The sequence below is a fragment of the Nocardia farcinica genome (genome assembly GCF_001182745.1).
GTDB lineage: Bacteria > Actinomycetota > Actinomycetes > Mycobacteriales > Mycobacteriaceae > Nocardia > Nocardia farcinica.
On sequence record NZ_LN868939.1, the window covers coordinates 1,248,986 to 2,171,731 of the forward strand.

The 922,746-nt window shown below is 70.6% G+C and carries 787 protein-coding genes, 9 tRNA genes, 1 other RNA gene, 12 pseudogenes, 6 CRISPR repeat arrays and 1 riboswitch (1 of these 816 running past the window's edge); of the genes and pseudogenes, 437 read left to right on the forward strand and 372 right to left on the reverse strand.

Going from position 1 to position 922,746, the window contains the following annotated elements:
• From mshA to AMO33_RS22825, 7 genes are all read left to right on the forward strand, one after another.
• Nucleotides 1–650: the final stretch of a D-inositol-3-phosphate glycosyltransferase gene (gene mshA, locus AMO33_RS22795; RefSeq protein WP_060594192.1), read on the forward strand. The gene continues 706 nt to the left of window position 1, outside the view; the window shows 650 of its 1,356 coding nt (coding positions 707–1,356); its start codon lies off the left edge, out of view; the stop codon is at nt 648–650.
• Entirely contained in the window at nt 647–1,150 is a 504-nt protein-coding gene (locus AMO33_RS22800; RefSeq protein ID WP_011211725.1) for a type III secretion system chaperone family protein, read from the forward strand. Before mshA ends, AMO33_RS22800 begins: the two co-directional genes overlap by 4 nt.
• 131 nt (nt 1,151–1,281) lie before the next feature.
• The gene (locus AMO33_RS22805; protein ID WP_011211724.1) at nt 1,282–2,175 is read left to right on the forward strand and encodes an ROK family protein; all 894 of its coding nucleotides are present in this window, start codon (nt 1,282–1,284) and stop codon (nt 2,173–2,175) included.
• A 29-nt stretch (nt 2,176–2,204) separates the two neighbouring features.
• Nucleotides 2,205–2,942, forward strand: coding sequence for a phosphoglyceromutase (locus tag AMO33_RS22810; RefSeq protein ID WP_011211723.1), 738 nt, complete (start codon nt 2,205–2,207; stop codon nt 2,940–2,942).
• Nucleotides 2,943–3,126: 184 nt separating this feature from the next.
• The gene (locus tag AMO33_RS22815; RefSeq protein WP_060594194.1) at nt 3,127–5,178 is read left to right on the forward strand and encodes a CocE/NonD family hydrolase; all 2,052 of its coding nucleotides are present in this window, start codon (nt 3,127–3,129) and stop codon (nt 5,176–5,178) included.
• Between the two features lie 180 nt (nt 5,179–5,358).
• Complete coding sequence (locus tag AMO33_RS22820) at nt 5,359–6,603, forward strand: sensor histidine kinase (protein ID WP_011211721.1); 1,245 nt, start codon at nt 5,359–5,361, stop codon at nt 6,601–6,603.
• Nucleotides 6,600–7,289 carry a response regulator transcription factor gene (locus tag AMO33_RS22825; RefSeq protein WP_011211720.1) on the forward strand — a complete coding sequence of 230 codons (690 nt, stop codon included), beginning with the start codon at nt 6,600–6,602 and terminating at the stop codon, nt 7,287–7,289. Before AMO33_RS22820 ends, AMO33_RS22825 begins: the two co-directional genes overlap by 4 nt.
• 154 nt (nt 7,290–7,443) lie before the next feature.
• Here the strand turns inward: AMO33_RS22825 and AMO33_RS22830 are convergent, their stop codons facing one another.
• The 4 genes from AMO33_RS22830 to AMO33_RS22845 form a co-directional block, all read right to left on the reverse strand.
• Nucleotides 7,444–7,776, reverse strand: a complete 333-nt coding sequence (locus AMO33_RS22830; RefSeq protein WP_106427581.1) for a hypothetical protein — start codon at nt 7,774–7,776, stop codon at nt 7,444–7,446.
• 95 nt (nt 7,777–7,871) lie between these two features.
• Nucleotides 7,872–8,303, reverse strand: a complete 432-nt coding sequence (locus AMO33_RS22835) for an Ig-like domain-containing protein (protein ID WP_060594198.1) — start codon at nt 8,301–8,303, stop codon at nt 7,872–7,874.
• Between the two features lie 9 nt (nt 8,304–8,312).
• Nucleotides 8,313–8,789: a hypothetical protein gene (locus AMO33_RS22840; RefSeq protein WP_060594200.1), complete on the reverse strand. Its 477-nt coding sequence runs from the start codon at nt 8,787–8,789 to the stop codon at nt 8,313–8,315.
• 125 nt (nt 8,790–8,914) lie between these two features.
• A complete protein-coding gene (locus AMO33_RS22845; RefSeq protein ID WP_060595104.1) occupies nt 8,915–9,721 on the reverse strand; it encodes a hypothetical protein in 807 nt (268 codons plus the stop codon).
• Nucleotides 9,722–9,841: 120 nt separating this feature from the next.
• Between AMO33_RS22845 and AMO33_RS22850 the strand changes: the two genes are divergently transcribed.
• The 9 genes from AMO33_RS22850 (at nt 9,842) to AMO33_RS22885 (ending at nt 18,349) form a co-directional block, all read left to right on the forward strand.
• The gene (locus AMO33_RS22850; RefSeq protein ID WP_011211715.1) at nt 9,842–10,873 is read left to right on the forward strand and encodes a Ppx/GppA phosphatase family protein; all 1,032 of its coding nucleotides are present in this window, start codon (nt 9,842–9,844) and stop codon (nt 10,871–10,873) included.
• The gene (locus AMO33_RS32670) at nt 10,870–12,540 is read left to right on the forward strand and encodes a hypothetical protein (RefSeq protein ID WP_060594202.1); all 1,671 of its coding nucleotides are present in this window, start codon (nt 10,870–10,872) and stop codon (nt 12,538–12,540) included. The genes AMO33_RS22850 and AMO33_RS32670 overlap by 4 nt, the downstream gene beginning before the upstream one ends.
• A 50-nt stretch (nt 12,541–12,590) precedes the next feature.
• A complete protein-coding gene (locus tag AMO33_RS22860; protein ID WP_060595105.1) occupies nt 12,591–13,487 on the forward strand; it encodes a sugar phosphate isomerase/epimerase family protein in 897 nt (298 codons plus the stop codon).
• Nucleotides 13,488–13,586: 99 nt separating this feature from the next.
• Nucleotides 13,587–14,486 carry a thioesterase family protein gene (locus AMO33_RS22865; protein ID WP_082668784.1) on the forward strand — a complete coding sequence of 300 codons (900 nt, stop codon included), beginning with the start codon at nt 13,587–13,589 and terminating at the stop codon, nt 14,484–14,486.
• 11 nt (nt 14,487–14,497) lie between these two features.
• Nucleotides 14,498–15,319, forward strand: coding sequence for a pyrroline-5-carboxylate reductase (proC, locus tag AMO33_RS22870; protein ID WP_060594203.1), 822 nt, complete (start codon nt 14,498–14,500; stop codon nt 15,317–15,319).
• A gap of 165 nt (nt 15,320–15,484) precedes the next feature.
• On the forward strand, nt 15,485–15,775 hold the full coding sequence (locus AMO33_RS32675) for a helix-turn-helix domain-containing protein (RefSeq protein WP_228792216.1): 291 nt from the start codon (nt 15,485–15,487) through the stop codon (nt 15,773–15,775).
• 172 nt (nt 15,776–15,947) lie between these two features.
• The gene (locus tag AMO33_RS30610) at nt 15,948–16,049 is read left to right on the forward strand and encodes a 30S ribosomal protein bS22 (protein WP_003402602.1); all 102 of its coding nucleotides are present in this window, start codon (nt 15,948–15,950) and stop codon (nt 16,047–16,049) included.
• A gap of 204 nt (nt 16,050–16,253) precedes the next feature.
• Nucleotides 16,254–17,327 carry an NAD-dependent epimerase/dehydratase family protein gene (locus AMO33_RS22880; protein ID WP_076574009.1) on the forward strand — a complete coding sequence of 358 codons (1,074 nt, stop codon included), beginning with the start codon at nt 16,254–16,256 and terminating at the stop codon, nt 17,325–17,327.
• Complete coding sequence (locus tag AMO33_RS22885; protein ID WP_060594207.1) at nt 17,324–18,349, forward strand: lysophospholipid acyltransferase family protein; 1,026 nt, start codon at nt 17,324–17,326, stop codon at nt 18,347–18,349. The genes AMO33_RS22880 and AMO33_RS22885 overlap by 4 nt, the downstream gene beginning before the upstream one ends.
• Before the next feature lie 6 nt (nt 18,350–18,355).
• Here the strand turns inward: AMO33_RS22885 and AMO33_RS22890 are convergent, their stop codons facing one another.
• Nucleotides 18,356–19,354, reverse strand: coding sequence for an HAD family hydrolase (locus tag AMO33_RS22890; protein WP_041561419.1), 999 nt, complete (start codon nt 19,352–19,354; stop codon nt 18,356–18,358).
• 94 nt (nt 19,355–19,448) lie between these two features.
• Here AMO33_RS22890 and AMO33_RS22895 point away from each other — a divergent pair, with 94 nt between their 5' ends.
• The 5 genes from AMO33_RS22895 to AMO33_RS22915 all read left to right on the forward strand — a co-directional run bounded on the left by AMO33_RS22895 (nt 19,449) and on the right by AMO33_RS22915 (nt 24,894).
• Nucleotides 19,449–19,745 (forward strand): glutaredoxin family protein, encoded by a 297-nt coding sequence (locus AMO33_RS22895; RefSeq protein ID WP_050768176.1) that lies wholly within the window; start codon nt 19,449–19,451, stop codon nt 19,743–19,745.
• A gap of 250 nt (nt 19,746–19,995) precedes the next feature.
• Nucleotides 19,996–20,841 carry a redox-sensing transcriptional repressor Rex gene (locus tag AMO33_RS22900; RefSeq protein WP_060594209.1) on the forward strand — a complete coding sequence of 282 codons (846 nt, stop codon included), beginning with the start codon at nt 19,996–19,998 and terminating at the stop codon, nt 20,839–20,841.
• Nucleotides 20,838–22,271: a glutamyl-tRNA reductase gene (locus tag AMO33_RS22905; protein ID WP_060594211.1), complete on the forward strand. Its 1,434-nt coding sequence runs from the start codon at nt 20,838–20,840 to the stop codon at nt 22,269–22,271. The genes AMO33_RS22900 and AMO33_RS22905 overlap by 4 nt, the downstream gene beginning before the upstream one ends.
• The gene (gene hemC / locus AMO33_RS22910; RefSeq protein WP_050768175.1) at nt 22,268–23,335 is read left to right on the forward strand and encodes a hydroxymethylbilane synthase; all 1,068 of its coding nucleotides are present in this window, start codon (nt 22,268–22,270) and stop codon (nt 23,333–23,335) included. Before AMO33_RS22905 ends, hemC begins: the two co-directional genes overlap by 4 nt.
• Nucleotides 23,332–24,894: a bifunctional uroporphyrinogen-III C-methyltransferase/uroporphyrinogen-III synthase gene (locus AMO33_RS22915; RefSeq protein ID WP_060594213.1), complete on the forward strand. Its 1,563-nt coding sequence runs from the start codon at nt 23,332–23,334 to the stop codon at nt 24,892–24,894. Before hemC ends, AMO33_RS22915 begins: the two co-directional genes overlap by 4 nt.
• A gap of 4 nt (nt 24,895–24,898) precedes the next feature.
• Here AMO33_RS22915 and AMO33_RS22920 read toward each other — a convergent pair whose 3' ends face one another.
• Nucleotides 24,899–25,198, reverse strand: coding sequence for a hypothetical protein (locus AMO33_RS22920; protein WP_060594215.1), 300 nt, complete (start codon nt 25,196–25,198; stop codon nt 24,899–24,901).
• Nucleotides 25,199–25,491: 293 nt separating this feature from the next.
• On the opposite strand from AMO33_RS22920, the gene hemB reads away from it, so the two are divergent.
• The 5 genes from hemB to AMO33_RS22945 all read left to right on the forward strand — a co-directional run bounded on the left by hemB (nt 25,492) and on the right by AMO33_RS22945 (nt 28,565).
• Nucleotides 25,492–26,469 (forward strand): porphobilinogen synthase, encoded by a 978-nt coding sequence (gene hemB, locus AMO33_RS22925; RefSeq protein ID WP_011211700.1) that lies wholly within the window; start codon nt 25,492–25,494, stop codon nt 26,467–26,469.
• A 56-nt stretch (nt 26,470–26,525) separates the two neighbouring features.
• Nucleotides 26,526–26,990, forward strand: a complete 465-nt coding sequence (locus AMO33_RS22930) for a hypothetical protein (protein ID WP_060594217.1) — start codon at nt 26,526–26,528, stop codon at nt 26,988–26,990.
• 303 nt (nt 26,991–27,293) lie between these two features.
• Nucleotides 27,294–27,839, forward strand: a complete 546-nt coding sequence (locus AMO33_RS22935; protein WP_060594219.1) for a DUF3093 family protein — start codon at nt 27,294–27,296, stop codon at nt 27,837–27,839.
• Nucleotides 27,836–28,081, forward strand: a complete 246-nt coding sequence (locus tag AMO33_RS22940) for a hypothetical protein (RefSeq protein ID WP_060594222.1) — start codon at nt 27,836–27,838, stop codon at nt 28,079–28,081. Before AMO33_RS22935 ends, AMO33_RS22940 begins: the two co-directional genes overlap by 4 nt.
• A 268-nt stretch (nt 28,082–28,349) precedes the next feature.
• The gene (locus AMO33_RS22945; protein ID WP_127516265.1) at nt 28,350–28,565 is read left to right on the forward strand and encodes a hypothetical protein; all 216 of its coding nucleotides are present in this window, start codon (nt 28,350–28,352) and stop codon (nt 28,563–28,565) included.
• Between the two features lie 27 nt (nt 28,566–28,592).
• On the opposite strand, the gene AMO33_RS22950 is transcribed toward AMO33_RS22945, so the two are convergent.
• On the reverse strand, nt 28,593–28,982 hold the full coding sequence (locus AMO33_RS22950) for a hypothetical protein (protein WP_041560447.1): 390 nt from the start codon (nt 28,980–28,982) through the stop codon (nt 28,593–28,595).
• 169 nt (nt 28,983–29,151) lie between these two features.
• Between AMO33_RS22950 and hemL the strand changes: the two genes are divergently transcribed.
• The 7 genes from hemL (at nt 29,152) to AMO33_RS22985 (ending at nt 35,918) form a co-directional block, all read left to right on the forward strand.
• Nucleotides 29,152–30,489, forward strand: coding sequence for a glutamate-1-semialdehyde 2,1-aminomutase (gene hemL, locus AMO33_RS22955; protein ID WP_011211694.1), 1,338 nt, complete (start codon nt 29,152–29,154; stop codon nt 30,487–30,489).
• A gap of 443 nt (nt 30,490–30,932) precedes the next feature.
• Nucleotides 30,933–31,550, forward strand: coding sequence for a histidine phosphatase family protein (locus AMO33_RS22960; RefSeq protein WP_050768344.1), 618 nt, complete (start codon nt 30,933–30,935; stop codon nt 31,548–31,550).
• Complete coding sequence (locus AMO33_RS22965; RefSeq protein WP_228790707.1) at nt 31,547–32,188, forward strand: TlpA disulfide reductase family protein; 642 nt, start codon at nt 31,547–31,549, stop codon at nt 32,186–32,188. Before AMO33_RS22960 ends, AMO33_RS22965 begins: the two co-directional genes overlap by 4 nt.
• Nucleotides 32,185–33,015 carry a cytochrome c biogenesis CcdA family protein gene (locus AMO33_RS22970; protein ID WP_060594224.1) on the forward strand — a complete coding sequence of 277 codons (831 nt, stop codon included), beginning with the start codon at nt 32,185–32,187 and terminating at the stop codon, nt 33,013–33,015. The genes AMO33_RS22965 and AMO33_RS22970 overlap by 4 nt, the downstream gene beginning before the upstream one ends.
• A complete protein-coding gene (gene resB / locus AMO33_RS22975) occupies nt 33,012–34,685 on the forward strand; it encodes a cytochrome c biogenesis protein ResB (RefSeq protein ID WP_011211690.1) in 1,674 nt (557 codons plus the stop codon). Before AMO33_RS22970 ends, resB begins: the two co-directional genes overlap by 4 nt.
• 2 nt (nt 34,686–34,687) lie before the next feature.
• Nucleotides 34,688–35,656, forward strand: a complete 969-nt coding sequence (ccsB, locus tag AMO33_RS22980) for a c-type cytochrome biogenesis protein CcsB (RefSeq protein WP_011211689.1) — start codon at nt 34,688–34,690, stop codon at nt 35,654–35,656.
• 37 nt (nt 35,657–35,693) lie between these two features.
• The gene (locus tag AMO33_RS22985; protein WP_062954234.1) at nt 35,694–35,918 is read left to right on the forward strand and encodes a hypothetical protein; all 225 of its coding nucleotides are present in this window, start codon (nt 35,694–35,696) and stop codon (nt 35,916–35,918) included.
• A gap of 27 nt (nt 35,919–35,945) precedes the next feature.
• On the opposite strand, the gene AMO33_RS22990 is transcribed toward AMO33_RS22985, so the two are convergent.
• A complete protein-coding gene (locus tag AMO33_RS22990; RefSeq protein WP_041561414.1) occupies nt 35,946–36,146 on the reverse strand; it encodes a hypothetical protein in 201 nt (66 codons plus the stop codon).
• A gap of 76 nt (nt 36,147–36,222) precedes the next feature.
• The gene (locus tag AMO33_RS22995; RefSeq protein ID WP_011211687.1) at nt 36,223–36,438 is read right to left on the reverse strand and encodes a BldC family transcriptional regulator; all 216 of its coding nucleotides are present in this window, start codon (nt 36,436–36,438) and stop codon (nt 36,223–36,225) included.
• 183 nt (nt 36,439–36,621) lie between these two features.
• On the opposite strand from AMO33_RS22995, the gene AMO33_RS23000 reads away from it, so the two are divergent.
• The 5 genes from AMO33_RS23000 to AMO33_RS23020 all read left to right on the forward strand — a co-directional run bounded on the left by AMO33_RS23000 (nt 36,622) and on the right by AMO33_RS23020 (nt 39,387).
• On the forward strand, nt 36,622–36,963 hold the full coding sequence (locus AMO33_RS23000) for a DUF4229 domain-containing protein (RefSeq protein WP_060594227.1): 342 nt from the start codon (nt 36,622–36,624) through the stop codon (nt 36,961–36,963).
• Between the two features lie 13 nt (nt 36,964–36,976).
• On the forward strand, nt 36,977–38,062 hold the full coding sequence (cds1, locus tag AMO33_RS23005) for an L-cysteine desulfhydrase Cds1 (RefSeq protein WP_060594229.1): 1,086 nt from the start codon (nt 36,977–36,979) through the stop codon (nt 38,060–38,062).
• 91 nt (nt 38,063–38,153) lie between these two features.
• Nucleotides 38,154–38,372 carry a helix-turn-helix domain-containing protein gene (locus tag AMO33_RS23010; protein ID WP_011211684.1) on the forward strand — a complete coding sequence of 73 codons (219 nt, stop codon included), beginning with the start codon at nt 38,154–38,156 and terminating at the stop codon, nt 38,370–38,372.
• The gene (locus AMO33_RS23015; protein ID WP_011211683.1) at nt 38,372–38,941 is read left to right on the forward strand and encodes a Clp protease N-terminal domain-containing protein; all 570 of its coding nucleotides are present in this window, start codon (nt 38,372–38,374) and stop codon (nt 38,939–38,941) included. Before AMO33_RS23010 ends, AMO33_RS23015 begins: the two co-directional genes overlap by 1 nt.
• 53 nt (nt 38,942–38,994) lie before the next feature.
• A complete protein-coding gene (locus AMO33_RS23020) occupies nt 38,995–39,387 on the forward strand; it encodes a phage holin family protein (protein WP_011211682.1) in 393 nt (130 codons plus the stop codon).
• Nucleotides 39,388–39,399: 12 nt separating this feature from the next.
• On the opposite strand, the gene AMO33_RS23025 is transcribed toward AMO33_RS23020, so the two are convergent.
• Nucleotides 39,400–40,269, reverse strand: coding sequence for a 1,4-dihydroxy-2-naphthoate polyprenyltransferase (locus AMO33_RS23025; RefSeq protein WP_060594231.1), 870 nt, complete (start codon nt 40,267–40,269; stop codon nt 39,400–39,402).
• Between the two features lie 93 nt (nt 40,270–40,362).
• A complete protein-coding gene (locus AMO33_RS23030; RefSeq protein WP_060594232.1) occupies nt 40,363–40,827 on the reverse strand; it encodes an SRPBCC family protein in 465 nt (154 codons plus the stop codon).
• A gap of 87 nt (nt 40,828–40,914) precedes the next feature.
• Between AMO33_RS23030 and AMO33_RS23035 the strand changes: the two genes are divergently transcribed.
• Complete coding sequence (locus AMO33_RS23035; RefSeq protein WP_240327297.1) at nt 40,915–44,364, forward strand: AfsR/SARP family transcriptional regulator; 3,450 nt, start codon at nt 40,915–40,917, stop codon at nt 44,362–44,364.
• Here the strand turns inward: AMO33_RS23035 and AMO33_RS23040 are convergent.
• The 4 genes from AMO33_RS23040 to AMO33_RS23055 all read right to left on the reverse strand — a co-directional run bounded on the left by AMO33_RS23040 (nt 44,346) and on the right by AMO33_RS23055 (nt 48,076).
• Nucleotides 44,346–45,185, reverse strand: coding sequence for an ABC transporter permease (locus AMO33_RS23040; RefSeq protein WP_060594236.1), 840 nt, complete (start codon nt 45,183–45,185; stop codon nt 44,346–44,348). The genes AMO33_RS23035 and AMO33_RS23040 overlap by 19 nt on opposite strands.
• Nucleotides 45,182–46,159: an ATP-binding cassette domain-containing protein gene (locus AMO33_RS23045; RefSeq protein ID WP_060594238.1), complete on the reverse strand. Its 978-nt coding sequence runs from the start codon at nt 46,157–46,159 to the stop codon at nt 45,182–45,184. The genes AMO33_RS23040 and AMO33_RS23045 overlap by 4 nt, the downstream gene beginning before the upstream one ends.
• Nucleotides 46,160–46,250: 91 nt before the next feature.
• Nucleotides 46,251–47,384, reverse strand: a complete 1,134-nt coding sequence (gene menE / locus AMO33_RS23050) for an o-succinylbenzoate--CoA ligase (protein WP_050768343.1) — start codon at nt 47,382–47,384, stop codon at nt 46,251–46,253.
• Between the two features lie 299 nt (nt 47,385–47,683).
• Nucleotides 47,684–48,076: a VOC family protein gene (locus tag AMO33_RS23055; protein WP_060594240.1), complete on the reverse strand. Its 393-nt coding sequence runs from the start codon at nt 48,074–48,076 to the stop codon at nt 47,684–47,686.
• 214 nt (nt 48,077–48,290) lie between these two features.
• Here AMO33_RS23055 and AMO33_RS23060 point away from each other — a divergent pair, with 214 nt between their 5' ends.
• A complete protein-coding gene (locus AMO33_RS23060; RefSeq protein WP_060594242.1) occupies nt 48,291–49,514 on the forward strand; it encodes a helix-turn-helix domain-containing protein in 1,224 nt (407 codons plus the stop codon).
• A 162-nt stretch (nt 49,515–49,676) separates the two neighbouring features.
• The gene (locus AMO33_RS23065) at nt 49,677–49,979 is read left to right on the forward strand and encodes a hypothetical protein (RefSeq protein ID WP_011211673.1); all 303 of its coding nucleotides are present in this window, start codon (nt 49,677–49,679) and stop codon (nt 49,977–49,979) included.
• A gap of 36 nt (nt 49,980–50,015) precedes the next feature.
• On the opposite strand, the gene AMO33_RS23070 is transcribed toward AMO33_RS23065, so the two are convergent.
• Nucleotides 50,016–50,909, reverse strand: a complete 894-nt coding sequence (locus AMO33_RS23070; protein ID WP_011211672.1) for a 1,4-dihydroxy-2-naphthoyl-CoA synthase — start codon at nt 50,907–50,909, stop codon at nt 50,016–50,018.
• Between the two features lie 94 nt (nt 50,910–51,003).
• Here AMO33_RS23070 and AMO33_RS23075 point away from each other — a divergent pair, with 94 nt between their 5' ends.
• Complete coding sequence (locus tag AMO33_RS23075) at nt 51,004–51,720, forward strand: PaaI family thioesterase (RefSeq protein WP_240327299.1); 717 nt, start codon at nt 51,004–51,006, stop codon at nt 51,718–51,720.
• A gap of 108 nt (nt 51,721–51,828) precedes the next feature.
• Nucleotides 51,829–52,278 (forward strand): DUF6918 family protein, encoded by a 450-nt coding sequence (locus AMO33_RS23080; RefSeq protein ID WP_011211670.1) that lies wholly within the window; start codon nt 51,829–51,831, stop codon nt 52,276–52,278.
• A gap of 166 nt (nt 52,279–52,444) precedes the next feature.
• Here AMO33_RS23080 and AMO33_RS23085 read toward each other — a convergent pair whose 3' ends face one another.
• Nucleotides 52,445–53,446 carry a helix-turn-helix transcriptional regulator gene (locus AMO33_RS23085; RefSeq protein ID WP_060594244.1) on the reverse strand — a complete coding sequence of 334 codons (1,002 nt, stop codon included), beginning with the start codon at nt 53,444–53,446 and terminating at the stop codon, nt 52,445–52,447.
• A gap of 92 nt (nt 53,447–53,538) precedes the next feature.
• Between AMO33_RS23085 and AMO33_RS23090 the strand changes: the two genes are divergently transcribed.
• Entirely contained in the window at nt 53,539–53,901 is a 363-nt protein-coding gene (locus AMO33_RS23090) for a VOC family protein (RefSeq protein ID WP_060594246.1), read from the forward strand.
• 104 nt (nt 53,902–54,005) lie between these two features.
• The gene (menD, locus tag AMO33_RS23095; RefSeq protein WP_060594247.1) at nt 54,006–55,643 is read left to right on the forward strand and encodes a 2-succinyl-5-enolpyruvyl-6-hydroxy-3-cyclohexene-1-carboxylic-acid synthase; all 1,638 of its coding nucleotides are present in this window, start codon (nt 54,006–54,008) and stop codon (nt 55,641–55,643) included.
• A 29-nt stretch (nt 55,644–55,672) separates the two neighbouring features.
• Here the strand turns inward: menD and AMO33_RS23100 are convergent, their stop codons facing one another.
• Nucleotides 55,673–55,909: a hypothetical protein gene (locus tag AMO33_RS23100; protein ID WP_060594249.1), complete on the reverse strand. Its 237-nt coding sequence runs from the start codon at nt 55,907–55,909 to the stop codon at nt 55,673–55,675.
• 219 nt (nt 55,910–56,128) lie between these two features.
• Between AMO33_RS23100 and AMO33_RS23105 the strand changes: the two genes are divergently transcribed.
• The gene (locus AMO33_RS23105) at nt 56,129–56,707 is read left to right on the forward strand and encodes a TIGR03086 family metal-binding protein (RefSeq protein WP_060594252.1); all 579 of its coding nucleotides are present in this window, start codon (nt 56,129–56,131) and stop codon (nt 56,705–56,707) included.
• 8 nt (nt 56,708–56,715) lie between these two features.
• On the opposite strand, the pseudogene AMO33_RS23110 reads toward AMO33_RS23105, so the two are convergent.
• The 5 genes and pseudogenes from AMO33_RS23110 to AMO33_RS23130 form a co-directional block, all read right to left on the reverse strand.
• Nucleotides 56,716–57,063: pseudogene (locus AMO33_RS23110) on the reverse strand (TetR-like C-terminal domain-containing protein); the annotation flags it as partial.
• Between the two features lie 53 nt (nt 57,064–57,116).
• Complete coding sequence (locus AMO33_RS23115; protein ID WP_060595108.1) at nt 57,117–61,280, reverse strand: bifunctional nitrate reductase/sulfite reductase flavoprotein subunit alpha; 4,164 nt, start codon at nt 61,278–61,280, stop codon at nt 57,117–57,119.
• Nucleotides 61,281–61,392: 112 nt separating this feature from the next.
• On the reverse strand, nt 61,393–62,037 hold the full coding sequence (locus AMO33_RS23120; RefSeq protein ID WP_041560444.1) for a demethylmenaquinone methyltransferase: 645 nt from the start codon (nt 62,035–62,037) through the stop codon (nt 61,393–61,395).
• A 114-nt stretch (nt 62,038–62,151) separates the two neighbouring features.
• Entirely contained in the window at nt 62,152–63,294 is a 1,143-nt protein-coding gene (locus AMO33_RS23125; RefSeq protein ID WP_060594253.1) for a glycosyltransferase family 4 protein, read from the reverse strand.
• Nucleotides 63,295–63,385: 91 nt separating this feature from the next.
• Nucleotides 63,386–63,817, reverse strand: coding sequence for a DUF3592 domain-containing protein (locus AMO33_RS23130; protein WP_060594255.1), 432 nt, complete (start codon nt 63,815–63,817; stop codon nt 63,386–63,388).
• A gap of 63 nt (nt 63,818–63,880) precedes the next feature.
• On the opposite strand from AMO33_RS23130, the gene AMO33_RS23135 reads away from it, so the two are divergent.
• Complete coding sequence (locus AMO33_RS23135; protein ID WP_060594257.1) at nt 63,881–64,384, forward strand: DUF2505 domain-containing protein; 504 nt, start codon at nt 63,881–63,883, stop codon at nt 64,382–64,384.
• 10 nt (nt 64,385–64,394) lie between these two features.
• Here AMO33_RS23135 and AMO33_RS23140 read toward each other — a convergent pair whose 3' ends face one another.
• Genes AMO33_RS23140 through AMO33_RS23150 form a run of 3 tightly spaced genes read right to left on the reverse strand, consistent with a single transcriptional unit; the run spans nt 64,395 to nt 66,573 of the window.
• The gene (locus AMO33_RS23140) at nt 64,395–64,832 is read right to left on the reverse strand and encodes a VOC family protein (RefSeq protein ID WP_011211659.1); all 438 of its coding nucleotides are present in this window, start codon (nt 64,830–64,832) and stop codon (nt 64,395–64,397) included.
• Nucleotides 64,833–64,841: 9 nt separating this feature from the next.
• The gene (locus AMO33_RS23145) at nt 64,842–65,312 is read right to left on the reverse strand and encodes a helix-turn-helix transcriptional regulator (protein ID WP_170916187.1); all 471 of its coding nucleotides are present in this window, start codon (nt 65,310–65,312) and stop codon (nt 64,842–64,844) included.
• Between the two features lie 7 nt (nt 65,313–65,319).
• Entirely contained in the window at nt 65,320–66,573 is a 1,254-nt protein-coding gene (locus AMO33_RS23150; protein ID WP_060594258.1) for a geranylgeranyl reductase family protein, read from the reverse strand.
• A gap of 100 nt (nt 66,574–66,673) precedes the next feature.
• Here AMO33_RS23150 and AMO33_RS23155 point away from each other — a divergent pair, with 100 nt between their 5' ends.
• Nucleotides 66,674–67,711 (forward strand): polyprenyl synthetase family protein, encoded by a 1,038-nt coding sequence (locus AMO33_RS23155; RefSeq protein WP_011211656.1) that lies wholly within the window; start codon nt 66,674–66,676, stop codon nt 67,709–67,711.
• Between the two features lie 166 nt (nt 67,712–67,877).
• Nucleotides 67,878–68,765, forward strand: coding sequence for a zinc metalloprotease HtpX (htpX, locus tag AMO33_RS23160; RefSeq protein ID WP_060594260.1), 888 nt, complete (start codon nt 67,878–67,880; stop codon nt 68,763–68,765).
• Here the strand turns inward: htpX and AMO33_RS23165 are convergent.
• Nucleotides 68,756–69,247 carry a YajQ family cyclic di-GMP-binding protein gene (locus AMO33_RS23165; protein ID WP_011211654.1) on the reverse strand — a complete coding sequence of 164 codons (492 nt, stop codon included), beginning with the start codon at nt 69,245–69,247 and terminating at the stop codon, nt 68,756–68,758. The two genes, htpX and AMO33_RS23165, sit on opposite strands and share 10 nt — an antisense overlap.
• Before the next feature lie 205 nt (nt 69,248–69,452).
• On the opposite strand from AMO33_RS23165, the gene AMO33_RS23170 reads away from it, so the two are divergent.
• From AMO33_RS23170 to rplA, 10 genes are all read left to right on the forward strand, one after another.
• Nucleotides 69,453–69,535 (forward strand) — tRNA-Tyr (locus tag AMO33_RS23170).
• A 279-nt stretch (nt 69,536–69,814) separates the two neighbouring features.
• Nucleotides 69,815–69,887, forward strand: a tRNA-Thr gene (locus AMO33_RS23175).
• A 69-nt stretch (nt 69,888–69,956) separates the two neighbouring features.
• Nucleotides 69,957–70,029: transfer RNA gene (locus tag AMO33_RS23180), tRNA-Met, on the forward strand.
• A 42-nt stretch (nt 70,030–70,071) separates the two neighbouring features.
• On the forward strand, nt 70,072–70,242 hold the full coding sequence (rpmG, locus tag AMO33_RS23185) for a 50S ribosomal protein L33 (RefSeq protein ID WP_011211653.1): 171 nt from the start codon (nt 70,072–70,074) through the stop codon (nt 70,240–70,242).
• 148 nt (nt 70,243–70,390) lie between these two features.
• A complete protein-coding gene (locus tag AMO33_RS23190) occupies nt 70,391–71,461 on the forward strand; it encodes a fused (3R)-hydroxyacyl-ACP dehydratase subunits HadA/HadB (protein WP_060594262.1) in 1,071 nt (356 codons plus the stop codon).
• 231 nt (nt 71,462–71,692) lie between these two features.
• A tRNA-Trp gene (locus tag AMO33_RS23195) sits at nt 71,693–71,765 on the forward strand.
• A gap of 30 nt (nt 71,766–71,795) precedes the next feature.
• Nucleotides 71,796–72,197, forward strand: a complete 402-nt coding sequence (secE, locus tag AMO33_RS23200) for a preprotein translocase subunit SecE (protein ID WP_011211651.1) — start codon at nt 71,796–71,798, stop codon at nt 72,195–72,197.
• 130 nt (nt 72,198–72,327) lie between these two features.
• Nucleotides 72,328–73,116, forward strand: coding sequence for a transcription termination/antitermination protein NusG (nusG, locus tag AMO33_RS23205; protein ID WP_041560443.1), 789 nt, complete (start codon nt 72,328–72,330; stop codon nt 73,114–73,116).
• Between the two features lie 113 nt (nt 73,117–73,229).
• The gene (rplK, locus tag AMO33_RS23210; protein WP_011211649.1) at nt 73,230–73,664 is read left to right on the forward strand and encodes a 50S ribosomal protein L11; all 435 of its coding nucleotides are present in this window, start codon (nt 73,230–73,232) and stop codon (nt 73,662–73,664) included.
• 69 nt (nt 73,665–73,733) lie between these two features.
• Complete coding sequence (gene rplA, locus AMO33_RS23215) at nt 73,734–74,447, forward strand: 50S ribosomal protein L1 (RefSeq protein ID WP_011211648.1); 714 nt, start codon at nt 73,734–73,736, stop codon at nt 74,445–74,447.
• Nucleotides 74,448–74,528: 81 nt separating this feature from the next.
• On the opposite strand, the gene AMO33_RS23220 is transcribed toward rplA, so the two are convergent.
• The gene (locus AMO33_RS23220) at nt 74,529–76,133 is read right to left on the reverse strand and encodes an MFS transporter (protein WP_060594264.1); all 1,605 of its coding nucleotides are present in this window, start codon (nt 76,131–76,133) and stop codon (nt 74,529–74,531) included.
• A gap of 430 nt (nt 76,134–76,563) precedes the next feature.
• Here AMO33_RS23220 and rplJ point away from each other — a divergent pair, with 430 nt between their 5' ends.
• From rplJ to AMO33_RS23295, 15 genes are all read left to right on the forward strand, one after another.
• On the forward strand, nt 76,564–77,094 hold the full coding sequence (gene rplJ / locus AMO33_RS23225; protein WP_011211646.1) for a 50S ribosomal protein L10: 531 nt from the start codon (nt 76,564–76,566) through the stop codon (nt 77,092–77,094).
• A gap of 51 nt (nt 77,095–77,145) precedes the next feature.
• Nucleotides 77,146–77,526 carry a 50S ribosomal protein L7/L12 gene (rplL, locus tag AMO33_RS23230; RefSeq protein ID WP_011211645.1) on the forward strand — a complete coding sequence of 127 codons (381 nt, stop codon included), beginning with the start codon at nt 77,146–77,148 and terminating at the stop codon, nt 77,524–77,526.
• A 234-nt stretch (nt 77,527–77,760) separates the two neighbouring features.
• On the forward strand, nt 77,761–78,828 hold the full coding sequence (locus AMO33_RS23235; protein ID WP_060594266.1) for an ABC transporter ATP-binding protein: 1,068 nt from the start codon (nt 77,761–77,763) through the stop codon (nt 78,826–78,828).
• Nucleotides 78,829–78,934: 106 nt separating this feature from the next.
• Nucleotides 78,935–79,633 (forward strand): MlaE family ABC transporter permease, encoded by a 699-nt coding sequence (locus AMO33_RS23240; protein ID WP_228787894.1) that lies wholly within the window; start codon nt 78,935–78,937, stop codon nt 79,631–79,633.
• A gap of 3 nt (nt 79,634–79,636) precedes the next feature.
• Nucleotides 79,637–80,503, forward strand: a complete 867-nt coding sequence (locus AMO33_RS23245) for an MlaE family ABC transporter permease (protein ID WP_060594267.1) — start codon at nt 79,637–79,639, stop codon at nt 80,501–80,503.
• 4 nt (nt 80,504–80,507) lie between these two features.
• Nucleotides 80,508–81,848 (forward strand): MCE family protein, encoded by a 1,341-nt coding sequence (locus AMO33_RS23250; protein ID WP_060594269.1) that lies wholly within the window; start codon nt 80,508–80,510, stop codon nt 81,846–81,848.
• The gene (locus AMO33_RS23255) at nt 81,845–82,921 is read left to right on the forward strand and encodes an MCE family protein (protein WP_170916213.1); all 1,077 of its coding nucleotides are present in this window, start codon (nt 81,845–81,847) and stop codon (nt 82,919–82,921) included. The genes AMO33_RS23250 and AMO33_RS23255 overlap by 4 nt, the downstream gene beginning before the upstream one ends.
• A complete protein-coding gene (locus tag AMO33_RS23260; protein WP_011211639.1) occupies nt 82,921–83,931 on the forward strand; it encodes an MCE family protein in 1,011 nt (336 codons plus the stop codon). The genes AMO33_RS23255 and AMO33_RS23260 overlap by 1 nt, the downstream gene beginning before the upstream one ends.
• Before the next feature lies 1 nt (nt 83,932).
• Nucleotides 83,933–85,174, forward strand: a complete 1,242-nt coding sequence (locus AMO33_RS23265; RefSeq protein ID WP_082668788.1) for an MCE family protein — start codon at nt 83,933–83,935, stop codon at nt 85,172–85,174.
• Nucleotides 85,174–86,439: an MCE family protein gene (locus tag AMO33_RS23270; protein WP_011211637.1), complete on the forward strand. Its 1,266-nt coding sequence runs from the start codon at nt 85,174–85,176 to the stop codon at nt 86,437–86,439. The genes AMO33_RS23265 and AMO33_RS23270 overlap by 1 nt, the downstream gene beginning before the upstream one ends.
• Nucleotides 86,436–87,677 carry an MCE family protein gene (locus AMO33_RS23275; protein ID WP_060594272.1) on the forward strand — a complete coding sequence of 414 codons (1,242 nt, stop codon included), beginning with the start codon at nt 86,436–86,438 and terminating at the stop codon, nt 87,675–87,677. The genes AMO33_RS23270 and AMO33_RS23275 overlap by 4 nt, the downstream gene beginning before the upstream one ends.
• 30 nt (nt 87,678–87,707) lie before the next feature.
• Nucleotides 87,708–88,451 (forward strand): hypothetical protein, encoded by a 744-nt coding sequence (locus tag AMO33_RS23280; RefSeq protein ID WP_060594274.1) that lies wholly within the window; start codon nt 87,708–87,710, stop codon nt 88,449–88,451.
• A complete protein-coding gene (locus AMO33_RS23285; RefSeq protein ID WP_060594276.1) occupies nt 88,448–89,266 on the forward strand; it encodes a hypothetical protein in 819 nt (272 codons plus the stop codon). Before AMO33_RS23280 ends, AMO33_RS23285 begins: the two co-directional genes overlap by 4 nt.
• A gap of 413 nt (nt 89,267–89,679) precedes the next feature.
• On the forward strand, nt 89,680–93,171 hold the full coding sequence (gene rpoB, locus AMO33_RS23290; RefSeq protein ID WP_011211633.1) for a DNA-directed RNA polymerase subunit beta: 3,492 nt from the start codon (nt 89,680–89,682) through the stop codon (nt 93,169–93,171).
• A 132-nt stretch (nt 93,172–93,303) separates the two neighbouring features.
• Nucleotides 93,304–97,257, forward strand: coding sequence for a DNA-directed RNA polymerase subunit beta' (locus tag AMO33_RS23295; RefSeq protein WP_011211632.1), 3,954 nt, complete (start codon nt 93,304–93,306; stop codon nt 97,255–97,257).
• Between the two features lie 75 nt (nt 97,258–97,332).
• Here the strand turns inward: AMO33_RS23295 and AMO33_RS31710 are convergent, their stop codons facing one another.
• Together AMO33_RS31710 and AMO33_RS23300 are read right to left on the reverse strand one after the other, a co-directional pair.
• Complete coding sequence (locus tag AMO33_RS31710) at nt 97,333–97,470, reverse strand: hypothetical protein (protein WP_157838455.1); 138 nt, start codon at nt 97,468–97,470, stop codon at nt 97,333–97,335.
• A 159-nt stretch (nt 97,471–97,629) separates the two neighbouring features.
• Nucleotides 97,630–98,274, reverse strand: a complete 645-nt coding sequence (locus AMO33_RS23300) for a hypothetical protein (protein WP_060594277.1) — start codon at nt 98,272–98,274, stop codon at nt 97,630–97,632.
• Between the two features lie 134 nt (nt 98,275–98,408).
• Between AMO33_RS23300 and AMO33_RS23305 the strand changes: the two genes are divergently transcribed.
• Nucleotides 98,409–98,741, forward strand: a complete 333-nt coding sequence (locus AMO33_RS23305) for an ArsR/SmtB family transcription factor (RefSeq protein WP_011211629.1) — start codon at nt 98,409–98,411, stop codon at nt 98,739–98,741.
• Entirely contained in the window at nt 98,738–99,217 is a 480-nt protein-coding gene (locus AMO33_RS23310) for an SRPBCC family protein (protein WP_060594280.1), read from the forward strand. The genes AMO33_RS23305 and AMO33_RS23310 overlap by 4 nt, the downstream gene beginning before the upstream one ends.
• A gap of 45 nt (nt 99,218–99,262) precedes the next feature.
• Here the strand turns inward: AMO33_RS23310 and AMO33_RS23315 are convergent, their stop codons facing one another.
• The 4 genes from AMO33_RS23315 to AMO33_RS23330 all read right to left on the reverse strand — a co-directional run bounded on the left by AMO33_RS23315 (nt 99,263) and on the right by AMO33_RS23330 (nt 102,014).
• On the reverse strand, nt 99,263–100,252 hold the full coding sequence (locus tag AMO33_RS23315; RefSeq protein ID WP_060594281.1) for a pirin family protein: 990 nt from the start codon (nt 100,250–100,252) through the stop codon (nt 99,263–99,265).
• Nucleotides 100,249–101,040, reverse strand: coding sequence for a GNAT family N-acetyltransferase (locus AMO33_RS23320; protein ID WP_060594283.1), 792 nt, complete (start codon nt 101,038–101,040; stop codon nt 100,249–100,251). The genes AMO33_RS23315 and AMO33_RS23320 overlap by 4 nt, the downstream gene beginning before the upstream one ends.
• Before the next feature lie 47 nt (nt 101,041–101,087).
• Nucleotides 101,088–101,456, reverse strand: coding sequence for a VOC family protein (locus AMO33_RS23325; RefSeq protein WP_011211625.1), 369 nt, complete (start codon nt 101,454–101,456; stop codon nt 101,088–101,090).
• 66 nt (nt 101,457–101,522) lie between these two features.
• A complete protein-coding gene (locus AMO33_RS23330; RefSeq protein ID WP_011211624.1) occupies nt 101,523–102,014 on the reverse strand; it encodes a SixA phosphatase family protein in 492 nt (163 codons plus the stop codon).
• Nucleotides 102,015–102,234: 220 nt separating this feature from the next.
• Here AMO33_RS23330 and AMO33_RS23335 point away from each other — a divergent pair, with 220 nt between their 5' ends.
• Complete coding sequence (locus AMO33_RS23335; protein ID WP_011211623.1) at nt 102,235–103,905, forward strand: FAD-dependent oxidoreductase; 1,671 nt, start codon at nt 102,235–102,237, stop codon at nt 103,903–103,905.
• 61 nt (nt 103,906–103,966) lie between these two features.
• Here the strand turns inward: AMO33_RS23335 and AMO33_RS23340 are convergent, their stop codons facing one another.
• From AMO33_RS23340 to AMO33_RS23350, 3 genes are all read right to left on the reverse strand, one after another.
• Nucleotides 103,967–104,740, reverse strand: coding sequence for an acyl-[acyl-carrier-protein] thioesterase (locus AMO33_RS23340; RefSeq protein ID WP_041560441.1), 774 nt, complete (start codon nt 104,738–104,740; stop codon nt 103,967–103,969).
• A 623-nt stretch (nt 104,741–105,363) separates the two neighbouring features.
• Nucleotides 105,364–106,512 carry a transglycosylase SLT domain-containing protein gene (locus AMO33_RS23345; protein ID WP_060594285.1) on the reverse strand — a complete coding sequence of 383 codons (1,149 nt, stop codon included), beginning with the start codon at nt 106,510–106,512 and terminating at the stop codon, nt 105,364–105,366.
• A complete protein-coding gene (locus AMO33_RS23350) occupies nt 106,509–106,832 on the reverse strand; it encodes a type VII secretion target (RefSeq protein WP_060594286.1) in 324 nt (107 codons plus the stop codon). The genes AMO33_RS23345 and AMO33_RS23350 overlap by 4 nt, the downstream gene beginning before the upstream one ends.
• A gap of 184 nt (nt 106,833–107,016) precedes the next feature.
• Between AMO33_RS23350 and AMO33_RS23355 the strand changes: the two genes are divergently transcribed.
• Complete coding sequence (locus AMO33_RS23355) at nt 107,017–107,991, forward strand: NADPH:quinone oxidoreductase family protein (protein WP_060594288.1); 975 nt, start codon at nt 107,017–107,019, stop codon at nt 107,989–107,991.
• Nucleotide 107,992: 1 nt separating this feature from the next.
• Entirely contained in the window at nt 107,993–109,105 is a 1,113-nt protein-coding gene (locus AMO33_RS23360; protein ID WP_060594290.1) for a winged helix DNA-binding domain-containing protein, read from the forward strand.
• A gap of 18 nt (nt 109,106–109,123) precedes the next feature.
• On the opposite strand, the gene AMO33_RS23365 is transcribed toward AMO33_RS23360, so the two are convergent.
• On the reverse strand, nt 109,124–109,642 hold the full coding sequence (locus AMO33_RS23365; RefSeq protein WP_011211616.1) for an Lrp/AsnC family transcriptional regulator: 519 nt from the start codon (nt 109,640–109,642) through the stop codon (nt 109,124–109,126).
• A gap of 147 nt (nt 109,643–109,789) precedes the next feature.
• On the opposite strand from AMO33_RS23365, the gene hppD reads away from it, so the two are divergent.
• From hppD to AMO33_RS23405, 8 genes are all read left to right on the forward strand, one after another.
• The gene (gene hppD / locus AMO33_RS23370) at nt 109,790–110,968 is read left to right on the forward strand and encodes a 4-hydroxyphenylpyruvate dioxygenase (protein WP_060594291.1); all 1,179 of its coding nucleotides are present in this window, start codon (nt 109,790–109,792) and stop codon (nt 110,966–110,968) included.
• A 73-nt stretch (nt 110,969–111,041) separates the two neighbouring features.
• A complete protein-coding gene (locus AMO33_RS23375; RefSeq protein ID WP_060594293.1) occupies nt 111,042–111,566 on the forward strand; it encodes a DUF3558 domain-containing protein in 525 nt (174 codons plus the stop codon).
• 14 nt (nt 111,567–111,580) lie between these two features.
• Entirely contained in the window at nt 111,581–112,135 is a 555-nt protein-coding gene (locus tag AMO33_RS23380; protein WP_060594295.1) for a DUF3558 domain-containing protein, read from the forward strand.
• 270 nt (nt 112,136–112,405) lie between these two features.
• Nucleotides 112,406–112,780 carry a 30S ribosomal protein S12 gene (rpsL, locus tag AMO33_RS23385; RefSeq protein ID WP_011211612.1) on the forward strand — a complete coding sequence of 125 codons (375 nt, stop codon included), beginning with the start codon at nt 112,406–112,408 and terminating at the stop codon, nt 112,778–112,780.
• Between the two features lies 1 nt (nt 112,781).
• On the forward strand, nt 112,782–113,252 hold the full coding sequence (gene rpsG, locus AMO33_RS23390; RefSeq protein WP_011211611.1) for a 30S ribosomal protein S7: 471 nt from the start codon (nt 112,782–112,784) through the stop codon (nt 113,250–113,252).
• 165 nt (nt 113,253–113,417) lie between these two features.
• Nucleotides 113,418–115,520, forward strand: coding sequence for an elongation factor G (gene fusA, locus AMO33_RS23395; protein WP_011211610.1), 2,103 nt, complete (start codon nt 113,418–113,420; stop codon nt 115,518–115,520).
• A gap of 139 nt (nt 115,521–115,659) precedes the next feature.
• Entirely contained in the window at nt 115,660–116,850 is a 1,191-nt protein-coding gene (tuf, locus tag AMO33_RS23400) for an elongation factor Tu (RefSeq protein WP_011211609.1), read from the forward strand.
• A 183-nt stretch (nt 116,851–117,033) separates the two neighbouring features.
• Nucleotides 117,034–117,843, forward strand: coding sequence for an alpha/beta fold hydrolase (locus AMO33_RS23405; protein WP_060594296.1), 810 nt, complete (start codon nt 117,034–117,036; stop codon nt 117,841–117,843).
• Nucleotides 117,844–117,888: 45 nt separating this feature from the next.
• On the opposite strand, the gene AMO33_RS23410 is transcribed toward AMO33_RS23405, so the two are convergent.
• A complete protein-coding gene (locus AMO33_RS23410; RefSeq protein ID WP_011211607.1) occupies nt 117,889–118,521 on the reverse strand; it encodes a TetR/AcrR family transcriptional regulator in 633 nt (210 codons plus the stop codon).
• Nucleotides 118,522–118,567: 46 nt separating this feature from the next.
• Nucleotides 118,568–118,924, reverse strand: coding sequence for an SPW repeat domain-containing protein (locus AMO33_RS23415; protein ID WP_011211606.1), 357 nt, complete (start codon nt 118,922–118,924; stop codon nt 118,568–118,570).
• Nucleotides 118,925–119,125: 201 nt separating this feature from the next.
• Between AMO33_RS23415 and AMO33_RS23420 the strand changes: the two genes are divergently transcribed.
• From AMO33_RS23420 to AMO33_RS23430, 3 genes are all read left to right on the forward strand, one after another.
• Nucleotides 119,126–120,322, forward strand: coding sequence for an NAD(P)/FAD-dependent oxidoreductase (locus tag AMO33_RS23420; RefSeq protein WP_041560438.1), 1,197 nt, complete (start codon nt 119,126–119,128; stop codon nt 120,320–120,322).
• Nucleotides 120,323–120,427: 105 nt separating this feature from the next.
• On the forward strand, nt 120,428–121,189 hold the full coding sequence (locus AMO33_RS23425; RefSeq protein WP_060594298.1) for a glutamate racemase: 762 nt from the start codon (nt 120,428–120,430) through the stop codon (nt 121,187–121,189).
• A 63-nt stretch (nt 121,190–121,252) separates the two neighbouring features.
• A complete protein-coding gene (locus AMO33_RS23430; RefSeq protein WP_060594299.1) occupies nt 121,253–122,017 on the forward strand; it encodes a DNA alkylation repair protein in 765 nt (254 codons plus the stop codon).
• A gap of 54 nt (nt 122,018–122,071) precedes the next feature.
• Here the strand turns inward: AMO33_RS23430 and AMO33_RS23435 are convergent, their stop codons facing one another.
• The gene (locus AMO33_RS23435) at nt 122,072–123,127 is read right to left on the reverse strand and encodes a ferredoxin--NADP reductase (protein ID WP_011211602.1); all 1,056 of its coding nucleotides are present in this window, start codon (nt 123,125–123,127) and stop codon (nt 122,072–122,074) included.
• Nucleotides 123,128–123,168: 41 nt separating this feature from the next.
• On the reverse strand, nt 123,169–123,807 hold the full coding sequence (gene mftR2 / locus AMO33_RS23440) for a mycofactocin system transcriptional regulator MftR2 (protein WP_240327306.1): 639 nt from the start codon (nt 123,805–123,807) through the stop codon (nt 123,169–123,171).
• Nucleotides 123,808–124,072: 265 nt separating this feature from the next.
• Here mftR2 and mftF point away from each other — a divergent pair, with 265 nt between their 5' ends.
• The 7 genes from mftF to AMO33_RS23475 all read left to right on the forward strand — a co-directional run bounded on the left by mftF (nt 124,073) and on the right by AMO33_RS23475 (nt 173,802).
• A complete protein-coding gene (mftF, locus tag AMO33_RS23445; RefSeq protein ID WP_060594303.1) occupies nt 124,073–125,476 on the forward strand; it encodes a mycofactocin biosynthesis glycosyltransferase MftF in 1,404 nt (467 codons plus the stop codon).
• Nucleotides 125,477–125,491: 15 nt separating this feature from the next.
• The gene (gene mftG / locus AMO33_RS23450) at nt 125,492–126,982 is read left to right on the forward strand and encodes a mycofactocin dehydrogenase MftG (protein ID WP_060594305.1); all 1,491 of its coding nucleotides are present in this window, start codon (nt 125,492–125,494) and stop codon (nt 126,980–126,982) included.
• Between the two features lie 120 nt (nt 126,983–127,102).
• Complete coding sequence (locus AMO33_RS23455; RefSeq protein WP_011211598.1) at nt 127,103–128,452, forward strand: GAF domain-containing protein; 1,350 nt, start codon at nt 127,103–127,105, stop codon at nt 128,450–128,452.
• A gap of 482 nt (nt 128,453–128,934) precedes the next feature.
• On the forward strand, nt 128,935–146,766 hold the full coding sequence (locus tag AMO33_RS23460; RefSeq protein WP_240327307.1) for a non-ribosomal peptide synthase/polyketide synthase: 17,832 nt from the start codon (nt 128,935–128,937) through the stop codon (nt 146,764–146,766).
• Nucleotides 146,766–172,064: a non-ribosomal peptide synthetase gene (locus AMO33_RS23465; protein WP_060594308.1), complete on the forward strand. Its 25,299-nt coding sequence runs from the start codon at nt 146,766–146,768 to the stop codon at nt 172,062–172,064. Before AMO33_RS23460 ends, AMO33_RS23465 begins: the two co-directional genes overlap by 1 nt.
• Nucleotides 172,065–172,094: 30 nt before the next feature.
• Entirely contained in the window at nt 172,095–172,307 is a 213-nt protein-coding gene (locus AMO33_RS23470; protein ID WP_011211595.1) for an MbtH family protein, read from the forward strand.
• Between the two features lie 307 nt (nt 172,308–172,614).
• Entirely contained in the window at nt 172,615–173,802 is a 1,188-nt protein-coding gene (locus AMO33_RS23475) for a lytic transglycosylase domain-containing protein (protein WP_076574062.1), read from the forward strand.
• Nucleotides 173,803–173,826: 24 nt separating this feature from the next.
• Here AMO33_RS23475 and AMO33_RS23480 read toward each other — a convergent pair whose 3' ends face one another.
• From AMO33_RS23480 to AMO33_RS23490, 3 genes are all read right to left on the reverse strand, one after another.
• On the reverse strand, nt 173,827–175,503 hold the full coding sequence (locus AMO33_RS23480) for a thiamine pyrophosphate-dependent enzyme (RefSeq protein WP_060594311.1): 1,677 nt from the start codon (nt 175,501–175,503) through the stop codon (nt 173,827–173,829).
• A gap of 276 nt (nt 175,504–175,779) precedes the next feature.
• Entirely contained in the window at nt 175,780–176,217 is a 438-nt protein-coding gene (locus AMO33_RS23485) for an SRPBCC family protein (protein ID WP_228786733.1), read from the reverse strand.
• Between the two features lie 97 nt (nt 176,218–176,314).
• A complete protein-coding gene (locus AMO33_RS23490; RefSeq protein ID WP_060594314.1) occupies nt 176,315–177,223 on the reverse strand; it encodes an oxygenase MpaB family protein in 909 nt (302 codons plus the stop codon).
• Nucleotides 177,224–177,570: 347 nt separating this feature from the next.
• Here AMO33_RS23490 and AMO33_RS23495 point away from each other — a divergent pair, with 347 nt between their 5' ends.
• The 11 genes from AMO33_RS23495 (at nt 177,571) to AMO33_RS32680 (ending at nt 187,675) form a co-directional block, all read left to right on the forward strand.
• Nucleotides 177,571–177,795: a hypothetical protein gene (locus AMO33_RS23495; RefSeq protein ID WP_011211590.1), complete on the forward strand. Its 225-nt coding sequence runs from the start codon at nt 177,571–177,573 to the stop codon at nt 177,793–177,795.
• Nucleotides 177,792–177,980, forward strand: a complete 189-nt coding sequence (locus tag AMO33_RS23500) for a hypothetical protein (RefSeq protein WP_011211589.1) — start codon at nt 177,792–177,794, stop codon at nt 177,978–177,980. The genes AMO33_RS23495 and AMO33_RS23500 overlap by 4 nt, the downstream gene beginning before the upstream one ends.
• 309 nt (nt 177,981–178,289) lie before the next feature.
• Complete coding sequence (locus AMO33_RS23505) at nt 178,290–179,144, forward strand: MlaE family ABC transporter permease (protein ID WP_060594315.1); 855 nt, start codon at nt 178,290–178,292, stop codon at nt 179,142–179,144.
• Between the two features lies 1 nt (nt 179,145).
• A complete protein-coding gene (locus tag AMO33_RS23510; protein WP_060594316.1) occupies nt 179,146–180,009 on the forward strand; it encodes an ABC transporter permease in 864 nt (287 codons plus the stop codon).
• A 9-nt stretch (nt 180,010–180,018) separates the two neighbouring features.
• Nucleotides 180,019–181,467 carry an MlaD family protein gene (locus AMO33_RS23515; RefSeq protein WP_060594317.1) on the forward strand — a complete coding sequence of 483 codons (1,449 nt, stop codon included), beginning with the start codon at nt 180,019–180,021 and terminating at the stop codon, nt 181,465–181,467.
• 2 nt (nt 181,468–181,469) lie between these two features.
• Complete coding sequence (locus AMO33_RS23520; RefSeq protein ID WP_106427577.1) at nt 181,470–182,492, forward strand: MlaD family protein; 1,023 nt, start codon at nt 181,470–181,472, stop codon at nt 182,490–182,492.
• Nucleotides 182,492–183,502, forward strand: a complete 1,011-nt coding sequence (locus AMO33_RS23525; protein ID WP_060595111.1) for an MCE family protein — start codon at nt 182,492–182,494, stop codon at nt 183,500–183,502. The genes AMO33_RS23520 and AMO33_RS23525 overlap by 1 nt, the downstream gene beginning before the upstream one ends.
• Nucleotides 183,502–184,617, forward strand: coding sequence for an MCE family protein (locus tag AMO33_RS23530; RefSeq protein ID WP_060594318.1), 1,116 nt, complete (start codon nt 183,502–183,504; stop codon nt 184,615–184,617). The genes AMO33_RS23525 and AMO33_RS23530 overlap by 1 nt, the downstream gene beginning before the upstream one ends.
• Nucleotides 184,614–185,714, forward strand: coding sequence for an MCE family protein (locus AMO33_RS23535; RefSeq protein ID WP_060594319.1), 1,101 nt, complete (start codon nt 184,614–184,616; stop codon nt 185,712–185,714). The genes AMO33_RS23530 and AMO33_RS23535 overlap by 4 nt, the downstream gene beginning before the upstream one ends.
• Entirely contained in the window at nt 185,711–186,892 is a 1,182-nt protein-coding gene (locus AMO33_RS23540) for an MCE family protein (RefSeq protein WP_060594320.1), read from the forward strand. The genes AMO33_RS23535 and AMO33_RS23540 overlap by 4 nt, the downstream gene beginning before the upstream one ends.
• Before the next feature lie 36 nt (nt 186,893–186,928).
• Entirely contained in the window at nt 186,929–187,675 is a 747-nt protein-coding gene (locus AMO33_RS32680) for a hypothetical protein (protein ID WP_228790869.1), read from the forward strand.
• Between the two features lie 64 nt (nt 187,676–187,739).
• Here the strand turns inward: AMO33_RS32680 and AMO33_RS23550 are convergent, their stop codons facing one another.
• Entirely contained in the window at nt 187,740–188,993 is a 1,254-nt protein-coding gene (locus AMO33_RS23550; RefSeq protein WP_060594321.1) for a TetR/AcrR family transcriptional regulator, read from the reverse strand.
• Nucleotides 188,994–189,160: 167 nt separating this feature from the next.
• Complete coding sequence (locus tag AMO33_RS23555) at nt 189,161–190,411, reverse strand: TetR/AcrR family transcriptional regulator (RefSeq protein ID WP_060595112.1); 1,251 nt, start codon at nt 190,409–190,411, stop codon at nt 189,161–189,163.
• Between the two features lie 158 nt (nt 190,412–190,569).
• Here AMO33_RS23555 and AMO33_RS23560 point away from each other — a divergent pair, with 158 nt between their 5' ends.
• The gene (locus AMO33_RS23560; protein ID WP_060595113.1) at nt 190,570–191,274 is read left to right on the forward strand and encodes a DJ-1/PfpI family protein; all 705 of its coding nucleotides are present in this window, start codon (nt 190,570–190,572) and stop codon (nt 191,272–191,274) included.
• A gap of 33 nt (nt 191,275–191,307) precedes the next feature.
• Here the strand turns inward: AMO33_RS23560 and AMO33_RS23565 are convergent, their stop codons facing one another.
• From AMO33_RS23565 to AMO33_RS23590, 6 genes are read right to left on the reverse strand one after another with little or no spacing between them, the layout of a single operon-like run.
• Nucleotides 191,308–193,254, reverse strand: a complete 1,947-nt coding sequence (locus tag AMO33_RS23565) for an acetoacetate--CoA ligase (RefSeq protein WP_060594322.1) — start codon at nt 193,252–193,254, stop codon at nt 191,308–191,310.
• A 24-nt stretch (nt 193,255–193,278) separates the two neighbouring features.
• Entirely contained in the window at nt 193,279–194,103 is an 825-nt protein-coding gene (locus AMO33_RS23570; protein WP_011211575.1) for an HpcH/HpaI aldolase/citrate lyase family protein, read from the reverse strand.
• Entirely contained in the window at nt 194,100–194,603 is a 504-nt protein-coding gene (locus AMO33_RS23575) for a MaoC family dehydratase (RefSeq protein ID WP_060594323.1), read from the reverse strand. The genes AMO33_RS23570 and AMO33_RS23575 overlap by 4 nt, the downstream gene beginning before the upstream one ends.
• Nucleotides 194,600–195,760 (reverse strand): acyl-CoA dehydrogenase family protein, encoded by a 1,161-nt coding sequence (locus tag AMO33_RS23580; RefSeq protein ID WP_011211573.1) that lies wholly within the window; start codon nt 195,758–195,760, stop codon nt 194,600–194,602. The genes AMO33_RS23575 and AMO33_RS23580 overlap by 4 nt, the downstream gene beginning before the upstream one ends.
• Complete coding sequence (locus tag AMO33_RS23585; protein ID WP_060595114.1) at nt 195,757–197,844, reverse strand: acetyl/propionyl/methylcrotonyl-CoA carboxylase subunit alpha; 2,088 nt, start codon at nt 197,842–197,844, stop codon at nt 195,757–195,759. Before AMO33_RS23585 ends, AMO33_RS23580 begins: the two co-directional genes overlap by 4 nt.
• Nucleotides 197,845–197,852: 8 nt before the next feature.
• The gene (locus AMO33_RS23590; RefSeq protein ID WP_011211571.1) at nt 197,853–199,448 is read right to left on the reverse strand and encodes a carboxyl transferase domain-containing protein; all 1,596 of its coding nucleotides are present in this window, start codon (nt 199,446–199,448) and stop codon (nt 197,853–197,855) included.
• A 139-nt stretch (nt 199,449–199,587) separates the two neighbouring features.
• Between AMO33_RS23590 and AMO33_RS23595 the strand changes: the two genes are divergently transcribed.
• A complete protein-coding gene (locus AMO33_RS23595; protein WP_060595115.1) occupies nt 199,588–200,196 on the forward strand; it encodes an SACE_7040 family transcriptional regulator in 609 nt (202 codons plus the stop codon).
• A 157-nt stretch (nt 200,197–200,353) separates the two neighbouring features.
• A CRISPR array of direct repeats spans nt 200,354–200,687; the repeat unit is 29 nt; unit sequence GGGCTCATCCCCGCGTGCGCGGGGAGCAC.
• A 259-nt stretch (nt 200,688–200,946) separates the two neighbouring features.
• Here AMO33_RS23595 and argS read toward each other — a convergent pair.
• Genes argS through AMO33_RS23615 form a run of 4 tightly spaced genes read right to left on the reverse strand, consistent with a single transcriptional unit; the run spans nt 200,947 to nt 206,018 of the window.
• Nucleotides 200,947–202,704, reverse strand: a complete 1,758-nt coding sequence (argS, locus tag AMO33_RS23600) for an arginine--tRNA ligase (protein ID WP_060594324.1) — start codon at nt 202,702–202,704, stop codon at nt 200,947–200,949.
• Between the two features lie 58 nt (nt 202,705–202,762).
• Nucleotides 202,763–203,488: a nucleotidyltransferase domain-containing protein gene (locus AMO33_RS23605; RefSeq protein WP_060594325.1), complete on the reverse strand. Its 726-nt coding sequence runs from the start codon at nt 203,486–203,488 to the stop codon at nt 202,763–202,765.
• Nucleotides 203,485–204,402: a methyltransferase gene (locus tag AMO33_RS23610; RefSeq protein WP_060594326.1), complete on the reverse strand. Its 918-nt coding sequence runs from the start codon at nt 204,400–204,402 to the stop codon at nt 203,485–203,487. Before AMO33_RS23610 ends, AMO33_RS23605 begins: the two co-directional genes overlap by 4 nt.
• Nucleotides 204,399–206,018, reverse strand: a complete 1,620-nt coding sequence (locus AMO33_RS23615; protein WP_205317776.1) for a pyridoxal phosphate-dependent decarboxylase family protein — start codon at nt 206,016–206,018, stop codon at nt 204,399–204,401. The genes AMO33_RS23610 and AMO33_RS23615 overlap by 4 nt, the downstream gene beginning before the upstream one ends.
• A 135-nt stretch (nt 206,019–206,153) precedes the next feature.
• On the opposite strand from AMO33_RS23615, the gene AMO33_RS23620 reads away from it, so the two are divergent.
• The 5 genes from AMO33_RS23620 (at nt 206,154) to AMO33_RS32690 (ending at nt 253,493) form a co-directional block, all read left to right on the forward strand.
• Nucleotides 206,154–206,999: a helix-turn-helix domain-containing protein gene (locus tag AMO33_RS23620; RefSeq protein WP_076574064.1), complete on the forward strand. Its 846-nt coding sequence runs from the start codon at nt 206,154–206,156 to the stop codon at nt 206,997–206,999.
• Between the two features lie 22 nt (nt 207,000–207,021).
• Entirely contained in the window at nt 207,022–207,609 is a 588-nt protein-coding gene (locus AMO33_RS23625; RefSeq protein WP_060594327.1) for a class IV adenylate cyclase, read from the forward strand.
• Between the two features lie 329 nt (nt 207,610–207,938).
• Nucleotides 207,939–208,577: direct repeats of the CRISPR family, unit length 29 nt; unit sequence GGGCTCATCCCCGCGTGCGCGGGGAGCAC.
• Between the two features lie 254 nt (nt 208,578–208,831).
• Entirely contained in the window at nt 208,832–209,587 is a 756-nt protein-coding gene (gene cobM, locus AMO33_RS23630) for a precorrin-4 C(11)-methyltransferase (protein ID WP_060594328.1), read from the forward strand.
• Between the two features lie 374 nt (nt 209,588–209,961).
• Nucleotides 209,962–238,125, forward strand: coding sequence for a non-ribosomal peptide synthase/polyketide synthase (locus AMO33_RS32685; RefSeq protein ID WP_255266220.1), 28,164 nt, complete (start codon nt 209,962–209,964; stop codon nt 238,123–238,125).
• A complete protein-coding gene (locus AMO33_RS32690; protein ID WP_261307344.1) occupies nt 238,059–253,493 on the forward strand; it encodes a non-ribosomal peptide synthase/polyketide synthase in 15,435 nt (5,144 codons plus the stop codon). The genes AMO33_RS32685 and AMO33_RS32690 overlap by 67 nt, the downstream gene beginning before the upstream one ends.
• 56 nt (nt 253,494–253,549) lie before the next feature.
• Here the strand turns inward: AMO33_RS32690 and AMO33_RS23640 are convergent, their stop codons facing one another.
• Together AMO33_RS23640 and AMO33_RS30615 are read right to left on the reverse strand one after the other, a co-directional pair.
• A complete protein-coding gene (locus tag AMO33_RS23640) occupies nt 253,550–254,155 on the reverse strand; it encodes a YHS domain-containing protein (RefSeq protein WP_060594329.1) in 606 nt (201 codons plus the stop codon).
• A 51-nt stretch (nt 254,156–254,206) separates the two neighbouring features.
• Nucleotides 254,207–254,765, reverse strand: a pseudogene (locus tag AMO33_RS30615) (peroxiredoxin-like family protein).
• A gap of 69 nt (nt 254,766–254,834) precedes the next feature.
• On the opposite strand from AMO33_RS30615, the gene AMO33_RS23650 reads away from it, so the two are divergent.
• Nucleotides 254,835–255,449 carry a TetR/AcrR family transcriptional regulator gene (locus tag AMO33_RS23650; protein ID WP_060594331.1) on the forward strand — a complete coding sequence of 205 codons (615 nt, stop codon included), beginning with the start codon at nt 254,835–254,837 and terminating at the stop codon, nt 255,447–255,449.
• Nucleotides 255,450–255,554: 105 nt separating this feature from the next.
• Entirely contained in the window at nt 255,555–255,707 is a 153-nt protein-coding gene (locus AMO33_RS31715; protein WP_157838454.1) for a hypothetical protein, read from the forward strand.
• Between the two features lie 27 nt (nt 255,708–255,734).
• Here the strand turns inward: AMO33_RS31715 and AMO33_RS23655 are convergent, their stop codons facing one another.
• The 7 genes from AMO33_RS23655 to AMO33_RS23685 form a co-directional block, all read right to left on the reverse strand.
• Entirely contained in the window at nt 255,735–257,234 is a 1,500-nt protein-coding gene (locus AMO33_RS23655; RefSeq protein ID WP_205317794.1) for a TerD family protein, read from the reverse strand.
• A gap of 97 nt (nt 257,235–257,331) precedes the next feature.
• Complete coding sequence (locus AMO33_RS23660; protein WP_011211562.1) at nt 257,332–257,859, reverse strand: hypothetical protein; 528 nt, start codon at nt 257,857–257,859, stop codon at nt 257,332–257,334.
• Between the two features lie 63 nt (nt 257,860–257,922).
• Nucleotides 257,923–258,723, reverse strand: coding sequence for a family 1 encapsulin nanocompartment shell protein (locus tag AMO33_RS23665; protein WP_011211561.1), 801 nt, complete (start codon nt 258,721–258,723; stop codon nt 257,923–257,925).
• A complete protein-coding gene (locus AMO33_RS23670; RefSeq protein WP_011211560.1) occupies nt 258,720–259,763 on the reverse strand; it encodes a Dyp-type peroxidase in 1,044 nt (347 codons plus the stop codon). The genes AMO33_RS23665 and AMO33_RS23670 overlap by 4 nt, the downstream gene beginning before the upstream one ends.
• Nucleotides 259,764–259,780: 17 nt before the next feature.
• Nucleotides 259,781–260,107 (reverse strand): cupin domain-containing protein, encoded by a 327-nt coding sequence (locus AMO33_RS23675; RefSeq protein WP_011211559.1) that lies wholly within the window; start codon nt 260,105–260,107, stop codon nt 259,781–259,783.
• Nucleotides 260,108–260,296: 189 nt separating this feature from the next.
• Complete coding sequence (locus tag AMO33_RS23680; RefSeq protein ID WP_060594333.1) at nt 260,297–260,812, reverse strand: dihydrofolate reductase; 516 nt, start codon at nt 260,810–260,812, stop codon at nt 260,297–260,299.
• Nucleotides 260,809–261,660, reverse strand: a complete 852-nt coding sequence (locus AMO33_RS23685) for a thymidylate synthase (RefSeq protein ID WP_060594334.1) — start codon at nt 261,658–261,660, stop codon at nt 260,809–260,811. Before AMO33_RS23685 ends, AMO33_RS23680 begins: the two co-directional genes overlap by 4 nt.
• A gap of 10 nt (nt 261,661–261,670) precedes the next feature.
• Between AMO33_RS23685 and cobF the strand changes: the two genes are divergently transcribed.
• Nucleotides 261,671–262,435 carry a precorrin-6A synthase (deacetylating) gene (cobF, locus tag AMO33_RS23690; protein WP_060594335.1) on the forward strand — a complete coding sequence of 255 codons (765 nt, stop codon included), beginning with the start codon at nt 261,671–261,673 and terminating at the stop codon, nt 262,433–262,435.
• Between the two features lie 9 nt (nt 262,436–262,444).
• Nucleotides 262,445–263,314 carry an Fpg/Nei family DNA glycosylase gene (locus AMO33_RS23695; RefSeq protein ID WP_011211555.1) on the forward strand — a complete coding sequence of 290 codons (870 nt, stop codon included), beginning with the start codon at nt 262,445–262,447 and terminating at the stop codon, nt 263,312–263,314.
• An 86-nt stretch (nt 263,315–263,400) separates the two neighbouring features.
• Here the strand turns inward: AMO33_RS23695 and AMO33_RS23700 are convergent, their stop codons facing one another.
• Genes AMO33_RS23700 through pdxR form a run of 4 tightly spaced genes read right to left on the reverse strand, consistent with a single transcriptional unit; the run spans nt 263,401 to nt 268,036 of the window.
• A complete protein-coding gene (locus AMO33_RS23700; protein WP_060594336.1) occupies nt 263,401–264,912 on the reverse strand; it encodes a carboxylesterase/lipase family protein in 1,512 nt (503 codons plus the stop codon).
• A gap of 13 nt (nt 264,913–264,925) precedes the next feature.
• Nucleotides 264,926–266,359, reverse strand: coding sequence for a dihydrolipoyl dehydrogenase family protein (locus AMO33_RS23705; protein ID WP_060594337.1), 1,434 nt, complete (start codon nt 266,357–266,359; stop codon nt 264,926–264,928).
• A complete protein-coding gene (locus AMO33_RS23710; RefSeq protein WP_041561398.1) occupies nt 266,356–266,601 on the reverse strand; it encodes a DUF2630 family protein in 246 nt (81 codons plus the stop codon). The genes AMO33_RS23705 and AMO33_RS23710 overlap by 4 nt, the downstream gene beginning before the upstream one ends.
• A 10-nt stretch (nt 266,602–266,611) precedes the next feature.
• Nucleotides 266,612–268,036 carry a MocR-like pyridoxine biosynthesis transcription factor PdxR gene (gene pdxR / locus AMO33_RS23715; protein WP_060594338.1) on the reverse strand — a complete coding sequence of 475 codons (1,425 nt, stop codon included), beginning with the start codon at nt 268,034–268,036 and terminating at the stop codon, nt 266,612–266,614.
• A 76-nt stretch (nt 268,037–268,112) separates the two neighbouring features.
• Between pdxR and AMO33_RS23720 the strand changes: the two genes are divergently transcribed.
• The gene (locus AMO33_RS23720; RefSeq protein ID WP_060594339.1) at nt 268,113–268,790 is read left to right on the forward strand and encodes a pyridoxamine 5'-phosphate oxidase family protein; all 678 of its coding nucleotides are present in this window, start codon (nt 268,113–268,115) and stop codon (nt 268,788–268,790) included.
• An 18-nt stretch (nt 268,791–268,808) separates the two neighbouring features.
• Here AMO33_RS23720 and AMO33_RS23725 read toward each other — a convergent pair whose 3' ends face one another.
• Together AMO33_RS23725 and AMO33_RS23730 are read right to left on the reverse strand one after the other, a co-directional pair.
• Entirely contained in the window at nt 268,809–270,080 is a 1,272-nt protein-coding gene (locus AMO33_RS23725) for a hypothetical protein (protein ID WP_060595119.1), read from the reverse strand.
• A 53-nt stretch (nt 270,081–270,133) separates the two neighbouring features.
• A complete protein-coding gene (locus AMO33_RS23730; protein ID WP_060595118.1) occupies nt 270,134–270,895 on the reverse strand; it encodes a crotonase/enoyl-CoA hydratase family protein in 762 nt (253 codons plus the stop codon).
• 110 nt (nt 270,896–271,005) lie between these two features.
• Here AMO33_RS23730 and AMO33_RS23735 point away from each other — a divergent pair, with 110 nt between their 5' ends.
• Nucleotides 271,006–271,656: a TetR/AcrR family transcriptional regulator gene (locus AMO33_RS23735; protein ID WP_060594340.1), complete on the forward strand. Its 651-nt coding sequence runs from the start codon at nt 271,006–271,008 to the stop codon at nt 271,654–271,656.
• Entirely contained in the window at nt 271,643–273,265 is a 1,623-nt protein-coding gene (locus tag AMO33_RS23740) for an acyl-CoA dehydrogenase family protein (RefSeq protein WP_060594341.1), read from the forward strand. The genes AMO33_RS23735 and AMO33_RS23740 overlap by 14 nt, the downstream gene beginning before the upstream one ends.
• Before the next feature lie 78 nt (nt 273,266–273,343).
• Here the strand turns inward: AMO33_RS23740 and AMO33_RS23745 are convergent, their stop codons facing one another.
• The 5 genes from AMO33_RS23745 to AMO33_RS30620 all read right to left on the reverse strand — a co-directional run bounded on the left by AMO33_RS23745 (nt 273,344) and on the right by AMO33_RS30620 (nt 274,959).
• Entirely contained in the window at nt 273,344–273,760 is a 417-nt protein-coding gene (locus AMO33_RS23745; protein WP_060594342.1) for an ankyrin repeat domain-containing protein, read from the reverse strand.
• Nucleotides 273,761–273,812: 52 nt separating this feature from the next.
• Nucleotides 273,813–273,992, reverse strand: a complete 180-nt coding sequence (locus AMO33_RS23750) for a hypothetical protein (RefSeq protein ID WP_041560432.1) — start codon at nt 273,990–273,992, stop codon at nt 273,813–273,815.
• Nucleotides 273,989–274,195 carry a hypothetical protein gene (locus AMO33_RS23755; protein ID WP_060594344.1) on the reverse strand — a complete coding sequence of 69 codons (207 nt, stop codon included), beginning with the start codon at nt 274,193–274,195 and terminating at the stop codon, nt 273,989–273,991. The genes AMO33_RS23750 and AMO33_RS23755 overlap by 4 nt, the downstream gene beginning before the upstream one ends.
• A 15-nt stretch (nt 274,196–274,210) precedes the next feature.
• The gene (locus AMO33_RS23760; RefSeq protein WP_107103150.1) at nt 274,211–274,582 is read right to left on the reverse strand and encodes a DUF4254 domain-containing protein; all 372 of its coding nucleotides are present in this window, start codon (nt 274,580–274,582) and stop codon (nt 274,211–274,213) included.
• A gap of 95 nt (nt 274,583–274,677) precedes the next feature.
• On the reverse strand, nt 274,678–274,959 hold the full coding sequence (locus tag AMO33_RS30620) for a hypothetical protein (protein WP_076574132.1): 282 nt from the start codon (nt 274,957–274,959) through the stop codon (nt 274,678–274,680).
• A 158-nt stretch (nt 274,960–275,117) separates the two neighbouring features.
• Here AMO33_RS30620 and AMO33_RS31145 point away from each other — a divergent pair, with 158 nt between their 5' ends.
• Together AMO33_RS31145 and AMO33_RS31150 are read left to right on the forward strand one after the other, a co-directional pair.
• Entirely contained in the window at nt 275,118–275,987 is an 870-nt protein-coding gene (locus tag AMO33_RS31145) for a helix-turn-helix domain-containing protein (RefSeq protein WP_060594346.1), read from the forward strand.
• On the forward strand, nt 275,984–276,340 hold the full coding sequence (locus AMO33_RS31150) for a DUF397 domain-containing protein (protein ID WP_060594347.1): 357 nt from the start codon (nt 275,984–275,986) through the stop codon (nt 276,338–276,340). Before AMO33_RS31145 ends, AMO33_RS31150 begins: the two co-directional genes overlap by 4 nt.
• 116 nt (nt 276,341–276,456) lie before the next feature.
• Here AMO33_RS31150 and metE read toward each other — a convergent pair whose 3' ends face one another.
• Both metE and AMO33_RS23780 read right to left on the reverse strand, forming a co-directional pair.
• Nucleotides 276,457–278,727: a 5-methyltetrahydropteroyltriglutamate--homocysteine S-methyltransferase gene (gene metE, locus AMO33_RS23775; RefSeq protein WP_082668855.1), complete on the reverse strand. Its 2,271-nt coding sequence runs from the start codon at nt 278,725–278,727 to the stop codon at nt 276,457–276,459.
• A 168-nt stretch (nt 278,728–278,895) separates the two neighbouring features.
• Nucleotides 278,896–279,097: riboswitch (cobalamin riboswitch) on the reverse strand.
• 346 nt (nt 279,098–279,443) lie between these two features.
• Nucleotides 279,444–280,880: a short-chain fatty acyl-CoA regulator family protein gene (locus AMO33_RS23780; protein ID WP_060594349.1), complete on the reverse strand. Its 1,437-nt coding sequence runs from the start codon at nt 280,878–280,880 to the stop codon at nt 279,444–279,446.
• Between the two features lie 155 nt (nt 280,881–281,035).
• On the opposite strand from AMO33_RS23780, the gene prpD reads away from it, so the two are divergent.
• The 4 genes and pseudogenes from prpD to AMO33_RS23800 all read left to right on the forward strand — a co-directional run.
• On the forward strand, nt 281,036–282,538 hold the full coding sequence (prpD, locus tag AMO33_RS23785; protein ID WP_060594350.1) for a 2-methylcitrate dehydratase PrpD: 1,503 nt from the start codon (nt 281,036–281,038) through the stop codon (nt 282,536–282,538).
• On the forward strand, nt 282,538–283,452 hold the full coding sequence (gene prpB / locus AMO33_RS23790; RefSeq protein ID WP_060594351.1) for a methylisocitrate lyase: 915 nt from the start codon (nt 282,538–282,540) through the stop codon (nt 283,450–283,452). The genes prpD and prpB overlap by 1 nt, the downstream gene beginning before the upstream one ends.
• Nucleotides 283,452–284,576 (forward strand): bifunctional 2-methylcitrate synthase/citrate synthase, encoded by a 1,125-nt coding sequence (locus AMO33_RS23795; protein WP_060594352.1) that lies wholly within the window; start codon nt 283,452–283,454, stop codon nt 284,574–284,576. Before prpB ends, AMO33_RS23795 begins: the two co-directional genes overlap by 1 nt.
• 55 nt (nt 284,577–284,631) lie before the next feature.
• Nucleotides 284,632–284,946, forward strand: a pseudogene (locus AMO33_RS23800) (DNA alkylation response protein); the annotation flags it as partial.
• A gap of 88 nt (nt 284,947–285,034) precedes the next feature.
• On the opposite strand, the gene AMO33_RS23805 reads toward AMO33_RS23800, so the two are convergent.
• Both AMO33_RS23805 and AMO33_RS23810 read right to left on the reverse strand, forming a co-directional pair.
• On the reverse strand, nt 285,035–285,436 hold the full coding sequence (locus AMO33_RS23805; protein ID WP_060594354.1) for a hypothetical protein: 402 nt from the start codon (nt 285,434–285,436) through the stop codon (nt 285,035–285,037).
• 21 nt (nt 285,437–285,457) lie between these two features.
• Nucleotides 285,458–286,006, reverse strand: coding sequence for a DUF3558 domain-containing protein (locus tag AMO33_RS23810; RefSeq protein ID WP_076574130.1), 549 nt, complete (start codon nt 286,004–286,006; stop codon nt 285,458–285,460).
• 247 nt (nt 286,007–286,253) lie between these two features.
• Between AMO33_RS23810 and AMO33_RS23815 the strand changes: the two genes are divergently transcribed.
• A complete protein-coding gene (locus AMO33_RS23815) occupies nt 286,254–286,931 on the forward strand; it encodes a nucleoside/nucleotide kinase family protein (RefSeq protein WP_062954201.1) in 678 nt (225 codons plus the stop codon).
• A 57-nt stretch (nt 286,932–286,988) separates the two neighbouring features.
• On the forward strand, nt 286,989–287,513 hold the full coding sequence (locus tag AMO33_RS23820; protein WP_060594356.1) for a potassium channel family protein: 525 nt from the start codon (nt 286,989–286,991) through the stop codon (nt 287,511–287,513).
• 3 nt (nt 287,514–287,516) lie between these two features.
• Here the strand turns inward: AMO33_RS23820 and pgi are convergent, their stop codons facing one another.
• Nucleotides 287,517–289,154 carry a glucose-6-phosphate isomerase gene (pgi, locus tag AMO33_RS23825; protein WP_060595121.1) on the reverse strand — a complete coding sequence of 546 codons (1,638 nt, stop codon included), beginning with the start codon at nt 289,152–289,154 and terminating at the stop codon, nt 287,517–287,519.
• 95 nt (nt 289,155–289,249) lie between these two features.
• Here pgi and AMO33_RS23830 point away from each other — a divergent pair, with 95 nt between their 5' ends.
• The gene (locus tag AMO33_RS23830; RefSeq protein ID WP_011211532.1) at nt 289,250–290,701 is read left to right on the forward strand and encodes an NAD-dependent succinate-semialdehyde dehydrogenase; all 1,452 of its coding nucleotides are present in this window, start codon (nt 289,250–289,252) and stop codon (nt 290,699–290,701) included.
• Nucleotides 290,702–290,814: 113 nt separating this feature from the next.
• Here the strand turns inward: AMO33_RS23830 and AMO33_RS23835 are convergent, their stop codons facing one another.
• Entirely contained in the window at nt 290,815–291,111 is a 297-nt protein-coding gene (locus tag AMO33_RS23835; RefSeq protein WP_041560430.1) for a chorismate mutase, read from the reverse strand.
• Between the two features lie 281 nt (nt 291,112–291,392).
• Between AMO33_RS23835 and pcrA the strand changes: the two genes are divergently transcribed.
• Nucleotides 291,393–293,921, forward strand: a complete 2,529-nt coding sequence (gene pcrA, locus AMO33_RS23840) for a DNA helicase PcrA (protein WP_060594357.1) — start codon at nt 291,393–291,395, stop codon at nt 293,919–293,921.
• A gap of 22 nt (nt 293,922–293,943) precedes the next feature.
• The gene (locus AMO33_RS23845; RefSeq protein ID WP_060594358.1) at nt 293,944–294,369 is read left to right on the forward strand and encodes a hypothetical protein; all 426 of its coding nucleotides are present in this window, start codon (nt 293,944–293,946) and stop codon (nt 294,367–294,369) included.
• A gap of 15 nt (nt 294,370–294,384) precedes the next feature.
• Here AMO33_RS23845 and AMO33_RS23850 read toward each other — a convergent pair whose 3' ends face one another.
• On the reverse strand, nt 294,385–295,779 hold the full coding sequence (locus AMO33_RS23850) for a DUF1731 domain-containing protein (protein ID WP_076574127.1): 1,395 nt from the start codon (nt 295,777–295,779) through the stop codon (nt 294,385–294,387).
• 66 nt (nt 295,780–295,845) lie between these two features.
• On the reverse strand, nt 295,846–296,847 hold the full coding sequence (locus AMO33_RS31720; RefSeq protein ID WP_240327571.1) for a M23 family metallopeptidase: 1,002 nt from the start codon (nt 296,845–296,847) through the stop codon (nt 295,846–295,848).
• Nucleotides 296,848–297,888: 1,041 nt separating this feature from the next.
• Here AMO33_RS31720 and sucC point away from each other — a divergent pair.
• The 6 genes from sucC (at nt 297,889) to purH (ending at nt 305,336) form a co-directional block, all read left to right on the forward strand.
• Nucleotides 297,889–299,055 (forward strand): ADP-forming succinate--CoA ligase subunit beta, encoded by a 1,167-nt coding sequence (gene sucC / locus AMO33_RS23860; RefSeq protein WP_060594360.1) that lies wholly within the window; start codon nt 297,889–297,891, stop codon nt 299,053–299,055.
• Between the two features lie 27 nt (nt 299,056–299,082).
• Nucleotides 299,083–299,997, forward strand: coding sequence for a succinate--CoA ligase subunit alpha (gene sucD, locus AMO33_RS23865; protein ID WP_011211525.1), 915 nt, complete (start codon nt 299,083–299,085; stop codon nt 299,995–299,997).
• Between the two features lie 186 nt (nt 299,998–300,183).
• Nucleotides 300,184–301,260, forward strand: coding sequence for a DUF5336 domain-containing protein (locus AMO33_RS23870; protein ID WP_011211524.1), 1,077 nt, complete (start codon nt 300,184–300,186; stop codon nt 301,258–301,260).
• A gap of 97 nt (nt 301,261–301,357) precedes the next feature.
• The gene (locus AMO33_RS31725; protein ID WP_060594361.1) at nt 301,358–302,965 is read left to right on the forward strand and encodes a cell division protein PerM; all 1,608 of its coding nucleotides are present in this window, start codon (nt 301,358–301,360) and stop codon (nt 302,963–302,965) included.
• 155 nt (nt 302,966–303,120) lie between these two features.
• A complete protein-coding gene (purN, locus tag AMO33_RS23880) occupies nt 303,121–303,768 on the forward strand; it encodes a phosphoribosylglycinamide formyltransferase (RefSeq protein WP_011211522.1) in 648 nt (215 codons plus the stop codon).
• Nucleotides 303,765–305,336 carry a bifunctional phosphoribosylaminoimidazolecarboxamide formyltransferase/IMP cyclohydrolase gene (purH, locus tag AMO33_RS23885; RefSeq protein ID WP_060594362.1) on the forward strand — a complete coding sequence of 524 codons (1,572 nt, stop codon included), beginning with the start codon at nt 303,765–303,767 and terminating at the stop codon, nt 305,334–305,336. Before purN ends, purH begins: the two co-directional genes overlap by 4 nt.
• Nucleotides 305,337–305,407: 71 nt before the next feature.
• Here the strand turns inward: purH and AMO33_RS23890 are convergent, their stop codons facing one another.
• On the reverse strand, nt 305,408–305,869 hold the full coding sequence (locus tag AMO33_RS23890) for a hypothetical protein (RefSeq protein WP_060594363.1): 462 nt from the start codon (nt 305,867–305,869) through the stop codon (nt 305,408–305,410).
• A 178-nt stretch (nt 305,870–306,047) separates the two neighbouring features.
• On the opposite strand from AMO33_RS23890, the gene AMO33_RS23895 reads away from it, so the two are divergent.
• On the forward strand, nt 306,048–306,623 hold the full coding sequence (locus AMO33_RS23895; RefSeq protein ID WP_041560429.1) for a LysM peptidoglycan-binding domain-containing protein: 576 nt from the start codon (nt 306,048–306,050) through the stop codon (nt 306,621–306,623).
• A 73-nt stretch (nt 306,624–306,696) separates the two neighbouring features.
• Here the strand turns inward: AMO33_RS23895 and AMO33_RS23900 are convergent, their stop codons facing one another.
• The 9 genes from AMO33_RS23900 to rpmB form a co-directional block, all read right to left on the reverse strand.
• On the reverse strand, nt 306,697–307,485 hold the full coding sequence (locus AMO33_RS23900; protein ID WP_011211518.1) for an AAA family ATPase: 789 nt from the start codon (nt 307,483–307,485) through the stop codon (nt 306,697–306,699).
• A gap of 39 nt (nt 307,486–307,524) precedes the next feature.
• Nucleotides 307,525–311,217, reverse strand: a complete 3,693-nt coding sequence (locus tag AMO33_RS32265) for a DHA2 family efflux MFS transporter permease subunit (RefSeq protein WP_176579830.1) — start codon at nt 311,215–311,217, stop codon at nt 307,525–307,527.
• 37 nt (nt 311,218–311,254) lie between these two features.
• Complete coding sequence (locus AMO33_RS23910; RefSeq protein WP_060594364.1) at nt 311,255–311,890, reverse strand: hypothetical protein; 636 nt, start codon at nt 311,888–311,890, stop codon at nt 311,255–311,257.
• Complete coding sequence (locus tag AMO33_RS23915) at nt 311,890–312,879, reverse strand: AvrD family protein (protein ID WP_060594365.1); 990 nt, start codon at nt 312,877–312,879, stop codon at nt 311,890–311,892. The genes AMO33_RS23910 and AMO33_RS23915 overlap by 1 nt, the downstream gene beginning before the upstream one ends.
• A gap of 34 nt (nt 312,880–312,913) precedes the next feature.
• On the reverse strand, nt 312,914–313,927 hold the full coding sequence (locus AMO33_RS23920) for a beta-ketoacyl-ACP synthase 3 (protein WP_060594366.1): 1,014 nt from the start codon (nt 313,925–313,927) through the stop codon (nt 312,914–312,916).
• 403 nt (nt 313,928–314,330) lie between these two features.
• Nucleotides 314,331–314,585 (reverse strand): 30S ribosomal protein S18, encoded by a 255-nt coding sequence (gene rpsR / locus AMO33_RS23925; protein WP_011211513.1) that lies wholly within the window; start codon nt 314,583–314,585, stop codon nt 314,331–314,333.
• A 32-nt stretch (nt 314,586–314,617) separates the two neighbouring features.
• Complete coding sequence (gene rpsN, locus AMO33_RS23930) at nt 314,618–314,923, reverse strand: 30S ribosomal protein S14 (RefSeq protein WP_011211512.1); 306 nt, start codon at nt 314,921–314,923, stop codon at nt 314,618–314,620.
• Nucleotides 314,924–315,094 carry a 50S ribosomal protein L33 gene (gene rpmG, locus AMO33_RS23935; protein ID WP_060594367.1) on the reverse strand — a complete coding sequence of 57 codons (171 nt, stop codon included), beginning with the start codon at nt 315,092–315,094 and terminating at the stop codon, nt 314,924–314,926.
• A gap of 12 nt (nt 315,095–315,106) precedes the next feature.
• Complete coding sequence (gene rpmB / locus AMO33_RS23940; RefSeq protein ID WP_011211510.1) at nt 315,107–315,343, reverse strand: 50S ribosomal protein L28; 237 nt, start codon at nt 315,341–315,343, stop codon at nt 315,107–315,109.
• A 107-nt stretch (nt 315,344–315,450) separates the two neighbouring features.
• On the opposite strand from rpmB, the gene mrf reads away from it, so the two are divergent.
• From mrf to rpmF, 3 genes are read left to right on the forward strand one after another with little or no spacing between them, the layout of a single operon-like run.
• Nucleotides 315,451–316,776 carry a ribosome hibernation factor-recruiting GTPase MRF gene (mrf, locus tag AMO33_RS23945; RefSeq protein WP_060595123.1) on the forward strand — a complete coding sequence of 442 codons (1,326 nt, stop codon included), beginning with the start codon at nt 315,451–315,453 and terminating at the stop codon, nt 316,774–316,776.
• Nucleotides 316,773–317,039 carry a type B 50S ribosomal protein L31 gene (locus AMO33_RS23950; RefSeq protein ID WP_011211508.1) on the forward strand — a complete coding sequence of 89 codons (267 nt, stop codon included), beginning with the start codon at nt 316,773–316,775 and terminating at the stop codon, nt 317,037–317,039. The genes mrf and AMO33_RS23950 overlap by 4 nt, the downstream gene beginning before the upstream one ends.
• Nucleotide 317,040: 1 nt before the next feature.
• On the forward strand, nt 317,041–317,214 hold the full coding sequence (gene rpmF / locus AMO33_RS23955; protein ID WP_011211507.1) for a 50S ribosomal protein L32: 174 nt from the start codon (nt 317,041–317,043) through the stop codon (nt 317,212–317,214).
• Between the two features lie 95 nt (nt 317,215–317,309).
• On the opposite strand, the gene AMO33_RS23960 is transcribed toward rpmF, so the two are convergent.
• From AMO33_RS23960 to AMO33_RS23990, 7 genes are all read right to left on the reverse strand, one after another.
• The gene (locus AMO33_RS23960; protein WP_060594368.1) at nt 317,310–317,531 is read right to left on the reverse strand and encodes a hypothetical protein; all 222 of its coding nucleotides are present in this window, start codon (nt 317,529–317,531) and stop codon (nt 317,310–317,312) included.
• Nucleotides 317,532–317,905: 374 nt separating this feature from the next.
• Entirely contained in the window at nt 317,906–318,319 is a 414-nt protein-coding gene (locus AMO33_RS23965) for a hypothetical protein (protein WP_060594369.1), read from the reverse strand.
• A 31-nt stretch (nt 318,320–318,350) separates the two neighbouring features.
• Nucleotides 318,351–319,214, reverse strand: a complete 864-nt coding sequence (locus AMO33_RS23970) for an MHYT domain-containing protein (protein WP_060594370.1) — start codon at nt 319,212–319,214, stop codon at nt 318,351–318,353.
• Nucleotides 319,215–319,227: 13 nt separating this feature from the next.
• Nucleotides 319,228–319,812, reverse strand: coding sequence for a GTP-binding protein (locus AMO33_RS23975; protein ID WP_011211503.1), 585 nt, complete (start codon nt 319,810–319,812; stop codon nt 319,228–319,230).
• 28 nt (nt 319,813–319,840) lie between these two features.
• Nucleotides 319,841–320,215 carry a DUF742 domain-containing protein gene (locus AMO33_RS23980; RefSeq protein ID WP_011211502.1) on the reverse strand — a complete coding sequence of 125 codons (375 nt, stop codon included), beginning with the start codon at nt 320,213–320,215 and terminating at the stop codon, nt 319,841–319,843.
• Nucleotides 320,216–320,222: 7 nt separating this feature from the next.
• Entirely contained in the window at nt 320,223–320,633 is a 411-nt protein-coding gene (locus AMO33_RS23985) for a roadblock/LC7 domain-containing protein (RefSeq protein ID WP_011211501.1), read from the reverse strand.
• The gene (locus tag AMO33_RS23990) at nt 320,630–323,167 is read right to left on the reverse strand and encodes a sensor histidine kinase (RefSeq protein ID WP_240327308.1); all 2,538 of its coding nucleotides are present in this window, start codon (nt 323,165–323,167) and stop codon (nt 320,630–320,632) included. Before AMO33_RS23990 ends, AMO33_RS23985 begins: the two co-directional genes overlap by 4 nt.
• Nucleotides 323,168–323,592: 425 nt before the next feature.
• Here AMO33_RS23990 and AMO33_RS23995 point away from each other — a divergent pair, with 425 nt between their 5' ends.
• The 7 genes from AMO33_RS23995 (at nt 323,593) to AMO33_RS24025 (ending at nt 329,803) form a co-directional block, all read left to right on the forward strand.
• Complete coding sequence (locus AMO33_RS23995; RefSeq protein ID WP_011211499.1) at nt 323,593–324,279, forward strand: response regulator transcription factor; 687 nt, start codon at nt 323,593–323,595, stop codon at nt 324,277–324,279.
• 7 nt (nt 324,280–324,286) lie between these two features.
• Nucleotides 324,287–325,753, forward strand: a complete 1,467-nt coding sequence (locus AMO33_RS24000) for a HAMP domain-containing sensor histidine kinase (RefSeq protein ID WP_060594372.1) — start codon at nt 324,287–324,289, stop codon at nt 325,751–325,753.
• A gap of 123 nt (nt 325,754–325,876) precedes the next feature.
• Nucleotides 325,877–327,124: a S1C family serine protease gene (locus tag AMO33_RS24005; protein ID WP_076574124.1), complete on the forward strand. Its 1,248-nt coding sequence runs from the start codon at nt 325,877–325,879 to the stop codon at nt 327,122–327,124.
• A 110-nt stretch (nt 327,125–327,234) separates the two neighbouring features.
• Entirely contained in the window at nt 327,235–327,729 is a 495-nt protein-coding gene (locus AMO33_RS24010) for a MogA/MoaB family molybdenum cofactor biosynthesis protein (protein WP_179946657.1), read from the forward strand.
• Nucleotides 327,726–327,917, forward strand: a complete 192-nt coding sequence (locus AMO33_RS24015) for a hypothetical protein (RefSeq protein ID WP_060594373.1) — start codon at nt 327,726–327,728, stop codon at nt 327,915–327,917. The genes AMO33_RS24010 and AMO33_RS24015 overlap by 4 nt, the downstream gene beginning before the upstream one ends.
• Before the next feature lie 468 nt (nt 327,918–328,385).
• Nucleotides 328,386–329,060, forward strand: a complete 675-nt coding sequence (locus AMO33_RS24020) for an MspA family porin (protein WP_041560427.1) — start codon at nt 328,386–328,388, stop codon at nt 329,058–329,060.
• A 65-nt stretch (nt 329,061–329,125) separates the two neighbouring features.
• A complete protein-coding gene (locus tag AMO33_RS24025; RefSeq protein WP_041561386.1) occupies nt 329,126–329,803 on the forward strand; it encodes an MspA family porin in 678 nt (225 codons plus the stop codon).
• Between the two features lie 84 nt (nt 329,804–329,887).
• Here AMO33_RS24025 and mscL read toward each other — a convergent pair whose 3' ends face one another.
• The 4 genes from mscL to AMO33_RS24045 all read right to left on the reverse strand — a co-directional run bounded on the left by mscL (nt 329,888) and on the right by AMO33_RS24045 (nt 332,125).
• On the reverse strand, nt 329,888–330,295 hold the full coding sequence (mscL, locus tag AMO33_RS24030; protein ID WP_060594374.1) for a large conductance mechanosensitive channel protein MscL: 408 nt from the start codon (nt 330,293–330,295) through the stop codon (nt 329,888–329,890).
• Nucleotides 330,296–330,419: 124 nt separating this feature from the next.
• Entirely contained in the window at nt 330,420–331,085 is a 666-nt protein-coding gene (locus AMO33_RS24035; RefSeq protein ID WP_060594375.1) for an SAF domain-containing protein, read from the reverse strand.
• A gap of 83 nt (nt 331,086–331,168) precedes the next feature.
• Nucleotides 331,169–331,465, reverse strand: a complete 297-nt coding sequence (locus AMO33_RS24040) for an FmdB family zinc ribbon protein (protein ID WP_011211490.1) — start codon at nt 331,463–331,465, stop codon at nt 331,169–331,171.
• 69 nt (nt 331,466–331,534) lie between these two features.
• Entirely contained in the window at nt 331,535–332,125 is a 591-nt protein-coding gene (locus AMO33_RS24045) for a 5-formyltetrahydrofolate cyclo-ligase (RefSeq protein WP_060595125.1), read from the reverse strand.
• A gap of 80 nt (nt 332,126–332,205) precedes the next feature.
• On the opposite strand from AMO33_RS24045, the gene AMO33_RS24050 reads away from it, so the two are divergent.
• From AMO33_RS24050 to AMO33_RS24070, 5 genes are all read left to right on the forward strand, one after another.
• A complete protein-coding gene (locus AMO33_RS24050) occupies nt 332,206–333,156 on the forward strand; it encodes a UTP--glucose-1-phosphate uridylyltransferase (RefSeq protein ID WP_041560426.1) in 951 nt (316 codons plus the stop codon).
• A gap of 117 nt (nt 333,157–333,273) precedes the next feature.
• Nucleotides 333,274–334,530: a molybdotransferase-like divisome protein Glp gene (gene glp / locus AMO33_RS24055; RefSeq protein ID WP_011211487.1), complete on the forward strand. Its 1,257-nt coding sequence runs from the start codon at nt 333,274–333,276 to the stop codon at nt 334,528–334,530.
• A 12-nt stretch (nt 334,531–334,542) separates the two neighbouring features.
• Nucleotides 334,543–335,193 (forward strand): GNAT family N-acetyltransferase, encoded by a 651-nt coding sequence (locus tag AMO33_RS24060; RefSeq protein WP_011211486.1) that lies wholly within the window; start codon nt 334,543–334,545, stop codon nt 335,191–335,193.
• Between the two features lie 264 nt (nt 335,194–335,457).
• Entirely contained in the window at nt 335,458–336,765 is a 1,308-nt protein-coding gene (gene sepX, locus AMO33_RS24065; RefSeq protein WP_060594376.1) for a divisome protein SepX/GlpR, read from the forward strand.
• A gap of 78 nt (nt 336,766–336,843) precedes the next feature.
• Nucleotides 336,844–336,919: transfer RNA gene (locus AMO33_RS24070), tRNA-Ala, on the forward strand.
• A gap of 369 nt (nt 336,920–337,288) precedes the next feature.
• Here AMO33_RS24070 and AMO33_RS31730 read toward each other — a convergent pair.
• From AMO33_RS31730 to AMO33_RS24080, 3 genes are all read right to left on the reverse strand, one after another.
• On the reverse strand, nt 337,289–337,456 hold the full coding sequence (locus tag AMO33_RS31730) for a hypothetical protein (protein WP_159005548.1): 168 nt from the start codon (nt 337,454–337,456) through the stop codon (nt 337,289–337,291).
• Nucleotides 337,457–337,818: 362 nt separating this feature from the next.
• On the reverse strand, nt 337,819–338,022 hold the full coding sequence (locus AMO33_RS24075; RefSeq protein WP_060594377.1) for a hypothetical protein: 204 nt from the start codon (nt 338,020–338,022) through the stop codon (nt 337,819–337,821).
• Between the two features lie 6 nt (nt 338,023–338,028).
• Nucleotides 338,029–338,217, reverse strand: coding sequence for a hypothetical protein (locus AMO33_RS24080; RefSeq protein WP_060594378.1), 189 nt, complete (start codon nt 338,215–338,217; stop codon nt 338,029–338,031).
• A 217-nt stretch (nt 338,218–338,434) separates the two neighbouring features.
• Here AMO33_RS24080 and AMO33_RS24085 point away from each other — a divergent pair, with 217 nt between their 5' ends.
• Complete coding sequence (locus AMO33_RS24085; RefSeq protein WP_011211481.1) at nt 338,435–338,902, forward strand: NUDIX hydrolase; 468 nt, start codon at nt 338,435–338,437, stop codon at nt 338,900–338,902.
• 4 nt (nt 338,903–338,906) lie between these two features.
• The gene (locus tag AMO33_RS30640) at nt 338,907–339,836 is read left to right on the forward strand and encodes a carbohydrate kinase family protein (RefSeq protein ID WP_082668794.1); all 930 of its coding nucleotides are present in this window, start codon (nt 338,907–338,909) and stop codon (nt 339,834–339,836) included.
• Here AMO33_RS30640 and AMO33_RS24095 read toward each other — a convergent pair.
• The 3 genes from AMO33_RS24095 to AMO33_RS24105 are packed head-to-tail and all read right to left on the reverse strand — an operon-like array spanning nt 339,833 to nt 342,313.
• Nucleotides 339,833–340,486 carry a hypothetical protein gene (locus AMO33_RS24095; protein WP_060594380.1) on the reverse strand — a complete coding sequence of 218 codons (654 nt, stop codon included), beginning with the start codon at nt 340,484–340,486 and terminating at the stop codon, nt 339,833–339,835. The genes AMO33_RS30640 and AMO33_RS24095 overlap by 4 nt on opposite strands.
• Before the next feature lie 8 nt (nt 340,487–340,494).
• Nucleotides 340,495–341,634 (reverse strand): radical SAM protein, encoded by a 1,140-nt coding sequence (locus AMO33_RS24100; protein WP_060594381.1) that lies wholly within the window; start codon nt 341,632–341,634, stop codon nt 340,495–340,497.
• Nucleotides 341,594–342,313, reverse strand: a complete 720-nt coding sequence (locus tag AMO33_RS24105; protein WP_060594382.1) for a hypothetical protein — start codon at nt 342,311–342,313, stop codon at nt 341,594–341,596. Before AMO33_RS24105 ends, AMO33_RS24100 begins: the two co-directional genes overlap by 41 nt.
• Before the next feature lie 191 nt (nt 342,314–342,504).
• Here AMO33_RS24105 and AMO33_RS24110 point away from each other — a divergent pair, with 191 nt between their 5' ends.
• Entirely contained in the window at nt 342,505–343,944 is a 1,440-nt protein-coding gene (locus tag AMO33_RS24110; protein WP_240327309.1) for an XRE family transcriptional regulator, read from the forward strand.
• On the opposite strand, the gene AMO33_RS24115 is transcribed toward AMO33_RS24110, so the two are convergent.
• Nucleotides 343,933–344,751 carry an alpha/beta hydrolase gene (locus tag AMO33_RS24115; protein ID WP_060594384.1) on the reverse strand — a complete coding sequence of 273 codons (819 nt, stop codon included), beginning with the start codon at nt 344,749–344,751 and terminating at the stop codon, nt 343,933–343,935. The two genes, AMO33_RS24110 and AMO33_RS24115, sit on opposite strands and share 12 nt — an antisense overlap.
• A gap of 492 nt (nt 344,752–345,243) precedes the next feature.
• Here AMO33_RS24115 and AMO33_RS32205 point away from each other — a divergent pair, with 492 nt between their 5' ends.
• Complete coding sequence (locus AMO33_RS32205; RefSeq protein ID WP_060594385.1) at nt 345,244–345,657, forward strand: hypothetical protein; 414 nt, start codon at nt 345,244–345,246, stop codon at nt 345,655–345,657.
• Nucleotides 345,658–345,684: 27 nt separating this feature from the next.
• Here the strand turns inward: AMO33_RS32205 and AMO33_RS24125 are convergent, their stop codons facing one another.
• Genes AMO33_RS24125 through AMO33_RS33040 form a run of 3 tightly spaced genes read right to left on the reverse strand, consistent with a single transcriptional unit; the run spans nt 345,685 to nt 346,879 of the window.
• Nucleotides 345,685–346,572, reverse strand: coding sequence for an IS3 family transposase (locus tag AMO33_RS24125; RefSeq protein ID WP_060595126.1), 888 nt, complete (start codon nt 346,570–346,572; stop codon nt 345,685–345,687).
• A 2-nt stretch (nt 346,573–346,574) separates the two neighbouring features.
• Nucleotides 346,575–346,748, reverse strand: a complete 174-nt coding sequence (locus tag AMO33_RS32010) for a hypothetical protein (RefSeq protein WP_162492697.1) — start codon at nt 346,746–346,748, stop codon at nt 346,575–346,577.
• Nucleotides 346,667–346,879, reverse strand: coding sequence for a transposase (locus AMO33_RS33040; protein WP_076574272.1), 213 nt, complete (start codon nt 346,877–346,879; stop codon nt 346,667–346,669). Before AMO33_RS33040 ends, AMO33_RS32010 begins: the two co-directional genes overlap by 82 nt.
• Before the next feature lie 1,005 nt (nt 346,880–347,884).
• Here AMO33_RS33040 and AMO33_RS24135 point away from each other — a divergent pair.
• Both AMO33_RS24135 and AMO33_RS30650 read left to right on the forward strand, forming a co-directional pair.
• Complete coding sequence (locus tag AMO33_RS24135; RefSeq protein ID WP_060595127.1) at nt 347,885–348,853, forward strand: AAA family ATPase; 969 nt, start codon at nt 347,885–347,887, stop codon at nt 348,851–348,853.
• Nucleotides 348,854–349,394: 541 nt separating this feature from the next.
• Nucleotides 349,395–351,140, forward strand: a pseudogene (locus AMO33_RS30650) (S8 family peptidase).
• On the opposite strand, the gene AMO33_RS24150 reads toward AMO33_RS30650, so the two are convergent.
• A protein-coding gene (locus AMO33_RS24150) for an IS3 family transposase (RefSeq protein ID WP_098087181.1) occupies nt 351,128–352,290 on the reverse strand; the annotation gives its coding sequence in 2 pieces (ribosomal slippage) (nt 351,128–352,003 and nt 352,006–352,290; 1,161 coding nt in all). The pseudogene AMO33_RS30650 and the gene AMO33_RS24150 overlap by 13 nt on opposite strands.
• A gap of 235 nt (nt 352,291–352,525) precedes the next feature.
• Between AMO33_RS24150 and AMO33_RS24160 the strand changes: the two genes are divergently transcribed.
• From AMO33_RS24160 to AMO33_RS24180, 5 genes are all read left to right on the forward strand, one after another.
• Nucleotides 352,526–353,092, forward strand: a complete 567-nt coding sequence (locus tag AMO33_RS24160) for a hypothetical protein (protein ID WP_076573895.1) — start codon at nt 352,526–352,528, stop codon at nt 353,090–353,092.
• 172 nt (nt 353,093–353,264) lie between these two features.
• Nucleotides 353,265–354,101: an LppX_LprAFG lipoprotein gene (locus AMO33_RS24165; RefSeq protein WP_280195684.1), complete on the forward strand. Its 837-nt coding sequence runs from the start codon at nt 353,265–353,267 to the stop codon at nt 354,099–354,101.
• 334 nt (nt 354,102–354,435) lie between these two features.
• On the forward strand, nt 354,436–355,905 hold the full coding sequence (locus AMO33_RS24170; RefSeq protein ID WP_060594389.1) for a fatty acid desaturase: 1,470 nt from the start codon (nt 354,436–354,438) through the stop codon (nt 355,903–355,905).
• Between the two features lie 170 nt (nt 355,906–356,075).
• Nucleotides 356,076–357,188 carry a type III polyketide synthase gene (locus AMO33_RS24175; protein WP_167547554.1) on the forward strand — a complete coding sequence of 371 codons (1,113 nt, stop codon included), beginning with the start codon at nt 356,076–356,078 and terminating at the stop codon, nt 357,186–357,188.
• Between the two features lie 7 nt (nt 357,189–357,195).
• Nucleotides 357,196–359,007 carry an ATP-binding cassette domain-containing protein gene (locus AMO33_RS24180; protein WP_060594391.1) on the forward strand — a complete coding sequence of 604 codons (1,812 nt, stop codon included), beginning with the start codon at nt 357,196–357,198 and terminating at the stop codon, nt 359,005–359,007.
• A gap of 57 nt (nt 359,008–359,064) precedes the next feature.
• On the opposite strand, the gene AMO33_RS24185 is transcribed toward AMO33_RS24180, so the two are convergent.
• Complete coding sequence (locus AMO33_RS24185) at nt 359,065–359,667, reverse strand: TetR/AcrR family transcriptional regulator (protein ID WP_076573919.1); 603 nt, start codon at nt 359,665–359,667, stop codon at nt 359,065–359,067.
• 65 nt (nt 359,668–359,732) lie between these two features.
• Between AMO33_RS24185 and AMO33_RS24190 the strand changes: the two genes are divergently transcribed.
• A complete protein-coding gene (locus AMO33_RS24190; protein WP_060594392.1) occupies nt 359,733–360,584 on the forward strand; it encodes an alpha/beta fold hydrolase in 852 nt (283 codons plus the stop codon).
• Nucleotides 360,585–360,600: 16 nt separating this feature from the next.
• On the opposite strand, the gene AMO33_RS24195 is transcribed toward AMO33_RS24190, so the two are convergent.
• Together AMO33_RS24195 and AMO33_RS24200 are read right to left on the reverse strand one after the other, a co-directional pair.
• On the reverse strand, nt 360,601–361,383 hold the full coding sequence (locus AMO33_RS24195) for a hypothetical protein (protein WP_060594393.1): 783 nt from the start codon (nt 361,381–361,383) through the stop codon (nt 360,601–360,603).
• A 78-nt stretch (nt 361,384–361,461) separates the two neighbouring features.
• Entirely contained in the window at nt 361,462–362,370 is a 909-nt protein-coding gene (locus tag AMO33_RS24200) for a hypothetical protein (RefSeq protein ID WP_060594394.1), read from the reverse strand.
• A 215-nt stretch (nt 362,371–362,585) separates the two neighbouring features.
• On the opposite strand from AMO33_RS24200, the gene AMO33_RS24205 reads away from it, so the two are divergent.
• The gene (locus tag AMO33_RS24205; protein WP_060594395.1) at nt 362,586–364,667 is read left to right on the forward strand and encodes an acyltransferase family protein; all 2,082 of its coding nucleotides are present in this window, start codon (nt 362,586–362,588) and stop codon (nt 364,665–364,667) included.
• A 54-nt stretch (nt 364,668–364,721) separates the two neighbouring features.
• Here AMO33_RS24205 and AMO33_RS24210 read toward each other — a convergent pair whose 3' ends face one another.
• Entirely contained in the window at nt 364,722–366,359 is a 1,638-nt protein-coding gene (locus AMO33_RS24210; protein WP_060594396.1) for a BCCT family transporter, read from the reverse strand.
• 260 nt (nt 366,360–366,619) lie between these two features.
• On the opposite strand from AMO33_RS24210, the gene AMO33_RS24215 reads away from it, so the two are divergent.
• The 7 genes and pseudogenes from AMO33_RS24215 to AMO33_RS24245 all read left to right on the forward strand — a co-directional run bounded on the left by AMO33_RS24215 (nt 366,620) and on the right by AMO33_RS24245 (nt 375,018).
• Complete coding sequence (locus AMO33_RS24215; protein ID WP_060594397.1) at nt 366,620–367,618, forward strand: GAF domain-containing protein; 999 nt, start codon at nt 366,620–366,622, stop codon at nt 367,616–367,618.
• Nucleotides 367,619–367,910: 292 nt separating this feature from the next.
• Entirely contained in the window at nt 367,911–368,354 is a 444-nt protein-coding gene (locus AMO33_RS24220) for a GyrI-like domain-containing protein (RefSeq protein ID WP_011211455.1), read from the forward strand.
• Complete coding sequence (locus AMO33_RS24225) at nt 368,351–368,785, forward strand: effector binding domain-containing protein (RefSeq protein ID WP_011211454.1); 435 nt, start codon at nt 368,351–368,353, stop codon at nt 368,783–368,785. Before AMO33_RS24220 ends, AMO33_RS24225 begins: the two co-directional genes overlap by 4 nt.
• A gap of 254 nt (nt 368,786–369,039) precedes the next feature.
• Nucleotides 369,040–369,789 (forward strand): hypothetical protein, encoded by a 750-nt coding sequence (locus AMO33_RS24230; RefSeq protein WP_174520492.1) that lies wholly within the window; start codon nt 369,040–369,042, stop codon nt 369,787–369,789.
• Entirely contained in the window at nt 369,786–371,927 is a 2,142-nt protein-coding gene (locus AMO33_RS24235) for an Rv1355c family protein (RefSeq protein ID WP_060595129.1), read from the forward strand. Before AMO33_RS24230 ends, AMO33_RS24235 begins: the two co-directional genes overlap by 4 nt.
• A gap of 43 nt (nt 371,928–371,970) precedes the next feature.
• Entirely contained in the window at nt 371,971–373,812 is a 1,842-nt protein-coding gene (locus AMO33_RS24240) for a putative bifunctional diguanylate cyclase/phosphodiesterase (protein WP_170916174.1), read from the forward strand.
• A 79-nt stretch (nt 373,813–373,891) separates the two neighbouring features.
• Nucleotides 373,892–375,018, forward strand: a pseudogene (locus tag AMO33_RS24245) (glycosyltransferase).
• A 173-nt stretch (nt 375,019–375,191) separates the two neighbouring features.
• Here AMO33_RS24245 and AMO33_RS24250 read toward each other — a convergent pair.
• The 4 genes from AMO33_RS24250 to rsmI all read right to left on the reverse strand — a co-directional run bounded on the left by AMO33_RS24250 (nt 375,192) and on the right by rsmI (nt 379,423).
• Nucleotides 375,192–375,755 carry a DUF3558 family protein gene (locus tag AMO33_RS24250; protein ID WP_062954242.1) on the reverse strand — a complete coding sequence of 188 codons (564 nt, stop codon included), beginning with the start codon at nt 375,753–375,755 and terminating at the stop codon, nt 375,192–375,194.
• Nucleotides 375,752–378,112: a TPR repeat region-containing protein gene (locus tag AMO33_RS24255; RefSeq protein ID WP_228809403.1), complete on the reverse strand. Its 2,361-nt coding sequence runs from the start codon at nt 378,110–378,112 to the stop codon at nt 375,752–375,754. The genes AMO33_RS24250 and AMO33_RS24255 overlap by 4 nt, the downstream gene beginning before the upstream one ends.
• A gap of 79 nt (nt 378,113–378,191) precedes the next feature.
• Complete coding sequence (locus AMO33_RS32695; protein WP_076573897.1) at nt 378,192–378,509, reverse strand: hypothetical protein; 318 nt, start codon at nt 378,507–378,509, stop codon at nt 378,192–378,194.
• 110 nt (nt 378,510–378,619) lie between these two features.
• On the reverse strand, nt 378,620–379,423 hold the full coding sequence (rsmI, locus tag AMO33_RS24260; protein WP_041561376.1) for a 16S rRNA (cytidine(1402)-2'-O)-methyltransferase: 804 nt from the start codon (nt 379,421–379,423) through the stop codon (nt 378,620–378,622).
• A gap of 190 nt (nt 379,424–379,613) precedes the next feature.
• Here rsmI and AMO33_RS24265 point away from each other — a divergent pair, with 190 nt between their 5' ends.
• Nucleotides 379,614–381,203: a dolichyl-phosphate-mannose--protein mannosyltransferase gene (locus AMO33_RS24265; RefSeq protein ID WP_060594400.1), complete on the forward strand. Its 1,590-nt coding sequence runs from the start codon at nt 379,614–379,616 to the stop codon at nt 381,201–381,203.
• Here AMO33_RS24265 and AMO33_RS24270 read toward each other — a convergent pair.
• Both AMO33_RS24270 and arcA read right to left on the reverse strand, forming a co-directional pair.
• Nucleotides 381,200–381,595, reverse strand: coding sequence for a GntR family transcriptional regulator (locus tag AMO33_RS24270; RefSeq protein ID WP_082668795.1), 396 nt, complete (start codon nt 381,593–381,595; stop codon nt 381,200–381,202). The two genes, AMO33_RS24265 and AMO33_RS24270, sit on opposite strands and share 4 nt — an antisense overlap.
• 7 nt (nt 381,596–381,602) lie before the next feature.
• Nucleotides 381,603–382,850 carry an arginine deiminase gene (gene arcA, locus AMO33_RS24275; RefSeq protein ID WP_011211444.1) on the reverse strand — a complete coding sequence of 416 codons (1,248 nt, stop codon included), beginning with the start codon at nt 382,848–382,850 and terminating at the stop codon, nt 381,603–381,605.
• 167 nt (nt 382,851–383,017) lie between these two features.
• Here arcA and soxR point away from each other — a divergent pair, with 167 nt between their 5' ends.
• Complete coding sequence (gene soxR / locus AMO33_RS24280; protein WP_041560413.1) at nt 383,018–383,503, forward strand: redox-sensitive transcriptional activator SoxR; 486 nt, start codon at nt 383,018–383,020, stop codon at nt 383,501–383,503.
• A 52-nt stretch (nt 383,504–383,555) separates the two neighbouring features.
• Nucleotides 383,556–384,308 carry an isocitrate lyase/PEP mutase family protein gene (locus AMO33_RS24285; RefSeq protein ID WP_060594401.1) on the forward strand — a complete coding sequence of 251 codons (753 nt, stop codon included), beginning with the start codon at nt 383,556–383,558 and terminating at the stop codon, nt 384,306–384,308.
• Between the two features lie 21 nt (nt 384,309–384,329).
• Here the strand turns inward: AMO33_RS24285 and metG are convergent, their stop codons facing one another.
• Complete coding sequence (gene metG, locus AMO33_RS24290; protein ID WP_011211441.1) at nt 384,330–385,886, reverse strand: methionine--tRNA ligase; 1,557 nt, start codon at nt 385,884–385,886, stop codon at nt 384,330–384,332.
• An 81-nt stretch (nt 385,887–385,967) separates the two neighbouring features.
• On the opposite strand from metG, the gene AMO33_RS24295 reads away from it, so the two are divergent.
• The 3 genes from AMO33_RS24295 to rsmA all read left to right on the forward strand — a co-directional run bounded on the left by AMO33_RS24295 (nt 385,968) and on the right by rsmA (nt 389,193).
• Nucleotides 385,968–386,795 carry a TatD family hydrolase gene (locus AMO33_RS24295; protein WP_060594402.1) on the forward strand — a complete coding sequence of 276 codons (828 nt, stop codon included), beginning with the start codon at nt 385,968–385,970 and terminating at the stop codon, nt 386,793–386,795.
• 186 nt (nt 386,796–386,981) lie between these two features.
• Nucleotides 386,982–388,109: a resuscitation-promoting factor gene (locus AMO33_RS24300; protein ID WP_060594403.1), complete on the forward strand. Its 1,128-nt coding sequence runs from the start codon at nt 386,982–386,984 to the stop codon at nt 388,107–388,109.
• Nucleotides 388,110–388,311: 202 nt separating this feature from the next.
• The gene (rsmA, locus tag AMO33_RS24305) at nt 388,312–389,193 is read left to right on the forward strand and encodes a 16S rRNA (adenine(1518)-N(6)/adenine(1519)-N(6))-dimethyltransferase RsmA (protein ID WP_060594404.1); all 882 of its coding nucleotides are present in this window, start codon (nt 388,312–388,314) and stop codon (nt 389,191–389,193) included.
• Nucleotides 389,194–389,335: 142 nt separating this feature from the next.
• On the opposite strand, the gene AMO33_RS24310 is transcribed toward rsmA, so the two are convergent.
• Nucleotides 389,336–389,542, reverse strand: coding sequence for a cation transporter (locus AMO33_RS24310; RefSeq protein WP_041560412.1), 207 nt, complete (start codon nt 389,540–389,542; stop codon nt 389,336–389,338).
• Between the two features lie 179 nt (nt 389,543–389,721).
• On the opposite strand from AMO33_RS24310, the gene AMO33_RS24315 reads away from it, so the two are divergent.
• Together AMO33_RS24315 and AMO33_RS24320 are read left to right on the forward strand one after the other, a co-directional pair.
• Nucleotides 389,722–390,645 (forward strand): 4-(cytidine 5'-diphospho)-2-C-methyl-D-erythritol kinase, encoded by a 924-nt coding sequence (locus AMO33_RS24315; protein ID WP_011211436.1) that lies wholly within the window; start codon nt 389,722–389,724, stop codon nt 390,643–390,645.
• Between the two features lie 90 nt (nt 390,646–390,735).
• Nucleotides 390,736–392,526, forward strand: a complete 1,791-nt coding sequence (locus tag AMO33_RS24320) for an ABC-F family ATP-binding cassette domain-containing protein (protein WP_060594405.1) — start codon at nt 390,736–390,738, stop codon at nt 392,524–392,526.
• 6 nt (nt 392,527–392,532) lie between these two features.
• Here AMO33_RS24320 and AMO33_RS24325 read toward each other — a convergent pair whose 3' ends face one another.
• Nucleotides 392,533–393,378: an Abi-alpha family protein gene (locus AMO33_RS24325; RefSeq protein WP_060594406.1), complete on the reverse strand. Its 846-nt coding sequence runs from the start codon at nt 393,376–393,378 to the stop codon at nt 392,533–392,535.
• On the reverse strand, nt 393,375–394,697 hold the full coding sequence (locus AMO33_RS24330; protein WP_050768168.1) for a hypothetical protein: 1,323 nt from the start codon (nt 394,695–394,697) through the stop codon (nt 393,375–393,377). The genes AMO33_RS24325 and AMO33_RS24330 overlap by 4 nt, the downstream gene beginning before the upstream one ends.
• A 229-nt stretch (nt 394,698–394,926) precedes the next feature.
• On the opposite strand from AMO33_RS24330, the gene AMO33_RS32700 reads away from it, so the two are divergent.
• Nucleotides 394,927–395,802, forward strand: coding sequence for an Abi-alpha family protein (locus tag AMO33_RS32700; RefSeq protein ID WP_011211432.1), 876 nt, complete (start codon nt 394,927–394,929; stop codon nt 395,800–395,802).
• A 285-nt stretch (nt 395,803–396,087) separates the two neighbouring features.
• Nucleotides 396,088–396,618, forward strand: coding sequence for a nuclear transport factor 2 family protein (locus AMO33_RS24340; RefSeq protein WP_011211431.1), 531 nt, complete (start codon nt 396,088–396,090; stop codon nt 396,616–396,618).
• Between the two features lie 18 nt (nt 396,619–396,636).
• Here the strand turns inward: AMO33_RS24340 and AMO33_RS24345 are convergent, their stop codons facing one another.
• Complete coding sequence (locus tag AMO33_RS24345) at nt 396,637–398,277, reverse strand: peptide chain release factor 3 (RefSeq protein ID WP_060594407.1); 1,641 nt, start codon at nt 398,275–398,277, stop codon at nt 396,637–396,639.
• A 353-nt stretch (nt 398,278–398,630) separates the two neighbouring features.
• On the opposite strand from AMO33_RS24345, the gene AMO33_RS24350 reads away from it, so the two are divergent.
• Together AMO33_RS24350 and pth are read left to right on the forward strand one after the other, a co-directional pair.
• The gene (locus AMO33_RS24350) at nt 398,631–399,233 is read left to right on the forward strand and encodes a 50S ribosomal protein L25/general stress protein Ctc (protein ID WP_060594408.1); all 603 of its coding nucleotides are present in this window, start codon (nt 398,631–398,633) and stop codon (nt 399,231–399,233) included.
• A gap of 7 nt (nt 399,234–399,240) precedes the next feature.
• The gene (gene pth / locus AMO33_RS24355; protein WP_060594409.1) at nt 399,241–399,822 is read left to right on the forward strand and encodes an aminoacyl-tRNA hydrolase; all 582 of its coding nucleotides are present in this window, start codon (nt 399,241–399,243) and stop codon (nt 399,820–399,822) included.
• Between the two features lie 96 nt (nt 399,823–399,918).
• Here the strand turns inward: pth and AMO33_RS24360 are convergent, their stop codons facing one another.
• A complete protein-coding gene (locus AMO33_RS24360) occupies nt 399,919–400,428 on the reverse strand; it encodes a pyridoxamine 5'-phosphate oxidase family protein (RefSeq protein WP_060594410.1) in 510 nt (169 codons plus the stop codon).
• A 72-nt stretch (nt 400,429–400,500) separates the two neighbouring features.
• Complete coding sequence (locus tag AMO33_RS24365; RefSeq protein ID WP_011211426.1) at nt 400,501–402,144, reverse strand: fatty acyl-AMP ligase; 1,644 nt, start codon at nt 402,142–402,144, stop codon at nt 400,501–400,503.
• A gap of 254 nt (nt 402,145–402,398) precedes the next feature.
• Here AMO33_RS24365 and AMO33_RS24370 point away from each other — a divergent pair, with 254 nt between their 5' ends.
• A complete protein-coding gene (locus AMO33_RS24370; protein WP_139337542.1) occupies nt 402,399–402,713 on the forward strand; it encodes a PLD nuclease N-terminal domain-containing protein in 315 nt (104 codons plus the stop codon).
• A gap of 16 nt (nt 402,714–402,729) precedes the next feature.
• On the opposite strand, the gene AMO33_RS24375 is transcribed toward AMO33_RS24370, so the two are convergent.
• Both AMO33_RS24375 and AMO33_RS24380 read right to left on the reverse strand, forming a co-directional pair.
• Nucleotides 402,730–403,647, reverse strand: a complete 918-nt coding sequence (locus AMO33_RS24375) for a ribonuclease Z (protein WP_060594412.1) — start codon at nt 403,645–403,647, stop codon at nt 402,730–402,732.
• On the reverse strand, nt 403,648–404,826 hold the full coding sequence (locus AMO33_RS24380; protein ID WP_011211423.1) for an aminotransferase class V-fold PLP-dependent enzyme: 1,179 nt from the start codon (nt 404,824–404,826) through the stop codon (nt 403,648–403,650). It abuts the gene before it with no gap.
• Between the two features lie 122 nt (nt 404,827–404,948).
• On the opposite strand from AMO33_RS24380, the gene egtA reads away from it, so the two are divergent.
• The 4 genes from egtA to egtD all read left to right on the forward strand — a co-directional run bounded on the left by egtA (nt 404,949) and on the right by egtD (nt 409,483).
• Nucleotides 404,949–406,265: an ergothioneine biosynthesis glutamate--cysteine ligase EgtA gene (gene egtA, locus AMO33_RS24385; protein WP_011211422.1), complete on the forward strand. Its 1,317-nt coding sequence runs from the start codon at nt 404,949–404,951 to the stop codon at nt 406,263–406,265.
• A 67-nt stretch (nt 406,266–406,332) separates the two neighbouring features.
• The gene (egtB, locus tag AMO33_RS24390; protein WP_060594413.1) at nt 406,333–407,673 is read left to right on the forward strand and encodes an ergothioneine biosynthesis protein EgtB; all 1,341 of its coding nucleotides are present in this window, start codon (nt 406,333–406,335) and stop codon (nt 407,671–407,673) included.
• Nucleotides 407,673–408,515 (forward strand): ergothioneine biosynthesis protein EgtC, encoded by an 843-nt coding sequence (gene egtC, locus AMO33_RS24395; protein ID WP_011211420.1) that lies wholly within the window; start codon nt 407,673–407,675, stop codon nt 408,513–408,515. The genes egtB and egtC overlap by 1 nt, the downstream gene beginning before the upstream one ends.
• A complete protein-coding gene (gene egtD, locus AMO33_RS24400; RefSeq protein ID WP_060594414.1) occupies nt 408,512–409,483 on the forward strand; it encodes an L-histidine N(alpha)-methyltransferase in 972 nt (323 codons plus the stop codon). Before egtC ends, egtD begins: the two co-directional genes overlap by 4 nt.
• Nucleotides 409,484–409,501: 18 nt before the next feature.
• Here egtD and AMO33_RS24405 read toward each other — a convergent pair whose 3' ends face one another.
• The 7 genes from AMO33_RS24405 to AMO33_RS24435 form a co-directional block, all read right to left on the reverse strand.
• The gene (locus AMO33_RS24405; protein WP_060594415.1) at nt 409,502–410,146 is read right to left on the reverse strand and encodes a DUF2461 domain-containing protein; all 645 of its coding nucleotides are present in this window, start codon (nt 410,144–410,146) and stop codon (nt 409,502–409,504) included.
• 27 nt (nt 410,147–410,173) lie between these two features.
• Complete coding sequence (locus AMO33_RS24410; protein WP_060594416.1) at nt 410,174–410,386, reverse strand: hypothetical protein; 213 nt, start codon at nt 410,384–410,386, stop codon at nt 410,174–410,176.
• Between the two features lie 535 nt (nt 410,387–410,921).
• Nucleotides 410,922–411,182 (reverse strand): hypothetical protein, encoded by a 261-nt coding sequence (locus AMO33_RS24415; protein ID WP_060594417.1) that lies wholly within the window; start codon nt 411,180–411,182, stop codon nt 410,922–410,924.
• A gap of 65 nt (nt 411,183–411,247) precedes the next feature.
• Nucleotides 411,248–411,544: a hypothetical protein gene (locus tag AMO33_RS24420; RefSeq protein ID WP_060594418.1), complete on the reverse strand. Its 297-nt coding sequence runs from the start codon at nt 411,542–411,544 to the stop codon at nt 411,248–411,250.
• 207 nt (nt 411,545–411,751) lie between these two features.
• Nucleotides 411,752–412,696, reverse strand: a complete 945-nt coding sequence (locus tag AMO33_RS24425) for a ribose-phosphate diphosphokinase (RefSeq protein WP_220275904.1) — start codon at nt 412,694–412,696, stop codon at nt 411,752–411,754.
• 35 nt (nt 412,697–412,731) lie between these two features.
• Nucleotides 412,732–414,219 (reverse strand): bifunctional UDP-N-acetylglucosamine diphosphorylase/glucosamine-1-phosphate N-acetyltransferase GlmU, encoded by a 1,488-nt coding sequence (gene glmU, locus AMO33_RS24430; protein ID WP_011211413.1) that lies wholly within the window; start codon nt 414,217–414,219, stop codon nt 412,732–412,734.
• A gap of 85 nt (nt 414,220–414,304) precedes the next feature.
• Nucleotides 414,305–414,375, reverse strand: a tRNA-Gln gene (locus tag AMO33_RS24435).
• Between the two features lie 251 nt (nt 414,376–414,626).
• Here AMO33_RS24435 and AMO33_RS24440 point away from each other — a divergent pair.
• From AMO33_RS24440 to AMO33_RS24455, 4 genes are all read left to right on the forward strand, one after another.
• A complete protein-coding gene (locus tag AMO33_RS24440) occupies nt 414,627–415,250 on the forward strand; it encodes a TetR/AcrR family transcriptional regulator (protein ID WP_011211412.1) in 624 nt (207 codons plus the stop codon).
• A 183-nt stretch (nt 415,251–415,433) separates the two neighbouring features.
• On the forward strand, nt 415,434–416,081 hold the full coding sequence (locus tag AMO33_RS24445) for a TetR/AcrR family transcriptional regulator (protein ID WP_011211411.1): 648 nt from the start codon (nt 415,434–415,436) through the stop codon (nt 416,079–416,081).
• Between the two features lie 144 nt (nt 416,082–416,225).
• Nucleotides 416,226–419,843, forward strand: coding sequence for a transcription-repair coupling factor (gene mfd, locus AMO33_RS24450; RefSeq protein ID WP_060594419.1), 3,618 nt, complete (start codon nt 416,226–416,228; stop codon nt 419,841–419,843).
• The gene (locus AMO33_RS24455; RefSeq protein WP_060594420.1) at nt 419,840–420,535 is read left to right on the forward strand and encodes a MazG family protein; all 696 of its coding nucleotides are present in this window, start codon (nt 419,840–419,842) and stop codon (nt 420,533–420,535) included. The genes mfd and AMO33_RS24455 overlap by 4 nt, the downstream gene beginning before the upstream one ends.
• A gap of 8 nt (nt 420,536–420,543) precedes the next feature.
• Here the strand turns inward: AMO33_RS24455 and AMO33_RS24460 are convergent, their stop codons facing one another.
• From AMO33_RS24460 to AMO33_RS24475, 4 genes are read right to left on the reverse strand one after another with little or no spacing between them, the layout of a single operon-like run.
• Nucleotides 420,544–421,182: a hypothetical protein gene (locus tag AMO33_RS24460; protein ID WP_060594421.1), complete on the reverse strand. Its 639-nt coding sequence runs from the start codon at nt 421,180–421,182 to the stop codon at nt 420,544–420,546.
• Nucleotides 421,179–421,964: a hypothetical protein gene (locus AMO33_RS24465; protein WP_011211407.1), complete on the reverse strand. Its 786-nt coding sequence runs from the start codon at nt 421,962–421,964 to the stop codon at nt 421,179–421,181. Before AMO33_RS24465 ends, AMO33_RS24460 begins: the two co-directional genes overlap by 4 nt.
• A complete protein-coding gene (locus AMO33_RS24470) occupies nt 421,964–422,287 on the reverse strand; it encodes a hypothetical protein (protein ID WP_060594422.1) in 324 nt (107 codons plus the stop codon). Before AMO33_RS24470 ends, AMO33_RS24465 begins: the two co-directional genes overlap by 1 nt.
• Nucleotides 422,287–422,889 (reverse strand): hypothetical protein, encoded by a 603-nt coding sequence (locus AMO33_RS24475; protein WP_060594423.1) that lies wholly within the window; start codon nt 422,887–422,889, stop codon nt 422,287–422,289. Before AMO33_RS24475 ends, AMO33_RS24470 begins: the two co-directional genes overlap by 1 nt.
• 308 nt (nt 422,890–423,197) lie before the next feature.
• On the opposite strand from AMO33_RS24475, the gene AMO33_RS24480 reads away from it, so the two are divergent.
• Complete coding sequence (locus AMO33_RS24480; RefSeq protein ID WP_050768166.1) at nt 423,198–424,187, forward strand: phosphodiesterase; 990 nt, start codon at nt 423,198–423,200, stop codon at nt 424,185–424,187.
• On the opposite strand, the gene AMO33_RS24485 is transcribed toward AMO33_RS24480, so the two are convergent.
• On the reverse strand, nt 424,135–425,589 hold the full coding sequence (locus AMO33_RS24485; RefSeq protein WP_411157133.1) for a stealth family protein: 1,455 nt from the start codon (nt 425,587–425,589) through the stop codon (nt 424,135–424,137). The two genes, AMO33_RS24480 and AMO33_RS24485, sit on opposite strands and share 53 nt — an antisense overlap.
• 547 nt (nt 425,590–426,136) lie before the next feature.
• Between AMO33_RS24485 and AMO33_RS24490 the strand changes: the two genes are divergently transcribed.
• Both AMO33_RS24490 and AMO33_RS24495 read left to right on the forward strand, forming a co-directional pair.
• Entirely contained in the window at nt 426,137–426,592 is a 456-nt protein-coding gene (locus tag AMO33_RS24490) for a hypothetical protein (protein ID WP_011211402.1), read from the forward strand.
• Between the two features lie 52 nt (nt 426,593–426,644).
• Nucleotides 426,645–427,220: a TerD family protein gene (locus tag AMO33_RS24495; RefSeq protein ID WP_011211401.1), complete on the forward strand. Its 576-nt coding sequence runs from the start codon at nt 426,645–426,647 to the stop codon at nt 427,218–427,220.
• A 25-nt stretch (nt 427,221–427,245) separates the two neighbouring features.
• Here AMO33_RS24495 and AMO33_RS24500 read toward each other — a convergent pair whose 3' ends face one another.
• The 5 genes from AMO33_RS24500 to AMO33_RS24520 form a co-directional block, all read right to left on the reverse strand.
• A complete protein-coding gene (locus tag AMO33_RS24500; RefSeq protein WP_060594424.1) occupies nt 427,246–428,640 on the reverse strand; it encodes an MATE family efflux transporter in 1,395 nt (464 codons plus the stop codon).
• 40 nt (nt 428,641–428,680) lie between these two features.
• Nucleotides 428,681–429,709, reverse strand: a complete 1,029-nt coding sequence (locus tag AMO33_RS24505) for a PLP-dependent cysteine synthase family protein (RefSeq protein WP_060594425.1) — start codon at nt 429,707–429,709, stop codon at nt 428,681–428,683.
• Nucleotides 429,710–429,806: 97 nt separating this feature from the next.
• Nucleotides 429,807–431,276 carry an alanine racemase gene (locus AMO33_RS24510; RefSeq protein ID WP_060595133.1) on the reverse strand — a complete coding sequence of 490 codons (1,470 nt, stop codon included), beginning with the start codon at nt 431,274–431,276 and terminating at the stop codon, nt 429,807–429,809.
• 59 nt (nt 431,277–431,335) lie between these two features.
• On the reverse strand, nt 431,336–432,346 hold the full coding sequence (locus AMO33_RS24515) for an ornithine cyclodeaminase family protein (protein WP_170916175.1): 1,011 nt from the start codon (nt 432,344–432,346) through the stop codon (nt 431,336–431,338).
• Entirely contained in the window at nt 432,318–433,469 is a 1,152-nt protein-coding gene (locus AMO33_RS24520; RefSeq protein WP_060594426.1) for a TauD/TfdA family dioxygenase, read from the reverse strand. The genes AMO33_RS24515 and AMO33_RS24520 overlap by 29 nt, the downstream gene beginning before the upstream one ends.
• A gap of 246 nt (nt 433,470–433,715) precedes the next feature.
• Here AMO33_RS24520 and AMO33_RS24525 point away from each other — a divergent pair, with 246 nt between their 5' ends.
• From AMO33_RS24525 to AMO33_RS24555, 7 genes are all read left to right on the forward strand, one after another.
• Complete coding sequence (locus AMO33_RS24525) at nt 433,716–434,438, forward strand: lytic transglycosylase domain-containing protein (RefSeq protein ID WP_082668857.1); 723 nt, start codon at nt 433,716–433,718, stop codon at nt 434,436–434,438.
• Nucleotides 434,439–434,549: 111 nt separating this feature from the next.
• Complete coding sequence (gene eno, locus AMO33_RS24530; protein ID WP_011211394.1) at nt 434,550–435,836, forward strand: phosphopyruvate hydratase; 1,287 nt, start codon at nt 434,550–434,552, stop codon at nt 435,834–435,836.
• A gap of 33 nt (nt 435,837–435,869) precedes the next feature.
• Complete coding sequence (locus tag AMO33_RS24535; protein WP_060594427.1) at nt 435,870–436,541, forward strand: FtsB family cell division protein; 672 nt, start codon at nt 435,870–435,872, stop codon at nt 436,539–436,541.
• On the forward strand, nt 436,538–437,065 hold the full coding sequence (locus AMO33_RS24540; protein ID WP_011211392.1) for a DUF501 domain-containing protein: 528 nt from the start codon (nt 436,538–436,540) through the stop codon (nt 437,063–437,065). The genes AMO33_RS24535 and AMO33_RS24540 overlap by 4 nt, the downstream gene beginning before the upstream one ends.
• Complete coding sequence (locus tag AMO33_RS24545) at nt 437,058–438,005, forward strand: Ppx/GppA phosphatase family protein (protein ID WP_060594428.1); 948 nt, start codon at nt 437,058–437,060, stop codon at nt 438,003–438,005. Before AMO33_RS24540 ends, AMO33_RS24545 begins: the two co-directional genes overlap by 8 nt.
• Before the next feature lie 58 nt (nt 438,006–438,063).
• Nucleotides 438,064–438,720: a HemK2/MTQ2 family protein methyltransferase gene (locus AMO33_RS24550; RefSeq protein WP_060594429.1), complete on the forward strand. Its 657-nt coding sequence runs from the start codon at nt 438,064–438,066 to the stop codon at nt 438,718–438,720.
• A 37-nt stretch (nt 438,721–438,757) separates the two neighbouring features.
• Nucleotides 438,758–438,982: a CDGSH iron-sulfur domain-containing protein gene (locus AMO33_RS24555; protein ID WP_261307346.1), complete on the forward strand. Its 225-nt coding sequence runs from the start codon at nt 438,758–438,760 to the stop codon at nt 438,980–438,982.
• A gap of 201 nt (nt 438,983–439,183) precedes the next feature.
• Here AMO33_RS24555 and AMO33_RS24560 read toward each other — a convergent pair whose 3' ends face one another.
• Complete coding sequence (locus AMO33_RS24560; protein ID WP_060594430.1) at nt 439,184–440,191, reverse strand: iron-containing redox enzyme family protein; 1,008 nt, start codon at nt 440,189–440,191, stop codon at nt 439,184–439,186.
• Between the two features lie 58 nt (nt 440,192–440,249).
• On the reverse strand, nt 440,250–440,699 hold the full coding sequence (locus AMO33_RS24565; RefSeq protein WP_060594431.1) for an SRPBCC family protein: 450 nt from the start codon (nt 440,697–440,699) through the stop codon (nt 440,250–440,252).
• Nucleotides 440,700–440,830: 131 nt separating this feature from the next.
• Between AMO33_RS24565 and AMO33_RS24570 the strand changes: the two genes are divergently transcribed.
• From AMO33_RS24570 to AMO33_RS24580, 3 genes are all read left to right on the forward strand, one after another.
• Entirely contained in the window at nt 440,831–442,297 is a 1,467-nt protein-coding gene (locus tag AMO33_RS24570; RefSeq protein ID WP_082668796.1) for a peptide MFS transporter, read from the forward strand.
• 16 nt (nt 442,298–442,313) lie between these two features.
• A complete protein-coding gene (locus AMO33_RS24575) occupies nt 442,314–443,801 on the forward strand; it encodes an amino acid permease (RefSeq protein ID WP_011211385.1) in 1,488 nt (495 codons plus the stop codon).
• Nucleotides 443,802–443,902: 101 nt separating this feature from the next.
• Nucleotides 443,903–443,976: transfer RNA gene (locus AMO33_RS24580), tRNA-Leu, on the forward strand.
• Nucleotides 443,977–444,284: 308 nt separating this feature from the next.
• Here the strand turns inward: AMO33_RS24580 and AMO33_RS24585 are convergent.
• The gene (locus AMO33_RS24585) at nt 444,285–444,491 is read right to left on the reverse strand and encodes a DUF397 domain-containing protein (protein ID WP_060594433.1); all 207 of its coding nucleotides are present in this window, start codon (nt 444,489–444,491) and stop codon (nt 444,285–444,287) included.
• 270 nt (nt 444,492–444,761) lie between these two features.
• On the opposite strand from AMO33_RS24585, the gene AMO33_RS24590 reads away from it, so the two are divergent.
• From AMO33_RS24590 to AMO33_RS31740, 3 genes are read left to right on the forward strand one after another with little or no spacing between them, the layout of a single operon-like run.
• The gene (locus tag AMO33_RS24590; RefSeq protein WP_060594434.1) at nt 444,762–445,058 is read left to right on the forward strand and encodes a type VII secretion target; all 297 of its coding nucleotides are present in this window, start codon (nt 444,762–444,764) and stop codon (nt 445,056–445,058) included.
• Nucleotides 445,055–446,983 (forward strand): hypothetical protein, encoded by a 1,929-nt coding sequence (locus AMO33_RS31735; protein ID WP_139337543.1) that lies wholly within the window; start codon nt 445,055–445,057, stop codon nt 446,981–446,983. Before AMO33_RS24590 ends, AMO33_RS31735 begins: the two co-directional genes overlap by 4 nt.
• A 41-nt stretch (nt 446,984–447,024) precedes the next feature.
• The gene (locus AMO33_RS31740) at nt 447,025–447,900 is read left to right on the forward strand and encodes a hypothetical protein (protein ID WP_139337544.1); all 876 of its coding nucleotides are present in this window, start codon (nt 447,025–447,027) and stop codon (nt 447,898–447,900) included.
• Nucleotides 447,901–448,168: 268 nt separating this feature from the next.
• Here the strand turns inward: AMO33_RS31740 and AMO33_RS24595 are convergent, their stop codons facing one another.
• Nucleotides 448,169–448,609: a nitroreductase/quinone reductase family protein gene (locus AMO33_RS24595; RefSeq protein ID WP_060594435.1), complete on the reverse strand. Its 441-nt coding sequence runs from the start codon at nt 448,607–448,609 to the stop codon at nt 448,169–448,171.
• 533 nt (nt 448,610–449,142) lie between these two features.
• Here AMO33_RS24595 and AMO33_RS24600 point away from each other — a divergent pair.
• The gene (locus tag AMO33_RS24600) at nt 449,143–449,934 is read left to right on the forward strand and encodes a helix-turn-helix transcriptional regulator (protein WP_060594436.1); all 792 of its coding nucleotides are present in this window, start codon (nt 449,143–449,145) and stop codon (nt 449,932–449,934) included.
• Here AMO33_RS24600 and AMO33_RS24605 read toward each other — a convergent pair.
• Nucleotides 449,902–450,312 carry a hypothetical protein gene (locus tag AMO33_RS24605; protein ID WP_060594437.1) on the reverse strand — a complete coding sequence of 137 codons (411 nt, stop codon included), beginning with the start codon at nt 450,310–450,312 and terminating at the stop codon, nt 449,902–449,904. The genes AMO33_RS24600 and AMO33_RS24605 overlap by 33 nt on opposite strands.
• 205 nt (nt 450,313–450,517) lie before the next feature.
• Here AMO33_RS24605 and AMO33_RS24610 point away from each other — a divergent pair, with 205 nt between their 5' ends.
• Nucleotides 450,518–451,765: a serine hydrolase gene (locus AMO33_RS24610; RefSeq protein WP_060594438.1), complete on the forward strand. Its 1,248-nt coding sequence runs from the start codon at nt 450,518–450,520 to the stop codon at nt 451,763–451,765.
• A gap of 3 nt (nt 451,766–451,768) precedes the next feature.
• On the opposite strand, the gene AMO33_RS24615 is transcribed toward AMO33_RS24610, so the two are convergent.
• The 4 genes from AMO33_RS24615 to AMO33_RS24630 form a co-directional block, all read right to left on the reverse strand.
• The gene (locus AMO33_RS24615) at nt 451,769–453,037 is read right to left on the reverse strand and encodes a serine hydrolase domain-containing protein (RefSeq protein ID WP_228792428.1); all 1,269 of its coding nucleotides are present in this window, start codon (nt 453,035–453,037) and stop codon (nt 451,769–451,771) included.
• A 100-nt stretch (nt 453,038–453,137) separates the two neighbouring features.
• Nucleotides 453,138–454,355 carry an MFS transporter gene (locus AMO33_RS24620; protein ID WP_060594440.1) on the reverse strand — a complete coding sequence of 406 codons (1,218 nt, stop codon included), beginning with the start codon at nt 454,353–454,355 and terminating at the stop codon, nt 453,138–453,140.
• Nucleotides 454,355–454,996 (reverse strand): GntR family transcriptional regulator, encoded by a 642-nt coding sequence (locus tag AMO33_RS24625; protein WP_060594441.1) that lies wholly within the window; start codon nt 454,994–454,996, stop codon nt 454,355–454,357. Before AMO33_RS24625 ends, AMO33_RS24620 begins: the two co-directional genes overlap by 1 nt.
• Nucleotides 454,997–455,089: 93 nt before the next feature.
• Nucleotides 455,090–455,317, reverse strand: coding sequence for a DUF6480 family protein (locus tag AMO33_RS24630; RefSeq protein ID WP_011211377.1), 228 nt, complete (start codon nt 455,315–455,317; stop codon nt 455,090–455,092).
• 270 nt (nt 455,318–455,587) lie between these two features.
• On the opposite strand from AMO33_RS24630, the gene AMO33_RS24635 reads away from it, so the two are divergent.
• Nucleotides 455,588–456,094, forward strand: coding sequence for a hypothetical protein (locus AMO33_RS24635; protein ID WP_127516241.1), 507 nt, complete (start codon nt 455,588–455,590; stop codon nt 456,092–456,094).
• A 6-nt stretch (nt 456,095–456,100) separates the two neighbouring features.
• Here AMO33_RS24635 and AMO33_RS24640 read toward each other — a convergent pair whose 3' ends face one another.
• Nucleotides 456,101–456,634, reverse strand: a complete 534-nt coding sequence (locus AMO33_RS24640) for a hypothetical protein (RefSeq protein ID WP_011211375.1) — start codon at nt 456,632–456,634, stop codon at nt 456,101–456,103.
• A gap of 144 nt (nt 456,635–456,778) precedes the next feature.
• Nucleotides 456,779–457,354 (reverse strand): AMIN-like domain-containing (lipo)protein, encoded by a 576-nt coding sequence (locus AMO33_RS24645; RefSeq protein ID WP_060594442.1) that lies wholly within the window; start codon nt 457,352–457,354, stop codon nt 456,779–456,781.
• Nucleotides 457,355–457,425: 71 nt separating this feature from the next.
• Here AMO33_RS24645 and AMO33_RS24650 point away from each other — a divergent pair, with 71 nt between their 5' ends.
• Nucleotides 457,426–458,577 (forward strand): class I SAM-dependent methyltransferase, encoded by a 1,152-nt coding sequence (locus AMO33_RS24650; protein ID WP_060594443.1) that lies wholly within the window; start codon nt 457,426–457,428, stop codon nt 458,575–458,577.
• 128 nt (nt 458,578–458,705) lie between these two features.
• Nucleotides 458,706–459,581 (forward strand): Bax inhibitor-1/YccA family protein, encoded by an 876-nt coding sequence (locus AMO33_RS24655; protein WP_060594444.1) that lies wholly within the window; start codon nt 458,706–458,708, stop codon nt 459,579–459,581.
• Nucleotides 459,582–459,661: 80 nt separating this feature from the next.
• Here the strand turns inward: AMO33_RS24655 and AMO33_RS24660 are convergent, their stop codons facing one another.
• The 3 genes from AMO33_RS24660 to AMO33_RS24670 are packed head-to-tail and all read right to left on the reverse strand — an operon-like array spanning nt 459,662 to nt 462,420.
• Nucleotides 459,662–460,882, reverse strand: a complete 1,221-nt coding sequence (locus AMO33_RS24660) for an acetyl-CoA C-acetyltransferase (protein ID WP_060594445.1) — start codon at nt 460,880–460,882, stop codon at nt 459,662–459,664.
• 43 nt (nt 460,883–460,925) lie between these two features.
• Entirely contained in the window at nt 460,926–461,906 is a 981-nt protein-coding gene (locus tag AMO33_RS24665) for an SGNH/GDSL hydrolase family protein (RefSeq protein WP_011211370.1), read from the reverse strand.
• Between the two features lie 52 nt (nt 461,907–461,958).
• A complete protein-coding gene (locus tag AMO33_RS24670) occupies nt 461,959–462,420 on the reverse strand; it encodes a hypothetical protein (RefSeq protein ID WP_060594446.1) in 462 nt (153 codons plus the stop codon).
• Nucleotides 462,421–462,548: 128 nt separating this feature from the next.
• Here AMO33_RS24670 and AMO33_RS24675 point away from each other — a divergent pair, with 128 nt between their 5' ends.
• The 3 genes from AMO33_RS24675 to AMO33_RS24685 all read left to right on the forward strand — a co-directional run bounded on the left by AMO33_RS24675 (nt 462,549) and on the right by AMO33_RS24685 (nt 465,739).
• Complete coding sequence (locus tag AMO33_RS24675) at nt 462,549–463,937, forward strand: cystathionine beta-synthase (protein ID WP_060594447.1); 1,389 nt, start codon at nt 462,549–462,551, stop codon at nt 463,935–463,937.
• A gap of 174 nt (nt 463,938–464,111) precedes the next feature.
• Nucleotides 464,112–465,119, forward strand: coding sequence for a mechanosensitive ion channel family protein (locus AMO33_RS24680; RefSeq protein WP_060594448.1), 1,008 nt, complete (start codon nt 464,112–464,114; stop codon nt 465,117–465,119).
• 98 nt (nt 465,120–465,217) lie between these two features.
• Nucleotides 465,218–465,739: a nitroreductase/quinone reductase family protein gene (locus AMO33_RS24685; protein WP_060594449.1), complete on the forward strand. Its 522-nt coding sequence runs from the start codon at nt 465,218–465,220 to the stop codon at nt 465,737–465,739.
• A 105-nt stretch (nt 465,740–465,844) separates the two neighbouring features.
• On the opposite strand, the gene AMO33_RS24690 is transcribed toward AMO33_RS24685, so the two are convergent.
• Both AMO33_RS24690 and AMO33_RS24695 read right to left on the reverse strand, forming a co-directional pair.
• Nucleotides 465,845–466,228 (reverse strand): DUF6401 family natural product biosynthesis protein, encoded by a 384-nt coding sequence (locus tag AMO33_RS24690; RefSeq protein WP_011211365.1) that lies wholly within the window; start codon nt 466,226–466,228, stop codon nt 465,845–465,847.
• A gap of 106 nt (nt 466,229–466,334) precedes the next feature.
• A complete protein-coding gene (locus AMO33_RS24695) occupies nt 466,335–467,516 on the reverse strand; it encodes an acyl-CoA dehydrogenase family protein (RefSeq protein WP_060594450.1) in 1,182 nt (393 codons plus the stop codon).
• A 63-nt stretch (nt 467,517–467,579) separates the two neighbouring features.
• Here AMO33_RS24695 and AMO33_RS24700 point away from each other — a divergent pair, with 63 nt between their 5' ends.
• Nucleotides 467,580–468,725, forward strand: a complete 1,146-nt coding sequence (locus AMO33_RS24700) for a cystathionine gamma-synthase (protein WP_060594451.1) — start codon at nt 467,580–467,582, stop codon at nt 468,723–468,725.
• 84 nt (nt 468,726–468,809) lie between these two features.
• Here the strand turns inward: AMO33_RS24700 and greA are convergent, their stop codons facing one another.
• Both greA and AMO33_RS24710 read right to left on the reverse strand, forming a co-directional pair.
• Entirely contained in the window at nt 468,810–469,304 is a 495-nt protein-coding gene (greA, locus tag AMO33_RS24705; RefSeq protein WP_011211362.1) for a transcription elongation factor GreA, read from the reverse strand.
• Nucleotides 469,305–469,617: 313 nt separating this feature from the next.
• Nucleotides 469,618–470,058 (reverse strand): DUF4307 domain-containing protein, encoded by a 441-nt coding sequence (locus AMO33_RS24710; RefSeq protein WP_060594452.1) that lies wholly within the window; start codon nt 470,056–470,058, stop codon nt 469,618–469,620.
• 103 nt (nt 470,059–470,161) lie between these two features.
• On the opposite strand from AMO33_RS24710, the gene mca reads away from it, so the two are divergent.
• The 4 genes from mca to AMO33_RS24730 all read left to right on the forward strand — a co-directional run bounded on the left by mca (nt 470,162) and on the right by AMO33_RS24730 (nt 474,241).
• The gene (gene mca / locus AMO33_RS24715; protein WP_011211360.1) at nt 470,162–471,046 is read left to right on the forward strand and encodes a mycothiol conjugate amidase Mca; all 885 of its coding nucleotides are present in this window, start codon (nt 470,162–470,164) and stop codon (nt 471,044–471,046) included.
• Nucleotides 471,043–471,330, forward strand: coding sequence for a hypothetical protein (locus AMO33_RS24720; RefSeq protein ID WP_011211359.1), 288 nt, complete (start codon nt 471,043–471,045; stop codon nt 471,328–471,330). The genes mca and AMO33_RS24720 overlap by 4 nt, the downstream gene beginning before the upstream one ends.
• A 181-nt stretch (nt 471,331–471,511) precedes the next feature.
• A complete protein-coding gene (locus tag AMO33_RS24725) occupies nt 471,512–472,075 on the forward strand; it encodes a TIGR03086 family metal-binding protein (RefSeq protein ID WP_060594453.1) in 564 nt (187 codons plus the stop codon).
• 120 nt (nt 472,076–472,195) lie between these two features.
• Nucleotides 472,196–474,241 (forward strand): thioredoxin domain-containing protein, encoded by a 2,046-nt coding sequence (locus AMO33_RS24730; protein ID WP_060594454.1) that lies wholly within the window; start codon nt 472,196–472,198, stop codon nt 474,239–474,241.
• A 34-nt stretch (nt 474,242–474,275) separates the two neighbouring features.
• Here AMO33_RS24730 and AMO33_RS24735 read toward each other — a convergent pair whose 3' ends face one another.
• Both AMO33_RS24735 and trhA read right to left on the reverse strand, forming a co-directional pair.
• Nucleotides 474,276–475,907, reverse strand: coding sequence for an adenylate/guanylate cyclase domain-containing protein (locus AMO33_RS24735; protein ID WP_011211356.1), 1,632 nt, complete (start codon nt 475,905–475,907; stop codon nt 474,276–474,278).
• Nucleotides 475,908–475,999: 92 nt separating this feature from the next.
• The gene (gene trhA, locus AMO33_RS24740) at nt 476,000–476,623 is read right to left on the reverse strand and encodes a PAQR family membrane homeostasis protein TrhA (RefSeq protein WP_050768336.1); all 624 of its coding nucleotides are present in this window, start codon (nt 476,621–476,623) and stop codon (nt 476,000–476,002) included.
• Between the two features lie 199 nt (nt 476,624–476,822).
• Here trhA and AMO33_RS24745 point away from each other — a divergent pair, with 199 nt between their 5' ends.
• Nucleotides 476,823–477,611: an isoprenyl transferase gene (locus tag AMO33_RS24745; RefSeq protein ID WP_011211354.1), complete on the forward strand. Its 789-nt coding sequence runs from the start codon at nt 476,823–476,825 to the stop codon at nt 477,609–477,611.
• 33 nt (nt 477,612–477,644) lie between these two features.
• On the opposite strand, the gene coaA is transcribed toward AMO33_RS24745, so the two are convergent.
• Complete coding sequence (coaA, locus tag AMO33_RS24750; RefSeq protein ID WP_011211353.1) at nt 477,645–478,577, reverse strand: type I pantothenate kinase; 933 nt, start codon at nt 478,575–478,577, stop codon at nt 477,645–477,647.
• Between the two features lie 191 nt (nt 478,578–478,768).
• Between coaA and AMO33_RS24755 the strand changes: the two genes are divergently transcribed.
• On the forward strand, nt 478,769–479,980 hold the full coding sequence (locus tag AMO33_RS24755; RefSeq protein WP_011211352.1) for a hypothetical protein: 1,212 nt from the start codon (nt 478,769–478,771) through the stop codon (nt 479,978–479,980).
• Nucleotides 479,981–480,004: 24 nt separating this feature from the next.
• Here the strand turns inward: AMO33_RS24755 and AMO33_RS31745 are convergent, their stop codons facing one another.
• Nucleotides 480,005–480,145: a hypothetical protein gene (locus AMO33_RS31745; RefSeq protein ID WP_159005472.1), complete on the reverse strand. Its 141-nt coding sequence runs from the start codon at nt 480,143–480,145 to the stop codon at nt 480,005–480,007.
• Between the two features lie 36 nt (nt 480,146–480,181).
• A complete protein-coding gene (locus tag AMO33_RS24760; RefSeq protein WP_060594455.1) occupies nt 480,182–480,628 on the reverse strand; it encodes a PaaI family thioesterase in 447 nt (148 codons plus the stop codon).
• Between the two features lie 105 nt (nt 480,629–480,733).
• Here AMO33_RS24760 and AMO33_RS24765 point away from each other — a divergent pair, with 105 nt between their 5' ends.
• Both AMO33_RS24765 and glyA read left to right on the forward strand, forming a co-directional pair.
• A complete protein-coding gene (locus AMO33_RS24765; protein WP_060594456.1) occupies nt 480,734–481,309 on the forward strand; it encodes a TetR/AcrR family transcriptional regulator in 576 nt (191 codons plus the stop codon).
• A 43-nt stretch (nt 481,310–481,352) separates the two neighbouring features.
• Nucleotides 481,353–482,648: a serine hydroxymethyltransferase gene (gene glyA, locus AMO33_RS24770; RefSeq protein ID WP_011211349.1), complete on the forward strand. Its 1,296-nt coding sequence runs from the start codon at nt 481,353–481,355 to the stop codon at nt 482,646–482,648.
• A gap of 136 nt (nt 482,649–482,784) precedes the next feature.
• On the opposite strand, the gene AMO33_RS24775 is transcribed toward glyA, so the two are convergent.
• From AMO33_RS24775 to AMO33_RS24785, 3 genes are all read right to left on the reverse strand, one after another.
• Nucleotides 482,785–483,651 (reverse strand): acyl-ACP desaturase, encoded by an 867-nt coding sequence (locus AMO33_RS24775; RefSeq protein ID WP_060594457.1) that lies wholly within the window; start codon nt 483,649–483,651, stop codon nt 482,785–482,787.
• Between the two features lie 107 nt (nt 483,652–483,758).
• Entirely contained in the window at nt 483,759–484,370 is a 612-nt protein-coding gene (locus tag AMO33_RS24780; protein ID WP_060594458.1) for an LGFP repeat-containing protein, read from the reverse strand.
• Nucleotides 484,371–484,552: 182 nt separating this feature from the next.
• Nucleotides 484,553–485,827: a PhoH family protein gene (locus tag AMO33_RS24785; protein ID WP_371392068.1), complete on the reverse strand. Its 1,275-nt coding sequence runs from the start codon at nt 485,825–485,827 to the stop codon at nt 484,553–484,555.
• Nucleotides 485,828–486,278: 451 nt separating this feature from the next.
• Here AMO33_RS24785 and AMO33_RS24790 point away from each other — a divergent pair, with 451 nt between their 5' ends.
• Nucleotides 486,279–486,551, forward strand: a complete 273-nt coding sequence (locus AMO33_RS24790) for a hypothetical protein (RefSeq protein ID WP_011211345.1) — start codon at nt 486,279–486,281, stop codon at nt 486,549–486,551.
• 33 nt (nt 486,552–486,584) lie between these two features.
• On the opposite strand, the gene AMO33_RS24795 is transcribed toward AMO33_RS24790, so the two are convergent.
• The 5 genes and pseudogenes from AMO33_RS24795 to AMO33_RS31755 form a co-directional block, all read right to left on the reverse strand.
• Entirely contained in the window at nt 486,585–487,004 is a 420-nt protein-coding gene (locus tag AMO33_RS24795; protein WP_060594459.1) for a limonene-1,2-epoxide hydrolase family protein, read from the reverse strand.
• A 2,390-nt stretch (nt 487,005–489,394) separates the two neighbouring features.
• Nucleotides 489,395–489,558, reverse strand: a pseudogene (locus AMO33_RS32710) (MmyB family transcriptional regulator); the annotation flags it as partial.
• Nucleotides 489,559–489,587: 29 nt separating this feature from the next.
• Complete coding sequence (locus tag AMO33_RS31750) at nt 489,588–490,019, reverse strand: hypothetical protein (protein WP_139337546.1); 432 nt, start codon at nt 490,017–490,019, stop codon at nt 489,588–489,590.
• On the reverse strand, nt 490,009–490,482 hold the full coding sequence (locus AMO33_RS24805) for a hypothetical protein (RefSeq protein ID WP_139337547.1): 474 nt from the start codon (nt 490,480–490,482) through the stop codon (nt 490,009–490,011). The genes AMO33_RS31750 and AMO33_RS24805 overlap by 11 nt, the downstream gene beginning before the upstream one ends.
• 188 nt (nt 490,483–490,670) lie before the next feature.
• Nucleotides 490,671–491,006 carry a hypothetical protein gene (locus AMO33_RS31755; protein ID WP_159005474.1) on the reverse strand — a complete coding sequence of 112 codons (336 nt, stop codon included), beginning with the start codon at nt 491,004–491,006 and terminating at the stop codon, nt 490,671–490,673.
• 267 nt (nt 491,007–491,273) lie between these two features.
• Between AMO33_RS31755 and AMO33_RS24810 the strand changes: the two genes are divergently transcribed.
• Nucleotides 491,274–491,522, forward strand: coding sequence for a hypothetical protein (locus tag AMO33_RS24810; protein WP_139337548.1), 249 nt, complete (start codon nt 491,274–491,276; stop codon nt 491,520–491,522).
• A gap of 10 nt (nt 491,523–491,532) precedes the next feature.
• Here AMO33_RS24810 and AMO33_RS24815 read toward each other — a convergent pair whose 3' ends face one another.
• The 4 genes from AMO33_RS24815 to glpX all read right to left on the reverse strand — a co-directional run bounded on the left by AMO33_RS24815 (nt 491,533) and on the right by glpX (nt 496,122).
• The gene (locus tag AMO33_RS24815) at nt 491,533–492,642 is read right to left on the reverse strand and encodes a helix-turn-helix domain-containing protein (protein ID WP_060594463.1); all 1,110 of its coding nucleotides are present in this window, start codon (nt 492,640–492,642) and stop codon (nt 491,533–491,535) included.
• 178 nt (nt 492,643–492,820) lie between these two features.
• Complete coding sequence (locus tag AMO33_RS24820) at nt 492,821–493,474, reverse strand: Uma2 family endonuclease (RefSeq protein ID WP_060594464.1); 654 nt, start codon at nt 493,472–493,474, stop codon at nt 492,821–492,823.
• 81 nt (nt 493,475–493,555) lie between these two features.
• Entirely contained in the window at nt 493,556–494,959 is a 1,404-nt protein-coding gene (locus tag AMO33_RS24825) for a class II fumarate hydratase (RefSeq protein ID WP_011211337.1), read from the reverse strand.
• Between the two features lie 119 nt (nt 494,960–495,078).
• A complete protein-coding gene (gene glpX, locus AMO33_RS24830; protein WP_011211336.1) occupies nt 495,079–496,122 on the reverse strand; it encodes a class II fructose-bisphosphatase in 1,044 nt (347 codons plus the stop codon).
• A 128-nt stretch (nt 496,123–496,250) separates the two neighbouring features.
• On the opposite strand from glpX, the gene AMO33_RS24835 reads away from it, so the two are divergent.
• Nucleotides 496,251–496,817, forward strand: coding sequence for a DUF4245 domain-containing protein (locus AMO33_RS24835; protein ID WP_060594465.1), 567 nt, complete (start codon nt 496,251–496,253; stop codon nt 496,815–496,817).
• Nucleotides 496,818–496,894: 77 nt separating this feature from the next.
• Here AMO33_RS24835 and AMO33_RS24840 read toward each other — a convergent pair whose 3' ends face one another.
• The 3 genes from AMO33_RS24840 to AMO33_RS24850 form a co-directional block, all read right to left on the reverse strand.
• Nucleotides 496,895–497,131 (reverse strand): exodeoxyribonuclease VII small subunit, encoded by a 237-nt coding sequence (locus tag AMO33_RS24840; protein WP_011211334.1) that lies wholly within the window; start codon nt 497,129–497,131, stop codon nt 496,895–496,897.
• Between the two features lie 2 nt (nt 497,132–497,133).
• Nucleotides 497,134–498,411 (reverse strand): exodeoxyribonuclease VII large subunit, encoded by a 1,278-nt coding sequence (gene xseA / locus AMO33_RS24845; RefSeq protein ID WP_060594466.1) that lies wholly within the window; start codon nt 498,409–498,411, stop codon nt 497,134–497,136.
• Nucleotides 498,412–498,481: 70 nt separating this feature from the next.
• Entirely contained in the window at nt 498,482–499,195 is a 714-nt protein-coding gene (locus tag AMO33_RS24850) for a lipid droplet-associated protein (protein WP_060594467.1), read from the reverse strand.
• 88 nt (nt 499,196–499,283) lie between these two features.
• Here AMO33_RS24850 and AMO33_RS24855 point away from each other — a divergent pair, with 88 nt between their 5' ends.
• On the forward strand, nt 499,284–500,294 hold the full coding sequence (locus AMO33_RS24855; protein WP_011211331.1) for a 4-hydroxy-3-methylbut-2-enyl diphosphate reductase: 1,011 nt from the start codon (nt 499,284–499,286) through the stop codon (nt 500,292–500,294).
• A gap of 54 nt (nt 500,295–500,348) precedes the next feature.
• On the opposite strand, the gene AMO33_RS24860 is transcribed toward AMO33_RS24855, so the two are convergent.
• Nucleotides 500,349–501,206 (reverse strand): DUF6542 domain-containing protein, encoded by an 858-nt coding sequence (locus AMO33_RS24860; RefSeq protein ID WP_011211330.1) that lies wholly within the window; start codon nt 501,204–501,206, stop codon nt 500,349–500,351.
• A gap of 877 nt (nt 501,207–502,083) precedes the next feature.
• Between AMO33_RS24860 and AMO33_RS24865 the strand changes: the two genes are divergently transcribed.
• Both AMO33_RS24865 and AMO33_RS24870 read left to right on the forward strand, forming a co-directional pair.
• On the forward strand, nt 502,084–503,268 hold the full coding sequence (locus AMO33_RS24865) for an exonuclease SbcCD subunit D (protein ID WP_011211329.1): 1,185 nt from the start codon (nt 502,084–502,086) through the stop codon (nt 503,266–503,268).
• Nucleotides 503,269–503,296: 28 nt separating this feature from the next.
• Entirely contained in the window at nt 503,297–506,476 is a 3,180-nt protein-coding gene (locus tag AMO33_RS24870) for an AAA family ATPase (RefSeq protein ID WP_060594468.1), read from the forward strand.
• Nucleotides 506,477–506,495: 19 nt separating this feature from the next.
• Here the strand turns inward: AMO33_RS24870 and AMO33_RS24875 are convergent, their stop codons facing one another.
• The 6 genes from AMO33_RS24875 to AMO33_RS24900 form a co-directional block, all read right to left on the reverse strand.
• A complete protein-coding gene (locus tag AMO33_RS24875; protein ID WP_060594469.1) occupies nt 506,496–507,011 on the reverse strand; it encodes a methylated-DNA--[protein]-cysteine S-methyltransferase in 516 nt (171 codons plus the stop codon).
• A gap of 31 nt (nt 507,012–507,042) precedes the next feature.
• Nucleotides 507,043–508,485: an AlkA N-terminal domain-containing protein gene (locus AMO33_RS24880; RefSeq protein WP_060594470.1), complete on the reverse strand. Its 1,443-nt coding sequence runs from the start codon at nt 508,483–508,485 to the stop codon at nt 507,043–507,045.
• Between the two features lie 71 nt (nt 508,486–508,556).
• Complete coding sequence (locus tag AMO33_RS24885; protein WP_060594471.1) at nt 508,557–508,757, reverse strand: YbdD/YjiX family protein; 201 nt, start codon at nt 508,755–508,757, stop codon at nt 508,557–508,559.
• Nucleotides 508,757–511,033 carry a carbon starvation CstA family protein gene (locus tag AMO33_RS24890; protein ID WP_060594472.1) on the reverse strand — a complete coding sequence of 759 codons (2,277 nt, stop codon included), beginning with the start codon at nt 511,031–511,033 and terminating at the stop codon, nt 508,757–508,759. The genes AMO33_RS24885 and AMO33_RS24890 overlap by 1 nt, the downstream gene beginning before the upstream one ends.
• A gap of 128 nt (nt 511,034–511,161) precedes the next feature.
• On the reverse strand, nt 511,162–511,590 hold the full coding sequence (locus AMO33_RS24895; protein ID WP_060594473.1) for a VOC family protein: 429 nt from the start codon (nt 511,588–511,590) through the stop codon (nt 511,162–511,164).
• A gap of 10 nt (nt 511,591–511,600) precedes the next feature.
• A complete protein-coding gene (locus AMO33_RS24900; protein WP_011211322.1) occupies nt 511,601–512,437 on the reverse strand; it encodes an AraC family transcriptional regulator in 837 nt (278 codons plus the stop codon).
• An 85-nt stretch (nt 512,438–512,522) separates the two neighbouring features.
• Here AMO33_RS24900 and ychF point away from each other — a divergent pair, with 85 nt between their 5' ends.
• The 5 genes from ychF (at nt 512,523) to AMO33_RS24925 (ending at nt 514,980) form a co-directional block, all read left to right on the forward strand.
• On the forward strand, nt 512,523–513,599 hold the full coding sequence (gene ychF / locus AMO33_RS24905) for a redox-regulated ATPase YchF (protein WP_060594474.1): 1,077 nt from the start codon (nt 512,523–512,525) through the stop codon (nt 513,597–513,599).
• A gap of 224 nt (nt 513,600–513,823) precedes the next feature.
• Nucleotides 513,824–514,171, forward strand: coding sequence for an ArsR/SmtB family transcription factor (locus AMO33_RS24910; protein ID WP_060594475.1), 348 nt, complete (start codon nt 513,824–513,826; stop codon nt 514,169–514,171).
• Nucleotides 514,168–514,386, forward strand: a complete 219-nt coding sequence (locus tag AMO33_RS32715) for an SRPBCC family protein (protein WP_060594476.1) — start codon at nt 514,168–514,170, stop codon at nt 514,384–514,386. The genes AMO33_RS24910 and AMO33_RS32715 overlap by 4 nt, the downstream gene beginning before the upstream one ends.
• Nucleotides 514,387–514,390: 4 nt before the next feature.
• Nucleotides 514,391–514,627 carry an SRPBCC family protein gene (locus tag AMO33_RS32720; RefSeq protein WP_060594477.1) on the forward strand — a complete coding sequence of 79 codons (237 nt, stop codon included), beginning with the start codon at nt 514,391–514,393 and terminating at the stop codon, nt 514,625–514,627.
• Nucleotides 514,627–514,980, forward strand: a complete 354-nt coding sequence (locus tag AMO33_RS24925) for a nuclear transport factor 2 family protein (RefSeq protein ID WP_060594478.1) — start codon at nt 514,627–514,629, stop codon at nt 514,978–514,980. Before AMO33_RS32720 ends, AMO33_RS24925 begins: the two co-directional genes overlap by 1 nt.
• A 289-nt stretch (nt 514,981–515,269) precedes the next feature.
• Here AMO33_RS24925 and AMO33_RS24930 read toward each other — a convergent pair whose 3' ends face one another.
• The gene (locus AMO33_RS24930) at nt 515,270–515,956 is read right to left on the reverse strand and encodes a YqeB family protein (protein ID WP_060594479.1); all 687 of its coding nucleotides are present in this window, start codon (nt 515,954–515,956) and stop codon (nt 515,270–515,272) included.
• Complete coding sequence (locus AMO33_RS24935; protein WP_060594480.1) at nt 515,949–516,554, reverse strand: TetR/AcrR family transcriptional regulator; 606 nt, start codon at nt 516,552–516,554, stop codon at nt 515,949–515,951. The genes AMO33_RS24930 and AMO33_RS24935 overlap by 8 nt, the downstream gene beginning before the upstream one ends.
• Nucleotides 516,555–516,946: 392 nt before the next feature.
• On the opposite strand from AMO33_RS24935, the gene AMO33_RS24940 reads away from it, so the two are divergent.
• The 6 genes from AMO33_RS24940 (at nt 516,947) to AMO33_RS31165 (ending at nt 520,830) form a co-directional block, all read left to right on the forward strand.
• Nucleotides 516,947–517,705 carry a hypothetical protein gene (locus tag AMO33_RS24940; protein ID WP_139337549.1) on the forward strand — a complete coding sequence of 253 codons (759 nt, stop codon included), beginning with the start codon at nt 516,947–516,949 and terminating at the stop codon, nt 517,703–517,705.
• On the forward strand, nt 517,695–518,816 hold the full coding sequence (locus AMO33_RS24945; protein ID WP_060594482.1) for an XRE family transcriptional regulator: 1,122 nt from the start codon (nt 517,695–517,697) through the stop codon (nt 518,814–518,816). Before AMO33_RS24940 ends, AMO33_RS24945 begins: the two co-directional genes overlap by 11 nt.
• 157 nt (nt 518,817–518,973) lie before the next feature.
• Nucleotides 518,974–519,255, forward strand: coding sequence for a type II toxin-antitoxin system RelE/ParE family toxin (locus tag AMO33_RS24950; protein ID WP_060594483.1), 282 nt, complete (start codon nt 518,974–518,976; stop codon nt 519,253–519,255).
• A complete protein-coding gene (locus AMO33_RS24955; RefSeq protein ID WP_060594484.1) occupies nt 519,242–519,544 on the forward strand; it encodes a HigA family addiction module antitoxin in 303 nt (100 codons plus the stop codon). The genes AMO33_RS24950 and AMO33_RS24955 overlap by 14 nt, the downstream gene beginning before the upstream one ends.
• Before the next feature lie 263 nt (nt 519,545–519,807).
• Nucleotides 519,808–520,590 (forward strand): aminoglycoside adenylyltransferase domain-containing protein, encoded by a 783-nt coding sequence (locus AMO33_RS24960; RefSeq protein WP_060595137.1) that lies wholly within the window; start codon nt 519,808–519,810, stop codon nt 520,588–520,590.
• A 60-nt stretch (nt 520,591–520,650) separates the two neighbouring features.
• Nucleotides 520,651–520,830, forward strand: a complete 180-nt coding sequence (locus AMO33_RS31165) for a putative quinol monooxygenase (protein ID WP_240327311.1) — start codon at nt 520,651–520,653, stop codon at nt 520,828–520,830.
• A 129-nt stretch (nt 520,831–520,959) separates the two neighbouring features.
• Here the strand turns inward: AMO33_RS31165 and AMO33_RS24965 are convergent, their stop codons facing one another.
• The 3 genes from AMO33_RS24965 to AMO33_RS24975 form a co-directional block, all read right to left on the reverse strand.
• Nucleotides 520,960–521,544, reverse strand: a complete 585-nt coding sequence (locus tag AMO33_RS24965; RefSeq protein WP_060594485.1) for a hypothetical protein — start codon at nt 521,542–521,544, stop codon at nt 520,960–520,962.
• On the reverse strand, nt 521,541–522,068 hold the full coding sequence (locus tag AMO33_RS24970; RefSeq protein ID WP_159005545.1) for a TetR/AcrR family transcriptional regulator: 528 nt from the start codon (nt 522,066–522,068) through the stop codon (nt 521,541–521,543). The genes AMO33_RS24965 and AMO33_RS24970 overlap by 4 nt, the downstream gene beginning before the upstream one ends.
• Before the next feature lie 65 nt (nt 522,069–522,133).
• Nucleotides 522,134–523,402 carry an MFS transporter gene (locus AMO33_RS24975; protein WP_390502698.1) on the reverse strand — a complete coding sequence of 423 codons (1,269 nt, stop codon included), beginning with the start codon at nt 523,400–523,402 and terminating at the stop codon, nt 522,134–522,136.
• 81 nt (nt 523,403–523,483) lie between these two features.
• Here AMO33_RS24975 and AMO33_RS24980 point away from each other — a divergent pair, with 81 nt between their 5' ends.
• Together AMO33_RS24980 and AMO33_RS24985 are read left to right on the forward strand one after the other, a co-directional pair.
• Nucleotides 523,484–523,954 (forward strand): winged helix-turn-helix transcriptional regulator, encoded by a 471-nt coding sequence (locus tag AMO33_RS24980; protein WP_041560401.1) that lies wholly within the window; start codon nt 523,484–523,486, stop codon nt 523,952–523,954.
• A 30-nt stretch (nt 523,955–523,984) separates the two neighbouring features.
• On the forward strand, nt 523,985–524,548 hold the full coding sequence (locus AMO33_RS24985) for a dihydrofolate reductase family protein (RefSeq protein ID WP_060594486.1): 564 nt from the start codon (nt 523,985–523,987) through the stop codon (nt 524,546–524,548).
• A gap of 117 nt (nt 524,549–524,665) precedes the next feature.
• Here AMO33_RS24985 and AMO33_RS24990 read toward each other — a convergent pair whose 3' ends face one another.
• Both AMO33_RS24990 and AMO33_RS24995 read right to left on the reverse strand, forming a co-directional pair.
• Nucleotides 524,666–525,367, reverse strand: a complete 702-nt coding sequence (locus AMO33_RS24990; protein WP_060594487.1) for a maleylpyruvate isomerase family mycothiol-dependent enzyme — start codon at nt 525,365–525,367, stop codon at nt 524,666–524,668.
• A 145-nt stretch (nt 525,368–525,512) separates the two neighbouring features.
• Complete coding sequence (locus AMO33_RS24995; RefSeq protein WP_060594488.1) at nt 525,513–526,085, reverse strand: TetR/AcrR family transcriptional regulator; 573 nt, start codon at nt 526,083–526,085, stop codon at nt 525,513–525,515.
• A gap of 71 nt (nt 526,086–526,156) precedes the next feature.
• Between AMO33_RS24995 and AMO33_RS25000 the strand changes: the two genes are divergently transcribed.
• Complete coding sequence (locus AMO33_RS25000) at nt 526,157–526,558, forward strand: PaaI family thioesterase (RefSeq protein WP_060594489.1); 402 nt, start codon at nt 526,157–526,159, stop codon at nt 526,556–526,558.
• A 174-nt stretch (nt 526,559–526,732) separates the two neighbouring features.
• On the opposite strand, the gene AMO33_RS25005 is transcribed toward AMO33_RS25000, so the two are convergent.
• Entirely contained in the window at nt 526,733–527,026 is a 294-nt protein-coding gene (locus tag AMO33_RS25005) for a hypothetical protein (RefSeq protein WP_060594490.1), read from the reverse strand.
• Between the two features lie 142 nt (nt 527,027–527,168).
• On the opposite strand from AMO33_RS25005, the gene AMO33_RS25010 reads away from it, so the two are divergent.
• Nucleotides 527,169–528,344, forward strand: a complete 1,176-nt coding sequence (locus AMO33_RS25010) for a helix-turn-helix domain-containing protein (RefSeq protein ID WP_060594491.1) — start codon at nt 527,169–527,171, stop codon at nt 528,342–528,344.
• A gap of 341 nt (nt 528,345–528,685) precedes the next feature.
• On the opposite strand, the gene AMO33_RS25015 is transcribed toward AMO33_RS25010, so the two are convergent.
• Nucleotides 528,686–529,861, reverse strand: coding sequence for a helix-turn-helix domain-containing protein (locus tag AMO33_RS25015; protein ID WP_060594492.1), 1,176 nt, complete (start codon nt 529,859–529,861; stop codon nt 528,686–528,688).
• 101 nt (nt 529,862–529,962) lie between these two features.
• Complete coding sequence (locus AMO33_RS25020) at nt 529,963–531,141, reverse strand: helix-turn-helix domain-containing protein (protein ID WP_060594493.1); 1,179 nt, start codon at nt 531,139–531,141, stop codon at nt 529,963–529,965.
• Nucleotides 531,142–531,319: 178 nt separating this feature from the next.
• Between AMO33_RS25020 and AMO33_RS25025 the strand changes: the two genes are divergently transcribed.
• From AMO33_RS25025 to AMO33_RS25045, 5 genes are all read left to right on the forward strand, one after another.
• The gene (locus tag AMO33_RS25025) at nt 531,320–531,790 is read left to right on the forward strand and encodes a hypothetical protein (RefSeq protein WP_060594494.1); all 471 of its coding nucleotides are present in this window, start codon (nt 531,320–531,322) and stop codon (nt 531,788–531,790) included.
• Nucleotides 531,791–532,320: 530 nt separating this feature from the next.
• Complete coding sequence (locus tag AMO33_RS25030; RefSeq protein ID WP_228787939.1) at nt 532,321–532,731, forward strand: hypothetical protein; 411 nt, start codon at nt 532,321–532,323, stop codon at nt 532,729–532,731.
• Complete coding sequence (locus AMO33_RS25035) at nt 532,721–533,794, forward strand: hypothetical protein (protein WP_060594496.1); 1,074 nt, start codon at nt 532,721–532,723, stop codon at nt 533,792–533,794. Before AMO33_RS25030 ends, AMO33_RS25035 begins: the two co-directional genes overlap by 11 nt.
• A 53-nt stretch (nt 533,795–533,847) precedes the next feature.
• Complete coding sequence (locus tag AMO33_RS25040) at nt 533,848–534,267, forward strand: roadblock/LC7 domain-containing protein (RefSeq protein WP_011211307.1); 420 nt, start codon at nt 533,848–533,850, stop codon at nt 534,265–534,267.
• Nucleotides 534,268–534,278: 11 nt separating this feature from the next.
• On the forward strand, nt 534,279–534,650 hold the full coding sequence (locus AMO33_RS25045) for a hypothetical protein (protein ID WP_011211306.1): 372 nt from the start codon (nt 534,279–534,281) through the stop codon (nt 534,648–534,650).
• 16 nt (nt 534,651–534,666) lie between these two features.
• Here AMO33_RS25045 and AMO33_RS25050 read toward each other — a convergent pair whose 3' ends face one another.
• Both AMO33_RS25050 and AMO33_RS25055 read right to left on the reverse strand, forming a co-directional pair.
• Nucleotides 534,667–535,728 carry a class I SAM-dependent methyltransferase gene (locus AMO33_RS25050; protein ID WP_371392067.1) on the reverse strand — a complete coding sequence of 354 codons (1,062 nt, stop codon included), beginning with the start codon at nt 535,726–535,728 and terminating at the stop codon, nt 534,667–534,669.
• Nucleotides 535,729–535,866: 138 nt separating this feature from the next.
• On the reverse strand, nt 535,867–536,421 hold the full coding sequence (locus AMO33_RS25055; protein WP_011211304.1) for a TetR/AcrR family transcriptional regulator: 555 nt from the start codon (nt 536,419–536,421) through the stop codon (nt 535,867–535,869).
• Between the two features lie 114 nt (nt 536,422–536,535).
• Here AMO33_RS25055 and AMO33_RS25060 point away from each other — a divergent pair, with 114 nt between their 5' ends.
• The 3 genes from AMO33_RS25060 to AMO33_RS25070 all read left to right on the forward strand — a co-directional run bounded on the left by AMO33_RS25060 (nt 536,536) and on the right by AMO33_RS25070 (nt 539,377).
• A complete protein-coding gene (locus tag AMO33_RS25060) occupies nt 536,536–537,135 on the forward strand; it encodes a CHAP domain-containing protein (RefSeq protein ID WP_011211303.1) in 600 nt (199 codons plus the stop codon).
• Between the two features lie 222 nt (nt 537,136–537,357).
• Nucleotides 537,358–538,488 carry a hypothetical protein gene (locus AMO33_RS25065; protein ID WP_060594497.1) on the forward strand — a complete coding sequence of 377 codons (1,131 nt, stop codon included), beginning with the start codon at nt 537,358–537,360 and terminating at the stop codon, nt 538,486–538,488.
• A gap of 172 nt (nt 538,489–538,660) precedes the next feature.
• Nucleotides 538,661–539,377 carry a DUF1906 domain-containing protein gene (locus tag AMO33_RS25070; RefSeq protein ID WP_011211301.1) on the forward strand — a complete coding sequence of 239 codons (717 nt, stop codon included), beginning with the start codon at nt 538,661–538,663 and terminating at the stop codon, nt 539,375–539,377.
• Here AMO33_RS25070 and AMO33_RS25075 read toward each other — a convergent pair.
• A complete protein-coding gene (locus tag AMO33_RS25075; RefSeq protein ID WP_011211300.1) occupies nt 539,374–539,733 on the reverse strand; it encodes a hypothetical protein in 360 nt (119 codons plus the stop codon). The two genes, AMO33_RS25070 and AMO33_RS25075, sit on opposite strands and share 4 nt — an antisense overlap.
• Nucleotides 539,734–539,865: 132 nt before the next feature.
• Nucleotides 539,866–540,648 (reverse strand): Rv1157c family protein, encoded by a 783-nt coding sequence (locus tag AMO33_RS25080; protein WP_041560399.1) that lies wholly within the window; start codon nt 540,646–540,648, stop codon nt 539,866–539,868.
• A gap of 344 nt (nt 540,649–540,992) precedes the next feature.
• Between AMO33_RS25080 and AMO33_RS25085 the strand changes: the two genes are divergently transcribed.
• Nucleotides 540,993–542,237, forward strand: a complete 1,245-nt coding sequence (locus tag AMO33_RS25085; RefSeq protein WP_060594498.1) for a mannosyltransferase — start codon at nt 540,993–540,995, stop codon at nt 542,235–542,237.
• On the opposite strand, the gene AMO33_RS25090 is transcribed toward AMO33_RS25085, so the two are convergent.
• Together AMO33_RS25090 and AMO33_RS32125 are read right to left on the reverse strand one after the other, a co-directional pair.
• Complete coding sequence (locus AMO33_RS25090; RefSeq protein ID WP_011211297.1) at nt 542,238–542,525, reverse strand: 4a-hydroxytetrahydrobiopterin dehydratase; 288 nt, start codon at nt 542,523–542,525, stop codon at nt 542,238–542,240.
• 53 nt (nt 542,526–542,578) lie between these two features.
• Nucleotides 542,579–542,755 (reverse strand): hypothetical protein, encoded by a 177-nt coding sequence (locus tag AMO33_RS32125; protein WP_011211296.1) that lies wholly within the window; start codon nt 542,753–542,755, stop codon nt 542,579–542,581.
• Between the two features lie 152 nt (nt 542,756–542,907).
• On the opposite strand from AMO33_RS32125, the gene typA reads away from it, so the two are divergent.
• The 5 genes from typA to AMO33_RS25110 are packed head-to-tail and all read left to right on the forward strand — an operon-like array spanning nt 542,908 to nt 548,130.
• Nucleotides 542,908–544,806: a translational GTPase TypA gene (gene typA / locus AMO33_RS25095; RefSeq protein WP_060594499.1), complete on the forward strand. Its 1,899-nt coding sequence runs from the start codon at nt 542,908–542,910 to the stop codon at nt 544,804–544,806.
• A gap of 37 nt (nt 544,807–544,843) precedes the next feature.
• On the forward strand, nt 544,844–546,589 hold the full coding sequence (locus AMO33_RS25100) for an ABC transporter family substrate-binding protein (RefSeq protein WP_060594500.1): 1,746 nt from the start codon (nt 544,844–544,846) through the stop codon (nt 546,587–546,589).
• Nucleotides 546,586–547,482 (forward strand): N-acetyl-1-D-myo-inositol-2-amino-2-deoxy-alpha-D-glucopyranoside deacetylase, encoded by an 897-nt coding sequence (gene mshB / locus AMO33_RS25105; RefSeq protein ID WP_060595139.1) that lies wholly within the window; start codon nt 546,586–546,588, stop codon nt 547,480–547,482. The genes AMO33_RS25100 and mshB overlap by 4 nt, the downstream gene beginning before the upstream one ends.
• 10 nt (nt 547,483–547,492) lie before the next feature.
• Nucleotides 547,493–547,651 (forward strand): hypothetical protein, encoded by a 159-nt coding sequence (locus tag AMO33_RS32130; protein WP_011211292.1) that lies wholly within the window; start codon nt 547,493–547,495, stop codon nt 547,649–547,651.
• Nucleotides 547,648–548,130, forward strand: a complete 483-nt coding sequence (locus AMO33_RS25110; protein ID WP_011211291.1) for a hypothetical protein — start codon at nt 547,648–547,650, stop codon at nt 548,128–548,130. The genes AMO33_RS32130 and AMO33_RS25110 overlap by 4 nt, the downstream gene beginning before the upstream one ends.
• 60 nt (nt 548,131–548,190) lie before the next feature.
• On the opposite strand, the gene AMO33_RS25115 is transcribed toward AMO33_RS25110, so the two are convergent.
• Nucleotides 548,191–549,786 carry a PH domain-containing protein gene (locus tag AMO33_RS25115; protein ID WP_228790592.1) on the reverse strand — a complete coding sequence of 532 codons (1,596 nt, stop codon included), beginning with the start codon at nt 549,784–549,786 and terminating at the stop codon, nt 548,191–548,193.
• Between the two features lie 44 nt (nt 549,787–549,830).
• Complete coding sequence (locus AMO33_RS25120; RefSeq protein WP_167547540.1) at nt 549,831–550,328, reverse strand: PH domain-containing protein; 498 nt, start codon at nt 550,326–550,328, stop codon at nt 549,831–549,833.
• Between the two features lie 195 nt (nt 550,329–550,523).
• Here AMO33_RS25120 and AMO33_RS25125 point away from each other — a divergent pair, with 195 nt between their 5' ends.
• From AMO33_RS25125 to dapC, 3 genes are all read left to right on the forward strand, one after another.
• Nucleotides 550,524–553,121, forward strand: coding sequence for a bifunctional FO biosynthesis protein CofGH (locus AMO33_RS25125; RefSeq protein ID WP_060594503.1), 2,598 nt, complete (start codon nt 550,524–550,526; stop codon nt 553,119–553,121).
• 125 nt (nt 553,122–553,246) lie between these two features.
• Nucleotides 553,247–553,567, forward strand: coding sequence for a ferredoxin (gene fdxA / locus AMO33_RS25130; RefSeq protein WP_011211287.1), 321 nt, complete (start codon nt 553,247–553,249; stop codon nt 553,565–553,567).
• Between the two features lie 8 nt (nt 553,568–553,575).
• On the forward strand, nt 553,576–554,685 hold the full coding sequence (dapC, locus tag AMO33_RS25135) for a succinyldiaminopimelate transaminase (protein WP_060594504.1): 1,110 nt from the start codon (nt 553,576–553,578) through the stop codon (nt 554,683–554,685).
• 78 nt (nt 554,686–554,763) lie between these two features.
• Here the strand turns inward: dapC and AMO33_RS25140 are convergent, their stop codons facing one another.
• Nucleotides 554,764–555,156, reverse strand: coding sequence for a hypothetical protein (locus tag AMO33_RS25140; protein ID WP_011211285.1), 393 nt, complete (start codon nt 555,154–555,156; stop codon nt 554,764–554,766).
• Between the two features lie 200 nt (nt 555,157–555,356).
• Between AMO33_RS25140 and pruA the strand changes: the two genes are divergently transcribed.
• Nucleotides 555,357–556,991: an L-glutamate gamma-semialdehyde dehydrogenase gene (gene pruA / locus AMO33_RS25145; protein ID WP_060594505.1), complete on the forward strand. Its 1,635-nt coding sequence runs from the start codon at nt 555,357–555,359 to the stop codon at nt 556,989–556,991.
• On the opposite strand, the gene AMO33_RS25150 is transcribed toward pruA, so the two are convergent.
• Complete coding sequence (locus AMO33_RS25150; protein ID WP_060594506.1) at nt 556,992–557,861, reverse strand: oxygenase MpaB family protein; 870 nt, start codon at nt 557,859–557,861, stop codon at nt 556,992–556,994.
• A 221-nt stretch (nt 557,862–558,082) separates the two neighbouring features.
• Here AMO33_RS25150 and AMO33_RS25155 point away from each other — a divergent pair, with 221 nt between their 5' ends.
• Nucleotides 558,083–558,736 (forward strand): TetR/AcrR family transcriptional regulator, encoded by a 654-nt coding sequence (locus AMO33_RS25155; RefSeq protein WP_011211282.1) that lies wholly within the window; start codon nt 558,083–558,085, stop codon nt 558,734–558,736.
• On the opposite strand, the gene AMO33_RS25160 is transcribed toward AMO33_RS25155, so the two are convergent.
• Nucleotides 558,723–559,430 carry a hypothetical protein gene (locus AMO33_RS25160; protein ID WP_373368913.1) on the reverse strand — a complete coding sequence of 236 codons (708 nt, stop codon included), beginning with the start codon at nt 559,428–559,430 and terminating at the stop codon, nt 558,723–558,725. The genes AMO33_RS25155 and AMO33_RS25160 overlap by 14 nt on opposite strands.
• Nucleotides 559,431–559,513: 83 nt before the next feature.
• Nucleotides 559,514–560,362 (reverse strand): oxygenase MpaB family protein, encoded by an 849-nt coding sequence (locus tag AMO33_RS25165; protein WP_060594508.1) that lies wholly within the window; start codon nt 560,360–560,362, stop codon nt 559,514–559,516.
• A gap of 149 nt (nt 560,363–560,511) precedes the next feature.
• Between AMO33_RS25165 and AMO33_RS25170 the strand changes: the two genes are divergently transcribed.
• Entirely contained in the window at nt 560,512–561,951 is a 1,440-nt protein-coding gene (locus AMO33_RS25170) for an acyl-CoA synthetase (protein WP_170916176.1), read from the forward strand.
• Nucleotides 561,952–561,969: 18 nt separating this feature from the next.
• Here the strand turns inward: AMO33_RS25170 and dapD are convergent, their stop codons facing one another.
• Nucleotides 561,970–562,917, reverse strand: a complete 948-nt coding sequence (dapD, locus tag AMO33_RS25175) for a 2,3,4,5-tetrahydropyridine-2,6-dicarboxylate N-succinyltransferase (protein WP_011211278.1) — start codon at nt 562,915–562,917, stop codon at nt 561,970–561,972.
• A gap of 66 nt (nt 562,918–562,983) precedes the next feature.
• Here dapD and dapE point away from each other — a divergent pair, with 66 nt between their 5' ends.
• The 6 genes from dapE to AMO33_RS25205 all read left to right on the forward strand — a co-directional run bounded on the left by dapE (nt 562,984) and on the right by AMO33_RS25205 (nt 569,227).
• Nucleotides 562,984–564,084, forward strand: coding sequence for a succinyl-diaminopimelate desuccinylase (gene dapE / locus AMO33_RS25180; protein WP_060594509.1), 1,101 nt, complete (start codon nt 562,984–562,986; stop codon nt 564,082–564,084).
• 169 nt (nt 564,085–564,253) lie between these two features.
• Nucleotides 564,254–564,991, forward strand: coding sequence for an LOG family protein (locus tag AMO33_RS25185; protein WP_228787931.1), 738 nt, complete (start codon nt 564,254–564,256; stop codon nt 564,989–564,991).
• Nucleotides 564,988–565,560 carry an LOG family protein gene (locus tag AMO33_RS25190; protein WP_082668859.1) on the forward strand — a complete coding sequence of 191 codons (573 nt, stop codon included), beginning with the start codon at nt 564,988–564,990 and terminating at the stop codon, nt 565,558–565,560. The genes AMO33_RS25185 and AMO33_RS25190 overlap by 4 nt, the downstream gene beginning before the upstream one ends.
• Before the next feature lie 111 nt (nt 565,561–565,671).
• Entirely contained in the window at nt 565,672–567,381 is a 1,710-nt protein-coding gene (locus AMO33_RS25195; protein WP_228825240.1) for a long-chain-acyl-CoA synthetase, read from the forward strand.
• A 26-nt stretch (nt 567,382–567,407) separates the two neighbouring features.
• On the forward strand, nt 567,408–568,292 hold the full coding sequence (gene folP / locus AMO33_RS25200) for a dihydropteroate synthase (protein WP_060595142.1): 885 nt from the start codon (nt 567,408–567,410) through the stop codon (nt 568,290–568,292).
• The gene (locus AMO33_RS25205; protein WP_060594512.1) at nt 568,289–569,227 is read left to right on the forward strand and encodes a glucosyl-3-phosphoglycerate synthase; all 939 of its coding nucleotides are present in this window, start codon (nt 568,289–568,291) and stop codon (nt 569,225–569,227) included. The genes folP and AMO33_RS25205 overlap by 4 nt, the downstream gene beginning before the upstream one ends.
• 159 nt (nt 569,228–569,386) lie before the next feature.
• On the opposite strand, the gene AMO33_RS25210 is transcribed toward AMO33_RS25205, so the two are convergent.
• The 7 genes from AMO33_RS25210 to sigE all read right to left on the reverse strand — a co-directional run bounded on the left by AMO33_RS25210 (nt 569,387) and on the right by sigE (nt 575,701).
• Nucleotides 569,387–570,439: an XdhC family protein gene (locus AMO33_RS25210; RefSeq protein WP_060594513.1), complete on the reverse strand. Its 1,053-nt coding sequence runs from the start codon at nt 570,437–570,439 to the stop codon at nt 569,387–569,389.
• 225 nt (nt 570,440–570,664) lie between these two features.
• A complete protein-coding gene (locus AMO33_RS25215; RefSeq protein ID WP_060594514.1) occupies nt 570,665–571,219 on the reverse strand; it encodes a hypothetical protein in 555 nt (184 codons plus the stop codon).
• Between the two features lie 223 nt (nt 571,220–571,442).
• A complete protein-coding gene (locus tag AMO33_RS25220; RefSeq protein ID WP_011211269.1) occupies nt 571,443–572,297 on the reverse strand; it encodes a hypothetical protein in 855 nt (284 codons plus the stop codon).
• 125 nt (nt 572,298–572,422) lie between these two features.
• Complete coding sequence (gene tatB, locus AMO33_RS25225; protein WP_011211268.1) at nt 572,423–572,839, reverse strand: Sec-independent protein translocase protein TatB; 417 nt, start codon at nt 572,837–572,839, stop codon at nt 572,423–572,425.
• Nucleotides 572,840–572,872: 33 nt separating this feature from the next.
• Nucleotides 572,873–574,432: a S1C family serine protease gene (locus AMO33_RS25230; RefSeq protein WP_082668801.1), complete on the reverse strand. Its 1,560-nt coding sequence runs from the start codon at nt 574,430–574,432 to the stop codon at nt 572,873–572,875.
• A 10-nt stretch (nt 574,433–574,442) separates the two neighbouring features.
• Nucleotides 574,443–574,862 (reverse strand): hypothetical protein, encoded by a 420-nt coding sequence (locus AMO33_RS25235; RefSeq protein WP_060594515.1) that lies wholly within the window; start codon nt 574,860–574,862, stop codon nt 574,443–574,445.
• A gap of 56 nt (nt 574,863–574,918) precedes the next feature.
• Nucleotides 574,919–575,701 (reverse strand): RNA polymerase sigma factor SigE, encoded by a 783-nt coding sequence (gene sigE / locus AMO33_RS25240; RefSeq protein WP_060594516.1) that lies wholly within the window; start codon nt 575,699–575,701, stop codon nt 574,919–574,921.
• 274 nt (nt 575,702–575,975) lie between these two features.
• Between sigE and AMO33_RS25245 the strand changes: the two genes are divergently transcribed.
• From AMO33_RS25245 to AMO33_RS25255, 3 genes are all read left to right on the forward strand, one after another.
• A complete protein-coding gene (locus AMO33_RS25245; RefSeq protein WP_011211264.1) occupies nt 575,976–576,608 on the forward strand; it encodes an O-methyltransferase in 633 nt (210 codons plus the stop codon).
• A 97-nt stretch (nt 576,609–576,705) separates the two neighbouring features.
• A complete protein-coding gene (locus tag AMO33_RS31760) occupies nt 576,706–577,098 on the forward strand; it encodes a hypothetical protein (RefSeq protein WP_127516237.1) in 393 nt (130 codons plus the stop codon).
• Nucleotides 577,099–577,134: 36 nt separating this feature from the next.
• Complete coding sequence (locus AMO33_RS25255; protein ID WP_060594517.1) at nt 577,135–577,338, forward strand: hypothetical protein; 204 nt, start codon at nt 577,135–577,137, stop codon at nt 577,336–577,338.
• A 48-nt stretch (nt 577,339–577,386) separates the two neighbouring features.
• On the opposite strand, the gene glgC is transcribed toward AMO33_RS25255, so the two are convergent.
• Nucleotides 577,387–578,601 (reverse strand): glucose-1-phosphate adenylyltransferase, encoded by a 1,215-nt coding sequence (gene glgC, locus AMO33_RS25260; protein ID WP_011211262.1) that lies wholly within the window; start codon nt 578,599–578,601, stop codon nt 577,387–577,389.
• Between the two features lie 137 nt (nt 578,602–578,738).
• Here glgC and glgA point away from each other — a divergent pair, with 137 nt between their 5' ends.
• On the forward strand, nt 578,739–579,908 hold the full coding sequence (glgA, locus tag AMO33_RS25265) for a glycogen synthase (RefSeq protein WP_060595144.1): 1,170 nt from the start codon (nt 578,739–578,741) through the stop codon (nt 579,906–579,908).
• Between the two features lie 27 nt (nt 579,909–579,935).
• Here the strand turns inward: glgA and AMO33_RS25270 are convergent, their stop codons facing one another.
• From AMO33_RS25270 to AMO33_RS25305, 9 genes are all read right to left on the reverse strand, one after another.
• Nucleotides 579,936–580,784, reverse strand: coding sequence for a putative RNA methyltransferase (locus tag AMO33_RS25270; protein WP_076573911.1), 849 nt, complete (start codon nt 580,782–580,784; stop codon nt 579,936–579,938).
• A complete protein-coding gene (locus AMO33_RS30695) occupies nt 580,771–580,938 on the reverse strand; it encodes a DUF3117 domain-containing protein (protein WP_011211259.1) in 168 nt (55 codons plus the stop codon). Before AMO33_RS30695 ends, AMO33_RS25270 begins: the two co-directional genes overlap by 14 nt.
• A gap of 102 nt (nt 580,939–581,040) precedes the next feature.
• The gene (locus tag AMO33_RS25275; RefSeq protein WP_060594518.1) at nt 581,041–581,667 is read right to left on the reverse strand and encodes a DNA-3-methyladenine glycosylase I; all 627 of its coding nucleotides are present in this window, start codon (nt 581,665–581,667) and stop codon (nt 581,041–581,043) included.
• On the reverse strand, nt 581,664–582,047 hold the full coding sequence (locus tag AMO33_RS25280) for a DivIVA domain-containing protein (RefSeq protein ID WP_060594519.1): 384 nt from the start codon (nt 582,045–582,047) through the stop codon (nt 581,664–581,666). Before AMO33_RS25280 ends, AMO33_RS25275 begins: the two co-directional genes overlap by 4 nt.
• A gap of 6 nt (nt 582,048–582,053) precedes the next feature.
• Nucleotides 582,054–583,190: an Mrp/NBP35 family ATP-binding protein gene (locus AMO33_RS25285; protein ID WP_011211256.1), complete on the reverse strand. Its 1,137-nt coding sequence runs from the start codon at nt 583,188–583,190 to the stop codon at nt 582,054–582,056.
• A gap of 19 nt (nt 583,191–583,209) precedes the next feature.
• A complete protein-coding gene (locus AMO33_RS25290) occupies nt 583,210–584,052 on the reverse strand; it encodes a lytic transglycosylase domain-containing protein (protein ID WP_060595146.1) in 843 nt (280 codons plus the stop codon).
• Nucleotides 584,053–584,283: 231 nt separating this feature from the next.
• Complete coding sequence (locus AMO33_RS25295; protein ID WP_261307347.1) at nt 584,284–585,708, reverse strand: lytic transglycosylase domain-containing protein; 1,425 nt, start codon at nt 585,706–585,708, stop codon at nt 584,284–584,286.
• Between the two features lie 142 nt (nt 585,709–585,850).
• Nucleotides 585,851–586,402, reverse strand: coding sequence for a DUF1003 domain-containing protein (locus AMO33_RS25300; protein WP_228802710.1), 552 nt, complete (start codon nt 586,400–586,402; stop codon nt 585,851–585,853).
• Between the two features lie 41 nt (nt 586,403–586,443).
• Complete coding sequence (locus tag AMO33_RS25305) at nt 586,444–587,724, reverse strand: magnesium transporter MgtE N-terminal domain-containing protein (protein ID WP_060594522.1); 1,281 nt, start codon at nt 587,722–587,724, stop codon at nt 586,444–586,446.
• Nucleotides 587,725–587,778: 54 nt separating this feature from the next.
• Between AMO33_RS25305 and AMO33_RS25310 the strand changes: the two genes are divergently transcribed.
• The 3 genes from AMO33_RS25310 to AMO33_RS25320 all read left to right on the forward strand — a co-directional run bounded on the left by AMO33_RS25310 (nt 587,779) and on the right by AMO33_RS25320 (nt 589,863).
• The gene (locus AMO33_RS25310; protein ID WP_060594523.1) at nt 587,779–588,726 is read left to right on the forward strand and encodes an HpcH/HpaI aldolase/citrate lyase family protein; all 948 of its coding nucleotides are present in this window, start codon (nt 587,779–587,781) and stop codon (nt 588,724–588,726) included.
• Between the two features lie 63 nt (nt 588,727–588,789).
• The gene (locus tag AMO33_RS25315; protein WP_011211250.1) at nt 588,790–589,284 is read left to right on the forward strand and encodes a general stress protein; all 495 of its coding nucleotides are present in this window, start codon (nt 588,790–588,792) and stop codon (nt 589,282–589,284) included.
• Between the two features lie 3 nt (nt 589,285–589,287).
• On the forward strand, nt 589,288–589,863 hold the full coding sequence (locus tag AMO33_RS25320) for a suppressor of fused domain protein (protein WP_011211249.1): 576 nt from the start codon (nt 589,288–589,290) through the stop codon (nt 589,861–589,863).
• On the opposite strand, the gene corA is transcribed toward AMO33_RS25320, so the two are convergent.
• A complete protein-coding gene (corA, locus tag AMO33_RS25325) occupies nt 589,860–590,927 on the reverse strand; it encodes a magnesium/cobalt transporter CorA (RefSeq protein ID WP_060594524.1) in 1,068 nt (355 codons plus the stop codon). The genes AMO33_RS25320 and corA overlap by 4 nt on opposite strands.
• Nucleotides 590,928–590,989: 62 nt before the next feature.
• On the opposite strand from corA, the gene AMO33_RS25330 reads away from it, so the two are divergent.
• The 7 genes and pseudogenes from AMO33_RS25330 to AMO33_RS25360 all read left to right on the forward strand — a co-directional run bounded on the left by AMO33_RS25330 (nt 590,990) and on the right by AMO33_RS25360 (nt 598,817).
• Nucleotides 590,990–591,844 (forward strand): PHP domain-containing protein, encoded by an 855-nt coding sequence (locus tag AMO33_RS25330; protein ID WP_060594525.1) that lies wholly within the window; start codon nt 590,990–590,992, stop codon nt 591,842–591,844.
• A gap of 41 nt (nt 591,845–591,885) precedes the next feature.
• Nucleotides 591,886–592,107, forward strand: coding sequence for a hypothetical protein (locus AMO33_RS25335; protein ID WP_229434781.1), 222 nt, complete (start codon nt 591,886–591,888; stop codon nt 592,105–592,107).
• A 50-nt stretch (nt 592,108–592,157) separates the two neighbouring features.
• On the forward strand, nt 592,158–593,786 hold the full coding sequence (locus AMO33_RS25340; RefSeq protein WP_060595147.1) for an FAD-dependent oxidoreductase: 1,629 nt from the start codon (nt 592,158–592,160) through the stop codon (nt 593,784–593,786).
• Between the two features lie 435 nt (nt 593,787–594,221).
• The gene (locus AMO33_RS25345) at nt 594,222–595,418 is read left to right on the forward strand and encodes an NAD(P)-dependent malic enzyme (protein ID WP_060594527.1); all 1,197 of its coding nucleotides are present in this window, start codon (nt 594,222–594,224) and stop codon (nt 595,416–595,418) included.
• A gap of 153 nt (nt 595,419–595,571) precedes the next feature.
• Nucleotides 595,572–596,456 (forward strand): glycine betaine ABC transporter substrate-binding protein, encoded by an 885-nt coding sequence (locus AMO33_RS25350; protein ID WP_060594528.1) that lies wholly within the window; start codon nt 595,572–595,574, stop codon nt 596,454–596,456.
• 251 nt (nt 596,457–596,707) lie between these two features.
• Nucleotides 596,708–596,833 (forward strand): annotated as a pseudogene (locus tag AMO33_RS32895) (PadR family transcriptional regulator); the annotation flags it as partial.
• A 511-nt stretch (nt 596,834–597,344) separates the two neighbouring features.
• Nucleotides 597,345–598,817 carry a DHA2 family efflux MFS transporter permease subunit gene (locus tag AMO33_RS25360; RefSeq protein WP_060594529.1) on the forward strand — a complete coding sequence of 491 codons (1,473 nt, stop codon included), beginning with the start codon at nt 597,345–597,347 and terminating at the stop codon, nt 598,815–598,817.
• 15 nt (nt 598,818–598,832) lie between these two features.
• On the opposite strand, the pseudogene AMO33_RS25365 reads toward AMO33_RS25360, so the two are convergent.
• From AMO33_RS25365 to AMO33_RS25385, 5 genes and pseudogenes are all read right to left on the reverse strand, one after another.
• Nucleotides 598,833–600,664 (reverse strand): annotated as a pseudogene (locus tag AMO33_RS25365) (sulfite oxidase).
• A gap of 57 nt (nt 600,665–600,721) precedes the next feature.
• Complete coding sequence (locus AMO33_RS25370) at nt 600,722–602,515, reverse strand: AMP-dependent synthetase/ligase (protein ID WP_011211239.1); 1,794 nt, start codon at nt 602,513–602,515, stop codon at nt 600,722–600,724.
• An 88-nt stretch (nt 602,516–602,603) separates the two neighbouring features.
• Entirely contained in the window at nt 602,604–603,518 is a 915-nt protein-coding gene (locus AMO33_RS25375; protein ID WP_060594530.1) for an alpha/beta hydrolase, read from the reverse strand.
• A 34-nt stretch (nt 603,519–603,552) separates the two neighbouring features.
• Entirely contained in the window at nt 603,553–604,383 is an 831-nt protein-coding gene (locus tag AMO33_RS25380; protein ID WP_041561343.1) for an SDR family NAD(P)-dependent oxidoreductase, read from the reverse strand.
• Nucleotides 604,384–604,385: 2 nt separating this feature from the next.
• Complete coding sequence (locus AMO33_RS25385; RefSeq protein WP_060594531.1) at nt 604,386–605,945, reverse strand: flavin-containing monooxygenase; 1,560 nt, start codon at nt 605,943–605,945, stop codon at nt 604,386–604,388.
• A gap of 60 nt (nt 605,946–606,005) precedes the next feature.
• Between AMO33_RS25385 and AMO33_RS25390 the strand changes: the two genes are divergently transcribed.
• Complete coding sequence (locus AMO33_RS25390; protein WP_060594532.1) at nt 606,006–606,650, forward strand: TetR/AcrR family transcriptional regulator; 645 nt, start codon at nt 606,006–606,008, stop codon at nt 606,648–606,650.
• Nucleotides 606,651–606,653: 3 nt separating this feature from the next.
• Here the strand turns inward: AMO33_RS25390 and AMO33_RS25395 are convergent, their stop codons facing one another.
• The 7 genes from AMO33_RS25395 to AMO33_RS25425 all read right to left on the reverse strand — a co-directional run bounded on the left by AMO33_RS25395 (nt 606,654) and on the right by AMO33_RS25425 (nt 618,857).
• Complete coding sequence (locus tag AMO33_RS25395) at nt 606,654–607,214, reverse strand: TerD family protein (RefSeq protein ID WP_076573931.1); 561 nt, start codon at nt 607,212–607,214, stop codon at nt 606,654–606,656.
• Nucleotides 607,215–607,517: 303 nt separating this feature from the next.
• Nucleotides 607,518–611,393, reverse strand: a complete 3,876-nt coding sequence (locus AMO33_RS25400) for a multifunctional oxoglutarate decarboxylase/oxoglutarate dehydrogenase thiamine pyrophosphate-binding subunit/dihydrolipoyllysine-residue succinyltransferase subunit (protein ID WP_167547541.1) — start codon at nt 611,391–611,393, stop codon at nt 607,518–607,520.
• A 202-nt stretch (nt 611,394–611,595) separates the two neighbouring features.
• Nucleotides 611,596–615,246 (reverse strand): ABC transporter ATP-binding protein, encoded by a 3,651-nt coding sequence (locus tag AMO33_RS25405; RefSeq protein WP_060594534.1) that lies wholly within the window; start codon nt 615,244–615,246, stop codon nt 611,596–611,598.
• A gap of 78 nt (nt 615,247–615,324) precedes the next feature.
• Entirely contained in the window at nt 615,325–616,104 is a 780-nt protein-coding gene (locus tag AMO33_RS25410) for an ABC transporter permease subunit (RefSeq protein WP_060594535.1), read from the reverse strand.
• Nucleotides 616,101–617,045: an ATP-binding cassette domain-containing protein gene (locus AMO33_RS25415; RefSeq protein WP_060594536.1), complete on the reverse strand. Its 945-nt coding sequence runs from the start codon at nt 617,043–617,045 to the stop codon at nt 616,101–616,103. Before AMO33_RS25415 ends, AMO33_RS25410 begins: the two co-directional genes overlap by 4 nt.
• Nucleotides 617,042–617,764: a hypothetical protein gene (locus AMO33_RS25420; protein WP_011211226.1), complete on the reverse strand. Its 723-nt coding sequence runs from the start codon at nt 617,762–617,764 to the stop codon at nt 617,042–617,044. Before AMO33_RS25420 ends, AMO33_RS25415 begins: the two co-directional genes overlap by 4 nt.
• Nucleotides 617,765–617,900: 136 nt before the next feature.
• Nucleotides 617,901–618,857 (reverse strand): glutathione S-transferase family protein, encoded by a 957-nt coding sequence (locus AMO33_RS25425; RefSeq protein WP_229435084.1) that lies wholly within the window; start codon nt 618,855–618,857, stop codon nt 617,901–617,903.
• Between the two features lie 179 nt (nt 618,858–619,036).
• On the opposite strand from AMO33_RS25425, the gene AMO33_RS25430 reads away from it, so the two are divergent.
• Entirely contained in the window at nt 619,037–619,831 is a 795-nt protein-coding gene (locus AMO33_RS25430) for an enoyl-CoA hydratase/isomerase family protein (RefSeq protein WP_060594538.1), read from the forward strand.
• A gap of 102 nt (nt 619,832–619,933) precedes the next feature.
• Nucleotides 619,934–621,196 (forward strand): class I adenylate-forming enzyme family protein, encoded by a 1,263-nt coding sequence (locus AMO33_RS25435; protein ID WP_060594539.1) that lies wholly within the window; start codon nt 619,934–619,936, stop codon nt 621,194–621,196.
• A 3-nt stretch (nt 621,197–621,199) separates the two neighbouring features.
• Here the strand turns inward: AMO33_RS25435 and AMO33_RS25440 are convergent, their stop codons facing one another.
• Complete coding sequence (locus AMO33_RS25440; protein WP_011211222.1) at nt 621,200–621,946, reverse strand: tyrosine-protein phosphatase; 747 nt, start codon at nt 621,944–621,946, stop codon at nt 621,200–621,202.
• 404 nt (nt 621,947–622,350) lie between these two features.
• Between AMO33_RS25440 and AMO33_RS25445 the strand changes: the two genes are divergently transcribed.
• Nucleotides 622,351–622,830 (forward strand): hypothetical protein, encoded by a 480-nt coding sequence (locus tag AMO33_RS25445; RefSeq protein ID WP_041560387.1) that lies wholly within the window; start codon nt 622,351–622,353, stop codon nt 622,828–622,830.
• A gap of 81 nt (nt 622,831–622,911) precedes the next feature.
• Nucleotides 622,912–624,099, forward strand: coding sequence for an alanine racemase (locus tag AMO33_RS25450; protein ID WP_082668803.1), 1,188 nt, complete (start codon nt 622,912–622,914; stop codon nt 624,097–624,099).
• On the opposite strand, the gene AMO33_RS25455 is transcribed toward AMO33_RS25450, so the two are convergent.
• Nucleotides 624,100–627,435: a bifunctional RecB family nuclease/DEAD/DEAH box helicase gene (locus tag AMO33_RS25455; RefSeq protein ID WP_240327313.1), complete on the reverse strand. Its 3,336-nt coding sequence runs from the start codon at nt 627,433–627,435 to the stop codon at nt 624,100–624,102. It lies immediately after the preceding gene.
• 218 nt (nt 627,436–627,653) lie between these two features.
• On the reverse strand, nt 627,654–629,462 hold the full coding sequence (locus AMO33_RS25460) for a DEAD/DEAH box helicase (RefSeq protein WP_170916177.1): 1,809 nt from the start codon (nt 629,460–629,462) through the stop codon (nt 627,654–627,656).
• A 62-nt stretch (nt 629,463–629,524) separates the two neighbouring features.
• On the opposite strand from AMO33_RS25460, the gene AMO33_RS25465 reads away from it, so the two are divergent.
• Together AMO33_RS25465 and AMO33_RS25470 are read left to right on the forward strand one after the other, a co-directional pair.
• Complete coding sequence (locus tag AMO33_RS25465) at nt 629,525–630,379, forward strand: carbon-nitrogen hydrolase family protein (RefSeq protein ID WP_060594541.1); 855 nt, start codon at nt 629,525–629,527, stop codon at nt 630,377–630,379.
• 13 nt (nt 630,380–630,392) lie between these two features.
• The gene (locus AMO33_RS25470) at nt 630,393–631,013 is read left to right on the forward strand and encodes a phosphoribosyltransferase (protein WP_060594542.1); all 621 of its coding nucleotides are present in this window, start codon (nt 630,393–630,395) and stop codon (nt 631,011–631,013) included.
• 4 nt (nt 631,014–631,017) lie between these two features.
• Here the strand turns inward: AMO33_RS25470 and AMO33_RS25475 are convergent, their stop codons facing one another.
• The 5 genes from AMO33_RS25475 to AMO33_RS25495 all read right to left on the reverse strand — a co-directional run bounded on the left by AMO33_RS25475 (nt 631,018) and on the right by AMO33_RS25495 (nt 635,258).
• Nucleotides 631,018–631,872 carry an ESX secretion-associated protein EspG gene (locus AMO33_RS25475; RefSeq protein WP_240327314.1) on the reverse strand — a complete coding sequence of 285 codons (855 nt, stop codon included), beginning with the start codon at nt 631,870–631,872 and terminating at the stop codon, nt 631,018–631,020.
• A complete protein-coding gene (locus AMO33_RS25480; RefSeq protein WP_060594544.1) occupies nt 631,854–633,242 on the reverse strand; it encodes a PPE domain-containing protein in 1,389 nt (462 codons plus the stop codon). Before AMO33_RS25480 ends, AMO33_RS25475 begins: the two co-directional genes overlap by 19 nt.
• Nucleotides 633,235–633,633 carry a hypothetical protein gene (locus AMO33_RS25485; protein WP_011211213.1) on the reverse strand — a complete coding sequence of 133 codons (399 nt, stop codon included), beginning with the start codon at nt 633,631–633,633 and terminating at the stop codon, nt 633,235–633,237. The genes AMO33_RS25480 and AMO33_RS25485 overlap by 8 nt, the downstream gene beginning before the upstream one ends.
• Nucleotides 633,634–633,698: 65 nt before the next feature.
• The gene (locus AMO33_RS25490) at nt 633,699–634,436 is read right to left on the reverse strand and encodes an alpha/beta hydrolase (RefSeq protein ID WP_041560385.1); all 738 of its coding nucleotides are present in this window, start codon (nt 634,434–634,436) and stop codon (nt 633,699–633,701) included.
• Between the two features lie 111 nt (nt 634,437–634,547).
• Nucleotides 634,548–635,258: a hypothetical protein gene (locus tag AMO33_RS25495; RefSeq protein WP_060594545.1), complete on the reverse strand. Its 711-nt coding sequence runs from the start codon at nt 635,256–635,258 to the stop codon at nt 634,548–634,550.
• 233 nt (nt 635,259–635,491) lie between these two features.
• On the opposite strand from AMO33_RS25495, the gene AMO33_RS25500 reads away from it, so the two are divergent.
• Both AMO33_RS25500 and AMO33_RS25505 read left to right on the forward strand, forming a co-directional pair.
• The gene (locus tag AMO33_RS25500) at nt 635,492–636,664 is read left to right on the forward strand and encodes an acyl-CoA dehydrogenase family protein (RefSeq protein ID WP_011211210.1); all 1,173 of its coding nucleotides are present in this window, start codon (nt 635,492–635,494) and stop codon (nt 636,662–636,664) included.
• 9 nt (nt 636,665–636,673) lie between these two features.
• On the forward strand, nt 636,674–637,804 hold the full coding sequence (locus AMO33_RS25505) for an acyl-CoA dehydrogenase family protein (RefSeq protein ID WP_060594546.1): 1,131 nt from the start codon (nt 636,674–636,676) through the stop codon (nt 637,802–637,804).
• 58 nt (nt 637,805–637,862) lie between these two features.
• Here the strand turns inward: AMO33_RS25505 and AMO33_RS31765 are convergent, their stop codons facing one another.
• The gene (locus AMO33_RS31765; protein ID WP_060594547.1) at nt 637,863–638,366 is read right to left on the reverse strand and encodes a hypothetical protein; all 504 of its coding nucleotides are present in this window, start codon (nt 638,364–638,366) and stop codon (nt 637,863–637,865) included.
• A 208-nt stretch (nt 638,367–638,574) separates the two neighbouring features.
• On the opposite strand from AMO33_RS31765, the gene AMO33_RS25515 reads away from it, so the two are divergent.
• Nucleotides 638,575–638,967 (forward strand): hypothetical protein, encoded by a 393-nt coding sequence (locus tag AMO33_RS25515; protein ID WP_139337550.1) that lies wholly within the window; start codon nt 638,575–638,577, stop codon nt 638,965–638,967.
• A gap of 214 nt (nt 638,968–639,181) precedes the next feature.
• Nucleotides 639,182–640,009: a GNAT family N-acetyltransferase gene (locus AMO33_RS25520; protein WP_060594549.1), complete on the forward strand. Its 828-nt coding sequence runs from the start codon at nt 639,182–639,184 to the stop codon at nt 640,007–640,009.
• Here the strand turns inward: AMO33_RS25520 and AMO33_RS25525 are convergent.
• Both AMO33_RS25525 and AMO33_RS25530 read right to left on the reverse strand, forming a co-directional pair.
• Nucleotides 639,994–640,944: a hydroxymethylglutaryl-CoA lyase gene (locus AMO33_RS25525; RefSeq protein WP_060594550.1), complete on the reverse strand. Its 951-nt coding sequence runs from the start codon at nt 640,942–640,944 to the stop codon at nt 639,994–639,996. The two genes, AMO33_RS25520 and AMO33_RS25525, sit on opposite strands and share 16 nt — an antisense overlap.
• Before the next feature lie 261 nt (nt 640,945–641,205).
• A complete protein-coding gene (locus AMO33_RS25530) occupies nt 641,206–641,976 on the reverse strand; it encodes a deoxyribonuclease IV (protein WP_060594551.1) in 771 nt (256 codons plus the stop codon).
• A gap of 174 nt (nt 641,977–642,150) precedes the next feature.
• Here AMO33_RS25530 and AMO33_RS32725 point away from each other — a divergent pair, with 174 nt between their 5' ends.
• From AMO33_RS32725 to AMO33_RS25545, 3 genes are all read left to right on the forward strand, one after another.
• Nucleotides 642,151–643,854 carry a serine/threonine-protein kinase gene (locus tag AMO33_RS32725; RefSeq protein WP_082668804.1) on the forward strand — a complete coding sequence of 568 codons (1,704 nt, stop codon included), beginning with the start codon at nt 642,151–642,153 and terminating at the stop codon, nt 643,852–643,854.
• A 132-nt stretch (nt 643,855–643,986) separates the two neighbouring features.
• The gene (locus AMO33_RS25540; protein WP_060594552.1) at nt 643,987–645,711 is read left to right on the forward strand and encodes a serine/threonine-protein kinase; all 1,725 of its coding nucleotides are present in this window, start codon (nt 643,987–643,989) and stop codon (nt 645,709–645,711) included.
• A gap of 3 nt (nt 645,712–645,714) precedes the next feature.
• Nucleotides 645,715–647,361 (forward strand): serine/threonine-protein kinase, encoded by a 1,647-nt coding sequence (locus AMO33_RS25545; RefSeq protein WP_060594553.1) that lies wholly within the window; start codon nt 645,715–645,717, stop codon nt 647,359–647,361.
• 4 nt (nt 647,362–647,365) lie between these two features.
• Here AMO33_RS25545 and AMO33_RS25550 read toward each other — a convergent pair whose 3' ends face one another.
• Both AMO33_RS25550 and AMO33_RS25555 read right to left on the reverse strand, forming a co-directional pair.
• Nucleotides 647,366–647,851, reverse strand: coding sequence for a glutathione peroxidase (locus AMO33_RS25550; protein WP_060594554.1), 486 nt, complete (start codon nt 647,849–647,851; stop codon nt 647,366–647,368).
• Nucleotides 647,852–647,869: 18 nt separating this feature from the next.
• Nucleotides 647,870–649,462, reverse strand: coding sequence for a succinic semialdehyde dehydrogenase (locus tag AMO33_RS25555; RefSeq protein ID WP_060594555.1), 1,593 nt, complete (start codon nt 649,460–649,462; stop codon nt 647,870–647,872).
• Between the two features lie 226 nt (nt 649,463–649,688).
• Between AMO33_RS25555 and AMO33_RS25560 the strand changes: the two genes are divergently transcribed.
• The 6 genes and pseudogenes from AMO33_RS25560 (at nt 649,689) to AMO33_RS25585 (ending at nt 655,182) form a co-directional block, all read left to right on the forward strand.
• Nucleotides 649,689–651,158 carry an aldehyde dehydrogenase gene (locus AMO33_RS25560; RefSeq protein ID WP_060594556.1) on the forward strand — a complete coding sequence of 490 codons (1,470 nt, stop codon included), beginning with the start codon at nt 649,689–649,691 and terminating at the stop codon, nt 651,156–651,158.
• Between the two features lie 35 nt (nt 651,159–651,193).
• Entirely contained in the window at nt 651,194–651,943 is a 750-nt protein-coding gene (locus tag AMO33_RS25565) for an SDR family oxidoreductase (protein ID WP_011211197.1), read from the forward strand.
• Nucleotides 651,940–652,818 carry an NAD(P)-dependent oxidoreductase gene (locus tag AMO33_RS25570; protein WP_060594557.1) on the forward strand — a complete coding sequence of 293 codons (879 nt, stop codon included), beginning with the start codon at nt 651,940–651,942 and terminating at the stop codon, nt 652,816–652,818. The genes AMO33_RS25565 and AMO33_RS25570 overlap by 4 nt, the downstream gene beginning before the upstream one ends.
• 20 nt (nt 652,819–652,838) lie before the next feature.
• Nucleotides 652,839–653,081: pseudogene (locus tag AMO33_RS25575) on the forward strand (carboxymuconolactone decarboxylase family protein); the annotation flags it as partial.
• Nucleotides 653,082–653,111: 30 nt separating this feature from the next.
• Complete coding sequence (locus AMO33_RS25580; RefSeq protein ID WP_060594558.1) at nt 653,112–654,578, forward strand: FAD-dependent oxidoreductase; 1,467 nt, start codon at nt 653,112–653,114, stop codon at nt 654,576–654,578.
• Between the two features lie 25 nt (nt 654,579–654,603).
• Nucleotides 654,604–655,182 carry a TetR/AcrR family transcriptional regulator gene (locus AMO33_RS25585; RefSeq protein ID WP_011211193.1) on the forward strand — a complete coding sequence of 193 codons (579 nt, stop codon included), beginning with the start codon at nt 654,604–654,606 and terminating at the stop codon, nt 655,180–655,182.
• Nucleotides 655,183–655,208: 26 nt separating this feature from the next.
• Here the strand turns inward: AMO33_RS25585 and AMO33_RS25590 are convergent, their stop codons facing one another.
• A complete protein-coding gene (locus AMO33_RS25590; RefSeq protein ID WP_060594559.1) occupies nt 655,209–655,922 on the reverse strand; it encodes a hypothetical protein in 714 nt (237 codons plus the stop codon).
• On the opposite strand from AMO33_RS25590, the gene AMO33_RS25595 reads away from it, so the two are divergent.
• From AMO33_RS25595 to AMO33_RS25605, 3 genes are all read left to right on the forward strand, one after another.
• Nucleotides 655,914–659,159, forward strand: a complete 3,246-nt coding sequence (locus tag AMO33_RS25595) for a BTAD domain-containing putative transcriptional regulator (protein ID WP_082668805.1) — start codon at nt 655,914–655,916, stop codon at nt 659,157–659,159. The two genes, AMO33_RS25590 and AMO33_RS25595, sit on opposite strands and share 9 nt — an antisense overlap.
• Before the next feature lie 113 nt (nt 659,160–659,272).
• The gene (locus tag AMO33_RS25600) at nt 659,273–660,016 is read left to right on the forward strand and encodes an ABC transporter ATP-binding protein (protein ID WP_060595151.1); all 744 of its coding nucleotides are present in this window, start codon (nt 659,273–659,275) and stop codon (nt 660,014–660,016) included.
• Nucleotides 660,016–662,571, forward strand: coding sequence for an ABC transporter permease (locus tag AMO33_RS25605; RefSeq protein WP_060594561.1), 2,556 nt, complete (start codon nt 660,016–660,018; stop codon nt 662,569–662,571). The genes AMO33_RS25600 and AMO33_RS25605 overlap by 1 nt, the downstream gene beginning before the upstream one ends.
• On the opposite strand, the gene AMO33_RS25610 is transcribed toward AMO33_RS25605, so the two are convergent.
• The 5 genes from AMO33_RS25610 to AMO33_RS25630 form a co-directional block, all read right to left on the reverse strand.
• The gene (locus tag AMO33_RS25610; protein ID WP_060594562.1) at nt 662,572–663,114 is read right to left on the reverse strand and encodes a hypothetical protein; all 543 of its coding nucleotides are present in this window, start codon (nt 663,112–663,114) and stop codon (nt 662,572–662,574) included.
• Nucleotides 663,115–663,381: 267 nt separating this feature from the next.
• Nucleotides 663,382–664,569, reverse strand: coding sequence for a VWA domain-containing protein (locus AMO33_RS25615; RefSeq protein ID WP_060594563.1), 1,188 nt, complete (start codon nt 664,567–664,569; stop codon nt 663,382–663,384).
• Nucleotides 664,566–666,764 carry a DUF5682 family protein gene (locus AMO33_RS25620; RefSeq protein ID WP_060594564.1) on the reverse strand — a complete coding sequence of 733 codons (2,199 nt, stop codon included), beginning with the start codon at nt 666,762–666,764 and terminating at the stop codon, nt 664,566–664,568. Before AMO33_RS25620 ends, AMO33_RS25615 begins: the two co-directional genes overlap by 4 nt.
• A 4-nt stretch (nt 666,765–666,768) precedes the next feature.
• On the reverse strand, nt 666,769–667,869 hold the full coding sequence (locus AMO33_RS25625) for an ATP-binding protein (RefSeq protein ID WP_060594565.1): 1,101 nt from the start codon (nt 667,867–667,869) through the stop codon (nt 666,769–666,771).
• Nucleotides 667,866–670,709 (reverse strand): DUF5691 domain-containing protein, encoded by a 2,844-nt coding sequence (locus AMO33_RS25630; RefSeq protein ID WP_060594566.1) that lies wholly within the window; start codon nt 670,707–670,709, stop codon nt 667,866–667,868. The genes AMO33_RS25625 and AMO33_RS25630 overlap by 4 nt, the downstream gene beginning before the upstream one ends.
• A gap of 420 nt (nt 670,710–671,129) precedes the next feature.
• Here AMO33_RS25630 and AMO33_RS25635 point away from each other — a divergent pair, with 420 nt between their 5' ends.
• Together AMO33_RS25635 and AMO33_RS25640 are read left to right on the forward strand one after the other, a co-directional pair.
• A complete protein-coding gene (locus AMO33_RS25635; RefSeq protein ID WP_240327315.1) occupies nt 671,130–673,580 on the forward strand; it encodes an AAA family ATPase in 2,451 nt (816 codons plus the stop codon).
• Nucleotides 673,577–674,035, forward strand: a complete 459-nt coding sequence (locus tag AMO33_RS25640) for a hypothetical protein (RefSeq protein ID WP_060594568.1) — start codon at nt 673,577–673,579, stop codon at nt 674,033–674,035. Before AMO33_RS25635 ends, AMO33_RS25640 begins: the two co-directional genes overlap by 4 nt.
• A gap of 47 nt (nt 674,036–674,082) precedes the next feature.
• On the opposite strand, the gene rpoB (AMO33_RS25645) is transcribed toward AMO33_RS25640, so the two are convergent.
• The gene (gene rpoB, locus AMO33_RS25645; RefSeq protein ID WP_060595152.1) at nt 674,083–677,583 is read right to left on the reverse strand and encodes a DNA-directed RNA polymerase subunit beta; all 3,501 of its coding nucleotides are present in this window, start codon (nt 677,581–677,583) and stop codon (nt 674,083–674,085) included.
• Nucleotides 677,584–677,966: 383 nt separating this feature from the next.
• Here rpoB (AMO33_RS25645) and AMO33_RS25650 point away from each other — a divergent pair, with 383 nt between their 5' ends.
• Both AMO33_RS25650 and AMO33_RS25655 read left to right on the forward strand, forming a co-directional pair.
• Nucleotides 677,967–678,356, forward strand: a complete 390-nt coding sequence (locus AMO33_RS25650; RefSeq protein WP_011211180.1) for a YchJ family protein — start codon at nt 677,967–677,969, stop codon at nt 678,354–678,356.
• Between the two features lie 56 nt (nt 678,357–678,412).
• Entirely contained in the window at nt 678,413–678,706 is a 294-nt protein-coding gene (locus AMO33_RS25655) for a SelT/SelW/SelH family protein (RefSeq protein WP_060594569.1), read from the forward strand.
• Here the strand turns inward: AMO33_RS25655 and AMO33_RS25660 are convergent.
• The gene (locus AMO33_RS25660) at nt 678,703–678,924 is read right to left on the reverse strand and encodes an FmdB family zinc ribbon protein (RefSeq protein ID WP_011211178.1); all 222 of its coding nucleotides are present in this window, start codon (nt 678,922–678,924) and stop codon (nt 678,703–678,705) included. The genes AMO33_RS25655 and AMO33_RS25660 overlap by 4 nt on opposite strands.
• Before the next feature lie 174 nt (nt 678,925–679,098).
• On the opposite strand from AMO33_RS25660, the gene AMO33_RS25665 reads away from it, so the two are divergent.
• On the forward strand, nt 679,099–680,670 hold the full coding sequence (locus AMO33_RS25665; protein WP_076574233.1) for a carboxylesterase/lipase family protein: 1,572 nt from the start codon (nt 679,099–679,101) through the stop codon (nt 680,668–680,670).
• On the opposite strand, the gene AMO33_RS25670 is transcribed toward AMO33_RS25665, so the two are convergent.
• The 3 genes from AMO33_RS25670 to AMO33_RS25680 form a co-directional block, all read right to left on the reverse strand.
• Nucleotides 680,663–681,973, reverse strand: coding sequence for a cytochrome P450 (locus AMO33_RS25670; protein WP_060594570.1), 1,311 nt, complete (start codon nt 681,971–681,973; stop codon nt 680,663–680,665). The two genes, AMO33_RS25665 and AMO33_RS25670, sit on opposite strands and share 8 nt — an antisense overlap.
• Before the next feature lie 181 nt (nt 681,974–682,154).
• Entirely contained in the window at nt 682,155–682,877 is a 723-nt protein-coding gene (locus AMO33_RS25675) for a TIGR03089 family protein (RefSeq protein WP_041560380.1), read from the reverse strand.
• Nucleotides 682,865–684,352 (reverse strand): LCP family protein, encoded by a 1,488-nt coding sequence (locus tag AMO33_RS25680; RefSeq protein WP_011211174.1) that lies wholly within the window; start codon nt 684,350–684,352, stop codon nt 682,865–682,867. The genes AMO33_RS25675 and AMO33_RS25680 overlap by 13 nt, the downstream gene beginning before the upstream one ends.
• A 166-nt stretch (nt 684,353–684,518) precedes the next feature.
• On the opposite strand from AMO33_RS25680, the gene rfbD reads away from it, so the two are divergent.
• Genes rfbD through manB form a run of 3 tightly spaced genes read left to right on the forward strand, consistent with a single transcriptional unit; the run spans nt 684,519 to nt 687,404 of the window.
• Nucleotides 684,519–685,376 (forward strand): dTDP-4-dehydrorhamnose reductase, encoded by an 858-nt coding sequence (rfbD, locus tag AMO33_RS25685; RefSeq protein WP_076574231.1) that lies wholly within the window; start codon nt 684,519–684,521, stop codon nt 685,374–685,376.
• 23 nt (nt 685,377–685,399) lie between these two features.
• Nucleotides 685,400–686,299 (forward strand): glycosyltransferase family 2 protein, encoded by a 900-nt coding sequence (locus AMO33_RS25690; protein ID WP_076574229.1) that lies wholly within the window; start codon nt 685,400–685,402, stop codon nt 686,297–686,299.
• Between the two features lie 25 nt (nt 686,300–686,324).
• Nucleotides 686,325–687,404, forward strand: coding sequence for a mannose-1-phosphate guanylyltransferase (gene manB / locus AMO33_RS25695; protein ID WP_011211171.1), 1,080 nt, complete (start codon nt 686,325–686,327; stop codon nt 687,402–687,404).
• On the opposite strand, the gene AMO33_RS25700 is transcribed toward manB, so the two are convergent.
• Both AMO33_RS25700 and AMO33_RS25705 read right to left on the reverse strand, forming a co-directional pair.
• Nucleotides 687,401–688,096: a response regulator gene (locus AMO33_RS25700; protein ID WP_011211170.1), complete on the reverse strand. Its 696-nt coding sequence runs from the start codon at nt 688,094–688,096 to the stop codon at nt 687,401–687,403. The two genes, manB and AMO33_RS25700, sit on opposite strands and share 4 nt — an antisense overlap.
• Complete coding sequence (locus AMO33_RS25705; RefSeq protein WP_060594571.1) at nt 688,093–689,646, reverse strand: sensor histidine kinase; 1,554 nt, start codon at nt 689,644–689,646, stop codon at nt 688,093–688,095. Before AMO33_RS25705 ends, AMO33_RS25700 begins: the two co-directional genes overlap by 4 nt.
• A 116-nt stretch (nt 689,647–689,762) precedes the next feature.
• On the opposite strand from AMO33_RS25705, the gene AMO33_RS25710 reads away from it, so the two are divergent.
• The 5 genes from AMO33_RS25710 (at nt 689,763) to AMO33_RS25730 (ending at nt 696,571) form a co-directional block, all read left to right on the forward strand.
• Nucleotides 689,763–691,130 carry a C4-dicarboxylate transporter DctA gene (locus AMO33_RS25710; protein WP_011211168.1) on the forward strand — a complete coding sequence of 456 codons (1,368 nt, stop codon included), beginning with the start codon at nt 689,763–689,765 and terminating at the stop codon, nt 691,128–691,130.
• A 160-nt stretch (nt 691,131–691,290) separates the two neighbouring features.
• Nucleotides 691,291–692,109: a hypothetical protein gene (locus tag AMO33_RS25715; RefSeq protein WP_060594572.1), complete on the forward strand. Its 819-nt coding sequence runs from the start codon at nt 691,291–691,293 to the stop codon at nt 692,107–692,109.
• 81 nt (nt 692,110–692,190) lie between these two features.
• Entirely contained in the window at nt 692,191–693,612 is a 1,422-nt protein-coding gene (locus tag AMO33_RS25720) for an MFS transporter (RefSeq protein ID WP_060594573.1), read from the forward strand.
• A gap of 72 nt (nt 693,613–693,684) precedes the next feature.
• Nucleotides 693,685–695,049 carry an MFS transporter gene (locus AMO33_RS25725; RefSeq protein ID WP_060594574.1) on the forward strand — a complete coding sequence of 455 codons (1,365 nt, stop codon included), beginning with the start codon at nt 693,685–693,687 and terminating at the stop codon, nt 695,047–695,049.
• 58 nt (nt 695,050–695,107) lie between these two features.
• Nucleotides 695,108–696,571: a phytoene desaturase family protein gene (locus tag AMO33_RS25730; RefSeq protein ID WP_060594575.1), complete on the forward strand. Its 1,464-nt coding sequence runs from the start codon at nt 695,108–695,110 to the stop codon at nt 696,569–696,571.
• Between the two features lie 218 nt (nt 696,572–696,789).
• On the opposite strand, the gene AMO33_RS25735 is transcribed toward AMO33_RS25730, so the two are convergent.
• From AMO33_RS25735 to AMO33_RS25765, 7 genes are all read right to left on the reverse strand, one after another.
• Nucleotides 696,790–697,710 carry a cation diffusion facilitator family transporter gene (locus tag AMO33_RS25735; protein ID WP_060594576.1) on the reverse strand — a complete coding sequence of 307 codons (921 nt, stop codon included), beginning with the start codon at nt 697,708–697,710 and terminating at the stop codon, nt 696,790–696,792.
• 78 nt (nt 697,711–697,788) lie between these two features.
• Nucleotides 697,789–699,012: a mannose-6-phosphate isomerase, class I gene (gene manA / locus AMO33_RS25740; RefSeq protein ID WP_060594577.1), complete on the reverse strand. Its 1,224-nt coding sequence runs from the start codon at nt 699,010–699,012 to the stop codon at nt 697,789–697,791.
• Nucleotides 699,012–700,259, reverse strand: coding sequence for a hypothetical protein (locus tag AMO33_RS25745; RefSeq protein WP_060594578.1), 1,248 nt, complete (start codon nt 700,257–700,259; stop codon nt 699,012–699,014). Before AMO33_RS25745 ends, manA begins: the two co-directional genes overlap by 1 nt.
• Nucleotides 700,260–700,452: 193 nt before the next feature.
• Nucleotides 700,453–701,829, reverse strand: coding sequence for a phosphomannomutase/phosphoglucomutase (locus AMO33_RS25750; protein ID WP_060594579.1), 1,377 nt, complete (start codon nt 701,827–701,829; stop codon nt 700,453–700,455).
• Between the two features lie 63 nt (nt 701,830–701,892).
• Nucleotides 701,893–702,270, reverse strand: coding sequence for a DUF3499 domain-containing protein (locus tag AMO33_RS25755; RefSeq protein WP_011211159.1), 378 nt, complete (start codon nt 702,268–702,270; stop codon nt 701,893–701,895).
• An 81-nt stretch (nt 702,271–702,351) separates the two neighbouring features.
• On the reverse strand, nt 702,352–702,831 hold the full coding sequence (locus AMO33_RS25760; RefSeq protein WP_011211158.1) for a metallopeptidase family protein: 480 nt from the start codon (nt 702,829–702,831) through the stop codon (nt 702,352–702,354).
• Nucleotides 702,832–702,918: 87 nt separating this feature from the next.
• The gene (locus tag AMO33_RS25765) at nt 702,919–703,176 is read right to left on the reverse strand and encodes a WhiB family transcriptional regulator (protein WP_371392066.1); all 258 of its coding nucleotides are present in this window, start codon (nt 703,174–703,176) and stop codon (nt 702,919–702,921) included.
• Nucleotides 703,177–703,579: 403 nt separating this feature from the next.
• Here AMO33_RS25765 and cofD point away from each other — a divergent pair, with 403 nt between their 5' ends.
• The 16 genes from cofD (at nt 703,580) to AMO33_RS25845 (ending at nt 720,317) form a co-directional block, all read left to right on the forward strand.
• Nucleotides 703,580–704,638: a 2-phospho-L-lactate transferase gene (gene cofD, locus AMO33_RS25770; protein WP_179946652.1), complete on the forward strand. Its 1,059-nt coding sequence runs from the start codon at nt 703,580–703,582 to the stop codon at nt 704,636–704,638.
• On the forward strand, nt 704,632–705,990 hold the full coding sequence (locus tag AMO33_RS25775) for a coenzyme F420-0:L-glutamate ligase (protein ID WP_060594581.1): 1,359 nt from the start codon (nt 704,632–704,634) through the stop codon (nt 705,988–705,990). Before cofD ends, AMO33_RS25775 begins: the two co-directional genes overlap by 7 nt.
• Complete coding sequence (locus AMO33_RS25780; protein ID WP_060594582.1) at nt 705,987–706,505, forward strand: NUDIX hydrolase; 519 nt, start codon at nt 705,987–705,989, stop codon at nt 706,503–706,505. The genes AMO33_RS25775 and AMO33_RS25780 overlap by 4 nt, the downstream gene beginning before the upstream one ends.
• A gap of 418 nt (nt 706,506–706,923) precedes the next feature.
• On the forward strand, nt 706,924–708,165 hold the full coding sequence (locus tag AMO33_RS25785; protein ID WP_060594583.1) for an alkane 1-monooxygenase: 1,242 nt from the start codon (nt 706,924–706,926) through the stop codon (nt 708,163–708,165).
• Nucleotides 708,162–708,335: a rubredoxin gene (locus AMO33_RS25790; RefSeq protein WP_011211152.1), complete on the forward strand. Its 174-nt coding sequence runs from the start codon at nt 708,162–708,164 to the stop codon at nt 708,333–708,335. The genes AMO33_RS25785 and AMO33_RS25790 overlap by 4 nt, the downstream gene beginning before the upstream one ends.
• Entirely contained in the window at nt 708,332–708,514 is a 183-nt protein-coding gene (locus AMO33_RS25795) for a rubredoxin (protein ID WP_011211151.1), read from the forward strand. The genes AMO33_RS25790 and AMO33_RS25795 overlap by 4 nt, the downstream gene beginning before the upstream one ends.
• A 40-nt stretch (nt 708,515–708,554) precedes the next feature.
• Nucleotides 708,555–709,190: a TetR/AcrR family transcriptional regulator gene (locus tag AMO33_RS25800; RefSeq protein ID WP_011211150.1), complete on the forward strand. Its 636-nt coding sequence runs from the start codon at nt 708,555–708,557 to the stop codon at nt 709,188–709,190.
• A 219-nt stretch (nt 709,191–709,409) separates the two neighbouring features.
• A complete protein-coding gene (locus tag AMO33_RS25805) occupies nt 709,410–710,540 on the forward strand; it encodes an alkane 1-monooxygenase (RefSeq protein WP_240327316.1) in 1,131 nt (376 codons plus the stop codon).
• Between the two features lie 82 nt (nt 710,541–710,622).
• Nucleotides 710,623–712,107 carry an adenosylhomocysteinase gene (gene ahcY / locus AMO33_RS25810; RefSeq protein WP_060594585.1) on the forward strand — a complete coding sequence of 495 codons (1,485 nt, stop codon included), beginning with the start codon at nt 710,623–710,625 and terminating at the stop codon, nt 712,105–712,107.
• Nucleotides 712,107–712,754, forward strand: coding sequence for a dTMP kinase (locus AMO33_RS25815; protein WP_011211147.1), 648 nt, complete (start codon nt 712,107–712,109; stop codon nt 712,752–712,754). The genes ahcY and AMO33_RS25815 overlap by 1 nt, the downstream gene beginning before the upstream one ends.
• Before the next feature lie 79 nt (nt 712,755–712,833).
• A complete protein-coding gene (gene mtrA, locus AMO33_RS25820; RefSeq protein WP_011211146.1) occupies nt 712,834–713,511 on the forward strand; it encodes an MtrAB system response regulator MtrA in 678 nt (225 codons plus the stop codon).
• Between the two features lie 74 nt (nt 713,512–713,585).
• Nucleotides 713,586–715,373 (forward strand): MtrAB system histidine kinase MtrB, encoded by a 1,788-nt coding sequence (mtrB, locus tag AMO33_RS25825; protein WP_076573828.1) that lies wholly within the window; start codon nt 713,586–713,588, stop codon nt 715,371–715,373.
• A complete protein-coding gene (gene lpqB, locus AMO33_RS25830) occupies nt 715,370–717,184 on the forward strand; it encodes an MtrAB system accessory lipoprotein LpqB (protein WP_060594587.1) in 1,815 nt (604 codons plus the stop codon). The genes mtrB and lpqB overlap by 4 nt, the downstream gene beginning before the upstream one ends.
• Before the next feature lie 96 nt (nt 717,185–717,280).
• Nucleotides 717,281–717,925, forward strand: a complete 645-nt coding sequence (locus AMO33_RS25835) for a ComF family protein (RefSeq protein ID WP_060594588.1) — start codon at nt 717,281–717,283, stop codon at nt 717,923–717,925.
• Nucleotides 717,926–718,176: 251 nt separating this feature from the next.
• Complete coding sequence (gene hpf / locus AMO33_RS25840) at nt 718,177–718,881, forward strand: ribosome hibernation-promoting factor, HPF/YfiA family (RefSeq protein WP_060594589.1); 705 nt, start codon at nt 718,177–718,179, stop codon at nt 718,879–718,881.
• Nucleotides 718,882–719,024: 143 nt separating this feature from the next.
• Complete coding sequence (locus tag AMO33_RS25845; protein ID WP_011211141.1) at nt 719,025–720,317, forward strand: acetyl-CoA C-acyltransferase; 1,293 nt, start codon at nt 719,025–719,027, stop codon at nt 720,315–720,317.
• 78 nt (nt 720,318–720,395) lie between these two features.
• Here the strand turns inward: AMO33_RS25845 and bluB are convergent, their stop codons facing one another.
• The 6 genes from bluB to AMO33_RS25875 all read right to left on the reverse strand — a co-directional run bounded on the left by bluB (nt 720,396) and on the right by AMO33_RS25875 (nt 727,286).
• Nucleotides 720,396–721,049, reverse strand: a complete 654-nt coding sequence (bluB, locus tag AMO33_RS25850) for a 5,6-dimethylbenzimidazole synthase (RefSeq protein ID WP_011211140.1) — start codon at nt 721,047–721,049, stop codon at nt 720,396–720,398.
• A gap of 182 nt (nt 721,050–721,231) precedes the next feature.
• Nucleotides 721,232–722,482: a fatty acid desaturase family protein gene (locus tag AMO33_RS25855; RefSeq protein ID WP_060594590.1), complete on the reverse strand. Its 1,251-nt coding sequence runs from the start codon at nt 722,480–722,482 to the stop codon at nt 721,232–721,234.
• A gap of 88 nt (nt 722,483–722,570) precedes the next feature.
• Nucleotides 722,571–724,025: a fatty acid desaturase family protein gene (locus AMO33_RS25860; RefSeq protein ID WP_060594591.1), complete on the reverse strand. Its 1,455-nt coding sequence runs from the start codon at nt 724,023–724,025 to the stop codon at nt 722,571–722,573.
• Between the two features lie 48 nt (nt 724,026–724,073).
• Nucleotides 724,074–725,210 carry a ferredoxin reductase gene (locus AMO33_RS25865; protein WP_011211137.1) on the reverse strand — a complete coding sequence of 379 codons (1,137 nt, stop codon included), beginning with the start codon at nt 725,208–725,210 and terminating at the stop codon, nt 724,074–724,076.
• A 119-nt stretch (nt 725,211–725,329) separates the two neighbouring features.
• A complete protein-coding gene (locus AMO33_RS25870) occupies nt 725,330–725,839 on the reverse strand; it encodes a DUF6912 family protein (RefSeq protein WP_011211136.1) in 510 nt (169 codons plus the stop codon).
• 40 nt (nt 725,840–725,879) lie between these two features.
• Nucleotides 725,880–727,286 (reverse strand): WS/DGAT/MGAT family O-acyltransferase, encoded by a 1,407-nt coding sequence (locus AMO33_RS25875; RefSeq protein WP_060594592.1) that lies wholly within the window; start codon nt 727,284–727,286, stop codon nt 725,880–725,882.
• A gap of 355 nt (nt 727,287–727,641) precedes the next feature.
• Here AMO33_RS25875 and secA point away from each other — a divergent pair, with 355 nt between their 5' ends.
• Nucleotides 727,642–730,455 (forward strand): preprotein translocase subunit SecA, encoded by a 2,814-nt coding sequence (gene secA / locus AMO33_RS25880; RefSeq protein WP_060594593.1) that lies wholly within the window; start codon nt 727,642–727,644, stop codon nt 730,453–730,455.
• Nucleotides 730,456–730,610: 155 nt separating this feature from the next.
• Here the strand turns inward: secA and AMO33_RS25885 are convergent, their stop codons facing one another.
• A complete protein-coding gene (locus AMO33_RS25885; protein ID WP_060594594.1) occupies nt 730,611–731,774 on the reverse strand; it encodes a helix-turn-helix transcriptional regulator in 1,164 nt (387 codons plus the stop codon).
• A 136-nt stretch (nt 731,775–731,910) separates the two neighbouring features.
• Here AMO33_RS25885 and AMO33_RS25890 point away from each other — a divergent pair, with 136 nt between their 5' ends.
• From AMO33_RS25890 to AMO33_RS25915, 6 genes are all read left to right on the forward strand, one after another.
• Complete coding sequence (locus tag AMO33_RS25890) at nt 731,911–732,663, forward strand: PIG-L deacetylase family protein (protein ID WP_159005579.1); 753 nt, start codon at nt 731,911–731,913, stop codon at nt 732,661–732,663.
• Nucleotides 732,660–734,015 (forward strand): FAD-binding oxidoreductase, encoded by a 1,356-nt coding sequence (locus AMO33_RS25895; protein WP_060594596.1) that lies wholly within the window; start codon nt 732,660–732,662, stop codon nt 734,013–734,015. Before AMO33_RS25890 ends, AMO33_RS25895 begins: the two co-directional genes overlap by 4 nt.
• A 441-nt stretch (nt 734,016–734,456) precedes the next feature.
• A complete protein-coding gene (locus AMO33_RS25900) occupies nt 734,457–734,771 on the forward strand; it encodes a WXG100 family type VII secretion target (RefSeq protein ID WP_060594597.1) in 315 nt (104 codons plus the stop codon).
• 21 nt (nt 734,772–734,792) lie between these two features.
• Nucleotides 734,793–735,101, forward strand: a complete 309-nt coding sequence (locus tag AMO33_RS25905) for a WXG100 family type VII secretion target (protein WP_060594598.1) — start codon at nt 734,793–734,795, stop codon at nt 735,099–735,101.
• Nucleotides 735,098–736,429: a hypothetical protein gene (locus AMO33_RS25910; protein ID WP_060594599.1), complete on the forward strand. Its 1,332-nt coding sequence runs from the start codon at nt 735,098–735,100 to the stop codon at nt 736,427–736,429. The genes AMO33_RS25905 and AMO33_RS25910 overlap by 4 nt, the downstream gene beginning before the upstream one ends.
• Nucleotides 736,426–736,956 (forward strand): DUF2247 family protein, encoded by a 531-nt coding sequence (locus AMO33_RS25915; RefSeq protein WP_060594600.1) that lies wholly within the window; start codon nt 736,426–736,428, stop codon nt 736,954–736,956. Before AMO33_RS25910 ends, AMO33_RS25915 begins: the two co-directional genes overlap by 4 nt.
• A 369-nt stretch (nt 736,957–737,325) precedes the next feature.
• On the opposite strand, the gene AMO33_RS25920 is transcribed toward AMO33_RS25915, so the two are convergent.
• The gene (locus AMO33_RS25920) at nt 737,326–737,853 is read right to left on the reverse strand and encodes an SRPBCC family protein (protein WP_060594601.1); all 528 of its coding nucleotides are present in this window, start codon (nt 737,851–737,853) and stop codon (nt 737,326–737,328) included.
• Between AMO33_RS25920 and AMO33_RS25925 the strand changes: the two genes are divergently transcribed.
• Both AMO33_RS25925 and AMO33_RS25930 read left to right on the forward strand, forming a co-directional pair.
• Entirely contained in the window at nt 737,839–738,681 is an 843-nt protein-coding gene (locus tag AMO33_RS25925; protein ID WP_159033824.1) for a TetR/AcrR family transcriptional regulator, read from the forward strand. The two genes, AMO33_RS25920 and AMO33_RS25925, sit on opposite strands and share 15 nt — an antisense overlap.
• A gap of 181 nt (nt 738,682–738,862) precedes the next feature.
• Nucleotides 738,863–739,456, forward strand: a complete 594-nt coding sequence (locus AMO33_RS25930; protein WP_060594603.1) for an RDD family protein — start codon at nt 738,863–738,865, stop codon at nt 739,454–739,456.
• A 105-nt stretch (nt 739,457–739,561) separates the two neighbouring features.
• Here the strand turns inward: AMO33_RS25930 and AMO33_RS25935 are convergent, their stop codons facing one another.
• The 6 genes from AMO33_RS25935 to AMO33_RS25960 form a co-directional block, all read right to left on the reverse strand.
• Nucleotides 739,562–741,316, reverse strand: coding sequence for an exonuclease domain-containing protein (locus tag AMO33_RS25935; RefSeq protein ID WP_060594604.1), 1,755 nt, complete (start codon nt 741,314–741,316; stop codon nt 739,562–739,564).
• A gap of 119 nt (nt 741,317–741,435) precedes the next feature.
• Complete coding sequence (gene gdhA / locus AMO33_RS25940) at nt 741,436–742,785, reverse strand: NADP-specific glutamate dehydrogenase (RefSeq protein ID WP_041560377.1); 1,350 nt, start codon at nt 742,783–742,785, stop codon at nt 741,436–741,438.
• 236 nt (nt 742,786–743,021) lie between these two features.
• The gene (locus tag AMO33_RS25945) at nt 743,022–743,363 is read right to left on the reverse strand and encodes a DUF732 domain-containing protein (protein WP_060594605.1); all 342 of its coding nucleotides are present in this window, start codon (nt 743,361–743,363) and stop codon (nt 743,022–743,024) included.
• A 286-nt stretch (nt 743,364–743,649) separates the two neighbouring features.
• Nucleotides 743,650–744,651 carry a ribosome small subunit-dependent GTPase A gene (gene rsgA, locus AMO33_RS25950; protein ID WP_228791206.1) on the reverse strand — a complete coding sequence of 334 codons (1,002 nt, stop codon included), beginning with the start codon at nt 744,649–744,651 and terminating at the stop codon, nt 743,650–743,652.
• A complete protein-coding gene (gene aroA / locus AMO33_RS25955) occupies nt 744,648–745,961 on the reverse strand; it encodes a 3-phosphoshikimate 1-carboxyvinyltransferase (RefSeq protein ID WP_373862116.1) in 1,314 nt (437 codons plus the stop codon). Before aroA ends, rsgA begins: the two co-directional genes overlap by 4 nt.
• Before the next feature lie 116 nt (nt 745,962–746,077).
• Entirely contained in the window at nt 746,078–747,586 is a 1,509-nt protein-coding gene (locus tag AMO33_RS25960; protein ID WP_060594607.1) for an aldehyde dehydrogenase family protein, read from the reverse strand.
• 174 nt (nt 747,587–747,760) lie between these two features.
• Between AMO33_RS25960 and AMO33_RS25965 the strand changes: the two genes are divergently transcribed.
• Entirely contained in the window at nt 747,761–748,558 is a 798-nt protein-coding gene (locus AMO33_RS25965; protein ID WP_060594608.1) for an SOS response-associated peptidase, read from the forward strand.
• Between the two features lie 18 nt (nt 748,559–748,576).
• Here the strand turns inward: AMO33_RS25965 and AMO33_RS25970 are convergent, their stop codons facing one another.
• A complete protein-coding gene (locus AMO33_RS25970) occupies nt 748,577–748,894 on the reverse strand; it encodes a hypothetical protein (RefSeq protein WP_041560374.1) in 318 nt (105 codons plus the stop codon).
• A gap of 157 nt (nt 748,895–749,051) precedes the next feature.
• The gene (gene ybaK / locus AMO33_RS25975; protein ID WP_060594609.1) at nt 749,052–749,543 is read right to left on the reverse strand and encodes a Cys-tRNA(Pro) deacylase; all 492 of its coding nucleotides are present in this window, start codon (nt 749,541–749,543) and stop codon (nt 749,052–749,054) included.
• 349 nt (nt 749,544–749,892) lie between these two features.
• Between ybaK and AMO33_RS25980 the strand changes: the two genes are divergently transcribed.
• Both AMO33_RS25980 and rsrA read left to right on the forward strand, forming a co-directional pair.
• Nucleotides 749,893–750,546, forward strand: a complete 654-nt coding sequence (locus tag AMO33_RS25980; protein ID WP_076573796.1) for a sigma-70 family RNA polymerase sigma factor — start codon at nt 749,893–749,895, stop codon at nt 750,544–750,546.
• A gap of 20 nt (nt 750,547–750,566) precedes the next feature.
• Complete coding sequence (gene rsrA, locus AMO33_RS25985; RefSeq protein ID WP_041560373.1) at nt 750,567–750,830, forward strand: mycothiol system anti-sigma-R factor; 264 nt, start codon at nt 750,567–750,569, stop codon at nt 750,828–750,830.
• Between the two features lie 99 nt (nt 750,831–750,929).
• Here the strand turns inward: rsrA and AMO33_RS33045 are convergent, their stop codons facing one another.
• Nucleotides 750,930–751,004 carry a 50S ribosomal protein bL37 gene (locus AMO33_RS33045; RefSeq protein ID WP_022597109.1) on the reverse strand — a complete coding sequence of 25 codons (75 nt, stop codon included), beginning with the start codon at nt 751,002–751,004 and terminating at the stop codon, nt 750,930–750,932.
• A 92-nt stretch (nt 751,005–751,096) separates the two neighbouring features.
• Between AMO33_RS33045 and AMO33_RS25990 the strand changes: the two genes are divergently transcribed.
• A complete protein-coding gene (locus AMO33_RS25990; RefSeq protein ID WP_041560372.1) occupies nt 751,097–751,312 on the forward strand; it encodes a biotin/lipoyl-binding carrier protein in 216 nt (71 codons plus the stop codon).
• Between the two features lie 21 nt (nt 751,313–751,333).
• Complete coding sequence (locus AMO33_RS25995; protein ID WP_011211116.1) at nt 751,334–752,848, forward strand: sensor histidine kinase; 1,515 nt, start codon at nt 751,334–751,336, stop codon at nt 752,846–752,848.
• 105 nt (nt 752,849–752,953) lie between these two features.
• Here AMO33_RS25995 and AMO33_RS26000 read toward each other — a convergent pair whose 3' ends face one another.
• The gene (locus tag AMO33_RS26000) at nt 752,954–753,208 is read right to left on the reverse strand and encodes a WhiB family transcriptional regulator (RefSeq protein WP_011211115.1); all 255 of its coding nucleotides are present in this window, start codon (nt 753,206–753,208) and stop codon (nt 752,954–752,956) included.
• Nucleotides 753,209–753,458: 250 nt separating this feature from the next.
• The gene (locus tag AMO33_RS26005; RefSeq protein ID WP_060594610.1) at nt 753,459–754,406 is read right to left on the reverse strand and encodes a diacylglycerol/lipid kinase family protein; all 948 of its coding nucleotides are present in this window, start codon (nt 754,404–754,406) and stop codon (nt 753,459–753,461) included.
• 94 nt (nt 754,407–754,500) lie between these two features.
• Here AMO33_RS26005 and AMO33_RS26010 point away from each other — a divergent pair, with 94 nt between their 5' ends.
• Nucleotides 754,501–754,935 (forward strand): hypothetical protein, encoded by a 435-nt coding sequence (locus AMO33_RS26010; protein ID WP_011211113.1) that lies wholly within the window; start codon nt 754,501–754,503, stop codon nt 754,933–754,935.
• Here the strand turns inward: AMO33_RS26010 and AMO33_RS26015 are convergent.
• The 5 genes and pseudogenes from AMO33_RS26015 to AMO33_RS26035 form a co-directional block, all read right to left on the reverse strand.
• Nucleotides 754,932–755,612, reverse strand: a complete 681-nt coding sequence (locus AMO33_RS26015; RefSeq protein ID WP_086841806.1) for an endonuclease V — start codon at nt 755,610–755,612, stop codon at nt 754,932–754,934. The two genes, AMO33_RS26010 and AMO33_RS26015, sit on opposite strands and share 4 nt — an antisense overlap.
• 5 nt (nt 755,613–755,617) lie before the next feature.
• Nucleotides 755,618–756,103, reverse strand: coding sequence for a GNAT family N-acetyltransferase (locus tag AMO33_RS26020; protein ID WP_060594611.1), 486 nt, complete (start codon nt 756,101–756,103; stop codon nt 755,618–755,620).
• Nucleotides 756,100–756,711, reverse strand: coding sequence for an acid phosphatase (locus tag AMO33_RS26025; RefSeq protein WP_060595157.1), 612 nt, complete (start codon nt 756,709–756,711; stop codon nt 756,100–756,102). Before AMO33_RS26025 ends, AMO33_RS26020 begins: the two co-directional genes overlap by 4 nt.
• Before the next feature lie 57 nt (nt 756,712–756,768).
• A complete protein-coding gene (locus AMO33_RS26030; protein ID WP_060594612.1) occupies nt 756,769–757,998 on the reverse strand; it encodes an Rv3212 family protein in 1,230 nt (409 codons plus the stop codon).
• Nucleotides 757,999–759,834: 1,836 nt separating this feature from the next.
• A pseudogene (locus tag AMO33_RS26035) lies at nt 759,835–761,427 on the reverse strand (DEAD/DEAH box helicase); the annotation flags it as partial.
• Nucleotides 761,428–761,940: 513 nt separating this feature from the next.
• Here AMO33_RS26035 and AMO33_RS26040 point away from each other — a divergent pair.
• The 3 genes from AMO33_RS26040 (at nt 761,941) to AMO33_RS26050 (ending at nt 764,101) form a co-directional block, all read left to right on the forward strand.
• Nucleotides 761,941–763,026 carry an alpha/beta fold hydrolase gene (locus tag AMO33_RS26040; protein WP_082668809.1) on the forward strand — a complete coding sequence of 362 codons (1,086 nt, stop codon included), beginning with the start codon at nt 761,941–761,943 and terminating at the stop codon, nt 763,024–763,026.
• A gap of 37 nt (nt 763,027–763,063) precedes the next feature.
• A complete protein-coding gene (locus tag AMO33_RS26045; RefSeq protein WP_060594614.1) occupies nt 763,064–763,768 on the forward strand; it encodes a ferritin-like fold-containing protein in 705 nt (234 codons plus the stop codon).
• A gap of 105 nt (nt 763,769–763,873) precedes the next feature.
• Nucleotides 763,874–764,101: a DUF3107 domain-containing protein gene (locus AMO33_RS26050; RefSeq protein ID WP_011211105.1), complete on the forward strand. Its 228-nt coding sequence runs from the start codon at nt 763,874–763,876 to the stop codon at nt 764,099–764,101.
• A gap of 71 nt (nt 764,102–764,172) precedes the next feature.
• Here the strand turns inward: AMO33_RS26050 and AMO33_RS26055 are convergent, their stop codons facing one another.
• Nucleotides 764,173–764,853 carry a TetR/AcrR family transcriptional regulator gene (locus AMO33_RS26055; RefSeq protein WP_011211104.1) on the reverse strand — a complete coding sequence of 227 codons (681 nt, stop codon included), beginning with the start codon at nt 764,851–764,853 and terminating at the stop codon, nt 764,173–764,175.
• Between the two features lie 503 nt (nt 764,854–765,356).
• On the opposite strand from AMO33_RS26055, the gene AMO33_RS26060 reads away from it, so the two are divergent.
• The 3 genes from AMO33_RS26060 (at nt 765,357) to AMO33_RS26070 (ending at nt 768,521) form a co-directional block, all read left to right on the forward strand.
• Nucleotides 765,357–766,292, forward strand: coding sequence for a DUF3152 domain-containing protein (locus AMO33_RS26060; RefSeq protein ID WP_060595158.1), 936 nt, complete (start codon nt 765,357–765,359; stop codon nt 766,290–766,292).
• A 96-nt stretch (nt 766,293–766,388) separates the two neighbouring features.
• Nucleotides 766,389–767,573, forward strand: a complete 1,185-nt coding sequence (gene moeZ / locus AMO33_RS26065; RefSeq protein ID WP_060594615.1) for an adenylyltransferase/sulfurtransferase MoeZ — start codon at nt 766,389–766,391, stop codon at nt 767,571–767,573.
• 96 nt (nt 767,574–767,669) lie between these two features.
• Nucleotides 767,670–768,521: a TIGR02569 family protein gene (locus tag AMO33_RS26070; protein WP_060594616.1), complete on the forward strand. Its 852-nt coding sequence runs from the start codon at nt 767,670–767,672 to the stop codon at nt 768,519–768,521.
• A 75-nt stretch (nt 768,522–768,596) separates the two neighbouring features.
• On the opposite strand, the gene AMO33_RS26075 is transcribed toward AMO33_RS26070, so the two are convergent.
• Both AMO33_RS26075 and AMO33_RS26080 read right to left on the reverse strand, forming a co-directional pair.
• Complete coding sequence (locus tag AMO33_RS26075; protein WP_060594617.1) at nt 768,597–770,081, reverse strand: MFS transporter; 1,485 nt, start codon at nt 770,079–770,081, stop codon at nt 768,597–768,599.
• A gap of 165 nt (nt 770,082–770,246) precedes the next feature.
• Nucleotides 770,247–770,918, reverse strand: coding sequence for a FadR/GntR family transcriptional regulator (locus tag AMO33_RS26080; protein ID WP_060594618.1), 672 nt, complete (start codon nt 770,916–770,918; stop codon nt 770,247–770,249).
• Nucleotides 770,919–770,983: 65 nt separating this feature from the next.
• Between AMO33_RS26080 and AMO33_RS26085 the strand changes: the two genes are divergently transcribed.
• The 10 genes from AMO33_RS26085 to AMO33_RS26130 all read left to right on the forward strand — a co-directional run bounded on the left by AMO33_RS26085 (nt 770,984) and on the right by AMO33_RS26130 (nt 781,277).
• Nucleotides 770,984–772,234: a CynX/NimT family MFS transporter gene (locus AMO33_RS26085; RefSeq protein WP_060594619.1), complete on the forward strand. Its 1,251-nt coding sequence runs from the start codon at nt 770,984–770,986 to the stop codon at nt 772,232–772,234.
• A gap of 288 nt (nt 772,235–772,522) precedes the next feature.
• On the forward strand, nt 772,523–773,992 hold the full coding sequence (locus AMO33_RS26090) for a nitrate/nitrite transporter (protein WP_011211097.1): 1,470 nt from the start codon (nt 772,523–772,525) through the stop codon (nt 773,990–773,992).
• A 28-nt stretch (nt 773,993–774,020) separates the two neighbouring features.
• Nucleotides 774,021–776,570, forward strand: a complete 2,550-nt coding sequence (gene nirB / locus AMO33_RS26095; protein ID WP_060594620.1) for a nitrite reductase large subunit NirB — start codon at nt 774,021–774,023, stop codon at nt 776,568–776,570.
• 64 nt (nt 776,571–776,634) lie between these two features.
• A complete protein-coding gene (gene nirD / locus AMO33_RS26100; RefSeq protein ID WP_011211095.1) occupies nt 776,635–777,030 on the forward strand; it encodes a nitrite reductase small subunit NirD in 396 nt (131 codons plus the stop codon).
• 7 nt (nt 777,031–777,037) lie between these two features.
• Complete coding sequence (locus AMO33_RS26105) at nt 777,038–778,276, forward strand: uroporphyrinogen-III synthase (RefSeq protein ID WP_060594621.1); 1,239 nt, start codon at nt 777,038–777,040, stop codon at nt 778,274–778,276.
• Entirely contained in the window at nt 778,273–778,992 is a 720-nt protein-coding gene (locus AMO33_RS26110) for a sirohydrochlorin chelatase (protein ID WP_060595159.1), read from the forward strand. Before AMO33_RS26105 ends, AMO33_RS26110 begins: the two co-directional genes overlap by 4 nt.
• Nucleotides 778,993–779,045: 53 nt before the next feature.
• Nucleotides 779,046–779,318, forward strand: a complete 273-nt coding sequence (locus tag AMO33_RS26115; protein WP_060594622.1) for a hypothetical protein — start codon at nt 779,046–779,048, stop codon at nt 779,316–779,318.
• A gap of 69 nt (nt 779,319–779,387) precedes the next feature.
• Nucleotides 779,388–780,362, forward strand: coding sequence for an alpha/beta hydrolase (locus AMO33_RS26120; RefSeq protein WP_060594623.1), 975 nt, complete (start codon nt 779,388–779,390; stop codon nt 780,360–780,362).
• A 21-nt stretch (nt 780,363–780,383) separates the two neighbouring features.
• Nucleotides 780,384–780,716 (forward strand): TfoX/Sxy family protein, encoded by a 333-nt coding sequence (locus AMO33_RS26125; protein WP_060594624.1) that lies wholly within the window; start codon nt 780,384–780,386, stop codon nt 780,714–780,716.
• A gap of 120 nt (nt 780,717–780,836) precedes the next feature.
• Nucleotides 780,837–781,277: a VOC family protein gene (locus AMO33_RS26130; RefSeq protein WP_060594625.1), complete on the forward strand. Its 441-nt coding sequence runs from the start codon at nt 780,837–780,839 to the stop codon at nt 781,275–781,277.
• A gap of 44 nt (nt 781,278–781,321) precedes the next feature.
• Here AMO33_RS26130 and narI read toward each other — a convergent pair whose 3' ends face one another.
• The 4 genes from narI to AMO33_RS26150 are packed head-to-tail and all read right to left on the reverse strand — an operon-like array spanning nt 781,322 to nt 788,202.
• Nucleotides 781,322–782,080, reverse strand: coding sequence for a respiratory nitrate reductase subunit gamma (narI, locus tag AMO33_RS26135; protein ID WP_011211087.1), 759 nt, complete (start codon nt 782,078–782,080; stop codon nt 781,322–781,324).
• Nucleotides 782,077–782,757 carry a nitrate reductase molybdenum cofactor assembly chaperone gene (narJ, locus tag AMO33_RS26140; RefSeq protein ID WP_060594626.1) on the reverse strand — a complete coding sequence of 227 codons (681 nt, stop codon included), beginning with the start codon at nt 782,755–782,757 and terminating at the stop codon, nt 782,077–782,079. The genes narI and narJ overlap by 4 nt, the downstream gene beginning before the upstream one ends.
• Entirely contained in the window at nt 782,754–784,460 is a 1,707-nt protein-coding gene (gene narH / locus AMO33_RS26145; RefSeq protein ID WP_060594627.1) for a nitrate reductase subunit beta, read from the reverse strand. The genes narJ and narH overlap by 4 nt, the downstream gene beginning before the upstream one ends.
• A 1-nt stretch (nt 784,461) precedes the next feature.
• Nucleotides 784,462–788,202, reverse strand: a complete 3,741-nt coding sequence (locus tag AMO33_RS26150) for a nitrate reductase subunit alpha (RefSeq protein WP_060594628.1) — start codon at nt 788,200–788,202, stop codon at nt 784,462–784,464.
• Between the two features lie 1,022 nt (nt 788,203–789,224).
• On the opposite strand from AMO33_RS26150, the gene AMO33_RS26155 reads away from it, so the two are divergent.
• The gene (locus AMO33_RS26155) at nt 789,225–790,049 is read left to right on the forward strand and encodes a helix-turn-helix transcriptional regulator (RefSeq protein ID WP_060594629.1); all 825 of its coding nucleotides are present in this window, start codon (nt 789,225–789,227) and stop codon (nt 790,047–790,049) included.
• 22 nt (nt 790,050–790,071) lie between these two features.
• Here the strand turns inward: AMO33_RS26155 and AMO33_RS31770 are convergent, their stop codons facing one another.
• On the reverse strand, nt 790,072–790,404 hold the full coding sequence (locus tag AMO33_RS31770) for a hypothetical protein (protein ID WP_139337530.1): 333 nt from the start codon (nt 790,402–790,404) through the stop codon (nt 790,072–790,074).
• Between the two features lie 19 nt (nt 790,405–790,423).
• Between AMO33_RS31770 and AMO33_RS26160 the strand changes: the two genes are divergently transcribed.
• Nucleotides 790,424–791,362 carry a hypothetical protein gene (locus tag AMO33_RS26160; protein WP_060594630.1) on the forward strand — a complete coding sequence of 313 codons (939 nt, stop codon included), beginning with the start codon at nt 790,424–790,426 and terminating at the stop codon, nt 791,360–791,362.
• Nucleotides 791,363–791,367: 5 nt separating this feature from the next.
• Here AMO33_RS26160 and mtnC read toward each other — a convergent pair whose 3' ends face one another.
• Genes mtnC through AMO33_RS26195 form a run of 7 tightly spaced genes read right to left on the reverse strand, consistent with a single transcriptional unit; the run spans nt 791,368 to nt 798,008 of the window.
• Complete coding sequence (gene mtnC, locus AMO33_RS26165; protein WP_060594631.1) at nt 791,368–792,066, reverse strand: acireductone synthase; 699 nt, start codon at nt 792,064–792,066, stop codon at nt 791,368–791,370.
• A complete protein-coding gene (locus tag AMO33_RS26170; RefSeq protein ID WP_060594632.1) occupies nt 792,063–792,638 on the reverse strand; it encodes a 1,2-dihydroxy-3-keto-5-methylthiopentene dioxygenase in 576 nt (191 codons plus the stop codon). Before AMO33_RS26170 ends, mtnC begins: the two co-directional genes overlap by 4 nt.
• Nucleotides 792,635–794,293, reverse strand: coding sequence for a bifunctional S-methyl-5-thioribose-1-phosphate isomerase/methylthioribulose 1-phosphate dehydratase (locus tag AMO33_RS26175; protein WP_060594633.1), 1,659 nt, complete (start codon nt 794,291–794,293; stop codon nt 792,635–792,637). The genes AMO33_RS26170 and AMO33_RS26175 overlap by 4 nt, the downstream gene beginning before the upstream one ends.
• Nucleotides 794,294–794,341: 48 nt before the next feature.
• Nucleotides 794,342–796,111: an NTP transferase domain-containing protein gene (locus tag AMO33_RS26180; RefSeq protein WP_060594634.1), complete on the reverse strand. Its 1,770-nt coding sequence runs from the start codon at nt 796,109–796,111 to the stop codon at nt 794,342–794,344.
• A gap of 31 nt (nt 796,112–796,142) precedes the next feature.
• Complete coding sequence (locus tag AMO33_RS26185) at nt 796,143–796,886, reverse strand: VOC family protein (RefSeq protein WP_060594635.1); 744 nt, start codon at nt 796,884–796,886, stop codon at nt 796,143–796,145.
• Between the two features lie 39 nt (nt 796,887–796,925).
• Nucleotides 796,926–797,222, reverse strand: a complete 297-nt coding sequence (locus tag AMO33_RS26190; RefSeq protein WP_011211076.1) for an MGMT family protein — start codon at nt 797,220–797,222, stop codon at nt 796,926–796,928.
• Nucleotides 797,223–798,008 carry an alpha/beta fold hydrolase gene (locus AMO33_RS26195; protein WP_011211075.1) on the reverse strand — a complete coding sequence of 262 codons (786 nt, stop codon included), beginning with the start codon at nt 798,006–798,008 and terminating at the stop codon, nt 797,223–797,225. It lies immediately after the preceding gene.
• Between the two features lie 125 nt (nt 798,009–798,133).
• Between AMO33_RS26195 and AMO33_RS26200 the strand changes: the two genes are divergently transcribed.
• Complete coding sequence (locus AMO33_RS26200; RefSeq protein WP_240327317.1) at nt 798,134–802,042, forward strand: ATP-dependent DNA helicase; 3,909 nt, start codon at nt 798,134–798,136, stop codon at nt 802,040–802,042.
• Nucleotides 802,039–805,593 (forward strand): ATP-dependent DNA helicase, encoded by a 3,555-nt coding sequence (locus AMO33_RS26205; protein WP_060594636.1) that lies wholly within the window; start codon nt 802,039–802,041, stop codon nt 805,591–805,593. Before AMO33_RS26200 ends, AMO33_RS26205 begins: the two co-directional genes overlap by 4 nt.
• 4 nt (nt 805,594–805,597) lie before the next feature.
• Here AMO33_RS26205 and AMO33_RS26210 read toward each other — a convergent pair whose 3' ends face one another.
• On the reverse strand, nt 805,598–805,993 hold the full coding sequence (locus AMO33_RS26210; protein ID WP_060594637.1) for a DoxX family protein: 396 nt from the start codon (nt 805,991–805,993) through the stop codon (nt 805,598–805,600).
• A gap of 142 nt (nt 805,994–806,135) precedes the next feature.
• Between AMO33_RS26210 and AMO33_RS26215 the strand changes: the two genes are divergently transcribed.
• Together AMO33_RS26215 and nudC are read left to right on the forward strand one after the other, a co-directional pair.
• Nucleotides 806,136–807,197, forward strand: coding sequence for a potassium channel family protein (locus AMO33_RS26215; RefSeq protein WP_011211071.1), 1,062 nt, complete (start codon nt 806,136–806,138; stop codon nt 807,195–807,197).
• Between the two features lie 44 nt (nt 807,198–807,241).
• The gene (nudC, locus tag AMO33_RS26220; protein WP_060594638.1) at nt 807,242–808,141 is read left to right on the forward strand and encodes an NAD(+) diphosphatase; all 900 of its coding nucleotides are present in this window, start codon (nt 807,242–807,244) and stop codon (nt 808,139–808,141) included.
• Between the two features lie 78 nt (nt 808,142–808,219).
• On the opposite strand, the gene AMO33_RS26225 is transcribed toward nudC, so the two are convergent.
• Entirely contained in the window at nt 808,220–808,450 is a 231-nt protein-coding gene (locus AMO33_RS26225; RefSeq protein WP_041561313.1) for a mycoredoxin, read from the reverse strand.
• Between the two features lie 99 nt (nt 808,451–808,549).
• Between AMO33_RS26225 and AMO33_RS26230 the strand changes: the two genes are divergently transcribed.
• The 3 genes from AMO33_RS26230 (at nt 808,550) to AMO33_RS26235 (ending at nt 811,567) form a co-directional block, all read left to right on the forward strand.
• The gene (locus AMO33_RS26230; RefSeq protein ID WP_060594639.1) at nt 808,550–810,700 is read left to right on the forward strand and encodes an ATP-dependent DNA helicase UvrD2; all 2,151 of its coding nucleotides are present in this window, start codon (nt 808,550–808,552) and stop codon (nt 810,698–810,700) included.
• Between the two features lie 125 nt (nt 810,701–810,825).
• Nucleotides 810,826–811,107 carry a hypothetical protein gene (locus tag AMO33_RS31775; protein ID WP_139337531.1) on the forward strand — a complete coding sequence of 94 codons (282 nt, stop codon included), beginning with the start codon at nt 810,826–810,828 and terminating at the stop codon, nt 811,105–811,107.
• Between the two features lie 154 nt (nt 811,108–811,261).
• Nucleotides 811,262–811,567, forward strand: a complete 306-nt coding sequence (locus tag AMO33_RS26235; RefSeq protein WP_011211067.1) for a WhiB family transcriptional regulator — start codon at nt 811,262–811,264, stop codon at nt 811,565–811,567.
• A 136-nt stretch (nt 811,568–811,703) separates the two neighbouring features.
• Here the strand turns inward: AMO33_RS26235 and AMO33_RS26240 are convergent, their stop codons facing one another.
• The 3 genes from AMO33_RS26240 to AMO33_RS26250 form a co-directional block, all read right to left on the reverse strand.
• Complete coding sequence (locus AMO33_RS26240) at nt 811,704–813,047, reverse strand: ABC1 kinase family protein (RefSeq protein ID WP_060595161.1); 1,344 nt, start codon at nt 813,045–813,047, stop codon at nt 811,704–811,706.
• Between the two features lie 211 nt (nt 813,048–813,258).
• The gene (locus tag AMO33_RS26245) at nt 813,259–814,128 is read right to left on the reverse strand and encodes a TOMM precursor leader peptide-binding protein (RefSeq protein ID WP_060594640.1); all 870 of its coding nucleotides are present in this window, start codon (nt 814,126–814,128) and stop codon (nt 813,259–813,261) included.
• A gap of 89 nt (nt 814,129–814,217) precedes the next feature.
• On the reverse strand, nt 814,218–815,630 hold the full coding sequence (locus AMO33_RS26250) for a zinc-dependent metalloprotease (RefSeq protein WP_060594641.1): 1,413 nt from the start codon (nt 815,628–815,630) through the stop codon (nt 814,218–814,220).
• A gap of 106 nt (nt 815,631–815,736) precedes the next feature.
• On the opposite strand from AMO33_RS26250, the gene AMO33_RS26255 reads away from it, so the two are divergent.
• Nucleotides 815,737–816,762, forward strand: coding sequence for a YlbL family protein (locus AMO33_RS26255; RefSeq protein WP_060594642.1), 1,026 nt, complete (start codon nt 815,737–815,739; stop codon nt 816,760–816,762).
• A 30-nt stretch (nt 816,763–816,792) separates the two neighbouring features.
• Here the strand turns inward: AMO33_RS26255 and AMO33_RS26260 are convergent, their stop codons facing one another.
• Nucleotides 816,793–817,374: a PPA1309 family protein gene (locus AMO33_RS26260; protein WP_041560363.1), complete on the reverse strand. Its 582-nt coding sequence runs from the start codon at nt 817,372–817,374 to the stop codon at nt 816,793–816,795.
• A gap of 208 nt (nt 817,375–817,582) precedes the next feature.
• On the opposite strand from AMO33_RS26260, the gene AMO33_RS26265 reads away from it, so the two are divergent.
• The gene (locus tag AMO33_RS26265) at nt 817,583–820,570 is read left to right on the forward strand and encodes a UPF0182 family protein (protein WP_011211061.1); all 2,988 of its coding nucleotides are present in this window, start codon (nt 817,583–817,585) and stop codon (nt 820,568–820,570) included.
• A 70-nt stretch (nt 820,571–820,640) separates the two neighbouring features.
• Here AMO33_RS26265 and AMO33_RS26270 read toward each other — a convergent pair whose 3' ends face one another.
• A complete protein-coding gene (locus AMO33_RS26270) occupies nt 820,641–821,192 on the reverse strand; it encodes a transglycosylase family protein (protein WP_060594643.1) in 552 nt (183 codons plus the stop codon).
• 558 nt (nt 821,193–821,750) lie between these two features.
• Here AMO33_RS26270 and AMO33_RS26275 point away from each other — a divergent pair.
• Nucleotides 821,751–821,824, forward strand: a tRNA-Met gene (locus AMO33_RS26275).
• 124 nt (nt 821,825–821,948) lie between these two features.
• Here the strand turns inward: AMO33_RS26275 and AMO33_RS26280 are convergent.
• Together AMO33_RS26280 and AMO33_RS26285 are read right to left on the reverse strand one after the other, a co-directional pair.
• The gene (locus AMO33_RS26280; RefSeq protein WP_159005631.1) at nt 821,949–822,788 is read right to left on the reverse strand and encodes an alpha/beta fold hydrolase; all 840 of its coding nucleotides are present in this window, start codon (nt 822,786–822,788) and stop codon (nt 821,949–821,951) included.
• A 65-nt stretch (nt 822,789–822,853) separates the two neighbouring features.
• Nucleotides 822,854–823,663, reverse strand: a complete 810-nt coding sequence (locus AMO33_RS26285) for a nuclear transport factor 2 family protein (RefSeq protein ID WP_060594645.1) — start codon at nt 823,661–823,663, stop codon at nt 822,854–822,856.
• A 94-nt stretch (nt 823,664–823,757) separates the two neighbouring features.
• Between AMO33_RS26285 and AMO33_RS26290 the strand changes: the two genes are divergently transcribed.
• On the forward strand, nt 823,758–824,549 hold the full coding sequence (locus AMO33_RS26290; protein ID WP_060594646.1) for a phosphatidylethanolamine N-methyltransferase family domain-containing protein: 792 nt from the start codon (nt 823,758–823,760) through the stop codon (nt 824,547–824,549).
• Nucleotides 824,550–824,633: 84 nt separating this feature from the next.
• On the opposite strand, the gene AMO33_RS26295 is transcribed toward AMO33_RS26290, so the two are convergent.
• On the reverse strand, nt 824,634–825,878 hold the full coding sequence (locus AMO33_RS26295) for a cytochrome P450 family protein (RefSeq protein WP_060594647.1): 1,245 nt from the start codon (nt 825,876–825,878) through the stop codon (nt 824,634–824,636).
• Entirely contained in the window at nt 825,871–827,160 is a 1,290-nt protein-coding gene (locus tag AMO33_RS26300; RefSeq protein ID WP_060594648.1) for a cytochrome P450, read from the reverse strand. The genes AMO33_RS26295 and AMO33_RS26300 overlap by 8 nt, the downstream gene beginning before the upstream one ends.
• A gap of 361 nt (nt 827,161–827,521) precedes the next feature.
• Between AMO33_RS26300 and AMO33_RS26305 the strand changes: the two genes are divergently transcribed.
• Entirely contained in the window at nt 827,522–827,998 is a 477-nt protein-coding gene (locus AMO33_RS26305) for a hypothetical protein (protein ID WP_240327318.1), read from the forward strand.
• 1 nt (nt 827,999) lies between these two features.
• On the opposite strand, the gene AMO33_RS26310 is transcribed toward AMO33_RS26305, so the two are convergent.
• Both AMO33_RS26310 and AMO33_RS26315 read right to left on the reverse strand, forming a co-directional pair.
• Complete coding sequence (locus tag AMO33_RS26310) at nt 828,000–828,191, reverse strand: hypothetical protein (RefSeq protein ID WP_060594649.1); 192 nt, start codon at nt 828,189–828,191, stop codon at nt 828,000–828,002.
• A 349-nt stretch (nt 828,192–828,540) separates the two neighbouring features.
• Nucleotides 828,541–829,497, reverse strand: a complete 957-nt coding sequence (locus AMO33_RS26315) for an NAD(P)/FAD-dependent oxidoreductase (RefSeq protein ID WP_060595163.1) — start codon at nt 829,495–829,497, stop codon at nt 828,541–828,543.
• Between the two features lie 83 nt (nt 829,498–829,580).
• On the opposite strand from AMO33_RS26315, the gene AMO33_RS26320 reads away from it, so the two are divergent.
• Nucleotides 829,581–830,198, forward strand: coding sequence for a helix-turn-helix domain-containing protein (locus AMO33_RS26320; protein ID WP_041560359.1), 618 nt, complete (start codon nt 829,581–829,583; stop codon nt 830,196–830,198).
• A 5-nt stretch (nt 830,199–830,203) separates the two neighbouring features.
• On the opposite strand, the gene AMO33_RS26325 is transcribed toward AMO33_RS26320, so the two are convergent.
• From AMO33_RS26325 to AMO33_RS26345, 5 genes are all read right to left on the reverse strand, one after another.
• The gene (locus AMO33_RS26325; RefSeq protein ID WP_060594650.1) at nt 830,204–831,577 is read right to left on the reverse strand and encodes an aldehyde dehydrogenase family protein; all 1,374 of its coding nucleotides are present in this window, start codon (nt 831,575–831,577) and stop codon (nt 830,204–830,206) included.
• Between the two features lie 49 nt (nt 831,578–831,626).
• Nucleotides 831,627–832,718 (reverse strand): DoxX family protein, encoded by a 1,092-nt coding sequence (locus tag AMO33_RS26330; protein WP_011211046.1) that lies wholly within the window; start codon nt 832,716–832,718, stop codon nt 831,627–831,629.
• Nucleotides 832,719–832,822: 104 nt separating this feature from the next.
• Complete coding sequence (locus tag AMO33_RS26335; RefSeq protein ID WP_060594651.1) at nt 832,823–834,562, reverse strand: N-acyl-D-amino-acid deacylase family protein; 1,740 nt, start codon at nt 834,560–834,562, stop codon at nt 832,823–832,825.
• Between the two features lie 13 nt (nt 834,563–834,575).
• Nucleotides 834,576–836,246, reverse strand: coding sequence for a class I adenylate-forming enzyme family protein (locus AMO33_RS26340; RefSeq protein WP_060594652.1), 1,671 nt, complete (start codon nt 836,244–836,246; stop codon nt 834,576–834,578).
• A 16-nt stretch (nt 836,247–836,262) separates the two neighbouring features.
• The gene (locus AMO33_RS26345) at nt 836,263–837,303 is read right to left on the reverse strand and encodes an NAD(P)-dependent alcohol dehydrogenase (RefSeq protein ID WP_041560358.1); all 1,041 of its coding nucleotides are present in this window, start codon (nt 837,301–837,303) and stop codon (nt 836,263–836,265) included.
• A 173-nt stretch (nt 837,304–837,476) separates the two neighbouring features.
• On the opposite strand from AMO33_RS26345, the gene AMO33_RS26350 reads away from it, so the two are divergent.
• Nucleotides 837,477–838,250: a DUF6319 family protein gene (locus tag AMO33_RS26350; protein WP_060594653.1), complete on the forward strand. Its 774-nt coding sequence runs from the start codon at nt 837,477–837,479 to the stop codon at nt 838,248–838,250.
• 16 nt (nt 838,251–838,266) lie between these two features.
• Here the strand turns inward: AMO33_RS26350 and AMO33_RS26355 are convergent, their stop codons facing one another.
• A complete protein-coding gene (locus tag AMO33_RS26355) occupies nt 838,267–839,895 on the reverse strand; it encodes a GGDEF domain-containing protein (RefSeq protein WP_240327320.1) in 1,629 nt (542 codons plus the stop codon).
• A gap of 361 nt (nt 839,896–840,256) precedes the next feature.
• On the opposite strand from AMO33_RS26355, the gene galK reads away from it, so the two are divergent.
• From galK to AMO33_RS26370, 3 genes are all read left to right on the forward strand, one after another.
• Nucleotides 840,257–841,384 (forward strand): galactokinase, encoded by a 1,128-nt coding sequence (gene galK, locus AMO33_RS26360; protein ID WP_162145180.1) that lies wholly within the window; start codon nt 840,257–840,259, stop codon nt 841,382–841,384.
• 273 nt (nt 841,385–841,657) lie between these two features.
• A complete protein-coding gene (locus tag AMO33_RS26365; protein WP_041561305.1) occupies nt 841,658–843,355 on the forward strand; it encodes a sodium:solute symporter family protein in 1,698 nt (565 codons plus the stop codon).
• A 9-nt stretch (nt 843,356–843,364) separates the two neighbouring features.
• On the forward strand, nt 843,365–843,634 hold the full coding sequence (locus AMO33_RS26370; protein WP_060594655.1) for a hypothetical protein: 270 nt from the start codon (nt 843,365–843,367) through the stop codon (nt 843,632–843,634).
• Nucleotides 843,635–843,698: 64 nt separating this feature from the next.
• On the opposite strand, the gene AMO33_RS26375 is transcribed toward AMO33_RS26370, so the two are convergent.
• The 8 genes from AMO33_RS26375 to AMO33_RS26410 all read right to left on the reverse strand — a co-directional run bounded on the left by AMO33_RS26375 (nt 843,699) and on the right by AMO33_RS26410 (nt 852,565).
• On the reverse strand, nt 843,699–844,163 hold the full coding sequence (locus tag AMO33_RS26375; RefSeq protein ID WP_011211037.1) for an SRPBCC family protein: 465 nt from the start codon (nt 844,161–844,163) through the stop codon (nt 843,699–843,701).
• A 68-nt stretch (nt 844,164–844,231) separates the two neighbouring features.
• Complete coding sequence (locus tag AMO33_RS26380; protein WP_011211036.1) at nt 844,232–844,702, reverse strand: DUF4383 domain-containing protein; 471 nt, start codon at nt 844,700–844,702, stop codon at nt 844,232–844,234.
• A 102-nt stretch (nt 844,703–844,804) separates the two neighbouring features.
• Entirely contained in the window at nt 844,805–845,509 is a 705-nt protein-coding gene (locus AMO33_RS26385; protein ID WP_060594656.1) for a hypothetical protein, read from the reverse strand.
• Nucleotides 845,510–845,615: 106 nt separating this feature from the next.
• Nucleotides 845,616–847,112, reverse strand: coding sequence for a PepSY-associated TM helix domain-containing protein (locus AMO33_RS26390; RefSeq protein ID WP_082668862.1), 1,497 nt, complete (start codon nt 847,110–847,112; stop codon nt 845,616–845,618).
• A 525-nt stretch (nt 847,113–847,637) separates the two neighbouring features.
• Entirely contained in the window at nt 847,638–848,198 is a 561-nt protein-coding gene (locus tag AMO33_RS26395) for a hypothetical protein (protein ID WP_060594657.1), read from the reverse strand.
• A 26-nt stretch (nt 848,199–848,224) separates the two neighbouring features.
• Nucleotides 848,225–849,871, reverse strand: coding sequence for an acyl-CoA synthetase (locus AMO33_RS26400; protein WP_060594658.1), 1,647 nt, complete (start codon nt 849,869–849,871; stop codon nt 848,225–848,227).
• Between the two features lie 218 nt (nt 849,872–850,089).
• Complete coding sequence (locus AMO33_RS26405; protein WP_170916158.1) at nt 850,090–851,715, reverse strand: acyl-CoA synthetase; 1,626 nt, start codon at nt 851,713–851,715, stop codon at nt 850,090–850,092.
• A 190-nt stretch (nt 851,716–851,905) separates the two neighbouring features.
• Entirely contained in the window at nt 851,906–852,565 is a 660-nt protein-coding gene (locus AMO33_RS26410) for a hypothetical protein (RefSeq protein ID WP_060594660.1), read from the reverse strand.
• Between the two features lie 250 nt (nt 852,566–852,815).
• Between AMO33_RS26410 and AMO33_RS26415 the strand changes: the two genes are divergently transcribed.
• The gene (locus tag AMO33_RS26415) at nt 852,816–853,772 is read left to right on the forward strand and encodes an endonuclease/exonuclease/phosphatase family protein (protein ID WP_240327321.1); all 957 of its coding nucleotides are present in this window, start codon (nt 852,816–852,818) and stop codon (nt 853,770–853,772) included.
• Between the two features lie 76 nt (nt 853,773–853,848).
• Here AMO33_RS26415 and AMO33_RS26420 read toward each other — a convergent pair whose 3' ends face one another.
• Nucleotides 853,849–855,066, reverse strand: coding sequence for an acyl-CoA dehydrogenase family protein (locus tag AMO33_RS26420; protein WP_060594662.1), 1,218 nt, complete (start codon nt 855,064–855,066; stop codon nt 853,849–853,851).
• Between the two features lie 34 nt (nt 855,067–855,100).
• Nucleotides 855,101–856,510, reverse strand: coding sequence for an acyl-CoA dehydrogenase family protein (locus AMO33_RS26425; protein ID WP_373368917.1), 1,410 nt, complete (start codon nt 856,508–856,510; stop codon nt 855,101–855,103).
• Between the two features lie 209 nt (nt 856,511–856,719).
• Between AMO33_RS26425 and AMO33_RS26430 the strand changes: the two genes are divergently transcribed.
• Nucleotides 856,720–857,034: a hypothetical protein gene (locus AMO33_RS26430; protein WP_139337532.1), complete on the forward strand. Its 315-nt coding sequence runs from the start codon at nt 856,720–856,722 to the stop codon at nt 857,032–857,034.
• Between the two features lie 75 nt (nt 857,035–857,109).
• On the opposite strand, the gene hisN is transcribed toward AMO33_RS26430, so the two are convergent.
• Nucleotides 857,110–857,910 carry a histidinol-phosphatase gene (hisN, locus tag AMO33_RS26435; RefSeq protein ID WP_060594664.1) on the reverse strand — a complete coding sequence of 267 codons (801 nt, stop codon included), beginning with the start codon at nt 857,908–857,910 and terminating at the stop codon, nt 857,110–857,112.
• A 7-nt stretch (nt 857,911–857,917) separates the two neighbouring features.
• Nucleotides 857,918–858,505, reverse strand: a complete 588-nt coding sequence (locus AMO33_RS26440; RefSeq protein WP_060594665.1) for an NADPH-dependent FMN reductase — start codon at nt 858,503–858,505, stop codon at nt 857,918–857,920.
• Nucleotides 858,506–858,653: 148 nt separating this feature from the next.
• Here AMO33_RS26440 and AMO33_RS26445 point away from each other — a divergent pair, with 148 nt between their 5' ends.
• The 10 genes from AMO33_RS26445 (at nt 858,654) to smpB (ending at nt 867,481) form a co-directional block, all read left to right on the forward strand.
• The gene (locus tag AMO33_RS26445; protein WP_060594666.1) at nt 858,654–859,511 is read left to right on the forward strand and encodes a helix-turn-helix domain-containing protein; all 858 of its coding nucleotides are present in this window, start codon (nt 858,654–858,656) and stop codon (nt 859,509–859,511) included.
• A 42-nt stretch (nt 859,512–859,553) separates the two neighbouring features.
• Nucleotides 859,554–860,672, forward strand: coding sequence for a peptide chain release factor 2 (gene prfB, locus AMO33_RS26450; protein ID WP_011211023.1), 1,119 nt, complete (start codon nt 859,554–859,556; stop codon nt 860,670–860,672).
• 143 nt (nt 860,673–860,815) lie between these two features.
• Nucleotides 860,816–861,664 (forward strand): mechanosensitive ion channel family protein, encoded by an 849-nt coding sequence (locus AMO33_RS26455; RefSeq protein WP_011211022.1) that lies wholly within the window; start codon nt 860,816–860,818, stop codon nt 861,662–861,664.
• Entirely contained in the window at nt 861,651–861,869 is a 219-nt protein-coding gene (locus AMO33_RS26460) for a hypothetical protein (RefSeq protein ID WP_127516226.1), read from the forward strand. The genes AMO33_RS26455 and AMO33_RS26460 overlap by 14 nt, the downstream gene beginning before the upstream one ends.
• A gap of 51 nt (nt 861,870–861,920) precedes the next feature.
• Entirely contained in the window at nt 861,921–862,610 is a 690-nt protein-coding gene (gene ftsE, locus AMO33_RS26465) for a cell division ATP-binding protein FtsE (protein ID WP_011211020.1), read from the forward strand.
• Complete coding sequence (gene ftsX / locus AMO33_RS26470; RefSeq protein WP_011211019.1) at nt 862,610–863,512, forward strand: permease-like cell division protein FtsX; 903 nt, start codon at nt 862,610–862,612, stop codon at nt 863,510–863,512. The genes ftsE and ftsX overlap by 1 nt, the downstream gene beginning before the upstream one ends.
• Nucleotides 863,513–863,598: 86 nt before the next feature.
• Nucleotides 863,599–865,473 carry a DNA helicase RecQ gene (recQ, locus tag AMO33_RS26475; protein ID WP_220275526.1) on the forward strand — a complete coding sequence of 625 codons (1,875 nt, stop codon included), beginning with the start codon at nt 863,599–863,601 and terminating at the stop codon, nt 865,471–865,473.
• A gap of 81 nt (nt 865,474–865,554) precedes the next feature.
• Entirely contained in the window at nt 865,555–866,631 is a 1,077-nt protein-coding gene (locus tag AMO33_RS26480; RefSeq protein ID WP_060594668.1) for a metallophosphoesterase, read from the forward strand.
• Nucleotides 866,632–866,713: 82 nt separating this feature from the next.
• On the forward strand, nt 866,714–866,953 hold the full coding sequence (locus tag AMO33_RS31780) for a hypothetical protein (protein WP_011211016.1): 240 nt from the start codon (nt 866,714–866,716) through the stop codon (nt 866,951–866,953).
• A 54-nt stretch (nt 866,954–867,007) separates the two neighbouring features.
• On the forward strand, nt 867,008–867,481 hold the full coding sequence (smpB, locus tag AMO33_RS26485; protein WP_041560354.1) for an SsrA-binding protein SmpB: 474 nt from the start codon (nt 867,008–867,010) through the stop codon (nt 867,479–867,481).
• 3 nt (nt 867,482–867,484) lie between these two features.
• Here the strand turns inward: smpB and AMO33_RS26490 are convergent, their stop codons facing one another.
• Nucleotides 867,485–868,786: an ABC transporter substrate-binding protein gene (locus AMO33_RS26490; RefSeq protein WP_060594669.1), complete on the reverse strand. Its 1,302-nt coding sequence runs from the start codon at nt 868,784–868,786 to the stop codon at nt 867,485–867,487.
• A 262-nt stretch (nt 868,787–869,048) separates the two neighbouring features.
• On the opposite strand from AMO33_RS26490, the gene ssrA reads away from it, so the two are divergent.
• Nucleotides 869,049–869,416: a transfer-messenger RNA gene (ssrA, locus tag AMO33_RS26495) on the forward strand.
• A 275-nt stretch (nt 869,417–869,691) separates the two neighbouring features.
• Here ssrA and AMO33_RS32730 read toward each other — a convergent pair.
• From AMO33_RS32730 to AMO33_RS26510, 3 genes are all read right to left on the reverse strand, one after another.
• A complete protein-coding gene (locus tag AMO33_RS32730; protein WP_139337533.1) occupies nt 869,692–870,231 on the reverse strand; it encodes a tyrosine-type recombinase/integrase in 540 nt (179 codons plus the stop codon).
• Between the two features lie 200 nt (nt 870,232–870,431).
• Complete coding sequence (locus AMO33_RS26505; protein ID WP_060594671.1) at nt 870,432–870,839, reverse strand: hypothetical protein; 408 nt, start codon at nt 870,837–870,839, stop codon at nt 870,432–870,434.
• A gap of 21 nt (nt 870,840–870,860) precedes the next feature.
• Nucleotides 870,861–871,403 (reverse strand): DUF3558 domain-containing protein, encoded by a 543-nt coding sequence (locus AMO33_RS26510; protein WP_060594672.1) that lies wholly within the window; start codon nt 871,401–871,403, stop codon nt 870,861–870,863.
• A 258-nt stretch (nt 871,404–871,661) separates the two neighbouring features.
• Between AMO33_RS26510 and AMO33_RS30710 the strand changes: the two are divergent.
• Nucleotides 871,662–872,258: pseudogene (locus tag AMO33_RS30710) on the forward strand (IS5 family transposase); the annotation flags it as partial.
• A 518-nt stretch (nt 872,259–872,776) separates the two neighbouring features.
• Here AMO33_RS30710 and AMO33_RS26515 read toward each other — a convergent pair.
• Nucleotides 872,777–873,097 carry a DMT family transporter gene (locus tag AMO33_RS26515; protein WP_011211013.1) on the reverse strand — a complete coding sequence of 107 codons (321 nt, stop codon included), beginning with the start codon at nt 873,095–873,097 and terminating at the stop codon, nt 872,777–872,779.
• Nucleotides 873,094–873,744 (reverse strand): FMN-dependent NADH-azoreductase, encoded by a 651-nt coding sequence (locus tag AMO33_RS26520; protein WP_060594673.1) that lies wholly within the window; start codon nt 873,742–873,744, stop codon nt 873,094–873,096. The genes AMO33_RS26515 and AMO33_RS26520 overlap by 4 nt, the downstream gene beginning before the upstream one ends.
• A gap of 100 nt (nt 873,745–873,844) precedes the next feature.
• On the opposite strand from AMO33_RS26520, the gene AMO33_RS26525 reads away from it, so the two are divergent.
• Nucleotides 873,845–874,450 (forward strand): helix-turn-helix domain-containing protein, encoded by a 606-nt coding sequence (locus AMO33_RS26525; RefSeq protein ID WP_060594674.1) that lies wholly within the window; start codon nt 873,845–873,847, stop codon nt 874,448–874,450.
• A gap of 10 nt (nt 874,451–874,460) precedes the next feature.
• On the opposite strand, the gene AMO33_RS26530 is transcribed toward AMO33_RS26525, so the two are convergent.
• The gene (locus AMO33_RS26530) at nt 874,461–875,261 is read right to left on the reverse strand and encodes a thioesterase family protein (RefSeq protein ID WP_011211010.1); all 801 of its coding nucleotides are present in this window, start codon (nt 875,259–875,261) and stop codon (nt 874,461–874,463) included.
• A 108-nt stretch (nt 875,262–875,369) separates the two neighbouring features.
• On the opposite strand from AMO33_RS26530, the gene AMO33_RS26535 reads away from it, so the two are divergent.
• Nucleotides 875,370–875,810: an Lrp/AsnC family transcriptional regulator gene (locus AMO33_RS26535; protein ID WP_076573802.1), complete on the forward strand. Its 441-nt coding sequence runs from the start codon at nt 875,370–875,372 to the stop codon at nt 875,808–875,810.
• Here the strand turns inward: AMO33_RS26535 and AMO33_RS26540 are convergent.
• Complete coding sequence (locus AMO33_RS26540; RefSeq protein WP_240327325.1) at nt 875,714–876,676, reverse strand: cyclase family protein; 963 nt, start codon at nt 876,674–876,676, stop codon at nt 875,714–875,716. The two genes, AMO33_RS26535 and AMO33_RS26540, sit on opposite strands and share 97 nt — an antisense overlap.
• Before the next feature lie 174 nt (nt 876,677–876,850).
• On the opposite strand from AMO33_RS26540, the gene AMO33_RS26545 reads away from it, so the two are divergent.
• Nucleotides 876,851–878,143: a glycosyltransferase 87 family protein gene (locus AMO33_RS26545; RefSeq protein ID WP_060594676.1), complete on the forward strand. Its 1,293-nt coding sequence runs from the start codon at nt 876,851–876,853 to the stop codon at nt 878,141–878,143.
• A 358-nt stretch (nt 878,144–878,501) separates the two neighbouring features.
• On the forward strand, nt 878,502–878,798 hold the full coding sequence (locus AMO33_RS26550) for a hypothetical protein (RefSeq protein WP_011211000.1): 297 nt from the start codon (nt 878,502–878,504) through the stop codon (nt 878,796–878,798).
• Nucleotides 878,799–878,816: 18 nt separating this feature from the next.
• On the opposite strand, the gene AMO33_RS26555 is transcribed toward AMO33_RS26550, so the two are convergent.
• On the reverse strand, nt 878,817–879,752 hold the full coding sequence (locus AMO33_RS26555; RefSeq protein WP_082668816.1) for a threonine/serine dehydratase: 936 nt from the start codon (nt 879,750–879,752) through the stop codon (nt 878,817–878,819).
• A 12-nt stretch (nt 879,753–879,764) separates the two neighbouring features.
• Entirely contained in the window at nt 879,765–880,238 is a 474-nt protein-coding gene (locus AMO33_RS26560; RefSeq protein ID WP_011210998.1) for a YiiD C-terminal domain-containing protein, read from the reverse strand.
• 208 nt (nt 880,239–880,446) lie between these two features.
• Here AMO33_RS26560 and AMO33_RS26565 point away from each other — a divergent pair, with 208 nt between their 5' ends.
• Complete coding sequence (locus AMO33_RS26565) at nt 880,447–881,100, forward strand: helix-turn-helix transcriptional regulator (protein WP_240327326.1); 654 nt, start codon at nt 880,447–880,449, stop codon at nt 881,098–881,100.
• Nucleotides 881,101–881,118: 18 nt separating this feature from the next.
• On the opposite strand, the gene AMO33_RS26570 is transcribed toward AMO33_RS26565, so the two are convergent.
• From AMO33_RS26570 to AMO33_RS26580, 3 genes are all read right to left on the reverse strand, one after another.
• Entirely contained in the window at nt 881,119–881,511 is a 393-nt protein-coding gene (locus AMO33_RS26570; protein ID WP_060594678.1) for a VOC family protein, read from the reverse strand.
• A gap of 50 nt (nt 881,512–881,561) precedes the next feature.
• Nucleotides 881,562–881,975: an arsenate reductase ArsC gene (locus AMO33_RS26575; protein WP_060594679.1), complete on the reverse strand. Its 414-nt coding sequence runs from the start codon at nt 881,973–881,975 to the stop codon at nt 881,562–881,564.
• 180 nt (nt 881,976–882,155) lie between these two features.
• A complete protein-coding gene (locus tag AMO33_RS26580) occupies nt 882,156–883,067 on the reverse strand; it encodes an oxygenase MpaB family protein (RefSeq protein ID WP_060594680.1) in 912 nt (303 codons plus the stop codon).
• Between the two features lie 124 nt (nt 883,068–883,191).
• Between AMO33_RS26580 and AMO33_RS26585 the strand changes: the two genes are divergently transcribed.
• Nucleotides 883,192–883,938 carry an SIR2 family NAD-dependent protein deacylase gene (locus tag AMO33_RS26585; RefSeq protein WP_060594681.1) on the forward strand — a complete coding sequence of 249 codons (747 nt, stop codon included), beginning with the start codon at nt 883,192–883,194 and terminating at the stop codon, nt 883,936–883,938.
• A gap of 22 nt (nt 883,939–883,960) precedes the next feature.
• On the opposite strand, the gene AMO33_RS26590 is transcribed toward AMO33_RS26585, so the two are convergent.
• The gene (locus AMO33_RS26590; RefSeq protein WP_060594682.1) at nt 883,961–885,259 is read right to left on the reverse strand and encodes a D-arabinono-1,4-lactone oxidase; all 1,299 of its coding nucleotides are present in this window, start codon (nt 885,257–885,259) and stop codon (nt 883,961–883,963) included.
• Between the two features lie 54 nt (nt 885,260–885,313).
• Nucleotides 885,314–885,997: a TetR/AcrR family transcriptional regulator gene (locus AMO33_RS26595; protein WP_011210991.1), complete on the reverse strand. Its 684-nt coding sequence runs from the start codon at nt 885,995–885,997 to the stop codon at nt 885,314–885,316.
• Between the two features lie 166 nt (nt 885,998–886,163).
• On the opposite strand from AMO33_RS26595, the gene crcB reads away from it, so the two are divergent.
• From crcB to AMO33_RS26650, 11 genes and pseudogenes are all read left to right on the forward strand, one after another.
• Nucleotides 886,164–886,586: a fluoride efflux transporter CrcB gene (gene crcB / locus AMO33_RS26600; protein ID WP_060594683.1), complete on the forward strand. Its 423-nt coding sequence runs from the start codon at nt 886,164–886,166 to the stop codon at nt 886,584–886,586.
• A gap of 85 nt (nt 886,587–886,671) precedes the next feature.
• Nucleotides 886,672–887,034 carry a fluoride efflux transporter FluC gene (locus AMO33_RS26605; protein ID WP_041560351.1) on the forward strand — a complete coding sequence of 121 codons (363 nt, stop codon included), beginning with the start codon at nt 886,672–886,674 and terminating at the stop codon, nt 887,032–887,034.
• A 47-nt stretch (nt 887,035–887,081) separates the two neighbouring features.
• Nucleotides 887,082–888,718: pseudogene (gene pgm, locus AMO33_RS26610) on the forward strand (phosphoglucomutase (alpha-D-glucose-1,6-bisphosphate-dependent)).
• Nucleotides 888,715–890,001 carry an MFS transporter gene (locus AMO33_RS26615; protein WP_060594684.1) on the forward strand — a complete coding sequence of 429 codons (1,287 nt, stop codon included), beginning with the start codon at nt 888,715–888,717 and terminating at the stop codon, nt 889,999–890,001. The pseudogene pgm and the gene AMO33_RS26615 overlap by 4 nt, the downstream one beginning before the upstream one ends.
• A 34-nt stretch (nt 890,002–890,035) precedes the next feature.
• Nucleotides 890,036–890,776 (forward strand): DsbA family protein, encoded by a 741-nt coding sequence (locus tag AMO33_RS26620; protein ID WP_082668817.1) that lies wholly within the window; start codon nt 890,036–890,038, stop codon nt 890,774–890,776.
• Nucleotides 890,777–890,916: 140 nt separating this feature from the next.
• Nucleotides 890,917–890,989 (forward strand) — tRNA-Ala (locus AMO33_RS26625).
• A 337-nt stretch (nt 890,990–891,326) separates the two neighbouring features.
• Nucleotides 891,327–891,721: direct repeats of the CRISPR family, unit length 29 nt; unit sequence GTGCTCCCCGCGCATGCGGGGATGAGCCC.
• Between the two features lie 219 nt (nt 891,722–891,940).
• Entirely contained in the window at nt 891,941–892,738 is a 798-nt protein-coding gene (locus AMO33_RS26630) for a CPBP family intramembrane glutamic endopeptidase (protein ID WP_060594685.1), read from the forward strand.
• A 687-nt stretch (nt 892,739–893,425) separates the two neighbouring features.
• Nucleotides 893,426–893,820: a CRISPR direct-repeat array (repeat unit 29 nt; unit sequence GTGCTCCCCGCGCACGTGGGGATGAGCCC).
• A gap of 406 nt (nt 893,821–894,226) precedes the next feature.
• Nucleotides 894,227–895,693, forward strand: a complete 1,467-nt coding sequence (locus AMO33_RS26635; protein WP_060594686.1) for a DUF3375 domain-containing protein — start codon at nt 894,227–894,229, stop codon at nt 895,691–895,693.
• Between the two features lie 66 nt (nt 895,694–895,759).
• The gene (locus tag AMO33_RS26640) at nt 895,760–896,305 is read left to right on the forward strand and encodes a DUF4194 domain-containing protein (protein ID WP_060595168.1); all 546 of its coding nucleotides are present in this window, start codon (nt 895,760–895,762) and stop codon (nt 896,303–896,305) included.
• Nucleotides 896,305–899,697, forward strand: a complete 3,393-nt coding sequence (locus AMO33_RS26645) for an ATP-binding protein (RefSeq protein WP_060594687.1) — start codon at nt 896,305–896,307, stop codon at nt 899,695–899,697. The genes AMO33_RS26640 and AMO33_RS26645 overlap by 1 nt, the downstream gene beginning before the upstream one ends.
• Nucleotide 899,698: 1 nt before the next feature.
• A complete protein-coding gene (locus AMO33_RS26650; protein ID WP_060594688.1) occupies nt 899,699–900,862 on the forward strand; it encodes a DUF3322 domain-containing protein in 1,164 nt (387 codons plus the stop codon).
• Between the two features lie 489 nt (nt 900,863–901,351).
• Here the strand turns inward: AMO33_RS26650 and AMO33_RS26655 are convergent, their stop codons facing one another.
• Together AMO33_RS26655 and AMO33_RS26660 are read right to left on the reverse strand one after the other, a co-directional pair.
• Nucleotides 901,352–902,140 (reverse strand): nucleotidyltransferase domain-containing protein, encoded by a 789-nt coding sequence (locus tag AMO33_RS26655; protein WP_060594689.1) that lies wholly within the window; start codon nt 902,138–902,140, stop codon nt 901,352–901,354.
• Nucleotides 902,141–902,180: 40 nt separating this feature from the next.
• Nucleotides 902,181–903,704 (reverse strand): MFS transporter, encoded by a 1,524-nt coding sequence (locus AMO33_RS26660; protein ID WP_060594690.1) that lies wholly within the window; start codon nt 903,702–903,704, stop codon nt 902,181–902,183.
• 66 nt (nt 903,705–903,770) lie between these two features.
• Here AMO33_RS26660 and AMO33_RS26665 point away from each other — a divergent pair, with 66 nt between their 5' ends.
• From AMO33_RS26665 to cas2e, 10 genes are all read left to right on the forward strand, one after another.
• Entirely contained in the window at nt 903,771–904,349 is a 579-nt protein-coding gene (locus AMO33_RS26665) for a TetR/AcrR family transcriptional regulator (RefSeq protein WP_060595169.1), read from the forward strand.
• Entirely contained in the window at nt 904,349–904,681 is a 333-nt protein-coding gene (locus AMO33_RS26670) for a dihydrofolate reductase family protein (RefSeq protein WP_174520493.1), read from the forward strand. Before AMO33_RS26665 ends, AMO33_RS26670 begins: the two co-directional genes overlap by 1 nt.
• 159 nt (nt 904,682–904,840) lie before the next feature.
• Nucleotides 904,841–905,295: a CRISPR direct-repeat array (repeat unit 28 nt; unit sequence GTGCTCCCCGCGCACGCGGGGATGAGCC).
• A 428-nt stretch (nt 905,296–905,723) separates the two neighbouring features.
• A complete protein-coding gene (locus AMO33_RS26675; RefSeq protein ID WP_076573807.1) occupies nt 905,724–908,468 on the forward strand; it encodes a CRISPR-associated helicase/endonuclease Cas3 in 2,745 nt (914 codons plus the stop codon).
• Nucleotides 908,465–910,123, forward strand: a complete 1,659-nt coding sequence (casA, locus tag AMO33_RS26680; protein ID WP_060594692.1) for a type I-E CRISPR-associated protein Cse1/CasA — start codon at nt 908,465–908,467, stop codon at nt 910,121–910,123. Before AMO33_RS26675 ends, casA begins: the two co-directional genes overlap by 4 nt.
• Entirely contained in the window at nt 910,095–910,745 is a 651-nt protein-coding gene (casB, locus tag AMO33_RS26685; protein WP_060594693.1) for a type I-E CRISPR-associated protein Cse2/CasB, read from the forward strand. Before casA ends, casB begins: the two co-directional genes overlap by 29 nt.
• Nucleotides 910,742–911,881, forward strand: a complete 1,140-nt coding sequence (cas7e, locus tag AMO33_RS26690) for a type I-E CRISPR-associated protein Cas7/Cse4/CasC (protein WP_060594694.1) — start codon at nt 910,742–910,744, stop codon at nt 911,879–911,881. Before casB ends, cas7e begins: the two co-directional genes overlap by 4 nt.
• On the forward strand, nt 911,878–912,585 hold the full coding sequence (gene cas5e, locus AMO33_RS26695) for a type I-E CRISPR-associated protein Cas5/CasD (RefSeq protein WP_060594695.1): 708 nt from the start codon (nt 911,878–911,880) through the stop codon (nt 912,583–912,585). Before cas7e ends, cas5e begins: the two co-directional genes overlap by 4 nt.
• Nucleotides 912,585–913,259: a type I-E CRISPR-associated protein Cas6/Cse3/CasE gene (gene cas6e, locus AMO33_RS26700; RefSeq protein WP_060594696.1), complete on the forward strand. Its 675-nt coding sequence runs from the start codon at nt 912,585–912,587 to the stop codon at nt 913,257–913,259. The genes cas5e and cas6e overlap by 1 nt, the downstream gene beginning before the upstream one ends.
• Nucleotides 913,256–914,206: a type I-E CRISPR-associated endonuclease Cas1e gene (gene cas1e, locus AMO33_RS26705; protein WP_060594697.1), complete on the forward strand. Its 951-nt coding sequence runs from the start codon at nt 913,256–913,258 to the stop codon at nt 914,204–914,206. Before cas6e ends, cas1e begins: the two co-directional genes overlap by 4 nt.
• On the forward strand, nt 914,200–914,577 hold the full coding sequence (cas2e, locus tag AMO33_RS30715; RefSeq protein WP_076573809.1) for a type I-E CRISPR-associated endoribonuclease Cas2e: 378 nt from the start codon (nt 914,200–914,202) through the stop codon (nt 914,575–914,577). Before cas1e ends, cas2e begins: the two co-directional genes overlap by 7 nt.
• A gap of 40 nt (nt 914,578–914,617) precedes the next feature.
• Nucleotides 914,618–915,683: direct repeats of the CRISPR family, unit length 29 nt; unit sequence GTGCTCCCCGCGCGTGCGGGGATGAGCCC.
• A gap of 1,113 nt (nt 915,684–916,796) precedes the next feature.
• On the opposite strand, the gene helR is transcribed toward cas2e, so the two are convergent.
• On the reverse strand, nt 916,797–918,977 hold the full coding sequence (helR, locus tag AMO33_RS26715; RefSeq protein ID WP_170916159.1) for an RNA polymerase recycling motor ATPase HelR: 2,181 nt from the start codon (nt 918,975–918,977) through the stop codon (nt 916,797–916,799).
• Between the two features lie 297 nt (nt 918,978–919,274).
• Here helR and AMO33_RS32015 point away from each other — a divergent pair, with 297 nt between their 5' ends.
• From AMO33_RS32015 to AMO33_RS26735, 4 genes are all read left to right on the forward strand, one after another.
• Complete coding sequence (locus AMO33_RS32015) at nt 919,275–919,709, forward strand: hypothetical protein (protein ID WP_240327330.1); 435 nt, start codon at nt 919,275–919,277, stop codon at nt 919,707–919,709.
• Nucleotides 919,706–921,127: a hypothetical protein gene (locus AMO33_RS26725; protein WP_060594699.1), complete on the forward strand. Its 1,422-nt coding sequence runs from the start codon at nt 919,706–919,708 to the stop codon at nt 921,125–921,127. Before AMO33_RS32015 ends, AMO33_RS26725 begins: the two co-directional genes overlap by 4 nt.
• A gap of 126 nt (nt 921,128–921,253) precedes the next feature.
• Nucleotides 921,254–921,649 (forward strand): four-helix bundle copper-binding protein, encoded by a 396-nt coding sequence (locus AMO33_RS26730; protein WP_060594700.1) that lies wholly within the window; start codon nt 921,254–921,256, stop codon nt 921,647–921,649.
• A 123-nt stretch (nt 921,650–921,772) separates the two neighbouring features.
• Nucleotides 921,773–922,717 (forward strand): alpha/beta fold hydrolase, encoded by a 945-nt coding sequence (locus AMO33_RS26735; RefSeq protein ID WP_060594701.1) that lies wholly within the window; start codon nt 921,773–921,775, stop codon nt 922,715–922,717.
• Nucleotides 922,718–922,746 lie beyond the last annotated feature (29 nt).

A 922,746-nucleotide genomic window follows, 5' to 3' on the forward strand; every position in this document is an offset into this window, starting at 1 on the left:
TGGCGTTCGTCGGCCGCATCCAGCCGCTGAAGGCACCCGACGTGCTGGTTCGCGCGGCGGCGGAGTTGCTGCGCCGCGACCCCGGCCGCGCCCTGCGGGTGTTGATCGTCGGCGGCCCGTCCGGCTCCGGGTTGCAGCGGCCGGACGCGCTGATCGAACTGGCCGCCGAACTCGGGATCAGCGAGCGGGTCACCTTCCTGCCGCCGCAGCCGCCCGAACGGCTGGTGCAGGTGTATCGCGCCGCCGACCTGGTCGCGGTGCCCAGCTACAGCGAGTCCTTCGGCCTGGTCGCCATCGAGGCGCAGGCCAGCGGCACTCCGGTGCTGGCCGCCGACGTCGGCGGGCTGAGCACCGCCGTGCGCGACGGTGCGACCGGTCTGCTGGTGCGCGGGCACGAGACCGCCGACTGGGCCGACGCCCTCGGTGCGCTGCTCGGCGATCGGGACCGGTTGCGCCGCATGGGTCTTCGTGCGGTCGCGCACGCCGCGGGCTTCTCCTGGGCGCACACCGCCGAAGGACTGCTGGAGAGTTATTCCGCCGCGCTCTGGGAATTCCACGGTGCGCGCGCCGGCGTCGGCGCGGGCCGGATGACGCCGAACCAGGCCAGATCGCGGGCGCTGTGGCGGCGCCGGATGGGAGTGCGCCGATGAGCGAGATCACCGACACCGCGGAGGTCATCGACCGGACCCTGCGCGAGCGCGAGATCGAGTACACCCGGCCCGGCGACGACGTCTTCGTCGTCGTGCTGCCCGGTGAGCGCAAGCTCAAGACCACGGTGATGCTCACCGTCGGCAAGCACGGCGTGCGGATCGAGTCCTTCGTCTGCCGCAAGCCCGACGAGAACTTCGAGGGCGTCTACAAATTCCTGCTGCGCCGCAACCGCAGGCTCTACGGGGTGGCCTACACGCTGGACCGGGTGGGCGACATCTATCTGGTCGGCCGCATCGCCACGCACGCGGTGACCCCCGACGAACTCGACCGCGTTTTCGGGCAGGTGCTCGAGGCGGTGGACGCCGACTTCAACGTGCTGCTCGAACTCGGTTTCGCCGAATCCATTCGGCGGGAATGGAAGTGGCGGGTCTCGCGCGGGGAATCGCTGAAGAACCTGCGCGCCTTCGAGCATCTGGTGGACACCGCCGAGGACGAGTGAGCTCGGGCACCTGACGCCACCCGCGGCGCGGCAACCACGTAGCGTTACCGCCCGACACGAACATGCACGCACCGGGCCGCCGCCGTGCGCGGCGGTCCGGTGCTGCCTGGGCAGTTGGGGGTTTTGGGCAGATGACGGTTCTCGCACTGGACATCGGCGCCACCAAGATCGCGGTGGGGCTGGTCGGCGCCGACGGGGTGACCCACGAGGTGGGCCGGATCCGGGTGCCCGAGAGCGGCGTGTGGGAGGCGGTGTCCGGACTGCTGCTCGCGGCCGCCAACGGCCACGAGGTGGCGGTCGTCGGGATCGGGTCGTGCGGCCCGGTGGACGCGCCCGCCGGGATCACCACCCCGCTCAACATCCCCGAGTGGCGCGAGGGATTCGCCCTGGTCGACGCGGTGCGCGAGCTGTTCCCCGGCGCCTCGGTGCGGATGGCCATCGACGGGGTGTGCCTCGCGCTGGCCGAGCGGCACTTCGGCGCGGCGCGGGAGACCCCGGACGCGCTCGCCATGACGGTGTCCTCCGGAATCGGGGGCGGGATCATCGTCGGCGGCATGGTCGCGGTCGGGCACACCGGCAACGCCGGGCACATCGGGCACATGATCGTGCCGGGGAGCACCGATCCGTGCGCGTGCGGCGGTGTCGGCTGCGTGGAGGCCGTGGCGAGCGGACCCTCGGCGGTGCGCTGGGCTCGGGAGCGGGGCTGGACCGGCAGCGACGGCGTCGAACTGGCGGCCGCCGCGCAGGCCGGTGACCGGATCGCCAAGGCCGCCCTGCGGCGCGCCGGAATCGCGCTGGGACAGGTCATCTCGTCGGCGGCCGCGCTGCTGGACGTGGACCTGGTGGTGGTCGGCGGTGGTTTCGCCCAGTCCGGCGAGCCGCTGTGGCGGCCGCTGCAGGAAGCCCTCGGCGCGCACGCCCGCATCGAGTTCCTCGGCGATCTGCGGGTGGTGCCCTCCGAACTCGGCGAGCAGGCCACGCTGGTGGGGGCGGGCCTGCTGACGGCGCTGGGCGGCCGCGGCTGAGTCGCCGCGGCGTCGTTACACTACGCGGCATGACGTACACCCTCGTGCTGCTGCGCCACGGCGAGAGCGAATGGAACGCCCTGAACCTGTTCACCGGCTGGGTGGACGTGCACCTCACCGACAAGGGCGTGGCCGAGGGCAAGCGGGCCGGTGAGCTGCTCGCCGAGCACGGGATCCTGCCCGACATCGTCTACACCTCGCTGCTGCGCCGGGCCATCTCCACCGCCAACATCGCCCTCGACGCCGCCGACCGGCACTGGATCCCGGTCGTGCGGGACTGGCGGCTCAACGAGCGGCACTACGGCGAGCTGCAGGGCAAGAACAAGGCCCAGATCCGCGACAAGTACGGCGAGGAGCAGTTCATGCTGTGGCGGCGCAGCTACGACACCCCGCCGCCGCCCATCGAGGCGGGCAACGAGTACAGCCAGGAGGGCGACGCCCGTTACGCGGGCATCGACATCCCCAAGACCGAGTGCCTGCTCGACGTGGTGAACCGGATGGTCCCCTACTGGGAGTCGACCATCTCCAAGGATCTGCTGGCGGGCAAGACCGTGCTGATCGCCGCGCACGGCAACTCGCTGCGCGCGCTGGTCAAGCACCTCGACCAGATCTCCGACGAGGAGATCGCCGGTCTGAACATCCCGACCGGCATTCCGCTGCGCTACGAACTGGACGAGAACCTGCGTCCGGTGCGCCCCCGCGAGTACCTGGACCCGGAGGCGGCGGCCGCCGGCGCGGCCGCGGTCGCGAGCCAGGGCGGTAAGTAACTCGTCGTTCGCGCGTGGGGCCCGGCGGATTCCGCCGGGCCCCACGTGTGTTCAGGCCCGTGTGTCGAGCTGTTGTCCACAGGGCACGGGTTGTCCACACTGTGGTGGGTCACGTCTTCTTACCGGCGAGTAAGTGTGCAAGAATTCCGCCGTCCCATTTCAAAGGAGAGGTGGACCACTCGCGATGAGAAGAGCGTTCCGGGTCACCGTGGCGGGCCTCGCCGCTGCCCTGTTCCTGCCGTTCCTCGGCTCCGGCGCCACCGCCGCGCCGCTGCCCACCGGGCCCGACGGTGGCGCGGCGGGCCAGGCATGGGCCGCGACCCACGACGGGCCGCAGCAGTTCCCGAACATCCACATCACCTGGGATGTTCCGATCACCATGAGCGACGGCACGGTGCTGAAGGCGAACCTGTACCGCCCGGCCGACGTGCTCGGTAATCCGGTCCCCGTCGCGACGCCGACGGTGGTCAACATGACGCCGTACACCAAGCTGGTGTCCAACCTCGCCGACCACGCGGGCTCGGTGCCCGGCCTGTCGGACGCGATGATCGGGCTGTTCCGCGAGATCGACATGACCGGCACGCCGTTCTCCGGCGTCACCGATCTCACCAAGGCATTCGGGGGCGGCCAGCTGCGCAACTTCGCCGTCGACCGCAGCCTGGTCCGCAGCGGCTACACCCAGCTGGTCGTCGACGTCCGCGGCACCGGCTTCTCGCAGGGCGAATGGGACATGCTGCGCGACCGCGAGCAGCAGGACACCGTCGAGGTGATCGACTGGGCGGCCCGCCAGCCGTGGTCCAACGGCCGGATCGGCATGAGCGGCATCTCCTACTCCGCCATCAACCAGGTGCAGGCGGCGGAGAAGGCGCCGCCCGCGCTACAGGCCATCTTCCCGATCGTGCCGGGCAGCGACCTCGTCACCGACGTGCTCGCGCCCGGCGGCGGCTTCGGGTTCAACTTCATCCCGCTGTGGCTGACCGCGATCAACACCCTCAAGTGGGTGCCGGACGTGCAGTCCCTGGTCACCGGCAACTTCGACCAGCAGTGGCTCACCGACCGCATGGACTCGCCACTGACCTACATGGACGTGTTCCTCAACGCCTACAGCAAGACCCGGCTCGAGGATCTGGACCCGCGGGTGCGCAGCATGCTCACCGACGGCAGCCCCGAACGCAAGGCGTGGCTGGGTGATCCGAGCCGGATCACCATCCCGACCTTCGTCGTCGGTGGCTGGCACGACCTGTTCACCTACTCCGAGTCCCAGATCTACAACCAGATCTCGGCGCCGCCCGGGCACAAGCAGCTGTTGATGGGCAACACCTACCACCTGAACTCCGGCAACGAATACGCCGAGCCCGGTCTGCCACCCCGGCTGGACGTGCTGCAGCGGGCGTGGTTCGACCGCTGGCTCAAGGACATCGACAACGGGATCGATCGCTACGGTCCGGTCACGCTGCGCCAGCAGGGCGGTGGCTGGATCACCCAGAACGGCTTCGGCGACTCGGCCGAGGGCGCGGAGGGCGCCGAGCATCGGCGCATGTACCTGTCGGGAGCGCCGAGCGGTACCGCGCGCAGCGTGTACGACGGCTCGCTGCTGGCCGAGCAGGACGGCAGCACCCAGCGCCTCACCGTCGCGCCGGGCCTGACCGGCCTGTGCTCGAACGACGCGGGCCAGGCCACCGCGGGCGTGCTCGCCGCCATCGACGCCTGCGGTGCCGATTCGCGGATCCAGGAGACCAACGGCCTCACCTTCACCAGTGCGCCGGTGGCCGAGCCGACCGTCATCTCCGGGCCGATCGCGGTGCGGTTGAACACGGTGCAGGACGCCGCCGACGGCTACTGGTCGGTGACCGTCAACGACGTCGCGCCCGACGGCCGCTCCACGGTGCTGTCCTCGGGCCAGTTGATGGCCTCGTTGCGGTCGATCGACGAGTCGCGCAGCAGCCGCTCCGCCAACGGCGACTACACCGACCCGCGGCCGTTGGCCTCCCTGGAGGACCGGCTGCCGGTGATCCCGGGCGAGCCGACCACCCTCGACATCGCGCTGCCCGCCACCGAGGCGGTACTGCAACCGGGCCACCGGCTGCGGGTGGACGTGTACGCGGGCAACTTCCCGAAGGGCCTGCCGATCCTGCCCATGCTCGTCGACACCGGGCTGAAGCCGCAGCACCTACAGCTGGACCCGGAGCGGCCCAGTTTCGTGAACATCCCGGTCCGCGGCAACCCCGGCTGGTAACCGCGACGGCGCCGCCGAATCCGGCGGCGCCGTCTGCGTTTCGACCGACACGCCGGGCCGCCGCCCGCGTGGCGAACGGCGGGTAAACACCTGCCCAACAGGACAGGAATGGCCTGTGACCTGCGTGGAACTTCGCGAACCCGGCGTTGGTCACGCGGTCGGCGACCGTACGATTCAGGTGTGAGCGTTCCGCAGGCCGTGTTGTTGGCAGTCCTCGCGGCTGTCGTCGGACTGGCCGTCGGCGGCTTGCTCATCCCGTACGTGAACGCACGGCAGGCCGCCCGTCGGCAGGCCGATTCCGGGCTCACCATGAGCCAGGTGCTCGACCTGATCGTGCTCGCTTCCGAGAGCGGTATCGCGGTGGTCGACCAGTACCGCGACGTGGTGCTGGTGAACCCGCGCGCCGAGGAACTCGGTCTGGTCCGCAATCGGCTGCTCGACGAGCGCGCCTGGGCGGCGGTGGAGAAGGTGCTGGCCACCGGCGAGTCCGCCGAGTTCGACCTCACCGCGAAGAACCCGCTGCCCGGCCGCAGCCGCATCGCCGTGCGCGGTGTCGCGCGGCCGCTGTCGCAGGAGGAGACCGGCTTCACGGTCCTGTTCGCCGACGACGATTCCGAGCAGGCCCGGATGGAGGCCACCCGCCGCGATTTCGTCGCCAACGTCAGCCACGAGCTCAAGACGCCGGTGGGCGCGATGAGCCTGCTCGCCGAGGCATTGCTGGAATCGGCGGACGACCCCGAGGCGGTGCGCCACTTCGGCCAGCGCGTGCTCGGCGAGTCGCGCAGGCTCGGCAAGATGGTGACCGAGCTGATCGCGCTGTCGCGGTTGCAGGGCGCGGAGAAGCTGCCCGAACTCGAGGTCGTCGACGTCGACACCGTGGTCATGCAGGCGGTGGACCGCTCGCGCACGGCCGCGGAGGCCGCGGGCATCACCGTGAGCACCGACCGGCCAAGCGGCCTCGAGGTCCTCGGTGACGAGACACTGCTCGTCACCGCACTGTCGAACCTGGTCGAGAACGCGATCGCCTATTCGCCGCCCGGCTCGCACGTCTCGGTGAGCCGGTCGCTGCGCGGCAAGTACGTCGCGATGGCGGTCACCGACCGCGGCATCGGCATCGCCAAGGAAGACCAGGAGCGGGTGTTCGAACGGTTCTTCCGTTCCGACAAGGCGCGCTCGCGCGCCACCGGTGGTACCGGTCTCGGCCTGGCTATCGTCAAGCACGTGGCGGCCAACCACAACGGTGAGATCACCCTGTGGAGCAAATTGGGCACCGGTTCGACGTTCACCCTGCGAATACCCGCCCACCTCGAGGCCGACAGCGGCGACGACGACGTCGACGCGGACGGCGCCGCGGTGAGCACGAAGGAAAACGGCTCGCGTCCCTCGGGGCCGGGCAGACCCAATGGTGTGGAGGCACGCAGATGACGAGTGTTCTGATCGTCGAGGATGAGGAGTCGCTGGCCGATCCGCTCGCGTTCCTGCTGCGCAAGGAGGGCTTCGAGGTCACCGTGGTGGGCGACGGTCCGTCGGCGCTGGCCGAATTCGACCGCTCCGGCGCCGACATCGTGCTGCTCGATCTCATGCTGCCGGGCATGAGCGGCACGGATGTCTGCAAGCAGCTGCGCACCCGCAGCGGGGTACCGGTCATCATGGTGACCGCGCGCGACAGCGAGATCGACAAGGTGGTCGGCCTCGAGCTGGGTGCCGACGACTACGTCACCAAGCCGTACTCGGCGCGGGAGCTGATCGCCCGCATCCGGGCCGTGCTGCGCCGCGGCGCGGGCGACGAGCTCGACGGCAACGGCGAGAGCGGCGTGCTCGAGGCCGGTCCGGTGCGGATGGACGTCGACCGGCACACCGTGATGGTGAACGGCAAACCGGTGACGTTGCCGCTCAAGGAGTTCGACCTGCTCGAGTACCTGCTGCGCAACTCCGGCCGGGTGCTGACCCGCGGCCAGCTGATCGATCGGGTGTGGGGCGCGGACTACGTCGGCGACACCAAGACCCTCGACGTGCACGTCAAGCGACTGCGCTCGAAGATCGAAGCCGACCCCGCCAAGCCGGAGCACCTGGTCACCGTCCGCGGCCTGGGGTACAAGCTCGAAGCGTGAGCGGGTCAGCGGCCGGAGGTGGTAGCGGAGCGTGACCACGGAGGCCGCCCCGCTCAGGCGGAATCGGGCACAGCCTGAGCGGGTCAGCGGGTATGGCCGACGACGGCCCCGGTCCATCGACCGGGGCCGTCGTGCTGTCTGCCGTTCGCGTGGTTCAGGGCAGGTAGATCCAGGTGGGGCCGATGCCGGGAACGTCGGTGAGGCGCAGGGTGATCCAGCCCAGGTCGTCTTCCTGCATGCAGTCGTAGAGCGGCACGGTGGTGCCGTTGCCGCGGCAGGCGATGGTGCGGCTGACGCCGTAGGGGCTCATGACGACGTTCTTGCCGTCCGCCTTGGCGGTGAGCGCCGCGGGGTCGGTCGCGGCCACGAAGGTGGCGGTGACGTCGGAGAACTGGGTGGGGTCGGCGGCGGGCTCGGCGTGTGCGAGGCCGGTGCCGGCCAGCGCGGCGCCGATCAGCAGCGACGCGACGGTCAGGGCTTTCTTCATGCGGCAATCCAATCGCACGGTGGTGTCCGGGGGATTGCCGGGAGGTGTCCTGGTGCCTGCGCGGGTCACGGCACCGACCCGCGCAGGCCGCCGGTTCAGCTGCCGCTGCTGCTGCCGGACAGCAGGCCGCGCAGCAGTGCGCTGCCGGTGCCGGATCCGCCGCTGCCGCTGCCGCTGCCCGGGGACGCGGCCTCCTCGACCTCCACGACGATCGACTGGGTGCTGCCGCCCTGTTCGGCGGTCAGGATGTGCCTGCCCGGGGTGCTGGGCTGCCAGTCGATGGTCGCGCTGCCGGGCGGCCACGGCACCGTGGGCGCTCCGATGAACTCGCCGTTGTCGCTGAAGTAGACCAGCAGACCGCCGGAGGCGCCGCCGACCTGGGCGGTGAGGGTGTAGGTGCCGCCGACGACGTGGGTGCTGCCCTCGACCGCGAGCGACTGCACGGAGGCGTGCGCCGAGGGCGCCACCAGGACGGTCGCGGCCGCGGCGGCGAACAGCGCCGCGGCGGTGCGTGCGGTGCGTGTCATGTCCGCCTCCTAGCTGCTGCCCGCGAGGCCGCCGAGCAGGTCGCCGAGCCCGCCGGAGCCGGCGCTGCTGCCGGAGCCGGGATCGGTGCCCGGGTCGGGATCGGGGTCGGGATCGGGGGCGTTCGGATCGATGACGTTCACCACGACGGTTTTCGTGCTGCCGCCCTGGGATGCGGTGATCAGGTGCTGGCCCGGGGTGGTCGGGGTCCACTCGATGGAGGATTCGCCGACCGGCCACGGCACCTTCGGTCCACTGATGTCCTGTCCGTTGTCGGTCCAGTACACGAGCAGGCCGATGCTCGCGCCGCTCAGCTTCGCCTTCAGGGTGTAGGTCTGGCCGAGCTGGTGCGTCGCCCCCGACACGGTGACCGAGTCGACGGTGGCGTTGGCGTGGGGCGCGGCGAACACGACGATCGCCGTCGCGGCCGTGAGCCCGGCGACGGTCGAGCCGATCCGGCCGAGTCCGCGCTGTGTGGTGATGCTCATGATGTTCGTCTCCTGTGCTGCCCACGCAGGGTGTGGGCAAGCGCACAGTAAATGACCGTCACTGTGAAATGTCGTCGTTTCGCAAAATTTCCCGAAACCTCCTCGGCCGGGTGAAACGCCTGGTATCAGCCGTGCTCGGCGGCGCGAGCGGCGTGTACGGTCGCCGGATGCACGGCGATCAGGCCGAGCCCTTCCCGCCTGCGGCAGTGCCTGGCCAGTTCCTCGTAGGCGGGCGCGCCGAGCAGTTCGGTGAGTTCGGGTGCGTAGGACTGCCAGACCGGCCGGGCGCCGACATGCGCGTCCGGGGAGCCGGAGCAGTACCAGTCCAGATCCTCGCCGCCGGGGCCCCAACCGCGCCGGTCGTACTCGGTCACCACGGTGCGCAGGATCTGCACCCCGTCGGGCCGGTCCACCCACTCCTGGGTGCGCCGGATCGGCAATTGCCAGCACACGTCCGGCTTGACGGTGTGCGGCGGCAGGCCGCGGCGCAGCGCCATCGTGTGCAGGGCGCAGCCGACCCCGCCCGCGAAGCCCGGCCGGTTGAGGAAGATGCACGCGCCCTCGTGGCGGCGGGTGCGGAGCGCGGGCTCGTCATCGAGTTCGTCGAGCTCGAGATAGCCCTTCTTGGTCACCCGGCCCTTGGCGTTGCGGGCCTGGTCCATGAGCTGCCAGTCCTGCGGTGTGAGCATTTTCACAGCGGCGCGCAGGCGTTCCTGGTCCTCCTCGTCGGAGAGGAACGCCCCGTGCGAGCAGCAGCCGTCGTCGGGGCGGTCGGCGATGATGCCCTGACAGGCGGGTGTGCCGAAGACGCAGGTCCAGTGGGAGAGCAGCCAGGTCAGGTCGGCGACGATCAGATGCTCGTCGTTCGCCGGGTCGAGGAATTCGATCCATTCGCGAGGAAAGTCCAGATCCACCTCGGGGGCGGGGTCGATCTTGCCTGCTGGTCGGGGCCGGGTCCGGCTGTCCGCCGCTGCGCCTACCGTCACAGCATTCGACGCTAACAGTTCACGTCGCCCACTCGTAAGTGCTGGTCGACCCAGTACCGTGTTCATGTGCGGCTAGGGGTACTCGACGTCGGAAGCAATACCGTCCACCTGCTCGTGGTGGACGCCCACCGGGGTGGGCACCCCATGCCGATGAGCTCCACCAAGGCCACGTTGCGCCTGTCGGAGAACATGGACGACGAGGGGCGCATCACCACCCAGGGCGCGGAGCGGCTGATCTCCACGGTCGCCGAGTTCGCCAGTATCGCCGAGACCTCGCAGTGCGTGGAGCTGATGCCGTTCGCCACCTCGGCGCTGCGCGAGGCCGCGAACTCCGAGGAGGTGCTCGGGCGGGTGCGCGCCGAGACCGGGGTGGACCTGCAGGTGCTCAGCGGTGTCGACGAGGCGCGGCTGACGTTCCTGGCCGTGCGCCGCTGGTACGGCTGGAGCGCCGGGCGCATCCTCAACATCGACATCGGCGGTGGCTCGCTGGAGATGAGCAACGGCGGCGACGAGGAACCCGATGTCGCGTTGTCGCTGCAGCTCGGCGCGGGCAGGCTCACCCGGCAGTGGCTGCGCGAGGACCCGCCGGGCAAGCGCCGCGTCGCGGTGCTGCGCGATTGGCTCGACGCCGAACTCGTCGCGCCCGCCAAACAACTGCTCGACGCGGGCAAACCCGACCTGGCCGTCGGCACGTCCAAGACGTTCCGCTCGCTGGCCAGGCTGACCGGCGCGGCGCCCTCGGGCGCGGGCCCGCGTGTTCGACGTACACTGACCAGCTCCGGCCTGCGGCAGCTGATTGCGTTCATCTCCCGGATGACCGCCGCGGACCGGGCAGAATTGGAAGGCGTGAGTTCGGATCGGTCACAGCAGTTGGTGGCCGGCGCACTGGTCGCGGAGGCGAGTATGCGAGCGCTGTCGTTGGACACCCTCGAAATTTGCCCGTGGGCGCTGCGGGAAGGGCTGATCCTGCGCAAACTGGATACCGATATGAGCGGTGGACCACGAGCGGCAGCCATGCCGGGCGCGGTGGGCGGCGGCCTGCCCCGGCCCGGTGGTGCGGCCGCGCTGTCCGACCCGATCGAAACGGTGTCGTCATGAGCGAGGAATCCAAGCAGCTCTCGGTCGCGGAGCTGCTCGCCCGCAACGGCCGCGAGGCGGCCTCCGGTGGGGGCAGGCGGCGGCGCGCCGGGCGCGGCATCTCGGTGGCCGAGCTGACCGGTGACCTGCCGGTGATCCGCGAGGGCGGTTCGCATTCGGCGCACTCGGCCGCCGACGACGAAGCGCCCGCCGAGCCCGCGGCCTTCGATTCCGGCGGCTTCGTCCCGTCGAGCTTCGATTCGCCCGCGCCCGAGCGTGATTCGTTCGCCCCGCCCGAGCCCGCGACGGAACTGCCCACGCACTCGCCGATTTCGGGCCCGATCACCCGCTACAACCCGCTCGCGCCGCCCTCGGAGCCCACCGGATCGCGGCACGGCGCCCCCGCCGCGAGCGAGCCGGCGCCCGAGGAGCCCGCGCGACCCTCGCGCGGCGGCCGCAGGCACAAGCTCGATCCCGACGACAACGTCACGATGATCGTCGGCCGTCCCACCGCCGGCTTCGACCCGGCGTCGTTCGGCGCGAGCGCGGCTCCTATCGACCCAGCCGCACCAGCCGCACCAACCGCACCAACCGCACCACCCGCACCACCGGAGCCGGCCGCGCGCCCCGACAGCGGCCGGATGAGCCGCGCCGCGCGCCGCCGTGCCGCCGAGGCCGCCGAGGAGACCCACGTCGAGGTCGGTCAGGAGCCCGGCCCGCCCACCGCCGCCTGGGCCCCGCCCGTCCCTGATCCCGACCCGGCCCCGCGCCCCCTCTCGCCGATGCCGCCGCGCCCGGGCCCCGCACCACAGCCCGCCGAGCCGCTGGCACCACCGGCTCGCGACCGCGGCGCGCTGCCCGCCTGGTCCGCCCGCAGGCACAAGCCACCCGCCCCGGCGCCCGCCGCTCCGCCGCCGGAGCGGGCGCCCGAATCGGGTGGCCTCCCCACCGCCGCGTGGAGCCTGGCCAGCCAGGACCAGCAACTCGTCTCCGGCTCCACCGTCGCGGGCGACCTGCTGCGCGACGGCGTCGAGCGCGCCGAGGCGGCCCGGCGCGCCGGCCGGGCACCCGCCCGCGACCGCGACGGCGAGTTCGATGCGGATCTCGCGGACGACTTCGGCGGTGCGGAGTTCGCCGACGAACACCTCACCGACGTCTACGGTCCGTTCGCCGACGAGGACGACGATTTCGACGACGACCTCGCCGACGAGGACTTCGACGACGACCTGACCGACGACGACCTGGCCGACGACGACCTCGCCGACGACGACGCCGCGCCGCGCCGCAAGCCGGCGTTGTCGGGCCTGGCCGCGCGGGTGAAATCGGCCACGCCGCAGCGGTTCCCGGGGCTGAAGAGCCGGGCTCCGGCGGCGGGTGCCGTCCGGGCGGGCACCCGTGGCAAGGCGCGCGACGCCGAGCACGACGCCAACCGTCGCCAGTGGATGATCCTGGGCGCGCAGAGCACCGGGGCCGCCGTCGCCGGCATGCTGATGTTCAAGGGCTTCGAGCGGATGTGGGAGATGCTGCCGTGGGTCGCGCTGGCCCTGGCGATGATCGTCATCCTCGGGTTGGTGGCGCTGGTGCGCATCCTGCGCCGCACCGACGACATCCTCAGCACCGTCATCGCGGTGGTGGTCGGCATCTTCGTCACGCTCGGGCCGCTGGCATTTCTACTCAGTACGAACTGATCAGGGGAGCGTTGGTCGTGGGGCACATCGGGCAGTCGGATCGGACCCGGGTGGGCACCTCCCGGCGCGACATCCTGGTCGGACTGTCGACCGCCTCGGTCTACCCGCAGAACACCGAGGCCGCCTTCCGGTATGCGGCCGAATTGGGCTACGACGGCGTGGAATTGATGGTCTGGGCCGAGCCGGCCAGTCAGAGCATCGCGACCGTGCAGAGTTACGCGCGCCGCTACGACGTGCCGGTGCTGGCCGTGCACGCGCCGTGCCTGCTCATCTCGCAGCGGGTGTGGGGCGCGGACCCGATCGCCAAACTCGAACGCAGCGTGCACACCGCCGAGGCACTCGGCGCCGACACGGTCGTGGTGCATCCGCCGTTCCGCTGGCAGCGCCGCTACGCCGAGGGCTTCGCCGACCAGGTCGCCGAGCTCGAGGAGCACCACCGGGTGATCGTCGCGGTGGAGAACATGTTTCCCATGCGCGCCGACACGTTGTTCGGCCGCGGTGAGAAGGCCGCGCGGCGGTTGGCGCGCCGCGGCGGCCCCGGCTGGGGACTGACCGCGTTCAGCCCTTCCTACGACCCGACCGACACCGGCTTCCAGCACTACACCCTCGACCTGTCACACACGGCCACCGCGGGCGCCGATCCGCTGGCGCTGGCCGCCAGGATGGGGGCGGGACTGGCGCATCTGCATCTGGCCGACGGCCGCGGCGCCGCGCACGACGAGCACCTGATTCCCGGCACCGGCAGCCAGCCCTGCGCCGAGGTGTGCGCGCACCTGGTGCGCAGCGGATTCGCCGGGCACGCGGTCGCCGAGATCAACACCCAGAACGCGCGCAGCACCACCGAGCGCGCGGCCATGCTGCGCCGCACCCTCGCCTTCGCCCGCGAGCACCTCAACGGCGTCGCGCCCGCACCGAGCCCGGCCTCGGTCCAGGCGAACTCGCAGTAGCTCCCACGGGCGCCACGAGGTCGGCGCAACCGTCGTTCTACGCTGTACGAACGGCCCGCGCGCTGCCGCGCCGGCCCGCGAGGCGACGAAGGAGTGACGATGACGACCGACGTGAGCGGTGACCTCGACCGGTCCACCGCGACCGACGCCCCGTTCGCCGCGGTCTGCGCGCTGACCGCGCTGCCCGGCCCGACCCCGGACGCCGGGCGCTACCGCGGTGTCATCGACCCCGTGTGGACCATCGGTCCCAAGGTGCACGGCGGCACGATGGTGGCCGCCAGCGCCGCCGCGGCCACCGCCTGGCTGCGCGCGGACGGATCGGCGCCGGCCGGGATGGCCCCCATCGCCGCGAGCTCGGACTTCCTGGGCGCGCCGGAGCCGGGCGAGGTCGGCTACGAGGTGCGCACCCGCAAGATCGGCCGCCAGATCTGCCTGGTCGACGTCACCTTGACACAGAACGATACGGCGAAGGTGCGCACCGCCTTCACCTTCGGCAGGCTCGACGACGCCGAACCGCGGTTCGCCCACCGCCACGACGACATGCCGGTCGAGCCGCCCGCCGGGGCGATGGAATACGAGGGCTCGCCGCTGGGCAAGGTCGTCAACGTCGCCAAGGGTGCCGACCTCGCGCTGGATCGGGAGTGGGCCCGCTTCCTCGACGGCGAACAGGGCGTGCCCCGGCTGCGGATGTGGATCCGGCCGTTCGAGGGCGACCAGCGCGATCCCGACGTGGCCGCCTACTTCGCCATGATGGCCGCCGACATGAGCCCGCCGGTGCCGATGAACCTCGGCCACTTCGGCTGGGCCCCGACCGTGCAGATGACCACCTACCTGCGGCGCAGGCCGGCGCCGGGCTGGCTGCGCGTCGTCGCCACCACCCAGGAGGTGGGTGCACGCATGTTCGATTGTGATCAGCTCGTGCTCGACAGCACCGGCGCGGTGGTCGCCCAGAGCAGGCAACTCGCACTGCTGCCACAGCCGAGGGACGGACGAGGCTAGCCTTTAGGGCCATGACGAGAATTGCGGTGATCGGTGGAGGCCGGATCGGGGAGGCGTTGATCGCCGGGCTGCTCGAATCCGGCCGGGCGAGCAAGGACCTGGTGGTCGTCGAGACCCACCAGGACCGGGCCGAGCTGGTGGCGAGCCGATTCGGGGTGCGGGTCACCGGGGAGGTCGCCGATGCCGCCATCGGCGCCGACCTGCTGGTGATCGCGGTGAAGCCCGGCGATGTCGACACCGTGCTGACCCAGTTGGGCAAGGCCGAGCTGAACGCGGGCGACCTCGACCAGGTGCTGGTCTCGCTGGCCGCGGGTGTGCCGACCGCCCGGCTGGAGGCCAAGATGCCCGCCGGGTTCCCGGTCGTGCGGGTCATGCCGAACACCCCGATGCTGGTCGGGCAGGGCATGATCGTGCTCGCGCCGGGCCGCTACACCAAGCCGAGCCAGCTCGAGCTGGTCACCGAGGTGCTCGGCACCGTGGGCAAGGTGGTCACGGTCGCGGAGTCGCAGATGGACGCGGTGACCGCGGTGTCCGGCTCCGGTCCCGCCTATTTCTTCCTGGTCGTCGAGGCCATGATCGATGCGGCCGTCAGCCTCGGCCTGTCCCGCGACATCGCGACCGATCTGGTGGTGCAGACGATGGTCGGCTCGGCCGCGTTGCTGGACGAGGCCGAGCAGAGCGCGGTGGAATTGCGCGCCGCGGTGACCTCGCCCGCCGGCACCACCGCGGCGGCCCTTCGCGAGCTCGAGCGCGCAGGAGTACGCTCGGCATTCCTGGAGGCTTTGCACGCGGCGAAGGAGCGTTCGGCCGAACAGGGCGCGTCGGCGGAGTGACCACGGTATGAATCCGGCGTGAGCGGCTGATTTCTCACACCCGTCGCAGTAATCCCACTGGTCCCGCTAAGCTTCAAGGAGCACGTGCGTGTCTGTTCCGCCGGTGGGGAAGCCGGCGGCGCGGACGTGCCGGAGGTCGATGGTGCAATGATGTCTTCGAACAAGATGTCTGGAAACAGCTCGGGATCGTCACCAGGAACGCCGGGCCCGTCCGGCGGCCGCGGCGGCTCCCGGGCGCAGAACGGTCCCGGTTCGCCGGGCCAGTCCGTGCTCGGCGGTGGTACCCAGTTCCTCACCGTCGCCGAGGTGGCCAATCTGATGCGGGTGTCGAAGATGACCGTCTACCGCTTGGTGCACTCGGGCGAGCTGCCCGCGGTGCGCGTCGGCCGGTCCTTCCGCGTCCATGCCAAAGCCGTCCACGACTACCTGGAGACGTCCTACTTCGACGCCGGGTGAGCCACGGTCCTCCCCGCGGCCGAGGCGGGTGGGGCTACCGGTAGGATGAAACCTCGGTTCGTGTCCGCCTGCCTGCGGCGCCAGTTCGTGGTGTCCGGCGGCGCGGGCGCCGAAATCAGCTAGGCGTACGTCACCGCGTGCGCGCCGAGTAGAGAGAACGCGAGGACACCCTATGGGTTCTGTGATCAAGAAGCGCCGCAAGCGCATGTCGAAGAAGAAGCACCGCAAGCTGCTTCGCCGCACGCGTGTCCAGCGGCGCAAACTCGGCAAGTGAGCCTGCGCGATCACCGCGAAGCGAGGCCCGTCACCGATCACGGTGGCGGGCCTCGCTTTTTGAAATATTTCGGTTTGAAACCGCTGTGTATCCGGTGACTGAAGTCATCGTTAGATCCTCGTAAATACTCTCCGCGATCGCGGAGTTCAGCGGTTACTCTTGTGACGAATAATCAATCGGGGGCCTGGCAGGTGGGATTCGCACGTGGGTTCTGAGGCGAGGGACGCACACGCACCCAAGGTGGTGCTGGTCACCGGTGCGAGCCGTTTCTTCGGCGGGCACGTCGTCGCCGAACTCGCCCAGGACCCGGCGGTGGAACGTATCATCGCGGTGGACACCATGACGCCGGGCCGCGAGCTGCAACGCCGCATGGGGCGCGCCGAATTCGTGCGCGCCGATATTCGGAATCCGTTGATCCGCAAGGTGATCGGAGGCAACGAGGTGGACACTGTGGTGCATACCGCGGTGCTGTCCCGTCCGCCGTCGCCCGGTGGCCGCGCGGTGATGAAAGATCTCAACGTCCTCGGCGCCATGCAACTGTTCGCCGTCTGCCAGAAAACCCCGTCGGTTCGTAGAGTGGTCGTTCGCTCGAGTTCGGCGGTGTACGGCTGCAGCCCGAAGGATCCGGCGAAATTCACCGAGGAAATGAGTGCGCGTAAGCCGCCGAGCGGGTGGTTCGCGCGCGACATGATCGAAATCGAAGGATTCGTACGCGGCATGGCCCGGCGCCGTCCCGATATCGGCGCCGCCATTCTCCGCCTGGCGCCCACGGTGGGGCCGCGGCTGGCCCGCCGCGGCGTGCAGTACCTGCGCTGGCCGGTCGCGCCGACGGTCTTCGGCCGCGATGCCAGGATGCAGCTGCTGCACGAGCAGGACGCGGTCGCGGCTCTGGCGCACGCCGCCCGCACCGCCCGCGGCGGCACCTACAACGTCGCGGGCGACGGCGCGCTCACGCTCTCGCAAGCCGTGCGTCGTTCGGGCAGACTGGAACTACCGCTTCCGTTCGCCGTGTTCCGCACCGCGGGGCGCGCGCTGATGGAAACGGTGATGCGTGACTTCAGTGCCGAACAGCTCGACTACTTCCATTTCGGGTGTGGCCTGGACACCACCCGCATGCGGACCGAACTCGGGTTCGAGCCGCGGTGGACGACGGTTCAGGCGTTCGACGACTTCATCGGGGGCGCAGCGCTGCGACCCGTCATCGATCCGCGCTGGATCGATGCCGCAGAACACAAACTGCTCGGCCTGCTCGGGGCCGGTACGGGAGCACACACATGAACGACGTTGCCAAAGTCATCCACCTGCACGACGTGACCGCCGAGACCCGGCCGCGTCCGGCCGCCCGGCGCTGGCCCGAGCCGCCGCCCGGCGCACCCGCGGGCCGCGTCACCTCCCTGCTCGAGCGTCGCGCCGCGAGCGAACCGCCGGTGCCGCAGTCGCTGGGCGACCTCGTGCGCGGCAAGCTCGGCAAGCAGATCAGCGCCACCGCCGAGTTCGCCCGCCGCAGGCTCGCCGGCGACTACCGGGTCGACGAATTCGGCTTCGACGCCGACCTGCTGGAGAACGTCCTGCTGCCGGCGCTGCGTCCGCTGGCCGAGCACTGGTTCCGGGTCGAGGTCCGCGGCATCGAGAACATCCCGGCCACCGGCGGCGCGCTCATCGTGGCCAATCATGCGGGCACCGTGCCGGTGGACGGGCTGATGCTCCAGCTGGCCGTGCACGACCGGCATGTCGCGCACCGCGCGTTGCGGCTGCTGGCCGCCGATCTGATCTTCGAACTCCCGGTGCTCGGCGTGCTCGCTCGCAAGGCGGGCCACACCCTGGCCTGCCGCGAGGACGCCGAACGGCTGCTGCGTTCCGGTGAGCTCACCGGAGTGTTTCCCGAGGGCTTCAAGGGCGTGGGCAAGAGCTACGCCGACCGCTACAAGCTGCAGCGCTTCGGCCGGGGCGGCTTCGTCGCCGCCGCCGTGCGCACCGGCGTGCCGATCATCCCGTGCTCGATCGTCGGCTCGGAGGAGATCTATCCCAAGCTGGCCGACATCAAGCCGCTGGCTCGGCTGCTCGGCCTGCCCTACTTCCCGGTGACGCCGACCTTCCCGCATCTCGGCCTGCTCGGCGCGGTCCCGCTGCCGTCGAAGTGGTACATCGAATTCGGCGAGCCGATCCCCACCACGGCCTACGAGCCGGAGGCCGCCGACGATCCGATGACCATGTTCGAGGTCACCGACCAGGTCCGCGAGACCATCCAGCAGACGCTCTACAAGCTGCTGACCAAGCGCCGCAACCCGTTCACCGGGTAGGGCGCGCTACAGGTTCTCCCGGCGGCGGGTCACCGCCGCCGCCACCGCGCCGCCCGCGGCACCCAGTGCGAGCGCGGTCGGTACGCCGATCTTGGCGGCCTTGCGGCCGGTGCGGAAATCCCGGATCTCCCAGCCCCGGTTCTTGGCCACCTCGCGTAGGTCGGCGTCGGGGTTGATCGCCACCGCGGTGCCGACCAGCGAGAGCATCGGTACGTCGTTGTGGCTGTCGGAGTAGGCCGTGCAGCGCTTGAGGTTCAAGCCCTCCCGGATGGCCAGCGCACGCACGGCGTGGGCCTTGCCGAGGCCGTGCAGGATGTCGCCGACCAGGCGCCCGGTGAACTTGCCGTCCACGCTCTCGGCGACCGTGCCGAGCGCGCCGGTCAGCCCGAGCCGCTTGGCGATCACCTGCGCCAGCTCCACCGGCGTCGCCGTCACCAGCCACACCTGCTGGCCGGCGTCGAGGTGCATCTGGGCCAGCGCCCTGGTGCCCGGCCAGATCTTGTCGGCGATGATCTCGTCGTAGATCTCCTCGCCGAGCGCCGCCAGTTCGGCGGTGGAGCGCCCGGCGATGAAGGCCAGCGCCTTCTCCTTGCCGGAGGCCATGTCGGTGCTGCTCTCCTTACCGGTGACCCGGAACTTCACCTGCTTCCAGGCGACATCGAGCAGATCGGAGGTCTTGAAGTACTTGCGCGCGGCCAGCCCGCGGGCGAAGTGCACGATCGAGGCGCCCTGCACCATCGTGTTGTCCACGTCGAAGAACGCCGCCGCGGTGAGATCGCGCGGCACCTCGGCGGTGTGGTCCTCCAGCTCGGATTCGTGCAGCGAGAGCGCCGCGTCGGCACTGGCCTCACCCGCGAGGTTGGCGCGTAGCTCCTCCTCGCTGGGGCCGAAGGGGCTCCGCGCGATGCGCGCGAGCTGGTCCTGTAGGCCCTGCCCCAGCGGACCCAGGTTCCACCGCACCGGAAACTCGCCGAACCGGCCGGCGATGAAACCCGTCCTGTCCACCTTCGATCGTTCCGGCACCACAACCTCCGCCCGTCCGCGCGAACCACGTCCACACTAGCGCCCAATCCTCGTCGCCCACGATTTAATAGCCGCCATGACAGATTCCACGGAAAACGGCTCGCGGCGCGGCGGATCGGGCCCGGCTCACACTGTGACATTGCTGACGCGGGCGGGCTGCGGAATGTGTGCCACCGCACTCGAGCAACTGCGCGCGATCTGTGCCGATTTCGATATCGAGCCCGGCACGGTGGACGTCGACGAGGCCGCCGCGACCGACCCCGGCCTGCGCGCCGAGTACGGCGACCGGCTGCCGGTGGTGTTGCTGGATGGCAACGAGCACAGTTATTTCGACGTCGACGAGGCGCGGTTGCGCGCCGATCTGGGGCGCTGAGCGGGCGCGATCGTAGTCCGTTTTCGATGCCGTGCTGGTCGCGGCGGAAAATGAGGCCAATTTCACCGACTTTGTGCATGGCTTCACAAGCGGTTACGGTGGTGGCACGCGACCCGCATGCCGAGGCTGCGGAGCCGCCATGAAATCCGACAAAATCGACCAGGGTACCGGGGCGCGTGCGCCCGGGCCGGAGGTCGAGCGACGTACCGGGCCTGCCTGTGCGCAGGTTCGGCAGCGAGGAGCCGACGACGTGACAGAGCAGCATGAGACGCCAGGTGGCGTCTCCGGCGGGGCTCTGCGCGCTGTGCAGAAGGACATTCCGCAGGCCACGGTGGCGCGGCTGGCCGCCTATCTGCGGGTCCTCGCCATGCTCGCCGACGACGGTGTGCTCATCGTATCGAGTGAGGAACTCGCTGTCGCGGCGGGTGTCAATTCGGCCAAGCTGCGCAAGGATCTGTCGTTCCTCGGGCCCAACGGCGTCCGGGGTGTCGGCTATGACGTGGCCAAGTTGCGGGCCAGGATCGAGGACGTGCTCGGACTGTCCGACGGACACCGCGTGATCCTCATCGGCGCGGGAAATCTGGGCCGCGCCCTGGTCGGTTACGGCGGTTTCCGGCGGCGCGGCTTCACCGTCGTCGGCATCTACGACAACGATCCCGCCGTCATCGGCCGGTCGGTGGCCGGACTGGTGGTGCGCGACATCGCGCGGCTGGCCGCCGACGTCGCCGAACTGCACCCCACCATCGCGGTGCTCGCGGTGCCCGACGAGGCCGCCCAGGGCGTGTGCGACCAGCTGGTCGCCGCCGGGCTGCAGTCCATCCTGAGCTTCGCCGCCCTCGGCCTGAGCGCCCCGCCCACCGTAGAGGTGCGCCGGGTGGACCTGGCCGTGGAGATGCAGTTGCTGTCCTTCGAGCGGGCGCGCAATGCCGAGCCCGAGCCGCTGCCCGAAGCGGCCTCCTCGGGGCGCATCGCCCGCCGGGTACCCGGCGGGCACACCCCGGCCGCGCCCGCGGCCATCCAGCGTTCCGCCGCACACGCGGCTACCTCGCACACGGCAATGGAGCCAACCAGCAAGGGATCGGTGGTCACACCATGAGCGTTCTTCTCGTCGGGGTCTCGCATCGCAGCGCCCCCGTCTCGGTGCTCGAGAAAGTAGCGATCACCGACGCCGACCGACCCAAGCTGATCGACAAGATGCTCGCCTCCAGCCACATCTCGGAGGCCATGATCGTCTCGACCTGCAACCGCGTGGAGGTCTACGCGGTCGTCGACGCCTTCCACGGCGGTCTCGCCGAGGTGGGTGAACTGCTCACCAGGCATTCCGGGCTCGCCATGCCCGACCTGACCAAGCACGCCTACGTCCGCTACAGCGAGGCCGCCGCCGAGCACCTGTTCGCGGTGGCCAGCGGGCTGGACTCGATGGTGGTCGGCGAGCAGCAGGTGCTCAGCCAGATCCGCGGCGCCTACGCCACCGCCGACGCCCAGCAGGCCGTCGGCCGCACCCTGCACGAGCTGGCCCAGCACGCGCTGCGGGTCGGCAAGCGGGTGCATTCGGAGACCGGCATCGACCGCGCGGGCGCGTCGGTGGTCTCGGTCGCGCTGGATCGCGCCGGGCAGGTGCTCGGTGACCTGGCCGGCCGTACCGCCGTCGTGGTCGGCGCCGGCGCGATGGGCGGACTGTCGGTCGCGCACCTGGCGCGCGCCGGGATCGGCCGCATCATCGTGGTCAACCGGACCATCGAGCGCGCGCGCAGGCTGGCCGAGACCGCGGCCTCCTACGGGGTGGAGTCCTCGGCGCTGGAACTCGACCGCCTGCACGAGGCGATGTCGGCCGCCGACGTGGTGCTCTCCTGTACCGGTGCCGTCGGCGCCGTGGTGACCCTGGCCGACACCCATCGTGCGCTGGCCGACCGGGACCGCGCCGAATTCCCGGCCGGTGACCGGCCGCTGGTGTTCTGCGACCTCGGCCTGCCGCGTGACGTGGAACCCGCCGTCGCCGGGCTGCCCGGTGTCGCGGTGATCGACATCGAGTCCCTGCAGCGCGATCCGGCGGCCGGCGCGGCCGCCGACGACACCGCCGCCGCGCGCTCGATCGTCGCCGAAGAACTCGCCAAGTACCTGGCCGGCCAGCGGATGGCCGAAGTGACCCCGACCGTGGCCGCGCTGCGGCAGCGTGCCGCCGAAGTGGTGGAAGCCGAACTGCTGCGGCTGGATTCGCGGCTGCCCGGCCTGGCCGAGCCGGAACGCGACGAGGTCGCGCGCACCGTGCGCCGCGTGGTCGACAAGCTGCTGCACGCGCCGACCGTGCGGGTCAAGCAGCTGGCCTCCACCCCGGGCGGCGACAGCTACGCCGAGGCCCTGCGCGAGCTGTTCGAGCTCAAGCCGGGTGCGGCGCAGGCGGTCGCGGCGCCGATGGAGATCACCGCGATCGGCCCCGACCGTACGGCCGGACTGGCCGACGACTTCACCCCGGGCCACCGCCTGGATTTCGAGCAGCACCTCGGCGAGGAGGGAAAGCCGGCATGATCGTCGCGCAGGAACAGGGCAACGTGGGCGCCGCGGCGACGGGTACGCCGCTGCGGATCGGCACCCGCGGCAGCCTGCTGGCGATGACCCAGGCGGGCACGGTCCGCGATGCGCTCATCGCGGCCGGCCGCCCGGCCGAACTGGTGGTGGTCAAAACGCCCGGCGACATGTCGTCGGACCCGGTGCAGAAGATCGGCGTCGGGGTGTTCACCTCGGCGCTGCGCGACGAACTCGCGGCGGGCACCATCGACCTCGCGGTGCACTCCTACAAGGACCTGCCGACCGCGCCGGACCCGCGGTTCGTCATCGCCGCGATCCCCCCGCGCGAGGACCCGCGCGACGCGCTGGTCGCCCGGGACGGCCTGGTGCTCGGTGAACTGCCCGCGGGCGCGAAGGTCGGCACCTCGGCCCCGCGCCGGGTGGCTCAGCTGCGCGCGCTCGGGCTCGGCCTGGACATCGTGCCGCTGCGCGGCAACCTCGACAGCAGACTCGCCCGGGTCACCGACGGTGAGCTGGACGCCGTCGTGGTGGCCCGCGCGGGCCTGTCCAGGATCGGGCGGACCGCGGTGATCACCGAGGCGCTCGAACCCGTGCAGATGCTGCCCGCGCCCGCCCAGGGCGCGCTCGCGGTGGAGTGCCGCAGCGAGGACGCCGCCCTCATCGAGGCGCTGGCCGAGCTCGACGACGCGGCGACCAGAGCCGCGGTGGTGGCCGAGCGCGCGTTGCTCGCCGAACTGGAGGCCGGCTGCACCGCCCCCGTCGGCGCGCTGGCCGAGGTCGTCGAATCGCTCGACGACGACGGCAGGATCGTCGAGGAGCTCTCGCTGCGCGGCTGCGCCGCCGCGGTGGACGGCTCGGAGGTGCTGCGCGCCTCGGTGGTCGGCGATCCGGAGCGGGCGGCCGAGCTCGGCCGCGCGCTGGCCCGCGAACTGCTGGAACTCGGCGCGCGCGAGCTGCTCGTCGAGGTGGCGGCCACGGAGCCGGGCGCGCGCTCCGGGACCGGCGCGGTGCGCCCGCCAGAGACAGACCTCAGCAATCCCAGTCCGATGGAGAACCCCCAATGAGCCGAGCCACCAAGAAGCACCCCGGTCGGATCCTGTTCGTCGGGTCGGGTCCCGGGGACCCGGCGCTGCTCACCGTGCGCGCGCGGGAGGTGCTCGGCCGAGCGACACTGGCCTTCACCGATCCCGACGTGGACAAGGGTGTGCTCGCGCTGATCGGCACGGCGGTGGAGCCGAACGAGGACGGCACCAGCCCGGTCGATGTGCGGCCCGCCCTCGGCGAGCCCGCCGAGGTCGCCAAGACCCTGATCGCCGAGGCGCGGGGCGGTCACGACGTGGTGCGCGTCGTCGCCGGTGATCCGCTCACCACCGATTCGGTGATCACCGAGGTCACCGCGGTCACCCGCTCGCACATGGTCTTCGAGGTGCTGCCCGGCCTGCCGAACGGTTCGGCCGTGCCCAGCTACGCGGGCATCGCGCTCGGCTCCGGCCACACCGAGGCCGATGTGCGCGGCGAGGTCGACTGGGCCGCGCTGGCCGCCGCGCCCGGCCCGCTGGTCCTGCACGCCACCTCCGGCCACCTCGCCGAGACCGCGAGCGCGCTGGTCGAGCACGGCATGGCGCCGCAGACCCCGGTCGCGGTGACCGTGCGCGGCACCACCCGTCAGCAGCGCACCATCGAGGCGACGCTGGCGACCCTCAACAGCGCGGCCTCCGAGCTGGTCGGCCCGCTGGTGGTGACCATCGGCAAGGTCGTCTCCTCGCGGTCGAAGATGTCGTGGTGGGAGTCGCGGGCGCTCTACGGCTGGACCGTGCTGGTGCCGCGCACCAAGGATCAGGCCGCCGAGATGAGCGAACGGCTGGTCACCCACGGCGCCATCCCGATGGAGGTGCCCACCATCGCCGTCGAGCCGCCGCGCAGCCCCGCCCAGATGGAGCGCGCGGTGAAGGGCTTGGTCGACGGGCGCTACCAGTGGGTGGTCTTCACTTCCACCAACGCCGTGCGCGCGGTGTGGGAGAAGTTCGCCGAGTTCGGCCTGGACGCGCGCGCCTTCTCCGGTGTGAAGATCGCCTGTGTCGGCGAGGCCACCGCGGACAAGGTGCGCTCGTTCGGCATCAACCCCGAACTGGTGCCCTCCGGTGAGCAGTCCTCCGAGGGCCTGCTGGCCGACTTCCCGCCCTACGACGACGTGTTCGACCCGGTCAACCGGGTGCTGCTGCCGCGCGCGGACATCGCCACCGAGACGCTGGCCGAAGGGCTGCGCGACCGCGGCTGGGAGATCGACGACGTGACCGCGTACCGGACGGTGCGCGCCTCGCCGCCGCCCGCCGAGACCCGCGAGATGATCAAGACCGGCGGTTTCGACGCGGTCCTGTTCACCTCCTCGTCCACCGTGCGGAACCTCGTCGGTATCGCGGGCAAGCCGCACGCGCGCACCATCGTGGCGTGCATCGGGCCCAAGACCGCCGAGACCGCCGTGGAATTCGGTCTGCGGGTCGACGTGCAGCCCGAGGTCGCCCAGGTGGGCCCGCTGGTCGAGGCACTGGCCGAGCACGCCGCCCGGCTGCGCGCCGAGGGCCTGCTGCCCCCGCCGCGCAAGAAGAGCCGTCGCAGCCGGTAGCGAATCAGCGGCTGTAGCGCAGCAGGGTGCGGACCATGCGGCAGGTGGCGTCCGAGGGTGGGCGGATGCCGACGAGTCGTGCTGTCTCCCTGATGCGCTCGTTGCCGGCCTGGCTGGGCAGGTAGACGCCGGAGTCGAGCAGGGCGATGCTCAACCGCATCGCCTTGAGCCGCCGGTTGTGCCTGACGTACCAGCTGCGCGGCTTACCGGGCGGCAGCGGACGGCGGCGCAGCGGGTGGTAGGGCGTGATCGGCTCGTTCCTGCGGCCGGTGGACGGGTTGTGCGCGGTTGCGGTAGCAGGCACCTGAATCCTCCCCTCGCGACCGGGATGCGGACGATTCCCGGTCGAACACACTGTCGATTCTAGCGGTGACCACCGACAGAAACGGCGGTGGCGCAAGGGAATTGGTGTTGCGGAAGGGTTGCCGTCGGCTGCGCAACGGTGCGCGGGCCGACCGAGCGCGGCTCGGCCCCGGATTCGCTTCGGGCCACCGTTCGCGGCTGGCGGCGGGGAACGGCCGCGCGGGCGAATCGGGCGTTCCGCAGCATCCCCGAGGCCGGCGCGACGTCCGTTTTCCGCAGGCGTATGGTGCGAATATGACCGGAATGGACCGCCCACGGCGGTTGCGCCGTACCCCCGCGTTGCGTCGCCTGGTGGCCGAAACCACAGTGGAGCCACGCCATTTGGTGCTGCCCATGTTCGTCGCCGACGGGTTGGACGAACCGCGTGAGATCGGGTCGATGCCCGGCGTGCAGCAGCACTCGATGGATTCGTTGCGCAAGGCCGCCACGGAGGCGGTCTCGGCGGGGGTCGGCGGTCTGATGCTGTTCGGCGTGCCACGGCCGGAGGACAAGGACCCGGCGGGCAGCCAGGCCAGCGACCCGGACGGCATCCTGAACCGCGGGCTGCGCGCGCTGGCCGAGGAGGTCGGCGACGCCACCGTGATCATGGCCGACACCTGTCTCGACGAGTTCACCGACCACGGCCACTGCGGGGTGCTCGCCGCCGACGGCCACGTCGACAACGACGCCACCCTGCACCGCTATGTGGACATGGCGCTCGCGCAGGCCGAGGCCGGGGCAGACCTGCTCGGCACCAGCGGCATGATGGACGGCCAGGTGGGCGCGATCCGCCGCGGTCTGGACGCGGTCGGCCGCACCGACACCGGCATCCTCGCCTACGCCGCCAAGTATTCCTCGGCCTTCTACGGGCCGTTCCGGGAAGCGGTGTCGTCCTCGCTCCAGGGGGACCGCCGCACCTACCAGCAGGACCCGGCCAATCGCCGCGAGTCGATGCACGAGCTGGATCTGGACCTGGCCGAGGGCGCCGACATCGTGATGGTCAAGCCCGCCATGTCGTACCTGGACATCCTGCGCGAGGTCGCCGACCGTTCCCCGGTGCCGGTGGCGGCCTACCAGATCTCGGGGGAGTACTCGATGATCACCGCCGCCGCCGAGCGGGGCTGGATCGACCGGCGCGCCGCCGTGCTCGAGTCGCTGGTCGGCATTCGCCGGGCGGGCGCGGACATCGTGCTGACCTACTGGGCGACCGAGGCCGCGCACTGGCTGTCGTGAGGTATCCGCCCAGCCCTCTCGGTCCGCCCGCGGAGCCTGCCCCCGCACCGGAAGAGGTGCGCATCGCGACCCAGCTGTGGTGGGGCGTGGTCGCGGTCGGCCTGGTGCGCGTGATCGCCGGGGTGCTCGCGCTGCTCGACCGGCGCGCCGAACTCGAGCGCGGCATCCTCGACGCCGCCCGGGCCTCCGACCCGAACGCCCCGCTCGCCGCCGCCCAGCTGGCGGTCTCGATCATCATCGTGTTCACCATCGTGGCCGGGCTGGGCTTGCTGGCGGTGACCGCCGCCGTGGCCCACCAATTCGGCCGCGGCCGGTCCTGGGCGCGGGTGGTGCTGACGATCGGCGGCATCCTGCTGTTGTTCGACCTGCTCACCGCGCTGTTCGCGGTGAGCGGCGGTACCGGCGCGGCGGCCTTCGTAGCCGGTGCGGCGGGCGTTCTGCAGGGTGTGCTGGCCGCCGGTGCGCTGTATCTGGGTTATCGGCCCGCCGCGAATGGGTACTTCTCTGTGAACCGAAGGTAAACCGGTGACGGCCTCATCGCCGAGTTTGTCCCGCCGACCGGGACATGTATGGTGAGAGTTGTCACAGGAGACATGGGAACCGGTGGTCGGTGGTCATGCGTTGTCTAGCGTTGCGAGAACACGGTGTCCAGCTGCCTCCGGGAGATCGGAGGCATCGATGCGAGTGGTGATCCAGCAGCCGCAGAGCATTCGGAAAGACGTGGTCGTTCTCAGCCTGCTGATCCTGTTCGGATTGGTCACCGTGGCCGTGCTGCTGCTGCCGGGGCTGGCCGGCTGAGCGAAGTCGTCGATGGACATGCCGGCATGACCGAGGGGGCTGCCGAGCCCGTCCTGTTCACCGAACCGGGAGCGCGCTGGCGCGCCGTGGCCTACGGGCCGGTGCTCTGCCTGGTGATTCTCGTGCTGGAGCTGGTGACCGGTGGTCCGGTGCACTGGTTCGCACTCGTTTTCTGCGCGGTGCTCGTCGCGGCTTTCGTGGCGTTGCAGGTCTATGCCGCGCGCACGCATGTGAGTGTCGAACTCACCCCCGCGGCCCTGCGCCAGGGCACCGAGACCCTGCCGCTGGCCGCGATCGACGAGGTGCTGCCCGAGCGCGACGAGGATTCCTGGGACGACGAGGAATGGGAATCGGCGCGGGCGCTCGGTGAACTCACCGGAGTGCCACGGCGGCGCAAGGGAATCGGGCTTCGCCTGCGCGAGGGTGGCATGGTGCAGGCGTGGGCGCGCGATCATCGCGGGTTGCGGGCCGCGCTCACCGGCGCCCTGGCCGAGCAGGCCGGTAGCGCCGACCGGCCGGGAACCGACACGATGGCGGAGCCGGACGAGCACGAGGACGGAGGGCACGGATGAGGCGGGACGTATTCCTCGCGGCGGCGGAGACCGTCGTGGCGGTGCTGTGCCTGGTCGGGCTCGTGGCGGCATGGCAGTGCGGCGTGGTGAGCACCGCGTTCCTGCCGGTCGGGGACATTCCCGGATTCGAGTCCAGCCGCTATGCGGGACCGTGGCTGATCCTTGCGGTGTTCCTCGTCGCGGTGGCCGGACTGTGTGTGATCGACGCGCTGGCGCGCGTGCTGGGGAGCCGAAACCGCTGACGCCCAGCCTGTTTCACGCGGGCCCGCGCGGGAATCCCACCCGTCGTGAACGTCGTCCTGTTGCCCACGGTCCCCGCCCCGCTGCTGCACCTGCTGCCCGAGCCGCTGGCCTGCCTGGTCTCCACCGGGTCGGCGGGGTTCTGCACCGGCCTGACCTAGACAGTGAAGCAATCGCGCCTCAGATCCCGGCCGATGCGCCTACCCTGATCGGCAGGACGGTGGACCGGAACCTGCCGTGGCCCACCGCTGTCGACGAGAGGTGCCCATCGTGACGTCCCCGATCATCCGGCTCGGCCTCGCTGCCGCCGCCGTCGCCGCCCTCGGCACGGTGGCGGGTCCGGCCGCGGCCGAGCCCGCCGGACTGCCGCTCGAGCCGAGCCCCGTCGCGACGCTGGTGCCCGAAACCGGTTCGGCCGGAGCGGTCAACGGCCTCCTGTGCGCGCTGCAGACGATCTCGGCCGAACTGCCCTGCCTCCAGACCTAGCCGGGACTCGGAAACAGCGCGCCGCGGCTATCGCGTCCAGTTCTGGTACACGTCGAGCACCCGGCCGTTACGGGTGCCCGGCGCGTTGAGGTAGATCGACACCGTGCCGTCGGGGTGGCGGGCACTCTCGGCGATCACCTGCCGCAGCGAGGCGTGCACGGAACCGTTCTCGTCGCGCCACAGCCGGGTCTCCGGGTGCAGGCCCGCGCCCATCCGGTTCAGCGGCACCACCATGGAGACCACCGCGGGCACCGGCCCGCCGGCCAGCGCGACGGTCTCGTCGTGGTTCAGCTGGACGCCGATGCGGCCCTCACCGAGGTCGAGAAGGGGATCGGCGGCCGCGGCGGTGCCCGCCCCCAGCCAGGCGCCGGCGGCCGTGACGGCCAGCGCGATCGAGCCGACGAGTGCGTACCGCATGTGAACCCTCCCGATGCGCGAGCTGCGTGACGCATCGAGATTACGCATCGGCAAACGTTCGGCGACCGGAATCGGCGGAAACGGCCACCCGGCGCGTCGCTGCGGTGCGGGTCACCTCTCCTACACCCTGTCGTCGACGGCTGTCCGGCGGGCTGCGACACTGGAGGCCGTGAGTGCTTCTCCGCGCGCGACCCATGCCTCGGCGGCGGCTTCGGCCCGGCTCTTCGACCGGGCCGCCCAGGTGATCCCCGGCGGCGTCAACTCGCCGGTGCGGGCCTTCCGATCGGTCGGCGGCACCCCCCGCTTCATCGCCTCGGCCGACGGCTACACCCTCACCGACGCCGACGGCAACGAGTATGTCGACCTGGTGTGTTCGTGGGGCCCGATGATTCTCGGGCACGCGCACCCCGCGGTGGTCGACGCGGTGCGGCGGGCGGCCACCGGCGGCCTGTCCTTCGGTGCGCCGACCGAGGCCGAGGTGGAGCTGGCCGAGCACATCGTGGCGCGGGTCGCCCCGGTGGACCGCGTCCGGCTGGTCAACTCCGGCACCGAAGCCACCATGAGCGCGGTCCGGCTGGCCCGCGGTTTCACCGGCCGCACCAAGATCATCAAGTTCGCCGGCTGCTACCACGGGCACGTGGACGCGCTGCTCGCCGACGCGGGTTCGGGTGTGGCGACCCTCGGGCTACCGACCTCGCCCGGCGTCACCGGCGCCCAGGCGGCCGACACGATCGTGCTGCCCTACAACGACCTGGACGCCGTCGCCGCGGCCTTCGAGGCCAACCCCGGCGAGATCGCCTGCGTCATCACCGAGGCCGCCGCGGGCAACATGGGCGCGGTCGCACCACTGCCCGGTTTCAACGCGGGCCTGCGCGAACTCACCGAGAACCACGGCGCCCTGTTGATCATGGACGAGGTGATGACGGGCTTCCGGGTCAGCCGCTCGGGCTGGTACGGCCGCGAGGGCGTGGCGGGCGACCTGTACACCTTCGGAAAGGTGATGAGCGGTGGACTGCCCGCCGCCGCGTTCGGCGGACGCGCCGAGGTGATGAACCAGCTGGCTCCGCTCGGGCCGGTGTACCAGGCGGGCACGCTGTCGGGTAACCCGGTGGCCGTCGCCGCGGGCCTGGCCACGCTGCGCGCCGCCGACGACGCGGTCTACGCCGCGCTGGATCGCAACGCCGAGCGGCTCGGCGGACTGCTCACCGAGGCGCTCACCGCGGCCGGGGTCGAGCACCAGGTCCAGTTCGCGGGCAATATGGTGAGCGTGTTCTTCAGCGACCGCCCGGTCACCGACTACGCCACCGCCAAGGCCAGCCAGACCTGGCGTTTCCCCGCCTTCTTCCACGCGCTGCTCGACGGCGGTGTGTACGCGCCGCCGAGTGCGTTCGAGGCGTGGTTCGTCTCCGCGGCGCTCGACGAGGACGCATTCGCCCGTATCGCCGCAGCCCTGCCCGCCGCCGCTCGCGCGGCCGCGGCCGCCACCCCCGAAGGATCCCGCGCGTGAGTCCCGACCACGACCAGCCCGCCGAGCGCCGCGAACCACTCGAGGCCGACAACCCCGCCGCCGACACCACCGCCGACCTGACCGTCGCCCCGCCCGCCGCCGACGCGACAGCGGCCCCCACCGCGGATTCGGCCGTCCCCGTGCCGTCGGCGACCGACGCAGAGCCGGGGTTCGATCCGGACCGGCCCTCGCCCACCGTCGCCGAGCAGGCGGTGGCGCCCGACGCGCCCGCCGCCGCGCAGTCGGCACCGACGAGCGCCGAGGAGACCGAGGCCGGTTTCCCGACCATCGATGCCCCGTTCAGTGAGGCCGAAGCCAGGGGCTCCGCCGCTGCCGATGCCGATTCGCCGGCCGCCGACCGGGCCGCGCGCGCCACCGTGGCGCACACCGAAACCCGTGCGCCGCAAGCTGATTCGCTCGATGCCGACGACGAGGTCGAGACCATCGTGCATGTGCTGCGGCACGGCGAGGTGCACAACCCCAACGGCATCCTCTACGGCCGGCTGCCCGGCTTCGGGCTCTCGGTCACCGGCCGGGCCCAGGCGGGCGCGGTCGCGCGGGCGCTGGCCGATCACGACATCGCCCTGGTGATCGCCTCGCCGCTGCAGCGCGCGCAGGAGACCGCCGAGCCGATCGCCGCGCAGCACGGGCTGCTCGTGCGCACCGACGAGAACCTCATCGAGGCGGGCAACACCTTCGAGGGCCTGCGCGTGTCGGTGGGCGACGGCGCACTGCGCAAGCCGCGGCACTGGTGGAAGCTGCGCGATCCGTTCACCCCGTCCTGGGGCGAGCCCTACCTGCAGATCGCGCACCGGATGCTGGCCGCGGTGAACAAGGCGCGGGTGGAGGCGGCGGGCCACGAGGCGGTCCTGGTCTCGCACCAGCTGCCGGTCTGGACGCTGCGCCGGTTCCTGCAGGGCCAGCGGCTCTGGCACGACCCGCGCACCCGGCAGTGCTCGCTGGCCTCGCTGACCTCGCTGGTCTACCGCGGCGACACCCTGGTCGACATCGTCTACTCCGAGCCCGCGGGCGGGTCGGATCCCACGGTGCACGGCGCATGAGACGCCCCGCGTCGTTCCCGGCGCACCGGTCCGCGCGGCCGGTGCGGGTCGTGGCGGCTCTGCTCGCGTGCGTGGCGCTGGTCGCCGGGCTGGCGGGCTGCTCCACCGGGACCGACGCGGTCGCCACCGGCGGCACCTTCGAATTCGTCTCGCCGGGCGGCAAGACCGACATCTTCTACGATCCGCCCGCCGCGCGCGGCACCATCGGCGAGTTGTCCGGCCCCGACCTGATGACCGACGGGAAGACGATCTCGGTCGCCGACCACCCCGGCCAGGTCGTGGTGCTCAACATCTGGGGCCAGTGGTGCGGGCCGTGCCGGGCCGAAGCCCCCGCGCTCGAGCGGGTCTACGAGGCGACCAAGGACTCCGGGGTGGTCTTCCTCGGCATCAACGTGCGCGATTTCCAGCAGGACAAGGCGCGCGACTTCGTCACCGACAACAAGGTCGGCTACCCCTCGATCTACGACCCGGCCATGCGCACCCTGCTCGCGTTGGGCGGCAACTTCCCGACCAGCGTCATCCCCACCACGCTGGTGCTCGATCGCGAGCACCGGGTCGCCGCGGTGTTCCTGCGCACCCTGCTCGCCGAGGACCTGCAACCGGTCGTGCAGCGCATCGCCGAGGAGGGCAGGCAGTGACCGTGCTCGCCGGGGTGGGGGAATCGTTCCAGCAGACCGCGGCCACCGGCCCGGTGCTGCTCGCGCTCGGCGCCTGCGTGCTGGCGGGGCTGGTGTCCTTCGCCTCGCCGTGCGTGGTGCCGCTCGTGCCGGGCTACCTGTCCTATCTGGCCGGACTGGTCGGCGCGGAGGCGCCGCCCGCCACCGCGGCGGAGGCGGCCGAGGGGCGGGTCGCCACCGTCACCACCGCCGACCGCGCGGCGAAATTGCGTGTCGCCGGTGCGGCCGGACTCTTCGTCGCCGGGTTCACCGTGGTCTTCGTGCTCGCCACCGCGACGGTGTTCGGACTCATCCAGACCCTCAACGTCAATCGCGACCTGCTGCAACGGGTCGGCGGTGTGGTGACGATCGTGATGGGCCTGGCGTTCCTCGGCCTGATCCCGGCGTTGCAGCGCGACACCCGGATGGCGCCGCGCAGGCTCACCGGCATCGTGGGTGCGCCGCTGCTCGGCGGCGTGTTCGCCCTGGGCTGGACCCCGTGCCTCGGCCCGACGCTGTCGGGGGTGATGGCGGTGGCCGCGGGCACCGAGGGCACCACCGCGGTTCGCGGCGTCGCCCTGATCGTGGCCTACTGCCTCGGTCTCGGGCTGCCGTTCATCGTCCTGGCCTTCGGCTCGGCGGGCGCGCTGCGCGGCGTCGGGTGGTTGCGCCGCAACTCGCGCACCATCCAGATCATCGGCGGCCTGCTGCTCGTCGCGGTCGGGATCGCGCTGGTCACCGGAGCCTGGGACCAGTTCGTCGGCTGGGTGCGCGACGCGTTCGTCTCCGAGGTGACCCTGCCGATATGACCGTGACCGAACAGCCCGCCGCCGACCCCGCCCCCCGGACCCCGCCCCGCCAGTCGCTCCCCGGGCGCGCCTGGGCGCTGGTGCGCAACACCTGGCGCGGCCTCACCAGCATGCGCACCGCGCTGGTGCTGCTGTTCCTGCTGGCGCTGGCCGCCATTCCCGGCGCGCTGCTGCCCCAGCGCAGCCTCAACGAGCAGAAGGTCGAGCAGTACATCGCCGACCGGCCGACGCTCGGGCCGTGGATGGACCGGTTCGAGTTGTTCGACGTGTTCGGCAGCTTCTGGTTCACCGCGATCTACGTGCTGCTGTTCATCTCCCTGGTGGGCTGCATCCTGCCGCGCTCGCTGGACCACTACCGCGCGCTGCGCACCCCGCCGGTGCGGGCGCCGCGCAATCTGGCGCGGCTGCCGCACCATCACGAGGACCGTTCGGCGCGCACGCCGCAGCAGGTGATCGACCATGCCCGCACCCAGTTGCGTGGCTGGCGCACCGAGGTGCGGGAGGGCGGTCGCGAGGGCGAGCTCACCGTGTCGGCGGAGAAGGGCTACTTCCGCGAATTCGGCAACCTGGTCTTCCACCTGGCGCTGGTCGGGCTGCTGGTGTCGATCGCGGTCGGCAAGCTGTTCGGTTACGAGGGCAGCGTCATCGTCATCGCCGACGACGGGCCCGGCTTCTGCACCACCTCGCCCGCGGTGTTCGACTCCTTCCGCGCGGGCAACGTCAACGACGGCACCGGTATGACCCCGATCTGCGTGCGGGTCAAGGACTTCCGCGCCGACTACCTCGACACCGGCCAGGCCGAGATGTTCACCTCCAATATCGCCTACCAGGCCGGGGACGACCTGCGCACCGGCACCTGGCGCGAGACCACCTTGAAGGTGAACCATCCGCTGCGCGTCGAGGGCGACCGGCTCTACCTGCAGGGTCACGGCTACGCGCCGACCTTCACCGTCACCTTCCCGGACGGGCAGACCAGGACCGAGACCATCCAGTGGCGGCCCGACGACGCGCGCACCTTCCTGTCCAGCGGCGTGCTGCGCATCGACCCGCCCGGCGGCATGTACGCCACCGACGAGGAGCGCCGCCGGAACCAGATCGCCATCGAGGGCCTGTTCGCGCCGACCGCCATGCTGCACGGCAGCCTGCTCACCTCCGTGTTCCCGCGGATGGACGACCCGGCCGTCGCGGTCGACATCTATCGCGGCGACACCGGGCTGGACACCGGCAGGCCGCAGTCGTTGTTCGCGCTGGACCAGGAACTGGTCCGGCAGGGCAGGCTCGCCAAGGAAGCCAGGGTGAACCTGCGCCCCGGCGAGTCGACCACCCTGCCCAACGGCACGAAGGTCACCTTCGACGGCGCGAAGGAGTTCGTGAACCTGCAGGTCTCGCACGACCCGGCGCAGCAGTGGGTGCTGGTGAGCGCGCTGACGATGATGGCGGGCCTGCTGGTCTCGCTGCTGGTGAAGCGGCGCCGTATCTGGATCCGGGTCTACCCCGCCCGCGACGATGCCGGTACCGTGGACCAACGACACACCGTAGTAGAGATGGGCGGTCTGGCCAGGACCGACCAGGCGGGCTGGGGCGCCGAGTTCGACCGGCTGCGCGCGCGCCTGCTCGAACCGGACACCGACACGGCGGCCCGCACCGGGGCCGACACCACGGGAGACTGACGATGCCGATCGACGACACCCTCGCCCAGTACAGCGATCTCGCCTTCAAGACCGCGCTGATCGTGTACACCCTGGTGCTCGGGCTGCTGATCTGGCAGTACTCCTCGGCCCAGGTGCGCAAGGTCGGCGAGCGCGAACTCGTCACCGCCGGCGGCGGGGGAGAGCGGCCGACCGGGCCCGGCAAGCTGGTGGAACCGGCGGCCAGGCCGCTGTCCGAGCGACTGGGCAACATGGCGTTCTCGGTGCTCGTCGTCGGCTTCGTGCTGCACGTGGCCTCGATCGTGTTGCGTGGCTTCGCCACCGACCGGTTCCCGCTGGGCAACATGTACGAGTTCGTCACCATGGCCTGTGCGGCCGCGGTGCTGGTCGGCTTCGGACTGCTGCGCGAGCAGCGCTACCGCTCGATGTGGGTGTTCCTGCTCGTGCCGGTGCTGATCCTGATGTTCCTGGCGGGCACCGTGCTCTACGCCGACGCCGCGCCGGTGGTGCCCGCGCTGCGCTCGTTCTGGCTGCCGCTGCACGTGACCATCGTCAGCGTCGGCAGTGGCGTGTTCCTGGTCTCGGGCGTGGCCAGCCTGCTGTTCCTGTACCGGATCCGCCAGCCCGAGGGGCAGGAGTCGGGCAACGTCCTCGGCGCGATCGCCAAGCGCCTGCCCGACGCCCGCACCCTGGACCGGCTCGCCTACCGCACCACGATCATCGGCTTCCCGTTGTTCGGCGCCGGCGTCATCCTGGGCGCCATCTGGGCCGAGGCCGCCTGGGGCCGCTTCTGGGGCTGGGACCCCAAGGAGACCTGCTCCTTCATCGCCTGGGTCCTCTACGCCGCCTACCTGCACGCCCGCGCCACCTCCGGCTGGCGCGACACCAAGGCCGCCTGGATCAACGTGGCCGCCTTCGTCGCCATGCTCTTCAACCTGTTCATCATCAACCTGGTGATCAGCGGCCTGCACAGCTACGCGGGACTCACCTAGGAAGGCCGAACGGCGGGGGCGGGTGCACTGCTCGAGGATGGTGCGGGCCCTGGCCCCGACTCGGGCCCCGCACGGCGGGATCTGTCACTACATCATGGGCATGTTCGGGAACATCATGTTCCACATGTTCCGGAGCATGGCCATCATCTGCATACACATCTCGTTCATCGTGGCGATCTCTTTCTCGAGCGCGGCCCACAATTTGCGGGCCGTTCACCGGCTACCCGGAATCGCGGGTGCCATGCCGGTGATCGTCACGTGACCGAGTACGTGGTCAGCGGTGGGTGGGTCAGCGGTCGGGATTGCCCTCGGTGTCGGGGTGCTGCTTGCGGGAGATCCGCCAGAGGAAATCCGGGTCGTCGTCGGGGCCGAGCACCGGGCGGCGACGCGGGGGCGGTGGGGCGGGATCGGCGGGCTTTCCGGGGCCGAACGCCTTCCAACACAGCACTGCCACCGCGACCACAGCGATGAGGGCCAACAGGTACGTCACGTGGCTCACCTCCTGCCACCGAGGGTAGCCCCGTACGCGGTCCACGCCCAGCGTGGACCGCGAGAATCGAGCCCGCTCAGCGCTCGGGAGTGCCCGCCTCGGTGGTGAGCGACTTCAGCAACTGCATGACCTCGGACTCGCGGAAGCGGCGATGTCCACCGGGAGTGCGCAGCGACCCGAGGCGGCCCGCGTGCGCCCAGCGGGTGACGGTCTTGGGATCGACGTGGAACAGGGCGGCCACTTGGCCCGGGGTCAGCAAGGTGTCCTGGCCGCCGACGGTGATCGCACTCATAGCAAACCTCTCCGTTCTCGACAGTTCCCTCATCAGATGGCGCCATCGTCGCACCCGAACCCCTAGGTACTCGAACCACCTACAGTTGGTAAAGGCGAAGTAATGGACAAATCGGATGTCCGTTCGAGGTGGCCGGACCCGGGCAACTCGGACGCGGCTAACCCGTGGCCTACCCTGGTTCAGGTGAGCGAATCCACTGGATCGGAGAGTGCGCGGCCCGCCGGGAGTCCGCGCGTCGGACGCAGCCTGGCGATCAATCTGGCGCTGTACACCCTGGCCAGGCTGGTGCTGGTGGCCGTGATCACGGTGGTGATCGTGCTGGTGGCCCAGCTCGTGGATGTCCAGGTGCCGTTGGTGGTGGCGATTCTGTTCGCGCTGATCATCGCGATGCCGCTGTCGCTGACCCTGTTCAAGGGCCTGCGGGCGCGGGTGAACGCCGACATCGCGGCCGTCGACGCCAAGCGCAGGCAGGACAAGGCCCAGCTGCGGGCGCGGCTGCGCGGCGAAGGCGACGGCGCGCCGTGACCGGGGCGCGGCGGTGAAGTTCTGCGACCGCAGCGTCGCGCGCGACTGGGTGGACAACGCGGTGCGCCTGATCGACGCCGACGCCCAGCGCAGCGCCGACACCCATCTGCTCCGCTACCCGCTGCCCGCGGCGTGGAACATCCAGCTGTACCTGAAGGACGAGTCCACCCACATCACCGGCAGCCTGAAGCACCGGCTGGCCCGCTCGCTGTTCCTGTACGCGATCTGCAACGGCTGGGTCACCGAGGGCACCACGATCGTGGAGGCGTCCTCGGGGTCGACGGCGGTGAGCGAGGCGTATTTCGCCAAGCTGCTCGGACTCGATTTCGTCGCGGTGATGCCGGCGAATACCTCGCCGCAGAAGATCGCGCTGATCGAGGCCCAGGGCGGCCGCTGTCACTTCGTGCGACGCCCGCCGGAGATGTACACCGAGGCCGCGCGGCTGGCGGCCGAGTGCGGCGGGCACTACATGGACCAGTTCACCCACGCCGAACGGGCCACCGACTGGCGCGGCAACAACAACATCGCCGAGAGCATCTACCACCAGCTGCGGTTGGAGACCCATCCGGTGCCGGAATGGATCGTGGTGGGCGCGGGCACCGGCGGAACCAGCGCCACCATCGGCCGCTACATCCGTTATCGCAGGCACGCCACCAAGCTGGCGGTGGTCGACCCGGAGAACTCCGCCTTCTACGGCGGCTACGAGACCGGTGACGCGGGCTATCAGACCGGGATGCCGTCGCGCATCGAGGGCATCGGCCGTCCGCGGGTGGAGCCGTCGTTCGTGGGGCAGGTGGTCGACCGGATGATCGAGGTGCCCGACGCGGCCTCGATCGCGGCCATGCGCCATGCCGGCCGGGTACTGGGGCGGCGGGTCGGCGGCTCCACCGGCACCAACCTGTGGGGGGTGTTCGGCCTGATCGCCGAAATGCTGGCCGAGGGCCGCTCCGGCAGTGTGGTGACGCTGCTGTGCGACGGCGGTGACCGCTACGCCGGCACGTACTACGACGACGCGTGGGTGGCGGCCCAGGGGTTGAGCCTGGCCGAGCCCACGGCGGTGCTGGAGGAGTTCCACGCCACCGGCCTCTGGAAGGGCTGACTGTCCCACTCTCGATGACGGCGGGGTCGCCGCGCGCTCGCAATGTCAATTTTTCTTGACATCTGCCGTGGATGTCAACGAAAATTGACGCATGACGGAAGCGACCACTCTGGCAGCCGCGGCGGGCAGCCCGGATCCCGCGACCGGGCTCCGCGCGGTGCGCGCCCTGCGCCGACTGCTCGAACGACTGGAGGCGATCCAGGTGGCCAACGCCCGCGATCAGGGCTGGTCCTGGCAGGCCATCGCCGACGCGCTCGAGGTCAGCAAGCAGGCGGTCCACCAGAAATACAACCGGAAAGGCACCCGCTGATGTTCGAACGATTCACTCGCTCGGCCCGGACGGCCGTCGTCGTCGCCCAGGAGGAGGCCAGGGAACTGCGTTCCCCGCGCATCGAGGTGGAGCACCTGCTGCTCGGCCTGCTCGACCAGGGCGAGCCCGGGCTGCGCGAGCTGCTCGCCGAGGCCGGGCTCACCCGCGACGGCGTGCGGCGCACCCTCGCCGCCGACGCGGCCGGCGACCCGCTCGGCCCCGAGGACGCCGCGGCGCTGCGCTCGATCGGCATCGACCTCGACGCGGTACGCGAGACGCTGGCCGCGGAGTTCGGCGAGGACGCTCTCGACCGCGCGGCCCCCGAGCCGCAGCGCCGACGCTGGACCGGCGGGCACATTCCCTTCACCAAGGAGGCGAAGAAGGTGCTCGAACTGGCGTTGCGGGAGGCCCTGGCGCGCAAGGACCGTGGCATCGAATCCGGCCACGTCCTGCTCGGCATCCTGCGTGCGCCCAACGCCACCACCGAGCGGTTGTTCGGCGGTGCGGCCCGCGTCGAGTCGTTGCGTCCCCGCGTGCACGAGCTGCTGGACCGGCAGCGCGCGGCGTGAGCGACGCGTTTCGCCGCCGCCCCGCACGCTGCGGTGCCGCTTAGCATGGGCGCATGCAGCTTGTGATTCGGTTGGTCATCAACGCGGTCGCCCTGTGGCTGGCCGCCGCCTGGGTGAGCGGGATCGAGATCCTCAGCCCCGCCGAAGACGGCACCGGCGCCAGGATCGTCGTCGTGCTGGTGATCGCCGCGGTGTTCACCCTCGTCAACGCGTTGGTGAAACCGGTGGTGAAACTGCTGTCGCTGCCGCTGATCCTGCTCACCCTCGGCCTGTTCCTGCTGGTGATCAACGCCCTGATGCTGTGGCTCACCGCGAAACTGACCGAGCTGGCCGACACCAACGGCTACGGGCTCGAGGTCAACGGCTTCTGGGCGGCGGTGTTCGGCGGCATCATCGTCTCGATCGTGAACTGGGTACTGGGCGCCCTGGTGCCCGACAACGACTGAGCCGTACCCTAGTCAGCCCAGCGCGAGCGCGAGCGCGCCGAGCACCGACCAGGCCAGCAGGGCGAGACCGGAATCACGGAGCGCCGGAATGAGTTCCAGGCCCTGGCCGCCCGTGCGCACCGGCGCGTTGGCGCGGACCGCCAGCGGCGCGGCGAGCAGGCCGAGCAGCGCCCAGGGGGTGCGCAGCACCAGCAGCAGCGTGATCACGAACGGGATCAGCAGCAGCACCAGGTGCAGTGTGCGGGTGCGGGCGTCGCCGAGTTTGACCGCCAGCGTGGTCTTTCCGGTCGCGGTGTCGGTGGGGATGTCGCGCAGGTTGTTCGCGACCAGCACCGCGCTGGAGAAGGCGCCGACGCCGACGGCAAGCGCCACGCCCACCCAGTCGATGCGCTCGGCCTGCACGAACTGCGTGCCCAGCACCGCGATCAACCCGAAGAAGACGAAGACGGCGATCTCGCCGAATCCGCTGTAGCCGTACGGTTTGCTGCCGCCGGTGTAGAACCAGGCCCCGGCCAGGCAGACCGCGCCGATCAGCAGCAGCCACCAGGCCGTGGTCAGGGCCAGCACCAGCCCGAGCGCCGCGCCGAGCGCCAGGCTCAGGATCGCCGCGTTCTTGACCGCGGCGGGCGAGGCCAGCCGGGAACCGACCAGGCGCAGCGGCCCGACGCGCTCGTCGTCGGTGCCGCGCACGCCGTCGGAGTAGTCGTTGGCATAGTTCACCCCGACGATGAGGGCCAGCGAAACCAGCAGGGCCAGTACAGCTTTCCACCAGACGACGGCATCCAGCGCGGCCGCCGCGCCGGTTCCGGCGATCACCGGGGCGATCGCGTTCGGCAGGGTGCGGGGCCGGGCGCCCTCGAGCCATTGCGCAGCTGTTGCCATGCACGCAGCCTATGCCGTGCGCGCGGCCCGAGCCGTGTCGGATTCCCGCGGCGGTGCCGCCCGCGGGGTGACGCCCGCGGGTTGACGCCGCGGTCAGGCGCCCGATTCGGCGGCGACTCGCAGCCTGGCCAGTCCCTTCTCGAAGTCCTTACCGATCAGCCGGTCCATCGGGATCACCGCGGCGAACACGGCCCCCAGGCCGCTCCGCTCGCCGCGCATCCGCCACGCCACCTCCGTGCTGGTGGTGCCGACCGGCGCGAGGGTGAAGGTGACGTCGTTCGTGGCGCGCATCGGCTTGCGGAACTCGAGCCGCACCCCCACTTCACGGCCGGTGTCGGTGACGATCTCCATCGTCCCCGCGCCCGCCTTGCGATTGCCCTGCCAGGAGTACCGGGCGCCCGGGCCGGACTCGGGCCCGGAGTATTCGCGCCGCAGCGCCGGATCGAGGTCCTCCCACGGGGACCACTCGCGCCACCGGCGCAGATCGGCGATCAGCGCGTGCACCTGTTCCGGTTGCGCCGAGATCACGGTGTGGCGCACCACTTCGAACTCACCCATGCGGCCAGGCTAGGCGCAGTGCCGCCGGTTACGGCGGGAAAATGCGCGGGGAATCGGCGCTGGCTCTCACCTACGATGACGGATGGCATGTGTGCACACCAGCGCGGCCTCGCCGGCCCGGCCCCCACCCTCACCTCGTCGGGCGACGAGGCGATCGTCGTAGGTCTGCTCGGCGAGGTCGCGCTGCGACGCGACGCCGCGCTCGTGCCGGTGCCGGGGGTGCGCGCCCGGCTGCTGCTCACCGCGCTGGCGCTGCGGCCCGGCCGGCACCGCGGTGCGACGTCGCTGATCGAGGACGTCTGGGGCGACAGCCCGCCGCGTGCCCCGATGAACGCCCTGCACACGCAGGTCTCCCGGCTGCGCGCCGCCCTGCCCGACGGTGCCGTGGAGGCCGGGCCCGCCGGATATCGGCTGCTGCTGCGGCCCGCGCAGGTCGACCTCGCCCGGGCGGGGGAACTGCTCGCCCTGGCCCGCGAGCACGTCCGCGGTGCGAACGGTTCGGCGGGCGACGTGGCCGCCGGGCTCGCCGCCGTTTCCGCCGCCCGCGCCCTGTGGCGCGGGGAGCCCGCCGCCGACCTGCCACCCGGACCCGTCACCGATGACCTGCGCACCGCCGCCGGTGCCCTCGCCGCCGACCTCGACGCGGTGGAACTGACCCTGCGCGAAGCCGACGGCGACACCGAGGCCGCGCTGCGAATCGCCCGGCGCGCCGCGGCGGCGGACCCGCTGAGCGAGCCCGCCCAGCTGGCCCTGCTGCGCCTGCTCGCCGCCACCGGTCGCCCGACCGAGGCACTGGAATCGTTCGCCGCCTTCCGCGCCCGTCTCGCCGACGAACTCGGCGCCGATCCCGGCCCCACGCTGGTCGCGATGAACACCGCGATCCTGCGTGGTGAGCCCGTAGTTCCGGTCCCGCGCCCGGCTTCGGCCGGACCGGCGCGGGGTGCCGGGCACGAGCGAGCGGCGGCCGGCGGCAGCGCGCCGACTACCCCGGGCACCCATCCCGCCATCGGCCTGCGCGCCGCCCCGAACCCGTTGCTCGGGCGAGAAGCCGACCTCACGGCGCTGCTCGGGCTGGTCGAGCAGGCACGGGTGGTGACGGTGCTCGGCCCCGGCGGCACCGGGAAGACCCGGATCGCCAACGAACTCGGCGCGCGGATGACCCGCCGCGAGCCGGTGGTGCTGGTGGAGTTGGCGTCGGTGCGTTCCGGCCCTGGTGCCGACGCCCGCGTCGAGGTGGAGGCCGCGATCAGCGCGACTCTCGGTCTCGGCGAGGTGGTGCGTGAACCGGGCGGCCTGCTGCGCCCGGGCCGCGTCGACTTCGGGCGGCGGCTGCGCGAGGCGTTGGCCGCCCGGCCGATCCTGCTGATCCTGGACAACTGTGAACACCTGGTGGACGCGGTCGCCGCGGTGGTCGCCGATCTGATCGGCGCCTGCGAGCACCTGACCGTCGTCACCACCAGCCGGGCGCCGCTGGCCATCACCGCCGAAACCGTCTATCCCCTGGACCCGTTGGCGATCGACCCGGCCGGTTCGCCCGCGACCGAACTGTTCGCCGCGCGTGCCAGGGCGGTGCGGCCCACGGTTCGCCTCGACCCCGAAGTGGTCGCGCGGCTGTGCGCGATGCTCGACGGACTGCCGCTGGCCATCGAACTCGCGGCGGCGCGCACCCGCACCATGAGCGTCGAGGAGATCGAGCGCCGCCTCGAACACCGCTTCGCGCTGCTGCGTTCCGGTGACCGCACCTCGCCGGAACGTCACCGCACCCTGCACGCGGTGATCGCCTGGAGCTGGAACCTGCTCGACGAACCCCAGCAGCGCGCGCTGCGCCGGATGTGCCGCTTCCCGGCCGGTTTCACGCTCGCGGCCGCCGAGATCGTGGCGGGCGGACCGGACGCCGCGGAGGCCATCGAAGGGTTGGTGAGCCAGTCGCTGCTGACCGTGCTCGAGGGGGCCGAGGGCACGGGCGTGCGGTATCGGATGCTGGAGACGGTTCGCGAGTTCGGTGAGGAACAGCTCGGGGCCGAGGAGGCCGACCTGGTCGTCGCCCGCATGGCCGCGTGGGGGCGCAGCTACGCCCGCGACGCCCTGCGACGCTACCGGGCCGCCGAGCAGCTGGCCACGGTGCATTCGGTCGCCGAGGAGGTCGACAACCTGGTCGCGGTGCTGCGCGCGGCGGCCGACCGCGGTGACGGCGCGACGGCGTACCGGGTGTTCCCGGTCGCGGGACTGCTGTGGATGATGCGCGGCGCGCATCTGGATCTGCTCGCGTGGGCGCCGCGCGTGCTCGACTGCCTGCCCGAGGGCGACGATCCGGCCGGTATCGACGCCGACCTGCACATGTTGGCCTGCCTGTTGATCGCGGTGCACACCGTCTACATCAGCGCCGAGGCACGTCCGTTCCTCGCCACCCGCATGCGGATCCGGCGGTTGCTGCGCCGCGCGCGCGACCTCGATCCGAGCCTGCGCCTGCTCGGCGAACTCGCCTGCGCCGACCTGTCCGGCCGGCGCCTGCCCCGGCTGCTGGCCGAGGGAGCCCGCTCGCCGGACCCCGACGTGCGCATCGCGGCGCTGGTGGCCAGGGCGAACCTGCGGGAGAACGCCGGTCTGGTGCACGGGTCCACCCGCGACGCGCAACGGGCGCTCGAACTGCTCCGCGACCGCGATCCGTGGGGCACCGCGCTGGTGTGCCAGCACCTGGGCCAGCTCGGCGGGCAGACCGCTCACTACGCCGAATCGGTGCGGCACTACCGCCGGGCGGTCGAACTGCTGCGGTTGCTCGGCGCGCACGAGGAGATCATGGAGATCCGCAGCTTCCTCGCGGTGGCGTTGATCGCCGACGGCAGGCCGCAGGAGGGCGCGCGGGAACTGGAGTTCGCGTTCGAGGGGGCCGACCGGTCCCATCCCGCGCCCGTCGACGATCCCGGCATCCTGCGCAACCACCGGCTCTCCGCGGTCGCCGCGGCCGTCGCCGAATTGCGGTTGGCCCAGGGCGATGTCGATGCGGGCTTGCGCTACTACCACCGCGCCCTGGATCTGCTCGGCTGGCCGCAGGACAACCTGGTGCCGGGGCCGGGCGGGTTGATGCTGGCCGCCGCCGCGATCGGTGCGCACGTCCTGCACGGGCGGGCGGACCGGGCCGCGACACTGGCCGATCAGGTGGCCGCGGGTGCCGCGGTCCGGCTCGCCCAGTTCTACGACCTGCCGCAGGTCGGGTCGGCGGCCTGCGCGATCGGGTCGTGGCTGCTTGCGCTCGACCCGTCCTCGGCGACCGGCCTGGAACTGCTCGTGCTCGCCGCCCGCGCCGTGGCCCGCCAGGACTATCCGTCGATGACGCTGCGCCGCCACATCGACCTGCACACCCCGCGGGTCGGCGCCGACCGCTTCGACGCGGCGGTGCGCGCGGGCGCGGTCACCGGCAGGCTCGCCGCCGCGCACCGCATCATCGAGCTGCTCCGGGCGAGCTTCCCGGTGGCCGACGGCGAAGGCCGGGACCGCGACGCGCGATCCCGGACCGACGCTCAGGCGCGGCGCATGTAGGCCCGCACGGTCAGCGGTGCGAAGATCACGATGACCGCGGCGGAGCCGATCAGCGACCAGGCCAGGTTGCTGCCGTAGAAGTTGTCGTTCATCAGTTCACGACAGGCGTTGACCATGTAGTAGACCGGGTTGGCGTGGTTGATCGCCTGCATCCAGCCGGGCATGGTCTGCACCGGGGCGAACGCGCCGGACATGAACGTCAGCGGGAACATCACCATCATCGAGATGCCCTGCACGGACGCCGCGCTCTTGCCGGTGACCCCGACCAGCGCCCAGATCCAGCTGATGGCGAACGAGCACAGCACGATCACCAGCGACGCGGCCAGCACCCCGGCCGAGCCGCCGCCCGGCCGGTACCCCAGGCACAGACCGACCACCACGGTGAGCGCGGTGGCGATGCCGTAGCGCACCATGTCGGCGATCAGCGCTCCGGCCAGCGCCGAGATGCGGGCGATCGGCAGGGATTTGAAGCGGTCGAACACGCCCTTGTCCATGTCCTCACGCAGCTGGGTGCCGGTCACCACGGAGGTGAGCACCACCGTCTGCACGAGGATGCCGGGGATCAGGATGGGCAGGTAGTCGTGCACGTTCCCGGAGATCGCGCCGCCGAAGATGTAGGTGAACAGCGCGGTGAACAGGATCGGCTGCACCGTGACGTCGAAGAGCTGCTCCGGTTTGTGTTTGATCTTGAGCACACCGCGATAGGCCATCGTGAACGAGGCGGCCAGGGTGCGGCGCAGGCCGATGTGGTTGTCGGCCCGGGGAGTTCGGGTGGGTGCGGTGGCGGTGGCCGCGGTGCGGGTGGCGGTGGCGGTGGTCATGCCGCGCTCCGTTCGGTGTCGTCGTCGGCCGGGTGGCCGGTGATGGTGAGGAAGACTTCGTCGAGGCTCGGTTTGCTGACCGAGATCTCGTCGATGGCGATGTCGTGTTCGCGCAGCCGGATCAGCAGGTCGGTGGTGAGGCCCGCCTCGCGCAGCGGCGCGGTGAGCCTGCCCGCCTCCGGGGTGATCTGCGCCTCCACGCCGAGCAGTTCGCCGATCACGCGGCGCGCCTGCTCGAGCAGTGCCCGGTCGGCCAGGGTGAGGTGCAGGGACGAACCGCCGATGCCGGCCTTCAGTTCGTCGGCGGTGCCGTCGGCGATCACCCGGCCGCGGTCGATCACCGCGATCCGGTCGGCCAGCTGATCGGCTTCGTCGAGGTACTGGGTGGTCAGCAGCACGGTCGCGCCGTCGGCGACGAGTCTGCGGATGGTGTCCCACATCTGGGCGCGGGTGCGCGGGTCCAGGCCGGTGGTCGGCTCGTCGAGGAACAGCAGCGGCGGGGTGGAGATCAGGCTGGCGGCCAGGTCGAGCCTGCGGCGCATACCGCCGGAGAAGTTCTTCAACGGCTTGTTCGCCGCCTCGGTGAGGTCGAACTCCTCGAGCAGGTCGGCGGCGCGGGTGCGGGCCGCGGCACGGGTCAGGCCGAGCAGCCTGGCGAAGATCACCAGGTTCTCCACGGCGGTGAGATCCTCGTCCACCGAGGCGTACTGGCCGGTGAGCCCGAGCAGCGAGCGCACCGCGGTGGGCTCGGCGACCACGTCGTGGCCGAAGATCCTGGCGCTGCCGCCGTCGGGGCGCAGCAGGGTCGAGAGCATGCGGATGGTGGTGGTCTTGCCCGCCCCGTTCGGTCCGAGCACGCCGTAGACCGCACCCTGCGGCACGGTCAGGCTGACGCCGTCCACGGCCCGCTGCTGTCCGAACACCTTGACCAGGCGGTCCGCCTCGACGGCGGGTACGGCGGTCGGTGAAGTCATGGCGGTTGGTGATGTCATGACAACGACTGTGCGCGGGCCCGCTTGCACGGGGCTTGCACCGCGATGGCGTCGCGCTTGCGCCGACCGCCGATCAGGTGTGCGAGCGGGTGAGCAGCAGTTCGCGCAGCTTGTTGCGGTTCGGCTTGCCGGGTCCGTGCAGCGGCAGTTCGTCGAGGATCGCCAGCTCGCGCGGTGCGGCGATGGCGTCGAGTTCGCGCACCACGTGCTCGCGCAGTTCCTCGAGCGTCGGCCGGGCGCCCTCGGCGGGCACCACCGCGACCGCCACCCGTTGACCGAGCCGCTCGTCGGGCAGCCCGAGCACCACGCATTCGCTGATCGCCGGGTGGGTGACCAGCACGGCCTCCACCACCTGCGGGATCACCAGCAGGCCGCCGGTGGTGATGGCTTCGTCGAGACGGCCGGTGACCTGGAGGACGCCGTTGTCGTAGGTGCCCGCGTCCTCGGTGCGGAACCAGCCGGGTTCGGCGAAGGCGGGATGGTCGGGCTGGCCGCGATAGCCCTTGGCGATCATCGGCCCGCCGAGCACCACCCGGCCGTCCTCGATCCGCACGAGGGTGCCCGCCAGCGGCACACCGTCGTAGACGCAGCCGCCGCAGGTCTCGCTCATGCCGTAGGTGCGCACCACGTTGATGCCGAGTTCCCTGGCCCGCTCGTACACCGGCGCCGGCGTGGCGGCGCCGCCCACCAGCACCGCGTCCAGGTCGGCCAGTGCCGCGGCGGCCTCGGGCTCCTCGATCGCCTTGATCAGCTGGGTCGGCACCAGCGAGGTGTAGCGGCGCTCGCCACGCATGCCGGAGATCGCCCCGGCCAGCGCCTCGGGCAGGAAGCCGCCGGAAACGTCGAGCACCGTCGGCTCGGTTCCGGCCAGGATGCTGCGCATCAGCACTTGCAGACCGGCGATGTGATGGGTGGGCAGCGCCAGCAACCAGGTGCCCGGCCCGCCCAGCCGGTCATGGGTGGCGGTGCCGCTGGCTCGCAGTGCCGAGGAACTGAGCATCGCGCCCTTGGGCACGCCGGTCGTGCCGGAGGTGGTGACCACCAGGGCCACGTCGTCGTCGATCGGGTCGCCGGGGCGCAACGCGTCGGCCAAGCGGCGGGCCTCGCGCCGATCGGTGGTGGGGATGGGCAGCCACGCCGGGCCGTTGCCCTCCATCGCCTCGCGCAGATGCGGGAGCACATCCCCGACGCCTGATCCGGTGGGCATCGGCAGCGTTCGCAGGGTGTTGCTCACGACGCGACCTCGTTCCAGCTCATGGTTCGCTCGCAGCAGGGCCTCACGATAGGGATCGTGTCATGGGCGCACGGCCGCGCGCGGAACGGGTGGGTCGGAACGTCACGGGGTGCGCGGAGCCAGGCATCGAGACTGCGATTCACTCGTCGGACAGGACGGGGACTGCGGGTCCCGGGCATCGACGGCCGGGTGCCGCTACGCCGTAATGGTCCTCGCCGGGTACGCGCTTGGCAACTCGGCAGCCGCCGCCCGACCGGCGCTTCCGCCCGCACTCAGGGCTCCGACCAGCGCGAATCCCGCCGGATCGGGTGCTCCGGCGGCACCTCGACCAGCACGATCGGCACACCGTCCGGATCTTTGATCCACATCTCGATCAGCCCCCACGGCTCCTGTTGCGGCGCCCGGTCGATCGGCACCCCCTTGAGCGCGAGCTCCACCGAGGCCGCGCCCGCGTCGCGCACCTGCAACCACAGCGCCCCCTCGAAGCTGTTCGCCCGCCCCGAGCCGCCGTGCGCGGCCACCTCCACCAGCGACTGCCCGGCGAAGAACACCGTGCCGCCCGGATACTCCCTGGCCACCGCCAGCTCCAGCCCGTCGCGGTAGAAGGCGAGCGTGGTGCCGTAGTCCTTCGGGCGCAGGATCACTCGGCTGCTGAGAATGTCCATTCGCGGATCCCTTCGGTGTGGTCGCGCGGTGTCGGTCGCGGAAGTCCCGCATGCTCAGAAGTACCAGGAATCCGGGGTCTCGGGGCGCAAGGCTCCCGGCATTGTGGACAGTTGCCGTGTCGGACGGACGGCCTGTGGAGAAGCGGCGGTCGCGGGTGCGTGGGCCGGTCTACCCTGGGCTGGACGGATCCGATGCGCGGAGGGGTGGGGCCGGATGAACGAGATTCCCCCGAACGAGGTGGGTCGGCGCGTGCGCGAAATCCGGCTCTGGAGGGGATTGAGTTTGACGGCCGCCGCCGGTCTGGCCGGAATCTCCTTCGGGTATCTGGGGCGTATCGAACGCGGCGAGCAGGCGCTGACCAATCGCCACACGCTCGAAGCGCTCGCGGCGGCCTTGCGGGTCGCGCCGTCGGAGTTCAGCGGGCGGCCGTGGGAGACGAACGAAGGGCCCTCGTCCGAGGCGCACGCGACGTTGGTCGCGTTCGAGAAGGCGCTCGAGGTGTGCGAGTTGGGGGAGGACTCCGGTGTCGCGGCTCGACCGTGGCCGCAGATAGCTGACGATCTCCGCCGCGTCGCCGAGTGCAGGCAAGCAGCCGACTACGCGACGCAGGGCAGCCTGGTGCCGCCGTTGTTGGCGGAACTTCACGGGGCTTACGTGCACAATCCGCAACGACGCCGGGACATTCTCGTCGGATTGATCACGTGTTACGACGCGATGGCCTGGGCTACCAAGCGCCTCGGCGGGCGCGGGTTGCCGTTGTTGGCCGCGAAGGCGGTTCGCGAATGTGCGGAACAGCTGGAGTCACCCGCGTGGATGGGATTCGCGGTGTGGTTGCGTGGCAGCGTCGGCGGAGAAGTCTCGCGCGAACGGCAGTACCTCCGCGCTGTCTCGATGGCCGATCGAATTCGCGGCCATTTGGATGATTCCGATGTCATCCAGGTGTACGGAATGCTGCATTTGAACGCCGCGCTCGCTGCTGCGGTGCAGGCCGACCGGGCGACGGCCGAGACCCATCTACGGGAAGCTGCGCAGGTGGCGCGTCGGATGGAAGAGCCCGTCGGCGCCTTCGGAGGTTTCTGGTTCGGGGAGGTGAATGTCGCCATCTGGCGCTCGTCCATCGGCCTGGAGCTGGGTGACGGTGCCCGGGCTGTGGAGACAGCGAGTGACGTTCCGGTTGCGGCAATCCCGAGCCCCGTACGCCAGGCGAACTATTTCGCGGAGGCCGGACGGGCACTGCTGATCGAACCGCGGCATCGCCAGCGCGGGCTCGCGTTACTCCTGCGGGCGGAAAAGCTTGCACCTCAACGCGTCCGGTGCGACTTCTTCGTCCGAGAAGCGGTAGCCGGTCAGTTGCGCTCGGCTCGACGTGACGCGCACGGCCGCGAATTACGCGGATTGGCATGGCGGTTGGGAATCGGTCCCGACCACCGCGGGTGAATCACCTGCGGTAGGACGGCCTCCGACAGGCTTGTCCTTCGAGGACAAGTCTTGTGCACGCCCTCTCATAGCTTGTCAGCGGGCACCCGCCGACGGTCGCAGCCGCTGTCGCGGCCGGGGATATCGGTGTCATCAGTGACGGTTCGAGGGAGGGAGACGGTCTTGCGCGCACACCCCACCGCGTTCGGGTGGATCGCACTCGAGGTCAGCCGGTGGCCGGAGGGGGACAAGGCCGCGATCCGGCGCCTGGCCCGCCACCTCGGCTACCGCCTGTACTGGCCCCGCCCCTCCGTCCTCCCGCTGATCGATCAGATCCGCTCCGCCGACGTCGACGCCGTGCTCACCCCGTCCCCGGCCCACCTCGACATGATCCAGCTGAACGCGATCATGAGCATCGCCGACGTCGAAACCCTCCACCCCCGCCTGAGTTTCGCCCGCTGGGCAACCACGCACGGGCAGCGATGAGTGCGGTTCCTGCGATGGATCACCCGGTCGGTGGGGTCAGAAATACCAGGGGTAGGGCGTCCAATCCGGGGCGCGCTTTTCCAGGAAGGCGTCGCGGCCTTCGACGGCTTCGTCGGTCATGTATGCCATGCGGGTCGCTTCGCCGGCGAACAATTGCTGGCCGACGAGGCCGTCGTCGAGGAGGTTGAAGGCGTATTTGAGCATGCGCTGCGCTTGGGGGGACTTGCCGTTGATGTCGGCGGTCCATTCCAGGGCCTCGTCCTCGAGGCGGTCGTGGTCGACGACTTTGTTGACCGCGCCCATCCGGTGCATTTCCTCGGCGGTGTAGGGGCGGCCGAGGAAGAAGATCTCGCGGGCGAATTTCTGGCCGACCATCTTGGCCAGGTAGGCGCTGCCGTAGCCGCCGTCGAAGCTGCCGACGTCGGCGTCGGTCTGCTTGAACCGGGCGTGCTCGCGGCTGGCCAGGGTCAGGTCGCACACCACGTGCAGGCTGTGGCCGCCGCCCGCGGCCCAGCCGTTGACCAGGGCGATCACCACCTTGGGCATGAACCGGATCAGTCGCTGCACCTCGAGGATGTGCAGGCGGCCCGCGCGCGCCGGGTCGACGGTTTCGGCGGTCTCGCCGCTGGCGTACTGGTAGCCGCTGCGGCCGCGGATGCGCTGGTCGCCGCCGGAGCAGAACGCCCAGCCGCCGTCCTTGGGGCTGGGGCCGTTGCCGGTGAGCAGCACCGCGCCGACGTCGGAGGTCATCCGCGCGTGGTCGAGCGCCCGGTACAGCTCGTCGACCGTGTGCGGGCGGAAGGCGTTGCGCACTTCCGGCCGGTCGAACGCCACCCGCACCGTGCCCTGTTCGATATGCCGGTGATAGGTGATGTCGGTCAGGTCCTCGAACCCGGGGACGGGGCGCCACAGCTCGCTTTTGAACGTCACGCGGGCATTATCGCCCCGTCGGATTCCGCCAGACCGAGGGCCACCGGCCGCCCCGTCGACTTGACGGTGTAAAGCCGCGCGATACCGTGCAGGTATGAGCGAGGAAGTGAAACCTGTTCCGGACGGCGCGCACGCCGAAGGAACGGCCAACCGCGCCGGGACGGCGATCCGCCCGCGCATCGACACCAGCGCCATCGACCCGGACCGGTACGAATCGCACGGCGGCTTCCCCAAGGTGGCCCCCGCGCAGGTCGGCCCGAACTTCGGTCCCTTCGTCGAAGCGATGCGCACCCTGCAGGATCTGGCCGTCTCCGCCGACGCCCCCGACGAGGTGTACGGCGCCGCCCTCGCCAAGGCCCGCGAGATGATCGACCTGCTCGAGCCCTACCGCGCCCCGGAAATGCACTCCCCGGCCGGGCGCGCCGTCGACCTGCCCGGTCGCGGCAGCCTGCTGATGCTGCCGTGGACCGTGCTCGAGGCCGGGCCCGACGGCATCACCATGACCGGCGTGTTCCGCCGATTCCACCTGGGCGGCAACGGCGCAGCGCACGGCGGCGTGCTCCCGCTGCTGTTCGACGACCTGTTCGGGATGATCGTGCACTACTCCGGCAGGCCGATCAGCCGCACCGCCTTCCTCCATGTGAACTACCGCAAGATCACACCGTTGGAGACGCCGTTGACCGTCACCGGCCGGGTGGATCGAGTCGAGGGCCGAAAGACCTTCGTCACCGCCGAATTGCGCGATGAGCAGGGCGAATTGCTCGCCGACTCGGAAGCGCTGATGGTGCAGCTGCTGCCCTGGCAGCCGTGATCGGACCGGCTGCGGCCCGATAGCCGGGTCGGCCTCGCGTGCGCGCGTGCGCCGGTGCGTATAGTGGCGTGCGCTCGTTCATCGACATCGATCCGGAGGACCCTCAAAGTGGTTGCAGCACTGTCTGAATCCCTGCTCGACGACGCGAAGCGCTCGGCCTTCCTTGCCGAAGCCAAGGAGGTTCTGGACGCCGAGGTGTCGGACAAGGGTGGTGCGTCGGGCCTGGCCGTCAAGGGCGGCTACGCGGCTGTGAACAAGATCAGCCCCTCGATCGTGCCGGACGCCCTGGAGTCGCTGGCTCCCAAGCTGCTCGAGCAGCTGGAGCCGTTCTGGCAGGAATTCAAGGCCGCGGGTGGCCAGGGCCGCTTCGCCGACCTGCTCGTCGCCAAGTCCGACGAGGTCGCCGAGGCCCTGCTGGCCGTCACCGATGCGCGCGCCCAGGCCTCGAGCCGCCCGGCGCTGCAGAAGGTGTACAACTCGATGCGTTCCTCGGCCAAGAAGAACGTCATCGAGGCGCTGCCGCGCGTGGGCGACCTGGTTCAGCGCCACGCTGTGTAGTTTGCCGCGCCTTCGGCGCGGCGGGTCGCGGCCCCCTCGTGTCTCGAACGCGAGACGGGCCGCGACCACTCGGTTGGTTTCTTGCTGAGTTCGAAAGCCGCCGTTTTCCAAGGGGGGAGCTCGTGCGGGGCGGCATCATGCTGTCGGCCCCGGCGGGCGTTGTCGATCAGGGGGTTTCGGATCCGCGCGGGGGCGTGGAATCCGGTCGTGTTCCCGGGGAGGAATAGAGCTGCGCTATCTCCGTGCCCAGTTCGTGTAGTCGGGTGCGGGCTTGCGGTGGGGCGGTGACGGTGAGGCTGTTGCCGAATTGCAAGAGGATTCGGATGTCCTCGGGGGTGCGCAGGGCGATGGTGACGGGGATTCGCCCGCCCGGTGCGCCGGGGTGGGGTGTGAGCCGATGGCCGAGGATTCGGCCGGCGCGGGGGAGTTGGGCGGGGTCGATGTCGGCTTCCACGTGGTAGGTGTGGGTGTCCTTCCAGGTCTCGACCAGGTCCGCCGCCACGTCGGCGAGGGTGGCGCCGGGGCGTAGCCGGCGCGGGGAATCGAGCGCGCGCCAGGATGTCACGCGGTCCAGGCGGTAGAGGTGGGGGCGGCGGTCGTGGTCGGCCACCAGGTACCAGGTTCCGGCTTTGGCGAGCAGTCCGTAGGGATCGACGGCGCGCCAGCGGGGGCGGTCTTCGTGGGAGTGCCGGTACCGGATGCGTAGGCGGACGCCGCGGCGCACGTCGTGGACCAGGGCGGCCGGGGAACTGTCCGGTGGCGGCTCGTGCGCGGACCACGGACGGCTGTCCGGGACGACGACCGCGCTCAACGGAAGCAGGCCGTCGGGGGAGCGGCGGGGGCCCAGCCGCATCTTCCGCCGGACGCGCTCGCCCTCGGCCGCGACGCCAAGGGCGGCGCGCTGGGCGTCGTCCAGGCCGGCGAGGGCCAAGTGGTCGCGGTCGGCCGGGGTCAGTCGCGCGATGTCGAACGGACCGCCGGGCAGCAGCGTCACCCCGCCGTGGCGGCCGCGCTGCACCACGAGCGGAAAACCCGCGTCGCGCAGCCAGTTCAGATCGCGCAGCACGGTGCGCACCGAGACGCCCAGCTGGTCGGCCAGGTGCTCGGTGGTGAGCGGTCGTCCGGGGCGCAGGGCGAGCAACAGGGCGAAGAAGCGGTCGGGCGTCACCGTTGCAGTGTGTCGGGAAATCACGCCGGAATGTGTCGGGTATCTGCCCGACAGTGGCGGGGCAACAGCAACCGATCCTGGAAAGGACCGCCATGACGGCATCGATCGTCTTCCTCGTCTACGTCAACGACACCGCCGCGTCCGCCCGTTTCTACGGCGACCTGCTGGACATGAAGCCCGATTTCGAGACGCCCGGCTACATCACCTTCGACCTCGGCCCCGGCGCCGATCTGGCGCTGTGGTCGGGCCGGTTCGACGGTCTCTCGCCCGCCACGCCGCGCACCTCCGAGGTGTGCCTGGCGCTGCCCGACGGCGCCGAGGTGGACGCGAAGTTCCGGGAGTGGCAGGCCAAGGGCGTCACCGTGGTGCAGGAGCCGCACGACGAACCGTTCGGGCGCACCTTCGTCGTCGCCGATCCGGACGGCAACCTCATCCGCGTCGCACCGCAGGACTGACCGCGCCGGAGACCGCGGCGGCCGGCCCTCGGCGGGCCGACTGCCGCGGTCTGTGTGACCAGGGTGACCGCGCTCGGGGCGGGTCGATCTGACAGGCTGGAGGCGTGAACCCGTCAACTGCGCAGGCCCGAGTTGTCGTCGACGAACTGGTTCGCGGCGGCGTCCGCGACGTGGTGCTGTGCCCGGGGTCGCGCAACGCGCCGCTGGCGTTCGCGTTGCAGGCCGCCGACGCGGCGGGGCGGCTGCGGCTGCACATGCGCATCGATGAGCGCACGGCCGGATTCCTGGCGATCGGCCTGGCGATCTCGGCGAGTGCGCCGGTGCCGGTGGTGATGACCTCGGGCACCGCCGTCGCGAATCTCGGACCGGCGGTGCTGGAGGCCAATTACGCGCGGGTGCCGCTGATCGTGTTGAGCGCCAACCGGCCCTACGAGATGCTCGGCACCGGCGCCAACCAGACGGTGGAACAGCTCGGCCTGTTCGGCAGCCAGGTGCGGGCCACCATCTCCCTCGGCCTCGCCGAAGCCGACGGTGCGGGTGCGGGCTCCTACGACCAGCAGAACAGCGTGTGGCGTTCGGCGGTGTGCCGGGTGCTGGCCGCGGCCCGCGGCACCCGCTCGGGCAACGCCGGGCCGGTGCACTTCGACATCCCGCTGCGCGAGCCGCTGGTGCCCGACCTCGCCGAGGGCGAAGCCGAGCCCGCGGGCCGGGCGGGCGGCGCGCCGTGGACGGCCACCCAGTACGCCACCCTCGACGTGCCGCTCGAGATCGACCTGACCCCGGACACGGTCGTCGTGTCCGGGCACGGCGCGGGTCTGCGTCCCGAACTCGCGCATCTGCCCACGGTCGCCGAACCCACCGCGCCCATGCACGGCCCGGCCCTGCATCCGCTGGCGCTGCCGCTGCTCACCCCGCGCCAGGCGATCATCACCGGCCGCCCCACCCTGCACCGGCAGGTGTCGCGCCTGCTGGCCGACCCGGCGGTCACGGTCTACGCCCTCACCACCGGCCCGCGCTGGCCCGACGTGTCCGGCAACGTCGTCGGCACCGGCACCAGGGCGGTCACCTCGGGCGCCCCGCGGCCGGAGTGGCTGGCGCACTGCCGCGAACTCGACGACAAGGCCCGCCAGGTGGTCCGCGCCGAACTGGCCGGGCATCCCAAGCCGACCGGCCTGCACGTGGCCGCGGTGGTGATGGATGCGCTGCGCGAAGGCGATCAGCTGCTGCTCGGCGCTTCCAACCCGGTGCGCGACGCGGCACTGGTGGCCACCCCGCGGCCGGGGGTGCGGGTGCTGTCCAACCGCGGCGTGGCCGGCATCGACGGCACGGTCTCCACCGCGGTCGGCGCCGCCCTCGCCCACCCCGGCCGCACCATCGCCCTGATCGGCGACCTGACCTTCCTGCACGACGCGGCCGGGCTGCTGATCGGGCGCGGCGAACCGCGCCCCGCCGATCTGACCATCGTCGTCGCCAACGACGACGGTGGCGGCATCTTCGAACTGCTCGAACAGGGCGACCCGCAGTACGCGGGCGTGTTCGAGCGCGTGTTCGGCACCCCGCACGGGATGGATCTGGCGGCGCTGTGCGCGGCCTATCGCATCCCGCACCGCCAGGTGGACCCGGCCGAACTCGCCGCGGAACTGGCCGGTGACGCGCACGGCCTGCGCGTGCTCGAGGTGATCACCGAGCGCTCCAGCCTCCGGGAACTGCACGCCACCGTGCGCGCCAAGATCGCTCCCTGAGGCTGAAGCCCCCAGGCTGCGGACCGGGACTACTCGACCTCGCGGTCCTCGTCGTCCATCGGCACCGGGATCGACTGTTCGAGGACGTCGGCGGGGTCGGCCTCCCAGACCTCGCGCCCCACCGTCGTGGGGTGCGGATCCTCGACGGTCACCTCGGGATCCTCCGGGTCGGGGTAGGCGGGGGTGGCCTGTTCGGCGAGGTCGGCCTCGGAAACCTCCTGCACCGGAACCTCGTGCACCGCGCGAGACGTGCTGCGATCGACCATCGTGCGCTCCTCTCCGATCCTGTCTGCCGCCGGAGCCGTTGCCCGGCCTGTCGCCGCGGGGTACCCCGACGACGGGCCCTCAACAGTCCGGCAGTTCGAGCATGCTCCCGCGCCGCAACCCCGGCAACCGCCGCGTGGCGCGCGTCTCCCCGGCCGATGATTCCGCGGCGCCCGCATCGTCTGCATCGATGAACCGCACCGACGCCCGGGAGGACCCGCATGCAGCCCCGCTTCGACTTGGAACCCGCCACCACCGCGCTGGCGTCGGTGGTCGCCGGTATCCGCGACGACCAGCTCGACGCGCCGACGCCGTGCGCGGACACCACCGTGCGCGCGCTGCTGGTGCACGTCGACGGCTTGGCCGAGGCGTTCCGCCAGGCGGCCACCAAGGAGTCGGTCGGCCGGTCCGGGCCCGCCGACATCCCCGCCGACCCGCAGCTGCCCGCCGACTGGCGCACCCGCATCGCCGCGCGGCTGAAGGCGCTCGCCGCGGCCTGGCAGGAACCGGCCGCCTGGGACGGCAGGACCGAGGCGGGCGGTGTCACCGACGACGCCGCCGCGATGGCGGTCGTGGCACTCGACGAGGTGGTGGTGCACGGCTGGGATCTGGCCCGCGCCACCGGGCAGCCGTTCGACTGCGCCGACGCCCACGCGGCGGTGCTGCTGGAGATGCTCGACGGCGTGCCGTCCGAGGGCGTGCCCGGCCTCTTCGGCCCGACCGTGCCGGTGCCGGCGGACGCCCCGCCGCTGCACCGCATCCTGTCCAAGACGGGTCGTTCGCCGCGCTGGCCGGCATAGGGCCTGCGTCAGGAGACGAACACGCCCGCGGTGACGGCCGCGACCGCCGCCTCGGCCGCGGCCACCGCGGCCGCGTCGTCGATCGGGTCCCCGCTGGCGAGCAGCCGGTAGTAGAGCGGCGCCGACACCGCCGCGAGCACCGCGCGCGGGTCGGTGCCCGGCGGCGCCTCCCCTCGCCGCACGGCGTCGTCCACGCACGGGCCCCATTCGGTGAGCCGGACGTCGTAGAAGCGGTGCAGCGCGTCGGCGGCGCCGGAATCGCAGGTGGCGGCGGCGATGACGGCGCGGAAGAGCCTGCCTTGCCGCGGGTCGGTGAGGGTGCGCGCGACCAGCCGCGCGTTGGCGACGAGGTCGCCGCACTCCCGTACCACCGGCTGCCGGACTTCGCGCGGCTGAATCCACCCGTGGCTCAGTAGACGTCGCGGACGTAGCGTTTCTCCGCGACGAGTTGTTTGCGGAAGGCCAGCGCCCCGTCCTCGTCGAGCTTGCCGTGGATGCGGGCGATGGCCAGCAGCGTCTCGTCGACGTCCTTGGCCATGCGCGCGGCGTCGCCGCACACGTACAGGTGCGCGCCCTCGCACAGCCATGCCCACAGTTCGGCGCCGTGCTCGATCATGCGGTGCTGCACGTAGATCCGCTCCCGCTGGTCCCGGGAGAACGCCAGGTCGAGGCGGGTGAGGAAGCCGGTGCGGAACATGTCCTCGAGTTCGGCACGGTAGTAGAAGTTCTGCGCCGCGTGCTGATCGCCGAAGAACAGCCAGTTCCGCCCGGTGGCGCCGAGCGCGCGCCGCTCGTGCAGGAACCCGCGGAACGGCGCGATGCCGGTGCCGGGGCCGACCATGATCATCGGCGCGGCCGGGTCGAGCGGTGGCCGGAAGTGCGGTGCCCGTTGCAGGAAGATCGGCACCCGGGTATCGGCCCGGTCGGCGAGGAAGGTCGAGCACACCCCGCCGCGTCGCCCGGACTCGCCGTAGCGCACCACGCCGACGGTCAGCTGCACCTCGTGCGGGTCGACCAGCGGGCTCGACGAGATCGAGTACTGGCGTGGCTGGAGCTTTGTCAGCACGCCCTGCCACTCGATCAGGTCGGCGCGCACCGGGAAGTCGCGCAGCACGTCCACGGCCTGCCGGTCCCACAGGTAGCCGTCGAGTTCGTTGCGGTTGTCGCGGCGCAGCAGCTTCGCGAGCTGCTGGCTCGGGTTGCGCTCGGCCACGAAGGTCAGCAGGTCGTGGCTCACGCGGGTGATGTCGTAGTGCGTGCGCAGCGCCTCGGCCAGCGGCAGCTCCCGCCCGTCGATCTCGATGCCGCGACCGCCGTCCAGTCCGGTGGCGGCCAGCCATTCGGCCACCAGATCGGGGCAGTTCGACGGCCACACGCCGAGCGAATCGCCGGTCTCGTAGGACACGCCCAGATCACGCAGGTCGAAACCGACCCGACGCACTTCCTTGACCGAATCCGGATGCGAGAGAACCTCGTTGCGGATCAGCGGGGCGGCAACGGGGGCGTTGCGGGTGAACGGCGCGGCCTGCCGGGCGGGCTTGGTGAGCACCGCGGTGGCGGTGGCCGTCGCGCCGCCTGCGGCACCGTCCGCCACACCGTCGGCACCGGGCGGACCTGCCCACCGGGTGCCGGATGCGGCCCCTCCCGGTACGCCGCCGCCCTGCCCCAACACGGCGACGATCTCGTCGAGCCACCGCTGCGCCCGCTCCGCGTGGTCGGGTTCGCAATCCACCCGCTCTAGCAGCCGCCGCGCTCCGCGCTCGGCCAGCAGCCGGTCGATCTTGCGGCCGTGGCCGCAGAAGTCGTCGTAGGCCGAATCACCCAGGGCGAACACGGCATAACGCAACCCGGGGAACCGCGTGGCCGAGCCTTCGAGCCGGTCCCAGAAGTCCGCGCCGTTGTCCGGGGGTCCGCCGTCGCCGAAGGTGCTGGTGACGATCAGCACGTCACCGTCGAGCGCGTCCAACGCGCAGGAATCCATGTCGAGCAGCCGGGGCGCGAAACCCGCCCCGCTCAATCGCTGCGCCACCGCCGCGGCCAGATCCTCGGCGTTGCCGGTCTGCGACGCCCACAGCACGGTCACCGGCTTCGCCACCGGCACGGGGGCATCGGCAGTCACCGCGGCCCGCGAGTACATGCCCGCCAACAGGCCGTCGATCCACACCCGGCTCGCCCCGGCGACCGGCGCGGAGTCCGGCAGCACCGGCTGCCCGGTCACCGGAATCGATTGCAGCGCGGCCAGATACCCGCCCAGGTAGATCCGCTCGGTCTCCGACAGCGTCGGCGTCGCCGCCGCGTCCAGGCCCAGCAGCGCGGCCAGCGGATGCTGCGGCGCCGCGGCCTCGGGACGTGGCTCGCCCGCCCGCGGCACCGGCGCGACCCGCCGCAACGCCACCGCGCACTGCTTGAACTCCGGCTGCCAGGAATCCGGGTCGACCGCGTCGTTGGTGACGGCGTTGATGGTCAGGTACTCGCCCTGCTCGTCGTTCCAGTGGAACGGCGCGAAGCAGCCGCCGGGCCGCACCCGGTCGCTGATCCGCGCGGGCAACACCGCCCGCCCACGCCGCGAGGCGATCTCGAGCTGGTCGCCGGGCCGCACCCCGAGCCGTTCGGCGTCCTCGGGGTGCACCTCCACGAACGGCTCGCCGTCGAGTCTGGTGAGCTTGCCGATGCGGCCGGTCTTGGTCATGGTGTGCCACTGGTGTTGCAGGCGGCCGGTGTTCAGCACGAACGGATAGTCGTCGTCGGGCAGTTCGGCCGGGTCCAGGTGGGGGCGCGGCCAGAACACCGCGCGCCTGCTCGGGGTGGGGAAGGCCAGCCGGGGCCGGTGCCCGTGTTCGTCGACGAACAGCTCCTGGCTCACGCCGTCGTTGCGGTAGCGGATCGGATTGCGCCGCCGGGCCGGGTCGGGGCACGGCCACTGCATCGGGCCCTCGGCCAACGCCGGGTAGCTCATGCCGCGCAGGTCGTAGCCGGTGGCCGGGTTGGCGAAACCGGTGATCTCGGCGAACACCTCGGCGCTCGAGCCGTACTCGAAGCCGGGGAAACCCATCGCGGTGGCGACCTGCGCGATGAGCAGCCAGTCCGGCCGGGCCTCGCCGACCGGGTCCACGCACCGCGGCATCAGGGTGACGTTGCGCTCGGAATTCACCATCACCGCGTCGGCTTCGGCCCACAGCGTGGCCGGTAGCAGCACGTCGGCGTAGGCGTTGGTGGCGGTGTCGGTGTAGGCGTCCTGGGTGATCACCAGCTCGGCCGCTTCCAGACCCGCGATCACGGTCTTGCGGTTGGCCACCGAGGCGACCGGATTGGTGCAGATGATCCAGGCCGCCTTGATCTCGCCCGCGGCCATGCTCCGGAACATCTCGATCGTGCCCGGTCCGGATTCGGCGCGCAGGCTGCCCGGCGCCAGCCCCCACGCCGATTCCACGAACGCCCGGTCCGCCGCCGAGAGCAGCGAGCGCTGGCCGGGCAGGCCCGGCCCCATGTACCCCATCTCGCGCCCGCCCATCGCGTTCGGCTGGCCGGTCAGCGAGAACGGACCCGAGCCGGGCCGGCAGATCGCGCCGGTGGCCAGGTGCAGGTTGCACAGGGCGTTGGTGCTCCAGGTGCCGTGCGTGGACTGGTTCAGGCCCATCGTCCACAGCGACATCCACTCGCCCGCCTCGGCGATCCAGCGGGCCGCGGTCCGCAGATCGTCCTCGGCCAGGCCGGTGATCGCGGCGACCCGGGCGGGCGGGTAGTCGGCCAGGAACTCCGGCATCGCCGCCCAGCCCTCGGTGTGCTCGGCGATGAACTCCGCATCGATCGCGCCGTCGGCCACCAGCAGGTGCAGCAGTCCGTTGAGCAGCGCGAGATCGGTGCCCGGCCGCAGTTGCAGGAACAGGTCGGCCCGGTCGGCGGTCGCGGTGCGCCGCGGGTCCACCACGATCAGCTTGGCGCCCGCCTTCAACCGGTCGGCCATGCGCAGGAACAGGATCGGATGGCAGTCGGCCATGTTCGCGCCGATCACGAAGAACAGATCGGCGTGGTCGATGTCGTCGTAGGAGCCGGGCGGGCCGTCGGCGCCGAGCGACTGTTTGTAGCCGGTCCCGGCCGAGGCCATGCACAGCCGCGAGTTCGCCTCGATGTGCTTGGTGCGCAGGAAGCCCTTGGCCAGTTTGGTCGCCAGGTATTGCGCCTCCAACGACATCTGCCCGGAGACGTAGAGCGCGATCGCGTCGGGCCCGTGCTCGTCGAGGATGGCCCGCAACCGGTCGGCGACCTCGTGCACGGCCTCGTCGACCGGGATCGGGACCGGGACCTGGTCGCGTTGCGGGCGGCGGTAGGCGGTCTCCATGCGGCCGGGCGCGCGCATCAGCTCGAGGTGCGTGGCGCCCTTGGTGCAGAGCCGGCCGGCGTTCGCCGGGTGCCGCGGATCCCCGCCGACCTTGGCGAGCACGCGCTTGCCCGCACCCGCGACGCCGTCGCCGCCCTGCACCGTGGTCTGCACGCTGATGCCGCACCCCACGCCGCAGTACGAGCACGCCGTGCGGGCGGTGCCCGCAGCGGGGCTGGTGGGTGCGTCCGACATGCCCTCGATCATGCGGATCGCCGATTGCGCCGGATTTACCCCGCGTTATCGGCAGATCACAATCGCCCTCACCGCGCCGATTCCGGGCGGTGAGGTGTGGCCGGGCTCACCGTCAGCCCAGTCGATAGCCGCGGTGCAGCGCCACCACGCCGCCGCTGAGGTTGCGCCACTGCACCGACGACCAGCCCGCCGCCGCCATCCGCATCGCCAGCTGCCGCTGGTTCGGCCACGCCCGGACCGACTCGGCCAGGTACACGTAGGCGTCCGGGTTGCTGCTGACCGCCCGCGCCACCCGCGGCAGCGCCTTCATCAGGTACTCCATGTACACGGTGCGGAACACCGGGATCACCGGGGTGGAGAACTCCGCGATCACGAGCCGCCCGCCGGGTTTGGTCACCCGCAGCATCTCCCGCATCGCCAGATCCGGGTCGGCCACATTGCGCAGGCCGTAGGAGATGGCCACCGCGTCGAAGCTCTCGTCGGCGAACGGCAGCGCCATCGCGTCGCCCGCCACCATCGGCACCTCGCGGAAACTGCCCGCCGCGAGCATCCCCTTGGAGAAATCCGCGGCCACGCACCACGCGCCGGACTTGGCGAACTCGACCGTGGACACCCCGGTGCCCGCCGCCAGATCGAGCACCCGCTCGCCCGGCCGCAACGCCAGCGCCTTACGGGTGGCCCACCGCCAATACCGGTCCTGGCCCATCGAGATCACGGTGTTGGTGAGGTCGTAGCGCTCGGCGACCCCGTCGAACATCGACGCGACCTCGTGCGGTTGCTTGTCCAGCGACGCCCGAAACGACTCCCGCTGCTCTGTTCTCGCCACGTCCTCGACACTAGTGGCCGCGACGCGCGCGCCGCGACAACTCGGTCATGCCGTACGCCACAACCGGTTGTCGATGCCGGTGACCGCCGCGTAGTGATCCATGAGTTCGGTGCAGATCGCGGGCCAGGTGCGGTGCAGCACCGACTTGCGGGCCGCCGCGCCACAGCGGGCCCGCGCCCCCGGATCGCGCAGGGCCGCCACCGCGCTGGGCAGCAGCTCCTCGAAACGATCCACCGGCAGCAGATAGCCGTTGCGGCAGTGCGCGATCAGATCGCGCGGCCCGCCCGCGTCGGGGCCGATCACCGGCACGCCGCTGGCCAGCGCCTCCTGCACGCCCTGGCAGAAGGTCTCGTGCTCTCCGGCGTGCACCATCACGTCCAGGCTCGCGTAGGCGGTGGCCAGTTCCTGCCCGCCGAGCTCGCCGGTGAACACCGCGTCGGGCATCAACCGCGCGAGCCGGGCGCGCTCGGGGCCGTCGCCGACGATCACCAGCCGCAGGCCAGGATCGTCGGCCAGCACCGCGAGCCGTTCCACGTGCTTCTCCGGCGCCAGCCTGCCGACGAAACCGACCAGCAGCCGGTCGCTGCCGCCGCGCCACCGCTCGCGCAGGGCGGCGCTGCGCGCCGACGGGGTGAAGCGGGCGATGTCCACGCCCCGCCCCCAGCGGTACACCCGCGGGATGCCGTGCGCGGCCAGATCCGCCGCCGCCGCGCGCGAGGGCGCCAGCGTGCGGGTGGCGCGCAGGTGGATGCGCCGGGTCCAGCTCCAGGCCGCCCGCCCGGCCAACCCGAGACCGTAGCTCTGCGCGAACCCGGCCACGTCGGTCTGGTACACCGCGACCGTCGGCAGATCCAGCCGCAGCGCGGCCGCCAGACCACCGGCGCCGAGCAGGAACGGGGAGGCCAGGTGCACCACGTCGGCGTCGAAATCGGCGATCACGTCGGTGATGCCCGGCTGCGGCAGCCCCACCGGCAGCGAACTGATCTTCGGCACCATCACCGCGGGCACCCGGTACACCGGCACCCCGCCGTGCTCGCGCGGGGCCGGGGGCAGGCCGCGCGGGGTGTCCGGCGCGATCACCAGCGCCTGGTGGCCGTGCCGGGACAGGTGGTCGAGCACCCGGAGCACGGAGTTGACCACGCCGTTCATGTTCGGCAGGAACGACTCCGAAACGATGGCTACGCGCACGACTCCAGGGTGACCCGCGCGCCGCGCCACCGCGCCACACCGACGTGAAGGCTGCGGAAAGTTCCGGCGAACTCCTCGCCGTCGGCCCAGCTCAGTCGACCGCCACGGGTTCGCGCCTGCCCGCCTGCACCAGCAGCCACCACACCGGCAACGCCAGCAGCCAGGCCACCACGATCACCGACAGGGCGGGCTGGATGGCCACCCGCACGTCGCGCCCGGCCACCCGCACCAGATCCGGATCGCTGCGGCTGTACTCGACGTTGATGCGCTCGCCCGCGGTGAGGTTGGTCGGATACAGCACGCCGACCTTCGGGTTGTGCGTCTCCCCGTCCGGGGTCACATACATCACCGCCGAGCGCAGCCTGCCCGCCGAGAGCACCTCGGCGGTGGTGACGCCCTTGTCCGAACTGATCAGATAGTCGTTGCGCCAGGCCGCGAACACCAGCAGCACCATGAGGACGCTGACCACGGTCGCCGCGGTGAGCACGCCGATCCTGGCCCGCCGCAGCCGGGTCGTCCGCATTTCGGACTGGCTGGTTTCCGACACGGCCACAGGCTACCGAGGGGCTCGGCTACGGTGGCGGCCATGTCCCGAAAATTCCGCTTCACCGTGCCGTACAGCGTTCCGGTCGAAGATCTGCACCGGGCACTCACCAGCGACGACGCCTGGCAGGCGCGTTTCGCCGAGGCGTCCACCGCGACGCTGGACATCTCCCATCCCGGCGGGCCGGGTACCGCCCGCATCCACATGACCGAACGAGCCCGCCGGGACAAGATCCCCGCCCTGGTGAGCAAGGTCCTCTCCGGCGAGCTCGTGTTCGACCGCACCGACGACTGGCGCCCGCTCACCGGCGGTGCCGCCGAGGGCGATTTCCGGGTCACCACCAGCGGCATCACCGCCACCATGGCGGGCATCCAGCGGTTGCGCGGTACCGCGCAGGGCAGTGAGATCGAGGTCGACGGTTCGCTCGAGGTCAAGGTCCCCCTGGTCGGACGCGCCATCGAACCGCTGGCCGAACAGTTGCTGCACCGTGTGCTCGGCAGCGAACGCAAGTTCTTCGAACAGTGGTGTGCCCAGACCAGATCCTGACCCGGCGGCGTCAGCCCGCGACGTTCGGATCGAACTCCCGCCGCTCCACCAGCACCAGCCAGTTGCCGGAGTTGTCGCGGATGATCGCCTCGGTGCCGTAGGGCCGCTCCGCGGGCGGCTGGACGAACTCGACGCCCTTGGCGGTGAGTTCCTCGAACGCCTTCTGGCAGTCGGGTGTGCGCAGGCCGAGCGCGCCGTGCGTGCCGTCGGCCAGGGCCCGCCGGGTGGCCTCGGCCAGCTGGGGATCCTGCGGCGGGCCGGGCACCATCAGGGTCACCTCGAGTTCGGGGTGGTCGGGGTGGGCCACGGTCACCCAGCGGAAACCGTTCTCGCCGAGGGTCACGTCGCTGGCCTCGACGAAGCCGAGCTTGTCGATGTACCACCGCTTGGCTTCGTCCTGATCGGTGACGTACACGGTGACCAGGGAAATGTTGGAGATCGTCGTCATGAGCCCAGGCTAGGGCGGCGGCGCCGGGCCGGGCTTCTCCGAAATTGCGGAGTTACCCGCCCGCGGCGTCACCCGGTCGGACAGGCCGTGCATGAAGACGTAGCAACCGGGGATGTGTGGTGCGCCGTGGGCGAACTTCGCCTGGTACTGCGCGGGCGTCATGCCGACGAGCTGGCGGAACTTGCTGCTGAACGAGCCAAGGCTGTGGTAGCCGACCAGCATGCACACCTCGGTGACGGTGAGGTTGGTCGCGCGCAGCAAATCCTGTGCCCGCTCGACGCGCCGCTCGGCCAGATACGCGCCCGGCGTCATGCCGTACACGGCGGCGAAGGCACGCAGGAAGTGATATTTGGAAATGCCCGCGGCGCGGGACAGTTCGTCGAGATTCAACGGCCGGTCGTACTGCCGGTCGATCAGGTCCCGCGCCCGGCGCAGGTGGGGGAGCAGATACAGCGGGGGCAGTCCGCTCGGGCGGGGCACGGCGTCCCTAGGCGAACGGCGCCGGATCGTCGGCGCGCATCGACAGCCTGCCCGCGGTGCGCCAGGCCCGCGCGGTCAGGTCGACGTCCTCGTCGGTGACCAGGTTGCCCATCACCCGGACGGCGGTGCGCTGCAAGAACTTCGAGCGCATCACCGGCGGGCCGCCGGTGGGCACCATGCGCGGGTGGGTCGCCAGGCCGGCGATCCGGCGGGCCACCGAGAAGGTGCGGCCGTAGCGGTCGCGCAGCAGTTGCGGCCACAGGTGCGTGAAGTCGTCGGCGTCGAGGATCCCGGCCAGCATGTGCCCGCCCTCGAGGCCGTAGTCGATGCCCTCGCCGTTGAGTGGGTTCACACAGCCCGCGGCATCGCCCACCAGCACCCAGTTGCGCCCGGCCACGTTCGAGACCGCGCCGCCCATCGGCAGCAGCGCCGAGGCCACCGCCCGCGGCTCGCCCTCGAACTGCCATTCCGCGTACCGCTGCGAGGTGTAGTGCCGCAGCAGCGATTTCAGCGCGACGTGGGAGGGCCGCCGCTCGGTGGCCAGCGAGCCGACACCGATGTTCACCTCGCCGTTGCCCAACGGGAACACCCAGCCGTACCCCGGCACCAGCGCGCCGTCGGCATCGCGCAACTCGAGGTGCGAGGTGATCCACTGATCGTCGCTGCGGCCGGAGCGGATGTAGGCCCGCGCGGCGGTGCCGTAGGCGAAGCGGCGGTGCCAGACCCGGCCGAGCTGCTTGCCGATCGGGGAGCGCACGCCGTCGGCGACCACCAGCACGTCACAGCCGACCGTGCGCGGGCCGGTCGCGGTCTCGAACGTCACACCGCTCACCCGCTCGCCCGCGCGCACCACCTCGAGCGCCTTGGTGCCGTCCACCATCGTGGCGCCGGATTTCACGGCCGTCTCGCGCAGCTTGTCGTCGAGTTCGGTGCGCGCGACGGCACTTCCGTAGGAGGGGAACGACCCGCCCGGCCAGGGCAGCAGCGCCTCGCGGCCGAAACCGGTCATCCGCAGGCCGTGGTTCACCGTGTGCGCGCGCAGCCAGCCACCGAGCCCGAGCAGCTCCAATTCCTTGGTCGCGCGGGGCGTGAGGCCGTCACCGCAGGTCTTGTCCCGGGGAAACACCGCCGCGTCGGTGAGCAGGACGTCGCGGCCCGCGCGCGCCGCCCAGGCCGCCGCCGCCGAACCGGCCGGGCCCGCACCGACCACGAGCACCTCGACGCGATCGGGCAAGCCATCCTCCGAAGCCATGCGATCCATAGTGGCACGCCGCCCGACCAGGCCGTCGCCGCGTGTGGAAAAGTGTGCCGGACACGCTAGGTTCTCTACCGTGGGGTCGGACGCGGCGCTGGGAGACGAGATGAGCACATCGGCAGTGAGTGGCTCGGCAGTGAGTGGCTCGAGCACGGTGGTGGCCGGGGTCGAACTCGGTGACGCCGAGCTCGCCGCGACCGTGCGCAACGGCCTCGAAGAGGTCGAGAAGCTGCTGATCGCCGAACTCTCCGACGGCGAGGACTTCCTCCAGGACGCGGCCCTGCACCTGGCCAAGGCCGGCGGCAAGCGGTTCCGCCCGCTGTTCACCATCCTCACCGGTCAGCTCGGCCCGCGCCCCACCGACCCGGCGCTGATCACCGCGGGCACCGTCGTGGAACTGGTGCACCTGGCCACCCTCTACCACGACGATGTGATGGACGAGGCGACCATGCGCCGCGGCGCCCCGAGCGTGAACTCCCGCTGGGGCAACAACATCGCCATCCTGGCCGGCGACTACCTGTTCGCGCACGCCTCCCGGCTCACCTCCACGCTGGGCCCCGACGCGGTGCGCATCATCGCCGAGACCTTCGCCGAACTGGTCACCGGCCAGATGCGCGAGACGATGGGCGCGCGCGAGTCCCAGGACCCCGTCGAGCACTACCTGCGCGTGGTCTGGGAGAAGACGGGTTCGCTGATCGCGGCCGCGGGCCGGTTCGGCGGCACCTTCTCCGGCGCCGACACCGCGCACATCGAGCGGCTGGCCCGGCTCGGCGACGCGGTCGGCACCGCCTTCCAGATCTCCGACGACATCATCGACATCTCCTCGGCCTCCGAGCAGTCCGGCAAGACGCCCGGCACCGACCTGCGCGAGGGCGTGCACACCCTGCCGGTGCTCTACGCGTTGCGCGAGGAAGGCGCCGAGGCCGACCGCCTGCGCACCCTGCTCGACCATCCGCTGCACAGCGACGACGAGGTGGCCGAGGCACTCGAGCTGCTCGGCCGCTCCCAGGGCATGGTGCTGGCCAAGGAGAAGCTGCAGTCCTACGCCGATCAGGCCTACGCGGAACTGGCCGCGCTGCCCTCCGGCCCGGCCAACGACGCCCTCGAGCAACTGGTCCGCTACACCATCGAACGCGTCGGCTGAGCGGGGTCGGCGCCCGGAGGCGGCAGCGCAGTGTGACCACGGAGGGCGCCCCGGCTCGGGCCGGCCAGCACAGCCTGAGCCGGGTCGGCGCCCGGAACTCCGGTGACTTCCGGTTCGTTGTCGGTATGTCAACGATCGACGGACGGGGGAGTGGGCAGGGAGGCGTATGCACGGGCGCGGTTACGCGAACGGTCTCAAGACGTTCGGCCTGATGGTCGGGCTCTCGGCGTTGATCGTCTTCGCCGGGGCCATGTTCCGCAACACCACGATTCTCGTCGTCGCGATCCTGCTGGCCGTCGGGATGAACGCGTGGGCCTATTTCAACAGCGACCGCATCGCCCTGCGCGCGATGCACGCGCTACCGGTCAGCGAACTCGAGGCGCCGGTGATGTACCGGATCGTGCGGGAACTCGCGACCGCCGCGCGCCAGCCCATGCCGCGGCTCTACATCAGCCCCACGAACGCGCCCAACGCGTTCGCCACCGGGCGTAACCCGCGCCACGCCGCGGTCTGCTGCACCAGCGGCATCCTGCAGATCCTCGACGAGCGTGAGCTGCGCGCCGTGCTCGGGCACGAGCTCTCGCACGTCTACAACCGCGACATCCTGATCTCCTCGATCGCGGGCGCGCTGGCCGCCGTGGTCTCCGGCCTGGCGAATCTCGCGTTCTTCGCCGGCGCCTTCGGTGGCCGCGGCAACGGCGAGGGCCCCAACATGCTGGGTGTGTTGTTGGTCTCGTTGCTCGGCCCGATCGCCGCCACCCTGGTGAAGCTCGCGGTCTCGCGCTCGCGGGAGTACGAGGCGGACCGCTCCGGCGCCGAACTCACCGGTGACCCGCTCGCGCTCGCCTCCGCGCTGCGCAAGCTCGAACGCGGCACCCAGGCCGCGCCGCTGCCGCCGGAACCGCAGCTGACCGCGCAGTCGCACCTGATGATCGCCAATCCGTTCCGCGCGGGCGAGCGGGCCGCCCGGCTGTTCTCCACGCACCCGCCGATGGCCGAGCGGATCGCCCGGCTCGAGGAGATGGCGGGCGGGCGGTCCGGCGGCTACCGGTAGTTCACGAACTGCAGGGCGATCCCGAAGTCCTCGCTCTTGAGCAGCGCGATGACCGCCTGTAGGTCGTCGCGCTTCTTGCTGCTCACCCGCAGCTCGTCGCCCTGGATCTGGGCCTTGACGCCCTTGGGGCCCTCGTCGCGGATCTTCTTGCTGATCTTCTTCGCGTGCTCGGCGTCGATGCCCTGCACCAGGGTGCCGGTGATCTTGTAGGTCTTGCCGGAGGCGACCGGCTCGCCGGCGTCGAACGCCTTCAGCGAGATGTCGCGGCGGATGAGCTTCTCCTTGAACACCTCGAGCGCGGCCTTCACGCGCTCCTCCGCCTCGGCCGTCAGCACGATCTTGTCCTCGCCGGACCATTCGATCTTCGCCCCGGTGCCGCGGAAGTCGTAGCGGGTGTTCAGCTCCTTCTCCGCCTGATGCAGGGCGTTGTCGACCTCCTGCCGGTCGACCTTGCTGACGACATCGAAAGACGAATCGGCCACACTGCGCTCCTGTTCCTCACGGATCCGACGGCTCACGGGTCCGCACCGCCCACCGGGGCCGCGGACACGGGCAACGTCGGCACACTACCCGGACAGTTCTACTCCCCTCGCCCGCGCGTGGCCGCGCCGCCATGCCGCCTGCCAGCCGGTTTGCATTTCGGACGGGGGTACGTTGTATTCTGCTCTCCGCACCCGAACGGTGAACGGCAGGTTGCCCGAGCGGCCAATGGGAGCAGACTGTAAATCTGTCGGTGAAAGCCTACGTAGGTTCGAATCCTACACCTGCCACCCATATCGAAAACGAGCCTCAGATGCGGAGAACCGCATGTGGGGCTCGTTTTCGTTGGGGCGGTCGGCCGGTCTGCCACCGGCTCGGCGCCGCGGTGTGCGCGAACGGCCGAGAGGGACCCCCGACGGACGGCGAAGTCGGGCAGAGACGCCGAAAAGCCCGCGCTGACCAGCCAATTTGGAAGTATCGGCGGCCAGTGTGTAATCTCGTTCAAGGCTTCACCGCCCCGGGGTCGCGAGTCAGTGATGAGCGAGCGACATCGGAGCGGATGTAGTCATGCCCCCTTAGCTCAGTCGGCAGAGCGTTTCCATGGTAAGGAAAAGGTCAACGGTTCGATTCCGTTAGGGGGCTCGCCGGATTGCCGGTGGTGTCCGACTCGGCAACCTCGCCGCGGCGTCGCCGCTGGCAAGACCGCGCAATGGCGGTGTAGCTCAGGCGGTAGAGCAAACGACTCATAATCGTTGTGTCGCCGGTTCGAGTCCGGCCATCGCTACCCATACTGATTAATCAGGTCGACCGGAAAGAAGGCATAGTCGTGGCCGCGAAGTCCACCGATGTCCGGCCAAAGATCACCTTGGCCTGCGAGCAGTGCAAGCACCGCAACTACATCACGAAGAAGAACCGGCGTAACGACCCGGATCGGCTGGAGCTGAAGAAGTTCTGCCCGAACTGCGGCACCCACCGGGCGCATCGCGAATCCCGCTGATCTCTCGCACGCGTGACATCCACCGCGTGATGGCCAGGGCCGGACGACATCGTCCGGCCCTGAGCGCTATCTGCGGTGGGCTCTCCTCGGTGTACGCCCCGGCCGACCCCCTGCCCGGGGGTCAGATAGGTACAGTCCTCCCGTGACAATGAACACCGGCACAGACGAAGCCGTCCAGGCGAGCGAGGCGGAGTTCGACGCCGCGGCGCACGCGGCGGCGATGGTCGGCCACCACTACCGCGTCGACGACTACTACGAGGTCGGCCGCGAGAAGGTCCGCGAGTACGCCCGCGCCGTCCAGGACTACCACCCGGTGCACTGGGACGAGGACGTCGCCCAGGAGTACGGCTACGACGGCCTGGTGGCTCCGCTCACCTTCATCTCCCTGGTCGGGATCCTGGCCCAGCGCAAGCTGTTCGAGACGGTCGTCACCGGCTACGACCTGAGCCAGATCATGCAGACCGACCAGATCCTGGAGTTCCACCGGCCGATCAAGGTCGGCGACCAGCTGACCTGTGATGTGTACCTGCACTCGTTCCGGCAGGCGTTCGGCGGCGACATCATCGTCACCAAGAACATCGTCACCGCCCAGAACGACGAGCTGGTGCTCACCACCTACACCACGCTGGTGGGCCGCAGCGGCGCCGACATCGACCCGAATCTCACCGACGCGGTGCACAACGTGCTCATGCACGGCATCGGCCCGGAGGAGCCGGATCACCACCCGCGCACCGAGGCGCCGATCGTCTCCGCGTCCGCGCCGGTGGTCTCGGTGCCCGAGGTCACGCCGAGCAAGCATGCCCTGGCCTTCGACAGCGTCTCGGTCGGCGACGAGCTGCCCACGCGCGTGGTGCGGCTGACCCGCGGCGACCTGGTGAACTACGCCGGTGTCTCCGGTGACGCGAACCCGATCCACTGGAGCGACGAGGTGGTCAAGCTCGTCGGCCTCGACGACGTGGTCGCGCACGGCATGCTCACGATGGGCCTGGGCGGCGGCTTCGTCACCTCGTGGCTGGGCGACCCCGGCGCGGTGAAGGAGTACAACGTGCGCTTCACCAGCCCCGTGTTCGTGCCCGCCGACGCGGCGGCCGAGGTCGAGTACACCGGCAAGGTGAAGTCGATGGATCCCGAGACCCGCACCGCGGTGGTGGCGATCGTCGCCAAGTCGGCGGGCAAGAAGATCTTCGGCCGGGCCACGGCGACGGTGCAGCTGTCCTGACCTGGACGAGTGGCCCTGATTGGCTATTGCGCCGGTCGGTAACGTACACTCGGGTTTCTGGGGTCACCAGCCGTTGCGCGCTGCTCTGTGGGGCTGGTTCCTGCGGGAGCCGGCAACGCCGAAGCAGCGCGCGTGTTGTGTGCAGCAGCAGCGCCGGTGCCCCGGAACAACCGAAGAACGCACAACTGAATATCGAACGGTGGTTGGACGAGGTTCCAGCAGTCCAACCGAAGGGGCGTAGCTCAACTGGCAGAGCAGCGGTCTCCAAAACCGCAGGTTGCAGGTTCAAGTCCTGTCGCCCCTGCCCTGATGCCAGCGACGAGAGAGGATCGACGTGAGCGACGAGCGGGACACTCGCCACGGCGCGCATGCGGCCGACGACGGCGATGGCACCGCCGCGGTGAGTCGGCCGAGCGGCAAGCGTTCCGCTCGGCGGACCCGCTCCGTCTCGTCCTCCTCGGCCGATACGGGCGCGGTCGCCACGATCGACCGGCCGTCGAAGAAGGCGGGAAAGACTGCCGGCAAGGCCACGCGCGAAGGAACGGGCAATCCGTTCAAGCGCCTGATCAAGTTCCTGCGTGAGGTCATCGCGGAACTGCGCAAGGTGATCTGGCCGAACCGGAAGCAGATGGTCACCTATACGAGCGTTGTTCTGGTGTTCGTGGTCTTCATGGTCGCGTTCATCAGCGGGTTGGATCTGGCGTTCATCAAGGGTGTCAACTGGCTGTTCGGCTAGCGGCCGTTCGGTTGGGAGGAAGGCGCCGACGCCGGTAGCCGATCCCGGGGCGGACCGGCGGAACATTCCCGCCGCGCCCGGCCCCGGCACGCAGAGGATGTACGTGACGACACAGGAAGCGAGTGCCCCAGTGAGCACCCCGGAGAACGACACCAACGACGAGTTCCCGGTCGACGACGCGGTGGCCGAGCCCGCCCGCGACGAGGTGGAGGACACCGCGGCCGTCGAAGAGTCTGTGGCCGAAGAGTCTGTGGTCGAGGAATCCGCGCCCGCTGCCCCCGTCGACGCCGAGCCGGCCGACCCGGTCGCCGAGATGAAGGCCGCGCTGCGGCGCGCCCCCGGCGACTGGTACGTCATCCACTCCTACGCCGGGTACGAGAACAAGGTGAAGGCCAACCTCGAGACCCGCGTGCAGAACCTCGATCTCGAGGACTACATCTTCCAGGTCGAGGTGCCGACCGAAGAGGTCACCGAGATCAAGAACGGCCAGCGCAAGAACGTCAACCGCAAGGTGCTGCCCGGCTACATCCTGGTCCGGATGGAACTCAACGACGAGTCGTGGGGCGCGGTGCGCAACACCCCCGGTGTGACCGGTTTCGTCGGCGCCACCTCGCGGCCGTCCCCGCTGTCGATCGACGACGTGGTGAAGTTCCTGGTGCCCGCCTCGCAGCAGAAGAAGGCGCCCGCCGCCGCGGCTGCCGCGAGCACCGAGACCAGCACCGATGTCGCGCCGAAGCCGGCCATCGAGGTCGACTTCGAGGTCGGCGAGTCGGTGACGGTGATGGACGGTCCGTTCGCGACCCTGCCCGCCAGCATCTCCGAGGTGAACGCCGAGCAGCAGAAGCTCAAGGTGCTCGTCTCGATCTTCGGACGCGAGACCCCGGTCGAGCTGGCCTTCACCCAGGTCGCGAAGATCTAGTTGCTTCCGTCGCGGTTCCCAGGACCGGCGACGGGATGATTCGGCCCGCGCCGCGGGTTCGAATTCCCCAGGGCTTGCAAAGAGCAAGGACACCAACACCCTAGGAAAGAAAGATGCCCCCCAAGAAGAAGAAGCTCGCCGGGATCATCAAGCTTCAGATCCAGGCCGGCCAGGCGAACCCGGCTCCGCCGGTGGGTCCCGCCCTCGGCCAGCACGGCGTCAACATCATGGAGTTCTGCAAGGCGTACAACGCCGCGACCGAGTCGCAGCGTGGCAACGTCATCCCGGTCGAGATCTCGGTGTACGAGGACCGGACCTTCGACTTCAAGCTGAAGACGCCCCCCGCCGCCAAGCTGCTGCTCAAGGCCGCCGGCGTGCAGAAGGGCTCGGCCGAGCCGCACCGCAACAAGGTCGCGAAGGTCACGATGGACCAGGTGCGCGAGATCGCCAAGACCAAGATGGAAGATCTCAACGCCAACGACATCGACCAGGCCGCGAAGATCATCGCGGGCACCGCGCGCTCGATGGGTATCACCGTCGAGGCGTAAGCCCGGAACTCGGTGGGAGGGTCGGCCAGACCCGGCAAACCACTTCTGAACCACGAAGGACAGACAATCATGGCAAAACGAAGCAAGGCGTACCTCGCCGCGGCCGAGAAGGTCGACCGCACCAAGCTCTACTCCCCGCTGGCCGCCGCGCGGCTGGCCAAGGAGACCGCCACCACCAAGACCGACGCGACCGTCGAGGTCGCGGTGCGGCTGGGTGTGGACCCCCGCAAGGCCGACCAGATGGTCCGCGGCACCGTGAACCTGCCGCACGGCACCGGTAAGACCGCCCGCGTCATCGTGTTCGCGGCCGGTGAGAAGGCGGCCGAGGCCGAGGCGGCGGGCGCCGACGCGGTGGGCGCGGAGGACCTGATCGAGCGCATCCAGGGCGGCTGGCTGGACTTCGACGCCGCCATCGCCACCCCGGACCAGATGGCCAAGGTCGGCCGCATCGCGCGTGTCCTGGGCCCGCGCGGTCTGATGCCGAACCCGAAGACCGGCACGGTCACCACCGACGTGGCCAAGGCCGTCAGCGACATCAAGGGCGGCAAGATCAACTTCCGTGTCGACAAGCAGGCCAACCTGCACTTCGTCATCGGCAAGGCCTCCTTCGACGAGGCGAAGCTGGTGGAGAACTACGGCGCCGCGCTGGACGAGATCCTGCGTGCCAAGCCGTCGACCGCCAAGGGCCGCTACGTCAAGAAGGTGACGGTCTCGACGAACACCGGACCGGGCATCCCGGTGGACCCGAACCGCACCCGCAACCTCCTCGACGAGGACGCGTGAGCGCCAGGTAGCCCCTGAAAGCCGTCCGTGAGGGTGGGAACGCGAGCAGCGTTCCCACCCTCACGGCGTTTCCGGGACCGTTCAGCCGTCGTCGCGCTCACGCCAGGCGAGCAGGACCGAGTCGCCGCCCGCGGGCCGCCACGGCAGGAAGATCGCGACCACCACCGCGCAGACCAGCACCGCGCCCGCGGCGACCAGCGAGGCGGCGTGCGAGCCCTGCAGGGCCGCGGTCTTCATGGCGAGGATGAGGTTCTCGCGCTGGGATTCCAGGAACGTGGGCAGTTCCTGCTTGCGGATCTCGAGCACGCTGAGCGGGCTCGCGCGCACCAGGCTCTTCTGGTCCTCGCTCATCAGGGTCGTCGGCACCCGGTCCAGCAGCGGCGACACCCGGGTGGTGTAGTACGAGGCCACGATCGAGCCGAGCACCGCGACACCGAGCGTGCCGCCCACCTCGCGGGTGGTGTCGTTGACCGCCGAACCCGCGCCCGCCTCGTCCAACGGCAACGAGGCCATGATCGATTCGGTCGCCGGACCCTGCACGATGGCCAGGCCGAGCGCCATCGACACCATCGCGGGCAGCACGTCGGTGACGTAGCCGCTGTCGACGGTGACCTGTCCGCCGAGGTAGAGCCCCACCGCGGTCAGCACGAGCCCGAACACGACGACCGCGGTGGTGCCGAGCCGCTGCGCGAGCAGCGTGGCGACCGGCGCTCCGATGGCCACCGAGAACGCGAACGGCAGTGAGGCGATGCCGAATTCGAGCGGCGTGTACTCGCGCACGCCCTGGAAGTACTGGGTGATCAGGAACAGGAAGCCGAACATCGAGAAGTACCCGGTGGCGATGGCCAGGGCGGGCAGCGAGAACCGGCGGATACGGAACAGGCGCATGTCCAGGATCGGCGCGGCCGTGCGCGCCTCCCACCACACGAACGCGGCGAGCAGGGCGACCCCGAGGGTGCCGGTGCCCAGCGTCGTCACCGAGAGCCAGCCGTAGTGCGGTCCTTCGATGATGGCCCACACCAGCAGGGTGATCCCCGCGATGGACAGCGCGATGCCGGGCAGATCGAGCCTGCCCACCTGCGCGGCTCGCGATTCGGGCACCAGCAGCCACGCCGCCACCAGGGCGAGCAGGGCCACCGGGACGTTGATCCAGAAGACCGAATGCCAGGAGAAGTGTTCGAGCAGATAGCCGCCGGAGATCGGCCCGATGGCGATGGCGAATCCGGCCATGGCGGTCCACGCGGCGATGGCCAGCGCCCGCTCGCGGCGGTCGGTGAAGATGTTGATGATCAACGCCAGGGTGGCGGGGAAGACCGCGGCGGCGAACACGCCCATCGCGGCCCGCGCGGCGATCACCGTGGTCATCGAGTCCGACAGGGCCCCGGCGATCGACATGACGGCCACGCCCGCGAGGCCGACCAGCATGACCCGGCGGCGCCCGTAGCGGTCGCCGAGGTTGCCGAAGGCCAACAGCAGGCCCGCGAAGGTGAGGGTGTAGGCGTCGACGACCCATTGCAGGCCGCTGACGCCGGTGGCCAGTTCCACCCCGATGGAGGGCAGCGCCACGTTGACGATGGTGTTGTCCAGGACGACGAGGAGTTCGGCCAGGCAGATCACCGCGAGAGCGAGGAAGCGCCGATGACGCCGCTCCAACAGCACTGGTGGATCGACTGTGGTGATGGTCATAACGGCAGCCAACCATGTAGGTGTCACTCGAGGTAACACCTTTCTGTCGCAATATCGCTCACATCGCGCCGGTGGAAGTGTCGTCGGTCACAGCGAGCCGGCCAGGGGAGGGGGCGTTTTGGCAGATAGGGGCGGCTTCGGCTACTCTGGTCGACAGTTATCGACAAGTTCGATCGCTACCCAATCCGTTCTACCGAAGACCGTTGGTCGCCGATCCCGCACGGGTTCGGCCGAAGGTCCGGCATCGCGCCGGCGGCCCACGCAGGGAGAGCCGAGGCTGGGAGCCCCATTCGAGCGCATGCGCTCGTGTAGGTCTTTCTGATGCGCCCCGGAACGCTCTGCGTCCGGGGCGTTCGTGTTGTTCACGAGCTTTCTCGCGCGGTGCTCGGTAGGGGGACACACGAACCGACCATCAGAGAGGAGGCGAAGTATGGCAAAGGCTGAGAAGGTCACCGCGGTCGCGGAGATCGCGGAGCAGTTCAAGAGCTCGACGGCCACCGTGGTCACGGAATACCGTGGCCTGTCGGTCGGCAAGCTCACCGAGCTGCGGCGTGCGCTCGGCGCCGAGGCCACGTACTCCGTCGCCAAGAACACCCTGGTCAAGCGGGCCGCCGCCGAGGCGGGCGTGGAGGGTCTGGACGACCTGTTCGTCGGCCCCACCGCGATCACCTTCATCAAGGGTGAGCCGGTCAACGCGGCCAAGGCGCTCAAGACCTTCGCGAAGGAAAACAAGGCGCTCATCATCAAGGGCGGCTACATGGACGGCGCCGCGCTGTCCGTCGCCGAGGTGGAGCAGATCGCCGACCTGGAGACCCGCGAGGTTCTGCTGGCCAAGCTGGCCGGCGCGCTGAAGGGCAACCTGGCGAAGGCCGCAGGCCTGTTCAACGCTCCCGCGTCGCAGGTGGCCCGCCTGGCCGCCGCGCTCGAGGAGAAGAAGCGGGCCGAAGGCGGCGCGGAGTAATTCCCGCCAATAAACACCACCCCCATACTTTTAAATCGAAAGGAAACAACAATGGCCAACGTTGACGAACTGCTCGAGACCTTCGGCAACATGACCCTGCTCGAGCTGTCGGACTTCGTGAAGAAGTTCGAGGAGAAGTTCGAGGTCACCGCGGCTGCTCCGGTCGCCGTCGCCGCCGCCGGTGGCGCCGCTGCGCCGGCCGAGGCCGCCGAGGAGCAGGACGAGTTCGACGTCATCCTCGAGGGTGCCGGCGACAAGAAGATCCAGGTCATCAAGGTGGTCCGCGAGATCGTCTCCGGCCTGGGCCTGAAGGAAGCCAAGGACCTGGTCGAGGGTGCCCCGAAGCCGATCCTGGAGAAGGTCGCCAAGGACGCCGCCGACGCCGCCAAGGCGAAGCTGGAAGAGGCCGGCGCCAAGGTCTCCGTCAAGTAATTCCACCGAATTACGCGAACGGGCGGTCCCATTTCGGGGCCGCCCGTTCGGCATTTTCCGGGGCTGTGCCGGGGTGGGGTGCGAAACGGTTCGAGACACCGGGTTACTCTTCGGTCAGGTAGGGGTGTGCCCGTCTCATCGATGAGTTAGAGTGACCGAACCCACTGTGACGTGACGCACCGATCGTCACGGTGCACCCGGTGGGGGGCTCGCCGAGTAATTGTGGAGGTTTGCGTGGGCGTCGAGGTCAGGACCGAGGGTGTGACGAAGTCCTTCGGTTCGCAGCGTATTTGGCAGGATGTTTCGCTGACGCTGCCCGCCGGTGAGGTGAGCGCCCTGCTGGGTCCCTCGGGTACGGGTAAGTCGGTGTTTTTGAAGTCGTTGATCGGGTTGCTGCGGCCGGAGCGTGGGTCGATCTACATCGGTGACACCGATATCACGACGTGTTCGAACAAGGAGCTCTACGAGATCCGCAAGTTGTTCGGTGTGCTATTCCAGGACGGTGCGCTGTTCGGGTCGATGAACTTGTTCGACAATGTGGCCTTCCCGTTGCGCGAGCACACCAAGAAGAGCGAGTCCGAGATCCGCAAGATCGTGATGGAGAAGCTCGAGCTGACCGGTCTGTTGGGTGCGGAGGGCAAGCTGCCGGGGGAGATCTCCGGTGGTATGCGCAAGCGGGCGGGGTTGGCGCGGGCGTTGGTGTTGGATCCGCAGATCATTCTGGTCGACGAGCCGGACTCGGGTCTGGATCCGGTGCGTACCTCGTATCTGTCGCAGTTGTTGATCGATATCAACGCCCAGATCGACGCGACGATCCTGATCGTGACCCACAACATCAACCTGGCGCGGACGGTGCCCGACAACATCGGGATGTTGTTCCGGCGTCAGTTGGTGATGTTCGGGCCGCGTGAGGTGTTGTTGACCTCGGAGGAGCCGGTGGTCAAGCAGTTCCTCAACGGTCGCATGATCGGTCCGATCGGTATGTCGGAGGAGAAGGACGAGGCGCAGATGGCCCGCGAGCAGGCCATGGTCGATGCCGGTCATCATCACGGCGGTGCCGAGGAGGTCGAGGGCATCATCCCGCAGATGCGGGCGACGCCGGGCATGCCGGTGCGGCAGGCGGTGGAACGGCGGCGGGCGCGGGTGCGCGAGATCATGCACACCCTGCCACCGGCCGCCCAGGCCGCCATCCGCGAATCGCTGAACGAAAACGACGACACCCAGGTACTGCCCGCCTACACCGGCGACTCCGGGGGAAACGCGTTCCAGACCACTGCGCCGCAGAACCTGACCAACGGGTAACATACGCCACGTGAATTCGACTTTGGCGCGTCTGCGCACACCGCTGGAGTCGGGGTTTGCGCAGGCGGGCAACGTGTTCGCGCTGTTCGTGGACGTGCTGCGCAAGATGTTCCGCCGCCCGTTCCAGTGGCGTGAGTTCATCGAGCAGAGCTGGTTCATCGCGAGCGTTTCCATCCTGCCCAGTGCCCTGGTGGCCATCCCGTTCGGCGCGGTGGTGGCGTTGCAGACCGGCTCGTTGATCAAGCAGCTCGGCGCGGAGTCCTACACCGGCGCGACCAGCGTGCTCGCCACCGTGCAGCAGGCCGCGCCGGTGGTGACCGCGCTGATCATCGCGGGCGCCGCCGGGTCGGCGGTGGCCGCGGACCTCGGCTCGCGCACCATCCGCGAGGAGATCGACGCGATGGAGGTGCTCGGTGTCGACCCGATCGCCCGCCTGGTCGTGCCGCGGGTGCTGGGCATGACGCTGGTCGCGGTGCTGCTCAACGGCCTGGTGTCGGTGGTCGGCATCGCCGGCGGCTACTTCTTCAACGTGCTGCTGCAAGGCGGTACCCCGGGCGCGTACCTGTCGTCGTTCTCCGCGCTGGCCCAGCTGCCCGACCTGTGGATCGGGGAGATCAAGGCGGCCATCTTCGGGCTGCTGGCTGGGGTCATCGCGGCCTACAAGGGGTTGCATCCCAAGGGGGGTCCGAAAGGAGTCGGTGACGCAGTGAACCAGTCCGTGGTGATCACGTTCCTGGTGCTCTTCTTCGTCAATCTGATCTTGACGTTGGTGTACCTGCAGGTCGTCCCGGCCAAGGGTTCCTGATCGATGGCAACCACCTATCGCAACCCGGCCCTCGCCAAGACCTTCCGCCGGGCCGGTGAGATCGCGCGTGCACCGCTGAACGTGGTGGACCGCGCGGGCGAGCAGATGTCGTTCTACGCCCGCGCGATCGCCTGGATCCCCCGCGCGGCGGTGCATTACCGCAAGGAGGTCATGCGGCTGCTGGCCGAGGTGACCTTCGGTTCCGGCGCGCTCGCGGTGATCGGCGGCACCATCGGCGTCATCGTCTTCATGTCCGGTTCGGTCGGCGTCGTGGTCGGCCTGCAGGGCTTCAAGGCGCTCGACGCGATCGGCAGCTCGGTGCTCACCGGCTTCCTCACCGCCTACATCAACACCCGCGAGATCGCCCCGCTGGTGGCGGCATTGGCGCTCTCGGCCACGGTCGGCTGCGGGTTCACCGCGCAACTGGGCGCGATGCGGATCTCCGAGGAGATCGACGCGCTCGAGGTGATGGCGGTGCCCGGGGTGCCGTTCCTGGTGACCACCCGGGTGATCGCGGGCTTCCTCGCGGTGATCCCGCTCTACATCGTCGGCCTGCTCGGCGCGTACTTCGCCTCGCGCTCGATCAGCATCTGGTTCAACGGCCAGTCCAGCGGGTCCTACGACCACTACTTCAGCCTGTTCCTGCCACCGGAGGACGTGCTCTATTCGTTCCTCAAGGTGCTGGTGTTCGCGTTCGTGATCATCCTGGTGCACTGCTACTACGGCTTCACCGCCACCGGCGGCCCCGCGGGCGTCGGCGTCGCGGTCGGCCGGGCGGTGCGCGCGGCGATCGTGCTGGTCAATGTGCTGGATTTCTTCCTGTCGCTGGCCATCTGGGGCACGACGACCACGGTCCGGGTGGCGGGGTGAGCGCATGAGGCAGACCTGGCGGGCCACCGAGAAGCTGCGCGTGCGCGTGCTCGGACTGGTCTTCTTCGTGGTCGTGGCGCTGTTCCTGTGGACGACCGTCGCGATCTACAACAAGCAGTTCACCCGTTCGGTCGAGGTCGAGCTGATCACCGACAGCGTGGGCAACGCGCTGACCCGCAACGCCGATGTGAAGGTGCGCGGGGTGACGGTCGGCGAGGTCCGCTCCAGCCGCGCGGGCGACGGCGACGTGGTGTTGCAGCTGGCCATCGACCCCGACAAGGCCGAGCAGATCCCGGCCAACGCCACCGCGCGACTGCTGCCCAAGACCCTGTTCGGCGAGCGCTACGTCGACCTGGTGATCCCGGCGGACCCGAGCCCGCAGCGGCTGCGCGACGGGGTGACCCTGCATCAGGACCGCAGCGGCAACGCGATCGAGATCAGCAAGCTGCTCGACGACCTGCTCCCGCTGCTGCAGGCGATCCCGCCGCAGGACCTGGCCGCCACCCTCGGCGCGCTGTCGCAGGCGCTGGCCGGGCAGGGCGCGATGCTCGGCGAGAGCATCGACAAGCTCGACACCATCTTCCGCGACGTCAACGGCGTGCTGCCGGAGTTGCAGGAGGGGCTGCGCAGCTTCGCCGAAACCGCCGCGATCTACTCCGACGCCGCCCCGCAGCTGGTGACCGCGCTGGACAACCTGCGCACCACCAATGCCACCATCGTGCAGCGGCGCTCCGACATCGACGCCCTGTACGCGACGCTGACTCCCGCCTCGACCCGCACCGCCGACTTCCTGGCGGCCAACCGCGACAACATCATCGACGTGGCCGCCGACTCGCGGCCCGCGCTGGAACTGCTGGCCACCTACTCGCCGACCTACGCCTGTGCCATGGCCAATTTCGCGAAGATGAAGCCCCGGATCGACGAGATCTTCGGCAAGGGGACCGACCGGCCCGGCTCCCGGGTCACCATCGAGCTGACCAACACCCGTGGCCGCTACCTGCCCAACCAGGACGAGCCGCGCTGGCTGGACACCCGCGGCCCGTGGTGCCTGGCCGAGTACCCGCTCGGTGTCGACCCCGGCCAGTACACCGGCGGCTCCGGCAACGACGGCTCGTACCAGCCGCCCACCCGCTACCCGGGTGACCAGGACACCGGCAAGCTCGCGCCGCCGCAGTTCGGGGTGTACCCGGCGCAGGTGCCGACGCTGGCCGGCTCGCCGGGCGAACAGCAGTCGCTCGGCGCGATCTACGGTGCGGCGCACGGTGTTTCCCCCGACGCGGTACCGGGCTGGCTGACCAGGGTCGGTGCGCCCGCGTTCCGCGGCAGCGAGGTGAGCCTGCGATGAAGGAGACGTTGCGCGGCCTGGGCGGGCCGCTGACCAAGCTGGCCGTGTTCGTGGCGGTGACCCTGTTCGTCACCACCGTGCTCGCGCTCTCGATCGCCAACTACACCGGTGGCGGCACCGAGTTCAAGGCCAGGTTCACCGACGTCACCGCGCTCAACCCCGGCGACGAGGTGCGCATCGCGGGTGTGCGGGTCGGCAAGGTGACCGACGTGGCGATCGTGGACAAGCGCCTGGCCGAGGTGAAATTCGAGCTCACCGACCGGGACTGGCTGCCCGCGTCCACCACCGCGACCATCCGCTACCGCAACCTGGTCGGCCAGCGCTACATCGCGCTGGAGCAGGGCGCGGGCGAGCAGGGCCGCAAGCTCAACGAGGGCGCGACCATCCCGCTCGAGCGCACCCGGCCCGCGCTGAACCTGACCACGTTGTTCAACGGTTTCCGGCCGTTGTTCCGCACGCTGACCGCCGAGGACGTGAACAAGCTGTCCTACGAGATCATCCAGGTCTTCCAGGGTGAGCAGGGCACGATCCACGACCTCGTGGTGAGCACCGCGAGCCTCACCAACAAGATCGCCGACCAGGACGCCGTGATCGGCGAACTGGTGCGCAATCTGACCGCGGTGCTGGAGGCGGTGAACCAGCGCGACGACCAGTTCGACCAGCTCATCGTCAACACCGAGGCACTGGTGTCGGGGCTGGCCGCCGAGCGGGACACGATCGGGCGTTCGGTGAGCTCGCTGGGCAATCTGGCCGAGGCCACCGCGGATCTGCTCGTGCCGACCCGTCCCACGCTGCAGGGCTCGATCGCGGGCCTGTCCCAGCTGACCGGCGAACTGAACAGCCGCTCCGGCGAGGTGAACGAGGCGCTGGCGAATCTGCCGCTGAAGATGGAGAAGCTCGGGCGCGCGGCCAGTTACGGCTCGTGGTTCCAGTTCTACCTGTGCGGTATCGACATCGTGGTCGGTCCCGGTGTCGCCGACGCACCGCAGCTGAACCTGCCCGCGAACATGCCGACGGTGAACCAGCCGATCTACACCAACGCCGCGCCGCGCTGCGAGGGGAGGGCCCGCTGATGGACGACCGCATCCTGCTCGGCCGCCGCAGTCCGGCGTTCCTCGGCGTGCTCGGCCTGGTGCTGGTGCTGCTGGTGACGATGTCGGCGTTCTTCGTCGACCGGCTGCCCTTCATCGGCGCCGGGGTGAAGTACACCGCCGAGTTCTCCGAGGCGGCCGGGTTGAAGAAGGGCAACGAGGTCCGCGTCGCGGGCGTGAAGGTGGGTTCGGTCGCCGACGTGCGCCTGGCCGGCGACCGCGTGCTGGTGGACTTCCGCACCAGCGACACCTGGATCGGCAACGAGACCACGGCCTCCATCCAGATCAAGACCGTGCTGGGGCAGAAGTACCTGGCGCTGGACCCGCGGGGTTCCGAGCCGCTCGACCCCGGCACCCGGATCCCGCTCTCGCGCACGGTTTCTCCCTACGACGTGATCGACGCCTTCTCCGACGCGGCCAAGACCATCGATCAGATCGACACGGCCCAGCTGGCCACCAGCATGCGGGTGCTCTCGGAGGCGTTCGAGACCACGCCGCCGGAGATCCGCGGCTCCATCGACGGCATCGCCCGGCTCTCGGAGACGCTGGCCAAGCGCGACGAGGAACTGAAGCGACTGTTCTCCGCGACCCGGCAGACCACCGAGGTACTGGCCGAGCGCAACGCCGAGTTCGAGCGGCTGCTCGCCAACGGCGGTCAGCTGCTCACCGAGCTCAACATCCGGCAGCAGGCGATCCACCAGCTGCTCACCGGCGCCAGGACGGTGGCCGCCGAGCTGAGCGCGCTGGTGGCCGACAACGAGGCCCAGATCGGTCCGGCACTGACCAACCTGCGCGGCGCGATCGAGATGCTCAACGACAACCAGGCCAACATCTCCAAGACCCTGGAGCTGGCCGCGCCGTTCTACGGCCTCTACGCCAACGTGCTGGGTACCGGGCGCTGGTTCGACGCGGTGATCGTCAACCTGGTACCGCCCGGTCTGCCGGACATCCCGGGCTACCGCGATCCGGTCCGTGAACTGGGAGGTAACTGACGTGGCCGCCGGAGTGCAGGGCAGGCGCGGCGCGCGGGTCGCGATCGCGCTGGTGGTCGCGGTCGCCGTGGTGGCCGCCGGTGTGCTGTGGTGGGGCCTCGACCGCTGGACCACCACCAGGATCGCCGCCTACTTCGACCGTTCGGTCGGCATCTACGAGGGTTCGGACGTGCGGATCCTCGGTGTGCCGGTGGGCTCGGTGGAATCGGTGGTGCCGCAGGGCGATCAGGTGAAGGTCGTGCTGGCGGTGGACGGCGACTACGACGTGCCCGCCGACGCGCAGGCCGCGCAGATCACGCCGTCGGTGGTCGCCGACCGCTACATCCAGCTCACCCCGGTCTACACCGGCGGGCCGAAGATGGACCGCAACGGCACCATCCCGCGCGAGCGCACCGTCACGCCGGTCGAGGTGGATCAGCTCTACAACAGCATCACCGAACTGTCCGAGGCGCTCGGCCCCGACGGCGCCAACCGGGAAGGCGCGGTCAACGAGCTGGTGCGCACCTCGGCGGCCAACCTCGCCGGCAACGGTGCGGCGCTGGCCGAGAGCATCACCCAGCTCTCCGGCGCGGCCAGGTACCTGTCCGAGGCGCGCGGCGACATCTTCGAGACGGTCAAGCACCTGCAGACCTTCGTGAGCATGCTGGCCACCAACGATGCCCAGGTGCGCCAGTTCAACGCGCAACTGGCCGACCTGGCGAGCTTCCTGGCCGACGAACGCCAGAATCTCGGCGAGGCGCTGCAACTGCTCTCGGTGGCGCTGGGCGATGTGGCCCGCTTCGTCGACGACAATCGCGCGCTCGTCGAGCAGAACGCCACCGCGCTGACCACCCTCACCCGGACCCTCGCCGAGCAGAGCGACGACCTCGCCGCCGCGCTGCCGGTGCTGCCGGTCGCGCTGAGCAACCTGATCAATATCCACAACGCCGAATCGGGCACGCTCGACATGCGCCCCAACCTCACCGATCTGCAGGACCCCTTCGGCATCGTGTGCAAGATGCTCGACCTCGGCAAACTCATGCCGGGCGATCCGCGCTTCGAGGCGCTGGGCAGGCAGATGCGGCCGGTGCTCGACCACTGCAAGGAGATCACCGACCAGATCACCGCCGGTGTGCAGACGCCCACGCTGATCCTGCCGTTCGGCATCCTCAGCGGTGAGAACCAGCAGCGGGCGCCGGTGCCCGGCACCGTGCCCGGCACGCCCTCGGATCAGCTGCCGCCCTCCGAGCAGGGAGACCGGTGATGCGTATGCGCTTGCCCGCCACGAGGATGCTCGCCGCCGTCGCGATCGCCGCGACCGCCGCGCTGGTCGGTTCGTGCTCGGCCGACGGCATCTACAGCGTGCCGCTGCCCGGTGGCGCGGACCTGGGGGAGCACCCCATCCGCATCGACATCCGCTTCGACGACGTGCTCGACCTGGTGCCGCAGTCGGCGGTGAAGGTGGAGGGCGTGCCGGTGGGCCGGGTCGAGGAGATCGGCCTGGCCGAGGACGGCTGGACCGCCACTGTGCGCACCATCGTCAACGGGTCGGTCGACCTGCCCGCCGATGCCAGGGCCGAGGTGCGCCAGTCGAATCTGCTCGGTGAGAAGTTCATCGAACTGTCCGCGCCGCCGGAGGGCGACGCCGGCTCGGCGCGGCTTGGCGACGGGGCGGTCATCCCGGTCGAACGCACCAGGCACGCCACCGAGGTCGAGCAGGTGCTCGGCGCGATGTCGCTGCTGCTCAACGGCGGCGGGGTCGCGCAGTTGCAGCCGATCATCACCGAGGTGAACAAGGCGCTCGGCGGCCGCGAGGAGCGCACCCGCTCGCTGCTCGAACAGGCGAACACACTCATCGGCGGACTGAACGAACAGGTCGAGGACATCACCCGCGCCATCGACGGACTGGCGACGCTCAGCAGCCGGGTGAGCGGACAGACCGAGCAGATCGCCAAGATCATCGACGAACTGCCCGAGGGTATCCGGATCCTGGAAGAGCAACGGCCGCAGCTGATCTCGCTGCTCACCCAGCTCGACCGGGTCGGGCAGGCCGGGTTCGACGTGCTCGACACCGCCAAGGACGACCTGATCCGCGACCTGAGCGCGCTGCGCCCGACCCTGCAGGAACTCGCCCGGTCCGCGCCGGACCTGGTCACCGCGCTGCCGCTGGTGCCGACCTATCCGTTCCCCGACGCGGCACTGGAGAGCACCTTCGGCGGGCAGGTCAACACCTGGCTGTCGGTGGACCTGCAGATCGGCACCACGTTGAGCAACCTCGGCGTCGGCAAGGGCGACCCGGTGTACATGCCGCCGCCCTACGGCCCGCCGGTGAACGTCGATCCGAGCAACCCGTACTACAACGGCAACGGCCCGCGGCCCGGCTGGCCGACGGTCTCGCTGCTGCCGCTGCCGCCGACGATGGCCGCGGTGCCGCTGCCCGGCGCGCCCGCGCTGCCCGATCCGCTCGGCCCGATCCTCGAACAGTTCGGGGTGCGGCCGCCCGCGACCGAAGGGGGTGCGCCGCGATGAGCAGGCTGGTGCGCGTACAGCTGGTGATCTTCGTCGTGCTCGCGGTGGTGGGCGTGCTGTTCGTCGGCGGGAAGTACATCCGGGTCGACCACATGCTCGGCTTCGGCCAGTACCGCGTGGAGGTCACCGCCCAGCAGACCGGCGGCCTGTACAAGGGCGCGGAGGTGACCTACCGCGGCGTGCCGGTCGGCCGGGTCGGCGACCTCGCCCTCACCGACGACGGCGTGCGCATGATCCTCGACATCGACAACGGGGCGCCGAAGATCCCGGCCTCGGCCAAGGCCGTGGTGGCCAACCGCTCGGCCATCGGCGAGCAGTACCTCGATCTCCAGCCCGACAGCGACGGTGCGCCCTACCTGCGGGAGGGCTCGGTCATCGACGGCGCGACCACACCCGTCGCGGTCGAGCAGCTGGTCGCCAGCGTGGACGAGTTCACCCGCACGGTGGACCTGGCCGCGCTCAACACCACCGTCACCGAGCTCGGCAAGGCCCTCGACGGCAAGGGCGAGGACCTGCAGGTGTTCCTCCGCTCGCTCAACGAGTTCACCGCGACCTTCCACGACACGCTGCCGCAGACCATCCAGCTCATCCGCGACGGCCGGCTGGCGCTGGCGACGCAGGCCGAGCAGGGCGAGGCGATCCGCCGTTTCAGCGACGGGCTGGACCGGCTGACGCTGCAACTGAAGGCCAGCGATCCCGCGGTGCGCAGGCTCATCGGCACCGGCACCGACGCGGGCGCCCAGCTCGACGCGCTGCTCGCCGAGAGTGGCGGCGCGCTCACCGAGGACCTCGCCCACCTGCGCACACTGCTGAAGGAGATCTCGCCGAAGTTCTACGCCCTGCGCCCCCTGCTGCAGATGCTGCCGCAGCTGTCGCTGGGCGCCTCGGCGACCGCGCCCGGCGACGGGACCAGCCACTTCGGCCTGGTGCTCGAGGTGAACAACCCGCCCGCCTGCACTGTCGGCTACGAGGGGACACAGCGCATCCTGGAGGAGATGAAGGCGGCCGACCCCGACTTCGACGACACCCGCGACGAGTTCCCGTTCAACAAGGACGCGAAATGCACCGTGCCGTTCGGTAATCCGACCGCCGTACGCGGCGGTGAGCGGGCCGAACTCGCCGACCCGAGCGTCCCGCAACCGTGGGACGGCAAGCCCAAGACCGATCCGGACAAGCTGAACCTGAACCCGGTGGCCGTGCAGCTGGCGACCCTGCTCGGGGTCACGCCGAAGCGGTGACCGGCAACGACGACGTTAGGGTGTCCCCTCGTGAGTGAGCAGTCCAAGGAACCGGTCACGCCCGAGGACGCCGCGCCGCAGGCCGAGGTGGCCGCGCCGCCGACGGAGGCGCAGGCGGCGGACGGCGCGGAGCAGGAGCGCGCCCCGGACGACGGCGCCACCCGCCCGCCCGCCCTGGTGACGGCCCTGGCGGTGGCGGCCCTCGTCGCCGCGCTCGCCGCCGCCCTCTGGTTCGGCGTCGGCTGGGCCCGCGCGGCGTTCGTCGACGGCGCGCGGGCCGATGCCCGCGACAGCGCCCTCGACGCCGCCCGGCAGGCCGCGATCAACATGACCTCGATGAACATCGACGACGTTCCGGGCTCGCTGGCGCTGGCCCGCTCCTCGATGACCGGGGCGATCCTCGAATCGGCGGAGAAGAACCGCGCGCAGTCCGAGCAGATGGCGACCCAGGCCGGGGTGGGGATGTCGGCCAAGGTGCTGGGTGCGGCGCTGACCGAACTCACCGGCGAACGCGACCACGCCACCGCCCTGGTCGTGCTCCAGGTGACCGAGACCAAGCCGGACCGGGCCCCCTCCGACTACCGCTACACCTGGAGCCTGTCGATGGCCAAGGACGGCGAGGTGTGGAAGGCCGAGCAGGTCGCCTCGCTGAGTCAGCCGGTGCTGCTCAGCGGCCCCGGCCCACAGGACCAGCCCGGCGCGCAGGACCAGCCCGGCGCCGATCAGCCCGGGCAACCGGCGCCGACCGAACCCGCGCAGGAGGGGAACCGATGAACGAGCGCAGGCCGGTCAACCGCGTCACCCCCAAGCGCAAGCCCGCCGCCGACTCCGGCTCGGACGCCACCCGACGTCGGGCGTCGGACCCGCGCGGCCGCCCCACCCCGGACACCGCGGCCGCCCGCCGTTCCGCCGATACCGGTCGCCGGAGCGCAGGCACCCCGCCCGACCGCGGCGCGTCGGAGCAGGCAGCCGGTCGCCCCGCCCGGGTCCGGCCCACCCGGCGGCGCACCACCCGCGGACAGGAGCCGGCGAGCCGTCCGGCGGCCGTCCGGTTGGACAAGTCGGTGGCAGCGCGAACCGAGCCCACCCCGTCCCGGCAACGGTTCGGGGCGAGCTGGACGACGGCCGCGGTGGTGGCCGCCGCCGTGCTGGCCGCGTTCGCCGCGGTGGCCGCGCTGCGGCCGGGGGTGAACGACTCGAACGCCGCCTTCGTCGACGGCGCGGCCACCGAGGAGGTGCGCGCCGCCGCCGACAACGCGCTGCGCACGATCTACGGCTACGACATCGCCGACATCGACGGCTACCAGGACAAGGTTCGCCAGGTGGTCACCGACAAGATGGCCGAGGACCTGGACAAGTTCGCCGGCACCACCATCGAGGCCATCAAACAGGCGCAGACCAGCGCCGATGCCAAGCCGGAACCGGTCGGGGTGACGATGCTCACCGAGGACCGCGCCGAGTTGCTGGTGAACCTGGTGGTCAGCGCCACCAAGGACGGTGTCGCGCAGCAGAGCGTCGCGGGCCCGGTGGTGCTGCGGATGCGCAAGGTGGACGGGCGCTGGCTGGCCGCCGACATCGTCGACCAGTGATCTTGTACTGGCCCAGCGGTTCTCGGCGGGCCGCCGCCGGGCCTGCCACTTGACGAGTTTCGCCCGACACGTCACGCTATTCACAACAGCGGCAGCTGTCACAGGTGGTCCCAGCGGCTCCGTGGCTCCCGGCGCAGCCAGCGTCCCGGGTGCGGAGGTGTGGGTCGGACACGTGTCGGCGCGCCACCGCTGTGTGACATCACACGGATGGTACTTTGACACATCCGTGTTCAGGGGTGTAAGTTTGGACGTTGCGCTGGCTGCCTCCTGTCCATACCTCGATTCGCACACGTGAGTTCCACCTTCCGGTGTTACTTCCGTTGTTGCCTGTTCGAGTTTCGTTCGGGTCGTGACCAGCGGAATTCGTAGCAGAAGCAAGCGACGGTCGCGGACCACCACGCGACGCGCGTGAGGTGCTGGAAGGACGCATCTTGGCAGTCTCCACCCAGACCAAGGCAGTTGCCGGAATCCCCGGAGCCCCGAAGCGGGTGTCTTTCGCGAAGATTCGTGAGCCCTTGGAGGTGCCCGGTCTTCTCGATCTACAAACGGAATCGTTCGCCTGGTTGATCGGCTCGCCGGAATGGCGTGAGCGGGCTGCCGCTCGCGGCGACGTCGGGCTGGTCGGTGGACTGGAGGAGGTGCTCGAGGAGCTCTCGCCCATCGAGGACTTCTCCGGCTCCATGTCCCTGTCCTTCTCCGATCCTCGCTTCGAAGAGGTCAAGGCCTCGATCGACGAGTGCAAAGAAAAGGACATGACCTACGCGGCGCCGCTGTTCGTCACCGCGGAGTTCATCAACAACAACACCGGTGAGATCAAGAGCCAGACGGTCTTCATGGGTGATTTCCCGATGATGACCGACAAGGGCACGTTCATCATCAACGGCACCGAGCGCGTGGTCGTCTCGCAGCTGGTGCGTTCGCCGGGTGTGTACTTCGATCACAGCATCGACAAGGGCACCGAGAAGGACCTGCACAGCGTGCGCGTGATCCCGTCGCGCGGCGCGTGGCTGGAGTTCGACGTCGACAAGCGCGACACCGTGGGCGTGCGCATCGACCGCAAGCGCCGTCAGCCGGTCACCGTGCTGCTCAAGGCGCTGGGCTGGACCACCGAGGAGATCGCCGAGCGCTTCGGCTTCTCCGAGATCATGATGTCCACCCTGGAGAAGGACAACACCGCCGGCCAGGACGAGGCGCTGCTCGACATCTACCGCAAGCTGCGTCCGGGCGAGCCGCCGACCAAGGAGTCGGCGCAGACCCTGCTGGAGAATCTGTTCTTCAAGGAGAAGCGCTACGACCTGGCGCGGGTCGGCCGCTACAAGATCAACAAGAAGCTCGGCATCCACGTGGGCGAGCCGGTCACCGGTTCGGTGCTGACGAAGGAAGACATCGTCACCACCATCGAGTACCTGGTGCGCCTGCACGCCGGTGACAAGACGATGACCGCCCCCGGCGGCGTCGAGGTGCCCGTCGAGGTCGACGACATCGACCACTTCGGCAACCGTCGCCTGCGCACCGTCGGCGAGCTGATCCAGAACCAGATCCGGGTCGGCCTCTCGCGCATGGAGCGCGTCGTGCGTGAGCGCATGACCACCCAGGACGTCGAGGCCATCACGCCGCAGACCCTGATCAACATCCGGCCGGTCGTGGCCGCGATCAAGGAGTTCTTCGGCACCTCGCAGCTGTCGCAGTTCATGGACCAGAACAACCCGCTCTCGGGCCTGACCCACAAGCGCCGCCTCTCGGCGCTGGGCCCCGGCGGTCTGTCCCGTGAGCGCGCCGGCCTGGAAGTGCGCGACGTGCACCCCTCGCACTACGGCCGCATGTGCCCGATCGAGACCCCGGAAGGCCCGAACATCGGCCTGATCGGTTCGCTGTCGGTGTACGCGCGGGTCAACCCGTTCGGCTTCATCGAGACCCCGTACCGCAAGGTCGTCGACGGCCGGGTCACCGACGAGGTCGTCTACCTCACCGCCGACGAGGAGGACCGGCACGTCCGGGCCCAGGCCAACTCGCCGGTCGGCCCCGACGGCCGTTTCCTCGAGGACCGCGTGCTGTGCCGCCGCGGCAACGAGGAGATGGAGTACGTCGCCGCGACCGAGGTCGACTTCATGGATGTGTCGCCGCGGCAGATGGTGTCGGTGGCGACGGCGATGATTCCGTTCCTCGAGCATGATGATGCCAACCGTGCGCTGATGGGTGCGAATATGCAGCGTCAGGCGGTGCCGTTGATTCGGTCGGAGGCGCCGATCGTGGGTACCGGTATGGAGCTGCGTGCGGCGGTGGATGCCGGTGATGTGGTGGTGAACGAGAAGGCCGGTGTGGTCGAGGAGGTTTCGGCCGATTACGTCACGGTGATGGCCGATGACGGGACTCGTAAGTCGTATCGGATGCGGAAGTTCAACCGGTCGAACCAGGGGACGTGTTCGAATCAGCGGCCGATCGTGGACGAGGGTCAGCGGGTCGAGGCCGGGCAGGTGTTGGCTGATGGGCCGTGCACCGAGAACGGTGAGATGGCGCTGGGTAAGAACCTGTTGGTGGCGATCATGCCGTGGGAGGGGCACAACTACGAGGACGCGATCATCTTGTCCCAGCGGTTGGTGGAGCAGGATGTGTTGACCTCGATCCATATCGAGGAGCACGAGATCGATGCTCGTGACACCAAGCTCGGTGCCGAGGAGATCACTCGCGACATTCCGAATGTCTCCGATGAGGTGTTGGCGGATCTGGACGAGCGTGGCATCGTGCGGATCGGTGCGGAGGTGCGTGATGGTGACATCCTGGTCGGTAAGGTCACGCCCAAGGGTGAGACCGAGCTGACGCCGGAGGAGCGGTTGCTGCGGGCGATCTTCGGGGAGAAGGCGCGTGAGGTGCGTGATACCTCGTTGAAGGTGCCCCACGGTGAGTCGGGCAAGGTCATCGGGATCCGGGTGTTCTCCCGGGAGGACGATGACGATCTGCCGCCCGGTGTCAACGAGTTGGTGCGGGTGTATGTGGCGCAGAAGCGCAAGATCCAAGACGGTGACAAGCTGGCCGGTCGGCACGGGAACAAGGGTGTGATCGGCAAGATCCTGCCCACCGAGGACATGCCGTTCCTGCCCGATGGCACCCCGGTCGACATCATCCTCAACACCCACGGTGTGCCGCGGCGGATGAACATCGGCCAGATCCTGGAAACCCACCTCGGCTGGATCGGCAAAGCCGGCTGGAAGGTCGAGGGCAACCCCGAGTGGGCCAAGGATCTGCCGGAGGAGATGTGGGAGGCCCCCGCGGACTCCAACATCGCGACTCCGGTGTTCGACGGTGCCCGCGAGGAGGAGCTGACGGGTCTGCTGGGCTCGACGCTGCCCAACCGTGACGGCGAGCGGATGGTCGACGACAACGGCAAGGCCGTGCTGTTCGACGGTCGTTCCGGTGAGCCGTTCCCGTACCCGGTGGCGGTGGGCTACATGTACATCCTGAAGCTGCACCACCTGGTCGACGACAAGATCCACGCGCGCTCCACCGGCCCGTACTCGATGATCACCCAGCAGCCGCTCGGTGGTAAGGCCCAGTTCGGTGGCCAGCGCTTCGGTGAGATGGAGTGCTGGGCGATGCAGGCCTACGGCGCGGCCTACACCCTGCAGGAACTGCTGACGATCAAGTCCGACGACGTCGTCGGCCGCGTGAAGGTCTACGAGGCGATCGTCAAGGGCGAGAACATTCCGGAGCCGGGCATTCCGGAGTCGTTCAAGGTGCTCCTCAAGGAACTCCAGTCGCTGTGCCTCAACGTCGAGGTGCTGTCGTCCGACGGCGCCGCGATCGAGTTGCGCGAAGGCGAGGACGAGGACCTGGAGCGCGCCGCGGCGAACCTGGGCATCAACCTGTCCAGGAACGAAGCGGCCACTGTCGACGATTTGGCGAACTAGGCGGTCGGGGCGGATGCGAGAACCGCGCATCCGCCCTCCCGCGCTCGATACGAGTGCTCGGCCGGGTTTCCGCCCGAACCTCACTAGTGAACTTTTGCTCGAATTCGACCCGCACAGGGGAAAGGAAGTTACGTGCTAGACGTCAACTTCTTCGATGAACTCCGGATCGGCCTGGCCACCGCCGACGACATCCGCCAGTGGTCCTACGGCGAGGTGAAGAAGCCGGAGACCATCAACTACCGCACGCTCAAGCCGGAGAAGGACGGCTTGTTCTGCGAGAAGATCTTCGGTCCCACCCGGGACTGGGAGTGCTACTGCGGCAAGTACAAGCGCGTGCGCTTCAAGGGCATCATCTGTGAGCGCTGTGGCGTCGAGGTGACCCGCGCCAAGGTGCGTCGTGAGCGGATGGGCCACATCGAGCTGGCCGCCCCCGTCACCCACATCTGGTACTTCAAGGGCGTCCCGTCGCGCCTGGGCTACCTGCTGGACCTGGCGCCGAAGGATCTCGAGAAGATCATCTACTTCGCCGCCTACGTCATCACCTCGGTCGACGAGGAACTGCGCCACAACGAGCTCTCCACCCTCGAGGCGGAGATGGAGGTCGAGAAGAAGGCCGTCGCCGACCAGCGCGACGCCGACCTCGAGGCCCGCGCGCAGAAGCTCGAGGCCGACCTGGCCGAGCTGGAGGCCGAGGGCGCCAAGTCCGACGTGCGCCGCAAGGTCAAGGACGGCGGCGAGCGCGAGATGCGCCAGATCCGCGACCGCGCCCAGCGTGAGCTGGACCGGCTCGACGAGATCTGGAACACCTTCACCAAGCTGGCCCCCAAGCAGCTCATCGTGGACGAGGTGCTCTACCGCGAGCTCACCGACCGCTACGGCGAGTACTTCACCGGCGCCATGGGTGCGGAGTCCATCCAGAAGCTGATGGAGAACTTCGACATCGACGCCGAGGCCGAGTCGCTGCGCGAGACCATCCGCACCGGCAAGGGCCAGAAGAAGCTGCGCGCGCTCAAGCGGCTCAAGGTCGTCGCGGCCTTCCAGGCCAACGGCAACTCGCCGATGGGCATGGTGCTCGACGCCGTTCCGGTGATCCCGCCGGAACTGCGCCCGATGGTCCAGCTCGACGGTGGCCGCTTCGCCACCTCCGACCTGAACGACCTGTACCGCCGCGTCATCAACCGCAACAACCGCCTCAAGCGACTGATCGACCTCGGCGCGCCCGAGATCATCGTCAACAACGAGAAGCGGATGCTGCAGGAGTCGGTGGACGCGCTGTTCGACAACGGCCGCCGCGGCCGTCCGGTCACCGGACCGGGCAACCGTCCGCTCAAGTCGCTGTCGGATCTGCTCAAGGGCAAGCAGGGCCGGTTCCGCCAGAACCTGCTCGGCAAGCGTGTCGACTACTCGGGCCGTTCCGTCATCGTCGTCGGCCCGCAGCTCAAGCTGCACCAGTGCGGTCTGCCCAAGCTGATGGCGCTCGAGCTGTTCAAGCCGTTCGTGATGAAGCGCCTGGTCGACCTGAACCACGCGCAGAACATCAAGTCCGCCAAGCGGATGGTGGAGCGGCAGCGCCCGCAGGTGTGGGACGTCCTCGAAGAGGTCATCGCCGAGCACCCGGTGCTGCTCAACCGCGCGCCCACCCTGCACCGCCTGGGTATCCAGGCCTTCGAGCCGCAGCTGGTGGAAGGCAAGGCCATCCAGCTGCACCCGCTGGTCTGTGAGGCGTTCAACGCCGACTTCGACGGTGACCAGATGGCCGTGCACCTGCCGCTGTCGGCGGAGGCGCAGGCCGAGGCGCGCATCCTGATGCTGTCGTCGAACAACATCCTGTCCCCGGCGTCCGGCCGCCCGCTGGCCATGCCGCGTCTGGACATGGTGACCGGCCTGTACTACCTGACCCGCCTGGAAGAGGGCGCCAAGGGCGAGTACCGTCCGGCCACCGCGGACGCCCCGGAGTTCGGCGTCTACTCCTCGCCCGCCGAGGCGCAGATGGCCGTCGACCGCGGCGAGCTGACCGTGCGCTCGAAGATCAAGGTCCGCCTGACCGACCAGCGTCCGCCCAAGGACGTCGAGGCGGAGCTGTTCCCCGAGGGCTGGCAGCGCGGCGACGCGTGGACCACCGAGACCACGCTGGGTCGGGTGCTGTTCAACGAACTGCTGCCCGCGGACTACCCGTTCATCAACGAGCCGATGCCGAAGAAGCGGCAGGCGACGATCATCAACGATCTCGCCGAGCGGTACCCGATGATCGTGGTCGCCCAGACCGTCGACAAGCTCAAGGACGCCGGCTTCTACTGGGCCACGCGTTCGGGTGTCACCGTCTCCATGTCCGACGTGCTCGTGCCGCCGGAGAAGGCGGAGATCATGGAGCGCTACGAGGCGCAGTCGGATCAGATCGAGAAGAAGTACCAGCGTGGTGCGCTCGATCACCAGGAGCGCAACAACGCCCTGGTCAAGATCTGGCAGGAGGCGACCGAAGAGGTCGGTAAGGCGCTGCGCGCGCACTACCCGGCCGACAACCCGATCATCACGATCGTCGACTCGGGCGCCACGGGTAACTTCACCCAGACCCGTACCCTCGCCGGTATGAAGGGCCTGGTGACGAACCCGAAGGGTGAGTTCATCCCGCGGCCGATCAAGTCCTCCTTCCGTGAGGGCCTGACGGTTCTGGAGTACTTCATCAACACCCACGGCGCGCGTAAGGGTCTGGCCGACACCGCGCTGCGTACCGCCGACTCGGGCTACCTGACCCGTCGTCTGGTGGACGTCTCGCAGGACGTGATCGTGCGCGAGCACGACTGCGGCACCGAGCGCGGCATCGTGGTGCCGATCGCGGAGAAGCAGCCCGACGGCTCGATCATCCGCGACCCGCACGTGGAGACCTCGACCTACGCCAGGACCCTGGCCGCGGACGCGGTCGACGCGAACGGCAACGTCATCGTGGCCAAGGGCGCCGATCTGGGCGACCCGGCGCTGGAGGCGCTGCTCGAGGCGGGCATCACCGAGGTGAAGGTCCGCTCCGTGCTGACCTGCACCACCGGCACCGGCGTCTGCGCGACCTGCTACGGCCGCTCGATGGCCACCGGCAAGCTGGTCGACATCGGCGAGGCCGTCGGCATCGTCGCCGCCCAGTCCATCGGTGAGCCCGGTACCCAGCTGACCATGCGTACCTTCCACCAGGGTGGTGTCGCCGGTGACGACATCACCGGTGGTCTGCCGCGTGTGCAGGAGCTGTTCGAGGCCCGCGTGCCCAAGGGCAAGGCCCCGATCGCGGAGGTCTCGGGCCGCGTGCGGCTCGAGGACGACGACCGCTTCTACAAGATCACCATCATCCCCGATGACGGTGGCGAGGAAGTCGTCTACGACAAGCTCTCCAAGCGTCAGCGCCTGCGCGTGTTCAAGCACGACGACGGCACCGAGCGACTGCTGTCCGACGGCGACCACGTCGAGGTCGGCCAGCAGCTGCTGGAGGGCGCGGCCGATCCGCACGAGGTGCTGCGCGTGATGGGCCCCCGTCAGGTTCAGGTCCACCTGGTCCACGAGGTCCAGGAGGTCTACCGGAGCCAGGGTGTGTCGATCCACGACAAGCACATCGAGGTCATCGTGCGCCAGATGCTGCGTCGCGTGACGATCATCGACTCGGGTTCGACGGAGTTCCTGCCCGGCTCGCTCACCGAGCGTGCCGAGTTCGAGGCCGCCAACCGCCGGGTCGTGGCCGAGGGCGGCGAGCCCGCCTCGGGTCGTCCGGTGCTGATGGGTATCACCAAGGCGTCGCTGGCCACCGATTCGTGGCTGTCGGCGGCGTCGTTCCAGGAGACCACCAGGGTCCTGACGGACGCGGCGATCAACTGCCGCTCCGACAAGCTCATCGGTCTGAAGGAGAACGTGATCATCGGCAAGCTGATCCCGGCCGGTACCGGTATCAACCGCTACCGCAACATCCAGGTTCAGCCGACCGAGGAGGCGCGTGCCGCGGCGTACGCGGTGCCGTCCTACGACGACACCTACTACAGCCCGGACAGCTTCGGCTCCTCCACCGGCGCCGCGGTGCCGCTGGACGACTACGGGTTCAGCGACTACCGCTGACCCGCGTCCGAACGACCGAACGGCCCCCGCTCCGATCCGGAGCGGGGGCCGTTCTGCTGTTCGCGGAGCTGGTGGTCAGACAGCCACGCCGCCGTTGTTGCTCTGCGAGCCCGCGGAACCGGTGACGAACGCGTTGAGGAAGTTGGTGATGATCATGGTGGAGTCGACCGAGTTCGCGGTGGCAGAGTCGATCAGGGCGATGAAGCTGAACATGCTGCAGGTCCTCTTGCTAGGCGGATCTCTGGGATCCGGTGCGTGGTGTTCCGGAAGCCCGGTTCGATGCGTGAGCGCAATCGGAACAGCAGCATAGTCACATTTGCGCCAGTGTGACGAGGGTTTGTTTCGGATTTCTGGATCGGCGCTGGTCGTGCCTCAGGGCTGGCCGGTCAGGTACGCGATCACGGCATCCACGGCGGGTTGTCCACCACCGGCGTAGAGCCCGGCGAACGCGCCGACCGCCGCGCCGATCACGGTGCCGAGCGGCACGGTGATGAAGTCGAAGACGAACAGCCCGAGCGGGAAGCCGAGCAGGAAGCCGATCACCGCGCCGATCCCCGCGCCGGCCTGGATCTGCGGCATCGCCCGGTTCACCTCGTCCCAGAACCGGTCCTGGGAGCTGACGTCACGCAGCGGTGCCGACGCGCCCGCGGCCGGGGTGAGGGTCAGCCGGGTGCCGCCCTCGCTCACCGTCGGGGTCAGCTCGACCGCGCGATCCGCGACGCGCACGAGCATCGGCAGGGCGGCCAGGATCTGCCCGTCGGGTCCGGTGACGGTGACCACCCGGCCGTCGTGGACCAGGTCGAAGCGGCCACCGGGCAGATCGGCCACGGTCGCCCGCCGGTCCTCGCTCACCGCGACGACGTAGTCCAGTCCCGCGACGCTGCCGTGCAGATGGGGTGGGGTGTCGGCGGTGGTCGGGGCCGAATGGTCGGGGGCGGGATGGGGGTGGGCGTCGGCGGTACCCGCCGCCAGACCGATGGCCACCACGGCCAGCATCGTCGTCGCGCTCAGACGCATCGCAAGTCTTCCTGTCGTGCCGTTGTCCGGAAAGTCCGGAGATCTCCGGTCAACCTACCGGGCGCGAGCGGATGTCGGGAGCAACCGCGCGCGAGGGGTTGACGTGGTCCGCCTCATATCCGATACTGAACTAGATGGTTCAGTATGACTTCCTCGACGCCTCGTTCGGGGCGCTCGCGGATCCCACCCGGCGTGGGATCCTCGAGCGCCTCGCCCGCGGGCCCGCGACCGTCTCCGAGCTGGCCGAGCAGTTCGACATGACCCTCACGGGCATGAAGAAGCACCTGCGACTGCTGGAGGAGGCGGGCATGATCGACACGGAGAAGCGCGGCCGGGTCAGGTACTGCCGGCTCGGTGCGAACGTCTTCGACCGTGAGCTGGCGTGGCTGCAGGGCTACCGGCGGATGGTGGAAGCGCGGATGGACCGTCTCGGTGAATTCCTCGAACGAACGGAGCGGGACAGATGAGCACGACAACCAACGAAGCCACCGTCACCAAGAGCGGCGATCGGGAGATCCACGTGGAGCGGATCTTCAACGCCCCGGTCGAGCGGGTCTGGGAGGCGTACAGCCGCATCGAGCAGCTGGTCCAGTGGTGGGGCCGGGGCAACACCCTCGACGTCGAACGTTGGGAGTTCCGCAAGGGCGGGCACTACCGCTTCGTCGAGCACGCCGACGGCGAGGCGCACGGCTTCGAAGGCCGGTTCCGCGAGATCACCCCGCGCGAGCGCATCGTGCAGTCCTTCGAATGGGACGGCATGCCCGCGCACGTCGCGATCGACAGCACCACCTTCGTCGACCTCGGTGACGGGCGCACCAAAGTGGTCACCGACAGCCAGTTCCACACCCCGTTCGAACGCGACGGCATGTTCGAGTCGAGGATGTCGGAGGGGCTGGAGGCCAGCTACCGCGCGCTGGACGCCCTGCTGGCCCGATCGGCTTGAGTCACCGATCAACCCGAGCCACAGCGGTTTCCGGCGCCGTCGCGGTCACTCGCGGGCCGCGCCCAGCCTGCGCTTGCGCGGTTTCAGATGCAGCGGGGGCAGCGGCGGCGCCGGAATGCGCTGCTCGGGCCGGTGACCGGCGATGTCGGGGAACCGGCCGACGTCGTGGCGCTCCCACTGGGTGCGGGCCGCCACGATCTCCTCGTGGGTGCGGCCCACGAAGTTCCACCACATCACCAGTTCCTCGCCGAACGGCTCGCCGCCGATCAGCGCCACATGCGCGCCGGGGCCGCTGCTCAACCGCAGCTCGCGGCGATCGGTGCCCAGATACAGCAGCGGGCCGGGTTTCAGCGAGGTGTCCGCGACCGTCACCTCGCCTTCGATCACCAGCAGCGCGTGCTCGAAGGACGGGTCGACCGGGATGCTCACCTCGGCGCCCGCCGCGAGCCGCATGTCCGCGCCCACGATCGGCGTGTAGGCCCGGGCCGGGGAGGTGAGCCCGGCCAGCGTGCCGATCAACACGACGGCGCGCACGCCGGCGGCCTCGTACACCGGCAGGTCGCGGTGCTGCTCGAAATGCGGTGCCACCCCGGTGCTCTCGCGCGGCAGCGCGATCCACAGCTGCAGGCCGTGACTGGCGGGGGCCTCGGTGTCGTAGTACTCCGAATGCGCGATGCCGACACCCGAGGTCATCAGATTGAGCTGGCCCGGATTGATCACCACGTCCGAGCCCACCGAATCACGGTGCCGGATCCGGCCCTGGAACGGCCAGGTGACCGTCTGCAGCCCGATGTGCGGGTGCGGATCGATGTCCGGCGGGGCGTCGGTCTTGGTGACGGTCGGTGCGCCGAAATGATCGAGGAAACACCAGGCGCCCACGGTCGGCAGATCCCGTTGTGGCAGTACGCGTTCCACGTACACGCCGCGCACCCCGCCCAGCGGCACCTCACGCGCCGGATACAGCTCGGCCACCGGGCCGGGACCGGGCGCCGGGGCGCACACCGCCTCGTCCGGATGCGGATCCAGATCGCTCACCGCTTGATGCCCTTGCCCACCACGTGCGGGTCGTACTTCGGGTGCTTGTCGATGAACGCCTTGATGAACGGGCAGTGCGCGATGATGGTGCGCCCACGCGCGACCGTGTCGTCGAGCGCCCGCTCGGCCAGGATGGTGCCCAGGCCCTTGCCACCGAAGGCCTTGTCGATCTCGGTGTGCACGAAATCGGTGTCCTCGCCGCGCTCGACGTACTCGGCGAAACCGGCGAGCTCGCCCCCGTAGAAGATGTCGTAGCGGCTCTTGTCCGCATTGCGGGTGACCGTGGTTTCCGCGGTATCGGTCATGTCGGCGTTCTCCTTACGCGCCCGCACCGGGTGCTTGCTCAGGATCGACACGCGGTTGAACGCGCCGATCGTGGTGGCGATCCAGACGATCACCGAGATCTGGTCGTCGGACAAGTGCTGACGTGCTCGAGCGTACTCACGCTCGAGCAGCGATTCCTCCGGCAGCGTCGCCGTGACCTCCGCCAGCCCGAGCGCCGCGCGGTCGAACGCGGAGAACGGCCCGCCGCGGCGCCACGCGGCCAGCACCGCGAGCTCCTGCTCGGTGGCCCCGGCCCGCACGGCCGCGCGATAGTGGGTGTCCAAGCAGTGCGTGCAGCCGTTGATCTGGGAGACCCGCAGGTTCACCAGCTCGACCAGCCTGCGGTCCAGCCCGGCGGCTCCGGCCGCGATGCGCACCTGCGCGGCCACGGCCGTCTGGGCTCGGTACACGGCGGGAGTCTGCCTGTCCACCCACACACGGTCGGGCGTCGCGTCCGGCGTCATGCCCCGATGCTAGACGGGCGCCCGCTCGGCCGACCGCGCCGAGCGGATCAGTCGTACTTCGGCAACTGCTGGACCGCCCACTTGTTGCCGTCCGGATCGCTGAAGAACGTGAACAGGCCCCAGCCCATGTCCTCGACGGGCGTGGCGTCGACGCCCGCCGCGCGCAACCGGCGGTACGCCTCCTCGGCGCTGTCGACCACCATCTGCACGCCCTCGACGCTGCCCGGCGTCGCCTCGGTGATGCCGCGGCCGATGCAGATCGAGCACGCCGAACCCGGCGGGGTGAGCTGCACGAAACGGATGTCCGGGGTGGGCGACTGGTCGTGATCGGCGTGGAAGCCGATCCGGGTGTAGAACTCCTTGGCCCGGTCCACATCGGTGACCGGGATGGCTACCAGCTCGATTTTCCAATCCATCATCCGAGCATGGCAGTGACCACTGACACATTCGATGCCTTTCAAGTATCAGTGGGTCCGTGCGTGTCAGCGCGGAATGTGGAAGGTCACCAGTTCGCCCGCGCCCTCGTCGACCTGCGACCACGGCCGGTCGAAGGTGAGCACCGCCAGGGCCGAGGTGGGGAATTTGCGGCTCAGCTCCACCGCGGCGGCCGAGTCCCGGTTGCCCGCCAACTCCCAGGCCGTCCACGGCATGCCCGGAGCGTGACCGATCAGCAGCAGGGTCCGCACGTCGTCGTCGGAGAGCTGGATCAGCTCGATGAGCGTGCGCGGCGAGGCCTCGTAGATGCCGCGTTCATAGACCACGGGTGCGCCGACCCCGGTGGCCGTCAGCGTCTGCCTGGTCCGCGTGGCGGTCGAGCAGCGCACCGCGTCGATCGGGGGCTGGGTCGCGCGCAGCCATTCACCGGCCAGGCCCGCCTCGCGCTGCCCGCGCGGGGCCAGCGGGCGGTCGTGATCGTCGACGCCCGCGGGATAGCCGGATTTGCCGTGCCGCATGAGGATCAGGGTCCGCGCCATGCCGACACGGTATTCCGTCCCCGGCACGCCGCACACGCTGTGGTCGAATTCACCGCGACACACGGCGTGTGGTAGTCAGGTAGGCGTTCCGGCGAGAGGCACACGCCACTCTCGAGGCACACTGAAAGCGGCGTCACATATCGCTATCCGCCCACTGTGATGCCTGTCCACCGACCCGCGGGTGGCGCCAGCCCACGTACGTTTCGAGGATCTGCACACTATGGCCTACGTAATCACGCAGCGTTGTTGCAACGACGCGAGCTGCGTCTCCGAGTGCCCGGTCGACTGCATTCGCCCCACCCCGGACCAGCCGGAGTTCGCGACGACCGAAATGCTCTACATCGACCCGGACACCTGCATCGACTGCGGTGCCTGCGTGGACGCGTGCCCGGTGGAGGCCATCTTCTCCGAGGACGACCTGACGGCCTCGCTCGCGCGGTTCCGCGACGTCAACGCCGCCTACTTCCAGCGTCATCCGCTCGAACCGAACTTCGATCCGATCGTGGCGCCGGTGCGCCCGCCCAAGGAACTCGGCACGCTGCGGGTCGCGATCGTCGGCGCCGGGCCGGCCGCCTGCTACGCCGCCGAGGAACTGCTGCGCCGCTGCGATGTCGAGGTCGAGATGTTCGACCGGCTGCCCACCCCGTGGGGCCTGGTGCGCGCGGGCGTCGCCCCTGACCACCCCGGCACCAAGACCGTCTCGCGCATGTTCGAGTCGGCCTTCCGCCGCGACACCCTGCAGTACTACCTCAACGTCGAGGTGGGCACGCACATCTCGCACGAGGAACTGCTCGCCCACCACCACGCGGTGATCTACGCCGTCGGCGCCGCCTCGGACCGCCGGATGAACATCCCCGGCGAGGACCTGCCCGGCAGCCACTCCGCGACCGAGTTCGTGGCCTGGTACAACGGCCATCCCGATTTCGCCGACCGCACCTTCGATCTGTCGGGCGAGCGCGCCGTGATCGTCGGCAACGGCAACGTCGCCCTCGACGTGGCCCGCGTGCTCACCGTCGACCCCGACGAGCTCGCCAAGACCGACATCGCCGACCACGCGCTGGCGGCGTTGCGGGCGAGCAACATCCGCGAGGTCGTCGTGCTCGGCCGCCGCGGACCGCTGCAGGCCGCCTACACCACGCCGGAGTTCATGGCGCTCGCGCACCTGAAGGGCGTCGACGTGGTCGTCGAGGACGCCGAGCTGGTGCTCGACCCGGTCAGCCAGGCGCTGCTCGACGACCCCGACGCCGAGCCGTCGCTGCGGCTGAAGTACACCCTCGCCCAGGAGTACGCCGCCACCACTCCCGACCCGGCCAACAAGCGCATCGTCTTCCGCTACCTGGCCTCGCCGACCGCGCTCACCGGCAGCGACCGGGTCGAGGGCATCGAATTCGTGCGCAACGAGCTGGTCGAGGAGGGCGGACAGCTGGTCGCCCGGGCCACCGGCGAGACCGACCGGCTCGACGCGTCGCTGGTGCTGCGCTCGATCGGCTACAAGGGCGAGCCGGTGGGCGAACTGCCCTTCGACGAGCAGCGCGGCGTGGTGCCCAACGCGGCGGGCCGCGTGCTCGGCGCCGACGGCGAACCGTTGACCGGCGTGTATGTCAGCGGCTGGATCAAGCGCGGTCCGCGCGGTGTCATCGGCTCCAACCGCACCGACTCGCAGGAGACCGTCGAACAGCTCATCGCCGACTTCATGGCGGGCAAACTCGCCGCACCCGGCGCCGACCGCGCGGCACTGCAGACGCTGGTCGCCGAACGGCAGGCCGACCTGGTCGACCGGCAGGGCTGGAAGAGCATCGATGAGGCGGAGAAGACCGCGGGCAAGTCCGCGGGACGGCCGCGGGTCAAGTTCACCACGCGCGAGGACCTGCTGAAGGCCGCGCGCGGCTGAGCGGATCGACGGGCGGCGGGCGGCCACGAGGGCGTCCGCCGCTCGTGCGGGTGCCGGCCGGTCAGCCGGGTAGCGGCATGATGCGCACGACGGTCGTCGTCGTGCCGCCGACCACGAACCACAGCCGCAGCTGCGGCCTGCCGGTCCGGTCGCCGGGTTCGTACCGGCTGCGCACACTGATGTGCTGCCTGGCCAGCACGGGGGCGACGTACTCGATCACGGCCCGATGCGGCCCGGCGACCAGCTTGGGGTACTCGACGAGGAACTGCTCGACCGCCTGCCAGTAACAGGCGTTGTTCACGTGGTTGTACTGGTCGATGTCGGTGGCGCGGACCGGGAACGGCAGGTCGGTGTCCGATTCCGGCGGGGTCGCGTCGGTCAGGTACGGCCGCCAGCGCAGCCGGTGCTCGTCGGTGGTCTTGGCCAGGTAGGACAGGCCCTCGTCGCTGATCCTGGCCGGCATGCCGGTCGATTCGCTGATGTTGATCCAGAAACCCTCGGTCTCGATCAGGCCGCCGTTGCCGCTGGTGATCCGCACCCGCATGTTCGTCCACCGGGTGGACATGCTCGAGCACCAGCGCAGCAACCGCACGTCGTCCGGCCACAGCACCGGCCGGATGACGTCGACCACCGTGCGCCGCACGATCCAGTTCGGATCCGAGCGATGCAGGAAGGTCTGATGTAACTCTTCCCAGGCGATATCCTGCAGGTACCTCGCGACCGCGTCGAAACGCAGCCGGTTGTACGGATCCACATCGCCAGCCCGGACGGGCCACGCCGAAACAAAGCCCATGCCCTCCTCGGGAAGCGGGGCGAGTGGCTGATCGAGTGACACTGGTGCTCCTCGCGCTGCACGTTGTGCCGCGGTCTTCTTGCGGTGCTGTTGAGAGACGACTTTACGGGGCGTACGTCACACCCTCGCGTCGAGCCGACTGTACTCAGGTGTACCCGCAGCTCGGGCAGCACCCGCGCCCTTCGCTCCGGCCGGCAACCGCGCGGTCACCCGAGGTGGTCCCAGGACCCTCGGTGCGTTCCCGGCGCCGGCCAACGTGATGATGCGTCCCTGCCGGACCGTCCACGATCCCCGTTCGGTCGCCACCCACCAGACCGGCTCCCGCCGGCACGCCCGCCTGTCATGGAACATCGAGGGCGCTGAGTGCGCCCGCGCGATACCGATGTTCCCGGAGGGACGGAAACCGCGCTCAGCGCCGCGCAGGCGGGAATAGGTCGGACGGTGCCCGGCGAGGAAGACCGCGAGCTGGATCGCATTCTGCAGCTCGCCATCGACCTGGGTGATGCGGGTGAAGCCGTCGCGGGTATGGCCAGCCCGTAGTGCGCGTAGTGGGATCGAAACCCAGTGTCTCGTCGCCGAGCCGCAGCTGATCGGGCCGGAGCCAGCCGCGGCGGGTGAGGACGGCGGTTTCCCCGGGAACACCCGGCGTCCGAGCGCCGAGTGCGTCAGTAGCCCTGATAGGCACCGCCCTGATTCACCGCCGCCACGCCGGGCACGTTCGACAGCGAGCCGTACCGGTCGATCGAGTACCGAACAGCGGCGACGATGTTGTCCACAGGATTCCAGATATCGTCGTGACCCGGCGCTTTGTATGCGTTGAAGGTGCTGTCGATCGTCTGCATGATTCCCTTGGAAGGGTGGCCGGCCAGCCAATTGCTGTCCCAGCGGTTCTCGGCATACGGGTTGCCGCCGGATTCGTGCTGGATGATCATCGCGATGGCGCGTTCGTCGATCTCCTCGGGCTTGTATCCCATCTCGATGAGGATCTTCTTCGCGTCCTCGATCCACTTCGCCACGTCGCCCGTGGGCAACGGACCCGTGGGGGCACTGGAGCTCTGCCCGCCAAGAGAACCCGACGTTCCCGAATATCCGGACCCGCCCGAGTACCCCGAACTCCCCGACCCCCCACCACTGCCCGACATGGCGTAGCTCGGCCGCTCCTGGGCGGGGGGTGTGCCCGCGACGGGGGCGGCGGCCGGGGTGGTCGAGGTGTCGCTGCCCTGGGCCGGGACGCCGAGTTTCGGGTCGCCGAGGGCGGCGAAGGCCTGTTCGACGGCGGTGTTGGCGGTGGCGACCGCGGTGCGGGCGGCCGTGGCGGCGTCCTCGGCCGCTTTGAGGGCCAGACGCAGGTCGAGGGTGCGCTGGGCGGCGGCGGCCTCCTCGGCGAGAACGAGGGTCGTGACGTCGGTGTCACCGGCGTTGTCACGCAGCCGCTGGATGCGGGCCGCGGCGGTGACCAGCCCGTCGGCGGCGACCTCGAAGCCCACCGGCGGCTCGTCGAGATAGGTGGTGCGCAGTCGCACGACCTTGTCCTTGCAGGCGCTCAGCGCGCCGACCTGGGTGCGATAGGCGGTCTCCAGGGCGGTCAGCGCGGCGCCCACGGCGGAGGCGCGGGATTTCTCGGTGTCCATCCGGGTGCGGGCGGCCGCGCCCGCGACGCCGGACCAGGCATTGGTGTCGGTGAGTGCTTGGGTGTCGGTGAGGGCCTTGCCCACGATGCGGTCGATGCCCTCGTACGCGGCCTTGGCGTGGTCGGCTGCCGCGGTGAGCTGCTCGGGCTGCCAGGCGGCGACGTCGTCGACGGTGAGGGTCATGGCAGCTGCAGCCCGATGGTGGTGAGCGCGCGGGTGAAATCGGCCTCGGCCATCTCGTAGCTGCCCGCGGCGGTGCGCATGCTGTCGGCGACGGTGGTGAGCCGTTCCCCCATCCGCGCCAGGCAGCGGTTCACCACGTCGGCGGACTGCTGGGCGACGGCGCCGAAGTCGGTGCCGGGCAGCGCGCCGACCGCGGTGCTGAACGCGGTGCCCGCGCCGAGGCCGGTGAGTTCCCCCGCCTCGGCACCCAGGTTGGTCGCGAACGTCTGCAGCGCGGCCGGGTTCACCTGCAACCCGGTGTTCTGCGCCCCTTCGGTCATGGAAAATCCCCCTTCTCCCCGTCCCTGAAAGCCGAGCAAGCATAACAAAATCAGGGCCCAGGACAGGGGCCGTCGGGACGCCTGTGGACTGTGCGCCGAGCAGTATCCACAGCCTGCCCGTTATGTTGGTCACGGTGTCATCGACGACGACCGATGTCGTCGAATCGGACAGAGAGGTCGGCCCATGCGCGCAGCTCAGGTCAGCAGGTTGGAAGGACCGGAAGCGGTCGAGATCGTCGACATCCCCGAACCCGCCGCCTTCCCCGGCGGTGTGGTCATCGATGTGCATGCCGCCGGCGTGGCGTTCCCCGACGTGCTGATGACCCGCGGGCTCTACCAGATGAAGCCGGAGCTGCCGTTCGTGGTGGGCGGCGAGGTGGCGGGCGTGGTGCGTGAGGCACCCGAGGGCGCGCATGTGCGCCCCGGCGACCGGGTGCTGGCGCTGACCATGCTCGGCAACGCCATCGCCGAGGTCGCGGTGACCCCGGCGGAGATGGTGTTCAAGCTGCCGGACAACATCTCGATGGAAGCGGGCGCAGGCATTCTGTTCAACGACCTGACCGTGCACTTCTGCCTGCGCAACCGCGGCAGGCTCGCGCCGGGGGAGACGGTGCTGGTGCACGGCGCCGCGGGCGGCATCGGCACCTCGACGCTGCGGATGGCCGCCGCGCTCGGGGCGAGCCGGGTGGTCGCGGTGGTGAGCACGCCGGAGAAGGCCGAGGTCGCCAAGGCCAACGGCGCCACCGACGTGGTGCTCACCGAGGGCTGGCTGGCGGCGGTGAAGGAACTGACCGGCGGGCGCGGGGTGGACATCGTGCTCGACCCGGTGGGTGGGGACCGGTTCACCGACAGCATCCGCTCGCTGGCCTCGGCGGGCCGCCTGCTGGTCGTCGGCTTCACCGCCGGTGAGATCCCGACGGTGAAGGTGAACCGCCTGCTGTTGAAGAACGTCGAGGTGGTCGGCGCGGCGTGGGGCGAGTGGGTGATGTCGCACCCCGGTTACCTGGCCGAGCAGTGGGCCGAGGTGGAGCCGCTGTTGGCCTCGGGTGCGATCGCGCCGCCGCAGCCGGTGCTGTACCCGCTGGACCGGGCCGCCGAGGCGGTCGCCTCGCTGGACAATCGCACCGCCACCGGCAAGGTGGTCGTGACGGTCCGCTGACGTGCCGCTGTCGGCCAGGGTGCTCAACCGCACCCTGCTCGAGCGCCAGCATCTGCTGGCGCGGTCGGAGCTGTCGGTGCCGCGGATGTGCGAGCACCTGGTCGGCCTGCAGGCGCAGGACGTCACCCCGCCGTTCGTCGGATTGTGGAGTCGCACAGCGGATTTCGATCCGGCTTCGGTGTCGGTCGGGCTCACCGAACGCACCCTGGTGCGGATCACGGCGATGCGCGGCACCATCCATCTGCTGACCGCGGCCGACGCGCTGCGCATCGCGCCGATGATCCAGCCGGAACTGGAGAAGATCCCGTTCCGCAAGGGCTTCAACTACGGCGCGATGGTCGGCCTCGATCCCGAGCGGGTGCGCGCCGACGGCGAGCGAGTGCTCGGCGACGACCCGGTGCCCGCCGCCGTGCTGCGGGAACGCGCCGCGCAGCGGTATCCCGATCGCGATCCGGGCGCGGTCGTGCAGACCTGGCTGTATCAGCTGCCGGTGCTGCAGACCCCGCCGCGCGGGCGCTGGAAGGACAACAGCAGGCCGGTGTGGTCGCGGGTGCAGCCGTGGCTGGGGGCGGCGCTGGAACCGGGCTACCCGTTGACCGAGCTGGCCGTGCGCTACCTGCGCGCGTTCGGCCCGGCGAGCACCGGTGACATGCAGACCTGGTCGAAGCTGCCGGGTTGGCGCGCGGCGGTGACCGCGCTGGGTGACCGTCTGCGCACCTACACCGACGAGCGCGGTCGCACCCTCTACGACCTCGCCGACGCGCCACTGGCCGACCCGGACCGTCCGGCTCCGGTCCGGCTGCTCGGCTGGTACGACAACGCCCTGCTCAGCCACCAGGACCGGGCGCGGATCGTGCCGGAGGGCGCGGCCGCGGCTCTGCGTTCCTACGCCACGATGCTGTCGCCGGTGCTGGTCGACGGTTTCGTGGCGGGGGTGTACAAGGTCTTCCCGCGGGCCGGGCGGGCGCGGCTGCGCATCGTGCCTGCGCGTGCCTGGAGGACGGCCGAGCGCGAGCAGGTGGCCGCCGAGGCGGCCGCGCTGCTGGCTTTTCTCGAGCCCGAGCTGACGCCGAGCGTGGAGATTCTCGACGTCGGCGCGGATGTGCGGCCCTGATCCGGACCGTCCCGGAACTCAGTGCGGGTCGCGATAGGCGGGCGCTTTGCTGGTCGTGGTGGGGGTCAGGGTGCGCAGCAGTGGCAGGGTGCGGCGCGGGACCACCGTGGACAGCACGATGACGCTGTGCGAGCGCACGACCGAACTGGTCCGGTCGATGCTCAGCAACACCGCCTGGAGTCCCGCGTGCGAGTCGGCGCCGATGCGGCACAGCACGTCGCCGGTGCCGGTGGTGGCGTAGGCCTCCAGGACGCCGGGGATCGCGTCGAGTTCGGCGGCGAGGGTGTCGAGCGCGCCCTGGGCGATCTCCAGCGTGACGAAGGCCTGCACGTCGAATCCGGCCGCGGTGACGTCGATCTGGGGATCGTAGGAGGCGATCACCCCGGCCTCCTCCATTCGCGAGATCCGCGACTGCACCGTCGCCCTGGCCACCCTGGTGCGCCGGGACAGTTCCAGGATCCCGGCCTTCTGGTGCTCGTGCATCGCGGTGAGGATGGCCAGATCCAGTTCGTCCAGTCTCGCCGGGGTACGGGACACGGCTGCCTCCTCGGGCGCGATGAGTCGATGTCCCCATGCTAGGCAATCTGCACAGCTCATCGGGGTTGTTCCTGGCCGATTGCGCCAGACTGCGCACCCGGCGGCGGCGCTGTTGCCCAGGTCACACCGCCGGGATTTCCTTGGACCATGACCCTCGAGAATCTGCCGACCGACGGCGAGTTGCGCGATCTCGTCGGGCTGGTCGACCACGACGTGAGCATCGACCCGTTCCCGGTGATCGGCTGGGACGCGCTGGTCTGGGTCGTCGGCAACGCGACCCAGACCGCCCACTTCCTGGAATCGGCGCTCGGCATGCGGCTGGAGGCCTACGCCGGGCCGGAGACCGGTGTACGGGATCACAAGGCGTTCGTGTTGCGCAGCGGCGCAGCGCGTTTCGTGGTCCAGGGTGCGGTCGACCCCGACAGCCGCCTGGCCGAGCATCATCGCCGCCACGGCGACGGCGTGCTCGACATCGCGCTGGAGGTGCCCGATGTGGACCGCTGTGTGCGCTGGGCGCACGGGCAGGGCGCGCGCGTGCTGGCCGAACCGCACGACGAGCGCGACGAGTACGGTGTCGTCCGCACCGCGACCCTGGCCGCCTACGGCGCGACCAGGCACACCCTGGTGGACCGCTCCGGCTACGACGGCCCCTACCGGCCCGGCTTCGTGCCGCGGCGCTCGGGATTCCGGCCCCGCCCCGGCAGGCCGGCTCGGCTGTTCCAGGCCATCGACCACGTGGTCGGCAATGTCGAACTGGGCATGATGGACCACTGGGTGGAGTTCTATCGCCGGGTCATGGGCTTCACGAACATGGCCGAGTTCGTCGGCGACGACATCGCCACCGAGTACTCGGCACTGATGAGCAAGGTCGTCGCCAACGGCAACCACCGGGTGAAGTTCCCGCTCAACGAACCCGCGCCGGGCCGGCGCCGCTCCCAGATCGACGAGTTCCTCGAATTCCACCGCGGGCCCGGTGTCCAGCACATCGCCCTGGCCACCGGCGACATCCTCGCCACCGTGGACGCGATGCGCGCCGAGGGCGTGGAGTTCCTCGCCACCCCCGACGCCTACTACCAGGACCCCGACCTGCGCGCCCGCATCGGCCGGGTCCGTGTCCCGGTCGAGGAACTGCGCCGCCGCGGCATCCTGGTCGACCGCGACGAGGACGGTTACCTGCTGCAGATCTTCACCAAGCCGATCGGCGACCGCCCCACGGTGTTCTTCGAACTCATCGAACGCCACGGTTCCCTCGGTTTCGGCAAGGGCAACTTCAAAGCCCTCTTCGAGGCCATCGAGCGAGAACAGGCGGCCCGGGGAAACCTGTAGCGCCGCAACGTCGCTCGTCGCGGCGCCGGCGAGACCCCGGAGGTGCTGCGCGAACCCCGGTAGAGTGCCTGGCATGCGGATCCCGTCGGCGCTCATCACAGGTCTCACCCTGGTCCTGACGTTGTCGGCGTGCGGTTCGGGGGGCGATTCCGGCTCCGACACCCCGTTGCGCCCACCGCCGAAGGTGGCCTCGCTCGGGCCGTTCGTCGGCGAGTGCGGGCACGTCACCGACGACGAGGTACGCGACATCGCGGGCCTGGGCACGCTGTCGCAGGTGTTCAAGAACTCGGTGGGGTGCAACTACCAGTCCGCGGGCATCGGTTCGCCGAGTGTCACCTTCGCCTCCTATCGGGGCAGCCCGATCGAGCGGGAGAAGGCGTGGGTGTCCAACGTCGGGCGGGCGCCGGATGCGATCGAGGTGGGCGGTAGGCCGGGCTTCGCCGCGCTCGACCCGAGCGGCACGGTCTGCGATCTCGCCGTCCAGCTCGACGACGACTTCTTCGAGTGGTCGATGTCGTACGGGTTCTTCGGGCCGTTGGACAACCCGTGTGACAAGACCAGGAAGTTGGCCGAACTCACCGTGGCGCGGTTGAAGTGAGGGGTGGGGCGTTGATGCGCAGGGTTCCCGGCCGCCGGGCGGCGGCGCTGAGCGGCGCCGTGCTGGCGCTGGTCGCGATGGTGGCCGGGTGCGGGCGCACCGTCGAGGGCGCGGCCTTTCCGGCCGGCGGCAGTCAGGAGATCAACACCAACTTCGACAAGCTGCTCCGCGAATGCGACGTGGTCGAGCCGGCGAAGATCGGTGAAGCGGTCGGCGACGCCAGGTACGTCAACGGCTCGTTCAACGGCGCGGTCTGCATGTGGGATGTGGAGGACGCGCCGGGCGGGCTGGCGATGGTCACGCTGAACTGGTACGAGATCGGCTCGCTCAACAACGAGAAGATCACCGCCGACAAGCTCGGCTACAGCACCGAGACCATCACCGTGCAGGGCAGGCGGGGCCTGCAGGTGCGTCGACCCGGGGATCCGGACTCCTGCGGGGTGACCGCCTCGGCGGCCGACACCGGGGTGGTGGGCTGGTGGATCAACTACCGCGCCGGGTCCGCGCACCCCGACCCGTGCGGCGCGGCCAAGACGCTGTTGGAGCTGACGCTGAATCTGGCCAGGTGATTCCCCGCCCGCCGGACCCCCGCTTTGACCATCTGCGCAGGCCGCGGGTATCGTGGATCGCTGTGCCCGGAAGCATGCGGGCAAGTTCGTGCGTAGACGTAGGCCAGCGAGAGCGGCTGACCTCTCCGGCGTGCCCGGATCAAGGGTCCTAGCCCGCGCACGACACGCCCGACCTCGGGACGCGAGAAACGTGGTTGGACGTGCGAGTACAGCTCGAAAACCAGCCATGAAGTTCCCGACACCGCGTTAATCAACAAGGAAAGCCGGTCTATGCCAACCATCAACCAGCTGGTCCGCAAGGGTCGCCGTGACAAGGTCGCCAAGACCAAGACCGCGGCCCTCAAGGGGAGCCCGCAGCGTCGTGGCGTGTGCACCCGCGTGTACACCACGACCCCGAAGAAGCCGAACTCCGCGCTGCGCAAGGTCGCGCGTGTTCGCCTGACCAGCCAGGTCGAGGTCACGGCGTACATCCCCGGCGAAGGCCACAACCTGCAGGAGCACTCGATGGTGCTCGTCCGTGGCGGTCGTGTGAAGGACCTCCCCGGTGTGCGTTACAAGATCATCCGCGGCTCCCTCGACACCCAGGGTGTGAAGAACCGCAAGCAGGCCCGCAGCCGCTACGGCGCCAAGAAGGAGAAGAGCTGATATGCCGCGCAAGGGCCCCGCTCCCAAGCGTCCGTTGATCAACGACCCGGTCTACGGGTCGCCGCTGGTCACGCAGCTGGTCAACAAGATCCTGCTCGACGGCAAGAAGTCCACCGCGGAGCGCATCGTCTACGGTGCGCTGGAGCAGGCGCGCGAGAAGACCGGCACCGATCCGGTCGTCACCCTCAAGCGCGCGCTCGACAACGTCAAGCCCTCCCTCGAGGTGAAGCCCCGCCGCGTCGGTGGCGCCACCTACCAGGTGCCGGTCGAGGTGCGTCCCGGCCGTGCCAACACCCTCGCGCTGCGCTGGCTGGTCAACTTCGCCCGTGCGCGTCGTGAGAAGACCATGGTCGAGCGTCTCGCCAACGAACTGCTCGACGCCAGCAACGGCCTCGGCGCCTCGGTGAAGCGGCGCGAGGACACCCACAAGATGGCCGAATCCAACCGGGCCTTCGCGCACTACCGCTGGTGATCGCCGCCCGGCCCGTCGCTCGTGTCGGCGCCGGAAGGCCTCACGGTCGGAAGGAGGGCACTTCGGTGCCCCTTCCGGCGTTGACATAGTGAGGACCCGACCAGGGTCTCCGAACGCAAGATCCCAACTAGCTATCGCTTACAGAGCAGAGCGGGGAAGATTTCCGTGGCACAGGACGTGCTCACCGACCTGAAGAAGGTCCGCAACATCGGCATCATGGCCCACATCGATGCCGGTAAGACCACCACTACCGAACGCATCCTCTTCTACACGGGTGTCAACTACAAGATCGGTGAGACGCACGACGGCGCGTCGACCACCGACTGGATGGAGCAGGAGCAGGAGCGCGGCATCACCATCACCTCCGCCGCGGTGACCTGTTTCTGGAACCAGAACCAGATCAACATCATCGACACCCCCGGCCACGTGGACTTCACCGTCGAGGTGGAGCGGTCGCTGCGCGTGCTCGACGGCGCGGTCGCGGTCTTCGATGGCAAGGAAGGCGTGGAGCCGCAGTCCGAGCAGGTGTGGCGCCAGGCCGACAAGTACGACGTGCCGCGCATCTGCTTCGTCAACAAGATGGACAAGCTCGGCGCCGACTTCTACTTCACGGTGCAGACCATCAAGGACCGCCTCGGCGCGCGTCCGCTGGTCATCCAGCTGCCCATCGGCGCGGAGGACACCTTCGAGGGCGTCGTCGACCTGGTCGAGATGAACGCCAAGGTGTGGACCGGCGAGACCAAGCTCGGTGAGAAGTACGAGGTCAAGGAAATCCCGGCCGATCTGGCCGAGAAGGCCGAGCAGTACCGCCAGGAGCTGCTCGAGGCCGTCGCGGAGTCCGACGAGGCGCTGCTGGACAAGTTCTTCGGCGGCGAGGAGCTCACGATCGATGAGATCAAGGGCGCCATCCGCAAGATGACGGTCAACTCCGAGGCCTACCCCGTGCTCTGCGGCTCGGCGTTCAAGAACAAGGGCGTGCAGCCCATGCTCGACGCCGTCATCGACTACCTGCCTTCGCCGCTGGACGTCGAGAACGTCGAAGGCCACGTCCCCGGCAAGGAGGACGAGGTCATCAACCGTCGTCCGAGTGCCGACGAGCCCTTCGCGGCGCTGGCGTTCAAGATCGCGGTGCACCCCTTCTTCGGCAAGCTGACCTACATCCGGGTGTACTCGGGCAAGGTCGACTCCGGCGCCCAGGTCATCAACGCGACCAAGGGCAAGAAGGAGCGTCTGGGCAAGCTGTTCCAGATGCACGCCAACAAGGAGAACCCGGTTCCCGAGGTCTCCGCGGGCCACATCTACGCGGTGATCGGCCTCAAGGACACCACCACCGGTGACACCCTGTGCGATCCGCAGAACCAGATCGTGCTGGAGTCCATGACCTTCCCGGACCCGGTCATCGAGGTCTCGATCGAGCCGAAGACCAAGTCCGACCAGGAGAAGCTGGGCACCGCGATCCAGAAGCTGGCCGAAGAGGATCCCACCTTCTCGGTCAAGCTCGACCCCGAGACCGGTCAGACGGTCATCGGTGGCATGGGCGAGCTGCACCTCGACATCCTTGTCGACCGCATGAAGCGCGAGTTCAAGGTCGAGGCGAACGTCGGCAAGCCCCAGGTGGCCTACCGCGAGACCATCACCAAGACGGTCGAGAAGCTCGAGTACACCCACAAGAAGCAGACGGGTGGCTCGGGTCAGTTCGCGAAGGTCATCATCGCCCTCGAGCCGTTCGTGGGCGAGGACGGCGCGCACTACGAGTTCGAGAACAAGGTCACCGGTGGCCGCGTGCCGAAGGAGTACATCCCTTCGGTCGACGCCGGTGCCCAGGACGCGATGCAGTACGGTGTGCTCGCCGGTTATCCGCTGGTCAACCTGAAGGTCACGCTGCTGGACGGCGCCTACCACGACGTGGACTCGTCGGAAATGGCGTTCAAGATCGCCGGCGCGCAGGCCCTGAAGGAAGCGGCCCGCAAGGCCGGTCCGGTGATCCTCGAGCCGATGATGGCGGTCGAGGTCATCACGCCCGAGGATTACATGGGCGACGTGATCGGCGACTTGAACTCCCGCCGTGGTCAGATCCAGGCCATGGAGGAACGCAGTGGTGCCCGTGTCGTCAAGGCGCTGGTTCCGCTCTCGGAGATGTTCGGTTACATCGGTGACCTGCGGTCGAAGACCCAGGGCCGGGCGAACTACTCCATGGTGTTCGATTCGTACGCGGAGGTTCCGGCCAACGTGTCGAAGGAGATCATCGCCAAGGCGACCGGGGAGTGATCCCTTCCGGGGCAGGTGGCACACTTGCCTCGGAAACTCCCGGGCGCTCTGTACGACCCGAAATTTCCCTGCATCCGCAGGGATGACCCCCCGCACTGCTGCAACTGCAGGAACCAACACAGTCCAGGAGGACAAAACAGTGGCGAAGGCGAAGTTCGAGCGGACGAAGCCGCACGTCAACATCGGCACCATCGGTCACGTCGACCACGGCAAGACCACGCTGACCGCGGCGATCACCAAGGTGCTGGCTGACAAGTACCCGGATCTGAACCAGAGCTTCGCGTTCGATCAGATCGACAAGGCGCCCGAAGAGAAGGCGCGTGGCATCACGATCAACATCTCGCACGTCGAGTACCAGACCGAGAAGCGCCACTACGCCCACGTCGACGCGCCGGGTCACGCCGACTACATCAAGAACATGATCACCGGTGCGGCGCAGATGGACGGCGCCATCCTGGTGGTCGCCGCGACCGACGGCCCGATGCCGCAGACCCGCGAGCACGTGCTGCTGGCCCGCCAGGTCGGCGTGCCCTACATCCTGGTCGCCCTGAACAAGGCCGACATGGTCGACGACGAGGAGATCCTCGAGCTCGTCGAGATGGAGGTCCGCGAGCTGCTGGCCGCCCAGGAGTTCGACGAGGAAGCCCCCGTCGTGCGCGTGTCCGGCCTGAAGGCCCTCGAGGGCGACCCCAAGTGGGTCAAGTCCGTCGAGGACCTGATGGACGCCGTCGACGAGTCCATCCCGGACCCGGTGCGTGAGACCGACAAGCCGTTCCTCATGCCGATCGAGGACGTCTTCACCATCACCGGCCGTGGCACCGTCGTCACCGGTCGTGTCGAGCGCGGCATCATCAACGTGAACGAGGAAGTGGAGATCACCGGCATCCGTCCGGAGACCACCAAGACCACGGTCACCGGTATCGAGATGTTCCGCAAGCTGCTCGACCAGGGCCAGGCGGGCGACAACGTCGGCCTGCTGATCCGTGGCATCAAGCGCGAGGACGTGGAGCGCGGCCAGGTCGTCATCAAGCCGGGCACCACCACCCCGCACACCGAGTTCGAGGGCCAGGCGTACATCCTGTCGAAGGACGAGGGCGGCCGCCACACCCCGTTCTTCAACAACTACCGTCCGCAGTTCTACTTCCGCACCACCGACGTGACCGGCGTCGTGACCCTCCCCGAGGGCACCGAGATGGTCATGCCGGGCGACAACACCGAGATGAGCGTCAAGCTGATCCAGCCGGTCGCCATGGAAGAGGGCCTGCGCTTCGCGATCCGCGAGGGTGGCCGCACCGTCGGTGCCGGCCGCGTCACCAAGATCATCAAGTGATTTCCTGAAATCACGATCTGCCACGGCGCCGCTCCGCAAGGGGCGGCGCCGTTCGGCGTTTCCGGGGGCCGTCCTGATTTCGGTCCAGTGCCGATTGCTGCAATGTTGCCGGACCGGCCCGCGGTGGCCGACCGCAGTGCGACACTGGACGGGCCCGCGAGTGCCGAACCTTCGGGAGGACCGATGCGCACCTCGTCCCGTGCGGCCGATCTCGACATCGTCGAGGGGACTCTGCCGCTCGGCCTGCCCTACCGCGCGCTGGGATCGGGGCCGCCGTTGGTGTTCCTGCGCTGGTTCACTCCCGACCACGCCAATCCGGCGGGGCTGATGGCCAGGGCGGAGATCGCGGCGCTGGCGCCGCTGGCCGCGCATCGGCGGGTCTATGCGGTGAACCGGGCGCCGGACATGCCGTCGGGCACCACGATGGCCGAGATCGCCGACGATCACGCCGCCGCGCTGCGCACCGAGTTCAGTGCCCCGGTGGACGTGCTCGGCATCTCCTCCGGCGGGTCGGTGGCGCTGCAACTGGCCGCCGACCACCCCGACGTGGTGCGCAGGCTGGTCGTGGCCGCCTCGGCGTCGCGGCTGGAGGAACGGGCCCGGGTGGCGCAGCTGCGGTACGCCGAGGCCGCCGCAGCGGGTAAGCGCGCCCTGCACCACATGGAACCCGAGCCGCGAACCGTGCGGGCCAGGATCAACGCCGCGGTGATGTGGTTGCTCGACCCGCTCGCCCGGCCCCGCAATCCCGCCGACACACTGGCGTTCGTCCGCGCCGAGGACGCCTTCGACGTGACCGACCGGCTGGCCGCGATCACCGCGCCCACGCTGGTGATCGGCGGCGAGCGCGACGAGTTCTACTCGCCGGAGGCGTTCCGCCGGACCGCCGACGGCATCCCCGACTCCCGGCTGGTGATCGTGCCCGGCGCGGGCCACATGGGCGCGGTGCGGCATCCGCGGTTCGCGGCCGAGGTGCTCGCCTTCCTCGACCACTGAGGGATCGGACCACTGAGGGATGGCCCGGGCCGGCCGCCTGCCGGATCAGCCGAGCTGGGTCATCCCCGCCGCCACCACCTTCGCCACCCCGAGCAGTTCCTCGCTGGTGGGCAGGGCCACGCCGTCGAGCGCGTGCAGCCGGTCGGTGCTGGCGATGGCGAACATCGCCGAGACCCAGGCGGCCGCGCAGGCGCGAACCGTGCCCGGCCGCACCGGTTGCGGCGCGCTGGCCTGCAGTACCCGCGCCGTCACGTCGAGCAGGTGGTCGCGCAGGCGCCGCAGTTGGGCGCGCACGTCGGGATGGGTGTCGGCCTCGCGCCACATGATCACGCGCAACACCGAGGAGTGGTGCTCGCGCAGGTTCAGCGCGGTGTCGAGGTTGAGCAGGCTGGCGGCCGGGTCGCCGGGGGCGACCACCGCGCCGATGTCGGGCACCGGGTGGGCGGGCACCCGCTCGGCCATCAGCGCCGACAGGATCGCGTCCTTGGTGGGGAAGTAGTAGAAGACCAAGCCCTTCGGCACACCCGCGACCGCCGCGATGGCGGCGGTCGGGGTGGCGTCGAATCCTTTGGCGGCGAAGAGCTGTTCGGCGGCGTCCAGGATGAGTTCGCGGGCGTCGCCGTCGAGCTTGGCGCTGCGGCGGCGCCCGGTCCGGGCGGGGTGCTGCGTGCGCGTCACGGCGTCCTCCGTGGCGGTCCGCCGACCACCTTCGGCCGCCTCGGGGTCAGTGGTGCACGGCGGTGCGATGCATGCGTCCGGTGACCGCGGGCAACGCCGCGATCGCGACCACCACCGTGACGACCCCGACCACCCATGCGGTCCAGGATGCGCCACGGAACTCGGTGAAGTCCATCGCCCAAGGCGAGAGGAACAGCAGCGCGCCGAACAACGCCATCGCGTAGTCGGCCATCGCCATCGCGGGCCGGGCCATCTGCGCCAGGCCGGTGAGGGCGATGAGCACGCCGAGCACGATCAGCGTCCACATGGCCCGGTCGCTGGTGTCGAGCCACAGCGGCGAGAGTGCGGTGAAGGCGCCGAGCACGACCGCGAGCAGGTCCTGTGCGCGACTCTCGGTGAACATGGTGTGCCTCCTGCGAGAGAACAATGGTCCTGACCTCGGTATAGACCTGATTGACCGCCCGGTCGATATCGGGATGGATACGATTGCGCGGCGAAGTGTGATACGCCCGCACCGGGTGCATCCCGCTCGGAAAAGGAGCGGTCCCACGATCTACCAAGCGCTTGCTAGGGTGAGATGTCGCCGAGGGAAGGGACCACCGCAATGAGCGCGCCGATCGTCATCGTGGGAGCCGGGCTGGCCGGACTGCGGACCGCCGAGGAACTGCGCCGCGCCGGGTACGAGGGCGACCTCGTGCTGCTGGGCGACGAGGCGCGCCTGCCCTACGACCGCCCGCCGCTGTCGAAGCAGTTCGTGCGCGGCGAGACCGACGACACCACGTTGCGCCCGGCCGAGTTCTTCACCGACAAGCGCATCGAGCTGCGGTTGGGCACCACCGCGACCGGAGTGGACACCGCCACCCGCCGGGTCCTGCTCGCGGACGGCTCCGCGCTCGCCTACGACCATCTCGTCATCGCGACCGGCCTGCGGCCCCGCACACTTCCCGGGCTGCCGACGCCGGCCGGCGTGCACGTGTTGCGCGACCATGCCGACGCCACCGCGTTGCGCGACGAATCAGCTTCCGCCACAGCGGCTCTGGTGATCGGCGCGGGCTTCATCGGCTGCGAGGTGGCGGCCAGCTTCCGGGCGCGCGGGCTGGACGTGGTGCTGGTCGAGCCGCAGCCGACTCCGTTGGCCTCGGTGCTCGGCGAACAGGTCGGCGGGCTGGTCGCGCGCATGCACCGCGCCGAGGGGGTCGACCTGCGCTGCGGCACCGGGGTGCGGACCCTGCTGTCCGACGACCGGGGCCGGGTGCGTGGGGCGCTGCTCTCCGACGGCGCGGAGGTGCGCGCCGACCTGGTCGTCCTGGGGGTGGGCTCGCGGCCCGCCGTCGAGTGGCTGGCCGATTCCGGTATCGCGCTGGCCGAGCAGGCGGCCGGCGGTGGCGTACTGGCCGACGAGGTGGGCCGCACGTCGGTCGAGCGGGTCTGGGCGGTCGGCGACGTGGCGGCCTGGCGGCACGAGACCGGCGCACAGCAGCGGGTCGAGCACTGGACCAACGCGGGGGAGCAGGCCAAGCTGGTGGCCTGCGCGCTGCTCGGGGCCGAACCGCCGACGGCCGCGCGGGTGCCGTACTTCTGGAGCGATCAGTACGACGTGAAGATCCAGGCACTCGGCACGCCGAGCGCCGACGACGACGTCTCGGTGGCGGCCGACGACGGCCGCAAGTTCCTCGCGTACTACTCGCGCGCGGGCGCCCTCACCGCGGTGGTCGGCGCGGGCATGACGGCGCAGGTCATGAAGGCCCGCGCCAAGGTGGCCGCGGGCGCTCCGGTGGCCGATCTGCTGGCCACCACCTGAGCCGAGCACCGCGGAGACCGATTCGCGTGCCCGCGTGGGGCGTCGCGCCGGCGACCCCGCTCGGGCGAATTCGTGGCCGCGGGGCCCTGTAATACGGTGGTCGATGTGATCGTCGCGCTCATCGACTCGGGTCTGGGGCTGCTGCCAACGGCCGCGTGGCTGCGCAAGCTGCGCCCGGATGTGGATCTGCTGCTGCAACTGGACCCCGACGGCGCGCCCTGGGGGCCCAAGCCGGAGCAGTGGACGATCGAGCGGGTGGTGGCGGCGGCGCGTACCTCCATCGCCGCCGGGGCCGAGGTGATCGTGCTGCCCTGCAACACCGCCAGCGTGACCGCGCTCGAGCAGGTACGCGCCGAGGTCGGGCCCGAGGTGCCGGTGATCGGCACGGTGCCCGCGATCAAGCCCGCCGCCGCGGCCTGCCGCCGGGTGGCGGTGTGGGCGACGGCCGCGACCACGGCCAGCCGCTATCAGGCGGAGCTGATCGAGAAGTTCGGTGGTGACGCCGAGGTGGTCGGGGTGGCCTGCCACGGCCTCGCCGACGCCATCGACCGCGGTGACCTCACCGCGGCCACCGACGCGATCGCCCGCGCGGCCGCGCAGACCCCGGCGGGCACCGAGGGCGTGGTTCTGGGCTGCACGCACTATCCGCTGGTCGTCGACGCCATCGTCGCCGCGCTGCCCGCGGGGGTGCGGCTGTTCGACAGTGCGCAGGCCGTGGCGGCGCAGACCATCCGCAAGATGGAGGGGCTCGGCAGGCCGACCACCGGGGAGGGCGTGGTCCGCGTCCTCAACAGCGGCAGGCCGGGCACGCTGCCCCCCAGCGCCGCCGCCTATGAACCGGGACGCATCCTCGGCGCCCAGCCCTGACACCGCGGTCGGCGGCCGCCCGCCGGTTAGCCTTGCGCGAGATGCGTGTCGAGGAGGTCCGCGATGAGTCCATCGGTGTCCACCGCCGAGCAGGTCCGCGCCGCGCTGGCCGAGGTGGCCGATCCCGCGGACGCCGTGCATCTGCAGCGCTTCTTCAAGACCGGGCCGGGTGAATACGGCGAGGGCGACGTCTTTCTCGGCGTGCGGGTGCCCGCTACCCGGGCGGTCGCCAAGCGTTTCGCCGACCTGCCGCTGGACGAGATCGACGCCCTGCTCGACAGCGCCGTGCACGAGGAGCGCCTGGCCGGATTGCTGATCCTGAACCTGCGGTACGCCCGCGCGGGCAAGGCGCGCCCCAGCGACCCCGACGCGCAGCGGGAAATGGCCGACGCGCAGCGGGAGATGGTGGAGCGGTACCTGGCCGCGGTGCGGCGCGGCCGGGTGAACAACTGGGATCTGGTCGACTCCTCGGCCGAATACGTGCTCGGCGCCTGGCTGCTCGACAAGCCGCGCGATCTGCTCGCCGAGCTGGCGGCCGCCGATTCGCTGTGGGAGCGGCGGGTCGCGTTGCTGAGCACCTTCGCCTTCATCAAGGCAGGCGACGCCTCGACCACCTTCGCGCTGTGCGAGCGGCTGCTGGACGACCGCCGCGACCTGATCCAGAAGGCCGTCGGCTGGATGCTGCGCGAGGTCGGCAAACGTATCGACCCCGCGCTGCTCACCGGTTTCCTGGACCGGCACGCGGCCCGGCTGGGCCGCACCGCGCTGTCCTACGCCACCGAGCATCTCGACGCCGAGCGCCGCGCGGCGTACCGGGCGATGCGCTGAGTGCCGCGGCGGGACCGATGCCGGGCGCCGCGCGGGCCGGAAGCCGGGCGCCGCTCAGAACTGGATGCGGAGCCGATCGGTGACCGGGCGCGCCTGGCAGCCGAGGATGTAGCCGTTGGCGATGTCCTCCGGGTCGAGGATCTCGGCGTTCTCCATCGCGACCTCACCCTCGAGCACGGTGCAGGCACACGATCCGCACTCGCCCTCCTGGCAGGAGTACGGCACGTCGATGCCCTTGGCGAGCATGATGTCGACCAGGGTCTGCTTGCGCGGCCAACTCAGCTCGTGCACCTCGCCGTCGAGTTCCACCTCGACGGTGGCGGCGTCGGCGGCCTCCTCGTCGCTCACCTCGACGGGGGCCTGGTCGGCGAACGGGTCACCGGCCAGCGAATTGAAGACCTCGGCGTGGGTGCGGTTGCGCGGCACCCCGAGCCGGGCCAGCGCGTCGTGCACCAGATCCATGAACGGCTTGGGGCCGCACATGAACGCTTCGTAGCTCGCGTACGGCGCGGTCAGGCTCGCGAGCGCGTCGGCGGTGGGCAGGCCCTGCAGCGGCTCCAGCCAGTGGATCACGGTGAGCCGCTGGGGGTGCTTGGCGGCCAGTTCGCGCAGCTCGTCGGCGAAGATGACGGTCTCGGCGTCGCGGTTGGCGTAGACCAACACGATCTTGCCGGTGCCGCGCGCGAGCGCCGATTTGAGGATCGACATCACCGGCGTGATACCGCTACCGGCACCGAACAGCAACAGGTTCTCGTCCAGATCCCTTGGCGTGAACACGCCCGAGGGCGGCAGCACCTCGAGCTGGTCGCCGGGCTTGACGTTGTCGCAGACCCAGTTGGAGCCGTAGCCGCCCTCGGTGCGCTTGACCGTCACCTTGGGCTTGTCGTCGGTGTAGGGCGAGCTGGCCAGCGAATAGCAGCGTGCCACCGATCCGGTGAGGTCACTGGGGATTCGGAGGGTCAGGAACTGGCCGGGCCGGTAGGCGAACTTCTCGGTGAGATCCTCGGGCACGTCGAAGACCAGCGAGCAGCTGTCGGCCGTCTCGGCGATCACCGCGGCGACCCGCAGGACTGCCGAACGAGAACCGTGTGGAACTTCGACGGTGGTCATGTCGTCCTCTCGAACGCGAAAACTAGAACGTGTTTCAATTTTCATCGTACGTCGCGGTCGGCCCGTGCGACAAGCCGCGCCTCCAGTCCGGCGATCAGCACCTCCATGCCGAAGTCGTAGACGTACTTCCCGCGCAGGTCGGGCATGTAGGCGGTGGCCCGTGCGACGACCTCGGGCAACTCCACCTCGCTCAGCTGCGCCGGATCGCGCGGGTTCACCCGCCTGCGGCCGAACAGATAGGTGTGCACGGTCGCGTAGGCGGCGAGCACGTCCCGGTCGCCGAAGCCGGCATCGGCCAGGATGCACATGATGGCCGCGATCAGGTCGAGCTGCTTACCCAGCATCTGCTCGATGAGGATGTCGCCGAGGCCGGGGTGCCTGCGCAGTTTCTCATCGATCTGATCCACCAGTTCACGCAGCCGCTGCTGCCAGGGGCCGGACTCGCGCGGCGGGGTGCGCACGCCGGTCAGCGCGGCGCTGGCGACCAGGTCGAGCAGCTCGCGCTTGTCGGCGACGTAGTAGTACGGCGCCATCGGCGAGACGCCCAGCTCCCGGGAGAGCCGGCGCATGGACAGCTTCTCCACGCCGTCCTCCCGAACCACGCGCAGGGCTGCCTCGACGATCTCGGACTCCGACAGCGTGCTGCCGCCCCCGTTGGCCTGCATTCGTCCGACTCCCATGCCACCTCTACCACCGCGGGCATGTGTCGCCCGTCACGATCCGTTCCGCTGCTGTACATCCGAAGTCTAGAGGCGGTATCCCCGGCCCAGGGCAGTGCGCCGGTTGCCCTCCCGTTGCGGCCCCGCTCGCGCCGAGGCCCGGCGGATCGGCGGCAACACGCCGTACCCACCGGACGACCCGGGTGTCCTGGCGATTCCTGTCGTTTCCGGTCGATTTCGCGCACCGATGCTGCCCGCGGGCCGGAGATTGCCTAGCATGCCAGGAATGCGCCACGATCGATTGCCCGACGGCTTCGGGGTACGGATCGATCCACGGGTACGCGCATACTCCGGCAACCGCATCCTGATCGGCGGGACGCCCGCCAGGGTGTTGCGCCTGGCGCCGGAGGCCGCCGAGATGATCGGCGACGGGTACCTCGAGGTCACCGGACCGAAGTCCGCCGTCGTCGCCCGGCGGCTGCTCGACTCCGGCGTCGCCAACCCGCGCCCGCGCCTGCTGCCCTCCACCGACGACGTCACCGTCGTCGTCCCGCTGCACAACAACCCCGAGGGCCTGGCCAGGATGCTGGCGGTGTTGCGCGGCCACCACGTCATCGTCGTCGACGACGGCTCCGACCAGCCGGTGCGCATTCCGGAGACCCGCGGCACCCGCTGCCGCGTGACGGTGCTGCGGCACGACACCGCGCACGGCCCGGCCGCCGCGCGCAACGCCGGACTGCGCGCGGCGACAACCGAATTCGTGGCGTTCCTGGATTCGGACGTGGTGCCGCGCAGCGGCTGGCTCGAGGTGATGCTCGGACACTTCAGCGATCCCGAGGTCGCGCTGGTGGCCCCGCGCATCGTCGCGCTCGACGCCGAATCGAACGCCCTGGCGCGCTACGAACACACCCGCTCCTCGCTCGATCTCGGCAGGCGCGAGGCGGCGGTGCACTCGCGCGGGCCGGTGTCCTACGTGCCGAGCGCGGCGATGCTGGTGCGGCGTCAGGCGTTGCTGGCCGTGGGCGGCTTCGACGAGTCGATGCGGGTGGCCGAGGACGTGGACCTGTGCTGGCGGCTGGAGCGGGCGGGCAGGCGGTTGCGCTACGAGCCCGCCGCGCACGTCGCGCACGACCACCGGGTCGCCTTCCGCGCCTGGTTCGGCCGGAAGATGTTCTACGGCACCGGGGCCGCACCGCTGGCCCGCAGGCACGGCCCGGTGGCGGTCTCGCCGCTGTCGCTGCCGTACTGGACGGCACTGGCGGCGGTGCTCTTCGCGACGCTGACCCGGTGGGGACTGCTCGGTGGGCTGGTGGCCCTGGCGACCGCGCTGGTGCGGTTGCGGCGGGTGTTCGCCGGGCTGGACAACCCGACCAGGATCGCCGCGCTCTATCTCGCGCGCGGGTTCTTCGCCGGGCTGTGGCGCATCGCCTCGGCGATGTGCCGGCACTACTGGCCGATCACCCTGCTGGCCGTGCTGGTTTCGCGGCGGGTGCGGCGCATCGCGGTGACGATGGCGGTGGCCGACGGACTGGCCGACTGGTTCACCCATCGCGACGCGGGCGGGCTCGACCCGGTGCGCTATCTGGTCTACAAGCGGCTCGACGATCTCGCCTACGGCACCGGGCTGTGGGTGGGGGCGGCCCGGGCGCGCAGCCTCGACGCGCTGCGGCCGGCCTTCTCGCGGCGCTGAGGACGGCGGGCGGCGGTGACGGACACCCTGATCGTCGGCGGTGGCACCGCCGGTTGCGTGCTCGCCGCCCGGTTGAGCGAGGACCCCGCGCACACCGTTCGAGTGCTCGAGGCGGGCCCGGTGTGGCTGGAACCGCAGCGGTGGCCCGCCGCCCTGCGCGACGCCGGCCGCATGCCCATCGATCCGGCCGCGCCGTGGCTGTGGCGCTACACCTCGACCCTCGACGACGGTGCGGGCGCGGCCGCCGCCGTGGTCGGGCAGCTGGTGCGCGGACGGGTGCTCGGCGGCTCGAGTTCGGTGAACGGCAGCTACTTCGGGCGTGCCCGCGCGGCGGACTTCGCGGCCTGGAGCCGGATCGCGGGACCGCTCTGGGACTTCGACGCCGTGCTACCCGCGTACGAGCGCAGCGAACGCGACCTGGATTTCGGCGACCGGCCCGGCCACGGCGCGCACGGCCCGATCCCGGTGCGCCGCACCGCGACCGGGGTCCCGGTGAGCCGCCTGTTCGCCGACGCCGTGCGAGCGGCCGGGTTCGGCGAGCGCGCCGACCTCAACGGCCTCCCCGATGCCGGACCGCCGACGGGGCTGGCGAAGGTGCCGTGCAATGTCGCCGACGGCCGCCGGGTCGGCACCGCGGCCGCCTACCTGCTGCCCGCCGCGACGCGACCGAATCTGCGGGTGGACGGTGAGGTTCCGGTCTCGCGCATCCTGTTCCGGCGCGGGCGCGCGGTGGGTGTCGAGTACCGGCGCGGCCGGGCCACGGAGACGGCGTGGGCCGATCGGATCGTGCTGTGCGCGGGTGCGGTGGAATCGGCTGCGCTGCTGCTGCGTTCGGGCATCGGTCCGCCCGGGCAGCTCCGCGCACTCGGGATCACGCCGGTGCAGGCCGCCCCGGTCGGCAGCTGGTGCACCGACCATCCCGAGATCGGCGTGGAGTACCGGCTGGAACCGGAACCGGATCGGCCGCCGACCGTGCCGCTGGAATACGTGCTCGACCTGGACGACATCGAAATACGGCCCTACACGGTGTCTTTCACGCCGGACACGTATCGTCTCGGGGTGGCCCTGATGCGACCGCTGGCCGCGGGCGAGTTGCGGTTGCGGTCGGCCGATCCCGTCCAGCCGCCGGTCCTCGAACACCGGTACCTGTCCGCGGCGGCCGACCGGGATCGGTTGCGCGCGGCCGCGGTGCTGGCCGCCGATCTGCTCGCCGCGGTGCCCGGCGCCCGGCCGAGTACGGTCGCGCCACCGGCGGCGGGGGAGCGGTCGGCGGCGTGGCTGCGGGCGCGCCTCGCCACCTCCCAGCACCTGTCGGGCACCTGCCGGATGGGCGGGCCCGAGGATCCCGCGGCGGTGGTCGACGCGCAGTGCCGGGTACACGGGGTGGCCGGGCTGGCCGTGGTCGACCTGTCCATCGTCCCGGTGCCGCTGAGCCGTGGACCGCAGGCCAGCGCCGTCATGCTCGCCGAGCGCGCCGCCGAGTTCCTGCGCGACGGAGAGTTCTGAAAGACAAATAGGTCACAATTCGCGAAGGTATGGAGCCGATGTGACCTGTCGGACAAACCGAACATCCACCCCTCGCCGGGGAAAACGCGCCGGTACAGTTTGGGGCGGAAAGAAAGGCAAATGGTCAGCAATCTTGCAGGTGGGCGGCCCCCACGGCACGGCGTCGAGCCCGGCACGCAACTCGGCGCACTGGAAGCCTATGCCGCACAAGCCCATGGATATCTCAGCGCGGGCGGTGAACAGCTCTCGCAGCTGGCCGGACTGCTGCGCCCGCTGGTGCTGGAATCCTGGCTGCGCAGCCTGCGCAGCGGCGTCGACCCGATGGATGTGCTCAGTGATCGCGGGCTGCGCGGTGCCGATCTGCACCGCTACCGCGACGCGCACCCGTTGGCCGCGCTGATGCCGCTGATCGACAAACTCCTCGTCCAGGACGCCGCGCGCAGCGGCCTGATCGTCGCCGTCGCCGACCAGTTCGGCCGGGTGCTGTCGGTGCACGGCAATCCCGACCGGGTCGCCGCCGCGGCCGAGGTCGGCCTGCGCGCGGGCGACGATCTGAGCGAACGCCGCATCGGCACCAACGCCGTCGGCCTGGTGGTGCGCACCGGCCGGGCGACCTGGATCCACGGCCCCGAGCACTTCCTGCATCGCATGCACCAGATCACCGGCGCCGCCGCGCCTGTGCACGATCCCGACGGCAGGCTCGTCGGCGTGCTGATGATCGCCGGTGGCGTGCGGGTGGCCAAACCGGAGATTCTCGCGCTGGTCAAGGCGACCGCGACGGCGGCGGAGATGGACCTGCTGCTCACCGCCATGCGATCCGGTGGCGGCAAACGGGAGCCTGCGCCGCCGGAGTCGCGAGCGCTGTCGCTCGAGGTGCTCGGTCTCGGTCAGCCGCAACTGACGGTCGACGGCGACCGGGTGCCGCTGTCGCAGCGGCACGCCGAGATCCTGCTGCTGCTCGCCGAACATCCCGAGGGACTCGGCGCCGACCATCTCGCCCTGCTGCTCGACGACACCGACCTGGACAACGGCACCATCCGCGCGGCCATGTCGCGCCTGCGGACGGTGGTCGGCCCCAGTGTGGTCGGCTCGCGGCCCTACCGTCTGCGCGTGCCGGTCGCAACCGATGTCGACGCCCTGCGCGCGGCGCTGGACACCGGTGATGTCGAATCCGCATTACGCCTCTACGCCGGTCCGGTGCTGCCCCGGTCGAGTGCGCCGGGGATCGCCGACATTCGTGACGAACTGCGGGTGCGACTGCGCGCCGCGGTCCTCGGCTCCGGCGACAGCGCGGTTTTGCGCCGGTGGACGGCCGGGCCGGAAGGGCGGGACGACGCCGCCGCCTGGGCCGCCTATCGCGCCTCGGTCGATCGCGATTCGCCGCTGTATGCGCAGATCGAGGCCAAGATCCGGGTGCTCGACCGCCGACTGGGCGCCGATGCAACGCGGATGCAACGTTCCGGCTCATAGTCTGCACACCCGACAGTGTGGTAGCTCACACACGCGGCCGATCGGCGTCGCGTGCCTCGCGCTGTGCCCGGGTTTTCTACCCCGTAAGACCATCTGGTCAGTTGCCCAGAAGTTTTTAGCGGAACCGGTTCCTTTTTATTGACTCACCGCCTAGTGTTCGCAATGCACACCAAGTACGTGTGACGCAGGGAACACTTTCGCCGCGCTCGTCGCGAGCCGGCAGCGACGTGGGAGGAACGATCACAAGCTAGGCCAAACCCGGGTGCGGAGCATTTCTCCGCCGCGGTGGTGGTCCGACCGGGCCACCGTTTCGTTCACGCAATCTGTGCGCGGGTGACGTCGTCGCCGTTCGCGCTCTCATCGAATCCGCCTGTGGTGGCGCACCTTCCGCGTACCGGGCCGTCGCGGCCAGGTACGGGGCCGGTCTCGTGCTGCCCGAAACGGGTTCGGCAGTGGTTCTTTCGCCGATCGAGGAGGCTCTGGTGCACGGTACGGAGTTGGGTGGGTTCAGCGTGCGGCCCGACGAATACGCCGCCGATCCGATGTCGCCGGCGGCCCCGTTCCCGCTCTCCCCGGCGCAGACCGGCGTCTGGTACGCCCAGCTGCTCGACCCGCAGGTGCCGATCACCGTCGCCCAGTACGTCGATCTGCGCGGCGACCTGGATGTCGATCTGCTGCAAGAGGTTTCGGCCGAGGCCGCGCTCGACTACGGCTCCGGGTTCGTGCGGTTGTGCGAGATCGACGGCGTGCCCCACCAGGTGGTCGACCCCACCCTGTCCCGGGAACTGACCGTGCTGGACCTGCGCGAGCACGCCGACCCGGTCGCCGCCGCGCACGAATGGATGCGCGCGGACGCCGCCGCCCCGCTGGACCTGCTGCGCGATCGGCTGACCCGCGGCGCGATCCTGCGCGTCGGCACCCGGCGCTGGTTCTGGTACCTGCGGGCGCACCACATCGTGCTGGACGGCTACGGCGCGCTGGTGAACACCCAGCGCGTCGCCGAGCGCTACACCGCGCGGGTGCACGGCACCGAGCCCGCCCCGGTGCGTCCGGCGCCGCTGCCGGAACTGGTCGCCGCCGAGCAGGCCTACCGCGACAGCAGCCGGTTCGCGGCCGACCGCGCGCACTGGGCGTCCCGGGTGGCCGGACTGGACGGCGTGACCAGCCTGGACGGGCGGGTCGCGCCGTGCGCGGCGAGCAACCTCGTGGTCGGGCGGGCACTGCCGCAAGCCCTGGTCGAGCGCATGAATACCGTTGCCGCCGACCAGGATTCGACCATCGCCACGGTGCTGATCGCGGCATTCGGCGGCTACCTCGGCCGCCTCACCGACCGGCCCGACGTGGTGCTGAGCCTGCCGGTAACCGCACGGACCACCGCGGCCATGCGGCGCTCGACCGGCATGATGTCCAATATCGTGCCGCTGCGGCTGCCGGTCGGCGAGGTGCGCTGGGCCGAGCTGCTGCGCGCCACCCGGGTGGAGCTGGCCGGGGCGCTGCGCCACCAGCGCTACCGGCACGAGGACATCCGCCGCGACGCCGAGCACGACGGCAGGCCCGCGCACCGGGCGCTGTTCGGGCCGCTGGCCAACATCATGCTGTTCGGGCGCGACCTGACCCTGGGCACCACCACGGGTCGCTACCACGTGCTGTCCACCGGTCCCGTCGAGGACCTGAGCATGAACGTCTACTACGGCGAACGCGACAGCGTGCACGTCGATTTCGAGGCGAACCCGAACCTCTACAGCACCGACGAGCTGGCCCGGCACCACGCCCGCTTCCTCGGCTATCTGGACCGGCTGGCCGACGCAGGCCCGGACACCGCACTGGGCGCCGTGCCGGTGACCTCGGAGCTGGAGTTCGAGGTCAGCACCCGGATCTGGAACGCCACCGACGTCGACGTGCGGGCGCTGCTCGCGCCGGTGCGCGCGGGTGGATCGGCGGTCGGCGGTGCGGCGTCGGTGTGCGGGCCGGCCCGCCCGGGCGCCTCGGAGACCGCGCCGCCCACGCTGGTGTCGATGTTCGCCGCGCAGGTGGCGCGCACACCGGACGCGGTGGCGCTGCGGTTCGCCGGTGCGCCCCCCACCGTGCTGACCTACCGGGAGCTGGCCGGACGGGTGGACCGGCTGGCCCGCCACCTGATCGGCCTCGGCGTCGGACCGGAGACCCTGGTGGCGCTGCACATGCGGCGCTCACCCGACCTGGTGATCGCGATGTACGCGGTGCTGAGCGCGGGCGGCGCCTACGTGCCGCTCGACCCCGATCACCCGGCCGAGCGCACCGCGCACATCCTGGCCACGGCCGCGCCCGCCTGCGTGCTCACCGCGGGCGAGGCCCGGCTCTCCGCCGACGCCCCGGTGGTGCACCTGGACGATCTCGACCTGTCCGCCCACCCGGACGGCCCGGTGTGGGACCGGGAGCGACGTCGTCCGCTGCGGCCACGGAACCCGGCCTATGTCATCTTCACCTCCGGCTCGACCGGCGTGCCCAAGGGCGTGGCCGTCACGCACGAGGCGATCGTCAACCGGCTGGTGTGGATGCAGCAGACCTACCGGCTCGGGCCCGGCGAGGTGGTGTTGCAGAAGACCCCGGCGACCTTCGACGTGTCGGTGTGGGAGTTCTTCTGGCCGTTGCAGGTTGGGGCCGAGCTGGTGCTCGCCGCGCCCGACGGCCACCGCGACCCCGCCTACCTGCGCCGGGTCATCGACGACTACGGGGTCACCACCGCGCATTTCGTGCCGTCCATGCTGGAGGCGTTCCTGGCGGGGCAGGACATCGCCCGCGCGGGCACGCTGCGGCGGGTGTTCGCCTCCGGCGAGGCGCTGCCCGCGGCGACGGCCCAGCGGCTGCGGCTGCTCACCGGCGCCCGGCTGCACAACCTCTACGGACCCACCGAGGCCGCGGTCGACGTCACCTTCCACGAGGTGACCGACGCCGACACCGGTGCTGTGCCCATCGGTGCGCCGGTGTTCAACACCCGGCTCCACGTGCTCGACTCACGGCTGCGGCCGGTACCGGTCGGGGCTCCGGGTGAGCTGTATCTGTCGGGGGTACAGCTCGCCCGGGGTTATGTCGCCCGGCCCGGCCTGAGCGCCGAGCGGTTCGTCGCCGACCCGTTCGGACCGGCGGGCACCCGCATGTACCGCACCGGCGATCTGGTCCGCTGGAACACCTCGGGCGAGCTGGAGTACCTGGGCCGCACCGACTTCCAGGTCAAGCTGCGCGGACTGCGCATCGAGCTCGGCGAGATCGAGGCGGTGCTGGCCGGGGTGGACGGTGTCGTGCGGGCGGTGGTGCTCGTGCGCGACGACGTGGGGAGCCCGGCCCTGGGCGAACAGCTGGTGGCCTACGTGGTGGCGGCCGAGCCCGACGCGGTGGGCGCCGAGCAGCTGCGCGCCGCCGCGCTGCGCGCGCTGCCCGCCTACATGGTGCCCGCGGCCTACGTGGTACTCGACGAGCTGCCGGTCAACGCCTCCGGCAAGCTCGACCGCGCCGCCCTGCCCGCGCCCGCCCGCACCGTCGTCGCCTACGCCGCGCCCGCCACCCCGGTGGAGCGGGCCGTGGCGCGGGTGTTCGGCGAGGTGCTCGGCCGCGAGCGGGTGGGCCGCGACGACGACTTCTTCGCCCTCGGCGGCAACAGCCTGGTGGCCACGCAGGTGGCGGCCCGGCTCTCCGCCGACCTGAACTGCTCGCTCGGGGTCCGGGAGATGTTCACCGCGACGACGGTGCGCGATCTCGCCGAGCTGATCGAGCGAGCGGGTGGAACCGGCGGCGGCCCGCACCGTCAGCTGCGGGTGGTGCCGCGGCCGCCGCTGGTTCCACTGTCACCGGCTCAGCAGCGGATCTGGTTCCTGAGCCGCCTGGAACGCGACGACCCCCGCTACCACATGCCCGTGCTGCTGCGCCTGGACGGCGCGCTGGAGGTGGCCGCCCTGCGGGCGGCGCTGGCCGACGTGCTGGACCGGCACGAGATGCTGCGCACGGTGTTCCCCGTCGACGCCGACGGCGCCGCCCATCAGCAGATCCTGCCGGCGACGACCGTCGAGCTGCCCGTCGAACCGGTCGAAGCGGCGGAGTTGACCGCGGCGGTGCGGGTCTTCGCCGCCAGGCCGTTCCAGCTGGAGACCGAAATACCGTTGCGGGCCACGCTGTTCCGGCTCGGACCGGACGAGTACGCGCTCGCGCTCGTGCTGCACCACATCGCCGCCGACGGGCTCTCGCTGCCGGTGCTGGCCGCCGACACCGCCACCGCCTACGCCGCGCGCCGGGACGGCGGCGCGCCGCAGTGGGCGCCGCTGCCGCTGCAATACGCCGACTACGCCCTGTGGCAGCGCGAGCGGCTGGGTGACCCCGCCGATCCCGGCTCGCTCGCCGCGCGGCAGCTGGCCTTCTGGACCGCCGCCCTCGACGGCGCACCCGATCACCTCGAGCTGCCCGCCGACCGGCCGCGCCCCGCGATCGCCGACGGCGCGGGCGCCACGTACCGGATCGACATCCCCGCCGAATTGCACACCCGCATCACCGAACTCGCACGCGAGGAAGGCGCAACCGTCTTCATGGTGCTGCACGCGGCGCTGGCGGTGCTGCTGGCGCGCCTGTCCGGGGTCGACGACGTGGTGATCGGCGCGCCGGTCGGCGGCCGCGATGCCGCGGGGCTGGACGCACTGGTGGGCATGTTCGTCAACACGGTGCCGCTGCGCACCCCGGTGGACCGGTCCGCGCCCTTCCACACGCTGCTGCGCGCGGTCCGCGAGCACGACCTGGCCGCTTTCGCCCACGCCGACGTGCCGTTCGAGCAGTTGGTGGAGGTGCTGCGCCCGGCCCGTTCGCTGGCCAGGCACCCGGTGTTCCAGGTGGCGCTGGCCGCGGCGGTGACCGGCGATCTGGCCGTCGCACTGCCCGGGGTCGCGGTCCGGACGAGTACGGTGGAGACCGGGGTGACCAAGTTCGACCTCGCGGTCGAGGTCACCGAACGCTTCGCCGGTGCCGGTCGCGGGGAAGGTCCGGCACCGGCGGGGATCACCGCGGAATTCACCTACGCCACCGCGCTTTTCGACGCCGCGACGGTCGCGGCCACGGCGGCGCGCTTCGTCCGGTTGCTCGCCGCGGCCACCGCCGGTCCGGACCTGCCGGTGGGCGCGTTGCCGCTGCTGGACGGCGCCGAATACGCCGCGCTGACCACCCGCTGGGCGGGCCCGGCCGCCGCCACCACGCTGCTGCCCGACCTGTTCGCCGCGGCCGCCGCCACGGCTCCGGAGCGGGTCGCGATCGTCGGCGGCGACCGCGAGCTGACCTACCGCGAACTCGACCAGACCTCCGCGCGGCTGGCCAGGGCGCTGATGGCCCGCGGGGTCGGCCCCGACGACGTGGTCGCCGTCGCCATACCGCGCTCGCCGGAGTTCGTCACCGCGGTGTGGGCGATCGCCAAGGCGGGCGCGGCCTGGGTGCCCGTCGACCCGGCCTACCCGGCCGAACGGATCGAGCACATGCTGCGCGACAGCGGCGCGGTGCTCGGGCTCACGGTGGGCGCGGTGCGCGCCGACCTGCCCGGCCAACCGCACTGGCTGGTGCTCGACGACGTCGAATTCGGCTTCGAATGCGCGCGTTTCGGCGGCGAGCCGGTGCGCGACGCGGAGCGGGTACGGCCGCTGCGCCCGCACAACCTGGCCTACGTCATCTACACCTCCGGGTCCACCGGCACCCCGAAGGGCGTGCTGGTGACCCAGGCGGGCGTGGCCGGTTTCGCGGCCGAGCAGACCGCGCGTTACCCGATCGACGCGACCGCGCGGGTGTTGCACGTCGGTTCCCCGTCGTTCGACATCACCGTGGCCGAGCTGCTGATGGCGTTCGACTCCGCGGCCACCCTCGTCATCGCACCCGAGGAGGCGCGCTTCGGCCGGGAGCTGGTGGAGCTGCTGGCCGCGCAACGGGTGACACACTCGATCATGACGCCCTCGGGCGCGCTGACCATCGACCCGGCCGAGGTGCCGGACCTGCGGGTGCTGGTGGCCGGTGGCGAGGCCTGCCCGCCGGAGCTGGTGCGGCGCTGGCACGCGGCCGGACGCAGGCTCGTCGACGCCTACGGTCCCACCGAGGCGACCGTCGCCGTGGACATCAGCGACCGGCTGGAGCCGGGCAGGCCGGTCACCATCGGCCGTCCGCTGCGCGGGGTGCGCGAGTGGGTGCTCGACGAGCGGCTGCGTCCCGTGCCGGTCGGCGTGGCGGGCGAGCTCTACGTGGCGGGCGCGCAGCTGGCCCGCGGCTATCACGGCAGGCGCGCCACCACGGCCGAGCGGTTCGTGGCGTGCCCGTGGGCGCCGGGGGAGCGGATGTACCGCACCGGCGACCTGGTGTGCTGGACGCTCGCCTCGGGCGGCCGGGAGCTGGAGTACCTGGGCCGCAACGACGCCCAGGTGAAGGTGCGCGGCTTCCGCATCGAACTCGGCGAGATCGAGGCGGCCTTGGCGGCGCGGCCGGGGGTCGCACACGCGGTGGTCACCGTGCACCGCGATCCCGCGCGCGGTGACCAGCTCGCCGCGTACGTGGTGCCCAGCGGCGGGCACCCCCTGGATGCCGGAGACCTGAAGGCCGGGCTCCGGGCCCGGCTGGCCCCGCACCTGGTGCCCGCCGCGATCACCGTGCTCGACACGCTGCCGCTGACCCCCAACGGCAAACTCGACCGGGCCGCCCTGCCCGCTCCCGAATTCGGTGTGCGCGCCTACCGCGCGCCGGCCACCGACGTGGAGCGGACGGTGGCCGCCACCTACGCCGAGGTGCTCGGGGTGCGCGCCGAGCCCGGCGTCGGCCGCGACGACGACTTCTTCGAACTGGGCGGTAACTCCCTGATCGCCACCCGGCTGGTGGCGCGCCTCGGCGCCGCGCTGGACATGACGGTGCCGGTGCGCGCGGTGTTCGAAGCGCCGAGCGTCGCGGGCCTGGCCGCGCTGCTGGCCGACGGGGTGGGTTCCGGCGCCCGCGCGCCGCTGCGGGCCCGGCCCCGGCCACCGCGCGTGCCGCTGTCCTACGCCCAGCAGCGCATGTGGTTCCTCAACCGGTTCGACGCGGACTCGACCGCGAACAACCTCACCGCCGCCCTGCGGATCACCGGCCCGCTCGACGTGACCGCGCTGGCGGCGGCGGTGACCGATCTGGTCGCCCGGCACGAGATCCTGCGCACCCGCTATCCGGAGGCCGACGGAGGCGGGTACCAGCAGATCTGCTCGGTCGAGGACTCCGGTGTCGCGCTGGAGCGCGAAGATCTCGCCGCCGACGCGGTCGAGGCCCGGGTACGGGAGCTGGCCGCCCGGCCCTTCGACGTGACCGCCCATCCGCCGCTGCGGTTGCACCTGCTGCGCGTGGCCGCCGAGGAGCACGTGCTCGTGGTCGGGTTGCACCACATCGCCGCCGACGGCTGGTCGGTCGCGCCGCTCACCCGGGACCTGCTGCGCGCCTACGATTCCCGGCGCGCCGGTACCGCACCGGACTGGGCGCCGCTGCCGGTGCAGTACGCCGATTACACGCTGTGGCAGCGAGAGCTGCTCGGCACGGCCGATGACCCGGACTCGCTGCCCGCCGCGCAGCTGGCCTTCTGGTCCGCCGAACTCGCCGGCCTGCCCGACCTGCTCGAGCTGCCCACCGACCGCCCGCGCCCGGCCGAAGCCTCCGGTCACGGTGCGCGCCACCGCTGCGCACTGCCCGCGTCGACGGTGGCGGAGCTGCGCGCGCTCGCCGACGCCACCGATTCCTCGCTGTTCATGGTGCTGCACGCCGCGTTCGCGACGGTGCTGGCCGCGCTGTCGGGCAGCCGCGACATCGTGGTCGGCACCCCGGTCGCCGGGCGTGGCGAGGCCGCGCTCGACGAGCTGGTCGGCATGTTCGTCAACACCCTGGTGCTGCGCACCGAGGTGCGGCCGGATCTGGCCTTCGCGCAGTTGGTCGCGGCCGTGCGCGAGACCGACCTGCGCGCCTTCGAACACGCCGACGTCCCGTTCGAGCGGCTGGTGGAGGCGCTGGAGCCACGGCGCTCGGCCGCCCGGCACCCGCTGTTCCAGGTGATGCTCGACCTGAACAACACCGCACCCGCCGCCCCCGTCGACCTGGCGGGGATGAACATCACACCCCTCGAACTCGACCACGCGATAGCCGAATTCGATCTCCAGCTGAGCCTGACCGAGACCGCCGACGGCATGGACGCGGTGTTCACCTACGCCACCGACCTGTTCGACGAGGCCACCGTCGCCTCCTTCGCCACCCGGTGGCGGCTGGTCCTGGACGCGGTGTGCGCCGACCCGGATGTGCGGATCGGCGCGATCGACCTGCTCACCGCCGCCGAGCGCACGGTGCTGCTGCGCGAGCGCAACGCCACCGCGCGCCCGCTCGGCCCCGCCGCCACCCTGATCGGCCTGTTCGAGGAGCAGGTCGAACGCACCCCCGACGCCGTGGCGGTGGTGTTCGAGGACGAACACCTGACCTACCGGGAGTTCGCGGCGCGGGTACACCGGCTGGCCCGGTTGCTCGTCGCACACGGCGTCGGACCGGAGCGCACGGTCGGCCTCGGCATGCACCGGTCGATCGAGTTGGTCGTCGGCATGTACGCGGTGCTGGCCGCGGGCGGCGCGTACGTTCCGCTCGACCCCGCCCATCCGGCCGAGCGGCTGGCCCACATCCTCGACACGGCCCGCCCGGTCTGCGTGCTGACCCGCGGTCGCGACGGGCTCGAGGTCACGGGCCCCGCCGTGCTCGACCTCGACCTGCTCGACACCACCGGCTACCCGGACACCCCGCTCACCGATGCCGATCGCCGCGCCCCGCTGCGGCCTGCGCACCCCGCCTACGTCCTGTTCACCTCGGGCTCGACCGGGCGGCCCAAGGGCGTGACGATCGAGCACGCCGCCATCGTCAACCGGCTGCGCTGGATGCAGGACGAGTACCGGATCGACGCGCGCGACGTGGTGTTGCAGAAGACGCCGGTGACCTTCGACGTGTCGGTGTGGGAGTTCTTCTGGCCGTTGCAGGTGGGCGCCCGCCTGGTGCTGGCCCGGCCAGACGGCCACCGCGACCCGCGGTATCTGGCCGAGCTGATCGCCGCCGAGGCGGTCACCGTCGCCCACTTCGTGCCCGCGATGCTGGCCGTCTTCGTCGCGGAACCGGCTGCCGCACAGTGCGGTTCGCTGCGTGCGGTGTTCTGTTCGGGCGAGGCGCTGCCACCCGCGCCCGCGCACCGGTTGCGCGCGCTCACCGGCGCCGCGGTGCACAACCTCTACGGGCCGACCGAGGCCGCCGTGGACGTCACCCACCACGAGGTCACCGACGCCGACACGCAGAGCGTGCCGATCGGGTCGCCGGTCGCCAACACCCGCGTCTACGTGCTCGACGACCGGCTGCGTCCGGTGCCCGCCGGGGTGCCCGGCGAACTGTATCTGGCCGGTGTGCAATTGGCGCGCGGGTACGCCGGGCGACCCGACCTCACCGCCGACCGGTTCGTCGCCGATCCGTTCGCACCGGGCGCGCGGATGTACCGCACCGGCGACCGGGTGCGCTGGTCGGCGGCCGGTGAGCTGGAATACCTGGGCCGCACCGACTTCCAGGTGAAGGTGCGCGGAATGCGGATCGAGCCGGGCGAGATCGAAGCCGCGCTGACCGAACTCGACGGCGTCGACCAGGCGGTCGTCGTCGCCCGCGACGAGCACCTGGTGGCGTACCTGATCCCGGCGGGGCCGGTCGATCCGGACGCGGTGCGCGTGGCGCTGGCCCGGCGACTACCCGCCTACCTGGTGCCCGCGGCGTTCGTGCTGCTGGACGCCTTCCCGCTCAACGCCTCGGGCAAGCTGGACCGCACGGCCCTGCCCGCGCCCGTCTTCGCGGCCGCCGCCTACCGCGCGCCGGTGACCGCCGTGCAGCGGCAGGTGGCGGCCGTGTTCGCCGACCTGCTCGGCGCCGAGCGGGTCGGCCTGGACGACGACTTCTTCGCCCTCGGCGGCAACAGCCTCACCGCCACCCGGGTGGTCGCGCGGCTGGGCGCCGCGCTGGACGCCCAGGTGCCGGTGCGCGCGCTGTTCGACGCGCCCACCGTCGAAGGTCTGGCCGCGCGGGTGGCACCGCTGTGCGGCAGCGGCGCCCGCCCGGCGCTGACGGCCCGGCCGCGTCCGGACCGGATTCCGCTCTCGGCCGCCCAGCAGCGCATCTGGTTCCTCAACCGTTTCCTCGCCGACGGCCCGGGCGACGCGGTGAGCAACATCCCGGTCGCGCTGCGGTTGACCGGCGAGCTCGACGCGGCCGCGCTCACCGCAGCCCTGCACGACGTCGTCACCCGGCACGAATCGCTGCGCACCGTCCACCCCGCCGACGTGGCGGGCCCCTACCAGGTCGTGCGGCCCGCGGGGGAGCAGCGGTTCGATCTGCGGCCCGTCGCGGTCACGGCCGACGACCTGCCCGCCCGGCTCGCCGCCCGGATCGCCGAACCGTTCGACCTCACCGTCGAAACGCCGCTGCGCGCCGACCTTTTCGCGCTCGCGCCGGACGAGCACGTGGTGCTGGTGGTCCTGCACCACATCGGCGCCGACGGCTTCTCGCTCGGCCCGCTGGCCGCGGATCTGATGACCGCGTACACCGCCCGCCGCGCCGGCGTGGCACCGGCGTGGACGCCGCTGCCGGTGCAGTACGCCGACTACGCGCTCTGGCAGGCCGAACTTCTCGGCGACGACGCCGACCCCGGCTCCCGCGCCCACCGCGAACTCGCCTTCTGGCGCGCCGCGCTGGACGGGCTGCCCGAGCAGCTCGACCTGCCCACCGACCGGCCGCGGCCCGCGGTGGCCAGCCACCGCGGCGCCACCCACCGGCTGCGGATCGACGCCGACCTGCACAGCGAACTGCGCGAACTGGCCCGCAAACGCGACACCACCCTGTTCGCCACCGTGCACGCCGCGCTCGCGGTGCTGCTGGCCCGGCTCTCCGGTACCGCGGACATCGCCATCGGCACCCCGGTCGCGGGCCGCGGCGACCAGGGCCTCGACGGCGTGGTCGGCATGTTCGTCAACACCCTGGTGCTGCGCAGCCACATCGACCCGCGGGACCGGTTCGAGGCCGTCCTGGACGAGACCCGCCGCCGCGACCTCGACGCGCTCTCGCACCCGGACCTGCCCTTCGAACGGCTGGTGGAGGTGCTGGCCCCGGCCCGGGCCCGCAACCGGCACCCGCTGTTCCAGGTGGCCCTGACGATGCAGAACTTCACCGTGCCCCCGCTGGAACTGCCCGGCCTGCGGGTGTGCCCGCTGCCGCTGGACGCCGTCGCCGCCGAGTTCGACCTGCAGTTCAGCGTGCTCGAGAACGCCTCCGCCGACGACTCCGACGGCCGCGCCGACGGCATGGACATCGAGATCACCTACGCCACCGAACTTTTCGACGCCGACTCGGTGGCCGTGCTGGCCCGGCGATTCACCCAGGTGCTCGCCGCCGTCGCCGCCGACGCCACCGTGGTCGTCGGCGACATCCAACTGCTCTCCGCCGAGGAGCAGTACCGCACCCTGCACGACTGGGCCGCCACCGGCCGCGACCGCGCCGCGGGCGACCGGACGCTGCCGGACCGGTTCGCCGCCGCCGCGCGCCGCGACCCGGCGGCGACCGCGGTGCGCGCCGCGGCGACCACGCTCAGCTACGGCGAACTCGACGCCAGGTCCAACCGGCTGGCGCGGCGGCTCGTCGCCGCGGGCGTCGGGCCGGAAACCCTGGTGGCGGTGGCGTTGCCGCGCTCGGCCGAGCTGGTCGTCGCCCTGCTCGCCGTGCTCAAGGCGGGCGGCGGCTACCTGCCGATCGACCCGGACTACCCGGCCGACCGCATCGAGTACATGATCGACGACGCCCAGCCGATCTGCGCCCTGACCGCGCCCGGCACCGCGCTGGCCCGCGACTGGTTCGGCGGCCCGGTGCTCGACGTCGAACGCGACGCCGACCCCCGCTACTACGCCTCGACCCCGCTCACCGACGCCGACCGGCGCGCACCCCTGCGACCCGAGCACACCGCCTACGTCATCTACACCTCCGGCTCCACCGGCAGGCCCAAGGGCGTGGTGATACCGCACCGCAACGTCGTGCGGCTGCTGGACAACACCCGCGAGCTGTTCGGTTTCGGCCCGCACGACGTGTGGACGATGTTCCACTCCTACGCCTTCGACTTCTCGGTGTGGGAGCTGTGGGGCGCGCTGCTGCACGGCGGCAGCGTGGTGGTCGTCGACTACTTCACCTCCCGCTCGCCCGAGCAGTTCCGCGAACTGCTCGTGCGCGAACGGGTGACCGTGCTCGACCAGACCCCCTCGGCGTTCTACCAGCTCGTGGCCGCCGACACCGCGGCCGAGCCCGCCGAGTACGCGCTGCGGTGGGTGATCTTCGGCGGTGAGGCGCTGGAGCCGCAACGCCTCGGCGGCTGGCTGCGCCGCTACCCGGACGCACCGCGCCTGGTGAACATGTACGGCATCACCGAGACCACCGTGCACGTCTCGCACCGGGCGATCGACGCGGGCACCGGCGCGGCCAGCGTCATCGGCGGCGCCATCCCCGGCCTGACCGTGCGGGTGCTCGACACCCGGCTGCGGCCGGTGCCGGTGGGAGTGCCGGGCGAGATCTACGTCTCCGGCGGACAGCTGGCGCGCGGTTACCTCGGCAGGCCGGGGCTCACGGCAGGCCGCTTCGTGGCCGATCCCTACGGCCCGGCGGGTGCGCGCGCCTACCGCTCCGGCGACCTGGCGCGCTGGACCGCCACCGGCGAGCTGGAATACCTCGGCCGCGCCGACCAGCAGGTGAACCTGCGCGGCTTCCGCATCGAACTCGGCGAGATCGAGGCGGCGTTGCTGGCCGAGCCCGAGGTCACCGAGGCCGCCGTGGTGGTGCGCAGCGACCTGGTCGACGAGGCCAGGATCGTCGGCTACCTGGTCACCACCGGGCCGGTGGACACCGCCGCGCTGCGGGAGCGGGTGCGCCGCACCCTGCCCGAGCACATGGTGCCCGCCGCGCTGGTGGAGATCGACCGGATTCCGTTGACCGTCAACGGCAAACTGGACCGGGCGGCGCTGCCCGCGCCGGTGTTCACCGCCACCGCCTACCGCGCGCCGGCCACCCTGGTCGAGGAGATCGTGGCCGGGGTCTACGCCGAGGTGCTCGGCCTGACCGACCAGCGGGTCGGCGCCGACGACGACTTCTTCGCCCTCGGCGGCAGTTCGCTGCTCGCGGCCAAGGCGGCGGCCCGGATCGGCACCGCCCTGGACCGGCAGGTGTCGGTGCGCACGCTGTTCGAGGCGCCGCGGGTCGCCGAACTGGCCGCGGCCGTGGAGGCCGCCGCGGCGGCGACCCGCCCGCCACTGGTGGCGGGCGCACGCCCGGCCCGCCTGCCGCTCTCACCGGCGCAGCAGCGGATGTGGTTCCTCAACCGCTACGACGCGGCCTCGACCGCCTACACCATTCCGGTGGCACTGCGGCTGCGCGGCGCGCTCGACCCGGCCGCGCTGCGGGCCGCGCTCGCCGACCTGGTCGCCCGCCACGAAGCACTGCGGACCCGCTATCCCGAGGTGGACGGCGAGCCCGTCCAGGAGATCCTGCCCGCGGGCCCGGCGCTGCCGAACGCCGAGACCGTCGCGGAATCGGAGCTGCCGCAACGCATCCGGGAACTGGTGCACGCCCCCTTCGACGTCACCGCGGAGGTGCCGGTGCGGCTGCGGCTGCTGCGGGTGGCCGAGACCGAGCACGTGCTCGTCGGCGCGCTGCACCACATCGCCGCCGACGGCTCCTCGATCGTCCCGTTCGTGCGCGACCTGATGACCGCCTACACCGCCCGGGTGGCCGACTCGGCGCCGTGCTGGGAGCCGCCTGCCGTGCAGTACGCCGACTACGCGCTGTGGCAGCGCGCGTTGCTCGGCGACGAAAGCGACCCGGCGTCGCGGGCCGCCGAGCAGATCGGCTACTGGACGCGGGCGCTGGCCGGACTGCCCGATCAGCTCGCGCTGCCGACCGACCGCCCGCGCCCGGCCACGCAGAGCCTGCGCGGCGACACCGTCTCCGTCGCGGTCGACGCCCGGCTGCACGCCGGGCTGGTGGCACTGGGCCGGGCCCACGGCGCGACCCTGTTCATGGTGGTGCACGCCGCCTTCGCCGCCCTGCTGGCCCGGTTGTCGGGCACCGCGGACATCGCCGTGGGCACCCCGGTCGCCGGACGTGGCGCCGCCGAACTCGACGACGTGATCGGCATGTTCGTCAACACCCTGGTGCTGCGCACGGTCGTCGACGACGGCGCGCCGTTCACCGAACTGCTCGACCGGGCACGGGCCGCCGACCTGGCCGCTTTCGCACACGCCGACGTGCCGTTCGAGCGGCTGGTCGAGGTGCTCGACCCGGCCCGCTCCACGGCCCGGCATCCGCTGTTCCAGGTCGGGTTCTCCTTCCAGAACCACGAGCGCGGCACGCTGGAGCTGCCGGGACTCACCGTCGAGGAGATCGAATTCGACAGCGGCGTGGCGCAATTCGATCTGCACCTGTTCGCCCTCGACCGGTACGGCAGCGGCGGCGCCCCGCAGGGCGTCGAGCTGGTCCTCGGCTACGCCACCGACCTGTTCGAGGCGAGCACCGCACGGCGCTTCGCCGATCAGCTGCACCGGGTGCTGGCCGAGGTGGTCCGGCAGCCGCAGGTCGTGGTCGGCGATCTGGACCTGCTCGGCCCCGCGGGCCGCGAGCTGCTCGGCACCTGGAACGCCACCGCGCATCCGCTGCCCGCCGCCACCCTCGCCGACCTCGGTGCCCGCCAGGCCGCGGCCACCCCGGACGCGGTCGCGGTGCTCGACGCGCACCAGGGCCGCACCCTCACCTACCGTGAGTTCGACGCGGCCGCGAATCGCCTGGCCCGGCGGCTGATCCGCGCGGGCGTCGGCCCGGAGCAGACCGTGGTGCTCGCCCTGCGCCGCTCGGTGGCACTGGTGGTCGCGATGCACGCCGTCGTGCGCGCCGGTGGTGCGTACGTGCCCGTCGACCCGGACCATCCGGCCGAGCGGATCGCCCACATCCTCGACACCGCGGCCCCGGTCTGTGTGCTCGCGACGGGGGACCTGCCGTTCGACACCGCCCTGCCGGTGCTCGACATCGACGGCGGCGCGGCGCTGCCGGACGATCCGATCCGTGACGAGGAACGGGTGCGCCCGCTGCGTCCCGAGCATCCGGCCTACGTGATCTTCACCTCCGGCTCGACCGGGCGGCCCAAGGGGGTGGCGGTGCCGCACGCCGCCGTGGCGAACCAGATCCGCTGGCTGTGTGCGGAATTCGGGCTCGGGTCCGCGGACGCCTGCCTGCTCAAGACGCCCGCGACCTTCGACCTGTCGGTGTGGGAGTTCTGGGGGCCGCTGCTCTCGGGTGGGCGGCTCGTGGTCACCGCGCCCGGCGACGAGCGCGACCCGGATCGGCTGCGCGACCTGCTCGACCGGCACGCGATCACGCTGCTGTGCACGGTGCCCTCGATGCTGGCCATGCTGCTCGGTGCCGCCGCCGGCCTGCCCGGCGCCCTGCGGCACGTGCTCGCCATCGGTGAGGCGCTGCCGCCCGCCGTCGCCGCCGACTTCCTCGACCGCGCCGCGGGCACCGGCGCGGCGCTGCACAACCTGTACGGGCCGACCGAGGCGGCGGTCTCGATCACCGCCCACGAGGTGCGGGAGCGGCCGCGGCACACGGTGCCGATCGGCACCCCCGCCTGGAACAGCCGCCTGCACGTGCTCGACCGGCGCATGCGGCCGGTTCCGGTCGGCGTGGCCGGCGAGCTGTACCTGGCGGGCGCGCAGCTGGCCCGTGGATACCAGGCCGCGCCCGCGCTGACCGCGGGCCGCTTCGTCGCCGACCCCTTCGATCGCGGCGCCCGCATGTACCGCACCGGCGACATCGTCCGCCGTCGCGCCGACGGCTCGCTCGAGTACCTCGAACGCGCCGATTTCCAGGTCAAGATCGGCGGCTTCCGCATCGAACTCGGTGACATCGAATCCGCGTTGCTCGCGCTGCCCGGTGTGCGGGCCGCCGTCGCGCTCGCCCGGCCCGACGGCGCGGCGGGCGCGCGGTTGGTGGCCTACGCGGCGGTGGACGGCGTGCTGTCGAGCGCGGCGAGCGGGTCATCGAACGGCGGCGCCTCGGCCGCCGATGCCACGGCGCGCGAAAACGACGTGGTGAGCGCGACGACCCGGATCGGCGCCGAATTGCGGGCCGGGTTGCGGGAGCGGCTGCCCGGGTACATGGTGCCCGCGGCGGTGATGGCGTTGCCCGCGTTGCCGCTCACCGGCAACGGCAAGGTGGACCGGGCGCGGTTGCCCGAGCCGGTCTTCGCCGAGGGTGCGTTCCGGGAACCGCGGGGACCGGTGCAGCGGTTGGTGGCGGCGACCTTCGCCGAGGTGGTGGGGATTCCCCCCGAGCGGGTCGGCGCCGAGTCCGACTTCTTCGACCTCGGCGGGAACTCGCTGCTGGCCACGAAACTCGCGGCCCGGCTCGGCGCCGCGCGGGGTGTGCGGGTGCCGGTCGCCGCGGTCTTCGAGGCGCCGACGGTCGAGGCGCTGGCCCGCCGCCTCGACGCGCTCGACGGCGCGGCCAGGCCGCCGCTGGTGCGCCGCACCGGCACCGCGCCGGTGCCGCTGGCGCCCGCCCAGCAGCGCATGTGGGTGGTCAACCGGCTGGCCCCGGATTCGGCGGCCTACAACATCCCGGCCGCGCTGCGCCTCACCGGCGACCTCGACCACGCCGCCCTCACCGCGGCCGTGCGTGACGTCCTGGACCGGCACGCGACCCTGCGCACCCGCTACCCGGACGGCCCCGAGGGACCGGTCCAGGAAGTCCTGCCGGTCGCGGCGCTCGCGCCGGACCTCACGCCCGTCCCGGTGCGCGCCGACGAATTGCCCGCGCGGCTGGCGGAATTCGTCTCGCGCGGATTCGACGTCGCGGCCGCGCCGCCCGCGCGCATCGCCCTGTTCGCCTGCGCCGACGAGCACGGCGGAGGGCACGACGGGCCGCCGTCCACCAGCACCGAGCACGTCCTCGTCGTGGTGGTGCACCACATCAGCGCCGACGGCTACTCGGTCCTCCCGCTCACCCGCGACCTGATGCGCGCCTACGCCGAGCGCGCGGCCGGGCGCGCACCGGGCTGGGCACCACTGGCGATCACCTACGCCGACTACAGCGTGTGGCAGCACGACCTGCTCGGCGCACCGGATGCCCCCGACAGCGCGGCGGCTGCCCAGCTGGCGTACTGGCGGGGCGAGCTGGCGAGCGCGCCGGAGTTGCTGGCACTGCCCACCGATCGTCCCCGGCCCCCGCATCGCGACATGCGCGGGGCGAGCGTGGACGTGACGGTCGACGCCGAACTGACCGGCGCACTCGACCGGGTGGCGCGCACCCACGGCACCACCCTGTTCACCGTGCTGCACAGCGCGCTGGCCGTGCTGCTGGCCAAGCTCTCCGGCGGCACCGACATCTGCGTGGGCGTGCCGGTGGCCGGGCGCGGCGAACGCGAACTCGACGACCTGGTCGGCATGTTCGTCAACACGGTGGTGCTGCGCACCGAGATCGAGGCCAAGGCCGGGTTCGCCGACCTGCTCGCGCAGGCGAGCAGGCGCATGCTCGGCGCGCTCTCGCACGCCGACGTGCCGTTCGAGCAGGTGGTGGACGCGCTCGGCCGCACCAGGTCCAGCGCCTACACCCCGCTGTTCCAGGTGATGTTCACCTTCCAGAACATGCCACCGGGCACCGTCGAACTGCCCGGACTGGCCGTCGAGGTGATCGATCCGGCGCCCGCGGAGGCGAAGTTCGATCTCCAGGTCATCGGTATCGAGCGGTTCGACGCCGAGGGCGGTCGCGCCGGGCTGACCCTGCGCCTGGGCTACGCCCTGGACATCCTCGACGCCGACACCGTGCGTGGCTACGCCGACCGGCTGCTGCTGGTGCTGGCCGCCGTCGCCGCCGACCCGTCGATCGCCGTGCGCGCCATCGACATCCGCACCGACGCCGAGCGGAACACCACCCCCGCCACCCTGGCGGACCTCCCGGCACTGATCGCCACCGCGGCGCAGCTCGCGCCGACGGCCGTCGCGTTCGCGCACGGCGAGCATCGGGTCACCTACGCCCAACTCCAGGACAAGCTGGCCGGCGTCGCCACGGCGATGGGCGCCGCCGCCTCACCCGAAGCGCTCATCAACGTCGCTCTCGCCGGGTTGGTCCCCGGCATCCTCACCGCGCTCGGCGGCACCGGTCTCGCCGCCGCGCTGCACACCCTCCTCGCCGAGACCCGGACCGTGGTCTCCGAAAGGAACAGCTGATGTCCCAAGCAGAATCGCTCACCTCCCGTGGACTCGGCAACCGCCCCGCCACCGCACGCCATGCCGCACTACGCCGCGCCTACGGTCTCGCGGATCTGCCGCGACTGATCGAGACCGTCGCCGATCTGGAACCCGACCGGGTGGCCCTGCGCACCGGCGACACCGTGATCGGCTACGCCGCCCTGGCCGCCGAGGTCGGCACCCTCGGCGCCGCGATGGGCGGCGCGCTCAGCCAGGACGCGTTGATCTCGGTGGTGGTCTCCGGCCTGCTGCCCAGCCTGGTGGAGGCGGGCGAGGGCGCGCTCGGCGAGGTCCTCGAGCAGCTGCTCGACGACGCCCTGGTCGCCGCCGACCCGCTGCTGCCGGTCTCCTTCGCTCCAGTGGAGACGCTGGTGACCGAGTTCGCCGAGCAGGTGCGGCGCACTCCCGACGCGATCGCGCTCGAGTTCGAGGACATCACCCTCACCTACGCCGAATTCGACGCCCGCGCCGAGGCACTGGCCCGGCACCTGGTGCGATGCGGCGTCGGCCCGGAGACCCTGGTCGGCCTGGCGGCGCGGCGATCGATCGAACTGATGGTCGGCATGTACGCCATCCACAAGGCGGGTGGCGGTTACGTGCCGATCGACCCCGAGCACCCGGCCGAGCGGATCGCCTACGTGCTCGACACCGCTGCCCCGGTGCTGGTGCTCACCACCACCGCCGACGAACCCGCCGGACTGGGCGATGCGCGGGTGCTGCGCATCGACGAGTTCGAGGCGGCCCCACCCGCGGCCGAGCCCGAGCTCGCGCCGTTGCCCGGCCCGCACCCCGACACCGTCGCCTACGTCATCTTCACCTCCGGGTCCACCGGACGGCCCAAGGGCGTGGCGGTCTCGCACCGCTCGGTGATGGCGAACCTGCGCTGGCGCCAGCGACTGCACCCGATGCGGCCCGACGACGTGGTGATCCAGAAGACCCCGTTCACCTTCGACGTGTCGGTGTGGGAGTTCTTCTGGCCGCTCCAGGTCGGTGCCCGGCTGGCCATCGCGCGTCCCGACGGCCACCGCGATCCCGCCTACCTGGTGCGCTTCCTGGCCGAACGAGGCGTCACCATCGCGCATTTCGTGCCCTCCATGCTGGCGATGTTCGTCGCCGAACTGGCGAGCAGCGGCGTCACGCTCGACGCGCTGCGCATGGTCGTCGCCTCCGGTGAGGCGCTGCCCGCGGCCACGGCGGCCGCTCTGCGCGACGTCAGCGGCGCGACGCTGCAGAACACCTACGGCCCCACCGAGGCCACCGTCGACGTGACCGCGCACGAGGTCACCGCCGCCGACACCGTCACGGTGCCGATCGGCACCGTCGCCGACGACAACGAACTGCTGGTCCTGGACGAGAGCCTGCGCCCGGTGCCCACCGGCGTGGTGGGCGAGCTGTACCTGGCGGGCGTGCAACTCGCCCGCGGGTACGTCGCGCGGCCCGGCCTGACCGCGGAACGGTTCGTGGCCAACCCGCACGGCGCGCCGGGGGAGCGCATGTACCGCACCGGCGACCTGGTGCGCTGGGGCGGGGGCGCCGACGGCGGACCGCTGGAACTGGAGTACCTGGGCCGCATCGACTTCCAGGTCAAGCTGCGCGGGCTGCGCATCGAACTCGGCGAGGTGGAGGCGGCGCTGCTGCGCTCGCAGCAGGTCGCCCAGGCCGCGGTGGTCGTGCGGCAGCACGCGGGCGGCGATCACCTCGTCGGTTATGTGGTGCCCGCGGGCGGCCCCGTCGATCCCGCCGCGGTGCTCGCGGTGGCACGCGAGCACCTGCCCGAGTACATGGTGCCCGCACTGGTGCAGGTGCTCGACGAGCTGCCGGTGAACGCCAACGGCAAGCTCGATCGCGCCGCGCTGCCCGAGCCCGACTTCGGCGCGGCCGCAGGGGAATACCGGGAACCGGTGACGGCGGCCGAACGCGCGGTCGCGGCGGTGTTCGCCGAACTGCTCGGGGTGGACCGGGTCGGCGCCGACGACAACTTCTTCGCCCTCGGCGGCAACTCCCTGCTGGCCACCCGCGCCATCGCCCGGGTGGCGGCCGCTCTCGGCGTCACCATCGACGTGCGCGACTTCTTCGACCGTCCGACGGTCGCGGCCCTGGCCGCCTTGTCGGGCACCGCCGAGGCGCGCCCGCCGCTCACCGCGCAGGCGCGCCCGGAGCACATTCCGCTCTCGCCGGCCCAGCGGCGCATGTGGTTCCTCAACCGGCTCGGCACCGACTCCGGCCGCGACCCGGCCGCGGGCGCGGTGGACAACATCCCCGTCGCGCTGCGCCTGCGCGGCCCGCTCGACGCGGCCGCGCTCGCCGCGGCCATGTCGGACCTGGTGGCCAGGCACGAGATCCTGCGCACCGTCTACCCGCAGACCGAGACCGGCCCGGTGCAGGTGATCCGCCCCGTGCACCCGGTGCCCGCGTTGGTGCCCGGTGCCGTCGCCGAGTCCGAACTCGTCGAAACCGTGCAGGCCATCGCCATCCAGGGATTCGATGTGGCCGAGGAGATCCCGATGCGGGTCCGGCTGCTGCGCTGCGGACCCGAGGACCACACGCTGGTGTTCGTCGTCCATCACATCGCCGCCGACGGCGTCTCGATGGGTGTGCTGGTGCGCGACCTGGTCACCGCCTACGCCGCCCGGCGCGACGGGCACGCACCGGACTGGGCGCCGTTGCCGGTGCAGTACGCCGACTACGCGCTGTGGCAGCAGCGCGTGCTCGGCGATGCGCAGGACCCGGAGTCCGCGCTGGCCCGCCAACTGGACTTCTGGCGCGCCGAACTCGTCGAGCTGCCCGCCCAGTTGGATCTGCCCACCGACCGGCCCCGGCCCGCGGTGTCCACCTACCGGGGTGCCTCGCACGCCTTCGCCCTCGACGCGGGCCTGCGGGCCGACATCGACCGGGTCGCGGCGCGCTACGGCGCGACGCCGTTCATGGTGGTGCACGCCGCGCTGGCGGCGCTGCTGGCGCGGCTGTCCGGCACCGCCGACATCGCCGTGGGCACGCCGGTGGCCGGGCGGGGCGAGGCGCTGCTCGACGACGTGGTTGGCATGTTCGTCAACACCCTGGTGCTGCGCACCGAGGTGCGCCCGGCCGCCACCTTCGCCGAGCTGGTCGCGCACGCCCGCGACCGGGACCTGCGCGCCTTCGCCCACCGTGACATCCCCTTCGAACAACTCGTGGAGGCCCTCAACCCGGCCCGCTCCCGGGGCAGGCATCCGCTGTTCCAGGTGGCGTTGTTCATGCAGAACATCGGCCCGGTCGCGCTCGCGCTGCCGGGCCTGCGCGTCGAACAACTCGACTTCGATCCCGGCTTCGCCAAATTCGACCTGCAACTGACCCTGTCCGAGCCGTTGGACGACGCGGGCGGCTACCGCGCCGAATTCACCTACGCCTCCGACCTGTTCGACGCGGCGACGGTGGCCGAGTTCGCCGCCAAGTTCGACCGGCTGTTGCGCGCGGCACTCGCCGACCCCGAACGCGTGCTCGGCGACATCGACGTGCTCGACGCGGGTGAACGCGACTACGTGGTGGACAGCTGGAACGCCAGCGGTCACAAGGTGGCCGAACGATTCCTGCACGACGGCTTCGACATCCAGGTCCGCCGCACCCCCGACGTGATCGCGGTGCGCGCCGACGACGGCGAAACCCTCACCTACGCCGAACTGTCCGCGCGCGCCAACCGGCTGGCGCGGCTGCTCATCGCGGCCGGTGTCGGCCCCGAATCGCTGGTGGTGCTGGCCATGCCGCGCGGCGTCGAGCTGGTGGTGGCGATGTACGCGGTGCTGCGCGCTGGCGGTGCGTACGTGCCGGTGGATCCGGCGCATCCGGCCGAGCGGGTGGGACATATCCTCGCCACGGCCGCGCCGCGGGTCGTGCTGACCACCGCGGCGGCCGGTGTCGCCCCGGCCGCGCTGCCCGCCGGCGTGCCGGTGCACCGGGTCGACGAACTCGACCTGTCCGGGTACGCGCCGACCCGGATCGCCGACCACGAACGCGCCCCGCTGCACCGGGACAACCCCGCCTACGTGATCTTCACCTCCGGCTCCACCGGCAAGCCCAAGGGCGTGTCGGTGAGCCACCGGGCCATCGTCAACCAGCTGGCCTGGATGCACGCCGAGTACCGCGTGCGGCCCGGCGATGTATATCTGCAGAAGACCGCCGCCACCTTCGACGTCTCGCTGTGGGGCTACTTCCTGCCGCTGCGCGCGGGCGCCACCCTGCGGCTGGCCGCGCCCGACGGACACCGCGATCCGCGCTACCTGGCCGAGACGATCGCCGCCGACCAGGTCACGCTCACCGACTTCGTGCCCTCGATGCTCGCGGTGTTCGCCGCGCACGCCCGGCGCGGTGAGCTCGACTCGCTGCGTGAGGTCTTCGTCATCGGCGAGGCGCTGCCGCCGGAGACGGTGGCCGCCTTCCACGCCGTCTGCGATGCCGGGCTGCACAACCTGTACGGCCCGACCGAGGCCGCGGTCTCCATCACCTACCGGGAGGTCACCGCGGCCGACGGCCCGCTGGTGCCCATCGGGGAACCGGAGTGGAACTCGCAGGTCTATGTGCTGGACGCGCGACTGCATCCGGCGCCGATCGGTGTACCCGGTGAGCTGTACCTGGCCGGCGATCAGCTCGCCCGCGGCTACCACGGCCGCGTCGACCTCACCGCCGACCGGTTCGTCGCCAACCCGTTCGGCCGCGGCGGCGAACGCATGTACCGCACCGGCGATCTGGTGCGGTGGAGCCCGGACGGCGAGCTGATCTACCTGGGGCGCGTCGATTTCCAGGTGAAGTTCCGCGGTCAGCGCATCGAGCTCGCCGAGATCGAGACCGCGCTGCTGGCCGAACCGGAGGTGGGGCAGGCCGCGGCGGCGCTGTGGTCGCGCGAGCAGGGGTCCGGCGAGCCGGGCGAGCACCTGGTCGGCTACGTGGTCGCCGCACCCGGCGCGGAGGTGGACACCGACCGGCTGCGCGCCGCGCTGACCCGCCGCCTGCCCGCCTACATGGTGCCGACCGCCCTGGTGGAGCTGGCCGAGTTCCCGCTCAACACCAGCGGGAAGCTGGATCGGCGGGCGCTGCCCGCACCGGTGTTGCGCGCGGGCGTCTTCCGCGCTCCCGTCGATCGGGTGCAGCGGCTGGTGGCCGAGGTGTTCGCCGAGGTGCTCGGCGCCGAGCGCGCCGGACTCGACGACGACTTCTTCGCCCTCGGCGGCAGTTCGCTCGACGCCACCCAGGTGACGGCGCGGGTGGGGACGGCACTGGACGCCCGGGTGCCGGTGCGGACCCTGTTCGAGGCGCCGACGGTGGCGGCCTTCGCCGACGCGATCCGCCCGCTCGCCGGGACGGCGGCCGACCGGCCCGTACTGGCCCGCCGCGCCCGGCCGGACCGGATCCCGTTGTCCCCGGCCCAGCAGCGGCTGTGGTTCCTCAACCGGGTGGAGACCCAGGACGGCGCCGACAGCGTCTACAACCTGCCGGTGGTGCTGCGGCTCACCGGTGAGCTCGACATCCCCGCGCTCGAACACGCGGTGGGCGACGTGCTCGGCAGGCACGAGAGCCTGCGCACCGTCTTCCCGCAGGACGAGCGCGGCCCCTGTCAGGCGGTGCTGCCCGCCGCCGAGGTCGGACCCGCGCTGGACCTGATCCCGGTGACCCCGGACGAGCTCGACGATGCCGTCGCGTCGCTGGTGCGCGCCGGCTTCGACGTCACCACCGAACTGCCCGCCCGGATCGCCCTGCTCGGCATCGAACGCGAAAATCCCACGGAGCACGCGGAATACGTGCTGGTGTTCGTGGTGCACCACATCGCCGCCGACGCCCTGTCGGCGGCCCCGCTGGTCGCCGACCTGATGCGCGCCTACCGGGCCAGGCACGCCGGTGCCGCCCCGGACTGGGCGGAACTGCCGGTGCAGTACGCCGATTACAGCCTGTGGCAGCACGAACTGCTCGGTTCCCCCGACCGCCCCGGCGACCTCGCCGCCGACCAGCTCGACTTCTGGCGCGCCACCCTCGACGGCGCGCCCGCGCAGCTGCCGCTGCCCACCGACCGCCCCCGCCCCGCGCACCCGACCCTGCGCGGCGCCGCCGTCGACCTCGCCCTCGATGCCGCGGCCACCGAGGGACTGCGCGCACTGGCCGCCCGCAGTGGCGCCACCCTGTTCATGGTGGTGCACGCCGCCTTCGCCGCCACCCTGGCCCGGCTGTCCGGCACCGACGACATCGTGGTCGGCACCCCGGTCGGCGGCCGGGGCGATCGCGCCCTCGACGCGCTGGTCGGCATGTTCGTCAACACGCTGGTGCTGCGCACGCCCATCCGGCTCGACGCCACGCTCGCCGAGGTGGTCGCGCAGGTGCGCGAGGTCGACCTGGCCGCCTTCGCCCACCCCGAACTGCCTTTCGAACAGCTCGTCGACGCCCTGGTGACCGACCGCTCGGGCGGTGCGCACCCGCTGTTCCAGGTGATGCTGAGCTTCGGCGCGGCCGACCAGCCCACCGCGGAGTTCGCACTGCCCGGTGTGCGGGTCGAGACACTGCCGGTGCCCGACGACGGCGCCAAGTTCGATCTGCACCTGGTGCTCACCGAGCAGCCCGGCGGCGGCCTGTCCGGCAGCCTGCGCTACGCCACCGACCTGTTCGACCCCGCCACCGCCGCCGCGCTCGCCGCCCGGTTCACCCGCGTGCTCGGCGCCGCGGCCACCGCACCCGACACCGCCGTCGGCGCGGTCGAGCTGCTCGACGCCGAGGAACGGGCCCTGGTCCTGCACCGCTGGAACGACACCGCGCACGCCCTGGCCCAGGACGGCACCCTCGCCGACCTGTTCGCCCGCCAGGCGGCCCGCACCCCGGACCGGCCCGCTCTCACCGCCGACGGCGTGACGCTCACCTACGCCGAGTTCGCGGCCCGGGTGAACCGGCTCGCCCGCTGGCTCATCGGCCAGGGCGTCGGCCCGGACGCCCTGGTGGCACTGGGCATGCGCCGGTCGATCGACCTGGTGGTCGGCATGTATGCGGTCACCGTGGCCGGCGGCGGCTACCTGCCGCTGGACCCCGACCACCCGGCCGAGCGGACCCGCCACATCCTCGACACCGCCATCCCGGTCGCCGTGCTCACCGCGGGTACCGACCTGGATCTGCCGGTCGCGCAGATCCGCATCGACCGGCTGGACCTGGAGCGCTACCCCACCACCCCGGTCCGCGACGCCGAGCGCCGCGCACCGCTGCGGGCCGCGCACACCGCCTACGTCCTGTTCACCTCCGGCTCCACCGGGCGACCCAAGGGCGTGGCCGTCGCGCACGCCGCCGTCGTCAACCGGCTGCGCTGGATGCAGGAGGCCTACATCGCGTTGCGGCCCGACGACGTGCTGTTGCAGAAGACCCCGGTGACCTTCGACGTCTCGGTGCCGGAGTTCTTCTGGCCGCTCCAGGTCGGCGCCCGCCTGGTGCTGGCCACCCCGGACGGCCACCGAGATCCGCGCTACCTGGCCGAGGTGATCCGCGCCGAGGGCGTCACCGTCGCGCATTTCGTGCCGTCGATGCTCGCGGTGTTCCTGGCCGAGGCGGCATCGGGCGACACCCGGCTGCGGCACCTGCTGTGCTCGGGCGAAGCGCTGCCCGCCGCCACCGCGCAGCGGGCCCGCGAACTCACCGGCGCCCGCGTGCACAACCTGTACGGTCCCACCGAAGCCGCCGTCGAGGTGACCTGCCACGAGGTCACCGACGCCGACACCGACACCGTGCCGATGGGCAGGCCGGTGTGGAACACCCGGGTCTACGTGCTCGACGCCCGCCTGCGGCCGGTGCCCGTCGGGGTGCCCGGCGAGCTGTACCTGGCCGGGGCGCAGCTGGCGCGCGGCTACCTCGGCCGCGCCGACCTCACCGGAGACCGGTTCGTGGCCGACCCGTTCGGCGAGCCGGGCGATCGCATGTACCGCACCGGCGACCTGGTGCGCTGGAACCGCGACGGGGAACTGGAATACCTGGGCCGCACCGACTTCCAGGTGAAGCTGCGCGGCCTGCGCATCGAACTCGGCGAGATCGAGACCGCCCTGCTTGCGGTGCCCGGCGTCGAGCAGGCCGCGGTGCTGGTGCGCGACGATCACGGCACCGGCCCGCGATTGGTGGCCTATGTGGTGGGCGCCGAACCGGTCCCGGCCGAGGGGCTGCGCGCGGAACTGGCCCGGCGCCTGCCCGGGTACATGGTGCCCGGTGTCTACGTCGCGCTGGATGCCTTGCCGCTCAACGCCTCCGGCAAACTGGACCGCGCCGCCCTGCCCGCCCCCGCACCCGTCGCCACGGATTTCCGCCCGCCCACCGGAGCCGCCGAAACCCTCGTCGCCCGGATCTTCGCCGACCTGCTCGGCCACCCCGCGGTCGGCGCGGGCGACGATTTCTTCGCCCTCGGCGGCAACTCGCTGATCGCCACCCAGCTCGCGGCCCGCCTCACCGCCGCCCGCGGTGTGCCGGTGCCGGTGCGCGCGGTGTTCGACGCCCCCACCGTCGCCGAACTCGCCCGCGTCGTCGGTGCACCGGCGGAATCCGCCGCGCCCGACCTGCCGCCGCTGACCGGCGGCGCGCGGCTGGACCCGGTCCCGCTGTCCATCGCCCAGCAGCGCATGTGGTTCCTCAACCGGTTCGACAACCGTGGCGGCGGCTACCAGATCCCGTTCGCGCTGCGCCTGTCCGGTGCGCTGAACGTGCCCGCGCTGGATGCCGCCATCGCCGACGTGATCGCCCGCCACGAGACGCTGCGCACCCTCTACCCCGAACAGGACGGCGCGGCCCACCAGGTTGTGTTGCCCGCGGGCACCCGCCTGGTCGACCTGGTCGCCCGGCCCGTGCGCGCCGCGGAACTGCCCGAACTCGTCGCCGCCGCCGCGAGCACGCCCTTCGACGTCACCGCCGAGGTGCCGGTGCGGGTGAAGCTGCTCGAGGTGCGCGACGCGCCCGGTCCCGAACACGTGCTGCTGTTCGTCGTGCACCACATCGCCGCCGACGGCTGGTCCTTCGCCCCGCTGACCCGCGACCTGGCCGCCGCCTACGTGGCGCGCTGCGCGGGCGTCGCCCCCGCCTGGGCGCCGCTGCCGGTGCAGTACGCCGACTACGCCTGCTGGCAGCGTCGCGCCCTCGGCGCCCCCGACGAGCCCGGCTCGGTGCTCGCCGGCCAGCTGCGGTACTGGACCGAGCAGCTGGCCGGACTGCCGGACGTGCTCACCCTGCCCGTCGACCGGCCGCGCCCCGCGGTCGCCACCGGCCGGGGCGGCGCGGTCACCGGGCACCTCGACGCCGCCCTGCACCGCGGCATCGTGGAACTCGCCGCCGCGCACCGGGCGACACCTTTCATGGTGCTGCACGCCGCCCTGGCCGCGTTGCTGAGCAGGCTCGCCGTCACCGACGACGTGGTGCTCGGCGCCCCGGTGGCCGGGCGCGGCGACGCCGCGCTCGACGAGCTGGTCGGCATGTTCGTCAACACTCTCGTGCTGCGCACCCGGGTCCGCCCCGACGCCCCGCTCGCCGAGCTGATCGACACCGTGCGCGACACCGACCTGGCCGCCTTCGACCACGCCCTCGTCCCCTTCGAACAGCTCGTCGACGCGCTCAATCCGGTGCGCTCGCAAGCGCATTCGCCGCTGTACCAGGTGGCGTTGACGCTACAGAACCAGGCCGCGCCGCAGGTGCGGCTGCACCGCCTCGAGATCACCGCACTCGAGGTCGGCCCGGCGCCCATCCAGGTGGATCTGGACTGGACGCTCACCGACCGCTACGACGCCGAGGGCGCACCGGCCGGCATCGACGTGTACCTGCACTACGCGCTCGACCTGTTCGACGAGCCGACCGTGACCGGTTTCCTGGCCGGTTTCGAACGCGTGCTGCGGGCGATGGTGCGCGACGCCAGGACCGTCGTCGGCGATGTCGAACTGATGTCGGTGGCCGAACGCGGCATGCTGCTGGCCGACCGCAACGCCACCGCACACCGGCTGCCCGCCGAAACCCTCGACGACCTGCTCACCACCCGGGTGGCCGCCGATCCACACGGTCACGCGGTCACCGTCGGCGCCGACACCCGCACCTACACCGAACTCGCCGAGCGGGTGAACCGGTTGGCGCATTACCTCATCGGCGCGGGAGTGGGGCCCGAGCGCGTCGTCGGCCTGGTCGCGCACCGGGGCCTGGACATGCTGGTCGCGATGTACGCGATCGTGCGCGCGGGCGGCGCCTACCTGCCGCTGGACCCCGCGCACCCGGCCGACCGACTGGCCCACATCGTCGAATCCGCGCAGCCGGCCCTGGTGCTCGTACCGGCGGGCGCGGACCTGCCACCGCTCGGGGTCCCCGTCCTGCGGATGGCCGACCTCGACCTCGCCGACGCACCGGCCCGGCCGGTCACCGACGCCGACCGCACCGCCGCCCTGCGCCCGGACAACACCGCCTACGTGCTGTTCACCTCCGGCTCCACCGGGCGGCCCAAGGGCGTGGCGGTGACCCACCGCGCCATCATGAACCAGCTGCGCTGGCTGGAGCACCGCTACCAGGTGACCGGCGCGGACCGCATCCTGCAGCGCGCGCCGCTGACCTTCGACGTCTCGGTCTGGGAGTGCTTCCTGCCGGTCGCCGTCGGCGCGCCGCTGGTGATCGCCGCGCCCGGCGCGCACCTGGACCTGGCCGCCTTCGCCGACCTGCTGCGCGAGCACCGCATCACCATCGCCGAATACGTGCCGTCGGTGCTGGCCGCGCTGATCGCCGAGGGCATGGGCGACGCGCTCGCGTCGTTCCGGCACCTGCACTGCGGCGGCGAGGCGCTGACCCCCGACCTGCTCACCGCCCTGCGCGCAGTGTTCGACGGCGCGGTACACAACGCCTACGGCCCCACCGAGGCCGCGATCTCGGCGGTCTACCACGAGTTCACCGACGCCGACGTGGCGCAGGGCCGCGACGTGGCGATCGGGCGGCCGTGCTGGAACACCAGGGTCTACGTGCTCGACACGCGGTTGCGGCCGGTGCCGATCGGGGTGCCGGGCGAGCTGTACCTGGCCGGTGACCAGCTCGCCCGCGGCTACCACCGCCGGCCGGGACCGACCGCCGAACGGTTCGTCGCCGACCCGTTCGGCGTGCCGGGCAGCCTGATGTACCGCACCGGCGACCTGGTGCGCTGGAACCGCGACGGAGATCTGATCTACCTGGGCCGCAACGACTTCCAGGTGAAGCTGCGCGGCCAGCGGATCGAGCTCGGCGAGATCGAGGCGGCGCTGGCCGCGGTGCCCGGCGTCGCGAACGCCGCGGTGCGGGTGGTCGCCGACTCGGCCGGGCGCGACGCGCTGGTCGGGTACGTCAGCGGTGACGATCTGTCGGCGGCGGCGGTGTTGGACGTCCTGCGTGACCGGCTGCCCGGGTACATGGTGCCCGCGCACCTGGTCGTGCTGGCGGAGATGCCGCTGACCACGGTGGGCAAACTGGACCGCGCGGCGCTGCCGCGGCCGGAGTTCACCGCCGCCACGACCGCGTATCGGGCGCCCCGCGAGGGCGCCGAGACGGTGCTGGCCACCCTGATCGCCGATCTGCTCGGCGGCGGTGTGCGGGTCGGCGCCGACGACGACTTCTTCGCCCTGGGCGGCAACTCGCTGCTGGCCATGCGCCTGGTCGCCCGCGCGGGCAGCGCGCTCGGCGTGGACCTGACGGTGCGGGAGGTCTTCGAAGCGCCCACGGTGGCGCAGCTGGCCGAGCGGGTGCGCGCGGCGGCGGGCGCGCCGTCGCGGCCCCCGCTGGCCGCCCGGCCGCGTCCGCAGCGGATCCCGTTGTCGGCGGCGCAGACCCGTATCTGGCTGCTGAACCGGCTCGACCCCGAGTCGCCGGTGTACAACATCCCGCTCACCATCCGGCTCACCGGCGCGCTCGACGTGCCCGCGCTGGGCACGGCCCTCGCCGACGTGACGGCGCGCCACGAATCCCTGCGCACCGTGTTCCCGGCCGATGCCGAGGGCCCGCACCAGGTCGTGCGGGCACCGGGCCCGGCGCCGGACCTCGATCCGGTCCGCGTCGAGGGCGATCCGGCCACCGCCGTACTCGGCTTCCTGGCCGACGGGTTCGACCTGCGCACCGAACTCCCAGTGCGCGCCAGGCTGTTCCGGCTCGCCGCGGACGAGCACGTGCTCGCCGTCGTGGTCCATCACATCGCCGCCGACGGCGTCTCGACCGCGCCGCTGGCCCGCGACCTGATGACCGCCTACGCCGCCCGCGCGGCCGGCGCCGCGCCGGGCTGGGCACCGCTGCCGGTGCAGTACGCCGACTTCGCGCTCTGGCAGCGCGAAACACTCGGTGACCCCGACGATCCCGCCTCGGTGCTGGCCCGCCAATCCGCGCACTGGCGCGCCGAACTCGCCGGACTCGCCCCGGTGCTCGAGCTTCCCGCCGACCGCCCGCGGCCCCCGGTGGCCTCCGGCCGCGGCGCGACCGTCGAGTTCGCGCTCTCCACCGAGCTCACCGCCGCGATCGCCGACACCGCCCGCCGCCACGGCGTCTCGCCGTTCATGGTGGTGCACGCTGCCTACGCGGTCCTGCTGGCCCGGCTGGCGGGCACCGCGGACGTGGCGATCGGCACCCCGGTCGCCGGCCGGGCCGAGGCGGCACTCGACGACCTGGTCGGCATGTTCGTCAACACGGTCGTGCTGCGCACACCGGTACCCGCGGGGCAGAGCTTCGCCGAACTGCTGCACCGGGTGCGCGAGATCGACGTGCGCGCCTTCGCCAATGCCGACCTGCCGTTCGAGCGGCTCGTCGAGGACCTGAACCCGGTGCGCTCGCAGGCGCACGCCCCGATCGTGCAGGCGCTGCTCACCTACGAGCACCGCGACGACACCGTGCTGCGGCTGCCCGGTCTCGAGGTGGCGCCGTACCCGCTCGACAGCGGCATCGCCCAGTTCGATCTCGCCCTGGAACTGGCCGAACTCGGCACCGAGGCGGGCACCGCCGTGCGCGCGGTGCTGCGGTACGCCACCGACCTGTTCGACGAGGCGACCGTCGCGTCCTTCGCCGAGCGCCTGATCCGGCTGCTGTCGGCGGCGGTGGCCGACCCGGCCCGCCCGGTCGGCGACCTCGACCTCCTCGCCACCGGCGAACGCGCACTGGTGCTGCGGCACTGGAACGACACCGCCCACCCGGTCGCCGCCCCCGACGACACCCTGGCCTCGCTGTTCGAGCGGCAGGTGCGCCGCACCCCCGACGCGATCGCGCTGACCTTCGAGGGGACGAGTCTGTCCTACGCCGAGTTCGCCGCCCGCGCGCGGCGATTGGCGCGGTGGCTGGTCACCCAGGGTGTCGCGCCGGGCAGCGCGGTGGCGCTGGGCATGCGGCGCTCGGTGGACCTGGTGGTCGGCATGTACGCGGTCACCCTGGCCGGTGGCGCCTACGTGCCGATCGATCCGGAGCATCCGGCCGAGCGCGTCGCGTACGTGCTGCGCACGGCCCGCCCGGTCTGCGTGCTCACCGCGGGTGCGGACCTGCCCGTCGGCACCGCGCCGCAGGTGCGTGTCGACCGGCTGGAGCTGAGCCGGTTCGCCGACGGCCCGATCCGGGACGCCGAACGCCGCGCCCCGCTGCGGCCCGGCCACCCGGCCTACGTCCTGTTCACCTCCGGCTCCACCGGCCGCCCGAAGGGTGTGGCGGTCGCGCACGCCGCCATCGTCAACCGGTTGGTGTGGATGCAGGACCGCTACGGCCTGCGTCCCGACGACGTCGTGCTGCAGAAGACCCCCGCCACCTTCGACGTGTCGGTGTGGGAGTTCTTCTGGCCCTTGCAGGTCGGCGCGCGCCTGGTGGTCGCCAGGCCCGACGGCCACCGCGACCCGGCCTACCTGGCGCGGCTGATCGTCGACGAGCGCGTCACCACCGTGCATTTCGTGCCCTCGATGCTGGCGGTGTTCCTCGCCGAGCCCGCCGCCGACCGCACGGGCCTGCGGCGGGTGTTCGCCTCCGGCGAGGCGCTGCCCGCCCCGATCGCCCAGCGCGCCCGCCGCGTCCTCGGCGCCCGGGTGCACAACCTGTACGGGCCGACCGAAGCCGCCGTCGACGTCACCTTCCACGAGGTCACCGACGCCGACACCGGTGCTGTGCCTATCGGTAGGCCGGTGTTCAACACCCGCCTGCTGGTGCTGGACGCCCGGCTGCGCCCGGTACCGGTGGGCGTGCCCGGCGAGCTCTACCTCGCCGGGGCCCAACTGGCGCTCGGCTACGTCGCCCGGCCCGACCTGACCGCCGAACGTTTCGTGGCCGACCCGTTCGGCGAGCCGGGCGATCGCATGTACCGCACCGGCGACCTGGTGCGCTGGAACCGCGACGGGGAACTGGAATACCTGGGCCGCACCGACTTCCAGGTGAAGCTGCGCGGCCTGCGCATCGAACTCGGCGAGATCGAGACCGCGCTCACCGCACTGCCCGGCATCGAGCAGGCAGCGGTCCTGGTCCGCGGTACCGCGGGCGGCGAAGACACCCTCGTCGGCTACCTCGTCGCCACGGACCCCGACCTCGACGCGGTCCGCGCGGCGCTGGCGGCCCGGCTGCCCGCCTACATGGTGCCCGCCGCGTTCGTCGTGCTCGACGAGCTGCCGGTCAACTCCTCCGGCAAACTCGACCGGGCCGCACTGCCCGACCCGGTGTTCGAGTCCGCCCGCTACCGCGCCCCCGAGACCGAGACCGAACGCCTGGTGGCGGCCGTCTTCGCCGACGTGCTCGGCCGCGCGGACATCGGCGCGGACGACGACTTCTTCGCGTCGGGCGGCAACTCGCTCAGCGCCACCCGCGCCGTCGCCCGCCTCGGCGCCGATTTGGCCGCCGACCTTCCGGTGCGCCTGCTCTTCGACGCGCCCACGGTCGCCGGATTCGCCGCGCGCGCCGCCGCATTCGCCGCGACACCGCGCAAACCCGCCCTGGCGCCGCGCCCCCGTCCCGAGCATGTGCCGCTCTCGCCCGCCCAGCAGCGGATGTGGTTCCTCAACCGGTTCGATCCCACCGAGACCGTCCACAACATCCCGGTGGCCATCCGCTTCACCGGCGAGCTGGACCGCGCGGCCCTCACCGCGGCCGTCGCGGCGGTCGTCGACCGGCACGAGACGCTGCGCACCCGCTATCCGGACCGCGACGGTATCGGCCACCAGCAGATCCTCCCGCCCGGCCGGGTGCCCGAGATCATCGACCTCGACGGCGCCGACCCGGCCGCCGCGCTCACCGAGTTCGTCGCGACACCGTTCGACGTCACCGCCGAGGTGCCGCTGCGCATCGGCCTGGCCCGGCTCGGCGCGCGCGAGCACCTGCTGGCACTGGTGGTCCACCACATCGCCGCCGACGGCTTCTCGATGGGTCCGCTGGCCCGCGACCTGGCCGCCGCCTACACCGCGCAGCTGACCGGAACCGGCCCGGACTGGCCGGAACTGCGCGTGCACTACGCCGATTACGCGCTGTGGCAGCGGGAACTGCTCGGCGCCGAGGACGACCCGGACTCGCCGGCCGCCGTCCAGCTCGGCTACTGGCAGGAGACGCTGCGCGGCCTGCCCGCCCAGCTCGACCTGCCCGCCGACCGGCCGCGCCCGGCCGTCGCCTCGCACCGGGCGGCGAGCGTGTGCGTGCCGCTGCCCGACGAGCTGCGCGCGGGGGTCGACGCCGTCGCCGCCCGCTACGAGGCCACCCCGTTCATGGTGGTGCACGCCGCGCTGGCGGTGCTGCTCGCCCGGCTCTCCGGCACCGCCGACATCGCCGTCGGCGCCCCCATCGCCGGACGCGGTGCTCGCGGCCTCGACGACCTGGTCGGCATGTTCGTCAACACCCTGGTCCTGCGCACCGCCGTGCCCGGCGCCGACACCTTCGACGCCGTGTTGCGCCGGGTCCGCGAGCGCGACCTGGACGCCTTCGCCCACGCCGATGTGCCGTTCGAGCGGCTGGTCGAGGTGCTCGACCCGCCGCGCTCGGAGTCCAGGCACCCGCTGTTCCAGGTGGCGCTGTTCTTCCAGAACCTCGCTCCCGTCCAGCTCGAGCTGCCCGGCGTCGTCGTCACCGAACATCCGGTGGAGCACGAGGTCTCGCGTTTCGACCTGCAAGTGACCGTCGCCGGGGAGACGCTGCGGTTCACCTACGCCACCGACCTGTTCGACGAATCCACCGTGCGCGGTGTCGCCGACCGGTTCCTGCGCCTGCTCGGCGCGGTGGTGGCCGACCAGCACGTCCCGGTCGGTGACATCGACCTGTTCGGCCCCGGCGAGCTGCACCGGGTGGTCACCGAATGGAACGATTCCGCCCACACCACGCCGCTGGCCGAACTGCTGCTCGACGAGTTCGAGCTCCAGGCCGCCGCCACCCCCGACGACCCGGCCGTGATCCACGTCCCCGACGACGGCTCCGCCGCCGCCGTGCTCAGCTACGGCGAACTCGACCGGCGCGGCAACCAGCTGGCCCGCCACCTCATCGGCCTCGGCGTCGGACCGGAATCGCTGGTGGCACTGGCCATCCGGCGCTCCACCGACCTGGTGGTCGCGATGTACGCGGTACTCAAGGCCGGTGGCGCCTACGTCCCGATCGATCCGGACCATCCACCGCTGCGCATCGCGCACGTCCTGGACACCGCCGCACCCGCCGCGCTGCTGGTCACCGCCGATGTGACGCTCGACTACGACGGCCCGGTGGTGGCGGTGGACACCGTCGCGCTCGACGGCTACGCCGACGACCCCGTCGCCGCCGAGGAACGCCGCGGCCCACTGCACCCGGACAACCCGGCCTATGTGCTGTTCACCTCCGGGTCCACCGGAAAACCCAAGGGCGTGAGCGTGTCCCACGCCGCCATCGTCAACCAGATCACCTGGATGCAGTCGCGCTACCGGCTCGACTCCGGCGATGTGTATCTGCAGAAGACGGCCACCACCTTCGACGTCTCGCTGTGGGGCTACTTCCTGCCGCTGCGGGTGGGCGCGACGGTCGTGCTCGCCTCCCCCGACGGGCACCGCGACCCCGGCTATCTCGCCGAGGTGATGGGCGCCTACGGCGTGACCGTCACCGACTTCGTGCCGACCATGCTCGCCGTGTTCGCCGGGCACGTGGCCGAGTCGGGGCGGGCGGCCGCGCTGGCGGCGCTGCGGATGGTGTTCGTCATCGGCGAGGCGCTGCCGGGGGAGACCGTGCGCGCGTTCACCGCGATCAGTTCCGCCGCCGTGCACAATCTGTACGGTCCGACCGAGGCCGCGGTCAGCATCACCCACCGCGAGGTCACCGGCGAGACCGGCCGCGCCGTCGCGCCGATCGGCAACCCGGAGTGGAACAGCCGGGTCTACGTGCTGGATTCGCGGCTGCGGCCGACCCTGCCCGGCGTGGCGGGGGAGCTGTACCTGGCGGGCGTGCAGCTGGCCCGTGGCTATCACGGCAGGCCCGCGCTCACCGCCGACCGGTTCGTGGCCAACCCGTTCGGCACGGCCGGGGAGCGCATGTACCGCACCGGTGACCTGGTGCGCTGGGAAACCCGCGGCGACACCGCCGAACTGGTCTACCTGGGCCGCACCGACTTCCAGGTGAAGTTCCGCGGCCAGCGCATCGAGCTCGGGGAGATCGAGGCCGTGCTGGCGGCCGTGCCCGGGGTGGCGGGGGCCGCCGCGCGGGTGCTCGGCGAGCACCTGGTCGGCTACCTGCTCGTCGCGCCGGAGGCCGCCGACGACCACGACGCGGTGCTGGCGCGGGCCCGCGCGGCCGCGCACGAGGCACTGCCCGCCTACATGGTGCCCGGCGCGCTGCTGGCCCTCGACGAGTTCCCGCTCAACGTCTCCGGCAAGCTCGACCGGGCCGCGCTGCCGGAACCGGTGTTCGACGGCGCCGCCTACCGCGCCCCCGTGACCCCGGCCGAACGGCTGGTCGCCGCGGCCTTCGCGAGCGTGCTCGGCGTCGACCGGCCCGGCGTCGACGACAGCTTCTTCGACCTCGGCGGCAACTCCCTCAGCGCCACCCGCGTGCTCGCCCGGCTGGGGGAGCGGCTGGGCAGGCGCATCCCGGTACGGCTGCTGTTCGAGGAGCCGACCGTGCGCGGCCTCGCCGCGGCGCTCACCGCCGGCGCGGACGCCGAGGCGGTCGTGCCGCTGGTCGCCGGCCCCCGGCCGCCGGTGCTGCCACTGGCGCCGGTGCAGCGCGGCATGTGGTTCCTCAACCGCCTCGATCCGGAGTCGCCCGCGCACAACATCCCCGTCGCCCTGCGGATCACCGGCGAACTCGACGAGAACTGGCTCACCGCCGCCTTCGCCGACGTGGTCGCCCGGCACGAGGCGCTGCGCACGGTCTACCCGGCCGACGCCGACGGTGTCGGACACCAGGTGGTGCTCCCCGCCGAGGACGCCCCTGTCCGGCTGGCGATCGAAGCCGTCGACCCCGCACAGGTGGACGCGCGGATCGCCGAAATCCTCGCCGGCGGCTTCGACGTCACCGCCGAGGTACCGGTGCGCGCCGTACTGTTGCGGGAGAGCGCGACCAGCCGCGTCCTGGTGGCGGTGCTGCATCACCTCGCCGCGGACGGGTTCTCGATGCGCCCGCTGCTGCGCGATCTGCTGGTCGCCTACATGTCGCGGGCGCTGCGCACCGAACCCGCCTGGCCGCCACTGCACGCCCAGTACGCCGACTACGCACTGTGGCAGTCGGCGGCGGCCGACGCGGCCGCCGACCGCGAACTCGCCTACTGGCGCGAGCAGTTGCGCGGGCTGCCCGACGACCTGGCGCTGCCCACCGATCGCCCCCGCCCCGCGGTGGCCTCCAAGCGCGGCGCGACGGTACGGGCCCGGCTCGGGGCACCGGTCGCCGCCCGCATCCGCGCCCTGGCGCAGCGGCACGAGGCGACCCCGTTCATGGTGGTGCACGCCGCCTTGGCGGTGCTGCTGGCCCGGTTGTCCGGCGCGACCGACGTCGCGGTGGGCACCCCGGTCGCCGGGCGCGGCGCCGCCGCGCTGGACGACCTGGTCGGCATGTTCGTCAACACCCTGACACTGCGCAGCCGACCCGAACCCGGCCGCAGCTTCGACGCGTTGATCGAGGAGTCGAAAACCACCGCTCTGCAGGCGTTCTCGCACGCCACCGTGCCGTTCGAGCGCGTCGTCGACGACCTCGGCGTGCCCGCCGACCCGGCCAGGCACCCGCTGTTCACGGTCGTGCTCAACTACCAGAACCTCGGCACCGACACCGTCGCCGTGCCCGGCCTGGAACTCGCGCCGGTGGAGTTCACCGAAACCGTCGCGCGGTTCGATCTACAGTTCGGCGTGGCCGACACCCCGGACGCCGACGGGCACCTGGCTCTCGAACTCGAATACGCCACCGACCTGTTCGACGCCGCCACCGCCGCCGCGCTGCTGCGCCGCTTCGGCAGACTGCTCGGCGCCCTCACCGCCGCGCCCGACCGGCCGATCGGCGATGCCGAACTGCTCGCCCCCGGCGAGCGCGCGGCCCTGCTCGGCCGCTCCGGGCCGCCGGTGCGGCCGGACACGCTCGCGGCGATGCTGGTCACCGCCGCGGCGGCGAATCCCGACGGCATCGCCGTCGTCTGCGGCGACCGTCAGCTCACCTACCGCGCGCTGGACGAGCAGTCCTCGCGGCTGGCGCGCATGCTGATCGGGCAGGGCATCGGCGCGGAGGACATCGTCGCCCTCGCCATCCCCCGCTCGGCGGAGTACCAGCTCGCGCTGTGGGCGGTCGCCAAGACCGGCGCCGCCTTCGTCCCGGTCGACCCCACCTACCCGGCCGAGCGCATCGCCCACATGCTCACCGATTCCGGCGCCGCGCTCGGGCTCACGGTCGAACGCGCCCGCGCCGGACTGCCCGGCGACACCGAATGGCTGGTGCTCGATGCCGCCACCACCGCGGCGCGGCTGCGGCACACCAGCGCCGCGCCGGTGTCACCCGGCGAACTGGTGCGCCCGGTGCGCACCGACGACGCCGCGTGGATGATCTACACCTCCGGCTCCACCGGCCTGCCCAAGGGCGCGCTGGTCACCCACAACGGCATCGCCGGGGTCGCCTACACCCAGCGCGACCGCTACGACGTCACCGCGCGCACCCGCGTGCTCGGCGTCGCCTCACCGAGTTTCGACGCGTCGATGCTGGAGCTGCTGCTGGCCGTGGTGGCGGCGGGCACCCTCGTGATCGCGCCGCCGGAGGTCTTCGCCGGTGCCGAACTGACCGAGCTGATGGCGCGGGAGCGGGTCAGCCACGCGTTCATCACGCCCTCGGTGCTGCGCACCCTCGACCCGGCCCGGCTACCGGACTTCACCCATCTGATCATCGGTGGCGAGGCGTTCGGTACCGAGACCGTGGCCGCCTGGGCGCGTGATGGGCGTGCGGTGTTCAACGGCTACGGGCCCACCGAGACCACCATCGTCGCCACGGTCTCCCCGCCGCTGCGGCCGGACCGGCCCGTCGAACTCGGTGTGCCGCTGGCCGGCATGTCCGCGGTGGTGCTGGACGCCCGGTTGCGGCCGGTGCCCGCCGGGGTGCCGGGGGAGCTGTACCTGCGCGGGCACGGCCTGGCCCGCGGCTACCACGCCCGTCCCGGGCTGACCGCCGGGCGTTTCGTCGCCGACCCGCACGGTCCCGCCGCCGGCAGGCTCTACCGCACCGGTGACCTGGCGTGCTGGACCGCCGACGGTGCGCTGCGGTACCTGGGCCGCGGCGACCATCAGGTGAAGGTGCGCGGCCTGCGCATCGAACTCGGCGAGATCGATACGGTGCTGGCCGCCCATCCGAGCGTGCGCGCCGCCGTCACCGTCGGACACGCCGTGGCCGAGGAGGACGTCGCGCTGGTGTCGTATGTCGTTGCGGCGCAGGGCGAAATCGTGGACACCGCGGCTCTGCTCGCGCACGCCGCCCGCGCGCTGCCGCCCTACATGGTGCCCGCCGCGGTGACGGTGCTCGACCACCTGCCGCTCACCCCGGTGGGCAAGCTCGACCGGGCGGCTCTGCCCGCGCCGCACTTCCGTGCCGCGACCTTCCGCGCGCCCGAGACGTCGGCGCAGCGAGCGGTGGCCGCGGTGTTCGCCGAGGTGCTGGGCTTGCCCGCCGACCGGGTCGGCCTCGACGACGACTTCTTCGCCCGCGGCGGCAACTCGCTGACCGCGACACAGCTCGCCGCCCGCCTGGGTGCGGCGCTGTCGGTCACCGTCGGCGTGCGGACCGTGTTCGAACACGCCACCGTCGCGGCCCTGGCGGACGCGCTGGCCGGCGCGGGGTCGGCACACGGCCCGCGCCTGGTCGCGCGCGAGCACGACGGCCCGGTGCCGCTGTCGCTCGCGCAGCAGCGCATGTGGTTCCTCAACCGCTTCGACCACCAGTCCACCGCGTACAACATCCCGCTGGCGGTGCGGTTGACCGGTGAGCTGGACGTGGCCGCGCTCGGCGCCGCGGTGGCCGACGTGGTGGCCAGGCACGAGGTGCTGCGCACCGTCTACCCCGAGCAGGACGGCGTTCCGGTGCAGGTGGTGCTGCCGGTGCGGCGCGCGGACGCGCCCTCGCTCACCGCGATTCCGGTCGCCCTCGACGACCTGCGCACGGCCGTCGTGGATTTCGTGAGCGCGGGTTTCGACGTGACGGCAGCGCCGCCGGTGCGGGCCACGCTGTTCCGGCCGGTCGCCGACGCCGACCCGGACGCGGGCGCGGTTCCCGCGCGCGAGCACGTGCTCGTCGTCGTGATGCACCACATCGCCGCCGACGGGTCCTCGCTGGTGCCACTGGCCCGCGACGTGATGGTCGCCTACGCCGCGCGCAAGCGCGGCCTGGCACCGGACTGGGCGCCGCTGCCGGTGCAGTACGCCGACTACGCGATCTGGCAGCGCGACGTCCTCGGCGCGGAGGACGATCCGGATTCGCTGATCGCCCGGCAGCTGCGGTTCTGGCTCGACACCCTGGCCGGGCTGCCCGCCGAACTGCCGCTGCCCACCGACCGGCCGCGTCCCGCGGTGGCCTCCACCCGGGGCAGGCACGTCGACTTCACCGTGGACGCCGCCACCCACACCCGCCTGGTCGAGCTGGCCCGCGCGCACGGCGCGACCCCGTTCATGGTGGTGCACGCGGCGTTCGCGGTGCTGCTGGCCCGGTTGTCGGGCACCACCGACATCGCGGTGGGCACCCCGGTCGCCGGGCGCGGCGCCGCCGAACTGGACGACGTGGTCGGCATGTTCGTCAACACGCTGGTGCTGCGCACCGAGGTCGAGCCGGGCGCGTCGTTCACCGCGCTGCTCGACCGGGTGCGGGCCGCCGACCTGGCCGCCTTCGCGCACGCCGACGTGCCGTTCGAGCGGTTGGTCGAGGTGGTCAACCCGGAGCGGTCCACCGCGCGGCATCCGCTGTTCCAGGTGGGCTTCTCCTTCCACAACCAGGCCGACGCCGACCTGGAACTGGACGGGATCACCGCGAGCCCGGTCGAGGTCGACACCGAGGTGTCGCAATTCGACCTGCACCTGGTGGTGAACGACCGCTCCGACACCGACGGCACGCCGCGCGGGCTGGCGGCCGCGCTGACCTACGCGACGGCCCTGTTCGACGAGGCCACCGTCGCCGGATTCGCCGGACGGTTGCAACGCCTGCTGGCCGCGGTCTGCGCCGCGCCGGATCTCCCGGTGGGTGACCTGCCGTTGCTCGACGCCGCCGAGACCGAGCGGGTGCTGCGCACCTGGAACCAGCCGGACCGCACCTGTGCCACGGGCGCCCTGGCCGCCGGATTCCATGCCCAGGCCGCGCGCACGCCGCAGCACATCGCCGTGGTCGAGGGCGACCGCAGCCTCACCTACGGCGAGTTCGCGGCGGCCGTCAACCGGCTGGCCCGGGTGCTGATCGGTCGCGGTGTCGGGCCGGAATCCCTCGTGGCACTGGCGATTCCGCGCAGCACCGAGCTGCTGGTCGCCATGTACGCGGTGCTCACCGCGGGGGCCGGGTACGTGCCGCTGGACCCCGCTCATCCGCTCGAACGCACCACCGCCGTGCTGGCGGCCGCCGACCCGGAGCTGGTGCTGGTGTCCACGCGCGCGCCGATGCTGCCCGAGCGGGTGTCCGGGCTCGAGATCGTGCTCGACATCGCCGCAATCGGCACCGACGTGCCCGCGCACCCGGTGCGCCCCTACGAACTGGTGCGCCCGGTGCACCCGGCGGACACCGCCTACGTCATCTTCACCTCCGGTTCCACCGGTGCGCCCAAGGGCGTGGTGGTGCCGCAGGCGGCGGTGACCCATCAGCTGGAGTGGATGCAGTCCGAGTACGGGCTCGGCGCCGACGACGCCGTGCTGCTGCACACTTCGGCCGCCTTCGACCTGTCGGTGTGGGAGTTCTGGTGGGCGCCGCGCACCGGAGCGCGACTGGTGCTCGCCCCCGAAGGTGCGCACCGTGACCCGCAGGGCCTGCTCGACCTGCTCACCTACGCCGCCGTCACCACCGTGACACTGGTGCCCGCCCAGTTGGCGATGCTCACCGAGGTGGCCGGGGAGCGCGGTCTGCCCGCGGCGCTGCGCAGGCTGCTGGTGATCGGCGAGGCGCTGCCCACCGACACCGTCCGGCGCACCGGCGAATCGACCCAGGCGAGGCTGGACAACCTGTACGGCCCGACCGAGGCGACCGTCTCGGTGACCCGCTACCGCACCGGCGCCGACGAGCACGGGGCGATCGCTCCCATCGGCGCCCCCGAGGCGGGTACCCGGGTCTACGTCCTCGACGACCGGCTGCACCCGGTGCCCACCGGCGTGGTCGGCGAGCTGTATCTGGGTGGTGCGCAGCTGGCCCGCGGCTACCATCGCAGGCCCGACCTCACCGCCGAACGGTTCGTCGCCGACCCGTTCGGTGCGCCGGGGGAGCGGCTCTACCGCACCGGCGACCTGGTGCGCTGGACCGTTGAGGGCCAGCTGGTCTTCGTGCAGCGCCGCGACTTCCAGGTCAAGGTGCGCGGGTATCGCATCGAACTCGCCGAGATCGAGCACGCGCTGCGCGCCCATCCGGCCGTGGCCGAGGCCGTCGTCCTCGCGCACGGCGCAGGCGGTGCGCACGGCGCGGGCGGTGCCGAGGCGATGCTGGTCGGCTACGTCACCACCCGCACGCCGGTCGACACCGAGGACCTGCGTGCCGCGCTGGCCGGGACGTTGCCCGGCTACATGGTGCCCGCGGCGCTGGTGCGGCTCGACGCGCTGCCGCTGACCGCCAACGGCAAACTCGACCGCGCCGCCCTGCCGCGGCCGGACCTGCGCGCACGCGAGTATCGCGCGCCGGAGACCGAGCTGGAGACCGCGGTGTGCGCCGCCTTCGCCGAGGCGCTCGGCGTGGAACGGGTCGGCCTGGACGACAACTTCTTCGAACGCGGCGGCAATTCGCTGCTGGCGACCCGGCTCGCCACCCGGTTGGCCGCACGGCTGGCCGAACCCGTGCCGGTGATCTGGCTGTTCGCCGCACCCACCCCCGCCGGAATCGTCGATCAGCTCGACCGGGCGCGTGCCGGCCGGGGCCGGGTCGAGGCCGACGCCGCCTTCGACGTGCTGCTGCCGCTGCGCCGTGGCGGCAGCAGGCCACCGCTGTTCTGTGTGCATCCCGCCGGTGGTGTGGCATGGTCGTTCGCCGGGCTGGCCGCGCACCTCGAGCCCGACCGCGATCTCTACGGCCTGCAGTCTCCGGTGCTGAATTCGGCGGCGCCGCTGCCGGATTCGATCGAGGAGTGGGCGCGCCGCTACGTTCGCGAGATCCGCGCGGTGCAGCCGGAGGGCCCGCATCACCTGCTGGGCTGGTCGCTCGGCGGCGTGCTCGCGCACGCCGTCGCGGTGCAGCTGCAGGACGAGGGACAGCGGGTCGCCACGCTGGCGATGATGGACAGCCCGCGCCTGGTCGAACCCGTCGCGGTCTCGACCGTGCCGGTGGCCGACCTGCTCGGCGGGTTGCTCGGCGACCACGCGGCCGTCCTGGACGCCGAATTCGATCCGGCGCAACTGGATTCGGCTCGGCTCGCCGAGCTGATCGCCGACCTGCCCGAGCCGTTCGCCTCCTTCGGCGCCGAGCGGCTGAGCCGGCTGCTGGCCGAGGGTGCGCGCTCGCTCGACCTCATCGCCCGCTACCGGCCGCGCCGCTACAAGGGCACGCTGCTGTATTTCACCGCCGCCCACGACGACCCCACCGGTGCGGGCGGCGCGGCGGGCTGGGCCGAGGCCGTCGACGGCACCGTGCACAACCACGCCGTCGCCGCCACGCACTGGCGGATGACCTCCGACACCGCCCTCGCCCGCATCGGCCACGTGTTGACCACGGTCTGGGCCGACTCCGACCGCGCATGATCGACAACCACACCCACGGAAGGTGATGCCATGACCAACCCGTTCGACGACGACACCGCCCAGTTCTACGTGCTGACCAACGAGGAGGGCGAACACTCGCTCTGGCCGGTGTTCGCGGCCGTGCCCACCGGCTGGACCATCGCCCACGGGCCGGGCACCCGCACCGCGTGCCTGGACTACGTCGAGCGCCACTGGCTCGACATGCGCCCCAACTCGCTCATCGCCGCCACCACCGAACGCTGACCCGCCCAGCGACCCCGCAGGCCCCCGCCGCCGCGCCGTGTGTCCCACCGGCGCGGCGGCGGCGTTTCCGGTCCGAGGTGCCCGGAGCGGCTCACACCGGCCCCGCCTGCCTATAAGTGAGTAGCCATTCCGCGAATCGATGCTTCTCTACTTGCGGGAATATCCTGTATGTTAATGACTGTTCTCACAGTCATCTGCGGTGCGGCGATGTCATCGGGGCACGTCGTGGCGCATCGGACGACGTCGTCCCGAACGGTGCCCCTCGAATCGGGCCCGGTTCCGTGCGGGACGGGATTGGTCGGGGGTCATGCGTACATCTGCTCCACTCACTGCCTCGGCACTGCTCACCGCCGGACTCCTCATGGCGGGCTCCACCGCGCAGGGTGCGCAGGCGCCCGCCGAACCGGTGGAGCCGCCCGCCGAGTTCGTGCCCGCCGCCGACCGCACCGTCGGCCTGTTGACCGTCGCGTCGGACACGCCGCGCGCGCTGCGCAGCATCACCCCACCCGCCGACGCCGCGGTCGCGGACACGGTGCCGCTGCGCGCGATCGCGCTACCCAGAAGCGGTGGGGTCCTGGGCATTCCGGAGATCGTGCTGGCCGCCTACCGCAATGCCGAACTGGCCCTGGCCTCCTCGATGCCCGGCTGCGGACTGAGCTGGCACCTGCTCGCCGGCATCGGCCGCATCGAATCCGCGCACGCGAGCGGTGGTCGCGCCGACGCCGCGGGCACCACCGTCTCGCCGATCTTCGGTCCCGCGCTGGACGGCACCCTGCCCGGCAACGAGATCATCGAGGCCGCCGACGGCGGCTACGTCCGGGCCGTCGGCCCCATGCAGTTCCTGCCCAGCACCTGGTCGCTGTACTCCGCCGACGGCAACGGCGACGGCGTCGCCGACCCGCACAACGTGTTCGACGCCTCGCTGGCCGCGGGCAAATACCTGTGCTCCGGGGGCCTTAACCTGCGTGATCCGCAGCAGGAACTGCGCGCGGTGCTGCGCTACAACAATTCCGCCTCCTATGCCGCCGACGTGTTGAGCTGGTCGGCGGCCTACCGCACCGGCGGCGCCCCCACCCCGGTCACCGTCGCTCCCGATCGCGTTCCGCCGTCGAGTACCCCCGGCGCGCCCCGCGCCGTCGACGGCCCCGGCATCCTCGCCCAGTCCCCGACCGGCGACCGCCCGCTCACCTTGGAACCGATGGCACCCACCGAAATCCCGCGCCGCGAGCAACCCACGCTGATCACCCTCCCCGGTATCGGCGCCGTCTCCTGCGGTCTGCTCTGCGCGGGGCCGGGCGAACCCCTCGTCCCGGACCCCGAGCCCGAACCGTCCGTCCCCGCCGACCTCCCCGAGCAGACCTACGGCCCCGCCGCGCCCCTGGAGCTCACCACGCCCGAGGCCGAAGCCCCCGCCCCGCCCCCAGCGGCCCCGCACACCCCGAGCATCGAACTGCCCTTCGGCGTCACCATCCCGCTCCCCATGCCCCCGACCTGAGCGGATGCCGGCGGGCGCGCCCGCCTACGGGGCGTAGCTGCCCGGCGGCAGATCGGGCATGAGATAGCGCCAGGGCGCCACACCGGGCTCCAGCGGCATGGGGACGACGATCACCGACGGCAGGTCGCGATCGACCGCCGCGGCGACGGCCCGCTCCAGATCCTCGGGTGCGTCCACCCGGCAGCCGTGCGCCTCATAGGCCCGCGCGACCGCGACGAAATCCGGATTCCGCAGCTCCGAGCCGACGGCGCGGCCGTAGATGCGCTCCTGGTCCGCCTTGACGTTGCCGAAGGCGGCATTGTCGAACACCACGACGGCGACCCCGAGCCGGTGCTGAACGGCGGTCGCGAGTTCCTGGATGCCGAACTGGAATCCGCCGTCGCCGGACACCGCGACCACCGCGCGATCCCGGTGCGCGGCCTTCACCCCGAGCGCGGTGGGGAAGCCGTAGCCGAGGTTGCCCTGATACCCGCAGGTGACGAACTGCCGCGGCGCGGACACCGGAAACGAGAAGTACGAGGCGAAGCCGATCTGGGAGACCTCCTCGACGAAGAAACCGTCGCGCGGCAGCGCGCGGCGGATCGCGGCCAGGTAGTCGCGATGGGGTTGCAGGTACGCATCGATCTCGGCGCGGATCGCGGCCTTCAGTTCGGTGAACTCGGTGGTGCGATCGGGGCGGTGGACACCGGCGGCTACCAGGGCGTCGAGCAGTGCCGCGGTCGCGGCGGCGGCGTCGGCGGTGATCGCGACGGTCGGTTGCAGGCGCGTGTGACCGGTCGGATCGATATCGATGTTGATGCTCGGCACCGCCGCGGGCTTCTTCGGCCAGCGGAACCAGAGGAGTTCGGCGCGGGTGCCGATGGTGAGCACGAGATCGCAGTCGAGCCAGCGGGCGAAGCCTTCGGCGCAGGTGAAGCCGAGCGGTGCGGCCTCGTCCACGATGCCCTTGCCGCTGCGATGGGCGACGACCGGCGCCTGCAACAGGGTGGCGAGCGCGTTGATCTCGGCGACCGCACCGCGAGCGCCACCACCCACCAGGATCATCGGGTGGCGTGCGGTGGCGATCAGCTCGGCCGCCGCGGCGACCGCGGACGGATCGACCGCGGGCTGCACGATGTCGAGGGGGACGGCCGGGGCGACCGGCGCCGACTGGGTCAGCACGTTCCAGGGGGTCGCCACCACCGCCGGTCCGGGCCGCCCCTCACGGGCAGCGCGGATCGCCCGCGCCAGAACCTGTTTGGCCTCGGACGGATGCAGCACGTTGTCCGCGGACTTGACGAAGCTGCGCAGCGTCGTCAATTGGTCGGGCATCTCGTGCAGGTGCCCGAAGCCCTTGCCCATGAAGTCGGTGGGGATCTCCCCGGTGAGGCAGAGCACCGGCGAGTTGGTGCCGCGCGCGGTCAGCAGACCCGCCGCCGCGTTGAGAATGCCCGGCCCGGGCACCACGGAGCAGACGCCCAGCCGGCCGGTGGACTGGGCATATCCCATCGCCATGTACGCGCACGCCTGCTCGTGTCGTGCGCTGATCAACTCGATTCGATCGCCGGCCCGCCCGAGTGCTTCGAACAGTTCGTAGGTCTGCACCCCGGGGATGCCGAAGACGGTGTCCACGCCGTGGTCGAGCAGGCCGTCCACGAGGGCCGCACCCGCCGTTGCCGTCTCGACACCACTCACCTCGGTCACGGTGATCGTCTCGGTCATCCGCTTGCCTCCTGCTCGACGCGTCGCCCACTCCGGCTCCGCCCTGGTCGCTGAACGCGAGTGAGGAAACCGGAACGACGGCAGGTCTGCAACAAGGACAGATTTCGCTGTAACAGCTGCGCATATAGGTCAGCAGATGCGCGATATTTCTATCCGATCTGTATAGGAACGCCGGAGGACTGCGGTGTCGACCGAATGCCGGTCGAACGTGCCGGCGCACTCGAAATCCGCCGGAGGCGACCGCAATTGGTGCTCGCACGCCGTAAACCGCGGCGGCTAGACCTTCTTGGTGCTGCGGACTTCCTTGGCGCAGGTGTCCAGAGCCAGCCGGAAGCCGGCGGCGATGAGCGGGACCATCAGCAGGGTGAGCGGGCCCCGGGCGAACGGGCTGTCGACTTCGAACCGGGAGTACCACCGGACGCGGGTGCCGCCGGGAACTTCGCGGAAGGCCATGTAGCCCTCGTCGTGCCGCAGCGGCGGTGCCGAGCGGGTGATGCGGTAGCGCATCAGCGTCGGACGCCGGTACTCGACGATCTCCTCGGTCATCCGCAGCAGCGGGGTGTTGACGATGCGGATGGCGCCCGCCCCGTGCCCGTGGGTGTCGCCGGGGCGGACGAGGGTGACGCGACGCACGGCGGGCACCCGCGGATAGTTCGTCGCGTCGGTCATCCAGTCGAACACCTCGTCGATCGGCGCGGCGATCGTGCGTTCCATATCGACGATGCGCCCCGCCTGAGCCGGGTCAGCGGCCGCAGGCGGCAGCGGAGCGTCACCATGGCGGCCGCCCCGGGCAGGCGTATCGGGCATTGCCTCAGACTAAGTTCTTGCCCCGCCTTTTGCGGCGTTTCAGATCGGCCATCAGCAGATGGCTGCCGCCGTGTCGGACGAAGCGCGGGATGAACCGGTTGACGAAGCCGACGAACAGGAACAGATGCTCGAATCGCCGCTGGTCGGCGGCGGTCCATTCCAACCCCATCTGTTCGCGGAAGTAGGGCGCGAGGAAGCCGGTGGTGAGGAACTTCAGCAGGTTGCGGAACGGTAGCCGCAGGGACCAGTGGATCATCCGCAGGTTCAGCAGATCGTCGATGTAGGCGCGCACGTGGTCGTCGAGCACGGCCTGCTCGCACGCCTTGTTCCAGTAGGCGTCGAACTCGGCGCGGGTGGCCGGCCACATGTCCTCGGTGACCTGCAGCGTGGTGCCCAGCGTCGAGGACGAGGCGTAGAAGGCCTCGGCCTGCTCGTCGCTCATCTTGCCCGACAGCAGCTGGTAGGTGTCCTCGAAGCCGATGTAGAGACAGGCCGCGACCCACAACTGGAGGTGGCGGTCGAAGGCGTTGTACTTGACCTTCGCGCCGGGCTCGGAGCGCACGTGCCGGTGCACGGCGTCCACCGCCTCGCGGTAGGCCCGGCGTTCCTCGTCGGTGCCGAGGATGGCCACCGCGAGATAGGTGGTGGTGGTGCGGGCCCGCTTCCACGGGTGCTTCATCAGCGCGCCCGAGTCCACCTTGCTCTCGGCCACGCCGTAACCGACCCCGGGGTGCGACATCTGCATCGCGACATTGGCCGCGGCGCCCGCGAACGACCAGAAGTCCAGTGCGTCACGCAGTTTCAGGGGGCGCTTGGTGAACGGCCGGTGCGCGGTGGGGATGTGGATGCGCGTCTGCTCCGTGGTCAGGGGCGTGGATCCGTGCCGGTGATCCGGCGCAGCGACTGCGGTCATGAGCGTCCTTCCTCCGGACCGGCGCCGACGGTCGGCGTCGGCCCCTGGTCATTATGTTACCGCTGATTCTGCCAGGCAACAGGCCGTTGGTCCTCGAGTTCAGAACGAGAATAATCAATAACTTATCCCGTCCGGGCGCGGAACTCGGCCGATCGATCCGCGCTGGTCGGTCGGTGGCGTACCGGCCGCGACGGATTTGTCCCCAGTGCTTCCGTAAACCGATGAATCGTGCGTAACATACCGGCGGATACCGGACCGGGTGCCACCGGTGCGGGCCCGGCGCCACCACGCCGGAGCCGCGCCACACCGGGCCGCGCGCGGTCGCCGGCAGAAAGGAAGCGACGTACATGCTCAAGAGGCTGGATCGAATATTCAGCTACGAGATGAAGGTATCCGAGTTCCTCGGCACCCTGATCATCCTCGGCATCCCCTACGGTCTGGTGGGGGTCGTCTGGACGTTGACGCACACCTCGCATCTGCGGGACATGCACGGGGTCGATGTGATCGTGTCGTTCCTCGGATCGATCGTGTTCTGGCCGGTGCTCACCTTCGCGAATGTGTGCATGACATGATGGCGCTGGTCTGGCTCATCGACATCCTGGTCATCGGCGTGAAGATCCTGGGCGGGCGGATGAAGGTCAATCCGGTACTGCGCCTGGCGCTCTGGCTGGCCGTGCTCGGCACCGCGGCGGCGGGGGTGGCCGCGCTCGGTCTCGGCATGTTCGCCTTGCAGCAGTATCTGAGCAATCCAGCGTGAACCGGCGCGGGTCGGTGCGCGGCACAGTGTGAAACGATGATGAACTTGAATCACTCGTTGGTTCCGGAGTCGCGTCCGGCATTCACCCACGATTTGGACGATATCCGCTGATCAGCGCCTCTTATGCGGTGTGATCGGCGATGCCGCCGCATGGGGATCAACGCCAATGCAAGACAGAATATCTATTCACATAGAACTTGTGGTGCGCAGCCAGACTGTGTAACACTTCACACGCTCCGCGCCCTCGCCGGGGAGAGCCGCTATCGGCAGGCGAGCGAGCGAAGAACGCCCAGAAAGGACTCGGGCAGCGTGACAATCACGGAAAGCCCTACGGCGCGAACCGATCTCGAACGCGCCGTCGACGATCTGAAGGGTCTGTGGCGACGCCACCCCCAGCAGTCGCTGGAGACCCTCGGTCGCCAGGTCACGCTCGGCCGGGACGCGGTGATCGAACTGTTCCGCGCGCTGGCCGCGCGGCGGTTCCCTTACCACGAGTTCATCCGGCAGTGCGCGTTCATGTCGAACGTCTCGGCGGCGCCGACGGTGTTCGTCGCCATTCCGATCGCGGTGGTGGTGTCCATCCAGGTCGGCGCGCTGGTCAACCAGGTCGGCGCGACGACGTTCATCGGCGCGGTCGCCGGCCTCGGCATCATCCGCCAGGGCGCGCCCCTGGTCACCTCGCTGATGATCGCCGGCGCGGTCGGTTCGGCCATCTGCGCCGATCTCGGCTCGCGCACCATCCGTGAGGAGATCGACGCCATGATGGTGATGGGGGTGAACCCGGTGCGCAGGCTGGTCGCGCCGCGCCTGGTGGCGGCGGTGCTGGTGAGCATGCTGCTGTGCGGGTTCATCGTCTTCGTCGGCTTCGCGACGGCCTACATGTTCAACGTCTACGCCCAGTCCGGCACGCCCGGGTCGTTCATCGGCTCCTTCGCGTCCTTCGCGGTGGCGAGCGACCTGATCGTGGCGCTGGTCAAGGCGGCGATCTTCGGTGCGCTCACCGCGATCATCGCCTGCGACATCGGCCTGCACGCCAAGGGCGGCCCGGGCGGGGTGGCCAACGCGGTGAACTCCGCGGTGGTCACCTCGGCGCTGATGTTGTTCGCCACCAACATCATTCTCACCCAGCTGTACAACACGCTGTTCCCCACGAAGGTGATCTGAGGTGGGATCGAAATACACGCCGCCCGCCCTGCGGCCCGTGCGGGTCGTCGGCGCCGCGGTCGCCGTGCCCTACCAGGCCAACCAGCGGCTCGGGCACCAGGCCATCACGTTCTTCCAGGCACTGGGTGCCGTCCCGTTCGTGCTGAGGCACTACCGCAAGGAGGTGTTGCGGCTCACCGCCGACGTGGGCTGGGGCAACGGCTCGCTGGTGGTGGGCGGCGGCACCATCGGCGTCGTGGTCATCCTGTGCGCCTTCGGCGGCATCACCGTGGGCATGGAGTCGTTCAACGCGCTCAACCTGCTCACGATGGGCCCGCTCACCGGCGCCATCTCCGGGTTCGCGACCACCCGTGAACTCGCGCCGATCCTGGCCACGCTGGCCTTCGCCATCCAGGCAAGCTGCCGGTTCACCGCGCAGCTGGGCTCGATGCGGATCTCGGAGGAGATCGACGCGCTGGAGTCGATCGCGATCCGGCCGCTGCCGTACCTGGTCAGCACGCGGATGATCGCCGCGACACTGACGATCGTCCCGCTCTACACCATCGGCCTGGCGACGGCGTACCTGGCGACGAAGCTGTCGGTGCTGTTCCTGGGGGGCACCTCGGCGGGCACCTACGACCACTACTTCTTCCAGTTCCTCATCGGCACGGACGTGTTCTTCTCGCTGCTCAAGGTCGTGATCTTCGTGCTGCTGGCGACCTTCATCCAGTGCTACCACGGCTATGTCGCCACCGGCGGGCCCGAAGGGGTCGGGGTGGCCGCCGGGCGCGCGATCAAGATGGTGATCGTCGTGATGGTCTTCGCGAATCTGTTCCTGACACTGGCCATCTGGGGCATCGACCCCGGCTTCCGGATCTCGGGATAGGGGGAAACGATGCTTCTCGATCCCAGTGGCCGCGGCCCGACCGCGCGCCAACTCTCCCTGGCCGGGCTCGCGATGATCCTGGCCACCCTGCTGGTGCTCGGCCTGCTCATGCTGCGCTACAACGGCTACTTCGAGGACGAGGTGCCGGTCACCGCCGAGCTGACCAGCACCGGCGACGGCCTGCCCACCCGGGCCGACGTGAAGTTCCGCGGCATGGTCGTGGGCATGGTCGACGACGTCGAGGTGGTTGCCAAGGGCGAACGCCAGCTCGCCCGGATCCACCTGAAGCCCGAGGTCGCGCCGACCATCCCGGCCAATGTCACCGCGCGCGTGATCCCCAACAACATCTTCGGTGTGACCGCGATCGAGCTGGTGGACAACGGCTCCGCGGGTGCCACGCTCACCGCGGGCGCGACCATCCCGGAGGACACCAGCGCCGAGACGACGCAGTTGCAAACCACCCTCACCACCCTGCGCGACGTGCTGGAGAACATCCAGCCCGAGAAGCTGGGCCGGGTACTGGCCACCCTGGCCGCCGCCCTCGATCCGGCCGCCCGCGTGCCGGGATCGACGGTGGAGCGGCTGGACCGGTGGGTCACCGAGGTCAGGGCGATCCCCGGCATCGGGGAACTGCTCGGCGATCTGGGGGCCGCCACCACAGCGCTGAGCCGGTCGGCGCCGGAGCTGGTCGGCGTGCTCGCCGAATCGGTCACGGCCGCACGGACATTGACCGAGCGCCGGGCCAATCTGGTGGCGCTGCTGGCCAACGCTTCCAGCACCATCGACTCGGTCAACAGCCTGTTCGCGCGGAATCCGAACGCCGCCAAGGAACTGGTGCCCGGCCTGGACCAGCTGTTCGGCGGCCTGGCCGAGGATCCCGATGCCATCCCCTACACCGCGCGCAACCTCAACGACACGCTCGCGAAGATGGCCGAGGTGTTCACCTGGGGGCCGAAGAAGCAGATGGTCTGGAAGATGGACGTCAGCTTCACCCCGTTCCAGCAGTACACCGCCGAGGACTGCCCGCGCTACGGCGAGCTGGCCGGTCCGCGGTGCGGCGGTCCGACGGTGCCCACCGAGGCGCCCGCGCAGGAATACCCGCCGCAGCTGATGCCGCGCTGGCTGGACGCGGCGGGCCCGGCTCCGACGGTGGTGGTGCCCGGCGTGCCGGGGGCGCCGGGCACCACCACCGCACCGTCGGCGATTCCCACCATCCCGGGTCTGCCGGCCATTCCCGGCCTGCCCGCGATCCCCGGAATCACCGTTCCCGCAGGCGATCCCGGCACCACCGAGCCCGCGAGCACGATGCGCCCGATCGCCTCGGGCCGCGGCTACGCCGGGGTGGCGGCGGTGGTCGGCGGCCGGCCGACGGCCGCGCAGCTGCTGCTGCTGACACCGGTGTTGGCCGGCGGCGAGGTGACGATGTACGAAGAGGTCCCCGCGGAAGGGGGTGCGTGAGCGTGAAATCCGGAAAGGCGCTGGCCGGGTTCAGCCTCTTCGCCGTCCTGGCGATCGTGCTGACCTACACGATCTGGTCCACCCTGCAACGCTCGGTGCCCGGGGACACCCATTCCTACTCGGCGACATTCACCGACGTGATGGGGGTTCGTGTCGGTGACGACGTCCGCATGGCGGGCGTCCGGGTGGGCCGGGTCGACAAGATCGACTTCGACGAGGGGTACCTGGCCCGCATCGACTTCCGCATCGAGCACAAGCAACGGCTGACCACCACCACGAAAGCCCTGGTGCGCTACCAGAACCTGATCGGCCAGCGCTACATCGCGCTGGTGCCCGGCGAGGGGGAGGGGGAGCCGCTCGCACCCGGCGGGCACATCCCGGTCGAGCGCACCGAGCCGTCCTTCGACGTGTCGGCGTTGTTGTCGGGGTTCGAGCCGCTGTTCTCGGTGCTGCAACCCGACCAGGTGAACTCGCTGTCGGAGACGTTGGTCCAGGCGTTGCAGGGCGACAACGTGTCGCTGTCGACGCTGATCATGCAGGCCGCCGACCTGGCGGCCACCTTCGGTCAGCGCGACGAGATCCTCGGGCAGGTGATCGCCAACCTGAGTTCGGTGATCTCCGGCCTGGCCAATCGCAGCACCGAACTGGAAACCCTCATCACCCAGTCCAAGGCGCTGGTCGAGGCCCTCTACGCCGAGGGTGAGCTGCTGAAGTCCTCGGTCGATCAGGTCGCGACCTCCACCGATTCGCTGGTCGGCCTGCTCCAGCAGGTCAAGCCGGACATGGCGCGGGCGCAGAACGAGGCGACCACCGGTGTGGCACTGCTGCTGCTCAACGGCGCCGCACTGGACCGCGCCGCGGTCGAGGTGCCCGGGCTGCTGACCTCGCTGGCCCGCTTCACCAGCTACGGCGCCTACGGCAACGCCTACTTCTGCAGCCTGGACGTCTCGCTGTGGGGTGTCGTCCTGCCCCCGGGCCTGTTCTCCCAGGTCGGCGGCAACTCGCATTCGGAGGTGTGCCGCTGATGGCGCGACTGCCCCTGCCCCGGTTCGGGGCCAACCGCTTCCTCTGGCTCGGCCTCGCCGCGGCCGCAACGGTGGTGCTGCTGCTCGTCGGCTCCAGCATCGTCAAACAGGCGAGGGTGTCGGACAAGACCATCCATGCCGAATTCGCCCAGGCCGCCGGGTTGCGTCCGGGTGCCACCGTGGACGTGGCCGGTATCGAGGTCGGCGCGGTACGCGCGGTGCGCCTGGCCGGCGACAAGGTCGTGGTCGACCTGCGGGTGCGCCGCGATCTGCGCCTGGGCGCCAACGCGCGGGCGGCCATCAAGATGTCCACCATCCTCGGTAGGTTGCATGTCGAGCTGGTCCCCGGTGACGGCAACGGCCTGCCCGGCGACACCATCCCGCTGGAGAACACCTCGGTGCCCTACAACCTGGGCAAGGTCATCCAGGACACCCAGTACAAGTCCTCCTTCGAGCGCATCGAGCGCATCGACCCGGAGAAGCTGCGCCAGGCCCTGGACGTGCTCGACGCCCAGATGGGTGACTCGCCGCAGCTCACCGTGGCCGCGCTGGACAGCATCGGCGCGCTCGCCGAGGTCATCAACGATCGCCGCGACGAGGTCGACAAGCTGCTGAAGAGCATGGACGAGGTCTCGGCGCTGGTGGCCGACAACCAGAACTCCGTGCTGCTGCTGCTCACCCGCGGCGAGGCGATCGGCAACGCCGTGGCGCAACGGCAGCAGCTGCTGAAGCAGCTGCTCGACAACGTCGCCGCGCTCTCGGCGCTGCTGCAGGAAATGGGCATCGAGAACAACGGCCAGCTGGGACCGCTCATCCACGACCTGAACACGATGACCGAGGGCCTGCAGAAGAACAAGGAGAACCTCGACCGGCTCTACGAGGTCATGCCCGTGGCCGTGCGGCAGTTCAACAACGCGCTCGGCAACGGCCCCTACGGCGAGGTGTGGGCGCCGTGGGTCCTACCCGACAACTGGCTGTGCTTCGCGCAAGCGATTCCGGGGTGCAACTGATGAAGAGACTGATCCACCGACTCGGGCTCGCGGCGAAACTCGTGACGCTGTGCCTGACCGCCGCCGTCGCGTCGGGATGTTCCCTGCTGCCCGACAGCATCGCCGGCCTGCCGGAGGAATACCTCGGCGAAAAGCTGCGCATCAGCGCCGATTTCGAGAACGTCGCCGGGCTGTACGCGGGCAACGAGGTCGCGGTGCTCGGCGTGCCCGTCGGGCGGGTGGACACCGTCACCCCCAAGGGCAGCTACGTCCAGGTGACGATGTCGCTGGACAAAGACGTTCAGGTGCCCGCCGACGCGATGGCGGCGCTGGTGTCGCCGCAGCTGATCACCAACCGGCACGTCGAACTGGCCCCCGCCTACACCGGCGACGGCCCGACGCTGGCCGACGGCGACCACATTCCGCTGGCCCGTACCCGCGTGCCGGTCGAGCTGGACCGCATCCTGGAGAACTTCGACCAGCTCGGCGCCGCGTTGAAGGGGGACAACCAGGAGGGCCCGATGGCCAGCCGGGTGCTGTTCCCGCTGCTCGACGGCAACGGTGACCGGCTGCGCGAGACGCTCGACGAACTGGCCGGCGCGTTCGAGGTGACCTTCGCCAACAAGGACCAGATCTCCAACACCATCATCAAGCTCAACGAGATCACCCAGGTCATCGCCGCCAACGATCAGACCGTGCGCGATTTCAGCGGCAGGCTCACCGAACTGGTGCAGCTGATGGGGGAGCAGGCCCCCGGTCTGCACGCGGTGCTGACCCAGCTCAACGACTTCGTCGCCAACACCTCCGCCGTGGTCGGCCAGAACCAGGACCAGCTGGCCGGCGCGCTGACCCGCTTCGTCGCCATCACCGAGCAGATGCGCGCCAATGCCCGCCAGCTCACCGAGATCGTGGACGTGACCCCGCTGTTCTTCGAAAATCTGGCCAACGCCACCAGTTTCGAGCACCGGGCGATCCGGTTGCACGGCCTGCTGGACAAGGCGGTGCTCGACGGCGAGGCGCTCGCCCTGTTCTGCGAGCGCGTGCAGATGCGCTTGGACGGGTGCCGCACCGGCAGGATCATGGACATGGGGCCGGACTTCGGCCTCACCGCCGCGCTGCTGGGGCTCACCAAATGAGGGCCGCGCGCATCGCCGCCGCGGCGCTGAGCCTGGCTGTGCTGGCCGGCACCACCGGGTGCGCGGTGACCGTGGACAACGTGCCGCTGCCGAAACCGGGCATCGGCGGACCGGGCTACACCATCCACGTCGTCTTCGACGACGCGCTCAACCTGCCGGAGCGGGCCCATGTGAAGATCGGCGGCACCGACATCGGTGTGGTCGAGGAGATCAGCACCACCAACTTCCTCGCCGACGTGGAACTCGAGATCCGCGAGGACATCCGGCTGCCGCGCGGCACCACCGCCGAACTGCGCCAAGCCACGCCGCTCGGCGACATCTTCGTGGCGATGACCCTGCCCGAGCACGACCCGAACGCGCCCGTGCTCCAGCCCGGCGACACCATCGGCACCGATCTGACCTCGGCGGGCGCGTCCGTGGAGCAGCTGATGGTCTCGATCTCCATGCTGCTCAACGGCGGCGGCCTCAACCAGGCCGCCAAGATCACCTCCGAGATGAACTCGATGTTCGCCGGGCGCGCACCGCAACTGGCGCACCTGCTCAACGAGCTCGGCGCCGCGATCACGGCGCTGAACCAGCGCACCGCCGACATCGACAGCGTGTTGCACGGGCTCACTGTGCTCACCGGTGAAATGGCCGCGCGCAAAGCCGAACTCGGCGAAGCCGCCGACACGTTCCCGGCGCTGCTCGGCCTGGTCGCGGAGAACAACCGCGACATCTCCGCGTTGATCGGCAAGGTGTCGGTGACGATGGCCGCGCTCGGCGACTTCACCGAGACCACCGGCGGCGATTTCGTGAGCCTGTTCGACAGCATCCAGAAGCTGATGGGCGGATTCACCGCCATGGGCGACGACCTGGGCCAGATGCTGCAACGCTACGAGCAGCTCTATCCATCGATCGCGGCGTCGTTCGAGGGTGAGGCGCTGTCGGTGGCGGCCACCGTGTCGTACCTGAGCATCGGCGCGCTCACCGACCCGTCCGGTAGCCGTCCGCCCGAACTGAACGACGTGCCGCTGTTCATCGGCAGTCTCGCGCAGGTCATCGAGAAGGTGATCGGCAGGCTCACCAGCCCGCCGCGACAGGAGGGCGGCCGATGAACATCCCGCTGTGGAACTACCTGGTGCGCCGCCGGGTGGCGATCGCCAACCTGGGCCTGGTCGCGGTACTGCTGGCCGGGTCGGCCTACCTCGGGCTGGCCGTGCTGCGCATCAACCCGCTGCCCGACACCTACACGGTGACCGTGGAACTGAGGAACTCCGGCGGACTGCTGGCGAACAACGACGTCACCTTCCGCGGCAGCCGGGTGGGCCGGGTGGCCGAGGTCCGGGTGGCCGAGGTCGGCATCGTCGCCGAGGCCGAGATCCAGTCCTGGGCCAAGATCCCGGTCGGCGGCACCGTGGCGGTCGGGCGCCTGTCCGCCGCGGGCGAGCAGTACCTCGACTTCCGCCCGGACGCCGACAGCGGCCCCTACCTGCGCGACGGCGACGTGGTGGAGGTGGCCCGCACCACGACGCCGGTGACCGTGCCCTCGGTGCTCGACAACATGAGCGGCCTGATCGGCGGCATGAACCCGGCCCGGTTGAACGTCATCATCGACGAACTGGACAAGGCGCTGGCCGGCGGCCCGGACCGGTTGCGCAACATGATCTCCGGCATCAGCCGCGCGATGGCCGGACTGGACGAGCTGCTGCCACAGACCAGGCAACTGATCGAGAACCTCGAGATCATCGCCGACACCACCTCGCACGCGCAGCCCGACCTGACCACCTTGACCACCGGCGCGGGCGCGCTGTTCGAGCAGCTCACCGCCGCCGACCAGGAACTGCGCCGTTTCCTCGACCTCGCGCCCGGCCAGCTGGCCACCGTCGGCGGCTTCATCGCCGACACCGAGGACCCGATCACCAACCTGACCACCAATTTCGTGGCCATCACCCGCGCGGCGAAGCTGCGCCAGCCCGCCATCGAGGCGCTGTTCCCGGCACTGCGGGCCGGCTCGGCCGCCATCGGCGTGCCCGCGCACGACGGCGCCTACCACACCCTCGTCGACCCGTGGCCCCGCCCGACCTGCGATTACCCCACCGTCCCGAAGATCCCGGTGGTCGCCGCCACCGACAGCAGGGTGCGGCTCTACAACTACTGCGTAACCGACGATCCGGCGTTGCAGATCCGCGGCTCGGCCAACGCGCCGCGGCCGAACGTGCCCGACAACGGCTCCGGCCCGCCCCCCGGCGTGACCGGCGACGAGATGTCCCAGCCCGCCCCCACACACCGGTAGGCCCGCGCCACGCCGGAGACAAGGAACCGAACTGCCATGAGTGACAACGACGTCGACAAGGCCGCCACTCCCGAGCCGGACCGCGACGCCGCGGAACCGGCCGAGGGGGCGGGCGCGACGACCGGCTCGGCCGCGACCTCGGCGGGCAAGGACGCGACCGACGACAAGGCGGTCACGCTCGACAAGACGGAGCCGGCGGCGGCCCGAGATTCCGCCGATGATCCCGGAAAAGCCGCCGTCGCATCGGGATTCGCGGCGAAGCTGCGCTGGCCCGCAGGCCGTGCCCGCACCGTCACCGCCGGTGCGGCGGTCGCGGTGCTGGTCGGCGCGTCGGTCGGCGCGGCGGGCTGGTTCTCCAGCCAGAACAGCGAGCACGAGGGCCTGCTGGCCGCGCACGAGGAGGCCAGGCAGGCCGCCTGCGCCTACGCGCCGGTGCTGGCCGACTACGACGCGAAGAACCTCGACGCCTATTTCGCCAAGGTGCTCGACGGCGCGACCGGCGACTGGCGCAAGCAGTTCGACGACACCAGCAGGGAACTGCGCGAGGTGCTCACCCAGGGCGAGGTGGTGTCCAAGGCCGACGACGTGCAGTGCGCGATCAAGACCGGCGACGAGACCTCCGCCGAAGCGATCGTCGTCATCGGCCAGACCATCACCAGCGTCGGCACCCAGGGCAAACCTTCGCCGGGGCAGCTGTCGATGATCATGCGGATGGAGAAGACCGACGGCCGCTGGCTGGTCAACCACGTCAACTCGCCGCTGGCCTCGGTCCCCCAGCAGTGACGCCGCGCCGCCGCACCCGGTCCACGGAGTGACCCGGCGCGGCCGCCGCCCCTGCCGACCGCGCTCAGGCGGAGGCCGGGCGGCCGAACAGGATGACCTGCATCAGGTGGATCACCCGGGCCTGCGAGCAGATCGGGTTGTCCGGCCCCAGCCACTGGCCGATGTCGACGACCTGCGCGAGCGCGGCATGCACCAGCACGCGCGCCTCGGCGGGGGAGAGCTCCGGGCGCACCCCGACCACCAGCTTGGCCCACTCCTCCACGTTGAGCCGCTGGATGTTCCGCAGCACCGTCCGGTCCTCCGGCGGCACGTTGCTGATCTCGGCGTAGTAGACGAAGGTCAGCTCCCGCTCGGCGAACGAGCCCGCGACATACAGCTCGATCAACGTCACCAGGGCCTGCTCGGGGCCGTCGGCGCCGGCGATCGCGGGACCGATGGCCGCCGAGACCCGATCGGCCGCCCGCCGGAACGCCGCGGCCAGGATGTCGCCCTTGCTGCGGTAGAACCGGTAGACCGCCGAGGACGCCGGTAACCCCGCGGCATTGGCGATGTCCTCCACGCTCACGTTCGGGTAGCCGCGCTCGTGGAACAGCTCGATCGAACGTTTCAGCAGCAGTTCGTGTTTGAAGGTCAACGGCACTTCCGAGGGGGTGTGCGCCGCGGTGCGCTCGCCGATCGGCGGCAGCTCACAGGCGAGCACGGCATCCGAAGCCGAACGCAGCAACTTCGCCAAGGCGCGCACCGGAATCGACACGTGGTGATCGGAGATGCTGCCGATCACACTGAGCACCGAGGTCGCCAGTACCGCCCGGTCCGCCCGGGACAGCTCGGGCCGGCTGTCGGCCAGCAGGGAGCGCAGCATCGCGTAGACGTCGCCGAGTTGCCCGATGAGCACCCGGTAGTCCTCGGGCCGCAGGTAGCGGGACTGCCAGCGCAGCAACGACGCTCCGCGGCGATCGGTGATGGACCGGTCGACCAGCGCGTCGAGAATGTGCGCGAGCCGTTGCTGCGCGGGCGCGTCGAGAAGGTGCTCGGGCAGGTGGACGGCCTGCTCGCACAGCGCGCTCAAGCGCAGCGCCTCCTCCCGGAACAGCGCGTATTTGCTGGGGTAGTGGCGGTAGAGCGCGGTGGAACTGATGTCGAGGCGGGAGGCGATGTCCTCCATGCTCACCCCGTGGTAGCCGAGCGCTCCGAAGGCCTCCGCGGACGCGGCCGCGATCTGCGCACGCCGATCCCGCGGACGTTTGCGGACCACTCGCCCGGTGACGGGATCGCCGCCTGCCGAGCCGCGTGTGGTGCGGCGTTTGTGCGCGTCCATTCCGGCATGTTATCCCAAACAGATGCTTGGGAACGGCCTGTTCCTGCGCCCCGACGCGAACTGAACGAAAGGTCACAAAAAGCCGGTAACGCTGCTGCTCATGTGGCCGATGATAAGGACCAGGGTGGGAATACCCGTTAACATCCAGCGGATTCCGGCGGACCGGTTCACCGGGCGGTGACGGGACGGCCGAACAGCACGATCTCCATCGCCGTGCGCACCCGCTGCTGCCCGGCGACGGGGTCGCTGCCGAATGCCCGGCCCAGGTCGACGACGAGCGCGAAGGCCGCGTGCACCAGGAAACGCGCTTCGGCGGGGGACAGTTCGGTCCGCACGTCGCGCACGAGCTTGCTCCACTCCTCCACGTTGAGCCGCTGGATGTTACGCAGCACAGTGCGTTCCTCGGCGGGCACGTGCTGGAACTCGGTGTAGTAGACGAAGGTGAGCTCGCGCTCGGCGAACGATCCGGCCACGAACCGTTCGATCAGAATGCTCATCGCCGCTTCGGGATTCGGCGCCGCGGCCACCGCGGGACCGATCGCCGCGGAGACCCGGTCGGCGGCGCGGCGGAAGGCGGCCGCGAGCAGGTCGCTCTTGCCGCGATAGAAGCGGTAGACCGCCGAGGCCGCCGAAAGCCCCGCCGCACCGGCGATCTCCTCCACGCTGACGTTCGGGTAGCCGCGGTCGTGGAACAGCTCGACGGCCTTGCGCAGCAACAGCTCGTGCTTGAACGAGTCGGGGATCTCCACCGGCGGCGCCTCCTCCGACTCGGCCGAGGCCGGCGGCAGGTCGGCGTGCGCCAACGCCAGGCAGGCCGAGGAGAGCAACCGCACCAGCGCCTTGGCAGGCATCGCGGCGTGGTGGTCGGCGATGCTGGTGACCACGCTGAGGATGGCCGCCCGCAACACGCGCGTGTCGTCGGCGGTCAGTTCCGGTCGCAGCGCGCGCAGTTCGGCGCCGATCGCCTCGAGCACGGTGTGTTGCTGGTCGGCGAGGGTCTGCTGATCCTGCTCGTCGAGGTAGCGCACCTCCCAGCGCACCAGCGTCAGGGTGGGCCGGTTGTCGATGGCCGCGCCGATCAGGGCCTCCAGCAGATGGCGCAGGCGGTGCTCGGGGTCCTGGTCGGCGGCTTCCTCGGGGAGCCGGACCGATTCGGTGAGCGCCTGGCCGACGCGCAGCAGCTCCTCGCGGAACAGCGCGTACTTGCTGGGATAGTGCCGATACAGCGCCGCGGAGCTGATGCCAAGACCCGAGGCGATGTCCTCCATGCTGACACCGTGGTAGCCCAGGGCGCCGAACGCGGCGGCCGAGGCGGCGGCGATCTGGGCGCGGCGGTTCTTCGGCCTGCGCCGGATCTCACGGGGTGCCGAGTCGCCGTCGACCACGTTTCGCGCCGTGCGGCGGTTGTCGACACTCATGCCCTTCATCGTAACGACCCGGACATCCGGCGGATTTGTCCAGGTCGGGCCTGTGCCACCCCCGTGTGCTCCGGGCCGGTGCTACGGTCTGTCCACCGGTTCGACGAAGGGGGTGCGCCGTGCCCGCCCGACAGGTGGCGATCGTGCTGTATCCGGGGATGACCGCGTTGGATGCCATCGGGCCCTACGAGGTGCTGCGCTTCGCGCCCGACACCGAGATCCGCTTCGTCGGCCACGAGGTCGGCCCGGTGGTCACCGACAGCGGCGTGCTCGCGCTCGGCGTCACCCACACCTTCGCCGAGACTCCCGCCCCGCAGATCGTCGTCGTGCCCGGCGGGCCCGCGGCCACCGCCGTCGCCGCGGACACGGCGGTGCTGGACTGGCTGCGCGCGGCGCACCGCACCGCCGAATGGACCACCTCGGTGTGCACCGGCGCCCTGGTGCTCGCCGCCGCCGGACTGCTCGACGGCAAACCAGCCACCACCCACTGGGCCGCCCAGTCCGCGCTCGGCCTGCTCGGCGCCCAGCCGCGCAAACAGGAGCGGGTGGTGCGCGCGGACGCGCGGATCGTCACCGCCGCGGGCGTCTCGGCGGGCATCGACATGGCGCTGTGGCTGGTCGCCGAGATCCACGGCGCCGACCGGGCCCGCACCGTGCAGCTCGACATCGAATACGACCCGCGGCCGCCGGTGGACGCGGGCCATCCGAGCAAGGCGTCCTCGGCGGTGCGACGGGCGTCCTTGGCCGATCAGGCGAAGTTGATGCGCGCGTTGACGGCGGGCGAGCTGGTGCGCACGGTCACCGGCGCCCAGCTGGCCCTGTGGCGGGGCGCGCTGCGCCGGGTGCGGGCCCGGATCGGCTGAGTCCGCTCAGCGCGCGGCCGGGCCTGAGCCCGCTCAGCGCGCGGCCGGGCGGACCGCGGCGTACCAGTCCAGCAGGTCCGGATTGTCGACCGCGCTGCGCTCCACCACCGCGCCCGGCTCGGCGCCCTGCAACAGCTTCTTGATCGGCACCTCGAGCTTCTTGCCGGTGCGGGTGTGCGGAATGCCGGGCGCGAGCAGGATCTCGTCGGGCACGTGCCGCGGGGAGACCTCGGTGCGGATGGTCTCGCGGATGCGGGCCACGAGGTCGTCGGTCAGCTCCGCGCCCGGGGCGAGCAGCACGAACAGCGGCATCCAGTAGCCGCCGTCGGATTGTTCCACCCCGATCACCAGCGCCTCGGCGATCTCGGGCAGGCCCTCCACCGCCTGGTAGATGTCGGCGCTGCCCATCCGGATGCCGTGCCGGTTCAGCGTGGAGTCGGAGCGGCCGTGCACGATGACGCTGCCGTGGTCGGTGATGGTGATCCAGTCACCGTGCCGCCACACGCCGGGGAACATGTCGAAGTAGGCGTCGTGGTAGCGCTTGCCGTCCTCGTCGCGCCAGAAGGACACCGGCATCGACGGCATCGGCGCGGTGACCACCAGCTCGCCGACCTCGCCGCGCACCGGCCGCCCCGACTCGTCGTAGGCGTCCAGCGCCACACCGAGGTAGGGCACCGACAGCTCACCCGGCCACACCGGCACCGTGCGGGCCCACCCGAGGAACGCCGACACCACGTCGGTGCCGCCGCTGATCGAGGCCACCGGCACGTGCTCGCCGACGTTGTCGCGCAGCCACAGCGCCGAGGACGGCGGCAGCGCCGACCCGGTGATACCGACCAGCCGCAGCGCCGACAGGTCGTGCTCGGTGCGCGGCACCGCGCCCGCCTTGATGCAGGCCAGCACGTAGCCGGGGCTGGTGCCGAGCACGGTCACGCCCAGCTCGGCGGCCAGCCGCCACAGCCCGTCCGGGCCGGGATGGGTGGGGCTGCCGTCGTAGGTGACGATGGTCGACCCGGTGAGCAGCCCGGCCACCTGGAAGTTCCACATCATCCAGCTGGGGCTGGTGTACCAGAAGAAGGTGTCCGCGGGACCGATGTCCGATTGCAGCGCGACCGCCTTGAGATGCTCGAGCAGCACGCCGCCGTGCCCGTGCACGATGCCCTTGGGCAACCCGGTGGTGCCGGAGGAGAACACGATCCACAGCGGATGGTCGAAGTCGACCGGCTCGGTCTGGATGAGCGGGGCCGCGTTGTCGGTGTCGGCGACGGCGTCGGCCCAGCTGGTGGCGTCCGGCACCGCCGCGCCCAGGCGCTCCACCACCACCGTGGCCCGCAGTGTCGGCAGGCCCGCGCGCAGCGCCGCGATGTCGGCGCTCTTGTCGTGCGCCTTGCCGCCGAAGCGGTAACCGTCGGCGGTCACCAGCACGGTCGGCTCCAGCTGGCCGAGCCGGTCCAGCGCCGCCTTGGGGGAGTAGTCCTGCCCGCACGCGCTCCACACCGCCCCGATGCTCGCGGTGGCGAGGAAGGCGATCACCGCCTCGGGAATGTTGGGCAGGTAGCCGACCACCCGGTCGCCGGGCCGGACCCCCAGCGACCGCAGGGTGCGGGCGAACGCCGCGGTGCTGTCGATCAATTCGGCCCACGACACCTCGCGCACCGGCGCGCCCTCGCTCGCGGCCAGGATGGCGGGCCGGTCGGTGCGCGCCTGCCGCACCACCTGATCGACATAGTTCACCCGGGTACCGGGAAACCACTGCGCGCCCGGCATGTCGGCCGTCGCCAGCACGTCACCGGCGACCTCACCGAGTTCGAAATAGTCCCAGACCGCCCGCCAGAAACCGGGCAGATCCCGCACCGACCACTGCCACAGCGCCCGGTAGTCCGGTGCCGCCGAGCCGCTGCGCGCGGCGGCGAACCGGGCGAAATCGGTGATCCTGGCCTCGGCGACGTCCTGCTCGGTGGGCACCCACTGTGGTTGCACCGCGAATCTCCTCCCTGGTGCTGTTCAGTCCTGGCCCGCGCGGCGCAGGATCTGTTCGGCGTGCCGCAGCACCGGACCGTCGACCATCCTGCCCTCGAAGGCGAACACACCCCGATTGTCCGGCACCGCCGCCAGTACCCGCCGCGCCCAGTCGATCTCCGCCGGCGCCGGCGCGTACGCGGCCCGGATCACCGGCACCTGGCTCGGGTGGATGGCGACCTTCACGTCGAAACCGACCGCCACCGCGTCCTCGGCCTCGGCGCGCAGGCCGTCCAGGTCGGCGATGTCGAGGTAGACCGAGTCGAGCGCGAGCTTGCCGTAGGCCTTGGCCGCCAGCAGCGACGTCGAGCGCACGTGCCGCGCGACGTCCCGGTAGGAGCCGTCGGCGTGCCTGCTTCCCGTGCCACCCAGTCCGGCGACCAGATCCTCCGCACCCCACATCACGCCGATCGCGTTGCGCGCCAGCACTGCCCGGCCCACGGCCAGCGCACCCAGCGGCGATTCGATCAGCGCGATCACCTCGTAGTCGGCCAGCCCGGAGAGCTGTTCGGCCGATTCGGTCTTGGGCAGCATCACCCGCCGGTAGCGGGTGTCCGCCAGCGCCAGCAGATCGAGTGCGTGCTCGTCGGTGCCCACCGCGTTCACCCGCACCACGGTGCGCTCGGGGTCCAGCGGTGTCGACACCAGCGCGGTGCGGGCCGCCGCCTTGTCCGCCGGTGCCACCCCGTCCTCGAGGTCGAGGATCACGACGTCGGCCGCGGCGGCGGCCTTGGCGTAGCGCTCGGGCCGGTCGGCCGGGCAGAACAGCCAGGCCGGGCCGGGCGGCTGCCAGCTCGTCGCCGCGGTCACGACGCCGCCGGCCGCAGCCGGACCAGGGTCTTGCGGGTGGCCGTGGCGACCACCTCGCCGTGCTGATTGCGGGCGGTGTGGGCGAAGGTGACGATGCCCTCGCCGGGCCGCGACTTGGACTCCCGCTTGTCGGTCACCACCGTCTCGGCGTAGATCGTGTCGCCGTGGAACAGCGGCTTGGGGAAGGCGATGTCGGAGAAGCCCAGGTTGGCCACGATGGTGCCCTGGGTCAGCTGCGCGACCGAGAGCCCCACCAGCGTGGACAGCGTGAACATCGAGTTCACCAGCCGCTTGTTGAACGGCGGCAGCGCGTCGCTGAACGCGGCGTCCAGGTGCAGCGCCTGGGTGTTCATCGTCAGCGTGGTGAACAGCACGTTGTCGGCTTCGGTGATGGTGCGGCCCGGCCGGTGCTCATAGACCACGTCGGTCTCGAACTCCTCGAACCACAGCCCGCGCTGCACGATCCTGCGCGGTTCGCTACCGGTGTGCTCGGTGCTCACAGGCCCAGCTCCCGTCCGATCAGCATCAGCTGCACCTCCGTCGTGCCCTCACCGATTTCCAGGATCTTGCTGTCGCGATAGTGCCTGGCCACAGCGTATTCGTTCATGAAGCCGTTGCCGCCGAAGATCTGGGTGGCATCGCGCGCGTTGTCCATCGCCGCCTCGCTGGCGACCAGCTTGGCGATGGAGGCCTGCTTCTTGAACGGCTTGCCCGCCAGCATCAGCGCGGCGGCGTCGTAGTAGGCGGCCCGGGCCGCGTGCGCGCGCGCCTCCATGCGGGCGATCTTGAACGCGACGGCCTGGTAGCTGCCGATCGGTTTGCCGAAGGCCAGCCGCTCCTTGGCGTAGCGCACGCTCTCGTCCACGCAGCCCTGCGCCGCGCCCACCGAGAGCGCCGCGATGGCGATGCGGCCCTCGTCGAGGATGCGCAGGAAGTTGGCATAGCCGCGGCCGCGCTCGCCGAGCAGGTTCTCCTGCGGCACCCGCACGTCGGTGAAAGAGAGCGGGTGGGTGTCGGAGGCGTTCCAGCCGACCTTGTTGTAGGCGGGCTCGGCGACGAAGCCGGGGGTGTCGGTGGGCACCAGGATGGTGGAGATCTCCTTGCGGCCGTCCTGGCTGCCGGTCACCGCGGTCACCGTCACGAGCTTGGTGATGTCGGTGCCGGAGTTGGTGATGAACTGCTTGCGGCCGTTGATGACCCAGTCCTCGCCGTCGGCGACCGCGGTGGTCCTGGTGCCGCTCGCGTCGCTACCCGCGTCCGGCTCGGTGAGGCCGAAGGCGGCCAGCGCGCGGCCGCTGGTCAGCTGCGGCAGCCACTCCTGCTTCTGCTTGTCGTTGCCGAAGCGGTAGACCGGCATCGCGCCGAGCGAGACGCCCGCCTCCAGCGTGATCGCCACGCTCTGGTCGACCTTGCCCAGCTCCTCGAGCGCCAGGCACAGCGCGAAGTAGTCACCGCCCATGCCGCCGTACTCCTCCGGGAACGGCAGGCCGAACAGGCCCATGTCGGCCATGCCCGCCACCACCTCGTACGGGAAGGTGTGCGCGGCATCGTGTTCGGCGGCGACCGGCGCGACGACCTGCTGGGCGAAGTCCCGCACCGTCAGGGCCAGATCGCGGTAGTCCTCGGGCAGTGTGCCGGTGGACAGGAAGTCGGTCATGCGGAAAGTCCTTCTGCTCTGTCGGTTTCGGGTTCGGCCGCGTCGGCGGCGGTGATGCGGGCCAGCGGCTGGTCCAACCGCACCTGGGTGCCCGGTTCGACCAGGATCTCGACGGTGCCCGCGACCGGGGCGGTGAGGGTGTGCTCCATCTTCATGGCCTCGACCACCACCACCGGCGCGCCCGCGGCGACCACGCTGCCGGTGGCGGCCGGGACGGCGATCACCGCGCCCGGCATGGGGCTGCGGATCTCGGCGTCGCCCACGTGCTCGTCACCGCCGCGCACGCTCGCCTCGGCCACCGCGCGCAGCATGGTGACCCAGCCCGGTCCGGCCACCCACAGCGCGTCGGCGTGCTCGGCCACCCGGTAGGTCTGCCGCACCCCGTCGAGGGTGAGGGCCAGCAGGCCGCGGCCCGGCGCGGTCGCCGTGAATTCGGCACGCACCGCGCGGTTCTCGCCGTCGCCGACCCGCACCCGCCCGTCCCCCGGCAGGCCGGTCAGGTAGACGTGCTCGGTCCGGTCGTCGGCGGCCAGCCGGATCGGGATCGGCGCGTGTTCGCCGACCCGCCAGCCGGTCGGCACCGCCCACAGATCCCGGGCCGACGACAGCGCGGCGTCACCACGCGGACCACCCTGCTCCTGCGGGAACAGGCCCAGCCAGTGGTAGGCCGCGGCCGCGACGAACGCCTCGTCGGTGGCGGGCGCCGGGCTGAAGTCACCGACGCGGCGGTCGAGCAGACCGGTGTCGAGCCTGCCGGCGGCCACGTCGTCGTCGGCGAGCAGGAACCGCAGGAACTCGATGTTGCTCGTGACACCGAGCAGCACCGTGTCGGCGAGTGCGCGATCCAGGCTCGCCAGCGCGGACGCGCGGTCCGGGCCGTGCGCGATCACCTTCGACAGCATCGGGTCGTAGTCGCTGCCGACCACTGTGCCCACCCGCAGGCCCGAATCCACCCGCACCCCCGGCCCTTCCGGCTCGCGCAGATCGAGCACGGTGCCGCCGGTGGGCAGGAAGCCGCGCCCCGGGTCCTCGGCGTACACCCGGGCCTCCACGGCGTGCCCGGTGAGCCGGATCTGCCCCTGGTCCACGCCCAGCTGCTGCCCGGCCGCGATCCGCACCTGGCACTCCACCAGGTCCACCCCGGTCACCATCTCGGTCACCGGATGCTCCACCTGGAGGCGGGTGTTCATCTCCATGAAGAAGAACTCGTCGGGCCGGTCGGCCGAGACGATGAACTCCACCGTGCCCGCGCCCACGTAGTCGACGCTGCGCGCGGTGTCGCAGGCCGCCGCGCCGATGCGCGCGCGGGTCTCGGCGTCCAGCAGCGGCGAGGGCGCCTCCTCGATCACCTTCTGGTGCCTGCGCTGCAGGCTGCACTCGCGTTCGCCCAGGTGCAGGACGTTGCCGTGCCGGTCGGCCAGCACCTGCACCTCGATGTGGCGCGGATTGGTGACGAAACGCTCCAGGAACAGCGTGTCGTCGCCAAAGGCCGCCCCCGCCTCGCGCCGGGCGCTCACCAGGGCGGCGGGCAGGTCGGCGGGGTCGTCGACGCGGCGCATGCCCTTGCCGCCGCCGCCCGCGGAGGGCTTCACCAGCACGGGATAGCCGACCTCGGCGGCCGCGGCGATCAGGTCGTCGTCGCTGAGGCCGGGCTCGGCGATGCCGGGCACCACCGGCACGCCGAAGGCCGAGACGGTGTTCTTCGCCGCGATCTTGTCACCCATGATCTCGATCGCCCGCGCGGGCGGGCCGAGGAAGACGATGCCCGCCTTGTCCAGCGCGGTCGCGAAGGCGGCGTTCTCGGAGAGGAATCCGTAGCCCGGATGCACGGCCTGTGCCCCGGTGCGCACCGCGGCGTCGACCACCTTGTCGATGTCGAGGTAGCTCTCGCGGGCGGGGGCGGGTCCGAGCCGCACCGCGACGTCGGCCTCGCGCACGTGCCGCGCACCGGCGTCGGCGTCGCTGTAGACGGCGACCGAGCGCACGCCGAGCGCGCGCAGCGTGCGGATGACCCGCACCGCGATCTCGCCGCGATTGGCGACCAGCACGGTGTCGAAGCCGATGGGGTGGGAGTTGTTCATCATCATCGCGCTCACATCCGGAAGACGCCGTAGGAGACCGGTTCCAGCGGCGCCTGCCCGCACACCGAGAGTGCGAGGCCGAGCACCGTTCTGGTGTCGGCGGGGTCGATGACGCCGTCGTCCCACAGTCGTGCGGTGGAGTAGTAGGGGTTGCCCTGGTGCTCGTACTGTTCGCGGATCGGGGCCTTGAACTTCTCCTCGTCCTCGGCCGACCACGGGTTGCCGCTGCTGTCGAGCTGGTCGCCGCGCACGGTCGCCAGCACCGAGGCGGCCTGCTCGCCGCCCATCACCGAGATCCGCGCGTTCGGCCACATCCACAGGAAGCGCGGCGAATACGCGCGCCCGCACATGGAGTAGTTGCCCGCGCCGTAGGAGCCGCCGATCACCACCGTCAGCTTCGGCACCCGCGCGCACGCCACCGCGGTCACCATCTTGGCGCCGTGCTTGGCGATGCCGCCCGCCTCGTAGTCACGCCCGACCATGAAGCCGGTGATGTTCTGCAGGAACAGCAGCGGGATGCTGCGCTTGTCGCACAGCTCGATGAAATGCGCGCCCTTCATGGCGGATTCGGCGAACAGCACGCCGTTGTTGGCGACGATGCCCACCGGATGGCCGTGGATGCGCGCGAACCCGGTGACCAGCGTCTTGCCGTACTCGGCCTTGAACTCGTGGAAACCGGACTCGCCGCCCGGTGCGCCGTCGACCAGGCGCTCGATCACCTCGCGCACGTCGTAGGGCGTGCGCAGGTCCACCGGCACCACGTCGTAGAGCTCCTCGGTGGGCGCGGCGGGCTCGATCGTGGGCAGCACCTCCCAAGGGGCCTGCGGGCGCGGGCCCAGGGTGGCCACGATGCGGCGCACGATGCGCAGCGCGTCCTGGTCGTCCTCGGCCAGGTGGTCGGTGACACCGGAGGTGCGCGAATGCAGTTCGCCGCCACCGAGTTCCTCGGCCGTGACCACCTCGCCGGTCGCCGCCTTCACCAGCGGCGGACCGCCGAGGAAGATCGTGCCCTGGTTGCGCACGATCACCGCCTCGTCGCTCATCGCGGGCACGTACGCGCCGCCTGCCGTGCACGAGCCGAGCACGGCGGCGATCTGCGCGATGCCCGCCGCGCTCATGGTGGCCTGGTTGTAGAAGATGCGGCCGAAGTGCTCGCGGTCGGGGAACACCTCGTCCTGGCGCGGCAGGAACGCGCCGCCCGAATCGACCAGGTAGATGCACGGCAGGTTGTTCTGCAACGCCACTTCCTGCGCGCGCAGATGCTTCTTGACCGTCATCGGGTAGTAGGTGCCGCCCTTGACCGTCGCGTCGTTGGCCACGATCACGCATTCGCGCCCGGACACCCGTCCGATGCCGGTGATGATGCCCGCCCCCGGGCACTCGTCGCCGTACATCCCGGTGGCCGCCAGCGGCGACAGCTCCAGGAACGGGCTGCCGGGGTCGAGCAGTTGGTCCACGCGCTGCCGTGGCAGCAGTTTGCCGCGCGCCACGTGCCGCTCGCGGGCCTTCTCCGGCCCGCCGAGCGCCGCGGCGGCCAGGCGTTCGCGCAGTTCCGCGGTGAGCGCCTGATGCGCCGCGCGGTTGCCGACGTCCTGGGTGATCGTCATCCCGCCTCGCTTCTCGAATGGAGGTGGAGCGGCCGATCCGGCCGATCCAGTTAGTCGCCGATAACTGAGATTCAGGTTAATCTTGATTAACTGAGTTGTCCAGGCCCGGGTCAGGGGCGTGTGGGAGAGGGGTGTGCGCGTGGTCGGCACCGAGGCGTCCGAAGGCACCCGCCGCGAGCAGTTGAAAGCCGAGCGGCGCCGCAGGCTGCTCGAGGCCGGCGCCCGCCTCATCGCCGACCGCGGCTTCCTCGGCGTCCGGCTCGACGACCTCGGCGCGGCCGTCGGCATCAGCGGCCCCGCGGTCTACCGGCACTTCCCCAGCAAGGAAGCGCTGCTGGTGGAACTCCTGGTCGGCGTCAGTGAACGCCTCCTCGACGGCGGCCGGGCCGTGCTCGCCGACCACGCCGGCGGAGACCCGCGATCGGTCATCGCCGGACTCGTCGACTTCCACCTCGACTTCGCCCTCGGCGAGCCCGAACTCATCCGCATCCAGGACCGCGACCTGGACCAGATGCCCGACGACGCCCGCCGCCGCGTCCGCCGCACCCAGCGGCAATACGTCGAACTGTGGGTGGACGCGCTACAGCGGGTCCACCCACAGCTGTCCGAAGGCGAAGCCCGCGTACGGGCCCACGCGGTGTTCGGCCTGATGAACTCGACCCCGCACAGCGCCACCGCCTCCGACGCGGAGCGCGTCCGACCGGCCCTACGCGAAATGGCGTTGGCGGCGCTGGTGGGGGTGAGCTGACCCTCCTGCTCCGAAATTGGAACAGCCGCCGTCAAAGGGGTCGACCTCCGCGCGGGAGGGCGATGGCAGCGCCTTCACGACCGCGGAAAGCGGCGCCCCAGCCATTTCCGCGTTCGCGGGGGCATCTCGTAGCCGTCGACGCAGGACACGAGAGCCAGGGCTCATCCCCACATGCGCGGGGAGCACGGCGGCCACACCCAGAGCGAGGAAGTTGCGGCGGGCTCATCCCCGCGTGCGCGGGGAGCACGTCAAGCCGAAGAAGGCTCAGGTCACGATGCGGGGCTCATCCCCGCGTGCGCGGGGAGCACTTACCGGTCTCGTTGCGGACCAGTGTCAACCCGGGCTCATCCCCGCGTGCGCGGGGAGCACGGGCTGGCGGTCGCGGTGGGGTCCGGCGCCGGGGGCTCATCCCCGCGTGCGCGGGGAGCACCTCATGCTGTGCTCGCGGGCGGGGTTGGCCCGGGGCTCATCCCCGCGTGCGCGGGGAGCACACTTCTTGACCTGCGGGTTCTCGGCCCCGAATCCCGGTTTTCATTCACTTTCAATCGATGTACCTCGCTGAGGGACAGAATGGGCAGGCCGCCGCCATCGTACGTCGCCGGTCCCGTGGAACTCCCATTCAAGTTGCCTTTCGCCGGGGTCGCGAGCCGCCCAGCAATGCCCACATTCCCGGGCCGGGAATCTCGGGGCTTGTCGTCCCGCATGAACAACAGGACCTCGTCGGCGGAGTTCGGGCTACCACGCCCCTGTTCAGAGTCGTTCCGGTGCGGCGATTCCCAGGAGTCCCAGGCCGTGGGCGAGGGTTCGGGCGGTGAGCTGGGTGAGGGCCAGGCGATTGTCGCGGACCTGGTCGGGGGCGGTGAGGACGGGGCAGGTGTCGTAGAAGGCCGTGAAGGCTCGGGCGAGATCGTAGAGGTGACCGGCCAGGCGATGCGGTTCCAAGGTTGCGGCGACTTCGGTGAGCACCGTTCCATACCCATCCAGGGTGAGCGTGAGGTCTCGTTCGGCCGGCTCGAGGGATATGCCCGAGTCCACCGAAATACTGTTGAAGTCTTCCGCTTTGCGCAGGATCGACCGGGTTCGGGCATGAGCGTATTGCAGGTAGACGCCGGTGTTGCCGTTGAGTGCGGTCATACGGGCTGGGTCGAAGGTGTAATCCTTGATCCGGCTCGTGGACAGATCCGCGTACTTCACCGCACCGATCCCGGCCTGCTCGGCAATACGGTCGAGCTCGACCGCGGGCAGGTCGGGGTTCTTCTCGGTGACCACACTGCGGGCGGCGGTGACGGCATCGTCGAGAAGGTCCATCAGGCGGACGGTGCCGCCGGCGCGGGTCTTGAATGGTCGGCCGTCGGGGCCGAGGACGGTGCCGTACGGGACATGGTCGACGGTGACGGCGTCGGTGAGCCAGCCGGCCCGTCGCGCGGCTTCGAATACCAGCCGGAAGTGCAGGGCCTGGCGCGAGTCGGTGACATAGAGCAGTCGGTCGGCGTGCAGGTTCATGATGCGGTAGCGGATGGTGGCCAGGTCGGTGCTGTCGTAGCCGTAACCGCCGTCGCTCTTGCGAACCATCAACACCGCCGGGGCGCCGTCGGGACCGGTCACTTCTTCCGAGGCCACCACGATTGCGCCGTCACTGTCCACGGCAACGCCCTTGTCGAGAAGCTCGGTGACAGTGTCGGCCAGCATCGGGTTGTAAAACGACTCCCCTGCATAGTCTTCTGGCCCGAGCAGCACACCCAGCCGGTCATAGATCGCGGCGAACGCTTTCTCCGACTCGGCCACGATCTCCCGCCACCGTGCCACCGTGGTCTCGTCACCCGATTGCAGTGCGACCACGCGCCGCCGGGCGCGGTCTGCGAAGTCCGGATCGGCGTCGAACTGGGCCCGCGCGGCCTTGTACAGCGAATCCAACGCCGAAACCGCACTGATCCCACGGTCGCGGCCGAGTTCGGCTTGATGCCATGGTGTTTCGGGGTGCTCGTCGATAAATTGGATGAGCATCCCGAACTGGGTTCCCCAGTCCCCCAAATGATTCGCACGGACCACGTCCGCACCCAGAAAGTCCAGGATGCGGGCGAGGCTGTCCCCGATGATCGTGGTGCGCAGATGCCCGACGTGCATCTCCTTGGCCACGTTCGGCCCCGAATAGTCGATCACCACCCGCCGCCCGGCCTCGGCGGCGGGGACACCGAGCCGCTCATCGGCCAGCCGGGTCGCGACCTGTGACCAGATCGCGGCATCGGAGACAGTGATATTGAGGAAACCCGGTCCCGATACCGTCACAGATTCGATCACCTCGAAGCCGTCGGCGTCGAGCTGCCGTACCAGTGATTCGGCCAGGTCGACGGGCTTTGTCCCGGTTTTCTTGGCCAAAGGCAGCGCGGCGTTGGACTGGAAGTCGGCGCGGTCAGAGCGTCGCACCACCGGATCGGCTCCTGCCAGGTCGGGTCGGACTCGGCCGATCGCCTCCGCCACAACGGCAGCGACAGATCCGAGCAGCGGCATAACACCGGCAGAACTCACCTGGGATTCCTTTCCTGAACGACAGTAGGCACCGAGTATCTCAGGGGCCCGTGCATACGTGAGGGGTCGTGCGGTGGGATCGGGCCGTCGCCCGAACACGGAGACCAGGAAGTACCTCGAGGTCGCCTGCTCTGACGAGCGCCGAAACTCCTGCTGCAACTGCCGAATGAAGATAGGAGCTGGATGTATATCCGAGAAAATCTTTGCCGCAGGCACCGACGGAACTTCGGGACAACGCCTCAACCGCATCCGCGATCGTAAGCGAGGGGTTGACGATCATCGAGACGGCGAGCCGGGCGATGCCGTGCTCGGCCCGTTGCCGATCGAACCGGTAGCGCTGTACGTCGCCGCCGAGGAAGATGTGCTCGCTGGTGAGTGCGTTGAGCAGCAGTCGCCGGCCGAATTCGGTCGAGTTCAGCCACCACGGTTCGACGATCACCGGTGAGGGGGCGAATCGACCGTCGACCTGGTCGAAGCACCGCAACTCCACCGCGGCATTCACATCCTCGTGGGTTGCGAAGAGCTTCGTCCGATAGTCCACCTCGGTGTCGAGGTCGAGCCCGAACGCATGGTGCAACGAGACCACCCGGCTGATCAATGTACTCATCCGTTCACTCTCCGGCCGGTGCCGGCCGATCAGGACGAGATCGAGGTCCGAGTTCGGACCGGCGAGCCCGCTGGCATGCGAGCCGTAGGCGAGTCCGTAGCCGTCTGGAGCGAATTCCGCCGTGATGGCCGCCGCCTCAGCGAACAACTCGCCGGTCATGGCAGTACCTGGGGCAGGGACGCGCGGGGATGGTCTGCCCGGTGGAAGTCGACCAGGTGGACGCCGCTGGGAAGTGCGACAGCGCCGTCGGGCAAGGTATGCCGGTCGATGAAGTCGTCGACGATCCGGGCCAGGTCCGGATCGTTCGTGAGCTGGGGGTGGTGTTTGAAGTGTACTCCGAAGAACCAGTCACGAGAGGCCGCCTGATCCGCTGCCAAGGCGACTCCGCCAATCCGGGTGTGGTTCAGCGTTCCTCGACCGGCCTCTTCCGACTGCCGGAGAGCATCGATCAGGAGATTGCGGGTGTAGGAGCGGCCACCTTCCGGGAAGGGCGCGACTCGTTCCCAGCCGTGGGTGACGAGTCGTTGTTCCGGGCTTTCGGCGTCGAACAACAGCACGGTCAAGTGTCCGTTCGGGGCGAGAAGGTCGATCATCTGGTGTATGAAGGAGATCGCCTGTTCCCGTGCGGAACCTGGTTCCGGGTTCGGCACGATACCGGACGCGGACAGGGTTTCGAAGAACTCGCCGAGTGGATAACTCAACGACCAGAACGCCGCCACCACATCGAAACTCGCCTGCCGGCCCTCGACGAGGAGGGCTGCGACGGCATCCCGGGTATCGGCGCACAGTGTCCGCGCGTGCGGAAAGCCCTGGGAGACTGCGGTGATCATTGCCGGGCTGTAGTCGGCCAGGACGAGCTCACGGGCGTAGGGAGTGAGCATGTGCGTGATCCGGCCGGTGCCGCACCCGAACTCAGCGATCCGCAGTGCTGGGTCGGGAGTGCCGAACAGGTCGGTCATCCGGCGCCGTACGAGTTCGGTGTCCTCGATCCCGCCGAAGTAGTGGCGCAGCAGCAGGCGGTCGTAGACGCCCTCGGTCTCATAGACCGAGCGGAACAGATCGGTGGTCCTCATACGGCACCGTCCAGGTCGGTGGCGAGGTGGTCGAGGTAGAGCACCACGTCGCGCATGTGCTCGGTGGTCAGGTGGGGATTGTTGGCCATGAGCCGCAGCGGGCGCAGGATTGCACCAGGGCGCAGCCGACCGAGATCGTCGGGCAGGGTGAACTGATGCAGGTGCCACCGGCCTTCATCGAGCATCCGCTGATGGATGGCGAGGTTGAACGCGTTGACGGCGGCAGTGTCGGCCTCGGACAGCGGAAAGGACTTGTCGACTCCGCCGGGAAGGTAGACGAACACGACGGCCGCCAGATCGGGATCGTTGAGCCGGACGAGCCGGGGATGCGCATCGACAAGCGCGGCAAAACAACGAGCGGCCGCGACCCGCTCAGCGGCGAGAGCAGCCAAACCGGAGCGGCCACGGCCGAGCATCATCATCCACAGTTTCAGCGAACTCCAGTCCTTGGTCCCGAGAAACGGGGTGACCTGGCCGAATGCAAAATCCTCCTGCATGATCAGATCCGAATAGGTGGACACCGCCCGCAACGCCCCCGCATCGCGGACCAGCAGCGCGCTCAGCCCGTAGGGCACAGCCATGATCTTGTGGGGATCCACAGTGACGCTGTCGAATTCCGCGATACCGTCCAGGAGTGGCCGCAACCGCGGGCTGAACGCGGCGAGCAATCCCCAGCAGGCATCGGCGTGCAGCCAGATTCGGGGATCGATCGAGCGCACAAGACCATGCACGGCACGGAGATCATCCACAGTCTGCGTGCGGCTGTCGCCGGCGTAAGCGACGACCGCCATCACCTGTCCGAGACGCTCACTCAGCGTGCGTTCGAGGGCCGCGAGGTCGTAGCGGAATCCGATGGTCGGGACTGCGATGATACGGGCGCCGCAGCCGATCCATGTCAGCGCGGCCTTGACACTGTAGTGCCCGATTCCTTCGGGGACGACCACCGAGAGCCTCTCCGGATCGGTGACACCCGAACTCATGGTGCCGGGAGCCGCAGTCTCGCGTGCCAGCATCATCGCGATCGTGTTGCTCATCGTCCCGCCGGGACCGATCACACCACCTACATCCCACACCGAGATCACCTTGGACACCGGCGGATTCGTGAATCCGAGAAGGTCGCGTAGCCACCGCAGGACAGTGATCTCGATGAAGGTGGCGCTGGGCGAGTCGAACGATTGGTTGATCATGTTCTGCTGGGTCAGCAGTGACAGGACACCGCCCATGAGGGCGGCCGGGTCATCGCCGGTGTCGCCGAAACCCAGAAACCGCGGCGATGCCTCGTTCTTGCACAGTGGCAGCACCTGGTCACGGAACTGCCGATAGACCTCCTCATACCTCATCGGTACTTCCGGGAGCTCGGTCAGCAGCAGGTCACGAATCTCGGTCGGCGGCATACGTTTGCCGTAGATATCATCACCAACCTTGAACGCCAGACCAAGATCCAGCGCACGATGCAGCAGCTCGAGAACATCCGTCCCGGTGGCGTCCCTCGCCGAACCCGGCTGGGGGTGCTCCGGCCGGATGTATCCGTCGTCGTTTCCGGCGCCGCCGGCGCGAGCGTCCGTGCCGGCTGGTTCACTTCCGGGCAGGGGCAGGAGCGAGGTCGGTTCGAGCATGCGCGACGCCTTTCGAGACGGTGGACGATGTATCCAGTAAGACAAGGCGCGCAAGGATTTTCGATCACACGGCGGGGATATCACCGGCCAGCCTGATAATCTCGCGGCGCGATAGAACCCAGGTGGGTGTTCGGGATGGGGGCAGCCGTGCAGGGATCCGCGTTCACGCCGGTCGTCGTGCCTGCCGAGGTGTGGGACCGTGCAGAAGTCCGATGTCTTCTCGCCGAGCGTGATGTCGCCGGCATCCTCCGTCTGGTGCAACAGCACACCGGCGCCAGCCAGCAACGACTGGCCACTGCCCTCGCCATCTCCCAAGGCCGAATCAACGAACTGATCAACCGGCGCCGGCAAGTCACCAGCCTCAGTTCGTACCAGCGACTGGCCGACGGCCTGGGTATGCCGGACCCGGCCCGCGTCGCCCTGGGACTCGCACCCCGGAGCGCCCCGGTGATCTCGGCCGATCCCACCGAGATCACGCACACCTACCCATCCCAAGCCGATGCTGCCGCAGATATCCGCACTGCGGTCCACGACGCTGACACTGTTGATGTCATGGCAGTGCGCGGGCTCGGCATCCTGGGGTTGAAGGACTCACTCCTGCGCGAGGTCATCCCGGCCGACGCACAGCTACGCGTCCTTCTGCTCGACCCTGACTCGGCTGCCGCCGCCTACCGTGCACAGGAGATCGGCGAATCAGCCGAGTCGTTCGCCGCCGGCATCCGCCTGGCCCTTTCACGACTGCGGGAGCTCGTCGATGCTGGACGTCGGGTCCAGATCTACCTCTACGACCACGTGCCGGTATGGCGGATCATCAGCGTCGACGGACCACACGGAACCATGTTCGTCTCCGCGTTCACCGACCACCGCGAAGCCCACGCCTGCCCCACCCAACGGATCGAACCCAATCCCAGCGGGGTCCTGCACCACGCCTTCCGCCGAACCGTGGAACAGACCGTCACCGCCGCGCACCGCGTCGTCTGACCAGCGACAGAAAGGCAGCACCGTGATCGAGGCCGAATACAAAGCCCGCCTGACCGCCCCGGACCAAGTCCGCGCCGCCCTACACGAGCGAGCCACCCCCGATACTGTGTCCTACCAGGACACCTACTACGACACCTCCACCGGCGACCTCGACCGCACCGGTCGCGAACTCCGGCTCCGCACCATCGAAGACCGCTGCGGCAACCGCCACCATGTCCTCACCTTCAAAGACCCCGCAGTCGACGAAGCGACCGGATCCAAACCCGAGTTCGAAACCCTCGTCACCGACCGCGACGGCATGCACGACATCATCACCCGACTCGGCTACCAACCCAACCTGTCCTTCACCAAACGCTGCGAAAACTTCCAGTTCACCGCCGCCGGCAGGCGCATGCTCGCCACCATCGCCCAGGTCCCGGAAATCGACGGCACCTACCTCGAGCTCGAAACCCAAGCCGAAGAACCCGACCTGCCCCAAGCCTTCGCAGAACTGCGCGCGATCCTCACAGAACTCGGCGTCACCCCAGAGGAATTGACCACCGAGCTGTACACCGACGCAGTCCGACACGCACGCCAACCGTCGGCTGCTCCTTCCGGGCGAAATGGATGAACCTGATGCCGACCCGCCTCGAAGACCTCACCGCCCGAGCCGAATGCGACGGCGTCCAGCAACTCGTCGTCGGCGCGATCGTGGAACACGACGGCCGCATCCTGCTGCTGCGCCGACCCGGCAACGACTTCATGGGCGGCATCTGGGAACTGCCCAGCGGCAAAGTCGACGAGGTCGAAGAGGAAACCGGCCTCCGGGTTACCGGCGTCAACCGCTACATTCCCTGCATGCGGGGGGCACCCCGCTGGCGGGACAACGCGTCGAGCCTTCGGGCTCATCCCTCCCGCGCGGGAGGCACTGCTCGAAGGAGACGACAAAGCCGCAATCCGGGGCTCGTCCCCGCGTGCGCGGGGAGCACTGCGGCGTGCCGAAACGGGGAATCGAGCAGCCGGGCTCATCCCCGCGTGCGCGGGGAGCACTTGAGGCTGGAGCGGGAACTCCGGCCTCAAGGGGGCTCATCCCCGCTTGCGCGGGGAGCACTTCGACAATGTGCCTCGCGTGCGCGATTTGTGGGGCTCATCCCCGCGTGCGCGGGGAGCACGCTGACCTGACCAGGACATTCCCCGTGACGCCGGGCTCATCCCCGCGTGCGCGGGGAGCACCGGGGCACGGTGGTCGGGCCGCCTCGAGGACTGGGCTCATCCCCGCGTGCGCGGGGAGCACACCGGCACGCTGCTCGACGGCTTTCTGAGCTGGGGCTCATCCCCGCGTGCGCGGGGAGCACACCTACGAGGTCCCTGACCCCGACGGCGGCGAGGGCTCATCCCCGCGTGCGCGGGGAGCACCGCAGGGTGTTCGTGAACAGCGTGTGCGACCTGGGCTCATCCCCGCGTGCGCGGGGAGCACGTCGAGGGGGTGCGGGTGCCCGCGGCGCCGCCGGGCTCATCCCCGCGTGCGCGGGGAGCACAGCAATGTTTTCACGACCTTCGAGCACCGCCTGGGCTCATCCCCGCGTGCGCGGGGAGCACACTTCCTGACCTGCGAGTTCTCAGCCCCCAACCCCGTTTTTCATTCACTTTCCACCGCTGTACCTCGCTGAAGGACAAGACGGGCAGGCCGCCGCCATCGTACGTCGCCGATCCTGCGGGATCCCATTTCAGTTGCCGGCGATCTTCCCAAGGGTCGCGTGAGAGACCGACCACGCCCTACGTGCCTGGTCCGGCGACGACCCATGACCACCGCAGCCCGGACCGCCCATCCGGGGATCCCTACACTCGCCCTCATGACCGTGCATTTCATCGGGGCCGGGCCGGGCGCGGCGGACCTGCTGACCGTGCGTGCGGTGAATCTGCTGCGCGCGAGTCCTGTCTGTCTCTACGCGGGGACCTATCTCGATCCGGCGGTGTTGGCGCACTGTGCGCCGGAGACCGAGTTGATCGACACCCAGCATCTGGATCTGGACCAGATCACCGCGCATCTGGTGCGGGCGCATGGCGCGGGCAAGGATGTGGCTCGGTTGTGTTCGGGTGATCCGTCGGTGTACTCGGCGCTGACCGAGCAGACCCGGCGGCTGGACGCGCACGGTGTGCCGTGGGATGTCACGCCCGGTGTGCCCGCCTACGCGGCGGCGGCGGCGTTGCTGGGGACCGAGCTGACCGTTCCCGAAGTGGTGCAGTCGGTGGTGCTGACCCGTACGCAGCGCCGGTCGACGGCGATGCCCGAGTCCGAGGCGCTGGGGGAGTTCGCGCGCACCGGCGCCACCCTCGTGCTGCATCTGGCGATCACGCGGACCAGGGAGCTGGCCGCCGAGCTGGCCGCGCATTACGGCGCCGACTGTCCGGTCGCGGTGGTTTACCGGGCCAGTCAGCCCGAGGAACTGGTGCTGCGCGGCACTCTCGCCGACATCGCCGACCGGGTGGAGGCGGCGGGGCTGCGGCAGGCGGCGGTGATCCTGGTCGGGCGGGCCCTCACCCCGGCCGTCGCCTGTACCACCTCACACCTGTACGACCCGGCCCGTGAGCGACATCTCACCCCCTGATCTGGGCCGGGCCGATGACCTGCGGTGTCCAGGATGTGAGATGGGTGACAGGGGTTTGCCGGAAGGGTGCCGCCCCGTTCTGCCTGGTGTGATGCACTGGAACTATGGATCTTGGTTGGTCGGGTGCCTGCGGCGACGGTAGATTGGTCCGGTGATCAGCAACGAACGTCCCGGCTCGGCCGGTCGGTGGGTAGCGAGCACAGTCGGGCCGATGTAACAGCGGCGGCCACAGACAGATAGTGCCAGTGAACTTTTTTGCCTGATTTGTTCGAGAACTGAAACCGGGACGCAGGCGCCACGATCTCAGTCGTGCGCGTCGGCGTCCGGGTGTCGTCGGGGAGCGCTTGCGTGGTGTTCCGGAAGCGAGGTTACGGTTGGACCGGCTGGATATCGGCGGGAACGGCGAAGCTGGTGGCGAGTACTTCCCACTGTCGCCCGCGCAGCTGGGTATCTGGTATGCCCAGCACGTCGATCCGCAGGTGCCGATCAACATCGCCCAGTACGTCGACCTCCGGGGTGACCTGGATGTCGACGCGCTCGAGCGTGCCAGCGCCGCCGCTGCCCGGGAGATGGGCTCCGGCTTCCTGAAGATCGTCGAGCGCGACGGTGAGCCGTTCCAGACGGTCGACTTCACCCTCGACGCGACCCTCGAGTACGTGGACCTGCGCGACGCCGAGGACCCCGAGGCGGCCGCGGCCGAGTGGATGCGCGCGGAGTACAGCCGCCCGCTCGACATCGTCGCCGACCGGCTGATCCGCGCGGCCGCGCTGCGCCTGGCGGACTCGCGCTGGTTCTGGTACTCGCGCGCGCATCACATCGCGCTCGACGGCTTCGGCGCGATGACCTTCATGAACCGGATCGCCGAGCTCTACACCGCCGAGGTCACCGGCACCGAGCCGAGCCCGGCCAAGGCGACCGACCTGAAGACCCTCTACGAGTCGGAGATCGCCTACCGCGACAGCTCCCGCTTCGAATCCGACAAGCAGCACTGGGCCGAGCGCGTCGCGGGCCTGGAGGAAGGCTCCAGCCTGGCCGGGCGCTCCGCTCCGCCCGCGCCGGTCAACGGGGTCACCAGCGCGGCATTGAGCCCCGAGCAGGACGCCCTGCTGACCGAGGCCGTCGCCCGCCACGACAATTCCCCGGCGGGCCTGCTCATCGCGGCGTTCGCCACCTACCTGGCGCAGATGACCGGCGCCGAGGACGTGATCCTGAGCCTGCCGGTGACGGCGCGCACCACCGCGGCCATGCGCCGCTCCGGCGGCGCGGTGTCCAACATCGTGCCGCTGCGTCTGCGCGTCGCCCACGACACCACCGTGGCCGAGCTGCTCAAGTCCGTGCAGGTCGAGGTCTCGGGCGCGCTGCGCCACCAGCGGTACCGGCACGAGGACATCCGCCGCGACGCCGCCGGTGACGGTGTGGTGACCACCGAGTTCTTCGGCCCGTGGGTCAACATCATGCTGTTCCACAGCGAGATGACCCTCGGCCCGATGGTCGGCCAGCTGCACGTGCTGTCCACCGGCAGCATCGAGGACCTGGGCGTCAACTTCTACCAGTCGGTGGCGGGCAGCCGTTCGCACATCGACTTCGAGACCAACCCGAACCTCTACAGCGCCGAGGAGGCCGCCGCCCATCACGGCCGTTTCCTGGAGTTCTTCGACCGCTTCCTGGCCGCCGACGCCGCGGCGAAGGTGTGGGAGCTGCCGGTGGTCACCGCCGCCGAGCGCGAGCGGACCCTGGTGGAGTGGAACGACTCCGCCCAGGACGTGCCGGACACCACGCTGGTCGCCCTGCTGGACGCGCAGATTCCGCGCACGCCCGACCGCATCGCGCTGGACTTCGAGGGCGCGACGCTGACCTACGCCGAGTTCGACGAGCGCGTCAACCGCCTGGCCCGGTTCCTGATCGCCGACGGCGTCGGCCCGGAATCGCTGGTGGCCCTCGGCATGCGCCGCTCGCTCGAGCTGGTGATCGGCATGCACGCGGTGCTGAAGGCGGGCGGCGCGTATGTGCCGATCGACCCGGACCATCCGGCCGAGCGCACCGCCTACATCCTGTCCTCGGCCGACCCGGTGTGTGTGCTGACCGTTTCCGGTGACGAGCTCGAGCTACCGGAGTCGGTGCGCCGCGTCGAGATCGACACCCTGGACGTGTCGGCGTACTCGCCGCAGCCGCTGACCGACGCCGACCGGCGCGCCCCGCTGCGCCCGGAGAACACCGCCTACGTCATCTACACCTCGGGCTCCACCGGCCGCCCCAAGGGCGTGGCCGTGACCCATCACGCGATCGTCAACCAGCAGCTGTGGATGCTCGACGAGTACCGGCTGACCGCGGACGACGTGTACCTGCAGAAGACCGCGACCACCTTCGACGTCTCGCTGTGGGGCTACTTCCTGCCGTTGATGGTGGGCGCGAAACTGGTGATCGCCGCGCCCGACGGGCACCGCGATCCGCTCTACGTCGCCGACATGATCGCCCGCCACCGCGTGACCGTCACCGACTTCGTGCCGTCGATGCTGACGGTGTTCGTCGCGCACGCCACCCCGGCGCAGGTGCAGAGCCTGCGCGCGGTGTTCGTCATCGGTGAGGCGCTGCCGCCGGAGACGGCCGCGCAGTTCCGCGCGCTCACCGCCGACGGCGCGGGCCTGCACAACCTCTACGGCCCCACCGAGGCCGCCGTCTCGGTGACGTACTGGGAGGCCACCGCGGCCGACACCGTCACCGTGCCGATCGGCATCCCGGAGTGGAACGTCGAGGTGTACGTGCTGGATTCGCGGCTGCGCCCGGCCGCGATCGGCGCTCCCGGCGAGCTGTACCTGGGCGGTCGGCAGCTGGCCCGCGGCTACCGCGGCAGGCCCGACCTCACCTCGGACCGTTTCGTCGCCAACCCGTTCGGTCCGGCGGGCTCGCGCATGTACCGCACCGGCGACCTGGTGCGCTGGAACGCCGCGGGCACGCTGGAGTACATCGGCCGCACCGACTTCCAGGTGAAGTTCCGCGGTCAGCGGATCGAGCTCGGCGAGATCGAGACCGTCACGCTGGCCCATCCGGCGGTGAGCCAGTCCGCGGTGCTCGTCGTGGACACCGCCACCGGCCAGCAGCTGGTCGCGTACGTGGTGCCCGCCCCCGGCCAGAGCATCGACCCGCTGGAGCTGACCCGCTTCGCCGCCGAGCACCTGCCCAGCTACATGGTGCCCGCCTCGGTGATGGTGCTGGACGCGTTCCCGCTCAACACCTCCGGCAAGCTCGACCGCAAGGCGCTGCCGGAACCGGTGTTCGCCGCCGATGCCGGCTACCGCGCCCCGCGCACCCAGGCCGAGCAGATCGTGGCGAACATCTTCGCCGACGTGCTCAGCCAGGACCGGGTCGGCATCGACGACAACTTCTTCGACCTGGGCGGCAACTCGCTGGTCGCCACCCAGGTGGTGGCCCGCATCGGCGCCGCGTTCGGCACCCAGATCGGGGTGCGCGCACTGTTCGAGACGCCCACCGTGGCCGGTATCGCCGCGCGCGCCGAGCACGCCGCGCCGGCCGAGGGCGGTCGCCCGCCGCTGGTCGCCCAGGAACTGCCGGACCGGGTGCCGTTGTCGCTCGCGCAACAGCGGATGTGGTTCATCAACCAGTTCGACCCGACCGCGCCGACCTACAACCTGCCGTTCGTGGTCCGGTTGCGCGGCAACGTCGACATCGCGGCGTTGAAGGCCGCGCTCAACGACGTGATGGCGCGCCAGGAGTCGCTGCGCACGATCTTCCCCGAGTCCGGGGACGGCGGCTACCAGCAGGTGATCCCGGACGACGAGATCAACCTGGCGATCGCCGTGCAGTCGATCGACGAGAGCGAATTGCCCGCCACCCTGGCCGAATTCGCCGCCACCGGGTTCGACGTGGCGCGCGAGCTGCCGATCCGGGTGCGGATCTTCCGGGTGACCGGCGGGTCCACCAACGGCACCCCCGATCACGCGGTCGCCTTCGTGGTGCACCACATCGCCGCCGACGGCTTCTCCTTCGGCCCGCTCTCGCGTGACGTCGCGGCCGCCTACCTGGCCCGCGCCGCGGGCGAGGCGCCGCAGTGGGCGCCGCTGCCGGTGCAGTACCAGGACTACAGCATCTGGCAGCGGGAGCTGCTTGGCTCGGAGTCCGATCCGGAGTCGATGGCCGCGCGCCAGATCGCCTACTGGCGGCGGCAGCTGGCCGGGCTGCCCGATCAGCTCGAGCTGCCCACCGACCGCCCGCGTCCGCCGGTGCAGAGCTTCCGCGGCGCCACCACGCATTTCGAGATCGACGCCGAACTGCACGCGGAGCTGGCGCAGCTGGCCCGCGCCCAGGGCGTGAGCCTGTTCATGGTCGTGCACGCCGCGCTGGCGGTGCTGATGGGCAGGCTGTCGGGTACCACCGACGTCGCCATCGGCACCCCGATCGCGGGCCGCGGCGAGCAGGCGCTCGACGACCTGATCGGCATGTTCGTCAACACCCTGGTGTTGCGCTCGGACGTCGACGGCGGCCAGCCGTTCACCGAATTCCTCGCTCGCACACGGGAAACCGATCTGCAGGCGTTCGCGCACGCCGACGTGCCGTTCGAGCGGTTGGTCGAGGTGCTCAACCCGACCCGCTCGCAGGCGCGGCACCCGCTGTTCCAGGTGATGCTGTCGTTCCAGGAGATGGCGCACGGCACCCTGGAGCTGCCCGGCCTGACGGTGAGCGCCGCCGAGGTCGAGGTGCCCATCGCCAAGTTCGACCTGCTGTGGACGCTGACCGAGCAGCGCGCGAGCACCGGTGCGCCCGCGGGCATCTCGGCGGTGCTGTCCTACGCGACCGATTTGTTCGACCGGGCCACGGTCGAGGAGTTCAACCACCGATTCCTGCGGGTGCTGCGCGCGGTCACGCGCGAGGCGAGCACGGCGGTCCGCGACATCGAGATCCTCGATGCCGCCGAGCGCGAGACGGTGCTGACCGGCTGGAACCGCACCGCGCACGAGGTGCCGCCGGTCACCACGGTGATCGAGCTGTTCGACGCGACCGCGCGCAGGCGCGCCCATGCCACCGCGCTGCTCTTCGATCCGGGCGAACGCTCCGAGGGCGAGTACGGCCCGGCGGCCGCGCTGACCTACGGCGAGTTCGCCGCGCGAGTGAATCGGCTGGCGCGCAAGCTGATCGAGGAGGGCGTCGGCCCCGACACCCTGGTCGCGGTCGGCATCCGGCGTTCGTTGGACATGCTGGTCGCGGTGTACGCGGCGGTGGCCGCGGGCGGCGGCTACGTGCCGATCGATCCCGATCACCCGGCCGAGCGCACCGAGTACGTGCTGGCCAGCTCGCGCCCGGTGGTGCTGCTGACCACCTCCGGCGACGACGTGACCGGCGGCGACTGCCCGGTGCTGCACGTCGACACCCTCGACCTGGACGGTTACCCCGACGGCCCGATCGACCCGGCCGAACGGCGCGGCGTGGTGCGCCCGGAGAACACCGCCTACGTGCTCTACACCTCCGGCTCCACCGGCCGTCCGAAGGGCGTGGCGGTCACCCATGCCGCGATGGTCAACCAGATGGCGTGGAAGATCGCCGAGAGCGGTCTCGACGAGACCGACGTGGTGCTGCACAAGACGCCGTTCACCTTCGACGCCTCGGTGTGGGAGCTGTTCGCCACGCTGATCGTGGGCGCCCAGGTGATCGTGGCGGCGCCCGACGGTCACCGCGACCCGCTCTACCAGTCCGAGGTGATCTGGCGGCACCAGGTCACCATGACCTCGTTCGTGCCGTCGCTGCTGTCGGTGTTCGCCTCCACCGCGCCCGCGGCCGAATGCAGCTCGCTGCGCGCGATCTTCGTCGGCGGCGAGGCATTGACCTCCTCCACGGTGGCGCTGTTCCGCAGGCTCAGCCCGGCCACGGTGGTCAACCTGTACGGCCCCACCGAGTTCACCGTCAACGCCACCTCGTGGCGGGTGATCGACAACGGCGGCGGCGCGGTGCCGATCGGCCGCCCGGTGTGGAACGCGCGCGCCTACGTCCTCGACGAGGCGCTGCGCCCGGTGCCCGCCGGTGTCGCGGGTGAGCTGTATCTGGGCGGCGCGCAGATCGCGCGCGGCTACCACGGCAGGCCCGACCTGACCGCCGAGCGGTTCGTCGCCGACCCGTTCGGCGCGCCCGGCGAGCGGCTCTACCGAACCGGTGACCTGGTGCGCTGGAACCGCAACGCGCACAGCGAGTTCGGGGTGCTCGAGTACATCGGCCGCACCGACTTCCAGGTGAAGTTCCGCGGCCAGCGCATCGAGCTCGGCGAGATCGAGGCGGCGCTGCTCGAGCAGCCCGCGATCAACCAGGCCGTGGTGCTGGTGATCGACACCGTCGCAGGCGATCAGCTCGTCGCCTACGTGGTGGGCGCGGGCGAGATCGACACCGAGGAGGTCAAGACCGCGCTGCGGCGCAGGCTGCCCGCCTACATGGTGCCCTCGGTCGTGGTGGCGCTGCCGGAGTTCCCGCTCAACGCCTCGGGCAAGCTGGACCGCAAGGCGCTGCCCGCGCCGGTGTTCGAGGTGCGCGAATTCCGCGCTCCCACCACCCCGATCGAGGAGATCGTCGCTCAGATCTTCGGCGAGGTGCTCGGCCTGCCGCGGGTCGGCGTGGACGACGACTTCTTCGATCTGGGCGGCAACTCGCTGATCGCCACCCAGGTCGCCTCCCGCCTCGGCATCGCGCTGGACACCCGCGTCCCGGTGCGGATGCTGTTCGAGGCCAGCACCGTGGCGGCGCTGGCCGCGCGGGTGGAGTCGCAGGCCGGTGACGGCGCCCGCAAGGCGCTGGTCGCCAAGGACCGGCCCGAGCAGGTGCCGCTGTCGCTGTCGCAGCAGCGCATGTGGTTCCTCAACCGCTTCGACGGCTCCAACGTCGCCTACAACATCCCGGTCGCCATGCGACTGTCCGGCGATCTGGACATCGCCGCGCTACAGGTCGCCGTCATCGACGTCATCGACCGGCACGAGTCGCTGCGCACGGTCTTCCCCGAGACCGAACACGGCCCGGTGCAGGTGGTGCTCGACGCCGCCCAGATCGTGCCCGACCTCACCCCCTACCGGGTGACCGAGGAGACGCTGATCGACCACCTGGTCGACCTGGCGTCGGTGGCCTTCGACGTCACCAGCGAAGTGCCGCTGCACGCGCGCCTGTTCGAGATCAGCGAGTCGGAGTACGTGCTCGGCATGGTCGTGCACCACATCTCCGCCGACGGCTGGTCGATGGTGCCGCTGGCCCGCGACGTGATGCTGGCCTACGCCGCGCGCACCTCCTGGGAGGCGCCGGCCTGGACCGAACTCCCGGTGCAGTACGCCGATTACGCGCTGTGGCAGCGCGAGGTGCTCGGCTCCGAGGACGACCCGCAGTCGCTGATCTCGAGCCAGATCCGGTACTGGACCCGCCAACTGGCGGATCTGCCCGACGAACTGGTCCTGCCCGCCGACCATCCGCGTCCGGCGGCCGCCTCCTACCGGGGCGGCACCTACCCGTTCGTGATCTCCGAGGAGACCCAGCGCGCGCTGGTCGAGCTGGGCAGGCGCTACAACGCCTCGCTGTTCATGGTCATGCACAGCGCGCTGGCGGTGCTGCTGGCCCGCGCGAGCGGCACCTCGGACATCGCCATCGGCACCCCGGTCGCCGGCCGCGGTGAGGCCGCCCTCGACGACCTGATCGGCATGTTCGTCAACACCCTGGTGCTGCGCACCGAGGTGTCGGGCTCGGCGAGCTTCGCCGACCTGCTGAACCAGGCCCGCGAGACCGACCTGCAGGCGTTCGCGCACGCCGACGTGCCGTTCGAGCGGCTGGTCGAGGTGCTCAACCCGGCTCGTTCGCAGGCCAGGCATCCGCTGTTCCAGGTGATGCTGGCGTTCCAGAACACCAAGCAGGCCACCCTGCAGCTGCCCGGCCTGTCGGTCAGCGGCATCGATTACGACGCCGGGCTGGCCAAGTTCGACCTGCAGCTGACCCTGCAGGAGGCGCAGGACGAGCGCGGCGAGCCCGCGGGCATGTCGGCCGAGTTCTCCTATGCCCTCGATCTTTTCGAGGAGCCAACGGTCGCGGCGTTCGCGCGCCGCCTGGACCGGGTGCTGGCGGCCGTGGTGGCCGACCCGGACGTGCCGATCGGCGACATCGATCTGCTCGCGCCAGAGGAGCACGCCCGGGTGCTCGTCGACTGGAACGACACCGCGCACGAGGTGCCCGCGGCAACGCTGGTGTCGCTGTTCTACGCCCAGGTCGAGGCGACCCCCGACGCGGTCGCGCTGGTCTACGCCGACGAGCAGCTGACCTACCGCGAGCTGCGCGAGCGGTCCGCCCGGGTGGCCCGCGACCTGATGGCCGCGGGTGTCGGCCCGGAATCGTTGGTGGCGTTGGGCATCCGTCGTTCGACCGAGCTGGTCGTGGCGATGTACGCGGTGCTGCAGGCCGGTGGCGCGTACGTGCCGCTCGACCCGGATCAGCCCGCCGACCGCATCAACCACATCCTCGACACCGCCCGGCCCGCGCTGGTGCTGACCACCCGCCGCGACAACTTCGCCGACGTGGTCGCGGACGCGGTGCCGACGCTGTTCGTGGAGGATCTGCCCGCCGACGCCGCGACCAGCGGCGCGCCGATCACCGATGCCGAGCGGCCGGCGCCGCTGCGCCCCGGCAACACCGCCTACGTGATCTTCACCTCCGGTTCGACGGGCCGACCGAAGGGTGTGGCGGTCGGTCATGCCGCGATCGTGAACCGGCTGCTGTGGATGCAGGCGCAGTACCCGATCGGTGCCGAGGACGCGGTGTTGCAGAAGACCCCGGCGACCTTCGACGTGTCGGTGTGGGAGTTCTTCTGGCCGTTGCAGACCGGCGCCCGGTTGGTGGTCGCGAAGCCGGACGGCCATCGCGATCCGGTGTACCTGGCTCAGATCATCGCCGAACAGGGCATCACCACCGCGCATTTCGTGCCGTCGATGCTGGCGGTGTTCGTCTCCACCCTCGGCAACGACAACGGTGATTCGCCGCTGCCCGCGCCGCGGTTGCGGCAGGTGTTCGCGTCGGGTGAGGCGTTGCCTGCGGCGACGGCGCGGCGGTTGTGTGAGTTGACCGGTGCGCGGTTGCATAATTTGTATGGTCCGACCGAGGCTGCGGTGGATGTCACTTATCACGAGGTGACGGCTGCGGATGTGGTGTCGGTGCCGATCGGTCGTCCGGTGTGGAACACGCGGGTGTTCGTGTTGGATGCGCGGTTGCATCCGGTGGCGCCGGGTGTTGCGGGTGAGTTGTATCTGGCTGGTGATCAGCTGGCGTTGGGGTATTTGGGTCGGCCGGATTTGACGGCGGATCGGTTTGTGGCGAATCCGTTCGGTGGTGTGGGTTCGCGGTTGTATCGCACCGGTGATCTGGTGGCGTGGACGAAGTCCGGTGAGTTGGAGTATTTGGGGCGTACGGACTTCCAGGTGAAGTTGCGTGGTCTGCGGATCGAGTTGGGTGAGATCGAGGCGGCGTTGTTGGCGCAGCCGGGTGTTGCTCAGTCGGTGGTGGTGGTGCGTTCGGATCCGCATGCCGGTGATCAGCTGGTGGGTTATGTGGTGGCGGGGTCGGATGCGTCGGTGGATGTGGCTGCGGTGCGGGCTGGGTTGTCGGCGGTGTTGCCGGGGTACATGGTGCCTGCGGCGATTGTGGTGTTGGATGCGTTCCCGACGAATGCGTCGGGCAAGTTGGACCGCAAGGCCCTCCCCGCCCCCGTCTTCGAGGCCAAGACCTTCCGCGCGCCCTCGACCCCCATCGAGGAGATCGTCGCCGACATCTTCGCCGACCTGCTCGGCGTGGAACGCCTCGGCGTGGACGACGACTTCTTCGCCCTCGGCGGCAACTCGCTGGTCGCCACCCAGGTCGCCGCCCGGCTCAGCAAGGCGCTCGACACCGAGGTCGGTGTGCGCACGCTGTTCGAGGCGCCGACCGTCGGCGCCCTCGCCGCGCGGGTCGAATCGCACGCCGGAACCGGTGTGCGCCAGGCACTCACGGCCGTCGGCAGGCCCGAGCATCCGCCGCTGTCGCTGGCCCAGCAGCGCATGTGGTTCCTCAACCGCTTCGACACCGGGCCCGACGCGGGCGGAGCGGCGAGCACCTACAACATCCCGGCCGCGGTGCGGCTGCGCGGTCTGCTCGACGTGGCCGCGCTGCGCGGCGCCGTCGCCGACGTGGTCGCTCGCCACGAGACCCTGCGCACCGTGTACCCCTCACACGAGGGCGTCGCCTACCAGCGGGTGCTGCCCGCCGCCCGGGCGATTCCGGAGGTCGACGTGGTCGAGACCGCCGAGCAGGACCTGCTCGGCCGGCTCTACGACTTCGTGAACGCGGGCTTCGACGTCACCGCCGAACCGCCGGTGCGCCTGCGCATCTACGAACTCGGCGAACGCGACTACGTGCTCGCGCTCGTGGTGCACCACATCGCCGCCGACGGCTTCTCCATGCGGCCGCTGGTGCGCGACCTGATGACCGCCTACGTGGCGCGCACCGGCAACACCGAGCCGGGCTGGTCGCCGCTGGACGTGCAGTACATCGACTTCGCGCTGTGGCAGCGCGAGACGCTCGGCGACGAGGAGGACCCGACCTCGCTCATCGCCCAGCAGCTCGACTACTGGCGCACCGCGCTGGCCGACCTGCCCGACGAACTGCGCCTGGTGCACAAGCCGCGCCCGAACGTGGCCTCCTACCGGGCGGGCACCCACCGCTTCCGCGTGCCCGGCGAGCTGATCGACAGGCTCAACCGCGTCGCGCACGCCAACGGCACCACCCTGTTCATGGTCGTGCACGGCGCCTTCGCGACGCTGCTGTCGCGGCTGTCCGGCGCCGACGACATCGCCATCGGCATCCCGGTCGCGGGTCGTGGCGAGCAGGCGCTCGACGACCTGGTCGGCATGTTCGTCAACACCCTGGTGCTGCGCACCCAGGTGGACACCGCCACCCCGTTCACCGACCTGCTCGCGCAGGTCCGCGAGCGCGACCTGGCCGCCTTCGCGCACGCCGACGTGCCGTTCGAGCGGCTGGTGGAGGTGCTCAACCCGGCCCGGTCCCAGGCGCGGCACCCGCTGTTCCAGGTGATGCTGTCGTTCCAGAACCTCGGCCGCACCTCGCTGGAACTGCCCGGCCTGACCGTCGAGGAACTGGGCATCGACCCGCCGACGGCGAAGTTCGACCTGCAGCTGACGCTGAGCGAGATCCCCGGCGCCGAGGCCGAGATGGACGCCGAACTGGTCTACGCCACCGACCTGTTCGACGCCGGCTACGCCGACGCCTTCGCCGCCCGCTTCCTGCGGGTGCTGCACGGCGTCGCCGCCGCCCCCACCGCCGCCGTCGGCGACATCGAACTGCTCGACACCGCCGAACGTGAACTGGTGCTGCGGCGCTGGAACGACACCGAATTCGCCGTCGACGCCGCGCTCACCTCGCCGGTGGGCGACTCCGCGGCGACCCTGGTCGCGCTGTTCGAGGCCCAGGTCGCCCGCACCCCCGACGCGGTCGCGCTCACCTTCGAGGGGACCAGTCTGACCTATGCCGAGTTCGCGAGCCGGGTGCACCGGCTGGCGCGCTGGCTCAAGGACAACGGCGTCGGCCCGGAATCGTATGTCGCACTGGGAATCCGGCGCTCGCTGGATCTGCTGGTCGGCATGTACGCGATCAGCGCCGCCGGTGGCGCCTACGTGCCCATCGATCCGGACAACCCGGCCGAACGCATCGAGCACATCCTCGAGACCGCGGGACCGGTCTGCGTGCTGACCTCCGGGTCCGACCTCGACGTCACGCTGTCGCGGCAGGTCCGCATCGACCGGCTCGACCTGTCCGGCTACTCCGACGCGCCGCTCACCGACGCCGACCGGCACCGGCCGCTGCGCACCGGCAACACCGCCTACGTCATCTTCACCTCGGGTTCCACCGGCCGCCCCAAGGGCGTTGCGGTGAGCCACGCGGCGATTGTCAACCGCCTGGTCTGGGGCCACGCCCAGTACGGGCTGGCTGCCGACGACGTCGTGCTGCAGAAGACTCCCGCCACCTTCGACGTGTCGGTGTGGGAGTTCTTCTGGCCCTTGCAGGTCGGCGCGCGCCTGGTGATCGCCAAGCCCGACGGCCACCGCGACCCGGCCTACCTGGCGCAGCTGATCATCGACGAGCACATCACCACCGCGCACTTCGTGCCCTCGATGATGTCGCTGTTCGTGGTGGAGCCCCGCGCCGCCGAATGCACCGGCCTGCGCAACGTCTTCGCCTCCGGTGAGGGCCTGCCCGCGGTCACCGCGCAGCGGCTGCGCGAGCTGACCGGTGCCCGCCTGCACAACCTGTACGGGCCGACCGAGGCCGGCGTCGAGGTGACCTTCCACGAGGTCACCGACGCCGACACGGTGACCGTGCCGATCGGCGCCCCGGTGTTCAACACCCAGGTGTACGTGCTGGATTCGCGCCTGCGGCCGGTGCCGGTCGGCGTGCCCGGCGAGCTGTACCTGGCCGGCGCGCAGCTGGCCTACGGCTACGTCACCCGCCCGGATCTGACCACCGAGCGCTTCGTCGCCGACCCGTTCGGGTACGGCGTGCGCATGTACCGCACCGGTGACCTGGTGGCCTGGACGGCCGACGGCGAGCTGGAGTACCTGGGCCGCACCGACTTCCAGGTGAAGCTGCGCGGCCTGCGCATCGAACTCGGCGAGATCGAGGGCGCGCTCACCGCGCTGCCCGCCGTCTCCCAGTCGGTGGTCGTGGTCCGCCACGACGAGCGCACCGGCGATCAGCTGGTCGCCTACCTGATCGCCGAGCCGAACTACACCATCGACGTGGACGCGGTGAAGGCGGCGCTGTCGACGCAGCTGCCCGCCTACATGGTGCCCGCGGCCTTCGTGGTGCTCGACGCGTTCCCGCTCAACGCCTCCGGCAAGCTGGACCGCAAGGCGCTGCCCGAGCCCACCTTCGAGGCCAAGACCTTCCAGGCGCCGGTCACCCCGGTGCAGCAGATCGTCGCCAGCGCCTTCGGTGACGTGCTCGGCATCGACCGCGTCGGCCTGGACGACGATTTCTTCGCCCTGGGCGGCAACTCGCTGGTCGCCACCCAGCTCGCCGCCCGCCTCGGCGCCGCGCTGGACACCCAGATCCCGCTGCGCACCCTGTTCGAGGCGTCCACCGTGGCCGCGCTGGCCGCGAAGGTGGAGTCGGCCACCGGACAGGGCGGTCGCGCACCGCTGACCGCCCAGGAGCGACCCGCGCCGGTGCCGCTGCCCGACGGGCAGACCGCGCAGCTGGTGCCGCTCTCGCCCGCCCAGCAGCGGATGTGGTTCCTCAACCGGTTCGACAACCGCACCGGGGTCAACAACATCCCGGTCGCGGTCCGGTTGACCGGCGCGCTCGACGCCGCCGCTCTGCAGGCCGCGATCCGCGACGTGGTCGCCCGCCACGAGACCCTGCGCACCGTCTACCCCGAGGTCGACGGCGAGGGCTACCAGCGCGTGCTGCCCGCCGACGAAGCGCCCGTGGACCTGGTCACCGAATGGGTGCCCGCGTCCGAGGCGCCGCGGCGCGTGGTGGAGCTGGCGAGCACGTGGTTCGACGTGACCGCGGAGATCCCGTTCCGCGCCACCCTGCTCACCCTCGACGAGCGCAGCAACCTGCTGGTGCTGGTCATGCACCACATCAGCGCCGACGGCTTCTCGCTGCGGCCGCTGCTGCGCGACATCGTCGTCGCCTACACCGAGCGTGTCGGTGGCGAGGCGCCGAACTGGGCACCGCTCGAGGTGCAGTACGCCGACTACACGCTGTGGCAGCGCGGCGTGCTCGGCGCCGAGGACGACCCGGAATCGGTGGCTGCCGCCCAGATCGCCTACTGGACCGAGCAGCTGCGCGATCTGCCCGATCAGATCGAGCTGCCCGCCGACCGGCCGCGCCCCGAGGTGGCCTCCAATGCCGGTGCGCTGCACCACTTCACCGTGGACGCGCAGCTGCACCGCGCGCTGGAGGACGTCGCCCGCGCGCACGGGGTCACCCTGTTCATGGTCGTGCACGCCGCCCTGGCGACCTGGGCCGCGCGCCTGTCCAACAGCACCGACATCGCGATCGGCACCCCGATCGCGGGCCGCGGCGAACGCGCGCTCGACGACCTGGTCGGCATGTTCGTCAACACCCTGGTGCTGCGCAACGAGATCGACCTCGGCGCGAAGTTCAGCGACCTGCTCGAGCAGGTGCGCCGTACCGACCTGGCCGCGTTCGCGCACGCCGACGTACCGTTCGAGCGGCTGGTCGACGTGCTCAGCCCGGCCCGCTCGCAGGCCCACCACCCGCTGTTCCAGGTCGGCCTGACCTTCGAGGCGGCCTCGGCCACCGAGGCGGGCACCGTCTCGCTGTCCGGCCTCGACCTCGACATCGTCGATTTCGACGCGGGGACGGCGAAGTTCGACGTGCAGCTGACCGTCGGCGAGGCCGCGGGCGGCGCGCTGGCGATGTCGTGGAACTACGCCACCGAACTGTTCGATCCCGAGACGGTGGCCGCCTTCGCCGACCGGCTGGTGCGCATCCTGCGCAGCGTCGCCGAGGACCCCGCCGTCGTGGTGGGCGACATCGACCTGCTCGGCGAGCCCGAGCGGCTCGACGTCGCGCAGCGCTGGGTGTCCGCGGGCGCCGACGGCGGCGCCGCGCGGTTCGCCGACGCCACCCTGGTGTCGCTGTTCGACGAGATGGCCGCCGCGCATCCGGAGCAGGTCGCGGCGAAGTTCGGCGCCGACGCGCTGACCTACGCCGAGCTGGACCGGCGCGCGAACGTGTTGGCGCGCAGGCTGATCGAGGACGGCGCCGGCCCGGAGAAGCTGGTCGCGGTGTTGCTGCCGCGCTCGCTGGACCTGGTGGTCGCGCTGCTGGCGGTCGTGAAGACCGGTGCGGGTTACGTGCCGATCGATCCGGCCTACCCGGCCGAGCGCATCGCCTACGTGCTCGCCGACGCGCGCCCGGCGGGCGTCGTGCTGGACTCCACCGTCGAGGCCGAGATCCCGGCCGGGCTGCCGGTGATCACCGTCGACGGCTTCGGGGTCGAGACCGGCGACATGGCGGATGCCGACGACGCGCCGATCACCGACGCGGACCGGCTCGCGCCGCTCTCGCCGGACAACGTCGCCTACGTCATCTACACCTCCGGGTCGACCGGCCGTCCGAAGGGCGTCGCCGTCGCGCACCGCAACGTGGTGCGGCTGCTGGCGAACACCGACCGCGACTTCGGGTTCGGGCCGCAGGACGTGTGGACGCTGTTCCACTCCTACGCCTTCGACTTCTCGGTGTGGGAGCTGTGGGGTCCGCTGTCGTTCGGCGGCACGGTCGTGGTGGTGGACTACTACACCTCGCGCTCGCCCGAGCAGTTCCTCGAGCTGTTGCGCGCCGAACGGGTGACGGTGCTCAACCAGACGCCGTCGGCGTTCTACCAGCTGGCCGAGGCCGACCGCACCGCCGCGCCCGGCGCCGCGCCGCTGTCGCTGCGCTATGTGGTGTTCGGCGGTGAGGCGCTGGAGCTGCGCCGCCTGTCGGACTGGGTCGCCCGGCACGGTGATGCCTCGCCGGTGCTGGTGAACATGTACGGCATCACCGAGACCACGGTGCACGTGTCCTACCGGGCGCTGGACGCGGCGACGATCGCGTCCGCGTCGGGCAGCATCGTGGGCCGCGCGATCGCGGGCCTGCGGGTGTACGTGCTGGACAACCGGCTGCGGCCGGTGCCGGTGGGCGTCGCCGGTGAGATATATGTGGCCGGCCCGCAGCTGGCGCGCGGCTACCTGGGCCGCCCCGACCTGACCGCCGCCCGGTTCGTGGCGAACCCGCTGGGCGAGGCGGGGGAGCGGCTCTACCGCTCCGGTGACCTGGCGCGCTGGAACCGCTTCGGCGAGCTCGAGTACCTGGGCCGCGCCGACGACCAGGTGAAGGTGCGCGGTTTCCGCATCGAGCTGGGCGAGATCGAGGCCGCCGTGCTGGCGCAGCCGGGCATCGCGCAGGCCGCGGTGATCGTGCGCGAGGACCAGCCGGGCGACCAGCGGATCGTCGCCTATGTCGTGGCCGAGCCCGGGGTCACCCCGGACCTGGACGCGGTGCGCTCCGGCGCGGCCGAGCAGCTGCCGTCCTACATGGTGCCCTCGGCGCTGGTGCGGCTGGAGTGGATCCCGCTGACCGTCAACGGCAAGCTGGACCGCCGTGCCCTGCCCGCGCCCGCGGTGCAGGCCAAGGCATTCCGCGCACCGGTCACCCCGGTGCAGGAGGCGGTCGCCGCCGTCTTCGCCGAGGTGCTCGACGTGCCGCGGGTCGGCGTCGACGACGACTTCTTCGAACTGGGCGGCAACTCGCTGATCGCCACCCGGGTCGCCGCCCGCATCGGCGCGGCGCTGGGCACCACGGTCCCGGTGCGCACCCTGTTCGAGGCCTCCACCGTGGAAGCGCTCGCCGCGCGGGTGGAATCGCACACCGGCGGGCCGGCGGTCGCGCGCCTGGCCGCGCGTCCGCGCGCTGCGGGCGAGCTGGTGCCGCTGTCCTACGCGCAGCAGCGCATGTGGTTCCTGAACAAGTACGACACCTCCTCGGCGGCCTACAACCTGCCGATCGCCATCCGGCTGACCGGCGCGCTGGACGTGCCCGCGCTGCGGCTGGCGCTGGCCGACGTGGTGCGCAGGCACGAATCGCTGCGCACCCGCTACCCCGAGCACGGCGGCACGCCCGTGCAGGTGGTGGTTCCGGCCGAGCAGATCGAGATCGACCTGCGTCCGGTGGCCGTCGCCGCCGACGAGTTGCTCGAGACGGTGACCGAGTTCGTCGGCACCGGCTTCGACGTGGCCGAGGAGGTGCCGTTGCGCACCCGCCTCTACGCGGTGTCCGGCGCCGACGAGCACGTGCTCGTGGTGGTGGTGCACCACATCGCCGCCGACGGCTTCTCGATGGGTCCGCTGACCCGCGACGTGATGACCGCCTACGGCGCCCGCACCCAGGGGGCGGTGCCCGGCTGGGCGCCGCTGCCGGTGCAGTACGCCGACTTCGCGCTGTGGCAGCGCGAGGTCCTCGGCGCCGAGGACGATCCGGAATCGCTGCTGGCGCGCCAGGTGGCGTACTGGCAGCGCGCGCTCGCCGGGGTGCCCGACGAGCTGACCCTGCCCACCGACCGGCCGCGCCCGGCGGTGGCCTCGCACCGCGGCGCCACGCTGTCGGCCGAACTGCCCGCCGAGCTGATCCGGGCGCTCGACGACGTCGCGCGCCGGCACGGCGCGTCGCTGTTCATGGTCATGCACGGCGCGCTGGCCGTGCTGCTGGCCCGGCTGTCCGGCTCCGACGACATCACCGTCGGCACCCCGATCGCCGGACGCGGTGAGGCCGCGCTCGACGAGCTGGTCGGCATGTTCGTCAACACGCTGGTGCTGCGCACCGGCATCGACGAGGCCGAGCCGTTCACCGCGCTGCTCGACCGGGTCCGCCGCACCGACCTGGACGCCTACGGCAACGCCGACGTGCCGTTCGAACGGCTCGTGGAGCTGCTCGCGCCGGAGCGTTCGCAGGCGCGCAACCCGCTGTTCCAGGTGATGCTGGCCTTCCAGAACCTCGACCGCACCACCCTGGAACTGCCCGGGCTGTCGGTGCAGGCGCTCGATCTCGAGGAGAACGTCGCCCGTTTCGACCTGCAGTTCACCTTGTCGGAGAACGCGGCCGCGGGTATGACGCTGGCGCTGACCTACGCCACCGAGCTGTTCGACGCCGCCACCGCCGCCGAGATCGTGCGGCGCTGGCAGCGGGTGCTGGCCGCGATCGCGGCCGACCCGGCCCTGCCGGTCGGCGCGATCGACGTGCTCGAGCCTGCCGAACAGGCCGATCTGGTCGCGCGCACGGGCGCCCCCGCGGTGCCGCCGCGCACCCTGCCCGAGCTGCTGGCCGAGGCCGCCGCGCGCGACCCGCAGGCGCCCGCGGTGGTGTTCGAGGGGACGAGTCTGTCCTACGCCGAGCTGGACGAGCGCTCCAACCGGCTGGCCCGGCTGCTCATCGCCGAGGGCATCGGCGCCGAGGACCTGGTCGCGGTGGGCGTGCCGCGTTCGGCGGATTCGGTGTTCGCGGCCTGGGCGGTCGCCAAGACCGGTGCGGCGTTCGTGCCGGTCGACCCCAACTACCCGGCCGAGCGCATCGCGCACATGGTCACCGACTCCGGCTCGCCGGTCGGCCTGACCGTGGCCGCCGTGCTCGACGGCCTGCCGGATTCGACGCGCTGGCTGGTGCTGGAGGAGCTGGATCTGGACGCCTTCGACGGCGGCCCGATCACCGAGGCCGAGCGGGTCCGCCCGACCCGGCCCGAGCAGCCCGCCTATGTCATCTACACCTCCGGTTCCACCGGTGTGCCCAAGGGTGTCGTGGTGACCCACGCGGGCCTGGCGAACTTCCGGGCCGAGCAGGTGCAGCGCTACGACATCGACTCCGACACCCGCGCACTGCATTTCGCGTCGCCGAGCTTCGACGCCTCGATCCTCGAACTGCTGCTCGCGCTCGGCGCGGGCGGTGCGCTGGTCGTGGTGCCGCCGGGCGTCTACGGCGGTGAGGAACTGTCCGAGCTGATCCGCCGCGAGCGGGTCACGCACGCCTTCATCACCCCGGCCGCGCTGGCCACCTTCGACCCGACCGGCCTGGACACCCTGCGGGTGCTGGTGGCCGGCGGTGAGGCCTGCCCGCCGGAACTGGTCGCGAAATGGGCGGTGCCGCTGGGCGACACCGGCCGGATCCGGGCCTTCCACAACGGGTACGGCCCCACCGAGACCACCATCATGACCAACATCAGCGACGCGCTGGTGCCGGGCGAGCTGGTCACCATCGGTGGCCCGATCCGCGGCATGCGCTCGTTGATCCTGGACAACCGGCTGCGGCCGGTGCCGGTGGGTGTCGCGGGTGAGCTGTACCTGTCGGGCATCCAGCTGGCGCGCGGCTACCACGCCCGCCCCGGCCTGACCGCCGACCGGTTCGTCGCCAACCCGTACGTGCCGGGTGAGCGCATGTACCGCACCGGTGACGTGGTCCGCTGGACCCGCACCGGCGAAGTGGAATACGTGGGCCGCTCCGACTTCCAGGTGAAGGTCCGTGGCTTCCGTATCGAGCTGGGCGAGATCGACGCCGCGCTGGCCTCGCACGAGTCGGTCGACTTCGCGGTCACCGTCGGCCACGACAACGCCGCAGGCGCGACCGTGCTGGTGTCGTATGTGGTCGCCGCGCCGGGTCATTCGATCGACGTGCCGACGCTGACCGGCCACGTCGAGCAGCGCCTGCCCGCCTACATGGTGCCCTCGTCGATCATGGTGATCGACCGGGTGCCGCTGACCCCGGTGGGCAAGCTGGACCGCAAGGCGCTGCCGGAGCCGGTGTTCGCGACCGAGGTCGTGTTCCGCGCGCCGCGCACGCCGCTCGAGCAGACCATCGCCGAGGTGTTCGCCGAGGTGCTCGGCGTCGAGCGGGTCGGTGTCGACGACTCGTTCTTCGCCCTCGGCGGCGACAGCATCGTCTCCATCCAGCTGGTCTCGCGGGCGAAGGCGCGCGGCGTGGTGTTCACCCCGCGGCACGTGTTCGAGCAGAAGACCGTCGCCGGGCTGGCCGCGGTCGCCGAGACCGGCGACGCCGCCGCGCCCGCGGTCTCGGCGCTGGCCGAGCCGCCGGGCGGTGGTGTCGGCCCGATGCCGCTCACCCCGGTGGTGCGGTTCATGGCCGAGCGGCCCGGTTCGTTCGGGCGGTTCAACCAGACCGTCGCGCTGGAACTGCCCGCCGGCATCGACCGCGCGGGCATCGTGGGCACCGTCGGCGCGGTGATCGACCGCCACGACATGCTGCGGGCACGGCTGTACCACGACGGCACCGACTGGGTGGTCGAGACCGCCGCGCCGGGCACCGTCGACGTCGACGCACTCGTCGAGCGGGTCGAGATCCCGGCCGACGCCGACGACGACCGGCTGGTCGAGATCGCCTCGGCGGCATTGGATTCCGCGCTCGACCGGCTCGATCCGGCCGCGGGCACGGTGATCCGGTTCGTGTGGCTGGACCCGGCGACCCCGCAGCGGATGGGCAGGCTGCTCGTGCTCGCCCACCACCTGGTGGTCGACGGCGTGTCCTGGCGCATCCTGGTGCCGGACTTCGTCACCGCCTGGGGCCAACTCTCGGCCGGACAGCAGCCCGAGCTGGTCGCCCCGGCCACCTCGATGCGGGCCTGGGCGCACGCGCTGGCCACCGAGGCCGAGCGCCCCGAGCGGGTCGCCGAACTGGACTACTGGCGCACCGTCGCGGGCGCCACCGACCCGTTGCTCACCGAGCGTCCGATGGACCCGGCGGTGGACGTCTCCGGCGCGATCGAGAAGGTCGCCGTCGAGGTGTCGCCCGAGGTCACCAAGGCCCTGCTCACCACGGTCCCGGCGCTGTTCCACGGCGGCGTCAACGACGGTCTGCTCACCGCGCTGGCGCTGGCGACCGCGCAGTGGCGGGCCCGCCGCACCGGCGCCGCGCACCAGGACTCGCTGCTGATCCGCCTCGAGGGCCACGGCCGCGAGGAGGACGTGGTGCCCGGTGCCGACCTCTCGCGCACGGTCGGCTGGTTCACCGCGATCTTCCCGGTCCGCTTCGACCTGTCCGGTGTCGACCTCGACGCCGCGCTGGCCGGCGGGCCCGCGGTCGGCAAGGCCGTCAAGGCGGTCAAGGAGCAGCTGCTCTCGGTGCCCGACAAGGGCATCGGGTACGGCCTGCTGCGCTACCTCAACGCCAGGACCGCGGGTGAGCTGCCCGCGCAGCTGCCCGGCCAGATCAGCTTCAACTACCTGGGCCGGGTGTCCGAGGGCGACGTGCCCGAGGCACTGCGCGGCTTCGGCTGGACCCCCGCGCCGGAACTGGGCGCGCTCGGCGGCGCCTACGACGCCGACATGCCCGCGATGGCGCCGCTGGACGTCAACGCGATCGTGGTGGGCGACAAGCTCACCGCCAACATCGGCTACCCGGCCACGCTGCTGAGCGAGGCCGAGGTGCGCGAGTTCGCGCAGCTGTGGACCACCGCGCTGGAAGCGGTGGCCCGGCACGCGAATTCGGCCGAGGCGGGCGGGCACACCCCGTCCGACTTCGCCCTGGTGCGCGCCACCCAGCGCGACATCGAGGACTGGGAACGGCGCTTCCCGACGCTCACCGACGTGTGGCCGCTCTCGGCGCTGCAGTCGGGCCTGCTCTTCCACGCCCGCCTGGCCGCGGGCTCGGTGGACGTCTACACCGCCCAGGCGGTGCTGACGCTGACCGGGCACGTCGACCCGGCGCGCCTGCGCGCGGCCGCCCAGGCGGTGCTGGACCGCTACGAGAACCTGCGCACCGCGTTCCTCACCGACCACGACGGCAACGCCGTGCAGGTGGTGCTGGACGGGGTCCGGGTGAACTGGTCCGAGCACGATCGCCGCGACACCGGCGCGGCGGAGGACCTGATCGAGGCCGACCGGATGCACCGGTTCGACCTGGCCGCCCCGCCGCTGATCCGCTTCACCCTGATCCGGGTCGGCGAGCAGCGCTGGGAGTTCGTGGTGTCCAACCACCACATCCTGCTCGACGGCTGGTCGATGCCGCTGCTGATGCGCGACCTGCTCATGCTCTACGCCACCCACGCCGACGCCGCGGCGCTGCCCGCGGTGCGCAGCTACCGCCACTTCCTGGAGTGGGCGGCCCAGCAGGACACCGCCGCGTCGCTGGCCGCCTGGCGGGATGCGCTGCGCGGGGTCACCGAGCCGACCCTGCTGGCCAGGGCCGACGCCGGTCGCGAGATCACCGCCCTGTCCGGGGAGTACCTGTTCGACCTGGACGAGGCCGCCACCGCGCGGCTCACCGAGCTGGCGAGCTCGCTGGGCGTCACGCCGAACACGGTGCTCCAGGTGGCCTGGGGCATCCTGGTCGGCCGCATGGCGGGCAGCGAGGACGTGCTGTTCGGCACCACCGTGTCGGGCCGTCCCGCGCAGCTGGCCGGCGTCGAGTCGATGGTGGGCCTGTTCATCAACACCGTGCCCGTGCGGGTCCGGTTCGACGCCGCCGAGTCGGCGCGCGAGCTGCTCACGCGGGTGCAGGGCGAGCAGGCCGACCTGCTCGACCACCACTACGTGGGCCTGGCCGACATCCAGTCCGCCGCCGGGGTGGGCGCGCTGTTCGACACCCTCGTGGTGTTCGAGTCCTACCCGGTCGACGCCGAGGGCATCCAGGCCCAGGCCGCCGACATCGACGGTATGGCCGTGGCGGGCATCGAGGCCGCCGACGCCACCCACTACCCGCTGACGCTGATCGCGCAACTGGATTCGCGCCTGCGGATCCGCGCGGGCTACCTGCGCGACCTGTTCGACGAGCCGACCGTGCGCCGCATCGCCGACCGGCTGGTGCGGGTGCTCACCACCATCACCGCCGACCCGGCCGTCGCGGTGGGTGACATCGACCTGCTCGACGCGACCGAACGCGACCTGGTGGTCTCCGGCTGGAACGCCACCGCGCACCCGATCGAGCCCGCCGCGCTGCTCGGCGAGCTCGCCGGCACCTCCGCGCTGACGCTGGTCTCGATGTTCGAGGCGCAGGTCGCGCGGACCCCGGACGCGCCCGCGCTCACGTTCGAGGGGACAGGTCTGTCCTACGCCGAGTTCGCCGCTCGCGTGCACCGGCTGGCGCGCTGGCTGATCCAGCGCGGCGTCGGCCCGGAATCGTATGTGGCACTGGGCATGCGCCGCTCGATCGACCTGGTGGTCGGCATGTACGCGGTGTCGGTGGCCGGTGGCGCGTACGTGCCGCTCGACCCCGATCACCCGGCCGAGCGCACCGAGTACATCCTCGCCACGGCCGATCCGGTCTGTGTGCTCACCTCCGGCGACGATCTGCCGATCGACACCGCGCAGGTGCGCATCGACCTGCTCGACCTGGACGGGCTGTCCGAGGCACCGGTCACCGACGCCGAACGGCGGATGCCGCTACGGCCGGAGAACACCGCCTACGTGATCTTCACCTCCGGTTCGACCGGCCGCCCGAAGGGTGTCGCGGTCAGCCATGCCGCGATCGTCAACCGCCTGGTGTGGATGCAGGCCGAGTACGGCCTGACCGCCGCCGACGCGGTGTTGCAGAAGACCCCGGCGACCTTCGACGTGTCGGTGTGGGAGTTCTTCTGGCCCTTGCAGATCGGCGCGCGCCTGGTGGTCGCCAAGCCGGACGGGCACCGCGATCCGGCCTATCTGGCCGAGGTCATCTCGGCCGAGCGGGTCACCGTCACCCACTTCGTGCCGTCGATGCTGGCGGTGTTCGTCGCCGACGCCGCGGCGGCCCGCTGCGACGCGCTGCGGATGGTGTTCGCCTCCGGTGAGGCGCTGCCGCCCAAGCCCGCGCACCGGCTGCGCGAGCTGACCGGGGCCGAACTGCACAACCTGTACGGCCCCACCGAGGCCGCGGTCGACGTCACCTACCACCGCGTCACCGACGCCGACACCGAGACGGTGCCGATCGGCGCACCGGTGTTCAACACGCAGGTCTACGTGCTCGACGCCCGGCTGCGGCCCGCCCCGGTGGGTGTCGCGGGTGAGCTGTATCTGGCGGGTGCTCAGCTGGCGCGCGGGTATGTGGCGCGGCCGGATCTGACCGCGGATCGGTTCGTGGCCGATCCGTTCGGCGACGGGCAGCGGATGTACCGCACCGGTGACCTGGTGGCGTGGACGGCCGAGGGTGAGCTGGAGTACCTGGGCCGCACCGACTTCCAGGTGAAGCTGCGGGGTCTGCGGATCGAGCTCGGCGAGATCGAATCCGCGCTCACCGCGCTGGAGGAGATCGCGCAGGCGGTCGTCGTGGTCCGCGGCGACCAGCGCACCGGTGACCAGCTGGTGGCCTACGTCGTGCCCGCCCCGGGCGCGCAGGTCGACAGCGACCTGGTGCGCGAGGACCTGGGCAGGCAGCTGCCCGCCTACATGGTCCCGGCCCTGGTGATGGCGTTGGACGCCTTCCCGCTCAACGCCTCCGGCAAGCTGGACCGCAAGGCGCTGCCCGCGCCGGTGTTCGAGGCCGCGGTGTTCCGCGCCCCGACCACCCCCGTCGAGGAGATCGTGGCCCGCACCTTCGCCGATGTGCTCGGCGTCGAACGGGTCGGCCTCGACGACGACTTCTTCGCCCTGGGTGGCAACTCGCTCAGCGCCACCCAGGTCGCCGCGCGGCTGTCGGCGGCGCTGGAGACCGAACTCGGCGTGCGCGAGCTGTTCGAGGCGTCCACGGTCGCTGCGCTGGCCGCCCGCGCCGAGACCGGCGCGGGCGCCGGTGCGCGGGCCGCCCTGGTGCCGCAGCGCAGGCCCGAGCGGGTGCCGCTCTCGCTGGCGCAGCAGCGCATGTGGTTCCTCAACCGCTTCAACATCGGCACCGGCGGCGGCGAGCACAACCTCGCCGCGGCCGCGGACAACATCCCCGCCGCGGTGCGGCTGTCCGGTCTGCTGGACCGGCAGGCGCTGCAGGTCGCCGTCGCCGACGTGCTCGCCAGGCACGAATCGCTGCGCACCTACTACCCGGAGATCGGCGGTGTCGGCTACCAGCAGGTGGTGCCGACCGCGCAGGTGATCCCCGACCTCGCGCCGATCGAGATCACCGAGGCCGAGCTGCCCGAGCGGATCGCCGACCTGGTGCTGACCGCCTTCGACGTCACCGCCGAGGTGCCGTTCCGGGCCAGGCTGTTCGAGATCAGCCCCACCGAGCACGTGCTCGCGCTGGTGGTGCACCACATCTCGGCCGACGGGTTCTCGATGGGCCCGCTGACCCGCGACGTGATGATCGCCTACAGCGCCCGCGTCGAGGGCGACGAGCCCGCGTGGCGGCCGCTGGAGATCCAGTACGCCGACTACGCGCTGTGGCAGCGCGACGTGCTCGGCGCCGAGGACGACCCGGAGTCGCTGATCGCCCGCCAGATCGCGTTCTGGCAGCGCGAACTCGGCGGCCTGGTCGAGCAGCTGGACCTGCCGACCGACCGGCCGCGTCCGGCCGTCGCCTCCAACCGCGGCGCCACCGTCGGCTTCACCGTCGACCCCGAGGTGCACGCGGGGCTGCGCGGCCTGGCCGCCGAGCACAACTCGACGCTGTTCATGGTCGTGCACGCCGCGCTGGCGGTGCTGCTGGCCCGGCTGTCGGGCACCCGCGACATCGCCATCGGCACCCCCATCGCGGGCCGTGGTGAACGCGCGCTCGACGACCTGATCGGCATGTTCGTCAACACGCTGGTGCTGCGCACCGAGATCGATCCGGGCGCGGCCTTCGACGACCTGCTGCGCACCGTGCGCCGCGTGGACGTGGACGCCTTCGGGCACGCCGACGTGCCGTTCGAGCGGCTCGTCGAGGTGCTCGACCCGGTCCGCTCGCCGGGACGGCACCCGCTGTTCCAGGTCGCGCTGACCTTCCAGAACACCGGCCCGGCCGAACTGGAACTGCCCGGCCTGACCGTCTCGCCCGTCGACATGGCGGTGCCGCTGGCCAAGTTCGACCTACAGCTGACGCTGGAGGAGAAGGTCGGCGCCGACGGCGCGGCCGCGGGCATGGCCGCCGAATTCAGTTACGCCACCGACCTGTTCGACGAGTCGACGATCCGCGAGTTCGCCGACCGGTTGCAGCGGATCATGGCCGCGGTCACCGCGAACGCGAGCGCGGTCGTCGGCGACATCGACCTGCTCGCCCCGGGCGAGCGCGATCTGGTGCTGCGCGCCTGGAACACCCCGGGCGTCGAGGTGCCCGAGGTCACCATGGTGGACCTGATCGCGGCGCAGGCCGCGCGCAGGCCCGACGCCGACGCGATCCGCTTCGGCGACACCACCCTGTCCTTCGGCGAGATGCAGCGCCGCGCGAACCGCATCGCCCACACCCTGATCGACCGTGGTGTCGGGCCGGAATCCCGAGTCGCCGTGGCGGTTTCGCGCACCGAGCACCTGCCGGTCGCGCTGTATGCGGTGCTGCTGACCGGCGCCGCCTACGTGCCGGTGGACACCACCTACCCGGTGCAGCGGCTCGAGTTCATGCTCACCGACGCGGCACCGGTCTGCGTGCTGACCACCGAGGCCGACGCCGACGCCGTGCCTGCGGTCGACGTTCCGGTCGTGCTGCTCGAGCAGGCCGCGACGGCCGGCTCGGACGCCCCGGTGACCGACGCCGACCGGCGTGCGCCGCTGCGCCCGGACAACCTCGCCTACGTCATCTACACCTCCGGCTCCACCGGTGTGCCCAAGGGCGTCGGCGTGACCCACCGCGACGCGGTGCAGCTGTTCGCCAACACCCAGCCGCTGTTCGGATTCGACGAATCCGACGTGTGGACGCTGTTCCACTCCTACGCCTTCGACTTCTCGGTGTGGGAGCTGTGGTGCGCGCTGGCCTACGGCGGCTCGGTGGTGGTGGTCGACTACCTCACCTCGCGCTCGCCGGAACTGTTCCGCGAGCTGCTGGTGCGCGAGCGGGTGACGGTGCTCAACCAGACCCCGTCGGCGTTCTACCAGCTGGTCGAGGCCGACCGCGCCGCGAGCGCGGCCGCCGACGCCGGCGAGTTCGCGTTGCGCTACATCGTCTTCGGTGGTGAGGCGCTGGATCTGCGCCAGCTGCGCCGTTGGTACGAGCGCCATCCGGCCGACGCGCCGCGCCTGGTGAACATGTACGGCATCACCGAGACCACGGTGCACGTGTCGTTCCTGTCGCTGGACGAGCAGGTCGTGGACAACCCGGCCAGCGTGATCGGGCGCGCCCTGCCCGGCCTGTCGGCCTACGTGCTCGACGAGCGGCTGGCGCCCGCGCCGGTCGGCGTCGCGGGCGAGATCTACGTGACCGGCGAGCAGCTGGCCCGCGGCTACCTCGGCCGCCCCGGCCTCACCGCGTCCCGGTTCGTCGCCAACCCGTTCGGCGCCCCCGGTTCCCGCATGTACCGTTCCGGCGACGTCGGCCGCTGGGTCGGCTTCGGCGGCGCGGCGAACCTCGAGTACGCGGGCCGCAGCGACCAGCAGGTGCAGCTGCGCGGCTTCCGCATCGAGCTCGGCGAGATCGAGGCCGCGCTCGAGCAGTGCGACGGCGTGCGCCAGGCCGTGGTCATGGTGCGCGCCGACGAGCACGCCGGTGACCGGCTGGTCGGCTACGTCGTGCCCGACACCGGCGCCGCGGTCGACCCGGTCGCGGTGCGCGAGCAGGTGGCGCGGTTCCTGACCGCGTACATGGTCCCGGACGCGATCGTCGTACTCGACACGCTGCCGCTGACCCCGAACGGCAAGCTCGACCGGCGGGCGCTGCCGGAGCCGGAGTTCGTCTCCACGGCGACCTTCCGTGCCCCGAGCACCCCGATCGAGCAGGCCGTGGCCCGGGTGTTCGCCGAACTGCTCGGCGTCGACGAGGTCGGTCTCGACGACGACTTCTTCGCCCTCGGCGGCAACTCGCTGCTGGCGACCCGGGTGGTGGCCCGCATCAACGAGGCGGTCGACGCCGGTCTCGCGGTACGTGAACTGTTCGAGGCGCCGACGGTGGCCGCGCTGGCCGCCCGCACCGCCGACCAGGTCGGCACCGGCAGGCGCCGGGCGCTGGTGGCGGGCCCGCGGCCGGAGCGGATTCCGCTCTCGCTGGCCCAGCAGCGCATGTGGTTCCTCAACCGCTTCGACAGCGCCACCGCGGTGAACAACATCCCGTTGGCCGTGCGCATGGTCGGCGAGCTGGACATCGAGGCGTTGCGCCAGGCCGTGGCCGACGTGATCGACCGGCACGAGGTGCTGCGCACCGTCTACCCGGAGACCGCCGACGGCCAGGGCGTGCAGGTGATCCTGCCCGCGGGCAGCCACACCCTGGATCTGCACCCGATCGTGGTCGAGGAGGCCGAACTCACCGAGCGGGTGCGCGAGCTGGTGCTCACCGGCTTCGACGTCACCCAGTCGGTGCCGGTGCGCGCCGCGCTGTTCCGGGTGGCCGGATCGATGGACGGCTCGCAGCCGCCGACCCACGTGCTGGTCTTCGTGGTGCATCACGTGTCCGGCGACGGCTGGTCGGTCGGCCCGCTGGCCAGGGACGTGATGGTCGCCTACGCCGCGCGTTCGCGCGGTGAGGCGCCGGGTTGGGCGCCGCTGCCGGTGCAGTACGCCGACTACGCGATCTGGCAGCGCGACGTGCTCGGCTCCGAGGACGACCCGGAGTCGTTGATCTCCGAGCAGGTGGCCTACTGGTCGCGTCAGCTGGCGGGCCTGCCCGATCAGCTGGATCTGCCCGCGGACCGCAAGCGGCCCGCGGTCGCGTCCAACCGGGGCGGCGTCTACGAGTTCGGCTTGGACGACGCGCTGGTCGCCGAGCTGGACGAGCTGGGCCGCGCGCACGGCGCGAGCCTGTTCATGGTCGTGCACGCGGCGTTCGCCGCGCTGCTGGCGCGCCTGTCCGGCAGCGACGACATCGCCGTGGGCACCGTCGTCGCCGGCCGCGGCGAGGCCGCCCTCGAGACGACGCCATCGGCATGTTCGTCAACACGCTGGTGCTGCGCAGTGCGGTCGATCCCGCCGAGTCGTTCACCGACCTGCTGACCCGGATCCGCGAGACCGACCTGGCCGCCTTCGGCCACGCCGACCTGCCGTTCGAGCGGCTGGTGGAACTGCTCAACCCGGCCCGCTCGCAGGCCCGGCATCCGCTGTTCCAGGTGATGCTGTCGTTCCAGAACACCGGCGAGACCACCTTCGAGCTGCCCGGCCTCGAGGTCTCCGGCCTGCCGCTGGACGTGGTGACCGCGAAGTTCGATCTGCACCTGAACTTCCACACCGGCGCCGACGGCACCACGGCCGAGATCGCCTATGCCGCCGACATGTTCGACGCGCCGACGGTCGCCTCGTTCGCCGAGCGGCTGGTGCGGATGCTGTCCGCGGTGGCCGCCGACGCCCGCGTGGCGGTCGGCGACGTGGAACTGCTCGACCCGGCCGAGCACGCCCGGCTGGCCCGCTGGAACGCCACGGACCGCCCGGTCGACACCGAGGCCACCCTGGTCTCGATGTTCGAGGCGCAGGCCGCGCGCACCCCGGAGACGGTCGCGCTCACCTTCGAGGGGACGAGTCTGTCCTACGGCGAGTTCGCCGCCCGGGTGCATACGCTGGCCCGCCACCTGGTCGAGCTGGGCGTCGGCCCGGAGTCGATGGTGGCGCTCGGCATGCGCCGCTCGCTGGAGCTGGTGATCGGCATGTACGCCGTGAGCGCCGCCGGTGGCGCCTACGTGCCGCTGGATCCGGACCACCCGGCCGAGCGCATCGCCTACGTGCTGGACGTGGCCGCGCCGGTGTGCGTGCTCACCACCTCCGGTGACGAGTTCGACGCGGGCACGGTGCCCACCGTCGAGATCGACCGCCTCGATCTGGACGGCTACGCCGACACCCCGCTCACCGACGCCGACCGCCGCGCACCGTTGCGGCCGTCCAACACCGCCTACGTCATCTTCACCTCCGGCTCCACCGGCAGGCCGAAGGGCGTGGCGGTCACCCACGCGGCGATCGTCAACCGCCTGGTGTGGATGCAGTCGGAGTACGGCCTGGACCGCACCGACGTGGTGCTGCAGAAGACCCCCGCGACCTTCGACGTGTCGGTGTGGGAGTTCTTCTGGCCCTTGCAGGTCGGCGCGCGCCTGGTGATCGCCAAGCCCGACGGCCACCGCGACCCGGCGTACCTGGTCGAGCTGATCACCGGGCAGCGCATCACCACCGCGCACTTCGTGCCGTCGATGATGTCGGTGTTCGTCGCCGAGGACCGCGCGGCCGAATGCACCAGCCTGCGCAACGTCTTCGCCTCCGGTGAGGCACTGCCTGCGGTCACCGCGCAGCGGTTGCGCGAGCTGACCGGCGCCCGCCTGCACAACCTGTACGGGCCGACCGAAGCCGCGGTCGACGTGACCTATCACGAGGTCGTCGACGCCGACACGGTGTCGGTGCCGATCGGTGCGCCGGTGTTCAACACCCGGGTGCACGTGCTGGATTCGCGCCTGCACCCGGTGCCGGTGGGTGTCGCGGGTGAGCTGTATCTGGCGGGCGTCCAGCTGGCCCGCGGGTATGTGGCGCGGCCGGATCTGACCGCGGATCGGTTCGTGGCCGATCCGTTCGGCGACGGGCAGCGGATGTACCGCACCGGTGACCTGGTGGCGTGGACGGCCGAGGGTGAGCTGGAGTACCTGGGCCGCACCGACTTCCAGGTGAAGCTGCGGGGTCTGCGGATCGAGCTCGGCGAGATCGAATCCGCGCTCACCGCACTGGATTCCATCGCGCAGGCGGTGGTCGTGGTGCGCTCGGACGAGCGGCTGGGCGACCAGCTGGTCGCCTATGTCATCGCGGCGGCGGGCCGCTCGATCGACACCGAGGCCGTGCGCGGCGAGCTCGCCGGCGCGCTGCCGGGCTACATGGTGCCCTCGGCCTTCGTGGTGCTCGACGCGTTCCCGCTCAACGCCTCCGGCAAGCTGGACCGCAAGGCGCTGCCCGCGCCGGTGTTCGAGGCCAAGGTGTTCCGCGCACCGTCGACCCCGGTCGAGGAGATCGTGGCGGGCACCTTCGGCGACGTGCTCGGCGTGGCCCGGGTCGGCCTGGACGACGACTTCTTCGCCCTCGGCGGCAACTCGCTGCTGGCCACCCAGGTGATCGCCCGGCTGGGCAAGGCGCTCGACACCCAGCTGGCGGTGCGCGACCTGTTCGACGCCTCCACCGTCGCGGCGCTGGCCGCGCGCGCCGAGTCCATCGCGGGCAGCGGCCGGACCCGGCCGGAACTGACCGGTGGCGCCCGGCCCGAGCGCATCCCGCTCTCGCCCGCGCAGCAGCGGTACTGGTTCCTCAACCAGTTCGACACCGCCACCTCCGCGGTGGACAACATCCCGCTCGCGGTGCGGCTGTCCGGCGCGCTGGACGTGGCGGCGCTCGAGCAGGCCATCGGTGACGTGTTCGCCCGGCACGAGGTGCTGCGCACCACCTACCCGAGCTCGCCCGAGGGCCCGCACCAGGTGATCCTGCCGGTGGTGCGCCCCCGGCTGGAGCCGGTCGACATCGACGAGTCCGAGCTGGTGCAGCGGGTCATCGCGTTCTCGATGACCACCTTCGACGTCACCACCGAGGTGCCGTTGGCGGTCACGCTGTTCCGCATCCGGCCCGACGAGCACGTGGTGGCCTTCGTGGTGCACCACGTCGCGGCCGACGGCTCCTCGATGGGTCCGCTGGCGCGCGACCTGATGGCGGCCTACGTGGCCCGCGTGGCCGGTGAGGCGCCGCAGTGGACGCCGCTGCCGGTGCAGTACGCCGACTACGCGCTGTGGCAGCGCGAGGTGCTCGGCTCCGAGGACGATCCCGACTCGGTGGCCGCGCGCCAGGTGGCGTACTGGAAGTCGGCGCTGGCCGGGTTGCCCGATCAACTCGACCTGCCCTCGGACCGGCCGCGCCCGCCCGCGCAGTCGTTCCACGGCAAGGCCGTGCGTTTCGACATCACGCCGGAACTGCACGCCCGCCTGCACGAGCTGGCGCGCGCGAACAACGCCTCGCTGTTCATGGTCGTGCACACCGCCCTCGCGGTGCTGCTGGCCCGGCTGTCGGGCACCGACGACATCGCGGTCGGCACCCCGATCGCCGGGCGCGGTGAGCGCGAGCTCGACGATCTGATCGGCATGTTCGTCAACACGCTGGTGTTCCGCACCCAGGTGGAGCCCGGCGACCGGTTCGCCGACCTGCTCGCCGAGGTGCGCGAGCGCGACCTGGAGGCCTTCGCCAACGCCGACGTGCCGTTCGAGCGGCTGGTCGAGGTGCTCAACCCGGTGCGTTCGACCGCGCGCAACCCGCTGTTCCAGGTGGGCCTGTCCTTCCAGAACCTGGCCGAGACCACGCTGGCCCTGCCGGGCCTGCAGGTGAGCGCGGTCGACGTCGGCGCGCAGCTGGCCAAGACCGACCTGACCGTCACGCTGTACGACCTCTACGACGAGGACGGCACGCCGGCGGAGATCGTCACCGATTTCAGCTACGCCACCGACCTGTTCGACGAGGCCACGGTGCAGGGCTTCGCCGACCGCTTCGTGCGCGTGCTCGAGACGGTCGTGGCCGACATGGACGTGCCGGTCGGTGAGATCGACCTGCTGGCGCCCGAGGAGGCCGAGCGGATCCTGCGGTCCTGGAACGACACCGCGCACCCGGTCGATCCGGCCGCGACCCTGGTGTCGCTGTTCGACGCGGCGCTCGCCGCCGCCGATCCGGCCGCGGTGGCCGTGGTCGTCGATACCGCGCAGGGCCGGGTCGAGCTGACCTTCGCCGAACTGGACGCGCGGGTGAACCGCCTGGCGCGGCACCTGATCGCGCGCGGCGTGCGCACCGAGGACCGGGTGGCGCTGGCCATGCGCCGCTCGCTGGATCTGGTCGTGTCGATGTACGCGGTGTCGCGGGCCGGTGCGGCCTACGTGCCGATCGACCCCGACCAGCCCGCCGAGCGGGTCGGCTACATCCTCGAGACCGCCGCGCCCGCCGTGGTGCTCACCACCACGGCCGACGCGTTCGAGACCGAGGTGGGCGAGATCGTCGCCGTCGACGCGCTCGACCTGGGCGCGGTGTCGGCGGCGCCGATCACCGACGCCGATCGCAACGGTGTGCTGCTGCCCGCCACCACCGCCTACGTCATCTTCACCTCCGGTTCGACCGGCAGGCCGAAGGGCGTGGCGGTGCCGCACGGCGCCGTGGCCAACCAGTTGTGCTACATCGCCGAGGAATTCGCGCTCGGCGCCGACGACGTGGTGCTGCTCAAGACGGCTGCCACCTTCGACGTCTCGGTGTGGGAGTTCTGGTCGGCGGTGCTGACCGGTGGCCGCCTGGTCGTGGCGACCGCCGACGGTCACCGCGACCCGGCCTACCTGAACGCGCTGATGCGCGACACCGGGGTGACCACGCTGTACGTGGTGCCCTCGATGCTGGACGCGCTGCTGATCGAGTCCGGCGACCGGATGCCCGAGTCGCTGCGGCGCATCCTGGCCATCGGTGAGGCACTGCCCGCGGCCACCGCGCAGCGGTTCCGCGCGGCCAACCGCGCCGGGCTGTTCAACCTCTACGGCCCGACCGAGGCCGCGGTCTCGATCACCACCCACGAGGTGGACGACGACGACACCGTGGCGGTGTCCATCGGTGTGCCGCAGTGGAACAGCCAGGTGTACGTGCTGGATTCGCGACTGCGCCCGGTGCCGGTGGGAGTGTCCGGCGAGCTGTACCTGGCCGGCGCGCAGCTGGCGCGCGGGTACTTCAGCCGCCCCGACCTCACCGCCGACCGCTTCGTCGCCAACCCGTTCGCGGTGGGCGAGCGGATGTACCGCACCGGTGACCTGGTGGCCTGGACCGCCGACGGCGAACTCGACTACCGGGGCCGCACCGACTTCCAGGTGAAGATCCGCGGCTTCCGCATCGAGCTCGGCGAGATCGAGTCCGCGCTGCTGAAGCAGGATGCCGTGGCCGCGGCCGCGGTGCTCGCGCACACCGATCCGAACCTGGGCGACCGCCTGGTCGCCTACGTGGTGCCCGCGACCCCGGGCGAGATCGACACCTTCGCGCTGCAGACCGCGCTGTCGGCCGAGATCCCGTCCTACATGGTGCCGTCGGTGTTCATGCAGCTCGACGAGCTGCCGCTGAACGTCAACGGCAAGCTCGACCGCAAGGCGCTGCCCGAACCCACCTTCGAGAAGGCGGTGTTCCGGGCACCGACCACCCCGATCGAGCAGATCGTGGCCACCACCTTCGCCGAGGTGCTCGGCCTCGACCAGAGTGCGGGCGGTGCGCGGATCGGCCTGGACGACGATTTCTTCGCCTGGGGCGGCAACTCGCTGCTGGCGACGCAGGTCGCCTCGCGGCTGGGCGCGGCGCTCAACACCCGCGTCCCGGTCCGGTTGCTGTTCGAGGCGCCGACCGTGGCCGCGCTGGCGGTGCGGGTGGAGCAGCAGGCCGGGACCGGCAGGCTGGCACTGACCGCCCGCCCGCGGCCCGAGCGCATCCCGCTGTCGCTGGCCCAGCAGCGGATGTGGTTCCTCAACCGGTTCGACACCCAGTCCGCGGCGTACAACGTGCCGATGGCCGTGCGCTTGACCGGCGAGCTGGACGTGACCGCGTTGCGCACCGCCATCGCCGACCTGATCGGCAGGCACGAGGTGCTGCGCACCGTCTACCCGGCGGTCGACGGCGACCCGGTGCAGCTGATCCTGTCGCCCGCGCAGGCGCAGGTGCCGCTGGCGACCCGCGCGATCGCCGCGGCCGAGATCGAGAACGCCGTGGTGGAACTGGTCGGGCAGCCGTTCGACGTCACCGATCAGGTGCCGGTGCGGGTGACCTTGTTCGAGATCACCGACGCGGGCGAGGTGCCCGAGTACGTGATCGCGATGGTCGTGCACCACATCGCCGGTGACGGTTCGTCGTTCGCGCCGCTGGTGCGTGATCTGATGACCGCCTACGTCGCGCGCAGCATGGGCGAGGCGCCGAACTGGTCGCCGCTGCCGGTGCAGTACGCCGACTACAGCATCTGGCAGCGCGAGCTGCTGGGCAGCGAGGACGATCCGACCTCGCTGATGGCCGGACAGCTCGCCTACTGGAAGACCGCGCTGGCCGACCTGCCCGAACAGCTCGACCTGCCCGCCGACCGCCCGCGTCCGGCGACGCAGTCGTTCCGCGGCGGCGCGGTGCCGGTGCGCATCGACGCCGAGACCCACCGCAAGCTGATCGCGGTGGGCCAGGCCGAGAGCGCCACGCTGTTCATGGTCGTGCACACCGCGCTCGCGGTGCTGCTGTCGCGCCTGTCCGGCGCCGACGACATCGCGATCGGCACCCCGATCGCGGGCCGCGGCGAGGCGGCGCTGAACGACCTGATCGGCACGTTCATCAACACGCTGGTGTTCCGCAGCCGGGTCGCACCGGGTGAGCCGTTCGATGTGCTGCTGGCCCGCCAGCGCGAGATCGACATCCAGGCGTTCGCGCACGCGGACGTGCCGTTCGAGCGGCTGGTCGAGGTGCTCAATCCGGCCCGGTCGACGGCGCGGCACCCGCTGTTCCAGGTGGGTCTGTCGTTCCAGAACCAGACCCAGACCGCGCTGGAGCTGCCCGGCCTGACCGTCTCGGGCGTCGACTTCGACACCAGGATGTCGCAGTTCGACCTGCACCTGATCCTCACCGATCAGTACGACGAGCAGGGCGCGCCGATCGGTGTCGCCGGTGTGCTGACCTACGCCGCCGACCTGTTCGACCGCGCCACGGCCGAGGGCTTCGCGCAGCGCTTCCTGCGGCTGCTCGACGCGGTGATCGCCGCGCCGGACACCGCCGTGGGCGATCTGGAACTGCTCGACGCCGCCGAGCGGCGCGAGCTGGTCGCGGGCCGCAACGACACCGCGCACCCGCTGGCACCCGCGCTGCTGCTGGACGGCTACCGTCGCGCGGTGGCCGCGCACGCCGACGCGGTGGCGCTGTCCTACGAGGGCGCCGAGTTGACCTACCGCGAGTTCGACGAGCGGGTCAACCGGCTGGCCCGGCTGCTCATCGCGCGCGGTGTCGGCGCGGAGTCGCTGGTCGGTCTGGCCGTGCGGCGGTCGCTGGACCTGGTCGTGGGTATGTACGCGATCGTCACCGCCGGTGGCGCGTATGTGCCGTTGGATCCGGATCATCCGGCCGAGCGCATCGCGCACATCCTCGACACCGCGCAGCCGGCCTGCGTGCTGTCCACCACGGCGGATGCGGTGCCGGTGCCCGCGGGTACCGATCTGGTGCTGCTCGACACCGTCGATCTGGCGGGCTACTCGGCCGCGCCGGTGGAGGCGGCGGAGTTGGTGCGTCCGGTGCGTCGGGACAATCCGGCGTATGTGATCTTCACGTCGGGTTCGACGGGTCGTCCGAAGGGTGTGGCGGTCTCGCACGGGGCGATCGACAATCAGATCGAGTGGATGCTGTCGGAGTATCCGATGGGTCCGGGGGATGTGTATCTGCAGAAGACGGCGACGACGTTCGACGTTTCGCTGTGGGGTTACTTCATGCCGCTGCGGGCGGGCGCGAAACTGGTGGTCGCCACCCACGACGGCCACCGCGACCCGGCCTACGTGGCCGACATGATCGCCCGCCACGGCGTCACGGTCACCGACTTCGTGCCGTCGATGCTCAGCGTCTTCGCCGCGAACCTGGCGACCGGCTCGGTGCCGACGCTGCGCGACGTGTTCGTCATCGGTGAGGCGCTGCCGCCGGAGACCGTCAACGCCTGGTACCAGGTGTCGGACGCGGTGCTGCACAACCTGTACGGCCCCACCGAGGCCGCGGTGTCGGTGACCTATTGGCCCGCGCGCGGGCGCGACGAGCGCACCGTGCCGATCGGCCTGCCGCAGTGGAACGTCGGTGTGTACGTGCTGGATTCGCGGCTGCGGCCGGTGCCCGACGGCGTCGCCGGCGAGCTGTACCTGGCCGGTGAGCAGCTGGCGCGCGGCTACGTGGCGCGCCCCGACCTCAGCGCGGACCGCTTCGTGGCGAACCCGTTCGTGGCGGGGCAGCGGATGTACCGCACCGGTGACCTGGTGGTCTGGCGGGCCGCGTCCGGTGACCTGCCGCACCGGCTCGAGTACATCGGCCGCACCGACTTCCAGGTGAAGTTCCGCGGCCAGCGCATCGAGCTGGGCGAGATCGAGACCGCGCTGCTGGCGGAGCCCGCGATCAGCCAGGCCGTCGCGCTGGTGGTGCCGTCCTCGCTGGGCGACCAGCTGGTGGCCTACGTGGTGCCGCGCCCGGGCCAGGTGGCCGAGCAGAACGCGCTGCTGGCCGCGGTGTCGCAGACCCTGCCCGCCTACATGGTCCCGGCCGCGATCGTCGTGCTCGACGCCTTCCCGCTCAACGCCTCCGGCAAGCTGGATCGCAAGGCGCTGCCCGAACCGGTGTTCAGCAGCAAGGAGTTCCGCGCGCCGGCCACGCCGATCGAGGAGATCGTCGCGGGCGTGTTCGCCGACGTGCTCGGCCTGGAACGGGTCGGCGCCGACGACGACTTCTTCGCCCTCGGCGGCAACTCGCTGGTGGCCACCCAGGTCACCGCGCGTCTCGGCAAGGCGCTCGACACCCAGTTGGCGGTGCGCGATCTGTTCGAGGCGTCCACAGTGGAGGCGCTGGCGGCGCGCGCCGAGCGCAAGACCGGCACCGGCCGGGCCCGGCCCGCGCTGGTCGCGGGTCCGCGCCCGGAGCGGATCCCGCTCTCGCCCGCCCAGGCCCGGTACTGGTTCCTCAACCAGTTCGATCCGAGCGCCTCGGCCGTGGACAACGTGCCGTTCGCGGTGCGGCTCACCGGCGCGCTGGACGTGTCCGCGCTCGAACGCGCCGTGGCCGACATCTTCGCCCGCCACGAGGTGCTGCGCACCGTGTACCCGACCGTGGACGGCGAGCCGGTGCAGGTGGTGCTGCCCGCCGGGCAGGCCACCCCGTCGCTGCGGCCGGTGGAGATCACCGAGTCGGAGCTGATCGCCACGGTGATCGACTTCGTGCTCACCACGTTCGACGTCACCGCCGAGGTGCCGTTGAAGGTGGCGCTGTTCCGGATCGCGGACTCCGCTGCGCCCGCGCAGCACCCGACCGCCCCCGAGCAGCACGTGATCGCCTTCGTCGCCCACCACGTCTCGGCCGACGGCGCGTCCATGGGTCCGCTGGCGCGCGACCTGATGACCGCGTACATGGCGCGGGCCGCCGGTGAGGCGCCGCAGTGGGCGCCGCTGCCGGTGCAGTACGCCGACTACGCGCTGTGGCAGCGCGAGGTGCTCGGCACCGAGGACGATCCGGAGTCGGTGGCCGCCCAGCAGGTGGCCTACTGGAAGTCGGCGCTGGCCGGGCTGCCCGACCAGCTCGAGCTGCCCGCCGACCGGCCACGTCCGCCGGTGCAGTCCTTCCGCGGCAGCGCGGTGCGGTTCGAGATCGACCCGGCGCTGCACGCCCGGCTGCACGAGGTGGCCCGCGCCAACAACGCCTCGCTGTTCATGGTCGTGCACGCGGCGTTGGCGGTGCTGCTGGCGCGGCTGTCGGGCACCGACGACATCGCCGTCGGCACCCCGATCGCCGGGCGCGGCGAGCGCGAACTCGACGACATGATCGGCATGTTCGTCAACACGCTGGTCTTCCGCACCCAGGTGCGCCCCGGCGACGCGTTCACCGATCTGCTCGCCGAGGTGCGCGAGCGCGACCTGCAGGCGTTCGCCCACGCGGACGTGCCGTTCGAGCGGCTGGTCGAGGTGCTCAACCCGGTGCGCTCGACCGCGCGCAACCCGCTGTTCCAGATGGGCCTGTCGTTCCAGAACCTGGCCGAGACGGCGTTCGAGCTGCCCGGTCTCTCGGTGAGTGCGGTCGACTTCGGCGCCCAGCTGGCCAAGACCGACCTGCACGTCACCGTGTTCGACCGGTACGCCGAGGACGGCACCCCGGCCGAGATCGTGGCCGAATTCGGTTACGCCACCGACCTGTTCGACGAGTCGACGGTGCGCGGTTTCGTGGACCGGTTCCTGCGGGTGCTCGACACCGTGGTCGCCGACCAGTCGGTGCCGGTGGGTGACATCGACCTGCTCGGCGCCGACGAGGCCGAGCAGATCCTGCGCACCTGGAACGACACCGCGCACGAGGTCGACCGCACGGCGACGCTGGTGTCGCTGCTGGACGCCGCGGTGGCGACGGTCGACCCGGACACGGTGGCCCTGGTGGCCGACGTGGTGGCGGGCGAGCGGGTCACGCTGACCTACGCCGAGCTGGACGCGCGGGTCAACCGCCTGGCGCGGCACCTGATCGGTCAGGGCGTGGGCACCGAGGACCGGGTGGCGCTGGCGATCCGTCGCTCCGCCGACCTGGTGATCGCGATGTACGCGGTCGCCAAGGCGGGCGCGGCGTACGTGCCGGTGGACCCGGATCAGCCGGCCGAGCGCGTCGGCTACATCCTGGACACGGCGGCGCCGGTCTGCGTCCTCACCACCGCCCGCGACGGTTTCACCACCGATGCGGCGCCGACGGTGATTCTCGACGAGCTGGACCTGTCCGGCTACGCGGCGACGCCGATCGCGGCGGCCGAGCGGGTGCGCCCGCTGGCCGCGGCCAACACCGCCTACGTCATCTTCACCTCCGGTTCCACCGGTGTGCCGAAGGGCGTGGCGGTGCCGCACGGCGCCATCGCCAACCAGTTGTTCTGGAAGACGGCCGAATTCGGGCTCGGTACCGACAACGTGGTGCTGCTCAAGACGGCGGCCACCTTCGACCTGTCGGTGTGGGAGTTCTGGTCGGCGGCGGTCAGCGGTGGCCGCCTGATCGTGGCGACCGCCGACGGTCACCGCGACCCGGCCTACCTGAACGCGCTGATGGGCGAGACCGGGGTGACCACCCTGCACGTGGTGCCCTCGATGCTCGACGCGCTGCTCACCGACGCCGGTGACCGGATGCCCGACACACTGCGGCGCATCCTGGCCATCGGTGAGGCGCTGCCTGCGGCCACCGCGCAGCGGTTCCGCAGGAACAACACCGCCGAGCTGTACAACCTGTACGGCCCGACCGAGGCGGCGGTGTCGATCACCAGCCACCGGGTGGACGACGACGACACGGTCTCGGTGTCCATCGGTGCGCCGGAGTGGAACAGCCAGGTGTACGTGCTGGATTCGCGGCTGCGGCCGGTGCCGGTGGGCGTCGCGGGTGAGCTGTACCTGGCGGGCGCGCAGCTGGCCCGCGGGTACTTCGCGCGGCCGGACCTGACCGCCGACCGCTTCGTCGCCGACCCGTTCGGTGTCGCGGGCACACGCATGTACCGCACCGGTGACCTGGTGGCGTGGACCGCCGACGGCGAGCTGGAGTACCGGGGCCGCACCGACTTCCAGGTGAAGATCCGCGGCTTCCGCATCGAGCTCGGCGAGATCGAAGCGGCGCTGCTGCGCCAGGATTCGGTGTCGGCGGCCGCGGTGCTCGCGCACACCGATCCGAACCTGGGCGATCGCCTGGTCGCCTACGTGGTGCCCGCGGCGCACGACGCCGACCTCGACACCCGGGCGCTGCAGTCGGCGCTGACCGCCGAACTGCCGTCCTACATGGTGCCCGGCGCCTTCGTGGTGCTGGACGCCCTGCCGCTCAACGCGAACGGCAAGCTGGACCGCAACGCGCTGCCGGAGCCGAGCTTCGAGCAGGCCGCCTACCGTGCGCCGGTGACCCCGGCCGAGCGGATCGTGGCCGAGGTGTTCGCCGACGTCCTCGGCGTCGACGGCGCGGGGGACACCAGGATCGGTGCCGACGACGACTTCTTCGCTCTCGGCGGCAACAGCATCCTGTCCATCCAGCTGGTCGCGCGGGCCAAGGCCGCCGGTGTGGCGTTCAGCGTCCGCGACGTGTTCGACCAGCGCAGCGTGGCGGCGCTGGCCGCGGTGGCCACCCTCAGCGGTGCCGCCGACACCGAGCTGCGCGAGCTGCCCGGCGGCGGCGTCGGCGAGATCCCGGTGGCGCCGCCGATGGCCGCGCTGCTGGCGCAGGACCGCTACCGCGGCCTGGCGCAGGCGACGGTGCTGGCCATGCCGCAGGCGCTGGACTGGTGGACGCTGCTCGACGCGCTCGCGGTGATCCTGGACCGCCACGACGCACTGCGCACCCGTGTGCGCGAGACCGACGGCGGCCCGGTGTTCGAGGCGCCGGCGCGCATCGAGGTGGAGCCGCTGGTACGGGAGGTGCGCGTCGCGCGCGGTGCCGACCTCGCCCGGCTGCGCGCGGCCGAGCAGGCCGCCGCGGTGGATCGTCTCGATCCGGCTGCCGGCGTGATGACGCAGTTCGTGCTGTTCACCTTCGAGGACGACCGCACCGACGAACTGCTCGTCGTGGCACACCGTTTCGTGGTCGACGGGCCGTCGTGGCGGATCCTCGGCGCCGAGCTCACCGAGGCGGTCGAACGCCTCGGCGTGGACGCGCCGCTGGAGCTGCCCGAGACCGGCACCACCCTGCGGCGCTGGGCGCACCGTGCGGCCGAGCTGGACCGCGCGGCCGAGCTGCCGTTCTGGCAGGAGGTCGCGGCCACCCCGGACCCGCTGCTCGGGGCCAGGGCCTTCGATCCCGCGATCGACACGGCCGCCACGGTCGAGCGGATCCGGGTCGAGACGCCGGCCGAGATCGGTACCGCGGTGCTGGACACGGTGCCCGCGCTCTACCGCGGCTCGGCCCGCGACGCACTCGTCGCCGCGCTGGCGCTGGCGCTGGTGCGCTGGCGCGGCGAGGGCACGGCGGCACTGCTGCGCCTGGACGCCGACGGCCGCGCTGCGGGTGCCGCGCTGGGTGCCACGCTGGCCCGCACGGTCGGCTGGATCGACACCGCCTTCCCGGCGCGGATCGAGCTGTCCGGCATCGACCTCGACGACGCGTTCGCCGGTGGCCCCGCCCTCGGCGCGCTGGTCAAGGCGGTCAAGGAGCAGCTGCTGTCGGTGCCGGACCACGGCATCGGGCACGGGCTGCTCGGCCTGCCCGAGGTCGGCCAGGTCGGCTTCCACTTCCACGGGCCGGTGCACGCCGAGGTCGCCGAGGTGCGCGCGGGTGAGCTGCCCGCCGCGGGCGTCCTCGACATCGACGCCGTGGTACTGGAATCCGCGCACGGGCCGCGGTTGGCCGCGACGTTCGCCTTCCCGGCCGGCGTGCTCGACGCCGATCGGGTGCGCGAGCTGACCGAGCTGTGGGCCGCGGCGCTGGGCGCGCTGGCCGAGCACGCCGGGCGGCCGGACGCGGGCGGGCACACCCCGTCCGACATGCCGCTGGTGCGCGTCGGCCAGACCGACATCGAGCTGTGGGAGCGGACCTACCCGGGCATGACCGAGGTGTGGCCGCTGACGCCGCTGCAGTCGGGTCTGCTTTTCCACGCGCTGATGAGCACGGCCACGGTGGACGTCTACACCATGCAGGCCGTGGTCGACCTCAGCGGCAGCGTGGACGCCGAGCGCCTGCACGCCTCGGCGCAGGCGATCCTGGACCGGTACCCGAACCTGCGCACCGCCTTCGTCGCCGACTCCGACGGCCAGGCCGTGCAGGTGGTGCTGGACCGGGTCGAGGTGCCGTGGCGCGAGGTCGACCTGCGCGACGTGCCGGAGGACCGCCGCCTGGACGAGCTGCGCAAGCAGCTGGCCGCCGATCAGGCCGATCGGTTCGACATGGCCACCCCGCCGCTGGTGCGCTACACCCTGTACCGCACCGGCGCGGACGAGTGGCACCTGTCCATCACCACGCACCACGTGCTGTTGGACGGCTGGTCGATGCCGCTGCTCATGCAGGATCTGCTGGTGCTGTACGCGGTGCACGGTGACGTGTCCGCGCTGCCGCCGGTGGCCTCCTACCGCACCTTCCTCGAATGGCTGGCCGAACGGGATCCGCAGGCGTCCCTGCGGACCTGGGCCGAGGCGTTCGAGGGCCTGACCGAGCCGACCGAGCTCGCGCCGCAGGCCAGGGCGACCGAGGAGTACCAGACCGGCAAGGTGGTCGTGGAACTCGACGCCGAGCGGACGCGTCAGCTCACCAAGCACTGCGCGGAGCTGGGCATCACGGTCAACACGCTGGTGTCGGCGGCGTGGGGCATCCTGGTCGGCAGGCTGGTCGGCCGCTCGGACGTGGTGTTCGGCACCACCGTCTCGGGTCGCCCGGCCGAGCTGCCCGGCGTGGAGACGATGGTGGGCCTGTTCATCAACACCCTGCCGGTGCGCATGCGCATCGACGAGCACGCCACCATCGGCGACCAGCTGCGCCGGATGCAGCGGGAACAGGCGGATCTGCTCGATCACCACTACGTGGGCCTGCCCGACATCCAGCGGGTGGCCGGCCCCGGTTCGCAGTTCGACACCCTGTACGTGTTCGAGTCGTACCCGGTCGACCGAGCCGCGATCGCCGAGGCCAGCTCGATCGACGGCATGTCGGTGACCGGTGTCGGCGTCAGCAACTCCACGCACTACCCGCTGACGCTGCAGGTACTGCTGGAGAGCAGCCTCGAGATCACCCTGGAGTACCTGACCAGCAGGTTCACCGAGGACGAGGTCCGCACGCTGGCCCGGCGCCTGCTGCGGGTGCTCGACGCGCTGCTCGGCGACCCGGTCGCGGCGGTGGGCGAGATCGACATCCTCGACGAGTCCGAACGCGCCGCCCTGCTGGGCGATCACGGCCTGGCCGGGCACGCGCCGGAGCCCAACCGGCTCGGTGCCCGCACGGTCGCCAAGGTGCTCGCCGAGGTGGTCGAAGCCGATCCGGAGGCGCCCGCGCTGTTGGACGGCGACCAGGAGATCGCCTACCACGTGCTGGACCGGCGGTCCTCGCAGCTCGCCCGGGTGCTGATCGGGCGAGGGGTCGGACCGGGCGACGTGGTCGCGGTGGCGCTGCCGCGTTCGGTGGACTCGGTGGTGGCGGTCTGGGCGGTGCAGAAGGCCGGTGCGGCCTGCCTGTTCGCCGCCGGCCTCGACGCCGGACAGCTCGCCGCCGCGGGCGCGAGCTACGGCATCACCGCCGAGCCGCGGTCCGGCGACGCGATCCGGTGGGTGGTGTCGGGCGAGCAGCAGGTGCGCGACGAGATCGCCGCCGCGCCCGGCCACCCGGTGTCCTACGCCGACCGGGTCCGCCCGCTCGGTGCGGAGCATCCGGCGTTCGTGGAGCTGGTCGACGGCGCGCCCGTCACGCTGAACCAGGAGGAGGCGCTCGATCTGGGTGACCGCCTCCGGCGCAGCGAGGACATCGACTACGAGTCGACGACCTTCACCACCGCCGCCGCCGGACGGGCGGCACTCGCCGAGTTCCTCGCGACCTCGGTCGCGGGCGCGCTCTCGGTGCTGCCGACCGGCTCGGTCGCCGACGACCTGGCCGAGGGCGAGGTCACGCACTGGTTCGTCGCACCGGGCGAGGCCACGGAGGCCGCCGACGACGGTGTCCGGGTGATCACCGCGGAGTAGCACGGTCGTGGGCCGCTGTCGGATTCGACAGCGGCCCACGGTCTTTCCCGGCCGGTTCAGTCGGCGGGGGCGAGGTCCTCGGCGAAGACCTTCCGGCAGCCGGGCGCACAGAAGTAGTGCTCGACGCCGTCGTGGGTCAGCCGGATCCGCGCCGAGGCGATCTCCACCGTCATCCCGCAGACCGGGTCGACCGCATACCCCTCGGGCGCCTCGACGGTGACCCCGGAATCCCGGAACTCCCGCGTCATCATGCGCACGATCTCACCGCTCGTCACCGGCGCACCCAGCACACCCAGTGCGTGCTCACGCAGGCCGACGATCTGGACGACACAGTGCGGCTCCCGGGTCAGCCGCGCCGCGTCGGGTTCGGTGCCGGCGATCGTGCGGGTGAGTGCGGCGACGATGTGCGCGCCGAACTCGGGGCTGTTGACCCACGCGCCCGGCGCGGTCACCCGGGCCAGATAGCGCGGCCGGTCGCCGGGACCGCCCGTGGCCCACGCGGCCGGACGGTGCACGACCACGTGCGTGAGTTCGCGCGCCTTGCCCAGCACCTGTTCGGGTGCACCGTCTTCGGTGGTGAGTGTCCGCAGTAGCCGCTCGGCCAACTCGGCATCGACGGTGGCGGGAACCGTGGGGGACAGGAACAATTCGACGGTCATCATGGGGGCCTCTTTTCGTTGCGGTGTGGTGACGGCACGGCGGTCGTGAGCGGCTCAGGGTGTCGGTTCGGGCGCGGGGACCCGGGCCAGGAGTTCGTCGACCGACCATTGGTCGTCGGCGTGGACGCCGTGGTGGGATGCCAGGACGCGGCCGTCGGGGGGCGATGAGGAAGTCGGCGGGCAGGCCGAGGCTGCCGCCGTCCGGGCGCAGCGGGGGAGCGGGGCGGCCGCGCAGGGTGGCGAGGGCGGCGTGGGCGACGGCCCGCAGGATGGTGGGCCAGGCGCGCGGGTCGAGGACGGCGCGCGGCGCGGTCTCGACACCGAATTCGCGGTAGAGCGCGCGGCCGGGGTCCGCGACGACCGCGAACGGGAGATCATCGGTGTATTTGCGCAGTTCCGCGGCTGCCGAATGGAACACGACCACTTCGCGGACACCCGCGGCCGCGACCTCTTCGGCACGGGTGACGAACGAGCGCAGGTGCAGGTGGCATACGGGGCAGCCCGCGAAGCGGCGGAACTGCAGGTGGATCAGGCGGGTCGGATCGGGGACGGGCACCTGATCACCGGTGACGGTGTCCAGCGTGCGCCCGGGCACGGTGCCGAGCAGGGACATGGCGACTCCTCGTAGGTGTACTTCGTACGCTTACGACCAGTATGCGCGTATCTTGTACGCTGTCAATCCGTGCCCCGTCCTCGCTCCCTGACCGGCGCCGATCTCGTGCGCGCCGCCCTCGCGGTGATCGATCGCGACGGTTTGTCGGCGCTCACCATGCGCGCCGTCGCCAAGGAACTCGGCATGGCGACGATGGCGCTGTACCGCTACGTGCCCGATCGCGAGGGGCTCGAACGGTTGATCGTGGACAGCCTGTTCGAGTCCGTCGACGTGCGCGTGCCCGCGGACACGCCATGGCGGGAACGGGTGATCCTGCTGCTCGACCGGTTACGGGCGGCCGTCGCCGCGCACCCGGAGACGGTGCCGCTGCTGCTGGCGCACCGGCAGTCCTCGCCGACCAGCCTGCGCTGGATGGAGGCGATGCTCGGGGTGCTCACCGAGGCGGGCTTCGACGGCGCCGAGCGGGTGATCGCCCAGCGCACCCTGGTGGCGTTCCTGCTCGGCTTCCTGCAGAACGAGCACTACGCCTCGGTGCGCGGGCGCGGGACCGCCGTGATCGCCGAACTCCCGGAGGCGGACTACCCGCACCTCACCGCGACCGCCCGGACGGCACTGCGGATCGCACCGGACGAGGAGTTCCGCGGCGGCGCGCAGATCGTGCTGCGCGGATTGCGGCCGGACTGACGGCCTCCGGAACGCTGTGTGTACGGCGGCGTTCTCCATGGCGTGTCGGCTCGGCCCGCCCGGCACAATCGGCCCGGAATACGGTGCCGAGCAGGAGGAATCACCGTGAGCGAGCCGATGCGGATGACCGACGAACACCGGGAGAACTTCTGGCGCCGCTGCGGGTGGTCGCCCGAGCTGCCCGAATCCGAACGGATGCGGATCGAGCAGCGCTGGGACGACGAATCCATCGATCTCGCCGAACTTTTCGGCTGGTGAGATCGACGACGGGACAGCGGTGGCCGGTCAGTCCTTCCCGCGACCGGCCTTGAAGCCGAAATCCCAGTTGTAGAGCCGCGCGATCTCGATGATGCCCGCACCCGGACGCCCTGCGGGCGGGCGGATGAAGGTGCCTTCGCGGCGAACCACCAACTCGCCGTTGATGTTCTCGATGTGCGCGAGCACGGCATCCCGGGAGTCGTCGGTGCAGCCGTCGAGGGTCATCTCGATCGGTGGGCAGTTCAACGGATACAGCGTGGCGGTGGCGTGCACGCCGCGGAAATCGTTGGCGCCCTCGTAGATCGAGGTGAACACCAGGATCCGGCGGAACTGGGCGGTGTAGTCCAGGTTGATGTCGAGGTTCTCACCGGTCGCGCTGGATCCGGTGCGGTCGTCCTGGTCCAGCCGGATGAACGGCGGGCGGTCGAGGGCGCCGAAGGAGCGATCGAGCGCGCGCACCGAGCCGATCCGGCCGTCGGCGAGTTCGAAGAAGCAGCTCAGGTCCAGATCGAGACCGCCGCCGCGGCGCCTGCCGAACAGACCGGTGCGCTGCTGGTTCTGGCTGGTCCAGTTGAGGTTGATCCGCATGGTGCCACCGGTCGCGCCCTGCTTGGTGAGCGAGACCGACGGGGATTCCTTGGTCAGCGAGATCTTGCCGAGGTTCACCGGCGCGCCACCGGTCGCGGGCTGCGCGGGCGGCTGCTGGACGGGCGGTTGTACCGGCGGCGGGGGGAAGCCACCGGTCGGCGGCTGCCCGTATTGCGGCGGGGCCGGGTAACCCTGGTGCTGTGGCGGGTACGGCTGCTGGCCCTGCGGGAACTGCTGCGTGGGCGGTGGGGTGAATTGCTGCTGCGGGGGTGGTGGCGGGGTGAATTGCTGCTGCGGGGGTGGTGGTGGCGTGAATTGCTGCGGGGGCGGTGGTGGCGTGAATTGCTGCGGCGGTGGTGGTGGGGTGAATTGCTGCTGCGGCGGTGGCGGTGGGGTGAATTGCTGCTGAGGTGCGGCGGCGGGGGCATCGTCGACGGAGATACCGAAATCGGTGGCCAGACCGGCCAATCCGGAGTCGTAGCCCTGGCCGACGGCGCGGAACTTCCACGCGCCCTGCCTGCGGTACAGCTCGCCGAGTACGAAGGCGGTCTCGGTGCTCGCGCCGGTGCTGTCGAACCGGGCCACCTCGGCACCGTTCGCCGCGTCCAGCACCCGCACGTGCAGTCCCTGGAACTGGCCGAAGGTGCCGCCATCGGCCGACGCGGCGATCACGATCGTCTCGACCTGGGGTTCCACACCGGCCAGGTTCACCGACAGCACGTCGAGCACCGTCGGGCCCTGCCGCTTGCCCTCGTGGCGGACCGCGCCGGAGGGATGCGCGGGCTGGTTGTAGAACACGAAATCGTTGTCGGAACGGACCTTGCCGCCGACCAGCAACAGTGCGGACGCGTCGGCATCCGGCACACCCGGACCCGACTGCCACCCCAGCTCGATGCGGACCGCGGACATCGGCACCGCCACGTTGGCGCCCTTCATCATCGACACAGCAGTCAACGTATACGAGAGGCTCCGGCCCGTCACGCCGGAACACCGAGACCGTGCGCGACGCGCCGCAGGCCGGCGACGGACGCGGGCGTCAGCGTGTCGGCGGCGCGATCTTCCAGAACTCGCTGAGCGCACCCGCGATCTCCGGCAGCACCGTCACCGGAACGCGTTTGCGCCGCAGGAACTCCCGGATCTCGTGCACCTGCTCGCGCTTGCGCATGTCGTAGGCGCCGGACACCGGGCGCACCACCGGGGGTATCGACAGCAATACCAGCTCGCCGTGCCGTTCGTCCCCGCCCGCCAGATCCAGCGCCAGCGACCACCGCGCCCGCTCGTCGAGCGCGAACCGCGCCGCGCGCACCCGGTCCCAGCCCACGGTCTCGTGCGTCAGCGGGGTGCGCAGCTCGATGGCCTGGTCGGTGAGTACCACCGCGTCCCGCCGGAACAGCGCCACCAGCACCGCCACCCCGGCGACGATCCCGACCAGCAGCCCGGTGAACACCCGGTTCCAGCCGAACACGGCCACCACGCCGAGCGTCACCGCCACCAGCACGGCCAGCCCGGCGCCCGCGTACACCGCCGCCCGCGGGGTCGGCACCACCCCGGCCCGCACCGTCATCCGTACCTCCTGCTCACCGCCCACCCGCTGCCGGCGAGCACGGCGTTTCTCCTGGGGAGCGCGTCACCGGCGCAGGGCGACGGCGGCCTCCGCGGTGTGGACGAGGAACTGCATGGTCTGCTGGAAGTACAGCCGCACGGTGTCGGCGTCGTGCGAGAGGTAGCCGATGGAGACGTCCTGGCCGAGGGTGAGCTCGTAGTCGCCGCCACGGGTGGTGAGCACGAACGCGCCGTCGATGGCGGGAGCCCAGATGATCTCCCCGTCCGGGATCAGGCGCTCGATGTGGGTGCGGATCGGGTAGCCGTGGTCGGAGGTCTCGCTGACCTCGGTGTAGAGCTCGGCGCTGAGCAGCACCGAGTACGGGCCGTCCACACCGGCCAGCCGCAGCGCGGTGAGCGCCTGGGTGATGGCCTCGGGCACCAGCCGCGCGTCGTCGGGGACGGTGATGGGCGCGTTGGACCCGGCGGCGCGGATGCCGGTGATGCCCGCGGCGGGGTAGCCCTCGAAGATCGCCCGGTCCTCGGCGAAGGCGATGCGGCGCGCGGCCTCCTTCACCGCGTCCAGATCGGTGTCCTTCGCGCCGCGTTCGACGTTGTCGAGTTCCTCGCGGGAGAGGGTGAACGGCACGCGCAGTTCCACCAGTGGCGCCACCACCCGCTGCCGCGCCTGGACGCCCTCGTCGGGCGCCGCGATGCCGGTGGTCCGGCCCAGCCCGACCGCCGAGAAGTCCACTCCGTGCGGCCCGGCGACATCGACCACGCGGCGGCCCGCGATGTGCCGCTTGAACGTACGCCCGGCCTCCTCCTCGATCGCCGCCCATGCCTCGGAGGTGATCGGCGCCAGTTCGCGATGGAGGTTGTTCACAGCGTGCTCCTTTTCAATGTGCCGATACCGAGTGAGCCGTCGCCGAGGACGCGCAGTTCCGATGCCACCGCGGCGGCGGCCTCCGCGTCGTCGTCGACGGCCGCGGCGGCCGTGGGCGGATCGGGCAGGTCGTCGAAGAAGTCCAGCGGCGGGGCGAAGAACAGGGTGCCGGTGACGGCGACCGAGAAATCCAGGATGCGGTCGTAGGCCGCCTCCTCGGTGCCCTCGAACATGCGCGAGAGCATGGTCTCGGTGACGGTGGGAGTGGCGGCGTAGGCGATGTAGTAGGTCCCGAATCGGCCCTCGCGGACGCTGCCGAAGGGCATGTTGGCGCGGGTGATCTGGCGTTCGGTGCCGTCGGGGTCGACCACGGTGTTCACTGCGACGTGCGAGTCGGCCGGCTTCACGTCGTCGGGCAGTTCGAAGTCGTCGAGCTTGGTGCGCCCGATGATGCGTTCCTGCTCCTCCACCGACAGCGCCCGCCACTCGTCGAGGGGATGCAGGTACTTCTGCACCACGACGTAGCTGCCGCCCGCGAAGTCCGGGTCCTCCTGGCCCACCAGCGTCGCCGCCGCGGCGGCCGCGCCCTCGGGATTCTCCGTGCCGTCCACGAAGCCGAGCAGGTCGCGCTGTTCGAAGTACCGGAAGCCGACCGTCTCGTCGACGATGGTCGCCGCGCCGGCCAGCCGGTCGCCGATCGCCATCGCCAGCTCGAAGCAGGCGTCGTGCACCTCGGCGCGGATGTGGAACAGCAGGTCGCCGGGCGTGGAGGGGGCGCGGTGCTTGGCGCCGACGAACTCGCGCAGCACGTGCAGTTCGGCCGGTCGCGGCCCGGTGAACAGCCGGTCCCACGCCTGCGAGCCGATCGAGGTCACGCAGCTCAGGTTCGCACCGGGGATACGGAAGCCGACCGAGCGGCGCAGGCCGGGCAGATCCTCGAGCAGGTCGCGCACGATCGCCTCGCCGCCCTCGTCGATGGTCGCGACGAGGAAGATCGCGGCGGGCGTGAGCGGTTCGAGAATCGGCTGCGGCTCACCCATGAGCAACAGCCTAGAGGCTACTTGGCGACGGTCAGCAGGAAGACCACGTCCTCGGTCGCCTTCACGCTGTGCCTGGCCTTGGGCACCACGATCAGGTCACCGGCCGAGCCCTTCCACTCGTTCGCGCCGCTGATCAGCACCAACGTCCCGCTGAGCACATAGATCGTGGCGTCGCCGAGGTTGTCGTGCTCGGCCAGGCTCTGGCCTTCGGTGAGGGCCACCACGGTCTGGCGCAGCGACTGGGCGTGTCCGCCGTAGATGGTCTGCGAACTGCGTCCGCTCGAGGCGGTGGCGGCCAGTTTCAGTTGCTGGCGGGCGACCGCGGTCAGCGATTTCTTGTCCATGAGACTGCCTTTCGCGTCCACATCTCGCCGGCGGCCGGGCTGGTGCCACCGGCGCGGCGGGCGGGCGGAACCGGTCGGGCTGAGACAGGATCTCTTCCCGCCGCCGCATACACCTGGAGTATGCCCGACTTGCCCGGGCCGCGGGCGGCGTTTGCCCGCCGCGGTGGCCGCACGCGTGTCGGCCGCCGGTCAGCTGCGGGTGCGGCGGACGTAACGGTTGATGCGGAATTTCAGGCCCGTGGTCGAGGTGCGCTTGGGACCGGCCTCGGCCAATCGCCACTGGGCCCCGATCACCGGGGCGTGCGCGTCGCCCTGCACGCTGACCTGCACCTCGGTGACCAGCAGCTCGGTCGCGAAATCCATTGCGGTCTCGTAGATCTGCGCACCGCCCGCGATCCACACCGACTCCGGCTCGGTGAGCGCCAGCGCCTCGGTGAGCGAGCCCGCGCGCTCGGCGCCCGGCGCCGACCAGTCCGGCTGCCGGGTGACCACGACGTTGCGGCGCCCGGCCAGCGGCCGGAATTTCGGCGGCAGCGAATCCCAGGTGCGGCGGCCCATGATCACCGGGTGCCCCCAGGTGACGGTGCGGAAATTCGCCATGTCCTCGGGCACCCGCCACGGGATGGTGTTCTCGAAACCGATGACGCCGTCGGTGGTCTGCGCCCAGATCAAGCCGATGGTGCGGGTGGAGACGATCGTGTTCACACCGCCACCGGAGCTTTGATCGCCGGGTGATGCCGGTAGTCGGTCACCGTGACGTCCTCGAAGCGGTAGTCGAACAAGCTGGGCGCCGGGCGCAATTCGAGCCGCGGGAACGGATAGGGCTCGCGGCCGAGCTGCTCGGTGACCTGCTCGACGTGGTTGTCGTAGATGTGGCAGTCACCGCCGGTCCAGATGAACTCACCGGGCTCGAGCTCGGTCTGCTGGGCCACCATGTGGGTGAGCAGCGCGTAACTGGCGATGTTGAACGGCACCCCCAGGAACAGGTCCGCGCTGCGCTGGTAGAGCTGGCAGGACAGCTTGCCGTCGGCCACGTAGAACTGGAAGAACGCGTGGCAGGGCGCCAGCGCCATCCGGTCGAGTTCGGCCACATTCCACGCCGAGACGATCATCCGCCGCGAGTCCGGGTCGGTGCGCAGGGTCTGCAACACCTGGGAGATCTGGTCGATGTGGGTGCCGTCCGGGGTGGGCCACGACCGCCACTGCACGCCGTACACCGGGCCCAGCTCGCCCCGCGGGTCGGCCCATTCGTCCCAGATGGTCACCCCGTGCTCGCGCAGCCAGCCCACGTTGGAGTCGCCGCGCAGGAACCACAGCAGCTCGTAGACGATCGACTTCAGGTGCACTTTCTTGGTGGTGATCAGCGGGAATCCCGCGGACAGGTCGTAGCGCAGCTGGTGCCCGAAGATGCTGCGGGTTCCGGTGCCGGTGCGGTCGCCCTTGGCCGTGCCGGTGTCGAGCACGAGCCGCAGGAGGTCCTCATATTGCCTGTCCGTCGCCACGCCTGGCAGCTTAGTCGGGCCGCGCCCGGCGCCCGCCGGTGATCCTGGCATGCTCGGGCGAATGCGCAAGCTCTACGTGATCGGCATCGGCGCCGGCGACCCCGGCCAGGTGACGATGCAGGCCGTCGCGGCCATGCGGCAGGTCGAGGTGTTCTTCGTGATCGGCAAGGGCGAGCAGAAGCGCGAGCTGGCCGAGCTGCGGACCGCGATCCTGCACGCGCACGTGGACCGGCCCTACCGGGTGGTGCCGATCCCGGATCCGCCGCGCGATCGCACACCGGACGACTATCGCGGGGTGGTCGAGGACTGGCACGAGCGGCGCTCGCTGCTGCTGGAACAGGCGTTCGCGGAAACCGGCGGGGTGGGCGGCATCCTGGTCTGGGGCGACCCGTCCCTCTACGACAGCACCCTGCGCATGGTCGAGCGGGTGCTCGCGCGCGGCGCGATGCGCTTCGACTACGAGGTGATCCCCGGCATCACCAGCGCGCAGGCGCTGGCGGCCCGGCATCGCATCGTGCTGCACGACATCGGCGAGCCGGTGCACATCACCACCGGCCGCAAGCTGCGCGAGGAAGGTCTCGGGCCGGGCTCGACGCTGGTGATGCTCGACGGGGAGTGCTCGTTCACCACCGTCGCCGAGCCGGACGTGCACATCTGGTGGGGCGCCTATCTCGGCATGCCGGACGAGACGTTGATCGCGGGGCCGCTGCGCGAGGTGGGGGAGCGCATCGCCGCGGTCCGGGCGCGGCTGCGGGACCGCAAGGGCTGGATCATGGACATCTACCTGCTGCGTCGTACCCCGGGGAATGTCGGTGCGGCCGGGTAGCCTGGCGATGTGCCCGAGCTACCCGAAGTGGAGGCGCTGGCCCAGTTCCTGCGCGAACACGCCGTCGGCGCGGTGGTGGGGCGAGTCGATGTGGCCGCGCTGAGCGCGGTGAAGACCTTCGACCCGCCGGTCACCGCGCTGTCCGGCCGCGACGTCAGCGGCGCGGCACGCTGGGGCAAGTTCCTCGGCATGGACTGTTCGGGGCTGTGGCTGATCACGCATCTGTCCCGCGGCGGCTGGCTGCGCTGGATCGACGAACCCAATCCGAATCCACCCAAGCCCGGTGGCAAGAGCCCGCTGGCGCTGCGGGTGCACTTCTTCACCCCCGAGGGCGCCACACCCGCGTTCGACCTCACCGAGGCGGGCACCAAGAAGCGTCTGGCCGTCTACGTGGTCGACGATCCCAAGCTGGTCCCCGGTATCGCCCGGCTCGGGCCCGACGCGCTCGAGGTGAGCGAACCCCAGTTCGCCGAACTCCTGCACGGCACCTCGCAGCGGCTCAAGACCGCGCTGGTGGATCAGGCGCTGCTCGCGGGCATCGGCAACGCCTACTCCGACGAGATCCTGCACACCGCCAAGATCTCGCCGTTCGCCAACACCAAGACCCTGCCCGCCGAGAAGATCGCCGAACTCTACGCGGCGATGCGCGCCGTGCTCACCGACGCGGTGCAGCGCTCGGTGGGGCAGGACGCGGCCCGGCTCAAGGGCGAGAAACGCTCGGGCATGCGGGTGCACGCCCGCACCGGCCAGCCCTGCCCGGTGTGCGGGGACACCGTGCGCGAGGTCTCCTACGCCGAACGATCGTTCCAGTACTGCCCCACCTGCCAGACCGGCGGGAAGGTGCTCGCCGACCGGCGCATGTCGCGGCTGCTCAAGTGAGCGGGTTGCGTGCGCTGGGCGGTTGAGTCGAACTCAGCGGCCGCTGGACCGTGCGTGGCCTGAGCGGGTGAGCAGGCGGGCGCCGATCAGGTCAGGGTCGGCACCCTGACGCCCGACCACGCCAGTCGTCGCTCGCGGTCCGGATCGCCGATCACCCGGGTGGGGCAGTCGATGATCAGGGTGAGCCGGTTCTCCTCGGTGTACTCCGGCCAGGACGGCAGTGGCGTGCCGGTGCGGGCGAAGGCCAGCCAGTTGTCCTGGAACTGCCGGGTCACGGCGGCCAGGCCCCGGGCACCGCCCGCGGCGGTGAGCGCGCGCCCGAGCGGGGTGTCGGCGGCGCCGAAGACCGGGATGAGGTCGGTGGCGTGGGTGGCCCCGATCCCGGCGAGTTGCAGTGCCCGGGGGGCGTAGTCGTAGCGGTAGGCGTAGGTGGGGGCGTGCCTGCTGTGGCCCTCCATCACCTCCACCGAGGGACGCCAGAACACGTAGTCGCCACCCATCCGCACCGCGGCCCGCGCCCCCGGGTAGCCGGGATAGGCCGCCACGACCCGCTTTTCGACCTCGTCGCCCTCGGCGGACAGGATGCGGTGCAGCCGGTCGGGATTGGTGGGCAGGTAGTCGGCGAAGCGGGCGAAGAGCTGGCCTTCGTCGCGGCAGGTGCCGATGATCAGCGGCACGGCCGCGGCAGTGCCCGCCGCGATGGCGTCGACGGGCGCCTGCGGCAGGTAGTCGCCGTCGGCGACCGGGCAGATGGGGAAGAAGCCGGGACGCTGGCGTCCGGCGGCGGCCATCGCGCGGTCGGCGGCGCGGCGGATGTCGTTGGCGGGCAGGTCGGTGAGGGCACGTGCCGCATCGGCGGGGTCGATGCCGAGGCGCTCGACCAGGCGGCGGGCGAATTCGGCGGCGTCCGCGGCGCTCAGGCCCCAGTCCGCGGGCGGGCTCTGGGCGATGCCGCGATGGAAGAGACCGTGCGCGGCGGGGGTGGCCAACAGTGCGAGCACGGCGTGCGCACCGGCGGATTCGCCGAAGATGGTGACGTTGTCCGGGTCGCCGCCGAACGCGGCGATGTTGCGCCGCACCCACTCCAGGGCCGCCACCTGGTCGCGCAGGCCGAGGTTGTTGTCGAACGGCCTTGCGGGCGTGGCGAATTCGCTGAAGTCGACGTAGCCGAAGGCGCCGAGCCGGTAGTTCAGCGTCACGACCACCACGTCGCCGCGCAGCGCCAGTCGCGCGCCGGAGTACAGGCCGAGCGCGGAGGTGCCCATCACGTAGCCGCCGCCGTGGATGAACACCATCACCGGACGCGGGGTGATCGCCGGGGTCGCGGGCACGATGACATTCAGTGTCAGCGAATCCTCGCTGGTCGGCTGATAGGTGCGCGCGCCGATACGGGCACCGCCGCGATGCTGGAACGACGCCGAGGCGAACTCGGTCGCGTCCCGCACGCCCGACCAGGGCTGCACCGGTTGCGGGGCGCGGAAGCGCAGCTCGCCCACCGGTGGCGCCGCGTAGGGCAGGGCCCGCCAGCGCAGCACCCGGCGTCCGCGGCGACCGCGGACGACCCCGTCGGCGGTCGTGATGTCGATCGTTGCCACCATCGGTCGATCGTAACTAGCCTCGGTAGGCCTCCGACAGACGCAACCAGATCTCGCTGACCGTCGGATATGCCGGCACCGCGTGCCACAGCGTCTCCATCGGCACCCGCCCCACCACCGCGACGGTCGCCGCGTGCAGCAGTTCACCGACGCCGGGTCCGACGAAGGTCGCGCCGACCGGAACCCCGGCCTCGGCGTCGACTACCAGTTTGGCGCGCCCGCGGTAGTCGTCCCGCGCCAGCGCCGACCCGGCCACCGCGATGTCGAGTTCCACGGCCCGCACGGTCAGCCCCTGCTCGCGCGCCGCCGCCTCGGTGAGCCCGACCGCGGCGACCTCGGGGTCGGTGAACACCACCTGCGTCACCTGCCCGTGGTCGGCGGAGGCGGTGTAGCGGGCGCCGGTGAGCGGACGGCCTTCGGCACGCGCGGCGATCACGTCACCGCAGATCCTGGCCTGGTATTTGCCCATGTGCGTGAGGGCGGCGCGATGGTTGACGTCCCCGACGGCGTAGAGCCAGTTCCCGGCGACGCCGGTCGCGGTGAGCTGGTCGTCGACCTCGACGTATCCCTCCGGCAGCCCCACCCGGTCGAGCCCGAGGCCCGCGGTGGCGGGGCCGCGGCCCGCGGCGACGACGACCTCGTCCACGGCCAGCGTCTCGCCGCCGCGCAGGTGCAGGGTGACCGGGCCGCCGTGCACGTGTCCCTCGCCCGTGTCGCGGGGGTGTTCGCGCGCCACCCGTTCGGGTTCGGTGCCGAACCGCACCGTGACCCCCGCCGCGCCCAACGCCTCGGCCACCCGCTCGCCCGCGAACGGCTCGGTTCCGGTGAGCAGCGCCTTGCCCCGCACCAGCAGCGTCACCTCGGCGCCGAGGGCGCGCAGCCAGGTCGCCGCCTCGCAGGCGACCACGCCGCCGCCGATGATCGCCACCCGGCCGGGCACCTCGTGCAGGTTGGTGGCGTCGCGCGAGGTCCACGGCAGCGCATCGCGCAGGCCCGGCGTATCCGGGACATTGGCTTTCGTGCCGGTCGCCAACACCACCGCGTGCCGGGCCCGGTAGCGGCGGCCGTCGACCTCGACGAGCCGTTCGCCTGCCAGCCGCCCGGCGCCGCGGATCACCTCGATCCGGTTCTGGCGCGCCCAGTCCACCTGGCCGGAGTCGTCGTGGTCGTGCACGATCGCGTCGCGGCGGCGCAGCACGGCCGCGACGTCGAGGCCCTCGGCCCGCACGCCGGGCAGCGCCCGGGCGGCGGCCAGCACATGGCCGGGCCGCAGCAGGGCCTTGCTGGGCATACACGCCCAGTAGGAGCATTCGCCGCCGACGAGCTCGCGTTCCACGATCGCGGCGGTGCGGTCACTGCCCGCGATGGCGTAGGCGGCGGCGTTCTCCCCGGCGGGCCCACCGCCGATCACGATGACGTCGTACTCGGCGGCGGGAGCCGGTGCGGTCACTGCAGATAGCCCTCGACCTGGCGGGGCGAATTGACCTGCGCGTCATCCGGCGATTCGCCCGCATCGATCCGGGCGCGCCGCTGACGCAGCAGATCCCAGCACTGGTCGAGCATCACTTCCAGCTCGGCCAGTCGCTTGCGTTCGGTCACCGGGTCCACCTCGCCCGCGGTCGCCTTCGCGCGCAACGTGTGCTCGTCGTCGACCAGTTGCTTGATGCGTGCCAGGATGTCCTGTTCGGTCATGCAGACCATGCTACGGCGGTGTCGGCCTCCCGGCAGGGCCCTCGGCGGCGGCGTCGGCCAGGCATTTCGCCGCCATCGGCACGGCCGTGACCAGGTCGGCCCAGGCCAGCGCGGTGTAGCCGAGCGGGATGCCGTAGGTGCGCTCGCCGCCGTCGGGCTGGTGCTCGCCGTCGAGATGGTGCTGCCCGAGCGGGTCGAAACCCAGGCCGGCGGCCGCGCCCGCGCGCACGGCGGCGCGTTCGGCGGCCGCGTCGGGCAGCGGCACCACCACGTGCGAGCCCGCGTCGTCGCCGACGACGGTGAGCCCGCGCTCGCGCAGCGCGGTGACCACGAGCTCGCGGCGCGGCGCGACGGTACGGCGCAGGCGGCGCAGATGCCGGGCGAGGTCGCCGTGCCGGGCGAACTCGGCCAGCATCGCCTGCCCCGCCGGGCTCGGCGAGGTGCCCGTACGCTCCCGGTGCGCGAGCACCGCGGCGGCGACGGCCGGCGCGGCGACCAGCCAGCCCACGCCCAGCGTCGGGGACAGGATCTTGCTCGTGGTGCCCAGATGCACCACCACGTCCGGCGCGAGCGCGGCGAGCAGCGGCAGCGGTGCGGTGTCGTAGCGGAGCTCGCCGTCGTAGTCGTCCTCGACGACCAGCGCGCCGGTGCGCCGGGCATGTTCGATCAGCTGCACCCGCCGCGCCGCGGGCATCCGCGCGCCGAGCGGAAACTGGTGGGCCGGCGTGCAATACACCACGCGCACCCCCGCCGGAATCCGGTCCACCCGCAGACCGTGGTCGTCCACCGGCACCGGGCACACCCGAACCCCCGCCGCGCGGAACGCGCCGATCGCCCGCTGATAGCCGGGGTTCTCCACGGCGACGGCGTCACCGGGCCGCAGCAGCGCCGCCGCGAGTTCGCCGACCGCCGCGCTGGTGCCCGCGGTGGCCAGCACCACGGTGTCCGCGCCCGCCACCAGCCCGCGGTGCCGCAGCAGATGGTCGGCCACCGCCGCCCGGTAGGCCGGGTCGCCCGCGCGGTCCTTGCGCACGAGGGGCGGATGGTCCGCCGCCGCCCGCCATGCGCGCCGCCACGCCGCCCGGTCGAGTGCGTCGACGCAGGGCGCGCCGGGTGCGAAGTCGTAGCGGCGGCCCGGTCGCGTGCCGGTGGTCGAGCCGTCGCGACGCGCCGGTGCGGCGGCCGGGGCCGTGGTCAGATAGGTGCCCGAGCCGCGGCGCCCGTCGATCCAGCCCTCCGCGTGCAACTGCTCGTAGGCCGCGGCGGTCACGCTGCGGCTGATCGCGAGCCGCTGGGCCAGCGCCCTGGTGGACGGCAGCCGGTCGCCCGCGCGCAGCAGGCCGCCGGTGGCGGCGGCGCGCAGGGCGTCGGCCACCTGCACGGCCAGCGGCCGCGGGCTCTCGCGGTCGAGGACGATCGGCAACTCGTCGAGCACGTTCCCTCGATTGGCCTGTCGAAGTAATGCGGAATTGGCCCTTCGATCATGCCACTCGCTCGCCCATGCTGGGTGCATGGACGCCACCGCCCGCCCGCCGCTCTCACCCACCCCGCGCAGCACACCCACCCGGCTGAAGGAGCGCGCCCGTACCGACCGCGCCGCTCTCGACGCGGTGCTCGACGCCGGGTTCGTCTGCCACCTTGGCGTCGTGCTCGACGGCAGTCCGCTGGTGCTACCGACCGTCTACGGCCACGACGGCGCCTTCCTCTACCTGCACGGCTCGACCGGCGCGGGCAACCTGCGCGCCGCCCGCGACGCCGAGGTGTCGGTCGCCGTCACCCACGTCGACGGTGTCGTCTACGCCCGTTCGGCCATGCACTTCTCGGCCAACTACCGCTCGGCGGTGATCCGTGGCCGCGCCGTCGAGGTGACCGACCACGCGGCGCGCCTGGACGCGTTGCGCCGCATCGTCGAGCACACCGCGCCCGGCTCCTGGGACCGGGTACGTCCGCCGAGCCGCAAGGAGATGGCCGCCACCCTCGTCCTGGCCGTGGATCTCACCGAGGCGTCGGTGAAGGTGCGCACCGGCGATCCACGCGACGACGCGGACGACATCGCCGCGGGTGGCGTGTGGGCCGGGGTGCTGCCGATGCGGCAGGTGTTCGACGCACCGGTACCGAGCGCGGATCTGGCGGCGGGGGTGCCGGTGCCACCGTCCGTGCTCGGACGCGGGGCGGTGGCGGTGGGGTGAGCGGGCCGGCCCGGTGGCTCACCAGAAGCGCAGCGGTAGGCGGAGTTCCGCGCCGACCCGCACCGCCGCGTCGCGCAGGGCCGCCGGGGAGTCGATCCCCGGTGGGTCGAGGGCGACCAGACACAGCGTGTAGTCGCCGCCGATCCGGCACAGGTAACCGGACAGGCGGGTGCGCGGCCGGGTGCGCGCGTCCAGCCCGGGGTGGATGGCGCGCGCCGCCACACCGGTGCACCGGCTTTCGCCGAGCGTCAGCAGCGAGTCGGGCAGGTCGCCGATGTTGGAGCACAGGATGTCGCGTTCACCGGCGCCGCGCGCCATCGCGTGCGCGACCCGGTCCGGCACCACCTGGAGGATCTCCTCCGGCAGGCCGGCCGGTGCCGTCATTCGGCGCTCGTAGGCGGCGCGCGCCTTCGCCCGCACGGATGCCGGGGTATCGGAGCGACGCACGACGATCGAGGTCATCGCCAGATCGTTGGTGACGCGTGGCTCGTCGCGCGTGTCCACGGGCAGGCTCGCCGTCAGCTCGTCGCGGGGAAAGCCGGAGGCCAAGAGCACCTGGGCGACGAGGTGGATGAACAGGCTGTTGGCCGTCCCGCCTGTTTCCGCGGCCACCCGGTCCCACGTCGCGGCGTCGACGGCGGCGACCACGCTGTGCACCGGGTGTGCCACCACGTTTCCCGTGTCCGGCCGGCACCGCTGCGGTGCGCCGCCCCGATGCCGGTCGCCGCCCGGTGCGCCCCGCCGGCCCGGTCGCAGCGCCGACAGTGCCGCGCGGGCCGTCCCGCCGATGACCGTCGTCCACTGATGCAGCGCGTCGGCCCACTCCGCCGCCGCGTCGGCGGTGTCCGCGCGGCTGCTGCTCGGGGTCGCGGGCGCCGCGCCCAGGTCGTTCCCGTCCGCCGGGACGTGTGCCCGCGCCAGCGCCCGGTCCACCGCGATCACCAGCCCCCGCGCGTCCGCCAACGCGTGCGAGCACGTCAACGCCACGACGGTGCCGCCGTCGGGCAGCGGCGCGGCCGCCAACCGCCAACCCGGCCCGAACTCCGGGTCCAGGTCGAACCCCTGCCCGTCGGCCCATCCGAGCAGGTCCGCGACGGGACGCGGTTCCAGCACGAGCGGATGGGCGCGCACATTTCGGCGCCAACCCCGGCGGGCCCCCGGCACCCGCGGACGGACCACGCGCCGCCCCAGCTCGCCCACGGCCAGCGCCGCGTGCACCCGCTCCAGCAGGACGGGGTCCACCGGGTCGGCGGTGCGCCAGAGTCCTTGCAGCGCAATGGGAGTGCCCATCCCGCGATGGGTTCGCAGGAAGATCTCGTCGACGACGCCGAGCCGCGCGGACCTCACGCCCGCGCGCCGTGCCTGCCCGCGCCCGCGGCGAAGCGCTGTGCCCCCTCCAGTGCACCGTCGGCCAGGGCTCGCAGCCCGTGCCGGAACTCGTTGCGTAGCGCGTCCTGTTCGTCCATGCCCTGCTGTTCCAGCAACGACATCCGATCCGAGCGCAGGCAGGTCTGCGGTAGCGCGGCCAGCTCGGCGGCCAGCTGCTCGGCGGCCGTGCGCGCCTGCCCGGCCGGCACCACCCGATTGACCAGGCCCATCGCCAGTGCTTCCGCGGCGTCGACGGCGCGACCGGTGAGCACCAGATCCATCGCGCGGCTCGCGCCGATCAGCCGGGGCAGCCGCACGGTGCCGCCGTCGATCAGCGGCACACCCCAGCGGCGGCAGAACACCCCGAGCGTGCTGTCCTCCTCGGCCACCCGCAGATCGCACCAGAGCGCCAGCTCCAGCCCGCCCGCCACGGCATAGCCGGAGATCGCCGCGATCACCGGCTTGCTCAACACCATCCGGGTCGGCCCCATCGGCCCGTCCCCGTCCTCCTCGGCCCGATTGGATCGTTCCGTCCCGAGCGATTTGAGATCCGCCCCCGCGCAGAACGTTCCGCCCGCGCCCCACAGCACCGCCGCGGCGGCCTCGGGGTCGGCGTCGAACTCGCGGAAGGCCGCGGCCAGCGCGGCGGCGGTCGGCCCGTCCACGGCGTTGCGCGCCTGCGGGCGATCCAGGATCACCGTGGTGACCGGCCCGTTCTTCTCCACCCGCACGCTCATGGCACCCCGTTCGACGTCCTCGCTCCGGCTCATCCCGTCGACGATAACCGCGCGGACCCGTCCCGCACGACCCCTTGCGTGAAGAAGTGAAGCTCTGATTCACTTCTTGTGTGCCGTATCGCAGAACCCCCGCCGTGCAGGCCAGGCTCGACGCCCAGGCCGGCCAGATCGTGCAGGCCGCGACCAGGGTGCTGTCGGAGGCGGGCTTCGCGGGACTGTCGATGGCGGCGGTCGCGGCCAATGCCGGCGTGGCCACCGGCACCGTCTACAAGCACTTCGCCGGCAAGGCCGAGCTGGTCACCGCCGTGTTCCGGGCCGTGGTCGCCCGCGAGGTGGACGCGGTCGCCGCCGCCGCGGCCGAGGGCGGCGCCGTCGAGCGGGTGGTCGCCGCGGTGGAGACCTTCGCCTGCCGCGCCCTGAAGAACCCGAAACTGGCCTACGTGCTGCTGGCCGAACCGGTCGACGCGGTGGTCGACGCCGAGCGCCTGCGCTTCCGCCGCGCCTTCGCCGACGCGTTCGCCGCCGCCGTGTCCGACGGCGTCGCCGCCGGCGAGCTTCCCGGCCAGGACGCCCGCACCACCGCCGCCGCCCTGGTCGGCGCGATCGGTGAGGTGCTCGTCGGCCCGCTGGCCGACGCCCCGCACAGCGAATCCGTCGTGCCCCAACTCGTCACCTTCGCCCGGCGCGCACTCGGTGTGCCGGAGCGGGCTCGCGCGGCCATGACCGCGCCGGAAACAGGAGTGTCCGATGCAGACTCATGAGGTCTTCAACCAGGTCCCGAACATCGTGCCCTTCGACGTGTCGCGCAATCCCGCGCTGCTCGAGGGCCTGCACCGCGAGGGCGCGGGCTGGGCCGAGGCCGAGGTGCGCGAGCTCGGCGCGCTCGCCGGCGGTGAGCGCGCGCAGGACTGGGGCAGGCTCGCCAACGAGTACCCGCCGGTCCTGCACACCCACGACCGCTACGGCCATCGCATCGACGAAGTCGAATTCCACCCGTACTGGCACGAACTCATGACGGTCGCCGTCGGCCACGGCCTGCACGCCGCCCCCTGGCTCGACGAACGCCCCGGCGCGCACGTCGCCCGCGCCGCCAAGTTCTACACCTGGGGCGCCGCCGACGCCGGTCACATGTGTCCCATCTCGATGACCTACGCCGCCGTGCCCGCCCTGCGCCACAACCCCGAGCTGGCCGCCAAGTACGAGCCGCTGCTCGGCTCCCGCGTCTACGATTTCGGCCTGCGCGAGCCCACCGGCAAGGCCGGACTCATCGCGGGCATGTCGATGACGGAGAAGCAGGGCGGCTCCGACGTGCGCGCCAACACCACCACCGCGACACCGCAGCCCGACGGCACCTACCGCATCGTCGGCCACAAGTGGTTCACCTCCGCGCCGATGTCGGACATGTTCCTCACCCTGGCGCAAGCCCCCGGCGGCCTGTCCTGCTTCCTGCTGCCGCGCGTGCTGCCCGACGGCACCCGCAACCCCATCCGCATCCAGCGCCTCAAGGACAAGCTCGGCAACAAGTCCAACGCCTCGTCGGAGATCGAATACGAGAACGCCACCGGCTGGCTCGTCGGCCCCGAAGGCCACGGCGTGAAGACCATCATCGAAATGGTCAACATGACCCGCCTGGACTGCGTCATCGGTTCGGCCACCAACATGCGCCAGGCGACCGTCCACGCCGTGCACCACGCCCGGCACCGGGAAGCGTTCGGCGCCAAGCTGATCGACCAGCCCGCCATGCGCAACGTCCTCGCCGACCTGGTGATCGAATCCGACGCCGCCACCACCGTCATGATACGGCTGGCCGGCGCCACCGATCGCGCCGCCCACGACCCCGCCGAAGCGAACCTGCGCCGCATCGCCCTCGCCGTCACCAAGTACTGGGTGTGCAAGCGCGCCCCCATGCTCACCGCCGAAGCCCTCGAATGCCTCGGCGGCAACGGCTACGCCGAAGAATCCGGCATGCCCCGGCTCTACCGCGAGTCCCCGCTGATGTCGATCTGGGAAGGCTCCGGCAACGTCGCCGCCCTCGACGCCCTGCGCGCCATGGGTCGCCAACCCGACACCGTCGCGGCCTACTTCGACGAGGTGAACAAGTCCCGCGGTGACAACCCCCGCCTCGACGACGCCATCGACCGCGTCGGCAAGGAACTCGCCGACCTGTCCGACATCGAATACCGGGCCCGGCGCGTGGTCGAACTCATGGCCCTGGTCCTGCAAGGCGCCCAGCTGGTGCGGCACGGACACCGCGCGGTGGCCGACGCCTTCTGCGCCACCCGATTGGGGGATGACTGGGGAATCGCGTTCGGGACATTGCCGACCGGGGTCGACACCGAATCGATCATCGAGCGCGCGTTCGTGGAGTGACTCGTCCTCGAGCCAACGCCGCAACCGGTGGCCTGCGCTACGGCCGGCATGTGGCAAGTGTCGGCCGGATGGTGTCGTTCACGCCAGATCAGCGAATTCGGCGGCGATCTCGGGGCGATTCGTGAAATCGCGGATGTAGTGCAGCGCGCTGCGCAAACCGAAATAGGACTGGATGGTCTCAGCGGTCGGGTCGGCCGCCGCAGCGCGGAGCACTCGTATCGAGGCGATCGGATCGCCGCTCGCCGCCGTGGCAGCCCAGTATATCGCGGGCATGCCGTTCGCGGTCACGGCATCCACGTCGGCGCCGGCGTCGAGCAGGAGTGCGATCGCGGCGGGATCCGCTTCCTGGGCGGCGAAATGCAGTGGTGTCCAACCCTCCCCATCCCGCACGTCGACATCCTCGCCGGCCTGCAGGAGCTGGGTGATGAGCGTGAGGTCACCGTCCCGGGCGGCGTAATGCAGGCCGACGCGCCCGAACTCATCGCGGTGCCTCATCAGCTTGCTCCGTTCTTGGTCCGTTCACCGGTTGCGGTACGGGTCTCCGGGCCTATTCGCGCAGAAACCGTTCGACGTCGCTGAGCGAAGCGCACTCGAACAGGCGCTCGCCATCGTAGATGTCGACCAGCGCCCACCCGCCACCCGCCGGATAGGCGATGAGTTGGTATCCGCCGCGGCGGGCACGGGCCATCAGGAAGCGCAGCCGAGCGGCGCGCGGGTGGTCGCTCATTCCGCCCTGCCCCGGCCCGGGTCGTCGCGCCATTGCCGCAGTGCCGTGGCGAAACGGGTCAGCACGACCAGGTCGGGGGCGGGGGGAGTCGTCACGGGATGTTTCGGCGGGGGGATGCGGGATTGTCCGGGCTCGCGCCGCGGCAGGTCGTTGAGCACGTTGCAGCCTCCGGCGATGGAGTCGATGGTCGATGGCCGTGTCACTCGTGGGTGGTCGGTTCAGGTCTGGTCGGATCCGATCAGGCGAAGGTTGCCGAGGTCGGGGACCCGGCGCACGCCGGTGCTGACCTCGTGGGAGAGATCCGCATAGCCGACGGCCAGTTCCGCCAACCGGCGCCAGGCGTAGTGACGTTCGACCGGTGCATCGTCGAACACCAGCGCACTGCGCGCCGACGAGCTGTAGCGGGCGAGGCGATCGATCACGGTGCCGACCGATTCGGTGTGCAGGTGCGCGCCGCCGCGGGCGGGTGGGAGTTGGCAGGCCAGCCAGCGGTCGATCCCACGGATCAATGCCATTCGACGGTGGAGTAGGTCCCTGGCATCGACTGCCCGCTCCGCCGTGGCGTGGAGACGTGCCAGCTCGAGCGCCATCCGCAGCACCGGATGCTCGCTGCCGAGGCGGCCACTGCACGCCTCGAGGACGAGTTCCTTGGGCGGGAGCGGATCAGCGCGGGGATCAGGCCGGCTCACCGTGCACGCCCCTCGCCGTCACGGAAGAAGCATGCCGGCCATCCGGGTTCGGTCAGGGCGAAGTGCACGGCCTCGCGCGCCGTCAAACCGAGCGCATGTGCGAGTTCTGCTGCACTCCAGGTGAATTCGGCGAGCTGGACTGCGGAGACGGCCTGCTCGAGCGTAAGGGTGCGGCCCGGTAGGAACGACACCACCCACCGACCTCCACCAACCGCTCTCGCTTGATGCTCGCAACGATCGCTGAGAATCCGCGAGCTGTTGACCACCTGCACAGACATGGTTCTCGTTCCCCCTTCGAATGAACGATGTGGGCGAGCCGGCGGTACCGCTTGTCAGTATCGTATACTAGACAACGTTATAAGTTGTCGTTAATCGCCGAGCTGGCTGTGCTGGTACTGTTGCGCCCGCTTGTCTGTACTCGCGAAAGAGGATCGGCATGGCTCCGTCATCCCCGACTGTTGCTCGTTGGGAACTCGCTGTCCGCTTCAAGCAGCGGCTCGACGAGCTGAGCATCAAGGTCCCGGCCCTGTGCAAGGCCATCGGGTTCACGCCCGCGTACTGGTCGCACGTCGTGACCGGCCGCAGCGTCCTCAGTGAAGAGAAGATGCACAAGCTGATCGAGCACCTGGACTTTCCGGCGGATCAGCGAGCGGAACTGCTTGCTCTGCGCGCCGAGGCAAAGGAACCCGGCTGGTGGAATAAGTACGCGGCACTCTTCGGCGACGAACTGCTGCGTCTCTACGGTCTCGAACACGGCGCTCAGCGGATTCGAGTTCACGAAGGCGTCATCGTGCCTGCGATGCTGCAGGCTCCCGACTACATGCGAGCTCTGATGACGTCGCCGTATGGTGTGCGGTCGGCGGTGGAGGCCGACAAGTACGTGGAAGCGCGAATGCGCCGCCAGAAACGGTTGGACGGCCCCGACGCTGTTCACTTCACGGCGATGCTCACCGAAGCGGTCCTACTTCAGCATCCGTGGGGGCCGAAAGTGCAGATCGCCCAGCTTCGGCACATCAAGTCTTTGATCGAAGCGCATCCGGACACCGTCGACGTCCGGGTCATCCCGCTGGGTGCCCCGGAATGTGCGGCGCTGAGCGGCAACGTCTACCTGCTGGATTTCGAGAGCTGCTGGCTCCCTACCGTGGCGTGGTTCGAAAACGCGCTGTTCGGAGCACTCGTCGAAGACCCGGTTCAAGCCCGCAATCTCAACTATGTCTACAACAACGTCTTTGCGGCCATGCCGGACCAGGGGCGGTCTCTCGACCTGATCGACCAAGCGGTACGTACGCTAACATCGTTGGCATGAGTACCGGCACGACCAGCACGTGGTTCAAGTCCAGCTTCTCGAAGGAAGCCGCCAACTGCGTGGAGGTTCGGTTTTCCGGGGATGCGGTGCTCATCCGCGACAGCAAGTATCTGCGGGATCCGGGGAACGATCCGGCGCGGCAGCCGGTCATCGAGATTTCGGCGATGCGGTGGGGTGCGTTTCTCGCCTATGCGGTCGATCCGGGCGTCGCGCCGGAGCCTGGGCTGCCGGTGATCGTGCGGGGTGCGCGCGGTGTGGTGGTGTCGCTCGGCGGGGTATCGCTGCATTTCACCGATGCCGAGTGGATTGCTTTCACCTCGGGCATTGCGGTGGGGGAGTTCGCCGCGGCGTAGCGGCGGGCGGTGCGGTTGCAGCGCGCCCGCCGCTGGCCCCTGGCCAGCGGTTGCGCAGCTGTTCGATGCCGACTCCGGTGGATCCGAGTGCCGGCACCCGAACAGCTACGATCGGATCAACGCAGGGCTGCCGCCGCGGCGACGAGGTTGCGTAGCGAGGCTTCCACCTCAACCGGGCCACGGGTCTTCAAGCCGCAGTCGGGATTGACCCACAACCGTTCGGCCGGAACCGCTTTCAGCGCTGACTGTAGCGACGCGACGATCTCCTCGATCGAAGGCACGCGCGGCGAGTGGATGTCGTAGACGCCAGGTCCTACGCCGAGATCGAAACCGGCGGCGTTGAGATCGTCGAGGACTTCCATGTGAGAGCGAGCCGCTTCGATGGAGGTGACGTCAGCATCGAGCGCGGCGATCGCGCCGATGACTTCACCGAACTCGGAGTAGCACAGGTGAGTGTGGATCTGCGTGGTGTCGGCGACGCCGGCGGTCGCCAGGCGGAACGAATCGACCGACCACGCCAGATAGGCCGGTCGCTCGGCCGCGCGCAGTGGAAGCAGTTCGCGCAGCGCGGGTTCGTCGACCTGAATGATGCGGGCGCCGCCTGCTTCGAGGTCGGTGACTTCGTCGCGGATGGCGAGGGCGACCTGGCGAGCGGATTCGCCCAGGGGCTGGTCGTCGCGGACGAAAGACCACGCGAGGATGGTGACCGGGCCGGTGAGCATGCCCTTGACCGGCTTGCTGGTGCGTGACTGCGCGTAGCCGATCCAGTCGGTCGTCATCGGGGTCGGGCGGGTGACATCACCGAAGAGGATCGGCGGGCGCACGCAGCGCGTTCCGTAGGATTGCACCCACCCGTTGTCGGTCGTGGCGAAGCCGTCGAGCAGCTCTGCGAAGTACTGGACCATGTCGTTGCGCTCGGGTTCGCCGTGGACGAGCACGTCCAGGCCCAGACGTTCCTGCAGCGCGATCACCTCGTCGATCTCCCTCCGCATACGGGCTACGTACTCGGCGTGGTCGATCTCGCTCTTGCGCAGTGCGGCGCGAGCCAGGCGGATCGTCGAGGTCTGCGGGAAGGAGCCGATGGTGGTGGTGGGCAGCAGCGGCAGGTCGAGGTGAGCACGCTGCTTGGCGCGACGTTCGTCGGCCGGTGCGCGTTCGAGGTCGGTGGGTGCCAGTGCCGCCAGACGTGCCCGGACGGTGGCGTTGTGCAGGCGCGGATCTGTGCGGCGGGACTCGGCGGCGTCGCGGGCGGCGCGCAGTTCGTCGGCGACGACGTCGGTGCCCTGGGTCAAAGCGGTGGCCAGCAGCCGGACTTCGTCGACCTTTTCGGCGCCGAAGGCGAGCCACGAACGCAGCCGGTCGTCGAGCGCGGTTTCCGGGGTCAGTGAGTAGGGAACGTGCAGCAGCGAGCAGGAGGTCGATACCGCGACCGAGGCTGCGCTGCCGAGCAGCGAGCCCAGGGTGCTCAGAGTGGCGTCGAGGTCGGTGCGCCAGACGTTGCGGCCATCGACCACGCCGGCCACCAGCAGCTTGTGGGTCAAGGCCGGGACCGAGGCCACCGCCTCGACGGTGGTGCCCGCGGTGAAGTCGAGCGCGACCGCGTCGACCGGCGTCGCCGCGATCTCGGCGAGTGCCGCGTCGGTGTGCCCGAAATAGGTGGCGATCAGGATCGCGGGCCGGTCGGTGCCCGAGGCGAGTTCGGTGTAGGTGGCGCGCACGGCGGCCAGTTCGGCGTCGGTGAGATCGGTGACCAGGATCGGCTCGTCGATCTGGACCCAGGTGACACCCGCCGCCGCGAGCCGCGACAGCAGCTCGCGGTAGAGCGGGAGAAGCTCGGCGAGGCGGTCCAACGCGCCGCCTTCGGCGTGCTTGGACAGTTTCAGGAAGGTCAGTGGCCCGATGACGACGGGCCGGGCCGGGATGCCGAGTTCATCGGCTTCGGCGAGTTCGGAGAACAGCTTCGCCGGGTTCAGTGAGAACTGCGTTCGGGCGTCGATCTCGGGAACGATGTAGTGGTAGTTGGTATCGAACCATTTCGTCATCTCGAGCGGGGCGATCGTGTCGGTGCCGCGGGCCGCGGCGAAGTAGCGATCGAGTGGATCGATGATTTCGGCGACGCGCGGAGGCAGCGCACCGAGCAGGACCGCGGTGTCGAGGACCTGGTCGTAGTAGGAAAAGGTGCCGACCGGGATGGAATCCAGCCCCGCGGCGGCGAGCAGGCCCAGGTGGGTATCGCGCAGTTCACGCGCGACGGTGTGCAGGTGCTCGGCGTCGGCCTTGCCGGCCCAGTAGGCCTCGATGGCGCGCTTGAGTTCCCGGTTCGGCCCGACGCGGGGCAGTCCGAGAACCGTGGCGGTGAAGGGGGTGGGCGAAACAGCCACGTTGATCGTCTCCGGTGTAGATGCGGATGGCCATCGCCTGTCGTGCGCAGCGCCGAAATCCGACCGTGAGGTACGTGCGAGGCAAGCTCGCGCGCCCGTTTCCAGGGTCTCCTGGCGGGGCGGTGGAATATCGGTCCATGCGCCCAATCCTCGAGGCGGAGGCCGCCGGGCACGGCGTGTCCGGCACAGCGGGCAGGTCTTCGGACTCATGGGCACCGGCCTGATTCGGCCGACCTAGTGGCCGTCGCTTCCCAGGCAGGCGCCCAGTGCTCCATGACGGCGGTCGTTCCCACTCACCGCTGCGGGACAGTCCCGGATTCCCACCGGGTTCCCTCTCACCGGTCCGGTGTCCCGGGCCGGCTTCGACACGATCACTGGAGTTCGGGGCTCCGACTCTGCACGGTGAACGTGAACCAGCTGCGGTCACCATTCTAGTCCAGCCCGACCGCGTGCTGAGGCCTACCGGTAGTCGGCCCGCCGATCGCTGCACCGATCAGCCGGTTCTGCTCCTCGGCGGACCGGTGGGGAGCCGGGGGCGGGTAAGGCTGGATCGAGCGGACGGGGTGGCGATCGGGGGCGCGGGCATCTGCGGTGGCAGCGAGGGTCCCCAGCCGATGCCCGCAAGACCGAGGATTCGCCCGCTGTGCCGGGCGCGTCGCGGCTGGTGGTCGGCGAACCCGCTCGCGAGCGCGCCACCGCGCGCAGGCGATCGGGGTGGACGGTCAGCGCCGGGTTTCAGTGGGTGAGTCGGCGGGGGCGTAAGGGATGTTCGCAGCGAGGTTGTCGTCGACGCGGATGGCCCGCCCGAGCTGTGGGAAGGCTCGTTGTGCGCAGTTCGGGCGTTCGCACACCTTGCAGCCCGCGCCGATCGGGACCGCGGTGGGGTCATCGTGGAGCGGGAGTCCTTGGGAGTACACCAGTTTCTCGGCGTAGGCGAGGTCGCAGCCGAGTCCGATCGCGAAATTGCGCTTGGCGGCGAGGAATCCGGGAGTGTTCTCGTCGGTGGTGCGGGCCAGCCACAGGTACTTGCGGCCGTCGGGCATCTGGGCGATCTGGGTGCGGATTCGCCCCGGGGTTGCGAAGGCGTCGTGGACGACCCACAGCGGGCAGCTGCCGCCGACCCGGGAGAAGTGGAACGCGGTGGCGGACTGGCGTTTGGAGATGTTGCCGGCCCGGTCGATACGCACGAAGAAGAACGGCACACCGCGCTGTCCGGTCCGCTGCAATGTCGACAGGCGGTGACAAACGGTCTCGAAACCGACCTCGAACATCGATGACAGCAACTCGATGTCGTAGCGCAGATCTTCGGCGGCATTACGGAACCTGTTGTAGGGCAGGATGAGCGCTCCGGCGAAATAGTTGGCCAGGCCGATGCGCAACAGGTCGCGTGATGCGGTGGGCAGATTCGACATGGCGGTGATCGCGTCGATGGTGTGGTTGTGCGTCAGGAACGCCAGCTGGGTCGCGAGCTGGAATGCGCGCTGACCGGCTGAGAGTCGTCGTGCGAGCGCGATGTGGCGCGCTGCGGGATCGTAGACACGCTTGGGGCCGGGATCGGTCGGATCGTCGGAGCGAATCGTGACGGTGATGCCGTGGCGCTCGTGCAACAGGCGGGTCAGCTGCAGGTCCAACCCGCCGATGCTGAGCCGATTGTCCTGAAACATCGATTCCGCGGCGGAGTCGAGCTCGGGTATGTGGTTGCGATGGTCGTAGAAGAAGTCGCGCACGTCCTCGTACGGAGTCACCGCCGTGGCACTCGCGGCTGGAGCCTCGAGACCAGCGGAGATCTGCTCGAGCTGCTGCGTCGCGCTGCGCAGTCTGCGATGCAAGTTCACCAGCAGATGCGCGGCGGCCGGGACCCGCGTGGTGAGATCCTCGAGTTCGGCATTGCTGATGCCCGCGGCATCGGGATCCTCGATGAACACCTCATGGAGATCGGCCAGCAGTCGTGCGTCGGTGTCGGTAGCGAAGAAGCCCATGTCCAGATCGAAGGCGGCATTGAGTTTGAGCAGCACCTGGACGGTCAGCGGACGCTGATCGTTCTCGAGCTGATTGACATAGCTCACCGATAGCCCGAGCAGTTTTGCCAGCGCGGTCTGCGACAGCCCGCGCTGGTCGCGCAGTGCGCGCAGCCGCGCGCCCGCGAACATCTTCTGCATGACCCGAATCTATCACGCGCACCATTCGCAACTTTCACAGATTTGCCGGCGATCTTCCACATATTTCGGCATCTGCGAGGCATTTTGCCCGCAAATCGAACTGTGTAACGTGCGAACGGTATCGGTGAATATTTGACGTCCGGGAGGCCAGCGCTGTGAAGCACCATCTTGTCCGTACCCACCGCTCTGCCGAGGACTTCCCTCGTGAGGAGCACTTGGCGTGGCGGATCGCCGAGGTAGCCACCGATGCCGTGGAGGTTCCGGCCGACACCGAGGAGATGATTGTCAACCGCATCATCGACAACGCCTCGGTCGCCGCGGCCTCGATCACCCGCCGACCGGTCGCCAACGCTCGCGCCCAAGCCTTGGCCCACACCTACCGCCCGGGCGCGACCGTATTCGGCGTGCCGGGCCGGTTCTCCCCGGAATGGGCCGCCTGGGCCAACGGAGTCGCGGTCCGCGAACTCGACTTCCACGACACCTTCCTGGCCGCGGAGTACTCACACCCGGGCGACAACATCGCTTCGATTCTCGCCGTCGCCCAACACTCCGGTCGCAATGGCGCGGACCTGATCCGTGGCCTGGCCACCGGCTACGAGATCCAGGTCGACCTGGTACGTGCGATCTGCCTGCATGAGCACAAGATCGACCACGTCGCCCACCTCGGCCCCTCGGCCGCCGCAGGTATCGGCACTCTGCTCGGTCTCGACGCCGAGACCATCTACCAGGCGATCGGACAGGCTCTGCACACCACGACCGCTACACGCCAGTCCCGCAAGGGTGAAATCTCGAGCTGGAAGGCCTACGCGCCTGCCTTCGCCGGAAAGATGGCCGTCGAGGCGGTCGATCGCGCGATGCGCGGTGAGGGCGCCCCCTCGCCGATCTGGGAGGGCGAAGACGGTGTCATCGCGTGGCTGCTCGGCGGCCCGAATGCCGAGTACTCGGTGCCGTTGCCGGCGCCGGGCGAGGCCAAGCGCGGCATCCTCGACACCTACACCAAGGAGCACTCGGCCGAGTACCAGAGCCAAGCGCCGATCGACCTGGCGTTCCGCCTGCGCGAGCGAGTCGGTGATCTGGATCAGATCGCGACCGTCGTGCTGCACACCAGCCACCACACGCATCACGTGATCGGCACCGGCTCGAACGATCCGCAGAAGTTCGATCCCCAGGCCTCGCGCGAAACCCTCGATCACTCGCTCATGTATATTTTTGCGGTTGCCCTGCAGGACGGAACCTGGCACCACGAGCGCTCCTACGCTCCCGAGCGCGCACAGCGGCCCGACACGATCGAGCTGTGGCGCAAGATCTCCACTGCCGAGGATCCGGAGTGGACTCGTCGCTACCACTCGACCGACCCGAACGAGAAAGCCTTCGGCGCCCGGGCCGAAATCACCTTGAAGAGCGGCGAAGTGATCGTCGACGAGCTGGCTGTCGCCGATGCGCATCCGTTGGGCGCCCGTCCGTTCACGCGGGAGCAGTATATCGCGAAGTTCCGCACCCTAGCCGAAGGCGTAATCGAGCAGGCCGAGCAGGATCGGTTCCTCGACGTCGCCCAGCGAACCCCGGAGCTGACGGCCGAGGAGCTGGGTCAGCTGAACTTCACGGTCTCCGAAGAGGTCTTGGCCCGCGCGCCGAAGCTGCCGAAGGGGCTGTTCTGATGACCGGCCTGCTGGCAGCGTCGACCTCGGTCTCCGACAAGCGTCTTGCATTCCGGGCGGGCCTGGCATCAGACCGGATCCAGCGCATCCCGGGCGCGTTCAGCCCGTTGGTGGCCAGGCTGATCCAGGAGATCGGCTTCGAAGGCGTCTACGTCTCCGGCGCGGTGGTCTCCGCCGACCTCGCCCTGCCCGATATCGGGCTCACCACGCTCAGCGAGGTCACCGAGCGCGGCCGCCAGATCGCCCGCGTCACCGATCTACCGGTGCTCATCGACGCCGACACCGGCTTCGGCGAACCGATGAGCGCCGCACGCACCGTCACCTTCCTCGAGGACGCAGGCATCGCCGGAGCCCACTTCGAGGACCAGGTCAACCCGAAGAGGTGTGGGCATCTCGACGGCAAGACCGTAGTCCCCGTCGAGGAAATGGTGCGGCGCCTGCGGGCAGCGGTCGCGGCTCGCCGCGATCCGAGCTTCGTCATCTGCGCTCGCACCGATGCCGCGGGCATCGAAGGCATCGACGCGGCGATCGAGCGGGCACAGGCCTACGTCGCGGCGGGAGCGGATCTGATCTTCACCGAAGCCCTGCACACCCCGGCCGACTTCGAGAAGTTCCGCGCCGCGGTGGACATCCCGCTGCTGGCGAACATGACCGAGTTCGGCAAGTCCGAGCTGATTCCGGCCGCCACGCTGGAGAAGATCGGCTACAACGCCGTGATCTACCCGGTATCGACGCTGCGGTTGGCGATATTCGCCGCCGAGGCCGGCCTGCGGGAGATCTTCGAGCAGGGCACCCAGTCCGGTCTGCTGGATCGGATGCAACATCGCAGCCGGCTCTACGAGCTGCTGCAGTACGAGCGCTACAACGAATTCGATTCCGCCATCTTCAATTTCACCCTCGGAAGGAATCAGTGATGACCGACATCGCTGTGCCCACCATCTACAAAGGCCTCGCCGGCGTCGTCGTCGACACCACCTCGATCTCCCAGGTGGTCCCCGAGACGAACTCGCTGACCTACCGCGGCTATCCCGTACAGGACCTGGCGGCGATCTGCTCCTTCGAACAGGTCGCCTACCTGCTCTGGCACGGCGAGCTGCCCACAGATTCCCAACTGGCCCTATTCACCCAACGGGAACGGGCGGCACGACGGGCTAATCGTTCGTTGCTGTCGTTGATCGCGAAGCTGCCCGACAACTGCCATCCGATGGATGTCGTGCGCACCGCGATCAGCTATCTCGGCGCCGAGGACCCTGCCGAGGAAGACAATTCCTCCAAGGCCAACCTGGCCAAGTCGCTACAGATGCTGGCCGTGCTACCCACGATTGTGGCTGCCGATCACCGTCGCCGCCGTGGCCTGGACCCCATCGAGCCACACTCCCATCTCGGGTTCGCCGAGAATTTCCTGAACATGTGCTTCGGGAGAGTTCCAGCGCCGGAGCTTGTGAAGGCATTCGAGGTTTCGCTGATCCTCTACGCCGAGCATGGTTTCAACGCTTCCACCTTCGCCGCTCGGGTCGTGACCTCGACCCTGGCCGATATCTACAGTGCGGTCACCGCGGCCATCGGCGCGTTGAAGGGTCCGTTGCACGGTGGTGCCAACGAGGCGGTCATGCGTGACATGCTCGAGATCGGCGATCCCGCGCGGGCCGAGCAGTGGTTACGAAACAAGCTGGCGAACAAGGAAAAGGTGATGGGCTTCGGGCACCGGGTCTACAAGAACGGTGACTCCCGCGTGCCGACAATGAAGAACGCGTTGCTGGATATAGCCGCGGCCACCGGCGGTGGCAAGTGGGTCCAGATGTACGAGATCCTCGAGCACACCATGATCGAGGCCACCGGCATCAAGCCGAACCTCGATTTCCCGACCGGCCCCGCGTATTTCCTGCTCGGCTTCGATATCGAGGTGTTCACCCCGATTTTCGTGATGAGCCGCATCACTGGCTGGACCGCTCACGTCATCGAACAAGGTGCGGCCAACGCGCTCATCCGGCCGCTCAGCGAGTACGCTGGCGTGCCGCAGCGCGCCGTCGGCACCTGAGCGGCATCCCGACCGTACTCACCGGTGCGGGCCGTACCCGTTCCTCGGCGCGGCACGTCAACCCGACACCGTCGCGGCCTACTTCGACGAGGTGAACAAGTCCCGCGGCGACAACCCCCGCCTCGACGACGCCATCGACCGCGTCGGCAAGGAACTCGCCGACCTGTCCGACATCGAATACCGGGCCCGGCGCGTGGTCGAACTCATGGCCCTGGTCCTGCAAGGCGCCCAGCTGGTGCGGCACGGACACCGCGCGGTGGCCGACGCCTTCTGCGCCACCCGATTGGGGGATGACTGGGGAATCGCGTTCGGGACATTGCCGACCGGGGTCGACACCGAATCGATCATCGAGCGCGCGTTCGTGGAGTGAGGGGCTGATGTCGCCGGCTACCTGTGGGGTCGGTGTCGGGCCGCTGGCACGAGGGGGAACTGGCGTGAGTTCGGGGATGTGGTGACGATCAGTTGATTTCGTCGCCCTGGGCGGTCAGCGTGCGGCTGGACTCCTCGTCTACTGCCTGGAGTTGACCGATCGCGGCCAGGTAGGCGTCGCGCATGGTGGTGACGATCTCGATGTGCTGGTCGATGCGGGCGAGGGCGTTGTCGTTGGGATCGTGGGGTGCGCCGCCGGTCGCCTTCTGCTCGAACTTCACTCGCAGTTCGTTGGCGGAAGGGAGCCCGCCGTAGCCGGAGAGACGGTCCAGCTGCTGGGCATCGCGCCTGATGTACAACAGTTGTTGCCGGAGTGCCTCGCAACGGTCGTGTAAGGCTTGGCCGATCTCGGTGTCGAGCCTGAACTCGCCGTTGATGCCCTGTTCTTTGAGAGTTCGCCACTGCTGCAAATGTGATTCGGTGTCCGCCATGTCGTCCCCCGTAAGACTCGGTTATTTCGGTAGGTGTGGTTCGAGTGTGATCGCGTGTTCGATCGCCAGATCGCACGATTCTCGAATGGGCCTGCTGTCGAACCATCCGACCGCAATCTCGAACATTCCTTGTTCGGCAGGCAGGCTGACGTAGCAGACGTCACCACCTTCGATCTTGTTCGTGTTCACGAGTCCCTGCCGACCCCCGATGGTTATCTCGCGAATGATCTCGACATTGGGATTCTTGCGAGTGTCCTCGATGGTGTGGCTGGTCGACAGCAGGTCCATGCGGTAGCTGAAGACCGACGGTTCCCACCCGCAGATCCGCCACGACGAGACCTTGTCCGGGTTGACGATGTTGCGTTCCGTGGACGGGTCGAGTCCGAGCTCGATGAGCCATTCGTCGGGGATGTCGGTGCAGGGGTCGAGCAGGTTGTCCATCTCAGGCTCTGCCGGGGTGGGGGTGCCCGGTCGGGTGCCGCCGAGGTCGACTGTTCCGCAGCCGGTGACCAGACCGAGAAGCGTGGCAACGGCAATTACGGTGCGGGCGACGGTCGCCGTGATGTGCATGTCCCCTCCCTATGTCGACAGCACAGTCAACATATAACGTGCGGTGTTCACACCGCCGTGGTCGCCCTGTGCTCGGGCTGGCCTTCATCCCGCTGTGGTTTCCGCGGACTCGCGAGACGGCAGGGAGCGTGCAGGCAGGCGCACGGGTGTTTCCGCACCGTCGCGGTGCGAGCTGGTCCGCGGAGCCTGCCCCCGGGTCGAAATCTCGAGGGCAACAGAAGCCCGAATCTCTCGATACGCTGACGCCGTGGGCGACGACGAGATCTCACCGGCTGCGCTGGCACGCGATGTGTCGGCCCGAGCGCAGCGGCTCGACCGCCGCTACCTGCTCGGCATCGCCGGCCCACCCGGCGCGGGGAAATCGACTCTCGCGAAAGCCCTGTGCCACGAGCTGAACGAGCTGGCCGGTGCGAACATCGCCGCCGAAGCCCCCATGGACGGCTACCACCTCCCCAACGTCCGCCTGCGGGAAATGGGCAGGCTGCCGAACAAGGGCGAACCGGACACCTTCGACAGCGAAGGCTACGTGGCGAACCTGGAGCGCCTGCGGGACACCTCGCTCGGCCACGAAGTCACATGGCCGACCTTCGACCGTGCCCTCGACGAGCCCACTCCCGCGGGCGTCGTGTTCACGACCGAACGCATCGCCGTCACCGAGGGCAACTACCTCCTCGTGGACGATCCCGCGCTCGGCGCCTGGCACGAGGTCCGCAACCTCCTCGACGCCTGCTGGTATCTCGACGCCGACCCGAGCGTCCTCACCCCCCGGCTGATCCGGCGCCACCTCGACGGCGGGCGCTCGCCCGCGGCCGCGCACCGCAAGGTGACCGACAGCGACCTGCGCAACGCCCGTCTCGTCGCCGGGACCCGGCGGCGCGCCGATCTGGTGCTCCGGGAACGCGACGGCCGCTACGTCCGCGCCTGACCGGCGGAACCGGCGCGTACACCACCGATCGGTGCCGGAAAGGCAGATCATGAACGAATGACCTCGACCCGCACCCGCGCCCGCGTGCTGCACAACGGCGCGGCCCTGCTCTGTGCGCTGCTGCTGTACTACGGCCTGCCGCTGGATTGGGGCACCGACACCCCGGTGCTCACCCGGGTGTTCGGGCTGGTCGCGTTCCTGGCCGGGCTCGGCGGGACGGTCTGGCTGGCGGCACGCCAGCTGCGGCGCTACCTCGCCGCGCCGGAGGGGCCGGGGCGGCAGGTCGACGGCATCCTGCTGGTGCTCATGGTGGTGATCGTGTTCTTCGCGCTGTTCTACTACCGGCTCGAGGTGCACGATCCGGGACAGTTCGCGGGACTGGAGACGCGCACCGACGCGCTCTACTACACGATCGTCACCCTCGGCACGGTCGGCTTCGGCGACATCCACGCGGTCGGGCAGGCCGCGCGGGTCGCGGTGATGGTGCAGATCGTGTTCGACCTCGTGGTCATCGGCACGCTGCTCGCGGTGATGACCACGACGATCATGCGCAGGCTCGATGCCGACCGGCCGCGCGAATGACGGTCAGCGGTGGGCCCGGTACCAGCGGATCAGTGCGTCGGTGGAGGAGTCGTCCTGCGGGGCGGGGTCCTCGGCGGCGGTGAGCAGCGGCGCCAGCGCCAGCGCCTGCTGTTTGCCGAGTTCCACACCCCACTGGTCGAAACTGTCGATGCCCCAGATGACGCCCTCCACGAAGACCTGGTGTTCGTAGAGCGCGATCAGCTGGCCGACCACCGCGGGGGTCAGTTGCGGGGCGAGGATGGTGGTGCTCGGGCGGTTGCCGGGCATCACCTTGTGCGGCACCAGGTTCGGTGCGGTGCCCTCGGCGGCGATCTCCTCGGCCGTTTTGCCGAAGGCGAGCACCTTGGTCTGGGCGAACAGGTTGCTCATCAGCACGTCGTGCATGCTGCCGGTGCCGTCGGCGGTCGGCAGGTCGTCGGTGGGGCGGGCGAAGCCGATGAAGTCGGCGGGGATCAGCCGGGTGCCCTGGTGCAGCAGCTGGTAGAAGGCGTGCTGGCCGTTGGTGCCCGGCTCGCCCCAGAAGATCTCGCCGGTGGCGGTGGTGACGGGGGTGCCGTCGGCGCGCACCGACTTGCCGTTGGACTCCATCGTCAACTGTTGCAGATAGGCCGGGAAGCGCGCGAGATCGTTGGAATACGGCAGTACCGCACGTGATTCCGCGCCGAAGAAGTTCGCGTACCAGATGCCGAGCAGGCCGAGCAGCACCGGGGCGTTGGCCTCGAGCGGCGCGGTCGCGAAATGCGTGTCCACGGCGTGCATTCCGGCCAGGAACTCCGCGAAGCGCTCCTTGCCGATGGTGGCCATCACCGACAGGCCGATCGCCGAATCCACCGAGTAGCGGCCGCCGACCCAGTCCCAGAAGCCGAACATGTTGGCGGTGTCGATGCCGAAGGCCGACACCCGCTCGGCGTTGGTGGACACCGCCACGAAATGTTTGGCGACCGCGTCCTCGCCGAGCGCGGCGACCAGCCAGCGGCGGGCGGCGGTGGCGTTGGTGAGGGTCTCGAGGGTGGAGAAGGTCTTGGAGGCGACGATGAACAGCGTGGTCGCCGGATTCAGGCCGGCGAGCTCGGCGACCAGGTCGGCCGGGTCGACGTTGGAGACGAACCGGGCGGTGATCCCGGCGTCGGCGTAGTGGCGCAGCGCCTGGTGCACCATCACCGGGCCGAGGTCGGAGCCGCCGATGCCGATGTTGACCACGGTCTCGATGCGTTCGCCGGTCGCGCCCCGCCACTGCCCCGAGCGCAGCGCGTCGGTGAATTCGCCCATCCGGCGCAGGACTTCGTGGACCTGGGCGCCCGCGTCGGCGCCGTCGATGGTCATGGTCCGGCCGGCAGGCAGCCGGAGCGCGACATGGCCGACGGCACGGTCCTCGGAGGTGTTGATGTGCTCGCCCGCGAACATCGCGTCGCGGTGGGCCTCCACTCCGGCCTCGCGCGCCAATTCGACCAGCAGTTGCAGGGTTTCGCGGGTCGCGCGATGTTTGCTGTAGTCGATGTGCAGGTCGGCGACCTGGAGGGTCAGCTCACGTCCGCGCTCCGGGTCCTCGGCGAAGATCTCTCTCAGGTGCCGCTGGGCGAGGGCGCCGTGATGATCGTGCAGTTTCCGCCATGCCGCCGATGCGGTGATGTCGCTGCTCACGTCCGCGAGGGTACTCACCGGCGCGGCGGCGTGCACGGGCAACGCAGCTCGCCGACCTGCCTGCCGCGGCCGCCGCTGCTGTCTACGCTGGCGACATGGTGTCCGTACCCGAACTACTCGAATCCGTCCCGACGCAACTGTGGATCGGCGGGCCCGTCGATGCCACCGGTGGCGCCACCTTCCCCGTGCACGATCCGGCCACCGGTGAGGTGCTCACCCACGTCGCCGACGCGACCCCCGAGGACGCGGTGCGCGCCCTCGACGCGGCGGTGGCCGTGCAGGACGAATGGGCCGCCACGCCCGCGCGCACCCGCGGGGAGATCCTGCGCGCGGTGTTCGACGCGATCACCGCCCGCGCCGAGGACTTCGCCCTGCTGATGACCCTGGAGATGGGCAAGGCGCTGGGGGAGAGCCGCAACGAGGTGCGCTACGGCGCGGAGTTCTTCCGCTGGTTCAGCGAGGAGGCCGTGCGCGTGCACGGCCGCTACCAGCACGCGCCGTCGGGGACCGGCCGGATCATCGTGCACAAGCAGCCGGTCGGCCCGTGCCTGGCGATCACCCCGTGGAACTTCCCGCTGGCGATGGGCACGCGCAAGATCGGCCCCGCGCTGGCCGCGGGCTGCACGATGATCGTCAAACCCGCTTCCGAGACGCCGCTGACCATGCTGTTGCTGGCCAGGCTGTGCAGCGAGGCGGGCCTGCCCGACGGCGTGCTCTCGGTGATCACGACCAAGCATTCGAGCGCGGTCACCAAGCCGCTGCTCGACGATCCCCGGCTGCGCAAGCTCACCTTCACCGGCTCCACCGAGGTCGGCAAGAAGCTGGTCGAGCAGTCGGCGAACAAGCTGCTGCGCACGTCGATGGAACTCGGCGGCAACGCCCCGTTCGTGGTGTTCGACGACGCCGACGTCGACGCCGCCGTACAGGGCGCGATGCTGGCGAAACTGCGCAACGGCGGCGAGGCGTGCACCGCCGCCAACCGCTTCCACGTGCAGCGCGGGGTGGCCGAGGAGTTCACCGACAAGCTGGTGGAGGCGATGCGCAGTTCGGTGCGGCTCGGGCCGGGCACCGACCCGGAGACCACGCTGGGGCCGCTCGTCAACGCCGACCAGCTGGCCACCGTCACCGAGCTGGTGGACGACGCGGTGTCGGCGGGCGCCCGGGTGCGCCTCGGCGGCGAGGCGCCGGGCGGCCCCGGCTGGTTCTACCCGGCGACCGTGCTCAGCGACGTCCCGGACCGGGCACGGATTCTGAACGAGGAGGTCTTCGGTCCGGTCGCGCCCGTGGTCACCTTCGACACCGAGGAACAGGGCCTGGCCGCCGCCAACGACACCCGATTCGGCCTGGTCAGCTACATCTACACCCGTGACCTGGACCGCGCGCTGCGGGTGGCCGAGGGGCTGGAATCGGGCATGGTCGGCATCAACCGAGGAGTCATCTCCGACCCGGCCGCGCCCTTCGGCGGCGTCAAGGAATCCGGCTTCGGCAGGGAGGGCGGCTTCGAAGGCATCGAGGAGTACCTGTCGACGAAGTACATCGCCCTGTGAGCGGCTACCCCGCCCGTGAGCGGTGATCTGGCGATGAGCAGCGGTCCCCCCGCGCGGAACGTCGCGCAGTCCGGTTGCCGGCACTGCGCGGCGTTCGTCCCCCCTCGGTCGGACTAGCGGCCCAGCCTGCCCCGCCCGAGACGCAGCAGCAGCATGGCGAGGGTGTGGCCCTCCTGGCCCAGCTCGCTGAAGCGCTCCAGCACCTTCATCTCGCGGCTGTGGACCAGGCGCGGGCCGCCGGAGGCCATCCGGGTGCGGCCGATCAGCCGGGAGATCTCGGTGCGTCGCTTGATGGCGGCGAGGATTTCGGCGTCGAGCTGGTCGATCTCCTTACGGAGCTTGTCGATCTCCGCCTCGGTCTGCGGCAGTGCCGCGTCGGACCCGGTGGTCGTGGCAGGGGTGCTGCTCATATTCATCTCCTCGTGTCAGAACGTGGATCGGTGGGTGCGCGCCGCGCGTTACCGTCCGGTTCTTTCACCGTGAAACAGACCTGGTGGGCCTTCCATAGTCCCCCCAGAAGTGCGATCTCAGCTACAGGTTCCGCGAACACGATATCCGGCGGGTAGCCGACTCGGATGCGTCGCGGCGAGACTGATCATGTGGCCAGTCTGCCACGGGTCCTGAGCGATGCAAAACATGTGATGGCGGGGGCTTCGCCCCTGTCGGTGGGCGCCGGTAGCGTGGATGGGCAATGGACATGACGGTGGTTCCCCAGACGACGGCTCCCCAGACGACGCCGGCCGGCCGTTCGCTGGCCGAGCAAGCACAGCAGCGCGCCGACGACCAGGCCCGACGCCGCGCCGACCGCGATCGGCAGCGGGCCGAACAGGTCGAGCGCCTGCTCGACGGCCTCAACCCGCAGCAGCGGGCCGCGGTGGTCCACGCGGGCTCGCCGCTGTTGATCGTCGCGGGCGCGGGCTCGGGCAAGACCGCGGTGCTCACCCGGCGCATCGCCTACCTGCTCGCCGCACGGGACGTCTCGCCCGGCCAGATCCTGGCGATCACCTTCACCAACAAGGCCGCCGCGGAGATGCGGGAGCGCGTCACGGGGCTGGTCGGCCCGCGCGCGGCCACCATGTGGGTGTCGACCTTCCATTCCAGTTGCGTGCGGATCCTGCGCATGCAGGCGGCGCTGCTGCCCGGCCTGAATTCCAATTTCTCCATCTACGACGCCGACGATTCGCGGCGATTGCTGACCATGATCAGCCGCGATCTGGATATCGACACCAAGAAATACTCCGCGCGGTTGCTGGCCACGGCCATCTCCAATCTCAAGAACGAGCTGATCGGCCCGGAGCAGGCGAGCGCCGACGCCGAGTCCGACGAATCCGAGTTGCCCGGCCTGGTGGCCCGCGTCTACACCGAATACCAGCGCAGGCTGCGCGCGGCGAACGCGCTGGATTTCGACGACCTGATCGGCGAGACCGTCGCCCTGTTGCAGAACCACCCGCAGGTCGCCGAGTACTACCGCCGCCGGTTCCGGCACGTGCTGGTCGACGAGTACCAGGACACCAACCACGCGCAGTACGTGCTGGTGCGCGAACTCGTCGGACATCACAGCGCGGCGGACGACACCGAGGACGCGGTGCCGCCGAGCGAACTGTGCGTGGTGGGCGACGCCGACCAGTCGATCTACGCCTTCCGCGGGGCGACCATCCGCAACATCGAGGAATTCGAGCGCGATTTCCCCGACGCGGAGACCATTCTGCTCGAGCAGAACTACCGCTCCACCCAGAACATCCTGTCCGCCGCCAACGCGGTGATCGCCCGCAACGAGGGCAGGCGCGAGAAGCGGCTGTGGACCGATTCGGGCGAGGGCGACCTGATCGTCGGCTACGTCGCCGACAACGAGCACGACGAGGCCTCCTTCGTCGCCAGGGAGATCGATCGCCTGGTCGACCAGGGCGAGGCGAACTACGGCGACGTCGCGGTGTTCTATCGCACCAACAACAACTCCCGTGCGCTGGAGGAGATCTTCATCCGCATGGGGCTGCCGTACAAGGTGGTCGGCGGCGTGCGCTTCTACGAGCGCAAGGAGGTCCGCGACATCGTGGCCTACCTGCGGGTGCTGGAGAACCCCGACGACGCGGTCAGCCTGCGCCGCATTCTCAACACCCCCCGCCGCGGGATCGGTGACCGGGCCGAAGCCTGCGTCGCGGTGCACGCCGAACAGCGCGGCATCGGCTTCGCCGCCGCGCTGCGCGACGCCGCCGAGGGCAAGGTGGCACTGCTCAACACCCGTGCCCAGCGGGCCATCGCCGGGTTCCTCGACCTGCTCGAAGAGATCCGGGCCGCCGGTGAACAGGCCGACGCCGACTTCCCCGATGTCGGCAACGTGGTGGAAGCGGTGCTCGACCGCACCGGCTACCGCGCCGAACTGGAAGCCTCCGACGATCCGCAGGACGGCGCCCGGCTCGACAACCTGAACGAACTGGTCAGCGTGGCACGGGAATTCAGCTCCGAGGCCTACAACAACGCGGTCGCCGCCCGCGAGGAGGGCATCCTGCCCGAACAGGCCGAGGGCGAACCCGATCCCGGCTCGCTGGCGGCCTTCCTCGAGCGGGTCTCGCTGGTCGCCGACACCGACCAGATCCCCGACGAGGGCGCCGGGGTGGTCACCATGATGACCCTGCACACCGCCAAGGGCCTGGAGTTCCCGGTGGTCTTCGTGACCGGCTGGGAGGACGGGCAGTTCCCGCACATGCGCGCGCTGGGCGATCCCACCGAGCTGGCCGAGGAACGCAGGCTCGCCTACGTCGGCATCACCCGGGCCAGGCAGCGGCTGTATCTGACCCGGGCGGTGGTCCGCTCCGGCTGGGGCCAGCCGGTGTCGAACCCGGAATCGCGGTTCCTGCAGGAGATTCCCGACCACCTGATCGAGTGGCGCAGGCTGGAGCCTTCGCCCGCCACCCGCGGCATCCGTAAGCGTGGCGGCGACGAGGGGCTGGAGCGGGACTGGACCCGCGGTGACGGCTGGTCCGAGCCGCGTCCCGGGGTGCGCGACCGCGGTCCGCGCCGGCCGGCGCCGGGCGGGGCGAGCCGCAACAACACCAATCTGGTGCTCGCCGTGGGCGACCGGGTCAGCGACGACAAGTACGGGCTGGGCCGGGTGGTCGCCGCCGACGGGTTCGGGCCGCTGGCCACCGTCACGATCGATTTCGGCACGGCGGGCAAGATCCGGCTCATCCCGCAGTACAGCCGGACCCTGGTCAAGCTCTGACGGGCTGGGTAGCGTCGGGGCCGTGGATAGCCTCGCACAGCACCTGGTGTGGTTCCTTCCGATGCTCTGGCTCGGCATGGTGGTCGCCATCTCGTTCCTCGAGGCGCCCCTGAAGTTCCGCGCCCCCGGCATCACCGTCCCGCTGGGGCTCGGCATCGGGCGGATCGTGTTCAAGGCGCTGAACACCGTCGAAGCGGTGCTGGCGGTGCTGCTCGTGCTCGCCTGCCTGGTGCTGGGCCCCGCCACGGCGGTGTGGGTGTGGCTGGGTGTCGCGGTGGCGGTGCTGGCGGTGCAGATCCTGGTGGTCCGCCCACCGCTGTCGCGACGGTCGGATCGGGTGCTGGCGGGGGAGGAGCTGCCGCGCTCGACGGCGCACTACTACTACATCGCGCTCGAGGTGGCCAAGGTGGTCACGCTGATCGGTCTGGCGATCGCCGCGACGCCGTAGCCGGGGCACGGGCGATCAGCAGGCGCGTGTCCGCTGCGGCAGCAGGTCGCGCAGGGCATCGTCCAGGCACGGGTAGTGGAAGCGGTAACCCGCCTCCCGCAGCACCGTCGAGGTGGCGTGCCTGCCGGTCAGTCCCAGTGCCGGATCGGTGCGCAGCACGAGCGCGCCCAGGCGCAGCACCGCGGCGGGCGTCGGCGGCGCGGGCGGGCGGCGCAGGTGCCGCCGCAACGCCGCCATGAGGTCGCGGTTGCGCACCGGGAAATCGGTGGCCGCCACCACGATCCCGCTCGGCAGCGTGACGTCGGGGTCGAGTCCCAGTGCGGCACGGACGACGGCGAGCCAGTCCGCGAGATGGATCCAGCTGAACCACTGCTCGCCCGAGCCGATCCGTCCGCCCAGGCCCGCCGAGGTCAACCGGCACAGCATGCGCAGCGCGGGCGCCTGCGGGTCGAGCACGACGGACGTGCGCAGCACGACGTGGTGGCGGGTGTTCGCGCCGGTGAGGGCGTTCTCCCAGGGCCGCGCCACCCCGGTCATCTGCGGCAGCCCGATCGGCAGCGGCGTGCTCTCCGTGCAGCGGGTCTCGCCCGCGTCCGACCAGATCGCCGTCGTGCTCGCCTGCACCCAGTGCGCGAGCGGACGATCCAGCGACGCGGCGGCCTCGACCAGCGCGCGGGTGGGCCGCACCCTGCTGTCGCGCAGCACCGCGATGTTGGCCGGGGTGGGACGGCAGTCGACGAGCTGGCCGGCGAGGTTGACAACCGCGGTCGGGCCCGGATTGTCCAGCGCCGCAGCCCATTCGCCGACGGTCTCACCGTCCCAGCGCTGCTGCTCGAACGGCAGCCGGGGGTCGGGCGTGCGAGTGAGCACGACCACGCGCACGGCGCGGCAGGTGAGGTCGGCGGCCAGGTGCCGACCCAGGGAACCGGTGCCGCCGGCGATCACGACCGTCAAGGCGTCGGGGCCGGGCTCGATCCCGACGAGCCGGGCCAGCCGGGCGAAACTCACCCGCAGGTCGCCCTCCAGAACCCGGCCGAGTACGGCCCGGGCGGGGGCGGCGAAGGGGCCGGTGCAGGTGAGTTCCTGGGTCAGCTCCGTGCCCGCGCCGGACGGCCGCAGCCGCCACGAGATCCGCACGCGGCCAAGGGGATCCGGCTGGTCGATGGTGATCGCGCGGCCCGGGGTGAGTTCGGTGATCGTGAACGGCTCGGCGGTCCTGCGGTGCAGCGGGCCGAGCATCCGCCCACTCGGCGCGCAGTCACCGGTCGTGCCCGGTTCCGCCGGGCCGTGCAGCACCACCGAGGTGATCCCCGGATGCCAGTGCGGCCAGCGGCCCGGGTCACCGACCACCGCCCAGACGGCTTCCGGTGGGGCGGCGAGGAACTGGGTGTACGTCGTTGTACGAGCCATGAGGCGACGCTACTGCCGGGCGGGAGCGCCGGGAAGCGTGCCGTCGGTCACCCCGGGGCGGGGTGGTCAGTCGCGCTGCGGGCCGAGGCTGATGCCGCGAGTGGCCAGCCACGGCACGGGATCGACCTTGTCGCTGCCGTTGAGCCACACCTCGAAGTGCACGTGCGGACCGGTGGAGAAGCCGCGGTTGCCGACGGTGGCGATCTGGTCACCGGCCAGCACCCGCTCGCCCGCGGACACGGTGGCGGTGTCGATGTGGCCGTAGACGGTGACCGTGCCGTCGTCGTGCAGCAGCCGGACCCACATGCCGAACCCGGAGGCGGGGCCCGCTTCGATCACGGTGCCGTCGGCGACGGCGTAGATCGGGGTGCCGATGGGCGCGGCGACATCGATGCCGAGATGCTGGACGCCCCAGCGGGCGCCGAAGCCGGAGGTGAAGTTGCCCGCGGCGAACTTGGCGAAGAGCGGGCGCAGCTTGGCGGCCTCGGCGGCGGCCAGTTCCTCGGCGTACTTGCGGCCCTTTTCGAGCATGTCGCCGAACTGGCCGATGTTCGCGGGCGAGGAGACGTTGAGCACCTGCGGCGAATCGGGCGAGGCGGTGGGGTCCTCGAGGCTCATGGACTGCGCGGCGATCTCGTGGATCTGGCCCGCGGCCTCGTAGTCGATGGTCTGCGAAGGCTGCTGCGGCGAGGCCATCGCGGCCTGGCCCGCGGCGACGACCGCGCCCGCGGCGACCGCGACGACGGCGGCGCGGCCCTTGAGCGCGGTGGGCGGCGCGGGCATGCGGTGCGCACCGCCGCGGCGGCTGCCCGCGCGGGCGGGGATGACGGCGGGGGCCGCCGGGCTCTCGGGCTCGTCCCAGGACGCGTCGGCCTCGTCGTCGGCCGTCCACCGCTGGTCACGGTCGGCGGTCCACTCGTCGGCCGGCTCGCCGGACCAGTCGTTCCCGGTCCAGGGTTCCTCGCTGCCGGGCGTCCACTGCGCCGGCTGTTGTGCCCAGGCGTTGTTGTCGCAGGCGCCCTGCCACTGGCTCGGGTCGGACTCGGTAGCGGCGGTCGCGTCGGCGATCGTCGCGTCGGCGGCAGACCGGGTCTGCTCGCCGCCCCAGGCGCCGCCGTCGGACCAGGACGCCTGCTGGTTCCACGAGTCCTGCCTGCTCCACGAATCCTGCTCGGTCCAGGCGGACTGCTGATCCCACTCCTGCTGATGCCATGCGGCCCGGTCGTCCTGGCTCCACGCGGGCTGCTCACCCTGGTGCCAGTCGCCCTGGTTCCACGCGGCCTGCTCGTCGCGGGCGGTCCAGGCGGACCCGTCGTGCCAGGCGGCGTGCGGCTCGGGCTCGACCTGCGCGCCGAATCCGGCGGCGGTGGCGGCCGCGGCGGGAGCGGCGAAGCGGTACCCGGACTCCGCGTAGGACGACTCCGCATAGGACGACTCAGCGTAGGACGGCTCTGCGTAGGACTCCGTGGCGGGAGCGAAGGGCTGATCGTCGTCGCGATAACGATGACCGGTGCGCGGACGATGACCGGGCGCGAGGGTGGAGCGGTGATTCATCGGCGGTGCCACATCGTGAAGCGGGAGTTGGTCACGGTGCCGACGACACGGCAGGTGAACGATGTCGGGGGCGTCGCGATCGAACGGCTCACCAGTTGCGGAGCATTGTGCTGCATCAAGGCTTGCCGTCCTCCTCATCCTCTGGAACAGGGGAGTCGTGACCTAGTTGTGACATCGACCGCATGACGGTAACGAAGCGATTGCGTCGCCCGCAAGCGGTGCGCCCCTTCTGTCCAAACATGTGAGATTCATCACGGTAACGTTGCGGAATAGTTCACCGTGAATCGGGCATCGAAGTGAGAATGGGTTCCCCGCGGTTACGGTGGTCGCGCACCGCCTTCCGGCGGAGCCGCCCTGCCGAGCGGAACCTACTCGCCAGTAGTGTTGGCCAGCGGTTTTATCGATCCCGCCCGTCTGCGCGTGACCTGCGCCACTTAGGATGAACGTGGCCGATTGGCCCTCCATGTGACTGGTTAGAGTCCGACCCGACCCGCTTCCGACGTCGGGCCGCCAACAAAGACGTTGTCATAGCAACGCAGACGAGACGGTGAGTACATGGATCTCTTCGAATATCAGGCGAAGGAGCTCTTCGTTAAGCACGGAGTGCCTTCGTCCGAGGGCCGCGTCACGGACACGGCCGAGGACGCCCGCGCGATCGCGGCGGAAATCGGCAAGCCGGTGATGATCAAGTCCCAGGTCAAGGTCGGTGGCCGCGGTAAGGCCGGTGGCGTGAAGTACGCCGCGACGCCGGAGGACGCGTTCACCCACGCGCAGAACATCCTCGGCCTGGACATCAAGGGACACATCACCAAGAAGATCCTGGTCGCCGAGGCGAAGGACATCGCCGAGGAGTACTACATCTCCTTCCTGCTCGACCGCGCCAACCGCACCTACCTGGCCATGTGCTCGGTCGAGGGCGGCATGGAGATCGAGGAGGTCGCCGCGACCAAGCCCGAGCGCCTGGCCAAGGTGCCCGTCGACGCCGTCAAGGGCGTCGATCTGGCCTTCGCCCGCTCGATCGCCGAGCAGGGCCACCTGCCCGCCGAGGTGCTCGACGCCGCGGCCGTGACCATCGAGAAGCTGTGGGAGGTCTTCGTCGCCGAGGACGCGACCCTGGTGGAGGTCAACCCGCTGGTGCGCACCCCCCAGGACGAGATCCTCGCCCTCGACGGCAAGGTCACCCTGGACGAGAACGCCGGCTTCCGGCACCCCGAGCACGACGAGTTCGCGGACGTCGACGCCACCGACCCGCTCGAGCTCAAGGCCAAGGAGAACGACCTCAACTACGTCAAGCTCGACGGCGAGGTCGGCATCATCGGCAACGGCGCCGGCCTGGTCATGTCGACCCTGGACGTGGTCGCCTACGCCGGTGAGAACCACGGCGGCGTGAAGCCGGCCAACTTCCTCGACATCGGTGGCGGCGCCTCGGCCGAGGTGATGGCGGCCGGGCTCGACGTCATCCTCAACGACGCGCAGGTCAAGAGCGTGTTCGTGAACGTGTTCGGTGGCATCACCGCGTGTGACGCGGTCGCCAACGGCATCGTCAAGGCGCTCGAGATCCTGGGCGACGAGGCGAACAAGCCGCTGGTCGTGCGGCTGGACGGCAACAAGGTCGACGAGGGCCGCAAGATCCTCGTCGAGGCCGCGCACCCGCTGGTGACGCTGGCGCAGACAATGGACGAAGGCGCCGACAAGGCCGCCGAACTGGCAGCCGCCCGCTAACGACGGCCGAGCAAGGGACCACACGACATGTCAATCTTCCTGAACAAGGACTCCAAGGTCATCGTCCAGGGCATCACCGGCGGTGAAGGCACCAAGCACACCGCGCTGATGCTCAAGGCGGGCACCAAGATCGTCGGCGGCGTCAACGCGCGCAAGGCGGGCACCACCGTCTCGCACACCGACAAGGACGGCAACGCCGTCGAGCTGCCGGTCTTCGGCACCGTCGCCGAGGCGATCAAGGAGACCGGCGCCGACGTCTCCATCGCGTTCGTGCCGCCGAAGTTCGCCAAGGACGCCATCATCGAGGCCATCGACGCGGAGATCCCGCTGCTGGTGGTCATCACCGAGGGCATCCCCGTGCAGGACACCGCCTACGCGTGGGCCTACAACGTCGAGAAGGGCAACAAGACCCGGATCATCGGCCCCAACTGCCCGGGCATCATCACCCCCGGCGAGTCGCTGGTCGGCATCACCCCGGCCAACATCACCGGCAAGGGCCCGATCGGCCTGGTGTCCAAGTCGGGCACGCTGACCTACCAGATGATGTACGAGCTGCGCGATTTCGGCTTCTCGACCTCCATCGGCATCGGCGGCGACCCGGTCATCGGCACCACCCACATCGACGCCATCGAGGCGTTCGAGAAGGACCCCGAGACCAAGCTCATCGTCATGATCGGCGAGATCGGCGGCGACGCCGAGGAGCGGGCCGCGGCCTACATCAAGGCCAACGTCACCAAGCCGGTGGTCGGCTACGTCGCGGGCTTCACCGCTCCGGAGGGCAAGACCATGGGCCACGCGGGCGCCATCGTGTCGGGCTCCTCGGGCACCGCCCAGGCCAAGAAGGACGCGCTCGAGGCCGCGGGCGTCAAGGTCGGCAAGACGCCGTCCGAGACCGCCGCGCTCGCGCGCGAGATCCTGGAGAAGGCGTCCATCACCGCCTGATCCGACCAGCACGTGCCGAAGGCCGCCTTCCGATCGATACGGAAGGCGGCCTTCGTCTTCGGCGGGGCGGCGGCGCCGATCGCGCCCGAACGGCGCTGTTCGGTCGAGGATGACCGGGGCGGGCGCGTGCAGTAGCGTCAGAAGCAATCCAGCCGAAGTTAACGACTCGACCTAGGAGACGACGACATGTCATACCCGACCGGGGGCTCCGGGTACAACACACCCGCGACGCCCTCCGCACCATCCGGTTCCGGCCAGTCGACCGGTGGCGGCACCGGCGCGAGCGCGACCGGTTCCGCGGCGGCTCCCGCGGCGAAGGGGTTGCCGTTCTTCCTGGTGGTCGGCGTCGCCGCGCTCGGCGTGATCAACTTCCTGCTCGGCTTCCTGCCGTTCGTGGAGCCGGAAGCCACCAACCCGATGACCGGTGCGCGGGTGACCGGCGATTCGATCAACGCGTTCGCCACGCTCGGCCTGGCCGGCCTGCTGGCGATGCTGCTGCTCGGCGGTCTGCTGGCGGCGCTGTCGATCCTGCCCGGCCAGGACTGGAAGGGCGCGGCCGCGGCGGCGTCGGCGGCGGGCTTCCTCGCGCTGCTGTTCCAGTCCTTCTCGCTGCCCGAGGGCGCGGGCGCCGCGTTCGGCTTCTGGGTGGTGCTGTTCCTGGCGCTGGTGCAGACCGCGCTCGCGGTCGCCGCGGTGCTGTTCGCCGCGGGCATCCTCAAGCCGCCTGCGCCGAAACCGGCGGCACCGCAGGCTCCGCAGCAGGGTGGCTACGGCCAGCAGGGCGGTTACGGTGCCCCCTCGTACGGCCAGCAGCCCGGTTACGGCCAGCAGTCGCCGTACGGCCAGAGCCAGCAGCCGTCCTACGGCCAGCAGCCGGGCTACGGCACCGGCCCCCAGTACCAGCAGCCCCAGCAGCCCTACGGCCAGAGCCAGCCGGGCCAGTCGCCCTACGGCCAGCAGCCGGGGTACGGTCAGCAGCCCGGCCAGTCCTACGGTCAGCAGCCGGGTTATGGTGCGCCGCAACAGTCTTCGCCCTACGCGAGCGGCGCGCAGCCCCGTCCGGACGAGAGTGCCACCCAGCACTTCGGTGGCCAGGCCGGTCAGCAGTACGGCCAGCAGGGGTACGGCCAGGCCCAGCAGCAGCCGGCGCAGCCCGGCCAGCAGGCGGGGCAGCAGCAGGGGCAGCCGTTCGGTGGTGAGAAGAGCGCCGACCCGGCCGCCGACGCCACCCAGGCGTTCCGGCCCAACGACGACAACAAGTAGTTCGTTCTTCCTCCGCGAGCACCCGGCCCGAACCAGGGCGGGTGCTCGCGGCGCGCCTGCCCCGATCCCGTCGCGAAGGCTGTCACGCTGAATCTCCATGAGCTCCCCCAGAAACTCGCTCGTCCGCTGGACCGGGGAATCGCCTGCGGAGCCGGAGCCCGCCGTGCGTAGCGGGCCTGCCACCGAGGAGCCGGGTTTCCTGTCGCTGACGCCCGAGCGGGCCAGGGTGCTGCTGTTCGTCGCGGCGCGGCCCGCGGCGCTGGCGCTGCTGGTGGTCACCGTGCTCGTCGTGTCGACCCTGCTGACCTCCGGTGGCGCGATGACCGGCACGTCGGCCGCGATCGCGGCGAGCTGGCTCGGCATGCACCAGGTTCCGCTGGAGGTCGGCAAGACGACGCTCGGTCTGTTGCCGCTGCTGCCGACCGCGGTGTTGCTCTGGGCCGCCGCCCGCGAATGTGCCAGGGCCGCGGTGCCCAACGGCACCCGCACCGACCTGGCCTGGCTGCTCGGCGCGGCGCTGGGCGGCCCGTTGCTGGTGACCGCGGTCTGCCTGGCCGTGGTCACCGACGCCTCCGGCGTGCTGCCGGTGCGGCCCCCGAACACGCTGGCCGCGTTCGCCTGGGTGCTCGGACTGCACCTGCTGGCCGCGGGCGCGGGGATCGCGAGCCGAGAACTGCCGCGGGTGGTCGACACCCTGCGGTTGCCGCCGTGGGCGGTGTCCGGCATCCGGGGCGCCGGGCGCTCGCTGGTGCGGCTGCTGGCCTGCGCCGCCGCGGTCACCGTGATCTCGTTGTTCGCGCATTACTCGACCATCGGCGACATCTACGGCGGTGCGGGCGACGGATGGGGTGTGCTGGGGCTGACCGTGCTGTCGGTGCTCTACCTGCCCAACGTCGTGATCGGCGCCCTCGGCGTGTTGCTCGGCGCCACCGCCGAGTTCGGCACGGCCTCGGTCGGCCTGTTCTCCGTGGTCGGCGGTCCGGTCCCGGCGGTGCCGGTGCTGGCGGCGATGCCGATGGGCCCGGCCGCCGGGTGGTGGGCGCTGTTGCTGGTGGTACCCGCCGCGGTCGGTGTCCTGGGCGGCCTCGATCTGGCCCGGCTGACCCGGGACGAGATCCGCGCACCCTGGGCCACGCTCACCTCGGCGGCGGTGACCACCGTGCTGCTGCTCGTCGCGGCCGTCCTGGCCGGTGGCGAGCTGGGTGGTTTCGGGCACGTCGGGCTGGACCTGCCGATCCTGGCGGCGGCCGGTTTCGGCTGGCTCGCGGTGACCGGGTGGATCGGGTTGACCGCCGCGCGGTTGTTCCCCGGCCGGACCGCGACCGCCGGCGGTGACCACCACGGCCACGCGGACGAGCACGACGACTATTACGACGACGAGCACGACTACTACGGCGACGACCGCGACGACGACGAGCACTACGAGGACGAGCACTACGAGGACGAGCACTACGACGACCACGACGACGGCGAGTACTACGCGGACGACGATCAGTACGACGACGATGCCCGTGCGGCGGACGACGACTCCAGCGAGGACGGCCACCACGACGACCGCGATCGCCGGGACCGGTTCGCCGCCGACGATTCCGAGACCCTCGAGGGCGAACTCGTCGACGAGCCCGCCGCGCTCGCCGGACCGCGCCGCGTCCACGACGCCGACATCGTGGACGCCGAAGTGGTGGAATCCGAGACCGACCGCTGAGTGCCGCCGCACCTCGCGGCGGGAACGGATCGTGTGCGCGCAGGGCGCTCCGCTCGGGCGAAGCGGGCACCGCTAGGCTGATCACCGGCGGTGATGTCCCCGCCGTCCGATCGACACGCAGGAGTAGAGCGCTGACGTCCTCGCACGCCCAGTGGGTGCCGACGGTATCGCCCCCGTCGAACGCACCGGCCACCGTCGTCGTGCTCGCCTCGGGCACCGGGTCGCTGCTGCGCGCCCTGCTCGACGCGGCGAGCGCGCCCGGCTACCCGGCCGAGATCGTCGCCGTCGGCGTGGACCGGGTGTGCGCGGCCACCGAGCACGCCGAGGCCGCGGGCGTCCCGCATTTCCGGGTGGCGCTGAAGGACTTCCCCGATCGCGGCGCCTGGGACACCGCGCTCACCGAAGCCGTCGCCGCGTATCGCCCCGACCTGGTGGTGTCGGCCGGTTTCATGAAGATTCTCGGCCCCGCGTTCATGGACCGCTTCGGCGGACGAATCATCAACACCCATCCCGCGCTGCTGCCGTCCTTTCCCGGCGCGCACGGCGTGCGCGACGCGCTCGCCTACGGGGTGCGGGTCACCGGCTCGACGGTGCATCTGGTCGATTCGGGTGTCGACACCGGCCCGATCCTGGCGCAGGAACCCGTGCCGGTACTGCCCGACGACGACGAGGCCACCCTGCACGAGCGCATCAAGGTTGTCGAGCGACGGCTGCTGACCGAGGTCGTGGCCGCCGTCGCCACGCGAGGCATTGTCTCCGACGGACGAAAGGCAGTAATTCCAGATGAGCGGGTGCTCCGGTGAGTGAACGTAAGCCGATTCGCAGGGCGCTGGTGAGCGTCTACGACAAGACCGGGCTCGTCGAGCTCGCGACCGGTCTGCACGCCGCGGGTGTGGAACTGGTCTCGACCGGCTCCACCGCGGGCCGGATCGCCGACGCGGGCATTCCGGTGACCAAGGTCGAGGAGCTGACCGGCTTCCCGGAGACCCTCGACGGCCGGGTCAAGACACTGCACCCGCGGGTGCACGCGGGCATCCTCGCCGACACCCGCAAGCCCGAGCATCTCGACCAGCTCACCGAGCTCGGCGTCAAGGCGTTCCAACTGGTGGTGGTGAACCTCTACCCGTTCACCCAGACGGTGGCCAGTGGCGCGAGCCCGGACGAGTGCGTGGAGCAGATCGATATCGGTGGCCCGTCGATGGTGCGCGCCGCGGCGAAGAACCACCCGTCGGTCGCCGTCGTCGTGGACGCGGGCGACTACGACGACGTGCTGGCCGCGGTGCGCGCCGGCGGGTTCACGCTGGCGCAGCGGACCGCGTTGGCGGCCAAGGCTTTCCAGCACACCGCCGGCTACGACGTGGCGGTGGCGAGCTGGCTGACCGGTGTGCTCGCCCCGAGTGTGGCCGACCAGCCGCCGAGCACCCCGTACCCGGCCTGGATCGGCGGCAGCTGGGAGCGCGCGGCGGTACTGCGCTACGGCGAGAACCCGCACCAGTCGGCGGCGCTGTACACCAGCAACGACGGCAGCCCGGGGCTGGCGCAGGCGCAGCAGTTGCACGGCAAGGAGATGTCGTACAACAACTACACCGATGCCGACGCCGCCTGGCGTGCCGCCTACGACCACGAGGCCCCGGCCGTCGCGATCATCAAGCACGCCAACCCCTGCGGTATCGCGATCGGCGCGGACATCGCCGAGGCGCACCGCAAGGCGCACGCCTGCGATCCGGTGAGCGCGTTCGGCGGCGTCATCGCGGCCAATCGCGAGGTCACCGTGGAGATGGCCGAGCAGGTCGCCGACATCTTCACCGAGGTGATCGTCGCCCCGTCCTACGCCGACGGCGCGGTGGAGGTGCTGCAGCGCAAGAAGAACGTGCGCATCCTGATCGCCGAGCCGCCGCAGCGCGCCGGTGTGGAGCTGCGCCCGATCAGCGGCGGCGCGCTGCTGCAACAGCGCGACATCCTCGACGCCGAGGGCGACGATCCGGCCAACTGGACGCTGGTGGCCGGTACGGCCGCCGACGAGCAGACCCTCGCCGATCTGGCGTTCGCGTGGCGGGCGTGCCGCGCGGTGAAGTCCAACGCGATCCTGCTGGCCAGCGACGGCGCGTCGGTGGGCGTGGGCATGGGCCAGGTGAACCGGGTGGACGCGGTGCAGCTGGCGGTGCGCCGCGCCGGTGACCGGGCCAAGGGCTCGGTGGCCGCCTCGGATGCCTTCTTCCCGTTCCCGGACGGTCCCCAGCAGCTGATCCAGGCCGGTGTGCGCGCCATCGTGCAGCCCGGCGGTTCGGTGCGGGACCAGGAGACGATCGATCTCGCCCGCGAGGCGGGCGTGACGCTCTACCTGACGGGGTCGCGGCACTTCGCGCACTGAGTCCCTCGCGACGAGAGGCGGGTCCGGCGTACGGGCCCGCCTCTCGTCGTCTCCCGGGATGGTGCCGCCGATCAGACCGCGCTGAGCACCTGCCGTGCGCCCAGCGGCGCGTCCAGCTGCACCTCCACCGTGCCGAAGACCGCGATCATCACGCACATCCGATCGGCGGCCTCGGCGAGCCGGCCCGAGCGCAGTTCGATGGTCACGGCGCTGTCGGTCTCGGTGGTGGTGACGTCGATGCCGTAGCACTCCGGCGTGCCGGTCTGGAAATGCACGGCCAGCCGATCCGGGGCCAGCCGCGTCCAGGAGGTGAACGGGATCGGGTGGGCGTCGACGATCGTCGGGTCCGGGGTGAAGGTCGTTCCCGGCGGCGCGTCGGGCGCCTCGGTGGGTGTCTGCGCGGTGCTCGTCACGGCGCTGGTCGCGGTGTTCTGGGGTGCGGTGTCGTTCTCCTCGCCGCAACTCGCGGCGAGCGGGCCGATGAGCGCGACGGCGACGACAACGGCAAGGCGGCGGCTCGACCTGCGATACATGCCTCAACCCTAGTCCCGGCGCGTGACGGCCCCCACAGTGAACATTCCGCGAACCCTGCGCGTAATGCCTCCCGGTGGCGGGCGCGGACTGTAGATTCTGCGTTCGGTGCGGGCCATGGGCTTTCGGCTCGCATCGCAAGTCGGATGCTGTGCACAGAAAATCTTCGAAAGGAACAACGTGGGCGACACGCTGCGCGTAGGCGAAGAACTCGGACTCGGTCAGTCCCTGACCGGAGGTGCCTACACCCTGACCCTGCAGCCGGACGGCAACCTCGTGCTGTCCGAGCCCGGCGGAAACGTCGTGTGGGCCACCCAGACCCACGATCAGGGCGTCGACAAGGCCGTCCTGCAGCACGACGGCAACTTCGTGCTCTACAAGGGTGCCGACGCCGCGTGGTCCACCGAGACCAACGGCAAGAGCGCCGATCGCCTGGTCGTGCAGGCCGACCGCAACGTCGTGCTGTACGGTACCGACGGCGCCGCGCTGTGGGCGTCGGGCACCAACACCGACAACCCGCTGCCCGCCCCGGAACAGCAGGCCGAGCAGGCGCCCGCCGCCGCGCCGGTCGAGGACGTGCCCCCGCCGCCGCCGGCGCCGCAGCCGCGCACCTACACCGTGGAGCCGGGCGACACCCTGTGGGCGATCGCCGAGCGCTTCTACGGCGACGGCAACCGCTACCAGGAGATCGCCGACGCCAGCGGCATCCCGAACCCGGACGCGATCAACCCCGGTCAGGTGCTGACCATTCCGTGATCCGCGGCCGCGCGACAGCGTGAAACCGGCAGGGCCTCCGGGGATTTCCCGGAGGCCCTGCCGCTGTCCACCCTCAGTACCGCATGGCGTAGGAGATCTTGCGCCACAGCGATTTCTGCCGCTGCGCCGCCTTGAACCGGTCGTCCTGTTCCAGCACCGCCGTCGCGGCGGCCACCCGTCGTTCGCCTTCGGCGATGGCATCCTCCACCGACATCACGGTCGGCAGATCGAACAGCTCGATGATGCGGGTGACCCGCTCGTGCACCGTGCCGCCGACCACCTCGTAGGGCAGGCCGAGATCGGCGACCACCTCGAGCAGGGTGTCGTCGGACAGCTTGCGGAACGGCTCGGACACCGGCCGGTGCCCGTCGGTCTTCATCGGAAACTCCACCGGCAGATGCACATACGCGTCGTAGAGCCTGCGCGCGCGTTCCTTGACGATGTCGCCGATGATGTCGGTGTACTCGAGCAGCGGCGCCTTGCGGCCCACCCCGGCCAGTGTCTTGATCGAGCGCAGCAGGAACCCGGCGCCCGGATTGATCCCCACCGCCATCCGCGCGGTGCCGTAGACCCACTCGTGCACCACCGATCCGTCGGAGATGAACGAACCGTCGCACGACTCGTTGGCGACCCGCTCCTCGAACCGGCGAGTTCCGAGTTGCAGCAGCTCGATCGAGTTGAGCTCCATCACCGTCTTTCCCGGCGCGAGATCGATGAGCAGCTCACGCGACGTCAGCGCGTGGGTGCGGGGAATGCCGGTCGCGATCGAGAGCGTTTCGGTCGTGGTGCTCTTGCCGACGCCGTAAGTGCCCGATATCGCGAGTTTGATGGTGTCGCATCGACGGCCGCCGACGAGATACATGGGTGCTCCGATCCTTGCTCTGTGCCCGCGCCGCAGAATTCAGTTCTCCGGCGCACTCCCGGTGTCGTCCGACCGAGCCCGCGTCGATCGCGTCGATTTCTGTGCGGTGGACGATTTCGTGCCGGTCGCCGAATCGGCACCGGTCGATTTCGCGGCGGGCCGTTTCCGGGCAGTGGATTTCGCGGCGGTCGCCTTGGGGGTGGTGGATTTGGCCGCGCCCGATTTTGTTGGGGTCGATTTGGTGGCGGCCGATTTGGTAGGGGCCGATTTGGTAGGGGTCGATTTCGCGGCGGACGGCGAGGATTTCGTCGACGCCGACGATTTCGCGGGTGCCGCGGGTTGCTCGGGTGCGGGTTGCGGGGCCGGCGCGGTCGTTTCGGCGGGTGTCGCGGAGTCCGCGGGATTCGCGGGGACCTGCTCCGTCGACGCGGCTGCCTTCGCGGCGGTGGTCGAACTGCCCCGGGTGGTGCGCCTGGTCCGGGTGTGCTTCGTGTCGGTCGTCGGTGCCGTTGTCGCGACGGCGGGCGACTCGGCGGTGGCGTCCGCGGGGGTGACCGAGGAGGTGCCCGGTGCGGAGGCGGGCGTCGACGGCGCTGTCGATGCGGCGTGGGAGGCGTCCTTCGGCGTGGCGGACGCACTCTCAACCTGGCCGGGTGCTGCCTGGCCGGGTGCTGGCTGGTTGGGCGCCGGCTGGCCGGGCGCTGGCTGGTCGGGCGCTGCCTGATTGGCCGCGGTCTGGCTGGGCGCGGTCTGGCCGGGCGCGGTCTGGTTCCGTGCTTCGGCGGTCGTCCCGGCCGGGGTCTGGTTGTCGTCCGGCGACGTTCCTAGGTCGGCGGTGTTGTCACCGTCCTTGCCCGACTGCTTCCCGGCGGTGGTGCGGGTGCGGGTGGCGCGCGCGTGCCGCCCGGCACCACCGGAGGTGCGTGGTGCGGTTGTTCGCGGCGCCGGAGTTCCGGTGGCGGCGGCCGTCTGCGCCGCGCGCCCGGCGACCGGTGCGCTGTCGGCCTCGGCGCGTGGCTGCTCTGTCGCGGACTCGGTGCGCGCGGCACTCGGCGCGAAACGGCCCGAGTTGCCGCGGTTCTCGGGCGCGGCGGTCTTCTGCGGCTCCCGGGCACCGCGGTCGCCCGTCATGCGTGCCGACTTCCGATCGGCGGCCGACGGGCCGCCGACCGTGGCGCGTGGCCGGTCCGTGGTGCCGCTGGTGCGGGCATGCCGCCCACCGGTGGCGCCGTTCCCACCGGTCGAACGCGACCGCTGGCCCACGCCACCGTTGCCGTCCGCCGTGAAATCCGACTCAGCGGTTGCACCGGCCGGGCCGGTCCCCGCCGTCTCGGCGGCCGACTCGGCGGGGGTGCTGCCGGACCCGGTGGGAGTCGAGTCGGCCACACGCTCGCTACCCGTGCCGGCCGTGCGCTGGGCATCGGTGGCGTTGGTCCGCCGTGTCGTGGGGTCGCCCGCTGGTGTGGTCCGCGCGGGATTGCTGCTCGACCGCGCGGTCCGGGTGCCGTTGGTCGACCGGGTCGGCGTGCTGGGCTCGTTGGCGGTGGCCGATTCGGCCGCGCGGGTCGCGTCACCCGCGGTCGTCCTGCTGCCGGTCGTCCGCGCCGATTCCCGGGTACGTCGGGTCGTCTGGCGGGTGTGCTCGGTATCCGTGCCGGTGGTGCGGTTCGGCTGTCCGGCGTTGCCGCTGCGCGGGCCACCGGACCGGGTGCGCTCCGCCGATGCCGATGCCGATGCCGATGCCGACGAACGGCCGGCCGGTTCGCCGGGGGAGGCGGACTTCCGTGCGCCCGGCCGCAGCTCGGCGCCATTACCGGCACCGTTCCCGGAGCTCGCCCGTCCCCGCCGCGCCCGCGGTTCGGCGGCGCCGTCCACGTCGGTGGTCCGGGTCCGGGACGCGGCGGTGGTGCGGCCGGCCGTGCCGGCGCGGTCGGCGGCGCCGGTGCGTCGGGTGCCCTTCCCGAGGTCGGGCTTCCCCGCGGTCCTGGCGTCCGTGGCCGTGCGGCCCGTGTCGCCCGCGTTGTCGATGCCGATCACCCGTTGCGCCTCGGCCTTCGCCTCGGCGATGATCTGCGCCGCGCGCTGGGCGGCGGCCACCGCACCGGGATGCTTGGCCATCCGCACCGGCATCGGCGTGGTGGGCACGTCGGCGGAGGCGGCGTCGGCCGGGACGCCGGGGTTCTCGAGTGCCGCCGGGTCGAGATCCGAACGGCGCATCGTGCAGAAGGCGATGACGCCCGAGACCGCGGCGAGCACGGCGGCCAGCACCATCGCGGTGCGCAGGCCGTCGACGAAGGCGGTTTCGGCCGCGGCGCGCACGGCGCCGCTCACCGAGGCGGGCAGGCCATCCAGCACCGCCGAGGGGCCCGCGGCGGCGACGGCATCACCGGCGGTGTCCACCTGCTCGCCGAAAACCCGCCGCGCGGTGTCGGTCTCGGTGAACGCACCGGCCACCCGGTTCTGGAAGAACGCGCCGACGGCGGCGATGCCGATCGCCACACCGGCCTGCTGGAAGGTCTCGTTGATGCCGGAAGCCATGCCGGACTTGTCGGGAGTGGTGACCGCGATCGAGAACGCCGCGCGGGGCGGGTTGAACACACCCATGCCCAGACCGATCAGGATCATCGCCGGAATCAGCGCCGTCCACGCCGAATCCACGTCCACCAGCACCACGGCGAGCAGACCGCCCGCGATGAGCAACTGCGACACACCCACCAGCACGGCGGGCGGGAGCTTGGTCACCAGACTGCCCGCCACCGCCGCCGCCACGAACAGCAGCAGGGTCAACGGCAGGAACCGCAGGCCGCTGGCGAACGCCGAATAACCCAGCATGTTCTGCACATAGGAGATGAGCAGGAACAGGGCGGGCATCACGGTGAGCGCGCACAATGCCGTCACCGCCGACAGGCCGTTGAAGGTGCGGCTGCCGAACAGCGACAGGTCGAACATCGCCCGGCCCGGCCGGGTGATCTGCAACCGGGTGAAGACCGCGAGCAGCACGACGGCCAGCGCGAAGCAGCCGATGATGGTGAGGCTGGTCCAGCCGTCCTGTTCGCCGCGCATGAAACCGAGCACGAGGAAGAACAGGCCGGCCGAGAAGGTGATCATGCCCGGCCAGTCCACCGGAGGCGGTGTGTCGCTGCGGGATTCGCGCACCTTCAGATAGCCGATCACCAGCGCGGCGATCGTGACGGGCACGTTGATGAGGAAGATCCAGCGCCAGCCCGCGGTCTCGGTGAGCCCGCCGCCGATCAGCGGACCGAACGCGATGGCCAGCCCGGTGACGCCGCCGAACACGCCGAACGCCATTCCCCGGTCCTTGCCACGGAATTCGTGTCCGAGCAGCGCGGGCCCGACCGCGAACAGGATGGCCCCGCCCAGGCCCTGCACGAACCGGGCCACGATCAGCACCAGATCGTTGGGCGCCAGCCCGCACGCCAGCGACGACAGCACGAAGATCACCAGGCCGGCGTCGAAAACCCGCTTGCGGCCGAGCCGGTCGGCCAGCGAACCCGCCGCGAGCAGCACCGCGGCCAGGCCGAGTGCGTAGGCGTCCAGGATCCACTGCAACGCCGAGAACGACGAACCGAAGGCGGCGCGGATGTCGGGCAGTGCGACGTTGACGACCGTGAGGTCGAGCATGAGCATGAAGGTGGCCAGCGCGACGACCACCAGGGTCCATATCGCGCCGGCGGACCGTCGGGTCGCGGTCTCGGCACCTACGGTTGCCATGGACATTCCCTTCGGAGTTCGGCCCGGTGGCGACTGCTCAGGCGGCCCGCAACGCTGCGGACACCGCATCGCCGACCGGAATGCGTTGCGGCAGTTGGTACATCCCGGCCACCTGCGCGACGATCTGCTCGATCGAGCCGCCGATCACCAGATACGGCAGTGCCGATTCGTGCAGCGTCGCCAGCAGCAACCGATCGACGACCGCGCGCAGGGCACCGTCGTCGCCGGCGCCCGCGTCGTCGGGCAGACGCAGATGAACGACACCGTCGTAGGTGTCGTTCGCGCGTCGGATGACGATGCGGTGATGCGCGAGCAGGAAGCGCTGTTCGAAGATACGGTACGGCAGATCACGGGGATTGAGCACCCAATGCCGCAGCCGCCTGGTCTGCCGCAGCGCTTCGGCCATCGCCCACTCGTGCAGCACCGAGCCGTCGGAGACGAAGCCGCCGGGCATCCTGGTCTCGGTGTCCACCCGCTGTTCGAAGCCGCGCACGGTGGCCTCGACGGTGTCGCCGAGCCGCCGTCCGCTCCGGGGCGCGGTCAGCTCGGCGGAGACGGTGGCGCAGTCGAGGCCGGTGGCGAGGGCGAGGGCGGTGCACACGGTGCGACGGCCGGTGCCCGGCGCGCCGGTGACGGCGAGCCGGACCGGCGGTAGGTCGTCCACGGCCGCCATCAGTCGGGGAGCCGATGGGCCAGCAGGCACGACCCGGTCACGCCCTGGAACTCCTTGATCAGCAGGTCCGCGCTGCGCCACCGCTGCCCGCCGCGATCGATCGTGGAGGTGCGCCGGATCTCCACCGTGCCGTCGAAGTCGGTCGCGCTGGACCGGTGCGGTGGCTCGCAGAAGAACTCCAGCTTGCGCATCCAGAGGGTGTCGCTGTTGGTGCGATCCAGCGAGTCCATCCGGTAGAGCAGGATCTGCGAGAGCTGGGCCGCGCCGACGATCGCGTCGATCGGGGAGACCGAGTTCCAGTAGGCCGACTCGGCGCCGACGTAGCCGCCCTCGGCGCCGGGACGCACGGTCTGCCTGCTGGTGATCCGGGTGGCGTCGTCGTCGACGATCAGGTCCGTGGCCGTCAGGGTGTGGTCCTTGACACCCGTCAGGTAGTAGTGCGGCGCCGGGCCGTAGAGGTCGGCGAGGCTGTCGAGGTGGTCGATCTGCTCGCCCGGTTCGGCCGAACCGGTGCCGAGCGGATGCACCAGGGTCAGGGTGCCCGCGAGATTGCCGACGGTGAACTTGAAGGTGGTCTCGGCCTCGCTCGCCTCCTCGGTGACCGCGGTGATCTCGGCCTGCACCGGGATGTGGTCGAGGTCCTCGTGTGGGGCGGCGCCGGCACGCACGGTGCCGTGGCTGACCCACATCCGCGCCGCCTCCTCCGGCCGCAGCCCGCGGGCGCGGGTCACCGCGGCGTCGCACAGTGCGGTGGCCAGCATGACGGTGTCGACGCTGCTGACGTGCGGCACGAGTTCCCGGTGTTTTTTGGTCGACCAGGCCGCCGGATATTCGAGCCGAGCCATTGCCGTGTGTTTTGCGCCGGGGCGAGCGGAATTGCCGAGACGCAGGTCCGCCAATTCCGGGCCTACTTTTCGATAACCCTCTCCGAAATACCGGGTGGCCCGGGGCCCGAGGGGTTCGTCGTAACTGGAGAAAGAAACGCTCATGAGTACAACCTTCGAACAGCGACAGAATCCGGCTTCAGGCGACGCGGGGCAATTCGAATACCTGTCCCGCGTACGACAGACCCGCTCCGAAGGAAACCTGCAGAGCGAGTTGTCCCGGCTTGGCTCGACCCGAGGAGATCAGGTCGTCGATCGCCAGCGGCAGTGCCGCGGCGGACGTGTTTCCGGCGCGCCGCACATCGTCGGCCACCACCACCGAATCGTCGCGCCAGCCCAATTTGCGCACGACACCGTCGATGATGCGCAGATTGGCCTGGTGCGGAATGAACACCTCGATCTCGTCGAGACCGACACCGCCCGCGGCGGCGATCTCCTCGACGATCTGTGGCACGGCGGCGGTGGCCCAGCGGAACACCTCGGTGCCCTCCATGCGCAGCATGGGGGTGGGGGTGTCGGCCGGTGCCGCGCGTTGCTGTTCCCAGGTCGGTTCCTGGCGGATCAACCGGGCCTGTCGACCGTCGCTGCCCCAGACGGTCTTGCGGATGTGGCCCGACTCGGTGCGCCCGATGAGCACCGCGCCCGCACCGTCGCCGAAGATCGGCGCGACCGCGCGCTCGTGGGGATCCACGACATGACTGAGCTTTTCCGAACCGATCACCAGTACCGTGTCGGCCTGGCCCGCGTTGATCAGCGCGGCGGCCTGGCCGACGCCGTGGGCCAGGCCAGAGCAGCCCGCGGAGATGTCGAAGGCGGCCGGACCCGAGCACCCGAGCTCGGCGGCGACGATCGGGGCGGCCGCTGGTGTCTGGTTCAGATGGGTCGAGGTGGCGAGCATGAGCACGTCCACCTCGGTGGCGGCCACGCCGGCGGCGGTGAGCGCGCTGTCGGCGGCGCGCACCGCCATCGTCACGACCGTTTCCTCCGGGCCGGCGAAACGCCGTTCGGTGATTCCGGTGCGGGTGCGAATCCACTCGTCGTCGACACCCAGGTGGGGAGCGAGATCGGAATTGGAAATGACCCGGTGTGGCCTATATGATCCGATCATGAGCATCCCGGCTCGCGTAGCGGTCTCGCTGCTCGTTGCCGTCATATTGCTCACCCCCCTGAGATTTATGAAGTGAATCACGTGTGAATCAACTTATCACCGTCCTCCAAAACCGGGATGAGATCACACGGCTATAACGCCAGCATAACAGCGGTGAGTGATGAAGGTCACGTTTTTTGATGCGGTATTGACATAACCGAACCTACTCGTCAGTCGCAAAATTGCGTACGCGATTGTTCACTTGAACCGGCAACCTCGGACCTGGGCTTTCGGGTCCGGTGGATGGCGAACAACTCGGTACGGGAAGGCGGAGTGCTCGCCGAGAAATAGCCGGTCAGCCCCTGTTTTCCGGGTCTGGGCGCGCGGGTTGGGGGCGTCGAACGCGACGAGGGCGGGTTCCTGGTCGGTGGACCAGGAACCCGCCCTCGGGAAGCGTGCCCGCCGTCGGTCAGCGGCTGGTGAACGGCAGCAGTGCCATCTCGCGGGCGTTCTTCACCGCGACGGCGACCTGTCGCTGCTGCTGCGGGGTCAGGCCGGTGACGCGCCTGCTGCGGATCTTGCCGCGATCGGAGATGAAGGTGCGCAGCAGGTTGACGTCCTTGTAGTCCACCGTCTCGATCCCCGCGGCGATGAGCGGGTTCTTCTTCGGGCGGCGGGCCTGCTCGGCGCGGACCTTCTTCGACGGTGCTCGCTTGACTGCCATATCAGGGGTTCCTTCTTGCGGTATCGGTGGTCTTACCAGCTCGATTTGTGCACACCGGGAAGTTCTCCGCGGTGGGCCATCTCGCGCACACGCACACGGGAGAGGCCGAACTTCCGGAGGTGACCGCGCGGACGTCCGTCCGCGGCGTCCCGATTGCGCAATCGTACCGGACTGGCATCGCGCGGCAGTCGCTGCAGTGCCGCCTGGGCGGCGGCCCGGTCCGCCTCGGGCGTGCTCGGCTTGCGGATCAGTTCCTTGAGTTCGGCCCGGCGCGCGGCGTAGCGGGCCACGATCTGCTTGCGCTGCTCGTTCCGGGCGACCTTGGATTTCTTTGCCACTCAGCGCTCCTCGCGGAAGTCGACGTGCTTGCGCACGACCGGGTCGTACTTGCGCAGCACCATCCGGTCCGGATCGTTGCGCCGGTTCTTGCGGGTGACGTAGGTGTACCCGGTGCCCGCCGTCGACCTCAGCTTGACGATGGGGCGCAGTTCGGTGGATTTCGACGCCATGGGGCGCTCCTCCTAGATCTTCTCGCCGCGGGCCCGCAGCCGCGCCACCACGGCCTCGATCCCGTCCCGGTCGATGGTCTTGATGCCCTTCGCGGAGACCGTCAGCGTGATGCGCCGGCCTTCGCTGGGCAGGTAGTAGGTCTTGCGCTGGATGTTGGGATCCCAGCGGCGGTTGGTCCGCACGTGGGAGTGCGAGACGGACTTGCCGAAGCCGGGCTTGCGCCCGGTGACCTGGCAGTGGGCGGACATGGCCCCGGCCTCCTCCTGTTGATGACAATCGTTTTCGACAATGAACGCCGGAGACTGTACCGTTATGCCCGAGCAAATGACAATCGTTATCGAAAGGGGTTCCGGTGGTGCTGCCTGATCCCGCTCCACTCCCGCCCCGGCCCGACCGGCGGACGCCGGTCCTGCTCGTGGCCGGCCTGCCCGGCCGCGCGAGCGCCGCGGTCGACCGGGCGGCCGCGGCGCTGGCACATGCCGAGGGCACCGTCGTCGTCCGGCATCACCTCGAAGACCTGCGCGAGGGCGTCGTGCGCCGCACCCTGCGCACCGTCCTCGCCACCACCGAGACGGTGCTCGAGTTGGCGCACGGCTGTGTGTCCTGCACCCTGCGCGCCGACCTGCTCCCGCTGCTGTGCACGCTGGCCGCCCGCGAGTCGGTGCACCGGATCGTGCTCGAACTGGATCCGGCCTTCGAGGCCGAGGCGGTCTGCCAGGCCATCGAGGATGTCGTCGTCACCGGGGTGGTCGGCCGGGTGGACGGGCCTGCGGCCCGCGACGTCCGCGTCGAGGCGGTGCTCACCTGCGTCGACGCCGCGTCCTGGCTCGCCGACGCGACCGGTGAGGACACCCTCGCCGAGCGCGGCCTGGCCACCGCCGACGACGACCGGACCGTCGCCCAGGTCGCGGTCGGACAGGTCGACTTCGCCGACGCCCTCGTCGCGCTCGGCCCGGCACCCGATCCGATCGAGCACGACCGGCTCACCGCCGTGCTCGCCCGGCTGGTTCCCGAGGCGCCGGTGACGTGGGTCGACTCGCCCGACGCGATCACCGCCGCCGAGATCGAGGCGCTGCTCACGCGGATCCCCGCGCACTCGCGGCGCGGCCGGGTCTTCGACGCGCACGCACCGCTGCTGCGCGGGCAGCCCTCGCTGCTCACCGAGCACGGCGTGACGCTGGTGGAGTTCGCCGCGAGCAGGCCGTTCCACCCGGCCCGGCTGCACGACGCCCTCGACGTGCTGCTCGAGGGCGTGGTGACCGCCCGCGGCAGGTTGTGGCTGGCCACCCAACCCGACGAGGTGGTGTGGCTGGAGTCGGCCGGTGGCGGCCTGCGGGTCGGCGGTGCCGGTCCCTGGCTGGCTGCGATGAGCGCCGAGGACTATGAGCGGGCCGACCCGACCCGCCGCGCGCTGGCCGCGCTCGGCTGGGACGAGCGGTTCGGCGACCGGCACATCTCGCTGGTGATCCTGGCCCACGAGGCCGACCCCGCCGAGATCCGCCGCGCACTGCACTGGGCCCTGGTCGAGGACGACGAACTGCGCCTGGTGGACCGGGCACCCGAGCGGGTCGCCCGCTGGGAGGACCCGTTCGGCGAGTGGCACGAGGAACCGTGCGCCGACCCGGGGGAACCGATCGAGGACATCGCGTGGCCGAAAGGCCGGACAGGAGAAGGACAATGAAGGCGGGTATCCACCCCGACTACCACCCCGTGGTGTTCGAGGACTCGAGCACCGGCAAGCGCTTCCTCACCAGATCGACCGCGACGAGCGAGCGCACTGTGGAGTGGACCGACGGCAACACCTACCCCCTGCTGGTGGTGGACGTGACCGCGGACTCGCATCCGTTCTGGACCGGCGCCCAGCGCCTGCTGGACACCCAGGGTCGGGTGGAGAAGTTCAACCGCAAGTACGGGCGCCGGGTGCGCGGCGGACAGGAGGGCTGAGATGGCGGTTCCGAAGCGGCGGATGTCGAGGTCGAACACGCGCAGCAGGCGCAGCCAGTGGAAGGCGAAGGCGCCGGACCTGGTCGAGGTGACCGTCGCGGGCGTGCCGCGCAAGGTGCCGCGGCGGCTGGTCGCGGCGATCCGGCGGGGTCTGATCGATCCCGAGCGGCTCTGAGCAGCCGGCGACGAATGGCGGCCGGCGACGAATGGCGGCCGGCGACGAATGAGGGGGAGTGGGGTGGGTCCGCCGGGCCCACCCCACTCGTCGGTTCAGCCCTCGAGCTTGGCCAGATCGGTCAGCGCGGCGGCGAGCCGGAAGTACTTGTTGTTGCCCAGGTCGGCGATGGTCTTGATCTTCAGTTCGGCGAACACCTTGTCGTGCGCCTCGGTGAAGCCGGCCAGCGCCGAGGGCGGCGCGGACAGGATCTCCGCGAGCGGCTTGTTCTCGTACGCCTTGTCGAGAGCCTTGTCGAGCACCACGTTGACGGCCATGCGAACTCCTTAGGGAACGAACCTGACTGCTGCGGTGCCGGAGAAAACCGAGCGCATCCGGCCAGCCGACGATAACCCGGTTGCCCGTGCCGGGCAGGGTGAACGGCGTGGCAAACCACTGGCAATTGTCGTGAGGCAGATCACATGGAAGAACTACGGCCCGACCGCTTGCCGGTCGCTAGCTGACCGGCGAAACCCGTGCTGCGGGTGGGTTTTTCGGGCCGAAAAACTAGTGATTTCCGGGCCGATCCGAGGTACCCTCATCCATCGAGGGCGGGTTCTCCCGGTTCCGGGAGAACCCGCTCATCGCCAAGCATCCGCCGCCGGGCGCGTGCCGGCGATCCGCCAGCGGCCCATCGCCGCGAAACCCCGCCTCACCCCGCATCTTCCGGGCCGCGACTCGAGCGTGCGGTCCCGCGCCCCGGCTCGCGTCGATCCGCCTCCGGCAGCAGCGCTTCCAGGCGGGCGGCGATCGACTCCACCGACTCCTCGATCAGCGACAGCGGCCACGGCAGCCGCCGCTGCGCCTGCCCGCGCAACTGCGCGGTCAATTCCGCCGACGTGGCCTCCAATTCGCTGATCTCGGTACGCAGATCGTGCACCTCCGCGCGCAACCGAGCGGTCTCGGTCGCCAGCTCGTCCACCCGGCGCAGCGCCACGGCCAACCCGTCCACCAGGGTGCGCGCCCTGCCCTCGGCGTCGGTGCCCAACTGCGGCCAGCCCGCCAGGCTCGGCCCGCGGAGCTGCGTGAGGACATCGCGCAGCATCGCATCCTGTTCCGGCGTCACGTCCGGTCCTTCCCTCACCCGGCGCGACGGTTCAGAACCGCGGCGCGCCGATCACCATCGTCTCGCCCGCGTCGAACGCGCGATCGTGCCCGCCCGGTCCGGACGGCATGCCGGGGCCCGACGGCACGGACGCGCCGGACGGCACGGCCCGGGTCGCCGGGGCGGCCGCGGGCTGGGCCCGCCGGTCGGGGGTCACCAGCACCGCCGTGATCGGCACGGCCAGCGAGAGCATCCCCAGGACGAACATCGGCACCAGGAAGGCGAACAGATCCTCACCGGGTGGCGGCACCGAACCGGGCTCGAGCTCGACGCTCACCCCGGCCAGCCGCACGTAGTGCATGCCGAGCATGCCGACCGCGTACAACACCGCGGCGGCGACCAGCACACTGACGGGCCTGCGCTGCAGCAGGAACCACAGCGTCGCGGTGGCGGTGCCGATCGCGAGCACGGCGGCCACCGTGATCGACCACCACGCCGTGCGCACCACACCCTGGACGTGGATGCCTGCCATCGCGACGAACAACATCGCGCTCATGCCGACACCCATGATCAGTCCCGCGCCGGCCAGGCGCGGCACCAGCGGACGGCCGCCGAGCACGAGCAGCGCCGCCAACGTCGACGACACCGCGATCACCCCCGCCACGACCAGGCGCGCGACCTCGTACCGGATCTGCCCGCCGTCGCCGGGCGCGACGCCGAGCATCGACACGAAGATCGCCAGCCACGTCCCGATCCCGCCGATCGAGACCGCGGCGGCGGCGAGCCACACCAGGCGGAACTTCGCGGTCACCGACTCCGTCGACTGGCGGACGCAGACCAGCCCGACCAGGGCGCCGACCATCGAGACCACGGCCGCGAGGCCGAGCACCCAGTACCCCATGGAGAAGTAGCTCACCGCGGCAGCACCCTCACACCTGTCCGACGGGCTGTTCCCGCTGTTCGGCGGCCAGCCGCTGGATCGCGTATTCGGTGACCGCGGCCAGCGACTGACGCACCTCGGTCGCGTTGCGCGCGTCGATGTCGACGATGGGGACGATCGGCCGCACCGACAGCGCCTCGCGCAGTTCCGCCACCGGGAACCGCGGCGAATCGGGAAAACGGTTGACCGCGATGAGGAACGGCAGCCCGCGCGCCTCGAAGAAGTCGACGGCGGCGAAGCTGTCCTCGATGCGGCGGGTGTCCACCAGCACCACCGCGCCGATCGCGCCGCGGATCAGGTCGTCCCACATGAACCAGAACCGGCGCTGCCCCGGCGTGCCGAACAGGTACAGCGTCAGGTTGCCCGGCAGCATGATGCGGCCGAAATCCATGGCGACCGTGGTGGTCTCCTTGCCGGGCGTCGCGGCGAGGTCGTCGATGCCGTCGGAGAAGCCCGTCACCATGGCTTCGGTCCGCAGCGGCACGATCTCCGAGACCGCGCCGACGAAGGTGGTCTTGCCCGCGCCGAAACCACCGGCGACAACGATCTTGGTCGAGGCGGTGCGGTTGTCCATCGGCGCCGAGCCGCCGTACGGCTTGGTGTTATAGGGCGCGGAGTCCACGCAAAGTCCTCTCCATCAGGGACAGGCGCTCGTCATAGCTCGCCTGGTCACTCAGGGTCCAATGCACACGCAGCGTTCCAGCGACGACGAGATCACCGATCACGACGCGCACCAGACCGAGCGGACGCTGCAGTTTGGCCGTGATCTCGGCGACCGAAAGGCGTGCGGTGCCCAATCGGACGATATCGGTACGGATATCGCCGACCGGCCATTCGAGATGGGCAGTGTAGGAGATGGTCTCGATGACCGCCTCCAGGGGAAGGTCGACCGCGGGTTCGGTCCGTCCCGAGGTCAGCGCATACGGGCGAACTCGGGTAGGTGGCGTGCCCGGCCCCCCGCCGGATGGAGTCGACATGCCACGCTCAGACCGCGCTGCGCGCGGTCGCCTGGACCACCGAGCCGACCCGGTCCACCAGCAGCGCCATCTCGTAGCCGATGCGCCCGATGTCGTGGGTCTTGTTGGCCAGCACCGCCAGGTGCGAGCCGTTGCCGACGGTCATCACGAGCAGGTACCCGCGCTGCATGTCCACGATGGACTGCATCACCTTGCCGCCGTTGAACAGTTGCGCCGCGCCGGTGGAGAGGCTGGCCAGACCCGCGGTCACGGCGGCCAGCTGCTCGGCGCGGTCGGGCGGCAGATGCGGACTGGTCGCCTGGAGCAAACCGTCGGCGGAAACCAACACCGCGTGGGTGACCCCGGGCACGTCCCTGGTGAAGCGGGTGACCAGCCAGTTCAGGTTCTCGTCCGTTGTGGTGCTTGGTTTCTCGGTCACTCGAGCCCTCCGTCGTTGTACTGGGCGTCGGCCCGCCCACTGCGGACCCCGCTGAGATGCCTTGTCAAACTATTGCGGATCTCTTCAGGATCGCGCGCGTTCGATTCGTTGGTCGGAGCAAGGCCGCCGGGCACGAGTTGCGCGCCGGGACGGCGGATCGGCAGGCCACCGTTGGTGCGGCCGGAGACCTGGGGCTTGCTGGCCTCGGCCGCGGCGGCCCACCCGATGTCGCCGGGGGACGACCAGCCGCCGCCCTCGCCCTCGGACCCGGAGGAGGCCGGCTCCACCAGCCACTCCGAGACCATGCGCTGATAGATCGGCGTCGGCGATTCGGCGTTGACCGGCCGCAGCCCGGTCATCGTGGTCTGCGCGGGCTGGGCGGGTTCGGCCGGCTCGTAGCCCGCGGCCTCGTAGGCGTCCGGCTCGGCCTCGGCCCACACGTCGACCTTGGTCGGCTCGGCCGGGAACGATCCGGTGTGCGCGGGCGGATCGAGCGGCCTGCCCGGCGCGGGTTCGGGCGCCTCGGTACCCGGCCTGCCCGCCTCGCGCTCGGGCGCGGGCGCGACCCGGATGGCCGGACGGCGCTGCGGCAGTCCCGAGCCGCTCAATTCGAAGGAGGAGGTGTGCTCGGGCAGCGCCGGGCTCGGCACCGGCACCAGGATGCGCGGCGGCGTCGGCTGGCTCGGAGCGTCGTAGGACGGCTCGGGCAGCGGCGGCGGCGCGAGCAGCTCCTGCGGATGCTTGTCGTTGGGCGGCACCGCGGTCACCAGCGAACCGGGCAGGTGCACGCTCGCGGTGATGCCGGGTTGCTGGGTCATGGCCGAGGTGCGGCGCAGGTTGACGGTGATGTTGTGCCGCTTGGCCAGGCGGCCGACGACGAACAGACCCATCCGGCGGGCCGTTTCGACGGTGACCTCACCGCCGGAGGCGAGGTGGCTGTTGACCGTCTGCAGGTCCTCGGCCGACATGCCGAGGCCGCGGTCGATGATCTCGATCAGGTAGCCGCCGTCGACGGAGCGCGCCACCGAGACCGCGACCGAGGTGGTCGGCGGCGAGTAGCGCAGCGCGTTGTCGATGAGCTCGGCGAGCAGGTGCTCGATGTCGACGGCGGGCTCGCCGGGCACCACGCCGTCGGGCGCTGCGCCGATCTCCACCCGCTGGTAGTCCTCGACCTGCGAGACCGCGCTCCACAGCATGTCCGACAGCGGCACCGGCGGCAGGTGGCCGCGGCGCAGTGCGGTACCGGCCAGCACCAGCAGGTTGTCGCCGTTACGGCGCATGCGGGTGGCCAGGTGGTCCAGCCGGAACAGGCTCTGCAGGCGCTGCGAGTCGTCCTCGTCGTGCTCGAGCTCCTCGATGAGCGAGAGCTGCTGCTCGACCAGCGACTGGCTGCGTCGCGACAGCGTCTCGAACATGCTGCCGATCTGCAGGCGCAGGCGGGCCTGCTCGGCCGCCAGGTGCAACGCGGCGCCGTGGATGTCGTCGACGGCGCGGGCCAGCTGGCCGATCTCCTCGGTGGTGTGCACGTCGACCCGGGTCGGCTCCGGGGTGGCGCCGCCGGAGCGCACCACCTCGAGCTCGTTGGGCAGGTCGACGTGCGCGACCTGCAGAGCGCCGTGCCGCAGGCGGCGGATCGGCAGCACCAGCGAGCGGGCCACCGCCAGCGCGAGGGCCAGACCCGCGAGCAGGGTGGTCACCACGATCGCGATGTCGCGCAGCACCACGCCGCGCACGTCGGCGGTCCGGTCGGCCAGCCTGTTGTCGATCGCGTCGACCAGGCTCAGCGTGCTCTCGTCGTAGGCCTTGACACTGGTCCGCAGCGAATCGATGACCGGCTGGCTGCTCGCCGGATTCTCGATGTTCTGGGCGAAGGCGCCGAGGCGCACGTTGACCGCGTCGATGAGGATGTTGGCGTTGAGCGCCGAGGCGGGCTGCAACTGCGCGTACTGGCTGAGCAGCACCAGCTCACCACCGGCGGTGGTGAGCACCGTCGGGCGGACGGCCGGGTTGCGTTCGGCGCCCGGTGAACCGATCAGCAGGTACTGCTGAGTCAGCAGCCTGCGCGCGTTGGTGGTCACGCCGAGCTGCAGGAAGTAGCGCTGGATGCTGATCTCCTCCAGCGAGGTCGAGCGCGCGATGGCGTTACCGATGTGGGCGGCCACCTGGTCGGCCTGCTGTCCGATGCTCACCGGCGAACTGCTGCGCAGGCTGTTGCGCATGGTGCGGCCGGTGGTGACCGCTTCGTCCAGTTCGTTGATGACGTCCTCGGGCGCGCCGCCGGACCGCAGCACCGTCTGCAGATCGACGGCGGCCTGATCGAACCGGGTACCCGCCCGGTCGACCGCGCCCTCGTCGTTCTCCCAGACCGTCGCCGTCACCACCGCGAGTTGCTCGGTCGCCGACGCGAATTCGAGCATCGGCCGGATGATCCTGGCCTGGTCGGTGGCCGCGTCGAGATCGGCGATCGTGCGTAACTCGTCGTTGATCCGCAGCACCGCGAACGTCGACGCCAGCACCACAGGGAGCAGGAGCACGATCCCGACCTTGCGGGTGACGGGCCAGTTCGACAGGCTGAATTGCCGGGAACGCGGTGCTGCATCCATCCGCTTCCGTCGCCTCCACTCCGCGCGGGTTCCCCGGGATGGTTAGTGGCTGTTCAACATAAGTCAGGGAACCAACCCGCTGAGAACCAACTCGAGGTCTTGTTTTTACCGCAGGGAACATACCGTGCTGGCTGTGTAACGGCAATCTGGGGCATGCGGCCCGATTATTCTAATATGGCCGCCGCGAACGGGTTTCGTGGCGAAACGGCGGAAGCTCGTGCACACCCGTCTTCCGGGTGCCGGGAAAGACGCTGGTCACCCCGCGTGGCTCGGCGTGTCGCCGGTAGCGGGGACTTCGCGGCGTGTCGCGCGCGGCCTCTCAGTCGCCTCTCAGTCGATGCGGTCAAACTGGTCGCATGCGCATTCTGGTAGTCGACGACGATCGCGCCGTCCGGGAATCGCTGCGCCGGTCGTTGACCTTCAACGGCTACACCGTGGACCTCGCCGTGGACGGGGTCGACGCACTGGAGAAAGCCACCGCGCAGCGGCCGGACGCGCTCGTGCTGGATGTCATGATGCCGCGTCTGGACGGGCTGGAGGTTTGCCGGCGTTTGCGCAGTACCGGTGACGATCTTCCGATTCTGGTTTTGACGGCGCGGGATTCGGTTTCCGAAAGGGTTGCCGGGCTCGACGCGGGCGCCGACGATTATCTGCCCAAGCCATTCGCGCTGGAAGAATTGCTGGCCCGGCTGCGTGCCCTGTTGCGCCGTCGCGCGCCCGACCCGGGTGACACCTCCGAGACGTTGCGCTTCGCCGACCTGTCGCTGGACCCGGTCACCCGCGAGGTCTCCCGCGGCGACCGCGCGATCAGCCTGACCCGCACCGAGTTCTCCCTGCTCGAGATGCTGATGGCCAACCCGCGCCGGGTGCTGACCCGTAGCCGCATTCTCGAGGAGGTGTGGGGCTACGACTTCCCCACCTCGGGTAACGCGCTCGAGGTCTACATCGGCTACCTGCGACGTAAGACCGAGGCCGAGGGCGAGCCGCGGCTGATCCACACCGTGCGCGGCGTCGGGTACGTGCTGCGCGAGACCCCGCCGTAGGCGCGCGATGGCACGAAGCGCGCCCCGGCGGCCCGCCGTCGCCCCGGTCGGCCGGCCGGTCGAACCGCCGCCGATGCGTCCGCCGATGCCCCTGACCAGTTCGGTGTCGCTGCGCTGGCGGGTCACCCTGCTGGCCGCCTCGGTGGTGGCGATCGCGGTGGCGGTCACCTCGATCGCCGCCTACGCGATGGTGGCCAGGGCGCTCTACGCCGATGTCGACGAGCAGCTGCGCGCCCGCGCCGCCACCATGATCGACAACAATTTCGACAGCCTGGGTTTCCAATCGATCATCCTGGCCGGGCTGTACTCCAACGATGTCGGCGTGGCGCTGATCTTCGCCGACCACAAGTCCTACATGCCCCCGCAGCAGACCATTCCGCCGGTGGGCGAACAGGAACTCGCGGTCGCCGACGGCCAGCTCGCCTCCTCGCTGCGCACGGTGAGCAGTCAACGGGTGCTGGCCGTGCACACCAACTCCGGCGCCACGCTGGTCATCTCGCAGCGGCTCGAACCGACCAGGGAGGTGCTCGACCGGCTGGCCTGGCTGTTGTTCGTGGTGGGCGGCTGCGGCGTGGTCCTCGCGGCCGCGGCGGGCACCGCGGTGGGCCGCACCGGCCTGCGTCCGATCGCCCGGCTCACCGCCGCCACCGAACGCATCGCGCGCACCGACGACCTCACCCCGATCCCGGTGACCGGTGACGACGAATTGGCGCGGTTGACCGAGAGTTTCAACACCATGCTGCGGGCGCTCGCCGAATCCCGCGACCGCCAGCGCAGGCTCGTCGCCGACGCGGGACACGAACTGCGCACCCCGCTGACCTCGTTGCGTACCAACATGGAACTGCTCATCGCCTCCAGCCGCCCCGGCGCGCCGCAACTGCCCGAGCAGGACATGGCCGAACTGCGCGCAGACGTGGTCGCCCAGATCGAGGAACTGTCCACCCTGGTCGGTGACCTGGTCGACCTGGCGCGCGAGGATGCGCCGGAGACGGTCTACGACCGGGTCGACCTCGGTGAGGTGGCCGAACGCGCGCTGGAGCGCGCCCGGCGCCGTCGCGCCGATGTGGAATTCGTGGCGGAACTGCGGCCCTGGTTCGTCTACGGCCACGACGCCGCGCTCGAACGCGCGATCCTCAACGTGCTCGACAACGCCGCGAAGTGGAGCCCGGCGGGGGAGCAGGTCGGGGTGCGCATGCGCGAGACCGGCCGCGGGCTGCTCGAGCTCACCGTGGACGACGCCGGTCCCGGTATCCCGCCCGAGGAGCGCGAGTTGGTGTTCGAGCGCTTCTACCGCACCACCGCCTCCCGGTCGATGCCGGGATCGGGGCTCGGCCTGGCGATCGTCAAGCAGGTGGTGACCAAACACGGCGGCACCATCACCATCGACACCTCCGACCGCGGCGGCGCCTGCATTCGTATCGTGTTACCCGGTGAGACGGGTGCCCCCGGTCCTGGCCTGGACCAGCGGGAATGACGGCCGGGATTGACTTGTGATCCGCCGGGCACTCACCTCTCGGAAAACTGAAAGCACGGTCTCAGTCCGCTCTAAGCCGACCCGGCCAGGCTCGACGGTGGACGTGAGGAGAAACGAGTAGTCATGACCGAGGATTTCCAGGCCGCGCCGCAGCACGCGAACCCGCAGCATCCGCACGGGCACTACCCGACCCAGCCGTTCTCCGGACCGCATCCGGGCATGCCTGCCGCCACTCCGCCACCGCAGGCACCCGCGCGCCCGGCGCGGACCGGCCTGGTCGCCGCCGCGGTGGCCCTGGCCCTGGTCAGCGGCGGCGTCGGCGGCGCGGTGGGCGCGGTGGTCACCCGTTCCGACGACGGCAGGGCCCCGGTCACCAACGCGCTCGACGCGCCGAAACCCAGCGTCAGCAACGTCTCCAACGCCCCGGCCGGGTCGACCCAGGCGGTCGCGCAGAAGGTGTTGCCGAGCGTGGTGATGATCAAGGTCGCCAGCAATCGCGCCGAGGGGGAGGGCTCCGGGGTGGTGCTGTCCTCGGACGGACTGATCCTCACCAACAACCACGTGGCCTCCGGCGGCGGCACCGGCGCCCGCATGGAAGTCCACTTCTCCGATGGCTCCACCGCGCCCGCCACCGTCGTGGGCGCCGACCCGGTCTCGGACCTGGCGGTGATCAAGGCGCAGGGCCGCACCGATCTCACCCCGATCGAGCTGGGTACCTCGGCGAGCCTGCAGGTCGGCCAGCCGGTCATCGCCATCGGCTCGCCGCTCGGCCTGGCGGGCACGGTGACCACCGGTATCGTCTCCGCGCTCAATCGCCCGGTCTCCACCAGCGGTGAGGGCACCCAGAATCCGAACGCTCCGCAGCCGGTGATCGACGCCATCCAGACCGACGCCGCCATCAATCCCGGCAATTCCGGTGGCGCGCTGGTGGACTACGAGGGCAAACTGATCGGCATCAACACCGCCATCGCCACCCTCGGCGCGGGCGAACTCGGCGGCCAGCAGAGCGGTTCGATCGGCCTGGGCTTCGCGATCCCGGTCGATCAGGCCCGCCGGGTGGCCGACGAGTTGATCAAGACCGGCCAGGCCACCTACGCGCAGATCGGTATCAAGCTGCGCCCGCAGGACACCGCCGCGCTGGTGCTGGAAGCCACGCCGGGCGGGCCCGCCGCGGCGGCGGGCATCCCGGCCGGCGCGATCATCACCAAACTCGACGACCGCGTCATCGATTCCGGCGAGGCACTCATCGCCGCCGTCCGATCCCATCAACCAGGAGACAAGGTGAAGGTCACCTATACCGACGAGAACGGCAACAATCCGAAGACGGTCGAGGTCACCCTCACCGGCGCGCCCGGGGACGGTGGCCGATGATGCGCCCGACCCGGCTCGACCGGGTGCGGCTGATCTCGGTCGACGGCCTCGACCCGGAATTGTCCAGCGCTGCCGCCGACTTGCTCGACGCAGGCGCTACGGTGAGCACTATGGATATCGATGCTCCTGTCGCGGGGCGCGCCCTGGTGGTGGTCGTGGACGACCGGACCGCCCACGGTGGTGTGGACTCGCTCGGCCCGCTGGTCACCGAACTGCTCACCGAGGCGGGCTTCCTGGTCGACGCGTCGGTGACCGTGCAGGCCGACGAGGTGGAGATCCGCAACGCGCTCAACACGGCGGTGATCGGCGGCGTCGATCTGGTGATCTCGGTCGGCGGCACCGGGATGTCGCCGCGCGATGTGACCCCCGAGGCGACGGCACAGGTGCTCGACCGCGAACTGCCCGGCATCTCCGAGGCGCTGCGCTCCTCCGGCCGCGTCGCCGGTTCGCTCGACGCCGGGCTCTCCCGTGGCCTGGCCGGCGTGTCCGGCTCGACCCTGGTGGTGAACCTGCCCGGTACCCGTGCTGCCATCCGGGACGGCATGGCCACCCTCTCGCCGCTCGCCAGCAAGGTGATCGGCGAGCTGTCCGGTTTGGCGGAGTGACTCCGCAGCCCGGCGATTCCGATACCCCTCGCCCGGCGGAGCGCCGGGCGAGGGACGCCGCGCGCCTGGCGCGGATCTTCGGCGAGACCCTGCCCGACACCACGGGCGACGAGCGCGACGACGACCCGGCCGATCGCGACCGCGGCGACGACTGGTGGCGTTCGCAGGTGCCGCCGCATCACTCCTGAACTCGACTTCGTTCGTCCCGCACCGGGCGGCCCACCCCGCTGTGATCTTGGTCATCGACCCCTCCCGCGGAGCCGTCTGCCGGTCACGTGACAAGTCTCGCACTGCCCTTCATGAGTCAGTGAACGACTTTGTGCTGCATTTATGCACGTCAAGCGATATCGGCATGTTGCTTCTTGTGAGTCAGATCACAGGCACCCACTTGTTCGATTGACGTTGCCGCACCGTAACCCAACGTTTAATGTTCGGCTCGAGCCATCCCGCTCACCGGCCGTTCAACCGCGGGCCATCGCAGTGGTCTGCGGCGGTGAGCGCTGGCTCGGGTCCCCCTCGACCCGGCCCGACGTAGCGCCGAAATAACAACCGGTTACGCACCGGCAACAAATGGGCGACACACTGGGCTGGGCCTGAGAGGACCACCGTCCACCTCGATGGTCGAGGTCGACTGTTTGAACCTGATGAGGGGAAGTATGAGCGAGAACCGCACCAAGGGCCTGCGCCACGGCGTCCGCGCCGCGGGCGTCGGCGCGGCCGCGGCCGTGGCCATGGGCCTGCTTTCGACCGGTGCTGCCAACGCCGACACCTTCGTGCCGTTGCCGGACGGCCAGAAGGTGGGACCGGGCGTCACTGTCACCCGCACCGGTGAGCACGCCATCGTGTCGCCGTCGATGGCGGCCAACGGCGCCGGCCGCGTCGTCTGGGTCTCCGGAAACGCGTCGGCCGATGTCACGGTGACCCCGGAAGGCGAGGTCGGTCCGAACAACGGGCCCACCGGCAACCCCGGCTCCAACAACTCGTCGACCCACGGCGCGTCCCAGCTGAACACCGGCTACATCGTCGGTTGCCAGGTCAGCATCGGTGACGACGCCATCTCCGCGGGCTTGGCCGGCGGTATCGACCTCAACGGCGGTTCGATCGGTGGTTCGATCGGCCTGGACCTGGGTCCCGGCGAGGTGAAGTTCGTCCAGATCGATTACAAGGACATCCTGAAGCCCGGCGTGTACTCCGTCGAGTACCAGGACGTGGAGATCGAGATCCAGGGTTGCGCGGGCTACGCCCAGGCGCGGTCCTACACCGTGGTCGAGATCATCGGCGACCACTACTCGAAGACCACGCTCTACGGCATGCCGTTCAGCATCGGCTGACCTTCCACGAACTTCACGAACCTCCAATCGCGTGAGCGATTCAACCCTCGAAGGGTATGAAACACATGATCAACCGTAAGAACCTGGCGCGGGTGGCGGGCGTTGGTGCCGCCACCGCGGTTGCCATGGGCCTGTTCTCCACCGGCGCCGCCAACGCCGACACCTTCGTTCCGCTGCCCGGCGGCGAGATCACCAAGACCCTGTCCGACGGCACGGTGGTGACCGTGCGTCTGGTGGGCGAGTCGGCGACCATCAGCCCGTCGATGGGCTCCACCCCGGTGCACCGCAACGCGTGGGTGTCCGGTAGCGCGCAGGTCGAGATCAGCGGCGGCGGCGAGGATGTCGGCGGCAAGATCTACCCCGGTTACGTGGTGGGCTGCCAGGTCAACATCAGCGGCGGCGGCGTCGAGGGCGGCGTGGAAGGCTCGGCCGACTGGAGCGGTGACACCGTGACCGGTGGCGTGGGCGCCGAGTCCGGCGGCTCGTTGTCGCTCGGCCCCGGCCAGGCCGCGTCGTTCTACATCCTCGACCGTGAGGTCCCGGACGACTACGGCAACGAGGATCACGCCACCAACAACAAGTTCAAGGGCAACAGCGGCTCGGTCACCTGGGCCGATTCGACCATCGGCCTGTCGGGCTGCGCGGGCTACGCCCAGGCGCGGTCCTTCGTGAAGGTCAAGGTCGAAACCGACAACGTGATGTCGGTGGTGACCCTGTGGGGCCAGCCGTTCAGCCTCGGCTGATCCGGTAGGACACATGGAACGGGCCCGTCACCCTCGGTGACGGGCCCGTTCGTCATGGGAAGCCCGGAACCGCTCGGCGCGGCTTCAGAATTCGTGACGGCCGCCCGCGCTCTCCTGCCCGGCGGCGAGCAGATCGCGGATCTGGACGAGCAGTTCGGTATCGCTCAAGGGTTCCTCGACCTCGCCGCCGAAGCGCTTCTTCATCTGCGTCGCGGGCAGCACCAGCACGAAATACAGGACGGCGGCGACGATCACGAAGTTGATCGCGGCGGTGATCACCGGACCGATCGCGATGAATGTCGCGGGCTTGTCGGCAACCAGCCGGAAACCCAAGCCGAGTTCGTCTTCTCCGCCGAATACCGCGAGCAGCGGATTGATGATTCCATTGGTGAACGCCGTGACGATCGCCACGAACGCGGTGCCGATGACCACCGCGACCGCCAGGTCGACGACATTTCCACGGAACAGAAAATCCTTGAAACCCTTGAGCATGCCGATATCTCCTCTTCGGGATGGAGCTGACGGTCGCGCCCGGCGAATCGGGTCGCCGTATCCCGGGATGCTAGTTCAGATGCTCAGCTATTGCCCGGCGAATTCCCTGCCGCCGCGCGAACAATCAATGAAATACCACCGTGAGCGCGGTGTGCAGCGAGGCTGCCGCGACGGCCACCGCGCGCTCGGCGTCCATGGCGACCAGGACGACCCGCTCGGCGCGGCCGCGCTCGGTGGGCTCGGAGACCAGCACCACCGCCGCATCGGCGGCCAGCGTCCGCACGGGCCGGGTGCCGCTGTCGTCGTCGGTCTCGCCGCCGATGACATCCACCCGGTCGCCCGCGCGCAGGATCTCGGCAACGGCGGTGTCGGCCAATCGGATCGGCACGATCCTGGCATCCGGCGTGCTCGCCGCCACCTCGGCCAGGCGCGGGCCGACCACGCGCAGGTCGGTGAACACCTCGCCGGGGTGCATCGCGGCGGTGAGGGTCGCGCCGGTCAGGACGGCGGGGTCGCGGACCGCGCCCGCGGGGAGGCTGCCCGCTTCGTGCGGTGCGACGGTCAGGTCGGCGGCCGCCAGCACGGTGCCCGGCGGTAGCTCGCGGGCCGCCACGACCACGGGAATCCGGGCCGCGCCGGGATCACCGCGCAGCTGCAGCACGACGGCCACCGCGACCAGGGCACCGGCGAGGATGCGGCGGGCGAGGGTGGCATCCACCCAGGACGGCCGGTTGGACAACGCGAAACGCAGCCCACCGCCGCGCCCGAGGTCGGCGAACAATCGATCCATGCGGGCACGCTATCGCCGCGAACGGGCTGCGTGCGCCGGGCGAACCGCCGGGTGGGGACAACTCGGCGGCTGGGGAGAACGCGTCAGCCGGCGACGGCGGCGCTGGTCGAGGTCGACGAGGAAGCGCTGCTCGACGACGAGCTCGACTCGGAGCTCGACGACCCGCTGTCGGACTTCGCGGGCTCGCTCGCGGTCGAGGATCCGCCGCGGCTGTCGGTGCGGTAGAAACCGCTGCCCTTGAACACGATGCCGACCGAGTTGAACAGCTTGCGCAGCTTGCCGGAGCACTTCTCACACACGGTCAGCGCATCGTCGGAGAACGACTGAACGATGTCGAAGCGGTTGTCACACTGGGTGCACGCGTACGAGTAAGTTGGCACAGGATCCTCCGCAGGGTTCGTCGATCTAGCACTCTACCGCCGACAGTGCCAACGTCGCCAGTCGGTGTGTCATTCCTCGCTCCCGTCCAGCGCGCGCAGGCCACCGCCGGGGGTGAGCACCCAGCCCACCCGCAGGTCGTGCGCCTCCTCCGGCAGCCGGTCCACGAACTCCTCGTCCCGCACCACGGCCACCAGCCGCGCGCCCGGGCGGGCCGAGCCCAGCGTCCGGTCGTAGTAGCCCGCGCCGCGGCCGAGCCGCACCCCGCGCCGGTCCACCGCCAGCGCGGGCACCAGGATCACCTCGGCCCGGGCGACGACCTCGGCCCCGAGCACCGGCCCCGCCGGTTCCAGCAATCCGAAGCGCGCCGCACGCAGCCCGGCCACCCCGGTGTATTCGGCCCAGTCCAGCGCCCCGGGCGCCCCGGTGACCGGCAGCAGAATTCGCGCGCCCGCGGCCCGCAACTCCTCCAGCAACGCCGTGGAACCCGGTTCTCCGCGCACCGGCACATACGCGCACACCCATTCGCCGACCGCCAGCGCACGCACGCCTCGCGCGAGCGCCGCGGCCGCGGCGGCGTGTTCGGCGGCGGACAGCGCCGACCGGCGCGCCAGAATTTCCCGGCGCCATGCATGTTTATCGCGCTCACCGGGCATCTCCATGGGGATCACCATAAGCTCACCCGCAGCCGAGCCGTGCGCGACGGAGTTCGGGCGGTGTGATGGATGGATAGGGTATGCGTATGACAGCAAAGGCCGGACAGTCCGACGGGGTCGTGTCGTGCTTCCGCACGGCGGTGGTGCCGGCAGCGGGCCTGGGAACCCGGTTCCTGCCCGCGACGAAGACGGTGCCCAAGGAATTGCTGCCGGTGGTCGACACCCCCGGCATCGAGCTCGTCGCCACCGAAGCCGCCGATTCCGGCGCGCAGCGACTGGTGATCGTGACCTCGCCCGGCAAGGACGGCGTCGTCGCGCATTTCGTCGAGGATCTGGTGCTGGAGAGCACGCTGGCCGAGCGTGGGAAGTTCCAGCTCCTGGAGAAGGTGCGCAAGGCGCCCGCCCTGCTGGACGTCACCTCCGTCGTGCAGGAGGAGCCGCTCGGCCTCGGGCACGCGGTGGCCCAGGCCGAGCAGGCGCTCGACGACGACGAGGACGCCGTCGCCGTGCTGCTGCCCGACGACCTGGTGCTGCCCTGCGGCGTCCTGGACGTGATGAGCCGGGTGCGCCGCAAACGCGGCGGCACCGTGCTGTGCGCCATCGACGTGCCCAAGGACCAGGTGAGTTCTTACGGTGTGTTCGATGTCGCACCGGTGCCCGACGCCGCCAACCCGAACGTGCTGCGGGTCAAGGGCATGGTGGAGAAGCCCGCCCTCGCCGACGCCCCCTCCACCTACGCCGCGGCCGGCCGCTACCTGCTCGACCGGGCGATCTTCGACGCGCTGCGCCGGATCGAGCCGGGCGCGGGCGGCGAGTTGCAGCTCACCGACGCCATCGCGCTGCTGATCGAGGAAGGACATCCGGTCCATGTGGTCGTCCACCGTGGGTCGCGCCACGATTTGGGCAACCCCGGCGGCTATCTTCGAGCTGCGGTCGATTTCGCGTTGGAACGGGAGGAATACGGCCCCGCCCTGCGGGAGTGGCTGCAGCATCGCCTGAGTTCGGACTGGGATCCGCAGCTGACGACCTACGAGTAGGAGTCGTGCGCCGTTTTCGCCAGCCGTGCACCGTCGGGTACCAATGGTGCAGGCGAACGCGGCCCGTCCGGGACAGGTGATCGCGGACAGGTAGCGGAGAGGATCAGGAAGGGCTGGATGCGCTCGGTTGAGGATCAGCAGATCAAGGTGACCGCGGCGGCGGTCGCACCACGGCCGGTCCGCGTCGCGATCTCCGAGGCCCAGGGCCTGCTGTGCGCCGAGGACGTGGTCACCGAGCGCCCGCTGCCCGGTTTCGACCAGGCCGCGATCGACGGTTACGCGGTGCGCAGTGTCGATGTCGCGGCCGCGGGGTCCGACATCCGCGACGAGGACGGCGAACTCGTCGACCTCACCCTGCCGGTGGTGGGGGAGGTCGTGGCGGGCTCGCGCCAGCCGATCCGGCTGCAACCGCGCCAGACCGTGCGGGTGGACACCGGCGCCCCGCTGCCCACCCTCGCCGACGCGGTGCTGCCGCTGGATTTCACCGACGGCGGCCGGGCCAGGATCAAGGTGTTCGAGCCGGTGCGTTCGGGCGACTACGTGCGCCGCATCGGCGACGACGTGCAGCCCGGTGACGTGGCGGTGCGGGCAGGCACGATCATCGGCCCGGCCCAGGTGGGTCTGCTGGCCGCCGTCGGCCAGGACAAGGTGCTGGTGCATCCGCGCCCGCGGCTGTCGGTGATCGCCGTCGGCGGCGAGCTCATCGACATCGACCGCACCCCCGGCCCCGGCCAGGTCTACGACGTCAACTCCTATGCGCTGGCCGCCGCGGCCAGGGATGCGGGCGCCGACGTGAACCGGGTCGGCATCGTCAGCACCGATCCGCGCCGGCTGCGCGACGTGGTCGAGGGCCAGCTGGTGCGCTCGGAGGTCGTGGTGATCGCGGGCGCGGTCGGCGGCTGGGCCTCCGAACAGGTCCGCGAGGCGCTCGAGGGCCTGGGGGAACTCGAGATCGCGCGGGTCGCCATGCATCCCGGGTCGGTGCAGGGCTTCGGGCGGCTCGGCCGCGACGAGGTGCCGACCTTCCTGCTGCCCGCCAACCCGGTGGGCGCGCTGGTGGTCTTCGAGGTGATGGTGCGCCCGCTCATCCGCATCGCGCTCGGCCGCAGGCACCCCATGCGCCGCGTCATCCGGGCCAGGACGATCACCCCGATCAGCTCGATGGCCGGTCGCAAGGGCTATCTGCGCGCGCAGTTGATGCGCGACGAGTCGACCGGTGAATACCTGGTGCAGCCGCTCGGCGGCGCGGCGGGCTCCTCGCACCTGCTGGCCACCCTGGCCGAGGCGAACAGTCTGATCATCGTCGATCCGGACGACACCGAGATCAGGACCGGCGACGAAGTTCAGGTCGCGTTTCTCTCCCAACGCGGCTGAACCGTGGAGAGCATGAACGTGTTCCGGGCGACGCAGCACCCCGGATGGCCCGCCCGACTCGGCCCGGTGCGCGTCGCGGCCGGCCAGATCACCCTGCGGCCGGTGCGGTTGCGCGACGCGGCTGCCTGGAGCCGCATCCGGTTGCGCGACCGCGAGCACCTCGAGCCCTGGGAACCGACCGGGCGCGGCACCTGGGAGGCGCGTAACCACGCGTCGAACTGGCCATCGCTGTGGTCGAGCCTGAAGGCCGAGGCACGGCGCGGGGCCATGATCCCGTTCGCCATCGAGGTCGACGGCGCGTTCGCCGGACAGCTGACGGTCGGCAACATCGTGCGCGGCGCGCTGCGCTCGGCGTGGATCGGCTACTGGGTGGCCAAGGACCTCAGCGGGCAGGGCGTCGCGACGGCCGCGCTCGCGTTGGGGCTCGACCATTGTTTCGGACCGGTGGGACTGCACCGGGTGGAGGCCACCGTGCGGCCGGAGAACCTGGCCAGCCAGGCCGTGCTGCGCAACGTCGGCTTCCGCGAGGAAGGACTGCTGCGGCGCTATCTCGACGTGGACGGCGCCTGGCGCGATCATCTGCTGGTCGGCATCACCGTCGAGGAGCTCGCGACGCCGGTCATCGAGCGGATGGCCCGCGCCGGCCGGGTGATCCTGCCCTGAATCCAGCACCGAACACCGACCGCTCGAGTCCCGAACCCCGAACCGGAAGCCTGAATCGAAGACGCGGAGTGAACACCGGCGGATGATTGGTGGCATTGTGACAGGTGTGGCCTGTGTGCACGGCGCGCCTGCCCGACTCGGGCGCGTCGCCGAATTAACCTACCGACGTCGGAGGTGTGCCGTCCGCCCGCGACGGCATCGTGAACAGATCAGCCCGCACACGGGCCGAAAGGACGGACAGGTGGGGACGGAGGTGATGACCTGATGCCGAATTCGATCTTGTGGATCGGCCTGGTCGTGCTCTGGGTCTTCGTCCTGTTCCCGATTCTCGCCGACCGGCATCCGAGGATCCGGCAGACGACCGACGCCGCGCTCGCGACCCGGGTATTGCACCGCGGCGGTTCCAAACGGCGCCTGCGCTATCGACCGAACCGAGCGCGGAGAAAGCGTTTCCACAGCGATGATGCGGAGGACCGGATGAGCACACCGGCCGACGAGAAAATCACCGATACCGACGACGCCGTGACCGGCACGTCCGACGAAGCCGGACACGGCGGTACGCCGTCCGACTCCGACATCGCCGATTCCGCACCGCGCGAACCAGATTCGCCGGACGACGATGCGCTGCGCCGCGCCCGCGGCGAGCGGGACGGCGAAATCGACGCGGACGCCGATGATTCCGCCGAAACGGATATCGCGGAAAAGACGCAGGACGGCGAGAAAGCCCGCGTCCCGGTCGATTCCGACGACGAACCGGCCGCCGATGAGCCCGGGCACGGCCGGACCCGCGCCGAGTCGTCCGGTGAGGACGTTCGGGCGGCCTCCGACGAGGACGACACCGCCGAGGACGCCACCGCCGACGACCACGCAGCCCCCGGACACGAGGACGAACCGCGCCCGCGCCGCGAACGCGTCACCGCCCGGATTCCACCCGCCAGGTCGGCCGTGCCGGTCCGCGCGCCCGAACCGGCGGCCGAGTACGACGCCCAGTTCGATCAGGCAGGCGAAGATCGAGCCGGGTTCGACCACGCCGAGGATTCCGCCGACGAGGACGAGCCGGACTTCGTGCCGACCCGGCGGGGACGCGGCGGCTACGACCCCGAAGCCGACGCGATCGCCCGCGCCGCCCGCTACACCTTCCGGCAGCGCGCGGTGCTGGCCCTGTTGCTCACCGCGATCATGTCCGGCGCGCTCGCCTTGATCCTCACGCCGCTGTTCTGGTGGGCGTGTGGCCTCTCGGTCGTCGTGCTGGCCACCTACCTGGCCTACCTGCGCAAGCAGGTGCGCATGGAAGAGGAGATCCGCAGGCGCCGCGCCGCCCGGCTGGCCCGCCGCCGCGGCGAGCCGGTGCCCGAGCAGGCCGACGACCACGAGGACGACGAGGACGAGCACGCCACCGCCCGCGGCGGCATGGACCGAGCCACCGCCCGCGCCCTCCGCCGCCGCTCCAGCCTGCTCGACGTCGACGACGAAGACCCCCTCTTCGAACACCTGGAGGCCTTCGACCCCGCCGCCGCGCGCGCCCTGCGCCACCGCACCGGCACCGACATGCGCCGGGCAGTCGGCGAATAACCCCAGCTCAGGCGGGCGATTCGGTATCCGGGCCGCCCGCCTGATACAGTGTCACAGCGCGGTTCCCCGGAACCGCACGGGGCTATAGCGCAGTTGGTAGCGCGTCTCGTTCGCATCGAGAAGGTCAGGGGTTCGATTCCCCTTAGCTCCACCATATGGTCCGTATTGAAACCCTGCCCTGAAGAAAATCCGCAGGTCAGGGCTTCAACCAACTTCAGCGACTCGCCACCTCTTCGGGTGGCGAGTTCTGTTTCTGACAGATGCCGCTCAGCACACTTCGCGCCGGCATCGCGGCTTTGCCTGGTTCTTCTCCCCGCTGTACGGCTGCAACTACGGCTTGTACGGCGTGCAACTCGAAACTGCTGCGTGATCCGCATGGGATGTATACGGGGGCCAGCGACAAGGTCCGGCGCAGACTGAACCAGGCGATCTTCAAGCGGATCTATGTGTTCAACGAGGAGATCACCGGGCACGAGCTACAACCGGCGTTGGTGCGTGCACTGCTGGGCAATGGTGGTAGCGCTCAACGTCCAGACCACCGCAGCTCACCGTGGACTCCACCGTCCAAGCAATCGGTGATGTACTCCACACCAGCATTCAGATTCTCGGCCACCTGACCCAGCTCGGTCGCCAGCTTCTCCCGCGTGCGTTGGATCTCGGTCAGGCGCGTCTTGATCCGTGCTTTCGACATCGCGCCGTCCTCGGCCAGCTCGAGCAGGTTCTGAGCTTCGATCGAGATGCCATTTGTTTATATTCCTAATAGGCGATTCAGTGCCAACGATCGCCGTACCGGCCCCTGTCTCGATGCACTCCACCGTCGAACAGAGGAATTTCCTCCGTGGCGTCGCTCAACTCATGGAGATCGGGAGTTTCGTCGTCGATGTATGCGAATGGCTGCTCGTTCATTGGTCGTTCATCAGCTGCGACCATCGCGCCGAGCGCATGCCGACCATGTAGCTCGGTAGTCCTCCACCAGTGGCCAACTCGGAACGACAGCACTGCCGTCAAGAGCGTCGACGCTGCCCACACAATCAGGACGAGGGGCGACATCGCTCAGTCACCGTCTTCAATCAACAGCAGGCATGCCGCCTCTAGATGCACGATGCACTCGTCCGGATGGTGATGGCGGTGGATGTACAGCAGCTCTCTGGCGCGTTCCACGGTGAGATCGAGTAGCTGCACCTGGCACATGAACTCGGCCAGCATGCCGTCCGCTTGAACAAACGTTTTGTGGTTGAGAGGTTCTGGCGTTGCCATCAGGCATCAATCCCAGAGCGTCGCGCAGGGCAGCGGCGGTAGATCTGCTCGCACGTTGCCATCGACGGTCACCGTGAGCGCCGGACAACACCGCGCCAGTTCATCGGCCACATTCCGGGCCTGCTCGGCGCTGGCCTGATAGTCCAGCCGCAGTGCGCCGGACTCAATGTGGATGTGCCGCAGGTCTTCCGTCATTTCCCGGCTCCTCCCGTTGGCGACCGGGCCGCTACAGGGCGGCCCCCAGGTCGAGCCTGGTCCGGGGGGCCGAACGGTTCTATACCGGTGGCAGCCCTGCGGGTATGCGTCCGGCGCATATTCGGCAAGCTGGCCGCGCATTAGGCTCGGGGCGCTTCACGAGCTTCAGCCGCCGGATCGCGGCATCAAGGCAGCAACTAACGAAAGGGAAGCAGTTATGAGTAGTGCAGCAACCGAAACGATTCAGGACGCAAAGCCGCAGCGGTACAAGGTAACTGGCGACGTTCACTTGGTCCTGCGCCGCGGTGACACCGTGCTCTACGGGCAGCGCTCCAACACCGGGTTCGAGGACGGCGCATGGCACCTGCCCGCCGGCCACCTGGAAGCTGGCGAATCTGTCGTCACCGCGCTGGTCCGCGAGGCCGCCGAGGAGATCGGCGTGACGATCAGGCCGGAGGATGTGCAATTCAGCCACTTCATGCACAACTCGTCGTCCGGTGGCCGGATGGCGATCTTCTTCACCGTTACCGATTGGCAGGGCGAGCCCGAGAACTGTGAACCCGACAAGTGCAGCGCGCTCGACTGGTTCGCGCTCGACACTCCGCCCGATCGCATGATCGACTACTGCCGGGTCGCGATGAAGCACATCGCCGAGGGCACGCCGTTTTCGGTCTACGGCTGGTAGAGCTATGACGCTCCAGTCCGGCCCGGTGGTGTGCATCAGCTACTTGGCGCTGGCGGAGTTGTGGAATGTGCCCCGATTTCCGTCAGCGAACCACGGTGCGGAAATTCGAAGTGTTGAGTTGTCGGTAGCAGCCGACGGACCGATGACAGCGGCGGCGCTTGCATCTCTGGGAGCGCCCTCATTGCTCGTCGCCAATGACATCGGCGACGGCGAACGAGGCCAGCACGTTCGCCGATGGCTGGAGGAGCGCGGCGTCGAGCGAACCTTTGCGATCCGTTCGGAGGTCGTCACGCCACGGATCGTCGTGGCAGCCGACGACGATCACACCCGGACCTGGTTCGCGCATCTGCCGGGTGTGGTTGGCAGTCTGGAGCGCGCCGACTTGTCGCCGATCGCCAGTGCATCGTTTCTCTACCTGGACTGCTACCAGCTCATAGAGCGGGCAGTGCTTCGGGTGATCGAGGCCGGCCGCGCCGCCGAGGTGCCGATGCTGCTCAACCTGGGCGGCTCCGAACTCTCGCAGGCAGTGGCTTCCGCCATCCGTGGGTGCTCGCAGCTGGTGATCCAAACCAACGTCGATGATGCCGCCCACGCCGCGGCGCCGGAGGTGGCGAGATCGTTGTTGGTCCAGACCGGCGCGGCCTGGGTGGTCGTGACGGCCGGAGTATTCGGCGCGGTTGCCGTCAGCAGATCGGAAACGGTGTCCGCGCCCAGCTTCCCAGTAGCAGTTCGACACACCCACTGTGCAGGGGCCGCTTTCTCGGCGGGGCTGCTCTACGGCCTGCGGTCAGGATGGCCGATGCACCGTGGAATGCTGCTTGGATCGGCTAGCGGGGCACTCCGGTGCGCACGACACCAGAGTGCCCCGCTGCCGAGCTTGGACGAGTTGCGGGCAGTTATCGCCTCGGCGGGCTCGGAGTCCGTCGCCAGCTAGAACAACTGCCACTCGTCCAGGCGGCCGATGAGCTCTTGCAACCTGGCGGGCGTCATCCGCTTGCGGAGCGCATCTTCCGCCGATTCCTGCGTCGCGCCGTACTGCCACCACGCCTCGTCCGTCTTGCGGTCCATCACCAGGAACTTGTCCTTGACCGCCGGGCCACGGATCACCAGCGACACCGTGAACGGCTCGGCCACGACGGCGTGAACCATCGTGTGGTGCAAGGCGTAGGTCGTGCCCACCGGCTCCTCCCGCGCTTGCAACACCGGCAGTTTCATGCACTCGATGTGCTCGTCTACCTCGGCATTGCCGAACAGATAATGGCGGTACTGTCCGCGCAGGATGCGGCTGGCGTAGGACCAGCGGTGGTTGTGCGGCCGATCGAAGTAGCCGGGCAGGAAGACGTGCAGCCGGATGCGCACGCCGTGATCGTCATCGGTGTGCAGCACGATCTTGTCGAGGATGTCGTAGTGCTCGCACAGGGCGAGCAGTTCCGGCCGGTCGGGCAGCTGCTCTAGTCTCGTGCGCACGATCCGGGGTTCGGCAGCGACTTCATTCAAGGCTTCGCGGCAGTTGAGTTCGACGTCGTCGATGTCGTTCCAGTCGATCCAGAACAGATTCTCGGCGATCCGGTCCATGTCGTCCATCGGGTTCCTCACTCTTCGGGCTTGGCGCTGGACTTCCAGAGGCGGCAGACCGGCACGATGTCGTCGTATGCCTCGCAGGAGGCTTTACCCATCACCAGCTCCTCGGCCGGGCAGCCGCCCATGCAGGCGCTGGCTTTGCAGCCGCCGCAAGCGCTTTCGGCCAAGGCGCTGGTGAACAGGTCGAACTCGTTGGTGTTGTGGTTGAGCTGGACGTGTCCGTCGACCATCTGAGCGAAGTACAGGTCGGTGTCGAACAGGTACGAGCAGACGTAGCAGCGGCCATCCGGGAAGATCGAGATCCGGTCCAACGTTCGGCCGATGCACCCTTGGTAGCCCTCGGCCGCGTAGCGCTCCATCTGGTCGCGCCGAGCGTAGGTCGGTTGGTACCAGACCCGCGTTTTGTATTCCGGCGCAACCTGATTGAGCCGATCGCAGAACGTCACCCATTCTGGCGGCGTCATCGCCATCTCGGGGTTGCCGTGGCCGGTGCCGATGGTCGAGAAGACGTGGAACTTCACCAGGCTGGCACCCAGCACGTCCGCAATATCGAGCAGCTGCAACACATCCCGTTCATTGGCCTTGTTCACCGTGCAGATGATCCGGGTGTCGAAACCGCGCTCGGCCAGTTCGCGCGTGGTCTCCATCGCGTCATCGAACGTGCCAGTGCCGCGCACGGCATCGTGCGTCTCCCGGCTGCCGCCGTCCAAGCTGACCTGCACATACGCGAAGTCGTCCGGCCCCAGTTGCCGGAACTTCTTGAGCGCGGGCTTCTGGGCATTTGTCGTGGTGATGACATGCTCGTAGCCGAGCTGGCGACTGAGCCGCACGGCTTCGCAGTAGTACGGATGCAACGTCGGCTCGCCGCCGAGGAGAGTGAGCTTGCTGCCGCCCAACTTGCGCCAGGTGGTCAGCGTCTCGGCGATCTTCGGCAGCGGCATCTTGAGCGCACGCTCCAGCCGCTCGCCCATGTAGCAGTGCTCACAACGCAGTTGGCAGGCTTCGGTAACGTAGAGGTAGACGTTACGGAATCGGCCGTAGGCCACACGGTCGATGCGCTCCGGCGCGGGGAGGTCGATCCGACGCGGCATGCGGGCGTGGCCGTAGCCATCACCTCGGAGGCCGGGCGTTGGCAAGGGGACAGTCGTCATAGTATCTGCTCCGTGAGATAAGAAGCGGGGCAAGCAGTTCGGCTGCTCCGTCGATCGTGTTGGTGGTGTCGAGCCGGGTGACGGTGATCCCGGCATCGGTAAAGCCCGCCCGGATTCCGGCTGCCGTGTGGTGGTAGCGCTGCATCCGGGCTTTGAGCAGCCGGGGGGAATCACCACGCCGGGGATGCAGGAGACCACCGCAGTGGGCGCACTGCCACGGGTCGTCGTTGCTCGGAATCGCCGGCAACCGCGGATCGGAGATCGGGTCACGCTCGCAGCGGTGGCAGACCTTGCGGTTTCTGGCCCGCTGCTTGAGCGTCCTTACGTCCGTGACCACTTCGATGGCTTCGATATGTGGCGTCGGGGTGAGCATCCACAGCGTGGTCAGGAGCTGGTCGACCTGGTTGGCCGATCCCGGAAAGTTGTCGAGCAGGACGGTATGGACATCGGGGTCATCATGGGCAGCGTTGAAGTAGGAGCGCAGCGCCTCGGCCACGGTGAACTCATCGATCCAGCCGAGTTGTTCGCTGCTGGTCGCCGTCGCGGCCAGCACCTCCTTGGAGACGTGCTCGCGCAGCCGGAACACCCGGCGCCGTGGTGCCGATCCGAGACGCAGTGTCAGGGTTGTTTTGCCAGCGGCGGGTGGCCCGAAAATCGGAACGACGAGGGACAATGCCACGGCTACCCCCTTTCCCTAGTGGACCTTTGGGTGACTGGGTAAGGGTCAGCCGACTGCGCAAAAACGGCCACGACGCGGGGGTATACGCGCTATGTATGAAACGTATAGCGGCCAATGCGAAGCCCAGGTACGGTCACGCGACCAGGGCAAACGGCGTATCAACGCCCAAGAGAACCCAGGGGAAACAAACCATGAAACGGGCATCCCAGGAGCAGCGCTACTGCGCCCGATGCGGTTCCAGGTTGAATCGCTACAACCCCGAACCTCTCTGCGCCCCTTGCGAATCCGCATCTCGCGGTGAGCGGCAACAGCCCCCGAGCGTTCCCGGTGATTTCTGGCAGACCGACCAGATCCGCGATGCCCTCGCGACCTGGCACATGGGCCGCGTGATCTTCGCCTATCGGACGCATCCGTACCACGGCCGACCACTACCGCAGGAGCTTGTCGCCAATTGGCTCGAACTGACCCAAGCACAGCTCAGCCGCATCGAGAAAGGCCCGGCCCCTGAACAACTCTCGAAGTTGGTGCGGTGGGCACAGATCCTCGACATCCCGGCGGAGTTGCTGTGGTTCAAAATGCCGTCGCCGGTTGGTGGTGTGACCGCAGCGGAGCCATCTATCTCGCGCGGAGCAGGTGAGAATGCCCTGGTACTGGCTCGTTGGTTGGCATCGGATGGAGCCGATGCTGCTCCGGTCGGAAATGCCGACGAGCTTCAGCGTGTCGGCGCGGCGCTGGACAACGCGCATCGCTACTTCGACGGCTCGGTAGTGGACTTTTTCCGCCAGCAGCTCATCCGATGCAAGGCGGACGATGGCACGCTTGGCCCTGCGGCGGCGCTCCCGCTGGTTCTCGGTGTCCTCGGGGTCATTCGCCGGCATAGCCGCGATGCCAAGCCCGAGATCCGGCGTCAGCTGCTGGAGGTCGGAGCCGATGGCGCCGAATTTGCAGGCTGGCTCTATCGCGACCTGCACGATCCGCTGACCGCGACGTTCCTCTACGACCGCGCAATGGAATGGGCGCAGGCAGCGGGCAGCTTGCCGCTCCAGGGCTACGTCCTGCTCAAGAAGTCCCAAATGGCCTATGACACGCAGGACGCGGGCACTGTGCTGTCCCTGGCGCAGGCCGCCAGCACCGGACCGTGGCAGCTCCCGCCTCGTGCTCAGGCGGAGGTGATACAGCAGGAAGCGCTTGGTCTCGCCATGACCGGCGAACCGCTGGCCGCGGTCGAACAGAATCTCGGTCACGCTCAGCAGTTGTTATCCGCTGCCGAGGATGCCGGTGGGGACGGGCTCGGGGTCTACTTCAATCAAGGCACGCTGCTCGTCCGTTCGGCCTGTTGCTATACCGAAGCAGGCAAGCCGCACCAGGCCGTGCAGCTGTTCGGTGATGTGCTGGCGGGCGGCACCCTCTCCAGGCGCGACAGCGGCTTGTTCGGGGCTCGGCAGGCCAAGGCGCTGGCGCTCGGCGGTGAACCCGATGAAGCGGCGACCGTTGCCGCCACGGCGGTCACCGTCGCCAGGGAAACCAGATCCGAGCGCACCATGAACGTGGTGGTCGAAGTTGTACGGGCACTCGACCCGTGGCGCAACCGGCCGAGTGTCCGGATGCTCAACGACGTCCTAATGCCGTAGCCACTGCGCCACGATGCTGATGACCTCGGCTTGGTACTCCTGGCTCTTGGGGTCGAGATACTGCGGATCGTCGTGGACGGCGAAGCCGTGCTGCGAACCGTCTATCTCTACAAGTTCGACAGGTGCGGTGAACTGAGCGACTGCGGCGCGTGAGCCGTCGATCGGCACCAAGGTGTCGGCGTTGCCGTGGACGATGAGGGTTGGCGTCTTGATCTCGCCGAGTACCTCGTGCGGCTTCAGCCAGAACACTTCGTTCAGGAGTGGGCGCCCGTGCTTGAGCGTCGGTGTGAACTGAATGGCGCCGGTCTCGTTCAGCTCACGGGCAGCCTCGTCGTTGATGACGTCGTCCGTCCAGTACGGCCGGGTATCGATGGTTCGCTTCTTGTAGTCGAACTGCGGATTGAGCAGCACCAGCTGCGCCAGTTCGTCCGGGCGCTTGGCGGCGTAGTAGGCGCAGATGCCACCGCCGAAGCTCGCACCCAGGAGGCACAACTCGTCAACGCCGGTGTCTTCGCGGAGATGCGCAAGGCTGACACGGATGTCGTTCAGGATCGTGGAGAGCGTCAGCTCCTCCTGTCTGCCCTCGCTCTCGCCATGACCACGAAGATCGAAGCGAAGCGAGGCGATGCCGACGTCGGCCAAGCCCGCAGCCAGGCGGGTGAAGAAGCCGCCCTCCTCGCGGGTGACGCCCCCGCCGTGTACCAGCAGGACGGCACGCGCCGTTGGCTGTCCGGGAGTGACGAGGGTAGCTGCGAGATGGAGACCGTCGAGCGTGCGGATTCGGGTGGTGGCGCTGGCTGAGGGCACCGAATCAGTGAAGCAGAGGTGCGCACCAGCGACCAGGCGGCGTTCACGATGTAGGACGGAGAGCGCAGATCCGCACTACGGCGCGGATTTCGCCCTGTGTCACCCGACCGGCCCCGGGTTGGGCTGGGGCGGCCATTGAGGCGCGTGTCGGCCCGTCAGCCCCGTTCCGGGCGCAGGTGGCGGGCACGTGTGGTGCGTTCCACAACAGGAAACCTGGTGCCATGGCCGGTGCCATCTACAGGGCACAGCCAGTGTTCGGGTGTGTCGTTTCGGGCATCGCCGCGCCCGACGCGCCGCCCGATCGGGCGATTGAGCCCGGCATGCGGGCGTCATTAACTAGGGACGGTTCTTCGGAACCACCGATGCCTCCGCCGGAGCGACCGCTGCCATCCCCCAGTAGTCGGTCGCCCGCGGACGGCAGCTCGTCGGTGTCCTGCGGCCGTACCCGTAAGCGCACCAGCGCTCACCGGCCGCTCGCACCGAGGAGGAGCGATGTCCACACCCGATGGTGGCAAAGAAATCACCCTTGCTATCCGTATCGACACCGCCCGGCACGCTCAGCTCACCTGGATTGCCGAGCTGCGTGGCAGCAACTTGAAGCAGGAGTGCTTCAAGGCCGTCGATGCCTATATCGAGGCCGCCAAACAGGACCCGGACCTGATGGCACGGGCCAACGCCGCTCGCGCAGCCATCGAGGAAGAGGCATGCGCCCGGCAGGCGGCGATCGACAATCTGTTCATCGCCTCGCCACCGCCACCGCCAGCTCAAGACGAGCCGGATGTGACGGAGGCCGAGACCGATGGCGCACGTCGTCACGCGGACGCCGCGGCCAGCAGGCAGGGGAGCAGTCGGACAGCTGAGTCCAGCTCACCGCCTCCGGTGAACGGCCGGCGGACGGCAGATTGAGGTTCCCCCGCTAGGGCGGAGAGCGGATTATCTGGTTCCGGCTGGAACCCGGTCATGGTAATTGGCTTCGTACTCATCGGGTGATCGCCAGCCGAGCTTCTTCTGGATCCGCTGCGTGTTGTACCAGCCGTCGATGTAGGCGAACAGGGCGTTCTCGGCGTCTTCCCTTGTCCGCGAACTGTTCCGATACACCAGCTCGGTCTTCAGGGTAGAGAAGAAGTTCTCCATGAGAGCGTTGTCGTAACTGTCACCGACCGACCCCATCGACTGCGCGATCCCGTTGTCGGCCAACCGGTTCGCGAACCGGATCGCCGTGTAGGTCGAGCCACGGTCGGAATGATGGACCAGCTGCCCGTCACGGACATCGCGGGTCCACACCGCGTATTCGAGAGCACCGAGTACCAGTTCGGTGTCGCACCGGTCCGAACACTTCCAGCCTACGATCCGGTTCGAGAACGCGTCCCGGACGGCGGCCAGCCAGAACACACCCTCACCACACACGATGCGGGTGGCGTCGGCGACCCATAGCCGGTCCGGCTCACGGGCGGTGAAGTCACGGTTGACAAGATTCGGGGCCGGGGTGGCACGCGGATCCTGCCGAGTTGACCCCAGGCGCCACTTCTTACGCAGGAACGCGCCCTGCAACCCGGCACCCCGCATCAGCCGCTCGACTCGTTTGCGGCCGATCGAGATCCCCCGCCGGCGCAGCATCGCATGGATCCGAGGTGACCCGTAGGTCCCGACCGAACTGGTATGGATATCGACGATCTCAGCCAGCAACTCCTGGTCGGCCAGCCGCCGCGCAGACGGCTCCTGCGCCTGCTGCAACCAGCCGTAATACGTCGATGACGCGATGCCCAGAACCCGCAATACGAGCTCGACCGGGTGCTGCGGATGTTCGCTGACGAACCGCATGATCACCGCCGGGTCTGGCCGAGCTCGGAGGCGAAATACGCACTCGCATCGCACAATACGGCGTTCACCCGCTGCAGCTCCGCGACCCGCTTCTTCAGGGCCCGGTTCTCAGCCAGCATGTCGGTCGTCGGCCGATCGTCGCGTTCGCCGGCATCGGCCTCAGCCTGGCGGTCCACAGCCGCAACGCCTCGTGATGCACCCCGAGCTGGGCGGCCAGCTTCCGGATCGTCGGCTTCGGGTCCGACTCCCGATACAGCCGCACAGCCCGCGCCTTCAGCTCGTCCGGGTACTTCTTCGGTGCTGCCACGAATGACTCCTTCCGGCCCTATCGGACCACAGTCAGAGCCCTCCGAGAAAACGGGGGAACCTCACCTGGCCGTTCTGCGAGAGGGAGGCGTTGACAATTGCGCTGCAAATGTCGAATGCCGCGTTCTCGACCGGACTGTACAGGTCGACAGTCAGCCGAGCAGGGACGAATCCCTCAGGGCAGTGTGGCTCCAGATCGCGAGCGAGCAAGCCACACACGCCTTTTCCGCTCAACCGATTCGGTGCCCATGGACTCACCGCCAGTCGCTCGGCGACGATCTGATCACCTTCTCTGACAAAGAAACTCACCATTGTCTCCGCACCCCTCCTTGTACGGTTTTCGCAAGAAGTGGGACATGTTACAGATTGCTGGACCGGCGCAGGCCGTGAATGCTCAATGCAGCAGCAATCCGCCAAGTACACCTCGACGCTGGCTGGGACAACGTCGCAGTCAATGATGGCGTCCCGTACCACTACGAGCACAGTAGCGCCAACGAGACCTGGAACAGGCATGCGGTGTTGCAACGTGTATCCAGTTTGGCGCCATGGTGGTGCGGAGTGAGACGAGTCTGCAGCGGAATTGAGCGGCGATCCCATGAGAGCTCCGATGTTCTTGTTGTCAGCGCCGCTGCCGGACGCAACGGACCTCAGGTACGGGCCGCCAACTCGAAACCTCTGCTCGGCTTAGTCTGCGCAGCACAACGGGCAGTGCAATCACCGTCGACGACGAGCGTCACCGCCAGGCTCGTCACGGTATCGCCCAGCGCGTGGGTCAGATGGCTTAGGGGCACCGCCCGGTGCGGCCACTGGGGCGCACTCATCTCGCCGTACGTAACGGCACCACCTTAGCCCGCGCTGCGCCACCTGTCCGCTCCGATCCGCGGCCAGCAGCGGATACGACGAAGCTGCGGAGGTTAGGATAGGCAACGACGCAGAACAGCATCCTAGGCGACCGGGGCTGTGGATAATCATGAGGCAGCGCGATCGACGAGTGAAGGAGGCGGGTGTGGCTGGGTTGGGGGAGCACATAACCGCCCTGGTTCGAAGTCATGCCTCAGGAGACGACTCCTCGTTCTACTCGGTTGCGCTGCAGATCGCCGCACGGGAGGCTAGGCGGGGGCATCATGTCCTTGCTGACGACATCAAGAAGGCCGTTGATGCTTCTCGCGGCAATGGCCCTGTGGGCAATGTCACGAAGCTAATCCAGCCTCGCGGTGACCTCGCCGGGCTGGTTGAAGCATCAAATCCTCATGTGGAGCTGCGTGAACTGGTGGTGCAACCAGAACTGGCCGCTGCGATTAAACAAGTGATTGCCGAGCAGCGCCAGCGCGAGAATCTGCTCGCTCATGGCTTTGCGCCCGCCCACCGGCTGCTGCTGGAAGGTCCACCCGGGACCGGAAAGACGATGACGGCGTCTGTAGTGGCCACCGAATTATCCCTGCCGATGTTCACAGTCCGCCTTGATGGCCTGATGAGTAAATTCATGGGCGAGACTGCCAGCAAACTTCGAACGGTGTTCGACGCCGTCGCTCAGCGGCGGGCTGTGTATCTTTTCGACGAGTTCGATGCTCTTGGCGCCGACCGCTCCGGCAACGACGTCGGTGAGGCACGACGTATCCTCAACTCCTTCCTCGTCTTTCTGGAAGAAGCTAGCGCCGAATCGATAGTGATCGCTGCGACCAATCACCGAACGATCCTCGACAAAGCGCTGTTCCGTCGTTTCGATGCCGTGCTCATGTATTCCCTACCCGATTCGAGACAGGCCCAGACCGTGATCCGTGCACGGCTAGGTTCGCTGGCCGCCGGGACGAGTTTGGCGAAACTTGGTGAACTCACCGACGGGCTCAGTCACGCCGACCTCGTTAAAGCAGCGGAGGCGGCGGCTAAGGCAGCCCTCATGCGGGGTGAGGCTAAAGTCGATCGCCAAGACGTCGTCACGGCGTTAGCCGTTCGTCGAACGGCAAGTCTTGGATGAAGGCCAGCGGCAGCTCGATCACCTCTATGTTCCCGAGCATGCTGCAACCCAAGATTTTCACCGTTCTGCTGGTGGTGGTGCCAAGATCCGTCAGGTGGACCGGCGCACCCATGGCCACGCACTTCGGGGCGAGCTCGATGATGCCTTCACTGAACTTGACCGGAAGCGAGAGGTTGTCGAACTAGGAGCCAACGAGCTGCGTGCGCTGGGCACGATCATCGTTCTCGAAGGAGCCGACTCAACTTGTCCACTTAGGCTCGACTCCCTCAATAGCTTCAGCCAGCACACCAAAACTCCGAGGAAACCGCGATGGCTATTGCTGTCTGTACGCGGCGCAACCGAGACCGAGCCTGAACGCGCCACCGTTTGGGTCTCCGATGCCTACCGATCAGCATTTTTGAAGCTTTTCGAGGACTATCTGGACAAAGAAACCGCGAGTGGTAACCCCAAGAACCAGGCGCTGGTCGCCAATATTTCCCGAATTCGCCACGCTGTTCTCGCCGACTTGTGGACTTCCGAAGGTGAGCCCCCGCAGCGCGGAATGTGTTGGTGGGAGATCTGGTTGGACGCCACCACCGAAGGCGAGGGCGCTTTGAGGCAGTTCCTCACCACCTTCGAAATCCGAGCCTTGCGTCGCTCGATCCGGCTACGTGATCGCCTCGTTTTCTGGATCGAAACAACCTGGCAGCAGCTGGAGGTCCTGCCCTTCACCAACGTGCCTGTGGCCGAGATCCGCCGGCCGGAATTCGTCGACACCGTCGAAGATCTGCCCGCCGATGGCCAGGACGAATTCGTTACCGACCTCGCCAGCCGCCTCCGGCCGGCGAGCCTGGAAGCGCCTGCGGTCTGCCACCTCGATACCGGCGTGTTCCGCGAGCACGTGCTGCTGCGTGATTCGCTTGCCCCTGAAGACCACCACTCGATCATTGGTAGCAACGCCAACGATGTGCACCCCAGTGGCCACGGCACCTCAATGGCCGGACTTGCGCTGTTCGGCAACCTGGATCCGCACCTTGTGACCAACGGCTTTGTCGAGCTGAGGCACCGCCTCGAATCAGTCCGGATGACCCCCGAATATGGCGAGTCAGACATCGATCCTCTTGATTACGGTAGTGCCACCGTCGAGGCGGTGACCCTGCCGGAGATCACCAATCCGCGGCGTCGCGTCTACTGCCTGACCCTGAGCGCGACGCCGGACAACCCCGGTGAGCCGACCCTGTGGTCTGCTGCCGTCGACGCTCTCGCTGCTGGCACCGATTCCATCCGCTCTGGCGATCAATTTCAGCTGCTTTCGGCGCCGGACCCAGATTCTGGTCGCCTCATAATCGTCGCGGCAGGCAACGTGGACCGCTACACCGCTGATTACCGCACGGAATCCGACACCTCCGCCATTGAAGACCCGGCCCAGGCGTGGAACGCACTGACGGTCGGTGCCTACACCAACATGGTTGAAACTCCTCAGGACCCGCAGTACAACGGGTGGACCCCGCTAGCTGGCGCGGGTGAATTGTCACCGCATAGCCGCACCTCGGTCATGATTAACCAACGCAAGTGGCCAATTTAGCCCGATATCTGTTTCGAAGGTGGCAACGTCCTCACGGACGGCGTCCAGAGCTTCGAGACAAAACACGCGGTCGTCTCGCTACGCACCACTGGCACCCGCAACGACCTTGCACTGACATCGGCCAACGCCACCAGCGCCGCAACTGCTCAGGCGGCTAGGGTGGCCGCCTTGGCAATGGACCGATACCCGGACTACTGGCCCGAGACCATCCGGGGCCTCATGACGCACTCGGCGGAATGGACCCCCGCGATGGATGCGGAGGTGAAAGCAGATCCATCCAAGGCTGCCCGCCTTCAGTTGCTGCGTCGATACGGGTGGGGCGTCCCGGCTGAAGGCGCCGTCCTGAATTCCTCTCAGCAGGCCGTCACCCTCGTTACTCAGGACCAGTTTCGGCCATTTGCCGGTGGCGATTACCGCATGCGGTGTTTCCGTCTCCACACCCTTCCCTGGCCTACCGACGTTCTTGAGCAGCTCGGCGACGCCGATGTCCGTCTGCGCATCACGCTGTCCTACTTCATTGAGCCGTCCGCTTCGCGGAGAGGCTGGCGGAACCGGTACCTCTATGCATCGCACGGCCTAAGATTCGATCTACAAGGACCGCTCGAAACCCAGCAGGCTTTTGTCTCCAGGGTCAACCGAGAGGCACAAAGCGACGAGGAAGGCACGGCGCGCCCAGGTGGGACTGATGCAGGATTCGGTGACAGGTTCGGTCACGCGGCCTGACTGGCCGGTGGGGTCATGATTACTTCGTATTCGACGGGCGTCAAACGCCCGAGGCCGGTCTGCCGGCGCCGCCGGTGGTAGGTGCGTTCGATCCAGGTGACGATCGCGATGCGCAACTCCTCACGCGTGGACCAGGATCGGCGGTCCAGGACGTTGCGCTGCAAGAGCGCGAAGAAGCTTTCCATCGCGGCGTTGTCACCGGCCGCGCCTACCCTGCCCATCGACCCTGTCATGCCGTGACGAGTCAAGGCGTGCACGAACTTCCGGCTTCGAAATTGCGACCCGCGGTCGCTGTGAAGCACACATCCGGCAACGTCGCCGCGCCGGGCGACAGCATTGTTGAGTGCCCGGACCGCAAGCACCGACTTCATGCGGGAGTCGATGGAATACCCGACGATCCGGTTGGAGAACACGTCCTTCACTGCGCAGATGTAGAGCTTGCCCTCACCGGTCCAATGTTCGGAAATGTCCGATAGCCACAGCTGGTTCGGGGCATCGGCGGTGAAGTTGCGGCGGACCAGGTCCTCGTGCACCGGCGGGCCCGGTCTGCCCTTCCCGCCGCGCTTCTTGCCGAACACGCTCCACCAACCTCGTGCCGAGCAGATCCGCCACGCGGTGCGATCGGCCATCGGCTCGCCCGCGGCCCGAGCCTCGTCAGCGAGAAACCGGTACCCGAACTCCGGATCGTCACGGTGAGCATCGAACAGCGCGTTCGCTCGATACGCCTCGTCGAGTTCGGCAGTCGTAACCGGTTCGGCGAGCCACCGGTAGTAGGGCTGGCGGGCCAGCCCCAACACCCGGCACGTCACCGCGACGGGAATCCCGTCGTCGGCCAGCTCACGGACGAGCGGGTAGGTCATTTTCCCGGCAGATTCGCCTGCGCAAAATAGGCGGCGGCTCGTTTGAGAACCTCGTTCTCCTGCTCCAGCAGCCGAATCCGGCGCCTGGCTTCCCGAAGCTCCGCCGCCTCGCTTGAGGTCATGCCCGGTTTCACACCATCGTCGACATCGGTTTGCCGCATCCATTTCGACAGCGTCATCGGGTGGATCCCGAAATCCGCGGCGACCTGCTCCAACGTCACCCCGTCATCACGGTTGCGAGCCACCCGGACGACATCGTCACGGAACTCGCGGGGATAAGGCTTGGGCACAGCGACATCCTTCCAGCCCACCCGAAGGCAAGCCACATCAGGTGTCACCTACCCCTGCAGCAGCCCCGAATGAGGGCTATCAAAGTGGCCTTCCTGGTAATAGGTGGCCTGCTGGCGTGAAGGGCTCCTACGGTCCAGGGCTCGAAGGGATCAAGAACGCTATCGGCGATGCGACTGGCCACGACGGTGACAAGTCGGATTGGGAGTTGGGGCCTGCGCCGGTGGTGGTCGCGCAGTGAGGAAGTGGTTCCTGACGGTCGGTGTGGCCGGCGTGCTCGTCTTCGGAACGGGCTGCTCCGTAACCCAGTCAACACCCTCGGCGCCCGGGGTGACCGCCACTTCCGCGGGTGCTCCTTCGATGACACAGGTGCAACTCTGCGAGACTCTCGTCAGCTTCTTTCGCGATGAATTGCGCGTCGTTGATGTGTCGTGGAGTTCGTCGAGGGGGCCGGAGGCCGACGTCTCGTCGGGGGGAGTGTGCGTTGTGCTGCTGGGCGAGGACAAGACTGCGGGTTGGCAGGCACGCAGGGTGCCGAACGACCCGGACCCAACCGAAGGTGCCGAGGGTTTCGTGGAGACCACCGAATTCGGTCATTCGGTCTGGATCCAGAGGTACCCGGACGACCCTGTGATGTCCGCGCGCTTCGCGACGCGGGTCGGGGATTGGAATGCCCAGGTAAGGGTTCCGCAGGCCGGGGTGCGGACCACAGACGGCATCTTGGTCCTCGATGGCGAGCGCACCCGCAAGATTGCGGAGTTTCTTGTCGACCTGACACGGAAGCTGTCGACGCTACCCGAATGACCGTGCTGCCGCCCGGTCCGATCTTCCCCCTAACCTCCCCCCGAGCGCCCGAGTTCTCGCCGATCGCGCGCGATCGGCCGGGTGTGCTGCATACTCTGTGCGGGGCAGCGCCGCTGCCCTGTACAACGGCGTCGTACTCCGGCGCCACGGAAACAATCCGGGGGTACATCTCGTGATCGACCTGACCAGGCAAGGCCGTGCCTTGCACCGTATTCGACCGCGCCGTCCGCGGCTGGCCGGGGCTGCTCCGGCGCTGCTGGCGGCGACCCTGATCACCGCGCTGGTGGCGGGGTGCTCGTCCTCGGACGACGGCGCCGACACCGCGTCCGCGCCGGCCACCGGGCCGCTGCCCGATGCCGCGCAGATCGTGCAGGAATCCGCGCGCACGACGCAGACGCTGCAGTCGGTCCACCTGGATCTGGATGTGAACAACATCCCGAACCTGCCGGTGGAGACCGTGTCGGCGGACGTGACCAACCAGCCGCAGGGTGCAGGCCAGGCCATGGGGGAGGCCAAGGTCAGGACCGCGCCGGACGCGCCGTTCGTCGACACGAAGTTCATCGTGGTCGACAAGACGCTCTACACCGCGGTCAACAGCACCAACTACGCGCCGGTCGGCCCGGCCGAGAAGGTCTACGACCCGGGCGTGATCCTGGACAAGGACAAGGGCCTGGCGAACGTGATCGCCCAGGTGCAGAACCCGAAGGCCGAAGGCCGGGAGACCATCGAGGGCACCAACGTCGTCAAGGTCACCGGCACCATCGACGCCTCGGTGATCGACCCGATCGTCCCGCGCGTCGGGGAGAACGCGGGCACGCTGCCGATCACGCTGTGGATCGCCGACGTGCCGCCGCCGTCGACCTCGGCCTCGGTGCTGCCGTCGCAGGCGGCCTCGCCGGGTGACGGCCCGAACCTGGTGCGCGCACTGGTCACCAAGGATCAGGGCACCGTCGAGGTGACCCTGTCGAAGTGGGCGGAGCCGGTCAACGTCGTCAAGCCGCAGGGCTGACGGCGACCGCAGGCACCGCGTCGACCGGTCCGGGAGCGCGAGGGGGGACACGCCCTTCGCGCTGCCGGACCGGCGTCGTCTGACGCGCATCTTCGCGCGGAGAACACATCACCCCAACGCAATTCGCGTGCGTCGGCGCCCCGCCGCCGCGGCCCGTCCCGGCCGCGCCCGGTGGCCCCTGCCCGCCGCGGACCCGCGGACGGCCGACCCGGCCCGCCGCTTAAGAGATTGTTCAGTGAAGTCCAAGGCGCCACCGGAACCATTCGGATTCGACGACAGCGCCGGTAACCCTGATCGGCACTCGACAGACGCCGTTCAGACTCGGAGGAATGAGATGACGACAAGTGACCGCCCGGAGGTCGAGGAGCGGGACTTCCGTCGGCCCCCTGGACCTCCCGGCAGACCGCCTGTCTCGAACGTGTGGGTGTACAACGGCAGAGCCTACGACCTGAGCGACTGGATCGCCAAGCATCCCGGCGGCGAGTTCTTCATCGGCCGCACCAAGAATCGTGACATCACCTCGATCATCGGCTCCTACCACAAGGATCCCGAGCGCATCGAGCGCATGCTCGAACGGTATTCGCTGAACCGCGAGGCACTGCCCGAGGACATCCATCCCAAGAACAACGCGCCCGACTTCCTGTTCAAGGAGGGTTTCGACAGCTGGCGCGACACCCCGAAGTACCGCTTCGACAACAAGGACGACCTGCTGCACAAGGTCAAGGCACGGTTGAAGGATCCCGAGGTGGCCGCCCGCATGAAGCGGATGGACCGGATCTTCGACGCCGTGGTCGTGGTGCTCGCGATCGCCTACTTCGCGGTGCAGGGCGTGCGGTTGGCCGAACCGGCGTGGCTGCCGCTGCCGGTGTTCGTGCTGGCGATGGTGCTGCTGCGCAGCTCGCTCGCCGGATTCGGGCACTACGCGATCCATCGCGCCCAGAAGGGCATGAACAAGATCTACACGAACGCCTTCGACATCAACTATGTCGCACTGGCTTTCGTGACCGCCGACGGGCACGCGCTGCTGCATCACCCGCACACCCAGAGTGAAGTCGACATCAAGAAGAACGTCTTCACGATGATGATGCAGGTGCCGCGGCTGTACCGGATCCCGGTGCACACGCTGCACAAGTTCGGGCACACCGTCACCGGCATGACCATCCGGCTGCTCGACGTCGTCCGGCTCACCCGCAAGGTGGGGGTGAAGGAGATGTACGGCAGCATGCGCGGCGCGCTGCCGCACTTCATCGGCTCGTTCGGTATGCGTGCGCTGCTGCTGGGCGAACTGATCGTGTTCACCCTCGCGGGCGACTTCTGGGCCTGGGCACTGCAATTCGTGATCACCCTGTGGATCAGCACCTTCCTGGTGGTGGCCAGCCACGACTTCGAGGTGGAGACCGACGAGCTGCCGAAGTCCGACACCGAGGACTGGGCGATCAACCAGATCGAGCAGGCCTACGACCTCACCGTGATCGGCAACCGCTACGTCGACTGCTTCCTGGCCGCGGGCCTGAGCTCGCACCGGGTGCATCACGTATTGCCGTATCAGCGCAGCGGATTCGCCAACATCGCCACCGAGGACATCCTCCGCGAGGAGGCGGCGAAGTTCGGCGTCGAATGGCTGCCCGCCAAGAGCTTTTTCACCGATCGCTTCCCGAAGCAGATAAGCACCTACCTGTTGGCTCCCTCCCGGGAGGCCGAGGAGAAGAACTGGGGCTTCGTACGCGAGCACTTCTCACCGACGGCGCTGAAGACCTGCGCGACCTACACCGTCCAGGGCTTCACCGGGATCGGCACCGTCTGAACCGATTCCATCACCGCTCACCGACGCACCGTCCGGAGGCAGCGCCGCCGACCGCCATTCCTCGAAGGGAAACAACCACCATGTCCATCACCGTCGACGAGGGCGGCGCCCGTCCCGCCACCGAGCCCCGTCAGCGCATCCATCCCGACCTCGGCCACGCACACACCCCGATGCCGCCGGCGCCGCCGGTCACCATCGGCGTGGTCGAGGGCATCGCGACCGGCTCACCCGCGCAGATCGTGGACCAGGCCGAGGCGGCCGAACGGGTCGCCGCCCTGTTCACGGATCCGGCCCAGCGCGCCCGCATCGCCCGGGTCTACGAGAAGACCCGGATCACGACCCGGCGGATGGCGGTCGACCCGACCGCGCCCGAATTCCGGTCCTTCAGCAGACAGCCCGGCACGCTGCGGGAGCGGATGAACCTCTTCTACCGGCACGCCGCACCGCTGGCGGTGGACGTCGCGGGCCGCGCGCTCGCCGACTCCGGCGCGGCGGCCGCCGACATCGGGCTGCTGGTGTTCGTCACCAGCACCGGTTTCATCGCTCCCGGCGTGGATGTCGCGGTGCTGCGGGAGCTCGGACTCGCGCCGACCGTGGGGCGGGTGGTCGTGAACTTCATGGGGTGCGCGGCCGCCCTGAACGGCATTCGCACCGGCGTCGACTACGTGCGCGCACATCCGGACAAGAAGGCGCTGGTCGTGTGCCTCGAGTTGAGCTCGGTGAACGCCGTCTTCGCCGACGATGTCAACGACGTGATCATCCACAGCCTCTTCGGCGACGGATGCGGCGCGGTGGTGCTCGGCGCGAGCCAGGCCAGGCAGCCGCTGGCGCCGGGCCGGGTCGTGGTGCGCGACAGCTTCAGCCACCTGTTCGACGCCGCCGAGGACGGCATCGTGCTCGGGGTCAACCACAACGGCATCACCTGCGAGTTGTCGGAGAACCTGCCGCGGTACATCTACCGCGGGGTCGACCCGGTGGTGCGGGAAGTGCTGGCGCGCAACGGTCTGCGCAAGAGCGACATCGATCTGTGGGCGATCCACCCGGGCGGACCGAAGATCATCGAGGAATCGGTGCGCTCGCTGGGGCTTTCGTCCGAGCAGGCGGCGCCGAGCTGGGACGTGCTGGCCCGGCACGGCAACATGCTCTCGGTCTCGCTGATCTTCGTGTTGGAGCAGATGATCGCGCAGTCCGCGACCGCCGAACCCATCTCGACGGGTGTGGCGTTCTCCTTCGCGCCCGGGGTCACGCTCGAGGGCCTGATCTTCGACATCATCCGTCGCTGAGGCCGTCATGCAACTCCTCCGATTTCTCGTATCGATTTCCTGGGCGCGCATCGCCGCGGTCGTCGCCGCGGGCCTGGTGTGCGGTGCGGCCAACACCTATCTGGTCACCCTGATCAACGGGGTGGTCTCGCCCGCGCCGCATCCGCGGGTCACCCTGGCGCAGTTCGCGCTCACCGGGCTGGTGGTGCTGGTCAGCGGCCTGCTGTCGCAGGTGCTGCTGATCCGGTTGGCGCAGGACGCCATCTACCGGCTGCGGGCCGATCTGAGTTCGAGCGTGGTGGCCGCGCCGCTCGAGCATCTGGAACGGCTCGGCACGCACCGCCTGGTGGCCACCCTCACCGAGGACGTGCGGGCGCTCTCCCAGGCGGTGACGGCGATTCCGGCGATCTGCATCGACGTGGCGACCATCATCGGCTGCTTCGTCTACCTCGCGATGGTCTCCGGACCGATCTTCGCGATCACCATCGCGGGCACGCTGCTCGGGGTCGCCTGCGTCGAGCTGTTCCTCGGCCGGGTGCGGCGCATCTACCGTGACGCCAGGGAGAACGAGGACGCGCTGCTGCGTTCGTTCCAGTCGGTCACCCTGGGGATCAAGGAACTCAAGCTGCACCGCGGCAGGCGCCGCGACTTCATGGACCGGCATCTGCTCGGCGCCGCCCGCGACCTGCGCACGCAGAACGTCGACGCCGGCTCGAAGTTCTCGGTGGCCCAGGGGCTCGGCCAGCTGCTGCAACTGGCGACGATGGCGCTGATCCTGTTCGCGGTGGCCGCCGCGATGGACCTGCCGCGCGAGGTGATGATCGGCTACGTCCTGGTGACCACGTTCCTGGCGATGCCGATGCAGAACTTCATGCACCGCATCCCGGACCTGCTGCGCGGCGACGTGGCGCTGGCCAAGATCCGCGCGATGAACCTGTCGCTGGAGACCATGCACGACGAGGAGCAGCTGCCCTACGCGCAGCGTCCCGCCGTCGAGTCGGCCCGGCTCGAGCTCGCCGGGGTGGAGTACAGCTACCGGCAGGACGCGCCGCCGCAGTTCCCGCCGGGCCCGCCCGGACAGCATCCCGGCGGCAGGCCGCCGCTGCCGCCGCCCGGCGCCGGCGGGCTGCCGCCGCAGGGTCCGCCCGACGTGAACGGTCATCGCACGGTCAGCCACGCGGGCGCCGACGGCAGACCGGTACCGCTCGGACCGCCGCCGCCCGGCGCCGAGGACGAGTCCGGCTTCCGGCTCGGCCCGGTGGATCTGGTGTTCGAGCCGGGGCAGATCACCTTCGTGGTCGGCGGCAACGGCAGCGGCAAATCCACGCTGGCCAAGCTGATCACCGGACTGTATGTGCCGCGCGCGGGCACGGTGCGGCTCAACGGCGAACCGATCGACCACCAGAACATCGAGTGGTTCCGGCAGAACACCTCGGCGGTGTTCACCGACTTCCACCTCTTCGAGGAGTACCTCGGGTTCGACGGCCCTGGTGTCGACGACGAGGTGCGGCGGTACCTGCGCGAGTTGCGGCTCGACGACAAGGTGACGGTGCGGGACGGGAGGCTCTCGACCGTGGCGCTGTCGCAGGGTCAGCGCAAGCGGCTCGCGCTGCTGACGGCACTGCTGGAGGACCGGCCGATCTACGTGTTCGACGAGTGGGCGGCCGATCAGGAACCGAAGTTCCGCGAGGTGTTCTACCGGGAGATCCTTGACGGGCTCAAGCGGCGCGGGAAGACGGTCATCGTCATCACCCACGACGACCGGTACTTCGATCGCGCCGACCGGCTGGTGAAGCTGGATTTCGGCCGGGTGGTGGATCCGGTCACCGTGCCCGGCTGACACCCGCCGCGTCGCGATGCCGGTGACTCCGCCGACGGGCGGGGTCACCGGGCTCGGTCATCTCCGTCGGTTCCCGGCCGTCATCTCGGCCACCCGGGTGGCCAGGGTCGCGCCCGCCGCCCGCAGCGGCTCGGTGCTGCGCAACGCCCGGCACAGGATGAACGCGCCTTCCAGCGCGGCCAGGATCGCCAGGATCAGTTCCCGGGCGTGCGCCTCCGGCAGCCCGCGGCGCTGGAAGTACGCGGCCCCCTCGGCGACCCAGGAGCCGATCACCTCGGCCGTCACCGCACGCAGGCCGGGCTCGCTGTCGGCGATCTCGCCGGCCACGGTGCCGACCGGGCACATGTTGATCCAGCCGGTCTGCTCGATCTGGTCGGCCGCGGCGGCGAACGCGGCCGGGACGGCGTCGCGCAGGTCGGCGTGCTCGTCCATCAGCAGTGGGATCAGCTGCAGGTAGGCCGCGCCGGACTCGCGCAGGGCGGCGGCGGCCAGCTGGGGCTTGCCCTCGGGGAAGTGGTGGTAGAGCGAGCCCATCGGCGCGGCGGCGGCGACGGTGATCTGTTTGACGCTGGTGCCGTGGTACCCCCGCACGCGCAATTGCTCGGTCATCGCGGTGACCAGGCGTTCCCGCGTGCTGCTCGGCATCTTCCCGGTTGACATCTGCTCGGCCACGGTTCCAGACTAGAGCAAATACTCTAGAGCGATCGCTCGAATGGAGGCTCGGGATGCCGACCGTCGAACTCGCCGCGGGCAGGCTGCACTATGTGGAGCGGGGGGACGGGCCGCCCGTCGTCCTGCTGCACGGCCTGCTCATGAACCACACCGTGTGGGACGAGGTGCTCGACCTGCTGCCCACCGGATTCCGCTACGTCCTGCTCGACCTGCCGCTCGGCGCGCATCCCGAACCGCTGCGCCCCGGCGCCGACCTGAGCCTGCACGGACTCAACCGCCTGGTCGCGGACTTCCTGGCCGCCCTCGACCTGCGCGACGTGACCCTGGTGCACAGCGATTGGGGCGGTGCGCTGTTCCTCACCGCGTACGGCCTCGACGAACGGGTCGGTGGCCTCATCGCACTGCCCTGCGAAGCCTTCGGCAACTTTCCGCCCGGACTGCCGGGCCGGATGGCCGTGATCGCCACGCGCGTGCCGGGCGGCGTGCCGTTGGCGTTGCGGCAGTTGCGGATTCCGTGGTTGCGGCGCTCACCGCTGTTGTTCGGGTGGATGGCGCGCGGCGGGGTGTCCGACGAACTGGTGCACGGGTGGACCGAGCCGGGGCTGCGCGATCCGGGCATCCGGCGCGACCTGCTCGCCTACGCGCGCAGCGGGTTCCACCAGCGTGAGCTGATCGCGAACACCGAAGCGCTCCGGCGCTTTTCCGGGCCCGCGTTGATCCTGTGGTCGTCCGCGGGGAAAGTGATGCCGCGCGAGCACGGCCGCGGGCTGGCCGAATTGATCCCCGACGCGCGGCTGGTCGAGATCGATGACGCGTATGTCCTGTCGATGCTCGACCAGCCGCGTGCGGTGGCCGCGGCGATGGGCTCGTTCCTGCTCGCCCACCGGGCCGTCTCCGACCGCTGACCGCCCGGGCGGCGGCCTACTGCGCGGCGGGAGCGGACTCCACCGGGACCAGCGAGCCCTCGATCGCGCCGACGCCCGCGCCGATCAGCGCACCCACCGCGACCGCGGGTGCGGCGACGAACGCGTAGCCGAGCACCGCGCCGATCACCGGCATCACGACCAGGCCGGCGGGCAGGAACGGAATGCCCGCGATGAACCCGGCCGCGGCGCCGACCATCGCGCCGGCGCTGGAGATGGGCGAGGCCACCGTGTTGGCGACGACCGCGCCGATCGCCGCGTCACCGATCACCCGTTCGGCGATCACGTCCGAGCGGGCCGGATCCATGCCGGTGCTGTCGAGCATGGTCGACAGCCCGTTCTCCACGTCCGCCGAGCCCTGGTTGATCTGGGCGGCGGTCTCCGCCGGGACGAAGTCCGGGCGCGTGATCGAGACACTGCCGATCGTGATGTCGTTCGCGACCGGCGGCGCGGCGGGCGCGGGCGGCACCGGCTCGTCGATCGCGGTCGCCGCGGGCACGACCGCCGGAGCGACCGGGTCGGCGACCGGTGCGGCGGCGGCCTGCGGTCCGGCCACCGGCGCGCCGAAATTGGCCGCGGCGAACGGGATCGCGCGCAGTGGCGCGCCGCCGTCGACCGGGCCGACGGGCAACTGCGCGATCGGCGCGGTGAACGGCTGGTCGTCGGCCAGTGCCGGCGTGGTCCCGACCACCGCCACACACATCGCCCCGCCGAGCAGGACGGTGGCGGGACGCAGGACGAACGAACGGTGTGGAGCGGTGGGCGTGCGATGTTTGCCCATGGGCTACCTCATTCCGAAGGGAGGACGACCTATCGGATCTGATTCGGAGCGAGGCAACCCGTGGATGAGGCGAGCGGGTCAGCTCGCCGGCGGCTCCGGCGGCAGCGGCGCGTTCGCGCCCTCGACCGCACCGACACCCGCCCCGATGACGGCGCCGGTCACGATGGCGGGCACGGTGATCATGGAGTAGACCAGCGTCGCCCCCACCACCGGCCCGACGACCAGACCGGTCGGCAGGAACGGGATACCGAACAGGAAGCCGATGCCGCCGCCGACGAGCGCGCCCACACCGGCCGCCACCGGCGCGATCGCGATGCCACCGATCGCCGCGCCGATCGCCGCGTCGCCGATCACGTGTGCGGCGATCTGATCCGAGCGTCGCGGCTCGAAGCCGGTGCTGTCGAGCACATCCGACAATCCGTCTTCCAATCCGGCCGCACCCGCGTTGATCTGGGCGGCCTGTTCGGGCGGGAGAGCGCCGGGACGATCGAGCTCGACCCGGCCGATCCGGACCCGATCGGTCTGCGGCGCCGCGCTGTCGGCGACGGGAACGAGGCCGGGGTCGGTGTCGGCCGGAACGGGGGCCGCCGCCGGGGCAGGCGTGGCTGCCCCGAAGACTTCGGGTGGGGCGACGGCCTCGACCGGCCCGGCCCCGAGCGCGGGCATCGGCAGCGCGGGCATCGGCTCGGCCGCCGGGGCAGGCAGGGCCGCGAGGGGCGCGGGCACGCCGGGCGGGGGTGGTGCGAGGGGCGGGGGCGCCAGCAGGCCGAGTGCCGCGTCGACCAGCTCGGCGAGCCCGCCCGGCGGCGCGCCGGGCACCTGCCCGACGGCGTGGATGACCGGCACCTGGATCGGCGGCGGGGCCGGGTCGGCCAGGGCGGGACCGGTCCCGACGACGGCCGCGCACACGGCTCCGCCCAGCAGGACGGTGGCCGGGCGGAGGATGAACGAGCGATACGGAGCTGCGGGCTTGCTGGATGTGCCCATGGGCTACCTCATTCCAGGAAAGGAGGACCTGTGGAACCGATTCGTAGCGAGAGCGCCGAGCGGATGAACGAGATCGAGCCGAGTTCGATCGTAGTTGGACCGGCGTCGGCGCGACGTGATAAGAGGGTTGTCATGTCACGTTCACCGCTCGTCTGCCCCGGAGACACCGTCGTCGCGCGCCGGGGCGTCCCCGCGCGGCGGGGCGCGGCGGCGGCGTGAGGACGCCGGAGGAGTCGCCGGCGGTTCGCGGGCGCACCGCGTCCGGCACCACGGCGCGCACCAGCACCTATCGCAGCGACCTGGACGGGTTGCGCGGTATCGCCATCGCGCTGGTGGTGATCTTCCACATCTGGATGGGCCGGGTGTCCGGCGGCGTCGACGTGTTCCTGGTGCTCGCCGGCTTCTTCTTCACCGGGTCACTGCTGCGGCGGGCCGAGACGGGGGAGGGGGTCGCGCTGCGAGCGACGGCGGCCCGGCTGGGCAGGCGCCTGCTGCCCGCGCTGGTGGTCGTCCTGGTCACCGTCGCCGTGGTCGGCGTGCTGACCAGGCCCTACACCCAGTGGACGGATCTGGCGTCCCAGACGCTGGCCTCGCTGCTGTACTACCAGAACTGGCACCTGGCGCTGTCCTGGTCGGATTACCTCGCGGCCGATCCGTCGGTGAGCCCGCTGCAGCACCTGTGGTCGATGTCGTTGCAGGGCCAGTTCTATGTGGCGACGTTGCTCGGCATCGCCGCGCTGGTGTGGGTGTGCCGGACGGTGGGCAGGCCGGCGGCGCTGCGCCCCGCGGTCGCGCTGGTGCTGGCCGTGCTGGCGGCGGCCTCGTTCGGGTACGCGGCGCGCGGGGTGGGACTGCACCAGGGCTGGAACTACTACGACAGCTTCGCGCGCGCCTGGGAGCTGCTGGCGGGCGCGCTGATCGCGGTCGCGTTGCCCGCGCTGTCGCTGCCCCGGGTGCTGCGGGTGCTGCTGGCGCTCGCCGGGGCGACACTGGTGCTGGCGTGCGGCTGGATCGTCGACGGCGCCGCGCGCTTCCCCGGCCCCGCCGCGCTGATCCCGGTCGGCGCGACGCTGGCGTTGATCCTGGCCGGGCAGAACCTCGCGACCGGGGCGCTGCCGTTGCCGAACCGGCTGCTGGCCGCCGCGCCGATGGTGCGGCTCGGTGAACTGGCCTACGCGCTGTATCTGTGGCACTGGCCGTTGCTGATCTTCCTGCTCGCCGAGCGCGGCACCCCCACCATCGGCGTGGAGGGCGGTCTGGTGGTGCTGGCCGGCTCGCTGGTGCTGGCCTACCTGACCCACCGCTACGTCGAGCAGCCGCTGCGCGCCCCCGCCCCGGCCCGGCCGCCGCGCGCGCAGACCGGGCGTCACGTGGTGCTGGCGCTCGGCGTGAGCCTGCTCGCGCTCGCCGTCACCGCGCAGGTGGTGGCCGGTCTGCTGCCGCCGCGCCCGGTCTCCGAACTCGATCCGATCCGCTATCCCGGTGCCGAAGCGCTGGTCGGCGGCGCGCACACACCCCGCGCGGACATGCGGCCCACCGTGTTCGAGGCCCCGGCCGACGCCGCCTACCCCACCCACGACGGCTGCATCGCCGATTGGGACACCCGCGAGGTGATCACCTGCGACTACGGCGACACCGCCGCCGAGCGGACCATCGCGGTGGTGGGCAGTTCCCACGCCGAGCACTGGGTGCCCGCGCTCGACCTGCTCGGACGCGAGCACGGCTTCCGGATCGCGGTCTACCTCAAGATGGGCTGCCCGCTGACCGTCGCCGAGGAGGTGTCGTACAAGGGGCAGGCCATCCCGGACTGCCGGGACTGGTCGGCCGAGGTGATCGACCGGCTCGGCGTGGACCGGCCGGAGTGGGTGTTCACCACCGGCACCCGTCCGCGCGACAAGACCGGCGACGAGACCCCCGCCGACTACCTGGCGGTGTGGACGCGGCTGTCCGAACACGGCCTCAACGTGCTGGCCATGCGTGACACCCCGTGGCTGCGCCGCGACGGGGTGCGCTACCGCGCCATCGACTGCCTGGCCCAGAACGGCGACCGCTACAGCTGCGGCATGCGCCGGGCCGACGCGCTCGACCCGGTCAACCCGGCCGAGGAACCGGCGACGTCGTTTCCGAACGTCTTCCCGCTCGACCTCTCCGACGCCGTCTGCGAGGTCGACATCTGCCCGGTCGTGGAGGGCAACATCCTCATCTACCACGACGAGCACCACCTCACCGCCAGCTACTCGCGGTCGATGGCGCCGGAACTGGGCCGCAGGCTCGGCCCGATCCTCGGCTGGTGGTGACGGACCCCGTGACGCGGTGACGTCGGCCGGAACAGCGCGGTGACGTCGGCCGGATCAGCGCGGTGTCTCCGCGCGCCGGGCCTTGCGCAGCGACAGCCTGCCCGGCTGGCGCTCCTCGATCGCCTCGCCGACCATCGCGCGCACGGCGTCCCGGAGGCCGTGCAGCGGCGGCCTGCTGATCAGGCCCGCGCCGGGGTCCTTGCTCAGTTCCCGCCACAGCGCCCAGCACAGGGCGAGCATCACCAGCACGAACGGTAGCGCCACCAGGATCGTGGCCGCCTGCAGCGAGGCCAGTCCGCCTTCGAGCAGCAGCACGGCCGCGACCGCCGACATCAACGTGCCCCACAGCACCACCAGCCACGACGGCGGATGCAGCGACCCGCGGCTGGTCAGCGAGCCCATCACCAGCGAGGCGGAATCGGCGCTGGTCACGAAGTAGGTCATCACCAGGATCATCGACACCCAGGAGGTGATGGTGCCCAGCGGCAGCGCCTCGAGCATGCCGAACAGCGAGGCTTCCGCGTCGGCGGCGATCGCGCCGAGGTCGGCCACCCCGGTGGTGGTCAGCCGGATCGCGGTGCCGCCCATCACGCAGAACCACACCACGGTCACGCCGCTGGGCACCAGCAGCACCCCGACCAGGAACTCCCGGATCGTGCGCCCGCGCGAGATGCGGGCGAGGAAGGTGCCGACGAACGGCGCCCAGGACAGCCACCACGCCCAGTAGAAGACGGTCCAGGCGCCCATCCACTCCGGGTCGGCGTTGGCGCTGGTCCTGGTCGCCAATTGCAGCAGGTTCGCCAGGTAGTTCCCGACCGCGGGCGGGATGGTGTCGAGGATGTAGACGGTGGGCCCGAGCACGAACACGAACAGCATCAGCAGTGCCGCCAGCCCGACGTTGATGGTGGACAGCCACTTGACGCCGCGGTGCAGACCGGAGAACGCCGAGGTCACGAACGCCGCGCCGAGGGCGATGATGATGATCAGCTGGACGGTCACCGTGTCGGGTGTGCCGAGGGTGAGGTTGAGGCCCTTGGCGACCTGCAGCGCGCCGAGCCCGAGGCTGGTGGCGGTGCCGAAGACGGTCGCGAACACCGCGAGCAGGTCGACCGCCTGCCCGATCCAGCCGCGGGCCCGCCGTTCGCCGATGAGCGGCACGAACGCCGAGGACAGCCGGTTGCCGCGGCGTTTGCGGAAGGTCGCGTAGGCCAGGGCCAGCCCGACGATGCCATAGATCGCCCACGGCGTCAGCGTCCAGTGGAACAGCGAGAACTGCATGGCCACATTGGCCGCGGCCGTGCTCTTGGCCGCGACGTCCATCGACGGCGGCGGGGAGACGAAGTGCTGCAACGGTTCCCCGACGCCGAAGAACATCAGGCCGATGCCCATGCCCGCGCTGAACATCATCGCGATCCAGGCCAGATTGCCGAACTCGGGTTCCTCGTCGTCCGCGCCGAGCCGGATGCGGCCGAACTTCACCGCGATCACCACACACAGCACCAGGAACAGGTCGGCGGCGATGACGAACAGCCATTCGAAGTTGTCCAGCACCCACTGCAGCGCGGTGTCGGAGGCCCGGCCGAAGCCGGTCTGGTCGACCGCCGCCCAGATCAGGACGGCGGCCACGGCGGCGACGCCGATGCCGATCAGGCGCGCGTCGGGTCTCGGTGTAGACGTGCTCTCGGTATCCATCACCCTCCACTATGGTCGGTAACGATGAGTTCGCCGAATGGACTCGCCGCGTCGACTCGCGCGGAGATCGCCCGGTCAGCGGCCGATAGCGGGATCGCCACGCGGATGCGAGCTGCCTCGGGTACGCGCGTGTTCACCGGCGGCGCTAGGCTCACCCGGGAAGCAGCACCGGACGCGCCGGGCCGGCGGGGGCGGGGTGGGACCGGGTCCCGTCGTCGGCGGAGCGCGGCGGTGCATCGACGCGCCGAGGGGGGACGCACATGTGGTTCGTGGTCGACACCGCCGAGCCGGACAAGGGGATCCGGCACGTGCCCGAGGACGGGCCGGCGCGCACGCGCTCGCTGACCCGGGCGATCCGGCCGAATTCACTCGCCGCGGTGGCCGTTTCGGTGGTCGGGCGGGCGATCGAAGCGGCCCGCCCCATCGGCCGCGAGGTTCCGGTGCGCGGTGAGGACCACCGCGTGCTCGCCATTCCGGTGCCGGGCCCGGACGGGGCGCCGCTCGCGGTGCAGCTGTGGGCCGCGGCTGCCCGGGTGACGCCGCCGGAGCCGCCCGCGGTGGACGTCTTCGTCTGGGACGGGCCGCAGTGGACGGTGCGCAGCAGCGGTGCGGGCGGGCCGGTGCTGCCACCCGGGCATCCACTGCTGCACGGCGCCTGGTTCCTGTCCAGGATCATCGAATGCGAGGGCCGCGACCGGCTGATGAGCGCGGCGCTCGACCCGCGGCCGGGGGTGTTCTGGCAGGGGTCGATGCAGGTCCGCACGCCCGACGATCGGACGACGCGCGTGTTCGGGTTCTTACGTCCGCACGGCACGAGCGCACTGCGGGCGGTGCTGTTGCAGATCGAATCGGCGCGCGCGCCCGGCCTGGTGCCGCCGACCTATCATCACGACGCGGCCGCCGCCCTGCTCGACGGGGCGACCGCGCTGATCGACCTGCAGAGCCTGCAGATCATCGAATGGCTCACCCCGCCGCCGGCCGGTATCGCCTGGCGTCACCACCCGGCCTCGCGTGAGCTCGATCCGGCGCCGGACGGACGGGAATTCTCCCTGGCGACCACGCATCTGGTGCACCCGGACGATCTGGCCCGGTATCTGGAGGCGCTGCGTGATCTGAGCGAGCACCGGCGCGACGAGGTGCGGATCCGGGTCCGGCTGCTGACGGTGCGCCGCGGCTGGCAGCTCGTCGAGTTGTACTGCGTGCGGCTGCCGAAAGGGTTGCCGCGCTTCGCCACCTGCCTGATCCGGATCGCTCGATGATGACTCCGGTGTTGCCCGCCGGGTTCCCGCATCGATAGCCGAGCGTTCGCCAGCGCGGGCGGGAGGGACGGGAGGCCGCGCGCGGACAAGGGGACACCGCAGCGGACGAGACGATCGCCGGGCCGCGCCGCGCGGGCCGCATTTCAGGACATTCGTCCAGTTCAGCGCGGCCGTGGCCGGGGACAAGGGTGCGGACATGTGCCCGGACGCATCATGATCGAGTTGGTAGCATGGCGGTTCCAGCCGACCGGATGCGGGTGCGCTCGCGGATGCACCTCGAGAGAGTTTTTCCATGCAGTTTGAAATCGTCGAGCGGGACGAAACATGGGTCGCCGGTTTGCCCGTCCGCAGTCCGAAACGCGCGCTCGGGGAACTGCGTGACCACGACCTCGAGGCGGCCTGGGCGGCGGTGCTGCACCAGGAGCTCGGCGGGCCGCTGGCCAGCGCCTACACCGACTACACCGGTGAGCTCGGCACCTACAACACCCAGATCGTCGGCTATCAGTGCCGGTCGTTCGACGAGGTCACCCGGGGTCATCTGGTGGCGCGCCTGCCGCGCGGCAGCTACGCGCGGTTCTCCTCGGTGGGGAACTTCCCGCAGGTGATGACCGACCTGTGGACGCAGATCGCCTACGCCGAGGAACACAAGCAGATCAAGCGCACCTACACCGGAGATTTCGAGTGCTATCCGCACGCCTACAAGATCGAGCTGTACCTGGCGGTCGATCCACGATGACCTACACGATCGCGGTCCGCGGCGAGGCGATCTACGGCGGGCTGGTGGTACCGCGGGTGCGGCCGAGCTTCAAGGTCAGCAACAGCGATCTGATCGAGTTCCTCAAGGACCGGCTGCGTGACCGGGACGCGGGCGAGGAGCTGATGTACACCGTGTACGTGCCCGATCCCGCGGGCAACTACAACGCGATGGTGTGCTTCGAGTACGCCGAGCCCGGCCTGGTCCCGGTGGGTGATCTGCTCGTGCGGGTACCCAAGGGGGTGTACGCGCGGTTCGCGCCCAACGGCGACTATCACGATCCGGTGGAGGATGTGTGGGCCCAGGTCGACGACGCCACCGCGTCCGCCGAGATCACCCGGGCCTACCGGGAGGAGATCGAGGTGTGGCGGGGCCGCGACCAGGTGGAACTCTACATCTCCATCCTCGTCTGATTAGCTAAGCGTTAACTGTCGATGAACCGACTGGTCTTCAGGTTCTGTCATGTCCAGCCGATTTCATCGGCATGACCTGCAGATTTGTCGGGTCGTGCGAAGAGTTTCCGCCGAAGTAACCAGATTCCTGGTGAATTCCTGTGAGATGACGGATACTGCCGTTGGCAACTCTCCCGATGTCGGCGACGGGGGAGAGTGGGTACGGCCGAGCCCGGGTCGGGCACGGTCAGCGGTGACAACGGAGTAGGAACACCATGACTGTCGAGACGGTCGCAGTCGGCGCCGGGGGCGCACGTGAGACCGAGGTGTTGCGGTTTCGCGACATGCAATCCGGTTACGTCTTCCATGTGACTACTCCGGATGCCCATCCGGATCTGTGGCGGCGCTACCTCGGCGGAGCATTGCAGGTGTATCGGCAGTACGGCGTGGAATCGGCACTCGAATACGACCGGGTAACCGACGGGCGATCCACGTCGCTGTTCTTCGCCGCGGTCGATCCCGAGGGCGCGATCGTCGCGGGACTGCGCGCGCAGGGCCCCTACCGCAGCGCCGCCGAGGCGCACGGCCTCGGCGCCTGGACCGGCAGACCGGGAGAAGCCGCGCTGCGCACCATGATCGGCGACCGCATCGGTGAGGGCGTGGTCGAGGCCAAGGCCGTCTGGGTGTCCCGCGAGGCCGCGCACCGGCCGCATCTGGGTGCGGCGGTGGCCCGCTGCGTCGTGCACTCCGCCTGGTTGCTCGGCGCGCGGTGGGGTTTCGCGACCACGGCCGAACACAGCATCGCGCTGTATCGCTCCAGCGGCGGCCGCGTCGCCGGCGAGATCGCCCCGGTGCCGTACCCGGACGAGCGCTACCGCACCGTCCCGCTCTGGTGGGATACCACCGCCTACCGCCTGCACGCGACCCGGTCGCAGAGCGCGCTCACCATGATCGAGCGCGCCGCGCTGCGCGCGTGGGGTGTGCCGCGGCCGGTGCTCGCGACGAAGGGCGGGGCGGCGCGATGACCGACGAGGCCGACCAAGGCGCCGAGCACCGGCCACTGATCCTCGACGAGCACGCCGACGACGACGCCGCCGCGCTGGCCCGCCTGCGCACCACCCGGTCGATCCGCATCCTCGACCTGCGCGACCCGCTGCGGGCGGAGCTGGCGAAGGTGTGCGATCCACCGGAGGGGCCCGAATCGGACCGCTGGGTCTACTACCCCTGGCGGCGGGTGCTGGTCGGCCTGCCCGGCCCGCGCACCTTCCGCGCGGTCCGGCTCGACCGCAACCGCAACAAGCTCACCCGCGCCGAACAGGCCGCCCTCGGCCGGATGAAGGTCGGCATCGTCGGCCAGAGCGTCGGACACGCCATCGCGCACACGCTCGCACTGGAGGGCTCCTGCGGGCTGCTGCGGCTGGCCGATTTCGACGACATCGAACTGTCCAACCTCAACCGGGTGCCGGGCACCCTGTTCGACATCGGCGTGAACAAGGCGGTGGTCACCGCGCGCCGCATCGCCGAACTCGACCCCTACCTGCCCGTCGAGGTCATGACCTGCGGTGTCGAGGACGGCAGCGTCGACGAATTCCTGCACGGGCTCACCCTGGTGCTCGAGGAGTGCGATTCCCTCGACGTGAAATTCGCCGTGCGTGAGGGCGCGCGCCGACACCGACTGCCGCTGCTCATGGACACCAGCGACCGCGGCCTGTTCGACGTCGAACGCTACGACCTGGAACCCGATCGCCCACCCTTCCATGGACTGCTCGGCGCCACCACCGCCGCCGACCTGCGCGGTCTGACCACGAAAGAGAAAGCGCCGCACGTCATGCGGATCCTCGACCCCGGCGAGCTGTCCGCCCGGATGGCGGCCAGCCTCGCCGAGATCGACGAGACCGTGACCACCTGGCCGCAGCTCGGCGGTGACGTGCAACTCGGCGCGGCGATCGCGGCCACCGCGGTGCGCCGGATCGGGCTCGGCCTCAAACTGTCCTCCGGCCGCACCCGGGTCGACCTCGAGCGCGCGCTCGACGGGCTCGCCGAACCCGCCCCGGTCGAGGATCTGGTGTGGGACGACGGACCCGAACCCGGCCTGCTCCCGCCCGGCCCGCCGCGCGCCAAGGTGGCGGGCACCGCGCAGCGCGCGCCCTCGGGCGGCAACGTGCAGCCGTGGACGCTGCACCTGACCGACGAAGAGCTGCGCATCGCGCTGGATCCGGGACGCTCCTCGGCCATGGACATCGGCTACCGCGGCAGCGCGGTCGCGATCGGCGCCGCCCTGCACAACGCCAGGGCGGCCGCCGCCGCGCACGGCCTGCTCGGCGAGCACCGCCTGATCGAGGACGAGAGCGCCCCGCTCACGGCGGTCCTGCGCTTCGGCGCGGGCAGCGACCAGCTGTTGGCGCGGGACTATCCCGCCGCGCTCACCAGGGCGACCAACCGCAGGCTCGGCACCGGCGCGCCCATCCGTGACGGCGTGCTCGCCGCCCTGGCGGCCGCCGCGCGCGCGGCGGGCGGGCGGCTGCACACCCTGACCGATCGCGCGGCGCTGGCCGAGGCCGCCGAATTGCTCGGCGGCTCCGATCGGGCCCGCTTCCTCACCCCGCGCCTGCACCAGGAGATGTTCGAGGAACTGCGCGGCCCCGGCGAGGATCTGCGCGACGGCATCGACCTGCGCAGCATGGAACTGGCACCCGACGAGCACGCCAAACTCCGCATCGCGGCCCGGTCCGATGTGATGGACCGACTGCGCGAATGGTCCGGCGGCCGCGCGCTCGGCGAACTGACCAGGGACCGGGTGCTGTCGAGTTCGGCGCTGGTCGCGGTCACCCTGCCCTGCGAGGGCGGCCGCGACGCGGCCTCGCTGAGCGACTACGCCCGGGCAGGCGCGGCCCTGCAACGGGTGTGGCTGGAGGCCGGACGACGAGGGCTGGCCGTGCAACCGGTGTCGCCGGTGTTCCTCTACGCACACCGCGCCGAGGAGCTGACCGCGATTTCAGAGGATTTCGCGGATACACTAACGTCACTTCAGGGCCGTTTCCTGGACCTGCTGGGAGTGCCAGGGCATGAGATCATGGCGTTGGTGCTTCGTCTGAGCTACGCGGCAGCAGCCACGGTCCGCAGCAGGCGGTTACCAGCGCCGGGTGCGGGCCAGGGCAGCTAGCACGATCGGAGACAAGGTGCCTCGGCGAACGCTCGACTCACTGGTGACGCAAGTCGCCTCCGAGTTGATGGGCGTCGACGCCACCACCATGGTGGCGTCGAGCGAACGGGTGCTGGCCAAGCTGGTCGAGCATTTCGACGTCGACTTCAGCTACCTGCGCCACACCAACCGGGAGAACCGCACCACCGTGCTGGTCGCCGAATGGCCGCACCGCGCCGACGTCCCCGACCCCGATCCGCTGCGCGTGGTCCGCTTCGCCGACGCCGACTCGGTCTTCCGGGAACTCGAGCACGCCACCGAGCCGATCATCGTCCGGCCCGGCCACGATTCGGCCGACTACCAGGAGACCATCCGTAAATCCTCGGGAATTCCGAAGGTGGCGATGGCCTGCGTGCCGCTGGTCTCGCGCGGGGAGTCCACCGGCGTGCTCGGCTTCATCAAGGAGGGCGACCGCAGCTGGAGCACCCGCGAACTCAACGTGCTCAAGGCCATCGCCGCGCTGTTCGCCCAGGTGCAGGCCAGGGTGGTGGCCGAGGAACGGTTGCGCTACATCGCGCTGCACGACGACCTCACCGGCCTGGCCAACCGCCGGGCCCTGCTCGAATACATGGAGGACCGGCTGCGGCCCGGCAGCCCCGGCCCGGTGGCCGCGTTCTTCCTCGACCTGGACCGGCTCAAGGCCCTCAACGACTTCCTCGGTCACACCGCGGGCGACAACTTCATCCGCACGCTGTCCTCCCGGCTGCGCGAGAACCTGGACCCCAACGACATGATCGCCCGGCTCGGCGGCGACGAATTCGTCATCGTGCCCGCCAAGCCGATGGACGCCGTCGCGGCCGAACTCGAGGCCACCCGGTTGCAGCAGTTGATCGGGCGGCGCGTGACCGTCGGCGGGGAATCGGTCAGCCGCGGCGCGAGTGTCGGTGTCGCCGTGGGCATTCCGGGGCAGACGACGGTGGCCGACGTGCTGCGCCGCGCCGACCACGCGCTGCTGTCGGCCAAATCCGGCGGCGGCAACGGCGTCGCGGTGTTCACCGACGCGATGCGGGCCCAGTTCGAACTCCAGGACGACGTGGAGCTGAACCTGCGCGGCGCGGTGTCCGACGGCTCCCTGCTGCTGCACTACCAGCCCGAGGTGGATCTGCGCACCGGCCGGATCGTGGCGCTCGAGGCGCTGGTGCGCTGGATGCACCCCACCCGGGGCATGCTGCCGCCCGCCGCGTTCGTCACCGTCGCCGAGGCCACCAACCTGGCCGGGGAACTGGGCCGCTGGGTGATCCGCACCGCCTGCGCCCAGTTCGCGGAATGGCGCAGGCGTGGGCTGGCCGCCAACACCGTGATGCGGATCAACGTCTCACCGGTGCAGCTGGTGAGCCTGGATTTCGTCGAGCGGATCGAGGACATCCTGCGGTTGTTCGGCATCGACGGCAGCTCGGTCTGCCTGGAGATCACCGAACACGTCGTCGTGCAGGATCTCGCGCGCACCCAGGTCACCCTGCGCGGACTCAAGCGGATGGGGGTTCAGATCGCCATCGACGACTTCGGCACCGGCTACAGCTCGCTCTCCCACCTCAAGGCGCTGCCGGTCGACGCGGTGAAGATCGACCGCGGATTCGTGCAGCGACTCGGCGCCAGCACCGACGACCTGGCCATCGTGAAGTCCATCATCGGCCTGGCCGGCTCGTTCGGTCTCGGTGTGGTCGGCGAGGGCGTGGAGACCGCGGTCGCGGCCCGCACCCTGGTCGGCCTGGGTTGCTATCGGGCCCAAGGGTTCCTCATCGCCCGCCCCATGCCCGCCGACGAAGTGGAGGCGCATCTGGTGACCGGGCGCATCCCGCTCGACCTCGACCTGCCGCGCGCGGTCCGCGGCGTCGCCAAGCGCTGACCGCCGCTTCCCGCGTTCTTTCCCGACTGTTCACCGCGCGTTGCCCGGCTGGGTTCCGGTGCCCGCCACCATCGGCGGAGTGCGCATCGTGCAGCTGGCCAATTTCTACGGCCCCCGCTCGGGTGGGTTGCGAACCGCGCTGCACCACCTGGGCGCCGGGTACGTCGCCGCCGGGCACGAGGTGGTGCTGATCGTGCCGGGACCGCGCAGGCGCGAAGAGGTGTTGCCCGGCGGCGCCGTGCGGATCACCCTGCCCGCCCTGCCCATCCCGTGGACCGGCGGCTACCGCGCCGCCGACCCGCGCCGCGTCGCCGACGTGCTCACCGGCCTGCGCCCCGACGTGCTCGAGGTCTCCGACCGGCTCACCCTGCGCGGCTTCGGCCGCTGGGCCCGCCGCCGCGACGTGGCCGGCGTGATGATCTCCCATGAACGCCTCGACCGGCTGCTCGGCCAGGTACTGCCCGGCCCGCTGGCCCGCCGCTGCGCCGACATCGCCAACCGCCACACCGCCGCCGATTACGACATCGTCGTGTGCACCACCGAATTCGCCCGCGCCGAATTCCGCCGCATCGGCGCGCCCAACGTGGAACTGGTGCCGCTGGGCGTCGACCTCGACCTGTTCAGCCCCCGCCGCCGCGACGGCCGCCTGCGCGCCGACCTCGCCGCACCCGGCCACCCGCTGCTGGTGCACTGCGGACGGCTGTCGGTGGAGAAACGCGTCGACCGCAGCATCGAGGCCGTCGGCGAACTCAACCGGGCCGGTGCACCGGTCCGCCTGGTCGTCGCCGGCGACGGACCCCGCCGCGACGCGCTGGAGAAACGCGCCCGCAGCGTGCCCGCCCTGCCCGACGGCAGGCCCGCCGTCCACTTCACCGGCTTCATCTCCGACCGCCACCGGGTCGCCACCCTGCTCGCCACCGCCGACGTCTCCCTCGCCCCCGGCCCGCACGAAACCTTCGGCCTGGCCGCCCTCGAAGCCCTCGCCGCGGGCACCCCCGTCGTCGCCAGCCGCTCCTCGGCCCTCGCCGACATCGTCACCGCCGACTGCGGCGCCATCGCCGACGACGACCCCGCCGCCTTCGCCACCGCCGTCACCGACATCCTCGCCCGCCCCCGGCCACCCGCCGCCGCGCCGCCCGCCACCGCGCCGAACAATTCACCTGGGGACGAGCGGTATCCGGCATGCTGAACCTCCTCGCCCGCTGACCCGCGTTCCGGCCAGCCGAAGGGCTCACCGCGTCCAGCTCGGGACGGAATCACCTCGGCGGTCCGGATCAGCTGCGATACTCATGTGAAAGAGCGCCGAGCCGCAAGATCCGCATCACTGCCCCCTCACACGGGTCGACCATTGACCCGGCGCTGAGCGGTTCAGCCTTACCTCATGATCCGGGCGGGAGCATGGCGAGGACTTCGGTGGCGATTGCGGTTATGGCGTCGCACGGGTGTGGGGGGTTGGGTACGAAACCGTAGTCCTTGTAGTAGAAGATCAACATGCCGCCGGTGATCTGGACGTGGAGGACGCAACTCGAACTTTCGATCCAGTCGTCTCCACGTGCTCTGCCGTCTTGGGGACCGGCGATTTCTGCGGGTCGGCCGCCCACGACGGTTTCTTGGTATGTCAGCTTCTGCCAGCCGGCGGCGGTGCCGAGCGTTGCGCTCGTCACCGCGATGCCGATCCGATATTCTTCACGACGCACGAAGTAGCAGCCCTTGCCGGGTGATGGGCCGATCGCCGGGCCTGGGCCGAAAGGCATCGGGCTTTCGAAATTGTGGGCGGCGATGAACTCTGGCGAGATGTCGGTGCACGGATCGAAGTAGCTCGGTATGAGTGCGGTTGTCGTGACCCGGACTGCGGCGTTGTCTGCGCTCTCTCCGCATGATGCGATCGTGCACGCCATGCCGATGATTGCGACACTCGCCATCCAGCTCTGCTTCATGCTCATTTGGTGGTGGCCTTCCCGGTGAGGAACCGCTCCAGGTCGTCTTCCTCCTGGGCGAGCCCGGCCAGGATCTCGGTTGTGTGTTGGAGCGTATAGCGATCCACGAAATCGAATAGACCGCGTTCTCGAAGCATGTGGTTCAAGGCCTCTTCGGATGTCGCGGTGATCTTTCGGACGTCGACCGGAAGTCCTTCCTGGTCTACGAAATCTACTCGGTTTCCGGACCTGTCGAATCCATACTCGGGAAGCTGGCCTTGCCGGAACAATGAGTCGACTATCTGTTGACGAATGGCGTGTCTGGTGTCGCGGTCGATATTTTGCGGGTCCGGGTACGGCATGGTCTCGGTTGTCGGTTCCGGATTCCACTTGTTCATCGCCGCTTCATAGCCTTGATCCTTGATGACGTCGAACACGGCATTTCCGATCATTCCTGGCCCGCCCTTACCCGGAATCTCCATGTTGTCGAGCGTCAGACTCTTCACGATTTCGCCGGCCTTCTGGCGGTTCTCGTATGTTTCCTGTTGTGCGTTGTTGTGTTCGGCGAGTTTCTGCTCGTTCTGGTACGTGAGCGCGTTCGTGATCGCGTTGGTGATGCGGCCGTCGAGTTGGGCGAGGTTGTTGCCCTGGGTCTCCAGAATGCGAGCCGGGTCGCCGCCTTCGTCTGCGAGCGCCCGGGCGATCAGATCCGCCTCGTACTCCTGGCGGCTGGTCTCGAGAAGAAGTCGCCCGGCCTCGGATTGGCTTGCGAGGAACAGAAGTCGGTCGGCGTCGGTTGTCTCCAGCACCGCTCGTTGCCCGGAAGGTGCATCGGGGTCGGGTTTCACCGTGCTCTCGTCGTGGAGTGGGCTTTCGTAGGAGGGGATGTTGGTACCCATCACGTGCGCGAGTGCGTCCGCCAGCTTGGGGTTGGCGTTGAACGCTTGGACGTTGCTTTCGAACACCGAGGAGTCACCGTCGGACTTTGGAATCCGTTGGCCGTCCTCGGTGAGCTCTGTCGGTGCGAAATAGTCGGGCAGCTGGGACAGAACCTGGTTGGCTCGCAGCCCTTCTTCGCCGGGCTTTCCGGAATCGTCCGCTACCCACTCCAACAGGTTCGATGCGGCAGCACCGTCGTCGGACCATTCATGGTGGAAGATCGTGTTGCGGAACTCATTCGGATCGAACCTGCTCGGCTTGTACTCCTCTCCCACGGCGGGCACCTCCGGCATGTCATTACCCGTCAATAAGGAGTAGTTGACCTCGTCGTTGCGGGTGGCGATGTCCAGCAACGACGCAGCGCCCGACTCGATGGTTTCTCGGTCACCTTCGTCGAAACCGGTGGGAAGGTTGCCGTTGAAGTTCTTGTCGACGTCGTCGAGGTAGTCCGCCATGTCGGCGGCCTGACGCCCGAGTTCGACGCCGAGTTCCTTGCCGGGTTCGATTCCGGGATGTGACTGGCCGAGGAGCTCGCCGAACGCGCTGAGGTCGCGGAAATTCTCGGCCAGTTCGGGCGGCCCGGTGTAGGCGCCGATGAAGTCTTCGGAACGCCCGGAGATCATGCCACGCAGATCGGCAGGCAGGTTCTGGTATGAGCCGTTGGGGCCGTTCGGGCTGGACACCTTTTCGTTCGAGATGGCAAGGATGCTGTTGGCGAGGTTTGTTCTTTGCGCAGCAGCAAGGGGGTCACCGGCTCGCTCCTTCGCGAGCAACTGCTCGTTGAGCCCGAGAACGCCTTCCTTCCCTGCCTGCTGGAAGAAGGACCGGTAGTAGTCTTGGGTACTGGCCGGGAGCGTATCGATCCCCGTGCCATTCGCCAGCGCGTCCATCTCGTACTGGCTGAGGATCGGCTGCGGCATTTGGGCGAGTATCCGGTCGACAGCTGCTTGATCGCCCTTCGCGACGGCGTCCGCGAGGGCCTTCCCGTCCTCCGAGCCGAACCGTGCTGCCTGGCTGTCGGCGTCGGCGACATCGAGGCTGGAGCCGAGTAGGTCGCCCGCGGAGCGGATCTCGACAGCCTGTTCAGCAATCCTCTGCGCTGCTCTGGAGACGGAATCCTCGAACGACCAGAACGCCGCGTTGATCAGATCCTGGTGGGCCTTGCGAGTGTCTGGATCGACATTTTCGTAATCCATCACTTTCCACGCGTCGTCAACGACCATGCCAAGTGCCTGTGCGTCGGCTACGCGTCCCTGCACGACGCGTAGATGCGCCTCCACATCGGAAATATGCTGGAAAGCGATCTGTTCCAGTTCCTCTACTTCTCCGGACAGCTTGCGAATCTGATCGTGGTCCTGCGCTACACGATCGTATGCAGCGGAGTAGGCCGAACCCTGCCATTCGACGTCGCGAAAGTAGTTGCGCGTGCTGTCGGCGTGCTCCATCAGATCCTGTCTGGAACTGGACGCCCGACGGATCCATTCGCGTACGGCCTCGAAGTTCCATGCTTCGACCTGTGACCGCTTAAGCATGGTGCACGTCCAACGCGGCCAGTGCATTCGCGAACTGCTCGTCGGTGGTCTCGAGTTTGTCGGCACACTGCGTGCAGAGGGTCGCGACCTGGCGGTATCGCTCCGCGGCACGCAGATAGGCGCCCTCAATGAACTCTGCTGCTTGGGCGATTGCGGGAGGGATACCTGACCCCGCGCCGCCTTGCCCGTCCGGGAGGGCGGCTGCCACACCGTCCGCAGCGGTACGCACATCGATTCCGTCGATGCGGTCTCCGGCTTCCTTCAGCTTGGCCGCGAGCTCGCGGATTTGGGTGACATCAGCTTCGAGCACACCGCCCCCTGGGAATTTTCCTATGAACCGCGCATGACAGTGTAGTCAGGCGTTCACGGGCCGACTGTGGGTCGCTTCCGCGCGCACTGCAGTTCCCAGTCTGATGAAGCTCACCCCTCGGTGCGGGCGCTCAAGACCGCGTCGTAGAGCTCTCGCCGGGACACACCGGTGGCGGAACTCACCTGGGCGCAGGCGTCTTTCAACCGGAGGCCGTCTTCGACGAGGGCTTCGACCTCGGGGACGAGGGTGGTGGGGTCGGTGGCGGTGGGGGTGGCGCCTGCGAGGACGACGGTGATTTCGCCGCGGGCGCCGTCGACGGCCCAGGTGGCCAGGTCGGCGAGGGTGCCGCGCACGACTTCCTCGTAGGTTTTGGTGAGTTCGCGGCAGACGGCGGCGCGGCGGTCGGGGCCGAGAACCTCGACGGCGTCGGCGAGGCAGTCGGCGAGGCGATGGGGTGCTTCGAAGAAGACGCAGGCGCGGGGCTCGGTGCGCAGGGTGCGCAGCCATGCGCGGCGGGCGCCGGATTTGCGGGGTGGGAAGCCGTCGAAGCAGAACCGTTCGACCGGGAGCGCGGACAGCGCGAGCGCGGTGGTCACGGCGGAGGGGCCGGGCAGGCAGGTGACCGGGAGGTCGCGGTCGACGCAGGCGGCGACCATCCGATAGCCGGGGTCGCTGACCGAGGGCATGCCGGCGTCGGTGACGAGCAGGACGGTGCGGCCCGCCGCGATGTCGTCGAGCAGCGCGGGGATGCGGGCGTTCTCGACATGGTCGTAGAAGCTGACGACCCGGCCGGTGATCTCGACACCGAGCGCCTTGGCCAGCGCCCTGGTGCGGCGGGTGTCCTCGGCGGCGACGACGTCGGCGGTGGTCAGCGCGTCGCGTAGCCGTTGTGACGCGTCACCGATGTCGCCCATCGGGGTGGCCGCGAGCACCAGCCGCCCGGTGGTCGTGCCGCTGGGATCGGACTCGCCTGTCACCGGGCTCCTGTCTCGCCGTCGTCGCTGGATCACCGCCAGCCTAATCGGGCCGACGAGTACCGCGAACGGGTGACTCCGCCCGAGCGCCGGACGACGCGCGGACACCCGGACCGCATACGATCGGGTCGTGACCCAGGTGACCGACCGCGCGACCGCACCCGGGGCCGTGGCCACCTGGTCGAGCCCCGCCCCGCTCCGCCCGACACCGGATTTCGGCCCGACCGACCGGTTGCGCGGCTGGCTGGTCACGCTGGTACTCACCGCACTCGCGGCGGTGACGAGGTTCAGCGCGCTGAACTACCCGACCGACGCGGGCACCCCGGTCTTCGACGAGAAGCATTACGCCCCGCAGGCCTGGCAGATGCTCACCGGCGGCGGCGTGGAGGACAACCCCGGCTACGGGCTGGTGGTCCATCCGCCGGTCGGCAAACAGATGATCGCCATCGGCGAGTTCCTGTTCGGCTACAACGGCTGGGGGTGGCGGTTCACCGCGGCGCTGGCGGGCACGTTGCTGGTGCTGCTTGTCATCCGGATCGTGCGCAGGATGACCCGCTCGACGCTGATCGGCGCGATCGCGGGCATCCTGATGATCGCCGACGGCCTGCTGTACGTGTCCTCGCGCATCGGGATGCTGGACATCTTCATGGCGCTGTTCGTCACCGCCGCGTTCGGCTGTCTGATCGTCGACCGCGACGACGTGCGGGCCCGGCTGGCCCGCGCCGACGCCGAGGGCCGGGCCGCGCTCACGGCGTGGGGGCCGCGGCTGGGCGTGCGCTGGTGGCGGTTCGGTGCGGGCGTGCTGCTGGGGCTGGCGTGCGGGACGAAATGGTCGGGCCTGTATTTCGTCGCGGCGTTCGGTATCCTCAGCGTCTGTTTCGACCTGACCGCGCGGCGGGCCTACGGGGTGCCGAGCCCGTGGCGGGGCACGGCGCTGCGTGATGTGGGTCCGGCGCTGTATGCGCTGGTGGTGGTCCCGCTCGGGGTGTACCTGGCGACCTACTGGGCCTGGTTCGCCAGCGAGACCGGCGTCTACCGGCACGCCGTCGGCAACCAGATCGGCACGGACGGGCGGTGGTCGTTCCTGCCCGACGCGCTGCGCTCGCTGTGGTTCTACAGCGGGGAATCACTGCACTTCCACGAGGGCCTGACGAATTCGGCGGGCAACCATCATCCGTGGGAGTCCAAGCCGTGGACCTGGCCGATGGGCTTGCGCCCGATGCTGTACTACTACGCCGACAACGTCAACGGGTGCGAGCCCGGCCAGTGCGTGAAGGCCGTGATGCTGATCGGCAATCCGGCGATCTGGTGGATCGCGCTGCCGGTGCTGGCCTGGGCGCTGTGGCGCAGCGTGGTGCGCCGTGACTGGCGCTATGCCGCGGTGCTCACCGGATACGCCGCCGCGCTGTTGCCCTGGTTCCTCACCCTGGACCGGCAGATGTACTACTTCTACGCGGTGCCGCTGGCCCCGTTCCTGATGATGGCGGTGGCGCTGATGCTCGGCGACGTGATCGGCCCCGCCCGCGCGGCTCCGCGCCGCGTCGCCGACCCGCACGCCTTCGCCCTGCCCGATGAACGGCACAGCCTGGGCCTGCTCGCGGTCTGCCTGTATCTGGGCCTGGTGGTGGCCGCGTTCGTGTGGTTCTGGCCGATCATGTCGGCCATGGCGATCACCCCGGACGAGTGGCACGTCCGGCTCTGGCTGCCCAGCTGGCGCTAGCCGCGGCGTTCATCACCGGGTGCCGACCCGGTGGGCCGGCCAAGGGCGGCCCGCAGGTAGTGCAGCGCGTCCTCGTCGTCGAGGCCGAGCCTGCGGATCGCCGCGAGGTAGGCCGCGGCCGCCCGCCCGGCGGCATCGCGGGTGGGGTCGCCCGAGGAGGCGATGAACGAGCCCTGCCTGCCGCGGGTTTCCAACACGCCGTCGGCCTCGAGTTCCCGGTAGGCGCGGGCGACGGTGTTGGGCGCCAACCCGAGTTCGGCGGCCAGTGCCCGCACGGTCGGGATCTTGGTGCCCGCGGTGAGTTCACCGGAGCGGACCCGGGCGAGGACGGCCAGCCGCAGCTGTTCGTAGGGTGGTTCGGCGGATGTGGGATCGATGGTGACGCTCAGCACGGGCAGCTCAGATGGTGTCGCGGGACAGGGGGCAGGACAGGCAGCGCGGGCCGCCGCGGCCGGAGCCGAGTTCGGAGCCGGGGATGGTGAGCACCTCGACGCCGGCATCGCGCAGCCGTGCGTTGGTCATCTCGTTGCGCTCGTAGGCGACGACGACGCCCGGCGCGAGCGCCAGCGTGTTGTTGCCGTCGTCCCACTGCTCGCGCTCGGCGGTCACCACGTCGAGCCCGGTGTCGATGACCCGCAGCTTGCCGATGCCCATCGCCTCGGCGGCGGCGGGCAGGAAGGGGTCGGGTCCGCTCATGGTGACCCCGCCCTGGTCCTCGCGCCCGCCGTAGTCCTCGTCGCGGCGGATGGTGAACGCCGTCAGTTCGTCGCGCAGCGCCGGGTACATCACCACCGCGTCGGTGTCGACCATCGTGCACACGGTGTCCAGGTGCATGGTCGCCCGGCTCTGCGCGATCGGCACCACCAGCACGGTGTGCGCGAGGCCGTCGTCGAACAGGCTGCGCGCCAAGGCTTCCGCGCCCGCCGGACTGGTCCGCTCGCCGACCCCGACCGCGACCACACCGGGACCGAGCAGCAGCACGTCGCCGCCCTCGATCGGCGCGGTGTGCGACTCGTAGGCGCGGCGCACGCCGAGGAAGCGCGGGTGGAAGGCGTAGATGAGGTCGGTGAGCGAGGTCTCGCGCATCCGGGCGGGCAGGGCCAGCGAGGTGATCGCCACCCGCGGGCCGACCCAGAACGACGAGTCGCGGGTGAACAGCAGGTTCGGCAGCGGGTCGATGACGAAGTCGCCGCCGTGGTGCATCCGCCGGACCAGGGAGGTGCCGTCCGGGCCGAACGGCAGTTCGTCGAAGGTCATGCCCGCCATCAGGATCTCGGCCAGTTCCCGGGCGGCCACGCCACGCAGGAAGGCCGCGAGCTCGTCGGCGAGGGTGTGCCCGAGCCTGCGGGCGTCGACAGCCGCGGAGATGCCCTGGATCCGGGCCGCGCCGCTGACGTCGAGCGTCTCGGCCAGCAGATCGGCCAGCAGTAGCACCTCGACGCCGCGCTCGCGCAGCAGCCCCGCGAAGATGTCGTGCTCCTGCTGCGCCCGCTCGACCCAGGGGATGCCGTCGAACAGCAGCTGGTCGTTGTTGCGCGGGGTGAGCCTGCGCAGTTCGCCACCCGGCCGGTGCAGCAGCACCGTGCGCAGCACGCCCACCTCGGAGGTGACGCCGTACCCACCCGCGTTCGTCCAGCCGTGGTCCATGCTCCGACCGTAGTTCGCCCGGGCCCGCCGGGCACGGAATTCGTGGCCGGGAACGATCGCGGCGGCGGATCGCCCGCCGCCGGAAAGACACACACATGCGCATGTGTACGAAACGCTCCGAGGTGACCCTAACCTGAAGTATGGTTCAGCCGGAACGAAGGAGTGTGATGTCGACAGCCGACTGGCGTGCCAAGGAACTGACCCCGGGCCAACTGTCCGAGCGCAGCGGAGTCGCCGTGTCCGCCCTGCACTTCTACGAGCGCGAGGGGCTGATCTCCAGCCGCCGGACCAGTGGCAACCAACGCCGCTACGCCCGCGAGACGTTGCGCCGGGTCGCCTTCATCCGCATCTCGCAACGCGTGGGAATTCCGCTCAGCGAGATCAAGGCCGCGCTCGACCGGCTGCCCGAGGGACGCACGCCCACCCGCCGCGACTGGGAGACCGTGTCCACCGCGTGGCGCGCCGACCTCGACGACCGGATCGAGCAGCTGATCCGCCTGCGGGACAACCTCACCGGCTGCATCGGCTGCGGCTGTCTGTCGCTGGGCACCTGCAAGCTGGTCAACGAACACGACCGGCTCGGCGAACAAGGACCGGGCGCTCGCGTCCTCGACACCCACCTCAACTGCACCACGAAACAGGCGTCCTGCTGATCCGGGCGCGTGTCAGGGTGCGGCGGGCCCGGGCGGCGACCATGATCGAGTCATGACCACTCTGGAGAACAAGGCCAAGACCCTGCTCGCCCTGCACCGGCCCGGCGACCCCGTCGTGTTGCCGACGGTGTGGGACGCGTGGTCGGCGAACGTCGCTGTCGCCGCGGGTTTCTCGGCGCTCACGATGGGCAGCCACCCGGTCGCCGACTCGTTGGGCCGCCCCGACGGCGAGGGCATGACCTTCACCGAACTGCTCGGCCGGGTCCGCCAGGTCACCACCGCCACCGACGTGCCGGTCTCGGTCGACATCGAATCCGGCTACGGCCTCGCGCCCGCCCAGCTCATCGACGGGCTGTTGGAGGCGGGCGCGGTCGGGCTCAACATCGAGGACACCGTGCACGGCGAGGGCCGCAGGCTGCGCGGCGCCGAGGAACACGCCGACTTCGTGCGCGGACTGCGCGAATTCGCCGACGCCGCGGGCGTGCACGTGGTCGTCAACGCGCGCACCGACCTGTTCCTGCGCGGCGACGGCGACGACGCCGACCGGGTGGACCGCGCGATCGAGCGGCTGAGGCTGGCCGCCGCGGCGGGCGCCGACGTGCTCTATCCGGTCGGCAGGCACTCCGACGCCGATATGCGCAGGCTCACCGCGGAGCTGCCGTTGCCGGTCAACGCCATCGGCCTGCCCGACGTCTCCGACAAGGCCGAGCTGGCCGCGCAGGGCGTGGCCAGGATCAGCTTCGGGCCCTTCCTGCAGGCCGCGCTGGCCAAGGAGGCCGAACGCCTGCTCGCCCGGTGGAAATGACGTCCCACGGGCGGCGGGCACTCACTCCTTGGGTTCGACGTAGCGTGGGAAGACCGGCTCGGGCGCGGGCAGCGGGGTGCCGGGCGTGAGCGGGGTGGCCAGGTCGGCGAAGGTGCGGCCCTGCTGGGCGAGCAGGTCCAGAATGCGGCCCGCCGAGCCCGGCATCACCGGCTGCACCAGGATCGCGACGATGCGCACGACCTCGAGCGTCACATAGAGCACGGTCGCCATCCTGGCCAGATCCGCCTCGGTGCCGGACTTGCGCAACGCCCACGGCTGCTGCGCGGAAAAGTACCGGTTGGTCTCACCGAGGGTCAGCCAGATCGCTTCCAGCGCCAGATGCATCTGCTGGGCGTCGAATTCGGCGCGGCAGCGCTCCAGCAGGCCGGCCGCGCGATCGAGCAGCGCCCGGTCCTCTGCGGTGAACTCGCCAGGCGTCGGCACCGCGGCGTCGCAGTTCTTGTGCACCATCGTCAGGCTGCGCTGCACCAGGTTGCCGAATTCGTTGGCCAGGTCGGCGTTGATGCGGGCGACGATCGCGTCGTGGCTGTAGCTGCCGTCCTGGCCGTAGGAGATCTCCCGCAGCAGGAAGAAGCGCACCGCGTCCAGGCCGTACTCGTCGACGAGTTCGAGCGGGTCGACCACGTTGCCGACCGACTTCGACATCTTCTCGCCCTTGTTGTACAGGAAGCCGTGCACGAAGACCCGCTTGGGCAGCGGCACCCCGGCCGACATCAGGAAGGCGGGCCAGTACACCGTGTGGAAGCGGGTGATGTCCTTGCCGATGATGTGCACGTCGGCGGGCCAGAACTTGCGGAACGCCGGGGAATCGGTGTCCGGGAAGCCCACGCCCGTCAGGTAATTGGTGAGCGCGTCCACCCACACGTACATGACGTGGTCGGGGTGGCCGGGCACCGGCACGCCCCAGTCGAAGGTGGTGCGCGAGATGGACAGATCCTTCAGCCCCGCCTTGACGTAGCTGACGATCTCGTTGCGCCGGGTGGCGGGCGCGATGAACTCCGGATGCTCCTCGTAGTGGGCCAGCAGCCGGTCCTGGTACTTGGAGAGCCGGAAGAAGAAGTTCGACTCCTCGGTCCAGGTGACCGGGGTCTTGGTCTCGGTGGAGATGCGGCTGCCGTCCTCGAGCAGCGTGGTCTCCTCCTCGGTGTAGAACGCTTCGTCGCGCACCGAGTACCAGCCCGCGTAGTTGTCCAGGTAGATGTCGCCGTTGGCGAGCATCCGCTCCCAGATCGCCACGCTGGCCGCCCGATGGTCGGCGTCGGTGGTGCGGATGAAGCGGTCGTAGGAGACGTCGAGGGCCTTGTCGAGCCGCTCGAACACGTCGGAGTTGCGTGCGGCCAGGTCCTGGACTGGGATGCCCTCGGCTGCGGCGGCCTGTTGCATCTTCTGACCGTGCTCGTCGGTGCCGGTCATGAAGAACACGTCGTAGCCGTCGAGCCGCTTGAACCGGGCGATGGCGTCCGCCGAGATGTACTCGTAGGCATGCCCGATGTGCGGCGCGCCGTTCGGGTAGGCGATGGCCGTGGTGACGTAGAAGGCTGGTGCGTCCGCGCTCATGGTGCTGTCTACTGTAATGCTCGTGCCTGTGCTGTCCCATTCCACCGGCGCGTGTGCGATGACACGCGGAGGTGATCGTTCGTGAGTGCCCGACGTCCCGCGCCGGACCTACCCGAGCCGCTCGCGCCGCTGGTCGACGCCCACACCCACCTGGACGCCTGCGGCGCGACCGATGCCGCGTCGACGGCGGAGATCCTCGACCGCGCGGCCTCGGTCGGCGTCGGGCAGGTCGTGACCGTCGCCGACGACCTCGCCGCCGCGCAGTGGGCGGTGCGGGCCGCGCACGCCGACCCGCGCGTGTTCGCCGCGGTCGCGCTGCACCCGACCCGGGCCGATGCGCTGGACACCGCCGCGCAGGCGGAACTGGAGCGGCTGGCGGCCGACCCGCGCACGGTGGCCGTCGGCGAGACCGGCCTGGACTACTACTGGCCGGGCAAGCTGGAGGGCTGCGCCGACGTCGAGACCCAGATCGAGGCCTTCCGCTGGCACATCGACCTGGCCAAACGGGTGCGCAAGCCGCTGATGATCCACAACCGGGAAGCCGACCACGACCTGCTCACCGTGCTGCTGGACGAGGGCGCGCCGCCGACGGTGATCTTCCACTGCTTCTCCTCCGACACGAACATGGCGCTGTCGTGCGTGGACGAGGGCTACATCCTGAGCTTCTCCGGAACGGTCAGCTTCAAGAACGCCCACGAGTTGCGGGAGGCGGCCACGGTGGTGCCGGACGGTCAGATCCTGGTGGAGACCGACGCGCCGTACCTGACCCCGCACCCGTTCCGCGGCGCCCCCAACGAGTCGTACTGCCTGCCCTACACCGTCCGTGCGCTGGCCGAGCTGCGCGGACAGGATCCGGTCGAGCTGGCGAAGATCACCACCGCGAACGCGCGGCGGGTGTACGGCATCTGACGGGGATCGCGCGCGCGGTTGTTACCCGACCCCGCAGGTCGGAAAACGTAAGTGTGTCTCAGGTCACTTTTCGCCTCGTTCGATGTCCTCTAGCAGGGCGGTCGATATCGAATCGTGATGTGGAACGCCGCTGATCGCGCGCCCGCGGTTGTTCCGCCGTGCCCGCCTCGTTATGGTTCTGTGACCATGTCCCCCATCGCGAAGATCAACCGGTCACGCTCGCCGCTGCTGTACGCGGCGGTGGCGGCGTTGCTGCTGACGCTGATCGTGGGCGCCTCCATGGCCATCGTGAACCGCAAGACGGTCACCGTGGTGGTGGACGGCCAGCAGACGGTGCAGACCACCATGTCCCGCAACGTGGCGGGTGTGCTGCGCGCCGCGGGCTTCGAGGTGACCGACCGCGATCTGGTCCGTCCCGGCCTCGGGGCGGCCGTGGTCGACGGCGCGACGATCGTGCTGAACCGGGCGCGCGAGGTGGCGCTCACCGTGGACGGCGCCGTGCGCAAGGTCTGGACCACCGGTCTCACCGCGGGCGAGGCGCTCGAGCAGTTGAAGCTGCCCGCCGACGCCTACGTCTCGCCCGGCCGGGACAAGCCGCTGCCGCTCAGCGGCGCCGCGCTGACCGTGGCCACGCCGCGCACCGTCTCGCTGCTCGACGGCGCGGGCGCTCCGGTGGACGTGCGCCTGGCCGCGCCGACCGTCGGGGAATTCCTCTCCGTCGCCGGTGTGCCGCTGGTCGAGCAGGACACCGTCGAACCCGCCCCGGACACCCCGCTCGCTGACGGCCTGCGTGTGGTGGTCACCCGCAAGCGCGTCGAAAAGCTCACCGAGACACTGCCGCTGGATCCGCCGGAGAACGTCATCGAGGATCCGACGATGAACATGAGCCGCACCGTGGTGGAGAGCGAGGGCGTGCCGGGGGTGCACGACGTGACCTTCTCGATCACCAAGGTCAACGGTGCGGAGGTGGAGCGCACGCCGGTCGAGTCGGTGGTGAAGGTGCCGGCCCAGCCCAAGACCGTCCGCAAGGGCGCCAAGCCGGGCACCGAGGTGCCTCCGGTGCGTGACGGCGCGATCTGGGACGCGCTGGCGCAGTGCGAATCCAACGGCAACTGGGCCATCAACACCGGCAACGGCTACTACGGCGGCATCCAGTTCGACCAGAGCACCTGGGAACGGCAGGGCGGCCTGCGCTACGCCCCGCGCGCCGACCTGGCGACCCGCGAGGAACAGATCGCCATCGCCGAGGTCACCCGCGCCCGCCAGGGCTGGGGAGCCTGGCCCGCCTGCACCAGCAGGCTGGGCCTGAGCTGATCGCGGCCGGAGGCGGTAGCGGAGCGTGACCACGGAGGCCGCCCAGCTCGGGCCCATCGAGCACAGCCTGAGCTGATCGCGGCCGGAGGCGGTAGCGGAGCGTGACCACGGAGGCCGCAGCGGGGCGCCATCCGTCGGGGGTGGCGCCCCGTTCCGTGCCCGTGCCGGGCCGCGCGGTCCGGCGGATTGGTAGGTTCGTCCGGTGTCCGAAGCCGATGTCACCGCCCGCGGCGATGCCGCGTTGCTCGGGCCCGCCGAGGTGCGGGCGCTGGCCGAGCGGTTCGGCGTGCGGCCGACCAAGCAGCTCGGGCAGAACTTCGTCCACGACGCGAACACGGTGCGCCGCATCGTCACCGCGGCGGGCGTCGGCCGCGCCGACACGGTGCTGGAGGTCGGTCCCGGCCTCGGTTCGCTGACGCTGGCCCTGCTCGACGTGGTCGATTCGGTGGTGGCCGTCGAGATCGATCCGGTGCTCGCCGAGCATCTCCCGCGCACGGTGGCCGATCGCGCGCCCGCGTTGGCGGGGCGGTTGCGGGTGGTGCGGGACGACGCGCTGCGGGTGCGGGCAGCCGACCTGCCCGCGAGCCCGACGGCGCTGGTGGCCAATCTGCCCTACAACGTGGCCGTGCCGGTGCTGTTGCATCTGCTGGCCGAGTTGCCCGGCCTGCGCACGGCGCTGGTGATGGTGCAGGCCGAGGTGGCCGACCGGCTGGCTGCCGAGCCGGGCAGCCGGGTCTACGGTGTGCCCAGCGTGAAGGCTGGATTCTTCGGCACGGTGCGGCGGGCCGGTGCGGTGGGCACGCAGGTTTTCTGGCCGGTGCCGCGGGTGGAATCGGGACTGGTGCGGGTGGAGCGCTACGCCGAGCCGCCGTGGCCGATGGACGAGCAGCACCGCCGCCGGGTCTTCGAGATCATCGATGCGGCCTTCGCGCAGCGGCGCAAGACGCTGCGCGCGGCGCTGGCGGGCTGGGCGGGCAGTCCCGCCGAGGCCGAACGGCGGCTGCTGGCCGCGGGGATCGATCCCACGGCCCGGGGCGAGACGCTCGACACCGCCGCCTATGTGCGGCTGGCGGCGCAGGCCTGACCGCGCGTTGTCCGAGAGGGACAACGGTATTCGCCCGGGCCGTCGAGCGATCGGTGTCGCGGCGGCGGCGCCGGGTCCGCCGAACGAACCCGGCGGCCGCCGCCGGTGTGGTCGTCCGTCGCGGACGACCCGGAGGCCCTCCTCAGAGGACGACCTCGTACCCCGCTTCGTCCACGGCGGCGACGACATCGGCATCGGCCAGCGGCGCGGTGCTCTCCACGCGCACGGCGCCGCCCTTCAGGTCCACCTGGACGGACGTGACCGCGTCGATCTTGCCGATCTCCGTCTCGACCGCACTCGCGCAGTGGCCGCAGGTCATGCCCTTGACGGTGTAGGTGGTGGTGGTCATGGTGGCGACTCCTCCGGTTCGTGGGACAGCGGCGGATCCGATGTCCGCCGACACCACGAACATACCCTTGGGGGGTATGGTACGCAAGGCGGGGCGCGCATCGGGACGCGGCGGACACCGCCGTCCCGGCCGCTCGTGAGCCCGGCGGGTGTCGGGGCCAGCGGATAGGCTTGGGCCTCGTGCTGTCAGTTGTGCCCAGTCCGGTTCTCGTGCGCGCGCCCTCGAAGGTGAACCTGCACCTCGGTGTCGGCGACCTGCGCCCCGACGGCTACCACGACCTGACCACGGTGTTCCAGGCGCTGTCCCTCGGCGACGACCTGCGGATCTCGCCCGCCTCGGCGCTCACGGTGAAGGTGAACGGCGAGGGCGCCGCCGAGGTGCCCACCGATCGCACGAATCTGGTGTGGAAGGCCGCGGTGCGGTTGGCCCACCTGGTCGGGCGGGCGCCACTGGTGGAGATCGTCATCGACAAGGGCATCCCGGTGGCGGGCGGGATGGCGGGCGGCAGCGCCGACGCCGCCGCCGCGCTGGTCGGCCTCAACGAGCTGTGGGACATGGGCCTGGGCCGTGACGAATTGTCCGCGCTCGCCGCCGAACTCGGCAGCGACGTGCCCTTCGCCCTGCACGGCGGCACCGCGCTGGGCACCGGCCGGGGCGAGCGATTGCTTCCGGTGCTGTCGCGCAACACCTTTCACTGGGTGCTCGCCTTCGCCAAGGGCGGGCTGTCCACCCCGGCGGTGTTCGCCGAACTCGACCGGCTGCGCGAGCACGGCGACCCGCCGCGCCTCGGCGACCCGCAGGCCCTGATGCAGGCGCTGGCCTCCGGCGACCCCGCCCAGCTCGCGCCGCTGCTCGGCAACGACCTGCAGGCCGCGGCGGTCTCGTTGAAGCCCGAGCTGCGCCGCACGCTGCGCGCGGGCGTCACCGCGGGCGCGCTGGCCGGGCTGGTCTCCGGCTCCGGACCCACCTGTGCGTTCCTGTGCGAGAGCGCGGACGCCGCCGTCGCGGTCGCGGCGGAGCTGGCCGGGGCGGGCGTGGCCCGCAGCGTGCGCACCGCGAGCGGGCCGGTGCCCGGCGCGCGCGTCATCGATCCGGAGAGCTGACCAGGTCCGACGAACCGGCCCCCGACCCCGCCTCGGTACCCTGGCTCGGGGCCCTGCCGGGCCCGCGGCACCGGTATGTCGGAAGGATCCATGTCCAACCTGATCAATCTCGAACAGGTCTCCAAGAGCTTCGGGATCACCCCGCTCCTCGACAACGTCTCGCTCGGCGTGCACGCCGGCGAGCGGATCGGCGTGGTCGGCCTCAACGGCGGCGGCAAGACGACGCTGCTCGAGGTCCTGACCGGCCTGGAGGAACCCGACTCGGGGCGGGTGAGCAGGCTGGGTGGACTGCGGATGGCGGTGGTCACCCAGCGCGGCGTGCTGCCGGACGGCGCCACCGTCGGCCAGGTGGTGCTGGCGGGCCTCACCGACGACGCGGCGGGTGGCGAACTGGCCGAGCACGAGTGGGCCGCCGACGCGCGCATCCGCTCGGTGCTCGAGGGCATCGGCATCCAGGATCTCGGCCACGACACCCCGGTGACCAACCTCTCCGGCGGGGAGCGGCGCCGCGTCGCGCTGGCCGCCGCGCTGGTGCGCGACCTGGATCTGCTGGTGCTCGACGAGCCGACCAACCACCTCGACGTCGAGGGGGTGCAGTGGTTGGCCCGGCATCTGCTCGAGCGCCGCAGCGCCCTGGTCGTGGTGACCCACGACCGCTGGTTCCTCGACACCGTCGCCACCCGCACCTGGGAGGTCGTCGGCGGCAAGGTGGAGAGCTACGAGGGCGGTTACGGCGACTGGATCTTCGCCCGCGCCGAACGGGCGCGCCAGGCCGACGCCACCGAGGCGCGCCGGCGCAACCTCGCCCGCAAGGAACTGGCCTGGCTGCGCCGCGGCCCGCAGGCGCGCACCTCCAAGCCGCGCTACCGGGTGGAGGCGGCCGAGGCGCTGATCGCCGACGTCCCGCCGCCACGCGACAGCGTCAGCCTGGCCGCCTTCGCCCGCAAACGGCTGGGCCGGGTGGTGATCGAACTCGAGGACGCCACCCTCACCACGCCCGACGGGCGCGAGCTGGTGCGCGACCTCACCTGGCGGCTGGCGCCGGGGGAGCGGGTCGGCCTGGTCGGCGTCAACGGCTCGGGCAAGACCACCCTGTTGCGCGCGCTGGCCGGAGACGTCGAGCCGCGCGCGGGCACGCGCATCCAGGGCCAGACCGTCCGCATCGGCTGGCTGCGCCAGGAACTCGACGACCTGCCCACCGACCTGCGGGTGCTCGAGGCCGTGCAGCAGGTCGCGCAGCGGATCATGTTGGGCGACAAGGAGATCTCCGCCGGGCAGCTGGCCGAGCGGCTCGGGTTCAGCCCGGCTCGCCAGCGCACCCCGGTCGGCGACCTCTCCGGTGGCGAGCGGCGCAGGCTCCAGCTCACCCGCATCCTGATGTCGGAGCCGAACGTGCTGCTGCTCGACGAGCCGACCAACGACCTCGACATCGACACCCTGCAGCAGCTGGAGGATCTGCTCGACAACTGGGCGGGCACGCTGGTGGTCATCAGTCACGACCGCTACCTGATCGAGCGCATCTGCGACTCCACCTGGGCGTTGTTCGGCGACGGCAAGCTCACCAACCTGCCCGGCGGTATCGAGGAGTACCTGCGCAAGCGGGCCGCGAATGCCGCGCGGCCGGCGAGCCAGACCAGATCGGCGAGCGAGGCGCCGACCACCGACGCCGCCGCCTACCGCGCCGCGCGCAAGGAACTGGCCAAACTCGAGCGCACCATCGACAAGCTCACCCAGCGCGAGCAGCAGTTGCACGCGGCGCTGGCCGATGCCGCCACCGATCCGGACAAGCTGGTGACCCTCGGCGCCGAACTCAAACAGGTGCTGACGGACAAGGACGCCGCCGAGGAACGCTGGCTGGAACTGGCCGAGGACACCCCCTGAGCGGGGCTAGCTGGTCTCGGCCTGCTCGCCCGGCGCGACGACCGGCAGGCAGGTGCGCACGAAGTCGCTGCCGAACGAGGTGAGCACGATGCTGCGGTAGCTGACCTTGGTGCCGAAACCGGAGCGCTTCAACAGTTCCCGCACCGCGGCCTGCGCTTCGATCAGCTGGTAGCGGTGCGGGTTGTCGACCGGTTCCGCGGCCAGTTCGATCAGGCCGAGCCTGCGCAGGTTGGTCAGGTACTGCGGCACCCGGTTGGGGAAGCGCACCCCGGCGTGCTCGCCGATGACGCTCGCGCCCTCCACCCGCCGTTCGCTGCGCAGGCCGCGCCGCCCGGCGCGGATGTCCATCGCGGGCTGCGGCCCGTCGCGGTAGAGCAGGCGCAGGACGCGGGCCTCGTCGGGGGTGAGTTCGGCGAGGATGCCCGCGAAGGCCGGGTGCGTCTCGGATTGTTCCTGGGTCGGGCTGGCCGACAGCCGCAGCAGCGCGGCGCCCTGTTCGCGCAGGGTGGGCAGCGCCGGATCGGTGGCGTCGGCGGCGGCGGGCAACCGCAGCGCCCGGCGGACGGCGTCGCGCACCTCGGCTTCGGCCTCGGCGAGCACCTCGCGCGGCGGCAGGCCGGCCATCGATCCCTTCACGACGGTGCCGGTGACGCCGAGCGCGGTGTCGACGGTCCACGCGGTGACCTCACCGGCCGCGGTCAGGGCGACCTTGGCGACGCCGCCCGCGGCGCGGACGGTGCGGACCGGGGAGATCGGCGCGCGACGCGAGCGCCCGGCCGGAGCGTCCTCGGCCAGCGGCCACGGGGCGAGCTCCTTCGACGGAGTATGGTCCTCGTCGGATGATTCCGTCATAGCCATGTCGTCGCCACTCCCGTTCCGAAAATCAGGATATGAGCGTATCCGGCCAGCAGGCCCAATGCGCCGCCATGCACGAAAAGCAGCCATTCGTCCTGTTTGATGGCCGATCGCAACATATCCACGAAGTCCGGGGGAGCCAGCGCCGACATCTGTTTGGCGATGTAGTCGTTGATCTGTTTGCCCTGCTGCACGTTGAAGTCCGGGTCGGCGAACGCGATCGGTGCGATCGACATCGCCTCGCTGGTCAGCGTCTGCTGCAGCGAGTCGTACTCGCGGCTGCCGAGCATGAACTTCACCGCGGGCCGAGCCGGGCCGAGCGCGCGGTCGGCGGCCGGGCGCAGGGTGTCCTCGAGCATCTGCAGGGTGCGGTCCGACCGCGGGCCGTTGAGCAGTTCGTCGCCGATGTTGGCGACCGTCATCACCTGGGTGGAGACGAGTTCGGCATAGCCGGCGGTGATCTCGGGCTGGCGCTTGATCAGCAGGCCCTGCCGCCACGGGCACCACCACTTCGGGTAGGCCGGGGCGAAGATCATGTTGATGCCGATCCAGTTGACCACCCAGCCGATGATCACCCCGCCGATCGGCAGCACCACCCAGCTCGACCAGCCGGTCAGGTGCAGCACCGCCACCAGCACCACACCCATCGGCGCGCCGAAATAGAAGCCGAAGTTCTGCATGAAACGCAGTTCCTTGGCGCCGAGCACCTGGAACAGGGTGTTGAGCAGATGCGGGCGGGCCTGGAAATACCGGATCACCATCTGCTTGACATCGATGAGTTGATCGATGTTCTTGCCGAGTTCGTCGGTGAGTTCGCGCAGGATGTCCGGCAGTTGCTGGCGCACCCGCGCGTGCACCATCTCGCGCACCTGGCTGGGCAGGTTGTACCAGAGTTGCGGATGCTCGCGCCGCAGGATCTCCTCGACGATGTCGGTGATCTGCGCGTCGGCGATGGTTGCCAGGTGTTCGGCGAGCTTGTCCGGGTCGAGCTCGCGATAGAAGTCCGCGACGCTGCCGAGTTTGGACAGCCCTTTGTCGACGGCGATGCTGGCCATCTTGTCCGCCCGCGAGGGCACGATGCCCTGCCAGCCGAACCTGCCGTCGTAGCTGAGCAACGGCAGCACCTGGATGCGCTTGGGCAGGAACGGGTACAGCGCGCGCAGGCCGGGCACGTGCACGCCGTGGAAGGACAGCGGGCGGAACAACATCAGCACACCGGTCCAGTTGGTGATGTAACCGATGACGCCAGTGAAAAGCGGAATCGTCAGAAGTTCGAGCAGGATGGTCGGGTGAACACCGAAAACGCTCTCCAACACGACACCCTCCTGCCGAAAACCGGTGACCGCCGCCTCACCGGGACATCAAAGTAGCACCAGCCCGGCAAACCGGCCGCATTGTGCGCCGTCCCCCGGTGTCGGGAGATCGACGGGCCGCTGCACAGGGTAATGTCCGGTTCGGATGCGAACGGTCGGGGTTCGCGACGCCGTGCCGTCGGGCAATAATCTGTGGGCGGATTCGTTCACTTGGCGATACTTCGGAGTAGACGTGGCAGACGACAGGACCGGACAGGACGTGGCCCGGGCCGGTTCCCGCTCGGTCGAACGCAGTTCGGACGTCGAACAGCGGCAGATCAGCAACGAGGCCCGGCTGATCCGCGGCGTGTTCCGCGCCGCCGGGCTGGCCGCGGGCACGGCCGTGCGCGGGAGCCAGTGGGCGGTCAACACGTCGCTGGAGGTGACCAAGGAGCTCACCAAGGCCGCCCTCGACGGTGAGTCCTCGGCCGACATCGCCGAGCGCACCGGCAACGCGCTGCGCTCGATCGCCCGCAGCGCGCTCGGTGTCACCGAGGGGTCGGTGCGCGAGATCGTCAGCTACGTGCCCACCCCGACCGGGCCGAACCAGCAGGCCATCCCGGTGGGCTCCTACCTGCGCTCGGCCACCTCCGAGGAACTGCGCAGGCGCGGCGACGCCCTGCTGGCCCGCTCGGCCGACGTCTACTTCACCGAGGACGTGCACCCGGCCTACGACCGCATCCTCGACGAACTAGCCCCCGACGAGGCGCGCATCCTGCGGTTCATGGCGCTCAACGGTCCGCAACCCTCGGTCGACGTGCGCACCAACCGCCCGCTCGGCATCGGCTCGGAGCTGGTGCAGGGCGATCTGACCTCGGTGCCCGAGCAGGCCGGCGTGCGCTACCCGGACCGCGCCCGCTCGTACCTCATCAACCTCAACCGCCTCGGCCTGACCCGCACCTCCGAGGACCCGGTGGTGCTGAGCCGGTACATGGTGCTCGAGGTGCAGCCGGTGGTCGAGGCGGCGCTGAAGAAGGCGGGCCGCGCACCCAAGATCGTGCGCAAGAGTTTCCGGCTGACCGAGTTCGGCGAGGATTTCTGCCACACCTGCTTCACCCTCGGGCAGTGATTTTCCGGCCGGTTTCCGGTCCGCGGGTGATAGCGATCTGATACAGATCTGGAAAATTTCTCGGTGCCGCGCTCCCACGATGGGATCGTGAAAGGTATGCAGGAGCGCAGCGGCGAGCAGGAGCGTGCCGATTCGAGCGCCGAATCCGCCACGGCGGAGCGCCCGGATCGCGACGACGCCGCGCGCGGCCGGGCCGATCCACTCGATCCTCGCGTGGTTTCCGACCTGTTCGCCCGTGGTAATCAAGGGGAGGCGAAGGGGTCGCGCGCGCGAGGGGGACCGGCCATGGACGATGTCACGGCCATCAACCGGCTCAAATTCCGTTACCTGCGCACCCTCGACACCAAATCCTGGGACGAGTTCGCCGACACGATGGTTCCCGAGGCCACCGCGACCTATAGCGAATACCTGCAATTCGAATCCCGGGAGGCATTTCTGGCCTTCCTGCGCAACACGCTCGGGCCGCACGTCATCACCGAGCACCGCTGCGATCACCCCGAGATCGATGTCGACGGCGACACCGCCACCGGCACCTGGTACCTGGCCGACACCGTCCTCATCCCGGAGCACAACATGCTGCTGCGCGGCGCGGCCTACTACTCCGACCGCTACGTGCGCTGCGACGACGGCCGGTGGCGGATCGCCCACACCGGCTACGAACGCACCTACGAGGTGGTGCTCTCGCTCAGCGACCTGCCCAGCCTGCGTCTGACGTCGAGCCGCTGGGGCCTCATCGCCCGCGAGGACGGCATCGCCTCCGTCGAACGCGAACCCGGCGCCGCGGCCCAGGCCTACCGCGAACCCGACAGCGCCTGACGGGCGACCAGGCGCGGTTCAGTCCGCGGCGGCGACCAGTGGTTCGAGGGTCAGGTTCGGGTGTTCCTTCTCGATGTACTGCAACCGCCACTTGTCGCTGAACAGTGCGAGCAGTGCGCCGTCGCTGCGGGTGAACACCTCGACCCCGCGCTGGCGGCCCAGCTCGTCGGCCGAGGCGGCGTCGGTGCGGCGGGCCAGCGAGTAGCCGAGGTGTTCCATCGTGGTCTCGACGTTGAACTCGGCCAGCATCCGCGCGGTGACCACCTCGAACTGCATCGGGCCGACGGCCGCCAGCACCGGCGCGGCGTCACCGCGGATGTCGTTGCGCAGCACCTGCACCACGCCCTCGGAGTCGAGCTGGTCGATGGCCTTGCGGAACTGCTTGTACTTGCCCGCGCTCTGGGCGCGCAGCACCGCGAAGTGCTCGGGGGCGAAGGAGGGGATCGGCGGGAACTCGACCTTCTTCTCGACGTAGAGCGTGTGACCGGGCGCCAGGGCGGTGGCGTTCACCAGGCCGACGACGTCGCCGGGGTAGGCGGTGTCCACGGTGGAGCGCTCGCGGCCGAACACCGTCAGCGCGTACTTGGTGGCGAAGGGACGTCCGGTCTGGGCGTGCGTGACGACCATGCCGCGCTCGAACTCGCCGGAGACGATGCGCATGAAGGCCAGCCGGTCGCGGTGTGCGGTGTCCATGCCCGCCTGCACCTTGAACACCACCGCGCTGAACGGGTCGGTGGTCTGGCGCGGCACCCCGTCGACGTCCTTGCGCGGGCCGGGCGGCGGCGCGAAGGTCACCAGGGTCTCGAGCAGCTGGCGGACACCGAAGTTCAGCATCGCCGAGGCGTAGATGACCGGGGAGGTCTGTCCGGCCAGGAACAGCTCCTGGTCGTGGTCCTGGCCGGTGGCCGAGAGCAGCTCGCTCTCCTCGGCCGCGGTGGTCCACGCCTCGCCCTCGCGCTCCTGCGCCTGCTCGGGGGTCAGCGAGTCCTCGGGCGCGATGGTGGCGCCGCCCGCGGTGCGGGTGAAGTGGATGTATTCGACCGGCGCGCCCTCGGGTCCGCGACGCAGCAGTCCGCGGAAGTCGCCCGCGATGCCGACCGGCAGGAACAGCGGCGTCGGGGTGAGGCCGATGCGCTCCTCGATCTCGTCGAGCAGTTCCAGCGGGGCGCGGCCGGGCCGGTCCCACTTGTTGATGACGGTGATGACCGGGATGCCGCGGTGGCGGCAGACCTGGAAGAGCTTGAGGGTCTGCGGCTCGAGGCCCTTGGCGGCGTCGATGAGCATGACCGCGGCGTCGACCGCGGTGAGCACCCGGTAGGTGTCTTCGGAGAAGTCGGAGTGGCCGGGGGTGTCGACCAGGTTGATGACACTGTCGACGTCGCTGCCCGCGGCGCGGTAGTTGAACTGCAGCGCGGTGGAGCTGACGGAGATGCCGCGCGCCTTCTCCATCTCCATCCAGTCCGAGACCGTCGACTTGCGCCCCGCCTTACCGTGGATGGCGCCCGCTTCCGAGATCATCCGCGCGTGCAGGGCGAGGGCCTCGGTGAGCGTCGACTTACCCGCGTCCGGGTGGGAGATGACCGCGAAGGTGCGGCGCCGGGCGACCTCGGCGGGCAGCCCGCGGGGGGTGGGCGCGACGACGTCTTCGGGGGCGGTCACGATGGGGAGCCTTTCGCACGGCGAGGGGAACGGGCAACCGCTCCAGCGTACGCGGCGCGGCCGGTCGCGACCGGTGCCGGGTGGCGGCCGCGACGGCCGCAGGGCGCTGACCACCCGATTCAAGCCGGGTGCTGACCTCGAGGTATGGTGTTCGGGTTGTCTCGGCGAGGGTGTCCTCCAGACGTGTGACGCAACAGACGTGTGATGCGACACCGTGATCGACGCGGCGCGGCTTCCGGCCGTCCTCGTTCGGTCTTCGCCCCGACGAGTAGACCAACCCCACCACACAGGGCGCCACCCACCCTGTTGGGCACCGTTGACAGCCCGGAAGAGCCGTAGGAGTAGATCCAGTCATGTCCGACGCCAACCTTCTCGAAGCGTCCGTCCGTACCGAGTTCGGCAAGGGCGCCGCGCGCCGCACCCGCCGCGCGGGCAACGTGCCCGCCGTGCTGTACGGCCACCAGTCCGAGCCGCAGCACCTGTCGCTGAACGCCCAGGCCTTCGCCGCCATCCTGCGTGAGCACGGCACCAACGCGGTGCTGAACCTCGACATCGAGGGCAAGAAGCAGCTGGCGCTCACCAAGTCGGTTGTCGTGCACCCGATCCGCCGCTACATCGAGCACGCCGACCTGCTGATCGTCAAGCGTGGCGAGAAGGTCACCGCCGACGTCGCGGTCACCGTCACCGGCGATGCCGCCCCCGGCACCCTGGTCACCCAGGAAGCCACCACCATCTCCATCGAGGCCGAGGCGCTGAACCTGCCCGAGGCCATCGAGGTCTCCGTCGAGGACGCCGAGATCGGCACCCAGATCACCGCGGGCTCGATCGCGCTGCCGCAGGGTGTCACCCTGGCGAGCGACCCCGAGCTGCTGGTCGTCAACGTGATCGCCGCGCCCGCCGCCGAGCCCGCCCCGGGTGAGGAAGCGGCCGAGGGCGAGGGCGAGAGCGCCGAATAACTCGCCGATGACCGGTCCTTCGACCGGGCCCGCGCTCGTGGTCGGCCTGGGCAACCCGGGCTCGGAATACGAGCGCACCCGGCACAATGTCGGTTTTCTGGTCGCCGACGTGCTCGCCGAGCGCGTCGGCGACCGTTTTGCCGTGCACAAGAAGTCCGGCGCGGACCTGCTGCAGGCCCGGCTGGACGGGCGGCAGGTGCTCATCGCCAAGCCGCGTTCCTACATGAACCTGTCCGGTCGGCCGGTCGCGGCGCTGGCCCGGTTCTTCTCGGTGCCGCCGACCGAGGTCATCGTCGTGCACGACGAACTGGATCTGCCGTTCGGTGCCGTGCGGCTCAAGCGCGGCGGCGGCGAGGGCGGTCACAACGGGCTGCGCTCCATCTCCAGCGCGCTCACCACCAAGGACTACCTGCGCACCCGCATCGGCATCGGCCGCCCCCCGGGTCGGCAGTACCCGGCCGACTTCGTGCTCAAGCCGTTCGCGGCCGCCGAGCGCAAGGAGGTGCCGGTGATCGTGGAGCAGGCCGCCGACGCGGTGGAGCTGCTGCTGCGCGTCGGTCTCGAGGCCGCGCAGAACCAATTGCACTGAGCCACCGACCGCGTGGGCCGGGACCGCGCCGACCCGGGACCGCGCCGAGTCGGGAGTTGTCGCCGAGCCGGGAGTTGTCCTGAGCCGCACCGGCTTTCAGAACCGGTAAGCGGTCTGGCTGTAGGACTCGCCCTTGGCGAAGGCCAGCACCTTGACCGGGGTGAGCGCGAAGACCACCGCCTCGCCGCTGCCGTGGACCTCGCGGAAGCCGCGGTCGGTGGCTTCGAAATCCCAGTCCAGCTTCGTCTTCCACAGCTGTGCCAGCGTCTCCAGGCGGGCGCGGTCGGTGACGGGGACGGCGGTGCCCTCGACCACGACGTCGAGGCCCTCGTCGTCGCGGCCGTTGCCGTGACTCAGCGCGCAGCGCGGGTCGGCCGCCAGGTTCACCGCCTTCTGTTCCTGCTCGCCGGTGCAGAAGTGCAGGGCGCCGTCGTGCAGCACCGCGGGCAGCGGAACGACGTGCGGCCGCCCGTCCCGGCGCACCGTGGACAGCCAGAACAGCGCGGCCGCGTCGAGCGCGTCGCGCACGGCCGACCAGGTCGGCGGCGTGGCGTCCGGGCTGCTGAAACGCGGATCCAGGTGGACGGTCGGTTCGGTGTCGGGCACGGCGGCCTCCTTCCGGGCAACAGCGGTCAGGCAACAGCGGTCACCGGAGTAGACGGTCCGCGCCCGGCGGATTCATCGCAGGTGCGCGGCGGTGGCGGCGCGGCGCAATTTGCCCGAGGAGGTCTTCGGCAGCGCGCCCGGCCCCAGCACCGCGACCGTGCGCGGCCGCACGCCCACCTCGGCGAACACCGCGTGCGCGATGTCGCGCTCCATCCGCTTCACCGCCTCGGCGTTCTGGTGATCGTTGGATTCGACCACCACGGCGAAGCTCTCCCGCTTCTGTCCGGCGTCCAGCCGCACCGCCACCGCGTTGCCCGGCCGCACCCCGGACACCCGCATGGCGGCGCGCTCGATGTCGGTGGGGAAGATGTTGCGGCCGCCCATGATGATCACGTCCTTGATCCGGCCGCAGACCACCACCAGCCCCTCCTCGGTGAAGTAGCCGATGTCGCCGGTGTCGAGCCAGCCGTCGGCGTCCTGGGCGGGCCGGAACCCGTCGACCGTGACGTACCCGGCGGTGACCGCGGGCCCGCGCAGTTCGATCACCCCGACCGAGCGGGTCGGTAACGGCTGGCGGTCGGCGTCGACCACCCGGCCCTCCAACTCGTCGACGAGGTAGCCGAGCGTGGGCAGCCTGCGGATCGTGCCGTGGTGGCCGTGCGGGGTGACCGGCACCGCCTTACCGAGCGCCTCGAGCAGGTCGGCGTCGACCAGATCGAGCACCTGGCCCCGGTCCGGGTCGGGGATGGAGACGGCCAGTGTCGTCTCGGCCATCCCGTAGACCGGCGTCAGCGCCAGCGGGCTGAGCCCGAATCGCTTGCCCGCCACCGCCAGTGCCTCCATGGTGTCCGGATCCACCGGTTCGGCGCCGTTCCACATGTAGCGAACGCTGCTCAGATCCAGCGAGCCTTCCTCGGCCTGCTGCAACCGCCGCGCCAGCAGCGAGTACGCGAAATTCGGTGCGGCCGTGACGGTCCCGCGATACTTGCTGATCAGCTCGGCCCACAGCAGCGGCCTGCGCAGGAAGTCCAACGGCGTCACGCACACCACCTCGGCGCCGAATTGCATGGGCACGCTGAGGAATCCGACCATGCCCATGTCGTGGAACAGCGGCAGCCAGCTGATCATCACATCGCTGTCGAGCTGGAACTTCACCCGGTCGAACATGGCGTAGGCGTTGACGTAGAAGTTGCCGTGCGTGATCCGCACCGCCTTCGGCGAGCCGGTCGAGCCCGAGGTCAGCTGCTGCAACGCGACGTCGTCCTCGGTGGTGGGCAGCGGATCGGTGTCGGCGCCCTCGCGCATGCGGTCGATGCGCACCACCGTGATGCCGCGCTCGCGCAGCAGCGGTTCGGCCGCCTCGAACGGGGCACCGAGCACCACCGCCCGCGCTTCGATCATGCGCAACACCGTCTCGGTGTCGCGGGCCCACACCACCAGATCGGTCCGCGGGGTGGGCTGGTGCAGCATCGTGATCGACCCGCCGCGCATCCACACCGCCTGACAGGCCGGCGCGATGTCGACCGGCATCCCGGCCAGTACCCCCACCGCGTCGCCGTGCCCGATCCCCGCCTCGGCGAGCGCACCGGCCATGCACCGCGCGATCCGATGGATCTCACCCCACGTCTGCCGCACCGGCGCGTCCGGCTCGCCCGTCACCAGCCCGCGCGCGGAGGTCCGGGCGGTCGCGTACATCTCCTCGGTGAACCTGCTCAACGTCGGACTCCTCCACGCCGTGGGGCCGCGAATCAACCCTGCCCAACTATCCCGCCCCCACCCTCCGGCGTTAACCCTTTTCCACCCGATCCAATCGCGGGACCGGCGATCGGCTGTGGGGAACCAGGCCCGGACCTGGTCGTACCGGCGGCACCGGAGGTCGGCGGCGCCGGATGCCAGCGGCGCGCGAGGCGGAGCTTCGGCCACTCCCGAGCCCCGGGGTGACGGGGTTGTTGCCGGCTAGGATCGCGGCGGTGACGACGGTGCTGTGGGCGGGAGCCGGACTCAGCGATTGCGTGCAGGACGACATGGACTGCATGCCGGGGTTCTGGGCCTTCCTCGTGGCGCTCGTCCTCGTCTGCCTGGTCGGTGTGGTGTGGGCCGCCGCGACACTCACCACCACCATCGAGATCTGCTGCACGCGCATCCCCTGGACGCACCGCCTCGCCTGGCTCCTCGCCGTCTGGTTCCTCCCCCTGGTCGGCCCGATCGCCTGGTTCCGTCGGAATCCCGGCCAGGCGGAGCCGGACACCGCGAGGTCGGCGTTCCATGGTCCGCCACGCCGGTGAGTCCCGGTCGATGGCATCACCGCCGTGGGGGGAGGGGGATTCGGTGGAGGTCTTCGGCGACCACCACCTCGCCCGAGAAGTGTTTTTCGGCTTCGGCGCGGTGGTCGTCGAGGGTGCGGTAGCGCTGGGAGAAGTGGGTCAGCACGAGGGTGCGGACGTCGGCGTCGGCGGCGACGCGGGCGGCCTGGCCCGCGGTGAGGTGGCCGTATTCCTCGGCCAGGTGGGCGTCGGCGTCGAGGAAGGTGGCCTCGATGACGAGCATGTCGACGCCGGCGGCCAGCTCCGCGACGCCGGGGCACAGACGGGTGTCCATGACGAAGGCGAAACTCTGGCCGGGACGCGGCTCGCTGACCTCGGCCACGGTCACCGTGCGGCCGTCGACCAGCAGACTGCCGGTGCGTTGCAACTCGCCGATGCGGGATCCGCGGATGCCGAGCGCGGCGAGCCGGTCGGGCAGCATGCGCACCCCGGCGGGTTCGGTCAACCGGTACCCGAACGCTTCGACGGGGTGCGAGAGCGCGACGGCTTCGATCGTGAACGGGGCGTCGGGTGCGTCCAGCGGGCCGGGCCCGGCGATCGGATGCGTGCGCAGGTCGACCCGGCGGTAGAACGAGCTGGCCGAGCACAGCCGGTCGAAGTACTCCTGGCCGGAGGCCGGATAGTAGGCGTCGACGGGGTGTGCGACGCGGTCGAGGTTGATGCGCTGCACGATGCCGGGCAGACCGAGACAGTGGTCGCCGTGGAAGTGGGTCAGGGCGATGCGGGTGATGTCGGTGGCGGCCACGCCGGCGAAGGCCATCTGCCGCTGGGTGCCCTCGCCCGGATCGAACAGCACGCCCTCGCGTCCCCAGCGCAGCAGGTAGCCGTTGTGATTGCGCTGCCTGGTCGGCACCTGGCTCGCGGTGCCGAGCACGACCAGTTCCCGCTGCGACATCTACAGCTCCGCGACCGCGCGGACGAACCGGTCCAGCTCGTCGAAGCCGACGAAGCAGTGCGGTGAGGCGCGCACCACGGCGTCGAGCCCGCGGGCGCTCATGTCCAGCAACGTGGACCCGGCGAAGCTCACGGTGACGGTGATGTTCTGCGCGGCCAGCCGGTCGCGCACCTCGGTGGCGGGCACGCCGTCGACGGTGAAGGAGACGATGCCGCCGCGACGGACGCCGTTGTCGCGCACCGTGACCCGCGGCAGCGCGGCGAACGCCTCGCGCAGGTGCCCGGCCCGCTCGGCGATCGCGGCGTACACGTCGGCCGGGCCGAGGTCGAGCAGGTAGCGCACCGCCGCACCCAGGCCGAGCCGGGCGGCGACATCGCACTCCCAGAATTCGAAGCGGCGGGCGTCGGGTGCGAGTTCGTAGTCCTGCGGGCCGGTCCAGGCGGCGCTGTGCAGGTCCAGCCGCTGCGGTTCCATCGTCGTCGCCAATTCCGGTCGGACATAGAGGAATCCGGTGCCCCGCGGGCCGCGCAACCACTTGCGGCCGGTCGCCGAGAGCGCGTCGACACCGAGCTCGGCGACGTCGAGGGGCAGCTGCCCGGCCGACTGGCAGGCGTCCAGCAGCACCATCGCGCCCGCCGAGTGCGCGATCTTCGTCGCCTCGGCGGCGGGGTTCACCAGCCCACCGTTGGTCGGCACATGCAGCAGTGAGACCAGCGCGACCCGCTCGTCGACCATCCGCTCCAGCGCGTCCAGGTCCAGCTGGCCGGTGTCGTCGCTGGGGATCTGCTCCACGACGGCGCCGGTGGCGCGGGCTCGCTGCAGCGCGGCGATCGCGTTGCTGGCGTAGTCGGCGCCGCTGATCAGCACGCGGTCGCCGGGACGCAACGGCACCGAGTAGAAGAAGTCCGCCCAGGCGCGGCTGGCGCTGTCGCTGAGCGCCACGCAATCCGGGTCGGCGTTGATCAGCTCGCCGATCGCGGTCTTCACCCCGGCCAGGTCGTCGAGGCGTTCGGCGGCGGCGCGGTAGCCGCCGATCTCGGTTTCCCGGCGCAGGTGCGCGACCTGGGTGTCCAGCACCACCCGCGGCGGGAGCGAGGAGCCGGCGCTGTCGAGGAAGACCAGGTCGGGGTCGGCGGCCAGCCCGGGGGTGTCGGCCCGCACGCGTGTGTCGTCCAGCATGCAGACGACCTTATCGGGGTGCGGAGTTCGGCTTCGCGCCGTTTTCTTGTCGGTATCGATCGCTACGCTGGTTTGGGTCGAGTTCCTCGGGCAGCGGAGGCTTCATGGCAGCGGAGGCTTGCATGGCGGTCACACTCGAACAGCAGGGGTCCACCGGCCGGGTCGATCCCGCGACGTTGTCCTCCCGCGCGGCCGCCGAGGCCTTCGTCGGCGGCGTGTGTTTCAAGCTCGGGCCACCCGCGTTGATCGGCGCCGAACTCGAGTGGCTCACCGTGCAGGGTGGGCCGTCGGCGTCCGCCACCGTTGCGGCACCACGTCCGCAACTGTCCGCCCTAGCCGCCGCCCTCGGACCGCACGCCCCGCGGTCCATCGCCCCCGACTCGCCCGCGCTGCCGCTGCCCGGCGGCAGCAGGATCACCGTCGAACCCGGTGGTCAGATCGAATTGTCCAGCGCGCCGTATGCCGAGGCCGCCGAACTGTGCGCCCGCCTGCGCGAAGACGCGATCGTGCTGCGCGAGATGCTGGCCGCCGCCGCGATCCGGCCGCTCGCCCTCGCCGCCGACGCCGACCGCCGCGCCAAACGCCTGCTCCGCTCGCCCCGATACCGGGCGATGGAGCAGTCCTTCGCCGGCATCGGCCCGTTCGGCAAGCTGATGATGTGCAATACGGCCGCCACGCAGGTCAGCGTGGACGCCGGGACCGACCCCGCCGAGGTCCGGGCCCGCTGGACCGCCCTGTACACGATGGGCCCCGCACTGGTCGCCGCGTTCGCCTGCTCACCGGCGCTGCGCGGCGCGCCGCCGGGGCGGTGGGCCTCCCAGCGGATGCGGACCTGGCTGCGCCTGGACACCCTGCGTACCCGGCCACCGGTCGCGGACTGGGCGGACCCGATCACCGGCTACGCGCGGTGGGCGCTGGACGTGCCGCTGTTGTGCGTGCGCTCGGTCGACGGCACGACGACCTGCGCCGGTGACCCGGGCGAGAACTGGACCGCGCCGCCGGGCGCGACCTTCGCCGACTGGATGGCGGGCGCGCTGGACGACGAGATCGGCCGCCGCCCCGATCCTGCCGATCTCGCCTACCACCTGACCACCTTGTTCCCGCCGGTCCGCCCGTCCGGGCATCTCGAGGTGCGCTACCTCGACGCCCAGCCGGGGGAGGACTGGACGGTGCCGATCCACACCTTCGACGCCCTGCTCGCGCACCCGGCCGTGGTCGCCGAGGCGACCGCGCTGGCCGCGCCGCTGGCCGACCAGTGGTCCCAGGCCGCGCGCTGCGGGCTCGCCGACGGCGTCGTGCGCACCGTCGCCGCCGAACTGCTCGACCTGGCGGCCGCGCATGCCCGCACGCCCGAGGCGGGCGCCGAGCTCGACCGCGCCGCGCGCCGCTGCCGGGCCGGGCGCACCCCCACCGAGGAACCCGCGCGCGTGCATTCCTGACCGACCGTCCCGCCGACCGATCCGCCGCGAGCCCGCTCGCGACCCTTCTCCCCGGGAGAGCGTTACCGTGACGAAGTCCTTCGCCCCCTCCGACCATTCCGCCACCGACCGGCTGCGCGAGCGGATCGCCGAGGTGCTCACCACCGCCCGAGCCCGCACCACCGCCCTCACCGCGGCCGTCGACGAGGCCGATCTCGTCGCCCAGCACTCGCCGCTGATGAGCCCGCTGGTCTGGGATCTCGCGCACATCGGCAATCAGGAGGAGCTGTGGCTGGTGCGCGATGTGGGTGGGCGTGAGCCGGTGCGCGCCGACATCGACGAGCTCTACGACGCGTTCAAACACGCGCGCAAGGACCGCCCGGCCCTGCCGTTGCTGAATCCCGCCGAAGCCCGCGGTTACGTCGGCACGGTGCGGGAGAAGGTGTGGGACGTGCTCGAGCGCAGCGCGCTGCGCGGCAGCAGGCTGGTCGAGGACGGCTTCGCCTTCGGCATGATCGCCCAGCACGAACAGCAACACGACGAGACCATGCTGGCCACCCACCAACTGCGCGCCGGCGAGCCGGTGCTGTCGGCCGCCGCGCCGCCGCCCGCCCGCGTCCGGGTGAGCGGCGAGGTGATCGTGCCCGGCGGCGAATTCACCATGGGCACCTCCGCCGACCCGTGGGCGCTGGACAACGAACGGCCCGCGCACCCGGTGCACGTGCCCGCCTTCGCCATCGACGCCGCGCCGGTGACGAACGAGCAGTACCTCGCGTTCCTCGAGGACGGCGGCTACGAACGGCCCGAGCTGTGGTCCGAACGCGGCTGGGCGCACCGGGTCTCGGCCGGTCTCACCGCGCCCCGGTTCTGGGAGCGCGACGGTGACGGTCGATGGTGGCGCCGGGTGTTCGGCGTGTTGTCGCCGGTGCGGCCGCGGCAGCCGGTGGTGCACGTGTGCTGGTTCGAGGCCGAGGCGTATGCCAGGTGGGCGGGCAAACGGCTGCCCACCGAGGCCGAATGGGAGAAGGCGGCGCGGTTCGATCCGGTGACCGGCGGCTCGCGCCGCTACCCGTGGGGCGAGGACGAACCCGACGACACCAGAGCCAATCTCGGGCAACGTCACCTCGAGCCCGCCGAGGTCGGCGCCTATCCCGCGGGCGTCTCCGCCACCGGCGCGCACCAGCTGATCGGCGATGTCTGGGAGTGGACGTCCTCGGGCTTCGATCCCTACCCCGGCTTCCGCGCCTTCCCCTACCGCGAGTACTCCGAGGTTTTCTTCGGTGGTGACTACCGGGTGCTGCGCGGCGGCTCGTTCGGCACCGACCCGGTCGCCTGCCGCGGCACCTTCCGCAACTGGGACCACCCGATCCGCAGGCAGATCTTCGCCGGATTCCGGCTCGCGCGCGACCTGCGAGCGGACGAACGCTGATGTGCCGTCATCTCGGCTACGTGGGTGCGCCGGTCGCCGTCGGCGAACTGCTCACCCGGGGCACGCATTCGCTGCGCGAGCAGTCCTGGGCGCCGCGGGAGATGCGCGGCGGCGGCACCATCAACGCCGACGGTTTCGGCGCGGCGTGGTGGCGCCCCGCCACCGACGGCGTGGCCGTGAGCCGCTATCGCAACCGGGAACCGATCTGGAGCGACCCGGCGGTGACCGAAGTGCTCGGCCAGCTGGTCTCCCCGGCCGTACTGGGTTCGGTGCGGTCGGCGACGGTCGGTATGCCCATCGAGCGCAGCGCCTGCGCACCGTTCACCACCGGCCGCTGGGCATTCAGCCACAACGGTGTGGTGCCGCGCTGGCGGCAGGTGCTCAGCGCGGTCTCCGCCGACCTGGACGTGGCGGCGACCCGTTCGGGGGCGACGCGGCTGTTCGAGACGGCTCGCCTGCTCGACGCCGAGGCGGCGACCGACGCCGCCACGCTGTGGGTGCTGCTGGCCGACCTGATCGCCTCCGCCGAATCCGGCGGGTACGGCGACGACCCCGAGACCGCCGTGCGGCTGCTGGTCGAAGCGGTGCTGCGGCACGAACCGGCCGCGCGGCTGAACTTCCTGCTCTGCGACGGCACCCGGCTGCTCGCCACCACCGTCTACCACTCGCTGTCGGCGCTGGTCACCGACGAGTTCGCGATCCTGTCCTCCGAGCCCTACGACGACGACCCGCGCTGGCAGCCGATCCCCGATCACTGCCTGGTCCGGGCGGAGCCGGGCCGGCTCGCCGTCGAACCACTCACCGGCGTCCCCGCCGCGCACACCGAAAGGCCGCTCGCATGACCGCACCGACCCTGGAAGTGCACCTCACCGACGCCGATCTCACCGCCGCGTTGCGCGCCGACGCCGAACGCGGCCTCACCGCACAGCCGAAATCGTTGCCGCCCAAGTGGTTCTACGATGCCCGCGGCAGCGAGCTGTTCGAACGGATCACCGAGCTGCCGGAGTACTACCCGACCCGCACCGAGCGGGCACTGCTCGAGCGCGTCGTCGACGAGATCGCCCGGCTCGCGCAGGCCGAGATCCTGGTGGAACTCGGGGCAGGCTCGGCGGCCAAGACCCGGCTGCTGCTGCACGCGCTCACCGGCGCCGGACCGCTGCGCACCTACGTGCCGCAGGACGTGTCCTCGGCGGCGCTGCGGGCCGCGGCGGCGGAGGTGGCCGCCGACTTCCCCGGCCTGGCCGTGCACGGGGTGGTCAGCGACTTCACCGACACCCTGCACAACCTGCCGCGCGGCGGCAGACGGATGATCGCCTTCCTCGGCGGCACCATCGGCAATCTCGTCCCCGCCGAACGCGCCGAATTCCTGACCGGCATCCACGACGTGCTCGAACCGGGGGAGCGGCTGCTGCTCGGCGCGGGCCTGGTGATCGACCCGGCCGTGCTCGTGCCCGCCTACGACGACGCCGCCGGCGTCACCGCCGAGTTCAACCGCAACGTGCTGCACGTGCTCAACCACCGGCTGCGCGCCGACTTCGTGCCCGAGGACTTCGCGCACGTCGCGCTGTGGGACGCCGAGCACGAGTGGATCGAGATGCGGCTGGCGGCGACCCGCGACATGACGGTCACCGTCGCCGACCTCGGGCTCACGGTGTCGTTCGCCCGCGGCGAGCAGATGCGCACCGAGATCTCCGCCAAGTTCCGCGTCCCCGGCCTGTCGGCCGAGCTGGCGGCCGCCGGATTCCGTGCCGAACAGGTGTGGACCGACCCCGACGAGCGGTTCGCGCTGGTACTCGCGACGCGGGTGTGAACGAGACGGCTCACTCCCTCACGCGTTGGCCGGCCCGACCACGGCGGTGAGCCACTCCACCAGCGGTCGCAAGGCTTCCCAGGCCGCGCGCACCTCGTCGGCGGCGCGTGGCGTGGGCAGCCAGTCGGGTGCGCCGAACTCGCGCGAGCAGGTCAGCGATTTGTGCCGCAGCAGGGCGATCCGCGGATGGTCGGCGTCGTAGCCCTTGGGCTTGGTCTTGAGCACCTCGCCGCCGACGGTGAAGCCGGCGTCGGTCACGGCGGCGAGCACGGACTCGAGCTCGGCACCGCGGACCTCGTCGTCGATCGCGCGGCGCAGCAGCGCCACCTGCGCACCCGACCCGCTGTAGAAGCCGCCGCCGACGAACAGGCCCGGCGCCCCGATCTGCACGTACCAGCCGACGCCCGGGGCGGTTCCGACCACCGCGCCCTGGGCGGTCTTGTAGGGCGACTTGTCCTTGGCGAAGCGGACGTCGCGATAGGGGCGGAAGATCTTCGCCGGGCCGAAATCGTCCTCGAGTTCGGCGGTCAGCGCCGTCATCGGCTCGCGCACCGCCTGCTCGTAGACGTGTTTGTGCGCGGTCCAGAACGCCTTGGAGTTGTCGGCCTCCAGGTCCTCGTAGAAATCCAGTCCCGCCAGCGGGAAACCACCGAATCCAGCCATGCGCCGACCTTACGGCGACGGTCCGGGTCAGCTCTGGTCGGGCATCATGTCGGTGTTGAAGAACGCCAACCCGGCGACGAGACCGACGACCAATGCCACGGCGGAGGCGATCGCGGCCCACTTGCCCAACCGTTCCCCCTTGCCGTGCCCGATCACGCCGAGCACGATGCCGACCGGGCCGAACAGGATCGGGCAGAAGAACAGCGCGACCGCCGCGCACACGAACCCGACGATGGACATGGTCTGCGGGCCCTGATGCTGCTCCGGCTCGTCGGTGCCGTAGGTCTGGTACTGCGGCGGGTACGCCGGATGGCCGCCCTGGTCCGGTCCGGGCGGGGGCGGGTACCCGCCCGGACCGGGCTGCCCGCCACCCTGGCCCGGATAGCCGGCGCCGGGCGCGGTGCCGTAGGTCGGGTCGCCGGCGGGGTAGTGCGCGCCGCCGCCCGGGTACGGCGGGATCTCGCTCGGATACGAGGTGGTCTCGGTGGGTTCGCCCCAGCTGGGCCGGTTGGGCGGCGGGGCCGACCCGGGCGTGGCGGGGGTGTCGGCGCCGGACGCGCCGCCCGCCGGGTCGTCGGCCGGTGGGGGCCGCCCGCGGGGGAGGCGCCGCCGGTCGAACCGCTGTCCTTCGGCGGCTGCTGCGGATCGTCGGGGTTCTTCGGATTGGTCATCGACGCCCTCCTGGTCGTGTCGGCCTCACCAACGCTGCGGGTACCACCTCACACGCTTCTGTACCGCCGGACCGCGCCCCGGGCCCGGCGCAGACGACGACGGATCAGAGATCGGAGTCGTCGACGATCTCGACCGCCTGCACTTCGGCGGGGCGCTCGTCCTCCTCGGCGTCCTCGGCGCGCTGGGCGCGGGGACTCCACTCCTCGCGGAGTTCGGCGTCGATGCCGAGCCTGCCGTCGTCGTCGTTCTCCCGGTAGCGGATGCGCTCGTCGGCGGGCCGATCCTCGATCCCGTGCTGGTAGGCCCGGATCTCGTCGGCCTGCTCGTCGTCGCCCATGTCCCGGTCCAGTGGTTCACGGCTCATGAACCCCAGTATCGTCGCGTCGGCGTCGCGGCGTGCGGAACCGGCGCCGGGGATTCGCGGACGGATCAGCTCGACCAGAACGCCAGACCGAAGCTGCCCGCCAGGAAGATCAGCAACACCAACAGCAAGGCGAACACCACGATGTTGGCGATGGTGGCGGCCATGCCCAGCGATTCACCCCGGCGCTGCCCGAGCACGCCGAGGGTGATCCCCACCGGCCCGATGACCAGGATCGGGAAACCACAGAACAGGAACACCGACGCCAGCCCGGCCGCGACGCACGAGAAGCTGATGATCGAGTAGATCTGCGTCTGCGTCGGCTCGTACCCGGCCGGGCCGAGCCTGCCGGGTGGCGTGTACACCGGTGACGGGTAGGTACCCGGCCCCGGGCGACCGAACGGACCGGGCGGCGGCGCGGCGGCGGGACCGAACCGCGGCCCCGGGTAGCCGCCGGGCGGAGGATACGAGCCGGGAACTCCGGACGCATGGATTCGGCTCTCCCATGCCTACCACGCGGACGAGCCGCGTGCCCATCCCAGAACGCTGGGAGCGGCCGAACGAGCGACGGCTCAGGCGTTGCCGTTGAAAAGCCCGGTGACCGAACCGTTCTCGAAGACCTCGCGGATGGTGCGGGCCAGCAGCGGCGCGATGGACAGCACCGTCAGCTGCGGGAACTTCTTGTCCTCGGTGATCGGCAGGGTGTTGGTGACCACGACCTCGCGGGCGCCGCAGGCGGCCAGCCGCTCGGCGGCCGGCGAGGACAGCACACCGTGGGTGGCGGCGATGACCACGTCGCCCGCGCCCGCCTCGCGCAGCACCCGCACGGCCTCGGCGATGGTGCCGCCGGTGTCGATCATGTCGTCGATCAGGATGCAGGTGCGCCCGTCGACGTCACCGACCGGACGGTGCGACTTCACCTGGTTGGGCACCAGCGGGTCGCGGGTCTTGTGGATGAACGCCACCGGCGCGCCCTCGAGGGCGTTGGCCCACTTCTCGGCCACCTTCACGCGACCGGCGTCGGGGGAGACGACGGTGATGTTCTCCATGCTGTAGTTCGACCGCACGTGCTCGGAGAGCTGGAACAGCGCGTGCATGTGATCGACCGGACCGTCGAAGAAGCCCTGAATCTGGTCGGTGTGCAGGTCGACGGTGATGATGCGGTCCGCGCCCGCGGTCTTGAGCAGGTCGGCGACCAGGCGGGCGGAGATGGGCTCGCGGCCGCGGTGCTTCTTGTCCTGCCGGCCGTAGGGGTAGAACGGCAGCACCGCGGTGATCCGCTTGGCCGAACCGCGCTTGAGCGCGTCGATCATGATGAGCTGTTCCATCAGGTGCTGGTTCACCGGGGCGGGGAAGCTCTGCAGCACGAAGGCGTCCGAGCCGCGCACCGACTCCTCGAACCGCACGAAGGTCTCACCGTTGGCGAAATCGCGGGCGGTCTGCGGGGTGACGTGGACGTCGAGTTCCTTGGCGACCTGCTCGGCCAGCTCAGGATGGGCGCGTCCGGAGAAGAGCATCAGGTTCTTCTGGTTCTCGATCCATGATGCGGTCACTACTGTTCGCCATCCTTTTGCTCTGTTGCCTGACTCGACTTCTCGTCGGCCGCGAGGGCCTGCGCCGCCGCGGTCGCCGCCGCGGTTCCCGGCCGGTGCCGCTGCACCCAGTTCTCGATGTTCTTCTGCGGCCCACCCGACACCGCGAGCGCACCGGGCGGAACGTTTCTGCGCAGTACAGTACCCGCTGCCGTATACGCGCCGTCACCCACGGTCACCGGCGCGACGAACATCGTGTCGCTGCCGGTGCGCACGTGCGAACCGACCACGGTGTGGTGTTTCTTCACCCCGTCGTAGTTGACGAACACACTGGACGCGCCGATGTTGCTGTGCTCACCGATGGTGGCGTCGCCGACGTAGGTCAGGTGCGGCACCTTCGAGTGCGCGCCGATGTCGGCGTTCTTGGTCTCGACGAACGCGCCGAGCTTGCCCGCCTCACCGAGGATGGTGCCGGGGCGCAGGTAGGCGAACGGCCCGACGGAGGCGTTCGGGCCGATGGTGGCGCCCTCGCCGTGCGTGCGCACCACCTTGGCGCCGTCGCCGACCCGCACGTCGGTGAGGGTGCTGTCCGGGCCGATCTCGGCGTCCTCACCGATCACGGTGCTGCCGAGCAACTGCACGCCGGGGCGGAGCACGGCGTCCCTGCCGATGCGCACACCGGCGTCCACCCAGGTGGAGGCCGGGTCGATGATGGTGACCCCGGCGCGCATGTGGCGCTCGAGGATGTAGCGGTTCATCGTGCGGGTCGCGATCGACAGCTGCACCCGGTCGTTGACGCCGGTCACCTTGGCCGCGTCCAGCAGCCGCGCGCCGTGCACCGGATGCCCGGCCTCGCGCGCCAGGCGCAGCACGTCGGTCAGGTACAGCTCGTGCTGGGCGTTGGCGGTGGACAACCGGCCGATCATGGCGCGCAGGACGGTGGCGTCGAAGGCGTAGACACCCGAGTTGACCTCGGTGATGGCGGCCTGCTCCGGGGTGGCGTCGGCGTGTTCGACGATCTCCACCACCTGGCCGTCGGCGTCGCGGACGATGCGCCCGTAGCCGTTGGGGTCGTCGGGAACGAAGGTCAGCACGGTCACCGCGGACCGCTCCTGGTAGCTGCGGTGCTCGTCGAGCAGGGCGCCCAGGGTGTGCCCGTCCAGCAGCGGCACGTCGGCCGAGGTGACCAGCAGGTCACCGGCGAAGTCGGCGGGCAGCGCCCGCAGCGCGCACTGCACGGCGTGGCCGGTGCCGAGCTGCTGTTCCTGCAGGGCGGGGACGATCTCGCGGCCCAGTTCCCCGGCGACCGCGGCGACCGCGGCGCCGACCTGTTCCCGGTCGTGGCCGACCACCGTGATCAGATGGGTCGGGTCGATCTCGTTCGCGGCATGCAGCGCGTGGGCGAGCATGCTCCGACCGGCAAGCGAATGCAGCACTTTGGGGGTCTTCGACCGCATTCGCGTCCCGGCTCCGGCGGCGAGAACGACGACGGCGGTCTGCTGTGGCATGGATCTCCCTCGGCTGCCTGTCATCGTGCTTGCGTGTGCTTGGTCAGCGATGTGCGGGGCCAACGATAGTCACGGTGCCGGTGTGCTCCGCCGCCAGGACTCGAACCTGAACTATCTGAACCAAAATCAGAGGTGCTGCCATTACACCACGGCGGACCGTCACACCGGCGGATGCTGGCGTACCCGCCGCTGTGCCTCGGCACGGGATGAATACTCGCACGAGAACCCGCCCCGCGTCGAACCGCCGCACGGAGCGTGGAGTACCCGGCGGGGCGGCCGGGGACACCTCGGTGGGGGCGGTAGTGTCGACGGGCAGCCAGGACCGGCGAGCCCGCCGGTCGGCCACCGGACGCGAAAAGAGGGGACGAGTGTCTTCGGGTGAGCCGCACCGGGTGTCCCGACCGCGGATGACAGGGACCCAACGGCGTCAGCAACTCATCGAGATCGGCCGCGCCCTGTTCGCCGAGCGGGGCTACGACGCGACCTCCATCGAGGAGATCGCGCAGCGGGCCCAGGTGTCCAAACCCGTGGTGTACGAACACTTCGGCGGCAAGGAGGGCCTCTACGCGGTGGTCGTGGACCGCGAGATGTCGATGCTGCTGGACATGATCACCTCCTCGCTCACCCAGAACCGGTCCCGGGTGCGGCTCGAGCAGGTGGCGCTGGCGCTGCTCACCTATATCGAGGAACGCACCGACGGCTTCCGCATCCTGGTGCGGGACCAGGCCGCCACCGCCACCGCCGAGGAGAGCCGCTATTCGAGCCTGCTCAACGAGGCCGTCAACCAGGTCGCGCACATCCTGGCCGGTGATTTCGGCCGCCGCGGTTTCGACACCAGCCTGGCCACCCTCTACGCTCAGGCACTCGTCGGCATGGTCTCCACCGCCGCGACCTGGTGGCTCGACGTGCGGGTCCCGTCGAAGGAAGTGGTGGCCGCGCACCTGGTGAACCTGTGCTGGAACGGTCTGAGCCACCTCGAGGCCGACCCCGGGCTCAGTTCCGAATGGCCCACCGGAGCGGCGGCGGACTGACCGGACGGTGATAACCAGCGAATTGCGATGTGGGTCCGGACGGATGCTCGAATTGGTCGTCGGGCGTTCGCCTGGTGGTACGGTTCACCCATCCTCTGGGTGCTGTTCGGGCGGTATGTCGGTCTACTTCGGGATGTCGGTCTACTTCAGGATGGCTGGTTTCAGGAATGACAGGCGGATCTGATGGCTAGGCAAGCGCGCGCGGAGATCACCCGCGATTCCGTCCTGGCGGGCGCTGCCGATGTCTTTCTGCGCTTGGGTTACGCGAACGCGAGCCTCAGCGAGATCATCGCGCAGTCCAATGTCACCAAGGGCGCCTTGTACTTTCACTTCGGTTCGAAGGAAGAACTGGCCCGTGCGGTCGTCGACCAGGGCAACGAGCGGCTGATCAGCTCCTGCCAGGGATTCTTCGATCCCCGGGTGCCCGCGCTGGAAGCCTGCATCGGCATCACCTACGTCGTGGCCGATCTGTCCATGAACGACCCGATGGTGGGCGCGATGCTCAAGCTCACCCACCAGATCGGCGACTACCGGGGCGCGCAGGGCGACAACATCTCCAAGACCTGGGGCGAGACCTACCGGCTGCTCGCCGAGCGGGCCATCGCCCAGGGCGACCTCGAGCCCGATCTCGACCCGGAGGTGGTCGGGCTGCTGCTGCACGAGGTGACCGCCGGTGTGCACATCGTCGCGGTCGGCACCGAATCGATCGACCAGATGGCCACCCGGATGGAACGGGCCTGGCACTACCTGCTGCCCGCCCTGGTTCCGGCCGAGAAGCTGTCGTACTTCCGGGAATTCGCCGCGCGACGGTTGCGGCGCTACGTCCCCTGAGCCGCCGCGGACCCGCAGGCCGGGCAGGCGCGGAGACGCCGCGTGCGACGCGGACGGTGGGGGAGCGGGGTGGCAAGGGGGCCGGGGGCGGTGATTAGACTCGGTTGGCTGTCCATGCGCCCGCCCTGAGTTCAGGAGTCCTCGATGTCCTCCTCTCGTCCACCGCTCGCGGGACTGGCCGCGGTGGCCGGTGCCGATGCCGCGCTGCGGACCGTCGCCGACCTGGTCGGCACCACCACGGTCGACATGGTGGCGCCGGCGGCGGCCCGGTCGTTCGTGGCCGCGACGGTGGCCGGGAAGCGGCCGGTCGTGGTGGTGACGGCCACCGGGCGCGAGGCCGACGACCTGACCGTCGAGCTGACCGAGATCCTGGGCGATTCGGTGGCCCAGTTCCCGTCCTGGGAGACGCTGCCGCACGAGCGGCTCTCGCCGAGCGCCGACACCGTCGGCCGCAGGCTCGCGGTGCTGCGCAGGCTCGCGCACCCGGACGATCCGGTCTTCCCGGTGCCGCTGCGGGTGGTGGTGACCACCGTGCGGTCGCTGATGCAGCCGATGGCGGCGGGTCTGGGCGACATCGAACCGATCGTGCTGCGCGAGGGCGCCGAACTGGACTTCGACGACCTGCTGACCCGGCTGGTCGAGTTCGCCTACACCCGGGTCGACATGGTCGGCAAGCGCGGCGAGTTCGCGGTGCGCGGCGGCATCCTCGATCTGTTCCCGCCCACCGCCGACCACCCGGTGCGCGTCGAGTTCTGGGGTGACGAGGTCACCCAGGTGCGCGCGTTCGCGGTGGCCGACCAGCGCTCGCTGCCCGAGATCGAGATCGACACCGTGGTCGCCACGCCCTGCCGGGAGCTGCTGCTCACCGCGCCGGTGCGCGAGCGCGCCGCCCAGGTCGCCGCGGCCAACGCCGCCGACGCGGCGCTGGTGGAGATGCTGGACAAGCTCGCCGAGGGCATCCCCGTGGAGGGCATGGAGGCGCTGCTGCCGGTGCTGCAACCCGGCGAGCTGACCCTGCTCACCGAGCAGCTCGCGGCGGGCACGCACGTGCTGCTGTGCGATCCGGAGAAGATCCGCACCCGTGCCGCCGACCTGGTGCGCACCGGCGCGGAGTTCCTGGAGGCCTCCTGGACGGCCGCCTCCTTCGGCGCCGACGCGCCGCTGGGCGGCAACGGCCTGGACCTGGCCGCCTCCTCCTACCGCGCGCTGCCGCAGATCCGCGAGGACGCCGACCGGCACGGGCTGGCCTGGTGGACGCTGAGCCCGCTGGCCTCCGGTGACCCGGCCGAGGTGGTGCTGCCGCTGCAGCAGGCGCCGACCGCGCGCGGCTCCGACGAGCTGGTGGCGACCATCTTCGCGTCGCTGCGCGCGCACGTCACCACCGGCGGCCGCGCCGTGGTGGTGGTCGCCGGACACGGCACCGCGCAGCGCGTGCTCGAACGGCTGGCCGACGCGGAGGTACCGGCCACCGCGCTGACGGCGGGCGCCGAGCCCGCACCGGGCGTGGTCGGCGTGCTGTGCGGCACCCTGCACGACGGCGTGGTCTTCGCCGACGCCGCCCTGGTGGTGGTCGCCGAATCGGATCTGACCGGCAACCGCGTCACCGCGCCCGGGGAGGGCAAGCGGCTGCCCGCCAAGCGCCGCAACCAGGTCGATCCGCTGGCGCTGAGCGCCGGCGACATGGTGGTGCACGACCAGCACGGCATCGGCCGGTTCGTGGAGATGATCGAGCGCACCGTGGGTGGCGCGCGCCGGGAGTACCTGGTCATCGAGTACGCGCCGAGCAAGCGCGGCCAGCCGGGCGACCGGCTGTTCGTGCCGATGGAGTCGCTGGACCAGCTCTCCCGCTACGTCGGCGGCGAGATGCCGAGCCTGTCCAAACTGGGCGGGTCGGACTGGGCCAACACCAAACGCAAGGCGCGCAAGGCGGTTCGCGAGATCGCCGGTGAGCTGGTGCAGCTCTACGCCGCCCGCCAGGCCGCCCCCGGCCACGCCTTCGGCCCGGACACTCCGTGGCAGAAGGAGATGGAGGACGCCTTCGCCTTCACCGAGACCGTCGACCAGATGACCGCCATCGCCGAGGTGAAGGCGGACATGGAGAAGCCGGTGCCGATGGACCGCGTGGTGTGCGGCGACGTCGGCTACGGCAAGACCGAGATCGCGGTGCGCGCGGCGTTCAAGGCCGTCCAGGACGGCAAGCAGGTGGTCGTGCTGGTGCCGACCACGCTGCTGGCCCAGCAGCATCTGCAGACCTTCACCGAGCGGGTCGCCGGTTTCCCGGTCACGGTGAAGGGCCTGTCCCGCTTCACCGACCCGGCCGAATCGCGCGCGGTGCTCGAGGGCATGGCCGACGGCAGCGTCGACATCGTCGTCGGCACCCACCGCCTGCTGCAGACCGGTGTGCGCTGGAAGGACCTCGGCCTGGTCATCGTGGACGAGGAGCAGCGCTTTGGCGTCGAGCACAAGGAACACATCAAGGCGCTGCGCACCCACGTCGACGTGCTGACCATGTCGGCGACGCCGATCCCGCGCACCCTGGAGATGAGCCTGGCCGGTATCCGCGAGATGTCGACCATCCTCACCCCGCCCGAGGAACGTCACCCGGTGCTCACCTACGTCGGCGCCTACAACGACAAGCAGGTCACCGCCGCGATCCGCCGTGAGCTGCTGCGCGACGGCCAGGTGTTCTACGTGCACAACCGAGTGTCCTCGATCGACAAGGCGGCCAAGCGGATTCGCGATCTGGTGCCGGAGGCGCGGGTGGTGGTCGCCCACGGGCAGATGAACGAGGACACCCTCGAGCGCACCGTGCAGGGTTTCTGGCAGCGCGAATACGACGTGCTGGTCTGCACCACCATCATCGAGACCGGCCTGGACATCTCCAACGCCAACACCCTCATCGTGGAGCGCGCCGACACCCTCGGCCTGTCCCAGCTGCACCAGCTGCGCGGCCGGGTCGGCCGGTCGCGGGAGCGCGGCTACGCCTACTTCCTCTACCCGCCGGAGAAGCCGCTCACCGAGACCGCCTACGACCGGCTGGCCACCATCGCGCAGAACTCCGATCTGGGCGCGGGCATGGCCGTGGCGATGAAGGACCTCGAGATCCGCGGCGCGGGCAACGTGCTCGGCGCCGAACAGTCCGGCCATGTCGCCGGTGTCGGGTTCGACCTCTACGTCCGGCTGGTCGGCGAGGCGGTGGAGGCCTACCGGGCCGCCGCCGACGGCAAGCCGATCACCACCGAGGAGGTCAAGGAGGTACGCATCGACCTGCCCGTCGACGCGCACATCCCGCCCGACTACGTCGCCAGCGACCGGCTGCGGCTGGAGGCCTACCGCAAACTGGCCGCCGCGCAGGATGATTCGGCGCTGGCGTCGGTGGTGGAGGAACTCGTCGACCGCTACGGGCCGCTGCCGGTGGAGGTCGGCAGGCTGGTGTCGGTGGCCAAGCTGCGGCTGCTGGCCCGCGAATACGGCATCACCGAGATCGCGGTCACCGGGACCACGCTCAAGATCTCCCCGCTGCTGAACCTGCCCGACTCCAAGCAGCTGCGCCTCAAGCGGCTCTACCCGAGCGCCGGCTACAAGGCGGCCAGCGGTGTGGTCCAGCTGCCGCTGCCGCGGGTGGAGGACAGCGTGGGCGCCGAGCGGGTGCGCGATGTGCAGCTGCTCCAGTTCGTCGCCGATCTGCTGCTGGCACTGGACGGCAAGGCGCAGGGCGCGGTGGACCTGACGGTGGCGACCGAGGCCACGGCGCACCGATGAGCACCGAACGCGCCGACGTCGACCTGGTGTCCGCGGGGCTCGCGGGCGCCGTCGAGGTGATGGACCGGCTGTGGAGCTTCGGCGGCTGGGAGGTCACCCAGACCCACGACTCGCTGCGCCCGTACCTGCTCGAGGAAACCTATGAACTGCTCGACGCCATCGGCCACGGCGACGCCGAGACCATCAAGGAGGAACTGGGTGATCTGCTGTTGCAGGTGCTGTTCCACTCCCGGATCGCCGAGGCCGCGGGCGAATTCACCGTGCACGACGTCGCCGCCGCGCTGGTCGCCAAGCTGGTGAACCGCAGCCCGCACCTGGTCGGAGCCGCCATCGACCCCGGCGCGACGCGGGAGGAGAAGATCGCCGCGCAGGAACGCGCCTGGCAGGAGCGCAAGTCCGCGGAGAAGACCCGCCGCTCCTGCCTCGACGGGATCGCGCCGGCGCAGCCCGCCCTCGCCCTCGCCGAGAAGGTCGTCGCGCGCAGCCGCGCCGCGGGGCTGCCCGACGACCTGGTGCCCGGCGAACTGCGCGTGGTCCACCTCGGTGGGCCGGAGAGCGCCGAGGAACGGTTGCGCAAGGACACGCTGGCCTTCGCCGCGCGGATTCGCGCGGCCGAGGACGCCGCCGCAGCCGAGCGCGGGGCGCGGGCGCCGCTGGCCGAGGCCGACTGGCGGCGGTACTGGCCGAGCTGAGCGGGCGGTCAGCCCGGTAGCACCGAGTCCAGGTCGGCGGCCAGCGTCCGCGCGATGCCGGTGGCGACGGTGCTCAGCTCGGCAGTCGGGACCGGCTCCGGCGCCCCGCCCTCGCGAAGCGCCGCGTCGGTGCCCACCACCGACACGGTGACGACGGCATTGCTCACCCGGAACCCGATCTGCACGGCGCCGGTCTCCGCGAACGGCGGTGTCCCGGAATAGGACTCGTCGCCGACTTCGCGGCCGCGCACACCCTCGGCACTGCCCGCCGCCACGTCGAGGTACTTCGCCGCCCCGGCGACCGGGTCGTCACCGCGTTGGACGGCGAACACCACGCTCACGATCCGGCTCAGCGCCGCCCCCGGCGCGGGCGCGGCGACCGGCCGCTGCGGATAGGCGCCCCCGCAGGCCCGAGACGGACGGTCGGGGTCCGTCGCCGCCGCGGTCTGCGGCTGCTCGAAATCGCCCTCGGTGTACAGCGCGCCCGCGAACGCCCGGATCTCCGCGACCGCCGGTGCGAGCAACCGCGCACAGGACTGCGGCACCCCACCGAACCGCGCGGGCTCCCCGCTACCGCACCCCGCCACCACCGCGGCCGACGCCACGGCGGCGACCAACGCCGCCCCGATCCGCACCCGGGCGCTCATCCCTCGTCGAGCTTCCAGTCGGCGGGCGATTCGAAGTCCGTCGAGACCGAACTGGGCCAGTGATCCTGCCCGTCGGCGCCCAGCGGGAAGGCCGGCGGATGCATGATGATGTTCCGCAGCTCGTTCGAGGCGATCACCACCTTCGACTGCAGTTCGAGGAAACTGGTGATCGTCTGGGTTGCGTGGTCGACCGCGGCGGTGATCACACCGGCCAGGCGGTCTACACCCCAGAAGGCCTCGACGACGGAGGCGATCTCGGCGATGGCCACCGCCGCTTCGGCGATCAGCACCGTCCAACGGTCCACGAAGCCCTTGTAGAAGGCCCGGCCTTCGGCGGCGAGGTTCAGCAGCTCGGTGTGGATCTTCTGCGCGATGTCCGACGTGGTCGTCATCGCGGTGCTCTGCGCCGTGCGCGAGGCCGAGAACCGCTTGTAGGCAGCTCCGTCCCAGTGGCCCTCCAGGCTGATCTCCGGCCTGTTCTGCTGGCCGTTCACCGCGCCCACCGCGTTGCCCACCGTCTGCCATTTGGCCGCGTATTCGATGAACAGGAACGGCGCCGCGATACCCTCGGCCGCTTCCTCGATCTTGTCGAACAGTTTCTTCAGGTTCTCCTGGATCCGGTCGCGCTCGTCGGTCTTCAGCCAATACATCTGCGGCCAGGCCCACTTGAGCTTGTCGAAGGCATCGTTGAGTTCGTCGGGCTTCTTGCGCCATTCGTCGGACTTGGCGTTGAAGTCTTCGACGATCTTGTCCAGGTCGGTCTTGGAAACGGGATCGCCCATCAGATCGTGAACTCCATGTCCCCGGTCAGCTCGGTGGTCGCCCGGCTCTGCCCGGCCTGTTGCTGCTCGTAGGTGTCGGCCACTTTCAGCAGTGCCGCCGCGACCTCATCGGCCTCAGTGCCACCCTCTCGCAGCCGGTCCTGCACGTATACCGCGGCGGCCGAATACGACTGCCAGGCGCCGAGGAACAACCCGAATTGGATCGCCGAGTACTTCAATTCGTCGATCGAGGTGGCGGCATTGCGCAGGCCGGTGGCGACCTCGGTGCTCCACGACCGCGAAGCACTGCGCAGCCGGTCCAGTTCGACTTTCAGATCAGCCATCAGATCTCGTTTCGCAGCAGATGGTGTTCGTGCCGGACGAGCCGTGCCATCAGCTGCTCGTCGGATTCCCGGTCCAGGTAGACGTCGTGGACGAAACGCGGCACGGCGGCCCGCACCTTGTCGCAGCAGTCCAGGATGTCCTGCGCGATGACGTTCGACTCCGTCCGCGCCGCCCAGGCGAAATCCATCGTGACCGATTGCAGGCGATGCGCGGTCGCCCTGACCGTCAGCGTCGGCTCGTCGTACTCGGTCAGGTCGGGACCGTGCATCGTGTAGGTGGCGACGCCGTAGATCCGGGCGTAGGTCGCGTTGTAGTCCTCGTAGGTGCGTTGTTGCAGCAGCAGCGGGGCGGCCTCGCGCAGGTCGGGTCGCACCTTCCGGGGACGGCTGTTCGTGGCGACAAGATGCGCCGCGTACTCGTACAGCGCGTACTCGTAAGCGTCCATGATCGAGCGCCCGTACTCGGGCGGCTCGAAGGCGTTCTTCCAGTTGCGGCTCAGTTCGATGCGCGTGGGCAGGCGGTCGGCGCCGAGCTCGACGCGGACCAGAGCGGATTTGGGCGGCGGCGCGAAGGCGGCCGCGGGGCGGTCACCGGTGGTCATGTGGTCTCCGTGGCGACGGTGCCGACGGTGCCGACGATGCGGCGGTGTCGGCGATGTGGCTGGATGGCATCGGTGATCCCCCCTCGTGTGGCTGCGCGACGGCAGCGACCTGTCCGGGTCTCCCGTGCCCGGACGCCGCCAGGCTACAACCGCCCCGGTCGCGCCGCAATGCCAGGTGGCGGGCGGGTGCGGGCCGAACCGATCCGGCGCCGACACCGAACCCTCACCCGCTCGCAAGCGTGTCGTCACCCGCGCGGGGGAACTCCGTCGATAGGGGTTCGATATTCTGGCGTCGAACTCCGAAGTCGATGGCGGTCGTCCTGCCGGGAGGGGTGTTCGGTCCGGTGCCGATCAGCAGAGTCGCGGAGTATCCGCGTCCGGATCATGTTCTGTTCCATTTCAGTGATACCCACCTCGTCGCCGGTGACGGGGATCTGTACGGCGACGTGGACGCCGAGCGGCGGCTGAGCCAGCTGCTCGAGCACGCCACCGCGAGCCGGATCAGGCCGACGGCGATCGTGTTCACCGGGGATCTCGCCGATCGCGGCGAGCCGGGCGCCTACGACAAGCTGCGCGCGCTGGTGGAGCCGTTCGCCGAGGATCTGGGCGCGCCGGTGGTGTGGGTGATGGGCAACCACGACGACCGCGGCACGCTGCGCAGGCACCTGCTCGACGAGCGTTCCTCCGGGCAGCCGTTCGACCGGGTGCACATGATCGACGGGCTGCGGCTGGTGGTGCTGGACACCTCGGTGCCCGGCCACCACTACGGCGAGATCAGCGACGAGCAGCTGGCGTGGTTGCGCGAGGTGCTCGCCGAGCCCGCGCCGTTCGGCAGCATCCTGGCCATGCACCACCCGCCGGTGCCGTGCGTGCTCGACCTGGCGGTGACCGTGGAGCTACGCGACCAGCGCAGGCTGGCCGACGTGCTCGACGGCACCGACGTGCGCGCCATCCTGGCCGGGCACGTGCACTTCTCCACCTACGCCACCTTCGCGGGCATCCCGGTGTCGGTGGCCTCCTCCAGCTGCTACACCCAGGATCTGGCCGTCGCCGAGGGCGGCATCCGCGGCCGCGACGGTGCGCAGGCGTTCAACTTCGTCCACGTCTACCCGGACACCGTGGTGCACTCGGTGGTGCCCATCGACGCGGGCCCGACGGTCGGTTCCCCGGCCACGCCGGACGAGGCCGCGGCGCGGCTGGCCGCGGAGGGCATCGTGATCCCGCCCGCGGCCCGTATCCCGCACGTCATGCGGCGCCGGCAGTCGACTCCGGAAGCGGACGACGAGACGGTGCGCTGACCCGTTCCCAGGGCGCCGGGTCCGGGAAGTAGCCGGCGAGGAACCGCGACACCTCGCGCACCCGCTCGGACTCGGAGATCTCCGGGAAGCTGCCGTCGTTGAGGCAGAAGAAATCGAGGTCGCGGTGCGCGGCGATGTCGTCGAGCACCGCGAGCCCCGCCCGGCTGGTGGTGTCGACGTAGGCCACCCGCGCGGCTTCCTGCGGGACCGCGCGGCCGGTGAGCAGCGCGTAGTAGTGGTAGAGCGAGTTGGTGACCGAGATGTCGGTGGCCGCGCGGAAGCGGCTGGTCCTGGTGCGGGCGAAGTCGGCGGCGAACTCCTCCTCCATCTCCCGCAGCACGCTGCGGCGCAGCGGCACCGGCGTGTGCTCGAGGTGGCGGGTGATGACGTGCCCGAACCGCTCGGCCAGCAGTGCCCGGTTCACCCGGGCGGCGTTCTCGTAGCCGCTGCGGCGCTCGTTGTTGCGGCCGGGGCCGATCCGCACGTCGGCCTCGATGAAGCGGCTGATGCCGGCCGGGGTGAAGAACATCGACGGCCGCACCGGGCGGGCGAAGAACATGTCGTCGTTGGAGTACAGGAAGTGCTCGCTGAGCCCCTCGATGTGCTGGAGCTGGCTCTCCACCGCGTGCGAGTTGAAGGTGGGCAGCCCGGAGGTGTCGCTGAAGTGGTCGATCGCGCGCACGATGGTGACCTTGGGGTGCTCGGCCAGCCAGGCGGGTGCGGGGGAGTCGGTGGCGATGAAGATGCGCCGGATCCACGGCGCGTTCTTGTGCACCGAGCGCAGCGCGTACTTCAGTTCGTCGATCTGGCGGATGCGGGCGTCGGCGTCGTCGCCCTCGCCGACCACGACCTGCGCCATCATCCCGGCCCGGCGGGCGCGGAACTCGGGGTCGGAGCCGTCCACCCAGGAGAAGACGATGTCGATGTCGAAGCCGACGTCGGTGGGCTGCGGGGCGAACATCTGCGCCAGCGTCGGCCAGCTGCGGTCGAACAGCCGGACCTCGGTGAACTCCACGTCGGCCAGGTCGAAGACGGTGCGGGTCAACGCGTTCGGGCGCGGGCATTCGACCGTGTCGCCGTGGTACTCCCACAGCTCCAGCTCCACGTGGTGGGCCGGGTCGCGGTCGCGGCCGAGCCGGACGACGTCGGGCTGCGGCTGCGTGCAGACGAAACCGGCCGCGGCCGCGGCCGAGGTGACCCGCCGGACCATCGCGCGATGGGCGGCGTCGGCGGCCAGCACCAGCCGGTGGTCGCGGTCGCGCACCAGCAGGAACGGCACCTCGGCCGCGGCGAGCTGCGCCCGCAGATAACCCAGGTCGGCGATCGTCGCCTCGGAGACGGCGAGGTTGCCCGCCACCTGCCCCGCGACCGCGTCCACGGTGCCGAAATCCATTCCACCCATGCCGGTATCCATGTCTGCCTCCACACGTTCGCTGTCCGAGAGAATTCGCCCGCACCTCGCTCTCACCGCACCGGGAGTCGGGCGACCGCCGCGGCGACGCCGATGCGTCACCGCGGTGCGGTCCGGCCCGGTGCGGTGCGGAGTCAGACGTGGGGAGCGGTGCCGTAGTGCCGGAACGTCGTGATCCGCCGAACTCGGGACGAGTGGTAAACCATTTCGTTCTCACCTCACTCACGCACCGGACGCGTCACGCGTCGTCAACAGGAGAGCGCGGTTCCGAGGTGGCGACCGAGCGCGACCGTGGAACAGCACGCAGGGCCGGACAGTCATCGGCCGGCGAAACGAAGAACGCCTGGTGAACAGGACGTTGCATAGGAATGATGCCCCCGTGGCGAGATTCCGTCAATCGGACCCTACCGGGGCGTAGCAGGGCGGCGCGGGCGGCCGGAGCGGGCGACGGGGACCACCGTTGCACCAGCGGGCATGTGCGCCAGCACCTTAGACTGGCAGGGGCGCGGCACAGCCCGCCGCGCACGAGATCCGCGAGGTGACGAAGTTGACAGCTGATCATCCCGAGCTCGACGTGCTACCGCAGTGGCCGCAGGAGACCATCGCCGTGCTCGTCACGACCGACCCTGCGCCCCATGCCATCCCGGTCTCGTGGCCGGTGCGCGCGGGCGATCGCCGCATCCTGATCAGCCTGAAGTCCGACCGCGGTTCACTGGCACGGTTGCGGGAGCGCCCGGACGTGGCGCTGCTGATCCTGGGCGGCGGCGACGTGGCGCTGTGCGCGCGCGGCACCGCGAAGGTGATCGCCGAGGAGATGCCGGGGGCGCCGGACTACGTCGCCGTCCAGATCGATGTCGCGGTGATCGACGATCACCGCCAGTCCGCGTTCGCGGTCGCGCAGGGCATCCAGCGCACCGTGCTCGACGAGTCCGAGTTGAACGCGTTGAAGGGCCGCGTGGCGACGCTGCGCGACTGGGCCGAGCACCCGAACTGACCCGCACACAACGAGAGAGGCGGCGCCGCCGTGCGCCGAACGGAAGGGGATCATGAGCGTCACACTCGCCAAGGGCGGCAACGTCTCGCTGTCCAAGCAGGCGCCGAACCTGACGAAGGTCGCGGTCGGACTCGGCTGGGACGTCCGTACCACCACCGGTGCGGACTACGACCTCGACGCCAGCGCGCTGGCGTGCGGGCCGAACCTGAAGGTGCTGTCCGACCAGCACTTCGTCTTCTACAACAACCTGCGCTCGCCGGAGGGCACCATCGAGCACACCGGCGACAACCTCACCGGCGAGGGCGAGGGTGACGACGAGGTGGTCAACGTCGATCTGGCCGCCACGCCGCCGACGATCACCAACATCTTCTTCGCCGTGTCGATCCACGACGCCGACGCGCGCGGGCAGTCCTTCGGCCAGATCCGCAACGCCTTCATCCGGGTCGTCGATCAGCAGACCGGCGCCGAGCTGGCCCGCTACGACCTGACCGAGGACGCCTCCACCGAGACCGCGATGATCTTCGGCGAGCTGTACCGGCACGGCGGCGAGTGGAAGTTCCGCGCCATCGGCCAGGGCTACGCCTCGGGCCTGGCCGGCATCGCCCGCGACTACGGGGTCAACGTCTAGTCCGCCGGGTCCGTGGGCACCGCGCTCAGGCGGTGCCCACGGTCTGCGGCAGCGGCCGCGGCCGCGGGAGGGCCAGGCCGTCGAGCAGGACGAAATACCGGCGCACCATGAGGATCGCCGTCGCGGCCAGGCCCGCGGTCAGCCCCCACCACACGCCCGGTGCGCCGAGGCCGACCGGCAGCGCCAGCACCAGCGCGGTGGGCAGACCGACGAGCCAATACCCGATCAGCGACAGCCGGAACCCGGCGCCGGTCTCCTCCAGCCCGCGCAGCAGCCCGGTACCGATGTTCTGGGCGGCGTCGAAGAACTGCAGGACGATGCCGATCAGCAGCAGCACCCGGGCGATGTCGAGGGTCGCCGTGTCGGCCGGGTCCAGGAACGGGCGCAGCACCAGCTGCGGCGCCAGCACGTACAGCGCACCCGTCACCGCCGCCACCACACCCGCGTAGCGCAGCGCGAGCCATGCGACGTGGCGGGCGTGCGCGTGTTCGTCGCGGGCCACGGCGTGGCTGACCAGGATCGAGGCGCCGTGCGAGAGGCCGATCGCGACCTGGAACACGATGTAGATGATCTGGTAGACGACGTTGTGCGCGGCCAGCGCCGCGGGTCCGAGGCTGCCCATGACCAGCGCGAGTACCGAGAACATCCCGGCCTCGGAGCCGTAGGTCAACGCGATCGGCGTGCCGAGACGCAGCTCGGCGAGGACCGTACGCCCGCGCACCGGCCACGGCCGGACCGACAGCATCGCCCCGAGCCGCTCGTCGTGGCGCACCATCGCCCAGAAGACACCGAAGGTGATCAGGAAGACCAGCGAGGTCGCCACGCCGACGCCGGTGAGCCCCAGTGCGGGCACACCCGCCCAGCCGTGGATGAAGGCCAGCGCGAGCACCAGGTTCAGCGCGATCGATGCCAGCGTCACCAGCAGCAGGGCCTGCGGTCGCTGCATGCCGACGGTGTACTGCCGCAGCACCTGGAACCACAGGCACGGCAGCAGGCCGGGGGCGAGCGCGACCAGCAACGGGCGCGCCTCGGCGAGCACGCTCGCGTCCTGGCCCAGCCATTGCAGGGACCAGCCGAGCCCGATCAGCACCGCACCGCCGAGGAGTCCGGCCAGGGTGGCGACGAGGAAGCTGGCGCGCACGATCTCGCGCACCTCGCCCGCGGGCGAGTCACCTCGTTTGTCCGCGGCGCTCACCGCGGCCGCCACCTGGTTGCCGGTGCCGGTGACCAGCCCCACGCACATCGTGCGGATCTGGTTGAACAGCACCAGTGCCAGTCCGCCCGCGGCGACCGCGCCGACCCCGAGGGTGCCCATGAGCGCGATGTTGGTGGTCGACACGGCGATCTGGGCCAGCTGGGTCAGCGCGATCGGCGTGGCCAGCGCGGCCAGCCTGCGCGTGTCCGGACCGAACGGAGTCATGGCTGCACCTCGGTGTGCGCGGGGCGATACGGCGGGGTGATCATCGCGCGTGGGCCAGGGCGGGGCGGCGGGCGGCGGGTGCGTACCGGCGCAGGTGCTCGCGCACGCGGTCCTCGACGGCCGGGGCGAGCAGGTCACGCGCGCGCATCCAGTCGTCGTCGAAGACGGTGTCGAGGTACTTCTCCCCGCCGTCGCACACGATGGTGACCACCGTCGACCCGGGCGGGAACTGCTCGAGCCGCTCCAGGCCGACATACACCGAGCCGCCCGCGGAGCCGCCGAGCATGAGCCCGAGTTCGGCCGCGACGGCGCGCGCGGTGGCGAAGGCATCGGTGTCGGACACCTTCACGCCCTCGTCGAGCAGCGAGTAGTCGACGGCGGTGCCGATGGTGGCGCCGGGCGGCGTGCCGGTGCCGGACTGCCAGTACGGGCCGCCCGGGCCGCCGAAGGCGATCGAGCCCACCGGCTCCACCCCGATCACGTGCGGCGGGCAGCCGAGCTGGCGCAGCCGGGTCGCGGTGCCGAAGAGCGAGCCGCCGGTGCCCACCGCCGACAGCAGGATGTCGACCCGCTCGACATCTTCCAGCAATTCTTCGGCGACCGGGTAGTAGCCGACCGCGTTGGCGTCGTTGTTGTGCTGCTCGGTGAAGTACCCGCCGCATTCGGCCGCCATCGCCTCGGCCAGGTCCTCCCGTGCCGAGGTCGCCAATCCGTCGTCACCCTCGTCGGCGACGTACACCAGTTCCGCACCCATCGCTGCCATCGCGCGCAGTTTGTCCTTACAGGCGTGGTGATCGACCACCGCGGTGAAGCGATACCCACGTTCGGCGGCAACCACCGCGAGGCCGAGCCCGGTATTGCCGGACGTGGACTCGATGATATGCCCGCCAACCTCCAGCAAACCGCGCCGCTCCGCGTCGAGCACCATTTCGCGTGCCATCCGGATCTTGGCGGCGCCGGTGGGGTTGAACTGCTCCAGCTTGAGCAGCAGGCGGGTGCCGGTGTCGGTGGTGGCGAGTTCGAACAGTGGCGTGCGGCCGATCAGATCCGTCACACGGGTGACGAGCATGGGTGGTCTCCTCGGGTACGGGGGCGGGCCGCGGCACGGCCGTCCGGCGCGCGTACCGGGGCCCGCGTGGTGGTGTGGATGGTGGGGTGACGGCGCGTCAGCGGGTGTCCAGGGCCCAGCGCAGTCGGCCGCCGTCGGTCTCGTGCAGTACGACCTTCGGCGGGATCGGTAGTTCATGGAAGGCGGATTCGTTGGAATCCATCTGGTACCCGGCGGTATTCGGGTAGACGAGCAGGTCGCCGGGTTCGGCGGCGCGCGGCAGGGGGATGCGCCGCCAGCTGAGCATGTCCGACTCCAGGCAACTGGTGGCGCCCACGCAGGTGGGGGTGGGCGCACCGGGGCGGGTGGGCCACAGCAGCGGGTCGGGTAGGTATTCGCTGGCGAACCACTGCTCGGACAGGCTCAGGCTGGTGCCGTCGACGGTCAGCAGCCGGTACGGCCGCCCGTGCGCGTGGCGGGTCTTGGCGCCGCGCACGCCGAACACGGTGCAGCCCGCCCGGTCGAGCAGCGCGCGGCCCGGCTCGATCGCGAGCCGGATGCCGTTGCCGCGCAGCAACTCCGCGAGGCCACCGTGACGCAGGATCTCCGCGAGCATGGCGGCGCCGGGAACGGGGAAGTGGTAGGGGTAGTAGGAGTCGAAGCTCTTGCCCGCGTGGAACCAGGCGGGCCCGGCCGCCGCGGTGAACGCCGCCCACGCCTGCGCCGGGACGTAGTCGACACCGAAACCGCCGCCGATGGAGATGGTGTCGGCGGCGTGGCCCTCGGCGCGGGCGCGTACACACCGCTCGACCAGGACGGCCGCCAGCTCGGCGCGGGCGCTCGCCTCGTACCCGCCGAGGTGGAAGCTGAATCCGGCCAACCGGATCCGGGTGCCGGCGAGCAGGGTGAGCGCCCGGTCCAGTTCCTCGTCGGTCATGCCGAAGCGGCTGTCCGATGCCGGTGGTAGCACGCGCAGCAGCACCCGGGTGTCGAATCCTGCGGCGACCATCCGCTCGAGTTCGTCGACGGCGTCGACGGCGACCACCGCGCCGTGCCGGGTGGCCAGCCACAGCAACTCGTCGGATTTCGCCGGTCCGGTGACCATCAGCTCCGGGCCGCGCACGCCCTGGGCCAGCGCCGCGGTCAGCTCGCCGACGCTGGCCACGTCCACGCCCGCGCCCTGTTCCGCGCACGCCCGCGCGATGCAGACGGCCTTGTTCGCCTTCTTGCCGTAGTAGACGTATCCGTCGACCCCGGCCGTGGTGAAGGCGACCTGGAACGCGGCGATGTTGGCCCGCACCCGCGCCGGGGCGAGCAGATGGAACGGCGTACCGACGGCGAAGGCGATGTCGGCCAACAGGTCCGGGTCCGCCAGCACCCGCCGCTCCCAGTCGCCCAGGTGCGCGGGCATGGGCACGGCCGCGATCGAGGCGGCGTCGTCGCCCGGCCGTTCCGGCCAGCCCGGGATCGGCAGGGGCACGGTCTCGTCGGGCAGCGCCGGTGCGGGCGCGACGTCCGCGGGCGCCTCGGCGCTATCGTCGGCCGCCCGCGGGACGTACGCGGCCGGGTCGACCTCGAACAGCACCATCTCGCCCGCGCCGGGCAGGTCCACGCCCACCTCTGTTCCCACAGCGGCACCTCCGTGCCCTAATCCCACAGTGGCACCTCCGTGCCGCGGCCCTCGGCGATGGCGCGTTCGGCGAGGGCGTGGGCGACGGCGATGTCGGTGAGCACCAGACCGCTGTTGTAGACGAAGATCTTCTCCTCGTCCGAGCGCCTGCCCACCGCGCGCCGGGTGAGAATGTGCGGCAGTTCGGCGTCCACGCCGCGCAGTGTGCCGTCCGGCCCGGCCATGTCGGTGCCGGTCAGCCGCATCTGCTCGGCGCTGGTGGCCACCACGCGGTCGGCCTCGACCAGGGTCGAGGGCGCCAGGCCGTAGCCGACCAGGACGACGGTGGAACCCGGTGCCAGATCGGCGGATTCGAGGGCGACCTCGGTGCCGGGGCCCGCGGTCGCCAGCACCACGTCCGCGCCCGCCGCCGCGGCACGTGGATCCTCGACGGTCTCGAGCAGCGCGTGCGGGTTGTGCTCGGCCAGGTGCCGGTGCACGGCCGCCAGCCCCTCGGCGTGCGTGCCGTAGACCATCAGCTTGCGCAGCTGCGGATTGGCCGCCAGCAGGTGCGGCAGCGCGTTACGGCCCTGGGTGCCGGTGCCGATGAGCAGCACGCTCTCCGCGCCGCGGCGCATCGTCTCGCGCACCAGCAGCGCCGACACCGCCGGGGTGCGCAGCGCGCCGACGCGCGCGCAGTCCATCATCGCGATGGGTGCGCCGGTGGTGTCGTCGTAGAGCGTGATGGTGGTGTAGTAGCGCTTGGTGCTGCGGTCGTGGCCGGGGTCGAACTTGTAGCTGGTCTTCATGGCGACCACCCGGCGCCGGCCGTCGCGGCCCAACATGGCGTAGGCGACCGACCAGCCGTCCGGATTGGCCACGCTGAGCTTGCGCGGATTGTCCGAATCGCCCGCGGCGAAGGCGAGATACGCGTCCTCCACGGCGCGCACCACCTCGCCCGGCGTGATCGGCACGTCGGCGAGATCGCTGCGGCTGAGCACGCGCAGCGGCGTGCTCCGGTCACGAGTGTTCACGGCGTCCTCGTTCATCAGGTGTCGTTTCCCGCTCTGCTCCCGCTCGGCCGATCCGTTTCCGGAACGGGGCGACTGTGCGCTGCCCGTACCCATTCTCGTCGGCTTCGGCGGCCCGGCGCCGTCGTTCGGGCAGGCGGATGTTCACCCGCTTGAGCCAGCGATCGGTGCCGTCGTACCGCGCGGTGAACGGTACCCGACCGTGCACCGCGACATCGTTGTCCACCAACAGCATTTCGCCGGGCGCCAGCGCCACGGTGACGCAGACCCGTTCCAGCTCCGCGCCCAGGCGGGCGTAGGCGAGCCGGAAGGCCGGGTCGGCGTCGTCGAGCGGAGTGTAGGCGGGGTCGTAGCGCAGCGTGGGAAACGATGCGGCTCCGGTGTTTTCGGCCGCGTCCCAGATGGTCGGCAGCGGTACGGCGGTGTGCCGCTCGTGCCCGTCGCCGTAGGAGACGTCCGGCAGGATCGGCAGCGTCGGTATGGTCAGCAGCGCGCGATCGGCGGGGTCGAGGTCCACCCGGCGGATCGAGGACACCGTGGTGCCGACCGCGTCGACGTTGCGCAGGCACGCGAGCATCAGCAGATTCGCGCGCTCGGGGTGGAACGCGTCCTCGGTGTGCGGGCTGAGCAGCGTGGCGCTGCTGGCCCCGGACTGTTCGAATTCGTGGCCGGGGCTCGGCACGATGTTGTTGACCAGCCTGCCGTCCTGCTGGCCGACCCAGCCGAACGGCTCGCCCGCGCACCGGGCGAGCAGCAGCACGGCCAGGTCGAGACGCAGCGACGCCGAGTGCGGATCCGCGGCGGCACTGCGCGCCGCCGCGCGCCAATTCGCCGGTGTGGGGCCCAATTCCGCGTCGGTGAGCGGTAGGCGGCGCAGCACCGCGGCGCCCGCGTCGCCCTCGGGCGGGCGCACGGCGTGGCGTACCGCGTCGGGCAGTTCGCCCGCGCGCGCGTCGATCAGCTCGAGCAGCGCCGGGTCGGTCAGGGTCGTGGTGTGCCGTGCCGGGCCGGGCAGGCGCGCCAGTGTGGTAGATATCTCGTCGGCCAGCTCGCGCACGGCCCGCGCGGCGGCCGCGGGGAGTTCACGGTGTTCGATGTCCAGTGGGTGAAGCGTCTTACGTTCCGGGAGAACGCTTTTCACCAGGGATTCCCTTCTTCGCATCGGATCGAAAAGCGGTGGGGGCGAATCGAACTGCGAAGCTATCCGGTCCTGCCGACTTAAGCAAGCCTTACCTAAGCGAGTCGGGGAAAAATAGCCGAATCGCATGACAGGCTAGAGCTTCCGTGGCCGGTGAGAGCGCTTTTCGGGGGCGCAGGCGCGGGTCGCGTCGGCGGCGCGGCGCCGTCAAGCCGGGTTACGCGGCGGCGTCTGGATGATGGAGTGGTGTTGTCGAAGAGAACCGGCGTCCTGGCCGCCGCGCTGGTGACCCTGGTCGTCGCCGGGTGCGGTCTCGGACAGGACCTGCCACCCATTCCCGAGGGCATCCCGCCCGGCCCCGGGGCCCCGTTGCCCGTCATCGACGTGGACGCGCCCGGCCGCGCCGCCCTGCAACTGCGCGACTGGGCCGAAACACAGTCCGGCACGCTCGGCATCCCCACCGTCGCACTCGAGGCCTACGGCTACGCGGCCGCGGTGATGGCGCGCTCCCGGCCCGGCTGCGGCATCGCCTGGACCACGCTGGCGGGCATCGCCAGTGTGGAGAGCAAGCACGGCACCCACCGCGAGTCCGATCTGCACGCCGACGGCGTGGTGCGCCCGCCCATCATCGGCGTGGCGCTGGACGGCTCGCCGGGCGTGGCGGTCATCCGCGACACCGACGGCGGCGCGCTCGACGGCGACCCCGAGCACGACCGCGCGGTCGGACCGCTGCAGTTCATTCCCGAGACCTGGCAGCGCTGGGGTGTCGACGCCAACGGCGACGGGGTGCTCGACCCGCAGAGCATCGACGACGCCGCGCTCACCGCCGCCCGGTACCTGTGCGCCAGCGGCGGCGACCTCACCTCCCGGGAGGGCTGGCAGCAGGCGCTGCTCACCTACAACCAGTCGACCAGCTATCTCCACACCGTCCGGCACCGCGCGGCCGCCTACAGCGTGGGCCGGCGGGTGTGACAGGCCGCCCGGAGTGCCGGTTACCTCGGACGCGGCGGGGACGCTAGGCTCGGCACCGCACGGCCCAACCGTCAGACCCACCGTGCCAGCAGCCGAAGGAGAGTCGTTTTCGTGGCCATCATCGAACAGGTCGGAGCGCGCGAAATCCTGGATTCCCGCGGAAACCCCACCGTCGAGGTCGAGATCGCCCTCGACGACGGCACCCTCACCCGGGCCGCCGTGCCGTCGGGTGCCTCCACCGGTGAGCACGAGGCCGTCGAACTGCGCGACGGGGGCGACCGCTACAACGGCAAGGGTGTGCTCAAGGCCGTCGAGGGTGTCCTCGACGAGATCGCGCCCGCGGTGATCGGCCTGGACGCGGTCGAGCAGCGCACCGTCGACCAGGTGCTGCTGGACCTGGACGGCACCCCCGACAAGTCCCGCCTCGGCGCCAACGCCCTGCTCGGCGTCTCGCTCGCGGTGGCGCGCGCGGCCGCGGAGTCCTCGGGCCTCGAGCTGTTCCGCTACCTGGGCGGCCCGAACGCGCACGTGCTTCCGGTGCCGATGATGAACATCCTCAACGGCGGGGCGCACGCCGACACCGGGGTGGACGTGCAGGAGTTCATGGTCGCCCCGATCGGCGCGCCCACCTTCAAGGAGTCGCTGCGCTGGGGCGCGGAGGTCTACCACGCGCTCAAGGCGGTGCTGAAGTCCAAGGGCCTGTCCACCGGCCTCGGTGACGAGGGCGGCTTCGCCCCCGACGTGGCGGGCACCCGCGAGGCGCTGGACCTGATCGCCCAGGCCATCGCCAAGACCGGCCTGAAGCTGGGCAGTGACGTCGCGCTCGCGCTGGACGTCGCGGCCACCGAGTTCTACACCTCCGGCAGCGGCTACAAGTTCGAGGGCACCGTCCGCTCGGCCGAGGAGATGGCGCAGTTCTACAGCGAACTGCTCGGCGCCTACCCGCTGGTCTCCATCGAGGACCCGCTCTCGGAGGACGACTGGGACGGCTGGGTCGCGCTCACCGACCAGATCGGCGACAAGATCCAGCTGGTCGGCGACGACCTGTTCGTCACCAACCCCGAGCGGCTCGAGGACGGCATCGCCAAGGGCGCGGCCAACGCGCTGCTGGTGAAGGTCAACCAGATCGGCACCCTCACCGAGACCCTCGACGCCGTCGAGCTCGCGCACCGCAACGGCTACAAGACGATGATGTCGCACCGCTCGGGCGAGACCGAGGACACCACCATCGCCGACCTGGCCGTCGCCGTGGGCAGCGGCCAGATCAAGACCGGCGCCCCCGCGCGCAGCGAGCGTGTCGCCAAGTACAACCAGCTGCTGCGCATCGAGGACGCGCTCGGCGATTCCGCGCGGTACGCCGGCGACGTGGCGTTCCCGCGCTTCGTGTTCGACGGGTAAGGCTCGTGTTCGAAGGGTGAGGCGAGGAGATCCATGACGGAGCGACGCGCGCGCGGTACCAGTCCGGCAGGACGCGGTGACCGCCGCACGTCGCGCGCGGCCCGGTCGCGACCGCGGGCGGGCGCCGACGCGGAAGCGGCCGCCCGGCCCGCCGCGGCCCGCCCGCGCAGGCGGGTCGAGTCCGGGGACAAGAAGCGCGCCGAACCCCGCAAGATCGCGGTCCGCCGCGGCGAGGCCAAGGACAAGACCGAGCGCACCGTGCTCGGCCTGTCCACCGGCAAGGCCGTCATCCTCGCGGTGGTGATCTGCGCGCTCGCGCTCACCCTGTCGGTGCCGATGCGCACCTACTTCAGTCAGCGTGCCGAGGCGGCGCAGCTGGCTCAGGAGCGTCGCGAGCTCGAGGCCGATCTGGCCCGGCTGCGCGATCGCCGTGCCCAGCAGGAGGACCCGGCGTTCATCCGGTCCGAGGCCAAGGACCGGCTGCGGTTGGTGATGCCCGGCGAGACGCCCTACATCGTGCAGGTGCCCGGCATCGAGGCACCACCACGCCCGTCCGGCCCGACCCAGTCCAGGACCCCGGATCCCTGGTACACCGACCTGTGGCGCACCATCGCCCAGCCGCCGCCCGCCGAACCGGCCACCCCGCCGTCCGCCGTCCCCACGCCCACCGCACCGCCCCAGCCCGCACCGGAAGGACCACGGTGAGCGCACCGACCGACCGTGATCTCGAGATCGTCGCCGAACAACTCGGCCGCACCCCGCGCGGCGTGCTCGCCATCGCCTACCGCACGCCCGACGGCGTGCCCGCGGTGGTGAAGACCGCGCCGCGACTGCCCGACGGCACCCCGTTCCCGACGCTGTACTACCTCACCGACCCGCGCCTGACCGCCGAGGCGAGCAGGCAGGAGTCGGCCGGGGTGATGCGGGAGATGACCGAACGGCTGGCCCGGGATCCGGAGCTGGCCGCCGCCTACCGGGCCGCACACGAGAGCTACCTGGCCGAGCGCGACGCGATCGAACCGCTCGGCACCGATTTCACCGGCGGCGGGATGCCCGAGCGGGTGAAATGCCTGCACGTGCTCATCGCGCATTCGCTGGCCAAGGGGCCCGGGGTGAACCCGCTCGGTGACGAGGCCGTCGCGCTGGCCGCCGAGCACGGGTTGCGCGGCACCGTCGTTCCGGCCGACTGGCCGACCTACGAGCCGAAAGGCGGAGCAGCACATGAGTGATCGGGTCGCCGCGGTCGACTGCGGCACCAACTCCATCCGGTTGCTGATCGCCGACGTGCGACCCGACGGACGGCTGGCCGACGTACACCGCGAGATGCGGATCGTGCGCCTGGGCCAGGGCGTCGACGCCACCGGCGCGCTGCACCCCGACGCCATCGAACGCACCAGGGCGGCGCTGGCCGACTACGTCGACATCATGCGCGAGACGGGTGTCGCGCGGGTCCGCATGGTCGCCACCTCCGCGACCCGCGACGCCGCCAACCGCGCCGACTTCTTCGCGATGGCGCGCGCCGAACTGGGCCGGGCGGTCCCCGGCGCCGAAGCCGAGGTCATCAGCGGTGACGAGGAAGCCCGCCTGTCGTTCACCGGCGCGGTGGGCGAGCTGAGCGGCAGCGCCGGGCCGTTCGTCGTGGTCGATCTCGGCGGCGGTTCGACCGAGCTGGTCTTCGGTGACGCGAACGGCGTCGAGGCCGCGTTCTCCGCCGACATCGGCTGCGTGCGGATCACCGAACGTTGCCTGCACGACGACCCGCCCACCCGAGAGCAGATCGCCGAAGCCAGGCAGTTCGCCGCCGAGCGACTCGCCGAGGCGTTCGTCCGCGTCCCGGTCAGCCGCGCGCACACCTGGGTCGGGGTCGCGGGCACCATGACCACGCTGGCCGCGGTCGCGCTCGACCTGCCCGAGTACGACCCCGCCCGCATCCACCTCACCGCGCTGCCGCTGGACCGGGTGCGCGCCGCCTGCGACCGGCTCATCGCGATGACCCACGACGAACGCGCCGCGCTGGGGCCCATGCATCCGGGCCGGGTGGACGTCATCGGCGGCGGCGCGGTGATCACCGAGCTGCTCGCCGAGGAGCTGTCCCGCCGGGCCGGCATCACCGAACTGGTCGTCAGCGAGCACGACATCCTCGACGGTATCGCCCTGTCCATCGCCTGATCCGCCGCCGGAACGCCGGCGTTCGTTTCGGTCGAGATGATCGAGGTATTCCCGCCTCGTGCGACTCCTCCGAGCCCCGGGCGTCTACCGTCCGCAAACCGACACCCGGCTGCTGGCCGAGGCGGCCACCGCGGCCACCCTGCCGCAGCGGCCGCGCGTCCTCGATTCGTGCACCGGGACCGGGGCGCTGGCCATCGCCGCCGCCGAGGCGGGCGCCGAGTCCGTCACCGCGGTCGACCTGTCCCGCCGCGCCGTCGCCACCGCCTGGTTGAACAGCCGCCTGCGCGGGCTCCCCATCGAACTGCTGCGCGGTGATTTCGCGGCCGTGCTGGGGGAGCGGACCTTCGATGTGGTGCTGGCCAACCCGCCGTACGTGCCGTGCGCGGACCCGCACCCCGCCCGCGGCGCCGACCGCGCCTGGGACGCCGGCCACGACGGCCGCGCGGTGCTGGACCGGCTCTGTGACCACCTGCCGCGGCTACTCGCCCCGCGTGGCGTCGCGTTGATCGTGCACTCCGAGCTGTGCGGCGAGGAGACGTCGCTGCGGCGGCTGCGTGACAACGGCTTGAAGGCCTCCACCGTCGCCCGCCACATCATCCCGTTCGGGCCGGTGCTGCGCGAGCGCGCCGCCTGGCTCGAATCGGTCGGGCTGATCGCGCCCGGCCAACGTCACGAGGAACTGGTGGTCATCCGTGCCGACCGCATCGAACGCTGACGCACACACCGAAAACGACCGTGCCGGGACCGGATCGGTGACGGATCGCCGGGTGGTCCGCGCGGAACCGGAGCGGCGGCGCATCACCTACACCGACGACGGCCCCGCGCTGGTGGAAGGACCGGTCGAACTGGTCTCGCCCGCGGGCGAGGTGATCACCTGCGACCGCTTCCTGGTCGCCCTGTGCATGTGCCGTCGCAGCAAGACCTATCCGCTGTGCGACACCAGCCACCGCAAACGGGTACGGCCGGCGCCGGAGTGAACCGGCCTGCGTGGTGACGCTGCGCTGCCGCCTCCGGCCGCTGACCCGCTCAGGCTGTGTTGGATTTGCCTGAGCGGGGCGGCCTGCGTGGTGACGCTGCGCTACCGCCTCCGGCCGCTGACCGCTCAGGCTGTGTTGGATTTCGCCTGAGCGGGGCGGCCTGCGTGGTGACGCGCGCTACCGCCTCCGGCCGCTGACCGCTCAGGCGGGGACCGGCAGTTCCTTGCGGAGCGAACTGCGGCCTGCCGTCCAGTTGTCGAGTACCTGGGTGGCGAAGCGATCTTCGAGCAGGTTCGTCACCTGGATGCCGAAGACCACCGATTCGGTGAGCGCGGGTTCCTCGCGGACCAGCGAGCCGATCACGTCGCGGCGCATCACCTGTTCGTGCACGGCGTCGGCTTCGACGTGCTCGGCGTAGAACCGCACGCAGGCCGGGTCGGCGTCGAAGGCGTCCAAGGCCTCCACCATCCGCCGCGATCCGGGCGGGGAAGTGATCTCCACGTCGGCGAAATGGCCCACCAGCGCGCCGCGCAGCTGCCGGTGCAGTCCGAACAGCGACATCATGTTCACGATCGCCAGCATCGGCGCCGGCACGTGCTCCAGGTAGTGCAGGTAGCCGTCGTCGAGTCCGGCGCCCGCCATCAGGTCGGCGTAGAGCCGGGCGTGCACGCGGTCGCCGTGGCCGCCGCCGTACTCGTCGAACTCCACCGCGACCAGCGAGGCCTTGGCCTGCCCCCGCAGCCGCGGGATCGCCCACACATAGGGATCGGCTTCCTTGTGGTGATAGATCGAGCGGTGCACGAAGTACTCCTGCACCTGCCACCACCGGCCCTCGTCGCGCAGATAGCGGCTCACCCCGGCCCCGTCGATCGGCTCGACCAGCAGCTGCTCGAGTTCGCCGTCGAGGTCCGCGCCGCCGGGCACGTCCGCCCGCAGCGCCGCCAGGTAGGGCCGTTCCAATCCGGCGCGGAAGCCGAGCAGACCCGGGTCCCATTCCCAGCCGGGATGCACGCCGTCGAAGCCGTAATAGTGCAGCTCGTAGCAGGTGTGCAGGGCCAGGTGCAGGTCCTCGCCGTAGGGATCGACGGAGTCGCCCACCCGCGGTAGGGCCGAGCCCGGTTCGCCGCGCAACGCGTCGACGACGGCGGCCGACAGCTCCCCGCGCGGTTCCGGCAACCTGGACAGCCCCGTCTTCCCGATCTCGATCATGACCGGCGAATACCCCGGCCGGCGCGGGTCTACCCGGTTGTGTCGGCGTTCACCCCGGTCAATCGCGGGTGCGTGCCCGTCCGACGATCAGATGGCACAGCCGCGCCAGCGACTCCTGGTTGCGCGGTTTGATGGCGGCGTGCTGCAGCGAGTTCGGCAGCAGCGTGCCCGGCCCGCGCATGGCGTGTTCGCGCATGACGATGCGGGTGGTCTCGGGCCCGGTCGCGGTCAGCTCCAGGATGATGTGCGCCGAGCCGACCGGCCACAGCCGGGCCTCGAGTTCGAGGCGCCGCGGCGGCTCGGCGGCCCGCACCATGGTGACGTCCTTGGCGGTGAACGGCCACGGTCCGACACTGTGGTGGATGCGGGAGCCCACCGCGGGCCAGTCCGGATCCACGTCCCGGATGTGGGAGGCGCCGACCACCCACCCGGCATACAGCCAGCCGTCGCTGAGCACCGCGAAGGCGCGCTCGATGTCGGCGGGCACGATGATCTCCGCGTCGCTCATGGCCTGTCCCTTCGTCCCGTTCTCGCCCCCGACTTTCCCCGCCTGCGCGGACCGAAACCCGCGCCGGTGGGCGGCCGACGAATCCGGCGAGTTGTTCGCCACGCGGTAGCGGAATGTGTCAAGGTCTGCTCATGTCGCACGTCGTGGAATCCGATCCACCGATCCCGGGCCGGACGCTGTTCGGCCATCCGATCGGGCTGACCAACCTGTTCGGTGTGGAGCTGTGGGAACGGTTCTCCTTCTACGGCATGCTCACGATCCTCGGGTACTACCTCTACTACTCGGTGACCGAGGGCGGGCTCGGGCTCGCGCAGGAGACCGGCGTCGGCATCGTCGGCGCCTACGGCGGTCTGGTCTACCTGTCCACCGTGCTCGGCGGCTGGGTCGCCGACCGGCTGCTCGGCATGGAGCGCACCGTGTTCTACGGCGGCGTCGTGGTGGTCGCCGGGCATCTCGCGCTGGCCGTGCTGCCCGGACTGACCGGCGTCGGCGTCGGCTTGACGCTGGTCGCACTGGGCAGCGGCGCCCTCAAGGCCAACGCCTCATCCCTGCTCGGCACCCTCTATCCCGCCGACGACGCCCGCATCGACGGCGGCTTCACCCTCTTCTACCTCGGTATCAACCTCGGCGCCTTCACCGGCCCGCTGCTCACCGGCGTGTTGCAGACCCACTGGGGCTTCCATTTCGGTTTCGGCGCGGCCGCCGTCGGCATGACCCTCGGCCTGGCCCAGTACGTGATCTTCCGGCGCAACCTCGGCACCGCGGGCAAGACCGTGCCCAACCCGCTGCCGCGCCGCGCCTACGCCCCGATCCTGGCGGCGGTGGCGACCGCGGCCGCGGTGGTCGCGCTCACCTGGGCGGTCGGCTGGGTCACCCTCGACAACCTGCCGGAGGTGACCACCGGCGTCATCGTGGTCGCCTCGGCCGCCTACTTCCTGGTCATGCTCACCAGCGCGAAGGTCACCCCGATCGAGCGCAGCCGGGTGCGCGCGTTCCTGCCGCTGTTCCTCGCCAACGCGGTGTTCTGGAGCCTGTTCCAGCAGATCTTCACGGTGCTGGCCGTCTACTCCGACGAGCGGATGAACTGGAGCATCTTCGGCTGGACCGCGCCCAGCAACTGGATCGGCTCGGTGGAACCGGTGTGGATCATCGTGCTCTCGCCGTTGTTCGCGCTGCTGTGGACGCGGCTGGGCAATCGAGCGCCCTCCACCCCGCGCAAGTTCGCGCTCGGGGTGATCGGCATGGGCGCCTCGTTCCTGCTGTTCATGCCGCTGGCCGGGTTCTCCGACGGCGGAGTTCCGGCCGTGCTCGTGCTGCTGGTACTGGCCGGTTTCGCGATCTCCGAGCTGCTGCTGTCCCCGATCGGACTGGCCGTCACCACCCAGCTGGCGCCCGAGGCGTTCCGCGCCCAGATGATGGCGTTGTATTTCTTCTCCGTGGGTATTGGTACGTCTATGTCCGGTGTCCTCGCTCGTTTCTACGATCCGCAGCACGAGGCGGTCTATTTCGGCGTCACCGGTGCCGTCGCTATTGTGATCGGCCTGATCGTTGCGGCCCTCGGTCCGTGGATCAGCCGTTACATGGCCGGCGTCCATTAGCAGAAGGAGTGACCAGATGGCGATCTCGAGTCCGCGCCGCCGTAGCAGCCTGCTACGCACCAAGTCGGTCGAGCAATCGATCCGCGACACCGACGAACCCGATTCCAAGCTGCGCAAGGACCTGACCGCCTGGGATCTGACGATCTTCGGTGTCGCGGTCGTCGTCGGCGCCGGCATCTTCACCCTCACCGCGCGCACCGCGGGCAACGTCGCGGGCCCCTCGGTCTCGCTGGCCTTCGTCTTCGCCGCCATCGCCTGCGGTCTCACCGCGCTCTGCTACGCCGAGTTCGCCTCCACCGTGCCGGTCGCGGGCAGCGCCTACACCTTCTCCTACGCCACCTTCGGCGAGCTGGCCGCCTGGATCATCGGCTGGGACCTGTTCCTGGAATTCGCCCTCGCGGTATCGGTGGTGTCCAAGGGCTGGTCGCAGTACCTCGGCGAGGTACTGAACATCACCCCGATCGTCGACCTCGGCGGGCTCGACTTCGACTGGGGCGCGGTGCTTCTCATCGCCGTGCTGTGTGTGCTGCTGGCGATGGGCACCAAGCTCTCCTCACGCGTCTCGGCCATCGCGGTCGCGATCAAGCTCGCGGTGATCGCGCTGGTGATCGCCGTCGGCCTCGCCTACTTCGACACCGACAACCTCTCGCCCTACATCCCGCCGTCGGAGGCAGGTCAGGGCGGCGAGGGCATCCACCAGTCGCTGTTCTCCTACCTGACCGGTGCCGGCAACAGCACCTTCGGCTGGTACGGCCTGCTCGCCGCCGCCAGCCTGGTGTTCTTCGCGTTCATCGGCTTCGACGTGGTCGCCACCACCGCCGAGGAGACCAAGAACCCGCAGCGCAACGTGCCCCGCGGCATCCTCGGCTCGCTGGCCGTGGTGACCGTGCTCTACGTCGCCGTCTCCCTGGTGCTCACCGGCATGGTCTCCTACACCGAACTCTCCGGCGAGAACGCCACCCTGGCCACCGCCTTCGGCCTGCACGGCGTCACCTGGGCGGAGAAGATCATCGCCGTCGGCGCCCTGGCCGGCCTCACCACCGTGGTCATGGTGCTCTACCTCGGCCAGACCCGCGTGCTGTTCGCCATGTCCCGCGACGGCCTGCTCCCGCGCCCGCTCGCCCACACCGGCCGCCACGGCACCCCGGTGCGGCTCACCATCATCGTCGGCGTCGCCTGCGCCGTGCTCGCCGGATTCGTCGACATGGGCGCGCTCGAGGAAATGGTGAACATCGGCACCCTGTTCGCGTTCGTCCTCGTCGCCATCGGCGTCATCATCCTGCGCCGCACCCGCCCCGACCTGCCCCGTGGCTTCCGCGTCCCGCTGGTCCCGCTCGTCCCCATCCTGGCCGTCCTCGCCTGCCTGTGGCTGATGGTCAACCTCACCGTCGAAACCTGGATCCGCTTCATCATCTGGATGGCGCTGGGCCTGATCATCTACTTCGCCTACAGCCGCCGGAACTCGTTGCTCGGCAAGGAGGAAGTCAGCCTCCGCAAGGAGTGAACGCGCCGCCCCGCGCGGGTGGTGCGGACCGTTCCCGCACCACCCGCCCCGCGCCCGCCGGATTCCGGTACAGCCGTACGACTCGGTAGTCTGACCCGAACGCCCCTATAGCCCAATTGGCAGAGGCAGCGGACTTAAAATCCGTTCAGTCTGGGTTCGAGTCCCAGTGGGGGCACAGAAGAGTCCAGCTCACAGGGGTTTTCAGGCCACTGCCGCAACGGCCGTGACAGCCACGTTGTCACGAGTTGTCACAACTCGGCTGAAAGTCTGCGCCGCTGTGACCAGGGCTTCGTCCTGGCTGTGTGCATACGTGTTCTGTGTCGACGCCGCCGAGGCGTGCCCCAGCCATGCGGCAATGACCGCAATAGGGACGCCCGAAGGTGCGTGACCGTCGCGCACGTATGACGACTGTCGTGCAACCTCGCGCGGGGGATGGCGAGCGTATCCAACATCTTCCCCCAGCGGAACGAAATCTTGCTGGGCTTAAGACCGGTCGAACTCCCCGCCCCTCGCACCTCGGAGGAACGCCTCCCACTCGCTCGGAGTGAAGACCAAGGCCGGTCCGGCAGTGTTCTTGGAGTCCCGCACGCCGACCATTCCCCCGTCCAGGTGCGCGACCTCTACACAGTCGTTGCCGCCGCCGCTGTAGCTCGACTTGAACCACTTGGCATTGGACAGGTCTACCGTCACTGCCCGAAGTCCCTTGCAACAACCGAAACCGTTAGGGGCTCTAAGTTGACCGCGAGTTTCCTTGCTGAACTAACTAGCACTCTTCGCCTGCGAGTCGCGAGCGCATCCAGAGTCCGGCAGGGGTGCACCTCAAACTGGCACTCGGGCCGCCAGCATACTCCCAGCCGCAGTCACACGACTGGAGTTACCCCTTCTTGTACGATCTGTGCCAGTTTCGAGGGAGATCGGCAGCGCCGATCTCGCTGCCGGAAGAGGCAACAGGGGGGACCTATGACATTCAAAGTCGATCCGGATGCGCTACGGACGTGGGCTAAATGGCTGGATGGGTTGTCCGGCGACATCGAGCAGATGGCCGAAGACGTCACCCTCGGGTACAGCGCCTCGTTCCCCGGCACCGAGTTGAGTGCGACCCTCACCGACACCCGGGACGTCATCAAGAGTGCACTGACCAGCCTCGCGTCCCGCCAGAAAGAGATGTCGGCGATAGCCCGAGGCGCTGGCGATAAGTATGACATCACCGATGTCGACTTCGCGACCCAGCTGCAAGCCATGGGCGGCTTGCAGTGACCGAGCGCGCACTCCGCATCTCCGAGGTCAACGGATGGAAGCCCGAAGATCTGGGTCTGGACGCGTCAGCGTTGGGCAGGCTGGTCACGAAGCTCGACGGCCTGTTGCAGTCGATGCTGACCGAGCATGACGATCTGGCCGAAACATGGAACGGTGCCGGTGCCTCCGCCGCCGCTACCCGCGTGGTCAACGAGCAGACGACTGGCAGCCACATCTCCGGCAAGATCGACACCATCAAGGCACTGCTGACCTCCGGTCAGACCGAACTCAGGGACGCGAGAGACTTCGTGCTAGCGAAGCGGAAGAACTTCGTGGACTGGGGTTTCGAGGTCGACGACCGCGGCATCGTCTCGGCAACTGAGAAGGTCAAGCAGATCAGCGCGGCGGGCGGCGACCGCGCCGACGTCATGGCTGCCGGTCTGGCGGTGATGGCCGAAGCGGGACGCTACACGGTGGAAATGCTGGGTGCATTGCAGCACGCGCAACGCGTCGCGAAGGGTGTCCAATCCAAGATCGCGGCCGCCAAGGCCGAGCTGGCCACGCTGGTGAGCCAGCAAGCACCAACGAAGGCCGTACGTGATCTAGGACTGGTACCCGGGCAGACAACTGGCATGACACTGCCGCCGGGACTGCTACCCGACGGCGTCGATCCAGTCGCTTCCATGGTGAAACTTGAGAACGGCATCCCCGTCACCTTGACCGACAAGGACGGCAAGACCACCACTATCACACCAAATCCGGACGGCACCCTGACAATTGCCCAGTCGGTAACAGGGCCGGATGGCTCGACGACCACCACAGCAAGCACCAACGGGGGACCGTCGACCACGACCGTTTCCACGCCACGCGCCGACGGCTCGGGAATTATCGATACCACAGTCACGGGTCCCGACGGCAAACAGCGGCGGCTTCAGACGGTACAGAACGGCGGCGGCAAATCGACTACATATGCCGTCAACGACGACGGGTCACGGGGCGCAAAGATATCGGACTCTTACCCCCAGAACGGTGGCGTAACGACCGATATGTACGGGGAGAACGGTGCGGTAGAGCGTCAGTGGCAACGACAAGACGGATTCCGGGCGTTCGAGCAGTATGTTCAGGGATCAGATGGTCAGCCCCACCTCGTGGGAACATCGAACTCAGCAGGAATGCAGTCGGCCCTGAACCAGAACGGCACGATCACCACAACGTATCCAGATGGGCGAACAGCTGAGACTGTGCAACTGACCGATGGTCGGATAGTAACGAAGTTTCAAGACGGATCAGTGTTGCAATATGACCCGAATTCCGCAGCACCCGAGGCGCCGAAGCAATCTATCTGGGACAACGTCAAATCTTGGTCGGGAACCCAGTGGAATGGTCTCGTTGATTCTACCCAGGGAACATTCCAGTCGCATCCTCTAGCCACTGGGATCGGCACTGGAGCCACTGCTACCAATGTGTGGGCAACGCAGGGTGGCGAATCAATGGCGAATTCCGCAGCGAGAGCGGCAGGCGAATCCGCAGTCAATCAAATCCGAGTATCCCAGATGCTGGACGCCGGGACGCCCGGCGCAGGGAAGGCCTTCGTTGGAGCAATGGACTCGGCCACTGACGCCTCCTCGAAATACAACATGGCCAACATTATGAAATCCGACGCGAAACTTGCCGGCTGGCCGGCGCTGGTTGGTGTCAATGCTTACGTGAATTGGGACGACTGGGCCCACCACGGCAAACCGGGAGATGAGGCAATTGCCAACGCGGTCGGAGGAATCGCCGGAGGTTGGGCTGGTGCAGCGGTCGGTGCTCAGTTCGGTGCTTGGGCATGTGCGCCAGTGCTGCCACCGTTCGGGTCAGCCTTCTGCGCAGGCGTCGGCGCTGCGGCGGGTGGGCTCGGCGCAGGAGCGGCAGGAGCTTATTTTGCGGAACAACCTTTCAAGTGAGAACCTTAAAGACCGGAGGCTCAGGATTGCCTGAAAGTAAAATGAAGTTCGAGGCTCCGCTACTTCCTTGGCCTGCGGAATGGAAGACCAAGAAACCTCAAGCAATAGCACTATTGGGTGTGCTGTTATTCGGTGCAGCGTCCATCGTTTTCATTCCGTTTTCAATCGAGGCCGCTGCGAACGGGGACACCTTTCGCATCCTCTACGGCATTGCCGGGGTATTCATGTGTCTAACCTTTGTGGCAATCGGTATGCCACGCGTATGGGTTCGCCGCAAAGGTCTTCCACGAGCAATGGTGGTGGGCGAAACAGTGAAGGGTAACCGAGGGCTACGTCTACTCTACCTTTCTTCATGGAAGATTGTTCTATTTCTGTGGCTGATTGCCTGCGTCGCGTTTCTCGGCCTTCGTGGGTTGTCGTTTCTCTTCTCGATGAACGATGACGCTGATAGCGCAGGTCGTCAATCTATCAACCTAGGCGGCTTCGCTATCGCGCTGGTTGCGGCAGTAGTCGCCGTTTTCTTGCTGCTCCTCACCTTTTTGGGACGTGGCCCTCGACGCGGATGGATCACCCTTGACGACGTGGGTATATCGCAAGTCGCGGGCAATACCTCGAGGGCGATTTCATGGGAGTCTATTGGGGGCATTTCAGCGCATCTGATCAATAACTCTCACGCAGTGCGAATAACGCCAGCTATCGGTGCGAAATTTCAGGTCGCTACCGGCCGCAGTCTGCTCGGTCGATGGCAGCAAGGCTTTCTTGAACAAGCGATGGATGTTCCGGTCTGGGTGCTCGGGATGGATCCTGCCTTGTTTCTTCACCTGACCCGCTTCTACTGGCAGCATCCTGAAGCCCGGCACGAACTCGGCACCGATGCCACAGTCGACCGCATACGACGTGGCGACCTGTTGGACTGACCGAATGAGCTGTACCGGCAGTTCGATTCGAGGTGTGGCCAACTTTCCTGGCCTCCAGATTTTGGTCCTGACAGACCGGAAGCTCCCGGACTCCGTTGGTTGCTGTTCGGCCTGGGTCTGGGCGTCCCCGATTGTCTCGGCGACATAGAGAGCGCGGCAGGTTTGAGAGCGTTCCGGTTACGCGTACCAAAGCGGGTTCTTTCAATCTTTCACGGTTTGAAAGAGGTCCGCTTGGGGGCACGTTTGTTCGCAAGAATGCGTCCCCAGGTTATTGCGTTGTGGTGTCCGGCTTCAGGAGCACCAAGGGGATCTCGCGGGCGGTCTTGCGCTGATATCCCTCGTAGAACTTCGCGGCGGCGACGACTCTCGGCCAGAGTTCGGCGCGTTCCTCCGGGGTCGCGATGTGGGCAGTCATCTTCTTCGTCGGGCCCTGCTGGACCGAGACCTCGACGGAGGGGTTGTCACGCAGGTTGAGGAACCAGGCGGGGTGGGTGGGGTCGCCGCCGCGGGAGGCGACGACGACCACGGTGTCGCCGTCGACGATGGGGGCGGTGAGCAGGACGCTGTGTTTGCGGCCGGTCTTGCGGCCGATCGTCGTGAGTTCGAGGGTCGGCATGCCGGCCATGCTCCGGCCGATCCGGCCGCCGGAAATGGCCAGTAGTCCGCGGTGAACGGTGTTCTGCAGTTTGAGGGCGCGATCGCTCGGCATGCACCGATCTTTCCGCAGCGGACCTCTCCCGTCGAGGGGAACACGAGTGGGAGGACGCCCCCTGGTCAGAGGTTGTCGGGCAGGCGGCCGCTCGACCAGCGGGCGAATGTCCGCGGGGGCAGACGGTGATGACGTCGGCGATGGCGACCAGCTCACGGGGCACCACCGCATCGAAGTGTTCGAGACCCGGGACGAACACGGCCTCGACTCGGAGGCGGTGCACGACGGCGACGAGGTCCGCCGTCGGATTTACTGAGCCAGGGCCGAGCACGATGGTTTTGCGCAGGTTGTAGCCGAGGCGCAGCGCGGTGCCGCGCAGGGCGTTCTCATGCCATTGCTGACGAACACCGGAGATGTCGCGGCGCAGGTAGGCGATGGCGGGCGGCTTGCCGAACAAAGTTGTCTCCCCTCGAAGGCGGTCGGGTCGGCTTTCAGCCTCTGCTACCGAAACGACTGCCACGACGACGAATCCGGCGTCGATTCGCACGCATTGAGGGCGACATTTCGGCGTCGAAACGGCTACTGTTGCCCGCATGGGTGCCACGCCGAACACCGCGCTGCGAGCGGCTAGGAATGCGCGTCTCATGAGCCAGGACGACCTGGCCCGGGCTTTGCGCGCGGCGGGGTGTCCCAGTGCCACAAAGCGTCTCGTGCAGCGGTGGGAGGCGGGGCACACCGTGCATCCGCGTCCGGCGCACGCGCGAGCCCTGGAGCGGGTGATGGGATTGCCGATCGAGACGCTCGGTTTCGGTGCGGTGATGGCGGGGCGTGACCTGTCCGGAGCACAGGACGGCAGCCACGAGGTGGATTCGGCGATCGGGGAAGTCGCGGCCGAGCAACGCGCGACGAGCGCCACCCGATCGCGCCTGCCCGGAAATTATGCGGGCGTGTGGCTTTCGCGGTACGAATACTACTCGAGCGGGCGTGACGCGACGTTCACGGCGGCACACCATGTGGTCGTCCTGCAGCACGACGATCGCCTCACCGTTCGCAGCCTCCCGGGATCGGCACGCTCGGCGATGGAGATGGACCTGACCGTCGACGGCCATGTCGCGACGGGCACGTGGAGTGAGCGCACGGCCTCCGACGGGTACTACGGCGGGGCTCGGTATCACGGGGCGATCCAGCTGTTGATCGAGTTGACCGGCAGGCGGATGGCGGGGAAGTGGGTCGGATTCGGGAAGGACTTCGAGATCAATTCCGGGCCGTGGGAGTTGGTGTTGCGGAATCCGTCCACCGCGAAGTCGGTGATCGATGCCTATAACCGTGCGCCGGAACAGGATTGGTCGGTGTCAGGTCGCGGCGACGAGTCCTCCGGCGAGTAGCAGCAGCACCGTCGCCGCGAGGTCGATGCGGGCGACGCGGCGGGTGCGGGGTCCGAGGGTTCCGCGGTCGCGGGCGGCGAAGGCGAGGAAGGACAGCATGCTGAGGAAGCCGGCGAGGATCATCGCCGGTCGCACGGCGGGGGTGAACGCCGCGTACATCAGGCCGGCGCCGACCAGCGCGAGCAGGACGGCGCGGTGCCGGAGCAGCAGTGCGAGGTCGGGATCGGTGGCGGCGGTGCCGTAGAGGTCGCGGGCGCGGCGCGGAGACAGGGCGACGATGCCGGGGGCGAGGTGGATCGCGCCCACGACGAGCAGCAGGGCCGAGGTGAGGAGGTACACGTCCGGGGCGTCCTTCCGGTTGATGGTTGATCGCGGCATGGCGGGGCGAACGGTGCGCCTGCGCCGAGTCCGGGAGCGGCGGGTGTTCCCGGTGCTGTGAGCATCACGGCGCACGGCAGGCCCCGCTTCCGGAAACGTGCGCTCACGAAACCCCGCTCACGGAACCCCGCTCACGGAACCCCGCTCACGAAACCCTCAGCCGACTCCGCCGGTGCGCACATCCGCCCTCGCTAGGCTGGCGCAGGTGAATGCTCCCGCCTTGATCTCGGTCGCCGCGGATCTCGACTCGGTGACCTGTTTCGGACCCGAGGACGACCCCGCCGATGCCGGGCTCACCCACGCCGACGTGGCCGCGGTGTGGGCCGCGGTGCAGGACTGGTACCGGATGGGCACCACGCCCGCCATCCAGATCTGCCTGCGCCGACAGGGCAGGGTGGTGCTGAATCGGGCGATCGGGCACGGCTGGGGGAACGCGCCGAAGGACGGGCCCGACGCCGAGAAAGTCCTGATCACCACGGACATGCCGTTCTGCGGGTTCTCCACGGCCAAGGGGGTGGCAGCGGCGGTGATGGCGATGCTCATGGAGCAGGGCGCCTTCGCCCCCGGCGACCGGGTGGCCGACTACCTGCCGGGGTTCGCCGCGAACGGCAAGGAGCGGATCACCATCGCGGATGTGCTCTCGCATTCGGCAGGCATCCCGTTCGTCACCCCGCCCTATCGGGGCTCGGAGCTGGTGGTGGACGAGGAGCTGGCGTTGCGGGCGCTGGCCGATCTGAAGCCGAGTTGGCCGCCGGGCCGTTTCCGGGTGTACCACGCGTTCACCGGTGGACTGATCCAGCGGGCGCTGGTGCGCGCGGCGACGGGCAAGCGGATGCGTGACCACCTCGCCGAGCGGGTGTTGACGCCGTTGGGCTTCCGCTGGAACAACTTCGGGGTGGCGGCGCAGGACGTCGACCGGGTGGTGCCGAGCGTGAAGACCGGCCCGCCCGCGTCGAAGGTGTCGGTGTATCTGGCGCGGCGGGCGCTGGGCGGACGGATGGACGGCGCGGTGTCGGCGCAGGCGCTGCGGGACTTCCTCACCGCGGAGCTGCCCTCGGGCAATCTGGTCACCACGGCCGCCGAACTGTCCCGCTTCTACGAAATGCTCGCGCGCGGCGGGGAATTGGACGGTGTCCGGGTGATGCGGCCGGAGACCGTGCGCGCGGCGGTGCGGCCCGCGCCGTGGCTGCCGGGGGTGGCCGGGCGGGTGAGCCGCGCGGGCTACGAGCTCGGTGGGCGGCGGTCGAAGTTCGGTGCGCACACCGAAGCGCATTTCGGGCGCAGCGGGCTCACCACCCAGTACGGCTGGGCCGATCCCGCGCGTGGGCTGGCCGGGGCGGTCCTGACCAGCGGCAAGGCCAGGACCGACGGGGATCGGCCGTGGCGGCTGGTCGCGCGGATCTCCGGGCGGTTCGGCCGGATCGACCCGGCCGAGCGGGTGTTCGACCTGTGAAGCTCAGTCGCCCGGGCGCGGGGTGAAGCAGCCGAGGATGATGCAGCCGCTCGGCCAGTCGGAGAACGGCGGCGGCAGCGGTTTGCCCAGGCACACCACCGGGTCACAGCCGGGGTAGGCGTAGGGCCCGAGGCCGAGTGCGGCGAAGGTGGCGGTCGGGTCGGACATGCGCGGGTCGGACAGGCTCACGTCCGGCTGTGGCACGTACGGGCCGGGGTCGGGCAGCACCGGGTCGCGGAACGCGGCCCCGATGGCGCGCAGCACGTCGTGCGGGTAGCTGACCGCGCTGCCGGGGACGGTGACGCCGGTCCAGCTCACGACGAGGTCCAGGCTGGGGACGATGTAGTTGTCCTGGCGCAGCATGCCCGACATCTTCACCGCGTCGGCCGGCAGCCCGGCGAACTCCGAACCGCAGCCGGGGCCGTTGACCACGAACAGGAAGCCCCAGCACTTCATCGCGGGTGAGGGCTCGCTCGCGCGTGCCAGGTACGCGGCGGACACGACCTGGCGGTCACCCCAGCGGCCCCGGTCGGCGACCAGCAGGCCGAGCTTGGCGAAATCGTCGGGGGCGAGAACCAGGTGGGCGTGGCCGTAGGTGTTGCCGCTGCGGTCGCGGGCCCAGTGGTAGTCGGCGCGGTCGATGCCGAGCGGGTCGAACAGGGTGCGCTGGGCGTAGTCCTGCAGGTCCTCGCCGACGGCCTGCGCGACGACGTAGGCGAGCAGGTCGACCCCGCGCTGGCTGTAGCCGTACTTGGTGCCCTGCGGTGCCTCGATGGGAGTGCCCAGTGCCTGTGCGACGACGTTGGCGTCCAGGCCGGTGACACCGGTGACGCCTTCGGCGATGATCGCGACGTCGATACCGGAGGACTCGGTGAGCAGATTGCGCACCAGGATGGCCCGGTGCGCCTCGTCGCCGAGTCCGGCGGGCAGGTACTCGCCGATCGGGGCGTCGAGGTCCAGCTTGCCCTCGTCGGCGGCGATGCCCGCCACCAGCGACACCACGCTCTTGGTGGCACTCCACAGATTCCACGGCAATGCGCCGGTGCGCTCGTTGGCCGGGCCGGTGACCACCAGGCAGCCGTTGCGGAAGATCTTGAAGTTCAAGCGCGTCGGGTTGGCCACCAGCTCGCTCACCTTCTGCAGGGCAGCCGGGTCGAGGCCGACCTCCTCCGGGGTGGCGGTCTCGAACTGCCTGCCCTGCGGCGGCGCGCAGTGCTTCCACTCCGCCGCCTGCGCGGTGCCCCCGAAAGTACCGGCTACCGCGCACAGCAAAAGTGTGATCCACAGTGTCGCAACGTATTTGGCTGGTTTCAAGGCGCCCGCCCCTCGGCTCGATCGACTTGCCAAGCACATCGGGGCGAGGCCGGGAACGTTACGAAACGGCGGCGGTGCGGTCGCGGTAGTTGCGCGTCACCACGGCCAGGCAGCAGGCGGCCAGCGCGGCCAGTCCGAGATACATCACCGGATAGCCGAGACCGGTGGCGTCGTGCAGGAACGACAGCAGCGCGGGCAGGCCGAACCCGAGGTAGCTGACCGAGTAGAAGACGGCGGTGAGCCCGGCCAGGTCGTCCGGCCGGGCCAGGCGCTCGACCTCCTGTAGCCCCGCGACCAGCGCGATGCCGTAACCCGAGCCCAGCACGACAGCGGTGAGCAGCGCCGCCCACAGCGTCAGCGCGCCCACGGCGTACGCGGCCAGCACCATGCCGCCGGTGACCAGCGTCAGGCCCACCACGGCGGCCCGCGCCGTGCCGGGCCGGTCGATGCGGCGCGCGACGGACTGGATGGCGAAACCGCAGCCGAGGGTGACCACGGTGACCAGGGCCGAGAACGCGATCGGCGCGCCGGGCAGACGGGCGGCCATCAGCGTCGGCAGCAAGGCGTAGGCGGTGGCGCCGCAGGCGAACAGCCACAGCGCGGTGGGCAGCGCGACGCGCACGAAGCGGTGATGACCGGCGGCGGGGATCTTCAGGTCGTCGCGCAGCCGGCCCGGATGCTGCTGCCGCGGCACGGTTTCCGGCGCCGAGATCAGCCACCCGGTCGCCGCCAGGCACAGGGCGACGTTGATCAGGTAGGGCAACGTATGCGGCAGCGGGCCCCACTGGGCGAGCACGCCCGCCACCCCGGCGCCGAGGGCGAAACCGCCGGTCAGGCTCATCGCCGAGCGGCGGGGACCGGTGCCGGGCGGGGAGAGTTCCTTGAGCCAGCTGCCGCCGACCGCCATCGCCAGGCCGAGCGCGACGCCGGAGAGCACCCGGCCCGCCGCCAGCAGCGGCACCAGATCGGCGCCCGAGGCCAGCAACAGCGAGCCGAGCGCGGCGATCAGCGGTGCGGGCAGCAGCAGCGCGCGCCTGCCGTAGCGGTCCGAGAGCGGGCCGCCGATCAGCAGCGCGGGCACGATGCCGAGCACGTAGTAGAACAGCAGCAGGTCGACGGCGGTGGTGTTCAAGCCGTCGGCCTTGTAGAGCACCAGCAGCGGGGTGAACTCGTTGCCGCCCCAGGCGATGGCGAAGACGGCGGCGGCCACGCCCCACCAGGCCCGGGTGTGCGGTTGGGGCCGGGCGACCGGCTCGGTGAGCACGGCGGTGGTCATCACAGACCCCGCATTTCCAGCTGGTGCACCCCGGACAGGTGCTCGACCAGGGCGGCGGCGAACCCGTCGACGTCGCCGGCGGTGAGGAGTTCGGCCAGCCGGGCGTGCTGGTCGATGATCTGCGCGCTGTCGAGCGGTCCGCGGCGCAATGCCAGGCTGTTCATCCGGCGCTGCCGCTCGCGCAGCGAATCGTAGAAGCCGGTGAGCAGCGGGTTGCCCGCCGCGACGACGTATCCGCGGTGGAAGTCGGTGTCGGCCAGTGCCAGGCCCTCGAGATCGCCGTCGCGCGCGAGGTCGCGTTGGCGCTCGATGTTCGCCCGCAGCGCGTCGGCCAGGCCGCCCGGCCGGGCTGCCGCGACGGACCGTGCGGCGGCGGTTTCCACCACGTAGCGGGCGTGCACGACGTGCTCGGCCTCGTCCGGGGGCACCGGCACGACCAGCGCGCCGCGCTTGGGGTAGAGCTTCATCCAGCCCTCGGTCTCGAGGCGCAGGAAGGCCTCGCGCACCGGGGTGCGCGACGTACCGAGTTCGGCGGCGATCTCGCCCTCGCTGATCAGCTCTCCGCCGGTCAGTCCGCCGCTGAGGATGCGCTCCTTGACCGCGCGGTAGGCGTGCTCCGCCGATGAATACGTCTTAGACACAAGTTGTATCTTAGCGGTGCGCCTGCGGCTGCCTCCTGTGGGATCGACCACCCGCGCCAGCGGAACGCGCGGGTCGGAACGCGCGGTGGTGGGTCAGAACATCGAGACGATGAGGGCGACGGCGACCGCGACGAACACCGCCACCAGCAGGACCATCACCGCGACCGCGGCGACACCGGTGGGTGGGAAGTGCTTGCTCGTCCGCGGTTCCGGTGCGGACAGTCCCGATGTCTGCGGGGTGTCCGGTGGAGTGTCGCCGGGCCGGACACCGCCGCCGGGTTCGAGGTCCGGGGTGCGGGCGGGATCGGGATCCATCGACATCGCGCTACTCCCCGTCGTTGCCGGGGGTCTCCGGCTCGTTCGGCCGCTGCCCCTTGGCTTTGCGAGACAGGATCACCGCACCGACCAGCACGGCGATTCCGATGATCACGAGTATCTCCATGCCGGGTGCGTACCCGTGATCGGCGCCGCCAATCAGTGGTCCGGCGTTGTGTGATGTCCCCGCCTCGGCGCGAGTTCACTGGTGATTGTCCGATTGATGGGGCGAGCCGTTGCCGGGCGACCCCGCGCCGTTCACGATCGAAGCACACGATGAGTGTGGTACAGATCACCAATCGATCCGAGCGAGGGGCGACGATGGCGGCGCGGCACAGTTTTCTGACCTACCGGGAGACCTACGGGTTCCCGGTCACACTGACCGGGCGTCAGGTGGTGCTACAGGTCGGCACCGTCGGGGTGGTGACCATGCCCGAACCGGTCGGCAGTGTCGTGCAGAACCTGCTGCAGCCCGCCCAGCTGGCCGGGCCGGTGTTCGCCGACCCGAAGGCGGGCCGCTGGGTGTTCCTCGTCGACGGCGTGCCCGGCATCTCGCCCGCCCAGCAGGTGATCCTCGGCGAGGTGGGGGTGCGGATCCCGGCGCGGGCGGAGGAGATCGCACTGCCGCTGCTCAGCGAATCGGGCACCGGTCCGGGCGACGAACGGCGTTGGCTGTGGCCGCCGGGCTACGAGTTGCCGCAGCCGGGGGCGTTCCTGGCCGAGGTGCTCGGCGCGGCGCGGCGGTTCGATCTGCGCGAGCGGGTGCGCGCGCTGAGCTGGTGAGCCCGGTCAGTAGGCGCGGCAGGCGTCGCGCGCGCCGTCCTTGGTGGCGTTGAACTTGTCGATCGCGGCGTTGAGGGTGTCCACGTCGGCGCGGCGTTCGAGCGTGTCGGCCAGGGCGTTGGTGTCGTCGCGGTAGGCGCGCAGCGGCTCGGCGACCGCGGCGGGCACGTCCCGGGTGAGCTTCTGGTCGACGCTGCGGGCGCCGTCGCGCAGGGCCCGCACGGCCGCGTCCGCCTTGGGTTCGGCGTCGGGAGCGTTGTTGTTGCCCGCGTCGATGTAGGCGTTGAAGGTGTCGACCGAGGTGTCGTTGGCGGCGGCGAAGGCGTCACAGGCCGCGCCCGCCGCGCGCTCGACGGCGGCCGCCCGCGAGGACGACGCGGCCGCGGAGGAGGCGGCCACCTCGGAGGCGTAGGCGGCCAGCTCGGTCTGGTCGACCTGGGCCCGGCCTGCGATCTGTTGCGAGCAGGCGCCGATGAGCAGCAGACCGCTCGCGGTGGCCGCGACCGCCGCGATCAGGCCGGTGCGTTCGAGTCGTCGCATGTCCTTCTCGCCCTTCCGTTCGTTCCGTCCGGCCGGGAGGAAACAGGTGGGGCGCCGGACCTTCCGACGTTACTCGGTGTCGTGCCGACCGGCAGGCCGGGCAGGGGCTTCGTTGATCAACCGATATCGGGGTTCGTGCCCCGCTCAGGAGGAGGCGATGTCGATGACCAGCCGGGTGGGGCCGCTCAACGCGCTCACCGAGAAGGCGGGGCGGTCGCCGTCGACACCGATGAAGGACTGGGTGACGCCCTCGAACACCAACGGCGTGGCGACGGCGATGCCCGGCACGTCCGGGTCGGTGGCCGGATCGGGGCCCGCGTAGGGGGAGACGCCGCTGTCGAACGGGTAGGCCGAGCCGGTGATGCGCACCTCGAGCACCGACCGACCGGGGATGTCGAGTTCGCGTCCGCTGCCGTCCTGTACGGCGCGATCGGTGTACTCGACGGTCCAGCCGGGCGTGCCCTTGCCGCCGAGGTCGAACACGATGCGGTCGAAGCCGGGCTGACGGCCGATCCGGATGCCCGCGACGGTGAGCGCCGCGTCCGGCGAGGCGGTGCCGCGCTTGGGCTGGGCGTCGACGGGTGCGGGCGCGGGTGCCTCGGCCAGGGCGCCCGCCACCGTCGTCGTGGTGGTGCGGGGCGTGGCGGCCGGTCCGGTGTCGTCGCAGCCCACGAGTACCGCCGCCGCCACCGCCACCAGCACTGCCAGTCTGTTGCGCATGAGGCTGATGTTAATCGCCCGCGGCGGGGGTGGTCGTGATCGCCGTGGCAACGATCTAGCACACTTGAGCCGTGCACGATGTGGAGGACGTACTCGGTCGCCTGCGGCGGTATCCGGACGTGGAGGCGGTCAACCTCTATGCCGTCGACGCCGCCGACCGGCTGATCCTCGACGTGGCCGCCGACGCCATCGAGGCAGCGGGCAGTGGGCGTGTCGCGGTGATCGGCGACAGCTACGGCGCGCTCACGCTCGGCGCGATCGCCCGCCACGACCTGCGCAAGGTGCGCGTGCACCAGGACCTGCTCACCGGTGAGCTGGCCCTGGCCAACAACGCGCGCGCGGTGGGCCTGACCGACCGCTACGTGCCCCAGCCGCTCACCGAGGCACTGCTCGCCGACGCGACCGTGGTGCTGCTGCGGCTGCCCCGGGCGCTGGCCGGACTGTCCGAGGTGGCCGACGCCATCGCCCGGTACGCCGACCCCGCCGTCCAGGTGATCGCCGGTGGCCGGGACAAGTACCTGACCAAGACCATGAACGACGTGCTCGGCGAGTCGTTCGCCGAGGTCAGGGCCAGCCGGGGCAGGCAGAAGTCGCGGACGCTGCTGGCCTCGGGACCCAAACCGGTGGGGGCGCCGCCGTTCCCGGTCCGGGAGCGGCTCGACGAGATCGATCTGGAGGTGGTCGCGCACGGCGCGGCCTTCTCCGGTCCGCGACTCGACATCGGCACCCGCTTCCTGCTCGAACATCTCAAGCTCATGAAGCCCGACGCCCGCGATGCCATCGATCTGGGCTGCGGCACCGGCATCCTCGCGGTCGCGCTGGCGAAGGCACGGCCGGGCCTGCGCGTGGTCGGCACCGACCAGTCCGCCGCCGCGGTCGCCTCCGCGGAGGCCACCGCCGCCGCCAACGCCGTCGCCGACCGGGTGCGGGTGGTCCGGGACGACGCGATGTCCTCGGCCCCGGACAACAGCGCCGATCTGGTGCTGTGCAACCCGCCCTTCCACGTCGGCGCGGCGGTGCACACCGGGGCCGCGATCAAGATGTTCGCGGAGACGGGTCGCGTTCTGCGGCCGGGTGGGGAATTGTGGACGGTGTACAACTCACACCTCGACTACCGGGGTGTGGTGGAGCGGATGGTCGGCCGGACCGACGTGGTCGGGCGCAACCGGAAGTTCACGGTGACTCGGTCGGTGCGTGGGCTGCACGACGTCCGGCAACGGTAGAGTCCGAAATGTCCGCCTCGTGGTTCCTGTGGGAACTCGGCGGCGGAGCCGCACGTTGAACAGAACAAGTTGGAGCTCGAGCGCCAGCTCGATCAGACAGCCGCAACGACTCCAGAAAGGCACTCACGGTGCGCACATCCAGCAATCCGATATTCAAGAACCTCCCGAAGCAAGAGGGCGGTGGCTACGCCAACTTCGGATCGGGCGTGGCGGGTGCCGGACAGTTCGGGCAGCAGTTCGGTCACCAGTACCCCAACCAGTACGGCCAGTACCAGCAGCAGCCGTACCAGCAGCCCGCGCCGCCCACCACCACCCGGGCGATGACCATCGACGACGTGGTCACCAAGACCGGCATCACGCTGGGTGTGCTGGCGATCTCGGCGATCGTCGCCTACGCGCTCACCTCGGCCAACACCGGCCTCGCCCCGCTGTTCGTGATCGTCGGCGGCCTGGTCGGCCTGGTGCTGGTGCTGGTGGCGACCTTCGCCAACAAGATGGACAACCCGGTCATCGTGCTGTCCTACGCGGTCGCCGAGGGGCTGTTCCTCGGTGCGCTGTCGTTCATGTTCACCGATGTCAGCTTCGGCGGTGTCGGTGGCAGCGGCCTGATCGCCCAGGCGGTGCTGGGCACCTTCGGTGTGTTCGCCGGCATGCTCGTGGTCTACAAGACCGGTGCCATCCGCGTGACGCCGCGCTTCACCCGCATGATCGTCGGCGCCACCATCGGCGTCGTGGTGCTGATGCTGGGCAACCTGATCGCGAGCTTCTTCACCGACGGCGGCTTCGGCCTGCGTGACGGCGGCGCGCTCGCCATCGTGTTCAGCCTGGTCTGCATCGCCATCGCCGCGTTCAGCTTCCTGCTCGACTTCGACGCCGCCGACCAGCTGATCCGCGCGCAGGCGCCGGAGAAGGCGGCCTGGGGCGTGGCGCTCGGCCTGACCGTCACCCTGGTGTGGCTGTACGTCGAGATCCTGCGACTGCTGAGCTACTTCCAGAACGACTAGTCCGCGGCGCCGCGGGCGCGACGACAGAGGGCGGCCACCGGAGTTCCGGTGGCCGCCCTTCGTCGTAACCGGGGGAGCGCTCAGCTCAGGCGCTCGAGCACCATCGCCATGCCCTGGCCGCCGCCGACGCACATCGTCTCGACGCCGAACTGCTTGTCGTAGGTCTGCAGGTTGTTGATCAGCGTCGCGGTGATGCGGGCGCCGGTCATGCCGAACGGGTGGCCGAGCGCGATCGCGCCGCCGGAGACGTTGAGCTTGTCCTCGTCGATCTTCAGCTCGCGGGCCGAGCCGAGCACCTGCACCGCGAAGGCCTCGTTGATCTCGAACAGGTCGATGTCGTCGACGCTCATGTTCGCCAGCGCCAGCGCGTTCTTGACCGACTCGATCGGGCCGAGGCCCATGATCTCCGGCGACAGGCCGGACACGCCGGTGGACACGATGCGGGCCAGCGGGGTCAGGCCCAGCTCCTTGGCGCGCACGTCGCTCATGATCACCAGCGCTGCCGCACCGTCGTTGAGCGGGCAGCAGTTGCCCGCGGTGACGGTGCCGTCCGGCCGGAAGACCGGCTTGAGCTGGGAGACGGCCTCGTAGGTGACGCCGGCGCGCGGCCCGTCGTCCTTGCTGACGACCGTGCCGTCGGGCAGCGTGACCGGGGTGATCTCGCGCTCGAAGAAGCCGTTGTTGATGGCCTCCTCCGCGCGGTTCTGCGAACGCACGCCCCAGCGGTCCTGGTCCTCGCGGGTGATGCCGGTGAAGCTGGCGACGTTCTCGGCGGTCTGGCCCATCGCGATGTAGACGTCGGGCAGCAGGCCGTCCTCGCGCGGGTCGTGCCAGATGCCCGCGCCGCCCTCGGCGGCCTTGGCCGTGCGCGCCTGCGCGTCGGCGAAGATCGGGTTCTGGGTGTTCGGCCAGCTGTCGGCCGAGCCGTGCACGTAGCGCGACACCGTCTCCACGCCCGCGGAGATGAAGGCGTGTCCCTCGCCTGCCTTGATGGCGTGGAAGGCCATCCTGGTCGACTGCAGGGACGAGGCACAGTAGCGGTGCACGGTGGTGCCGGGCAGGGTGTCGTAGCCGAGCATGACCGCGACGTTGCGGGCGATGTTGAAGCCCTGCTCACCCGCGGGCGAGCCGCAGCCGAGGATCAGGTCGTCGATCTGGGTGGGGTCGAGCGCGGGAACCTTGTCCAGTGCGGCGCGCACGATCTGGGTGGCCAGATCGTCGGGACGCATGTCGACCAGCGAGCCCTTGCGGGCACGACCGATGGGAGAGCGTGCGGTCGAAACGATAACTGCCTCTGGCATGAGGGCTCCTTTGGTCTTACTGCTCAGTTTGTTACCGGCTCCACTATGTGTACCGAACGGGCCCGGCGGAGGGAATGTCGGCCCGGCCGTTCGGCGACGCCGCCGGCACACCGGATTTCTGCGCGATGAGCGCCCGCAACCGGGCGGCGAGCCCGCGCAGGGTCGGCCCTGGTCCGTGGTCGGTGTCGACCCCGCGACCCTCGAGCGCCATGAGCAGGGTGGGCAGGATGCGCGCGGCCGCCAGCTGATAGCCGTCGGCCGAGGGGTGGAAGCCGTCGGCGGAGAACATCCGGTCCGGGGCGTGCAGGAACTCCGGGCCCAGATCCGACAGCGGCACCGGATGGCCGCCCGCGGCAGTGGTGGCGGCGAACTGTGCCTTGGCCAGGCGGGCGCTCCAGTTGTGCACGATGGTGCGCAGCGGCTGCGGGATCGCCGACACGGTGCCCAGGTCCGGGCAGGTGCCGACCACCACCACGCTGCCCGCCCGGTGCAGCCGGGCCACCGCGGCGCCGAGCCGGCGCGCGGAGGCGCTGATGGAGTGCTTCTTGGTGATGTCGTTGGCGCCGATGAACACCACGGCGGCGTCCGGCGGCGGTCCCGCCACGAACATGGCGTCCACCTGGCCGGCCAGGCCCTTGGAGGTGGCGCCGGAAATGGCCTTGGTGCTCAACCGGATTCGCTGTCCGGTGGCCTCGGCCAGGGCGCGGGCGATGCGCACGCCCGGCACGCCCTCGGCGGTCAGGCAGCCCACCCCGGCGGCGGTCGAGTCACCGAAGATCATCAGGTGCAGGTCGAACTGCCCGCCGGTGCGCCACGGCTCGGGCTCGACGCACCCCGCGGTGTAGATGCCGTCCGCCTCCGGCGGTTTCGAGGTGTCCCGGCCGATCACGCCGCGGGCGATACCCGCCTGCGCCATCAGCATCCGGTACGCCAGCCAGGAGGCGGTGCCCGCCCCGGAGCCGGCCAGCAACGTCGCGGCACCCGTCACCGCGGCGGTACGCCTGTTGATCCGAGGTGCTCCCACGCCGCCCGATTTTACGGGCCGAAGGTGGCCGCGGCGGGGCCGCGAACGCCGGTCAGGCGGGAACGACGAACAGCCCCTTCGCCGGGATGCTCGGCGCGTCGGTGGTCACGGTGACCTCCACCCGGCCGGGCCCGGTGTCCTGGAACAGCGCGTACTGGATGCTGCCGTAGATGCCGGTGACGACGATGTTGTCGAAGGCGCCCGTCGCGCCGGTGTCGAGATTGCGCCACGCCGCCGTGGCCCGGACCTCGCACAGCGGGGCGAACGGGTACCTGCCGGGCCCGATGCCGCCGACCGGGGTCGCGCGCATGTTGAGCACCGCCCGCCCCGGCCACCGCGGATCGGTGTCGGCCCAGGTCTGGACGCTGGTCCAGCACAGCCCGCCGCGCGCCATCGTCGGCACGTCGGGGAACGGAATGGTCTCGGCCTCGGCCTGCGCGCCCGATCCGAGCACCACGGTCGCCGCGGCACCGGCGAGCACGGCGGCGATCCGGGCCCTGTGGGTCTGCCTCATGGTTGCCGATCCTAGAACGGGTACGCCGGCACGCGCCCGGCCTCCGGCGCGCCGCCGCGGGGTGTCGTGCCGACCCGCTGAGGCGACGTGCGCGAACTCACAGCGGGGCCTTCTGCAACGATGGGGCTATGCGCATCGCGGATCACGTCGTGGACCTCATCGGCAACACGCCCCTGGTCCGGCTCAACAATGTCGTCGGCCCGAACGCGGGCCTGGTCGCCGCCAAGATCGAGTACCTCAATCCCGGCGGCAGCTCGAAGGACCGGATCGCGGTGAAGATGATCGACGCCGCGGAGAAGTCCGGCCAGCTGAAGCCGGGCGGCACCATTGTCGAGCCGACCTCCGGCAACACCGGCGTGGGTCTCGCGCTGGTGGCGCAGCAGCGCGGCTACAAGTGCGTGTTCGTCTGCCCGGACAAGGTCTCCGAGGACAAGCGCAACGTGCTGCGCGCCTACGGCGCCGAGGTCGTGGTCTGCCCGACCGCGGTCCCGCCGGATCACCCGGACAGCTACTACAGCGTCTCCGATCGGCTCGTCCGCGAGATCGACGGTGCGTGGAAGCCCGACCAGTACTCCAACCCGGGCGGCCCGGAGAGCCACTACGAGACCACCGGCCCGGAGATCTGGCACGACACCGACGGCCGGGTGACCCACTTCGTCGCGGGCGTCGGCACCGGCGGCACCATCACCGGCGCGGGCCGCTACCTCAAGGAGGTCTCCGGCGGGAAGGTGCGCGTCATCGGCGCCGACCCGGAGGGCTCGGTCTACTCCGGCGGCAGCGGCAGGCCCTACCTGGTGGAGGGCGTCGGCGAGGACTTCTGGCCCTCCGCCTACGACCCGGCCGTGCCGGACGAGATCATCGCCGTCTCCGACGCCGACTCCTTCGAGATGACCCGCAGGCTGGCCCGGGAGGAGGGCCTGCTGGTCGGCGGCTCCTGCGGCATGGCCGTGGTGGCCGCGATCGAGGTCGCGCGGCGGGATCCGGACGCCGTGGTGGTCGTGCTGCTGCCCGACGGCGGCCGCGGCTACCTGTCGAAGATCTTCAACGACCAGTGGATGAGCTCCTACGGCTTCCTGCGCACCCGCCTGGACGGCAGCCCCGAGCCGCTGGTGGGTGACGTGCTGCGCGGTAAGTCCGGCGAGCTGCCCGACCTGGTGCACACCCACCCGTCGGAGACGTTGCGCGACGCGATCGAGATCCTGCGCGAATACGGCGTCTCGCAGATGCCGGTGGTCGGTGCCGAGCCGCCGGTGATGGCGGGCGAGGTGCAGGGCAGCGTCACCGAGCGCGACCTGCTCTCGGCGGTGTTCGAGGGCCGCGCGCATCTCACCGATTCGGTGGCCCAGCACATGAGCCCGTCGTTCCCGCTGATCGGTTCCGGCGAGCCGATCTCGGCGGCGACCAAGGCGCTGTCGGACACCGACGCGCTGATGGTGGTCGAGGACGGCAAGCCGGTCGGCGTCATCACCCGGCACGATCTGCTCGGTTTCCTCAGCACCGGCAGCGTCGGCCACTGAGGCTCGACGGCCCTTTCCATTCCGGACGGTGAATTCCGCGCGGAAATACTACTACTGATTTCGGCTAATTGTTCGCAATCCGAGGGTTAGCCCAGCATCAGTCGGGTACAACCCGCCGTAGGAATCGCCTCGGCAAACTGCCCTGGCGCGGACCGGATAGCGAAGGGAAGGGCCGTGAACACCTCCAGTTTGGCTATCGATTTCCAGCAGGGGCTATCGGACGCGTGGAGTTCGGTGGCGACGTTCGTCCCCAAGCTGGTCGGCTTCCTGGTCATCCTCCTGGTGGGTTGGATCATCGCGAAAGCCGTGGCGACCATCGTGAACAAAGTGCTCGAACGGGTCGGTTTCGACCGGCTGGTCGAGCGCGGCGGCGTCAAGACGATGCTCGACAAGAGCAAATACGATGCCTCCGACCTGCTGGCGAAGCTCGCCTACTACGCGATCCTGCTGATCGCGCTGCAGCTGGGCTTCGGCGTCTTCGGCCCGAACCCGATCAGCACCATGCTCAACGGCATCGTCGCCTGGCTGCCGAGGGCCGCGGTCGCGATCGTCATCATCGTGGTCGCGGGCGCGATCGCCCATGCCGTGCGCGAGATGGTCACCAACATGCTCGGTGGCCTGTCCTACGGCTCGCTGCTGGGCAAGCTGGCCGCGGTGTTCATCTGGGGCGTCGGCATCATCGCCGCGCTGAACCAGATCGGCGTCGCCACCTCGGTCACCACCCCGATCCTGGTCACCGTGCTCGCCACCATCGGCGGCATCCTGATCGTCGGCGTCGGCGGCGGTCTCATCCGGCCGATGCAGCAGCGGTGGGAGAACTGGCTCAACGGCCTCGAGCAGGACATGCCCGCGATGCGCGGCCAGGCGCAGGCCTACCAGCGCGGCCGCGAGGACATCGCGCGCGAGCAGGAGTACGTCGACCAGCAGGCCGCCCGCAACCAGGAGCAGTGGCAGGAGGCCACGTCGGGTGCGGGTTACCCGCAGACCGGCGGCTACCAGCAGCAGCAGGGCGGCTACCCGCAGCAGGGCGGCGGCTACCCCCAGGGTGGCGGCTACCCGCAGGGCACCGAGTACCCGCAGGGCGGCGCCCAGGGCGGTTACCAGCAGGGCTACGGCCAGGGCGGTGAGTATCCGCAGGGCGGTGGCTACACCCGGTACGGCGACGAAGGCGATCGCCGCTAGGGCACCTCGACATCGAAACCACGTCCGCCGCGAAACTTCGCGGCGGACGTTGTCGATTGCGGCCGGAAAGTGACCGGTATGCCGCGCAGACTCGACTCATGAGCGAATCCGAAGCGACCACCGGTCAGCACGACATCACCGACTACGACGATCCCGACGCGCCGTGGAACCAGGCGTGGGACGAGGACGCCGGCATCGCGGGCTGGAACGACGATGTGATCAAGGAGTTCCGGGAGAACTCCGGCAAGGTGGGCGGTGCCTACGCGGGTGGGGATCTCATCCTGCTCACCACCACGGGAGCGAAGAGCGGCAAACGGCACACGACGCCGTTGGGGCCGCTGTACCGGGGCGAGACCATGTACGTGAGCTCGTTCGTCGAGGACAAGTACCCGGACTGGTGGCACAACATCAAGGCGAATCCGCAGGTCACCGTCGAGCTCCGGGACAAGACCTACCGGGCGACCGGCAGGGTGCTCGAAGGCGCGGAGTACGACGAGTTCGCGGCCTGGGTGCTGGCCGAAAACCCCCTGCTGGCGGACTTCCAGTCCAAGATCGACCGGCCCATGCCGCTGGTCGTGCTGACCCTCGACGGCGAGATCGACGCCGCGCCGGCGGAGTAGCCCCGCGACCCGATCGGCCAGCTGTGCGGTCGCGGTCGGGCTGTCGAGCCGTGCGCACGGCCGTCGGCCGGCTGTCGGGCTACTCGCGGGCAGAGTGCCCGGTTCTCACCGAGCGGCGGGGCGGGCGTGCAGGCAGATGCTCGCCAGGCGCAGTTGCAGCCAGTCCGCGTCGAGCCAGGCGGCGGGGTCGGCCGGGGCTTCACCGGTCATCGGGGTGGCGCCGGAGAGCACGGTGGCGACGGTGGCACCGCAGTGGTCGAGCAGGCCGCGGGCGTACCCGGCGAGCAGGACCGGCACGGGTACGCGGTGGGCGTCGTCCACCCCGAATTCGAGGATGTCGCGGACGGCCGCGGCGTGCTGATCCAGTGCCGCCGAAACGGCCGGGTACGCCGCCGCGGCGGCCAGTGCCGGAGCCCCGTGCGAGCGGTGCAGGCGGTTCAACATGCGGCGCGCCGACACTTCGAGCAACGCGGGGCCTAGCAGAAACACTTGGACATGCTAGCAATCGGCGCGCATTTATCGAACTGTGATATTTCACCGATTGCGCTCGCGGTGGTCTCCGGCTAGCCGGCACACCCGATGTCGAAAGAGTTTGTCAGCGAAAGGCATTCGCGTCGGTCAGGGCGCGGCCGAGCACCAGCTGGTGCACCTCCGAGGTCCCTTCGTAGGTGAGCACCGACTCCAGGTTGTTGGCATGGCGCAGCACCGGATAGTCGAGGGTGATGCCGTTGGCCCCCAGGACGGTGCGGCATTCACGGGCGATGGCGATCGCCGTCCTGGTGCTGTTGAGCTTGCCCGCGCTGATCTGCTCGGCGGTGATCCGGCCCGCGTCCTTGGCCCGGCCCAGGTGCAGCGCGAGCAGCATGCCCTTGCCGTACTCCAGCGCCATGTCGGCGATCTTGGCCTGGGTGAGCTGGTAGGCGGCCAGCGGCTTGTCGAACACCTCACGGGAGCGGGCGTAATCGATGGTGGCGGCCAGGCAGTCGGCGGCCGCGCCCAGCGCGCCGAACACGATGCCGAAGCGGGCTTCGCTCAGGCACGCCAGCGGCGCGGCCAGCCCGTTCGACCCGGGCAGCACCGCGTCGGCGGGCAGGCGCACCTCGTCCAGATCCAGTTCGGCGGTGATCGAGGCGCGCAGCGACAGCTTGCGGCGCATTTCCCGGGCGGTGAAGCCCGGTGTATCGGTGGGCACCAGGAATCCGCGCACCACCGGCTTGGCGTCCCCACCCTCGACGGCGTAGGCCCAGACCACCGCCACATCGGCGACCGAGCCGTTGGTGATCCACATCTTCGAGCCGTTCAGCACCCAGTCCGAGCCGTCGCGCACCGCCCTGGTGCGCATGCCGCCCGGGTTGGAGCCGAAATCGGGTTCGGTGAGGCCGAAACAGCCCAGCGCCTCGCCCGCGGCCATCGACGGCAGCCACCGCTGCTTCTGCTCCTCCGAGCCGAACTTGTGGATCGCCGACATGGCCAGCGAGCCCTGCACCGAGACCATGCTGCGCAGGCCGGAATCCACCGCTTCCAGCTCGTGGCAGGCCAGCCCGTAGGCCGTCGCCGACAGGCCGGGGCAGCCGTAACCCTCGAGGTGCATGCCGAGCAGGCCGAGCTCACCGAGCGCGGGCGCGATTTCGCGCGCCGGGAAGGTCCCGGCCTCGAACCAGTCGGCCACGTGCGGGCGCAGCCGCTGCGCGGCGAACGCCGCCACGGTCTTCCTGATCTCGCGTTCCTCGTCGTCGAGCAGGCTGTCGATCGCGAAGAGTTCCTCCACCGTCACCATGCCCCGAGCCTAGAGTGGCCCCTCCGCCGTCGGGCGCCGATGGCCGCCCTCTAGGCTGGTCGCATGAGCGAGCTGGGATTCTCCACCAGGGCCGTGCACGCCGGATTCGATCCCGATCCCCAGACCGGCGCGGTGAACGTGCCGATCTACGCGAGCTCGACGTTCGCCCAGGACGGTGTCGGCGGCCTGCGCGGCGGCTTCGAGTACGCCCGGACCGGCAACCCGACCCGCAGCGCCCTGGAGGCCAACCTGGCCGCCCTCGAATCGGGCGCGCACGGCCGGGCCTTCGCCTCCGGCATGGCCGCCACCGACTGCGTGCTGCGCGCCACCCTGCGCCCCGGCGACCACATCGTCATCCCCGACGACGCCTACGGCGGCACCTTCCGGCTGATCGACAAGGTCTTCAGCCAGTGGGGCATCGAGCACACCCCGGCCCACGTCTTCGACACCGACGCCATGCGCGCGGCCATCCGCCCCAACACCAAGCTGGTGTGGGTGGAGACGCCGACCAATCCGCTGCTGAGCATCGGCGACATCCCGGCCCTCGCCGAGATCGCGCACGCCGCGGGCGCGAAGCTGGTGGTGGACAACACCTTCGCTACCCCGTATCTGCAGCAGCCGCTGGTGCTCGGCGCCGACGTGGTCGTGCACTCGACCACCAAGTACCTGGGCGGGCACTCCGACGTGGTGGGCGGCGCGCTGATCACCAACGATCCGGAGCTGGACGCGGCCTTCGCCTTCCTGCAGAACGGCGCGGGCGCGGTGCCCGGCCCGTTCGACGCCTACCTCACCATGCGCGGCACCAAGACACTGGCCGTGCGGATGGAGCGGCACTGCGACAACGCCGAGGCCATCGCCGGTTTCCTGGCGAAGCACCCGGCGGTATCCAAGGTGATCTACCCGGGCCTGCCGGAGCATCCCGGCCACGCCGTCGCCGACAAGCAGATGCGTCGTTTCGGCGGCATGATCTCGGTCCGGTTGCACGGCGGCCGGGACGCGGCACTGGACTTCTGCTCGCGGACGAAGATCTTCACCCTCGCCGAATCGCTGGGCGGGGTCGAGTCGCTGATCGAACACCCCGGCGCGATGACGCACGCCTCCACCGCGGGCTCCCAGCTCGAAGTGCCCGCGGACCTGGTGCGGCTGTCGGTCGGCATCGAGGACGCCGCGGATCTGCTCGCCGACGTCGAGCAGGCGCTGGCGAAGTAGGGGACCACGGAGATGACGAAGCGGCCGCACTCGACACCGAGTGCGGCCGCTTGCGTACGGGCCGGGTTCGGGGGCTGTGACGGATCAGCCGTGGTAGGGCTCCGCGCTGACCAGGGTCACCTTCATGGTGTTGCCGTTGGGCAGCGTGTATTCGCGCGTCTCGCCGACCTTCGCATCGATCAGGGCACCGCCGAGCGGGGAGTTGGGCGAATAGGTCTCGAGGTCCGAGTGGCCGAGGCCCTCCTCGCGGGTGGCGATGAGGAACGTCTCGGTGTCGTTCTCGTCACCGTCGTAGTAGACCTTCACGACCGAGCCGGGGAGCGCGACGCCGGACTTGGTCGGCGCGACGCCGACCTTGGCGTTGTTCAGCAGCTCCTGCAGCTGACGAATGCGGGCTTCCTGCTGGCCCTGCTCCTCGCGCGCGGCGTGGTATCCGCCGTTCTCCTTGAGGTCGCCTTCTTCGCGACGCTCGTTGATCTCCGCGGCGATGACCGGACGGTTGGCGATGAGCGCGTCGAGTTCGCTCTTGAGCCTGTCGTGCGACTCCTGGGTCAGCCAGGTCACATTCGTCTCGGTCATCTCGATCACTCCCTCGTAGTTGTTCCCGGCGCGCCGGGATTCCCTGATAACCGGGGCATTACCCACCCGAAGGTGGACATGCACCAGCAGGCGGCTGGAGCAATACCCGGGGGTGGTCCTTCCTACCCCGCCAGGCCCGGTCTCGGATGAACCCGTGAACCCGTGACCGCGTTGCGCCGGCCGCCAATGCAGCAAACACGGCTCCGAGGCACGGAACCGTGTATCACGCTATTTTAGCATGAATCGAAAATATGCAGGTAGGAAGTTATTTTTGCCCGGTCGGTCGGCGATTTCGCGGGTCCGCGGCGCCGGTTCAGCCGACCCGGAGATAGGCCGGAACGTCCTCGCTGCAGCCGTAGACCGTGCCCGACGCGGCCCGGGTCGAGGTGCGGATGGTGGTGGTGAGTTCCAGCGTGCCGTGCTCGGAGCCGGGGACGAGCACCTCGCGCCTGCCCACCTCGGCGGTGTCGCGGTCCATCGCGCGCACGAAGCACACCACCGCGCGGTCCGGGTGCGCGCGCGTCAGCTTGAACCGCAGCGAGACCGTGGAGTCGTCGACGACGGTGTAGCCGAGCTGTTCGGCCTGGATCTCGTCCGGGCCGTACTTCTGGAAGCCCAGGTAGGCGACGACGAGACCGGCGGCGAGCACCACCGATGCCAGGACGGGGGCCAGCCACCGGCGCGGGCCGCGCGGGCGGGTGCCGTAGCGATCGGCGGGACGCGCGGTGACGCTGGTCGGCACCGGATCGCTCATGACGGCTCGCTCCCGGGGGGTAGGTCGGAACAACGGAGACTCGAATGGAACTATAGGTAACGAAGACCAGACACCCGCGACCGAGAGCGATGGTGAACGAGACGTGAGTGGCCTTCGCCTCATGGCGGTGCACGCCCACCCGGACGACGAATCGAGCAAGGGTGCCGCGACGACCGCCCGATACGCCGACGAGGGCCACGAGGTCCTGGTCGTGACGTTGACCGGCGGCGAACGCGGCAGCATCCTCAACCCGGCGATGGACACCCCGGGTGTGCTCGAGCGGATCCACGAGATCCGCCGCGAAGAGATGGCCGCGGCCGCCCGCGCGCTCGGCGTGCGCCACACCTGGCTCGGCTTCGTCGACTCCGGCCTGCCCGAGGGCGACCCGTTGCCCCCGCTGCCGGAGGGCTGCTTCGCGCTGGTCCCGCTGGAGGAGGCCACCGAGGCGCTGGTGCGCGTCGTGCGCGAGTTCAAGCCGCACGTGATGACCACCTACGACGAGACCGGCGGCTACCCGCATCCGGACCACATCCGCTGCCACGAGGTGTCGGTCGCGGCGTTCGAGGCCGCGGGCGATCCGGAGCGGTTCCCGGACGCCGGTGAGCCGTGGACGCCGCTCAAGCTCTACTACGACCACGGCTTCAGCAGGCGCCGCCTCGAGGTGTTCGCCGAGGAGTACGAGCGGCTCGGGCAGCAGTTCCCGCTGCAGGGCTGGCTGGACCGGATCAAGGAACGGGCGGGTGACCGCGGCGACATCATGGGCCGGGTGACCACCCAGATCGAGTGCGGCAAGTACTTCCCGCAGCGCGACGACGCCCTGCGGGCGCACGCCACCCAGATCGATCCCAACGGCGCGTTCTTCGCCATCCCGTTGGAGATGCAGCAGCGGCTGTGGCCGACCGAGGAGTTCGAGCTGGCCAAGACCCGGGTGCGCACCTCCATCCCGGAGACCGACCTGTTCGCCGGTATCGAGGACGCGCAGCGGTGATTCTCGAGCTTCTCGCGCAGACACCGGGCACGCCGACCGGGCCCGAGTTCGGTAAGGCGTCGCCGCTGGGGCTGGCCATCGTGCTGCTCCTGCTGGTGGGCACCTTCCTGCTGGTGCGGTCGATGAACCGGCACCTGAAGAATCTGCCGCCCACCTTCGAACCCGAGCATCCCGAGCCGGATCAGGCCGCCGACGAGGGCACCGACCCCGGAGCGGTGCGCCTGGAGGACACCGCCGAACCCGACACCGGCACCGATCGCTCGCCGAAGCCCGACCGCGGCTGATTCCCCTGCTGACGGCGCACAACGGTGCGCCGCAAGCCTTTTCGACCCGCCACCACGCTCGTCGCGGCACCTGTCGCCGGTCGCCCGCCCGTGGTTAGATGCTGCCACTCGAACGGGCGGGCCCGCTCGACCGGCGCCGCCGCTCGACCGCCGCCGCCCTCCCCACGACCGAAGGACGCCCATGGACACTGTGCTCGGCCGGATCGATTCCGCTCTGGACACCACCGCCGCGATCGTCGCCGCGGTGGACGACGACCGGCTCACCGCACCGACACCGTGCGCCGACTGGGACGTGCGCACGGTGCTGAACCATCTCGTCGGCGGTATGCACACCTTCGCGGCGAAGCTGAGCGACAACGACTCCGGTGCGGGCACCGCGCAGGGCTGGCTGGGTTCGGACCCGCAGGCCGCCTATGCCGCGGCGGCGGAGATCGATCGCGCGGCCTGGCGCCGCCCCGACGTGCCGACCGCCACCCTGCACCTACCGATCGGCCCGGCGCCCGCGCCCGCGGCGGCGCTGGTGCACCTCACCGAACTCGTGGTGCACGGCCTCGACGTCGCGGTGGCGGTGGACCGGGTGGACCTCGTCGACGAGGCGATGTGCGCGCACCTGCTGGAGACGATGCTGGCCTACCACGGCATCGACCCCTACCGGGCGCTGGGCGCTTTCGGTGCGGAGCTGCCGGTCGAGGACGACGCGCCCGCGCACCGCAAGCTGCTCGCCTACACCGGCCGGAAGTGGTGACCGGCCGGCGCACCCGGTAGCAGGCGGCCCGGGGGACCGGCACGGCGGCCGCGTGGATCGGCGGTCGCCGGGCACTCTGTGTCCTGACCCGTTTCCGCGCGGGTGTGGAAGGCTGGAACCATGAATCGATTGGCCGCCGCGACGTCGCCGTATCTGCGCCAGCACGCGGACAACCCGGTGCACTGGTGGGAGTGGGAGCCCGCCGCACTGGCCGCCGCCAAGGAACGCGACGTGCCGATCCTGCTGTCGATCGGCTACGCCTCCTGCCACTGGTGCCATGTGATGGCGCACGAGTCGTTCGCCGACCCCGCGACCGCCGCGCTGATGAACGAGAACTTCGTGTGCGTGAAGGTCGACCGGGAGGAACGGCCCGATCTCGACGCGGTGTACATGAACGCCACGGTCGCCATGACCGGGCAGGGCGGCTGGCCGATGACCTGCTTCCTCACCCCCGACGGCGAGCCGTTCTACTGCGGCACCTACTACCCGAAGACCCCGCGCGGCGGCATGCCGTCGTTCACCCAGCTGCTCACCGCCGTCACCGACACCTGGCGTAACCGGCGCGACGAGGTGGACCGCGCCTCCGCCCAGGTGGCCGAGGCGCTGCGGGCGCAGAGTTCCGGCCTGCCGGAGGGGGAGCTGCGGATCGCCCCGGAGCTGCTCGATCACGCGGTGGCGGCGGTGGTGCGAGAGGAGGACCGCGAGCACGGCGGGTTCGGCGGCGCGCCGAAGTTCCCGCCGTCGGCGCTGCTCGAGGGCCTGCTGCGCAGCTGGGAACGCACCCGCGACCCGGCCGTGTACGGCGTGGTGAGCCGCACGGCCGAGGCGATGGCCCGCGGCGGCATCTACGACCAGCTGCGCGGCGGCTTCGCCCGGTACTCGGTGGACGAGCGCTGGCTGGTGCCGCACTTCGAGAAGATGCTCTACGACAACGCGCAGCTGCTGCGCGCCTACGCCCACCTGGCCCGCCGCACGGTGCCGGACCGGTCCGATCTGGCGGCGCGGGTCGCCCGGGAGACGGCGGGCTTCCTGCTCGACGATCTGGGCACCGAGCACGGCGGCTTCGCCTCCGCGTTGGACGCCGACACCCACCTGGAGCCGGACGGTCCCGGCGTCGAGGGCGCCACCTACGTGTGGACCCCCGCCGAACTCGTCGCCGAACTCGGCCCGCAGGACGGCGCGTGGGCCGCCGAGGTCTTCGGGGTGACGACGGCGGGCACTTTCGAGCAGGGCACCTCGGTGCTGACCCGGCGGGCCGAGCCCGACGATCCGGAGCGGTTCGAGCGCGTCCGCGCGGTACTGCGGGCCGCCCGCGACCGGCGCCCGCAACCCGCCCGCGACGACAAGGTGGTCACCGCCTGGAACGGGATGGCGATCACCGCGCTGGCCGAAGGGGGCGCGGCGCTGGGCGAGCCCGCCTGGATCGAGGCGGCCGCCGCCTGTGCCCGCTTCCTGCTGGCCGAGCACGTCCGTGACGGGCGGGTGCGGCGCGCCTCGCTCGGCGGCACCGCGGGCACCTCACCCGGTGTGCTGGAGGACTACGCGTGGCTGGTCACCGGCCTGCTGGCGCTGTATCAGGCCACCGGCCAGGCGGATTGGCTCGAACCGGCCCAGGTGTTGCTCGACAGCGCCATCGCCCATTTCGCCGACCCGGAGGCGCCGGGCAACTGGTTCGACACCGCCGACGACGCCGAGACGCTGGTGGCCCGCCCGCGCGATCCGATCGACGGCGCCACCCCGGCGGGTGCCTCCGCGCTGGCCGAGGCGTTGCTCACCGCCGCCGCGCTGGCCGACCCGGAGCGCGCCGTGCGTTACCGGGAGGCGGCCGAACAGACCCTCACCCGCGGTGCGCTGGTGCTGGCCAGGGCCCCGCGCTCGGCCGGGCAGTGGCTGGCGGTGGCCGAGGCCGCGGTGCGCGGGCCGATCCAGGTGGCGGTCGCGGTGCCCGCCGAGCGGTCGTCGGCCGCCGAGGCCCTGCTCGGCACCGCACGGCGGGCCGCGCCGGGCGGATCGGTGATCCTCGCCGGCGAGAGCGGTTCGGCGCCGCTGCTGGCCGATCGCGCGCCGGTCTCGGGAGCGGCAGCCGCCTACGTCTGCCGGGGCTCGGTCTGCGATCTGCCGGTGACCGACGAGAAGGCGCTGCGGGAGGCTCTCGCCCGCGTCTGAGTGCGCCCGTCGGCGCCGGCGCGGGAGCCCGCCGTCAGGGCGGCCCGTCGGGCTGCTCGTGCTGCGGGGTGGCGGCGCGGATCTCGGTCATCCCGCTCATCGGCAGGCGCCGTGAGCCGTGGCCGGTACCCGACTCCGCGCCGTCGCCCGTGGTCTTCCACCGGTCCTCGCAAGGCGACGGCCGGGCGGGCGTCTCGATGTCGGTCCAGGTCGCGGTGGGCACCGGCATGCCGCGCAGCAGGATGTGCCGGTAGGCGGTCCACTTCACCCGTTCGTGCGGGGCGGCGGCCTCGATCAGCGCGCGGCTGACCAGGATTCGCCGTGGCACCCGCTTGGCCTCGGCGGTCAGGCGCGCCGCCTCGTTCACCGCGTCTCCGATCACGGTGTACTCGAGCCGGGTGTCGGTGCCCACGTCACCGGCGAACACCTGCCCGCGGGCCACGCCGATACCGATGTCGAGTTCGCCGATCGCGGTCACCTCGTCCCGGATCCGCCGGGCCGCCCGCAGCGCGGGAGTGGCGTTGTCGCGCAGCGCGATCGGCGCGCCGAAGATGCACAGCGCCGCGTCGCCCTCGAACTTGTTGACCAGGCCGTTGTTGTCCTCGGTCGCGGCCACCACGATCGAGAGCAGCCGGTTGAGCTTGGCGACGAACTCCTGCGGCGCCAGCTCCGTCGACAGCGCCACCGACCCGGTCACATCCACGAACAGCGCGGAGACCACCCGCACGTCCCCGGTGAGGTCCAGCCCGCCCGCCAGCGCGCGTTCGGCCACCTCGGCGCCGACATGCCTTCCGAAGACGTCGCGCATCCGGTCGCGCTCGCGCAGGTTGGCGGCCAGCTCGTTCACCGAGTGCTCCAACCGGCCCACCTCGCTGGCACTGCCGACCGGCACCCGCACGTCGGTCTCGCCCTTGCTGATGCGGTCGAGCGCGAGCCGCAGCGTCCGCATCGGCGTGGCGACCGAGCGCGCCAGGAAGGTGGTGGCCAGCGCGCCCACGGCGATGCCGACACCGGAGAGGTAGATCGCGGTGCGGATGCGGTCGGGCGCGCCGGCGGCCGGGTCGGCCAGCACCACGATCAGCATGACCAGCGGCATGGCCCCGGAGACCGCCCAGGTGACCACCACCCGCACCAGCACCGAGGAACTCCAGTGCATGGTCGCGCCGAGCACCCGCGCCACCACCGGGATGGTCGGGCGGATCAGCCGGTCCACGATGAGGAAGGTCACGGCGGCGGATTCGAAGGCGCCCAGGGTGAACAGCGCCGCCGTCACCGCCGTGTTGTTGTGCGGGGTGAACTGGGAGAACATCGAGGTCGCGATGATCACGCCGGGGATCCACAGCGCCAGTGCCCTGGCCGTGATCGCGATCGGCAGCCGCAGGACCTTGCGAGCCTCCTCCGGGGTGGGTTTGCGCGCCTCGTTGAGCCAGCGGAAGTAGACGTTGCGGTCGCGGACGGCCAGGCCGACGCCGATGAGCAGACCGATGATCGGGTAGACGGCGACCATCGTCAGGGTGTGCCGCCAGTCGGGGCCGAGCCTGCCGAGGAAGCCGCTGAGCCACAGCTGCGTGACGATGACCGCGAGGCCGGTCATGTTCGCGGTGATGACCACTGCGGCCAGCCCCCACCGGGCCTTGAGCGCCCAGACGACGAGCTTGGCGATCACGACCGGAGCACACCTGCTCGGGTCGTTCGCCGTCGACGCGGCGTGCGGGACACGGGGGACACGACTCAGCAGCTTAATCGCCGCGCACCCCGCTAGCCCAGGACGACGAGCCAGATCGCCACGTAGTGGCACAGCGCGGCCAGCACTGTCGCGGCGTGGAAGAACTCGTGGTGGCCGAACACCTCCGGCCACGGGTTCGGCCACTTGGTGGCGTAGAGGATCGCGCCACCGCTGTACATCAGGCCGCCGGCGAGCAGCAGGAGCAGCGGCACCCAGCCGACGGCGCCGTGCAGCTGCCCGGCGACGGGCACGATGGCCCAGCCGAGCAGCAGGTACAGCGGCACCCCCACCCAGCGCGGCGCGGTCGGCCACAGCAGCTTGAGCGCCACCCCGGCCAGCGCGCCCGCCCACACCACCGCGAGCAGCACCTGACCGGTGCGCCCGGGCAGGCCGAGCAGCGCGAACGGGGTGTAACTTCCGGCGATGAACAGGAAGATCATCGAATGATCGGCGCGTTTCATGCGGATCCGGGTGCGCGGGGTGCGCCAGGTGACGCGGTGGTAGACCGCGCTGATGCCGAACAGTCCGCACACGGTCACGCCGTAGATCAGCGTGGACCACCCGGCGGTGGCGGAGACGGTGGCCGCGGTGGCCACCAGCACTGCCACAGCGACCGCGGCGACGGCGAGTGCCCAGGTGTGGATCCACCCGCGCATCCGCGGTTTCACCAGCGCGTCGAGCGCCTCGGCCGGTGAGGCCGCCTCGAGGGCGGCGTCGGCGGCCCCGGTTGCTTCGGACACGGACGTACCTCCTGGAGACCGGTGAGTAACCTACGGTACCGTAGGTTTGGGCGGGTAACCACTCCTCCACGGGGTAACGCAGTCGCTGCCGGTTTCACAGTGACGAGGCGTACTGTTGGTCGCCGTGGAGTTTCGGAACCGGGTGCGTGGCCTGCCGTACCGCATCTACGAGGCCCGGCTGGTCAAGCAGCTGGCCGGCAGACAACATCCCCGCCATGTGGCGGTGATGTGCGACGGTAACCGACGCTGGGCCCGGGAGAACGGTTTCACCGACGTCAGCCACGGGCACCGGGTGGGTGCGCTGAAGATCGCCGAACTGGTCGAATGGTGCTCGCAGGCGGGCATCGAGATGGTCACCGTCTACCTGCTCTCGACGGAGAACCTGCAGCGCGACCCGGAGGAGCTCGAGACCCTCTTCGAGGTCATCACCGACGTGGTCGAGGAACTGTCCGCGCCCGAGCGCGACTGGAGCGTGCGCATCGTCGGCTCGCTCGACGGCTTCCCCGAACTGATCGCCAAACGCATGCGCACCGCCGCCGAGCAGACCGAGGGCAGGCGCGGCGTGCACGTCAACGTGGCGGTCGGCTACGGCGGGCGCCAGGAGATCGCCGACGCGGTGCGCTCGCTGGTGCGCCAGGAGATCGCGGCCGGGGAGACCGGCGAGGACCTGGTGCAGTCGATCACCGTCAACGCCATCGGCCAGCACCTGTACACCTCCGGCCAGCCCGACCCGGACCTGGTCATCCGCACCTCCGGCGAGCAGCGGCTCTCGGGTTTCCTGCTGTGGCAGAGCGCCTACTCCGAGATCTGGTTCACCGAGGTGTACTGGCCGGAGTTCCGGCGCGTGGACTTCCTGCGCGCCCTGCGCGACTACGCGGCACGGCACCGGCGATTCGGCGTGTGAGGCAGCGCCTTCCGCGCCGCGGCCGGGCGGCGGTCAGAGCTTGCGCAGGCGCAACCGGTTGATGCTGTGGTCGGCGTCCTTGCGCAGCACCAGCGTCGCGCGCGGGCGGGTCGGCAGGATGTTCTCCACCAGATTCGGCCGGTTGGTCGAGTTCCAGATCTCCTGCGCGGCGAGCGTGGCCTGCTCGTCGGTCAGGCTCGCATAGTGGTGGAAGTGCGCGTCGGGATCGGCGAACGCGGTCTTGCGCAGCGCGAGAAAGCGTTGCACATACCACTTCTCGATGTCTTCGATACGCGCGTCGACATAGATGGAGAAGTCGAACAGATCCGAGACCATCAACCGCGGACCGGTCTGCAGCACATTGAGTCCCTCGACGATGAGAATGTCGGGCTGGCGGACACAGTGCAGCTTGCCCGGCACGATGTCGTAGGAGATGTGCGAATAGACCGGTGCGCACACCTCCTCGGCGCCGGATTTCACCTCGGTGACGAACCGCAGCAGTTTGCGGCGGTCGTAGCTCTCCGGGAATCCTTTGCGGTGCATGATGCCGCGGCGGGTGAGTTCGGCGGTGGGATAGAGGAATCCATCCGTTGTGACCAAATCCACACGCGGATGGTGCTCCCAGCGCGCGAGCAGGGCTTGCAGCACGCGCGCGGTGGTCGATTTGCCGACCGCCACACTGCCCGCCACGCCGATCACGAAGGGCACCTGCCGATCCGGGTGTTTCTCCCCGAGGAAGGTGGCGGTGGCCGCGAACAGGCGCTGCCGCGCGGCGACCTGGAGGTGGATCAGTCGAGCGAGAGGGAGGTAGACCTCGGCGACCTCCTCGAGGTCGATCTGTTCGCCGAGACCGCGCAGGCCGATCAGCTCTTCCTCGGTGAGCACCAGGGGAGTCGATTTGCGCAGTGTTCGCCACTGCTTGCGATCGAATTCCACATAGGGGCTCGGCTCGCTCATTCGTGCCACTTACCCGACGCTCCGTTTCGGCAAACACGCACACATGCCGGGTCGGCACTGTGACATCCGGACCAGCTCTCGCCGCATGATCGGATTGTCCTCCCGGGTATCGGGACGGGAAACAGGGGGTACCGCTACCGGTTGGTAACCGCTGGTACACCGGCGGACAGGGCGGTGCCGCGCGCAGTAGGGTCGCGGACATGGATGCGCATCCGCTCGTGACCGAATATCTGCGCCTCGGCCTGGCCTTCGACCGGCTCGAGGAAGGCTTCGTCGACGCCTACACCGGTGACCCCGCGCTGCGCCGCGAGGTGGCGAACGCGCCCGCGCCGCAGCCGCGCGAGCTGGCCCGCCGCGCCGCCGAATTGCGCGCCGCCCTACCGGATTCCGGCCTGCCCGCCGAGCGGGTCGAATTCCTCGACGCGCATCTGCGCGCGCTGGAATGCTCGGGACGGAAATTCGCCGGCGACGACATCGGATTCGTCGACGAGGTGCGCGCCTATTTCGACGTCGAGATCGCCCCCGGCAACGTCGAGGACTACCTGGACGCGCACCGCCGCATGGACGAGGTGCTGGCCGGGGACGGCATGCTGGCCGAACGCATCGCCGCCCACCGCCGCGCCGACGAGATTCCCCCGGAACGGCTTTCGGCCTGCGTGGAGGCGTTCTCCAGCGCGCTGCGGGAGAAGGTGCGCGAGCGCTACCCGCTGCCCGACCACGAGCACGTCACCTACGAGGTGGTGGGGGACAAGCCCTGGTCCGGCTTCAACTACTACCTGGGCAACTTCCACTCCCGGGTCGCGATCAACTCCGATCTCAAACAGCACATGGCGAACCTGCCGCATCTGATCGCGCACGAGTCCTACCCCGGCCATCACACCGAGCACTGCCGCAAGGAGGCCGGGCTGGTGGCGGCCGGACAGGCCGAGCAGACGCTGTTCCTGGTCAACACCCCGCAGTGCCTGATGGCCGAGGGCCTGGCCGACCTGGCGCTGCGCTCGATCGTGGGCCCGGGCTGGGGCCGGTGGGCGCAGGAGATCTACGCGGATCTGGGGTTGCGCTTCGACGGGGAGCGGGCCGAGCGGCTGGCGCAGGCCTCGGCGCAGCTGCTGTCGGTGCGCCAGGACGCCGCGCTGCTGCTGCACGACCGGCGCCGGGACGAACGCGAAGTCGCGGAGTTCCTGCAGCGCTGGAGCCTGGTGACGCCCGACCGCGCGCGCCAGCAGCTGCGCTTCCTGTCCTCGCCGCTGTGGCGGGCATACATCAGCACCTACGTCGAGGGCTACCGACTGCTCGGCGACTGGCTCGACCGCGCGGGCGACCCGGCCGAACGCGGCGAGCGGTTCCGCAGGCTGCTCGACGAGCCGCTCACGCCCGCCGCGGTGCGGCGGGAACTGAGCGCCTCGGTCTGAGGTCGTGGTCGGGGGTCCGGCGACCTACTGGATGACAACGCAGCCCTCGCCGGACGACAGGCCGCACAGCAGCAGGGACAGCTGCCGTAGCAGCGCTTCGACGGGGTTGTTCGGCACGGAGACCGGGTGCAGCATGTCGCCTCTTCTCGCTGGGGAGTCGGTCACCCGGTCAACCGTGGCGGGCGGGCCCGGTGTTACCGGTCAGCGGAAGATGACGCAGGTCGTGGTGCCGTGCGCGACCAGCCTGCAGTCCTCGTCGACGACCCGTCCTTCGGCGGTGGCGGTGGTGCGGCCCACGTGGATGGTGGTGCCGGTGGCGGTGAGCCGGCGACCGTCGGTCGGGGCCGCCCGGATGTAGTTGATCTTGAGTTCGAGAGTCGTGTAGCCCACCCCGGCCTCGAGGGTGGTGTGCACCGCGCAGCCCATCACCGAGTCCAGCAGGGTGGCGCAGATCCCGCCGTGGGTGGTGCCGAGCGGGTTGGCGAAGTCCTGGCGGGTCCGCACCGCGAAGACCACGCGGCCGTGTTCGATCTCGTCGACCTCCATGCCGAGCAGGTCGCCGATGAACGGCGGGCGGTCCGGCATGGTCATGGCCGTGCGCAGCAGGTCAAGGCCGGACAGGCCGGCGAGATCGACGGAGGAAGTCATGGCAGTCACGTCCTTTCGGTGAACCGATCGGTCCACATCTGCGATGATTGCAACATGGACCGATCGGTTCACGCAAGCGCCCGGCACGGCGGAGGAGGACGGCGGATGACCGTGGGACCGCGCGACCGACTGATCGAAGGCACCATCGCCCTGGTACGCGAGCAGGGCGTGCAGGGCGCCGGACTCGCCGCCCTGCTCGAACGCACCGGCACCTCGCGCAACTCCCTCTACCAGCACTTCCCGGCGGGCAAGAGCGAACTGGTCGAGGTGTCCACCCGGGTCGCCGCCGGGCGCCTGTCCGCCTACCTGGAGCGGGTGACGGCGACCGGGACGCCCGCCGACTGGGTGACCGCACTGGTGGCCTGGGGCAAGCGGCTGCTGGAGTCCAGCGAGTTCACCGCGGGCTGCCCGGTGGTCGGCGCGGCACTGGCCGAATCCGAGCCCGGCGTGCAGGCCGCCGCCGCCGACGCCTTCGCCGACTGGACCCGCAAGCTCGCCGCCGCGCTGGCCGGCACCGGCATCCCCGCGGACCGGGCGCGGTCGCTGGCGGGGTTCGCCTTCAGCTCGGTCGAGGGCGCGATCGTGCTGGCCAGGGCGAGCAAGTCGATCCGCCCGCTCGACGAGGTGGCGGAGAATCTGCGCGTGCTGCTGGCCGCGGAGACGGCGGGGCCGGGCCGGTAACCCCGTGCGCCGCACGCCACCGGCGCCCCCATAGACTGAGGCCGTGACGCAGACGACCGCCTCTGTCAATACCCAGTCTCTCGGTGAGCTCGATCCCGAGCTCGCGGCCGCGATGGCAGGCGAACTCGCCCGCGAGCGCGACACTCTCGAGATGATCGCCTCGGAGAACTTCGTGCCGCGCGCGGTGCTGCAGGCCCAGGGCAGCGTGCTGACCAACAAGTACGCCGAGGGTTACCCGGGGCGTCGCTACTACGGCGGTTGCGAGAACGTCGACGTCGTCGAGAACCTGGCCCGCGAGCGCGCCAAGGAACTGTTCGGCGCCGAATTCGCCAACGTACAGCCGCATTCCGGCGCGCAGGCCAACGCGGCGGTGCTGATGTCGCTGATGGATCCCGGCGACCGGCTGCTCGGCCTCGACCTCGCGCACGGCGGCCACCTCACCCACGGCATGCGGCTGAACTTCTCCGGCAAGCTCTACGAGGTGCACTCCTACGGGGTGAGCAAGGAAGACCACCGCGTCGACATGGACGAGGTGCGCACGATCGCGCTCGGCGCCAAGCCGAAGGTGATCGTCGCGGGCTGGTCGGCCTACCCCCGTCACCAGGACTTCGCCGCCTTCCGCGCGATCGCCGACGAGGTGGGTGCCTACCTGTGGGTGGACATGGCGCACTTCGCCGGTCTCGTCGCCGCGGGCCTGCACCCCTCGCCGGTGCCCTACGCCGATGTCGTCTCCTCCACCGTGCACAAGACCCTCGGCGGTCCCCGCTCCGGCCTGATCCTGGCCAAGCAGGAGTTCGCCAAGAAGATCAACAGCGCGGTCTTCCCCGGCCAGCAGGGCGGTCCGCTCATGCACGCGATCGCGGCCAAGGCGGTGGCCTTCAAGATCGCGGGCACCGAGGAGTTCCGCGACCGCCAGCAGCGCACCCTGTCGGGCGCGAAGATCCTGGCCGAGCGACTCACCGGCGCCGACGTCGCCGACAAGGGCATCAGCGTGCTCACCGGCGGCACCGACGTGCACCTGGTGCTGGTCGATCTGCGCAACTCCCAGCTCGACGGTCAGCAGGGCGAGGACCTGCTGCACGAGATCGGCATCACCGTCAACCGCAACGCCGTGCCGTTCGACCCCCGGCCGCCGATGGTCACCTCCGGTCTGCGGATCGGCACCGCCGCCCTGGCCACCCGCGGCTTCGGCGACGCCGAGTTCACCGAGGTCGCCGACATCATCGCCACCGCGCTGGCGGGCGGCTCCGATGCGGAGACGCTGCGCGGTCGGGTGCGCGCGCTGGCCCAGCGCGTGCCGCTCTACCAGGGCCTGGAGGATTGGCACCTGCTCGGCTGAGCACGCACCGACGACCGCCGTCGGAGGCGCGGCAGTGCCGCCGCCCCGCTCGGGCAGCTCGACAACGCGAACGGCCGGGTCCGCACCCCTCGTCCGAGGGAGGTGACCCGGCCGTTCGTCGTCGGTGGAAGGCCCGTCAGGAGGCGAGGACCCGCAGGTGCTCGAGTTCGGCGCGAGCCTGCTCGCCCGCATCGCCGAGATCCGTGCGCCCGAAGACGTTCCAGGTGCGCAGCAGCGGCGCGAACACCTTCTCGTTCTCGGCCGCGCGGTCGTAGATGCCCGCCTCGGCCAGCACCGCGTCACTGGACCGGCCGTCGGGCAGGTCGACCCGCGGCACCTCGAACGCCGCGACCCGGTCGGCGACCGCCCGCATGGTCTGATCGGGGACGAGTGCGAAGGCCGCCGAGACCAGTTCGGCGAAGAACACCGACTGCAGCTCGTCGTCGGCGGCGATGCGCTCGGCGATCGCGGTGACCATCGGGTTCTCGTCCATCGCGGCGATCGTGTGGTGCCGCACCGCCGAGGCCTTCTCCTCGAACGCCGCGTTGGCCAGCACGTCGAGCAGGTGCAGCGGCGGACGGCGGAAGCCCGCGGTCATGTGCGCCATCCGGGCACGTTCCAGATCGACCGGGTCCACCGCCCTGGTCACCATCAGGTAGTTGCGGATGAGTATCTCGTGCCGGTTCTCCTCGGCGGTCCAGCGGCCCACCCAGCGCCACCACGGGCCCTTGCGCAGGTACTTGCCGAGTTCGCGATGGTAGGAGGGTAGGTTGTCGGCGATCAGCACGCTCACCGTGAGCGCGAGCGCGGTGACCTCGCCCAGCGAGGACTGGGCCGGATCCCAGTCCTCACCGCCGAGGAACGCGAAATTCCGTCCGTCGTCCCAGGGCACGTAGTCGTGCGGCTGCCACTCGTCGGCGGCGGCGACATGACGATGCAGATTCAGTTCCACCTCGTCGGCGAGCGAATCCAACAACTCGCGATCGGTCAAGAGTGTTTGCACACCGACAACCTAGCCGCTGCGGGAAAACCCGTGGGGCGGACGGTCGACAAACAGTGAAAAGCCCGGGCCGCGCCGCAGCGCGCGCCCGGGCGTTTCGTGACCGGTCACTACCGTATGGTGACGTTGGTCTGCCCGTTCACCCAGGTGATGGTGCCGCCGGTGAAGGTGCTCTGCTTGCCGCCGGGGATGTCGGTCTCGTCGGAGGTGGGGTAGCCGAGTTCGCCGTTCGCGCCGCCGTTGGCCTCCCACGCCTTGCGGATCTCGCCCCACACGATGTGCGGCTCACCTTCGGCGGGCTCGTAGATGGTGCCGCCGACGAAGTCCTGGTACTTCCCGCCGTTGGGGCCGGCCTCCTCGGCCTGCAACGGTGCGCCCAGCGGGCTGCTCGGCCCGCCCACCGCCATGTACTTGTCGTAGATGTCGCCCGAGACGGTGACCTCGGTGCCGTCGGGCGTGGCCATCCTGGTCTGCTCACCCGCCTCGGAGTCCTCGCCGCCCGGGGAGGTCGTGGCGCCCGCGGTGCCGGTGGTCGTGCCACCCTCGGCCCCGGTGGTCGTCTCGTCCGCGCCCGCGGTGGTGGTCATGGTCGCCATCGGACCGGTGGTGGCGGTGGCCGCCGCGTTGTCGTTGTCGCTGTCGTCGGTGCAGCCCGCCACGATGAGCGTGCCTGCCGCCAATGCCGCGATGAATCCAGCCGAACGTCGAGCGTGGTGGTGCATTCCATCCCCTCTCGTGTTGCTACGCGCGGCGTCCCTGCCGACGCCGCGCGTAGCCTAGGCCGAAACTCGGCAACGATCCGGCGAATCACGCTGTGACACGCCGAATCCGTACCGAACAGGTAACTCGGCGGATATTACCCGTCCGAATATGGAATGAAACACACTCTGGAAGTTTGCCCGTTTCAGGCGTTCGGCCCGTATTCCTCGAGCATTTCCGTGACCAGCGCCGCGATCGGCGACCGCTCGCTGCGGGTGAGCGTGATGTGCGCGAAAAGCGGGTGCCCCTTGAGCTTTTCGATCACCGCGGCGACACCGTCGTGCCTGCCGACCCGCAGGTTGTCGCGCTGGGCGACGTCGTGGGTGAGCACCACCCGCGAGCCCGACCCCAGCCGGCTCAGCACCGTGAGCAGCACGTTGCGCTCCAGCGACTGCGCCTCGTCGACGATCACGAACGAGTCGTGCAGCGAGCGGCCGCGGATGTGGGTCAGCGGCAACACTTCCAGCATGTCGCGGCTGAGCACCTCCTCCATCACCTCGGGGGAGGCCAGGCCGTCGAGGGTGTCGAACACCGCCTGCGCCCACGGGCCCATCTTCTCGCTCTCGCTGCCGGGCAGATAGCCCAGCTCCTGCCCGCCCACCGCGTAGAGCGGCCGGAAGACGACCACCTTGCGCTGGGTGCGCCGCTCCAGCACCGCCTCCAGCCCCGCGGTGAGCGCGAGCGCGGACTTGCCGGTGCCCGCCTTGCCGCCGAGGGACACGATGCCGACGCTCTCGTCCAACAGCAGATCGAGCGCGATGCGCTGCTCGGCGGAACGGCCGTGCAACCCGAAGGCTTCGCGTTCGCGCACCAGCTGCACCCGCTTGTCCGGCGTCACCCGGCCGAGCGCGCTCGAACTGCCGCCGAGCAGCCGAATCCCGGTGTGGCAGGGCAGTTCCCGGGCCGCGTCCAGGTCGATGACGGACTCGGCGTAGAGCTGGTCGATCTGGCTCGACGCCACATCCAGCTCCACCATGCCCGACCAGCCGGAGGTCACCACGTCCTGGGCGTGGTACCCGTCGGCGTGCAGGCCGACCGCGCCGGCCTTGACGCGCAGCGGAATGTCCTTGGACACCATGACGACCCGGCGTCCCTCCGCGGCCAGGTTCAGCGCGCAGGCCAGGATGCGGGAGTCGTTGGTCTCGGTGCGGAAGCCGACCGGAAGGACCGACGGATCGGTGTGATTGAGTTCCACCTGCAACGTTCCGCCCTCGGTCCCGATCGGCACCTGCTGGTCGAGGCGACCGTGCAGCAGACGCAGATCGTCCAGGTTGCGCAAGGCTTCCCGGGCGAACCAGCCCAGTTCGTGGTGATGCCGTTTGCCTTCGAGCTCGCTGATCACGACGAGCGGGAGCACCACGTGGTGTTCGCCGAACCGGGTGAAGGCCCACGGGTCGGAGAGCAGGACCGAGGTGTCGATGACGAAGGTCTTGGCGGATGCCTGGGAGTGCGAGGAGCGGGCCCCCTTGGAGTCGGACGAGACAGCGGCGGTCTTCCCGGTGCCGGTGGAATGGGAGGTCGCCGAGGAGGCGGAAACGGAGCGTGCAGCAGTCACGGTGGGCTCCTTTTGCGTTCGCCCGGCACCCGCGCGAACGATCTCGCTGGACCGGTCCGTCCTGATGGCGCGATGTCAGTCGCGGCCACGAGGGCCGGGTGCCGGCCCCCTCGAACTGAGTAGCTCAGTCACGGTCAGGACCTCCCGTACGAACCACACCGACGCGGTCCGCACCACCGACGCTACAGGCCGGTGCCCGGTGCGCGCTCGGCGATCGGGTAGGCGTGTCGGTGAAGTTCCCGTTAACACGCAGCTCATCGGGGCTGTGCCGAAGAACTCGCGGCGGCGGTCGGCGGCGCCGGTTAGAGTCGCGGACATGGCCGGTTACGAGGACCTCGAGAAGCTGTCGTCGAAGGAACTGCACGACCGAGCGGTCAAGACGGCCGTGCGGCACGGCGACGTCAAATACCTGTGGGATCTGCTCACCCGCATCCCCGCCGCCGAGGCCGCCGCGGGCAATGTCGGCGAGAGCGAGGCCGACATCAAATACGTGCTGCCGTTGATCGACGACTACATCCACGCCGGTGACGGCGCGGTGGCCGACCAACTGCGCCCCTTCTACATCCAGTACCTGGCCGAGCACTCCTGACCCGACAGCGCCGAGCACCCCCGGCGCGACCCCTCAGCGTCCCGGCAGCAGCGCGCGGACCAGGCCCACGGCCGTGCCGCGCAGGACGTTCTCCCAGCTGAAGTGGTCGTGCCACAGCACGATTCGGCCGTCGCGCAGTTCGAAGGTGCCCATCACCCAGAACGCGATCCGCACCGGCCCGAACCGGAGGATGTCGGTGCGATCGGTGAGCACCACGTCCCCGTCGGCGGCGATGTGGTGCATCTCGGCCGCGAACCCGACCCAGGGCCGGTTCAGCCCGCGCAACACCGCGTGCGCCCGCGCCCCCCGCAGATCCGGCAACGAGGTGTTCTTCCACACCACCTGCGGATCCAGCAGCTCCAGCGCCTCACCCACCGCGCCCAGCTCCATCGCCGCGAAGAACTCGCGCACCGTGGTGACCGCGTCCTGCCGCAGTTCGACTTCTTCGGACATGCTTCGACTGTAGGCCCCCGACGCGGTGTTCCGGCAGGTTCCGCCGCCGGAAAATCCGCGGGAACCGTCGGGCGGCATGTCGCGTCTATATCGATCAACTGCGACGCGAGGGGGACGCGATGGGCACGGCAGGTTTCGCGGGGGCGGAGAACCCGCACAGTTTCACCCACGCTCGGATCAGGACGGCGGCCGGCCAGCTACGGCCCGCGGAGGTGGCGCACGCGGCCGACACCTGGTCCGGGGTGGCAGCGCTGGTCGCCACGGCGGCGGACCGACTCGCCGGGGTCGCGCGCCGGGTGTTCACGGATCACTGGGAGGGCGCCGCCGCGGCGGCCGCGCGCCGGTGGGTGCACGACTATCTCGCCCGGCTCGACGCACTGGTCACAGCGGTGGGGGCGCAGTCGGAGGCGGTCCGGGCCGCGTCCGAGGCAGCCGCCCGCTTCCGCGCGGCGATACCCGAGGTCGGTGGCGACAGCGCAGACGCGCGGGAGCGTCAGCGTGCGGAGGAACAGGCGCGGATCGACATGGGGGAGTTGTATGTGCGGGCGTACGCGGAGATCGCGAGGTCGTTTCCGGAACTGCCGATGACCGACTCCGGCGAGGCGCGGGGAGCTGGCGCTTCCACAGCGGGCGCGGCGGCGGTCATCGACGGCGGCATCGAGGTCGGGGCGGTGCCGGATCCGGTCGCGTTGCCGGGGGAGGTGACGGATCGGGTCGCCGCGGCGGACGTGGTGGCGGATCGCGTCGCCACGGTGTGGCCGGATCGGACGGCCGCCGGTCCGATGCCGGGTGGCGGTGAGCCGGCGGGGGAGCCGACCGACACAAACCCTGCGACCGCGATCGACGCCCCGCCCCACCCGGGTGGGGCCGCCGACGGCTCGCCCGCTCCCGTGTGGCCCCACGACCGCGCGGCTGTCGTCGACGCGGCCTGGCCCGGAACTTCGCCGGGCGCCGTCGCGGCCATCGGTGGCCTCGGCCAACACCACGACGGGATGCACGGGCGGTCGCCCCACAGTCCCGGTGTCGACGTGCCGAGCGCCGGACGCACCGCGGGAACGTCGACGGTCGAGACCGTGACGGCGGGTACACCCGCCGCGACGGCACTGCCGATAGCCGAACCGGCGACCGGAGCCGTGCCCGCGCCGCAGCCCGGCCAGACCCCGCCACAGGGAGCGATCCCGGTCGCGGGAGTGAATCCGGCGTCGACAACCGGGGCATCGGCACTCGTACCACCGAGCGACGGCGGATCACTCCGTCCCCTGACGGGATCGGGTCTACCCGCCGGATCGCCGTCGACCGGCGGTCCGGGACGCCCTGCGGCGGCGGAACGCCCGCCGACACCGCCCCTCGCCATTCCCGCGAATTCCCCCGCGCCCGCGGCTTCCCCCGTACCGGTGGGTTCTGGTGTGCCGGTGGGTTCCGGTGTGCCTGCGAGTTCCGCCGTCCCCGCTGGTTCAGGTTCAGCCGCCTCCGAGAATTCCGGCGTCACGCCGACGACACCCCGCACCACGGATACGCCATCGCCTCCCGGCATGTCCGTTCCGTCCCACCCTGCCACCGGGCAGGACGCCCGTCAGCCCGCCAACCCGCCCCGCCCTGCTGCCGCCGACCACCCGACCCACACCGGCGTCCTCACCTCGTTCCCGCCGCCCGTGCACGGGTCCCGGCCGGACCGCCGCCTACCCGACTACCTGCGCACCGCCGACCACGGGGCCGAACTTCTGGGCAAGCCGAGGAAGGCGTTGCCCCCGGCGCTCGGCGCCGACGACGCACCACCGCCGCCCGCCCGCCCCGCCGCACCCCGCCCTGTCCGGCGGCCCCGACCCGTACCGGCGACGTCGGCCTCACCCTCCCACCGGTCCGCCGCCACCGCCCGCACCCTGCCACCGAGGCCCACCGCAGCCGCCAAGGGAAGGAACTACTCGGGGAACCGCCCGCGACGGTTCCGCCGGTCCTCGGCGCCGAAACCGCTGAAGGCCGGTAACGCTCATCGACGGGGCACTCGTCTGCTGCCTCACTCGGACAGGAGCGCCGAATCGGTCGCAGGTCGGCGAAAATCAACCCGGCGCTACGGTTCTCAGCGCCCCTGGTCGTCGGGGATTACCTCAGGAGGTCGTCACCGGACAGACGACTGTCACACATGGGCCCGTGCCAGCCAACGGTTTCGGCGCCACAACCACATCCGTGCGCGGAGACCCAGCGGCACCATGTAATTCGGCACGAGAAGCGACCACGTGCGCGATCAAGATCACGGTGACCGAAGCCGCCATTCGAGGTTGCCGAGTTCGCACGCTGTTCCGGCCCAGGGGGTTCAGTGGAAAGCGGCACGGCCGCCGAGGAGTCCGACGCAGACGACCGTTTCGGCGAATACCTGACTCGCGCAGAATTTCTCGCGTCGCCCCCTGGGTGAGGAGCTGCAGGGCGTCTGCGGAAGCGCTGTCGCCGGGGGCGTACATCTCGAGCCGGTGATCGGGGCTGTCCGGCTGGAGCCAGACCTGGTAGCGACGTGCAGCACGCCCACGGTGGGGTGGCGCATGTGCATGTCGCCGGTGGTGCGATGTGTCGACGCAAGTCGCGGTTGGGTCAATCCTCGATCGCGGCGGGATTTGTGGTACAGCGCTCGTAGAGCGAATGCAGGCTGAAGATCAGTCCGGGATACAGGGGAAGCAGCCAAAGCCCCATGCTGGATGACTGTTCGTTCAAGCCTGCCACAAGTGCTGCGATGCCAGCGATGGCGACCGCTGGATAGGCCACGGCGTAGAACCCTGCCTTGACCGCCAGTCTCGACCGTCCCACGGGTGGCCGCGTGGAACATCCTACTGCGCACAGCGCCGCGACACCGATGGCGAGACCGATCGCCCATTGCTCAACTGGACCCACGCGGACGAGGAACATCAAGGTCCCCGCTAAAAGCGCAGCGGGAGCTGCGGCCACGAGCAAGCTCAGTATGCGGACGATCGCGTCGATAGCCGCTACTTTTTTCGGACTATGTGGTGTCGTCAGTTCAGCCTCCACTTGGACTCGTTGTCGCCTTCGACAGACGCGTCCTCGAAGGTTGAGGCTTGTGACGCAGGCCAGGCCCCCCAGGGAAGGTGCCGTTGTCCGACAGGGTCGAGTTGATATCGCCGTATGCCTTGTACTGCAAGCCGAGGAATGCGGTCAGGGCAGTGACCGCAGCCCACAACTGCGCTGCGCCCACTCCAGAGGTCGCGGCGATGTCGGCGATGCTCACCCCCGCGTCGACACCCGAAGCCAATTCAGCGATTGCCCTCAGGAGCCCGATGAGGAAGTTGCCTGTGATCGCAAGGATGCCCGCATAGAACGCGAATCCACCGACCGCGCAGTCCATCAACGCACTGCGTGCTTTGTCGGAAATATCACCGAGGGTCTTCGCTGCACCGCTCTGCGCAGTACCCGTCTCGAGATACGAAAGCTGGGCCGCACCCTTCCACGTGCGGTTGGCCTCAGATCCAGCCATCGCACCGCACCGTGAATCGCAGATGAACCTGCGCGATCTCGCGGGCTGCGTCTCGGCTCATAGACAGCTCGCCCGAATCTGCCGCCTGCCGAAGCTGGGCTGCTGCCTGTTGTCCGCTCGCCACCTCAACGCCCTCCCGTAGGTGTCCAGTCGGACACGATACCGGCATGCGTCTACCCCGTTCGTGGTCAGCTGCATCTGTCGAGCCGACGTGCTGTCGGATGGCGGAAACGGACTTTCGGATGGCGGACGATCTCGAACTCTATGAAGGCAAGGCGAGCTCGGCGTTCGTTCAGTGTTGGTTCGTCACGCGGGGTTAGCGGCGGGTGACGAGAAGTTCTCCTGCGCACCACCTCCTCGTTCGGCGTCTTGCGGTTTCGGTCCACCAGAGCCGTCCCAGCCGAGTCGACCCACCACAGGACGAGACCCTGCACCTTCCCGCGCTGACCGACCTGGCGGCCGCCGACGCCGAGTCCGCGTTTCTCACCGGTATGCATGCGGCGGCCGTCGCCGCCGTCCTCCATCTGAGGCTCGCCCTGGCCGCCCACCGCTGCCCTTCGCGCACCGGCAGTCCCGAACCGAAGGCTGCGGAGGTGATGACCCGATCTCACTGGGCAGGGGGCCATATTTCGTCAGAAGTACCAGTATTCGGGCGGGAGGGTGCCGCGCCGCCGCCGCGGTTCGTACCGTCGATTGCGTTATCCGGTTCTGAGGCGACCTCGCCGCACGTCTCCGGCGACGTGCGGTGAAATCGCGCCGGGGCCGGGGGCGCCCGCGACGGAGGTATTCGCATGGACGTCATCGCACGCCGTCCCCCCGACGGTCAGCCGTGGGCACCTCCGCCGCCGCGCCCGGCGATGCGCCATATCCGGATCGTGCTCGGCACTCTCGTCCTCGACTTCCAGGCGTGCGCGGAACAGGCCAGGGATGTGGCCACCGAGATCGCCAGGCGCACGCGACTGGACCTGATCGTGACGGTCGACGACCACGTCAGCGCGGACCTGCCGCCCCTGCCGTGTGCCCGGCTGTGGGCACAGTGACGGCCGACCCTCAGCCCGTCATCAGCCCGGCCACCACTGCGAGCCGTCGCCGCACCCGGTCGGAGTCGATCTGGCCGGGTATCAGGGCGAGCACCTCGCGCGCGTCGGCGAGCCTGCCCGCGCGCGCGAGCGCCTCCGCCAGCCACGTGCGATAGAGCGCCCGCTCCCGCTCGTGATGGGCCGGATACCGCTCGATCACGCGCGCCAGCAGCGGTTCGGCCCGCACGGGATCGCCGAGCTCGACGTGGCAGCGGCCCGCCATGACGTCGATCTCGTCTCGGTTCAGCCAGTAGACCCAGTCCGGGTCCGGTTCCGTGCCGCGGTGATCGAAGGCGTCGTCCACGGCGTCCAAGGCGCGTCGGGTGGCGGCCGTGTCACGGGCTCGCGCCGCCGCCCACGCGACTCGTTCGAGCAGCAGCGCACGCACCGCCGGTGTCGCCCCCTCGGCACCGGCGACCGCGGTCTGCGCCAGAAGCAGCGCGTCGGCGGGATCGCCGACGTTGGCGATCTGGTAGCTCAGGGACGAGAGCAGTTGGGCGGCGAGGGTGCGCGCACCGGCCCGGCCGGCCGCCGACACACCCTCCAGGTAGGTCCGCTGCGCCTCGCCGTACCTACCCGCATCCGAGGCCACCCATCCGGCGAGTTGGCAGAGTTCGGCCACGACCGTGAAGAGACGCCGTCCCACCTCCGGTCCGTAGGTTGCTTCGCGGACAAGGGATTTCGCTCTGGACAACTCACCCGCCACCAGCGGGTACAGCGCGCCCGACCCGACCTCGTCGTCCAACCGCCGAAGCTGGGCCACCCGCCGCTCCATCGCCGCGGCGAGCCCGGCCCCCACCCGCCGCCCGGCCCGCCCCTCCGCGGATGCAGGCTGATCACGAACCAGCCATTCGTGCGCCGCACGCAGCGGGTCGTTCGGTGGCACATCGAGTGCGCCGATCGAGACCCCCAGCGCGCGCGAGTACGCCCGGACATGGTCGGCGTGAATGGTGCGCTTCCCGGTCTCCAGCAATGCGAGCAGTGACTTCGAGTAGTTGGTGCGCACGGCGAGCACCGACAGCGAGACACCTGCGGCCTCGCGCGCGGCACGCAAGGCGGCGCCATCGATTCCAGACCCCATACGGCCACGCTACGCCTCATGGCCGTTACCCAAATGCTTTCGCGGGCAGTGGAATCCGTTGTGAACAGCTGTCAACACCACAGCGCCCGAATTCGCGAAATTCGCCCGGTAGCGTTCCGCACGGCCTCGGCGTCTGGTGGCTCATCCCCAGACGCCGGGAGCCTGCCGATAGAGGCGTTCAGTATTCGAGTTCCGACCAGGGGATGTCGATCGGGAAAGGGAATTCGATCCGCACACCCGCCGCGTCACCCGCCGCCCATTCGCCGACCAGCAGGTAGTTGGCCGGACGCAGCGGGCGCACGCCCTCGGGAATCCGGCCGTGTCCGGTCTCGAGGACATACGCCCGCACCGTCGCGATCGCGCTCGCGGTCCGCGCGATCGCCACTTCCCAGTACCAGGGAATACCGGCCCCGGCATAGCGGCCCTTTTTCGCCTCGATATCGGTGTGCGTGTCGGCGGGCGACAACACCTCACCGACCAGCAGGGTGTCCGCGGCGCGAACGTCCTGGAACGGTGCACCCAGGCACCGGTGCACCAGGAAGTCGGGCGTCAGGAAGTCGGATTTGCCGCTGGTGCCGAGGAAGACATTCGTCTCCACGTTGACCTTCCAGCAGGTTTCCGGGTGCTCCGACATGCTCTTGCGCGCACAACGTTCGATCTCGTTGCGCATGCGGACGGTGAACATCTGGTGTTCGGTCGGGCCGCGTCGGACCCACACGACCCGGCCGTCCCACAATTCGATCTGGTCAGCGATCTCGGCCGGGAGCTGTTCCAGCTCCTCCCAGGTCATGTACTCGGGGAGGTCCGGTTCCTCGATCCTCGGACGGGACATGAAGCCATCCTAGGCTGAAACCGGCTCGCCGACCTGGGACGGGACGACCGGCTGGTTACCGGTCGTTCCACCCGTCGCGCCCTATTCCGCTTCGTTCACCTTCGTCATCGACAGCACGTCCAGCCGTCGGTCCAGCTCCTCCTCGGTCAGCTTCTCGCCGATCAGCCCGCGGTCGATGACGGTCTGGCGGATCGTCTTCTTCTCCTTCAACGCCTCCTTCGCCACCGCGGCGGCCTCCTCGTAGCCGATGGCGGAGTTGAGGGGGGTGACGATGGAGGGGGAGGATTCGGCGAGGGTGCGCAGGCGGTCGACGTCGGCGGTGAGGCCGCGGATGCACTTGTCGGCGAACAGGCGGGAGACGTTGGCCAGCAGGCGGATCGACTCGAGCACGTTGCGGGCCATCACCGGGATGTAGACGTTGAGTTCGAACGCGCCGCTCGCGCCGGAGAAGGCGACGGTGGCGTCGTTGCCGATCACCTGGGCGGCGACCTGGGTGACCGCCTCGGGCAGCACCGGGTTGACCTTGCCGGGCATGATCGAGCTGCCGGGCTGCAGATCGGGCAGCTGGAGTTCGGCCAGGCCGGTGAGCGGGCCGGAGCCCATCCAACGGATGTCGTTGGCGATCTTGGTGAGGCTGACCGCCACGGTGCGCAGGGCGCCGGAGAGTTCGACCAGACCGTCGCGAGCGGCTTGGGCCTCGAAGTGGTCGGTGGCCTCGGAGAGGGCGTCGATGTCGGTCGACTTCACCAGCTCGGCAACGACTTTCGCGCCGAACCCGGCGGGCGCGTTGAGGCCGGTGCCGACCGCGGTACCGCCGATGGGGAGTTCGCCGAGGCGGGGGAGGGTGGCCATCAGGCGGTCGATGCCCGCGGCGATCTGGCGGGTGTAGCCGCCGAATTCCTGGCCGAGGGTCACCGGCACCGCGTCCATCAGATGGGTGCGGCCGGACTTGACGACGGTGCGCCATTCGGTCGCCTTGTCCAGCAACGCCAGCCGCAGGTGTTCCAGGGCGGGCACGAGATCCTTGATGACGCCTTCGGTGGCGGCCACGTGGGTGGCGGTGGGGAAGGTGTCGTTGGACGACTGCGACATGTTGACGTCGTCGTTCGGGTGCACCTGCACGCCGTTGGCGGCGGCGATGGAGGCGATCACCTCGTTGGCGTTCATGTTGGAGCTGGTGCCCGAACCGGTCTGGAAGACGTCGATGGGGAACTGGTCGTCGTGCTTGCCCTCGGCGATCTCGGTGGCCGCGGCGATGATGGCGTCGGCCTTGACGGGATCGAGCAGGCCCAGATCCTTGTTCACCTTCGCGCAGGCGGCCTTGAGCAGTCCGAGCGCGCGGATCTGCGCGCGCTCGAGACCGCGGCCGCTGATCGGGAAGTTCTCCACGGCCCGCTGGGTCTGCGCCCGCCACAACGCGTGCGCCGGGACCCGTACCTCGCCCATGGTGTCGTGTTCGATGCGGTACTGCGTCTCCTCGGTCATGGTTTCGACCCTATGCCGCGAGTCCGACGCGTGGGGCCGCCACGCACGCCGGAATGGGCCACGACACACGACAGCGGCCGCGCCCGGGGAGCGGGACGCGGCCGCCGTGTACGCACGGGTCAGGGCAGCGGCGGAACCGCGTCCTCGTCGCCGTGGAAGTCCACCGAGGAGTACTCGCGCAGCTTGGTGAGGCGGTGGTAGGCGTCGATCATGCGCACGGTGCCCGACTTGGAGCGCATCACGATCGACTGGGTGGAGGCGCCGCCGCCGTAGTAGCGGACGCCGCGCAGCAGGTCGCCGTCGGTGACGCCGGTGGCGCAGAAGAAGACGTTGTCGCCGGAGACGAGATCCTCGGTGCTGAGCACGCGGTCCAGGTCGTGCCCGGCGTCGATGGCCTTCTGCCGCTCCTCGTCGTCCTTGGGCGCCAGCATGCCCTGCAGCGCGCCGCCCATACAGCGCAGCGCGGCCGCGGCGATGATGCCCTCGGGCGTGCCGCCGATGCCGACCAGGATGTCGGTGCCCGATTCCGGCCGCGCGGTGGAGATGGCGCCGGCCACGTCGCCGTCGGAGATGAGGCGGATGCGCGCGCCCGCGTCGCGGACCTGCTGGATCAGCTCCGCGTGGCGGGGACGGTCCAGGATGCACACGGTCACGTCGGAGACGCTCAGGCTCTTCGCCTTCGCCACCCGGCGGATGTTCTCGCCGATGGGGGCGGAGATGTCGATCACATCGGCGGCCTCCGGGCCGACGGCGATCTTGTGCATGTAGAACACGGCCGAGGGGTCGAACATCGCGCCGCGCTCGGCGACCGCGAGCACCGAGATGGCGCCCGGCGAGCCCTTCGACATCAGCGTGGTGCCGTCGATCGGGTCGACCGCGAAGTCGACCTCGGGCCCGGTGCCGTCACCGACCGCCTCGCCGTTGTACAGCATGGGCGCCTCGTCCTTCTCGCCCTCGCCGATCACCACGATGCCGCGCATGGACACCGAGCTGACCAGCTGCCGCATCGCGTCGACGGCGGCACCGTCGCCACCCTCCTTGTCACCGCGACCGACCCAGCGGCCCGCGGCCATCGCGCCCGCCTCGGTGACGCGGACGAGCTCGAGCGCAAGGTTGCGGTCCGGGGCCTCGCGGCGGCTGGGTGCTGGCGAAGATGCCGTCATAGCGGGGTGCCTCCTCGGGTTGTGTGTTACCGGACAATTGTCTCATTACATGGCCGCCGGTCCGTGCACCCCTCCGGGCGGCCGGGGTGCGTGCCCGGGGCTCGCCCGCGGATGTGGATACTGGGAGCGTGTCCTACCAAAAGCCACGCATCCTGCACGACTACCGGGATCTGTTCTTCTCGCTGATCCCGCTCGTGCTGATCGCCGTGGTCTTCGCCGGACTGGCCAGCCAGTGCAGCTTCTCCGCGCAGGGACCGACACAGGGACAGATTCCCCACTTCGACGTCGACGCGGCACTGCAGTCGGACGCGCGCTCGCTGCCGTTCCCGATCCGCAACCCCGAGGTGCCCGACTCGTGGACGTCGAACTCCGGCAGCCGCGACACCATCACCGGCGAGGGCGGCGGCCCGGTCAGCACGGTCGGCTACATCACCGAGCAGGGCACCTACATGCGTTTGACGCAGAGCAGCGCCACCGAGGAATCGCTGGCCCGCTTCGTGCTCGGCTCCCGCTACGCCGGCGGAGCCCAGCAGATCGGCGACCAGAAGTGGATCGTCTACGCCGAACCGACCGAGGAAACCGCCTGGATCGCCGACTTCGGCGACGTGCGGGTGCTGATCACGGGCGCGGGCGACGAGGCGGCGTTCACCACGCTCGCGCGGGCGGTCACCGCCGCGCAGCCGCTCGCCCGCTGACGCCCGCCGGCCGGGACCGGGGGACTCGGCTCGGACTCGTCGGATTCAGGACTCGTCGGATTCAGGACTCGTCGGATTCAGGACTCGTCGGATTCGGATCCGGCGAGCGCGTCCTCGACCCGTTTACGCGCCCCGGCCAGATGCTCCTCGCACCGGTTGGCCAGCGCCTCGCCGCGCTCCCACAGCGCCAGCGACTCGTCCAGATCCATGCCGCCCTGTTCGAGCATCTTCACGACGTTGACCAGTTCGTCGCGGGCGCGTTCGTAGCCGAAGCCGGCGATCTCGGCCAGCTCGTCCTTGTCCGAGTCGGCCAAGGTCAGTTCCCTCCTGTGTCGTCGGCGGTGCGGGTGCCCGCGGCGGTGGTGCCGAGCGCGGCCGCGGCGACCGCGCCGTCGGCGACGCGGATGCGCAGCTGGCTGCCCGCGGGCGAGTCGGCGATGCTGCGCACCACGTGCCGCTCCGGGCCGGTGACCCGTTGCACCACAGCGTAACCGCGGGCCAGGGTGGCGGCCGGACCCACCGCCGTGAGCTTTTCCCGCAGGTGCGCGGTCGCGGTGGATTCGGTGCGGATCAGATGCCGCACGCAGCGCCTGGCGTCGGCGCGCAGCCGTTCGATCTCGGTGGCGCGCCGGTCGATCTCGCGCAGCGGGTCGGCCAGCACCGGGCGCGAGCGCAGTTGCGCCAGCGCCCTTGCCTCCCGGTCCACCCAGCCGCGCAGGGCCGCCGCCGAACGGGCGCGCAGCTCGCGCACGAGGGCGAGTTCGGCGGCGGCGTCGGGCACCACGCGCTTCGCCGCGTCGGTGGGGGTGGCCGCGCGCAGGTCGGCGACGTAGTCCGACAGCGGGTTGTCCGGTTCGTGGCCGATCGCGCTGACGATCGGGGTGGTCGCGGCGACGATGGCCCGGCACAGCGCCTCGTCGGAGAAGGGCAGCAGGTCCTCCACGCTGCCGCCGCCGCGGGCGAGCACGATCACCTCGACCTCGGGATGCCGGTCGAGTTCGGCCAGCGCGGACAGGATCTGCGGCACCGCGGTCGGCCCCTGCACCGCGGTGTTGCGCACCTCGAAACGCACCGCGGGCCACCGGTTCCTCGCGACGGTGAGCACATCGTGCTCGGCTGCGCCGCCGCGGCCGGTGATCAGCCCGACCACCTTCGGCAGGAACGGGATCGGCCGTTTGAGCCGCTCGTCGAACAAGCCCTCGGCGGCCAGCAGCGCCTTCAGCCGCTCGATCCGGGCCAGCAGCTCCCCGACGCCCACCGGCCGGATCTCCAGCACCCGCAGCGAGATGCTGCCGCGGGCCGGGAAGAACACCAGCTTGCCGTAGACGACGACACGGCTGCCCTCCTGCAACGGCACCGGGCTGCGGCGGATGAGTTCGGGATCACAGGTGACCTGCAACGACATGTCGGCAGACGGATCGCGCAGCACCAGGAACGCGGTGCGGGCGCCGGGGCGCAGGTTGATCTGGGTGATCTGGCCCTCCACCCAGATGCTGCCCAGGCGATCGATCCACTGCATCACCTTGACCGACACCGAGCGCACCGGCCACGGGTGCTCGGCGGAGTTGGCGGGCGCCGAACCGTCCTGTGTCATGCGCACAGGTATACGCGCCGGGACCGACCGATACGCCGCACGGCCGGTCCACGGCGCGCCCGGCCGGGTGTCACTGGGCCTGGACGGTGGCGATCCGGTTGGTGAGCATCGTCACGAACGCCGCCCTGGCCTGGGTCCGCTGCTCGTAGTCGAGCAGAGCCTGCAGATCTTCCACCGTCAGCATGCGCAGGCGGGCCCGCAGCTGCGCCAGCGTCATGGTCGCGTAGTCGTACCGCTTGGCGACCTCCGGCTCGTCCACCTCCGGCTCGTCCACCTCGGGCTCGGCCGCCTCCGGCTCGGGCGCTTCGGCCTCGACAACTTCGGCCTCGGGGACAACGCTGAGCTGGGGTTCTTCGGATTCCGACGGCGCGTCCGCGGTATCGACGGCGGTCGCGGGCTTCTCGTCGGACCCGGCCCGCTGCGCGGTGGAATCGCTGCCGTTGTGATGGCCGTTACCGCTGGCGGGCTCGTCGGCGGTGTAGAGGTCGAAACGGCTGGCCCAGGCGGCGAACTCATTGCCGCCGGTTTGCTGATCGGTGAGGTCCTCGTCGAAGGTCGCCCATTCCGGCTGTTCCTGCGTGGTATGGGACAGTCGGTCGAAGACCGCGTCACCCTTGAGAGCGAGGCTGGTCACGAACTGCTGGACGTGCATGCTGGTCTGCAGGATCTGGCTGATCGCGGTGATCGGGAAGTTCATCGCGGCGGTCGGTAGCCGACGGGTTTCTTCCAGGGCATAGACGGCGGCGCCGGCGGCCACCCGGGCCAGGAACGGTGGTCGAAACATGCTCCTAGCCTGCCCGATGGGCTGTGATCTGCAAAGACCGCACCGCCGCCGGACGACCCGGCACCGGATGCACACGTAAGCTGTGGGCATGTCTTCGGCCATCCCCTTGAACGTCGGAATCGCTCGCTCCGCGGGCACCGCGACAGTCGACGCCGACACCGCCAAGCGCGTGCTGCTCGCCGAGCCACGCGGCTACTGCGCGGGCGTCGACCGCGCCGTCGAGACCGTGGAGAAGGCGCTGGAGAAGCACGGCGCGCCGATCTACGTGCGCAAGGAGATCGTGCACAACCGGCACGTGGTGGAGACCCTGCGCGAGCGCGGCGTCGTCTTCGTCGACGACACCGCCGAGGTGCCCGAGGGCGCGGTCGTCGTGTTCTCCGCGCACGGCGTCTCACCCGCGGTGCACGAGGCCGCCGCCGCCCGCAACCTGCACACCATCGACGCGACCTGTCCGCTGGTCACCAAGGTGCACCAGGAGGCCAAGCGCTTCGCCCGCGACGACTACGACATCCTGCTGATCGGCCACGAAGGCCACGAGGAGGTCGAAGGCACCGCCGGTGAGGCGCCCGAGCACGTGCAGCTCGTCGACGGACCCGACGCGGTGGACCGCGTGCGGGTGCGCGACGAGAACAAGGTGATCTGGCTGTCCCAGACCACCCTGAGCGTCGACGAGACGATGGAGACCGTGCAGCGGCTGCGCGAGCGCTTCCCCTCGCTCCAGGACCCGCCCAGCGACGACATCTGCTACGCCACCCAGAACCGCCAGGTCGCGGTGAAGGCGATGGCCCCCGAATGCGATCTCGTGATCGTGGTCGGCTCGCGCAACTCCTCGAACTCGGTGCGCCTGGTCGAGGTCGCGCTCAACGCGGGCGCCAAGGCCGCCCACCTGGTCGACTACGCCCGCGAGGTCGATCCGGCCTGGCTGGAGGGCGTGCGCACCATCGGCATCACCTCGGGCGCCTCGGTGCCGGAGATCCTGGTGCGCGGCGTGCTGGACATGCTGGCCGAGCACGGATACGCCGACGTGCAGCCGGTCACCACCGCCAACGAGACCCTGGTCTTCGCCCTGCCGCGGGAACTGCGCACCACGCGTCGCTGACCCTGCCCATCCGCTCGAACGGCCGCCCCGCATCCCGCGGGGCGGCCGTCGTCGTCACAGGCTCTCCGGCTTACGCCGCTGCGGGCGTCCCGGCTCGCGATCGCGGTACCGGACATTCGGCTGGGGATGCGGTGGCACCGAGCCGCGCGCCCGCGCCCGCGGAGCGGCCTCCGCCTCGGCGCGCGACATCGCCGCCGTCGGCCGCGCCGCACCACGCACCGGCGGCCTGCCCTCCCGCGGCGGCCTGCCGTTGACCCGCGGCGGCACGTCCGCGACATCGCGCGGCGGGCGCCTGCCCAGCAAGGGCGCCTCGTACTTGTCCGTCTCGGGCTCATCGACCTCGGGACGCGGTCGCCTGACCTTCTTCCGCGCCGACACCGGCTCGGGCGCCTTCCGGGCAGGCTTCTTCTTCGGGGCCGGCGTGCGTCCCCAACTGGTCGCCCGCTTCACCTCGTCGCGATGTCCGGCACCGGTCTCCCTGCGATAGCTCACGATCCGGTAGCCACCGATCAACAGCACCAGCACGGTGGCCAGCATCATCGTCGGGAAGCGGTTCACCAGCGGAATCGCCAGATTGAGCAGGATGTCCTTCAGCCCGGTCGACCCACCCCCGCTGAGCTGCTGATACGCCAGCGGCACCGCGACGAACAACAGCAACGGCGGCAACACCAAGGTGGTGAACAACCCCCGCATCCGCACCGCAAGCACCGCCGCCACGCAGCCGACGACATAGAGCACCGCGAACGTGGAAGTCAGGTCGACGGCGTCGCCGCGCGCGTCGAGCAGGAAGCCCAGGAGCGTGCAGCCGATCGCGATCAGGACAGCCGACCATGCCGGCACACCCGGCACCGTCGGCAGGATCGAACGCTGCAGCGCGGGCACCCGGGATCGCACACGTTGGGAAGCAGCCACACAAAGACCCTAACTGTGTTGCTTTTGTGCCGTCGATCTGCCGCGCTGGGCTTGTTTTGCCGCTCCTTCGTCGCGGCGACCATTGTGTGCCGCCTCTCGCTTCGCTCGAACCGCGATGGTGTCCTGCCCTCACGCCGGTGGGGCACGGCCGGCACGCCCTTGCCGGGCTGTGCCCGCGTCGCCCGTCGCCGTCGACTCGAGCCCGGCACCGCACTTCCACAATCCCCGAAAGCAAGCTCACAGCGCACCGAGCCCACCATGTCCGACTCGGCCCCGTCCACCCTCCACGCCGCCCGGCCTCCGGATCACCCGGCCTCCGCCACCGTCCGCGTTCGGGTCGTCCGGTCTGGGCGTCCGGCGCGTTTGGGGGCTGTCCAGCGTTCGGGTTGTCCGGTCTGGGCCTTCGGCGGGGTCTGTGGGCTGTCCAGCGTTCGGGTCGTCCGGCTTGGGCCTCTGGTGAGTCTGTGGGCTGTCCAGCGTTCGGGTCGTCCCGCCTCCGCCCCGGCCAGCCTTTGGGGCCGCCCGGCCTCCGCACCGTCCAGCCGTCGCACCGCCCGGCCTCTGGGCCGTCCGGGTCATCCAGCGCCGATGGGGCCTGGTTGCACTCGCCCCCACCCACCTCCCACCCCCGCCCACCTAAACGGAATACCTCCGTTTCGAGCGAAGCGAGAGACAACACACAACGGTCGCGGCTGTCTCGCGTGGGGGAGCCCGCGGCGCAAGCGACGAAGGAGCAAGCCGCGGGCTCCCCCACGCGAGACACCTGGGGGCCGCGACCCGCCGCGACGAAGGAGCGGCAAGAAGACACAGCCGCGACCCGCCCGACGAAGGAGGGCAAATCGAACCCTGTCGGTGGGAGGGCTTACGGTGTCGAATCATGCGGCTGCTGCACACCTCGGATTGGCATGTGGGCCGGACGTTTCACGGCGTCGATCTGCTCGTCGATCAGGCGCGCTCGCTGGCGGCGATCGCGGAGCTGGTGGCCGAGGAGTCGGTGGACGTGGTGGTGGTGCCGGGTGACGTCTACGACCGCTCGATTCCCAGTGCGGACGCGATCGCGGTGTGCACCAGGGGTTTGGAGGCGATCAGGGCCGCGGGTGCGGTGATCGTGGCGACGTCGGGCAATCATGATTCGCCTGCTCGGCTCGGGGCGGGGGCGAGTTTCGCGGCGGCGGGCGGGTTGTATCTGCGGACGCGGTTGGCGGAGGCGGACCGGCCGATCGTGTTGCGTGACGATGCGGGTGAGGTGGCCTTCTACGGCATTCCGTATCTGGAGCCGGAGGTGGTGCGCGGGGAGTTGGGTGTGCCGCGGGCACGCTCGCACGCCGAGGTGCTGGATGTGGTGATGGATCGGGTGCGGGCGGATCTGGCGGGCAGACCGGGAGTGCGGTCGGTGGTACTCGCGCACGCGTTCGTGGTCGGTGGGGCGGCGACGGGGTCGGAGCGCTCGATTTCGGTGGGCGGCGTGGAGACGGTGCCGTTGTCGGCGTTCGACGGTGTCGATTACGTGGCGCTCGGGCATCTGCATTCGCCGCAGACGTTGTCGGCGTCGGTGCGGTATTCGGGTTCGCCGCTGCCGTATTCGTTCGGGGAGGCGTCGCACCGCAAGGCGGTGTGGATCATTGATCTGGACGAGTCGGGGGTGGCCGAGGTGCGGCGTCGGGATCTGCCGGTGGTGCGGGGTTTGAGCCGGTTGACCGGCACGCTCGAGGAGTTGCTGTCCGATCCGGCGCACGAGGACGCGGTGGCGCATTACGTGTCGGCGACGTTGACCGATACGGCGCGCCCGATCGACGCGATGCGCCGGCTGCGGAACCGGTTCCCGCACGCGGTCCACGTGGAATGGGTTCGGCCGGACGCCGATTCGGTGCTGCATTATCGGGAGCGGGTGCGCGGGCGCGATGACGCGGAGGTCGCGCGCAGTTTCCTCACCGATGTGCGGGGTGAGCCGTCGACGGCGGAATTGCGGTGGCTGGAGCGGGCGTTGGCCGCGGGTGTCACCGAGCCGGAGGGTGCCGCGGTGCTCGCCGGATCGGATGCGGCCGAGGAATTGTCGGCGTGAGGGAGTCGGGGGTGGGTGAGGTGGCCGGGTGAGGCTGCATCGGCTGGAGATGACGGCGTTCGGCCCGTTCGCGCGGCCGACGGTGGTCGATTTCGACGCGCTCGGCGCCGACGGGCTGTTCCTGTTGCACGGCCAGACCGGCGCGGGCAAGACCACCGTGCTCGACGCCATCGCGTTCGCGCTGTACGGGCGGGTGCCCGGCGCGCGCGGGGAGAGCAAACGACTGCATTCCGACCACGCGCCCGCGCAGACGCCGCCGCGGGTGGTGCTGGAGGCGACGTTGGGTGGCCGGCGGCTGCGGCTGACCCGCTCGCCGGAGTTCGAGCGGCCCAAGCTGCGCGGCAGCGGCGTGCGCACCGAGCAGCCGAAGGCGACGTTGGAGTGGCTGGACGGGCGCGGGGAGAACCTGTCCCGCATCCCCGATATCGGTGAGGAGATCGTGCGGCTGCTCGGCATGAGCGCCGACCAGTTCTTCCAGGTGGTGCTGCTGCCGCAGGGCGATTTCGCGCGGTTCCTGCGCGCGGAGAACGAGGACCGCGAGAAGCTGCTGGAAAAGCTGTTCGACACCCGCCGTTTCGGCGTGGCCGAACAGTGGCTGGCCGAGCGGCGCCGCGCGTCGGCCGCCGATCTCGAACAGCGCAAGCAGGGCATCGAGCGGCTGATCGCCCAGATCCGCGGCGCGGCGGGGTTGAGCGTCACCGAATCGGTCGGGGTGCTCGAGTGCGTGGACTGGTCCCAGGAACTGCTCGCCACCGCCCGGGACGAGCTGGCCGCCGCCACCGCCGACGCCGCAGCGCGCGAACAGGAATGCGCCCATCTGCGCAAGGAAGCCGAGGAACTGCGCACCCTCGACGACCTGCGCCGCCGGATGGCCGCCGCGCACGACCAGCTCACCCGCTACCACGCCACCGCCGATCAGCGCGGCGCCCGCCGAGCGGAACTCGAGGCCGCCCGCCGCGCCCAGCCGGTCACCGAAGCCATCGACGAAGCCCGGGCCGCCGTCATGGAATCGCGCCACCGCGAGAACGAAGCCCGCACGGCCGCCCGAGCTCTCGCCACCGCGCTCGCCGTCCCCGAGGCCGCCGACCTCCGCGCCGACCTGCTGGTCTGGGATGATGGTGCGGTTGCGCGGGGTTCATCACGCGAAGGCGCGCCCGTCGCCGAAACCACCGGCATGGCTTCGGCTCTCGGCTCTCAGGAGCCGGAGGGCGCAGCGGCGGGACGTGCGGCGGGCTCGGAGATCACCGACCCCCACCTGCGCGACGACGCCGACCTCGACGCCGCGGTGCGCAGGTGGAGCACCCTGATCGGCGCACTGGACGCCGTTCGTGCCGACGCGACGACCGCCGCCGAATCGAGGGCCGAGCTGGCGAACCTGCGGGCCGAGGACGACGACCTGGCACGTCGGACCGCGGAACTGATCGAGCGCCGGGCGGCCCTGCCGGAGTCGATCACCGCCGCGGACCGCCGGTTGCGGGAAGCGGGTGACGCGGCCGCCGCGCTGCCCGCACTGGCCGCCGAGTGCGAACGTCTGCAATCCGCCGCGAGCGCCGCGGTGGAGCTGGCCAAGCGCCGCACCGCGCTGGACGCGACCCGCGTGGAATTCGAGACGGCTCGTGCCGCGCACAACGACGCGCGCGAGCGGGTGCTCGAGGTGCGGGAGCGGCGACTGGCGGGGATGGCCGCCGAGCTGGCGAGCGCGCTGGTCGACGGGCAGCCCTGCGCGGTGTGTGGGTCGCATGAGCATCCCGCCCCGGCCGAACCCGCCGACCGCGCGGTGTCGAAAGAGGCTGAGGACGCCGCCGTCGCCGCCGAACGGGCGGCCGAGCAGCGCCGCGACGAGATCGGCGCCCGCATCGCGGGATTGGAGCGCGAGATCGAAGCGCTCATCGCCCGGGGCGGCGACACCGACCGTGTCGAGCTGGCCGCCGCACTGCGCTCGGCCACCGCCCGCTACGAGGATGCGGCCGACACGGCGGCGCAGCGCGAGGCCGCCCAGGCGGAGCTGGACCGGTTGCGTGGCGAGGAGGCCCGCAGCCACGACGACCTGCGCGCGGCCGAGGCCCGGCGCAGCGCCGTGGCCGCCCGGATCGCCGCCACCGAGGATCGCCTGGCCCGGGCGACGGAAAGCCTGCGCCGGGCTGCGGGCGCGGACACCGATGTCGAGCGACGGCGCACGCGCCTGGAAGCGCTCATCGACACCGCGACCGTGTTGCTCCGGGCCCGCGCCGCCGTCGCCACGGCCCGCCAGCACGTCACCGTGGTCGCCAAGCGCGTCGAAAACCTCGCCGCCGCGGCGGGGTTCGTGCCGGATGCGGTGCCCGAGGACGAGGTCGCCCGGCTCACCGCGTTCGCTCGCGTGGTGAACGCGGCCGCCCGGCCCCGGCCGCGGCAGGACGAGATCGAGGCCGAACTGACTGCCGCCGACCGCGCCCGCGCCGCTGCCGAAGCGGTCTTGGCCGAGCCGGAGATCCAGGCCGCCGCCGCGGCCGAACCGGGCGACCTGGTCGCGGTCGAGCAGGCGCTGACCCACGCGCAGCAGCGCTCGAACGCCGCGGTGGCGGCCAAGGCGGAGGCGGGCAGGCGGGTGCAACTGCTCGAGGAACTCGGCACCCAGCTGTGGACCGAGGTCGACCGCCTCGCCCCGCTGCAACGCGCCCACGACGAACTCGACCGCCTCGCCGACGTGGTCGCCGGGCGCGGCGAGAACAACCGCCGCATGTCGCTGCGCTCCTATGTGCTGGCGGCCCGGCTCGAGGAGGTCGCGCTCGCCGGCTCGGTGCGGTTGCGCCGGATGTCGGGCGGGCGTTACGAATTCGTGCATTCCGACAAGGCGGGCCCGCGTGGCCGCCGCGGCGGGTTGGGCCTGGACATCCGCGACGACTACACCGGCGCGGTCCGCCCGGCCAAGACCCTGTCCGGCGGCGAGACCTTCATGGCCTCCCTGGCGCTGGCCCTCGGCCTGGCCGACACCGTCGCCGCCGAATCCGGCGGCGTCGTGCTGGACACCCTGTTCATCGACGAGGGTTTCGGCAGTCTCGACGCCGACACCCTGGACGCCGTCATGGGCGTCCTCGACGAACTGCGGGCGGGCGGCCGGGTGGTCGGCATCGTCAGCCACGTGGACGAGATGCGCCAGCGCATCCCCAGCCGCTTGCACGTCATCCGCGGACGTGACGGTTCGCGGCTGGAGACGACGGTCGCCTGACGCCGCGCCGGGAACGTTCTCACCGTCGGCCGCGCGCCTCGTGGTCGAGCAGCCACCGCTTGGCGGGCAGTCCCCACCGGAAGCCGCCCAGCGCACCGCCGATCCGCAGGACCCGGTGGCACGGGACGAACAGGGCGGCGGCGTTGCGGGCGCAGGCGTTGGCGGCGGCGCGGGTGGCGGCGGGGCGTCCGGCGAGGGCGGCGAACTCGGTGTAGGTCACCGGGTCGCCGGCGGGGATCTTGCGCAGGACGTCCCAGGCGTGGGTGAGGAATTCGCCGGAGCGCTGGCGGACGGGCACCGGGTCGATCGCGGCGGTGTCGCCGCCGTGGTAGGCCAGCACCGCGCGGGTGATCTCGCCGAGGTCGTCGCGTTCGCACAGCTCGGCGGGGCGCAGCGCCGGATGCACGAGCAGGCGCAGCTCCGCCGGGTCGGCGGTCCAGCCCGCGGCCAGGACGGCGCCGTCGCGATCGGCGAGTGCGGTGAACGGCCCGATGGGGGTGTCGGTGATGGCGTAGTCGGCTGTGGTGATGGACATGGGAGGGGCTCGCTTTCGTCGGGAGTTCGGGTCAGCCCGCGCGGCGGCCGGGAACGCGGGCGGCCAGCGCGGTCTTCCACAGGTGCATGGACAGGTAGGACCGCCACGGCGCCCAGCGGGCGGTGTCGGCGAGGTCGAGGCCGAGCAGGTCGGCGCCCTGCCGGACGACCAGGTCGGTGCTGAGCAGGATGTCGGGGTCGGCGAGCAATCGCATGGTGACGTAGTCGGCGGTCCAGGGGCCCACGCCGTCGAGCGCCAACAGGTCGGCTCGCAGGTCGGTGGCCGTGCGGCCCTGATGCAACGCCAGTTCACCGGAGGCGACGGCGTCGGCGGCCCGCACGATCGACCGCACCCGGCGGGCGGGTCCGGTGAGCACGTCGGCGCCGTGTTCGGCGAGGGTGGCGGCGGTGGGGAACAGCCGCAGCGCGGCCCCGTCCACGGGCTCGCCCAGCGCCGCCACCAGCCGCGCGGTGTGCGTGGCCGCCGCACCCACCGAGATCTGCTGCCCGATCATGGTGCGCAGCAACAACTCCGCCGGTTCCAGGCAGCCGGGCACCCGGATGCCCGGCGCGACCCCCAGCACTTCGTCGATCCCCATCGGGTCGGCATCGAGGTCGAGCAGGTGCCGCACCCGCGCCACCGTCGGCGCCAGATCGCGCATGTCGTGCAGCGCGAGCTGGGCCCGCACATGGTCGTCGCGGAACCCGAGCCGCACGATCGCGTGCCCGTGCGGTGTCCGCAGGGCGCGGGTGTAGGTGCCGTCCGCCCACGACTCCATGCCGGGTGCCGCGTGCGCGCTCAGGAACCACTCCAGCCAGGCGCGGTCCAGGGGTTCCCGGAACGGCAGCCGCAGCGTCAGCGTGCCGTTGGTGGCCGGTGCGCTGCGCCGGGACCGCTTGGCCTCGGCGCGCATCACCGTCGGGCTGACGGCGAACACCTCGCGCACCGTGTCGTTGAACTGGCGGATGCTTGCGAATCCGGCCGCGAACGCGACATCCGACATCGGCATGTCGGTGGTCTGGATCAGCAGCCGCGCGGTGTGGGCGCGGTGGGCGCGCGCCAACGCCAGCGGGCCCGCGCCGAGTTCGGTGGTCAGCACCCGGGTCAGCTGCCGCTGGGAGTAGCCCAGTGCCGCCGCCAGCGCGGGCACGCCGCCGCGTTCGATCACGCCGTCGCCGATCAGCCGCATCGCCCGCGCGGCCAGGTCGGCGCGCGTGTTCCACAGCGGGGAGCCCGGCGCGGCATCGGGCAGGCAGCGGCGGCAGGCGCGGTAGCCCGCCTGCTGCGCGGCCGCGGCGGTCGGCAGGAACGTCACGTTGGCGCGCTTGGGGGTGATCGCCGGGCAGGACGGCCGACAGTAGATCCCCGTGGTGCGCACCGCCGTGAAGAACTGGCCGTCGAAGCGGGAGTCCCTGGTGGAGACCGCTCGATAGCAGCGTTCGAAATCCAGCGCGGTGATCGTCACGCAGTCCACGATCGCACCTGCCCGACGGCGGTGCTAGCGGAAATCGGACGCGACGACCCCCGCGCTCGACGCCTACGCGCTCAGCAGCAGCGGCTGGCCGGATTGCGCTCGGCCTCGGCGTGCCGGGTGCGCCAGTACTCCCGTTCGCTGGGGACCGGCCGATCCGGGTGCCTGCGGCGCAGGTGCGCGACGTAGCGCTGGTAGTCCTGCCCGCCGACCACCGAATCACACCACCAGAGCACCGCGCGCACCCCGTCGCGCAGCCGCTGCCCCGCGCCCATCACGCCCTCGATTCGGTCTTGTCGGGTGCCTGGTGCGCCGCGCCGGGCGCGCGCACCTTGCCCGCCGCGATCAGCGCGTCCCACTCCTTCTGCACCTCCCGCTCGGCGGGTGTGGCGATGAAGCCGCTGGGCGCGAAGATCTTCGACGGCTCCTCCGGCGACTCGGTGGTCGGACTCTCCCCGGCCCGCCAGGCCCGCAGGCACACGATGGTGCCGACGACGGCCACCACCAGCACCAGCACCGCGAACACGATCGAGAGCGTGCCCTGGATGAAGGTGTTGCGCACCACCACGTCCACCTCCTGCGGCGTCTTGGCCGTCAGGCAGAGTGTGCCCGCCTCCTGCGCCTGCTGGCACAGGCTGTGCTGCTTCCAATAGCCGACCTTCGGGTCGGCGGAGAAGATCTTCTGCCAGGAGGCCGTCATCGTCACCAGCAGATCCCACACCAGCGGGATGCCGGGAATCCAGGCCCATTTCACCAGGCCCTTCTTCACGATGATGGTCAGCACGACGGTCAACGCCACCGCGGCCAGCAGCTGGTTGGCGATGCCGAACAGCGGGTAGAGGGCGTTGATGCCGCCCAGCGGATCGTTCACGCCCATCAGCAGGATCGAGCCCCACGCGGCGACCACGACCACCGAGCAGACCCAGGCGCCCACCCGCCACGACGGGTCCTTGAACTTGCGCAGCGGACCACCGAAGTTGCCCAACGCGTCCGAGACCATGAACCGCGCGACGCGGGTGCCCGCGTCGATGGTGGTGAGGATGAACAGCGCCTCGAACATGATCGCGAAGTGGTACCAGAACGACTTCATGCTCTCCCCGCCGAGGAAGCGGTGGAACACCTCGGAGATGCCGACGGCCAGGGTCGGCGCGCCGCCGGTGCGGGAGATGATGGTGTTCTCACCGACGTCGGCGGCCGCTCCCGCGAAGGCCTCCGCGGTGGCGGGCGGACCGGACAGGCCGAGCGAGTTGGTGTATTGGGCCGCCTTCTCGGGGGTGCCGCCGGTGAGCCCGAGCGGCGCGTTCATGCCGAAGTAGAGGTGCTGGTCGATGATGGTGGCGGTGATGATGGCCATCACCGCGACGAACGACTCCATCAGCATGCCGCCGTAGCCGATCATCTTCGCGTGCGATTCCTTCTCCAGCAGTTTGGGAGTGGTGCCGGAGGAGATCAGCGCGTGGAAGCCCGAGAGCGCGCCGCAGGCGATGGTGATGAACAGGAACGGGAACAGGCTGCCCGCGAAGGCGGGACCGGTACCACTGGTGGCGAATTCGGAGATCGCGGGCGCCTTCAGCACCGGCATGGTGACCAGGATGCCGATGGCCAGCAGGCCGATGGTGCCGATCTTCATGAACGTCGACAGGTAGTCGCGCGGCGCCAGCAGCAGCCACACCGGCAGCACCGAGGCGAGGAAGCCGTAGCCGATCAGCAGCCAGGCGATGGTGGTGCGCGAGAGCGTGAACCAGTCGGTGCCCCAGTCGGTTTCCGACACCCAGCCACCGGCGACGATGGCCAGCAGCAGCAGCGCGATGCCGATCACCGACACCTCGCCCACCTTGCCCGGCCGCAGGAACCGCAGGTAGATGCCCATGAACAGGGCGATGGGGATGGTCATGGCGATGGAGAACACACCCCATGGGCTCTCGCCGAGCGCGTTCACGACGACCAGCGCCAGCACCGCCAGCAGGATCATCATGATCACGATGATCGCGGCGATGGCCGCGACACCGCCGACCACGCCGAGCTCGTCGCGCGCCATCTGCCCGAGGCTGCGCCCGCGCCGTTTCGTCGAAGCCCACAGCACCAGGTAGTCCTGCACCGCACCGGCCAGACATACGCCGACCACGATCCAGATGGTGCCCGGCAGATACCCCATCTGCGCCGCCAGCACCGGACCGACCAGCGGGCCCGCGCCCGCGATGGCCGCGAAGTGGTGGCCGTAGAGGACCCGGCGGTCCATCGGCATGAAATCCTTGCCGTTCTCCAGGATTTCGGCCGGGGTGGCGAGGTCGTCGCGCGGCTTGGTGATCTTCCATTCGATGAACCGCGCGTAGAGGCGGTAGGCGATCACATACGTACACACCGCCGCGATGACGATCCACACCGCGTTGACGTTCTCGCCGCGCGCGAGGGCGAGGATCGACCAGGCGACGGCGCCGAGTATCGCGATCCCGGCGAGGACGGCCTTCTTGGCCGGGGTCATGGGGGATCGGTCGACCACGCCCACCGGGGGCAGGTCGGGGTCGGTCCGCAGATATTCGATTGTCGCCATCTGCTACTCCTGGTGACGCAGGACATGAAACAGATGACAGCGTATCGGATGGTCCGGGCGCGCTGAGCGGTTTGGGGGCATCGTCGCCGCAGCGTTGTGCGGGGCCGGGTGGTGCCCGGCCCCGGCGCTCAGTCGCCCCAGTAGGTGCCGAAACTCCAGATGTTGCCCTCCGGGTCGCGCACGGTGAAGCCGCGCGATCCGTAGTCCTCGTCGCGGAGCCCGAGCACCACCTCGGCGCCGGCGGCGGTGGCGCGGGCGAACAGCCCGTCGGGGTCGTCGCAGACGAGGTAGATCGAGTCGTTGCCCGGTGTGCGCTGTCCGAAGACGGAGTCGTCCTTGCCCGCCGAGCCGTACATGACGCCGCCGCCGAGCGGCCAGCGCAGTTCGCCGTGCTCGACGATCGAGGGGTCGTCGGCGCGGGTGTAGGCGGCGGTCTGCTCGAAGCCGAAGGCGTTCACCAGGAACGCGCTCATGGCGTTGGCATCGCGGAAGGTCAGGCACGGCCAGACGGCGGTGCGGGTGCGGGTTGCTGCCGGAGTGGTCGTCGAATCGGTCATGACTCCAGGGTCATCCGCGCGCGGTGTTCTCGTCTTGGACGGATGGAACCTCCTGCGCCAGCCAGGTGGTCGGGCTGCACCCGGCCAGTTCGGCGAAATCACGGTTCAGGTGCGCCTGGTCGTAGTAGCCGCAGGCCGCCGCGACCTGGGCGATCGTCACGAACGACGGCGTGCGCTCCAGCATCCGCCTGGCTCGCTCGAAGCGGGTGATGCGCGCGGCCAGCTTCGGGCCGAGGCCGAACTCCGTGGCGAACCGCCGGGTGAGGTGCTGGCGGCTCCACCCGATCCGCTCGGCCAACGCGCCCACGTGCACCGCGCCGCCGCTGTCGACCACCGCCCGCCAGGCCCACGCCAGCTCCGGCACCACCAGCCGGTCCGGGCAGGCGAGCCTGGTCAGCACCTCGTCGCACACCGCGAACCGCTCCCGCCACGACGCGGGCCCCTGCAACCGCTCCCACAGCTCGTCCGCGGCCGGTCCCGCGATCTCCGCGCATTCCAGCGTCGTGTTCCACAGCGCTCCCGCCGGCAGCCCGAACAGCACCCGGCACCCCAGCGGGGTCAACTCGATCCCGACACCCTCTTGGTGCCCGTTGTGCGCGATCGCCGCCGCGCTCGCCTGGAGTCCGCTGAGCACGCAGCGGTAGTCGCCCGGGCTCTGGGTGCGGTCGGTCTGCTCGACCACGTCGATGGTCGGGCCGATGGCGACGATGAAGGTGAGGTGCCGCGACGGCAGCCCCCGGTGCAGGCCGGGCGCGTACCCGGTCATCCGGTAGCCGGTGTAGTGATCGATGAATCCCGCCAGCGCGGGGGCGGGCCGCGCGGTCACCACCTCGGTGGTCGGCTCCATGCGTTCACGCTACGCCCGCCCACCGACCGGCACGAGCGACGGCGCCGCTCGGCGCCCGCGGCCCGGCGCGTAGACTTTCCGACCTGTGAGTCTCACCCTCGGAATCGTCGGCCTGCCCAACGTCGGAAAGTCGACGCTGTTCAACGCGCTGACCAAGAACGACGTGCTGGCCGCGAACTACCCGTTCGCGACCATCGAACCCAACGTCGGCGTGGTCCCGCTGCCGGACCCGAGGCTGGAGAAGCTGGCCGAGATCTTCGGCTCCGAGCGCATCGTGCCCGCCACCGTGTCGTTCGTCGACATCGCCGGCATCGTCAAGGGCGCCTCCGAGGGCGCGGGTCTGGGCAACAAGTTCCTCGCCAACATCCGCGAAGCCGACGCCATCTGCCAGGTGGTGCGCGTGTTCGCCGACGACGACGTGGTGCACGTCGACGGCCGCGTCGACCCCGCCGCCGACATCGAGGTCATCGAAACCGAGCTCATCCTCGCCGACCTGCAGACCCTGGAGAAGGCCGTCGTCCGTCTCGACAAGGAAGCCAAGGTCAAGAAGGACCGCAAGCCCGTCGCCGACGCCGCCAAGGCCGCCCAGGAGATCCTCAACAGCGGAAAGACCCTGTTCGCCGCCCGGAACGAGGTCGACACCGACCTGCTCAAGGAACTGTCGCTGCTGACCATCAAGCCGTTCCTGTACGTCTTCAACGCCGACGAGTCCGTGCTCACCGACGAGGCACGCAAGGAGTCGCTGAAGGCCTCCGTGGCCCCCGCCGACGCGGTGTTCCTCGACGCCAAGGTGGAAGCCGAGCTCCTCGAACTCGACGACGAATCCGCCGCCGAACTGCTCGAATCCATCGGCCAGACCGAACCGGGCCTGCACGCCCTCGCTCGCGCCGGCTTCCACACCCTCGGCCTGCAGACCTACCTGACCGCCGGGCCCAAGGAAGCGCGGGCGTGGACCATCCACCAGGGCGACACCGCCCCGAAGGCCGCAGGCGTCATCCACACCGACTTCGAGCGCGGCTTCATCAAGGCCGAGATCGTGGCGTTCGACGACCTGGTCGAGGCGGGGTCGATGGCGGCCGCCAAGGCCGCGGGCAAGGTGCGGATGGAAGGTAAGGACTACGTCATGGCCGACGGCGACGTCGTGGAGTTCCGGCACTCGTAGAACAGCGAAAGGACGGGCTCGCAGTCCCGGCCGCACTCGGCGCAGGCCCGGTACGCCTCCCCGGGCCGCGCGGACCGCTCGGTCATGCACTCCAGTCCCGCCCCGAGCGCGTCTCGCAGCCATCTCCTTCGCAAAGACGCGACGAGTCCCCGCCGAGCGGGCAGGCACCCGCTAAGGAAAGCCGTTGTTTGCGCAAAGGACTGTTTGGAGGTACGGCGGGCCTCGTGACTCGAAGCGCACTCCCCGACCAGGATCTCGATGCGGCGTTCGCCGCGCTGGGCGATTCCACGCGCCGCCAGATCGTCGCTCGCCTGGCACGCGGCGACGCCTCCGTACGCGAACTGGCAGCGCCGTTCGACATGACGCCGCAGGCGGTGTCGCATCACGTCGGGATTCTCCGGCGCTGCGGTCTCATCGAGCAGCGCATCGAGGCGCAGCGAAGGCCCTGTCGGCTGAACGTGCAGCGCATGCAGGAGCTCGCCGGGTGGATTTCCGAGCAGCAGCGCGAATGGCACTCACGGCTCGACCGGCTCGAAGAGCACATCGCGTCGATGACGAGGACCGACCGATGACGTCTTGGTCGCGCCTCGACGGCGCGGAGCTGATCGCGACGCGTCACCTCGATGCGGATATCGCGCTGGTGTGGGAGGCCTTCACGACCCCGGCGCATCTTGCGGCCTTCTGGGGTGGGCGCCACGCCGCCGTTCCGGCGGACTCGGTGAGTGTCGACCTCCGCGTGGGCGGCCGCTTCGAGCTCCGCACGGTCGGGGGCCGACGGCGCGAGTGAGCTGATGTTCGTCTACGAAGCGATCGACGCGCCCCGGCGACTGGTGCTCACGGAACCACGGTCGGGAATCCAAACCGAGATCCGCCTCGACTCCACCGACGGCGGGACCAGCGTGAGGATCCGCCAACGGCGGCTACCGCCCCCGCTGCAGGCCGACAGCGCACGCGAGGGCCTGGCCGGAGTTCTCGACCAACTCGACGTTGTGACCAAACGAATCGCTGAATCCAGGAAGGGACGCTGATGAGCGACCACGTACGCACTGTCGACCGCTACATGAAGGGATTTCGCCAGAGCGATCACGAGATGATCCTCGACTGCCTCACCGAGGACGTCGTCTGGCGCATCCACGGCGTGCGCACCACCCGCGGCAAGGCCGAGTTTGACGACGAGATCGAAAACCCCGCTTTCGACGGCAGCTCCCGACTCACCTTGGAGCGCACCATCGAGAGCGGCGACGTCGTCGTGGCGACCGGCACGGGCGTCGCGCGCCACCGCGAAGCCGGGCCCTTCCACTTCGCCTTCAACGACAACTTCACGTTACGTGGCGACTCGATCGCTGAGGTCGACTCCTACGTCGTTCCACTCAACACGTAGCCATCCGCCAGGCCAGCTGCCTCCCTGGAAGCGGGAAGCCCGCGAGACCGGCAGCTGTCCACCGCTCAGGCACCGCTCTTGACCGGCCCGATCGCCTCGTCCAGCTCCCCGCGCAGACCGAGCGCCGACACCGGCCCGCCCCGGCCTCCACACCGGCCGCGGCCGCCGATCGATCCGGGTCTGATCCGACGCCCTCGCGGCGTGCGGCTCAATCCGCTGACGCGTAGAGCGCGGGGTCGACGTCCGTCCCCGACTCGCCGTTCCTCCGCCTTCGCCGCCCGTCTCGCCCTCAGGAGGGCGGGATCACCCGGTACTGCTGCTTGTTGTCACGGTCGCGGACGGCGACGCCCAGCGCCCGCAGCTCGTCGAGCGCGTCGTCGGCGGCACCGGTCCGCCGGTCCGCGAGGGCGCGCCCCCGGGCGCGGAGCAGGCCGTGCGCCCGGCTGTCGAGGTCGCCGCTGCCGTCGACCCACGTGCGGTACGCGCGCTCGTAAGGATCAACCTCCCCCTGCCACGGGTACCCGAATCCCTCGAACGCCTGCCGCAGCCGCTTCACCAGCACTCGATCGGTCCGCGTGCGCGACACCTCGCCGCCCCGACCATCGGTGATGACGAGGTCGCGGCCGTCGGTGAACACTCCGGCGATCCGGTCCCGATCGATCAGCCGGCGCACGCCCTCCCGCTCGACCGTGACGCCCGTCTTGGCCACCTCGACGACGCCCACGTCGGTGCGCCAATGGCGGACGATCCAGATCCCGACGCCCAGACCAGCCAGTGTGAGCACCGGGATCGCCCACATCAGCGGCAGGCCGGCGGCCAGACGCAGCGGACCGGGGGCATCGCCGACCAGGGACAGCAGTCCGCTCACGGCCGGGTCGACCAGGAAAGCCGCGCCGAGCCCGGCTGCGGCACCGGCGACGCAGATGCCGACGATCCACGCGTTCGGGAGCGTGACCGTCGTGCGCTCCTCAACCATCGATGTCTCCTTGCCGTTCATGTGCGCCGAGGTATCGGAGAACGGTGCGCCGCAGCTCAGGCAGCGGCGAGTATCCCGACCTGGCGTTCAGATAGGCCGCGTCCACGATCGCTTGCAGCCACCTCGCCGTCTCGACCGGGTCGAGCTCGGCATCGATCTCGCCGTCGGCGATGCCTCGTGCGATCAGGGCCGCGAGACCGCCGGTGACCACCTCGGCCGTCTGCGCGACCACCGCAACCAGCTCAGGATCATGCTCGGCGCGCCGCAGCAGCTCGACGACCATTCCCGGTGCGCTCGCGTCGGCGGCGTCCTTGGCCAGCTCGTCGACCACTTCGAAGATTGCCGGCACTGGTGTGCGGCTGTGGACGTGCTTCGCGATCAGCGACTCCACGACGGGCAGATCGCGTTCGAAGACCGCCCGGAACACCGCCGCCTTGTCGGTGAAGTAGTAGAAGACACTCGCCGCGCTGACACCGGCCGCCCGGGCGATGTCCGCCACGCTCGTCCGCTCATACCCCCGCGTTCCGAACAACCGGGCGGCCTCGACGACGATCTGCTCGCGCTTGCGCGCTACCCGCTCAGGGTCGACTCGCCGCACCGATACCACCTACAATCATTGACTGATCAATCAGACAGAGATTACCAGATGCCGGACCGCACTCCGCCCGGAGTCCTCACGAGCGCAGCCTCCCCGACGGAGCGGCAGAGAATGCGGGGCGGTCCCTCCCCGGGCGGCGACCGCCGGCCGCAGACCGGCAGCCGGACAGTTCGAGCCCCGGTCCGTGCTCGACGTGATCGCCTCGCTCGACGACATGGCCGCCCGCGGCTACGTTGCCGACCCGCTTCTTCCTCGGCTCGTCCGATCACGCGCGCGACTCCGCGTTCTGACAGGGGCTGGCTCGCCCGCAGAGCCCGCGCGATCACAGTCGTGACACGCCCTGAGCTTCTACTGAAGCGTACGTGCGCGAATCGTGTGGCATACTGAAGTTAATGTCCTTTCCGAATCCGCGGCTCCGGACGCGGATTCAGGAAGTCACAGTGATCCCAGACTCACCCACCGACGCGTTCGGCTCATACGCGGCGACGCTCAACGAAATCATCGTCGACGTCGTGCGGACCCGGCACGGCTACGCCGCCGACGCTCACCAGGCCGCGCATACGCGGAACACACGCGGATACTCGACACTGTGGCAGGACCTGCTCGTTGACGTGCAGGACGCTTTCGTAGACCGAGGCCACGACCTGCACCGGCTTCCTCCGGCCGGCCACAAGGTGCCGGTCGTCAACGTCTGCATCGTTTACGTGTGGCGCGTTCCCGCTTCGGGTGATCCCGTGCACTTCGCGGCGAGCCCGATGAAGATGGCCTGCTTCAACGCGCCGCTCCCGGAGCCGACGCTGTTCGGCCTCGATTTCATGGGCCCATCGACGCCGACCGCCGTGCAGTCCGGCTCGGAACCTGAGCAGTCGGCTGGCCTGGAGGCAGTGATGGGCGCGGTGGACGGCAAGATGCCGGTCGTGCTCGTCAAGGTCTACTCCTCGCCGTGGCAGCTGCAGGCGATCGATTGGGCAGTTGCCGAGCTCGACCGAGAGACAGGCGAGGTCAGTTACCGCGGTGAGGAGACCATCTGGCAGGCAGAACCTGCGACCGAATCCGACGCGTCCGACGTCGAGTCGTTCAGCGACGGTGAGCCGATCGAGCCCGTCGTCGAGCCGCGCAAGCAGGAGGGCTTGGATCCGGATGCGCGATGAAACGCCGAGCCTGTTCGACCTATCCGGCTCCGGGCAGACCCACGGTCGCTTCGAGCCGGCGCGCCTGACCCAGGCCCGGGTCCGCAAATCGGTGACCAAGACGGAGCTCGCCACCGAAGTCGGCGTCTCCGCTGCGGCGATCGGGCAGTACGAGGCCGGCGTCAACTCCCCCCGTGCGGACGTCGTCGAGCGTTTGGCTAAGGCGCTGGACGTCCGCCCGGGGTTCTTCAGTGTCGGTCGCCCGCTCGCGCGCATCGACACGGTGAACGCCCACTTCCGCAGCCTGCGCTCGGCCCGGGTGAGCGATCGGCAGAAGGCGCTGGCCACGGCGACGCTGGTGTGGGAACTGACCTTCGCGCTCGAGCGCCACGTCCGGCTCCCCGAGGTCGATCTACCCGAGGTCCCCACGGGCAGCTCGCCTGCCGAGGCCGCCGCGGTTCTGCGACGTCACTGGGGTCTGCCGGATGGCCCGGTCAAGCACTTGGTCGCCACAGCCGAGTCGCGCGGCATCGTCGTCGCGGTCCGCCCGCTCGCCGAGATCGACGCAGTGGACGCCTTCTCCGTCGTCATCGTCGACCGTCCGATCGTCATCACGACACCGCGTCGGACCGAGAACGTGTTCAAGCACCGGTTCTCGATCGCGCACGAGATCGGGCACTTACTCTTGCACTCCGACTCCGGCGAGCACCGCGCTGCAGTCGAGAACGAAGCAGATGAGTTCGCCGCGGCGTTCCTCACTCCCGCTGCGTCCATGGACGCGGCGCTCCCGCAACGGCTCGACCTCGCTGCGCTCGATCGGCTGGGCCGGACGTGGGGCGTCTCGCCGCACTCATTGGTTCGCCGGATGGTCGAGCGCGGACGCACTACCGAGTCCTCTGCTCGGAGGGCTTACCAGCGCCTGGCGATGGTGGATGACCCGGTGGCCGATCCGTCGAGCGCCTACCCGGGCGAGGTGCCGACGCTGCTGAGGAAGGCGGCCGAACTCGCTGCTGACCACGGTGCGGGCGTATCCGCGCTGGCCGAAGCGCTCAAGATCAGCCCTCCGCAGGTCCGCGACCTCCTCGGGGAGGTTGATCAGCGCCCGGTGCTGCGGCTCGTCGCCGACGGGTGAGGGCCCGCACTTCGGGATCGCCCGAAGCCGTCGTCTGCGTGGTTGGATGGGCGGATCCGGCGACCTTCCATCCAGAACGTTCGCTAACCGCGGCGACGTGGTGGAGTTCCGATTTAACGTCTAGCGTTAATGACGCGGACCGTTATACGATGGTGTCGTGATCAGATCGTTCGGCGACAAGGAGACCGAACGGCTGTGGCGTCGTGAGCGGGTGCGGTCACTCGATCCGAGGATCCATAGGGTTGCACTTCGCAAACTTCGTCAGGTGGGATCCGCTGGGTCTCTTGAGGACCTTCGCATCCCGCCTGGCAACCGACTCGAAGCACTCAAGGGTGATCGGGTGGGGCAGCACAGCATTAGGATCAACGACCAGTGGCGGATCTGTTTCCGATGGACGGACGCCGGACCGGAGGAGGTGGAGATCGTTGACTACCACTGACAAGATCGCGCCGATTCACCCCGGAGAAGTCCTCATGGAGGATTTCATCGAGGGCTTCGGGATCACGCAGAACAAACTCGCCGTGTCGATCGGAGTGCCACCTCGGCGGATCAACGAGATCGTGCACGGCAAGCGGGGGGTCACCGCAGACACCGCGCTGCGGCTTGCGAAGTACTTCGGTACCTCGGCGGAGTTCTGGCTCAACCTGCAGAGTCACTACGAGCTGGATCGTGCTGAGGACATCGCTGGGGAACAGATTGCTGCAATCGTTCCACTGGGTGCTGCGTGAGTGTCATCCTCTCGGGTCGTTTGATCTGCGCCTCGGAGGAGCAATCGGCAGTGGTCCGGCGGCACCTGCCTCGGCATGTGGAACTGACAAGGGCTGAACTCGGTGGAGTTCAGGTTCAATGTATAAATGACCCTGGTCAGAAGGGTGTCTGAGTCGTTCTCCCGTGTGGGTGAGTTTCACTTCAACATCTGAGCGCCGCGTTTCCGGCTGGAACGAAACGACCCATGCTGCCGAGCGGATTCTGGCACGTAGCCTTCACTGATATGGACGATCTGATCCGGACTGTTCTCGACAGAGTGCTCGCAATCGACCCCGGCGGGATCGTCGGGGTGTACCTCTACGGCTCCAGTACGTCGACGGGTCTCGGCCCGGAGAGCGATGTAGATCTGCTGCTGGTGACGCGCAGATCGTTGACGCCTCAAGATCGGGCATCGTTGATCTCCACGTTGCTCGGGCTCTCGGGGTGGAAGGGGCATGCCGAGGCGTTCCCGGAAGTCGCGAGCCGTCGCCCGCTTGAGGTGACGAGCTTGGTCACGGCTGACCTCAAGCCGTTGGTCGCTGCGCCGTGGCGTGACTTCCAGTTCGGGGAGTGGCTCAGGGGCGACTTCGTCCAGGGCTATGTGTCCGAGCCGGAGCGCGATCCGGATGTGGTGATCCTGCTGGCGACAGCTTTGGCATCGCACCGGGTGCTGCACGGGGCGGCGCTGGACACTCTGGTCACTGATGTGCCCTTCGCGCTCCTGAAGGACGCGCAACTGGCTGCACTGCCGGCGCTCGTCGACGATCTGGATGGCGAGCCGCGCAATGTTCTTCTGACGCTGGCGCGTGCGCTTCATACCGTGGAGACCGGAGCGATAGTCGCCAAGGATCAGGCGGCAGCTGTTGCGGCGAGGCGCGTCGATCCCGCTGGGGCGGATCTGCTTCTTGCTGCCGCTCGAGAGTACCTAGGCGAGGGGCAGGTCGACTGGGATCGTGAAGCGAGTCAGGTGTCGTCTCTGGCGCAGTCGTTGATCACGCTGATCCAGCGAACATCTGCGGAGGCGTGAACGTACACACGGACATCACCGGGCAACCAGCTGTGCGGATCCGGTGACAGAGGTTGGAACGTGCCTGAACGTGGTTGTTTGCGGTTCGACGTTGAATCGTCGAGTGACCCGCTCGTCTGGACGGTAATAGAGGAGTTCGTGGACCGAGCAGCGCTGGATGCGCATCAAGTGCGTGTTCGCTCGAGCGAATGGGGGAATGCTACCGCGGGCATCGCCCGAGATTGTGTGATCGAGGACTGACCGTGACGGGCAAAGCACCTGCACTGATTCCATTTTCGGTGCGCTGACAGCCTTACGTGTGGGCACGTGGTGGAGTTCCGCTTCAATGTGTGAGGCGATTGGCTGCCTATCGCGTTGACCAGCGGGGGTTCAGTCGTCCAAGAGTGGGTTGTATCTCATGCTCAGCCCTCGTTCGATCGCCGCGAGGCCTCCGGCGATGATGACGAGGAGGTGCTGCCAACCCGCGAGGCGGATCGCCGGGATCTCGAATACTGGGAGCCCGACGTACGACGTCAGCAGACCGACGAGGTTGATCAGCTGAGGAAGCTCGAGCAGAAGCACCCCCACGACGATGAGGGTGGCGACGATTCCGACTGCTCGACTGGTTGCGGGGTGCTGTCGGTCGAGGTTCGCTCGCCAAGCCTCGGCGGTGCCCGCAGCAGGGGTCAGCGGCTGGGTCTCCCGTGCCTTCGCCTCGCGGATGCGTACGTACTTCATCCCGAGCTTTGCGACAGCTGCCTCGATGTGCGCGCCGTCTTCGATGGCGAAGGAGGCCTTGCGTCGCGTTGTGTCGACGAGGCGACCGTCGCGGTACAGGGAGATGCGCTCATCGAGATCGAGGTACCCGGAGTCGACGACGTAGTGATGTCCGTTCCGGTGCACCTCGAATCTCCCCCGGATGAGGCCGGCTCCCCACCGGAGGGGCCTCAGCGTCGTTGATGATTGCGTGGTCACGATGCGACTCCTCGAAACATGTCGTCGATGGATGTCTGCAGCAGCGCGAGCGCCCGATCGGGCGAGGACTGGCCGAGGAGAACCTGCCCGCTGAGCCCTTCGGCCGTAGCAAGGAGTCCCTGAAGAGTGCCTTCGGTGTTGTTCGAGTCGAGGCGGATCCTGCTGGATTCCAGGAGGCGTTCGAGGAAGGCGAGAAGTTCGGCGTGCCCCTCGCGGATCCTCGTCGCCAGGATGTCCTCCGTGAGCGCCAGCGACTCGAACTGCGCCACCACCCGCAGTCGTCGCATCGCTGTGTCGTCGGTGGGAATCATCGCGCGCAGGACGGCGGTCAACACCTGTTCCGGCGCGGCGGCTTCCCCGACGGCCGTGGCCACCTCTGCGGCAACGGCGTGCTGTACCGAGTCGAAGGCCGCGAGCATCAGAGCAGTGCGGTCGGGGAAGTAGTGCTGAACCCGGCCGGGCGAGACCCCAGCAGCGGCAGCAACTCGTCGCACCGTCAACGCGCCGGCACCTTCCTCCGCCACCAGTACGCACGCTGCGGCAGCGATAGCGCCGCGCACTGTCTCGTGGTCCCGCCCCACACCTCGGCTCACTGGCACCTCCTAATCGATACGAGTGTATCGGATTGCGAGGCAGGTGTGCCAGATGTTCGTCCGTGCCGGAACTCGGTCGAGTTCCGCTTCAACGTGTAGTCCGATGGTGCGGTGAATCGGGCGATTGCCCACAGGAGCAGCCCCGACGCCGCATAGCCCGCGCCGAGCCAGCACGACGCCGCCCAGCCCCACGCGCTGTATGCCCAGGTCGTGGTGATCGCGCCCAGGGCGGATCCGAGGGAGTAGAACGCCATGTACGCCCCGATGACGGCGGTGGCGCGGTCGGGATGGGCGGTGGTCAGCAGGTGTTGGCTGCTGACATGGACTGTTTGGACGGCGAAGTCGAGCAGGATGACGCCGAGGACGAGCAGCCACAGCGTTCCTTCGATCCGGGCGGTGAGCGCCCAGGACGCGGTGAGCAGTGCGAGTGCGCACCCGGTGCTCGCCTGCGCGTGACCTGAGTCTGCCCATCGGCCGGCGCGGGCCGCGCCGAGCGCTCCGGCCAAACCGGCCAAGCCGAACATGCCGATCTGCGTGGTGCCGAGGTTCCACGGCTCCGCGCCGAGCGGGAGGGCGAGCCCGCTCCACAGGGTGCCGAAGGATGCGAACAGGAAGAAGGCGATCAGCCCTCGGCTCAGGAACAGCCGGTCGGTGCTCGCGAGTCGCACCATCGAGCCGACCACCTGCCGGTATCGCCGGCCGGGCGTTCTGTGATCCGGGTCGAGTGTGGCGTGGACGGTGTAGGCGAGGACCGCGCACGACAGGGCGAGCAGGGCGTAGCCGACGCGCCAGCCGACCGTGTCGCCCAGCACGCCTGCCAGGACGCGAACGCCCAGGATGCCGAGCACCACACCGGAGGTGACGGCGCCGATGGTGCGCCCTCGCTCGCTCGGTGCGGACACGGCCGCGGCATAGGCGACGGTCACCTGGACAACGACCGCGAACAGCCCCGCGATCGCCAATCCGGCCACGGCCACGACACTGTTCGGGGCGGCGGCGACGACCGCGGCGCCCCCGCCGGTCAGCACCAGATGCGTGCTGATGAGCCGACGCCGATTCATCACGTCGCCGAGCGGAGTGAGCAGGACGAGGCCGATGAAGTAGCCGACCTGACCGGCGGCGGCCAGCACACCCAGCGTCTCGTGCGCGACCGCCAAGTCGGCTCCGACCGCCGCCAGTACCGGCTGCACCGCGTAGACCGTCGACACCGCGACGGCGCAGACCAACGCCAAGACGAATCGCTGCGTTCCCGCCACTTCGGTCACCGTGCCCTTCGAATCGGTAGCAAAATGCAACTATTCGACGGTAGGGCATAATGGTTTCGAATTGCAACCAATGGAGGGCTGATGGCCGTGGTGCCTACTGCGCGGGAGTGGACCGATCCCACCTGCCCCGTGGCGCGCACCATCGATCTCGTGGGTGATCGGTGGAGCCTGCTGATCGTGCGCGACGCCATGGACGGCGCGGGAACCTTCACCGAGTTCCAGCAGCGGCTCGGGATCGCCCGGAACATCCTGTCGGATCGACTGCGCCGATTGGTCGACAACGGCATTCTCACCACCAGCACGCCGCCCGGCGGCAAGCGGCACACCTATGCCCTCACCGAAGCAGGTCAAGACCTCTTCGCCGCCATCGTGGCGTTACGGCAGTGGGGTGAGCGCCACGCCTTCGTGGCGAACGAACCGCGCTCGGTCCTGGTGGATCGGGACGGCAGCCCCGTCGCGCCGCTGCGTATCGAAAACCGGGAAGGGCAGCCGGTCACCGCGGTGACGGCCCGGGTGCGCAAGGTTCCCGACGCGGCGATCCGGCACCGATGAGTTCTCCGGCCGGCGGGCGTCAGTAGTCCCATGGGAACTCTGATCTTTGTCGCAACCATCTCCCTCGACGGCTATGTCAACGACGCGACCGGTGACTTCAACTGGTCGGGTCCGAGCGATGAGGTCTTCGCGGTCCATGTCGATCGGATGGGCGAGGTGTCGACCGAGGTGCTGGGCCGCAAGACCTACGGGCTGATGCAGTACTGGGAGACCTATCCCGACGACGAGGACCGGCCGGCGGCCGAGCGGGAGTTCGCCCGGCGGTGGCGGGGGATCGAGAAGGTCGCCGTGTCGACGACGTTGACCCGCGGAGAACTCGGTTCCGATCGCGATCGCCTCGTGCCCCACCTGAGCCTGGATGAGCTGCGACGGATCGTCGACGCCGCGCCGGGGGTGGTCGAGATCTTCGGGCCGACGACCGCCGCCGAGGCCATTCGGGCGGGACTGGTCGAGGAGTTCCGGTTCTTCGTGGTGCCGAAACTGGTCGGCGGCGGTGTGCGTGCCCTGCCCGACGGCGTTCATCTCGACGTGACGCTCGTCGAGCACCGGATTTTCGACAACGGCATGGCGTATCTGCGGTATCGGGCTCGCTGACTCGACCCTCCCGGTGTCGGCCCGCGCAAGGCCGTCAGCCGACTTACTAACACCAACGTTACTAACACCAACGTTACTAACATCAGGGTTACTGACATTGCTGTTGGTGAAGTGCGGTCAGTCCGAGGGCGGCGCTGACAGGTTCGATGCACGTTCGGTTTTCGCTGACGCTGCCGCTGCGGCAACACGATCCCGCAGAGTGGTCACACCCGCCCCGCCGAGGTCGTCGCAGTAGCTGACCCGCCCCGCCATGACCATCACCAACGCGACCGTGGTCCCCGTGACGAGCGGGCCCGTTCCCGTGGCGAACGGCCCGTCGGTGGCCTCCAGCCGCAACCCCTCGATGCTCTTCTTGCTCGGCACGGTGAAATTCGTGGTGGCGAAGAAGCGGGCGACGTCGGTGGCCGCTTCCATCGACGGCGTGGTGGTCAGGCCGAGTGGTTGCCGGATGTCCTGGGCGTGCACGACCACTTCGCCGAGCCAGGCGGCGGTGTGCCCGGAGGCGGCGGTGGTGCTGGGAACGATCGACCGGAAGCGCGCGAGGGTTTCGGCCGGTGTGGCACCGCGGTTTTCGGTCAGGCGCCGGTCGTTGTGTTTGTCGAAGTCGAAGCGGGCGGACAGGACGCTGGCGATCCAGCGGAAGCGGCCGGTGCTCGCGGCGGCGGTGAGGTGGGCGACGACTTCCTCGACGGTCCAGCGGCCGCACAGGGTTTGGTGCGCCCACTGGTCGTCGGTGAGGGTGGCCAGGTCGTCGGCCAGCGCGGCGCGTTCGGCGTGTGCCAGGGTCCAGAGGCGGGCGCGGGAGTTGTCCTTCGGCACGGGGCGGTGACCTCCAGTTCGTGCGGGGCGTGCCCGGGGTCGGGTCACGATTTCGTCGTTCCCGGTGTAGACGGGGTGGGTCGGGTGAACTCATCGTCCCGTCGAGTTCGCCGTACCCGAGGTGCGCCCGCCGTGGTCGCTCGGGTCAACTCAGCGCGCCGCGCACGGTTTGCGCCGTGACGGCGGGCAGGTCGTCGGGGATGGGCGTTCCCGATACGAGGTAGCGGCGGACCGCGGCGGTCGGCAGGTCCACCGCTGCCAGAAGTACGGCGGTGCGGCTGCGTCCGGTCCGGTCGCAGAGCCGGCGGATCAGGTCGCGGATCGCGGCGTTCCATCGTTCGTTCTCGGCCTCGCGTTCCGCCCGCACGGCCTCGGGCCACGCGTCGGCGCCGAACCGTGCCGCGCCCGTGAGCAGGACGTGCGCGTCGAGTGGGTTGTCCGCGCACCAGCGCACGGTGTACTCGGCCAGCGCTGTTGCCGCCTCGACCGGGTCGCCGTCGAACAGGGGATAGGCCGCGCCGTGATAGCGCGCGAGGGTGCGCGTCCACAGCGCGCCGAGCAGGGCCGCGCGGTCGGGGAAGCGGTGATAGACCGAACCGCTCGACACCCCGGCCGCCCGGACCACCGCGCTGACGGTCACCCCGGCCGGTCCGGTGTCGCGGAGCAGTCGGGCGGCGGTGTCCAGGATGTGGTCGGTGTCGTGAACCAGGCGGGCCATGCCTGGACACTACTGGGCACCACGCTCTAGAGTCACCTCTCTAGAGAGGGTTATCTAGAAGGGATTCGATCATGACCGTGACCGCGGAGGACATCTACGCACTCGCGCCATACGTGCGCACCCTGGGAGTGCGCTTCGATCGGATCGCGCCGGACCGGGTGGTCGCTCGGTTGGCGCACTCCGCCGCGCTCTCGACCACCGGCGGCGGACTGCACGGAGGAGCGGTGATGGGACTGGCCGACGCCACCGCCGCCGTGTGCGCGGCCTTGAACGGCAGCCCCGGCGTGGCGCCCGCGACGGCCGACTCGACCACCCACTTCCTGCGCCCGATCACCGATTCCGCCACCGCCACGGCGGTCCCGATGCGGGTGAGCGCCCGGCAGGTCGTCGTGACCGTCGAGGTGCGCGACGCGAGCGGTGAGCTCTGCGCGCACGTTGTTCAGACCGTGCGGTTGTTGCCCCCGGGCACATAGGGTCGCGAGGTAGCCGTGCGTACTCCGGGCGAACTGACCAGGCCGTCGCCGCCCGCCTGATGACCCGTCGATGTGCATTCGGCTAATCCCCGTAGTCCGACGGCCAGAAGATCATCGCGAGCACAACCGCCAGCGGCAGAGCGATCACGAACACGAGGCCGAGTTGTGCGCCCGTCACCGGTGCAGCCCGCCGAAGAGCGTCCATCGAGCGAATGACACACGGGGAGCGGCGCATTCGACATCGACCACGGCCAGCAGGCGGTCCAACGTGATCGCGTCGACGTGGGCGGAGGACGGCAGGATCACGGCATCGGCGCCGGACGCCTCGACTTGTTCCGCCAGACCCAGGGCCGAGGAAGGATCGGCCCATCTGAGCGGGTAACCCAATCGACGAGCAACCCGCCGCACCTGGGCCGCATCCCATTCCGGTGTCGGTGATGACGGATCTATCCATCCCAACGCGTGCACCTGATCCCCTCCGTCCCCTCGCAGTGGCGTAACCGATCCCAGCCGGAGAACCGCAATCGAACCGGCGGCGGTACCGCCCCAGATTCGTGGGCTGTTCATCGATGAAGGGCCAAGCCGGGGCCAGTCCGCCTATCGTGGATGCATGGGTGCTCTCCACGCCGGTCAGCGCGTCGCGGCGGAGCGAAAGCTCGCCGGCCTCACACAGCGCCAACTCGCAAGTCGTGCAAACTATTCGCTCGGTTTGGTGAAGGCGGTCGAGCAAGGCCGGGAACCTGCGAGCCCCGCCTTTCTGGCCGCCGCTGCAAGGGTCCTGCGCGTCGAACCCGAGCGGCTGACCGGCGAGCCCTACCGGGATCTGATCGAGACCGACGGACCGCTGGAAGGCGTGACGGAGCTACGCGCGATCCTCACGGAGGGGCCCTACCTGGCCGCACTCGAGCCCGCGCCGCTCGACGAACTGCAAAGGGAACTCGACGAGGTCGACCAGGCGTATCTGCAGGACCGGGGCCGGGATGCGTTGGCGCGGCTGCCCGAGCTGATCCGCCAACTGCACGGAGCGCTGCGGGAAACCAGGGACACCACCAGGGTGTGGACGATGCTCGCGCAGGCGTGGGCCGCCGTGGACCGGTCGACGCTGCAATACAACCTGGCAGGCTTCGGTCCCACGGTCCTCGACCGCCTCGATCATGCTGCCGAACGCGGCGACGACCCTCTCTACCGGACTCAAGCGCTCGTCAAGCGCGCTAGACGGTTGATGTACTTGGACCAGCACGTTGTCAGCCTGGATCTGATCGAACGTGCGCTCGACAGTGTGCACGGTGACGGCGCGGGAGAGCGGGCTTTGCGCGGGTCCGCCCATCTGACCGGCGCGGTCATTGCCGCCCGGGGTTTCCGTCCTGACGTGGCCGAGGAACACTTGCGCGAAGCGCGTCGCCTCGCTGCGCCCATGCGTAGCGAAACCAGCTTGTACGGAACTCTTTTCGGGCCGGTGAATGTCGGTATCCACACCACGGCAGTCGCCCTGGATTCCGGCGATCCCGGACGAGCTGCCCGTGAAGGCGCGTCACTGGTGATTCCGGACGCTGCGGTGGCACGCCCCCGAATCGGCCATCACTGGCAGGACGTTGCACGCGCCTGGCTGCTCACCGGGAAACCCGACCTCGCATTGGATGCCCTCAACCGGGCGCGCCGGGTCGCGCCCCAACAGACGAGAATGCACCCGAGCGTCCGTGAGACTGTTTTCGGAATCGCTGCAGCTCAGCGTCGACAGAAGAACAGCGTTTCGAGCTTCGCCAGTTGGCTCGGCGTTCAGTTGTGATCTTCGAGGACGTGCCGCCCGCTCGTGCGGGCGGCTTGGACCGATGGATCGGCCCAGTGCAGCGCATATCCCAACCGTCGGGCGAGCCGCCGCACCTGCGCGGCATCCCACGCCGATGTCGGCGATGACGGATCGATCCAACCGAGCGCGTGCATCTCGAGCCCCTCCCTGACCGCGTGCGTTTGGCTGGCGCCCACCGCCGAGGAGTCAGGCCGGAGAGACCTGTGTCGACCCGGCGGCGAGGCCGAGCCCGAGCATCACAGTCGGGGGCGTCGCGTGCCATGGCACTGGCGGGCGCGGTGTGCCCGAAGTGTCACGCCAGGCGAATCGATTGTGTTGCTTCAGTATTCGAGACGAATGAAGTCGGCCAGTTCGCGCATGTCGGCGGTGAGAGTTCGTCGGCCCTCGACAACGGCGCCGAGGATGTCGCGGGCGTAGCGTTGCTGGACCAGCCATTCCGGGGCGGTGGCGCGCACCTCACGCAGGATGGCGACGGCCTCGGTGTATTGACGAAGCTGGGTGTGGGCCAGGGCGATGTCCAGGCGGTGTCGCAGGCGGCCCGCCGCGGTCGGCGAGAGAACCGCAGTCGGAAGTCCCTCCGCGATCGACAACGCCTGGCGAGGTTGTTCGGCGATGACCGCGCATTCGGCACTGGCCTGTGCGACGGTCACCGGACCGAAGAGCCGGTTCGGGTTCGGGTCGTAGAGCACCTCACGCCCGACTCGCGCCGCAGCCGCCCGCGCCAGAGACAGGGCGTCGGCTGTGGCGCCCGGCGAGTTGTCGCGGACGCCGACGTTCGCGACGTACAACCACAGGCGACCCCACAGGGCGAGCTGACTCGACGTCGCGGTCGAGAAGCGTGGTTCGATGTCGTCGGCCCATCTCACCGCCAGCTCGCGAGCTGGCGCCAGATCGCCCTGCCGCAGCAGCGACCAGACTCCGACGTTCACCGCGGCTGCCGCGATTCCGCGCTCCGGCGCGGTGTCCACTGCTCGGTCCACCGTCAAGCTCGCGACCTCGAACTGCCGGTTCTGGACCAGCATCCAGGCGACCAGGCTCAGCAGGCGCGCACGAATGGCGCGGCCTTCGTGGTCGTCTAGGGTTTCGGCGTCGTTGAGAAGGCCCGGTAGAACCGCCGCGATGTCGTGATAGCGGTGCGCGTCGGCCATCGGCATGAGTGCGCGATAGGCCGCCTCCACACCGCTGACGGTCGGTTGATCATCGACGTCGTCGGCACGGGTGGGTGTGACGAGCGCGCGCCGCACGGGTTCCCACAGGTTCGATGTGTTCGGGTCGGCGTGCTCGGTATCGGTCTGCCCGGCCTGCAACAACGAGGTTCGAACACCCAGGGCGACCGCGAGCTTGCGCATCGTGTCGAGCCGTGCCGATGGGCGCTCGCCCTGCTCGAGCTTGCGGATGAGCGACACCGACAATCCCGCGCAGTCGGCGAGTTCGCGTTGTGTCAGACCGCGCCGCTTACGAACCGATCGCAGTCGCTCCCCGAGGTCCTGGCCCATGTTTCGAGGCTACGACTATGCGGACTCCTGCGCGCTTGATCCGCGAACGCCGACGGGCTCAGGGCGAGATGAACGCGAATCGCCCTTGCTGTAGCGGCGATTCAGTATTCGAGATGAATGAAGTCGGCCAGTTCGCGCATGTCGGCGGTGAGGGTTCGTCGGCCCTCGACGACGGCGCCGAGAATGTCGCGGGCATAACGTTGCTGGACAATCCATTCCGGGGCGATCGCGCGAACCTCGCGCAGGACGGCGACGGCTTCGCCGTAATGACGGAGCTGGGTGTGGACGTTCGCGACGTCCAACCGGTGTCGCAGGCGATTGCCGATGGTCGCCGCCGGGACGGCGGTCGGGAGAGCTTCGGCGATCGTCAGAACCTGCCGGGGTTGCTGGGCTGTGACGGCGCATTCGGCGGTGGCCTGGGCGACGGTGATCGGTCCGAAGGTTCGATGGGGCAGGCGGTCGTAGATCATCTCCCGGCCGATCCGCACGGCTGCCGAACGAGCCAGCGACAACGCGTCGGCGGTGGCGCCCGGGGAGTTGTCACGGACACAGACGTTGGCAACGTACAACCAGAACCGGCCCCACGGCGCCAGCCGGCCCGGCGTCGCGGTGGAAAATCGGGCGGGTTCGAGGTCGTCGGCCCACTCGACCGCCAGGTCGCGAGCCGCCGCGAGGTTGCCCTGGCGCAGGTGCGACCAGATCAGCGAGTTGATCGCGCCGACCGCGATGCCGCGTTCCGGCGCGGCGTCCACCGCGCGATCCACTGTCATCGCCGCGACGTCGAACTGGCGGTTGCCCACCAAGAGGAACGCGGCGAGGCTCAGCAGGCGGGCGCGGATGACTCGGCCCTCGTGATCGTCGAGCGTCTCCGCGTCGGCGAGCAGGCCCGGCAGCACCTGGGCGATGTCGCGGTAGCGGTGGGCATCCACCAGCGGCGCCAGCGCTCGAACGGCCGCCTCGACACCCCGGCTGGTCGGAGGATCGTCGGCGTCGTCGGTGCGGACCGGGACAACCAGTGCTCGCCGCACCGGCTCCCACAGGTTCGAGGTCTCCGCGTCGGCGTGCTCGGCGTCGGTGTGCCCGGCCTGCAGGGCCGAGGTTCGCACGCGCAGTGCCACTGCGAGCTTGCGCGCCGTCTCCACCCGCACGTTCGGCCGGTCCCCCTGCTCGAGTTTGCGGATCAGCGACACCGACAGACCTGACGCGTCAGCGAGTTCCCGTTGCGTCAATCCGCGCCGTTTGCGAACCGAACGCACCCGCTCCCCGAGATCACCGCCCATGCTTCGAGGCTACGGCCGCGGTGCCGGGGCCGCACCCGATCTTCCTGCACTGCTTGGTTCTTCGAATTACGGGGTTGTGGTTCTGTTCTAATGGCGGAATCGGTGTCGGGGCCGGATCGGTACCTCGGTTGCGCCGGACGGGCGCAATCGATCAGCTACGGAGTCGATAGGAGTCGCCATGGCGACAAGCCGATACCGAATCGTTCGTCAGCTGCTGATCTGCGGTGCCGCGATCACCGCGTTCGCCGCGACCGCCCTCGGGGTGGCCGGGGCGTCACCGGGCAGTGGGTCTGCGGCGCCGGTGCAGGGGCCGCCCGGTCCGCTGGTCGAGTTGAACGCGTACTGCCGGGATCATGGCGGGGTGGGGCACGTGGCGAACGGTCGCACAGTTTATTGCGTGCAGGTCTTTCAGACCGATGCCTTCGTCTGGTCGTACAGTCCCCGGCCCATGGCGTTCGATCCGAATCAGCGGGGATATTCCTGCACCGATGTATGCCGTTGGCCGGACGGGTCGATCGTGCCGAATTATCAACGGTGTGGCGTGCTGTGCGGGGAGCCGCCGACCAGTGGGGATGTCCAGAGTGGGCTGAACGACTGCCTGGAATCCGGCGTGGATTTCGTGGAGTGTGAGCGGCGGATCGGGGGCTGAGAACAGCGGCCCGGCAGCCCGGACAAACGATTGTGTGCCCACAATTCTCGGGGCGTGGAAATGGTGTCCGGGTATTGATCTGGGTCGGGCCGACCCGCCTACGAGGGCGCGCCGTGACCGGGTGCGGGGAGGTGCTGTGCGACGGAGTGCGGCCGATCGTCCGCTCACCAGGGGCGGCTCGCTCCTGGACGACGGCGTTCGCGAGTGCTGGTGCTCCCCGGTGGTGCGGTAGGGAATAAGTACCCTATTCGTTGTTGCCGGCTTGTGATATGTGCCGACGTCTCGCCGACCACCGCTGGATCGTGCATTGTGAAACTTTCAATCTGTGCTCGGCGAACCCGCCCGCAAACAACACCGAAAGGTATGGAATACCACCCGGTTTAAATACCGCTAGGTATAGTTTGTTGCGCGAGCGGGGAAAACGCGTGATCGCTCAGATTTTCCTGGCGTTCGCCGTGCAACTTTCGCCCGCCGTGTGTAGCGTCTGGCACCTGTAAGCCCTTGTGCGACAAGCGGGGGCAAATCCTCGGATGACAAGCGGTGACGCGGTGCTCGGTATTGACGGCTGCCTGAAACGCATCATGGACATTCCCGGTGCGCGCAGCGTGACGATGGTGGATGGTGCGAGCGGTCTGGCGATCGCGGCGGCGGGTCGGCACGATCTGGTGGATCAGCACGAAGACGCCGCGGGCACAACGGATGTGGTGCGGGCGGTGCTGGGCTGTCCGGCGCTGGCGAGCGGGCCGGGCGGCGACGACGTGTGCGAGATCATCGTGTGCGGCAGCAGCGGATATCACCTGTTGTATCTGGTCAACGGGGATTTCGACGGGCGAATCTTCGTGCACGTGGTGTGTGACGAGGCTACCGGGAATCTGGGGCTCGCGCGCTATCAGCTGACGACGATTCTCACCCGATTCGTCGAGGGCGACGATGAGCGCTGACCTCGCCGTCGCGCTGCGCCGACTGGAACAGGAGGGACGCACCGGCGTGTTGCGGGCGGGGGACGGCGAATTCCACCTCGCCGACGGGGTCATCGCCTCGGCCCACTGCCGTCGCGCCACCGGGCTGGACCGGCTGGTGGTGGCGGCGGGCGTCGCCACTCCGGAGGACTGGCAGCGGGCGGGGGCGGGCGATCCGAGCCGGGTGCTGGCGCGACCGCAACTGGAAACCCTTGCGCTGCTGTCGGTTTACGACGCCGCCTATTTCCTGCTCGCCTCGACCGCGGAACCGGAGTTCCGGCCCGCGCCCCCGCACTGGCTGGCCGGGGTCTGCCATGTGCGGCCGCGCGAACTGGTGCGCGAGTGTGCCCGGCGCGGTGATCCGGAGTCGGGGCCGTGGCCCGCCGAACTGGTCGACCGGGTGCCGGTGGTCCCGGTGCGCCGGGTGCACCGCCGCCGGGTGGTGCTCACCGCGGGACAGGTGGAGGTGCTCGCGGCCGCCGACGCCCGCCGCAGCATCACCGACATCGCGCGGGATCTCGGGCGCACGACCTACGGGTGTCTCGCGGCGGTGCGCGAGCTGACCGCCGCGGGACTACTCGAAGCCCCCGGGGCGCGATCGGAAACGGCATCCGCCGATGCCGGGCCGGAGCTCCGGCCTGGCGGGCAGGTCAGCGGTGAGCAGCCTCCTGGCCGGGGCACCGAGCGGTCCACCGGACGGCACTCGATCGATCGGGTCCGGACGGGCTCGCCCCGCGCGACGGCACTGTCCCCGGTCGCCGCCGAGCGGGCCGCCGAGGAGACGGTCCGGAACGCCGTCGCGGCGGCGATGGAGGCCGCCCGTCATGCCCCACCGCGCGTGCGGCTGCCCGGCGGCGACTCTCGTCGCGCCCGGACCGCACCGGACACCGCCGCCGACAGCCCGATCGGACCGAAATCCGCACCGCCGCCACCACTTCGACGCCGGGTGCGGCAGCCGGTACCCGCTCCCGGCCCGGACCGATGGGAGCCGGTGGATGTGAACGTGCTCGTCCGCGTGCGGGCGGCATTGGAGGAGCTTGCGTGACCGCGCGGAAGAAACTGCTCGGCGATTGGATGGGAAGGTTGACCAAGGTGGCGATGTCCGGACCCGAACCGTACGCGGTGGTGCTGGCGGAGCTGAAGGCGCTGCGTGAACGCGTCCCACGGCTGACCGGCGCCCTGGTGGCGTCGGGTGACGGGTTGCTCATCACACACGATCTGCCGGGCCACATCGAGCCCGACGGCATGGCGGCGCTGACCGCCTCGCACCTTGCGCTGTCGTATCGCCTGGCCACCACCGCGCACGGGGGCGGCTTCGACGAGGTCGTGGTGCACGGCACCGGTGGCTACGTCGTCATCTACACCGCGGGCTGGGCGTCGCTGACCGTGCTCGCGGACTCCGCGGTGAACGTCGGCCGCCTCCACCTGGAGTCGCGGCCGGTGGCCCGCGCCATCGCCGACCACCTGGCCGTGCTGGCGAACGGGCCGAGACACAAGCAGCCGACGAAAACAGATTGAAAGGAACGGAAGTGACCAATATGGATCTGGCCCTCAAGGACATGATGGTGATCGACGGGGCCGTGGGCGCCGCGGTGGTCGACTACAACTCCGGCATGGCGCTCGGCATGCTCGGCAGCTCCAAATCGCTGGACCTGCAGATCGCCGCGGCGGGCAACACCGAGGTGATGCGCGCGAAGATGCGCACCATGGACCAGCTCGGCCTCAGCGACGAGATCGAGGACATCCTCATCACCCTCTCCGGCCAGTACCACATCATCCGGCCCATGACCGGGCGCAAATCCAAGGGCCTGTTCCTCTACCTCGCGCTCGATCGCGGCCGGGCCAACCTGGCGCTGGCCCGGCACCGGCTCAAGGGGATCGAAGAAGATCTCGAAATCTAGTGCTCACCGGTAGCGCTCACGCCGACAGGCGGTAGAAACGCCAGAAGCCGAAATCCTCGATCGGCAGGATCTCCACCTCCGCGAAACCGGCCTCGCGCGCGTAACGGCGCAGGGTGTCGTAGCGCATCACCGTGCCGGTGCCCGCGGAGCCGGGGTGCGAGAGGCCGTCGGGCAGGCAGATCAGCAGGCTGAACCCGTACATCAGCCGGTCGATGTCGCTCGCGGGCGCGTCGAAGGTGGCGGCGACGGCCTCGTCCATGACGATCGCCGCCCCACCCGGGCGCAACGCCCGGCGCATCCCCTCCAACACCCGCACGGGATGCGGCATGTCGTGCAGGCACTCGAAGGCGAAGACGGCGTCGTAAGCGTGTTCCGTGAGCGCCGTGGCGGCGTCGGCGAGGTGGAACCGCACCCGGTCGCCGACGCCCGCCGCGGCGGCGTGCTCGGTCGCCATCCGCACCGAGGGGCCGTCGACGTCGAAACCGTCGACGATCAGCTCCGGGAAGGCTTGGGCGAGGGCGATGCTCGACCAGCCCCCGCCGAATCCGACGTCGGCGACGCGCGCGCCCGGCCTGCTCAGCAGGTCTGTCATCGTGGTGACCTCGCCCAAAGCGGCGGCCAGCCGCTGCCGGAACCAGGGGCGGTTCATGTCCGACTGCGCCTCGCGCATGTCGGTGCCGAACTCCGCCCAGCTCACCCCGCCGCCGGTGCGGTACGCGTCGAGCAGCGCGGGCAGCTGGACGGCCGCGGCGGCGAACATCCGCGCCAGCGGCGCCAGGTAATTCAGGCTGTCCCGGTCGGTGAGCACCTCCGCCACGCCCGCGGGCAGGGCGAACCGGCCGTCCAGGTGGGTCAGGATGCCCGCGGCGGCCTGCTGCTCCAGCCACTCCCGGGCATACCGTGGTCCGCCGCCCGCGCGGGCCACGAGTTCGGCCGGGTCGGCCGGACCGTGCTCGGCGAGCGCGCGATACCAGCCCATCCGGTCGCCGAGGTGGACCGCGAGCAGGTCGACCGCACCCAGCGCGGCGGTGAGCATGCGCTCGGCGAATCGGTCGGCGTCGAGTGGCGGTGCGGGAATGGTGGTCACGGGGCGTCCTTCCGTCGATGCTCGTCCGGCCGGGAACGCCCGGCGCGGGCCTGCATCCGGATCGCGCGCGGCGCGCGGGAGGTTAACGAGCGACGCCTCGACCTCGGGCGGATGGCCCGACGGGTTCGATCAGTCCAGCAGCCCGTGCAGCAGCAGTGCCCACGCGTGCTCGGCGGTGGTCTGCCGGGATGCGACGTCGGTGCGCGCCAGCACCGCGGCCAGCATGGCGACCGCGAGCACGAGATCGGTGGCGCCCAGCCCGGCGCGGATGCCGCCGCGCTGCGCCGGGTCGGCGAGCTTGGTGTCGAGCAGGGTCAGCAGGCGACAGGCGGGCTCCAATACGCGCGGATCGTCGCTGGTCGGATCCAGCATCGCGATGAAGGCGGCCGAGGCGGTGACTTGATCGACGATGACGGCCAGCACATCCGCCACGGTGGTACCCGGATCGGCGGCCAGCGTCTCGACCTCGGTCAGGTTCTCCTCGAACACGGCCAGCGCGAGCGCCGCCCTGGTGGGGAAGTGCCGGTAGAGCACGCCCTGCCCGACCCCGGCGGTGCGGGCGATGAGGCTCAGTGGTGCGTCGAAACCGTTGGTGGCGAAGACTTCTCGTGCCGCGGCGATCAGCGCGGCGCGGTTGCCCGCGGCGGCGCTCGGACCTCGGTTGGCGCGGCGGGTTGCACTCACCCACACCACTCTAATTCCGGCCGATCCCGTGCTCGCCGGATCGCCCCGATGACGGGAACCGGATCGCCGCCCCGTGCGTCTATAGAGGAGAAGACGGCGGCGTGGAGGTGGGGGATGACGGTACGACACTCGGGAACCAAGGCCGGGCGGTGGCTGGTGGCCGCGCTGGCGCTGGCGGTGGTGGCCGGGCTCGCGGTGGTCGGGGTGCGCTGGTGGCAGGGCGGTGAACCGGCCGTGGTGGGCGAACGGCTGAGCGCCTTCCCCGCGATCGACCACACCGTGCTCGACGCCGATCAGCGCGCGCTGCTCGCCGTGCTGGAGCGGGAATTCGCCGACCCACGGCCGGGGACGGCGTATGCCGAGGGGGTGCGCGAGTCCTGGTGCGCCGACTTCGTCAGCTGGACCATGCGCGAAGCCGGCCGCCCGCTGGCCAACCCGAACTCCGGCTCGTGGCGCATTCCCGGGGTGTATACGCTCCAGGAGTACTACGAGAGCGTCGGCCGATTCGTCCCCGCCACCGACGGCTACCGGCCGCGCACCGGCGACGTGCTGCTCTACGGCCCGTCGAGCCAGTTCGGCCAGCACACCAACATCGTGCTCGCCGCCGCCGACGGGGAGGTGACGACCATCGGCGGCAACGAGTTCGACCGGGTGGCGGTGCACCGCTTCCGCCTCGCGGACGTGCGGGATGTGGTCGGCTACGGACGATTCTGAAAATCATTGTTGTTCAGCTGAAATGGCCGGTGCGGGCGCGGGTCCGCGGGTGACCTCGCCGTACTATGGAATCGACAGTGCCCGGCAGCGCTGTCGACAGGGACCCTGTCCTGCTCTCCCCTCATCGGCAGGACAGGGTTCCGCCGATCGTGCCGTTCTCCCGAAATCCCCGTCGCGTAGCGTGTCGGATGTCCGTGGAGAGGTGAGGGTTGGCGAGAGCTGATGCAGCCGAGTGAGGAAGGCCCGCAGGAACCGGGCTGGATCGAGTACGCGCAGTTCGGCGAGCGGTTCGTCACCCACGCGGTGACCGAGGACCGCATCATCGCCGCCGTGTCGGGCATGGTGGGCCAGGGCGTCAGCATCGGGCCGGTGAACCTGGCGCCCGGCGGAATGGCGGGCTTCCTGGCCGAAGGCAAGGTCGGCACGCCCGCGGTGTCCCGCCACGAACGCAATCTCGTCTTCCACGTCACCGTCCCGGTGACGCTGGCGCTGAAGATCCTGCTGGGCGGCAAGCCGTTGCGGTTGGAGGCGATCGTGGAGATCGACCTGACCTTGCATGCCCGCACCGCCGAGCCGGTGCTCATCGTCATAGACGTGCCACCCATCGCCGCCGAGAACGTGAGCTTCGTGCTGCGCGCCTCCGCCGTCGACTCCGCCTGGGAGTGGATGCTCGACCCGATCGCGGGCCTGGTGCAGCGCGAGGTCGCCAATCGGGTCAACGCCATCCTCGCCGAACCGGCGGCGCGGCGCGGGCGGGTCTTCGACATCGAGGCGATGGTGGCGGGCACGCGCTCCGAACACCGGGGCCGGGAGCGCTTCGACTGGATCGACTACGGCGAATTCGGTCACCGCTTCTTCGAGCGGGTGGTCACCCGGCAGCGGATCGAGGAGGTGGTCGGCCGGATGGCGGGCCGGCCGATCGAGATCGGGCCGCTGCGCACCGGGCCGCGCGACCGCGCGACGGTGACCGTGCGCGGCGCGATCGGCACGCCACTGTTGAGCGAACGCGAGGCGGTGACGCCGCGCCGATTCGGCCTGCTGCTGCCGGTCGGGCTCGACATCACCGTGGAGGTGTTCAAGGCCAACCGCTACCGCGCCGACGTCGAGATCCCGCTCGAACTGACCGCCCGCGCCGCGGACCCGCTGCGGGTGGTGATCGACGTGACTCCGCCCGAACCGGAAGATCTGCGCTTGCGATTCAAGGCGCACGGCGTGCGGGCCGCGACGCTGGGCGCGCTGGCCGGTATCAAGAAGCAGGTGATCGCCCAGGTGCTCGCCGTGGTGCGGCAGGAACTCGCGCGTGGGGAGGGGCGCATCATCGACGTCGCAGCCCGCATCGACAGCCTGGTGTGAACGCGCGCTGTGATCAGTGGGATCAGTGGTGTTCCTGGGGCCTAGCGGTTCCAGTGTGAATGTGGTGAAATGTGATCACGTTCGAGGCTCCCGGCGCGCAGATCGACCTGGGGAAGGTGCGCCGGGCACGCTGCATGTCGGTCCGGGGGAATTCGTCGAAGGAGCCCTGCGAATGCGTTCTCATCGGATGTCCCGGCGCGCCCTGTTCGCCTACTCCGCCGCCGCGGCCGCCCTGGGCGTCACCGCCTCCGCCACCCCCGCCGCCGCCGCGCCCCGCTACGGCACACTGCTCGACTACGCCGCGGGCGTGCCCTCGGCCGCGGCCATTCGCGAGGCCGGCCATGCGGGGGTCATCCGCTACGTCTCCGACCGGCGGCCCGGCGCGGAATGGATGGCGGGCAAACCGCTGCTCGCCGGAGAGGTCGAGGCGCTGCGGGAGCAGGGCCTGAGCATCGTCAGCTGCTACCAATTCGGCAAGGGACCGACGGCAGACTGGCGCGGCGGACTCGAAGCGGGCAAGAAGCACGCCGAGCGCGGTCTGGAACTGCACCTGGCCGCGGGCGGCCCCGACGACGCCCCGATCTACGCCTCCATCGACGACAACCCCACCCCGGTGGAATTCGCCACCATGATCGCGCCCTACCTGGTCGGCTGGCAGACCGTGCTCGGCAAGCAGAACGTCGGCGTCTACGCCAACGCGCCCACCATCGAACTGGCGCGGGTCGCCGGACTCGGCGCCTGGTACTGGCAGCACAACTGGGGAACGCCCAAGGGTTTCGTGCATCCCGGCGCCCACCTGCACCAGTTCGAGATCGACAAGCGCACCGTCGACGGCATCGGCGTCGACGTCAACGACATCCTGAAGCCCCAGTACGGGCAGTGGAGCTAGGTCTGACAGTGCGCGGCGGGGGTGATCCGCAGGTCCGGCTCGTCGTCGGGCACCACCCGCAGGCTCGGGCGCGAGTCCGGCGCCTCGTGATCGCCGCGCCAGGAGAACAGCGACCAGCGTGACAGGCCCGAGAACGCGGAACCCAGACTCGCGAACGAGCTGGTGGAGATGATCGACCCGAACGAGCCGATCGACCCGATCGACAGCACCGAGCCCACGCTGCCGATGGACAGGATCGAATAGGCCGAGCCGATCGAGAGGATCGAGCCCTCCGAACGGATGGACAGGATCGAGCGGCGAGAGCGCCTGCTCCGGATCGAGCGGGTCGTGCGTGCCGTGAGTTCGACAGTCGCCATGGTCCCGGTCTACCACAGTCGCGCGTGCCCCGGAGGGGTTCGCGGCATCGCCGTGCGTGTCGGGGAACGACGAAGCCCGGCCGCCGGAATCGGCGACCGGGCCTCGAATGCTCGGTGGTGTCGGCCGGACGCTCAGGCGACGGTGAAGAAGCCGAGGGTCGGCAGGAACGAGCAGGTGCGCGGCGCGGCATCGGGTGCCTGGGTGGTCAGCGAACCGCCGACGACCGCCACGATCCGGCCGCGGCCGGTGTCCACGATGGCCGACAGGGTGGCCGGGCCGTCCGGGTTGATCTTGGCCTCGTCGGTGAGCGGCACGACGCCCGACTGACGGGTGTCGAGGTTGAGCCACTGCACCGTCATCGGCGGGTTCTGTACGGGGGTCGGCGACTTGGTGCCGAGCGCGGTGAACACGAAACCGGTCTGCCCCGCGGCCGGGCCGGGCGGCGGCAGCTGGGCCGGGCCGGGCACGGCGAGGGCGGTGCCGACCGAGTCGCTGGAATCGCCGATGCAGCCCTTGCCGATGGTCGGGTAGAGGAACTGCGCGATGGCGGGGCCGTCCTCGGGCAGGTCGGGGCCACCGCCGCCGCTGCCGTCGAGGAAGGTGATGATCCGCTCGAGCGTCGCCTTGATCTGCGGGGGCAGGTTCAGCGTCGCGAGCAGGGTGCGCGCCTGGGCGAGGATGCCCGCCTGCGGGCCCTCGGCGATGTCGGCCGGACCCGCGATGGCGCCGACGATGGCGGGGGTCAGCGCGGCGATCGCGTCGACCGGCACACCCTCGGGCACCATCGGGACGCTGTTCGGAACGGCGGCGGGAGCGGGGGCCGGTGCCGCTACTGCGGTCGGCATGGCGAGCGAAGCGCTCGCCGCCAGGGCGAGTGCGGTCAAGGCGATCCGCGATCCTCGGGTGCGAAGCACTGGTCTAGCCGTCCTTACCTCGGGTACATCTGGTCAACGGGAGCGGACCCGTTGGTATCGGGGGTCACTCTAAGGACATGGGGACCGGCTTGTACAGCCGCCGTAGTCCTTTGTTGGTGCTGTGGACGATCAGTGTTACCAGACAGTACTGCGATTCGATGTTACTGGAGTGAAAGTTGATGCAAACGTTACCGGTGTGCCGACGCCGATGGCGCCGGTCCACCGACTGCCCTGCGCGGCACTCCGGTTAATCTAGTCATCACCTTCGGCTCGCGTGCGCCGAACACTCCGAAACACCCCCGGCCGCGCCGGCGACCCGCACACCACCTCCGAAAGCCTGCGATTTGAACCGAGAGAGCGCTCGGACGGACGCACGTCCGGCCGCTGCCCCCCTGCGAACGGCGCTGGCGTTGCTCGGCCTCTCGGTGCTGGCCCGGCTGCTGTGGATGCTGTTGTCCGACAACGGGATGAATCTGGTCGACCTGCACGTCTACGTGGACGGCTCGGCCTCGGTGCTCACCGACCGGCTCTACGACTTCACCTATGCGGAGAAGACGCCCGACTTCCCGCTGCCCTTCACGTATCCGCCGTTCGCCGCGCTGGTGTTCTCGCCGCTGCACTTCCTGCCCTTCACCGTCATCGCGGTCGGCTGGCTGCTGGCCACGGTGGCCGCGCTGTACGGGGTGGTGCGGATCTCGCTGGAGTTGCTGCTCGGTCGCGAGCGGTTGCGCGAGCCGGGCTGGCGCACCGCGACGGTGGCCTGGACGGCGGTCGGGGTGTGGCTGGAGCCGGTGCGCACCACCCTGGACTACGGGCAGGTGAACGTCTTCCTGGTGCTCGGGGCGATGCTCGCGGTGCGCAGCTCGCGCTGGTGGGTCTCCGGCGGGCTCGTCGGGCTGATCGCCGGTATCAAGCTGACACCGGCGATCACGGGGCTGTACTTCGTGGCGCGCAGGCGCTGGGGCGCCGCGGTGTTCTCCGCGGTGGCCTTCGGCGGCACCGTGGCAATCAGTTATCTGCTCAACAATCACGAGGCCACCCGCTACTTCGGCACCCTGCTCGGCGACGCGGACCGCATCGGACCGGTGGCCTCGGTGTGGAATCAGTCGCTGCGCGGGACGCTGAGCCGGATCCTCGGCTACGACGTGGAGACCGGGCCGATCTGGATCGCGGCGGTGCTGCTGGTCGCGGTGCCGGCGTTCTTCGCGTGGCGGGCGCTCGGCCCCGACGACCTGCTCGGCACGCTGCTCGTGGTGCAGCTGTTCGGGCTGCTGGTCTCGCCGATCTCGTGGTCGCACCACTGGGTGTGGTTGCTGCCGCTGGTGCTGTGGCTGGTGTACGGGCCACTGCGGCAGGCGCCCGGCGCGCGGGTGCTGGCCGGTTACTGGCTGCTGACCATGCTGGTCGGCGTGCCGTGGGTGCTGTCGTTCTTCCAGCCGACGATCTGGGAGATCTCCCGGCCCGGCCTGCTGTCCTGGCTGGGTGCGGTGGACGTGCTCGGCGTGCTGGCCTGCTACGTCTGGGTGATCGTGGCGGGCAGGCGCGCGCGGGCCACCGCGCCCGAGCCGGAGCGGGCCGGGCTGCGCTGACTAGCGCGCGAGTTCGTCGATCTGCCGGGCGAGATCGATGTCGCGACCGGTGAGTCCGCCGGCGGAATGGGTGGACAAGGTGAAGGTGACGGTGCGCCAGCGGATGTCGATGTCGGGGTGGTGGCCGGCCCGCTCGGCGGCCTCGGCGACCCGGTCGACCAGGGCGATGGCGGCGGGGAAGGACTCGGCCTGCACGGTGCGGGAGATCTCGTCGCCGGAGCGCGTCCAGTCGGGCAGGTCCTGCAGCGCGGTGGCGATCTGTTCGTCGGAGAGCAGCTCGGTGGTCATGTACCGGTACTACCCGATCGAGGCGGGAGACACCGGCCCATCGCCGCGCGGGCCTATGCCGCGCGTGCCTGCTTGAGCGCCTTCTTCAGATCCTTGCCGCACACGCCCGCGGCCTCGGCCTTCTTCATCCGCATGATGACGACAGGGCATTTCACGCAGCGCGTCTTCTTACGGCAGCACTTCTTCTTCGGTTTGAGGCTGGAAACCTTCTTCGCCTTGACCTTGCCCATATTGGTTAGCGTAACCTAACTCGTGGCTGGGGAATGCGGGCCCTCGGATTGCCGGTAGTGTGTGCGATGGCCGCGATGCCCGGTGAGTTTCCATTCTCCACCTGTTTGCAGGGGTCGGCCGGCACCAATACCTATCAGCAGGAGGATCCAGCGTGTCGTCTGCACGCGATTTTCGCAACGTCGCCATCGTGGCGCACGTCGACCACGGTAAGACGACACTTGTCGACGCCATGCTCCGCCAGTCCGGCGCCTTCGCCGAACGCGCCGAACCCGTCGACCGGGTGATGGACTCCGGTGATCTCGAGCGCGAGAAGGGCATCACCATTCTCGCCAAGAACACCGCGGTGCACCGGCACCACCCGGACGGCTCGGTCACCGTCATCAACGTCATCGACACCCCGGGGCACGCCGATTTCGGCGGCGAGGTCGAGCGCGGCCTGTCCATGGTCGACGGCGTCGTGCTGCTCGTGGACGCCTCCGAGGGGCCGCTGCCGCAGACCCGCTTCGTGCTGCGCAAGGCGCTGGCCGCCTCGCTGCCGGTGATCCTGGTGGTCAACAAGACCGACCGCCCCGACGCCCGCATCGCCGAGGTCGTCGAGGAGAGCCACGATCTGCTGCTCGACCTGGCCTCCGACCTCGACGACGAGGCCGCCGAAGCCGCCGAGCTGGCCCTGGACCTGCCGGTCCTCTACGCCTCCGGCCGCGAGGGCAAGGCCTCCACCGAGCGCCCCGAGAACGGCAACGCCCCCGACGCCCCGAACCTGGACGCGCTGTTCGACGTGCTGCTGAAGCACGTGCCCGCGCCCAAGGGCGACGCGCAGGCGCCGCTGCAGGCCCATGTCACCAACCTCGACGCCTCGCCGTTCCTGGGCAGGCTGGCGCTGGTCCGCATCCACAACGGCACCCTGAAGAAGGGGCAGAACGTGGCGTGGATGAGTGCCGAGGGCACCACGACGGTGAAGATCACCGAGCTGCTCGCCACCGTCGGCGTGGAGCGCAACCCGGCGGAGGAGGCCGAGGCCGGCGACATCGTCGCCGTGGCGGGCATCCCGGACATCATGATCGGCGACACCCTCGCCGACCCGGACAACCCGGTCGCGCTGCCCCGCATCACCGTCGACGAGCCCGCCATCTCGGTGACCATCGGCATCAACACCTCGCCGCTGGCCGGCCGCAACGGCGGCACCAAGCTCACCGCCCGGCTGCTCAAGGCGCGCCTGGACCAGGAGCTGGTCGGCAACGTCTCGCTGCGGGTGCTCAACACCGACCGCCCCGACACCTGGGAGGTGCAGGGCCGCGGTGAGCTGGCGCTGGCGATCCTGGTGGAGACCATGCGCCGGGAAGGCTTCGAGCTCACCGTCGGCAAGCCGCAGGTGGTCACCCGGATGGTCGACGGCAAGGTGCACGAGCCGTTCGAGGAACTGACCATCGACGTGCCCGAGGAGCACCTGGGCGCGGTCACCCAGCTGCTGGCCGCCCGCAAGGGCAAGATGGTGCAGATGACCAATCAGGGTCACGGCTGGGTGCGGATGGAGTTCATCGTGCCCTCGCGCGGCCTGATCGGCTTCCGCACCGACTTCCTCACCGAGACCCGCGGCACCGGCATCGCCAACGCCGTCGCGCACGGCTACGCGCCGTGGGCGGGCGAGATCCGCTCCCGGCACACCGGCTCGCTGGTGTCCGACCGCGCGGGCAGCGTCACCGCCTACGCGATGTTGCAGCTGGCCGACCGCGGCACTTTCTTCGTGGAGCCGGGCGCGGAGACCTACGAGGGCATGGTCGTCGGCATCAATCCGCGCGCGGAAGACCTCGACATCAACGTCACCCGCGAGAAGAAGCTGACCAACATGCGCTCCTCCACCGGTGACGTGCTCGAGACCCTGGCGCGGCCGCTGGTGCTGGATCTGGAAGGCGCGCTGGAGTTCTGCGCGGCCGACGAGTGCGTCGAGGTCGGCCCCGACGTGGTGCGGGTGCGCAAGGTCATCCTCAACGCCAACGAGCGCGCCCGCGAGCTGTCGCGGCGGAAGGCACGGGACCGGGCCGCGTTGTAGAGTGCGGGACGTGAATTCGGGGGCGAGACGACGCGCGATGCTGCGCGTGCTGCAGATCCTGCTGGCGGCCTCCGTCCTGGTGGTGGCCGGATGCACCGCGAATCCGCCCCCGCCGATCGAGAGCACCGACAGCCCGAAGACGACACCGGCCAAACCGGGCAAGAACACCGTCGTGGTGGCGATCGACGACATCGGCATCGGGTTCAACCCGCATCTGCGCGCCGATCAGTCGCCCGCCACCTCGGCGGTCAGCGCCATGGTGCTGCCCAGCCCGTTCCGCCCGGTGCCGGATCCGGCGGTACCGGGTGCGACGCAGTGGGTGCCGGACACAGCGCTGGTGTCGGCGGCCGAGGTCACCGCGCAGGAGCCGTTCACCATCACCTACACGCTGCGCAACCAGGCCAACTGGTCCGACGGCGCACCCATCGCCGCGGAGGACTTCCGGTTCCTGTGGCAGCAGATGATCACCCAGCCCGGGGTGGTGGATTCGGCGGCCTACCGGCTGATCTCCGATGTCAGCTCCTCCGGCGGCGGCAAGACGGTGACGGTCGTGCTGACCCAGCCGTATCCGGCGTGGCGGGAACTGTTCGCCAACCTGCTGCCCTCGCACCTGATCAAGGACCAGCCGGGCGGGTTCGTCAACGGGCTGGCCGAGGGCATTCCGGTCTCCGGCGGCAACTTCTCGATCAAGTCGGTGGACCCCGGCCGCGACGAGATCCTGCTCGAACGCAACGACCGCTACTGGGGCACCCCGGCCGCGCCGGACCAGATCCTGTTGCGGCGCGGCGGGACTCCCGCGCAGCTGGCCGACTCGCTGCGCACCGGCGACGCCCAGATGGCGCTGGTGCACGGTGGCGTCGCCACCCAGGCGCAGCTGGCGGCGATCCCGTCGGTGCGGACCGCGATCATGCCGCAGTCGCGCACGTTGCAGCTGGTGCTCAACGGCCGCAACCCGGACCTGGCCGACCCGCGGGTGCGTCGCGGCGTGCTGGCGCTGCTCGATCCGGCGCTGCTGGCGACGGTGGGCGCGCAGACCGGCGGCTGGGTGGAACCGGTACGCGCCCAGATCCTCTCGCCCTCCGACCCCGGCTACACCCCCACCCAGCCGCCGCGGCCGAGCCCGGAGGAGGCGTTCGCGCTGCTGGCCGAGGCCGGGTTCGCGCGGGCGCCGGAGCCGCCGCAGGCGGTCTCGCCGACCTCACCCGCGCCGCAGCCGCGTCCGCTGGCCCGTGACGGCCGGTCGCTGGCGGTGCGGATCGGGGCCGTGGTGGGCGATGCCACCGCGCACGCCGTCGCCAGCACCGCCGCCGACCAACTGCGCAGCGCGGGCATCGATGCGAGCGTGCGCACCCTCACCGCCGACGCGCTCTACGGCAAGGAACTGGTCGACGGCGGCGTGGACGCCGTCGTCGGCTGGGAGGTCGCCGGCGGTGATCCGGCCACCGTGCTGGCCTCGCGGTACGGCTGCCCGCCCAGCGGCGCGCCGGTGCCGGACGGCGAGGCGGAGGCGGTGCTGGAGGCGGCGCGCCGGGCGCCGAGCAATCTGTCCGGACTGTGCGACGTGGCGTTGCAGCCCGCCATCGACGCGGCCCTGCGCGGCATCGATGTGCCCAAGGTGCTCGCCGACGCGGAACCGGCGCTGTGGGGCCTGTCGACGGTGCTGCCGATCGTGCAGGACAACCTGGTGGCCGCCGCCGGGCCCGGCGTCGACGGCGCCGCGCTGAACGGAGCGATCCAGGTCGGCATCTTCGGGGACGCGGCGATGTGGCGGAGGATCCCGTGAGTACGGCGACCGGCGGGCTGCTGCTGGTGCACGCGCACCCCGACGACGAGACCATCACCACCGGTGGCACCATCGCCCGCTACCGCGCCCGCGGCGTCCCGGTGACCGTGGTGACCTGCACGCTCGGCGAAGAGGGCGAGGTCATCGGCGAGCAGTGGGCGCAGCTGGCCGCGGATCGGGCCGACCAGCTGGGCGGCTACCGCATCCTCGAACTCACCAGGGCGCTCGACGCGTTGGACGCCGGACCGCCGCGGTTCCTCGGCGGTGCCGGGCGGTGGCGCGACTCGGGGATGGCGGGCACCCCGTCGGCCGAGCATCCGCGCGCCTTCGTCAACTCCGGTCCGGAGGCGGTCGAGGCACTCGTCGAGGTGCTGCTCGACCTGCGGCCGCGGGTGGTGGTGGGGTACGACCCGAACGGCGGCTACGGCCATCCCGACCACATCCGCGCGCACCGGGTGACCACCGAGGCGGTGCGGGCAGCCGCCGAGCGCGGCTGGGACGTGCCGAAGTTCTACTGGACCGTCACCGACGCCGACATGCTGCGCCTGCACACCGAGGCACTCGCCCGGCGCACCGCCGCGGGCCTGCCGGGCGCACTGCCGCGCGGCTGGCGGCTGCCCGCGGCGGACGAGCTGGCCTGCGTCGCCAGCGACACCGTCACCACCACCGTCGACGTCGCGGAGGTGCTGGCGGCCAAGCGGGCCGCGCTGCGCGCGCACGCCACCCAGATCACCGTCGCGCCCTCGGGCCGGGAGTTCGCGCTGTCGAACAACATCGCCCAGCCGGTGCTGCCCGAGGAGCACTACGTGCTGGTGCGCGGCAGGCGCGGTCCCGCCGGGCCGGACGGGCGCGAACACGATCTGTTCGCCGGGCTGGACGGCGACGCCGCCTAGACTCCATGACGTGTACAACTGGGATCTCCAGAACGCCATCGTGGCCTTCGTCGACAGCCTGCGCCCGAGCGCGCAGCAGCAGCACGAGCTGTACATGTCGGTGCTCTACGCGTTCGTCGACATGCAGAGCCATCTGTTGACGCTGCTCGGCTACCCGCCGGTGCCGTGACGGCCCTCGACAAGCGCGCCGATGCGCCGGCCGAACCCACCCGCATCGGCGCGATCGCCCGCGTGGGCACGATGGTGGTGTTGATCCTGGCGGCGCTGTTCACACTCGCGGTCGAAGTGCTGTATCTGCCGATCTACCTGGGCAGTTCGCAGCTGGCCGGCGCGGGACCGGAGCTGGTCGCGGCGCCGCTGGCGGCGCAGCCGGGGTCGGGAGCGGTCCCGGTGCCGATCACGGCGGTGCTCGCCGCGGTCGTCAACATCGCGCTGGTGGCGGCCATGCGCACGCTCACCGACAGCGTCCGGGTGGCGATGCTGCCGGTGATGGCGTGGACGCTCGGGTTCCTGGTGTGCACGTTCCCCGGGCCCGGCGGCGACCTGGTGCTCATGAGCGAATGGCCGACCCTGCTGCTGCTCGTCTGCGGTGTGGGCGCGCCGCTGATCTACGTGTTCCAGCGGGCGACGGGGGTCGCGGGGCGTTGAGCGCGTGAGGGTGCCGCTCGGCGACGGCATCGGTCGTCGCCGGCGCGCGAACCCGCTTCGTCAGCCCGGGTTCCGCGCGGTGGCTCCGCCCGGTCCCGACCTCGACCGGCCCGGCGCGGTTCCCTCGACGTGGGTCGGATCGTCCCGGCTCCCGAGCGCGCCCGGTGTCGCGGCCTCGATGATCGCCCACGCCCGGGCGAGCGGGACGTCGACGACCTGGTAGGCCTTCTTGCCGGCCGCCGTGGCGGCGACCACGGTGGCGATCCCGGCCCGGCGTTGCCAGAAGGTCTGGCGCACCGTCCAGCCGATGATGCCCGGCGCTTCGAGGCAGTCGCGGTCGCGGTCGAGGGAACCGGATCGGGTGATGAGCCAGGCCGGGCCGGTACCGGAGCGGGGGAGCACGGTGTGCCCGAGCCCGCGATACCGATCCTCCGCCAAGGCCAGCGCGAGGAGGAAGAGCACGGCGGGCACCAGCCACCACCAGGCCCCGGCCGCCCAGCCGAAGGTCGGCAGGGCGAACAGCGCCGCCGCCAGTCCGGCGACCGGAGCGATCGCGCGCACGTAGCGACGGCGGCGGGCCACGGGGCCGTGCGGGGTGAGCGGCGCCGACAACTGCGCCGTGCCGGGCGATGCCACCTCCGGTGCGGGCGTTTTCGCCGGGGCAGCGGGCGTCTCGGCCGACATCGTCGACAGGTGCCTGCTGCCCAGCAGTTCGGCCAGGGTGCGTTCGACCGCCGCGCGCGGCGCCTGCGGCAGGATCTTCTGGCGCGGGTTCTCGCCCACCATGATGGCTTCGAGTTCGGCCGCGCCCGCCAGCCGCAGCAGTAGCGGCTCGTTCACGGTGGCGCCGCGGAATCGGGCCAGGTCCAGGGTGATCTGGCGGGTGGTGAACAGCCCGTGGCTCAGGTGCAGGGTGCGGCCGGTGTCGAGCACCCGCAGGCCGAAATAGGTGCTCAGGTAGCGGGCGCAGGCGGCCAGGCTGACCAGCACGACCACGCAGGCCAGCACCGCGAGTCCGATCAGCACGACGACGGCGACGGCGCGGCCCTCCACCGCGTGCGCGGTCTCGGAGGTGATCACCACCTCGCCGAGGCCGAACTGGAAGGCCAGGCCGACGATCGGCGCGACGACGGCGAATCCGGTCAGCGACAGCGGCGCGTACCGCACCCAGGCGGGCTGCCAGTGCCCGATCTCGCGGCCCTGCGGCGCGCGGGTCGTCGGCACGGCCGAATCACCTTCGGCGGGAACCTGTTCGGCGGTGTGCGCGAGCAGTTCGGCGCGCAACGCGGGTGCGGTTCCGGCGGCCAGCGAGTCGAGCCGGAACTTCTCGCCGCTGTCGGCGGCCTGCCCGGTGCCGACGACCACCACGGCCAGCCCGAGCACCCGGTGCAGCAGGTCGGCTTCGATGTCGACCGAGCGGATGCGCGACCGCGGCACCGACAGCGTGCGGCGTTGCAGCAGCCCGGTGCGCAACTCGACATGCGTCGGCCCGACCCGGTAGGTGGTGGTGAACCAGCGGCTCAGCGCGTATCCGACGATCAGCGCCAGCGGCACCAGGCTCCAGCCGTGGTTGCCGCTGCTCGTGCCGAGGATGACCGAACCGATCAACACCGGGATGAACTTGACGACCTCGTTCACCGGATGCACCAACAGCATTCGCCGATCCAACCGCGACCACGGCCGATCGGTCTGCGGTGCGTTCACGTCGCGTCCCCGCGGTGGCGCGCGGCGATCTCGGTGAGCCTGCGCACCGTCTCCTCGGCCACCGGCAGATCCAGACCGGTGATGGTGACCGCCCCGGCGGAGGAGGCGGTCGTGACGGTGACGGTGGCCAGGCCGAGCAGCCGCTCGAGCGGTCCGCGTTCGATGTCGACCGTCTGCACCCGCGAGATGGGCGCGACCCGGCTCTCCTGGGAGAGCCAGCCGACCCGGGTGTAGACGGCCTCGTCGGTGATCTCCCAGCGGTGCACCGCGTAGCGCCACCACGGGACGATCAGCGCGCTGAACACCGCCAGCGCCAGCCCGGCGCAGAGCGCGAGCACCTGCAGTGTGCGCCGCTCCGAATCGACGGCCGCCCAGACGATCAGCGCGACGAACGGGATCACCCACCCGAGCACCGATTGCGCGGTCCAGAGCAGTTTCGCCCGTGGGCTGGGACGCCAGGCCGGATCGGCCATGATCGTGCGCGGCTGCGACATGCCTGTCATCGTCGCACGAGGCCGGAAACCGGCGGGTCGCCCACACGGGTGGAATAGGCCACGCGGCGGCGAGGTTGTGAACGCTCACGACGAGTCCGTGACCGGCCGGTCGTGAGCGCCGCCCCCACCCCGGGGATCGGCACCGCTAGGCTCGGTCGGACGCACTGGAGGGAGACAGTCCAGGATGGTTAGCGCATGATCGAGGGCGTGACCGAGCTAGCGACCCCGAACGTCCCGCCCGCTCCGCCCTCCCCGTCGGCGATGCGCCGGGCGTTGCGCCGGGCCCGCGACGGGGTGAGCCTCAATCTCGACGAAGCCGTCGTGCTGCTGCACGCCCGCGGCGACGACCTGGCCGACCTGTGCCGCAGCGCCGCCCGGGTACGCGACGCCGGGCTCGAGTCGGCGGGCCGGCCCGGCACCATCACCTATTCGCGCAACGTCTTCATCCCGCTGACCCGGCTGTGCCGGGACCGCTGTCACTACTGCACCTTCGTCACGGTGCCGGGCAAGCTGCGGGCCGAGGGCAAGGGCATGTTCCTCGAGCCCGACGAGGTGCTCGACATCGCCCGCCGCGGCGCCGCCCTCGGCTGCAAGGAGGCGCTGTTCACCCTCGGCGACCGGCCCGAGGACCGCTGGCCGGAGGCCGCGCAGTGGCTCGACGAACGCGGCTACGACTCCACGCTGGACTACCTGCGCGCCGTCTCGATCCTGGTGCTCGAGGAAACCGGCCTGCTGCCCCACCTCAACCCCGGCGTGATGAGCTGGGCGGAGATCGCGCGGCTCAAGCCGGTCGCCCAGTCGATGGGCATGATGCTCGAGACCACCGCCACCCGGCTGTTCACCGAGAAGGGGCAGTGCCACCACGGCAGCCCCGACAAGGACCCGGCGGTGCGGCTGCGCGCCATCACCGACGCGGGCAGGCTCTCGGTGCCCTACACCACCGGCATCCTGGTCGGCATCGGCGAGACGCTCACCGAGCGGGCCGAGTCGATCATGGCGATCCGCAAGCAGCACAAGGCCTTCGGGCACATCCAGGAGGTGATCGTCCAGAACTTCCGCGCCAAGGACGACACCGCCATGCGCGATGCCCCCGACGCAGGCTTCGACGAGTTCCGGGCCACCATCGCCGTCACTCGCCTGCTGCTCGGGCCGGACGTGCCGGTGCAGGCGCCGCCGAACCTCGTCTCCCGGCAGGAGTGCCTGGCGCTGATCGAGGCGGGCATCGACGACTGGGGCGGGGTCTCCCCGGTGACGCCGGACCACGTGAACCCGGAGCGGCCGTGGCCGAACCTGGACACCCTGCGCGAGCTCACCGAGGCCAGCGGCTTCACCCTGGTCGAGCGCACCTCGGCGCACCCGAAGTACGTGCGGGCGGGCAATCCGTGGATCGACCCGCGCATCGGCGCCCACGTCGCCGCGCTCACCGACCCGGTGACCGGCCTGGCGAAGGCCGACGCGCTGCCGGTGGGTCTGCCCTGGCAGGAGCCGGACGAGTCGTGGGAGTCGGCGGGCCGCACCGACCTCAACACCGCCATCGACACCGAGGGCCGCAACACCGAGGCGCGCAGCGACGCCGCCCTCGGACAGGACGTGGTCGGCGCCTTCGGCGACTGGGACACCATCCGCGAGCAGGTCCGCGACCTGGCCGTGAACGCGCCCGAACGGCTGGACTCCGACGTGCTCGCCGCGCTGCGCGCCGCCGAACGCGACCCGGCGGGGCTCTCCGACGATCAATACCTGGCGCTGGCCACCGCCGACGGCGCCGAACTCGACGCGGTCGCCGCGCTGGCCGACCAGTTGCGCCGGGACACCGTCGGCGACGACGTGACCTATGTCGTCAACCGCAACATCAACTTCACCAACATCTGTTACACCGGTTGCCGGTTCTGCGCGTTCGCCCAGCGCAAGGGCGACGCCGACGCGTTCACGCTGTCCACCGAGGAGGTCGCCGACCGCGCCTGGGAGGCCTACGTCGACGGCGCCACCGAGGTCTGCATGCAGGGCGGCATCGACCCCGACCTGCCGGTGACCGGGTACGCGGATCTGGTGCGGGCGGTGAAGCGGCGGGTGCCCTCGATGCACGTGCACGCGTTCAGCCCGATGGAGATCGTCAACGGCGCCTCCCGCGGCGGCGAGAGCATCGCCGACTGGCTGACCGCGCTCAAGGAGGCGGGCCTGGACACCATCCCGGGCACCGCCGCCGAGATCCTCGACGACGAGGTGCGCTGGGTGCTCACCAAGGGCAAGCTGCCCAGCTCGGCCTGGATCGAGGTGATCACCACCGCGCACCGTGTCGGGCTGCGGTCCAGCTCGACGATGATGTACGGGCACGTGGACAATCCGAGCCACTGGGTCGGCCATCTGCGCGTGCTGCGCGGAATCCAGGACGAGACAGGCGGTTTCACCGAATTCGTGCTGCTGCCGTTCGTGCACCAGAGCGCGCCGCTGTATCTGGCGGGCGCGGCCCGGCCCGGCCCGACCATCCGCGACAACCGGGCCGCCCACGCGCTGGCGCGGATCATGCTGCACGGGCGGATCGACAACATCCAGACCAGCTGGGTCAAGCTCGGCATCGCGGGTACCCGGGTGATGTTGCAGGGCGGCGCCAACGATCTGGGCGGCACGCTGATGGAGGAGACCATCTCGCGCATGGCCGGGTCGCAGCACGGTTCGGCGAAGACCGTGGCCGAGCTGGCCGAGATCGCCGAGGGCATCGGCAGGCCGGTGCGCGAACGCACCACCGTCTACGGCCGGGTGGACCGGCGGCCCGCGCCGATCGTGCCGGTCGGCTGAACCGAAGCGACCCACGTGAATCCGGGTGAGTTAGGGCAGGCTGACCCGGAGTAACGTGGGTGCTCGGGATAGGGTTTCGCGTGGCGGATCATCCCCGCAGGTGAGGACAGACTAGGAGAACGGCAGTGCCGTACATCATCGCTGAACCGTGCGTTGACGTGAAGGACAAGGCATGCATCGAGGAATGCCCCGTGGACTGCATCTACGAGGGTGGCCGCATGCTGTACATCCATCCCGACGAATGCGTGGACTGTGGTGCATGTGAGCCGGTGTGCCCGGTGGAGGCGATCTTCTACGAAGACGACACCCCGGACCAGTGGAGTGGCTACGTGAACGCCAACGTGGACTTCTTCGACGAGCTGGGTTCCCCGGGCGGCGCGACGAAGGTCGGCAAGGTCGACTACGACCCGCCGTTCATCAAGGAACTTCCCCCGATGGGGGAGTGAGACCACCGGTGGTATCGCGTGGCCGGGTCAGCAGTCTGCTACCCGATTTTCCGTGGGACACCATCGCCGCGGTGAAGGCGAAGGCGGCGGCCCACCCCGGCGGGATCGTCGATCTGTCGGTGGGCACGCCGGTCGACCCGGTCGCCCCGGTGATCCGCACGGCGCTCGACTCCGTCGCGGAGGTGCCAGGGTACCCGACCACCCACGGCACCCCCGAACTGCGCGCCGCCGCGGTGGACGCGCTCAAACGGCGCTACGGCGTGACCGGCGTGGACCCGGCGGCGGTGCTGCCGGTCATCGGCACCAAGGAGCTGATCGCCGGGCTGCCGCGGCTGCTCGGCATCGGCCCGGCCGACCTGGTGGTCATCCCGGAGATCGCCTACCCGACCTACGAGGTGGGCGCGCTGCTGGCGGGCGCGCAGATCCTGCGCGCGGACGGACTGACCCGGCTCGGGCCGCAGTCGCCCGCACTGATCTACCTCAACTCCCCGTCGAACCCGACCGGGCGCGTGCTGGGTGTCGAGCATCTGCGCAAGGTGGTGGCCTTCGCCCGCGAGCGCGGCGCCGTCGTCGCCTCCGACGAGTGCTACCTCGGCCTGTCCTGGGACGCGCGCGCCCTGTCGATCCTGGATCCGCAGGTGTGCGACGGCGATCACACCGGCCTGCTCGCGATCCATTCGCTGTCGAAGACCTCCAACCTGGCCAGCTACCGTGCCGGGTTCGTCGCCGGTGATCCGGAACTGGTGGCCGAGCTGCTCGAGGTGCGCAAGCACTCCGGCATGATGGTGCCCTTCCCGATCCAGGCCGCGATGACCGCCGCGCTGGCCGACGACACTCACGAGGCCCAGCAGCGCGAGCGTTACCGGGTGCGCCGCGAGCAGCTGCGCGCCGCGCTGACCGCCGCCGGTTTCCGCATCGACCACTCCGAGGCGGGCCTGTACCTGTGGTCCACCCGCGGCGAGAACGCCCGCACCACGCTGGACTGGCTCGCCGAGCGCGGCATCCTCGCCGCCCCCGGCGACTTCTACGGCCCGGCCTCCGGCGAGCACGTGCGCATCGCCCTCACCGCCACCGACGAACGGATCGCCGCCGCGGTCGCCCGCCTGACCACGAACTGACGGCGCGAGTGTCCGTGCCACGCGCCGCGTCGTGGTTGTCAGGTCCATGCCTGTGAGGGTGACAGTGCTCCGGTCGTCTCAGGGTGCGTCCAGCACGCTCGCCGGCACGCCGTAGGGCAGAAATCGCACCCGTCGGCGCTCGTCGGTGTTGTCGCGATGCGCGCGTAGGGCCTCGAGTTCGCTCGGGAAGACCTGGTCGACCCGGGCCTCGCCGCCGTCGTCGAGGCGGTAGATCACCCATACTCCGCTGCCGCTCTCACCGGTGATCTCACCCTCGGGTTCCGGTGGCCGCGCCGGCCGCGATGGGACGAACTGCGCCAGCAGCGACGTGAGCCCGGCGACGCTCGCGTGATCCACCCGATCGAGATAGACGCCGGCTTTGCCGAGCAGGTCGCGCAGCTCGGTGCCCGCTTCGCGTAGTGCGCGTTCGAAGTCTTCCGGGTCGATGCCGAAAGGTCCGTTGGTTGGCATCGCATGTACTCCTGGGACTCGGCGAATGCTGTTTCCCCAGTGTCCTCGGACAACGCCGACTCCGCCACGTCGGCCACGTCGTGCCGTTCGCATCCGCCGACGCGGCCGCGCACGTTCGACGCGACGCGCGACCGCTGGTCGGCCGTTCCGAGCGGGCGCGTAATGCGGCGGTGCGGCCGGGGTTCGGGCTAGCCTTGGTTATGGACGCTGTCACAGTTGTCCCTACGCCCGCCAACGAGCCGGTGCATTCCTACGCTCCCGGGAGTCCGGAGCGGGAGCGGTTGCTGGCGCGGCTGTCGGAGATCTCCGCCGAAACCCTCGATGTGCCCCTGGTGGTGGGCGGCAAGCATCGGCCGGGGATCGGGGAGCGGCACGACATCCGCGCGCCGCACCGGCACGACCTGGTGCTGGGGACCTACACCGATACCACCCACTCCGAAGCCCAAGCCGCCATCGATGCGGCGCTCGCGGCGGCCCCGGACTGGCGGTCGCTGCCCTTCGACGACCGCGCGGCGGTGTTCCTGCGCGCGGCCGACCTGCTGGCCGGGCCGTGGCGGGAGACGCTGGCCGCGGCGACCATGCTCGGCCAGTCCAAATCGGTCGCGCAGGCCGAGATCGACGCGCCGTGCGAGCTGGTCGATTTCTGGCGGTTCAACGTCGCCTTCGCCCGCGAGATCCTGGCCAAGCAACCGCAGTCCTCGCCCGGGGTGTGGAACCGGATGGAGTACCGGCCGCTGGAAGGGTTCGTGTACGCGATCACGCCGTTCAACTTCACCGCCATCGCGGGCAACCTGCCGACCGCGCCCGCGCTGATGGGCAACACCGTGGTGTGGAAGCCCTCGCCCACCCAGACCCTGTCGGCCTACTACACGATGCGCCTGCTCGAGGCCGCAGGCCTGCCGCCGGGCGTGATCAACATGGTCACCGGCGACGGGGTGCAGCTCTCGGAGATCGCGCTGGCCGATCCACGGCTGGCCGGCATCCACTTCACCGGCTCCACCGCGACCTTCCAGTACCTGTGGCAGGAAGTGGGCGCGAACATCGGCCGCTACCACGGCTATCCGCGGCTGGTGGGGGAGACCGGCGGGAAGGACTTCGTTCTCGCGCACCCCTCGGCCGACCCGGCGGCGCTGAGCACGGCGCTGATCCGCGGCGCCTACGAGTACCAGGGCCAGAAGTGTTCGGCCGCCTCCCGCGCCTACATCGCCCGTTCGGTGTGGCGGGAGATGGGGGAGCAGTTTCTGGCCACCGTGGAGGAGTTGCGTTACGGCGATGTCGCGGACCTGTCGAATTTCGGTGGGGCGCTGATCGATCGGCGGGCCTACGACAAGAACGTGGCCGCGATCGAGCGGGCCAGGTCGGCGGGGGTGACCGTCGCCGTCGGCGGCACCTACGACGACACCGACGGCTGGTTCGTGCGGCCCACGGTGCTCGTCTGCGACGACCCGGCCGACGAATCGTTCCGCACCGAGTACTTCGGCCCGATCCTGTCGGTGCACGTCTACGACGACGGCGAGCCCGGCGCCTATTCCGCGATCCTCGCCGAGGTGGAGTCGGCCGCGCCCTACGCGCTCACCGGCGCGGTGTTCGCCCAGGACCGCAAGGCCATCGAACAGGCGTGCACCGCACTGCGTTTCGCGGCGGGCAATTTCTACATCAACGACAAGCCCACCGGCGCGGTGGTCGGCCAGCAGCCCTTCGGCGGCGCCCGGGCCTCGGGCACCGACGACAAGGCGGGCTCACCGTTGAACCTGCTGCGCTGGGTGGCGCCGCGCACCGTCAAGGAGACGTTCGCACCGCCCACCGACCACCGCTACCCGCACATGCGGACCTAGTCAGACCAGCGGTTTGCCCGCCCGCAGGCGCCTGCGCAGGTCCCACAGGTAGAAGTTCATCGGGAACAGGCGCAGCGCCCGCGGCAGCCGCCGGTGCACCGCGCCGATCACGAGTAGCAGCAGTCGCAGCGCGTGCTCGCGCATCGGCGACCAGGTCATGCCCATCTCGTCGCGCAGATGTTGCGGCAGCAGGCCGGTGACGACGAACCGGTGGAACGGCGCGTTGAGACGCAGCGGCAGCGGCAGCATCCTCAAGTCGATGAGGCCGTCGAAGTAGGCGCGGGTGCGCGCGTCGATGGACTTGGTCGCGAGCTCGGCCGTCCAGTATTCCTGGAACGCCTGCCGGTCGGCGGGCCACATCTCCGGGCGCATCTGCAGGGTGGTGCCCAGTCGGGCGGAGTAGGCGTAGAGGGCGTCGGCCGTGGCGTCGTCGAGCGGGCCGTGCAGGCGTTCCTCGGTGTCGAGGATGCCGTAGAACAGGCAGGCCGCCACCCACAACTGCAGCTTCGGGTCGAAGGCGTTGTACTTGACCGGGCTCTCGGAGGTGGAGCGGACGCTGCGGTGCGAGGTGTTGACGGCCTCGCGGTAGGCCTCGCGCTCGGCGTCGGTGCCCATCATGGCGACGGCGAGGTAGGTGAGGGTGGTACGCAGCCGCTTGAACGGGTGCAGCGTCACCTTGCCGGAGTCGACCGTGCTCTCCAGCACGCCGTAGGCGACCGGGGGGTGGCTGAGCTGCATGATCACATTGGCGGTACCGCCGAGGAAGGCGGCGATGCCGCTCCAGAACTCTTCCATGTGGAAGTCCTCGCCGGTACCGTAGCGGCTGCTCGGCGTCGGTTCGGGCGTCGTTGCACGAAGGGGCGCGCTCATCGTCGTCCTCGTCTTTCCGTCTGCGAGAGGATGAGAAGATTCTCACCTCAGACTCTCACTGCGACGGTCCGCTGTCAAAGGAGATGATGGCGGCGGGAATGAGAGGAATGTCGGTGAACCTTCTCACCGGCGGTCGCCGCTGTCAACGGCCGGGCGGACGCTGACGGTATGCGATGCTGGCAGTGTCATCGTTTCGCGCAGGCGGATGAGGTGAGGAAGACATGGCGAGGTTGACCAAACTGCTCCCGCTGGTCCGCAACAGCGGCCCCGAGGACACCAATCAGAGCCGCGTCCTGGACGCGGCCCTGCTGGCGTTCCTCGACTTCGGCATCAAGCGGACCAGCATGGTGGAGGTCGCGCGCCGCTGCGGGCTCTCCCTCGCCACCCTCTACCGGCGCTTCGCCAGCAAGAACGATCTCATCGAGGCCGTCGCGCTACGCCAGACCCGCGACTTCATCACCGGGGTCGACGAGGTGCTGGCCCGCCAGGTCGACCGGGACGCGGGTGCCGAGGACCAGATCGTGGAGCTGTTCGTCGCCTTCCTCAAGGGGCTGCGCGAGAACCAGCTGGTGCATCGTCTGCTGGCCACCGAGCCCGAACTGGTGCTGCCCTTCCTCACCGTGCGCGGCGCCCCTATCATCGAGCTGGGCCGCGACTACCTGTCGGAGTTCATCCGCCGGCTCCAGGACGAGGGCAAACTGCCCGCCTACGATCCCGAACCGCTGGCCGAGATGATCGCCCGCACCGCGGTCTCGATGGCGCTCACCCCGCAGACGGTCATCCCGCTCGGCGACGACGAACAGGCGCGCCGGTTCGCCCGCGACCACGTCGTGGTGTCGTTCCGGGTGCCGCAGGCCGAGGTCAAGGCCCCGTGAGCACCGTCGGCAGCTCGACCAGCGCGCCGAGGACGTCGGCGGTCTGCTCGTCCGGGCTGCCGTAGGTGTGGGCGGCGACGGTGAATCCGGGGCCGAAGGAGGCCGAAGCCACCTCGGGCACACCGAAATCCGACCAGCCCCACTTGGTGCCGAGCACGCCGGGGATCTGCGCGGTGCCCCAGTCCTGCGGGGTGCCGTCGGCGGCCGTCGGCGCGGCGGTGGCCATCCAGCCCAGGATCGGGGAGGCCGGGTCGGTCCGGGTCTTGGCGGCCAGGAAGGTCGCGACGTCGGCGGTGCTGGTGCTGGATGTCGTCCAGTCCGCGCCCGCGGTCTCGGTGAGCCCGTATTCGGTCGCGATCGCCTCGATCGCACCCGGGTACTTCGCGGCCAGCGTGCTCGCCGCGCCGTCGTCGGAGTAGCGGATCATCCGCTCGCCGAGTTCCAGATCCTGCGCCGACCCGTCCCCGTGCCGCAGCGCGTAGTCGACCAGGTAGAGCTTGGCCAGCGAGAGCGCCCCGCGCCGCTCGTGCTCGTTGCCGGTGCCCCAGGCCATCCCGATGTCGGTGCGCACCGAGATCGCGGTCCGCGGCGGCACCTGCTCGGTGTCCTCGGCCGGCTCGGCCGCGGCGAACCCTGCCGTGACCGTCAGCCACGTCCCCGCGACGAGCGCGGCCACCATCGTCCGGTTCCGCACGGCACACCTCCGGCTGGCTCGCTGATGCACCGGTAATCACCGGGTACGCCGGTTTCAAACCTCGCGGGTGCGGCCGGATCCATTCACACCAGGGGCAAGCCCAGGCGGCGGCGCAGTCGCATGTCCCAGAGGAACGCGTTGACGGGGAAGGTCTTCACGGGGCGGGGCAGCCGGTCCTCGACCGCGCCGACGGTGGTCAGCAGGCGGGCGAGGCGGCGGTCGTCGCGGGGACTCCAGCGCATGCCCATCTGCTCGCGCAGGCGTTCGGGGAGCAGTCCGGCGACCATCCAGCGGTGGAACGGGGCGACGGCGAGTCGCACCGGGCGCGGGAACATCTTCAGATTCACCAGGTCCCAGAAGTACTCCCGCACGGGCGGGTCGATGCGGGTGGTGGCCAGGTGCTCGCGCCAGTAGGTGTCGAAGGCGGCGCGGTCGGGCGGCCACTGGGCGGGGTGCATCTGCAGGGTGGTGCCGAGCCGTTCGGCGGCGCGGTAGAAGCCGTCGGCGGTGCCGGGGTCCATCGGGCCGTGCATCCGCTCGTACAGGTCGCGCGCGCCCCAGTACAGGCAGGCCGCGACCCAGAGTTGCAGTTCGCGGTCGAAGGCGTTGTAGCGGACGGGGCTGTCCGGGCCGGAGCGGACGGCGCGGTGCGCGGCGTCGACCGCGGCCCGGTAGGCGGCGCGCTCGTCGTCGCTGCCGAGCATGGCCACGGCGAGGTAGGTGAGCGTGGTGCGGGTGCGTTTGATCGGGTGCAGCATGATCTTGCCGCTGTCCACGGTGCTCTCGAGCACGCCGTAGCCGACGGGCGGCAGGCTCAACTGCATGATGACGTTGGCGGCCGCGCCGAAGAAGGCGGCCGAGCCGTCGAGGTGGTCGCGGATGTCGTAGGCGGGCGGCTCGTGCCGGGCGGGCGTGCGCAACGGGCTGGTCATCACGGCCCCGTTCTCGTCGTTGAGAGGGATATGCTTCGACGCTCTCACCGTGTCGCAGGTGTGTCAACAGTCGCCCGCGGGCCTCGACCGATTCGTGACGCGACGGGGGAGACGGCGGCCGCCGCGGCCCCGCGCAGTAGGTTGACCCCATGGCGTTCGGTGCACCCCTGCTGCTCAGTTCCCTGAATCCCGCCGCGGTCGCCGCGGGCGCCGACATCCCCGACGCCGTCACCATCGACGGCGTGACCCTCTCGCGCAGCGATCTGCTCGGCGCGGCCACCTCGGTGGCCGAACGAGTGGCGCGTGCGGAGCGGGTGGCGGTGCTGGCCCGCCCGACGGTGCGCACCGTGCTCGCGGTGGTCGGCAGCCTGCTCGCCGGTGTCACGGTGGTGCCGGTGCCGCCCGATTCCGGCGCGGCCGAACTCGCCCACATCCTGGCCGATTCCGGCGCACAGGCGTGGCTCGGCGACGCACCGGACCACACCGATCTGCCGGTGATCCCGGTCCGGGTGCACGCCCGCTCCTGGCACACCTATCCCGAACCCGACCCCGCCGCACCGGCTTTCGTGCTCTACACCTCCGGCACCACCGGGCCGCCCAAGGGCGTGGTGCTCAGCCGTCGCGCCATCGCCGCAGGCCTGGACGCGCTGGCCGAGGCGTGGGAGTGGACCGCGAACGACACTCTCGTGCACGGGCTTCCGCTGTTCCACGTGCACGGGCTGGTGCTCGGGGTGCTCGGCCCCCTGCGGGTGGGCAGCCCGCTGGTGCACACGGGCAAGCCGACCCCGCGGGCCTACGCCGAGGCGAAGGGCACGCTGTACTTCGGGGTGCCGACGGTGTGGTCGCGCATCGTGGAGGATCCGGAATCGGCCCGCGCGCTGCGGGATGCGCGCCTGCTGGTCTCGGGGTCGGCGCCGCTGCCGGTGCCGGTGTTCGAGCGGCTGCGCGAACTCACCGGCCACGCGCCGGTCGAGCGCTACGGCATGAGCGAGACCATGATCACCCTGTCCACCCGGGCCGACGGTGAACGCAGGCCCGGCTGGGTGGGCGTGCCGGTGCGCGGCGTGCAGACCCGCTTGCGGGACGAGTCCGGCGTGCCGGTGCCGCACGACGGCGAGAGCATCGGCGGCCTGCAGGTGCGCGGCCCGATGCTTTTCGACGGCTACCTGGGCCGCCCCGACGCCACCGCCGCGAGCTGGACCGAGGACGGGTGGTTCAGCACCGGCGACGTCGCCGCCATCGACCCGGACGGATTCCACCGCATCGTCGGCCGCGAGTCCGTCGACCTCATCAAGTCCGGCGGCTACCGCATCGGCGCGGGCGAGGTGGAGACCGCCCTGCTCGGCCACCCCGCGGTGGCGGAGGCGGCCGTGGTCGGCCTCGCCGACGACGACCTGGGCCAGCGGGTGGTCGCCTTCGTCGTCGCGCGGGCCGGGCACGACCAGGACGACCTGCCGACGGCGCTGATCGGCCATGTGGCCGACCAGCTCTCGGTGCACAAACGCCCCCGCGAGGTGCGGGTGGTCGACTCGCTGCCGCGCAACGCGATGGGCAAGGTCCAGAAGAAGGCCCTGGCCGCCGGTGGCTGAGCACCGGCGGGCGCGGACTCAGTTGTGGGCGTGCAGGTCCTCGTTGAGTTCGATGCCGGTGCCCTTGCGGTGCACCACCTCGACCGCGCCCGTGGTGGAGTTGCGGCGGAACAGCAGGTTGTCGCGGCCGCTGAGGTCGGCGGCCTTGACGACCTGCCCGTCGGCGGTGGTCACCTTGGTGCCCGCGGTCAGGTAGAGGCCCGCCTCGACGACGCAGTCGTTGCCCAGCGGGATGCCGAGGCCGGAGTTGGCGCCGAGCAGGGACCGCTCGCCGATCGAGATGACGGTGGTGCCGCCGCCGGAGAGCGTGCCCATGGTGGAGGCGCCGCCGCCGATGTCGGAACCGTCGCCCACCACGACACCGGCCGAGATGCGGCCCTCGACCATCGAGGCGCCCAGCGTGCCCGCGTTGAAGTTGACGAAGCCCTCGTGCATGACCGTGGTGCCCGCGGCGAGGTGGGCGCCGAGCCGGACCCGGTCGGCGTCGCCGATGCGCACGCCCGCGGGCACGACGTAGTCGACCATGCGGGGGAACTTGTCCACGCTGTAGACGGTCACCGGGCCGCGGGCGCGCAGCTTCAGGCGGGTCTGTTCGAAGCCGTCCACGGCGGCCGGGCCGTGGTTGGTCCACACCACGTTGGCGAGCAGGCCGAACTGGCCCTCCAGGCTCACCTCGTGCGGCTTGACCAGGCGGTGCGAGAGCAGGTGCAGGCGCAGGTAGACGTCGTGCGCGTCGACCGGCGCGGCGCTCAGGTCGGCGATGGTGGTGCGCACCGCGACGACCTCGACGCCGCGGGCCTCGTCCACACCGAGCAGCGCGGCGTAGCCCTCGGGCGCCTCGGTGAGGCGCTCGGTGCCGGTCTCGGTGAACGTGCCGAGTTCCGGGCTCGGGTACCAGGTGTCCAGGACGGTGCCGTCCGTGGTCACGTTGGCGATGCCGACTGCTGTTGCTCCCTGAGTGCTCACGTCGTCAGAGGTTACCCACCCGCCCGGCGCCCGTGGTGGGCTACCTCGCGGTCGTAGGCTGGCCCGGTGACCATCGACCTGTCCGCCGATCCCATCGCCCTCACCGCCGCCCTCGTCGACATCCCCAGCGTCTCACTGGACGAGCGCGCCATCGCGGATGTCGTGGAACGGGCACTGCGGGAGCAGACCACCGGGTTCGAGGTGCTGCGGCACGGCAACGTCGTGCTCGCCCGCACCCAGCGCGGCCTGCCGACCCGGGTGATCCTGGCCGGGCACCTGGACACCGTGCCGATCGCCGACAACGTGCCGAGCCGCTTCGGCACCGGCCCCGACGGCGAGCAGCTGCTGCACGGCTGCGGCACCGTCGACATGAAGTCCGGCGACGCGGTGTTCCTGCACCTGGCCGCGACGGTGACCGACCCCGTGCACGACCTCACCTTGATCTTCTACGACGGCGAGGAGATCGCCGCCGAGTACAACGGCCTCGGCCACATCGAACGCGACCTGCCCGAATGGCTCGACGGCGACCTGGCCGTGCTCGGCGAACCCTCCGGCGGCTGGATCGAGGCGGGCTGCCAGGGCACGCTGCGGGTGCGGCTGCGCACCGCGGGCGTGCGGGCGCATTCGGCACGGGCCTGGATGGGGGACAACGCGATCCACCGGCTGGCGCCGGTGCTGGCGCGGCTGGCCGACTACCGGGCCAGGCAGGTCGACATCGACGGCTGCGTGTACCGCGAAGGACTGTCCGCGGTGGCGGTGCGCGGCGGGGTGGCCGGCAACGTGATCCCCGATGTCGCCGAGGTGGACGTCAACTTCCGCTTCGCCCCCGACCGTGACCTGGACCAGGCGATCGCCCACGTGCGCGAGGTGTTCGCCGGGCTGGAGGTGGAGTTCGAGGTGACCGACGCCGCACCGGGCGCGCTGCCCGGCCTCACCGCGCCCGCGGCGAAGGCGCTCATCGAGTCGGTGAACGCGCACGGCGGCGGCGGGGTGCGGGCCAAGTACGGCTGGACCGACGTGTCGCGTTTCGCCGCCCGCGGCATCCCCGCGGTGAACTTCGGTCCCGGCGACCCGAACCTGGCGCACAAGCGCGACGAGCATGTGCCGACCGCGCAGATCACCGCGGTCACCGCGATGCTGCGCGCCTACCTCACCGGCGCGGTCTGAGCGTCACCGAGCATCCGTTCGGCGTTCACCGCCGCGGCCGAGTGCGGTGGCACCGGACCGGTAGCGTGAAAGCATGTCGATCGATGTCCCCGAGAACGAGGTAGGCGCCGAACCGCGCAACCGGGCAGCCGCCAAACCGAAGCCGACCGCCAAGTTCCGTGGCCCGATCATGTTCCGCCGGGACCGCAAGCCCGGCGTGCGCACCGCCGACCGCAACCTGCTCGACACCAGGGCCGACGGCGACTGGGTGCACACCGACCCCTGGCGGGTGCTGCGCATCCAGGCCGAGTTCGTGGAGGGCTTCGGCGCGCTGGCCGAACTGCCGCACGCGGTGACCGTCTTCGGGTCGGCGCGCACCCCGGTCGACCACCCCGAGTACGAGGCCGGTTACGCCATCGGCGCGGCGCTGGCGCGGGCCGGCTTCGCGGTGATCACCGGCGGCGGCCCGGGTGCGATGGAGGCCGCCAACCGCGGCGCCAGCGAGGCGGGCGGCTACTCGATCGGCCTCGGCATCGAACTGCCCTTCGAGCAGAGCCTCAACGACTGGGTGGACCTGGGCATCAACTTCCGCTACTTCTTCGTCCGCAAGACGATGTTCGTGAAGTACTCCGAGGCGTTCGTCTGCCTGCCGGGCGGCTTCGGCACACTCGACGAACTGTTCGAGGCGCTCACCCTGGTGCAGACCGGCAAGATCACCCGGTTCCCGATCATCCTGTTCGGCAGCTCCTACTGGGCGGGCCTGGTGGACTGGATGCGCGGCTCCCTGGAGGGTTTCGGCAAGATCTCGCCCGGCGACATCGATCTGCTGCACGTGACCGACCACGTCGACGAGGTGGTCGACATCATCGCGCGCGCCGCCGAGCAGCGCGCCGAGCTGGACACCTACGGAACGGAGGATCAGTGGTGACTCGCGCACCGTTCGCGGTCTGCGTCTACTGCTCGGCCAGCACCACCGACACCGAACAGCTCGCGCTGGCGACCCGCGTCGGCGCCGAGATCGCCCGTCGCGGCTGGCAACTCGTCTCCGGCGGCGGCAACGTCTCGATGATGGGCGCGGTCGCCACCGCGGCCCGCGCGGGCGGCGCCAACACCGTCGGCGTGATCCCGAAACACCTGGTGCACAAGGAAGTCGCCGACGTCGACGCCGACGAGCTGATCGTCACCGACACCATGCGCCAGCGCAAACAGATCATGGAGGACCGCGCCGACGCCTTCCTCACCCTGCCGGGCGGGATCGGCACCCTCGAGGAGTTCTTCGAGACCTGGACCGGTGGCTACCTCGGCCAGCACGACAAGCCGGTCGTCGTGCTCAACCACGACGGCTTCTACACCGGCCTGTTCCGCTGGCTCGACGAACTCGCCGAGCGCATGCTGGTCGCCCCGGCGGCGCGCAAGCGGATCACCGTCGCCGACGACCTCGACAGCGCCTTCGCCGCACTGTGCCGGGCCGAACGGGGGAGTGCCGCGGCGTCCTGAGGGAATCCGGATGAGCAGCAGACAACGGCACACCCCGAGGAGACCACAGACGTGACCACCCAGACCCGCACCACGGTCGGCCTGCTCGATCTCGCCCGTGCCCTGCCCGGCATGGCCCTCGACGCCCCGGTCATGGCGCGCAACGCCCTCGGCATGCTCACCGGGCCCGGCGCCAAGGCATCGGTCGGGCTGTTCTTCCAGCGCACCGCGCACCGGCACCCGCACCGCGTCTTCCTGCGCTTCGAGGGCGCCGCCTACACCTACCGGGAGGCCAATGCCGAGGTGAACCGGTACGCGGCGGTGCTGTCCGGGCGCGGCGTCGGCCGCGGCGACGTGGTCGGGGTACTGATGACCAACCGGCCCGAGACGCTGTTCGTGGTGCTGGCGACGGTGAAGCTCGGCGCCACCGTCGGCCTGCTCAACCACAACCAGCGCGAGAAGGTGCTCGCGCACAGCTTCGGCCTGCTCGACAGTGTGCTGAACGTGGTCGGCGCCGAATGCCGGGAGGCGCTCGAGTCGCTACCCGAGCCGCTGGCGAACGTCCTGGCCGCCGAGGAACTGCACGAGGCCGCCCGCGGCGCCGAGGCGAGCGATCCGGCGGTCTGCGCCGAGATCACCGCGCGCGAACGAGCTTTCCTCATCTTCACCTCGGGCACCACCGGCCTGCCCAAGGCCAGCGTGATGACCCATCACCGCTGGGCCAAGAGCATGCACGGCCTCGGCGGTCTCGGAATCCGCTTGCGCGGCGACGACGTCATGTACTGCTGCCTGCCGCTGTACCACAACAACGCCCTCACCGTCGCCCTCTCCGCGGTGCTCGCCGCCGGCGCGACCTACGCACTGGGCAGGCGGTTCTCGGCGTCCGCGTTCTGGGACGAGGTGATCCGCGAACGCGCCACGGCGTTCATCTACATCGGGGAACTGTGCCGGTACCTGCTGAACCAGCCGCCGCGGCCGACCGACCGGCAGCACCGGGTGCGGCTGGCCGTCGGCAACGGGCTGCGCCCGCAGCTGTGGGACGAGTTCACCACCCGCTTCGGCATCGACCGGGTGGTCGAGTTCTACAGCGCCAGTGAGGCGCCCATCGCCTTCGTCAACGCGTTCGGGGTGAGCCACACCGCCGGGTTCGGGCCGCTGCCCTACGCGATCGTGGAGTACGACGAGGAGACCGGCGCCCCGCGCCGCGGTCCCGACGGCAGGCTGCGCCGGGTGCGCTCCGGCGGCGTCGGCCTGCTGCTGGCCAAGGTCACCGGCAGGCAGCCCTTCGACGGCTACACCGACCGCGAGGCCACCGAGGCCAAACTGGTCCGGGATGCCTTCCGCCCCGGCGACGTGTGGTTCGACACCGGTGACCTGGTGCGCGATCAGGGCTGGTGGCACATCGCCTTCGTCGACCGGCTCGGCGACACCTTCCGCTGGAAGGGCGAGAACGTCGCCACCACCGAGGTGGAGAACGCACTGGCCCACCACGATTCGATCGCCGAGGCCGTGGTGTTCGGTGTCGACGTGCCCGGCACCGACGGCAAGGCCGGCATGGCGGCGGTGACCCTGCACCCGGATGCCGAGTTCGACGGCCGCGGGCTCGCCCGGGTCGCCTACGAGCAGTTGCCCTCCTACGCGGTGCCGCTGTTCCTGCGGGTCGTGCCCGAGCTGGAGCAGACCTCGACCTTCAAGAGCCGCAAGGTGGAACTGCGCAAGCAGGGCTACCAGCCGGACGAGCACAGCCAGCTGTACGTGCTGGCCGGACGGACCGACGGCTACGTGCCCGCCTACGACGACTACCCCGCCGAGGTGGCGGCCGGGCGCGCGCCGAAGAACTGATCGGGGCCCTCGGTACAGTCGTGGTCATGTTCAGCCCGCCCGCAGCGCCGCTGCCCACCCTGTGCGGCAAGCCGGTCGCGACGGACCGGGCGCTGGTGATGGCCATCGTCAACCGCACCCCGGACTCGTTCTACGACCGCGGCGCCACCTTCACCGACGAGGCCGCGATGGCCGCCGTCGACCGCGCGGTCGCCGAGGGCGCCGACCTGGTGGACATCGGCGGGGTGAAGGCGGGCCCGGGCAACGAGGTCGACGCTGCCGAGGAGACGCGGCGGGTGGTGCCGTTCGTGGCCGCCATCCGCGCCGCCTATCCCGACCTGCTGATCAGCGTCGACACCTGGCGTTCGGAGGTCGCGCGGGCCGCCGTGGCCGAGGGCGCCGACCTGATCAACGACACCTGGGCCGGCGCCGACCCGGAACTGGTGCGGGTGGCCGCCGAACACGGTGCGGGCATCGTGTGCAGCCACACCGGCGGCGCCGTTCCGCGCACCCGCCCGCACCGCGTCCGCTACGCCGACGTGGTGGCCGAGGTCACCGAGACCGTCGTGGCCGCCGCCGAGCGGGCGGCCGCGGCGGGCGTGCGCACGGACTCGATCCTCATCGATCCGACCCACGATTTCGGCAAGAACACCTATCACGGGCTCGAACTGTTGCGGGGATTGGACGTTCTTGTAAACAGCGGGTGGCCGGTCCTGATGGCGCTGAGCAACAAGGACTTCATCGGGGAGACTCTAGGTGTCGGTCTTTCCGAACGACTGGAGGGCACATTGGCAGCAACGGCGTGGTCCGCCGCCGCGGGCGCCCGGGTCTTCCGCGTTCACGAGGTCGCGCACACGCGGCGGGTGGTGGACATGATCGCCGCGATCCAGGGCATCCGGCCCCCCGCACGAACCCTGCGAGGTCTGGTATGAAAATCCAACACCGCGAGTCCGCCTGGGCGAGCACGAATACCTGGGACAACCCCGAATGGGCGGTCGAGGAGCTGATCGCCGCCAAGAACGGGCGCACCGTGTCGGTGGTGCTGCCCGCCCTGAACGAGGAGCGCACCGTCGCCGACGTCGTCGCCAGCATCCGCCCGCTGGTGGGCACACTGGTCGACGAACTGGTGGTGCTCGACTCCGGTTCCACCGACGCCACCGCCGAACGGGCGCGCGCGGCCGGCGCCGAGGTCGTCACCCGGGAACAGGCGGTCCCCGAACTCGACCCGGTGCCGGGCAAGGGCGAGGTGCTGTGGCGTTCGCTGGCCGTCACCAGCGGCGACCTGATCGCCTTCGTCGACTCCGATCTCATCGACCCCGACCCGGCCTTCGTGCCCAAGCTGCTCGGCCCGCTGCTGCTGGTCGAGGACATGCACCTGGTCAAGGCCTACTACCGGCGCCCGCTGCGGCAGGGCTCGGCGGTGGAGGCGCACGGCGGCGGCCGGGTCACCGAACTGGTCGCGCGGCCGCTGCTGGCGGCCCTGCGGCCGGAACTGTGCGCGGTGCTGCAACCGCTCGGCGGCGAATACGCGGGCACCAGGAAACTGCTCACCTCCGTGCCGTTCGCTCCCGGCTACGGCGTGGAGATCGGGCTGCTGCTCGACACCTACGACCGGCTCGGCCTGTCGGCCATCGGCCAGGTCAACCTGGGTGTGCGCACGCACCGCAACCGGCCGCTGTCCGACCTCGGGGTGATGAGCAGGCAGATCCTGGGCACCGTGCTCGGCCGCAGCGGCGTCGTCGACTCCGGCGCGGCGCTCACCCAGTTCCCCCTGGTGGACGACACCTTCACCGCCCGCAGCACCGAGGTCTCCCTGACCGACCGCCCCCCGATGAACACCCTCCGCCCCACCCGCGCCGCCGCCTGAGCGGGTCAGCGCCCGGAGCGGGAGCGCAGCGTGGCCGCGTAGGGCGTCCCGCTCGGACGTAATCGGGTACAGCCTGAGCGGGTCAGCGCCCGGAGCGGGAGCGCAGCGTGGCCGCGTAGGGCGTCCCGCTCGGGCGGAATTGGACTCAGCCTGAGCGGGTCAGCGGTGGATGGGGCCGCTCATTCGGTCCAGCGCCCGGCCCGTGGCTCCCGAGCGTTCGGCCAGGATCTGCGCGACGATGGATATCGCCGTCTCCTCCGGTGTGCGCGCGTTGAGGTCCAGGCCGAGGGGGCTGTGCAGGCGGGCCAGCGTGGCCTCGTCGAGTCCGTCCTCGCGCAGCCGGGCCAGCCGTGCGGCGTGGGTGCGGCGGGAGGCGAGCGCGCCGACGAACCCCACGCCGGGCAGGGTCAGCGCGGTCCGCAGCATCGGCACATCGAACTTGGCGTCGTGGCCGAGCACACACACCACCGTGCGGGCATCGATCCGGCCGGCCGCCTGCTCGGCCGCCAGATATCGGTGCGGCCAGTCCACGACCACCTCGTGTGCGGCGGGGAACCGGGCGGGCTGGGCGAAGGCCGCCCTGGCATCGACCAGGGTCACCCGGTAGCCCAGTCGGCCGCCGACGCCGGTGAGCGCGTAGGCGAAGTCGTTGGCCCCGCTGACGATCATGCGTGGCGGAGCGGGCGCGACGTGCAGGAAGACGGGCGCCGCGGCGGCGATGGCACTACGGCCCTCGGCCAGCAGCGCGGCGGCCTCGCGCCGGAGCCCGTCGCCGGGTTCGCCACCGGGTTCGCCATCGTCGAGCACGCTCCATGCCGCGTCGGCGTCGAGCGTCGTCGCCAGGACCACCGGTTCGCCCGCGGCCAGGGCCCGGCGCAGGCGTTCGAGTACCGGCAGGCGGGAGCTGTCGACCCGTTCCACGAAGACGCGGAGTTCGCCGCCGCACGGCAACCCGACCTCGACGGCGTCCTCCCGCACGTATCCGAAGCGCTCGAGGGTCGCCGGACCACCCGCGATCACCGGCTGCGCGGCCGCGACCACCGCCGCCTCGACACAGCCGCCGGACAGGGAGCCGAACACGGTGCCGTCGGGGCCGAGCGTCATCGCCGCCCCCGGCTCCCGCGGCCCCGGTCCGCTCGTGCCCACCACCCGGGCCAGCACCGTCGGTCCGCGCGGCACCAGCTCGAGCAGCCGTTCCACCATCTCCCGCACGGCAACCACCCCTTCCGACCGGCCGTCCCGCCCCGACCAACCGATGCTGTGATGCTATCGAGCGCGGCGGCCGCCGTCGCGGCAAATCGATGGGCCGCGCTGGATTTTCGGGTCGGTGCGACGCGGAATCGTTGCTCGAACCGGTGGGTGCTGGTCGCCGTGCGCCGCGGGAAGTCGCCGGTGCCGCACGGGTTTCCGGTGCCCGGCCTGCGCCGGGGCGAGTCGTCAGCCGGCGGCGGATTCGCGTTCGGCCGGCTTGCGGGCACCACCGTCGTCTGCGGGATCGTTCTCGCTCGCCGCGGCGCCGCCGGTGTTCGGCGGGGCCGGCTCCGCGGCCGCACCGCCGCCGGTGTTCTGCGGGCTCGGTTTCGTGACCGACATCGGCTTCGCCGGGTTCGCTGCGGATTGCGGGGTGGTCGCGCTCGCGGGGGGCCGGCGGCTTGCCGGGTCCGGGTCCGGTTGCGGGGTTGTCGCGACAGCGGCAGCTCCGGCGGTGTCCGCCTCGTGGGTCTCGGAACGCGAACCGCCGTCCACCCGCTCGGCCGCCGCGTCCATGGCGCGGCCGGGCTCCTCCGCCGGCGTGCCGTCCTCCGCCGTCCGCGCGACCTGCGGGATCTCCCCGGTGTGCCCGGGCGAGCGAGCCTCTTCCGCCAATCGGGCCTGGAGTTCGGCGACGGTGATCTGCGGTCCCGGCCCCTCGGTGCGACGGATCACGCCGACGACGACGCCGACGAAGGCGGCCACGAAGACCGCGATGCCCACGATCACGATGAGGTTCATCGTCGCCTTCCCGCAGTGTCTGCCGCCGCGCCGTCGTGGCGGATGCCGAGTGCGGACGCCGGATTCGCAGAGTCCGATGTCCACCCTATCCGAGGATAGTTACCTGTCGGCAATCTAAGCACCGTGCGGGGTGTCGCGAGTTCAGGGGTGGCGTGAGCAGGAACACAACGGCGCTGAGCGCGCGAAAAACCCTGCCTTCGGACGGTTTCCAGTTACCGATCGGTCAACGGGGCCGCTGGCCGTTCGTGCGGGGGTCGCCCAGGTGCCGGTAGACGGGGGTGAGCAGGTCGGCGTCGACGGGTTCGCCGGTCGAGCGGTCGTAGCGCACCGCGATGAGCACCGAGAACAGGTGGTGCTCGGCGCGTTCGTGCAAGCCGGCCAGGCGGGTGGCGAGCAGACGCACCGCGCCGAGCGAACCGGGCGGGTGCAATCCGTCGATGATGAGGCAGCTGCCCCGGCCGTCGGGGCGCGGCAATCGGGCCAGGTAGGCGATGTCGTGCGGTTCCGGTCCGGCGGGCCGGTAGACCCGGCGGGCGGCGCGGTCCTCGATGGCGCGGCGCGAATCGCCGGGCCGGGCCACGGTGCGCCGCAGGCGCGGATCGGCGGCGACGAACCGGCGCAGGGTGGGGGAGAGCTCCGGTCCGCCGAGCACGATCACACCGTCGCGATTGAGGTCGACCGGGCGGCCCGGCGCGAAGTACTCGATGGTGGCGGGAAAGCCCAACTCCCGCAACAGTTCGACGAGTCGGTCGGCCGCGGTCGGGTCGGGGGCGCCGGGCAGGCGACCGGCACGGGCCTCCGGGGTGAGCACGGTCAGCGCGCCGTGCCCGAAGAACAGGCCCTCGGGTGCGGGGCCCTGGGTGCTCACCTGGTGGATGCGGGCGCGGGAAAGTCCGGCGGCCGCACCGATTCTGGCGAAGGTCCAGCCTTCGGCGTGCAGTTCCCTGATCACCGCACGGCGAATTCTGGTGAGTTCGTTGATCGTCTGCTGCGCAGCCGCCACCCCCTCGGTGGCCGCCTTGAGTCTTTCGACCTTGTCCTCGATCGCGAAGACCCGCGCCACGTCATCGGCCGACATGTCCGAAGTTTAGACAGCTCGACAGCCGACGGCGTAAATCCGGCTTGACGGCCGTACTTTCCTACAGCCCAGTCGGTTTGGCGATCACTCGGCGTGCCGCGCGTGACACGCCGAGGACCTGTGACTCACGTGGCGTCGGTGTCGATCGGGGGATGCTCGTTGCGCGCCAAAGGTTTTTCCATTTTCGGCTTCGGGAAGTCCGGCATCCCGCTGTTCGTGCCGTAGAGATCGGCCGTGGTGGGGACCGCCTTCTCCAGATCGCGCAGCACCGTGTCGTCGCCGTTGAGCAGGTGCTTGGTGACCAGACCGCGCGGCGTCATCCCGCGCAGCTCGTTGAGTTCGGCCAGCGGCTTGCGCAGATCGTCGAACTCCGGGCCGAGCTCCTCCTTGAGCTGTGCGGTCGCGCCGCTGGCGTAGTCGCGGAGCTGGCGCAGGCTGCGCGTGGTCCAGCGCACGGCCCCGGGCAGACGCTCCGGGCCGAGGATCACGAGCGCGGCGACGAGCAGGATCATCATCTCGCCCCAGCCGATGTTGCTGAACACGAAACCAGGCTACCTGGGGATTCGGCGGCCGTGTCAGTCGGATTCCAACGTCACAGGCACGTCCACCTGCCTGCCGTCGCGGATCAGGGTCACCGTCACCGTTTCGCCGATCTCGCGCGCCTGCACCGCCACCGTCAGCTCCTCGGGCCCGGTGACCTCCCGGTCACCCACCTTCACGATGACGTCGCCCTCCACGATGCCCGCCTTGTCCGCGGGCCCGCCGGGCGCCACGTCGGCCACCGCGGCGCCGCTCATCACCTCGTTGGCGACCGTCTTGGTGCGCGCCGAGAGCCCGATCATCGGGTGGTGCATGACCCCGTCCCGGATCAGGCTCTGCGCGACCTCGGTCATGGTGTCCACCGGAATGGCGAACCCGAGGCCGACCGAGCCGCCCGTCTCGCTGCGGATGGCGGAGTTGATGCCGATGACCTGGCCGTCCATGTCCACCAGCGCACCGCCGGAGTTGCCTGGGTTGATCGAGGCGTCGGTCTGCACCGCGTCGATCACGGCGTTGGTGTCGCTGCCCTCGCCGGAGAGCTTCACCGGCCGGTGCAGTGCGCTGACGATGCCGGAGGTCACGGTCTTGCTCAGGCCGAGCGGCGAGCCGATGGCGAGCACGTCGTCGCCGACCTGCACGTCGTCGGAGCGGCCGAGCCGGGCCACGGTGAGGTTTTTCACATCCACCTTGAGCACGGCCAGATCGGTCTTCGGGTCGCGCCCGACGATGTTCGCGGGCACCCGGCTGCCGTCGGAGAAGGTGACCTGGATGCTCGCCCGGCCGCTCTTGTCCTGCGCGGCCATCGAGATCACGTGGTTGTTGGTGACGATGTAGCCCGCGCCGTCGATGACCACGCCGGAGCCGGTCGAGCCGTTCTCGCCGACCGTGGTGCGGATGGAGACCACCGAGGGCAGCACGGCGTTGGCCACCTGGGCGATCTGGCCGTGCGGCTGGTCGGTGCTCTCGGTCTGCTCCAGGGTGACCTTGCGCGAGGTGAGGTTGGTGCTCGTCTCGGCGGTGAGCCTGCCGACCAGTCCGCCGACCACACCGATGGCCAGGGCGACCGCGGCCAGCAGTGCCAGCGCCTTGGGCGCCACCCGGGCGCCGAACAGCACTTCCCGGGCGGTCAGCTTGCGGGAGGCGGGCAGCGGCTCGGGCTGCGGGGTGGCCACCGCGGGCGCGCCGAGACGGGCACCGGAGTTCGGATCGCGCCACGGGTCGGCGGGAGCCGGGGGCGCCGGGGCGGCGTCGGCGGCATCGGGGTCGCGCTGGAGCAGTTCGTCGGAGCCCTCGGGACGGCCGAAGGCCTCGGCGAGCACCGCGTCCGGCGGGCGGTTCTGGGTCAGCCGGTCGCCCGCCTGATCGCCGGTCTGCGGGGCGGCCGGTCGCTCGGCGAAGGAGCCGCGCTGGCCGGCCGGGCGGCGGAAGGCGTGCGCGGTGTGTGAGTCGACGTGGGGGCGATAGACCGGCCGCGGCCCCAGCACGGGCGCGTCCGGCGGCCTCAGGTTCCCCCTGTCAGCCGCCGAATCGGAGGTGTCGCCGGCAGCGGTTCGCGTGTCCGACACAGGTCCGTTGTGCTGCGATTCGGTGGTCACGCGCCAAACTCTACTTGCGCCACCAGGTGGTCCACCGGGTCGCGGTGAACGAATCGGGGAGAAAACCGAAAACTGCCTCGTGGCGGGCATTCCCGGTCTGCCGGGGGGCGGAGTTCTCGACCGGGCCGGGCAGTTCGGCGAGCGGGATACGCGAGAGGCTGTCGTGCAGGCTGCGCGGCACCGCGATCGGGCCGGACTGGCGCAACGCGATACGCGCCTGCTGCTGCGCCTCGACCTCGGCCGCGCACTCCGGGCACACGGAGATGTGCTGGGCCGCGCGCAGGTAGGCGTTCATGCGGAGTTCGCCGTCGACGTAGGCGACGACGGCTTCGCTGGCCAGATGCTCGGTCGGAGCGAATCGCGGGGGCCTGCCCTGGCCCGGACGGCCCGCGCCGCGCGCGCGACCGGACGTGCTGGACTCGCCACTCATACGGTGCTCACCTTCCGACCGTCGTCCACCGGACGGGTGCCGACCGATTCCGGCGGTCACCCGATGTTCGCGTCAGCGGTGTACCGCTGCTGCGATCCATTATGCGCAAGGTACTCGCGCAGTGCCTGGCGGCCGCGGTGGATCCGGCTGCGCACGGTGCCCAGCTTGACGCCGAGCGTCGCGCCGATCTCCTCGTAGGACAGGCCCTCGATGTCGCAGAGCACGACGGCGGCGCGGAACTCCGGCGCCAGCGAGTCCAGCGCGGACTGCAGGTCGGGGTCGAGCCGGGCGTCGTGGTAGACCTGCTCGGGGCCGGGACCCTCGGCGGGCACCCGGTCGTAGTCCTCGGGCAGCGCCTCCATCCTGATCCGGTTGCGCCTGCGCACCATGTCCAGGAACAGGTTGGTGGTGATGCGGTGCAGCCAGCCCTCGAAGGTGCCGGGCTGGTAGTTCGACAGCGAGCGGAACACCCGGATGAAGGTTTCCTGGGTCAGGTCCTCGGCGTCCTGCGCGTCGCCGGAGAGGCGGTAGGCCAGCCGGTAGACCCGGTCGGCGTGCTCGCGGACCAGTTCGTCCCAGGAGGGCATGACCGAGCGGTCACCCGTCGCGTCGAAGGCGGCGGTGCCGGAGAGTTCCTCGGCGGTGGCAAGGTCGGCGGTGGCAAAGTCGGCGGTGGCAAAGTCGGCGGTGGCAGGGTCGGCGCCGGAAGCGGCCGGTTCGTCGTCGATCGGGGTGGTGGCGGTCGCCACCGTATAGTCGGCCGGGATGGTGGGCACACCGGCAGCGGCTGCCTCGGCCGCCTCGTGCCCCGGTAGTGTCGCGAACGAACCCTTGACCATGTGGATGGGGCTACCTCCTACTCGGGACCGTAAACACGCGGCTCCCGCTGCGGTCCGGATCTCGAACCGTCGCGTACGGCTTACAACGAACATCGGGTGTGCCGTTGTTCCCGCCGCCGGTGTCCGCGGTCGTCTGGTCTTGCCTGGGTCCACTCTTTCCTGTCCCGATATGCCCTGGATATGGAGATACTGAGGGACAGCTGAGAAAACCGGCGGCACCGGTTTGCTGTTGTCGTGACGCCGATCGCGCGTCCGTCCCATTAGCCTCATACCCGTGGCATCGAACCTGGAGCGAAATCTCGCCTACGTGGAGGAATCCGTCGTGGAGGACGAGATCCTCGTCAGCGCGCGCGAGCGGGCCACCGAACTCGGTGCGGCACCCGTGCCGCCCTCGGTCGGCGCCCTGCTCAGCATGTACGCCCAGCTGCTCGGCGCACGGGCGGTCGTCGAGGTCGGCACCGGCGCGGGCATCAGCGGATTGTGGCTGCTGGACGGCATGCGCGAGGACGGGACGCTGACCACGATCGATTCCGAACCCGAGCATCAGCGCGCGGCCAAGGAGGCCTTCCGGGCCGCCGACATCCCACCCGCGCGCACCAGGTTGATCAACGGCCGCGCCCTCGACGTGCTGCCGCGGCTGGCCGACGGCGCCTACGATCTGGTCTTCGTCGACGCCGCGCCGCTGGAACATCCCGAGTACGTGGCCCAGGGCGTCCGGCTGCTCCGCGAGGGCGGCGCGATCATCCTGCACAACGCGTTGCTGGGCGGCCGGGTGCCCGATCCCACCCAGCGCGACGCGGTCACCCAGGCGGTGCGCTCGGCCACCCGCGCCATCGCCGAGGATCCGCGGCTGACCTGCGTGCTGATTCCCGTGGGCGACGGCCTGCTCTGCGCCTCACGCGGCTGAATCCTGCGCCGCGGTTCTGCGCCGACGCGAGTTCTCGTCGCCCACGCGGATTCTCGGAGCGCGCGCGACTGTCCCCGCTCGCGCGGCGAATTGCCCTGTGGCACCGTTCATCTCACCCACGCTGATTCGCCGAGAGGTCGCCGGGTATCCGACGACGAGCCGGGCCGGGACGCCTCGGCGTTCCTCGGATCGCGTGTGGTGCCCGGGAATTCCCGGCGCCGCGCAGAATTCGAGAGGAGCGGCGGCGATGATGTGGAATCGGGCGTCCGAAATCATCTATTACGGCCATGTCACCGATGTGGCGAAGGAAAAGAGCACGGTCAATTGGCTGCTGGTCGGCGTGGGTTTCTTCCTGCTGGCCGTGCTGGTGGCGATCGGTGTGCTGGTCTGGGTCAGCAATGCCGATTTCGACACCGGGCCGGCGAAGGTGGTGCCGACCAGCGGCCCGTGCGAACCTTTCTGCACCGGGACTCCGCCACCCCCGCAGTGAGCCGATGCGGCGGTGGCCCACGGAAGGGACGGGTCCGTGTTCTTCCTCGACAACGACGACGACCGCCGCCGCGTCGAATGGGGCGGCGCAACAGTGGTGTTCGCGCTGCTGCTGCTGGCGGCGATCGTGCTGGCCGCGCTGGTGGTCACCGCGGATTTCGACGGCGACGACCCGGAGACCACCGCGCCGCGCACCCCGGGCCCGTGCGAACCGTTCTGTCCGGCCACCCCGGCGCCCTGACCGCGCCCGGGACGCGTGGTCCGCACGGCCGCCGGGCGTCGGCCCGACTCAGACCCAGACGCCCTTGCCGACGGTGACGACACCGCCGTTGCTCACGGCGAACCGCTCGCGGTCGCGGTCGAGATCGACGCCGATGATCTCGCCCTCGCCGACCACCACGTTCTTGTCGAGGATGGCCCGGCGCACCACCGCGCCGCGGCCGATGCGCACACCGGGCATGAGCACGCTGCCCTCCACGGTGGCGCCGTCGTCGACCACGACGTTGGAGCTGAGCACCGAGTTGCGCACCGTGGCCGCCGACAGGATGCTGCCCGAGCCGACGATGCACTCCTGGGCCAGCCCGCCCTGCGCGAACTTGGCGGGCGGCAGGTTCTCCGCGGCGCCGCGGATGGGCCAGTGTTTGTTGTAGAGGTTGAACACCGGGTGCACCGACACCAGATCCATGTGGGCGTCGTAGAAGGCGTCGATGGTGCCGACGTCGCGCCAGTAGCCGTGGTCGCGGTCGGTGGCGCCCGGCACCTGGTTGTCGGCGAAGTCGTAGACCCCCGCCTCGCCCGCCTCCACCAGCGCGGGGATGATGTCGCCGCCCATGTCGTGGTCGGAATCGGAGTTCTCGGCGTCCGCGCGGATCGAGTCGACCAGCACCTTGGTGGTGAACACGTAGTTGCCCATGGAGGCGAAGGTCATGTTCGGGTCGTCCGGGGTGCCGGGCGGGTGCGCGGGCTTCTCCAGGAACTGCGTGATGCGACCGGACTCGTCGGAGTCGATGCAGCCGAACGCGCTGGCCTCGCTGCGCGGCACCCGGATGCCCGCCACGGTGACACCCGCCCCGGAATCGATGTGGTGGGAGACCATCTGCTCGGGGTCCATCCGGTACACGTGATCCGCGCCGAAAACGACGATGTAATCGGGGTCCTCGTCGTAGATGAGATTCAGCGACTGCATGATCGCGTCCGCGCTGCCGGTGTACCAGCGCGGGCCGAGGCGCTGCTGCGCGGGCACCGGGGTGATGTACTCACCGGCGAAGCCGGACAGCCGCCAGGTCTGCGAGATGTGGCGGTCCAGCGAATGCGACTTGTACTGGGTGAGCACGCACAGCCGTAGATAGCCCGCGTTGACGAGATTGCTCAGCACGAAATCGATGAGGCGGTACGCGCCGCCGAAGGGGACGGCCGGCTTCGCCCGGTCAGCCGTGAGCGGAAAGAGGCGTTTTCCCTCGCCACCGGCGAGCACGATCCCGAGTACGTGCGGCTGGCTCCTCACACTGCCCAAACTACAGTGTCGGCGGGGCGCGGGTGGCCCGTCGCGGGTGCAGCGTCTAGTTTGGACCGGTGAGTTTCGGCACGGACGACGGGCGCTCGGCGGCGGGATCCGGCGAGACGGGCGAGTCCCGGGAGCGGTTGCGCGTCGCGATGCTCACCCGCGAATATCCCCCCGAGGTCTACGGCGGCGCGGGTGTCCACGTCACCGAACTGACCGCGCGGCTGCGCACCCTGAGCGAGGTGACCGTGCACTGCATGGGTGCCCCGCGTGCCGATGCCGTGGTCCACGAACCGGATCCGGCCCTGGCCGGAGCCAATGCCGCGGTCCGGATGCTCTCGGCCCAGCTCCGCATGGCCGACGCGGCGGGCGAGGTCGATGTGGTGCACTCGCACACCTGGTACACCGGCCTGGCCGGGCATCTGGCGGCGACGCTCTACGGCATCCCGCACGTGCTCACCGCCCACTCCCTCGAACCGCGCAGACCGTGGAAGGCCGAACAGCTCGGCGGCGGCTACCGGATCTCGTCGTGGTCGGAGCGCAACGCCATGGAGCACGCCGACGCGGTGATCGCGGTGAGCGAGGGCATGCGCCACGACGTCCTCGACGCCTACCCGGCCATCGACCCCGACCGGGTCCATGTGGTGCACAACGGCATCGACCCCACCCTCTGGCATCCGGGCGCGCCGGTGCCGGGCGAGCGTCCGGTCCTCGAGGAACTGGGGGTGCGGCCGGACCTGCCGATCGTCGCCTTCGTCGGGCGGATCACCCGGCAGAAGGGTGTGGGCCACCTGCTCGCGGCGGCCAGGAACTTCGATCCCGACATCCAGGTCGTGCTGTGCGCGGGCGCGCCGGACACCCCGGAGCTGGCCGCCGAGACCGCCGCGGCGGTGGAGCGGCTGCGGGCCGGGCGCGAGAACGTCTTCTGGGTGCAGCAGATGTTGCCCACCGAGCAGATCCGGCAGATCCTGGCGGCGGCGGCGGTGTTCGTGTGCCCGTCGGTGTACGAGCCGCTCGGCATCGTGAACCTGGAGGCGATGGCCTGCGCGACCGCCGTGGTCGCGTCCGACGTGGGCGGCATCCCCGAGGTCGTCGACGACGGCGTGACGGGGCGGCTGGTGCACTACGACGCGCTCGCCGCCGAGGAGTACGAACGCGGGCTGGCCGAGGCCGTCAACGCGGTCGCGGGCGACCCGGCGCTGGCCGCCCGTTACGGCGAGGCCGGGCGGGCACGGGCGATCGCGGACTTCGACTGGACCCGGATCGCCGCCCGCACGATCGAGGTGTACGAGCACGTCCGGAAGGCGTGAGCGGGCCCGCCGATCAGTGCCGCGTGATCAGTGCCGCGGCCGATAGACCGCGAGGGTGACCGAGGCGGTGACGCTCATCCGGTCGGGCAGCGCCGCCAGGCGCGCGGCGTCGGTGTCGTCGCGATGGTGCGCGGACGGGCCCATCCCCACCAGCCCCGCGATGTCCGCACGGCCCAGCGCCATCGGGTACTCGACCACCACGCGCTCGGCCGGGTCGAAATGCCCCGCCATCGCCGTCGCGACGCGGCGGTCCTTGTCCGGGTCGACCCCGACCATGCCGAGCGGGCCGACGACTTCGCGCAGATGAGCCGGTGTCGGCGTCACCACGAGGTAGCGCCCGTCCGGCGCCAGCACCCGCGCCGCCTCGGCCGGATTGCGCGGCGCGAACACCGTGAGCACCGCGTCGAGCACGCCGTCGCGCACCGGCAGCCCCCGCCAGGCGTCGGCCAGCACGGCCGCCGCCCGGGGGTGCGCGCGGGCGCAGCGCCGCACCGCCGGTTTGGCGACGTCGAGCGCGATGCCGGTGGCGCGCGGCACGGCGTCGAGTGCGCGGGCGAGGTAGTACCCGGTGCCCGCGCCGACCTCGAGCAGCGTCGCGGCACCCGTGGGGAGCGCCGCCGCCACCGCGTCGGCGATGGGCGCGAAATGGCCCCCGCGCTGAAAGGCGGCGCGGGCGTCCAACATGTCCGCCGTGTCACCGGTCATCTTGGTCGAGGCACCGGTGAGCAGGCCGACGTATCCCTGTTTGGCGATGTCGAAACTGTGGCCGCGGGCGCACCGCAGCGCCCGCTCCTGAACCTGCAAGGCCTGCCCACATTCGGGGCAGGCCAGCAGACAGGCCACATCGGCCAGGGCCGAGGTACTAGCTGGTGACACTCTTCAGTTCGTCACCCAGCGCAGCGGCTTCATCCGGCGTGAGCTCGACGACCAGACGCCCGCCACCCTCGAGTGGAACCCGCATGACGATTCCACGCCCTTCTTTGGTTGCCTCGAGGGGACCGTCCCCGGTGCGGGGCTTCATGGCCGCCATCCTCTGCTCCCTCCAGATCTGCGCGGTTTTCTGCGCACTTTCTTGGAACTACAGTTGTCACCAACCAGGTAGCCCACCGGCATTTGGTGAGCTACACCTGTCCTATTCTTCCCTATCGCCGTTCGGGACGGATACCTGAGTTCGAAATGTGATCGCGGTGGCGTCCCGGTGCGCGGTGCTGCCGACCCAGCAGTCGGCCAGGTGATCGTCGACCATTCCGGTCGCCTGCATCAGCGCGTATGCGGTGGTCGGGCCGACGAACCGGAAGCCGCGCCGCTTCAATTCTTTTGCCAGAGCGACGGATTCGGCACTGGTCGCGGGCACGTCGGCCAGGCTGCGCGGCCGCGGGCGCGGCTGCGGCGCGAACGACCACACCAGCTCGTCGAGGGGCACGTCCAGCGCCAGCGTCGCACGGGCGTTGGCGATCGCGGCGTCGATCTTGGCGCGGTTGCGCACGATGCCGGGGTCGGCGAGCAGCCGGTCCACATCGGCGGGACCGAACTCGGCGACCCGCTCGACGGCGAAGCCGGCGAACGCGCGGCGGAAACCCTCCCGCTTGCGCAGGATGGTGATCCACGCCAGGCCCGACTGGAACGCTTCCAGGCACACTCGCTCGAACATCGCGTCCACCCCGCGCAGCGGAGCACCCCACTCGAAGTCGTGGTAGTCGCGATAGAGCTCGGAGGCCAGCGACCAGGGGCAGCGGATGCGCCCGTCGTCGACGGTCACGAACGGTCCCGGCCGTTGGGCGCGGGCCAGGCGGGCTCGGCCCGGTCCGGCACCGCCGGCGGCGTGGTGACCGGGTTCGCGGTCTGCCCGGCCGCCGCTTCGCGCGCCGCGGCGAGCTCGGCCTGGAGTTCGTCGATGCGGGCGGCCAGCCGGGCCAGCGCCCAGTCCACCTCGCCCGCCTTGTAGCCGCGCACCACCTGCTGGAACCGCAGCGCGCGCACATCGGCGCCGGTGATGCCCTCGGCGGGCAGCACGGTGGCGGTGGTGCCCTCGGGCAGCGGACCGAGCTCCTCGCCCCGCCCGAAGACCACGCTCGCCAGCAGGAACAGCACCGCGGCGACCACGCCGACGATCAGCACGTACCCCAGCAGCGTCAGCATGGCGCGCTACAGGTGCCGGGTGGTGTCGATGCCCAGCGACATGCCCGCCAGGCCGCGTCTGCGCACCGCCAGCTTGTCGGCCACCTCGCGCAGCGCCGTCGCGGCGGGGCTGTCCGGATCGCGCAGCACGATCGGGGTGCCCTCGTCACCGGCCTCGCGCAGGCCCTGCTCGAGCGGGATCTGCCCGAGCAGCGGGACGTTCGCGCCGACCGCGCGGGTCAGGCTGTCGGCCACCTGTTGCCCGCCGCCGGAGCCGTAGAGCTCCATCCGGGTGCCGTCGGGCAGGTCCAGCCACGACATGTTCTCCACCACGCCCGCGATGCGCTGGCGGGTCTGCAACGCGATCGAGCCCGCGCGCTCGGCGACCTCGGCCGCCGCGGCCTGCGGGGTGGTGACCACCAGGATCTCGGCGTTGGGGATCAGCTGGGCGATGGAGATCGCGACGTCGCCGGTACCCGGCGGCAGGTCGAGCAGCAGGATGTCGAGATCGCCCCAGAACACGTCGGCCAGGAACTGCTGCAGCGCCCGGTGCAGCATCGGGCCGCGCCACACCACGGGCGTGTTGCCCTGGGTGAACATCGCGATCGAGATGACCTTCACCTCGTGCGCGATCGGCGGCATGATCATCCGCTCCACCTGGGTGGGGCGGGCGTCGGTGCCGAGCATGCGCGGCACCGAGTGGCCGTAGATGTCGGCGTCGAGCACGCCCACCGAGAGCCCGCGCGCCGCCATCGCCGCCGCCAGGTTGACGGTGACGCTGGACTTGCCCACCCCGCCCTTGCCGGAGGCCACCGCGTACACGCGGGTGAGCGAGCCGGGCTGGGCGAACGGGATCACCGGGTCGGCCGAGTCGCCGCGCAACTGTTTGCGCAGCTCGGTGCGCTGCGCGTCGTCCATCACGTCGAGGTCGACCGAGACCGCGCCGACGCCGGGGACGTCGGCCACCGCCTTGGTCACCCGCTGGGTGATCTCGGTGCGCAGCGGGCAACCCGCCGTCGTCAGGTAGACCTCGACATGGACATTGCTGTCGGCGTCGATCGCGACGCTTTTCACCATGCCCAGTTCGGTGATCGGCTTGCGGATCTCCGGGTCGTCGACCTTCGCGAGCGCGCCCCGCACGTCCGATTCCGTTACCACTGGCATGACGGGAATTTTAGGCGTCTCAGATTCGGGGCAACTGCGCGGGCTGCGGTGCGACCCCCGTGGCGTAGGCGCTCTCCCACGCCATGACATTCGCGACGTAGGCCATCGAGTTGTTGTAGCGCAGGATGGCGCGGCTCTGCTGGGAGAGATCGCGCATGTCCAGATTGCCGTCGCACAGGTACTTGCCCGCGGTCAGCGCCGCGTCGAAGAGGTTCTGCGGGTCGGCGATGCCGTCACCGTTGCCGTCGGCGGCGTAGCGCTGCCAGGTCTCGGGCAGGAACTGCATCGGGCCGACCGCGCGGTCGTAGCCGTCGAGTCCGTCGAGCGCGCCGTTGTCGCTGTCGTGGATGACGTTGTTGCCCGCGAGCGAGCCGTCGAGCACCGGGCCGTAGACCGGCTTGATCGGGTTGCCGTCGGCGTCGGCCTTGCCGCCGAACGCGTGCGTGGACTCCACCCGGCCGATACCGGCCAGCATGGTCCAGGGCATGTGGCACTGCGGGTTCTCCGCGTGCAGTTTCTCCTCGGCGTTGCGGTAGGCCGCCTCGGCGATGCCGGGCATGCCCAACGGCCCCGCGGGCAGGTCGGCAGGCGCTCGATCACTCGACAGCGCAACGCTTTTCACGACCGGCGGGGTGGCGGTGTGCTGGGCGGCGAGTGCGTGGGTGAGGTGCTCGTCGGGATCGGCGTTGGCGGCGCCGAGCACGTCCTGACCGTCGGCGAGCGGCGCGACCGCGGGCTGCTCGCCGCTGTCGAGGTTCGATGCCGCGGCGCAGGCGACCAGTCCCGCGGGGACCAATCCGGTGAGTGCGATGACGGAGCCGCGCCGGACCGGCGCGGGGGATTGCTTACGGTGACGCCCCACGGTGTGGTGACCCTCCTCCAACGACACGGCAGGGGAAGCTCGTGCGACACAACGCGATTCGGAAACCGATGCGCGGTGGGTCGGGCGAGCCTCCTTCGTGAACGAAGGAGAGATTACCGCATCCGAGACCTTTTTGTTACGCCTTCGTGATGTGTCACCAGGTTTGGGTCACGGAAGGGGCTCGCGTCCGGGCGCTGCCTGCGCGCCTCGGCCGCCGGCCGCCGGACCCGCTCAGGCCGGCGGCGGCGCGGGGGCGGGCGGCAGCGGGATGACGATCCCGAACGGCAGGGTGATCCCGGGCGGAGGCGGGGGCGTCGGGGCGGCAGGCGCAGGTTCGGCCGGTGCCGCGGGTGTCGTCGCCGGTTCCGGGGCTGGCGTCTGTTCGACCGGCGGGGCAGGCGGTGGCGGAGTCTGGGCGAGCTGCGGCGCGGCCTCCGGCTGCTGCGGCACGGCGCAGGCGGGGTCCGGCGGCGCGGGCTTGCCCGGCTCCACCGGTGCGGCCGGCGCCGCCTCGCCCTCGGCGGTGCCGAACTCCCGCGCGGGCGCGATCGGCTGCGCGGGCGCGCCGGGCGCCGGCATCGGGGCCGGAACCGCGGCCTGCACACAGGGATCCACCGGCTTGGGCGGCGGGCAGAAGATGCCGCACGGGATCGGCGGCAGGCCCGGGATGTGGATCATCGTCTCCTGCGGCGTCGGACCGGGGGTGACGGTGGTGCCCGGCGGCAGTTCGGTCGGCTTGTCCGGCACGGTGGTCGACGGGATGGTCGTGTCGACGGCGGTCATGTCCGGAGCGGGACCGGCCGCCACGACCGGCGCCGAGCCCGGCGGGACGAGGTTCGGGTCGACGGTGACCTGGCGCGGGGTGCCGCCGGTGCGGTAGGCCGCCGACCAGCTCAGCACGTCGGCGGCGTAGGCCATCGAGTTGTTGTAGCGCAGCACCGCGCGCAGTTCCTGCTGCGGATCACGCAGGTTCAGGCCCCCGGAGCAGAGGTATTTGCCCGCGGCCAGCGAGGCGTCGAACACGTTGTGCGGGTCGGCGACGCCGTCGCCGTTGCCGTCGGCGGAGTACAGCGACCAGGTGCTGGGCAGGAACTGCATGGGGCCGACGGCCCGGACGTAGCCGCCGTCGGCGGCCTTGATGATCTCGTTGCCGGGCAGGGTGCCGTCCAGCGCGGGACCGAAGATCGGCGAGACGGTGGTGCCCGCGGCGTCGGTGCGGCCACTGCTCGCGTGTGCGGATTCGATGCGGCCGATGCCGGCGAGCAGGTTCCAGCTCAGTCCGCAGCCGGGCATCGAGGAGGCCAGGGCCAGTTCGGCATTGCGGTAGGCGGCCAGCACGATCTCCGGGATGCCGAGCACGCCCCCGGTGTTCGGCAGGGCGATGTCGCGCAGCGGGACCGTGCCGCCGAACGGCGGCAGCCCGTCGGCGGGCGGAGTCATAGCTCGAAGTTTGCGGGGACTGTCCGGGGTGACCGGCAAGAGGCCAACCGTGGTCGCCGAAGGGGAGTCCGGATTTCCGGTGCCCGCGCCTCCGCCACCGGTGGTGCCGGTCGAGGCGGCCAGCAGCGCCTCCGGCGCCTTGGGCGGCTCGCTCGCCGTGGTGCTGTGCGCCGCCGAACCGGAGGCGACCAGACCGGCGACGACAAGGGCCGACATGGTTATCGGAGCAGAAACACGCATTCGGCCACACCATTCCTCTATGTCGTGGGAGCGGGCCGGACGAGACCGCCGTCCCGGCGCGCTTCGGACAACGGACTCCAGGTTACCCAGGAGTCAGTATGTTGTCGGGCGTTTCCGTTCATTCCTCGGGCGCCTGCGGGGGAAGCTGAACTGTTGCTTGCTTCCCGCCGGAACCCTTCTTCCGATTCCCTTTACCCGCCTTGCCGCCGCGTGAACCGGAATCGTCTCCCACGGTGGCCGCTTCGATCCGGTCGAGCATCTCACGGACCTCGTCGAGTTCGCGGCGTAGATAGTCGCGCGTCGCCACATCGCCCACCGCGATCCGCAGCGCGGCCAGCTCCCTGGCCAGGAACTCGGTGTCGGCCTTGGTCTGCGCGGCCCGCATCCTGTCCTCTTCCAGCGCCACCCGGTCGCGGTTGTCCTGGCGGTTCTGGGCGAGCAGGATCAGCGGCGCGGCGTAGGCGGCCTGGGTGGAGAAGGCCAGATTCAGCAGGATGAAGGGGTAGGGATCCCAGCGCAACGCCACCACGAACACGTTGAGCGCGATCCACACGACCACCACCACGGTCTGGATCGCCAGATAGCGCCCGGTGCCGAGGAATCGGGCCACCCGCTCGCTGCTGCGCGCCAGTGCCTCGGCGTCCCAGTCGAACCGGAAGCGGTTCTGCATCGGGGTCTCGAGCCGCTGGCGCGCGACCGGCGTCTTGTCGGTCACCGGGTCGCCACCCCCTCCCGCTGTTCCTGTTCCCGCCAGTCCTCCGGCAGCAGGTGATCGAGCACGTCGTCCACACTCACCGCGCCGAGCAGGTGATTCTCCTCGTCCACGACGGGGCCGCACACCAGGTTGTAGGTGGCCAGGTACCGGGTCACCGCCGAGAGCGTCGCGTCCGGGCGCAGCGGGGTCAGGTCGGTGTCGAGCAGCCCGCCCACCAGGTGCGCGGGCGGCTCGCGCAGCAACTGCTGGATGTGCACGCAACCCAGGTACCGGCCGGTGGGGGTGGCCGTCGGCGGGCGCACCACGAACACGATCGAGGCCAGCGCCGGGGTGAGATCCGGATTGCGCACCCGGGCCAGCGCCTCGGCCACCGTGGTGGCGGGCGTCAGCACCACCGGGCGGGTGGTCATCAGGCCGCCCGCGGTGTCGGGGGAGTGCTCGAGCAGCCTGCGCACCGGCTCGGACTCCTCCGGGTCCATCAGCGCCAGCAGCGATTCCCGTTCCCCGGTGGGCAGCTCGCCCAGCAGGTCGGCCGCGTCGTCGGGATCCATCGCCTCGAGCACGTCGGCGGCCCGGCGCACCTCGAGGTGGCCGAGCAGGTCGACCTGGTCGTCGTCGGGCAGCTCCTGCACCACGTCGGCCAAGCGCTCGTCGTCGAGCGCCTCGGCGACCTCGATGCGGCGCTTCTCCGGCAGCTCGCGCAACAGGTGCGCGACGTCGGCCGCGCGCAGCCCCTCGAACTGGCCGAGCAACTGGGTGACGTCCTGTCCCGGCCTGCCCAGCTCGTAGGGCGTGAGACCGGTGACCGCCTGCCAGTCCACCACGTGCACCGCGCGCCTGCGCCCGATCCTGCGGTGCCCGCGCACCGCGACCCGCGACACCACCCAGTCCCTGGTGCGGGTCCGTTCGATGCCCAGGTCGACGACGAACACGTCGACGCCGGTGAGGTCGGGCAGATCCGGGTCGTCGACGCGCACCTTGGAGTCGACGATCTGTGCCAGCGCGAGCATTTCGCCGGGGCGTTGCTGGAACCGGCGCAGGCTCACCGTGCCGGTGTTGAGCGTGATCATGCCCGGCTCGATCGAGGTGACCCGCAACATCGGCACGAAAATGCGGCGCCTGCTCGGCAATTCGACGACGAGGCCGTGTACGCGGGGTTGCTGGCGGTCGTAGCGGACGGCGACGACGACGTCGCGCACCCGGCCGATAGACTCGCCGTCCGGTCCCAGCACCACCAGGCCGGCGAGCCTGGCGACGTACACCCTGGTAGCTGCCATGCTTGCCAGGCTAGAGGTTTGCGGGCCGGTGGTCGCCGTGACACAGGAGGGTTTATGAAGCCACGCCGCTCGGTCCTGGCCGTGCCAGGCAGCAATCCGAAGATGATCGAGAAGGCCAAGGGACTGCCCGTCGACGAGGTGTTCCTCGATCTGGAGGATGCCGTCGCGCCGGTCGCCAAGGCCGCGGCGCGGGCCAACATCGTGGCGGCGCTGAACGAGCCGGGCTGGGGCGGGCAGCTGCGGGTGGTGCGGGTCAACGACTGGACCACTCAGTGGACCTACAGCGACGTCATCACCGTGGTGGAGGGCGCGGGCGCGGCGCTCGATGCCGTCCTGCTGCCCAAGGTCACCGACGCCGGTCAGGTGCGGGCGCTGGATCTGCTGTTGAGCCAGCTCGAGCGCACCTGCGGGCTCGAGGTCGGCCGCATCGGCATCGAACCGCAGCTGGAGAACGCCCTCGGCCTGCGCAACATCGACGAGATCGCCACCGCGAGCCCGCGCGTGCAGGCGCTGGTCTTCGGGCCCGCCGATTTCATGGCCAGCATCAACATGCGCACGCTGGTGGTCGGCGAGCAGCCGGAGGGCTACGACACCGGCGACGCCTACCACCACATCCTGATGACCATCCTGCTCACCGCCCGGGCGCACGGGTTGCAGGCGATCGACGGGCCGTACCTGCAGATCCGCGATCTCGACGGCTTCCGCCGCGCCGCCGGCCGCACCGCCGCGCTCGGCTTCGACGGCAAATGGGTGCTGCACCCCACCCAGATCGAGGCCGCCAACGAGATCTTCAGCCCGCGCCAGGCCGATTACGACCGCGCCGAGGAGATCCTCGAGGCCTACGCCTACTACACCTCCGGCGCGGGCGGTGCCCGCGGCGCGGTGATGCTCGGCGAGGAGATGATCGACGAGGCGAGCGCCAAGATGGCGGCCGTCATCGCGGAGAAGGGGCGCGCGGCCGGGATGCGGCGCACCACCGCGTTCACCCCGCCCCGGGACTGAATCGGACACCCCGATCACCGCCTGCACCACCGCGGGCGACGGGCCTGCGCCCATAATGGACCTATGACGAACCCACTGGGGAACGCGAACAACCCGCGGGCGACGGGTCTGCCCACCCCGCCGTCGGGCTGGCCGGTCGGGTCCTACCCCACCTACGCCGAGGCGCAGCGGGCGGTGGACTACCTGGCCGACAACCAGTTCCCGGTCCAGGACGTCACCATCGTCGGTGTGGACCTGATGCAGGTCGAGCGGGTGCTGTACCGGCTCACCTGGGCCAAGGTGATCGGCGGGGGCGTGGTCTCGGGCGCGTGGCTCGGCCTGTTCCTCGGCCTGCTGCTGAGCCTGTTCACCACCGGCGGCGCCCTCGGCCCGCTGGCGGTGGGCCTGGTCGGCGGCATCATCTTCGGCGTCATCTCCACCTCGATCCCGTACGCCGCGACCAGGGGGCAGCGCGATTTCGCGTCCAGCATGCAGCTGGTGGCCGGGCGCTACGACGTGCTGTGCAACCCGAAGACCGCCGAGCAGGCGCGGGACATGCTGGCCCGGTTGGCGATCTGATCGATGGACGTGCTCGAGCGGGTCCGCACCGCGGTGCTGGACCACTTCGGCGTGGACGGCGCGCGCGTGGACTCGGCGTCGGTCACCTTCCTCGGCCTGGAGCCGATCGACATCCTGCGAATCCCCGACGGGGATCTCGTGCACTACGTGACGCTGGGCGGCGCGCGTCATCCGATGGGCGACCCGGCCGATCTCGTCGCCGACCCGGTGCGCGGGCCGCGGGCCGAACTGGTGCTGACGCTGCGGGCGAGTGCGCTGCCCGGCCTGCCGAAGTCACTGGGTGTGCTGGTGGCCAGCCCGGCGGTGGAGGGTGTGGTGCTGCAGCCCGACGCGCTGCTCGATCTCGGCGAACCGATGTGGCAGGGCTCGGTGTTCACCGCCGCCCTGCTGGGCGAGAGCGCGGTGCCCGACGTGGTGCTGCCCGAGCCCGCCGATCCGGTGCGCTGCCTCGCGGTCACCCCGGTGACGGCCACGGAGGCGGCGTGGGTGCGGGTCCGCGGTGCGCAGGCACTGCGCGACGCCTGGGCCGAGGCCGGTATCGACGTGCGCGACCCGAACCGGGGCGCGGCCTCGCTCTAGAGCCAGTTGTTGCGGTGGAAGGTGACATACAGCGCGCCGCAGACGCTCAGGATCACGATCCACACCGCCGGATAGCCCCAGGTCTGCTTCAACTCCGGCATGTGCTCGAAGTTCATGCCGTAGATGCCCGCGATCATCGTCGGCACCGCCGCGATCGCGACCCAGGCCGAGATCTTGCGCATGTCGGTGTTCTGCTGAACGCTGATCTTGGCCAGCGCCGCGCTCACGAGTTCGCTCAGTGATTCGTCGAAGTCGGCGATCCGCTCGGCGACGAGTATGTGGTGGTCGAGCACGTCGCGCAGGTAGCGGCGCACTTCCTTGGGCAGCGGCAGATCGGTCTTCTCCGCGAGTTGCTGCAACGGCGCCTGGAGCGGGTTCACCGCCCGGCGCAGCTCCACCACCTCGCGCTTGAGCTGATAGATGGTTTCGATGGTCACCTGGTCCCGCGGGGTGAAGACGGCCTCCTCCATCTCGTCGATGTCGTTCTCCACCAGTGCCGCCACATCGATGTAGGCGTCCACGACGTGGTCGGCCACCGCGTGCAGGACCGCGCCCGGCCCCAACGCGAGTTGCTGCGGCCGGGATTCCAGGTCGCGGCGCACGCCGGCGAGACCGGTGTGCTCGCCGTGCCGGACGGTGATCACGAAATCGGCGGCAGCGAAGACCATGATGTCGCCGGTCTCCACGATCTCGCTGATGCTGTTCATCTCGTGCGGGACATAGCTGACCGTGCGCAGCACCAGGAACAGGGTGTCGTCGTAGCGCTCCAGTTTGGGGCGCTGGTGGGCATGCACGGCGTCCTCCACCGCCAGCGGATGCAGGCCGAAGGTCGCGGCGATGTCGCCCATCTGCGCCTCGTCCGGGTCGTGCAGGCCGATCCACACGAAACCGGTGCCGCGTGCGCGCACCTCGGCCAGCGCCTCGGCGTGGGAGAAGCGGCCGGGGATGCGGGCGCCGTCCACGTAGACCCCGCAGTCGACGATGGCGCGCGCGGTCGGCACCGGAATGCGCGGCAGCGGCGCGGGTGGGCGGCCGGGGCCACGGAACGACGGGAGGGAGGGCACGCCGACGATGCTACGTCGGCCGGGGGTGCGGGCCGATGATCATGCACTGTAAGACTGGATGCGTGCGCATCGACCTGCATACCCACTCGACCGCCTCCGACGGCACCGACACACCGGCCGAACTCGTGCGCCACGCCGCCGCGGCCGGGCTCGACGTCGTGGCGATCACCGACCACGACACCACCTCCGGCTGGGCGGAGGCCGTCGCGGCGCTGCCGCAGGGCATGACGCTGGTGCGCGGGATGGAGATGTCGTGTATCGGGCTGGGTGAGGACGGCTGGCCGGTGCCGGTGCACCTGCTGGCCTACCTGTTCGATCCGGCCGACCGGTCCTTCGCCGAGGAGCGGGAGCGGCTGCGGGCCGAGCGGGTCGAGCGGCTGCGGGCGATGGCCGAACGGATGGCCGCCGACGGGCTGCCGATCGACCCGGACGCGGTGCTGGCCTCGGCCGGTCCTTCGGCAGGCCGCCCGCATCTGGCCAGGGCGCTGGTCGCCGCGGGGGTGGTGCCGACGGTGGATGCCGCCTTCACCGACCTGCTCGCCCCGCACGGCCGCTACTACGCCGAGAAGGCCGACACGCCGCTGCACCGCGCGGTGCGGATGATCGCGGCGGCGGGCGGCGTCAGCGTGCTCGCGCACACCAGGGCCCGCAAGCGCGGCCGCCTGCTGGCACTCGACGACATCCGCGAACTGGCCGGGCTCGGGCTCGGCGGTCTCGAGATCGACCACCCGGACCACTCGGCCGCCGACCGGGCGCTGCTGACCGACCTCGCCGCCGAACTGGACCTGATCACCACCGGGTCCTCGGACTACCACGGCACCAACAAGACCATCCGGCTCGGTGAATTCACCACCGACCCCGAGCAGTTCGAGCGGTTGGTGGCGCGGGCGACGGGTGTGCCGGTGGTCGTCTCGTGAGACCGGTCCGCGCGCTCAGCGGGGTGGTCGCGGCGGGTACGGTGCTGCTGGCGCTGGTGGTGGTCGGGGCGTCGGTGATCGGCGGGCAACGCGGATTTCCCGGCCCCGGAGCCGAATCGGTGCGGTGGCACATCGTGGTCGCGATCGTCGCCGTGGCGGCGCAATTGTTTTCGGACAGAACCACCGGCGTGCGTGCCTTTTTCGCGAGCACGATCGTTTTCGCGGTCGCGGCATTATTGCTGTGGACACAGTGGTGGAGTTGACAGTTCGATAATGGTTGCGGCCCGGTGAATTGTGGCCGAACATTTCGATCATGACCGATATCGAGACGGACGTGCTGGTCCTGGGCGGTGGCCCCGCCGGGATCTGGGCGGCCCTCTCGGCGGCGGCGAGCGGTGCCGCGGTGGTGCTCGTCGACAAGGCGCGGTGCGCGGGCAGCGGTCCGGCTGCCGAGGGTGTGCACACGCTGTGGAACCTGCCGCCCGGTCCCGGTCGCGAGGAGGCGGTGCGGCGCACCCTGCTGCACGGCGGCGGCCTCGGCGATCCCACCTGGATGCATCGCGTGCTCGACGAAACATACCGTCGGACAACGGAATTGACCCGGTGGGGATACCGGGTGCCCGGCGCGCGGCGTTCCGCGACGCCCGCCCTCGCACACCTGGACGGCGCCCGCTACCCGCGGTTGCTGCGACGCACGCTGCGGCTGCTCGGCGTGCGGGTGCTCGACCGTCATCCGGCCCTGCACCTGCTGACCGACCGCGACGGCGTGGTCGCCGGCGCGGCGGGCGTGCGCACCGGCGACCGGTGCCGGCCGTGGACCGCCCGCGCGGGGGCGGTGGTCCTGGCCACCGGCGGCTGCGCGTTCGGCTCCGGCGCGGCGGGCACCGCGGGCGCCACCGGCGAGGGGCTGCTGATGGCGGCCGAGGCGGGGGCGCGGCTGTCGGGCATGGAGTTCTCCTGCGGCTACGGCCTGGCCGTGGCCGCGCATCCGGCCGGGCCGGTGCTGCGGTCGGCGCGGGCGCTGCAACCGGCGTTGCGGTCGGCCACCCTGGTGGACGAGGACGGCGCGCCGCTCGCGGGGCACCGGTCCGCGGCGCTGGCCGCCCTGGCCGACGGCAGGCGGGTCTACGCGCTGCCCGCCGGGCTGCTCGTCGCCACCCGCGAACGGCTCGAACGCCTCGGCCTCATCGACGCGGCGGGCCGGGTGCCGGTGCGGGCGGTGCTGGAGGGCACCGTGCGCGGTACCGGTGGCCTGCGCCTCACCGGCACCGACTGCGCGACCACGGTGGCGGGGCTGTATGCCGCGGGCGACGTCGCCGACCGGGAACAGATCAGCGGCGCGGTGAGCGGATCGGGCGGCCACCACGCCGCCTGGGCCATCGCCTCCGGCGCGTGGGCGGGCGCGGCGGCGGCCGGATACGCGCGCGGCCGCGGCATCCCCGCCGCGGCGTTCCCCGTGCCCGGCGCCGGGCTGGCCGCCCGGGCGAACCTGGATCCGCGCGCCGTGGTCGGCCTGGTGCAGGAGCACACGCTGCCCTTGCGGCGCAGCTATCTGCGCAGCGCCGACAGCCTGCGCGACAGCATCGCCGAACTCGACGCGCTGTGGCCGGGCGCCCGCTTCGAACTCGGCGGGTACGGGCACGGGCGGGTCCGCGCCCGCGAGGCCGCCGCGCTGCTGGCCGTCGCGCGCTGGGCCGACCACGCCGCGCTCGCGCGCACCGAGAGCCGGGGGATGCACCGCAGGACCGATCATCCGGGCGCCGCGCCGGACTGGCGGGTCCGGCTGCTGGTCGGCGGACTCGACGAGATCCGGGTCGAGCGCGAGCGCCCGCCCGCCGCGCGCGAGACCGGTCGCGGCCGGGGCAGCACCACCCCGCGTTCGGCGCGCGTGCGCGGGTCGAGCGGTCCCGGCCTCACGCCCGGCGGCGCGGTGCCGTTGTGACAGCTCACCGGTGCGCCTGCGGCGGCGGCGAGTTTCCCCTAACCCGGAGGTAATTCCGCGGTTCTAGGCTCCAAGCATGGCGAGCAACCGGGATCCGACACACCGGTTTGGCAAGTCGTCTGCTCGGCTGGCAGAATGTTGCGGATTCCGTACCTACGCCACCGCCGGGTTCGTGAATCCCGGTGACCCCGCCGCCCGACGTACCGTCGCAGCGAGGATCACCCTGTCTGTTCCGTCCGGACCCACCCGTCCGGCTCCCGCTCCGCGATCAGTGCAGCGCCACCTCTCGACATTTCCCGTGACCGTTTTTTCGTGCGGTTCGCGACGACGAAACGTCCCGGTCGGCGCGCCCGATGAGCGGTAACAAGCATCACAAATCAACTACCCGGCGGTAACCGTCCCCCGGTTGAGCCCGACCCGAGCAGGAGTGAAATCGTGTCACCTGTGACTGACGCACCGAATGCCACCGCGAGTTTGTCCGAAATCACCCACGACGAAATTTTCGCCGGACACCTCGGGGGCAAGCTCTCGGTCGAACTCTCCGCACCGCTGGAGACACAGCGCGACCTGTCCATCGCCTACACCCCCGGCGTCGCGCAGGTCAGCCGCGCGATCGCGCAGGACGAGGCGCTCGCCAAGCGCTACACCTGGACCGACCGACTGGTCGTCGTCGTCAGCGACGGCACCGCGGTGCTCGGCCTCGGTGACATCGGCCCGCGCGCCTCGCTGCCGGTGATGGAGGGCAAGGCCGCGCTGTTCAAGAAGTTCGCCGGGCTGGACTCGATCCCGATCGTGCTGGACACCAAGGACGTCGACGAGATCGTCGAGACCCTGATCCGGCTGCGCCCCAGCTTCGGTGCGGTGAACCTGGAGGACATCTCCGCGCCGCGCTGCTTCGAGATCGAGAAGCGGGTCATCGAAGCCCTCGACTGCCCGGTCATGCACGACGACCAGCACGGCACCGCGATCGTGGTGCTGGCCGCCCTCAACGGCGCGGCCAAGGTGCAGGGCCGCAGCATCGAGGGCCTCAAGGTCGTGGTGTCGGGCGCGGGCGCGGCGGGTGTCGCGTGCACCAACATCCTGCTGGCCGCCGGTGTCGCCGATGTGACGGTGCTGGACTCCAAGGGCATCCTCAGCCGTGAGCGTGGTGACCTCAACGCGGTCAAGGCCGAGCTGGCCGCGCGCACCAACCCGCGCGGGCTGGTCGGCGGCGCCGCCGAGGCACTCGCGGGCGCGGACGTGTTCCTCGGCCTGTCGGCGGGCCTGATCGCCGAGGAGCTGATCGCTTCGATGGCGCCGGAGTCGATCGTGTTCGCGATGTCCAACCCGGACCCGGAGATCCACCCCGAGGTGGCGCGCAAGTACGCGGCCATCGTGGCCACCGGGCGCAGCGACTTCCCGAACCAGATCAACAACGTGCTCGCGTTCCCCGGCGTGTTCAAGGGCGCGCTCGACGCGGGCGCGCGCCGCATCACCGAGGGCATGAAGATCGCCGCCGCGGAGGCCATCCTCGGTGTGGTCGCCGACGAGCTCGGCCCGGACAAGATCGTGCCCAGCCCGCTCGACCCGCGGGTCGCCCCGGCCGTGGCCGAGGCCGTCGCGGCCGCCGCTCGTGCGGAAGGCGTTGCGTAACAGCTGAATACGCACGGAACGAGGCGCCCCGCTCGATGGTGAGCGAGGCGCCTCGGTGCTGTCCGGGCCGGGCGGCGGTAGATTCTGCACGAGCCCGTCCCCGGCCGGGCGGGTCCTTGGCCGTTCCCGACTACGGAGAGTTGGTGTCGCCGTATGCCTTCCACCGCGCCGCGGCGGGTGCTCGCCCGGATGCTCGTCGCCGCGCTGGCGGTGTTCGCGGTGTCGTGCGGGAGCGCCGAGGACGAACCGGTGTTCGTGGTCGGCGCGGGGGACAGCGCCGAATCCCGGGTGCTGGCCGAGATTTACGCGGGCGCGCTCGCCCGCACCGGCCTGCCCGTGCGGGTGCGGACCGGACTGGGGGACCGGGCGGGCACGCTGGCCGCGCTGGACGCGGGCGCCGTCGGACTGGTCGGCGAGCACACCGGTGCGCTGCTCGCGGCGTTCGACGGCACCGCGGAGGCCACGACTCCGGCCGAGGTCGGCACCGCGCTGAATCGTTCCCTGCCCGAGGGAGTGGTGGTCGCCGACCCGGCCGAGAGCGCCGACCTGCGCCCCCGCCTGCTCGTCGAGCCGGTGGCGGCTCGTCGTGACGGCCTCGACTCGGTGCGCGCGCTGATCCCGCGCTGCCCGGCGACCACGGCCGGTGTCGCGACGGTGCCCGGCCTGCTGCCCCCCGGCGCCGCGATCCGGGTGGCGGGGTGCGAGTTCGCCGCCGTCACCTCCTTCCCGTCACCGGAGGCGCTGGTGCAGGCGTTGCGCGCCGGCGTGGTCGGCGTCGGCGTCCTGACCGGCCCGCCCGAACTCGTCCCCGCCGCCGAGGGACTGACCGTGCTCGCGGACGAGGACTTCGCGGTGCGCGCGGAGAACGTCGTCCCCCTGCTGCGCAAGGGCGTGCTCGACGACCAGCGGACGCGGAAACTCAACTACGTCGCGGGTGAGCTGACCACCGCGGAACTCGTCGAGCTGGTCCGCGCCGTCGGCACCGGCAGCGCCCCTGCCGAGTCGGCCCGCCAGTGGCTCGACGCGCACGGACTCTGATCGACGCATCGCCGCCGGGGCGCGAGGCCTGGATCACAGTCAGTCCCCTTGTCGCCGCATCCACCGTCGCCGTATATTCCACGTGGAGTATTTCGTGTGGAGTATGTCGGTTGACCGCGGAATGATCGGTGGCGCATCCGGCGCGGACGAGACGGAAGGTGGCGAGAATGGGGCAGGGGCGCGGCAAGCCGACCGCACTGGCGGTCTCGGTGCTCGCGCTGCTCGAGGAGCGGCCCATGCATCCCTACGAGATGTATCAGACGCTGATCGAGCGCCGGGAGGACATGCTGGTCAAGGTCCGCCCCGGCTCGCTCTACCACACGGTGGCGCGGTTGGCCGATCAGGAACTGGTGCGCGCCGAGGGCGTGGACCGTGCGGGCAACCGTCCCGAGCGCACCACCTATCGCATCACTCCGCGGGGCCGCGCCGCGCTGCGCGACCGGATCACCGACATCCTGCGTGCCCCGGTGCCCGAGTACCCCGAGTTCCCGCTCGCCCTCGCCGAGGCACACAACCTGCCCGCCGAGGAGGTGCTCGCCCTGCTGGGTGAGCGCATCGCCCACCTCGACCACTACCTGGCCGATCTGGACGCGATGATCGCCTGGGCCGAGCGCAAGGGCATCGCCCGGCGCTACTGGCTCGTCCTGCCGTACCTGCGCGCGACCGTGCGGGCGCAGCGGGACTGGCTGGCCGGCTTCACCGCCGAGCTCGCCGCGGGCGAGCCGGCCTGGGAGGAGTTCGAGCCGACCGGCGCGCGCCGCACGCCCGCGCCGGCCACCCCGTGGGACGGCGACGAGGCCGACCCGCCCCGGCGCCGCGCCGCGCGCACGCCGCCCAGCCGCCGTCCCCCTCGATCGTTCCGATCGCCCCCAGATAGGAAGCACTTCCGTGTCGACCCAACGCAATCCGTGGCTGGCGCTGTTCGCGCTGGTCGTCGGCTTCTTCATGATCCTGTTGGACATGACCATCGTCGCGGTCGCCAACCCGGCGATCATGACCGACCTCGGCGCCGACATCTCCCAGGTCATCTGGGTGACCAGCGCCTACCTGCTCACCTACGCCGTGCCGCTGCTCATCACCGGCCGCCTCGGTGACCGCTTCGGCCCCAAGAACATCTACCTGGCCGGTCTGGCCGTGTTCACCGCTGCCTCGCTGTGGTGCGGCATGTCGAACAGCATCGAGATGCTGATCGCCGCGCGCGCCGTGCAGGGCCTCGGCGCGGCGCTGATGACCCCGCAGACGATGGCGGTGATCACCCGCACCTTCCCGCCGGACAAGCGCGGCGCCGCGATGGGGCTCTGGGGCGGCGTCGCGGGCCTGGCCACCCTGGTCGGGCCGATCCTCGGCGGCGTGCTGGTGGACGGCCTGAGCTGGGAGTGGATCTTCATCGTCAACGTGCCGGTCGGCGTGCTCGCCTTCGCGCTGGCGGTGTGGCTGGTGCCCGCCCTGCCCACCCACGAGCACAAGTTCGACATCCCCGGCGTCGTGCTCAGCGGACTCGGCATGTTCCTGCTGGTGTTCGGCATCCAGGAGGGCAACACCTACGACTGGTCGGTGCGCATCTGGCTGCTGATCGCCGCGGGCATCGTGGTGCTGGGGCTGTTCGTGGTCAACCAGGCGCGCAACACCGGCGAGCCACTGGTCCCGCTCGGACTGTTCCGGGTCCGCAACTTCGCGCTGTCCAACATCGCCATCGCCGCCATGGGCGCGGCCGTGACCGGATTGATGGTGCCGGTCTACTTCTACCTCCAGGCGGTGCGCGACATGTCGCCGACCAAGTCGGCGCTGGTACTGGCGCCGATGGCGGTCGTCACCGGTTTCGCGGCGCCGGTCCTCGGCCGCTTCGCCGACCGGCTCGCGCCGCGCATCCTGCCCACCATCGGGTTCGCGTTGTTCGCCGCGGTGATCTTCTGGTGGGCGGCGATCATGACGCCGGACTCGGAGCTGGTCCTGTTCCTGGTGTCGGCGGGCTTCGCCGGTTTCGCCAACGCCTGCATCTGGGGCCCGCTGGCGGCCACCGCGACGCACAACCTGCCGGTGCAGCAGGCGGGCGCGGGCTCGGGCATCTACAACACCACCCGCCAGGTCGGTTCGGTGCTCGGCAGCGCGGCGATCAGCGCGTTGATCGCGTCCCGGATGTCGGCGCACGGGCTCGGCGGCGGCCGGGTCGCCGAAGGCGGCGTCGGTCAGGGCCCGATCCCGCCGCATGTGCTCGACGAATTCAGCGCGGCGCTGTCGGAATCGATGATCCTGCCCGCCGCCGTCCTGCTCATCGGCGTGCTTGCCTCGGCGCTGTTCATCGGCCACGGCCCGCGCACCACGGCCGATCAGCCCACCGCCGCGGACGCCGTCTCCGCCTGACCGGCGCGGCGGTGGTCAGCTCACCCGCACGGTGACGCTCGGATAACCGGTCGCGCCGTCCGGCAGGACGTCGGCGACCTCGGCGGTCTGGACCGCGCCGGTGCCGTCGGTGGCGCGGGCGCGCAGGGTGTGCGGTCCGGGCGTGGCGTCCCAGTCGTAGACCCACTGCCGCCAGGTGTCCACCGATTGCTCGGCGGACAGGCGGGCCTGCTGCCAGGGCCCGCCGTCGACCTGCACCTCGACCGCCGCGATGCCGCGATGCTGTGCCCACGCGACTCCGGCGACCGGCACCGGGCCGGGGCTCGGGCGCGAGCGCGGGCCGGGTGTGTCGATGCGGGTGCCGGTTTTGATCGGGCCGAGGGCCGACCAGCCGCGGCGGGTCCAGTACGCGGTGGCGCGATCGAACCGGGTGACCTCCAGTTCGGTCACCCACTTGGTCGCCGAGACGTATCCGTAGAGGCCGGGCACCACCAACCGGGCCGGGTAGCCGTGCCGCACCGGCAGCGGTTCGCCGTTCATGCCGATCGCCAGCAGCGCGTCGCGTCCGTCGGTCAGCACCGCCAGGGGCGTGCCCGCCGTCCAGCCGTCCTTGCTGCGCGAGAGCACCATGTCGGCCTCGGGCAGCGGGCCCGCCTCGGCCAGCAGTTCGTCGAGGCGATATCCCCGCCACAGCGCGTTGCCGACCAGGTCGCCGCCGACCGGATTGGACACGCAGGTCAGCGTGACCAGCCGTTCCACCGCGGTGCGCCGGGCCAGGTCGTCCCAGCCGATCCGGATCTCGCGTTCGACCAGCCCGTGGATCCGCAACGACCAATCCCGCACCGACACCTGCGGCAACACCAGGGCGGTGTCGATGCGGTAGAAGTCGTCGGCGCTCGTCAGGTACGGGGTCAGCCCGGGCACCCGCAGATCGGCCGCCGGGTCGATCGCCACCGGCGGCTCACCCGGCGCGGGCAGCTGCACCGCCGCCCGTTCCTGCGTCACATCCCCCGCCGCACCGCGAGCACCCGGCCCGCCGCGCCCGCCGCCACCGCCGCACCACCGGCGATGACCAGGCCGCGCAACAGTTCTCGGCGGTCGGCGGCTGCGAGACCCCGCTCGTGCCGCGTCCCGCGCGATTCTCTCCAGGTGCCCGCCGCCCTCGGCTGGGACTCCGGCGCAGGCGTACGACGCGGGAGTCGGCCGGGGGCCGGATCGGGTCGGTGCGTCTCGTCGCGCGATGGTCCCGAGAGGCCGGTGTCGCTGCGCCCGGGCTGTGCGGCGGGTGTCCGGCGCGGCTGTGATCCTGCCTCGCCGCGGGTGTCGTCCACCGGGCCGGTGGGGTGTCGCACATCGGGCGCCTGCTCGTCCGGCCGGCGCCGAGACGCCGACGCGCCCGGCCCGTGCTGCCCGGTCTCCGCGCCGCGCGCACCGGCTCCGGCCGCGGCTGCCGCGTCGATCCGCCGCGCGAACGAGCGCAACGCCCCGATCCCCGCGCCCACGCCCAGCAGCGTCGGCACCGCGGCGAGCAGACCGTACCGGTCGGCGGCGAGCACCGCCGCGACCGCGCCGAACAGCGCGAACAGCGCCGATCCGAACGCCCGTCGGTCGCGTTCGACGGCGCCCGCGACCCCGGCGAGCAGGACCGCGGCCGCGCCCATGACGAGGAACAGCACGGCCTTGTCGGCGGTGCCGAAGGTCTGGATCGCCCACTCGCGCAGCCCGTCCGGGGTGTGGTCGACCACCGCGGCGCCCAGTACGTAGGGCGGCGCGCTACCCGGCCGCAGCAGGGCCGCGAGGAGTTCGGCCAGGGCGAGCGCCAGCCCCGCGCTCACCAGCCCGGCGGCGATCCGCCACCGCAGTACCATGCCGCGAGCCTACTGCCGCCCCGGCCCCGCCGGCCGACCAAGCTCTACCTCGGCTGCTCAGGCGTAGATCTTCTCCACCTCGGCCGCGTACTGCTTCATGACCACCGCGCGCTTGAGCGACATCTTGGGGGTCAGCTCGCCGCCTTCCTGGGTCCAGTCCACGGTCAGGATGCGGTGCTTCTTGATCTGTTCGGCGTGCGAGACCTTCTTGTTGGTCTCGGCCACCGCGGCGTCGATCTCGGCGACCAGTTCGGGATGCTCGACGACCGTCTCGATCGCGGTGTCCGCGGCCAGGCCGTGCCGTTCCTTCCACCCCGGCAGCGCCTCCGGGTCGAGGGTGATCAGCGCGCCGATGAACGGCTGGCCGTCGCCGACCACCATCACCTGGCTGATCAGCGGATGCGCGCGCAGCGAGTCCTCGAGCAGCGCGGGGGAGACGTTCTTGCCGCCCGCGGTGACGATGATCTCCTTCTTGCGGCCGGTGATCGTGATGAACCCGTCGGCGTCGATCGCGCCCAGGTCACCGGTCTTGAACCAGCCGTCGGCGAAGGCCTCCTCGGTGGCGGCCTCGTTGCCCCAGTAGCCGTTGAACACCACCGGGCCGCGCAGCAGCAGCTCGCCGTCCTCGGCGATCTTGGCGGCGTGGCCCTCGATCGGGCGGCCGACCGAGCCGACCCGGATGTGCTCGGGGGTGTTCACGCTGAACGCGGCCGTGGTCTCGGTCAGGCCGTAGCCTTCGTAGATCGTCACGCCGACGCCGCGGAAGAAGTGGCCGAGCCGCGCGCCCAGCGGGCCGCCGCCGGAGACGGCCGCCTCGCACTGCCCGCCCAGCGCGGTCTTGAGCTTGCTGTAGACCAGCTTGTCGAACAGGGCGTGCTTGAGCTTGAGCACCAGGCCGGGGCCGCCGTTGTCGAGCGCCTCGCTGTACTCGATCGCGGTCGCGGCGGCGGCGTCGAAGATCTTGCCCTTGCCGCCGTCGTGCGCCTTCTGCTTGGCGCCGTTGAACACCTTCTCGAACACGCGCGGCACCGAGAGGATGAAGTGCGGCTTGAACGCGCCGAACTGGTCCACCAGCGTGGTCCAGTCGGAGGTGTGGGCGACGATCACCTTGGCGTCGAAGGCCGCCAGCGCCACCGCGCGGGCGAACACGTGCGCCAGCGGCAGGAACATGAGGGTCTTCTTGCCCTCGGTGACGTACTTGCCCAGGGCGATGCGATCGGCGGTGGACTCCGCCCACAGGTTGGCGTGCGAGAGCATGACGCCCTTGGGCCGCCCGGTGGTGCCCGAGGTGTAGATCAGGGTGGCGGGCGAGCTCGCGCCGACCTGCTTGCGCCGCTCGTGTACGACCTGGTCGTCGAGGTCCTTGCCGCGCTCGATCAGGTCGTCGACGGCGCCCTTGTCGATCTGCACGATCTCGGCGAGGTCGGGCAGCGCGCCGGTCTCGATCTCGTCGATCACGGCGCGGTGCTTGTCGCTGTCGACCACCAGCAGCTTGGTGGCGGAGTCCTGCAGGATCCACTTGGCCTGCTCGGCGGAGGAGCTGTCGTAGATGGCGACGGTGCAGCCACCGGCGGCCCAGACGGCGAAGTCGAGCACCTGCCACTCGTAGCGGGTCGGCGCCATGATGGCCACGCGGTCGCCGAGTTCGATGCCCGCGGCGATCAGGCCCTTCGCCACACCGGTGACGGTCTTCGCGAACTGCGACGCCGTGACGTCCTTCCAGCCACCACTGCCGTTCGGCACGTTGAACAGCACGGCGTTCGGCGACTGTTCGGCATGGCGGAAGACGTTGTCGGAATTGTTCGCGTCATCCGGGATTGTGTAGGAAGCCGGGACTTCGAACTCTCGCATCAGTGCCCTTCCACGTGTGTTTACTCGCCAGTAATCTACGACACCTTGATCCGGGGTGTCAGTCCGGCCGCCGAATCCCGGCAGCGGATCAACCCAGGTGGCGCATGTCCACCGGTTGCAGTGCCTCACGCAGGAACTCCGACAATTCGCGCACCGCCGCGGCCGCAGGCGCCGCCAGCGACGCCTGCAGCTGCGCGACGTGCCACAGCCCACGGCTCTCGGTGAACCGCACGTGCACGCCCGCGTCGCGCAATGCCTGCACCAACTCTACGCACTGCTCATGCAGCAGTTCATCGATATCGGCCTGCACATAGGTGGGCGGCAGCCCGTGCATGGACGCGCGCAGCGGCGCGTATCCGGGCACGCCAGGATCGCCGTCGCCGAGGTAGGCGGCCGCGCAGGCGAGTGCCCACGGCCTGCTCACCACGAGATCGCGCTCGCGCGCCGGGGTGCCGGTCGGGTCCGTCCAGGGCGCGATCAGCCCCAGCGCGGCCGGGCGGCGGTTCTGCTCGGCCAGCAGGCGCTGCGCGGTCGCCAGGCTCAGCCCACCGCCCGCCGAGTCACCGGCGATGGCGATCGACTCGGGCGCGTACCCGGCGGCGACCAGCTCGTCGAAGGCCGCCACCGCGTCGTCGAGCGCGGCGGGGAAGGGATGCTCCGGCGCCAGCCGGTAGTCCAGTAGGAACACCGCCGCGCCCGTCTCGTGCGCCAGCCGCGCCGCCAGCGAGCGATGCGTGGCCATCGATCCCACGGCGTAACCACCGCCGTGCAGGTAGAGCACGGCGGTGGTGGGCTCGGCGCGCCCGGCGGTCAGCTGCTCGGCCGGCCTGCCGCCGAGCCGGGTGCGGCGCACCGTCGTGCCCGCGGGCACGAACTGGATGCGGGAGGCCGCGTCCATCAGGGTGCGCTGCACGGTGAACGGCAGGCGGGCGTTGAGCATCACCCGGAACAGGGGATTGATCGCCGCCCGCAGGACGGGCAGCGGAATGTTCAGATCGCGCAAGGTCGTTCGCTCTCGCTCGGCAACCGGACTCGGGTCAGGGCAGGTAGGGGCCGCTGACCGCGGCCGCGATGCGCTGGTAGCCCGAGGCGGTGACGCGCACGAACAGATCGAGCAACTTGGCCTCCCAGCCGATCAGCACCCGGCCATGCCCCTTGCGCACGCCGTTGACGATCGTCTGCGCGGCCATCTCCGGGGTGTGGATGGCGAGCTTCTTGTCGAACATCGAGGCCGCCGACTTCTCGTCGATGCCCTCGGCGTAGGTGGCGTTGCGCGCCACGGCGGTCTTGATGCCGCCCGGGTGCACGCAGGTGACCTTGACCGGCAGCTTGCCGACCAGCATCTCCTGGCGCAGCGCCTCGGTGAAGCCGCGCACCGCGAACTTGGCCGAGTTGTAGGCGGCCTGGCCGGGCACGGCGATGAGCCCGAACAGGCTGGACACGTTGACCACGTGGCCGTCGCCGGACTCGATGAGCATCGGCAGGAACGCCTTGGTGCCGTTGACGACACCCCAGAAGTCGACGTCCATGATCCGCTCGATGTCCTTGAACTCGGACTTGATCACGTCGCCGTGGTGGGCGATGCCCGCGTTGTTGTAGATCTGGTGGACCACGCCGAAGTGCGCCTTCACCGCGTCGGCGTAGAGCAGCACGGCCTCGCGCTCGGCCACGTTCACCCGGTCCGACTTCACCTGCGCGCCGAGCTGTTCACAGCGACGCACGGTCTCGGCCAGACCCTCGGTGTCGATGTCGGACAGCGCCAGGCGCGCGCCGCGCCGGGCCAGGTTCTCGGCCAGGGCCCGGCCGATGCCGGAACCCGCGCCGGTGATCACGCAGACCTTGTCCTTGAAGTAAGCGTCGTTGCTCACGGTCACACAACTTTCAGTTCGGCGGGCGCGGTGGTCGGCTCCGGGGCGGTGTTCTTGTCGGGGGTGGTGCTGGTCGCGTAGGCCGACACGTCGAATTTCCTTGTCAGACTACGGAACCGGAAGGTGAAATCGGGCCACAACGTGGTGTTGTTGCCGTGCTTGTCCAGGTACCAGCTGGCGCAGCCGCCGGTGTTCCACACCGACTTGCTCAGCTTGGCCTGCAGTTCGCGGTTGTATTCGTCCTGCACCTCGCGGCGCACCTCGACGGTGCGCAGGCCGAGGCGGTCGACGGTGGCCAGCGCGTCGGCGATGTAGTTGATCTGCGATTCGATCATGTACACCATCGAGGTGTGGCCCAGGCCGACGTTCGGGCCGAGCAGGAAGAACATGTTGGGGAAGTTCGCCACGGCCGAGCCCTTGTAACCCTGCTGGCCGATGTCGTCGAACACCTCGCTCAGCGTGCGGCCGTCCTTGCCGACGATGGTCTCGTAGGTCGGCGAATCGGTGACGTGGAAGCCGGTGGCCACGATGAGCGCGTCGATCTCGCGCTCGGTGCCGTCCTTGGTGACGATCGAGTGCGGGCGGATCTCGGCGATGCCGTCGGTGATCAGGTCGACGTTGTCGCGGTCCAGCGCCGGGTAGTAGTCGTTGGAGATCAGCATGCGCTTGCAGCCGATGCGGTAGTTCGGGGTGGCCTTGCGGCGCAGCTCCGGATCGCTGATCTCGTAGCGCAGCTTGGCTTTCGAGATCAGCTCGAAGGCCTGCATGAGCGGCGGGAACTTGGCGAGGCCGACCACCTGGGTCTCGCGCGCGGCGTAGATCGCGGCGCGGGAGAGTCGCTGCACGCCGGGAATGTGCTTGAACGCCAGCCGTTCCGGCAGGGTGTAGGGCCGATCGAAGCGCGGTAGCAGCCACGGCGCGGTGCGCTGATAGACGTCGAGGTGGCCCACCTGCGGCGCGATGGCGGGCACGATCTGGATCGCCGAGGCGCCGGTGCCGATGATGGCCACCCGCTTGTCGGTGAGGTCGGCGCTGTGGTTCCAGCGGGCGGAGTGGAAGATCTCGCCGTCGAAGCTGTTGATGCCCTTGATATCGGGCAGCGCGGGCTCGCACAGCGCGCCGACCGCGGAGACCACGGTGTCGGCGGTGAAGGCGCCCTGGCTGGTGGCGATCTCCCACTGCGCGGTCTCGGCGTTCCACCGGGCGCCGGTGACGTCGCAGTCGAAGATGTGCTTGTCGAGCACCTGGTACTTCTCGGCCACCGAGCGGATGTACTGCTGGATCTCGCCCTGGCGGGAGAACGAGCGCGACCAGTCCGGGTTCAGCGCGAAGGAGTACGAGTACAGGTGCGAGGGCACGTCGCAGGCCGCACCCGGATAGGTGTTGTCCCGCCAGGTGCCGCCGACATCGCTGCCGCGCTCCAGGACCAGGTAGTCGGTGCGGCCCTGTTGCCTGAGGCGGATGGCCAGGCCCAATCCGGCGAACCCGCTGCCGATGATGATCGTCTTGGCGTGGCGGGTGGGCCGGTCGCCGACAGCATTGTCTGTAACCTTGCGACTCATGTAACCCAGATTACGGCGCTATTGAGCAGGAGTCAACAGTATTGAACGACGTTCAGTAACATGAGTACCGTGAAGAGCAGCAGCCCCGGCGGAACCGCGAAACGAACCCGGCTCAGCCCCGAGGAGCGCCGCAAGCAGTTGATCGCGCTCGGGGCGCGGATGCTCGGCGAGCGCGCCATCGAGGACATCTCCGTCAGCGAGATCGCCGCCGAGGCGGGCATCTCCCGCGGCCTGCTGTTCCACTACTTCCCGACCAAACAGGACTTCCAGCTCGCCATCGTCCGCCACGCCAACGCCGAACTGCTCGAGCGCGTGACCCCCGACCGGACGCTCGGCATCACCGACATGGTGCGTGACTCCATCGAGCGCTACGTCGACTACGTCAGCCAGAACCGCACCTCGTACCTGGCCCTGCTGCGCGGACCCACCAGCGTCAACCCCGACCTCGGCCCGCTGGTCGAATCCACCCGCGACGCCATCGTCCAGCTCATCCTCACCGAGGCCCCGATCGAGGTCGCCGAGGCCGACCGCCCCCGCCTGCTGCTCGGCATGCGCGGCTGGATCGCCTTCGTCGAGGAGACCACCCTCACCTGGCTGCGCACCGAACCCATTCCCCGCGAACAACTCATCGACCTGCTCGTCGACTCCCTGCTCAACCTCGCCGCAGCCCTCGAACCACAACTGGCGGCGGCACTGCGCTCCTGACGCTCAGTGCAGGTGGGCGGCCAGGTGCGGGACGGCTTCGGCCGGGTGTTCGGCGTCGATCGCGGCGGCGATTTCGCGGTAGGCCCAACCGGTTTCGGTGCGGTCGAGGGTGCCCACCAGGAAACCGTGCGCAGGATCTTCCAGGACGTAGTGGGCGAATTCGGTGCCGGTCTCGCCGTTCACCAAGCGGCAGAAGGAGTTTCGTACCTCATCCAGGGTCTGGCCGGTGTAGGAGGTCACCAGGAGCACCACCGTGGTCACCGCGGGGGCGATGCGGGTGAGGTCGAGGGTGATGATCTCGTTGTCCCCGTCGCCCTCACCGTTGGTGCTGTCGCCGAGCAGGCGCACCGCACCGTCCTGGGAGGACAACTGTTCGTGGTACACCACATCCGCCAGCGCGTCCCCCGCGAACAGCAACGCCGCGGCGTTGAGATCGATCTCGCGTCGCCCGCGCAACCAGCGGCTCCGGTCGGCCGGATCCCACCCCAGCCCCATCGTCACGAACGACAACCCCGTCTCGGACACCCGCACCCTCTCGCCGAACCACGCGACGCCGGTGGGCATCGCGCCACCCACGCTATACCGGTCCAGGGGCAGCCGTCCGGCTTCGTCCACAGGTCGACCACCGTCGGTCTTCCGTAGCCTCAGGGGTTCAGCTCTGCTGCGGTGCCTGTCCCCGGCGGAAGCGCGACTGCTCGAGCTTCGCGCGTCGAATGGTTGCGCGCTGAACCGCGCCTCATCCGCCATCACGCGCACGAGGATTCCGGCCCCCGCGGTCTCGATCTCCAACCTGCCCGAGGACCCCGCCGACGGCGCGGGGCCGGGCAGCGTGCGTGCTGCCCGGCCCCGGCGCGTCGCGATGCGGAATTAGCTGGTCGGCTCGAAGGCTTCGGCGATGATCTCCGCCTGCTCGACGGCGTGCACCTTCGACGAACCCGAGGACGGGGCCGACATGGCGCGGCGGGAGATGCGGCGCAGCTTGCCCAGGCGGTCGGGGAGCATCTCGGGCAGGTTGAGGCCGAAGAACGGCCAGGCGCCCTGGTTGGCGGGCTCCTCCTGGACCCAGGCGATGTCGGTCGCGTTCGGGTAGCCGCCCAGCGCCTCGTTGATGCGGAACTTCGGCACCGGGTAGAGCTGCTCGACACGCACGATCGCCACGTCCTCGCGCTTCTGCTTGGCCTTCTCCGCGGCCAGCTCGTAGTAGAGCTTGCCGCTGGTCAGCAGGATGCGCTTGACCTTGCTGCGGTCGCCGATGCCCTGCTCGTAGGCGGGCTCGTCGAACACCGACCGGAACTTGGACTCGGTGAAGTCCTTCAGATCCGAGACCACGGCCTTGTTGCGCAGCATCGACTTCGGGGTGAAGACGATGAGCGGACGGCGGATGCCGTCGAGCGCGTGCCGGCGCAGCAGGTGGAAGTAGTTGGCCGGGGTGGACGGCACCGCGACCGTCATCGACCCCTCCGCGCACAGCTGCAGGAAGCGTTCGATGCGACCGGAGGTGTGGTCCGGGCCCTGCCCCTCGTGGCCGTGCGGCAGCAGCAGCACGACGTCGGAGAGCTGGCCCCACTTGGCCTCACCGGAGGAGATGAACTCGTCGATGATCGACTGCGCGCCGTTGACGAAGTCGCCGAACTGCGCCTCCCACAGCACCAGCGCATCCGGGTTACCCAGCGAGTAGCCGTATTCGAAACCGACGGCGGCGAACTCGCTCAGCGCCGAGTCGTGCACGGCGAACCAGCCCGGGTTGGCGCTGCCGATGTTGTGCAGCGGGGTGTACTCCGCGGCGGTCTTGCGGTCGATGATCACCGCGTGCCGCTGGGTGAACGTGCCACGACGGGAGTCCTGGCCGGTCAGGCGCACGGCCCGGCCCTCGTCGATGAGCGTGCCGAAGGCGAGCAGCTCGGCGAAGGCCCAGTCGATCTTGCCCTCGTAGGCCATCTCGCGGCGCTTCTCCAGCACCGGCTTCACGCGCGGGTGCACGTTGAAGCCCTCGGGCACGTTGATGAACGCGTCACCGATGCGCTGCAGCACCGACTTGTCCACCGCGGTGTGCACGGTGCCGGGCACCCGCTGGTCGTCTTCGACCGATTCGCTCGGGCCCGGTGGGTATTTCTCCAGTTCGCGGACTTCGTTGAACACCCGTTCCAGCTGGCCCTGGTAGTCGCGCAGCGCGTCCTCGGCCTCCTTGAGCGAGATGTCGCCGCGGCCGATCAGGCTCTCGGTGTAGCTCTTGCGCACCGAGCGCTTGGTGTCGATGACGTCGTACATGTACGGCTGGGTCATCGACGGGTCGTCGCCCTCGTTGTGCCCGCGGCGGCGGTAGCAGATGAGGTCGATGACCACGTCCTTGCGGAACTTCTGGCGGAAGTCGACCGCCAGGCGCGCGACCCAGTCGCACGCCTCCGGGTCGTCGCCGTTGACGTGGAAGATCGGCGCGCCGATGAACTTCGCGATGTCGGTGGAGTACTCGGTGGAGCGGCTGTTCTCCGGGGCGGTGGTGAAGCCGATCTGGTTGTTCACCACGATGTGGATGGTGCCGCCGGTGCGGTATCCGCGCAGGCCGGAGAGGTTCAGCGTCTCGGCGACCACGCCCTGACCGGCGAACGCGGCGTCACCGTGCAGCATCAGCGGAACGACCGAGAAGCCCTCGGGGCCGTCGCCCTTGTCCAGCAGATCCTGCTTGGCGCGCACCAGGCCCTCGAGCACCGGGTCGACCGCCTCGAGGTGCGAGGGGTTGGCGGTCAGCGAGACCTTGATCTCGTTGTCGCCGAACATCTGCAGGTAGTTGCCCTCGGCGCCGAGGTGGTACTTCACGTCGCCCGAGCCGTGCGTGGCGGCCGGGTTCATGTTGCCCTCGAACTCGGTGAAGATCTTCGAGTAGGGCTTGCCGACGATGTTGGCCAGCACGTTGAGCCGGCCGCGGTGCGGCATGCCGATGACGACCTCGTCGAGGGCGTGCTCGGCGCACTGGTCGATGACGGCGTCCATCATCGGGATGACCGACTCGGCGCCCTCCAGCGAGAACCGCTTCTGGCCGACGTACTTGGTCTGCAGGAAGGTCTCGAACGCCTCGGCGGCGTTGAGCCGGTTCAGGATGTACTTCTGCTGTGCGACGGTCGGCTTGACGTGCTTCTGCTCGACGCGCTCCTGGATCCACTGCAGCTGCTCGGGATCGAGGATGTGCATGTACTCCACGCCGACGTGGCGGCAGTACGCGTCGCGCAGCACCGAGAGCACGTCGCGCAGCTTCATGCGCTCCTGGCCGTGGAAGCCGCCCACGTTGAACTCGCGGTCGAGGTCCCACAGGGTCAGGCCGTGCTGGGTGACGTCGAGGTCGGGGTGGCTGCGGAACTTGTCCTTGACCAGGTGCAGCGGGTCGGTGTCGGCCATCAGGTGACCGCGGTTGCGGTAGGCCGAGATCATCTCGAGCACGCGGGTGCTCTTGTCGACGCCGCGCTCCTTGATGTCCTTGCGCCAGCGCACGGGCTCGTAGGGCACCCCGAGGCCGTGGAAGATCTCGTCGTAGAACTCGTCGGAGATCAGCAGCTGGTGGATGGTGCGCAGGAAGTCGCCGGACTCCGCGCCCTGGATGATGCGGTGGTCGTAGGTCGAGGTCAGCGTCATGAGCTTGCCGACGCCGATGTCGGCGATCCGCTCGTCGCTCATGCCCTGGAATTCGGCCGGGTACTCCATCGCGCCCGCGCCGATGATGGCGCCCTGGCCGGGCATCAGCCGCGGCACCGAGTGCACGGTGCCGATGGTGCCCGGGTTGGTGAGCGAGATGGTGACGCCGGAGAAGTCCTCGGTGGTGAGCTTGCCCTCGCGCGCCCGCCGCACGATGTCCTCGTAGGCGGAGTGGAACTGGGCGAAGGTCATCTCCTCGGCGCCCTTGATGGCGGCCACGACCAGCGAGCGGCTGCCGTCCTTGCCGGGCAGGTCGATGGCCAGGCCCAGGTTGGTGTGCGCGGGGGTGACCGCGTGCGGCTTGCCGTCGATCTCGGCGAAGTGGCGGTTCATGTTCGGGAACGCCTTGACCGCCTGCACGATGGCGTAGCCGAGCAGGTGGGTGAAGGAGATCTTGCCGCCGCGGGTGCGGGCCAGGTGGTTGTTGATGACCAGGCGGTTGTCGATCATCAGCTTGGCCGGGATGGCACGCACCGAGGTGGCGGTGGGGATGCTCAGCGAGGCCGACATGTTCTTCGCGACCGCCGCGGCGGCGCCGCGCAGCACCTTCGACTCGTCGGCGGCCTCGGCGGACTTGGGTCCGCCGGAGGTCGGCGCGGCGTTGGAGGTCGGCGCGGGGGTGGTCTGCGGCGTGCGCGCGGTGCCCTTGGCGGCGGTGGCCTTCGGGGCGGCGGCCTTGCTCTCGGTGGCCTTGCTCTCGGTGGCCTTCGGGGCGGCCTGCTGCGGCTTGGCGGCGGCCTGCTGCGGCTTGGCGGCGGGCTGCTGGGGCTTGGCGGTGGACTGCGCGGGAGCGGCCTGCTGCGAGGCGGGAGCCGACGGGGCGGCCGCGGGTCGCGCGGGGGCCTGGCCGGGCGGAGAGGCGGTCGTCGGCGCGGGCGGCTGCTGCCCGTTGTCGCTGGCGTCGGTGGTGGTGTCAGGGGTGTAGTCGGCGAGGAATTCGTGCCAACTTTCGTCGACCGAAGATGGATCTTGCTTGAACTTCTGATACATCTCGTCGACCAGCCACTGGTTCTGACCGAACTGGGAAGTTGAGCTGCTCACAGCAGGTGTTCGCCTCATTTCGTTCTTCGCGCTGCGACGTTTGTGACGTGCCCGGCACGGGGATCGGCGGATGCGCGCCGATGCGCCCTCTGTCGAGGATATGCCCAGCAGCAAATCGGCGGTGTCACCACCACCCGCCGGAAACCGAACCCGTGTGTGTTCGACCCGTCCGGCATCGACCTTATTCCCTCCGCGCCGCGGTGTGTCGTCCGCCTCACCCTTACGCGGACGGCTCGCCGACCACCGTCGCGGACCCGGCCGACCACAGTCGCGCGTAGGTTCCGCCACCGGCCAGCAACTGCTCGTGGGTGCCGTGCTCGACGATGCGGCCACGCTCCACCACGGCGATGGCGTCGGCGCGGGCGGCGGTGGCCAACCGGTGCGCGACCACCACCGTGGTGCGGCCCCGCGCCACCGACGCGCTCGCCACCAGCACCGACGCCTCGGTCTCCGGATCCAGCGTGGCGGTGGCCTCGTCGAGCAGCAGCAGATCCGGGCGCACCAACTCGGCCCTGGCCAGCGCGATGAGCTGACGTTGCCCGGCCGACAGGCCGCGCCCGCGTTCGCCCACCGGCTGCCGCAGCCCCTGCGGCAGCGACTCGATCATCTCGGTCGCGCCGACCGCCGCGACCGCCGCCGCGATCTCGTCCGCGCTCGCGGACGGTTTCCCGAATGCGATGTTGCTCGCCACGTCGCCGGTGAACAGGTGAGCTTCCTGCGGCACGATGCTCAGCCGGGCGCGGTAGTCGCGCAGCCGGTAGTCGCGCAGGTCCACCCCGTCCACCGCGATACGCCCACCGCCGGGGTCGCGCGGCAGGTCGTAGAGGCGGGCCAGCAGCTTGACGATGGTGGACTTGCCCGCGCCGGTCGGGCCCACCAGGGCGAGCGTGGAACCGGGCGGGATGTCGAGCGCGACGTCGTCGAGCGCCGGGGTGTCGGTGCCCGGATAGCGGAACCGCACGTGATCGACCGCGACCTGACCGCGCAGGCCGTCGCTGATCGGGACGGCGTCGGGCGGGTCGGCGGCGATCGACGACGGGGTCCGCAGCAGGTCGCCGATGCGGCGCAAACCGACCCGGGCCTGCTGGTAGCCGTCGAAGACCTGGGAGAGCTGGGTGATCGGGCCGAACAGCAGTTCGAGGTAGAGCACGAACGCCACCAGCGTGCCCGCCGTCGTCGCGCCGGTGGCCACCTCGCGGGCGCCGACGAACACCACCGCGGCCAGCGCCAGATCCGCCCAGGCCACCACGAACGCGAAGTACAGCGCGATCGCCCGCTGCGCCCGCATCCGGGAGTTGCGGTAGCGCCGGGAGTACTCGGCGAAGCGGCGGGCCGCGACCGGCTCGTGCCGGTTGGCCTGCACGGCTCGCAGACCGGTGACGTTCTCCTGGAAGTCGGCGTTCACCGCGGACACGTGCTCGCGCGAGATCGAGTACGCGGTGGAGGAGACCCGGCGGAACAGCACCGTCGCCAGGATCAGCGGCGGCACGGCGGCCAGCACCACCAGCGCCAGCGAGAAGTCGATCACCAGCAGCGCCACCGCGATGCCGACCACCGTCAGCAGCCCGATCAGGGTGGTGGCGACACCGGTCTGCAGGAAGCTCGACAGCGCGTCGACGTCGGTGGTCATCCTGGTCATGATCCGGCCGGACAGTTCCCGCTCGTAGTAGTCGAGCCCGAGCCGTTGCAGATGCGCGTAGCTGCGCACCCGCAGGCCGTAGAGCACCCGCTCGCCGGTGCGGGCGGTGAGCACGATGGTGACCGCGCCGACCAGCAGCCCGGCGCCCACCAGCAGCGTGCCGAGGACCGCGGCGCGCACCAGGGCGCCGGAGTCACCGGTGCCCACACCGGTGTCGATGGCATAGCGCACCAGCGGCGGAAAGGCCACACCGAGCACGGCGTCGAGGGCCAGCAGCGCGACGACGGCGCCGACGAGTGCCCGCACCGGGCGCAGCAGCCGGGCCAGGCGGAAGCCGGGATCGGGGGTGCGCAGGCGCGCGTCGTCGAGGCCGGGCGCCTCGGTGGCGGGCGGGAGCTTCTCGATGGTGCGGCGCAGCTCCGGCGTCTCGGCGATGTCGGCGGCCGCGGCCCGCCCGAAGCCACCGCCCGGTTTCCCGACCGTCTTGCGCAACGGCACCGGTCCGGCCGGGTCGGGGGCGGGCAGCGCGCGCGGCGCGGCGGGCAGCCGGATCACCCGGTCGGCGTGCGCCAGCGTCGACTCGCGGTGCGCCAGGATGATCGTGGTGCGCCCGCCCCGGTCGGGCAGGGTGTCGAAGATGGCCGCCTCGGTCACCGCGTCCACCGCGGAGGTGGCGTCGTCGAGCACGAGGATGCGCGGGCGGGCCAGCAGCACCCTGGCCAGGGCGATGCGCTGGCGCTGACCGCCGGACAGGGTGAGACCGCGCTCGCCGACCACGGTGTCGTAGCCGTCGGGCAGTTCGCCGATGAACTCGTCGGCGGCGGCGAGCTCGGCGGCCTGCCTGATCTCGCTGTCGGTGGCGTCGGGTCTGCCGAGCGCGATGTTGGCAGCGATGGTGTCGGAGAACAGGAACGGGTCGTCGAAGACCACGCCGACCGCGGCGCGCAGGTCGGCGGCGCGCACGTCGGCCAGGTCCACGCGCTGGGTGCCGTCCGCGCCGACGAGCCGGATGTGGCCGGCGTCGGGTGCGTAGAAGCGCGGCAGCAGCAGCGACAGCGTGGTCTTGCCGGCCCCGGCGGGCCCGATGATCGCGACCGTCTCGCCGGGGCGCACGGTGAGGTCGAAGTCGCGCAGGATCGGCCGGTCCGGCTCGAAGCCGAAGCTCAGCCCCTCGATCTCGACGCCGAGCGGGCCCGCCGGCAACGGGACGGGTTCGGGCGGGTCGGTGAGCACCGGGGCGGTGTCGATCACCTGGTAGACGCGCTCGGCGGCGGCCCTGGTCAGCTGGGCCAGGATCACCACCGAGGACATCGCGCGCGCCGCCGAGGTCATCGTCGCGACATAGGCGGCGAAGGCGAGGAAGGTGCCGACGCCGATCGTGCCGTGCAGTGCCAGCCAACCGCCGAAGGCGATCACCGCGACCAGTCCGGCCTGCGGGACGGCCGCCACCACCGGCGCGAACCGCGAATCGATCCGGGCCGCGCGCATCCGTTCGGCGTACAGCCGGCGCGCGTGCCGTTCGAGCACGTCGACCATCCTGGCTTCCTGCCCGAAGCCCTTCACCACCCGCACGCCGGTCACCGTCTCCTCGACGTGCTGGGCCAGATCGGCGGCGCGCTGCTGCGCCGACCAGGTGGCCGCGAACAACCGCGGCCGCATCCGGTACACCACCGCCGCGATGCCGGGCACCACCAGCAGCGCCGCCACCGCCAGCGGCGGCGAGAGCCACAGCATCACCGCGGCGGCGAGCACGAATTGCAGCAGCGCCATGCCGGAGAGCGGCACCATCGCCAGCAGGCCCTGCACCAGTTGTAGGTCGGTGATCGACCGCGACACCACCTGACCGGTGCGCAGCGCGTCCTGCCCGGCGCCGTCGAGCCGTTGCAGCGCGCCGAGCACCCGCACCCGCAGGCCGTGTTGCACGTCGAGGGAGAGCCGCCCGGCCAGCAACCGGCGGCCGAAGGCGGCGACGAACCGGCCCGCGGCCAGCACCGCCAGCAGCAGCGCGACCGTGCCGATGACGCCGGTGTCGCCGACACCGGCCGCGTCCAGGGCGCGTTTGGTGAGCAGCGGCGCGCTCACCTCCACCAGCGCGCCGGCCAGGATGGCGCCGCCGATGCCCGCGAGCGTGCCGGGATGGCGCAGGCATTCGGCCCACAGCCGCCTGATCCAGCCCGCCGCACGCCGCCCGCTCACGCTCTCACCGTCCCGTTCCACACACAACCACCGCATCCGACGGTAATCATGTCCGCCGACAGGTCGGCTGTTCCCCCGGCCACACCGGGGCGAGACGGTCGGGGGTGGCGGCGGTCAGAGATCGCGTTCGCGCAGGCGCCACCAGCCCGCCGCGCCGACGGCGATGGTCCACAGCAGCAGCACCACGAGCGCGGCGGGGGTGGGCGCGAACAGTCCGCTGTCGTCGAAGGAGCCGACGAACACGGTGCCGACGGTGGCCGAGCCGGGCAGCAGCACCGCGAGGCCACCGATGCCCATGCCCTCGGCCACCAGCCACACCAGCGGCTCGAACACCAGCAGCCAGCCCAGCAGCAGCGCCACCGCACCGGTGGACTGGCGCAGCAGCACGCCGAGCCCCACCCCGATCAGCGCCCAGCACACCGCGGCGAACAACCCGGCCCCGAACACCGCGACCAGGCGCGCGCCGAACTCGAACTTCCCGCGCCCGAAACCGAAGAGGCAGGCGACGGCGACGAGTTCGGTCAGCAGCGCCACCGCCAGCGCGGCGACGCCCGCGACGAGCAGTTTCGCGGCCATCAGCCGATCCCGGTCGGCGGTGAACACCGCCGTCAGCGGTATCGAGCCGTACCGGAACTCACCGCCCGCGGTGGCCGCGCCGAACGCGCCCGCGCCCAGCACGGTGGCCAGGATCGCCAGGTAGAGGCCGAGGGTGGCGGCACCGGTGACCGGCTGGCCGCGCGGGTCGAGCGGCCCGGCCATGCCCGCGGTGACCGCGCTCGCGACGAGCCCGACAGCGGGCAGCAGCGCGGCCAGGAGCAGGCACCAGCGCAGCGTGGCGACCTTGCGGACCTCGGAGGTGACGGGCGGGATCAGGTCCGTGGGCAGCGGCGTCATCGCGGGATTCCGTAGGGCGTGGGCTGGGGCGGGGGTGGTACGAACGTGCTCGGGGCCGGGGGCCGCACCCGCGGTCTGGTGAGCGAGGCGAGCACCCGGTCCGGGTGGATCGGGTCGGCGACGATGCTGTCGATGCGGACCCCCGCGGCGCGCGCGGCGTCGCGGATCTGCGCCTCGGTGGCCTCGGCGACGGCGAGCCGCCCGTCGGGCCGGATCACCGCGTCGGTGTGGCCGCGCGCGGCCAGTGCCGTCGCCAGCGCGACCGGCACCCCGGCCGCCACAACGAGCCGGTCGGGGTTGCTGCGCCGGAGCGCGGCGGGCGTGCCCTGGTACACCGGTGAGCCCTCGCTGAGCACCACCAGCTGATCGGCCGTCGACACCACCGCCGCCAGGCTCGCGCCGGTGACCACCGCGCTGCCGCCGCGGCGGGCGTGCCTGCGCAGGAAGTCGTGCAGCCAGCCGCGCTCGGTGTGGTCGAGCCCATCGGTGGGGTCGTCGAGCAGCAGCACCCGCGGATCGGTCAGCAGCGCGGTGGCCAGCGCCAGCCGGGTCTGCCGGCCGGGGGAGAGGTCACCGGCGCGCACCCGGGCCACGTCGCTCAGCCCGACGGTCTCGAGCACGTCGGCGACCCGGTCGCGCCCGACCCCCGCCGCGGCGGCGTAGACCGCCAGATGCTCGCGCGCCGCCCGGCCCGGATGCAGTCCCCGCGGGGTGAGCACCGCGCCGACCGAGCCTGCCCCGTGCACCGTGGCCGTCCCCCCGGTCGGTTCGACGAGACCGAGCAGCACCCGCAACACCGTGGTCTTCCCGGAACCGGCCGGTCCGACCAGCGCGGTGACGGTACCCGGGGCGACGGTGAAGCTGACGTCCTCGACACCGATCCCGCTCTCGTAGCGTTTGGCCAGCGCGCGGACGGTGATCGCGGGCGGCTTCGCCGTCATCGCGGCGGACCCGGCTTCGTCGGATCGATCGCGGGCAGCGGGTCGGCCTCGATCACCCGCGGCCGGTGCGCGGGCCAGGTGGCGGGCGGCGGGCCGAAGGCCTTGCGGGCGTTGTCCACGGTGGTGCGGCCAAGGGCCCGGTTGCCGACACCGCCGATCACCGCGCCGATGCCCATCGGGATCACCTTGCCCGCCATCAGCGCCATGCGCTTGGTGAGGAACCGGACGACGAAGCGCTTCATCAGCGAGTCGTTCATGCCCGACAGGCCGGGGATCCGGTTGGCCATCAGCGTGCCCCAGTTCTGCGCCGACCGCCCGACCGAGCGCTCCACGATCTGCATGCCGCTGTCGCCGAGCACCACCGCGAGCACCAGCGCGCGGCGCTGTTCCTTGGCCTCGGGGGCGATGCCGTGCACGGCGGCCACCGCCAGCGTGTAGAGCGCGCTGGCCTCCAGGAAGAACGCGGTCTCGGCGGTGATGGTGGCCAGCGAGGCCACCGTGCCGACGCCGGGCATGGCCGCGGTCGCGCCCGCCGCGGTGCCGCTGCCGGTGACCGCGAGCAGGAACTGCCGCTCGATGCGGTCGATGATCTGGGCCGGGGACTCCTCGGGGTGCGCGCGACGGATGCGCTCGATGTACTTGTCCACCGCCGGGCCCTGCAGCTTGGCACCGTTCTCCAGCAAGCTGATCACGGTCTTCTCGAACGCGCCGTGCTTCATGACACCCCTTCGTCTCGGCCTCGGCTGAACTCGGCCTCGGCTGAACTCTATGGCACCGAACACGCGTCGGCCCAACACGGCAACGAACCGTGCCGCGGGCCGGGTTCCCGGGTCCGGCGACGACGAAACAGCCGCCTCAGGCGGGCGCAGGCAGCGCCGGGACGCGCTCGTCCGGCTTGGGCGGGGGCGGCGGTGTGCCGTCGCCGAAGGGCCTGCCGCCCAACGCTTCCCGGCCGTGCGGGGTGAGCCAGCCGGACAGATCCGGGCCCTTGGGCACCACCCTGGTCGGGTTGATGTCGGCATGCACCACGTAGTAGTGCGTCTTGATCTGATCGAAGTCGATCGTGTCGCCGAAGCCGGGGGTCTGGAACAGGTCGCGCGCGTAGGCCCACAGCACCGGCATCTCGCTCAGCTTCTGCCGGTTGCACTTGAAGTGGCCGTGGTACACCGGGTCGAACCGGACCAGGGTGGTGAACAGCCGCACGTCGGCCTCGGTGATGGTGTCACCCACCAGGTAGCGCTGGTCCGCCAGCCGCTCCGACAGCCAGTCCAGCCGGGCGAAGAGCCGGTCGTAGGCTCGCTCGTAGGCGTCCTGCGCCCCGGCGAAGCCGCAGCGGTACACGCCGTTGTTCACGTCGCGGAAGATGACGTCGGCGACCTCGTCGATCTCCGCGCGCAGCCGCTCCGGATAGAGGTCGGGGGCGCCGGGTCGGTGGTAGGCCGTCCACTCGGTCGAGAAGTCCAGGGTGATCTGCGCGTAGTCGTTGGTGACCACCTGGCCGGTCGGCACGTCCACGACGGCGGGCACGGTGATGCCGCGCGGGTAGTCGGGGAAGCGGGCCAGGTAGGCATCGCGCAGCCGGGGGATGCCGAGCACCGGGTCCACGCCGCCGGGGTCGAGATCGAAGGTCCAGCTGTACTTGTCGTGGGTGGGGCCGCACAGGCCGAGGGAGAGCACGTCCTCGAGCCCGAGCAGCCTGCGCACGATCAGCGTCCGGTTGGCCCACGGGCACGCCCGCGCGGCGACCAGCCGGTATCGGCCGGGCTCGACCGGATAACCGTCACGTCCGTCGGCGGTGATGCGGGTGGTGATGTAGTTGGTGTCGCGCTTGAACTCGCCCGGCTCGACATAGGAGCCGTTCTGGTTTCCCGGCGAGCTCTGTGCTTCCGAAGAGCCCGGTGCTTCCGCAGAGCCCGGTGCCGCCGACGAGCTTCGTGTTTCCGCCTCGCTCACTCTCCCAGTGTCGCAGACGCACCGCTTAGGCTGCTGCAATGAGCGAGAACAAGGCGACCCGATTGGACCGTGAGACCACCGAGGCCGGTGCCGAGGTCGCGATCCTGACCCTGGCCAACCCGCCGCTGAACCTGTTCGACCAGGCCATGTTCGACGGCCTGGTCGCCGACATCGCGGCGCTGACCGCCGCGCCGCCGCGGGCGGTGCTGTTGCGCGCGGAGGGCAAGGTCGTCTCTGGTGGTGTCGACGTGCACGTGTTCGACGGGCTGAGCACCGAGCAGGGCGCCGCGCTGTGGCAGCGGCTGTTCGACGAGATCATCCACCCCATCGAGGCGCTGCCGTGCCCGGTGTTGTTCGCCGCGCACGGGCTCACCCTCACCGCCGCGTTCGAGATCGCGCTGGCCTGCGACATCATTCTGGCCGCGCCCAAGGCCAAGTTCGGTCTGGTGGAGACCGTGGTCGGGCTGACCCCCTCGATGGGCGGGCCGCAGCGGTTGGCCGAGCGGGCGGGCTCGGGCCGCGCGCGCGAGTTCGTGATGACCGCCGACCTCTACGACGCCGCCACGATGGCCGACTGGGGCGTGGTCAACTACGTGCACGACGATCTGGATTCGGCCGCGCGGGCGCTGGCGCACAAGCTGGCCGACGGCCCGACGCGCGCGCACGCGGCGACCAAGCAGATCATCGAGGCGTGGCGCTCCGGCGGCGTCGCGCACGCCGACGCGGTGACCCCGAAGGTCTCCGGCGTGCTGTTCGACACCGAGGACCTGCGCGGCGGCGTGCGCAGCTTCCTGGAGAACGGGCCGGGCAAGGCGACCTACACCGGCCGCTGACGGGGACCCGCCGGAGGGACACAGTCCGACAACAACACCGCGCGATTGTGATCCGCGTCATATAGTGCAGGGGCCTGCTGGCTCTAGGCACGCGGAGGACGAATGTCGCAGCAGTTGGTCGTCGAATATCCCCTCACCCGTGCGCGCCTGTGCGACAACCCGCTGGCGCGCGGCGCCGACGGCGTGCTCCGGTACGGCAACCTCACCCCGGCGCTCACCGAGCTGCTCGACCTGCAGGTGCATGCCTTCGCCGCCCGGGAAGCGGTGGTGGAGCCGGGCGGGCCCCGGCTCACCTATCGCGAGATGTGGCATTCGGCCTCGCGGATCGCCGGTGGCCTGCAGGAGCACGGCATCGGCTACGGCGACCGGGTCGCGATCCGGATGCCCGCCGGGGTGCGGTGGGTGCAGGCGTTCCTGGGCGCGCTGCTCAGCGGCGCGGTGCCGGTGCTGGTGCCCGACGGGCTCGCGCCGGGTATCGCCGAGCGCGTGATCGCCGACAGCGCGGTCGATTTCGTGCTCGGCACCGGGACCCGCCTGCCCGACGGCGCGGCGTTCATCGACGACGGCGCCGCACTGGGCGATCTCGCGGTGCTCTGCTACACCGGCGAGACCCCCGAGCCCAAGGGGGTCGAACTCACCAACGAGAACCTGCTGTCGGCGGTGCGTTCGGTGGTCGCCGCGCTGGATCTGCCCACCGACGGTGTGCGCAATCTGGTGCTGTTGCCGCTGTCGGAGGCCGGTGGATGCGTCGACCAGTTGCTGCCGACGTTCGCCGTCGGCGGCACGGTGGTGCTCGCGCCGGACCGGGCCGGGCTCGCCCGGGCGCTCGTCGCCGAGCGGGTCGACATGGTCTCGGCCACGCCGGAGATCTTCGCGGGTTTGTTGCCCACTCTCACCGAACTGCGCGCCGACGGGGTGCGCACCGACGGTGTCCTGCGGGTCAGCAGTGCCGGTCAGCGCGCCGAACGCCGCCGCGCGCCGCGCCCGGAGCTGCCGGCCGCGCTGCGTGAGCTGTTCCCCGCCGCCCGGCACTGGTCGGTGTGGGGCGCCACCGAGACCAGCGGTATCGGTCTCGCCCTCGACGTCACCGACGCCGACCGCACCGCCACCGCCGTGGACACCGCCGACACCGACACCGCCACCGCGACCGTGCTCGGATTCCCGTTCGGTGGAACGGAACTGGCGCTGTGCGGGCCGCGTGCCGACACCGGCTACGGGGAACTGCTGTGCCGCGGCCCGAATGTCAGCCGCCGGTACTGGAACGACCCGGAATCGACCGCCGACCGGTTCACCGGCGGCTGGTTCCACACCGGCGACCAGGTCCGCATCGCCCCCGACGGGCTGGTGTACCGGGCCACCGCGTAGGCGCTACTCGAGCATCCGTTCGCGCAGCCGTTCCCGCAGCCGCGCGTCCAGGCCAGCGGCGGCGAGGAAGCTGTCGTGGTCGCCGTGCAGTTCGCGCACCGATTCGGTGCCGATGCGCAGGTACTCCTCCCGGACGCCCAGCAGGTCGGGCGAGGGCTCGGCACCCGGCCCCATCGTGGCGGTGAGCATGGCGCGCAGCGCGGGCACCGCCTCGTTGCTGCGCAGGTAGTCGGCGAGCACGTCCTCCTCGCTGACGCCCACCGCGCGCAGCAGCGTCGCCACCGCCCAGCCGGTGCGGTCCTTGCCCGCGGCGCAGTGCACGAGCACCGCGCCGTCGCCGCGCACGATCGACTCGGCGAGTTCGACGATGGCCGCGTTGGCCTCGGGCAGGGCGGGGAAGGCCCGGTAGACCTCGAGCATGTGGGTGAACGCGTCGGTGTCGCCGGAGTCGTGCGGCGGCGCCTCGCCCATGCGCGAGTCGAACGGGGTCACCCGCAGGCGCACGTCGGCGGGCAGGTTGTCGTGGCCGATGTGGTCGATCTCGCGCAGTCCGCGCAGGTCGTGCACATCGGTGACGCGCAGCTCGCGCAGGGTCGCGTGGCCGCGGTCGTCCAGGCCGCTGAGCTGAGCCGAGCGCAGCAGGACGCCGGGGCGGACCTTGGCGCCGTCGACCGTGCGCAGGCCGCCGGTGTCGCGGAAGTTGAACGTGCCGGAGAGGTGGAACTGGTCGGCCGGAGGCGGGGAAGTCACCGGTTCAGGCTAACGGGCGCGGGGTGCGCGCGGCGGGCCGTCGCGGTGCGCTCGATCGACCGATTTGCCCGGCTCGGATGTGCGATCCGCCACAGCCGGGTGATTTGCCGAAAGGTGTCCGTAAGGTGGATCAAGGCGTGGATCTCGGTTCGAGAGGGTCCGAAGTCGCCGCCGCCAACGGGGATTTTGCGGGGCCGTCGCAACGTCGCGGTGGAGTCCCGGTCGGGTAACAAAACAATCTTGCAGTCCGAAAGTTAGTCGCTTACCCGTTCTCAAATCCTGGAAACCCTCTACCATTGATGAACGTTGGACCGGGCAGCCTGGGGATTCCCGGACAGTCCGCCAAGTTCAGCGAGTCGCGCCGACGCAGGTGCGCGAGTTCTTTCGCCGAGGGAGAGTCGTCGTTGAGCGCACGTGGAGAAACTGTAGAGGGTCGGTTGCGGCCGACCATCTGCGAGGCGGTCGAAAAGGCGGCCGCGTCGCTCGATCACACCGGAGTGCGGGCACTGCGGGTGCTGCTTCACGCGGGCGTCTCGGCCTATTGGCCGCAGATCAAGCAGGCCCCGTACCAGCAGATCCGGGCCTACGAGTCGACGGTGAAGACGATCCGCGAGCGCTGGGAGGTCAGCTCCGAGTGCGTGCCCGACCCGGTCGCGGCCACCACCTTCCATCGCATGGATGCCGAGATCGTCACCTTCCTCGAGCTGTGCGCGGACCTGTCCGGCACCCAGTGGCTCGAGCCGGTCGACGCGATCGCCGCCTATTGCGTGTCCATGTTGCAGGGCACGATGCTGCGCTGGCTGGCCTGCTGTGACGACGAGACCACCCTGGTGGTGCTCGACGATCTGGTGAGCGGCCTGACCTCGCGCGCCGTCGAAATCTGAGCGCCGTTCAGGTCCGCCTGAGCCCGCGCGCCCGATCGCGCGCGCCAGCGATGCTGGACGTTTGACCAGTTAGGTGGTTGAGTGGAAGGCGTGAGCGAGACCACGCCGATCCCCGGTCTGCACGCGGCCACCGCCGACCTCGATCCGCCACTGGCTGCCCTCGATCTGCCGACCCTGCGGGCCAACGCCGCCGACCTCGAGCGGCGCGCCCACGGCACCCCGATCCGGGTGGCCGCGAAATCCGTCCGCTGCCGGGCCGTCCTGGAGACCGTGCTCGGCGCCGGTCTCACCCGATCCGGCGGCTTCGCCGGGATCATGTCCTATTCGCTGCGCGAGGCACTGTGGCTGGCCGGTCTCGGCGCCGGGGACGTGCTGCTGGGCTATCCGAGCGTCGACCGCGCCGCGCTGGCCGCACTCGCGGCCGACGAGTCCGCCCTACGCGCGATCACCCTGATGGTCGACGACGTCGCCCAGCTCGAGCTGGCCCGCGCGGCGATGGGCACCGACCGGGTCCGTCCGCGGGTCTGCCTGGACGTGGACGCCTCGCTGCGGCTGGGCCCGCTGCACCTGGGCGTGCGCCGCTCGCCCGTGCGCACCCCCGAGCAGGCCGCCGCCCTCGCCCGCGCGGCGCGTGCCGCGAACTTCGACGTGGTCGGCGTGATGACCTACGAGGCGCAGATCGCGGGCCTGCCGGACCGCAACCCCGCGGTGCGGCTGGTCAAGAAGGCCTCCGCGGCCGAGATCGGCCGCCGCCGCGCCGCGGTGCTCGACGCGGTGCGGTCGGTGGTCGGCCCGCTCGAGATCGTCAACAGCGGCGGCACCGGCTCCATCGAGGTCAGCGTGGGCGACACGCAGGTCACCGAGGTGACCGCCGGGTCGGGCCTGTATGTGCCGACCCTGTTCGACCACTACCGCTCCTTCACCCCGCGCCCCGCGCTGTTCTTCGCGACCTCGGTGCTGCGCAGGCCGGCGCCGAGCATCGCCACCGTGTTCGCCGGCGGGTACATCGCCTCCGGTCCCGCGGGCGCCTCGCGGGTACCGAAACCGGTGTGGCCCAAGGGATTGCGGTTGATCGGTACCGAGGGCGCCGGTGAGGTGCAGACGCCGCTGTCGGGAGCGAGCGAGCTGCGCATCGGGGACCGGGTCTGGTTCCGGCACGCCAAGGCGGGCGAACTGTGCGAGCGCTTCGACGACCTGCACCTGGTGGAGGCCGACGGCACGCGCACCACCGTGCCCACCTATCGCGGCGAGGGCAAGAACTTCGGCTGATCAGCCCAGCCGCAGGAAGCGCGCGAGGTCGGTGAGTTCCTCGGGCGTGTCCGGCAGGTAGCTGGTCAGCAGCGGCGAGCGGATGACGATCGCCTTCCACATCGCGCGACCGACGGCGGCGCGGATCAATCCGGGGGAGAACAGGGCCGCCGTCCCGTGCGGGGCGTCCTCCGGTGCCGAGGTGGTCATGGAGACCAGCACGACGGCGGCCTCCCGGCCGCGGAACCGGTCGACGGTGCCCACCAGCACGTCGTCGATCTTGGCCCGCGCCAACAGGGTGCGGATCCGGCCGACCTGGGCATCGTAGGGGGCGACCACGAACAGGTCGTGCGGGTGCAGCCGCCTGGTCGCGCCGCCCGCCGTCCACGGGCGTCCGAGCAACCCGCGCACCTGCCGGACGACCTCGCGGGCCTCGGCCACCGACTCGGTGGAGTCGCCGCGATGGGTCACGGTGACCGTCTCGATGCCCGGTGTCACTCCGTCGAGTTGCCGTGCGGTGGTGACGGTTTCGTTCGCGGCGAGCCTGCCGTCGTAATACAGCCGCGCCAGCGGCTCACACACCCGCGGGTGCATGCGCCAGGTGCTGTCGAGGAAGTAGCCGAGGTGGGCGGGCACGGTGTCGCGTCCCTCCGACAGCCAGCCGAGCACCGACTCCGCGGCCGCGGCCGGATGGGCGGCGCGCGGGGTGGCCGGCTGCGGGTCGCCGAGCAGCAGCAGGTTGCGCGCGGTGCCGGCGACCGCGGCCACCTCGGCGAGCGGGAAGCGGCCCGCGTCGGCGATCACCAGCAGATCCAGGCCGCCGGCGGGCACCCGGCGACTGTCGGCGAAATCGCTCGGTAGACCGCCGATCACGCAGCCGTTGACCGCGTTGTCGAGGAAGCGGGGGTAGCGGTCGGCGTCGATGACCACCCACTCCGGCGCGACCGAGACGGCATCGGCCTTGCCGACCAGCTCCGGCAGCACCCCGGCGGCGACGATCGCGTCGAACATGCTCTCCACCGTCGCGTGCGACTGGGCCACCACCCCGACCCGCCAGTGCCGCCCGGTCACCATCCGCGCGACGGTCCGCGCGGTGGTCGAGGTCTTGCCGGTGCCGGACGGGCCCTGCACCGCGAGATAGGAGCCGTCCAGGTCGGCGACCGCGGCGGTGAGGGCGGCGGCGTGGTCGCCGTGCACCGGCGGCAGCGGCCCGCCGTTCCGGAGGCGGGGAGCGCGGCGGGCGAGGATGTCGAAGAAGGCGCCGGTGGGCAGGTCGGGCAGGGTCATCAGCAGGCGCTGGGCCTGCGCTTCGACGGCGGCCTCGATGTGCTCGTCCCACTCCGGGACACCCGGCGCGATCGCGGTCGGCAACTCGTCGACCGGCTCCCAGCCCTCGGGCAGGATCTCCTCCAGCCGCACGGTGTCGTCGAAGTCGGCGTCCACCGCGCAGCCGAGCACGACGGCCGTGGCGGTGGCGCGCCTGCCCAGCGCGACCGGCCGGTCGTAGAAGGTGTGCACCCGGGTGCCCGGCGCCAGCGGGCCGCTCGCGGCCGGGCCGACGCCGCTCGCTCCGCCCACGCCGCCGCCCGCCCCGATCCGGCCGGTCAAGGTCAGGAACCGGCGCATGGTGGTGTGGTCGGGGCTGCGATGCCACTTCGTGTCCACCGCACCCCATTCGGCGATGAGCACGCCGGGGGCGTCGGCCCACTCGTGCACCGGATGGGTCAGCCGGTCGGCGTGCGCCCAGCTCGACGCGCGCCGCTCCCGGCGCTGATAGCCGAGGACGGCCGCCATCACACCGGCGGGATGCTGTGGATCGCCTTGGCCCGCCGCGTATTCGGTGAGCGCGGCCTCGAGCGAGGACGGCCGCGGCGGCGCCGGGTCGGCCGCCGAACGCGGCGGGGCGTACCAGGAATCGGGTTGGGCCGCGGCGCTCGCCGCATCGGCCCGCGCCCGCGGCGCCAGGCCGCGCAGCCACGGCGGCAGGCGCAGCACCGTCTCGATGCCGGTGGACGCGCCCGGCAGGAGAGCACGCACACTGTCGAGGCGGTACGACCCCGCGCCGATCAGCAGGGCGTTGCGGACGATGGGGTAGAGGTCGACCAGCGCGCCGGCCCGCAGGAGCTCGTCGAGGATCTCCTCGTCGGCGGGGCCGCCCGCGTACCGAAGCAGGGTGGCGCGGACCGCGCCGGCGTAGTGGTAGAGGTGGGCGCCGGGGTGTTCGCGCAGATGCGCGGCGGCCCGTTCGAGGACGCGGGTGACGGCGGTGCGGGTGTCCGCGGCGGCGGTACCGAACGGGCCGCCGACGGCGAGCAGCACGCCGTCCGCATCGCCGAGTTCGACGCGGCGGGGCAGACCGTCGGGGTCGAGGTCGACGGTCAGCGCCAGGTCGCCGGGTGCGGCGGGCGGCAGGGCGGCGAGCGCGTCGGCATCGAGCAGGGCATAGGCGGGCCCGCCCGCGGCTTCGGCCCGGGTCTGCATCTCGGCCTGCCTGCGCAGCGCCGTCACCGTGCGCGGTGACAGGCCGGGCACCTCGGTGGCGGTCGCCAGCCGATCCACGGTGTGCACGCCGGCGGCCCGCAGCCGGGCACGGGCGGGCCGGGACATGCCCGCCACCAGCAACAGATCCCGTGCCGCGGTCAGCGCGGGACGGCAGGTCTCGCACTGCCCGCAGGCGAGGTAGCGCGGATCGCCCCACTGCACCGGCAACAGCTCGGCGAGCTTGTCCTCCAGGATCGCCGCGACCCGGCGCCGCCGTTCCCGGTACACGGCGGCGGCCGCCGGGTAGGAGTGGGTGGACGCGTCGCCGCCGCAGTGGATCACGAGGGTGATCGACGGCGCGTCGGCGCGGGCCTGCCGCGCGGCGGCCGGGTCGGGCAGAAGGCCGGATTCGACCAGGATCGCGGCGCAGCCGGCCAGTTCGAGCAGGGCGGTCAACCGCGCCCGCGGCGTCGGCGCGACCGCGTGCAGCACCGCCGAATGTCCTTCGCGGACCAGGTAATCGCACCGCGCCGCGAACCCACCGTCGAAGACCGCCGCGCCACTGATCACCGTCGCGCCCGCGCGCACCGCCCGCACCGTCGCCGCGTGCGCCGCGCGCAGCAGATCCGCCGCCGCCGCCGGGTCCTCCGAATGCCCGGCCACGCCGTCGGTCCGGGGAATGTCGACGATCGCGTCGCCGTGCCGGGCCCGCATCCGCTCGTGCAGCCGATCGTCCGGCGCGACGGCGGCGGCGCTGTCGGCCACCGGACCGTCGACGGCGCCGAGTTCGGCGTCCAGGGCACGCAGCAGCGCGAATTCGCACCGCGCCGTGCGCACCAGGTCGGCGGCGGTGCACACGACACGATCACCGAACACGAACAAACGCGCCCCTCCCGTTGGCTACCGGGACACCAGCGGCCGACGCGCCGGGGCGCCCCGCTCGGGCGAATGGTACACCGCCCGACCGGGTCAGCGGCCGGAGGCGGTAGCGCAGCGTGACCACGGAGGCCGCCCCGGTCGGGCGCAAATGGCACCGCCTGACCGGGTCAGCGGCCGGAGGCGGTAGCGCAGCGTGACCTGGGCGTCTCGCCCGTTCAGGATCGGGGCTTGCGTCGCTCCGGTCGTTTGCCCGCGTCCCGGTCGCGCCGCGGCCCGCGGCTGAACGCGCGCTGCGCGGGCGGTCCCTGGTCCAGCTGCAACTGGATGAGGACGCCGCTGATCCTGGTGCGCCGCAACGCCTCCAGCGTTTCGGGGGGCAGCTGCGCGGGCAGCTCGACCAGGCTGTGGTCGGGCCGGATGCTGATGTGCCCGAAATCGCTGCGCCGCAGGCCACCCTCGTTGGCGATGGCGCCGACGATCGCGCCCGGCACCACCCGGTGCCGCTTGCCGACGCTGATCCGGTAGGTGGCCAGTTCGGTGCCGGTGGCCCGATGGTGCGAGCCGCCGCCGCGTTCCTCGTCGAACCGCCGGGCCGGCCGCTCCCGCGGAACACGTTCGCGCCGTTCGGGTTCCGGTTCGGCCTCCATGAAGAAGTTGTCGCCGTCGTAGGAGCCCACGGCCAGCGCGGCCGCGATGTCGACGAGCGGAATGTTGTGCTCGCGCTCGTAGTCCTCGATGAGCTTGCGGAACAGCGGCAGGTTCGCCGAGGACAGATTCTCGGTGATGGCGTCGCCGAACTTGCTGACCCGCTGCGCGTTCACGTCCTCCACGCTGGGCAGCTGCATCTCCTCGAGCGGATGCCGGGTGGCGCGCTCGATGGCCTTGAGCAGATGCCGCTCGCGCGGGGCGACGAACAGCAACGCCTGCCCGCTGCGCCCGGCGCGGCCGGTGCGGCCGATGCGGTGCACGTACGACTCGGTGTCGTGCGGGATGTCGTAGTTGACCACGTGCGAGATGCGGTCGACGTCCAGGCCCCGCGCGGCGACGTCGGTGGCGACCAGGATGTCCAGCGCGCCGGACTTGAGCTGGCCGATGGTGCGCTCGCGCTGGTTCTGCGCGATGTCGCCGTTGATGGCCGCCGCGGAGAATCCGCGGGCGCGCAGCTTCTCGGCGAGTTCCTCGGTGCCCTGCTTGGTGCGGACGAAGATGATCATCGCCTCGAACGGCTCCACCTCGAGCACCCGGGTGAGCGCGTCGAGTTTTCGCTGATGCGACACCTGCACCCAGCGCTGGGTGATGTTGGTGTTGGTCTGGGTCTTGGCCTTGACGGTGATCTCGACCGGCTCGCGCAGGTACTGCTTGGAGATCTTCCGGATCGCCGCGGGCATGGTGGCCGAGAACAGCGCCACCTGCTTCTCGCGCGGGGTGTCGGCGAGGATGCGCTCGACGTCTTCCTGGAAGCCCATCTTCAGCATCTCGTCGGCCTCGTCCAGCACCAGGTACTGCAGCTGGGACAGGTCGAGGGTGCCCTTCTCCAGGTGATCGATCACCCGGCCGGGCGTACCGACCACGACGTGCGCGCCGCGGCGCAGCCCGGACAGCTGCACGCCGTAGCTCTGGCCGCCGTAGATCGGCAGCACATGCAGACCGGGCATGTGCGCGGCGTAGCGGCCGAACGCCTCGGCGACCTGGATGGCCAGTTCCCGGGTCGGTGCGAGCACGAGCGCGCGCGGCTGCCTGCCGGTCACTTCGAGGCCCATCAGGATGGGGATGGCGAACGCGGCGGTCTTACCGGTGCCGGTCTGCGCCAGGCCGACGACGTCGGCGCCGTCGAGCAGTGGGGGAATGGTCGCCGCCTGGATCGGCGAGGGGGATTCGTAACCGACATCGGCGATCGCCCGCAGGATGCGGTCATCGATGCCCAAGTCGGCGAAGGACGGGCCGGCCGAGCCGGAACCGGATTCGGCTCCGCCCGAGTCCCTGTCGTCGTCGCCAGGAACGCTGTCGACCTGATTGGTGCTCATTGACCAGGAGTTTACTGCCTGCCGGTGGCCTCCCGGGTCACCGGGCCAATACGGTGAGACCTATGCAACTCGAGCACGGTGCGCAGAAACGGGACCGGCGCGAGCCGGCGGTGGAGATCGCGGTCGTCCAGTTCACCCCGGGCGTCGAGCCCGCGGCGAACCTCGCGACGCTGCGCGAGCACGTCGAGGAGGCCGCGCGCCACGGCGCCCGGGTGGTGATCGCCCCGGAGTACGCGATGTACGCGGTGCGCAAGCTCGACGAGCGGGTGGTGGCCGTCGCCCAGCCGCTGGACGGGCCGTTCGCCACCGGACTGGCCGACCTCGCCCGCGATGCCGGGGTGTACCTGGTGGCGGGCATGGTGGAGACCGGCGAGCCGGGCGAGGAGCGCATCCGCAACACCCTCGTGGTGACCGGTCCGGCGGGCGAGCGGATCGCGATCTACCGGAAGGTGCACCTCTACGACGCGTTCGGGCATCGCGAGTCCGACGTCATCGAAGCGGGCCCGATCACCGAGCCCGCGCTGTTCACCGTCGACGGCGTCACCATCGGCTTGCAGACCTGTTTCGATCTGCGGTTCCCGGAGGGTTTCCGGCGCATCGCCGCGGCGGGTGCGCACGTGCTGGCCGTGCCCGCGCAGTGGATTCCCGGACCGGCCAAGGTCGACCAGTGGACCACGCTGCTGCGGGCCAGGGCGATCGAGAACACCGTCTACGTCGCCGCCGCCGACCAGGCCGCCCCGCTCGGCTCGGGCGCGTCGATGATCGTCGACCCGGCGGGCGCGGTGCTGGCCGAACTCGGCGACGCACCGGGGGTGCTCACCGCCACCGTCGACCTGGAGCACCTGGCCGCGGTGCGTACCCGCAACCCGAGCCTGGCGCTGCGCCGATTCGCGGTCACCGCGCGCGCAGCGGAGTAGCGTTCGAGGGGAGATGAGCTACGCCGATCGCACCGCGGCCGGTCGGGTGCTGGCCGCCGAACTCGAGCACCTGCGCGAGGCGGTCCCGCTGGTGCTCGGGTTGCCCCGCGGCGGTGTGCCGGTGGCGGCGGCGGTGCGGGCGGCGCTCGGCGGCGATCTGGACATCCTGCTGGTCCGCAAGCTCGGGGTGCCCTGGCAGCCGGAGTTGGCGATGGGCGCGCTCGGCGAAGGCGGCATCCGGGTTCTCAACGACGATGTGCTGTACCACACCGGGGTGCGACCCGGTCAGCTCGCCGAGGTCGAACGGGCCGAGACCGCGGAACTCGCGCGGCGTGCCCGCGCATGGCGCGGCGACCGCGAGCCGCTGTCGACGACCGGCCGCACGGTGATCGTCGTCGACGACGGCATGGCCACCGGGGCCACCGTGGCGGCGGCCTGCCGGGTGGTGCGCTCGCACCGGCCGCGGCGGCTGGTGGTGGCGGTGCCGGTGTCCTCGGCGGAGGCGCTGGCCCGGGTGTCCGTGGAGGCCGACGAGGTCGTGTGCCCGTGGGTGCCGGAGGACCTGGGCGGGGTCGGGGCCGCCTACCGGGATTTCCATCAACTCGCCGACACCGAGGTCACCGCGTTGCTGTAGCCGATCACCACTGTTCGGCGCGGGCGGCCGCCTGCTCGGCCGCATCCACCATCGGCCGCAGCTGGGCCGCGAACGTCTCCGCGGTGACCGGGGTGACGTGCACGTCCGTGCCGGTGCGCACCGCGTACCGGCCGTCGCCGTCGACGTCGATCCAGCACAGCACCCCGAACGGCCGCAGCCGGTCGCCCCGGCGGGCCGACACCACGATCTGCCCGATGCCCCGGCGCGGGCGGTTGAGCAGGCGGCGGATGCGAGCCGGGGTCGTCGGTCCCGAGACCGGCACGGTCACCAGGTCGCGGCTGTCCTCCTTGACCCGCGCGAGCGGTGCGCCGAGCCGCTCACCCGTGCCCGGGCGGTTCTCCGGCAGCACCGAGACCACGCGGGCGGCCAGGTTCGCCGGACCGCCGACGTAGAGCCGTACCGCACCGCCGCGGGTCGCGTCCGGGCCGGGCCGCTGGGCCGCCACGACGGCGACATTCCCGGAGGCCGCGCCGAGTACGCGCACGGGCCTGGTCTCGCCTGCGGCGACCGGTGCGGGCTCGTCGGACACCGGCGCGATGGCGGGCGGCCAGTGCTCGGGCTCGGGCCCGGCGGCCCCGGCGTCGCCGGTGCCGTGCTCGCCGTAGACCTCCACCAGCACCGTGGGCCGGGCCAGCACGCGCAGCGCCGCCGCCATGTCGGCATCCACCACCCGGTCGCACCACCGCGCCAGTTCGGCCTGCCGCGCGGCGTGCTCGGCGGCATCGCCCGCCGCGGATCGCACCGCCAGCGGATACGGAATGCGGTCGCCGTCCGCCCGCGCCCACGCCGCGGCGAACTCGTCGGGGGCCAGCGTCCAGTTCACTCCCGCTCGGTCCATTCGCCGACCACCGGCGGCGCCGCCGGATCCAGTTCCCCGATCAGCGCGTCGGCGTCCGGCTCGCCGGACGGTTCGTCACCGAAGTCGAAGTCGTCGTCCTCCCAGCGGAATTCGTCGTCGTCCTCGCGGTCGTCGTCTCGCTCGGCCCGCGCGGCGGTGGCCGCCACCGACGAGCCGGTGCGCGCGGTGTCACCGGCCGCCAGCGCCGCACCACCGATGAGGCCGCCGATGGCGCCCGCGCCCGCGCCGGTCACCTGCTCGGAGGTGCGCTCGTGCTCGCGCGCGGTGGACGGTTCGCCGCCCGGCGCCGTCCCGGTCGCGGTGGAGCCGGTGACGTGCCCGGTCGCCGCGGTGCCGGCTGCGCCGGTCGACGAGGTGGAGTGGTCGTCGCGTTTGCGCCGTGTGGCGGCGGGTCCGGCCCCGGCGGGGACGGCGGTCGCGCCGGGCGTGGTCGCCTCGGCACCGGTCGGCGGCCGCTGGGGCGTCACGCCGGTGGGCGTTACCGGGGCGGTCGGGGCAGAGACGGCAGCCGCTGCCGTGGACGTGCTGGTCGTCGTCGCGGGAGCGCCGCCGCCGGCGGTGACGGAACCCGGGACGGGAACACCGGCGCCGGTCGGCTGCGTGGACGTGGCGGGACCGGGGGTGGCCGGTGCGGGCGGCGCGGACTGGGCCGGCCGGTCGCCGCCGGTCGCCGTCGTCCCGGTGAGCGACTGCGCGGTGACACTCTCGCCGCCGGTCGCGGTGTGGCTCGGCGCCCCCGCGGAGGGCGCCGCCACCGGCACACCGGGCAACCCGGTGTCGGCGTCGTCCGGGAAGGCGGGCACAACGGTGCCGCTCGCCAGGAACGCCCCGGTGTAGATGGTGTCCATCACCCGCACGACGTCCTGCCGGTCGTTCTCCGCGGCCTTCTGGGTGGCGATGTTGGCGGTCGCCTGGGCGGGATCGAGCAGCGCGGCCGCGAGGTCCGGACGCGCGCGGGCGGGCTCCCCGACGGCCGAGCGCAGCGTCTCCGCCGCCTCGGCGGCCGCGGTGAGCCGCTGGGCCACCGCACCGAACACGTCGGCGAGCTGCTGGCCACGCTGTTCGAAGGCGAGCACCGCGGCGGCCGCGGTCTCGGCGGCCGCGCCGCGCCAGCCGTCGGCGATCGCGGCGCGGATCTCGGTGTGCGCCTGCGCCACCGCCTCGCCCAGCCCGGTAGCGCTCGCCTGCCAGGCCTGCCCGCCCGCGTTCAGCACCGCCGGGTCGAGCAGTTGCACCTTGCGGTGGATCTCGTCGTGCTCGAGGCTGTCGAACACCTCGGCCCGCGGCGCGTACGCCGGATCGGTGCGGGTGTGCGGGGCGCGGTGCGCCTGGTAGGGGAGTTCACGCACCGGCCACCGCCGGATGCTGCTGCGGCTCGGCCGGGTCCACCGCCCGCACGGCAGCGGCCAGTCCGGTGTCAGCGGCGGTGTAGGCGGCCGCGGCCGCGCGGAACACCGCCGCCAATTCCCGTGCGGCCGTGGCGTACTCGCGCAACTGCCGCAGCGCCGCACCGGCCTTGTCCTCGAACCCGCTGCGCAGCATCGCGCCCGAGTCGAAGCCGCCGAAGCCGGGCAGCGACCGGGCCGGGGCGAGCACGGCAAGCTGCGCCTCCACCTGCTCGGCCAACTGCTCGTAGCGGCGCGCGCACCGCTCGTGCGCGCCCTCGGCGATCAGTACACCGTCGATCCGGAGTGAGCCCTGCTCGGCCGCCTGGGCCAGGGCCGCAACCTGTGGCCGCACCGCATCGTCCCCCTTACTTCGTCGTGCCGCCGCGCGGGTTCCCCCACGCCCCTCTCACGCCGGGATCAGTGCCGTCGCCCCGACCCCACGACCGCCTCCGCCGCCACGATCGCCCGCATCCACTCCGCGATGTCGGCGGCGACGCGCGCCTGCACGGGTTCGTGCAGCAGATCGTGCCCGGCCTCGGCGTACTCCCGCAAATCTACCGATTCGTGGCGTGCCGTCCAGCCCCGGATGCCCTCGACCGGCGCGCGCCGGTCCTCCACCCCGTGTACCGCCAGGACCGGCAGCTGCGCGGGCAGCGGCGTTCCCGGCGCACCGGGTGCACCGCCGCCGAGCGCGCGGCGCGGCACGCCGGAGAGCACCAGCCCGGCCAGCCACGCCACCGGCAGGCTCGGTGTCAGCGGGTAGCTGGCCTCCACCGCGTTGAGATCGGATTCGCTGGTGGTGTCCGGCACCGCCGCGCCCAACATGCCCAGCGCGGTCACCGCCCCCAGCGAATGCCCCATCAGCAGCAGCGGGCGGTCGGGATGCGCGGCGTGCACCCGCTCCACCAGCGCGGTCGCGTCGGCCACCAGCTCGGCGAGGGTGCCCGGCTGCTCCGGATCGCCCTCGCTCAGGCCGTGTCCGGCGAAGTCCAGTCCCCACACCTCCACGTCGACGGCGCGCAGTGTCCTGGCGAATCGGTGATAGTGCCCGCTGTGCTGACCGAGCCCGTGCAGCAGCACCGTGACCGCCAGGGGAGAGTCGACCGGCCACCGCCGATAGTGCATCCGGCCGCGCGCGCCGTCGAAGAAAACCATGCGTCGATAGTGCCAAAAGTTCTGCGCCTCAGGGTACTTCACCATTTCGGCGCAGAACCGATTACACTCCAGCCCCGGTCACCGGGGTGACCGGCGGGTAACCACCGTTGACTAGGCCGGAGCCGGTGCGGGGGCGGCCGGTGCCGGTGCGGGCAGCGGCGCGGGCTCGGCCGGAGCCGGCGGAGCGGGAGCGTCCGGGACAGTGAAAGTGCCCACAGTCGGGGTCATCACGCAGTGCGCGCCGGGGTAACCGATCACCCCCCACATCGAGGCGATGACGGTGCCCGGTCCGCTGGCGACGGTCTTGGACAGCGACGGCAGCCCGTACTCGGTGCGGTCGTCGAGAGCGTCGATGCCGCTGCGCCCGTTGTTGACGTTCACCCACGCCACCACCAGGCCGGAGGACAGGGGCGCGCCGGAGTGGGCGGGGGTCGCGCTGAACCGCAGCGTGCCCGGTTCGGGGTTGGCCGCCTGGTCGGGAGCGTTGCCGTAGGTGGTGGCCGCGGCGACGATCGTGGTGATCGGACCGTTGCTGCCGCACCCGAAGGTCGGCGCGGCGTAGGCGAACGGCGCCCATGCCCCCGCGATGTCGCGCAGCTGGGCCACGTCGACCAACTCGGTGTACTTCGCCAGCGCGCCGACGCCCTCGCGGGCGGTGGCGTCCTCGCCCGCGCGTTCGGTGAGCTGAGCGATCGCGGCGTCGACGACGCTGTCGGGCGCGGCGGTGTCCGGCACGGCGTTCGCGGGCGCGAGGGGGACGGCCGCGCCCAGGCCGATCGTGAGGGCGGCCGCCGCGGCGCGTGCGATGGTTCTGCCGTTCACCGATTGAACTCCTCGATAGATCTCTGGCTTGCCCGACCTTCGGTCGCAACGTACCAGCTGAGGGCCGGTGCCGCCGCGCCGGGCGCTGTCCTTTGTGTCCGATTGGCCCCGATCCGCGGAGCCATCGGTGGTGTCTTGCCCCATCGGGTACACGTGATGTGATCCACTCGACAGTGCCGGATTACCGAGGGGTAGGTTCTACTCGGACGTACGAGACACAACGGGAGCTGCGTATGAAAATATCCCTGTCCCCTGACGAGGTGGCCTTCCGCGACGAATTGCGGCAGTTCTACCGCACCCAGATCCCCGCCGAGATCCGTGAGCGCGTCAAGCACGGCAAGGAACTGTCCCGCGAGGACATCGTGACCGCGCACAAGATCCTCAACGACCACGGGCTGGCCGTGCCGAACTGGCCGGTCGAGTGGGGCGGCAAGGACTGGACCCCCATGCAGCGCCACATCTGGCAGGACGAGATGCAGCTCGCCTCGGTGCCCGAGCCGCTGACGTTCAACGCCCAGATGGTCGGCCCGGTGATCGCGCACTTCGGCTCGCAGGAGCTCAAGGAGCGTTTCCTGCCGCCGACCGCGGCCCTCGACATCTGGTGGTGCCAGGGCTTCTCCGAGCCCGACGCGGGCTCCGATCTGGCCTCGCTGCGCACCACCGCCGTGCGCGACGGCGACTCCTACATCGTCAACGGCCAGAAGATCTGGACCACCCTGGCCCAGCACGCCGACTGGATCTTCTGCCTGGTGCGCACCGATCCGAACGCGCCCAAGAAGCAGGCGGGCATCTCCTTCCTGCTCTTCGACGTCAAGAGCCCCGGCGTGACCATCCGCCCGATCAAGCTGATCGACGGCGGTTACGAGGTCAACGAGGTGTTCTTCGAGAACGTCCGGGTGCCCGCCGACCAGCTCGTCGGCGAGGAGAACATGGGCTGGACCTATGCGAAGTTCCTGCTCGGCAACGAGCGCACCGGCATCACCGGCGTGGGCCGCACCAAGGTCAAGATCGGCGTGGCCAAGGAGTACGCGCGCCAGGTGAAGTCCGGTTCCGGCACGCTGCTCGAGGATCCGGTCTTCGCGGCCAGGATCGCCGAACTGGAGAACGAACTGATCGCGCTGGAGCTGACCCAGTTGCGCGTGGTCTCCAACTCCTCGGACGGCAAGCCCAACCCGGCCTCCTCGGTGCTCAAACTGCGCGGTTCGGAACTACAGCAGGCCGCCACCGAGCTGTTGCTCGACATCGCGGGAGCCGACGCGATCCCGGTCGGCGCCGAGGGCATCGCCTCGCCCGGCTGGGCGCAGCGCAGCGGCCCCGGCTACCTCAACTACCGCAAGACCACCATCTACGGAGGCTCGAACGAGGTGCAGCGCACCATCATCGCCTCCACGATCCTCGGATTGTGAGGCCAGGTCATGGATTTCGATCTCACCGATGAACAGGTCATGCTGCGCGACACCGTGCGCGATCTGCTGGCCCGCACCTACGACCCGGAGACCCGGCTGAAGGTGACCGACACCGAGCTGGGCTGGAGCCGCGACGTGTGGCGCCAGCTCGCCGAACTCGGGGTGCTCGGCCTCGGTTTCGCCGAGGAGTTCGGCGGCGCGGGCGCGACCGCGGTCGAGACGCTGGTGGTGCTCGAGGAGATCGGGCGCAGGCTCGCGCCCGAGCCACTGCTGGACGCGGTCGTGGTACCCGGCACCCTGGTGGCGACTCTCGGCACCGACGCCCAGCGCGCGCAGATCCTGCCCGCCGTCGCGGGCGGGGAACAGCTGCTGGCCTTCGCGCACGACGAGCCCGGGGTGCGCTGGCCCGCCACCGACCTGTCGACCCGGGCCGAACAGTCCGGCGACGGCTACACGCTGACCGGTGTGAAGAACCCGGTGCCGCACGGTGATTGCGCCGATCGCGTGATCGTCAGCGCGGTGCTGCCCGGCGGCGGCGTCGGTCTGTTCCTCGTCGCGCCCGACGGCGCGGGCGTCACCAGGACGGCCTACCGCACCGTCGACAGCCGTCGCGGCGCGCAGTTCGAATTCGCGTCCGCGCCCGCCGAACTGCTCGGCGAGCCGGGCGCCGACGCGGCCGCCGCGATCCGCGAGGCGCTGGGGTACGCGCACGCGGGGTTGTGTGCCGAATCGGTCGGCGCGATGGCGGAGGCGCTGCGGCTGACCACCGAATACCTCGGCACCCGTAAGCAGTTCGGCGTCACGCTGTCGAAGTTCCAGACCCTGACCCAGCGGGCGGCGAACATGTACGTCTCGCTGGAGCTGGCGCGCAGCATGAGCCTGTACCTCACCGCGGCGGTCGCCGACGGGGTGGTCGACCCGGTGATCATCTCCCGCGCCCGGCTCCAGGTGGCCAAGGCCGCCCGCCACGTCGGGCAGGAGGCGATCCAGATGCACGGCGGTATCGGCGTCACCGCCGAGTACCCGGTCGGCCACTACGTCGCCCGGCTCACCGCGATCGGTCGCACGCTCGGCGGCGAGCTCGAGCATCTGACCGTGCTGCGGACGGCGACCAGCGGATACGACCTGGTCGAGCTTTAGCGGCGGGCGATCCGGGCGGCGGTGCGCGCGAGCGTGCCGCCGCCCGTCGCGTGTCCGGTCACTCGGTCTCGTCGGGTGATTCGGTGCGGGTGACCGGTTCGGTGCGGGTGACGACGGGCCGCCTGGTCGTCGTCTCCTCCTCGTCCTCGGCGGTGGTCGTCGGCGTGGCCGACAGGGTTCTGGTGCGGGTGGTGGTCGGTGGTTCGTCCTGATCCACGGGTGGTGCGTCCGGGCGCTCGGTGGTGGTGCGCGGCGGCCGGGTGTAGCCGGTCGCGGTGTCGTCCTCGGGCGTCGTCGTCATCGTGCGGTAGCCGGGTGGCCTGCGCGGCGGCCCGTTCGGCGCGACCTGCCAGGTGGGGGACGGGGGGATGAGCACGGGCGAGGCCGTGACGCTGGAACCGTCGTGCACCACCGCGGCGGCCGCCGGACCCTCCTTGAGCGGGGGCGGCGGCACGTAGGTGTCCTGCCTGCCGATGCCGCAGGACCCGATGACGATCAGACCCAGGGAGACCGCGCCTACGGCGATGGCCGGACCGGCGAGCTTGGTCCTGCTGCTCTCCATCGGGGCTTACTCCTCGTGCGTCTCTCGAGTGCCTCACAGTAATGCAGGTCCGCCATGGAAGCCACGCGGGAGGCGGCGGAACGGCCCGCGAACAGCAATTTTGAAATGTTGACACTCCACATCACGGAATGATTTCCTCGGCGTGTCGCGGGCACGTGTCGTGGTGGGCGACGCCACGTGGTCGTAGCGTGAGTGATCGAAGTTACGCGTGAGACGCCAGAACTTGGACGAAGGCGCGCTGAGCCCCATGCGCGACAGGCACTACCCGCACGGCGTCATCGAGGAGTTGATGATGGGAGCTTACTCGGCATCTCGGTTGTCCGCCGCAGATCCGGTCGCCGAGACCCCTGCGCCCGCACCGACGCAGGAGCCCGTGACCCACGCACCGGAATCCGCCGGCCGACCCGCCCGCGCGCCATCCACGATCGTGTCGAAAACCCTGGCCTGGCTGTTCTTCCTGGGCGGCCTGGTCGGCGCGGTCCTCGGCATCGCGAGCCTGCACGTCGAGATCACCGTCGCCGGGCTGATCCTGGCCTGCACGGCCGGGCTCGTCCTGCTCAAGATCCGCGCCGACCGCGCGATCGCCGCCGAAACCGCCTGAGCGGGTCAGCGGCCGGAGGCGGTAGCGCAGCGTCACCCCCGCAGGCCGCCCCGCTCACGCGAAGAACGGCACCGCCTGAGCGGGTCGGCGGCCGGAGGCGGTAGCGCAGCGTCACCACGTAGGCCGCCCGGCTCGGGCGCATCCCACACCGCCTGAGCGGGTCAGCGGCGAAAAAGCCGATGTCCCAGCGGCATCCGCCGATTAGCCTGGCGGCGTGCGCATCGAGACGACCGCCGACGCCACCGCGTTCCGGGCCGCCGCGGGTCCGCTGCTGGCCGAGGATCCGCTGCGGCACACCGTGATCGGCACTGCCGCCGCGGCCGGGGCCGCCCCCGGCCGGCCGGGCCCGCTGTTCCTCACGGTGCGTGCCGACGACGGCACCGTCGTCGGGGTCGCGATGCACACCCCGGGCTACCACGCCTACCTCGGTGCCATGCCGCCCGCGGCGATCGGACCCGTCGCCGAGGCCGTGCTCGCCGCCGTGCCGGACAACGACGGTGTCGAAGGCGCCGCCGAGGACGCGCTCGCCTTCGCCCGGCACTGGGTCGGGGTGCGCGGGGGCGGGTATCGCCTGGAGCGGCGGTTGCGCCTGTACCGGCTGGGCGCACCGCGCCGACCGGTCGGTGTCCCGGGTGCGCCACGGCGTGCGGGACCGGCCGACGTGGCGTTGTGCGCGGAGTGGCTCGCGGCGTTCCGGACCGAGGTCGGCATGTCGGGGCCGTTGCCGGACCGCGCGGAACTGGCAGCGCGGATCGGGTCGGGGCGCTGGTGGCTGTGGGAGCACGACGGCGAGCGGGTCGCGCTGGTCGCCCATCAGGCGCCCACCGACGGCTGGTCGCGCATCGCGCCCGTCTACACCCCGCCGCACGCCCGCGGGCACGGCTACGCCGCGGCGCTCACCGCGCACGTCTCGGTGCTGCTGGCCGAGCGCGGAAGCGGGGTCTGCCTGTTCACCGACCTCGACGACCCGGTGCCGAACCGGATCTATCCGCGGGTGGGGTACCTCCCGGTGCGGGACTTCGCCACCTACGTGTTCGACTGAACCGGCCGGCCTGTCGCGACGCGGGTGGTCCAGGCGAACGGGGTGGACTCGGTGCGCGCGCCCTCGGCGGTGCGGGAGCGGTTCGGCTCGTCCAGGTCGGTCAGCAGGCCACCGGCGAGGCCGACCAGCTCCGCCAGCGCGGCCGGGGTGAGCCAGTCGGGCCGGGTGGCGAACAGGATGTCCTCGGTGGAGGTGTTGCCGCTCGCGCCGGGGGCGAAGGGGCAGCCACCGAGGCCGCCGAGCGAGCCGTCCACCATCGTCGCGCCCGCCTCGATCGCGGCCAGCGTGTTCGCCACGCCCATTCCCCAGGTGTCGTGCCCGTGGAAGACGATGCGGCGGGCCGGGGAGTGCTCGCGTACCGCGGTGATCAGCGAGCGGACCTGCGCGGGATGGGCCTGGCCGAGCGTGTCGGCGAGCACGATGTCGGTCGCGCCGTCGGTGCGCGGGTCGGCGGCGATGGCCAGCACCCGCTCCGGGTCGATGTCGCCGTCGAACGGGCAGGTGAAGCTGGTGGCCAGGCACAGCTGGACGCGACCGCCCACCCGTTCGGCCAGCCGCAGCGCGTCGGGCATGGCGGCCACGCTGGTCTCGGTGTCGCGGCCGATGTTGGCCCGGTTGTGCGCGTCCGACACCGAGAAGCAGTACTGGAAGTTGCGCACGCCCGCGGCGGCGGCCTTCTCGACGTGCCGCGGGGTCGCGACCCAGACCCAGCAGCGGGCCAGCTCCGCCGGGGTCAGCGCCGCGACCAGGTCGAGGGTGTCGGCCATCGGGGGCACCAGGTCGGGCCGGGCCATCGAGCCGATCTCGAGCTCCGGCACGCCGAGGGCGAGCAGGGCGCGCACGATCTCGATCTTGCGGGCCGTCGGCAGCGGTTTGCCGGTGAGCTGCAGACCGTCGCGCAGCGTCACATCGCGCAGCACCGCCTGGCCGCTCATCGCCCCTGCTCCTCCCTGGCCTGCGGCGGGACGCACATGACCCCGGCCCAGGACTTCTGATTCGCGCCCGCGGGATTGGGGTGCACGGTCGGGCGGACGTGGCCCGGCGCGCGCAGCTCCCACCGGTCGCGCCCGCTCGGCCGCCGCCGTTCCTTGCGCCGCCGCCTCATCGTGCCGCCGCCCGGCCGGGCTGTCTTCTCATGGCCACCAGTGTGGACCATCGCCCGCGCGCCGCCCGCGACGGCCGGGGTGCCGGGCGTCTCACCCGACGTGCTCGCGCAGGTAGGCCAGGTCGTCGGCGACCCCTTCGGCGGGGGTCTCCAGCACCACCGGCGCGCCCGCGGTGCGGCACACCTCGGCCAGCAACTGCGGGTCGATGGTGCCGTCGGCGAAGTTGGCGTGCCGGTCGGCGCCGGAGTTGAACTCGTCGCGCGAGGAGTTCAGGTGCACCAGATCGATGCGGCCGGTGATGCCCTTGATCCGCTCGACCACCCCGACCAGGTCCTCACCGCCCGCCCAGGCGTGGCAGGTGTCCAGGCAGAAGCCGGCGCCGTACTCGCCGACCGCGTCCCACAGGCGGCCGATCATGTCGAAGTGCCTGGCCATCGCGTGGTTGCCGCCCGCGGTGTTCTCGATGAGGATCGGCACCGCGAAGCCGCCCTTGTCCTCCTGGCGCTGGAACAGCTTGCGCCAGTTGTCGATACCGGTCTCGATCTCGGCGTCGGAGCGCACGTGCCCGCCGTGCACCACCAATCCGAAGGCGCCGAGGTCGGCCGCCGCTTTCGCCTGCTGGGCCACGGCGTTGCGCGAGGGCATCCGCAGCCGGTTGTTCAGGCTGGCGACGTTGATCTGATACGAGGAGTGCACCACCACATCGATCGGGCTGGCCAGGATCTCCTCGGTCCGCGGGTGCGGCACGGGTTTGTCCCAGCTCTGCGGGTCGACGACGAACATCTGGATGACGTCGGCGCCGAGTTTCTCGCCGAAGCCGATGGGATCGCTGTCGAGCCGGACGTGTGCTCCAATGCGCATGCGGTCAGCGTAACGACTGGCACCGACAGCCCGGTCGCGGTGCCGATCGTCCCGGACCCGGCGCGCCGCGGCCCGCGATGGCCGACAATTCGAGGGACTGTTGCACCCGCGCGCTCCGGCGAGATACATCGGTAGGATCGCGTGCTTCGACCTCGACGGGGGGTGAATTCCACTGTGTTGCGTACGGGCGACACCTTTGCCGGGTACGAGATCAAGCGCGTGCTGGGTCAGGGTGGCATGGGCACGGTGTATCTGGCCAGGCATCCGCGGTTGCCGCGGCTCACGGCGCTGAAGCTGCTGGCGCGCGAGCTCTACACCGACGCCGAGATCCGGGGGCGGTTCGAGCGCGAGGCCGATCTGGTCGCCCAGCTCGACCATCCGAACATCGTCACCGTCTACGACCGCGGCGCCGAGGACGAACAGCTGTGGATCTCCATGCAGTTCGTGCCCGGCTCCGATGCCGCCGCCGCCGACATCGACGTGCTGGCGCCGGGGCGGGCGGTGCAGATCATCGGTGAGGTGGCCGCCGCGCTGGATTTCGCGCACGCCAACGGGGTGCTGCACCGCGACGTCAAACCGGCCAACATCCTGCTGGCCAAGGCGCCCATCGGCCAGCCGGAGCGGGTGCTGCTCACCGACTTCGGCATCGCCGGGGTGCGCGACGCCGACACCACGCTCGCCTCCGGTGACACCATCACCGCGACGCTGGCCTACGCCGCGCCCGAACAGCTGAGCGGGCACACCCTCGACCACCGCGCCGACCAGTACTCGCTGGCCTGCACGCTGTTCTGGCTGCTCACCGGCAGCGTCCCGTTCCCCGGCGCCAACCCCGCCGTGGTGCTCAACGGCCACCTGTTCGGTCCGCCGCCCTCGGCCCGCGCGCTGAACCCCGCCCTGCCGCCCGCGCTCGACGCCGTGCTGGCCCGCGCCATGGCCAAACGCCCGGCGGACCGCTTCGCCTCCTGCGCCGAATTCGCCGGGGCCGCCCGCCACGCCCTGGCCGTGGCGCAGCGACCCGCCGGACCGCCGATCCCGCAGGCGCCCTACCTCTCCGGGCCCGCCGCGGGCCCGGCCTATTCCGTTCCGCCGCGCCCGACAGCTCCCCACCCGGCAGGCCGCCCGCCGCACCTGCCGCCCGGTGCCGTCCCGCACCCGGGCACCGGGGGCCCCTATCCGCACCGGCCCGCGGCCACCGGGTACGGCCCGTACCCGATCCACCAGCCGACACCACCCGGCTACGGCCAGGGCCGGCAGCCGACCGGCTACCCGCCGCCGGGATACGGCCATGCGCCGGGTACGCCGCCGACCGCCCCGGCGCCGGGCGGATACACCGGGAGCGCGCAGCCGGGCCAGGCCCAGCCGCCCGGGTACGCCGTGGGTTCGCCGCCGACGGGTCATGGACAGCCACCGGGGGGTTTCGCGGGTTCGCAGCCGACAGGTCTGCCACCGCTGCCCGGGCAGCCCGGGGGTCCGCAGCCGCCGGGACAGCCCGCCGGTGCGGGTGGTGATCCCGGGCCGGGCCCGAGTGTCGCGCACCCCGGATACTCCTCCGCACCCCATCCCACGGTGCACGCACCGGGGCCGGTGCCGGGGCGGTCGCCGCTGTCGGGGTCGGAGCATCGGGTCCAGCCCGGCCCGTCGACCGGGTCCGTCGACCTGTCGCGCCCGGGTCATCCGCCCACCGCGGGTCCGGTCGGCGCGCAACCGCCCACCGCGCGCCCGGCCACGGCGGCCGGGTCGGCGGCCCGGTCCTCGGGGCGCTCCCCGCGGCCGATCGTCATCGCGTTGCCGGACCGGGTCCGGCGCGGCCGTCCGCCCGCCCCGGCCACCGGCGGCGCGACCGGTCCGGCCACCGGTGATCCGCGCCCGCCGCCCTAGCTCACGCACACCGCCGTGCCTGTCCCGACCTCGCCCGTCGAGCGGCCGAGCCGGCGCCCGACGACTGCTATGGTTTCGATGTTTTCGTACGCCTCCCGGTGGGTCCCGGGCTGGGCGGGAATTGGAGCAGACATGCTGGCCAGCGGTGAGGTTTTCGCCGGCTATGTCATCGAGCGGCAACTCGGCCGCGGTGGCATGGGTTCGGTGTACCTGGCGAAACATCCGCGGCTGCCGCGGATGACGGCACTGAAGCTGTTGAACCGGGAGATGTTCAACGACAAGGAGGTGCGGGCGCGATTCGAACGGGAGGCGGATCTGGTCGCCCGGCTCGACCACCCCAACATCGTCACCGTCTACGACCGCGGTCTCGAGGACGAGCAGCTGTGGATCTCCATGCAGTACATCGACGGTGTGGACGCCGCCTCGGTCGACCCGCAGACGCTGCCGCCCGCCCGCGCGGTGCAGATCGTCAAGGAGACCGCCGACGCGCTGGATTACGCGCACAGCATGGGTGTGCTGCACCGTGACGTGAAACCGGCCAACATCCTGCTCGCCCGCTCCACCGGCGGCCGCGGTGAACGGGTCTATCTCACCGACTTCGGCATCGCCCGGCTGCGGGACGACACCGGCCACCTCACCCAGACCGGCACCTTCACCGCCACGCTCGCCTACGCCTCGCCCGAACAGCTCACCGGCGCGAGCCTGGATCACCGCAGCGACCAGTACTCGCTGGCGTGCTCGCTGTTCTGGCTGTTCACCGGCAGCGGACCGTTCGCGGCCACCAATCCGGCGCAGGTGATCCAGGGCCATCTCCAGGCGCCGCCGCCCGCGCTGAGCAGCGCGCGACCGGGCCTGCCGTACGCCCTGGACGGCGTGCTGGCCAAGGCGATGGCCAAGCGTCCGGAGGACCGCTTCGATTCCTGCTCGGAGTTCGCCGCCGCCGCGCTGGCCGCGCTGAGCGGGCAGAGTTCGCCGTCGATGCCGCTGGCGGGCGGGCGGCCGGTGACCGGCCCGCCCATCCCGGTCTCCTCCGGCCCGCACCAGGTCGCCGGTCCGATGACGGGCGCTCCGATGACCGCCGGTCCGATGACCGGCGCGCCGTATCCGGTGAACCACGGCCAGCCGACCAGCGGCCAGCACCCGATGACCGGCGGCCACGGCACCTCCGCCATGCCCCGGCACGGTGCCCCCCAGTACACCCCGCCGGGCTCCTACGGGTTCGCCGGCGCCACCGCGGCCGGGCGTCCCCCGGGCAAGTCCAACACCGGCCTGATCGTGGCGCTCGCGATCGGCGTGGTCGTGCTGATCCTGGTGACCCTCGGCATCATCGGCGCGCTCGCCGGTGACGACACCAGCGCCTCCGACACCGGTACCAGCGTCACCACCACCGTGCGTCCGGTCGCCGCCGACGCCGCCGCGATCAGCAACGAGTTCCCGCGGATGGTGCCCGCCGAGGCCGACGGCGACACCGGCTACAACGGCGCCACCTGCGGCGCGTACTCCCCGGACCGGCCGTCGGTGCCGACCGAGGGCACGCCGGATTTCGGTGCCTGGGCCTATCAGTGGGACTGCTTCGGCGGCGGCAACAACGAGGACCCGTTCTTCACGATCTATGTCTACAAGTCCGCGGCCGACGCGCAGGCGGCGCTGAACAACCTGCCCGCCGACGCGCAGAAGTCCACCGACACCAACGGCGGCAAGACCTACACGAACTACAAGTTCGACGACAACGGCCCGAAGATGGTCACCGTCTTCACCGGGGAGCCCGACCGCGCGCAGTTCCTGATGTACACCGACGGCATCGTCGGCACCATCGACGAGGTGCTGCGCTGGTGGCGGTCGGCCCCGCTGAACTGACCGATGCTCGAGCAGGGATCGGTCTTCGCCGGGTACACCATCGAGCGGCTGCTCGGCCGCGGTGGCATGGGATCGGTGTACCTGGCGCGCCACCCGCGCCTGCCCCGGTGGACGGCGTTGAAGCTGTTGAACCGGGAGTTGTTCCACGACACCGAGATCCGGGCGAGGTTCGAGCGGGAGGCCGATCTGGTCGCCCAGCTCGATCACCCGAACATCGTCACCGTGTTCGATCGCGGGGTCGAGGACGAGCAGCTGTGGATCTCCATGCGCTACATCGACGGCACCGACGCGGCCGCGCTGGACGTGGCGACGCTGCCGCCGTGGCGCGCGGTGCAGATCGTCGGGGAGACCGCCAAGGCGCTGGACTTCGCGCACGCCCGCGGGGTGCTGCACCGGGATGTGAAACCCGCGAACATCCTGCTCGAACGGGCCGAACCCGGGGTGGGGGAGCGGGTGTATCTCACCGATTTCGGCATCGCCCGGTTGCGCGACGACACCGGCCACCTCACCCGGACCGGCACCTTCACCGCCACCCTGGCCTTCGCTTCGCCCGAACAGCTCTCCGGCGCGCCGCTCGACCACCGCAGCGACCAGTACTCGCTGGCCTGCACCCTGTTCCGCCTGTTGACCGGCACCGTCCCGTTCGCCGCCGACAACCCGGTCGCCGTCATCGGCGGGCACCTGCACCGGCCGCCGCCCGCCGCCGCCGAACTCCGCCCCGGCCTGCCCGCCGCCATCGACGCGGTGCTGGCGCGCGCTCTCGCCAAGGACCCCCGGGACCGCTTCGCCACCTGCCTGGAGTTCGTCGACGCCGCCTGGCGCGCCCTGCTCCCGGGTCGGCCGCAGCCGGCCACCCCGCCCGCCGCGACGCCGCTCGCCCAGCCGAGCGCCGCGGTCTTCCGGGGCGGGCCGCACGGACCGGCGCCGTCGGACGTCCCACCGGTCGTCTATGTTCCGCCCGGGTCGGGGCGCTCCCGCGCGCCCGTCGCCGCGCTGCTGGGGATCGCGGTCGTGGCGCTGGTGCTCGTGGCCGCCGTGGTCGTCGCCATCGACCGTGGTTCCGATTCCGGTGTGCCGCAGGCGCGCCAGACCACCGCGCCCGTGCTGCCGAGCACCGCGATGCCCGGTCCGACCCCGGGCAAGGACGACGAGGACGACGAGCCCCACGCCGCGGATCTGGCCGCGGTGACCAAGGCGTTCCCGGGCATGACGCCCGAGGTGGACAAGCGCGCCCTCATGCACGTCGGTCCCGGCCACAACGGCACCACGTGTTTCTCCCGCGGCGCCGGGGCCTCGAACGCGATGGACTCCACCGCACCGGATTTCGGCGCCTTCCGCGCCTACTGGTACTGCTTCGGCGGCAGCGACGGCAACAAGGCCAACTACGAGCTGTTCGTCTACGACGACGCCGAGGCCGCGGCGGCGGTCCTGGCGACGCTACCCGCGCACACCAGGTCCACCGCCCGGCACGGCGACAAGGCCGTCTACACCAACTATCTGCTCGACGATTCCCCGTCGAGCCTGCGCCCGCGCATGGTCACCCAGTTCACCGGCGACGACAAGCGCGCGCGCTTTCTGCTCTACAGCGTCGGATTCATCGCCACCAGGGAGGAATTCCTGGCCTGGTGGCATGCCGCACCGTTGAGCTGACCGGCTACAACACCCCTTCGACGGCCGCGACGAGCGCCGGGTCCTGCGGTTCGGTGCGCGGCCGGAACCGGCCCGCCACCTTGCCGTCGCGGTCGATGAGGAACTTCTCGAAGTTCCACTGGATGTCGCCCGCGGTGCCCTCGGCGTCGGCGACCTGGGTCAGCTCCGCGTACAGCGGGTGTCGGTTCTCGCCGTTGACCTCGGTCTTCTCCAGCAGCGGGAAGTCCACGCCGTAGGTGGTCGAGCAGAACTGCTCGATCTCCTCGGCCGTGCCCGGCTCCTGGCCCATGAACTGGTTGCACGGCACGCCGACCACGCTGAAACCGCGCTCGCCGTAGCTGCGGTGCAGCTCGACCAGGCCGGAATACTGCGGTGTCAGACCGCATTTCGAGGCGACGTTGACCAGCAGCACCGCCTTGTCGCCGACCAGCTCGGCCAGGGTGGTGTCCGCGCCGGAGAGGGTACGCAGCGGGATGTCGCGAATGCTCATTTCGGCCACGGTACCGGATCAGCGCAGCCGGGTGCGGCGCATGAGCCGCAGGCTGGTCAGCGTGGAGGCGATCTGTTTCGGGTAGGGCAGCTGCGCCCGCGCGGTCATCACCTGGCTCTTCAGTACACCGACGTTGACGGTGTCGGTGTACTTCAGCAGGCCCTGGTCGCCGTGGCGGGCGCCGATGCCGGACTGTTTGACCCCGCCCGAGGGCGTGGCCTTGGCCGCGTAGCTGGTGACGAAGCCGTCGTTGACGTTGATGTTGCCCGCGGCCAGCCGCTCGGCGATGCGCAGCGCCCTGGCCCGGTCGCGGCTCCACACGCTGGCGTTGAGTCCGTAGTCGGTGTCGTTGGCCGCCGCGACGGCCTCCTGCTCGGTCGAGAACCGGTAGACGCTGACGACCGGCCCGAAGGTCTCGCTGCGCGCGATCGCCATGTCCGGCGTGACGCCGGTGAGCACGGTCGGTTCGTAGAAGGCCGGGCCGAGGTCGGGGCGGGCCCGTCCGCCGGTGTGCACGGTGGCGCCCTGGGCGCGGGCCTCGTCCACGTGCGCGGCGACCCTGGCCAGGTGCTCCGGGGAGACCAGCGAACCGAATTCCGGTGTGTAGTCGTAGCGCGCGCCCGCCTTGGCGCCCAACTCCGCGGCGGCCTCGGTGAAGCGGCGCAGGAATTCGTCGTGCAGCCGCTCGTGCACGTAGATCCGTTCGATGTGCATGCAGGCCTGGCCGGAGTTGGCGAACACCGCGAACAGCGCGCTGGGCAGCACCGCGTCCAGATCGGCGTCGTCGAGTACCAGCATCGGGTTCTTGCCGCCGAGTTCCAGGCTGCACCCGATGAGGTTGCGGCCTGCGCGCTCGCCGACCACCCTGCCGGTGGCGGTGGACCCGGTGAACATGACGAAATCGCTGTGGTCGATCAGGTCGCCGCCGATGTCGGGACCCTCGCCGCACACCACCTGGAACAACCCCTCCGGCAGCCCGGCTCGGTGCAGCAGCTCGACGCCGAACAGCGCGCACAGTGCGGTCTTGTTGTCGGGTTTGAGCACGATCCCGTTGCCCGCCACCAGCGCGGCGACGGCGTCGGAGAGCGCGAGGGCGAACGGGAAGTTCCACGGCGAGATCACCCCGACCACGCCCTTGGGCCGGTGCTCTTCGATCGAGGTGCTCAGCAGCGGCATCGGCCCGCCGTGCCTGCGCGGTTTCAGCACCCGGCGCGCGGTCCTGAGGTAGTGGCTGATCACCATCGGCACGTCGCAGGATTCCTCGAACGCCATGCGGCGGGTCTTGCCGCAACCGATCTGGATGAGGTCGGCGATGGTCTCGCGTTCGGTGAGGATGAGTTCGTGTGCGCGGGCGAACACCGCGAGGCGCCGGCGCAGCGGGGTGGCGGCCCAGTCCCGTTGCGCGGCGCGGGCGGTGGCGAAGGCGGCGGCGACGTCGGCGGGCCGCGACTGCGGCAGCTCGCCGACCCGCGCGCCGGTGTAGACCTCGATCAGCGGGAACGGTGCACGGGCGTCGGCGCCGTCGCCCGCGCACACACGCGCGGTGAGGCGGGTGAGCAGTGCGGGGGTGATCCGCGGCGGCAGCGTGGCGGTGGACTCGGTGGTGGTCATCGGCTCTCTCCGGAGGTGGGGTGCTCGCAAGCTGGTCACCGGCCGTTCGGTCGTCGTCGTGCGCGCCCGTCCGGTGACCGGGACGGCGGCGTATGGCAACCGATTTCACCGCGATCATCGCACAGCTGTCCTGCGCGGAAGGCGGCAATAGTGAAACATGTTCTTGCGACGGCGTAACCACCTGGACTATATTCCGTACACCTGTCCAGACAGCAACGGAGCGACCATGAGCGGACTTCTGCCCACCGACGGCACGCGCCTGTTCATCGACGGCAAACTCCTGCCCGGCGGTGCGGGCGAGTTCGCGACGGTGAACCCCGCGACCGAGGAGGCGATCGGTACCGCGGCCAACGGCTCGGGCGCGGACATGGACGCCGCCATCGAGGCGGCCAGGACCGCGTTCGACCGGACCAGCTGGTCGCGCGATCACGCGTTCCGGGTGCGCTGCCTCGAGCAGTTGCGCACCGCACTGCAGCAGCGGGTCGAACAGGTGCGTGCGGTCACCGTGGCGGAGGCGGGGGCGCCGGTGATGCTCACCAGCGGACCCCAGTTGGAGGGGCCGGTCGCCGACCTGGCCTTTCCCACCGGCCTGGCCGCCTCCTACGCGTGGGAGACCGACCTCGGCACCGCCAGCCCGATGGGCATCCCGACCCACCGTCGGGTGCGGCGCGAGGCGGTCGGCGTGGTCGGGGCGATCACGCCGTGGAACTTCCCGCACCAGATCACCTTCGCCAAGCTGGGCCCGGCGCTGGCCGCGGGCAACACCGTGGTGCTCAAACCCGCGCCCGATACCCCCTGGTGCGCGGGCGTGCTCGGCCCGATCATCGCCGAGGAGACCGACATCCCGCCCGGCGTGGTCAACATCGTCACCTCCGCCGATCATCAGCTGGGCAGCCAGCTGTGCGCGGACCCGCGGGTCGACATGGTCAGCTTCACCGGTTCCACCGCCACCGGTCGCACGGTCATGGCCACGGCGGCCGCCACCGTCAAGAAGACCTTCCTCGAGCTGGGCGGCAAGTCGGCGTTCATCGTGCTCGACGACGCCGACCTGGCGGCGGCGGTCTCGATGGCGGCGTTCTCGGTGTGCGTGCACGCGGGCCAGGGCTGTGCGCTGAGCACCAGACTGCTGGTGCCGCGCGCCCGCTACGACGAGGCGGTGCAGCTGGCCGCCGCCACGATGGGCGGCATCCGGCCCGGTGACCCCGCGGACCCTCGCACCGTGTGCGGCCCGCTGATCTCCGCGCGCCAACGCGACCGGGTGCTGCACTACATCGACATCGCCCGCGCCGAGGGCGGCCGGATCGTGGTCGGCGGCGGCAGGCCCGCCGAGCGCGAGCGCGGCTACTACGTCGAACCCACCCTGATCGCCGGACTGGACAACACCGCCACCGTGGCGCGCGAGGAGATCTTCGGGCCGGTGCTGGTGGTGATCGGCTACGAGGGCGACGACGAGGCCGTCGCCATCGCCAACGACTCGCCCTACGGCCTGTCCGGTTCCATCTACGGCACCGATCCCGCGCGGATCACCGCCGTGGCCGAGCGGGTCCGCACCGGCACGCTCGGCGTCAACGGCGGCATCTGGTACAGCGCCGACGTGCCGTTCGGCGGCTACAAGCAGTCCGGCATCGGCCGCGAGATGGGCACCGTGGGCTTCGAGGAATACCTGGAGACCAAGCTGATCGCCACCGCGGTCTGAACCCTTCCCACCCAACGACTTCCGAGGAGCCCACCATGGGGCGTTTCACCGACCGAACCGCCGTCGTCACCGGCGCCGCCCAGGGGATCGGCGCGGCCTATGCCGCCGCGCTCGCCGCCGAGGGCGCCGACGTGGTCGTGGCCGACCGCAACATCGACGCGGGCAAGACCGTCGCCGCCGAGATCACCGCCTCCGGCGGCAGCGCGGTGTTCTGCGAGGTCGACGTCGCCGATCCCGATTCCGCCACCGCGCTGGCCGAGACCACGATGCAGCGCTTCGGCCGTATCGACCACCTGGTCAACAACGCCGCCATCTACGGCGACATGAAGCTGGACCTGCTCATCACCGTGCCCTGGGACTACTACAAGAAGTTCATGTCGGTGAACATGGACGGCGCACTCAACGTGACCCGGGCGGTGTACCCGCACATGCAGCGGTCGGGCGGCTCGATCGTGAATCAGTCCTCCACCGCGGCCTGGGTCTACTCCGGGTTCTACGGTGTGGCCAAGGCGGGCCTCAACAGCCTCACCCAGCAACTCGCGGTCGAACTCGGCGGCAGCAACATCCGCGTCAACGCCATCGCGCCCGGGCCCATCGACACCGACGCCACCAAGACCGTCACCCCGGGCAGCATCGTGGCCGACATGGTGAAGCGGCTGCCGCTCAAGCGGATGGGCACGCCGCAGGACCTCGTCGGGGCCTGCCTCTACCTGCTCTCCGACGAGGCGTCGTGGGTGACCGGGCAGATCTTCAACATCGACGGCGGACAGATCATCCGGTCATGAGCGACATCCGGGTCGGATTCATCGGATTGGGCAACATGGGCGCCCCCATGGCGCAGCGGCTGCTGGCCTGGCCGGGCGGGCTCACCGTCTGCGACACGCGCGCCGAGGCGGTGGCGCCGTTCACCGACGCCGGCGCCGAGGCGGTGGATTCGGCGGCCGCGGTGGCCGAGCGTGCCGAGATCGTCTCGGTCGCGGTGCTCGACGACGCCCAGGTACGCGCGGTCGTCACCGGTCCGGACGGGGTGCTGAGCACGGCGCGGCCCGGCACGGTGATCGCCGTGCATGCCACGATCGCCGACAGCACCGCCGAGGACCTGGCGGCCGTGTGCGCCGAGCGCGCGGTGGCCTTGGTCGACGCGCCGGTCAGCGGCGGGGCGCCGGGGGCGAACAGCGGCAGGCTCGCGGTGATGGTCGGTGGCACCGAGACGGCGTTCGAGCGGGTCCGCGAGCCGTTCGGCTGCTTCGCCGACCTGGTCGTGCACGCCGGACCGGTGGGTGCGGGCACGCGGATGAAGCTGGCGCGCAACCTGCTGCACTTCGTCGCCTTCACCGCCGCCACCGAGGCGCAGCGGCTGGCCGAAGCGGCCGGACTCGACATCACCGCGCTCGGCAAGGTGGTACGGCACTCCGACGCGGTGACCGGCGGGCCGGGCGCGATCATGTTGCGCGAGCGCACCGGGCCGATCGCGGACGGCGATTTCTGGTCGCCGATTCTGGCCCACGTGCGGGACCTGGGGGAGAAAGATCTGGGATTGGCGCTGGGACTCGGCGAGCGGCTGGGATTGGACCTGCCGCTGGCCCGGCTCGCCCTGCGCGACCTGGGCGCGGGACTCGGCGTCGGCCCCGGCGCCGTCATGGAAAGGCGGACACCGTGAGCGACAACGACGTCGACGAACTGAGCGCGCGCGATCGCCGGCTGCTGCTGCTCGGCGCCTTCACCCAGCTCGACCGCATCGACGACGCCGCCGAGCAGATGCGCGCCGCGCTCGAGGCGGGCGAACTCACCGAAGCGCAGCTGCACGAGATCGCGATCTTCCTGTGCCACTACACCGGCTGGCCGCGCGGCACCAAGCTCGACATGCGCATCGGCGGCGTGGTCGCGCGCTGGCGCAAGGCCGCGACCGCGGCGCAGAGCTGACCGATTCACGACGACCCCGAGGAAGCAACCATGCCCGATGCCAAGTCCATTCGTCCGCTGCGTGCCGCCGAGGTCACCGAGTGGGGCGCCACCGCCGACGTCGTGATCGCCGGATACGGCATCGCGGGAGTGTGCGCCGCCATCGAGGCCGCGCGCGCCGGGGCGAGCGTGCTGATCCTCGAGCGGACCGGCGGCTGGGGTGGTGCGGCCGCGATGGCGGGCGGCTTCGTCTATCTCGGCGGCGGCACCCCGTTGCAGCAGGAGCTCGGCTTCGAGGACACCCCGGAGAACATGGAGAAGTTCCTGGTGGCCGCCCTCGGTCCCGGGGTGGACAAGGCCAAGATCGCCGACTACTGCCGCGGTTCGGTGGAACACTACAACTGGCTGGTGTCGTGCGGGGTGCCGTTCAAGGCCGAGTTCTGGGGCGAGCCGGGCTGGGAGCCGCCGCACGACGAGGGGCTGATGTATTCCGGCGGTGAGAACGCCGCGCCGTTCAACACCCTCGTGCCGCCCGCGCCGCGTGGGCATGTGCCGCAGTACTCCGACAAGCGGATCGGCCAGCGCGGCGGCGGATACATGCTGATGAAGCCCTTGGCCGACACCGCGGAATCGCTCGGCGTGCAGGTGCGCTACGACACCAGGATCCGCCGGCTGATCGTCGACGACGGCCGGGTCGTCGGCATCGCCGCCACGCAGTTCGGCTCCGAGATCTTCGTGCGCGCCGAGCGCGGGGTCGTGCTGGCGACCGGCAGCTTCGCCTACGCCGACGCGATGGTCGAGGGGTTCGCGCCGCGGCTGATCGGGCGCCCGGCCGCCGCCATCGAGGAACACGACGGTATCGGCATCCGCATCGCCCAGGCGCTCGGCGCCGACCTCGCCCACATGGACGCCACCGAGGTCGCCTTCTTCGCCGACCCGCAGCTGCTGGCCCGCGGCATCCTCGTCAACGGCCGCGGCCAGCGCTACATCCCCGAGGACACCTACCCGGGCCGGATCGGCCAGGCCACCCTGATCCAACAGGACAACCAGGCCTTCCTGGTGATCGACGAGCAGTCCTACGAGGAAGCGCTGGGCACCGTCACCGCGACGCCGTTCTTCCGGCAGCCGCCGACCTGGGCCGCCGAATCGGTCGAGGAGCTGGAGGCGGAGATGGGCCTGCCCGCGGGCGCGCTGCAAGCCACCGTCGACACCTACAACCGGCACGCCGCCGACGGCGCCGACCCGTTGCTCGGCAAGAAGCCGCAGTGGGTGCGTCCGTTGCGCGGTCCGCTCGCCGGCTTCGACATGCGCAACTTCACCGCGGGCTTCACCCTCGGCGGCCTGCGCACCGACCTGGACTCGCGGGTCCTGCACGTGTCCGGCGAGCCGATCCCCGGTCTGTTCGCCGCGGGTCGCTGCACCTCCGGTCTGGCCGCGGGTGGCTACGTCAGCGGTGCTTCCCTGGGCGACGGCAGCTTCTACGGCCGCCGAGCGGGTGTCGCCGCCGCCAAGAATTGATCACCGCCTGATACTGTCTGGACACATGTCCGAAGGAGAATCCAGGGCGGTCGAGGCGACCAGGCGGCGGCTCAGCGGCAAGCAGGCCGATACCGTCGACAAGCTGACCAGGGCGGCGGTGGAGGTGCTGTCCCGCGAGGGATTCGCGGGGATGACGATCCGGCTGGTCGCCGCGGCGGCCGGGGTGGGCACCGCGACCGCCTACACCTATTTCTCCTCCAAGGAACATCTGGTCGCGGAGATCTTCTGGCGCAGGCTGGTGGCCTCGCCCTCCCCGGCCAGCGACTCCGACGACCCGGTGGCGCGGGTGATCGCCGAGTTGCGCAACATCGCCCTGCTCGTCGCCGACGAACAGGAACTCTCGGGGGCGGTCACCAGCGCCCTGCTCGGCCGCGATCCCGACGTCGCCCACCTGCGCGACCGGATCGGCGCCGAGATCCGCAAACGCATCCTGCGCGCCCTCGGCCCCGATCCGGACCCCGACGTCGTCGAATCCCTCGAACTGCTCTACGCGGGCGCCCTCGTCCGCGCGGGGATGGGCTACGGCTCCTACTCCCAGATCGCCGACCGCATCGAGAAATCGGCGCTGATGATCCTGCGGTAGGTCCGGCCGACACGGCCGGCGACCGATCACGCGGACTCCCGCCGGCGGGGGAGCCCGGCCGGGTGCCGCAGCATCAGCAGGCCGATGGCGGCGACGGCGATGCCGCGCGGGGATTCCCAGACGAAGCCGGTGAGATGCTGCACCGCGGGCATGGGCAGGAAGAAGGCGACCATGCCGATCAGGGTCAGCACCGCGATCCAGCGGGGCACCGTGTGGTTGCGCAGCATGCTCACGCCCAACAGCGCCATGCCGAGCAGCATGACCAGGCCGCCGCCCTGGTTGAAGACGAGAAACGCGGTGGTGTCGACCATGTTGTCGTTGTCGGCGATCAGGTGCGCGGTGGCGGGGTCTTCGGCCAGCGGGTGCGCGACGAACAGTTCGATCGCCAGGTGCCCCGCGGCCGTGGTGACATTGCCGAGCAGGTACAGCACGATGCCGACGAACCCGGCGGTGCCGAGGCGCGGCCGCATCCACGCGTACATGCCGGGCAGGCCGAGGATCAGGCCCACCGTGCCGAGCGCGAGCAGGCTCTGCGCGATCGGGGTGCCGGGGCTGGTGAGCGCTTCGACCGAATGGCCCTTGCCGTCGACGATGGGGTGCAGGGTGCCGCCGGCGATGCACAGGACACCGCCGATGGCCAGCGCCGCACCGCACAGGCGCAGTACAGTCTCGCGAGAGGGGCCGGCGGCGACGGTCGGGGCGGCGGCCGGGGTTGGCAGGAGTGCTCGAGTGTGTGTCATGAGGTCAGCGTCGACGAGGGCGCTGGTGTGACGCTGGTGCGCGACGGGTCCGGCGACCGACCCACCATCGCGGTGCTCGGACCGCTCGAGGTACGCGGTCCGGACGGCACCCCGATACCCGTGCCCGCGCGCAAGCACGCCGACCTGCTGGTGATCCTCGCCGCCGAACGCACCACCCGCAGCGCCGACCACCTGTGCGAACTCCTCTGGCGCGGTCACCCGCCCGCCAGCGCGCTGGTCACCCTCCAGGGCTATGTCGCGCGACTGCGCCGCGCGCTGCGGCCGCTGCCGGACGTGCGGATCGAGACCGGCCCGAACGGCTACGTGTTGCGCTGCGACGGTTCCGGTACCGACCTCGACCTGCTCGACGTGCTGACCAGGGACGCCAGGGCCGCCCACGCCGACGGCGACGTCGCGCGCACCGTCGCGCTGCTGGAGCGGGCGTTGGCGCTGTGGCGCGGTGAACCGCTGACCGACGTCGCCGACATCGCCGAGTTGGCCCCCGAGCGGGCCCGGCTCACGCAGCTGCGCGCGGAACTGGTGGAACTGTGCGCCGAAGGGCTGATGGTGCTGGGCCGGGAGCGGCACGCGGTCACGGTGCTCACCGACGAGCATCGGCGCCATCCGTACCGCGAAGGGCTGGGCAGGCTGCTGGCCCTGGCGCTGCGCGGCTGTGGCCGGACCGCCGAGGCGCTGGAGGTGCTGGTCGGATTGCGCGGTCGGTTGCGGGAGGATCTCGGCCTCGACCCCGAACCCGCCACGGTGCGCGTCGAGGAGCAACTGCGCCGCGCGCCCGCGCCCGCCGCGACCGCCGCCGGGCCCTCTCTGCTCGTCGGCCGCGCCGAGGCGGTGGCCCTGCTCGACCGCGCCGACGAGCGCGCCCGGCACGGGCTGACCGTCGTGACCGTGCACGGCCCGGCGGGCATCGGAAAGACCGCCCTGGTCGAGGATGCGCTGCGCAGGCACGGCCACCGCGCCTTCGTCACCGCGGGGGTGCGCGGTGCGCCCGCGGTCCCGGTGCTGACGCCGTGGCTCGATCAGGCGGCGCTCGCCGGGCACGCGGTCCCCGACGCGCCGACCGCCCGCGACCTGGCCGCTCTGTTCGCCGAGGTGGTGCGCGAGGCCGGCCGCGCGGTCGCGGTCGTCGACGATCTGCAGTGGGCCGACGCCGATTCGCTCCGGCTGATCGCGGCGGCCATGCGGACCCTGCGCGCCCACCCCGTCCTGCTGCTGCTCACCCTGCGCCCCGGGCCCTACCCCGACGAGGTCGAGACGGCGCTGCGAGTGCTGCGGTCGGCCGGAACCCATGTCACCGTCGAGCTCGGCCCGCTTCCGGACGCGGCCGTCGCCGATCTCGTCACCGCGGCCATCGGGTCCACCGACCCCGCCGCCCGGGACCGGATCGTGGCGCTCAGCGCGGGCAGTCCCTTCGTCGCCGCCCAGCTCGGCGACCTGGTCCGGGCCGGCCGGCCGCTCGACGCCGCGGCCGCCGCCGAGATCGCCGCCGCCAAACTGCGCACCGTCTCGCCCGAGGCCCGCGCACTGGCCGAACTGCTCGCCGTCCTCGGCCCGGACACCCCGCTCGGTCTGCTCGCCGCTGCCGGAAAAGACTCGGACAGCGGCCTTTTCGACGCACACCTGGCCGAGCTCGTCGCCGCCCGCATCGCGGTGGTCCGCGACGCCCACGTCACCTTCGGCCACGACCTGTTGCGCGCCGCCGTGCTCGCCGCCCTCGGCGACCGGCGCCGGGCCGACCTGCACGGGCGCGCCGCCGATGTCCTGGCCGAGTTGCGCCCGGAGGCGTTGTCGGCCCGGGCGCTGCACCGCAGCGCCGCCGCCCTCGGCGGACGCGACCCGGCCGCCGCCCGCGCCTGCCTCGACGCGGCCCGCGACGCCCTGCGCCGCGACTCCCCGGGCGAATGCGTCGATCTCGCCGAACGCGGCGCCCGGCACGCCGACCCCGCCGACGTGGCCCTGGCCATCGACCTGGACCTGCTGCGAGGCCGGGCGCACCACCGGCTCGGCCACTACGACGCGGCCGCCGCCTGTTTCGACCGCGCAGGCCGCCACTGCGCCGACCGCGCGGACTGGCCCGCGCTGGCCCGCACCGCGCTGCTGGCCGCGCCGCACGGTGTCGGCGGGTACTTCTCCGGATACGGTGTGGTGCAGGCCGGTTCGTCGTCGCTGCGTGCGCAGGTGCTGGCGCACCGGCACGACCTCGACACCGATGTCGTCGCGCAGGTGCAGGCGATCGAGGCCGCCGATCGCGCGATCCACGGCAGCGACGGTGATCTCGACGCGCTCGCCGAGGCGCGGGCCCGCAGTGCGCCGGGCAGCAGGTCGTGGCCGCAGGTGCTGCTCGCGGAATTCCTCTGCCTGTGGGGCCCGGCCACGGTGGCCGACCGGCGCAAGATCGCCGAGGAGCTCGAGGAACTGGCCGGGCACGACCGGATGGCCCGCGCCACCGCCCTGCATCTGCGGCGGGTGTGCGCGCTGGAATCCGGTGACCTGCGGCAGGTGCGCCGGCTCTCGGCCGAGTTCGCCCGGCTCGCCGACGGCGGCGGCACCGACCTGGCCGCCACCCAGCTGTGGTGGCAGGTGATGCTGGCCGTCCTGCGCGGCGACTACGCCGAATCCCGTACGCTGATGGCCCGTTTCGCCGCCGATCTCGGCGCGGTGGACGAGCGCGCCCGGCTGCTGGCGGAGGCGTCCATGCTGACCAGCAGCTCGATCGAGCTGTGGCACCGCGGCAGGTTCGCCGAGGTGCTGGCCGATGCCGACCGCATGGCCGAGGATTTCGACGAGGATTTCGCTCTGGTGGTCGCGCTGGCCGCCGCCGAGGCCGGCGACCACCGCCGGGCGCTGGCGGCGGTCGAATCGATCCTGGCGTTGCCGGGCAGGCTGCACGGCCCGCGCGTGGCCGTGCGGGTGCCGCTGTTGACCGAGGCGCTGCTCGCGGTCGGGCAGCGCGCGCCGGACGAGCGCGCCCGGGTGGCCGGGTTCGCCGCCGCGCTCGAACCACTGACCCGCGGCTGGTCCGACACCCTGCTGGTGCAGTGGCCCGGCCTGGTCTGTCTCGGCCCGTCGGGCCTCTACCGCGGCACCGTGCGCGCCCTGCTCGGGCTGCCCGGCGCCGCCGACGAAGTGCGTGCCGCCGAGCAGCGGGCCAGGACGTCGGGCGCGCGGCCGTATGCGGCTCGCGCGGCCGATCGGCTGGCCCGCTGGCCGTTCGCCTGAGCGGAGGTCGGCGCCGGGCGGCCGCGCCCCCGCCGCCCGGCGTACCCGCGCCGGGCACGGTTCCGGGAATTCCCCGATGGCGCGGCGCGGGCCGGGACGACAGACTGGTGGACATGACTTCTCCAGCAGCGGCGGTCGCGGCCCGCGCCATCGACCTGACCAAGGTGTACGGGTCGGCGGACACGCAGGTCAGGGCGTTGGACGGGATCTCCGCCGAATTCGCCAAGGGCGAGTTCACCGCCATCATGGGCCCGTCCGGGTCGGGCAAGTCGACGCTGATGCACTGCCTGGCGGGATTGGACAGCGCCACCTCGGGGACGGTGCGCATCGGCGACACCGATCTCACCGAGCTGACCGACAAGCAGATGACGATGTTGCGCCGGGACCGGATCGGCTTCGTGTTCCAGGCGTTCAATCTGGTGCCGACACTCACCGCGCTGGAGAACATCACGCTCCCGCTCGACATCGCCGGCCGCAAACCGGACCAGGAGTGGCTGGCGACGGTGATCAAGCGGCTCGGTCTCGGCGACCGGCTCACCCATCGCCCCAGCGAGCTCTCCGGTGGCCAGCAGCAGCGCGTCGCGTGCGCGCGGGCGCTGGCAGGCAAGCCGGACATCATCTTCGGCGACGAGCCGACCGGCAACCTCGATTCCCGTTCCAGCGCCGAGGTGCTGTCGATCCTGCGCGCGGCCGTGGACGAATTCGGCCAGACCGTCGTCATGGTCACGCACGAACCGCACGCCGCCGCCTACGCCGACCGGGTGGTGTTCCTCGCCGACGGCCGCATCGTGGACGAATTGCGCGGCCCCACCGCCGAATCCGTGCTCGATCGGATGAAGGCACTGGAGACGGTGTGATGGCGGCCCGTCCGATGCGCAAGGTGGCCTTGCGCAACCTGGCCGCGCACAAGGTGCGGCTGGCGCTGACCCTGCTGTCGGTGGTGCTCGGCACCGCCTTCATCGCCGGCTCGTTCGTGTTCACCGACACCCTCCAGCGCACCTTCGACGGCATCTTCGCCGACGAGGCCAAAGGCGTGGACGTGCGGGTGAGCCCGAAACAGATGCAGTCGTTCGGTGTCCCCCTCGGTGTGGTGGATCAGGTGAGCCGCACCGAGGGCGTGCGGGCGGTGGCGCCGAGCGTCAACGGGCCGCTGGTGCTGCTCGACCCCGAGGGCAAGAAGCCGGTGCAGACCGGCGGCGCGCCGAGCATGGGCGAGTCCTACATCCCGCCCGAGCGCGCGGTGGCCGACGCCGAGACGTTCGTGGCGGGCGTGCCGCCCAGCCGCCCGGGCGAAGTCGCCATCAACACCGGCGGCGCCGAACGGGCGGGCCTGCACGTCGGCGACCGCACGAAGATCCTCATCCCTTCGCAGAGCACCCAGCGGCAGCCCGTGCTCGACGTGACCGTCACCGGCATCTACGAGGTGCCCGCCGACACCGGCGGTTTCATCGGCGTGCTGTTCGACGACGCCCAGGCCCGCCAATTGTTCACCGACGGCACCCATGTCGCCTACATCGACATCGCCGCCGCCGAGGGCGTGAACGCCGACGACCTGCGCGACCGCATCGCCGCCGCGCTGCCCACGTTCAAGGTGCAGAACGGTGAGCAGGTCCGCGAGGACCTGAAATCGCAGATCTCCGAGGCGCTCAACTTCATCAACTACTTCCTGCTCGCCTTCGGTGCGATCGCCCTGATCGTGGGCACCTTCATCATCTACAACACCTTCTCGATGATCGTGGCCCAGCGGCTGCGGGAGCTGGCGTTGCTGCGGGCGGTGGGCGCGAGCAGACGGCAGGTGGGCGGCTCGGTGGTGGCCGAGGCGCTGGTGATCGGCGTGATCGGCAGCGTCATCGGCCTCGCCGCGGGCATCGGGTTGGCGTTCGGGCTGTCCGCGCTGCTCAACGCCTTCGACCTGGGCCTGCCCACCGGGGCGATGGCGGTGCTGCCGCGCACGGTGCTGGTCGCGCTGCTGGTCGGCCTGGCCGTCACCGTGATCAGCGCCTACGCCCCCGCCCGGCGGGCCGCCCGGATCCCACCGGTGGAGGCGATGCGCGAGGAGTTCGCCAGCGCGGGCGACTCGCTGCGGCTGCGCACGCTCGCCGGTGGTGTGCTGGCCGTGCTCGGCGTGGTGCTGGTGGTGCTCGGCGCGCGCTCGACCGGTGGCAGCGCCGCCGCGACCGTCGGTGTCGGTGCGCTCGGCTTGATCCTGGCGGTCCTGCTGGCCTCGCCCGCGCTGTCGCGTCCGGTGTTGGGCGGGCTCGGGGTGCTGGTGCGGCCCTTCGGCACGGTGGGGCGGATGGCGCGCAACAACGCCGTGCGCAACCCGCGCCGCACCGCCGCCACCGCCTTCGCGCTCACCCTCGGCCTGATGCTGGTCTCGGCGATCGGCATGCTCGGCGCCTCGGCGAAGGCCAGCGTCGGTGTGCTGGTGGACAAGGGCGTGGTGTCGGACTACGTGCTCGCCGGTCCGCAGCAGTCGCAGCTGATCGGGCTGCCGCTCGGTGTGCCGGCCGCGGTGCGGGCCGAGGTGCCCGCCGCCGCCGAGGTGGTCGGCTTCCGCGGTGTCGCGGTGCAGGTCGGCGACGACCGGATGGCCGGGGTGGCGCCCGACGGGCCGATGGATCGCGCGCTGAACTACGAGATCCTCAGCGGTACCGGAACATTGGGGGAGCGCGACATCCTGATCTCGGCGGACGAGGCCGACGAGCACGGCTGGCGCGCGGGGCAGCAGGTCGAGCTGACCGGGCTGGACCGCAACCAGAAGGTGCCGGTCACCGTCGCGGGCGTCTTCCGCGACACCCCGTTGCTCGGTGACCTGGTGGTCTCCCCGACCATCTTCGAGGAGGTCACGCCGCCGTCGTTCCGCAGCAACTTCTTCGTGCTCGTCAACGCCGCCCCCGGCGCCGACCTGGCCGCGCTGCGCACCGATCTGGAGAACGCCACCGCCCAGTTCGCGGTGGTGCAGGTGCAGGACCGCGAACAGTTCAAGGGCGCGCAGGGCCAGCAGATCAACACCCTGCTGGCGATCCTCTACGGCCTGCTGGCACTGGCCGTGGTGATCGCGATCCTCGGCATCATCAACACGCTGGCGCTGTCGGTGGTCGAGCGGCGCCGCGAGATCGGCATGCTGCGCGCGGTGGGCGCGATGCGGGCGCAGATCCGGCGCACCATCTACCTCGAGTCGGTGCTGATCGCGGTGTTCGGCGCCATCGTCGGCGTGCTGCTCGGGCTCGGCATCGGCGTCGGATTCCTGCGCACGCTGCGCGATTTCGGCATCGACCAGATCGCGGTGCCGTGGGGTCAGCTGGTCGCGGTGCTCGTCGCGTCCGCGATCGTGGGCGTGCTGGCCGCGCTGTGGCCGGGCATCCGTGCGGCCCGCACGCCACCGCTCGCCGCGATCGCGGACCTGTGATCAGGTCGCGCGCGCGGCGGTGAGATCACGCGCGCGGCCACCCACGGCGCGCACGGCGGCGGCGAGGGCGACCACGGCGGGCAACGCGCCCGTCTCGTCGAGCGCCGCCGCCCAGGCGGCGCCCGGGTCGATCAGGTCGGCGATCGGGCCGAGTTCGGCGCCGTCGGCGTGGATGCGGGCACCGGCGGCCTGTAATGCGCCCAGCGCCAACGAGGTTCGCGCCGAGACCACCGCGAGGTGGATGCGGCGCACGGGCGCGGCGCCGTCGCCGGGGCGCGCAGGCCCGGCGGGGCCGAATTCGAGTACCGGGCCGGTGAGCCGGTTACGCGCCAGATAGCGCTCGGCGCGCGGCGCCAGCCCGGCGGGCAGTTCCACACCGACCACGCGCTCGTCGCAGCGCAGCAGCACCTGCTCGCCGGACCGGGTCAGCGTCCACCATCGGCTGCCTCCGCACACCGGCCCGGCCGTGCGTCCGGTGCCCGTGCGGCGCGGGGCCGCCGTCCGGGCATGGTCGACGGCGCCCACCGGGCGCGGCAGATCCATCGGTCGATCACCTCTCCAGATGCGGTGTGGACGCGAACGTGCCGCCGTCGTCGAGCGGCGTCCCGGTTCGAGTGGCGGTGCCGCCGGTGTGAGGGGGACCGGCGGCACCGCCGTCCCGGCGTCGGCTGCCGTTCAGGGGGCTGATGGTCGGTCCCCATACCTCGACCGGGACTGATCCGGATGATTGCGGATCGATTGCCATCGTATGGCGACCGCCACCCCGAAGTGACCGAAACGACGAACATCCCCGACGCAGGACACCCGTGGCTATCCCGGTCGCCGGTCCGCCCGTCCGGCATTGGCATCGGCCCAGGCGTGCACGTCCCCGCGATCGAGCGCCACCGCCAGCAGATCCGGGAACTTGTCCGGGGTGCAGGCGAAGGCGGGGATGCCGAGTCCGGCCAGGGCGGCGGCGTTGTCGTGGTCGAAGGAGGGGGCGCCGTCGTCGCTGAGCGCGAGCAGGACCACCACCTGCACGCCGGCGTCGCGCAGGGCGTTCATGCGGCGCAGCATCTCGGCGCGGATACCACCCTCGTAGAGGTCGGAGATGAGCACGAACAGGGTGTCGGCGGGGCGGGTGATCAGCGACTGGCAGTAGGCGATGGCCCGGTTGATGTCGGTGCCGCCGCCGAGCTGGGTACCGAACAGCACGTCCACCGGATCGGTGAGCAGGTCGGTGAGATCGACGACCTCGGTGTCGAAGACGACCAGCGAGGTGCGCAGCGACCGCAGCGAGGCCAGCACCGCGCCGAACACCGAGGCGTACACCACACTCGCGGCCATCGACCCGGACTGGTCGACCGCGAGCACCACTTCCCGGCGCACCGCCTGGCTGTTGCGGCCGTAGCCGACCAGCCGCTCCGGCACGACCGTCCGGTGTTCGGGCAGGTAGTGGGCGAGATTGCGGCGGATGGTGCGATCCCAGTCGATGTCGCGCAGCTTCGGCCGGGCGACCCGGGCGGCCCGGTTGAGCGCGCCGCCGACCGCGGTGCGGGTGTGTGTCGCGATCCGTTCCTCGATACGGCGCACCACCTGTTCCACCACCGCCCGCGCGGTCGCCTTGGTGGTTTCCGGCATCACCCGGTTCAGGCTCAGCAGGGTGCCCACCAGGTGCACGTCCGGCTCGACCGCGGCCAGCAGCTCCGGTTCCAGCAGCAGTTCGGTGAGGTGCAGGCGGTCGATCGCGTCGCGCTGCAGCACCTCCACCACGGTGGACGGGAAATAGGTGCGGATGTCGCCGAGCCAGCGCGCCACCCGCGGCGCCGACCCGCCGAGTCCGCCCGCGCGCGGTCCGGCGCCCTGCTCGTCGCCGGTGTTGTAGAGCGCGCCGAGAGCGCGGTCCACGGCGACGTCGTCGGCGGACCCGAGCCCGCCGAGTTCCGGCTCGGCGGCCGCGCCGAGCACCAGACGCCAGCGGCGCGAAGCGGATTCGTTGTGCTCGTCGGGTGCGGTCATGACGGGACTCCCAGGATGTCGGCGACCGTGCGCAGGGCGCGGCGGCCGCGCTCGGGGTCGACGGTCGCGGCGGCGGCCACGCGGACGGGGGCGGTGTCGCGCACCGCGTTGCCGATGGCGCGGCGCTCGCCGGATTCGAAGGCGCCGAAGGTGCGCCGCAGCACCGGCAGGGTTTCCAGGAACTGCTCGTCGTCGAGCCCGCGCAGCCAGCCGTCGATGAGGGCGAGCAGGTCGCGGTCGTGCACCAGCAGCAGCCCGCGCCCGCCGAGGAAACCGTCGATCCAGGCGGCCTTCTGGGCGGCGGTGTTGCCGACCGACAGCGCCGCGGCCAGCCGGGTGGCGGCCGCGTCCGCGGCGATCCGCCCCGCGTCGGTGAGCAACCGCACGGCCCGTCCGACCAGGGCGCCGTGCACGTCGTCGCGGTCGGCCAGCCGCGCCAGTGCCGCCAGCCAGGTATCGGTGGCGGCGGCGTCGTCGCGGGTGTGGATGGCCAGGTGGGCGGCGTCGAGCAGGCCGCGCAGCTGCTCGGCGGCCTCGGTGTCCAGGCCGGTGACCGCGCCCGGCAGCCCCGCGCAGGCGCGTACCAGCAGGCCGTCGGCCACCCCGGCCAGCGCCTTGGTGTCGGTGCCGCGCACGTCGCCGTAGCGCAGCGTGCGCACCAGGCCGGGCAGCGCGGCCAGCAGATGGGTGACGTCGTGGTCCAGGGCGGCGACCGTGGCGAGCCGGTCGATCAGGCCGGGCAGGGCCTCGGCGAGGTCGGCCGGCAGCGCCTGCTCCAAGGCTTCGGTGAGGTCGGCGAGGGTGCGGTCCGGGGCCGCGGCGGCGTCGAGCACCTTCGCCGCGGCCGCGGTGCGGATCGTCGTGCCCCAGCGCGACGCCTCGATCACCGCGACCGCGAATTCCGGGCGCCAGCGCAGCGTCCACGTCTCGCGGAAGGTGCCGGTGCCGCGCACGTCGCCGGTGGTGCGGGTGCCCCAGCCGATTCCGAGCAGGGCCAGCCGGTGCAGCAGCTGGGAGCGTTCGCGTTCGCGCTCCTTGCGCAGGTCCAGGTCGACGGTGCGGGCGGTGGGTTCCTGTTTGAGCCGCAGCCGCCGGGCGGTGGCGCGCAGGTCGGCGTCCAGCGGCACCGTCGGGGTGTCGTCGGGGACGGTGCCCAGCGCCTCGCCGACGACGAGTTCGGCGGTCACCACCCGCACCATCGTCTCGTCGCCGCCGCACATCACCGACCGCACCGCCTCGGTGACCTCCGACAGCCCGGCCAGCGGCCGGTCGCGCAGCGTGGCCAGCGTCTGCGCCAGCCGGACGGCCTCGATGACGTGCGCGCTCGACACCGGCAGGTCGTGCGCCCGCAACACCCCGGCCACCCTGGTCAGCCACCGCGCGATCGGCTGCTCGGGGGTGGTGAACAGGTGGTGGTACCAGCCGGGGGAGTCGATGCCCGCGCCGTAGCCGGAGGCCGTGGCCAGTCGCGAATGCGTCCACGGCACCCAGGTGAGCGTGGCCTTGATCTTCGGCATGCCCTTGAGCAGCCGGGCATCCGGGGCGGCGGGGCCGAGCGGCCCGGCCAGCGCCGGGGCGTGCCAGGCCCCGCACACCACCGCCAGCCGCCGCGCGCCGCCCTTGAGCGCCTTGCGCATCGCCTGCCGCATGTAGGCCTCGCGGCGCAGGGTGTGCTCGTCGATGCGGACGGTGTCGCGCAGCGCGCCCATCGCCTCGGTCAGGGCATCGAAAATGGCGGCGTCGGAGGTGGATTCGACGACGGCGTCCCACCAGCGTTCGGCGTCGTCGTAGCCGCCCGCGGCGGCCAGCTCGGCCAGCGGGTCGTCGCGGTCGCCCGGCTCGTGGTCGGCGGCCAGCACCGCGGTCGCGGGCAGATCGCAGAAGCCCACCGGCACCTCGTGCCGCATCGCGTGGTCGAGCGCCTGCCATTCCGGGGAGAACACCGCGTACGGCCAGAACGCGGCGCGGTCGGGCCGGTCCGGCACGTAGGCCAGCAGCGCCACCGGCGGGCGCAGGTCGGCGGAGGCGACGAACGCGGTGAGCGGGTCGGCGTCGGCGGGGCCTTCGATGAGGATGTGGTCGGGCGCGAACTGTTCCAGCGCAGTGCGCAGCGAACGCGCCGAGCCCGGCCCGTGGTGGCGGATGCCGAACACCTCGGTGACGGCGGTCGCGCGGTCCGGCACAGTGTTTCGCATCGGCCTAACCGGTGACCTCGCGGCACGCGCGATAGAAGTCCGCCCAGTCGGGCCGCTCCCGCACCACGGCCTCGAGGTATTCGGTCCACACCGCGGTGTCGGCGACCGGGTCCTTGACGACCGCGCCGAGCAGCGCGCCCGCGATGTCGGTGGGGCGCAGCACGCCGTCGCCGAAGTGGGTGGACAGCGCGATGCCGTTGGTGAGCACCGAGATCGCCTCGGCGGTGGACAGCGTGCCCGAGGGCGACTTGAGTTTGGTGCGGCCGTCGGCGGTGATGCCCGAGCGCAACTCGCGGAACACCCGCACCACCCGCCGCACCTCCTCGGCCGCGGCGGGCACCGCGGGCAATTCCAGTGCGGCGCCGAGCTGTTCGACGCGGCGCGCCACGATGGCGACCTCGTCGTCCTCGTCGGCGGGCAGCGGCAGCACCACGGTGTTGAAGCGGCGGCGCAGCGCGGAGGACAGTTCGTGCACGCCGCGGTCCCGGTCGTTGGCCGTGGCGATCACGTTGAAGCCCTTGGCGGCCTGCACCTCGGTGCCGAGCTCGGGGATGGGCAGTGTCTTCTCCGACAGCACCGTGATGAGCGCGTCCTGCACGTCGGAGGGGATGCGGGTGAGTTCCTCGATGCGGGCCAGCGCGCCGAGCCGCATGGCCGTCAGCACGGGGGAGGGCACCAGCGCCCCCTCGGTCGGGCCCTCGGCCAGCAGCCGCGCGTAGTTCCAGCCGTAGCGCACGGCCTCCTCCGCCGTGCCGGAGGTGCCCTGCACGAGCAGGGTGGAGGTGCCCGAGATGGCCGCCGAAAGGTGTTCCGACACCCAGGTTTTGGCGGTGCCGGGCACGCCGAGCAGCAGCAGCGCGCGGTCGGTGGCCAGGGTCGCCACCGCGACCTCCATCAACCGGCGCGGGCCGACGTACTTCGGGGTGATGACGGTGCCGTCGTCGAGGGTGCCGCCGAGCAGGTAGGTGACCACCGCCCACGGCGAGAGCCGCCACGAGGGCGGGCGGGGACGGTCGTCGGCCGCGGCCAGCGCGCTCAGCTCCGCGGCGTAGGCCTGTTCGGCGTGCGGGCGCAACAGCTCCGGCGCCGGGTCGGTGGTGGTCACTGCAACTCCTCGAGCATCATCGAGCGGTGGGTGAGGTCGTCGGCGAGCTGGTCGAACGCCCGCTGCCAGGACGGGTCGGCGCAGCGGCCCGCCGCCGCCGCGAGGGCGCCGGTCAGATCCACCGGCAGGTGGGTGGCCGCCGCGGTGAGCAGCGACCGGTGCGCGGCGGGACCGGTGCCGTGCGCGCCGCCGCCCTGGGCCGCGATCCGGGCCCGCTCCAGCAACAACAGGATCACGTGCTCGCCCAGGGCGCGCGGCCACGGGTGCTCCATCGCGGGCAGCAGTGCCTCGAGTTCGGAGAGCCAGGAGCTGTCCAGCCGTTGCAGGTGCCGGACCCGATCCCCCGGGGGCAGCAGCGCGAACAGCTCGCGGCGGCGCAGCAGCGCGGTGTCGGAGGGCACGCCGCCGGCGAACAGCGCCGCCGCCCAGTCCGGGTCGCGCTGGTGCAGGGCGGCATCCAGCCAGCCGTCGAACAGTGGCTGCCGGTAGCGGTCGGCCACCGTCACGCGCAGCGCCGCGCGCGGGTCGTCGAACAGGCCGGTCCAGTGGCTCAGCGGCGTCGCGGCAACGACCTGGCGCAACCGGCCCGCGCCGACGTCGGGCACGCCGTTCCAGCGGTAGCTGAATTCGACGGTGCGGTCGGTGATGCCGTCGCGGCGGGCGGCGTCGTCGAGATCCTCGGGCACCCGGATGTCCAGGCGGGTGTCCGCGACCCGCACCCAGGCGGCGGCCCGGGCCCGCATCCGCCCCGCGAACCGGGACGAGGGGAGGCGGGCCAGCAGTCCGACGGCGGTGCGGCGGACCTCCGCGCGACGGTCGTCCAGCGCGGACTCGAGCAGCGGCTCGTCGCGCTCGGCCAGACCGTCGGCGAGGACCGCCAGCAGGTCGGCCCGGCTCGATCCCGGTTCCTTCGGCCATGCCGCGCTCAGCCGGTCCAGCGCCGCGGCGGGGTCCCGGCGGCGCAGGTCGGCGAGCCAGGCGCGGCGGCGGGCCTGCGTGCCGAACAACCAGGTGTCCGCGCTCGCGTCGGTGTGGTCCGGCTCGGTGCCCGGCAGCTCCCGCCACGCCGGATTCCGCCGCGCCAGCCACCGGCCCCGGGTACCGGCCAGCCGCAACAGCGGCCCGCGCAGGCCCGGGTCGACCACGGCGACCTCGAGCAGCTGCGCCGACAGTGCCTCCGGTGCGCGGTAGTCGTGCGGTGCGGCGGCGGCGAACCACTCTGGCAGGAACGGTGAACGCGCCCGCAGCATGTCCGACAGCCGCTGCGCGGCGCGGCGGGGCAGCAGGGGGCGCGGATCGTCCGGGGCGGGCGCGGGTGGGGTCGCGGTGCCGGGCAGGCGGCCCGCCCGGTGGTAGACCTCGCGCAGCGCGGCCGACTCCAGCACGGTCAGCGGCGGATCGACGGTGAGCCGGGCGGCCACGGCGGCCACCGGTGCGGGCAGGCTCGCCGGGTCCGGCGCCCGCCGGGCGGTGCCGAGCAGGGCGACCGAGGTGAGGTCGTCGGGTGCGGGCGCGGTCTCGGTGACCCGCAGCGGTTCGGGCGGTGCGTCGGCGTCGTCGGCGGCATGGATCTCGCCCAGGGCGAACACCGAGATCGGGATCAGCCCGTCCGGTGTCCATTCCCCGACCATCGTCACCGGATGGCCGCCGGAGATGCCGAGCAGCCGCCAGGGCCGCGCGAAATCCACCAGCGGCAGCGCGGCGCCGGTGCTGTCCACCACCGCGCGCACGTCGTCCTCGGCCACCGGGACGACCTCGCGTACCAGCACCGGCCACGAACGCAGCCACGGATCGGCGGCCAGCGCGGCGGCGTAGTCGGCGAGCGCCGCGGGGCAGCCGCCGGTCTCGTCGGGGGCGGGCAGTGTGGTGAACGGCTCCTCGGTGCCGTGCCGCGCGCCCCACAGCACCCGCAGCGGCGCGGCGCCGGGGTAGAAGTGCACGTCCGCCTCGACCATCAGCCCGGGCGGCGGTGCGGTCACCGGGAAGGTGGGCGCGCCGAAACTGTGCTCGACCAGCTGCGCCCACCGTCGCGTGCGTCTGCCCAGCAGCCAGGTGCGCCGGGTGTGCAGGCGGTCCTCCTCGCTGACCCGGGTGCCGAGGGTCATCCATCGGTCGCGCACGGCCGGTTCGGCCCGCACCCGCTCGGCCGGCATCGGATAGCCGATGTGGGTGCGGACGGCGGCGCGCAGCCCCTCGGGCAGTTCGTCGAGCCTGCGGTGGGCGGCGACCAGCAGGTGCAGCGCCGCGTACTCGGCGAGCACGCGGCGCGGCCAGTCGGCGTCGGCGCGCGCGGTGCCCGCCAGACGGCGCAGCCGGGACGCGACGGCGGGTGCCTGCGCGTCGACCATCCGGGCCGCGATCGCCTCGAACGCGCCGTAGGAGCGGTCGGCCTGGGCCAGCCCGGTGCGCACCTGGTCGGCGAGCCAGATGTCGAGTTCCTCCAGCCCCGCCGTCACCCGCTGCCTGCGCTGGGCCGCGGTCGCCGGATCCGGGGTGCCGGACTTCGCCGACCGGGGTGCGCGGACCGCGGGCCGCGCGGCGAGCGCGAACTCGGGCGCCTGCGCGACCTCCGGTACCGCGCCCTGCGACCAGCGCAGCAGCAGCGACAACGCGTGCTTGCACGGCACCTTGCGGCTCGGGCAGTCGCACCGGTACGACGGGCCGGACACGTCGACCACCGTGGTGTAGGGCGTGGCGGAACTGCCCCGGCACCGGCCCCACACCAGTGCCTGCGACCAGCCGGTGTCGCGCCAGCGGTCGGCGAGCCCGCGGGCGGCGGACAGCGCGGCGGCATCCGGCGCGACAGCGCTCACCCGTTCTTCGGGCCACGGTGTGTTCATCTCGTCCGTTCGTTCCTCCTCGCCTCGATTTCTACCCGAGCTCACCGACAGCACCGGCGGCCGCCCACGGAATTCGCTGTGCCCGGCGCGGATTCGGGCCGATTCTGATCTTGCGCCGGGAACACCCGGTCTGGCATTCTGTCCTGTTCGGCTCCGCCGGACCACCCCAACGGGTGCTACGCGTCGAGCCGCCCGCCGGGGTCGGTCGAGGGGTGGACATCGTTTCGGGCCACGAGTGGGCGCCGCGGCACCGCTTCGATGACCATAGCGATCCCCGCGGGCAGGTTCGCGTGTATTCGTCGCCGCCGGTGACCGGTGGGCGGAACCCGCCGGATCGGGTACCGTTTCGCTCGGTTTTCGACAACAGACGCCGGGCGCGCGGGGGGCGCGTCCGGCGATGCGGTGGAGGGGGATCGGCGCGTGGGCTGGAAGCGCGTGGCGGGCACGGCTCCGGCCGCGATGGTCGCGCGCCGGATCGCCGACGATCCGACCGTTCCGCCCGATGTCCGCGCCGCGGTGCTGGACGCGCTGGGCGCGACCGATCCGCCGCCCGAGCCCGCCGTCGGTGGGCTGTCGGATGTGTTCCTGCGCGCGATCCGGGTGCGTGGTTTCCGCGGCATCGGCGCGGAAACCGAACTGGCCCTGCGGCCCGGGCCCGGCCTGACCCTGGTGGTGGGGCGCAACGGATGCGGTAAGTCGAGCTTCGCCGAGGCCGCGGAACTGGCGTTGACCGGCGGAAATCGCCGATGGGACGGCCGCTCGGCGGCGTGGCGGGAGGGCTGGCGCAATCTGCACGACGGCGCGAATCCTCGGATCGAACTCGAACTGCTCACCGGCGCAGCCGAATCCGCTCCCGTGGTGGTGAAGGAGTGGACCGCGCGGGCCGAACTGCACGAGGCGCGCTGGGTGATGCGCGGCGCCGACGGCGACCCGGCCGAGTTCGACGCCGACGGGTGGGCGCCGGTGCTCGAGCTCTACCGGCCCTTCCTGTCCTACAGCGAGCTCGGAGCACTGGTCGACGGCAAACCGAGCGACCTGTTCGACGCGCTGCACCAGCTCCTCGGCCTCGACGATCTCATCGCCGCGCACACCCGCCTGCGCGGGCGCAGGCTTGAGCAGGAACGCGCCGTCAAACAGTGCAGGCAGCAGCGCCTCGAGCTGCGCACCGATCTTGCCGCGGTCGCCGACGACCGCGCCGCCCGGCTCCTGGCCCTGCTCGACACCGAGCGCCCGGACCTGGCGGCGGTGGACCGGGAGGTGCGCGGCGGGGCGCCCGGCGCCGACGGCGCCGCCGACCTGCGTGCCATCGTGGCGCTGACCGTGCCGAGTGCCGCGGCGGTCGCCGCGGTGATCGACCGCCTCACCGCCTGCGCGCGCACCGTCCTCGGCCTGTCCACGCCCGCGGCCGAAGCCGACCTGCGCACGGCGGAGCTGCTGCGCCGCGCCCGGGACCACGTCGGTGCCGCGCGCGGGTGCCCGTGCCCGGTCTGCGGGCAGGGCGCCCTCGACGCCGACTGGGCCGCGGCCACCGACGAGACCCTCGCGACCCTGTCCACCCGGTGCGCACCGCTGCTCGCCGCCTACGCCGACCTGCGCGCCGCTCTGCGCGCGGCCCGCGCCCTGCCCGAACCGCCGCCACCCGAGCTCGTCCCGGGCCCCGCCGTCCCACCCACCGTCGACACCACCGCCGCGCTGCGCGCGTGGCGGCGGTGGGCCGGTGTCCCGGCCGCCGGCGAGGGGTGGCCGGATCGAGCGCGTCCCTCGGCGACGGCGGCCCTGGCCCTGGCCGAGGAGCTGCTCGGCGCGTACACGCAGCTGGCCGACGAACTGGCGGCCTTGCGCAATCGAACCGTCAAGGAACTCGAGCGGTTGGAGGGGGTCTGGGCGCCGTTGACGCCGCGGCTGGCGGCGTGGCTGGATCTCGCGCGGGAGGTGTCGGCGCGGGCGGGGGAATTGCGCACGCTGCGGCGCGCCGAGGAGTGGCTCAAGGGGATCACCGCCGAGCTGCGGGACGAGCGGATGGCGCCGCTCGAGACGCAGGCGCGCTGGGTGTGGCAGACCCTGCGCCAGCAGAGCAACGTGGAGCTGGGGGGAATCCGCTTGCAGGGCAACGCGGGCAGCGCACGGCGGGTGCTGCTCGACGTGACCGTGGACGAGGTCGACGGCGCCGCGCTCGGCGTGATGAGCCAGGGCGAACTGCACGCACTCGGCCTGTCGCTGTTCCTGCCGCGCGCCACCGTGGCCGACAGTCCGTTCCGGTTCGTCATGATCGACGATCCGGTACAGGCGATGGACCCGGCGAAGGTCGACGGCCTGGCCACCGTGCTCGCCACCGTCGCCCGTACCAGACAGGTGGTGGTGTTCACCCACGACGAGCGGCTGGCCGAGGCGGTGCGCCGGATGGAACTCGACGCCCACGTGCTCGAGGTCCAGCGCCGGGAACGCTCGGTGGTCGAGGTGCGCACCGTCGGCGACCCGGTGCGCCGCTACCTCGACGACGCCCGCTCGCTGGTGCGCACCCCGCAGCTGCCGCCCGCGATCGCCGACGAACTCGTCGCCACCTGCTGCCGGTCCGCGGTGGAGGCGGCCGCGCTGGCCAGGGCCCGGCGCGAGCTGCTCGCCGCCGGGCTCGACCATCGCACGGTGGAGCGGCACGTGGCGGGCGCGCACACCACCCGCGCGATGGTGGCGCTGGCGGTGATGGGCGTCGACTACAACGTCGACCACCTCAACAAGCACCTGGCCCGGGACGGCCGGTGGTTGGTGGAGGCCCTGCGCGATGTGACCGCGGGCGCGCACGTCCCCATCGACCGCGGCATGCGCGCGCTGATCGCCGACACCGAGCGGTTCATCGCCTGGTTGCGCCGATGAGCGACCAGTTCGGGCACCGGCCGCGCCGCCGGCCCCGCCGCGCGCGTGCGCCCCGGCCGACGGTCGCGCAACGGTTGGCGGCGGTGGACCGGTTGCTCGACGGGGAGGTGTCGGACGCGGGTGGCGTGTGGTCGCGCGCGACCGCCTGGATCCTGCGCCTCGCGCTCGAGCAGGCCGTCGACGACCTGTGGCGCCGGGTCGCCCCCGACCTCGTGCGCTGTCCGATGCGGGCCCAGTTGCTGGCCCTGCGGGTGTACGCGACCCCTGCCACCGCCGCCCGGGTGGGGGCCCTGTGGGCCGCGCTGTCACGCGCGGCCCACCATCACGACTACGACCTCGCCCCGGCCGTCGCGGACCTGCGCCGCTGGCGGGAGCAGACCGCCGACCTCGCGGCCGAGCTGGCCACGACCGGTCGCGCACCCGAATTCGCCTGGGTCCGTAGGGAACTGGACTGACTCGGCCGCGGCCGTGCGGCGCCGCCGTGGCCGGGTCCTCGGGACCGTCACCCGGACAGCTCGGTCTCCGTGAGGGATTCGGCTCGGGACAGGTTGATGCCCAGGTTCGCGGCCGTCCGCTCGTGATCGTCGTCGACCCCGTGCGCCAGTTCGACCGCGGCACCGGCGGACAGCACCTCGACGTTGAGGCACAGTGCCTGGAGTTCCTTCAACAACACCTTGAACGATTCCGGCACACCGGGTTCCGGGATGTTGTCGCCCTTGACGATCGCCTCGTAGACCTTCACGCGGCCGACGACGTCGTCGGACTTGATCGTGAGCAGTTCCTGCAGGGTGTAGGCCGCGCCGTAGGCCTGCATCGCCCAGCACTCCATCTCACCGAAGCGCTGGCCACCGAACTGGGCCTTACCACCGAGCGGCTGCTGGGTGATCATCGAGTACGGGCCGGTGGAGCGAGCGTGGATCTTGTCGTCGACCAGGTGGTGCAGCTTCAGGATGTACATGTAGCCCACGGCGATCGGGTACGGGAACGGCTCGCCGGAACGCCCGTCGAACAGGGTCGCCTTCCCGTCCGGGCCCACCAGCACGTCACCGTCGCGGTTGGGCCGGGTCGCGCCGAGCAGCCCGGTGAGTTCCTCTTCCCGCACTCCGTCGAACACGGGGGTGGCCAGGTTCGTTCCGGGCTCCGCCGCGAGCAGCTCGTCGGGTAGGCGCGCCGCCCAGTCCGGCCGTTGTCCGTCCACGGTGCGAATGTCCCAGCCGGCTTTGCCGATCCAGCCGAGGTGGGTTTCCAGGATCTGGCCGATGTTCATCCGCCGCGGCACACCGTGGGTGTTGAGGATGATGTCGACCGGGGTGCCATCGGGCAGGAACGGCATGTCCTCGGTGGGCAGGATCTTGCCGATCACACCCTTGTTCCCGTGCCGACCGGCCAGCTTGTCACCGTCTTGGATCTTGCGCTTCTGCGCCACATACACCCGCACCAACTCGTTGACACCGGGCGGCAGATCGTCATCGTCCTCCCGGGAGAACACCCGGATCCCGATGACCTTGCCCGACTCACCGTGGGGCACCTTCAACGAGGTATCACGCACCTCACGCGCCTTCTCCCCGAAGATCGCCCGCAGCAACCGCTCCTCCGGCGTCAGCTCGGTCTCACCCTTGGGCGTGACCTTACCGACCAGGATGTCACCATCACGCACCTCCGCACCGATCCGCACGATGCCACGCTCGTCCAGATCCGCCAACACCTCATCGGAGACATTCGGAATGTCGCGAGTGATCTCCTCGGCACCGAGCTTGGTGTCACGAGCATCGATCTCGTGCTCCTCGATATGGATCGAGGTCAACACATCCTGCTCCACCAACCGCTGGGACAAGATGATCGCGTCCTCGTAGTTGTGCCCCTCCCACGGCATGATCGCCACCAACAGGTTCTTACCCAGCGCCATCTCACCGTTCTCGGTGCACGGCCCATCAGCCAACACCTGCCCGGCCTCGACCCGCTGACCCTCGTCCACGATCGGCCGCTGATTCGAACACGTCCCCTGGTTCGACCGGTTGAACTTCCGCATCCGATACGACTTACGAGTCCCGTCATCGGCCATCACCGTGACGTAATCGGCCGAAACCTCCTCGACCACACCGGCCTTCTCGTTCACCACCACATCACCGGCATCCACCGCCGCACGCAGCTCCATACCGGTACCCACGATCGGCGCCTCCGACCGAATCAACGGCACCGCCTGACGCTGCATATTCGCACCCATCAGCGCACGGTTGGCATCATCATGCTCGAGGAACGGAATCATCGCCGTCGCCACCGACACCATCTGCCGCGGCGACACATCCATGTAATCCACCGCGGCGGAATCGACGAGTTCCACCTCGGAGTTCTTCCGGCGCACCGGGATGCGCGCGGCCAGGAAGCGGCCCTCGGCGTCCAGCGGTTCGTTCGCCTGGGCCACCACGTGCCGGTCCTCCTCGTCGGCGGTGAGGTAATCGACCTCGTCGGTGACCCGGCCGTCCACCACCCGCCGGTAGGGGGTCTCGACGAAACCGAACGGGTTGACCCGCGCGTACACCGACAGGTACCCCATCAGGCCGATGTTCGGCCCCTCCGGCGTCTCGATCGGGCACATCCGGCCGTAGTGGCTGTAGTGCACGTCGCGGACCTCCAGGCCGGCCCGTTCGCGCGAGAGCCCGCCCGGCCCGAGCGCGGACAGCCGCCGCTTGTTGGTCAGGCTCGCCAGCGGGTTGCGCTGGTCCATGAACTGCGACAGCTGCGAGGTGCCGAAGAACTCCTTCATCGCCGCGACCACCGGGCGGATGTTCATCAGCGACTGCGGCGTGATCGCCTCGACGTCCTGGGTGGTCATGCGCTCCCGCACCACCCGTTCCATCCGGGACAGACCCACGCGGATCTGGTTCTGGATCAGCTCACCCACGGTGCGCACCCGGCGGTTACCGAAATGGTCGATGTCGTCGACCTCCACCGGCACCTCGACCCCGCCGGGCGCGATCATCGTCTTGTCACCGGCGTGCAGGCGCACCAGGTACTCGATGGCGGCCGCGATGTCGTCCTCGGTGAGTACCCGCGGTGCCCCCGGAGCGCGCAGCCCGAGCTTCTTGTCGATCTTGTAACGGCCCACCCGCGCCAGGTCGTAGCGCTTCTCGGTGAAGAACAGATTCGCCAGCAGGTTCTGCGCCGACTCCTTGGTCGGCGGCTCGCCGGGCCGCAGCTTGCGATGGATCTCGAGCAGCGCGTCGTCGGTGCCCGCCACGTTGTCCTTGGCCAGCGAGGCCATGATCAGCGGGGCGAACCCGAATCGCTCGGCGATCCGCTCCGCACTCCAGCCCAGCGCCTTGAGCAGCACCGTCACCGGCTGACGGCGCTTGCGGTCGATGCGCACGCCCACGGTGTCGCGCTTGTCGACGTCGAACTCCAGCCAGGCACCGCGCGACGGGATCACCCGCGCACTGTGCACGTCCTTCTCCGAACCCTTGTCGATCGCGTGGTCGAAGTACACACCCGGCGAGCGCACCAGTTGCGACACGACCACCCGTTCGGTGCCGTTGACGACGAATGTCCCGTGCGCGGTCATCATCGGGAAATCACCCATGAAAACGGTCTGGCTCTTGATCTCGCCGGTGTTGTTGTTCACGAATTCCGCCGTGACGAACCACGGCGCGGCATAGGTCAGATCCTTGTCCTTGCACTCCTCGACGGAGGCCTTGACCTCCTCGAACCGCGGATCGGACAACGTCAGCGACATCGTGCCCGCGAAGTCCTCGATGGGGCTGATCTCGGCGAGCACCTCGGCCAGCCCGGCGACCGGTTCCGTCCCGCGGACTGCCGCGCGGGCGCACCAGTCGGGTGCGCCGATCAGCCACCCGAACGATTCGGTCTGGATGTCCAGCAGGCCCGGAACCGCCAGGGGCTCGCGGATTCTGGCGAACGAGAGCCGCCGGGGCGCACCCGGGACTCCGGGCGCGGCGAGCGGGGACTCGGTCCGACTCGAGACTGTCACGATGCGTCCTTCCAGCACCGTATGCCGCCCGTTGCTGCGGGCGGTCGCGGTGCTCTGGTCTGTGGCCGGGTATTCCAAAGGCACACCGCGGGGGGACACCGTCTCGGACACGACTCGACAACACCGGTGAAAACAACGGGGCCGGACGCAGCCCGTGTTCCACGGTCTTTCATATTTCGAGAGTCGGACAGCACGCGACGCGGAGCGCGAGGTCCCAAATTACACGGGGAAACGACGAATGTCGAGAGGCAAGAAGAAATAAACACCGGAATTCGGTGTCTTCCCACTTCGATATTGTCATTGCGGGTGGGCCGTCGTCAAGTCCCCGCCGAATTTCGGTGCGAAATACCCCGCGGACCCCGCGGCGCCACCCCGGGCGCCGCCGGTGTGAGAATCGCGGTATGAGCGCGCCCTCGAGCTGTCCCTGCCGCCGCGGTGAGCCGTTCGATCGTTGCTGCGGCCCGGTCCTGGCCGGGCAGCGGCAGGCGGCCACGGCCGAGGCGCTGATGCGCTCGCGCTATGTCGCCTTCGCGGTCGGCGACGCGGACTATCTGCTGCGCTCCTGGCATTCGCGGACCCGGCCGAAACGACTCTCCCTCGACCACGGCCTGCGCTGGCGCTTCCTGGAGATCGTGCGCACCGAGCGCGGCGGCCCCTTCGACGACACCGGCGTGGTCGAGTTCGTCGCCCACTACCGCACCGACGAGGGCCGCGGCGAATTGCACGAGGTGAGCCGGTTCGCCCGCGAGGACGGGCAGTGGCGGTACCTCGACGGCGACATCGAGGACTGACCGGCACCGAGGACCGCCCCGGCGTACCGTTCGCCGATTCGGTAGCGTCGGCGAGCATGTCACGGGTGGCGATCGAGTACTGCACGCAGTGCCGCTGGATGTTGCGCGCGAGCTGGATGGCGCAGGAACTGCTCAGCACCTTCGGCACCGACCTGACCGAGGTCGCGCTCGTGCCCGGTACGGGCGGGGTCTTCCGGATCACCGTCGACGGCGAGCAGGTGTGGGAGCGCAAGGCCGACGGCGGCTTCCCCGAGATCACCGTGCTCAAGCAGCGCGTGCGCGACCGGGTCGCGCCGGACCGTGACCTCGGCCACGCCGACCGCCACGCCAGCGGATCGAGCCCCGACTAGGCGCAGCACCCGCCGCCGCAGCACCCGCCCCCGGCCGGCGCGGCCGGCGCGGCCTGGGCGGGGCCGGTGGCCTTGCCCACAGTCGCGAAGGTGGTCAGCAGCTTGACCGTGTCGTCGTGCCCGGCGGGGCAGCTGGCGGGGTCGCCGGACTGCGCCATCGGGCGGTTCACCTCGAAGGTGTCGCCGCAGCTGCGGCAACGAAAGCTGTAGTTCGGCACGGCCACAGGGTAGCGGGCCGGACCGGCCTGCGGTAGCGCGCCGGATACGGGGTAACGGTTGATGTCCGTAACCGGACGTACTCTCGAAAGAGGACCACCAGTGCCGACCCCGAGGACGTGGCGCACTTCCGACGGGTCGCGGAGGCACCGCGGACACGACCAGGAGGTGCGGCCATGACCACCCGATACGACACCACCGTCGAGATCGACGACGCGGGGCCGGTCGCCCACACCACCCACGGCCGGGTCCGCGGCGTCATGGACGGGCCGATCGCGGTCTGGCGCAGCATCCCCTACGCCGCCCCGGTGACCGGTCCCCGCCGGTTCCGGCCCGCCGAGCCACCCGAACCGTGGGACGGCGTGCGCGACTGCGTACGGTTCGGCGACATCGCGCCGCAGACGATGGGCACGATGGTTCCGGTCGACTCCGAGCTGCGCATGGGCGAGGACTGTCTGTGGCTGAACGTCTGGGCGCCCACCGAGCCGCGGGAACCCGAGGAACCGCGCCCGGTGCTGGTGTGGTTGCACGGCGGCGCCTACTGCCTCGGCACCGCCGCGCAGAAGATCTACGACGGTCGCAAGCTCGCCGAGACCGGCGATGCGGTGGTGGTTACGGTCAACTACCGCATCGGCGTCCTCGGCTTCCTCGACCTCTCCTCGGTGGTGGACGGCTGCACCCCGAACCTCGGTCTGCACGACCAGATCCGGGCGCTGGAATGGGTGCGGGAGAACATCGCGGCGTTCGGCGGTGACCCGGACAACGTCACCCTGTTCGGCGAGTCCTCCGGCGCCGGGTGCGTGACCGCGCTGCTGACCGCGCCCGCCGCGGCCGGCCTGTTCCACAAGGCCATCGCGCAGAGCCCGCCCGCCACCACCGTGTTCGGCAGGCAACGCGCCGAACTGGTCGCCCACCGTTTCCTCGAGCTGCTGGACCTGTCACCGGACCGCGCAGCCGAGGTGGGTGAGCTGCCCATCGAGCGGCTGGTGCAGGCGGCGGGCGTGCTCTTCGACGAGGTGCCGCTCAGGGAACCCGGCCGGTTGGCCGCCGCGCCGGTGGTCGACGGGGAGCTGCTGCCCGACTACCCGATCACCCGCTTCCAACAGGGCCGCTCGCACCGGGTGCCGCTGATCATCGGCACCAACAAGGACGAGGCCTCGCTGTTCCGGCTGTTCCGCTCGCCGATCATGCCGGTCACCCCGGAAGCGGTGACCATCATGCTGCGCGACGTCGCCGAGAGTCATCCGGACATGTCGCCCGAGCGGGTGGCCGAGATCGCCTCCGCCTACCCGGACCTGGGCAAAGCCCGTGGGGCGCTGGCGATGTCGACCGACGCCGCCTTCCGCATGCCCGCGCACTGGGTCGCCGACGGCCACTGCACCCACTCGATGACCTGGGTCTACCGGTTCGACCACGCCACCCCGATGCTGCGGGCGGCTCGCGTCGGCGCCGGGCACGCCACCGAATTGCCGTATGTGTTCGGCAATTTCGGCACGCTCAACCACGACCCCACCTTCTGGCTCGGCGGGCGCAAGCAGGCCACCGAGGTGTCGGGCCGGATGATGCGGCGCTGGCTGGCCTTCGCCCGCCACGGCGTCCCGGCCGCGCTGGACGGATCCAAGCATTGGCCGCCCTACGACCGGGACACCCGCCACACCCTGCTCATCGACGCCATCGACCGGGTGGTCGACGACCCCGACCGCGACCTGCACACGGCCTGGGGCGACCAGGCGGTCGGCTTCAGCTGAGCGGGCTCATCTCCCGCGCGGCCGCGCGCTTGCCCAGGTGCACCGGCATCCGTTCGTAGCCGTGCAGGGTGAACAGCGCGCGGCGGTGCGGCGGCTCGGCCAGCGCGAGATCCGGGAACCGCTCGAACAGTGCCCGCAGCGCGTAGACGCCCTCCATCCTGGCCAGGCTGGCGCCCAGGCAGACGTGGATGCCGCTGCTGAACGACAGGTGGTCCTTGGCGTTGGGCCGCGCCACATCGAAGCGCTCCGGGTCGGCGAACACCTTCGGATCCCGGTTGGCCCCGGCCAACGACAGCACCACCGTGTGCCCGCGGCGCAGCAGGGCGCCGTCGAGTTCCACATCGGTCAGCGCCGTGCGCGCGGTGCTCTGCACCGGTGAATCGATCCGCAGGATCTCCTCGACGGCGTTGGGCCACAGGTCGGGTTCCTCCCGCAGCCGGGCCAGCTGGTCGGGGTGGGCGAGCAACTGGACCACGCCGTTGCCGATGAGGTTGACCGTGGTCTCGAAGCCGGCGCCCATCAGCAGGCTGGCCGAGGCCTTCAGCGCGTGGTCGTCGAGGTCGCCCGCGGTCACCAGGGCGCTGAGGATGTCGTCGCCCGGTTCGCGGCGCAGCCGGGCGATGTGCCGGTCGAGGTAGTCGTTCATCACCTCCATCGCCAGCAGCGCCCGCTTGTGCGCCCGCCACGGGATGCCGATGTCGAGCAGCGGCGTCATCCGGTCGCCCCAGCCGAGGAACATCTGCCGGTCGGCGTCGGGGAAGCCGAGCATCTCGGAGATGATCGCGATCGGCACCTGCGAGGCGTAGGCGGCCACCAGATCGACCGAGCCGTGCGAGGGGAGCGCGTCCAGCAGTTCGGTGGTCACGCTCGCCACCCGGTCCCGCAGCCTGCCGATCGCGCGCGGGGTGAACGCGGCCGCCACCGGTTTGCGCATCGCGGTGTGCTCGGGCGGGTCGATCACCAGCATCGAGGGCGGCTCGACCGGGTTGGGCGGCAGCGGCGACCTGGCCGCCAGCCGCTTCAACGGCTCGAACGCGGTGAAGCTCTGCGGGGAGCGGACCCCGAACCGGTTGTCGCGCAGGATCGCGCGGCACAACTCGTGGTCGAAGGCGGCCCACGACAGCGGCGTGCGCACCGGGCCGCCGTCGCCGCGCAACTGCTCGATCAGCGGATAGGGGTCCTCGATGCCCTCGCGCCCGCCCACCAGCCGGGCGAACGGATCACCCCGGCGCGCCTGCGTGCGCAGGACCAGTCGCGGCGCGCCTTGCGCGGACAGCCATCGGAACCAGTACCGCAGCCTCATATCCCACCCACCCGTCGTCGTGTGATGGACACCACGGTACGGATCGCGGGCCGGTAGCGAAACGGCCCCGGGTCGGACCCGCGCTCCTACCCGAGTAGGAGCTCAGGGCGGTGTCCGATTTCGCCTGAGCGGGGCGGCCTACGTGGTGATGCTGCGCTGCCGCCTTCGGCCGCTGACCCGCTCAGGCGAGTTGCACCGTGATTCGCTCGGTCTCCACTCGCCGCGGTCGTTGCGCCGGGTCGGGATTCACCACCTGCACCAGCCCCGCGCCGGCGGCCAGCGTCGCGAGCAGGCCGTCGATCAGCTCGGCCGCGGTCTCCCACGGCAGGCTCGACAGCACCCGGTCGCCCTCGCCGATGCCCTGGCGCAGCGCGGCCTTGCGAGCCGCGGCGACCACGTCGGCCACCGGCATCCCGTCCAGGGCGGCGCCGACGCCGCGCGGCAGGAACTGGTCGCCGTGCACCCGCACCGAGGTGGCGAAGTCGGTGACGCCGATCGGCAGGTCGCGCACCGGCGCGCCCATCGGGTCCAGTGACAGCGCGGCGACCTCGGGGATGCCGTCGGCCTCGTCGATCCGGTCGGCGGCGACCAGCGCCAGCTCGGCGTCGGGATCCGGGCGCAGCACCACTTCGACACCGGCCCACCAGCAGCCGAGCAGCACCGCGGCGGTCTGCCAGTGCGCGGGCAGCAGCACCGCGACCCGCGCGCCCGCGGTGAGGCCGAACTCGTCGCGAATCAGGTTGGCGGTCTTGGCCGCCCAGTTCGCCAGGGTCGCCCCGGACAGCTCGATCCTGGCGCCGGTGGCGTCGTCGTAGTAGGTGATGCGCGGCGCCGCGGGGTCGCGGCTGAGGATCGGGTCCAGCAGCGCCTCGGTGAGCGTCATGGTCTGGGTCAGTTCACGCATTTCGGTCCGTTCTGGCCTGCGTCGATCGGTGGGGCGGGCGGGACGGGCGTCGCGGAGGTCGACGTTCCGGAGAAGTCGAACAGTGATCCCGCGGCCGAGCCCGGGCCAGAATAGTCGCTCGCCAGCACCACGCTCACCGCGTCCGGAGACATCGAGGAGTCGGCGACGACCGTCAGCCCGCCGAGCGCCTCGGCGACCGCCTCGGCACCCGGATTCGAGGTGTCCGCCGCGAGCACCCGGGAACCGGTGACGCCCGCACCCGAATAGTTGCCCACCCGGCCCGGCTGGAAACCCTTGCCCGCCAGCGCCTGCGACACCTGACCCGCCAGGCCGCCCACCGAGCTGGCGTTGAACACGTCCACCGTCACCGTCGACGGGTCCACCCGCGGGGACTGCGGCTCGTCGGCATCCTCGCCGACCAGCCCGGCGACGTAGGACTTCACCTCCTTCGGTTCGACCCGCACCACGGACTCGCCGTTGCTGGTCATGCCGTTGAGGTCGGCCACCGGGATGGTCTCGAACTTCACCTGACCGCCGGACAGGTCGCGCAGCTGTTGCAGGAAGGCCAGCACGTCCCAGTTCTCGTCGAGCACCACCGTGCGCCCGACCGCGTCGCTGAGTTCGTTGAGTTTGTTCGGGTTGCTGAGCGTCTTGGCGCTGAGCACCTGGTTGACCAGCTGGGCCATGAACACCTGCTGGCGCACGATCCGGTCCAGGTCGCCGCGCGGCAGGTCGTGGCGCTGGCGCACGAAGCTCAGCGCCTGCGGGCCGTCCAGCCGCTGCCTGCCGGCCGGGAACCGCGCGCCCGACATCCATTCGTCCACCGGATTGTTCAGGCACACCTCGACCCCACCCACCGCGTCGGTCAGCAGCACGAAGCCGAGCAGGCTGACCTCGGCGTAGTGGTCGACGGTGATGCCGGTGAGGTCGGCCACGGTCTTGATCAGCGCCTGGCGGCCCGCTCTGGTGGAGCGCTTCTCGGCCTCCGCCTCGGACACCCCCTGATCGAGCAGCTTCAACCGCTCGGTCTCCTTGGTCACGCCGTAGGCGCTGTTGATCTTGCCCTTGCCCAGACCGGGGATGTCGACGTAGGAGTCGCGCGGCAGCGAGATCGCGGTGGCGGAGCTGCCGTCGTTGGGCACCCGGACCAGCACGATGGTGTCGGTGTTGGTGCCCACCTCGTCACCGGCGTGCAGCATCGCCTTCTCGTCCTCCGACAGCGGGTCGCCGTGCGCGTCGGTGCGGCTGTCCACGCCGACCAGCAGGATGTCCACCGCGCCGTCGCGGGCGCCGCCGAGGCCGAGGTCATCGATGCGTTCGATGTTGCCGATCAGCGCGTCGACGCTGTGCCAGGCGAAGCCGGTGACCACGAACACCATCGCCGCCACCGCCGCGACGGCGATCCGCACGGGTCGCAGGCCGGTCGGCCCGCCCCCGGACGGCCGCGACGGCACCGGTTCCCTTCTGCGTGGCACTGCGCATCCTCTCGACTACCCGACTACGCCCCCGGGACGCCCCCACCTCCCGCCGTCACCCCCGGGTCCCTTCCCCGCCCCGGGGCGGATTCGTGGCTCCAGGCTAACCAACGGCTACCGTCATCGACCGCACCCGCACGTGTACCGGCGTGCCAGACTTGCGGCCGTGACCGACGCCGTACCGCACCGTTCGCCCGCCCGTCTCGTCGTCACCGGCGCGGCCGGGCAGGTCGGCCGCCACCTGATGCGCCTGGCCCCGCACGCGCGCGGATACGACCGCGCGCACCTCGACATCACCGACGCCGACGCCGTCCGCGCCGTCGTCCACCCGGGGGATGTCGTGATCAACTGCGCCGCCTACACCGCCGTCGACAAGGCCGAGACCGAACCCGACGCCGCCTTCGCCGTCAACGGGACCGGTCCGGCCGTGCTGGCGTCGGCCTGCGCACGCGCGGGCGCCCGGCTCATCCATCTGTCCACCGACTACGTCTTCGGGGGTACCCACACCGACCCGTACGAACCCACGGATCCGACCGCCCCGGCCTCGGTGTACGGGCGATCCAAGCTGGCGGGGGAGCGGGCGGTGCTCGACCTGGCCCCCGCCGCGCACGTGGTGCGCACCGCCTGGGTCTACACCGGCGACCGGGGCGATTTCGTCGCCACCATGCGCCGCTTCGCCGCCGAACGTCCCACCGTCGACGTGGTCGACGACCAGATCGGCTCGCCCACCTACGCCGCCGACCTGGCCGCGGGCCTGCTCGAACTCGCCGCCACCCCGGCGGCGCCGCCGCTGCTGCACGCCACCAACGCCGGGACGGCGAGCTGGTTCGAGCTGGCGCGGGCGGTGTTCGCCGAGATCGGCGCCGATCCCGAGCGGGTGCGGCCGTGCGCGTCCTCGGCCTTCCCGCGGCCCGCGCCGCGGCCGGCCTACTCGGTGCTGTCGAACCGGGCCTGGGTCGGGGCCGGTCTGACCCCGCTGCGACCCTGGCGGGCGGCGCTGCACGAGGCGTTGGGCAACCGCTGAACCGACACCTACGCTGGGCTGTCGTGAGCGTTTCCGATTCCGCCGCCTCCGGTGGCCTGGCCGTGGTCACGGTGACCTATTCACCGGGGGAGCACCTCGAGCACTTCGTCACCACGCTGGCCGCCGCGACCAGCGCGACGCCGCAGGTGATCCTGGCCGACAACGGCTCGGTCGACGGCGTGCCGGAATCGGTGGCCGAGGCGTCGGCGAACGTGCGGCTGCTGCGCACCGGCGGCAACATCGGCTACGGCGCCGCGATCAACCGGGCGGTCGCCGAACTCGACCCCGGGATCGAGTTCGTCGTCATCGCCAACCCGGACATCCGCTGGGGTGCGGGCGCCATCGACATCCTGCTCGCGGCCGCCGCCCGCTGGCCACGCGCGGGCGCGCTCGGCCCGCTGGTGCGTGAACCGGACGGCAGCGTCTACCCCTCCGCACGCGCGGTGCCCGGCCTGCTCGACGGTGCCGGACACGCGATCCTGGGGGCGGTGTGGCCGGGCAACCCGTGGACGCGGCGCTACCGGCAGGAGCACGAGGAACTCGCCGAGCGCGCCGTCGGCTGGTTGTCGGGCTCGTGCCTGCTGGTGCGCCGGGCCGCCTTCGACTCGATCGACGGCTTCGACTCCCGCTACTTCATGTACATGGAGGACGTCGACTTCGGCGACCGGCTGGGCCGGGCGGGCTGGCACAACGTGTTCGTGCCCGCCGCCGAGGTGACCCACGCCAAGGGACATGCCGCGGGACGCCATCCGGAACGGATGCTGCCCGCCCACCACGCCAGCGCCTATCGCTTCCAGGCCGACCGGCATCCGCACTGGTGGCAGGCGCCGCTGCGGCTGGCGTTGCGGGCCGGACTTGCGATCCGCTCCCGTCTTGCGGTTCGATCTGCGCTGCGCCAGCAAGCGCGCGAGCGCGGTCGGTAGTACCAGTGTGAACAGGGGAACAACGATGGCAGGACAGCAAGGCACCGACGCCGTGATTCTGGTCGGCGGTCAGGGGACGCGGCTGCGTCCGCTCACCCTGTCGGCGCCCAAGCCGATGCTGCCGACGGCGGGCCTGCCGTTCCTGACGCACCTGCTGGCGCGCATCGCCGAGGCCGGTATCACGCACGTGGTGCTGGGCACCGCCTTCAAGGCGGAGGTGTTCGAGGAACACTTCGGCGACGGCTCCGATCTGGGTCTCGAGATCGAATACGTCACCGAGTCCGAGCCGCTCGGCACCGGCGGCGGCATCCGCAACGTGCTGCCCAAGCTGCGCCACGACACCGTCATGGTGTTCAACGGCGACGTGCTCGGCGGCACCGACCTGGGCGCGGTGCTCGACACCCACCACAGCACCGGCGCCGACGTCACCCTGCACCTGGTGCGGGTGAGCGACCCGCGCGCGTTCGGCTGCGTGCCCACCGACGAGGAGGGGCGCGTCACCGCGTTCCTGGAGAAGACCCAGGACCCGCCGACCGACCAGATCAACGCCGGTTGCTACGTCTTCCGCCGCGAGTACATCGAGAAGATCCCCGCGGGCAGGCCGGTGTCGGTGGAACGCGAGGTGTTCCCGGCGCTGCTGGCCGAGGGCGCCCGCGTGCAGGGGCACGTGGACACCTCCTACTGGCGCGACATGGGTACTCCCGAGGACTTCGTGCGCGGCTCGGCCGACCTGGTGCGCGGGATCGCGCCCTCGCCCGCGCTGCCGGGTCAGCGCGGCGAATCGCTGGTGCATCCCGGCGCGGGGGTCGCGCCGGGCGCGCTGTTGATCGGCGGCACGGTGGTCGGCCGCGGTGCCGAGATCGGCGCGGGCGCGCGGCTGGACGGCGCGGTGATCTTCGACGGCGCGTGCGTGGAGGCCGGTGCCACCGTCGAGCGGTCCATCATCGGTTTCGGCGCGCGCATCGGTCCGCGCGCGCTGGTCCGCGACGCGGTGATCGGCGACGGCGCCAACGTCGGCGCCCGCTGCGAGCTGCTGCGCGGTGCCCGGATCTGGCCCGGCGTGGAGATCCCCGACGGCGGCATCCGCTTCTCCACCGACGTCTAGCGTTTCCACACGTAACGCGTCTTCGGCCGGCCCGCGCGACCGTATTCCGACCGGCGGGTCACCAGTCCGTCCTCGGCGAGCTTCTCCAGATACCGCCACGCGGTGATGCGGGAAACGCCCACGGCGGTGGCCGTTTCGGCCGCGGTGACGCCATCGGCGGTGGCGTCGCGGACCACCCGGGAGATCTCCGCCAGGGTCTGTGGCGCGACGCCTTTCGGCGCGCTCGCGCGCTGGTCCGGGGTGCGCAGCGCGTTGAGCGCCCGATCGATGTCTTGCTGGGAGACCGCGGTCTCGCCCGCGGGCAGGGCCGCGCGGAACTCCAGGTAGCGTTCGAGCTTGTCGCGGAAGGCCGCGAAGGTGAACGGCTTGAGCAGATACAGCACCACACCGCTGGCGACCGCGGCGCGCACCATCGCCAGATCCCTGGCCGAGGTGATCGCGATGATGTCGGGGGCGGCGGGCAGCGTCGACAGGGCCGCGGCCAGCTCCAGCCCGGTGCTGTCGGGCAGCCCGAGGTCGAGCAGCACCAGGTCGATCGGTGTGCCGCCGGCCGCCGCGTCGGCGGCGGCCCGCATGGCCTCGCGGCCGCTGCCCGCCACCGCGACCGCGGTGAACCCGGGCACCCGGCCGACGTAGGCGCGGTGTGCCTCGGCGATCAGTGGTTCGTCCTCCACGATGAGCACCCGGATCACGACGGGCCACCATACGGAATGCGCACCGTCACCGTGCTTTCCGGGCTGCGCTCGGCGGTGATCGTGCCGCCGTGGCGGGTCACCAGCCGGTGCACCAGGGCCAGTCCGAGGCCGTGGTGGTCGTCCTTGGTGGTGTAGCCGCGTTCGGCCGCGCGCGCGAAATCCTCGGCCGACAGCCCCGGCCCGCTGTCGCCGACCCGCACGTGCAGCTGCGCGCCCGGTTCGTCGCGGCGCAGCGAGACCTCCACCCAGGCGTCGGCGCTGTCGGCGGCGGCGTCGATGGCGTTGTCGATGAGGTTGCCCAGCAGGGTCACCGCTTCACCCGGGGTGAGCGGGGCCAGCGAGTCCAGTGCGGTGTCCTCGGCGACGGTGAGTTCCACCCCGCGTTCGGCGGCCTGGTCCACCTTGCCGAGCAGCAGCGCGACCAGTACCGGATCGCCGAGCGCGCCGGTCAGCCGGTCGATCAACGCCTGCGAGAGTTCCAGCTCGGCGGTGGCGAATTCGACGGCCTCCCGGTGACGACCCAGCTCGACCATGGTGACCACGGTGTGCAGCCGGTTGGCGGCCTCGTGTGCTTGGGCCCGCAGCGATTCGGCGAAACCGCGCACCGAGGCGAGTTCGCCCAGCACGCCGCGCAATTCGGTGTGGTCGCGCAGGGTCAGCACGGTGCCCAGCGGGCGGCCCTGCGAGGTCACCACGTCCTGGTTGACCAGCAGCACGCGGTCGGCGGTCACGTGCGTCTCGTCGCGCACCACACCGGTGCCGAGCGCGCGCAGCGAGGGCGGCAGGTCGGCGCGGCGCACCACGCCGTCGGGCAGGTCGAGCAGCCTGCGCGCCTCGTCGTTGACCACCTCGGCGCGCTGACCCGGGCCGAAGACCACCAGGCCCTCGTGGATCGAATGCAGGACGGCGTCGTGGTGTTCGTACATCACCCGCAGCTCGTCGGGCGCCAGGCCCAGGGTCTGCCTGCGCAGTCGCCGCGCCAGCAGCAACGATCCCGCGGCCGCGACCAGCAGGCCCGCCGCCACGGCGAGAATCGTCGGCACCCGCCGGGCCACCTGGTCGGCGATGCGGTCGCGGGTCACCCCGGCCGAGACGAGCGCGACCACTCGGTCGCCGTCGCGCACCGGCGTGACGGCACGGATGGAGGGCCCGAGGGTGCCGGTGTAGGTCTCGGTGAAGGTCTCCCCGGCCAGCGCGCGATCGATGGTGCCGCTGAACGGCAGCCCGATCCGGGCCGGGTCGGTGTGGGTGTAGCGGGTGCGGTCCGGTGCCATCACCACGATGAAGTCCATCCCGGTGCGCCGCCGGATCTCCTCGGTGACCGGTTGCAGCAGCGCGGTCGGGTCGGGCGCGGCGACGGCGGCGCGGGTGGAGGGCGCGGCCGCGACGCTCACCGCCACATCGGTCACGCGCTGTTCGATGGTGGCGTCGATGCTGCGGCGGGCGTCGAACACCGCGAGCACCGCGAGGCCGCCGATCACCAGGGACAGCACCACCAGCTGGAGCACGAAGGCCTGTCCGGCGAGTGTCGACCGGACTCGTCGCACCGCAACCTCCGCTGAACGTTATGTACCAAACAGTGACCGGCGTCACGCCTGCGGCAATCATTCTCCACACGAGGCCTCGACGGCAGGCAGTTCGGCATCACTGCGAGGAGACGACGATGAGCGACCCCACCCCCACCCGGCGGCGCGACCGCACCCACTGGTTGTATCTGGCCGTGCTCGTGGCCGTCGCCGCGGGCATCCTGGTCGGCTGGCTGGCGCCCGGGGTCGGCGTCTCGCTGGCGCCGCTGGGCACGCTGTTCGTCGACCTGATCAAGATGATGATCGCCCCGGTCATCTTCTGCACGATCGTGCTCGGCATCGGCTCGGTGCGCACCGCCGCGACCGTCGGCCGGGTCGGCGGCCTGGCGCTCGGCTACTTCCTGGCCATGTCGACGGTGGCGCTGGGCATCGGCCTGGTCGTCGGCAACCTGCTCGACCCGGGCACCGGCATGAACATCGCCGAGCACGCCGGAGCGGGCGCCTCCTATGCCGACCAGGCGCACGGTGCGGGCGGTACCTGGGACTTCATCCACGGCATCGTGCCCACCTCGCTGCTGTCCTCGCTCACCGCGGGCAGCGTGCTGCAGGCGCTGTTCGTCGCGCTGCTGGTCGGTTTCGCGGTGCAGGCGATGGGCAGTGCGGGCGAGCCGGTGCTGCGCGGGGTGAGCGTGTTGCAGAAGCTGGTCTTCCGCATCCTGTCGATGATCCTGTGGCTGGCGCCGGTGGGCGCGTTCGGCGCGATCGCCAACGTCGTCGGCAAGACCGGTCTGGACGCGGTGCTGCAACTGGGCACCCTGATGGTCGCCTTCTACCTGACCTGCCTGGTGTTCGTCTTCGGCGTGCTCGGCGTGCTGGTGCGGGTGGTCTCCGGGGTGTCGATCTTCAAGCTGGCGCGCTACCTGGCCAGGGAGTACCTGCTCATCGTCGGCACCTCGTCGTCGGAGTCGGCGCTGCCGCGGCTGATCGCCAAGATGGAACACCTCGGCGTGCAGCGCACCACCGTCGGCGTGGTGGTGCCCACCGGCTACTCGTTCAACCTCGACGGCACCGCGATCTACCTGACCATGGCCTCGATCTTCATCGCCGACGCGATGGGCAACCCGCTGGGTCTGGGCGAGCAGCTGGGCCTGCTGGTGTTCATGATCGTGGCGTCCAAGGGCGCGGCGGGCGTCACCGGCGCCGGGCTGGCCACGCTTGCGGGCGGCCTGCAGAGCCACCGTCCCGAACTGCTCGACGGCGTGGGCCTGATCGTCGGGATCGACCGGTTCATGTCCGAGGCCCGGGCGCTGACCAACTTCTCCGGCAACGCGGTGGCCACCCTGCTGATCGGCACCTGGACCAAGACCGTGGACGCCGACCGCGTCGCCGCCGTGCTCGACCGGAAGCTGCCCTTCGACGAGAGCGTGATGGTCGACGACCACGCCGGGGACCGTCCGGCCGAGACCACCGCCGAACCCGCTCCCAAGCAGCTGGTCTCGGCCTGACCGAGCCAGACCGAAGGGCCCGTGGACGATCCACGGGCCCTTCGGCTGTTCTCGCGGTACCGGCCGTGGCGGCCTCGGGTCCACTTCCCCTGTTGCGCATACCCCCAGGGGGTATTACTCTCTCGGGAGTCGAACGGACAACGAACCGAGGAGAGTCGCCATGAACGCCACCGCGCACGCGCACCACCACGCCGACCACGCCGCCGCCGGTCACGCCGCGCACGCGGCCGACCCGCGGATCGAGGGCCACGCCGAGCATGCCGCCGCCCCCGGCGGTTTACAGATCACCGAGGCCGGCTACACGCTCGAGCTCGACGCGCCCATCCTCGCGGCGGGGGAGGCCGAGCTGCGGTTCCGCATCCTCGGCCCGGACGGCGCCGCGGTCACCGACTTCGCCCCCATTCACGAGCGCGAGCTGCACCTCATCCTCGCCCGCCGCGAACTGACCGGCTTCCAGCACGTGCACCCGGTGCGCGACGAGCGGGGCGACTGGACCGTCCGGATCGATCCGATCCAGCCCGGCGCCTACCGGGTCTTCACCGACATCGCGCCGCGCGCCCTCGGTCGCACCATCACCTTGGGCGCCGACCTCGCGGTCGCGGGACACTACGATCCGCTACCGCTGCCCGCGCCCGAGCGCACCGCCCACGTGGACGGCTACGCCGTCACCCTCGACGGCGAACTCGCCGCGGGCGAAGGGCGCACGCTGACCCTCACGGTCGGCAAGGGCGGCGCGCCGGTCACCGACCTGGACCCCTACCTCGGCGCCTACGGCCACCTGGTGGTCCTGCGCGCGGGCGATCTCGCCTACGTGCACGTCCACCCGACCGGCGAGCCGGGTGACGGCAGCACCCCGGCGGGCCCCGAGATCGGCTTCCACACCGTGGTGCCCGGCCGGGGAACCTACCGGCTGTTCCTCGACTTCCAGCACGAAGGCGTCGTCCGCACAGCCGCTTTCACCCTCGCCACCCCGCGCTGACCCGGTAACCGGAAATCACCGGGCCGACCGCTGCATAGGCAAATACCCTACCGGGGTAAGGTAAACAGGACGGACATTGTCATGAGTACGCAGGTACACACCACCACCACTCGGAAGTGGTGGGCTCTCGCGGTGATCGCCACCGCCCAGTTCATGGTCATCATGGACACCTCGATCATCGGGATCGCCCTGCCCCGCATGCAGGCCGATCTCGGCTTCTCGCAGGAGAACCTGACCTGGGTGTTCAACGCCTACGTCATCGCCTTCGGCGGCCTGCTGCTGCTCGGCGGCAGGCTCTCGGACCTGTTCGGCGCCCGCCGCGTGTTCGCCGCGGGCTGGGTGGTGCTGCTGGTCGGTTCGGTGCTGGCCGGCGCGGCGGGCACCGTCGGCGTCGAACTGGCGGGCCGGGCGATCCAGGGCGCGGGCGCGGCCATGATCGCACCGTCGGCGCTGACCCTGCTGATGATGCTGTTCGGGTCCTCGCCGCAGGAACTGACCAAGGCGCTGGCGATCTACGGTGCCGCGGCACCCGCGGGCGGCACCGCGGGCGTGTTCCTCGGCGGTGTCATCACCGAATACATCAGCTGGCCCTGGGTGTTCTACATCAACATCCCGATCGCCGTGCTGGCGTTGCTCGCGGCGCCCGCGCTGATGCCCGCCGCCCCGGCCCGTTCCGGCTCGCTCGACCTGCTCGGCGCCGTCACCGCCACCGCGGGCCTGGCCGCCGCCGTCTACGGCATCGTCCGCGCGCCCGAGGTGGGTTGGGCGTCGGGGCAGACCTGGGGCGTGCTCGCGGTGGCCGCCGCGCTGCTCGCCGGGTTCGTGGCACTGCAGTCGCGCCGCACCGAACCGCTGATGCCGCTGCGCATCTTCCGCGCACCCGACCTCGCCGCCGCCAACCTCGCCCAGCTGCTGCTCGGCGCCGCATGGGTGCCGATGTGGTTCTTCCTGAACCTGTACCTGCAGCAGGTTCTCGGCTACAGCGCCTTCCCCTCGGGCGCGGCGCTGCTGCCGATGACGACCCTGATCATGCTCGGCATGATCGTGCTCGCACCGCGGGCGATGCAGCGGTTCGGCGCGAAGCCGATGATCGTGACCGGCCTGGCGGTGCTCGGACTCGGCCTGGGCATCATGTCGCTGATCCGCCCGACCGGCACCTTCTGGATCGACGTCCTGCCCGCCTCGCTCGTTGCCGCCGGTGGCATGTCGCTGGCCTTCATCCCCTCGCTCGGCACCGCCATCGGCGCGGCCCGGCCGGAGGAGGGCGGCCTGGCCTCGGGCCTGGTCAACGTCAGCTACCAGATCGGCTCGGCGCTCGGGCTGGCCGCGATGACCGCCGTGGCCACGGCGTTCGGCGCCGACCGGCTCGGTGACCTGCCCCGGCTGACCGACGGCTTCTCCGCGGCCTTCCTCGGCGCCGCCGCCATCGCCCTGGTCGGCGCGGCAGTGGCCGCGGCCACCCTGTCCAGCCCCGCGAAAGCCGCCGCGCCACAACCCGAATGAGCCGGACTCGGGCGGGCAGCCCACCCGGATGCCCGCCCGAGCCGCCCACCCCGCGCCGGTCGAGGAGAAATCATGTTCGCCGCACTGTTCACCCACCGCGACTACCGCCGACTGTTCGCCGCCCAGATCTCCGCCCTGTTCGGCACCGGATCGACCACCGTGGCGCTCGGTCTGCTCGCCTACGAACTCGCCGGCGCCGACGCCGCCGTCGTGCTCGGCACCGCGCTCACGGTCAAGATGCTGGTCTACGTGACAGTCGCCCCGGTCGCAGGCGCCGTGGCCCACCGGCTGCCGCGGCGGTCGTTCCTGGTCGCGCTCAACATGATCCGCGCCGCGGTCGTGCCCGCGCTGCCCTTCGTCGACCAGGTCTGGCAGATCTACGTCCTGATCGCGGTGCTGCAGACCGCCTCGGCCGCGTTCACCCCCACCTACCAGGCCGTGATCCCCGACATCCTGCCCGACGAACGCGACTACACCAGGGCGCTGTCGGCCGCGCAGCTCGCCGCGACCATGGAGACACTGCTGAGCCCGCTGCTGGCCGCGGCCGCCCTGGCCGTCATCGGATTCCACTGGCTGTTCCTCGGCACCGCGGTCGGCTTCGCGATCTCGGCCGCGCTCGTGCTCGGCACCCGGATCCCGGACGCGAAGGCCGCCACCGCGGCGGGTTTCGGCGCCCGCCTGGCCTCGGGCGCCCGGATCTTCCTCGCCACACCGCGCCTGCGCGGACTGCTCGCCCTGAATGTCGTGGTGGCCGCGGCGGGGTCGGTGGTCATGGTCAACACCGTCAACTACGCCCGCGACACCCTCGGCGGCGACCAGGCCGACGTGGCGGTGCTGTTGGCGGCCAACGGATTCGGCACCATGCTCGCCGCCCTGCTGCTGCCCCGCGTCCTCGACCGGCGCGGCGCCCGCCCGGTGCTGTTGGCCGGGGCGGGCGTCCTGGTGACCGGCCTGGCCGCCGCCGTCGCGCTGTCGGCGGCCGGGAGCGGGACCTGGCGGTGGGGCGCGGCACTCGCGGTCTGGGCGCTCGTCGGCGCGGGAACCGCGGCGGTGCTCACGCCCACCGGGCAGGTGCTACGCCGCTCGGCCCGGCCCGCCGACCGCCCCGCCCTCTTCGCCGCGCAGTTCTCGCTCTCGCACCTGGCCTGGCTGTTCACCTACCCGCTCACCGGGTGGTTGTCGACCACCGCCGGGCTCACCACCACCTGGCTGACGCTGGCCGTGATCGCCAGCGGCGCCGCCGTCCTCGCCGCCCGGCTCTGGCCGCGCCACGACCCGGCCGAGCTGACCCACCTGCACGAGGCGGGCACCGTCGACCCCGCGCTGCTCGCCGACGCGATCCGGGTGAACGACCGCTACGTCCAGCACACCCACGTCTACGTAATCGATGCGGCGCACCCGCGGTGGCCGCGACGCGAGCACGCGACGGCCGCCTGAGCGAGGCGATCCCGGCGCGTCGTGGCCGGGACGTGCCCGGCCGCCTACGGTGGGTGGCATGGCGGATGTGGCGGTGGTGGGTTCCGGGCCGAACGGTCTCGCGGCGGCGGTGGTTCTCGCGTCGGCGGGGCTGTCGGTGGAGGTGTTCGAGGCGGCGGCGACCGCGGGCGGTGGATGCAGCACGGCCGAGCTGACACTGCCCGGCTTCCACCACGACGTCTGCGCCGGAGCCCATCCGATGGCGTCGGCGTCCCCGTTCTTCCGTGCCTTCGACCTCGCCGCGCACGGGGTGGAACTGCTGGCACCCCCGGCCTCCTACGCCCATCCGCTCGACGGCGGCCGGGCCGGCGTCGCCTGGCGCGACCTCGACCGCACCGTCGCCGACCTCGGGCCCGACGGTCCCGCCTGGCGCTCGTTCTTCGAGCCGCTGGTGCGCGACTGGCCGGGCGTGGTCGGCGTGGCCATGTCCGACCTGCGGCATCTGCCGCCGGACCTGCCGACCGCGGTCCGGTTCGGCCTGCGTCTGCTGGAACAGGGCTCGCCGCTGTGGAATCTGCGTTTCCGTGGCGACGTCGCGCCCGCGCTGCTCACCGGCGTCGCCACCCACGCGATCACCTCACCGCGCGCGCTACCCGCCGTCGGCGCGGGCGTGCTGCTGGGCACCCTGGCGCACGCGGCGGGCTGGGTGATCCCGCGCGGCGGCAGCCAGGCCATCGCCGACGCCCTGATCGCCGAACTCGAACGCCTCGGCGGCAGCGTGCACACCGGTCACCGGGTGGACTCCCTCGACGAGTTCGGCGGCGCCCGCGCGATCGTGCTCGACACCTCGCCCGCCGAACTGCTGCGACTCGCGCAGGACCGGCTACCCGCCGGATATGCCAGGCGGCTGCGCCGATTCCGTTACGGCGGCGCCGCCTGCAAGGTCGACTTCGCGTTGTCGGGCCCGGTGCCGTGGGCTGCCCCGGACTGCGCCCAGGCAGGAACCCTGCACCTGGTCGGCAGCCGGGCCGAGGCGATGGCCGCCGAGGGCGCGGTCGCCTCGGGCAGACACGCCGAACGCCCCTACGTGCTGGCCATCCAGCCCGGCGTGGTCGACGATTCCCGCGCTCCCGCGGGCAAATACACCTTCTACACCTACGCGCACGTACCGCACGGCTCGGACCTCGACGTCACCGACGCGGTGATCGCCCAGGTCGAGCGGTTCGCCCCCGGCTTCCGCGACCTGATCCTCGCGCACAACACCCGCACCGCCGCCGAACTGCCCACCCACAACGCCAACTACGTCGGCGGCGACATCTCCGCGGGCGCGATGATCCTCCCGCAGGTCCTGTTCCGCCCCGCCCCCCGGTGGAATCCCTACGCCACACCGCTGCCCGGCGTCTACCTCTGCTCCTCCGCCACCCCGCCCGGTCCGGGCGTGCACGGCATGAACGGCCTCAACGCCGCCCGGCACGTCCTGCGCCGCGAGTTCGACATCACCACCGACCCACTGGAACTCCTCGGCACGGCGGTGCGCACCTGAGCACGCCGCCTCCGGCCGCTGACCCGCTCAGGCGGTGTCTAATTGCGCCTGGGCGGGGCGGCCTGCGTGGTGATGCTGCGCTGCCGCCTCCGGCCGCTGACCCGCTCAGGCTGTGTTGGATTTCGCCTGTGCGGGGCGGCCTGCGTGGTGATGCTGCGCTGCCGCCTCCGGCCGCTGACCCGCTCAGGCGGTGCTGAAATCGCCGGTCGCTGACCCGTTCAGGCGACGGGCGTGCGGTAGAGGTCGGGCTCGAGGTAGATGATCCTGGCCGCGGGCACCGCCGCGCGCACCCGCGCCTCGGCGCCGTCGATGGCGGCGGCGACCGCGGCGATATCCATGTCCGGCACGATGCCGATCTTCGCGGCCACCAGGATCTCCTCCGGCCCCAGGTACTGGGTCTTGAGGTGGATGACGCGGTCGATGCGCTCGCCGTCGACCAGTGCGGCACGGATCGCGCGGTCCTCCTCGGCGGTCGCCCCCTCACCGATGAGCAGGCTGTGCATCTCGATGATGAGGATGATCGCGATGATGCCGAGCAGCACACCGATGCACAGGGTGCCGATGCCGTCGAAGATCGCGTCGCCGGTGACCATGGTCAGGCCGACGCCGAGGAAGGCCAGGATCAGGCCGACGAGGGCGCCCAGGTCCTCGAGCAGCACCACCGGCAGCTCGGGGCTGCGCGAGTTGCGGATGAACCGCCACCAGCTCGCCCGGCCCTTCAGCGGGCGGGATTCCCGGATCGCGGTGACGAAGCTGAACGTCTCCAGGCCGATCGCGATCAGCAGGATCACGATGGCGACGATGGGCGAGGTCAGGTCCTCGGGATGCTGGATCTTGTGGATGCCCTCGTAGATCGCGTAGATCGAGCCGAGGGTGAACAGCACCAGCGCCACCACGAACGAATAGAAGTAGCGGCTGCGCCCGTACCCGAACTGGTGCAGCTCGTCGGCTTCCTTCGCCGCACGCGCCTGGCCGAACAGCAGCAGGCCCTGGTTGGAGGTGTCGGCCACCGAGTGCACCGCCTCGGCCAGCATCGAGGCCGACCCGGTGATCGCCGCGCCGATGAACTTCGCGGTCGCGATACCCGCGTTGGCCGTCAACGCGGCGAGGATCGCCTTCTTGCCGCCACCAGCAGACATGTCGTGGATGTCCTCTCTCGTTTCACCGAACCCGGCTAACTTAGCCTGTCGCGGCGGCGTTGTCCGAGTGCGGGCGGCTCAGGCCCCGCCGCCGACGCAGGCGCAGAACACCTGGGTGGGTCCGTCCACGGCCCGGGCGCGGATGTCGCTGTCGGCGGCGGAGATCCACGCCGCCGAGCCGCGGCCCACGGTCAGCTCGTCGTCGCCGTGCCGCAGCAGCACCGTGCCCGCGGTGCACAGCACGATGCCGGGCCCGGCGTCGGTGAGCGGCACCTGACCCGCCCCTTCGACCAGGTCGAAGCGTCGCAGCGCGAATTCCGGGGCCGGGGTGCGGTAGTGCACCGAGCCGTCGCCGCCCGGCTCCGGCAACACCACCGGCAGCTCGATCGGCTCGAAGTCCAGGATGCGCAACAGTTCCGGCACGTCCACGTGCTTGGGGGTGAGCCCGCCGCGCAGCACGTTGTCGGAGTTGGCCATGATCTCCACGCCGACACCGCGCAGATAGGCGTGCAGGTTGCCGGCGTCGAGGAACAGCGCCTGGCCCGGTTCCAGGGTGAGCCGGTTCAGCAGCAGCGCCGCCAGCACGCCCGCGTCGCCCGGATAGACCTCGGCCAGTTCGAGCGCGGTGCGCGCCTCCGCCACGAACGGACGCTTGCCCTTGCCGGACAGATAGCGCACGCAGCCGTCCAGCACCGCGGGCAACAGCGTCGCCAGCACCGGCTGCGGCAGGGTGATCCAGGTGGTGAACAGCGTTCGCAGTCCCGCCGAATCCGGTTGGGCGGCGAGCAGATCGGCGTACTGCTCGAGCTCGGGAACCGCCAGCGCCCGGAACAGCTCGACGGTGCGCTCCGGCGCCCGGAACCCGGCCAGCGCCTCGAAGCGGTCCAACGCCACCACCAGCTCCGGCTTGTGATTGTCGTCGCGGTAGTTGCGCATCGGCGAGTCGAGCGGGACCCCGGCGCGGTTCTCCCGCTCGAACCCGGCGCGCGCCTGCTCGGCGGAGGGGTGCGCCTGCAGCGACAGCGGTTCCTCGGCGGCGAGGATCTTCAGCAGGAAGGGCAGCTTGTCGCCGAATTGCGCACCGGCGGCGCCGAGTTCGCGTTCGGGATCGGCGGCCACCAGATCCAGCAGCGATTTGGTGGTGCCCTCGGCGAGCGTCACATACGCGGGGTCGGCCGGGTGCGCGCCGAACCACAGTTCGGCCTCGGGATGGGCCGACGGCACCGGCCTGCCGCACAGCTCGGCGAGCGCGGTGCGCGAACCCCAGGCATAGGAACGCAGCGCACCAACGAGTTCGTGCACTAGAAACGTCCCCCGTCGTACTGGTCGGCGCTGGTGTAGTCCTCGTCCCGGTAGTCGTCGGAGCGATAGTCCGGCGTCGCGTCGGCCGTGCCGTGCCCGCCGATCAGGCGCAGGTAGGCGGCGGCCATCTCGAGACGCAGGGCGAGCACGGCCAGCTGTTCGAGCTCGGTGCCGTGGTCGCCGGTCGCGGTGCGGTCCTCCGGTTGCGGTGTGAGCGCGGCCGGATCGGTCAGCGCGGACCGCAGCAGGTCGATGTCGGCGGTCACCAGATCGGCGTCGACCAGGCCGCCGGTGCCGAACACGGCGAGCCTGCGGCGGGCGGCGGTCTGGTCCGGGTCGGTGCTCAGCACGAAGACCCGGATCCGGTCGACCGGTGCCGGACCGTCGAGTTCCTCGTCGTGGAACAGCGGATCGAAGTCCGGCGCCTGTTCGCCCGCGGCCGCGGTCAGCTGCGGACCCGCGGCCACCGCTTCGGCGAGATCGGCCGAACTCGCCACCCGCCCCGCGGCCTGCAACAGCACCTCGGCGGCGTGGTCGGCCAGTTCGGCGGCGGCGGGGGAGTCGCCGACCAGCACCAGGCCGCGCTGCTGCATGCGCGCGGCCAGCGTTTTGGCCGGATTGTGGAAGACCTCGTTCTGCGGCGCGTCGCGCAGCGCCTCGGCGTCGAGCATGTCGGCCAGCGCCGTCAGCTCCGGCACGGCGGCGCCGCTACGGGCGGGGTCGACCATGCGCAGCACCGCGATGCCCGCGGCGAGGAAGCGCAGCAGGCGATTGTGGTCGAGCACCGGCACCCGCGGTTCCAGCAGCGCGGCCCGGCCGGCGGCCGCCATCCGCAACGGTCCCTCGTTCGGCGCGGCCACCACGACCTCGGCGCCGCGGCGCAGCGCTCGGTCCACCGCGTCGATCAGCCGCGGATCGCCCGCGTCGTCGCCGGCCACCAGCACCACGTCCAACGGGCCCACCCAGGGCGGCAACCCGGCCGCGTGCACGACGGGCAGCCCGGCCCGGTCGCCCAGCGCCATCATCAGCAGTCCGGCCGCGCGCGCCGCCCGGCCCGAACCGGACACGAAGACCACGCTGCGTGGTCGCAGATCGGCGAGCCTGGCGAGGGCGTTCTCACCGACGGCCGCCGCGGTGGCACGCACCTGCGCACCGCCCGAGGCGGCCGAGCGCAATGCGCCGCCGCTGTCGGCCGCCTCGAGTGAAGCGGCATCGTCGAGGTCGAGCACCGGTGTCCCAGCGATCATCGGGCGTCCCACCTCCCCTCATCGCGCTGCGTCCGGATCGTCCACACCCAGCCCTGGTCGGGCGAATCCTCTGTCTGTGTTTCCACTATTCCAGCCGGGAGCGGCCGACGCTCGGAATCCGGTCGCGGGCACGGCGGCGCCCGGTCGAATCCCGAACGTGTGATTCCACTCCGTCGTAGTTCCACTATCCCAGTCAGGAGCGCACGATGGTCAGAATCTCGGTCACGAGTGCGTCTACTTCGTCGGCCGACCTGGCCTCCACGTTGAGTCGCAGCAACGGCTCGGTGTTGGAGGCGCGCAGATTGAACCAGGCGTCGTCGGCCAGCTGCACGGTCACCCCGTCGAGGCGGTCCACCGACGTGGCGCGGTCGGCGAACGCGTCGAGCACGGCGGCGGTGCGGGCCTGCGCGTCGTCCACCGTGGAGTTGATCTCGCCCGAGGCCGCGTACGCGCTGTAGGCCGCCATCAGCTCGGAGACGGGGCGGTCCTTCTCGCCGAGGGCGGCCAGCACGTGCAGCGCGGCCAGCATGCCCGAATCGGCGCCCCAGAAATCGCGGAAGTAGTAGTGCGCGGAGTGCTCGCCGCCGAACACCGCGCCGGTGGCGGCCATCTGCTGCTTGATGAAGGAGTGCCCGACGCGGGTGCGCACCGGCGTGCCGCCCAGCGAGCGCACCAGCTCCGGCACCGCCCGCGAGGTGATCAGGTTGTGGATGATGGTGGCGCCCGGCTCCTCGGCGAGTTCGCGCTCGGCCACCAGCGCGGTGATCGCCGAGGGGGAGACCGGCTCGCCGTTCTCGTCCACCACGAAGCAGCGGTCGGCGTCGCCGTCGAAGGCCAGGCCGATGTCCGCGCCGGACTCGCGCACCAGCTTCTGCAGGTCGACCAGGTTCTTCGGGTCGAGCGGATTGGCCTCGTGATTGGGGAAGCTGCCGTCGAGCTCGAAGTACAGCGGCACGATGGTCACCTGCGGCAGCGCGCCGAGCACCGCGGGCACGGTGTGCCCGCCCATCCCGTTGCCCGCGTCGACCGCGATGGTGAGCGGGCGGATGTCGGTGAGGTTCACCAGCTCCCGCAGGAAGGTGGCGTAGTCGTCGAGCAGGTCGATCGTGCTCGTGGTGCCGCGCGCGCCGTCGTGGCCGGGCACGCCCGCGACGAGTTCGTCCTTGATGGTGGCCAGGCCGGTGTCCTGCCCGACCGGCAGCGCGTTGGCCCGGCACAGCTTGATGCCGTTGTACCGGGCCGGGTTGTGGCTTGCGGTGAACATCGCGCCCGGACAGCCCAATCGGCCCGAGGCGAAGTACAACTCGTCGGTGGAGGCGAGCCCGATGTGCACCACGTCGAGGCCCTGCGCGGTGACGCCCTCGGCGAAGGCCGCCGCCAGCTCGGGGGAGGACTCGCGCATGTCGTGCCCGACGACCACCCGGGTCGCGCCCTCGCCGCGCATCAACCGCGCGAAGGAGGCCCCCACGTCCTCGACGAACCGCGCGTCGATCTGGTCACCGACCACACCACGAACGTCGTAGGCCTTGATCACCGCGTTCACGAACTCGGCAGAGCGGGCGACAGTCATGCCCCACACCCTAATGTGCCCGCACCACAGGCCGGACCACTGCCCACCCCAGCCGTGGCGGGGTCAGCTCGGCGGGTCGGGCAGCACGCGCAGATGCCCACGACGCCCCGTGCGGGTGGTCCGCTGCGGCGGCGGTGCGTACTCCCGGTAACCACGCTGGTCGGCCTCGGGCGGACGCCGCCGCAGCCCGGCCTCGCGCACGGCCTCGGCCAGCGCGGTCAGATCGTCGTCGTCGGGACTGGTGGAGAAGCCACCCTCGTGGCGGACCAGTTCCCAGCCCTTGGGCGCGGTGATGCGCGACGCGTGGGTCTCGCACAGGTCCCAGGAATGCGGCTCGGCCACCGTCGCCAGCGGCCCGACCACTGCCGTCGAGTCGGAGTACACATACGTGAGCGTCGCGACGGCCGGATTCTTGCAGCCGGGTCGGCAGCAACGACGCATGGGGATCACGCGGATGAGAGTATCGCGCCGATCCTCAGGATGTGCACAGACACGCGGGGCCGGGTGGCGGTGACCATCCCGTTACGCCGAGTCCGGGTCGATGATGTCCGGGTCGACCCCGAGGTAGGTCGCGACCTGCTGGATGAGGACCTCGCGCAGCAGATCGACCAGATCGTCCGGATCCCCGGCGCGGAGTTCCAGCGGTTTGCGGAACAGCACGATCCTGGCGCGGGTGGCGGCGCCGTGGCGGTCGAGCCCGGCGGGCACCAGCCGCGAGAGCGGTACCGGCCCGTCGGCGACCACCTCGTCCGGCCAGGAGACCGAATCCGGATGCAGCGGGCGGATTTTCGGCACGTCGTCGACGGCGATGTCGAGCTTGGTCAGCCGGTCGTGCCAGCGCGAATCGATGGGCGCGAAGGCCTCGAGGACGAGGCGGTCGAACTGTTGGCCGCGGGTGCGCCAGGCGGGCACGGTCGGCGGGAGCATCGGACCGCGCACACCGCGGCCGCGGCGGATCACCGACCGGGCGGTCGGCGGTCGTCGATTGCGAGAACGTGCCATGACTGAAATCTAGGTGAACTCGCACCGACCCCGGTATCGAGGTCGGTGCGAGGTGCCACGTCGTCCTCCGTCAGCCGGCCGCGCGGGTCAGCTGATGCCACGCTTGAGGCGACGGCGCTCCCGTTCGGAGAGCCCGCCCCAGATTCCGAAACGCTCGTCGTGTGCGAGCGCGTACTCCAGGCATTCGTCGCGCACCTCGCAGCCCATGCAGATCCGTTTCGCCTCCCGCGTCGAGCCGCCCTTCTCGGGGAAGAACGCCTCCGGATCGGTCTGCGCGCACAGGGCACGCTCCTGCCACTGCTCTTCGATGGATTCGAACAACTCGTCAAAGCCCGTGACCACCAGGCTCAGTCGAGGAGCCGACACCGCCTCACCCCCGTCGTGTTCGCGGCCGATGTCTGCGCAGACGCCACGTGCTGCGCCTGCTGTGGAATCGGTTCGCGCGACCATGTCTCCGGTCATCGCTCCGCCTCCTCACTGTGTGTTAGCGCAGAGTGCTTCTTTCCGTCGGACCAACACGCACACCGACGGCCCTACCCCGCGACGTTGTCCCGCGGACATCCCCGAGCACGTCACCCCGATGCGAACATCTGTTCGAAAATCCGTTCGCGCCTTGCACTCTCGCGCGAACTCGGAATGACATGTCTGTGATTAGACACGCCGGATGTATCGATGGTCAAGCCGCCGTCGCTATTCCGTTACTATCCGGGACCGTTTTCTGTGTGGCGCTGGAGACGCAGAATAGCAAATGAGCAGCAAATATGCTGCCGCGGGAGCGCCGCCGCGCCAACGCATAGGCTGTGCGGATGTGACTGGACAACACGCGGACATCGCGCCCGCAGCGGGCCCCCGGATCGTCGTGCTCGTCGGCGGCGTCGGCGGCGCGCGCTTCCTACAGGGCGTGCGAGAACTGCTGCCCGACGCCGAGGTCTCGGCGATCGTGAACGTCGGAGACGACGTCTGGATGCACGGCCTCCGAATCTGTCCCGACCTGGATACCTGCATGTATACCCTCGGTGGCGGCATCGATACCGAGCGCGGCTGGGGCCGGGTCGGCGAGACCTGGCACGCCAAGGAGGAGCTCGCCGCATACCACGCCAAGCCGGACTGGTTCGGGTTGGGGGACCGCGATATCGCCACCCACCTCATTCGCACGGAAATGTTGCGAGCGGGTTACCCCCTGTCGGCCGTGACCGAAGCACTGTGCAACCGCTGGCAACCTGGTGTGAAACTGATCCCGGCAACCGACGACAGGTGTGAAACGCATGTTGTTGTGACTGATCCGGAGAACCCTGGCGAACGCCGCGCGATCCATTTTCAGGAGTGGTGGGTGCGGTACCGCGCAAACGTCGAAACTCATGGATTCGCCACAATCGGAGCGGATGAAGCAAAACCTGCGCCGAATGTGATCGATCTCATAGAGACCGCCGATGCGGTGTTGCTGGCCCCCTCGAACCCCGTGGTCAGCATCGGCGCGATCCTCGCCGTGCCCGGCATCAGGGGCGCGCTGCGGACCACCCGGGCGAAGGTGATCGGCGTGTCCGGCGTGATCGACGGAAAGCCGTTGCGCGGCATGGCCGACGAGTGCCTGTCCGTGATCGGAGTCGAGACCACCGCCGAGGCGGTCGGCAGGCACTACGGCGCGCGCTCGGCCACCGGCATCCTGGACGGCTGGCTGATCCACACCACCGACACCGCCGAGGTGCCCGGCGTCGAGGTGCGCAGCGTGCCGCTGCTCATGACCGACCCGCCGACCACCGCCGAAATCGTCCGGGAGGCCCTGGATCTCGCGGGGGTGAAGTGGTGAGCGCGCCCGGCGACCACGCGGGCGTGAGTCTCGAGGGGTTGCGGATCCTGCCCGTCACCGGCCTCCCCGAGTTCCGTCCCGGCGACGACGTGGCCGAGCGGATCGCCGCCGCCGCGCCCTGGCTGGCCGACGGCGACATCCTCGTGGTCACCAGCAAGATCATCGCCAAGGCCGAGGGCAGGGTCGTGCCCGCACCGGTGGACCCCGAGGAACGCGACGCCGTGCGCCGGGCGCTGGTCGAGCAGGAGGCCGTGCGGGTGCTGGCGCGCAAGGGCCGCACCCTCATCACCGAGAACAAGCTCGGCATCGTGCAGGCGGCCTCCGGTGTCGACGGATCCAACGTCGAGAAGGACGAATTGGTGCTGCTGCCCGCCGATCCCGACGCCAGCGCCGCGGCGCTGCGCGCGGGCCTGGCCGAGCGGCTCGGCGTGCGGGTGGCGGTGGTCGTCACCGACACGATGGGCCGGGCCTGGCGCAACGGCCAGACCGACGCCGCGATCGGCGCCGCCGGCCTGCGCGTGCTGCACGACTATGCCGGGGCGGTCGACGGACAGGGCAACGAACTGCACGTCACCCAGGTCGCCGTCGCCGACGAACTGGCCGCCGCCGCCGACCTGGTGAAGGGCAAGTTGCGCGGCGTTCCGGTGGCGGTGGTGCGCGGACTGCCCACGCAGGAGGACGGTTCCACCGCCGCCGATCTGGTGCGCGCCGGCGAGGAGGACCTGTTCTGGCTGGGCACCGCCGAGGCCGTCGAGCGCGGCAGGCGCGAAGCGGTGCTGCTGCGCCGCTCGGTGCGGACCTTCGCCGACACCCCGGTCGAGCCCGACACGATCCGCGCCGCCGTGTCGGTCGCACTGACCGCGCCCGCCCCGCACCACACCCGCCCGGTGCGGTTCGTGTGGGTGCGCGACGCGCAGCGACGGCAGCGGCTGCTCGCCGCGATGGCCGACAAGTGGCGTGCCGACCTGCGCGCCGACGGACTCGACCCGGAACGGATCGAACGGCGGGTCGGGCGCGGCCGCATCCTGTTCGACGCCCCCGAGGTGCTCATCCCGTGTTGCGTGCCCGACGGCGCGCACTCCTACCCGGACGAGCGCAGGCAGGCGGCCGAACGCACCATGTTCACCGTCGCGGTCGGCGCCGCCGTGCAGGGACTGCTCGTCGCACTCGCCACCGAGGGCGTGGGCAGCTGCTGGATCGGATCGACCATCTTCGCCCCCGAGGTCACCCGCGCCGAGCTGGACCTTCCCGCGGACTGGAACCCCTTGGGCGCCATCGCGGTCGGCTACCCGACCGAAGAGCTCGCACCTCGTCCGCCGCGCGATCCCGGCGACGGGCTGGTCGAACGGTGAGCGCCGAATCGCTGCACGCCTCCGCCACCGCCCTGCTGGAGAGCTGGTCGCCGCCGACGGGACCCGAGCGGTCGGTGCGCGAGGCGATGCTCGCCTTTCTGGGCTCGGCGCCGCGCGGGTGCCTGCGGGAGCACGCCCCCGGCCACATCACCGCCTCGGCGGTGGTGTTCTCCCACGACGGCCGTGAGGTGCTGTTGACCCTGCACCCGCGGGTCGGCCGCTGGATCCAGCTCGGCGGGCACTGCGAGGAGCCGGACGCGACGGTGGCGGCCGCGGCATTGCGCGAGGCCACCGAGGAGTCCGGCATCGCCGGACTGCACCTCGAGCCCGGCCTCTACGGCGCCCAGGCCCACCCCATCACCTGTTCCCTCGGCCGTCCCACCCGCCACCTCGACCTCCTCTTCCGTCTGACCGCCCCACCCGGCGCCGTCCCGGTCCGCAGCCACGAGTCCACCGACCTGCGCTGGTGGCCGACCGACGCCCTCCCCCCGAACGCCGACGTCCTGCTGCGCTGACCGCTGCCCGGGCGGGCGCCGCGGTATCCCCGCGGCCCCTGCCCGGGTGCTGTCGTCTCGGCCTGGAACACCGCCCGGTGCGGCTCGAAGGTCCGCCCCGCCGCGCCCACAGCGGCCTCGAACTCGTCCAGCACCAGGGTCGACGCCCGTTCCGCCGGCTCCAGCGGCAGCGATGGATCGATCGCGACCTCGGGTGACGCTGCGCGCTCGCCTCGGGCGGCCGGCCCGCGCGCTCAGGCTGGGCGGGGGTCCGGTACGGGGCTCGACGGCATTTCCGGGGTGCGTCACGGGCTGGTGTCGGAGCCCCGCCCGGGTAACAGCTTTACAAATCGGCTGATTTGTCTAGACAGACGACAACGCTGGCTCTATTGTCCAATCGAAGGTGTTGCATGCGTCACACTGATGGGAGACGACGACGATGTCGACGAATACGGACGCGGCGGGGCGGTCGGTGCAGGTGCCCGCCTGGCGGGATCGCAAGCGCTATCTGTGGCTGTGGGGGCTGTTCGCGCCGACCGGGCTGTTCACGATCGGGCTGCCGCTGATCTGGGCGCTCAACGAGATCGGCTGGCACGGGGCGGCGCATGTGCCGTTCTGGCTCGGGCCGATCCTGGTCTACCTGATCATTCCGGTGGCCGACATCTTCTTCGGGCCCGACGGCGACAACCCGCCCGACGAGGTGATGGAGTACCTGGAGAACGACAAGTACTACCGCTATCTCACCTACCTGTACCTGCCGTTCCAGTACGCGGGATTGATCACGGCCTGCTACCTGATCACCGCGGGCGACCTGAGCTGGCTCGGCATCGATGGCGGGCTGCACGTGGCCGACAAGATCGGACTGGCGATCACCGTGGGCATGATCGGCGGGATCGGCATCAACACCGCGCACGAACTCGGCCACAAGAAGGTCGATCTGGAGCGCTGGCTGTCGAGAATCGCGCTGGCCCAATCGTTCTACGGGCACTTCTACATCGAGCACAACCGCGGTCACCACGTGCGCGTCGCGACGCCGGAGGATCCGGCGAGTTCCCGGGTGGGCGAGACGTTCTGGGAGTTCTGGCCGCGCACGGTGTGGGGCAGCCTGAAGTCGGCGTGGCGGCTGGAGCAGACCCGGCTCGAGCGGCTGGGCTCCGGGCCGTGGACGTTGCGCAACGAGGTGCTCTCCGCCTGGCTGATGTCGGCGGTGCTGTACGCGGCCCTGCTTGCGGTGTTCGGTCTGGAGCTGCTGCCGTATCTGATCCTGCAGGCGGTGGTCGGCTTCAGCCTGCTGGAGGCGGTCAACTACCTCGAGCACTACGGTCTGCTGCGCCAGCGCACCGCCTCGGGCCGCTACGAGCGCCCGGCACCGGTGCACAGCTGGAACAGCGACCACCTGGTCACCAACATCTTCCTGTACCACCTGCAGCGCCACAGCGATCATCACGCCTACCCGACGAGGCGGTACCAGACCCTGCGCAGCTGGGAGGGCGCGCCGAACCTGCCGAGCGGCTACGCCAGCATGATCATGCTCGCCTACGTGCCGCCGCTGTGGCGCAAGGTGATGGACAAGCGGGTGCTCGCGCACTACGACGGCGACATCACCCGCGCCAGCATCCACCCGCGCAAGCGTGCCGCGGTGCTGGCCCGCTACGGCGCACCGGACGGGGCGCGGTCATGAGCGCCTACCGCTGCCCGGTGTGCGACTACGTCTACGACGAGACGAACGGTGAACCGCACGAAGGTTTTCCGGCCGGCACGCCGTGGTCGGCGGTGCCGGACGACTGGTGCTGCCCGGACTGTGGGGTGCGCGAGAAGATCGATTTCGAACCGGTGGGAGTGACCCGATGACCGAATACAAGCTCTACCAATGCGTTCAGTGCGGCTTCGAGTACGACGAAGCCGAGGGCTGGCCCGAGGACGGAATCGCGCCCGGCACCCGCTGGGACGACATCCCCGACGATTGGACCTGCCCGGATTGCGGTGCGGCGAAGTCGGATTTCTTCATGGTCGAGATCGAACGGTCGTGACGTTTTGACTGCGCAGGGCGCCCGTGCCACGCTCGCGGGTATGCCGAGCGCAGGCCGCAGCGCCCCCGAGCCGCGCATGCCGTACCAGGAGGCGGCGCGCGAACTGTTGCGCGCCTCGATCCTGGACGCCATGCGCGGCCTGCTCACCGAGCGGGACTGGGCCAAGATCACCCTGGCCGACGTGGCGGGCCGGGCGGGGGTGAGCAGGCAGACGCTCTACAACGAGTTCGGATCGCGCGCCGGGCTGGCCCAGGCCTACGCGCTGCGCCTCGCCGACGATCTGGTCGATCACGTGCGCGCGGCGGTGACGGGCAACGTCGGCGACGCCAGGGCCGCCTTTCGCGAGGGCCTGTCCGGCTTCTTCCTCGATTCGGCGGCCGACCCGCTGGTGCGCTCGCTGCTGGCCGGTGAGGCCAAGCCGGACCTGCTGCGGCTGATCACCCTCGACGCGGGTCCGCTGGTCGAGCACGCCACCGACCGGCTCGCGGCGGTCTTCGAGCACAGCTGGGTCGCGGCGACGGCGGCGCAGTCCCAGGTGGTCGCGCACGCGCTGGTGCGCATCGCGTTGAGCTACATCCCGAATCCCCCCGGACCCGGCCGCAACGCGCCCGCCGAGCTCGCCGAGTTGCTGGCCCCCTATGTCGAGGGCATCCTCGCCGCCAGGGGAGTGCGCTAGGGGTTTCTCCGACCGCCCATCAGGGTTTGCTGGCCGGATGCCGTGCACTCGATCACAGAACGCGGATTTGACATACCAACCGTGCGGAATGTAACCGTCGCCACGTTTCAACGGCTGGGAGCGGTGTAACGCCCCTCGACCCTGTAAGTATTTTCATACATCGGAGTCAGTGGTTCTTTTAGCGGGGCAAACGTGCAAACGGATGGCAAATCGGCGACAGTGCCCGATCCCAAACGCCACCTGTGGGTTCTGGGGTTGATCGCCCCGGCCAGTGCGTTGCTGCCGTCGCAGCTGGTGTTGCGGACGGGGTGGGAGGTGTTCTGGTGGGTCGGGCCGATCATCGTGTTGGTGATCATTCCGGTCCTGGATTGGCTGGTGGGGGAGGATGGCACGAATCCGCGGGATGAGGACTACGAGCTGTTGTCCAACGATCGCTACTACCGGTGGTGCACGTATCTGTTCTTGCCGGTGCAGTTGATCGGGTTGGTGATCGCGGCGGCGATGTGGGCCGGTGACGAGCTGAGTTTTGTCGACAAGCTGGGGTTGGCGACGACGTTGGGGCTGGTCAGCGGTATCGGTATCAACGCTGCGCACGAGCTGGGGCATCGGGTCGAGCATCTGGAGCGGTGGTTGGCCAAGATCGCGTTGGCGCAGTCGGCGTATGGTCATTTCTTCGTCGAGCACAACCGTGGTCATCATGTGCGGGTGGCCACTCCTGATGATCCGGCCAGTGCGCGGTTCGGTGAGTCGTTGTATGAGTTCCTGCCGCGTAGTGTGGCCGGTGGTTTCCGGTCGGCGGTGGCGTTGGAGTCCGAGCGGTTGGCGCGTAAGGGCAAGCGGTGGTGGAGCCCGCACAATCACATCCTGCAGGCCTGGTCGATGACGGTGGTGCTGTTCGGTGGGTTGATGCTGGTCTTCGGCTGGCACATCCTGGGCTGGTTGGTGTTGCAGGCGGTGATCGGTGCGGCGTTGTTGGAGACGGTCAACTATGTCGAGCACTACGGGCTGCTGCGGGAGCGTCGCCCCGATGGGCGGTGGGCGCGGTGTTCGCCGCGGGACAGTTGGAACAGTGACCGGCTGGTGACCAACATCTTCCTGTTCCATCTGCAACGCCACAGCGATCATCACGCAAACCCGGGTCGTCGCTATCAGACGCTGCGCAGCTGTGATGTAGCTCCGCAGTTGCCGGCGGGGTATGCGAGCATGATCGTCTTCGCCGCGATCCCGCCGCTGTGGCGGGCGGTCATGGATCACCGGGTGCTGGCCCACTACGGCGGTGACATCACCCGCGCCAACATCGTGCCCCGCAAGCGCGCCAGAATCCTCGCCGCCAACGGCCTGCCCGCCTGAGCGCGCGGGTGGCTCCCGCATGTCCACCGGCGCCGCCGAGGCGACTAGCCTTGCTTGCGAACAGCCGAACCAGGAGAGGCATATGACGACCTCAGAACTTCCCGCTCGCACGTCCCCGACCCCCGATGTCCGCAACGGCATCGACTACAAGGTGGCGGATCTGACGCTGGCCGAGTTCGGCCGCAAGGAGATCCGGCTGGCCGAGCACGAGATGCCCGGCCTGATGGCGCTGCGCCGCGAATACGCCGACGTGCAGCCGCTGAAGGGCGCCCGCATCTCCGGCTCGCTGCACATGACCGTGCAGACCGCGGTGCTCATCGAGACCCTCACCGCGCTCGGTGCGCAGGTGCGCTGGGCCTCCTGCAACATCTTCTCCACCCAGGACCACGCCGCGGCCGCGGTCGTCGTCGGCCCGCACGGCACCGTCGAGGAGCCGAAGGGCGTGTCGGTGTTCGCGTGGAAGGGCGAGACCCTCGAGGAGTACTGGTGGGCGGCCGAGCAGATGCTCACCTGGCCGGGCGAGCCCGCCAACATGATCCTCGACGACGGTGGCGACGCCACCATGCTGGTGCTGCGCGGCGCCCAGTTCGAGAAGGCCGGTGTGGTGCCGCCGGAGGACGCCGACCACTCCGCCGAGTACAAGGTCTTCCTGAACCTGCTGCGCGAGCGCTTCGAGACCGACCGCGGCAAGTGGACCGCCATCGCCGCGAGCGTGCGCGGCGTCACCGAGGAGACCACCACCGGCGTGCTGCGGCTCTACCAGTTCGCGGCGGCCGGCGAGCTGGTGTTCCCGGCGATCAACGTCAACGACTCGGTCACCAAGAGCAAGTTCGACAACAAGTACGGCACCCGCCACTCCCTCATCGACGGCATCAACCGCGGCACCGATGTGCTCATCGGCGGCAAGAAGGTGCTCATCTGCGGTTACGGCGACGTGGGCAAGGGCTGCGCGGAATCGCTTGCCGGACAGGGCGCCCGGGTGCAGGTCACCGAGATCGACCCGATCAACGCGCTGCAGGCGCTGATGGACGGCTACGACGTGGTCACCGTCGAGCAGGCCATCGGCGAAGCCGACATCGTGATCACCGCGACCGGCAACAAGGACATCATCACCCTCGACCACATGAAGGCGATGAAGGACCAGGCCATCCTGGGCAACATCGGCCACTTCGACAACGAGATCGACATGGCCGCGCTGGAGCGTTCCGGCGCAACGAGACTCACCATCAAGCCGCAGGTCGACCTGTGGACCTTCGGTGAGAGCGGCAAGTCGATCATCGTGCTCTCCGAGGGCCGCCTGCTCAACCTGGGCAACGCCACCGGGCACCCCTCGTTCGTGATGTCCAACAGCTTCTCCAACCAGGTGATCGCCCAGATCGAGCTGTGGACCAAGCCGGAGGAGTACGACAACGAGGTCTACCGGCTGCCCAAGCACCTGGACGAGAAGGTCGCCCGCATCCACGTCGAGGCGCTCGGCGGCACCCTGACCAAGCTCACCAAGGACCAGGCCGAGTACATCGGCGTGGACGTGGAGGGCCCGTACAAGCCGGAGCACTACCGCTACTGATGGGCCTGCTCATCGCGTTGGAGGGACTCGACGGCGCCGGGAAGCGCACGCTGACCGACGCCGTCGTCGCCGCGCTGGGCGCGCGGGGAGTGCGGGCGGCGACGCTCGGCTTCCCGCGCTACGGCCGATCGGTGCACGCCGACCTGGCCGCGGAGGCGCTGCACGGCGCACACGGTGATCTGGCGTCCTCGGTGTACGCGATGGCGCTGCTGTTCGCGCTCGACCGCGCCGAGGCCCGCGACGAGCTGTCGAAGGCGTTGGCCGACAACGACATCGTCATCCTCGACCGCTACGTCGCCTCCAACGCCGCCTACAACGCCGCCCGGCTGCACCAGTCGGCCACGGGCGAGATCGTCGGCTGGACAGCGGATCTGGAGTTCGGCCGGTTCGGCCTGCCCGAGCCGGATGTGCAGCTGCTGCTGGACGTGGACACCGAGGTCGCGGCCGAACGCGCGCGCAGGCGCACCGAACTCGACGCCGACCGGCCGCTGGACGCCTACGAGCGCGACGGCGGGCTACAGCGGCGCACCCTCGCGGTGTACCGTGAGCTGGCCGAACGCAACTGGCACGGGCCGTGGTGGCGGTATCGCTCCGGTGACGAGCCCGCGGCCCTGGCCGGGCGGCTCGCCGAGCTGATCGGCCGCTAGGGTTGGATCCGCAGCGGGTTCGCCGCGGTGTTTGGCGTGGCGGCCCGATCCTCGCCTGGGAGATGACAACATAGTAACTATGAAGCCGAAGATTCTGGTCGTCGACGACGATATGGCACTCGCGGAGATGCTCACGATCGTCCTGCGCGGGGAAGGGTTCGACCCGCACGTGGTCGGCGACGGCACACAGGCCCTGGCGGCGGTCCGCGAGATCCGCCCCGATCTGGTCCTGCTGGACCTGATGCTGCCCGGCATGAACGGCATCGACGTGTGCCGGGTGCTGCGGGCCGATTCCGGCGTTCCGATCGTCATGCTGACGGCGAAGACGGACACCGTCGACGTCGTGCTCGGGCTCGAGTCCGGCGCCGACGACTACATCGTCAAGCCCTTCAAGCCGAAGGAGCTCGTCGCCCGCGTGCGCGCCCGGCTGCGCCGCACCGAGGAGGAGCCCGCGGAGCTGCTCTCGATCGCCGACATCGTCATCGACGTGCCCGCGCACAAGGTGACCCGCGGCGGCCAGCAGATCTCGCTGACGCCGCTCGAGTTCGATCTGCTGGTGGCGCTGGCCCGCAAGCCGCGCCAGGTGTTCACCCGCGAGGTGCTGCTCGAGCAGGTGTGGGGCTACCGGCACGCCGCGGACACCCGGTTGGTGAACGTGCACGTGCAGCGGCTGCGCGCGAAGGTGGAGAAGGACCCGGAGAATCCTGAGATCGTGCTGACCGTTCGGGGGGTCGGCTACAAGGCCGGACCGCCGTGACCGATGGGGATGCGGAGCGTCCCGTCGGCGAGCAGGGCAGCGCGGCCTCCCGCGCCGCCGAGCCGAGCGGGACGATTCCCCGTCTGGAGCGGTCGCTGGCGCCCGTCGGTGTCTGGTTCAAGGATCTGGGCACCGCGCTGGGCCACCTGTGGCGCCGTTCGCTGCAACTGCGCGTCATCGTCTCGACGCTGACGCTTTCGCTGATCGTCATCACGATCCTCGGGGTGGTGCTGACGAGCCAGATCACCGACCGGCTGCTGGACGCCAAGATCAACGCCGCGGTCGAGGAGATGGGCCGGGCGCGCAACACGGTGGAGAGCCAGCTGGCCGGTGTGCACGACCTCGGCACCCAGCAGCAGCGGCTGGCCGACGCGCGCAGCGCGCTGTCCAATCGCGGCGGCTCCGGCCGTTCCACGGGTGCCGCGGGCAGTTTCGATTCCGCGCTGAGCATGGTCGGCGGCACGCCGCAGCAGCAGATCGCCACCGGGCCGATCCAGGAGGTGCCCGAGGAACTGCGCCGGTTCGTGCAGCGCAATCAGGTCAGCTACCAGTTCGCCACGGTCGCCGACCCGGACGGCTATCACGGGCGCGCGCTCATCATCGGCAGCCCGAGCGCGGAGATCCCCACCTTGGAGATCTACCTGGTCTTCCCGCTGGTCAACGAAGAGCGCAGCCTGGCGCTGATGCGGGGCACGATGATGATCGGCGGGCTGGTCCTGCTCGTGCTGCTGGCGGCGATCACCGCGCTGGTCACCCGGCAGGTGGTGCTGCCCATCCGGTCGGCCGCGCGGATCGCCAGCCGCTTCGCCGACGGTCGCCTCAAGGAACGCATGCTGGTGCGCGGTGAGGACGACATGGCGCGGCTGGCGCAGGCGTTCAACGAGATGGCCGAGAGCCTGTCGAACCAGATCACCCAGCTCGAGGAATTCGGCAACCTGCAACGCCGGTTCACCTCCGACGTCAGCCACGAACTGCGGACGCCGTTGACCACGGTGCGCATGGCCGCCGACCTGATCCACGGCTCCAGCGAGGACCTCGATCCGGCGCTGGCGCGCAGCGCGGAACTGCTGGTGACCGAGCTGGACCGGTTCGAAGGGCTGCTCAACGACCTGCTCGAGATCAGCCGCCACGACGCGGGCGTGGCCGAGTTGCAGGTGGAGTCGCTGGACGTGCGGATGTGCGCGCGGGCCGCCATCTCCACGGTGCGGCATCTGGCCAAGGAGGCCGGCGTGGAGGTCGTCATCGACCTGCCGGAGGAGCCGCTGGTCGCCGAGGTCGATCCGCGCCGTGTCGAACGCGTGCTGCGCAATCTGCTCGCCAACGCCATCGACCACAGCGAAGGCAAGCCGGTCCTGATCCGGATGCGCGGGGACAGCGAGGCCAACGCGGTCGCGTTCGTGGTGCGCGACCAGGGCGTCGGGCTGCGTCCGGGCGAGGAGAAGCTGGTCTTCAACCGGTTCTGGCGCTCGGACCCCTCCCGCATGCGCCGCTCCGGCGGCACCGGTCTCGGTCTGTCGATCAGTGTGGAGGACGCGAACCTGCACGACGGCAGGCTGGAGGCGTGGGGCGAGCCGGGTGTCGGGGCCAGCTTCCGGTTGACGTTGCCGCTGGTGCGGGGGCGCAAGATGGGACCGAGCCCGCTGCCGCTGGAGCCCGCGGTGCGCAAGGCCGTGCCGCCGCGCCCGGTCGAACCCGAGGCCGTGGACGGCGACGCCCCCACGATGCCGGTGCCGCGCACCGAGCCGGGGCCCGCCGCCGACGGAGCGGGCTCCGCCGCCGTGTCCGGAGCGCCCGCGGCCGAGCCGGATTCCGGCGGCACCGGCGGCGCGGTGCTCACCGAACCGGGAGACGAACAGTCATGACGATGCGTGCTGCCAGGTTGTCCGGATCCACCGGCCTCACCGCGGCGCTGGTCGCGGTGCTGCTGGTGCTCACCGGGTGCGCGAGCCTGCCCGAGTCGTCGGCGCCGCAGGCGCTGGGCACCATCGATCGCGAGCCGACCAGCGAGGGCCCCACCCCGCCCATCGCCGGCCGCGATCCCGATCTGCTGTTGCGCGATTTCCTGCAGGCCACGGCCGACCCGACCAACCGGCACCTGGCCGCGCGCCAGTACATGACGCCCGCGGCCTCGGCGCAGTGGGACGACTCGACCAGCACCACCATCGTGGAGAAGCCCGACACGCTGCTCGAATCCCGCGACGGTGACCGGGCCACCTATCGCATCCGGGCGCAGCGGATGGCCGAACTGTCCGCCGACGGCGCCTACCGCGCGGTCAACGAGCCGACCCTCGAGAACAAGATCGAGATGGTCAAGGTCGACGGGGAGTGGCGGATCGCCGAACTGCCCGACGGCGTCGTCATGGACATCACCGCGTTCACCAAGTCCTACCGGCGCTACGTGCTGTACTTCGCCGACCCGTCCGGCAACACCGCGGTACCGGACCTGCGCTGGCTGTCGGTGCCCAAGAATCAGCTCACCCAGCGCCTGCTGTCGCTGCTGTCGGAGGGGCCGCACGGCGCCATCGGCGCTGTGGTGCGCAACCAGCTGGCCGCGCCCGTGGCCTTGCGCGGACCGATCACCAAGGCCAACGGCGACCCGGACGATGTGGGCGTCGGCCTCGGCGGCGTGCGACTGGACTTCGCGGGTGCGGCGGCACTGAGCCAGCGCGACAAGGAACTGCTCGCCGGCCAGGTGGTGCTCACCCTGGCCCAGGCCGACATCCCCGGACCCTACATGCTGCTGGCCGACGGCAGGCCGCTGGACGAGCGCTACGCCACCAACGGCTGGTCGGCCGCCGACGTGCAGTACCTGAGCCCCTCGGTGCAGGCGCAGAACCGGATCGGCCTGCACGCGCTGCGCGACGGCGCGCTGACTCAGGTGACCGACAGCGGCGTGGTGGAGACGCCGGGCTACTTCGGGTCGGTGAACAACCTGCAGTCCGCCGCGCTCTCGCCGGACGGTCAGCTCGTCGCCGCGGTGGCCGATGCGGGCCGCCCCGCGCCGGAACCGCCGCGCACCCTGATGGTCGGCACCTACGGCGGTCCCGCCTTCCCGGTCGCCGAGGGCGGTAGCATCACCCGCCCGTCGTGGACCGGTGACGGCAGTGCCGCCTGGGCGGTGATCGACGGTGACCGGGTGATCCGGGCCGTCAACGATCGCGCCACCGGCACGGTGTCGGTGCAGGGCGTCGACATCTCCGGCCTGACCGCGGATCCGGCCGGACCGGCTCTGCGGCTGCCCATCACCGAGTTGCGCATCTCCCGCACCGGCGTGCGCGCGGCGCTGATCGCCGACGGCAAGGTCTATGTGGCGGTGGTGGAACGGCGGCCGGACGGCGGTTACGCGCTCACCGCCCCGGTGCCGGTGGCGGTCGGCCTGAGCACCAAGGCGACGTCGCTGAGCTGGATCGGCGGCGACACCCTGCTCATCGCGCGCGAGGGCAACATCGACCCGGTCTCGACGGTGCTGATCGACGGCTCGGAATGGACGCCGGTCACCTCGCAGAATCTCACACCGCCGGTGCGGGTCATCACCGCCGCGCCCGGTGCCCAGTACGTGGCCGATTCCCGCGGCGTGCTCGAACTGACCAGCAACACCACCAGCGAACTGCACTACTGGACCGAGATGCCCGGCCTCGTCGGCACCGACGCCGCACCCGTCCTGCCCGGCTGATTCCGCCGTGCGCGCGGCTGTGGACAACGGCCGAACTGTGCACAACACGGTCGTGGCGCGGCGCGGGCAACCGCCCTCCCGGGCACGCTGGTGCCCATGCGAACCCTCCTCGATCTGGTCCTGCCGGTGGCGTGTGGCGGTTGCGGGCGTCCCGGCACGCCGTGGTGCGATGCGTGCGCGACCGCGCTGGCCGGACCGCCGCTGCGGCTGCGTCCCCGCACCGATCCGGGCGTGCCGTGCTGGGCCGTGGCGCGATATGCCGGGCCGGCGCGGCGGGCCGTCCTCGCGCTCAAGGAACGTGGCCGCACCGATCTCGCCGCGCCGCTGGGACATGCCATGGCGGGTGCCCTGCGCCGGTTGCGGACACCGGGCGTGCCGTTGCTGCTCGTGCCCGCGCCCAGCCGCCGGGCCGCGGCACGCAGGCGCGGTGGTGATCCGGTGGTGCGCACGGCGGCGGTTGCCGTCCGATCGCTGGATGGTTGCCAGCTCGTTCCTGTGTTGCGGGTGTGGCGTGGTGTACAGGATTCGGTCGGCCTGTCGCCGGGTGAGCGCAGGCACAACCTGCGCGGCCGGATATGGGTGTCGCGTGCGGCACCGGGCGCGGCCCGATCGGCCGCGAATGCCGAGGTAGTGGTGGTCGACGACGTGCTGACCACGGGCGCGACGGCCGCGGAGTCGGTACGCGCGCTCGAGTGCTCAGGCCTGCCCGTGCGGGCCATTTTGGTGACGTGTGCTGCTTGACTCGGGGAAATTTGCGTGAACAGTGGCGGACGGCTCGCGGTCGTACTACCGTCGCGGTCACACACCCGAACCGGGAGTTTGGAGGTGGCGCCTCGGAAACTTCGTGCCGTGTGATTTCCCGGCGTCGACGGGCAGGAAGGAGCCCGCATCAGCACCTCGGGTGCCCGTGTTCGCCGGAATCGGTTCAGCTCGGCACGGCTCAACCCCGCCGCACGCGAAAAGGTCTGTGCGGCCAGATCCGGGAGGTACGCGTGACGACTTCTTCACGACCTTCAGTGACAGATCCTTCGGTGCCCGAGGAGGCCGCGGAGCGGCCACGGGCCACCCGCGCCGAGGTTGTGGTGAAAGGCCGCAATGTCGAGGTACCCGACCATTTCCGAATTCACGTGGCCGACAAGTTGTCTCGGCTCGAGCGGTTCGATCCGACGATCTTCATCTTCGACGTCGAACTCTTCCACGAACGCAACCGCCGCCAGCGTAAGGCGTGCCAGCGGGTGGAGATCACCGCTCGGGGCAAGGGCCCGGTCGTACGCGCCGAGGCGTGCGCGGACAATTTCTACGCCGCACTCGAGTCGGTGACGGCCAAGGTGGAGAGCCGGTTGCGCCGCACCAAGGACCGCCGCCGCGTGCACTACGGGGAGAAGACCCCGGTCTCGGTCGCCGAGGCCACCGCGGACCTCGTCGACGAGACGCTGTTCGCGCGCAACGGCTCCGAGCCGGCGCACCGGCACGACGAGGAGCGGGAGTTCGAGCCCGCCGAGCGCGAGTACCAGGGCCCCGGCCACATCGTGCGCACCAAGGTCCACTCGGCGACCCCGATGACCGTCGACGACGCCCTCTACCAGATGGAGCTCGTCGGGCACGATTTCTTCCTCTTCCACGACAAGGAGACCGACCGGCCGTCCGTCGTCTACCGGCGGCACGCCTTCGACTACGGCCTGATCCGACTCGCCTAGTCGCCCGGTCGCTCGCCCCTCCGGCCCGTCCGCCACCCGGCGGCGGGCCGGTCGCATGTCCGGGTTCCGGGCAAACCCTGGCCGCGCTTCTTACTTCAGAGTAAGTTCGGGGGGAGCTGTTCGATGTGGGAAAGGGAATTCCGATGGCTTCCACCGCCTCTCGGCGCGCCGTGATCGTGGCGGGTGCGCGCACCCCGTTCGTGCGCGCCTTCACCGACTTCACGAAGATGGACTCGATTGCGCTCGCCGACGCCGCCGTGCGCGGCCTGCTCGAGCGCACCGCACTGCCCGGCGACCAGGTGCAGGCGATCGTCTGGGGCGGGGTGATCCTGCCCAGCGCCGCGCCCAACATCGCGCGCGAGATCGCCCTGGACCTGAAGCTCGACCCCGGCTGCGAGGGGCACACCGTCACGCGGGCGTGCGCGTCCGGACTCCAGGCCGTCACCACCGCGGCCGCCGCCATCGAACGCGGCGAATACGACGTGATGATCGCCGGCGGCAGCGATTCCACCTCCAACGCCGAGATCAAGCTGCCGCAGAAGCTGGTGCACGCCGGGGCGCCGATCGCGCTCGGCAAGCCCAAGCTCAAGGACTATCTGTCGGCGGCCGCGCAGCTGGCGCCGTTCACCGACATCCTGCCGAGCAGGCCGCGCATCGCCGAACGCACCACCGGCGAGGTGATGGGGGAGTCCGCCGAGAAGATGGCCCGCATCCACGGCATCGGCCGCGCCGAACAGGACGAGTTCGCCGCGCGCTCGCACCATCGGGCCGCCGCCGCGATCGAATCCGGCCGCTTCGACGACGAGGTGCTGCGGGTGCGCACCCCCGACGGCGCCGAGATCAGCCGCGACGGGCTGGTGCGCGCCGATACCAGCGTCGAGAAGCTGGCCCGGTTGAAGCCGGTCTTCGCCGAGGGCGGCACCGTCACCGCGGGCAATGCCAGCCCCCTCACCGACGGCGCCTCGGCGGTGCTGCTGATGAGCGAGGAACGTGCCCGCGCCCTCGGCTACCGCCCGTTGGCCGCCTTCCGGTCCTGGAGCTATGTCAGCGTCGATCCCACCGACCAGGTGCTCATCGGCCCCGCGATCTCGATGCCCCGGGCCTTGGACGCAGCGGGCATGACGCTGGCCGACGTGGACCTGGTCGACATCCACGAGGCGTTCGCCGCGCAGACGCTGTCGGTGCTGAGCGCCCTCGCCAGCGACGAGTGGGCCAAGACCCGCCTGGACCGCGACACCGCCGTCGGCGAAGTCGACATCGACAAGCTCAACGTGCACGGCGGCTCGGTCTCGCTGGGCCATCCGTTCGGGGCGACCGGTGCGCGGATGGTCACCACCATGGCCAACGAACTCGCCCGCTCCGACAAGCAGACCGCACTGCTCGGCATCTGCGCGGCGGGCGGCATCGGCGCCTCGGCGGTACTGGAACGCGTCTGAGCCGGTCCGGGCGAGCGGGGCGGCGGGCCGGGCGTAGCACGCACGCCACCGGACCGCCGCACGGCCGCGGCCGTCGGGTCAGGCTCGGGCGGCCGGTGCGCCGCCGAAGCTCTCCCGGTGCACCGCCTCGGCCAGCGGCCGTCCGGCCCGCCAGCCGAACCGCTCGAGATCCGGCACGGTCTGGAACTCGTGCACCGGCCCGACGCACAGCCAGGCCACCGGCCGGATGTCCGCGGGCAGCCCGACCAGCTCGGCCAGGAACGCCGGATCGTAGAACGACACCCAGCCCACGCCGACGCCCTCGGCGGTGGCGGCCAGCCACAGGTTCTCGATGGCCAGGACAGTGGAGAACAGGCCGGTCTCGGGCACGGTGGCGCGGCCGAGCACCTGCGGGCCGCCGCGGGCGTGGTCGTAGCTGACCACCACACCGGTGCCGCTCTCCACGATGCCCTCGATCTTGATCGGATCGAACGTGGCCGCGCGCTCGGGCGGCAGCGCGGCGCGGAACTCCGCCCGCTTCTCGGCGACATGATCGGCGAAGCGCCGCAGCGTGGCAGGCTCGCGCACCACCACGAAATCCCACGGCTGGGAATTGCCGACGCTCGGCGCCCGATGCGCGGCCTCGAGTATCCGCCACAGCACCGCGTCGTCGACGAGTTCCCCGGTGAATTCCGCCCGCACGTCCCGCCGCCGCGCGATGGCGTCGTAGACGCTGACCTGATCCGCACTCACGGCTGCCAGTCAACCAGGCCGACCGGCGAAGCGGACCCGCCGGTCGGCACCGGCGCCCTGCGTGGTCACGCGTGCGCTGCCGGCTCCGGGCGCTGACCCGGCTCAGGCGGTGTCGGATCGGCCTGAGCCGGGGCGCCCTGCGTGGTGACGCGTGCGCTGCCGTCTCCGGGCGCTGACCCGGCTCAGGCGGTGACCGCGCGGCGGCGCAGCCGCCGCTTGCCCTGGGCGAGCGCCGTGCGCAGGCCGCGGCGCTTGCCGGTGACCGGGTCGATCGTCGGGGTGGTGTTGCCGCCGAACCGGCGTTCCGAGGCGGTCTCGGGGGCGTCGTCGGCGGTGTGGCGCAGGTACTTGTTCGGCAGCGAGAGCTTCAGGATGGTGCGCCAGGCCTTGAAGTACTGCACCGGCAGCGAGCCGGTGGTGTAGGGCAGGTCGTACTTGTCGCACAGCTCGCGCACCCGCACCGCGATATCGGCGTACCGGTTGCTCGGCAGGTCCGGGAACAGGTGGTGCTCGATCTGGTGGCTGAGGTTGCCGGTCATGAAGTGCATGAGCGGACCACCGGAGATGTTGGCGCTGCCGAGCATCTGGCGCAGGTACCACTGGGCCTGCGTCTCGTTGTCGATGTCCTCCTTGGTGAACTTCTCCGCGCCGTCGGGGAAGTGGCCGCAGAAGATCACCGCGTTGGACCAGACGTTGCGAATCATGTTGGCGGCCAGGTTCGCCGTGAGCGTCGATTTCCAGGCCGGGCCGGTGAGCGCCGGGAAGATCACGTAGTCCTTGAGGACCTGCTTGCCGACCTTGTTGATCACCTCGCGGCGCTTGCGCTCGAACTCCGCGCGCTCGGGCGTGCCCGGCTTGTAGCGCCCGGCGGCCAGCTTGCCCAGCTCCAGATGCTGGATGGCCACGCCGTATTCGAACATCAGCTGCAGGATCAGGTTGTAGACCGGGTTGCCGAGGTTGAACGGCTTCCACCGCTGATCGCGGGTGACCCGCAGCAGCCCGTAGCCGATGTCGTCGTCCATGCCGAGGACGTTGGTGTACTTGTGGTGCAGGTAGTTGTGGGTGTGCTTCCAGTGCTTGGACGGGCCGGTGTTGTCCCACTCCCACGAGGTCGAGTGGATCTCCGGGTCGTTCATCCAGTCCCACTGCCCGTGCATGACATTGTGGCCGATCTCCATGTTCTCGATGATCTTGGCCACGCCGAGCAGGGCGGTTCCGGCGAGCCACGCCGGACGGAAGGGACTGGCGAAAAGGATGGCGCGACCGCTGATCTCGAGGCCGCGCTGCAGCCTGATGACATTGCGGATGTAGCGCGCGTCCGATTCGCCGCGTGAACTCTCGATTTCCCGTCGGATCGCGTCGAACTCCGCACCCAGGGCCTCCACATCGGCCTCGGTGAGGTGTGCGTACTCCTTGACATCCGAGATCGCCATGCCGGTTACACTACCGTAAGTTACGAGACCGTAGGTTGTGACGTCTGTGGTAAATCCCGCATTGCGATTGTGATCGGCGAATGATAATTCAGGCCGGGCGGCCGCGCATCCCGAAGCCGCCCAGGCGGATCCGGCCGCGCCCGCGCCGATTCGCCCGGCGCGTCGCCTGCTCCTCGCGTGCCTTGTCGCGCAGCGCGGTGCCCGCCTCGCGCAGCGCCGCGCGCTCGTGAGCGGCCTTGTCCTTCAGCGCCCGCTTGGCCTCGCGCAACACCTCTTTCTCGTGGCGCGCCTTCTCCTCGAGGGCGATCTTCGCCTCGTGCAGTGCCGAGCGCAGGCCGCGCCGCTTGCCGGTCACCGGATCGGTGATCAGCCGGTTGTGCTCGCCCCATCGCTCGGTGTGCGGCAACGTGATTCCGATGAACTTGCGCTCGGAGGAGGTCTCCGGGGCATCGTCGGCGGTGCGCTTGAGGAAGCGGTCCGGCAGGGCCAGCTTGTGGATGGTGCGGAAGGCCAGCAGGTACTGCTTGCCCAGCGAGCCGGTGGTGTAGGGCAGGTCGTACTTGTCGCACAACTCGCGCACCCGCTCGGCGATCTCCGGGTACCGGTTGCTCGGCAGATCGGGGAACAGGTGGTGCTCGATCTGATAGCAGAGATTGCCGCTCATGAACGCCATCGCCGGGCCCGCCTTGAAATTGGCACTGCCCAGCATCTGGCGCAGATACCACTCTGCGGGTGTCTCGTCCTCGAGCTGTTCGATGGTGAATTTCTCCGCGCCGTCGGGGAAATGGCCGCAGAAGATCACCGCGTAGGCCCACAGGTTGCGGATCAGGTTGGCGGTGGCGTTCGCCTTCAGCGTCGACTTCCAGGCCGGGCCGGTGAGCGCGGGGTAGATCACGAAATCCTTGGCGACCTGGCGGCCGATCTTGCGCGCGAAATCACGATTGGGCTTGGAGCGCAGTTCCCACGCCGGGGTGCCGGTCAGAACCTTCTCGATGCTCCAGTCGTGCAGCGCGATGCCCCACTCGAAGGTGGCCGCCAGCACCAGGTTGGCCAGCGGCTGCACCAGGTGGATCGGGCGCCACGGCTCGTCCCTGGTCATCCGCAGGATGCCGAAGCCGAGATCCTCGTCCTTGCCCAGGACGTTGGTGTAGGTGTGGTGGGAGTAGTTGTGCGCGCGCCGCCACTGCGCCGACGGGCCCGTCATGTCCCATTCCCAAGTGGTGGAATGTATTTCGGGGTCGTTCATCCAGTCCCACTGGCCGTGGCTGACGTTGTGGCCCAGCTCCATGTTCTCGATGATCTTGGCGACCGAGAGCAGGGCGGTGCCGGTGAGCCAGGCCCACCGGTTGCGGCTGCCGAAGAGCACCGCGCGACCGGCCACCTCCAGGCCGCGCTGGGCCGCGATGGTGCGGCGGATGTACTTCGCGTCACGCTCGCCGCGCGAGAGCTCGATCGAGCGGCGCACGGAGTCGAGTTCGTGCCCGAGCGCCTCGATGTCGGCGTCGGTGAGGTGGGAAAATGCCTGGATATCGGTGATGGCCACCGCCAGTCCCTTCTGTGGCTGGACGTTGCTGTCGAGGGTACGCGCCGCTCAGACGTCGAGGGTGCAGTCACCGGCCGCGGCGGAGATGCAGGTCTGCACCTTGTCGCCCTCGCGGCGCTCCTCGCCGTTGCGCAGATCGCGCGCGTGCCCGGAAGCCACTGTCACCACGCAGGTCTGGCAGATGCCCATGCGGCAGCCGAACGGCATCTGTACGCCCACCTGCTCGCCCGCCTCCAGCAGGCTGGTCGCACCGTCCACCTCGATGCTGCGCCCGGTCTTGCCGAAGGTCACCGTGCCGCCCTCGCCGACCGCCGAGCGTTCCACCTCGAACCGCTCCACGTGCAGCCGATCCGAGAGGCCGGCGGCCTGCCAGTGCTGTTCGATCTCGTCGAGCAGCCCCGCGGGGCCGCACGCCCAGGTCTCGCGCTCGCGCCAGTCCGGGAACTTCGTGTCCAGGTCGGCGAGCGCGAACTTGCCGTGCTCGCCGGTCAGGTGCAGGTGCGAGGTGAAGCCGGGCCGGCGCTCGTGCAGGGCGCGCAACTCGGCGCCGAACATCACGTCCTGCTCGGTGCGCGCGGAATGCAGGTGCACCACGTCGGGCATGCCACCGCGCCGGTCCATCGCGCGCAGCATCGACATCACCGGGGTGATGCCGCTCCCTGCGGTGAGGAAGAGCACCTTGGGCGGCGGCGGGGAGGGCATCACGAAGCCGCCCTGGGGCGCCTGCAACCGCACGATGGTGCCCGGTGCGACACCGCCGACCAGGTGGCTGGACAGGAAGCCCTCGGGCATCGCCTTCACCGCGATGGAGATGACCTTCTTGCCGCCGTGCTCGGGCGAGCTCCAGTCCGGCGGGCAGGTCAGCGAGTACGACCGCCAGTGCCAGCGCCCGTCCACCAGCAGACCGATGCCGATGTACTGGCCGGGCTGGTACTTGAAGTCGAAACCCCACCCCGGCTTGATCACGATGGTGGCCGAGTCCGCGGTCTCCTTGCGCACGTCGATGATGCGACCGCGCAGCTCGCGCGCCGACCACAGCGGATTGGCCAGGTGCAGGTAGTCGTCGGGCAGCAGCGGCGTGGTCACCCGCGCGACGGCGCCGCGCAACACGTTGAGCCGACCTCCGCGCTCGGCGACACTCGCCGCCGGAGCCTCCAGCCAGTCACGGACATTCTTCAGGACCATCGGTGCCGTTTCGTCTTTCTGTTCGTCCAGCCGCTCGTCGTCGGCCCCGTCCCCAGCCAGGTTACGGCATCGTAGGTTACGCGGCGTTGTGGTCGTTCGCAGCAGCTACACGGTCCCGTTCAGAGCAGGTCCAACAGGAACGGCAGCTCCTGGGGCGCGTACCAGGCCAACTGGTGGTCCTCGGCGTCACCCAGCACGAACTCCGCGTCGGGGTCGCCCAGATCCGCGGCATCGATCACATCGACGGCCTTGGCCACCGCCGGCTCGGCCTCGGCCAGGTCGACGTGGACCGAGGCGATCCGGTCGTAACCGACCGGGCCGGCGAGCTTGACCACCGCGTCGTCCAGGTCCGGGCGCAGCTTGGCCCCGGTCACGTCCGCGGCCACCACCGCGCGCCGGTACACCGGGCTGCCGGGGGCGTCGCCGGACCCGTCCTCGGGCGCCTCGGCGGCGTCCTCGCGCTCGGCGGCCAGCAGGCGCAGCGCGGCCCGCGCGGCCTCGCCCATCGCCACCTCGGCCAGTTCCTCGTCGTCACCGGAGGCGTAGGCCTCGCGCAGCGCCGGGGTGACGGCGAAGGCGGTGCCGCCGAACGGGAAGATCTCGCGCTCGGTGACCAGGCGGCGCAGCATCGGCACCGTCGCGGGCAGGTAGACGCGCAGGGTGTTCTTCTCAGGCGCAGGCACCGAGCATCTCCTCCAAGGATTCGTGCACCGCGGCGGCCAGTACGCCGATGTCGGCCATCGCGTCGCGATCACCGTTGAGCCCGTAGAAGACGCGTCCGTCGTAGGACGTGATCCCGATGCTCGAGGCCTGATTGCGCAGCAGTGGCGACACCGGATACATCTCCAGCATCCGCGCGCCGCCGATGTACATCGGCTGCTGCGGACCCGGTGCGTTGGTGATCACCAGATTGAACGTGTGCTCTGCGAACGTACTCGCCGCCCGCACACTCATCGCATGCAGGCTCGCTGGTGCGAATCCGGCCAGGTGCACCAGGGTGCGGGCGCGCACCCCGCGGTGGTGCCTGCCGTTGGCCTCGGTGGCGTGCGAGATGTGCGACAGCCGCATCACCGGATTCGGCTCGCCGACCGGCAGGTCGATGAGGAACGAGGACACCTCGCTGGCCGGGGCGACGCGGTCGGCTCCGTCGTCGTCGACATAGACCGACATCGGCACCACCGCGCGCAGCGTGCTCGATTCCAGCAGGCCCTCGCCGCGCGAGAGCAGCCAATTGCGCAGCGCGCCGGTCACCACCGCCAGGATGACGTCGTTGATCGAGCAGTCGAACCGCTTGCGGATGCTGCGGTGGTCGGCCAGATCGGTGCGCGCCACATCGAAGCGGCGGTGCCGCGAGGTGGGTGCGTTGAGCGGACTGTGTGGTGCGCCCGCGGCCACCGAACGCACCGCCGAGACGACCGAGTCCACCGCCCGGCCCGCCGCGCCGACCATCGCGAACGCCTGCGCGCTCGACTCGCGGACCACCGTCACCGCCTCACGCGGTGTGGCGGCCAGCCGCGACAGCGCGCCGAGCAGCAACTCCATGTCGGTGGGTTCGCGCGGTGGCTCCCAGGCGAAATCGGCCAGCTCGCGCGGCGAGGGGCTGGTGTCGAGGATGACGTGGCCGATCTCGAGCGCCTCGTCGCCGTCGACCAGTGCCGAATGGCTCTTGGTGAAGATCGCGCTGCGGCCACCGGCCAGGCCCTCGATCAGGTACATCTCCCACAGCGGCCTGCTCTGGTCCAGCGGGCGCGACGCCAGGCGGGCCACCAGCTCGTGCAGCTGCTCCTCGGTGCCCGGGCTCGGCAGCGCGGAGCGGCGGATGTGATAGGTGATGTCGAAGCGGCTGTCCTCCACCCACACCGGCCTGCCCAGCGCCAGCGGCACCTCCCGCACCTTGCGCCGGTAGCGGGGGACCAGCGGGAGCCTGCTCTCCACCAGGTCGACCAGGCGGTCGTAGTCGAGGTCGTCGCCGGATTCGGGGCTGGCGAGGATCGCGAGGGAGCCGATGTGGATCGGATTGCTGCTCGACTCGAGCCGGTAGAACGCCGCGTCCTGCGGCGTCAGTCTCGTGATCACGCTGCCCGATGCTCCTTCCGATGCCGTGCCACGCCTGATCCGCGCACACCGTCACCGCGTACACCGTCACCAGGGCCCGCTGTGGTGGCATGATGCTCCGATTCGATCACAGCGAGCACCCGCCTGCATAGCACTGCGCGCGATCGGCCGGACCGCCGGGCGAGCCCCGGTCCGGCGCGCCCCACGCCCACCGAGGGTACGGTGAGAAACGGGCCGCCCGCGTGGTCGACGCTGGTCACCCGCGCCCGGCGCGGCGACGCGACTACGATGAACCCGTGCTGCGGATTCCGCCGTGCCCGGCGGAGACCTGTAGGGGGGCCAAGTTGACACACCGACCAGAGGACTGAAAAGACCCGTGCCTGCGCTGACACTGACGAGGTTGCTACGGATTGGTGAGGGTCGCACGGTCAAGCGGCTCGCCCATCTCGCCGACGAGGTCCTCGCGCTCGGCTCGGACTACGAGCAGCTCACCGACGCCGAACTCCGCGCGAAGACCGACGAGTTCAAGCAGCGTTACGCCGACGGTGAGACCCTCGACGACCTGCTGCTCGAGGCCTTCGCCGTGGCCAGGGAGGCGTCCTGGCGGGTGCTCAACCAGAAGCACTACAAGGTCCAGGTCATGGGTGGCGCCGCGCTGCACCTGGGCAACATCGCCGAGATGAAGACCGGTGAGGGCAAGACCCTGACCTGTGTGCTTCCCGCCTACCTCAACGCGCTCTCCGGCGACGGCGTGCACGTGGTGACCGTCAACGACTACCTGGCCAAGCGCGACGCCGAGTGGATGGGCCGCGTGCACCGCTTCCTCGGCCTCGAGGTCGGGGTGATCCTCGGCGGCATGACCCCGCCGCAGCGCCGCGTCGCCTACGCCGCCGACATCACCTACGGCACCAACAACGAGTTCGGCTTCGACTACCTGCGCGACAACATGGCGCATTCGCTGGACGACCTGGTGCAGCGCGGCCACAACTTCGCCGTGGTCGACGAGGTCGACTCCATCCTCATCGACGAGGCCAGGACGCCGCTGATCATCTCCGGCCCCGCCGACGCCTCCTCCAAGTGGTACGCCGAGTTCGCGCGGATCGCCCCGCTGCTGAAGAAGGACGTGCACTACGAAGTCGACATCAAGAAGCGCACCATCGGCGTGCACGAGGCGGGTGTGGAGTTCGTCGAGGACCAGCTCGGCATCGACAATCTCTACGAGGCCGCCAACTCGCCGCTGGTGAGCTACCTGAACAACGCCATCAAGGCCAAGGAGCTCTACCAGCGCGACAAGGACTACATCGTCCGCGACGGCGAGGTCATCATCGTCGACGAGTTCACCGGCCGCATCCTGGTGGGCCGCCGCTACAACGAGGGCATGCACCAGGCCATCGAGGCCAAGGAAGGCGTGGAGATCCAGCCGGAGAACCAGACGCTGGCCACGATCACCCTGCAGAACTACTTCCGCCTCTACGACAAGCTCTCCGGCATGACCGGCACCGCCGAGACCGAGGCCGCCGAGCTGCACCAGATCTACAACCTCGGCGTGGTCCCGATCCCGACGAACAAGCCGATGATCCGCGTCGACCAGTCGGACCTGATCTACAAGACCGAAGAGGCCAAGTTCAACGCCGTCGTCGACGATGTCGCCGAACGGCACGAGAAGGGCCAGCCGGTGCTGATCGGCACCACCAGCGTCGAGCGCTCGGAGTACCTGTCCAAGCAGTTCACCCGCCGCGGGATCCCGCACAGCGTGCTGAACGCGAAGTTCCACGAGCAGGAAGCCCAGATCATCGCCGAGGCGGGCCGCCCGGGCGCGGTGACGGTCGCCACCAACATGGCCGGCCGCGGTACCGACATCGTGCTCGGCGGCAACCCCGACATCATCGCCGACATCCTGCTGCGCAAGCAGGGCCTGGACCCGGTGGAGACGCCGGAGGAGTACGAGGCCGCCTGGCTGCCGACGCTCGAGCAGGTCAAGGCCCAGACGGCCGCCGACGCCGATGCCGTGCGCGAGGCGGGCGGCCTCTACGTGCTCGGCACCGAGCGCCACGAGTCGCGCCGCATCGACAACCAGCTGCGCGGCCGCTCCGGCCGCCAGGGCGACCCCGGTGAGTCCCGGTTCTACCTGTCGCTGGGCGACGAGCTGATGCGCCGCTTCAACGGCGCCGCGCTCGAGGCGATCATGACCCGGCTGAACCTGCCCGACGACGTGCCGATCGAGGCCAAGATGGTCTCCAAGGCGATCAAGAGCGCGCAGACCCAGGTCGAGCAGCAGAACTTCGAGATCCGCAAGAACGTCCTCAAGTACGACGAGGTGATGAACCAGCAGCGCACCGTCATCTACGGCGAGCGCAACCGGATCCTGCGCGGTGAGGACATGGAGGGCCAGGTCCAGAACATGATCACCGATGTGATCACCGCCTACGTCGATGGCGCCACCGCCGAAGGCTATGTGGAGGACTGGGACCTCGAGAAGCTGTGGACCGCGCTGAAGACGCTGTACCCGGTGAGCCTGGACTATCGCGAACTGACCGGCGAACTCGACGGCGAACCGCGCGACCTGAGCCGCGAGGAACTGCGCGAAGCCCTGCTCGAGGACGCCCACTCCGCCTACGCCAAGCGTGAGCAGGAGATCGACGGGCTGGCCGGTGAGGGCTCGATGCGCAACCTCGAACGCCAGGTGCTGCTCTCGGTGCTCGACCGCAAGTGGCGCGAGCACCTCTACGAGATGGACTACCTCAAGGAGGGCATCGGCCTGCGCGCGATGGCGCAGCGCGACCCGCTCGTGGAGTACCAGCGCGAGGGCTTCGACATGTTCACCGCGATGCTCGACGGCCTGAAGGAGGAGTCGGTCGGCTTCCTGTTCAACCTCCAGGTCGAGGTGCAGCAGCCCCAGCCCACCGGCGTGTCCGTCGACCCCGGCCTGCGTTCGCCGGTCGGTGCCGCCGTCCCGGCGCCGGCCCCCGCGGCGCCGGCCCCGCTGCTGGCCAAGGGCATCACCGACCAGGCGCCCCGCGGACTGAACTACATCGGTCCCGACGAGGGCGGGCGGGCGTCCGTGCACAGCGACGTCGAGGAGTACGGCGGCGGCACCCCGGCCGCCGCGGGCACCCGGCGCGAACGTCGCGAGGCCGCCCGCGCCGAGGGCAAGGGCAAGCGCGGCCCGAAGTCCCGCCGCAAGCACTGACGCGGTAATCGTCGAAGGCGCCCGGGAGTTCCCGGGCGCCTTCGCTCGTGCCGGGTGCTGAGGTCGGGCATCGGTGGCCCCCCGTATGTCCCGTCCGAAGGAGATCGTCGGCGGGTCCGGGCGCCGGACGGAGGACCGCGCGGTCGTCGGCCGAATCAGGCGCCGGCTCGGTGGATCGCCTCGTGCTCTGCTCCGACGAACCAGCCCGTCGGGGTGAGTTCCGCGCCCATGCGCGGCACGTACTGGTCGAAGTAGACCCGCGAGATGAGTTCGCGGCGCGACCGCACGTTCGCCTTGTCGAACACCGACTTCAAATGGTCCTGCACGGTATAGGTCGACAGGTGCAGGGTCGCGGCGATCTCCTTGGTATCCACGCCCTGCAGCACCAGTTGCACGACGTCACGTTCGCGCGGGGACAGGCCGTAGGCCGCCACGACGATCGACACGATCTCCGGCGGCCTGGCCTCCTCGATGGTGATCACCACCTCGCCCTGCCTGCCGTCGCGGGAGATCAGCGGCCCGGCGTGCAGCACCAGCCACATTCCGCTGCCGGTGCGTAACCGGCACCGCGGCGGCACCGTCGTCTCTCCGCGGCCGTAGCGCCGGGCCGCGCCGATCAGGGCCGCCACCGGCGCCAGCGGATCGCCACCCGCGACACCCAGGTCGAGGTCGGCCAGGCGCTGTTCGGCGCCCAGGCTCATCTGCGCGATCTGGTCGTCGGGACCGACGATCACCACCGCCGGGCCGGTGACGGTGGTGGGCGGGCGGCATTCGGCCAACCGCGAGAGCATCCCGGTGCGCACCCCGTGCGCGAACGGGGCCGCCAGCGAGGCGAGGAAATCCACCTCGGCCTCGTCGAACGGTGCGTCGTCCGCGCCGCGGAACAGCGCCATCGCGCCCCACACGTCGCGTCCGTCCCGGAACGCCAGCCGCGCTTCGTCGGCGAACCCGAACCGCGGCTTCATGAAGCTCGCCATCCGGCCGGAGCGCTCGACCACACCGTTGGTCATCAGCGACACACCCGCCGCGGGCACCTCGGCGCGAGCCAGCTCCGTGAACGCGGTGGGCTCCACGGTGCCGTACTCGATGAGCCCGAACTCGTGGTCGTGGCTGTTCTTGTCGCGCAGGTCGCCGTACTTCCTGGCGCTGGTGAGCATGTGCGTGACCGGGTCGTGGGTGGCGATGCAGGCGCTCACCCACGGCACCGCCCGCGCCACCGAGGCCACCGCCTCCTCCAGAAAGGTGTCGAGGTCGAGGCCGGCGCGCGCGACCACGTCGACATCCTGTCGCACCCGCGCCGCCGTCAGTCCTCGAGCCATGCACCGATTGTGCGCCCCGGCCCGCCCGCGCACCATCCCAGATGTCTGGGTGGGCGGGGGCCCAGAACCGCCGGGCCGTGATTCCCCCGTCCGCGGGGATGGGCCGGGTGAGGGCGTGGCCCGCAGTGTTGTCGCCATGACTTCCCCCGCTCCCCACCTGCTCGTCGTGGTCGCGCACCCCGACGACGAGGCGTTCGGCTGCGGCTCGGTTCTCGCCCACGCCACCCGGCGCGGCCTGCGCAGCACGGTCGTGTGCGCGACCCGCGGCGAACTGGGCGAACCCGCGCCCGGCTCCGGCCTCACCCGCGCCGAACTCCCCACCGTCCGCGAGCACGAACTGCGCACCGCCTGCGCCCTGCTCGGCGTCGACCGGGTCGAGGTGCTCGGCTACCGCGACTCCGGCGTCGACGGTGCACCCGCCCCCGGCGCGCTCGCCGCCGCCGATCCGGCCGAGCTCGCGAACCGCGTCGCCGGCTACCTCGACGAGATCCGCCCCGACGTGGTCGTCACCCTCGACGCGAGCGACGGCCACCGCGACCACGCCGCCATGCGGGACGCCACCCTCGCCGCGCTCGACATCGCGACGCACCGCCCGGCAGCCACCTACCTGTTCTGCCTGGCGCGCTCGCTGATGACCGAATTCACCGGCGACGACCGCTACGGCACCCCCGACGCCGACATCACCCACGTCGTCGACGTCGCCGACCTGCTGCCGCTGCGGGAACGCGCGATCCGCGCGCACGCCTCCCAGGTGCCGCCCTTCGACGCGATGAATCCCGCGCTGCGCCATGGTTTCCTCGCCGTCGACCGGCTCCGCCGCATCGACCCGCCGCCCACCGGCCCCGTCCGAACCTGCTGGATCCCCACCGACCGAAAGGCCCTCCGATGACCGTCACCCTCGAACCCTTGCGCGCACAGTGCACCCTGCACCTGCCCGGCGACCCCGGTTACGACGCCGCCCGCATGCCCTGGAACGCCGCCGTCGACCAGCGCCCCGCCGCCGTCGCCGTCCCCCGCACGGCCGAGGAGGTGGCGGCCGTGGTACGCGCCGCCGTCGCCGCGGGCCTGCGGGTGGCGCCGCAGAGCACCGGGCACGGGGCGGGCGCGCTGAGCGAGCGCTCGATGGACGACGTCGTGCTGCTGCGGCTTTCCGAACTCACCGGGGTGACCGTGGACCCGGCCGCCCGCACCGCCCGCGTCCTCGGCGGCACCCTGTGGCAGGACGTCCTGGCCGCCACCGCACCGCACGGTCTCACCGCCCTGCACGGCAGCGCCCCCGATGTCGCGGTCGCGGGTTACGTCCTCGGCGGCGGCCTGTCCTTCTACGGCCGCGCCCACGGCCTGGCCGTGAACTCCGTCCGCTCGCTCGACGTCGTCGGCCCCGACGGCACCCTCGTCCACGCCTCCGCGCGACAGAACCCGGATCTGTTCTGGGCCGTGCGCGGTGGCGGCGGCAACTTCGGCGTCGTCGTCGCCCTCGAACTCGAGCTGCTGCCCTACCCCGACGTGTTCGCGGGCATGCTGCTGTGGGACCGCGCCCGCGCCGCCGACGTCGTGCCCGCCTGGGTGGCGTGGACCGAGACCGCGCCCGAATCGGTGACCACCGCGTTGCGGGTGATGAGTTTCCCGCCGCTGCCCGAACTCCCGCCGTTCCTGTCCGGCCGCGACGTCGTCATCGTCGACGGCGCGATCCTGGCCACCGACGAGCACGCCGCCGAACTGCTCGCCCCGCTGCGCGCCCTCGCCCCCGAACTCGACACCTTCGGCCGCATTCCCGCCGACGCGCTCCTACAGGTCCACATGGACCCGCCCGCCCCCACGCCCACCGTCGGCGACCACAGCGTCCTCGGCGACCTCGACACCGCCGCCGTCACCGCCCTGCTCGACCACGTCGGCGACGGCACCACCCACGGACTGATGTTCGCCGAACTCCGCCACATCGGCGGCGCCCTCGCCCGCCCCGCCGTCGACGGCGGGGCCCTCTCCCACATCCCCGGCACCTACGGCCTGCTCTGCGTGGCCGTGGCCCCCACCCCGCAGGCCGCGGTCGCGGGCCGCGCCGCCGCCTTCGCGGTCGTCCGGGCGATGGCCCCCTGGTCCCGGCACAACCTCATCCCCACCTTCACCGAGAACCGCGTCGACAGCGGTCGCATGTTCGACGGCGAGGACTGGGCGAAGCTGTGCCACCTGCGCGACCGGCTCGCGCCCGGCGCGGTCTTCGTCGCCAATCACGCGCTCTAGGAACGACTTCGAGGGGTCGGGAGGCACCGGTGTCACCGGTGCCTCCCGCAAGAGTCTTCCGGCCACCGGCGCGCCACCGGCAGGTCCCCGCGACGGGGCCGTGCGTCCTCTCGTGCCGCACCCGGCGGGACAACACACCGCCGCCGTGGGAGCATCCTCCCGGAGCCACGATCGCTCCGAGGGAGGGGACCACCGATGATGCGAATCACCGCACTGCTACTCCGCATTGCCCCGTGCCCCCGCTGCGGCGGCAGCGGAGGCCACTACGAAGTGGGCACCTGGGTGTCGTGCTGGGGCTGCGGCGGCACCGGCCAACGTTGAAGTGACAGAGCTGGTTTCGCGGTGCCTTCGAGTCCGACAGTGTCCGTCCAGGATATGAGGTAAGCATGCACCGGCGAATCAGGGGGTAGGGTTGTCGGTATCAGGGGCTCGGAGGGGATTATGACGCAGGGTGATGGGACGTTCGATGTCATCCCGGCCGAGGTGCGCGACGCGGGGCGATACTTGCAGCTGACAGCCCAAGAATTGATCGACGGAGTCCGCACTCTGGATTCGCAGATCGGCGTTCTCTTACAAGGCTGGACCGGTGTGTCTGCGACTGCGTACCAGGCGGGCTGGGAGGAGACCCGGCAAGGCGCGCAAACGGTTCTGGACGCGCTCGCGACTCTGGCTGAACTCATGGGAGTCACCGCGGATACACACACCCAGCTCGACACCGACCGCGCCACGCACACCAGTTCACTCGATCTGCCGTAGATTTCTGTGGGAGACAACAGCATGACCGAACCGTTCCGGGTCGATCTGGCCGAGCTCGACGACATCACCACTCGTGTAGCAGGTTTCGTCGGCTTCCTCGAAGACAGTCTCGCAGGGATCCAGCAGCGGATCGCTGCCGTGCAAGCAGGCTGGAACGGCCCGTCCGCCATCGCCGCGAATGATGCCTTCGCCCGTTGGCTTATCGGCGCACAGGACGTCACCGACGGAATCCGTGATATGCAGGCCGCCGCCGTCGCAGCACATCAGCGCTACACCGCGGCCGTGACAACGAACCTGGAGATGCTCGGCCGCGGTGGATCACCGTCATGACGGTGCTCGATGTTGCGCCGCAGGTCTACTATGACGCGGCCGTCGCGTGCAACAGGGCAGCGGCCGGCTTCATCGGCGCGTTTCAGAGCAAGATGCAGTCTCTCGACGAAACACGAGGGATGGCGGGCAGTATCGGCGACGGGAAGATCTGGGCAGAGTCCTATGATCAGCAGGCAGGTGACCTGTGGAAGCTATCGCTCGATCTCACCATGGCGCTCGACGGCTACGCACAAGTCCTGAATCAGGCCGGTTACAACCATGCCCTCGCCGATCACGATCCCGCCGGCGGCCAGCCCGAACCCCAGATGCCTACCCTGACAGCATCTTTCGGCTACACGGCTCTGGAGCTGATATCGACCCTTCCGACCTCTGCGGGCGGCGACGGGCGCGGACTGCTCGACGACGGTCTCGAACTCGCGGCCAAGGTCGGAATACCGATCCCCGACGGCGACACGACGAAGATGTCACTGGCCGCCGATGTATGGCACACGCTGTCCACCCACGAGTCCGTCGCCGCCGTCGCGACCGAACTCGAACGCGCTGCGGCGATGTTCGAACAGGTCACCTCGCCCGATGCCGATTTCATCGACGAAGATCTCCGTGAACTGAAAACCGCCGCCTTCGATCTCGCCGGTGCCTACGGCGAAATGGCCCAGTCCTGCCGCGACCAGAAAGCAGCTCACGACGCGCTGCGGAAAGAGCTCGAGAGACTACTCGGAGATCTCGCGAAGGAAATCGCTGTCGAAGTGACCGTGAGCCTCACATTGTCGGTCCTCGCCTCGTGCGTGAGTTTCGGCGTCGGCGGTGCTGCGGTAGCGGCGAGAACCGCAGCCGCAGTTGCCAAGATCATCGACAAATTCACCGATCTCATCAAAATCGCGGTCAATGCGGCGGCGCTCCGCACAGTCGTTGTCCTCGAACGTATAACGTCCAGGACGAAAGAGATAATCCTGCGAGTAAAAGACCTCGCCGCCAAACTCCTCGAAAAGGTCAGGAACGCCGGGAAAGCGCCTGGAACATCTCCGACGAAGATAGACTCGCCGCAGGATGCTGAGGAGGTCATCAAGGCCGCGGATCGCTCAGGATCCGGCCTGAAGCCCGACCCCTATCATCGCGCCGCTTCATGGCCCGTTGACGACATCGCGGAGAACGCGACTGTGTTCAAGAATGTCGGTGGAGACGGGAAACACTATACACTGGTCCAGATGCCGGGCGAGGTGAACGGGAAGGCTGGACGTTTCGAGTGGATCGTAGACGAGACCGGAAAGGTTACACATCAGTTGTTTGTACCCAATGGAACAATTAACGGGATACCTTCGAAGCCATGAGTGATCCGATCGAGCACACAGCAAAATTCAGAATCCCGGCGTCTTTCATCGTCGACTGGGCCCGCTTGACTCCGGGAGAGCTTCATTACGGCTACACCAACCAATGGATATCATCCGCGGATGTGGTCGAGTTGGCGTTGGGGAGTATTGTGCCTTCCGGTTCCAAGATGGGTATCGTGGAGGAGATCTCTCTGCTGCTCTCGGATGAGCTCGATCGGATCCCTGAGCTGATGGACCAGTTGATCGACCGTGATGACCGCGTGTGGACGTATCTCGCACTCGCTTGGGTTCACGAGAACCAGGAAGAATTCGATGATCCGTTCAAGACCGTCGATTTGATATTCGCCGACTTCGGTTACCCGCAGGATGTCGGGGAGTTCGTCACCTTCATGCCGCCGCCCCCCGGCGGCGTCCCCGGATACCCGGGCCTTCGTCAACGTTGGAAGGACTATCTCGAACAAAACCGGTCCGAATTCTTCTTGTCGAGAACGCCCGGCGCCCGGAACGACCCTCGGGAAGATGCTTAGTCCGAGGCGAACGCCCACTTGCCGCCACTCTGCTCGGAACTCGAGCACGAGATTGCTGGCACGATGTCGGGCATTGTGCTGTGAGGTCCTGCCGCTGTTCCAGGGTTCGACGAAATGGTTGATACCGCTGGCGCGTTGCAGGTGAAGTACTCAACGTGTCCAGTGAATGCACCCTGGCGCAGCGGCCTGATGTTCGCCGAACTCCGCCACCTCGGCGGCGCTCTCGCCCTGCACTGCTACTCCGCATTGCCCCGTGCCCCCGCTGCGGCGGCAGCGGAGGCCACTACGAAGTGGGCACCTGGGTGTCGTGCTGGGGCTGCGGCGGCACCGGCCAACGTCGAAGTGGCGCAGCAGAATAGGACCGCCCTGCTACTGAACTCCGTGTTCGGCTGACCCGCTATCCGGCTCCGTAGCGCCTCGCTGTTCGATGAGCGATTTCAGTCCGTCGAGCCAGGACTGGATGAGGCCGGTCAGTGTTTCGTTGTCGAGGGGGAGGCCGATGGCGGTGGCGTCCATGGATTCCTGGCAGCGGATGCGGGTGTGGCCGGCGTCGGTCTCGTCGAACTCGTAGACCGCGATTGCCGAGAATCCCGCGTGGTCTGCGTCGTGTGTGGTCCAGGTGAGTCGGGTGGGCGGCTCGACCACGGCGAAGGTCGAGACGACCGGGGCGCCGTCGGCGTGCCAGGTGAAGGAGCGCGCGGTGGCCGCGGGGCCGGTGGTGGCGATATGGGAGATGTCGCCGCGGATGTCCGGCCACTTCCGGACGTCGGCGAGTGTCTGCCACACCCGCGCTCGTGGTGCGGCGATGTCGATCGTCCCCGCCGCTACGGCGGGGGCGTCGGGGACGACCTGCCCGGTGCGGGCGAGGCGGTAGGCGGGACTGTGGGTTGCTTCCATGCGAACTCCCAAACGATACAATGTATCGATACACCGTATCGTTTCGCCTCGGCTACTGTCAACGCGGAGGTGTTCGACAACGTGCGATTCGACAGGACGCTGGCGCTGCTCTGGGGTGAGGACGCGACGCGGGTCGGCCGCTCCGGCGCGACGATCGCGGATTTCGTCGCGGCCGCGACGGCGATTCTGGATGAGCAAGGCGCGGAAGGACTTTCGATGCGCTCTGTGGCGAATCGACTCGGCGTGCGAACGATGGCGACCTATACGTTCGGCAACAAGAACGACCTCGTCGCGCTCGTCGTCGACCGCGCCTACCGCGACATGTACCCGTCGGACAAGCGGCCCGGACGGCTGGCGTGGCGGCCGGGGTTGACCGAGGTCGCGCACGCGAATCGGGCCCTCGGTCTCGCGCACCCCTGGTTGCACGAACTCCAGGTCGTTCGTTCGCTCATGGGACCCCACGAGTTGCGCAAGCGCGATCACGAACTCGCCCCGCTCGAGGCGACGCCGCTCAGCGACGTCGAAAAGGATCAAGTCCTCACGCAGCTGTTGCTCCACGTGGCGGGCATGACCCGGATCGAGAACTCGCTACGGCGTGAACGCGACGCGACCGGCCTCGACGACGCGCAGTGGTGGCAGGAGGTCATGCCGACACTCGAGCCGATCGCCGAGGGTGACCCGTTCCCCTTGGCACAGCGCATCGGACTCGCCGCGCAATCCGCCCGCAACGGCCGGTTCTGGACCGACGAGGCATTCGAGTTCGGCCTCGAACGCCTGCTCGACGGCATAGAAGTCCTCATCGAAAAGCGCTCGGGGGACGGTGGTTGACCCGAACTGTGTGCTCCGGCGCGGTCCGTACCGAGGGTCTCCGCGTGCTCGACGCACCCCGGTTGTGAGTCTGTGGCGCGGCCCGATGCTCGCCGAATATCAATCGCCTGACAACGGCGACGTACTTCGATAGTGTGCCCGCACCAGCTGGTCATTGCCGCGCAACATAATTCGAGGTCTGATGTCGTACGAACCCGCTCCGTTCATCCGCCGATTGGTCGCTCGAATCATCGATCTGCTGTTCGCTCTGGTGTTGACCTTCGTGATCGCGGTTCCGGTTTCGATTATCTACGCCGTCGTCGTGGCCACGTCAGGCGAGGCGCAGGAGGGCGTGATCACAGCTGCCTGCGTCGCGTTCTGCTATTTCCTCGCGTATGTGGGTCTGGAGGTCTTCCTGTTGATCCGGCGGGGCGGGCAGACCTTGGGCAAGGGGCTGCTCGGACTTCGTGTGGTACCAGCCGGCGAGTGGGCGCGCCCGCAGCTCTCCCTCCGGGCGGCTACCGCGCGGATGCTGATCATCTTCTTGCCGTTCGTGTTCTTTTCCCTGTCCGGAAGCATTCCCGAGTCCGGCGCGCTCGACACGATCGCTCTCGTCGGTCTCCTGAGCCTGCTGCTGAGTCTGATCCTGGCTGCGATGCCGGTCAACGGCCGACGGGCGCTTCACGACCTGGCTACTGGAAGTCGAGTCGTGCGCGCGGAAAAGCGCAAGATTGTCTGGACGACCGATCTTCCGATGGTTCTGCCCGGTCGCGTCGACCTGTCGAAGCGACTCTGAGCGCGTCGCCTTGAGCGGACGACATGGCGGTCGGGTCCATCATGACGCTGCCCGTGTGTGCCCCGGGTCGCCGTAGTGGTTTCATGTGCGAGGAGATGTGTCCGGTCAGTTCTCCACGTCGACGCCGAAGCGGGTAGCCAGTGCGGCGAGACCGGTGTCGTAGCCCTGGCCGACCGACCGCAGGCGCCACGCTTCGCCGCGCAGGTAGACCTCGAGCAAGAGAAGTGTGCGTTCGGTCGTCGCCGCATCGAGCGTTGTTCGGGCGATCGGGGCAGCATCGGGGCCCGGGGCTGCTTCGACTTCTATGGGACCCAGGTCGGCGAAAGTGGCCTCGGCCTCGTCCAGGGCAGCCGCGAGGACGATGCGGCGGCAGTGACCGGGGACGGCGTCGAGACGAAGCGTGATCAGCTGCTCGTTCGGGCCGTCGGTGGTGAGGAGGACGCACTCGTTCTGCGGTTGGTTGTAGAAGACGAAATCCTCGTCGGCAGAAACGCGGTCCGATTCGCCGAGAACGAAGGCGACGAGGTCGACCTCCCGGGTGACGCTCTGGGACCACGAGAACTGGAACGTCCACTCGTGACCTGAGGTTTCGATCGGAAGATCGATGACCTGACCGCGTACCAAGTTCTGGGGATCGTCGAGGCGTCCGACCGACGCGGTCCCGTTCGCGGTGAACAGCTCGGGTCCGTGAATGGGGAGTCCGAGTTCGAGGATTCTCGGGAACCGCCGGTCCGATGTCGCGTTGGCCAGCGCGAGGATATCGGTGACGGTAGCGGACAGGTTGACCGCGGCCGACCCGCCCAGTTCGCCGATCCTTGTGCGCGCCAGCGCCGCTTCCTCGTGCGCGCCGCCGACGACCAGAATGCGGCGGCCCGCCAGTGGTCCCGGCGCAGTCGGCGGCGTCCTGCGTGGGGCCGATCGAGCTCGGGTGACGGGCGCAGCGGTGTCGCCGGGTTGCACGGCGCTCAGCAGTCGAACGAACTCCTCTTCATCGATGGTCGGCGTGCCGTGCTCTGTTGCGCGGCGGGCCTTGGCGGACGAGCCGAGAGGCTGGTTGGTAACCAGCAGACTGGTGCGGCGGCTGACCGAGCCGACCATGTTGAGTCCGGCTTCATCACCGCACGCGACGAGTTCTGCACGGGTGCGGCGGGTAGAGCCGGTGATCGCCACCTGCATGCCCTGGACGAGAGGCTTCCCGGGCTCGAAGCGCCCCGGATTCACGTAGGGGCAAGGCGGCTTGGGGCCGACGCGGGCGCGGTCGTAGCGGACGGTGGTCGCGCGCGCGGGTGAGCAGGGGAGGACCGGCGGGTCGATCCCCATTCGCCGGGCGTCTCCGAGAAGACCGTGCAGCACGCCGAAGAGCACCCGCGTGTCATCGAGGGAATCGTGGGAGCGGCGCTGGACCACCCCGTAGTGTGCTGCGAGGCTGGCGAGGCGCCGATCCGGAGTTGGGGGCGCGACCCGGCGGGCGAGCGCGAGGGTGCACATCCGGCGCGACACCGGCAGTTTGCCGCCGCACCGGCGGAACTCCTGGTCGAGGAAGCCGTAGTCGAAACCGGCGTTGTGTGCGATCAGCAAGCGGTCGCGCAGTAGTGACTCCAGGGTCTGCTGCACGTCCTCGAACTTCGGGGCGCCGGAGAGCCGTTCGGGCGTGAGTCCGTGAATGTGGACCGGACCCGGGTCGCAACCGGGGTCGAGCAGGGTGTGGAATTCACCCGAGACCACGCCGGTGTCCTCGACGGTGATCACGGTGACCGACAACGCCCGGTGGACTGTGGGAGCGAGGCCGCTCGTCTCCAGGTCGACCAGGGCGCACGCGCCCAGCCGATGGTCGGGGAGCATGGATACTGTGCGCGGCATGCGAAGGGTATACCGCATCACGGCGGGAAGCGGGTGCAAATCTGTTGACCCGCAAGTAATTCGGGCTGTGGCGGCGGGTGATCCCCTGCCTCGGTGGTGGGGCAGGGGATCAGCCGGGGTCAGATGATGCCCAGGGCCAGCATGGCGTCGGCGACGCGGGTGAAGCCGGCGATGTTGGCGCCCGCGGTGTAGCTGCCGGGGGAGCCGTATTCGTCGGCGGTTTCCAGGCAGCGGTCGTGGATGCCGCGCATGATCTCGGCGAGGCGTTCCTCGGTGTGCTCGAACGACCAGGAGTCGCGGGAGGCGTTCTGCTGCATCTCCAGGGCGCTGGTGGCGACGCCGCCCGCGTTGACGGCCTTGCCGGGGGCGAAGGTGACACCGGCCTCGGTGAAGGCGCGCGCGGCCTCGGGGGTGCAGGGCATGTTGGCGCCCTCGGCGACGATGCGGACACCGTTGCGGATCAGGGTGGCCGCGGCCTCGCCGTCGAGCTCGTTCTGGGTCGCGCACGGCAGGGCGATGTCGCAGGGCACGTCCCAGACGGACTGGTTCTCCACGTAGCGGGCGGTGCCGCCGCGTTCCTCGACGTAGTCGCACATGCGGCCGCGGCGGACCTGCTTGAGGTCCTTGAGCAGGTCGAGGTCGATGCCCTTGTCGTCGACGACGTAGCCGCCGGAATCGGAGCACGCCACCACGGTGCCGCCGAGTTGTTCGACCTTCTCGATCGCGAAGACGGCGACGTTGCCCGAGCCGGACACCACCACCTTCTTGCCCTCGAAGCTGTCACCGCGCGAGCGCAGGATCTCGTCGACGAAGAACACGGTGCCGTAGCCGGTGGCTTCCGGGCGCACCTGGGAGCCGCCCCAGGTCAGGCCCTTGCCGGTGAGCACGCCGGATTCGTAGCGGTTGGTGATGCGCTTGTACTGGCCGAACAGGTAGCCGATCTCGCGGCCGCCGACCCCGATGTCGCCGGCGGGCACGTCGGTGTATTCGCCGATGTGGCGGTACAGCTCGGTCATGAACGACTGACAGAAGCGCATGACCTCGCCGTCGGAGCGGCCCTTGGGGTCGAAGTCGGACCCGCCCTTGCCGCCGCCGATCGGCATGCCGGTGAGCGAGTTCTTGAAGATCTGCTCGAAGCCGAGGAACTTCACGATGCCCAGGTAGACGCTGGGATGGAAGCGCAGGCCGCCCTTGTACGGACCGAGGGCGGAGTTGAACTCCACCCGGAAACCGCGGTTGATCTGCACGCGCCCCTGGTCGTCGACCCAGGGCACGCGGAAGATGATCTGGCGCTCGGGCTCGCACAACCGCCGCAGGACGGCGCCGTCGGTGTACTCGGGGTGCTTGGCCACGACCGGGCCGAGGCTTTCCAGTACCTCGAAGGCGGCTTGATGGAACTCGATCTCGCCGGGGTTGCGCCGCAGGATCTCCTCGTAGACCTCGTGCAGCTTCTCGTCCAAGACAGCCATGCGGGCGATCTTCCTCCCCGCCTCCACCCCCTTACGCACCGGTCGGTCTGAAAAGTGCGCTGTCTCACACCGCGGCGCGACCGGCGGTGAGGAAGATCCCGTCACCGCGACGCCACCCGGACGCCACCGGAGAAGGCCGAAACGGGGAACTCGACGGCCGCGGGCACCGTGCCCTTCGGCACGGGCCCTGGCTGCCGGGGCTGCTGCGGATCGGTCACGGGAGCGTCCTTCCGGGCTCAGAGGCGGTTGTGCGGGCAGTAGGCGCGGATCGCGGCATCGAGGAACAGGTGCGGGTATTCGACTGTGCCGACGGCGCTTTCGGTGAGATAGCGGTGATCGGCCGGGCTGTTGCCCGCGGTGTCGAGGTAGGCGCACTGGCTGCGGGCGAGCTTGATGGCGGCGTTCTGCACCTCCGCCGGTTCGTCGTCGAAGAAGCTCTCCCGCAGGAACTGGATGTCGGTGGCGCTGCGGGCGGCGGAATTGCCTGCGGCCGAAGGTAGGTCGGGAGCGGCTAGGGCGTAGGCGGTGCCGCCGGCGAGGGTGAGGATGACGCCGAGGGTGACGAGATGCGTGCGCATGGGTCCTTCCGACTGCTGGGCGAGCGAGCGGGGCGGGCGCGGCGGCGACGCGCGTCGCGCCAGCTCCCGCGGTCACTCGTCGGTGAGCGGCCCGAGACCGCGGGCGCCGGGCGTGAACGCTAGCGGCATCCGCGCTCGTCGCGAAGGGTTTCCCGCCGCACCCGCGGCAGCTTTCGGGGGTGCGCGAACTCCGGGTCCGGACTCGCCGCGCGACACCTCCACCGGGTCCGGCAGGCCGGGATATACGGGACGGTCTCGAACACTCGGCGGACGCGCCGAGCCGCGCTCACCACGGGTCGTTGGAGTTCAACGCGACCAGCAGCAGCCGGATGGCGGCCACCCGGCGCTCCTTGCCGGGCAGCTGATCGAGGGCGCACTCCGGGTCGGTGGGCGGCCCGAGATGGGTACAGCCGCGCGGGCAGTCCTCGATCGCCTCGGCCAGGTCGCTGAACGCCGCGATCACGTCGTCGGGGGTGATGTGGGCCAGACCGAAGGACCGCACGCCGGGGGTGTCGATCACCCAGCCGCCGCCGGGCAGCGGCAGCGCGACCGACTGGGTGGAGGTGTGTTTGCCCTTGCCCACCCCCGACACCTCGCCGACGGCGCGATCGGCGTCGGGCACCAGGCGGTTCACCAGCGTCGACTTGCCCACCCCGGAATGGCCGATGAAGGCGGTGAGGCGGTCGGTGAGCAGGTCGAGCACCGGCTCGAGCGGATCGTCGATGCCGCCGTGCACGATGGTCAGATCCAGGTCGTCGAAGGCCTCGGCGAAGGCGGAGTCGGCGACGAGATCACGTTTGGTCAGGCACAGCACCGGGTGCAGGCCGCCCACGTACGCCGCGACCATCGCCCGCTCGACGAAACCGGTGCGTGGCGGCGGATCGGCCAGTGCGACGACGATGAACAGCTGCTCGGCATTGGCGACCACCACCCGCTCGAAGGGGTCGGTGTCGTCGGCCGTGCGGCGCAGCACGGTCTGCCGCTCGGCCACCCGGACGATGCGGGCCAGCGTGTCGGGTCGGCCGCTGAGGTCGCCCACCACGTCCACCTGGTCGCCCACCACGATCGGGGTGCGGCCGAGCTCCCTGGCGCGCATGGCCACGATCCGCCGCTGCGGGTCGCCGTCGAGCACGCAGCCCCAGCGGCCGCGGTCCACCGACACCACCATCGCCTGTTGCGCGTCGGTGTGCTGCGGGCGGATCTTGGTGCGTGGACGCGAGGCTCGGCCCGGTCGAACCCGCACGTCGGATTCGTCGTAGCCTGCGGCGGAACGGCGTGGGCGGCTCAGTGTGCGGCTCCGCCCTCGTCCGTGGCCGCCAGCATCTCCTCCCACAGCTCGACGAAGTTCGGCAGCGTCTTCGCGGTGGTGCCGATGTCCTCGATCTCGATGCCCTCGACGGCCAGTCCGAGAATCGCGCCCGCGGTGGCCATCCGGTGGTCGGCGTAGGAGTGCCAGGTGCCGCCGTGCAGGGGCGCGGGCACGATCTCCAGCCCGTCCTCGGTCTCGGTGACCTTGCCGCCGAGCCGGTTGATCTCGGTGGAAAGCGCGGCCAGCCGGTCGGTCTCGTGACCGCGCAGGTGCGCGATGCCGCGCAGCCGCGAGGGCGAGTCGGCGAGGGCGGCCAGCGCGGCCACCGTGGGGGTCAGCTCGCCGACGTCGTGCAGGTCGATGTCGATGCCCGCCAGCCGATCCGGCCCGTGCACGGTCAGGACGCCGTCGAAGATGCGCGCCTCGGCACCCATGCGCACGAGGATCTCGCGGATGACGTCACCGGGCTGGGTGGTCAGCCGCGGCCAGTGCGGGATGCTCACCGAGCCGCCGGTGACGGCCGCGGCGGCCAGGAACGGCGTCGCGTTGGACAGGTCGGGCTCGACCTCCCAGTCCACCGCGCGGATCTCACCGGGATGCACGACCCAGGTCTGCTCCGCGCGCGGGTTCTCGGGCGCCTCGACCCGGACGTCGGCGTGACGCAGCATCTCCACGGTCATCTCGATGTGCGGCAGCGACGGCAGCGGGTTGCCCTCGTGGTGCACGGTGAGGCCGTCGGCGAACCGGGCCGCCGACAGCAGCAGGCCGGAGACGAACTGGGACGAGCCGGAGGCGTCGATGGTGACGGTGCCGCCGCGCAGCCCGCCCTTGCCGTGCACGGTGAACGGCAGTGTGTCGCCGTCGATGTCGGCGCCGAGCCCGCGCAGCGCGTCCAGGATGGTGCGCAGCGGGCGCAGCCGGGCCTGCAGATCGCCGTCGAAGGCGACCGAGCCGGTGGCCAGGGTCGCGACCGGCGGCAGGAAACGCATCACGGTGCCGGCCAGACCGCAGTCGACGGTGCCGCCACCGAGCGCCGCGGGGGTGACGGTCAGGGTGTCGGCCTCGCCGGTGATCTCGGTGCCGAGCGCGCGCAGGCCCGCGATCATGAGGTCGGTGTCGCGGCTGCGCAGTGCCCCGGTGATGGTGGAGGGGCCGTCGGCCAGCGCGGCCAGGATCAGCGCGCGGTTGGTGATCGATTTGGACCCGGGCAGGGTCACGGTCGCGTGTACAGGGACATCGACGTGGGGCGCTGGCCAATGAGTCACGGGGTCCATCTTCGCCCATCGCATCGTCGGACACGCGGGCGGATGCGAACTGTGGCCCATTCGACGCACGGCACCGACCCCGCGTCATCGGTGCCGTGCGTCGGTGGCGAGGCGGGGTGCGCCTCGCCGGGTTCGGGGGGCTACTTGTTGCGTCCGTGCAGGAACGGGACCATCTTGCGCAGCAGCTTCATGGTGGAGTCGGTGCGCGAGTAGCTCAGCAGTGCCATGCCGGGGATGGTGAACTTCTGGATCGCGATCGAGTGCGGCCGGGCGAACTCGCGCAGGCCGGGCTCGCCGTGGATGCGGCCGATGCCGGAATCGCCGACGCCGCCGAAGGGCAGGCCGGGGATGGCGGCGAAGCCGAGCACCGAGTTGACCGACGTGGCGCCCACCTTCAGCTTGCGGGCGATCTCGAGGCCCTGTTTCTTGGAGTACACCGACGAGGACAGGCCGTACTTGGACTTGTTGGCCAGCTCGACGGCCTCGTCCACCGAGTTCACCCCGGTGATGGTGATGGTGGGGCCGAAGGTCTCCTCGGTGACGGCCTCGGAGTTCTCGTCCACGTCCACCAGCACGACCGGTTCGATGAACGGGCCCTTGATCGAGTCGGGGCCGCCGAGCACGGCCTTGCCGCCCTTCTGCAGCGCGTCCTCGATGTGGCGGCGCACGATGTCGATCTGGCTCGGCATCGTCATCGGGCCGTAGGCGGCCTTGTCGTCCGAGCCGGGCTTGACGTCGCGCAGGATGCGGGTGACCTCGGAGACCAGCTGGTCCTTGACGGAGTTGTGCACGTAGACGCGCTCGACACCGGCGCAGGTCTGGCCGCTGTTGCCGGTGGCGCCCCACGCGATGGCGTCGGCGGCGGCCTTCACGTCGGCGTCGGGTGCGACGATGACCGCGTCCTTGCCGCCGCACTCGAGCAGCACCGGGGTCAGGTTCTCCGCGGCGGCGGCCATGATCCGCTTGCCGGTGGCGGTGGAGCCGGTGAAGGCGATCTTGTCCACCCCGGATTTCACCAGCGCGGCACCGGTGGCGCCGTAGCCGTTGATCGTCTCGAACACGCCCTCGGGCAGCTCGGGATTGGCCTTCTTGAACGCCTCGGCCAGGAAGTTGCCGATGCCGGTGGAGTACTCGCTCGGCTTGAACACCACGGCGTTGCCCGCGGCCAGCGCGTAGCCGATGGAACCGTTCGGGGTGTAGACCGGGTAGTTCCACGGACCGATCACGCCGACCACGCCGAGCGGGCGGCTCTCCAGGCGGGCGGCGAAGTTCGACATCAGCGCGCCGGGGGCGATCTTCTTGGGCCCGAGCACCTTCTTGGCGTTCTTGGCGGCCCAGGCGATGTGCTCGAGCGCCAGCATCAGCTCGAGGAAGGCGTCGTCGCGCGGCTTGCCGTTCTCCTTGTGGATGAGCTCGGTGAACTCCTCGGCATCGGCGACGAGCCGGCTCGACCAGCGCAGCAGGTGCTTGCGACGCTCGTCGAAGCTCAGCGCGCCCCACACCTCGGCGGCCTCGCGGGCTTTGGCGACGGCCGCGCGCACCGCGTCCTCGTCGGCGATCGGGTAGGTGGCGATGACCTCGCCCGTGGCCGGGTTCACCGACTTCAGCGTCGTGTCGGGGGCGGCTGGGGCGGTCTCGGTGGTTGTCACGTGGGGGCTCTCCTCTTGCCTCGTGCGTTGGCCGGTCGGTGCGCGTGCCGGAGCGGAAGGGTGTGATCTGCAGCCCATCCGTTGAGAGAATGCTAAGGCAAAACTCTCACCAGGTCACCCACTATCCCTCCATTGTCCTCGCGGCTGTCGGTGGGAGGTGCCACTATCGGAAATATGTGCGGACGATATGCGACCACGACGAACCCGGCCCGGCTCGCGGTCGAACTGGACGCGATCGACGAGACCGGCGGCGACGGAGCCGCGCCGACAGGCGATTTCGCCAACTACAACGTCGCGCCGACGAACCGGGTGCTGACCATCGTGTCCCGGCACGACCGCGAGCACCCCGACGACGACCCGACCCTGCGGATCCGGCGGATGCGCTGGGGCCTGATCCCGGCGTGGACGAAGGCGGCCGAGCCCGGCGTGCCCGCGAAGGGCAAACCGCTGTTCAACGCGCGCGCCGACAAGGCGGCGAGCACGCCGTCGTTCCGCGACGCGGTGAAGTACCGGCGCTGCCTGGTCCCGATGGACGGCTGGTACGAGTGGCTGGTCGAGCCGGACCCGGCGGGCGGGAAGAAGGTCGTCAAGCGCCCCTACTTCATGACCGACGCCAACGGCGGGCGGCTGTACATGGCGGGTCTGTGGTCGGTGTGGCGCGATCGCGCGCAGCCCGCGAGCGAGCCGCTGCTGTCGTGCACCATCCTCACCACCGACGCGGTCGGCGACCTCACCCGCATCCACGACCGGATGCCGCTGCCGATGCCGCGCGCGCACTGGGACGCCTGGCTCGACCCCGATCACCCCGCCCCCGCCGAACTGCTGGCGACGCCGGGGGAGGACGTCGTGCGCGACATCGTCGCGCGGCCGGTGTCGCCGCTGGTGAACAGCGTGAAGAACAACGGACCCGAACTGCTGGCGCCGGTCGACGAGCCCGCGGCGGAACTGGCCGGGCAGATCAGCCTGTTGTGACCGCCCGGCCGGGTGCGGCTACAGCGGGCAGGGCACCGATTCGGTGGCGAGATTGAGTCCGCACTTGACCACGCCGGTCACCAGGTCGATCACCTCGGTCACCACCGCGCCGCCCAGATCCTCGGCCTTGCGCGCCCGCTCGTCCTCGGCCCGGTCGGTGCCGCCGGGGGCGTCGTCGGCACCCTGACCGTCGAAGGGCATGTCCACCGGGACCGCCGCGGGGCCACCCGGCACGGCCAGGGCCGAGGGCGCGGCGACCGGGGCCAGCGCGAGAGCCGCGGCGAGAGCGGGAACGACGAGCGCGCGCCGCGAACGGCGGGACAGACGGGCGGACATTCGCATCACATCCTCGGGTCGGACGACTCGGACCATGCTGGGTTACCGCGGAATCAGTAACGCACACCGAGGCGGGCACGTCGCGTCCGCGCGGCGTGTCGCGCGGCGATTCGCCTGCGCGGGGACGCACGGGTGCGGCGGTGCCTGGCGCCGTCGGTCAGGCGGTGACCGGCGCGGTCACCGCCTCGGTGAGGCGCACCAGCTCGGCGGGTGCCAGTTCGATCTCCAGGCCGCGCCTGCCCGCGCTGCACAGCACCCGGTCCCACCGCAGCGCCGACTCGTCGATCACGGTCGGCAGGGCCTTGCGCTGGCCGAGCGGGGAGATGCCGCCCAGCACGTAGCCGGTGCTGCGCTCGGCCTTGGCCCGGTCGGCCAGGCTCGCCTTCGGTGCCCCCAGCGCGGCGGCCGCGGCCTTGAGCGAGAGGGTCTGCGGCACCGGGAGCACGGCCACCGCGAGCGTTCCGGTGGACAGTTCGAGGACCAGGGTCTTGAAGATCTGCGCGGGCTCGACGCCGAGGTCGGCGGCCAGCGCGTCCACCGCCTCGGTGCCGAAGGACTCCGCGCGCGGATCGTGCTTGTAGGAGTGCACGCGATGGGCCACACCGGCCTTGGTCAGCGTGCGGATCGCGGGGGTCGACGCGCCTGCCATGCCGACACCTTAGGGGCGCGCCGCGCGTCCGCCGCAACTCGTTTTCCGCCGCGCGCACGCGCGAGGGGCGGAACGCGACGCGACCACGTCCGCCTTCCGGTCTCGGCGGCCGCCGTCCGGGTTTCGGGAACACCGCGCGGACCGATCATGTTGCATGCGATACGGCCGCGGCGCCGGGACCGCCCGGAATCGTGCCGGAAACCGTTTGGACGATGCGAAGGAGATGCCGGTGTCGGTACTGCTCGACGAGCGCCCGCTGTGGACCGCGGTGTCACCGACGGACGCCGGGTTCCCGCTCGATGGTGACTTGCCGGTAGATTTGGCAAGGACGCCGATCGAAGGGACAGGTGTGACGAGCGACGATGACGTGGTGTCCGACGCCGGCACGGCGGACGCCGAGACGGCCGGCACCCCCGTCGACGAAGCCGAGCTGGCGCAGCGGTTCGAGCGTGACGCGCTCCCGCTGCTCGACCAGCTCTACGGCGCTGCGCTGCGCATGACCAGGAACCCGGCCGACGCCGAGGACCTGGTCCAGGAGACCTACGTCAAGGCGTTCCAGGGCTTCAAGTCCTTCAAGGAGGGCACCAACCTGCGTGCCTGGCTCTACCGGATCCTGACCAACACCTACATCAACTCCTACCGCAAGAAGCAGCGCCAGCCCGCCCAGTACCCGACCGACGAGATCACCGACTGGCAGCTGGCCGCGACCGCCGAGCACACCTCCACCGGCCTGCGCTCGGCCGAGGTGGAGGCGCTGGACGCGCTGCCCGACGACGACATCAAGGCGGCGCTGCAGGAACTGCCCGAAGAGTTCCGGATGGCGGTGTACTACGCCGACGTGGAAGGTTTCCCCTACAAGGAGATCGCCGAGATCATGGGCACGCCCATCGGTACGGTGATGTCCCGGCTGCACCGCGGCCGCAAGCAACTCAAGGGTTTGCTCGCCGACGTGGCGCGCGAACGGGGGTTCAACCGCAGTGAGCGCCAGGAGGTCAAGCAGTGAGTGTCGAGCGCGACCCCGATATGGAGCTGGACTGCACGGCCGTGCTGGCCGACGTGTGGCTGATGCTCGACGGCGAATGCGACGACGCCACCCGGGCCCGGCTGCAGCACCACATGGACCACTGCTCGCCGTGCATCGAGGCCTACGGCATCGAGGAGAAGCTCAAGAGCCTGCTCAGCCGCAAGTGCGGCGGTGACAAGGCCCCCGATTCGCTGCGCGATCGGCTCAAGATCGAGATCCGCAGGTCGGTGACGATCACCGGCATCGAGACCACCGAGGCCTGAGCGCCCCCGAACCGAACCGAGCGGCACGCCTTCTCCGTGGGAGAGGCGTGCCGCTCGGTATCGATACCGGCAACGGCCGAGATCCGGCCGCCGGCGTGCTCAGGCGTTGGGCCGCTTGCCGTGGTTGGCTGCGTTTCCCTTGCGACTGCGCTTCTTCCGTCCGCGCTTACCCATCGGTATCTCCTCTCTGATTGAAGCCCATTGTTTCATGTGTGGTTGGCTGTACCGTCGGCGGATACTAGGCGAACCGATTCGAATGGGGTGTCATGGCTGAGGAAGTGCGCGCGGAGATGGTGTCCACGGTGCTGACCGTGGAGGTCGCGGTCGGCGACAAGGTCGAACAGGATCAGACGCTGATCCTGCTGGAGTCCATGAAGATGGAGATTCCGGTGATCGCCGAGGTCGGCGGCGAGGTCACCGCCGTCGAGGTCGAGCCGGGCCAGGTGCTGCAAGCGGGCGACCTGATCGCCGTCATCTCCTAGCACGCGGGGCGGTAGACCCACGTGGCGACACTGAGCGAACTCCTCGCCGAGCACACCGACCTACCCGGCCTGGCCGTGGACCACCTGCAACGGGTGGTGGGCGACTGGCAGCTGCTCGCGGACCTGTCCTTCGCCGATCTGCTGCTGTGGGTCGGTGCGGGACCGGTGGAGGACGGGGCGGACATCGTCTGTGTCGCCCAGTGCCGCCCGACCACCGCCGCGACCGTGCACGTCGAGGACATGGTGGGCACCGTGGCCTCGCGCGCGGACCATCCGCAGGTGTTCGAGGCACTGCTCACCGGCAAGGTGGTGCGCGCCGACAGCGCGGGGGAGGCGACCGGGGTCTACCACCCGCACCCGGTGCACGCGGTGCGCGAGGCGGTGCCGGTGCGGTGCGGCGACAACGTGATCGCGGTGCTCTCCCGCGACACCGACATGCAGCGGTCCCGGGTGCGCAGCACGCTGGAGATCGCCTACGTCGCCTGCGCCGACGACCTGTGCCAGATGATCGCCGAGGGCACCTTCCCCACGCCGGAGGACCGGGCGGCGACCCATTCCAGCCCGCGCGCGGGGGACGGGTTCATCCGGCTGGACACCGAGGGCATCGTCGTCTACGCCAGCCCGAACGCGCTGTCGGCCTATCACCGGATGGGGCTGCAGAGCGATCTGGCCGGGCAGGATCTGGCCGAGACCACCCGCTCGCTCATCACCGATCCCTTCGACGCCCAGGAAGTGGTCGGCGACATCCAGGCCGCGCTGGCCGGGCGGACCGGGCGCCGCATGGAGGTGGAGGCGCGCGGGGCGACCGTGCTGCTGCGCACCCTGGTGCTGCGCCCGCACGGCAAGCTGGCCGGCGCCGCCGTGCTGGTCCGTGACGTCACCGAGGTGAAGCGGCGCGACCGGGCACTGCTGTCGAAGGACGCGACGATCCGCGAGATCCACCACCGGGTCAAGAACAATCTGCAGACGGTCGCCGCGCTGCTGCGGCTACAGGCCAGGCGCACCGAGAACGAGGAGGCCCAGGTCGCGCTCACCGAGTCGGTGCGCCGGGTGACCTCGATCGCGTCGGTGCACGAGATGCTGTCGATGTCGGTGGACGAGGAGGTCGATCTCGACGAGGTCGTCGACCGGCTGCTGCCGATCATGGCCGATGTCGCCACCGTGCACACCACCCGCATCAAGGTGCGCCGCGCGGGTTCACTGGGCGTCTTCTCCGCCGAGCGGGCGACCCCGCTGGTCATGGTGCTCACCGAGCTGGTGCAGAACGCGATCGAGCACGCCTTCGACTCCGGCCAGACCGGTACCGTGACGATTCGCTCGGAGCGGTCGGCCCGCTGGCTGGACGTGATCATCAGCGACGACGGGCGTGGCCTGCCGCCGGGCTTCAGCCTGGAGGCCTCCGACCGCCTGGGCCTGCAGATCGTGCGCACGCTGGTCACCGCGGAACTGGGCGGTTCCATCGGCCTGCACCCCGGTGCCGATGTCGGCACCGACGCGGTCCTGCGGGTCCCCCTCGGCCGCCGATCGGGCCGCTAGAAACGGGCCCCTGACATACAACAGCCCGGCACTTCGTACGCGAGTGCCGGGCTCTATCGCGCTACCGGGCCTCCACCACCGGCCCGGTAGCTCCGTGTCGTCGGCTCAGACGACGGTGCGGGTGCGGGTGCGGGCGTTACGCCGCTTGAGCGCCCTGCGCTCGTCCTCGCTCATTCCACCCCAGACGCCCGCGTCTTGTCCGGACTTCAGGGCCCAGGACAGGCAGTCGGCGGTGACGGGGCAGCGAGCGCAGACCAGCTTGGCATCGGCAATCTGCGCGAGCGCCGGACCACTGTTTCCCACCGGGAAGAACAGTTCGGGGTCCTCGTCGCGACAGATGGCCTTGTGGCGCCAGTCCATTCCTCTGCTCCTTTGCTGGGCGCCGCAAGGGGCGCCTGTCGTTTGTGGATCGTTTACTTGTGCGACCTGAATGTTTCCGCACGGTTGCTTGTGAATGCTTTCACGAACACCGTAGATGTCAATAGGTTTCCGGTGCACCGTGGGGAAGCTCACGCGATCGGGGTCCCCGCATGGGGTTCCCGCCCGCTCCTTTGTACTCGCTCCGCCCGGTTCGTGCAGCACAACCGGGACTTTTTTCACACTTGCGAGGTCACTCGCGTGGCCGCGGGGCCACCACGTCGAGTACCCCGGGGACGGCGGTGAAATCCACCACGTTGCGTTTCCCGATGAAGTCGCCGTCGATTTGCAGGCCGATCGGCTCCTTGGCCTCGATATGCACCGCCGGGACGTCGTCCTCGCGAAACAATTTGCGGGAGTGTGGGTTTCCCTCGGGGGCCAGCAGTTGCCCGGCCACGAACAGGGTCGGGGCCAGTGCCATCGACCGCATGGCGAACACGCCGAGGCCGGACTCGAACGTGGTGCCGGGATTGGTGCGCACCGGCGTGGAGTTCAGATAGGTCCAGGGATTGGTGTTCGTCACGAAGGCGTAATGCACGTCGTCGACCGGATCGTGTCCGGGAATTTCGATTCGGGCCTGTGGCGCATGTCTCCGGGCGCGGAAGAATTGTCGAACTGTTGTTCGAAGATAGCGTGCGGGAGTCGCGGCGTGGCCTTTGGCGCGGCTGGCGTCGATGGCCTCGCACACGTCGGCGTCCAGGCCGACGCCCGCGCTGAAGGTGAACCATCGGTCGTCGGCCAACCCGAGGCCGATGCGGCGGTCGCGGTCGAGGGTCAGCAGGTCGATCAGCTGGTTGGTCGCGGTGACCGGATCGGGGGAGATGCCGAGGGCGCGGGCGAAGACGTTGGCCGAGCCGCCGGGGATCACGCCGAGGCGCGGCCGCCAGATCTGGTCGTCGTCGAGCGCGGGCAGCGGCAGGAAGCCGTTGATGGTCTCGTTGACCGTCCCGTCGCCGCCGTGCACGACGATCAGGTCCAGCTGGTTGGTGGAGGCCCACTGGGCGAGTTCGGCGGCGTGGCCGCGGTGCTGGGTGTGCGCGACGGTCAACTGGGTGCGGCTCTCCAGCGCGTGGGCGAGCAGGTCGCGCGTGGCCGGGGTGGTGGAGGTGGCGTTCGGGTTGACGATCAGCAGCGTGCGCACGCCAGGCAGCCTAGTTGCGGGTACGGCCGCGCCGGGCATCCGGCCGACGGCCCGCGGACCGGTCGGCGGCGCCGGACATCGTAGGCTTGGCCGCGTGGCGGACAGCGGCAAAGGTGAGATTTCGGCGGACGTGACACCGGCCACGGTGCGCGGCGCGGGGGCGTTGGTGGCGCTGGAGGGCGGCGTCGCGGTGGCCGTGGCGATCGTCCTGGTGGTGCGCGGCCTGCTCGGCCACGATCAGTCCCAGGCCAGCGGTTACGGCACCGCGGCCTGGTTCGGCATCCTCGGCGGCGCGGTGCTGGCCGCGGGCGTCGGCCTGCTGCTCGGGCACCGCTGGGGTCGCGCGATCGCGGTGATCGCCCAGGTCCTGCTGCTACCGGTGGTGTGGTCGCTGCTGACGGACTCGCATCAGCCGCTGTGGGGGAGCCTGCTCGGCGTCGTGGTCGTCGGCGCGTTGGTGCTGCTGTTCGCGCCGCCGTCGAACCGGTGGATGGCGCAGGACTACGGCGGCGCCGACGGCACCGGCTAGCCGCCCGTCGCCGCCCGCAGCGCCGCGCGGCACAGCCGGTCCGCCTGCCGGGTGGTCTCCGGCTGGCGATACCGGGGCGTGAGCGCGAGGACCTGCTCCCGCGCGGTGGGCAGATCGATGTGGTGGCCGACCGAGACGAACACCGGCTTGACGTCGTCGCGGGTGCGCAGCGCGAGCCCGACGACCTCGCCGTCGAGCACGAGCTCGGCGGCGTCGCCGCGCCGCCGGCCCGGTTCGGTCCACGCACCCCAGGCGTTCTTCGCCACTCCGATGGTCGGTAGGCCGGTGCGCACACCGACGTGACAGGCCAGCCCGAAGCGGCGCGGATGGGCCAGTCCCTGCGCGTCGCAGACCAGCAGGTCGGGTGTGGTGCGCAACTGTTCGAGGGCCGACAGGGTGGTGGGCAGTTCGCGGAAGGCGAGCAGGCCCGGCACGTACGGGAACCGCACCGGGCCGTGCGCGACGGCCGACTCGATCGGCTCCAGCGTGGCCGTGTCGAGCACCACCACGGCGGTCGCGACGAGGCCCGCCGCGTCGTCGTAGGCCGAATCCACCCCGGCCACGGTGGCGAAGACGGGCGGGCGCGGGTTCGCCGCCACCACCCGTGCGCGCAGGTCGTCCTGCACCGCCATGGCCTCCTCGGCGGTCGTGGGCAGGGTGACCGGGGTGAGCTGCACGGCGGTCAGGCGGTCGCGGCGACCGCGGCGAGTTCGGGACCGGAGAGCCGGTAGCCCACCCACTCGTGCTGCTCCTGGGCGCCCAGGGACCGGTAGAACTCGATCGAGGGCGTGTTCCAGGTCAGCACCGACCACGCCACCCGGCTGTAGCCGTTGTCCACCGCCTCCTTGGCGAGCGCGGCGATCAGCGCCTTGCCGAGGCCCTGCCCGCGCGTGCCCGGCTCGACGTACAGATCCTCCAGGTAGATGCCGTGCACGCCGTCCCAGGTGGAGAAGTTGAGAAACCAGATCGCGCAACCGACCACCCGGCCGCCGTCCTCGGCGACGTGCGCGAACAGCGCGGGCGCCGGACCGAACAGCGCGGTGTGCAGCTGCTCGGTGGTGAGCGTGCACTCGTGCCGGGCGCGCTCGTACTCGGCGAGGTCGTGCACGAGCCGGACCAGGTCGGGCACGTCGGCGGGGGTGGCGCGGCGGATCTGCGCGGCGGTCACGGGGCGGCTCCCTCGGTGGTCGGAATCCAGTTGTGCGCGAGGACGGCCCTGGCGTCGTGGTGGAAGCCCAGCACACTCAGCGCGGCGGTGTTCATCGCGAAGCGGCGGCCCTCGACGACGTCGAACTCCGCCCAGCGCGCGATGAGGCTGCGGGAGAAATGGCCGTGGCCGATCAGCAGCACATCCCGCTCCGGCAGCACGGCATCGACGGCGGCCAGCACCCGATCGGCCCTGGCCTGCACCTGCGCGCGGGTCTCACCGCCGGGAACGGTGCCGGTCCAGATGGTCCATCCCGGATCGGTGCGCTGGATCTCCACGCTGGTGCGGCCCTCGTAGTCGCCGTAGTCCCATTCGGCCAGATCGTCGTCGACCGGGCTGCCGCCGAAGCCGACGAGTTCGGCGGTGCGGACCGCGCGCAGGCGGGGACTGGTCAGCACGAACGGATCCAGCAGGTCCAGGCGCGCCAGCAACGCTCCGGCGGCCCTGGCCTGCGCCTCCCCGCGCTCGGTCAGCGGCAGGTCGGTGCGGCCGGTGTGCCGGCCCAGCGCCGACCACTCGGTCTCGCCGTGCCGCAGCAGCACCAGCCGGGCGTTCTCTCGTGTTGGCATGCCCTCCATCATGATCACCCGCCGGTCGCGGCCGGGCGGCGGCACCCGTGCCCGGCGTCAGCCGAGTGCATGCATGGTCGTGCCGCGCTGTTCGAGCACGGTGGTGCCGAGGACGGCGAGCGAGATGGGGGAGTTGTCGTAACCGGGGCGCTCGACCGGCAGGCGCGCCAGTTCCGCCCCGGTGCCGGGATCGACGGCGACGATCGCGTCCGCCACCGGAATGAGCAACCGTCCCGCCATCGAGGCCGGGGTGCCCAGCGCACCCGGCACCGTCCACATCGGCTGCAGGGAGCCCGCCTGCAGGGCCAACACCTCGGTGCCGGTGAACACCAGATAGGCCGAGCCGATCCGGACGGCCTGCGCGTGCTCACCCATAGGAGCCGAAAGCTGGTGCACGAGTAGGGGATTGCCGCTGCCGTCGAAGATCGACAGCCGCGGCGGCACGGTGTCGGCGCCGAGCGTGGCGCCCGGCTGATACAGCACGATCTTGGTGTCCGACACCGCGATCACGCGCGTGCCAGGTGCGTCCGCGTCGGCGCCGGTCAGCACCCGCGAGCCGTACTCCTCGGGCACGGTGTTGTCCTTCGGTGCCGGATTCAACACCGTCAGCCGCGCGCCCGCGTCTTCCGGGCAGCGTTCCAGCACCGCCAGCCGGGAGGAACTCGACGCCGCGGACAGCAGCGAACAATCCTTGCGCGGCTGGGTTTTCACATTCACCGGCGCGTCCACGTAGCCGTACTCCAAGGTACGGACCAGATCGGAACGCCACACCTCGAGCCGTCGATCGCCCTGGGCGAGCACATAGGTGCCGTCCACCGACAGGCGCACGCTGTCGTCCATGTAGCTGCTGCGAGCGGTGCGGCGCGCACCGCTGTCGCCGGCCAGCATCGTCGCCTGGCTGCACCCGCGCTGGTCGCGGTACACGGCCACGACCATGCCGAACTGCGACTCCACCCCGCACAACGGCATGTCGCGGCGATACCGCCACACCTCGGCGCCGGTCGCCGGATCGCGACCGGTCACCGTGCCGTCCGCCGCCGTGACCACCGTGCCGCCCGCCACCAGGGCGCGGCCGGTCGCGTCGTCGGGGGCGTGCCACAGCTCCCGCAGCGCGGTGGGCAGTTGCTCGGCGGCGGGCGGGGTGGTCGCGGGCTGGGACGCCGTCACCGACTCGGTGCCGGTGGCGTCGCCCCGCGCCCACACGACGACCCCCGCCAGCGCCACCGCGACGGCGATGGCGACGGCGGCGATGATGTCGGCGCGCGTTCGCCGCTCGGGTGCGAGCACGACTGCGAGACTAGCGGATCCGGCGAGCTACGCCGAAGCCGACGACCCCGCCGTCACCTCCACCTGCTGCTCGCCCGCCGCCTTCTTCCTGGTCCGCTTCGGAGCGGGCTGCGCACCCGATTCGGGCTCGTCGGCCGTGCGGGTCCGCCGCCGTGGGGCAGCGCCCTCCGCCGACTCAGTCGCCTCGGTGTCAGCCGTCTTCCGCGTCCGGCGGCGCGGTGTGGCGTCGGCGTCGGTGGTTGCCGTCGCTTCGGTGTCGGCCGTCGTGGTGGTGGCCTTCCGGGTGCGGCGGCGTGGTGCCGGTTCGGCGTCGGCGGTTGCCGGTGCCTCGGTGTCGGCCGTCGTGGTGGCGGTCTTCCGGGTGCGGCGGCGTGGTGCCGGTTCGGCGTCGGTGGTTGCCGTCGCGTCATCGGCGGGTGCCTGCCCGGACGCCGGGGTATCGGCCGCGGCCGCGGGGTCGGCGGTCGAGACGGTCGCGGCACCGGTCTCGGCCGTCGCGGCGGCCGACTTCCGAGTGGCGCGGCGCCGCGGGGCCGGTGCCGCGTCGGCGGAGGCGGTATCCGCCGGAGCGGCGGCCGCGCTGCTTGCCGCTCCGCCATCAGCCGCAGTGCTCGCCGTCGGGGCGGTCAGGTCGGCCGTCGATGTGTCCGCCGCTTGGGCAGCGGTCAGATCGGCCGGTGCGGTGGTGACCTTGCGGGTGCGTCGGCGGGGTGCCGGTGCTTCCTCGCTCGGTGCCGCCGCTTCGCCGGTGCTCGCGGCCGCTGTCGCCGAGACCGCGTCGGTCGCGGTGGCCGCGGCTGGAGTTGCGGTGGTGGCCTTGCGGGTGCGTCGCCGGGGTGCCGGTGCTTCCTCGCTCGATGTCGCCGCTTCGCCGGTATCAGCGGTGGCCGTGGCCGCGACGACGTCTTCGGTGGCCGCCTTGCGCGTGCGTCGGCGCGGTGCGGGTGCTTCCTCGCTCGGCGCCGCCGCGTCACCGGCGTGCACCGGGTCCGAAGCCGAGGCCGCGTCCCCGGTGGTCGTGTCCGCGGCCGGAGTCGCCGAGGCGGCCTTGCGGGTGCGTCGGCGCGGTGCCGGTGTCTCCTCGCTCGATGTCGCCGCTGCGCCGGTGCTCCCGGTTGCCGAGGCGGCATCGGGCGTGCCGGCGTCGTTCGAGGCGGCGTCGGCCGAGGCGGCCGTGGCTGCCTTGCGCGTGCGTCGGCGGGGAGCGGCCTCGGTCGCCGCCGGAGCGGTGCCGATGTCACCCGCCGCCGGGGCGGTGCCGTTGTCACCCGCTGCCGGGGCGCTGTCGGCGGATGCCGTGCCGCTGCCGCTGTCGGCTGGAGCCGCGGCACTGCCGGTGTCCGCCGGGGCCGCGATGGTGCCGGCGTCGACCGTTGTCGCGGTGCCCGCCTCGGGTGCGGTCGCATCGGCCGTGCCGGCGGTGGCGGTGGCCGCGCGGGTGCGGGTGCGGCGGCGGGGAGCCGCGGGCGCGCCGGTTGCTTCCTCCGCGGTCGCTGCGGCAACCGCAGCGGTGGCATCGGCGGTGGCGTCGGTGGCGGCGCCTTCGGCCGAGTCGGCCGAGTCGGCCGGGCGGCTGTCGTCGGCCGTCGCGGTGCCCTTCCGGGTCCGGCGTCGGGCGGGACGTTCCGTCGCCCCCGTGGGCTCGGCGACCGTCGGTTCCGCGGCGACCGTCGGTTCCGTATCGAGGCCGGCGGAGGTCGCGGTGGTGCCCGCCTCGTCGGCCGCGGTGACCGGGGTGGTCTCCGTCGGGGCCCGGCCGGTATCGCCGGCCGCCGAGTCGGCGGTCGAATCGACCTGCTGCACAACGGCATTCGCTTCGGACGACGACCCGCGCCGCCGACGCCTGCGCTTGCGCCGCGACGACGAACCACCTTCGCCGCCGCCGTGCTCCTGGCTCTGCGACGGTGTCGGGGCCGCGTCCGCTACCGCCGCGGTCTCGTCCAGCGGTTCACCGTTCTCGGCGGCACCGTTCGGGGACACACCGTCCGGTGCGCCACCGTTCTGCGTCGCATCGATCGGCTTGCCACGCAGCGTGCGCCTGCGGTTGCGCTTGCGCGGGGTGCGGGCCGGACGCTCGGCGACGGTCTCGTCCGCGGTGCGTGCCGGGGCGGCGCGGCGGACCTTGCCGGTGACCCCTTCGGGAATGCCCAGATCCGAAAACAGGTGAGGGGAGCGCGAATACGTCTCGACCGGTTCCGGGATGCCGAGGCCGAGGGCGGCGTCGATGGCGGCCCAGCGGTTGAGCTCGTCCCAGTCGATGAGGGTCACCGCGACGCCGGTGCGGCCCGCTCGGCCGGTGCGGCCGATGCGGTGCACGTAGGTCTTCTCGTCCTCGGGGCACTGGTAGTTGATGACGTGGGTGACGTCGTCGATGTCGATGCCGCGCGCGGCGACATCGGTCGCGACGAGCACGTCGATGACGCCCTTGCGGAACTTGTCCAGCGCCTTCTCGCGCTGCACCTGCCCGAGATCGCCGTGCACGGCGCCGACGGCGAAACCGCGCTCGGCCAGGTCGTCGGCCACCTTCTGGGCGGTGCGTTTGGTGCGGGTGAAGATCATGGTGGCGCCGCGCCCCTCGGCCTGCAGCACCCGTGCGATCAGTTCGGCCTTGTCCAGCGCGTGCGCGCGGTAGACGAACTGCGCGGTGCGGTCGTGCACGGCCGAATCGTGCGGCTCCTCGGCCCGGATGTGGGTCGGGCGGGTGAGGAACGTGCGGGCCAGGGTGATGATCGGGCCCGGCATGGTGGCCGAGAACAGCATGGTCTGCCGCTTGGCCGGGACCATGGTGAGGATGCGCTCGATATCGGGCAGGAAGCCCAGATCCAGCATCTCGTCGGCCTCGTCGAGCACCAGCACGCCGATCTTGCCGAGGATGAGGTGGTTCTGCTTGGCCAGATCGAGCAGGCGGCCGGGCGTGCCGACGACCACGTCGACGCCCTCGCGCAGCGCGGCGATCTGGGAGTCGTAGGGTCGGCCGCCGTAGATGGCGGTCACCTTCAGCGCGCCCTTGTGGTTGCGCAGGTACTTGCCCGCTCGCACCAGATCGTCGGTGACCTGGATGCACAGCTCCCGGGTCGGCACGATCACCAGCGCGCGCGGGGTGCCGTCCAGGGGCGTGGTGCCGGAGTCGGCGGTGGCGATGCGGTGCAGCAGCGGCACGCCGAAACCGAAGGTCTTGCCCATGCCGGTGCGGGCCTGGCCGATGAGGTCCTCGCCGGCCAGCGCCAGCGGCAGGGTGAGTTCCTGAATCGCGAAAGTGCGTTCGATGCCGATCTCGGCGAGCGCGCGCACGATTTCGTCGCGGACCCCCAATTCGGCGAAAGTCGGGGGAGTGTGAGTCGTGTCCAGTTCGGCGGTCAGCATCGTGTCCGTCAGACCGGGTTCCTGCTCGATGGTGATCTTGCTCAGGATCGTGCCTTTCCTCGTCATCGCGTCACGCGCGCACGAGGCGTGGGGCGGACCGGTCGGTCCACGACGACCACGTATCCGCCTGTGATACTCACCGGGGCCGCTGCCGGATGTACTCGCGTGCCGTGGTGGACGGCAGCTGCGCGGGCATTGTCGGCCCTGAGCAATCGGCGCGGCGCGGGGGTGATGCGGATCTGGTGCGCGCACATTTCCGGACAACGCAGCGGTCCGGCCACCTGGTGCGACCGGGCGGTCATCCGTGTGCGGACCGCCGTCCCGGCGTGCTCTTCGAGGTGGGCGCGGGAGCGAAATTCTCCGTTGTCCACCTTGATTGTAGCGTGATAATGTGCTCCGCCCGAATTCCCGGTCCGGTCATTTCCCCGCAAAAGTTCCGCCCCGGCTGACGTGCCCTCGATTTCCGGTGTGCGACAGACCGTTTCGGCCGCGCCGCGCGACCACGGCGGCCGGTCCGCGACACCGCCGGGACGGGGGCTTGCTGTAACCCTCGGTAGCGGGTTGTGAGAGATTCTTGCCGTGAGCCTCGCAGACACTCTCACCCTCGCCGCCCGCAACGCCTGGGCGCTGACCTTCGGTCCCGGGGTGGAAGCACCCGAACCGACCCGGTCCACCGTCCTCTGGGACGCCCCACACCGGGAGCTGCGCCGTTTCGAGCGCGACGAAGCCCGCGACGGCGCCGCGGCCGAGGGCACCGACCCGGTCCTGCTGGTGCCGCCGCTGGCCGCCCCCGCCTCCTGCTTCGACCTGCGCCCCGACCAGAGCCTGGCGCGCTTCCTGCTCGGCACCGGCCGCACGCCGTACGTGGTCGACTACGGCGAGATCACCTTCGCCGACCGCCGGATGGGTTTCGAGGACTGGATCAACGACATCCTGCCCGAGGCCGTGCTGCGCACCAGCGCCGATCGGGACGGCGCCGCCGTCGACCTGGTGGGCTGGTCGCTCGGCGGCACCCTGGCCCTGCTCACCGCCGCCGCGCATCCGCAGCTGCCGATCGGCTCGATCACCGCGGTCGGCTCGCCGCTCGACTACGACCGGATGACCGGCATGCCGCAGGTGCGCGCGGTCGCCAAGCTGGACGGCGGACTGGCCGTCTCCACCGCGGTCCGCGCCGCGGGCGGCATCCCCGCGCCGCTGACCCGGGCCGCCTACCGGGTCACCGCGTGGAACCGGGAACTGACCCGGCCGCTGTTCGTCGCGAGCAACATCGCTCGCACCGAGGCACTGGCCAAGATGGAGTCCATCGACCGCTTCATGGCGCAGATGCCCGGCTATCCCGGCCGGTTCTACGGGCAGCTGTGGGGCAGGCTGATCCTGAACAACGACATCGGCCGCGGCGTGCTGCGCCTGGGCGGACGCGAGATCGCGCTGGCGGCGGTGACGGCGCCGGTGCTGCTGGTCGGCGGGCCCGCCGACGTGATCACCCCGGCACCGGCGGTCGAAGCGGGCACCCGCACCCTCACCGGCGCGGCGTTCGTGCGCTACGAGACGGCGCCGGGCAGCCACCTGGGCATCCTCACCGGCGAAACCGCCCGCGAGACCACCTGGACCTACCTGGACGAGTTCCTCACCGAGGCGGCCACCATGCGCGAATCGGTGTCCTGACCCGCGCGGACCTTCGCGCGCCGCTACTCTTGGCGACATGGGAGCACAGTCATCCGCAGCGGTCGGTGTCTCGTCGTCGCAGCAGTCCGCGAGTCCGGCCATTCCCGCCGAACATCCCGGCGTGACCGAACTGTTCGCGGTGCTCGCCTACGGTGAGATCTCGGCCTTCTACCGGCTCGCGGAGGAAGCCAAGCTCTCGCCGACGCTGCGCGGCAAGGTCGCGGTGGCGGAGATGGCCGCGGCGGAGATGGCGCACTTCCGTACCCTGCAGCAGGCGATGGCCGAGCGCGGGGTGGACGTGTTCGACGCGATGGCGCCGTTCGTGCGAGCCCTGGACGACTACCACGCCTCCACCGATCCCTCGACCTGGCTCGAGTCGATGGTGAAGTTCTACGTCGGCGACGGGATCGCCGCGGACTTCTACACCGAGATCGCGGGCGCGCTCACCCCCGAGGTCACCGCGGTGGTGCGCGACGTGCTGGCCGAGACCAGCCACTCGGAGTTCGTGGTCGAGGAGGTGCGCCGGGCGGTCCGCGACAACCGCTCCGAGCGTGACCGGCTCACCCTGTGGGGCAGGCGCCTGCTCGGTGAGGCGATCACCCAGGCGCAGTATGTGATGGCCCAGCGCGACGAGCTCACCGAACTGGTGCTCTCCGCGACCGGCGACCTCAACGGCATCGCGGCGTTGTTCGAGCGCATGCAGGCCAGCCACGCCCAGCGCATGGCGGTGCTCGGCATCTGAGCGGCGCCGGGTTCGCTCAGAGCGCAGCGGTCGGTGTGCCGGGCCGGACACACGCTGCACTAGCCTGGTCCGGACAGCACAGAACTCAAGGTTCGGAGGTTGGCCGTGGAGGTCAAGATCGGTATTTCGGATAGCCCCCGCGAGCTCGTGATCACCAGCTCGCAGACGCCCGACGAGGTCGAGGCCCTGGTGTCCGAGGCACTGAGCGGCTCGACTGGCGTCGTGAAGCTCTCCGACGACAAGGGGCGCAAGTTCCTGATCCAGGCCGCCAAGGTCGCCTATGTGGAGATCGGCACCTCGACCGTCGGCCGGGTCGGCTTCGCCGCCGTCTGACTGTCGAAAACCACCGAGCCCTCGATGTTCCGAAACCGGAACGTCGAGGGCTCGTTTCGTGGGGTGGGCGGTCAGTGCCGCCGGTCGGACCCGTCCGCCTGTAGCGGCACGTGCGACAGGCCGCCCCAGGCGAGCGCGACGGTGGTGTCGACCGCCTCCTCCTTCGGGATCGGCCGATCCGCCTCCAGCCAGTAGCGCGCGGTGAACTGGCTGGCGCCGACCAGGCCGACGGCGAGGATGCGGGCGCGGTAGGGATCGAGACCGGAGTCGTGCGCGACCAGGTCGAACACCGCGTCGACGCACGCCTCGGTGGCCTGCTCGACCCGGCGCTGCACCTGCGGCTCGCTGGTGAGGTCGGATTCGAACACCAGCCGGAAGCCCTGCATCTCGTTGTCGACGAAGTCGAAGTAGGCCTGCACGGCCGCGCGCACCCGCTGCCGGTTGTCGGTGGTGGAGCGCAGCGCCTGGCGCACGCTCGACACCAGCATGTCGACGTAGTTCTGCAGCACCGCGATGTAGAGTTCGAGCTTGCTGGTGAAGTGCTGGTAGAGCACCGGCTTGCTGACCCCGGCGACCTGGGAGATCTCGTCCATGCCCGCGGCGTGGTAGCCGCGGAGCACGAAGACCTCGCTCGCCGCATGGAGTAGCTGCTGCCGCCGTTCGTCGCGCGGCAGCCTGGTGCCGCGTTTGGCCGGTGGCAGGGCATCGGACGACAGTCTGCGTGCCGTCATCCGGTCCACGAGGTCGGTCATATGTTCGCTCTCCCAGTCGATTCCCCGGGGCAAGACAGGGGTTGTACACCGGGTATCCACTGCACGATACCCGCTTGCGCCGTCGCCGCCGACCCGGGTGCGCGATGTGATCCACGCGGTGAGATATCTCGCAGTGCCCCGGGCGCAGTGGTGTGCGCCGACTTGTCCGGGTTGCGCACTGTGAGAACCTGGTGTTCGTGACCGACCGACCGGAAAGACCGTCCGGCGGCGGGCGCGATGCGCACCGCCCCGCCGGCACAGGCACGTCCGGTTCCGTGGTGTCCGACCCTGTAACGACGTCGGGTGCGGCATCGCGGCCGGGCGCGGCCGCCCGCAACGGCCGATCGCCGAGCTCCTCGACCGAACCGTGGCCGCGCACCGACGGCCCGCGTACGAAGGATCCGCGCACGAACGACCCGCGCAAGGACGCGCGCGGACGCGAGCAGGTCCAGGTCTACGACCCGCTCGGCGTCTACCAGCGCCCGGACCGCTCCCATCAGCCGTTGCGCGCCCGCTGGGACCCCACCGCCGCCGACGAGCACCGTCGCGGCCCGCGCCCGGATCGCGCGGCCAAGAAGCAGAGCGCCTTCGGACGATTCGTCTCCACCTACGGCTGGCGCGCCTACGCGCTACCGGTGCTGCTGGCGGTGACCGTGCTGGTGGGCGTCGACGCGGTGCGCGGCGGCCCGGACGGTGTGGGCGGCAGCGTGGTGCCCGGCTTCGGCCAGCTGAGCCCGCCCACGGTCGGCGGCGGTGTCATCGGTGCGCCGCCGGGGGACGGGAAGTTCCCCACCGATCTGCCCACCGGCGCGCTGCCCGACGGCGGCCCGTTCACCGAGAGCGGCGCGGGCACCTGGCGGGTCGTTCCCGGGACCAGCCCGGAGGTGGGCGCGGGCACCGAATACCACTTCACCTACACCGTGGAGATCGAGGACGGCGTGGACACCACCGGCTTCGGCGGCGACGCCGCGGTGGCCACGATGGTGGACAGCACCCTGGCCAACCCGAAGAGCTGGGCCCACGACCCCAAGTTCGCCTTCCGCCGCATCGATGCGGGCAACCCGGATTTCCGCATCTCGCTCACCTCGCGCCAGACCACCCGGACCGCCTGCGGCTTCGAGATCCCCATCGATTCCTCGTGCTACAACGCCGACCTGGACCGGGTGGTGCTGTCGGAGGCGCGCTGGGTGCGCGGGGCGCTGGCCTTCGAGGGCGACATCGGCTCCTACCGCCAGTACCTGATCAACCACGAGGTCGGCCACGCCATCGGCTACCACCAGCACCAGCCGTGCGAGACCGACGGCGGGCTGGCGCCGATCATGATGCAGCAGACCTTCGGCACCGACAACAACGCGATCGCCGCCCTCGACCCCGACGGCGTGGTGCCGATGGACGGCAAACGCTGCCGGTTCAATCCCTGGCCGTACCCGCGCGGCTGACCTCGCCCGCGGTGCGCGACCATACTGGGGAAGAACGGCGCGCGTCTCGACGTTGCACATCGGGATTCGGCCAATTCGATTCGAGGAGTCCTGGACGTGTCATCATCGAAGTCCCTGCCGCCACTGGTCGAGCCGGCCGCGGAACTGAGCAAGGACGAGATCGCCCGCTACAGCCGTCACCTGATCATCCCGGACGTCGGGGTGGACGGGCAGAAGCGTTTGAAGAACGCGAAGGTGCTGGTGATCGGCGCAGGCGGGCTGGGTTCGCCCGCGCTGCTGTACCTGGCCGCCGCGGGTGTCGGCACGCTGGGCATCGTGGAGTTCGACGAGGTCGATTCCTCCAACCTGCAGCGCCAGATCATCCACGGTGAGTCCGACATCGGCCGTCCCAAGGCCGACAGCGCGCGCGATTCCATCCTGGAAATCAACTCCGGCGTCGACGTGCGGCTGCACAAGATCCGGCTGGAGCCGGAGAACGCCGTCGAACTGTTCCGTGAGTACGACCTGATCCTGGACGGCACCGACAACTTCGCCACCCGCTACCTGGTCAACGACGCCGCCGTGCTGGCGGGCAAGCCCTACGTGTGGGGCTCGATCTACCGGTTCGAGGGCCAGGTCTCGGTGTTCTGGGAGGACGCGCCGGACGGGCGCGGCATCAACTACCGCGACCTGTACCCGGAGGCCCCGCCGCCCGGCATGGTGCCCTCCTGCGCCGAGGGCGGCGTGCTCGGCGTGCTGTGCGCGTCCATCGGTTCGATCATGGTGACCGAGGCGATCAAGCTGATCACCGGCATCGGCGACCCGCTGCTGGGCCGGCTGATGGTCTACGACGCACTGGACATGACCTACCGCACCATCAAGTTGCGCCGCGACCCGGACCGGCAGCCGATCACCGAGCTGATCGACTACGAGGCGTTCTGCGGCGTGGTGTCGGAGGAGGGCCAGGCCGCCGCGGCCGGCTCGACCATCACCGCCCGCGAGCTCAAGGAGCTGCTGGACGCGGGCAAGGAGATCGAGCTGATCGACGTGCGCGAGCCGGTGGAGTGGGACATCGTGCACATCGAGGGCGCGAAGCTGATCCCCAAGGACCGCATCCTGTCCGGGGAGGCGCTGTCCGAGCTGCCGCAGAACCGGCCGATCGTGCTGCACTGCAAGACCGGCATCCGGTCCGCGGAGGCATTGGCGGTGCTCAAGAACGCCGGCTTCACCGACGCCACGCACGTGCAGGGCGGAATCGTGGCCTGGGCCAACCAGATCGACCCGTCGCTGCCGGTTTACTGAGTCGCCCGGCACGGCCCCGTACCTCGGCCGATCGCGGACGCTGCGTCTCGGCGCGGCGCCCGAATCGGGCACCGGAGCGGCGTTACCGTACCGGTTGTGACTTCTGTGGAACCTCCCGAACACGTGCGCGCCACGTTCGGTCTGCGCGAGGTGACGCCGAGCTATCTCGGCGACTGGGACGGTGGCTGGCGCTGCGGTGACGTGGTGCTGTCCCCGGTCGCCGATCACGCCAGGGCGGCGTGGTCGGCCCGGGTGCGCGAGACGTTGCGGGTGGACGGCGTGCGGCTGGCCCGGCCCGTGCGGGCCACCGACGGCCGGTATGTGGTGTCGGGCTGGCGTGCCGACACCTATCTGGCGGGCAGCCCGGAACCCCGCCACGACGAGGTGGTGTCGGTGTCGCTGCGCCTGCACCAGGCCACCGCGCGGTTGGAGCGCCCGCGGTTCCTGGTACAGCCACCCATCGCGCCCTGGGTGGATGTGGACATCTTCGTCGCCGCCGACCGCGCCGCCTGGGAGCAGGTGCCGTTGCGCACCCTGCGCGCGGGCGGGATGGCCACGCCGACCTCCCCGGACGGGCACCGCAGCCTGGAGTTGATCGGTCAGCTGGCCACCCTGCGCAAGCCGGTGCGCAGTCCCGCGCAGCTGGTGCACGGTGATCTGTTCGGCACCGTGCTGTTCGAGGGTGCGGCGACGCCGGGACTGACCGACATCACCCCCTACTGGCGTCCGGCCGCGTGGGCGGCGGGCGTGGTGGTGGTCGACGCGCTGTCCTGGGGCGGGGCCGACGACGGTCTGCTCGAGCGGTGGTCGGACCTGCCGGAGTGGCCGCAGATGTTGTTGCGGGCGGTCATGTTCCGGCTCGCGGTGCACGCGTTGCATCCACGGTCGACGCCGCAGGCCTTCCCCGGCCTGGCGCGCACCGCGGACATGGTGCGCTTCCTGCTCTGACGTCCGGCGCCCCGGAATGCCCGAAGGCCGCCGCGCGTCCGGAGCCGAGCGGCGGCCGTCGAGCCTGATGAGAGGTCATACGTTGGCGTAGGCCAGCGAGGTGAACCGGCCGATCGCGAACGACGAGCGCAGGTAGTAGAACCAGGTCACCCCGGCCATCACCAGGAACGCCGCGGCGTAGGCCCAGAACGCGGGCGCCATGCTGCCGAAGTTGATGTTGGACAACCGCAGTGCCTGCTGGAGCAGGTAGCCGCCGGAGGCGCCGATCGCTCCGATCACGCCGATCGCCGCGCCCGCCTGCCGCTTGGCCGAGGCCGCCGCGTCGGCCGGGTCGATGCCGTGTTCGGCGGCGTACTTCTTGGATTCCGCGCTGAAGATGGACGGGATCATCCGGTAGGTCGAGCCGTTGCCGATGCCGGTGAGCACGAACAGCACCAGGAAGGCGATCAGGTAGAGCGGGAAGCTCTTCAGCTCCAGTGCCGCCATGATCGCGGCCACCGCGACCGCCATGCCGCCGAAGACGAACACGGTGATCCGTGCCCCGCCCACCTTGTCGGAGATCCAGCCGCCGAACGGACGGCTGAACGAGCCGACCAGCGCGCCGAGGAAGGCGAGGTTGCCCAGCGTGGTGATCCAGCCGATCCCGGCCAGGCTCGGGAAGTTGGCCTTGATCAGCGTCGGGAAGGCGAAGGAGAAGCCGATGAACGAGCCGAAGGTGCCGATGTAGAGGAACGACATCACCCAGGTGTGCCGGTTGGTCAGCGCGAGCTTGTAGGACTTCCCATCGGATTTCGCGGTGGCGATGCTGTCCATGTAGCGCAGCGCGCCGACCGTGGCGATCAGGATGAACGGCACCCATACCAGCACCGAGAGCGTGATGCCGAAACGGTAGCCGGCGGGGTCCTTCGCGGTGAGGTGGGTGCCGAGGGTGATCAGCAGCGGCAGCACCAGCTGGGTCTGCGCGACGCCGAGATTGCCTCCGGCGGCGTTGATTCCGAGCGCCGCGCCCTTCTTGCCCTCGGGGAAGAAGAACGAGATGTTGGCCATCGACGAGGAGAAGTTGCCGCCGCCGAATCCCGCCAGCGCCGCCAGCACCATGAACACCCACATCGGGGTGCCCGGCTGGTTGACGAACCAGGCCAGGCCCAGGGTCGGTACCAGCAGCATCGCCGCGCTGAACGCGGTGAAGGCGCGGCCGCCGAACCGTGGGATGGCGAAGGTGTAGGGAATGCGCAGGGCCGCGCCGACCAACGTCGGTGTCGAGGTGAGCAGCAGTGCGTTGCTCACCGCGACCGGGTTGCCCTGGCCGAGTCCGGCCAGGAACGGGAAGCCCGCCGCGCCCATGCTGGTGACGACGGTGCCCCAGATGACCCAGACACTGAAGCCCAGGTTCTCGGCGAACACCGAGAAGGCGAGATTCTTTCGCGCGGTGCGCTTTCCGCCGGCTTCCCAGAATTCGGGATTGTCCGGCTCCCAGTGTTCGAGCCAGCGTCCGCGCGTGTGGTGCGTGAACACCGGTGTGCCCGGCTGCCGGCCGGTGGCTGCGGCTGTGGCGGTCATCGGCTTCCTCTCGACGCCTCGTGATCGGTCGAGTCGACGGTAGAAGCCGGTTGTTGCGGGCCCGTGGCCTTCGATTGCGTTCCCGGCAATTCCCACTCACATCGCGGGCGCGCACTCGGTGACCGGTTGGTTACGTCGGTGCCGCACCGCGGGACCGGTCGGCATTCAGCGGTCGGGGTACTCGGCGATCAGTCCGGCGAGAAAGCAGCGCGCCGCCTGCGCGGCGCGGTCGGCGTCGCCGTCGATCACGGCCTGGACGAGTTCGCGGTGCTCGGCATCGTAGGAGGCGTCGGATCGGGACGTGCGCGAACGGATCACCTGCTCGATGGTGGGCAGCAGCGAGTCGTAGAACTCGAGGTACACCGCGTTGTGGCTGGCGACCACGATGGCGCGGTGCAGTTCCACGTCGGCGGTGATCGCGGGGTGGTTGTCCTCGTCCCAGGCCTGGCCGCTGCGTTCGTCGAGCAGCGTGCGCAGGGCGGTGATGTCGGCCTCGTCGCGGCGGCGGGCGGCCAGTGCGGCGGCGGTGGTGTCCAGGGCCAGTCGCAGCTCGAGGACGTCGCGTTCCTCGGCGTCGGCGAAGTACTTGCCGAGCGTGCCGCCGACCTCGGAGGCGGCGATGACGTAGGTGCCCGAGCCCTGGCGGCGTTCGAGCATGCCCGCGTGCACCAGGGCCTGGACGGCCTCGCGCACGGTGTTGCGGCCGGTGCCGGTGAGCTCGGTGAGCTCGGGCTCGGTGGGAATGCGCGAGCCGATCGGCCAACGGCCGGAACGAATCTCGGCACGCAGCTGTTCTGTTACCTGGGCGATGAGGCTGGTGCGCCGAACGGGTTGCACTGGAACAGGGTACAGCCCGGAACGACCAGCTTGCTCTTGTCGTCCGGTCATCCTATGATTTCTCGGTGACAGCGACCTACTCTCCGGACACCGCGACCCCCGACACCACCCGCGAACGCAAGCGCGCCCTGCTCGAAGGCCGCCTGCTGGTGCTGGCCGCGATCGTGATGTCGGCCTCGGTACTGCGTGTCGCGGTCACCGCGTTCAGTCCGCTCGCCGAGCGCATCGGCGCGGAGATCGGCTATTCGACCGCGGTCGTCGGCGTCTTCGGCATGATCCCCACCGCCATGTTCGCCGTCTCGGGCCTGCTCACCCCGGCGCTCGTGCGCCGCATCGGCCTGGAACGCACCGCCCTGATCGCCATGCTGCTGGCCGGCGCGGGCATGCTCGTGCGCGCGCTGATGAGCAGCACCGCCGGGCTGCTGGTCTTCTCCGCGGTGGCCCTCGGTGGCATGGGCATCGGCAACGTGGTGATCCCGCCCCTGGTCAAGCGCTACTTCCCGGACCGGCTCGCGGTGCTCAGCTCGCTCTACATCACCATGGTGCAGATCGGCACCGTGGTGCCCGCGCTGATCGCGGTCCCCGTGGCCGATTCGCACGGCTGGCGGATCTCCATCGGGCTGTGGGCCCTGCTCGGCTTCGCCGCCGCGCTGCCCTGGCTCGGGGTGCTGCGCGGCCGCAAGGGCCACGACGTCGCCGACACCACCGCCCTGCCGGCGGGCGGGCCCGCGCCCGGGCGGGTGTGGCGCTCGCCGGTGGCCTGGGGCATGGCGGGCATGTTCGGCATGACCTCGCTGACCACCTACGCGGTGTTCGCGTGGCTGCCGCGCGTGCTCGCCGACGCGGGCGCCGGTGATGCCTTCGGCGGCACGATGGTGGCGCTGTTCGCGCTCGTCGGCCTCGTCGCCGCGCTCTCGGCGCCGACCGTGGTGGCGCGGCTGGCCAACCCGTTCCCCGTGGTGGTGGGCTGTGCGGCGCTGTTCCTCATCGCCTTCACCGGTCTGCTGGTGGCGCCGATGGGCGCGCCCGTGCTCTGGGTGGTGATCCTCGGACTCGGACCCAGCACCTTCCCGATGGCGCTGACGCTGATCAACATGCGCACCAAGACGCCGCAGGGCTCGGCGGCGCTGTCCGGGTTCACCCAGGGCGTCGGGTACGCGGTCGCCTGCGTCGGCCCGCTGCTGTTCGGCATGTTGCACACCGCCACCGGCGGCTGGCTCGCGCCCTTCGGGATGCTCACCGTGGCGGTCCTGGTGCTGCTGGCCGGCGCCTGGCAGGCGTGTAAGCCGCGCATGCTCGAGGACACCTGGCACTGAGCCGTTGCGCACCTGAAGAACCCCGCGGGCCGCGCGACCGCGCACAGCGGTTGCGCGGCCGTGCGCGAGCGCGCATGCTGTCCAGGTCACACTCACAGCCGCCCGACCGCGGTTCGCGCCCGTTCGTGACGCGCTGAAAACCGCTGTGTCACACGGGCGAAACATCGGCGCCGAACTCACCCGAGCGCGCCGTCGCGGGTGAGCAACCGTTGATTCGGCCGTCATGTACGGCAGCATTTCGGCAATACCCGCTCCCTACCGTTGGGGCCAACCGATTTTGGGAGGCCCTTGTTGAGCACGCTGACGCGTAACCGCAACATCGAGCACTGGGATGCCGAAGACGTCGAGGCATGGGAGGCCGGTGGCAAGCACATCGCCCGGCGCAACCTGATCTGGTCGGTCTTCGCCGAGCACGTCGGATTCTCGATCTGGTCGATCTGGTCGGTGATGGTGCTGTTCATGCCCGCCGAGAAGTACGGCATCGACGCGGCGGGCAAGTTCTTCCTGATGGCGGTGCCGACCCTGGTCGGTGCGGTGCTGCGCATCCCCTACACCGTCGCCACCGCCCGCTTCGGTGGCCGCAACTGGACCGTCTTCTCGGCGTTGCTGCTGCTGGTGCCCACGCTGCTGACGCTGTACTTCATCAACCAGCCCGGCACCTCGTACACCACCTTCCTGGTGGTGGCGGCCTTCGCCGGTGTCGGTGGCGGCAACTTCGCCTCGTCGATGACCAACATCAACGCCTTCTACCCGCAGCGGCTCAAGGGCTGGGCGCTCGGGCTGAACGCCGGCGGCGGCAACATCGGCGTGCCGGTCATCCAGCTGATCGGCCTGCTGGTCATCGCCACCCTCGGCAACGAGTACGCCAGCCTGATCTGCGCGATCTACCTGGTGCTGATCGCGATCACCGGCCTGGGCGCCGCGCTGTACATGGACAACCTGCGCAACCAGAAGGCCGACCTGTCCGACATGGTGACCGCGCTGAAGGTGCCGCAGTCCTGGGCGATCGCGTTCCTCTACATCGGCACGTTCGGATCGTTCATCGGCTACAGCTTCGCCTTCGGCCAGATCCTGCAGATCAGCTTCAAGGCCGGTGGCGACACCGCCGCGCAGGCCGCGCTGCACGCCGCCCAGATCGCCTTCATCGGCCCGCTGCTCGGCTCACTGGCCCGCCCCTACGGCGGCAAGTGGGCCGACCGGATCGGCGGCAGCCGCGTCGCGCTGGTCACCTTCGGCGCGATGATGGCCGCGGCCGCGCTGGTGATCGGGGCCAGCACCGTGGCCGACGGCAACGGCGGCGTCGCAGGCGGCGCGGTGATGGCGGTGCTCGTGATCGGTTTCGTCGCCCTGTTCGTGCTCTCGGGCATCGGCAACGGCGCGGTCACCAAGATCATCCCGTCGGTGTTCGACGCCAAGTCGCGCAGCCTCGACCTGAGCCCCGCCGATCGGGCCGCCTGGTCGCAGAACACCTCCGGCGCGCTGATCGGTTTCGTCGGCGCCATCGGAGCGCTGGGCGGCGTCGGCATCAACCTGGTCCTGCGCTCCTCCTACGCCTCGACCAACTCGGCCACCACCGCGTTCTGGGTCTTCCTGGCCTTCTACGTGGTGTGCGCCGCGGTCACCTGGCTGGTCTTCCTGCGCCGTCCGAGCCTGCGCTCGGTGGCCGACGACGATGTGGTCGTCGAGGCCGAGGCCCTCGTTCGCCGCGCCGAACAGGCCGTTCCCGCCACCTCGTCCGTCCCGTCGGCCCGCGCCTGACGCCCGCATCCATTCCTGGGAGGTCCACATGAACCCCGCAACCACCGAGCGCAAGACCGTGGTGGTCGTCGGCCACGGCATGGTCGGGCACCGCTTCGTCGAGGCGCTTCGCTCCCGCGACGAGTCCGGCACCTGGCAGGTCGTGATCCTGAGCGAGGAACGGCTGCCCGCCTACGACCGGGTCGGGCTCTCGTCCTACGTCGGCGCCTGGGACCCGGCCGCGCTGGCGCTGCCCGGCAACGACTACGCCGGTGACGACCTGGTGGAGCTGCGGCTCGGCCAGCGCGCCGAGGCCATCGACCGGCAGGCGCGCAAGGTCACCACCTCCACCGGCGAGACCATCGGCTACGACGCGCTGGTGCTGGCCACCGGCTCCTACGCCTTCGTCCCGCCGGTGCCCGGCCACGACCTCGACGGCTGCTTCGTCTACCGCACCATCGACGACCTGGACGGCATCCGCGCCACCGCCGAGGCGGCCGGGCCCGGTGCGCACGGCGTGGTCATCGGCGGTGGCCTGCTCGGCCTGGAGGCGGCCAACGCGCTCAAGCTGCTCGGGATGACCCCGCACGTCGTCGAATACAACAACCGCCTGATGCCCGCCCAGGTCGACGAGGGCGGCGGCGCCATCCTCGAGCGCCTGGTGACCGATCTCGGCCTGACCGTGCACACCGGCGTGGGCACGCAGTCCATCGAGCGCGCCGAGGACGGCACGCTGCGGCTGACGCTGTCCGACGACTCCACCATCGATGCCTCGATGGTGGTGTTCTCCGCGGGCATCCGCCCCAACGACCGGATCGCCCGCGAAGCCGGGCTCGAGGTCGGCCCGCGCGGCGGCATCGTCACCGACCTGTCGCTGCAGACCTCCGACCCGAACATCTGGGCCGTCGGCGAATGCGCCGCGGTCGAGGGCACCTGCTACGGCCTGGTCGCCCCCGGCTACACCACCGCCGAGATCGTCGCCGACCGCCTGCTGGGCGGCCGGGGCGAATTCCCGGGCGCCGACATGTCCACCAAGCTCAAGCTGATGGGCGTGGACGTGGCCAGCTTCGGCGACGCGCACGGCGTCACCGAGGGCGCGCTCTCGGTGGTGCTGCACGACGCCGCCAAGGGCACCTACGCCAAGCTCGTCGTCTCCGACGACGCCACGACCCTGCTGGGCGGCATCCTGGTCGGCGACGCCAGCCAGTACGCCGCGCTGCGCCCGCTCGTCGGCCGCCCGCTGCCCGCCGCACCGGCGGCGCTGATCTCGCCCGCCGGCGCGGAACTGGGCGCCGACGCGCTGCCCGACGACGCGCAGATCTGCTCCTGCAACAACGTCTCCAAGGGCGCGATCTGCGGCGCGATCGCCGAGGGCGCCTGCGACATCCCCGCGATCAAGAGCTGCACCACCGCGGGCACCTCCTGCGGCGGCTGCGTGCCGATGCTGAAGAAGCTGCTCGAGCAGTCCGGCGTGGCGATGTCCAAGGCGCTGTGCGAGCACTTCGAACAGTCGCGCGCCGAACTGTTCCAGATCGTCCAGGTGACCGGCATCCGCACCTTCTCCGGCCTGATCGCCAAGTACGGCAAGGGCAGCGGCTGCGACATCTGCAAGCCGACCGTGGCCTCCATCCTGGCCTCGACCTCGAGCGATCACATCCTCGACGGCGAGATGGCCGCGCTACAGGACACCAACGACCACTTCCTGGCCAACCTGCAGAAGAACGGCACCTACTCGGTGGTGCCGCGGATGCCCGGCGGCGAGGTCACCGCCGAGCAGCTGATCACCATCGGCGAGGTGGCCAAGGAGTTCGGCCTCTACGTCAAGGTCACCGGCGGCCAGCGCATCGACCTGTTCGGGGCGCGGGTGGAGCAGCTGCCGCGGATCTGGCAGCGGCTGGTGGACGCGGGCATGGAATCCGGCCACGCCTACGGCAAGTCGTTGCGCACCGTGAAGAGCTGCGTGGGCTCCACCTGGTGCCGCTACGGCCAGCAGGACTCGGTGGGCATGGCGGTGCTGCTCGAAAAGCGTTACCGCGGACTGCGTTCCCCGCACAAGCTGAAGCTGGCGGTGTCGGGCTGCGCCCGCGAATGCGCCGAGGCCCGCGGCAAGGACGTCGGCGTGATCGCCACCGAGAACGGCTGGAACCTCTACGTCGGCGGCAACGGTGGCCTGACCCCCAAGCACGCGGTGCTGCTGGCCGGCGAACTCGACGACGAGACGCTGATCCGCTACATCGACCGCTACCTGATGTTCTACATCCGCACCGCCGACCGGCTGCAGCGCACGGCGCCCTGGCAGGAGGCGCTCGAGGGCGGCATCGACTACCTGAAGCAGGTGATCTGCGAGGACAGCCTCGGCATCGCCGACGAGCTGGAGGCGGCGATGGCCCGCCACGTCGAGGGGTACAAGGACGAATGGGCCGCGGTGCTCGAGGACGAGGAGAAGCTCGCCCGCTTCGTCTCCTTCGTCAACGCGCCGGAGGAGGCCGACCCGACCATCGCCTTCGACGACAGCGGCGAGCGCAAGGTGCCGGTGCTGCTCGGCATGCCGGAGGTGGCGCCCCGCGTGGAATCCGTCACAGCCGCGCAGGCGAAATAACGGCTTAACGACGCGGAAACAGGACGCCGGTACCAATGAACCAGGCGTTCGGAGGAGGAACCCGATGACCGTAATCGACACACCCAGCATCTCGCCCGCCACGGCCACCGGTTGGACGCAAGCCTGCCGACTCGATTTCCTGATCCCCGGCCGCGGTGTCGCGGTGCTGCTGCGCGGCGGACGGCAGGCCGCGCTGTTCCTGCTGCCCGACGGCACGCTCTACGCCGTCGGCAACATCGATCCGTTCGGCCGCGCGGCGGTGATGTCGCGCGGGATAGTCGGCGATCGCGGCGGTGTGCCCGTCGTCGCCTCGCCACTGCTCAAGCAGGCGTTCTCGTTGCTCGACGGGCACTGCCTGGACGACGAATCGGCGGCGCTGCCGGTGTATGCGGTGCGCGTCGACGACGGCATCGTCTCGGTATCCAACGAGCCGGTCGCGCTCGAATCCTCGGACGGATGAACCACCTATGAGCACTATCGACGCGGGCGCCCCCCTCGCCGGATTCACCGTCGGCATCACGGCGGCGCGGCGCGCCGAGGAATTCGCCACCCTGTTGACCCGGCGGGGCGCGACCATCGTGTCCGCACCGGCCATCCGCATCATTCCGCTGGCCGACGACACCGAACTCGAGCGGGTCACCCGCACGCTGGTCGCCGAACCGCCGCAGATCGCCGTGGCCACCACCGGCATCGGTTTCCGCGGCTGGATGGAGGCCGCCGAGGGCTGGGGGCTGGCCGAGGACCTGCGCGGCACCCTGGCCGGGACCAGGTTGCTGGCCCGCGGCCCGAAGGCCAAGGGCGCCATCCGGGCCGCCGAACTGCGCGAGGAGTGGTCGCCGGCCTCGGAATCCTCCGCCGAGGTACTCGACCACCTGCTCGCCGAAGGCGTGGAGGGGGTGCGGATCGCGGTGCAGTTGCACGGGGCCACCACCGAATGGGAGCCGGTGCCCGACTTCTGCGAGGTGTTGCGCTGCGCCGGCGCCGATGTGGTGCCGGTGCCGGTGTACCGCTGGATTCCGCCCGCCGACCAGGGGCCGATGGATCAGCTGATCGAGGCGATCGTCACCGCGAGCCTGGACTGCGTGACCTTCACCAGCGCGCCCGCGGTGGCCTCGATGCTGATGCGCGCCAAGGAAACCGGGCTGCTGGAAGGCGTGCTGCACGCCCTGCGCACCCGGGTGCTGCCCGCGTGCGTCGGCCCGATCACCGCCGCGCCGCTGGAAGAACTCGGCGTGCCGACCTCCATGCCCGGCCGGGCCAGGCTGGGCGCGCTGGCCCGCCATGTGGCCGAGGAACTGCCGCGCCGCGCCAACCGCATCCAGGCCGCCGGACACACCATCAGTGTGCGCGGTGGGTGCGTGGTCGTCGACGGACAGGTGCGCCAGCTCGCGCCTGCCCCGATGGCGTTGATGCGCTCGCTGGCCCGCCAGCCCGGCCGCGTGGTCTCGCGCGAAGACCTGCTCGCCGCGCTGCCCGGCGGCGGTGAGGACACGCACGCGGTGGAGACCGCCATCGCCCGCCTGCGCGCCGGACTCGGCACGCCCAAGGCGATCCAGACCGTGGTCAAGCGCGGCTACCGGCTGGCGCTCGACACCGCCGACTGCGCCGACGACAACGCCGTGCCGCCGCGCGCGCCCGCCCGCACCCCGTCGGTGGGCACCCCGCTGCGGTCGGCGCGGTACGCGCAGCCGTTGGGGTCGTGGTGAACGCGCCCGCCCTGGTGCTGGTCGCGCACGGCACCAGGAGCACCCGGGGGGTCGAGATGATCGCCGCGCTCGCCGAGGCGGTCTCGCGGGAGCTGCGCGGACCGGTGGTGCGCACCGCGTTCGTCGACGTGCTCGGCCCTTCGCCCGCCGAGGTGCTGCGGGACCTGCGCGCCACCGCGCCGGGCACGCCCGCCGTGGTGATTCCGGCCTTCCTGGCCTCGGGTTATCACGTCTACCAGGACGTTCCGCGGGAAGTGGCGGAGAGCGCGCATCCGGCCGCGACGGTGACCCCGGCGATGGGGCCCGATCCCGCGCTGGCCCGGATCATGGCGCTGCGCGTGCGGGCGGCCGGCTGGCGGCCCGGCGACGCGGTCGTCGTCGCGGCGGCCGGATCCTCCGATCCGCGCGCGCGGGCCGACGTGCGCCGCGCGGCCGCGCTGCTGGCCGAGCAGCTGCACGCGCCGGTGCGGATCGGTTACGTGGCCACCGGCGCGCCGCGGGTCCCGGAAGTGGTTGCCGATCTTCGCGATTCGGGCGCCGACCGGGTGTTCGTCGCCTCCTATCTGCTGGCGCACGGGCTGTTCCAGCAGCGCCTGCACGAGGCGGGCGCGGACGGTGTGGCGGCGCCGATCGGCGTGCATCCCGCCGTCGTCCGGTTGCTGGCCGAGCGCTACCGCACTGCCGCGGCCGAATCCGTCGCGGTGCGGGTGCGCTGAATTCTCCTCGCGGTTCGCCCCTTTCCGGCGCGGCGCGGACTACCCTCGGAGACATGGCCGAGCGGGAGCGCGTGCCGGAGCGGGCACGGGAGCGAATACTGCGCGATCACGCGCGCACCGTCGCGCGCCGGGTGGCCTCGGGCGCGGCATGCGAGGTGACCGTGGCGGGCAGGCGGCTGTCGGTGCTGGCGCCGCGGCGAAAATCCTGCCCCGACTGGGCCCGGCTGCGGGTCGCGGTGCCGCACGCCGAATCCCTGCGGCCCCGGCTCGATCACGCCCTGACCCTGGCCGCGCGCGACGAGCGCCCCGACGGGCCCGCGCTCTGACACGCCGAGCCGACGAGCGGCGATGACGAAAGCCGGACACACCGTCTGCCGGTGCGCGAGACTGGTGGCATGCGTCGGCTCGTGAGCTGTTCGATTGCTGTCCTGGCGCTGTGCGCCGCCCTCCTCACCGCACCCACGGCCGCCGCCGCGCCCGGCTCGGCCATCCTCGACGTGCGCCCCCTGGGCGGCAGGCAGCTCGAGGTCGTGGTGCATTCGGCGGCGATGAACCGCCCGATCACCCTGTGGATGTCGCACCCCGGTCCCGGCGCACCCGCCCTCTACCTGCTCAACGCGGTCGACGGCGGCGAGGACGGCGGCCCGTGGATGAACCGCACCGATGTGGCCGCGTTCTTCGCCGACAAGAACGTCAACGTGATCGTGCCGATGGGCGGCCGCGCCAGCTACTACACCGACTGGGTCGCCGACGACCCGGTGCTCGGCCGCAACAAGTGGAGCACCTTCCTCACCGCCGAGCTGCCGCCGTTGCTGGAACAGCGGTTCGGTATGACCGGCCGCAATGCCGTTGCCGGGCTGTCGATGTCGGCCACCTCCGCGCTGAACCTGGCGCTCGACGCCCCCGGCCGCTACCAGGCGGTCGGCGCCTACAGCGGCTGTGCCCGCACCAGCGACCCCGCCGGTCGCGCCCTCATCTACGCCGAACTCGCCGTGTTCGGCGCCAACGCCACCAACATGTGGGGCGGCCCCGACAGCCCGCTGTGGGCCGCCCACGACCCGGTGCTGCGCGCGGAAGAACTGCGCGGACTGGCCATCTACGTCTCCGCGGGTGACGGCCGACCGGGCAGGCACGAAACCCTCACCGCGCCCGGCATCGACGGCAACCCGATCGACCTGCTCGACCGCATGGTCGTCGGTGGCCTGATGGAGACGGTGATCGGCGGCTGCACCCGCCCGCTGGTCGACCGCCTCACCAGCCTGGCCATCCCCGCCACGCTCGCGCTGCGTCCCGGCACCCATTCGTGGCCGTACTGGCAGGACGACCTGCACGACTCCTGGCCGATGTTCGCCGCCGCCATCGGCGCCTGACCACACCGCGCGAGGACTCCCATGCCTTTCGATCCCGACCTCGCCGAGCGGCTGCGCGCCGTGCTCGCGGGCACGCCCGCCCTGGCCGAGAAGCGCATGTTCGGCGGTCTGGCCTTCCTCGTCGGCGGCAACCTCGCGGTCGCGGCCAGCCATGACGGCGGTCTGCTGGTGCGGGTCGACCCCGCCGAGGGGGAGCGCCTCCTCGACGACCGGCGCGTCATGCCGATGGTGATGGGCGGGCGCGAGATGCGGGGCTGGCTGCGGGTCGCGCCCGCCGCCGTCGACACCGACGCGGCCCTGCGGGCCTGGGTCGACCGCGGCGTGTTCTACGCGCGATCCCTGCCCCCGAAGTAGCCGCGAGACGATCGCCGGAAAAAAATCGCGGAGATGTGTCGAGGGGCCGGTGGTGGCTCCGACCGAAGGGTGACAGCACGGGCGGCAACGCCCACCCACCCTGACACGAGGAGCGACATCATGAGCGTCACCACCTTCTTCTGGTTCGACTCGCAGGCCGAGCAGGCGGCCGACACCTACGTCGGGCTGATCCCCGGCTCGCGCGTCATCGACGTGACCCGCAATCCCGACGGCTCGGCCTTCATCGTCACCCTGGAACTGGACGGGCACCCGGTCACCTTCATGAACGGCGGCCCCGGCCACCCCCAGACCGACGCCGCGTCCCTGCAGATCGTGGTCGACACGCAGGAGGAGGTCGACCGCCTGTGGGACGCGCTCACCGACGGCGGCGCCCCCGGCCCCTGCGGCTGGCTCGTCGACCGCTACGGCATGCACTGGCAGGTCGTCCCCGCCGCCCTCCCCACCCTCCTGTCCGGCCCCGGCGCCCCCGCCGTCGCCACCGCCCTGCGCACCATGACCAAGATCGACCTGAAAACCCTCCAGGACGCGGCCGAGGGGTGAACATCGGTGGGCTCCGTCGGGTTTCGACGGGGCCCACCGATGGTTCAGCGCCAGTGCTCCGGGGTCACCGGGGCGTCCCAGGCCCGCGCGTAGCGGCGGGTGTCGGGGGCGTTGGTCTCCTTGGCTCGGTAGACGATGTAGGGGCGGGTGAGGTAGCCGACGGGGGCGCTGAACATGTGCACCAGGCGGGTGTAGGGCCAGACGGCGACCAGGGCGAGGACGACCAGGCCGTGCAGCTGGAAGGTCCAGGGCGTGTCGACCATGAGCTCGGGTTGCGGGTCGAGGGTGAACAGGCTGCGGAACCAGGGGGAGACGGTGGCGCGGTAGTCGTAGGTGCCCCACAGCAGGTTGCTGCCCCAGGTGTTGAGCAGGCCGGTGACCAGGGCGGCGGCCAGCAGGACGTACATCACCTTGTCGTTGGTGGTGGTGGCCTTGCGCACGGCGGGCACGGTGACCCGCCGGTACAGCAGGATCGCCACTCCGGCCAGCACCGCCGCGCCCGCGATCGATCCGGCCCCCACGGCGATGACGTGGTAGGTGTGTTCGGAGATCCCCACCGCGCTCGTCCACGACGCCGGGATCAGCACGCCGAGCACGTGCCCGAAGAACACACCGAGCATGCCGAAGTGGAACAGCGGGCTGCCCAGCCGCAGCAGCCGCGACTCGTAGATCTGCGAGGAGCGGGTGGTCCAGCCGAACTGGTCGTTGCGGTAACGCCAGATGTGGCCGAGCACGAACGAGGTGATCGCGATGTAGGGCAGGATCAGCCACAGTTCGGCGGGCAGGTTGGGGCTGGCGTTCATCGGCGGCCTTCCGAGTGCGTGAACAGGGTGGGGTCCATGGCGAAGGGTTCGAGCCCCACCTCCTCCTCCGGTGGGCCCTGCGCGGCGAGTTCGGCGATGCGCCGCCGGTCGGCGGTGGTCGGCGGCGGCAGGGTCGCCAGCACCGCGGCCAGCGCGCCCGCATAGGGCGAACCGTTGTCGGACAACGACAGTCGCAGCAGTTCCAGCACCGGCACGTGCTCGCCGAGCAGCCGCTCGCCGCCGACCGGGTCGACGGTGGCGGCGAATTCGAGCAGCACCGGCAGGTGATCGGGCAGCTCCTGCTCGCCCGGGTCCACCCCGGCGTGCCGGTAGGCGTGCTTGAAGCGCAGCAGCGCCATGCCGCGCTTGCGGGTGTCGCCGTAGGCGTAGAAGGTCAGGTGCAGGCTGGCGCGCTTGCGCAGGTCGAAGGTCGCGACGTAGTCGGCGGCCAGGTCCAGCGGCGGCGTCACCCGTAGGTGGGTGAGCAGCGCGTCCAACGGACCGCGCACCGGGTCGGGCAATTCCGTTGCCGCTGCGGTCAATTCGTCGAGCAGTTCGAGCAGCGGCGGGCCGGGATAGTCGAGCGCGAGCGCGGCCAGCCGCCAGACCAACCGCCGATCGCGCTCGGACATCGCCACCGCGGGCTCGGGCCTGCGGCGCAGTTTCAGCAGGCTCACAACGGCGCTCCCGTCACGTCGGGGGAGTGCGCGGCGGAGTCGGCGGCGGCGCCGTTGCCGCCACCGACCCCGTGCCCGGCGGCGCTGCCGTGCCCGTCCGCCGAACCGTTCGGCGAGGGCACCAGCCCCGCGGTGCTCTTGCCGTCCCAGTTCAACAGGTTGATCCGCCCCGACTTGCCCGCGGGCGCGGCCTCGTTGGTGTCGGTGAGATGGAACTTCTCCACCATCTGGTCGAAGGCGGTCATCCCCGGCCCGCCGTCGGTGTCGAGGCTGCACCCGGTGGCCAGCGAGTCCAGTTCGTGGGCGCGCGCGGTGGCGCCCTGCGGGATGACGTACCGGTCCTCGTACTTGGCGATGGCCAGCAGTCGGTACAGCGCCTCGATCTCCTCCGGCTCCAGCCGCACCGACGGCGCGATCGCCGGATCGGGCTCCTCGCCGAGGTTCACCGAGCGCATGAACGAGCGCATGCCCGCCAGTCGCTGCAACGCCGCCCGCACCGGACCCACCTCACCGGCGGTGAACAGTTCGGCCAGGTACTCCACCGGGATGCGCAGTGCGTCGATCGCGCCGAACAGGTTGCGCGCGTCCTCACCGTCGTGGCCGGTCTCGGTGAGCACGTCCACCACCGGCGACAGCGGCGGCACGTACCAGACCATCGGCATGGTCCGGTACTCCGGATGCAGCGGCAGCGCGATCTGGTAGTCGACGATCAGCCGGTAGACCGGCGAATCCTGCGCGGCCTGAAGCCAATCCGGTGAGATACCGGCCCGCTCCGCCTCGGCGATCACGCGCGGGTCGTGCGGGTTGAGGAACACACCCAGCTGCGCCGGGTACAGGTCGGCGGTGTCGGTGACGGAGGCGGCCTCGAGCACCTTGTCCGCGTCGTAGAGCATCACGCCGATGTAGCGCAACCTGCCCACGCAGGTCTCCGAGCACACCGTCGGGATGCCGACCTCCACCCGCGGGTAGCAGAAGGTGCACTTCTCGGCCTTGCCGGTCTTGTGGTTGAAGTAGATCTTCTTGTACGGGCAGCCGGTGACGCACTGGCGCCAACCGCGGCAGGCGTCCTGGTCGACGAGCACGATGCCGTCCTCGGCGCGCTTGTAGATCGCGCCGGAGGGGCACGAGGCCGCGCACGAGGGGTTGAGGCAGTGCTCGCAGATGCGCGGCAGGTAGAACATGAAGGTCTGCTCGAACTCGAGTTTCACCTGCTCGGACAGCCGGTTCAGCAGCGGGTCGCGGCCCACCTGCTCCGGGCCCGAACCCAGGTCGTCGTCCCAGTTGGCGCCCCAGGTCACCTGGGTGTCCGCGCCGGTGATCAGCGACTTGGGCCGCGCCACCGGGGTGGTGTCGGTGGGCGGGGCGGACAGCAGGTTGTCGTACTCGTAGCTCCACGGGTCGTAGTAGTCCGACACCGTGGGCAGATCGGGGTTGGCGAAGATGTTGAGCAACCGCTTCATCCGCGACCCGGATTTCAGGGTGAGCTTGCCGCGCTTGGTGAGCGTCCAGCCGCCCTTCCATTTCTCCTGGTCCTGGTACTGCCGGGGATAGCCCTGCCCGGGCCGGGTCTCGACGTTGTTGAACCAGACGTACTCGGTGCCGCCGCGATTGGTCCAGGCCTGTTTGCAGGTGACCGAGCAGGTGTGGCAGCCGATGCACTTGTCGAGGTTCATCACCATCGCCAGCTGTGCCATGACGCGCATGTCAGTACTCCACTTCCTGGGACCGGCGGCGAATGGTCGTCACCTCGTCGCGCTGATTACCGGTGGGTCCGTGGTAGTTCAGCGCGAAGGACTGTTGGGCGTAACCGCCGATGAGATGGGAGGGCTTGATCATGATCCGGGTCAGCGCGTTGTGGATGCCGCCGCGCTTGCCCTTGCCGACCCGCTCGGTGGGCGTGGGCCAGTCGAATCCGCTCGGGTCGGTGCCCTCGATGCGCGGCACGTCCACCGCGCGGTCCTGGGCGTGATACATGAACACGGTGCCCTCGGGCATGCGGTGCGAGACGATCGCGCGGGCGACCACGACGCCGTTGCGGTTGACCGCCTCGATCCAGTCGTTGTCGCGCACGCCGATCTTGGCCGCGTCCCGGTCCGACATCCAGATCGTCTGCCCGCCGCGCGAGAGCGTCAGCATGTGCAGGTTGTCCTGGTAGGCGGAGTGGATGGACCACTTGGAGTGCGGGGTCAGATAGCGCACCGTCACACCGCGTTCGGAGACCTCCCCGACGCCGGGCTCCCGGAACAGCGCGGTCATGTCCAGCGGCGGCCGGAAGATCGGCAGCTGCTCGCCGAGTTCGATCATCCAGTCGTGGTCGAGGTAGAAGTGCTGGCGGCCGGTGAGGGTGTGCCAGGGCTTGAGCCGTTCGGTGTTGATGGTGAACGGTGAGTACCGCCGCCCGCCGGTTTCGCTGCCCGACCACTCCGGGGAGGTGATCACCGGCACCGGCCGGGCCTGGGTGTCGGCGAAGGTGATCCGCTTCCCCTCGGCCTCGGCGGCCAGATCGGCGAGCCGAGTGCCGGTGCGCCGCTCGAGGGCGTGGAAGCCCTCGACCGCGAGCCGGCCGTTGGTGGTGCCCGACAGCGCCAGGATCGCCTCGGCGGCGTGGGTGTCCTTGGCCAGCGAGGGGCGGCCCCGCGCCACCCCCGACACCACGGTGCCGTTCACCCCGGCCAGGTACTCCACCTCGGCGTCGGGCAGCGTCGTGACGCCCTTGGTCGTCAGGCCCAGCTGCTCGACCAGCGGGCCGAGCGCGGCCATCTTCTCGGCCAGTTTCGGGTAGTCGCGCTCGACCATCACCAGCTTCGGCATGGTCTTGCCCGGAATCGGCTCGCACTCGCCGGCTTTCCAGTCGAGCACGCGGCCACCGGCCTGGGCGAGCGCGTCGGGGGAGTCGTGTTGCAACGGCACCGCGACGATGTCCTTGCGCACCCCCAGGTGCTTCTCGGCCATCCAGGAGAACCCGCGCGCGATCCGGTGGAACGCCTCGAAATCGGTCTTGGCCTCCCACGGCGGGGAGATCGCCGGCGAGAAGGCGTGCACGAACGGGTGCATGTCGGTGGAGGACAGATCGTGCTTCTCGTACCAGGTGGCCGCGGGGAGCACGATGTCGGAGAACAGCGTGGTGCTGGTCATCCGGAAATCCAGGCTCAGCAGCAGATCCAGCTTGCCGGTGGCGGCCTGCTCGCGCCAGACCAGTTCCTGCGGGCGCACGCCGGTGGCGTCGGTGGTCTGCAGGTTGGCGTCCGCGCCGAGCAGGTGACGGTGGAAGTACTCGTTGCCCTTGCCGGAGGAGCCGAGCAGATTGGCCCGCCACACCGTCAGACAGCGCGGGAAGTTCTCCGGGGCGTCGGGGTCCTCGCAGGCGAAACGCAGGTTCTGCGCCTTCAGTTCGGCCACCACGTGATCGGCGGCGGCCACGCCCTTCGCCTCGGCCTCGTCGGCCAGGTCGAGCGGGTTGCGGTCGAAGGTCGGGTAGCTCGGCATCCAGCCCAGCCGGCTGGCCAGCGCGATGTTGTCGGCGGCGGTGCGCCCGGCGAAGCGGCCCTTGCCCAGCGGCGAGGCGAACGATTCGGCGGTGAACGGGTCGTAGCGCCACTGGTCGTTGGTCAGGTACCAGAACACCGTGCCCTGCATCTGGCGCGGCGGCCGCTGCCAGTCCAGACCGAAGGCCAGCGTCGCCCAGCCGGTCACGGGACGGCACTTCTCCTGCCCGACGTAGTGCGCCCAGCCACCGCCGTTGACGCCCTGGCAGCCGGTGAGCAGCGTCAGGGTGAAGAACGCGCGGTAGATCTGGTCGGAGTGGAACCAGTGGTTGGTGCCTGCGCCCATCAGGATCATCGACCGGCCGCCGGAGCGTTCGGCATTGTCGGCGAATTCCCGGGCGATGCGCTCGGCCTGCACGGCCGGGACACCGGTGATGGTCTCCTGCCAGGCCGGGGTGTAGGGGGCGGTGGCGTCGTCGTAACCGGTCGGCCAGTCGCCGGGTAGACCCGCGCGGCCCACGCCGTATTGGGCGAGCAACAGATCGAACACCGTGGTCACCCGCCGCCCCGCGACGGTCACCGTCGGCACGCCGCGCACCAGCACGCCCGGCTGGTCGGCGTCGTAGCGCGGCAGTCGGACCGCGACCGGTTCGGCGTCGGCGCGGCCGTACAGGGTCAGCAGCGGTTCGACGCCCTCGAGGTCGAGGTTCCACCGGCCCGCGTCGGATTCGGTGAAGCGGTGGCCCAGCGAACCGTTGGGCACCACCGGCATGCCGTCGGCCTCGAGCAGCACCGGCTTGTGCGCGGCGTTGTCGTCGACGCGGCCCAGATCGGCGGCGGTGAGGAACTTGCCCGCCAGCGCGCCGTCGTGGTGGTAGTTCCCTTCGGCGTCCCAACCCCGCGGGTCGTCGAGGCAGACCAGGTAGGGCAGGTCGGTGTAGCGGGTGACGTAGTCGAGGAACCGCGGGGTGGCGCGCTCGACGAAGAACTCCCGCAGGATCACGTGCCCCATCGACATGGCAAGGGCGGCATCGGTTCCGGGGCGGGCCGCGACCCACTCGTCGGCGAACTTGGTGTTGTCGGCATAGTCCGGGGAGACCACCACCACCTTCTGGCCCCGGTAGCGCGCCTCGGTCATGTAGTGCGCGTCCGGGGTGCGGGTCACCGGGACGTTGGAGCCCCACATGATCAGGTATCCGGCGTCGAACCAGTCCGCCGATTCCGGCACGTCGGTCTGGTCGCCGAACACCTGCGGCGAGGCCACCGGCAGATCGGCGTACCAGTCGTAGAACGACAGCATCGAGCCGCCGAGCAGCGAGATGAACCGCGCCCCGACCGCGTGGCTCACCATCGACATGGCCGGAATCGGCGAGAAACCGGCCACCCGGTCCGGTCCGTACTTCTTGATCGTGTGCACGTGGGCGGCGGCGGCGATCTCGGCCGCCTCCCACCACTCGGCGCGCACGAAACCGCCCTTACCGCGCGCGGATTTGTAGCGCGCCGCCTTCTCCGGGGCCTCGACCACGTCGGCCCAGGCCAGGACCGGGTCCTTGAGCCGCTCCTTGGCCTCGCGATAGAGCTCGAGCAGCGTGCCGCGCACGTACGGGTAGCGCACGCGGGCAGGGGAATAGGTGTACCAGGAGAACGACGCGCCCCGGGGGCAGCCGCGCGGCTCGTACTCCGGCTTGTCGGCGCCCACCGAGGGATAGTCGGTCTGCTGCGACTCCCAGGTGATCACGCCGTCCTTGACGTAGATCTTCCACGAGCACGAGCCGGTGCAGTTCACGCCGTGGGTGGACCGCACCACCTTGTCGTGTGCCCAGCGGTCGCGGTAGAACTCGTCGGCGGCGCGGCCGCCGACCTTGTGCAGGGAGCGTTGATCCGCCGACACCTCACCGCGCTGGAAGTACCGGCCCAGCCGGAGCAGGGCATCGCCCGCGTCGGCCGGGCGCGACGGCACCCCGTCCGCGGATGCCGAATGTGAAGTGCGCGAATGAACCACGACGCCCCCTTCGAGCGGTGAGATCGGGTGGTTGCACCGACTGTAAGGAGGGCGGCAGGCGCGTCCAAACGAATCTCTCACACCGCGCTCGGAGCGCGGGTGAGCTGTGAGATCGCGGCAACGTCGTGGTCACCCGGCCCGGCGGCGCCGCTCGCACCGGGTGGGGCGCGACCTGCGGTTATCGCCGGGGAACGGGGTTGGCCGGGGCGGGTGCGGTACCCGGCGCCCCGATCCGGTGAATCTTTGGAAACCGGGGCTTCTCGGGCACTTTACAATCGTTAACACAATCCGGGCGGTCGGCTCGGGACGCCCGCTGTGGCCGGGCGCACCGCGACGGGATGTTCGCCGCGTGTTCACCCGACGGTGTGCGGACACCGGGAAGACCCGCGTTTACCGCCGCGACCGGCCCGCCGCGCGGGTGTCCTGGCCCGCGCGCTCGCCCTCGCCGCCGAGTAGACGCACGCGAATGCGCACGCGATCCGGTCGCGTCGTTTCCGCGCCGAAGTTGCCACTCGCCCCATCGTGCGGGTTGTCGGCTGAATTTCGCTGGTAATGGCTCTGTTTCGAAAACGGCTGGGTAATAGCTCTCCACCGGCCGCTACGGTAGGGTGAGCGGCGCGTAGATCGAGGACTGTTCGGTTCGGCTCAGGAGCGTTGGGTGCGGGACGCGGGAGTCGTCGCGGAGGGGCGCGACGAGACGGTGCACGGTGCGCCGACCGCTCCCGGGCGTCCGCGTGAGCCGCCCGTTCGTATATCCGTGTCCGCCGGTCCCATTCGTTCGGGGAGCATTGCCGATAGTTTGCTGATTTGGCTAATTGCTGCCGAATATTTCGGAGATCAATCAGTTAAAATCCCCGTTCATGGGCATTCGTCCGATACCCGTCTGATTCGAGTGGCCGCGATTCCCGTCGCGCGGCGGGCCTGCCGGGTGGAGCAACGCACAACACGATACGTCTACGGTCCTCGAGGAGCGGATTGCTGTGGCACACAAGTCGATCGATGCCGGACCCGGAGATCTGCTGCGCCCGCCGAGCTTCGGCGGCCTGCTGCGCAAGCTGCGTGACGAGCGCCGTATTTCCCGGGAAAAGCTGGCATTCGCGGCCGGGGTGAGCGCCAGCTACATCACCCACCTGGAGGGCGGCGACCGCGAGCACCCCACCAAGGCGGTGGTGGAAGCGCTGGTCGGTTACCTGGATCGGATCAGCCCGCTCACCGCCGCCGAACGCAGGCACCTCTACGACCTGGCCGGCCTGTCCGAGGACGCCTATCCCAGCGTCGAGGAGCTGCGCGCCGACATCGGCGAGGCCACCAGGGCGGGCCTGGCGGTGCACGAGCCGAACCCCGCCGCCTACCTCGACACCCGCTGGAACCTCTTGTATTGCAACGACACCTACGCGGCCACCTTTCCCGGCCTGGCCGAGGACGTGAACATCCTGCACTGGCTGTTCGGCAACGAGATCTCCCGGCAGGTACTGGTCGAATGGCAGCGGGAAGCGGTGCTGACGGTGGAATGGTTGCGCGGCCTCATCGGGCAGTCCGGGGACACGCGGTGGTCCGCCGACCTGCTGGCCGACCTCGGCCGGTTCCCGGAGTTCCGCGCCATCTGGGCCGCGGGCGGCACCGTCTACGGCCGCGACAGCCCGGACATGCACCTGCGTGACGTACGGACCGGCGAGTGCTTCACCCTCGCCGTGCAGATGTTCCGGCTGGATTCGGGCAGCCATCCCGGCCGGGTGCAGTTCTTCCTCGGCATCCGCAACGCCTGCCCGAACACCGGCGCCCCGCATCCCGCCGCGGCGGGTTAGACCCCCGCCGCCGTTCCGATACCTATTCGTTACCCGGCAATTGCGCAGCACAGAGGCGGTTCCGTGCCGGATCACAGGAAACCCGGGCGCGGATCGCACGAATGTCACGATGCGTCGCTGTCCCGGCGGATATGGTGACGAAATGCGTTGCCGGAGAAATGCGGAACCGGATGCGTGCCGCGCCCCGCGGGCAGTTGCACTGGCCGGTGTAAGTACTTCGCAGGGCACGCGAGATCGAATGGATCAACTGGACATCAGGCAACGAAACGTATTCGATCCGTTTATCGCCGGCACCGGGAATTGGGCGGCAGCGCAGGGGATCGGCACCGGGGGCGGCGACGGATTGCGCGAACATTGCGGGGAGTGAGTGCTTCATGGTCGATGACATCGGATTGGTACCCCACATCTCGCTCGCGGCGGCCGCCGACTGCACCAACGGCACCTTCGCGGTCTGCGGCGACGAGGGCCGCGCCCTCTGGTACGGCCCGTTCCTGGACAGCGACGCCGACCACCCGCACGGGGACCGGTTCGCCGGCACCATGGCCGCCGCGGCGCGCGCGGTCTGGCTGGCCGGCCGCGCCCGCGCCGACGCGGGGCACAGCGAGGCGACGCTACACCTGGTGCTGACCGATCCCGACGTCGACACCGTCACCCTGGCCTGTGCGGCCGCCATGTCCGGCCTGGTCCTGGACCTGGTGATCTCCGAGGACAACCCGGCCCTGGACTGGTGCCAGGTCTTCGGCAGCCTCGATTGGAATCCGGGCGCGCTGGTGAATCTGGTGGACGCGGAGGCGCCGGACGGGCGGCTGGGCAGGCATCTGCGGGCGGTGGACAGCTACCCGTATGCGAACGATGAACCGAAGGAGGCGTTTCCCATGATCCGCACTTCAGGTGAGGGCGCCGGACCGGTCGAGCAGGACGCGAGCATGGAACTGCGTTCGGCGCTCGAGGCGCTGCTCCTGCACGACGCCGTCGGCATCGACGCCAAGATGCGCCACGCGATCGCGGCGACCGTGCACCTGGCGGTCGACACCCCGCACGGCCCGCCCGACGACGCCGAGGAATTCCTCGGCAGGCTCGACGCGTCGTGGCTGATCGCGGCGTGGGCAGGCCACGACACCGAGATGTCGCTCATCGCCACCCTGGCCGCGGGCGACGTGCCCGCGCTGTCGTGGTGCGAGCTGATGTTCACCACGGCACTGGCACCGTGGTCCACCAACCCGGCGGCGGTGCAGGCCCGCCGGATCTTCGACGCCGTACCCGCGGGCCGCCTCGGCGCGGTGCTGCCCCAGGCCCGCGTGTTCGGCGCCTAGGCGCGTCAGGACACCGGCGTCCGCGCGAGGTCGAGCTCGTCGAAGGAGCCGATCCAGCGGTGCGGTGGTCGCGGCGGGTTGGGTTCGCCCGGCCGGTGGACACCCACGGCCGACCAGCCCGCCGCCACCGCGGCGTCGAGTTCGTCGGCATGGTCGGACAGGAACAGCAGCTGCCCGGCCTCGACCCCGAGCGCCTCGGCGATGCGCCGATACGACCCCGCCTCGCGCTTCGGGCCCGCCGTCGTCAGGTCGAAATGCGCGCTGATCAACGAGCCCAGCTCGCCGCCGCGGGCATGGGCGAACCAATCCCGCTGATTGCGAAGCGAACCCGAGGAGTACACGCAGAGGCGGTGCCCGGCGGCGTGCCAGGCGCGCAACGCGGGCGGCACGTCGGGGAAGAACTCGCCGTGCAGCGCCCCGGTGGCGAAGCCCTCGTGACAGATCAGGCCCTGCGCCTCCTTCAACGGCTCGGCCTTGACGTCGGAACCCAGCCACTCCCGCAGGATCCGGGCGACCTCGTCGGTATCGGCGTCGGGCCGTCCGGCCAGCTCCCGGGTCGCGGCCAGGATCGGCGCGGCCGCGTCGTCGCGGTGCCGCGCCAGCCACTCGGGCAGCCTGGCCCGGGTGTACCCGTAGAGATCCTCGCGGACCGCGCTGGTGGGGCTGGTGGTGCCCTCGATGTCGAGAACGATCGCGGTGGTCACGGCGCGGTGAGCAGGTCGTCGAGGGTGGGGAAGCCCGCGCTGATGCGGTCGCCGGTGAAGTCGCCGACCCAGCCGTCGGCCTCCTCGAAGAACCGCACGGCGATGAAGTCGGGGCGCTCGCCCATGTCGAACCAGTGCAGCGTGCCCGCCGGCACCGACATCAGGTCGCCGCCCTCGCACACCACGGCCAACACCTCGGCGCCGAGGTGCAGGTAGAAGCACCCGCGACCGGCGGCGAAGAAGCGCACCTCGTCCTCGGCGTGCCGGTGCTCGTCGAGGAACTTGGTGCGCGCGGCCCGCGCGGTCTGCGGCCACTGCGGGTCCGCGTCGTCGGGGTGGATGCGGGCGACGTCGATGTGGCGGTAGCGGCCGTCGGCGTTCAGCGCGGCGATCCGGTCGGCGTAGTGGGCGAGCAGGTCGTCGGAGGACAGCGCGGCGGCGTCGTCGAGCACCGGCCAGCGGTCGAACGTGATGCCGTGCGCGGCCAGTTCCGCCGCGACGGCGGCCTCCTCGGTCGTGCGCAGCCGCACCCGGGCGGCGTCGTCGGCGGCCATCACCTGCAACAGGGTCATGTCGGTCCCATCTCGAGTACGTGGGTCTGCGGGGCGAACGCGTGCTCTCGGCCCGTGCGAAGTACCAACTCGCACAGGGCCTCCAGACACTCGGCGCGATCACGTGCCTGGGTCAGATTCTCCCCCCAGGTGGTGATGCCGTGCCCGGCGATACACAACACAGGCGGCGCGCCGGGATGTTCGGCGAGTCGGCGCTCGATATCGGCGGCGATGCGCGGCACGTCCCGCCAGTTGGGGAAGATCGCCAGGTCGATCGCGGTGGGATCGGTGCCGCCCAGACCCTTGATGAGTTCGTAGTCGGTGATCCGGAGGACGCGTACCTCGTCGGCGGCGCCGGCCCTGGTCGCCAGTGCGGTCGCGAACGGCGAGTGCACGTGCACCACGGCCGCGGCGCCGGTGGCGCGGTAGACGGCGGTGTGGATGGTGGTCTCGGCGGACGGTCTGCGGTCCTGACCGGGCAACGGCGTCGAATCGGCGATCGCGACCCGCACCATGTCGGTCGCCGACAGTTCGCCTTTGGCCAGGCCGCTGGCGGTCACCACGGCGGTGTCGCCGGTGCGCACGGAGAGATTGCCCGCCGTGCCCGGCATCCAGCCGCGCGCGTAGAGCTCACGGGCGGTGGCGGCGATCCGCGCGCCCGGTTCCGCCGCGACCGTGCCGTGCACGACGCCGTGCTCGGTGACCACCGCGGTGACCAGGTCGGCGGGAGTGACGTCGAAGGCCGGGTTGAACGCGGCCGTGCCGACCGGCGCGGTGGCGGTGCCCGCGAACGCGGTGACCTCCTCCGCGGCGCGTTCCTCCACCACGATGTCGCGCCAGCTCGCGGTTGCCGGGTCGCGGGTCGACTCGGGGGCGACCACGACGAACGGAATCCCGTGCCGGTGCGCGGCCAACGCGACGGCATAGGTGCCGATCTTGTTCGCCACGTCGCCGCGCGCGGTCACCCGGTCGGCGCCCACCAGTACGCAGTCCACCAGCCCGGTCGCCATGGCCCAGGCCGCCGCGGAATCGATGGTGAGCCGGTGCGGGATACCCGCCTCGGCCAGCTCCCAGGTGGTGAGGCGGGCGCCCTGGAGCAGCGGGCGGGTCTCGTCGACGAGCACCTCCTCGATCGCTCCGCGTTCGGCCAGCACCCGCAGCGCGCCGATGGCGGTGCCGAAGGCGCTGGTGGCGAGCCGGCCGGTGTTGCAGTGGGTGAGCACGCGCAGCGGGCGTGGTCCGCACAGGCGCTGCACCAGGTCGGCGGCGTGGGTGGCGGCCGCCCGGTTGACCCGGCCGTCCTCGGCGAGCATGTCGAGGGTCTCGGCGAGCACCGCGTCGGCGCCCTCGGCGATGCGCGGGCGCACCCGGTCCACCGCCCAGGCGAGGTTGACCGCGGTCGGGCGGGCGGCGGCGATCCGGTCGGCCTCGGCCCGCACGGCGGCCACGTCGACGATGCCGTCGCGGGTGTGCGCGCGGGTGGCCAGCACCACCGCGAAAGCGCCCGCGATACCGATGGCGGGGGCGCCGCGGATCGCGAGCGTCTTGATCGCGTCGATGATCTGATCGGCGGTGCGCAGGCGCAACGGGCGCGCCTCGTGCGGCAGGCCGCGCTGGTCGACGGTGACCAGGGCACCGTCATCCCAGGTCAGCGAACTGTCATCGATCGGGCGCATCACCGGCCACAGCCTAGCGACCCGGCCGTTCGGGACGGCAACCGGGCATCAGCGGGGCAGGGGCAGGATCTCCACCGGATCACCGTCGCGGGCGCCGGGCGCGACGACGGCCAATCCGTCGCGATCGATCAGGCCGCCGAGATGGGCGGTGCGCACCGCGGCGTCGCCGAGCCAGCCGCCCTCGGCGGCGCGCGCGGGCACGACGCGGGTGACGGGTGCGGCGACCGCGGCCGCGTTGGCGAGCGGAACGAGCAGCGGCCGCGGCGGCTGCGCCCCGGTGCGGGCGGCGACGAGCGCGGGGGTCAGCGCCAGTGCGGTCGCCACGGCGGCGAACGGATTCCCGGGCAGCCCGAGAACTGTTGTGCCGGAATCTGTTTCGGCGACGATGGTGGATCCGCCCGGGCGCATCCGCAGGCGCGGCACCACGATCGTCGCGTCCGCCCGGTCCAGCGCACCGCGCAGCTGGTCGGCCGCGCCGCGCCCGGTCGCGCCGACCACCACCAGCAGATCGCAGTCGTCCGCGGCGGCCAGCACCTCGTCGAAACCGTTCGGGGTGTCGCGCAGGTGCACCAGGTCGACGGTGCGCACCCCGCAGGCGGTGAGCAGATCGGGCAGGACCGGCCCGATCGAGTCACGGGTCTGCCCGGCGCGCAGCGGGCCCGTGCTGCGGATCTCGTCGCCGGTCACCACGATCCGGGCGCGCACCGGCCCGCGCACGGCGGCCTCGGTGACCTCCACGCTCGCGGCGGCCGACACCAGCGCGAGGGTGACCGGGGTGCCCGCCGAAGCGACCAGGTCGCCGACCTCGCGGTCCTCGCCGCGGCGGCGGATGTCCTCGCGCAGCGGGGTGTCGGGCAGCCGGTGCAGCAGCTGGTCGGGGGACAGCTCGGCGAACTCGTCGCGCACCACCCGGTCGGTGCCCTCCGGCACGTGCGCGCCGGTGGCGATGCGCACCGCCTCGCCGGGCCGCAACCCCGCGGGCCGCTGCCCGCCCGCGAAGCCGATGTCGCGGCGCAGGCGCCACGGCCCATCCCCGGCGACCGCGTACCCGTCCATCGCGGAGACGTCGAAGCGCGGCAGCGCCTCGGCAGCGGTCAGCGGCTCGGCCAGCGCGGCGCCCCGCGCGTCGCGCAGCACACCGCGGTGGACGGGCAGCGCGGTCAGTTCCGCCCGCAGCGCGGCCCGGGCCTGCGCCAGGTCGAGCGGTTCGCCCGCCCGCACGCGGGCCCGCCGCACCTCGTCCTCGGTGTCGCAGTCGGTCACGCCGTCGAGTTCGACGGTCACGCTGCCCGCGGGCACCAGCGCCTTCATCGGCTGGTTCACCACCGAGTCGAGGCCGTCGAGCGCGGCGCGCAGGGCCGGGCGCCGCCACACCCCGGCGAGATACTGCGGCCGCCCGGAACGGTCGGCGGCGAACACCGCCTGCGCATCGGAATCGGCTGCGACGCGCAGCAATTCGGCGACGGTCGCGCCGGTGAGGAAGGGCATGTCGGCGGCGAGCACGACGACCAGCGGCGCCGCCGAGTCCGCCAGTGCCCGCAGCCCCGCCTCGATCGCGGCCACCGGCCCCGAGCCCGGCGGAGACTCACGTACCTGGCGGATATCCGGATCCAGGCCGGGGCGGTGCGGCCCGACCACCACCCGCGCCGCGCACCCGGCGACGGCCGCGAGCGCCGCCTCGAGCATCGAGCGGCCACCGACCATCAGGCCGGGCTTGTCCACGCCGCCCATCCGGCTGGCGCGCCCGCCCGCCAGCACGATCGCGTCCGCGGGTGTCACCGGGACTGCTCCGGCGCGTAGCACGACATGGTGGCCCATGCTATCGGCCGTCGCGGCGCCGAGCGCTGCGTCATACGCCCGTGTAGTCGGCGGCGGCGCGCAGCAGACAGAACTCGTTGTGCTCGGGATCGGCGAGAACGGCGTGCGGCGCCCGCGGGGCGGGGATCACCGCGGTGGCACCCGCGGCGCGGAGCCGGTCGAGCTCGGCCTCGTGGTCGTCGGCGAAGGCGGCCAGGTCCAGGTGCACCCGACTGCCGCGGCCGTGCGCGTCGTCGCCGCGGACGAAGGCCAGCCAGGCACCGAGGTCGGTCGCGGCGCGCAGCGCCACCGTCGCGGAGCTGCGGTAGCGCACCGGCCAGCCGCAGGCCGTGGCCCAGAACTCCGCGAGCCCAACCGGATTCACGGTGTCGACGACGATCGCGGCCACCGCGCCGGTGTCGACGAACTGCTCGCGCTGCTCCAGCACACAGAACACGTTGCCCTCGGGATCGGCGAGCACCGTCCACGGCACCGCACCCTGTCCGATGTCCACGCGCCGCGCGCCCAGCGCCAACGCCCGGTCCACCTGTAGCTCCTGATGGGCGCGCGAGCGGCTCACCAGGTCGACGTGGATGCGGTTCTTGCCCGGGTCCACGGGGCGCTCGGCGGCCAGGAACGTCAGCGCGAGATCCACCCCGGCCGGGTCCGGCGCGGCCACCTCCACCAGGCCGGGCCGGTCCAGCAGGACTGTCCAGCCGAGCAATTCGGCCCAGAATCCGGCCAGCCGACGCGGCTGCCGCGCGTCGAAGGCCACACCCGCCACTCGAACCGACATCACTCCACGGTAGCGCCCGGTTCGCGTTTCGAGAACGGGTCACTCGAGGGGGAACCGGGCCGCGCGCAGGTCGACGCGGCCGTCCCGGACCGGGACGCCCTCGGCGACGAGCAGGCCCAATTGCCGGTGCGCCAGGTGCGCCGCGGGCTTGCCGCCCGCGCCGACCACCCGGTGCCAGGGCAGGTCGGCGGCGTCGGTGCGCATGATCCAGCCGACCGTCCGCGGGGTGGACAACCCGGCCGCGGCGGCCAGGTCGCCGTAGGTCACCACGCGGCCCGGCGGGACGCTCGCGACCAGCTCGCGCACCCGCTCGATCTGCGCCTCGGAGGTGGGCATTCAGAGCAGCCCGCGGATCAGGGCCGCGGTCTCGGCGGGACGGGCCAGCGGAACCATGTGGTCGCAGTCGAACTCGTGGATGGTCAACGCGGGCCCGAGCCGCTCGGCCAGTGCCGCGCGGAAGGCCGGGGTGACGAACGGCGGCTGCACCAGCATCGCCTGCACCAGCACCGTGGGCAGGCCCGCGGGCGGCAGCACGAACGGTCGCGCCAGCTGACCCCAGTACGAGGTGACCGCGGGCAGGCTCAGCCGCCAGCCGACCCGGCCAGGACGCGTGGGCACCAGGTGCTCGTCGAGTTCGGCGTCCAGCAGCCGCGGTGCCACGTCGTGCCAGGCGCTGGCCAGCTTGTCGCGGCGGGCGGCGGCCACGTCGGGATAGTCGGGTTCGTCGAGGGTGCGCTGGGCGATGTCGGCGAGCCGGTCGGGCTGGATCGCGATCGCCGGGTCGAGCAGCACGAGCGCGCGGACGAGGTCGGGATGGCGCGCGGCCAGGTGCACGCCGGTCGCGCCGCCGAAGGAGTGGCCGGCGACGAGGACGGGCCCGTCCGTCTCGGCCCGCAGCAGTTCGGCCAGATCGGCCACGACGGTCTCGAAATCCCACGGCGGCAGCGCGGTGGAGCGTCCGTGACCACGCAGGTCGGGGGCGATGATCCGCACGTCGGGCAGGTGTTCCTCGGCGAGCGCCGCCCAGCGGGCGCCGTGTCCGGTCAGGCCGTGCAGGGCGAGCACCACCGGCGCGTCCGGTGGCCCGAAGCGGTGAACGTGAAGGGTCGACACGCGCACCATTGTGTCCGCCGGCGCGCGGCGGGGCTCGGCCCGGTGGTGACCGGGGCGACCGCCGGCGGGCCGTGCCGGCGATCGTGTCGGCCCGGTCTGTTGCAATAGCCCGCGTGGTGCGATCGGATAGCGCGGTGCGACTGGTTCGCCGGAACGTCACAGCACCCAGGGCCCGGCTCTGGGGCGCCGAGGTGCGCCCGCTGCTCGCCGCGATCGCCGGCCCGCCACCCGCCCGGCCCCGCTGGCGGCCCTGGCAGGTGCTCGGCGGACCGGGCACCGGCAAGACGGCGTTGCTGGTCGACCTGGCCGCGGGCCGGATCGCGGCGGGCGCCGACCCGGCGTCGGTGCTGGTCCTCACCCACTCCAAACAGGCGGCGGCCGACCTGCGCGACGCCGTCACGGTGCGGCTGGCCGGGCACGACAGCCCGACCGGCGGCGTGCCCGGCGCCACCACCGAACCGTTGGTGCGCACCCTGCACTCCTACGCTTTCTCGGTGCTGCGCAGGCACGCGAGTGCGCACGGCAACCCGCCGCCGCGTTTGCTGACCGGTGCCGAGCAGGATGCCGTGCTGCGCGAGATGCTGCGCGGTGACCTCGCCGACATCGCCGAGGGCGCCACCGGCTTGTGGCCGCAGCGCCTGCACGCCGCACTCGGCCTGGACGGATTCGCCCAGCAGTTGCGCGATCTCATGCTGCGCGCCACCGAGCGCGGGCTGGGCCCGGAGGATCTGGAGCGGTTAGGTCGCGAGCACGACCGGCCCGAATGGGTGGCGGCGGGCCGGTTCCTGCTGCGATACGAACAGGCGTTGCTGTTGCGCTGGTCGGTCGGTGTGGAGGCACCCGAGGCGACCGCGCCCGCCCTCGACGCCGCCGAACTCCTCGGCGCCTGCCTGGACGCGCTGGCCACCGACGCGGAACTGCTCGCGGCCGAACGGGCCAGGATCCGCTACCTGTTCGTCGACGACGCCCAGCACCTCGATCCGCAGGCGGCCACCCTGATCCGGGTGGTCGGCGCCGCCGCGCACACCGCCGTCGTCGCGGGCGACCCCGACCAGGCCGTGTTCACCTTCCGCGGCGCCGACGCCCGGTTCGCCGCCGACCCCGGCGCGCCCGCGGACCGGCGGGTGGTGCTGCGCGAGAACCACCGCAGCGGACCGTCGGTGCGGCTGGCCGCCGCCAGGATCGCCGCGAAACTGCCCGGCGCCGCGCCGCATCGGCCCGCGGTGGCGGCGGAGTCCGGCGGCGGTGACGGTGTCGCCGTGCGGGTGCGGGTGCTGGCCACCCCCGCCAAGGAAGCGGCCCTCATCGCCGACCACCTGCGCCGGGCGCACCTCACCGGCGGGGTGCCGTGGTCGCGGATGGCGGTGATCGTGCGCTCGGTGCCACTCTCGCTCGCGCCGCTGCGCCGGGCGCTGCTGGCCGCCGGGGTGCCGGTGCATCAGCCGGCCATCGACATGCCGCTCGCCCGGCGCCGCGGGGCGGCGTGGCTGCTGCTGGCGTTGCGGGCGCTGCTGGCCGGCGAACGTGAGTGCAGCGCAACGCTTTTCACCGCCGACGACGCGCTCGACCTGCTCGCCGGACCGCTGGGCGGCGCGGATCAGATCAGCCTGCGGCGGCTGCGGCGCGGGATCCGGCGCACGGTGCTGGCCCGGGAACGATCGCGGGGGGCCGCGGGATCCGGGCTCGCGTCCGGCGCGACCGGGCAGACGGCGCTGTTCGAATTGCCGGAGTCGACGGGGGGTTCCGCCGGCGCGGATGCGCGGCAGCGCGCCGAAACTCCGGCAGAGCCGGATGCGGACGGGTACACGAGCGCGCCCCCGGTTCCATCGGGCGGCGTGGCCGGCGGACCGGACGTGGGCGGCGCGACCGGGGTGGCCGGCATGGCCGACGGGTGGGATGGCGAGGACGGCGGCGGTGCGTCCGGCGGGTCGGAGGTCGACGGCGCGGCCGGGCCGGCCGACGGGTGGGACGGCGGCGTGCCCGGGGTGGCTGACGGGTGGGACGGCGAGGACGGCGGCGGTGCGACCGGCGCGGCTGACGGGTGGGACGGCGAGGACGGCGGCGGTGCGGCCGGCGGGTCGGAGGCCGACGGCGCGGACGGCCTCGCCGACGCCCGTCCCGATCTGCTCACCGACGAAAGCGACTGGCGCGACACCGATCTGGAGTGGGGGCTGGAAGTCGCCGAGGTCGCCGACGACAGCGCGGCCTGGCAGCAGGCGGGCGGACGCATCGCCCCCACCGACGACCCCGCCCCGGCCGGGCCCGCCGCCGACGATCACCGCGGGCTCATCGACCAGTCCTCCGCCGAGGTGCTGCGCGGCCTGCTCGTCGGGGTTGCCGACCCGGCACTGCTCGACGGTCTCACCGAGGTCGAGTCCGCGCCGCTGCGCCGGGTGCTGCGCGCGCTCGACCGGGCGCGCGCGGCCCGGCGGCGCGGCGCGGGACTCGAAGACGTGCTGTGGGCGCTGTGGACCGCCTCCCGGCTGGAGCGCCGCTGGGTGGCGCAGTCCGAACGCGGCGGTGCGGTGGGGATGCAGGCCGACCGTGATCTCGACGCGGCCGTCGGCTTGTTCGACGCGGCCGCCGCGTATGTGGACCGGCTCCCGCGCGCGGGCATCGAGGGATTCGTGGAATACCTTTCCCAGCAGGAAATTCCGCACGACACCCGCCCGCTGACCACCCCCGGTGAGGAAGTGGCGCTGCTCAGCGCCCACGCGGCGGCCGGACGCGAATGGGACGTGGTGGCCGTGGCGGGCGTGCAGGAGGGCATCTGGCCCAACCCTCGCCCGCGCGGCACCCTGCTGCACACCGAGGATCTGGTGGATCTCCTGGCCGGGGTCGGTGGGGCGGGCGAGCACGTCAGCCGGTCGGCGCCGATCCTGGCCGAGGAACGCAGGTTGCTGCTGGTCGCGTGCAGCCGGGCCCGGCGCTCGCTGCTGGTGACCGCGGTGGAATCGGTCACCGGCGACCGGGATCTGGTGCCCTCCCGGTTCCTGGCCGAACTGCTCGGCCACGACGAGGACGGCGAACCGGGCGTCCTGCCGGTCGTCGACCCCGGCCGCGCCCTGGTCATGCATTCGCTGGTCGCCGAATTGCGCGGCGCGGTCTGCGATCCCACCGCCGACCCGGAACGCAGGCGCCGCGCGGCCTTCCAGCTGGCCCGCCTCGCCGACGCCGGTGTGCGCGGCACCGCGCCCGAGGAGTGGTACGGCACCGCCGAACTGAGCTGTGCGGACCCGCTGTGGTCCGAGGAGGACGACGCCGTCGTCGCCCTGTCCCCGTCCACCGTCGAGCAACTGCGCACCTGCCCGCTGCGGTGGGCCCTCGAGCGGCACGGCGGCACCGACGGCGACAACCCGCACGCGGTGAAGGGCAGTCTGGTGCACACGCTGGTGCAGGCGCTGGCCGGGCGGGTGCCCGAGGCGCAGGTGCGCGCGGCGCTGGACAAGGCATGGCGCGCCATCGATCCCGGCGACGGCTGGCATTCGCGTCAGGAACGCCGCCGCACCGAGGCCATGCTGGAGACCTTCCTGGCCTGGGTCCGCAACACCCGCGGCGAACTCACCCAGGCCGGGGTCGAGGTGCCGGTGGACTGCGTGCTGCCCGCCCGCAGCGAGGACGAACGGCCGGTGCGCATCCGCGGCCGTATCGACCGGCTCGAACGCGACGAATTCGGCCGGTTCGTCATCGTCGACGTCAAGACCGGCAAGAACCCGATCAGCAAGCAGGCGGCCGCCGACCATGCCCAGCTGGCCACCTACCAGGTCGCGGCCGCCTCGGGCGCACTCGACCCCGAGGGCGAACCCGGCGGCGCGCGGCTGGTCTACGTCGCCAAACCGCACACCAAGGAGGGCGCCACCCAGCGCATGCAGGACCCGCTCGACGCGGCGGCGCTCGACAGCTGGCGCGACACCATCCACCAGGCTGCCGCGGCCACCCGGGGCCCCAGCTACCTGGCCATGCGCAACGACGGCTGCCGGCACTGCGCCGTCGCGGGCTGCTGCCCGGTGCAGGACGCGGGCCGGCAGGTGACCGACGAATGACCGTCTCGCCGCACCGCATCGCCGACGCGCTCGGCCTGCCGCCGCCCACCGACGAGCAGGCCGCCGTGATCGCCGCGCCGCCCGGCCCGACCCTGGTGGTCGCGGGCGCGGGCGCGGGCAAGACCGAGACGATGGCCGCGCGGGTGGTGTGGATGGTCGCCAACCGGCTGGTGCTGCCCGAGCAGGTGCTCGGCCTCACCTTCACCCGCAAGGCCGCGCAGCAGCTCACCGCCCGCATCCGCACTCGGCTGGCCCGGCTGGCCGGATCGGCGCTGCTGCGCGAGCTCGACTCCGGCGGTGAGCTGCGCGCGCAACTGGCCGGCGCCGAACCGGAGATCAGTACCTACCACTCCTACGCCGGCCGCCTGCTGAGCGAACACGGCCTGCTGCTGCCGGTGGAACCCTCGGCGACGCTGCTCACCGAGACCCAGCTGTGGCAGCTCGCGCACCAGGTGGTGCGGAACTGGGACGGCGACCTGGACACCGAACGCACGCCGGTCTCGGTGACCGAGGCCGTGCTCTCGCTCTCCGGTCAGCTGGCCGAACATCTGGTGGAGCCGGAAGAACTCGCCGAAGCGCACGCCGAACTGGAGAAATTGATCAACACCCTGCCCGCCGGACCGCGGCAGCGCGGCGGGCCGAGCAAGGCGTTGCGCGACATCGTGCGCGTGCAGCACGAGCGCGTCGCGTTGCTGCCGCTGGTCCGCGCGCTGAACGATGCCCTGCGCCGGCGCGGGGCGCTGGACTTCGGCGCGCAGATGTCGCTGGCGGCGCGGCTGGCCGCCGAGCATCCCGAGGTCGCCCAGGCCGAGCGTGGCCGGTTCCGGCTGGTGCTCCTGGACGAGTACCAGGACACCGGCCACGCGCAACGGGTGCTGTTGGCGGCGCTGTTCGGCGGTGCCGCCGGCGATCCCGAGGGGACGGCCGGTGGGCGTGCGCCCCGGCCGGCGGTGACCGCGGTGGGCGATCCGATGCAGTCGATCTACGGCTGGCGCGGCGCCTCGGCGGCCAACCTGCCCCGGTTCGCGACCGACTTCCCCTGTGCGCCAGGTGTTCCCGCGCCGATCCTGCCGTTGTTGACGAGCTGGCGGAACCCGCCGGAAGCGCTGGCGCTGGCCAACCTGGTGGCCGAGCCGCTGCGGCAGGCGGCACGCGAGGCCGGTGGCGCCACCGTGGACGCGCTGCGCGCCAAACCCGGTGCCGAACCGGGTGTGGTGGCATTGGCACTCACCGAGACCGTGGTGGACGAACGCGGGTGGGTGGCCGAGCGCATCGCCGCCGAATGGGCGGCCCGGCGCGCGGCGGGCGAACCGCCGCCCACGTCGGCCGTGCTGGTGCGGCGTAACGCCGACGCCGCGCCGCTGGCCGAGGCGTTGCGCGAGCGGGGTCTGCCGGTCGAGATCGTCGGACTCGGCGGTCTGCTCGCCACGCCCGAGGTCGCCGACATCGTCGCCACGCTGCGACTGATCGCCGAACCGGCGGCGGGCAGCGCCGCACTGCGGGTGCTCACCGGTGCCCGCTGGCGGATCGGCGTCGCCGATCTGGCCGCCCTGTCCCGGCGGGCCAGGGAACTGTCGGTCGTGCGCACCGACACCGCCGTGGGCGCCGAGATCACCGACGGCGCCGCGCTGGAGGCCGCGTTGCGCGAGGTGGCGCCCGAGCCGGTCGAGCAGGCCGGGCTGGCCGACGCCATCGCCGATCCCGGTCCGGCGGAGAACTATTCGGCCGCCGGCTATCAGCGCATCGAGGCACTCGGCCGCGAACTGGCCGCTCTGCGCGAGCGCAGCGGCCAGCCACTGACCGAACTGGTCGCCGATGTGGAACGCACGATCGGCGTCGGCGTGGAGACCCAGGCGCGCCGCGCCGTGCTCGGCGCGGGCGCGGGCCGCGAGCATCTGGACGCCTTCGCCGAGGTCGTCGCGGGCTACGCCGCCGACCCCGGCGCCTCGCTGGGCGGACTGCTCGCCTTCCTGACCGCGGCCGAATCGGTGGAGAACGGGCTCGAGCCCGGCGAGGTGGAGGTCGCCAAGGACCGGGTGCAGGTGCTCACCGTGCACGCCGCCAAGGGGCTGGAATGGGAGATCGTCGCCGTCCCGCACGTGGTGCGGCGCGTGTTCCCCTCCGGCACGGCGGGCGGCACCTGGCTCGGCGCGCTGCCCGAACTGCCCACCGCGCTGCGCGGCGACCGGGTGGCCGAGGACGCCGCCGAGGGCGTGCCGGTGCTCGACCTCACCGACCTCTACGACCGCGCCGACCTGGAACGTGCGCTCGCCGCGCACAAGGCGGCCCTCGAGCGCCGCCGGATCGACGAGGAACGCCGCCTGTTCTACGTCGCCCTCACCAGAACCGAACGCGTGCTGCTGGTTTCGGCGCACCACTGGGCCGAGACCGGCGACCCGAAGGGCCCCTCCGACTTCCTGCTCGAGCTGAAGAGCGCCGCGGAAACCCCCGACGGCCCCGCCCACGGCGCCGTCGAGATCGCCCGCTGGGACGACCCACCGCCGGTCGACGCCGTGAACCCCTTCGCCGACAACCCGGCCACCGCCGAATGGCCGCGCGACCCCCTCGGCCCTCGCCGCGACCCGGTGGAACAGGGCGCCGCCCTCGTCCGCACCGCCCTCGCCGAACTCCGTGCGCCCACCGGGCCCCGTGCTCCCGCTGTGCCCCGTGCCCCCGCTGTGCCCCGCCCCGCGCCCCGTCATACGCCGACGGTACCGCCCCCTACCGACACGAACGGCGCGCTCCCATCGGCGCCGAACGACGGTGTGCCGCAACCGCAGTCACCCGACCTCGACCCGGTCGTCACCGACGTGCCCACCGATCCCGACGACCCCGAGGGCTGGGCCGCCGACGTGGACGCTCTGCTGGCCGAGCACGAGGCGACCGTGCGGGCGGCCCGCGAGGTGGAACTGCCCGGGCAGCTCCCGGCGACCGCGCTGGTGGAGTTGCGCGCCGATCCGGCGAAGCTGGCGCGGCGGCTGCGCAGGCCGCTGCCGTATCCGCCGAACCCGCTGGCGCGGCGCGGCACCGCCTTCCACGCGTGGGTGCAGCGGTGGTTCTCGGGCACCCGCCTGCTCGGCTTCGACGAGTTGCCCGGCGCGGGCGAGCCGGATCCCGGGGAGGCCGCCGCGGACGCCGAGCTGGCGCGCATGCAGGACGCGTTCCTGAATTCCGCCTGGGCGCACCGCAGCCCGATCGACGTGGAGGTCCCGTTCGAGACCTCCATCGCCGGTACCGTGATCCGCGGCCGGATGGACGCGGTGTTCGCCGAGCCGGACGGCCGCTGGGTGGTGGTGGACTGGAAGACCGGCGCCGAGCCCGACCCCGGCGACGAACCCGCGGTCGCCATGCAGCTGGCCATCTACCGGCTGGCCTGGGCGCGGTTGATGGCGGCCAGGACCGGCGGCGACGAGCAGGCGATGCTGCACCGGGTCGACGCCGCGTTCCACTACGTGCGCAGCGGCCGCACCATCGCGCCCGCGGACCTGCCCGGCCCGGACGAACTCGCCGAACTCATCCGGGCCGCCGCCCCGCCCCGCGAGGGGGAGTGACGGCTCAGCCGCGCGCGACCCGGCGGGCCGCGGCGACCAGCGGCCACTGCAACGGCAGCCGCACCAGGCTGCCGATCTTCAATGCCCGCGGCGCCTTCTCGTTGCCGAGCACGTCCACGGCCATCTGCACGTTGGCCGGGAACACGGCCACGAACAGCATCGCGGCCAGCCTGCCGCCGAGCCGGCGGGTCCGCGGCACCGCGAGGGCGGCGGCCACGCCGAGTTCGGCGACCCCGGAGGCGTAGGTGTAGTCGCGGGCGCGCCCGGGCAGGGCGCGCGGCACGATCGCGTCGAAGAAGCCCGGGCGGACGAAATGCATGACGCCCGCCCCGACGAGGATCGCCGCCAGGGTGAGCGCGGGCCCGCGGCCGTCGCCGGACGGAATCGAATGGTCTGCCATGAGCAGTCACCTTCCCATTCACCCGGTGTTCGCGTCGAGTCCCTTCCCCCTCGGCCCGACCCGGTAGGCTCCGGTCGTGTGCCGGAGGGAGAACAGTGCCGTGGACGACGGTGCGTGGCGCCGATGACCGCGGGTGAGTGCCATGCTGGGTGATTTCGTGGACCGCAGCCGGGCCGGCCTCACCAGCCGCCCCGACTTCACGCTGGTGGGCGTGCTGCGTATCCCGGAAGGTGCGGTGAGCCCGTGGGTTTCGCTGACCAGGCGGATCATCGCCGCCGTCCTGCTGCTGTTCGGCGCGGCCCTGGTGGTCTACATCGGCCGCGACGGCTACCGGGACAACACCGGCGACGAGTTGTCGTTCCTCGACGCCTTCTACTACGCCACGGTCTCGCTGTCGACGACCGGTTACGGCGACATCACCCCGGCCTCGCCGCAGGCGCGACTGGTGAACATCATCGTCATCACCCCGCTGCGGATTCTGTTCCTCATCGTGCTCGTCGGTACCACCATCAGCGTGCTCACCGAGCGGTCCCGGCAGGCGTTCAAGATTCAGCGTTGGAGGCGCAGCGTGCGTAATCACACGGTGGTCGTCGGCTACGGCACCAAGGGCCGCACCGCGATCGATGCCATGGTCGGCGACGGCGTGCAGCCCGCCGACATCGTGGTCGTCGACACCGACCCGATCGCGTTGGAGGCCGCGGCCAACGCGGGCCTGGTGACGGTGCACGGCTCGGCCACCCAATCCGACGTGCTGCGGCTGGCCAGCGTGCAGAACGCGGCCTCGGTGATCGTGGCCGCCAACCGCGACGACACCGCGGTGCTGGTCACCCTGACCGCGCGGGAGCTGAACAAGACCGCCAAGATCGTCGTCGCCATCCGCGAGGCGGAGAACATCCACCTGCTGCGCCAGTCCGGCGCCGACTCGGTGGTGGTGTCCTCCGAGACCGCGGGCCGGTTGCTCGGCATCGCCACCACCACCCCGACGGTGGTGGAGATGATGGAGGATCTGCTCACGCCGGAGGCCGGTTTCGCCGTCGCCGAGCGCGAGGTGGAACCGAGCGAGGTCGGCGGCTCGCCCCGGCACCTGCGCGACATCGTGCTCGGCGTGGTGCGCGGTGGCGAACTGATCCGCGTCGGTGAGCCCGAGGTCGACGCCATCGAGGCCGGCGACAAGCTGCTCTACATCCGCCGGGCGGGCAAATGACACACGCCGGGGCGTTCGTCTCCGGACGGAAGTAGTCTCTAGGCGTGTCGTTCCAACTCAACGGTGTGCCCGTGCTGTCGCGTTTCGCCGGGGATCGGGCGGAGACGCTGCGCTCCGACGAACGCGCGCTGAAGGAGGGCTGGGCCGAAGCGCTGCTGCTGCGGGTGGACAAGCGCGGGCGGGTCCGGTTCGCCGACGGGGCGCTCGTCCTCGATCCGGCGGTCGAATTCGCGGCCGAGCCGCACCCCGCCGCGGTGTTCCTCGGCGTCACCGAGGGCAGGCACCTGTGGGCGGTGCGCGCCGACGAGCTGCCCGGCCCGCTGACCGATCTGCGGGTCGCGGCGCTGGAACTCGACGACTTCACCGCGGGCGTGCTCGCGACCGCGCTCGCCCTGCTGAACTGGCACGACAAGGCGGCCTACAGCGCGCACGACGGCACCGTCACGACGGTGTCGCGGGGCGGCTGGTCGCGGTTGACCGAAGCCGGGCAGGAGGAATTCCCGCGCATCGATCCGGCGGTGATCTGCCTGATCCACGACGGCGGTGACCGGGTGTTGCTCGGGCGCCAGGCCGTCTGGCCCGCGGGCATGTTCTCGCTGCTGGCCGGGTTCGTGGAGGTCGGCGAGTCGCTGGAACGCTGCGTCGAGCGCGAGGTGCGCGAGGAGGTCGGCATCGATGTGCGCGACATCCACTACCTGGGCAGCCAGCCGTGGCCGTTCCCGCGCTCGCTGATGCTCGGATTCGCCGCGGTGGGCGACCCGGAGCAGGAGCTGGTGTTCTCCGACGGTGAGATCGCCGAGGCGCACTGGTTCACCCGCGCCGAGGTGCGCGAGGCGCTCGAGCTGGGGGACTGGAGCGCGAAACGGGAGGGCGCGCGGCTGCTGCTGCCCGGCTCGATCTCCATCGCCCGCACCATCGTCGAATCCTGGGCGGCGCTGGACTGAGCCGCCCGCGGCGGACGGCCGCCGACACGGCCGATCCCGCGCGGTGCGGCGCGGGATCGGTCGAGGTGGCTCCGATGGTCAGCCGAGGGCGGCGAGCTTCTCCTTCACCGCGGCCAGCGAGGGATTGGTCGCGGTCGAACCGTCGGCGAACTTCACGGTCGGCACCACGTGGTTGCCGTTGTTCACGCTGCCGACGAATTCGGCCGAGGCCGGATCCTGCTCGATATCGATCTCCACATAGCTGATGCCCGACTCCTCCAGCTGCTTCTTGAGCCTGCGGCAGTAGCCGCACCAGGTGGTGGAGTACATCGTCACGGCGGGGTTCACATCGGTCACAGCCGATACAACGCGCTGTGGTCCGGTCCTGTTCCACATCCCGCCGCCCCGGTGGTGTCGGGGCGGACTGCCATGATGGTGACCGTGCCCGCCCTCGATCTCGCCGCCCTGGACCCCGAGCAGGCCGCCGCGGTCCGCGCACCGCGCGGGCCGGTGTGTGTGCTGGCCGGCGCGGGTACCGGCAAGACCAGGACCATCACCTACCGCATCGCGCACCTGGTCGAGGCAGGCCACGTGAAGGCCGAGCAGGTGCTGGCGGTCACCTTCACCGCACGGGCGGCGGGGGAGTTGCGGGGCAGGCTGCGCGCGCTCGGCCTGGGCGGCGCCGCCAACCAGGTGCAGGCGCGCACCTTCCACGCCGCCGCGTTGCGTCAGCTCAAGTACTTCTGGCCGCAGGTCGTCGGCGAGGTGCCGTGGCGGCTGCTCGAGGCCAAGTTCCCGGTGGTCGCCCAGGCCGCGCACCGCGTCGGCCTGTCCACGGCCACCGAGAGCGTGCGCGATCTGCTCACCGAGATCGAGTGGGCGAAGTCCTCCCTCGTCGCCCCCGAGGACTATCCGGCCGCGGCCGCCGCCCACCACCGCGACATCCCCTACGACGCCGGGCGCATCGCCGCGGTCTACACCGCCTACGAATCGCTGAAGACCACACCCGAGGGCCTGCTGCTCGACTTCGACGACCTGCTCCTGCACACCGCCGCGGCGCTGGAGGACTTCCCCGCCGTCGCCGACGAATTCCGCGGCCGGTACCGCAGTTTCGTCGTCGACGAATACCAGGACGTCACCCCGCTGCAACAGCGGGTACTCGACGCCTGGCTGGGCGAGCGCGACGACCTCACCGTCGTCGGCGACGCGAACCAGACGATCTACTCCTTCACCGGCGCCACCCCGTCCTACCTGCTCGACTTCTCCCGCCGCTTCCCGGACGCCACGGTGGTGCGGCTCGAGCGCGACTATCGCTCCACCCCGCAGGTGGTCTCGCTGGCCAACCGCGTCATCGGCGCGGCCCGCGGCCGCATCGCCGGTACCCGGCTGCAACTGGTCGGCCAGCGCCCCGACGGGCCGGAACCGGAGTTCGCCGAATACGACGACGCCCCCGCCGAGGCCGCCGCGGTCGCCGCGAAGATCGAGCGGCTCGTCGCGGCGGGCACCCCGCCCGCGGAGATCGCGGTGCTGTACCGGATCAACGCGCAGTCGGAGGCCTACGAACAGGCACTGACCGAACGCGGCATCCCGTTCCAGGTGCGCGGCGGCGAAGGCTTCTACCAGCGTGCCGAGGTGCGGCAGGCGCTCGGGGCGCTGCGGCAGGCCGCGTCTCGCGACGATCTGCCCGACGAGGCGCGCACGGGTGCGGCCCTGGTGCGGTTGGTGCGCGCGGCCCTGGCCCCGGTCGGGCTCACCGCCACCGAACCGGCGGGCGCGCAGGCCAGGGAGCGCTGGGCATCGCTGACGGCCCTGGTGACCCTCACCGAGGAACTGGTCGCCCACGACGCGGCGCTCGACCTGACCGGCCTGCTCCGTGAGCTGGCCGCCCGCGCCGAGGCCAGGCATCCACCGACGGTGCAGGGCGTCACGCTGGCCTCGCTGCACGCCGCCAAGGGCCTGGAATGGGATGCGGTGTTCCTGGTCGGTCTCACCGACGGCACGCTGCCGATCGCGCACGTGCTCGCCGACGACGGCTCGGTCGCCGATGTCGCCGCCCTCGAGGAGGAGCGCAGGCTGCTCTACGTCGGTGTCACGCGGGCGCGGGAGTACCTGCGGCTGTCCTGGTCGCTGTCCCGCACCGAGGGCGGCCGTCGCTCGCGCAGGCGGTCGCGCTTCCTCAACGGCCTGGTCCCGGACGACTCGCCCGCCTCGCGCGTGGCCGCGCCCGCCATGCGGCCCTCCGAGGTGAACCGCCCGCGCTGCCGCGTGTGCGCGAAGCCGCTGATCGGCACCTACGCGACCATGCTCGGCCGGTGCCGCCGCTGCCCGGCCGAGGTGGACGCGGACCTGCTGGCCGCGCTGCGGGAATGGCGCGCCGAGAAGGCCGGCGAACTGGGGGTGCGGGAGTTCGTCGTGTTCACCGACACCACCCTCACCGCGATCGCCGAGCAACTGCCCGCCGACGACCGGGCACTGGCCGGTATCGCGGGCATCGGCGCGAAGAAGATCGTCGACTACGGAGCCGAGGTACTGGCGATCGTGGCGTCGCGAGTACGGTCGGGATCACAAAACCGCAGGTAGAAAATAGGTTGTCGGTTTCGCGGACAACGCATATGGTGGTTTCACGCACCGGGAGGGTATTCCGGCGCGCCAGTTTCGACACCTGATCCACCGATCGGCGACCAGTACGGAAGGGAGGCTCGACGATGAACGGCATCACCGAATTCGCTGTCAATGGCGTTGCGGTGTACAGCCCTGTCGCGGCCTCCCCGCGCTTTGTCGCGCACCGTTTCGGCGCGCAGCAGGGGACCGGTCTGTCCGAGATGCACGCGTTCGGCGTGATCGCTGTGGACAAGGCCGCCGCAGGCTGGCGACCGGCCGTTGCCGAGGCAGCAGCCGGTGTCGCCGCACCCATTTCGGCACGCCTGCGCAATGCCGACCATCCCGCGTCCGTGATCAGGAGTCGACACAGATGTCGACATAGGTAGGGGAACGCCCCGACCTCCCGGCCACGGATCGCACGACGCGAAACCGTGGCCATTTTTCTGTTTCGGCCCTTCAGCCGGCAGGCACCGGTTTCGCCCGACGAGAACGACCGCTGCAAACGAGCTGAAGGAGAACGACGTGTTCACCGCAGAGCGAATGACCTCCGCCACTGCTGACGTGACATGCCGAACCGTGGCCGGGAAGACCCCCGCCCGTGACATCGCGACGGTGCTGCCGTGCCGTGTCGAGGACCCCGACCTGTGGTTCGCCGAGAGCCCGGTCCAGTTGGAGCAGGCCAAGGCGCTGTGCGCGTCCTGTCCCATCCGCAAGGGCTGCCTGAGCGCGGCCATCGACCGGCGTGAGCCGTGGGGTGTCTGGGGCGGCGAGATCTTCGACCAGGGCGTCGTGATCGCGCGCAAGCGCCCCCGGGGCAGGCCCCGCAAGGTGGCGGTCCCGGCGTGAGGCCGGGCATGTCGCCCCTCCCTCCGTGCACTGCGGCCCGGCCGTCCACCCCGGACCGCCCGGCCCAGCTACGCGAAAGCAGACGAGCCGCTCACCCCTGTTTCCCGGTGAGCGGCTCGACTGCGTGCTCGAAACCTCAGCTGGCCGAGCGGTGTTCGCGCAGGCCCGGCAGCCAGGTGTAGGCCAGCTGCATGAACGGGATCTCGGCGTCGAGCTGGGCCAGGATGCCGACGGAGCCGCCGAGGACACGGAAGATCATCACGTAATCTGCGGGAAGTTGCAGTGCGCGAGCCGTTTTCATCTCCGCACTGGAGAAGTCGGTGGCCTTGCCCGCGACCCGCTGCATCCACCGGCGGGTGAAATGGAACGAGTCGGTGCGGATCGGGTCGGAGAACGGGCGCAGATAGTCGGCGATCTCCTGCTCGGTGACGGTGCGGCCCGGGATCACCCAGCCGTTCTCCTTCATCAACCGGGTCAGCCCGTCGTAGTCCTCCTCGACGGCCATCGCCAGCATCTGCCCGAGCACCTCGGGAAAGCCGTTCGGCAGCGGTGCGCAGGCACCGAAATCGATGACGGCCAGCTTGTCGTCGGGCAGCATCATGAAGTTGCCGGGATGCGGGTCGGCGTGCAGCAGGCCGACCGCCTCGGGCGCGGAGAAGTGGAAACGCCCCATCAGCAGCGCGACCCGGTTCCGCAGGTCTCTGGTGCCGGCCGGATCGGCCTGGCCCGCCTTGATGATCGCCGACACCGGTGTGCCGTCGAGCCATTCGCTGACGATCACCTTCGGGGCGCTGGCCACGACCTTCGGGATCACGATCTCGGGGTGCCCGTCGTAGGCCTTGGCGAAGGCGCGCTGATTGGCGGCCTCGTTGCGGTAGTCGAGTTCTTCCTCGGTGCGCTCGGTGATCTCGGCGAGGATCGGCTTGACGTCCGCGCCGGGGATCACCGAGGAGATCAGGCCGGTCATCCGCGACAGCGTCTTCAGATCGGCGCGCAACGCGTCGTCGGCACCCGGATACTGCACCTTCACGGCGACGGTGCGGCCGTCCGACCACACCGCCTTGTGCACCTGCCCGATACTCGCGGACGCGGCGGGCGTGTCGTCGAAGGAGCGGAACCGCTGCCGCCACTGCGTGCCCAGCTGCTGATCCAGCACCCGGTGCACGGTCGCGGCGGGCATCGGCGGCGCGGCGGCCTGTAACTTGGTCAACGCGTCGCGGTAGTGCTCACCGAATTCCTCGGGCACCGCAGCTTCCATCACGCTCAGCGCCTGGCCGAACTTCATCGCACCGCCCTTGAGCTCACCGAGCACGGTGAACAGCTGCTCGGCGGCCTTCTGGTTGAGCTGAGCGTTGATCTCGGTCCGATCGCCACCGGCCAGCCTCCGGCCGAAGCCGACGGCGGCTCGTCCGGCGATACCGAGCGGAATCTTGGCTAACTTGGCGTTTCGGGACGAGCCACGGCGCGCGATCTCTGACACCACCCCATCATGGCGGACGCACCCCCGGCTCTGCCACGACAATCCGGAGTTTTTCCCGGCACACGGGGCTGTCCGTTCGGTCACGTCGGCCACGTCACACCATCGCGCGATCCCTCGGACCAGATGCCCGACCAGCGCCTCGCGCAAGAAGCGAAACGCGAATCCGGCGCCAACACCCGGGCGGAGGGATTGCCGGCGCGGGGCGCCCCGCTCACGTCGCCGCCAGTAGCCGCAACCGGCGGCAGCCGCAGCGTGGGTGCGGGTCCCACGGGCGGTGATGCAGCTGATAGGTGTCGAGGTCCAGTTCCAGGGTCGCGTCCAGGGTGGCGGGGGCGCGGCGGGCCGAGCCCTCCACGATCGCCTCCAGTTCGCCCAGCGCCAGCGCGGCCGTGGCGGCGACGGCCGCGGGGGAGGCGTGCCCGACCCGGTCGAGCAGCTGGGCCGCCAGGTGTGGCCAGTCCGGGTCGTAGTCCGCCTTGGTGAGGTCGGCGCAGCGCAGACAGCTGGTCGCGCCGGGCAGCACGAGCGGGCCGACGATGCCCTTGCCGTCGCGCACCCGCACGTGGATGTGCGGAACGCGATGGATCACCAGATCGGCGACCAGGCGGGGATCGACGACGACGGTGTCGGTGAGCACCACCAGATCGGCGTGCGTTCCGCCCGCCGGTTTCTCGGGCCGGTAGCCGCGGGAGCGTGCCGCGCGCACACCGAGGCCGCGCAGGCCGGCGGTGACGGCGTCGGAAAGCGGTCCGAGGCCGTGCACACGCACGATTCGGACGTCACGGGGCCGCTCGCGCGGCGCGCGCAACAGCCCGGCGGCATCGATCTCGTCGAGCAGGGCACCGGCGCGCTCGGCGGCGATGCCGCCGCGCTCGGCCTCCCACAGGATTTCGGGCCGGGTCCGCAATCCGTCCAGCAATCGCAGGAAGCCGAGTACGGCGGCGGTGTCGAGCCCGGGCGGGTCGAGCAGCAGCGCGCGCTCGGGATCCCACCCGAGTTGCACCACACCGGAGGGGCGCACCAGCACCGTCACGCGCGGGTGCAGCATCGGGCCGAGCGGGCGGGTCGTCGTCAGCGTCATGCCCAGCAGTATGCGCAACGCCGATGCCGCGAACCGTTCCGAAAACCCTGGTTATCCACAGGGTTTCGGCTTGTGCACAGGACAGCGGATCAGGACTTGCCGGTGTCCTCGCCGGTCTCCGGAGAGTCGGCGCCGCCCTCGCGTTCGGCGCGTTCGCGCGCCTCGGTCTCGGCCAGCTGCGCGAGCGGATCGTCGAAGGCGGTCGCGCCGCCGCCGATCACCGAATCGATGAACCCGGCCGGGGAGTCGAGGTCGTCGGAGTCGGGCAGCAGGTCCGGATGCGCCCACACACCGTCGCGCTTCTCCACGCCCGCATCGGAGGTCAGCCTGCGCCACAGCTCCGCGGCCTCGCGCAACTTGCGCGGGCGCAACTCCAGGCCGACGAGCGTCGCGAAGGTCTGCTCGGCCGGTCCGCCGGTGGCGCGGCGCCTGCGCAGCGTCTCGGCCAGCGCGCCCGCCCCGGGCAGCCGGTCGCCCACGGCCTCGCCGACCACCACCTGCACCCAGCCCTCGATGAGCGCCAGCAGTGTCTCCAGCCGTTCCAGCGCCTGCTTCTGCTCCGGCGTGGTCTGCGGCTCGAAGGTGCCCTGCGCCAGCAGCTCCTCCAGCTTCGAGGGATCGGTCAGCGACATCGGATCGATGCTCTGGGCGGCCTCCTCCAACGCGGAGAAATCCATCTTGATGCCGCGCGCGTAGTCCTCCACCGCGCCGAGCACCTGCTGGCGCAGCCACGGCACGTGCGCGAACAGCCGCTGGTGGGCGGCCTCCCGCGCGGCCAGGAACACCAGGATCTCGCTCTCCGGCTGCTCGAGCCCGGCACTGAACTCCGAGATCGCCGACGGCAGCAGCGCCGCGGTGCCCGCGGGACCCAGCGGCAGGCCGATGTCGGTGGAGGTGAGCACCTCCTTGGCCAGCTGGCCGAGCGCCTGCCCCAGCTGCGAGCCGAACGCCAGCCCGCCCATCTGGCCGAGCATGCCCACCATCGGGGCGGCGAACTCGCGCGCCTCCGCCGGCAGCTGCGCGGTCCACATGGTCGAGACCTGCTCGGCGACCGGGTCGCAGAGTCGCTTCCAGGTCGACAGCGTCTGCTCGATCCAGTCGACCGGCGTCCACGCCACGGTCTTCGCCGCACCCGCGGGCAGCGTGGTCGCGCCGTCGAGCCACAGCTCGGCCAGGTGCGCGGCGTCGGCCACCGCCTTCGCCGAGCCCTGCGACACCGGCCCGGTCGCGGAACCGAGCTGCTGGCGGGCCAGCCGCTTGGCCACGTCGTAGTTCACCGGACCCGACTGCGCACCGCCCGGCGCCCCCATGCCGCTGAGCATCTGACCGAGGGAGGTCAGCATCTGACCCAGCTGCGCGGGATCGAAACCGGCGCCGCCGGGACCGCCGACGATGAAGCCGAACGGATTGTTCGCCCCGGGACCGATCGGTTCTTCGCCGCCGCGCTTGCGCGCGTCGTCGTCATCGTCGCGGTTCGAGAATCCGAACGGGTAGTCACTCATACTCCCAACGTTACGCGGGCCGCGGCGACGTGTGCGCTGGGACGGGCACGTATCCGGGGCCGTGCCGGGCCGTTACGCGGACAGCGAAACCTCTAGGGTGGGCGGGGTGAATCGTCGGATCCTCACGTTGCTGGCCGCCCTCGTCCCGGTGCTGGTGCTCGGTGTCCTCGGCACCGTGTTCACGGTGCCCTTCGTCGCGCTCGGGCCCGGGCCCACCTTCGACACCCTGGGCGAGTTCGACGGCAAGCAGGTCGTGGAGGTGAGCGGCGCCGAGCTGGACCCGACCACCGGACACCTGAACATGACCACCGTGTCGGTGCGCGACGGGCTCAACCTGTTCGAGGCCTTCGGCTTCTGGGCCAGCGGCAGGCACGGCATCGTCCCGCGGGCCGAGGTGTACCCGCCCGGAGTCCCGCGTGAGGAGATCGACCGCTCCAACGAGCAGGAGTTCAAGGACTCCGAGGGCGCCGCCGAAGTCGCGGCGCTGCACTACCTGCGGCTGCCCACGGTCGTGCTGGTACGCCAGGTGGGCGAGGAGAGCCCGGCCAAGGACGTGCTGCGGCCCGGCGACGAGTTCGTGAGCATCAACGGGGCACCGGTCACCTCCCCGCAGGACGTGGTGAACGCCGTCTCCTCGCAGCCCCCCGGCGCGCCGCTGACCGTGGTGTTCCGCCGCGATAACGCCGAGCAGACCGCCACCGTCACGCTGGCCGCCCGCCCGGACGACGCGAGCAAGGGCTTCCTCGGCGTCACCCCGGGCGAGGGCGCCCGGCCGCCGATGGACGTGACCTTCAACCTGGCCGACATCGGCGGCCCCTCGGCCGGCTTGATGTTCAGCCTCGCGCTGATCGACAAACTCAGCCCCGGCGAACTCGGCGGCGGCAAGTTCATCGCGGGCACCGGCACCATCGAGCAGGACGGCAAGGTCGGCCCGATCGGCGGCATCCAGTACAAGATGATGGCCGCGCGCGAGGCGGGCGCGGAAGCCTTCCTGGTGCCCGCGGCCAACTGCAACGAGGCACGGCAGCGCATCCCGGACGGGCTGCGGCTGGTGAAGGTGGAGACCCTCGACGGCGCCGTGCAGTCGCTGGCCGCCCTCGGCAGTGGAGGGGAAACGCCGACCTGCGGCTGACGCTGCGCTACCGCCTCCGGCCGCATCCGCTCAGTCGAGTGTGTGGTGGAGTGCCTCGATGACGTTCGGCGCCAGGTTGGGGTAGGTGCGCAGCTCGAGGTCGCCGAAGTCGTCGGCGTCGTCGTCGGGACGCAGTTGCAGCAGCGACAGCGAGGTGCCCTCGCGCAACACCGCGGCGAACAGCCGCGCCTCCCGCCGCTGCGGATGCGCCTCGGCCGCGGCGCGGGCGGCGGCGTCGGCCGCGTCGTGGTCGGCCAGCAGCGGGGCCAGCGCGTCGTCGAGGGTGCTCTCCGCATCCGGCGGCAGCACCACGATCTCCTGCACCAGCACGCAGCCGCGCACCGCGGGCGGCCAGGTGGTCGTCGCCAGGAACTCGTCGAGGGCCATCGACCCGCCGGTGATGTCGGCGGGCAGCGGCTCCTGCGCGATCGGGGTCAGTTCGTTGCCCTGGTCGAGCTCGTCGAGCAGGTTCGGCTCGGCGGCCACCAGGTCGGCGGTGGGGACCAGCGCGAACATCTGCGGCGGTCGGCCCCAGCCCTCGGCGTCGGCGAACTCCGCCACCTCACGGACGGCACGGGACAGAACGAGTTCGGCGTGCAGATCTGCGGTCACCCGGCCATCCTTGCACTCCCGGCCGGCCGGCGGCCGCGGAGCCGCGCAACCGAGACGCCGACGTGCCGGTCGTGACCCGCACGACGTACCGATGTCCGTTTTTCCGTAGAGTGGGCGCGGACGGTCCGCAAGGACCTACCGCAACGTCGGACTGCGGTGTCCCCGCCGGTATCGGTGCGGGCGCCGCCGGACCTTGGAGAGTGGCATCGTGGGCATGCGGCCCCCATCCGGCTTACCTTCGCTGTCGCGACGCAGCCGCGTGCTGCTGGTGGCGGCTGTCGTCCTCGCGGCGTTGTTGTTGCTCGGCCCGCGGTTCACCGACGCCTACACCAACTGGCTGTGGTTCGGCGAGGTCGGTTTCCGCGAGGTCTTCCTCACCGTCGTGGTCACCCGGATCATCCTGTTCGCCGCGGTGGCGCTGTTCGTCGGCGCGACGGTGTGGCTGGCGCTGCTGCTGGCGTACCGGACCCGGCCGGTGTTCGTGCCGATGGCCGGGCCGAACGACCCGATCGCCCGCTACCGCACGACCGTGATGAGCAGGCTCAAGACCTTCGGCATCGGCATCCCGGTGCTGCTCGGCCTGCTGGCCGGCCTGGTCGCGCAGTCCAACTGGGTGACGGTGCAGCTGTTCCTCAACGGCGGCGACTTCGGCGAGCAGGATCCGCAGTTCCACCTCGACGTCGGCTTCTACGCCTTCGACCTGCCGTTCTACCGGATGGTCCTGAACTGGATGTTCGTCGCCGTGGTGATCGCGTTCTTCGCCAGCCTGGTGACCCACTACATCTTCGGCGGGCTGCGGCTCAGCGGCCGCGAGGGCACGCTCACCCGGCCCGCCCGCATCCAGCTCGCGGTGATCGCCGGACTGTTCGTGCTGCTCAAGGCGGTCGCGTACTGGTTCGACCGCTACGACCTGCTCTCCAGCTCGCGCAAGGAGCCCACCTTCTACGGCGGCTCGTTCACCGACATCAACGCGGTGTTGCCCGCCAAGCTGATCCTGTTGGCGATCGCGGTGATCTGCGCGGTGGCCTTCTTCGCCGGTGTGGTGCTGCGCGATCTGCGCGTGCCCGCGATGGCCGCGGCGCTGCTGGTGCTGTCCTCGGTGCTGGTCGGCGCGGTGTATCCGCTGGTGGTCGAGCAGTTCTCGGTGCGCCCGAACGCCGCGGACAAGGAGTCGGAGTACATCGAGCGCAACATCGCCGCGACCCGGCAGGCGTTCGGCATCACCTCCGACAAGATCGAGTACAAGGACTACAAGGGCGAGAGCGACAAGAACCCGCTCGACGTCCCGGTCGACGCCGCCACCATCGGCAACGCCCGTCTGCTCGATCCGAACATCCTCTCGCCCACGTTCACCCAGCTGCGACAGCTGAAGAACTTCTACGGGTTCCCGGAGTCGCTCGACATCGACCGGTACAACCTCGACGGCAACCTGCAGGACTACATCGTCGCCGCCCGCGAGCTCTCGCCCGCGGCGCTGACCGGCAACCAGACCGACTGGATCAACAAGCACACCGTCTACACCCACGGCAACGGCTTCGTCGCCGCTCCGGCCAACCGGGTCAACAAGCCGCAGTCCGAGGACGTGGCCGCGGGTGGCTCGTCCGACAGCGGTTACCCGATCTTCCTGGTGAGCGACCTGTTCACGCCGAAGGACCGCCAGCGGATCCCGGTCGAGCAGCCGCGTATCTACTTCGGCGAGCTCATCTCCCAGTCCGACCCGGACTACGCGATCGTCGGCGGGGCCGAGGGCCAGGCGCCGCGCGAATACGATTCCGACACCGCCCAGTACACCTACACCGGCAAGGGCGGCGTCCCGATCGGCAACTGGTTCAACCGCTTGGCCTTCGCCGCCAAGTACGCCGAGCGCAACATCCTGTTCTCCTCGGCGATCGGCGACGATTCGAAGATCATCTTCAACCGCAGCCCGCGCGAGCGCGTGCAGAAGGTGGCGCCGTGGCTGACCACCGACGGCAATGCCTACCCGGCGGTGGTCGACGAGCGCATCGTGTGGATCGTCGATGCCTACACCACCCTCGACAACTACCCGTACGCGCAGAAGACCTCGCTGGAGGGCGCGGTCGAGGACAGCATCGACAAGAAGACCGGCCGGTTGCTGCCCCGCAAGGAGGTCAGCTACATCCGCAACTCGGTGAAGGCGACCGTCGACGCCTACGACGGCACCGTCACCCTCTACGAGGTCGACTCCACCGATCCGGTGCTGAAGGCCTGGCGCGGGGTGTTCCCGGGCGCGGTGAAGCCGGAGAGCGAGATCAGCCCGGAACTGCGCGCGCACTTCCGCTACCCGGAGGACCTGTTCAAGGTCCAGCGCGAGATGCTGACCAAGTACCACGTGGACAACCCGCGTGAGTTCTTCACCAACAACGCGTTCTGGTCGGTGCCCAGCGATCCCACCATCGAGGGCGGCAGCTTCAACCAGCCGCCGTACTACGTGCTGCTGGGCGATCCGAAGACCAATCGACCGGTCTTCAACCTGACCAGCGCGATGGTCGGCTACAACCGCCAGTTCCTCTCGGCCTACATCTCGGTGCGTTCCGATCCCGACGACTACGGCAAGTTCACGATCCTGCGGCTGCCCACCGACACCCAGACCCAGGGTCCGCAGCAGACGCAGAACACGATGACGACGGCGCCGCAGGTCTCGCAGGAGAAGACGCTGCTGTCCAACTCGAACAAGATCAGATACGGCAACCTGCTGACCTTGCCGATCGCCGACGGCGGCATCCTCTACGTCGAGCCGTTCTACAACGAGCGCAACACCGGCCCGAACACCGCCACCTTCCCGCAGTTGCTGCGCGTGCTGGTGAGCTACCGCGACCAGGCCGGCAGCGTGAAGGTCGGCTATGCCTCGACATTGGCCGAGGCGCTGAACCAGGTGCTGCCCGGCGCGGGTTCGCTGGCGACGCCGTTCGGCGGTGATCCGGCGACCCGGCCGCAACCGGGCACCGCGCCGCCGGTGGTCGACAGCACGCAGCCGCCCGCCGACGGCGGCACACCGCAACCGCAGACCACGCCGCCGCCCACCGGTTCGGCGGCCAAGGACGCGGCCGCCGCGGAACTCGACCGCAAGATCGAGGCCGTGCGCAACGCCATGCGCAGCGGCAACTTCCAGGACTTCGGCAAGGCACTGGAAGAACTCGAGGCCGCGGTCAAGACCTACCAGGACGCGGGCAGGTAGGTCGGTAGACGCAGACGGCGCCGTCGTCCCTCGGGACGGCGGCGCCGTTGTCGTCGGTGCGACCGATGCGTCAGCGAGCCAGCGAGTCGATGAGCACGCTGTGCTGCTCGAGCAGCTGCTGGTACTGGCCCTCGACGCCGTACTGGCGGGCCAGATCGGCGCCGGCGCTCTTGACCTGCTCGAAGACCGCACGGCTGTTCTCGGGAGCCGGGATCGGCAGGGCGGGCTCCGGCTGCGCCTCGGGCTCGGGGGCGGGCTCGGGCGCGACGTCGGCGGAGGTGCCCGCGGTCAGGTACTGACCGCACACCGGCCAGGCGCCGACACCCTGGGTCTGCAGGACGTTCTCGGCGACCCGGATCTGCTCTTCCTTGCTGGCCTGGTGGGCGTAACCGGTGCCGCCGTTGGCGACCCAGGTGCTGTGCGAGAACTGCAGGCCGCCGTAGTAGCCGTTGCCGGTGTTGATGCCCCAGTTGCCGCCGCTCTCACACTGCGCGACGCCGTCCCAGTTGTGGGTGGCGGCCGAGGCGGTGGCGGTGGATAGTCCGAACGGGATGGCAACGAGGGCGCCCGTGGCAGCCACGAAGCCGAGGGCGCGAGTGCTGATCTTCCGGTTCTGCGTCATGATTGTGGATCCCTCCCCGCGCCCGCCTGCCCGGCAGGTGTTCGCCGGTCCCTGCCCCCGGGTCGTCGGGGATCCTCGGACCGCGGGGCAGGGTGTCGGCGTTCGACGATCCGAGTTCGTGCCCGTCTCGGTTGATCCGGGCCGCTGCACGACGGTAACGAAGCAATCTCGATAGATCACATCTTGATAACTGGGATAATTGTCTGAAACGAATGGCCGGGTAATTGCTGTTCGGGCAGGTGAATGCATGGAATCGGAGAACATGCGCGATCTTGTTATCTGCCCGTTATGTGCAGGAGATCACTTCGAAATGGTGACACCGGTCACGTTTATTCCGCCCTTCTCGGACTCCGGGGGTGGCCGGGGGCAGCTCTGGGCCTGGGTGAAATGGCTGTTCTGTCCGGGTCGAGCGGCGGTGCCGCGAAGGCGACCTGCCGATTCGCTCCGATCAGGCGCCTCCGGGTACCGCCCGGCGCGCGGCCGCTCGTGGCCTCCCCGCGCCGCTCGGTCAGCGATTTGCCTTCTGTGCGTATCCGTGTGTAATGTGGTGTTCACCGACGCGGGGTGGAGCAGCTCGGTAGCTCGCTGGGCTCATAACCCAGAGGTCGCAGGTTCAAATCCTGTCCCCGCTACTACGAAAGGCCCGGAACTCAGGTTCCGGGCCTTTTCGCTGTCCTGCCGCGCTGTCCTGCCGCGCTGTCCTGCCGCGGTGTCTTACCCGCGGTGTCCCATCCGCAGGGTCCTACCCGCGATGTCCTACCGCGCAGGCCGCAAGTGGTCACGCAGCGCCTCGGCGACCTGCCGCGGGTCCTGCAACTGGAGCCCGTGGCCGACACCGGACAACCGGTGCACCCGCGCCCCCGCGGCCCGGTCGGTCACGTAGGCGATGTCCGCGTCGCCGACCAGCCCGCCCGCGGCCGGGTCGGCGGCGAGCAGCACGACCGGGCAGGTCACCGCGCGCAGCAGGGCGTCGTCGAGGCGGTGGTAGGTGTCGTCGAACCGGTCGAGGACGGCGTCGAGGAAGTCGCCGTCGTGGTGCCGCAGACTCGCGACCATCTCCCGGACATAGGGGTGCTCGCGGCCGAACACGTCCTCGATGGACGGACTGCCCGGTCCGGCGATCTCCAGCGCGAGGAACCCGGCGAGGGTGTGCGCCTGGGGCCGCGCGGCGCCGGTGAGCGCGCGCCACGCCCGGTTCATCGGCGCGGTGGCGCGATGGTGTGCGCGCATCCGCTCGCGATCGAACGGGGCGTCGCCGATGACCAGCCCGGCCACCCGGTCGGGATGGTCGGCGGCCAGCACGGCCGCGACGTGCGCGCCGTGCGAATGCCCGAAGACCGCACACCGCTCCCATCCCGCGTGGTCGAGCACCCGGTGCAGTGCCGCCGCGGACTCCTCCAGCCGGTAGTGGCCCGGGGTCGGCGCGGAGTCTCCGTGGCCGGGGAGATCCACCCGCAGCATGCGCGCATCGCGCTCGAGCAGTGGCGTCATGGGATCGAACCACTGCCGTCGCCCCGAGCCGCCGTGGACGAGCACCAGGGGTGTGCCGTCGCCGATGATGTCGTAGCGGATGCCGTCCACCGAATATGTCTGCACAGTCGAACCTCCCTCAGTCGAGACGAGGAAGCCAACGAGCGAGGCGCCGTCGCGGGTTCCCGGGTTCAGACCTCGCTGTCGAGGAAGATCTCCAGTCGGACGATCCGCGGTGCCTTCGGGGCGAACTCGATCATCGCGACCCCGCGTGCCGAGCCGATCTCCACCGACGTGGTCACCCACCGCCCGGCCGCGATCATCTTGTCCCAGCGGATGTTGCGGCAGCGGTTGGTGAACTCCTCCACCGTCACCCGCTGCTGGGCGGGCAGGGTGATGGTGGCGCGATCGCCGAGCAGTTCGCGCACGTGCGCGATGTCGGTGTCGGCCGCGGCGGCGAAGAGCCTGCTGGTCACCGACTTGCCCGCGCGGCCGACGCCGGTGAAGGCCTTGGCCATGCCCAACGCGCCGCCGATGCCCTGGTTGCGTACCAGCTGCGGGCCCAGTTTCGCGGCGGCGCCGAGGCCGGGCAGGCCGGTGCGCAGCAGTCGCAGCACCATGGTGGCGAGTTCCCAGTGCGCGGCCAGGCGGGAGATCCGCCACTGTCCGTCCGCGTCGATGAGGTCGTAGCGCAGGTGCATCGGAACCAGCACCGTCGCGCCGGTCGACATGGTGGTCTCGATGGCGAGATCGCGCACGACGGTCCGGCCGGCGATCAGGTCGCGCTCGACGTGGAAGACGATCGTGTTCGGTCCGATGAAGGTGTCGTAGAAACGCTCGATCGCGCGGGTGCCGATGTGCGGGTCGGCGCCGACGGGATCGTTGACCGCCGCGTCCGGCGTGAACAGCCGCACCCAGGCGGTCTTGTCGTGGGCCAGCACGGCGCGCGGCGAGGCCTGCACGGCGGCCAGCAGGTCGGCGGCGGTCGGCTCCGGCGGCATGGGGCTCCTCGGTGGTCGTCATCGCTCGCGGGGCTGTGGCCCGGCACCGCCCATGGTAGAACATGTTCTAATTTCAGTGCGACGAAGGACCACGATGGACTGGTACACCGGCAACACCGGCTACGACACCGTGCTCACGATCGGCTTCGCGTTCGCCGCGTTCGTGATCGTCGGCGGGCTGTTCGCGCAGAGCCCGTACGGCCGATTCGCGCCGGCCTCGCTCGGCTTCAATCTCTCCCCGAAGTTGGGCTGGTGGCTGATGGAGCTGCCCGCCACCGTCGTGTTCGCGGTGTTCTTTCTGACCGGTCCCGACCGATTCGAGCCCGTACCGCTCGTCCTCGCCGGAATCTGGTTGCTGCACTACGCCAATCGGGGCTGGTTCTTCCCGCTGGCGATTCGTCAGGTGCCGGGCAAGCGCAGCACCTTCAACGTCTCGGTGCTGGCCGCGGGCATGTTCGTCACCAGCCTGCACGGCTACCTCAACGGCGCCTTCTTCAGCCACGACTACAAGCACCAGTACGGCACCGAGTGGTTGACCGATCCGCGCTTCCTGATCGGGCTCGCCGTCTACCTGTGCGGCTTCGCCCTGCTCGTGCGCTCCGAGTCGATCGTGCGCAACCTGCGCGACAAGCGCGACCCCGGCGCCGCCGAGTACCGCATCCCCTACGGCGGCGGGTTCCGGTTCGTCAGCAGCCCCGCCTATCTGGGTGAACTCGTCGCATGGGCCGGTTTCGCCCTGCTGACGTGGTCGCTGGCGGGCGTGGTCATCTTCTTGATCACCGCGGGCAACCTCGTCCCCCGCGCGTTCGCGACCCACCGCTGGTACCGGGAGAAGTTCGCCGACTATCCCCGGAACCGGAAAGCCCTGATCCCCTTCGTGATCTGACGACGCCGCTCGCCGGGTGAGCGGCGCCGCGGTGACGAGCCCGTGCTCGTCACCGCGGCGACCGCACCGACCCGGGCCGGCCCCTCAGTTCCCCGCGGACTCCGGATGCAGATACACCGGCAACGTCTGGTGGCCGTTGGAGACGAAGCTGCCGACCGGTTTCAGGGTGGCGGGATCCTGGGCCAGGCGCAGCTCGGGGAAGCGGGTGAACAGCGCGGGCAGGGCGATGGCGGCCTCCAGGCGGGCCAGCGGAGCGCCGATGCAGTGGTGGGCGCCGTGGCCGAAGGAGACGTGGTCCTTCTTGGCCCGGTGGATGTCGAAGCGGTCGGCGGTCTCGCCGTGCACCTTCGGGTCGCGGCCGGCGGCGGCGTACGAGGCGAGGATGGCCTCGCCCTTGCCGATGGTGTGCTCACCGATCTCGATGTCCTCGACGGCGTAGCGCAGCGGCAGGTGTGCCACCGGCGCCTCGTAGCGCAGCGCCTCCTCGATCACCTCCTCCCAGCTCACCCGGCCCGCGAGCACGTCGGCCCGCTGCTCGGGATGGGTGAGCAACGCGAAGATGGCCTGATCGAGCAGGTTCACCGTGGTCTCGTGGCCGGCGTTGATCACCAGCATGAGGGTGTCGACGAGTTCCTTCTCGGTGAGCCGTGAGCCGTCCTCGTCGCGGGTGGAGATCAGCACGCTGGTGACGTCCTCGCCCGGGTGCTCGGCCCGGTAGGCGACGAGTTCGCTGACCAGCCGGTACATCTCGGCGTAGTTGGCCTGGGCTTCCTCGGGGCCGAAGGAGGTGTCGAAGAAGCCGTCGACGCAGCGGCGCAGGCCGGGTCCGAGATGGTCGGGCACGCCCATCATCTCGGTGATCACCTGGATCGGCACCGGGTAGGCGAAACCCTCGCGCAGATCGGCGGGCGTGCCGGGCGGGGTCGCGGCCAGCGCGTCGAGCAGTTCGGTGGTGAGCTGTTCGATGCGCGGACGCAGCGCGGTGGTGCGGCGGTGGGTGAACGCCGGCGCGACGAGGTTGCGCAGCCTGCGGTGCTCGCGGCCGTAGGCGGTGAACATGTTGTCCACCGCCACCCACGGCAGCAGCGGCCATTCCTCGGTGATCTCGCCGTTGCGGAAGGCCGCCCAGTGCTGGCGCGGGTCCTTCGACACCCGGGGGTCGGCGAGCAGGCTCTTGAGCACCGCCGCGTCGGTCACCGACCAGGCGGGCACGCCGCCGGGCAGGGCCACCAGCGCGACGGGGCCACGGGCGCGGATGCGTGCGGACTCGCCCTGGATGTCGGCGCCGGTGAGGTCCAGCGCGATCGGCTCGAGTGTCGGGTCAGCCACGGGGGAACGCTCCTTGGTTCATGGGCAAACGAGGTGATTCCGGGAAGACGACCGGGAGCGCGGCCAGGGCGCGGTGGAACGGGCCGGGGCGCCAGGTCAATTCGGTGGTGGGCACCGCCAGCTTCAGTTCGGGCAGCGCGTCGAGCAGTTGATCGATCGCCTCCTGCACCACCAGGTAGGCGACCGACCTGGCGGGGCAGGCGTGCGGGCCCGCGCCCCACGCCAGGTGCGAGCGGTTGCCGGTGCGGTCCCCGCCGCGCACCGCGGGATCGGTGTTCGCCGCGGCCAGGCCGATCAGCACCGGCTGGTGGGCGGGCAGCCAGGTGTTGTCGATGAGAATGGGCTGGCGCGGATAGCTGGTGCAGAAGTTGGAGATCGGCGGGTCGTTGAAGAGCACCTCGTCGAGCGCGTCGCGGGTGGACAGGGCGCCGCCGAGCATGCTGCCGCCGAACCGGTCGTCGGTGAGCATGAGCAGCAGGGTGTTGACGATCAGGTTGGTCTGCGGCTCGATGCCCGCGCCGTAGAAGCTGATCAGCTGGGAGAGCATCTCCTCGTCGTTCAACTCGGCCGGGTGGTGGGCCAGCCGCGAGGTGACGTCGTCACCGGGTTCGGCGCGGCGCAGGTGGATCAACTCCATCAGCGCTTCGCTGAGCGTCTGCATGCCCCACGCCGCGTTGACGGTGTCGAACAGGGCGGCCATCCCGGTGGCGACCCGCTGGCCGAGTTCGGTCGAGCAGCCGACCATCTGGTTGAGCACCTCGAACACCAGCGGAAAGGCGTACTGGGACACCAGATCCGCCGAGCCGGTGGTGCTGAACTCGTTGATCAGCGGCACCGCGATCCGCTCGACGGTGGTGTGCAGCGAGTGCAGGTCGATGCCGTCGATGGCGGCGGTATAGGCCTGGCGGTAGCGCAGGTGCGTCATACCGCTGTTGCGCAGGGCGTTCGGATACCACTCCATCATCGGCCGCACCGGGCAGTCGGCGGGGATGTCGCGCTGCCAGACGCGCGGGTCCGCCGGAAAATGCTCGGGGTCGTTGAGGATTCGGACCGCGGTGTCGTAGCCGACGACGAGCGTGGCGGGCACGCCGGGGGAGAGTTCGATCGGGGCCAGCGAGCCGTAGTCGCGGCGCATCTCGCGGTAGAAGCGGTGCGGGTCGGCGGCGAATTCGGGGGTGTACAGCGGGACGCGCGGGCCGTCGGTGTCGATGGGGGAGCCGTGGCGCACCGGGCAGCCCCCGGTGTCCTCGGCGACGGCGGCGAGCGACGGTGGGTTGGTCAAGGAGTCGTCTCCCAACGATCGAGCGGACTACGCGGTGGCCCCCCTGTTCGTGCCACCAGGAACTGCCCCGCGAACGGGGCGGTCGCCGAGCCAACTCCGTTGCAGCGGAGTGTTTTCCCGCTCGGCGACGCTCTCACGGTAGCAGCCGTGCGCGAAAGTCTCTCTCGTTCAATCACGCACGCGCGCATAGCACGCGGTGCCGCCGGCCGCGAGCGGGTGTGGTGCACCCGACGGACCTGCCCCGGCCGTGGCCGCATTCACCGGAGAATCGCCGCAGGTCAGCGGGGGTGTGCGGGTCTGTCACGCGGCTGTTACGAGCGGACACGCGGATGGAAACGACCGGTCGCGATGGTCGGGGCATGTGGCCGACCAGTATCTGCTGACCGTGCTGACGCTGACGGTCACCACGACCGTCCTGGTGATCTGGGTGGTCGAGCCCTCGGCCATGCGACTGCTCGGCCGGTGGTTGCACGGCCCGCAGTTGCGCGTCCGCGACGCGGTGGGACGTGCGCCCGCGCTGTGGCGCATCCGGGTGCGGCTCGACGACCGACCGGGCCGGCTCGAAGCGCTCACCGCGCGACTGGCGCTGGGCATCGCTGCGCGCGTGGCCGCCGATCCGGACGAGTTGCCCCTGGCGCTCGCCGAACTCCTGGGTGCCCGGTATCTGGCGCCGGGCGCCGATCACGGACCGCCGGTCGCGGCGGAGGCCCGGCTCGAGGTGGTGCACGCGGACGCCACCCTGTGTTTCGTCCGGCCGGACGAGCCCTTCACGCCCGCCGAAACCGCACGGGCACACCGCCTGTGCGACCTCGCGGGGGCGGTGGTGCGGCGCGGGTGAGTCAGTAGTACGCGGGGTCGGGCAACGCTCCCTCGGCGGCGCGTAACCGGTCGGCCATGCTGGTGAGCAGGTCCACCGATTCCTGGGACAGGCCGATCGTGGTGCGCAGCAGACGGCGTAGCCGGGCGCAGCGGACGTCGCGCGCGAGACGGAGATCGGATGCGGCGGTGCGGTCGTGGGGCTCGAGGTCCACGGGTGGGCTCACATTCTGGCGGCGGGGAACGACGGTGCGCACCGTCGGAGTTCGGCGATAGTCGTACCCCAGATGTCGCTGCGCGGCACCGTATTTCGCGTCACGCCGATGTGTGTTCGCTCTCGGGTGAGTCCGCTCGAGCGGGCTCGGTCTCCGCCGCATGTCCGGACAGCATAGTCCGGCGAGACACCGCCGGGGCGAGAGCATCGCTGCGCCTCGCCCCGGCGGTGCTGTCGCACCCCAACCGGGCGTCACCCCGCCGTGGCTGGGATCGGGGTGTGCGCCCATCTCACATTCGGCGCCGCGCCCGGTCCGGATCGGTCCCGTCTCCGGACGCGGCGCGCGGCGGTCAGACCCCGACCCTCCTGGCCTCGACCGCGGCCGCGGTGTCGGCGGCGACCAGATCGGCGTTGATGTGCGCGGCCGCGATGGTGCCCGCCGCGGCGGCCCCACCCACCTGCGCGGACAATTCGGTGACGTTGCCCGCCACCCACACGCCGGGCACGTCGGTCGCGCCGACCGGGTCCGACGGGATGTGCATGCCCATCCCGGACTGGTGCTCGACCGGGTGCAGGCCGAGTTCGGCCAGGAATCCGGCGCGCGCGATCATGCGCGGCGCCACGGTGAGTGTGGTCCGCTCGACGACGGAACCGTCGGACAGCCGGACGCCGGTGATCCGGTCGTCGGTGACCACGACGCCGGTGATCTCGCCGGGCACCACCCGGATGTCGCGGGCGGCGAGTTCCTCGGCCTTCTCCGCGGACGGCGGTTCGGCGGTGTGGGTGAAGTAGACGATGTCGGGGCTCCACTGCCGGAACAGCAGGGCCTGGTGGATCGAGTTCGGTCCGCTGGCGATCACGCCGATCGGCTCGTCGCGCACCTCCCAGCCGTGGCAGTACGGGCAGTGCACCAGGTCGCGGCCCCAGCGGGCGCGCAGCCCCGGGATCGGTGGCAACTCGTCGACCAGGCCGGTCGTCACCAGCAACCGCCTGGCCCGCACGGTGCGGCCCGCGGCCGTGCGCACCTCGAACCCGTCGCCGGAGCGCCGGGCGCTCACCACCTCGCCGTCGGCCAGCTCGCCGCCGTAGCGGCCGACCTCCGCCCGGCCCCGCGCGAGCAGTTCCGCGGGGGCGATACCGTCCATGCCGAACAGGGCGTGCACGCCCTCGGCCGGGCTGTTGCGGGGCTCGCCGGCATCGATCACCAGCACCGAGCGCCGGGCACGGGCGAGCGTCAGCGCGCCGCTCAATCCCGCGGCCGCGCCGCCGATCACCACCACGTCGTATTCGGTCGACTCTTCGGTCATCATGACCACCTCCTCGCCGGACACTGTGCCCCAGCTCCGGCATTATCGGCAAAGCAATTTGCCGGTATGGCAAACTGGGGTGCGTGGACGACGACATGGATCAGGCGCTCGAGGCGGTCGGCCCGCGGCTGCGCGCGCTGCGTAAACAGCGCGAGACCACCCTCGGCGAGCTCTCCGCCGCCACCGGGATCTCGGTGAGCACGCTGTCGCGGCTCGAGTCCGGCGCACGGCGGCCCACCCTGGAACTGCTGCTGCCGCTGGCCCGCGCGCACGGCGTGACCCTCGACGAACTCGTCGACGCCCCGCCCACCGGCGATCCCCGCGTCCACCTGCGTCCGGTCACCCGCAACGGCATGACGATGCTGCCGCTGACCCGCCGTCCGGGCGGTATCCAGGCCTACAAGCTGATCATCCCGCCGGACACCCGCCGCACCCCCGACCCGAAGACGCACGAGGGCTACGAGTGGCTCTACGTGCTCAACGGGCGGCTGCGGTTGATCCTCGGCGAGCACGATCTGGTGCTGGAGCCGGGCGAGGCCGCCGAATTCGATACCAGGGTGCCGCATTGGTTCGGCGCCGCGGACGACCGGCCGGTGGAGTTCCTGAGCCTGTTCGGCAAGCAGGGCGAGCGGGCGCATCTGCGCGCCCGGCCCGCCGTGCCGAAAACCGGTGACCGCCGTGCCGAAAACGGTGAGCACTGAGGAGGTCAGGACGTCCGCCGCTCCGGCGGCGCCTGCCAGTGCACAACCTTCACCGTGGTCATCTCGTCCAATAGTTCCGGGCCGTAACCGAATCCGGCGCCGGAGCGCCCGCGCGGTTGCGCGGCACCGCCCGGCGCGCCGCCGAACACCGCGTTGATCTTGACGGTGCCGACCGGCAACGCCCGCCAGGCCCGCTGCGCGTTGGCCATCGACCCGGTCAACACGGTCGCGGCGAGCCCGTGTTCGTCGTCGCGGGCCTCGGCCAACGCGGTCGCGAAATCGGGGACCGTGCGCACCGGCGCCACCGGGCCGAAGGTCTCCTCCCGCAACACCCGCATCCCGCGGGTGCAGTCGGACAGGACAGTCGCGGGGTAGTAGGCGCCGGGTCCGTCGGGGACGGTCCCACCGACCAGCACCTGCGCGCCGTGCTCGACCGCGTCGCGGACGTGGGCATGCACGAGATCGCGCTGGGCCTCGTCCACCAGTGGCTGCGGGTCGCTGTTCCACCGCCGGGCCTGGTCGCACAACGCGGCGAGGAATTCCCGCGCGATCGTCTCCACCACGTAGATTCGCTCGACCGAGACGCAGATCTGGCCCGCGTTGGCGAATGCGCCGAGCGCGGCCTGCTCGGCCGCCCAGGCGGGATCCACGTCGGCGTCCACGATCAGTGGGTCGTTGCCGCCGTTCTCCAGCAGCACCTTCGCCCCGGTGCGGGCGGCCGCCGCGGCCACCGCGCGGCCGGTCGCCGTGCCGCCGACGTGGGCGACGACGTCGACCGGCGCGCCCGCCAGCACCGCGCCCACCCGGCCGTCGCCGGTGATCGTCTGCACGACATCGCGCGGGAAGCACTCCGCGAGGATCTGCCCGAGCAACTCGCCGGTGCGCGGGCAGCGTTCGCTCGGCTTGTGCAGCACGGTGTTGCCGGTGACCAGCGCGGCACCGAGCAACCCGCACGCGATGGCGACCGGATCGTTCCACGGCGTCAGCGCCACCACCACACCGCGGGGCTCGTGGATCATGAAATCGGTGGCGTCCGAGGGGCCCTGGAGCGTCTTGCCGCGATGCACCGGGCCGAGTTCGGCGTACTGCACCAGGGTGCCCGCGCCCGCGCCGATGCCCTCGAGCGCGCTCGCCACCGGCCTGCCGGTCTCCTCGTGCACCACTTGGGCGAGCGTGTCGGCCCGGTCGCGCAGTGCCGCGGCGGCGGCGTGCAGCGCGGCGCCGCGGTCGGCGGGTGCGACCGCGGCCCACTCCGGCTGCGCCGTCCTGGCCAGGTGCACGGCCTCGGCGATCTCCTGGTCGGCGGCCGGGACGAGACGGGAGGCCGCGCCGTCGGCGGAGGTGACGATGTCGGTGAGTTCCTCGTGCGTCTGTGTCATGGCCGACGGTTACCCCGGCGCGAGCGCCGCAACCGGGGACCGGCCCTTCCTAGCGGAACCAGCGCTTGGGCTGCTGCTGCTTCTCGACCTTCTTGCGCGCGGCGGCCGCCAGTTCGGCCCGCTGGGCGCGCGCCGCCTCGGCCCATTCGACGCCGCGGTGCTTGGCCACGTCACCGAATTCCGCGCCGCGGTGCTTGGCGAGGTCGGCCCACTCCGCGCCGCGGTGCTTGGCCACGTCGGCGAACTCGTCGCCGCGTTCCTTCGCGAGTTCGGCCAGTTCGGCGCCGCGCACCCGCGCGGTGTCGGCCAGTTCCGCACCGCGTTCCTTCGCCCGTTCGGCGAGCACGGCGCTGCGTTCCTTGGCGGTGAGCGCCAGCGGCGTGCCGCGTTCCTTGGCGCGCTCGGCCAAGACGGCGCTGCGTTCCTTGGCGGTCAGGGCCAGCGGCGCGGTGCGCTCCTTCGCGGCGGCGGCCAACGGCACCGCCCGTTCCTTGGCGGCCGCGGCGAGGGCGGCGCTGCGTTCCTTGGCGGTGGCCGCCCACTCCGGCCCGTGCGTCTGCACGGTCTCGGCCAGCTCGGACCCCTTGGCGGCGGCCACGGTGCCGAGTTCCTTGGCCCGCTCGGCGGCCTCCTGCGCGTGCTGGCGCAGCGCCTCGCCGGTGCCGTCGCTCGCGGCCGCGCCGAACGGCAACGCCGCCGAGACGGTCGCGGCGGCGTTGCGCGCGGCGCGCTTGCCCCGCCAGCCCAGCGACGGCTTACCCGCGGTGTCGGCGCTGGCGATCAGCAGTCCGCCCAGCAGGCTCACGTCCTTGAGGAAGGCGGTGCGCTTGGCGAGCTTCTTGTCCGGGTCGGGCTCGGCCCAGAAGTTCTGCTGGGTGACCGTGGCGGGCAGCACGGACGCGGCCAGCACGATCGAGGCGAGCCGGGGTGCCTTGCCCAGGGCCAGCAGCACGCCGCCCGAGACCTGCGCGACGGCGTTGACCTTGATGACGGTGTCCGGGTCGGCGGGCAGCCTGCTCGCGACCTCGGCGGGCAGCGCGGCCGCGGCCTTGGCGCGCGGTTCGGGATTCATGAGCGTGTCGACCCCGTCGGCGACGAAGGCGGTCGCCAGCAGTGGTCGGGCAAGTCGGCGCAGCAACATGGACGTCAACCCTTTCCTCGATGGCTTATTCGGGCGGGTTCCCGTGACCGGGGTACCCAAACACCGGGGCGATGCGCGCCACCGTGCCGGTCGAGGAGCCGAACTCAGCGGGCGCGCAGGAACCGGCCGGTGCGCGTGACCCCCACCGAGTCCCCTGCCCGGCCCTCGCCGAAGACGAACTCGCCACCGACCAGCACCGCCGTCACCGCGGCGTCGTTGCGGTTGACCATGCGCGAGAGGTTGTCGTACTGCGCCACCGGCGCCTCGGCGTAGCGGTCGAGTTCGGCGTCCAGGTGCGCCGGATCGATGACGACGACGTCGGCGCGGTCGCCCTGGCGCAGGTGCCCGGCGTCCAGGCCGTACCAGTCGGCCAGCTCGCCGGTCATCCGGTGCACCGCGCGTTCCAGCGACAGGAACGGCCGGCCCGCCCGCTCGGCCTCGTGCACCCGGCGCAGGAACCGCAGCCCGAAGTTGTAGAAGGCCATGTTGCGCAGGTGCGCGCCCGCGTCGGAGAAGCCCAGGTGCACACCCGGATGCGCGGCGAGGCGGTCGAGCACGTGCGGCCGGTGGTTGGAGATGGTGGTGCGCCAGCGCACCTTGTCGCCGTGCTCGACCACCAGGTCGAGGAAGGCGTCCACGGGATGCAGGCCGCCACGGTCGAGACCCACCTGGCCGAAGGTCTTGCCGATCACGCGTGGATCCGGGCAGTCGACGATCTCGGCGTCGAAGAAGTCGCGGTGCCACACCCGCGGGCCGAACCTGCGGTCGTAGTCGCGGCGGAAGCGGCGCCGGTAGTCCGGGTCGGCGAGCATGTCCCGGCGCCGCTCGACCTGATCGGCCAGGTGCATGGCGGCCGCGCCCGCCCCGAACTCTTCGAAGATCACCAGGTCGATGCCGTCGGCGTACACCTCGAACGGCACCGGCAGGTGCTGCCAGCGGAAGTTCCCGCCCAGCAGGTTCAGGGTGCGGGCCAGCAGCGAGAACAGGTGGATCACCGCGGGAAGGGCCTTCAGGTCGGCCGCGGAGAGCAGGCTGACCTTCAGCGGCGCGCGGAACAGGCCGAGGGTGGCGGCCGCCATCGTCACCACCGTGTGCGGGCGCGAGGCGTCCGGGCCGCCCTGCAACACCCGGCCCCGCGCCCGCAGGATGTCACCCAGCCTGCGGCGTTCCCGTGCGGTGGCGAACGTGGACGGCAGCGTGCGGGAGCGGCAGTACTGCCCGTCGAGCTTGTCGAAGCGCAACTGCTGGGAGGACATGCCGACGAAGCCCGCGTCCAGCGCCTCGGTCAGCCAGCGCGCCATCGTGTCCAGCTCCGCGCCGTCCGGCCGCACGCCCGCGCGGGTGGCCCGGTCCAGCCCCATCGCGGCCGCGCGCATGTCCGAATGCCCGATGAACGCCGCCACATTCGGCCCGAGCGGCAGCTCCTCGAGCGCCTGCGCGTACTCGTGGGCGCTGCTCCAGCTCTTGCCCCGCGCGACCGCGTCGATGACGTGCCTGCGCGGGATCGCCTCCACCCGCCCGAACAGGTCGCCCGCGGTCTCCGGGCCGACGTGCACGGTGGAGATCGAACACGAGCCGAGCAGCACCGTGGTGATGCCGTGCCGCAGCGACTCGCTCAGCTGCGGACTGCCGAGCACTTCGACGTCGTAGTGGGTGTGGATGTCGATCATGCCGGGCAGCACCCACCGGTCGGTCGCATCGATCACCCGTGTGCAGCCCTGTTCGTCGAGCGGGGCCGCCGACACCGTGACGACCCGGCCGTCCCGGATGCCCAGATGCCGGATCGCCGAGGCCGCGCCGGTGCCGTCGAACCAGCGTCCGCCCTTGATGATGGTGTCGTACACGAGTTTTCCGTCCTCACCCGTCGGGAAACAGGTCGGCCGGGCCGGCGCGCACCACCTTGCCGGTGGCGTTGCGGGGCAGTGGTTCGGTGGTGATCCGCCAGTCGGCGGGCACCTTGTAGTACGCCAGCCGCTCGGCGGTGAAGGCCCGTAGCTGCCCGGGATCGGTGGCGGCCTCGTCCTCGACCACCACCACGGCGCCCACCCGCTGGCCAAGGTCGGGATCGGGTAGCCCGAGCACCGCGCATTCGCGCACCGCGGGATGCTCGTCGAGACAGTGCTCGACCTCGGTGGGGTAGATGTTCTCGCCACCGCGCAGGATGAGATCCGACCGCCTGCCGGACAATCGGAGCCTGCCGTCGGTGCACACGCCGAGGTCGCCGGTGCGCAGCCAGCGGTCCGGGGTGAGCGCGGCGGCGGTGGCGGCGGGATCGTTCCAGTAGCCGAGCATGACGTAGGCGCTGCGCACCCACACCTCGCCCTCGACGCCGTCGGCCACCGGTTCACCCTCGGCGTCCCGGATGCTCAACTCCACGCCGATGATCGGCCTGCCCACCGTGTCCGGGAACTCCGCCAGCTCGGCCGGGGTGGCCAGGGTGGCGGCCGTACTGCATTCGGTCATACCGTAACTGGTGGTGAGCGCGGTGCGCGCGGCCGGGACGCGGTCGCGCAGCGCCTCCTGCAAGGCGGCCGAGGACGGTGCCGAGTTCAGCGACAGCGCGGCCAGGGAGGACAGGTCGTGGCGTTCCACGTCGGCGTCGAGCAGCCGGTGGATCATCGTCGGCATGGCGCCCCAGTTGGTGATGCGCTCCCGCTCGATCAGGCTCAGCACCCGCTCGCCGTCGAAACCGCCACGGTAGACGACGGCGGTGTCGCCGGTGGCCAGCCGTGGCAGCACCAGGTTGTGCAGGCTGGCGATGTGGAACAGCGGGGAGGTGAGCAGGAAGCGGCGGCCCTTGGGGCCACCGTCGTCGGTGCGGCCGGCGCAGGCGGCGGCCACCGCGTCGTTGAAGCGGTGCTGGTCGACCACGGCGAGCAGGTTGCGGTGCGAATGCGTGGCGCCTTTGGGTCTGCCGCTGGTGCCGCTGGTGTAGAGGATCACGGCCGGATCGTCTTCGGCGACCGGGGTTTCCGGCAGCGCGGCCCCGGCGAACTCGGCGATCAGCGCGGGCAGCTGCTGCTCGATCGACAGCACGGGGACGGTGTGCTCGACCTGTGCGAGCCGCTCGATCCGCCGGTCGTCGGCGATCAGCACCTTCGGCGCGGTGTGGGCCAGGCCGTAGTCGATCTCGCGGGGCATCCACCACGCGTTGTAGCCCACGGCGATCGCCCCGAGGCACTGGCAGGCCCAGAACGCCTGCACCCACTCCGCGCTGTTGGCGGCGAGGATGCCGACGCGGTCGCCCGCCGCGATGCCGAACCGGGTGCGCAAGCCCTCGGCCAGTGCGGCGACGGCGGCCAGGTGCGCGGCGTAGGTGATGCGCCGCTCGCCGTCGACGAGATACTCGCGCTCACCCAGCCGCGCGGATTCGGCCAGCAGCGCGCGGAGCGCGGGCTTGCGGTGCCGGAAGACCGTGACCGGTGCGCCGAGCACCTCCTCGACCGTCGTCTCGAAGGGCGCGCCCGCCGCGGTGAGCCGCCGGACGGCCTCGGCCCGAAGCGCTTGCCGGTCAACGGATGTGGTCATCCCCGTCCTTCCACTGTCATGGCACGAGTACCGCCCGGCCACGGACCAGGCCGCGGTCGAGCCGGTCGAGCGCCTCGCGGCCGTCGGCCAGTTCGTACGGCTCGACCTCGACCCGCAGCTTGCCCGCCTGCGCCAGGGCGATGGACTCCACGAGATCCGAGCGGGTGCCGCCGTAGGACTTGCGCACCGAGGCGCCCCACGGCCAGCCGGGCCCGCCGGCCGGGCCCGCGGTGAGCTCCGGCGCACCGCCGCCGAGTCCGACCATCCGGTAGGCGCCGTTGGGGGCCACGGTCTCCACCGCCAGGCGGGCGGTCTCGTCGACGCCGACGAAGTCGAACACCGCTTCCGCGCCCCGGCCGCCGGTGCGTTCGAGAATCCGCGCCGCGGTGTCCGCGCCGATCACCAGGCCCTCGTCGGCTCCGTAGTGGGCAGCCAGGAAGAGCTTGTCCTCGCTCACGTCGACCGCGATGATGCGCACCGCGGTGGTGGCGGCCAGGATCTGCACCGCCACGTGCCCGAGCCCGCCGATGCCGATGACGACGGCGGTCGCACCGGGCAGCAGGTGGTCGCGCGCCCCCGCGATCGCGTGGTAGCTGGTGAGCGCGGCGTCGGCGAGCGGAGCGGCCTGCAGGAAATCCAGTTCGCCGATCGGCACGAACGCACGCGCCGGAACGCGGACGTATTCGGCCATGCCGCCGTCGGGCCCGAGTCCGGGGCAGGGCGGCATCGCCGACCGGCCCGCGGCGAGGCAGACATTCTCGTTGCCACGGATGCACTCTCGGCACACCCCGCACGACCAGCACAGATAGACCACGCCGCGGTCGCCCGGCCGCGGGCCGTCCACCTCGGCGCCGACCGCTTCGACCGTGCCCGCGATCTCGTGGCCGAGGGTGAGCGGCTCCTCCCGCAGCGGGAACGGCAGGCCGAGGACGTAGAGGTCGGAGTGGCAGATACCCGCGGCGCCGACGCGCAGCAGCACGTCGGTGGGGCCGATCCCGGGCACCGGAACCGTGCGCAGTTCGAGCCTGCCGGGGCCGGTCAGTTGCAGTGCGTGCATCAAAGCGGTTCGTCCTCGTCCGATTGTGACGTAGGCAATAAGTTAACAGCGTTTCTGAGTGCCGCGCCAGGGCCGCCCGCGCCGGTGGCCCCCGCCGCCTGTGCGTGGTGTCGGTGGCGTGCGGCATCATCTGGGGCACGCAGTCGTCCCCCGATGATCGTCCGGAGCTCCCCATGCCGTCCTCCCGCACCAAACCCAAGCCGTTGTCGGACAGCGAGATCGAGCACATCGCCGCCGAGATCGCCGCAGGCCGTCCGCCGATGGTGTGGTTCACCTCCGCCGCGGTGGGCGTGCCCGAAGGCCGCTCGGGCAAGGTTGTGGCGCTGGGCGATCCGGCCGAGGGCGACTTCCTGCAGGTGCGGCCCACCGGCTCCAAGGACGCGCTGTCGTTCTCCCCCGTCGAAGTGACCCTGACCAAGCCGCCGCGCGAGCGGCAGGCCGCCGCGTCGGGCCGGTCGAAGCCGGCGCCGAGGAAGGAACCCCCCGTGACCCAGCCGTCGACCGCGACCCCCGCGAGCCCCGCCCCCGCGCGAGCGGCGGGCCGCGCCGAGCCCGCCGCCGCCCCGGCCGCGAAGGCGACCGCGAAAGACGTTGCCGCCGAACCGCGTCCGAGCGCCCAGGACAAGCCGGCCGCCCCCCGTCCGGCACCGGCCAAGACCACCAAGTCGCCCGCGCGGAAGAAGACGCCCGAGGTCACCGTGACCCTCGCGGGCACCGCCGACGGCGAGTGGACGGTCGAGGTCGCCACCGGTAAGAAGCGGTCGGTGCGCGGGTTGCCGGTGAGCAGTGCCGCGGTGGCGCAGGCCGCCAAGCTGTTGCACCCGGAGGTCGCGGAGGTGGTCGCGGGTGTGCTCGAGGCCGCCAAGCAGGCACAGCTGGCGAAGGTCGAACAATTGCAGGCCGAACTGGCGGCCGCCAAGCGGGCGCTCGAGGAATTGGATTCCTGACGACCGCGCACGGCCGTCATCCCGCCCGGCTCGCGGCGCGCTCGCCGCGGGAGCGCCCACTCGGGGCATCGCCCGGCGCATCGGCCCCGTCGCGTCCGGGCGGTGCGGCGCGCCCGGCCGCGCACCCGGCGGCCTCGCCGGGGACCGGGCGGCGCGCTCCGGGCAGCCACCGGCGGCGCAGCGGCAGCGCGCGCACCGCGGGTGTGCTGCACCCCTCGGCCGTGGTCGGGTCCGGTGTGCGAATGCCGTTGTCCTCGTGGCTGTTCGGTCGCGGCGTGGGGGTTTCGCGCTGGGGTAGGGCGTAACCGAGGCCCTGGTCCTTGGCGCGGTACATCGCCGCGTCGGCGTCCCGGATCAGGTCGAAGATGTCGGCGTCGCCGTCGGCGCCGGTGATGCCGACACTGGCGGTGACCGTCACCGCGCCGACACTGAGCTCGAACGGCCTGCCGAAGGCGTCGAGCAGGCGCTCGGCCAGCGTCACCGCCTCCCGCACGCCGCACGGGGTGAGCACGACGAACTCGTCCCCGCCGTAGCGGGCACACACCGGAATGCGCCCGGCGACCCGGCGGATCCGGGCGGCGGCGTTGGCGATCAGTTCGTCGCCCACGGCGTGACCGTAGCTGTCGTTGACCCGCTTGAAGCCGTCGAGATCGAGGAACAGCAGGCTCAGCGGACCGGCCCGCCAGTCCGCCCGTTCCCTGGCGAGGGTGCGCAGCAGGGCGGTGCGGTTGAGCAGCCCGGTGAGCATGTCGTGGTCGGCCTGGTACTGCGCGCGGCGCTCGCTGCGGGCACTGCGCTGCACGGCCCGTTCGCCGCGTACCAGCACACCGATCAGCAGCAGCGCGAACAGCGTGGCGACGACCACCCGGTCGACGGTGCCGAGCCGGGTGCCGAGCGCCGGAACCAGCGCCGCCACGATCAACGCGACGGCGATCACCCCGGCCCGCTGCCGGGACCGGTGCACGTGGACCCGGCGCGGCTCACCGAGGCCCGCCATCGTCGGATGCAGGGCCGCGATGCCCACGGCGGCGTAGGCGACGAGCAACGGGATGTGCAGCAGTCCGTCGTCCACGCGGGCCAGCCCGGCGGCGTCGATCCCGGCACCGAGATCACCCAGCAGCACGGCGATCACGGCCACGTGCAGCAGCCGCAACGAGGTCTCCGAGCGTCCCGCGGTCGCCACCGAGTGCGCCACCATGGCCAGCAGCACCGCGTCCAGCAGCGGGTAGGCGGCGGCCACGAGGGTGTCGAAGCCCGGCGACCCGGACCGCAGGATGGGCGAGATCAGCACCGTCCACGAGGCCAGCAGCGCCGCCAGGCCGATCAGCGCCGAATCCAGCGTCAGGTCGTACTCGCCGCGCGCCTGCCGCGGCCGCAACCACACCGCGGCGGCCGCGGCGACCCCCAGATAGCCCGCCAGGACGCAGAGGTCGCCCGCCCGGCCACCGCCGCCGCTCGCGGCGGACAGCACGCTGCCCGTCGCGAACAGCACCGCCGACCCCGACAGCAGATACCACGGCAGCGGCCGCGCCGGCCGGTAGCGGCGCAGGCCGTATCCGATCATCACCAGCGTCCCCGCCACCACGATCGGCACCGTCGTCGCGGTCAGCACCGGGCCGCCCAGCACCGGCGGCACCGTGATCACGGCCGCCCAGGCCCCGAGAAGCGGTGCGCACCACCGGTTTCCGAGGCGCTCGCGGTGAAGGCCCGGATAATCTGCGGTTCCTGTCATCAAACCCCCCTCGGCCCTGGTAACGCGGTGAACCATGCGGCAGGCGGTCAGCGCGATCCGCCACGACGACGTCGACGTCGAGCTGGGTGTGGTGCTACGAGCGGATGGTCCCGGGCGGGCGCTGCACGTCCGGTCACCGAGACCTGGACAACTGATCCGATGATCGCACGGAACCGGGGTCCGCCGGGATGGTTTGCCCGGGTTCGTCTCCTCGGCGTGCCGCCCTGCGCGGGTCGGGTCGGGGCGCGCCCGCGCCGCGGCGCACAATGGGCCGGTGGTGGATACGTGGGTGGCGCCGGGGCGGGTCAACATCATCGGCGAGCACACCGATTACAACGACGGATACGTCCTGCCGATCGCGTTGCCGCTGGTCACCCGGTGCGCCGCGCGGGTGACGGCGCAGCCGGTGGTGCGGGTGCGCTCGCGGCAACGGCCGGACGAGCCGGTGCGGGCCGAACTCGACGCCATCGACGCCGTGCGGACGCAGGTGCCGGGCTGGGCCCGCTACGTGCTCGGCGTGGTCGGTGAGTTCGTCCGGCGCGGGCACCCGGTGGGCGGACTCGACCTCGAGGTGGACGGCGCGGTGCCGATCGGGGCGGGGCTGTCGAGTTCGGCCGCGCTGTCCTGTTCGGTGGCGTTGGCGCTGCGCGACCTGTTCGCGCCCCAGCTGAGCGAGCGCGAGCTGATCGATGTCGCACGGGCGGCCGAGAACGACTACGCGGGCGCGCCCACCGGCGTGCTCGACCAGTCCGCCGCGGTGCTGTGCACCGCGGGACACGCGCTGTTCCTGGACGTCCGCCGATTCACCGGCGCCGCACCCGGAACCGACCCCGGCTACCGGCAGATCCCCTTCGACCTCGCCCGGTCCGGCCTGACGCTGCTGGTGATCGACACCCGCGAGGCACACGAACACGCCGGTGGCGGCTACGCCGAGCGCCGCGCCCAGTGCGAGGCGGCCGCGGCGGCGCTCGGCGTGGCCGCACTGCGCGACGTGGTGGTGCCCGGCGAACTCGGTCGGATCGAGGATCCGGTGGTGCGCAGGCGCGCCCGGCACGTGGTCACCGAGAACGCCCGCGTGCTCGCGGTCGCCGAGACCCTGCGCAGCGGCGCCGATCCGCGGGAGATCGGCCCGATCCTGACCGCCGGGCACGCGTCGCTGCGCGACGACTTCGAGGTCTCCACCCCCGCGCTGGATCTCGTCGTGGACGCGGCACTCGCCGCGGGCGCCCACGGTGCCCGCATGGTGGGCGGCGGGTTCGGCGGCAGCGCCATCGCCCTGGTCGAGAGCGGGCAGGCCGACGCCGTCGCCGCGGCCGTCGAGCGACGACTCGGCAGTGCCGGACATCGCGCCCCGCGGACCTTCACCGTCGTCCCGGCCGCGGGGGCACACCGGGAGAACTGACGGCGCACGCGGGATGAACGGCCGCGCAACACCGGACCGTTCGGGGGACTCGCTGTTTCGGTTCGCCCCGGACCGCGGCCGGGGAGTGCGACAATCACGCGGTAGTTGTCAGTGGACGCCGCAGGTCGGTGCGGGGTCGCTGTCGCCGCACGAAGCCGCTCGCCGCGCGCGACCCGCTCGTCGAGTGGTGCCACCACAAGGAGGGACACCGCTGTGCCGCTTGCCGATTCCCTGTTCCTGACCTCCGCCGCACCCGGATCGCCCGCCGCCGCGGTGCGTTTCGAGGCGGTCGAGACGCTGCGCCTGGACGCCGATCCGGTCGACTACGCGCTGGTCGCGTTGTATTTCGTGTTCGTGCTCGGTATCGGATTGCTGGCGCGCAGCCGGGTCTCCTCCAGCATCGACTTCTTCCTGTCCGGCCGGTCGCTGCCAGCCTGGGTGACCGGCCTGGCCTTCATCTCGGCCAACCTCGGCGCGGTCGAGATCATGGGCATGTCGGCCAACGGCGCCGAATACGGATTCCCCACCTTCCACTATTTCTGGATCGGCGCGATTCCGGCCATGCTGTTTCTCGGCGTGGTGATGATGCCGTTCTATTACGGCTCCAAGGTGCGCAGCGTGCCGGAGTTCATGCGCAGGCGCTTCGGCACCGGCGCGCACCTGGTGAACGCGCTCAGCTTCGCCACCGCGCAGATCCTCATCGCCGGGGTCAACCTGTACCTGCTCGGCTCGATCCTCAATGTGCTGCTCGGCTGGCCGCTGTGGGTCTCGGTGGTCGCCGCCGCGGCGATCGTGCTGTCCTACATCACCCTCGGCGGGCTCTCGGCCGCCATCTACAACGAAGTACTGCAGTTCTTCGTCATCGTCGCGGCACTGCTGCCGTTGACCCTCGTCGGCCTGCACCGGGTGGGCGGCTGGGACGGGCTGACCGAACGGGTCACCGCCTCGCCGGGTGGCGCCGCCCAGCTGGATTCGTGGCCGGGCAACGCGCTCAGCGGGTTCACCGACAACTTCCTGTCGGTGCTCGGCATCGTGTTCGGTCTCGGGTTCGTGCTGTCCTTCGGTTACTGGACCACCAACTTCGTCGAGGTCCAGCGCGCGATGGCGACCAACTCGATCTCCGCGGCCCGGCGCACGCCCATCATCGGCGCCTACCCGAAGATGTTCATCCCGCTCATCGTGGTCATCCCCGGCATGATCAGCGCCGTGCTCGTGCCGGAGATGATCGAGTACAAGCAGGCCAAGGCGGCCGATCCGGATTTCAGCGGCGATGTCACCTACAACCAGGCCCTGCTGTACCTGATGAAGGAGGTCCTGCCGAACGGTCTGCTCGGGGTGGGCCTGGCCGGTCTGCTCGCGGCGTTCATGGCGGGCATGGCCGCCAACGTCTCGGCCTTCAACACCGTGTTCAGCTTCGACCTCTGGCAGCAGTACGTGGTGAAGGACCGGCCCGACGGCTATTACCTCACCGTCGGCAGGCTGGCCACGGTCGGGGCGACGGTCGCGGCCATCTTCACCGCGTTCATCGCGGGCAATTTCAGCAACATGATGGACTACCTGCAGACGCTGTTCAGCTTCTTCAACGCGCCGCTGTTCGCGACGTTCATCCTCGGCATGTTCTGGAAGCGGATGACCCCGACCGCGGGCTGGGCGGGCCTGGTGGCCGGAACCGGTTCGGCCATCGTCATCTTCCTGCTGCACGAGATGGAGGTCTTCCAACTGTCCGGCCAGGGTGCCAGTTTCGTCGCCGCCGGTGTTGCCTTCGTGGTCGACATCCTGGTCAGCGTCGCGGTCACGATGGTGACCCAGCCCAAGCCGGCCGCCGAACTGGTGGGGCTGGTGTACTCCGAGACACCCGCACAGCTGCGCACCGACCCCGAGGCGGCCACGCTGCCCTGGTATCAGCGCCCCGTGTTGCTCGCGGGCATCGCCCTGGTGCTGGTCATTCTGCTCAACATCTTCGTGGGATAGGGAGATCCGATGCTGTTCGACATCCGCACCATCGTGGCCGCGCTGCTCGGCAGTTACGGGATCATCCTGGTGATCACCGGGCTGGTCCACGACACCGCCGCCGAGGAGGCCAAGACCGGCGGCATCAACGTCAATCTGTGGGCCGGTCTGGGCATGGCGGCGTTCGCGCTGCTGTTCCTGGCCTGGGTGCTGCTGCGCCCGGTCGCGCCGACCAGCACGGAAGCCACCGTGGCGCGGCGCGATTCGACGCCAGGGTCCGACGATTCGACACCGGCCTGAGGGCGGGCCACACACGACGACGCCGCGGCGGGTGCCGCGGCGTCGTGGTGTGCAGACCGGGAACTCACCGCTGATCCGGGCGCGGGATGTCACCGCGCCAGGCGCCGGTCTCGTGTCCCTGGCTCTCGATGAACTCCTTGAAGCGCTGCATGTCTCCGTGCACGCGGTGCTTCAGCACGCCGAGCTTGTCCGCAGCGTTCTCCACGAAACCCTCCGGGTCGACGTCGATCTGGGCGGTCACCCGGGTGTGGGTGTCGTCGAGCCGGTGGAAGGTGATCACGCCCGCGTGGTTGGGTCCGCTGTCGGACTTCCACGCCACGCGCTCGTCGGGATGCTGCTCGGTGATGGTCGCGTCGAACTCCCGCGTCGACGGACCCACATGGATCCGCCAGTGGGTGTGCCGGTCGTCGAGCTGCTGCACGGCCTCCACACCCTCCATGAACTGCGGGAACGACTCGAACTGCGTCCACTGGTTGTAGGCGGTGCGGACGGGGACCTCCACGTCCACGGTGGCGGCCATCGTGCTCATACGAACCCCTTTCCTCGACTTCAGGTCACGTCTTCCGGCTACCCGGGTCGGTGGCCGACAAACGGCGGTCAGTTCATCAGGCCGGTGTGTTGTCGTCCGGCGGTGCGGCGCGGCAGCAGGACGCCGAGGGCGACCATGCCCACACCGAGACCGAAGTGCAGCCAGTTGTCGGCGTTGTTGACCGGGATGAAGTTGGCGTCGCTGTGCTCGTCGATCACCAGCCCGTACAGCCACAGCACCAGGTAGATGACGCCGCCGCCGACGAGGAACGCGGTGGCCGAACTCGCGGCGCGCGCGGCGAGCAGGCCGAGCACGCCGAAGGCCAGGTGGACGAGGTTGTGCAGGATCGAGACGTCGAACAGGCCGAGCAGCTGTGCTTCGGAGTGGTGGCCCGCCCATTCCAGGGTGTCGTAGTTCGTGGTGACCCCGGGGATGAACCCCAGGATGCCGACCAGCAGGAATACCGCGCCCACCACGGCGGCGGCGATGCGGACCGGGGACCACTGATTCGTTCGGGTGGTGGAGTCGAAGGTTGCCATGACAGGTGCCTTTCCGACGGGGTGTCGAGTACTCCGCGGCGTACCCGTGACCGTCGGGGACAAACCACACCGGCGAAGGGGCGCCCCGGTCCGCGGTCCGTGCTACTTCGCGGCCGGTGTGAAGGGCTGGTTGACGGTGGTGAAGTACTGCACCGCCGCGGCGACCGCGACCGGGGCGGTCACCAGGATCTGCCCGGCGAGGGTGCCCAGCGCGCCGACCGCGACGATCCCGCCGAGACAGCCGACGGCCGCCGCCGGGATGAAGGGACCGAACAGGCCGACGATGGTCGCCGAGGCCACCGTCGCGCCCACGATGCCGCCCAACACGCAGCCCACGGCCCCGCCGCCGAGGCCGCCGACCAGCGTGCCGACGGTCGCGCCCATGCTGATCGTGCTGGTCATGCGGGACCAGGCGGCCTGTTCCCGGTCGTATTCGCTCTTCCACGGCGCCTTGTCCTCGAACGGGAGGGCGACGGGGGTGTAGACCGCCTCGGCGGGATCGAGTTGCGGGGTGAGGGTGGCGCGGTTGCCGTCGATGTCGACGGCGATGGGGAAGGTGAAGTCGTCGAGGACGAAGCTCAGCGGGGTGGCGGCGACGACGCGGCCGTCGGCGGTGGTGACCTGGAGCTGGTTGTCGTGCACGCGCAGGGTTCCTGCGTCGATCTCGATGATCGAGGCGGTGTCGGTGGCGTGCGCGGTGAAGCTGATGGGCTGCGCGTCGGCCGGTGCGGCGGTGGCGGTGTTCACGGCGAGACCGACCGCGGTGAGCACGGTGGCGGCGACGGCGGTGAGACGGTGGAGCTTCATGGTGAATCGAATCCTTCGATGGTTCTCGGGTGGCGGCCGGTTTCGGGGCCGCGACTAGGCAGCGGTCCGGTCGGTGTCGACCGGACCGCCGGGGGATCGGAGACGGTCAGGCGGCTCGCCGCACGCGGTGCCGGAGGTTGACCAGGGCGTCGACGACCAGGAAGCCGAGCAGGCTCACGCCGACCAGCGGCACGAACCAGCCGACCAGCACGGCCGCCGCGAGCAGCGGCACCACCAGCCACGGCCGGGACGCGCGCAGTGCGCCGCGGCGGGGCGCCCGGCCCAGCGGAATCCGCGCCGCGCCGCGGGTCGGCCTGCGCTGCCACCACATGCGGTAGCCGAGCACGATGACCACGACGAGGCCGACCATCGCGGCGAGCAGCAGCAGCTGGTTGGCCAGGCCGAACATCAGGCCCATGTGGAACTGGATGCCCCAGTTGGTCAGCTTGGCCATCAGCGGCCAGTCCGCGTAGGGGAGACGGTCGGTGATGGCGCCGGTCGCGCCGTCGACGGCCACCGCGTCGACGGTGTAGATGCCGGGCATGCGCCGTTCCTTGACGGTGTATGCCTGTTCCGGCCCCGCCGGCACGGTGATCTCGACCGCCTGCGCGATCCCGGCGGCCCGCGCGGCCAGCTGGGCGCGTTCGATGTCGCCCCCGCGGCCGGCGGACGCGCCGGCCGGCGGCGTCGCGCCACCGCCGTGGTGGTGATCGCCACCGTGATCGGACGCCGGTGCGGCCCCGGACAATTCGGTGCTCACCGCCGGGGTGGTCCAGCTCAGCTGGGCACGCAGGTCGCCGATGTTGGCGCCCGCGTAGGCCGACCAGGTCATGCCGGTCACCGACAGCAGCAGCACCAGCGGCAGCAGCCACACGCCGAGCGCGCCGTGCCAGTTCATGCCGCGCAACCGGCCGGGTCGCGAGCGATCGGGAGCGAGCAGCCACGCCGGGGAGTTCCTGGCCCGCCGCTGGCGGACCCGGCGCCACCACAGCACCAGCCCGGCCAGCGCCACGATCCACAGCCACGAGGCCGCCAGCTCGCTGTAGAGCCTGCCGAACTCGCCCAGGTGCAGGTCACGGTGCAGGTGGTCGATCCAGGTGCGCAGCGGCAGCGCGCCGGAACTGCCGTACACCACCGCGTCGCCGACCGCCCGCGCGGTGTACGGGTCGACGAACACCGCCCGGCGCTCGGACTCCCCGAGCGTGGGATCGGCGAACAGCACCCGGGTGGTGTCGGTCGGGCCCGGCGCCGGTGCCACGGCCACCAGGGCCAGGTCGGGCCGGACGGCGGTGGCGGCCTCGACCTGCTCGGCCAGCGGACGCGCGGTCCCGGTGGCGTCGACGGTCAGCAGGTCGCGCGAGACGACCTGTTCGAGGGTGGGCGCGATCGCGTAGAGCGCGCCGGTGACGGCGGCGATCAGGATGAACGGCGCCACGAAGACGCCCGCGTAGAAGTGCAGCCGCATGGCCAGGGCCGGCAAGCCGCCGCGGGCGGTAGGGGCGGTGCCGGGACCGGGCGGCCCGGCCTCGCGGCGGGACTCGGACCCGGCGCTGTCGGCCGGGGACGCCGCGGCGTCGGGGGCGAGAGATTCTGTTGTGCTCACGGTCTTCTCGTTCTCGAAGGAGGAACCCGTCGTCGTCGGGGCGCGGTGGATCCGGAGGGATCGGGCGCCCGATGCGGCGGCACCGGCCTGTTCGGATGCGGCAGCATCCGTCGACTCCGATGCGGCGGAGTCCGCCGGTTCGAAGGCGGGCGCGGACGCGTCCATGACACGTCGGCCACGACCGCCACGGGGTCACGCGACCGGGGCTGAGTCGTGCCGAGTCAGGGCCGTGTCGGATCTGGGCTGTGCCGGATCTGGGCTGTGCCGGATCTGGGCGGTGTCGATCAGGACGGGCCTGGATCAGGACTGTGCCGATCAGGACCGGCCCCGGATCAGAACTGTGCCGATCAGGACGGCCCTGGATCAGGACCGCGCCGAATCAGGACGGTGCCGGATCAGGACCGCGCCGAATCAGGACGGTGCCGGATCAGGACGGTGCCGGATCAGGACATGCCGAATCAGGCGGTGCGCCGAGGCGACGACGACGCGCGACCGGAACCGGTCGCGCACCGGGTGGGAAAGGGATCAGGTGAAGACCGGGCGCGGCGGCGCGCGGGTCCGCAACGCCCGCGCGGCGAACACCCGCAGGACCAGGCGCTCGCGATAGCGCGTGCGAAGCGGCGCGTCGTCGTCGAGGACCGGCGGGGACGGCCGCCGGGGCAGCACGCGGGACAGCACCGCGGTGCCGATACGGTAGGCGGCCTCCGCGCCCCGGATCACGATCGCGGCGGCGACGGCGGCCACGAGGTGCGCGAGCAGCATGCGCCAGCTCAGTTGCGGGTCGCCGTGGTGGAGGTGCCCCGAGGCGGCGCCGAGGGTGAGGTGGCCGAGCAACTGCCCGGCGACCAACGCGGCGACCAGACCGGCCGCGGTGTCGCGCAGCGGCGCCAGCCCGGCGACGAGCGCACCCACCACCGCGGCCGCGCCCGTCAGCAGCGCCAGCGTCGTGCTGTCGGGCGCCGCGCCCGCCGACGCCCAGCCGTGCGCGGCGATCGAGACCGTGGCCGAGATCGCACCGGCCGAGCCACCGCGCAGTCGCGCGACGGCGCCGCCGCGAGCGGCCGACCGGTCGATCCTGGAGTTCACCGGGCGATGATAGCCAGCGGGCGCCCTTACTCCGGCACCGGCATCTCGGCCAACGGTTTACGCAGCAGTTTGCCGGTGGCGTTGCGTGGCAGTTCGTCGAGGAAGATCACCTCGCGCGGCACCTTGTAGCGGGCCAGGTTCGCCTTCACGTAGTCCTTGATCTCCTGCGGGTCGCGCGCCGAGCCGGGGCCGGGCACCACGAACGCGCGCAGCCGCTTGCCGAACTCGCGGTCATCGACGCCGACGACCGCGGCTTCGAAGACGTCGTCCCGGCCCGCGATGAGGTTCTCCACCTCGAGCGGGAAGACGTTCTCGCCGCCGGAGACGATCATGTCGTCGTCGCGGCCGTCGATGTAGAGCAGGCCGCGCTCGTCGAAGTGCCCGACATCGCCGCTGGACATCATGCCGTTCACCATCTCCTTGGTGCGGCCGTCGGTGTAGCCGGAGAAAGCGAAACCGTTGTCCACGAAGATGGTTCCGGTGACGTGCGGCGCGGTGATCGGCTTGCGGTCCTCGTCCAGCAGCGCGATCCGGATACCGACCGGCGGCTTGCCCGCGGTGGTCGGGGCGATGCGCAGCTCCTGCGGGGTGGCCACCGTCATCACCGCGCACTCGGTGGAGCCGTAGAGGTTGTAGAGGCTGTCGTTGAAGCGGTCCAGCGTGCGGGTCACCACGTCCGGCGGGATCGCCGACCCGGCGGCGAAGATCACCTTCAGGCTGCGCACGTCGTAGCGGTCGAGCACCTCGTCGCCGAGGTCGAGGATGCGTTGCAGCATGGTCGGCACCACCACGAGCGCGTCGGCCCGGTATTCGGCGATGTTGGCCAGCGTCCGTTCCGGGTCGAAGCGGCGTTGCTGGAACACCACCCGGTTGCCCAGCGCCAGGCCGATGGTGAACTGCGACAGGCCGGTGCCGTGGAAGATCGGCGCGGCCATGATCATGGTTCCGTTGCGCGGCAACGGAACCCGGTCGATGAACTGGGCGGAGGCGAACGGGCTCACCCGGTCACGCGGCGCGCCCTTCGGGGTGCCGGTGGTGCCGCTGGTGAGGATGACCATCCCGCCCGGCTTGGCCGGCGTCGGCAGCGGCGCGGTGGACTGCCCGGCCGCCAGTGAGTCCAGGGTCGGGGTGGCCGGATCCACCGCGTCGGTGGCATCGACCCAGGTGAGAATGCGCGGCACGCTGTCGGGCACCGCGGACATCAGGTCGACGAACTCGCTGTCGTGCAGCACCGCCTTGACCTTTTCCCGCACCGCGACGGCCGCCAGCTGGGGCGCGGCGAAGCCGGTGTTCATCAGCACCGCCCGCACCCCGAGTTTGCCGGTGGCCAGCAGGCTCAGCACCATGCCGCGATGGTCGCGGGCGAGTACCGCCACCACGTCGCCGGGCCGGATGCCCTGGGCGGCAAGGCCCCTGGCGAAGGCGTTGGATTGCTCGTCGAGCGCGCCGAAGGTCAGTTCACCGCGTTCGTCGACGATGGCGGCGGCGTGCGGGCGGGTCTGCGCGGCGTGCATGACGACACCGGCGAACGGGCCGAACTTCACCACGTTGAACGCCGAGCGCAACGCGTGATCCAGGCGCAGCGGGTTGAACAGCCGCCGCCGGACCATGACGTTGACGCCGAGCGCGAGATCGCCTGCCTTGCGGACCGAACCGCCGAGGGACACAGTCATACCCAACCTTCCGCGGCCGCCCGGCGCAGGCCCGGACCGCCTCGTCGACATCCAGTGCTGCCTACCGTAGCAAGCATCTGTTACTCCGAGTGTCGTCTACCGCACCGCGGGTGTTCCGGCATTGTGAGAGGTCACGGCAGTGGCGGCGGCCGGGTTGTGAATCCCGGTTGTCCGCCCGATACCCGGTCGGCCACGCGGGTGGCCGACCGGGGCGAGGCTCAGGCCTTGACGTCGTAGTCCACCAGCACCCGCCGCAGCAGCTTGCCGGTGGCGTTGCGCGGCAGGTCGTCGAGGAAGACGACCTCGCGCGGCACCTTGTACCGGGCCAGGTTGTTCTTGACGTAGGCCTTGATCTCCTCGGCGTCGGGCTGCTTGCCCGGCTCGGGAACGACGAAGGCGCGCAGCCGCTTGCCGAATTCCACGTCGTCCACGCCGACCACGGCGGCGTCGAAGATGTCGTCGTGCTCGAGCAGCAGGTTCTCCACCTCCTGCGGGTAGACGTTCTCGCCGCCGGAGACGATCATGTCGTCGTCGCGGCCGTCGACCATGAGCAGGCCGTGCTCCTCGAAGTGGCCGACGTCGCCGCTGGACATGTAGCCGTCGATGATCTGCTTGTGCCTGCCGTCGGTGTAGCCCTCGAACGGCGCGCCGCTGCGCACGAAGATGCGGCCGGTGACGTTCTTCTCGTGGATCTGCTTGTCGTTGTCGTCGTAGAGCCGCACATCGCAGGTGATCGGCGGCCGGCCGACGGTGCCCGGCGCGACGGCGAGTTCCTCCGGCTTGGCGATGGTGGCGATGGCGACCTCGGTGGAGCCGTAGAGGTTGTAGACCACCGGGCCGAACACCTCGGCGGCCCGGATCGACAGTTCCGGCGAGAGCGCCGACCCGGCGAGCACGATCGACTCCAGCGAGGAGAGGTCGTACTTGGCACGCACCTCCTCGGGCAGCTCGACCATGCGGTGCAGCATGGTCGGCACGGCCACCAGCATGTTCGCCTTGTGGTCGGCGATCATCTTCAGCGTGGCCTCGGCGTCGAAGCGGCGCCGCATCACGATCTTGTTCGACAGCACGGTGCCCACCAGCCAGGTGCCCAGGCCGGTGCTGTGGAAGATCGGCGAGACGATCACCATGGTGCCGAACCGGCGGAACGGCATGCGATCGACGAACTGCGCGGTCGCGAACGGCGAGACCTTGGTGCGCGGCGCCCCCTTCGGCAGGCCGGTGGTACCGCTGGTGAGAATGATGAAGCCGCCCGGCTTGCTGGGCGCAGGCAGCGGCTCGGTGGAGTTCGCCGCGATCAGATCGTCGAAGGTCTGGGTGCCGGCGGGCACCTCGGTGCCCTCGTCCACCCAGGTGAGGTAGCGCGGCAGCTCCGGGGGCAGCGCGTCGAGCAGGCCGAGGAACTCGCTGTCGTGCAGCACCGCCTGCACCTTCTCGCGAGCGCACACCTCGGCGAACTGCGGCTTGGCGAAGCCGGTGTTCATCAGCGCGATCCGTACGCCGAGCTTGCCCGCGGCCACCTTCGCCATGATCAGGCCGCGGTGGTCGCGCGCCAGCGCGGCGATGACCATGCCCTCGGTGATGCCCGCCGCCTGCAGGCCGCGCGCGACGGCGGTGGACTGCTCGTCCAATTCCTTGTAGGTGAGCTCGCCGCGCTCGTCGACCAGCGCGGGATGGTCGGGCGCGACCCGGGCCGAGTGGCGGACCAGCGCCGCATGCGGGCCGTACTGACGGGTCTCGCGCATGTTGCGCAGTGTTTCTCCGGGATCGGAGAGGTCGACGACCCCGCTGGAGCGCAGCACTCCCAACGCCTTGATGGTTTCCAGCGCATGCGCCAGGTTCACCACGAACACCTCCACTGAACCGTCGCGTCGGCACTCGACCTAGCGATCTCGAACGGGCATGTGCTGGCTACCGTAGCAGTCCAGGGTGTGCGAGGTCACACCTTGAACCCGACAAAGCGGACGCGGCCGGAGCCGCCCGCACCGGACGGCCGTCCACACCCCGGGGTATGGACGGCCGTACTCGCGCGGATCAGTTGTAGAGCGCGCCCAGCGACGGGAAGTTGATGGTGCCCCGCAGGTATTGGAAGCCGTCGGGATGGGCCTCGCTGACCGGCACCGACCACCGGTGCCACAGCGTGCCGTAGACGGCGGCGACGATCATGCCCGGCCCGGGATCGAAGGCCCGCGACCGGATGGTGGTGTCGACCGGGACGTCGTTGTGCTCGATGAGCAGTTCGGTGCCGCTGCGCCCGTTGGACAGGTTGACCCAGACCGCCTCCAGCTTGGCGCCGGCCTGGTTCGGCGCGATCATGCCCGGACCGCCGAAGAAGCCGAGCCGGAACCCGTCGATGCCGAGCGCGATGCCCGAGCCGTACATGCCGGGCCCGTCACCGCGGCCGATGTCGGACTGGGCGGGGATCTGGAACACCTGGGCGGGCAGCGCGACGTCGCCGGCCGCGGCGACCGCGTCCGGCTCGGCCAGCAGCCGGTCCACCGCCGCCTCCGCCGCCGGATTGCCCGTGGCGGCGGCACGCAACTGCCGCAAGGCCTCCGGCACGTCCAGGGCCGCGGATGCGGGCGCGCCCGGCGCCGGGTCCGCCTCCGCGGCGGCCGGACCGGCGAACACCGCGACGGCCACGGCCGTCGCGACGACGGCGGTGAGATGACGGGTGAGCTTTCCTCGACGCATGAACCACTCTCCTCGCGAGTCGTTGGTGGAGCGGGATCGAGCGCTGTGCGTTGCGGCGCCGGAAACTCCTCGGCGCACGCACGTCCCGTCACCCGGTTGACGGGCTCGGGATGCCCCGACGATAACAAGTTCTGTTCGGAAACGCCCCGGTTCGCCGTCGAATCGGCAACGCGTCGACATCCCGGAGTCGCGCTGTGCCCGGGTACGCGGCGGCGCGGGCGGATCGGCACGATGTGCTTGTCTGTCCGGTGTGATCTCCAGAATTGTGCGCATCGGCGCCGACCTGCTCGGCGCGGCCGCGACACTGGCGGGCGTCGCGGGCATCGCGCTGCACTTCGGCCGGTGGTCGGCCCAGCTGCCGGTGCTCGCGGCCTCGGCCGCGCCGTATCTGATGGGGTCGGCGGTGATCGGCGCCGTGGCGTTCCTGTCCGTGCGGCGTTGGAGCGGTGCGGCGGTGTCCACGGTCGTCCTGATCGCGGGCGTGGCCGTGCAGGCGCCGCTGTACTTCTCGGCCCCCGGCTCCGCCGACGGCCCCGTGGTGCGGATGATGCAGGCCAACCTGCTGTTCGACGGCACCGACCCGCGGACATTCGTCGATCAGGTGCGCGCGCACGACATCGACGTGCTCACCGTCAACGAACTCACGCCGGCCGCCGTGGCGGGACTCGCGGCCGCGGGAATCGACGAGCTGCTCCCGCACCGGTACCTCGCCCCCGGTCGAACCGCGAGCGGCACCGGGATCTGGAGCCGCCACCCGCTGTCCGACACCGTCGAATACGACGGCTACGTGCTGAACCAACTGTCGGCGACGGCGCAGATCCCCGGCGCGGGCCCCGTCTCGGTCTACGCGATCCACCCCGTGCCGCCGATCTACGACACCGGGGTCTGGGCCGACGAATTGGCCCGCCTGCGCACGATCGTCGAGAACGCGCCCGCCGACCGCCCCGCCCTGGTCGGCGGCGACTTCAACGCCACCCACGACCACCGGCAATTCCGCGACTACCTGACCGGCCGCTTCGCCGACGCCGCCGACCAAGCGGGCGCCGGACACCTGGCCACCTACCCGACCGACAAATGGTGGCCCGCGGTCGTCGGCATCGACCACATCCTCGTCGCGGGCGGCACGGCGCTCACCGTCGAAGCCCTCGACCTACCCGGCTCCGACCACCGCGCCCTCGTCGCCGAGATCCGCCTCGACCCCCACTGAGGCGGAAACGACGAACCGGTGCGAGCCCACCCGACCCGCACCGGTCCCGTCGCCGTGTTTGCTACTTCAGCCCGGCCTACTTCAGTTCGGCGCTGGTCAGCCCGAGCACGCGGCGGGCGACGATCAGCTGCTGGATCTGCTGGGTGCCTTCGAAGATGTCGAGGATCTTCGAGTCGCGGCCCCACTTCTCGAGCAGGGTGTGCTCGGAGTAGCCGAGGGTGCCGGCGAGTTCGACGGCCTTGAGGGTGACGTCGGTGCCGGTGCGGCCCGCCTTGGCCTTGGACATCGAGGCTTCCAGCGAGTTCGGCTTCTTGTTGTCGGCCATCCACGCCGCGCGCAGCGCGAGCAGGTAGGCGGCCTCGTAATCGGCCTCCATGCGCAGGAATTCGGCGGCCGCGGCGTGCTGGTTCATCGCCGGGGTGTCGTAGGAGACCTCGATGCCCGCGGCGTCGAGCAGGCGGCGCAGTTCCTCGAGGGCGGCGCGGGCCACGCCCACCGCCATCGCGGCGACCAGCGGGCGGGTGTTGTCGAAGGTCTGCATGACCCCCGCGAAACCCTTCTCCACGTTGATCTCCGGGCTGCCCAGGATGTTGTCGGCCGGGATGCGGCAGTCCTGCAGCAGCAGCACGGCGGTGTCGGAGGCGCGGATGCCGAGCTTGTGCTCGAGCCGGGCCACCGACAGGCCGGGAGCGTCGCGGGGCACCACGAACGACTTGATCGCCGCGCGCCCGAGGCTCTTGTCCAGCGTCGCCCACACCACGATGTGGGTGGCGCGCTGGCCCGCGGTGACGAAGATCTTCTCGCCGTTGAGCACCCACTCGTCGCCGTCGCGCACCGCGGTGGTGCTCACGGCCGCGGAGTCGGAGCCGAAGGAGGGTTCGGTGATGGCCATCGCGGCCCACACCTTGCCGAAGCGCTTCAGCTGCTCGTCGGTGGCGACCGCGGCGATGGCGGCGTTGCCCAGGCCCTGGTAGGGGATGGACAGCATCAGGCCGACGTCACCCCAGGAGGTCTCCAGGGCGTTCAGCAGCGCGGACATGTTGCCGCCGTTGCTGTTGCCGAGCAGTTCGGTGGCGTGCTCGTCGTCGGAGCGGCCGCCGCTGGCGCCGCTGATCTTCTGGGTGCCCGAGTCGGCCAGGCCCTCCACCATGGCGGCCATGGTGTCCAGTTCGACCGGGTATTCGTGTTCGGCCAGGTCGTACTTGCGCGAGATCGGGCGGAAGATCTGCGCCGCGACCTGATGGGCCTGGTTGGCGCTGGCCCGCAGCTTCTTGGGGAGTTCGAGATTGATCATGGAAGGGGTCTCCTGAAGAAAGAAACGAGCCGGGTCAGATGAGGACGACGCCCTCGGCGACGCCGATCGCCCGCAGATCGCGGTACCAGCGCTCGACCGGGTGTTCCTTGGTGAAGCCGTGGCCGCCGAGCAGCTGCACGCCGTCCAGGCCGATCTGCATGCCCTTGTCGGTGGCGAGCTTGCGGGCCAGCGCGGCCTCGCGGCCGAAGGAGCGGCCCTGCTCGGCGCGGGCGGCGCCGCGCATCGTCACCAGGCGGATGCCGTCGAGTTCGATGGCGATGTTGGCGACCATGAACGCCACCGCCTGCCGGTGCGAGATCGGCTCGCCGAACGCTTCGCGCTCGTTGACGTAGGGGATCACGTAGTCCAGCACGGCCTGACCGGTGCCGACGGCCAGCGAGGCCCAGCCGAGGCGGGCCAGCCGGACGGCGTCGGCGTACTCCTCGGCGCGCGCGGCCGGGTCGCTGTCGCCCAGCACGGCCTCGGCGGAGACGGCCACGTTGTTCAGGATCAGCCTGCCGATGCCCGCCGCGCGCAGACCCATGCTCGGGTCGGCCTCCACGACCAGGCCCTGCGCGTCGGACTCGACGATGAACAGCGCGGGGCGCCCGTCGAGTTCGGCGGCGACCAGGAACAGTTCGGCGTCGGCGGCCGCGGGCACCAGGCTCTTGACGCCGTTGAGGCGGTAGCCGCTGGGGGAGCGGGTGGCCTTGGTCTGCAGCGCGAACGGGTCGAACAGCGGGCGCGGCTCGGCGATCACCACGGAGGCCTGCGGCACGTTCTCCCCGGCGAAGGCGGGCAGGTAGGTGCGCTGCTGGGCGTCGGTGCCCCACTGCGCGAGCGCGACCGCGACACCGCTGGGGGCCAGGATCGGCAGCGCCAGGCCCATGTCACCGTGCGCGAGGGCCTCGGCGACCAGCGAGTTGGTCACCGCGCCGCGCTCGGTGGCCACACCGTCGAGCTCCTCGGGCACGTTGATGACGGTGATGCCCAGTTCGGCGGCGCGGGCGACCAGGTCGGCGGGGGCCTTGGCCTCGGCGTCGGCGCCTGCCGCGGCGGGCCGCAGGATCTCGGCGGCGAACTCCTTGACCGTCTCGACGATCATCTGCTGATCGTCGGTGGGGGTGAGGTCGAACAGGTCCTTGTTCTTGGACTCGTTGTCCGGCAGCCGCTTCGGCGCCCCGTTGCCCGCCACCTTGTTGAAGGCCCTGGTCGCCGCGCCGAGGGTGCGGAAGCCGGTCTTGGTGCCTTCGTAGGTGACGCGCTCGATGGGCTTGCGCAGGTTGTACTTCTCGACGAGGTCGGAGCCGGTGATCGTCGTCATGACCCGCATGGCCGCGCCCATCCAGTCCCGCTTGGGCTGGTTCAGGCCGACGGCGGAGTCGTCGCTGCGTCCGGCGGCGGGACGTCGCTTCGTCGCGCTGTCTCGAGTGCTCATCATCACCTGGTTTCTGCTGGGGTGGGGTGAGGTCAGGTCGTCGCTATCTTACTCCTGAGTAAGACCCACCTTACTCCAGAGTAAGAAGGGCGTCGAGTCGTCCCCGGCAAGTGTGACGGCGTCCCGGTGGATTCTTTCTGAAACAAAGGCACTTCAGAAGCTGCCGGATTCGGCTACCGTGTCGGCACCTGTCCCCCGAAACGGAGGTCTTGACCATGAAACGTGTTGTGCTGGCGGCCGGTATCGCCCTGGCCGCCGGAATCGTGTGCGCGCCCGCGCATGCCGAGCCGGGCCTACCGCTGGTGCCCGCCGACGTCGACGTGGACCCGGGCGGTCCGCAGGTCGACTTCGGGTCCGGCGGACCCATCTTCGATCTGGGCTCGGGCGAGGGCGGCGCGGGTGTCGACCTCGGTTCGGGCGAGGCGCAGTTCCCGCCGACCGGTTCCGGCGGGTCCGGCTCGGCCTCGGGCTCGGGCGCCAGCGGCTCGAGCGCGGGCTCGGTACAGCTGCCGACCGGTTCGGCGGGCTGACCGGTCGCGCCGCGGCGCCGGTCGGGGGCGCCGCGACACCCGGGCGAGCCGTCGATGGGGGCGGTTCGCCCGGGGTCAGTCCCGGGAGAGCCGGGAGAGCACGGCCTCGTGCAGCAGGCCGTTGGTGGCCACCGCGTCACCACCGTGCGGGCCGGGCTGCCCGGACAACGCGGTGAAGCGGCCGCCCGCCTCGCGGACCAGGATGTCGAGGGCGGCCAGATCCCACAGCGAGACCTCCGGCTCGGTGGCGATGTCCACCGCGCCCTCGGCGAGCAGGCAGTAACTGAAGAAGTCGCCGTAGCCGCGCACCCGCCACACCGCGTCGGTGAGGTCGAGGAACCGCTCGCGCAGGCCGCGCTCGCGCCAGCCCGACAGACTGGAGAAAGCCAGGCTGGCCGCGTCCAGCTCGCCGACCGCCGAGACGGTGATCGGTCGCGGCGCGCCCGGGTGGAAGCTCGTCCACGCCCCCGACCCGCTCGCCGCCCACCAGCGCCGGGCGAGCGCGGGCGCGCTGACCACGCCCACCACGGGCACGCCGTCCTCGAGCAGGGCGATCAGGCTCGCCCAGATCGGCACGCCGCGCACGAAATTCTTGGTGCCGTCGATCGGGTCGATCACCCACTGCCTGCCGCGGAACTCCGCGTCGCCGCCGAACTCCTCGCCGAGGACCGCGTCGTCGGGGCGTGCGTGCGCGAGCAGGCGCCGGATGGACTCCTCCACGGCCAGGTCCGCGTCGGAGACCGGGGTGAGGTCGGGCTTGGCGTCGACCTTCAGGTCGATGGCGCCGAAGCGCGCCTTGGTGATGGCGTCGGCCTCGTCGGCGAGCCGCAGCGCGAGTTCCAGATCGGAGGAGTGAGCAGCCACGGCCGCCAACATTATCCGGTCACGCCACCGCCGCCGCCCGCGCCCGCACCAGCGCGCTCGCCCACCAGTGCAACTGATCGAACATGGCCTTCGCCGCGGCCGCGGGCTCCTCGGGGTCGCGCAACCCGCCCTGCTCGTCGAAGAGCAGGTAGTACCGCGGGAACGCGACGTAGTTGCGCACCGTGTGCGCGTTCAACTCGGTGAACACCTGGCGCAGGTGTTCGATGGCCAGCAGGCCACCGCTGGCGCCGCTGTAGCCGACGAAACCGATCGCCTTGGCGTCCCACTGGGTGAAATGCCAGTCGATGGCGGCCTTCAGTGCCGCCGGGTAGCTGCGGTTGTAGTCGGGCGTGACGATCACGAAGGCGTCCGCCGCCGCCAACCGCTCGCTCAGCTCCCGCATGCCCGCCGGGCGGGGCGGATCGGGTTCGAGGGCGGGTGGGGTCGCCGGCAGCGCGTGCGGCAACTCCATCTCCGCCAGATCGATCACGTCCACCTCGAAGCGGCCGTCCGCGACCGCCTGCTCGGCCGTCCATGCGGCGACGGTCGGGCCGAACCGGCCTTCCCGGACGCTGCCGATGATCACCGCGAGCCTCAATGCCGACATCTCGTGTTCCTTCCCCTGTCGCGCGGTCGCGCCGGTCGCGTCCGCCGCTGTCGAGACTGCCGACGGCGGCGCCGACCAGGGAGACCGCGGTCAGGGTGGTAGTACGAGGGCCACCCTTCCGGCGCCGCGCGCTTGTACCGTTCCAGGGGTGAGCGACAACGAGTTGGGTCTGTTCCTGCGGTCCCGGCGCGAAGCCGTCGAGCCCGCCCGGGTCGGCCTGCCCGCGGGCCCGCGGCGCCGCACCCCCGGCCTGCGGCGTGCCGAACTGGCGACGCTGGCCGGGGTGAGCGTGGAATACCTCACCCGGCTCGAACAGGGCCGCGACCGCAGGCCCTCGCCCGCGGTGCTGTCGGCGCTGTCGGACGCCCTGCGGCTGACCCCGAACGAGCGGGTGCACCTGTATCGCCTCACGAAGGCGAGCGACCCGGGCTTCACCTGCACGGGGCAGCAGCCGGCCGCCCGCGAGGTGCGTCCCACCGTGCGCGCCCTGCTCGACCACCTCGATCCGGCCGCCGCGGCGCTGTTCGACCAGACCGGCGTCGTGGTCGCCGCCACCACGGCCTACCGCAGGCTGATGGCGCCGACCGGGCTGTTCGACCCCGACAACGACGGCCACCTCGCCTGGTACGTCTTCGCCGATCCGCGAGCCCGCGAGCTCTACCCCGACTGGTCGCACGTCGCCGATCAATGGGTCGCCACCCTCAAGCAGGGGCCCTTCCGCGCCGATCCGGCCCTGGCCGCGCTGGCCGACCAGCTCACCGTGGTGGCGGGCGCGGAGTTCACCGACCGGGTGGCGTCGGTGCCCGGCCTGCCCGCCGCGAGCGGCGTGATGCGGATGAACCATCCCGAGGTCGGCGCGTTGCGGCTGGCCTACGAGACACTCGACCTCTCCGCCGACGACGCGCAACGGCTGGTCGTGCACCTGCCCGCGGACGAGGCCACCGCCGCGGCCCTGGACACCCTGGCCGGGCGGCGTCCCGGTGGCCTGCGCGCGGTCTCCGGGTGAGCGGTTTCACCGGCTCGCGGGGGACCGGTAGCCTTGGAGATCGTGCATCCTGACGTTTCCGCTGATCTCGCCGAACTCGACGCCACCCTCAAGACGGTCGAGTCGGTCCTCGACATCGAGGAACTGCGCCGCCGCATCGATGAGCTCGAACACCAGGCCGCGGACCCGGACCTGTGGAACGACCAGGACCATGCCCAGCGCGTGACCAGCGAACTCTCCCACGCGCAGGGCGAGTTGCGCCGGGTCGAGGATCTGCGCAGGCGGCTCGAGGACCTGCCGGTGCTCTACGAACTCGCCGAGGGCGAGGAGGGCGAGGCCAGGACGGCCGCGCTCGAGGAGGCCGACGCCGAGCGCGCCGCGCTGCACAGCGACGTGGAGGCGATGGAGGTCCGCACCCTGCTCTCGGGCGAGTACGACAAGCGCGAGGCGCTGGTCAACATCCGTTCCGGCGCCGGTGGCGTGGACGCCGCGGACTGGGCCGAGATGCTGATGCGCATGTACATCCGCTGGGCCGACCGGCACGGCTACCCGGTGGAGGTCTACGACACCTCCTACGCCGAGGAGGCCGGGATCAAGAGCGCCACCTTCGCGGTGAAGACCCCCTACGCCTACGGCACCCTCTCGGTCGAGATGGGCACCCACCGGCTGGTGCGGATCAGCCCGTTCGACAACCAGGGCCGCAGGCAGACCTCCTTCGCCGAGGTCGAGGTCCTGCCGGTGGTGGAGACCACCGACCACATCGAGGTGCCCGAGACCGAGATCCGCGTCGACGTCTACCGTTCGTCGGGTCCGGGCGGCCAGTCGGTCAACACCACCGACTCCGCGGTGCGCATCACCCACATCCCCACCGGCATCGTCGTGACCTGCCAGAACGAGAAATCGCAGCTGCAGAACAAGATCTCGGCCATGCGCGTGCTGCAGGCCAAGCTGCTCGAACGCAAGCGGCAGGAGGAGCGCGCCGAGATGGACGCCCTCAAGACCAACGAGGGCGCGTCCTGGGGCAACCAGATGCGGTCGTACGTGCTGCACCCGTACCAGATGGTCAAGGACCTGCGCACCAACTACGAGGTGAACAATCCCTCGGCCGTGCTCAATGGTGACATCGACGGCTTCATCGAGAGCGGCATCCGCTGGCGCATGCGCGAGAGTCAAGCGAGTTAGCCTGCGGCGGAGCGGCTTTCGATCGACGGGTGGATGATGTCGGTGACCTCGGATGCCCGCGTGGACGAGTCGCCGCGGCGCGAGCGGGGTAGCCTGTCTGGCGTGTTTGTTCCGGATGGTGTGACGCGGCAGCGAGGGGCGCGGTGACGGCGCTCGCCTCGGCCGCCGAGAACACGGCCTGGTTGCGTTCCAACGGCCTCGAGATCGTGCTGCTGATCCTCGGCGCGATGCTGTTCAGCCGGTTCGCGACGTACGTACGCGACCGGATCACCGCGAAGATCGACGCCGGGTTCCGCGGCGGCGACGCCCTGGTGCGCACCGAGGCCGCCAAGCACCGGCACGCGCTGGCGCAGGTGCTCACCTGGGTGGTGCTCACCATCGCCTACGTGCTGGTGGGCATGGAGGTGCTGCAGCGCCTCGGCTTCCAGGTGACCGGCCTGGTCGCGCCCGCGGCCGTGCTCGGCGCCGCGCTCGGCTTCGGCGCGCAGCGCATCGTGCAGGACATCCTCGCCGGGTTCTTCCTCATCACCGAGCGCCAGTACGGCTTCGGCGATGTGGTCCGGATCGCGGTCACCGGCTCGGCCGAGATGGCCGAGGGCACGGTCGAGGACGTGACCCTGCGCATCACCACGCTGCGCAACGCCGACGGCGAGGTGATCACCGTGCCGAACGGGCAGATCGTGAAAGTGACCAACCTGTCCAAGGATTGGGCGCGCGCCGCGATCGACGTGCCGGTGGCCGCCAGCGCCGACATCACCCGGGTGAACGAGATCCTGCACAAGGTAGGCGCCGAGGCCTTCCGTGATCCGCGACTCGAGCCGCTGCTGCTCGACGAGCCGACGGTGATGGGTTTGGACGACCTCTCGGTGGATCAGATGAACATCAGGATGGTCGCGCGCACATTGCCGGGCAAGCAGTTCGAGGTCGGCCGCGAGCTGCGGGTCCGGGTGGCCTCGGCACTGCGCCGGGAGGGAATCAGTGAAACTGCGTAAGAAGACCGAGCTTTTGGACGTGAAGCCCCGCAAGTCGACCGCGATCCTGGTCGCGGCCTGGATCGCGACCTTCGTGCTGTACGTGTTCGTCAAGCCGGACCAGCAGGTCGCGACCAAGATCTCCCCGATCAGCGGCACCACCCCGGCCGTGGTGAACAACAACACGGTGCCCGCCTCGGCGAACACCGGGCAATCGGGCCCGTAGCGGCCGCGGGGCCCGGTCGGCCGCCGCGCCCGCTGGCTACACTGGCTCCCCGTGATCACCATGCGGAACGTCACCAAGTCGTACAAGACCTCGACGCGACCCGCGCTGGACAACATCACGGTGGATGTGGACAAGGGCGAGTTCGTCTTCATCATCGGACCGTCCGGTTCCGGGAAGTCGACCTTCATGCGGCTGCTGCTCAAGGAGGAGTCGCCGACGGCCGGAGAGATCCGGGTCGCCGATTTCCGGGTCGACCGGTTGCCCGGGCGCAAGGTTCCCAAGCTGCGTCAGCGGATGGGCTGCGTGTTCCAGGACTTCCGGTTGCTGCAGCAGAAGACGGTCCAGGAGAACGTGGCGTTCGCGCTGGAAGTGATCGGCAAGCGGCGTCAGGTCATCGAGCGCACCGTCCCCGAGGTGCTCGACATGGTGGGCCTCGGCGGCAAGGCCGACCGGCTGCCCAGCGAGCTGTCCGGTGGTGAGCAGCAGCGCGTGGCGATCGCGCGCGCGTTCGTGAACCGGCCGCTGGTGCTGCTGGCCGACGAGCCGACCGGCAACCTCGACCCCGACACCAGCGGCGAGATCATGCTGCTGCTCGAGCGCATCAACCGCACCGGCACCACGGTGCTGATGGCCACCCACGACAACCACATCGTCGACGCGATGCGCAGACGGGTGGTCGAACTCGATCACGGCAGGCTGGTGCGCGACGAGGCGACCGGCGTCTACGGGGTGGGGCGGTAATGCGCGGCAGCTTCCTGCTCGGCGAGGTCGTCACCGGCCTGCGCCGCAACGTGACCATGACCGTGGCGATGATCCTCACCACCGCGGTCTCGCTGGCGATGCTCGGCGGCGGCCTGCTGTCGGTGCGGATGGCCGACAAGACCGAGCAGTACTTCACCGGCCGGCTCGAGGTGCGCTTCTACCTCGACGAGAACATCTCCGACAACGACCCCGACTGCGCCGCCGACCCGTGCAAGACGCTGCTGGCGGACATGAAGGCCACCTCGGGCGTGGTGAGCGTGCAGTTCCTCAACCGCGCGGCCGCCCTCGAGGAGGCCAAGAAGCTGTTCGAGGACCAGCCGGAGATGGTGCAGTACATCTCCGAGACGCCGCTGCCCGCCTCGATGCGGGTGAAGATGACCGACGGCGGCCAGTACGAGCACATCTATCAGACCTTCGCCGACCGCGAGGGCGTGCGCACGGTCGCCAACGATCGCGAGTTCGTCGACCGGCTGCTGCGGTTGTTCGACGGCCTGCGCAACGCGGCCTTCGGCCTGGCGGTGGTGATGGCGCTGGCGGCGCTGCTGCTGATCGCGAACATGATGCAGATCGCGGCGTTCACCCGCCGCACCGAGGTCGGCATCATGCGCCTGGTCGGCGCGACCCGCTGGTACACCCAGCTGCCGTTCCTGCTCGAGGCCGTGGTCGCGGCGGTGATCGGGTCCCTGCTGGCGATCGCCGGACTGCTGGTCGCGCGTCCGCTGGTGATCGACCGGGCGCTGGGGCCGCTGTTCGACAGCAATGTGTTCCCCCGCATCACCGGCGACGACATCGCCGTGGTCGCGCTGACCATCGCACCGGTCGGCGTGCTGGCCGCCGCGGTCGCGGCCTATGTCACGCTGCGCTACTACGTGCGGGAGTGAGCGAGTTGTCCACCTGTGGACAACTCGGGGTGTGAGCCGGGAAACGGACGCCGTCCGGGGCGCGGGTGTCGGGCGGCGCTCGTAGGATGGGCCGCGTGGATCACCCCGACGCCTTCTCGCCCGCCACCGACGCCCCCTCCGGGGCCGGAATCGGTGCGGCACAAGAGGTTCTGCGGCGCGTCTTCGGGTACGACAGCTTCCGCGGCGACCAGGCGGCCATCGTCGAGCACGTCATCGGCGGTGGCGACGCCCTGGTGCTGATGCCGACCGGCGGCGGCAAGTCGCTGTGCTACCAGGTGCCCGCGCTGGTGCGGCCCGGTGTCGGGGTGGTGGTCTCGCCGCTCATCGCGTTGATGCAGGACCAGGTCGATGCCCTGTCCGCGCTGGGCGTGCGCGCCGGCTTCCTCAACTCCACCCAGTTCCCCGACGAGCGCGCCACCGTCGAGGCGCAGTTCCTGGCCGGGGAGCTCGACCTGCTCTACCTCGCCCCGGAGCGGCTGCGGCTGGAGTCCACCGCGCGGCTGCTCGACCGTGGCACGGTCGCGTTGTTCGCCATCGACGAGGCGCACTGCGTCGCGCAGTGGGGCCACGACTTCCGCCCCGACTACCTGGCGCTGTCGATGCTGCACGAGCGCTGGCCGGACGTGCCGCGCATCGCGCTCACCGCCACCGCCACCGAGAAGACCCGCGACGAGATCATCCACCGGCTCGACCTCGGGTCGGCGCGCCGCTTCGTCGCCAGCTTCGACCGGCCCAACATCCAGTACCGCATCGAGCCGAAGAACCGCGCCGAGCGGCAACTGCTCGATTTCATCCGCACCGAGCACCCCGGCGACGCGGGCATCGTGTACTGCCTCTCGCGCAACTCCGTGGAGAAGACCGCCGCCTTCCTGAACGAGAACGGCATCGGGGCGGTGCCGTATCACGCGGGCCTGGACAACCGCACCCGCGCGGCGAACCAGTCCCGGTTCCTGCGCGAGGACGGCCTCGTGGTGGTCGCCACCATCGCCTTCGGCATGGGTATCGACAAGCCGGACGTCCGCTTCGTTGCCCATCTCGACCTGCCCAAATCGGTGGAGGGCTACTACCAGGAGACCGGTCGCGCGGGCCGCGACGGACTGCCCGCGACCGCGTGGATGGTCTACGGCCTCAACGACGTGGTGCAGCAGCGCAAACTCATCGACTCCTCCGAGGGCGACGCCGCGCACCGCAGGCAGTTGCAGCTGCATCTGGACGCGATGCTCGCGCTGTGTGAAACCGTGGACTGCCGCCGTGCGCAACTGCTGGCCTACTTCGGCCAGCACGGCACCGGCTGCGGCAACTGCGACACCTGCCTGAATCCACCCGAATCCTGGGACGGCACCGTGGCCGCCCAGAAATTGCTCTCGGCGGTGCTGCGGCTCGACCGGGAACGCGGCCAGGCCTTCGGCGCGGGCCACGTGCTCGACATCCTGCTCGGCAAGAAGAACCCCAAGGTGCTGCAGTACGACCACCACGAACTGACGGTGTTCGGTGTCGGTGCCGATCTGCGCGACACCGAGTGGCGCGGCGTGGTGCGACAACTCCTGGCACAGGGGTTGCTCGCGGTGCGCGGCGACTACGGGGTGCTGACGCTCACCCCGGCCAGCGAGGAGGTGCTCTTCGGCGGCCGCAAGGTGATGTTGCGGCGCGAACCCGAGCGCCCGGTCAAGCAGGCGCGCGGCGGTAAGGCCGCGCGCGCGGTGGTCGCCGATCTGCCCGCCGCCGACGTGCCGGTGTTCGAGAAGCTGCGCGAATGGCGGGCCGCCACGGCCAAGGAACAGGGGGTGCCCGCCTACGTCGTCTTCCACGACGCGACGCTGCGCGAGATCGCTGCGCGCAAGCCGACCACGCTGGCCGAGCTCGGCGGCGTCGGCGGGGTCGGCGAGAACAAGCTGGCCAAGTACGGTCAGCAGGTGCTCGACGTGCTCGCCGCCGCATGAGGCCGGCGGCGTGCGCCCGGAGCGCGGGAAAGGCCAGGATGGGCGAGGATGTGCGGAACGTCGACGGGTGGAGGGCCGGGGATGAGTGAGGCACAGGGCATCGGGCGCCGGGAACTGCTGACCGGCGCGGCCGCGCTCGCGGCGGGTGTCGGGCTAGCCGGGCTCACCCCGGCCCAGGCCGTGCCGGTCGACGCGGGCGTGCAGAAGTTCGGCTTTCCCACCGGCCGCTCGGTGCGGGTGCTCGTCACCGGCGACGCGGGCACCGGCACCCGCACCCAGTGGGCCGTCGCCGACGCCGCCCGCGCCTGGCACGCCCGCGAACCCTTCGGCATGGCGCTCGGCCTCGGCGACAACATCTACGAGACCGGCCCGAACAGCGGCGACGACATCCAGTTCGGTGCCAAGTTCGAGCAACCCAACACCGGCCTGGACTTCCCGTGGGCGATGGTGCTCGGCAACCACGACACCAGCTCGATCCTGCCCGGCGACGGTGGCTGGCTGCTGCGCGGCAATCACGAGGTCGAGTACCACGCCGTCTCACCCCGCTGGTGGATGCCGAGCCGGTACTACTCGGTGCGGGTGCCCGACCCCGACCCGGTCGTCGAGTTCTTCGTGCTCGATCTCAACCCGCTCGCCGCCTACATCCCGCCGATCCTCTCGCCCTACTGGTCGGTGGACGGTCAGTACATGACCGAGCAGCGCACCTGGTTCGACCGCGCGGTCGCCGAGTCGCCCGCGCGGTGGAAGGTCGTGTGCACCCATCACCCGTACCTGAGCAACGGCCCGCACGGTAACGCAGGCCGCTACGAAGGGCTCACGCTGGAGCCGATCAACGGCGTGCACGTGCAGCGCTTCTTCGCCGAACATGTCCTCGGCGCCTGCCACTTCATCCTGTCCGGCCACGACCACTGCCTGCAGGTGCTCGACCCGGGCCCGGCGGCCAAGGGCACTCGCCAGATCGTCTCCGGCGCCGCCGCCAAGACCGTCGGCGCGCTACCGCGCCAGGTCGAGGGCGGCACCCCGGCGCTGTTCGAGAGCTACCACCAACTCGGGTTCATGGTCATGGAATTCGGACCCGCGAGCGTGGATCTGCGTGTGGTGACCGTGGATGCGGCCACCGCCGCGGGCACCGAGGAATTCGCCCGCCGCATCGCCTGAGTGGTCCGGGTTACATCACCGAATCACAACACCCGGTGTGGTGGGCAGGCGCGGTGCCCCCGCCGGGCGTTACCGTGCACGCATGGCACCCGGTGACGCCCCCTCCGACGGCGGAGGTTCGGAAGCATCCAGCCCCACCGCACCGCCCGACGCCCCCGCCCCGGCACCGCACGGCCCCCTCGACGCGGCCGTGGAGTCGGTGTGGCTCGGCCGCAGACGCGGGCCGCGCAGGCTGGGCAGGCCGCGCCTGTCGACGGTGCTGATGGTGGCCGCGTTCGCCGGCGTCCTCGTGCTCTACCTGCTGGTGCGCCCCGGCGGCTGAGCCCGGCCCGCCGGGGGAATAATTCGGTTGCCGCGTCACTTAGAGTTGACCGTTATGAAGGAGAAGGGGCGAAAGGTCATCGCGACCAACCGCCGGGCGCGGCACAACTACACGATCCTGGACACCTACGAGGCCGGGATCGTGCTGGTCGGTACCGAGGTCAAGAGTCTGCGCGAGGGCAAGGCCTCGCTGGTGGACGCCTTCGCGACCGTCGACAACGGCGAGGTGTGGCTGCGCGGCCTGCACATCCCCGAGTTCAGCCACGGCACCTGGACCAATCATTCGCCCCGCCGCGTGCGAAAGCTGCTGTTGCACAAGCGCGAGATCGAACGGCTGGTCGGTAAATCCCGCGAGGGCAACCAGACGCTGGTGCCGCTGTCGATGTACTTCTCCGACGGCAAGGTCAAGGTCGAGCTGGCGTTGGCGCGCGGTAAGCAGGACTACGACAAGCGCCAGGATCTGGCCCGCCGCACCGCCGAACGCGAGGTGACCCGTGAGCTGGGCCGTCGCGTCAAGGGCATGCGCTGATCCTCAGAGCCGCGCGCACGGCCCGGAGAAGGTGATGCGCTCGAGCGTCGGACCACGGTAGTCGGCGGCCAGCGTGCGCGAACCCAACGGTGCGTCCGGGTCCGGCACACTGATCACCGCCCGCTCCGCGGCGAGGTCGGGCCGGTCGGTGCCGTAGCGCCGCTGCGGTGCCATGCCCTCGGAGTCGACCGTCAGGCCGCTCAACGCCCGCCGCAGCGCGGCGCGGGTCAGCGGGCCCTGCGCGGCCGCCGCGGTGAGCAGTTCCTTCATCGGATACGAGGTGGCCCAGCCCAGGTTGTAGCCCCAGTTCGCGGGCGGTTCGGTGGTTGCGGCGCGGGCCTTGGCCGCACCCGCGCTGTGCCCGTCCCAGCCGTCGAACGGTGAGGTGTAGTTGTAGAGGGCGGTGATCGCCTCGGCGGCCGGAGTCCGCAGCAGGGCACTGTTCCAGGTCGGCGTCGAGCCGAGGAACCGGCCCTCGTAGCCGCCCGCGACCAGCTTGCCGATGATCTCCGCGGCCTCGACCGGGCCGGTCGCCAGTACGACCACGTCCGGTTTGCTCGCCAGGATCGTCGCCACCGGCCCGTCCTGGTTGCCGACCTCCGAGTTCGGCCCGGTGTCGATGCGGGCGGTGACCGGAATGCCGTTGGCCGCGGCCCAGCGCATCGCTCCGCTCGCGTAGTCACCGCCGTAGTTGCCGCGATAGGCGACGATGCCGATCCCGCTGGGCAGATAGTGGGCGCCGCTGAACCAGTCCAGCCCGAGCACCGCCTCCGCGCAGTAGGAGAAGCCGTAGTCCAGCACCAGGTTCCGGTCGGTGTCCGGGTACTGCCAGCCCGACCACAGCGTGCCCGCGCCGGTCACCACCCCGGCGGCTTCCATCTCCGGCAGCACCCCCATCGTCTGGGCGGTGCCGAAACTCATCGCCAGCGCCAGCACGTGCGGCTCGATCCGCGCGTACTCGGCCCGGTGCCGCTGCGGGTCGTAGCCGGTGTTCCTGGCGTAGGTGCTGATGTCCACCTCGCGGCCCGCGATACCGCCCGCCGCGTTGACCGCGTGCCAGAACGCCCGCTGTCCGTCGTGGATGGAGGACCCGAGCGCGGTGAACGGACCGTCCGCCAGATCCGACAGCACCCCCAGGTAGATGCAGCCCTTGGACTCGTCGAGTGCCTGGGGGCACGGCGCGTCGGTGACGCCGGGACCGGCCTGCTCGGCCGCGTCGGTACACCCGGTGACCAGCGCCAATCCCAGAACCGAACCGATCACGGCGGTGTGGAACAGACGGTGGCGCCGGCCGATGGTTCGCATCAGTCGCTTCCTACTCCGGCCGCCGGATGGCTGGGTCTCGCCGGTGGCCGATTCGAGAAGATACCCGGCGGTAGCCAGCGGTGGGTACCGGCGTGACATCTTTGTGATTCGCGCCAGGAACGGCCCTGTCCGGCCCCCGTTGCCGAGCCGTTCGCCGGCCCCGCATCGTGATCGGCACCACGCCCCGCCGCGGCGAAAAACCGGGATGATCCGGGCGGCGTACGATGTTAAAGTAACTAGCCCGCAAGGTGCGGGCACGTACGGGGCTGAACGGTTTCGACTGCGTACGTTGATTCAGGGGAAGCGTGTCGGTGCAGGCAAGAGACCACCGTAAGCGTCGTTGCAACCAATTAAGCGCCGATTCTCATCAGCGCGAGTACGCTCTCGCTGCCTAAGCGAAGCGTCTCTGTCGGCCCGGGATATGCCCTCGGTCCCGGTGCCGGCATCAGCTAGAGGGCTCACCGTCCGCCTCGGTCGCGGAGACGGACGGGACATCCAACAGCGACTGGGATCGTCATCTCGGCTTGTTCGCGTGACCGAGAGATCCGAGCAGAGACACAGCGAACTGCACACGGAGAAGCCCTGAAGACGCGGCGGAGGACCCGGGTTCGATTCCCGGCAGCTCCACGACAGGCCTCTCACTTGCGCTGCAGGTGAGGGGCCTTTTTCATGCCCCGGCAACCCGGAGGTCGGGCCGTTTGGGCACATTTTGGGCACGGTCCTTCGCGGCCCGCAGCCCCTTGCCCATCCGATCGGCCACGCCGTTGAGGTCGTCGTCGAACAGGTGCCGTAGTTATCGAGCGTCATGGCTGCGGACTTGTGCCCGAGCTGGCGCTGAATGGTCTTCACGTGCGCGCCGCTGGCGATCATAAGAGACGCGGCGGTGTGCCGGAGCTGGTGCCCGGTCACGCGCGGGAACGTCGCCGGGCCCGGGGTGCCGTCCTCGTCGACCGGCACCGAGACGCTGCGATACACCGGCCTACCGCCTTGATGAACCAGTGGGTTGTGGTCGGCGGCCGGATCGGTGACCCGTCGGGCCGAGACCAGAGCAGGCCCGCCGGATCGCGCTGCGCGGCGACGACCGGCGCGAGGAGTTCGGCGACTTCGGTCGGTATCGCGACCGAACGGAGCTCCCACGTCTTCGGTGTCGTGGTCACCGTCCGCGCGTTGATCGTCGACGCCGAGCTGACGACGTGGATTCGGCGCCGCCGGAGGTCGACATCACGCGGGCGCAGAGCCGCCATCTCGCCCCAGCGCAGGCCGGAGTACGCGAGCAGCATCACGATTGCGCTGCCCTTGCTGCACTCGGCGGCGACGCCGGCCATCTGGTCGTGCGTGAGGTAGACGTGATCGACGGGCACGCGTCGGGGTAGGTCGATCTTCGCGGCGGGGTTCGCCGCGATACGTTTCTCCTCGACTGCCTCGTCGAGGATCATCGAGAACACGGCGTGAATGTCGGCCACGGTCGAGGGCGCGCGGTCGATGCTGGTTATCCAGTCCTTGATTTCTCCGCGTTCGATCGAGGCGAGTTTACTTGTGCCCCAGTGTGGTTCGATGTGCAGGGTGCGGGTGGGTTGGGCACAGGAGACGCCCTGATGTTGTGGGCGCGGGGATTGCCCGATGATCGCTTACTCCATGGGTGGTGTTACCGCACCTGGTCGGTCTGGCCGTTCATCTGTTGGCTGTTGTACTGGTCGACGTTCTGGAGTTGGCCGATCGCGGCGAGGTAGGCGTCGCGCATGGTTTCCACAATCTCGATGTGCTGCTGGATGCGGGCGACGGCGTTGTCGTTCGGGTCGTGCTCGGCGCCGCCGACCGCCTTCTGCTGGTACTTGCGCTGGAGGTCCTGGGCGGAGGGGAGGCCACCGTACCCGCCGAGGAATTCCAGTCCCTGAGCATCGCGTTTGGCCTGGTAGAGGTCTTGGACGAGCGTATCGCAGCGGGCCGCGAGCGCCGCGCCGATGTCGTGCTCCATCTTGAATTCGCCGCTGATGCCCTGTTGTTTGTAGGTCTGCCAGGTCTTCAGGTGACCTGCCATGTTGTCGTCGGTCATCGTGGTCCCCTTCGTTCCTGGTCACTTCGGTAGGTGCGCTTCGAGATCTGTGGCGTGCTCGACCGCAATGTCGCAGATGTTCTGCGGGGGGTCGCTGCGTAGCCACCCGACCGTCACGGTGAACGAGCCTTGTTGGGCGGGGAAGGTCACGTAGCAGGTTTCGTTGGTGGTGTCGGATTTGACTCGCGTGAGCAGCGCGGGCCTGGCGCCGACCGTCGTGTCGCCGAGGATGTTGACGCTGGTGCTGTTGCGGGTTTCGTCGAGGGTGCGGCTGCTGGACATCAGGTCCATGCGGTAGGGCTGGTCGGCGGAGTTCCATCCGCAGTTGCGCCACGCCGATGCCTCGGTTGGGTTGACGAGGTCGCGTTCGGTGGACGGATCGAGTCCGGTCTCGATCAGCCATTCGTCGGGGATGTCGGTGCACGGGTTGAGCAGGTTGTCCATCGCGGGCGTGGTCGGCGCGGCCGACGTGGTTTGTCCACCGATCTCGGTTCCGCATCCGGTCGTCAGCGCGAGGACCGCGGCCCCGGCGATCATGGCGCGTGCGGCGATGGTGGTGTGCATGTCCCTCCCTGGCATCGACAGATGGCCGTCACGATATAGGACGCGGCGGTGGCCGATCTGGTTCCATCGAGATCACAGCGCCCATTCGTCGCGGTGGCCCGTGTGGTCTGCCCACCGGTGCGCGAGGCAGCGCAGCAGCCCGTCGGCGAGGTGCTCGTTCGGGATGGCGAGCGCGAGGGCGAGCACCTGCGCGCGGCTCCCGGTCTCCGGTAGTTCGGGTTAGCGACCAAGCAAACCTGAATCAGTGCCGGAGACCTCGTGACCAGCGTAGCGGTGGCGGGGCGAGCGGACCTGACCGATGCCCAGTTGGCGCGGTTGGTGCCGTTGCTGCCCCGACCGAAGAAGGCGGGCCGCCCGCCGATGTGGACCAAACGGCAGCTCACCGACGGGATCCGGTCGCGGACCCGGGTCGGCTGCCCCTGGCGTGACGTGCCGCCGCAATACGGGTCCTGGTCGGCGGTCTATGGGTTGTTCAGGCGGTGGCAGCGGGGCGGGGTGTGGTGGTTGATCGTGAAAATGTTGCAGGTCTTCGCCGACGCGACGGGATCGATCGGCTGGCAGGTGAGTGTGGACTCGACGATCATGCGCGCCCACCAACACGCCGCAGGAGCCCGTCGTGACGGTGCCGCCCAGGCCGAGCCACCGGGCGGCGACGGTGAGCTCGAGCCGGCTGATCATGGTTTGGGTCGGTCGCGGGGTGGCTGGACGACGAAGCTGCATCTGGCGTGTGAACAGGGCTGCCGCGTGTTGTCGCTGCTGGTCACGCCTGGTCAAGCAGCTGATAGTCCGCAGTTCACGACCGTGCTCGACGAAATCGAGGTCGCCAAGATCGGTGGCCCCGTCGCGACCGCGAGAGTGACCAGTCCGGCAATGGCGGTGCGAGTGGTGCGCACGATTCCCTCCCTGAACGTCGGCAGACGGCCGTCACCATATCCGACCCACGTCGGCACCTTCCGGTTCCACACTCGCCCTCCACCGAGCTCGGGCCTGTTCTCGTGCGCGACTGAGTCTTCCTGTTCGGCCGGTGTGATCACTGCTCCGCCCAGAAGCTTCTGAGCCGGTCGATCGCCTGGGCCCTGGTCACTCCTTCGATCTCGGTGGCATCATGCCGACCAATCGGATCGACTTCTCGACAACGCCGAGCGGGATGGGTTGTTTGCCCTTCAGGATTGACACCATATCCGGGTCCGTAGGTCGGTATAGCCCACTGGCCGTGAGGTGCGCGTGCGCAGGACGCGGCCGTCCGTCAGGGGCAGCTCCGGGGTGCGGTGGTGCCCGACCACTTTGCCGCAGGAATTGCGAACCGTTGCCGCGCTCGTCGGACCCCCGGCGGCGGAGACCACCGGATCGCAGGGGAACTGAACCGCCCATTCTCATTCCGGGTTGGTGAGTCGCGCCAGCACGATCCCTCCGACGATCAGCGCCAACGCCATCATCCGGCCCGCGCTGAGCGGGTCCTTGTGCACCACCACTCCCAATCCGACGGCCCCCACCGCTCCGATCCCGGTGAACACCGCATACGCGGTCCCCACCGGCAGGGTGCGCATGGCCAGTGACAGCAGGTACACGGCGGTGGCGGCGAGGGCGAAGCAGAGCAGGGTCGGTAGTGGGCGGGTGAAGTTCTGGGTCGGTTTGATGCTCTGGGACCAGGCGATTTCCACGAGGCCCGCGAACGCGAGCAGCAGCCAGCTCATCGGTATTCCTTGCCGAGTCGACGGGCGGTGTCGAGGGCGCCGGCGTAGGAGGCGTCGTGTTCGGCGCGTCGGGCCGCCAGTGCCGGGTCCTGGCGCGCGTTGGCGAGTTCGGCGGTGACGAACACCGTGTCGGTGACGGCGAAGTGGCCGGCGAAGAAGTCGCGCAGGTAGCGCTCCTGGTGGTCGAACGCGGCTTTGGGGGTGCCGGGGGAGTAGCTGCCGCCGCGGGCCGCGGCGACGACGAAGCGGCGCGGGGCCAGCGACATCCGCGGGAAGGTGACCTGATCCAGCCAGGCCTTGAGCGCTGCCGGGATCGAGTAGTTGTACATCGGTGTGCCGATCAGCACGACGTCGGCGGCGAGCAGTTCGGTCAGCAGTGGTTCGACGATCCGCCAGGCCGCCGCCTGGGCGGGGGTGCGGACGAGGGTCGGGAGGGCGGCGAGGTCGGTGCCGCCCGCGGCGAGCACGGCGTCGCAGATCTCGGTCCACGCTGCATCGATGAAGGGGACGGGATCGGCGGCCAGGTCGCGGTGGATGTAGTGGCCGTTCGGTGCGGTCGCGCGCCAGGAGTCGGCGAAGGCGGCGCCGATGTCGCGGCTGATCGATCGGCGACGGGGGCTGGCGTCCAGATGCAACAGGGTGGGCATGGAGGAACCTCTCGATTAAGTGGACATCGCGTCCGTTTAGAGCGTAGAGCTCAACCGGACACGTCGTCCACTTATTCCCGGGTTCGGCTACAGTGCGGACATGGACATTCGCGCCGACCTCCTCGCCGAGCAGGCGGGGGGCATCGCCGAGCGGGCGGACGCGGCGCGCAACCGGGCCAGGATTCTCGCCGCAGCCGCCGACCTGTTCGCCACCCGCGACCCGCGCGGCGTCACCATGGACGACATCGCCAAAGCGGCAGGCGTCGGCCGCGGCACGCTCTACCGCCGCTATCCCGATACCGGGACCATCGCGGTCGCTCTGCTGGATCGGCACGAACGCGCCCTGCAGGAACAGTTGCTGCACGGCGAGCCGCCGCTGGGCCCCGGCGCGGCACCCGCCGACCGGCTGGCCGCGTTCTATCGGGCGATGGTCGATCTGCTCGACGCGCACGCGGCGCTCGCGCTGGGCGCCGAGAGCGGCGGCGCGCGTTTCCGCACCGGCGCGTACGGGTTCTGGTCGGCCCACGTGCGGGTGTTGTTGACCGAAGCTGGTGTGCCGCAGCCGGATTCACTCGTCGACGTGTTGCTGGCCCCGCTCGCCGCGGAGGTCTACCTGCATCAGCGTGAGCGCGGGTTGGCCTCGGAGCAGATCGCCGCGGCGTTGACCGCGCTCGCGCACGGCGTACTCGGCCCGGCGTCGGAGTGAAATTTCGCGCTCAGCCGTGCTGCGGGCGCACCGTCAGGATCTGCTCGGCTCGCCCGACCGGACCGTGGATGTCGTGCAACACCGTGCTGGTCAGCCCTTGGCCGTCGGCGCCCCAGGTGACGGTGGTGTCCAGCCCGGTCCACGGTCCGCTCGGCTGCCGGTACAGGTGGATGGTGAGGTCGACGTTGGGGAACATCCATTCGCGCGGGTCGCGGCGCACGGCGATGCCGTTGGCGGTGTCGACCAGGGCGAGGAAGGAGGCCAGGTCGCTCGCCTTCTCGTCGGCCACCAGGTCGACGGGGGTCGAGACCCAGGCGGCGGTACGGCCGGGCCGCGGCGGCGTCACCGGGCGGGCGTCGAGGGCGGCGATGTATCCACCGGGCCACACCGAGGACAGTGGCCACGGCTCCAGCGTCTCCGGATGCGGCAGCGGGTCGGGCGCGCCGCCCGCCACCGCGGCCGTGTCCACCGCGGTGAGCAGCCAGACGCGGGCGGTGACGGTGGGGCGTCCGCCGATCACCGCGGTGGCCTGCACCAGCTCGATGGTGCGGCCCGGGCGGACCACCTCGACCTCGATATCGAACTCCTCGACCCCGATCCGGCCCAGGATGTCGTAGCTGATGCGGCTCATCAGCAGGGCCGGTCGCTGCTGGTCGGCGCGCACCCGCTCGATCTCGTGCAGCAGGAGTCCGCTGATCGGGCTGAAGTGCTGCTCGTCGGCGGACCACGCCCCGCCGGTGCGGGCGGTGGGCACGAACCGGTGTGCGCCGGTGCGGCGGAAGAAGTGATCGGGCTCGGTGGTCTCGGTCAACGGAACGCCCTTTCCGGTGAGTGGGATGCCTCTCCATCCTCTCGCACGGACCGAGCAGTTTGATTGCTGGAATTGCGCTGACGACCGGGATCGGCGCAATATTCTTCCGTGGACACGCTGGATCGGGCAATAGTCGAGGAGTTGGAGCGTGACGGCCGCCTCACCAACGTGGAGCTGGCCGCCCGCGTCGGTCTCACCCCCGGCCCGTGCCTGCGCCGCGTGCACCGGTTGGAGGCGGCGGGCGTCATCCGTGGCTACCGCGCCGTCGTGGATCCGGAGCGCCTCGGCCGCGCCTTCGAGGTGCTGCTCGACCTCTCGCTCGAAAGCCACGACGCCCGTACCACCGAGCATTTCGAGACCACCATGCGCGGCTTCGCGGAGGTGCGCGAATTGCGCAGGCTGTTCGGCACTCCCGACTATTTCGTGCGCGTCGCCGTCGCCGACCTCACCGCCTACGAGCGCTTCCTCAGCAGGCATGTGATGACGATCCCGAAGGTCGAGCGGGTGGTTTCCCGTTTCACCATGAAGACCCTCAAGCAGTTGGACTGACCGCGACGCCCAGCGACAGCGCGGCAAGGTATTTCGGCCCGCCGCGCGAGCACCCGGCACGGCCCCCCGGTGCCGCCGACGTGCTTCGGCGCGCCGACCACCACGGTCGCCCCGCTCGGCGGCACCGTCGCGAGGCCGGCCAGCATCTCCACCCCGTAGCGGCCCGCGCCGAGCACGACGGTGTGCGCGGCGTAGTCGCGGCTGCGGCCGTGGTCGAGACTGAGCGTGTCGACGCCGAGTCCCACCACGTCGTGCTCGGCGATCAGGTGCTCGGCCGCCTCGGGCTCGATGCCGGGTGCGCGCGGGGTGCCCGCGGCGTCGAGGTTCAGGAAGGCGGCCGGGTCGCCGAGCCGGTGCTCCCACCCCGAGTACACGGCGACGAACGCGCGCGACGGGATCGGCCCGTGCGCGCGCTGCCACCGGTCGAGGTCGGCGACGGTGAGCGCGGCGTCGGGGTCGGTGGCCGCTCGCGCGCTGATGTCGACGACGACCAGGGGCGCCACGAGGTCGCTCGCGGGCACCCGGTCGGTGCTCGCGCCATCGGGGATCCGGTGCACGGGCGCGTCCAGGTGCGTGCCGGAGTGTTCCCAGTAGGCGAGCGCGTTCTGGGCGAACCCGCCGGAGGCGTGCCAGGAGACCGGGACGACGGTGAACGGCGGCGTCCCAGGCCAGGTGGGCAGGGCTGGGCCGAGCGGATGCGTCAGATCGACGACCCGCGCACCCGCTGGAATGCTCGGAGCGGGCTCGGCCCGCGCGGGCGCCGCCGTGACGGCCAGCGCCGCCGCACCGACGGCGCCGAGGAATCCGCGCCTGGTCGGCGCCGCGGCACGGTCGTGCGCGATCTGGACGATCTTCGGAGCACACATCGGGGAATCGGCCTCCGGGAGACTACGGTGCGGGCGCAGTGACCCTACCGCCGGTGCGGCCGCGGTGGCGGCGGTACGACCGCACCGGGAGTTATCCGGCGGCAACTGCCTGAGCAGCGGGGATCGGGTGACTGCCGTCGAAGCGCGCTGGGCAGGTCGGTATAGTCGCCGCGGATGAGTAGTCTCCCCCGCGAGGATGTGCCGATGCCGTCGAACCGCCGTGTCGGGCGTTCGGTGTGGCTCGTGCCCGCGCTGCTCGTCGTGTTCGCCTGGCTGTGCATGACGCTGCCGTTGTGGCCGTTCGAGGAGATCACCGGCGGGTTCATCGACCTGCAGGTCTATCGCCTCGGCGTGGAAGCGCTGCGGCACGGCGGGGACATGTACGGCCAGCTGCCGCAGACCACCATCGGCATCGGCCTGCCCTTCATCTATCCGCCGTTCGCGGCCCTGGTGCTCGCGCCCTTCGCGCTGCTGCCCTGGGACATCGCGGCGTTCTCCTTCTTCGTCACCTCCACCGCCGCGCTGGCGCTGACGCTGTACCTGGTCGCCCGCCGGGTGTGGCCGGGGGAGACCGAGCGGCGCACCGCCCTGTTCGCCACCGCCTGCGCCCTGCCGTTGGCGATGCTGCTCGAACCGACCCGCTCGACGCTGGACTTCGGCCAGGTCAACCTGCTGCTGATGGCGCTGGTCGCGGCGGACTGCCTCACCGAGAAACCGAAGTGGCGGCGCGGCATGCTGATCGGTCTGGCCGCCGCCATCAAACTGACCCCGGCCGCCTTCGTGCTGTACTTCCTGGTCCGCAAGGACTACAAGGCGGCCGTCACCGCCGCGATCACCGGCGCCGCCGCCACCGCGCTGAGCTTCGCGGTGCTGCCGAGCGCGTCGATGAAGTATTGGTTCGGCGGCCTGGGCAATGTGGACGGGCTCAGCGGCTCGGCCTTCCACACCAATCAGTCCATCCAGGCGGTGCTGGCGCGGCTGCGGGTGCCCGAGCCCGCGTTCACGCTGATCTGGCTGGGGTTGGGCGCGGTGGTGCTGGCGCTGGTGGTGGCGGCCATGCGCCGCGCCGCCGAGCTACCCGCGCTCGCGTTGGCGATCAACGCGGTCTTCACGCTGCTGCTCTCGCCGATCTCGTGGTCGCACCACTGGGTGTGGATCGCGCCCGCGCTGTTCGCGATCGTCGGTTACGCGGTGCGGTTGCCGCTGCGCCGGGCGCTCGGGCCGTGCGCGGTCGCGACGGTCACGGCGGCGGTGTTCGTGTACGGGCCGCAGAACTGGCTGCCGAACGGGGAGAAGCGCGAATCGCTGTGGACACCCACCCAGCACGTCGTCGGCAACACCTACGTCTGGTTGAGCGTGCTGCTCGTCGTGCTCTATCTGTTCGCTTACCGGCGCTCCCGGCAGCCGCTCACCGCGCCCGGCGCGGCACCGGCCGAACTGCCGCAACCCCAGCCGGTCTCCTCCTGAGGCGGGCCGCGCCTCGCCGAGATTGGCGCTGCCTACCGCCCGGCGCGGGGGCCGGGCGTGGCAGCCACCGAGGATTCAACCGGGCGTTCCTGAGACCGCCGCCCCACCCCGGATGAGAGGCGGCTGAGAATCGGCGGCCCGGAAAGATCACGAAACGGATCGGCTGCGACACGAAATGGTCGTGGTATCAGAAATTTCCGCGGGCGAGCTAGTAGCATCCTCGACGGCGGTGCGCACGATCGGTGACATCTCGACCCGTTCACATCTCAGCACGGCGACATCTCGGCACGTTGACATCCCGGCACGTTCTCGAACACGACGTATTCGGAGCACGCTGACATCGAAGAGGGGTACGGCTGTGAGCACGGTTCTCTCTGCGGCACAAGACTTCTACGGCACGGTTCTGGCCCAGGTCGGCAACCCGACCCCCGAGGCGCCGCCGATGTCGGACAAGATCCTGCAGATGACCCGCTATTTCACCTGGTTCGTGCTGCTCTCGGGCATCGCGGCCATCACCTTCGCCGGTGGCCGCTTCGCGTGGGAGAAGTGGAGCGGCGGCGCGTTGCAGTCACCGAAGATGGTGGCGGGCGCGATGCTCGGCGGTGCGGTCGCCACCAGCGCGGGCACCATCATGAACGCGGTCATGGGCGGCTGAAACCGCCCGCGCGATCCGTCAGCCCAGATCGGCCGGGTCGGTGTTGGCCCCGCACAACACGACACAGACGCGTTCGCCCGGCGCGGGCCGGTAGGCGCCCGATTCCAGGGCCGCGAGCGCGGTCGCGGCGGCATGCTCGACCGCGAGACGCCGTTCGGCCCACAGCCCGCGCCGCGCCGCGACGATCTGCTCGTCGGGCACCAGCACCGACACCGTGTCGGCCTGCCGGGCGGCGGCCAGCGCCAGCTCGGTGACCCGCCGGGCGCCCAGCGCGTCGGCGGCGATCGAGTTCACCTCCACGTCCACCGGTTCGCCCGCGGCCAGCGCGGCGTCGAGGGCGCGGCAGCGCTCGGGCTCCACCGCCACCGTCCGCACCCCGAGCTGCGCGGCCGCGGTGGCGATGCCGGCGAACAGCCCACCGCCGCCGACGGCGAGCACCACCGTGTCCAGTTTCGGTATCGCCTGGTGGATTTCGGTGAGCAGCGTGCCGGCGCCGGCCGCGATCAGCGGATCGTCGTAGGCGTGGGACATCAGCGCGCCGGAGTCGGCGGCGAAGTCACGGCAGGCCGCCAGCGCGTCGGCGTATTCCGCGCCGACCAGCCGCACCTCGGCGCCGTAGCCGCGCAGCCGCTCCACCTTCACCGTGGGCGCGGTGCGCGGCAGGAACACCGTCGCGGGCACGCCCCGGCTGCCCGCCGCCCACGCGCAGGCCAGTCCGGCGTTCCCGCCCGAGGCGATGGTCACCCCGGCGGCGGGCATGGTGCCCGCGAGCCGGTGGGCCTCCACGAAATTCTGCGCGCCGCGCGCCTTGAACGAGCCGGTGTGCTGGAGGAACTCCAGCGCCAGCCAGCACTCACCCGGCGGTTCGGCCGGGGCGACGGTGACCGGACGGATCAGCCCGGCGATCCGTTCGGCGGCGGCGTCGACGTCGATAACGGTCGGTTCGATCGGCACCCGCCGATTCTGTCACCGGCCGTGCGCGCGCAATTGATAGAGCCCCTTGGTGACCGCCACCGTCTTGCCGTCGGTGTCGGTGACGACCGCCTCCAGCGTGAAATCGGCCTTGCCGTTGGCCGCGGCGTCGGCCTCGATGCGGGCGATCTCCTCCTCGGTCAACGAGGCCTCCGCGCGCAGATCCGACTTCGCCATCCCCACGAACGCGATCTCGAAGCCCTTGACCAGCGGGTAGTAGGCGGAGCTGTCGAAGGTGACCAGCGCGATCGCACCGCCCAGGATCTCCGCGACGGTGAACTGCACGCCCGCGTAGATCACGCCGAAGTGGTTGCCGTTGCCTGCCAACGGCACGGTGGCGGCGGCGAATCCGCGCCGCGCCTCGACCGCCTTGATGCCCATCTTGGCCGCGATCGGGATCGTGTACTCGAGGGCGCCGTTGATGACGTCGGCGAACGCGGGGGCGTCCTCGGTGCTGCTGTCGGTCATCGTGGAGTCCTTTCGATGGCGCGGTCCGCCTCACCCGGGGCGCGCGTCCCCGACAAGCCGGTCCCGCTCACGGTGCGGGCGGGCGACCTCAGATTAGGGAACCGGTCGCCCGGTCGGCAATCGCGGCGCGGTCGCCGCCGCTAGGCTCGGTCTCGCGGCCGACACCGCGGGTGCGTATCGCGAGCGACCGTCCCGGCTGGACGGGGCGGTGCTGTGGACGCGCACGGTCGGGTCGGGGGAGTCCGCGCCCGTGCTGCCCGACGGCTGCATCGACCTGCTGTGGCGGGAGGGGACGGTGATGGTCGCCGGTCCCGACACCGGGCCGCACCACTCCGACAGCCCGCCCGGCACCCGGTTCGCCGGACTGCGCTTCTTCCCCGGCAGTGCGCCCGCGCTGCTCGGCGTGCCCGCCGACGAACTCCGGGACCGCCGTGTCGACCTCGTCGACCTGTGGCCCGCCGCCCGGGTGCGCGCCCTGGCGGCCGCCGTGCACGCGGCCCCCGACCCGGCCTGCGGCCTCGAAGCGCTCGCCCTGCGGCTGGCCGCCGACAGCGCCCCGCCCGATCCGCTGCTGCGTGCCGTCGTCGCCACGCTCGCGACGGGTGCCACGGTGGCCGAGACCGCCGACACGGTCGGCCTCGGCCCTCGCGCCCTGCACCGCCGCAGCCTGTCCGCCTTCGGCTACGGGCCCAAGACCCTCGCCCGCATCCTCCGCATGCACCGTGCACTGTCGGCGGCGCGGCGCGGAATGCCCTTGGCGCAGGCGGCCTTCCACGCGGGCTACGCCGACCAGGCCCATTTCTCCCGGGAGGTCACCCAGTTGGCCGGTGTGCCGCCCGCCGTCCTGCTCGGCATCCGGTAGCGGGCCGGCCGATCGCGCTCAGGGCAGTGGCGCGTAGAGGTCGACGCCGTTCCCGTCGGGGTCGTTCACCACGGCGTAGCGCTGGCCCCACACGGCGTCCCAAGGCTTCAGCTCGCCCGCGTATCCGGCCGCGGTCAGCTCGGCATACAGCGCGTCGACCGCGGCCGGGTCGGCGCAGCGGAAGGCGAGGCCGATGCGGCCGCCCCCGCGGGTGGGCTGCCAGTCGGGGTGGAAGGAGCGGATGGTGTCCTCGGTGTCCAAGGCCAGCCGCATACCGCCCGCCAGGGTGGCCTCCACGTGCGGCTGGTCCTCGGATCCGGCGGGGAACTCGAGGCCGAGCCTGCGGTAGAAGGCCAGGGATGCGGCCATGTCCGAGGTGATGATGCCGATGACGTCCAACTGTGCGCTCATACCGTCACCGTAGGGGTGAGGGCGGCCGCCGGTCTTGAACGAATCGGACGTCAGGGGGTGTGCGCGGGCACGAGTTCGCCGATGAGGTTCTCCACCAGGATGCGGATGCGGTCACGGATGGTGCGCACCACCTCGATGGACTCGCTGCACGGGTCGGGCAGCACCCAGTCGCGGTAGCTGATGCCGGGAAAGAACGGGCAGGCGTCGCCGCAGCCCATGGTGACCACCACGTCGGAGACGCCGACGGCCTCGTCGGTGAGGGGGCGTGGCGCGCGGCCGGAGATGTCGATCCCGACCTCGCGCATGGCGGCCACGACGGTCGGGTGCAGGGCCTCGGCGGGCGCGCTGCCCGCCGAGTTGGCGTCGATGCGGTCACCGGCGAGGGCTTCGAGGAACCCGGCGGCCATCTGCGAGCGGCCGGCGTCGTGCACGCAGACGAACAGCACACGGGGCTTGTGGGCCATCGATACGCCTTTCGGTGGGGCGGGTGGTGCGTAGCCGGACGCGTCCGCGCGGTGGACGCGGACGTGTCGCGGCGCGTGCCCGCCGAGCGGCTCGGGGGCGAAACGCTGTCGTAGCGTACGGGATACAACGAAAACCGCCGCGACCGAACGGCCGCGGCGGTTTCCGGCGATCGATACCGCTCAGATCGGACGCTTCTGGATCACGGTCCGCAGCCGCGCGCGGTCCCGCTCGAGCTTGCGCGCCTCGTAGGCGATCGGGAAGTACCGCACCCGCTCCGGCAGCAGTGGCACCAGCCGGGCGATGAACCAACCGAGCACCCGCAGCTTGCGTTCGTCGGACTCGGTCCAGGTCAGCCCCAGCTTGCGGCGGGCGGGCTCGGGTGTGGTGCCGACGGTGACGAAGTACTGCATCCGCCCGATCGGGTCCACCAGCACCTTCCACAGCGGCCACAGGAACCGGGGCAGCTGCTTGGGCGGGGCGACCGATCGGATGGTGCGCAGGTAGTCGCGCGCGGTGCCGGTGGCCTGCAGGTGGTTCTCGACCACGTCGTCGAAGAACTTCTCGAACTCCGCGTAGTTGGCGGGGATCTCCTTGGGCGCCACCGAGAAGTTGCGCATCAGCTGCAGCGACTCCTCGTAGTACTCCTGCTTCTCGGCCTCGGTGAGCGGGCGGCGGCTGAAGTACTTGGCGTTCTTGGTGAACGCGAAGGTGCCGGTGTGCAGCACCCAGGCCCACGGGAACGAGGCCAGCGCCTTGTGCTTGAAGCCCGAGGCGTCGGTGGTGTTGAGCGAGGCGTGCATGCTGCGCAGCCGGTCGGCCTCGGCCACGCCCTCCTCGCCGCCGTAGACCCACATCATCACCGAGGACAGGCTGCGCACGGCCCGGCCCATCGGGTCGGTCCGGAAGGTCGAGTGCTCGTCGACGACGGCCGAGATGGTCGGCTCCATGGTCTGCAGCAGGAAGGCCGAGCCCGCGGTCAGGGAGAAGGTGATCAGGCCGGTCTCGTCCCACATGCGGGTGCCGGGCTGGAACGGACGGCGGGGTGGCAGCGCGGGCCTGGGGGCGGTCTCGACTGCGGTGGACGCGGTCATCACGATCTCCTTTGATCGACCGGGTGTCAGGACGATGAGATAATTAGCATAGCAATCTCTCATCCTCTTGGCTTCCCCGAACGTGTCCGCCCACACCCCGGCCACGCCCACCTAGGCTGGCGGCATGACCAGGCAATGGCGCACCCGCTCGGGCCGGATCGGTGTCCTCACCGGCGCGGGCATCTCCACCGACTCCGGCATCCCGGATTTCCGCGGCCCCCGCGGGGTGTGGACCGAGGACCCCATCGCCGAACTGATGTCGACCTACGACCAGTACCTGTCCGACCCGGACCTGCGCAGGCGCTCCTGGCTGGCCCGCCGCGCCAACCCCGCCTGGCAGGCCGAACCGAACGCCGGGCACCTCGCGCTGGTCGACCTCGAGCGGGCGGGCCGGGCGGTCACGATCATCACCCAGAACGTCGACCGGCTGCATCAGCGCGCCGGCTCCTCGCCCCAGCGGGTCGTCGAGATCCACGGCAACATGTTCGAGGTCGTCTGCGTCGGCTGCGACTACGAGACCGGCATGGCCGACGTGCTCGCCCGCGTCGAGGCGGGCGAGCCCGATCCGGCCTGCCCGGAGTGCGGCGGCATCCTCAAGGCCGCCACCATCATGTTCGGCCAGCAACTCGATCAGCGCACCATGACCAAGGCCGCGCTGACCGCCCAGACCAGCGACATCTTCCTGGCGATCGGCACCTCGTTGCAGGTGGAGCCGGCCGCCTCGATGTGCGCGCTCGCCGTCGACGCAGGCGCCGACCTGGTCATCGTCAACGCCGAACCCACCCCCTACGACAGCATCGCCACCGAGGTCGTCCACGAGCCGATCGGCACCGCCCTGCCCCGGCTGGTGAAGGAGATCCTCGACGCCTGAACGGTGGTCGCCGGATGCCCGGTCACGACGGGATCGGTCCGAGCACGCGCGTCAGATACTCGTTCGCGAACAGCCCTTCGGGGTCGAACCGCCTGCGCACCTGGGCGAATCGATCCCAGTGCGGGTAGCGCTCGCGCAGCGTGTCGGCGGTCTGGAAGTGCCGCTTGCCCCAGTGCGGGCGGCCCTGGTACCGGTCGAACACCGCCTCGCACGCGCGGAAGAACGGCTCCCACGCCATGCCCCGGTACTGGTGCACCGCGATGTAGCAGGTCGCCCGGTCGCCCGCGGGGGAGAGCAGCGCGTCGTCCGGCGCCACCCAGCGCACCTCGATCGGCATCGGCGTGTCGAAACGGGCGGCGATCTCCTTGATCGCGCGGATCGCCTCGGCCGAATGTTCGCGCGGGATGGCGTATTCCATCTCGGTGAAGCGGATCAGCCTGGGCGAGGCGAACACCCGGTAGGAGCGATCGACCTGGCGACGGTAGCTGCCGGCGTAGGCGGCGGCCCGGTGGATCCACGGGATGGTGCGCGGCTGCGCGCGGCCGAGCCGGCACAGCGCGTCGAAGGTGTAGTTGCTCAACACGATGTCGGCCAGCCAGTCGACCGCCTTCGCGCGCGGCTGCTCGGGCAGGTCGACCCGGTTGTTGCGCTTGGTCATCGCCAGCGGGCTGTGCCCGAACATGTAGAACTCGAAGTGCTCGTTGCCGTCGACATAGGAGTCCAGCTCGGCGAGCACCTCGTCGACCGGCACCGGCCGCTCGATGCCCTCGAGCACGAACGAGGGCACCAGCTGCAGCGTCACCGCGGTCACCACGCCGAGCGCGCCGATGCTCACCCGTGCCGCCCGCCACGCCTCGGCGTCGTTCTCGGCACTGACCTCCACCCGGGTGCCGTCGGCGCGCACCAGCTCGATCGAGTGCAGCGCCGCGGAGATGTTCTGCAGGGTGGCGCCGGTGCCATGGGTGCCGGTGGCGGTGGCGCCCGCGATGGTCTGCACGTCGATGTCGCCCAGGTTCGGGAAGGCCAGGCCGGCCGCGTGGGCGGTCGTGCTGATCGCGTTGAGGGTGGCGCCCGCCTCCACCCGCACCAACCCGGTGCGGGCGTCGAGTTTCAGCACGCGGTCCATCCCGGACAGGTCGAGCAGCAGTCCGTCGGTGAGCACGGCGTCGGTGAAGGAATGGCCCGCTCCCGCCACGCGCACGGTCCGGCCACGCGCGGCGGCGTCGGCGAGGAGTTCGGCCACCTCGTCAGGGTTGCGCGGAGCGGCGACCCGCGCCGGCGCGCAGTGCTGATCGCCTGCCCAGTTCACCCAATTGGTCATGTGTCCAACTGTAGGGGATGGGTGTGACGCCCGCTACCCCGGGCGTACCCTCGGCTATCGCCGACGGCCGACGCAGGAGTGGTCCTTGGCCCGCTCGATCTCGTCCTCGGTCATCGCCCGCACGGTCAGCGGCATCCGCGGCGCCGCGCCCGCGCGCACGCCGTTCAGCGCGATGGCCGCATATCGTTGCCACACCTCGGGATTGGCCGGCTTGGCGAAATCGGCGATGGCATCGATCATGTGCACCAGCGCGAAGAAGTCGGACGCCTCGATCTCCGGTTGCAGCATTCCGGCCGCCCGCGCGCGGTCGACCACGGCCGCGATGGTCGGCTTGATCCGGTCGCGGAACTGGGTGAAATGGTCCGGGTCGTCGTGCAGTTCCAGCATCACTTCACTGAACCCGCGGTTGTCGGCCAGGTGCCGGCACGCGTACTCGAAGAACTCCACCAGCCCCAGCCACGGGTCCTCGTGGGCGGCCGCCTGCTCGGCCGCGACGGCGAAATCGCGCATGTTCTGCTCGAACACCTCGGCGATGAGTTCGCGCTTGTTCGCGAACCGCCGGTACACCGTGCCCACGCCGACGCCCGCCCGCTCGGCGACGTCGTCCAGGGTGATCTCGAGCCCGTGATCGGCGAACAACTCGCGCGCGGCCGCCACGATCCGTTGCTGGTTGCGCGCTGCGTCGGCACGCAGACGCCGGGGTGGAGAGGGTGCCGCGGCCTGTTTCACGCGTCCCATGCTAGCAACGGCGGGGCTTAACCGGAGGCGTTCTCTCCGGTCCGATTCGGTGCGACAGCCGGGCCCGGACGGTTGTGCCGAAGGTTTGCCGGACCGTTCCGGACGGCCCGGAAAGCGGCCGATACGATGACCCGGGCAGTGGGTAGGCGCGGGAGGAGAACAGCAGATGAGCGCACCTGCGCGGGTACCGCCGCTCGATCCCGCGGTGCTGCTCGCGATCTCGCTCGGCGGCGGCCTCGGCGCCCTGCTGCGCTACCTGATCTCGACCTGGTGGCCCACACCGCCGGGGCACGTGCCGTGGGCGACCTTCGTGGTGAACGTCACCGGATGTTTCGCCATCGGCGTCCTGATGGTTCTGGTGACCGAGGCGTGGGTAACCCATCGACTGCTGCGCCCCTTCGCCGGCGTCGGTTTGCTGGGTGGTTTCACCACCTTTTCGACCTACGGCCTCGAGATTCGTACACTGCTCGAATCCGGTGCGGTGCTCGAAGCGCTCGGCTACCTCGCGGGCACGGTCCTGGCCGCGCTCGCCGGGGTGGTGCTCGGCACGGGTGCGGCGCGGTGGGCAACGGGCGCGGCACGACGGTGACCCGGGCACACCGCCCGCGGTGGTTCGACGACGGCACGACGGAAGGGGGTCGGATGACCGGCCGACGGTCCGCGGAGGTGCGCGGGTGAACATCGCGCTCGTCCTACTGGGCGGCATGCTCGGTGCACCGGTCAGGTACCTGATCGACCGCGCCGTCACCGCACGGATCGATTCCCCGCTGCCCCTGGGCACTTTGACCGTTAACATTGTCGGTTCGGCGGTGCTGGGCGGTCTGATCGGCGCGAGCGCGAACGGGTGGCTGCTCACCGCGGCGGGCACCGGATTCTGCGGCGCGCTGACGACCTTCAGCACGTTCGGTTACGAGACCATCCGGCTGGTCACCGACGGCGCCTACGGATACGCGCTGGGCAACGTCGTGATCAGCGTGGCGGCCAGTGTGGGCGCGGTGTACGCCGCCGTGTCCCTGACGAACTGGGTGACGCCATGATCCTGATGACGAGCCGGGCGCAGCCGACCTGGAAGGGAGACCCGAGCATGGCCCACGATCGAGCCGGGCGTCCCGCGCGCGCGAGCGACCTGGACGACATCGCGCACCTGGTGACCGCCTACTTCAGCCGCGTGCCCGATCCGCAGGATCCGGCACAGCGAGTGGTGTTCGGCACCTCGGGACACCGCGGGTCCAGCCTGGACTGCGCGTTCAACGAAGCCCACATCCTCGCCATCACCCAGGCGATCGTGGAATACCGTGCCACGCGCGGCATCACGGGCCCGGTCTACCTGGCCCGCGACACCCACGCGCTGTCCGAGCCCGCCTGGACCACCGCCCTCGAGGTGCTGGCGGGCAACGGCGTCACCGCGATGATCGACGCCCGCGACCGCTACACCCCCACCCCGGCGCTGAGCCACGCCGTGCTGCGGCACAACCGCGGCGGCACCAAGCACCAGGCCGACGGCATCGTGGTGACCCCCTCGCACAACCCGCCCCGCGACGGCGGCTTCAAATACAACCCCCCGCACGGTGGTCCGGCCGACACCGGCGTCACCGACGCCATCGCCGCCCGCGCCAACGAACTGCTGGCCGACGGGCTGACAGGGGTGCGTCGCGCCACCTACCAGCAGGCACTGGCCACCGGCGTCGAACGCTACGACTACCTCGACCACTACATCGCCGACCTGCCGAATGTGCTGAACCTGGACGCGATTCGCGGCGCGGGCATCCGGCTCGGCGCCGACCCGATGGGCGGCGCCAGCGTCGACTACTGGGAGGAGATCGGCCAGCGCTACGACCTCGAGCTCGAGGTCGTCAACCCGTTCGTCGACCCCACCTGGCGTTTCATGACCCTCGACAGCGACGGCAAGATCCGCATGGATCCCTCCTCTCGCTACGCCATGGCCGGGCTCGTCGCGATCAAGGACGACTACGACATCTCCACCGGCAACGACGCCGACGCCGACCGGCACGGCATCGTCACCCCCGACGGCGGCCTGATGAACCCCAACCACTTCCTGGCCGTCGCCATCGAATACCTGGTCGCCAACCGGATGGGCTGGGACGCGCTGACCAAGATCGGCAAGACCGTCGTCACCTCGTCGATGGTGGACCGGGTGGTGAGCGTGCTCGGCCGCCAGGTGCACGAGGTGCCGGTCGGCTTCAAATGGTTCGTGCCCGGATTGTTCAGCGGCAGTCTCGCTTTCGGCGGCGAGGAGAGCGCGGGCGCGTCGTTCCTGCGCATGGACGGCACCGTGTGGACCACCGACAAGGACGGCATCCTGCTGGCCCTGCTGGCCGCCGAGATCGCCGCCGTCACCGGCCAGACCCCCTCGGCCCGCTACGGCGAACTCGAGCGCCGGTACGGCAGCCCCGCCTACGCCCGCATCGACGCACCGGCCGGCGCGGAACAGAAGAAGCTGCTTTCGCAGTTGACACCGGACATGATCACCAGCGAAGAGATCGCCGGCGAGCCGATCACCGCCGTGCTCACCCGCGCCCCGGCAACGGCGCGCCCCTGGGCGGGTTGAAGGTGACCACCGAGAACGCCTGGTTCGCGGCCCGGCCCTCCGGCACCGAGGACAAGTACAAGATCTACGCCGAGTCGTTCCAGGGCCCCGAGCACCTCGCCCAGGTCCAGGCCGCCGCCGAGGAGATGGTGGGCAAGGCGCTCCAGCCGTGAGCGGCTGTACCAGGTCGGGCGGCCGCGGGCTGCCCGGCGAGATCAAGGTACTGGTCGGCGCGGCGTTCGTCATCGCGCTCGGCTTCGGCCTCGTCGCGCCCGTGCTGCCGCAGTTCGCGCGCAGCTTCGGCGTCGGCATGGCGGCCGCGTCGGCCATCGTCAGCGCCTTCGCGCTCATGCGGCTGCTGTTCGCGCCGTTCAGCGGGCAGCTGGTGCAGAAGCTGGGGGAGCGCTGGGTCTACCTCGGCGGCCTGCTGATCGTCGCGATCTCCACCGGCGCCAGCGCGTTCTCCCAGACCTACTGGCAGCTGCTGGTGCTGCGCTCGCTCGGCGGCATCGGCTCCACCATGTTCACGGTGTCGTCGCTGGCGCTGGTGATCCGGCTCTCGCCGGTCGAGCAGCGCGGCCGGGTGTCGGGACTGTGGTCGACCAGCTTCCTGATCGGCTCGGTCAGCGGCCCGCTCGTCGGCGGCGCACTGGCCGGACTCGGCCTGCGCGCCCCCTTCCTCATCTATGCCGCCGCCCTGCTGGTGGCCTCCGGCATCGTCTACGTGAGCCTGCGCCATTCGCAGCCCATCGCCGCCGAGAGCGGCGGCGACCTGCCCGTGCTCACCTTCCGGCAGGGCCTGGCAAAACCCGCCTACCCCGCGCTGCTGTGGACACACTTCGCCAACGGCGCGGCCGTGTTCGGCGTGCGGATGGCGTTCGTGCCGCTCATCGTGGTCGAGGTGCTGGCCCAGCCGCCCGGCATGGCGGGCGTGGCGCTCACCGCGTTCGCCGCGGGCAACGTGGCCGTGCTGTTCGCGTCCGGCCGCTTGTCGGACCGATTCGGCCGCCGCCCGTTCCTCATCGCCGGTGCCCTGGTGTGCGGCGTCGGCACCGTCGCGATCGGCTTCGCCCCCGACCTGATCTGGCTGCTGGCCGCCTCCGTGGTGGCGGGCCTCGGTTCCGGCATGCTCACCCCCAGCGAGCAGGCGGCCCTGGCCGACATCATCGGCGCGAAGGCCCGCGGCGGCCCCATGCTGGCCGGCTTCCAGATGTCCGCCGACCTCGGCACCGTGCTCGGCCCCGTCCTCATCGGCGCCGTCGTCGAGGCCACCTCCTACGGCGTCGGCCTGTCCATCACCGGGTCCCTGCTGTTCGTCGCCGCCGCCATCTGGCTGTTCGTCCCCGAGACCCTCGCCCGCCCGGCCACCCGCACCGAACCACCGGCCGTCCCCGACGACGACGCCGAATATCAGCTGGCTCACCGCGCCGCCGAGGACGACACCGACCGTCGCTGACCGCAGGCCCCAGCACTCGAGGCAGAGTAGGGGCGTGAGCGAACCGCGCCCGAACTACACCCCGCGCCCGATGTCGAACACCACGACCTTCGCCCTCGGCGGCGTGGCCCTCGCCGTCATCGTGCTGATCGTCTTCCTGGTGTTCCGCTGGGGCAAGGACGAGGAGGCCGCCATCCGCAACGACGGCTACGGCTCCGTCCACGACCCCGCCGTGCCGGTGTCCCTCGCCCCCGACGGCCTCATCACCCTCGGCAAGCCCGACGCCCGCGTCACCCTCGACGTGTTCGAAGACCCCCTGTGCCCCGCCTGCCGCACCCTCGAGCGCATCTACGGCCAGGAGATCGCCCAGCAGATCGACGCGGGCACCCTCGCCGTCCGCTACCACTTCGTCGCCTTCCTCGACCCCAAGTCCGGCAGCGGCGACTACTCCACCCGCGCCATCGCCGCCCTCCAGTGCGTCGCCGACACCGGCGACGGCCCCCTGTACGCCCGCTTCCACGACCGCCTCCTGGTGACCGACCAACCCACCGAAGGCGGCGACGACCACAGCAACAACGAACTCGCCGACCTCGCCCGCGCCACCGGCGCCCCGCAGCAGGCTGTTGATTGCATCAACACCGGCGCGAAAACCCCCGCCGCCACCGCCGCCGCCACATCGGCCATCGCCGACCTCAACGCCCGCCTCGACGACCGCGCCGCCACCCCCTCCGTCTTCCACGGCGACCGCAAACTCGACCCCAACACCGAAGACTGGGTGATCCAGCTCACCAAATGACCTGATCCCGGGCCGCCCAGCCCCCTCGAGCGCCGCCCACGTCGCCCGATGTTCAGCCCGTTGTCCAGGCGATTTGGTTGCGGACACGCCGGTGGTGTAACTTTCATCAGGCGCGAGGGAAACCGAGCGCGACCCACCAAGGGGCTATGGCGCAGCTGGTAGCGCACCACACTGGCAGTGTGGGGGTCAGGGGTTCGAGTCCCCTTAGCTCCACTTTTTCTTTCTGAAAGCGCGTCCGAATGGGCGCGCTTTTTGTTTATTTTTCGTGGGCCTTCTTCACCCCGACGACGTGCCCGTCGTCACGGCGGACGGGATGCCGGAACACCGGCGCCGCCTGGCCCTGGGCTCATCTGAATGTCACCATGCATGTCGCTCGCTAAGGTGTGGGGCACCGTTTGGGCAGGGAGCGGAGGCCCTGGTTCACCAGCTTCGATGAAGCGGGCTGATCGCGATCGGCCGACGCGACGGTGCGTTTGTTGGGGAGGTGAGGAACCGACTGAAAGTGAATGAAAAAAGCGGACGTTGGCTGAGGAACTGCAGGTCAGGAAGTGTGCTCCCCGCGCATGCGGGGATGAGCCCCCGCGAAGCCTTCGCCGAGGCCGAAGGAATCCGTGCTCCCCGCGCATGCGGGGATGAGCCCGGGACCGACGTGGCGCGTGCCGAGGAATTCGAGTGCTCCCCGCGCATGCGGGGATGAGCCCCCCATGACCCCCACCGAGGTCGACGCCGCGTGGTGCTCCCCGCGCATGCGGGGATGAGCCCGGCAGGGCGAAGCGGGCGATGCCCGCCGACAGGTGCTCCCCGCGCATGCGGGGATGAGCCCTACGAGAGCAAGGGGATCGGCCTGGTCCTCATGTGCTCCCCGCGCATGCGGGGATGAGCCCGGCGGATTCGGGGTGCGCTGATGCATCCGCTGGTGCTCCCCGCCCATGCGGGAATGAGCCCGGTCGACGTGGCGTGGCCCACGGCTCCCGCAGAGGAGGTGTTCGGCTGCGTCGTCTGCGTGTGCGCCGCCCACTGACATGTGTGGGTTTCGGTAGTAACCGCCGAAAACCAACGGATATGGCGTAGAAGCTGGTCGGCGCCGGTTCGTGTCCGGGGCCGAGGAGCGCGGTGAGCTTTCAATCAAGCGTCCACGGTTCCTGGAGGGTTAGCCTTTCCTGCATGAGCACGCCCGACACCGCACTATCAGCCGCAGCGGCCGGTCGCCGCCGCTTGTCCTTGGGTATGTTCGCGCTGGCCGTGATCGTGTATCTGGCGATCATCCAGCTCGGTGGTCTGTTGATGACCGCGTTGACCGGTGAGGACGATTTCCTGTCCACGCGCGCGGTGTTCTACGGCATGATCATCCCCCTCGGTATCGCCTTGGTATTCACCTACGGGTTGATTGCCTATCTGGGATGGCTCCACCCGGTCTTGCATGATGATCGCTCGGTCCGGTCGTGGGTGCGGGTGGTACCGATCGTGTTCCTGGTTGCGATCGTCTTCGGCATCAACTACAGCGCCCTGTCGGAGAAGGGGCTGCTGTACACACTGGTGCTGCTGATCGCAACCCAGTTCGTCGGCTGGGGCGAGGAGGGCATGTTCCGCGGGATCGGTGTGGTGGTGCTGCGTGATCACGGGCTCAGCGAGGGCAGGGTCGCGTTGTGGTCGAGCATCGTGTTCGGTGCGGTCCATCTGACCAATGGCCTCACTCACGGCGCGAACGCGATCGGGCAGGCGATCATGGTCAGCCTGGCTGGCTACTTCTTCTACCTGATTCGGCGGGTCAGCCGCAGCAACACCGTCAATTCGGTGCTGCACGGCCTATTCGACTTCACCCTGCTGACCGGCACGTCGGTCCTGGTGGATCAGAGCTTCTATCCCGGCGCGCTGCTGGCGATCCTGCTGTATCCGGTGCTGGCGATCGTGCTGCTGGTCAAGCGCCACAGCATCGAGCCCGCCACGGCGACCACGCCCTGAACTTCGCGGCGTAGATCGTCGGCTTAGCTCCCTATTCCTCGAGCGCCAAGCATCGACGCCGACGCCATGCCGGCCGCCCTGTCGATCGCGGTCCCCGCTTCGAGCTGACTGTTCCGTGGACTCACTTCTCCTGCAACCGCGCCCACCTGCCCTTGTTCCGATACGTTCCGATCGGTCCGGTTGGCGCGTGGAGAAGCCGCCACAAGGCCACTTCTTCGCCTGTTCTACCGGTGCGGTATCGACATCATCCGCGAACCAGTCGTCCTGCTGAAGTCGAACTTATTGAAGCCGCCCTCGACGCCTTGGCCAGCGTCGGGCTCGGCGACATGAGCGGCATCGAAAGGCGTGCCATCGAGCGCGTCTTCTGATGGAGTGGGAGGGGATTCGAAGCCTTGGCACGCTACCGGCAGGGCTGTCCGGTCGCCGGGCTGCGTCCAGAGTCCGGGCAAGAAGCGGCGCAGTTCGGCTCCATGTCTTCCATTCCTTTCTGGTCCGGTTGGGCCGCCACCGTGTGCTCGGCCACATTAGGGTAGTGGCGACGTTCGGGAGGGGGCCTTGCGCGTCGAGTCAATGGCACCGTGTGTCTGGCTGTCGACCGGTGCGATGGTGAATGTCAGGGAGGTGAGGAGCTGGCTGAAAGTGAATGAAAACTGTGGACTCGTGCTGAGGAACTGCAGGTCAGGAAGTGTGCTCCCCGCGCACGTGGGGATGAGCCCGAGCCGCTGCTGACCGAGGAGCACCTGGCCGGGTGCTCCCCGCGCACGTGGGGATGAGCCCTCTTCGACCTCCCGATCAAAAGCCCTCCACCAGTGCTCCCCGCGCACGCGGGGATGAGCCCTGATCCGGGCGATCCTCGACGCCCTCACCGGCGTGCTCCCCGCGCACGCGGGGATGAGCCCTGAGCCGCGATACCTATCGAGCTACGTAGCCAGTGCTCCCCGCGCACGCGGGAATGAGCCCGAGAGTTACTGATCGGGATGACTTGAGGGTGGGTGCTCCCCGCGCACGCGGGGATGAGCCCCGGCCACGGCGTCGCGTGTGGACCGGCGGCTCCTGCTCCCCGCGCACGCGGGAATTAGCCCGAGAAGCTGATCGTCGCCGACCTCTTCACGCTGTGCTCCCCGCGCATGCTGCGTCGCGGCCGAGCGGGCGATGCAGTTGCCGATGGTCTCGAACAGCATCGGTAATCCGCGCGACCGGCCGCGACCCGGAGCCCGGTCATCAGGTGGGGGTCTTGCCGGTGCCGCGTGGGTCGCGAGAGTTCAAGTCCTTGGCGTGGGACGAAGGCACTTGGTCAACATGGGTCTATGGGCTTCCGTGGCGGTTCGGAGAGGCCGCCGGAGGCCGCGGAGTGACATGCCGTGCGGCGCCACGGATCAGGTTGAGCCGCAAGGGCAAGTCCGCACTACCGAGATCGGCCCCTTTCCGCCGCGTCAGTGGATAGCATTGTCCACGTTGCCGATGAGTCCGAGCGAACCTGAGATATCAATGGATTTCGACGAGATCGACTTCCTGCGTCGCAGCGATCCCGCATGGCGGCTGTTGCGGGCTGACCACGCGCCCCTGGTCCTCAGTTTCTTGCGGAAGGTCTTCGTCGTGGACAACGTCCGGGCGATTTCGGCCACCGAGCTGGCCGGCCGTCTCGACGATGAGCTCTACGCACTCAACGAACAGCATGGCGAGGCAACGTATCCCAAGGCTGCGAAGGCATACCTCGACGATTGGGCGGCGCCCGCGAACGGTTGGCTTCGGAAGTACTACCCCGCGGGCTCAGACGAGGCGCACTTCGATGCGACTCCTGCCGTGGAAAAGGCGCTGACCTGGCTCGAGTCTCTCCGCGTTCGTTCGTTCGTTGGTACCGAGTCCCGCTTGAACACCGTATTCGAGCTGCTGCGCCAGATGGCTTACGGTGCGGAAACCGATCCCGATGTCCGGCTGGCCGAGTTGTACCGGCGGCGGAGTGCGATCGACGCGGAGATCACCCAGGTCGCGGCCGGCCGCTTCGCTGTGCTCGATGATTCGGCTCAGCGCGACCGCTATCAGCAGTTCGCCGCGACCGCGCGAGAGCTGTTGGCCGACTTCCGTGAGGTCGAGGCCAACTTCCGGGGACTGGATCGGTCGCTTCGTGCACGCATCGCCGGGTGGGCTGGAAGCAGGGGGCAGCTGCTCGATGAGGTGGTTGGCAATCGCGCCGCTATCACCGACTCGGATCAAGGGCGCAGCTTCCAAGCGTTCTACGACTTCCTTCTTTCGCATGAGCGGCAAACCGAACTCACCGAACTACTCGAGAAAGTCCAGTCGCTGGACGCGGTGGGCGAGACGGACCCGCGAATGCGCCACATCCACTACGACTGGCTCGACGCGGCCGAACGCACTCAGGCGACTGTGCGGTTGTTGTCGGAGCAGCTGCGCCGGTTCCTGGACGACCAGGTGTGGCTGGAGAACCGTCGGGTGATGGACATTCTGCACAGCATCGAGTCGTCCGCTCTCGCGCTCCGCGAGCGGCCCATTCCGGCGCTCACCTGCGAACTCGACGGCACCGCGCCGGTAATCGGACTGCCGATGGAACGGCCTCTCTACACCCCGAAGGAGAAGGTTTCGTTGGACAGTGCGGGTATCGCTGAGGCGGACGAGAACGTCGATGCGTCGGCGCTGTTCGAGCAGGTGTTTGTGGACCGTGAGCTGTTGTGTGGCGTGGTGCGCGGTGAGCTGCGCGAACGTGCCCAGGTCGGACTGCGTGAGGTATTGGGGCGTCGTCCATTGGAGCAGGGCATGGCCGAGCTGATCGCCTACCTCTCGCTCGACGACCCCGCTTTCCAGATCGTTTTCGACGAGGCGACGCGGGAGCAGGTGCGCTGGATAGACGACGGCGGCGCGGAGCGGGTGGCGACGATACCGCGGGTGACATTCATTCGGCCCTCGCACGGCGACCGTGCTGTCAGTGGACATCTTTAGCATGGCGGGGTGTCCACTTCTCTGCGTCGCGACGAGCTCGACCTGCCGTTGGTCATCACGCACCTGATGAAGGGGGTGGTCTACGCGGACAGTCACGAGAAGGTTTGGCGGAATCTGTTGCCGTTGCAGCCTCAGGTGCGCGACTACGTGGGGGTGATGGGCCTGACCGTCGTTGTCGACGAGACCGAGGGGTATGCCTTCCTGCGGTCGAAGCCGGAGGCCGACGACGACGGGAAGCTGCCCCGCCTGATTCCGCGGCGTGCTCTGTCGTTTCACGTGAGTCTGATGCTGGCCCTGCTGCGGAAGAAGCTCGCGGAGTTCGACGCCTCCGGTGCCGACACCCGGCTGATCCTCACCCGGGATCAGCTCGTGGAGATGGTGCGGATGTTCCTGCCCGAGAGCAGCAATGAAGCACGGCTGGTCGATCAGATCGACACATTGCTCGGCAAGGTCATCGATCTCGGCTTCTTGCGGCGGATCGCCGGTCAGGACGCCGCCTACGAGGTGCGGCGCATCCTCAAGGCGTTCGTGGACGGGCAGTGGCTGGCCGAATTCGACCAGCGGCTCGGCGAGTACATCGAGCAACTCGATGACGTGGAGGGGGCGCACTGATGAACGGTCTGTTCAGCGCGGTCGGTCTCGACTCCGAGGAGTCCGGCCTCGCCGGGTACCGGCTGGAGCGGTTGGAGGTCTACAACTGGGGGACTTTCGACCAACGGGTGTGGCATTTCCGTCCTGAGGGGCGCAACTGCCTGCTGACCGGCGATATCGGCTCCGGAAAGTCGACCATTGTCGATGCGATCACGACATTGCTGCTACCCGCGCACCGTATTTCCTACAACAAGGCAGCGGGGGCCGACGCGAAGGAGCGGGATCTCCGCTCGTATGTACTCGGCTACTACAAGTCGGAGCGGAACGAGGCGACCGGAGCGTCCCGGCCTGTCGGGTTGCGAGATCGCCGGTCGTTTACGGTTGTCCTCGCAACCTTCACCAACGTCGGCTACGACTCGACGGTGACGCTGGCCCAGGTGTTCTGGTTCCGTGACACCTCTGTCGGTCAGCCGGACCGGTTCTATGTGACAGCGGATCGGAGCTTGACGATCGCGGAGGATTTCGCCGAGTTCGGTGGGGACATCGGCACACTTAAGCGTCGGCTGCGTAAGCAGGAGGCTCGCGTCCACGACCATTTTCCGTCCTATAGCAAGGACTTCTGCCGACGGCTCGGAATCGAGTCCGAGCAGGCAATGGAGTTGTTCCATCAGACGGTGTCGATGAAATCGGTGGGCAACCTGAACGACTTCGTCCGTTCCCACATGCTGGAGCCGTTCGACGCCGCGGACTGGACCGGTCGGCTCGTCCACCATTTCGAAGACCTGACCAAGGCACATGAAGCGGTGCTCAAAGCACGCACACAGCTCACCATGCTCGAACCCCTGCTCGCCGAGTGCGACAGCTACGACGAGCTCGACGCGCGGATCGCCGCAGGCAAGGCCGAACGGGAAGCACTCCGGTTCTACTGTGCCGATCGCAAGGTGACGCTTCTCGTCAACCGGCTTTCGAGCCTCGATGTCGAGCTCGGTCAGCAGGAGGCGGCCGGCGCCGACGCGGAGGCCGAGCTGAAACGGCTGCGCCGAAAGGAACGGAATCTGGAACTCGAGCGAGCGGGCTGCGGGGGTGATCGAATCAGACAGCTCGAAGCCGAGATCGTCTCCGAGGAGGCCGAACGCGCCCGGCGACGGAAACGACACGACCACTATCAGTCGCTGCTGGTGGCCGCCGAGCTGCCCGCAGTCGTGGACGCGGCACAGTTCGCCGCCCGGCGTCACGCTGTCTGCGAAAGGCAGAGCGGACTCGACCAGGAAAAGGCCGAGCTGCAGAACCGACTCACCGATCTTGCTGTCACGCGTCGCACGCTCGACGACGAAGCCAGGGAGATCAACACTGAACTGCTGAGCTTGCAGCAGCGGCGCAGCAACATTCCTAAGAGCAGCCTGGACATGCGCGAACAACTTTGTGCTGCAACGGGAGTGGATTCCGCCGCGCTGCCGTTCGCCGGCGAGCTCATCCGGATTCGTGCGGACAGCGCCGAATGGGAAGGGGCAGCTGAGCGGCTGCTGCGCAGCTTCGGGCTGTCGATGCTCGTCTCGAGCGAGCACTATGACGTCGTCTCCGAGTGGATCAACGAACGGCATCTCGGCATCAAGCTCGTCTACTACCGAGTGCCGGAACGGCTGAGCCGGACTCCGTCTCCAGCACTGTCGGAAGGGTCGCTATTCAGGAGATTGGAGATCAAGGACTCGCCGTTCTCGGAGTGGCTGGAACGTGAACTGGCACACCGCGCAGACTACGAGTGCGTCCACACCATGGCGGAGTTCCGGCGCGTCGCCAAGGCTGTCACCAGGACCGGGCAGATCAAAGGCGCTCGCGGCAGGCACGAAAAAGACGACATACGCCGGATCGACGACCGCCGCCACTACGTCCTGGGCTGGGACAATCAAGCCAAGATTGACGCCCTGCTCGGCCAGGCGAGCAGATTGCACGATCAAACGCGTGACAACGACGTGCGAAGACAAAAGGTCGACGACGAGCTGACCGCGAAAGTTAGGCTCGGCACCACACTGTCCTTGCTCGAGCAGGTCGACGAGTTCGACGAAATCGACTGGCAGGCGTCGGTCAACCGAATCGCCGAACTCGCCGACGAGAAGACGCAGCTGGAACAGCAGTCTGACGAGTTGCAACGACTGACCTCCGAGCTGGCGACCATCGCTACCCGGATCAAGGAGGTCGAAGCTGTCCAGAAGCAGGCGCAGACGGAGTTCGGAAATCTCGATGGCCAGCGCAGAACCACGGCTGGGCAACTCCGCGACACGAAGGCCACGCTGGATGAACCAGCAGCCGCATCCGCCAAGGCATGGTTTGCTGCTGTGGACACGCGTGTCGGGGACAGGAACCTCGTCACCCCGGACGACTGCGATACCTGCCGCATCGAGGTGAACGACGCGATCACCACCGAAATCGATCGGCTCACCGGCCAGCAGAACAAGGCTGCGGCGCGCGCGGTCGCAAGGATGGGAGACTTCCGTAGGGAGTACCCGTTGGAAACCGTTGAGTTCGACAATTCGGTGCAGTCGGCAGGTGAATACCGGTTGTTGCACAAACGGATATCATCGGACGACCTGCCTCGATTCGAGTCCGAGTTCAAGACCTATTTGAACACCAACACTATTCGCGACATCGCGGGTTTCCATTCTCAGCTGACGAAGCAGGCAGAGCTGATCAAGCGGCGGATCGAAACCATCAACGACTCGCTGGTCGACATCGACTACAACCCCGGACGGTTCATCCGGCTCGAGCCACATCCGACGGTGAATGTCGAGGTCCGTGACTTCCGCAAAGCACTCCGGGAGTGCACCAGTGGATCGTTGAGCGGCGACGATTCCAACCAGTACTCCGAACAGAAGTTCCTCCAGGTAAAGGCACTGATCGAACGGTTCAAGGGGCGGGAGGGGCACACCGAATCCGACCGGCAGTGGACCCGCCGGGTCACCGACGTGCGAAATTGGTTCGCTTTCTCCGCTTCCGAACGGTGGCGCGCCGATGACACCGAGCACGAGAACTACACCGACTCCGGCGGCAAATCCGGTGGCCAGAAGGAGAAACTCGCCTACACGATTCTCGCGGCGTCGCTGGCCTACCAGTTCAAGCTCGATTGGGGGGTGAGCAGGTCGAAGACCTTCCGATTCGTGGTTATCGACGAGGCTTTCGGCCGCGGTTCCGACGAGTCGACCCGGTTTGCGCTCGATCTCTTCCGGCGGTTGGGTCTGCAACTCTTGATCGTGACCCCATTGCAGAAGATCCATGTCATCGAACCCTATGTGTCGGCGGTCGGATTCGTGGACAACAAGACGGGTGACGGCTCGCGGTTGCAGACCTTGACGATCGAGGAGTATCAGCAGCGCCAACTCGCTCACGCTATCGCCACCGCTTCGGACCAGGGTGGCTGACGTGACCTCGACCAGTTGGACCGTGCCCGACGATGTGCTGGGCAAACTGCGGCGGCGATGGACTCGTGGCGAGTTCCTGTCCCAGTTCGCCACCGGAATGCCCTGGCAGCCGATGGCGATCGGAATACGGGGGCCGAGCGTGCAGGACATCGTCACCGATCTGGACAGCGCCCGTGCCTGGGTCGAACAGTGGCGCCGTGTGCGCAAGCTTCGCGTCGAGATGAGACCGGTCGGTGGTCGAGTTGTCGGCTCGAACACGATTCCCCGCCGCGTCTGGGTCGACTCCTACGAGCAGCTGTGGAGCGTCCTCGGTGTGCAGTCGGCAGTGGAATCGTTCACGATCCTGCTCGACGCGACCCGGCGCAGGGCTCCCGCCATCGCCGAGTGGATGTCCGACAAACCGATGGAAGTACTCGAGTATCTGGACGAGTGGCCTCGGCTGGTCGACACCGCCCTGTGGATAGATGCGCACGCGCGTCCTGGCATGTACGTTCGGCAGATCGATGTGCCCGGAGTCGACACCAAGTTCGTGGAACGCTTCCGCCCGGTGCTGGGAGCGTTGCTGGACCGTCTGCTCCCGGAGGAGCGTATCGACCGCAGCAAGTCCCCGTCCGATTTCATCGGCCGGTACGGTTTCCGCCCGAAGCCTTCCTACATCCGGTACCGGCGCTTGTCCGATGGACCTGGATTCAGCGAACTCGCCGTCCGAGTATCAGAGCTGGCCGACATGCCGCTGGCGGAGCGCACAGTGTTCGTGGTGGAGAACGAGATCACCTACCTCGCGTTCCCGCAGGTCGAGGACGCTGTCGTATTTTTCGGCGAGGGCTACGCAGCATCTCGGTTACGTACTCTGACGTGGCTGGATCAGCGGAACCTCGTCTATTGGGGAGATATCGACACCCACGGATTTGCGATCCTGAACAGCCTGCGCCGCTCATTCGCGGGTGCACGGTCCATGCTGATGGACCGCGCCATCCTCCTTGCCCACGAGATTCACTGGATCACCGAACCGGATCCCACCAGCGAGCACCTCGAGGCGCTCACGCCAGAGGAATCGAGCCTCTACACCGACCTCGTGGAGGGGGTCATCGGCAGGTCCGTGCGGCTCGAGCAAGAACGCATCTCCTACGCCGTAATCGAAGATGCCATCCGGCAGTTCCGCTGACCGGGTATGTGCCCATGCCGCCGGGGTACCGCGGCCTGCGTGGCGACGCTGCGCTGCTGACGGGACCCCGATGATCGGTACGCCAACCGCGCACATCGCAACGACCTTGCTCCGGGGTTCGATCCAGTCGACACAGGCTTCGAAATCGTCTGACCGTCGAGCGCGGGGCAAGCCCGCGAGCTCGAGCACGCTGTCGGCGAAACAGCAGAAGCAGTGGCAAGCGTTTGCGCGGTCGTGGTTCGCAGAGCATCCGGACCGTTCCGCTCGTGAGTGCCGCCAGGCGCGGGGTTGGAGCAGGCGTTGTTCGCGCGGATTCGGTCGGACGGGCGATGTCGACGAGATGCGCCACCGTCGACGAGGAGACGCTCCGCTGCGGATCGAATCGACGCACGGCCGGGCGGGCGACGAGCGCGGCCAGGCGCGCGGCGTCGGCATCGCGCGGCTCCTGACCGGGCCGCTCGGTCGGCGATCTTCGCTCGTCGCTCGCGGTCACGCAACGTCGATCCCGTCAGCGAGGTGAGCCGTCGCGCTACGCAGACGCGCGCGGGCGAGGGCGCCGGCCTGGGCCACGACATTCGCGAGTGTGCCATGATCGGCCGCGGCGATCACCCCGTCGATCTCCTGCAGGCGGGCCGCATGCAGCAGCCTCTTGTCGTTCGTCGTCCATGCGCCCTCCGCGGCGAGGACAGCATGGGCGAACTGGCATGCGGCGACCGCGATCGATCCCACGCACTGGGTCACCATGCCGCGGGGGGCGTGATTGGCGGCTGCGTAGGCCAGGGTGAGTTCCGCCATCCGCTCCCACCGCGCCGACGCGAAACGGCGCAGCGCATCGGGGAACTCGTCGACGACCGGCACCTCCCCGCGCAACGTCCGCCCCAGCGCCAGCTCTGCGACGATCAGGTAGGTCGGAATCCCGGCGAGGTGGAACATCAGGGGTTCGACATCGAACTCGCCGCGCCGCGCACGGGCAATCTCCGCTTCGACCACATCGAGGTCGCGGTAGTGCACGTCGACCCTGCGCCCCCCGACGGTGAGCCAGGCTCCCCCGTTGAACACACCTCCACCCCACCCGCCGACTGCGGACACCTCGCCCTCCCATCCGACGGCGCGCAGGTGCTCGGGATCGAACGCGCCTCGGTAGTAGATCGCCAGATCCCAGTCGCTGTCCGCTGCGGCGGTGCCCTGCGCGCGCGAGCCGCCGAGTGCGACGCCCTCCACGGTCGGCAGCGCCGCGAGAGCGTCGGCGATGCCGTTCAAGAATATGTCGTCGGTCATCCTCATCTCCTTCTTCCGTTCGAACCGCTCGTCCCCTGTGTCACGGCGCAGGAGACGGCTTGGTGTCAGCCGAGGAGCCAGCGGAACGGCACCGGAGGGTGACGGCCAGCACGACGCCGGCGAGCAGGCACACCCCGGCACCGATCAGCGAGGCGGTGACGACGCCGTCCCCGTAGGCCGCGATCACCGCCTGCAACATTTCCGCGTCGCCCCGGAAGACCTCCATGCCGCCGCCGACCGTCTCGAACGCTCGGGGCTCCGACGGCGCGAGCTCGTATATGGCGCGGGTGTACACCGTCGCCGCCGCCGTCCCGAGAATCGCGATACCCATTGCGCCGCCGAGCTCGGTGCTACTCTCCGCCAGACCGGATGCGCTTCCCGTGCGGGCCGGCGGCGCCTCTGCGAGGATGAGCGCGCTTGCCGTCGGCGTGGCCAGACCGGCCCCGGTCGTGATCACGAGGTAACCGAGCAGGAACGTCCACAGCGTGCCCGGCGCGCCCCACCACGCCACGACGCAGAACCCGGCTCCGGCGATCGCCACACCGATGACCAGAATCGCCGCGCGGGGGAAGCGGGTTGGGATGGCCGCGGCGACACCGGCACCGACGAGCGTGCCGGCGAATGCGGGCAGGGCCCACAGAGCCGCCTGCAGCGCGCTGAGCGAGTGGGTCGTCTGCACGAACGTGAACGCGAGGGAGCCGAGGCCGGTGAGCGCCAATGCGACAGTCGCGTTGGCCGCCACCGCGGCTCTGAAGCGCCTGTTACGGAACAGCGATGCGTCGATCAGCGGGTAGGCGATGCGTCGATGGCGCTGGACGTACGCGGTGACCCCGATCGCAGCGAGCACGACCGCGCCCGCGGATGCGGCATCGGGCCCCTCGGACACCGTGTGCTTCACCGCGAACGCCGCCGCGATGATGCTCACGGTCACAAGCGCGGCTCCTGGAAGATCGTACGGATGCGGCGTGGTGCTGCGCGACTCCGGGAGCAGCCAGGATGCTGCCACGACCAGAACCAGCATCACGGGAACGTTCACGAGAAAGACCGACCCCCACCAGAAGTGCTCCAGCAGCACCCCGCCCACGATGGGTCCCAGTACCGACCCACCGGCGAACGCCACCGTCCACGCGGACACCGCAATGCCTCGCTCTCGCTCCGCCGCGAACATGTCTCGGATCAGCGCCAACGTGGAGGGGGCGAGCGTGGCTCCCCCGACGGCGAGGGCTGCTCTTGCGACGATGAGGATCTCCGCCGTCGGCGCGAAGGCCAGCAAGGCGGAGGCGATGCCGAACAATACCGCGCCGATGATGAGCAGCCGCCGTCGACCGATCCGATCGCCGAGGCCACCCATCGGCAGCAGCAGTCCCGCAATCACGAAGCCATAGATGTCCATCGCCCACACCATCTGCGAGGCGGTCGGATCCAATGCGACGGAGATCTCCGGTGCGGCCACGAACAGGATTGAAATGTCCATGGAGACCAGAAGCGCCGGCAGAAGCAGCAGCAGGAGGCCCGCCCACGTCCTCGCGGTGGCACGTGCGTGGGGCGGCGCTGTGGAGGACATGGTGTATGAGCCTTCCGGTCGTACGTACGTACGTCAAATTAGACGTACGTACGATAGCATGCCGTGGTGACTCAACGAGAAGATCTGCTCGAGGCTGCGAAGCGCTGCATCGTCGACAAGGGGTACCACCGCACCACCGCGCGCGACATCGCGACGGCTGCGGGATCTCATCTCGCATCGATTGGTTACCACTTCGGGTCCAAGGACGCCCTGATGAACCTCGCCGCACTCGAGGCCCAGAGCGAATGGGGTGACCTCATCGCGGCTGCCGTGCAGAACGCACGAGCGTCCAGCTCGTCCGAGCGGCTGACGATCGCTCTTCGTGCGCTGCTGTCGTCGATGCCGGAGCACAGGGAGCTGCTGGTCGCGAGCGCCCAGGCCTTCGCACATGCCGCATTTGCCGAGGACATCCGAGAATCGCTCGCGTACGCGACGGGCGAGGCCCGGCGTGAGTTGGCCGGACTCGTACTGGACGACCCGCCAGCGGCAGGGGAACGAGGTGAAGCGGTCGGCAGCATTGTCCACGCGCTCATCGTCGGTCTCGCCATGCAGGCGCTCCTGGACCCGGATTCGCTTCCGTCCCCGGAAGAGATCACGGCCGCGCTCGTTGCGGTCGGCAGCTCCACGACCCGAGATGAGAGCTGATGACCCCTCGGTCGCACCTGGCGTGGCGTTCCTTCGTCGCCATGAGCCTCGGTGGATTCATCGCCCGACCGGATGGTGACGTGCGGTGGCTCGAAAGTCTGCCGACGGACAGAGGCCACGTCACGACGAGCGCAGCGAACCCCGCCCTGGTATGGGAGACGTTCTTCCCCGACATCGACGCGCTGGTGATGGGGCGAAGCACGTACGAGAAGGTGCTGACGTTCGGCGACTGGCCCTTCCCCGGTCTGACAACGCTGGTGCTCAGCAATGCGCTCGACACCGACGACGACAACATCGAGCCGGGGCTGTCTCCGTGTGCTCGGCCTTATTAGGGTAGTGGTGACGTTTGGGAGGGACCTGGCCCGTCGAGTCGATGGCACCCGCGTGGCTGGCTGTTGACCGGGTGCGATGGTGAATGTCGGGGAGGTGAGGAGCTGGTTGAAAGTGAATGAAATTGTGGACTCGGGCTGAGGGACTGCAGGTCAGGAAGTGTGCTCCTCGCGGACGCGGGGATGAGCCCAGGTGTCAACCGGGGCACCACACACCACAAGGGTGCTCCCCGCGGACGCGGGGATGAGCCCCGGCCCAATCGGGGCACCCAAGCTGATGTACCGTGCTCCCCGCGGACGCGGGGATGAGCCCGGGCGCGAGACGGTGGCGGCGGTGCGGTGGCGGTGCTCCCCGCGCACGCGGGGATGAGCCTCTAGCGCGCGCGTTTCGGGTGTCTGCGCCCTCGTGCTCCCCGCGCACGCGGGGATGAGCCCGGCGCGAACGCCGCGCTCGGCGCGACTCTCATGTGCTCCCCGCGCGCGCGGGGATGAGCCCGTGAACACGGTGACCGGCCCGTACCGGCTGTTGTGCTCCCCGCGCACGCGGGGATGAGCCCGTCATCCCGCCGCCCGTGGTGTTGACCGCGTAGTGCTCCCCGCGCCCGCGGGGATGAGCCCCCTGCCCGAATCCCCATCCGATCTGCTCAGCGGTGCTCCCCCGTGCACGCGGGGATGAACTCCAAGATCTGCATGTAGGAGGACCGTCGTTCGGTGCATCGAAGTCGACATGCTCCCGGCACATGCCGGACGAGCCCGGTCCGCCGATACCGTCATCGACCGATCCGGGTGCTCCCCCGCACGGGAGCAACCCCTCGGCTGACAACACGCACCGCGCCGCGTGTTGCCCGCGCCTGCGGGCGGTAGGACACACGACGACCGAGCGGCCGAGCGTTCCAAATTTTCTGGTTTAACTCCTGCAAAATCGGGTATCGCTTGCTATCCTCGCTCATGTCCCGCCGCCCAGTTCGCTCGCTCAATCAAGGTTGTCGGTGGGGTTCGTTACCGTGATCCGTGACAGGGGTGGAACGATTCGAGGGGGAATTCGGTGCTCGGTACCGCGACCTTGTCTGCGTGGGCGAAGAGTGATCGCGAGGGTGGAAGCCTCTCTCTCGTAAGACATCTCGCTGATTCCGGTGAGGTCGCGAAGTTGGTCTGGGACCGTTGGCTGCCGGCCCATACACGGCAGCGGATCTCGGTCGGCCTCCCTGGCGGCGAAGCGGATGGACGGACGCTGCTCGTCTGGCTGGCGGCTACGCACGACATCGGGAAGCTCACGCCGGCATTCGCGTGCCAGGTTCCCGAGCTGGCCGACGCGATGCACGACCGAGGGCTGCGAATGCCGGATGCGCTCGGTGACCGAAAGGCATTGCCGCACAGTCTGGCCGGCGAGGTAACGGTGCTCGAGTTCCTGACCGGCCTGGGGTGGGACCGTGAGGTGGCCAAGACGTACGCCGTGGTCGCCGGTAGTCATCACGGTGTCCCGCCGACCGTCCGCGAGGTGCGGAACGCTCCGGCTCGGACCACACTGTTCGGCGAGGGCCAGTGGTCGCGGTCTCGCGACGAGCTGCTGCGGTTCGTCACCGAGCGGACGGGCGCGTGGGAGCTGCTGGAGCGTTTGCGCCGAATCCCCTTGACCGTGACTCAACAAAGTCTGCTCACGGCCGCCGTCATCGTCACGGATTGGATCGCAAGCAATCAAGATCTCTTTCCGCTGGATGAGGCGCGTGTGTCGAGCACTGCCGCGCCGGCGGTGTGGGAGCTGCTCGGCCTGCCGCACCCGTGGCAACCGTCCGCGTCCGAGCTGCACGACGACCCATCGCAGCGGCGGTTCTTCTGCGACCGGTTCGGCTGGCCGCCGTCCATTCATCCGCGTCCGCTACAGCTCGAATGTCTACGAGTCGCTGACGTAACGCCCGTTCCCGGACTGATGGTCGTGGAAGCGCCGATGGGCGAGGGGAAGACGGAGGCCGCGCTCGCCGCCGCCGAGATACTCGCGCAGCGGTTCGGTCTCGGTGGCATATTCGTCGCACTGCCGACGATGGCGACCTCCGACGCGATGTTCGCGCGCGTTCGGAAGTGGGCAGAGAACCTGCCCGTCCCGCCCGCGGCGATGTTCCTCGCGCACGGGAAAGCAGCGTTGAATGCGGAATTCACCTCGCTGCATCGCCGGGGCTTCGACAGCATCGGCACCGATTGCGCAGACAGCGGCGTTGTCGCGCACGCCTGGTTCGTCGGCAAGAAGGGCCCTCTGGCGAACGTGGTGGTAGGCACGATCGACCAGATCCTACGGGCGGCCTTGAAGACCCGGCATCTGATGTTGCGCCATCTTGCGCTGGCCAACAAAGTGGTTGTCATCGACGAGGTGCATGCCGCGGACAGTTACATGTCGACGTACCTGTGCCGGAGTTTGGAATGGCTGGCTGCCTACCGGGTGCCCGTCATCCTGCTGTCGGCGACACTGCCGCCGAGCCAGCGAGAAGCACTGGTACTGGCCTACGCACGTGGATACGGAACCGGCGACGACGAGGTCTGCCTTACCGACCACGGCTACCCGGCCATCACGCATTGGCCGAATCCCGAGCTGAGTACGACGGTGGCCGCGTCGGGCCGCTCGATCGCCGGCATCGAGATCGCCCACGTGGCAGACGATCTCGACGTATTGGCCGAACGAGTCCGTGAAGCCCTGGCGGACGGCGGCATCGCCGGGGTGGTATGCAATACCGTCGCACGAGCGCAGGAAACCTACCTGGCCCTGGAGCAGGCTGGCTTTCCCGAAGACGAATTGCTGCTGATCCATTCACGGTTCGTCGCCAGCCACCGCGCCGAGCTGGAGGCACGCCTGCGAGCGATGCTGGGACCGCCGGACGGTGGAACGGTGCGGCCCGATCGTCTCGTCGTGGTGGGCACGCAGGTGATCGAACAGTCACTGGACATTGATCTGGACCTGCTCATCACCGATTTGGCGCCGATGGACTTGCTGTTGCAACGCATCGGTCGCCTACACCGGCATGACCGGCAGGCACGTCCGCCGAAACTCGTGCGCCCGAGCTGTTGGGTGCGGGGCGCGGACTGGAACGAGGAGCCGCCCCAACCGGTGCGGGGCTCGCAGGCGGTTTACGGCCTGGCCCGCCTGCTGCGCTGTGCCGCGGTGCTGCGCCGGCGCGCCGCCCTGACCGTGCCCGACGATGTGCCGGGACTGGTAGCCGACGCCTACCGCGAACAGCTCGAGGTGCCCACCGACTGGCTCGCCGCCTACCACCTGGCGGAGAAGCAGTGGCACGAACACGTCGACCGCCAGCGAGAGAAAGCGCGAACCTATCTGTTGTCAGCTCCCTACGGCGACAATCGAACCCTCCACGGCTGGGTGGCTACGGGAATCCCGGACGACGCCGACGGCGTTGGCGGCCAAGCCCAAGTTCGCGACGCGGAGGACACCATCGAAGCGATCGTCGTCCAACGGTGCGGTGACCATGTGCGGGCGCTCCCGCAAGTGCCGGAAATCGGAGGAACGACGGTGCCGACCGATGCGGAACCGCCGGTGTGGCTCGCCAAGAAGCTTGCCGCCTGCACCATCCGGCTGCCCGCCATGCTCACTCGCTACGGACGCAGCGGCACCGTCATCCGTGCACTCGAAGACACGTGGTATCCGGGATGGCAGCGGGTGCATTGGCTGGCAGGCGAATTGGTCCTGGAACTGGATGAGCAGTGCACTGCCGAGCTCGCCGGGCACCATCTCGAGTACGACACCCGGCTCGGACTTCTGGTGGCCCCCGTAAAGGAGGGGAAATGAGTGACGCAGCAGCAGAATTCGATCTGCTGGACGAACCCTGGATCATCGTCACCGACGCCTCGGGGAAAGCCTCGGAAGTGTCGCTGCGACAAGTGTTCCGGCAGCCGGAGGAGTACGTTGCCATCGGTGGCGAGGTGCCGACGCAGCAATTCGCAATCCTTCGGCTGCTTTTGGCAATCCTCCATCGAACAGTCGCCGATCGGCCGGGCACCGCGATCGATGTCTGGTCGCAGTTGTGGCAGGAATGGCCGGCCGACGACATCGACCGGTACCTGCTCGCGCACCGCGATCGATTCGACCTGTTCCACCCGAGCACCCCCTTCTTCCAGGTCGCTGATCTCCGGTCGGCCAAGGACGGGGTGAGTTCATTGGACAAACTCATCGCGGATGTGCCGAACGGCGACAAGTACTTCACCACCCGTGCCGGACGTAGTCTCGACCGCATCGACTTCGGCGAGGCTGCCCGGTGGCTGGTGCACGCGCACGCCTTCGATCCCTCGGGGATCAAGACCGGCGCCGAGGGGGACATGCGGGTGAAAGGCGGCAAGGGGTATCCGATCGGCGTCGCCTGGGCAGGGTCCCTCGGCGGTGTGTACCTCGAAGGTGGCGACCTGCGCCGGACCCTGCTGCTCAATCTGGTGCTCGCCGATCCCGACGGTGATCGGTACCCCGACCATGACCGGCCGCCCTGGGAACGTGACCCGGACGGGCCTGCCGTGCGCGACATCACCGGGCCGAGCGGGCCGGTCGATCTGTTCACCTGGCAGAGCCGTCGCGTCCGGCTCGTGAACTCCGGCGCGCAGGTGACCGGCGTGGTGCTGTGCAACGGGGACGCGTTGGAGTCGTTCAACAAGCAGCTCCTCGAACCGATGACGGGATGGCGCTACAGCGAGAACCAGTCGAAGAAGGCGGGCGAGACGCGGCACTATCCGATGGTTCATGACCCGGAAAAGTCGCTCTGGCGTGGCTTGCGGTCGCTGCTCGGCGACGTCGCGAGCTCTGAGCCCGTGGTCGGTCGCGCCATCGCCCCGGGTGTCGTCGAATGGGCCGGGACGCTCCTCGATGCCGGGGCGTTGCCACCAGACCAGCCGATTCGCCTGCACGCGGTCGGCATGCACTACATCAACAATCTGTCGATCGTCGGGGACATCGTCGACGATGCCATCGGATTCCGTGCCGCGATGCTCGCCTCGGATCCGCGTTTGCGGATCTGCGCGGTCGCCGCGGTGCAGATCGCCGAGGAGGCGGTCGACGCACTGGCGAATCTGGCGGCAGACCTGGCCGCCGCGGCGGGCGGTGAACCCACCGGTGCGCGAATGCGAGCGCGCGAGGAGGGCTTCTTCGCCCTCGAAGCGCCCTACCGGCGATGGCTCGCTGGACTCGTCCCGCAATCCACCGGCTACGCCCGGCAAGCAGCCGAGTGGGAGCAGACGGCATTCGTGATCGTTCGCCGTCTCGGCACCGAATACATTGCCGCGGCCGGAGATGTGGCGTGGGTCGGGCGGCCGGTGCGCGAGAAGTGGCTGGACTCCAGTATCGCCGAGCGCTGGTTCTACAAGAAACTGCGTGCCGTGCTGCCGTCGGCATTCACCGAACACCGTGACACTCAGGAAAAGGAGCCAACGGATGGGGAACGTGTCGCTGTCGTTTGGTGAGCGCGAGAAGGCGCTGGCCGAGTACGTCGGTAAGCAGGTCACCACGCTCCAAGAAGCGTATCGGCGCAAGGACGGCAACGGACTCGCGGCCATGGCCAAACTTCGTCGCGGCGTCGGCCGCGCGGCGGGTGCCGACCCCGCACTCTGGGAATTCACCCTGGCCGAGTTCCCGGAGGCGATCACCGACCAGCTGTCATGGGATGAGCGCGACGGGGTGGCGACCGTATGGGAGCGCGCAGCCTACGACGCCATCACCCTGCACGCGGTCCATCAACAGTCGCGCACCGGCCGCATGCACCAGAAAGGACGCTCCGTCGGCGCGGCTGCCGCGTTGCTCGGCAGACAGGCGGACGCCGAGAACGCCGTGCGCGCCCGGTTTCACGCACTGGGCACCGCGCTCGATCACGACGCGCGCTTGGTGCATCTCCGCGGCCTGATCTCGCAGCTGCGCAATCACGAAATTTCGCTCGACTACGCCCGCCTCGCCGTCGACCTCCGCCGCCTGGACGACGGCACCTACGCAGATCGAGTGCTACTCGCGTGGGGCCGCGACTACCACCGCTCGCCCAAGGCGGACCCGACTTCCGACGATGACACCCCTGCGACAGGAGACCAGCAGTGACCAGGCTTTTCATCGATGTCCACATCCTGCAGACCGTGCCTCCCAGCAACGTGAACCGCGACGACACGGGTAGTCCGAAAACCGCCGTCTACGGGGGAGTGCGCCGCGCCCGGGTGTCCAGTCAGGCATGGAAGCGGGCCACCAGGACCGAGTTCCGCAGCCTCGTCGATCCCGCCAGCCTCGGCGTTCGCACGAAGCGAGTCGTCGAACTCATCGCCGAACGGATCGGCGAGATCGACCACGACTCCGAGGAGCTTCGCGAGCCCGACAATCGGGTGGCGGCCGCCGTTCAGGTTCTCAAGGGCGCCGGAATCGTGCTGGAAAAGCCGAAGAAGAAAAAGGACGAAGTAATCGATCCGGTGGAGCAGTCGAAGTACCTGCTCTTTCTCAGCGCCAACCAGATCGACCGACTCGCCCACCTGGCCATCGCCGCTGCCAAGGGCGCCACGCTGGACAAAAGCGCGGCCAAAGCCGCGGCGAATGGAGCCGACAGTATCGACGTCGCGCTGTTCGGGCGTATGGTCGCCGACTCCACCGACCTCAACGTCGACGCCGCTGCTCAAGTCGCCCATGCGATCAGCGTGCACGGCGTGAACAACGAATTCGATTACTACACTGCCGTCGACGACCGATCTCCGGAGGACAACGCCGGCGCAGGCATGATCGGTGTCGTCGAATTCAACTCCTCCACCCTGTACCGCTACGCCACCGTCGATCTCGGGATGCTCGAGAAGAACCTTGGCAGCGCCGAGGCCACTGTGCTCGCTGTCGAGGCGTTCGCGAAGGCGTTCGTCCGCAGCATGCCCAGCGGCAAGCAGAACACCTTCGCCCATCGCACGCTGCCCGATGCGGTCGTGTTCAGCCTCCGCGAGGATCAACCGGTGAACCTGGTCACCGCATTCGAAGAACCCGTCAACGCGGTGGGGGCGGCCCGGTCGGTCGCCGCCGCCAAGGCACTCGTCACCCGGTACTCGGCGATCGAGTCCTCCTTCGGCGACGGTGCGACTCGGAATTTCGTCGTCGCCACCGGCGAGGGAGCCGACACGCTCAGCGCCATCGCCGAACCGGTGTCCTTCGCCGATGCTGTCGAAGGGGTGGTCGACAGCGTGCGGGCCGAACTGGGTGTGTCGTCGTGACGGTGCTGTTGATGCGACTGGCCGCCCCCTTGCAATCCTGGGGCGTCGCCAGCCGGTTCGCACGCAGGGAAACCCAGCAGTATCCGTCGAAGAGCGGCATTCTCGGACTCATCGCCGCGGCGCGCGGACACCGTCGCACCGATCCGATCGAAGAAGCGCTGCAGAACCTGGCCTTCGGAGTGCGGGTGGATCAGCCGGGCCGGTTGATCCGCGATTTTCAGGTCGCCCTGAACATCGACAAGACCAAGCCGTTTCCGCTGTCTCAGCGCTACTACCTGGCCGACGCGGTGTTTCTCGCCGCGATTCAAGGTGAGCGCGGTCTGATCGAAGGAATCGGAAATGCCCTGCGGCGCCCGGAGTTTCCGCTGTACCTGGGTAGGCGCTCCTGTCCGGTGACAGGGCCGCTCGTTCTCGGCGAGCCCCGCGACATCACGTTGGAACACGCCCTGCACGAAACCGAATGGCAGGCCGCGACGTGGTATCGACGTTCGCAGCACCGACGCGTCCGGCTGCCGATCTACCGCGACCTCCTGCCCGGCGATCCCGCAGAACTCCTGCGTGAGCAGGTTCGCGACATGCCACTCAGCTTCGATCCAATCCGTCGCGAGTACGGCTGGCGCACTGTCGTGGAGGACTACACCACGATGCTCAACGCGGAGGGCCGCACCGGACACGAGCCGCTCGCGGCCCTGGGAGGTGACTGATGTTCCTGTCCCGCGTCCCGCTGAACCCTGCCCGGCAGGGGACCAGGAAACTCCTGTCCTCGCCCCAGGCAGCGCATGCCGCCGTGCTGGCCGCGTTCCCGCCGCAGCCCAGCGCACCCGGGACCGGCCGGGTGCTGTGGCGGGTCGATCGCCGCGACCACGCTGTCGACCTCTACGTGGTGAGTCCGTCCGAGCCCGACTTCACCCATGTCGTCGAACAGGCCGGATGGCCTACGACGACCGCGTGGACCACTCGCAAATACCGGCCGCTGCTCGACCGGCTGGCGGTGGACCAGCAATGGCATTTCCGACTCACCGCCAACCCGGTCCGAGCCGCCATGAACCGAGACGTGGCGGCACCGCTGACCCGCGGCAAGCGGAGGGGCCTCACCGTGGAGGGCCAAATGGGGTGGTTGCAGGACAAAGCCGCATCCAGCGGCTTTCGGCTCGGCACGTGTCGAGCTCCCGAAGGGGATGTGCCGGATGCGGTGATCACCGAACGCACCACGAAGCGTTTTCGCCGCGGCTCCGCGACGGTCACCTTGTCGGTCGTCACCTATGAAGGCGTGCTCGCGGTGAGCGACCCGGAGAAACTCCGGACCGCATTGGTGAATGGAATCGGACGTGCCAAAGGGTACGGCTGCGGCCTGCTGACTCTTGCCCCGATCGCGTGAGCGATCAGCCGAGCGCACGACCGGTCCGGATCGGCGAATTGGTCCGAGCGCGTGATCGGCTGTCGTTCATCTATCTGGAACGCGCGACCGTCCATCGGGACGGGAATGCCATCACCGCCACGGACGAACGGGGCGTCGTCCACATTCCGGCCGCCACGGTAGGTGCGCTGTTGCTCGGGCCGGGAACCCGGGTCACCCATCAGGCGATGATGCTGCTCGCCGAAAGCGGATCCACGGCCGTGTGGGTGGGCGAGCGCGGCGTGCGCTACTACGCACACGGCCGGAGCCTGGCTCGCAGTACACGTCTGCTCGAAGCACAGGCGGTCGCTGTCACCAATCAGACCAGCCGGTTGCGGGTCGCTCGAGCGATGTATGAGATGCGGTTTCCCGGCGAAGATGTCAGTGGATTGACGATGCAGCAATTACGCGGACGTGAAGGCGCCCGAATCCGCCGACTCTATCGTCTGCACGCCGAACGCGTCGGAATCGAATGGGAGCGCCGCCAATACAACCCGGACGATTTCGCATCCGGCGACGCCATCAACCAAGCGCTTTCCGCTGCGACAACCTGCCTGTACGGGATCGTGCACGCAGTCGTGGTCGCCCTCGGTTGCGCGCCCGGACTGGGTTTCGTCCACACCGGCCACGAGCGATCCTTCGTCTTCGACCTGGCCGACCTCCACAAGGCGGAGTTCGCGATTCCGCCCGCCTTCGATGCCGTAGCCGAAGGCGGTGACGACATCCCCGCGGCAACCCGACGAGCCGTCCGCGACGCCATCCACGCCGGGCATCTCCTCGAACGGTGCTGCTCGGACATCTACGCTCTCCTGCTGCCCGACGAACCCGACGGCGCCGCCGAGTGGGACACCGACATCGTCGAGCTGTGGGACCGCAAGGGAAACGTCGCGGGCGGAACCTCCTACAGCGACGAGGATGTCCCGTGGTAGTTCTCGTACTCAGCGCATGCCCCGCCGGCCTCCGCGGCCACCTCACCCGGTGGTTCCTCGAAATCAGCCCGGGCGTATTCGTCGGGATCGTCAGCGCGCGCGTGCGCGAACTCGCATGGCAGCGAGTCGTCGAACTCGCCAAGGACGGCCGCGCCATCATGATCCACTCCACGAAAGGAGAACAGCGCCTCGCGTTCACAGTCCACCGACACGACTGGGAGCCGGTCGACTTCGACGGCCTCCACTTGATGCGCCGGCCGCACACCAGCGCCGTCAGTTCAGGAGGCGCACGGGCCGGCTGGAGCAAGGCCAGCCGGTACCACCGAGCCGCCCGGAAACGCGCGGCCGGTGGGGGTGCGGAAAGTGAATGAAAAATGGGTGATCGGCTTGGAAACGTGCAGGTCAGGAAGTGTGCTCCCCGCGCGTGCGGGGATGAGCCCCGCGAGATGCTGGAGCGGCTGATGAAGACCCGGTGCTCCCCGCGCGTGCGGGGATGAGCCGGCAATTTTGGTGGCGTGCTCGTAGTAGACCGGGTGCTCCCCGCGCGTGCGGGGATGAGCCACTGTGATTGACAGTGTGGAAATCTACGTATGCGTGCTCCCCGCGCGTGCGGGGATGAGCCCGACACGACCCTGCAGCGGATCGTGATCGCCTGGTGCTCCCCGCGCGTGCGGGGATGAGCCCCAGCCGCCGCTCATGATCGGCGAGGAACATCAGTGCTCCCCGCGCGTGCGGGGATGAGCCCAGCCCAGCGCAGCGACCACCCGACCAGGTGGGGTGCTCCCCGCGCGTGCGGGGATGAGCCCACGGTCGCCCGAGCGATCAACGAGCTACAGAAGTGCTCCCCGCGCGTGCGGGGATGAGCCCGCCTTCGACCCGGCCGACATGACCGCCGCGTCGTGCTCCCCGCGCGTGCGGGGATGAGCCCGCAGGCGCGAGCGCAGCTCGCGAACGACGGCGGTGCTCCCCGCGCGTGCGGGGATGAGAAACCGGCGTGCGGGAAAAGGTGCAGGCCGTGGTAGTGCTCCCCGCGCGTGCGGGGATGAGCCGGCGAGACCCACGGCCGCACCATCGGCATCGGCGTGCTCCCCGCGCGTGCGGGGATGAGCCCGGCGGCATCACCCGCACCGTCACCATCCAGCTGTGCTCCCCGCGCGTGCGGGGATGAGCCCCTTGACCGGGGTGTTCGCGCGTTCGGCTTCCCGTGCTCCCCGCGCGTGCGGGGATGAGCCCCCGATGACCGCCATCCCGCCACCCAAGCGGACGTGCTCCCCGCGCGTGCGGGGATGAGCCCCGGTCCTCACCCGTGTCGGGCCCGCGGTACTGGTGCTCCCGGCGCGTGCGGGGATGAGCCCTCGAACGGCAGCGTCCAGAGGTCGCCCTCGGTGTGCTCCCCGCGCGTGCGGGGATGAGCCCCAGCCAGCAGCGAATGCGTTGGCGGTCAGCATGTGCTCCCCGCGCGTGCGGGAATGAGCCCTCGGAGGTAGTCACCCGTGAGCGGGACGGACACGGGCAACGAGCACGCGGTTGAAGGACATCGTGACCCGAGGCGATACGTTGTCATCCACAACGGCGGCGAGACGCGAAAGGACTTGGTTGATGCGGACGGACAGCTGATCGGGCTGCAGGACCATCCGCGAGCAAGGATTTCGCGGATGGGCCTGGCGCAGCTCCACGTGCCGAGAATGGGGTGAGACGTTGCGCGCCGACCTGCACCGGCTCGGGGAGGCGGCCGCGTCGACGTTAGGTAACGACTGCATACACCTCACCCCCCGGAGATAGCTATCTGATTGCGGCGGGGTCGTGTCGAGCCCGGCGGCGTTAGCCTTGGTACTTCGCCAGAGCAGGAGCCTCGAGCAAGGAGGGCCGCCATGCGCGGACGGTTTACCGGATTCGCCGCTGCTTCGGCCTGCGCGGCGTTGTTGGTTCTTCCCGGCCTGGGTGCGGCGTTCTCGGCGCCCGGTCTCCCGGTCGAGCGTGCTGTCCTCGCCCAGCCGGATCAGTATCCGCCGCCCGACACGGGGCCGTATGTGCTGCAGTGCCTTCCGGGTGGGATGGCCATGTGGAGCAACGGGGTCACCGGGTTCTCCGAATGGTGCTTGAACGGCAACGGAAGCCCGCACGGTCCGGACGGCTACGGGCCGTTGGGGCCGGTGGAGCCGGGTACGCCCGGTGGGCCGGCGATGCCGGGAGAACCGCAGATGCCGGATGGGCCGATAGGGCCGGAACGGCCGATGTAGGAGGTGCGTCGCCCGTGTGAGCGCCCGCGATCAGGCGAAATCGGGCACAGCCGGCGGGGCACGCCGCGCTTCACCCCGGGCCGTAGCCGACACACGTCGGCTACGGGGCTCAGCTGAGCGGTTGCCGGGGTGGGTGACGCGTCGGCGTGTGGCGGTCTGGCAGTCGTCCACCCAGCCCCTGTTTGCGGGATGATCCGGGGCCTGTCCAGCCCGGCGCCGGTGGATCGGGGCGCGTCGCCAGGAGGGCGCCTGTTGTCAGGCGGAGCACTCGCATCGTTCGCCGACCGGTCGCCGATGCCGACGGTTCATCGCGCGTACGGACGTGCCCTACCTCCCGCCACGGGGTCGCGTCACCTCACGGCCGAGTCGACGACCTCTGTCAACCCACCGAGAACCGCCGGCAACTGTCCCGTATACACCACCCCCAATCGCTGGGTCGCCCGCGTCAACGCCACGTACAACTCCGCCGCTCCCCGTGGTCCGTCGGCGAGTATCCGTTCGGGCTCCACGACGAGCACGGCGTCGAACTCCAACCCCTTGGTCTCCGACGGTGGCACCGCCCCCGGCACTCCCGGCGGCCCGATGACAACGCTCGTCCCCTCCTCGTTCGCCTCGGAACGCACGAATTCGTCGACAGCAGAGCGGAGTTCGGCATCCGAAACCCGTCGTGCCCACGGCCGCACCCCGCACGCCCGGACCGATTCCGCCGCCTGCACCCCAGGCGCCAGCTCGGCCAGCACTCCCGCCGCGACGTCCATGATCTCGGCGGGCGTCCGGTAGTTCACCGTCAACTGCCGATACACCCACCGTCCGGGCACGTACCGGTCCAGCATGGCCGCCCACGACGTCGCCCCGGCCGGTGACCGCCGCTGCACCAGGTCGCCGACGATGGTGAACGACCGGCTCGGGCACCGCCGCATCAGTACCCGCCAGTCCATCTCCGACAACTCCTGGGCCTCGTCGACGACGACGTGCCGGTAGGTCCAGTCCCGGTCGGCGGCGGCGCGTTCGGCCAGCTCCCGGTTGTCGCGTTCGAGGAAGCGTTCGGCCAGGTCTTCGCCGTAGAGCATGTCCTGGGCGAGCAGGTGGTCCTCGTCGTCCATGAGGTCGGCGCGGTCGACGAGGATGTCCAGGACGCCCGCGGCGTAGGCGGCTTCGGCTTTACGGCGGCGTTCGTCGTCGTCGGTGCGGGTGGGGTCGGGGCCGAGGAGGTCGACGAGTTCGTCGAGGAGGGGGACGTCGGAGATGGTCCAGGCGTCGCCTTCGGGACGGAACAGGGCGGGGTCGGCGCCCGCGGCGCGCAGGCGTTCCTCGGATGAATACAGTTGGGCGAGTAGCTGTTCGGGGGTGAGGATGGGCCACAGCTGGTCCAGGGCGGCGCGGAACGCTTCGTTCTCGGCGAGTTCGGCGGTGAGGTCCTCGCGCAGTTGCTCCCAGGCTTCGCGGTCGTCGCGGGTGAGCCAGCCGTTGCCGATGCGGGCGATCGCGCGTTCGGTGAGCACGTAGGTGACGATCTCGCGGAAGGTCGCCCTGGCCTCGTTGTGCGGCCGGCCGGTGGCGCGGGCCTCCTCCCTGGCCCATTCGGCGGTGGGGGCGTCGATGCGGACGGTGACGTCGTTCAGTTCGATCGGCAGCGGCTGGTCGGGGAGGCGCTGGCGGTCGGCGACGGCGGCGGCGAGCACCTCGAGGATCGACAGCGCACCCTTGAGGCGGGCGGCGTCGGGGGTGTCCTCGGCGGTGACGTGCAGACCCGGGACGAAGGAGCCGGGCGTGGCGAAGACGACGTTGGATTCGCCGAGGGAGGGGAGCACGCGGTCGATGTGGTGGAGGAAGGCCGGGTTGGGGCCGACGACCAGCACGCCGTTGCGTTCCATCTGCGCGCGCTGGGTGTAAAGCAGGTAGGCGACGCGGTGCAGGGCGACGACGGTCTTGCCGGTGCCGGGACCGCCTTCGATCACCAGGACGCCGGGGTGGTCCAGGCGGATGATCTCGTCCTGTTCGGCCTGGATGGTGGCGACGATGTCGCGCATACCCGCGCCGCGCGGGGCGTTCACCGCGGCGAGCAGGGCCGCGTCGGCGCTCTCGTCGCCGCCCGGGCGGCCGAGGACCTCGTCGGTGAAGGAGACGATCTGCCTGCCGCGGGTGTGGAACTGGCGGCGGCGGCGCATGTTCTCCGGGTTGGCGGCGGTGGCGACGTAGAAGGGGCGGGCGGCGGGGGCTCGCCAGTCGAGCAGCAGGGGTTCGAACTCGTCGTCCTCGTCGTAGAGGCCGATGCGGCCGATGTAGTGGCGTTCGCCGGTGACGGCGTCCAGGCGGCCGAAGCACAGGCCGTCGTCGGCCACGCCGAGGCGCTTGACCTCCCTGGCGAGGGTGCGGACTTCCACGTCCCGCTCCATCGGTGAGTTGCCGGTGCCGCGCAGGGCGGCCCGGTAACGGCGTTCGGCCCGGGCGCGCTCAGCGTCCAGGCGGGTGTGGAGCCCGGCGACGTAGTCGCGCTCGGACCGCAATTCCTCGTCGTATCCCTGATGCATACGCCCCTCACTTTCCCGGTGGTGACTCCGGCTGGACTTCGTCGTGCAGCGGCGTCGCGGCCTCGTGCCGCATCTCCCATTCCCGCAGGTTCTGACCTCGGCCAGCGATTGTGCGGCATGACCGGGGTCTTGCCGCAAGGCCCCCGGTGCGCTATATGTTGAAAGTGGAAAGGAGTCGATCGCTCTCCTTCCCTTCTCGATTCCCCCTCTCGATTCCCCTCTTCTCGATTTCCCGCTGATTCCGCCAGGTTTTCTGGGCCCGGGTCGGTGCGTGCTCGGACGGCTATCCTGCACTGCATGAGCGACCTGCGCTGCATGAGCGACGCGAGCGGGTTCGATCCGCGGGCGGAAGTCGAGGCGGTGCACCGCCTGCTGGCCACCTGGCTGGGGACCGACGCGGACCCGCAGGTGCTGGACGATTTCCTCGCCACCCAGCACGAGGATTTCTCGATGGTGACCGTCGACGGCGCGGTGCTGGGCAAGAAGGAGTTACGGAACGGGCTGCGCGGCGCGCGGAACAGTCTGCCCGGCTTGGTGATCGAGATCTCCGATGTCGAAATGGTCTGGCGGGCGGGCGGTCTGGTGGTTGTCCGGTTCGTGGAGGGGCATCGGAGCGGTGGCGCGGTGGAGTTCCGGCGCACCACCGCTGTCCTGGCCGCCGATCCGGGACGGCGGGATCGGTGGCTGGCACTGCAGGAGACCGCGATCGCGCCGCGGGCGGAACGCGCATGATCGGCGGGGGATCGGTTCGCGTGAGACAGGCTGCGCGCCTCGGTATTCCGGTACTCGTCGCGACGATGATCGCCGCCGGCCCCGGCCTCGCGACCGCCGCACCGGCTACTCCCGACGTGGGACCGGCGGGCACCGCACTGATCCACGGTGACCTCGCCTCCACCGACTCCACCCCGCACCCCGGCCCCGGGCCGAGCGGTCGGCTGACGGCGTCCTCGGTGCCGGGCGGGGCGTGCAGTGCGGTGTTCGTCGGGTCCGACGGGATGCCGGTGGCGTTGTGCACCGCGTTCGTGAACCTCGCGCCGCCCGACGTCGCCGTGCCCACCGTGCAACTGTTCGATCCCGCGACCGCCGCGCCGCTCGCGTCACTGCCGCTGACGAAGGGGGGACTGCTCGGCGGCGTCTACGGCTACCTCGACAGCCGCGACCGCGTGGTGGTCGCCGACGGATCGGGCTCGATCACCAAGGTCGCGCATCGACGCGACGCGGACGGCCGGTGGACGCTGTTCGCCGACGAGAGAATCGACGTGGCCCGGCACATTCCGGAGGGCGACGCCATCACGTCGGTGGCCCCGGACTTCCAGGGCCGGATCTGGTTCGCCACCACCGAGGGTGTGGTCGGCACGGTGGACACGGCCGGACGTGTCGGCGTCACCCGGCTGCCCGACGGCGAGAAGCTCACCAACGGGCTCAGCATCCGCCGCGACGGCGCCTCGGTTCTCACCGCCCGCGCCCTCTACGAGATGCGCGCCGACGACACCGGCACCCCGGTGGTGCGATGGCGTCGCGACTACGCCGCGGGCGCCGCGCGCAAACCCGGCCAGCTCGCGCCCGGCTCCGGCACCACCCCCACCTACTTCGGGCCGGACGACTCCTGGGTGGCGATCGTCGACGACGCCGAACGGCCCGAGTTGCTGGTCTTCCGCGCCGACGACGGAGCGCCGGTGTGCCGGATGCCCGCCTTCGAGACCTCCGGCCAGGGCACCGAGAACTCGCCGATGGCGTGGGGCACGTCGCTGGTCGTTCCCAGCACCTACGGATTCGCCTACCCGCCGATGGCGACCTCCGGTCCGAGCGATCCGCCGAACGCCACCTTCGTCGGTGGGATGACCCGCATCGACGTCACCGAGTCCGGCTGCCATCGCGTCTGGGAGAGCACCGACCGGATGGCGTCGCTGCCGCGGCTCTCCCGCGCCGACGGACTCATCCACGGCCTCGCCTACGGCCCGGCCGGGCCCGTCCAGCAGCTCGGCCCGGTCTATTACACCGCCGTCGACTTCCACACCGGCGAGCGCCGCGCCCACCGACAGGTCGGCTTCGCCCCGCTCGACGAGCCGCTGCAACTCACCGGCACCATCGCCCCCGACGGGTCGTACTGGCAGGCGACGATCGGACGCATGCTGAAGATCACGGGCTGACCGAAAGGCCGTCCGCGATCGCCGAGCGCTTGTTCCCGTCGATCAGCGGATGGCCGCGCGCTCGTCAGGTCGTTGGTCGCTCGGGTACGCGGCTGCCGTAGTGGGAGACGAGCGAAGGAGGCGACCGTGACGCAGGCGATGGAGATGCTGGAGACCTTTCCCGCCGACCTCGGTCCGGACAAGCAGGCGCTGGCGGACTGCATCGAGGAGTGTTTCAGCTGTGCTCAGGCGTGCACGGCGTGCGCGGACGCGTGTGTGAGCGAGCCGGACGCGGGGGAGTTGGTGCGCTGCATCGGGGTGACCATGAACTGCGCGGAGGTGTGTGATGCGACCGGGCGGGTGCTGTCACGGCATTCGGGGCGGGATCGGTCGCTGGTGACGGCGTTGCTGCGTGCCTGCGTGCAGGCGTGCGCGACCTGCGCCGACGAGTGCGCCAAGCACAGCGAGCACCACGAGCACTGCCGGGTGTGCGCGCAGACCTGTCGCCGGTGCCGTCGCGCCTGTGCCGCGTTGCTGAACTAGGCCCCACCCGGGGTGGGGTTTCCCGCCACCTCGGGGGAGGGGAAACCAGCACCGGAGGGTCTGCCGGGGCGGGCGCGGGTCCGGGAGAGTGGGACATCTCCCCTTCAGGAACCGGAGCCCGCCATGAGTCAGCCTCGCATCCTCGCCGCCGCGGCGGAGCGGCGCGTCACGGTCACCACCGACGACGGGGTGGCGCTGGCCGTCCGCGAGTACGGGCCGCGCGACGCCGAACTGACCGTCGTCCTCGTGCACGGGCACTGCCTGCGTTCTGAGTCGTGGACCGCGGTGCGCGACGAGCTGCTGCGCCGCCACCCGCACGCCCGCGTGCTCTGCTACGACCATCGCGGCCACGGTGACTCCGCCGCCGCGCCCCGTCACACCTACCAGCTCGACCGGCTCGCCCGCGATCTGCGCGCGGTGCTCGACACGCTGGTGCCGGTCGGCCCGGTCGTGCTGGCCGGCCACTCGATGGGCGGGATGACGGTGCTGACCTACGCCGGCCGGTATCCGCGCGAGATCGGCACCCGGGTGGTGGGTGTCGCGCTGCTGGCGACGGCGGCGAGCGGGATCGCCGACGCGGGGTTCGGGCGGCTGCTGCGCAACCCGGTGGTGTCGGCGTTCCAGTGGGCGGTGCGGCGCGCGCCGCGGCTGATGCAGCGGGCGAAACTGCTGGCCTGCAAGCTTTTCGCGCCGGTGATCCGTACCGCCGAGTTCGGTGATCGCGCGGTCAGCCCGCAGGTGCTCGCCCTGGCGAACGCGATGCACAACGAGACCTCGATCGTCACGATGGCGAGCTTCCTCAGCGCGTTCATGAGCTACGACCGCACCGACGCGCTGCCGGTGCTCTCCGCGGTGCCGACGGTGGTGCTGTGCGGTTCGGCGGATCTGATGACCCCGCCCGCGCATTCGGTGGCGATGGCGGCGGCGGTCGAATACTCGGACCTGGTCATCGTCGACGGCGCCGGGCATTCGGTGATCCTCGAGGAGCCGGGTCAGGTGGCCGAGGTGCTCGGGCGCCTGCTGGTCCGCGCGGGCAACCGGTCGGCCGCCTACTCGCTCGCGGCCTGAGCGACGGCGGCGGCACGCGGGCTCGTCCG

Coding starts and splice junctions, on each gene's coding strand:
- AMO33_RS23285 (WP_060594276.1), top strand. CDS start 88,448: ATGAACGAGCGCAGGCCGGTCAACCGCGTCACCCCCAAGCGCAAGCCC.
- AMO33_RS26160 (WP_060594630.1), top strand. CDS start 790,424: ATGGTCGATGACATCGGATTGGTACCCCACATCTCGCTCGCGGCGGCC.
- AMO33_RS24075 (WP_060594377.1), bottom strand. CDS start 338,022: ATGGCAACGCCAGAACCTCTCAACCACAAAACGTTTGTTCAAGCGGAC.
- AMO33_RS23455 (WP_011211598.1), top strand. CDS start 127,103: ATGGTCAGCAATCTTGCAGGTGGGCGGCCCCCACGGCACGGCGTCGAG.
- rpmB (WP_011211510.1), bottom strand. CDS start 315,343: ATGTCCGCCCACTGCCAGGTCACCGGGCGCAAGCCCGGCTTCGGCAAG.
- AMO33_RS23500 (WP_011211589.1), top strand. CDS start 177,792: ATGATGGCGCTGGTCTGGCTCATCGACATCCTGGTCATCGGCGTGAAG.
- AMO33_RS23135 (WP_060594257.1), top strand. CDS start 63,881: ATGTCCCGAAAATTCCGCTTCACCGTGCCGTACAGCGTTCCGGTCGAA.
- rplJ (WP_011211646.1), top strand. CDS start 76,564: ATGGCAAAGGCTGAGAAGGTCACCGCGGTCGCGGAGATCGCGGAGCAG.
- AMO33_RS23605 (WP_060594325.1), bottom strand. CDS start 203,488: ATGACCGGCGAGTTGTTCGCTGAGGCGGCGGCCATCACGGCGGAATTC.
- AMO33_RS23760 (WP_107103150.1), bottom strand. CDS start 274,582: ATGGCGCTCGAGCTGGCACGTCTCCACGCCACGGCGGAGCGGGCAGTC.
- AMO33_RS24445 (WP_011211411.1), top strand. CDS start 415,434: ATGGCTAGGCAAGCGCGCGCGGAGATCACCCGCGATTCCGTCCTGGCG.
- AMO33_RS23495 (WP_011211590.1), top strand. CDS start 177,571: ATGCTCAAGAGGCTGGATCGAATATTCAGCTACGAGATGAAGGTATCC.
- AMO33_RS26285 (WP_060594645.1), bottom strand. CDS start 823,663: ATGCCGCCGGAGCCGACCGCCGCCGACCTGCTGGCCGCCGTGCAGGCC.
- smpB (WP_041560354.1), top strand. CDS start 867,008: ATGAAGGAGAAGGGGCGAAAGGTCATCGCGACCAACCGCCGGGCGCGG.
- AMO33_RS25675 (WP_041560380.1), bottom strand. CDS start 682,877: ATGCGTGAACTGACCCAGACCATGACGCTCACCGAGGCGCTGCTGGAC.
- narH (WP_060594627.1), bottom strand. CDS start 784,460: ATGCGCGTCATGGCACAGCTGGCGATGGTGATGAACCTCGACAAGTGC.
- AMO33_RS25010 (WP_060594491.1), top strand. CDS start 527,169: ATGGGTGCTCTCCACGCCGGTCAGCGCGTCGCGGCGGAGCGAAAGCTC.
- AMO33_RS25865 (WP_011211137.1), bottom strand. CDS start 725,210: ATGGTCCTGAAGAATGTCCGTGACTGGCTGGAGGCTCCGGCGGCGAGT.
- rplK (WP_011211649.1), top strand. CDS start 73,230: ATGCCCCCCAAGAAGAAGAAGCTCGCCGGGATCATCAAGCTTCAGATC.
- AMO33_RS26560 (WP_011210998.1), bottom strand. CDS start 880,238: ATGACCGACAGCAGCACCGAGGACGCCCCCGCGTTCGCCGACGTCATC.
- AMO33_RS26045 (WP_060594614.1), top strand. CDS start 763,064: ATGGGAGCACAGTCATCCGCAGCGGTCGGTGTCTCGTCGTCGCAGCAG.
- AMO33_RS25570 (WP_060594557.1), top strand. CDS start 651,940: ATGAGCGACATCCGGGTCGGATTCATCGGATTGGGCAACATGGGCGCC.
- AMO33_RS25630 (WP_060594566.1), bottom strand. CDS start 670,709: ATGAACACACCGTGGCCCGAAGAACGGGTGAGCGCTGTCGCGCCGGAT.
- AMO33_RS26375 (WP_011211037.1), bottom strand. CDS start 844,163: ATGAGCACGATGGCCGCCACCGTGGACGTGGAGGTCCCCGTCCGCACC.
- AMO33_RS25025 (WP_060594494.1), top strand. CDS start 531,320: ATGGCGACAAGCCGATACCGAATCGTTCGTCAGCTGCTGATCTGCGGT.
- AMO33_RS32720 (WP_060594477.1), top strand. CDS start 514,391: ATGTTCGTCTACGAAGCGATCGACGCGCCCCGGCGACTGGTGCTCACG.
- AMO33_RS24210 (WP_060594396.1), bottom strand. CDS start 366,359: ATGGATACCGAGAGCACGTCTACACCGAGACCCGACGCGCGCCTGATC.
- mftR2 (WP_240327306.1), bottom strand. CDS start 123,807: ATGGGAGTCGGACGAATGCAGGCCAACGGGGGCGGCAGCACGCTGTCG.
- AMO33_RS26655 (WP_060594689.1), bottom strand. CDS start 902,140: ATGACCGACGACATATTCTTGAACGGCATCGCCGACGCTCTCGCGGCG.
- AMO33_RS26645 (WP_060594687.1), top strand. CDS start 896,305: ATGAACGGTCTGTTCAGCGCGGTCGGTCTCGACTCCGAGGAGTCCGGC.
- AMO33_RS24285 (WP_060594401.1), top strand. CDS start 383,556: ATGACCACTCTGGAGAACAAGGCCAAGACCCTGCTCGCCCTGCACCGG.
- AMO33_RS26420 (WP_060594662.1), bottom strand. CDS start 855,066: ATGATCAATCTCGAACTCCCCAAGAAGCTGCGGGCCAGCGCCAACCAG.
- AMO33_RS25060 (WP_011211303.1), top strand. CDS start 536,536: ATGACGGTACGACACTCGGGAACCAAGGCCGGGCGGTGGCTGGTGGCC.
- pcrA (WP_060594357.1), top strand. CDS start 291,393: ATGGACATGACGGTGGTTCCCCAGACGACGGCTCCCCAGACGACGCCG.
- AMO33_RS23530 (WP_060594318.1), top strand. CDS start 183,502: ATGAAGAGACTGATCCACCGACTCGGGCTCGCGGCGAAACTCGTGACG.
- AMO33_RS24125 (WP_060595126.1), bottom strand. CDS start 346,572: ATGCGGTTCGTCAGCGAACATCCGCAGCACCCGGTCGAGCTCGTATTG.
- AMO33_RS24110 (WP_240327309.1), top strand. CDS start 342,505: ATGAAACGGGCATCCCAGGAGCAGCGCTACTGCGCCCGATGCGGTTCC.
- AMO33_RS24225 (WP_011211454.1), top strand. CDS start 368,351: ATGACCTACACGATCGCGGTCCGCGGCGAGGCGATCTACGGCGGGCTG.
- AMO33_RS23355 (WP_060594288.1), top strand. CDS start 107,017: ATGCGCGCAGCTCAGGTCAGCAGGTTGGAAGGACCGGAAGCGGTCGAG.
- AMO33_RS24375 (WP_060594412.1), bottom strand. CDS start 403,647: ATGTCGCAGCGGGAACTGGTCGTGCTCGGCACCGCGAGCCAGGTGCCG.
- AMO33_RS24640 (WP_011211375.1), bottom strand. CDS start 456,634: ATGCGACGACTCGAACGCACCGGCCTGATCGCGGCGGTCGCGGCCACC.
- AMO33_RS25750 (WP_060594579.1), bottom strand. CDS start 701,829: ATGACTGTCGCCCGCTCTGCCGAGTTCGTGAACGCGGTGATCAAGGCC.
- AMO33_RS26410 (WP_060594660.1), bottom strand. CDS start 852,565: ATGCGTCGAGGAAAGCTCACCCGTCATCTCACCGCCGTCGTCGCGACG.
- AMO33_RS26490 (WP_060594669.1), bottom strand. CDS start 868,786: ATGCGAACCATCGGCCGGCGCCACCGTCTGTTCCACACCGCCGTGATC.
- AMO33_RS25905 (WP_060594598.1), top strand. CDS start 734,793: ATGACCGAACCGTTCCGGGTCGATCTGGCCGAGCTCGACGACATCACC.
- AMO33_RS26330 (WP_011211046.1), bottom strand. CDS start 832,718: ATGTTGCTGCGCCGACTTGCCCGACCACTGCTGGCGACCGCCTTCGTC.
- AMO33_RS22840 (WP_060594200.1), bottom strand. CDS start 8,789: ATGAGCATCACCACACAGCGCGGACTCGGCCGGATCGGCTCGACCGTC.
- AMO33_RS24605 (WP_060594437.1), bottom strand. CDS start 450,312: ATGCCGCGATCAACCATCAACCGGAAGGACGCCCCGGACGTGTACCTC.
- AMO33_RS24475 (WP_060594423.1), bottom strand. CDS start 422,889: ATGACCACCGGTGACCGCCCCGCGGCCGCCTTCGCGCCGCCGCCCAAA.
- AMO33_RS24535 (WP_060594427.1), top strand. CDS start 435,870: ATGACGGAGCGACGCGCGCGCGGTACCAGTCCGGCAGGACGCGGTGAC.
- rpmF (WP_011211507.1), top strand. CDS start 317,041: ATGGCGGTTCCGAAGCGGCGGATGTCGAGGTCGAACACGCGCAGCAGG.
- AMO33_RS24495 (WP_011211401.1), top strand. CDS start 426,645: ATGAGCGTCACACTCGCCAAGGGCGGCAACGTCTCGCTGTCCAAGCAG.
- AMO33_RS24230 (WP_174520492.1), top strand. CDS start 369,040: ATGACTGTCGAGACGGTCGCAGTCGGCGCCGGGGGCGCACGTGAGACC.
- AMO33_RS26520 (WP_060594673.1), bottom strand. CDS start 873,744: ATGCCCACCCTGTTGCATCTGGACGCCAGCCCCCGTCGCCGATCGATC.
- AMO33_RS32680 (WP_228790869.1), top strand. CDS start 186,929: ATGAGTGACAACGACGTCGACAAGGCCGCCACTCCCGAGCCGGACCGC.
- AMO33_RS22825 (WP_011211720.1), top strand. CDS start 6,600: ATGACGAGTGTTCTGATCGTCGAGGATGAGGAGTCGCTGGCCGATCCG.
- AMO33_RS24620 (WP_060594440.1), bottom strand. CDS start 454,355: ATGACCACCGCCGTGCTCACCGAGCCGGTCGCCCGGCCCCAACCGCAC.
- AMO33_RS23975 (WP_011211503.1), bottom strand. CDS start 319,812: ATGGACAACCGCACCGCCTCGACCAAGATCGTTGTCGCCGGTGGTTTC.
- cofD (WP_179946652.1), top strand. CDS start 703,580: ATGAGCAGCAAATATGCTGCCGCGGGAGCGCCGCCGCGCCAACGCATA.
- AMO33_RS23325 (WP_011211625.1), bottom strand. CDS start 101,456: ATGGATTGGAAAATCGAGCTGGTAGCCATCCCGGTCACCGATGTGGAC.
- AMO33_RS25760 (WP_011211158.1), bottom strand. CDS start 702,831: ATGGCACGTTCTCGCAATCGACGACCGCCGACCGCCCGGTCGGTGATC.
- AMO33_RS24200 (WP_060594394.1), bottom strand. CDS start 362,370: ATGGGCACATCCAGCAAGCCCGCAGCTCCGTATCGCTCGTTCATCCTC.
- AMO33_RS24570 (WP_082668796.1), top strand. CDS start 440,831: ATGTCGCACGTCGTGGAATCCGATCCACCGATCCCGGGCCGGACGCTG.
- AMO33_RS25340 (WP_060595147.1), top strand. CDS start 592,158: ATGACCGATATCGAGACGGACGTGCTGGTCCTGGGCGGTGGCCCCGCC.
- AMO33_RS24185 (WP_076573919.1), bottom strand. CDS start 359,667: ATGTCAACCGGGAAGATGCCGAGCAGCACGCGGGAACGCCTGGTCACC.
- AMO33_RS23075 (WP_240327299.1), top strand. CDS start 51,004: ATGAGCGAGGAAGTGAAACCTGTTCCGGACGGCGCGCACGCCGAAGGA.
- lpqB (WP_060594587.1), top strand. CDS start 715,370: ATGACGATGCGTGCTGCCAGGTTGTCCGGATCCACCGGCCTCACCGCG.
- AMO33_RS24485 (WP_411157133.1), bottom strand. CDS start 425,589: ATGGGTGGAATGGATTTCGGCACCGTGGACGCGGTCGCGGGGCAGGTG.
- AMO33_RS24080 (WP_060594378.1), bottom strand. CDS start 338,217: ATGACGGAAGACCTGCGGCACATCCACATTGAGTCCGGCGCACTGCGG.
- AMO33_RS25735 (WP_060594576.1), bottom strand. CDS start 697,710: ATGTCTGCTGGTGGCGGCAAGAAGGCGATCCTCGCCGCGTTGACGGCC.
- AMO33_RS23830 (WP_011211532.1), top strand. CDS start 289,250: ATGGTGTCCGTACCCGAACTACTCGAATCCGTCCCGACGCAACTGTGG.
- AMO33_RS25470 (WP_060594542.1), top strand. CDS start 630,393: ATGAGCTACGCCGATCGCACCGCGGCCGGTCGGGTGCTGGCCGCCGAA.
- AMO33_RS23010 (WP_011211684.1), top strand. CDS start 38,154: ATGACGGAAGCGACCACTCTGGCAGCCGCGGCGGGCAGCCCGGATCCC.
- AMO33_RS32670 (WP_060594202.1), top strand. CDS start 10,870: ATGAGCGAGGAATCCAAGCAGCTCTCGGTCGCGGAGCTGCTCGCCCGC.
- sigE (WP_060594516.1), bottom strand. CDS start 575,701: ATGGTCAAGGGTTCGTTCGCGACACTACCGGGGCACGAGGCGGCCGAG.
- AMO33_RS23995 (WP_011211499.1), top strand. CDS start 323,593: ATGCGCATTCTGGTAGTCGACGACGATCGCGCCGTCCGGGAATCGCTG.
- AMO33_RS25610 (WP_060594562.1), bottom strand. CDS start 663,114: ATGGATCTGCCGCGCCCGGTGGGCGCCGTCGACCATGCCCGGACGGCG.
- casA (WP_060594692.1), top strand. CDS start 908,465: ATGAGTGACGCAGCAGCAGAATTCGATCTGCTGGACGAACCCTGGATC.
- AMO33_RS25410 (WP_060594535.1), bottom strand. CDS start 616,104: ATGACGCCGCTGCCCACGGACCTGATCCCGCCCGTCACCTCCGAGGTC.
- AMO33_RS22800 (WP_011211725.1), top strand. CDS start 647: ATGAGCGAGATCACCGACACCGCGGAGGTCATCGACCGGACCCTGCGC.
- AMO33_RS24380 (WP_011211423.1), bottom strand. CDS start 404,826: ATGCTGGACGACACACGCGTGCGGGCCGACACCCCCGGGCTGGCCGCC.
- htpX (WP_060594260.1), top strand. CDS start 67,878: ATGCACGGGCGCGGTTACGCGAACGGTCTCAAGACGTTCGGCCTGATG.
- AMO33_RS23730 (WP_060595118.1), bottom strand. CDS start 270,895: ATGAGCGTGCGGGTGGAGAAGAACGGGCCGGTCACCACGGTGATCCTG.
- AMO33_RS25015 (WP_060594492.1), bottom strand. CDS start 529,861: ATGGGCCAGGACCTCGGGGAGCGACTGCGATCGGTTCGTAAGCGGCGC.
- AMO33_RS24795 (WP_060594459.1), bottom strand. CDS start 487,004: ATGTCCGAAGAAGTCGAACTGCGGCAGGACGCGGTCACCACGGTGCGC.
- AMO33_RS25910 (WP_060594599.1), top strand. CDS start 735,098: ATGACGGTGCTCGATGTTGCGCCGCAGGTCTACTATGACGCGGCCGTC.
- AMO33_RS25715 (WP_060594572.1), top strand. CDS start 691,291: ATGAACGCCACCGCGCACGCGCACCACCACGCCGACCACGCCGCCGCC.
- AMO33_RS24675 (WP_060594447.1), top strand. CDS start 462,549: ATGCGCATCGCGGATCACGTCGTGGACCTCATCGGCAACACGCCCCTG.
- AMO33_RS26570 (WP_060594678.1), bottom strand. CDS start 881,511: ATGAGCGCACAGTTGGACGTCATCGGCATCATCACCTCGGACATGGCC.
- AMO33_RS25215 (WP_060594514.1), bottom strand. CDS start 571,219: ATGAACCTCATCGTGATCGTGGGCATCGCGGTCTTCGTGGCCGCCTTC.
- hppD (WP_060594291.1), top strand. CDS start 109,790: ATGACCCTCGAGAATCTGCCGACCGACGGCGAGTTGCGCGATCTCGTC.
- AMO33_RS26440 (WP_060594665.1), bottom strand. CDS start 858,505: ATGTCGGCATTGAGGCTCGCGGTGATCATCGGCAGCGTCCGGGAAGGC.
- AMO33_RS23805 (WP_060594354.1), bottom strand. CDS start 285,436: ATGGCGGACACCGAATCACATTTGCAGCAGTGGCGAACTCTCAAAGAA.
- AMO33_RS22940 (WP_060594222.1), top strand. CDS start 27,836: ATGAGGCGGGACGTATTCCTCGCGGCGGCGGAGACCGTCGTGGCGGTG.
- crcB (WP_060594683.1), top strand. CDS start 886,164: ATGAGCGCACCTGCGCGGGTACCGCCGCTCGATCCCGCGGTGCTGCTC.
- AMO33_RS23305 (WP_011211629.1), top strand. CDS start 98,409: ATGGTTCAGTATGACTTCCTCGACGCCTCGTTCGGGGCGCTCGCGGAT.
- mscL (WP_060594374.1), bottom strand. CDS start 330,295: ATGCTCAAGGGTTTCAAGGATTTTCTGTTCCGTGGAAATGTCGTCGAC.
- AMO33_RS24900 (WP_011211322.1), bottom strand. CDS start 512,437: ATGGAGCCGACCACCGAGGTGGTGACCGCGCGGCCCGCCCCCGCGCTG.
- AMO33_RS26210 (WP_060594637.1), bottom strand. CDS start 805,993: ATGGCAGACCATTCGATTCCGTCCGGCGACGGCCGCGGGCCCGCGCTC.
- AMO33_RS22915 (WP_060594213.1), top strand. CDS start 23,332: ATGAGCCGAGCCACCAAGAAGCACCCCGGTCGGATCCTGTTCGTCGGG.
- AMO33_RS24810 (WP_139337548.1), top strand. CDS start 491,274: ATGGACGTCATCGCACGCCGTCCCCCCGACGGTCAGCCGTGGGCACCT.
- AMO33_RS26480 (WP_060594668.1), top strand. CDS start 865,555: ATGAGTGAGGCACAGGGCATCGGGCGCCGGGAACTGCTGACCGGCGCG.
- AMO33_RS25620 (WP_060594564.1), bottom strand. CDS start 666,764: ATGCGAAACACTGTGCCGGACCGCGCGACCGCCGTCACCGAGGTGTTC.
- ftsX (WP_011211019.1), top strand. CDS start 862,610: ATGCGCGGCAGCTTCCTGCTCGGCGAGGTCGTCACCGGCCTGCGCCGC.
- AMO33_RS32265 (WP_176579830.1), bottom strand. CDS start 311,217: ATGGCAACCGTAGGTGCCGAGACCGCGACCCGACGGTCCGCCGGCGCG.
- AMO33_RS24025 (WP_041561386.1), top strand. CDS start 329,126: ATGATCAACCGTAAGAACCTGGCGCGGGTGGCGGGCGTTGGTGCCGCC.
- recQ (WP_220275526.1), top strand. CDS start 863,599: ATGGGCCGCGTGGATCACCCCGACGCCTTCTCGCCCGCCACCGACGCC.
- folP (WP_060595142.1), top strand. CDS start 567,408: ATGTTCAGCCCGCCCGCAGCGCCGCTGCCCACCCTGTGCGGCAAGCCG.
- AMO33_RS25655 (WP_060594569.1), top strand. CDS start 678,413: ATGTCACGGGTGGCGATCGAGTACTGCACGCAGTGCCGCTGGATGTTG.
- AMO33_RS25420 (WP_011211226.1), bottom strand. CDS start 617,764: ATGAAGCACGGCGCGTTCGAGAAGACCGTGATCAGCTTGCTGGAGAAC.
- AMO33_RS25930 (WP_060594603.1), top strand. CDS start 738,863: ATGTCGTACGAACCCGCTCCGTTCATCCGCCGATTGGTCGCTCGAATC.
- AMO33_RS24510 (WP_060595133.1), bottom strand. CDS start 431,276: ATGGTGCTGTTCGAGGTCGACCCGGCCGCGTACGTCCCGCGGGCGGCC.
- mfd (WP_060594419.1), top strand. CDS start 416,226: ATGTCCTCCTCTCGTCCACCGCTCGCGGGACTGGCCGCGGTGGCCGGT.
- AMO33_RS23405 (WP_060594296.1), top strand. CDS start 117,034: ATGCGCACCTCGTCCCGTGCGGCCGATCTCGACATCGTCGAGGGGACT.
- AMO33_RS24215 (WP_060594397.1), top strand. CDS start 366,620: ATGTGGTTCGTGGTCGACACCGCCGAGCCGGACAAGGGGATCCGGCAC.
- prpB (WP_060594351.1), top strand. CDS start 282,538: ATGACCGGCCTGCTGGCAGCGTCGACCTCGGTCTCCGACAAGCGTCTT.
- resB (WP_011211690.1), top strand. CDS start 33,012: ATGACCGTGACCGAACAGCCCGCCGCCGACCCCGCCCCCCGGACCCCG.
- glmU (WP_011211413.1), bottom strand. CDS start 414,219: ATGCCACAGCAGACCGCCGTCGTCGTTCTCGCCGCCGGAGCCGGGACG.
- AMO33_RS25350 (WP_060594528.1), top strand. CDS start 595,572: ATGCCTTCCACCGCGCCGCGGCGGGTGCTCGCCCGGATGCTCGTCGCC.
- AMO33_RS24875 (WP_060594469.1), bottom strand. CDS start 507,011: ATGTCCATCACCACAGCCGACTACGCCATCACCGACACCCCCATCGGG.
- AMO33_RS22950 (WP_041560447.1), bottom strand. CDS start 28,982: ATGCGGTACGCACTCGTCGGCTCGATCGCGCTGGCCGTCACGGCCGCC.
- AMO33_RS25785 (WP_060594583.1), top strand. CDS start 706,924: ATGTCGACGAATACGGACGCGGCGGGGCGGTCGGTGCAGGTGCCCGCC.
- AMO33_RS24175 (WP_167547554.1), top strand. CDS start 356,076: ATGCCGCCGGCGCCGCCGGTCACCATCGGCGTGGTCGAGGGCATCGCG.
- ybaK (WP_060594609.1), bottom strand. CDS start 749,543: ATGGCAGGCGCGTCGACCCCCGCGATCCGCACGCTGACCAAGGCCGGT.
- AMO33_RS23525 (WP_060595111.1), top strand. CDS start 182,492: ATGGCGCGACTGCCCCTGCCCCGGTTCGGGGCCAACCGCTTCCTCTGG.
- AMO33_RS23590 (WP_011211571.1), bottom strand. CDS start 199,448: ATGACGATCACCCAGGACGTCGGCAACCGCGCGGCGCATCAGGCGCTC.
- AMO33_RS26315 (WP_060595163.1), bottom strand. CDS start 829,497: ATGACCGAAGAGTCGACCGAATACGACGTGGTGGTGATCGGCGGCGCG.
- arcA (WP_011211444.1), bottom strand. CDS start 382,850: ATGGACCACGGCTGGACGAACGCGGGTGGGTACGGCGTCACCTCCGAG.
- AMO33_RS24465 (WP_011211407.1), bottom strand. CDS start 421,964: ATGGGCGATCCCGTTTCCAAGACCGACCTGGACAAGATCGTCGAAGAC.
- AMO33_RS24865 (WP_011211329.1), top strand. CDS start 502,084: ATGCGGCTGCTGCACACCTCGGATTGGCATGTGGGCCGGACGTTTCAC.
- AMO33_RS23480 (WP_060594311.1), bottom strand. CDS start 175,503: ATGACCGAGACGATCACCGTGACCGAGGTGAGTGGTGTCGAGACGGCA.
- AMO33_RS25395 (WP_076573931.1), bottom strand. CDS start 607,214: ATGCCCACCGGCGTCGCGTGGTTCGGCGAGAGGGTGCGGGTGTCCGAG.
- AMO33_RS23270 (WP_011211637.1), top strand. CDS start 85,174: ATGCGTATGCGCTTGCCCGCCACGAGGATGCTCGCCGCCGTCGCGATC.
- AMO33_RS22810 (WP_011211723.1), top strand. CDS start 2,205: ATGACGTACACCCTCGTGCTGCTGCGCCACGGCGAGAGCGAATGGAAC.
- AMO33_RS25235 (WP_060594515.1), bottom strand. CDS start 574,862: ATGAGTGGCGAGTCCAGCACGTCCGGTCGCGCGCGCGGCGCGGGCCGT.
- AMO33_RS23345 (WP_060594285.1), bottom strand. CDS start 106,512: ATGACCCTCACCGTCGACGACGTCGCCGCCTGGCAGCCCGAGCAGCTC.
- AMO33_RS23745 (WP_060594342.1), bottom strand. CDS start 273,760: ATGAGGCACCGCGATGAGTTCGGGCGCGTCGGCCTGCATTACGCCGCC.
- AMO33_RS25745 (WP_060594578.1), bottom strand. CDS start 700,259: ATGATCGCTGGGACACCGGTGCTCGACCTCGACGATGCCGCTTCACTC.
- AMO33_RS24020 (WP_041560427.1), top strand. CDS start 328,386: ATGAGCGAGAACCGCACCAAGGGCCTGCGCCACGGCGTCCGCGCCGCG.
- narI (WP_011211087.1), bottom strand. CDS start 782,080: ATGAACGCCAGCCCCAACCTGCCCGCCGAACTGTGGCTGATCCTGCCC.
- AMO33_RS25000 (WP_060594489.1), top strand. CDS start 526,157: ATGACCGTGACCGCGGAGGACATCTACGCACTCGCGCCATACGTGCGC.
- AMO33_RS26580 (WP_060594680.1), bottom strand. CDS start 883,067: ATGACCGCGTCCACCGCAGTCGAGACCGCCCCCAGGCCCGCGCTGCCA.
- AMO33_RS25560 (WP_060594556.1), top strand. CDS start 649,689: ATGAGCGGACTTCTGCCCACCGACGGCACGCGCCTGTTCATCGACGGC.
- AMO33_RS25505 (WP_060594546.1), top strand. CDS start 636,674: ATGGATTTCGATCTCACCGATGAACAGGTCATGCTGCGCGACACCGTG.
- AMO33_RS24545 (WP_060594428.1), top strand. CDS start 437,058: ATGAGTGATCGGGTCGCCGCGGTCGACTGCGGCACCAACTCCATCCGG.
- AMO33_RS25140 (WP_011211285.1), bottom strand. CDS start 555,156: ATGCCAACCAACGGACCTTTCGGCATCGACCCGGAAGACTTCGAACGC.
- AMO33_RS23255 (WP_170916213.1), top strand. CDS start 81,845: ATGAAGGAGACGTTGCGCGGCCTGGGCGGGCCGCTGACCAAGCTGGCC.
- AMO33_RS31145 (WP_060594346.1), top strand. CDS start 275,118: ATGGCTCCGTCATCCCCGACTGTTGCTCGTTGGGAACTCGCTGTCCGC.
- AMO33_RS24695 (WP_060594450.1), bottom strand. CDS start 467,516: ATGGTGACGGTGGAGGAACTCTTCGCGATCGACAGCCTGCTCGACGAC.
- AMO33_RS25945 (WP_060594605.1), bottom strand. CDS start 743,363: ATGCGCACGCATCTCGTCACCCTCGGCGTCATCCTCACCCTCGCCGGC.
- AMO33_RS24755 (WP_011211352.1), top strand. CDS start 478,769: ATGGATGCGCATCCGCTCGTGACCGAATATCTGCGCCTCGGCCTGGCC.
- cobF (WP_060594335.1), top strand. CDS start 261,671: ATGCGCAAGCTCTACGTGATCGGCATCGGCGCCGGCGACCCCGGCCAG.
- AMO33_RS26325 (WP_060594650.1), bottom strand. CDS start 831,577: ATGACACAGACGCACGAGGAACTCACCGACATCGTCACCTCCGCCGAC.
- AMO33_RS24220 (WP_011211455.1), top strand. CDS start 367,911: ATGCAGTTTGAAATCGTCGAGCGGGACGAAACATGGGTCGCCGGTTTG.
- AMO33_RS26235 (WP_011211067.1), top strand. CDS start 811,262: ATGACCTCCGCCACTGCTGACGTGACATGCCGAACCGTGGCCGGGAAG.
- AMO33_RS25435 (WP_060594539.1), top strand. CDS start 619,934: ATGTCGCAGCAGTTGGTCGTCGAATATCCCCTCACCCGTGCGCGCCTG.
- AMO33_RS24340 (WP_011211431.1), top strand. CDS start 396,088: ATGGACGATGTCACGGCCATCAACCGGCTCAAATTCCGTTACCTGCGC.
- AMO33_RS25870 (WP_011211136.1), bottom strand. CDS start 725,839: ATGCTGCGCCGCCTGGTCACCGAGCGCGAGATCTTCCCGTTCGGCGGC.
- AMO33_RS24515 (WP_170916175.1), bottom strand. CDS start 432,346: ATGAACGAGGACGCCGTGAACACTCGTGACCGGAGCACGCCGCTGCGC.
- AMO33_RS23105 (WP_060594252.1), top strand. CDS start 56,129: ATGCAGCCCCGCTTCGACTTGGAACCCGCCACCACCGCGCTGGCGTCG.
- AMO33_RS23640 (WP_060594329.1), bottom strand. CDS start 254,155: ATGATGACCGTCGAATTGTTCCTGTCCCCCACGGTTCCCGCCACCGTC.
- AMO33_RS25390 (WP_060594532.1), top strand. CDS start 606,006: ATGAGTACCGTGAAGAGCAGCAGCCCCGGCGGAACCGCGAAACGAACC.
- AMO33_RS25090 (WP_011211297.1), bottom strand. CDS start 542,525: ATGACCACCGAGCTGCTCTCCGACGAACAGATCGCCACCGCGCTGCAG.
- AMO33_RS32205 (WP_060594385.1), top strand. CDS start 345,244: ATGTCCACACCCGATGGTGGCAAAGAAATCACCCTTGCTATCCGTATC.
- AMO33_RS32125 (WP_011211296.1), bottom strand. CDS start 542,755: ATGGGCAAGGTCAAGGCGAAGAAGGTTTCCAGCCTCAAACCGAAGAAG.
- AMO33_RS24460 (WP_060594421.1), bottom strand. CDS start 421,182: ATGAGCGCCCGGGTGCGGATCGGGGCGGCGTTGGTCGCCGCCGTGGCG.
- nirD (WP_011211095.1), top strand. CDS start 776,635: ATGACCGTAATCGACACACCCAGCATCTCGCCCGCCACGGCCACCGGT.
- AMO33_RS24470 (WP_060594422.1), bottom strand. CDS start 422,287: ATGGCTGATCTGAAAGTCGAACTGGACCGGCTGCGCAGTGCTTCGCGG.
- AMO33_RS26400 (WP_060594658.1), bottom strand. CDS start 849,871: ATGACTGTGTCCCTCGGCGGTTCGGTCCGCAAGGCAGGCGATCTCGCG.
- AMO33_RS23870 (WP_011211524.1), top strand. CDS start 300,184: ATGTCATACCCGACCGGGGGCTCCGGGTACAACACACCCGCGACGCCC.
- AMO33_RS23150 (WP_060594258.1), bottom strand. CDS start 66,573: ATGGATCGCATGGCTTCGGAGGATGGCTTGCCCGATCGCGTCGAGGTG.
- AMO33_RS24440 (WP_011211412.1), top strand. CDS start 414,627: ATGACAGGGACCCAACGGCGTCAGCAACTCATCGAGATCGGCCGCGCC.
- AMO33_RS23560 (WP_060595113.1), top strand. CDS start 190,570: ATGACCGCGTTGGATGCCATCGGGCCCTACGAGGTGCTGCGCTTCGCG.
- AMO33_RS32715 (WP_060594476.1), top strand. CDS start 514,168: ATGACGTCTTGGTCGCGCCTCGACGGCGCGGAGCTGATCGCGACGCGT.
- egtA (WP_011211422.1), top strand. CDS start 404,949: ATGGCGGTCACACTCGAACAGCAGGGGTCCACCGGCCGGGTCGATCCC.
- AMO33_RS25185 (WP_228787931.1), top strand. CDS start 564,254: ATGTTCCGCCGGGACCGCAAGCCCGGCGTGCGCACCGCCGACCGCAAC.
- AMO33_RS25370 (WP_011211239.1), bottom strand. CDS start 602,515: ATGCGAGAGTTCGAAGTCCCGGCTTCCTACACAATCCCGGATGACGCG.
- AMO33_RS26385 (WP_060594656.1), bottom strand. CDS start 845,509: ATGAAGCTCCACCGTCTCACCGCCGTCGCCGCCACCGTGCTCACCGCG.
- sepX (WP_060594376.1), top strand. CDS start 335,458: ATGCCGAATTCGATCTTGTGGATCGGCCTGGTCGTGCTCTGGGTCTTC.
- AMO33_RS23835 (WP_041560430.1), bottom strand. CDS start 291,111: ATGAGCAGCACCCCTGCCACGACCACCGGGTCCGACGCGGCACTGCCG.
- AMO33_RS30640 (WP_082668794.1), top strand. CDS start 338,907: ATGACGCTCCAGTCCGGCCCGGTGGTGTGCATCAGCTACTTGGCGCTG.
- AMO33_RS23100 (WP_060594249.1), bottom strand. CDS start 55,909: ATGGTCGATCGCAGCACGTCTCGCGCGGTGCACGAGGTTCCGGTGCAG.
- AMO33_RS31725 (WP_060594361.1), top strand. CDS start 301,358: ATGAGCTCCCCCAGAAACTCGCTCGTCCGCTGGACCGGGGAATCGCCT.
- aroA (WP_373862116.1), bottom strand. CDS start 745,961: ATGCGATGGGCGAAGATGGACCCCGTGACTCATTGGCCAGCGCCCCAC.
- AMO33_RS26055 (WP_011211104.1), bottom strand. CDS start 764,853: ATGACCGACCTCGTGGACCGGATGACGGCACGCAGACTGTCGTCCGAT.
- AMO33_RS25650 (WP_011211180.1), top strand. CDS start 677,967: ATGAGCGCGCCCTCGAGCTGTCCCTGCCGCCGCGGTGAGCCGTTCGAT.
- AMO33_RS25295 (WP_261307347.1), bottom strand. CDS start 585,708: ATGTCGGCCCTTGTCGTCGCCGGTCTGGTCGCCTCCGGTTCGGCGGCG.
- AMO33_RS23710 (WP_041561398.1), bottom strand. CDS start 266,601: ATGACCGAACAGGACATCCTGGCACGCATCAAGCAACTGGTCGACGAC.
- AMO33_RS24060 (WP_011211486.1), top strand. CDS start 334,543: ATGAACGTGTTCCGGGCGACGCAGCACCCCGGATGGCCCGCCCGACTC.
- AMO33_RS23490 (WP_060594314.1), bottom strand. CDS start 177,223: ATGACCGCAGTCGCTGCGCCGGATCACCGGCACGGATCCACGCCCCTG.
- AMO33_RS24685 (WP_060594449.1), top strand. CDS start 465,218: ATGAGCGAATCCGAAGCGACCACCGGTCAGCACGACATCACCGACTAC.
- AMO33_RS24480 (WP_050768166.1), top strand. CDS start 423,198: ATGGCGGTCGTCCTGCCGGGAGGGGTGTTCGGTCCGGTGCCGATCAGC.
- AMO33_RS24670 (WP_060594446.1), bottom strand. CDS start 462,420: ATGAGGCAGACCCACAGGGCCCGGATCGCCGCCGTGCTCGCCGGTGCC.
- AMO33_RS24855 (WP_011211331.1), top strand. CDS start 499,284: ATGTCTTCGGCCATCCCCTTGAACGTCGGAATCGCTCGCTCCGCGGGC.
- AMO33_RS23190 (WP_060594262.1), top strand. CDS start 70,391: ATGAACACCGGCACAGACGAAGCCGTCCAGGCGAGCGAGGCGGAGTTC.
- AMO33_RS25990 (WP_041560372.1), top strand. CDS start 751,097: ATGGCTGAGGAAGTGCGCGCGGAGATGGTGTCCACGGTGCTGACCGTG.
- AMO33_RS22905 (WP_060594211.1), top strand. CDS start 20,838: ATGAGCGTTCTTCTCGTCGGGGTCTCGCATCGCAGCGCCCCCGTCTCG.
- rsrA (WP_041560373.1), top strand. CDS start 750,567: ATGGAGCTGGACTGCACGGCCGTGCTGGCCGACGTGTGGCTGATGCTC.
- AMO33_RS26640 (WP_060595168.1), top strand. CDS start 895,760: ATGAAGGGGGTGGTCTACGCGGACAGTCACGAGAAGGTTTGGCGGAAT.
- AMO33_RS25040 (WP_011211307.1), top strand. CDS start 533,848: ATGTCCGGACCCGAACCGTACGCGGTGGTGCTGGCGGAGCTGAAGGCG.
- AMO33_RS26370 (WP_060594655.1), top strand. CDS start 843,365: ATGCTGTTCGACATCCGCACCATCGTGGCCGCGCTGCTCGGCAGTTAC.
- AMO33_RS23900 (WP_011211518.1), bottom strand. CDS start 307,485: ATGTATCTCGTCGGCGGCCGTCGATGCGACACCATCAAACTCGCGATA.
- casB (WP_060594693.1), top strand. CDS start 910,095: ATGGGGAACGTGTCGCTGTCGTTTGGTGAGCGCGAGAAGGCGCTGGCC.
- AMO33_RS24985 (WP_060594486.1), top strand. CDS start 523,985: ATGGGAACTCTGATCTTTGTCGCAACCATCTCCCTCGACGGCTATGTC.
- AMO33_RS26345 (WP_041560358.1), bottom strand. CDS start 837,303: ATGCACGCACTGCAACTGACCGGCCCCGGCAGGCTCGAACTGCGCACG.
- AMO33_RS24000 (WP_060594372.1), top strand. CDS start 324,287: ATGGCACGAAGCGCGCCCCGGCGGCCCGCCGTCGCCCCGGTCGGCCGG.
- AMO33_RS23045 (WP_060594238.1), bottom strand. CDS start 46,159: ATGACTTCACCGACCGCCGTACCCGCCGTCGAGGCGGACCGCCTGGTC.
- AMO33_RS25170 (WP_170916176.1), top strand. CDS start 560,512: ATGGCGTTCGGTGCACCCCTGCTGCTCAGTTCCCTGAATCCCGCCGCG.
- AMO33_RS25605 (WP_060594561.1), top strand. CDS start 660,016: ATGGCGGCCCGTCCGATGCGCAAGGTGGCCTTGCGCAACCTGGCCGCG.
- AMO33_RS22885 (WP_060594207.1), top strand. CDS start 17,324: ATGAACGACGTTGCCAAAGTCATCCACCTGCACGACGTGACCGCCGAG.
- AMO33_RS24805 (WP_139337547.1), bottom strand. CDS start 490,482: ATGGCTGGATCTGAGGCCAACCGCACGTGGAAGGGTGCGGCCCAGCTT.
- AMO33_RS23750 (WP_041560432.1), bottom strand. CDS start 273,992: ATGAGCGACCACCCGCGCGCCGCTCGGCTGCGCTTCCTGATGGCCCGT.
- AMO33_RS26515 (WP_011211013.1), bottom strand. CDS start 873,097: ATGAGCTGGCTGCTGCTCGCGTTCGCGGGCCTCGTGGAAATCGCCTGG.
- pth (WP_060594409.1), top strand. CDS start 399,241: ATGACCGGTCCTTCGACCGGGCCCGCGCTCGTGGTCGGCCTGGGCAAC.
- xseA (WP_060594466.1), bottom strand. CDS start 498,411: ATGACACAGGACGGTTCGGCGCCCGCCAACTCCGCCGAGCACCCGTGG.
- AMO33_RS23795 (WP_060594352.1), top strand. CDS start 283,452: ATGACCGACATCGCTGTGCCCACCATCTACAAAGGCCTCGCCGGCGTC.
- AMO33_RS25430 (WP_060594538.1), top strand. CDS start 619,037: ATGAGCGAGAACAAGGCGACCCGATTGGACCGTGAGACCACCGAGGCC.
- AMO33_RS25030 (WP_228787939.1), top strand. CDS start 532,321: ATGACAAGCGGTGACGCGGTGCTCGGTATTGACGGCTGCCTGAAACGC.
- trhA (WP_050768336.1), bottom strand. CDS start 476,623: ATGCGCGGGTGGATCCACACCTGGGCACTCGCCGTCGCCGCGGTCGCT.
- AMO33_RS31780 (WP_011211016.1), top strand. CDS start 866,714: ATGGCACCCGGTGACGCCCCCTCCGACGGCGGAGGTTCGGAAGCATCC.
- AMO33_RS25885 (WP_060594594.1), bottom strand. CDS start 731,774: ATGGCTCGAGGACTGACGGCGGCGCGGGTGCGACAGGATGTCGACGTG.
- nirB (WP_060594620.1), top strand. CDS start 774,021: ATGAACCCCGCAACCACCGAGCGCAAGACCGTGGTGGTCGTCGGCCAC.
- AMO33_RS25405 (WP_060594534.1), bottom strand. CDS start 615,246: ATGCGGTGGTTGTGTGTGGAACGGGACGGTGAGAGCGTGAGCGGGCGG.
- AMO33_RS24410 (WP_060594416.1), bottom strand. CDS start 410,386: ATGTCCATCGTCGGGTTCGTGTGCGCGGCGGTCGCGCTGTTCTTCTGC.
- AMO33_RS25555 (WP_060594555.1), bottom strand. CDS start 649,462: ATGACCACCACCGAGTCCACCGCCACGCTGCCGCCGCGGATCACCCCC.
- ccsB (WP_011211689.1), top strand. CDS start 34,688: ATGCCGATCGACGACACCCTCGCCCAGTACAGCGATCTCGCCTTCAAG.
- AMO33_RS26670 (WP_174520493.1), top strand. CDS start 904,349: ATGACCCCTCGGTCGCACCTGGCGTGGCGTTCCTTCGTCGCCATGAGC.
- AMO33_RS25835 (WP_060594588.1), top strand. CDS start 717,281: ATGCGAACCCTCCTCGATCTGGTCCTGCCGGTGGCGTGTGGCGGTTGC.
- AMO33_RS25155 (WP_011211282.1), top strand. CDS start 558,083: ATGGCGAGGTTGACCAAACTGCTCCCGCTGGTCCGCAACAGCGGCCCC.
- AMO33_RS25670 (WP_060594570.1), bottom strand. CDS start 681,973: ATGAGGCTGCGGTACTGGTTCCGATGGCTGTCCGCGCAAGGCGCGCCG.
- AMO33_RS26735 (WP_060594701.1), top strand. CDS start 921,773: ATGAGTCAGCCTCGCATCCTCGCCGCCGCGGCGGAGCGGCGCGTCACG.
- AMO33_RS26195 (WP_011211075.1), bottom strand. CDS start 798,008: ATGGTGCGCGTGTCGACCCTTCACGTTCACCGCTTCGGGCCACCGGAC.
- menE (WP_050768343.1), bottom strand. CDS start 47,384: ATGCCCACCGGATCAGGCGTCGGGGATGTGCTCCCGCATCTGCGCGAG.
- hisN (WP_060594664.1), bottom strand. CDS start 857,910: ATGTTGGCGGCCGTGGCTGCTCACTCCTCCGATCTGGAACTCGCGCTG.
- AMO33_RS23155 (WP_011211656.1), top strand. CDS start 66,674: ATGAGCACATCGGCAGTGAGTGGCTCGGCAGTGAGTGGCTCGAGCACG.
- AMO33_RS25305 (WP_060594522.1), bottom strand. CDS start 587,724: ATGGCAGCTACCAGGGTGTACGTCGCCAGGCTCGCCGGCCTGGTGGTG.
- AMO33_RS24035 (WP_060594375.1), bottom strand. CDS start 331,085: ATGGATCGATTGTTCGCCGACCTCGGGCGCGGCGGTGGGCTGCGTTTC.
- AMO33_RS31740 (WP_139337544.1), top strand. CDS start 447,025: ATGAAGTTCGAGGCTCCGCTACTTCCTTGGCCTGCGGAATGGAAGACC.
- AMO33_RS24255 (WP_228809403.1), bottom strand. CDS start 378,112: ATGGAGCACGCCGACAGCACGCGCAACTACTTTCGCGACGTCGAATGG.
- AMO33_RS25465 (WP_060594541.1), top strand. CDS start 629,525: ATGCAACTCGAGCACGGTGCGCAGAAACGGGACCGGCGCGAGCCGGCG.
- AMO33_RS26585 (WP_060594681.1), top strand. CDS start 883,192: ATGACCAGGCAATGGCGCACCCGCTCGGGCCGGATCGGTGTCCTCACC.
- AMO33_RS24190 (WP_060594392.1), top strand. CDS start 359,733: ATGCCGACCGTCGAACTCGCCGCGGGCAGGCTGCACTATGTGGAGCGG.
- AMO33_RS25600 (WP_060595151.1), top strand. CDS start 659,273: ATGACTTCTCCAGCAGCGGCGGTCGCGGCCCGCGCCATCGACCTGACC.
- egtC (WP_011211420.1), top strand. CDS start 407,673: ATGTGCCGTCATCTCGGCTACGTGGGTGCGCCGGTCGCCGTCGGCGAA.
- AMO33_RS24960 (WP_060595137.1), top strand. CDS start 519,808: ATGGACGATCTGATCCGGACTGTTCTCGACAGAGTGCTCGCAATCGAC.
- AMO33_RS22865 (WP_082668784.1), top strand. CDS start 13,587: ATGACGACCGACGTGAGCGGTGACCTCGACCGGTCCACCGCGACCGAC.
- AMO33_RS26190 (WP_011211076.1), bottom strand. CDS start 797,222: ATGCCCACCTCCGAGGCGCAGATCGAGCGGGTGCGCGAGCTGGTCGCG.
- AMO33_RS26000 (WP_011211115.1), bottom strand. CDS start 753,208: ATGGACTGGCGCCACAAGGCCATCTGTCGCGACGAGGACCCCGAACTG.
- AMO33_RS23120 (WP_041560444.1), bottom strand. CDS start 62,037: ATGTTCGACGGGGTCGCCGAGCGCTACGACCTCACCAACACCGTGATC.
- AMO33_RS26205 (WP_060594636.1), top strand. CDS start 802,039: ATGACCGTCTCGCCGCACCGCATCGCCGACGCGCTCGGCCTGCCGCCG.
- AMO33_RS24085 (WP_011211481.1), top strand. CDS start 338,435: ATGAGTAGTGCAGCAACCGAAACGATTCAGGACGCAAAGCCGCAGCGG.
- cobM (WP_060594328.1), top strand. CDS start 208,832: ATGACCGTGCATTTCATCGGGGCCGGGCCGGGCGCGGCGGACCTGCTG.
- mftF (WP_060594303.1), top strand. CDS start 124,073: ATGCGCCACGATCGATTGCCCGACGGCTTCGGGGTACGGATCGATCCA.
- AMO33_RS25895 (WP_060594596.1), top strand. CDS start 732,660: ATGACCGTCACCCTCGAACCCTTGCGCGCACAGTGCACCCTGCACCTG.
- AMO33_RS25100 (WP_060594500.1), top strand. CDS start 544,844: ATGCTGCGCGTGCTGCAGATCCTGCTGGCGGCCTCCGTCCTGGTGGTG.
- AMO33_RS25315 (WP_011211250.1), top strand. CDS start 588,790: ATGACGAACCCACTGGGGAACGCGAACAACCCGCGGGCGACGGGTCTG.
- AMO33_RS24630 (WP_011211377.1), bottom strand. CDS start 455,317: ATGTCGATGGATCCCGATCCCGCCCGCACCCCGGACCTCGAACCCGGC.
- AMO33_RS24010 (WP_179946657.1), top strand. CDS start 327,235: ATGGATATCGATGCTCCTGTCGCGGGGCGCGCCCTGGTGGTGGTCGTG.
- AMO33_RS26525 (WP_060594674.1), top strand. CDS start 873,845: ATGGACATTCGCGCCGACCTCCTCGCCGAGCAGGCGGGGGGCATCGCC.
- AMO33_RS22985 (WP_062954234.1), top strand. CDS start 35,694: ATGGTGCGGGCCCTGGCCCCGACTCGGGCCCCGCACGGCGGGATCTGT.
- AMO33_RS25310 (WP_060594523.1), top strand. CDS start 587,779: ATGAAGCCACGCCGCTCGGTCCTGGCCGTGCCAGGCAGCAATCCGAAG.
- AMO33_RS25475 (WP_240327314.1), bottom strand. CDS start 631,872: ATGGACCGAGCGGGAGTGAACTGGACGCTGGCCCCCGACGAGTTCGCC.
- AMO33_RS25490 (WP_041560385.1), bottom strand. CDS start 634,436: ATGGTTTTCTTCGACGGCGCGCGCGGCCGGATGCACTATCGGCGGTGG.
- AMO33_RS24815 (WP_060594463.1), bottom strand. CDS start 492,642: ATGGGGTCTGGAATCGATGGCGCCGCCTTGCGTGCCGCGCGCGAGGCC.
- AMO33_RS24600 (WP_060594436.1), top strand. CDS start 449,143: ATGGGTGCCACGCCGAACACCGCGCTGCGAGCGGCTAGGAATGCGCGT.
- rpsR (WP_011211513.1), bottom strand. CDS start 314,585: ATGGCAGTCAAGCGAGCACCGTCGAAGAAGGTCCGCGCCGAGCAGGCC.
- AMO33_RS24895 (WP_060594473.1), bottom strand. CDS start 511,590: ATGACCGATTCGACGACCACTCCGGCAGCAACCCGCACCCGCACCGCC.
- AMO33_RS23980 (WP_011211502.1), bottom strand. CDS start 320,215: ATGTCGACTCCATCCGGCGGGGGGCCGGGCACGCCACCTACCCGAGTT.
- AMO33_RS25460 (WP_170916177.1), bottom strand. CDS start 629,462: ATGAGCACCAATCAGGTCGACAGCGTTCCTGGCGACGACGACAGGGAC.
- rplA (WP_011211648.1), top strand. CDS start 73,734: ATGGCAAAACGAAGCAAGGCGTACCTCGCCGCGGCCGAGAAGGTCGAC.
- AMO33_RS23335 (WP_011211623.1), top strand. CDS start 102,235: ATGGCCTACGTAATCACGCAGCGTTGTTGCAACGACGCGAGCTGCGTC.
- hemB (WP_011211700.1), top strand. CDS start 25,492: ATGACCGGAATGGACCGCCCACGGCGGTTGCGCCGTACCCCCGCGTTG.
- AMO33_RS26215 (WP_011211071.1), top strand. CDS start 806,136: ATGCTGGGTGATTTCGTGGACCGCAGCCGGGCCGGCCTCACCAGCCGC.
- AMO33_RS26115 (WP_060594622.1), top strand. CDS start 779,046: ATGGCCGAGCGGGAGCGCGTGCCGGAGCGGGCACGGGAGCGAATACTG.
- rpsG (WP_011211611.1), top strand. CDS start 112,782: ATGCCGCGCAAGGGCCCCGCTCCCAAGCGTCCGTTGATCAACGACCCG.
- AMO33_RS26350 (WP_060594653.1), top strand. CDS start 837,477: ATGCCGTCCTCCCGCACCAAACCCAAGCCGTTGTCGGACAGCGAGATC.
- AMO33_RS25970 (WP_041560374.1), bottom strand. CDS start 748,894: ATGTCCGCCCGTCTGTCCCGCCGTTCGCGGCGCGCGCTCGTCGTTCCC.
- AMO33_RS24180 (WP_060594391.1), top strand. CDS start 357,196: ATGCAACTCCTCCGATTTCTCGTATCGATTTCCTGGGCGCGCATCGCC.
- AMO33_RS24925 (WP_060594478.1), top strand. CDS start 514,627: ATGAGCGACCACGTACGCACTGTCGACCGCTACATGAAGGGATTTCGC.
- AMO33_RS23850 (WP_076574127.1), bottom strand. CDS start 295,779: ATGGCTCGTACAACGACGTACACCCAGTTCCTCGCCGCCCCACCGGAA.
- AMO33_RS26430 (WP_139337532.1), top strand. CDS start 856,720: ATGAAACGTGTTGTGCTGGCGGCCGGTATCGCCCTGGCCGCCGGAATC.
- mtrA (WP_011211146.1), top strand. CDS start 712,834: ATGAAGCCGAAGATTCTGGTCGTCGACGACGATATGGCACTCGCGGAG.
- AMO33_RS32690 (WP_261307344.1), top strand. CDS start 238,059: ATGTTCGTCAACACGCTGGTGCTGCGCAGTGCGGTCGATCCCGCCGAG.
- hemC (WP_050768175.1), top strand. CDS start 22,268: ATGATCGTCGCGCAGGAACAGGGCAACGTGGGCGCCGCGGCGACGGGT.
- AMO33_RS25415 (WP_060594536.1), bottom strand. CDS start 617,045: ATGACGGCGAAGCCGCCCGCGATCACCGTCCGCGCGCTGGCCAAACGC.
- AMO33_RS24050 (WP_041560426.1), top strand. CDS start 332,206: ATGACAGCAAAGGCCGGACAGTCCGACGGGGTCGTGTCGTGCTTCCGC.
- AMO33_RS23025 (WP_060594231.1), bottom strand. CDS start 40,269: ATGGCAACAGCTGCGCAATGGCTCGAGGGCGCCCGGCCCCGCACCCTG.
- manB (WP_011211171.1), top strand. CDS start 686,325: ATGGCAGGACAGCAAGGCACCGACGCCGTGATTCTGGTCGGCGGTCAG.
- AMO33_RS24730 (WP_060594454.1), top strand. CDS start 472,196: ATGAATCGATTGGCCGCCGCGACGTCGCCGTATCTGCGCCAGCACGCG.
- AMO33_RS24235 (WP_060595129.1), top strand. CDS start 369,786: ATGACCGACGAGGCCGACCAAGGCGCCGAGCACCGGCCACTGATCCTC.
- AMO33_RS23720 (WP_060594339.1), top strand. CDS start 268,113: ATGGACGCCACCGCCCGCCCGCCGCTCTCACCCACCCCGCGCAGCACA.
- AMO33_RS26545 (WP_060594676.1), top strand. CDS start 876,851: ATGAGTAGTCTCCCCCGCGAGGATGTGCCGATGCCGTCGAACCGCCGT.
- AMO33_RS23240 (WP_228787894.1), top strand. CDS start 78,935: ATGTTCCGCCGCCCGTTCCAGTGGCGTGAGTTCATCGAGCAGAGCTGG.
- AMO33_RS26225 (WP_041561313.1), bottom strand. CDS start 808,450: ATGTACTCCACCACCTGGTGCGGCTACTGCCGCAGGCTCAAGAAGCAG.
- AMO33_RS25790 (WP_011211152.1), top strand. CDS start 708,162: ATGAGCGCCTACCGCTGCCCGGTGTGCGACTACGTCTACGACGAGACG.
- AMO33_RS23820 (WP_060594356.1), top strand. CDS start 286,989: ATGACCTCGACCCGCACCCGCGCCCGCGTGCTGCACAACGGCGCGGCC.
- AMO33_RS23245 (WP_060594267.1), top strand. CDS start 79,637: ATGGCAACCACCTATCGCAACCCGGCCCTCGCCAAGACCTTCCGCCGG.
- AMO33_RS26250 (WP_060594641.1), bottom strand. CDS start 815,630: ATGAGTGACTACCCGTTCGGATTCTCGAACCGCGACGATGACGACGAC.
- AMO33_RS26725 (WP_060594699.1), top strand. CDS start 919,706: ATGATCGGCGGGGGATCGGTTCGCGTGAGACAGGCTGCGCGCCTCGGT.
- AMO33_RS22995 (WP_011211687.1), bottom strand. CDS start 36,438: ATGAGTGCGATCACCGTCGGCGGCCAGGACACCTTGCTGACCCCGGGC.
- sucC (WP_060594360.1), top strand. CDS start 297,889: ATGGATCTCTTCGAATATCAGGCGAAGGAGCTCTTCGTTAAGCACGGA.
- helR (WP_170916159.1), bottom strand. CDS start 918,977: ATGCATCAGGGATACGACGAGGAATTGCGGTCCGAGCGCGACTACGTC.
- AMO33_RS25935 (WP_060594604.1), bottom strand. CDS start 741,316: ATGCCGCGCACAGTATCCATGCTCCCCGACCATCGGCTGGGCGCGTGC.
- AMO33_RS23115 (WP_060595108.1), bottom strand. CDS start 61,280: ATGTCGGACGCACCCACCAGCCCCGCTGCGGGCACCGCCCGCACGGCG.
- AMO33_RS26575 (WP_060594679.1), bottom strand. CDS start 881,975: ATGGCCCACAAGCCCCGTGTGCTGTTCGTCTGCGTGCACGACGCCGGC.
- AMO33_RS24635 (WP_127516241.1), top strand. CDS start 455,588: ATGAGTGTGGTACAGATCACCAATCGATCCGAGCGAGGGGCGACGATG.
- AMO33_RS25900 (WP_060594597.1), top strand. CDS start 734,457: ATGACGCAGGGTGATGGGACGTTCGATGTCATCCCGGCCGAGGTGCGC.
- AMO33_RS22895 (WP_050768176.1), top strand. CDS start 19,449: ATGACAGATTCCACGGAAAACGGCTCGCGGCGCGGCGGATCGGGCCCG.
- AMO33_RS25120 (WP_167547540.1), bottom strand. CDS start 550,328: ATGTCGCAGCCGCGCACGATCATGGCCGATCCGGCCTGGCGTCCCAGC.
- AMO33_RS26130 (WP_060594625.1), top strand. CDS start 780,837: ATGAGCGTCACCACCTTCTTCTGGTTCGACTCGCAGGCCGAGCAGGCG.
- AMO33_RS26185 (WP_060594635.1), bottom strand. CDS start 796,886: ATGTCGGTTCGAGTGGCGGGTGTGGCCTTCGACGCGCGGCAGCCGCGT.
- rsmI (WP_041561376.1), bottom strand. CDS start 379,423: ATGGGCGACATCGGTGACGCGTCACAACGGCTACGCGACGCGCTGACC.
- AMO33_RS22805 (WP_011211724.1), top strand. CDS start 1,282: ATGACGGTTCTCGCACTGGACATCGGCGCCACCAAGATCGCGGTGGGG.
- AMO33_RS25220 (WP_011211269.1), bottom strand. CDS start 572,297: ATGTCGGCCGATGACGTGGCGCGGGTCTTCGCGATCGAGGACAAGGTC.
- AMO33_RS23540 (WP_060594320.1), top strand. CDS start 185,711: ATGAACATCCCGCTGTGGAACTACCTGGTGCGCCGCCGGGTGGCGATC.
- AMO33_RS24590 (WP_060594434.1), top strand. CDS start 444,762: ATGACATTCAAAGTCGATCCGGATGCGCTACGGACGTGGGCTAAATGG.
- AMO33_RS23580 (WP_011211573.1), bottom strand. CDS start 195,760: ATGACCGACTTCCTGTCCACCGGCACACTGCCCGAGGACTACCGCGAT.
- AMO33_RS24820 (WP_060594464.1), bottom strand. CDS start 493,474: ATGTCCCGTCCGAGGATCGAGGAACCGGACCTCCCCGAGTACATGACC.
- AMO33_RS25710 (WP_011211168.1), top strand. CDS start 689,763: ATGAGCGACCCCACCCCCACCCGGCGGCGCGACCGCACCCACTGGTTG.
- AMO33_RS26175 (WP_060594633.1), bottom strand. CDS start 794,293: ATGCGCCCGATCGATGACAGTTCGCTGACCTGGGATGACGGTGCCCTG.
- AMO33_RS24310 (WP_041560412.1), bottom strand. CDS start 389,542: ATGACCACCACCACCTACACCGTCAAGGGCATGACCTGCGGCCACTGC.
- AMO33_RS24565 (WP_060594431.1), bottom strand. CDS start 440,699: ATGAGCGACGCGGAGATCATCGTGCCCGCCGACATCGAGCGCGCCTTC.
- AMO33_RS25400 (WP_167547541.1), bottom strand. CDS start 611,393: ATGAGGCGAACACCTGCTGTGAGCAGCTCAACTTCCCAGTTCGGTCAG.
- AMO33_RS25590 (WP_060594559.1), bottom strand. CDS start 655,922: ATGACACACACTCGAGCACTCCTGCCAACCCCGGCCGCCGCCCCGACC.
- AMO33_RS23475 (WP_076574062.1), top strand. CDS start 172,615: ATGCGTACATCTGCTCCACTCACTGCCTCGGCACTGCTCACCGCCGGA.
- AMO33_RS31770 (WP_139337530.1), bottom strand. CDS start 790,404: ATGTTCGCGCAATCCGTCGCCGCCCCCGGTGCCGATCCCCTGCGCTGC.
- AMO33_RS26075 (WP_060594617.1), bottom strand. CDS start 770,081: ATGACCGCCACAGCCGCAGCCACCGGCCGGCAGCCGGGCACACCGGTG.
- AMO33_RS25285 (WP_011211256.1), bottom strand. CDS start 583,190: ATGCCAGTGGTAACGGAATCGGACGTGCGGGGCGCGCTCGCGAAGGTC.
- AMO33_RS31150 (WP_060594347.1), top strand. CDS start 275,984: ATGAGTACCGGCACGACCAGCACGTGGTTCAAGTCCAGCTTCTCGAAG.
- AMO33_RS24505 (WP_060594425.1), bottom strand. CDS start 429,709: ATGCTCGTCACCCGTGTGACGGATCTGATCGGCCGCACGCCACTGTTC.
- AMO33_RS23040 (WP_060594236.1), bottom strand. CDS start 45,185: ATGACCACCGCCACCGCCACCCGCACCGCGGCCACCGCCACCGCACCC.
- AMO33_RS23090 (WP_060594246.1), top strand. CDS start 53,539: ATGACGGCATCGATCGTCTTCCTCGTCTACGTCAACGACACCGCCGCG.
- AMO33_RS24560 (WP_060594430.1), bottom strand. CDS start 440,191: ATGATCGAGATCGGGAAGACGGGGCTGTCCAGGTTGCCGGAACCGCGC.
- AMO33_RS23550 (WP_060594321.1), bottom strand. CDS start 188,993: ATGGACGCGCACAAACGCCGCACCACACGCGGCTCGGCAGGCGGCGAT.
- AMO33_RS32675 (WP_228792216.1), top strand. CDS start 15,485: ATGTCTGGAAACAGCTCGGGATCGTCACCAGGAACGCCGGGCCCGTCC.
- AMO33_RS23015 (WP_011211683.1), top strand. CDS start 38,372: ATGTTCGAACGATTCACTCGCTCGGCCCGGACGGCCGTCGTCGTCGCC.
- AMO33_RS26245 (WP_060594640.1), bottom strand. CDS start 814,128: ATGACGCTGACGACGACCCGCCCGCTCGGCCCGATGCTGCACCCGCGC.
- AMO33_RS23380 (WP_060594295.1), top strand. CDS start 111,581: ATGCGCAGGGTTCCCGGCCGCCGGGCGGCGGCGCTGAGCGGCGCCGTG.
- AMO33_RS32015 (WP_240327330.1), top strand. CDS start 919,275: ATGAGCGACCTGCGCTGCATGAGCGACGCGAGCGGGTTCGATCCGCGG.
- AMO33_RS31730 (WP_159005548.1), bottom strand. CDS start 337,456: ATGTCGAAAGCACGGATCAAGACGCGCCTGACCGAGATCCAACGCACG.
- AMO33_RS24930 (WP_060594479.1), bottom strand. CDS start 515,956: ATGGTTGAGGAGCGCACGACGGTCACGCTCCCGAACGCGTGGATCGTC.
- AMO33_RS25640 (WP_060594568.1), top strand. CDS start 673,577: ATGAGCGACCAGTTCGGGCACCGGCCGCGCCGCCGGCCCCGCCGCGCG.
- AMO33_RS25020 (WP_060594493.1), bottom strand. CDS start 531,141: ATGGGCGGTGATCTCGGGGAGCGGGTGCGTTCGGTTCGCAAACGGCGC.
- AMO33_RS23485 (WP_228786733.1), bottom strand. CDS start 176,217: ATGGAACGCACGATCGCCGCGCCGATCGACGAGGTGTTCGACTGGATG.
- AMO33_RS23620 (WP_076574064.1), top strand. CDS start 206,154: ATGGGGGCAGCCGTGCAGGGATCCGCGTTCACGCCGGTCGTCGTGCCT.
- cas6e (WP_060594696.1), top strand. CDS start 912,585: ATGTTCCTGTCCCGCGTCCCGCTGAACCCTGCCCGGCAGGGGACCAGG.
- AMO33_RS26230 (WP_060594639.1), top strand. CDS start 808,550: ATGATGGTGACCGTGCCCGCCCTCGATCTCGCCGCCCTGGACCCCGAG.
- AMO33_RS23780 (WP_060594349.1), bottom strand. CDS start 280,880: ATGCAGAAGATGTTCGCGGGCGCGCGGCTGCGCGCACTGCGCGACCAG.
- AMO33_RS25320 (WP_011211249.1), top strand. CDS start 589,288: ATGGACGTGCTCGAGCGGGTCCGCACCGCGGTGCTGGACCACTTCGGC.
- AMO33_RS23320 (WP_060594283.1), bottom strand. CDS start 101,040: ATGACGCCGGACGCGACGCCCGACCGTGTGTGGGTGGACAGGCAGACT.
- AMO33_RS24850 (WP_060594467.1), bottom strand. CDS start 499,195: ATGTTTCGACCACCGTTCCTGGCCCGGGTGGCCGCCGGCGCCGCCGTC.
- AMO33_RS24575 (WP_011211385.1), top strand. CDS start 442,314: ATGGCGATCTCGAGTCCGCGCCGCCGTAGCAGCCTGCTACGCACCAAG.
- AMO33_RS25800 (WP_011211150.1), top strand. CDS start 708,555: ATGCCGAGCGCAGGCCGCAGCGCCCCCGAGCCGCGCATGCCGTACCAG.
- AMO33_RS25545 (WP_060594553.1), top strand. CDS start 645,715: ATGCTCGAGCAGGGATCGGTCTTCGCCGGGTACACCATCGAGCGGCTG.
- AMO33_RS25855 (WP_060594590.1), bottom strand. CDS start 722,482: ATGGCGATCTCGGATGTCAAGGAGTACGCACACCTCACCGAGGCCGAT.
- AMO33_RS26170 (WP_060594632.1), bottom strand. CDS start 792,638: ATGACCCTGTTGCAGGTGATGGCCGCCGACGACGCCGCCCGGGTGCGG.
- AMO33_RS23275 (WP_060594272.1), top strand. CDS start 86,436: ATGAGCAGGCTGGTGCGCGTACAGCTGGTGATCTTCGTCGTGCTCGCG.
- AMO33_RS23260 (WP_011211639.1), top strand. CDS start 82,921: ATGGACGACCGCATCCTGCTCGGCCGCCGCAGTCCGGCGTTCCTCGGC.
- AMO33_RS25720 (WP_060594573.1), top strand. CDS start 692,191: ATGAGTACGCAGGTACACACCACCACCACTCGGAAGTGGTGGGCTCTC.
- AMO33_RS25540 (WP_060594552.1), top strand. CDS start 643,987: ATGCTGGCCAGCGGTGAGGTTTTCGCCGGCTATGTCATCGAGCGGCAA.
- AMO33_RS23140 (WP_011211659.1), bottom strand. CDS start 64,832: ATGACGACGATCTCCAACATTTCCCTGGTCACCGTGTACGTCACCGAT.
- AMO33_RS23470 (WP_011211595.1), top strand. CDS start 172,095: ATGACCAACCCGTTCGACGACGACACCGCCCAGTTCTACGTGCTGACC.
- AMO33_RS31710 (WP_157838455.1), bottom strand. CDS start 97,470: ATGTTCAGCTTCATCGCCCTGATCGACTCTGCCACCGCGAACTCGGTC.
- AMO33_RS23415 (WP_011211606.1), bottom strand. CDS start 118,924: ATGTTCACCGAGAGTCGCGCACAGGACCTGCTCGCGGTCGTGCTCGGC.
- proC (WP_060594203.1), top strand. CDS start 14,498: ATGACGAGAATTGCGGTGATCGGTGGAGGCCGGATCGGGGAGGCGTTG.
- argS (WP_060594324.1), bottom strand. CDS start 202,704: ATGCCGCTGCTCGGATCTGTCGCTGCCGTTGTGGCGGAGGCGATCGGC.
- metG (WP_011211441.1), bottom strand. CDS start 385,886: ATGAGCGCGGACGCACCAGCCTTCTACGTCACCACGGCCATCGCCTAC.
- AMO33_RS26105 (WP_060594621.1), top strand. CDS start 777,038: ATGAGCACTATCGACGCGGGCGCCCCCCTCGCCGGATTCACCGTCGGC.
- AMO33_RS24325 (WP_060594406.1), bottom strand. CDS start 393,378: ATGACGGAATCATCCGACGAGGACCATACTCCGTCGAAGGAGCTCGCC.
- AMO33_RS25965 (WP_060594608.1), top strand. CDS start 747,761: ATGTGCGGACGATATGCGACCACGACGAACCCGGCCCGGCTCGCGGTC.
- AMO33_RS25585 (WP_011211193.1), top strand. CDS start 654,604: ATGTCCGAAGGAGAATCCAGGGCGGTCGAGGCGACCAGGCGGCGGCTC.
- AMO33_RS24995 (WP_060594488.1), bottom strand. CDS start 526,085: ATGGCCCGCCTGGTTCACGACACCGACCACATCCTGGACACCGCCGCC.
- AMO33_RS25755 (WP_011211159.1), bottom strand. CDS start 702,270: ATGCGTCGTTGCTGCCGACCCGGCTGCAAGAATCCGGCCGTCGCGACG.
- AMO33_RS23675 (WP_011211559.1), bottom strand. CDS start 260,107: ATGGACAAGAAATCGCTGACCGCGGTCGCCCGCCAGCAACTGAAACTG.
- AMO33_RS25565 (WP_011211197.1), top strand. CDS start 651,194: ATGGGGCGTTTCACCGACCGAACCGCCGTCGTCACCGGCGCCGCCCAG.
- AMO33_RS23300 (WP_060594277.1), bottom strand. CDS start 98,274: ATGCGTCTGAGCGCGACGACGATGCTGGCCGTGGTGGCCATCGGTCTG.
- AMO33_RS23055 (WP_060594240.1), bottom strand. CDS start 48,076: ATGGACATTCTCAGCAGCCGAGTGATCCTGCGCCCGAAGGACTACGGC.
- AMO33_RS24500 (WP_060594424.1), bottom strand. CDS start 428,640: ATGACTCCGTTCGGTCCGGACACGCGCAGGCTGGCCGCGCTGGCCACG.
- AMO33_RS23420 (WP_041560438.1), top strand. CDS start 119,126: ATGAGCGCGCCGATCGTCATCGTGGGAGCCGGGCTGGCCGGACTGCGG.
- AMO33_RS23920 (WP_060594366.1), bottom strand. CDS start 313,927: ATGACGGCAACGAGCAGCGAGACCGCTACGCGAGCCGGGATGCTCATG.
- AMO33_RS25385 (WP_060594531.1), bottom strand. CDS start 605,945: ATGAGTCGCAAGGTTACAGACAATGCTGTCGGCGACCGGCCCACCCGC.
- AMO33_RS23030 (WP_060594232.1), bottom strand. CDS start 40,827: ATGGGTGAGTTCGAAGTGGTGCGCCACACCGTGATCTCGGCGCAACCG.
- AMO33_RS25065 (WP_060594497.1), top strand. CDS start 537,358: ATGCAGCCGAGTGAGGAAGGCCCGCAGGAACCGGGCTGGATCGAGTAC.
- AMO33_RS25580 (WP_060594558.1), top strand. CDS start 653,112: ATGCCCGATGCCAAGTCCATTCGTCCGCTGCGTGCCGCCGAGGTCACC.
- egtD (WP_060594414.1), top strand. CDS start 408,512: ATGACCGCACCGACCCTGGAAGTGCACCTCACCGACGCCGATCTCACC.
- AMO33_RS24100 (WP_060594381.1), bottom strand. CDS start 341,634: ATGACGACTGTCCCCTTGCCAACGCCCGGCCTCCGAGGTGATGGCTAC.
- AMO33_RS23515 (WP_060594317.1), top strand. CDS start 180,019: ATGCTTCTCGATCCCAGTGGCCGCGGCCCGACCGCGCGCCAACTCTCC.
- AMO33_RS26510 (WP_060594672.1), bottom strand. CDS start 871,403: ATGCACACCACCATCGCCGCACGCGCCATGATCGCCGGGGCCGCGGTC.
- AMO33_RS26590 (WP_060594682.1), bottom strand. CDS start 885,259: ATGACCAATTGGGTGAACTGGGCAGGCGATCAGCACTGCGCGCCGGCG.
- AMO33_RS26025 (WP_060595157.1), bottom strand. CDS start 756,711: ATGCCAACACGAGAGAACGCCCGGCTGGTGCTGCTGCGGCACGGCGAG.
- AMO33_RS24045 (WP_060595125.1), bottom strand. CDS start 332,125: ATGGAGATGCCCGGTGAGCGCGATAAACATGCATGGCGCCGGGAAATT.
- AMO33_RS25815 (WP_011211147.1), top strand. CDS start 712,107: ATGGGCCTGCTCATCGCGTTGGAGGGACTCGACGGCGCCGGGAAGCGC.
- AMO33_RS23060 (WP_060594242.1), top strand. CDS start 48,291: ATGAACGAGATTCCCCCGAACGAGGTGGGTCGGCGCGTGCGCGAAATC.
- AMO33_RS24760 (WP_060594455.1), bottom strand. CDS start 480,628: ATGACTTCCTCCGTCGATCTCGCCGGCCTGTCCGGCCTTGACCTGCTG.
- AMO33_RS24980 (WP_041560401.1), top strand. CDS start 523,484: ATGGCCGTGGTGCCTACTGCGCGGGAGTGGACCGATCCCACCTGCCCC.
- AMO33_RS23465 (WP_060594308.1), top strand. CDS start 146,766: ATGTCCCAAGCAGAATCGCTCACCTCCCGTGGACTCGGCAACCGCCCC.
- pruA (WP_060594505.1), top strand. CDS start 555,357: ATGGACGCTGTCACAGTTGTCCCTACGCCCGCCAACGAGCCGGTGCAT.
- AMO33_RS24940 (WP_139337549.1), top strand. CDS start 516,947: ATGTCCTTTCCGAATCCGCGGCTCCGGACGCGGATTCAGGAAGTCACA.
- AMO33_RS24945 (WP_060594482.1), top strand. CDS start 517,695: ATGCGCGATGAAACGCCGAGCCTGTTCGACCTATCCGGCTCCGGGCAG.
- AMO33_RS26630 (WP_060594685.1), top strand. CDS start 891,941: ATGAGCACGCCCGACACCGCACTATCAGCCGCAGCGGCCGGTCGCCGC.
- AMO33_RS24095 (WP_060594380.1), bottom strand. CDS start 340,486: ATGGACGACATGGACCGGATCGCCGAGAATCTGTTCTGGATCGACTGG.
- AMO33_RS25550 (WP_060594554.1), bottom strand. CDS start 647,851: ATGAGCATTCGCGACATCCCGCTGCGTACCCTCTCCGGCGCGGACACC.
- AMO33_RS25915 (WP_060594600.1), top strand. CDS start 736,426: ATGAGTGATCCGATCGAGCACACAGCAAAATTCAGAATCCCGGCGTCT.
- AMO33_RS23685 (WP_060594334.1), bottom strand. CDS start 261,660: ATGCCAGGATCACCGGCGGGCGCCGGGCGCGGCCCGACTAAGCTGCCA.
- AMO33_RS24250 (WP_062954242.1), bottom strand. CDS start 375,755: ATGAGCATGAAGCAGAGCTGGATGGCGAGTGTCGCAATCATCGGCATG.
- AMO33_RS24005 (WP_076574124.1), top strand. CDS start 325,877: ATGACCGAGGATTTCCAGGCCGCGCCGCAGCACGCGAACCCGCAGCAT.
- AMO33_RS23350 (WP_060594286.1), bottom strand. CDS start 106,832: ATGACCGAAGGGGCGCAGAACACCGGGTTGCAGGTGAACCCGGCCGCG.
- AMO33_RS24780 (WP_060594458.1), bottom strand. CDS start 484,370: ATGCACCACCACGCTCGACGTTCGGCTGGATTCATCGCGGCATTGGCG.
- AMO33_RS23700 (WP_060594336.1), bottom strand. CDS start 264,912: ATGGTGGCAACGATCGACATCACGACCGCCGACGGGGTCGTCCGCGGT.
- AMO33_RS31775 (WP_139337531.1), top strand. CDS start 810,826: ATGAACGGCATCACCGAATTCGCTGTCAATGGCGTTGCGGTGTACAGC.
- AMO33_RS23035 (WP_240327297.1), top strand. CDS start 40,915: ATGTGTGCACACCAGCGCGGCCTCGCCGGCCCGGCCCCCACCCTCACC.
- AMO33_RS30695 (WP_011211259.1), bottom strand. CDS start 580,938: ATGGCGGCCATGAAGCCCCGCACCGGGGACGGTCCCCTCGAGGCAACC.
- AMO33_RS22830 (WP_106427581.1), bottom strand. CDS start 7,776: ATGAAGAAAGCCCTGACCGTCGCGTCGCTGCTGATCGGCGCCGCGCTG.
- AMO33_RS25125 (WP_060594503.1), top strand. CDS start 550,524: ATGATCGAGGGCGTGACCGAGCTAGCGACCCCGAACGTCCCGCCCGCT.
- AMO33_RS23890 (WP_060594363.1), bottom strand. CDS start 305,869: ATGTATCGCAGGTCGAGCCGCCGCCTTGCCGTTGTCGTCGCCGTCGCG.
- AMO33_RS24425 (WP_220275904.1), bottom strand. CDS start 412,696: ATGCTCTTCTCCGGACGCGCCCATCCTGAGCTGGCCGAGCAGGTCGCC.
- AMO33_RS23585 (WP_060595114.1), bottom strand. CDS start 197,844: ATGATGAACAACTCCCACCCCATCGGCTTCGACACCGTGCTGGTCGCC.
- AMO33_RS22835 (WP_060594198.1), bottom strand. CDS start 8,303: ATGACACGCACCGCACGCACCGCCGCGGCGCTGTTCGCCGCCGCGGCC.
- AMO33_RS24890 (WP_060594472.1), bottom strand. CDS start 511,033: ATGGCGACAATCGAATATCTGCGGACCGACCCCGACCTGCCCCCGGTG.
- AMO33_RS23020 (WP_011211682.1), top strand. CDS start 38,995: ATGCAGCTTGTGATTCGGTTGGTCATCAACGCGGTCGCCCTGTGGCTG.
- AMO33_RS25280 (WP_060594519.1), bottom strand. CDS start 582,047: ATGCTGACGCTGCTGGGGTACGTGCTGATCGTCGGCGTGGTCGCCGCG.
- AMO33_RS23310 (WP_060594280.1), top strand. CDS start 98,738: ATGAGCACGACAACCAACGAAGCCACCGTCACCAAGAGCGGCGATCGG.
- rpmG (WP_060594367.1), bottom strand. CDS start 315,094: ATGGCGTCGAAATCCACCGAACTGCGCCCCATCGTCAAGCTGAGGTCG.
- AMO33_RS30610 (WP_003402602.1), top strand. CDS start 15,948: ATGGGTTCTGTGATCAAGAAGCGCCGCAAGCGCATGTCGAAGAAGAAG.
- AMO33_RS25075 (WP_011211300.1), bottom strand. CDS start 539,733: ATGGCGACTGTCGAACTCACGGCACGCACGACCCGCTCGATCCGGAGC.
- glpX (WP_011211336.1), bottom strand. CDS start 496,122: ATGACGGCATCTTCGCCAGCACCCAGCCGCCGCGAGGCCCCGGACCGC.
- AMO33_RS26660 (WP_060594690.1), bottom strand. CDS start 903,704: ATGTCCTCCACAGCGCCGCCCCACGCACGTGCCACCGCGAGGACGTGG.
- AMO33_RS25035 (WP_060594496.1), top strand. CDS start 532,721: ATGAGCGCTGACCTCGCCGTCGCGCTGCGCCGACTGGAACAGGAGGGA.
- AMO33_RS23430 (WP_060594299.1), top strand. CDS start 121,253: ATGAGTCCATCGGTGTCCACCGCCGAGCAGGTCCGCGCCGCGCTGGCC.
- AMO33_RS24660 (WP_060594445.1), bottom strand. CDS start 460,882: ATGCCAGAGGCAGTTATCGTTTCGACCGCACGCTCTCCCATCGGTCGT.
- AMO33_RS24700 (WP_060594451.1), top strand. CDS start 467,580: ATGAGCGAGCTGGGATTCTCCACCAGGGCCGTGCACGCCGGATTCGAT.
- AMO33_RS25890 (WP_159005579.1), top strand. CDS start 731,911: ATGACTTCCCCCGCTCCCCACCTGCTCGTCGTGGTCGCGCACCCCGAC.
- AMO33_RS24595 (WP_060594435.1), bottom strand. CDS start 448,609: ATGCCGAGCGATCGCGCCCTCAAACTGCAGAACACCGTTCACCGCGGA.
- AMO33_RS24415 (WP_060594417.1), bottom strand. CDS start 411,182: ATGAGCCGTGAACCACTGGACCGGGACATGGGCGACGACGAGCAGGCC.
- sucD (WP_011211525.1), top strand. CDS start 299,083: ATGTCAATCTTCCTGAACAAGGACTCCAAGGTCATCGTCCAGGGCATC.
- AMO33_RS22965 (WP_228790707.1), top strand. CDS start 31,547: ATGAGACGCCCCGCGTCGTTCCCGGCGCACCGGTCCGCGCGGCCGGTG.
- AMO33_RS25525 (WP_060594550.1), bottom strand. CDS start 640,944: ATGAGCGGCCAGGCGGTGCTGCGCGATGTGACGCTGCGCGACGGTCTG.
- AMO33_RS24765 (WP_060594456.1), top strand. CDS start 480,734: ATGACCGTGGGACCGCGCGACCGACTGATCGAAGGCACCATCGCCCTG.
- rplL (WP_011211645.1), top strand. CDS start 77,146: ATGGCCAACGTTGACGAACTGCTCGAGACCTTCGGCAACATGACCCTG.
- AMO33_RS23660 (WP_011211562.1), bottom strand. CDS start 257,859: ATGACGGTGCGGGCCGGGGTGGTGCCGACCCCGCGGGCGGCGGTGTAC.
- AMO33_RS26635 (WP_060594686.1), top strand. CDS start 894,227: ATGGATTTCGACGAGATCGACTTCCTGCGTCGCAGCGATCCCGCATGG.
- AMO33_RS24710 (WP_060594452.1), bottom strand. CDS start 470,058: ATGAGCGATCCGGTGCCGACCAGCGTCACCGCGCGTCCCGCCGATCGC.
- AMO33_RS24645 (WP_060594442.1), bottom strand. CDS start 457,354: ATGCGCAACAGACTGGCAGTGCTGGTGGCGGTGGCGGCGGCGGTACTC.
- AMO33_RS23960 (WP_060594368.1), bottom strand. CDS start 317,531: ATGGCCGTCAACGTGGTGCTCGACAAGGCTCTCGACAAGGCGTACGAG.
- AMO33_RS25165 (WP_060594508.1), bottom strand. CDS start 560,362: ATGACCAGCCCGTTGCGCACGCCCGCCCGGCACGAGCCGCCCGCCTAC.
- AMO33_RS31765 (WP_060594547.1), bottom strand. CDS start 638,366: ATGGAGAGCAGCAGGACCAAGCTCGCCGGTCCGGCCATCGCCGTAGGC.
- AMO33_RS24350 (WP_060594408.1), top strand. CDS start 398,631: ATGTCCGACGCCAACCTTCTCGAAGCGTCCGTCCGTACCGAGTTCGGC.
- AMO33_RS25150 (WP_060594506.1), bottom strand. CDS start 557,861: ATGAGCGCGCCCCTTCGTGCAACGACGCCCGAACCGACGCCGAGCAGC.
- AMO33_RS24455 (WP_060594420.1), top strand. CDS start 419,840: ATGAGCACCGAACGCGCCGACGTCGACCTGGTGTCCGCGGGGCTCGCG.
- AMO33_RS23810 (WP_076574130.1), bottom strand. CDS start 286,006: ATGCACATCACGGCGACCGTCGCCCGCACCGTAATTGCCGTTGCCACG.
- AMO33_RS24790 (WP_011211345.1), top strand. CDS start 486,279: ATGGCCGGTTACGAGGACCTCGAGAAGCTGTCGTCGAAGGAACTGCAC.
- AMO33_RS26290 (WP_060594646.1), top strand. CDS start 823,758: ATGGACTGGTACACCGGCAACACCGGCTACGACACCGTGCTCACGATC.
- AMO33_RS26180 (WP_060594634.1), bottom strand. CDS start 796,111: ATGGGCCACCATGTCGTGCTACGCGCCGGAGCAGTCCCGGTGACACCC.
- AMO33_RS24300 (WP_060594403.1), top strand. CDS start 386,982: ATGTCCCCCATCGCGAAGATCAACCGGTCACGCTCGCCGCTGCTGTAC.
- AMO33_RS23330 (WP_011211624.1), bottom strand. CDS start 102,014: ATGGCGCGGACCCTGATCCTCATGCGGCACGGCAAATCCGGCTATCCC.
- AMO33_RS23910 (WP_060594364.1), bottom strand. CDS start 311,890: ATGGCGGCCGTGGACGACCTACCGCCGGTCCGGCTCGCCGTCACCGGC.
- AMO33_RS23435 (WP_011211602.1), bottom strand. CDS start 123,127: ATGACCACCGTCGAAGTTCCACACGGTTCTCGTTCGGCAGTCCTGCGG.
- AMO33_RS25500 (WP_011211210.1), top strand. CDS start 635,492: ATGAAAATATCCCTGTCCCCTGACGAGGTGGCCTTCCGCGACGAATTG.
- AMO33_RS23610 (WP_060594326.1), bottom strand. CDS start 204,402: ATGAGGACCACCGATCTGTTCCGCTCGGTCTATGAGACCGAGGGCGTC.
- AMO33_RS25795 (WP_011211151.1), top strand. CDS start 708,332: ATGACCGAATACAAGCTCTACCAATGCGTTCAGTGCGGCTTCGAGTAC.
- AMO33_RS23555 (WP_060595112.1), bottom strand. CDS start 190,411: ATGAGTGTCGACAACCGCCGCACGGCGCGAAACGTGGTCGACGGCGAC.
- AMO33_RS24195 (WP_060594393.1), bottom strand. CDS start 361,383: ATGGGCAAACATCGCACGCCCACCGCTCCACACCGTTCGTTCGTCCTG.
- AMO33_RS25300 (WP_228802710.1), bottom strand. CDS start 586,402: ATGCAGAACCGCTTCCGGTTCGACTGGGACGCCGAGGCACTGGCGCGC.
- AMO33_RS31755 (WP_159005474.1), bottom strand. CDS start 491,006: ATGGAGGACGGCGGCGACGGCCGCCGCATGCATACCGGTGAGAAACGC.
- AMO33_RS26380 (WP_011211036.1), bottom strand. CDS start 844,702: ATGGCAACCTTCGACTCCACCACCCGAACGAATCAGTGGTCCCCGGTC.
- AMO33_RS25730 (WP_060594575.1), top strand. CDS start 695,108: ATGGCGGATGTGGCGGTGGTGGGTTCCGGGCCGAACGGTCTCGCGGCG.
- AMO33_RS23915 (WP_060594365.1), bottom strand. CDS start 312,879: ATGAGCGTTTCTTTCTCCAGTTACGACGAACCCCTCGGGCCCCGGGCC.
- AMO33_RS26270 (WP_060594643.1), bottom strand. CDS start 821,192: ATGACGCAGAACCGGAAGATCAGCACTCGCGCCCTCGGCTTCGTGGCT.
- AMO33_RS26125 (WP_060594624.1), top strand. CDS start 780,384: ATGCCTTTCGATCCCGACCTCGCCGAGCGGCTGCGCGCCGTGCTCGCG.
- AMO33_RS24320 (WP_060594405.1), top strand. CDS start 390,736: ATGTCCAACCTGATCAATCTCGAACAGGTCTCCAAGAGCTTCGGGATC.
- AMO33_RS24725 (WP_060594453.1), top strand. CDS start 471,512: ATGGACACTGTGCTCGGCCGGATCGATTCCGCTCTGGACACCACCGCC.
- AMO33_RS25665 (WP_076574233.1), top strand. CDS start 679,099: ATGACCACCCGATACGACACCACCGTCGAGATCGACGACGCGGGGCCG.
- AMO33_RS23250 (WP_060594269.1), top strand. CDS start 80,508: ATGAGGCAGACCTGGCGGGCCACCGAGAAGCTGCGCGTGCGCGTGCTC.
- AMO33_RS25725 (WP_060594574.1), top strand. CDS start 693,685: ATGTTCGCCGCACTGTTCACCCACCGCGACTACCGCCGACTGTTCGCC.
- AMO33_RS23375 (WP_060594293.1), top strand. CDS start 111,042: ATGCGGATCCCGTCGGCGCTCATCACAGGTCTCACCCTGGTCCTGACG.
- AMO33_RS23740 (WP_060594341.1), top strand. CDS start 271,643: ATGCAGACTCATGAGGTCTTCAACCAGGTCCCGAACATCGTGCCCTTC.
- AMO33_RS22815 (WP_060594194.1), top strand. CDS start 3,127: ATGAGAAGAGCGTTCCGGGTCACCGTGGCGGGCCTCGCCGCTGCCCTG.
- AMO33_RS23535 (WP_060594319.1), top strand. CDS start 184,614: ATGAGGGCCGCGCGCATCGCCGCCGCGGCGCTGAGCCTGGCTGTGCTG.
- AMO33_RS24825 (WP_011211337.1), bottom strand. CDS start 494,959: ATGACCGAGGAGACGCAGTACCGCATCGAACACGACACCATGGGCGAG.
- AMO33_RS26340 (WP_060594652.1), bottom strand. CDS start 836,246: ATGACCACATCCGTTGACCGGCAAGCGCTTCGGGCCGAGGCCGTCCGG.
- AMO33_RS23725 (WP_060595119.1), bottom strand. CDS start 270,080: ATGGGCACTCCCATTGCGCTGCAAGGACTCTGGCGCACCGCCGACCCG.
- AMO33_RS23220 (WP_060594264.1), bottom strand. CDS start 76,133: ATGACCATCACCACAGTCGATCCACCAGTGCTGTTGGAGCGGCGTCAT.
- AMO33_RS26540 (WP_240327325.1), bottom strand. CDS start 876,676: ATGTGTGCTCCGAAGATCGTCCAGATCGCGCACGACCGTGCCGCGGCG.
- ahcY (WP_060594585.1), top strand. CDS start 710,623: ATGACGACCTCAGAACTTCCCGCTCGCACGTCCCCGACCCCCGATGTC.
- AMO33_RS25070 (WP_011211301.1), top strand. CDS start 538,661: ATGCGTTCTCATCGGATGTCCCGGCGCGCCCTGTTCGCCTACTCCGCC.
- AMO33_RS26120 (WP_060594623.1), top strand. CDS start 779,388: ATGCGTCGGCTCGTGAGCTGTTCGATTGCTGTCCTGGCGCTGTGCGCC.
- AMO33_RS22935 (WP_060594219.1), top strand. CDS start 27,294: ATGACCGAGGGGGCTGCCGAGCCCGTCCTGTTCACCGAACCGGGAGCG.
- AMO33_RS23655 (WP_205317794.1), bottom strand. CDS start 257,234: ATGATGAAGGGCGCCAACGTGGCGGTGCCGATGTCCGCGGTCCGCATC.
- AMO33_RS25845 (WP_011211141.1), top strand. CDS start 719,025: ATGGCTTCCACCGCCTCTCGGCGCGCCGTGATCGTGGCGGGTGCGCGC.
- AMO33_RS25920 (WP_060594601.1), bottom strand. CDS start 737,853: ATGGAAGCAACCCACAGTCCCGCCTACCGCCTCGCCCGCACCGGGCAG.
- AMO33_RS26505 (WP_060594671.1), bottom strand. CDS start 870,839: ATGACCGACGACAACATGGCAGGTCACCTGAAGACCTGGCAGACCTAC.
- AMO33_RS30620 (WP_076574132.1), bottom strand. CDS start 274,959: ATGTCTGTGCAGGTGGTCAACAGCTCGCGGATTCTCAGCGATCGTTGC.
- AMO33_RS25115 (WP_228790592.1), bottom strand. CDS start 549,786: ATGCTGTTGGTGCATCCGGTGAACGAGGTCGTCAAGTTCATCCCGGTG.
- AMO33_RS23615 (WP_205317776.1), bottom strand. CDS start 206,018: ATGCTCGAACCGACCTCGCTCCTGCCCCTGCCCGGAAGTGAACCAGCC.
- AMO33_RS24170 (WP_060594389.1), top strand. CDS start 354,436: ATGACGACAAGTGACCGCCCGGAGGTCGAGGAGCGGGACTTCCGTCGG.
- rpsL (WP_011211612.1), top strand. CDS start 112,406: ATGCCAACCATCAACCAGCTGGTCCGCAAGGGTCGCCGTGACAAGGTC.
- AMO33_RS25530 (WP_060594551.1), bottom strand. CDS start 641,976: ATGCGCATTGGAGCACACGTCCGGCTCGACAGCGATCCCATCGGCTTC.
- soxR (WP_041560413.1), top strand. CDS start 383,018: ATGTCGACAGCCGACTGGCGTGCCAAGGAACTGACCCCGGGCCAACTG.
- AMO33_RS24885 (WP_060594471.1), bottom strand. CDS start 508,757: ATGGGCGCGGGGCAGCGGCTGCGCGACGGGGTGCGCGCGGTGCTCTGG.
- greA (WP_011211362.1), bottom strand. CDS start 469,304: ATGACCGAGACGAATGTGACCTGGCTGACCCAGGAGTCGCACGACAGG.
- gdhA (WP_041560377.1), bottom strand. CDS start 742,785: ATGGCTGTCTTGGACGAGAAGCTGCACGAGGTCTACGAGGAGATCCTG.
- AMO33_RS23950 (WP_011211508.1), top strand. CDS start 316,773: ATGAAGGCGGGTATCCACCCCGACTACCACCCCGTGGTGTTCGAGGAC.
- AMO33_RS25195 (WP_228825240.1), top strand. CDS start 565,672: ATGGCCCTCGACGCCCCGGTCATGGCGCGCAACGCCCTCGGCATGCTC.
- AMO33_RS26595 (WP_011210991.1), bottom strand. CDS start 885,997: ATGGGACGCGTGAAACAGGCCGCGGCACCCTCTCCACCCCGGCGTCTG.
- AMO33_RS23670 (WP_011211560.1), bottom strand. CDS start 259,763: ATGGGTGAGCCGCAGCCGATTCTCGAACCGCTCACGCCCGCCGCGATC.
- AMO33_RS25615 (WP_060594563.1), bottom strand. CDS start 664,569: ATGACCGCACCCGACGAGCACAACGAATCCGCTTCGCGCCGCTGGCGT.
- AMO33_RS25205 (WP_060594512.1), top strand. CDS start 568,289: ATGAAAATCCAACACCGCGAGTCCGCCTGGGCGAGCACGAATACCTGG.
- AMO33_RS23130 (WP_060594255.1), bottom strand. CDS start 63,817: ATGCGGACGACCCGGCTGCGGCGGGCCAGGATCGGCGTGCTCACCGCG.
- AMO33_RS24405 (WP_060594415.1), bottom strand. CDS start 410,146: ATGGCTGGATTCGGTGGTTTCCCGCTGGCGGGACTGGATTTCTACGAG.
- glp (WP_011211487.1), top strand. CDS start 333,274: ATGCGCTCGGTTGAGGATCAGCAGATCAAGGTGACCGCGGCGGCGGTC.